We start from the raw sequence: 922,746 nt of genomic DNA, 5'->3' as shown, positions 1-922,746 counted from the left end.
GCTCGCCACTCTGTACCACGATGACGGCAGAGTGCGTCAGACCCTGATCGGCGAAGCGGACCGGTTCCACACGGCGCTGCGGCGGGTTGCACATCACTCCGAATGGGGGGTGAAGGTGTACGTGGTCGACGAGCCGGATCCGGCACCGAGCGAGCCGCCCAGGGAAGCAGTGCGGGTGTCCACCGCTCCCGGAGCGGGGCTGGCCTATCTGAACCGGAAGCGCGGCATCCAGGAGCGCCGAGAGCGGCGGAGGGAACAGGCTCTGCGTACCGCGGAGTCCGTGGACGTCGAGTTGCAGATGTTCGCCACCGCGGCACGCAGGCTTCGCTCCGCTCTCCCGGATCACCAGGACAATCGACAGGTGCAGGTTCTCAACGCCACCTACCTGGTCGCCGAGGAGCAAGCGACTGAGTTCGCACTGCTGGTCGACACGCTGCGCGAACGGGCCGGTACACGGATCGAGCTCTCCGGGCCGTGGGTCCCCTATTCCTTCGTCAGTGAGGTGTGACGGCAGTGGCGCATGATGTGGTGCCATGGGACAGTCCTGAACCATTGAGTGGACCCATCGGGGTGCCCTTGGTTGACCTGTTGGACCGGGTGCTGGCCACTGGGGTCGTGATCAGCGGAGACCTCGTCATCGCCATCGCCGACGTGCCGCTCGTACGGCTGTCGCTGCACGCTTTGTTGTCCTCGGTCAACGAGCGGGTTCCAGCACCCTGGGACGACGGAGGGCCGCTGTGACGAGTTCATCACGGGTGGACGTACAGTCCCAGCAGATGGGGCGTGACCTGGTGGCCCTGGTTCTCACCGTGGTCGAGCTCTTGCGGCAGTTGATGGAACGGCAGGCCATCCGACGCGTAGAGCAGGGCGACCTGAGCGACGAGCAGGTCGAGGAGATCGGCACCACGCTGATGCTGCTCGACGAGCGGATGGCGGAACTGTGCGCACAGCACGGAGTGCGCCCGGAAGACCTCAACCTGGACCTCGGACCGCTGGGTTCTCTGCTCCCCCGTCACTGAGAGTCGAACCCTGCGCACGGTGTGCACGGGCACTCCCATGGCGAATGGTTCCCTGTGGGCGCACAGTGGAATGGGGGCCATTCGGGGGCGCGCACAGCCCCTGTCGCAGCAAGCGTCTGTGAGGAAGTCATGGTTGATACAGGAAGCGGGACAACGGTCACTGACCGGAAGACCGAAGGGTCTTCCGCGCGCGGCACGACCACTATCGCGGACTCTGTGATCGCGACCATCGCCGGAATCGCGATCCGTGAGACGGAGGGCGTGCATTCCATCGGCAGAGGAGCCACAAAGGCGGTCGGAGCCGTTACGGGACGGCTCTCCGGGGCGTCCGCGGCCGGGCGCGGCGTCAAGGTCGAGGTGGGTGAGAAGCAGACGGCCATGGATGTCGATGTCGAGGTGGAGTACGGCATTCCGATCCATGAACTCGCCGATCAGATCAGAGTCCACGCAACGGACGCGGTGGAGACGATGTCGGGTCTGGACGTCGTTGAGATCAATATCAACATCTTTGACGTGCACGTTCCGAGCGACGATGACGAGGACGGTTCCTCCGACAGTGGCTCCCGGGTGGAGTGAACAGTACGGAAGCTGCTCGACACCGACGAGTCCCTGCACACGGGGCCGGTCTGCCCTGTCGTCGCCACGAGTACCCGGCGGTTTCGGGACACCGCCTGCGCGCTGCGCGTCACGACCGGATTCCATGACATCGGCGAGGCACTCGCCGCCGCCAGCAGCAGGAGAGGGAGTTCTCCGACCTGATGCTTCTGTCTGGACAAGGGCCATATGCACGGAGGTCAGACCTGCCGGCCGGCGGAGCGATCGCCGAGGTAGTGTGCGTGCCCCTGCTCGTCGAGTTCGACCGAGCCGTCTGGGATGACGCAGAATTCGTTCCCCTCGGAGTCGGCCATGACCAGGAATCCTCCGATCTCGTACTCATGGAGCTGACGGCCGCCCAACGCCTCGATCCGATTCTGTTCGGCGGCTGAATCCGGCGAGGCGAGATCGAGGTGGACGCGGTTCTTTGCGCTCTTCGGCTCAGCAACCTTCTGGAATCCCACTTGGGTACTCCCGCAGTGCGCGAGCCAGATGTAAGGACCCAACCGTTCCTCGACGGGGCTGCCGAGAAGCCGGGACCAGAACGAGGCCAGACGTTCGGGGTCGGCGCAGTCGATGACGATGGCCCTGATGACGCATGGGGTTGCTGTCATTCCCCGATGGTCACGGATCACTCCCGGGAGGACAACACACCCCGCCGAACGGCTGCCGTCCGGAAGGGAAAGCCGATCAGGCGAGCGAGGCTCCGACCCTGAGGCCGATGGTTGCGCAACGCACCGCGGGCGGGCTCGGCCGCCGGCGCGAGCCGAGTTCAGTGGCTTCCTCGAAGCTCCTCCGCGGCTCCCTCGGAGAGGCTGACCCGGACCAGAGCGGCCGCCAGTCCGGGCAACTCGGCGGCGGTGACCAGGCGGGCCAGCACTTCCGGATCTTCCGGGAGTCCGAGGGCGGCTGCCGGATACCCGACTCGGCCGCGTGGGTGCGGCCGTACTCGTTCATCAGCCGTCGTACTGTGGTGCGTCGCGTCATGGACGGGCCTTTCTCGATCGCCCCGCCAGGCGGGAATGGAGACGCCGGGGCCTGCGGAGCGAGCGGGGCCGTGGAGGGTTCCGCCAGGGATTCTCCCGCAGGATCCGGTCGATATCGGCGATGGTCCGGCCGCGTGCGGTGAGTCCCGGGGCGTCGAGGTCGGCCCAGGACACCGGGGCGGCGACCGGAGCGCCGGGGCGGGCGCGGACGGCGTAGGGCGCGAAGGAGATCTGGGCGTAGGCGTTGCGCTGGATGTCCAGGTAGAGACGTCCCCGGCGGGCGTCTTTCCTCAGCGCGGTGGTGAAGCGGTCGGGGTGGTGGGGACGGTCGGACCTGGAAAGGAAGCGGTGCGGGGTGATGCACGCCTGGTCGGCGAGGTATAGCAGAGTGGCGGTGTCGTCGCAGATCGCATGGGTGACACTGCCGTTCTCCTTGGGCAGCTCCACCCGGTGGATCCAGTCGGGGAAGTGGTCCGGGAGGCAGCCGGACGGCATCTGATCACCGACGCGCACGGACGGACGCACGACCTGGCGAACCATCGGGTCCACCCTGCCCCTGACCGCGGATGGGCTGCGGGGCGGGCAGGTCATGGTCCGTGTGGTGGCCATAGTGATGGCCGGGGCAACTGCGTCGATCCTGCTCATAGTGATCCGCGATGTCGTCACCAGCTCACTGGCAAGCGGAGCGGCCGGGGTAGTACTGCGGTCGCTGCTGGCACTCCGCCAGCCAAGAGACAGATGACAGCGTCATTACATCAGCGGGCACTGAAGGAGCTACGAGAGTGACGTCCATGGTGCCCCCGGAGCCAACGCCGCCCGCTCGGCAATCCGGAAACGAGCCTCAGGTCGATCCGTTGCCGGTGGTGTCGCTCAGTGTGTCGTGCGTCGGCGTTATTTCCTGCGGTGCCGCAGGACGGTGAGATCGACCACCGCGGTGACGGCGACGACGCCGCACAGCGCGGCCAGCGCTCCGTACTCGCCCGAGGACATAGCTCCACCGGGGTTGCTGGTCGTGGCGAGAACGGCGAAGATCACCGTGGCCGCGGCGAACACGACCAGTGCGACGGTGGCGAGCGCGAAGCGTACGCCGAGGGCACTGCGCGCCTGCGTAGGTTCCGTGCCGGCCCTGCGCCGACGGCCCTGACGCTCTTCCCCATCGCCCGCAGGCCCTTGAGAACCCGGTGCCTGACGGTGGGTCATGTGGCCCCCTATCGGTCGGTGAGAAGAGGAACCGGAAACCAGGTGCCTTTGCCCCCTCGCGGCCTGGACTGCCACGGTTTCCATCCTCCGTGTTTCTGCGAGAGTTCGCCATTGACCACCGATTACCCGAACCCCGCCGTTGCAATCCGACCAGGCTTCCGAGTCCCTTCGAGCAGGGCATCTGGGCGCTTGCGATCGCGGCAGCAGGTGCAGTGCGGCGACTCGGAAGGGAGAGTGGGGTGAGGGCTGATTCGGTCTCCGAGAGCCCTCCCGCCGGGTGGAGCCACCCGTGTGCGCCGGGCGGGTGCCGACCGGCTTTCCAACCGGAAACACCCACCGATCGATGAAGGGAATGATCCGCAGGTGAGCAGCCGAGACGAGCCTGGCGGGCAGGAGCAGGACCCGAAGGAGCCGCTGCCCCGGGACCCGCAGGACCAACAGGCAACCAGTGACCACGACGAGGACCCTCTCGCGGGCCCCGCCCTCAGCGAGACGGAAGACAGCGAAGAACTGCCCGAAACCGACGAGTCCGGCACAGGCCCCCGAAGCGGGCCTCGGAACGGCAGGATCCACCCCGAGCACCCGATTCCCGACGAACCGACCGGCTGACCTGAGGCCACCGAGTCCGTCGCGCGAGCGGCAGGGCCACCGAAGGGTCCCCGATACCAAGCTGCTTTCAGTGCCCGACCCCGGCGAAAGGCCCTGACTCGAGGCATCGGCTTTCACCGTTGATACAGCGACACCTCGCACCGGCGGGCAGGGTCCCGCCGGTTGTGGCGGGCAACGCCGCCGACCGGGGAACAAGCACGGCAGTCCAGCTCAACGCGCCACCCCTTCAGTTCCCTGATCGCCCGCGCCACACGGTTCATTTCGCTTGGTGCCCCTGGAGCGGCGGGGTGTCTTCTCCGGCTCCGTGGCGTACGCCGCGCAGAACTGGCTCAGTGCGTCGGTGGACGAGCGCCGGGGTGTCCAGCCGAGCTCGTCGCGGGCTCGTGCCGTGTTCATCAGTGGCAGGCGCAGTACCGCGTCGAACAGGTGGGGGAGGCCGGTACGGCGTGGAGCCTCCAGGCGGCGGACAGCGCAGTGCGTGCGGCGGCCCGGGGGACGCGCACGGTGCGTGTGCCCAGGAGCCTGGCGAGGGTTGCCGGTGTCGAGGGGCGGGTCGGCGGCAGGGTTGAACGCGCCGTTGACGTCGTGGTGGAGGGCGAGGCGGTAAGCATCTGCGGCGTCGTCGGTGTGCAGGGCATGGAACCGCAGGCCGTCCAGGCCGGGGAGGAAGGGGAGCAGGTCGGGCCGGATCAAGGGGCCGGGCAGGTGGCGCCCGGCGAAGATACGGCGCTGCTCGCTCGCGGCTGCTTCCTTGAACAGGAACCCGGGCCTCATCCGCACGACGCGGATGTGTGGGTGTCGGTGCTCGTAGGTGTCGAGAGCGCGTTCGAGGTATGCCTTCTCGCGGCAGTAGGCGGCGTCCGGCCAGCCGTGCGTGGGCCAGGTCTCGCCGACCCCGGGCTCCATCTTGGGCCCGGTGAGTAGGCGCCGACGGAGGAGGCGTGGATCAGGGCCGGCACCTTGGCGGCAGCGACCGCCTCAAACAAGCGCAGGGAGCCGAGGACGTTGCTCTGCCAGGTGACGGTGGGCCGGTGGGTGGGCTGGAAGCGCCAGGCCAGATGGATGACCGCGTCAGCTCCGTTGAGGTGCCGCGTCAGTTCTGCTGGGGCGGTTTCCGTGCTGAGGTCGACGGCCGCCCAATGCGTCCGGGCCACCTCCAGACGCGCGATGCGGCGGGCGAGGCCCACCACGGAACCGACCCGGGGGTCGGCGGCCAGCGCTCGCACCACACTGGTGCCCACGTTTCCAGTCGCCCCGGTGACCACCACCCGCAGACCCTCGTCGCTGCTCATCGCTGGCTCTCCTTCCTCGACGTCGGCGTAGCTGGAGGCATCCGCCGGGAACACTCATGGGTCCCCCGCCCGACGGCAGGTAAAAGCCCCAGCGATGCCCCCGGATGACGGGACCGTCGCCGAGAGCGATCCGGTGGAACCGCCCGAGCTTCCTCGGGCAGATCAGCAGTGCCGCCACGTCAGGTGTGGGTGAGGGCGTGGAGGAGTTCGTCGCGGCGCATACCGGACCTGCCCGGTACGTCGACCCTGGGCAGCCCGTTCGTACCATCGAGGTGCGCCAGGAAGGTCATCAGGGGCGGTGCCGCCGCAGGCGTACTGCTGCGACGATCCCAAAGACTGCACCCACGGCGAGCACGGATAGTCCTCTGAGCCACACCTCGCCATCGATCTGCGTGGCGAGTACGAGGCAGGACACCGCCCCGAGTACCGGAACGACGGACGGGGAACGAAAGTGGTCCCCCGGTGCCGAATCGCGGCGCAGCACGAGGGCCGCAGTGTTGACGAGGAAGAAGACGACCAGAAGGAGCAGGACAAGAGTCGAGGCGAGGGTGGCGACGTCGCTGGTGAGTGCGAGGAGCAGGGAGAGAGCAGTGGTGGCGGCGATCGACGCCCAGGGGGTGCGGCGGCCGGGTAGTACTTTCGCAAGGAACGATGGGAGGAGCCCGTCCCGCGCCATACCGTAGGCCAGCCGGGAGGACATGATGCCGGTGAGCAGTGCGCCGTTGGCGACGGCGACCAGGGCGATGGCGCTGAAGACTTCGGTGGGAACGCCGCCGGCCACGCGAACTACTTCGAGTAGCGGTCCGCTCGAATCCGCCAGCTCGGCCGTCGGTACGGCCGCCGCTGCGGCTGCGCCGACCAGGACGTACACCGCGCCTGCGGTGATCAGAGCGCCGAAGAGCGCCGTTGGATACGAGCGCCGGGGGTTTCGGGTTTCCTCCGCAACGTTGACGGAGGTCTCGAATCCGACGAAGGAGTAGTAGGCCAGCACCGCTCCGCTGAGCAGGGCTGCTGTCGGTCCTTGATTCGTGGTGCCCAGGTCCGTCAGCCTGGACATGTCGCCGTCGCCGCGGAGCACGACCCACGTGCCGAGGCCGATCACCAGAAGCAGGCCGCCCACCTCGGTGACCGTGGCGACCACGTTGGATCGTGTCGACTCGCTGATGCCTCGTGCGTTAATCAGCGCCAGCGTTGTCAGGAAGACGACCGCGACGAGCACTACGGGGAGGGAGATGAACTCGGCCAGGTAGTCGCCGCCAAACCCGCGGGCCAGCGCACCCACGGATACGACGCCGGCGGCGAGCATGCAGAATCCCGCGAGGAACCCGGCGAAGGGTCCGTAAGCCAGAGTTGCGTAGTGGGACGCTCCGCCGGCACGCGGGTACTTGGTGACCAACTCGGCGTACGAGGCGGCTGTCAGCAGAGCCAGGCACAACGCCACGATCAAGGGCGCCCAGACGGCACCTCCGGAGTCGGCCGCGACCTGACCGACCAGCACGTACACACCTGCCCCGAGGACGTCTCCGAGAATGAAGAAGTACAACAGTGGAGTGGTCAGAACCTTCTTGAATGCCGTCGGCGTGTCGGGCGTGGTGGAGGGAGTAGTCACGAGGAGCCGTATACCCGGCCCTCCACCTGACATGACGGTAGACCTCGGATAGCCGCACACTTCACCGCGGGCGGCGGTCTGCGTGTCACAACGTAGTGCCCGGCTGGCGTTCACGGCAGGCGGCTGCCGGTCAAACGTTCACTGAGAGGACACCGCCACCGGGGGCATGAGCGTGCAGTCCACCGGCTGCGGCGACGCCGCCCGGGGAACCGCCCGGGGAACGTCGACGACCAAGTAGTGGGGCTGCGCGAGCCCCAGGAAATCTAGGCTCCGCTTTTGCGGTGCTCGGCCCAGGAGCGGGGGTGAGACATGCGTTGCGTTAACTGTGGACAAGAAACTGAGTATGAACACGCGCCCCCCATGGGGGGCGCACCGGAGATAGGGTTGGTACACGTCAGCAGCGGTATGTTGGCCTGTTTCCCGGAGCGTGGTCCGGCAAGCCCGATTGTCAAAGCTCCGGTGCCGCCGCATCTCCGCCGCCTTCTGGAGCGGGGGCCGTGGTTGCCTCCGCCGCCACCAGCCGGATGCTTGATCGAGGAGGGCGAGCCCGGTTCAGGGGCGTGCAGTCCAACAGCACTGTGACGTCCGTGTCACGCCGGCTGCCCCAGCCGTCGGAGGCATGTCCAACCTGGACCGTAGCCTGACCGCCGACTGCCCGTAGCCTTCCTCCATGCAGGCAACTTTGATGATCTACGACGGCACGGCCGCGCCCGACGCAGACGTGCCACGTACCGGGGGTGTGCCGCTGGCCCCCGAGGGGTTCACCTGGCCGGTGTGCGGCGACTACTGCGGTGGGCCGATGCAGTTCTTCGCGCATCTGCCGGTCGAGTACGGCGTCCTGTCGGTGTTCGTGTGCCAGAACGATCCGGGCGCCTGCGAGCTGTGGGACGCGACCTCCGGGGCGAATCGGGTCCTTCTTTTCCCGTCCGCGGGACTGGTACCGGTGGCCGTACCCGAGAAGGGCGTGACGCTGCTGCCCGCAGTGTCGGCGATCACGACCCGGGTCGTGACGCTCGAACCCGAGGAGAATAGCGGCGACGATCTCCCGCTCGACGCATACGACCTCGCCCGTTCAGGGTGGAAGCGGGAGTCCGGCGAGCGGTTCGGGAAGCAACGCGAGGTGCTCGGATCGCTCGGCGGCAGCCCCTCCTACCTGGACGACGACCGGTTGCCCGGGTGCCCCTCCTGCTCCGGCACGACGGAATTTGCGGCACACTTGGAGGAGGGGATCGACCGGCAGACCGCGATGAACCTCGGCGGCCAGCTGGGCTACGTGTTCGTCTGCCGCCCCTGCTCCGAGGGCGCGTTCCTCACGGGCTGATCGTGCCTGTGGTGGCAGGCCCCGCCGCCTACGCGGACGGGCCGCCCCGCCCCCCGCTCCTCCGCCACAGTCTCCTCCTCGGTGGCCCTGAGTGTCCGGTGCAATCCCTGATCCAGGAAGATTCATCGGTGTCCAGTGAGCACGTGACCGAGGCCGCCGAGACGACAGAGCCGAAGCAGCCGAGGACGGTTGACGGTCAGTTGATCCACGACTGGGTGGTGCGGGCTGCAGGCCGAGAACCTTCGGCTGACAGATGAAGGGGCATCCTTCAGCCGCTGACGAAGTGGCTGCCGCTGTCCGGTCGGTGGTCGGGATCACCGACCACCTCGGCTCCGGCAAACGCAATCCATGTTCTGCGTCAAGGAGCGGAGCCCAGGCAAGGGCGGCGGCGTCACCCTTGCGTACCGCTGCCGTTGTTGTCGAACTTCTCGAACTGCGTGCGGGCGCCGTCGCGGAACGCGTCGAGGCCCGTCTCGAAGTCGACCGCTGACCCCGCGAACAGCGCAGATTCGTCGGGTGCAACGTAGATCTTGCCTCCGCCGCGTACAGCGTGCACGAGGCAGACGCCGAGCCCGTCGGGCAGCTCAACGACGTTCAGCACCGGGTCGGTCCTGAGCTGAGCGAAGTACGCTCTGCCCACCACTATGAGCCGGTCGACGCCCTCGGATGCCGCGTCGCTGCCGTCTGCGGCAGATGGCAATGGTGCCGTGCGGTCCTCGACCGCCTCGACCGCGTAGCCGGAACGCTCGGCAGCGTCAAGGAATGCATGAAGATCGGATGCCTCGCGCAGGAGCGCTCCGAGCTCGCCCTCGCATTCGGCCACGTGGAACGTCGCAGTGGCGAACGGATGCGTGACCGGTGCAGCCCCTGGCAGCGGCGGCGGGGTTGAGGTGCTTACTAGCACCCCCGGTTCGCCCCTGAGTCCCATCACGAGCCGCTTGCCGTGCAGGAGGCGGTATGTGCGCACTGGCCCGGTTGCATCACTCACGACGTCTGCTCCGTTCCTAAAATTACCCGTGGGGCTCCGCGTATGCACCGCTGGCGTCGGCCCCGCGCTGCGGGGATGGATCTACCTTGACAGTGTGCCCGCCGGCTCTCCCCGCCGTTCGCGCGGGGCGTTGACGCAGTGGCAGACCCGAACTATTGACTTGGCTCATCGCCCTGTTCTTGGACGGCTCACCGATACCGGCCTGTCCCTTGTTGCGTAGCGCCCGCCCCGCCGGGCTCGGAACGGAACCCAGGCGCGGCGGAAGGGGCGCATCGCGCCATTCATTGTGTTTTGCACCGAACTCGAAGTACTCCGCCAAGCGCAGGTGGCCCCTCCCGACGACGACACCGGGCCGGTAGCGCCGTGCAGGTCGACGAGCAGGGGAGTCCCGGAGGCGATCAAACTCAGGGACGCAAAGTTCATACCGATATGTTCTCTGCCGGGCTGGCGCTGAGCTAGGGCGGTGACACCCGGTGTGTCCAGGGGCCGGGGCGGGCGCTGTCACTGTCCCCGTTGGGAAGGATGGCTATCGGCCGGTCGCTGCGGGACCGGTTCAGGCGCGGTGCTGTGGCCTTCCCCCGGGCGCCGCGTCGTGAGGGAGGCGGCCCGGAGCTGGCCGGGCAGGCCGGCCCGGGCCGCCGACCCAGGAGAGTGGACACCTAGCCGACGCAACACCGCCCTGGAAGAGCTGCTTTGTTCGCACGGGTACACGAGCGGTTCGCTGGCGGTGGAGCTGAACCGGGTCGGCGAACAGGTCTTCGGCCACTCCTGCCGGGTGACCCCGCGGACGGTACGGCGCTGGTTCTGCGGAACAGTGCGCTACCCGGCAGCCCGTCACCTCTCCCCCTCACTCATGTATTCGCCCGGAAGGGGGGTCGCCGCAACCCCTACCAGGAGGAATATGCGAACGGTCGCCTGTCGGCTGCCCCTCACGCCCGGCACACATGTCTCCTGCTGGGCCGCTGGCGTACGAGCGAGGAGGAGAACCGCCCGCCGCAGCGTCGCGGTATCACATCCCCAGCAAACGACGGTTCGGGCCCCATCTCACCGACCCGGCACCGAGCATCTCGTGGAGGTGGGCCCTGTCGGGTCATGGGTTACGGCCAGAGCAGATGGCGCTGCCAGGAGCCGTGGTGGTCAGAGCGTTCGTAGCGCAGCCTCTTGTGGATGCGGTCCTTGTCGGCCTGCCAGAACTCGATCTCCACCGGGATGAGGGTGTAGAGCGTCCATGCGGGGCTGACGAGGGTGGGTTCCGCCTCGATGCGAGCGAGTGCCGTACCAAGGACCTGGTCGCGCTCTTCGGGACTGTCGAGATGGTCACTCTGGCGGCCAACCAGGACTTCGGCACGGGCGGAGGGTGCGCGAGCCAGGAGGTCGGGGGCGCTCTGCTCGGGAGTCTGGGGTTCCACTGTGCCCCGTACCCGTACCTGGCGGCCTTGCAGTGGCCAGTAGAAGGTGAGCGAGGCACGGGGTAGGTCGGCCAGTTGGCGGCCCTTGGGGCTGTTGCCGTGGGCGGCGAACTGCCAGCCGTTGAAGTCGACGTTCTTGAGGATGAGTACCCGGGCATCGGGGCCGCCGTCCTGACCGACCGTCGACACCGTCATGGCATGGGCGTCGGGCACACCCGCAGCGATCGCTTCCCTCAGCCAGCCGAGGAACAATGCGACCGGCTCGGCTGGGGCATCACCGGGGTCGAAGTCCGCCAGCGGGCCCGCGAACACCTCCAGGCCGCGCAACCACTCCCGCACGCTCCCGGTCGCCCCTGCATCGTCGCTTCCGCTCATGGCCCACCCCTGCTCGGCATTGGTGACAGCGATGCACTCAACCCTATCGAGGAACTGCGGCACGGCAGGGCACCACGTGATGGTGTACGCGCCAACAGCAGTCCAACTCTCACGCGATATGCGCCAGGTCGGAGGTTCTCAGCCCGGGTGTACGGGACCCGAACCCGCTGTCGTGCGCTCTATGGCGTCGGCTATGTCCATCAGGTCCTGCGCCGTCAGTTCGAGGTGCAGAGCGGAGAGCCAACCGTTCACCTGCTCGGGTCGTCTCGCACCCACGATCGCCCCTGTCACACCCGGCCAGCTCAGGGTCCATGCGATGGCCACGGACGGCACACCGACACCGTGCCGTCGGGCGATGGGCCGCAACGAGTCGGCGAGGGCAAGGTTGCGCTCCAGCCTCGCTCCTTGGAAGTCAGCGACGGCCGCCCTCCAGTCGTCCTCGCCCAGTGCTTCGGCACGGGCCCGGGTGAATCGCCCGGTGAGCAGACCCGCTTGCATCGGGCTATAGGCGAGCACGCCTGTGCCGTGCTCCACACACCAGGGGATCTCGCGGTCCGCCACCTGTCGCCTGATCGCGGAGAACGGAGGTTGAAGAGAGTCGACGTGTCCCATCTTCTCGGCCTCGGCGAGCTGCCGGACACCGTGGTTCGACAGACCCACCGCTTTGACCTTGCCCAACTGCTTCAGCTCCAGCAGCGTTTCCCAGTACGCAGCCAGTGGTGTCCCGTCCTCTGGGGGACAGTGCATCTGATAGAGATCGATGCGGTCCACGCCCAATCGGCGCAGCGAATCATCAACCTCTCGCCGGATGTTCGACGGCCTGCCCACCTTCCGCAACTCCTTGGACGCCCCGGTCGTGTCCCAGATGTGTCCGCACTTGGTGAACACCTGGGGCCGGTCGGCCGCAGCCACCCCGGCCAGTGCCTTGGCGACCAACCTCTCCGAACGGCCCCGGCCGTACACCGCCGCCGTATCGATCCAGTTAACGCCGTGCTCGATGGCGTAGCGAATGGTGTCGATGACTTGTTGGTCATCGCAGCCGTCCCAACCGGCACCACCGAGGCCCACCCGGGTGATCTGCATGTCACTGGCTCCCAGCGACCGCACAGGCTGATCGAGCATGGTTCACACCCTTTCGTTCACCGTCTTGTCCACCGCGCGGTGGGAGTCGCACAGGCGGGGAGGGCAACGCCGTCGAGGAGTCGCTGTGAGGTGCCGAGCCGATCCTCCTCGTGTTCGAGGCCACCTGCCTACGCGTGCTGCGTCACCACTCCCGGCAGAGTGGCCCGCATCCGAATGGTCGCCGCCGACTTGTATGTCACGGGACCGGTGAGGTGAATCGACACACCGCCTTCAGCCAGTACAGCCACCAGCTCGCGCAACAGAAAGCGGGAGAGCATCGCGGCGGAACAGCTGTGCGGACCGTGCCCGAACGCGATGTGTTGGTTGGGCCAGCGCGCCAGCCTGAGCCGATCCGGGTCATCGAACTTCGCCGGATCGCGGTTCCCCGCGGAGATCAGTGTCAGAACGTCCTCGCCCCGGCGGATCTTCGTCCCGGACAGCACCGTGTCCGCCACACAGAGGCGGGTCGTGCCCTGTGACGGCGATTCATGGCGGAGGAACTCATGGACAGCCATGTCTAGCCGCTTCTCGTCCACGGTCCCCTTGAGGAGTTCGGGGTCAGCTGCGAACCCGTGCACGATGGTGCCGAGCGACGCGGGCAGGGAGGTGAACGCGTTCGCGATCAACGTCCTGACTGAGTTCAGGACCATGGTCCTCGCCAGCTGCTCGTCAGCCGCCCGGTCCACCAGGTTGCGCAGCGGCTGCTCCGGGCTCATCGATGCGACCCAGGTCTCGATGAGGGCCGCCAGTTTCCGGTGCGCGTCCCGGCCAGGCTGGAACGCCTCGGGTACGAGACCTGCGTCCATGGCGCGGTGGATGGCCTCACCCACGCGTCGGATCTCAGGGGTGTCGAGTGAGGGAACCTCAAGCACTTCGGAGAGGAACCAGCAGGCCAGAGGCTCGGTGAAGTCAGGGACGAGATCCACCGCCCGGCCGGAGAGCGCACGCAGCCTGTCGGAGATGGTCCGGCGCAACCGACTGGAGAGGTCTGGTGTGGTGACCTGGCGCAGGGTGGCAGCCAACTCCCGGTAGATCACCGTACTGTCGGGTGGATCGAGTGAATGCACACTCAGCGCGCTGTCCGGCAGTGACTCTCCGCCACGGCGCCAGTCCGCCGCAAAGTTCTCATGGTCGCCAAGAACGCGTCTGCACTCATCGTAGGAGGTGATGACCCAACACTTCATGATCTCGTTCCAGCAGGGGACCTTCAGCTCCCTCATCGCCGCATAGGTGGGGTAGGGGTCACGAATGGTGTCGGGGTCCAGCGGGTCATAGTGAACGAGGAGCTCTTTCACAGCGGTGTCTCCCGTCGGTGAAAGGACAGCGGAAGCCGGTCCGGGTAGCGAAGGGTGGCCCGGGGCAGCCGTTCGGGCGCCCCCGCGAGGCACAGACGCCCACGGTTCTCGGTCACGCTCTCCAGGAGGGCGCGAATCATGATGCGGGCCAGAATGGCCCCCGAGCAGCCGTGTATTCCCCAACCAAGAGCGAGATGTCGATTGGGTTGTCTCGTCAGCACGATGGCATCCGGGTCGTGGAACTGCTCCGGGTCGCGATTGGCGGAACCCAGTAGCCCCATCACCAGGTCTCCCCGCTTGATGGTGACGTCACCGACTTTCGTCTCCCGAACACAGGCCCTGGTCGTCCCTTGGACGGGGCCGTCGAAGCGCATGAATTCATCCACCCCGCTGCTCAGTACGTCGGATCGACGCACCTGATCCCAGGTATCGGGGTGGGTCGCCAGAGCCAGCGCGGCATTGGCCGCAGCGCCGACGGCGGTACTGAAGCCGGCCAGGAAGAGGACGCGTGCGCTGTTCCAGACCGCTTCCCTCGACAGCCCCGCGTCCTGGGCTCCGGCCAACACCTCGCTCAGCAGCCCCCGGTCGTCGCAGCCGTCGAACCAGTGGGCTATCAGGCGGTTCAACTCCGTCCGCGCGGCGAGCGCGGGGGCGAGCACCTCGGGAAGGAGTCCGGCGTCCATGCCCCGGGTCATCGCGTCCGCAAGCGCGGCGAAATCATCCACCGGGGGCTCTTCGATGCCCAGGAGTTCACACACTCCGAGGAGAGCGACGGGGCGGGCCACTTCGGCGGTGAAGTCAAAGCTCTCCGAGCTTCTGGACTGACGGCTGATGATCTTGTCGGCCAGGTCCCGGACATCAGAACCGATCCGGTCGAGCGGTTGGTTGCGCATCGCCACGGTGAACAGACGTCTCACCGGGGTGTGTTCTGGAGGGTCCAACTCCTGAAGGCTGGCAGCGGAGCCCGTTTCCTCATGCCCGGCCCTGGCCCAGTCGCTAGCGAAGGTGTCCGCGTCGGTGAGGAGTGAGAGACAATCCTGATATCGCGTCAACACCCAAGAATTCATACGTCTGCTCCAGAATATTGGAGAAGACTCTCTCAGTTTGGAGTATATGGGGTACGGATTGTCAATTGCGGCAGGGCTCAGCGGGTTGTAATCCATCACGCACCTGCTCCGGAGGGTCAGCGGCGGCCGGGGGTGACGGGTGGGGGCACCGACTGGATCGGAGCCCCCACCTAGAGAATCAGTATGCGTAACGCATGATGAACTCCCTTCGTCCGGCTGGTGTTTCATCGTGACTTGAACCGGGGTTCAAGCACTCGTTGATAATCGCAGCCATCGGTCAAAGAGCGCTCAAAGAGCGGTCAAGCGGCGGGCCGCTCGCCCTGTCGGACTGTTGAGTCGAGCCGTGGATACCGTCGCCAATCGAGCGTCGCATTTGCATCGAGCATGGCCTGATGCAATTTCTGCACCTTCATCGAAGGATCGATACCGAGTTCCTCCACCAGATACTCACGCAGGCGATGGTAGACATTCAACGCGTCGGCACACCGACCACATCGGTAGAGCGCAAGCATGTATTGGGCGTGAAACTCTTCGTTCGTCGGGTGCTCCAGTACCAGGGCCGCGAGTTCTGCGGGTAGTTCATGGTGGAGCCCCAGCCGAAGCCTGATCTCTACCCTTTGTTGCAGGACCGCGAGACGGCTCTCTTTGAGGTACGCCACAGCCGGCTCAAGCAGGGGGCCCGCTTGGACGTCTGCAAGCGGCTGGCCCCGCCAGAAGTCCAGGGAAGCGGTCAGCAGCCGTTCGGCCAGGACATCGTTTCCCTCTGCCAATGCCCTACTACCAGCGGACGCGAGGCGCTCAAATTCATGAACGTCTAGATCTCCGCGCTCCACGTTGAACTGATAGCCGTCCTGCTTTGTCACCAGGATCTCGTGGGCTACGACTTCTGTTGACCGCCCTAGATGACGGGCCAGGAACTTGCGAATCTGTACGACATACGTCTGAAGCGCTGTCCGCATACTCACCGGCGGCCGGTCGCCCCATAATTCCTCGGCCAGCGCTGCAACGGAAACCACTCGGTTCGCTTGTAGTGCGAGCAGGGCAATCATTTGGCGTGGCTTTGGTGCGGTGAGTCGAACTGGCTCGCCCAAATCAGCTTCTGTGACCAGCCGAAGCGATCCCAGTACCTCGATTCGGATGCGCTCAAACTTCCGAATTTCCGTCACGCTAACCACCTCGTTCCAGTCGCAGATTCCGCGAAGCGCGAGCATGAGCTATGACTGCCATGCCAAGAATGACGGCAAAGGAATGGGATAGATTTGATACAAATTCACTATCAGGCATCCCCTTCGTTGCGACAAGAGCGCCTGTGAAGCGAGAGGTTCATGCGACAGCAGGACGGACATCTTCAAGCCCCGACACCGCCCCCCTCGTATCTCGCCGGGGCGGGTACCAGGGACCACGTCACTGACGTGCAACATGTAGGTGCATCTGCCAAATTCGCGCGACGGCTGACTCTCGCGCGAACGAGAAGAAGCCTCACCCCGACAGAGGGAGCGCTCTCCTGGCATCGACGCAGGTCGCGACCACCGCCACCATTCTCGGCAGAGGGCGATGAGCAGAGTGGGGGAAATGGCCGAATGGCATCACTGAACACCCCTAGTGCCATCACGTGATGAAAACAGTCTCCGCACCTACCACAGAAGAAATGGTTGCCATCGCAAAGTGATTGCCACTCTCCAATCGCTTAGCTTACGCTAGCAACCATGCGCCGAGACTCCCTCTGGTTCCACCACGATTTCCGTCAGCTATGGGCGGGCCAGACGGTGAGTCAGTTCGGCACCTATGTGGGGCAGACCGTGCTGCCCCTGCTCGCGGCAACTACGCTGCATGCGTCTCCGTTGCAGATGGGGTTACTGACCGCGGCCGGAACAGCCGCCTTCCTCCTGATCGGCCTACCCACCGGAGTGTTGGTGGATCGCGTACGGCGAAGGCCAGTCATGCTGACGGCGGACTTCACGCGGGCCGCACTACTGCTCACCGTCCCCCTCGCCGCCTGGGCCGATGTGCTCACACTTATGCATCTCATGACGGTTGCCTTTCTCGTCAGTGTGGCCACAGTGCTCTTCGACGTCGCCTACCAGTCCTATCTGCCGTCTCTGGTCGGGCGCCCCCAACTCATGGAGGGCAACACCAGGCTCCAGTCGAGCCTTTCGGCCGCCGAGGTCGTCGGTCCTGGCGTCGGCGGCGGACTCGCACAACTGGTGGGAGCAGCAACCGCCGCCCTGACGACGGCCGTCAGCTACCTAGTCGCCGGCCTTCTCCTGCTCCGGATCAGGCGCGCGGAGCCCCGCCCCCGAAGCCAGGACGGCACAGGGGTGCGCGCGCAGATGAGAGAAGGGTTGAGGTTCGTCCGCAGGGAGAAGTCATTGCGGGCCATCACCGTTTCCACCGCTCTATCCAATCTGGCGATCACGGTGCTGCTCTCGATGCAGATCCTCTTCCTCACCCGGGACCTCGCTCTGACTCCGGGCGCTGTCGGCGCCGTACTCGCGTTGAGTGGTGTGGGTGGGTTACTGGGGGCGCTCACCGCCGGTCGCTGTGCACAGTGGATCGGCCCCGCCCGCGCCATCTGGCTGATCCCGCTGGTCATCTCACCCGTGGCGCTGGTGATACCCATCGCGGAGCCCGGCTGGCTGACCGTCCTGTGTGTGCTCGGTCTTGCCATCCGGGCCTACGGCACCACGGTCTTCAACGTCGTCAACGTCAGTTACCGGCAGGCGATCTGCCCCGGTCGGCTGCTGGGCCGGGTCAACGCCAGCGTACGGTTCATCACCTGGGGTGTGATGCCTGTGGGTGGTCTGCTGGGCGGCGTACTCGGCAACTGGATCGGCGTCCGGGCCACCCTGTGGGTCACCTGCTCAGCCCTTGCCTTGACCTCCCTGCCCCTCCTACTGTCCCCCCTGCGCACGCTGCGGGAGTTTCCCGTCGTTCGAACCGAGGATGAGGAAGAGGTTCCATCCCGTATCTGAGTCGCTTCCTTCGTACCGGTCAACGGGTGACGATCACAGACTCGGGTACACGGCGATGTAGACCGCCGTTCGTTGGGTTTCCGGGGCGGCGTCGTCGTGATCGAACTCCTCGATGAGCTTCTCCAGACGGCGTTGGTACTCCTCTCGCCGTTCCGGCGTGAGATCCAGTACGAAGCGGACCTGGTCGACGTCCTTCATATCGAGCTCACCCGCCTCGGCGAGAAATGCCTCCAACATCGCCTCGGCGATGGGTCCTTCGTTCCGAGGGCCCCTGGTCCAAGGGAGGCCCAGAGAGCGATAGGGGATCTCCCGGGCGCCTCGATTCCCGCGGCGAGGTGGCTGCGGCTCCAGGAGTCCGGCCTCCACCAGCTTGCGCACATGGTGCAGTGTGGTCGCGGGGTCCCTACCCAACCGCTCAGCAAGCTCCTTGTTCGTCAGAGCGTGCGTGCGTGTGAGCCGGATGATGCGCAGCCGCACCCCCGATGCTAGGGCACTCGCCCGTACCTCGGCGGTGTCCCGACGCTGTTTGGCCATGGCCCGAGCCTAAGGGGTCCCTTCGTCCTGCTCTACGGGCAGGCTCCACCCATGGGCGCACATCGTCTGAGGCATCCTCCACCGTCCTCCGCACCGCGTACTTCCCCGAGGCAGGGATGCAGGCAAGTCGTGGTAGGTGAATGCTGGTGTTGATGCGTCGGCCCTCCAGATGCGCCTTCGTCCCCTGCATAGGGCTGCGCCCGTATCTCTGCCCGATGGACGGACCGCTGCGCACTTAAGTCATGGACCGGGAGGCTCAAATGGCCGGCGTCGTGGCAGAGTTTCACGGGCTCGCCGGGTGTGTTGGCAGGCGGCTGTCGTCGTGGTGGAACAACTCACCTGCAGCCCGCTCTACCGCGACGCCCCCCGGCCACGGCTCACCGACATGGCCCACGAGAAGGCACTCCTCGCGCATGAAGACCGTCGTCATGCTGCACCGGTCCGCCTACTACGACCCCCACCATCAAACGAGCCGCTACGACCGCTCCCCCGATCCCGACCAATACCCCGAGCACCTCCTTTTCCGATACGGGCTGCCCGAGCGCGCCTCGGCTGATGGCATTGCCCATTGAGTGTTCGGGTACAGGGATGCGGGCGTCTTTGTTCCGGCAGCTGCCCGGCTGCATGATTCGCGTGGCCAGAGTGTTCGGAGGTGGTGGCGCTGGCGGCCGGTGGAGTCCCGAGGTTGGTAGCTTTCCTCACTTAGAGGAGCTAACACAATGCCTGGACTCGTCTGTAGGTGATCACGCAGCAGGCGAGTTTCAGGAACGCTTCGTGGATGTCGTCGCGGATGTCCCAGCGGATCCGTAGCCGTCGGAAGCCATGAATCCAAGCGTTCGTGCGCTCGACGACCCACCGAACAGTGCCTAGGCCGGAGCCGTGGGGCACGCCCCGGCGAGCGATGACTGGTTTGATGCCGCGCTTCCACAGCAGTCGGCGGTACTTGTCGTAGTCGTAGCCTCGGTCGGCGAACAGCTGCCGGGGACGGTGGCGTGGCCGGCCGGTGGTCCCGCGGATGCGGGGGATCGCGTCGAGTAGGGGCAGTAGCTGGGTGACGTCGTGGCGGTTTCCGCCGGTCAGGGTGATGGCAAGCGGTGTGCCGACGGCATCGGTGATGATGTGGTGCTTCGAGCCGGGCCGGGCGCGGTCGACCGGGCTCGGCCCGGTTTTGGGCCGCCCCGACGGGCTTGGCGGTGCGAGCCGTCGATCACCGCCCGGGACCAGTCCAGCTTCCCCGCGCGATGCAGTTCGGTGAGAAGCAGCTGGTGCAGCCGGTCCCAGACACCGGCCTCGTGCCAGTCCCGCAGCCTCCGCCAGCACGTCATTCCGGAGCCGAACCCGAGCTCCTGCGGCAGCCACTCCCACTGGATCCCGGTGTGCAGCACGAACAAGATGCCCTGCAGGCAACCGCGGTCATCAAGCGGCAGCCGCCCCGGGTTGCACGACCGGCGCTGCCTGACCGGCAGCAGCGGCTCGACCCGCATCCACAGGTCGTCCGACACCACCCACGGCGGACCATTCCCCTTCCCCATACCCCGCCCAACGATCCGCCAGGGGAAGAGGACATGGCTTCCACCACAGCTTTCTGTTAGCTCCTCTTAAGGCTGGACCGGGCAGCTGGCGCCGACGTCCGGCCGTCAGGTGATCCTCCGCCTCTCGGCTTCGGCGAGGATAGTGTCACGTTCTCTCCACTTCGCCCAGAACGCGCCGCGGTATCCCACTCCGAGTTCGGTCACTGGTCGATCCTCGCGCCCGTCCCACCCTTCCACCCTTCCGGAACTGCCGCAGTAAATGCGTACACCTCACCCTGCGGCCGACTTGGCCCGCCGCAGGTCACGATGATCACGGGAGGGGCTCCACCGCAGTAAATCCGGTATCTACTGCGGCAGGAGCGTTGTCCGTTCTCGGCGGCCTGAAAAAGTCCTCACCCCGCGCCGACCTCTTGCGAAAAAGCAGTTGCGCTTGTTGGCTTCTGGTCGTCAGGGTGCAGTGGTGATCGGAACGGAGATCGAAATCCCCGTCGTGGACGGGGTCCTTTCGGGTGTGGACTTCGGCGGCCACGGTGAGGGGGTGCTACTTGTCCACGGCAGCGGACACAACGCCGCCGCCTGGGCGGATGTGGCGCCCCATCTGGTGAGCGAGTGTCATCCGATCGCCATCGACCTGCGTGGCCATGGGCAGACCCAGCTCGACTCCACCGGCCCCGAGCAATACTGGCGAGACATCGGTGGCGTCGTCACCGCGCTGGGCTGGGACCACCCCGTACTGGTGGGCCATTCCACCGGCGGGTACGCGGTGACGGCTGCCACCGCCAGTGGCCTCGTGGAACCGGCCGCCCTCTGCATCGTGGACGGCATGGTACTCAATGACCGTAACGCGTCACTCGCCGAGCATGCCGCTGCGCGGACCACCGAGGCGGCGGACCGTTTGCGGACGATGTTCCGCTACGGCTGGGAAACGAACGACGACAAGATGCATGCCTATGTCGAGCAGTGCGCGCGGGAGGCCGAAGGGGACTGGCTCAACGCCGGAGCACGGCACGAACTTGTCGAAGAGGTCACGCGGCGCTCCTTCCTGCGCCGCGGCCAGCGGTGGGTACGCCGACCAGCCATCGAGGAGATCGCGACTGTCACCGCCGTGGAGCCCGACGCAGAAGTCTTCCCGAGCATCGAGGTGTACGACCGCCTCACCTGTCCGATGACGATCGTGCTGGCCGATCATGGCTTTTACGCCTCGCGGCACGACGAAGTGCGTACCGTCGTCGATGCCGCCCCTGACCGCCGGCTGACCGACATCAGCTCGAACCACAACATCCCCATGACCCGGCCTGCTGACCTCGCCGCGATCATTCTCGACCTGGTGCGAGACCGAGCTGCGGCATCGGTCGGGAACCTTTGATTGATCCCCACCCTTCCAAGGAGTTGCTGTGGCCGTAAGCGAGATGTCCGTGGCAGACAAGGGCGCTGGGCCGTACGGCATCGCGGCCGGACCTGACGGCGCACTGTGGCTCACCTTCGCGCACAGCGGCCGCATCGCGCGCCTCACCCTCGACGGCGAACTCAACGAATACCCCCTGGACTCGCCCGAGTGTCGCCCTACGGTCATCACCCCCGGGCCCGACGGAGCACTGTGGTTCACCCGGTCCCAGGACCACCGGATCGGCCGCATCACCACCGACGGTGAAACGAAGTCCTTTCCCGTGCCGACGCCCGACAGTGGGCCCTTCGGGATCACCGCCGGTCCGGACGATGCGATGTGGTTCACGGAGATGAACACCGACCGGATCGGCCGCATCACCAGCACGGGAGAGATCACCGAGTTCGCCCTTCCCTGTACAGGCGCCTATCCCGCGGCGATCACCGCAGGCCCTGATGGCGCCCTGTGGTTCACCCTCAACCAGGCGAACGCGATCGGCCGCATCACTGTCCACGGAGACATCGCTATCCATCCGCTCCCCACCCCGAGCGCTGCACCCGTGGGCATCACCAGCGACGGCGCCGCCTTGTGGTTCGTCGAGATCGCGGCGGGCCAGGTCGGCAGGATCTCGGTGGACGGCGCGGTCAAGGAGTTCCCGCTGCCTGACCGCACGGCCAAACCCCACGCCATCGTCGCGGCCTCCACCGGTGACTGCTGGTTCACCGAATGGGGAGCCAACAGCATTGGCCACATCACCGGTAGCGGCAAGATCGCCGAGTACACCCTGCCGTCACCGTCGTCCGAGCCGCACGGCATCACCCTGGGTCCCGACGGCGCTCTGTGGGCGGCCCTTGAAACGGGAGGGGTCGCGCGGCTTGAACCGTAGCCTCAGGACGAAGAACCTCCCACTCCGGAGCACCGCGCACACGTTTCGAGCACGCTCAGGGTAGCTGTGCTCACCCATCCACCCCATGTCTCAGTCATCCCGTCAACCTACCGGCGGGCAAAGAGGGCTCACCGGCAGTGTCGGTGGCGGTTGGGAGACTGCGGACATGGACGAACAGATCATGCGAAGGCGGGTCTACGGGAGGGATCATGACGACCCAGACCCGGGCCCGGTGCCAGGACGCGACTACGTCGAGTTGACCGGCGGACCGCTGGACGGACCACTCCTCGATGTCTCCGGGTGGACGTCGGGCGAGCTTGCTACCGGCGCAGCTCTGTCTACCTAGCTGGGGCGGTTCGTCGGCGGGCGGGCGTTGTACCGACCCCGCCCCGGGGAACCGCTGAAATGGGACTGGGAGATCGACACGCCCTGCCCCCCTTCTTCCCGGTCCAGGGATATGGACCAGGGTTCGTGTCACGACACCGTAGGGCCGTCTCTGTGCAGGGCACTTCACTCCGAGTCCCTGTGCGGCCCAAGGCGAGCCAACCGCCGTGGCCCTGCGCGGTGGCGTGCGTACGAGCGCAGATCGTGGCGGGGTTTGGACAGCCAGTGGGTGCTCGCTGGGGTGTTCGGCCGCCGCGGTGAGGGCAAGGAGCGCGGTCTCGTCCAGTCCGCTGCCGTTCACGGGGTGGATCGCGGTGACGCGGGGTGTCCCCTCGGTGAGGTTCCGGTCTTGTCCAGGGCGACGGCGTCGATCTCGCCGAGGCGTTCCATGACATGGACGGCGGCATGGGAAGATTGCATCTCGGAAGAGCCTTGTCATCGTGCGTGCTGGAAGCCTCAAGAACTCCCACCATCGCAGCTCACTAGGCTCTTCCTCGTTCCCGGAGAAGTTGTCCACAGACGCCAGCCGGTGGATCCGGGCTGAGACTCCTCTGAAACCCCGCCTCACCGCCCCGCCAGGGCCCATGTGAAGGCCAGAGCGGGGCGGTTCTGCACCACACACAGGACGAGAGACACACGACCCTGCTGTTCACCGGGAGGCGGGGCAACGACTTGACTTCCCGCTCGCGCGGTCGAGATACACGTGCCGCCGTGCGTGAGCAGGCGGACGCCGACTCGACGCGACGGCGCCCCAGACGCTGCCGATGGGTGACGTCTCGCTGTCCAAGGTCAGGGGCGAGCCCGGTCGGCCGTCTGGCCGTGGTGGGCGAGCGAAGCATCGCCCACCACTACGACTCCGCCACCGGGGACCGCTCGCCACCATGGCCTGCCGTGGGGGCGGCCCCCGAGTCGCTTGCATCACTTCAAGGAGAGTGTTACATGGCCACCCTTCGCGCAAAAGGGCGAACGTCCCGGCTTGCCCAATACCCGGCTCGTTCGGCCAGCGGTCGGAGACCCACGACGAGAGTGTGGTCTGATGGCACGGATCCGCACGATCAAGCCGGAGCTGTGGGAGTCGGAAGACATCGCTTCGGTCTCGGTGACCGCGACGCTGACCTTCATCGGCCTTCTCACCCAAGCCGACGACGAGGGTCGCCACCGCGACCATGCAGCGATCATCGCAGGGCGCCTGTGGGCCCTGCGGCAGGAACACACCCCCGCGCACGTCGCCCGGGACCTAGAGGAGCTGGCCGGGGCCGGGCTGATCTGCCGGTACACCGGCTGCGACGGCCGCACCTATCTCCACATCGTCACCTGGGAGAAGCACCAGCGGATCGACCGTCCGTCCGCATCGCGGCTGCCCCGCTGCCCGCAGCATCAGATGAGCCGCAAGTGCGCGGACCACGCGACCAGCCCCTGCCCCGCCCCCCATCCGAGCGCCACCGCCGCGCCGGCAACGCCCTCCCGCAACTTGTCCGGCGCCGATTCGCCGGACCTTCCACGAGGGCTCGATCAACCGGTTTCACCCGATTCGACTCTCGCGGGGTCTTTCGCTGAGGCCGCCCGCGGAACGTCCCCGGCCGCTGAGGGCTCTGAAATCAACCATCAGGAGACCCCCACGGGGCCTTCTGGTGAAACCGCAGGTCAGACGGTATTCGTGGAGGATTCGTCGCACCCTCGCGAGGATGCGACGTCTGGATCTAGGATCTTGGATCCTGGATCTTCCCGTAGGGGGCGCGCCGCGCCCGCACCCGACGCCGCTCTGGAGCGGGTCTCGGCGAAGGAACTGGTGGCCGAGTACGTCAGCGGCTGCCACCAGCGTCCGCCAGGGAACTTCATCGGGCAGCTAGGGCGCAACCTCAAGGCCCTGCTGGACGAGGGCTTCGAACCGGACCACATTCGCACCGCACTGGACCGGTTGCGGGCCAAGGCGCTGCATCCGAGCGTGCTGCCGAGCCTGGTGAACGAGGTCGTCAACCCACCCGCCCTCGTCGCGGCGGGGGCTTCGAGCGCCTCCGGCGGGGCCCCTTGGGCCAGCCCCGACAACGCCTATCAGCCGTACTTCAACCCGACCCCTCCGCCCGCCAACGCCGTGTTCGGGAGGCCGCTGTGACCCGCACCCTCACCCGGTCCGCCGACCCCCAGACCGCGATCGGCGAGCGGCTACGCGCCCGCCTCGACGCCCAGCTCGCCGCCCGCCGCATCGACCCCGCCCGGTGCCTGTCCGCCGATCCCGCTCCCCAGCCGCTTCCGGCCCTGGAGACGGCCCAGCTGCGGATCCCCGCCGACTACCGGGACGCGGTCGCCGACCATCCGGCCGTCGCCGCCTGGGTGCGGACCATCGCCGAGTCGGCGACCGCCCCCTACGCCGGGGACCGGCACGCCCAGTACGGGCGGACGGGGCGTCGGGAGATCCGGACCGGCCCGTCGCTGCTGCTGTGGGGCCCGACCGGCACCGGGAAAACCCGGCAGGCATTCGGGGCGATCCGGTCCCTGACCGCCGCCGGGTGCGCGGTCCGCTGGCACGCCGTCAAAGCCGCCGACCTCTACGGCCAACTACGCGCCCAGGACACGGACACCGAGGCGGTTCTCCGGCACGCGATGCGGGTGCCGCTGCTGGTCCTCGACGACCTCGGCGCGGCCAAGTGGAGCGAATGGAAGGAAGAGGTCACCTTCCGGCTGCTGGCGTGGCGTGGCGAGAACCATCTGCCGACTGTCGTCACCACCAACCTCTCCCCGGACCCCGCCGGGGCAGGCCCCCGGTATCTGCGGAGCGCGGTCGGCGATCGGAACGTCTCGCGCCTGTCCGGCATGTGCACACCGGTGCAACTTGCCGGCTTGGACCGCCGCTACAGCCACCGCTGACCCGCACCCTGCCCCACCGATTCCGCCGGCGCGACGGCCCACGCCGACGCCCCTTGCCCGCCCCGCCTCCCGAACACGCGCACCCCAACCCACAGGTGACGCATGTCGGCCGACGGCCTCATGAGGCGTACTCCGGAGACTCCCCATGCGCTACATCACCACCATCGACGCCGCCCGGCCCGCGCTGCGCGGGATCGCCGACCACAGCTGGCACGCCCGCGCCCACTGCCGCAACCTGGCACCTGCTCAGGCCGACCGGCTGTTCTTCCCCCTGCCCCGCGACCACCAGGCCATCGCCCAGGCCAAAGCCCTGTGCGGCCGGTGCCCGGTCAAACGGGACTGCTTCAACCACGCCCTCGACAACGGCACCAAGGAAGGCGTCTGGGGCGGCCTGACCGAAACCGAACGCCGCGCCTGGCAAGCGAAGATCAGCAAGCGCCTCGACTACGCCCGGGTCCGCGCGGCCTTCATCGGTCGGGACGTACACCTCTCCACCGCCGAACGCGAGGCCGTCACCCGCCACGCCCACGTCCGCGGCTGGACCCCCGAGCGCCTCGCCTACACCCTCCAACTCGACCTCGACTACGCCCGCGACCTCATGCGCGAAGCCGCCCACGCCGTCGAGGACCGCGACCGGTACTGGGACCTCTACACCAACACCCAGGACCAGGACCAGGCCGAAGACGCGGAACCGGCGGACAACACCCAGGACCAGGACGGCACCGACATTGAGGCGGACGACGACGAGGAATCGGGCGACGCGCAGGACACGCCGCCGGTGTCCTCACCGGTCCCCGGCCACATCCACACCCATGCGCTGATCGACGCGCTCGGAAAGGAGCATGACCCCCCGCACCACCGCGTCGCACGATGTCGCCCCCGTCGGACCCTGGGACCGCCTCGCCATCCTCGCCCTCGGCACCGCCGGCTGCGCCCTGTCGTACGACGCGCTGCAGCAGATGGCCGTCGCCATCCACGTCCGCGGATTCCTGACCTACCTCTTCCCCCTGGTGATCGACGGGTTCATCGCCTACGGGGTCCGCGCCCTGCTCGTCCTGCGCACCGCGCCCTTCGGCGCCCGCCTTTACGTGTGGACCCTGTTCGGCACCGCCACCACGGCGAGCATCTGGGCCAACGCCCTCCACGCGGTCCGCCTCAACCAACAGCTGGCGCCCGGCAGTGGACTGCGCCTGGGCGACACCGTCGTCGCCATCCTGTCCACCCTCGCCCCACTCGCCCTCGCCGGCGCCGTCCACCTCTACATCCTCATCACCCGCCACCACCCCCACACCACCAGCACCGCCACGGGGACCGAACGGGACCGGGGACCACAGACGGGAACCGTCCCCACCCACCGCACCGGGGACCGGGAACTCCAGCCGGTCCCCGCGCCCCGGTCCGGGACCGGTCCCCGGGACCGAACGGATACCCCACCCGACGGGGACCGTCCCGCGGGGACCGGAACGGGACCCGAATCCGGGACGATGCCGTCCTGTCCCCGGGACCGGACACTGGCACCGGGGACACCGGGGACACCGAGGACCGGAATCCGGGACCGTGCTGGCCGCCCGTCTCACGGGACCAGGCCGGAACACCACCCCGCCGGGGACCGGACCACGGTCCCCGACATAAAGCCGCTGGCAGACGGCCCAGTCCCGCTCGAAGAACTGGAGACCGGGGAAGGGGACCTGCACGCCGTGACGCCGTCGGGACCGGCACCCAGCGACGAGGAGCGTCCCCGGGACCGCACGGACAGGACAGCCGCAACCGACGGGAAGGACGTCCGTCCCCTCACGGTCCCCCAGGAGCAGGCACAGGCACCGACCCGTCCGGTCCCCGGAACCGAACAGGACCGGGGCGACGCCCCCGTAGCCGACGGCCGGAGCAGCGTCCGTCCCCGCGCGGTCCCGGGGACCGCGACGAAAGCACAGCGGAAGGGGACCGGGGGACGGTCCCGCAAAGGCCGGGGTTCACGGTCCCGCTTCTCCGAGGACGACATCGTCGCCCTGATCCACCCCCACGTCCCCACGGTGCTGGAACGCGACGGCAACGAAGCCATCACCCGCGTCCAGCTCAGGGAGATCATGCGCGACCAGCGCATCTCCATCCGCAACGAGAACCTCTCCCCGGTCCTGCAGCGACTGCGCGGCACAACCGGCACCACCGCCACGAGGAGCATCCGATGAAGACCTGCCAACGGTTCACCCGCATCCGCACCGGCTACGAGCAGGACATCACCTACCTGCGCAACCACTCCGAACGCCACCACGGCACACCCTCGGGGAAGGTCAGCGCCAAGCACTCCGCCGGCGCGAAGCGCGCCATGGCCCGGGCCCTGAACCGACACTACGAGCGCTGCCCCGAATGCGGCTGAAACCCGCCTAACTCCCGTGCTCTGAAGCGGTGCTCCGGCGACAACGCCGGAGCACCGCCCCCCACCCGGAGGTCACACCCCGATGCTTCCCCGAAAAACCCGCACCACGGCACCTACAGCAGCCGAGGCCGACGCCTGGGCCGAGGTCCTGGTCCGCCGCCGCCTCCTGCACACCGCCCTGCCCGTCCCCACAGGGCAGTGGCTCGTCCAGGCGACCCCCGCCTCCCCCGTCCGGGTCCTCGACGGACCGGCCGTGGTCGAACTGGCCGCCAGGATCCAGCTCCACGCACGCACCAGCAAGGCCCGCATCCGATGACGCACCCGAACACGACCGGGTTCACCGACGAGGGTTCGCCGGGCTCCAACTCGACCCCAACGCGAGCAAGTTATCGGCCAAGACACTCTTCCCCGTCGGGGAAGCGCGTCTTGGCCAAGCCCGCCCCGGGGTTGGCGGGTGTGGACCAGCGCCGGGGGGCACTGGTCCGGGAGGCAGCGACCGAGGGCGGACCGCAGCCGGAGAAGCAAACCCCGCGCCGTCAGCGCCGAGACGCGAAGAACCCTTCGCGTAAGCGCTCGCCGAAACCGCCCGACCGCAAGCGTGTGCATGTGTGCAGCGTCCGCCTGAACAACGAAGAGAAGGCCCTCCTCACCGCCGCCGCGCAGCGCACCCGTACGACTTTGCCCGCGTTCCTCGCCCGCGCCGGCCTCGCCGCCGCCCGCGACCTCGACCACACCGCCGCCACCATCGCCGGACAACGCGAGACCGTGACCGAGTTGTTCGCCGCCCGCCGACACCTCGGCCAGGTCGGCAACAACCTCAACCAAATCGCCCGCGCCCTCAACTCCGGCGCCCAACCCACCGAGCCGCAACTCGACGCCGCCATCACCGCCACCCGACGCGCAGTCCAGCGCGTCCAGGACGCCACCGACCGACTGATCGCCCAACACTAGAAAGCCACCACCGGCATGATCCCCAGGATCCACCAGCGCGGGAAACGCACCATCGGCCTCCTCCACTACCTGTACGGGCCGGGCACCCACGAGGAACACACCGACCCGCACCTGGTGGCCTCCTGGGACGGCAACGCCCCCGACCCCGGCCGCGCCGACGACTTCGCCACCACCATCAAGGAGCTGCAGCAGCTCCTCGACCAGCCGCTTCACAACATCGACGAACAAGACCGGCCCCGCAGGCACGTGTGGCACCTCTCGGTCCGCAACGCCCCCACCGACCGCATCATGACCGACGTCGAATGGGGCGAGATCGCCCGCCGGATGGTCGCCGCCACCGGCATCGACAACCCCGACAAGAACGGGGCCGGGTGCCGCTGGGCGGCCGTACGGCACGCGGACGACCACATCCACATCGTCGCCACCCTCGTCCAAGAGGACGGCTACAAACCCGACCTCGACCACGACGCAGCCGCTCCCAGGCCGAAGCCCGCCTCCTCGAAGCCGAATACGGCCTCCGCCAACTGAATGCCGGTGACGGCACCGCCGCCCAACACCCCACCAGCGCCGAACGCCACAAAGCCGCACGCGAACAGCGAGAACGGACGCCGCGGAAGGAACTGCGGGAAACCGTCCGGCGGGCCGTTGCCGGCGCTCAGGGCGAGGCGGAGTTCTTCGACCGGCTCGCCGCCGCTGGGCTCCTCGTCCGGCGCAGGGTTGCCCCGTCCGGGGACCTCCTCGGCTACACCGTAGCCCTACCCGACGACCGCAACAAGGACAACGAACCCATCTTCTACTCCGGATCGAAGCTCGCCCCCGACCTGTCGCTCCCCCGCGTCCGCGAACGCTGGACCACCGATGGGGGTGCGTCCGGGCAGGAATCGGATGCACCATCGGCCTCCAGGCACCAGCTCTCTCCCAGCGGCACAGGCCCCGCGCCCGCACGTCGACATGCGACCGCAGCGGTGTGGCAGGCGGTACTGGTCATCGGCCAAGGAGACGACCCGGCCATAGCGGCGCAGCTGGTCGGTGCCGGTGAGGTGCTGGACGCGCTGGCGAAGACATCCGCCGCCCACACCAGACGTGAGCTGAGGGAAGCAGCCTTCGCGTTCGAGCGGGCGTCCCGCTCCCACATCCGGGCCGTGCGCGGGCATGACCGGGCGCTGCGGCAGGCCGCCCGTGACCTCATGCACAGTGGGCCGGCCTTGGGGCGTGGGGAGGACGGCGCCACCACCGCGATGCTCATCGACATGGTGTTCTTCCTCGTCGTCGCCGCCACCAACTGGCACGCGAGGAAGGGGCATGCGCAGCAGGCTGCCGCCGCCCGGCAGACGGCCGAACACCTACGTGCCGCCTACCAGCACGCCGCCCCAGGGCCCCTGAACGTCCTGAACGAGCGGGGCCGCCGTATGCCCCGGCCGCTGCAACTCCAACAGGCCACGTATATACGGGTGGCGGTGCCGGAGCTGGCCCAGCAGATCCTCGCCGAGCCCGGTTGGCCCGCGCTGGCCGCCACCCTCGCCGACGCCCAGCAAGCGGGCCACAACCCAGGCCCTTTGCTCGCCGAAGCGGTCCGCCAACGGGAGTTGGACACCGCAGGATCCCTCACGGATGTCCTGGTGTGGCGGCTGCGCCGCATGGCCGACCTCCCCGCCCTACCGCCCGTCAGCGCACGAGTCCAGACCGCGCGACAGCCGACGGGCCAGCTGGCCGAAGACCGTTCCGACCAGCGGCGCAAGGCCCGGTGATTCACAACTTTCAGAGTTGAAGCCGAACCGGTGTAGCGGGCACGGTGTGTGGCCCGAAGGGCGAACCATGAAGGAGCAGCATGTTCAAGCGCGTACGCGATCAACGGGAATGGCGCGAAACCCAACGCGCAGGGCGGGAGATGAAGCCTGGGCGGACCGCCAGCCGGACCCCACCTCCATCCCGCAACAGGACCCCGTCCCCGCTACTGACCTTGCTCCGCCCCCGATGATGGACGATTTCCTGCCGCCCGAGTTGAGGTCGGCCTCCCCGGGTGAGTTGGCCGGGATGATGATGCCCTGGCGGGGGCAACTTGCGGTCGGCGGTGAGGTGCGTACGTGCCCGCAGTACGGTACAGACCGCGACTGGATGATCCTCAGCATTCTGCGCCGCCGTGCCGGACACGAGACCCCCGAAACCGCGTTGGGGCGTTCACGAAGGCCGTTGAACTGGGCCGATAGGGCGGACTGGAGATCGTTTCCCAGGTTGCTCATGATCATTTTCCAGGGGAGGCCGGTTCGGGCCCAGGGTCCCGTTCCGTGTTGTCAGTGGCTGATGTGAGGATCCCGGCACAGCTACGCGAGGAGATCATCATGGGCACATGGGATTCAGGCCCCTTCGACAACGACACAGCTGCGGACTTCGCCAACTCTCTCGATGACGCCAGCCCCGAGGAACGCGAAGCTCTGGTTCGAGGCGTTCTCACCCGCACCGTGAGTGCCACCGGCTACCTCACTGAAGCGGAGGAAGCAGTGGCAGCCGCCGCGCTGATCGCGGCGCCATGTACAGACGGCGAACCAGTCGACACCCGCTATGGCCCTCAAACACTCATGCCCGCCTACTCCCTCGAACTTCGGACACTCGCCGACGAAGCCCTCGCCCGCATCGCTGGGGACGGGGCCGGGCTCACTTCCAACTGGGGCGATCCGGGGACGGGAACCCATGGCGGTCCATGCTCGACCGGCTTCGCGCAGTGCTTGCCCCGCTGCCGCCCACGATCCCGCTCTTCAACTAGCTGTAGCGCATTCGCTTGCCTCGGGCCATGAGGACCAGCTTCCGTCGTCGGCACACGAGCGAAGATGCTCTCCTCCGTCAACGGAACCTCCGGTGGCACGGCACAGCCAACAAACCGCCCGTGTTGCCATGCCCCAACCGGGGGATCGCCCTACCTTGGTCCGCTCTACGAGCTGCCTATCTGGGCCTACGGTGAGGTCATGCCTCACGACATCACACGCTTACATCACGTCGGCCACGTCGTCAGCGACATGGCACAGGCCATAGCGCTCTACCGGCGGCTTGGATTTCACGTTCCGCCGCCCAGCGTGCCGGCGCTGGCACCTCGCGGGGGTGCCGCGCCGGAGCCCTTCGGGGCGGCGAATACCCACGCCGACCTCTCCCGGAGCTTCGTCGAGTTGGTGACCCCGGTGCAGCCCGGGAACACGGCGGGCCTGCCACCCGACGCGCGGATCGTTCCGCTCCAGGTGCCTCCGGAGAAGGTCCCCCTGGTCCTGTCGCGGATCAAAGCGACCAGCGCTCAGCTTGCCGGATGGCGTGATCGCTTCGAAGGGCTCCACATCCTGATGTTCTCCTCGTCGGACATCGACAGCACGGGTAGCAGGCTCACTGCCGCCGGTGTCGAACACGGAGAGGTGAACACCGTCGGCCGACCGGTCGAGACCCCCAATGGCATGCGCACGGAACCCGTCCGCTACCTGGAGATCGACGGTGCGCCGGAAGGCCGGGTCGGCGTCGTTGCCGATCTGGACCCGGAGTTCCAGGACACCCGTCACCTCGACCACCCCAACGGCGCCCGGGACCTCGTCGAGGCGGTGCTGTGCATACCCGACGAACAACTCCCCTTGGTTCGCGAGCGGTACGCGCGGTATCTGGGCCGGCCGATCTCCACAGAAGGCCCGGTTACCCTCGTGACCGAGGCCGATCTCCGTGAGCTGCTGCCGGGTGAGGCTGCGCCCGCGCTCCCGGCACTTGTCGCCTGCACAGTTGCCGTCCCTGACATCAATCGGGTGCGTGCGTTGCTTGCAGAGTCCGGACTGCCCGTACGCGAGACAGCCCGAGGGGAACTCTTCGTTCCGGCCGAAGGAGCCCTCGGTGCAGCTCTGATCTTCCGGGAGAGCTGAAAGGGGGCATCTACTTCCTCGGCTCCGGCCATGCCGACGCAAAACGCCTTCCGCACCGTCAGGACCGACCCCCGATCCCTGGGCCCTCAGCCATGCCCGCACCACGACAAGCCCCGGACCGAACCGCGCCCAGCATCCCGCCAGCCACCAACCCGAACAGGCATCGAACGAGCCCCGGAAACGACGAAACCCCGCCCGATCTGAACGATCGGACGGGATCTCGTTACCGCTCCAGAGCTAACTCAAGAACGGCCTCGCGTTGGACGCGGTGTGATTCAACCGCCACTCCGGCCCCATGGAGCACCGCCACGCCACCCTCGAAGACGGCCTCACGTACCTCGACCACCAACCCCGCCTGCCCGCCGAACCGTCAGGGGCGGTTCGGCAGTCACAACCCTCCACACCAAACCAGGGGAACCATATGCGCCGCCGCTCCACCACCGTCGTCCTCGGCCTCGCCACACTCGCCCTCACTGTCCTCCCGGGCTGCTCCACCAGCAGTTCTACCCCCGCCACGGCGCTGGGCGATGAGCAGTGGTCCCAGCTGCTGACCTTCACCGCAGGCGGACAAAGCAGCGTCCTCAAGCAAACCGCCATCCGCAGCGGCACCCTGCTCGTGAACATCTCCGGATCCCCGGCCTCGTCGACACCCACATAGACAAGGCCCTCACCAAGGCCGAGTCTTCGAGCTGACCTCCCCGTTCACCAAAGGGGACCTGCCGCAGGCTGATGGCACGTGCAGGTCCCCTTTCGCGTTTCGATGACACCCACCAACGGTGCGGTGGATTGGCCCAGACCGACCGTGGATCGTCAGCGCCGGGCCGGGGGATACCTGCTCACCGCCGTCCCGCATCTATGTGGCTGGTTTCTGTGGTCGACTGCCTGGGTGACCGGTCGTTAGGGATGGTGTCGCGGGTCGTGTCGGGGACCGGACGGTCCGCACGCGGGGAAGGGCGTCTGCAGCCTGCCCGGCCACGTTCCGTCCCCGCACACCACAGGGCCGGGTGTTGGTCATCGTGGTCTCAACCCTGCGTCCCGGATCTCGTCCCCGCGTCCGCGGGGATTCTCCTCGGCCTGTCGGCGGCCCCGGACCCGGGCTCTCGCGTGGGTCCCCGTGGTTGAGGCTGTGGAATCGCGGCTCAGGACGCTCCAAGTGAAGAACCACGTTCTTCGGAGCGAATCGGGCTGGCTCTGGGGAATGCGCGGCGAGTGTGCGAGATGACCTGTGTGCGGACCGGTAACAGTGACGACTGCCGGGTCCCCTGGTGGGATCCCAGGGGCCGCCGATGCCTGCGTGCGGGACACATGCAGGTCCTGGGGCCTGACTGCCGAACACCCAGGCAGCGCAGGACAGTGCGTAGGCCCGGGTCGACGGACAGCGTTAGCTCGACACGCCCAACAGCCTTTCTTGCCCTAACCGTTACCTGATCACTGACTGTACGGAATCGCGCAAGTGTTCACGCTCGCGCATGCAGGAGGGATCACAACAAACCAGGCATGCGCCTTCACCCAGCGTATGAGCGGAAGGCGAGGCTCAATGCCGGTCCGTGTAAAGCCTGTTGAGACCCGTGCAACCCTCACCGATAGTGATGCCCGGCCCTGTGTATCACCACGTTCGGGCCGAACGTCACTTAGCCGATGCGTGCCTCAGAACACCTCGGCCCTCATCACTCCCTCACACAAGGAAAGGAAATCCATGGAGACCAGTTTTCACACTAGCGTACGGCTGAAAACGGCCGCAGTGGCAGGCTTAACCGCTATTGCGACACTGGCCAGCAGCGTACCGGCACACGCCGAAGGCAGTAGAGCGACGTACATCCGCGGCTGGCAGTGGGGGCAAGAGTCCGGCCGCTGGCGGGACAACCACAACGACGCTGTCTCAACCAGGGTCGCCTTCGAGACCTGCAGTGCTGATACGACGACCTTCAGCGCACCCCTTGTGCTCTACCGAGTCAGACCCGCACTGCCCGACGTCGGCCACGGAACGCGTATCAACACCTGCAACGTCTCCAACTGGGGCACGATGACCACGGCTGGTGACTACTACTTCGCCTATACCGGAACGCGGATAATCTCAGTGAACGACGTGGGCATCTACTGGTGACCGGCGATCGATGATTCTTCATGGCCGGCGGGGCCGTGCTGTGCGCGGACCTGCCGGCCCCGTTCAATGAGGCTGCTGGAATGACTCTCGAAGTAGACAGGTGTACGTTCGGCTACCGGCGCGGTGTCAGCGTCTTACGCGACTTCTCCGTCACGTTCCCACCCGGCCGGACGGTACTGCTCGGGCCCAACGGCGCGGGGAAGTCGACCTTGCTCGGCATCGCGGCGACCGCCATCACCACGCCTGAATCCGGTCAGGTTTCCCTGAATGGCCTGATACCCCGTTCGTCGGATGCCCGTAAGGACTACCGACGGCGTGTCGGGTGGCTTCCCCAGCAGGTGAAGCCGATCGCCGGGCTCAAGCTGCGCGAGCAAGTCGCCTACGCGGGCTGGCTCAAGGGACTGAGCCGCCGGGCCGCCTGGAAGGCCGCCCGGTCTGCTCTGGCACGCGTGGGCCTGGCCGAACTCGCCACCCGGACGGGACACCAACTCTCCGGCGGCCAGCTCCGGCGCCTGGGCATCGCCCAGACCCTCGTGCACGGAGCAGAGTTCGTCCTCCTGGACGAACCCACAGCCGGCCTCGACCCCCAGCAGCGGGCGGTCTTCCGGGAACTGCTCACCGACCTGTCGCCCACCACGAACTTCGTCGTCTCCACCCACCAGACCGAAGACCTGGCGGAGGTCTTCGACACCGTCGTCATACTGGACCGCGGCACAATCCGCTTCCAGGGGACGGTCCCCGCCTTCCTCGCCCACGCCCCGGCCGACACCGCACCCGGACGACTGGCCGAAGGCGCCTACACCGGCTTCATCCACAGGGAGGCGTGACCATGCCCTGGCTCTCCCTGCTGCGCATGTCCCCCGCTGCCTGGGGCGCGATCCCCGCGTGCGCGTGGATGTGGTACTTCGCCCAACAGCCCGACTTCCACGTCACCGAGGGCTACTGGGAAGCCGCGATCGCCCAGACCACCCTGATCGGCATGATCCCAGCTAGCCTGTGCGCAGCCACGGGAACCTGGGAGGCCATCCGGCTCAAACGCTCGGGCCTCGTCGACAACGGGGGTGGCACCTCCGCACGATCCTGCCTCACCGTCGCCCTCGCACAGCTTCGGATCACCTGGTACGTCAGCGCGCTCTTCGTACTCTGGACGCTGATCTGCGTCACCCGCTGGGCATCAGGAGCCCCCGGCCTCCCGGACCTCCGCGTGGTCGCGCTCCTTTCCCTGATGCTCTTCACCTACGCCCTGGCCGGCTACGCCATCGGCTGGCTCTTCCCCGGCCTGCTCGCCGTTCCCGCGACAGCAGTGGTGACCTACCTCTGGCTCGCCTACCCGGCAGCCCTGGAGCCCCTGTGGCTCCGGCAGTTGAACGGGACGAATCTCAGCGAATGCTGTGCCTACGACCAGAACCTGGCCTCCCGTCCGCTGATCGTTCCCGCAGTCGTCCTCCTGGGCCTCATCGGCTTCGCACTCCTCGCGATCACTGCCCGCTCCCGCCGCGGTCGTCTGATGTCCATACTGCCGCTCACCGCCGCAGCAGCCATAGCCATACCGCTGGCCATACCGCTCGGCCTCAGCCCCAGCGAAAAAAGAGACACCAGCGCGCTGCGGTGCACTGATGGGGACATACGCGTCTGCCTCTGGCCCGAACAGAGCAACCAAGCCGGACGGATTCAGACCTGGGCGCGGGAAGGCGCTGCCCGGCTAAGCGGAGCGGGAGTCACACCACCAGCCGCTTACACCCCGGCTCTGTCCAGGCCCAGCAAGGCAGACGTACTACGCTCCCTGGTCAGCATGGTCATGCCCGCAACGTTCCCCCGGTGCGACAACTGGGCCGGCAGATCCGCCTACTTCCCAGTCGGAGCCTGGCTGGAACTCACAGCCGGCGCACCCCGCGCGGAAGTCGCCAAGCGAATGGGTGACGGCGGTAAGACCATCGCCCTCATCGACCGGGTCCGCACCCTGCCTGCGAAGGACCAGCTGAACTGGTACCAGACGAACCGCTCCGCCCTCACTGACTGTGACCGCCGGCCCCAGCTGGAGCCCGGCACCCCTAAGGACGGCACCTCGTGATCTGGTGGCTGCATATCCGCGCCGCGCCAGCCGTTCTCGCGACCCTGCTGGCCGTGGGCACCACTGCGACGCTCGCCCAAAGCTCCGAAGTCCCGGTCCCCTCCGTGATCGGAGGACTCACCTCCGGACTGCCCCTGCGATTCCTCGCCCCCGTCCTGCCCGTCCTGCTCATCCTGTACGGGCAGGCACGCGCTGACCGCACCCTGGAACACGTCGCCGCACGCAACGTCCGCTGGCTCGACCCCGCCTTCGCCACGGCCACCGTCGCCCTGGCCCTCGCGGGCTCCGCTCTGGTACCCGACGGACTCGCCGTCGCCCGCAACATCGCCGGCTACCTCGGAATCGCCCTGCTACTCCGCTGGGCATCAACCCTGCGGGTGGCGATGGCACTCATCAGCCTCCTCCCGTTCGCTGTGGCCTCCCTCGGCGGCCACCGGAGCAACCCCGCGTGGTGGGCATGGCCCCTGCACCACGCAAGCAAACCCTCAGCCGCCGCGATGGCGTTCGTCCTCTTCACCCTCGGTTTGTGGACCTCTCTCCAGAAACCCCTTCGCGGAGACCACGATGAAGCGCTTTGAGAGACCGCACCGGCTCGAAACCGGTGAGCGCATTCAACCGATCGACTGCGGCCCTCAACCCCCGCACCACTGGTAGCCACATGACACTCCGCATTTCTCCTTCCAGAAGAGTGGGGGCGCTCGTACCCTCCTGACCGGGCTCCGGCTACGGTGCAAGAGGCCGCAGCGGTGGCTCAGCTCCAAGTGGTCGACGAGAGCCGCCCCGATTTCGAGTGGGACAAGTTCTCCCATGGGAACGTCGGCCTGGGCTCTAGCCACGGCTGCAACACCCACAACGAGAACCTGCTCAAGAACCCCCACCATGGCTATGGCCCTCACTGACTGACCGCCCTAGCCAGGCACCACGTCCTTGGCGGAGGACATAGAGACCCTCCGAGCAGTCTCGATACGCTTCCGGTAGTCCTTCAGCTGCCCCCTGACACAAGACAGCGTGAAACGCCCGGAGGGTCAGACCGTTGACGGCCTGACCCTCCGGGCTCTTGCGTACCGTTCACCCCCGTCCCCCAAGAGCTAGTTCCGGTGTGCTTCAGCGAGCGGGGCGCTGGATCGTGACCAGCCGGTCCCGCCGCAGCCGCAGGTCGGCCACCCGTTCCTCGGCCGGGAGGTACACGAGGAGATCGGTGTGGCTCTCACCCCCGCGGTCAGCGACCGCGACCACGAAATGCGTCTCCTCGCAGCCGGAGAGGGTGTAGGCGTCGCCGGAGGTGAGGGTGCGGGCGCGGTCGGCGAAGACGTCCAGATCCTGCTGACCCCAGGTGCGGGCTATGTCCTGCATGTGGGGCAGGGTGAACATCTACCGCACCAACTCGGCGTCCTCCCAGTGCCATCTGCACGGCGCGCACTCGTTCAACGCCTCCGGACTAGGTCCGGCGAGCGCACGATCGCAGAACGCCTTGCCCGTGACGGCGTTGCGCCGGTGTCCGGTGACGAGGTTCCCTCGGCCGAGGGGTGCCCAGAGCAGGGTGTCGTCACCGTGACACGGCTCGATGGTGGGCGGTAGCAGTTCACCCGCCAGCTGATGCAGAACGTCGAGCGCGTCACCGAGACGGACACACAACGTGCACCGACGGCAGGTCGTGGTCGACCGGTTGTCGAGGGGCTTGCCGCAGTAGGCGAGTAGGTGGCCGGGGATAGGGCGGTGTCCGACAGTGCCCCGGCCTGTCCCGGTCGCGGGCCGGGCCTCTGGCTCGCCCGGATGCGGCGCGGTACCAAGGACAAGGAGGGCGCGGACGCAGGATTGGCACAGGATATGCGCACTCGCCTCCGGGACGGGCTTCAGATCCGGCGAGTGAGTGGCGCATGCCGTCACCGCCTCGACGCCCAGCAGCACGCCGACGTGGGCGGTGCCGTGCGTAGGGCCGATGGCGAGACGGATCAGCGGCAGGGACAAAGAACCTCCGTCAGAGGGAACAGGCGGGGAGAGTCAGACCTCATCGCGGTGCCCGTCAGATTGGGGGCAGCAGGGTGAGGTGTCCCTCGGTCCCTTCGGGTAGCCGCTGGCGTCGTACGGGAACGGACGAGGCGAGGGACGAGGCGAACGCGGCGACGAGGTCGTGGGGGACGCTGGCGCTGAAGGTCGCGCACCACAACGGTGCCCCGAGGATCGGTTCGGCCCATGCCTGCCAGCCGGGCAGGTCGGGGCGCGGGTCGGCGTCGAAGACGTGCTCCGGCACCGTCTCCAGCGAGAAGTTGGCGGTGAAGCTCGGGTCGTTGGCGGCGGTGTGGGGGCGGTCGATGTCGCGGTGCCAGCCTTGCCGGGTCAGCGCCTCCAGCACCGCCTGGGGGCCGGCGAGCGGGGTGTGGGGTTCGGCGCGGGCGTCGAGCGCTCCAAGGAAGTCGGCGATCGCCTCGGGCGGGGTGCCGCAGGTGACGTAGGTGTTCCATTCGCGCAGCGCACTCGTGGGGTGGGAGCGTGCGGCGATCTGCCAGGCCACGGGAAGGCCGCCCAGTGCGAACGGATAGCTGGCGCGGACCCATTCAGCGCCACACAGGCCGTCGGGGCTGACATAGAGCAGGGTCTGGCGGGCGGTCGGCCACATGCGCCAGCCCGCGCTGGTGAGGGCGGCGCCGACCAGGTCGGCGAGGGCGTCGTCGTCGCCGGCGAGGTGCCGCGGGGAAACCCACCAAGGCGGTGGGCCCGAGGGGTCGGGGTTGGATGGGCCGGGGAAGGGGTGCGGGTTCAGCGGCGCCTCCGTGATGCTCGGGGGTGGTTCAGCGGTCGCCGCCGTCGGGGCGGGCCGCCCTGCGACGACTACGCGGGGGCGCGGCGGTCGGCTCCTGCCACGTCAGCTGGACTGCGACCTCGGGCGGAAGATGACCCAGCTGGTCGCCGTCGGCGAGGAAGACCAGCCGGTGCCCGTTCTCATCCCGGGTCGCCACCGCACCGGCGATGCGGTGGGCCATGGGAAAGAACGGATTGACCGCCAACCGCACGGTCGCCTCGCGGTCCAAGGCGGACAACTTGTCGATTAGCTCCCCAACCGTCAGCTCAGGGGATTCAGGATTCAACGGGTCCAACGGTTCTCCTTAAGGCACGGAAGCGGGAGTGGGGGGCGTACGGGCGCAGGGTGAACCAGGCTCACCCTGCGGAGTACGCGAAGCAGCGGACGGGTTCACCGAGGGCGGGAGGCGGCGAGAACTGCGGCCACGGCCGCAGCGACGACCTGCGCTGGCGTCTCCGTGTCGAAGCTGACGTGGTAGCCGGGGGCTTGGGCAGTGCCGGTGACGGCGATTTTCCAGCCCTCCCGGTCGGTGCCAGGACGGCCCGTGGGGAACCAGCCGAGATAGAAACGCCCATCGTGGGAGTTGATGTGAACATCGGCCCGATCGTCCACGACCAGTTTGCAGTCGGCGTCGGTGAACTGGTCCGTCACGAGCGTCGGCTGCCTGGGGCCAAGCTGCCAGGAGCGCATCCGCAGCGCCTCGACACTGGTGGAGAAGCCGGGCGGGGAAAGATCAACGGTCACACGCGATCACCTTCCTGACCTGCTATTTCCCTACGCGTCGTCCACGTTGACATGCCCCTGCCCGCTCGCACCAGCCCTTTCGCGATCTTCCCTGTCTGCCCCCGGCGAACTGTCAAAAATATGGGCGGAATGCCCACATCGCGCCCCAAGCACAACCCCACCCACCCTGAGCTCGTGAACACATGTTCGATTATCATCGCGGTCGGGGGGAAGCGGAACGGAACTGGGCCGGGTGCGGTCTGGCTTCGGGCATCGTGTGGTGCCCGGAGCGTGAGCGCGGTCCGGGCGTGGATGGGAAAGAGGCGCAGGTATGTCGATCAAGGCGGATGTGCGGGCGGAGCGGCGGCTGCGGTCGCGGACGCGGGCGTTCACGGTGGGGTCGGCCAGCGGGCATCTGACCGTGTCGCAGACCTCCGGCGGGGTTCCGGTGCGGGTGGAGATTCGGATGGCGAAGCAAGGCTCGACCCTAAACGGCCTGTTGGATCTGCTGTCCGTTTCCCTGTCCCGGGGGCTGGGGGCCGGGGTTCCGCTGGGTGATCTTCTGGGCGACTGCCTGTCCACCCGGTTCGAGCCTGCCGGGATGACCGACGATCCCCAGATCCCGCATGCCACGTCGGTCACCGACTACGTCGCCCGGCGTCTCGCCCTCGACTGCCTCGCCTACGAGCAGCGCCAGGAGTTGGGCGTCCTCACCCGGGAGGAACGCACGTCGGGAGAACAGCGGGTGTGGCCCCTACCCGCCCAGGTCGCACGCCCCCGCCACAGCTGACCGCCCGAGCGCCCGTCCGGGCACTTTCGGGGTATGCGTGAGGGCCCGGAGAATCCAGTGGATTCTCAGGGCCCTCAGTCGGTCTTGGTGGTGGCCGCTCCTGGGTCAGTCCTGGCCGGTCTCGGCGGCGTGATCGCCTTGGTTGTCGGGACGGCGGCGGCGGACGGCGATGACCGTTCCCGCGCCGGTCGCGAGGAGGAGCCCGGTTCCGCCGAGGAGCCAGGGCGCGGCGGAACCAGTGCGCGCGAGCTGGCCCTTCTCCATAGGCCGGCCTGCGGCGTGGCTGGTGTCCGCCGCCGTAGAGCCCGCAGTGGCAGAGGCGGGGGCGGTGGTGCTGCTGGATTTCTGCGAGGGCTCCGGCGTTGCTGCCCCTGTGGCGGTGGGGCTCGGTGAGGGCGCGGGGGTCGTGGGTGGCCTGGTAGCTGGCGGGGTGGTCTGCGGGGGTGTGGTCGGGGCGGTCCTTTTGACGCTGGTGTGGGTGAAAGCGAGCGGGGCACCGGGCTTGGCGGTGATCTTCACCGGCTTCGGGTTGAGGTGGTATCCGGCCGGGGCTCTGGTCTCCATGGCGGTGTACCCGGTGCCGGTGCGGGTGTTGACGGGCAGGGCGACTTGGGCGGTGCCGTCCTTGCCCGTCGTCAGGGTGAGTGTTCGGCCGCCGCTCTGGGGGGTGATGTTGATGATGGCTCCGACCAGGGGCTTCCCGCTGCCGCGGGCGGTCTTCTTGACCGTCAGGTTCGCGGGCTTGAACGGGTCGACGATGGTCAGGGGCACCGTGGTGCCGGGCGGGACGATGACGTCCTGGTCGGCGACAGTGTCGTGCAGTGGGCTGCCGCTGGACGTCTCCTTGAGCCGGTACAGACCGGGGGCCAGGGCCCGGAAGACGAGCTGCCCGGCGACATCGGTCGCGCCGGTACCCGCTTCCTTGCCGATGCTGTCCAGGAGGGTGAAGGCCGCGCCCGGGAGGAGGGCTCCGTCGGGGTCCTCCTTGAGGATCCGGATGCCTCCGGTCTCGGGCGCCGGATCGGGTGCGTCCCGGGGCGCCGTTTCCGAGGAGGAGGGTGCGGGTGAGGGGCGGACGGTTTCAGCGGAGGCGGTCGGCGCCCAGGCCAGGGCACCGATCACACCGGTGACGACAGCGACGACCGAGGCCCGGCTGCGGGAGATACGAAGACGCATGGGCAGAGAAGACTCCTAGACGAAAGCGAGAGCTGGGGGACCGGGTGCGACAGACGCGCACGGCGGTCGTGCTCCAGATGCTGAAACAGGGGACGAAGGTCGGCCCGGGGCCGGGCGGTCAGCGGGAGCGGCCCGAGCGCGGGGCCGGCGGAGGTGTAGCCGGTTGCGGTTGGGGCTCGGGCTTCGCTGGAGTGACACGGGCGGGCAGCCCTTGGGGGAAGTACAGGAAGTCCCTGGTGAGGATGGGGAGGTCCCGGACGGCGCGGGTCAGCGGCTGATCCTTCACGAGGGAGCTGGTGAGGGCGCTGATGAGAGGGACTGGCGTACCGGCGGTGAAGGTCGCCTTCCACACGAAGCGCTCGGAAGGCCGGTCCGGGAATCCGGCGTGGAACGCCCAGCTCCCCTGGGCTGCTCCGGCGTACCAGTGCCGGAGGACGGCAAGGTTGTCCTTGCTGCAGAACTCCTGCTTGCCTTCCCTCCACACGCTGTGACTCCAGCCCTCCGCGAGCAGCGAAAGGTAGCCCTCAACTGCGGGCGTGCTGTCGTCGAGGAGGTAGTCCTCCAGGTAGAGGGAGAGGAGCTCGGTGTGGAAATCGCGCAACACCTCCAAGGGTGTCGCGCCGGTGAAGGTGGCCCTCCACTCCGGCTGGCCGAAGGGCTTTTGGGCGGTGGTGGTCCAGGTGCCTCTGGAAGGGCTGCCGAGGTTGGGAAGGAATCCAGTCTGAACGCGCAGGCAGGGGCTGGAGGCGATCCGGTGGCCTTCGTCGGGCCGGTGCAGGGACCAGCCCTCCTCGAAGGGGAAGGGCCAGGCGCTCTGGAAGTCCGCACTGCCGGGCCCGGCCAGGTACCGGGGCATGACCTGCACCTCAGTATCCGGGCCGAGATCATCGAGGATCAACGAAGGGTCCTTTCCGTGGCAGAGGGAAGAACGGGCGTGGGGGTCGCTCAGGGGTGCTATCGGGCACGGGAGGCTGTTCCGGGGACGCGGGAGGGCACGGGCGTGGCGGGGCGCTTCGGTGAGCGGCCGGTGGGTTCGGGGGCGGGGAATCCCCACATGCGTGCGTAGGTGTGGACGGCGTGGGCGAGGGCGGTGAAGTCGCCTCCCTTCCAGGGTGGTTCGGCGCCGCCGAGGCCGGCGTGGACGACGTCCCGGTCATAGCTGCGAGAGGCGTCACGGGTGTGGAAGGTGCCGTGGTCCTTGAAGGACAGGGCGACGGCGTCGACGGTTCCCTGGTCGGGATGGAGGACACTCACCCGCAAACCGCCGTACTTGTGCTGATAGATCGTCTCGTAGAAGTCGATCCGCAGCCGCCGATGGGATCCGGGTGGCGGGGTTACGTAGAAGCTGTTCCCCACCACCGCGCCATCCAGCCCGTGGGGGAACGCTTCGGTGAAGAACTGCTCTGCGTGAAGGGACACATGAACTCCCGGTGGGTGCGAAGGGCCGCGGGACGGGCTGGGCCGGGCAGTCGGGCAGAGGGGGTGCTGGTGGTGGACCAGCGCGGGACGCTGACGGTGTGGAGGGCGGGAGGCTTCCGTTGGTAGATGCGGGCGAGGTCCCTCGGCGTGGGTGCGGGAGGGCGGACTGGTGTGATCTGGGCGTGGGCGCGGGTCATGAGGGAGAGTGCGCCGGACCAGCGCAGAACGGGTTCGGGGTCGACCAGAGCTGTCGCGGTGGTGGTGATGAACGCGGTGGGGGTGTGGGTGGAGAAGACGGCGTACCAGCCCACGCGTGGTGGGCCTCCCCACAGGCCCCATCGGGTGGCGTTGCTGGTCAGTTCGGCGTCAGGGTCGAGGGAGCCTCGCTGGTGCCAGGCTCCGGCGAGGCCGTCGGGCGCGGTCATCTCCTGGGGCCACCGTTCGTTGGTCACCGCCCAGTCGGCGTCCGCCAGCGGTGCCAGCACCGGCTGCGGATCGCTGTACTGGCCGATCCCACCCCTCAGGAACGAGTCGTCGTTCTGCTGGTAGGAATGGACGAGGGCGGTGGTGAACGCGGCGACGAGCTCCGTGGGGGCGTCGCTGCTGAACGCGGCGGCCCACTGGGGCCGGGCGAACTGGTGCTGGTAGGCGGCGATTTTCCACAGGGCGTCGTCATCGTCCTCGGGTAGGTAGCCGATCCGAACCCGCTGATCAGGCGCCTGAAGGTAGACGTTGCCCAACTCGTCGTCAGTCAGCTGCCAGCCGGCGTCGAGCGGGGGCTGCAAACCCACGTCACCGGTCGGTATCGAACCGGCAAGGTAGCGGGGGGCGACGTAGACGTCCCCGTCGAGGTCATCCACTGGCGCTCCGGGAGGCAGTCGGACTTGCCGCGTCGTGAGCAGCAGCGAAGGTTCGGTTCGCCTGGATCCACTGCCGCAGGGCCTGTGCGGGCGCTTGAGCGTCGGCGGGGAGTGGCTCCTGGGCAAGGAGGGGAAGGGTGGCCCGGACCCGGGTGGTGAAGTCGACGTGCAGGGCGGGGTAGGCGCTCGCGCGGGCCCAGCGGGCGAGCCTGTCGTACACGTCGGCTAGGTCGGAGCCGTGTTCGGTGAGCCGGTAGGCGGGCCGTCCCGCCTGCTGTCCGGCGCGCACGAGCCCGTGCTCGCGGGCCAGTGCGGAGCCGGCGCGGACTCGTGGGAGTGGCAGGTCGGTGAAGGTACGGCTGAGGAGGTGCCGGGCGATGGGGCCGTGGTCGTCGATCTCGGTGACCAGCCGGATCACCCCCGGATGGGCGAGCACCTCGACGGCTTGGGCGACTTGGATGGCAGTGAGCGTGGTGGCGGTCATCGGCGGTGGCCTCCTGCCGAAACCCCTGCGGAGGTGCGGGCCGGTATTTGGCGTTGGTGGGAGAAGAAACCGGCCCGCCACTGCGCCGACGGAGTGGTCTGCAGGGACGGTGGAACCTTCCCCGCGGTGACCGGGAGGGCCGGGGCTGAGGCCCACATCCCATCTGCGGGCTGGAACTGGGCTGGTGGCTGTCCCCACACGGGGTGGGTGGCGGGTTCTGTGAGGGGGCGTCCGGCGGCCCACGCGGAGAGGGCGCGGTAGACCGGGGCCAGGGCCAAGCCTGGCGGGGCGAGCCGGTAGTCGGCTTCCTCGTCATCGGTGTCGACGAGGCGGTCCTCGACCAACTGCCGCAGACGGGGATAGACGGCGCTGAGTCCGTAGCCGGGCATGGCGTCGGCGGCGACCGCCTTGGCGCTGGACGGCCCACGGGACTGGAGCGACCACAGGATCGGGGTGGCATGCCGGTGCGCGATCAGGACCAGACTGTCTTCGATGTCCTGGACAGCCCTGGTGGAGCGCGTACTTGTCGCGCCCGACGCGGCGGGGGTGGGTTGTTCGAGGTGGGTCTTGCCCCAGGCGGCGATCGCTGTGAGGACGGGTACCAGCTCGGTGCCGCGAGGGGAGAGGCCGTAGCTGACGTGGCGGGCGCCTTGTTCGGTGCGTTCGACCAGCCCCGCGTGAACCAGCCAGCGGAGCTTGGGGTGGAGCTGGCCGTCCTGCAACCACGGCAACCGAGCCCTGATCTCCATGTAGCGCAGGGGCCGTTCGGCGACGGTGATGAGGATCTGGACGTTCCAGCGCGGGGTGAGCATGCCAAGGGCTTCGATGACCCGCGTCAGGTCGGCATGGACAGGATGAGGCAGACCGGTGGGGATCAAAAGAGGGAACTCCATCGAGGTGAGGGCCGGTTCAGCGCGTACGAGCCGCAGCGGGGGCAGGGGCGGCCAGGGGTGCCGGGGCAGGCTCGGGCGCTGGCGGGGTGGGGATGCGGTGCAGGCTCTGCAGGACGGCGCTCAGCGTCTTGGCGTGTGCGTCGCGGACGGCGACCGCCTCGCCGATGCGGCGGGCGTTGTCGAGGAGGTGACCTGCGTCGAAGGCTTCGATCGACCGCTCGGGGTGGGCGAGTTGCAGCATCCGGTCGCGGTGGAAGGCGATGCTCCGCTCGGCGAGCTGGAGATCGGCCAGGCTGCCGAGGAGGGCGGTCAGCATGCTGTCGTGCGGGGCGGAGTCGGCGTGGGCTTCGAGTGCGGCGAGCGGCTGTCCGTACAGGGTCGCGATCCGCTCGGCCAGTGTTCGGGCCGTGGGATGGGGTGCGGTCAATCAGCGGACCTTCCCCGCGGGGTGCCCGGTCGCCCCGGCCCGTATCGGGGCCGGGGCGACCGGGGGCAAGGTGGTGGTGATCCTCGCCTGGGTGAACTCCACTGGCCGGCCTGCTGCTGGTGCGGGTGGTGGCATGGAACGGATGAGGCCCGTCAGTGCGGTGAGGTATCCGTCGCGGGCGCTGAGCGCGGCGTCCATCCACTGCGCGTCGGACCGCAGAGCATCCGCCGACAGTTCGCCCAGGTCGCGGCCAGGGCCGGTGGCCTGGTGCACGCGGTCGCGCACCAGGACCACCTGCTCCTCGGCCAGGACCAGGAAGGACCGCAGCTCCAGCGCCCGGCGGAGAGCGGCGGACGCCCCAGGCATGGTGGCGGCCACATACAGCTGGTGGACGGGGGCTCCGAACGCCTCCTCCAACAGGGCGTCCTGGCTGGAGGGACGCTTCGTGACGGTCACCGGGAGACCACCCGTGCCTCCGCTGGGGTTGCGGGACGCGCCGGAGCCGTGGTCGTAGGGGCCGGGCCCCGACGGGCAGCCGGGCTGCGGTTGCCGGGGACCTGCGGGTCGAGAAGGAGGCGCACGACCATGGCACGGCCGTCCCGGATGCCGACCGCCGAGTTCACCCGATGTGCCAACTCCATGGCTGAGTCGTTGAGTTCACCAGGTGCCTCGCTCATGAGGACGGTGACGAGGGCGTCCTCGGCCCGTTCCACCGCTTCCTGCGCCGTGGCGAGAAGGCCGTACCAGCGCACGGCCTCCGTCGCAGTCGGGCTGGCGTGCGGCGCGACCATCACCGCGCGCCGAAGCAGGGGCAGGCTCATCTGGAACCGTTCCTCGATCCGGGCCTCAAGCACGCCCATCACCTCACCGGAATCCTCGGACACCGGACACTCTCCTCTTCTCGTTCGGGTATGGCGGGGCGGGCTGCGGAGAGAATTGCATCACTTCAACGAAGAATTTCAGCGAGTGCCGCACCCGGGGCCAGGAGATGCTGTGGCTAGTAGCTGAGGCACATCCGGACCTCGCGATACACGTACGTGCCGGAAACCCAGCCCTTGACCTTCGTGGTCTTGTTGGTGATGTGGTGCCAATTGCCGCTGGTCTTATGGACGGTGAACCTCTGTCCCTTGTAGAGGATGCCGACGGCCGTGGACTTGGTGGTCGCCTTCGAGCGCATAGTGACGGCCTTCGTGCCGATCACCCACGGTCCGGGCCGGTCACACGGCCGGTGGCCGTGCTCAACCGCGGCAGCCGGAACGGCTGCGGTCGCGCTCGGCGCAGCGGCGAGAGGCAGAGTGAGCGCGCCGAGGACAGCGGCGCTGACGGCGAAACGGGATGAGCGCATAGGAAATCGGCTCCAAACAGGAATGGGGAAACGGAATAACACGCCGGGCGTAGTGCCGGGCGGGGCATTTCAAGAGTCCGCAGAATCCCCGATTTCCCGAACCGGGAGACCGCTGCTATATTCCGCCGACTACACCCACAGACAACTGAATTGACGCCCTGCAGACCCCTTTAGGCGGGTCGGGGGTCTGAGATGAGGGTTCAGCGTGCGCGGCCGGGCAGGGGCGCGGTGGGCGGTTGGGGCGGCAGCCCCGGCGCAGCGGTTCGGACCGCGGATGGTGGGGCGGGCGGCAGGGGGACGGCCTGGCCCTGCCAGTGGTTCTCCCACCAGCTGGTGGCCTCACCGAAGGTGGCGAAGCCTCCTTCGCGCAGGGTGTGTGTGAAGTCGGTGAGGTCGATTTCCTCCAGCAGCACCCGAAACGGCAGTGGTCCCGCCTCGTCCACGGCGCGCAGCAGCACCGTGATCTGCGGTGAGGCCGAGGTGTCGTCGGTGTAGCTGCTCAGGAGGGCGAAGTGGTCGCCGTCACCCATCAGGCGTTCTTCCAGGGCGCGGGTGGTGTCATCGGCCGGTGTGGTGCCCATGCCGTCGGGGAGGCGGCGGATGCTGTCGGTTGGGCAGCCGCGGGCGATGAGCCAGGACTGGGCCATGGCCGGCAGCGGCAGCGTGGCGTGCTCGAAGCGAAACGTCCGTGCTGCGGGGTCGCGTTGCAGGTGGAGGGCGATGAGCTGGGGCTCTCCTGGGATGCCCCAGGTGGCGGTTCTGTCGTGGAGGACGTAGTGGCTGTGGCGTCCGTCGTCGCGGTGGTGTTTCGCGAGCAGCGTCAGGTCGTACTCGTTGCTGGCGATGTGCAGCCAGAAGGCTCTGTCGACATGCGGGTTGACGGCCTTGTAGCCGTCGAGTCGGAAATCCGGCGTGGGTGAGGGCATGCTGGCTTTCGGAATGGGCGGTACGGGCCAGGGTTCCCAGTGCGGGGTCAGTGGCGGGAGCGGGTGGCTGGGGGCCAGGCTCCCGCCTGCGGAACGGGTCCACTGGCCGTAGGCGGACGGCGTGTTCCGACGAGGGCGCTGCGGCCGGTGTCAGTGAGGGTGACCGGCTGTCCGGCGTGGACCGGGTGGGTGGTGTCCCGTTCGACGAGTCCGGCCTGTTCCAGTCGCTGGAGCTGTTCGTATCCGACGCGGGTCCCGGATGCGGTGACCACGGAGAGCCGCTGGGTGAGGAGGTGTTCGTGGAGTTTGGCGCCCTGCGCGATGGCCAGGAGCGCGCCGACTTCCCGGGCAGGGAGATCCATGGTGCTGGCCGGAGCAGCCGTGCGGGCCGCTTCCTCGAAGGGTTCCAGCGAGTCCAGTACGGTCGTGTGCTGCTCGTCGCGGACGTCGACCGCTTCCCCCAGCTGGTCGACCGTGCGGTTGATCCGGTCGAGCAGTGCGTCGTCGACCGGGTACTCGCCCGAGACCAGGCGGTGGACCAGGACCCGGTAGAAGGTCACCTTGAATTCGGCCGCCGCGAGCGTTCGGTAAGCGTCCACCAGACGGGCGTGAGACTCGTCGAGGAGACCGGAATCGCGCTGGTCCCACAGGGCGTCGATGCTGTTGCCCACGGCGGCCTCGACGCGGTGGTCCAAGCTGGTCAGCGCCCTCGGCACCGGCTTGGACGCAGGGCTTGCGGGCGTGGCTGGAGATCCTTCCGAACCGGACCGCATCAGCAGCACCCCAGCACTTCGGTGAGCGCGGCACGGCGGTAGGACGCGCGGCGCCGGCCATCGGGCAGCGTGACGTCACGGGTGGCTATTCCGTAGGTAGAGAGCAGTTGGGCGAGGCGTGCTGGGGTGAGGTCGGCGTATCGCCCTCGTCCTTCCACGGTCCCCGGCAGGAGCCGCAGCCCGGCCAGCAGGTCGGGGGCGTCGCGCGTGCCCGGATCCCCGTACGCGACCTCACCGTGGTGGGACCCGGAGTCGTCGAAGCCCTCTTGAAGGGGGTCTTCTTCGTTCTCCGGGCAGCAGCAGTGATGTGAGGCGAACAGGACCGCGAGCTCGCGGTCCGCGCGATCGAGGTGCTCGGCGAGTGCTTCGAGGAGGCGCGCGTTGGCCTGCTGAGAGGCGCGGGAGGTGTCGAGGATCGCTTGGTGGCGGATCTCCTCGGGCCGCACCTCGGTCTTGTTCAGCAGCTGGTCGAGGATCGTGAAGCAGGTCAACGGGCAGGGCCCTTCGAAGTCGGTGTCGGTGCGGGGCGGGGTGGGTCGGGCATCCGCAGCCGCGGCATGTTCGCCGACGCTTTCGTCCCCGCGGAGGTGTGCGGTCCTGGCCTGGGCCTGCGGCCCTGTGGGGAGGGCAGTTGGGGGGACCGGGTGCGGGCGGCATGGGCCAGAGCGCTCATCGGCCGGCGGGTGACGCCCAGGCGGGCGCGGGCCGTGTCGTAGGCGTCCTGCCGGGCGCGGGGCCGCACCGCCACCACATGGATCTCGGCCCGGTGCGCCGACCCCGGTGGGGCGGGGCGCTGCGCGTAGACGACCCGCCACGCCGCGCGGTGATCCACGTAGAGCTTGCGGAACCCGGCGAGATCACCGACTAGCTTCCCGCCGAACACCTGTGCCGTGACCACGTCCTGGAGCTGGGCGAGCGCCAAGTCGCGGATGTCGCCCGGCGCGGCCAGGAGATCGGTCAGAGCGCGTGGGTCGAAGCTGAGGCCGAACGCCGGTGCCGGGTGCCCAGTCATGAACCAGCCCCGCCTGCCCGTGCGCCGGATTCCGCCGTTCCGGCGGCCGGAGCCTGGGTGCGGGCGGAGGGGTTCGGTCCGGCCAAGAGGCGGTGGGAGGGCCTGCCGGGGTCGGTCATGCACGCGGACAGGGGACCGCCCGCGGCGCGGATGGCTGCCATGGCGTGGGTGAGGAAGTCCCGGTGCCACACGAACAGTCCGGCGAGCCCCGCTTCGGGGTCCTTGTGCTGCTGGTAGGCCATCCACAGGGCGTGGAGCCAGGCGACGACGTCCTGGTGCTCCTGCCACCGCTCGCACCACGGAGCACCGGTGGTGACCTCCGCGCCGTAGGCGGGCATGAGGAAGTCGTCCACCCAGTCCGAGAGCGCGTCGAGTTCGTTCTCGTACTCCTCGCCGTCCAGCTCCAGGATCGGCTTCGGCTCGGGTGGTGCGGGAGCCGGCGCGGGCATGCCGGGCATCCCCGCGAAGCCGGTCATGCCTGGCATGCCGAAGCCGGGGAACGGGGCTGCTGGTCGGGGAGCGGGGCCAGGGTCGGCGGCGAGGCTGTCGAGCTGCCGTGCCTGCTCCGCCGTCTGATCCAGCAATTTACGAACGCTCGCCTCGATGGATTCCAGACCGGAATCAGGCAGCCGCACCGGTGGCATTTCCCCGCCACCTTGGGGTTGTGTGGATTCGGGCACGAAATGGGGTCTCCTTGAAGCCGCGGCCAGTGAATCGGTATAGCGGCAAGGATCCGAACGATTCCCGATTTCACGAACCGGGAATCGGCTGCTATATCTGCCCCGCGCACGGTCCGGACGGGCCAACCAGAGCCAATTCGCCCGTCCGGACCGAACAGCCCGTGGCTATGCGGTGAGGCCGAAGTCGTCCTGCGTACGGGTCTGCTGCAGGGTCTCGGTAAGCCGGTCCGAAGCGACGGCGGCGTAATGCTTCGTCTTCTCGACGCCGATGAAGTCGCGGCCCTCCAGCAAGGCCGCCACCCCCGTCGAACCGGAACCGGCGCAGAAGTCCAGGACCGTACCGCCCGGCGGAGCGATCTGCACCAGGTCACGCATCACCGAGACCGGCTTCTGCGTGATGTGCTGCCTGCCCTTCCCCGACGGCTGCGAAGCCGAGTACTGCCCCGGTAGGTAGACCGGGTTCCGGGCGGCGTCGATCGGCCCATTACTGGCCCAGACGATGAACTCGCAGTTCTGGGTGAAGCGGCCCTTCTGGGGCCTAGCCTGCGGCTTATGCCACACGAGGACACCGCGCCACAGCCAGCCCGCAGCCTGGATCGCATCCGTGGTGACCGGCAACTGCCGCCAGTCCGTGAACAAAAGTGCCGTGCCGCCCACCTTGGTGAGGCGGTGGGCCTCGGTCATGATCTGCGTCAACCAGAACCCGTAAGACCTCTGATCCATGTTCTCGCCCGTAAAGTCCGGCAGATCATGGCCGGCATCGGCGGAGGTGTACTTCTGGCGGGCGCTACGGGAGGTGCGTTCCTTCGCGGTCCGACCGCCCGAGTTGTATGGCGGGTCGGTGATCACGGAGTCGACACAGTCGTCCGGCAGACCGGCGAGGACAGTCAGGGCGTCGCCCTGGTGAAGGGAAAAAGGCAAAGGGATACCCCAGGATTCGGGTCGGGAATGAGGGTGGGAGAGGTGCACCCTGCTCGCCGCCTGCCCTTGCTCGGTGAATGCGGGCAGGGCGGACGGCCGCGTGTGAGGCGGGTAGCGAGGGGGAGATACCAAAACTCTAGGGCACGATCCCCGGTTGACCGCTATCGCCGCCGAATGCGATACGCGAGCGGCGACCCAGATTCCTGAACTATTTCGCCAACCGGGGATCTGGGCTTACTGTTTTGGAAGTGCCCGGCGAACACCGCCGCAGGCCCATCCCCCTCCCCACCCTCTTGGCTATTCCCATGCCCTGTTCCACCTGACCGGCGCCCTCCAGGCACGAGCGGCAACTCGTACGCCGGAGAGCCACCCCAACGACGCACCCCGTCCCACCCCGCCACGGCTCGCGCCTCTCACACCGGACACCACGCGACCGGGCCTCACTTCAAGGGAGTACCTCTGTGGCACGCTCCAATCTGTCCGAACACCGCCTACCGGCCGAACCGCACGCTCCGGGAGGCGGCACCGGTTGAAGGCCGCAGCCGCCGCCATCGGCGTCTTCTGCCTCTCCCCCCTCCTCCTCGCCGGGACCGCCGTCGTCGTCGCGTCCGGCAGCAGCGCCGCCCTCGACAACACCTCCTGCACCACCACGGATGTCGACGCCGAGGCGGTCGCGGCGCAGGTCGCGGCCATCCTCGGCGGCGCAGGCGCCGACCAGGACATCACGGTCGAGGGCCTCGACCTCCCGGCCGAGCAGATCCCGCACGCCAAGACGATCGTCGCCACCGGCATCTCCCTGAACGTGCCAGAGCGCGGGCAGGTCGTGGCCCTGGCCACCGCCTTGCAGGAATCCCGGCTGCGGAACCTCGACTACGGCGACCGAGACAGCCTGGGGTTGTTCCAGCAGCGGCCGAGCATGGGCTGGGGCACCCCCGACCAGATCCGCGACCCCGTCTACTCCTCCACCAAGTTCTACGAAGGGCTGCTAGGCACAGCCGGGTGGCAGCAGATGACCATCACCCAAGCCGCCCAAGCCGTCCAGAAATCCGGGTACCCGGACGCGTACGCGCAGTGGGAACCACTGTCCCGTGCACTGCAGAAGGCCATCACCGCCATCCTGCCCGACCAGGGCGACGGCACCGGGGAGACGCCGGATGAGGCTGCCGGGGGCGGTAGTTCCGGGTGTGCGCCCGGCGAGGACGGCTCCGGCTTCGGCCCGATCCCCGACGGAGCCGTACCCGTCGGATACGCGATCCCCAAGGACGCTGATCCGAGGGCGCGCACGGCGATCACCTGGGCGATGGGGCAGCTCGGCACCCCCTACCAGTGGGGCGGGACCTGCACCGACCCCCGCGGACCCGACCCGATGGGCCGCTGCGACTGCTCCAGCCTGACCCAGCAGGCATACCGGGCAGCCGGGGTCACCCTCACCCGCACCACATACACCCAGGTCAACGAAGGCACAGCCGTCTCCCCCAAGGCCATGAAACCGGGTGACCTGATCTTCTCCCGCGGCACCGCCACCCGCCCTGAGCACGTCAGCCTCTACATGGGCTCAGGACTCCTGATCAACGCCCCCCGCACCGGGACCGTCGTCCGCATCGAGCCCGTGAAAAACACCAAGATCCTCAGCGTGCGCCGCGTCCTCTGACGCCCCTTCTCCCCTTGTGGGTTCCGATTTCAGATGTCGGCGTCCAGCCGAACCCACTTCCCTCCCCTCTTTCACTGATTCCCGCAGACCCGGGTGGTCTGTGTCATGCAAGGAGCTTCGCCATAGCCATGTCTCTCGCCGACCGCGTCACCTATCTCGCCTTCGACCCGGGCATCACCCCGAAGGGAGGCGGGTTGCCCGGTCTCGACGTGCTCCGCAACGTCGTCAGCAGCATCAACATGTTCGGCATCATCGCCGTGGTCGGCGCGCTGGCTGTCTCGCTGGGGGTGTGGGCCTGGGGCCACCACTCCGGCGGTCACCAGGCCGAGGCCAACGGCAAGAAGGGCGCGTTGGTGAGTGCCGGAGCCGCGCTCGGCCTCGGCGCCGCGAACGGCATCGTCGCCTTCTTCTCCGCACTGGGGACGCAGGTCGACTGACATGAGACGATCCCGCACCACGGCCCTGCACCAGCGCACCGCCGGCTGGTCGGCCAACCGCCGCATCTCCACCATGGCCGCCGTACTCGCCGTCCTGGTCGCCGCAGCTGGCCTCGCCGCCTACCTCTTGGGCCGCAGCGAGCAATCCAGCATCGCTTCCTCACCCACGGCACCGGCAAGCCCCGCCCCGTCCAAGGAGGGCAAACCGTCGCCAGGCCCGGACGGCGGCTCGGTGGCCTTGCCGCCGCAGATCGCCGACCCGCTGGCCTTCGGCAAGTCTGCCGCCGCGATGTTGTGGTCCTACGACACCCGCACCACCAGCCGTGACCAGCAACTGGCCGGGATGCGGGCGTGGATGACGGACGAGGTGCAGTACAGCGACTGGGCCGAGGTTCAGGCGCAGGTGCCGGCTCCGGTGTTGTGGTCGCGGATGCGGGACAACGCGCAGCACGCCACCGCGACGATCGGCGATGCCCGATTCCCGTCGGCGTTCAAGCAGGCCCTCGCCGACAACCCGACCGCCCTGAGTGAGGCGTACATCTACGCCGTCACCGTCACCGGGAAGCAGACGATCTCTTGGAAGGACGGTGGGGGCGGGGCGGAGGACCGTTCGGTCACCCTCGCCGTCCAGTGCCGCCCGTCCACGGACTGTGCGCTCGTGTCCATCGCGCCGCTCGTCGCCCCATAACCCTGAGAGGAGGTTCGTTACCCCATGAATTTCTGTGAACTCCCCCTGGCGGACAAGGTGTGCGGCGTCATCGACGCGGCGAAGTTCGTGTCCGACCCGGGCGCGGCGATCGGGAACTGGATGGCCAAGAGCGCCGGTGAACTGGCCGCTGCGGCGACTGATTTGGCGGCGGACGCCGTCAACGCCACCACGAACATCGACTTGAACGCCGCGTGGTTTCGCGACAACTACGAGACGCTGCTGCCCATCGGGTTGATCGTCCTGGTCGCCACGTTCTGTGCCCAGTTGATTCGGGCCGCGATGAAACGGGACGGGCAAGCGCTGGCCCAGGCGTTCACCGGCACCGCCAGTGGTGTGCTGTTCGCGTTCGCCGCCATCGCCCTGACCACTGTTGCGATTGAGGTCACCGACGCGTTGTCGGACGGGTTGTTCCGAGCGGCGAACACCAGTGTCGAGGACGCTGTGCGGCGCATGGTCAAGGTGCATCAGATCGGTGCCCTGACCGGGTTGGGTTGGCTGGTGATGGTGTTCGCCGCTCTCGCCGCCGCGATCGGCGCGTTCCTGTACTGGTGCGTGATGATGGTCCGCAAGATCGGCATCCTCGTCCTCGTCACCCTCGCGGTGTTCGCCGCGGCGGGCGGAGGCTGGGAGGCCACCCGCCGGTGGCGCCGCGGCTGGATCGAAGCCACCGCCACCCTCATCGTCTCCAAACTGCTGATGACCGTGGTGTTCCTCCTCGGCATGTCCGCCATGGGCAAGACCGAAGCCGACGGTGGGATCGCCGCGCTCTCCGACGTCATGGCAGGCATCGTCATCATGATGCTCGTCCTGCTCTGCCCGTACGCCACGTTCAAGTTCGTGCACTGGGCCGCCGAGGGCACCAACGGTGAGGACATCCACCGCGCCGGCGGCGCCGGCGCCCAACTGGCGCGGCAGCACGCCGAACGCGCGGGACGGAAGGCCGCCTCGATGGCGGCGACCGCCGGTACCGGCGGAGCAGCCGGTGCCGCAGAGGGCGCTGGGAGTGCCGCGCCGCAGGGCCCGGACTTCGCCGACGGCTCCTTCCCCGGCGATATCGCCTCCTCCAGCACCGCAGGTGGTGGCAGTGGTGGTGAGCAGACTGGTCAGAGCAGCGGCCAGCTGGGCGGTGTATCGCCCGCCGCTGACGCGATGGCCAAGGGTGTGGAGCAGGCCGTCCAGGAAGCGCCCGTGAGCCCGGGACCAGGTAACAGTTCCAGCCCCAACTCTGGCACTGGTTCTGGCTCGGGCGGGCAGCAGGACGCGCCCGCGCCAGTGGTCGCCGACCAGGACAGCAGCAGCCAGCCTGCGTCTGTCGTTCCCGGGGTGCCGCCCGCCGGGTACGTGCCGCGGAGTGCTCCGACCAGTACCGCGCCGCCGCCCCCGCAGGGCGCACCGCCCGCACCGGACACCGCGCCTCGTACCGGTCCGGGTACGTCCAGTGGGCCGGCGAGCCCGCCGCCTTCGCCCACCGGCACCTGACCGGCTCCTCCGAAACGGTCGGGTGGGGCACGGCAGAACAGCCTGTCGTGCTCCACCCGGCTCCTCCCTCGCATGTCCTGGAATGGTTGTCCGTCTTGTCTGAACTTTCCACAATGCAAGCGCCGGTGACGGTGAAGTTTCCGCACCGCTCGCGCCGCGGCATCCTCCTCGGTCTGTCGCTACCGCAGTTGTCTTTGGTCTCGGCCGCGCTCGCCCTGTTGATGGTGACCGTCGTGTCCACCGGCCTGGTCGGCGCGGTGCTGTTGACCCCGGTGTGGGCGGCGGTCGCCGGTCTAACCTTCATCCGTCGCGCCGGCCGCTCTCTGATCGACTGGGCCCCGATCGTCCTGCGCTACCTGTTCCGGCGGCGCTCCGGGCAGACGAGATGGCTCGCGCGTCCGGTGTCCCGGCCTCGGCAGGACGGCATTCTTCACCTGCCCGGCACCGCCGCATCGCTCCGGGTCGTCACCCCGCATGGATCGGAGGCCGCCGCGGTGCACGACCCGCACCGCCAGACGCTGACCGCTGTCGCCCGCATCTCCAGCAGAGCGTTCGCGCTCCTCGACCCCGCCACGCAGAACGCCAACGTCAGCGGCTGGGGCCGAGCCTTGGCCAGTGTTTCCCGTACCGGGCACATCGCCGCCATCCAGGTCCTGGAACGCACCGTCCCCGACTCCGGCGACACCCTCACCCGACACTGGGTCCAGCAGGGGCATCCCGACACCCCGGTCGCCGGACAGATCTATGGCGACTTGGTCGAATCCGCCGGACCGGCCGCCGCCCCCCACGAGTCCTACCTCGTGATCTCCCTCGACCTCAAAGCCGCCAAACGGCTGGTCTCCCAAGCGGGTGGAGGGTTGCCGGGCGCGTTCACGGTGATGGAGCAGACCACCTCCTCCGTGACGCAGGCCGCACGGGGTGCGGGGCTGACCGTGGCCGGGTGGCTCACCGCGCCGGAGATCGCCGCCGTCATCCGCACCGCCTACGACCCGCAATCCCTGTCCCGGCTGCAGCAGTGGTCCGAGACCGGCCGAGCCGAAGCACACCCCGAAGCCGCGGGCCCGGTCGTTCAGGTCGAAGAAGCGGATCGGGTGATCACCGACAGTGCGCGGCACGCCACCTACTGGGTCGAGAACTGGCCTCGCACCGAAACCTCGGCCGGGTTCTTGCACGGGCTGATGTTCACCGCCGGAGTGCGCCGCAGCCTCTCCCTCATCTATGTGCCCAAAACACTGGAAGCAGCGCTACGCGACGTCCAGCGCACGAAGGCGACGATCATCGCCGACGCCAACGAGCGCCGACGCCGGGGCATGGTCGACTCCGAGGCCGACACCATCGAGTACGCCGACGCCAAAACCCGTGAACGCCAGTTGATCGCCGGGCATGCAGATGTCGACCTCACCGGCCTGCTCACCGTGAGCGCCCCGACCGACGCCGCGCTGGACGCCGCGTGCGCGACCATCGAGACCGCCGCCGGGTCCGCTCAAGTCGACCTCCGCCGGTTGGACTTTCAACAGCCGGACGCCTTCACCACCGCAGCCCTCCCTCTCGCCCGGATCGCCCTATGAGCTCTCCTCCCGACGCATCCCCCTATTTGCGGGCCGCGACCGCCGGTCTTCGCCACCACGCCCGCGCCCTCACCACAGGGAGCCCCACCGCACGCCAGGCTCCCGGCCGGTCCCATCTGGACGCCTTGCACGCTCATCTCACCGCGCTGCACCAGCTCCTCGACCAGTGCGCCGAGCAGACCAGGCCCCCGCACCCGACCGCTGGACGGCATCTCGCCGCCGCGCACACCCGGATATGGCAGGCCACCGCAGAGGTCCACGACGCCTTCCACACCCTCCCCACCAGCCCGGAAGCCAGCAGTACGGACTGCGATCCGCAGGCGTTGCCGGAAGGCCCGCCGGTGTTGACCATCTGCCAGCGCCACCTCGCCGCCGGACACAGGATCCGCCGCAGGACCACCCCCACCGACCTCACCCGTGCGTCGTGAGCAGACCCCGCCGAAACGAGCCCCAGATGTCCCACCGGCCCTCTTGCCGCGCCCGCCGCGCCTCCGCTTCACCGCTGTTCACCCCGCACGGCACGGACCGCGCCGGCCGCAGACAGGCCCGCCGCCAGCTCGCCGAAGCCACCGCCCAAGCCCGCGCCGCCGCCACCGCCCACCCGGACGGTTCGACACCGGCCGAGGAAGAAATGCCACCGCCGTTGTATGGGGCAGGCGGACGACCGGGCCCCGCGTCCGCCCGAGGCTCGAAGCTCAGGCTCCCCGCGCACCGTATGACCACCGCCACCGCGTCCGGTGCGTATCCGTTCTTGGCGGAGGGCGGGCTCGGCGCGGATGGCATCTACATCGGCCGCGACGTCCACGCGGAGGCTGCTTTCAGCTTCGATCCCTTCACCCTCTACGGGAAGATCGAGGGCTTCACCAACCCCAACGTCCTGCTCGCGGGGGTGATCGGGCAGGGCAAGTCCGCGCTCGCCAAGTCCTTCGCGCTGCGATCCATCGCTTTCGGCTACCGCGTCTACGTCCCCTGCGACCCAAAGGGCGAGTGGACGCCCGTCGCGCAAGTCCTCGGCGGCACCACCATCGCCCTCGGGCCCGGACTGCCCGGCAAACTCAACCCCCTCGACGCGGCCCCCCGGCCGAACAGCGTGTCGGAAGAGGAATGGGCGACCGAGATCCGCAAGCGCCGGCTCCTGCTCCTCGGGTCACTGGCGAGGACCGTGCTGGGCCGCGACCTCGCGCCGATGGAGCACACCGCCCTGGATGTCGCCCTCGACACCATCGTGAGCCAAGCCGAAAGCGCAGGCCGGGCCCCGCTCCTCGGCGACATCGCCACCACCCTCAACAACCCGGGCCTGCTGGATATCGCGGGCGGCGCCCTGTCGGGGCGGCTCGGCGACGCCGCCCGCGACCTCGCCCACGCACTGCGCCGCATGGTCCACGGAGACCTCGCCGGCATGTTCGACGCCCCCTCCACCGTCGCCTTCGACCCCAGCTCGCCGATGCTGAGCATCGACCTGTCCCGCCTCGGCGGATCCGGCGACGACACCGCCCTCGTCCTCGCCATGACCTGCGCCTCCGCCTGGATGGAAAGCGCGCTCACCGACCCGAACGGCGGACGGCGCTGGATCGTCTACGACGAAGCCTGGCGCCTCATGCGCCACCCCGGACTCCTGCAACGCATGCAAGCCCAATGGAAACTCTCCCGCGGCCTCGGCATCGCCAACCTCATGGTCATCCACCGACCGTCCGACCTCCTGACCGCCGGCGATGCCGGGTCCCGCGGACGAGCGCTGGCCGAAGGACTCCTCGCCGACTGCTCCACCCGCATCATCTACCGCCAGGAAAACGACCAACTCCAGGCAGCCGCCACCCTCCTCGGCCTCACCAGCGTCGAAACGCAGGCCATCGCCCACCTCAACCGGGGACGTGGCCTATGGCGGGTCGCCGGACGATCCTTCATCGTTCAACATCTTCTGCACCCGCACGAAGCACAACTCTTCGACACCGACGCCCGCATGCACTAGATCCACGGCTCGCAGGTTCACGAATCCCGACGTACGGACCTCTGTCCTGCCTGCCGGACTCGGACCACATCCCCCCTTCCCGCCATTCCCAGGAGTTTCAGATCGACTTCCACCCGACCATCCTTCTCTTCCCCGACCTCGACGAGGAGGACCTCCACGCCCTCGCCGACGACATCAGGGCAAAGGGTCTCCTGCATCCCATCGTCCTCGACACCGACGGCCGGATCATCGACGGACGCAACCGCCTCAAGGCATGCGAGATCGCCGGCGTCGAACCCGCATACACCACCTACGACGGTGACGACCCCAGCGCCTACGCCCTGTCCGCGAACGTCCACCGACGCAACCTCACCAAGGGCCAAATCGCGATGATCACAGCCAAAGCCTGTTCACTCAGTGGACAGAGCGAACGTCCACTCAGTGGACGCTCCTCCCGTTCACTGAGTGAACAACTGGGAGTCTCGCTCGGCACCGTAGGAAAGGCCAGCATCGTTCTTCAACACGCCCCCGACCTCGTGGACCCGGTCATCAGCGGTGCCACCGGGCTGAACGAGGCATACGCCACCGCCCAGGAGAACAAGGCCAAGGCCAACAGCGCCGAAGTCCAACTCGCCCGCCTGCGCGAAGCCGACCCCGAACTCGCCGACCGAGTCGTCGAAGGCGACCTCACCCTCGCCGGCGCGTGGGCCGAACGCACCGCCCGCGTCGAAGAGGACAAGCGCGAGCGCCGCGTCGCCACACGCCTGCTGGACGAGGTGGTCCCGCTGCTCGCCCAAGCCCGCGGAACCCGCACGTTCAGCCGGTACGACCCCCTCTACGCCAGCGGTGCGCCCATCACCCGGGAGACCATCGCGCACGCCATGACCGCGCTGGGGGAGATGGACCAGGTCTGGCAGGAGCGTGACCTGCCGTGACCTCCACCGCAACCCTTCGCCTCCAGCGCATCGTCGAACAGACCGCACTGCATCTCACCGACGCCGACGGCCGCTTCCACAAGGCCGCTCTCACGGAGGCGGTACGGGAGCAGCTCACCCGTGGGGACCTCGACCCACACATCCAGGCCGCCGCCCTCGACCGGCTCGCCGACAGCCTTGTCACAGGTTTCGGTGAGCAGCGCAACCCCCGTCGCCGACGCACCGGTGCGCTCTTCCACCCCCGTGACCTGGTGAAGCTGGGCACGGGTGTGTGGGTGTGGATGGATCGGGCCACCGACTCCGACCTGCTGGAATGGAGCCGCCTGTCCCGGCGGAACCGGGCACGCGTGGGCCTGGCGGACACCGAAATCCAGGAGTACGTCGACCAGCGCATCGACGCCTTCCGCGCCCACGCCGACGTCACCCACCTCGGAGAGTTGGAACGCTTGGCCTTCGGCTGGACCGCAGACCCCACCGACACCCTTCCAGAACCCTCGGTGCAACCGTAGGGGCCGCACGTCGTGAGTGAACCCCCCCTCGCCCTGATCGTCCTTGTGCGGAAACCGCAGCCAGGGCGACGGGGCACTCGCTCCCCGGATACGAGACGAGCGAGGGCCCATGCCCCACCTCACCGCTGAGGACTTCGGGCTGCGCGCTGGGCGACTACCTCTTCGGGTGGCACCCGTGGTCACACATCACCGGTGTTTCCTCCGGCGCCGAAATACGGCTGGGCAGCTACCCGGGCGCCTGAATCCTTGCGTTCCGCTAGGAGGAATGGGACCGCAGCGTCGGCGATCCGGGGGATGCCGTTGACGAGCATGAGGCCGTAGGTGCACAGAACGCCGTAGGCACGAAACCGCATCCCGGCCCGACGCTTGCGCATCCACGGCGGTGTCCACTCCGCCAAGATCGCCACCGGCACCGGCACCGGCACCGGCACCACCGTGGACACTCCCAGCGCTATCCAGTGGTACAGCGGATCGCCATTCACTCCGCCCCCCTCCGTAGGCGATCACCAACCTGCGGAGGGCGGCGAGACACATCCATACCGAGCACCGCGAGGTTCCGGCGAACCTCTCCGGTTCACAGCACCAGCACCCCTTGGAGGGCTTGCTTGTCCCATCCCGATTTCGAGCTGTACGACAACGTCGGCCGCACCACCGAGCAGATCCACGCCTACAACACGAACACTCCCACCATCGACGACCTGCACCGCCGGGCCCACCACTATGCCCGGCCGTTCCTCAACGAAGTCCCTCTCCCTTCCCCCGCCCCGGTCATAGCCGCCTCACGCGAACGCCTGACCCAAGCAAAGGACACCGACCAGTTCAACGCCGTCCTCGACCAGGCCCTCACCGGCGAGAACGGCGCCCTCGACGAGATCCACAACACTCTGAAGGCCGCAGCCGCCTGGTGCGAGAAGCACAACTGGCCCGAGCAAGCGCACCGCTACCGCGTCCACGCAGACCGGGTCTTCAACCTCGCATGGAGCCTCTCCGGTCTGGGCACCGAACACCTCGCCGCCGCCTATGACCGCCCCGTGTCACGTCCCGCAGCCCCACACCAACCAGCGAAGACCCCAGGCTTGCCACCTGCTACCACGCCCCGGCCCGGCGAGGCCGGCCCAACACGCTGACCTGCGAGCCGGCCTGGACATACACCGACACCACCCGTGCGCCCGACGCTCGCCCAGACGCCTGCGATGGGCAGCCACCCGCCCTTGGCTCGAAAGGCCCTGCATGTCCGTCCAGAAGCCCCTCGACCCCAGTGAGCCAGTACACCTCTCTCCCCGCTACCTCGCGGCGAGCCCACCTGCCGAGCACCGTCAGCACGTGGTGGACCTCGCCCAGGCCCACGGCTGGTCCCTCGACACCGGCCCGTACACCTCCACCGCCACCAGCCCGTGCGAGAAGATCACCATCCGCCACGACCGTGCGGCAGAGGGCCTCGGCCCGCATCTGACGATCTCCGCCCGCACCGGCCCGGGTGCCCCCGACCGGTGGCGGGCCGATGTCGCCGGGGCCACGCCGGTGGAGTTCCTCACCTCCCTCACCGCCACCATCGCCCACGGTCTGCAAGCCGACGCGGACCACCTGATCTACGGAATCGGAGACGGAGGTGAGCCTGACCTTTTCGAGCTGCACCTTGACGAGCGGTGGGAGATGACCGACGGGCTGGGGCTGGTGGGTTTCCAGTCCGTGGACGGGCTCGCCGCCCTGATGGGACGCCCTCCCGGCTCCGGCGGACCGCCCCTCCAGGGCGACGAGAACATCGTCTGGCACGCGTTCGCCGTCACCCCGGCCCTCGGACCGATGTGGGGGATCTCCTTCACGTACGAGACACCGCCATTCGTCGTCAACGCCGTCCTGAACCAGGTCCTGTCCCCCGAGCCGCTGGTGCGGCCCGCCGCCCTCGCGCGCCATCCCGACCTCGCCCACCTGGTCACCGCCCACCCGATCACCCCGGCCGCCGGTCAACCGCCGCGCAGCGGCCCCGGGCTCCCCCCGCAGATGCCCGGCTCCCCGCACCAGCCACGCACCCGCTGACCCGATCGAAAGGAATCCCCAGCCTATGGATCCTTCCTCGCACTTCGTGTTCGGTACCCACCCCGACCACGGCGTCGTGGCCACCGCCACCGCGCACACCCCGATCCACCTCGCCGACTGGTACCTCGCCCGCGAGCAGTTCGAGCAAGTCCCCGGCACACCAGGGCTGTACCGGCTGACCCGCCCCGAGCAGGACGGTATCCGGCGCACCCGCCAAGCGGTCCACGACCTGCGCGCCCAGGGCTTCGCCGTCTACACCGACTACTCCCTCGACCCGGTATCCGAGCCCAGTCCATCGCAGCGGCTCGTCAACGCCCGGCAAACCCGGCTCGCGCGGGCCGCCACCACCCGCTCCCCCCAACTGCGCACTACCCCGACCACCAGCCCGGCCCCTCCCGCAACCACCATCCCGGCAACGGTTGCGGCCGTCCACCAGGGAAGAACCCAATGACCGATCACAACACCCGCCCTGTCCACGATGTCGGCCCCACGCCCGGGGAGGTGAGTGCGGCGGTGTCAGCCTTGACCGGCTACGCCGTCCGATACGCGGTCATCACCCTGGGCTGCGAAACCGCGTTGGACCAGGTGCGGACCGCACACGGACAGATCAGCGACCCGTGCGCCGCCGAGGCAGCGCTCGCCGAGCGCACCCGCGATCTCGCGGCCATCGCCACCACCTGGCTCCTGCCCCACACCCAGACCCTGACCGCCGCCGCCCGCCAGGGAATCGACCGGATGCCGCCCGCCCGCCACCACACCGGCTGGCGCCTGCTCCTCAACGACCTCGACCACGCCGCCGCCCAGCTCCGCGCCATCCTCAACACCCACCCCGACCCCGCCGACCAGGGCGGGCGCGACGCCCAGTTGTGGCCGTTCCTCCGCACCTGGAGCGAGCAGGCAACCCTGCTACGGGACCTCACAGCGCAGGCCCAGAGGCCACACGTCCCGCTCCCCACACTCGGAGCAGAGGAGGACCTGTGGACGGGCCGTGCCCGCACGGCCCGTAGCCGGGGCCTGCTGGACCCGATCGAGTCCTGGTACGAAGCGGGCGGGCAGCTCATCACCCTCGTCTACCTCCCCCCAACCACAGACACCGCGGGCGAAGACGAGGAAGACATCGTTGTCGCCCTCGCCGGGGACATCGACAGCCCCACCATGCGAGCCATCGGCCACTACACCCGGCACGAAGACGCCCTGGCCGAACTACCACCCCAGGTCCCGCCCGGCGTCCTGCGCCCCACCCAGCCGGATGCCCGTGCGGTGCCCGACCCCGCGCTCCCCTTCCTCGGCGCACTGACCCGGGAAGTGATCGACGCCCAGCACAGCGCCAGCGTGGCCAAGGCCATCTCCTACCTCACCGACCGGCCACCCCACCCCGCAGGCCACCTCGCCCAACTCACGCCCTTCCTCAACACCTGCGCGGCGTGGGCCACCGCCATGGACACCCGAGCCGGCCAGACCATGGCCACCCGCCTGCGGATACTCACCACCCAGGTCGACCACCTCACCTCCGAGCTCATCAGCATCCAAGAGGACATGGGGAACGCAGTCGCCGTCCTGCCCCCGCACCGCACCCCAGCACCCCGGCACCTACCCCCCACACCCCCGCCACGCACCGCCCTCCCGCCGACGGTGCCCATCGCGCCCGCTGCTGTTCAGCACCGCTGATCGCATTACCAAAGAGGGTCCCGTGTGGCTGTTGTTGGTACACCCGGCTATCAGAACGTGTGGAAAGGCGAGTCAGGTAGCTGCGGGGCCGGTGTGGCCCGCCCTGGGGCATGCCGGCAGTTGCCCATCGTTCGTGGTCCAGCCACGCACCGTTGATGTGCTGGAAGCTCCGGGCCCGCCTCGCCTTCGCCCAACACCCCACCTCCACCACCGATTAGGAGATCCGCCTTGCCCGACGCACCAGCAGAGCCGTTCATCCCGATCCGGCACAGCATCACCGGCGAGATCACCACTACCGGCTACAACGGCGCCGCGCGGCGGATCCTGCTGCAGGCCGGCTTCGAAGAGGCGCCAGGCTGCGCCTGCCGAGCGTCGGAACCCGGTACGGAGCGGACGCACGGGCCTGCTCGGCAGCCAGCGAACTGCTCGCCGCCGGCCGTCCCCTGCACCTGCATCGAGCCCTCAGTCGACCGATGAGCGCCGGCAGTACGCCCCGGTTGGCCCGGTCGCCGATGTGGGCACAGTCCGTGATCCGCTCCGAGGGCGGCCAGCCTCTCCAGCGCATCGCCAACCCACCCGCACCTGTTGAAGGGGTCTCGTTGTGACCACACCCGGAACGCCTGCCAGTCCAGCGCGTACCAAGGGCGGCGAGCTACGGGCCAAGGTGGCTCGGCTGCTGGCCGACCGGCCGGCGGACAGGCTCACGATCGGGGACATGGCCCGGCAGCTGGGCCACTCCCACGGCGCCGTCCGCAACGCCGCCCTTACCCTGGTGCGGCGCGGCGAGGCCGACCAGAGCGGATCCGGGCAACCGGAGTTCCGCGCGAACGCGAAGACCGCCGCTGCCGCGCAGTCCGCTGTGATCAGCCCACCGGGCACTCACTCTCCCCGCGCCCAGGCGGCCACGGCCCGCACGACCATCCCCGCAGCAGCCACGCCCAGGCAGACCGGCCCGATCCGCCGCGCGGGGGGCCAGGTCTACCACCCCCGGGAGCTGGCCGATCTGCCCGACGTCGAGGCGCTGAATCGCTTGCGCGACGCCGACGTGCCGGTGCTGCTCTACGGCCCTCCGGGCACCGGCAAGACGAGTCTGGTCGAGGCGGCGTTCCCGGACCTGCTCACCGTCGCCGGTGACGGCGACACCACGGTCGGCGACTTGGTCGGCGAGTACACACAGGCCGACGCGGGAGCCTACGTCTTCCAGTACGGTCCCCTGGTCACCGCGATGACCGAGGGCCGCGCCCTGCTGATCGACGATGCCACCTTGATCTCACCGAAGGTCCTGGCGGCGCTGTATCCCGCGATGGACGGGCGCAGGCAGATCCAGGTCAAGGCCCACAAGGGCGAGACCATCAAGGCCGAGCCGGGCTTCTACGTGGTGGCGGGCCACAATCCCGGCGTCCACGGGGCGGTGTTGACGGAGGCGCTGTCGTCCCGGTTCAGCGTGCAGATCCAGATCGGCACGGACTACGACCTCGCCCTGGCGCTGAGGATCGATGCCCGGGTGGTCCGGGTCGCCCGACACCTCGCTCGCCAAGTCGAACTCGGCGAACTGGGCTGGGCCCCCCAACTGCGGGAACTGCTCAGCTACCAGAAGACCGAGGCCGTCCTCGGCACCAAAGCCGCGCTCGCGAACCTCGTCGGCATCGCTCCTGTGGAGGATCGCGACGCCGTCGCCGCCGCCGTCATCAAGGCTGCCGGCGTCAAACAGGTCGCTCCCCTCACCCTCGGCAAACAGCTCCCCGCCTCAGCCGCCCGGCAGCCCCCGAGCATCGGCTCCGCACACCGGGGCCGCTCGCGATGAGCGCCCACCACCACGTCCAGTCCCCCGCCACCACCCGGGACAACGACGCCGACCTCGCGCGATGGGACGACGACGGCGCCCCGCCCGCGCAACCCCGTTCCTCCCCGGACGCGTGGCTGCGCGTGGGAGCCGAACTCGGCGACCGGCTGGTCGCCCTCTCCGGCCGCCAGGACCTCCTCGTCACCTGCCGCCCCGGCACGCGCAGCGGCGCACCGGCCGCCTATTTCCCCACGCTGGGCGAGGTCGAGTTCGACGCCCGCCTGTTCGCCCCGCTTAAGCCCCACGAGATCCATCCGCGGATCGTTGGCGACGAGGAGCGGTATCCCGCCGCCTGGGGAGTGTTCGTCCACGAGGCCGCGCACGCGGCCCACTCCCTCTGGACACAGCCTGCCGGAGCGGACCCCCGTGTCGTCGAGGCCGCGCTCCTGCTGGAGGAGAGCCGCGTCGAAGGCGCACACCTGATCACGCGGCCCACGGACCGCACGTACCTGCGCACCAGTGCCCGGACCCTGGTCATGCCCGACATCGCCCACCCCACCCTTAAGGGCATCGAGCACGCCGCCGCCGTGGCGGCCCTGATCCTCGGCCGCCGTGACGTCGGCATCCTGGACCCCGGCGAGACCCGGGCCGTCGCCGATCTGTGCGAAAAGGTGCTGGGCGCAGACCTGCTGGCCACCCTCACCCGCATCTGGACCGCAGCCCACCAGTGCGCCGACCACGACGCCACGACCATGCTCGCGCACGCTCAAAAATGGTGCGACGCTCTGGACACCGCGACCCCCGCCCTGCCCGTGCCGGAGAACCTCACCGATCTGCTGTCCGGCGCCGTGGTGGCCGTCATGGACAGCGCGGCCGCCACCGACGCCGCCGACCTCGCGGCACAGGCCGCAGCGACCAACGCCATGGCCGCGCAGTCCAAGGCGCAGGCACAGGACCGCGCCCAGCGGGCCGGCCAACGACGCAAAGCCGCCGCCACCGCCAAGTCGGTCTTCAACGCCCGTGGCACCACCGTCACCCCCGACGGCACACCAGCGCCCCACGGCAACCCGGTCACCGGCACCCGCAGGCCCACCGCCGCCGAACAGCGTGCCGCCGCACGCCTGAGCCGCGCCCTGCGCGCCGCCGCCTACCGCGAGCGGACCGAGGAGCGGACCACCAGCCCCACCCCGCCCGGCCGCCTCAACATGCGCGCGGCCCTCGCCCGCGACGCTCAGCGCGCGGCCGGGTCCGTCCCCACCGCGGAACCGTTCACCCACACCCGCCGCCGCAACTCCCCCACCCCACCGCTGCGTGTGGGCATCGCCGTCGACGTCTCCGGCTCCATGCGTGCCGCCTGCGCACCCGTCGCGTCCGCCGCCTGGATCGTGGCACGCGCAGCAGCCCTGACCGACCCCGACTCCCTTACCGCCACCATCGCCTACGACCAGCACCTCACCGCACTGACCCGACCCACCCACCGAGCACCAGAACGCGTGACGACGTTCGACGCCAACGGCGGCCACCACAACCTCGGCGACGCCATCGACGCACTCGACCACGGCCTCGAACTCAGCCGCCCCGGCGCCGGCCGCCTCCTCGTGATCGTCACCGACGCCCGGTACAACAGCGACGAAACCACTCAAGCCGCCACCCGCGTCAAGCAACTCACCACCGCCGGCTGCGCCGTACTCCAGCTCACCCTCACCGCGCAGTCCCTCCACCTGCCGGGGACCACCTTGCTGCACCTGCCCCAGCCCTCCAGCGCTCCCGCCGCCATCGCCACGGCGGCCACAGACGCCATCCGCAGGACACGCTGAGACGACGCAGAAGGCGGAAGCGTCCCCGAGACCACCGCCAAGCACTCCAGACCACCTCCGTCCGCCGCATGACTCGTGCATCTGATGCACGACCCTCCGCAACAACGCAGGCCACCACCCCAACCGCCAACGAAAGGCACTCGATTTGAAGCCCCAGACCAGCACCCCGACCTCGAACGCAACGCCCATCAAACGGAATTCACCGGGGGTCCGGAAAAGCTGGACGGTTGCCCACACCTGTGGACACGAGATCACGCACGACCTATCCGGCCGGCCCGCCGACAAGCGCGCGGGATTCGCCCGCTGGCTCGCCGGCCGGGACTGCACCGACTGCTGGAAAGCCGACCGCGACAGTGACACAGCCAGCCGGGAGGAATGGCTCGCCGCCAAGCGCGCCGAAGAACAGGAATCAGCTGCCACATGGGCCCGACAGTTCGACATGCCGCCGCTGGAGGGCCCGGAGAAGGCACTGGCGTGGGGCGAGCGGTCGCGCCACCAGCTGATGACCGCCGCCCATACCGCCCTGGTCGCCGAAGGGTTCCCTGTCAAGTCAGCGTGTTGAGATCTGCTGCCTGGGTGGGTAGGTGGCTGCATATGCGGAAACGACGAGCGAGTGTCGGCCAGTGCTGGCAACGTTTCAGCCTGAGTTGCTTGGAGATGTCGGTCAGAACCAGGAACGGCTGGAAGCTCAGACGCCGCTTAGCGTTACCGATCCAGGAGAAGGGGCCATGCACGGCACCGCCAGCCGACTTAGCACCGAAGGGACCACCCCGTGAGCCCCAGCGACATCGCCGCCCTCGTCGCGGGCACAGCAGCCCTCCTCGCGATACCCGCCTCCATGGTCATCGGATGGCGGCAGGTCAAGGCGGCACAGGCAACCGCAGATGCCACCGCCGAAGCTGGACGACGAAACGCCGAGGCCGTCTATCAGGCAGCCCTCGACGGCATCCAGGCCCAGTCCCGCGAGGCCCGCGCGCACCGGCAGTGGGATGTCCGCCGGGAGATATGGGCCGCCTACCTCCTTGCCGTTGACGAGATCCGTCGTACGCCCGGCGGCACGCGGCACGATGAACACCTGCCTCCCACTCGCCAGCAAATGAATGAACTGCTGCGGCACTTCGCGCTGCTGGAGCTGGCAGGTCCGGCAAACATCTTGGAGATAGCCCGCGAGATCAACGAAGCGGCCCAGAACATCGTCTACACCCGCAGTGGACGGGACGGTTTCAGCAAGGCGCGAAGGGCCCTGATGCTGCCGACGAGAAGCCGCACAGCATCCTCTGAGCACGTGGCTGCCGCTCAAGCAGCCAACTCTGCTCTCACAGCGTTCTTCCGCGCTCGCGGATCTGCCCCGGACGACCGAGAACGTCTCGCAGAGCAGGCAAGAAGCACCCTGATGGAGTGCTCGTTCCTCGACATTACACACAGGTTTGCGCTGGAACGCGTCACCCGTGAAGCCGTCGCTCCCGGAAGGACTGCGCAGCGCATGGAGTCCGTGCTCGCCGAGATCCGGGACCGGTTCGTCACCGAAGCAAGCCAGGCCTTGGCCGACCATGCCTAGGCGGCTGCTCGGACACATCAGCCGAGAGTGTGGAGGCCCGGCCGGGCCCGCTCGAAGCCAGACTGAATGTCGGCGCCGCCGGCCGAATGGAGAACCAGCTAGCGGAGCGGCTTGGCCTTTGGTCTGTGCAAGCGACCGGTCAGCCAGGATCGGGCGAGGTGTCGTTGTTCGCCGAGTTACTGAGGTTGATAAGCCTCAGGAGAGTCATCACCTGGTGACCGCGACGCTCGCGGTCCTCGGTGTCGTGGGGGGCCTCGATGAACCGTAGAAGCGCGGCCAGGAACGCATCCTCCACCCGCTCGCCTGCGGCGTGGAGGGCCTGTCGGGCAGTGGCGGCTTCGGCCTTTCCCCGTTGCCTTTCGCGGCGTTGGGCGGTGAGCCAGTCTTCCAGCTGGGCGGCCCTGATGGCCAGGCGTGTCCTGGGGTCGTAGTCGACGACGGTTCGGCGGTGTCCCTCCAGGGAGAGAATGGGGACCTTGAGGACTGGTTCCGGGTGCCAGTGGACTTTCAGGTAGGCGAGCGAGCCTGCTTCATGGAGGGCGTCGTTGTAGATCTCGGCGAGGGCGGCGAGTCCTCCCTCGATCTCGACGAGGGGCAGGTTCTCCGGCGGGCCCAGGGGCATCTCCTTGTCCGGCCCGTTGAGCCGGGCGACGACCACCTCCGAGTTCCGCCACTCGATGTGCCCTATCTGGACCAGGTCTTCTCGTTCCAGGGCGAGGAGGGCACGGCGAGTCTTCTCCATGTCGGATCGGGTGGCGGCGTCTCCTCCGGCAAGGTCCCGCATCTGAACCCATGCGTCGGGGCGCTTGCTGTTCAAGGCGCGAAGGGACTCAAGAAGCTGTCGTTGTACGCGCCCGTGGCCTCTGCTCATGAGATAAGCGTTGCACGGGTAGTAATTGACTCTCCCGATACATCGCTTACTTGGGCGTCGGGACGCTGGTCGGCATGAACACATGGATCGTCATGGCTTCCGAGGCCGCCTCTGAGACCGTCCCGCTCGTGACGCTCGGTGTGATCGGGGGGCTGGCCGCGCTGATGTTCTCGGGCTTCGTCATCGTGGCGCTGGTCAACCGGCACACTCCTCCGCAGACCAGCACGCCCCCGACGCCCGCGTCTGCTCCTGCGCCGCGTTCCGGCTGGACGTACACGGCTACGGTCGCCGCTGTTGTGGGTGTGGTGGTGGCCATCCTGGCCTGGCTGTTGCCCCGGTAGCCGCGGAGCGCCGAGGCAACATCCTCAAGCTCCGCGCCGAGGCTGCTCTGCCAAGACCCTTTCACCTGTCCGGTGCGGGTGGCTCCTGAGCGGGAAACGGGATCCCAGGCCTCCAGCAAAGACCTGGGTGCCCCGAGACGTTCCACGTTCCGGGGCACCCAGAAGCACTCGCCAGCTCACCCGCACAGAACCCCTCTTGGTCAGCTTCAACAAGCTGATTCAACAGGGAAGGCGACACCTGGGACGAGGCCGACTGGGCCGCCCTGGAGGAGAAGACCCGCACCGTCTCACGAGCCGGGTGGTGGATCGACCAGGTGCGCCACGAGGCGCCACATAACCGAGTGGAGGTGGAAGGACTCCACCGCCGCCACGTCGCAGCGTGGGTGGCGAAGCTGAGGGCAGCCTGACCCGGGAGACGCCGGGGAGGGCGGAAAGCAGCCCTGACAACGCCGTGACGGGCCGGAACTACCAGACGGCCCGGGTGCGGCAAGCAAGGCGGAGAGGTGTAACGAGAGTGAACCAGTGGTTGAACCCCCGTAACTCCACCGCCAGCTCAAATCTGGTGGATATGGGCTGGATTGCAGTAGGCGCTGAGTTTCTGGTTGACGAAGCGCGCCCGGCGGCGGTTTTGGTTGCTGTTGTCGGGAGTCACGCCGAAGGTCTGCGGCGTAGGCGTGGCCATGCTGCCGGGGAAGAGCTGGGCACCACCCCCGCCGATCGGTTTGTGTGGTGAACGTGGGAACCGCTGCGCGGCCTGCCGTCTGTCCGCACCTCCAGTGCGGAAGCGGCCAGGTCCGTCGTCGACCGGGAGTCGCGCAGTGGGACGGAGCCGCCGTAGTAGTCCGAGGACGGGAAAGCCGTCCACATGGCGAAGGGCGGCAGCTGTTTCGCAGTGCAGGTACTGAAATGCCAGGAGGTCGTGGGTGAATACCGACGAGCTGGAGTGGGCCTTGATGAAGGCCGAACGCCGGGTACTGGGGATCCAGGCCAAGCTGCATCGTTGGGCGACGGATGATCCGTCACAAACGTTTGATGATCTGTTCAACCTCGTCTGTGACCCGGCGTTCCTGCTGATCGCGTGGAGCCGGGTGCGGAGCAACAGGGGAGCCCGTTCGGCAGGGGTGGACGGCTTGACCGCCACCGGTGTCGAAGTCCGTTATGGCCTGGAGGAGTTCCTGGCCATGTTGCGGGTCGACCTGAAGACCGGGGCGTTCCGCCCGATGCCCGTACGAGAGCGGATGATCCCGAAGGCCGGTGGCAAGCTGCGCCGGCTGGGGATTCCGACGGTGCGGGACCGGGTGGTGCAGGCGGCTCTCAAGCTGGTCTTGGAGCCGATCTTCGAGGCGGATTTCAAACCGTGCTCCTACGGCTTCCGCCCGAACCGGCGCGCTCAGGACGCCATCGCCGAGATCCACCACTACGGAACCAGCATCTATCACTGGGTCCTGGAGGCGGACATCACGGCGTGCTTCGACGAGATCGACCACACGGCCCTCATGGGCCGGGTGCGAGACCGCGTCGGAGACAAACGCGTTCTGGGACTGGTGAAGGCGTTCCTGAAGGCTGGCATCCTCTCCGAGGGCCAGATGGTCAGGCGCACCGACACCGGCACCCCGCAGGGCGGCATTCTCTCGCCTCTGCTGGCCAACATCGCCCTGTCCGTGCTCGACGAGTTCTTCGCCGAGCAATGGCAGGCCGCCGGACACGACAGCAACGCGCGGACCCGGCTCCGTCGTCGCGGAGGAGCGACCTACCGCCTCGTGCGGTATGCCGACGACTTCGTGGTGATGGTGGCCGGGACGAAAGCGCACGCTGAAGCGATCCGGGGCCAGGTCTCAGAGGTGCTCTCCCCGATGGGCCTGCGCCTGTCGGAGGAGAAGACGAGCGTCGTCCATCTCGACGAGGGCTTCACCTTCCTCGGCTTCCGCATCCAGCGGCAGCAGCAGAAGGGAAGCAGCAAGCGATACGTCTACACCTGGCCGTCCGACAAAGCGTTGACGTCGGTCAAGCACAAGGTGAAGACCATCGCGCGACAGACCACGAACGTCACGCTCGGCACCCTGCTGCGCCGGATCAATCAGGTGCTACGGGGATGGACTGCGTACTTCCAGCACGGCGTCTCGTCGCACACCTTCCACTACCTCAGCCACTATGTGTGGTGGCTGGTCGGAAGGTGGCTACGGAAGAAGCACCGCCGTGCCAACAGGAAGCAACTACGGCGTCGGTATCAAGTCGACCGATGGCTGTGGGCAGACCCCACGGAGAACGTGCGGCTCTATCTGGCCGCATCCAGGGAAGTCACTCGCTACCGGTTCCGCGGCGAGAGAATCCCCACCCCGTGGGCCGAGTACGCGGCACGCCAACTCGCCTAGCGCCACGAAACAGTGGAGAGCCGGATGCTCGGCAACAGGCACGTCCGGTTCGGGAGGCGGCCTGGGGAAACGGGCTGGCCGAAAGGCCACTACCGCGCCCCAGGCCGACCTCACCGCGACGCCAACGGCACTGACCTGCCCGAACTCCTCGACGCCGCCACCGATACGGACCGCGGTACGGAGAACCCGTACCGGTAGGCGCGGGGCTTTATAGACGACGATGCTCGGTTCGCGAAACCGGGGATTCTGCGGACTCTTGAATCCTCCCCACCGCCACCCGCGCCCCGTGGAAGGACTCCCTGTGTCCGAAAGTCCCCGCCCGCCGTATGTTCCCGACGACGTCCTCACCCCCCACCGGGACATCACCCATCAGCACTTCCGTCCCGGCGACCAGATCGTGGTCCTCAAGGGTGCGGCGGGCGGGGAGTTGTGGGGGGAGTCGATGTCGGTGGTCACGCCGTCGTGGCACACGCCGACGGACGAGGACGGGTGGCGGCTGCGCAACCCGTCCGGCGGGAGCCAGACCTACGTCACCGCCCATCCGCGGTACATGGTGCATCTGTCCCGTCGGTGCCCGGACTGCCTAATCCATCTGCGGGCGATGGAGGGCTATCTCCTGCCGAAACTGATCACTGTGGGCGAACCGGTCGACTGCGGCTGGTACACGGTCACCCTGCTGAACCAGCTCGTCCACATCGACGACGCCCGGGGCGGGCGGTGATCCCCCATCTGTGGCAGCGGGGCATCGACGCCGCCGGGCCGCTGGAAGAGGCGCTGGGTCGGCCCGTCACCACGAGGGAGGGCCTGACCGATCACATCGTCGTCGCGCACTGGAACCTCCTGGGCCACTTCATCGAGGGTGAGGAGGAGACGTGGACGTCCGCCGGCTGGGCCGAGCATCTCGACGATCCCACCCTGGAGTTTCCCTTCGCAGCGGACGAGCAGGGAATCCGCGAACCGCTCTTCCATCTCACCGTCGAACTCCACCCGCAGGACCGGGAGCCGGCGTCGGCCGAGTGGTCGGAGATCGCCCACCGTCTCGCCCGTGCCACCGGCATCGCGCCGCCCGGTGACCAACTGGCGTGCCGCTGGATCGCCGTCCAGGCCCAGCCGGGCCGCCTGGATCTGGTGGCCAACCTCATCCGCCTCGACGGCACCTGGCAGCCACAGTCCGCCCAGCTCCCCCAGCGCCTCGCGGCGGAGGCCCGCCGCATCGAGGCCGACCTCGGGCTCCGCTCCCCCCGGGCCAGTGACGAGTCGGCACCGGATCCGGGTACACCGGCACCCGTTGCGGGCGTAGAGGCCGAGATCGGTCTGTTGCTCCGTCATCTCGCCGACGGGACGAGCGGCCCGCTGGCCACCGTGCGCGGGGTTGTCGAACACTCCGCACATCGCCTCGCCCAGCTGCCCGGGGCGTACGGGTCCGAGGCCGGGCAGCGTCTGGAATGGTCCGCTCGGCGTCTGGACGCCCTCCAGCGGGATCTCGACGCCACCGCCACCGCGCTGTGCCGCACAGGCCGGACCACCCCACAATCCCCTGGCGTCGCCGCCGGTCCGCCCGCAGCCCCGGCGTACCGCTCCCGCTGATCCCCCACGAACAGAGAGCCCATGATCTTGTCCCTGGCCAACCGATTCCTGACCCTGGAGCGGGACGAGGGCCCCGGTGAGGTCCTCGCGCGGGGAGGTGATCCGGAAGCCCACGGCATCCTGGAGCGCTCGGGTTTCGTGCCCGTTGTCCGCGTCCACGAGGTCTACCACCGGCTGCCCATCGGCCTCGACCCTGTCGGGGAGACGCGGCTCGCCACCCGGGCCGTCGCCCGGCTCCGTACCGCGGGCTGCCCCCTCCGGTGAGACGCGGCGTTCGACACCGAAGCCCGCGAGGCTCGCTATCTTCCGCTCGGTGCCGAGGTCGCGAACCTCGCCGACAGCATCCGGTCGGCGACCACCAGCGACGAGGTCGCCGAGGTGCTCGCGGAGGTCACCGCCGCATACGACGGCGTCCTCGCCGGACTCGCCGACGTCCTGAGTGCCACCGCCGACTTCCACCAGGGCCTCGGCGGCCCCGTGGACGGGGCGATGGCGGAGCATTTGCGGTACCTCACCGTCCACGGCCTCGGCTCCGTCGCCGCCGACCTGCGCGGTATCCGTACCGATCTCGCCGACCGCCGAACACTCCACCCGAGGCGGTCGGTATGCGGCAGCGGAGTCCCGGTCACCGAGCGAGAAGCCTCCGCGGTCTGCGCCTGCCCTGCGCCGCCGGCCATCCCGCCGCCACAGGCCCCCGCGGCGACCGTCCGCCGCCGCTGACCCGCCCTCCCCCACTCACTGAGGAGACCATGCCCGACCTGCACGACACCCATGACATCGAAGCCCATGACCTTGAGTCGTTCGCCGCTGTCCTCGCCGACGAACTGCCCGGCGCCTGGGTCAGTACCCACCAGCAGCACACCGAACAGGCCGACCAGTACGCCCGCGCCGAGGACGTGTGGGACATGAACCTCATCGCCGACGCCCTGGCCCATCGCGTACTCGGGCAGGACGCCGTGCTGACCCGCGACGACGGCACCCGCCTGTACCTCATCGGCCGCCCCGGCGCCGAGGAGGAGTTCCTCGTCGCCGCCATGGCCCCGCCCGGCATCCCTGCGAGAGCGTTCCAGGCAGTGCGCGAGCCCGACGGCATCGCTGTCCCCGCCGACCCGTTCCGTGCGGCGGACGCCATTACCGGCGATCTGCTCCCCCGCTACGACAAGGCCCTCGCCCAGGTCCAACACAACGCCGTGCACCCGCCGCCCGCCATGGCACCGGCACCGGCCCGGGAGGCGGTGACCATGACCTGGTTCGGTGACGGGCTGCTCGCCGCGAAGCCCGGGAGCCAGAAGGCCGCCGCCGTCCTGCACGAGAACGGCTTCGCCTGGGACCCGGCGGAGAAGGCGTTCGTCCTGTCCGGAGACGACACCGCCCGCCAGGCGCAGGCCGTCCGGACGGCCGGTGCGCGGCTGGAGGAGCTGGGAATCGGCGTCGTGCTGCGCCACCCGCACAACCGTCCCGCCCTCGACACCAGCGGCGCCGCCCCCGTCGCCCAGCGGGCCAGGCCCGCCGCACGCACCCGATGACGCCGGACGACGGGAAGCCGCAGTTCGCGGTCCTGGAGTACATCTCGATCGCCCGGGACCCGCGAACCCAGCTCGTCGTCGCGATCGGCGGCGACGAGCGGGCCGCCGGAATCCTGCAGACCACCGGGCAGTTCATCTCCCATCCCGGGCCGCGCGGCCCGTACCACCGCCAGCCGCACGCCCTCCCGGTCGAGCAGCAGCGCCAAGGCGCCACCGCGGCGGCCCACGCCCTGCTCCTCGCCGGATTCAGCGTCCACCTCGACCCCACGCTCAACATCCTCACCACCCCCGGCGGCGACCAGCAGGCAGCCCACCGCTACCTCGAACACCTCATGGAGCGTGCCGATGCAGCCGACAAGGACCGGAGTGTCGCGGACATTCTGACCGAGCTGTGTGCTCCGTCCGGACTGCTGCCCGGTATCGACAGGGCACTGCGTTCGACCTGGTTCAGCTGGGGCGAGCGTCTGCGGGACAGCGGGCAGGACCCCGCCCCCGCCGAACGGCTCATGCAGATCACCACCAGCCTTGCCCAGCACACCCGGCAGATCGAACAGCTCCGCAACACCGCCGCCACCCGGCCGGTGACGTCCCCTCCCCAACCGCCCGCCGTACCGCCGGCCCGCCGCCGGTGATTCCGCATCAGTGAAGGAGACCCCCCTTCCCCATGGGCAATCGAGCCGACGACGAGGGCACCGACGTCGAGATCTACCGCAAGGCCCTGAGCACCACGATCCACGCCGACACGCCCACCGGTGCCCCGGAACAGCTCCTCGCGCTCCTCGACGAACTCGGCCTGCAGCGTCAGACCCTGGTCACGGCAGGCCCCGCCTACGTATGGCACGAGACTCCCGCGGAACTGCCCGAACCCGAGCAGAAACGTCTCGCCACCCGGGCCGTCCCCACGCTCCTCATGGCCGGATACATCGTCAACATCACGTCGGACGTCTTCGACCCAGTCGCCTACCAGGAAGCCGTAGCGGAATACATGAGCCGCGCCAGGCCCCCGGGTGCCACGGAGCCCGCTCCCCTGCCGCCCAGGGCCCCGGCCACGGGGGCGACGCGCACCAGCCGCAGTACCTGAACCAGGTCCGCCCCCGCCTCACGGCGGGGCCGGCCACCGCACCCCACACCCCGTTCCTTCTGGAGTCCCGGCAATCCCAGACCGCACGCCCCCATCCCGCATCAGCGCATCCAAGCCGCCCCGGCTTGCCGTCTTCCTCGCCCGCCGCTGTCTGCGCGCCCGCGCCCTGGGCAGCCCCGGGCGGACGAGCCCGCTCGACCCCGCCGACTGGGCGGCCCTGTACGAATCCCGCCGCGGGCGGCACCTGTGACCATCCACCGCGCTCTTCTGTCCCGGAGGACCATGACCGACACGACTCCCTCCCCTGTCCGTCTCGCCGGGGAGATCGCCCGGCAGATCGACCGGCTCGCCGCCCACCTCTCCCAGGCCCCGCCCCACGAAGCCGTCCAGATCCTGAGCGCCGTCCTCGACCCCGACGACGGCGCCCTCGCCCGGTTCACCACCCTGCTGGCCACCGGCTCCCACTACGCCAAGGAGCAGCGCGAAAACGGCGGGCCGTTCCCGGCCGAAGTGTGGCTGGCTCTCGGCCGCGCGGCGAACGAACTCCATGACGTAGGGCTGGACCTCGACGAGCACGCGGACACCTTCCGGCAGCTCGCCCGGCCACCGGCTCCCGGCAGCCCGCCCGTTGCCGCGAAGCCGTCCTCGCCCAAGCCTTCGGGGAGGAGCCGGTGAGCAAGCAGTTCTGGGATGAGTGGAACGCCCGGCCGCAGCAGCACTACCTCATCGAGCCCCGCTACCTGGCCGGCGGCGGCGACCTGCGGCATGTGACCGAGTTCCTGCGGGCCTCTGGCTGGAAGGACCTGTCCAGGACCGGCGGACCGATCGTCTTCGACAGTCCTGACAGAAACGTCCGGATCGGGTTCGACCCGCTGGTCCAGCCGGGCGGCTGGACCATCCGGGGCAGGTCCGACGGGCACCAGGAGGAATGGCACGCCACCCTTGGTCTGCAGACCCCGGCGGAGATCGTCGCCGGGTTCACCGACGCCCTCACCCGACCGCGCTCCGCCCACGCCCCCAACCCGTGGGCACCGCTGGAGCGCCAGGGGTGGGAGGCCCAGCCCGGCCGGCATGTCACCGCCGTCAGCCCCGACAAGAACACCTGGCTCCAGTGGCACGAGTCAACCCCAGGGCAGGCGCACTGGTGGGCGTCAGCCCGCACCGAGCACGGCACCGCGTGGCACGCGGTCTTCACCCCCACCACGCCGATGCATCTGATCGAGTCGTTCAGCGCGGCGCTGGCCGACCCGAAGCCGGTGATGCGGCCCCGCGGGATGTTCCCGCCCAGCAACCGGATCCGCACCACCTCGGTGTCCGTGCGGCCCGAGGAACTCTCCGCCTGGCAGCAGGCGAGGATCACCGCCGCCCGTGCCGCCGCCTGGGCCCGCAGCAACTGGGCCGGTGCCCGTCCCCGCAAGACCACACCCGCCCCGTCCCCGTACGCCAACGCCGGGCAGGCACCCGCCCGCCGCTGACCCCCGTCCGCTGAGGAACTTGATGAGTCACAGCCCCGATCAGGACCCACCGCCCGGCCGGCCCTTCTTCTCCCGCGCCAACGGACCCACCGACCGGGGCCGTGTCAACCGGGCGGACCAGCTGTACGAAATCGCTCCGCGCCATCTCGCGGGCGGCGGGGACCCGCGCCACGTGACAGAGGTCCTCCTGGCCTCCGGCTGGAGCGACCACTCGGTCCCCGGATACCCCCATGTCCTCCTGCGCAGCCCCGACCGCATGCTCCAGCTCGTCCTGGAACCGAGCGGCCCGGACCCCCGCGACACCTGGTGGCGTGTCTCCTCCCACTCTCCGTCCAATCCCGACCCGGACTGGGTTGCCCACTTCGGCGGCTACACCCCCGCCGAGATCGTCGCCGCCTTCACCGACGCACTCCTGAACCCGCCGCCCGGTGAAGCACCCGACATCTGGGCGGTTCTCACCGGCCGCGGCTGGACCCTGGCGCAGGACCGGGACGCCTACGCCGTGTCCCCAGACTCGACCGCCCACGTCGTCCGGCACACCATGGCCACCTACTCCGGCCCGCCGCTGTACGACTGGCGCGTCGAGACCAGCCCTCCGCACCCGCGCGGCGGCTTCGCATACATGTGGGGCGCCAAGATCACCGACGGTGCCCCGGCACATGCCCTCGCCGCGTTCATGACGGCACTGTCGGACCCCGCGCCGCTCCTGCGGGAGCAGAGCGCACCGAACATCGCCCACCGCCACGCGGTCGGCACTGTCTCCTCCGTCTCCCCGGCCCAGCACCGGGAAGCGCACCAAGCCCGGCTGCGCGCCGCGGCCGGCCCCAGGTCACAGGCCCTCCATCGCGCCGCGCCCCCGCCGTCCCTGCCCCGGCCCACCGCCCCGCCCCGGCACAAGCGCTGACCAACCCCGGTCGGCCAGAACGGTGGCCTCTCTTTCCCTGTCCGCGCCCTCGCCCGGAGCTCTCTCATCCCTGACCGCACCCCGACCGCGCCGTCCCGACCGCGCCTCTTGCGCCGCCTGGCCGGATTCCTCACCAACCGCTCACCACGCCCCAGCCCCCGTGCCGACCGTGACCGAAGCGATCCGCCCGCCATCCCGACGTACTGGGGGCCGCTCTTCGAAACGCAACGACGCCAGAACTCCTGACACACCAGCCCCGCCCCGTGCGAAGCCGAAACACGGCACTCCGCTGAACCACCCCAGGGCAGCGCCATCGCGCCCCTCGAAGGAGTCACCATCGCCCCGATCATCCAGTCAGACACCCATCTGAACCGCCTCGACCGCTTCATCCGCACATCCGCGGACATCGTGCTGGCCTTCGACGGCGATCCAGCCCAGGAGCAGACCAGAGACGGCCGGCCGTGTGACGAACTGGCATACGGCTGGGCCGCCCACCGCCGCGACCGGCGCATGTGGGAAGCGTTCCAGCCCCTGGAGGAGTGCCTGGACGTCCTGCTCGCCACCGCCAACGCGCAGCTGGACATGCTGCCCGCCGCCTCACAGCCTGAGTGGCGGTCCAAGATCGAGGCCCTGGTCCACGCGGCGGAGACCATCGACGCCGAGCACAAGCAAACCGTCGCCCGGCTGCACACCCTTCTGTCCGTGCCCGACCCGACGGTGGACAGCGTCGATGCGGTCGTGACGGCGTTCTTCGACGAAGCCTGGCCCGCGCTCGATGTGTGGGCGAACGGCGCGGACGCTCTGGCCGGACTCGACACCGCGGTCCGCGCTCAGCAGGGCTCCGCCCAGTGCCGGACCGACACCTCGCCCGCCCTTCGCGGTCCGGCCGCTCGCGTCGCCGGGCCGCATCGGACCCGGCGGTGAGGCGGCCGGTGACCACCCAGCTGGTGGTCGGCCCCGCGGGCGGGAGGTTCTGGTCGTGCTGAGGCGGGAGCAGCTGGATCTGTTCGCGTCCGAGCACACCGGTTTCCTCAGTGATGTGTCGCCGCGGTATCTGGCCGGCCCCGGGGACGCGCGGCACACCACCCATGCCCTGGCCGCCGCCGGTTGGAAGGTCCGCTCCGACCCGCTCGCGCCGGTGGTCGACCTGGTCAGCCCCGACCGTCTCCACCGGCTGCGGCACGAGCCGCAGACCACAGCCGACGACGCGGCATGGTATCTGCGCAGCGAAGGCCCCTTCGAGCACTGGTACGCGCAGTTCACCGCGATCCCGGTGGAGATCCTCGCCGGTCTGACGGACCGCCTGCTTCCTTCACCCGCCGTGGAGCCGCCCGGGGTGTGGGAACTGCTGGCGGATGCAGGCTGGTCCCGCACCCCGCGCGGGGACGCGGCGCACTCGCCCGACAGCATGGTCAGCACCGAGCACCTGCAGATCGTCCGGGACGACCCGGCCCGCGCGTGGCGGATCACGGTCCGGCCCGACGCGGGTGAAGGGCCGTTGATCTGGAGCGCGTGGATCGCTCACGAGCCCCCGCCGCACCTGGTATCCGGTCTGATCGCCGCGCTCACCGACACCGCCCCTGTGCAGCGCGACTGGTCACAGACAGAGGCGCATTACAGCGCCCTGCGAACGGAAAGCCGGATGACCCCGGAGGCATACGTCGCGGCCCACCGCACCCGCCTCGACACCGTCGGCGCCCGGGTCCGCGCCACCCGCCGCAACGCCTCCCCCTCCGAAAGCACGCCTCCACTCAAATCCGCACCACTACGACAGGCAAGGTGACACCGCCATCCCCTCCCCGCACGACCCCCGTCCCTGCGATTCGCCGACCGTCCTCCCCGCACGCTCGCACCGGCTCCGGAGCACGGGGCAGTCCCCGTCCCCCGCCAGCGGCCCGGGGACTGTATGAACCGGGAGCGGCGGCTGGCCGCCTTCGCCGATACCCATAAGAACCGTGTCCAGTTCGATACGGTGCCACGCCATCTGGCCGGGCCCGGTGACCCCCGGCACGTCACGCACGCCCTGCACGCCGCCGGGTGGGCGGACCACTCCGACTCCCTGTCCCCCGGGGTGCTGCTCGTCAGCCCCGACCAGCGGCTGCGGTTGGGCCTGGACCACGCGCCGAGCGCTACCGGAGCCTGGTGGCGTATCCGCGGCCATCCCTTCACTCCGGGTTACAGGTACGCGGAGTTCAGCGCGCTGATCCCGGCGGAGATCCTGGGCGGGCTCACCGACGCGCTCATCCACCCGGTGCCGGACGACGTGCCGGACGTGTGGCCCGTCCTCACCGCGGCCGGCTGGACACAGGGGACAGACGACCACGGCGAGGAGTTCGCCGCCTCTCCCGATGAGCTGATGCGCGTGAGCCGTTCCGAGGAACTTGCCTGCTGGCGGGCCGAGGCCGGCGAGCGCCGCAGGGACGGCTCGTACAAGCGGATCTGGCATGGCTGGCTCCCGGAATCCGCCCCGCCGCATCTTGTGGCCGGGTTCATGGCCGCGCTCGTCAGCCCGGACCCGGTCCTGCGGGGCATGTACGACCTGACCGGGCACTACAGCGTCCGGCAGGAAACCTCCGGCGTCACCGGCGAAGCGGTGGTCGAAGCCCACCAGGGGCGGCTCAAGGCCGCCCGTGCTGCCCAGCGCCGGACCGGCCCCCCGGCCACCGCGCAGACCTGCCTTCCGTCCCGGCCCGTGGCAGCGGTCGCTCATGCGGGAAGGGCCCGGTGAACGTGACATGCAGGTGAGCGATCAGCAGCTGGCCGTCTTCGCCGATGATCACGGGCGGCCCGAGTACGACGTCCGGCCCCGGGCGCTCGTGGGTCCGGGCGACGCCCGGCACGTCACCCATGCCCTGGCCGCTGCCGGGTGGACGAGCCATGCCGATCCGCTCGCGCCGTCGGTACTCCTCACCAGCCCCGACCGGCAGAACGATCTGTTCCTCGCCCCGCTCTCCCACACCGATATCTGCTGGCGCGTCCTCGCCGCGCCGCCCGGGGGACCGGCGTGGTTCGCGGAGCTCGGACGCATGGTCCCGGTGGAGATCGCCGCCGGTCTTACCGACGCCCTCACCACCCCGCCCCGTCGGGTGCGGCGGACTCCGACGTCTGGCAGGTGCTCGCCTCTGCGGGCTGGACCTGCACCCTGCACGGGGATGGCACCGCCCGGGCCAGCTCCCCCGACCGGCTCCTGACCGCGCACCGGCGGCCGTTCGACCCCGGATACTGCGACTCCTTCGTCTGGGAGTTCTCCGCCGCCGGCCGCCCGGGAGACAGCGAGAAGGTCTGGGACGCCCGGATCTACGAGAGCGCCCCGGCGCATGTGCTCGCGGGATTCGCCCGCGCGCTCGTCAGCAGCGAACCGGTCCAGCGCCGGCGGGCCGACCCGCTCGGCCACCCCAGCGCCGTCCGGGCCCCCGGCCGCCTGTCGTCCATGGACGTCATCGGCGCCCACCACGCCCGCCTCACAGCCGCCTGGTCCTCGTGCAACCCGCCTGCGCCTCTCGGCCACCGCACCGCACCGGCCCCCGCCCGTCCCGCCGCCGAGCCCCGGCACGGCGCCGATGACCCGAACAACCGAAGGAAATAAGCCTCTTGACCGTTCCCCTCCCGCAGGACATTCACCGGCTTCGGCTCCAGCACCTCGCCCGGTTCATCCGTGAAAGCGCACAGATCACCACTGCCTGGGAGTCCTATGCCGAGACCCACACCGACCCCGACCACCACCCCCACGACCCCATCGCCTACCGGCAGCGCGAGCGGCGGCGTGACGCGGAACTGTGGCATGCCTTCACCGGCGTCCGCTACGGCGCCAAGGACCTGATCGCCACCGCCAACACGCAGATGCAGAACATCTCGTCCGCACTCCAGCCGAAACGGTGGGGCATGCAGCACCGGTGGGGGTGGCAGGTCTCCACCCTCGGCTCCGCGCTGGACCACCTCTCCGACCTCCAGCGCGCGTGGATCGACGTCCGCGACGCTCTGCCGCCGTTCGCCGGTCCGGGCACCGAGGAGTACGACGAGCCGCTCGCCGAACGCAACGCGGAGGCGTCGCACTACCTCCATGAGTGGTCGCACCACGGCCAGGCGGTCCTGGAGATCCACGAAGCCGCCCAGCACACGCCCCCGCGACTGTTCACCACCGCTCCCGCGCCGAGCCCGGCCACGGCCTGCGCACCGGTGGTCCGGCGATGACCGTGCCCAGCGCTCCCGGGTCGATCGAGGTCGACTTCATCGCACCACGCCACCTGGCCGGCAGCGGTGACCCCGCCTGGATCACCGTCCCGCTTCACCGCGCGGCCGGATGGAGTCACGGACACGACCCTCTGATGCCACGCGTCATCCTCTCCAGCCCGGGCCAGAAGGCACTCCTGCGGTTGGAGCCCGCCTCCGACAGCCAGTGGTGGAACGTCCACCACGCCGCGGATGCCGGGCGGCCCGCCTGGTACGCGAACTTCGGCGCACGCACCCCGGTCGAGACCATCGCGGGCTTCATCGACGCCCTCACCCACCCCCACTGCGTCCCGGCGGAACCGGACCCGTACGCACCGCTCCTGGCCGCGGGCTGGCTCCCGGCCCGGGACCACGGCGGCCTGACCTCCCCCGACGGCTTCGCCCACTTCGAAGGCGGCGGTGACGACACATGGACCGCCACCACAACCGTCGGCGAGGACCCCGAGAACCGCCTCTGGCAGGCCCGCTTCAGCGACACCGCCCCGCGATCCCTGATCGCCGGATTCACCCGTGCGCTGGCCGACCCCGCACCTCTGGCCAGAGATCTCCTGCGCCTGTCCCCCGCGGCCTGGGACCGCGCTCAGGTCACCTTCCAGAGCGTCCCCGCCGGCACGCTCGCCTCCGCGCTGGAGCGCCGCATCCAGCAGCTGACCGCGCCAGCCTCTCCCCGGCCGGTCACCGGTCCGCGCCCGCCGAAGGCTCCACCGCCGCCCCGCCGCTAACCCTGCCCCCGCACCCGGCCCCTGGATCGTCTCCCCTTGCCCAACACCCCCTCCTCTGCCAGTACCAGCCCCGGTACCGACCTCGCCTTCAAGGCCCTCCTCGGCTCTTTCGTCCTCGCCGTCCCCGCCGCCAACGCCGCCTGGCTCTGCGGCAATATTTCAGCCCGGCTCACCGGTGAACCGTGGGCCCCCTACCAGCCCGCCGACGCCCTGCTCCACCCCGACCGGCTCTGGCCCCACCTCGGAGAAACGTCCCTTCTCGTCGGCACGCGCATCGTCCCCGCCGCCTTCCTCATCGTTCTCGCCGTGATCGCCGCCGCGTGCTGGCGGCGGCACCGAGGCACCAGCGGAGGACGGAAGAAGGTCGCCGGCATGGCCAGGGCTAAGGATGTCGAACCGCTGCTCGCCAAGGCCATCACCGCCAAAGCCCGCTCCCTGCGCCCCAGTCTCAAGGACGCGAAGTCCATCGCCCCGTCCGACACCGGGATCCTTCTCGGCAACCTCCAGGGCACCCGGACCGAGGTGCGGATGGGGTTCGAGGACGTCGCCGTGGCCATCATGGCCCCTCGCTCCGGGAAGACCACCAGCCTGGCGATCCCGAGTATCCTCGCGGCGCCCGGCCCGGTGCTCCTGACCTCGAACAAGGCGGCCGGCGACGCCTACACGGCCACCTTGGACGCGCGGTCGGCTGTGGGACGGGTGTGGTCGATGGACCCGCAGCAGATCGCCCACGCCGAGCGGACCATGTGGTGGAACCCGCTCGCGGACGCCAAGACCCTCGACGGCGCCGGACGGCTCGCCGGGCACTTCCTCGCCGCCAGCGTGGACGCCTCCCAACAGGGCGACTTCTGGTCAAAGGCCGGATCCAACATCCTGTCCCAGTTGTTTCTCGCCGCAGCGCTCAACGAGCGGCCGATCACCGACGTCATGGACTGGCTCGCCTTCCCCGCGAACCGGGCCCCGCTCGACATCCTCCGCGATCACGGCTTCGCCGCCGTCGCCGCACAGTTGAAGGGCACCGTGGAGGGCCCTCCGGAAACCAGGGACGGCATCTACGAGACCGCCCGCCAGTACGCCGCCGCCCTCCTCAACACCGAGATCGCCCGCTGGGTCACCCCCCATGAAGCAATCGCGGAGTTCAAGCCGAACGAGTTCGTCACCTCCACCGACACGCTCTACCTGCTGTCGAAAGACGGCGGAGGCGGCGCCTCGGCACTGATCGCCGCGTGCGCGGACTCAGTCATGCGGGCAGCGACCGCCCAGGCCGAACGCGCCGGCGGACGCCTCGACCCCCCGATGCTCGCGATCCTCGACGAGGCCGCGAACGTCTGCAAGATCAGCGACCTGCCCGACCTGTACTCCCACCTAGGATCGCGCGGGATCATCCCGATCACCATCCTCCAGTCCTACCGCCAAGGCCAGAAAGTGTGGGGCGACGCGGGCATGGACGCCATGTGGTCCGCCTCCACCATCAAGGTCATCGGGAGCGGCATCGACGACCCCGACTTCGCGGACAAGCTGTCCCGGCTGATCGGCGACCACGACGTCGAAACCAAATCCACCTCCACCTCCGACTCCGGCACGTCCACGAGCATCAGCATGCGACAGGAACGCATCCTCCCCGCGGACGCCATCCGCGCCCTCGCCAAGGGCACCGCGCTCTGCTTCGCCACCGGTATGCGCGCCGCGATGCTCGACCTGCGCCCCTGGTACCAGGAACCCGGTGCCGACAAGCTGTCCGCCGCCTCCGCCGTCGCCTCTCAGGGCATCACCGCCCGTGCAGTCGTCAAGGCCGCACCCCAGCAGGGCAACTTCGGGAAGGCCGCGTAGCCGCCCCCAAAGCGCTCCGCCACCGCCCGTCTTCGTTCCCGACTCCACCCGAGGACTCTCATCGGCATCACCGACCATCACGACGTATTCGTCGGCTCCACCGACGACGGCTGGACCTTCGTCATCCTCAACACCCGCATCCCCACCGCACGGCAGACCCTGACTGCGGCCGGGTTCACCGCCCGCAGTCACCAGGTCCGCGCCCGCTGACACCCAGCCCCGGCCCCGGCCGAAGGATCCCCCGACCCTATGAAACCGACCGACATCCCCCGAGAAACCAGGCAACTGCGCCAGCTGGCAGACGCCTTCGAGACCCTGCACACCCAGGTCCGCGACCTGACCTGGCAGCCCGGCACCGACGCCCTCACCCGGATATCCCCCGCTGCTGATCCAGGCCCAGGAACTCACCGCCCGAGCGCTCGCCCGACTGCACGCCCTGGACGGGGGTCCCTACACCGCAGTTCCGGGGAGCCGTTCCAGCCTGGAGACGATCGCCGGCGCCGTCGTGTCCGCGTCCCTGGCCGCCTCCGACCTCGCCAGCACACTGGCCGAGAACCCCTACGAGGGAGCGCCCTTCCCCGGTCCGCCGGCCGACGAGGAAACCGTCCGCGCTGTCCGGCACGCCGAGGCCGTCCCGGTCATGACCGGGCATCTCGCCGATGCGGCCCACCATCTCGACATCGCCGCGACCTGCTGCCACTACGCCGCCGGCGGCATCACCCGCGCCCTCGCCCCCGCCCTGCGATCCCGTGCCGGCACCCGGCCGTCGGTCAGTGTGATCCCGGGCGGAGTGCGCCGGTGACAGTCCTCCCGCGGACAACCGCGTCCTGGTCTGCCCGCGGCAACCCGCTGGCAGCGGTGACCTGGTCACCGACACCCTCGGACCACTTGTCCACCTGATTCCTGCTGGCCCGCCGTCCACGACGCCGCCCCCGGGTCAGCCGCAACCTGACCGTTACCGCCCACGGCCGCTGAAGCACCCCCAGCGGCAGTGGCGTTCATGCGAAAGGCACTCGTGCCCGCCCCCACTCCACCCGACGCCCAGCCCCCGACACCGACCGTGTGGCCTGAACCGGTGTACCGGCTCACCCCCGCCCGGCACCGGGCGCTGGAGATCATCGCTCGCCACAGCGTCGTCGTGCGGGACTTCTCGCGTCGCCTGGCCCGGGTCAGCACCGGGATCTCCGCCCGGATCACCATGCCCGTCTTCGAAGCACTGCAGGCCGACGGGCTCATCGTGCGGGACCGGAGCACAAGTCTGTACACCGGACAGCGCGTCCTCCTCACCCCCGCAGGCCAAGCCACACTCAACGCGCTCGGGGAAGCACCGCCCTCCGGCCCCGGCATCGCCGCGCCGCGCGCCCCGGCCCGCGGGCACACCCGCTGACCGACACCGCGATTCCCAGAACGTTTTACGGAGGCTCGTTGCGACCGCTGACCCGACTCCCCACGACATCGCACGCGCCCTCGCCGACGTGATCGACCCCCGCGCGGCCACCAGGGATGTGATCGTCAGCTTCAGCGTCCGTCCCCGGGCAGCATCGCGGTTCGGCGACAAGTCCTCCGGCGGGCCGGTCGGGGCGGTTGCGCAATCCCTTCACGCCCGGCTCTACGGGCTGCCGGCGGATCCCGGCCCACTCCCCGTGCCCTGGACGAACTTCTTCAGAGCGCGCGCACGGCAACGGAACGCGAACAGCAGGCCGCCGTCCTGGCGCAGCTCGCTGAGCAGTTGCAGAACGCGGCGGACATCCTCGCGTGGGCCCGCAACAACGCGCACTGGCGCAGGATGCCCGGCGCCTGGGAGTGGCTCCGGGACGCCACTCTCTCCACCCGGCAGCTCGCCGACGGCCTGGACGCCGTAAGCGCCGCCTTCGCCGCACGCCCGGCACCCACCACCGCGGCAACGCCCCCGGCGCCGCATCCACTCGGCGCCTCCCGCCCCGCACCTGCCAGGCGCTGAACCCCCCGCACCCCACAAGGACCACCACCATTTCCGACACCCCCGAATTCCGGGCGATATCCCTCGGCGCTGGAATTCAGTCCAGCGCCATGCTCGCCCTCTCCGCCGAAGGCATCCTCCCCAAAGTCGATTACGCCATCTTCGCCGATACCGGCTGGGAACCCAGAGCCGTTTACGACCACCTCGAACGCCTGGAGCGTGAAATAGCAACACCCGCAGGGATACCCATCCTGCGGGTCTCCTCCGGAAACATAAGAGACGACGCCCTCGACCCTCATCATCGATTCGCGTCCATGCCGCTCTACATTCTAAACAAGGACGGCAAACCTGGGATGACCCGGCGGCAGTGCACGGGCGAATATAAGATAAAGCCGATAAAGAAGCGGGTCCGGGCACTCCTCGGCTACCCCTATCCGGTACGCATTCCGAAGGGTGTGTTCGTCGAGCAGTGGGTCGGCATATCCACCGATGAATTCCACCGGGCCAAGGACGCCGACGTCAAGTACATGCGCAACCGGCACCCCCTCATCGCAGATATGGACTGGTCGCGTGCCGACTGCATCCGCTATCTGACCGCCCGGGGGCTGGGTACCACTCCGAAGTCGAGCTGCCTGGGATGCCCTTTCCACGGAAACGCGCAATGGCGGGGCATCAGGGACGACTCCCCAGAAGAGTGGAAAGACGTTGTGGCATTCGACGCAGCGATCCGGCAGGGTAACGCTCGCGCGAACGCCTCCGGAAATCCGCTGCTGGGGCAGGCGTTTCTGCACCGCTCCCGCGTCCCCCTCAGTGAGGCGCCGATCGACCATGTCACCGCCGCCGAATGGGCCGCCCGCCAGCAGGACCTCGACAGCACCGGACCCAACCTGGACGAGCTGGAGCAGGGCGTCGCCGACGGCTGCTCCCCCTGGGCCTGCCGAGGCTTCGAGCCCGAGCAGGACGACTTCGGACTGGCCGCGTGAGGCACGGTGGGCTTGTTCTGGATCTGTTCGCGGGTCCGGGTGGCTGGTCGTACCCCCTGTCGGTGTTCGGAGTGCGGGACATCGGTCTGGAGTGGGACGAGTGGGCCTGCCGTACGCGGGCGGCAGCGGGCCAGCTGACGATCCGGACCGACGTCGCCATGTACCCGGTCAGGCCGTTCATGGGCCGAACCCGGGGGGTAATAGCCAGCCCTCCGTGTCAGGCATGGTCGATGGCGGGCAAGCAACTCGGCCTGCTTGACCAGCCGCTGGTCCACCAGGCGGTCGCCGACCTCGCCCAGGGCCGGGACACCCGCGAACGGCTGCTGAGCGCCTGCCGCGACGAGCGGAGTCTGCTCGCGGCCGAACCGATGCGCTACCTCCATGCCCTCAACGCGGTGGGTGAGCCGGAGTGGGTGGCGATGGAGGAGGTCCCGCACGTCCTGCCCTTGTGGAAGCAGTACGCGGCGATCCTCCGGTCCTGGGGGTTCTCCGTTTGGACCGGGATCCTGAACGCGGCGGACTACGGGGTGCCGCAGACGAGGCGGCGGGCGATCCTGCTCGCTTCCCGCGTCCGCACCGCCGAGCCGCCCCCGCCCACCCATGCCAAGACCCTGGAGCCGGAGACGCTGTTCGGGCCGGGCCGCGAACGGTGGGTGTCCATGGCCGATGCCCTCGGCTGGGGCGCCACCGACCGGCCGGTCCCCACCGTGTGCGCCGGGGGAGGACCCGGCGGCGGACCCGAGCCGTTCCCCTCGGGGTCCCGCAAGGCCCTCACGGACGCCCGTGACCGCGGTGCCTGGACCCGGCGAAGGTCTGCCACCGGGATCGTCCTCACGTCCCGGCGGGAGGGGTCCGGATGGGTAGAGCGGCACGGCACCCGCGAGAACCGCCCCGCCGACGAACCGGCTCCCACCTTCACCGCAGAGGCGCACCGCTGGTCGTGGAGTCTGCGGAGCAACAACCAGGCCAACGCCACCGTGCGCCGTGCTGATGAGCCGGCGGGGACGCTGTTCTTCGGGCACCGCGCGAACGAGTGCGTCTGGGTTGCCGAGCCTCTCCCGGACGAGGCCGACGGGGGCAGCGGGGCGGTGGAGTCGATCAGGATCACCGCGGCTGAGGCCGGCGCTTTGCAAACGTTCCCGGCCGACTACCCGTGGCAGGGGACCAAGGGGGCCCAGTTCTCGCAGATCGGCAACGCGGTCCCGCCCCGGCTGGCGACTCATCTCCTCGCGCCGCACCTCGGCAAGACCCTCACCCGCGACGACTTCACCCTGGCGGCGTGATGCCCGAAACGACCGACCCGTACGGCGACGGGGACGGTGCCGGGCTGGCGGACCCCGCGCCGTCGCCGCCGGTGCACTACGCCGAGCAGGCCCTCCTCGGCGCCCTGCTCCTGGACCCCCACCGCCTCGACACTCTCGGCTCTCTGGAGGCAGCCCAGTTCGGCGATCCCGCACACGCTGCCGTGTTCGCCGCCATGGGTACCCTCACTCCGCCGGAGGCCGTCGTGCACGCGAGGGAACCGGTATGGCTGTCAACCGTCTTGGACCACGCGCGACGTGATGCCCGCGGGCTCACCGCCGCCTACCTCCATGCCCTCGTCCAAGTCTGCCCGGATCCCCGGCATGCGGCGGCCTACGCCCAGATCGTCCGTTCCGAGTACGCCCGGCGCACGCTGCGCACCCACGCCGGAAGCCTCACGCAAGCAGCCACCGTCCCCGTCCAGCCGGATCCGGCCGCGGTCATACTCGCCCAGGCCGACGCTCTCGCCCGGTACGTCGACGAACTCGCGGGGCAGTTCGCTCCACACCCCGGCTCCCTGCCCCGCACCCCGGCTCCCTCCGATCCGCCGAGGGACACCGGCTCGGACGTTCTGGACGAGGAGCGGCTGCTGCTGGCGACCGCGACCGCTCACCCCGGTGAACTGGCGCGGATGCGGTGGCTACTCCCGGTCGATTTCGCCCTTCCCGTGCACGCTGCCCTGTTCCACTGCCTGACCGCCCTCGCCCACCGTGGCGAGCCGATCGACCCCGTCATCGTCCTGTGGGAGGCCCAGCACCGCGGCCTCCTGCTCCGCGACGCCAGCCCGGCCCACATCATGAACCTCCTCTCCACACCGGCCGGGTCGGTGGAGCACTGGGGCGGGAAGGTCCTCCAGCGCGCGCTGCTCCACCAGGCCCGCACCACCGCCGGCCTCATCCGGGCATACGTCGACGATCCGGCCAACAGCGTCCACCAGCTCGTCACCGGCAGCCGCCGCGCCCTCGCCAACCTCAGCGCCATCCGTGTCCGGTGGCAGCGCACCCTCCTCCGAGCGCCCGCCCCCAGCCGGGCACCACGCACCACGGCCGCCGCCCGCGCCGGCCCCCTGCGCACCACGGCCCCAGCCCGCCCGGCACGCACCAGCAGATAGCCCACCCCGCGAGGAACCCCCGATGACTCAGACCCCGATCACCCGCGTCCGTCTCGACCGGCATCCCGACCATCCCGACGCGGTCACCGCCACCCTCGCCGGCACAGGTGCGGGTGCCGACACCGTCCGCGCACTGCTGACCGGTCACGGCTTCCGTCCCCTGGACGCGGTGACCATGGTCCTGGCCCGGATCGACCACGAGGAACCCCACCACGCTCAGCAGGCGGCGACTGCTCTCCGGTCCGCCGGGGCCGCCGTGGAGATCACCCCCGGCCTTCAGGACGAGATGGACACTGAGTGGACCTGGGCCGACTACCCCATGCCCTGGCTGACCCGCGACGAGATCCGCGAGGTCTCCCAGGAGGCGCAGCAGATCCACGACGATATCGCCGCCGGGCGCCTGGTCATCCACCGCCATGCCCACGACGGCCACACCACCGTCGCTGTCGGGACCTACCCCGGCGGCAAGAGCATCCACCTCCACGGCGAGAACCACCTGCGGCAGACCACCCTGGTCTACGACACGACCGCCGAAGCCCTCCGCGAATTCGACCACCTCTACACCGACGCCGTGCGCCCCGGCCCGGCACTCGCCACGGAGACCGAGCAGGGCGCGGCAGCCGCTCTCGCCGGCACGTCGGCCGCTGGAGCAGGCGCGCCGAGCGAGACCGCGCCGGCCGAACCATCGCCGCTGCGGACCGAGACCGTTCCGGTGTATGCCGCCGACCCGGGCGACCATGAAGCCCTTCTCCGCGTGTTCCTCGAAACCCAGGGCGAATGGGAGAAGTACCGGCCCTGGGACGAGACGACCGTCGCCAGTCACGAGAGTCTGACCCTGCGGGCGGAGTTCGTCCACGAAGCCGGCCCGCGCGACACCGCCTGGACCGTCGCCGCCTACGAATCCCCGGTCGGCGAGCGCATCTGGCACGCCACCGCGACCGCCGCCGCCCCCGTCGAAATCGTGCGCGCCCTCCTCGACAGCCTCGCCTCCGAACACGCGTGGGGCGGCGGGCTGGACGCCAAGATCACCGAGAAGACGCTCGCCGAGGCCGCCCGCCCTCTCGCCGACACCGGCTGGCAGCAGCAGACCGACGGCCGCTGCATGAACTGGACCGCCCCCACCAGTGAACCGGCGGGGCTGCGGTTCGACGCCTTCGCCGCCCAGCGCCCGAGCGGCCTCCTGCCCACCTGGACCCTGTGGGGCGGAAACACCCCCCACCAGCCTGCCTGGGCCATCCACCTCTCCACACACACTCCGGCCGCACTCCTGCAGGACCTCACCCACGAACTCGCTCAGGGTGAAGGCGTCCGACAGCTCCGGGACCCCGTTCCAGAACGATCCGCACCGGCCACCGTCGGATCCCCCGGCCAGAGTTGCCCAGCGATGCCTGGGACCCCGGCTGCCGCCAGAAATCGCTGAGAATCAGGGTCGCTCAGCGAGGGCTCGGCTGTCATGCGCGGGGCAGGGTCGGTAGGGCTCACCATGCCCGTTCCGTGACTCGCGTCACGGGGTCTGCCTCCGAGAACTGGCACCTGCCCAATGTTGGCGAAAGCGCCTGCGGTGCTCCGCACCCGCACCGGCGAGTGAGACATTCGGAGTCTTCCCAGGTCACACGGCCTCTGCGAGCATGAGCAGGGAGCTATGTCAGTCATGCCTGATATACCGAGAATATGGTTTACGACAGCAATGATGAACAAGATCCATATTTTGTGGATCTTGACGCTTATGGATCGGAGGCACTGACAGCCGAAGAGCATGACCTCTTCGCTGATCTTGGGCAGTCAGCAGTGGAGGCGCCCGAGTGGCGGGAACTGGTACGGGCTCCCGGGTTTGTGCGGCGGCGGGTGTCACTGGCTCTCTCGGGAGTCCTTCATGACCTGGCTCGGCGGCCGGGGCCACAGCCGTTCCCGCGGCAGTGCTACGACCTGGTGAGTTTGGCTCTGGCGGCGCTGGACGCGGTGGTCTCCCGGCAGGGGCTGGAGGATGAGGCCACCACCGAGGAGGTCGTGCGATTTCTGACCGGTCTGGCCGAGAAGTCTGCGCCGGACCGTCCTCACGATGAGCACGTGGCGGTGGCCCGGTTCGTGTGGCGGGGCCTGCTCAATGACGACGCCGGCGGAGCTGACTTCACTGTGGACTGCAGCGACTTCCGGGACGGCCATCAGATGCAGCCGGTGCGGTTCTTTCTGGTGCGTGAAGAACCACACCGCTCGGGGCATCCCGTGGTCCGGGCCAGCAGCGAGGCGATCAACGTGTTGCTGAGCGGCTTGGACCTGGCGGTGGAGGATGCGCAGGCGGCCATGGACACAGTGCTGCGCCGCCAGATCGAGCACGGTCAGTGGAGCCGGGCCGAGCAGAGCGCGGCTCAGAGTCTGCGTCTGTCGGTCGCTTACGCCGAGCGGGTGCGCACGGTGTTGGTGGCGACGGAACGCGATGTCGAGTCCGTGGACTGGAACCACCGGGCACCGGAGCTGTTGCGGGATGCGCGTGAGCATCTTACGGAGCGGCTGGCGGCCGAGGGAGATCTCATCGACCGGCTGCGCGAGGCCCATAGTGGCTTCGGCGACGACCAGGTGCGGCAAGCCTGCGGGCGGGTCATGGACCTGCTGCAGCGCGCCTACACCCGGCACGTGGAACTCCACGGGCAGGTGATGCGCGCGGAGCCGACCTTCCTCGATGCCCAGGCCGCCCAGCGGTTCAGGCCCCCGGCGCAGCTGCACACGGTTGCCATGAAGGATGACGTCTTCACGCCGCTGCTGAACCTGGACTGGGCCGAGGCTCTGGACGTCGCGGAGGCGTTCGCCGAGGCGGTGTGCGGGCCGGTGGTCGGCGCGCTGCCGGTCCTGGCCGAGCTGTATCCGATGCTGCTCACCCCACCGCGGGAGAACCTGGCAGCGTTCCCCGACGACGACGTGGTGATCATCGACGACGGCCTGGACACGGCACCGGCCTACGACAGTACGGCTTGGGAGCAGGCACTTGCCGTTCTCACCCGGGCCTTGGCCGGGCCGGTGCGGTTGTCGCACGTCTTGGCCGACGCTGCGGAAGACGGCCCTGTGGTGAGTGACCTGGTCGCGCTGAGCGTGTTGCGGGCGTTTGCGCCCACTCCGGAGGACACCGAGATAGACGTCGGCGACCCCGATCCGGCGGTCCGGCTGAGGCAAATGCTGTCTTGTCAGCTCACGGTGCTCGATGACGGCACCACGTTTACCGCGGACACCTGTCACGGCAGCGATCTGCTCGTCATTCCATCGCCCGCCATGGGGCACTTTGCGACAGAAGAGGCCGCCTGATGAACACCGCTCTCCCGCGCACCGAGCAGATATCCGATGCTGCCCGGCTGGTGCGCTACGCGTGTCAGCCCCGCCGCAAGCCGCTGGGCGACGCCGACTACCACGAGCTCGTGGAGCGCTACCGGTCCTCGCCCGTCTTCCGGGAAGTTGTCGACGCCATCGCGCAGGGCATGACGTTGAACGTCGTCACCGCGCACTCCGAGGAGGGCCTGCGGGTATCGGCCATGGCAGGGGGGCTGTTCGCATTCAGGCTCGCCGATCTGCCGGCCAAGATGCGTGATCCCAAGGACCGGCTGGTGTACGGGCTGATCCACGTGGCGATCGCCGCGCACGCTTATCCCACCGCCGCCGACCTGGAAGAGGAGACGATCAAGAGGGTATCGGTCAAGGAGATCGACACGTTCGTGCGCCACCTGGTCCACCGGCTCCGCGAGGAAGCCGAGGACGATGCGGGGCTGCTGCCAGCGGCAGCCGCTGCCCGAGCCGCATGGAACGCCTACGACGCGCTCTCCCCCCACCGGCTGACCAAGACCGGACAGCTGGCCGCGTCCTCCAGCCACGGCAGGATCAAATCCATCCTGGACTGGCTCGTCCTGCAGGGCTACGCCCAACCGGCCAAAGCCCTGGGCCCGCTGGAGTACCGCCTGCTGAACAGCTTCCGCCTGCAGGTAGCCGGCGCCGCCGCGCTGCCTGCCTTCCAGAAGATCACCGATGTGCGCCGGCAGCAGCTCGCGGGCACCGACCTTCACCCCGCTGCCACCGAGGAGAACTGAACATGCTGCGACTGCGCCGGCTCCGGCTGGAGAACATCGGCCACAAGGACGCCCGCTTCAACGGCACCCTGCTGGACATCGCCGAGCCCGGTGGCCGGGCCAGCGACGCCATCGTCTGGCTGCGCAACGGCGGCGGCAAGTCCAGCCTTCTCGCCCTGTTCTTCAGCCTGCTGCTGCCCGGCAAGGCCGACTTCATCGGCTACGCGAAGAAGAAGGGCCTGATCGACTACGTCCTGGAAGGCAAACCCGCCCACGTCATCGCCGAATGGGAGGACGACGCCAACCCCTTCGGTATCCCCGCACTCATCACCGGCGCCGTCTACCAGTGGCCCGACGGACACCGCCCGGCCAGCGACGACGACGCCTGGGACAAACTCCAGCGCGCCTGGTACACCCTGCGCCCCTACGGGACCACCGACCTCACCACCCTTCCCGTACACACCGTGGGCGGCTGGCGCAGCAAGAAGGGCTATCTGGAGGCCCTCACCCAGCAGATGGCCGCAAACCATCACCTGGACCTGCACATCGTGAACGACCGGAGCCTCACCACCTGGGATCGGATGCTGTCCAACCACGGACTCGATCCGCAGCTCCTGCAGGTACAGCGGCGGATGAACCTCGACGAGGGCGCGATCACCGAGCTCTTCCAGTTCGACAGCGCGGAGGGCTTCCTGGAACTCCTCATCGACCTGGTCGTCGACCCCGCCCAGCCCACGACCGTGCGCACCAACGTCAAGAACCAGGCGGAACGGCTGGCCAAGCGTCCCGCCCGCGAACTCGAGCTGCGTTTCCTGACCGGCGCGATCACCCGCCTGCGGCCACTGCAGCAGGCCATCGCCGACACCACGTCCCTCCATGGCCAGATGGCCACCGTCCACGCGGCCGGCGAGCTGGCCTGCACATGGATCAGCGCCCGCCGCGACACCCTGACCGCTCAGCAGGCCGCGGCAGACACCAGCGCAAGCCAGGCCCAGCAGAAGGCCGAACAGGCGCGCACCCGCGCCGAAAAACGCCGTCGACGAGCAGATGTCCTCGACCTCGCGGCTGCGGTCCTGACCACCCGGGCCCGTCAAGCCGACCAGAAGGAAGCAGAAGCCGCCCAGGAAAACGCCGAAGCACTCCAGGCAGCCTGGCAGTCGGTCCACCTCCACCTGGAACGCGAAGGCATGGCACGCGAGCAAGCCGAGTTGAACGCGCTGCTCGCCCGCCGCGCCCACGACGCGGCCCCGCTCAAGCAGGCCATGGAACGCGCCGGCGCCATGCTCCATGCCAAGCTCACCCAGGTCATCAACGAGCGTGAGCATGAAGCCGGACAGCTCACCCAGAACATCAAGGACACCGAACGCGAAGGGAAGGCGGCGGACCAGGCCGAGAAGCAGCACCTGGTCGCCGCAGAACAGGCCCGCAGCAGCATTGCGAGCCTTCAGCGGTCCCTCCAGAAAATCGACACCCTGATCTCCCAGGCCCGCCACGACAACCTCCTGGAGCAGAAAGAGAGCCCGGAACAAGGCCACGAACGCTGGTCGGCTGACACCACCCGGCTGGAAACCCGGCTGGACCACACCCAGACACGCCTGAAGGAACTCACCGATCAGCTCACAGTGCTGGGAGACGAACGGGACACGGCCGACAAGCACTGGCGGGAGGCCGACAACGAGTACGCGCGGATCTGGGACCGGTGGGACCGGCTGCGCGGACAGCAACAGCGCTTGTCACGGCACCCCCGGCTGACCGAACTCGCCCATCTGGACGACGAACTCGACACCACCGGCAGCGGTATGAATCTCGATATCGCCGGCCACCCCCTGCTGCAGATACTGCAGCAAGAGATCACCAGGGCCCGGGACACACTCATCGCCGAACAGCTCGCTGTGGCCGCCGACCGGCGCGCCCTGGCCTGCCTGGAAACCGAAGGGTTCCTCCCCGCCCCCCTGGAAACCGAACGCGCCCTGGCCGCCCTCCAAGCTGCCAACAGCTCAGTGAAGGCCGTCAGCGGACTGCAGTTCCTGCGGGACTCCCTGCCTCCTGGCCGACACGCCGCCGCGATCGCCAAAGCACCCGACGTCGTCGGCGGCATCGTCGTCCTCGGCAACATCAGCGACCAGGACCTGCGCCGCCATATCGTCGCCACCGGCGTAAGCACTCGCTCGGTGCTCTCGGTCTGCGACAGCGCCACCGCCCGTGCCCGTCTCACCAACACCGGCCCGGGCGACCTACACGCCGTCTTCCCCGTCCAGGCGGCAGCATTGCAGCCCCAGGCCGCCGACGACGAACAGATACGCCTGGCTACCCGCATCAATGAAAGCGCAGAACGCTGCCGACACATCACCACCGGACAGGAAGAGGACCAGGCCCTGGCCCGGGAACTGGCTGAGCACCTGGAAGCGTTCGGAGCCGCCCCGCACCGGCGCCTCAAGGAATCCCTGGAGCGAACCGAGGCCCGCAGAGACACCTGGAAGAACGAGCTCGACACGCAGGACGACCGTCACCGGCGGCTGCAGTCCGAACGCGACCGGATCGAGCGGGAGACCGCCGAGGCCACCGGTCGTCTGCGTCATCTGGCAGCCGGCACCGAACGGGCCCGGCAGGTGGCTGAACAGGCACTACGCACCAGCGACCTGCAAGAGCAGCTCGACACCGCCCGGCAGCACCAGACGGACCAGCAGGAGCAAGCACGCCTGGCCACCATCGGCAAGATGGCTGCCCGCAAGACGGAGCAGCGTCACCGCCGCGACGAGACTCTCTGCAGGCAGGACCTCAAACGGCACCGCAGCGCACTGCGCAAGCTCACCACACTGGTGACCGAATACGCAGAACCGGACCTGGACCTGCGAGCCCTCGATCGCGCGTCACTGGACGCCTTGCAGGAACGATTCGCAAACGCCCGGACCGCCTTCGAGTCCGACACGGCAGATACCCAGCTGCGCACCGACCTCGCTGTCACCACACGCCGTCTGCAGATGGCTGACAAGGCCCTGGCCGCTCTGGACGACGCCACGCGCACACTCGCCGCCGAGCTGGCCACACGTCCCGAGGCTACGGACCCGGACCGGCGGGACCACTCGGTGGAACGGGCTACCCACGATGCCCACGATGCCGCCGCCCTGACAGCACGCTGCACAGTGCTGGCCGAACAGGCCGAGAAGACCGAGGCACCCGCCGCCCAACGAATCGGCGACACGAGCGCCGCCGCGGACGCGCTCAAGGAGTTCTCCGCCCCCGAAACGGCCGAGGCCGCAGCCCAGGCCACCCGGCACGAGGCTGATCAGGCCGAGAGAGAACACACCACCTGCACAGAACAGCGCCACGCTCTCAAGGAGAAGGCCAACGCAGCCGCGCTGACGGCGAGTTCCTTGCACCGAGCCCACGACGCTCTCCGTGCCGGCCTCAACGGCCTGGCCACCCACTGGACCCCCAGTCTGGAGGAACCAGTGCCCGACGCCGCCACGTGGCTCACCGAACGCTGCGACGTCACGGCCCACGGCGCGTCCGCCATGACCGAGGAGCAGGCCCACCAGCTGCAGGGCCTCCTGACCACGGCCATCACCGACGCTCAGTCGACCCTGGCCAAAGCCACCCGCAGACTCGCCACCGCCACCCGCCACGTCCAGCAACTGGCCACCGACCGGCAGTACGCCGACGCCGTCGACGCCCAGCTTGTCGCCCGGCTCAGTGAAGACCCCGCCCAGCTGCACGCCTCCCTGCCCACACTGATCCCGGATATCGAACTCCGCGAGAAGCGGACCACCACACTTCTGAACCAACTCACCGAGGACCAGCTCCTTTTGGTCCAGGAGTGCGCGGCCCTCACCAAAACCATCGTGGCCACGCTGCACCAAGTCGCCCGGCACTCCAAGCTCCCTACCGGTCTGGGTGCCTGGTCGGGCAAGCCCTTCCTCACCCTCAAGCTCGCCGACTGGGGCAGCGAGGAAACCCTCACCCACCGCATTTCCACCAGCGTGGACACCCTGGTCGCCAACGTCGCCGCCAAGCACTCCAGCAGCGCAAACGTCCTGCCCCCAGCGCTAGACCTGGCCAAACGCCTGGTCCTGGCCGCACTGGGCGGCAGTGGGAGTATCACCGCCAAGGTCCTCAAGCCCCACCCGGTCCCGGTCATGGACCCGGTCGACGTCACAAAGATCAGAAAGTTCTCCGGCGGTGAACTCCTCACCGTCTCTGTGTTGCTGTACTGCTGCCTGGCACAGGTACGCGCCGCCAACCGCAATCACGGACTGACCGGCGGAGTCGGCACCCTGCTACTGGACAACCCCATGGGCAAGTCCAACTACGTGCCGTTTATCGACCTGCAGCGCGCCGTCGCCGCCGCTCACGGCATCCAGCTGATCTACACCACCGGCGTGGAAGACCTCGATGCCGTCGGCCGCTTCCCTCTCATCCTGCGCCTGCGCAACAACGCACACGACGCCCGCAGCGGCCACCGGCTCGTCCAGCTGACCGAAAGGTACGGGGACACCGTCAGCGCCGGCGTCACCGATGCGCGCTCCGACGGCATCCGCGCCGCACGGCTGCACCGCCCCCCTCTCACCGAGCCCGGCACCCAGCAGCCAGACACCTCCGCAGAACCGGACGACCGGGACGGAGACGACCAGGCATGACCGCACCACGCACCCTCAGCGAGATACTGCGGGACCGGCTGCTGGCTCACCCGCGCAAACGCATCCCCTTCGACGACCTGGCCGACGCCGCCTATGCCGCGAACCCGGCACTCCTCACCGATCCCGAACGCCGTCATGCCTTCGCCGACAACCTCAGAGCCCTGCAGGACGCAGGCGCCCTCAAGCTGCCCGTCACCAGAAAGTTCTGGGACCACACCGCGCTCCCGGCTCTGCCCCAATGGGCCGAGCGCATAGACCCGCTCCGCCCCGCTGTCAGCCGGCCGCCGGTCCGTTCCTGGGTCGCGGAACTTTCTTTCCTTGACGGCCGTCGGCTCTCCCCGCACGACCACCGCCTCTTCACCCGACTCAACGACTTCCTCCTCGCCGACGGAGCCACCAGCGAACTGATACCGCTACGCGACCGTTCCTTCGAACTATTCGGCGAGGAAAAGCACCTGGACGGCATTCACGAATCGAAATGGGTACTCGGCGGCTTCCTGAGCATCGGGGACCACCTACGCGCCTATCTCACACCCGAGCCACTGAACATCATCGAACTCGGTCCAGCTCCCTGGCTGCTCATCGTCGAGAACACGGCCACCTTCGACAACCTCCGCCGTATTCTGCGGAAATGGCCTCATCCTGACGAAGTCGGCTGGATAGCATTCGGCGACGGCGACCGCGTCGCTTCCAGCATCACCACACTCCCCGAGCGCCTCGCAGAAACCGGCCACCCACTCACTGAAATCCTCTACTACGGAGACCTCGACTATGACGGCCTCCACTGCGTCACTCTCACCAGTCAACGATCCACGTCGGTCGGCCTCCCGCCACTCACCCCAGCAAGCGGACTCTACGCAGAACTCATCACATGCACACGCCGGTACACCGACGCGGTCGCCCCTGAAACCGCCCGCGGCGTCAGTGCCTGGCTGCCCGCACCACTCGCCTCGCACACAGCCGACGCACTCACCAGCGGAGCCGTGGTCCGCCAGGAAGCGCTGTGTCTCACCACCCTGCGCAAAATCCTCGCGCCAGCCCATGGGAACCTGCGGCAACAACTCGCAGTCGCACGCGCCGTTTGACGGCCAGGCCATGCGTTCATCAGAGGTGCCAAAGCCGCCACGAATGAGCTGCCCGTCGGAGAGCATCTTCGCACCGCACCCGGAAGGCCGGGGCCAGGTTGTCTGACCCGTCCGAGTCGGCGGCCAAAAAAATTGCCGAGGATCCCCGGCTGACGAAACCGGGGATCCTTCGGACCATGAGTAATCCACCGCCATTCCCTGACCATCACGTCGAGAGGCAGCACCGCGCCTAAAACCCACAACTGCACACTGGCCCTGCCCAACCGCTGCGGACGGCTGCCGACTACGTCGCGGTATAGCTGAGGCCGAACAAATCCTGGGCCCGTTCCAGGTCCCGCTCTGTGCGCAGCTGGACTTCCAGGTCACCGGTTCCGTGGTGGCCGAGTCCCGTCACGTCCCGGGTGAAACCGGGGACGAGGTCCACCGTGCCCGGGTCGGCCTTGAGATAGACCAGGAGCTTGGCCCGCTGCGGCGGGCAGACGCAGGCGAAGTTCCGCAGCCGCTGGTAGGCGCGGTACTGCTTGCGCTGCACGGGGGTGATGTCGTCCCCGAGCCCGAGCAGCACCTCGTCGACCGCCGCGACCAGCTCCGCCATCGCCCCGCCGGCCGTACACGCCCGCTGAAGCCCGGTCACACGCCGGCGGCGTGCCGTCCGCGAAACCAAGCCGTGCCCGGTGACGGAAGCCACCGTCTCCAAACCGATGTGGTGCTCACCGTAGAAGCGGTAGCGCACCAGGTCGATGCTGCGACGGTGCTCACGTACGGCGTGGACGTCGTAGCGGGTGAAGTCACCGGCCACACAGATCAGTCTCGGCGCCCTCCACAGCACCCCGGCCGCGGCCTCGGCGCCGAGCCGGTCGCGCACCAGGCGCTGAAACTCGTCCCGGTGGTCCATCAGCCAGGACAGATAGAACAGCCCCTGGTGAATCACCCCTGCGTCGGTCGCCCTTTTATACTCGACGATCACCGGCGCGCCGTTCTCGTCGAGCCCCAGCGAGTCGATCCGCCCGCCGTGCACCGGACCGGTGCTGTACTCGCTCGCCAGGAACCGCACCCCCAGCATCGTCTCCATATGCGCCTCGACGAGATCCTGCACATCCGCCTCGACCTCAGCAAGACGCGGCGCGACCTCCGCCACCCCGCTTGTCGTATGGAACAGCCTCAGCCCCGACACCTTCCCTCCCCGATCTTGCTACCGCTGGGGCTACAACACCAGGAAGGGACAGAATTGTTTCCGGCTTGGCATGGCAGTTCACTCACATGCGGCGAGAACGGCTCAGCGCCGGGCCCCGGCAGACACCGGCAGGAATCGAAGCCGGTTCTCAACGTACGACGCAGCCCCCGACGGCTCGTCGCACAGGCACGGAGTGCCGCAGACTGCGGGGGCGGACAGCAACAGGCACGCCATAGCCGCCGAGGAAGCTCCCGACAGCCCCAGCGGCCCGGAATCCACCATCACGGATACCGGGCTTCGCCTCCCGTGTCGGGAAGTGGGCGGAGAGATCGCCCTCGGACCAGCACATCCATTGTTCCGAGTATGTGGAAAATGCGTGGAACGGTACCCCCTACACATAGGCAGTTGGGCCACGTTCATGCAGGTCAGAGACGTATCAAGATCAAACGAGTCGGGTTCCTTCTAAGCGCTTGGCCGCAGGTTCGAGCCTGCCGGGGGCACCTACTCCCCACCCTCCTCCGGGAGGGCGTTTTTGCTGGTCAGGCGAATATCGCACGACGCGACAGGACCTCGAGGCTTCCCCTAACGATCAAGGAGAGACTCCGGGGCTGTCCCGGTATCACCAGGATTTGGCGAGTGGATGTGTCGAATACGTGTCGAAATTCTTTGACTGAAGATCAACCAGCGTCGGGCAACTCGGGGAAATATTCGGCGACTGCGAGGCGCTTCTTCCGGTCCGGCAGTTACCCATCGACGCACCGGGCGTGGGTGGCAAGGAATACTGACACGCCGTTCCCGGCCCACTCGGCTACCTGACGTGCGGCCGTCCTGGCGACGCGGCGGCACGGAGCGATTTCTCATCGAGGCGAGTACGCCACCCGTCGAAGGGCCACTCGCGGGCCCAGCCGCTGACGACGCGGTAGAGGTCGGCGTCGAGGGAGGCGTGGTCCGCGCTGCCCCACGAGCGGACGTCAGTGACACCGGGCTCGTGGCGTGCCGTATATGTAGACGCAGCCCAGATCGAACGCGACAACCTCAACGAACTCATCACCATCGCCGAAGCCGAACACGGACCCGTCACCGACGAGAAGCTCCAGGCCCCCTGCGCGACCCAGGCGGCGGGCGGAGCGAACGCCGCGTTAGCCGCTCCCTCCGTAGTTCCCGGTGGCACCCTCGTCCTGGACAGCGAGGGACTGGCCAAGGCCGTCCTCCACGACCGCACGGTCGCAACCTGGCTGGCCCTGTCCCGCGCCGACGACCTACGGGTGATCACCTCCGCGGCCACCCTGATGGAAGTCGTCCACCCGCGGACCAACCGCCCGCCCCTGGAGTGGACCCTCTCCCGCCTCGTCGTCGAACCGGTCACCGAGCCCATCGCCCGCCACGCCGCCGCCCTCATCGCCGACGCCGACCTGCACGGCCACAAGCACGCCATCGACGCCATGCTCAGCGCCACCGCCCTCGCCACACCCGGACCGGCCACGGTCCTGACCTCCGATCCGGAGGACCTCACCGCGCTCTGCGGCGGACGCCTCACCGTCATCAAGGTCTGATCCTGCTACGGAGGCCCGTGCGGGCCCTGGTTACTCGCCATCCCGAAATCTGGGGTGAGCAGGACTCCGTTGCACCAATGGTTGAGAGGGTCTGTCTACGGCGCTTCGTACTCCATGGGCATGTGGATTTCCCGGATGGTGGCCGGGTCGCGCGGGACCGGAACGGCCTGGGTGCTGATGATCTGGGTGCCCGTGGCCTGGGCTGCGTTTGCCAGATCTTGCAGGACGTCGTCGACCACAGTGGTGCCGATGCCCTGCTGGTAGGGGTTGTCCAGGAGCAGCAGACCAGGGGCTGCTGCTCCTTCGTCGAGGTCAGAGGCCAGGAACAGGGTGGCGTAGCTGTAGGCCAGGAAGAAGAGCACCTTTGTCTCTGCCCCCAGGGCTTGGTCCCAGGGTCGGGTGCCGACGTAGAAGGTGAGGTCACTGTCGTTGATGGTGATGGCGCCCTTGACCCAGCCGCGTTCGCGGTAGCGCTGCAGGAATTCGTTCATTCGCTCGGCGAACAAGGCGCATCGTTCAACGGAAGTGAGCGCAGTTGTGACAATTGCGGCGGGCTCTTGGTCAAGTGCGTCGACAGCTTGCTGCGCAGCGGTGACGGCATGGCCGGCTACCGCACGACGTTGAAGGATCTCCTCGATGGCCGGAAAGGCTGCCATCTTCTGTTCGAGCTGGGCGATCTGGGCAGCGAGGTTTTCGAGGCTGGCCATGAAGGGGGCCAGCTGCGCGACGCGTTCTTCGTTGATGCGGTGCGCGAGCCGTGCCTGTTCGTCTTGAAGGTCCACTCGGCGAGTGCGGGCCGTCTGCAGATCGGCGGCGGTGCGGGCGGTGACGTCTTTCAGGTCGGCAAGCTCCGACTTGAGTGACCGGATCTCCACTCGTGCCCGTCGGCGGCGCTGGTCGTCGTCTACCGGTTGGAAACACAGGTAGCAGGCGTCTTCGTCGTGCTCTCGGTGCGGGTCCACGCGTTGTTCGCACGCTGGGCAGAGTCGTACGGGGAGGGCGTCGAAGATCTCCACGGAGGCGATGAGGCGTTCCATGCGGGTCACTTCCGAGGTGACCGTCTGGACAGAGTAGGCATGTTCGCTGCCGAGTTGTTCGAGTGCAACGACCTCGTCGACCGCCAGTTGCAACCGCCGGGATATGTCTTCGTAGATACTCGTCAGTGATGAGTCATATCCGGCTGCCGTCTCGATGGTGGACGTTCCCTGCAGGAGGCAGTTGATCTCGTGCGTCAGTTCGTGACGCCGTTGGCGAACCGCGTCGAGTTGAGCAGTGACCTCTTCCCGTGCGGTCGCTACCTGGTCGAGAGTGCGGGCGATGGGAATGCGGAGCCGTTCGGAGATGGCGGTGACGGCCTGCAATGTACTGTCCTGCACGTCCCGCTCCACTGCCTGGGCTTCAGCAAGGCGCCGCTTGGCTTGGGCGACGGCGAAATCCTTGGTGTCGTAGCGGGGGCCGGCGAAGCCGAGGAGCATGCTGACAACGCCGCGCCGGATGAATTCATGCTCCTTGTTGGCAAAACTCGTCCAGGACTCCTCGTTGCGGTAGAAGTGGCGCAGCAGGTTCCGGAAGGACAAGGGCGTCAGTTCACTGGCTGTGGCGGGGTGGAGACCCTTGGGTATGCGCAGGTTGGCCCAGCCCAGTTCGCGCAGGATCCAGTCGGAGAAGTCGGTGTCGGTCAGCTCGTCTCCGTCGACGTACACCTTGTTCATGCGCCCGTGCTGCAGGAGGCGGGTGAGGATGCGGGGGTGTCCGTTGAGCCGGATCGCGGTTGAGACCTCGATGTATTCATCGGAGACGGCGGCACCGAGAGCGTCGATCATCCCACCGCGGTCGCCGAGGCAGTAGTCGATGGCCTTCAGCGTGGTTGTCTTGGAGCTGTTGCGGGGCCCGCTGAGAATGTTCAGCATTCCGGTTCCGAAGGCATACTCGTCGATTTCTGCGGTGCCGTGGACGAGCCTGACGGAGTCGATCCTGATCCCGCGGTCGGGGTGGGCGGTCACAGGCTTCGTCATGGCCGGATCTCCTGGCGCAAGGGCGCGTTGCCGACCTCGTCCGGAAACAGGTCGTAGATCAGGTTCTTTAGGTCGGTGCCCGACATCGCGGCCAGATTTCCCCGCATGGCCTGACAGCGCCGGACCAGCGGCTGGAACTCGCGGGCCTCGGTGAGACGTTGCGCTGTCCTCTTGCCGACGGCTTTGAGCTTCACTCGTTCGACTCGGTGGCTCGTGACGGTGACAAGTTCGCGGGAGATGAGGAAGGCGAGGAACTGGCGGTAGCGCTGGTCCCAGGGCCCATAGCGGTAGCGGATCATCGGTGCCTCGACTTCGGACGGGTCGTGGGCGAGAAATGCGGTCTCGGCTTCGACGGCTTCCGGCATCGCGGCGTGGGCCCGCTCCAGGAACCCCGGATAGCGTACGAAGAAGTCGAGTTTGGCGAACTTCGTCCGCCCCCCAATGTAGGGACCGGGCTCCTCGCCGCAGAGGTAGATGAGCAGCAAGAGCCGTGCCGCGTGGAAGTCGGGAGAGTCGTCCGGATCCCAGGCACGATACAGCGGAGGCACCACGCTGCTGCCGATCTTATGAGGCATCAGCGTACCTGTTCTGGCAGCGTGCCGTGATGTCGGAAAGCACCGCGTGGGCCTCGGCGAGGGTGAACTGCCGGCTGGTCACCTCGGGCATCTCGCTCACCGCCACGAGCGTCTCGAAGTACGCTGCCGAGCCGGCGTCGAGACGCCCGGCTCGGCGCTTGGCCATCGTAAGCGTGCAGATAGCGTTGATCTGATCGGCCAGATCATCAAATGCGCGACGCCGGGTGCCGACACTGGCACGGTAGGTACGACGGTAGGCGAGCATGGCATCGTGCTGGGCTTCCGCCTCAGGCTCCGGTATTTCGGCAGCCCGTAGCTTGCGCTTGAACTTCATCAACAGTTCGGTGGAACCGTCTCGCCGTCGCCCGGTAGTTCTGCGCACGCTGTCATCAAGGGCCGCGCCGAAGTCGTCCGCAGTAAAGACTCTCGGTCGCAGCTCAAGGGCGCTGCGTGCGATGTATCGGGAGATCAACCAGATCATGATCTCCTCGACTTCCTCGTACAGCGGTTTCTCTCCCAGGCAGGCTTCCACCAGTGGCGCGAGTCGCGCCATGGCCTCCGCCTCGACCTGGTCGATGGTGCGCGCCTCCACCAGAACGTCCAGCCGGTCGACACACCATCCGATGTCCCTGCCGTCCGGCAGTTGCACCGTGCTGAGCCTCTTGACGATGTCCGCGCGGGCGTCGGCACTCACCGGACCGCGAGGACGGTCGCGTTCCGCGACGAACTCATACAGGTCCCGTTGAGGCGTCTCGTTGACGATGAACGTGAACCGTGTGCCGTCCGGCAGTGGCTTGCCCAGGAACAGCTTGCCCAGATAGCTGCTGTCTGCGGTCTTCTTCTCCTCCGGCCTGCAAATGTTGGCGATACTGTGCCGCGTCCCGGCTTCCTCGATCGTCTTGACCTGCCGGTATACAGGGGCGCCGTCCTGATGACACAGGATGTCCTCCAGGTCCTCCCACGAGACCGCGGTCCACTGCCCTTCGAGCATGTCCAGGCAGTCCAGCAGCGTGACGGCATCCTGATAGGCGAACCCACGCCTACTCCGACGACCGCCGTCAGCAGGAGCGAGAGCCACGGCAACCTCGCGCGCACTGACGCGCGGCGCTGATCCTTCGATGCACGGCAAAATGGCCTGTTCGCACAGTCCCCCCCATAAGCCACTTCGGAGCATGCAGTAGATCACCGCGTCACCCAGAAGAGCAACGGTCGCGCAGAACATCGACCTCGTTCCGTGTCCGTGCCGCTACAGCTACAGCAGGGCAGGAGAAGCGGAGGCGGTGGCTCCGCCGTCGGCCATGGACGCGTGCAAGGGAGCCGTCGGGGACGGACGCGTGGACAACGCACCCTCCTTCATCAGCTGACCGCACCCGTACCAGCGGCTCGATGCGGCTGACCGACAAGGCCCATCCCAACATCACCCCTTCGGGTGAACGTGCCGCTGTCGCTACCGAATGGCCATGCAAATGCACCGCCGGACGGACACCCACACATCGGTTCGTAAACGCCGTAGCGGCGCTGCGAACTGCAGCCCGTCATGGACGAGGGGGTGCCGGGCCGTTGAGATCGCTCAGTCCCTGCGAACAGCCCCTGGTCGACACGACAAGAACCACCCAACGGGCCAACCACTCCTGATGTCGAGCAGGAAGCCATACAGCGACCTATGCATGCTCAATGCGCTTGCCCAGCTCCCGGTACTCCCCGCGCTTGGCGTAGACCATTCTCCGGGATGTACCGCATCACGCAGCCCAGCCTGGACGTGGCATCGCTTCGGCCAGTTCCTTGCGCGGACACCCCCAGCATCGGCAGGGACTACCGCCGTCAGCCAGCGCCCGTCGTCGGGGCGAATCACTCCTGCATCGTCGGAAAGCACACCGTGAGCGATAGGGGCGGACGGACCACCCCCGGACGTGGTCCCCGCCGCACGGAGGCGTTGCGCCAAAAGGTCTAAAAACCGCAGGTAAGGAGCCCTTTGCGACCGGCTCCAGAATCGCCACGCACTCCACATAGTGTGTCATCGGAAACAAACAAGTACACCCGGATCCGGGAGGGCCAGCCCCGCGACGGGGGCGCAACTCGTTTGACTGCCTCTGCGCCCGGATGACACCTCCACTCTCCGCGTCACCGTCCGTCCTATCGTTCCGGCCCGTAAAAGCTCCACCCCTTCAAATGTGGTTTGAGCTCTTCCGGTGTCGGATCGCGCGGAACCGGCATTCCCGGAGGCTGGTTCAAGGGGTCCATCGCTTGCGCGTACATACGCGCCCACTCCAGCCACCGCACGGCCGATTCCAGAGCCGGCCCGTCCAAGACGCTGCCCAACTCGGCAAGACGACGTTCCAGAGCATCGCAGTACTCACCCAGCGCAATAGCCTCCCGCCAGCGCCTGACCTCCTCGCGAAGCACCCCGGCGGGTTGACCCTGAACGGCTCGCTCCTTGGCCTCCTTCATGGCAGCGCGCTCCGCCCCGGCCCGCTCCTCGTTCTCTCTGCGCTGAGTGTCGTCCAACGCTCGCGCCTCGATCTCACCAAAAATCGCACCCAGGCTGTCCTCAAGCGTCCGACCCCTTCGATCCCGCCACCAGCCCGGCCAACTGGACCGGCCATGGTCGAGTTCGACAACGAGGCGTGCGGCGCGCTTGTGCTTCGTTGCATGGCGCAGCCCACCCCTGTCCGTCGATGCCGGAGTACCGGCGGACGGCACCTGGTCCGCAAACGCCGGATCGTCGGGATGATGGCCATGGTGAAGGTAGAACCGGCCGGCCTCGGTGACCTCCGTATGCAAGGCACCACCATCGCGACTGATCTTCAGGAGGCCACGGTCGCGCAGGGCATACGCCGAGGGCCATTCACCCGGCGCCCAGGCATGGGGTTCTTCTCCGCCCGCGAGGCTTTCGAGCAGGACACGTTGCCGATCGTTCAGAGCAGACCACCGATGCACACGGACCAGCCCACACCGCACCCCCACCCTCTGCATAGAGCCGAAAGAGTGACTGCGGACAGTGGGATTTCCCTGGGACTTTTCTGGGACTTCCGGCTGCATCAACAGGCATGATCGTGAAAGAGCCGAAAGGCCATTTACGCAGGTCAGCAGCTCGACCTCACCAAAAGCAGCAGGTCACAGACCTGGCTGGTCTCTTCCGCGACATTTGATATGAGGATGCCGCCACACCCCGCCTGACCTGCGGCTTAGTGGGTCAGGGAGGGGTGTGGCGGCATCTCTGGGACCTTGGGCCCGTGGCGGGCTACGGGCCACCCTTCACTGGCTCTGCCGACCGGCCACGGCTACGGCTACGCGAAGATCGCGTCGATGGCGGCGCTGCCCCGTGCGCCCGCGCGGGGCAGGGTAGCGGATCACGGAGCTGAAGTTCGAGGGCAGCAAGAGCTAATCCAGATTCGCCGCACCCTGCGCGACTTCATCCCCAGCTCCCACGACACCGCACGCCGCAGCCGAACAGTTCAGCATCGGCGAGCTGGAAAACCTGGGCGCACGCCGCCCCGAGGAATTCGATCTGCGGGAACTCCACGACCGGCTGGAGACCCTGGAATGGGTCAGCGACACCGAGTGCGAGGCGTACGGTCTGGACGCCGCCCGGATCTCGTCACTCCGTCTATTGGCACAGCAATGGCTGGACGACCTCGCCCAGCGCCTGGTCGAGCCGTGCACCGAGGACGACGCCCCCGACGGCGTGTGAGCTGAGGCCGAACACGGCCCCGTCACCGCCCGCTACGACAAAGGCCCGGCGCACCTCGGCCTCGAAGTGTGCAGCCCTTTCGCATGCCCGTCAGCCGCACCCCGCCAGGCGCAGGAACGCGGCCCATTGCCCGGGCCCGTCGGCGACGGCGGGGACCGCCGACTCCTGCCACCTACCGCGACCGGTCATCGTGGCGAACTCTTCCGGGCCCTGAGCACTTGGGCCGCCTCCTCATACGCCCCCGGGCCCGGAAGAGAGCCGGAGAGGGAGGGTGATCGCGAACAGGACCAGCCGGTCAGCCCGCTGCGACTACGATTCCGTACAGGTCCGGGGCATGCGCCGGACCCGGCCCGCACCCCGGCGCCCTCCACCGTTCGTGAAGCCCGTCCCCGCCTGTCCCGTACCGGAGGTCCCCAGGTGTCGTCGACTCGGCCGTCCGCTCCTCGCCCCGGTCCGCCGCCGGCCCGTGAGCACTGGTTCCAGCCGCGTCGTTCCGGTTTCCGCTGGGAGCAGGAGGGTCTGGACCACATCCGTCGGCTGATGCCGGCGACCGAGCCGTACCGGGCCTGGGCCACCTTCCAGTTCACCGGCGTCACCGGCCGGGTCAACGAGTGCGATCTGCTGATCGCGGTGCCCGGTGGCGTGTACCTCCTGGAGCTCAAGGGACATCCGGGCCGGGTGGTGAACCACGGTGACACCTGGCAGTTCCACAGCGACCGGGTGCGCACGCTCCGTAATCCGCTGCACCTGACTGATCTCAAGGCCAAGGAACTCAAGGCCCAGCTGGAGCAGGCAGCCCGCGCCTCCGGTATCGCTCCGCGCAAGGTGCCCTTCATCAAGCCGGCCGTTTTCCTGCACGACGCCGCCCTGGTGAGCGAGCTGGACGAGTTCCAGCGCACCGCCGTCTACGGGCTGAACGACTCCGGAAGCGGGCTGCCCGGCATCTGGGACGGGCTGCTCGGACTCCCTCCGGAGCGGGAGAGCTGGCGGGTCACCCCGCAGGACAGCGCCCGCCTCGAACAACTGATGAAACGCGTCGGGATCAGCCACTCCACCGCTCATCTGCGGTACGGGGACGACTGGCGCCTCGAGCCGCGAGCCCTGGACGCGGGCCCTGGGTGGGAGGACCGCCTCGCGGTCCGCGACGACAGCCTGGCCAAGGAGAGCGGCCGGGTCCGGATCTATCTGTCGGGGCAGGACTCGTCCGCCGAGCAGCGCAGCCGCCTCGAACGTGCGGCCCGTCGCGAGTACCAGGTCCTGCAGGGGATCAACCACCGCGGCATCGTCCAGGCCGTGCAGATCCGCGAGCACCAGGGCGGCCCGGCGATCCTCTTCCGGCACCGCGAGGCGGATCTGCGGCTGGACGCCTACCTGAACGCCTATGGGGGCCTCCTCTCCCCCGCGATACGTCTGGATCTGGTGCGCCAGCTCGCCGAGGCCGTACGGTACGCGCACAATCGCTCGCTCTACCACCGGGCGCTGGCCGCCCGCTCGGTGTACGTCAGCGCCCGCGAGGACGGCACGGACCCGACCCTGCGGATCGCGGACTGGCAGACGGCCGCCCGGGACTTCGAATCCAGCTCCCATCTGTCGCTGGCCGACACTCCGCTGGACTCCGGTCTGGTGGCCGACACGGCCCAGGTGTATCTCGCCCCGGAGACGTCCCGGGAGTTCGCCGACCCGGTCGACCTGGACATCTTCGGCCTCGGCAGCCTCTCCTACCTCCTGCTGACCGGGAAGCCGCCCGCCGAGGCACGCAGCTCCCTGGTGGACCGGCTGGCCGCCGAGGGTGGACTGCATCCGTACGCGGTCTCCGACAGCGTCTCGGCCACCCTGGACGACCTGGTCTTCCGGGCCACCGCCTCCGATGTGCAGCACCGGCTCACCTCGGCCGAGGAGTTCCTGCGGCTGCTCGACGCCGCGGAGGCCGAGTTCGCGCAGACCGGACGGTCGGCGGCGGTGACGGTCGACCCGCTGACCGCCAAGGCCGGGCAGTATCTGGACCAGGAGTGGGAGGTCGTACGGGTCCTCGGCACCGGCGCCACCGCCCGCGCGATCCTGGTCGCCCGCCGCACCGAGGAGGGCGCCTACGACGAAGCCTCCCTGCGGGTGTTCAAGGTGGCTCTCGACCGTGAGAAGGACGCCCGTCTCTACGCCGAGGCGAAGGCGCTGCGCGAGGTCGGCGGCAGCCGCATCGTCAAGCTGCTCGCCGACCCGCGTGAGGTGGGCGGCCGCACCGTCCTGGAGATCGAGTACGCGGGCGGGTTCCGTTCCCCCCAGGACCGGGAGCCGGTCAGCCTGGGCTCGCGGCTGCGCGGTGAGGGGCGGCTCGGGTACGGACAGCTGGAGCGGTTCGGCACCGACCTCTTCGACGCTCTGGACACTCTCGCCGCCCGTGGGGTGCGGCACCGTGACATCAAGCCGGACAACCTCGGCCTGTTCAAACGCAACGACGGTTCCTGGCAGTTGATGCTGTTCGACTTCTCGCTGGCCGACGCACCCGACCAGGATCTGCGGGCCGGCACTCGCGGCTATCTCGACCCGTTCCTGGGCAGTAGCCGTCGTTCCCGTTACGACGATCACGCCGAGTGGTACGCGGCGGCGGTCACCCTGTACGAGATGGCCACGGGCGAACGACCGGTGTGGGGCGACGGCCAGGTGGATCCGCTGACCGTCGCGGACGCCGAGCTCCATGTCGCTGACGAGCTGTTCGAGTCCGCCCTGCGCGAGGGACTGACCAGTTTCTTCCACCGGGCACTGCATCGAGATCTCGATCAGCGCTACGGCAGTCTGCGTCTGCTGCAGGATGCCTGGCGGGACGTCTTCCGCCGGGCGGACTCGGCCCGGCCCCCTACTACCCCGGCCACGGTGGACCGGCAGGCCGAGGACGTGGAGGACGCCCGGGAACAGGCGGCCGCGGCTGCCGGGCCGAAGACCTCGCTGGACGCGGCGGGGCTCTCGCCGCGGGCCGTCTCGGTGGCGGCCGGTCTCGGGGCCTCCACCGTGGAGGCGCTCCTGGACGTCCCGGCGTACTCGATCTCCCGGGCCCGGGGCGCCGGGAACGTGATCCGCAAGGAGCTGAACCGGCGGCGCAAGCAGTGGCTCCAGGAGCTGCGGCAGCGCCCTGCGGGGAGAAAGCCCGTCTCGCTGCCCGCCGACGCCCCCGAGGAGGCGCTGGAGTCGGTGGAGACCCTGGCCGCCCGGCTCACCCCGGCGGCGACGACCGGACGGCGTACCCGGCCACGGCCGGACGTCGTCCTGGCCACCCTGGGTCTGCCCGGTGCCGCCCTGGCCGAGAGCTGGCCCTCCCAACCGGCCATCGCCAGGGCCCTGGACATCAGCCAGCCGACCGTTTCGCAGCACCAGAGCGCCGCGATAGGGCAGTGGGCCGCACTGCCCTGGCTCGGCCGGGTCCGCGACGAGCTGGTGACCGTACTGTCCGAGCAGGGCCGGGTGATGACGGCCGCCGAGCTCGCGGCCGAGCTCCGGGTCAGGCACGCCCCGCAGGACGCGGACGACGACACGGACCGCGCGGACCTGCAGGCGCTGGCGCTGGCCGTGGTGCGGGCCGCGGTCGAGGCCGAGTCGCGCCGGCCGGACGAGGCCCACGGGATCGAGCACGGGGACGGAGACGGGGAGGGGTCCGCTCCTCCGCCCCGGATCGCCGTGCTGCGGCGCGGAGGCACGGTCCTGCTGGCTCTGGAGGACCTTCCCGGAAGCGACGACCCGACCCCGGTGGAGCTGGCCGATCACGCGACCGAGCTCGGCCACGCCGCCCAGGCCCTGGCCGCCCGCGATCCGCTGCCGGGCAAGGAGGCCGTCCTGCGCGAACTGCGCGCGGTGCCCGCACCGGAGGGGATGGCCCCCCCGGCCGACACCCGTCTGGTGGCGCTGGCCGCGTCGATGGCCGGCGGTGTCGGCGTCTCTCCGCGGTTCGAGCTGTTCCCCCTGGACCTCGGTCTGGACCGGGCACTGCGCGTCTCCCAGGCGGCGGCCGGGGTGCGGCGCGCCATCGGCATCGGGGCCGATGACCTGCTGGCCCGGCTCCGCTCCCGCTTCCCGGGCCTGGCGGTACTGGCCGACCTCACGTACGTGGAGCTGGAGGAGGCCCTGGAGAAGGCCGGCTTCCCGCTGGAGTACGACCGGGACCGCTCGCTGTTCTTCCCGCCCGCGCGCGATCCCGACCGGAGCCGACCCGCGTACACCATGACGTCCGTGCCCGGCACCGGCACCCTCTACGGCGACGCACAGGCGGAGCTGGCCGAGGGGCGCGATCCGCGCCGGATCCTCGCCCTGCGCCTCGACGACGCGCTGCGCCGGGGCGGGTTCCTGGCGCTGACCGTCAGGGGCGCCTACCTTCCGGGCCTCGCCGAGCGGCTGGCCGAGCGCTGCGATGTTCTCCCGATCGCCCTGGACGACCTGTTCCTCACCGCGCTGCGCGAACTGGCCGAGGAGCAGGGGGTGCCCTGGCGGGCCCTGCTGAAGGCGGACGCCGGGTTCACCGCCACCGGCCTCCTGGGCACTGCCCTGGGCTCCTACACCCGGTTCGCCGCCGAGCGCGTGGCACAGCGGTGCGCGGACCTGGCCGAGCAGGCGGGCCCGCGCACCGTCCCGCTGCTGCACCGGGCCGGTCTGGTGGCCCGCTACTGGGAGGCCGGCGGCCGCGAACTCCTGGTCTCCCTGCAGCAGTCGGCCCGCCGCCCGGCCGACACCCCGCACGGCCTGTGGCTACTCGTCCCGATGGACGACCCGCAGGCCACCCCGGCTCTGGAGGGACGCACGGTGGACGTGGTGGACCGGGTGAGCGAGTGGGTGGTCCTCGAAGGGCTGCCGTTGAGGGAACTTCGCGGCGAGGAGTGAGGGCAAAGGGGAGCGGCGGCGTCGTCACGGCGCCGGGGCCCCTTCCCTCGTCGGCCATCCCTGACGCAAGCTCAACCGCCCACGACCTGCGCGAATTCACCCCTTCGGAGCAGCCTCGCCGCTTATGATCAGCGGCGTGCCGGATGAAGACGCGAGAGCCCAGGACGCGGTGATGGAGCAGCAGTACGCCCTCGCCGGAGCGCGGCATTACCACGATGCCGTCTATCTCTGTGGCGACCAGCGGTGGCCGACCGCCGACCACCTCTTCGGGTTCGCCGCCGAGTGCGCGCTGAAGAGCCTGTTGCTGCGGTTCGCGGTGCACGACGTGTCCACGTACCGCAACGGGAATGCGGTGAACCGGGCACGGTGGGTGAATCCCCGGACCGGGAAAGAGGACTGGCTGGGCCACATCAACCAGGTCCTGGGGGCGGCCCCTCTGCTGGCGTACGGCCGCGGCGGCCCCGCCTTCGTGGAGGCCGTCGACCGGCTGAACGTCTTCGCGTCCTGGGACCTGGCGGACCGCTACCGGGACGGCAGACAGGTCTCCGACTCGGTCGTGGCCGGCCGCCAGGAGGCCGCGCGCCTCGCCCTCTCCTTGTACGAGCTGTACGAGCTCACCGGAAGGACCTCATGACCGCGTACGACTTCCCGGTCCGCTTCGACAGTTCCCGCCCGATCGCGTTCGGGATCGCACGGGACGTGGCGGAGGAGGGGTACGACGTCGTACTGGTACGGGACGTGCTCGGCCGGTTCACTCTCATCGTTGATGACGACAGCAAAGGCGTGGATGCCGGACAGTACGACCGCTGGTCGGCGACCCTGCACGACCGGCTCGGTCCGTACTGCGGCAAGCGGCGGATCCTGCTGAAGTCCCGGATGTTCTCGGCTGACGCCTTGCTCAGGTCCCCTCGTGCGATCGACGCCCCCGACGGGTCCACCTCCGTCGGCTCTGTCCGGTTCCTGGACAACACCGTGGTCGGCGAGAGCTGGACCCAGGTCTCCACGCCGTCCGCACCGCAGCTCGGGCCCCGCACCCACCGCACCGCTCTGTACGGTTTCAAGGGCGGCGTCGGCCGCACCACGGCAACCTCGGTCCTCGCCCGCTCCCTCGCCGACACCGGCAAGATCGTGCTGGTGATCGACCTGGACCTGGAGTCGCCGGGTATCGGCCCGCTGCTTCTCGGGACGGGGCGGTTGTGCCGCCACGGTGTCGTCGACCACCTCGTGGAGTCGGCTCTCGGCAACGAGGAGGGCCTGGAGATCGTGGCCAGGTCGGGGTACGAACCGCGCAACCGGGGCGAGCTGTGGATCGCCCCGGCCCGGGGGGCGGGCGACGACACACCCAACGCCTACGTGGACAAGCTCAACCGTGTCTACGCCGATTCGCCGGGCGCGAGTTTCGCGGACCGCCTGGAGGCGACCGTCCGTGCCTGCGAGGAGGCGGTGGAGAAGGGCGACAGCGGGCGCCGCCCCGATGTGGTGCTGCTCGACAGCCGGGCCGGCATCCACGACGTCGCCGCCGTGACCATCTCCCGGCTGTGCGACCTCGCGCTGCTCTTCGGCGCGGACAACGCGCAGACCTGGTCGGGGTACCGGGACCTCTTCGAGGCGTGGGCGGCGTCCGGGCAGGGCCCGGACATCCGGCACAAGCTCCGCATGGTGGCCTCGATGGTGCCGGACTCGGTCCACCACCCGATGGAGATCTACCTGAGATCCTTCCGACTGAACTCCTACGACTGCTTCTCCACGCTCTACGACGAGGTCATGGCCGAGGAACCGCAGCAGGCGGATTCCGGAGAGGGACCTTCCGGCGGTATCCCGTTCGCCCCGTCCCCCGAGGACGACTCCGCTCCTCATCACCCGGTCCCGATCCTCTTCGAGCCGGGCCTGGTCGGCATGAACGTCCCGGACTCCCCGCAGTGGCAGGAGCGTGTCTTCGTACGGGCCGCGTACCTTGAGTTCCTCGCGACGGTCGTTCCGCTGGTCCTGGCCGACCCGGTCGACGGGAACGATGACGAGGAAGAGACGGGATGACCGAGCCGCTGAGCGCCGACGCCTACCGCGATCTGCTGTCGAGGGCGCTGGAGGGCACGGTCGACGCGGACACCCGGCGGCCGGACTCGCACTCGCTGTACATGCCGGATCTCCACCGGTCCGCTCTGTACGTGGACTCCACGGTGGTCGAGGGCGGCCGGGGTGACGGGAAGACCTTCTGGGCACGGTCCCTCCTCGACCCGGTCCTGCGGGCGGCGGCGGCGGCCGAGTACCGCATCAACCGGCTCAACAAGCTGCGGGTCTGGCCCGGTTACGGCCAGGACATACGGTCGGACTCCTATCCCGGCCCGTTGGCGTTGCCAGGTCTGGTGGACGGTGGCGCTCTGCCGGATGAGATCTGGTACACCGTGCTGCTCACCGCGCTCGGGCAGCCGGAGCTGTGTGCGCTCCCCGAGTGGGGCGACAAGCTCTCCTGGCTCCGGGCGAATCCCGGTCCGGCCGAGCGGACCATCGAGGAGGCGGACGCGCGGGCCTTCGCCGAGGACGTGGTGCATCTCCTGGTCTTCGACGGCCTGGAGCATCTGCACCCCGATCAGCGCGTCGTGGACCGGCTGATCGCGGGACTGCTCGGGGTCGCCCAGCGGATGCGCTTCGGCACGCGCAACATCCGTTTCAAGGTGTTCCTGCGCCCCGACATGTTCGAGGCCGCGAAGCAGCTCTTCCCCGACGCGTCGAAACTGTCGGGGAACGCGGCGGAGCTGACCTGGTCCCGTACCGATCTGTACGGGCTTCTCTTTCATCATCTGGGCAACGAGGGCAGCGCGGACGCCGAGCGGTTCCGCCGGATCACCGGCGGCTGGGAGAGCACGCGAGGGCCGGACGGGGCGCCCGCCCGGCATGTCCCGCCGATCGCCCTGCGCAACGACTCCAAGGCTCAGAGGGAGCTGTTCGAGCAGATCGCCGACCCGTACATGGGCAGCAACGTCCGCCAGGGACGCCCTTACACCTGGCTGCCCAACCACCTCATGGACAGCAAGGAGCGGATCAGCCCGCGCAGCTTCCTCAAGGCCCTGTCCGAGGCGGCCGAGGTCACCCGGCCGGGGCACGACCGTGCGCTGCACCACTCCGCCATCCACAGCGGGGTGCGTGCGGCGTCCAGGGTGCGGGTGGACCAGATCGGCGAGGACACCCCGTGGGTCAGGACGGCGATAGAGCCGCTGTCCGGCTGCCAGGTGCCGATCACCCAGGGGAAGATCCTCGAGATCTGGCAGGAACACGATCTGCCGAGTGAACTGCGCCGGGACTCCGCCCGTTACACCCAGCACGACCGGCCCGAGCTGGTCGCCACCGGCCCCCGCCACCCCGACGACCTGCCCCGGCTGATCCAGGAGCTGGACGACCTGGGCGTGATAGGCCGGCGCGACAAGCATCGGGACGAGTACGCGCTGCTCGACCTGCCCGACATCTACCGCCTCGCCTACGGCCTCGGACGCAAGGGCGGCATCTCGCTGACCGGCCGCAGGTAGCGGCTGGTACCGGACACCGACCTGGCAGGATGGACGGACCCGCGAGGACGAGCGACCTCGCGGGACGACGATCCGAAGAACCAGGAAGACGAGGTGCCGCCCGTGCCCCCCGAGGACGCACGCACGCCCGAGACCACGGAGGCGGCCACCTCCTCGCTGGACCGTGGCGTGCTGCTGAAGGATCTGCAGAAGCAGGTCGCCCTCCTGGTGGAGGACCTGCGGGAGCGCGAGGCGGAAGGCGGCGAGGCGGAAGCGGCCCTGACCGCCGAGTACCAGCGTGCCCTGGGCGCGGAACGCACCTCCCTGCGGTACGAGGGCTGGCTGGACGAGCGCCTGGTCCAGATCGCCTCCGCCTGGGTGCTCGCCTGCGTCTTCGTCCGGTTCTGCGAGGACAACCGCCTCGTACGGGAGGCCCGGCTGGCCGGTCCCGGCGAGCGGCTGGCCGAGGCCCAGGACAACCACGACGCGTTCTTCCGCCGCCACCCCGAGAAGAACGACCGCGACTGGCTGCAGGAGTCCTTCCGGGCACTGGGCCGCGAGCACGAGATCACCGGGGGTCTCTTCGACCCCGCCCACAATCCGCTGTGGGAGCTGAATCCGTCCTACACGGCGGGGGCCCGGCTGCTCGCCTTCTGGCGCGAGCGGGGCGCCGACGGCACCCTGCGCCACGACTTCACCGACCCCGCGCTCGACACCCGCTTCCTCGGCGACCTCTACCAGGACCTGTCCGAGCACGCCCGCAAGACCTACGCCCTGCTCCAGACCCCGGACTTCGTCGAGGAGTTCATCCTCGACCTGACCCTGGAGCCGGCGGTGGAGGAGTTCACCCTGGAGCCGGTGTGGAAGCACCGGCCGGTGAACTGGGACGGCGAGATGTACGACACCGACGACCCGGAGAATCCGGAGGTACGGGGTCTGCGCTGCATCGACCCGGCCTGCGGTTCCGGTCACTTCCTGCTCGGGCTTTTCCGCCGGATCCTCGCCAAGTGGCGTGAGGCGGCCCCCGGCGAGGAGGACTGGCTGCTGATCCGGCGCTCCCTGGAGGCGGTGCACGGGGCGGACAAGAATCCCTTCGCCGTCGCCATCGCCCGTTTCCGGATGCTGGTCGCCGTGGTCCAGGAGTGCGGAGTCAGGACGATCTCCGCCGCCCCCGGAGTGCCGATCAACATCGCGGTCGCCGACTCCCTGCTGCACGGGCGCGAGGCCGGCCGGAAGACGGACGCCACCCTGGACGACGCCGAGCGGAACAACGAGGCCTTCACATACCGGACGGAGGACGTCCAGAAGTACGTGAAGAAGGTGGACCTGCTCGGGCGCGGCTCGTACCACGTGGTGGTGGCGAACCCGCCGTACATCACGGTGAAGGACCCGCTGGAGAACGCGAACTACCGCAAGGCGTACTGGACTTGCTCCGGGAAATACGCACTGTCTGTCCCCTTCGCGCAGCGGATCTTCGAGCTGGCGGTCCGGGCGGGCGGATCGCATCGCGACGGCGGGTTCACCGGGCAGATCACGGCGAACTCCTTCATGAAGCGGGAGTTCGGGTCGACACTGATCCAGTCCTTCTTCCAGGGCGGGCCCTACAAGGACCCCGGCACCCGGCGCACCGACAACTACGCGGGCGTCGACCTCACCCACGTCATCGACACCTCCGGCGCGTTCATCCCCGGCCACGGCACACCGACCGTCATCCTGGCCGGCCGCCACCAGATGGCCCGGCAGACCCATCCGATCCGCGCGGTCCTCGGCGTCCGGGGCGAGCCCGACCAGCCGGAGGACCCGGCCGAGGGCAAGGTCTGGCAGGCGATCACGGAGCAGTGGCGCAGGCCGGGGAGCGAGTCGGAGTGGGTGAGCGTGGAGGACGCGGAGCGGGGGCGGTTCGCGACGTTCCCCTGGTCGCTTTCTGGAGGCGGTGCCGGCCAGGTGCTGGAAGTCATTGAAGGTCACGCTGCCCAAAAGCTCGCTGAGGCCATCCACTCCACGGGGTTCCACGACATCTTGGGCGAAGACGATGTGTTCGGCGCGGAACGAGTGCCGACGCAGTGGAAACAGCGAGAAGTCGCTCATCGGCCCCTTGCGGCAGGTGACGCCCTCCGCGATTGGCATACGAACACCGAGTCCTCAGCGTTGTGGCCCTACCGCGAGCAGTCCGCCGACCAATCACTCCAGAACTCTCCCCTCTTCTGGCCGTACAGAAGCACCCTTCGAGCAGGGCTGACGTTCGGTAAGACACGCGAGGATCGCGGAATGGAGTGGCACGAACACATCATGCTGTCCTGGGATCGTACGCAGGCACCTGCATTGATCGCGTACGGCGAGGTCGCCACGCACAATCACTTCGTGCTGGACCGGGGTGGAAAGGTGTTCAAGCAGACCGCTCCGGTGATCAAGTTGCCTGAGGAGGCGAGCGAGGAGCGGCATCTGGAGCTGCTCGGGTTGCTGAACTCGTCGGTCTCCTGCTTCTGGCTCAAGCAGATGTGCCACGACAAGGGAATCCGAGGCGAAGGCGGCGGATTCACCAGCTCCGAATGGGAGCGCTTCTACCAGTTCAACTCAACGAAACTCCACCAGTTCCCTCTCCCTTCCGCATTTCCGCTCTCCATTACCATCGAGCTCGACTCTCTGGCTCAGCAAATGAGCGCGCATGAACCGTCCTCGGTCTCGGCCACGGCCACCCCGACGCGCACCGCCCTCGGCCAAGCCCGCGCCGAGCAGGACCGCATCCGCGCCCGCATGATCCTCCTCCAGGAGGAGCTGGACTGGACCGTGTACGGGCTGTACGGCCTCCTCACCCCCCAGGAGGTCGAACGGACCACCCTGTCCGGCAGCCCCGACACGCTGACCGACGCAGACGTGCCCCAACTCGCCCTGGGACAGCGCGCATTCGAGATCGCTCTCGCCCGCAGCAACGCGGAGACCGCCTGGTTCACCCGGCACCATTCCACCCCCACCACCGAGATCCCCGCCGACTGGCCCGCGTCCTACCGCCGCGTCGTCGAGGCCCGCTTGGACCTCATCGCGCACGACAAGGACATCCGGCTGATCGAGCGCCCGGAGTTCAAGCGCCGCTGGTCCACCGAGCCCTGGGAGAAGCGGGAGGCCGCCGCCCTGCGGACCTGGCTGCTCGACGCCGCCGAGCGCAAGGACCTCTGGTACACGGACCGGGAGGGCTTCGATTCCGCCTGCCCGATGACCATCTACCAGCTCGCCGACCGGCTCCGCCACGACGAGGACGTGCAGACCGTCGCCGCGCTCTACGCCGCCGACCACCTCGGACAGCGCGAGGCCCGGCTGTCCACGGTCCTCGCCGCCGTCATCGAGACCGAGCACGTGCCGCACCTGGCGGTCCTGCGCTACAAGGAGTCCGGGCTGCGCAAGCGCGCACAGTGGGAGGAGGTCTGGGAGCGGCAGCGGGAGGAGGACCGGGACGGCAAGCGCCTCGACATCAAGGTCCCGCCCAAATACACCTCCGCCGACTTCCTCAAGCACAGCTACTGGTCGAACCGCGGCAAGCTCGACGTGCCCAAGGAACGGTTCATCTCCTACCCGGGTTCCGCTCCCGACGGCGACCCCTCGCTCCTGATCGGCTGGGCCGGCTGGGACCACCGCGAACAGGCCGAGGCCCTGTCCGGTCTCATCACCGACCGCCTGGAGCAGAACGGCTGGCCCCGCGAGGACCCCCGGTACGTGCCGCTCCTGGCCGGCCTCGCCGAGGTCCTGCCCTGGGTCGAGCAGTGGTACGACGCGTACGACGAGGACTGGGGCAGCAACGCGGCGGAGGAGTTCCGCACTGCTCTCAAGATCGCTCTGGAGGCTCGCGACCTCTCCTTCTCCGACCTGCGGGACTGGCGCCCCGAGCCGAAGCGGCGCGGGCGCGGGGCGAAGTAGCCCGGACAGCACGGAGGGGCTGGGTACCTCACTCGCGAGGCACCCAGCCCCTCCGCATCCGTCAGCCGCGCCCCGCCATGCGCAGGAACGCGGCCCATTCCCCGGCCCCGACGGCGAAGGTCGGCCCTTCGGCCCGCTTGGAGTCCCGTACGTGGACGGCATCGACGGTAGCGGCGACCTCGACGCACTGGCCGCCCTCGCCACTGCTGTAGCTACTCTTCTTCCAGTCGAGTCGGCACGCCTGGACATCCGTATCGAGGTTCATACCTCTCCCAGCAACTTCTCGATGTACGCCAGCGATTCACTCGGCGTATGGGCTTGTGCACGGATGATTCCATACTGTGCTTCGAGTTCACGGACCGCTTTCCGCTCGGTGAGCAGACTGCTGACGCTGGCTACTTCGGCATAGGCGACGCGCCGCTGCCCTGCTGTCTCGATCAACGTGAACGGGCCGCTGAGACCCGCATGATCAACGCGGGTGGTCGGCATGACCTGCACCTCCACGTTGCGGTTATGGCCGACCAGCAGGATCTGCTCCAACTGCCCTCGTAGTACTTCGATCCCACCCACCGGGCGGTGCAGGACAACCTCTTCGATGACGAAGCTCATCAGCGGCCTCGACCTCCGGGAGAAGATCTCTTGCCGCGCGATCCTTGCGATCACTCGTTGCTCGATCGTCTCCTCGTCGAGCAACGGGCGCCTCATCGCGAACACCGCCCGTGCGTACTCCGGGGTCTGCAACAAGCCGTTCACGATGTGGTTGTCGTAGACGTGCAGCTCCACCGCTTCGGTCTCCAGCTGGACGTACTGCCGGGCGAACCCCGGATACCGCGCCCGCCCCAGCTCCTCCTTCATCGCCGCGAGGACCCCGCCCGCCCCCAGCGCCCGGTCCAACGCGTCCACCATCTCCGGTTTGGGGATCCGCCGCCCCTGTTCCACCGAGGCGACCTGCGCCTCCCCGTACCCGACCCGCTCCCCCAGCTCCGCCTGGGTCAGCCCGGCGGCCTCCCGCAGCAGCTTGACCTGGCGGCCGAAGCAGCGCAGAAACCCGTTGCCCGGGTCGGCCAGCTCCTCCGTCACGACTTCCACGCCCAACGCCCCCTCGCCCGCCGGAACCGCGAACCGGCATCAACTGCCCGCACGAAACGGCAAGTTACCTCTCGTACGAGCTTCCGTCGCCCGCACGCCGCAGGTTCCCCCGTGTGGGTGTCCCGTACAGCCCGTACAGTCTTCCCACCCGCCCCCACAGTCACGCTCCGTACCGGCTCCGTTTCTGGTCGTGGCCCGTCCGCCCGCGCCATCGTCGGCCCATGACGACATCGCACCCCACAGACGACTTCACCCTCCGCTTCACCGCCACCCCGCGCGGGGCCCGCCTGGCCCGCCGCCTGGCCACCCACCGGCTGCACGCCTGGGGACACCACTACGGCTCGGAGACGAACGACGCCGTCGCCCTGGTGGTCGCCGAGCTGGCGGCGAACTCCGTCACGCACGGGGCGGTGCGTGGGCGGGGCGCGCTGTTGCGTCTGAGCCGCGAGCGGGACGGCCTGATCCGGGTGGAGGTCAGCGACACCCGGGGCGAGCGCCTGCCCGCCCCGGCCGTCCCCGACGCCACCGCCGTGGCCGGCCGGGGCCTCATGATCGTCGAGGCGCTCGCCGAGGACTGGGGAGTGCGGCCCCGCGCGGGCGCGCCCGGCAAGACCGTATGGGCCTGTCTCCGCCCTTCCGGAGCCCCTGGCTGATCCACTCCGTCGTCCCGATCCGGGCTCCTCCACCCGGGTGAGCTGGCAGGATGGAGGGGACGCCCGGCCGTGGTGGTGCGGCAGTGCGGGGCGAGGACGCTGTGGGGAGCTGGAACTGCTGATGGCCAGGGGCAACGGGACCGTACTGAGGGACGTTCTCGACATCAAGGAGGACGCCCACGCCGGCGACTTCAAGATCGAGCTGTCGCAGGGTTTCGCCGGGAAGTCGGCCGGCTCCATCGCCGAGTACGTGGTCACCCCGCAGCTCGCGAAAGAGTTCGACAAGGCGCTGCGGCTGGTCCGCGACGCCCTGCGGAAGAACACCTCGTACGCCGCCTACCTGCACGGATCCTTCGGCGCCGGTAAGAGTCACTTCCTCACGGTGCTGCACGCCGTGCTCAACGGAGACCCGGCCGCCCAGACCAAGGAGCGCCTCGGCGAGGTGGTGACCGGGCACCAGGACTGGCTGCGGGACAAGAAGTTCCTGATGGTGCCGTTCCACCTGGTCGGCTATCCCAGCCTGGAGGGGGCTCTGCTCGGCGGCTACGCCGACGCCGTGCGCAAGCTGCACCCCGACGAGGCCACCCCCCTGGTCTTCCGGGCCGACTCGCTGCTCGCCGACGCCCGTAACCTGCGCGCCTCCATCGGCGACGAGGCGTTCCTCCGACTGCTCCCCGCGCCCAGGTCGCAGAAGGCCCCCGTGCCGCCCGCCGACCCGGCCGGCGGGGACGACGAGACCGAGCTGCGGCCGATCGGCGCCGCCCCCGCCCAGGGCTGGACGGCCGCCGCGCTCGACGCCGCACTCGACGCCCCCGCCGGCGACTCGGGCCGTGACCAGCTGGTCACCGCACTGTTCGACGGCCCGATGAAGTCGTACGCGGGCAGCACCGGCGGCGAGGAGGGAGCGTACATTCCGCTGGACGACGGGCTGAGCGAGATCAGCAAGCACGCCAAGCGCCTCGGCTACCAGGGTGTGGTGCTCTTCCTGGACGAGCTGGTGCTGTGGCTGCAGGCCAAGATGTCCGACCGCACCTTCATCAACGAGCAGATCCAGAAGACCGTCAAGCTGATCGAGACCACCAACCCCGACCGGCCGGTGCCGATCATCTCCTTCGTCTCCCGGCAGCGCGACCTCTCCCAGCTCGTCGGCAAGGACGTCCTCGGCTCGGACGTGGACAACCTCAACCAGGCCCTGAAATACCTCGAAGAGCGCTTCGAGGTGATCAACCTGGAGGACCGCAACCTCCCGGAGATCATCAAGGAGCGGGTCCTCAAACCGCGCCCCGGCCAGGAGGCGGTGCTCGACGCCGCGTTCGCCGGTATCGACCGGACCAGCCAGATCGTGAAGGACGTACTCCTCGACGGAGAGGGCGCCACCGGCTCGCGCTGGGAGGACTTCAGGTCGGTGTACCCACTCTCCCCGGCCCTGCTCAACGTGCTGGTCGCCCTGTCCGGCGCGCTCCAGCGCGAGCGCTCAGGGCTGAAGCTGGTGCAGCAGCTCATGGAGCTCAACGCCGACACTGAGCTCGGCAGCCTGATCCCGCTCGGCGACCTGTGGGACGTACTGATCCACGGCACCGGCACCGCCTTCACCGACAAGCTGAACCAGGAGTCGGAGTCCGCGATGCGGTTCCACGCCAAGGCCCGGGCGCACCTCCTGGAGAAGTACGGCTCTCCGGACAGCACCGACTTCCGGGCCGACGAACGCTTCGTCAAGACCCTGCTGCTCGCCGCGCTCGCCCCCGAGGTGCCCGCGCTGCGCCAGCTCACCGGCACCCGGCTCGCCGCGCTCAACCACGGCTCGGTCCGCTCCCGGACCGTCCCGGTCGGCGAGCGGGTGCGGGAGCGGATGAAGGCCCTGCAGCTGGAGTTCCCCGCCGAGCTGCGCGCCGAGGGCGGAGACGACCCGGTCTTCTCCATCCACCTGTCCGACCTCGACGTCGAGCCGATCCTGGACGCCGTGGCCGGCGAGGACAAGACCGGGGTCCGCCAGACCTGGGCACGGGAGCGGATGCGGCAGGAACTGGGACTGGGCAAGGGCCCGGAGCAGTTCCTCGACACCAAGAAGATCGTCTGGCGTGGTTCCGAGCGCACCGTGGAGTTCTTCTTCGGATCGGTGCACTCCCCCGTCAGCATCACCGACGAACAGTTCACAGCCTCCGAACAGGGCCGCATCAGGATCGTCTTCGACTACCCCTTCGACGAAAGCCTCCGCCGCTCGCCCGACGACGCCTACCACCGGGTCCAGGGCCTGATCAACAGCGGTCACGAGGCTCCCGTCCTGGTCTGGCTGAGCGACTACCTCTCCGAGCAGCGCAAGGCCCAGCTGGGGCGGCTGATGCGGATCAACTTCCTGCTCGAGCGCGACCGGCTCTCCGATTACACCCGCAACTTCCTGCCCGAGGAGCGGACCAAGGCCCGCAACCAGCTGGAGCGGGCCCGGGAGACGCTCACCGAGACCCTCACCGGCGCGCTGGGCGAGGTCTACGGCCTCACTCAGGCCAAGGAGGGAACCGTCGGCGCGGAGGTGACCGACGGCCGGCACCTCCTGTCCCTGCAGCCCGAGCACCCGCGCCCGCAGCCCCCGGCGAGCAGGCAGTTCCCGCAGGCGGTGGCGCAGCTCGCCGACGGCCTGTTCTCGGCGATGTACGACAAGCACCCGGACTTCGGTCCCGGCGCCGGCTCCGTACCCAAGCCGGTCAGTCAGAGCGAGCTGACCACCGCCCTGAAGTGGATCACCCTGGCACTCGGCGAGAGCGACACCCGCATCGAGGTCGACTCCAAGGACCTGCGGGCCGTCAAGCGCGTCGTGGAGCCCTTGGGCCTCGGCACCGTCCACGAAGGGCCGCTGCTCCTGAAGCGGGAGTGGTGGACCCGCATCAACCAGGTGGCATCCCTCAACGGCCAGAAGGACGCCGCCGAGCTGACCGCCGAGGACATCCGCCGCTGGATCACCAGTTCCACCGAGGACAAGGGGCTGGGCTATCGCGGCCTCGACAAACAGATCACCAATCTGCTGATCGCCGTCTACGCCCTGCTCGACAACCGCACCTGGGAGAAGTACGGAGCCGTCGAGGCGGCCCCCGCACTGGACGAAATCGGGCCCGGGTGGGCGCTGCGCGCCAAGGAGATGCCCGGCGAGGAGGAGTACGCGGCGGCCCGGACCCGGGCCGGACGGCTGTTCGGTGTCCCCGCCAAGCCCGCCCTGTTCGCCCGCAACGTCCACGAGCTGGCCGCCGGCGTCCACGCCAAGGCCTCCGCATACGAGAAGAGCGTGGGAGACGTCCGGTCCGTCCTCAAGCGCCACGCCTCACTCCTCGGCCTCGACGCAACGGAGCAGGCCCCACGCACCGAGGACCTGCACACCGCCGCCGCGCTCCTGGCCCGGCTCGTCCGGCACGGCGACGACCCCACCGCCCTCGTACGTGAACTGGCCGCCCTGTCGTACGAGACACCGGACCGCGATCTCTCACACACCATGGACAGCGCCGCCGAACTGGCCAAGGCCCTGGACAGCACCGACTGGGCGCTCCTCGAACGCGTGCGCAAGCTCAGCGCGCGGGACGACACCGTGGGCGACCGGGCCCAGCGGTTCCTGGACCGCCTCACGGAGGCCGCCCGGGCCACGGAGCTGGAGCGGTCCCTGATTCCCGTGCTCAAGGAGGTCCGCGAGAGCGCTCACGCGCTGATGGACGCGGCCCTCCAGCTGGAACCGCTCGCCCCCGCCCCCGGCCCGCAGCCGCCGGTGGATGCCGAGCAGGTCCCCCTGTCCCAGCACGGCATCCCGCCGGTGCCCTCGGAGCTGCCCGGCCCCGGCCCCTCCCAGCAGCTCCGCATCCCGCCGGCCGACGAGCGCTCCGGTGACGACAGCAGGCCGCAAGACCGTCTTCCGGCCGCCCCGCACGTCGTGGACGCCGGCCCCTCCGGAGCCGCTGAGCTGCCCCGGAAGCTGACCGCCGTACGGGAGGAGATCGAGGCCTACCGTGCCGCGCACCCGGACGCGGCGGTGCGGATCGTCTGGCAGGTCGTCGGCGGCGGCGGCACCGTACAGACGCGGGAGGGCGAACAGGGATGAGCACCACCCGTCCCGTCGCCGGCCGCCGGGCCGTCGAGGTACTCCTGGAGACCGAGCTCGCCCGCGCTCCCGGCTGCCGGCTCGTCCTGGTCGACGCCGTCTGGGACAGCGCGGACAAGGACACGGAGTTCACCGTGCGGGTCGGGACCGGGCACCGCCGGGTCCTCGTCACCGACCAGGACTCTCCGCTCGGCATCGCCGACGCCTGGAACCGCCACCTGGCGCAGGCCGAGGACGGTACCGGTGACGACAGTGTCCTCGTCGTCACCGGTACCGTCCCGCCCGACCAGCTCGGCTGGGACCTGCGCGCCCACGCGCCGCACCGGCGGCCGCTGCCCGTGAACCGGACCGAGATCGTCGCCCAGATCTTCGGGGCGGCCGATCTCGACCCCCGGATGCTCGGCGAGCACTGGCTGCTCGACGCCCTCCTGGCGGCCGAACCCCTCGACGGCTGGCCCCGCACCAGTGGCGTCCTCACCCGCGATCGGGCCGTACGCGCCCTGCTCGCGGCCCGGCTCGGCCTCGGCGACACCGAGGCCGACACCCTGGACCTGGACGCCGACACCCTCTTCTCCTGGACCCGCGGCGCCTCGGGCCCCGCACGATTCGCCGCACTGTCCGATGACGAGCGGCGCGGTCTCGGCGAATGGCTCGGCCGGGCTGCCGGAGAAGCGGCCCCCATCCTCCTCACCCTGGCCGCCGAAGGACGGGGCGCCGACGCCCTGCCGCTCGGCGCACTGGCCTCCGCAGCCCTCGCCTCGTCCCGGTCCGAAGCCGCTGTCTTCGCCCTCGGCTCGCTCTTCGGCAGCGCGCTCACCGCCTTCGACCGGCTGAAACCCTTCGCGGAAGCCGCCACCGGGGTCCTCACCCGCTGGACCGCGCAAGCGGAAGGCGGCGGGGCCCAGGCCGACCAGGCCCGGCACCGGCTGCTCGGCGTCCTCGAACGCGCCGACCGGCTGGCCGCCGGAGCCCGGCTCGACACCCTGATCACCTCGGACCGCCTGCTGCCCTCCGGCTACCGCGGCCGGCTGCGCGCCCTGGCCACCGCCCTCACCGAGGGTGCTCACACCGGGAGCGGCGATGCGGCCGGAGACGCCGAATCAGCACTGAACGACCTCGCCGCGCACCAACTGGCCGCCGTGTACGGCCACTCGACCGAGACCGCACACACCGCGGTCCGCCTGCTGCGCCGACTCGCCGTGCCAATGCCCGCCCTCTCCCACGTCGGCCAGGCCGTACAGGAACATCTCACCGACACCGGCTGGGTCGACCTGGCCGTCGGCATCCTCGCCGAGGGCGACGAATCACCCGACCCGGTCATCGGCGAGGCCTACCGGCGGCTCATAAGAGCCGTACGGGAGCGCCGGTCCGCCATCGACGAGGCGTTCTCCGCGCTGCTCGCCCGCTGGACCGAGAACGCGGCCCAGCAGGCCGACGGGGGCGCCCTGCTCATCGAGGACGTGCTGGCCCGGGCCGCGGCCCCGCTGGCCCGCGACGGCGGCCGTCCGCTGATCGTCGTACTCGACGGAATGAGCGCGGATGTCGCCGTCCGGCTCGCCGGCGAGCTGGACCGGCGGGTATGGACCGAAATCGTCCCCTCCCCCGGCAGGGGTGCCCTCCCCGCCCGGCAGGCGGCGGTCTCGATGCTGCCCTCCATCACCCGGGTCAGCCGGGCCTCCCTGCTATGCGGGCGGGCCTCCGAAGGCGGGCAGGACGCGGAGCGCTCTGGGTTCGCCGCCTTCTGGCGCAAGCGCCACCGGGAGGGCCGGCTCTTCCACAAGGGCAGTTTCGAAGGCGCGGCCGGGCACCGCCTCGCCCCCGAGTTCGTCGAGGCGCTCGCCTCGGACGAGGTGGTCGCGGTCGTGGTCAACACCATCGACGACGCGCTGTCCAGCGGCCGGGAGGGCACCAGTGGACGCTGGGGACTGCGCGACATCGGCAAACTGCCCGACCTGCTGAACGCGGCCCGCGACCACGGTCGCCCCGTCCTCCTGGTCTCCGACCACGGACATGTCATCGACCGAACCGACCGCGGGAACCTGCCCCTCCAGGTCACCGGCGTCAAGGGAACCCGCTGGCGTACCGGCACCCCCCAGGACGGGGAGGTGTCGCTGAGCGGGCCGCGCGTCCGGACCGACAGCGGCCGCGCGACCCTGGCCTGGCGCGACGACGTCCGCTACACCGCACGGCAGGCGGGCTACCACGGCGGTGCCTCACTCGCAGAGGTCACCGTCCCCGTCATCACCCTGATCCCGGCCGAAGGAGTCGTGCCGTCGGGATGGGTCCTGCTGCCCTCCGAGGCGACCGAACCCGGATGGTGGAACTCCTCCTCGGGGGCGGGTACCGCACCGTGGCACACCCGTACCACGGATGCCGCCGCCTTGGCGAGAACCCCGGACCCAGGACCGGAGACGACGGACAGCCCACCGAAGGCCGCCGGACGACAGAAGGCCGAGCGGGTTCCCTCCACGGCTACCTCCAGCTCCCCTGTTCCGGTCGCATTCCGGGCCATCGACGTGGACGCCGCTCCCCGCCCGCTCCCCCGGACGAGCCTGGGCGAGCACGTCGTGCGCAGCCTCCCGTACAAGGCGCAGAAGGAGTTCGTACGTCTGGCTCCCGGTGAGAAAGCCGTCGCGGCCGTCCTCGACGCACTGGTCGCAGCCGGCGGGAAGCTCTCGCCGGGTGCGGTCGCCGACGCCGCCCGGGCCGCCACCGGCAAGTCCCAGCGCAACCCGGAGCGCTTCGCCACCGTCCTGGAGCGGCTGCTCAACATCGACGGCTATCCCGTGCTCCGGCTCATCGAGTCCGGCCGCACCGTCCAGCTCGACAAGGCCCTGCTCCAGGAGCAGTTCCTGGAAGGCGGCCCCGCATGACCCGGCCGACACCCGACATCAGCACCGCGCGGCGCCAGGACGTCCTCGACGCACTGCGGCGCGGCACCGTGCCCCAGGCGGGACTCGGCCTGTTCGCCGTCGGCCTGACCCGCTTCGAGGCGGCGCTCGACGACAACCTGGACACGGTCACCCGCGGCGGCTCCGCCTTCCACGCCCTGCGCGGCGAGTACGGCTCGGGCAAGACCTTCTTCGCCCGCTGGCTCGCCGAGAACGCCAAGCGGCGCGGGCTCGCCGTCAGCGAGGTGCAGATCTCCGAGACTGAGACCCCCCTGCACCGCCTGGAGACCGTCTACCGCAAGCTCACCGAACGCCTCACCACCGCCACCCATCAGCCCTCCGCGCTGCGGGCGGTGATCGACTCATGGCTGTACGCCCTGGAGGAGGAGGCCCTCGCGTCCGGCGAAATCGACGACGACGACGAGGCCGGCCTCGCGGCCGCGGTGGACGAGCTCCTGGAACACCGGCTCGCCGCCGTCGCCCGCACCACCCCGGCCTTCTCCGCCGCGCTGCGCGGCTACCACCGGGCCGTGGCCTCGGGGGACGGACCGCAGGCCGAAGCGCTCATCGCCTGGCTCGGCGGACAGAAATCCGTGGCCGCCGCCGCCAAACGCTCCGCCGGAATCCGTGGCGACCTCGACCACTTCGGCGCCCTGGGATTCCTCCAGGGGCTGCTGACCGTCCTGCGCGACTGCGGGCATCCGGGCCTGCTGCTCGTCCTCGACGAAGTGGAGACCCTGCAGCGAGTGCGGGGCGACGTACGGGAGAAATCCCTCAACGCACTGCGCCAGCTCCTCGACGAGATCGACAGCGGCCGGTTCCCCGGGCTGTTCCTCGTCATCACCGGTACCCCCGCCTTCTACGACGGGCCGCAGGGCGTCCAGCGCCTCCCCCCGCTGGCCCAGCGCCTGGCCACCGACTTCACCACCGACCCCCGCTTCGACTCCCCGCGGGCCGTGCAGCTTCGCCTGCCCGGATTCGACCTGGCCTCGCTCGGCGAACTGGGCCGCAAGGTCCGCGAGATCTACGCGGCCGACGCCCGCCGGCCCGACCGTCTCGCCACCCACGCCGACGACACCTACCTGGAAGAGCTGGCCCGCTCGCTCACCGGATCACTCGGTGGCAAGGTCGGCATCGCACCACGTCTGTACCTGCGCAAACTCGTCGCCGACGTGCTGGACCGGATCGACGAGTTCGACGACTTCGACCCACGCAAGCACTACGCCCTCACCCTGGACAGCGCCGAACTCACTCCCACGGAACGCAACGCGGCCGGCGCCGACGACATCGAGCTGGAACTGGAACCGTTCGTGGACACCGCTCCCGAGCCGAGTACGGAATCGAAGTCGTCATGACGGTCCCCCCGGCCCCGGGCCCAGATGACGTATTCGACCTCCTCGACCCGATCCTCGGACACCACGTCGTCAACACCCTCGGCTGGCGCGGGCTGCGACCGCTGCAGGCGGAAGCCGTCACACCGCTGCTCGCCGGCGAGGACGCCCTCCTGCTCGCCCCCACCGCCGGAGGCAAGACCGAGGCCGCGGTGTTCCCCCTGCTGACGCGGATGAACCAGCAGGGCTGGACGGGCACCGGCGTGCTGTACCTCTGCCCGCTCAAGGCACTCCTGAACAACCTGGCGCCCCGGATCGACGGCTACGCCCAGTGGGTGGGACGCCGAGCCGCCCTGTGGCACGGGGACACCCCCGAGTCCGTACGCCGCCGTATCCGGACCGATTCCCCGGACTTCATGCTCACCACACCCGAGTCCCTCGAAGCGATGCTCATCAGCGTCAAGACCGACCACACGCACACACTGGGCCGGGTGCGCGCCGTCGTCGTCGACGAGGTGCACGCCTTCGCCGGGGACGACCGCGGCTGGCACCTGCTCGCCGTACTCGAACGCCTGGAACGGCTGACCGGCCACCGCATCCAGCGCATCGGCCTCTCCGCCACCGTCGGTAACCCCGCCGCCCTGCTCACCTGGCTCCAGGGCGCGAGCCCCACCGGCAGGCCGGGCCGGGTCATCGCCCCGGGTGTCACCCTGCCCGCCGGTGACAACACCTCTGGTTCCGGTGGTCTCCCCCGCCCCGACGGAGACGTCGAACTCGACTACGTCGGCTCGCTGGCCAACGCCGCCAAGGTGATCTCCGCCCTGCACCGCGGCGAGAAGCGGCTGGTCTTCTGCGACTCCCGCAAGCAGGTGGAGGAGCTCGGTGCGGCGCTCCGGGCCCGCGACGTCACCGTGTTCCTCTCGCACGCCTCCCTCTCCACCGACGAACGGGCCCGCTCCGAGCAGGCGTTCGCCGAGGCGCGCGACTGCGTCATCGTGTCCACCTCCACCCTGGAGCTCGGCATCGACGTCGGCGACCTCGACCGAGTCGTCCAGATCGACTCCCCCGGCACCGTCGCCTCGTTCCTGCAGCGGATCGGCCGCACCGGACGCCGCACCGGCACCTCGCGCAACTGTCTCTTCCTCGCCACCCGGCCCGGCAGCCTGCTCCAGGCCGCCGGTCTGCTCACCCTGTGGTCCCGCGGTTGGGTGGAGGCCGTCACTCCGCCGCCCTCTCCCCGCCACCTCGTCGCCCAGCAACTTCTCGCCGTCACCCTCCAAGAGCACCGCATCGGTGACCGGCTGTGGCCCGGGCAGTGGAACGGCCTCGCCCCGTTCGACCGGTCCGCCGCACCACTCCTCTCGCACCTTGTCTCCGAAGGTTTTCTCGACAGCGACGGCGGCATGCTGTTCATCGGCCCCGAAGCCGAGAAGCACTTCGGGCGTCGGCACTTCATGGAGCTGACCGCCTCCTTCACCGCGCCTCCCGAATTCACCGTGCTCGCCGGACGTACCGAGATCGGCACCACCGACCCCGCTGTCCTCACCGAGGAACGCCAGGGGCCTCGCAGACTACTCCTGGCCGGCCGCAGCTGGCAGGTCACCTTCATCGACTGGGCCCGCCGCCGCGCCTTCGTCGAACCCGTCGAGGACGGCGGCGTCGCCAAATGGCAAGGCAGCGAAGCCCGTGGTCTGTCGTACGCGCTCACCCGCTCCATGCGTGAGGTCCTCCTCGGTACCGACCCCGACGTCCGCCTCACCCGCCGCGCCACCGTGACCCTCGCCGAACTCCGTACGGACCGCGCACCCCGCGAAGTTCACCCCGCGGGCTCCCTCTTGGTCCGCGACGCGGACGCCGCCCGGTGGTGGACCTGGGCCGGCTACCGCGCCAACGCCACCCTCGCCGCCTCCCTCGGCAACCTCGCCGACCCCGTGCAGCGCCCCACCGACACCCATGTCCGGCTCCGCCAGGACCTCTGCCCCGCCGACTGGAAAGCCGCCCGCGCCGAACTCCCCGACTCCCTCACACTGCCCACCGTCGACCGACGGGCCGTCCGCGGCCTGAAGTTCTCGGCAGCCCTCCCACTCCGTATCGCCACCACGACCCTCGCCGAACGCCTCGCCGACCTCGCCGGAGCCCTTGCCGCGGCCCGTGAGCCCGTACGACTGGAATGGCACGCCTGACCCGTCACGGACGCCGCCGGCCACGGCGATGCCGAGGTCGGGCCAGGACGGGACGGCGGGGCCCTGAGGATGCGCCGCACGCAGCCAGGTGCGCGGGGCAACCGCCGGGCAGGCCAGTTCGCTCGGCGACGTCATCACCTCCGCAGCCACCCTGGTCGAGGTCATCCACCCCCGGATCAACCGCACTGCCCTGGAGTAGACCCTCTCCCGGCCGGTCGTGGAACCGGTCACCGACCCCCTCGCCCGGCACACCGCCACACTTCTCGCCGACGCCGGCCTCCACGGCCACGAGTACGCCATCGACGCCACACTCGCCGCCCCCAACCCCACCACCGTCCTCAACTCCGACCCGGAAAGAGATCTGACGGAGGCCGCCAGGCGACCACTGCGCAAGCCTGAGGGAGGCAGTGTGCCACCGCCGCCGGCCACGGTGTGTCGCCGCCAGGAGGACGCCTTCTCTCACCTCCACCTCCACCCCACCGAGGCCGCCTCGTGACCCGAGGACAGCTGCCGGAGCTGCAGCAGCGTGCACTGCCGTTCAGTCACGGCGGACCACCGATGCACGAGCCTTAACCCGCACCCCACCCCCTCTGCCTGCATAGAGCCGAAAGACCATCTGCGCAGGTCAGCACCCTACTGTCATCCAACGCGGCAGGTCAGCACGCTGGCTGGTCTCTTCCGCGACATCTGCGCACGGCTTCGTGGGAGAGCCTCGGCCCTGCTCCCACTTTGACTCATCCCCCAAGAGCGGCCACCACGTGCACGCTCACACTCAGTCACAGCGCTAGGCCGACTGGCGACTGACGCCGAGCCCCGGCGCTCATCCGGGTCATCTTGGGCTTGACGCTCAAATGACGCTCGGGACCCCGAATTCGTCGCCATCGCGCCCACCAAATAGCCCCTGACCTGCATTTATCTTCGATCAAACCCAGGCCGACATCTTCCCGATGACGCACCATGTGGAGTGCGTGGCGATCCTTGAACCGACCAAGAAGGCCGCCTGACCTGCGGTTTTGTCGATGTGCATTATGTGCGTTGCGGGCGTTACGGGCGATATCTTGACGCTGATTTGACGCTCGTGACGCTCGTTGATCATGGTCTGGCGCCACGCTGACCAGCGGATTTCCGTTACTGAGCGTTGATGCTGACGCTCGGAGAGATCTTCTGCGGGTGCCTCTTCTGCGACGGGCGGACAGCAAAACGGCCCCTTCTTCGCGTCCTGGACGGGAAGAAGGGGCCGGTCACGTTCTGCGCTCTACGCGGCGAGGGTGAGCGGGGTCTGAAGCCCCTGCCCTGCTCCGAGAGGGGACGGGGAAGGTGAGGTCCGCCTCAGTTTGGCCCGGCTCTCGGAGTCGGCCCCGCTCGCACAACCGGAACACGGCAGCGTGCGGCAGGGCGCCTCACGAGCCCGCGACCGCTGGCGCGCCACCAGCGCGTTGATGCTAGACCTGCACCAACGCGGCACCGCCCTGGCCCGAACTGTCATCCTTCATCATGTACGTGGCGTTCGAGAGCCAGAGTGCCGTGGACCTCAACCTCACTTCCGAAGACGGCGTTCGTCACCGGCGCCGGACGGGATATCGGGCTCGCCACCGTCCGTGTCATCGATGCCGCGCGCACCCTCGCCCCTGAGCTGACGGACACCGGCGCGCACGCCATGTCTGCCGACCTGAGCAGCACCGCAGGCGTCGCCATGTGCTGGAGATGGAGGTACGCGAGAGGCGCCTCGCCGAACGCGATGCCGTCACACAGGCAACGCTGCTGCTGTTTCCACCGGCCACCCAGATCCTGCCTGGGGCATGCCTGCCTCCTCATGATCGGCAGGTGTTCGACTTCGATCCCCCTCGCCCCTGATGCCCTCCGGGGGGAAGGAGCGCGACGGCCTCTCGGCATCGGGTGATGTCACCCGTCACACATAGCCGACCCCGTTCTCGACTGAACTCACCGCCGTTTCGTGAGTCCGGTCGGCGGGAAATCAAGTTGCCATGAAGTCTTCATTGAGATTACCTAGCTGGTATGCCGAGGCGTCTGCTGGCCATTGAGCACACGAAGATCCGGGCACTGCGCGAGCAGGCTGGGCTCACTGCGCAGGAGCTTGCTGACCGCGTAGGGGTCACGTATCGCTTGGTCGTGTACTGGGAGGAGGGCAGATATGGGCCTGAAGCCAGAAATGTGCGGCGTCTCGCTGATGCCCTCGGCTGCGCCACAGCCGACCTCACGGGTACACCCAGCGGGACCGAGACGCTGGCTGACCTCCGTTATGCCTCTGGTCTCACCGCTGAGCAGGTCGCCAGCCGTCTGCGCGGTACTCCCGCCGGCCGTGATCTCTTCGTGGACGCGCACAAGATCCGCAGTCTCGAGCGGAACCGTCGGGTGTCCGGCTGGAACTGGCGGAAGCCGGAGTGCACAGGCCGGCTCTTGCAGCAGCTGGCTGCCTTGTACGAGGTGCCGGTCCGCATGGTCATGGATGCCTGGATGCGTACCCGGCCATCTGATGAGCCCCCGCGTCTGCCCGAACGAGAGCGCCACGGTCCGCCGGCTTCGGTAATCAACAGCTGGGAGGCCCTGAACGATCGGCAGCGGGTCTATCTCGGGGAGATCCTGCGGGACGACCGGATGACTGAGGCCGAGATGTGGATGCGCCGGCAGAACCACGTCACGGTTCCACCGGCCAGGCAGTGGCGCCAGCTGCCGTTTGCTCTCGACGCTCCCATCGAGGTGGTCGGCCGCACGCGTCTTCAGCAGCGGCTGCGGACCGCTGGCGTCCACGATCAAGGGGCCGGGGCCACCCTTCGCTCCCTAGAGCGGCTGGGGCTGATCAAGGTGGCCAGGGACCGTGTGGAGGTTCCCGGGGCCGGGGAGGTGGACCGCACTCTGGTGGAGATCACTCGCCGGGGCCGTGCCTGCGCCCGTGCTGGGCTAGGAGAACCCGCGGAAGTGGCGACACCGGCTCATCTGCTGTCCGAATGGCTGTGGGGCGTTCTGCTGCGTGTCGCCTCTGCCGGTCCGGAGGGTCTCCACGAGAGCGAGCTGACGGGTAAGTCCCGGTTCTATCTGGCCGTCGGCTACCGGCCGAAACGCCGAGCGCATCCCAGCAGAGGATTCATCGAGCTGCGTCCCAGGATGGCGCCAGGCGATACTCACGTCCTCGAATACCGATGGCATGCAACCCCGCTCGGGCAGCAGCATATTGCCGCCTACTTGCACGTCTACGCAGAGATGTACCCGACTGCGACGTCTCCCCCACTGTGATCGTTTAGGGCGGTCCGGGGCCATTGTCAGACCCGTGCTCTACGGTCGTCTCTTGTGACGACCCCTGTCGACGATGACGGCCTGACGTTCTCTCACTTCGAGGCGTTCCGCCTGATCAACCTCACCTTCATCAAAGCCAGCCAGACCAACACCGCACCGGACCTGAGTCCGAGGGACCGGGCGGACAAGCTGATGCGGTATCACGGTGACTTGCTCGCCGCATACGGCCCTGGAGTACATCTGCCGTTCGGCGAGTTCCGCCGAAAGCTGGGCGACAACATCAACAGCCTGCTCCCGCCCTGGCTGGATCAATCCGGCCTCGGCGAGCTCGACTTCCCAGTCGTCGACGCCGAAGGCTGCGTCACCGGCAGCGCCTTCGACCTGCAGTGGGAGACCTCCCAGCTGCACCGGATTCTGCAGCGGCTCCGGCGGATCGGCCGCATGCGATTCTCCGAGGAGCAGCTCCAGGACGAGCTCGATCAGGATCAGATGTACGAGATCCTCAAGGGCCGCGGTGATGCCCAGTACGTCAAGGACCGCACCACGCTGGTGGAGTGTCCCGCCGGTACGGTCGAGGAGCTGAACAAGCGTGGCCTGCCCCTCAACGCGATGGGCTACTACGGGGCGATCCCTTACCACTCCGTCTACAAGACCTGGTGGTTTCCCTGCACGGTGTGCAAGTGGCCCATGAAGGTCAGCAAGCGGATGAGCGCGGGCCGCGAGTACTACCGCGTCGCTTGCCTCTACGACCGTCACGCCGATACGGGAGCCAGCTTCATGTTCCGGCCCACATCCGGAGACGCGCCGCTGCTGCACCCCGACAGCCCCGACGTCCCCGCTCCGCACGAGGCAGAGCTCTCGCTCGGCACCACCGGTGCCGTGCCGGAGGCAAAGCCAGCTGAAGGGCATCTGGCCCTCAAGCGCGGCGTGTGGCGCTACACCTGTGTACCCGGCCTGCATGAGCTGCGTCTCCACACCGTTCTGAGGAAGCGGCTGGCCGCCGGGCAGGCGGATGTGGAGGAGGCCGTCAAGCTCTGGCCTATGAGCGATGCCTACGACCATCACATCGAGGTCAAGGGCCCTGACGGGAGGTCGCACGTCTTCACCGTCGATGTGAAGGACTACACCCATGCCCGTGTCCTCGCGGAGAGCCTGCACCGCAACGAGGGCGACAAGGGCGGCGCCGAATGGCTCGTCGTTCCCGACCATCGGGCCGACCAGATTCCCCTGCTGACCGTGACCTGCCACAAGTACAAAATGAAGGCCGCGACCATGACCGAATTCGCCCAGATGGTCTGCCGAAGCGCCGGGGTGGTGTGGTCATGAGTCAGACGACCGCCAAAGACGTCTTCGTCCGCGCTGCGCTAGCCCTCGCCGCGCACTACTTCCCGCAGCAGGACAGCGACGGCAAGCCCTTGGCCTCCTTCCGTCATGCGGCGTTCTTCGCCAGCTGCAAACCACAGGCGTGGGACCAGTGGAGTGAGCTGGGCAGTGAGGAACGGCTGCTTGTGGCGGAGGTGATGAAGCTCAGCAGGCCCGACCTCGCCGACGAGAAGCGGTTCGCCTCGGCGGCCCGGATTCTCCTGGGGGCCATGGACACCGGCGAGGAGGAGGAAGAGGAGACCGCCCTCCAGCTGTTCACCCTGGCCGGGGACCCCCTCACCGCCATCGCGGCCTACCCCCTGCTGGGAGGGGACTACCTCGGCTACGCGAAGAGCCTGCTCGCCCCCTTCCGGCGGCCGAGCAGCCGGCGCAAGCCCCACGACTTCGCAGCCCCGGGCCAGACGTACGAGACGAGTGAGCGGACCGAGGGCAACGAGATCGTCCACGGACGCGTCACCATCCCCCGCTTCCCCGCGTTCACCCAGCCGCTGGGCCACGACTCGCTTCCGGCCCTCACCACCGGCCCGGCCTCGGCACGGTGCGAGTCACCGTCCAAGAGCTCAAGGGCATCGCACAGCTCCTGGACACCCAGTACGAGGACACAGAGGCGGGCCCCTGGCTGTACAAGGTCCTGACGGGCCTGCTCGACCGAGTCAAAGCCCGTGACACCGACACCGTCGACGTGCTGGACCTCCTGGCCGGCCGAACCCAGATCTTCCACGCCCCCACCGGAACCGGAAAGTCCGTACTGGTCCGCATCGTGGGCTCATGGGCCGCACTCAACAACCACCGCGTCACCCTCCTCGTCCCCGACGTCAAGGCCACGCTCGCCTCCGTCTGGGACATCAGCCACGACCTCGAAATCCTGCACCAGGCGGGCAAGACCGAGCACCTGGCGAAGTGTGCCCCACTGATGTCGCCGTCCTCACGCCACGAGCGGGCCCTCAAGCACGCCGCTTTGGTCAAGGAAGACCCCGACGCCCCCGGTGAGTGGGGCAAGCGCGGAAGCCGTGACGTCGACCACCTCGCCTACGGGTGTGCGCAGCGATACTGGCTCGACTCCGCCGGGGTCTACCGTCCCGGCAAGGAGAACTGCCTGAGTCTGCGCAGCGGCGGTGGGATGCTGGCCTGCCCCTGGATCCCGACCTGCGGCAAGTTCACACCCGCCTATCAGGCAGCCGATGCCACGGTGATCGTCACCAACCACCACAACTTCATCCAGGGCAACATGCGGGTGGGCATCCAAATCGACGGCCGCCCCGTCCGTTCCGTCACCGTCCGCGAGTTCGTGCTGCGGGCCAGTGACTTCGTCATCATCGACGAGATCGACGCCTTCCAGGCCGTCGCCGTCGACCGGTGCGCCACCACAGTCGACCTGCACTCCCGGCGCCCGTGGACCGCGGAACCGCAGATCCTCGACACAGCAGCCAAGCATCTTCCCCTGCGGTTCGAGGACCAACTCATCGAACCGGTCAGCCACGTCCGGCTGATGGCCGAGTCACTGCTGACCGGGTTGTGCACCAAGGCGTTCCGTCTCAACCATCGCGACGACGCCAGAGTCCCCCGGCTGCGCCAAGAGTACGACTATGAAGGGTGGCGCCTGCCTCACTCCAAAGACCGCGCGCTCATCGGCGTCCTATTCCCCGAGTACCAGGTCAGTGACGGGGAGCCGCTTCCCCGTGAAGCTGTCAACCGGCTCAACGCCCTCGCACCTCGCCTTGACGTTATCAATGACGACGACATGGCCCCAGCTCCTATGCTTCTGGACCCCGAGTGGGAGCGGGTCAGCAGTATCCTCGGGACCGTCGTGTCGCCGCGCGGCATCAACCAGCGCGACGAGCTCAAGCTCAGGCTCCACGAAGCACTCGCCCCGATGATCAGCGACGGCCGCGCCCGCAACCGGGCCATCGACCACCTCATCATCCGCACGCTGATGAGCGAGCTGGACTCGTCCCTGGCCGTACTGCGCGACACTGCCCAGTCTCTGCGGCACTCCGGCCTGCTCTCCGCCAACCGCATCATCGACGCCATGCGCTCCGGCGGCATCGCCGACATACTCCCGCACGGAACGATCGGTAGGCCGATCAACGGATACCGGGTCACCGGAATGAAGAACCCGGAGAAGGACGCCAAGCTCTCCACCCAGCACATGGCCGGCGACCCTCACACGTACGTGTCAGAACTCGGCGGACTGGTCTCACTGATCAGCGCCGGTGTGGAGCGGCCCATCTTCGGGCTCTCCGCCACCGCCTACTTCCCGCAGGCGGTCAAGGAGCATGTCCATGCTCCCGTGATGTGGTGGATGACGGACGCCCAGGAGGAATCCATCCTGGTCGAGTCCTCGGCCGTCACCTACAGGAAAGGTCACAGAGCGGAGGGAGAGCGCATTCCGATCGCCGGCCAATTCCCCTCCGACAAGCCCGAAGCCCTGCGCGAAATCGGCGAACGTCTGTACGAGACGAAGTTGTCGAGGAAGCTCGCGCGACTGGCCAAGTCGGACGAAACGCGAGCCCGCGTGATCCTCACGGCCAACAGCTACGAACAGTGCGGCCACATCGCCACCGGCCTGGCCAAAGCGAAGGGGCTCTCCCACCGCGTATGCGTCCTCGTCCGGGAGGAAGACCGCCTCAGCAACGTCCGTCATCTCCCCGACCCGTCACTGGTCCGCCGCATCACCGTCGAAGAGGTCGAGGAGTTCCCCCAATTCGGCGACATCCTCATCGCCCCCTTGGCTAACATCGCCAGAGGGCTCAACATTGTCGTCAATCTCCGCTCAGCCATTCACTCGATCTACCTGTGCGTGAGGCCGCCGCTGATCATCGACGATCCCACCTGGATGTACGGCAGCGTCAACGCCGCAGGCATCAACTCACTCCCCTCCGGCGGTGCCGCAGACCCCACCGGGGTTCTGCAGACGGCCCGCACCGCGGCACGCGATCACCTGGCCACCATCCTGCGTTCCTCTCCGCAGCTGTCGACCATGGACCTCGTCCTCCAGGAGCAGATGGTCGCCGGAATGCTGGTGTCCCTCATCCAGCTCGCCGGCCGAGCACGGCGCGGCGGAACCAATATGGAGCTGCACTTCGTGGACTACGCCTTCCACGACGAGACCTGGAGCTCCGACCTGGCCAGCATCATCGAGCGCATGGCCAACCGGTGGCTGCCGGAAGAACGGCGGCAGATGGCCGAACTGTACGGCGAGGCCGTCAACGCCTTCCTGACCTACGCAGGCGTCGACCTCGCCCTCTCCGCATAGCCCAGCGCTACCTCCCGAAAGAGATCAGAGCAGTGACCGACAGCATCGCCTCCCTGCCGAGTACCCTCACCCTGCGCTGCACCCCCGCACTCGTCCAGGGCCAGAAGGTGTACGTACGAATCTTCCCGCGAAGCGTGCGTGATGAATGGGAGAAGGTAAAGGGCAACGGGGACGACAGGCAGAAGAATCTGCCGTACTCCACCGCCCTCACCTACCTCAAATTCAAGACGGGCGGGTACGTCCACCTCCACCCGTACCTCAACTACCTGGTCTCACTGGAGAAGATCGACGACGACACTCTGCGTCACGTCTTCCGGTGCATCGTCGGCTACAGCAAGGGGCTGTCCACCGACCAGGCCATCCTCCTCGACGTGCCGCCCGTGGCCGACGCCATCGCGAACACGACTGAGCAGGAGTTCGAGATGACGCGGTTCCTCAAGCCGATGCAGGGCAAACAACCGAAGTGCCCCGACTGGATGTACGTGGCTGTGCCCTGGGTGATCTCGAAGAAGCTCGCCGAACAGCAATTCACCATCTACGACCTGGTCCCGATCACCGAGCAAGTCCCCGCCAAGGAGAAGGACGGCTCCCCCAAGCTCGACGCCGCCGGCGAACAGGTCTACAAGAACCGCACAATCGGCTGGAAAGCCAACCCGAACAAGCGGAAGGTCAGCTACCTCCCGGACAGCAGAGGCGGGCTCATCGCCTGGGACCACCCCTTCGGGCGCAAGTACAACGTCCGTGACGGCGGGACCGAGGTGTACGCCGCCACCAAGGCCCAGTACGCGATGTCCCGGCTCTCAGTGGCCATGAAGACCGAGCCCAACGTCGCCGACCCCGTCATCTTCCTGGACGCCCATGTAACCCGCGTCCACAACAACATGGTCTCCGCCAAGTCGACCCACGTCTACCAGGGCAGCGACGGCCTTCCGATCCTCTACACCGAACTGACGCGCAACGGCGGCGTCCGAGAGGTCAACCAGCGCGCCCTGGAGCTGCTCGCGCGCGACAAGATGGACGTCAGCCTTCTGCAGCAGCTGCAGACACGCGTCACGCAAGAACGGGCCGTGCTGGAGAAGGCCGCCGCCGACGGGGAATTCCCTTCGTTCATCACCCCTGATGCCGGAGACATCCGCCCGCTCATGCCGGTGAACGACAACTTCGCCGTCGGCACGGGACCGGGCACCCTTCACCTGCGGCTCCTCGCCGAGCACGTCGCCAAGGTGCTGGGCGAGAAGGCCACCTGGGTCGACTTCAGCGTGGAACCGATGAACTTCGAGCCACGCCCCACGGACAAACAGAAGATGCCGCCGCAGGAGCGGGCCAGCCGGATCGAAGCCGGCGAACTCCTCCACAGCATCGGCTTCCCCCCGCCCGAAGAGATCACCGCCTCCGTGAACGCTCAAGGGTTCGAGCAACTGCGGATCGTATGCCTGTGGTATCGCCACAGCACCCGCCTGCGAATGATCAACGCGCTCTCCCTCGCCTTCCCGGACGGCACACCCATCGGCGATCCGGAGCCTGGCAAAGAGGTCTTCCTCACCCCCTCCATCAGCGTGATCTTTCGTAAGGCTGAGCGCTTCCTTTCACACGGCGACGACATCAACCGTGCCGTGGAGTTCAAATCCTTCGAAGACGACTTCGCCGACAGCGACTCACACGTCATGGTCGGCCTCTGGTGCGAAACCGAAATCCCGACCCTCAAGAAGAAGGAGGGAGAGAAGCGAACCGCCTTCCTGCTCCGCAAGGAACGGTACGACGGGAAGTTCCAGGTCCGCCGCTTCCTGGCCAAGAAGGACTTCGTCTGCCAGTTCACGAAGGGCATGAAACCGGGGACGTTCGGAAATCCCAGCACAGAGATCAATCCCCCGAAGCCGGGCAAAGATCACGCCGCCTACATGGCGCTTCTTGACCTGTACCGCTCACTCGGCATCATCGACCAGCGCCTCGCGCGAGCCCTCGCGAAAGACAAGAAAGGGCAAGAGGCCGGAGAGCTCGTTTACTGCGGCATCCACGCCCGCCGGCAAACCAAAACCGCCGACGGCAAACACACCAAGCGCATCATCATCGCCACCGCTCTATTCCCCCCGGAAGAGGAGGGCAATGCCTGGACGATGAAAGCATGGACCCCCCTCATCGGGGCCTGGGTGCCGTACCGGGAGGCGATCACCGCCTTCCACGCCAGTGACTACGCACTCCATGTCGACGGCAAGGGCGAGACGGACAAGGAGCGCTGGGCAGAGGCAGCAGCCCATGTCGAAGAAGCCCTCGCCAGCCTGGTCAGCGACGAACTGGAACCCGGTATGGGCTATGTCGTCATGGTTGACGGGCACGCCTGCCGTCGGATGTGGACGGGCCTGCACAACGAGAACCAGAGCTACCAGGAAGAGGACATCACCGATCCACGCACCTGGCTGCCTGGGTACGGCAAAGGCAAGAACGCCCCGCGCAGGAGGCCGGCCGCCGTCATCCGGATGAACGTCGACTCGGACGAGGTACCCCAGTACGTTCCCGTCCCCCGCGAGAGCGACCCGGACACCGAGAAGGAGTCCATCCTGTTCGCATCGGCCAAGCTGCACCGCGCCGCAGTGGATTTCGGCAACCCCTTCTGGATCCTCTTCAACATCCCGCGCAACTACCAGGCCAAGGGCGGGGACCTGGGCAAGGCCATCACTCGCTGGGACGCCGATCCAGGCAAGGGCGGCGAGGAGGGGGAACGGGAGACGAACGAGCTCAAGTCCCCGTGGTGGGCCGTCACGGCGACCGAAATCTACCCAGTCGGCGTCGCCAATGGAGTTGACCGGACGACGCTCGCACGGGCAACCGCGCGCCTGTGTCACCAGACCATTGCCTGGGCCGACCGCTCCCGCTACCCCGTCCCACTGCACGCAGCGAAGCAAATGGACCTCGACCACCCCCAGTACCGACGGTCGGCACCGCCCGAGGAACAGGGAGACGAAGCATCTGACGAGTAGCCTCGCGCGACGGGCCGGTAGTGATGCCAGGAGGAGCTGACCCGCCTCCTGTCTGCCGATGACGGTGATCATCAGGTCTTCGTCTGCAGCTCACCGCGCACAAAGCGCCATGTGCGGTGGGCTGGCAGAGGTCGCCTTCGACCCGTGCCGCAGCGGATTCGACAAGGTCACCCTCGACGACCTGGCCTCCGCCGCCGGAGTGTCGCGCAGCACTTTCCTACGCCAATCCCGCTCCAAGGAGGAAACGGCCCTCGGCGCCTTCGACGCCCAGGGGGAGAAGCTCGCCGCAGTCGTGCGCGACCGACCCGCCGCCGAGGACGGACTGGATAGCCCTGCGCCGAGTGACCTTGGATGGGTCCGCCAGGAAGATCATCTTGAAGGGGACACGGAGCCATCCTGCGTTCGGTGGAACCCAGGCACAGTCAGACCACAGTGATCACAAGAGAACGAGCGTTGTCAGTGCTGGGGGTGATGATGACTACTCACGTACTTCTTGTCCATGGGGGGCATGGTGCACCTGAGTCGTATCGCAGTGAGCGGGTTTCGGGCGAGCGCAGACGGCGAGATGGTCTGCCATTTGCCTGGCCGTTTCAGCGTGCTGATCGGAGCCAACGGCGTCGGAAAGACGACGCTCACGGATGCGCTCTACCTTTCTCATCCCGGCTCTCGTTTCCCGGCCCTGCCTAGGTACGGTTCCGCCACGCTCGCACCCGAGAGGTCCACCCGGACCATCAAGGTGGAGTACCGGCTGAGCGATAGCCTCACCGGGGAAGGTCGTCTCGGACGCCAGTTGCACGAGGTCAACCACCAGCGTCTTGGGGATGTCGCTCAGAGCTGGGGTGCCACGCTGAGTCGCAGGCTCGGCAGCGTCACACCGAAGATTGACACGGCGTACGGCAGGTCTTTGGATCTGGAGCCGTACAAGCTGATCTACCTGCCGGCCTGGCGTCATCCTCTGGACGAACTGGCCCGTCGCGAGGCGCGGATTCTGGTTGAGCTGCTCCGTGCTGAGCAGCAGCGCCTGAACGGCACCCGGAACCTCGTGGGGCTGCGGGCACGGGCCTCCCAGCTGCTCGAGGAGCTCGCCAAGGAGAGCATCATCGACGCCGTTGAGACGAGGATCGGCGGCTACCTCACGGACCTGTCGGCTGGGGTGAGTCGCCAGTGGTCATACATACGTGGGCAGGTCATCGACGATACCTACTTGGCTCGCGTGCTGGAAGTCATGCTCGCTGTCATGGAGGGGCGCAGGTTCGCTCGGCCTCTTGAAGTGTCCGGGCTGGGGTACGTCAACCTGCTGCATATCGCCGTGATCATGGCGGCGATACCGGACTCTACCGAGCTTCCCCAGGACGCTGTCTGGTCTCACCAGGGTGCTCCCGACCGGCCGCCCCCCCCACGGAGATGGAGCAGATTCAGCAAGCTACCCGGAACCTTCAACAGGCACAGGCTGATGCCGAGTCGGAGGAGGACTCCTTCTTCGGTACGAAGCCCTTCCATGCGACGGTCGTCATCGAGGAGCCTGAGGCGCACCTCCACCCGCAGTTGCAGCATGCTCTCGTTCGGTACTTGCGCAGAACCGTCAAGAAGCGGCCGGAGCTGCAGGTCATCCTCTCCCGCCACGCGACTGACGTCATCACCTCCTGCGCCCCTGAGGAACTCGTCGTCGTGCGCCAGACGGCGCAGGGGAGAGTGTGCCGCACCGTCGCCGACGTCGTGCCGACGAAGCACCGCGACATCACACTGCGAAAGACACGGCTCCATCTGGACGCGAGTCGGTCCGCCGCCCTCTTCGCCGACCGCCTCGTCCTGGTTGAGGGGGTCACAGACGCCGCCGTCCTGAGGGAGTTCGGCAGGGCCTGGGCCGGCGAGGACGCGCGTAAGCAGGCATTCGTCGATGCACTCAGCATTGTGCCCATGGGATGGAAGGTCGGGCAGTGGCCGGTGCATCTCTTGGCAACTCGGGGCAAGGAACTGTGCACCAAACTGGCGATCCTCGTCGACAGCGATCTACCGTTCGAGAGCAAGGAACACAAGAAGCCGACTTGGCTTCCTGACCATGACCCCTCGGTCGTCGATGCCTTCGTCAGCCATCCGACCTTGGAACCATCGATCACCGAGGGTAACGAGCACTTGATCGCAGCAGCCCTGCGCGAGGCTGATCTGGACGAGCCGCTCGTGACGGCCCTGACGGTGTACGAACTGTTCCGCAGTGCGCGGAAGGGCAAGGACGGGAAGCCAGCCGTCCCGGCAGGGCGGGGTTCCAGCAAGAAGGGCGACTTCGCGCTTGCCTTCGCCAGTCTCCTTGCAGAGGCCAACGACGCAGGTCCCGAGCAGGCGTCGAGCCTTCCGACCGTGCCCGACCACATCCGGCGACTGTTCGAGTTCGTGTACCCGCCCGACCCGGCTGATGAGACCGCCCCCCAAGAGTCCATTGTTGAGCCGGACTGGCTCGTGCTGGACGGCGAACGGAACACGGACGAGCAACAGGCCGATGACGCGGAGGAACTTCACTGGTCGGACGATTGGCAGAAGGAAGAGCGGGAGTGGGCGGAAACAACCGGGGACGAACCGATCCCAGAACCGCCAGACTCTGACGCGCCGGATCCAGATGCACCGCCATGGGAGGAACTCCGATACTGGCGGCCCGGAGGCTGGCCGACAACCGCACGTCGGATGACGGTTGCCGATGAGTAGTCGCTGGCCTGGCACGCGCGCTCTCACACCGGAACAACTCCTCACCGCCGCAAGCCCTGACCGCCTTGTATACGTAGAGGCGTTTCCCGGCTCCGGGAAGACGACTGTCTCGCACCAGCGCTTCGGCCTGCACCGCTTCGCGCGCACTACCGATCACCGGGCAGTCGTGGCGGTCAGCTTCACTCGCTCGGCCACCGAGGAGATACGTAGCCGGGTGGTTCGGCAGTGGGGTCCTCCGGCCCTGGCATGGCCCCATCGCATCGTCACACTCGACACCATCCTGAACGACCTACTCACCCACCTCCTGAGGTCTGGTTTCCTCCAGTGGCCAGGCGGCCACGAGGAACTTGAGGTGCTGGACACGTGGCGGACCGCTTCCCCACCATCCGCACTACCGCGAAGCCCGCCCTCCGCCTGGCGGGCACCCAGGTCAGCACCACCTACCTGCCAGAGGCAAAGCCAGACAACCACATAAGGCCAGCGGACTTCGCCGCTGCAGTCAACAGAGGATGGTGCACACACGAGAATGTACGTGAGGTCGTGCACGGGGCCCTCGGCATCGACGGTATCCGCGCCCAGGTGTCGACCTACTTCGCCAGGACAATCAGGTCCCTGCTCGTCGACGAGGTCTACGACGCGAACGACCTAGACGTGGAGATCATCCGCATCGCGGCGGAAGCGGGACTCGCAGTCACTCTGGTGGGAGACCCTTGGCAGGCCCTCTACGCCTTTCGTGGCGCCCGCCCGGAGAGCGTGCGCCGGCTCATCGAGGCGCTGGGATTCGAACGCGGCGAACTTCGGACATCGTTCAGATGGCGGGACAGCAGTGACCAGGCGTCACTGGCACGTCTACTGCGCCGTGGAGAGCGAGTGCTCCTTCCCACGGGGGCGGCGCGAGACGTCGATGTCGTCCTCGCTCGGCGGTGGAAGACGCTGTGGAACGGAGACGCCCATGTCCTCCCGCTGGCAGTCAAGCAGCCGTCAGGACCGTTCCAGGAAGCCGTGTGCACCTTGCTCCTTAACGAACTCACCCAGAGCTCCTTCGGCCTGCCCGCCGCTTTCCTTGCCGACGCCCGGACTACCCTGGGCATCGAAGAAGCCGAAACATTCGAGGAGCTGCGTCCAGACCTACAGTCTGCTCTCCAGGGCCTGGCGAGCCAGGACGACCTCGGCGACATCTGGACCGCCTTGGCGGACAGCGTGCTCACCAAGACGCACATCGAGCCGTCAGAGAGCCAGAGGCGGACACCGCGCAAGGCTCTCGGCAACCTGCGCATGCGGCTGCAGAACGCGCACGAGCGACTCGTGCCCGGCCTGACATGCCACCAGGCCAAGGGCAGGGAGTGGGACAGGGTCGGGATGAGACTGGAAGAGTCCGACGCGGCTGTCCTCCGGAAGGGTCTCGACCCCGCCGACGAGGCCCACCGCTCGCTCTACGTCGCACTCACCAGGGCACGAGTCCACAGCCTCGCGGTGTAAACGGAAGAGAGCCTGCAGAGAGCCAGAGGCGAATATCGGTTGGTGCCGCGTTCAAACCTCTGGTGCAGGCTCTCCCCCAGGGACCGTCGGCAGTGCCTTCCAACGCTGGCGCTCGTTAACCCGTCCCGCAGTCGGGGGCGGGGCTGCGGCGTGACGCTCGTTTGACGCTCTCGGCGCCCGCAGAGCCCGCTAGGCGCACCAAAAGCGCCTGACCTGCAGGTATGCCAGCTCCCCTTCCGGATGGCGATTTCCGATGACGCACCATGTGGAGTGCGCGGCCGTCTCGAACTGCCTTGTAGAGCGCCCAACCACACATTCCGAAGTACAGGGTTGGCAACACGCCGAGGAGACCCGACCTTCGCTGATCGAGGGCGAGGGGCCAATCAGTGATTCCGGGATCAGGTTCGGTTCGAACAGCCGAGTCGCACGCGAGGAGTCTCCTCACAGAGGCGCGGCCCCACGAATACCGCGCCAGCGAAACGGGCTCAATGTCTCGGGACGCCGCAAGCTACGGCAGGCCGCCTCGCGCCCTTCTCCCCCACAGTCAAGGTCCGCTCCTCGGCTCTCGACCGGCACCCAGGAAGAGTCTCCACAACCCGAACGGCGTGCGCCGGAGAGGAGCAGCACTGCTCGTACAGCAAGTTGGGGATCATTGTGGGATCTCGACAAGAAACGCCCCCGACCCTTGTACCCCAACTCCACCTCAGAGCACCCATCCCATCACGAGGTCAGCAACATCCGTCTGCCATCGCATCTGCAAACGCCTAGTCAACTCCTGGACCAGCACGTGCGCGCCGATATTTCGACTGACGAATCGTCAGCAAAGTCAGCATTAGGTCAGCAAGAGTCCGCCCAGAGGTGCCCACAGCCGCCCACAGACGGGAATCCGAGCCAGCCCGGGGACCCCCGCTCAGAGCCAGCCAGGCACCACTGGGCCAGGCGCTCCGCGCACAAGAATGATGCCGCCGGCTACATCAGCCAGCGGCATCAGAAGAGCAGGATCACCGCAGGTCAGCGCACCCTTCCCCGGGCCTTCAGGGGCAGTGGGGGCAGTTCCGGAGCGGGTAGCGGACCCCCGTCGTAACCCTTCACCTCGCCGAAGCGGGAGCCCTCCATCCAGTCCTTGCGGGCGGTCTCGATCTCCGACTGTGTACGTCCGACAAAGTTCCACCACATACCGCATCTACCCTTCATCAGTGCAGGTCAGATCAGGTCTAGGGAAGTGCAGGTCAGCGAAAACCCAGCATCGTCCGCTAGATTCCCGCCGCGCGGGATAGCTCGTTCAGTACCAGCGGTAGAACGCCCTACCGCAGAAGCGCCCTCTCTCCCCCACCGAGATGATCCCCGTGTGCAAACGCTGCTGCGTCGGTGGATCCTGTGAGCCCCTGAGAGTTCCGCGTTGGCTGCGAACGAGTCGAGTCGCTCAGATGTCAGCAGGAGGACGCCGTACGAATCGCCAACGACACCCCCTACGGTCTCGACTCAAAACTCTTCACCACTGACCCCACGCAAGCCGAGCGTGTCGCCGCGCGGATCGAAGCCGGCGTGGTCATCGTCAACGCGGTCGGTGTCGAGGACGCTTAACTACCCTTCGGCGATGTGAAGCGCTCCGGGTTCGGGCGCGAACTCGGCCGACCTGGAATCGAGGAATTCGTCAACAAGAAGCTCATCCGGACCGTCGCTTGAGACCCTCCCCAACATGATCACTCCCCCAACCGACAGCTAGCGGTGGTTTGTTAAACCGGGCAGTAGAGATCAAGCGGGTGGCCTGCGCCGACGGCGTTGATCAGCGCTTGGAGTTCGGGTGGTGGCGGCTCGTTGGTCCAGGCTCGCCAGCAGCGTTGGAGGGTGGTCCAGGGGTCGAGCCAGGCCCGGACGGCGCGGATCGCCTGCGGCCAGCTGGCCGGTTGGGGCTGGTGGGGTCTGTTCGTTCCCCCTCTCAGTGGGTCCCGCTGGGGTGGAGGCCGGTGGGACTGCTGGGACGACGGCGGGCTCCCGGTCTGGCAGTCGGGCGAACCAGATGTCCCAGCAGAAGGAGAACGCGCAGGCGACCAGGGTCTGGTGGCGGCGGATGGCGGTGTCGGAGCGGACCTGGAAGTCGGCCCATCCGAGCTCGTCCTTGATCTGCTTGTAGCTCTGCTCGATCCAGTGTCGAATGCCGTAGATACGGACGACTTCGTGCAGGTCAGCGGCGGGTTCGGGACTGTCGGCCTCGCCTGGGCCGCCAGGGCGGGGCAGGTCGGTGGCCAGGTACCAGGTGGACTGCGAGGGCAGCGTAGCCGGATCGGTGGTGGCCACGACCAGGCGGACGTTTCCATCGGGGCCCCAGAAGCCGAGGGTGGCGTCAGCCGCCCACCAGGTCTCGGTGCGCCCGTCGCGGAAGGTCCGCTCGACATGGTTCCAGTCTCCGGGATGCTCAGGGTCTGCCCAGGTCAGAGCCCGGGCGGCCTGGAGAGGGGTGTAGGCGTCCTTGCCGTAGGCCCAGCTGCCGTGGCTCGGCTTGAGGGCCATGACGAACGGCAGGCCCGCCGCGGAGAGCTCTCGGCGGAAGCCGTCCTGGTCACCGTAGGCGCAGTCGGCGGCCACCGCGCGGAAGGCCGTTCCGGCCGCCTTGGCGGCGCGGGCGAGTTCGACGGCGATCTGCAACTTCGTGCGGAAACCCGGGTCCTTCTTGCCTGTCGGGAAGTGGTGAGCGGGGCTGTAGGGCACCGCGTGGAGCGGGTAGTAGAGGTTCTCGTCGGCCCAGCAGGTAGTCACGGTGACGATGCCGTTGTCGGTCTTGCCCAGCCGCCCCAGCCACTGCCGGCCGATGTGCGCGGTCGCCTTCCCGTCCTTGCGGTCTCCCGCGTCGTCGATCACCAGCACCCCGCCCGCGTGCGGCGCGGTCGCGGGATCGGCCAGCAGCAGTTCCACCCGGCGGGCGTTGACCTGCTCGTGGTCCCACGTCGACTCGGACAGAAAGAACTGCAGCCGCTGCACCGCAGCGTGCTGGGCTCCGGCCACCGGCTCGGTGCCGGCCAGACAGGTCAGGGTCTTGTTGCGGTCCCGCGGCAGCAGCAGTCCCGCAAGGTACTCCCGGAACCCGCGGCGCTGTGCCAGGGTGGAGAAGAGGTCATCGAAGCGTGCGGCGTAGGCTTCCAGCGGGCCCGGAGCGGGCGGACACGGAACACGACGGGTCATCACAAGCTCCCGGGTGGCGAGGCGACGTTCCTCTGCTACCGGCCTACTACGACCCTGACCCGCAGTCAACAAACCACCACTAGGCATGAACCAGTCTTTCCCTCCCGCACCCGGGCGGGAGGGAAAGACCTCTGGGGCCAGGGCATGGCACCGCGCGGCGCTGGACTCGGGATGGTCGAAATCCCAGGGCGAATCTTGCGTCCAGGAGAGGGCGGGAGTGAACGAGCAAGCCGGTCACATATTTGGCGAGGGTGTGGTGGGCGAGGCCGGTTTCACGTCAGGACGCGAGGTCAACGTCTAGGACCTTTGCCGCCCTGCCGATGGAACCCGGCATGAGGTGCCGGTAGACCTTGAAGGTGATGTCCACACTTCGGTGTCCCATCCACTCAGCCACATCGGTGATCGGGATGTTGTGAGTGAGGCAGTTCGAGGCGAAGAAATGACGGAAGCCAAATATGACCATCCCCTTGGGGATCTCCACTTCGCCGGCCTTCTTGATTCTGCGCCACTGGTTGTGAATTGCGTAGTAGGGAAACGTTTTCGCAGGGTCCGTTGGGTGTCGCAAGAGGTAACCGTCGATGGTGCCGTGCGTGTCCGCGTACTGTTCTATGGTGTGTCGACCACTGGCGGGGAGTGGCACGTCGCGGTACTCGGAAGCCTTGCGGTGTTTGAGGCGGCCGTACTCCCGTGTGGTCTGGTTGACCTGTTCGGCGATGCGGTACACGTCATCGGCCACGACGTTGTTGAGATTGACTGCGGCCGCCTCCCCGTTGCGCATCCCACAACCGGTCATCAAGTCGGCAACCAGCGTGAACACATCGTCACCTGCTACACGAATATCCCGCAGTTGGGCTGGGGAAGGTATAACCGCGCGGCGTGGGTCGTACTGCGGGGGGTCGGACCCCCTCCAAGGGGCTCTCGTCGTAAATGCCCAGGCGGTGCGCGTCCAGCAGGATGGCCTTGAGCTTGTCGAAGGCGTTGGCTTGGGTCGCCAAACCCGTGCCGTTGCGCTCCATCGTTCGGATGAACCCGTCCACGACCTTGTGGTCGAACGTGTCCATCCGTCGGCTCTCGAGCGCTGGCAGGAGATGGTGTTTCAGCAACGAGTCGAGGTGGCGTAGAGAGGAGGCCGCCAGGCCGCGTTGGCCGTCCTTCCACTCGGCGGCGTAGTCTTCGAAACGCATCGCCCCGTACTTCGCGATGCGGTCCGCTCGCGATTGGTTTCGGGACGCAGCCTTCCGCGCGTCGAACAGCTCAGTCAGTCGACGGATGGCCTTGTCCTGGGTGCTGAACCCTGATTCCTCGAGCTGCCGTCCGGCTGAGGTGCGGTACCGGATCCTGTACAGGTGAGGGCACCTTGACCACCCAGATCTCGGGTGTTCACAATCCTTGAAAAATGTACCCATTCCCCGGGCCAGGGACTTGCTCGCCAATGTACTGAACTACTCCTCACCGCAAAGAGATCGACAGACGAATGGAAGGGGTACGGGCGTGACAACGGACCGCTCATTCCAACGTCGCAGACTTCTGTTGCTCAACCCACACCTTCACCTCAGAGACTCTGAACTGGATCTTCGCGTTCCGCCCCGATCCAAACTTGTAGGAGGCGATGCCTAGTTCACGCGCGTGTCTGTATGTCCATGTGACCGACATGTTGAGATAGGCCGCCAACTCCCGCACATCCATAAACTCGCTCGCCACTTTTACGTCCCGAAATCTTCCTATACCGCACGCCGACAACGGACGAGGGCCTGAGCTCGTCAGGGTCCCCAACAACCGAGACCGCTTCCCAAAGGTGCTTGTCCCTTTCATCTGAATTCGTGGGACTCCGCCGACTGACGCAGCCCACGTGAGCACCACTAAGGATCCTGACGATTCCCGGTTTGGCGAACCGGGGGTTGTCGGCTATGCCTCTCCCTGCACGCTTGACCTTCGAACGGGCCAGCTCACCGGAGGGCGGGCGATCACAGGGGTCAGTGCAAGGTGAACAGATTCCCTCGTGACGACTACAAAACGCGGACTTCGACGATCGGTTTCCGGGGGTGTTGTACGTTGACATAGCCCGCAATGTTCGTCCAGACCAAACGGCACTATTCTCGTCTGCCGTGAGCGATCGAGCGCTCCCCGCAGGGCGGTGTCGGTGAGTTCGACGGTAACGAGTTCGGGGGCGGCGAGGTGGCGCTCTTCGCCTACGGCCCTGATGCCGAGGCGCTCTTCGCCGTCACGGAACCTGTCCTGCGTGACCTGCCGTTCCGCCCGGCGAATGTGATCTTGCGCTACGGATCCGCGTCGGACCCCTCCGCTACCGAACGGCTCGTGGAGCTGTAGCGCGGGTCGCGCGTCAGGCGGCCAGGGTCGGGTACTCGGTCCAGCCGCGGGTCGGAGATTCGGGGGCGAAGTTGGACTTCGGCTCTCAACGGCAGTTCCGCCAGCGTATGTAGGCGTTGATCGCGGCATTCTGCTCGGCGTGGCGGCGGTGATCGGTGCCGTTGAGGGCGACGTAGCGCAGGGCCTTGAGCAGGGCCAGGAACGCGCGCCAGCGTTTGCGAGGACGAATGCGGTAGTACATCTTGCCGATGGCCAGGTCCAGGGCGGCGAGCATGTGCATCCTGCCGTCGTAACGGTTGTAGGTCGCCCGCAGTCTGTGCGGAGAATGGCTGCGAACGCCTTTGCCTTGCCCTTGCCGGGCGTCAGGTTCAACGGCCCGAACTCGTCCACGCACACCACCCGCCCGTCAGCCGGGAGTGTCGTAAGGCGCCAAGACACGGTGCAGCTTGGTCGGAACACGTGATCAGACGAAGGCCGTGTTGACGTCCCGGCAATCCCGTACGGGCAATCGCGTTCGGAGTTGTTCGAGGCCATCAAGCAATCAGCCCTTCGCCCCGCGGATGTCCAGCGCCGCCGGAAGGTCTGCTCTAGGTCGAAGCGCCGCAGGGAAGCCTGCCATCGGACATCGACCAGCGAAAGATGCGCGGTCAACCGGATCGCTGGGCCCTTGGGCCGAGATCACGGCCGTCCAGAACCTCAATGTCCGTGATGGTCGTCCGGCACGGATCCAAGCTCAGCCAGATGACGTCCATGCCGTCACGTTCGAGTTGGATCATCGAGGAACCCGACGAACCGAACGGCGCGGTCAGCAGGTTGATGCATGTTGCGATACAGGTGCACAGGCCGTGATAGGGCAGGTCAGCTACCACCTCGGCCAGTGATTCGCGTGTTCGAAGAGCCGCCAGTGCTCGGGGCGCACCCGCATCAGGTGTAGACGCGTACGCGCAGGCCGAGCCGCAATGCGTGCTCGGCGAGCTCGACGCAGCCCGAGTGGAGCAGGGGCTCTCCGCCGATCAGCTGCACCGTGGTTGTACCGAGGGCTGCGGCCTCGGAGATGATCCGGTGCCAGTGGTCTGTGGCCATCATGCCGTGGCTGCCGTGGGATGACGCCTGGGCGTAGCAGTGCTTCGGGCAGGTGAGTTGGCAGCGGCCGGTGAGCTCCAAGGACACTAACCGTAGCGGGGCGGAGGGCGCCTCCGGAGCGATCGACATGCACGCCAGCGCAGAGGCTGTTGCCAACGGTTGGTATGGATTTGTGCTGTTGAAGCCTCACCAAGGGTAGGGACTGTGGCAACCCCGTGGGCGGCTGACGTGTCGACTTGGAGCCGAACAGGTCGATCCGCTCCGAACTGCGTGCGTGGACGCGTGGGGTGTTGGTGAGAACCGGGGGCTGAGTGGTCAGTGGCGGTGGCACCAGTGCTGGTGCCTTCAACACCTCGTAGCCCGATGCGGTGCGTTGCTCTGCCACGGTGAGGCCTGTCGCGTGGCAGAGTTGTTCGGCGATCTGCGGGTATCGGGGGTGCATTCTCCGGTTGCCCACCGTGACCAGCGCGGAGAGGAGCGGCTCGCCGCACTGGCGGTCTTCGTCGACGAGGCCATCGGTCGGACTGGGGTGAATGCTGGGGACATCACCGGGGCGTGATGGGCGCGAGGTCGGCAGGCTCGTGCCCCACCGCGGCCACTGCGCCCGACACTGCACGGCGACTTTGGAGAAGTTCGTGAGCGATGTGTCACGCCTTCGGAGCCCGGTGTCCCGGCTGCTTCTTCATCTGCGGATGTTCCGGGGCCGGTACGCGGTCTATCTCACCGGTTGTCTACTCTTCTCCGTCGGAGCGTCCTTCTTCATCCACTCAGACCTCGGGACCGATCCCCTGGATGTCTTCGCGCTCTGGGGCTGCTTGATCATGTCCCGATCACCATCGGCATCGCTCAGGCCGTGGTCGCCGCGGTCTGTATTGCCGTCTGGGCACTGTGGAACCGCAGGCGGCCGGTTCTGTCGCCGTTCGTGACGTTTCTGCTGTGCGGCAGTGTGATCGACGTACTCCTCGCTGTGGACGCAGCGGTCCGAGTGCCCGTATCGAAGACCGCACTCATGCTGATCGGTGTTCTGCTCTGCACCTACGGCTCCGCCCTGATCATCATGAGCGGTGTGGGTATCAGGGCCATGGATCTCGTCGCGATCAGCATGACGCACCAGAGGGGCTGGCCGTTCTGGATCGCCAAAGGGTCCCTGGAGCTCATCCTGCTCGTCTCCGGGTATCTGATGGGCGGCCCGGTCGAGGTGGGCACGGTGTGCTTCCTGGTCTTCGTCGACACGCTGATCCAGCCGTGCATGTGGCTCAACGCCCGGACTTTCTCGCTGCGCAACCACGGGCTCGACCGGCCGACCGTATCCGGGCCCGTGGCCGGTCCTGCCGCCGTCTGAACGAAAGGTCCCACACTATGCTCTTCAACGACCTGTACATCGTCGGCATGGGGGCCTGCCTCCCGGAGCGGGTCACCACCGGGACAGCGGTCTCCCAGGGTTGGTACTCCGCCGAGGAGGCCCAGGCCCTCGGCTGGGTCTCGGTCGCCGTGGCCGGGGACCGGGCGGCGCCGGACATGGCTATCGCCGCCGCGAACGACGCTCTCGCGGTCTCCGGTCACTCCCCCCGCCGACATCTCCATGCTCTTCCACGCGACCTGTAATCACCAGGGCCCCGACATGTGGTCACCGCAGCACTACATCCTGCGTCACACCGTCGGCGGGACCATTCCGGCCGTCGAGGTGAGGCAGGGGTGCAACGGCTTCCTCGCCACGATGGAGCTGGCCGGGAATCACCTCGGCGCGGCGCCCGGCCGTGACGCCGCGCTGGTCACCTCAGCGGACAACTGGGGTGACCCGCTGGTCGACCGTTGGCGCGCCACCCCGGGCGGGCTCTTCGGTGATGCCGCGACCGCGGTCGTACTGTCGCGTGTCCAGGGTTTCGCCAGGCTGGTGAATGTGTGCGCGACCTCGCTGCCCGAGCTAGAAGAGCTCAATCGGGGCGGTGAGCCGTTGTTCCCGCCGGGGTGCACCACGGGTGTCAGGGTGGATCTGCGGGAGCATGCCGCGACCTACAAGGGCAACCAGGACCTGGTTCAGGCGGGTCGGCTGATGGGCGAGACACAGCGCGCCCTCATTCGGCGAACGCTGGACGAAGCGGGACTCGACGTCGGCGACATCACCCGTATCGCCCACCAGTTCGTCGGCGACCGTCAGGTGCTCCAACGGCTGCTCGAACCTTTCGGCGAGGACGCGGTGGCGAAGGGGGTATGGGACTTCGGCCGGGCTATGGGGCACACCGGGGCCAACGACCAGAGCAGTGGACTCTTCCATCTGCTGGAATCCGGTCAACTGGCCTCCGGTGACCATGTGATGATGCTCGGTGCGGGGGCCGGGATCGCCTTCTCGTGCGCGATCATCCGCATCGTCGAGCCACCGGTGTGGGCGTGGCGCTCCTCGTCTCCCGATGCGGTATGACCCTTGAATCACCTGCCCGGAAGGCACCGCCGGAGAGCTGGGTACTGCGCCCCCAGCCGGGCACCGCGCCCCTCGGAGTTCCGGGGCCACCACCAGCCGTACGCCTGGTGTGCTTCCCTTACGCGGGTGGAAGCGCAGCGGTCTACCACGGCTGGTCTCAGGAACTGCGTCCGGCGATCGAACCCTGGCCGCTGAGACTGCCCGGGCGGGAGGCCAGACATCATGAGCCTCTCCGCACGGATCTGCTGGCCACCGCTTGTGAGGCGGCAGCCGCGCTCGCGTCGCTGCTCGCCCCGCCCTACGCGTTCTTCGGGCACAGCCTCGGAGCATTCCTGGCGTTCGAGACCGCACGCCTGCTGAGGGACGAATGGGGAACGGAACCCTCTTTGCTCGCTGTATCGGCCCGCAACGCTCCTCAGCACCTTACCGATCGCGGCGAGCTCCGGCTGCTACCCGATGACGAGTACATCGAGGTGCTGGACCGGCGCTACGGGGCGATCCCCCCGCTGATCCGGCGGGATCCGCGGATGCGCGAGCTGTATCTGCCCATTCTCCGCGCCGACACCACCACGCTCGAAACCTATGAGTACCAGGTGGGCAAGCCGCTGAGCTGTCCGATCCTCGCTTTCGGCGGTACGGAGGATCCCGAGACGTCGCAGGTCTCCCTCTCCTCGTGGGGAGAGATGACGAGCGCCGGCTGCACGACGTCGCTGCTGCCCGGAGGGCATTTCTTCCTCCAGGAGCAGCGCCATCGGCTCCTCGGTCAGCTGCGTCGGGAACTACTGGCGGCCCTCGTGCCCTGACCGCGTTTCCCGCGCTCCCGGCTCAGACGCGTTCGGCTGTGATGAGGACGTATCCGAGTCCGGGGGTGTAGAAGGTATTGACCTCGGGATCGAGCATCGCGTTGACCACATCCGCCCCCGCGATGCGCAGCCATTCGTCCCGGTGCTCCAGCATCTGTGCCCGGAGCGAGACGCGGACCGGATCGGGTACGAGGATGTGCGGTGTCACATCCTGCACATCGAGTATCCGGAAGCCTGCGGCCTCCAGGAGCGGCCGATAGGCGTCGAGCGTGATGGCCGTGACCGTCGGGTGCAGGGTGGACCAGTCTTGGTCCGGCTCGTGGAACATGTCGGCCAGTACGAGCCGGGAACCCGGCTTCAGGACCCGTGCCGCCTCGCTCAGGGCCCTGCCCTTGTCGGGCATGTGGATCAGGGACTCGAAGAACCAGGCCGCGTCGAAGGTGCCGTCGGCGTACGACAGGTCAAGCGCGTCCACCCGCTCAAACCGGGCCCGGTTCTCCAGGCCGAGCTCCCTGGCGCGTTCCGTCGCCCGCGCGATCTGCCGGCAACTGACGGTGACCCCAACGATCTCGACCTCGTGGTGTTCGGCGAGGCGGAAGGCGGGCTGCCCGATACCGCAGCCGATGTCCAGCACTCGCTGCCCCTTGTCCGGGGCGAGTCGATCGATCATCAGATCGGTGAGCCGTGCGGTGGCGGCCTGGAAGGAGGAGGTGTCATCCTCGCCGTCCCAGTACCCGAGGTGCAGATTGCTGTCACAGATGCGCTCGTGGAACTCGCTCAGTTCGCCGTAGAGTTCGGCGACCGCTTCCGCGTTGGTGTCCGGGGACGACGTCATGTGTATCTCCTCATTTCCGGGGGATTCCGCCGGGCTTTCCTCAGCCGTTCTTCCGGCCGTTCCCAGCGGCTGTTTCAGTTGGCCATTCGCGCTACCGGACGAACGGTCGGAACCAGGCCGTCCGGTGGTCCTGTGGCCCGCCCTCGCGGCGCCGCCCGGTGGCGTGCGGATGGGCGGCACCAAGGCGGGGCACCTGTCAGGGACGGGCGTAGTACCAGTTCATGGCGTTGGCCTTCGCACACGGCCCGGTGTCGGTGAGAGGCACCGGGTCCGGCCCGGTGGGCGGGGCTGCGGTGTCCCGCGGGTCGCCGGCACAGCGCAGGCGCAGTTCGTCGAGGGCAGGCAGCGCGGCCAGTACGGTGTCGAAGGGAAGCCCGAAGTCGACGAGACAGGCGATCTCGTCGACACCGGTGGCGCGCAGCCGCTCCACCGTGGCCGCGCACTTCTCCAGGGTGCCGAGCAGGGAGCGCCGCGCGTAGTAGTCGTCCGCCATCAGCCGGGCCAGCTCTCGCTGCTCGGCTGCATCGCTGCCACCAGTCTTCTGGTCGCTGTGTTTCTGCGTCATGAAGGAGGTCAGATATGTGGTGACGGGCTCGCGCACGAGTTCCCGCACCCGCTCCTCGTGCTCGCCGACATAGGTGTGCATGCCCACGGTCACGGTCCCGGCTGCCGGGTCGTGACCGGCTCGTTCCCGAGCAGCGCGGTACCGGGCGATGTCGGAGGCCAAACCCTCCCAACTGGTGAGCAGGGTGAGAACGTTGAGTCCTCGCTCGCCGGCATCGACCCAGGTCCGCGAATTCGATGTGTGCACCAGCCACAGGGGTAGCTCGGGCTGCCGGGGTCGGGGGTAGGTGCGCACCTCCAGCTCATGGCCGCCGGGACCGGGGAAGCGCATCGTCTCGCCACGCCAGAGCGAGCGGAGGGTGCTGATGTGGTCGAGGGTATGGACCCGGCGGTTCTCGTAGTGGTCCGGGTAGAAGACGAAGTCCCCCTGGTACCACCCGGTGGCGACGCAGACACCGGTGCGGCCATGGGACAGCTGGTCGACCAGGGACCACTCCTCCACCACCCGCACGGGGTGGTGGTGCGGCAGCACCACGCTGCCCGCGCGGATCCCGATGTGCTCCGTGGTGACGGCGAGGGCGGCGGAGAGCACCGCGGGGTTGGGGAAACTGCCGCCGAACTCCTGGAAGTGGCGCTCCGGTGTCCAGATGGCGGTGAAGCCCCGCTGGTCGATGAATCGGGCCACATCGAGAATGAAGCGGTATCGCGTTCCGAAGTCGTGACGGTCGTTGGCGGAGAAGAAGTAGACCTGAAATCCATGGCTTCTCTCACTGTGCGCCTTTGGGACCGGCCGGGTTGAGCGAGGCCGGGAAGAGGCCCGCCGGAAATCCGTCCCGGCCGAGCAGCGGGGCAAGCATGCCGGCGATGCGCGCGAGGTTGTCGTCGTGGGCGATGGTGTGGTGATCAGCCGCCATGTCGTGGATCACGGTCCTGTCGCCGACGTATCCGGCGAAACCATTGGTCCTGTCACCGCTGGTCCTGGGCACCGCGGGGAGTCCGTTGGTGTTGTCCGGCGCGAGGAATCCCTGGGTCGCGTGGAAGAGCGTGGTCGGGATAGGACGCTTCAGCGGACGGGGACGGTATGTCTGGAGAAGGTCACCGTTGTGCAGCATCACCCGATGGCGCACGAGAATCTGTCGCCTGATCATCTCAGGGGCGGGGCAGGCGGGCGAGAGCCGGTGGATATGGCGGGCGACGACGTCGAGCTGCGCTTCGAGATCGAGACCGGTGAGCATGGCGAGGTCTATCTGCCGGGCGACACCCCACCGCAGGTACATGGCGTTGCCGAGCATGACCAGGGAGAACGCCTCCGCCTCCAGCGCGGTCACTGTGCCCCAGTCGACGCTGTCCCATGCCTCCGTGCCGGGCATGATCGGGTCGATGGCGATGAGGTGTGACACCTCCTCACCCGCCTCCTGAAGCTGCCGGGCCATCTCATAGGCGAGAACTCCGCCGAAGGAGCATCCTCCGAGCAGAAAGGGCTCGTCGGCGAAGTGGGTCCGCAGTTCGGCGGTGTAGTGCCCGGCCATGTCCTCGACGCTGTCGTACAGGCGCGGCGGGACATCCGGGGACGCGGCACCGATCTGTTCGAGTCCGATGACCGGCTTGCGCAAACCGAGGTGGCGGGAAAGGTAGATGGCGTAGCTGACTTCGCCGTACAGATTGTGCGCCCAGATGGAACGGCGTCCGTTTCTATGACGGTTGATCGGAATCACCGGGGACGGGGAGTCGGCGTCTCTCGGGACAGGCGGCGCGGAGGTCAGCAGGGCCAGGTCCGCAGCGGACTCCTCGCAGGTCAGGGCCCAGGGCTCACGGTCGAGTTCGTGGACCAGGGGCGGCGAGGCGATCCAGCGGTCGAAGCCTCCCGGTTCGCGGACCGCGCCCCGGACGGCGAGCACGATGTTCACCGTCGCCGGTCCCGAGAGCGGGCGCGGCGTGTGGGCGGCGGCGGAGCGGGCCAGGGCCCGGCGCCACTCCGCAGTGTTCCGCAGCCATCGCCGCAGCGCGGGGGTGTCCATGGGGGCATGGGGCTCCAGCCGTGCCGTGACCGTGTCCAGCTGTGTGCCCGGGTCCTGCCCCGCGAGTTCGTCAGCCGTCACCGGCTGGCCGGGAGCCCCCCAGGCTGCCGCGAGCAGACCGGCAACCTCCGCGAGTGAGGTCGCCGAGGTCTCCCCGGTGAGTCCTGCAACCGGATCAAAGGTGCCGATGAGCAGCAGTTCGATAATCTCGATTCCCCGGTTCTGGAGGATGCGCACCGCTTCGGCGGCGACCAGTCCCGCGAGCCCCTGCCCGATAATCCGGCAGGGGCCGCCCAGGTGCCGCTCGGTGACGGCGTCGGCGCACCACTCGGCCAGTTCGCCCGTTTCCTGAGCATTCGGAAGGGCTCGGTTCCGCCTGCTTTGGCGTGGACGGTCGCGAGGCGGCGCAGGGCAGAATTCAGGGTGAGATGGTCGAGACCGGTGTTCTGTCGGCGGCCCACCTGCGACAAGGGACAAATGCACCACCCGGCCGCCGCCCGCGCACACCCCCACCAGGCTTGGCCTGAACCTCAGCCCCTCCCGGTCCGGAACACTCGACAGGGCCTTGACGCGACGTTCGACGTCCCGGAGGGAGCGCCCTATCTGTCCGGCTTCTTCGTCCGGTCAGTACAGTCCTTCCGGGGCCGAGCTCGTCGTCTGCAGCGGACGGACGTTGGCGACGCCATCGCTGGGCCAGCGGTCGGTCCGATGGCACAGTGCCTGGTCGCGCTCCAGGATGTTGGGGAGGAAGAGGTTCTCGTGCAGCACGGTGAGCCGCACCTGGCCCACCGCCCCGGGAGCGACCGGTGTCGACCGGTCGCCCTTGTCCACCACCGCCATGGTGACGTGCGGGTAGTTCGGTACGTAGCTGATCAACTCCCCGTCCCGGTCCACGTCGAAGCAGGCCGCGTTGCCGAAGGTGTTGCCGTAGGTCAGTCCGCAGATCCCGCCCTGTAGGGCGGTCCTGAAGGTCCGGTACATGTCCGCGCTGATCTGAGTACCGCTCAAGCGAACCCCGTCGAGAGCGGCGACCAGCTCGGGGTGGCGTTGCCGAAGGACCTGGAACAGAGCCGGCGTGGTGTTGATGTACTGGACCCGACCCTGCCGGAGCACGTCGGTGATCTGCTCGACGAGGTGAGTGGTGTAGTCGCCGACCTCGGCCAGGCGTCCTGTCCGAATGAGGCGCTTGACCCACCGCGGGTCCATGTCCACCGCGTACACCAGGCCCGCGTGGAGCTCCGAGACCTCCCGTACGCCGTTTCCGATCAGATGCGGCCCTGTCGGTGTGGCCTGCAACCAGGTCCGGCCCGGCTCGAAGCCCTCCCGGACGAAGGACCAGCGGCGCCAGGTCGCCCGGTGCAACAGCATGTCGGGCGTGTAGAAGACCCGGCAGGGCGTGCCGGTGGTACCGCCCGTGTCCCAGACCCGGCCGGCGAGTGGACGGGGCACGGACAACGGGACGAGGTCCGCGGGGTCGTCCTCACGCAGCCGGTTGAGCGGGAACGGACCGAAGGCTCCGAGCTGGTCGTACCGGGTGATGTCGCGCGGGTCGAAGCCCAACTGCCGTGCACGGCCGAGCCAGAAGGGGCTCCCGGCGACCGGGTCGAAGTGTCGCCGAAGGACCCTGCGGGTCCACTCGTCGAGGTCGGTGTCCAGCCATTGCTCGACCAGGGCATCCGGGTCAGTACGGGTCACGGCGGCGGTCATGACAGGGCCGGGGCGCCGGTGAGGTCTATGCCAAGGTCGTAAGCGGTGCTCAGGGCCTGTTCGATGTGCTCCGGCTGCTCGATGTGCACCACCGGGAAGGGGAACGCGAGGATCCCCTCCGGGATGGAGGGTCCCATCACCAGTCCGAGCTGTACGCCCTGCTCCTTCATTCCGCTGTAGACGTCGACCAGGCTGATCGGATCCGTCGAGTTCCGTTGGAACAGATCCCTGACCTCGTCCCCCGAGCGCAGCATCTTGCGCTCCAGGCAGGAGAGCAGCGGGACTTCAGGGTCGGCGAAGGGGATGGCGTCGATGCGCGGAGCCATGAAGTCGCGGTAGTGCCTACGCAGGGGGGTGTGGACCGCGATGGTGCGCCCGGGGAGAGGGACCACCGTTCCCGGCAGGACCTGGGCGGCAAGTCCGTTCAGCGCATCGGCATGGCCGGCAAGCATCAGGATGCGTTGTGTGCCGTCGGTGGTAGGGCCGAAGTCTCCGGCCAGGTAGATGCCGGGAACGCCCTCGCCCGGGTGGGAGGGTGCACCGTCACCGAGGGCACCGAAGGCAATGGCGATCCCCTGCTCGGGTGCGTCGGCGGGCAGCTCCGGAGTGTCCCGCGACCCGGCCAGCATTTCGAAGAGTTGCTGCCTCCCCACGGAGCCGGCCAGGCAACTGGCGGTCATCGCACCGAGACTCAGACCGCCAATGGCGGCCGGGCGCAGGTTGAATGTGGCAAGTACGTCGTGCACACCGATGGCGAGGGCCGCCTCGCGGACGGTGCCGACGCTCTGGCGCTCCTCTTGGGCGGCCGGGAGGTCTTCCTCCAAGATCTGCCCAACCGTCAGCCCTGTCCACTCGGCGACCTGCTCGTACCAGCTCCGCACCACCGGGTAGGTCCGGTAGAGCTCCAAACCGTGAGGCTCGGTCCCGACTCCGCCGCCGAACAGGTAGCCCAAGCTCATGACAGCTCCCGTGAATTGTTTTCCGAAAGAACGGAATGCTGTGGACGTAGCCTAGTGCAGCAGAACTCAGGCTGCCAGCATAATTCAAAATGAATGGCTTATCGGGCACGGCGATCAGGACTGCCACAAGGCGCGATACCCATACGATATTTCGGTCTGGGAGAATCTACCCGAAGCACCGTGAGAGAGCATTGTCGAAGTGGCTAGAAATTGCACCGGAGCACAGCGTGGAATGCGTCGCTCCATCCTCTTCCTACTGCTCAAGGAATGCAGGAAGAACGCGGGGCGGCCATGCCCCGACGCTCAACACTCCAAGAGAGTGCGCGCGGGAGACCAGGGCGGCACGGTTCGCGACCTGGAACTGACGCAACATCAAGCCGATGCGGTACTCGACGCCCTGGCGACTCAGGTGCAGCAAGGACGCCAACTGGACGGTCGAGGTGCCGACCGCGACCCCCTCCAGAATGCGGACGTCCAGCTTGGCCAGCCGTCTGACGCCCGCATTGCCGGGACTGCCCTCGCCGACGGTACGGACGTCGCCGGTACCACCTGACTGCGAAAGCCTCGCGGCGGAGCGGGCCCCTCCAGATGCGGATACCAGTACCAACCCCAACACCCCCATTACCTTTGTCCGTGGTCTCAGGCGCCAAGCGCTCCGGCGAAGTGGTCGCGCAGTACACCCATCACCTCGACCGGGCGACTGCTCAGATAGAAGTGACCGCCAGGAAACACCTTGAGGTCGAAGGCCGCCGTCGTCTGGTTGCGCCAGGCCTCAGCCTCCGACAGCGGTGTCCAAGGGTCCTGGTCCCCCACCAGCGCGGTTATCGGACACGCCACCACGGCGCCGGGGGTTGCCCGGTAGGTCTCCAGCGCCCGGTAGTCGCTGCGCAGCGAGGGCAGCACCATGCACAGCAGTTCCTCATCCTCAAGAAGCCGGGCATCAGTACCGCTCATGGCCCTGATCTCGGCCACGATCCCCTCATCACCGAGCAGGTCCACCCGTTCCTGTCGTGCCACGGACGGCCCCTTGCGGCCGGAGACGAAGAGGTGATCGATCCTCCCGCCCACGCCTTCGAAGCGCCTGGCCACCTCGAAGGCCACCAGCGCGCCCATGCTGTGCCCGAAGAGGGTCAGCGGGAGGTCGTCACAGTGGCGCAGCGCCTCGAACGCTTGGTCCGCCATGATCTGCAAGTCCTCGATGCCACGCTTCCCGCGGCGGTCCTGACGCCCGGGATACTGCACCGCCACGAGGTCGACCGAGCCGTGCAGTTCGGCCGAGACCGGAAAGTAGAAGCTCGCCGAGCCGCCCGCGTGCGGAAAACAGACCAGCCTCCGGTCCGCAGCCGGTGAGGAATGGAAGCGACTGCACCAGGGGTCGCCGTCCAGAGAGAGGGAAGTCATGTCGACCGTTCGTTCCTTTCTCAATCCGCAAGGTATCGGCACATGGCTCGATCACGTCGGATGTCGCTCCGGATGTTCGAGTAGCTGGTGATCACTGAATTCTGAGAGTGGTGGTCAGAGAGTCGAGGAACTGCCCATTACAGCCTGCCATGCCCCTCGGAATGTCAGCAAGGGCGCACCGGCGCACGCCCCCTTGCACACCACCGAGGTCTAATTCCAGTTAATTCTGGGGTGGATGGCGAGATCGCTGTGGTGCGAAGACATCCGCATGGGATTATCTTGACGCCGACCCAGCAGGAGCTGTCCGGTCGGATCGCCTACCGAAGATCGACCGGGGACGCGAGGAGGACAGCATGGCAAGGCCGCACGCCGTCAGCGACCTCCGTGGTACGCGTCCTGCGAAGACGGCGTTCGTGTGGCACTGGTCTGCGAGAACCAGCCGGCGGTATACGTTTGCGAGTCGGCCGAGGGCGTCAAGTGGGCGCTCCTGCTGCCGTCCGCGCGTTTCGCGCTGGTCGTGCGGTTGCCGTGCGACCACGAGCCGGGTACCCGTCCGACGCACCCCGATGCGTCTGCGCGGCCCGTAGCGACACCCGCTGGTGCTGTGTTCGCGATGTCTGGGCCGTGCCGGAGTTGGCCGAAACCGTCGACTGTTGGGTACCGAGCCGACAGGTTCCCGCCACCCACGGCCCCTCACTCGCCCTGGTCCGGGGCACCGTGCGCGGGAAGTCCACATCGGAGCACACCTGCGCCCCTGCGCCTTCGGCGTCCCTGGCGATCCACTTCCCCGTGGGCAGTGGGTCGACGGACCACACGCACCATCCAATGTCGGTGCTTGGTACGGCCCATGGCATGCGGGGACCGGGGGTTCCGGTACGGGGAGTTCGCCGATGTCCACGACCCTGTGCACATCGCCAGGAACACCCACAACGACGGGACACGGCACCGGCAGGTGAATCGTCGGCCATCCACACGTCAGACGCCGGATCGAGCCAGACGGCCATCACCACGCGGCACCGGAGGGTGCGCCGGAGGCCGAGCGCTGTCTGGTGCCGAGGCGTTCGCCCACGGAGTGCGTTCAGTCCGCCGTGTGGCCGCCTGGCCATCAGATCGCGTTGTTTTGTGGCCCCGCCACTCGGGCGGCTCCCTGTCCGCGCCGGCCGTGTCGAACACCGCCGCGGGCTCGGTGGCCGGTGGTCTCATCGGCCGCATGGACCTGCGCCAACGGGCTGGTCCCAGTGGCTGTGGCGATACCGAACAGCGCAAACCAAACGTGATCACAACAGTTAACTCTAGGGATGCATCTAGATATGTCGGGATGTGATTGACCAGTGCTCGGGCGTCAAAGACGCTGGAGGCTTCGTTGATTGCCGGTCGTGCGATGAAGAGGGATACCTTGAACTTCCTGCTACTGGGCCCGCTTTCCGTCCGGTTGAACGCGTGCGAGGTCCACGTGTCGGCTCCGAGACAACGCGTGGTCATGGCAGCGCTGCTACTCAACGCCAACCGCGTGATCTCGGTCGACCGAATCGCGGAGTACGTCTGGGACGGCGCCCCGCCGCCGAGCGCAGCCGCGACCGTCCGCACCTATGTCATGCGTCTGAGGCAGGCGCTGGGCGAGCACGCCTCCGCCAGGATCCTCACCCGGGCACCCGGATACCTCCTCGAACTCGACGAGCACGAGAGCGATCTGGGCCAGTTCACGGCCCATCGCCGGCGCGCGGCGGAACTGGCCGAACGCGGGGACCTTGAGGGGTCCTCCACCGAACTGGCCGAGGCCCTCGCTCTCTGGCGCGAGGAGCCGTTGGCAGACATTCCGTCCCGGACGCTGCGTGACGTGGAGGGTCGCTACCTCCAGGAGTTACGGCTACAGACCATGGAACTGCGCTTCGACACCGAACTCGCACTGCTGCGGCATGCCGAACTCGTCCCGGAGCTCTGGCGGCTGGTCAGAAAGTACCCCTTGCGCGAAGCTCTGGTGGGCAAGCTCATGCTGGCGTTGTTCCGCTCGGGTCGGCAGTCGGAGGCCCTGGACCTCTACCAGCGCACCCGTGTCCTGCTCGTCGAACAGCTCGGCGCCGAACCGAGCGCGGACCTGTGCGAGGTGCAGCAGCACATCCTCTCGGCCCACGACCGACCCCGCGCGGCGATCACGGCAGTTGCGCGCCCGCAAGCCCCTCGGGCAGTGGCGACGGCGACCGCAGCCTGGAGCGGTCCCGGCCGGCCGAGCCCGGCCCAACTCCCCTCGGTCCCGCCCCTGCTGCCCGCGCACACCGGTCCGTTGGCGCGGCTGGAGCGCTCCCTCTCCGCTTCCGCGCAGTCCGCGGGCGCCGTGGCCACCGCAGTGGTCACCGGCCGCGGCGGCGTCGGCAAGAGCGCGCTGGCCCTGCACGCGGCCCACGCCCTGCGCGACCGATCGGTACACGGCCAGCTCTACGCCAACCTCGGCGGAGGGTCGCGACCGCTCTCCTGCCGTACGGTGCTGCTGCGGTTCCTGGCGGACCTCGGAGTCCCCCGGGGCGAGATCCCAACGGAGGAATCCGAGCGGGAGAGCCTCTACCGGTCACTCACCTCGGGCCGCCGCCTGCTGGTCGTACTCGACAACGCACAGTGCGCTGCGCAGATAAGGCCGTTGATACCCGGCAGCGGGGGAAGCAGACTGCTGGTCACCAGTCGACGGCGACTGGCGGATCTGGAGGGCGCGCACACCTTGCTCCTCTCCCCGCTCGACGAGGCCGGGGCTCTGGAGCTGCTGGGGAGCATCGTCGGACCGGCTGTGGTCAGAGCCGAGCCACAAGCCGCCCGAGCGGTGCTGAGGATCTGCGCGGGTCTTCCGCTGGCGATCCGGATCGCCGGGACCAGGCTTTTGGAACGCCCCCACTGGAGTATCGGGGACTTCGCCCGACGGCTCACCCAGGCCCCACGTCTCTTGGACGAGTTGCGCACCGGCGACCTCGGGATCCGTCCCAGCCTCGACGCCGACCACGACGGACTCCGGCCTACGGCGTCGACAGGCGTCGACCCGGCCGAGGTGTTCACCGTCCTGGGGGCCACCGAAACCGGATACACCTCCAGCGGCAGGGTGGCGATGCTGCTCGGATGCTCCGAGGCCAAGGCGGAAGAGGGGCTCGACGCCCTGGTCGAGGCCCATCTGCTCCATCCGCCGAGAGCAGGCCGCTATCGGCTGGATGCGCTGCTCCAGGCGTACGCCAGCGAACGGGCCCAGGCGGCGGGCATGGAGTGGCGCGGTCACCCACTCGTCCGCGCCGTGTGAGAGTCCGGCGCCCCGGCGACGGACAGCCCAGCGACCGACCCCTTCGAGAGGAACTGTTCCACCATGGCCCATCAGACGGCAACCACTCCCGACCTGCTCTCCTATGTCCGGGAGGTCTCCCTCCGTGAGGACGACCTGCTCAGGGAGTTGCGTGAGACCACCGCGGACCTGCCGGCAGGGACCGCCATGCAGGTGATGGCGGAGGAGGGCCAACTCCTCGCCCTGCTCGTCGGGCTGACGGACGCCCGTGCCGTGCTGGAGATCGGAACCTTCACCGGCTACAGCACGCTGTGCATGGCCCGCGCGCTGCCGACCGACGGACTGCTGGTGTCGTGCGACATCGACGACAGGTGGCCGGCCGTGGGTGTCGACTTCTGGAAGCGCGCCGGGGTCGACTCGCGGATCGACCTGCGGATCGGCGATGCGACCGGAACCCTGGAAACGCTGCTGGCAGACCGTGGTCCGGGTAGCTTCGACCTGGTGTTCATCGACGCGGACAAGGCCAACTACGTCCACTATTACGAAGCCTCACTGGCACTGGTGCGCACCGGCGGTCTGATCGTGGTCGACAACACCCTCTTCTTCGGCCGGGTGGCTGACCCTGCCGCCGTGGACCCGGACACCGCCGGGGTCAGGGCGCTCAACCGGGTACTGCACCAGGACTCTCGGGTGGAGCTCTCGCTGCTGGTCATGGCGGACGGAATCACGCTCGCCCGCAAACGCTGAGAACTGAGCGCCGGTGTCCGGGCATCGGGAACGGTGCCCGGCGGCGAGCGATCCGCTCCCTGCCGCCGGACACCGGGGCGGTCCGCCAGCGCTTCAGGCAGTGCGGACCGCGGCCAAGCATGTCCCGGTGCGGGTAGCACCGTGAAGGGACCTCAGGATGGTGCCGTCGCTCCCTCGTTCCGTTCCCGAGTACCCAGGTCGGGTGCGTCCAGGCTCATGGTGGTGGACACCTCGCGCGGTTGCGGGGCCAGGTGCAGCCGCTGGAGTCCCGGCTGCACCGCAGCCGGCTCCAGCCCGACGGTGCACGGGCACGAATCCTCCTCGAAACCCGAGAAGCGGTAGGCAATCTCCATCATCCGGTTGCGCTCGGTGGCCCGGAAGTCGGCCACCAGGTGGACTCCTGCCCGGGCAGCCGTATCGGCCAACCAGTTCAACAGGGTCGCGCCCGCGCCGTAGGCGACCACCCGGCAAGAGGTAGCGAGCAGCTTGAGGTGCCAGAGCCCCGGGTGGCGCTCCAGCAACAGCACTCCGACCGCGCCGTGCGGTCCGAACCGGTCGGCCAAGGTGACCACCAGCACCTCGTGTCCGGGGTCGGCGATCAGGCCGCGCAGCACCGCGTCCGGGTAGTGGACGCCGGTCGCGTTCATCTGGCTGGTACGCAAGGTGAGCTCCTCGACCCGGGACAACTCCTCACCGGTGGCCCGACCGATGCGCATCCGCAGGTCCAGCGAGCGCAGGAACTCCTCGTCGGGCCCCGGCGCCGCCGCGCGCTCCGCCTCCCGGCGGAAGCCCGCCTGGTACATCTGCCGCCGCCGCCGCGAATCGACGGTGCTGGTCGCGGGCGTGAACTCCGCTAGCTCCGGCAGCGCGAGGACCTGCTCAGCCGGGTAGCACCGCACTTCGGGGAGGTGGAAGGCCACCTCGGCGCGCTCGGCGGGCCGGTCGTCGATGAACGCGATCGTCGTGAGGGCGAAGCCGAGCCGGTCGGCGATCTTGCGCACCGCCGCGGATTTGGCGCCCCAACCGATCTCCGGCAGCACGAAGTACTCGGCGATTCCGAGGGCCTCCAGCCGCGCCCAGGCGTGCTCGTGGTCGTTGCGGCTCGACACGGACTGGAGGATGCCGCGGGAGTCGAGCTCGATCACCACCTTCCGTACCTCGTCCGGGAGTATCACCTCGCCGTCCTCCAGCAGGGTGCCCTGCCAGAGCGTGTCATCGAGGTCCCAAACCAGGCACTTGACCAACGCGGCCACGGCCTCCTCCATCGGCTCCTCGGCTGTGGCCTCGGTCATGTCGCCCCCGGTCGTGAGAGTGCGTGTTGCGCCAGCATCAGCCGGCACATCTCGTTGCTGCCCTCGATGATCTCCATCAGCTTGGCGTCCCGGTACGCCCTGGCCACCGGATGTCCGTCCCGCGATCCTGCCGAGGCCAGCACCTGGACGGCAGCCGCTGCGCCCCGGGCCGCCTGGGTCGCGCTGACGTGCTTGGCCAGCACGGTCGCCACCACCTGGTCCGGCGCTCCCTCATCCCAGCGACGGCTCGCATGCTCACACACTCGGCTGGCCACCTGCTCGGCCGTGAAGATGTCGGCGAGGTGCCCGGCGACGAGCTGGTGTTCGGCCAGCGGTCTGCCGAACTGCTCACGTCCGGCGGCGTGCGCGGTGGCCCCTGTCAGACAGGCCCGCAGGATCCCCACGCACCCCCAGGCGACCGACATCCGCCCGTAGGCAAGAGCGGTCGTCACCAGCAGGGTCAGTGGCAGGCCGTAGCCGCCGAGAACGCTGTCGACAGGCAGCCGGACCCCTTCGAGGTGGACGTCGGCGTGTCCGGCCGCCCGACAGCCGAGCGGGTCGGCGATCCGCTCCACGCGGACGCCCGGCGTATCGACGGGCACCATGACGGCTGCAGCACCGTCCTGGTAACGACCGACGATCACCAACAGGTCGGCGTAGTGGGCGGCGGTCACCCACTTCTTGTGGCCATCCACGACGATCGAGTCCCCGTCGCGACGGACGGTCGTCGTCATCGCCGCGAGGTCGCTGCCGGCCCCCGGCTCGCTGAAGCCGACCGCAGCCAGTTCACCCCCGGTCAGTCGGGGCAGGTACGCGGCCGACTGCTCCGGAGTGCCCAGGCGCTGCACGGTCCAGGCCGCCATGCCCTGGGAGGTCATCACGCTACGCAGCGAACTGCACAGACTGCCCACATGGGCCGTGTACTCGCCGCTGAGCGTGCTGCTGAGGCCCCAGCCGCCGTACTGCTCCGGAACCTCGGCACACAGCCGTCCCTCTGCGCCCAGCTCATGAAGCAGGTCCAGCGGGAGCACGCCGTCCCGGTCCCACTCCCCCGCCTGGTCACCGACCCGCAGTGTGGCCGAGGTGCAGGCGCCCGCCAGGTCCTCACCCATCGAGGGCCTCGGTGTCGGACTGGCGGAGCCGGCCCACCAGTTGTGCCATCTGCCGCACGGTACGGAAGTTGTCCAGCCGGAGGTCAGCGCCGCGGATGGCGATCGCGTAGGACTTCTCCAGATGCACCACCAACTGCATGGCGAACAGGGAGGACAGGCCGCCGGCCCGGAACAGGTCGGTTTCGGATTCCCAGGGAGTCCCGGTGTGCCCCTCCAGGAACCCCAGGAGTTCCTTCTCCAGATCGTCAGTGCTTGGGATGTTCCCCGCTGTCATGGCCATCTCCTCGTCGGGATCGTCAGGTGTAGTCGTAGAAGCCGCGCCCGGATTTGCGACCGAGCCGGCCCTCGCGGACCAGTTGGAGCAGCAACTCGCTGGGGCGGCAGCCGTCGTCACCGGTCCGTTCGTGCAGCACCCTGAGGGAGTCGACAAGATTGTCGATGCCGATCAGGTCAGCGGTGCGCAGCGGCCCGGTGGGGTGGCCGAGGCAGCCCTGCATCAGGGTGTCGACCGCCTCGGCGGTCGCCGTGCCCTCCTCCACGACGCGGGCCGCATCGTTGATCATCGGATGCAGGATCCGGCTGGTCACGAATCCCGGTGCGTCCCTGACCACCACGGCACGCCGCCGCAGGGCTTCCAACAGCGTTGCCACCGCTGCCATCGCGGGCTCCCCGGTTCTGGCGCCCCGGACCACCTCGACGGTTCCGATCAGGTAGGGCGGGTTCATGAAGTGGGTGCCGACCAGTTCCTCCGGTCGCTCCAGCGCCCCGGCCAGCTCGTCGACCGGGATCGAGGAGGTGTTGGTCACCAGCAGGGTCCCGGGTCGGACCAACGCGGAGACTTCGGACAGGACCGCGGCCTTGGTCGCCGCGTTCTCGGTGACGGCCTCGATGACGGCGGTGGCACCCGCCACAGCCTTCAGTGAGGTGCCGGTGACCAGTGCGCCGGGAGGAGTGGCAGCCGGCAACGAGCCCATCAGCTCCGCCAGCCGGAGTTCACCGTCGATCCGTTCCGTCGCCCTGCCGAGCAGCTCCCGGTCCAGGTCGACCAGGTGCACGGGCACACCGTGCCCGAGGGCGAGCACGGCGATGCCGACGCCCATCACGCCGGCTCCCAGCACGGTGAGCTCGTGCTGCGGTCGCGGTTCGTCGCGTGGAGCGGTGGTCAACTGGTTCTCCTTCGTCTTCACAGGTCATCGGGTGTTCGTACGGTGGCGCCGAGCCAGTCGGCGACGGCCCTTCCGGTGGTCGCGACATGCTGCTCCATGATCGAGAAGTGGTCTCCGGGAACATCGACCACGGCGTCGGCCGAGGCCCAGGAGGAGCGCCAGTCACCGGCCTCGGCAGACGGGCGGCCCAGGGGAGCGCTCGCGCGCACCAGCAGCACCGGGGCACGGACCGCCGGGGGCTTCCAGTCGTCGAGCAGGCGGAAGTAGCCGCCCATAGCGGTCAGTCTGGTCCCGTCCATCGGAGCCGCCCGCTCCTCACGGGCGAACATCCCGCCCAGCAGCACATCGTTGAACTGGGTGATGCCCTGGTTGTCGGAGAGGTAGGTGTCCAGCAGCACCACGGCCGCCGGGCCCTCGCCGCGACGCTCCAGTTCGGCGGCCACCCCATGGGCGAGCGTGCCGCCCGAGGACGAGCCGACCAGCACCAGCCTCCGCCCGGAGAGCTCCAAGAGCAGCGTCGCCGCCTGGAACTCCAGCAGCGCGTCCATGTCGGCGGGCAGTTCCTCATCAGGGGTGAAACCGGGCGCGTCCAGGGCGCTGACTGCGTAGCGATCACGGAAGTGGGATGCGAAGCGGGCGTACTGGTGGGCACCGCCGAGGGCCACGATGGAGCCGAAGCAGACGATCACCGGGGCACCGGCGCGCTCGCTCAGGTGCAGCAGTCGTGGTCCGGTTCCGGCCGTCGCGAGTTCGCCGCCGTTGTGGAACGCGGGGCGCAGGGCGGAGGCGTTCTTGAGCAGTGCGATGCCCTCGTCGGTGCGGCCGATCGCGCATGCTTGACGGAACAGCACGCTCACCGGGTCGTTGCCGACGGCGTCTGGCTCGCTTCCGCGTACGGGTACGGGCTCGATCCCGAGTACGGCCACGGTCCCGGTCGGTGGCGCCGGCTCGGCCTCCACCGCGGCGGCGAGGCGTGCGGCGAGCGCGATCGGTGTCCCGCTGTCGAACACCACCGAGGGCCGCAGGCGCAGACCGGTGTCGGCGGCCAGGCGGTTGCGCAGCTCGACCGCGGTCAACGAGTCGAATCCGGCGGAGAGGAAGGGCACCGTTCCGGACAACGCCCCGGATTCGGTGTGGCCGAGGACTTCGGCGGCCTGGCTGAGGACGAGCTCGCGCAGGATCTGCTCCCGGCCCTCGGTGTCAGCGGCGGCGTGGAGCCGGTTCCGCAGTGACGCGCCGGCCGTCGCAGCAAGTCCCGCAGCGCCCGCGGGACGGCCCCGTACCAGTGAGCGCAGCAGGGGAGGGACCGCACGGTCGCGGTGGGCGGTGAGATCGAGGTGTGCTAGGAGGACGGGGGTCCCGCGTCCCGACGTGGCGCCGTCCATGGGAAGACTGGTGTCCATGGCGAGAGTGGTGTCCAGCAGGGCCATGGCCTCCGCGTCGGTGAGCCCGCGCGCGCCACGCCGGTCGATTCGCCGCAGTTCGGCCTCGTCGAGTTGCGATGTCATCCCGCTCTGTCGCTCCCAGAGTCCCCAGGCCAGGGAAGTGCCAGGCAGTCCAAGCCGTCGGCGTTCCGCTACGAGCGCGTCGACCGCGGCGTTGGCAGCGGAGTAGGACGCCTGCCCCGGGCTGCCCAGAACGCCCGCCGCGGAGGAGAAGACGACGAACGCCGAGAGGTCCACCCCGCGCGTCAGCAGGTCCAGATGCCGGGCGGCGTCCAGCTTGGGCCGCAGCACCGCAGTCACCCGCTCCGGCGTCAGCCCCTGGAGCAGTCCGTCGTCGAGGACTCCCGCGGTGTGCACCACGGCAGAGAGGGGATGCTCTGCGGGGATGGCCGCCAGAGCGGTGTCAAGCGCCTGACGGTCCGACACATCGCAGCTGACGGCCGTCAGCTCGGCCCCGGACGCGGTGAGTTCCGCCGTCAACTCCGCCATACCTGGAGCGTCGGCGCCCCGGCGGCTCAGCACTCGGAGGTGGCGCACCCCGTGCACGGAGACCAGATGACGTGCCAGTACGGCTGCGAGGACACCTCCGCCGCTCAACAGCACCGTCTTGTCGGCCGGTCCGAACAGCCCGGTCGGGCGGGTCGCGGTCTCCGTGGTGGACAAACGCAGCAGTCGGGGCGCGTACAGCACGCCATCGTGCATGGCCGCCTGCGGTTCGCCGGCGGCGAGGAGTTCGGCGAGCGCGTCGCCGGTGCCCTCCGGCCCATCGGTGTCCAACAGAAGGAAACGGTCGGGATGTTCGAGCTGAGCAGCCCTGAGCATGCCCCAGACGGCCGCCGCGCCGAGGTCCACCGGCTGTTCCCCGGTGAGCGGACCGGTCGCGCCCCGGGTGAGCACCACCAGCGGCGTACCAGTGACAGAGTCGTCGGCCAGCCAGCGCTGGAGACGGCGGAGCACCGAGACCACGACCGTATGGACCGCCTCAGCTCCGTCGTCCCCGGCCGGCGCGGACGGGGGGCAGATCAGCAGTGCGGCGTCGGATGCCGCCGACAGGGGCTGGACGGAGAAGCCGGCCGGCAGCAGCCACTCGTCCCGCGAGCCGAGCAGGCCCCAGCGGGTGACCGGGCGCGGGCCAGCCGGGGCAGTGACCCGTGTCCAGCCGAGATGGAACACGGAGTCCGCCGGCGTCCGCAGCGAGTCGGCGGACGCCGTGCGCAGGGTGAGTGAACCGACCGTCGCCACCACACGGCCTGTCGGGTCGGTGATCCGCACAGCGACAGCGTCGGGCCCGTCGGAGCGCAGCCGGACGCGCAGCACGGGTGCGTCGGACGGCTCGATCGCGACCCGCTGCCAGGAGAACGGCAGGGGGACGCCGCCGGCGGGCTGCGCTGTCCCGGAGTCCTCACGCAGACCGGTCGTTTGCAGGGCCGCGTCGAGCAGGGCCGGATGCACCCCGAAGCCACCGCGCCCGGCACCGGGAAGGCCGGCGGGCAGTGCCACCTCTGCGTGGATCTCGTCTGCGCTGCGCCAGGCGGCGCTCAGACCCCGGAAAGCGGGTCCGTAGTCGACACCGCGGGCTTCGAGCAGGCCGTAGAGATCGTCCACGTCCAGCGGGACCGCACCGGGCGGAGGCCACGCGCTGGACAGCCCGGCCGCGCTGTCCGGTGGGCCCTGTACACCGACTGTCCCGGTCGCGTGCCGAGTCCACGTCCGGCCGGGGCCGGCGTCGCTCTCACGGGAGTGGAACTCCACCGGGCGCTGCCCCGAACCGTCCTCGGCCCCCACCAGGACCCGTAACTGTACGGCGCGGTCATCCGTGGCGTCGCCGGGCAGCAGCAGCGGGGCCGCCAGCGTCAGCTCCTCCACCAGACCGCAGCCGAAGCGGCGGCCCAGGTGTGCGGCCAGTTCCACGAGGGCCACACCGGGCAGGATGACCGTGCCGGCCACGGCATGGTCGGCGAGCCAGGGGTGAGTGGCCAGGGACAGACGGCCGGTGAAGACGGTGCCCGTGCCGTCCGGCAGCTCGATCGCCGCGCCGAGCAGCGGATGGTCCACCGCGGACTGGCCGATGGACACCGGATCGCGGTCGGCCGGGAGGGCGTCGAGCCAGTAGCGGCGTCGCTGGAAGGCGTAGGTGGGGAGGTCCACCCGCTGGGCACCGGTCCCGGCGAACAGCCGCTCCCAGTCGACCGGCAGGCCCCGGACGTGTGCGGCGGCGAGGGAGAGCCGCAGTTGGCGAAGCCCTTCCTCGTCGCGCTGGAGTGTGCTGAGCACCAGTGTCTCCGGGACGCCCGCGTCAGCGGCCGTCTCCTCGATCACGTAGGTCAGGGCGGGGTGGGTGCTGCATTCGACAAAAGTGCGATGCCCGTCGGCGAGCAGCGCACCGATCGCCTGTCCGAACTCCACCGGCAGGCGCAGATTGCGATACCAGTAGTCGGCATCCAGAATCGCGGTGTCCAACAGACCACCGCTGACTGTCGAGTAGAACGCCACGTCCGGCGTACGCGGCTCGATCCCGGCGAGCACCGTCAACAGCTCCTGCCGGATCTCGTCCACCTGCACCGAATGCCCGGCGAAATCCACCCCCTGCACCGGCCAGGTGAGCACACCCACCCCCGCGTACCACTCACCCAACTCCGCCAACGCCACCGGGTCACCGGAAACCGTCACGGCCGTCGCCCCGTTCACCGCGGCGACACCCAGCGCACCACCGCGGCCCGCCAGTACCTCCCGCACCGCCTCCGCCGACTGCGGAACGAACAACATGCCGCCCCGCCCCGACAGAGCGACCAGTGCCCGGCTCCGCAGCGCGACCACCCGCGCCGCGTCCTCCAACGACAACGCCCCCGCCACACACGCGGCAGCGATCTCCCCCTGCGAGTGCCCCACCACCGCATCCGGAACAACCCCGTGGGAACGCCACAGCGCGGCCAGGGACACCATCACCGCCCATAGCACCGGCTGCACCACATCGACCCGGTCCAGCGGGGGCGCACCGGGCTCACCCCGCAGGACCGCCGACAGCGACCACTCCAGATACGGAGCCAGGGCACGTTCACACTCGGCGATCCGCTCAGCAAAGACCGGAGCCGCCTCAAGCAGCTCCACCGCCATGCCCGCCCACTGCGAGCCCTGACCCGGGAAGACGAAAACAGTCCTCCCCGGCTGTGCGACCGTGCCACTCACCAGACCGGGAGCACGGCCTCCCGCTGCCAACGCCTCCACACCGCGCAGCAGGGCCGTGCGATCCTCGCCGACAACAGCCGCACGGTGCTCGAAAGCCGTCCGGGTGACCGCCAGCGAATAGCCCACATCCGCGGACGAGACCTCGGGATGCTCCAGCAGATGGGCATGCAACCGGGACGCCTGCACCCTCAGGGCGTCGGGCGAACGTCCGGACAGGACCCACGGCACGGCGACCGCCCGGACGGGCATGTCCGGTGGGGCGGGCGTGTGCTCGATGGCGGCGGGCGCGACGGGCGACTGCTCGACGATCACATGCGCGTTGGTGCCACTGGCACCGAAAGAAGAAACGCCGGCCCGGCGCGGACGGCCGGTCTCCGGCCAGGCGGTGGCCTCGGTCAGCAGTGAGACGGCACCCCCGGTCCAGTCGACCTGGGGTGAGGGACGTTCGATGTGCAGGGTGCGCGGCAGCAGACCATGGCGCATCGCCAGTACGGTCTTGATCACGCCGCCGACACCTGCGGCGGCCTGGGTGTGGGACAGGTTGGACTTCAGCGATCCCAGCCACAACGGCCTGTCGTCGGGCCGGTCCTGACCATAGGTCGCCAGTAGTGCCTGTGCCTCGATGGGGTCTCCGAGAGTGGTGCCGGTGCCGTGCGCCTCCACCATGTCCACCTCGCCCGGGGTGAGTTCGGCGCGATCGAGGGCTGCGTTGATGACGCGTTGCTGGGCCGGGCCGTTCGGGGCGGTCAACCCGTTGCTGGCACCGTCCTGGTTGACGGCCGAACCACGGATGACCGCGAGGACGGGGTGCCCTTCGCGCAGTGCGTCCGAGACTCGCTCCAACAGGAGCAGGCCGAGGCCCTCGCCGAATCCCGCCCCGTCCGCTGTGGACGAGAAGGACTTGCTGCGCCCGTCGGGTGCCAGGCCGCGCTGGCGGCTGAATCCGGCGTAGAGGCCGGGGGTGGACATCACGCTCACCCCGCCCGCCAGCGCCAGCGTGGCATCGCCGGAGCGCAGGCCCTGGCAGGCGAGGTGGATGGCGACCAGCGATGACGAGCAGGCGGTGTCCAGGGTGACCGCCGGACCTTCCAGGCCCAGGGTGTAGGCGACCCGGCCCGAGGCGACGCTGGGAATGGTGCCCGTACCCAGGAAGCCCTCAAGTTCGTCGGGCACCCGGCCGAGCCTGGACCCGTAGTCGCTGTGGATCACTCCGGTGTACACGCCGGTGCGGCTGCCGCGTAGCGTGTGCGGATCGATGCCCGCACGCTCCAGGACCTCCCAGGACGCCTCCAGCAGCAGCCGCTGCTGCGGATCCATGGCCAGCGCCTCACGCGGCGAGATCCCGAAGAAGCCCGGGTCGAACTCGGTCGCATCATGCAGGAAGCCGCCCTCGCGGACGTAGAAGGTCCCGGGGGTGTCGGGGTCTGTGTCGAACCGCCCCTCGACGTCCCAACCGCGGTCGGTGGGGAACGGCGAGACCGCGTCACGTTCCTTGACCAACAGCTCCCACAGGTCCTCCGGGGTGCGTACACCACCGGGGAAACGGCAGCTCATGGCCACGATCGCGATGGGTTCGGCGGAGTGGTCGAGGAGCCGTCGGTTCTCCAGCCGCAGCAGCTGGTTGTCCAGCAGCGAGGCGCGCAGGGCAGCGACGACCTGGTCCGTGTCCGTGGGCATGCTGTTCGGCCTCTCCGTCTGTCCGTGTTGGTCAGTCACGTTCGCCACCCAGCGCCATCCGGACCAGGTCTCCGACATCCATGCCGATGATGTCGTCGGCGGGGAGCGGCGGCGCCCCCGGCCGGTCGACGAGCCGCAGGATCGCGTCGAGCAGCCCGGCCCGGCGCAGCTCGGAGGGCGGGATCGTGGCGAGCAGGGAACGTATCTCCCCATCCCCGGGATCCCGTCGGTCCACCCGGTTTACGGGGTGGGCTCTGCCCGTGGCGGCGGCCTCGCCCGGCACGAGTCGCCCGGTCAGATAGGCGGCGACCGCGACAGGGGTGGGATGGTCGAAGACCAGGGTCGCGGGCAGCCGTTGACCGGTGGCCGCGTTCAGCCGGTTGCGGAGTTCAACCGAGGTGAGCGAGTCGAAGCCGAGGTCTTTGAACGCCTGCTGTGGGTCGACGGTTTCGACACTGCCGTGACCGAGCACGTCCGCGACGCGCCTCCGTACCAGTTCGAGCACTGTGGCGACTCGTGCCTCCGGTCCGAGTCCGGCCAGTCGGCGGCGCAGCGAGCCCGCCTCGGCTGCGTCCGTCCCGGAGGCCGGGCGGCGTGCGCTGCGGGGGACGAGGCGGGAGAGCAGGGCCGGGACGGGTGCCGTTCGTGCAGCGGTCCGCAGACGGTTGAGGTCGATCCTTACCGGGACGAGGAGCGGGTCGTCGAGGGCGAGCGCCGCATCGAAGAGTGCCAGGCCATCGTCGTTGCTCAACGCAGCGGTGCCGCCCCCGACCATCCGCCGCAGGTCAGCGTCGGCGAGAGCCCCGGTCATGGTGCTGCGTTGGGCCCACAGACCCCAGGCCAGCGACTGCGCGGGCAGGTGTTGTGCGCGGCGCTGCTGGGCGAGCGCATCGAGGAAGGCGTTGGCCGCCGCATAGTTGCCCTGTCCGGCGTTGCCGACCGTGGCGGACGCTGAGGAGAACAGGACGAACGCCGACAACGGCAGGTCGTGGGTGAGTGCGTGGAGGTTCAGGGCTGCGTCAACCTTGGGGCGGAGCACGTGGTGCATCTGCTCTGAGGTCAGCGATTCGACGACCCCGTCGTCCAGGACACCGGCCGCGTGGATGACCGCGCTGAGCGGACGGTCCCCGGGGATGTCGGCGAGCAGGGTGGCGAGGGCTCCCCGGTCCGCGACGTCGCAGGCGGCAACGGTCACCAGGGCGCCGAGGCGACGGAGTTCGGCCGCCAGGTCCAGGAGCCCCGGGGTCTTGGCACCTCGTCTGCCGACCAGCAGCAGGCTGCGTATCCCGTGCACGGCGACGAGATGACGTGACACCAACCCTCCGATCGCCCCGCCGGCCCCGGTGACCAGGACGGTTCCCCCGGTTTCGGCGATGTCCGGCAGCTTCGGGGGCGTGTCCGCGGAGACGGTCACACCGGTGAGCCGAGGGGCGAGGAGCCTTCCCTGACGTATCGCCAGTTGCGGTTCCGATGCCGCCAGAGCAGCGGGCAGCAGGCCGATCACGGCGGCCGGGGCATCCGTGTCGATCAGAAGGAAGCGCCCTGGATGCTCGGACTGGGCGGAGCGTAGAAGGCCGCGGACTGCGGCTCCCGTGAGGTCGGCGACCCCTTCGCCGATGTCCGTGGAGACCGCGCCACGGGTGAGGAGCACGAGGCGGGTGTCGTCGTCCCAACGAGAGTCGGCCAGCCACTCCTGGATGAGCCGCAGGGCGTCGTCCAGTGCTGTGTGTACGGATGCGGCATCGAGGGCGGCCGGGTGTTCTGCGGCGTGGTCGCACCACACCAGTACAGTGGTGGGCAGCGGCATTCCCCGGTCCACCGCAGTGCGGAGCGCAGAGAGATCCGGGTGGCTGTCGGGAAACAGCTCTTGGCCGCCGATGACCGCCCAGGGGCCGAGGGGATCGGCGGGCGCACCGATCGGCGCTGCGGACCATTCCACGCGGTAGAGGGACTCCGGACCGGCTCCTTGTCGGAGCACGTCGAGATCGATGGGCCGCACGACGAACGCCTCGACCGACACGACCGGGAGGCCGGCCGGATCGGTCGCATCGATCGCCACCGAGCCGTCCGACCCGAAGCCCAGTCGTACCCGTAGTGCGGTGGCACCGGAGGCATGGAGTCTGACACCGCTCCAGGAGAAGGGCAGTCCAGCGGATGCCCGGCCCTGCTGTGGGTCTTCTTCCGTGCTCGTGCCCAGGAACAGTCCCTGGAGCGCTGCGTCCAGGAGGGCGGGATGCAGACCGAAGGCGGCAGCGGACCGATGTTGTTCCTGTGGCAGTCGCACCTCGGTGAAGACATCGTCTCCGCGACGCCAGGCGGCGGTGAGCCCTTGGAAGACGGGTCCGTAGCCGTAGCCAAAGGCGTGGAAACGCTCGTACAGGTCATCGACGGGGATCGGGACGGCACCGGGCGGGGGCCAGGAACTGGCATCGCCGGGTACGGGGGCGGGCTGCGGATTCTCCGTCGTCAGGGCGGCAGCGAGCCCGCCGGTCGCATGCGCGGTCCAGAGCGGTGCCGCTGCGTCCTCTCGGCAGGAGAACAGGTCCAGGGAGCGCCTTCCTTGTTCGTCGGCGGCGCCGACCCGCACTTGCAGTCGGACCGCACCGTCAGCGGGGATCAACAGCGGTGCCTGGAGCGTCAGCTCCTCGACCGTGTGGTGACCGACCTCGTCCGCAGCACGTACCGCCAGTTCCACGAAGGCCGCGCCGGGGAGCAGGACCGTTCCGGCCACGGCGTGGTCCGCGAGCCAGGGGTGCGTGCGCAGTGACAACCGCCCGGTGAGCAGCAGCTCACCCGTCTCCGCCACCTCGATCGCCGCTCCGAGGATGGGGTGGTCGGCGGAGTCGAGTCCGGCCGCCCCCACATCGGCCGATGCCGTGTTCGCCGACTCGGGCCAGTAGCGGTGGTGTTGGAAGGGGTAGGTGGGAAGCTCGACGTGTTGGGCGCCGGTCCCCGCGAACGCTCCGGACCAGTCCACCGAAAGACCGCTCTCCCACGCCTGCCCCACAGAGAGCAGGAGCCGTTCCAGACCGCCCTCACCCCGCCGCAGTGTCCCCAACACCACCGCATCCACCCCAGCAGCCTCCACCGACTCCCCCACAGCCACCGACAACACCGGATGCGGACTCGGCTCAATGAAGAACCGAAAACCCTCCTCCAACAACCCCCGCGTCGCCTGCTCAAACTCCACCGTCTGACGCAAATTCCGGTACCAATACTCCGCATCCAACGAAGCCGTATCCAACCAACCACCCGTCACCGTCGAAAAGAACGGCACCGAACCCGACACCGGAGCGATACCCGCCAGATCAGCAAGAATCTGCTCCCGCACCTCCTCCACATGCGCCGAATGCGAGGCGTAATCCACCTCGATCAAACGCGCCCGCACCCCCTCACGAACCAACCCCTCCACCAACTCCACCACCGCATCCACATCACCCGACACCACCGTCGACAACGGACCATTCACCGCCGCCACCGACAACCGACCACCCCACCCCACAAGACGACCCCGCACCACACCCACCGACAACGACACCGACGCCATACCACCCCGACCCGCCAACACCCCCACCGCACGACTCCGCAACACCACCACCCGCGCACCATCCTCCAACGACAAACCACCCGCCACACACGCAGCCGCAATCTCCCCCTGCGAATGACCCACCACCCCATCCACCACCACACCAAACGACCGCCACACCTCCGCCAACGACACCATCACCGCCCACAACACCGGCTGCACCACCTCCACCCCACCCAACGAACCACCCGAACGCAAAACCCCCGACAACGACCACCCCACCAACGACCCCAACACCCGCTCACACTCAGCCATCCGCGACGCAAACACCACCGACTCATCCAACAACACCCCAGCCATCCCCACCCACTGCGACCCCTGCCCCGGAAACACCAACACCGAACGACCGTCGGAGGTGCGCTCCTCGCCCTCGGCGAGCATTTCTGAGTCGTCGTCAGCGAGTTTGCGCAGGAGGGATCGCAACTCGTGCTCGTTCCCTACCAGTACCTTTCGCTGGTCGAAAGCGGTGCGTGCATTCAGGGAGAGTCCGATGTCGCGCGGGTCCAGCCCTGGCCTGCTGTCCAAGTGGCGGCTCAAGCGGTCGGCCTGGTCGCGCAGGGCCTGCGGGCTCCTCGCGGAGAGCAGCCAGGGCACCGCGGTGGCACCGGTGCCCCTTTCGGGCGCCGACACCTCATCCACCGGGGCCGCCTGCTCAAGGATCGTGTGGACGTTGGTCCCGCTCAGGCCGAAGGACGACACTCCTGCCCGAAACGGGCGGTCGTTGTGCGGCCAGGGCTGCAACTCGGTTGCGAGGGATAGAGATCCGCGGGTCCAGTCGACATGGCTGGACGGTTTGCCGACGTGCAGGGTGCCGGGCACCTGCCCGTGCCGCATCGCCAGCACGGTCTTGATCACGCCCGCCACACCTGACGCCGCCTGGGAGTGACCGAGATTGGACTTGAGCGAGCCGACGAGCAGCGGTCGATCCGCCAAACGGTCCTGGCCGTACGTCGCCAGCAGCGCCTGCGCCTCGATCGGATCACCCAACGTCGTACCCGTACCGTGCGCCTCCACCACATCCACATCCGACGCCACCAAACCCGCATCCGCCAACGCCGCCCGGATCACCCGCTGCTGCGACGGACCATTCGGCGCGGAGAGACCGTTGCTCGCGCCGTCCTGATTCACCGCCGAACCACGGACCACCGCCAACACCGGATGCCCAAGACGCCGCGCATCCGAGAGACGTTCCAGCAGTACGACGCCCGCCCCCTCGCCCATGCCCATCCCGTCGGCGTCGTCGGAGAACGCCTTGCAGCGCCCGTCCTCGGCCAGTCCTCGCTGGCGGGAGAAGCTGACGATGGCGCCGGGGGTTGCCATCACCGCGACACCGCCGACCAACGCCAGCGAACAGTCGCCGCCGCGCAGTGCCTGACCTGCGAGGTGCATCGCGACCAGTGAGGAGGAGCAGGCCGTGTCGACGGTCACCGCAGGACCTTCGAGGCCCAGGGTGTAGGCCACCCGACCGGAGACCACGCTGGGCGCGCTGCCCGTGAGCAGATGGCCGTCCCCTTCGTCCGACTGCGCGACCACGGCGGCGTAGTCCGCATAGTTGACGCCGGTGAACACCCCCGTACGGCTGCCTCGCAGCGTCACCGGGTCGATGGCCGCGCGTTCGATCGCCTCCCAGCTCGTCTCAAGGAGCAGCCGCTGCTGGGGATCCATCGCCAACGCCTCACGCGGCGAGATCCCGAAGAACTCCGCGTCGAACTCGGCTGCATCGTGCAGGAAGCCGCCGTGCCGGGCGGTGGCGGTGCCGGGGCTGTCGGGATCGGGGTCGTAGAGAGCCGCGAGGTCCCAGCCTCGGTCCGTGGGGAACTCCGAGACGGCGTCGCCGCCCTCGGCGAGCAGTCGCCACAGGTCCTCGGGGGTGCCGATCCCGCCCGGGAAGCGGCAGGCCATGGACACGATCGCGATCGGCTCATCGTCGGTGACGACCGTGTCATGCGCTGCCGCGGCCTGGGGGGAGGGTTCTGTCCCGGCGGGCTGTCGGCCCAGGAGTTGCGTACGGATCTCTCCCGCGAGCGCCGTCGATGACGGGTGGTCGAAAACCAGGGTGGACGGCAGCCGAAGACCCGTGGCGGTGTTCAGGCGGTTGCGCAGTTCCACGGCGGTGAGCGAGGCGAAGCCCATGTCCTGGAACGCCTTGCCCGGCCGGATCGCGTCCACCGTGGTGTGGCCGAGTACGGCAGCCGCATGGGTGCGGACCAGGTCGAGCAGCAGGCGTTGCTGCTCGACCTCCCCCAGCGCGGCCAACCGTCCGCGCAACACCGTCGCGGCGGGCGCATCGGCGCCGTTGTCGCCGGTCGGCCGTTCCAGGGCGCGACGGGCCTCGGGGATTCCGGTCAGCAGGGGGCTGGGGCGGGTGGAGGTGAACACCGCCGCGAACTGCTCCCAGTCGACGTCGGCGACGGCGATCATGGTCTCGTCGTCGTCCAGTACCTGTTGCAGGGCGCTGACGGCAAGGTCGGGGGAGATCCGGGGCAGGCCGTGCTGCTCCAGCTTGAACAGGTCGGCGTCATCGCCGGCGGTGCGGGCCTGCCAAGGGTTCTCGGCCTGCCAGACGCCCCAGTCCACGACGGTGGCGGTCAGGCCGCGTGCCCGGCGGTGCTGGGCCAGGGCGTCCAGGTAGGCGTTGGCCGCCGCGTAGGCGCCGTGGTTGCCGCTGCCCCAGACCCCGGCGATCGAGGAGAACAGGACGAAGGCGTCCAGTTCTCGATCGAGCAGGGCATCGAGGTGTCCGGCCCCGGCGGCCTTGGCTGCGACGATCTGTTCGAACGCGGACATCGGTGTGGTGTCCAGCGGCGCGAGCGCGATGAACGCGGCTGCGTGGACGACCGCCGTGACCGGGCTGCCGGATTCTTCCAGGCCGGTCAGCAGTGCCTCCACCGCGTCGCGGTCCGACAGGTCGCAGACCGGCAGGGACAGCCGTGCACCGAGTTCGCCCAGCTCCGCCGCGAGTTCCGTCGCGCCGGGTGCCTCGGCGCCACGGCGGCCCGGCAGGACGAGATGGGTTGCGCCGCTCCGGGCCAACCAGCGGGCGATGTACGGGCCGACGGCCCCGGTGCCACCGGTGAGCAGCACCGTGCCTCGGGGTTTCCAACTCTCCGTAGGGCTGCCGATCCTGGGTGCGTGGTTCAGCCGGCGGGCGAGGAGGCCGGAGGCGCGCAGCGCGAGTTGGTCCTCGTCGCCCACACCGTCGGTGCCGTCTCCGCCTCGGGAGGCCGTCAGCACGGCGCCCAGTCGGGCCCTGGCGCGTGCGTCGAGTTCGGCCGGCAGGTCGATGAGTCCGCCCCAGCGCCCGGACATCTCCAGCGCCGCCACCAGCCCGGTACCCCAGATCAGGGCTTGGGCCGGGTCGGTGACCGGATCGTCGGCGCCACTCGACACGGCTCCGCTGGTGACGCACCAGAGCGGTGCGGCAAGGCCGAGGTCGCCTAGTGCCTGTAGGAGGGCGACGGTCAGCGCCGTTCCCGTGGGCAGTCCGGGGTGATCGGGGTGCGGCCGGCCGTCCACGGCGAGCAACGACAGCACTCCCGCCGGAAGACGGCCGTCGAGGGCGGCGGTGAGCGTGTCCGCGAGTTCCTCGCGTGGGAGATCACCCGGCGTGAGTTCGACCGTTTCGACCGCGACGCCCAGTTCGGTGAGGGCCAGGACCGGGCCGCGGACCCGTTCGTCGGACCCGTATCCGGTGGGCGACACCACCAGCCAGGTCCCGGTGGCAGAGGCCACCGTCGGTTCGGGCAGCGGCTGCCAACCGATGCGGTAGCGCCAGGAGTCGATGACGGCCTCGTCCTGTTGCTGCTTCCGCCAGCCGCGCAGGGCCGGCAGCACTCGATCGAGCGTGTCCTCGTCGACGCGCAGACGGGCGGCGACCTCGGCAGGGGTGTCGTGCTCGACCATGTTCCAGAACGCCGGTTCGTGCGGGTCGGCGCCGGTCGCCTCCGAGCCCCCCGGCGCCTCGGACTCCAGCCAGTAGCGCTGTAGTTGGAAGGGGTATCCGGGCAGGTCCGTCGCACGGGCATCGGAGTCGGCGAAGACCGCGGCCCAGTCGACCGCCGCACCCGACACCCAGAGCTCGGCGGCCGAGGTCAGCGCCCGGCGCAGGGTGCCGTCGTCCCGGCGCAGGGTGCCGACGACCACCGCACTGTCTCCGTTGCCGACGTCCTCGACGGTGTCCTGGAGGGCCATGGTGAGCACGAGGTGCGGCGAGACCTCCAGGAACACCTCGTAGCCCTGCTCGACCAGGGAGCGGACGGCCGGCTCGAACCGGACGGTCTGCCGGAGGTTCCGGTACCAGTAGTCGGCGTCCATGACCGTGGTGTCCAGCCAGTCCCCGGTGACGGTGGAGTACAGGGGCACCCGGCTCGCGACCGCTTGTACGTCCGCCAGGGCGGCCAGCACCTCCGTCCTGATCCGCTCGACCTGGACCGAGTGCGAGGCGTAGTCCACGGGCACCGCTCTGGCCCGCACACCGTTCGACTCACAGCGGGCGAGGAGTTCGGCGAGGGCCGCCGCCTCTCCGGAGACCACCACTGCGGCCGGCCCGTTGACTGCGGCGACCGACAGCCGCTCCGCCCATGGGGCGATCTCGGCTTCGACCCGGTCCTCGGGCAGGGACACCGCGGCCATGCCGCCGAGGCCGGCCAGGGCCCGGATGGCCCGACTGCGCAGGGCGACGACCTTGGCCCCGTCCTCCAGCGTCAGCGCCCCCGCCACGACGGCGGCGGCGATCTCTCCCTGGCTGTGGCCCACCACGGCGTCCGGCCGGACGCCCCAGGACTCCCAGAGCGCGGCCAACGACACCATCACCGCCCACAACACCGGCTGCACCACGTCCACCCGCTCCAGCGAGGGTGCGTCCGGCTCGTCCTCCAGGACGGCGAGGAGCGGCCAGTCGACATGGGCGGACAGAGCGGTGCCGCATGCGGTTATCCGGTCCCGGAAGACGGGGCTGGTCGCGAGCAGGTCCCGCGCCATGCCGACCCACTGCGAGCCCTGACCGGGAAACACCAGTGCTGTCCGGCCCTCGACGACCCGCCCGTTGCCTGACACGACGTCGGCTCCACCAGGTACGCCGGCGAGGACGTCGGCGTCTCCCGTGGACACGGTGGCGAGCCCGTCCAGCAGGGCGGGGCGTCCGCCGCCGATGACCACCGATCGGTGTTCGAAGGCGGAGCGGGCGGTGGCCAGCGAGAACGCGACGTCGAGCGGTCGTACGGAAGTGTCCGAGGCGAGATGGGCTCCCAGCCTGACCGCCTGGTCCCTGAGCGCGGACGGGGTGCGGCCGGACAGGACCCAGGGCAGCACCGGCACGGACGTCTGTCCGGACTCCGTCAGCGGCTCGGGCCCCGTACTCGACTCGACCGCCGCATCCGGCTCTGGCGCCTGCTCCAGGACGACGTGTGCATTGGTGCCGCTCATCCCGAACGAGGACACACCGGCCCGGCGGGGCCTGTCGGTTGCGGGCCAGTCACGGGCCTCGGTGAGCAGCTCGACGGACCCGGAGGCCCAGTCCGCGTGCGGGGTGGGTTCGTCCACGTGCAGGGTGCGGGGCAGGACGCCGTGCCGCAGTGCGAGCACCGTCTTGATGACCCCGGCGACCCCTGCTGCGGCCTGGGTGTGCCCGATGTTGGACTTCAGCGACCCCAACCAGAGCGGCCGGTCGGCGGGGCGGTCCTGGCCGTAGGTGGCCAGCAGGGCGTCGGCCTCGATCGGATCGCCGAGGGTGGTGCCCGTGCCGTGGGCCTCCACCGCGTCCACGTCCCCGGTCGTCAGGCCCGCGTCGGCGAGCGCCGCCCGGATCACCCTCTGCTGGGACGGTCCGTTGGGGGCGGTCAGTCCATTGCTGGCACCGTCCTGGTTCATCGCCGATCCGCGCAGTACGGCGAGCACCTGACGGCCGTTGCGGCGGGCGTCCGAGAGCCGCTCCAGGAGGAGCATCCCCACGCCTTCGCCCCAGCCGGTGCCGTCCGCAGCGGCTGCGAAGGGCTTGCAGCGGCCATCGGCGGACATCGCGCCCTGTCGGCTGAACTCCACGAACACGGCGGGCAGCGCCATCACACTGACTCCGCCGGCGAGCGCGAGCGAGCAGTCGCCCGCGCGCAGGGCCCGCGCCGCGAGGTGCAGTGCCACCAGTGACGCCGAGCATGCGGTGTCCACTGTGACGGCGGGGCCTTCGAGACCGAGCGCGTAGGACACCCGTCCGGACATCACGCTCATCGAGTTGCCCGTCATCAAGAAGCCCTGGACGGCTTCCGATGCGGTTGCGCCCAGGGTCGCGTAGCCCTGGTCGATGGCCGCGGCGAACACTCCTGTTCGGCTGCCCCGCAGGGTGAGCGGATCGATGCCGGCCTGCTCGACCGCCTCCCAGGACGCCATGAGCAGCAGTCGCTGTTGTGGGTCCATCGCCACCGCCTCGCGGGGCGAGATGCCGAAGAACTCCGGGTCGAAGTCGCCCGCGCCGTCGATGAACGCCCCTTGGCCGGGGACATCTCCACCGGCCGGCCAGGCGGCCTGCCAGCCGCGGTCGTCGGGGACGGCTGTGATGGTGTCGCGGCCTGCGACGAGCAGCTCCCACAGCTCATCGGGCGTGTGGACGCCACCGGGGAAGCGGCAGCTCATCGACACGATCGCGATCGGCTCATGGCTGCTGGCCACGGCCTCCCTGAGCCGCTGCCGAGTGTTCTGGAGGTCGATCGTCACCCGGTTGAGGTAGTCGCGCAGCTTCTGGTCGCTCACAGGACACCGCCGTTCTCGTCTCGGGATGCTGGGGCAGCGAAGATCGGTCCCGGGGTCATGTGAGTCCCAACTGCCGGTCGATGTAGTCGAAGACCTCGTCGTCGCTCGCCGACTCGATCCGGTCGGGGGCCAGGTCGTCCGCACCGCCCGCAACCGCGGTGGGGAGGGGCGATCCGCCTGGCTGCCAGCGTGACAACACCTCCTGCAGACGGGCGGCCAACTCGTCGCTGACACCGTCCGGAGGCATCGCGTCCAACAGTGCTTCCAGGCTGTCGAGTCCGGCCTTGACCGCCGTCTCGGGCGCCGGGCGTCCGGCGGCGGTACGGGCCGCAAGATGGGCTGCCAGCGCCTGCGGCGTGGGGTGGTCGAAGACGAGCGCCGCCGATAGCCGCAGCCCGGTCGCGGACACCAACCGGTTGCGCAGTTCGACCCCGGTGAGGGAGTCGAAGCCGATCTCCTTGAACGGACGGGCCGCCCGGATCAGGTCCGGGGAACTGTGTCCGAGCACCGCAGCCGCATTGCCACGTACCAGGTCGAGCAGGGTCCGGTACAGCTCGGCTTCGGGGAGCGCGGCGAGTTGCTGCGCCAGGGAGCGTGTCGGTGAAGCGGGGGCGGCGGATGTGGCGCGGGCCGGGCGGACCAGGCCGCGCAGTACGGCCGGCAGCCGATCGTTCGCGCGCAGTACGGACGGGTCGATCCGGGCCGCGAGTCGGTAGGCATGGGGAGAACTCAACGCCGCGTCGAACAGGGCGAGCCCTTCCGCCGAGGTCAGTGCACCTGACCTCGCGCCACGGCCGCCGGAGACCCCGGCGGTCATTGCACTGCGCTCCTCCCACAGGCCCCAGCCGATGGAAAGACCTGGCAGTCCCGCTGCCTGGCGTTCGACGGCGACGGCGTCGAGGACCGCGTTGGCAGCGGCGTAGTTCGCCTGCCCGGCTGCGCCGAACAGGGCGGCGCCCGAGGAGAACAGCACCAGGGCCGCAAGGTCCAGGTCCCGGGTCAGCTCGTGCAGGGCGAGCGCCGCGTCGGCCTTGGGCCGCAGGACGCGGTCGAGTTGGTCGGGCGTCAGACTGGTGATCGTGGCGTCGTCCAGAACACCGGCCGCATGAATGACACCGGTCAGCGGATGGGCGTCGGGGACTGCCACGAGCAGGGCGGCGAGCGCGGCGCGGTCGGCCACGTCACAGGCGGCAACCGCCACGGTGGCCCCGAGTTCCGTCAGCTCCTGCACCAGTTCCGGCATCCCGGCGGCGGAGCGGCCCCGGCGCCCGGCCAGCAGCAGATGCCGGGTGCCGTGTGCGACGACGAGGTGTCGGGCCAGTAGCCGTCCCAGCGTGCCGGTGGCCCCGGTGACCAGGACGGTGCCTTGCGGGTCGAGCGAAGCGGGGAGCAGCAGGACGTTCTTGCCGATGCCTCTGGCTTGGCTGAGCGACCGCAGTGCCGCCGGGGCTCGCCTGATGTCCCAACCGGTGACCGGAAGAGGGCGGAGCACACCCCGTTCGAACAGGTCCAGGACGTCGGCCAGCATCTCGCCGATGCGCTGCGGCCCGGCCTCCATCAGGTCGAAGGCCCGGTATCGCACACCGGGGTGCTGTCGGGCGATCACTTCCGGGTCACGGATGTCGGTCTTGCCCAGTTCTACGAACCGTCCGCCGTTCGGCAGCAGTCGTAGGCCGGCGTCGACGAACTCCCGCGCCAGACTGTCCAGGACGACGTCCACGCCCCGGCCGGCGGTGGCTGCGAGGAACCTCTCGGCGAAGTCGACGGTGCGGGTCGAAGCGATGTGCGCGTCGTCCAGTCCATTCGCATGCAGTACGTCCCATTTGGCGGGGCTGGCGGTGCCGAACACCTGCGCACCGGCGTGTTGCGCGAGTTGGACCGCCGCCATGCCGACACCTCCGGCCGCGGCGTGGATCAGCACGGACTCCCCGCGCCGCAGTCCGCCCAGGTCGAAGAGGCCGTAGTAGGCGGTGAGGAACACCACCGGCACGGACGCGGCGCGGGCGAAGGACCAGCCGGACGGTATCCGGGCGATGGTGCGGCGGTCGGCGACGGCGACCGGGCCGAAGGCACCCCCGAAGATCCCCAGCACGCGGTCTCCCGGCGCCAGGTCGTCCACGCCGGGGCCGACCTCGATGACGGTTCCGGCTCCCTCGCTGCCCAGTCCCTGTTGCTCGGGGTCCGGGTCCAGTCCGAGGGCGGCGATGACATCGTGGAAGTTCAGCCCGGCGGCGCGCACCGCGATCCGGACCTCGCCCTTGCCCAGTGGGGCCAGGGCGGTGGGAGCGGGAACGAGTGCTACGTCGTCCAGGGAGCCCGCGCCTTCGGTGGCGAGCCGCCAGGCGGTGTCGGTCGGCGGCAGGGGCAGCACTCCGTCGGACTGGCCGTTGCGGGCGAGGCGGGGCAGGAGCGCCTCTCCTGCCCGTACGGCCAGTTGTGGTTCGCCTCCGGCCAGTGCGGCGGGCAGTACGTCAGCCGCCGTGTCCACCCTGTCCAGGTCGATGAGTACGAAGCGGTCGGGGTGTTCGGCTTGAGCACTTCGCACCAGGCCCCACAGAGCTGCCTGGGCGGGGTCGACCGGACGGTCCGCCGGTCCAGTACGGACCGCGTCCTTGGTGAGCAGGGCCAATTTCGTCTCGACGAACCGTTCGTCGTCCAGCCATTGCTGGATCAGGGCGAGGCAGGTGTGCGCAGTGGCGTGGACCCGGTCGGATGTGTCGGAGAGGTCAGGGGTGAGAACCGTCGCCACGACCACGTCGGGGAGGGGGTTGCCTGACCCCGGGGCGTCCCCCAGCGTGTCGAGATCCCGCCAGGTGTCCACGCCGGGGACGGCACCGCTGAGCGCGGTCCAGGTCGGCACGGGGGAATCGACGGACGAGGTGGCCGGTGTCCAGTCGAGGTGGAACAGCAGATCGGCGTGAGCGGCGGCGGAGACCGGCCCGTCGGGGGCAGGGGGTCGCAGGACCAGGGACTCCACGGTGAGCACCTGCTGACCGGCCAGGTCATGGACGGAGAGGGTCACCGTGTCGGAGGCGTCAGCGGTGAGCCGTACGCGCAGTGTGGTGGCTCCGGTGGTCCTGCTGGTCACACCGGTCCAACTGAAGGGCAGCCGGGCCTGACCATCCTGGTCGGGCAGCAGTGCGGCGGTCTGGAGGGCGGCATCCAGAAGGGCGGGGTGCACGGCGCATCCGGCCGCGTCGGCGTGCTGCGGTTGCGGTAGCACCACCTCGGCGAAGACCTCGCCCCCGCGGAGCCACGCGGCGCGAATGCCGCGGAAGGCGGGGCCGTAGTGGTAGCCGGCTTCGGCGAAGCGTTCGTAGAGGTCGTCGGTGTCCACGGGCTCGGCACCGGCCGGTGGCCAGCTCAGCAGACCGGCCCCTGTTTCGACCCCGGGGAGTTGGGACGTCAGGGTGCCGGTGGCGTGCTCGGTCCATGGCCGGTCGTCGTCCTGTGTGGTGCGGGCGAACACGCTCAGGGCCCGGCGGCCGTCGCCGTCCGGCGCTCCGACGCGTACTTGGAGGAGAACGGCTCCCTCGGCCGGCAGTACGAGCGCCGATCGCAGGGTGAGTTCCTCCACCACCGGGCAGTCCGCTTCGCCGGCCGCGCGCAGCGCGAGTTCGAGGAAGGCGGTGCCGGGGAACAGTACGACTCCCGAGACCGCATGGTCGGCCAGCCAGGGATGGGTGCGTACTGACAACCGACCGCTGAGGAGCAGTTCACCGGAAGCCGCAACCTGCATCGCCGCACCGAGCAATGGGTGTCCGGTCGTGGCGAGCCCTGCGGAGGCCACATCCCAACTCGTGGTCGGAACGTCGAGCCAGTAGCGGTGGTGTTGGAAGGGGTAGGTGGGAAGCTCGACGTGTTGGGCGCCGGTCCCCGCGAACGCTCCGGACCAGTCCACCGAAAGACCGCTCTCCCACGCCTGCCCCACAGAGAGCAGGAGCCGTTCCAGACCGCCCTCACCCCGCCGCAGTGTCCCCAACACCACCGCATCCACCCCAGCAGCCTCCACCGACTCCCCCACAGCCACCGACAACACCGGATGCGGACTCGGCTCAATGAAGAACCGAAAACCCTCCTCCAACAACCCCCGCGTCGCCTGCTCAAACTCCACCGTCTGACGCAAATTCCGGTACCAATACTCCGCATCCAACGAAGCCGTATCCAACCAACCACCCGTCACCGTCGAAAAGAACGGCACCGAACCCGACACCGGAGCGATACCCGCCAGATCAGCAAGAATCTGCTCCCGCACCTCCTCCACATGCGCCGAATGCGACGCATAATCCACCTCGATCAAACGCGCCCGCACCCCCTCACGAACCAACCCCTCCACCAACTCCACCACCGCATCCACATCACCCGACACCACCGTCGACAACGGACCATTCACCGCCGCCACCGACAACCGACCACCCCACCCCACAAGACGACCCCGCACCACACCCACCGACAACGACACCGACGCCATACCACCCCGACCCGCCAACACCCCCACCGCACGACTCCGCAACACCACCACCCGCGCACCATCCTCCAACGACAAACCACCCGCCACACACGCAGCCGCAATCTCCCCCTGCGAATGACCCACCACCCCATCCACCACCACACCAAACGACCGCCACACCTCCGCCAACGACACCATCACCGCCCACAACACCGGCTGCACCACCTCCACCCCACCCAACAAACCACCCGAACGCAAAACCCCCGACAACGACCACCCCACCAACGACCCCAACACCCGCTCACACTCAGCCATCCGCGACGCAAACACCACCGACTCATCCAACAACACCCCAGCCATCCCCACCCACTGCGACCCCTGCCCCGGAAACACCAACACCGAACGACCAGACACCACCCCACCACCACACACCAACCCCGACGCCGGAACCCCCCGCGACAACGCCCCCAGACCAGCCAACAACTCACCACGATCTGCCCCCACCACCACCGCACGATGTCCCAGCACCGCACGTCCCGTGGCCAGTGAGAACGCCACATCGCCCGCGGATACCCCCGACTCGCCAGCGACCTCGCTCAACAGCGCTTTCGCCTGGTCCCGCAGGGCCTCAGGACTCCGGGCGGAGAGCAGCCATGGCAGGGCGGCGGGCGCACGCTCCGGCGTCGACGGTCGGTCGACCGGGGCCGCAGCGGGTGCCTGTTCCAGGATGACGTGTGCGTTGGTCCCGCTCACTCCGAAGGAGGACACTCCGGCCCGTCGTGGACGGCCCGTGTCATCCCATGCCCGGGCCTCCGTCAGCAACCGACCTGCCCCGGCCGACCAGTCCACATTCGGCGTGGGACCATCCACATGCAATGTCTTCGGCATCACCTGGTGCTGCAACGCCAGTACCGACTTGATCACACCGCCCACACCGGCAGCCGCCGAAGTGTGCCCGATATTCGACTTCAACGACCCGATCCACACCGGACGTTCCGCCGAACGGTCCTGGCCGTACGTCGCCAACAGCGCCTGCGCCTCGATCGGATCACCCAACGTCGTACCCGTACCGTGCGCCTCCACCACATCCACATCCGATGCCGCCAAACCCGCATCCGCCAGCGCCGCCCGGATCACCCGCTGCTGCGACGGACCATTCGGCGCCGTCAGACCGTTGCTCGCGCCGTCCTGATTCACCGCCGAACCACGCACCACCGCCAACACCGGATGCCCAAGACGCCGCGCATCCGACAACCGCTCCACCAGCAACATCCCCACGCCCTCGCCGAAGCCGGTGCCGTCCGCAGCCGCCGCGAAGGACTTGCAGCGACCGTCCGGCGCAAGACCGCCCTGTCGGCTGAACTCCACGAACAGTTCGGGGCTGCACATCACATTCACACCGCCGGCGAGCGCCATGGAGCACTCGCCCGACCGCAGCGCCCGCACCGCCAGATGCAGCGCCACCAACGACGACGAGCACGCCGTGTCCACGGTCAGCGCGGGCCCTTCAAGCCCGAAGACGTAGGCCAGCCGCCCGGAGACGATGCTTCCCGAATTTCCGGTGCCGAGGAATCCCTCGACCTCGTCGGGGATGCGAGGCAGCAGACGGGCCGCGTAGTCCTGCTGCATCAGGCCGACATACGTCCCGATGGGGGCACCGCGCAGGGTGGACGGGTCGATGGCCGCGCGCTCGAACAGCTCCCAGGTCGTCTCAAGGAGCAGCCGCTGCTGCGGATCCATCGCCAACGCCTCACGCGGCGAGATCCCGAAGAACTCGGCATCGAACTCGGCCGCATCGTAGAGGAATCCCCCGTTCCTAGTGATGGAGGTGCCGGCGTGGTCGGGGTTCGGATCAAAGAGTTCGTCCAGCCCCCAGCCCCGGTCCGTCGGGAACTCGGAGATGCCGTCGCGGCCCTCGGCCAGCATCCGCCACAGGTCCTCGGGCGAGCGGACACCACCGGGAAAGCGGCAGGCCACGGAGACGATCGCGATCTGATCGTCGTCGCCGCCCAGCTCTCTGCCGGCCGGAGCTGCGGGAACGACGGCGGAGTGCGACTGAGTGTCCGTCAGCCCGTCCCGCAGGAAGTCCGCCAGGGTCGTCGGTGTCGGGTAGTCGAACACCAGGCTCGCTGGAAGCCGTAAGCCGGTGGCGGCGTTCAGACGGTTCCGCAGTGCCACCGAGGCCAGCGAGTCAAAGCCGAGTTCGCGAAATGCCCGGCCGGCATCCAGGACGTCCGGGGACGCATGGCCGAGGACCGCCGCCGCGTGGGTCCGGACGAGCTCGACCAGCAGCCGCATCTGTCCGGCGGGGTCGAGGACCACGAGGCGCTGACGCAGGGCATTGTCGTCGACCGCCGCGTCCATGGCCGTCGCCGCTCGCCTCAGCGGTGTCCGTACGAGACCTCGCAGCAGCGGCGGCAACGTTCCGGCTGCCGCCGCGGACCGTAGGGCGATGATGTCCAGGCGGATCGGCACCAGGGCGGCCCTGTCCACGGTGAACGCGGTGTCGAACAGCGCGAGCCCCTGCTCGGTGGTGAGCGGCGGCATCCCTGAACGGGCGATGCGTCGTACTTCGGCCTCGTCCAGATGGCCGGTCAGGGTGCTGGGCTGCTCCCATAGGGTCCAGGCGAGGGACTGGCCGGCTCGTCCGGTGGCCCGGCGTTGCTCGGCGAGCGCGTCGAGGAAGGCATTGGCGGCGGCGTAGTTGGCCTGTCCGGGGCCGCCGAAGGTGCCTGCGGCCGAGGAGAAGAGGACGAAGGCCGCGAGGTCCAGATCGCGGGTCAACTCGTGCAGGTTGAGCGCCGCGTCGACCTTGGGGCGCAGGACGCAGTCCACCCGCTCGGGGGTGAGTGCCGTGACGACGCCGTCGTCGAGGTTGCCGGCGGTGTGGATCACTGCGGTCAGCGGGTGCTCGGGCGGCAGCTCCGCGAGCACGGCCGCGAGGGCGTCCCGGTCGGCGGCGTCGCAGGCGACGATCCTGACCTCGGCCCCCAGCTCGATGAGTTCGGTGCGTAGCTCCTCGGCTCCCGCGGCGGTCGGGCCGCTGCGGGAGAGCAGCAGTAGCTGCCGGACCCCGTGCCCGGCGACCAGACGACGGGCGACATGGGAGCCAAGCAGCCCGGTGCCTCCGGTGATGAGGACCGTGCCGGCAGGGTTCAGTGCTCGCACGGGTGCGACCGATCGCTCCGGCCCGCCCATCGCGACCCCCGCCAGCCGCGGAACGCGTACGTCCTCGCCGCGCACGGCCGACTGTGGTTCTCCCGAAGCGAGTGCCACGGCGACGCCGGCCGAGGTGCCGGGCTCATCGCCGGGGTCGATGTCGAGCAGTGCGAATCGCCCCGGGTGCTCGGACTGGGCCGAGCGGACCAGGCCCCAGACGGCGCTGTGCGCCAGGTTCCGGACGTCCGCCCCCGCGCTCACCGCGCCTTGGGTGCGGAAGACCAGACGGGAGCGGGTGAAGCGCTCGTCCGCGAGCCAGGTCTGCACATCTGCGAGGGCCTGGTGCACGGATGCACGGACCGCATCGGCCGTGTTGCCCGCGTCCTCATGCTCCGCGCAGTCCAGCAGTACCGTCTCGGGCACCGGAGTCCCGGCGTCGACCTCGGCGATCAGTGCATCCAGATCTGTGGTGAGGTGCACCGGCGCACCGGCCCCGGGCGAGCGTACGGATGTCCACTCGACCTCGAACAGGTCCCGATGGCGGCTGCCACGACCACCGCGGTCGGCGGCGAACCGGTCGACGACGGCGGGCCGGAGCACCAGCGAGTCCACCGTCGCCACGGCGCGGCCGGTCGGGTCGGCAATCTGGAGCGAGACCGCATCGGATCCCGCCGGGGTGAGCTTGACCCGTATCGCGCCGGCCCCCGTGGCGTGCAGGGTGACACCGTTCCAGGAGAACGGCAGCCGTCCGCCGGGGTGCTCGTCCGCACCGGCGGTGCCGGGTAGTCCGGTGGCGTGCAGGGCCGCGTCCAGCAGCGCCGGGTGGAGGGCGAAGCGGTCGGCGTCGGGTGCGGGTCCATCGGGCAGGACGGCTTCGGCGAAGACCTCGTCACCCCGCTGCCAGGCCGCCCGCAGACCCTGGAATCCGGGGCCGTAGGCGAATCCGCCCTCCGCGAAGAGCTCGTACAGCCCGTCGACAGCGATCGGTTCGGCGCCTGGTGGCGGCCAGAGCGTCAACTCGGTGTCCTCGGAGTCCAATGCGGCAGACCGTGCGCTCTCCTCGACCAGCACGCCCTCGGCGTGCCGGACCCACTCGCCGCTCTCCGCGCCCTCCTCGCCCCGAGTGTCCGGGCGGGAGTGCAGGCTCAGCGGGCGGCGCCCCTCCCTGTCGGGTGCGCCCACGGCCAAGCGCAGCATCGTCCCGCCGTGTTCGGTCAGCACCAGGGGTGCTGCCAGGGTGAACTCCTCGACCCGGGGGCAGCCGACGCGGGCTCCGGCTTGTAGGGCGAGTTCCAGGAAGGCGGTTCCCGGGAGCAGCACGCTGCCCTGGACTGCATGGTCGGCGAGCCACGGGTGGGTCGAGGTGGACAGTCGACCGGTGAGCAACAGCCCGTCGCTGTCGGCGAGCACCACGACCGCGCCCAACAGGGGATGGTCCGCGGGGGCGAGTCCCGCCGATGTCACATCGGCGACGGGCTCGGCGCCGTCCGCCAACCAGTACTGCTCCCGTTGGAACGCGTAGGTGGGCAGTTCCACCGGTCCGGGTCGGCGGCCGACGAAGACGGCGTCCCAGTCCAACGGCACTCCGCGGACATGCAGTTCTGCGAGCGACTCGGTGAACCTGCGCAGTCCGCCCTCGTCCCTGCGCAGCGAACCGACAGCTGTGGCGTCTGCGGCTGCGGCCTCGACGGTCTCCAGCACACCGACGGTGAGCACCGGGTGGGGGCTGCTCTCCAACAGCACCTGGTAGCCGTCCGCCAGCAGGGCCCTCGTCGCCTGTTCGAACTGGACGGTCCCGCGGAGGTTGCGGTACCAGTAGTCGGCGTCAAGGACGGATGTGTCGTCGAGCAGGCCACCGCTGACCGTGGAGTAGAACGGGATCTCGGACCGACGTGGGGTCAGCCCGGCCAGCCGTGTCAGCAGTTCCGCGTGAATGTCCTCGACGTGGATGCTGTGCGAGGCGTAGTCGACCGGAACCCGTCTGCTGCGTATCTGGCGGGACGTCGCCTGCCCGAGGAACTCCTCCAGCGCATCCGCATCCCCGGACACCACGGTGGACGCGGGGCCGTTCACCGCCGCGACGGACAGTCTGCCGTCCCACTCGGCGAGCCACTCGTCGACCTGTGCGGCGGGCAACGCCACGGAGGCCATCCCGCCGCGGCCGGACAGGGCCCGGATGGCCCGGCTGCGCAGCGCGACCACCCGCGCCGCATCGTCCAGCGAGAGGGCTCCCGCCACCGCGGCGGCGGCGATCTCTCCTTGCGAGTGGCCGACCACCGCGCCCGGGATGACACCGTAGGAGCGCCACAGCTCCGCGAGCGAGACCATCACCGCCCACAACACCGGCTGCACCACGTCCACCCGCTCCGGCGGGGGCGTGCCGGGGGCGCCGCGCAGGACGGCTTCCAACGACCAGTCGACGAACGGCGCGAGCGCACGCTCGCACTCCGCCAGGTGGGCGGCGAAGACCGGCGCGGAGTCCAGTAGTTCCACCGCCATCCCGGCCCACTGCGATCCCTGTCCTGGGAACACCAGCGCGACCTCGCCGCCCGATCCCGCGATGCCGCGCACCAGGCCGGGGACGGGGGTGTCCGCTGCCAGGGCGTCGAGGCCGCTGCGGAACTCGTCCAAGTCTGCGCCGATCAGGACGGCCCGGTGTTCGTGCGAGGCTCGGGCCGTCGCCAGGGCGTGCCCGATCTCCACCGGACCCGGCCGGTGGCAATCGTCCAGGTGTGCCAGGAGTCTTGCGGCCTGTGCGCGCAGCGCCTCGGCAGTGCGGCCGGAGAGCACCCAGGGCAGGACGGCTGGCCCGGCAACGGCAGTGGGAGGGGTCCCCTCCGCCGCACCGGCGATCTGCTCGGCCGGGTCGTCGGCCTGTTCCAGTACGACGTGCCCGTTGGTGCCGCTGACTCCGAACGACGACACGGCTGCCCTGCGCGGGCGACCGGTCTCCGGCCACGGAGTGCTCTCGGTGACCAGGCGTACCGCGCCCGCGGTCCAGTCGATCTGCGGCGATGGTTCATCAGCGTGCAGGGTCGGCGGGACCGTTCCGTGTCGCATGGCCAGTACGGCCTTGATGACGCCGCCGACGCCGGCTGCCGCCTGCGTGTGTCCGATGTTGGACTTCAGCGACCCCAGCAGCAGTGGGTGTCCGTCCGCCCTGCCCTGCCCGTAGGTGGCGAGCAGCGCCTGAGCCTCGATGGGGTCGCCCAACGGGGTGCCGGTGCCGTGCGCCTCCACCATGTCCACCTCGGCGGGGGTGAGACCGGCGTTCGCCAGCGCCTGACGGATCACCCGCTGCTGCGCGGGGCCGTTGGGGGCGGTGAGCCTGCTGCTCGCGCCGTCCTGGTTGACGGCGCTGCCGCGGATCAGGGCGAGCACCGGATGCCCGTGGCGGCGGGCGTCGGAGAGCCGCTCAAGCAGCAGCATCCCCACGCCCTCGCCCCAGCCGGTGCCGTCCGCGGATGCGGCGAAGGACTTGCAGCGGCCGTCCCTGGCCAGGCCGCCCTGCCGGCTCATCTCCACGAACGGGACGGGCGTCGACATCACCATGGCGCCCCCTGCAAGCGCCAGCGTGCAGTCGCCCTGCCGCAGCGCCTGCGCGGCGAGGTGGATCGCGACCAACGAGGACGAGCAGGCCGTGTCGACGCTCACTGCCGGGCCCTCGAGCCCGAACGTGTACGCGACCCGGCCCGAGGCGACGCTGTCGGAGCTGCCGCTGCCGATGTAGCCGGCCACGTCGTCGGGGACCTGGCGCAGCCGCACCGCGTAGTCCTGGTACATCACTCCCGCGAAGATGCCCGTCCTGCTGCCGCGCAGTGAGGCGGGGTCGATGCCGGCCCGCTCGAACGCCTCCCAGGTGGTCTCAAGGAGCAGCCGCTGCTGCGGGTCCATCGCCAGCGCCTCGCGCGGGGAGATACCGAAGAACCCGGGGTCGAACCGTTGCACGCCGTCGAGGAAGCCGCCCTGCACGGCATAGCTGGTGCCGTTGCGCAGCTGCTCCGGATCGTCCAGGTGGTCGAGGTCCCAGCCGCGGTCATCGGGGAAGCCTGTGATCGCGTCGGTGCCGGTGGTGACCAGCCGCCACAGGTCCTCCGGCGACTGGACCCCGCCCGGGTAGCGGCAGCTCATCGCGACGACCGCGATCGGTTCGCGGCCCGCGGCCTCTGCCTCGGTCAGGCGCTGCCGGGTCCGGTGGAGGTCCGCCGTCACGCGCTTGAGGTAGTCCCTCAGCCTGTCGTCGTTCACCATGTGCCTCGCCACCTTGGTTCGCATGCCTGGGTCGGCGTCATGACATGCCGAGTTCGTTGTCGATGAAGTCGAAGATCTCGTCGTCGGTCGCGCCGTCCATGCGCTCCTCGATCCCGTCGCCTTCCGCTTCGGCGCCGTCGGTCGCGCCTGCTGTCGGATCGAGGCGTCCCAGGAGTTCCTGGAGCCGGCCCGCCAACTGGTCGCGTGCCGCGCCGTCGCTGATGCCGCCTCCGATGGCGAGTTCCAACTGATCCAGTTCGGCGAGTCCCGGCACTGGGTCGGACCCGGGTTCGGGGACCATCTCGGCGGACAGGTGTCCGGCGATCGCGGCCGAGGTCGGATAGTCGAAGAGCAGGGTCGCCGGGAGTTGGAGTCCGGTGGCGGCGCGGAGTCGGTTCCGCAGCTCCACCGCGGTCAGCGAGTCGAAGCCGATCTCCAGCAGACCGCGTCCCGGCTCGACCGCGGCGGGCCCGCTGTGGCCGAGCACCATCGAGGCGTGGGAGCGGACGAGGTCGAGCAGCACCCGGTCGCGCTGTGCCCCGTTGAGCGATCCGAGCCGCTGCTTCAGCGCCCCTGCCTGGTCCGGTCCGGAGTCGGTGCCCCGGCCTGCCGTACCGCGCCGGGCTGCGGGGCGCACCAGGCCGCGCAGCAGCGCCGGAACCCCGCCGGTGGCGGCCTGGGCCCGCACCGCCGCCGTGTCCAGCCGCAGTGGGAGGACGACTGCCTCGTCCAACGTCCCGGCCGCGTCGAACAGCGCGAGCCCCTCCGCCGGGGTGAAGGCGACGATCCCGCCCCTGGCGATCCGTTGCAGGTCGGCCTTGGTGAGGCCGCCGGTCATTCCGGTCCGGTTCGCCCACAGTCCCCAGGCGAGGGAGCGACCGGCCAGACCGCGGGCCCGGCGCTGGTGGGCGAGTGCGTCAAGGAAGGCGTTGGCGGCGGCGTAGTTGCCCTGGCCCATGCCGCCGAAGACACCGGCGATGGACGAGAACAGGACGAACTCGGCGAGGTCCAGGTCGGCGGTCAGCTCGTGCAGATTGACCGCCGCGTCCACCTTGGGGTGCAGCACCACATCGAGTTGGTCGGGCGTCATGGTGGCGACCACGCCGTCGGCCAGGACTCCCGCGGCGTGCACCACTGCGGTCAGCGGGTGCTCGGAGGGGAGATCGGCCAGGAGGGCCGCGAGCGCATCGCGGTCGGCCGCGTCACAGACGGCGATCTCCGCCTCCGCGCCCAGCGCGGCGAGGTCGGCGAGGAGTTCCGCCGCCCCTTCGGCCTGGGGACCGCTGCGGCTGGTCAGCAGCAGATGCCTGACACCGTGTTCGGCGGCCAGATGACGGGCCACCTGCGCGCCGATGGCACCCGTACCGCCGGTGATCAGGACGGTTCCTCGCGCGTCCCAGCCGGGCTTGCGCTCGGTGGCGGACAGCGGCACTCGGGCCAGCCGGGCGATGTGCACCTCACCTGCCCTGATCGCGAGCTGGGGTTCCCCGGAGGCGAGGGCCTCGGCGAGCGCTGCGGGCGAGGCGTCGTGCGTGTCCAGGTCGAGCAGGACAAAGCGGTCGGGGTTCTCCGTCTGTGCCGAGCGGACCAGTCCCCACACCGCTGCCAGTGCCGGGTCAGGGGCGTCGTCTGCGACCACGGGGACCGCGCCCGAGGTCACCAGCACCAATCGGGAACCGGCGAGGCGCTCGTCCGCCAGCCAGTCGCGCAGCAGACCGAGGACGGCGCCGACGCCGCCGTGCACCGCTTCGCGAAGGTCTCCGGGGGGCTCGGTCGAAGCCGTGGCGGGCGGGCAGGCCGCCAGCACGAGTCGGGGTGGTGGTGTGCCCGCGTCGATCTGTCCCGCCAGTGTGGCGAGGTTCTGCACGGTCCGGCCCGGGGACGTCGGGGAATCGAACCACCAGGGCGTCCGGGTGCCGAGGACGGTCCAGGACTCCGGGCCGAGGCCGCTGCCCACCGCCGTCCCGGCGCGCTCGGGGAGAGCGTGCCACTCGGGACGGTACAGCTCCTCGTGGTGCCCGGTCCGCTCGGCCTTGAACTGATCGGCCGAGACCGGTCGGAGCACGAGGGACCGCGCCGAGGCCACCAGTTGTCCGGTGCTGTCGGTCGCCAGCACCGCGACGGCGTCGCGGCCGGACGGGGTCAGCCGCAGCCTGAGTTCAGACGCGCCCGAGGCGTGCAGCCGCACCCCGTTCCAGGAGAACGGGAGCCAGCCCTTGGCGGGACCTTGGAGCACGTCGAACACCAACGAGTGCAGTGCGGAGTCCAGGAGGGCCGGATGCAGGCCGAACCTGGCCGCGTCCGACTGCTGTTGCTGCGGCAGGCTCGCCGCTGCGAAGACCTCGTCGCCGAGCCGCCAGGCCGCCCGCAGCCCCTGGAACGCGGGGCCGTAGGCGAATCCGCCCTCCTCGAAGCGTTGGTAGAGCCCTTCCACATCGAGCGGGACGGCTCCGTCCGGCGGCCATTGCGCAAGGTCGGCAGGGTCGGCGGGATCGGGCTCGTCGCCGGGGGTCAGCAGACCGCTTGCGTGTCGGGTCCAGGGCGCGTCGGGTCCGGATTCATCCGACCTGGCGTGGACGCTCAGTGTGCGGGCGCCGGAGCCGTCGGGGGCTCCGACCGTGAGCTGGAGTGCGACCGCTCCGCTCGCGGGGAGCACCAACGGTGCCTCCAGGGTGAGTTCCTCGACCTGGCCGCAGCCGACCTCGTCGCCCGCGCGGACCGCGAGTTCCAGGAAGGCGGTGGCCGGGAACAGTACGCCTTCGAAGACCCCGTGGTCGGCCAGCCACGGGTGGCTGCGGATCGAGAGCCGGCCGGTGAACAGGAAGCCGTCGGAGTCGGCCAGTTCCGATCCGGCGCCGAGCAGGGGGTGGTCGGCCCTCAGCAGTCCGGCCGAGGGTAGATCGGCTGTGGCGGAGTTGCCCTCCAGCCAGTAGCTCTGGCGCTGGAAGGGGTAGGTCGGCAGTTCGGTGGAGTCGGCTCCGCTGTCGGAGTGGACGGACTTCCAGTCCACGGGGACGCCGTGGACGTGCAACCGGGCCAGGGCGGTGGTCGCCGTGGGGGCCTCGGGCCGGTCCTTGCGCAGCAGCGGCACCAGCGCGGCGCCGTCAGTGAGATCGGTGGGGCCGGTGAGATCAGCACCGCTCATCAGGCAGTCCTGGCCCATGCTGGTGAGCGCTCCGTCGGGTCCGAGTTCCAGGAACGCGGTGACGCCCTCGCGTTCCAGGTGGCGTACCCCGTCCTGGAAGCGCACCGTGCCGCGTACGTGTTCGACCCAGTAGTCCGGTGAGCCGAGTTGCTCGGCCGTGGCGGGCTCCCCGGTCAGGTCGGAGATGATCGGGACGGTGGCTTCGCCCATGTCGATCTCTGCCGCGACCTTGCGGAACTCGGCGAGCATCGGTTCCATCAGGGGTGAGTGGAAGGCGTGGCTAACCCTCAGTTGACGGGTCTTGCGCCCACGTGCGGCGAGTACGGCGGCGAGTTCGGCCACCGCCGTCCCGTCGCCGGAGATCACGGTCGAGGCCGGACCGTTGACGGCTGCCAGCCCGACGGCGCTCTCCCGGCCCTCCAGCAGCGGCAACACTTCCTCCTCCGGGGCTGCGAGGGCGAACATCGCGCCTCCGGCCGGCAGTGCCTGCATCAGCCGTCCTCTCGCGGCGACCAGGGCGGCGGCGTCGGGCAGCGAGAACACTCCGGCGACATGGGCTGCGGCCAACTCCCCCACCGAGTGGCCGAGGAGGTAGTCGGGACGCACACCCCAGTGCTCGACCAGTCGGAACAGCGCGACACCGAGAGCGAACAGGGCCGGCTGGGTGTACCCGGTGAGGTCCAGCAGGCCGTGGTCGGGATGGCCGGGGGCCGCGTCGATCACCTCGCGCAGCGGGCGGTCCAACAGGGGGTCGAGCTCCGCGCAGACCGCGTCGAAGGCGTCGGCGAAGACCGGGAAACGCGCATACAGCTCCGCGCCCATGCCGGATCGCTGGCTACCTTGACCGGGGAAGAGGAAGGCGGTCTTCCCGGCCACTCCGGTGTTGCCCTGCACCAGATCCGCGGCCGGCTCGGCCGAAGCGAGGGCGGTGAGCCCGTGCAGCAGGGTTTCCCGGTCCGTGCCGGTGACGGCGGCCCGGTACTCGAAGGCACTGCGGTTCAGCGCCAGCGAGTACCCGAGGTCGGCGGCGTCGAATTGCGGGTTCCGCTCCAGGTGGCGGAGCAGTTGGCCCGCCTGGTCCCGTAGGGCGTCCGCGCTCCGGGCGGACAGCAGCCACGGTAGGGCAGACGCCGGCTCGGCGGGCCCCGCGGCGGGCGCGAGGACCTTGCGGGGGGCGGCCAGGTCCGGGCCTGGGTCGGTGGGCTGTTCCAGGATGGTGTGGGCATTGGTGCCGCTGACGCCGAACGACGACACCGCGGCCCGCCGGGGGCGGCCGGTCTCCGGCCACGGGGTGTCCTCGGTGAGCAGCCGTACCGCGCCGGCCGACCAGTCCACGTAGGGGGTCGGCTCGTCGATGTGCAGGGTGCGGGGCAGCGCCCCGTGCCGCATCGCCTGCACCATCTTGATGATCCCGGCCACCCCGGCGGCGGCCTGACTGTGTCCGATGTTCGACTTCAACGACCCCAGCCACAACGGCCGGTCCGCCACGCGCTCCTGCCCGTAGGTGGCCAGCAGTGCCTGTGCCTCGATCGGATCGCCCAGCTTGGTCCCGGTGCCGTGCGCCTCCACCGCGTCCACATCGGACGCCGCCAGCCCCGCGTTGGCGAGCGCCGCCCGGATCACCCGTTGCTGTGAAGGCCCATTAGGTGCGGTCAGTCCGTTGCTGGCACCGTCCTGGTTGACCGCCGAGCCACGTACGAGGGCGAGCACCGGATGTCCGTTGCGCCGGGCGTCGGAGAGCCGTTCGAGGACCAGCAACCCTGCGCCCTCGGCCCACGAGGTGCCGTCGGCGGCGGCTGCGAAGGGCTTGCAGCGCCCGTTCTCGGCGAGGACCCGCTGCCTGCTGAACTCGACGAACGCCCCCGGCGTCGACATCACGGTCACTCCGCCGGCGAGTGCGAGCGAGCACTCCCCCGCCCGCAGCGACTGCGCCGCCAAGTGCACCGCGACCAGCGACGAGGAGCACGCCGTGTCCACGGTCACCGCGGGTCCTTCCAGACCGAGGCTGTAGGAGATCCGCCCGGACGCCACGCTGCCCGCACTGCCGATGCCGAGGTATCCCTCGAACTCCTCGGAGGGCTCGGTGACCCGCGATCCGTAATCGTGGTGGCTGCAGCCGACGAAGACGCCGCTCTGACTGCCCTTGAGCGACAGCGGGTCGATGCCTGCGCGCTCGAAAGCCTCCCAGGAGAGTTCGAGCAGCAGCCGCTGTTGGGGATCGATGGTCAGCGCTTCGCGCGGTGAGATCCCGAAGAAGGCCGGGTCGAAGCGGTCGGCCTCGTGCAGGAAGCCGCCCTCCTGCGCATAGGTGCTGCCGACCTGCTCGGGGTCGGGGTCGTAGAGGCCCTCCAGGTCCCAGCCGCGTCCGGTGGGGAAGCCGGAGATCGCGTCCTGTCCGGTGGCGATCAGTTCCCACAGTTCTTCGGGAGTGCTGATGCCACCGGGGTAGCGGCAGCTCATCGCGACCACGGCGATTGCGTCGTCGTCCACGACGGCGGCCGTCACCGGTGGCTGTTCCGGGGCGGAGTCCGTCGCAGCGACGGAGGCTCCCAGCAGTTCGGTGCGGAGATGGCCGGCCAGCACCGTCGCGGTGGGATAGTCGAAGGCCAGGGTCACGGACAGCCGTAGCCCGGTGGCCTCGGCGAGCCTGTTGCGCAGCTCGACGGCGGTCAGCGAGTCGAACCCGATGTCCTTGAACACCTGGTCGGGTTCGACCGATTCGGGTCCCGCGTGGCCGAGCACCGCGGCGACTTCGACCCGGACCAGTTCCAGCAGCGCCCGGTCCCGTTCTGCCGGGGGCAGCCCGGCCAACCGCAGGGCCGGCGGCTCCGCGCCGCCTGTGTCGCGGGCCGGTCGTGCTGCCGCGAGCACCTCCCGCACTTCCGGCAGGTCCCCGATGGCTGCGCTGGGCCGGAGCGCGGTGAACGCCCGGGTGAAGCGGTCCCAGGCGAAGTCCGCGATCAGCACCGCCGTGTCGTCGTGGTCGAGTGCCTGCTGGAGTGCGGCCGTCGCCAGTTCGGGGTCCATGGCCGGGAGGCCGTTGCGGACCAGACGTTCGGCGACCGCTCCCGAGGCGAGGCTCTCGCCGCCCCAGAGGCCCCAGGCCACCGAAGTGCCCGGCAGACCGAGGTCGCGGCGCCGCCGGGCCAGGGCGTCCAGGTAGGCGTTGGCGGCGGCGTAGCTCCCCTGTCCGGTGCCACCGAGCGTCCCGGCCAGCGAGGAGAACAGTACGAAGGCGCTCAGGTCGAGTTCACGGGTGAGGGCGTCGAGATTGTGGGCGCCATCCAGTTTGGGTCGCAGGACTCCGGCCGCGCGCTCGGGCGTGATCGAGTCGATCACTCCGTCGTCCAGGACTCCCGCGGCGTGCAGTACGGCGCGCAGCGGGCGTTCGGCCGGGATGCCGGCGAGCAGTTCCGCCAGTTGGTCCCGGTCCGCGACATCACAGGCCGCAACGGTGGCCTCGGCCCCGAGTTCGCGCAGTTCGGCCAGCAGTGCGTCCGCTCCGGGTGTCAGGGTGCCTCGACGGCTCGTCAGCAGCAGGTGAGCGGTGCCGGTGCGGGCGAGCCGTCGGGCGATCTGAGCGCCGAGGCCGCCGGTTCCACCGGTGATCAGGACCGTGCCTTCGGGCGTCCAGCCGCGGACCGGGGGCGTGTCGCCGAGCCCGGCGTGGACGAGCCTGCGGCCGAAGACGCCGGAGGCCCGTACCGCCAACTGGTCTTCTCCGTCGAGACCTGCCAGCGCCTCGGCCAGTCGGGCTCCGGCCCGGTCGTCGAGCCGCTGCGGAAGGTCCACCAGTCCCGCCCAGCGCTGCGGGTACTCGACTCCGGCGACTCCGCCGAGGCCCCAGACCAGCGCCTGGAGCGTGCTGTCGATCCGGTCGGAGCGGCCGACCGACACAGCGCCCTTGGTGGCGCACCAGAGCGGGGAGTCGGCGCCGAGGTCGCCCAGTGCCTGGAGCAGCGCGACCGTCAGCGCAAGGCCGAGCGGAAGCGCTGAATCCGTGCTGTGGGGTTCCTCGGCCAGGGCGAGCAGGGACACCACGCCGGCAGGTGCCTCGCCGGTCCGGCCCTGGACATCGTGCAACAGCTCACCGAACACGGCCCGGTCGACTGTGTCCGGGCCCGCCTCGATCAGGACGGGTGCGGCCCCGTGCGCGCGCAGGGAGTCGAGGACGAAGGTGACGGTCGGGTCGGCGGCCGTGCCGGTCGGCGCCACGACCAGCCAGGTTCCGCGGAGCCCGGGCTGCCCGGGCGTCGGCAGGGGCTTCCAGGCGACCCGGTAGCGCCAGCCGTCGGCGGTCGTGCTGCCGCGCCGTCCGCGCAGCCAGTCCGACAGGGTGGGGACGAGGGAGGCGAGGGAGGCCCGTAGTTCACCGTCTTCGACGCTCAGGGTGGTGGCGAGGGCGTCCAGGTCACCGTGGTCCACCGCTTCCCAGAACCCGGCGTCGGCCGTGTCGGCACGGGTCACGAGATCGGCGGGCCGGTCCGGGGTGCTGGTGTCCAGCCAGTACTGCTGCCGCTGGAAGGCGTAGGTGGGCAGGGGGCGCTTCCGTGCACCGGATCCGGCGAAGACCGTCTCCCAGTCCACTGGGAGGCCATGCACCTGTAGTTCTGCCAGCGCGGCGAGGAAGCGGGCGGGGCCGCCTTCGTCGCGGCGCAGGGTCCCGACGACGGCTCCGTCACCGACCTCGGCCGCCTCGACGGCCTGTTGGAGCCAGACCGTGAGCGCGGGGTGGGTGCTGCACTCGACGAAGGTGTGGTGCCCGTCGGCGATCAGTGCGCCGATCGCCCGCTCGAACTCCACGGGCCGGCGCAGATTGCGGTACCAGTACTCGGTGTCCAGTGCTGCGGTGTCCAGCAGCCCACCGCTGACCGTGGAGTAGAACGGGACGTCGGACGTCCGCGGTTCGATCCCGGCGAGCAGGGTGAGCAGTTCCTGCTGGATCTCCTCCACCTGTGTCGAGTGGCCGGCGAAGTCCACGCCGGGGACGGGCCAGGTCAGCACGCCCACCTCGGAGTACTGATCGCCCAGCTCGGCCAGCGCCGCCGGGTCACCGGAGACCGTCACCGAGGTCGACCCGTTGACGGCGGCGAAGTCGAGTGCCCCGTCCCAGGCTGCGAGCACTTCCCGTACCGCCTCTGCCGGCTGTGGCACGAACAGCATGCCGCCGCGTCCGGTCAGGGCGAGCAGGGCCCGGCTGCGGAGGGCTACGATCCGCGCGGCGTCGTCCAGCGAGAGGGCTCCGGCCACGCAGGCGGCGGCGATCTCCCCCTGCGAGTGACCCACGACGGCGTCGGGGACGACCCCGTGGGAACGCCATAGCTCGGCCAGGGACACCATCACGGCGAACAGCACCGGCTGGACCACGTCCACCCGGTCCAGCGGGGGCGCGCCGGGCTCATCCCTGAGAACGGCGAGCAGCGACCAGTCGAGGTGAGGGGAGAGTGCGCGTTCGCAGGCGGCGATCCGTTCCGCGAAGACGGGGGCGACATTGAGCAGTTCCTGTGCCATGCCGGTCCACTGGGAGCCCTGGCCGGGAAAGACGAAGACGGTTCTGGTGGACCGGGCGACGGTGCCGCTGACCAGGCCGGGGTCCCGTTCTCCGGTGGCCAGTGCCGCGAGTCCGCGCAGCAGGGTGGCGCGGTCGTCGCCGATGACGACGGCGCGATGCTCGAACGCGGTTCGGGTGGTCGCCAGGGAGTAGCCGACATCGGCCGGAGAGATCTCCGAACGCTCCGTCAGATGCTCGTGCAGCCGAGCGGCCTGGACCTTCAGGGCGTCGGGGGTACGCCCGGACAGTACCCATGGGACGGTGGCCGGCGCGACGGACGTGTCCGATTCGGCAGACTCACTGGATTCAACGGACTCGGCAGACTCGGCGGGTACGGCGGGCGGCTGCTCGATGATGACGTGGGCGTTGGTGCCGCTGAGCCCGAACGAGGAGACCCCGGCCCGGCGTGGACGTCCGGTTTCCGGCCAGGCGGTGGCCTCGGTCAGCAACGAGACGGAGCCGGCGGTCCAGTCGACGTTCGGGGACGGTTGGTCGATGTGCAGGGTCTGTGGCAGCAGCCCCTGGTCCATCGCCAGCACCATCTTCATGACACCGGCGACACCGGCGGCGGCCTGGGTGTGGCCGATGTTGGACTTCAGCGACCCCAGCCACAACGGCCGGCCCTCCGGCCGGCCCTGGCCATAGGTGGCGAGCACGGCATCGGCCTCGATCGGGTCGCCCAGTCGGGTGCCGGTGCCGTGCGCCTCGACCACGTCCACGTCGGCGGCCGTCAGCCGCGCGTTCGCCAGCGCACCGCGGATCACCCGCTGTTGGGCCAGTCCGCTCGGCGCTGTCAGGCCGTTGCTCGCACCGTCCTGGTTGATCGCCGAGCCGCGCAGCACCGCCAGTACGGGATGCCCGTTGCGGCGGGCGTCGGAGAGCCGCTCCAGCACCAGCACACCGACGCCTTCGGCCATGCCGAAGCCGTCCGCGGATGCGGCGAAGGACTTGCAGCGCCCGTCCTCGGCCAGCCCGCGCTGCCGGCTGAAGCCGGTGAACGACAAAGGTGTGCCCATCACCGTCGCGCCGCCGGCCAGCGCCAGTGCGCACTCTCCCGAGCGCAGGGACTGGGCCGCGAGGTGTACGGCGACCAGTGATGAGGAGCATGCCGTGTCCACGGTCACCGCAGGCCCCTGCAGACCCAGTTGGTAGGCGACCCGCCCGGACAGGACGCTGGTCGAGATGCCGGCGATGAACAGGCCCTCCAGCGCCTCTGGAACATCCCGCAGGGTGCCGCCGTAACCCTGGTAGGACGCGCCCGCGAAGATCCCGGTGGTGGTGCCGTGCAGGGACCCGGGGTCGATGCCGGCGCGCTCGATCGCCTCCCAACTCGTCTCAAGGAGCAGCCGCTGCTGTGGGTCCATCGCCAGCGCCTCACGCGGCGAGATCCCGAAGAACCCTGCGTCGAACAGGCCGGCGTCGTGGACGAATCCGCCCGCGGCGGCATAGCTCTTGCCGGGCCGGTCGGGATCCGCGTCGTAGAGGCCGTCCAGATCCCAACCTCGGTCGGACGGCAGTTCGGAGACCGCGTCACGACCGTCGGCGACCAGGCTCCACAGCTCCTCAGGGGTGCGCACACCGCCGGGGTAGCGGCAGCTCATGGACACGATCACGATCGGGTCGTCGTCGGCGGCGGCCAGGTCCTGCGGGGGCGGTATGGCGGCAGCGGGCTGGTCGACGGCCCCCAGCAGCGCGGTCTCCAGGTGCCGCGCCAGTGCGGAGGCCGAGGAGTAGTCGAAGACCACGGTGACCGGGAGTCGCAGCCCGGTGGCGGTGTTGAGCCGGTTGCGCATGTCCACGGCCGTCAGCGAGTCGAAGCCGAGGTCGCGAAAGGCACGACCCGGAGCGACCGCGTCTGCCGAGTCGTGGCCGAGGACGGCGGCTGCCTGGGTGCGGACCAGGTCGACGAGCACCCGAGCTCGCTCGGCCGTCGGGAGCGGGCGCAACCGATCGCGCAGTTCCGATGACGTGCCGGCGGTTGCATCGGGGCCGGCGGCCGGTTCGGCGGCCAGAGCCCTGCGCACCTCGGGGAGCTCGGCGATCAGGGGGCTGGGGCGTGCGGAGGTGAACACCGCGGCGAAGCGGTCCCAGTCGATGTCGGCGACCAGGACAACCGTCTCGTCGTGGTCCAACACTTGCTGGAGCCCGGTGATCGCCACTGCGGGCGGCATGAACAGGACTCCGTGACCGCGCAGGGTCTCTTCCACGAGTTCGGCCGCCATTCCGGCACCGTCCTCGGGGTTCCAGATCCCCCACACCACGGAGGTTGCCGCCAGGCCACGGCTCCTGCGGTTCTCGGCGAGGCCGTCGAGATAGGCGTTCGCGGCGGCGTAGGCGCCGTGGTCGGCGCTGCCCCACACTCCGGAGATGGACGAGAACAGTACGAATGCGTCGAGCGAGTCCCGATCGAACAGCAGGTCCAGGTTGCTGGCGCCGCCGACCTTGGCATAGAGGGTGTCGGCGAACTCGTCGAGGTCGGTCGTGGGCAGCGGCACCAGCAGCCCGGCCCCTGCGGCGTGGAAGACGGTGCTGATGCGATGGCCGTCCCGCTCCAGGCCGTCCTTCAGGGCGCGCAGGGCGTCCAGGTCGGCAACGTCGCAGGAGACCACGGTGACCTGGGCGCCGAGTGCCGCCAACTCCTCGGACAGCTCCGGCGCACCGGGCGCGTCCGCGCCGCGTCGGCTGACCAGCACCAGGTGCTCGGCTCCGCGTCGGGCCAGCCAGCGCGCGATCTGCGCGCCGATCCCGCCGGTGCCACCGGTGATCAGTACGCTGCCTCCCGGCCGCCAGGCCCGACGTGGAGCCGCGTCGCCCAGGGCGGACCTGACCAGACGTCGGCCGTGGCAGGCGGTGGCCCGTACGGCTATCTGGTCCTCGGCCTCGGCGCTGTTGGCCAGCACACGGCACAGGCGCGCCGCGGTGTCAGCGTCGAGGGTCTCCGGGAGGTCGACCAGGCCGCCCCAGCGCTGCGGGTACTCCAGCGCGGCCACTCGGCCGAGGCCCCAGAGCAGGTTCTGCGCGGCGCTGACCGGGCTGTCGGCGTCGGCGACTCCGACCGACACCGCACCCCGGGTCGCCCACCACAGGGGCGCGTCGACACCGGCGTCTCCGAGGGACTGCACCAGCGCCAGGTTCAGCGCCGTGCCCAACGGGACGGTGGAGTGCACGGAGTGGGCGTGCTCGTCGAGTCCGAGCAGCGATAGCACCCCGGTGACCGGGTCGGGCAGTCGGGCCAGGGCTTCGCGGATCCGATCGGTCAGCACCGCGCGCTCGGCGTCCGCCTCGGTGAGCGGTATCTGCACCACCGTGGCGCCGGCCTGCTCAAGGGCGTGTACGGTCTCGGCCGACCGAAGTGCCTGGTGCGCGGGCTGCCCGGCCGACGACAGGACGAGCCAACTGCCGGTCAGTTCGGTCGCGGGGCCCTCGGGCAGGGCACGCCAGGTCACTCGGTAGCGCCAGGAGTCCACCGCTGAGCGCTCCCCGCGCTCGGTGCGCCACGTCGTGAGCGCCGGGAGGACCACGTTCAGCGGATCTTCGGGGGTCACTCCGAGCGCTGCGGTGAATCGGTCGAGGTCGCCGCCGCCGAGGGCCTGCCAGAAGTCCTCCTCCGCGGAGGACTGTCCGAGGCTGTTGTCCGTGGCCGTGCCGGTGTCCTCCAGCCAGTACGGGCGACGCTGGAAGGGGTAGGTCGGCAGGGACACACCGTCCGATGTGTGTCCGGCGAACACCAGGTCCCAATCGGGGGACAGGCCGCTCGCATGGGCTTCGCCCAGCGACAGCAGAAAGCGGTCGAGGCCGCCCTCTCCTCGCCGCAGTGTCCCCAGTGCCACCGCCGGGCCCTGTGCGGAGTCGGCGATGGCAGCCGCGTCGGCGGTCTCCTGGATGCTGAAGCCGAGTACGGGGTGCGGGCTGGGTTCGATGAAGAACCGGAAACCCTCCTCCAACAACCCCCGCGTCGCCTGCTCGAACTCCACCGTCTGACGCAAATTGCGGTACCAGTACTCCGCATCCAACGAAGCCGTATCCAACCAACGACCCGTCACCGTCGAAAAGAACGGCACCGAACCCGACACCGGAGCGATACCCGCCAGATCAGTGAGGATCTGCTCCCGCACCTCCTCCACATGCGCCGAATGCGAGGCGTAATCCACCTCGATCAAACGCGCCCGCACCCCCTCACGAACCAACCCCTCCACCAACTCCACCACCGCATCCACATCACCCGACACCACCGTCGACAACGGACCATTCACCGCCGCCACCGACAACCGACCACCCCACCCCACAAGACGACCCCGCACCACACCCACCGACAACGACACCGACGCCATACCACCCCGACCCGCCAACACCCCCACCGCACGACTCCGCAACACCACCACCCGCGCACCATCCTCCAACGACAAACCACCCGCCACACACGCAGCCGCAATCTCCCCCTGCGAATGACCCACCACCCCATCCACCACCACACCAAACGACCGCCACACCTCCGCCAACGACACCATCACCGCCCACAACACCGGCTGCACCACCTCCACCCCACCCAACGAACCACCCGAACGCAAAACCCCCGACAACGACCACCCCACCAACGACCCCAACACCCGCTCACACTCAGCCATCCGCGACGCAAACACCACCGACTCATCCAACAACACCCCAGCCATCCCCACCCACTGCGACCCCTGCCCCGGAAACACCAACACCGAACGACCAGAAGACAACCCACCACCACACACCAACCCCGACGCCGAACCACCAGCAGCCAGAGCCCTCACCCCATCAAGCATCCGATCCACGTCATCCCCCACCACCACCGCCCGACGCTCAAAAGCCGAACGCGTAGTAGCCAAAGCACAGCCAACCTCCCCCAAACCCAACCCAGAACCGGCACCCAAATACCCCAACAACCGCACCGCCTGATCCCGCAAAGCCTCATCGGAACGCCCCGACAACACCCAGGGCAGGGAACCGCCTTGCTGTACCGGGGTGATCGGGGGCTCGGCCTCCTCGGTCGGGACCTCTTCAAGGATCAGATGCGCATTGGTGCCACTGACGCCGAAGGCGGACACACCCGCCCGGCGCGGACGGCCCGTGTCGTCCCAGGGGCGGGCCTCGGAGAGCAGTTCCACGGCCCCCGTCGACCAGCTCACCATCGGCGTCGGTACCTCTGCGTGCAGGGTCCGGGGCAGTTCGCCGTGCTGGATCGCCAACACCATCTTGATCACACCGCCGACCCCGGCAGCCGCCGAGGTATGGCCGATGTTCGACTTCAACGATCCCAGCCACAGCGGAGGTTGGCCCGTACGTCCCTGGCCGTAGGTCGCCAACAGCGCCTGTGCTTCGATCGGATCACCCAACGTCGTACCCGTACCGTGCGCCTCCACCACATCCACATCCGACGCCACCAAACCCGCATCCGCCAACGCCGCCCGGATCACCCGCTGCTGCGACGGACCATTCGGCGCCGTCAGACCGTTGCTCGCGCCGTCCTGATTCGTTGCGGAACCACGCACCACCGCAAGCACCCGGTGGCCGTTGCGACGAGCGTCCGACAGCCGCTCCATTAGCAGCACTCCGACGCCCTCGGACCAACCGGTGCCATCCGCGTCGGCACCGAACGCTTTGCAGCGACCGTCAGCCGCCAGCGCACGCTGGCGGCTGAACGCCACGAACGCGTCGGGGGTCGCCATCACCGAGACTCCGCCGGCCAGTGCCAGTGAGCAGTCGCCAGCCCGCAGGGCCCGGATCGCCAGGTGCAAGGCGACCAGAGAGGAGGAGCAGGCGGTGTCCACGGTCACCGCGGGCCCTTCTAGGCCCAGGGTGTAGGCGATCCGTCCGGAGACCACGCTGCTCGCGGTCCCCGTGTCCAGCAGGCCCTGAACCTCGGGAAGGTGACGGGAGCCCGCGCCGTACCCATTGCCGATGGCCCCGAGGAAGACCCCGGTGCTGGTGCGACGCAGGGCGCGGGGATCCATCGCCGCCCGCTCCACCGCCTCCCAGGCGGTCTCCAGCACCAGCCGCTGCTGCGGGTCGATCGCCAACGCCTCACGCGGCGAGATCCCGAAGAACTCCGCGTCGAACTCGGCGGCCTCGTGCAGGAAGCCGCCGTGCCGGGTGTAGGAGGTGCCGGGGCGGTCGGGGTCCGGGTCGTACAGCGCCTCGACGTCCCAACCACGGTTGACCGGCCACTCGGAGACCGCGTCGGCGCCACGGGACACCAGGTCCCACAACAACTCGGGCGAGGTGGCCCCGCCGGGATAGCGGCAGGCCATGGAGACGATCGCGATCGGTTCGTGCCGGGCCTGCTCGGCCTCCCGCAACTGCCTCCTGGCGTCACCGAGGTCCGCGGTGGCGCGCCTGAGGTAGTCGAGCAGCTTCTTGTCGTCGGACATCAGTGCCAGCTCTCTCTCAGGCCGTACCGAAGTTGTTGTCGAGCAGGGCGAACAGTTCGTCCGCCGTCGCCGTCGCGGCGACGTCCACCGGTTCGGGCGGGGGACCCGTGCCGTTGGTCGGCGTGGCGCGCAGCCCCCAACCGCGCAGGAGTTCGTTCAGTCGGTCGCCGACCTCGTCGGCGCCCGCTGTTCCGGGTGGAACCGCCGCGAGGATCGCCGCCAGCCGGTCGAGTTCGGCCAGCACCGGCGAGAGCGGTTCGGGCGCGACGGACAGCTCCGCCTCCAGGTGGTCGGCGAGGGCTTCGGGTGTCGGATGGTCGAAGACGGCCGTGGGGGGGACGGGCAGTCCGGTGGCCTCGCACAGCCGGTTCCTGAACCGGACCGCGAGCATCGAGTCAAAGCCGACCTCGGAGAAGGAGCGCTCCGGTCGGACCGGACCGGCTCCGGTGTGACCGAGTACCGCCGCCGCATGGCCGATGACCAGGTCGAGGACGGCCTGGCGGCGTCCCTGCCGGTCCAACGGCGCCAACCGCGCGGCCAGTAGCGAGGCGGGGGTGGCCTCGTCGTCCGGTGCCTTCTCTGCGCCTTCATCGGAATCTGCCGTCGATGCCTCAGCGACGGCGGAAGCGCCGCTCCGGCCCGGTGTGGGCAGCCAGTACCGCTCGCGCTGGAAGGGGTAGGTCGGCAAGAGGACCGGCTCCGTGCCCGGCGGCCCGGGCGGCGCCGTCCAGGCCGGCCAGTCCACCGGGCCGCCGCCACTCGCCCATGCCTCGGTCAGCGACGCCAGCAGTCGGTCCCGGCCGCCGTCGTCACGCCGTAGCGTGCCGACTGCCGACACCTGCCGTCCCGCCTCCTCGGCCACCGCCTCGATCCCGGCGAGCAACACCGGATGCGGGCTGACCTCGACGAACAGGGTGTGGCCCGTTTCCAGCAGGGTGCGGGTCGCTCCCAGGAAGTCGACCGGTTCGCGAAGGTTCCGGTACCAGTAGTCGGCGTCCAGCGACTCCCCGGCGATGGGTTTCCCCGTCACCGTCGAGTAGAGCGGGACCGCCGAGGCCCGTGGACGTATCCCGCCGAGCGCGCCGCGCAGCGCGTCCTCGATCTGGGCGACCTGGGCCGAGTGGGCCGCGTAGTTCACCGGGATCGTCCTGGCCCGCAGGCCCTCCCGGTCGCACGCCGCAAGCAGGGCGGCCAACTCCTGCGGCTCTCCGGCCACGACCACGGCGTCGGGGCCGTTCACGGCGGCGACGCAGATGTTTCCGTCGTCGGGCAGCAGCGCGTCGGTCCGTTCGGCGGAAGCGGCGACCGACACCATGCCTCCGCTGCCGGCCAACCGCAGCAGGGCCCGGCTGCGCAACGCCACCACCAGCGCGGCGTCGTCCAGCGAAAGAGCTCCGGCCACGCAGGCGGCGGCGATCTCGCCCTGACTGTGCCCGACGACCGCGTCCGGTGTGACCCCGGCGCTGCGCCAGTGTGCCGCCAGCGCGACCATCACCGCGAAGAGCACCGGCTGGACGACGTCCACCCGATCGAGCGACGGTGCCCCGGGGGCGCCGCGCAGCACCTCCGTCAGGGACCAGTCGGTGTGCGGGGCCAGGGCGCGCTCACAGGCGGCGACCGCGTCAGCGAACGCCTCCGATGTGCCGAGCGCTTCGGCCGCCATGCCGATCCACTGCGAGCCCTGGCCGGGGAAGACGAACGCCGTACGGCCGCCGCGTACCCGGTCCTGCACCGCGTTCGGCGCGGGTTCTCCGGTACCGAGCGCGTCCAACCAGGTGAGGAGCCCTTCCCGGTCGCGGCCGATCGCAGCCGCGCGGCAGGGGAGAGCGGGGCGGGTGACGGCGAGCGCGCGGGCCAACTCGGCGGGCCCCTGGGCGGGGTTGGCCCGCACATGCTCGCCCAGCCGCCGTGCCTGGCGTCGCAGCGCCGCGGGGGTTCGGGCGGAGAGCAGCCATGGCACCGCCGCTTCAAGCGCTGCGGACGGTACGTCGGATGTGTCGACGGGAGCCGTCCTGGAGCCGGCGTCAGGTGCAGCCTCCAGGATCGCGTGGGCGTTGGTGCCGCTCATCCCGAACGCGGAGACTCCGGCCCTACGCGGTCGGTCCTCCTCCGGGGCGTCCCAGGGGCGGGCCTCAGCGAGCAGTCGGACCGCGCCCGCCGACCAGTCCACCCGGCTCGACGCCTCCTGCGCGTGCAGTGTCCGAGGGAGCACTCCGTGCCGTAGGGCCATCACCGTCTTGATGACGCCGGCGACCCCCGCGGCGGCCTGGGTGTGGCCGATGTTGGACTTCAGCGACCCCAACCACAGCGGCCTGTCCTCCGGCCGGTCCTGTCCATAGGTGGCCAGCAGTGCCTGTGCCTCGATCGGGTCACCGAGCACCGTGCCGGTGCCATGGGCTTCGACCAGGTCGACGTCGGCGCCGGACACCCCGGCCGTGGCGAGCGCGGTCCTGATCACCCGCTGCTGCGCCGGGCCGCTGGGCGCGGTCAGACCGTTGCTGGCGCCGTCCTGGTTCACCGCTGTACCGCGTACGAGGGCCAGCACCGGGTGACCCAGTCGCTGAGCGTCGGAGAGCCGCTCGACGAGGAGCACGCCCACCCCTTCGCCCCAGCCCGTACCATTCGCGGCCTCGGCGAAGGACCGGCAGCGGCCGTCGGGTGACAGGCCCTGTTGACGGCTGAACTCGACGAAGACGTCCGGGCTCGCCATCACCGCGGCACCGCCGACCAGGGCGAACGAGCAGTCCCCCGAGCGCAGCGCCTGGCCTGCCAGGTGCAGTGCCACCAGGGAGGACGAACAGGCGGTCTCCACGGTGACGGCGGGGCCGCCGAGTCCGAGGGTGTAGGCGATGCGGCCGGAGGCGACGCTGGTCACGGTGCCGCTCAGCAGGTGCCCTTCGACATCGGCGGACGGGTCCTGCGGACCGGTGCCGTACCCCTGGCCCGCGACGCCGACGTAGACACCGCCTTCGCTGCCGCGGACCGAGGCAGGATCGAGTCCGGCCCGTTCCAGTACCTCCCAGCCGGCCTCAAGGAGCAGCCGCTGCTGCGGGTCCATCGCCAGCGCCTCGCGCGGCGAGATCCCGAAGAACTCCGCATCGAACTCGGCGGCTCCGTCCAGGAATCCGCCTCCGGTGGTGTAGAAGGTGCCCGGGTGGAGGGGGTCCGGGTCGTAGAGCGTGTCCATCGGCCAGCCCCGGTCGGTCGGCAGCTCCGCGACCGCGTCCACTCCGTCGGCCACGAGTTGCCACAGGTCCTCAGGCGAGCGGACGCCGCCTGGGAAGCGGCAGGCCATGGAGACGATCGCGAGCGGTTCGTCAGCCGCCGTGGGAGCGGGGGCGAATACGGTCGAGTGGTCGGCGATGTCGTGCGGGGCGCTCAGCCCGGCGAAGAGGTGTTCGCCGAGAGCGGCGGCGGTCGGGTGGTCGAACACGGAAGTGAGCGTGAGCGGCAGGCCGGTGGCAGCGACCAGTCGGTTGCGCAGTTCGACGGCGGTGAGTGAGTCGAAGCCCACCTCGCGGAACGGACGGTCGGATGTGAAGCCGTCGGCAGACTCATGGCCGAGCACATCGGCCGCCTCGCTTCTGACCAGTTCCCGCAACAGCTTCCGGCCTTCGCTGTCGGGGAGCTGCGCCAGTCTGCGCCGCCACGATGGGTCGCCGCCCGTCCCCAGGTCGGATGCGTCGGCGGCGTCAACCGTCCCTGAGTCGCCGTCCGCTGTTGCTTCTGGCAGCCCGCGCAGCAGGGCACTGTGCCGTACCGACCCGAACGTGGGCGCGAAGCGGCTCCAGTCCACGTCGGCGACCACCGGTTCGCCTTCGTCCAGTTCCAGCGCGAGGCCGAGCGCGGCGAGCGCGGACTCGGGGGCCATCGGCACGAGTCCGTGGCGGCGCAGACCTTCGCCGACCCCGCCGTCCGCCATGCCCGCGCCTGACCAGGGACCCCAGGCCACCGATGTCGCCGCCAGGCCCCGGCCGCGCCGCGCCGCCGCCAGCCCGTCCAGGTAGGCGTTCGCCGCCGCGTACGCTCCCTGGCCGCCGCTGCCCCAGGTGGCTGAGATCGAGGAGAACAGCACGAAGGCGTCCAACTCGCGGTCCTCGAAGAGGGCGTCGAGATGCGCCGCGCCACGCGCCTTGGCGGCCGTCCGCTCGAACAGTTCCTCCAGGGTGCAGTCCGCGAGCGCGGTGTCCGTGGTGAGTCCTGCGGTGTGCACCACCGCCCGTACCGTGTCGTGCTCGTCGTGCAGCCCCGTCAAGACTCGTTCCAGCGCCGAGCGGTCGGTGACGTCGCAGGCGAGCACCGTGCTTCGGGCCCCGAGTGCGGCCAGGGCCGCGACCAGTTCGGAGGCTCCCGGCGCCTCGGGTCCACTCCGGCTCAGCAGGACCAGGTGTTCCGCGCCGCGCTCCGCCAGCCAGCGCGCCACCTGGGCGCCGAGACCACCGGTGCCTCCCGTGACCAGCACCGTGCCGCGCGGCGTCCAGGGTGTCCCCGAGGAGACATCGGACGCCGGTGCGCGGACGAGCCGGCGTCCCAGCAGCCCCGGCGGACGCACCGCCACCTGATCCTCGCCGTCCAATCCGGCCAGCACCGCGCACAGCCCGTCCAGCGCCGAACCGTCCAACAGTTCCGGCAGGTCGACCAGGCCGCCCCAACGCTGCGGGTGCTCCAGCGCCGCCACCCGCCCGAGGCCCCAGATCTGGGCCTGGGCCGGGTAGGTGACCGGATCGGCCGCGCCGCTCGACACGGCTCCGCGGGTGACGCACCACAGCGGTGCAGTGGTCCCGCTGTCGCCCAGTGCCTGGAGGAGTGACAACGTCCCTGTCAGGGAGGCGTCGAGCGTGCCCAGGCGAGGGTGAGGTCCCTCGGCCAGGCCCAGCAACGAGAGGACGCCCGTGAGCCCGTCGAACTCCGCAAGCTGCTTGACCAGTTCACCGCGTCCGGTGGCGGCCCCGACCCGGGTCATCACGACGTCGGCGCCATGCCCGGCGAGGGCCTGCTCACAGGCGAGGGCAGTGTCCTCACCGTCGTGCCCGTCCGGGGTGACCACAAGCCACCGTCCGGGGAGTCGGGTCGACGCAGATGCGGTGAGCGGCTGCCAGTCGATCCGGTAGCGGAGGTCGGTGGGGGCCCCGGACCTCTGACGGGAGACAGCGGCGGGGGTGGTCCCGGGCCAGAAGCGGCGGCGCTGGAAGGCGTAGGTGGGGAGGTCGACCCTGTGGACGGCGGCGCCGCTCCAGCTCGTGGACCAGTCCACTGGGACGCCGCGCAGGTGCAGTGAGGCGAGCGCTGTGCGGACCGCGTCCGCTTCGGGGCGGCCGTCGCGCAGGAGCGGTATCGTCCCGCAGTCGTCCGGGTCCGGAAGGCAGGCGTGCACCATTGCGGACAGCACACCGCCGGGGCCGAGTTCCAGGAATGTGGTCGCGCCCTCGGTGCGCAGCCGTCGGGCGCCCTCCAGGAAGCGCACGGTGCCACGGACATGGCGCACCCAGTAGTCCGGCGAGCGGAGTTCATCCGCCGTGGCGGTCCGCCCGGTCAGGTTGGAGACGACCGCGACCCTGGGCGCGTGGTAGGTCAGGCCCTCGGCGACCTGCCGGAACTCGTCGAGCATCCCCTCCATCCGGGCGGAGTGGAAGGCATGGCTCACGCTCAGCGCCCGGGTGCGTCGGCCGAGGGACCGGAACACCTCGGCCAGGCGCTGCACCGCATCACCGTCGCCGGACAGCACCACGGAGGTGGGACCGTTGATGGCGGCGATGTCCACCGCTGTCGGGCCATCGTCAGCCCCGGCAGCGGCCTGGTCGTCGAGGAGCGCCTGCCGTGCTTCCGCCTCGGTCGCCTCCACAGCGACCATCGCCCCGCCGCCGGGCAGCGCGTCCATCAGTCGCCCGCGGGCGGCCACCAGCGCGCAGGTGTCGTGGAGGTCCAGAACGCCGGCCGCATGTGCGGCGGCGAGTTCACCGATCGAGTGCCCCATCAGCAGGTCGGGCCGTACGCCCCAGTGCTGGACCAGCCGGAACAACGCCGTTTCCAGGGCGAACAGCGCGGGCTGGGTGTAGCGGGTGCGTTCGAGCAGTTCCGCCTCGGAGGTTCCCGTCTCGGCGAACAGGATGTCGCGCAGCGGCTGGTCGAGATGCGGGTCCAGTTCGGTGAGCACCTCGTCGAGGGCGTCGGCGAACACGGGGTCGTCGCGGTAGAGCTCCGCGCCGGTTCCCGCCCGCTGGCTGCCCTGCCCCGGGAAGAGGAAGGCCGTCCGACCGGGTCGCCCGATGTCGCCGACGAGTACCTTGCTCGATCTTCTGCCCTGTGCCAGCGCGGTGAGGGAGCGCCGTACGGACGCCGGGTCCGGTGCCAGGACGACGGCGCGGTGTTCGAGCGAGGCGCGTCCCGTGGCCAGCGAGTAGGCCACGTCGGCCAGTTCGACCGCCGGGTCGGCTTCGAGCCGGTCGCGCAGTCGTGCGGCCTGAGCCCGCAACGACTCCGAGGTCCTGGCCGAGAGCAGCAGCGGCGCGAGCGCACCGGTACGTCGAGTGGGGGTGATGGGGGTCACGGAGGGCACGGTCGCGGCCGCGGATTCCTGTTCGACGATGACATGCGCATTGGTCCCGCTGATGCCGAACGACGACACTCCGGCCCGGCGCGGTCCATCGCTCTGCGGCCAGGGGGTTCGCTCGGTGAGCAGTCGGACCTCGCCGCCGGACCAGTCGACGTGCGGGTTCGGCGCGCCGACGTGGAGGCTGCCCGGCAACTCGCCGTGCCGGATCGCCAGCACCATCTTCATCACCCCGGCCACGCCGGCCGCCGCCTGGGTGTGACCGATGTTCGACTTCACGGAGCCGAGCCACAACGGGCGGTCCGCCGAACGCTCCGGTCCATGGACGGCTTGGAGCGCCTGCGCTTCGATGGGGTCGCCGAGTCTCGTGCCGGTGCCGTGGGCCTCGACTGCGTCGATCTGGTCGGCGCGCAGCGCCGCGTCGGCCAGGGCTGCCCTGATGACCTGCTGCTGGGACGGGCCGTTGGGTGCGGTCAGACCGTTGCTGGCACCATCCTGGTTCACCGCGGTGCCACTGATCAGTGCAAGCACGGGATGGCCGTGGCGCAGGGCATCGGAGTGGCGCTCCAGCAGGAGCACTCCGGCGCCCTCCCCCCAGCCCGTCCCGTCCGCGTCCGCGGAGAATGCCTTGCACCGTCCGTCGGCGGCGAGCCCGCGCTGGCGGCTGAACTCGACGAAGAGCTTCGGGGTGCTCATCACCGTCACCCCGCCCGTGAGGGCCTGCTCGCAGTCGCCGCGCCGCAGTGCCTGGACGGCGAGGTGCAGGGCGACCAGCGAGGACGAGCAAGCGGTGTCCAGCGTGAGCGAGGGACCCTGGAGACCCAGGACGTAGGACAGCCGCCCGGACAGTACGCTGGCCGTGTTCCCGGTGAGCAGATGCCCCTCGGAGACTCCCTCGGCCCCGTCCAACAGGGCGGGGTAGTCCTGACCGTTGGTGCCGATGTAGACGCCGATCTGACGACCCTTCAGCGCATTCGGATCCTGGCCGGCGCCCTCGACCGCTTCCCAGGCGGTCTCAAGCAGCAGCCGCTGCTGCGGATCCATCGCCAACGCCTCACGTGGCGAGATACCGAAGAAGTCGGCGTCGAACTCGGCCGCGTCGTGGAGGAAGCCGCCCTGTCTGGTGTAGGTGGTTCCGGTCCGGTCGGGGTCCGGGTCGTACAGGCCCTCGGTGTCCCAGCCCCGGTTCGGCGGCCAGTCGCCCACGGCGTCAATGCCCTCCGCCAGGAGGCGCCAGAAGTCCTCGGGCTTCTCGACCCCACCGGGGAAGCGGCAGCCCATGCCGATGATCGCGATCGGCTCGTTGCGGCCGGGCTCCGCCAACCGGGCGGCATCGGCGGGTACCGCACTCTCGGTTGCGGTGTCCGGGAGACGCAGTTCCCTGAGCAGCCGGTCGGCGAGCGCCGACGGCGTGGGATGGTCGAACAGTACGGTGGCGGGCAGCTTGAGTCCGGTGGCGCCGGCGAGCCGGTTGCGCAGTTCCACAGCCGTCAGCGAGTCGAAGCCGAGTGTGGAGAACGCCTTCTCCGGCAGCACCGCCTCAACGCCGGGGTGGCGCAGAACCGTCGCCGCGTGGATGCGCACCAGCTCGGTGAGGGTCCCGATCCGATCCTCATGACGGGGCAGGGCAGCCACCTGCTGCCGCAGCGCCTGGGCGTCGTCAGCCTTCTGCGACGACGGCGCGGCGGCGAGCGGGACCGCCGCCGCCACGGTCGACTCCGGTACTCCCTCCAGCAGGGCGGACCGTACTCCCATGCCTGTGGCGAAGCGTCGCCAGTCGACATCGGCCACCAGGACCAGTGCGTCGTCCTCCGCGAGGGCACGACCGATCGCGGTGACCGCCGACTCGGGTTCCATCACCGGCATGCCGAAGTCCCGCAGACGCTCGGCGACACCGTCCGCCAGCATTCCGCGCCCGGCCCAAGCGCCCCAGGCCAGGGCCGCGCCGGGGAGCCCTGCTGCTCGGCGTGCGGCGATGAGGGCGTCGACGGCGGCGTTAGCAGCCGCGTAGTTGCCCTGGCCGGCGCTGCCGATGACGCCCATCACCGACGAGAACACCACGAAGGCCGAGAGGTCGAGGCCCTCGGTGACCTCGTGGAGGTTCTGCGCGGCGGTCAGTTTGGCGCGCAGCGAGAAGGCGAGCCGCGCGGGGTCCAGGGCATCGAGCACACCGTCGTCCAGGACGCCCGCCGCATGGACGACGGCGGTGAGCGGGTACTCCGTCGGAATGTCCGCGACCAGCGCCTCCAGCGCGGCCCGGTCAGCGACGTCGCAGGCGGCGAGGGCCACCTCGACTCCCAGCGCCGTCAGTTCCGTCCGCAGTTCGTCCGCACCGGGTGCGTGTGCACCGCGACGGCTGACCAGAAGCAGCCGCTGCGCCCCTTGGCCGGCGAGCCAACGCGCCGTGTGCGAGCCGACCCCGCCGGTGCCCCCGGTGATGAGGACCGTCCCTCGCCGGCGCCAATTCCACGACCCCGGGGCGGCCGAGCCGTCGGTACGGGCATTCGCTGAGGCTGGGGCAGGTCGAAGGCGGCGCCCGTGGACCCCTGTCGACCGCACGGCAAGCTGCTCCTCCTCGGCGAGGGCGCCCGCGAGCACTGCGCACAACCGGCGGGCGGCCCGCGTGTCCAACGCCTCCGGTACGTCGACCAGACCGCCCCAGCGGTGCGGGTGCTCCAGGGCCAGCGTCCGCCCCAGAGCGGCGGAGGCCGCCTGACCGACATGTCCGGGCCGTTCCGAGCCGCCCAGGACCGCTGTTCCCGTCGTCAACATCCAAAGGGGGGCGTCGATCCCGGCGTCTTCCAGCGCCTGGATCAGCGCAAGGGTCAGCGCCGGGCCGCCGGGGAGATCGGGGTGCTCGGGGTGGGGACGCTCCTCCCAGGACAGCAGCGACAGCACTCCGGCGATCGGCTGCTCCCCCGCGACCTCTCCGAGCAGCGCGGTCAGTTGCTCGCGGGTCGCTCCCTGATCGGCAACAGCACACCGAAGGAGGTCGACTCCGATGTCGCTGAGAGCGTCCAGGACGGCCGCTGAGGCGTCGCCCTCGGTGCATAGGGCGAGCCAACGGCCGTCGAGACCGTCGGCCAACACGGTCGACCGCGGCGACCAGGCGACGTGGTAGCGCCAGGAGTCCGCACGCCTTGCACGGGTTCTGTCGGAGCGCCAGGTAGCCAGGGCGGGCAGGACTTCGTCCAGTGCGTCCCGCCGAACGCCCAGGGCCTCGGCCAACTGAGCGGGGTCCTGTCGTTCCAGGTCGTCCCAACGGTCCTCGGTGGCGGGGGAAGTCGGGACGGGGGCGGGGGGCATCAGCCAGTAGTGCTGGTGTTGGAAGGGGTAGGTGGGAAGCTCGACGTGTTGGGCGCCGGTCCCCGCGAACGCTCCGGACCAGTCCACCGAAAGACCGCTCTCCCACGCCTGCCCCACAGAGAGCAGGAGCCGTTCCAGACCGCCCTCACCCCGCCGCAGTGTCCCCAACACCACCGCATCCACCCCAGCAGCCTCCACCGACTCCCCCACAGCCACCGACAACACCGGATGCGGACTCGGCTCAATGAAGAACCGAAAACCCTCCTCCAACAACCCCCGCGTCGCCTGCTCAAACTCCACCGTCTGACGCAAATTCCGGTACCAATACTCCGCATCCAACGAAGCCGTATCCAACCAACCACCCGTCACCGTCGAAAAGAACGGCACCGAACCCGACACCGGAGCGATACCCGCCAGATCAGCAAGAATCTGCTCCCGCACCTCCTCCACATGCGCCGAATGCGAGGCGTAATCCACCTCGATCAAACGCGCCCGCACCCCCTCACGAACCAACCCCTCCACCAACTCCACCACCGCATCCACATCACCCGACACCACCGTCGACAACGGACCATTCACCGCCGCCACCGACAACCGACCACCCCACCCCACAAGACGACCCCGCACCACACCCACCGACAACGACACCGACGCCATACCACCCCGACCCGCCAACACCCCCACCGCACGACTCCGCAACACCACCACCCGCGCACCATCCTCCAACGACAAACCACCCGCCACACACGCAGCCGCAATCTCCCCCTGCGAATGACCCACCACCCCATCCACCACCACACCAAACGACCGCCACACCTCCGCCAACGACACCATCACCGCCCACAACACCGGCTGCACCACCTCCACCCCACCCAACAAACCACCCGAACGCAAAACCCCCGACAACGACCACCCCACCAACGACCCCAACACCCGCTCACACTCAGCCATCCGCGACGCAAACACCACCGACTCATCCAACAACACCCCAGCCATCCCCACCCACTGCGACCCCTGCCCCGGAAACACCAACACCGAACGACCAGACACCACCCCACCACCACACACCAACCCCGACGCCGAACCACCAGCAGCCAGAGCCCTCACCCCATCAAGCATCCGATCCACGTCATCCCCCACCACCACCGCCCGACGCTCAAAAGCCGAACGCGTAGTAGCCAAAGCACAGCCAACCTCCCCCAAACCCAACCCAGAACCGGAACCCAAATACCCCAACAACCGCACCGCCTGATCCCGCAAAGCCTCATCGGAACGCCCCGACAATGGCCACACCACCATCCCGGGCCCCGGCACATCCACCAGGTCGGCCGGCCCATCGACCGGCGCCGACTCCACAATCACATGTGCATTCGTGCCACTGATACCGAAGGAGGACACTCCGGCCCGGCGTGGACGGCCCGTGTCATCCCATGCCCGGGCCTCCGTCAGCAACCGACCTGCCCCGGCCGACCAGTCCACATTCGGCGTGGGACCATCCACATGCAACGTCTTCGGCATCACCTGGTGCTGCAACGCCAGTACCGACTTGATCACACCGCCCACACCGGCAGCCGCCTGAGTGTGGCCGATGTTCGACTTCAACGACCCGATCCACACCGGATGTTCCGCCGAACGACCCTGTCCGTACGTCGCCAACAGCGCCTGCGCCTCGATCGGGTCGCCGAGCCTCGTACCGGTGCCGTGCGCCTCCACCACATCCACATCCGACGCCACCAAACCCGCATCCGCCAACGCCGCCCGGATCACCCGCTGCTGCGACGGACCATTCGGCGCGGAGAGACCGTTGCTCGCACCATCCTGATTCACCGCCGAACCACGCACCACCGCCAACACCGGATGCCCAAGACGCCGCGCATCCGAGAGACGTTCCAGCAGCAACATCCCCACGCCCTCGGCCAGACCGAAGCCGTCGGCCGCTGCGGCGAAGGCTTTGCAGCGGCCGTCCGGTGCTAGGCCGCCCTGCTGGCTGAATTCCACCAGCATGCCGACCGTCGACATCACAGTCACACCACCGGCGAGCGCCATGGAGCACTCGCCCGACCGCAGCGCCCGCACCGCCAGATGCAGCGCCACCAACGACGAGGAACACGCCGTGTCCACGGTCAGCGCCGCACCCTCCAGGCCCAGGGTGTAGGCAAGCCGGCCCGACGCGACGCTTCCCGTGTTGCCGGTCAGCAGGTGGCCGCCGGCTTCAGCGCCCTGTTCGAGGCGGGGTCCGTAGTCCATGGTCATCGCACCGACGAACACCCCTGTTCGGCTTCGCCGCAGGGTGGCTGGGTCGATCCCGGCCCGCTCCAACACTTCCCAGGTCGTCTCAAGGAGCAGCCGTTGCTGCGGATCCATCGCCAACGCCTCACGCGGCGAGATCCCGAAGAACTCCGCATCGAAGAGGCCGGCGTCATCGAGGGAACCTGCCTCGCGTTGGTAGAACCGGCCCGGAGTCCCGGGCTCGGGATCGTACCGGCCATCGGTGTCCCAACCGCGGTTCGTGGGGAGCGCGGAGACTGCGTCGGCTCCGGTCGACACCAACTCCCAGAGCGCATCCGGGCTGCTGACCCCGCCCGGGTAGCGGCATCCCATCCCGACGATCACCACGGGGTCGTCGTCCTCAGCCCGCATCGGCAGGGCCGTGTCAGCCTCGCTGTCGGACCCGTCTCCGACGAGCTCGCGCCGGAGGTACTCGACCAGTGCCTCCGGGGTCGGGCGGTCGAAGACCACCGTCGCCGGGATCCGCAGCTTCATCACCGCGCCGAGGCGGTTGCGCAGCTCCACCGCAGTGACGGAGTCGAATCCCAGGGCCAGGAAGGTCAGGTCCTTGGGCACCGGGTCGGTCCGCCCGGTCAGAGTCGCGATCTCCCGCCCCACCAGACGCAGCAGGAAGGCGCGCTGCTCCGACACCGTCATCCCGGCCAGCTCGGCACGGAACTCGACGCCGTCGCCGCCCTCTCCTTCACCGCCACCCAGCTGGGCCACGCCCGCCGGGTCGAGCTCGATCAGGAGCGACGGCGGCAGTTCCACGACGCGGGTGTCCTGCCCTGCGAACAGCACCTCCCGATCCGGTGCCACACCCTGCACATAGAGTTCCCCGAGCGAGGTGAGGAAGCGGCCCGGGCCGCCCTGGTCCCGGCGCAGCGTCCCCAGTACGGCTGCCTCCGATCCGCTCTCCTCCACGCAGTCCACCAGGGCCGAAGTCAGCACGGTGTGCGGGCTGACCTCAAGCAGTACGCCGTAGCCGTCCCGCAGCAGGGATTCTGCCGCCTGCTGGAATCTGACCGTGCTGCGCAGATTGCGGCACCAGTAGTCAGCGTCCAACACCGGAACGTTCAGCGGTTCGCCGGTCAGTGCCGAGTAGTACGGCAGCTGAGGTGTGAGCGGTTGGATCGGCGCGAGGTCGGACCGGAGCCGGGGGATGATCTCGTCGATGTGGGGGGAATGCGCAGCAAGCCCCACCGCGATCTTCCGTGCGTGCATTCCGGCCGTGGCCAGTTCGGCGAGGAGTTGGGCCGCGGCGTCAGAATCACCCGAGACGATCACGGACCTGGGGCCGTTCAGCGCGGCGACGACGAGGCGGCCTTCCCAGCGTTGCAACCGTGGTTCCACCTCATGGACAGGGGCCATGACGGAGATCATGTCCCCCCGCCCGGCCAGCGTCGCCTGGGCCTGACTCCATAGGGCCACCACCCGCGCCGAGTCGTCCAGGGACAGCGCCCCGGAGACCGCGGCAGCGGTGACCTCACCAACGCTGTGCCCGAGGACCGCCTCGGGTTCCACCCCGTGGGACCGCCACAGTTCAGCCAGCGACACCGTCACGGCGAACAGCACGGGTTGCACCACATCGGCCCGGTCTGGTCCAGGGCCGCCCGCCGCTCCGGGGTCGCGGAGCGCATCCGTCAACGACCAGTCGATGAAGGGTTCCAGAGCCTGGGCGCACTCGTCCATCCGCTGCCGGAACGCCGGGGAGGCGTCCAACAGGTCCACCGCCATGCGGGGCCACTGCGCTCCCTGCCCGGGGAAGACGAATGCGACGCGTCGATGTGACCTGGCCACCGGCCCCTCCACCAGGCCGGGCATGCCCCTGCCGTCGGCGAGGGCATCCAACCGCTCCAGGAATCCGTCACGGCCCTCAGCCACCAGCGCCGCACGTCGACTGCCCGAGGAGGCGGTGCGGGCGAGGGCGAGTGCGACGTCCTCCGGTCGCCAGTCGTCACGACCGGCGAGGCTGTCACGCAGGGCGCGGGCTCTGGCTGCCAGCGAGTCCCTGCCGCTACCGGCCAACGTCCACAGCAAGGGTGATCCCGTACCGGTTGAGTGCGCCATCGTGTCTCTGGACTCCTTCACGGCGAGCAGGACCATCAGTCACCGGACCTGCGCAGAACGCCCCGCCTCCGCGGGTCGCCCACCGGCCGGGGCGCTTCTCGTCATGCCCGGCGCTTACCGCCACCGGACCTGCGGCTCAGATCTTTCCCGAGCCGCATAGCAGCCCGATAGCGCAGGCCGCGACACGGATACGTGCACCGGCGCGAGGAAACAGTGGTGACGCCCCGGTGCGCTCCACGCTCGCCGCGCGGGCGCGGAGCCCGCGGTGAGCCCGGCCACGCCAGGGTTCGAGTCCACCGCGGGCGCCCTGGCCAGCCCTACGGCTCCAGGCCCGCCGCACCGCTCAACCGGGAGACCAACTCGCGTTTGAGCACCTTGCCGCTGGGGCCGAGCGGAAAGGCATCGACGAACTCCACCAGACGTGGGTACTTGTACGCAGCCATCCGTTCCCGGCCCCAGGCCACGATCTCGGCACCGAGCGCCGGGCCCGGCACCGAGCCGGGGCGCGTCAACACCACCGCGCACACCTCCTCACCGTGAACGGCGTGCGGTAGCCCCACGACAGCGACCTGGGCGATCGCCGGATGCCGGGCCAGTACGTCCTCCAACTCGCGCGGGTACACGTTGTACCCGGCGCGCAGCACCATGTCCTTCTTCCGGTCGACGATGGACAGATAGCCTTCATCGTCCTTGACACCGAGGTCGCCCGAGCGGAACCAACCGTCCACGATCGCCTCGGCGGTCGCCTCTGGCCGGTTCAGATAGCCGGCCATCACGTTGTGTCCCCGGATGACGACCTCGCCCAGTTCGCCGGCGGGCAACAACTCGACCCGGTCGGCCACTTCAGCTCTGGCGATCTCGACTTCGACGCCCCAGATCGCTCTGCCCACGGTTCCCGGCTTGAGCGGCCACGCCTTCTGGTTGTACGCCACCACGGGAGATGTCTCGGTCAGTCCGTACCCCTCGTAGACCGGGCAGCCATACATCTCCCGGAACTCGTCGAGGAGTGTCACCGACAGGGCTGCGCCACCGGAGAACGCCCGGTTGAGTGGCGGCCGGCGCGGATCGGCCCGGGCTACGTCGAGGAGCGCCACGTACATCGTCGGAACCCCCATGAACAGGGTGCAATTCTCGCGCACCATGAGGTCCAGTGCCTGTGGACCGTCGAACCTGGGCATCAGCACCAGGGTCGCCCCCGCCCGGAAGCATGTGTTCATTCCGCAGATCTGGCCGAAGGTGTGAAAAAGCGGCAGACAGCCGAGGAGGACGTCGTCAGCCGTGAAGTCGAAGGGAGAGAGCATGGTGGTGTCGACGTTCATCACCACGTTGAGATGGGTGAGCAGGGCGCCTTTGGGCTGGCCGGTGGTGCCGGAGGTGTAGAGGATCACCGCGATGTCGCCGGGTTCACGCGGTACATGACGGTCGATCGGTGTAGTCCGCGCGGCGAGTGCGTCCAGGCGCGGAGCGTTGGTCCTTCTCTCCTCCATGACGGTGAGCACGGGTGTCCCGGCTGCCTCCGCGGCCTTGCCGCCCTCGCCCAGCAGCGGGGCGGCACAGATCAGCGCGGCGGCCCCGGAGTCCTTGAGCACGTAGGAGATCTCATCCGCCCGGAGCAGGGCGTGGACGGGGACCGCGGTCGCACCGAGCGCGAGAACCCCGAAGTAGGCCAGCGGGAAGTGCGGTGTGTTAGGAAGCAGTAGCGCCACGTTGTCGCCGGGGCCGATGCCCCGGTCTCGCAGCACGGCCGCGTACCGCCGCGCCCCGTCCCACAGTTCGCGGTAGGTGATCTTCCGTGTGTCGAACACGATCGCCGGGTGTTCCGGCCGCCGCAGCGCGGACTCGGCAAGTACGGCGGCCACCGAGAGGGACATACGGGTCTCACACGTTCGCTTCCGCGGCCAGCCGCGCCTTGTCCGGCTTGCCTGCACCGGTCAGGGGCAGCGCGGTACGGATGCCGATCTCCTCGGGTATGTGCTTCGGTGAGATGGCGACACGGATGTGCTCCGCCAGATCGGCGGCGGTGGCGGTGCTTCCCTCGCGCAGCACCACTGCGGCGTGCATGTGCTCGATCCGGTCCTCGTCATGGACGCAGAAGACGCATGCCTGCACGACGTCGGGGTGGGCTAGGAAGGCGTTCTCAACCGTCACCGGATGGATCTTGATGCCGTTGGTCTTCATCACCTCGCCGATCCGACCGCGGATGTGAAGGTAGCCGTCGCCGTCGATGAAGCCGAGGTCGCCGGTGTGCACCCAGCCGTCCCGTACAGTCCGGGCCGTGAGTTCGGGCTCTCCCACGTACTCGCTCATGGTGAATGCCGAGCGTACGCAGATCTCGCCGACCTCACCGGCCGGCAGATCATGGTGGTCGTCCTGATCGCGGATCTGAACCCAACCGGGTATCGGCCGTCCGACCGTGATCCGCAGACGGGGGTCGAGGTGCTCGGCCGGCGAGAGCATGCTGACGAAGCCCGCCTCGCTGGTGGCGTACACCTGGATGAGCACGTCACCGAAGACCTTGACCGCGTCGGCCAGGCGCTCCGGGGACGCTGGAGATCCCACATAGGTGACCATCTGGAGACTGGACAGATCGGTCGAGCTCACGTCGGGGTGGTCCAGGAGCATGTACAGCTGGGGAGGTGAGACCAGTAGCCGGGTGATCCGGTGCTGCTGCACGGCGCGCAGCACGTCGCCAGCGTCGAATCCGTCCCGCAGGAACACCGAGCCGCCGGACGCGAGCGAGTCATCGGTCGTGGCACCACTGGAGTGGCTCATCGGGAGCGTGGCCAGATAGACGGACCGCCAGCCCATCTGTAGGCCGGCGGAGATGAAGCCGTTTCGGGTCTGGAAGTCGACGGCGATGCCCTTCGGCTTGCCGGTCGTGCCGCTCGTGTAGGTCACCACCGCGGGTTGGTCAAGCCTCATATCGACATCGGCCGGATCGAAGGCGCTCGCGTCCTCGGTGGTCAGGTCGAGGACGTCGGGACCAAGATCACCGAGACCAATGAGGTCGAGGGGAGCCGGCAGCAGCTCGCGCAGCGCACGAGCGCCCGCGAGGTTCTCCGCGTCCACGGCCAGGTGCGTCGCGCCGGTCTCCTGGAGGATCTTGAGTTTGGCATCGGCGATCAAATGATCCCCGGGGTCGACCGCGTTGGTGGTGTGCAGATGAACCACCGTGGCACCGATCAGATTCGCGGCGTACCGCAGGATCAGGGTCGGGGCCGTGTTGGTGACGGTGAGGATGGCGACCACCGTGTCGGCGGCCTTCCCGTTCGCGTCGACGTGCTGGCGCAGGGTGTTCGCGGCGGAACGGACCAGGGCAGCTAACTCCGCCGCGGTCAGGGTCTTGTCATGCCATGACAGGACCACCTTTTCCGGCTCGGCTGAGATTACCTTGAGGATCTGACTGACATATGTTTCGTTCGACGGCATACGGAACTCCTTTTTGTGCCGCTGCGAGGGATTTCCGGGGAGCATACAACACGACGCATAGATGTGTCAGGAGTGCAAATTCCCTGAGGGGCGGGGCGAAGATATCGAAATGTCGCAGCCCGCGACATTGAAGTGATATGCCGCTGTGGGATAATCCCCTCAACCAGTCCGAGTTCCGCATCGACGCAGTTCTCAGAGAAATGAGTTGACGTCATGGACCATTACCTGGAGCTCTTTTCGCGACACATTCAGGAATTAGGGTCCACGGAGGGGAAACGGGAGTTCCTTCAAATCGGGCGGCTGGCCGGGCAATTCCCGGCGGCGCAGAACCACCGCGACGGAGTCGTCTCCGAGATCAACGTGTGGTGCAGCAACGACTACCTGGGAATGGGCCAGCATCCGCTCGTACTGGCAGCGACGCGGGAAGCGCTCGACGAGTACGGCGCGGGGGCGGGTGGCTCCCGGAACATCGGGGGGACCAACCGCTACCACGTCTTGCTGGAGAGGGAACTCGCGGATCTGCACGGCAAGACCGACGCACTGCTCTTCACCTCCGGGTACACCGCCAATGACGGGGCCCTCTCGGTACTCGCCGGCCGCTTGGGGAACTGTCTCGTCTTCTCCGACGAGATGAACCACGCCTCGATCATCGACGGACTCCGGCACAGCGGCGCGGAGAAGCGCATCTTCCGCCACAATGACACGGCACATCTGGAAGAGTTGATCTCCGCCGCTGATCCTGACCGTCCAAAAATGATCGTCCTGGAGTCGGTCTACTCGATGGCGGGGGATGTCGCCCCACTCGCCGAGATAGCGAGGATCGCGCGCAACCACGGCGCGATGACCTTCCTCGACGAGGTGCATGCGGTCGGAATGTACGGGCCCCAGGGAGCCGGTATCGCCGCGAGCCAGGGACTGGCTGACGAGTTCACCGTCATCATGGGCACACTGGCCAAGGGATTCGGTACCACCGGTGGATACATAGCAGGTCCCGCCGAATTGATCGACGCAGTGCGCGGCTTCTCCCGCTCCTTCATCTTCACCACGGCCCTCCCGCCGGCCGTCGTGGCGGGCGCCCTCGCCGCGGTCCGACATCTGCGCTCCTCCGACGAGGAACGCAAAAGGCTCACTGAAAACGCTCGTCTGATGCACCGACTACTCAGGGAACACGGGATTCCCTTTGTCTCCGACGAGTCCCATATCGTCTCTGTATTCGTAGGCGATGACGACCTCTCCAAACAGATCTCCAGCGTTCTACTGGAACGCCACGGCGCCTATGTACAGGCGATCAACGCGCCGAGCGTGCGCGCCGGCCAGGAAATCCTCAGGACAGCTCCCGGAGCCGTGCACGACCCGTCCGAGGTGCGAAAGTTCGTCGCGGCACTCGACGAGATCTGGCGGGAACTGGGGCTGCCGCGCACGCCGAGCCCTCAGCAGTTCACTTGAGCGGTCTCACTCAATCGTTGTCGGGTGCGCCGTCTCCAGCGAGGGCGTTCTGTTCAGCGGGGCCTGGATGCTACGCGCGATGGTGCGGAACTGCTGGATGAACCAGGGCTTGGCCGTTGTGCACAGAGAGCTCTCGTTGGGAGCCACCGTGTGAACTCCGTAGGGAAGGTCCGGAAGCCTTCCTTGTCGGTGGACATGGTCAGATGGCGCCAGCGCGGAGAGGCCCCGGGCCAGGCGCAGCGTCAGAGAGAGCACACCGCCGGCCATCGTCCCGCTACCCCACTTCGGCCCCGCATCATCGCGATGCGGCGTTCGATCGACGTTGCTCGGCAGCGTTCACATCTGGAGACGCCCAGTCGACTCCCGGATCACTCCCCATGCACCGGAACTGCAACTGACGAATCGCCAGCAATGCTGGCGTGAGGTCGGCAAGGGCCCGCTGACGCCCACAGATAGGGAAACCCAGCCTGGCCGGGCCCACGGGCTCGGACGGCGAGCCAGTCTTGGAGCTCCCGGTGGCGGAACTGGTACGCGATTCCGGCGGTGCGCATGATGCCGACCTGGGTGGCCCAGTGGAGGAATCGCCCCAGGCGCCAGGGCAGTCGATGGTGCCCGAAGCGGGTGAGCAACAGGAACACGACGTAGCGCATGCTGGCAGGGACGCTCGTAACTCTTGCGGTGACGGTTGCCAAAGCCGCGGCAACTGGCACGAAGAGCAGGTACCCGAGATGGTCGGCAGTGACGAGGAGCGTGACGAAGTAGGCGAGAGGCAGGCTCATCAGCACGGTGATGGCGAGAGCGACCAGAAGGTCGTCGCGGATCAGGCACCGCGGGTCCCCGACCTCCGAGACCTCCCTGCGGAACACTCCACCCACGGGCCCGAACATGAATCCGGCCGGTAGCCCGAAGATCACCCCCATAGAGAAGATCATCGGCACGACGTTGCGCTCCCAGACCCAGTACCAGTCCCAGTGCAGCTCGAAGTCCCCGTCCGACGCGTTGATGATCAAGAGGATCATGGAACCGACGGCCACCGCGATGAGGAAGCCGGCGGCGGAGCCGCCGAGGACGCCGGTCATGGCGCGGCCCCAGTCCCGGGGGCGACGCAGGGGGGAAGCGAGGCGGTGGGCACCTGGCCACACACGGACCCATATCTCCACTCGCGCGGTGTCGCGTGCGTGGGCACCTAACGTGTCGTACGCGGCACTGCGGGACGTGAGGATCATGCTGGCACGGGGGCGTCCGTATCGGTAGGCGTCCAGTTCCCGCATCGCCCGGCGGGCCCGTGGAGCGTTCCCTCCTTCGGCGTCCATCTCGTCGAGGCCATCCAGAACGGCAGGATCAGCCCGTCCTCCACCGATTCGACATTCAGGGTCAGCCGATGATGTGGACCGCAGTGATCAGCAGTACGGGACGGCTGACGTACCCGAGATGGCCGTCACGACTCGTCCGGTGGGGCGCTCTCGAACACCGCGTGGTGTTGTGTCAGAAGGTGATGAGTTTGACGGCGGTGACGGTGAGGACGTCGGGGGCGCTGATGCAGTAGACGACGATCGCATCGGCGCTGGTGACGGTGGCTTAGCGGTAGTCGCGTTCGCCGGGTTTGGCCTCCACCGACCCGTGCCCGTAGGGATTGGTGCCGATCGTCGCCTTCGTGGCCTTGTCCAACGCGTTGCGCCGTGGGGCGTGCAGTCGGCGGCGGGCGGTCTCAGCCTGGGAGGCGTAGGCAGTGCGGTAGGCCATCAGGCGGCCGCGCGCCTCTGTGGCCTGTCGTACGGCTGCCGCTTTCATTCTTTGCCTCCGCTGCTGAGGAAGCCCCTCGGTAAAACTCCCTCCCTCGATAGTTTCTCGGCCGCTGTGTCGCGTGGCCTCGGCACGAACCGTTACGGCATGACAGTCGAGGAGTCATCGTCCGGTCGACAGCAGCGTGCAGCTCATACACCACCGAACCCGCCGCCGCGGATCGCGACCAGCCATCTGCTGCGGACTGTTAAACGCCATGGCGCGATTTGGTCGCTATTACGTGATCTTGTTGTGGAGATTCTTTGGCCTTTGCATGATCAATCAGTGACCGCGGGCGGCACGAGAGCCGCACTGGTTGACTCAAAGGGGAGGGAAACACTCATGCGCAGAATCAAGGCGATAGCCGGCATAGTGCTGGCCATTGGCATCGCGGTGCCCACCACCAGCGCTATGGCGGCCAGCGCCACAGGCGGAGGCGTCACTGCTACCAGCCCGTGGAACAGTGACAATGGGCTCATCTCCGTCTACGACGGTAGCGATGACGGTGACCCGGGCAAGGCCGAGTACTACCGGCAGGACAGCGCCGGTACTCTTCGCACACTGTGGAACCACAGTGGTTGGAAGACTCGCGTGATCTCGGGTGATGGCTCGAAGGTCATCAAGTTCAAGGCGTGCGACGACAACGACTGGGCCTCGGACGACTGTTCAGGTTGGGTTGCCCCGTAACCTGGCCTCACCGCAACACCATCCGCCGGGCAAGCCGCACCGTGGCTTGCCCGGCGGTACCCGTTTCCTCTTCGGTTTGCCTTCCAACAAGAATACGGACGTGCTGTGACCCCCACACCGCCGCTGGGCGATGGCCTTCAGGTGAAGGGCTTGACCTATCAGGTCGAGGACCGCGTACTGCTCAACAACGTCGACCTCACCGTGGCTCCAGGTGAGTCCGTGGCTATCACCGGGCCCAGCGGGTCAGGCAAGTCCACACTTCTGATGTGCGTACTCGGCCTGATCAAACCCGACTCCGGCACGATCACCGCTGGAGGACACCGTCTGACCGGTCTGCTACCCGGTTCCCTAGCCAAGGCTCGCCGCAAACACCTCGGCATGGTCTTTCAGTTTGGTGAGTTGCTCCCTGAACTGACCCCCGTGGAAAACGTCGCACTCCCTATGCTCCTGGACGGCTCCGACCACCATCAGGCATACGACGCCGCCATCCGGCTCCTGGACGAACTTCATGTTCCCCACGGGACCACCCCCACAGGGATGCTCTCGGGCGGAGAACGCCAGCGCACCGCAGTAGCCCGAGCTCTCATCGCGCAGCCGCCCGTACTACTGGCGGATGAACCGACCGGCGCGCTTGACCCCAAAGCACGTGAGAACGTTGCCGACCAGCTTTTCCGAATCTGTCGCGAACGCAGCTGCGCGCTCCTGGTCGTCACCCATGACCCAGCCATCGCCGAGCGTGCCACGCATGCGTTTGAGCTGCAGGCGAGCACTCTCGTCCCCGCCCCCCGAGGAACACACGCGTGATCGGCTCGCGCCCCACCCAGACCCGCCGCCCAGGTCGACTGTGGATCCAGCTCCTCAGGGTCGGTCTGGCCGCAGCACGAACGACGCCCGGCACGCGACTGCGCTCCTGGGCGCTGATGGCGGCCTCGGCCGCCCTGGCTCTGACCGCACTGGCGTTCGCCACCACTACCGCCACATTTGACGGGCGCACCCAACGCGACACGGCCCGCGGCCCCGTCGTGACCGGCAGCGCCCATCAAGCCACCGCCCTGTGGAAGGAAGCCGTCGATTCGTTCGGTATCTCACCACACGGCGTCATCTACATTGAGCCGCTCGCACCCAAGAGCCCTCCACCGTCAGGTCTCTCTCGCTGGCCCCGCCCTGGTGAAGCCTTCCTCTCTCCCGAGCTGGCCCGGGCGGCTGAGAACCACGACAGCCTTGACCGCTACGGCCACTACGCCGGAAAGATCGACCCGCAGGGGTTGAGATCACCCTCCGAGCGCATGGCCTATGTCCGCCCGGCCCACCCGCCGGTTGACCCCGCAGCAGAGTCCTGGCAGTACATCACCGGCTTCGGTCAACTCTTTCCGATGAATCAGGAGATCTATCCCTCCACGGCGGTCGAAACCGGCGGTGCTATCGCCGTGTTGATGGCTGTGCCAGCCCTGGCGCTGCTGGTGGTAGCCACCCGCGTCGGATCGGCGACCCGCGATCGCCGAAGCCAGCTCGTCAACGCCCTGGGCGCCTCATGGGCCCACCGAGCCGTGATCAACGTCGGAGAGGCCTTCGTACCGGCCGCTGCCGGAACCTTGTTGGTTCTCTTCCCGGCCGCGCTGCTTCTGTCAACCGATGTGCGCCTGCCTATCACCGGCTACATCATCAGCACAGCCGACACACGCCGGGCGTGGCCCGAACTGGCCGGCGCACTTGCCGTATCGCTGGTCCTGACACTGCTGCTGGTCGTACTCCTGCACCGGGTACAGCGCTCCCAGACGGCCACTCGGCCAAGCACGTCCACTTCACGTCTGCCGAAATGGCGCATGGCCCTCTGCGTGGTTGGCGTTGTGACGATCGCCTTCAGTCAGTACGCTCCCAAGGGCCCGGACATCGCAGCCTTCCTGGTCGGCACCGTCCTGATGTGGGCCACGCTGCCCTCGGTGATTGCCCAACTGTGCGTCGCCAACGGCAAACGGATCGCCGCCCGCGGCTACCGCGACGGGAATCCCGGCCGGCTCATCGCAGGCCGCTGGACCGCGGCGCACCCTGGCGTCCTGGTGCGTCTCTCCGTGGTCTTCATCATCGGTATTGGTCTCATCAGCCACCTCCAGGTCTGGAACAGCCGACTCGGAGACAGCGCAGCCGCTGCACAGCGGACAACCGAACGCGTTGGAGACACCCTCTACACGGTTCACAGCAGCACTCTCACCTCCGGCGCCGTCAAGAATTTCTCACGCGACCTCCCTCAAGGAACGCACCTTCTGGTCGCTACCGCCCACCCTGAAGGCGACCACCCCCGCATCGACCTGGTGGGATCCTGCCCCGACCTGAAGTCCCTGCGCCTGCCCTGCCCAGACACCGCGCAGCATGTCACCACGAGCGATCCCCGGCTGGAGGAGCTGGCCCGCCCCTACGCAGGAAACCTCACTGTCCGGGCCGTCAACGGCGACTTGCCCGTCGGTAAGGTCAACGGGTCCCTCATCGTCACCGCCGATGAACCAGGACACCGTGCCGAGATCGAAAGAGCGGCCTACGCTGCCCACCCTGGCATCAACGTCGACACACCGGGAGAAGTCTGGGTGATCGGCGCCCAACAAAAGAACAATCTCAACAACTGGCTCTTCCTCTTTGGCGGTACTGGCCTAGCGCTGTTGCTCGTGGCAGGGCTGATCAGCGCCGCCGCAGAGTTTGTGCGCATCAGAGCAGGACTGGCACCATTGAGCGTTCTGACTGGCAACGACCAGGTCTTTCGCACGATTGCCCTCTGGTATCTGACTGTGCCGCTGCTGATCGCGACTGCCCTCGCGACCTTCATCACCAACTGGCACTCGCTGTTCTTCGTCGTCTCCCTGCGGGAAGGCAGATTCTCCTGGGCAGTCCTGGTCACCGCGGCCACCGGTTTCTCCCTGGCCGCTGTGGCCATCGGCCTCCTCGCGGCGTACTCCGCTCGACGCGCTGCCCCCTTCTGGAGACCCGAGGCAGACTGAGTGGACTGCTCGGCATGTCCGGGTTTCGCAGAATCAGATGATCTTGATGGTCGCGTCGCCCGGAGAGACGCACTCGTCGGTGTCCTGACGCCCGCAGCCCCGCTCCCTGCGTCACAGTGCGGGGCTGCTGCGCACCCGTCTTTGTTGGCCTGTGCCGGCCAGGGTGCACGGTTCACACAGCAGCAGGCTTCGACCGCTCTTACGAGCTGGTGCGTGATTGCGCGTGAGGTGTTCTTGCTGGTGGGTGGCATGATCCGGATGTGGCGATCATGGTCAGTCGGACGGTTCTCGCGCATCAGGTGTTCACAGGGGTCTCTCGGGGGCATCTCGCTTACCTGATTGAGGAGTTGGCCGACCCTTGGCAGGCGGTGGTCGAGGGGCGTCGTCACAGAGCCCGCGGCGGGGCCAGGCGACGTGAAGCAGGAGCCGGTGTCCGGCATCGACTGGTGTTCGTCGACCGGCTCGTGGCCACGCTGATTCATCTGCGGCACCATTTGCCGCATGCGGCGTTGGGGCTGCTGTTCGGCGTCGATCGCTCCACCATCACCCGTGCGATCGGCGAGATGCGAGGGCTGCTGGCCGAGCGGGGATGTGCGGTCCCGGACCGGCCCGGCCTGCGGCTGCGGACCTTGGCGGATGTGTTCGCATACGCCCAGGCCGAAGGCATCGAGCTGCGGCTGGACGCCACCGAAGTCCAGGTCCGTCGGCCCCCGGCCGGCCGCGGCGGACGCCGTGCCTTCGTCTCGGGGAAGAAGAAGCAGAACACGATGAAGGCCACCGTCGTCGCCGACCATGAGGGCCGCACGCTCTGGACCGACGCCCTGCGACCAGGGCGGATGCATGACGCGACCGCTGCACGCAACGAGGGCATCGGTACCTGTTTCCAGCGCTTCTCCGACGTTGAAGTCCTTCTGGACGACGGCTACCTCGGACTCCGCCGCGACCATCCCGGCCAAGCGGTGACGCCGCCGAGGAAGGGAAACAAGATCAGCCCTCCCGAGGTCCTCGAAGCCCGCCTACGAGCCCGGCACCGGCACTCCTCGAAGCGCATCACCGTCGAACACGCCCTCGCCGATCACAAACGCTGGAAGCAATTGGTCCGCTGGACCCACCGCCGGGAGAATCTGCCCGCCACCTACCGGGCCATCGCCGGCCTCGTCTCCGACCGCAACACCACCGACTGACAAAAACCCCCGGTCAGGCATCCACGTCTCAAACGCAATCACGCACCAGCTCGTTAGCTCCAGACGCTGGCGGGGGTCGAGTTGAGGTCAGGCCAGTCGAACGCAGCGTGGTGATCTTCTCCTCGGGTACGACGACGTCCCGCGCATGGGCTAGCTGCATTGACCCGCAGGGTTGTTGACTCGGTTGACCGACGGTGTCCCGGTGGCGTGGGCGCCGGGATGGCGGTGTACGGCAGTACGCGTCTAGCTGTATGGAAAACGGTAGCGCCCCACGCTGACACGGCGCCAGGAAACAGCGAGCGGCGCCGTGGACAGTTCCACGGGGCCGCTCGGGACATCGGTGACGTCCCGTGGGCATGCAGGCGCCTTCTCCTTCCACCGTCCAGCGAAGATTGACAGTTTCGGAGCGGATGAGTCTGGTGTGACGGTGCGTCGGGGTGCAGCGGGGCGGTCGGTGGTGGCGGGCAGTTCCAGGGCCGCGTGCGGCCGGGCCACGCCGAGGAGGCGCAGAGCGCAGTCCTCGGGCAGGTCGCACGTGCGGAGGGTGGTCGCATCCGCTGGGGATGCGCCACCCTCGGTGGGCGCCGCGCTGGAACGCGGTGGGCCCGCTACCTGTTCCATGTGCAGCCATGGCGCCAGGGAGCCAGCGCTACGGCGAGCCTGTCATCCGGGTGAGATCCCGGCAATGGTCGCCTGGCTGAAATTGCATCAAACTGCTGGTTTCGGGGCGCTGACCCGCGTGCTTGCTGAGACCGTTTCACTGTTGGACCACCTGTTCGTTGTGTTCCGGGCTTGACGTCCGGACAAGTGCGTATCGAAGGCTCGGGCCTTGACCGCAACGCATGGTGATGACTGCACTACTGCTGAATCGGGTCGCGCGGGCGAGGTCGATCCAGGTGCGCATTCGCCAGCGCGCGGCCCTGGCCCGACCGTTCATGCGAAGGCCGGCTCGCGGCTGTCGCGCGTAGGCACGGTGGTAAGAGGCGTCCGAGGGATGCTGCGCAGCCGGGTCCTTGCCGGAGGGACAATCTCAGACCTGGTCACCAAACTGCTGTGCGCCAAGGGGTGGATGATGTGAAGGCGATTGAGGATCTTGCGGATCGAGGCATGCGGGAAGCAGCGCGAGACGTCCTGGCAGCTATGGGGCAGGCCGCCGTTCAGCCTCTCCTGCGGGAGCTGCTCCGCGAGTCGTCGCCGGTGCGCCCGTGGGAGATCGAGTTCGTTGTGACCACGAAGATCGGGCTGGCGGCATACAACGAGGTGCTAACAGCGCTCGCCCAGGCGATGGACCAGGAGTCACGACGACGGATAGGCGGGGTGTTCACCGGGTTCAGGGCAGTCGAACGCTACATCGAAGCCCTCTCTCACCCCTCGGCTCATGTGCGCAACTACGCCGCTGTGGGGATCCAGTTCGCCCGCGCTGTCCCGCCTGGCCGCCCCCCTCAGCCCGGGCAGGACCTCGACTCCGTGATCGAGGCGCTCATTCCCGTCCTGGCTGATCCGCACCCAGAGGTGGCCCAACGGGTGGAGTGGGTCTTGACGATGCTCGGGCCGGGCGTCATCGAGCCGTTGCGGAAGATCCGCCGCGACGGGCCGGGCGCACTGCGGGCGAGGGCGCTCACCGTGCTGGCTTCGGTAGGCGGTGAGCAGGCCCTGTCCGGGCATGACCTGGCTGCCGTGGAACGGCTCATCCGGATCAAGGTGCTGGGAGAGCAGGCGATCCCCTTGGATACCTGTTCCCTCTCCTGGATAGCCGTGCCCGGCGGTGACCGGATGGGGATCATGGAGGTGCTGAGCCTTTGGGATCAGCGGCAGTGCACCTTCGCGCTGGGGCATAGCGTCGTCGCCCACGACAGCGTCGATGTCCCTGCCTATGGGCGGGTGTACGTGACACCCCAGGTGGACGGCTGGACTCTGCTGCTCGGTCCGTGGTGCAGCCCCGTCGACCCTGAGCGTGCCGAGGACGTCCTGCGCTTGGTGGCGGAGCTGAGCAGGCGCTATGACCAAGCGCAGGCGTACTACTTCGGCGAGCAGGGCGGCGGTTCGGGTTGGCTTGTCGCAGAAGCCGGGCAGGTGGTGCGCCGCTTCTTCGCCTGCTGGGGAGACGACGAGGCCCGCTTCGCCCTGGGGGACCCCCTGCTCCAGGAGACCGCATGGCGAACGGAGATGGGGCTGGCCTCATCTCCGGGCGTGGAGTCGGCCGACGACGACCCTGCTGAACAATGGGAGGACCGGGCCGCATACCTGGCTCCTGAGTTGGCCCAGGCGCTGGGGGTGAGCCCTTTCAACCTGGGCCCGCATACCCAGGTCCGCGGCACCGGGACGATTGCCCTCACCCCCTACGCACGGGAGCACGGCAAACCGAGGACTGGGGCCTATCGCATCTAGTCGACAGGCCAGAAAATGGACAGCCAAACCGACCCGCCACAACGCCCGTGACCAGGCGCCCGGATCCACCATCCGCTGACACCCACCCACGCCACCAACCCGTCTTCTCACGCGGGCGGCGGGGAAGCGAAGAATCAGCGGTGGCGGCAGTGGAAGCAACGCCGCACCGCATTCGCGAAACCACACCGCGCCATCACTGTTGCCTTCCCCACCCAGCGCGAGCCGGACCGATCCCTGTGCGCAGTCCGGCGCTGTGGAGGGCGCTGTGTGCCGGGGTGTATGCCGAGCTCGCGGCGGGTTTCGCGACCACCCGGGGAGCGCCGTGGTGGGGCTTCCTTCGGGGGAGGTTTGTGGGGTGTGGGTTGCTGGTGGGTGGGGGGCTGTCCGTGTAGCGTTTGGGGGAGCTGTCATGGTTCCGAAGTACCGTCCCCGTGTAAGCGAGTTCGCGGGGTGTTTTGCTGTTCAGTGTCTCTGAGGGCCAGGGCGATCACCTCCGGGATCCGTAGCACGCGGGTCCCGATCTTCGAGTCCCCTGGAGGACATATGGCTACCGGCACTGTGAAGTGGTTCAACGCGGAAAAGGGATTCGGGTTCATCGAGCAGGACGGCGGGGGCCCGGATGTCTTCGCTCACTACTCGAACATCGCCAGCTCCGGCTTCCGCGAGCTCAGCGAGGGGCAGAAGGTGAAGTTCGACATCACCCAGGGGCAGAAGGGCCCCCAGGCGGAGAACATCACCCCTGCCTGACCAGCTACAACACGGTGCCCCGCACAGGTGTGGGGCACCGTCTGCTCCAGGCTGGTTCGTGCGCGTTCCACGTTTCACCAGCCAGCCCAAAGCCTTATGTCCACCGCCTGCGCCAGTGACAACGTGCGGGCCGCAGACCGCTAGGAGTTGTCGTCAAAGTGTCAGGCCCACATCAGGAGCGATGCGAGGGTGACGGCTGCTTGGTAGGACTGGGCGGTCTTGTCGTACCTGGTGGCGATGCCGCGCCACTGGTCGGGTAGCCGGGTCATGTTGCCATGACCCGGCCCCCTCAGAACCGGGCATGCCTGTTTCCAGGCACCACGGCTCAAGCAAGCCCAAACGCTTCACAGAATCTGCTATTTGTTGCTGCCATCTCGTGCATGAAGCTGCTGATGGCATTCGGAGTGAACGAGTCGAAGATTCTTCACTTCATCAGATCCGCCGTCTCTTCGGTAGGCGAAGTGGTGTTTGTGTAACCGCTTCTTCATCGCGTCGAACCAGTCGATCCACTCGCGTGGGCTTTCCGGCTCATATTCAGCACCAACGATGAGCGCCTGACCGCAGAGCGGACAAAGTCCCTTCTGACGGGCTGCCAGAGTAAGGCTGATCTTGTCCATTGGCGGAGGTGTACGCGTCCTGCGACGCTGACTCCAGTAGTCACCGAGCGCGGGATCGTCAGGTGACGACTTTCCCTTGACTAGCTGATGCCTTCTGATGTTGGTCCAGGCGAACTTGGGAAGATGTGCACCTGTGGTGCGGTCACCGAAGACCCAATTATTATTCTTGGACCGGTTGAGCCTGCCGAAGTACTTATTGACGATCCAGTGCTTCGACTTCTTCGGGTGGGTGCGCTTGGCCCACTTGTAGGTGAGCGTCCACACGTAGCTGTCCAGCGCTGAGAAGGTTGCGCTGGACACCACCGTCCGGTAGTACGCAGACCATCCCCTGACGATCGGGGAGAGCTTGCGTAGTACGACTGTGATGCTCTGCCCGAGAAGAGCCTGCATCTCGGACCGCAGTCGATTCCGGATCCTCTTCACCGCATCCCTGCTTGGCGTGATGATCAGGCTGTCGCCATGGCGTCGGACATTGAAACCCAGAAAATCGAACCCTTCGGAAAGGTGAACGATCCTTGTCTTCTCTTCGTTGAATCGAAGCCCTCGGGGTTCAAGCCAGTTGCCAAGTCGCGCCTTGACCATCTCTGCCTCCTCCTTGCTCGTGCAGAACACTGCAAAGTCGTCGGCATAACGCACCAGGATCGGCGTCCCCTTCGCGGCCCACATCACTGTTCCTTTGCGGGTTGCGAACCGAACCCCTGCGGCTTCCTCCATTCCGTGAAGTGCAATGTTGAGCAACAGGGGGCTGATCACTCCGCCTTGAGGAGTTCCCTCGTCGGTGCGAGTGAAGCGTCCGTTGTCGACCACGCCCGCCTTCAGCCACTGCCGGACGAGTTCCCTGGCGGGGAAGCCGCCGACGCCGCTGAGCAGGTGGTCGTGGTCGATGCGGTCGAACGCTGCGGCCAGGTCGGCGTCGAGTACCCACTGACGCTTGGCCGTCTTGCCCTTCGCGGCGCTGAAGATCGCCTGGATGGCGTCGTGGCATCCGCGGCCTGGTCGGAATCCGTAGGACCGTGATTCGAACCGGGCTTCCCACTCAGGTTCCAGCGCATTTTTCACGCGTGCCTGGACTACTCGGTCGCGCATTACTGGGATGCCGAGCGGACGTTGCTTTCCATTGCTCTTCGGGATGTAGACACGCTTGACGGGCTTAGCTCTCCAGGGTTGGGTTTGCTGGTCGATGTCGACCGCCATGCGAGCTCGCGCCTGGGGGGTGAGTGCTCGCTCCCTGTCGATGCCTGCCGTCTTGCGGCCCTTGCTCTGCTGCGTCACCCGTTTCACGCTCACGAGCGTGTTACTGCGGCTCCGCAGCATGAGCTTTTGCAGATTGCGGACCTTCTTGAGGTCCCCTTCCTGTGTCGCTTTGAAGATCCGTTGTCTCAGGCGCCGTACGTTTCCCTCAGTTCTGGCCCAGTCGATGCAGTGCCAGTCCAGTGGTTCGCCCTGCGGTCGGTTCACTTTGGAGGTGCGGCCGGCAGTAGGGACTGTCTGTCGCATGTTCCTCCTTCGTGTCTAACTTGTCCGGCAGGTTCTGGCGTTATCACTCGGGATGCTTCAAAGGCTCACCCGGCCCACGTGGGCACCCTTTCGGGTCAGGCCATGCAGACCTGTATCCGGCGAGTTATGGCCTGGGTTGAAGGACTCCAGGGTTTTCCTCTGACCTTTCGATCCACCGGTGTTCGCTTTTTGGGCCATCCTGTTCCCGCTGGAGATTTGGGCCTTCCTTGCGGTCGGCTTACCGGGCCAAGACCCGGACCCCAACGGGGTTTCCACGTTCCACACACGTAAGTTACGGCCGGGATGGGTTCCCCCTCTATCCCGGAACCGGCGGTGTCCTCCTCCCGACCTAAAGTCCTCGGGAGTCGCCTGGCGTCTTCCAACGCCGGGTTCTATAGCCACTGATTGCAAACCATCGGGCGGCTTCAACCTTACGAGACATCAACGGGGGTTCACGCGGTTCACCCGTCCAGCCTTTCCCTCGCCTGTTGTTCCCCGATGGCCAGGGAATCCTTGGGCTTGAACGCTCAGCTTCATACCCCGCCGTTACCAGCGGCGCATGTGAGCGCGGGAACGGATTATGGACACTAATCCGGGGTCAGCACCTGTCTCCTTCCTTCGCGGCTTTCCCACTTAACGTGTGCGACTTCGTGTCGCACCTTGAGGCGGTTGAAGCACCGTTCCACGACGTTGCGGTGCTTGTAGGTCTCACGGTCGAAGGACGGCGGACGGCCGCCGGCACGGCCCCGCCGGGCCCGGTTGCGTGTCTGGTCGGCCCTCTCGGGAATGGTGTGGGCGATGCTGCGGCGCCTGAGCCAGGTGCGGATGGCCTTCGAGCTGTAGCCCTTGTCGCCGATGACGTGGTCGGGCCTGGTGCGAGGTCGGCCCGGCCCGGTCCGAGGGACTCGTATCGCGTCCATCACGGCCGTGAACTGGGTGCAGTCGTTGGTGTTCCCGCCGGTCAGGACAAAGGCCAGAGGGCGGCCTCCCCCGTCGCAGGCAAGGTGGATCTTGCTCGTCAGTCCGCCTCTGGACCGGCCCAGGGCCGGGCTTCGGAGCCCCCTTTTCGGGCACCGGCCGCGTGCTGGTGGGCGCGGACGATGGTGGAATCGACCGACACCAGCCACTCGATGTCTCCTGCCGCATCGGCCTTTGCCTGCGCGGCCCGGAGCATCCGGTCTAACGTACCGTCCGCCGCCCATCTGCGGAAACGGGTATGGAGGCTGGTCCAGGAACCGTATCGCTCAGGCACGTCCCGCCAGGCGACCCCGGTCCGGAACTTCCACACGATCCCGTTGAGGACCGTCCGGTCGTCCAACCGCGGCCGCCCCAGCACAGGCCGGGGCAGCAGCGGCCGTATGAGTTCCCACTCGGCATCGGACAGTTCATGGCGGCGTATCACCCCTCCATGATCCACGATCACTTTGACGACAAGCTTTAGGCCCGTTGAGGGTGGTCCCCGCGCATGCGGGGATGTTCCCCCCGAAGCCGCAGCCGCCGCGTACGAGCAGATGTGGTCCCCGCGCATGCGGGGATGTTCCCAGCCGATACCTGTACACGATAGGAACGGCCAGGTGGTCCCCGCGCATGCGGGGATGTTCCCCGACGAGCAGCGCGCGGACCGCGAAGAGACCGGTGGTCCCCGCGCATGCGGGGATGTTCCCTCCTCGACCGCCCGCGCCAGCGCGGATGGTTCGTGGTCCCCGCGCATGCGGGGATGTTCCCCAAAGAGTCTCCGCCAACTTAAAGTCGCGGTTCAAAGGGCTGGTGTGACCGGCTCTCGGGGTGCTCGTGCTGGTCGTCGGCGGCTGTCTGCGGAGTAGATCGTTTGTCAGCGGTTGACTTCGAGGTTCGTCAGAACGAGCAGGGGGTGGGTGGCGCGGGCGGGGTCGGTGTGGAGCTTGGTGAGGATCCGCCAGTTCTTGAGATGGGCGAAGCCGTGTTCGACCGGTGCGCGTCCGACGGCGAGGACGCGGTTGGCGGTCTTCTCGCCGGGGTGAGCTTGTGGGTGCGACTGGCGTGGTAGCCCGTGACGATCACGGGGTCGAGTACGTCGTTGTCCAGGCCGCGAAAGCCGAGTCCGCCAAGGCCCCGAGGCCAGCGGCGCGCAGGTGGGCCAGGACGTGGTCGTGGCGGGCGGCGGTGTTGTCGTGGGTGCCGCCTGGCCGGGCAGCGGATATCCAGATCAGCAGTCCCCGTTCGTCGGTCAGGGCGAGGAAGTGCAGGCCGTGATGCTGGTGTTTGCCGGAGTAGTTGAGCCGGTCGGCCTTCCCGGTGCGGCGCTGGGTGGCAATGAGGGTGCCGTCGATCAGGACCACCTCCCCGCCCTGCCTTGAGACCTTCTTCCAGGCACGGTCCAGACGCGGGGCCTGCGCGGCGATGAGGGCGATCAGCTCGTCGCGCCAGGGCGAGGGTGGGCGTGCCGGAGCTGGAGAGCATCGGCGCGACGATCAGACACCCTGAGAGGGCCGCTCCGCAGGCGACGGCGGCGTGAGCGCGCAGCCACCAGATCACGAGCCGGCCCTTCCCGTCCAAACCACCACCGACTCGGCGACCTCCTCCACTTGCCGGTCAAACTTCCTGCCCCACAGCCACCGCGCCCCGCCCACCCAACCTCTCCTCGGGCACGAAAGCTGTGCGTTCAGGGCAAACCACCGATGGAAACCGACCAGCCCACACCCCACCCTCTACAAAGGCCGAAAGAGTGACGACGGGCAGTGGGATTTCTCTGGGACTTTTCTAGGACTTCCGGCTGCATCAACGAGCATGACCAAGAAACAACCGAAAGAGTATCTACACAGGTCAGGAGCCTGACACAAGGAAACACGGCAGGTCACAGACCTGGCTGGTCTCTTCCGGGACATGTGATGGAGACGACCCGGCTCGGTTCATCTCTCTTCGTCGCACCAGCATCGAAGGAAGGGCGCGAGCGCCCACGGCGCTGCGGGGACAACGGCGGCGTGTACCTTCACGCGCAGTAAGGCCCCAGCTCGACCGACGACCAACACCGAACCCCGACACCCGCCTCAGCCCTCACTCGCTTGACGCTCATATGACGCTCGGGACCCGGAACTCACCGCAATCGCGCCCGCCGACCAGTCTCTGACCTGCATCTATCTACTATCGTGTCTGGGCCGACGTCTTCCCGATGACGCACCATGTGGAGTGCGCGGCCGTCTCGAACGGCTTTACAGAACGTCGAACTACAGATTTCGGAGTACAGGGTGGGCAACACGCCGAGGAGACTCGACCTTTCCTGATCGAGGGCGAGGGGGCAGTCAGTGATTCCGGGATCAGGTTCGGTTCAAACAGCCGAGTCGCATGCGAGGAGTCTCCTCGCAGGGGCGCACCCCACGAAAAGCCGCGCCAGTGAAAGGAGCTCGATGTCTCGGGACGCGCCGCGCCCTTCTCCCCCACAGTCAAGGTCCGCTCCCCGACTCTCGACCGGCACCCAGGACGAGCCTCCGCAGCCCGAACGGCGTGTGCCGGAGAGGAGCAGCACTGCTCGTACAGCAAGTCGGGGATCATTGTCAGATCTTTACAAGAAACGCCCTCAACCCCTATACCCCAACTCCACCTCAGAGCCCCCGCTCCATCACGAGGTCAGCAACATCCGTTAGCCATCGCATCTGCAAACACCTAGCCAACTCCTGGACCAGCCCGTGCGCGCCGATATTTCGACTGACGAATCGTCAGCAAAGTCAGCATTAGGTCAGCAAGAGTCCGCCCAGAGGTGCCCACAGCCGCCCACAGACGGGAATCCGCTCCAGCCCGGCGGACCGCACTCAGGGCCAGCCAGGCACCACCGGGCCAGGCGTTCCGCGCACAAAAAAGATGCCGCTGGCTGTATCAGCCAGCGGCATCGAAAGAACAGCATCACCGCAGGTCAGCGCACCCTTCCCCGGGCCTTCAGGGGCAGTGGGGGCAGTTCCGGAGCGGGTAGCGGACCCCCGTCGTAACCCTTCACCTCGCCGAAGCGGGAGCCCTCCATCCAGTCCTTGCGGGCGGTCTCGATCTCCGACTGTGTACGTCCGACAAAGTTCCACCACATGATCAGCTCTTCCTCGAACGGCTCTCCGCCGAGCAGCATCAAGCCGGCGTCCGATGCGGCCAGCAGGGGAAGTTCCCGTCGGCCGCAGCCCAGGTAGAGCATGGACCCCGGGCCCAGCGGTACGTCGTCCACCCGGACCTGCCCCGACATGGCGAGCACCGCGTACTCGAAGTCCGGGTTCAAGGGGAAGTTGAGGCGGGCACCCTCGGTCAGGGCGAGGTCGGCGCCGACGATCGGGGTGTAGGTGGTGCCGGGTGAGGCGGCGCCGTCGATGTCGCCGAGGATGACGGTGGCCGTGAGGCCGGGTGCCGTGATCTGCGGTAGGTCCGTGTGGTGCTGGAAGTGGGGTTCCACGTGCCGCTGGGCGTCGGGGAGGGCCACCCACAGTTGCGCGCCATGGAGATAGCGCGCATGGGAGCGGGGGCTCTCCTCGGAGTGGCTGATCGCCCGGCCCGAGGTCATCAGACCGAGTTCCCGGGGGCGGATGGTGGCGAGGCTGCCCGTGCTGTCCCGGTGCAGCACCTCTCCCTCGTGCAGCCAGCTGACGGTTTGGAGGCCCATGTGCGGATGCGGCGGCACCTGCATTCCGGGTTCGTCCGCGATGTCGTCGGGTCCGTAGTGGTCGACGAACGCCCAGGCGCCGACCATGCGGCGGCCGAGGTTGGGCAGCAGCCTGCGGACTTCGGTGGATTCACCCAGGGGCACGCGGCGGGGACTGAGGAGTTCGCGTACGGGCTCGGCGACGACGAACCCGCGACCGCCGCAGACGGCGGGGGCGGCCTGACGATCGAGATTGCTCATGGCACTCAACCTATTCCTGTGCGTGTGGGGACGATCGGCCCCACACCCCCAACAGTAGTGGAATATTCAACTACCCTCGCTCCGTTGACGCCATCAGCAGCAACGGCACCAGACTCCAAGGAGGAGAACCAGTGAGCGAGACCTACTACGAGTTCGGCACCGCCGCCGAGCGGTGGGACCGTGCGCAGATGTTCTTCGAGGCCAAGGAGTACCAGACGGCGGCACGGATCGTGCGCGGCTTGATCGACGAGGCGCCGGGCCAGGTCGCCCAGCGGTTGCTGCTCGCGCGCTCCTACTACCACTCCGCCCAGTTGTCCCGGGCCGAGACGGAACTGCGGGCGATCTTGGAGCTGGACCCGGTGGAGCACTACGCCAGGCTGATGCTCGGGCGCACCCTGGAGCGCCAGGGTCGCTCCGATGAAGCGGCGCCCCACCTCCGGATGGCCGCCGCCATGGCCGGGGAGGGCCTCGACCTCATGGATTGAGGGCCGGCCACGCGCTCTCAACTCGGGGATTGAGGAACAATCATTCTTGACTGATCGTTCCTCAATCCCCTACGGTCGTTGACATGGGACGCCCCAGAGGATTCGACGAGGCCGAGGTGGTGCGTTCGGCCGCCGAGCTGTTCGCACAGCGGTCGTACGACGGCATCTCCATCGATGACCTGGTCACCCGACTGGGGCTGCACCGCAACAGTCTGTACAAGACCTTCGGCAGCAAGCGGGGCCTCTACCTGTCCGCGCTGCGCTGGTCGCTGGAGCACGAGGTGGCTCCGCTGATCGACCGGATGTCCGACGCCGCAGATACGCCCGATGGGCTGCGCGAGGCGCTGGACACCGTCGTGAGCGGTTCCGGTCTTGATCTACTCCTGCTGGCCGCGGTCGAGCAGGCGCCGGTGGACGACGAGGTCGCCGGGTTGGTGGGCGACGCCTTCGCCGCGCTCGACGCGGCCCTCGTGCCGGCCCCGCACCCGGGAGGCCAGGACACGCCCCTGGCGCCGGTCGTCGCGCTCACCGCCCTGCTCCTCGGATCGCGCATCCGGATCAGGTCCACCGGTCCGCAAGCCACCCGAGCGGCAGGCGAGTTGAGGACCGCGCTGGTGCAGCACCTTGCTCCCCGCCCCTGAACCGACACCCCTTCACGCCAAGGAGCACCGATGGCCCGTGTCAGCATCGAAGACGGCCGACTGATTGTGGAGATGGAAGGGCTCGGCAAGCTCTGGGCACTCAAGAGCAGACTGGTCATCCCCCTCGCGCATGTCCGTGGTGCGACCGCCGACCCGGGGATCGTCAAGGAGCCCAAGGGGCTGCGCGCGCCCGGCACCCACTTCCCCGGTGTGATCACTTCCGGCACCTTCCACGGACGGGACGGCCGGGTGTTCTGGGACGTCCGCGATGCCGCAAAGGCCGTGGTGATCGAGCTGGTCGACGAGCGCTATGCGCGGCTGGTGGTCGAGGTCGCAGATCCGCGTTCGACGGTGGCTCTGGTGGAGCAGGCCATTCCCGCTCGCTGATGCGGTGGGACCGGGTCCGTCCGTACGCAACGGATCAGCGGCTGGGCGCGGGAAGTCGGGGGACGCTCGCGACCAGTCGGGCCGTGTAGGGGTGTCGTGGGGTGACCAGTACGTCCACGGTGGCACCCTGTTCGACGATGCGGCCGTCCTCCAGTACCGCGGTGCGCTCGCACAGCGAGGCGACCACCGACAGGTCATGGGAGACCATCACCATGGTCAGCCCGTGGTCCCGCTTGAGTTCGTTGAGCAGATCGACGACCTTCACCCTGGTCGTCACATCAAGGGCGCTGACCGGTTCGTCGGCGAGCAGTACCCGCGGATCGCACACGGTCGCCCGGGCGATCGCGATCCGTTGCCGCTGCCCACCGGAGAACTCATGGGGGTAGCGGTCGACGGCATCGGCCGGCAGACCGACACGTTCCAGGGCAGCCGCCACCTTGGGCACAGCGGTGCTCCGTGTGTCCAGGCCGAGCGAGCGCAGCGGTTCGGAGACGATGTGGCCCACTCGTCGACGCGGGTCGAGCGATGAATAGGGGTCCTGGAACACGCACTGCACGCTGCGGCGGAATCGTCGCATCAGCTCGCGGTCGCGGAGTCTGAGCTCATCACCGTCGAACCGTACGGCTCCTGTGGTGGGGCTGGTGAGTCCGAGCAGCAGGCGTAGCAGGGTGGTCTTCCCTGCGCCCGATTCCCCGACGAGGGCGAGGCTCTGTCCCTGTTCGACGGTGAGGGCGATGGACTGGACGACGGGCTCGGTGCGTCCCCGATAGGCGAAGGAGACATCGTCCAGTTCCAGTACGGGGGTCATCGCCCGCTCCTTGCGTCGAGTGCGGATTCCAGTTGTCGCGCACTGTTCACCAGGGCCTTGGTGTAGGGCTCGCGCGGTGTGTCGACGATCTCGGTCACGGTCCCTTCCTCCACGGCGCGCCCGTCCTTCAACACGAGGACACGTTCGGCGATCTCGGCGACCACCGCGAGGTCGTGGCTGACGAACAGAACGGCCATCTCCCGCTCGCGTACCAGGGTGTCCAGCAGGGTCAGCAGCTCCGACTGGACGGTCACGTCGAGGGCCGTGGTGGGTTCGTCGGCGATGAGGAGTGCGGGATCGCAGGCCAGCGCCATGGCGAGCGCCACTCGTTGGCGCTGGCCGCCGGAGATCTCGTGCGGAAATGCGCGGCGGATCCGCTCGGGGTCGGGCAGTCTGACCTGTTCCAGGGCCGCGGTGACGGCGTGCTGGAGCGCGGCGCCCTTGAGGCCGTGCCGGCGTGCGAGAGGGCCTGCGATCTGTCGTCCCACGCGCATCAAGGGGTCGAGCGCGGTCAGTGGTTCCTGAAAGACGATGGCCGCGTCCCTGCCGCGTACGCGTCGCAGGTTGCGTTCGCTGGCTCCGACGATCTGGTTGCCCGCCAGGTTGATGCTGCCGTGGGCGGTCATCCCGTTCGGCAGCAGGCCGAGCGTCGCCAGGGAGGTGAGGGACTTGCCCGAGCCCGATTCGCCGATGAGTCCGAGGCGTTCACCCGGTGCGAGGCGAAGCGACAAACGGTCGACGAGCGTTCGCCCGTCCGCGGTGCGGATCACCAGGTCGCGGATGTCGAGGAGGCTCATGCGCGCCTGCCCTTGGTGGCCGGGTCGAGTGTGTCCCTCAGTCCGTCGGCGATGAGGTTGACGCCGATGACGAGGAGTACGAGGAGGATGCCCGGAGCGAGCGCGCCGGCGGGCGCGTTGGTGAAGGTGGCTTGGGCTTCTTGCAGCATGCGGCCCCAGGAGGCGTGGGGCGGTGGGGCGCCGAGGCCGAGGTAGGAGAGCCCGGCTTCGGCGAGCACCGCGAGCCCGAACTGGAGGGCGAGGTTCACGATGAGGGTGGGCCAGATGTTGGGGAGCACATGGCCGGCCACGATCCGGAGCCAGGAGGTGCCCGATGTGCGTGCGGCGGTGATGTAGTCCAGGGCGAGGACCCGTTTGACGAGGATGCGGACGAGTCTGGCGACGACCGCGCTCTGTGCGAGTCCGATGGCCAGTACGGCGGAGCTGAGGGTGGCCGAGCGGGCGGCGACGATGAGCATCGCGAGGAGCAGGGTCGGGAAGGCGATGAGGATGTCGAGGAGGGCGGAGAGCGTGTCGTCGAACCAGCCCTGGGCGAACGCCGCGAGGACCCCGAGGGTGACCCCGATGGTGGCGGCGATCAGGACCGAACCGAGGCCGGCCTGAACGGCGATGCGGGATCCGTTCATCACCTGGGTGAACAGATCGCGGCCGAGTTTGTCGGTGCCGATGAGGTGGTCGGCTCCGGGGGCGGTGAGTCGTCCGCCTGAGGTGTCGTCGGAGGCGTAGGGGAGCCAGACGTACGAGACCAGGGCGAGGAGGACGATCAGACCGGCCAGGGTGCAGCCGGTGATCAGGGTGTACGACCTGCCCTGGGATCGTTTCCGTACCTCGGTGCCGGGTGGCTTCGGCTGCGGGGTTCCCGGTGTCGCGGGGACGGCGAGCGGGGTGGGTGTCGTCATCGGATGCCTCCCGACAGTCCGGTGCGCAGCCGTGGGTCGATGATCCGTTGGACGAGGTCGGCGGCGAACCCGATGAGCAGGACGGCGAGTGTGGAGACGAACAGGACTCCCTGGATCACCGGGTAGTCGTGCTGGCTGATGCCGGTGGCCAGCATCGAGCCAAGCCCGGGCAGGGCGAACACCGACTCCACGACGACCGCTCCGAGGAGGGTGGAGGCGAGTTCGATGCCGAGGATGGAGATCACGGGTACCGAGGCGTTGCGCAGTCCGTGTCGCCACATGGCCGCGCCGAAGGACGATCCGAGTGCGCGTGCGGTCCGTAGGTAGTCGCTGTCCAGGACATCGAGCGTGGCCGATCGGACGTAGCGGATCAGGGAGGCGCTCATGACGAGGGCGATGGTGACGACGGGCAGCACCAGGGAGCGGATCGCCTCACCCGGCTGGGCCCAACCGTCGGGCGGAAAGCTTCCGGCCGGTAGCCAACGGGCGTTGAGGGCGAACACGGCGATCAGGATCATGCCGAGCCAGAACACGGGGATCGCGATGCCCAGTTGCGACACTCCGCTCAGGAGTGCGCCGTACCAGGTGCGACGGCGGTACGCGGCGAGGAAGCCGGCCGGGACGGCGATGAGCACGGCGAGGACGAAGGCCGCCAGGGTCAGCGGGACGGTCACCCTGAGCCGTGCGACGACTTCGGGTTGGACGGGCAGCGAGCTGATGAAGGAGTTGCCGAGGTCGCCGCGGAGCAGCTGTCCGATCCAGTGGACGAACTGCTCGGGCAGCGGGCGGTCCGAGCCGATCGACTCCCGGGCGGCGGCGATCTGTTCCTTGGACGCGCCCACCGAGGTGAGCGCGTTGGCAGGATCTCCGGGCAGCATGCGCAGCAGGACGAACAGGACGACGCTCGCCAGGGCCAGGGACACCAGCAGGAAGGCGAAGCGGCGCAGGAGATAGCGCGCCATCAGCCCTTCTTGATGTCGTAGGCGTAGAACTGCGAGTTCAGGCCGTTGAGGGGGTAGCCGGACAGCTTGCTGTTGGCGACCACGATCTGCGGGTAGAGGTACAGCCAGTCGCTGGCTGCGTCCTGGGCGGTCTTGCGGTTGACCTTCTTCAGGAGTTCCGTCTGCTCGGCCGCGGTGGAGGACTGTTCGGCCTCCTTGACCCACTGGGTGACCTGCGGGTCGTTGTAGCCCCAGTAGAAGTCGGGGTTGCCGTACCAGACCAGGTCGCGGTCGTTGACGTGTTCCTGGAGGGTGGCTTCGAAGCCACGGTTCTTGTAGACCTTCGTGTACCACTCGTCCGGTGTGATCGTGTTGATCTTGACGGTGACGCCGACCTTGGCGAGTTGTGACTTGATGAAGGTGGCGGCGGTGGGGTGTGGGTCGTAGTTCGGTGTGTCCAGGGTGAAGCTGAAGCCCTTGGGGTATCCCGCCTCGGTGAGCAGGGTCTTGGCGCGCTCGGTGTCGTAGGCGTCGATGTGGGTGAGGTCCTCGTACCACGGGTCGGTGGGCGGGACCATCGAGCCTATGAGCTTGCCGTGGCCGCCCCACACGGACTCCAGCAGCTTCTTGTCGTCGATGGCGGCGGACACGGCCTGGCGCACCTTGACGTCGGTGAAGGGCTTGACCTTGTCGTTGAAGGCCAACAGGAGCTTGGTGGTCGAGTTGCCCTCGTTCACCTTGTAGCTCGGGTTGTTCTTGAACTGGTCGAGGGCGTCGGGCGACTGTTCGCTGGTGACGACGTCGACGGCGTTGGTCAGCAGGGCGTTGTTGAGTGCGGTGGCGTCCTTGAAGTAGCGGAAGACGACCTGCTTGTTGGTGGCCGCATCACCCCAGTATTCGGCGAAGCGGTTCAGGCTCAGTGCGGAGCCGCGGGTCCACTTACCGAGTTGGTAGGGGCCGGTGCCGTCCTCGCTCGTCTTGAGGTCCTTCGCCTCGGCGTTGATGATCCAGACGTAGGACAGGTTGTAGACGAAGGAGATGGACTTCTGGGCGAGTGTGACCGCAACGGTACGCGGGTCGGGTGTTGCGATGGTCTTGATGACTTCGAGGTTGCTCTTGCGCGCGGACTGGGAGTCTTCCGCGATCACCTTCTCCAGGCTGTACTTGACGTCCTGGCTGGTGAGCTTCTTGCCGCTGTGGAAGGTGACGTTGTCCCGCAGGGTGAAGGTGTAGGTGAGCCCGTCGGGGCTGACCTGGTGGGACTGGGCGAGGAGGGGTTCGACCTTGCCGCCGTCGGTGAGTCTGAACAGCCCTTCGTACACATTGCCGTTGAGGGCTTCGGTGACGCCCTGGCCACCACCTGCGGTGTTGTCGAGGTTCTGCGGTTCGTAGAGCGAGCCGATGTTGACGGTCGCATCGGCGTTGTGTCCGCCGCCTGATGCGCTGCCCGAGGTGGTGGTGCCGCAGGCGCTGAGGGTCAGGGCGAGCGTGGCTGCGGTGGCGGTGGCGTACAGGGCTGACTTCTTGATGCTCATGGCGGTGAGGGGTGCTTTCGTGCGGCGATACGGAACGGGGACTGGCTGATCAGTGCTGCTGGGGGATGCCGCCGCTGAAGACAGGTCGCTTCTCGCCGGCCGTAATCGGCAGGTGGAAACGATTCTGCAACGGCGGCATCGGACAGTTGTACTGATCGGAGAATCCGCAGGGCGGCACGAATGCGCGGTTGAAGTCGAGGCGCACGGTGGCTTCACCGGTCGGTGTGTCGGCGCCTTCGCCGGTCGGTGTGACGAACAGGAAGCGCCCGGCGCCGTAGGTGGTGTCACCGTTGGTCGGATCACCGAAGACGAGCAGGAGGACACCGTTGTCATCGAAGGCGCTGAGTCGATAGTCACGGCCGTCCACCGTGAGCGCGATGTCACCGGGCACAACGAGATCACGGGTGCCGCCGTTGTCCCTGATGTGCTCGAAGGCAACCTTGCGGGCTCCGGGAACCGGGGTGTAGGTGGCGTCGAGCACCCAGGAGGGGTCATAGGGGAAGGCATCCGTGCGCTCGAAGGTCGCGATCGCCGGCGAACGGGGGTCCCAGAAGCGCAGGGCGTGCTCTGACTCTCCCGTGATGGGGTCGGTGCGCTCCACCGTGGTGACCGTCACACCCGGCTCCTGTCCATGGCGGGCCGCCTCCGGGTCGGGGCGCTCGCCCCGCGGCAGCCAACGGGTCTCCACCAGGGCGAGGTTCCCGGTCGCGGACATGAGCGAGCGCTGCCGCTCGACACGCCACGCCTCCCACTCCCCCACGGGATCGGAGAACAGTTGATCAGGAACGGCACGGTGAGACACGGCATGACTCTCGCGTAGACGACTCGACGACCTCCACGCCCAAATGTCACTTGGCGTGAAGTTCAACCCAAAGCCTGATCTTTATCTTCCATAAGACGAACTAATGTCAAGTTGTGACACATGGTGAGATGAGGGCATCAGACACCCGTCCCGACCTCCCAGTCCTGCTGAACGATCTCCATCCGGTCGCACCCGGTCCGCTCCTCGAAGTGCCCGACGATCATGACGGTCGGTGACGAAGGCGGCAGGGGCCGCCTTCATGCGCCGACACTCTCCATCGAGCAACCGCACAACTTCCTTGACCTGGGCAGCAATCGGAGCTTCCACGGGCAGACCGCCAACTGGGGCAGGCATCGATCTGACTCGCCGGGCACGCCCCACCGCCCCGGACCTGGACCGCTTCAAGCCGCTCGGTGTCACAACAGTCATCGATCTGCACTGCCCCTGGTGGGATCGCGGCCAAGGGTCGGGTATCTCACCGTTCCAGCGCCACCTCCGACGAGTCGTTCGCAGCCAACACCGCATCGATCCGGCCATCCGCGGCCCATGTCCTGAGCCACCCCCGCCCGCCGTGATCACATCGCGGCATGGACGACGAGCGGCGCATCCTGATCGTGGCCTTCGACGGCGCGCAGATCCTCGATGTCGCGTGCCCCAGCGGCGCCCTGGACATCGCCAACCGGCAGGGCGCAACGCCGCAGTACACCGTCGAGCTGGCCACGCTCGGCCGGCGTCCGGCCCGCACCTCGACGGGCATCGTGCTGGGCGCGGGAAGCGAGCTGGAGTCGGTGACCGGACGGTTGGACACCCTCCTGGTCGTGGGCGGTGCCGGTACCCCGGCCGCGGCGGCGGACAGTCGACTGGTCACACAGGTCCACCGGCTGGCCCAGTGCAGTCGCCGCATCGCCTCCGTGTGCACCGGCACCTACATCCTGGCCGCGGCAGGACTGCTGGACCATCGGCGGGTGACCACCCACTGGGGGTACGGGAAACAGCTCGCCGCCGAACACCCGCAGGTGGCCGTCGACGTCGGTCCGCTCTACATCCGCGACGGAAACGTCTACACCTCCGCGGGAGTCACCAGCGCCCTCGACCTCACCCTGTCCCTGATCGAGGACGACCACGGTCCCACCCTGGCCCGCGCGGTCGCCCGCCAGCTGGTGTCCTATCTGCACCGACCGGCCGACCAGGCGCAGATCAGCATGTTCCTCTCCGCTCCTCCCCCGGGCGACCGATTGGTGCAGGACCTCACCCGCCATATCGCGGCGCATCTGGCGGGTGATCTCACCCCGCGTGCCCTGTCGCTGCGGGCGGGCGTCAGCACCCGCCATCTGGCCCGGCTATTCGCGGCCCACCTCGGAATCACCCCGGCACGGGCCGTAAGAACCGCGCGTACGGAAGCGGCGGCGCACCTCGTGCGGTCGTGCGATCTCTCGCTCGCCGCCATCGCCCGCAGGTGCGGCCTGGGGTCGGCGGAGACCCTGCGGCAAGCGTTCCTCGACCACTACGGGGTCACCGGGGACAGGATTCGCAGGATGCCGGACATGCCGCGCCCCCAGGGGCCCGCCCACCGGCAGACTTCCGCGCCATGACGAATCCTCCCTCCCAGCAGACCCCGTCGACGACCCGCAGGACGCTGCTGCGCACCACCGCCGCCGGTGTGGTGCTCACCAGCACCGGCCTGGCCGGAAGTACGGCGGCCCACGCCGCCAGCCCGGTGCGGCCGGGCCCTCGTATCGGGATCCTGCTGTACGACGGCTTCAGCGTGCTGGACGCCACCGGCCCCGCGGAGGTGCTGTCCCGGCTGCCCGGCGCCGACGTCACGATGGTGGCGCAGCGGCGGGGGCCGGTGACCACGGACACCGGAGATCTGAGGGTGATGGCCGAGCGGTCGATCGCCGATGTCAAGGAGCTCGATGTACTGCTGGTGCCGGGAGCGGGCAACCGGGGTACGACGAGTGCGATCGCCAATCAACGTCTGCTGGAGTGGATCCGCAGGATGCACCGGCGCACCCAGTGGACGACATCCGTGTGCACCGGTTCCCTCGTGCTCGCCGCCGCGGGTCTCCTGGAAGGGCGGAAGGCGACGACGTACTGGGCGTCCGCGCCCTATCTGGAGTCCGTCTACGGTGTGACCTATCTCCCGGAACGCTATGTGCGCTCTGGAAAGATCATCACCGCGGCGGGGGTGTCGGCGGGGCTGGACATGGCGCTCTATCTCTCCGCACTGATGGCCGGGGACAACACGGCCCGAGCGATCCAGCTAGCGCTCGAATACGATCCGCAGCCCCCGTTCGACTCGGGGAACGCGGCGACGGCCGAGCCCTGGCTGAAGGAGTTGGCCTTGGACCTGCTCGCCCGGTCCCAGAACTGACGGCGACAAGGTGCTGCGCCACTTGTCACCGGACACGATGGTCACCTGACGCCCGACGGTCGGGGCTGGGGCTGGGGCTGCCGACCACCGCTGTGACGTGGTGTGATGTCGTGGGGTGTGGTAGCCGGGTGGCGACACAGGTCCTATGAGAGACTGCTGATGCTGGCGGCTAGCCACAGTCCGGATGCGTGGCCCGACTGACAGTCATCCACCACTCGGACGAAATCGTGTTGGGTCTACCCAGCAGTTGACTACGGCATTTCGAGTGGGGATTTGATGACCACAGTTCGTCTGACCACATCCAAGGGCAACATCGTGCTCAAGCTTGACGATGAGAAGGCGCCCAAGTCGGTCGCCAACTTCTTGAGCTACCTCGACAGCGGTCACTACACCGGCACCGTCTTCCACCGGGTGATCAGCACCTTCATGGTTCAGGGCGGCGGCCTGGACACCAAGATGCGGCAGAAGCCGGCTCCCAAGACGGTGGAGAACGAGGCGAAGAACGGCCTCAAGAACGCCAAGTACAGCGTGGCCATGGCCCGGACCTCTGCTCCTCACTCCGCGAGCGCGCAGTTCTTCATCAATGTGAAGGACAACGACTTCCTGGACTACCCGGGGCAGGATGGCTGGGGCTACGCCGTGTTCGGCCAGGTGGTGGAGGGCGAGGACATCGTCGACAAGATCGCGCAGACTCCGACGAACGCCCAGGACGTGCCTCTTGAGCAGATCGTCATCGAGTCCGCCGAGGTCGTGCCCGACGCCGCCTGACCGCGAACCTTCCGCTCGCCCGCGTCCCCGTTCGGCTGGCGCAGGCATCGGGGCGATCGGCTCGTCGTCGTACACCACAGGGTGCACGGGGACGGACGCCGGATCGGTTCGCCCGGTGGCACCCCTGAGGGTGTCGGCCATGAGGTGAGCTGGTCACAGGCACATGGAGAGGGCTGTCCGCAGAGCGGGCAGCCCTCCGCGGTTCTCGGGAGCCCGGTGCGATGCCGACCTGGCCGATCCGCTCAGGGCTACGTCGCCCCGGGGCCGGCCCCGTTCCCCGGCCCCGCGTCCTCGATCGAGTCGAGCGGCTTGCGCTCCCGGCGGGCGGGTGTCCGCTGCACCCCCGTCCCTGAGCCACCTGCCACCCGCAACCCAGCGCCTTCGGACGAACCTCGCCCTCGTGCATCCATGGAGCCCCGCCCGCGGGAAGAAGTGGATGGAACGGATCCATGACGAGGGCCGGCCGGGATCACGACCGTAGTGCGGCTCGAAGGAAGGGCGGGTGCCATGCCTGCGACGGGCGAAGCGTCCCCGGACGTGGTGGTGATCGGAGCGGGGCTCGCCGGGCTCGCGTGCGCCCTCGACCTGCTCCGTGCCGGACTGCGAGTCCGGGTGGTGGAGGCGTCGGACGGGGTGGGCGGCCGAATGCGGTCCGACCATCACGAGGGCTTCACCATCGATCGCGGTTTCCAGGTCTTCAACACCTCCTACCCCCAGGTGAGACGACGGCTGTCGCTGCCGGATCTGAAGCTGCGCCCCTTCACCGCAGGAGTGGTGGTGCACACCGAGCGGGGCAACCTCCGGTTCACCGACCCCACCCGCTCACCCCGTCGGCTCACGGAACTCCTCCCCGGCCGCCTCGCCTCCGCACGCGATCTGATGGCGCTGGGCGTGCTCTCGGCGCGCGACGTCATCGGGCCGGTCGGACCGCTCAAACGTGCCGAGGACCGCACCACCTGGACGGCACTCTCGGCCGCGGGGTTCTCCGAAGAGTTCATCGAGCAGTTCTTCCGGCCCTTCCTGTCGGGCGTGTTCCTGGAGGACGAGTTGGAGACCTCCAGCCGGTTCTTCCATCTGGTGTGGCGCAGCCTGGGACGTGGCACGCTCTGCCTTCCCGCGTCCGGAATCGGTGCGGTGCCCGCTCAGCTCGCCGCGGGGCTGCCCGGGGACGCGGTGTCATTGGAGTGTCCGGTCGACCGCCTCACCGACGACGGTGTGCTGCTCACGTCGGGCGGTGAGATCGCGGCGCGGGCCGTGGTGGTGGCGACCGGTCCCGCGCCCGCCGCCTCGCTCCTGCCCGGGCTCTCCGTGCCCGCATCGCGCACGGTCACGACCTACTACCACGCCACGGACGGCCCCTCTCCGCTGCCCGAGCCAATCCTGTTGACGGACTCCGCGCGCCGGTTCCTCAACTCCTGTGTGCTCAGTGAGGTCCAGCCGGGGTACGCCCCCGCAGGTCGTCGTCTGATCGCGACCTCCGTGCTCGGCGACGACCAGCCCGGGCGGGAAGCGCTGCTGCGGGCGGCCTTGGCCCAGGCGTACGACACCGGAACCGACGGCTGGGAGCTGCTGACTGTGCGGACGGTGGATGATGCGCTGCCCGCCATGCCACCGCCGCAACCGCTCAGCCGTACGGCCGCGGTGGGTGGGGGTCGCTATGTCTGCGGAGACCACCGGACCACCGGCTCGGTGCAGGGCGCACTGGCCTCGGGCACCAGGGCGGCACGGACCGTGCTCCGGGACCTGACGGCGTCGATCTGATGGCCCACCCCGGCCCGACCAGCGGAACCGCTCGAACTAGTGTGGCGCAGGGTGCATCCAGAACAACGGCACCACGGGAATCCTGATCATCGGATGGTTCGACGCCATGCGGTGTTGCAGGGCCGGCCGGGAACCCCCGGCCGGGTCGGATTCGGTTCTCTGCATCTCAATGACCGGGTCGGTTTCGTTGAGGCAAGTGAACGTGACCACTCGGAGCGCGCATGTCCACCCCACCCCGAAGGGCTCGCTGGCTGATCCCCGTCGCCCTGCTCATCGCCTGGCTCGCGATCGGTGGGGGGCTCGGCCCCTATGCGGGGAAACTGGGTGAGGTCGCCACCAATGACCAGGCCGCCTTCCTGCCCCGGAGTGCGGAGTCGACCCAGGTCATCACGGCGCAGCGCGCGTTCCAGCAGCAGGAGACGGTGCCCGTCATCGTCGTGTGGACCGCTGACGACGGTGGCCCGCTGGACAGCTCCCAGCGCACTGCGGCCACCGGAGCGCTGGCCTCCGTCGCGGGTGATCGGGGTGTGGAGGGGCGGCCATCTCCCGCGCTCGCCGCACAGGACGGGCAGGCCCTCCAGGGAATCGTGCAGCTCAGCCCCGATCTGGGGGATGAACTGGCGGGCACGCTCGACCGTGTGCGCGAGGCCGCCGACGGCGTGCCCGGTACCACGGTGCAGTTGGCGGGACCGGCCGCAGCGCAGGCGGACCTGTCCGATGCGTTCGCCGGGATCGACGGTCTGCTCCTGGGAGTCGCCCTCGCGGCCGTACTGGTGATCCTGTTGCTGGTGTACCGCAGTGTGTTGTTGCCGCTGGTGATCATCCTGGGATCGGTGTTCGCACTGGGCCTGGCGTGCGCCGTGGTGTACTTCCTCGCCGACCGCGGCGTGGTGCGGGTGGACGGCCAGGTCCAGGGCATCCTGTCGATCCTGGTGATCGGGGCCGCAACCGACTACGCCCTGTTGCTCACCGCGCGCTACCGCGAGGAACTCGCGCACACCGCCGATCGGTTCCTCGCCGTCCGGGCCGCGCTGCGACGGTCCACGGGTGCGATCGTCGCCAGTGCGGCCACGGTCGCCCTGGGGCTGCTGGCGCTGCTGCTGAGCGATCTGACGAACAATCGGGCGCTCGGGCCGGTCGGCGCCATCGGCATCGTCTGTTCGGTGCTGAGCGCCCTGACCTTCCTCCCGGCGGTACTGGTGCTGCTCGGTCGGGCGGCGTACTGGCCGGCCAAACCTCCCTCGGACCAGTCGCCGTCGAACGCTTCCGGGGTGTGGACACGGGTGGCCGGTCTGGTCGACCGTGCCCCTCGCAGGGTGTGGTCCCTGGCTCTGGTGGGTCTGCTGGCCTGTGCCGCCTTCGCACCCACCCTCACCTCGAAGGGCGTCCCGCTGGACGAGATCTTCGTCAAGGACGCACCGTCCGTCTCCGCTCAGAGCACGCTCGCCCGGCACTTCCCGGGAGGATCGGGCAATCCGGCCATCGTCATCGCCGACGCGGATCGGGCGGCGCAGGTGACGGAGGCGGCCCGTCGTACCCAGGGGGTGGCCTCCGTGGCGGCGGTGACGGAGTCGGGGCGTCCGGGTGGCGGCCCGCCGCTCGTCGTCGACGGTCGGGTGCGCATCGACGTCACGCTCCAGGACGCGGCGGACAGTGATGCGGCGAAGGACACGGTGGCCCGGTTGCGCACCTCGCTGCACGCCGTGCCCGAAGCGGCGGCGATCGTGGGCGGCTACACCGCCCAGCAGTACGACACCCAGGTCACCGCGGAACGGGATCGCATGGTCATCGTCCCCGTCGTCCTGGTCATCATCCTCATCATCCTCATGGGACTGCTGCGCTCGTTGGTGATGCCGGTACTGCTGGTGGCGACGGTGGCTCTGAACTTCCTCGCCACCCTCGGAGTCTCGGCCCTGGTCTTCGAGCATGTGTGGGGCTTCGCCGGAACCGACTCGTCCGTCCCGCTCTACGGCTTTGTGTTCCTGGTGGCGCTCGGGGTGGACTACAACATCTTCCTGATGTCCCGGGTACGGGAGGAGTCCCTGCGGCACGGGGTGCGCGAAGGCGTCCTCAAGGGGCTCGTCGCCACCGGCGGAGTGATCACCTCCGCGGGCGTGGTCCTGGCGGCGACGTTCGCCGCGCTCGGGGTGATCCCGCTCGCCTTCCTCGTCCAGATCGCCTTCATCGTGGCCTTCGGGGTGTTGCTCGACACCCTGGTGGTGCGCTCGCTCCTCGTCCCCGCGCTGGTGCGGGACATCGGCCCCGCGTCCTGGTGGCCGGGGGTGTTGAGCCGGCGTCCTGGCGGGCGGGACGCCTGACGCCCGCGCGGTGCAACACGCCCCGGCAGCAGCCGGCCTCGACCGGTGCCTCCCCCTTGGGGTCTCGCCGGGGCTCGCCCGCCCCCGGCAGCACCCGACCTGATCCGAAGGGTGCTCAGCGCGGACCGCCCACGCTGATGCCCGGCCCTTCCGGCCGGTCGTCCCGGTCGTGCGGCTTCAGCTCTATGGCGATCCGGTGGGTCCTCTCACGCGACACCGAGGCCCCCGCCTCAGCGGTCAGCACACCGATGCGCAGACCACCCCTGCCGTTGCCCTCCTGCCGGATCTGTACCGCGAATTCGACGTCCACGCGCTCCACCAGGAAGCGGAGCCTGCTGTGCTCGGCATTACGCTGCGCCGCTTCCAACTCCTCCCGGATACGGCCGATCACATCGGCCAGTCCAGCGGTCTCGTCGCCTTCGTGCCCGCCCCGTACACCACTTGCGCTCATCGCGGCCCTCTCGTGACACTACGGGGGCGGATCGCCACCCATCGTGGTTATTGTTGCGGAGTATGAGGGAGCCCGAGGGAACTTCCGATACTGCGGTACGCGACGGCTGTTGGCGGGTTCGACTGTCCCAGGGCCAGACCCGCGGGGCAGCGCCCCTGGGAGCGGGAGTGCTTCTGCCCGGCGGTCTGGTGCTGACCTGCGCCCATGTCGTACTCCAGCCGCGTCGTACCCTGCGGGACGGTTCGAACGACACCCAGCCGCCCCAGCCGCTGGAACACGTGTACGCCGAGTTTCCCGCCGCCGGCCCGGCCGTGCCCCATCCGCTGCGAGCCGAGGTGTTGACCGAGCACCTTCGACCGCCCACCTCGCGCCACAGTGCGGACCTCGCCCTGCTGCGATTGGTCGAGGAGCCGACGGTGAGGCCGGCGGTCCTCCACCGCCAGATACCGGCGCGCAATGAACTGGTCCACACGGTCGGCTATCCGCAGGACCTCCCGGGCGGGGAGGACATCAACGCCCGGCTCATGGGTCGCGGCGGCCCGGGGCTCTATCCCGAATGGGTACAACTCGACCCGGAATCGGCGCCCTACGTCGTACGGCACGGCTTCAGCGGTAGCGGCGTGGTGCACAGCCGCACCGGTGGGGTCATCGGCATCCTGGTGCACCAGCACGGCACCGAACGGGTACCCGTCGCCCTGAGCCACGCCTATATGATCCCGACCGAGACGATCCTGCGGCACCTGCCGTCCGACGAACTCGATCTGCTGGTGTCGGGGCCGCGCGCCGTGTCCCACACCATCCCGCTCGCACTCACCCCACGGGCCCCGGAGCGCGCGCTCGGCCTCCGGCACACCATGACCCAATGGCTCGGCGAAGGCAGTTCTGCGGCCGGTACCGGCAGTGGTACCGGGAGGGGCTCAGCACCGTCGCAACGAACCCCCGTCGGTCCCGGCATCGGTCCGACAGGCTCCGGCGAATCGAGCCGGAACCCGCCAGGCGTCCTGGAACCCGTGGAGTTGGCCTTCGCCGCAGACAACGACCTCGACGCCCTCTCCGTCATCCACTCCACACTCATCCTGGCCGACCGTGAACGCAGCCCCCGCGCATGGCCCGGTACGGGAGCAAGGGAGCCGCTGGCCGGCTCCATCGACCTCGCGCTGGACGCGACGGGCTGGACGGCAGGCAAGCTCATCGCCCGCACGGCTGCTCGGGCCGGGCTCGACACCCCGACCGGACAGACCGCACCGACCGCAGATCCGGCCCGACTGCTGGAACGCATCGCCGCCGACGGCCCACCGCTCTCGGCGGCCTTCCTCTCCGTCGACCGGGCCGAGCCGACCGGGGAAGCGGTGCTGCCGCTGCTCCACGCACTGCTCAAGCCCGGACACAGCCGACTGCTGCTGATCTTTCGCGACCCCCGCTCCCCCCTGCTGGAGCGAGTCGCCGATGAACTCCTCGACCCCCGTTGGGCGGAGCGCCGAGCGGCTGCCGTCGCCGTACGGCTGGGCCTGCTCGCCGAACTGGAGCACAGGGACCGCAGGCTGGCGGAGGCCAGGACCGGGCAGCGTCCCCGCCCGGACAGCGAACCTGCGTCGCTGCGACTCGCCGCGCAGTTGGCGCAGTTGCGGCGCGACGGAGCCCTGCACAACAGCGCAGCACTCTGCCATGACCTGTTCCGGCTGCGCACCGCGGTGGAAGACGCCGTGCAAGCCCTGGACCTGCCGCGTGAATCGCGCGGATACCTGGTGCTCCCGCCGGGTGACGGGCTCACCGATCTCCCGCACATCACCGTGGGAGATCCGGATGACTTCGTCGAACCCGACCCCGACATCGAGTCCGAGAGCGCTGGTGGCGCAGTGCTCCTGCGGGGGCAGGAACTCCACCAGCAGTACCGGGTCGTCGGCCGACTCGGGCAGGGCAGCTACGGCCAGGTCTACCTCGCCCGCGATCAGATGCTGGAGGAACGGGCGGTCGCCCTGAAGGGGGTGCGCGATCCGGATGATCCGAGTGCCATGAAGACCGCGCTGATGGAACGGCTTCGGCTCGTCAGCCTCAACCACCCCTCCATCATCAAGGTCTTCAACTATGCCAAACACCCCAGCCATCCGGCGAGCACTGCCAAGTTCATCGTGATGGAGTTCGCCGACGGTGCTCCGCTGCACTGGGTCGCCGACCAGATCGCGCAGCGGATCGAGCCCTTCCACGACTACCGGGTGCATGAGTTCATCGCGGCCTACGGGCTGCGCATCCTGGATGCGCTCACCTATCTGCACGTCGAGCGGAAGTTCGTCTACGGGGACCTCTCCCTCAGCAATGTGATCCACTGCGGGGACGGCATCAAACTGATCGACGTCGCCGGGGTGCGTGCCATCGGCGCACCGGGCCCCGTGACCTATCCGGCTCCCGAACTGCACGCATCGACCCGCATGACCGTTCCGGCCGATCTCTACGCCGTCGGCGCGGTCCTCCAAACGCTTCTCGACCAGGCACCCGAAGATCCGTCCGGCCTGGGCACGACCTCGCTGCGGAGGGTGCTGACCCGGGCCACAGCCGCGCTGCCCGAGGAGCGTTTCGCATCCGCGGAGGAGATGTCCGTACAACTGCGCGGAGTTCTGCGGGAGTTGCGTTCCCTTCGGCTCGGTGAAGAGACCTTCGAGCCGTCGCCGCTGTTCGCCGCGGCACCCGCAGCGCTCGACGGCGAACTCGGCAAGGCGCCACCGCTCGACCAGTGGCGGCACGGCGGCAACACCAAACGGCGCCTGACCGCCCGGCCGCCCCGCCCTGCGGACGTGGCCCTGGGGCTCCCGCTGCCCAAACCGGACGGCGCCGACGAGAACTGGACCGAACTCCAACGCACCTCCTACGACGATCCGGCGGGACTGCTCCAACTCAGCAGCGCCTGGGACGAGTCACCGGAACGAGCGCTGCTGCGCTGTCGCCTCCATCTGGAGATCGCCCGCGACCATCCCGGCGAGGCCCTCGCCGAACGCGACGCCGCCCAGTGGGAACTGACCAGGGCCAAGGCCGCCATCGGCGCGCTCGGCGCGTACGACTGGCGGTTGCCCTGGCACCGCGGGCTGCTCCATCTCTCCCGTGCCGAGGTGGAATCGGCGTTGGAGTGCTTCGATCGGGTCTACGCCGCGATCCCCGGCGAGTACGCGCCCAAGCTCGCGCTCGGCTACTGCCATGAGTTCCTCGGCCGTCCCAAGGAGGCCATTGCGTTCTACGGGGCGGTGTGGCACCGGAATCGAGCGCTCGGCGGTGCCGCCTTCGGTCTCGCGCGCATCCACCTCGCCAACGGCAGACCGCAACTCGCCCTCAACTGCCTCGGCGCGGTACCCGCCGATTCACGCCACCGCACCGCCGCCCGAACCGCCATGGTGCGCATCCTCGCCGACCCGCCCGCCGACGGCTCCCCGCCCACCGTGGCCGCCGCCCGAAGGGCCTGGGTGGCGCTACACCGGCTCACCCTCAAAGAGGGGCTCACCGACCGGCACGCCCAGGCACGGCTGCGCGCCGACCTACAGGAACTCCTGCTCCAACTGGTCATCGGCGCCCAGCCCGAGCCTGCGCCACCGACGGACGACGGGGCAGGGCAGGACCCGGAGTACGAATCGCCACTCGCCGCACTCCATCGGCAGCTCGCGCGACTGCCGGAGACCATCCCCGCCCCCCTGTCGGAACGCGAGCTGAGGGAGGAGTTGGCGACCTGCTACCTCGGGCTGTCCGAGGAAGTGCCGCTCGCTCCGCGGCCCGAGAACCGGGAGCTGGCCGAAGCCCTGGTGGACAACGCGTACCGCACCCGCCCCTTCGGTTTGAGCCACCGCCGCGGCGAACCACGGCATGAGCTGTTCCGCAGCTGGTTGCCGTCCCGGAAGTCCCGACAGAACCGACAGGGTGGGCAGCCATGACCGACCGCCGATCCCGCGCTCCGGACACACCCCACCCCGTCCGACAGATCCCCGGACGCCTGCTGCACCGCCTGGTGCGACCTGCCGCCTGGCATGCGGCGGGGCGCATGCTGTGGCGTTGGGCGTCGGGCCGTACGCCCGGGGACGACCGCAAGCCGACCGCCCAGTTCCTGCTGGGCAGGATGCTGCTGTTACCCACCGTGTCCCTCACGGTCCTGACCCTCGCGGCGACCGCGTACTTCCATCTCCACGGCCGTACCGAACAGTTGCGCGACCGCCACTCCCCCGCCCTGGTCGAACTGACCCACGCCCGGGTTTCGCTGACGCTCGCGCAGTACGAGGCCGGGCGCCGTCTGGGCTCGCGCGATGGCGCCCCGCTCCCGCAGACCGATCTCGTCGGGCTCGGCGAGCGCTATCCCTCGTTGCTGACCGAGGCGTCCCAAAGCCTGAACAACGCGGCCCAGACACGGGCTCTGAGCAGGGCCCAGGAGCAGGAGATCCGAGTGGTGTCGGGGCTGGTCGTCGCCTATGACGACTGGATCAACTGGGCGAACAGCCACCACGACAACGACGGACTGCGCCGTGCCGGCCTGGAGTACGCATCGGGACTTCTGGGCGACGGCAGGGGCCGGGCCGCTTCCACCGCCGTGCTGGATCGCATTCGGACTCTGGAGCACGAGCTTCGCACCGACACCGCCGACCTGTCGGGGTGGGGCCCGCTGTCCGCGACCACCGCATCGGCCGCCGTGCTGGTCTCGTTGCTCTTCCTGTTCCTCGTCGTGGGCACGCTCGACTTCATCCGCGGGCAGTTGCGCGTGCGGAGCCCCTTGCTGACGGTCCACACGGTCCCGGTCGTCCTGGCGCTGGTGATGGTGGCATTCGGCATCGCCGGTCAGCACCGTGCGCAGCACCATGTGCGCGACATGGCCGAGCGGCTCGGACGGATCGCGGTTCCGCACGGGGCGAACACCGGGATCAAGGACGAGATCAAGAACGAGATCGGAACCGACGCCAGGATCGAGGGTGAGGCCGAGCGTCTCTCGGCCGACCTGGGGAACGCCCATCCGCAGGAATGGACGCTGATCGTCTCCGTGGGCCTCGCCCTGGGCGCTGCGGGTGCACTCGCCTGCGGGTTCACACTCTTCCACTACGGCCGCAGACACTTGGCGATCCACTGGAGGACGTTGTGAAGAGGTCCCGCCCGCTGTTGCGTTCCGCTCTGGTCTGCGCCCTACTGGCCGTTTCCACGCTCGCCTCCGCCAGTTGCTCGACCGACGAACAACGGACCCTGGTGGTCCTCGGGCCATGGACCGACGGCGAGGAGAAGCCGTTCGAAGCGACGCTGGCGAAGATCAGCAAGCGCACCGGGACGCGGTACGTGTACGAGGGCACCCGCTCCCTGCGGGAGACACTGGTCGCCCAACTCCGCACCGACTCACCGCCCGATGTGGCGATCCTCAACGGTCAGGGCGAGTTGGCCGAGTACGCCCGCGAAGGTGACGCCAAACCGCTGCCGGAGAGGCTGGCAGGGGCCGCGATCGCCCCATGGGCGCCCAGGATCACACTCCTCGATGAGAACGGGGAGCAGCGGCAGCACGCCTACGGGGTGCCGGTGCGGGTGGACCTCAAGAGCATCGTGTGGAGTCGTCCGGGTGAAGCGGCCGCGAAGCCCCGATGGTGTCTGGGCATGGCATCGGGCGCCACCTCGGGGTGGCCGGGTACGGACTGGATCGAGGATCTGCTCCTGCAACTCCACGGCCCCCAGGTGTACGAGCGCTGGGCGGTCGGGGAGATCGCCTGGAACGACCCACGGGTGAAGGACGCATGGAAGGCGTGGCGCAAGCTCCTCGTGGCGGGCGGCCCCGGAGCGGGGGCAGCGGCGGTCTCTACGCCCTTCGATGATCTGGGTGATGGCGGGTACGGGCTGTTGAACCGCGGTGACTGCACCCATGAACACCAGGGTTCCTTCATCCGCCGCCACTACGGCGACGATGTGCTCCCGGCCGCCACCTCCGATGTCGTACCGGGGTTGCCGAGGGGCGGCCCGCGAGTCTTCGAGGTGTCGGGCGACATGGCGGCGGTGTTCACCTCCAGTGGCGCGGCGTGGGAGTTGATGGCGCAGCTGATCGACCGCAGGACCCGCAACGACTGGGCGACGGCGGCCAAACCGGCGGAGCGCCCGTTGTTTCCCGATGGCGGTACGGGGCCGAAGCCGGTGACGGCGGGTACGTCGGCGGTGTTGAAGCTCTTCGCGGGGGCGGACGAGATCTGCTTCGATGCCTCCGACGCCATGCCCTCCACGCTGCGCGGTGCCTTCCAACGGGCCGTGCTGGAGTTTCTCCAGACGCCGGAGGACGACGCCCTGCTCAATGGTCTGCTGGGCCAGTTGGAAGCGGAGCGGACCTTGCAGGCGGAGGCGGGGGCTTTCGCCCTGGACCAGCTGTGCGGCCGGCCGCGGAACTGACGCTGCGTCAGCGCCCGGGCGCCCGGACGGCGGCGATCCTGCCCTGCCCCTGCCCGAGGGTGTTCAGCGATCAGCTCAGCTCTGCCGGAGCCCGGTGAGTTCGGCATCGATGGCGCCGCGCATCAGCTCGCGTGCACGGGCGATCGTGATGCCGTCGCTGAGCCATCGCATGCTGAGTCCCTCCAGCAGGGCGGTGAGTCTTTCGGCGGCGGCGGAGAGCGACGAGGCAGTTGCCTCCGGTCGGGCCCGGCCCAACAGGACGGCGACCTCCTGTACCCATACGAGGGTGGCCTTGGCGAGGTCCTCGCGCAGCACCTCGTCGAAAACGGCGCTCGCCCTCAGCTCGCCCCAGGCAGAGCTGTTCTCCCGAACCTCCGCGGTGTCCTGTAGCTCCAACAGGAGGGAGTCCGCCAACTCCTCCTGCGCAGTCAGCGGCGGGTCGTCCGGATCACGGTCGTTCGTGTAGCGCTCGGCACGGTCGCTGATGAATTCGAGGGTCTGGCGCAGGACGCCCGTACGGTCCTTGAAGTGGTAGTAGATCAGGGCGGTGGAGACACCGGCTTCGGCCGCGAGTTCCTCCACGCGCAGCCCTCGGACACCGCGCCGAGCGATCACCCGGGCGGCGGCTTCGAGGATCTGAGTGCTGCGAGACGCCATGGTCCGCACCTTACCCGGGCGCCACCGAGCAGGCGTATGCAGCCTGTCACCGGATGTGCGGGCCCATGACCTGCACGGACCGCATGGTGGGCAGAAACCGCTGCTCTGCACTCAACGCTCTTGGGGACACCCGATCGACGAGGCGCGCAAGGCCGGCCCTACCGGCCTCTTCGGCCAGTTCCGAGTTTGACTGAATTTTCAGTCAGTGTCACAGTGGCGACATCGGGCCATTGCGCTTTTCATCCTGAATTGCTGCCTTTCGCGGCTTTGGGCGCGCACCCTTGTCCCAGGGGCTCGCGCCGCCGCCCGGGCCGGATCTGCTCGTTCCGCCCCAGTCCCACGATCGGAGTCCCATTGTGAAGCCCTCCCCCACCCGTCGGAGTGCCCTGGGTGCCCTCGCCGGGCTCGGCGCCGTCGTCTTTGCCGCAGCCGCCTGCGGCCCCTCCGGGGAAGGGGGACGGTCCAGCGGCCCCGTCGACTCACCGCAGCAGGCTGCGACGGGCCCGGGGCGGCGGCTCGGCGCCGAGTGGGAGAGCCACACCCGCACCTTCATGTCCTGGCCGGCGCTGTCCTCGGTGTGGGAGGAGGACCTGCCCTACGTACGGAAGGACATCGCGAGGATCGCCCGAGCCGTCGGCGAGTATGAGGCGGTCGTCATGATGGCCCGGCCCGCCCAGGTGAGCGCGGCCCAGCGGGCCTGCGGCTCTCAGGTCGAGGTCATTCCGCTCGCGGTGGACGACCTCTGGGCCCGCGACACCGTCCCCGTCTTCGTGGAGGAGGGCGGCAAGGTCGTCGGGGTGGACTTCAACTTCAACGGCTGGGGCGAGAAGCAGGAACACGCGAACGACGCATTGGTCGCCCGTACGCTGCTCCAGAAGTACCGGATCCCACGGGTGCAGGCACCGCTCATCTCGGAAGGCGGCTCCTTCGAGCCCGACGGCGAGGGCACCCTGCTGATCACCGAGAGTTCGATCGTCAACGACAACCGGAACCGGGGCAAGAGCCGGGACACAATCGAAGCGGAGCTCAAGCAGACGCTGGGCGTCGAGAAGGTGATCTGGCTCGCGGGTGTGCGCGGACAGGACATCACGGACGCCCATGTGGACAGCCTCGTGCGCTTCACGGCACCCGGCGTGGTCCTGCTGGACCGAGCGCACCCGAGCACCCCGCCGGACTCCTGGTCGCGCTCCGCCGACCAGGCGAAGTCCGTCCTGTCACGGGCGACGGACGCCCGCGGCCGGCGCTTCGAGGTCATCGATCTGCCCCAGCCGGATCTGAACAGGATCACCGGCGAGGGCGACGATTTCGTCTCGACGTACGCCAACTTCTACATCGCCAACGACGCCGTCTTCATGCCCAGGTTCGGCGACCGCAAGGCGGATGACCGCGCCCGCGGCATCCTCCGGGAGCACTTCCCCGAGCGGGACGTCGTGCCGATCGAGATCGACACGATCGCCTCGGGCGGCGGTGGCATCCACTGCGCCACCCACGACCAGCCCGGCAAGCCCGCCGCGTGACGGCCTCCCTCACGCTCCGCCGATGACCGTGCCCCGGCACCGCTGACCCGGTACGCAGCAATGCAGAGGTCGCCCCGAAGCGCCGGCGCTTCGGGGCGACCTCCACTGAGCGTCGAAAGGGCTGCTCCATCCCTTTCGGACGGACCGTTCGCGAGACTCAGCCGGCGACTCGGGCCATCCACGCCTCGATGTCGTCCGCCGACCGGGGCAGCCCCGCCGACAGGTTGTCGTGGCCGTCCTCGGTGACGACGAGGTCGTCCTCGATCCGGACGCCGATGCCGCGCCACTCCTCGGGCACGGTGAGGTCGTCCGGCTGGAAGTAGAGGCCGGGCTCCACCGTGAGCACCATGCCGGGCTCCAGGACGCCGTCGACGTACTCCTCGTTCCGGGCCTGCGCACAGTCGTGGACGTCCAGACCGAGCATATGACCGGTGCCGGCCATGGTGAAGCGACGCTGGAGACCGAGTTCGTATGCGCGCTCGGCCGGGCCCTCGATGAAGCCCCACTCGACGAGTGTGGCCGCCAGGTGGCGCTGGGACGCTTCGTGGAAGTCGCGGTACGCGACGCCCGGCTTGACCGCGGCCATGCCGGCTTCCTGGGCCTCGTACACCGCGTCGTAGACCTTGCGCTGGAGGGGCGTGAAGGTTCCGCTGATCGGAAGGGTGCGCGTGACGTCGGCCGTGTAGAGGGTGCGGGTCTCCACTCCGGCGTCGAGCAGGAGCAGATCGCCCGGACGCACGGGGCCGTCGTTGTCCGTCCAGTGCATGATCGTGGCGTGGTCACCGGCGGCGCAGATCGAGCCGTAGCCGACGGAGTTGCCCTCCAGACGCGCTCGGCGGAAGAAGGTGCCCTCGATCCACCGCTCGGACGATGCGATCGCCACGGAGAGCTCACCCATCACATCGGTGAATCCGCGCACGGTGGAGTCCACGGCCTTGCGGAGCTCCGCGATCTCCCAGTCGTCCTTGACGAGACGGAGATCGCTGAGCGCCTCTTCCAGTTCCTCGTCGCGCTCCTCGTCCGTGGTGACGGCAGCTTCCAGAATCGGATCGATGCCACGGACGATCCGGGTCGGCACGGCGGAGTCGGCGGCGAGGTCGTCGGCCGCCGCGCGGACGTCGCGACAGGGCAGTCCGAGCACGAGCCCCGACTCGGCGAGCGAGCGCCGTCGGCCCATCCAGAGCTCCGCCGTGACGCCGGTCCAGAACTCGTTGTCGTCCCTGCCGTCCCGGGGGAGTTGGTAGCAGTAGGCGTCATGGCCACCGTCCGTGCGGGGTTCGAGCACGAGGGCGCAGTCCCGGGCCTGGTCTCCGGTCATGTGCACATAGCCCGTGTACGGCCGGAAGGGGTAGCTGTCGTCGTTCGAGCGGACCTTCAGATTGCCCGAGGGGATCACGAGGCGTTCGCCGGGGAAACGCGCGGAGAGCGCGGCACGGCGGTGGGCCGCGTACGGGGCCTGCTCGTCGAGTTGCAGATCGTGCCGCTCGGTGTCCGCCCACCCCGTCCGCATCAGCGCGGACAGTTCCTCGGAGATCTCCGAGTAGAGACCGTTCTTTCGGCCCTTCGCCATGTCGTACACCTTCCCCTGGGTTGGTTCGTCGCCGGCGAGGGACCGTGGGAGCCCTACGGACCGGCTCGCCCTCGGTACGGCTGGGGCGCGCCCTCGCTGCCCCCGGTCGTCGGCGGCCTTCGGAAGGTACCTCGCAACCCACCCACTCGGTGCCCAGGAGTGCCACTGGCACAGATCGGCCAAAGCGGAGAGTGGATACATCGATAATGGGACGTATGAACAACGCGAAGCTCGGCGAGGCCCTTCGGCTGCTGGGGCTCGACCAGGCGGCGGCCCGGGTCTATCTGACGCTCCTGGAAACGGCCCCCGCCCCGCTGATCACGATCGCGGAGGCGGCCGGCATGGACGCCGCGGAGCTCGCCACGGCCTACGACGCACTGGTCGATGCCGGTCTGGCCAGTGCTGCCCACGCGGACGAGGACGTGGTCGCGCCGGTACCGCCCACCGCAGGTCTGGAGATCCTGGCCCGGCACCGGGCGGCCGAGGTGGAGGAGTCGCGCATCGCCGTCGGGGGCGCGTTCGAGTCGTTCCGGCGACAGCGGTTGGCCGCGTACAACGACGATCTCGTGGAGGTCGTCACGGGCGATGCGATCGGCCCGAGGATGCGTCGGGCCTGGGCGAGCGCCCGGGAGCAGATCCGACAGTTCGAGTCGCCGCCCTACTTTCCCCTGCCGGGCGCCACGGACGACGCACTGGCCACGCTCGCCCGTGGTGTGACACAGCGCGTCGTGTATTCGCGTGCGTCGCTGGAGGAACCGGGCCATCTGAAGGACGTCATCGAACCGTGTGTCCGCGCGGGCGAGCAGGCGAGGGTACTGCCTTCGGTACCGGTCAAACTCGTGATCATCGACGAGGCGTACGCCCTGGTGTCGTTGTCGATCAAGGAAGCCGATGTGCACAACACCATGCTGGTGGTGCAGCCGTGTGGGCTGCTCTCGGGGCTCATGGCGCTGTTCGAACTGTCCTGGCAGAGCGCGCTGCCGTTTCAGGGCCGCACCACCCGCCCGGGCGGTCTCCCACCGGCCGACCGACGTCTGTTGTGGCTCCTCGCGGGCGGTGCGGGTGATGATGTCATCGCCCGCGAGCTGGGGATCAGCCGCCGCACACTGTTTCGACGCCTTCAGATCCTGATGGCTCAACTGGGCGCTGCCAACCGCTTCCAGATGGCCTTGCAGGCACAACGCAACGGATGGTTGTGACGAGCACGGCAGCACGGGCGGGCGATCAGTCGGACGGGGCTCGTACTGCTTCTGCACAGCGACCCTGAAGCCCCGAGCCTGATCCGTCGAGAAGACCCCGTACGCCTTGGACCGCCTTCCCATGCATCCGTCCTCCCTCAAGTGCAGGGCCGGCTGCAACGATCGCCGTAACCATCAACAGGCCCGGCAAGCCATTCCCCCGACGCCCGGGGAAGCCGGGTCGCCTCCGCTGCTGACGATCCCGTCCTGACCTGCGGCAGGCAAATACTTGCGGCGAGGCTTAGGTAAGCCTTACCGTATCCACTCCCACCACTCAGGGCTCGACCGTCACATCGGTCCGCCCGCGGCGAGCGCTTCACCGACGCAGCCTGGCCGTCCGCTGCCGGAACCTCGCCGACAGGACCCACGTGAATCACTCCGCCTTTGGGCTGCACAGCCCTGCCCGCGAACACAGCGCCTGCGGCGTCGGCTTCATCACCCGCCTCGACGGGGTGCCGTGCCACGACGTCATCCGCAGGGGCGACGAAGCACTCCGCGCGATCCCGCACCGCGGCGGCAAGTCCGCCGAGGGGGTCGGCGACGGCGCCGGCGTCAGCGTCGACCTGTCGGTGGAGTTCTTCAGCGCGATTGCCGGCGAGGAACTGCGGGCCGGACACTTCGGCGTCGCGAACTGCTTCGTTCCGACCGACCCCGTCCGCCGCGAAGGCGCGTTGGACCTCGTCGGCCGGAGCATCACCGAGCAGGGGTTCGATGTCCTGCTGGTCCGCGATGTCCCGGTGGACCACACCGTCGCCCGACCCGTGGCCGAGCAGTACCAACTGCCCATCGTGCAGTGGGTGTTCCGGGCACCCGACAGCTGGCGGCGCCCCGACGTCGACACGGCCGCCAACCGCGCCCTGCTCTCCGTGGAAGCCGTCGCCTATGCCGAGAACGCCTTCGCCGGTCTGTACCCGCTGTCCCTGAGCGCGCGGACCCAGGTACTCAAGGGGCGGCTCAACTCCGGTGAGGTCATCGGGTACTTCCGCGACCTCGGCGATCTACGGCACTCCGTCCGATCGCTCTACTTCCACACCCGGTTCTCCACGAACACCGAGCCGCACCCCACCATGGCGCAGCCCTTCCGGCTGATGGCACACAACGGGGAGCTCAACACCGACCGCAAGAACCGGCTGTCCGACGAGGCACTCGCCCGCGCCCGCACCCGGAGCATCGTGCGTCCGCCGGGGCAGTCGGACTCCAGCCGGCTCGACCAGACCCTGCAGAGCCGGGTGTTCGACGACGGTCTGGACATCGTCGAGGCCGTCGTGTCGCTCATGCCGCCCGCGTGGGAGAACGACCGGACGCTGCCCGTCGCCGTCCGGGACATGCTGGAGTACTTCTCGCTGTACGAGGAGAAGAACGACGGCCCGGCGGCCGTGATCTTCAGCGACGGGGACGTCATCGGCGCCCGACTCGACCGGCTCGGCCTGCGCCCGCTGCGCACCGTGGAGACCGCCGAGTACCTCATGGTGGCATCGGAGGCCGGGCAGGTCGCGTTCCCCGACGACGAGGTCGTGCACCGGGGCCGCATCGAGGCGGGCGGCATGCTCGTCGTCGACCACCGCGCCGGCCGACGGATGCGTACCGGCGAGGTGCTCGACGCCCTCGCCGCACGCCGGCCGTACTCCGAACTGCTCACCGCGGCCCGGGTGAACCTCGACGATCTGCCGACACCCGACTACGTGCGCGGTACGAAGACGCTCGGGTACGACGGCGATCTGACCCTCGCCGGCCGGTACGTGGCGTACTCGCTGAACCAGGAGAGCTTCAGGTTCATGCTCGACCCGATGCTCGCCCATGGGTCGGAGCGGATCTCGGCCATGGGCTACGGCAACGCCATCAACGCGCTCAGCGACACCGAGGGCGGCATGGCGAAGTACTTCTCCCAACGCTTCGCCCAGGTCACCAACCCCCCGCTGGACAGCATCCGCGAGGCCGACGGAATGAGCATGCGGGTCGCACTCGGCCCGAAGCCCGACGGCACCGGGAACACGAACGGCCGGCAGCTCGTGGTGAACTCGCCCGTGCTCGGTCACCTCGACATGGTCCGGCTGCGCGACCAGCCGATCGTGCCGCTGGCACGGTTCGACATGCTGTACGAGCCCGTGGCCGGCGATGTGACCGCGAACGCGGACGCCCTTCGCTCCGCGCTCGGACGGCTCTGCGACGACGTCGAGCGGTTCGCCGCCGCGCAGGGCGGCATCGCGCTCCTCAGCGACCGGGCGATCTCATCGACACGTGCGCCGCTGCCGGTGATCCTCGCGGTCGCCGCGGTGAACCAGCGCCTCATCGAGACCGGGCTGCGCCTGCGCGTGTCGATCGTCGCCGAGAGCGGTCAACTGGCCTCCTCACACCACGTCGCGACCGCGCTCGGCTTCGGCGCATCGGCCGTCTACAGCCTCAGCGCACGACTGCGCGCCGAGGAGAAGCACCCGAGCGCCCCGGCACCCGCGGGTGAGATCACCGAGACCGACCGGGCGCTGGCGCGGTTCCGCAAGGCGGCCGAGAAGTCCCTCGCCAAGACGATGGGACGCGTCGGGCTGTGCACCGCGGAGAGCTACATCGGCGGCGAGTTCTTCGAACCGAACTACCTCGACACCCGTGACGATGTGTTCGCGCGGACCTTCCCGCACATGGAGGCCCCGGTCGGCGGTGTCGGGTTCGCCCGGATCGCACAGACCGCAACGGACTGGCACGAGCAGGCCCGTACGGTGGAGACCGAGCAACAGATTCCGCTGCTCGGCCTGTTCAAGGAGCGGTCGGACGGCGCCGGGCACTCATTCGGTGTCACGGCCGTGCGCGGCTTCGGCGGCATGACCGAGGAGCGGCCGGAGTTCGGCAGGCCGGACGACTCGGACGCACTGCGCCTCCTGACGCTCGGCCAGCTCGACGACGCGTTCGGCATCACCGACGCCGCGTACCGCAACACCGGGTACGCCGCCCTCGACGACACCGAGATCGACGCGTTCCGGATCACGCCCGGGTACCGCGCCTTCCTGCGGACGACACACGAGGAGCGCCTTCGGCGTCCCTCCGCGCTCCGTGATGTGCTCGCCCTGCCCGCGGACGTCACGGCGCTGCGCACCCCCGAGGACTTCGCCCGAGAGCTCGGCCGGTTCTCCACCACCGGCAATGCGAGCGTCACGGTCCGCGGTGTGAACGCATCCGTGGCAGAGCCGCCCACGGGCGACGAAGGGCAGGGCGGCGCGATGACCGTCCGGCTGTGCCTGGCCGCCCCGGGCCCCGACCGCGCCGAGCGGCACACCGCACTCGCCGCCGGGCTGGCGCTCGCGCACCCCGGCGAGGTCGAGACGCTCGACGTGGCTGCCGACGGGGTCCTCGTCACGGCCATCGGCACCGCCGCACGGCTCCTCGCGCTCTTCGCGAGCGCACCCGACAGCGTCCCGCTCGACGAGGTGCAGCCCGCGCACCGGATCACCCGTGCGCTCGCCTCCGGCGCGATGAGCCACGGCGCGCTCGTGGCGACCGCGCACGAGGCCGTCGCCCACGGCACGAACATGGTCGGCGGCATGTCGAACAGCGGGGAGGGCGGTGAGCACCACTCCCGGTACGGCACCATCCGCGGCTCCCGGATCAAGCAGTTCGCGTCCGGCCGGTTCGGGATCTGGGCGGGCTATCTCGCCGACCCGATGCTCCAGGAGCTGGAGATCAAGATCGGGCAAGGTGCGAAGCCGGGCGAGGGCGGCCAGTTGCCCGCGCCGAAGGTCACCGTCGACATCGCGGCGGCGCGCGGCGGCACCCCGGGCATCGAACTCATCTCCCCTCCGCCGCACCACGACACGTACTCGATCGAGGACCTCGCGCAGCTCATCCACGACTGCAAGGCCGCGCGGGTGCGGGTGATCGTGAAGCTCGTCTCGTCGGAGGGCATCGGCACCATCGCGGTCGGCGTCGCCAAGGCGGGCGCGGATGTGATCAACGTCGCCGGGAACACCGGTGGCACGGGCGCCGCGGCGGTCACCAGCCTCAAGTACGCGGGGCGTTCGGCCGAGATCGGTGTCGCCGAAGTGCACCAGTCGCTCGTTGCGAACGGACTGCGGCAGAAGGTCGTCCTGCGCTGTTCCGGCGCGCACCAGACCGGCGGCGACGTCGTCACCTCGGCACTGCTGGGGGCCGACAGCTTCGAGTTCGGCACGACCGCGCTGATGATGCTCGGCTGCGTCATGGCGAAGAACTGCAATGTGAAGTGTCCGGCCGGCCTCACCACGAACGCCGAGGCGTTCGAGGGCGATCCGCGTGCACTGGCGCAGTACCTGCTGAACATCGCGCACGACGTCCGGCAGATCCTCGCCCGGCTGGGGCTGCGGTCCCTGCGGGAAGCTCGGGGACGCACCGATCTGCTCCAGTTGCTTGACCACCCCGCGAGCATCGGGCGCCTCGATGTTCGCCACCTTCTCGCGCACGTGCCCGAGAAGGTCGTCGAGGACCCGGAGTACCTGGAGAAGGACTTCACCACCGACGACGCCCTCATCGAGCACGTCCGTGCCGCCCTCGTCGACCGGCGCGAGACGACCGCACTCATCGAAGGCATCCACCTCGGCAACAGCGACAAGTCGGTCGGCGGGCAGCTCGGCATCGACGTCGAACGGCTCCTCAACCATGAACTGGACGCCGACGACCTCGCCGGCGCACCGGCGGTCACGGCCGACGACCGCGGTCGCCGTCGCCTCGTGGACGGCGCCGTCCGGATCCGCACCACCGGGTCCGCCGGCCAGTCGTACGGGGTGTTCTGCAACGACGGCATCACGCTCGAACACACCGGCACCGCGAACGACGGCGTCGGCAAGAGCCAAAGCGGCGGCCGGATCGTCGTCCGCGCCCCGGGAGGCGGCGACACCGAACGCGGCGGCAATGTGCTCATCGGGAACTTCGCACTGTTCGGTGCGACCGGCGGCCGGACGTTCGTACAGGGGGAGGCCGGTGACCGGTTCGCCGTACGGAACTCGGGGGCGACCGCGGTCGTCGAGGGCGTCGGCGACTTCGGCTGCGAGTACATGACCGGCGGTACCGTGCTCAACCTCGGTGGCTTCGGCAAGGGCCTCGGCAACGGCATGAGCGGCGGGTTCCTGTACCAATACGACCCGACGGGCGAGCTCCCCGGCAAGGTGAGCGCAGATTCCCTGCTCGTGTTCCCGGTGACGGACACCGAACACGGCACCTTCCACGAGGAAGCGGTTCGGCTGCTCCTGGAATGGCACCTGGCCGCCACCGGCTCCCAGCTCGCGGCCCGGCTGCTTAACGACTGGGCGAGAGAGCGGCGCCATGTCTACTGCGGGATGCCCCGGGCGCTGCTGCTGTACCAAGACGCGTCCGAGATCCTCGCAGCGGCGACCAGGACCGAGCTCCTCGACGAACTCGCGAACTCGATCGCGACGGACAAGCTCCGGGCGTTCAAGGTCGACTACCGCGACCGCCGCACCGTGCTCGGCGGCCGTGCCCCCGCGCTCGGCGACCAGGGCGGCGACGACATGTTCTCGCTCCTGTCGTCGTACACGGTGCTCGGCGTCGCCCAGGACCTCGCTCTCAAACGGGTGCCCGGCGCGCTCGGCCCGGACGACCCGCGGGTCGCCGATGCCGTCCGCAACCTCGTGCTCACCGAGGACTTCTTCGTCAAGCAGCGCGTCGTGAAGTATCTGCGCGGCACCCTTGAGCGGTTCAACGACGACGAGCTCGCCACGCTCATCGCGATCAAGCGCCTGGACGACTACAAGTGTGCGCTGAGGCAGCGGAACAACCTCAGTGTGGACGCCCCCGGTACCTACGGCTGGATCATCCACCAGAACAACAAGAACGCCGGCCGTGTCCGCGCCGCCCGGTTCGACGAACTGCTCGCGACCGCGGCACTCGCCGACATCGCCGCCAGCGCGGGCCGTCGCACCCCGCCCGCCCCGACCGAAGCGGTGACCACGTGACGCTCATGTCCCCGACCGGGTCCCTCATCCCGGCCGACGCCCCGTTCTCCGCCGAACAGGAGGCGTGGCTCGCCGGGTTCATCGCCGGCATCGCAGCGGCCGGTCGGCAGGACGCCACGGCCGGCGACGCTCCCGTGGCGACGATCGACGTCCTGTTCGGCACCCAGACCGGGACCGCCGAGTTCCTCGCCGGCGAGATCGTCGCCGGTGCCCGTGCCCGTGGTCTCGGTGGGATCGCCACCGCGCTCGACGAGATCACGCCCGAGCAACTCACCGCCATGTCCCACCTGCTCATCGTCACCTCCACATACGGCGAGGGCGAGATGCCCGACAACGCCGGACTGTTCTGGGAAGCGCTCCAGGCCGATGGAGCACCCCGGCTGGAGGGTCTGCGGTACGCGGTCCTCGGGCTCGGCGACCGGGGGTACGACGACTTCTGCGGGGCCGCGAAGCTCATCGACACCCGTCTGGAGCAGCTCGGCGCCGTCCGTCTGCACGGACGCGTCGACTGCGATGTCGACTTCGAAGAGCCCGCCGCGGCTTGGACGACCGGGGTACTCGACCTGCTCGCCGCGGAGACCGGCGCGACGGCGACGAGTACGCCCGCAGCGGTGGGCGGCGGGGGCACGGCCGGTGCGACAGGCGCCGCCCCCAAGACCCGCTCCCCCTGGAACAAGCGCAACCCGTACCGCTCCCGGCTCGTGGTGAACGAATTGCTGTCGGCGCCGGGCAGTGCGAAGGAGATCCGCCACTACGAGTTCGACCTCGGCGACAGCGGCATCACCTATGCGGCGGGGGACGCGCTCGCCGTGATGCCGGTCAACGACGACGCGCTCGTCGGTGCGCTCCTGGCGCAGCTCGGTGCGAGCGGTGAGGAGGACGTCGACGGTCGACCGCTCGCCGATGTGCTGCGCACCGAACGCGAGATCCGCACTCCTTCGAAGGACCTCATCGCCGACCTCGTCGAGCGTGCCCCGTCGAGTGACCTTGCCTCGGTCGTCGCACACGGCGACCGGTCCGACCTCGACTCCTGGCTCTGGGGCCGGGACCTGCTCGACCTGCTCCATGACGCCGGGTCCGCCGCACCGGGACTCGATGAACTGCTGCCGTTCCTCAGGCCGCTCCAGGCACGGCAGTACTCGATCTCGTCGAGTCCGCTGGCCCACCCGAATCGCATCCACCTCACGGTCGCGTCGGTGCGGTACGGCAGCCCGGACCGTCGCTACGAAGGAGTCGCCTCCACCTATCTCGCGGACCGGATCGGGGAGGCTGCCATGAACACTACGCATGCCACGAACGTCACGACCCCCAGCGACACGGAGGGGATGGTGGGCATCTACCTCCAGGCCAACACCTCCTTCAGCGTCCCGACGGACGACGACGCCCCAATGATCATGATTGGCCCCGGTACCGGGATCGCGCCGTTCCGCGGCTTCCTCCACGAGCGCGCCGCGCGGGGTGCGACCGGACGCAACTGGTTGTTCTTCGGCGACCAGCACCGCGGCACCGACTTCGTGTACGAGGACGAGCTCACCCGACTCGGTGAGCAGGGCGTGCTCAGCCGGCTCGACCTCGCGTTCTCGCGCGACCAGGCCGAGAAGGTCTATGTGCAGACCCGGATGCGCGAGCAGTCGCGCGAACTGTACGTATGGCTGGAGGACGGTGCGTACGTGTACGTCTGCGGGGACGCCTCCCGGATGGCGAAGGACGTCGAGGCGGCGCTGCTGGGTGTGATCGCCGAACAGCGCGGACGTGGCGACGAGGATGCGGCACAATACCTGGCGGATCTGCGCCGGGCGAAACGCTACGTACGGGATGTGTACTGAGCATGACGAACCACCATCCCGAGCACGGGAACGGCGAAGGCCAGTGCGCGTTCGAGGAACTCTGCGGCAGACGCAACAGCACCGTACGGCTGATCGACCCGCGGATGCCGGAGCTCGCGCGCTGTCTGACGCTGCTCCAGTACGTCCAGGCGGTGACGGGCGGGCCGGTCGCACGGATCGAGCAGGCCGGCAACTACGCGGTGCCGAGCCTGCGCGGCGAAGCGTTCACCGTCCAACCGGGCTCGATCGCCCTGCGCGTCGATGGCGAAGGGGTCGCATCGGCCCTGGTCGTACGGGACAAGAGCTCCGGCGCGGTCGCTCTGCGACTGCTCGACGCGAGCGGCCGGACCGTGCACCAGGGGAAGCTGCTCTCCGAGGGGGACCGGCTGTTGGTCTCGCTCGTCGGTGCGCCCGACATCGGCGCGCTGTTCCCGAAGGGGTCCACGGTCCCCGAGTCGCCTGCGTGGGAGAACGGCGACCAACTCGCGCAACTCGACACGATCCTCGTGGACGGTGGCACAGCCCGGCGCGCGAGCTTCGACCGGTACCGGGGCGAGCACCGCGTCATCGATGTCGGCGTCCTGCCCGCGGTGCTGGAGCACGTCTGCTCCGCTGGGTTGCCGATCGGCGTAGCGGTGTTCGCCCCGGCAGCCATGCAGGCGTACAGCGGTCGGGTGCACGTCACCGACCAGACCGTCGGTGGAAGGGTGTTCGCCGCGTTCGCGGAGAGTTCGGTGCAGATCGATCTCGCGGGTGTCCGTGCCTGCCATCTCGTCCGCTCCACGGCGGCGCACGGCGCGACCTCGGCGATCGAACTCGATGACGAGGCCGGGCGCTGCGTCGCGGTGATCACCCAGTTGGGCATGGTCGGGGAGCACGTGCACACGGCGTGGGAGCACCTGGCGGCATCGCTGCCCGACGCCTAGGGATCGTCTTCGGCCGCGATCCGATCGATCGGATCGCGGCTGCCCGATCGACCACGATCGACCACGATGGCCCCCGTTCAACAACGACTTGGTGTCTGCGGCGGTCGCCGAGCCGCCAGTGGTGGCCTCGGGTCGACGTCCCTCTCGGCACATGAGCAGAGCACCGAAAGTCCCCGGACGCGCTGACGCCTCCCGCTCGAAGCCGCCCGATCCATCACCCCTCACAACCACTGCGCTATCGCCTCGGTCCTGCCTGCTTCCCTGAAGGCCCTGATCAGCGGACCAGGGGACGGTACCGTGATCTCCCGCACGACTGGGCGATCACCGTTCAGAACAACTGTGGCCGTCCGGACAGGCGATACCCCGTGATCCGCTCCCCCGGTCCGTCCCCGCTCGACGCGGGGCACCAGGCCCCTTCGATCAGCGCCCTGTTCCTTCCGAAAGAGCATTCGCTCCAGCACCAGCGTCAGCAATCTGGGAAAGCAGGGGAGAGCAATGGAATCCAGCATCCAAGACCTGTACGGGCGAATCGCCTACCGCTTCGGACATCTCATCGAGAACTGCCCGCCCGAGAAATGGGATCAGCCCTCCCCCTGTCCCGGTTGGACCGCCTGGGACGTCGCCGCGCACGTCATCTCCAACCATCGGAGAGCCGTTGCAGGACTCGACGATTCGGCCTACGGCCCGCCCGGCCCTGACGAAGACCTGCTCCGGGCGTGGCAGTCGGCTTCTGGTGTTGTCAAAGCCTCTCTGTACGATCAGAGGAGGGCGAACACCCTGCTGGGTGCAGAGTTCGGATGCATTCCGTTCGAGGAATTCGTGAAACGCATGGCGTGCGCCGACACCTTGATTCACACCTGGGATCTCGCCCGGGCGACCGGGCAGGGCGAAACCCTGGATGCCGAAGGGGTATCGGTCGCGATGGCGACACTGGTCCCCGAGGACGACGACATTCGAGTACCGGGCGCATTCGGTGCCAAGTACTCTTCCGCTGCCGATGCGGTCCCTCAGACGCGGTTGCTCAACTTCCTGGGGCGACAGGTCTGATGCGACCCCGGCAGATGCCGCACACCGACCATCTCGCGACCCACAACAGTGCACGGGTGACGCGGGCTTGGTAGCGCATGGCCCCGAGGGGACCACGGACGACTGACCGGTACGAGGATGCGGACTGGCCCCCGTACCGGTCACCCACCGTGTGATGCCGCCCGGCTAGGCCCTACTCGCAGGCAATACCGTCGCGGTCCCGGTCGAGGTGGAAGCCGTACCCGGGATCGCCCGTGCGGATGGGGTCGGCACCCGCGGCGCGAACCGCCGTGCAGTTCTTGTAGTAGACGTTCCCACCGCCCCCGCCCGTGCTGGTGGACCCACCGGAACCGGTGGTCTTCGGCGTCGACTTGGACTTCGGTTTGGGCTTTGGCTTGGGTTTGGGTTTGTTCGGCTTGGCCTCCTCGCGTTCGGGAGACGGTGCCGTTGTTGCGGTTGCCGGAGACGATTCCGTTGCCGGAGTCGTGGCCGGGGGCGCCGGCGGAGGGGCGGTGACGGTGCGCGTAACCGTGATCGTGGGGCCGGGGACGGCCTTGGTCTTCACTACTTCGTCGGGTGCACACGCCGCGGCGATCAAGGCGAGCACAAAGGCGATGGCCACCATGCCGCCACAGCCGTACAGGGTCTTCCGCTTCCCGTCGAGCGAGGTGCCACCTCCCGCAGCAGGCGGCGGAGTCGGTGCGTACGGTTGGGGAGGATTGCTCACGGGCAGGACTCCTCGATCTTGACGGTTCCGAAGTCGACCGTCTCGAAGGGATCGACCGATCCAGGAGCGGGGCTCTGGGAGCAGACCTTCCAGTTGCGGTCCAGCAGTTGCATACGGCCCGCACCGGTCGCGTCGTGCGAGGTGAGCAGGTAGAAGCCCGCGGCCTGAGCCGCGTCCTGAGCCGCCTGGAGTTGCTGCCCCACAAAGTTGGGCAGGGCTCTGGTCTCCACATTCGCAGCAGCAGTCGGCGCCGGGGGCTTCTTCGGCGTCGGGCTTGCCGGGGTCGTCTTCGGGTTCGCTATCGCCGCGGGTTTCGCGACCGCCTTCGCGGCCGGTGTCGCGGCGACCTTCGTGGTCGCGACCGGTGTCGGCTTCTTCGACGGAGTCGGCGTCGCAGGTGCCTTGACCTCCGGAGTGACAGTCACCGTCACCGACTTCGTGACCGCGGGCCCTGCCACCGACTTGGTGACCGTCCGTGGGGTGGGGGAGATCGCAGCTCCGATAAGCCCGATAGCCAGGGCCAAGAAGAGCAACCCGCCGCAACCGAGCGTGGCCTTCTGCTTCCCGTTGAGCTGGTTGGAGGGCGGGGGTGGGCCGACGGGCGGCGGGTATGCGGGCATGGCCAAAACGGACTCCGGGGAACGTGATTGTTCAAGAATGGACAAGATAATCAGATCGTCGTCTACCGCATGAGGCGGACGAAGGGATCGATACCGCTCCGAGATCAACGAGCAGGGAGCGGAGGCTTGTTGTCCATACGAAGAGGGCCCATCCGCACGCAGACCAGCACCGGGCACGGGCGCGCCCCGAACACAGACAACAGACACGAGAACGGCGATGGCCATAGCCGTTCTCGTGTCTGTGACAGGCACATGGCCTGGTCGCCCTACCGTCCGGCGGAGCACCGGCCTCTATGGGCGCCCCGCCCGCTCACACTGCGCCCGACGCACCCCAAGCCCGCCACCAGCGCCGGTCGACGCTGTCGGACGACCTCGCCGAGCTGCCGATCCAAACCCAGCGGGGGTTACCCCTCCCTGTATGTCTCCAACAGTCGCAACCAGACCTCGCTGATCGTGGGGTAGGCGGGAACAGCGTGCCAGAGTCGGTCGATGGGCACTTCCGCGACGACGGCCACCGTCGCCGAGTGGAGGAGTTCGCCCACACCGGGGCCGACGAACGTGACACCGAGCAGGATCTGTCGGTCCAGGTCCACGATCATCCGGGCCCGACCGCGGTAGCCGTCCGCATAGAGGGCCGCGCCGGCCACGGAGCCGATTTCGTAGTCGACCGCGCGCACTCGGTGACCTGCCGCTTCCGCCTCCGCGAGGGAAAGGCCCACGGCGGCTGCCTCCGGGTCCGTGAAGACCACCTGCGGTACGGCGAAGCGGTCGGCCGACGCACTGTGGGCGCCCCAACGGTCGGTTTCCAACAGGGGTACGCCCTGGGCCCGCGCGACGATCGCCGCTCCCGCGATCCGGGCCTGGTACTTGCCCTGGTGCGTGAGGAGTGCACGATGGTTGACATCGCCCACCGCGTACAGCCAGTCACTGCCCTCGACTCGACAACTGTCGTCCACCGAGAGCCAGGACCCCGGCTGCAGATCCACGGTGTCCAGCCCCACGTCCTCGGTGCGCGGCGCCCGGCCCGTGGCGAAGAGGACCTCGTCGGCCTCGATCCGTTCTCCGCCCTCGACCACCACGGTCACCGGGCCGGAGCCGCCTTCGCGTTCCACGGCGGTCACCCCGGTGTTCATCAGCACCCGGACGCCGGCCTCGCTCAGTGCATCGGCGATGTGCTGTCCCACGAAGGGTTCCATCCGGGGAAGCAGCAGGTCACCACGGGCAACCAGGGTGACCTGTGAGCCGAGCGCCTGCCAGGCGGTCGCCATCTCGACACCCACGACCCCGCCGCCCACGACGGTCAACCGAGCGGGCACCTCGGTGGCGCTCGTCGCCTCGCGGCTAGTCCAGGGCTTCGCACCCACCAGACCGGGCAGATCCGGCAGCAGGGCCCGGCTGCCCGTGCACACCGCCACGGCGTGTCGTGCGGTGAGCACACGGCGCTCCGAGTCGGGCCCTTCGACCACGACTCGTTTCGGGCCCTCCAGCCGACCGCGTCCGCGATAGAGGTGGGCGCCGGTGGATTCCAGCCAGGACACCTGGCCGTCGTCCTTCCAGTGGGACACCTCCTGGTCACGGTGTGCAAGGACAGCAGCCACGTCGAGCGGCCCTTGCACGGACTGCCTCAGCCCGGGTACCCGGCGGGCCTCCGCCCGGGCGATCACCGGTCGTAGCAGCGCCTTGCTGGGCATGCACGCCCAGTACGAGCATTCGCCCCCGACCAGCTCGCTCTCCACGACCGCCGTGCTCAGGCCCCCGGCGCGCAGCCGGTCCGCCACGTTCTCCCCGGTGGGCCCTGCGCCCAGCACCACGACGTCGTACTCCACAGGTTCGGTCGTCATAGGGACAGTCTGGTGCCGGGTGTGGCTCCTGGCCACACGGGCAGGGGGTGGAATAGCGCGCCCCCGGGATCGGTTGTCCGGGGCGAGCCCACCGTATCCATCCGAGAGGTAAGAAATCATGAGCACTGTCGAGCTCACCAAGGAGAACTTCGACCAGGTGGTGTCGGAGAACGACTTCGTCCTGATCGATTTCTGGGCTTCGTGGTGCGGCCCTTGCCGACAGTTCGCGCCCGTGTACGAGGGTGCGGCCGAGCGTCACCCCGACCTCGTCTTCGCCAAGGTCGACACCGAGGCACAGCAGGAGCTGGCCGCGGCCTTCGACATCCGTTCGATCCCGACCCTGATGATCGTGCGCGAGAACATCGCCGTCTTCGCCCAGCCGGGCGCGCTGCCCGAGGCCGCGCTGGAGGACGTGATCGGTCAGGCCCGTGGGCTGGACATGGATGAGGTGCGCAAGTCCGTGGAGGACGCTCAGGCGAAGGCCGCAGCGGCGGGCGAGGGCTCCTAAGGGTTTGTCCCGCAGTACCCGGCGGGCGGAGGGCGGCTGCGGGCTTCTGTGCCCGCGGCCGACTCCGGCTCAGTTCAGTGGCGTGTGGTGGGGGTCGTGGGGAACCGCACGCGCGGAGAGGCCGTAGTCCAACTCCGCACCGTCCACGAGGAGGGCCTCCACCGTTTGGGTGGCGGGGTCGATGTCGGCGACGACGCCATTGCCCGCGTAGCGCGGATAGCCGGAGGCTCCGCGTTCGCCGGTGGCGGTGACGACCGTCGCACGGATGGCGGCCGTGGCCAGGTCGGCGTTGGCCAGTCCGTTGACGTGTTCCGGCACGATCAGGATCTCAAAGCGTTGCGGATGTGGTCCGCTTTCGGCCGCGTTCATGGAGGCGACGCTAGGCACTCCGGTCTGGATGTGCACATCGTCGCCAGAAGAGTCCATCGCATCCGTCGCGGACCGTGGGACTGCAGGGCCGGCGTTGCACTGGTCTGGTGAGGCCCCCGGCTAGCTCGATTCCCGATGCACGGCCCGCGCCTCCATCACCCAGTGGGTCCCCGGCTGCGAGTCCGGCTCGCGGACGGCCCGGTCGACGAGTTCGGCCAATTGGTTTCCGGCGATCATGTCCAGGTGCACCGTGCTCAGCCGGGGTCTGAGGAGTCTGCCGAGCAGGAGGTCGTCCGCGCCGATCACGGCGGTTTCGCGGGGGATGTCGATGCCCTGGTCCTGCAGGGCCCTCATCAGCAGCATGGCGTAGTCGTCGTTGTACGCGTAGACCGCATCAAGGCCGAGGGTGCGCCAACGGACGGCGAGCGCGCTCGCGGATTCCTCGTCGTACGACAGGGGCAACGGCTCGATGCGTGCCCCGGTGCCCGCGATCGCTTGGCGCGCGCCGTCGATCCGGTGTTGGCCGAGGATGTCGAGCCCGGGTTCGCTCGGGAGGACGATGCCGAGAGCGCGCCGCCCACGCTGAAGGAGATGGGTGGCTGCGCAACGACCGATGCCGCTCTGGTCGATGACGAGGGAGTGCGCGCCTTCGATGGTTGCGGGCGCAAGCGTGATGACCGCTTTGGCACCCGAACGTCGTAGGAGCCCGACGCCTTGTGGGGTGAGTCCGGCCTCGCCGAGGGCCACCACCGCCACGGGTCGCAATTCGGCCCAGGAGCGCACCGCTTCGCCGCCGTCGAGGCCGAGGCTGTCGTATTGGACGACGGTGTAGTCCAGCTGTCGCAATGCGCCTTGCAGTTCCTGGAGGAACCGACTGTGCAGCGGGCCTGATGGGAAGGCGGCCGTGGGGAGCAGCACCATGCGGGTGTGTCCGGCCCGCAGACTGCGGGCGGCGGCATGGGGAACGTAGCCCAACTCCTCCGCTGCCGCGCGAACCCGACGGCGGGTCGCATCGCTGATGCGCACGGCCGAGGCGTTGTTGAGGACGTAGGAGACGGTGGCCCGGGAGACTCCGGCTAACCGGGCGACATCGGCGCTGGTGGGAACGGAGTGCTCTGCGGACTGCTTGGGTGTCTGGCTCATCGCCCTGGGCATCTTTCCAGAACATCCTTTCAGATGTGACGGCGGATGGCTGGATTCAAACTCCCTACGGACCGTGGTCGGGGGGTGCAGCGGGCCGTGGTGGGGGGAGGTGTGACGACGGCAGGGCTGGGCGACCCGTGGAGAGTTGATCGGGCTCGGCAGCGGGCGATCGCCCCTTCGGTGGGGTCGTGGGTCGTACGCGGGGCAGGGCACGTGGGCCCTGTGCGGTGGCCGCTCGACGGCGGTTCTGAACCCTGGTGTGGGCGGTGTCGGCTGCCGGGCCCGGGCGGGCCTACCGTGGCGGGGTGAATCTTCTACCGCGTCTCGTCCGTTGGTTTCGTTCGTCCACCGCCTCACGGCCGGTGCCTCCCGTTGCCACCGCACCCCCATCGGTGCCGGGTCGAACGGGCCGCTCCACCACCACGGAGGCCGATCCGGCTTCCGTCGGCCGGGTGCGCACCTCGTACGCACCCGATCGCGACGGTGATCCCGACCCTGGCGAGGTGGTGTGGACCTGGGTTCCCTACGCGGAGGGCGACGGGCGGGGCAAGGACCGTCCGGTCCTGATCGTGGCGCGGGAGTCGGCCGGCACCCTCCTGGCCGTACAGCTGTCGAGCAAACCGCACGACCGGGACCGCGACTGGGTGCCGATCGGGGCAGGACGGTGGGACGGTGCCGGGCGACCGTCCTGGGTCGGTCTGGAGCGGGTGCTCAGGGTGCATCCGGACGGCATGCGTCGGGAGGCGTGCGCGTTGGACCGGTCGCGGTTCGATCGAGTGGTGGGCGCACTGCGCGAGCGCTACGGCTGGCACTGACGGCCGGGCAGGTGCGGTCGCTGTCCGCGGCCACAAGGACCGGGGGCCGTGGGCTCGGCACAGGCGACCTCGGTCGAAATCGCCACTTCTCGATGGCCACTGATGGAATCGCGACTTGTCTTGTCAATCGTCCCGTTCCGCGGGCGATGGCCCACAACAGTGCGGGCGTGGCACCCATCGTGGACGACCTCCGAAATGGGGAGCAATCATTTTCCCAAGAAGAGTCAGAGCGCCACAGCAGCCCCAGGGGTCACAAAAGCACTCTTGTGCGAAGCGGCGACCGTGGCTTTAGGTTGAGAGAGCCTTCGAAAGAGGAGCCGATCATGCAACCACCTGATGCCAGCGGATACGGCCGGCCGATCGAGGAACAGGAAGCAGAAGACCTCCTGCGGTGCATCTGCTTCAAGAACGGTCCACCCCGCACGGTAGGAGTGGAACTGGAATGGCTTATTCATGATCAGCGCAACCCTCGGCACCCCGTTGCGGCGGACCGTCTCACCGCAGCCCACGATCGAGTGCGGTCCCTCGCACTGAACTCGGCACTCACCTTCGAGCCGGGTGGCCAGTTGGAGCTCAGCTCCCCGCCCGCCGGCTCGCTGATGGAGTGTGTGGACTCCGTCGCCGCCGATCTGCACACCGTGCGCAACACTCTGCGACGGGCCGGACTCACCCTCACCGGACTGGGCCTCGACCCGTGGCACACCCCGCGCAGGGTGCTGCGGGATCCGCGCTATGACGCCATGGAAGCGTATCTGGACCGTACGGGGCCGTCCGGACGGGCCATGATGTGCACCTCCGCCTCGATCCAGGTGTGTCTGGACTCGGGTGAGGAGGAGCCGGGACCGTTGGGACACGGCAGACGCTGGCAGTTGGCCCATCTCCTCGGTGCGGTCCTCACGGCGGCCTTCGCCAACTCTCCCGCCCGGGAGGGCCGCTGGACCGGCTGGCGCTCCACCCGTCAGGCCATCTGGGCCGAACTCGATGCGATACGTCCCGTCTCCCCGCCACTGCATCGGGAACCGCGGGCGGCCTGGGCTTCCCACGTCCTGGACGCACCGGTGATGTGCGTACGGGAGGAAGCGGTGCCCTGGCACCGTCCCACGGCGCTCAGCTTCCGCGACTGGATACGCACCGGCGTGCACCGACCACCGACCCGGAAGGACCTCGACTACCACCTGACCACCCTCTTCCCACCTGTTCGGCCCCGCGGCCATCTCGAACTGCGGATGATCGACGCCCAGTCGGGCCCCGACGGCTGGGTGGTGCCCCTCGCCGTGGTCACGGCGCTCTTCGACGACCCCGAAGCGGCCGAGACCGTCTACCGCACGGTCAAGCCGCTGGCGGAGTACGCGGGGACGCAACCGGCGCCGACCAATCCGTTGTGGCTGAACGCCGCGCGCTTGGGCCTGGCCGATCCCGAGTTGCGGGCGACCGCCGTGAGCTGTTTCAACACCGCCCTGGAAGCACTGCCGCGCATCGGCGCTTCCACCGCAGTGTGCGACGCGGTCGCCGCCTTCCACGAGCGCTACGTCCTGCGAGGGCGATGTCCAGCGGACGACCTGCGCATTCCCTCGGTGCGGCCCGCCGCAGGGGTCTGCGGAAAGGAGCCGGGCCGATGACCGACGAACTGCGGCAGCGCGCACTCGCAGCGCTGACCGACGCCAGGGCGCGCACCGCGACCCTGGTGGACTGTGTCGACGACGGCGAGTTGACCGCCCAGCACTCGCCGCTGATGTCCCCCCTGGTCTGGGATCTGGCCCACATCGGCAACCAGGAGGAGCAGTGGTTGCTGCGCACGGTGGGCGGGCGGGAAGCGCTGCGCCCCGAGATCGACTCCGTCTACGACGCCTTCGAGCATCCCCGTGCCTCCCGTCCGAGCCTCCCGCTACTGCCTCCTTCGGAGGCTCGTGGATACGCCGCGGACGTACGCGGCAGGGTGTTGGACGTCCTGGAGCACATCCCCATGGAGGGCGCTCCGCTGACCGAGGCGGGCTTTGCATTCGGAATGATCGCCCAGCATGAGCAACAGCACGACGAGACCATGCTGATCACCCACCAACTGCGCACCGGACCCGCCGCCCTGGTGGCTCCCGCCCCACCGCACGGGAGCACCCACGGGCTGCCGAGCGAGGTGTTGGTGCCCGCGGGGCCGTTCACGATGGGCACCTCCACCGAGCCTTGGGCGCTGGACAACGAGCGCCCGGCGCACCTGCGTGACCTGCCGGCCTTCTGGCTGGACACCACGCCTGTGAGCTGCGGTGACTATCTCGCCTTCATGGCGGACGGCGGATACGGTGACCCTCGTTGGTGGGCGGCCGAAGGATTCGAGCAGATCCAACGGCACCACATCGCCGCACCACTGTTCTGGCACCGGGAGGGCGGGCAGTGGTTGCGCCGTCGTTTCGGTGTGACCGAGCCGGTGCCACGGGACGAGCCCGTACTGCATGTGAGTTGGTACGAGGCCGACGCCTATGCCCGTTGGGCCGGTCGCCGACTGCCCACCGAGGCGGAGTGGGAGAAGTCGGCCCGTCATGACGAGGCGGCGGGTCGCTCCCGCCGCTTCCCGTGGGGCGACGAGGACCCCACTCCCCTCCATGCCAATCTAGGACAGCGGCATTTGCGGCCGGCATCCATCGGCAGCTATCCGGGCGGGGCTTCGCCGCTCGGCGTCCGACAGTTGATGGGCGATGTGTGGGAGTGGACGGCGAGCGATTTCCTCCCCTATCCCGGTTTCGTCGCATTTCCCTACCGTGAGTACTCCGAGGTGTTCTTCGGCGGTGAGCACAAGGTGCTGCGCGGAGGGTCCTTCGCGGTCGGCTCGGTCGCATGTCGGGGCACCTTTCGCAATTGGGACCTACCGGCCAGGCGGCAGATCTTCGCCGGATTCCGCACCGCACGGGATGCGGGACACGGGGAGGCGGGCGCCTGATGTGTCGGCACATCGCCTACCTCGGGCCGCCGCTCGCCTGGGAGGAACTCCTGATCCGGCCGCCCCATGGACTGCTGCGACAGTCCTGGGCCCCGCGCCGGCAGCGCAATGGAACGGTCAACGCAGACGGATTCGGTGTCGGCTGGTACGCGGCCGGCGATCCGACGCCCGCGCGCTATCGGCGCCCCGGCCCGATCTGGGCCGATGTCTCCTTCATCGACCTCGCCCGGGTGGTCCGCTCCGAAGCGCTGCTCGCAGCAGTGCGCGATGCGACCGAAGCCGGTGCCGACGGCGAGGCGGCTGCGGCCCCCTACGCCCACGGCCCCTGGCTGTTCAGCCACAACGGCGTGGCCCGGGGGTGGCCCGACTCCCTCGTCCCGCTCGCAGCTGCGCTCGCCCCACGGGAACTGCTCCAGTTGGAGGCACGCTGCGACGCCGCCCTGCTGTGGGCGCTGGTGCTGCACCGGCTGCGGGACGGCGACGAGTTGGGCCAGGCACTGGCCGACACCGTCACCGAAGTGGCGGAGGCCGCCCCCTCGTCCCGGCTGAACTTCCTCCTCACCGACGGCACGGCCATCGCGGCGACGGCCTGGGGTGACTCACTCTGGTACCGAACCGGGCGGCAGCGGGGCACGGTGGTGGCCTCGGAGCCGTACGACGACGATCCTCACTGGCACGAGGTCCCCGACCGCACCCTGCTGGTCGCCACCCGTGCCGAAGTTCTCCTCTCCCCCCTCAAGGAGCGCCCTTCGTGAGCCCGTTCCTGCTGACCCGAACCCTGCCCGAGGACGCCACGGACGCCGCCCTGCGCGCCGATGTGCTCCACGGTCTGACTCGAACACCCAAGGAGCTGCCGCCGAAGTGGTTCTACGACGCCCGCGGCAGCGAGCTGTTCGAGGAGATCACCCGGTTGCCCGAGTACTACCCCACGCGTGCCGAACGGGAGATCCTCATCGAACGGGCGCCCGCGATCGCCTCGGCGACCGGGGCGAGGACCCTCGTGGAGCTGGGGTCGGGCTCGTCCGAGAAGACGCGCCACCTCCTGGACGCGCTGCCCGACCTCCAGAGCTATGTCCCGGTCGACGTGAGCGAGAGCGCACTGACCGGCGCGGCGAAGTCGCTGCTGGCCGAGCGTCCGGAGCTCCAGGTGCATGCGCTGATCGCGGACTTCACCCGGGGGCTGGCGCTGCCCGGTACGCCCGGGCCCCGGCTGGTCGTCTTCCTCGGCGGCACGATCGGGAACCTCCTCCCGGCTGAGCGGGCCCGCTTCCTCCGCTCGGTGCGGGCTCTCCTCGACCCGGGTGACGCACTGCTGCTCGGCACGGACCTGGTCAAGGACGAGGACGTGCTGGTGCGTGCGTACGACGACGCTGCCGGGGTGACCGCCGACTTCAACAAGAACGTGCTGCGGGTTCTGGCGCGTGAGCTGGGCGCGGATGTCGATCCCGATGACTTCGACCATGTGGCGCTGTGGGACCGCGAGGAGGAGTGGATCGAAATGCGTCTTCGGGCGCGCTCCGACCTGACGGTGAAGATCCCGGAGCTGAATCTCGCGGTCTCCTTCGAGCAGGGCGAGGAGTTGCGCACCGAAGTGTCGGCGAAGTTCCGAAGGGAGGGGGTGGGTCGGGAACTGGCGGCGGCTGGTCTGGAGCTCACCGAGTGGTGGACCGACTCCGCGGGCAGGTTCGCCCTCTCACTGGCCACCGCAGCGACCTGACGGGGGCTGCCGGGGAGGGTGTGCCGTGCCGGGCCCACCCTCCCCGTCTCCGCTTCGGACGCCCCTACGGGGGCGATGACTCGTCCGGGACGATTAGCCGGGCGTCAGCAGCGAGGTGATGGTCCGGGAGGCGGCGGTGGCCGCCTTCTTGGGATCGGTGCCCGTGAGTACGGCTGTCATGTACGCCTTGATCGGGTTGTTGGCCTCGACATCGGCCCACTGCGCGGAGTTGGGGGTGGCCTTGCTGCCCTTGGCACGTGCTCCGGCCGCCATGGCAGCGGCGCTTTCCGGGCCGTTCGCGACGAGCCCGGCGAGCGACTTCTTGTTGGGCACGTAGTTCATCGTGCGGGCGAGGTCCTTCTGCCAGTGCTCGCTGGCCAGTGCGGAGACCACGTCGATGGCCGCACCGCGCTGCTTCGCCCGCTCCGGAATGATGAGGTCGGAACCGCCGATGAAGACGGCGCCGGGCTTGTTGGCGGCGATGCCAGGCACGGAGAAGTAGCCGAGCTTGCCCTTCAACTGAGGGTTGGTCTTCTCGATGATGGCCGTCGAACTCGGCGTCGAGATCATCTGGGCGACCTTGCCCGTGGCGAAGACGCCCTCTTGCGCCGGCGTGCGCTCGTCGGACGCCTTCGGTCCGTCGCCGTGGGACTGGAGCTTCTGGTAGAAGTCCATGGCCTTGAGCGCCTGGGGGGTGTCGAGCGTGCCCTCCCATGAGCCGGCGCTCTCCTCGGCGAGTTCCCCGCCGTTCTCCCAGATAAAGCCGGCCAGGGTGTACCAGTCCTGACCGGAGAGATAGATCCCCTGGTTGCCGTCGCGGTTGAGGTCTTCGGAGAGCTCCAGCCACTCCGCTCGGGTCTTGGGCAGCTTCTTGACGCCCGCCTCCGCGAAGATGTCCTTGTTGTAGATCACCACGCGATTGGCCGCGTACCACGGAATGCCGTACTGCGAGCCGTTGATGCTCCCCGGCTGGGCGAGACCGTCCAACCAGTCCTCGCTACCGAGGTCACGGACGGACTCCAGCGTGAGGTCGGTGAGCGCCTTGCTCTCCGCGTACTGGGCGACCTGCGTGTTGCCGACCTCGATGATCTCGGGAGCGTCCTTGCTCCTGAGCGCTGCGTTGACCTTCTCACCGATGCCGTTCCAACCCTGGAAGGTGATCTCCAACTTCACCGACGGGTGATCCTTCTTGTACTGCTTGGTGAAGCGGTCCAGGAACTCCGTCGTGACGCTGTCTTTCATCAGCCAGACCCGGACGGTGCGCGTTTCAGATCCCGTGCCCGGTATGAGCCCGCAGCCAGTGAGCGCAGCGGCGCACAGCAGTGCGACGGACGATTGGAGTGGGCGGATTTTCACAGCGTTCACCTAACGAAGGGCATGGAATCTGTACCCGGTGGGGGAAGCGTGCTCCAGGCTCGCACGGGTGTGGCTGGATTTTGATCGTCCACCAAAGTGCCGGTCAAGCCCCGAGCTTTTGACATCTCGCGCACACCCTCCAGGTGGGGCACGGTGGAGAGCGTGTGGAGAGAGTGTAGCGAGAGGAGAGTGAACGTCTATGTCGGATCACATCTATCGGGTAACAGAGATTGTCGGCACCTCCCATGAAGGGGTCGATCAGGCCATCCGCAACGGGATCAGTCGGGCGAACCAGACAGTTCGCGGCCTTGACTGGTTTGAGGTCACACAGGTCAGAGGTCACATCGTCGACGGTCAGATCGAGCATTACCAAGTGGGTCTGAAGGTCGGCTTCCGCCTGGAGGACGACTCCTAGGAGCGCCCCCGCTGGGCATCACCGCCCGAAGGGTGTCGCCCTGACGGCGGGGCAGCCGAAGCCGTCGCGCACAATAGTCGGACGATGGCCGTATGCCGTTGGCATACGGCCGTGCGGGTCCCCCGACCTCGCCTCGGAAGGCAAGGGTCTTGGGCCCGCGGCATCCGAACCGCAATCCCCCGCGGAGCGTCTCCTCGCAACGCACAGCCGGAAGTTGCCCGACGGAGCAGTCAGGTGCGCCCCTCCCCCTGGGCCTGCCGCATGGCTTCACCGGTGGCCTCGACGGCCCAGGTGACGGGGATGACGCGAAAGCCCGCGCGCCGGGCATCGAGGCACACCAACACATCGTCGTCCACCAGCATCCGCACTTCGCGCTGGCGGCCCAGCCGGGTGAGGACCTCCAGTTTGGCCGTCCGGGCGGGTCTGCGGTCGCCGTTGCGGCGCATATGGATCGCACCCGCTGGAAGGCCCTGAGCGGAGAGCCAGGCCACGGTGTCCTTGCGACACCGCTCGGGCCTGCCCGTGAGATACACCACCTCGCAGTCCTCGGATGCGGTGAGGCAGATCCGAACACCCTCGGCGAGCGGTGGATCCTCGGATGCGGCGGCGAAGAACGCACCCCAGTCACGAGGGGTGCGTTCCAGGAAGTGCTGACGGTGCGCCGTGTCGGCAAGGGTGCCGTCGAGGTCGAAGATGGCCAGGGGTCTGCCGTCGTGTGTCACACCGACAGCCTAAGCACTCGGATTCTTCTGCTGCCCATGCCGCACGTACCGGCGCATCGGTACGAGCGGCTGCGATCACGCGCCCTCGTGGGTGGCTTCGCAAGGGACGTCCCCCTGTGAATCGCACTCCTCTACAAGACCCCTGCAAGACCCCGATCCGACCTGACCAGCGACGACAGCTAGAATAGGGCGATATGCACAGCCCTTTCGGCGCGCCCGAGCCCCTGGACCCGTACGTCCGGGTTCGCGGCGCACGGGAGCACAACCTGCGCAATGTCGATGTGGACATCCCCCGCAATGCCCTGGTCGTCTTCACCGGCGTCTCCGGGTCGGGAAAGTCCTCGCTCGCCTTCGGCACGGTGTACGCGGAGGCCCAGCGCCGCTACTTCGAGTCCGTGGCGCCCTATGCACGTCGGCTGATCCACCAGGTGGGCGCGCCTGCGGTCGGTGAGATCTCCGGGCTTCCCCCCGCGGTCTCCCTGGAGCAGCGCCGCTCCTCCCCCACGTCCCGTTCGTCGGTGGGCACGGTCACCACCCTCTCCAACTCCCTGCGGATGTTGTTCTCCCGCGCGGGCGACTATCCGCCGGGCGCCGAGCGACTGGACTCGGATGCGTTCTCCCCCAACACGGCTGCCGGTGCCTGCCCCGAATGCCACGGCCTGGGAGTGGTCCACGACACCAGTGAGGAGTTGTTGGTCCCCGACCCCGCCCTCTCCATCCGGGAAGGTGCCATCGCCGCCTGGCCCGGGGCGTGGCAGGGCAAGAACCTGCGCGATGTGTTGGATGCGTTGGGGTACGACGTCGACCGGCCCTGGCACCGATTGGACCAGAAGGACCGGGACTGGATCCTCTTCACCTCGGAGCAGCCCGTGGTGACCGTGCACCCGGTGCGGGACGCCGGCCGGATCCAGCGCCCGTACCAGGGCACGTACACGAGCGCCCGTCGTCATGTGCTGCACACCTTCGCGGATTCGCGGAGCACGGCCCTGCGGGCGCGCGCCGAGCGGTTCCTGAGCAGTTCACCGTGTCCTTCCTGCGGGGGTGCGCGGTTGCGTCCCGAATCCCTCGCGGTGACCGTGTCAGGGCGGACCATCACCGAACTGGCCACGCTGCCCCTCACCGAACTGGCAGAGGTGCTCAGGGCCACGGCCGACGGCGCGGCCGTCCGGGTGCTCACCTCTGACCTGCTGTCGCGGATCGGCCCGGTGGTCGAACTGGGCCTCGACTATCTGAGCCTGGACCGGGCCGCGCCCACCCTCTCCAACGGCGAGCTCCAACGGCTGCGGCTCGCGACACAGTTGCGTTCGGGACTGTTCGGGGTGGTGTACGTACTGGACGAGCCGTCCGCGGGACTGCACCCCGCGGACACCGAAGCACTGCTGACGGTTCTGGAGCGATTGAAGGCTGCGGGCAATTCGGTGTTCGTGGTGGAACACCATCTGGATGTGATGCGCGGCGCGGACTGGCTCGTCGATGTGGGCCCGGGAGCCGGTGAGCACGGTGGACGGGTGGTGTACAGCGGGCCGCCCCAGCAGTTGGCGACCGTGGCCGATTCGGTGACCCGGCGTTTCCTCTTCGAGTTCGAGGATCCGGCCGCGGCTTCCCCGGGTGCGACCGTGCGCACGCCGTCCGGGTGGCTTCGCGTCGGACCGGTGACCCGGCACAATCTGCGTGCGGTCACGACCAGACTGCCCCTGGGCGCACTGACGGCGATCACCGGCGTTTCCGGTTCGGGGAAGTCCACGCTGGTGTCGGCGATCACTCCGGACCTGCCCGGTGTCGGCCGGTTGGTCTTCGTGGACCAGAAACCCATCGGGCGGACCCCGCGCTCCAACCTGGCGACGTACACCGGCCTGTTCGACGTGGTGCGCAAGCTCTTCGCCCAGACGGACGAGGCACGTAGAAGGGGCTATCGGGCGGGGCGCTTCTCGTTCAATGTGTCGGGCGGGCGCTGTGAGACGTGTCAGGGCGAGGGTTTCATCTCCGTCGAGCTGCTCTTCCTGCCCAGTACCTACGCTCCATGCCCCGATTGCCGGGGAGCTCGCTACAACCCGCAGACGCTGGAGGTCCACTACCGGGGGTTGAGCATCGCGGATGTGCTGGACCTCTCCGTGGAGGAGGCTGCGGAGTTCTTCGGTGAGGTGCCCCCGGCCGCCCGTGCCCTGACCACGCTGTTGGACGTGGGACTTGGCCATCTGCGGTTGGGGCAGCCGGCCACCGAGCTCTCGGGCGGTGAGGCACAGCGGATCAAGCTGGCCACGGAGCTCCAACGGCTGCGCGGTGAGCACACGCTGTACGTGCTGGACGAACCGACCACCGGACTGCATCCGGCGGACGTCCTGGTCCTGATGCACCAGCTGAACGGGCTGGTCGATGCGGGGCATTCGGTCGTGGTGGTGGAGCACAACATGGATGTGGTCGCCGGCGCGGACTGGGTGATCGATCTGGGGCCTGGCGGAGGTGACGTCGGCGGTCGGATCGTCGCCGCGGGAACGCCGGAGCAGGTGGCGTCCGCCGACAGCCGGACCGCGCCCCATCTCGCGGCCCGGCTGCGCCCCTGACACCCTGCTCGGTCCGACGCCCACCGCGGCACCCGGGCCGCCGCGGATCGCTGACCGTGCTTCCCGTACGGCGACGGGAGAGCAGCCAGGGACAGCGGCCACGGGCGTTCGGGGCTATGAGCGGCGACTGGTCTTGCGGTTGGCGCGCAGCCACTCCTTGTTCATGGCGGCGATCGACGGCAGCGGAATGCCCTTGGGACACGCCGTGGCGCACTCTCCGGTGAGGGTGCAGCCACCGAAGCCCTCCGCGTCCATGGTGGCCACCATGTCGAGGACGCGCGTCTCCCGTTCGGGTGCACCCTGCGGCAGGATGTTGAGGTGGTTCACCTTGGCCGAGGTGAAGAGCATCGCCGAGCCGTTGGGGCAGGCCGCGACACAGGCCCCGCATCCGATGCACTCCGCGTGCTCGAAGGCGAAGTCGGCGTCGGCCTTGGGGACCGGTGTGGCGTGGGCGTCCGGTGCGGCACCGGTCGGCACGCTGATGTAGCCACCGGCCTGGATGATCCGGTCGAAGGCGGACCGGTCCACCACCAGGTCCTTGATCACCGGGAAGGCCGACGCTCGCCAGGGCTCCACGTCGATGGTGTCGCCGTCCGCGAAGGAACGCATGTGGAGCTGGCAGGTGGTGGTGCGTTCCGGGCCGTGCGCATCACCGTTGATGACCAGGCTGCACGCACCGCAGATGCCTTCGCGGCAGTCGTGGTCGAAGGCGACCGGGTCCTCACCGCGCAGGATGAGTTCTTCGTTGAGGGTGTCGAGCATCTCCAGGAAGGACATGTCCTCGGAGATGTTGTCGACCTCGTACGTGGCCATGGCGCCGGGGGTGTCGGCGCCGCGCTGGCGCCAGACGCGCAGGTTGAGCTTCATGCGTAGCTCCGCTGGGTGGGGTGGACATACTCGAAGACCAGGTCTTCCTTGTGCAGGACGGGCGGGCCCGCGGTGCCGTTGAACTCCCAGGCGGCTGCGTAGCCGAACTCCTCGTCCCTGCGGGCCGCCTCACCGTCGGGGGTCTGCGACTCCTCGCGGAAGTGGCCGCCGCAGGACTCGCTGCGGTGGAGGGCGTCGAGGCACATCAGCTCGGCGAGCTCCAGGTAGTCGACGACCCGGTTGGCCTTCTCCAGCGACTGGTTGAACTCCTCGCCGACGCCGGGGACCTTGATGCGCCGCCAGAACTCCTCGCGGATCTGCGGGATGCGTGCCAGGGCCTTGCGCAGCCCCTGCTCGGTGCGGGCCATGCCGCAGAACTCCCACATCACTTCGCCCAACTCGCGGTGGAAGGAGTCCGGGGTGCGGTCGCCGTCGACGGCGAGCAGCAGCCTGATGCGGTCCTCGGTCTCGGCGATGACCTCGGCCGCCTCGGGGTGGGAGGCGTCGGGGCTGTCGCCCAGGGGGGCGCGGGCGAGGTAGTCGTTGATGGTGGACGGCAGGACGAAGTAGCCGTCCCCCAGGCCCTGCATCAGCGCGGAGGCTCCGAGGCGGTTGGCGCCGTGGTCGGAGAAGTTGGCTTCGCCGATGGCGAAGAGGCCCGGCACGGTGGTCTGGAGGTCGTAGTCGACCCAGAGGCCGCCCATGGTGTAGTGCACGGCGGGGTAGATCCGCATGGGCACTTCGTAGGGGTTCTCCGCGGTGATCCGCTCGTACATGTCGAAGAGGTTGCCGTACTTCTCCTCGACCTTGGCCCGGCCCATGCGGCGGATGGCGTCGGCGAAGTCGAGGTAGACGCCCTGTCCGCCGGGGCCGACGCCCCGGCCTTCGTCACAGACGTTCTTCGCCGCACGGGAGGCGATGTCCCGCGGCACCAGATTGCCGAAGGAGGGGTAGATGCGCTCCAGGTAGTAGTCGCGCTCCTCCTCGGGGATCTCGTTGGCGGGCCGCTGGTCGCCGTGTGCCTTGGGCACCCAGATCCGTCCGTCGTTGCGGAGGGACTCGCTCATCAGGGTCAGTTTGGACTGGTGTTCGCCGGTGCGCGGGATGCAGGTGGGGTGGATCTGGGTGAAGCAGGGGTTGGCGAAGTACGCCCCGCGGCGGTGGGCGCGCCAGATGGCGGTGGCGTTGGAGTTCATGGCGTTGGTCGACAGATAGAAGACATTGCCGTACCCGCCGCTGGCCAGCACCACGGCGTCGGCGAAGTGGCTGGAGATCTCGCCGGTGACGAGGTCGCGGGCGACGATGCCGCGGGCCCGTCCGTCGATGACGATCAGATCCAGCATCTCGGTGCGCGGGTGGATGTTGACGTTGCCCGCGGCTATCTGGCGGGACAGCGCCTGGTACGCGCCGAGGAGCAGTTGCTGTCCCGTCTGGCCGCGGGCGTAGAAGGTGCGGGAGACCTGGACCCCGCCGAAGGAGCGGGTGTCGAGGAGTCCGCCGTACTCACGGGCGAAGGGCACGCCCTGGGCCACGCACTGGTCGATGATCTCCACGGAGATCTGCGCGAGCCGGTGCACATTGGACTCGCGGGCCCGGAAGTCGCCGCCCTTGACGGTGTCGTAGAAGAGTCGGTGGATCGAGTCGCCGTCGTTGCGGTAGTTCTTGGCCGCGTTGATGCCGCCCTGGGCGGCGATGGAGTGGGCTCGGCGTGGGGAGTCCTGGTAGCAGAACTGTTCCACGTGGTAGCCCTGCTCACCGAGGGTCGCCCCCGCGGCGCCGCCGGCGAGCCCGGTACCGACGACGATGACGGTGTGCTTGCGGCGGTTGGCGGGGTTGACGAGCTTCGCTTCGAAACGGCGGCGGTCCCAGCGCTCGGCGATCGGCCCGTCGGGAGCCTTGCTGTCGAAGAGCGGCTCACCGGTTGTGTACTCGGTGTAGTCCAGATCGTTCATGTTGCTCACCTAGCTCACCACTCCGGTCATGACGGCGACGGGTACGGCGATGAAGCCGGCGGTCAGCACCAGTGCGAGGCCATTGGCGACGATCTTGAGGATGCGGTCGCGGGAGGCGCTGCCGACACCGAGGGTCTGGGCGGCGCTCCAGAAGCCGTGGCGGACGTGGAGGCCGATGGCGAGCATCGCCGTGATGTAGATGACGTTGCCGTACCAGGTGGAGAAGGTGGCGACCACGTTCTCGTACGGACGTCCGGGCTGTGCGTTCTCGTTCACCGTGAGGGTGGTGAGGTCGAGGATGTGCCAGACGATGAAGAGGGCGACGATGACACCGCCCCAGCGCATCGTTCGGGTGGCGTAGCTGGCGCGCTTGCGCTGGTGGGCGTACTTGTTGGGCCGGGCCTTGATGTCGCGCTTGCTGAGCTGGTACGCGGAGACCGCATGGGCCACGACTGCGGCGAGCAGCACGACGCGGACGATCCACAGGGCCCATTCCTCGTGGAGGATCGGGGCGCCCATGGTGCGCAGCCAGTGGCCGTACTCGTTGAACTCCGCGGGGCCGAAGAAGACCTTGAGGTTGCCCATCACATGGGCGACGAGGTAGCCGAGCATGATCAGGCCGCTGACGGCCATGACCACTTTCTTGCCGATCGTCGATCCCCAGAAGGAGCGCTTGGGTGGCGGCTTGCGCACCGCGTTCCCGTTGTCCGTCCGTGTTGCCAGAGCCATGGGGGAAAGGTAGGGCCAGCGGAGTCAAGAGGTCCAAGACATGATCCGGGTCATCTCAATAGACATCCCCTATCGTAGGAGCATGCAGCTGCAACAGCTCCTCTACTTTGTGGCCGTGGCCGAGACACATCACTTCACTCAGGCCGCTGAACGTGTCCATGTCGCACAGCCCTCGCTGTCACAGCAGATCCGAGCCCTGGAGACAGAACTGGGCGCGGAACTGTTCAGTAGGGCCCGTGGCAATATTTCGCTCACCGAGGCCGGTGAGACCCTGCTGCCGCTCGCCCGGCGTATCCTCGCGGACGCCGACACGGCACGGCACGAGGTGCAGGAGCTGGTGCAGCTGCGCCGGGGCAGGGTGCGGCTCGGGGCGACGCCGAGCCTGTGCACCGGGCTGCTGCCCGACGTCCTGCGCGTCTATCACGATCGGCACCCGGGGATCAGGCTGCTGATCGAGGAGGGCGGCTCGCACGATCTGGTGCGCCAGTTGGCGCGGGGCGCCCTCGATCTGGCGTTGGTCGTGCTGCCGCTGCCCCCGGGATCGCCCGCGCTGACCACGGTGGAGTTGCTTCGGGAAGACCTGGTGGTGGTGTCGTCCGCATCGGCGAAGGCACCCCGCAGACCGGTACGGATCGCGGACCTGCGCGATCAGCCGCTGGTGATGTTCCGGCACGGGTACGACCTGCGGGAGCTGACCGTTGCCGCCTGTAGGGCGGCCGGGTTCGAACCCGGCTTCACCGTGGAGGGCGGGGAGATGGACGCCGTGCTGGGGTTCGTGCGCGCCGGGCTCGGTATGGCGGTGGTGCCGAGCATGGTGGCGGGGCGGGCGGGGCCGGGGTTGCGGGTGACCCCCTTGGCCCGGCCGGGCCTGCGACGGACGATCGCCCTCGCGCACCGCAGCGACGTGGCTCCGCCGAGGGCGGCCCGTGAGCTCCAACGGGTGCTCCTGGCGTCAGCGGCCACCGACTGAACTCCGGTCGCGCGTTTCTCGCGGGGACCCTGCCTTGTGTCGGTGGACGACGCCCAGAGCCCACCGGGTGCACCGTGGGCGGTACGAGGGGTGCCGGCGTCCGGTGTGGGACAGGGCCCCGGGGTGTGGCTACCGTGCACGGTGACCACACCCCAGGATCTGCGTCCGGATCAGACGGCGTCCGCCAGGGTCAGGGCGTGCAGCTTCTCGGGCGGGCCCGGTCTCGCGTAGTACCAGCCCTGAGCGGTGTCACAGCCCAGCTCGCGCAACTGGTCGGCCTGCGCCCCCGTCTCCACGCCCTCGACGGTGACCGCCAGCTCCAGGCTGTGGGCCAGCGACACGATCCCTTCGACGATCTTCAGATCGACCGGGTCCACCGGCAGGTGCTGCATACCCTTGGTGAAGGAACGGTCCAGTTTGAGGACGCTGACCGGCAGCCTGCGCAGATTGGCCAGGTTGGAGTAGCCGGTGCCGAAGTCGTCCAGGGCGATGTCGACACCCAACTCGGCCAGCTGGCGCAGCGGCTTCAGCAACCCCTCGTCCGCGCCGATCAGGGCGGATTCGGTGACCTCAAGGCAAAGCGAGCCCGGGGCCAGCCCCGAGCCTTCGAGCACGGCGACCGTCTCGTTGACCAGGCCCGGGTGCTGGAGTTGGGTGGGCGAGAGATTCACATTGATCCGCACCGGCCCGAGGTCGGCGTGGTGCTCCTGCCAGTACCGCGCCTGGCGCACGGCCTCCTGAAGGACCCAACGGCCGAGCGGAATGATCAGTCCGGTGTGTTCGGCGAGCGGAATGAACTGATCGGGTCCGAGGACGCCGTGTTGTGGATGGCACCAGCGGACGAGGGCCTCCGCGCCATGGACCTTGCCGTCGCACATGTCGACCAGGGGTTGGTACTCGATGAAGAACTCGCCGCGCTCCAACGCCGCGGGCAACGCGGTCGTCAGACCGTGGCGCGTGATGGCACGCGCATCGGCTTCGGGGTCGGCCGTCTCATAGCGATTGCCACCGGCGGACTTGGCCCGGTACATGGTGATGTCGGCGCTGCGGAGCACCTCGGCGGTGGTGCGCTCACCCGCCGGCCCCTCCACGATGCCGATGGAGCCGCGGACGGTGAACTCACGACCGTCGACCCGGATGGGTGAGGCCAGGGCGGAGAGGATGCGGGCCGCCAGTTCGTCGACCTCGTGCTCGGTGTCGGGACCCGTGGTCAGGGCCACGAACTCATCGCCGCCGAGCCGCGCCACCATCTCCCCCGGTGCTGTGGCACAGCTCTGCAGCCGGTCGGCGACCTCGACCAGCAGTCGATCACCCGTCGCGTGGCCCAAGCTGTCGTTGACGGCCTTGAACCCGTCGAGGTCCAGGTAGCAGAGCCCGAACCTGGCCCCGTCCCCTGCGGAGAGCGCTTTCTCAAGACGCTCGAAAAACAGCGTCCTGTTCGGCAGTCCCGTCAGTGCGTCGTGGGTGGCCTCGTAGCGCAGGCGCAGATGGAGGAGGCGTCGTTCGGTGGTGTCCTCCAGCAGGGCCAGTTGGTACTGCGGGCGGCCGTCGGGGTCCCGGAGGAGGGAGACGGTGAGATTGGTCCACAGCACCGTGCCGTCGTTGCGGAAGAAGGGCTTTTCCACCCGGAAGTGTTCCCGCTCGCCGCGAACGAGCTCGCGATAGAGCTGCCAGACGTGGGGACGGTCCTCAGGGTGCGACCACTCGGTGACCTTCTTGCCGCGCACGTGCTGTTCCAAGCCGCCGAACATCCGGGTGAGGGTCTCGTTGACCTCCAGGATGTTGCCTTCGAGATCGGCGATGGCGATACCGATCGCGGCCCCCTCGAAGACCGCGCGCAGTCGGGTCTCGGTGGCGTGCAGGGCGCTCACGGCGGCGTTGCGTGCGGCGAGGGAGGAGTGGGCGATGGACTCCTGCTCGGCGAGGGTGCGTTCGCGCAGTCCATGGGCGTAGCCGGCGGCGAGCGCGTGCTGAAGCCTGGCACAGCGGGCGCGGCTGTCTTCCGCGGCCTGTTCGGCGCCGGGCCCCTCGATGCCGGGATCTCCGCAGTAGAGCACCAGATAGGCGTCGATCACGCCGAGGGTGCGGCTGAGCGCCTCGGGATCGGTGCAGTGCGCTTCGATCAGTGCGGCCCCGATGCGCTGTACCGCGCGGGCGTCGAAGGTGTGGGAGTGCAGCGATTCGCTCAGTTGGCGGGCGAGGGGCAGCAGGTGCTGCTCGATCTCGGGACGCGTGAGCGAGGTCGCCGTCACGGGGAAGACGGCTCGGCTCCAGATGGTGGCGAACCGACGGAGTCTGTCTTCAAGGCCGTCCGGGTCCGCCGCGGAACCCGGTGCTTGCGACGGAGCCATCACGCCCTGCGCCCCACCCCGGCGAAGCCTGCGAAGGCATATGGGTCTTCCTGCTCGGTGGGGGCGTCCGGCCGCCACTGCGGCATGGACACCAGGCCGGGCTCGACCATCTCGTACCCCTCGAAGAAATCAGCAATTTGCTCACGCGAACGCGATATCAGTGGACTGCGGGTCCCGCGGTAGACGCCGACCACTCCCTCGGCCTGTTCCCTCGGCACCGGGACGGTGTCGTACGACATATGGGTGACGGCGACGAGGCTGCCCGGCACCGTCGCATCCCGCAGTCGCCGTACCGCCGTGTACGGGTCTTCCTCGTCCTCGACGAAGTGGAGCACGGCGAGGAGGAGCAGCGCCACCGGCTGATTGAGGTCCAACACCGCGGCGACTTCCGGGCTTTCCAGGATCTGTTGCGGTCTACGCAGGTCAGCGGCTACTACGGCGGCCTTGGGGTCGTCCCCGAGGACGGCCTGCCCATGGGCAACGGCAACCGGATCGTGATCGACGTACACAACGCGTGCATCGCTGCTCGCATTGCGTGCAACCTCGTGCACATTACCGAAGGTGGGAATTCCGGAACCGATGTCCAGGAACTGGGTTACGCCTTGAGCCACTGCGTAATTCACCACGCGGCGCATGAAAGCACGGTTGGCCTGCATGGCCTTGGGAAGCCCCGGCATGAACTCCAAAACCTTGCGGGCCGCCTCGCGATCGACCTCGAAGTTGTGCGAGCCGCCCAGGTAATAGTCGTACATTCGGGACACGCTCGGCACCGATATATCGATGCCGGGCGGGGCCCAGGCGGGACGCTCCATCGATGTCTCCAACCAAGTCGCCACGGGGAACCGGCCATGTGCATGGCCAGTGTTCGAGCCGAGGCTACTGATCGCCCGCCAATTGAGCGAGCCCAAACGGAAATTCGCGGTCCGTTCTTGGTCACATGGCGAGGGATACGGCAAGCGGCCCGCCGTCACGCAGGGCGTGGGACGGGCCTACTCCGGCCTCTGTTGCAGTGGGGATCTACTTGGGCGCGCCGACCAGCTTGCCCTGCGGGGATACCGCGAACCAGGTGCCGCCCACGCCCTGGCCATTGGTGTCACCCGGCTTGGTGTCACCCGAGAAGGTGTAGAGCGGCCAGCAGTCGATGGTCTGCTGTTTGATGCCATCGGGACGATTGAAGGTGACGAAGCCCTTCTTCAGGATTCCCTTGGTGTTGTTCTTGTCGACAGGGGCAACAACAGGCCATTTCTGGAGGCAGTCCCCGGTGCACGCCGTCTTCATCGGCCAGGCCGAGTCCTTCTTGAACCGATAGACGGTCATACCGTTCTTATCAATGACGATCTCGCCGAGCTGAGGGTCCTGTCGGGTGGTCAGACCCGCCGGGTCCACGGGCTGGGTCGGATTCGCCGCACCCGCTCCGGCCTGGGCCTTCTTACCGTCGGGAGCCGCTGCGAACCAGGTGCCACCGACACCTTGTCCCTTGATGTCACCGGCCTTCGTGTCCTTGGCGAAGCGGTACATGGGCCAGCCGCCGATGGTCAGTTGCTTGGAACCATCGGTGCGCGTGACCTCACCGAGTTGTGAGGCGTCGATTCCGAGTGCCGACGATGTACCGGGCGCCGCGACCACGGGCCATGCCTTCGCGCAGTCGCCATCGCAATTGGACTTCGGTGGGGACGCGGTGTCGTTGTCGAAGCGGTAGAGGGTGAAGCCCGCGCTGTCGGTGACGACCTTGCCCAGTTCCGGGTCCTGGCGCACGGCGAGTTGCCCACCGGGCTTGGCTGCCACTCCCTGAGCGCTGGCGCCGGAGCCGTAGTCGTTCCCGTAGCCGCCGCCGGTTCCTGCGGGCTGTGCGGAGCGGGCCGCTCCAACGGCTTGGCTGTCGCCACCGTCGTTGGTCTTGTCCTGACCGCACGCCGTCGTCAGCACGAGTACGGCCGCCGCGGTCACCGCGAGCGAGGCGTTACGCCAGGTGTTCATGTCCACTCCCCAAGATCCCTATGAGCCTGATGCGACGCCCGTCCGCGTCGCTCATGGCCCTAGGTACGGGCCGGAGGCAGGGGTGTGTTCAACGTCGTCGAAAAATTCTCGAAGAAGGTTTCCGAACGCTGGGCGACCGCGGTGAGCGGGCCGGGGGGCGCAGTGACGGGTCTACCGGTGCTGAACAGCGGTTCAGCACCGATCGGCGGGGCAGGAGGGGCGCAGGGTGTTGCACACCGGCCGAATGAACACTTCCGCGAGCGATGCGGGCCCTCCACGGACTCGGCAATGGCTCTGGCAATGGCTCGTGGATGTGCACGCCTCGCCAGCTGGCTTCTCGCCCGCCCCCTACGACACCGCCCCTACGACACCGAGGTGGACGAGGGCCCTACGACACCGAGGTGGACAAGGTGCGGAGGACATCCTGAGCTGTCCTTCGTACGGGCTAGCGAAATGACCCATTCGCCCGACACCGATCGCGGTGGTGGAACAGCGCTCCTAGCGTTTCGGTCATCGAGGGGCAATGACCTGCCTTCTGTGGAAATCGGTTCCGCGCCTGCTCCTCGGGGACCCGGAGGAATGACCATGCGCGCGATACGCGCTGCGTCCGCCGCACTGCTGGGCGCCACTGCACTCGGCTGGGCCGCCGCCCCCCTCGCGGCTGCCGCCGACACCCAAGCCTCGATCTACTTCACCGTCAGTCCCTCGACCGTCGCACCGGGCGGGCGGGTGGCGCTCTCGGCGAGCGGCTGCAACACCACCGCCACCGCATCGTCAGGAATCTTCGATGCCGTGACCATCAGGCCGGGCACGTCCGCCGTGGCCACGGTCGACCCGGCCGCTCGGCCCGGAGCCCAGTACTCGGTGCAGTTCACCTGCGGCAGCCAGCGGGGCAGCTTCAACCTGACGATCGCCGGTGGTCGGTCGACGCCCACCACCAGTTCCACGGCGACGACGTCGAGCGCACCCACCACCACGCCGTCGGGCGTCCTCGGTGGACTCGGCGGGAGCGTCGAGGAGATGGACACCGGCACGATCGCCCTCGGAGCGAGTCTCGTGCTCGCCGCCGCCGGCACGACGGTCTTCGTCGTACGCAGGCGTGTCTACGGTCACCGACACTGATCCCGTCAGCCGCCCATCGTGTCGCACCACACCCACCGGGCCCGCACTGCTCGCCCGCCCGGACCAGGAATGCCCGTTGCCCCGACCCGGTAGAAGGTCGGGGCAACGGGCTTTCCCACCGCACGACAGCGGTTTCGCATCGCACGACAACGGGTCTCCACCGCACGACAGCGGGTTTCCACCGCACGACGACCGGTGAGGGTCAGACGGTCACGTCCTGGCGCCGACCGTGCGTCGACGGCGGGCGATGAACAACGTCCCGCCGATGGCCGCGGTGCCGACCAGCCCGGCGCCCACCGCCATCTCGGTCGAACTCGGCCCCATCGAACCACCGAGGCCGCCCTGCGCCCCACGACCCGACAGTACGGTGAACTGCGCGGTCGCCACATTGCGGTTGTTGTTGCAGCGGACCGCAAGGTTGTAGTGCCCGGGCGAGGCATGGTCATGGATCCGGGCCGTGGCGGTCGAAGTGTTCTCACGGTTGTTGTCACGGTTGTCCCCGCGGTTGTCGCGGTTCTCCCGGCTATCACGGTTGTCCCCGCGGTTGTCCCCGCGGCTGTCTTCGCGGGGCGCGGAGAGCGTGACCTGCGAGAAGGCATTGGACGTGACCGTACCGCCGCGGTTGCAGCCGTGGACGGTGATCGTCAGGGTGCCGCCCTGGTGAACGGCGTGCGGATTGACGGAGACGTGGACCTGGCTGTTGTCCTGGCTGTCGCCGCCCGCAGCGGCCAGCGGGGCCGAGAGCCCGACAGCAGCACAGGTGACCGCTGCCACTGCGAGAGCGCGTGAAGCACGCATCGTGATCCTCCAGGGAAGACGCACCGAAGCGGCGCTCCGGGAAATTCGACGAGTACGCCTTCCATGACGAACACTCACCGGGCCCACTCCCGACCGCATGTCGACACTGGTCCACACCGGTGAGGGCACGCACTGACGACACGCCGGGGCGATCTGATGGAGCCGCAGGTCACAGACCGTCAGAAGTTTTATCGGGCGGGTTGACACGGATGGGCCACCCCCGGTGGCGGCGCCACCCGTTCGCCCTCCTCTCCTCGCACCACGCGTCGTGCTCACTTAGCGTGCGTACACGAAGCGGGTAGATGTGACAAAAGGAGAGTCATGGGCGAGGGGTACAACGGCTCGGAGTCCCGCAGGCGCTCGCCGTGGGGCGTGCTCGCCCTGGTGATGCTCACCGGGATCGCCCTGATGAAGAACGGTGTCGACGTGTCGCTCGGCCCCCCGCAGCCAGCGGCGGCAGCATCACTGGCCCGACCCGACGGGGAGACGTTCGCCCCCCTCGTACCCCCCAAGTCCCTGACGTTCGCGCCCGCCGAACGGGTGCGCATCCCCTCGATCAAGGTCGACGCCCCGCTCATGAACGTCGGTCTGGACCCCGACGGCTGGATCGAAGCCCCGCCGGCCGAGGACCGCAACATCGCCGGCTGGTACCAGAACGGCATCGCACCGGGCCAGCGCGGTACCGCGGTCATCGTCGGTCACGTCGACAACCTCTCTGGCCCGGCCGTCTTCTACGGCCTCGGCTCCATCACCAAGGGTGAACGGGTCGAAGTGCCGCGCTTCGACGGCAAGACGGCGGTCTTCGAGGTGTACGGCGTCGAGGTCTTCGACAAGGACGACTTCCCCGCCGCCCAGGTGTACGGGGATACCGGTCATGCCGAACTACGGGTGATCACCTGCGGCGGCGGCTACTCCAAGTCGAACGGCTACGACGGCAACGTCGTGGTCTTCGCCCGCATGGTCGACTCCCGCTGAAGTGCGAGTGCCGGCCCCGGCATCGGACGTACGAGCCGTGGGTCCGCACCGCCCCACGGCAACGAACGGCGGCATGGGGTCGACGCGTCCTGGCGAGCTGCGCCGTCAACGCCGCGGGACGGTGATCTGATAGCCGTCGTCCAACAGCCGTGGCAAGTACCGCCGCAACGCCGCAACGCTCTGGGAGCGATCGCCGCCCGCGTCGTGGGAGAGAACCACCACACCGGGTCCTGCGCCGTCCAACACCCGACGCACGATCGTGCGGGTCCCGGGTTCGGTCCAGTCGAGCGTGTCGACCGTCCAGGCGAGCGGCTCCATCCCCAACTCCGCACCGATCTCGAACGAGTGCTTGTTCCACGCCCCAAACGGCGCTCGGTACCAGAGCGGCGCCTCTCCGAGCACCTCGTCCACCAGCTCGCTGGTGCGCCCCAGCTCATCGCGGATCCGTGAGGGCGGCAGCCGCGGAATCAACGGATGCGACCAGGAGTGATTGCCCACGACGTGCCCGTCGTCGGCCATTTCGCGCAGCAGGTCCCGGTTGTGGTCCACCATCTCGCCGCAGACGAAGAACAGGGCCTGTACGTCGTACTGTCGCAGGGTGCGCAGGATGCCGGGGGTGTACCGGGCATCGGGTCCGTCGTCGAAGGTCAGCACCATGGCCCGGTCCGTGTCGGGCAGCCTCAGGAACGGCTGGGTCCGTACCGGTGGCAGGACCCGGCGCAGTGGAGCGGGGTGGTACTCGGTCATCGGCCGCAGCCGGTAGGACGTCGCCTTGACGGGTGGTCCCTGCGCGGCCTGTGGACCGGCCGCGGGCGCCGGTCCCCCACCGGTAGGAGCACCGGTCGGAGCATCGGATGCACCGGCGGTGCGGGCTGCCGTTCCTCTCCCCACGGGGTCGGTGCCCTCGGTCATCAACAGTCCTGCCGTGGCCGCCGCACCCAGGTACGCACCGATCCGCAGCACTGAGCGTCGATCGGGCGTCGTCTGATCCTTCGTCATGACCACACAGCTCGCACGGTCGGTGCGGCGAAACGCACTCCAACACGCCCCGGCCGGCGAAAACACCCGATGGGAGCAGTGCGGGAGGCGTGTCAGCCCCGGCGCACCAGGGGGAAGGGCAGGGTCTCACGGATGGTGAGACCCGTCAGGAACATCACGAGTCGATCGACGCCGATGCCCAGTCCCCCGGTCGGCGGCATGGCGTACTCCAGGGCGTCGAGGAAGTCCTCGTCCAGCTCCATCGCCTCCGGATCGCCCCCTGCGGCAAGGAGTGACTGGGCGGTGAGCCTGCGGCGCTGTTCCACGGGGTCGGTGAGTTCGGAGTAGGCAGTGCCCAACTCCGTACCGAACGCGACCAGGTCCCAGCGTTCCGCAAGCCGTGGATCGCGGCGGTGCTGGCGGGTGAGTGGGGAGACGTCCGTGGGGAAGTCCCGGTAGAACGTGGGCAACTCGGTGCGCTCTTCGACGAGCCGCTCGTACATCTCCAGCACCACATCGCCTCGGGTGTCGTCGGGGACATGGGGGACACCGGCCCGATCGCAGTGCCGACGCAGTGTCCCCTCGTCCGTATCCGCGTCGATCTCCTCGCCGAGCACCGCGGAGATCGCGCCGTAGACCGTCCGTACGGGCCAGGGACCGGAGATGTCATGAGCGACCAGGGTGCCGTCGGAGGACTTGCGGTGGGCGACGGGCGAGCCGAACGCGGCGATGGCCGCGCCCTGGATCAGTTCCCGGGTGAGGTCGAGCATCGTGTCGTAGTCGGCGAACGCCTGGTACGCCTCCAACATCGTGAACTCGGGATTGTGCTTGTAGGAGACGCCTTCGTTGCGGAAGGTGCGGCCCAGCTCGAAGACCTTCTCCAACCCGCCGACGCACAGCCGCTTCAGATAGAGCTCGGGGGCGATGCGCAGATAGAGGTCGAGGTCATAGGCGTTGATGTGGGTGGTGAAGGGGCGTGCGTTGGCTCCACCGTGGATCTGTTGCAGCATCGGCGTCTCGACCTCCAGATAGCCGCGCTCCAGCAATCCCTGTCGTAGCGCCTGGACGGCCGCGGAGCGGTGGCGCACGACATCGCGGGCGCCGGGGCTGACCACCAGGTCGAGATAGCGCTGGCGGACGCGTGCTTCGGGATCGGCCAGACCGCGCCTCTTGTCGGGCAGCGGGCGCAGACACTTTCCCGTGAGCTGCCACTGGGTGACGAAGAGGGTCAGTTCCCCCCGATCGCTCGTACCGATGACCCCGGTGACGCTGATGTGGTCACCCAGGTCGACGGTGGCGGTGAAACCGGCCACCGTACCCGGTCCGCTCTCGTCCCTCGTCAGCGCGATCTGTAGGTCCGCGGACCAGTCGCGCAGCACGACGAACACCACTCCGCCGAAGTCGCGTACGGCCATCACCCGACCGGCGACGGTCTCCGTCTGGTCGGTGCGTCCGCCGGGGCGCGGAGCCGGTTGGTGGGCGGCCCGGATCTGCGCGACCGTGCCCGTCGGGTGGACGACAGACACCGGATAGGGGTCGATGCCCTCAGCGCGCAGCCGCTCCAGCTTTCTGCGCCGGACGCGCATCTGATCGGGCAGCCGCTCCTGCCCGGTGGTGGGTGCACTCGGTTCGGGCAGTCCGAGCGTCGCCATGGCGGGCAGTGACTCGGTGGTCGCCGGCCTGGGCGCCCCCGAGTGCCCCTTGCCCCACAGTTCCCTCAGGCTGGGTACGGAGACGAAGCCCTCGGCGATCGCGGAGGCGAGCCCGATCCGGGCCAGGGATCCGGCGTCCCCGAAGCAGAGGAAGCGCGGGTACCACTGCGGGTGGTACTTCACATTGGACCGGTAGAGCGCTTCGAGTTGCCACCAGCGGGAGAAGAACAGCAACAGGCGCCGCCAGGCACGCAGCACGGGGCCCGCGCCGATGCGGGCCCCTTCCTCGAAGGCAGAACGGAACACGGCGAAGTTCAGCGAGATGCGCCGCACACCGACGCGGGCGGCTCCGGCGCAGAGCCCGGCGACCATGAACTCGGTGACTCCGTTGGGTGCCGCGCGATCGCGACGCATCAGATCGAGCGAGATTCCATCGCGTCCCCAAGGCACGAACGAGAGCAGGGCCATCAATCGACCGTCCTCGTCGAGGGCCTCGACGAGGAGGCAGTCACCGTCCGCCGGGTCGCCGAGGCGGTCGAGCGCCATGGAGAATCCGCGCTCGGTCTCGGTGTCGCGCCAGGCGTCCGCCCGGTCGATGACGGTTTGCATCTCGTCCTCCGTGAGCGCGGAGTGACGCCGGACCCGGACGGTGGCTCCGGTGCGCCGTACGCGGTTCACCGCTTGACGGGTCACCCGCATGTCACGGCCGTCGAGATCGAACCGGGCGGCGTCCACGATCGCCTCGTCGCCGAGTTGGATCGCGCCGAGTCCGGAGCGGGCGTAGGCCCGTGCGCCGTCTTCGGACGCGCCCATGACCGCCGGCGCCCAGGCGTGGTGCCGGGCGATGTCGAGCCAGGCTTCGATGGCCCCGGGCCATGCTGCCCGGTCGCCGACGGGATCACCGCTGGCGAGTGCGACGCCCGCTTCGACGCGATAGGTGATGGCGGCTCGGCCGCTCGGTGCGAAGACGGCGGCCTTGTCGCGCCGGGTGGCGAAGTAGCCGAGGGAGTCCGTCTTGCCGTAGGCGGCCAGGAGGGCGCGGATGCGGTCTTCCTCGTCACCGTGGAGTGCGGCACGGAGGCGTTGTGAGCGAAAGAGGGTTGCCGCCGCGGCGAGCAGTGCGAAGGCACCGAACGCCCCGAGGAGGAAGTCCAGGAACCTGGGGGGACGGCCGTCGAACTGTCCGGCCGGCACCAGTCCGCCGAACACTCGGTTGGCGGCCCATCCCAGTCGTTGTGAACTGGGCAGTGAGCCCGGGAACAGTGCGGTCAGTCCCCACCCCACCAGCACCCCGAGGGCCAGTGACACGACCAGGACGAGGAACGCCCTGCGCACCGCGCCGGGTCGGGTGCGTGCGTAGAACTCGCCCCGGGCGAGCACCAGGACCGCGACCGCGCCCAGGCACACCACGAAGCTCGGCACCCACGACCACGACGGATCGAACACCAGGTTCAGTAGATCGGCGAGGAGCAGGACCGCCAGATAGCCGGTGACCAGCCACCATGCGGTCCTCTTACGGGCGCCGACGGCGGTGGCGAGCAGCAGGAGGAAGGCCGCGTAGGCGAGGTTGGCGCTGACGGGCACGGTGAGGAGGTCGAGGAACCGGGTGACGGGTCGCAGCAGGGTTCGGAGCGGGGGGATGACGGCGATGAGTGCGCAGTAGACGCCGAGGACCGCGAAGAACGCCGCGAAGGCGGCGGGTACCCCGCTCCAGGAGTGGCCGCGGGCCCAGCCGCGGGTGTGTGGTGCGCGGTCCGCGGTGCTGCTCATGATCAGCACTGTAAGGAGGCGCACGGTCATGCGCCTGTCGAGGCGTTCGGGGCCGCCCGGTCGGTGCACTTCTGCGGCCGGGCGGGTGTGACCGATGGTGGGGACGCATTCCGGTGGGCGTCGACAGCAACGCAACGGCGCGGTGCTCGGTCGGTCGGTCGGTCGGTCGGTCGGTCGGTCGGTCGGTCGGTCGGTCGGTCGGTCGGTCGGTCGGTCGGTCGACGGGTGCACGGGCTGGAGCGGCCTACTCTCGATGGTGTGACACAGCAGCGCCCTTCTCAGTTCGAACTCGGCACGGACGGCCCCAAGGTCATCGTCGCCGGGGTCGACGGCTCGGCCTCCTCACTGCGGGCGGTGGCGTACGCGAGCGGTCTTGCACGCCGACAGAACGCGCTGCTCGCCATCGTCTACATCCAACCCGTGATCTCGATGGGCATGGCGCTGGGAGTGCCGGTGGTGGGCACGACGGAGGGGCTCGTGGAGGGGCTGGTCGCGGAGGTCCGGGCGGCGACCGAGCGGCTGCGGGACATCTGGGACGTGCGCTGGGAGTTCCACACCTTCCCGGGTGACCCCTACGGGGGGTTGGTCGCCGCGGCGGACGAACTGAAGGCCGATGCTGTGGTGGTGGGTGCGTCGGAGTCGGCGGGGCACCGGCTGGTGGGCTCGGTGGCGGTGCGCTTGGTGAAGGCGGGGCGCTGGCCGGTGACGGTGGTGCCGTAGGTGAGCACCGGGGCACCGTTGCCTGTCGGTGTCGGTGTCGGTGTGTGTTGTTCTCGGTGTTGGTACAGCTGTCGGTGTGAGGGAACACGGCCCGGGGCTCAGCGGCCCATGGTGAGCCCGTCCGACGCGGCGTTGCGACTGAGCACGGCCGTCCTGATCGACGTCTGGGCCTGGCTGTAGTCCTCCCGGTCGGCCCCCCGTGCGAGTGCGGCGGGCAGGTTGACGACCCTGCCTTCGACCGTGTCCATCCACTGGGGGATGAACTCGGCCCGGGTCACTTCCCAGCGTCCGCCCGGGGCCCGGGGCGGGGTGAAGGTGAACCGTCCGATGGAGCCCTGGTTGCCCCGGGCGTCCGGGGATCCGGAGTAGTTCGTCATCGGACCCGCGATCTGGTCACCCATGCCGTAGACGACCCAGGTGCCGTTGACCTTCTCGTAGGGCTGGGGAACGTGAGCATGCGTTCCCAAGATCAGGTCGACGTCAGGGCGTCCCACGGTACGGGACGCGGTGAGGTTCTTGGCCAGGGTGAGTTGTGTCGCATCGGGTTCGGTCTGCCACTCCGTGCCCCAGTGCAGACTGAGGACCACCACATCGGCCCCCGCCCGACGAGCGGCGCGGGCATCGGAAATGATCTTCTCCTCGTCCAGCAGACTGACCGCCCATGGCTGTCCCTCGGGCAGCGGGTAGTCGTTGGTGCCGTAGGTGTACGCCAATTGGGCGACCTTGGCACCGGCGGACTTCAGCCAGGCGGGGGTGGTGGCCTCGGCTGCGGTGCGGGCAGATCCGGTGTGGCGTACGCCCGCCGTGTCCAGGGCGTCCAAGGTGCGCCGAATGCCCGCTGCGCCGTCGTCAAGCGAGTGGTTGGAGGCGGTCGAACAGGCGTCGTAGCCGGTGGCGGCCAGTCCCTTGGCGATCTGTGGGGGCGATTTGAACGCGGGGTAGCCGCTGTAGTCGCCACGCTCGCCGTACACCGTCTCCATATGGCAGATCGCCAGGTCGGCCGAGGAGATCACCGGTCGCACGCCCGCGAGCATGGGCCGGAAGTCATAGTTCCCGTCATCCGAAGGCCCGGCATCGACGCCGGCCTGTCGGATGACGGAGTCGTGCGGCAGCACGTCGCCCGTCGCCACGAGGGTGAAGGGACGGGGTTGCTGAGCGGCCGGGACGGCGCGGGGGGCGGTCGCCGGTCGTTCGACTCCACTGGAGCGTGGGCCGTGCCCGGCGGTCGGTGCGCAGGCGACCGCGGCGGTTCCGCAGAGGACGACCGCGAGGGCCGTCGTTCCTCGTCCGATGTGCTGTGGCATGGGGTGGCTCCCAAGCAGTCCATCACGGAATAAATATGACAATCCGAATGCACCGCGTCAGGGTGTGGCCCGTCAAGTGACAGGGCCGTCCCGTCGCCGAAATGCCCCCTCCACACAACCCCCCGGAGCTCCGCCCATGCCGTTCGGTGCCACCCACAGCGGCTTCGGCGGCGACCGCCGCTTCCCCGGCCGACCCGCCCCGGCCGACCGTTCACCGCACCACTCGCCGCTCCAGGCGACCGCTCGTCGACGCTCCCCGCCCATCGTCTGTCTCCCGACCCGGGCATGGGTTCGGATACGCCACGCAACGGTGTGACCCACACGACAGACGCTCCCGCACGAAAGGTGTTGGCCATGGCGACCGCGACCGCTTCCGCGACGACCGACGAGGGGGCCCTCGCGGACCTGCAACGTGAACACGGCCCCGCCCTCCTCACCTTCCTCCAGGGGCTGACCTACGGGGACCAGATGCGGGCGGAGGACCTGCTCCAGGAGACGCTCGTCCGCGCCTGGCAGCACCCCGAAGCGTTCGACGGACCGTACGAGTCCATGCGGCCGTGGTTGTTCACCGTCGGCAGGCGGCTGGCGATCGACGCCCGCAGGTCCCGACTCGCCCGCCCCACCGAGATCGGTGACGGAGTCCTCGCCACCACCCCCGATCCGGCCGATCTCACGGAGACGGCCGTGGCGGTCCTCGATGTCCGCGCGGCGGTGGAGTCGCTCAGCCCCGAACACCGTGCGGTGCTGATCCGGCTCTACTTCCAGGGGCTGAACGTCAAGGAGACGGCCACGGCCCTGGGCATTCCCGCGGGCACCGTGAAGTCGCGCTCGTACTACGCCCTGCGCGCCCTGTCCCGATGCCTCCCCGGCTACGCCCGTGCCCGCACCGCCCTCGGCCACCGGGGCGCTTGACCCGTTCCTGGCGGGAGGAGGCGGGAACACCCCCGCCTCCTCCCGCCAGGAACGACAACCGCCAGGAACGACACCCCCACCACCCGATCCTGGCGGTTGCCGATCTGCTGCGGCACGGCTTCGGTCGACGGCCCTCGAGCGCATCGACTCCCCCTGGCATGGCCACCACAGATTGATCGCCCACGTCTCGACGACCCCACCGGTACCCCCTTGCTCTGGGGCCACGGCGACGGGCCACGGTTATGCCAAACGTCACGGTGAAGTTGAGTAAAGAGCCGCCCGCAACCGTCTCACTCGGTAGAGGCTCGTCTCCGAGTCGGCACACGCAGTCGTCCGGAAGAAGGTGGGAAGGGTGCAGCCAGAGAGTACGAACGGAACCAGCGGGCGCGCGCTGGCGATTCCAATGGCGTGGCTCTGCGCCGAGTACATCGCCGACGAAATGCTCCGGACCAGTTCCCTGGTGGAGAGCGGCTCACTGGAGTACCGAGCGGGGCGCGAGACCCTCGCCCTGACCATCTGCCTGGCCGACGGCTCCGACGAAGCGGCCGGACTGCGGTCTGCGTTCCGGATCGAGGAGTGGCTGAACCTTACGACGTACGGCCATCCCTGGTCCGAGTGGGTGATGGAACGCATGGCGGACCGCGAGGACCGTGAGGAGGGCATCGGTGGCAGACCGGATCCGGACCTCTCCCTCGCCCGGAGTTCCTGGCGCTGGCTGAGACAGACCGAACTACTCGCCGCCGACCTGGGCGACAGCGAACCGTGGCACCCCGCAGGACCCGCCGATGCCGTCGTGGACGAGTGCACACAGATATGGACACCGGCTTGGCAGTTGGGGCTGCCGCTCAGCCATCTGGCCATCCACCTCTACTGACTCCGTTCGACGTCGGTTCCGGACCCCACACCCCGCACCCGACCAGCCCCGAGCCGGCCGCCCTCGAACCATTCCCCGCCCGGGCGGCCGGGGCCCGCTCAGCCCGTGATCCGATGGCCCGGGGACGAATGGACGCCCGCCCGGTACTTGGGAATCCGTACGGTGATCTTCATCCCGGCGCCGATGCCCGTCTCGATGACGAGCCCGTGATCGTCCCCGTACACCTGGCGCAACCGCTCGTCCACATTGCACAGACCCATCCCCGCCGACCCGGTCCGCTCCCCCGCCAGGATGCGGCGCAGCACGGCCGGGTCCATCCCCACCCCGTCGTCCTCGATCGTCACCATCGCCTCGGCCCCGGCGTCCTGGGCGGCGATGGTCACCCGGCACTCCTCCGGGGAGTCCTCCAGACCGTGCTTGACCGCGTTCTCGACGAGCGGTTGGAGGCAGAGGAAGGGCAGAGCCACCGGAAGCACCTCGGGGGCCACCTGGAGGGTCACCTTAAGCCGGTCGCCGAAGCGGGCGCCCGCCAGAGCCAGGTACTGCTCGATCGAACGCAGTTCATCGGCGAGGGTCGTGAACTCGCCATGCCGTCTGAAGGAGTACCGGGTGAAGTCGGCGAACTCCAGCAACAGCTCACGAGCGCGACCGGGGTCAGTGCGGACGAACGAGGCGATCGCGGCGAGCGAGTTGAAGATGAAATGGGGCGATATCTGAGCTCGTAGGGCCCGGATCTCCGCCTCGATCAACCGGGTCCGGGAGCGGTCGAGTTCGGCGAGCTCCAGTTGCACGGAGACCCATCGGGCGACTTCGGTGGCCGCACGCACCAGGACGGCCGACTCCCGTGACCCATAGGCGACCAGGGCGCCGAGCACCCCTTCCTCACCGGTCAGGGGCGCGATGACGGCCCAACGCAAAGGGCAGTGGAGGTCGTCGCACTCGGTGTGGACACAGCGGCTGCGCCCGGAGTCGAGCATGGCCGTCACATGCCCCATCACCCGTCGCTCGTGGTGGTCCTCGCCGGGTCCGTCCCAGGCGAGGACCCGTTCGCGGTCGGTGAGGCACAGGGCCTCGGTGCCCAAGAGGGAGCGCAGGTGTTTGGCCGCCTTGCGGGCGGTCTCCTCGGTGAGCCCGGCGCGCAGGGGTGGTGCGGCGAGCGATGCGGTGTGGAGGGTGTGGAAGGTGGCCCGCTCCACGGGCGTTCCGAGGTCGAGATCGGGGCGGCTGCCCCGGCTTGCGCTGATCCGTCCGATGACGACGCCCACCACCAGGAGGACGACGCCCGCCGCGGCGAGTGCGGCCATTCCCGTTCCGGTCATCGTTCTCTTCCCTCTCCCGGATGTCTGGTCGAGACGGAGTCCGGCGGTCTGCCCGCCAGGTCCTCGGGCAGGTGCAGCCGGGCGAGGATCGCGATGGCACCCGCGGGTACGTGCCGTGGGGTGGCCAGCGACACCAGGGTCATGGTGAGGAAACCGAGGGGCACGGACCACACGGCGGGCCAGGCCATCAGGGTGTGGGCCCAGCCCTCGGGGGCGAGTCCGGCGCGGGTCGTCATCACCGCGGTGAGCGCGGAGCCACCGCCGATGAGCAGGCCCGCCACGGCTCCCGGTGGAGTGAGCCCGCGCCACCAGATGCCGAGGACGAGGAGCGGACAGAAGGAGGAGGCGGAGACGGCGAACGCGAGGCCCACGGCATCGGCGATGGGGACATGGGTGGTGAGGGTGCTGACCAAGGCGGGCACGGCCATAGCCAGCACGGTCGCGAGCCGGAAATGGCGTACGCCGCGGGAGGGCAGCACGTCCTGGGTGATGACCCCGGCAACGGACATGGTCAGCCCGGATGCGGTCGACAGGAACGCGGCGAAGGCGCCACCGGCCAGCAGTGCGCCCAGGAGATCGCCCGCCACTCCGCCGATGATCCGTTCGGGCAGCACCAGGACGGCGGCGTCCGCATCACCGGTGAGGGCGAGTTCGGGGGCGTAGATCCGGCCCAGGGCGCCGTAGACCGGTGGAAGGAGGTAGAAGGCCCCGACGAGCCCGAGCACCACGAGGGTGGTGCGGCGGGCGGCGCGCCCGTCCGGGCTGGTGTAGAAGCGGACGGCGACGTGCGGGAGCCCCATGGTGCCCAGGAAGGTGGCGAGGATCAGCCCGTAGGTGGCGTAGAGGTGGTAGCCGTCGCGTCCACCGGCCAGGGGTTGGGACCAACTCGACGGATCGGCGCCCGACGAGATCCGCTCGGGGACCTCGGTGCCACGGGCCAGACCGAGCAGTGTGCCCTTCTCGATCCGGTGGGCACCTTCGTCGAGGGTGAGGGTCCGGTCCTGGTACGCGTGCCCGTCGACCTCCCCGCTGACGGTGATGGTCAACGGCTTCGACAACTCCATGCGTACGGTGTCGTCGACGCGGACCTCGGTGTGCTCGCGCAGGACGGCCGGGGCGTCGAAGCGGGCGCGGGGGGCGTCGTCGTCGGCCCATGCCGCCAGGAGGAAGAGTGCGGGCACCAGGAGTGCGGTGAGCTTGAGCCAGTACTGGAACGCCTGGACGAAGGTGATGCTCCGCATGCCGCCGGCGGCGACCGCACCGACGACGACCAGGGCGACGATCAACCCCCCGAGCCAATCGGGCGCGCCGGTGAGGATCTCCAGGGTGAGCCCGGCCCCTTGGAGTTGGGGCAGGAGGTAGAGCCAGCCGATGCCGACGACGAAGAGGCTGGCGAGCCTGCGCACGGCGGCGGATTCCAGCCGGGCTTCGGCGAAGTCGGAGAGGGTGTACGCACCCGAGCGGCGCAGCGGTGCGGCGACCAGGACCAGGAGGACGAGATAGCCGGCCGTGTAACCGACGGGGTACCAGAGCATGTCCGGGCCCTGGAGGAGTATCAGACCGGCTATGCCGAGGAAGGATGCGGCCGAGAGGTACTCGCCGCTGATGGCGGCGGCGTTGAGGCCGGGGTTGACCGTGCGGGAGGCGACGTAGAAGTCGGATGTGGTGCGCGATATGCGCAGCCCGAGGCCGCCGATGAGCACCGTGGCGAGGACCACGACGGTGACGGCGATCACCGCATACGCCTGGTTCACCGGTGTTCCCCCGCCCGCACCGCTCAGCGTCCTTCGACGAGCCTGAGGAAGTCCCGCTCGTTGCGTTCGGCCCGGCGTACGTACCAGCGTGCGGTGAGCCACATGACCGGGTGGACGCCGAACCCGAGGGCGCCCCAGACGACGGGGCCGGGAGACAGGGATTCACCGTCGAAGGCGGCGGGGAGCGCGAACAGGAGCGGCAGGGTGGCGACGCAGAGCACCAGGGTGCCGAGCGCCAGTAGGGCCGCACGGAGTTGGCTGCGCATGAGGGAGCGCACATAGGTGGCGCCGAGGGTGGTGTGTTCGCTGATCTCCGACCGCGCGTGGGTGTGGCCCGGGGGTCTTCTCGCGCTGCGGGGGACCCCGGTGACCACCTCGCGGCGGGGGCGTTGCTCTGCCGACATGGCCGTCCGCTCCAGCGTCTGTGGGTGAACTCTCTGCGGAGGTGTGGAGTCTACGCACGCGGGTTTTCCGACGGTAGGCGCCCCGACCGCTCGGGGTTCGGATCGCTCGGGGTTCGGGTCGCTCGCCGTGTCAGGGAGCCGGTCGGCCGTCGGGGGATCTGGTGTGTTGCATCAACAGGTCGCGCAGTTGGCGGGCGTGCCGGCGGCTGACGGCGAGTTCGGCGGTGCCGACCCGGACGGTGGTGGTACCGGCGTCGAGGCGTAGTTCGTCGATGCGGGAGAGCGAGACGAGATGGCTTCGGTGGATGCGGACGAAGCCCCGCGCTGCCCAGCGCTCCTCCAGTGTGGAGAGCGGGACGCGCACCAGATGGCTGCCCTCGTCGGTGTGGAGCCGGGCGTAGTCGCCCTGGGCCTCGACGTAGGCGATGTCGTGGATCTGGATGAAGCGGGTGACTCCTGCGAGTTCCACGGGGATCTGGTCGGAGCTGCTCTGCACGGGGGCGGTCGCGGCTGGCGGGTTGACGAGCTGGGCTGCTTGGGCGGCCTGGTCACGGACGCGCCGCACGGCCTCGGCGAGCCGTTCCCGTCGCACCGGTTTGAGGACGTAGTCGACGGCCTTGAGGTCGAAGGCTTGGACGGCGAAGCCTTCGTGCGCGGTGACGAAGACGATCAGCGGCGGGCGGGCGAAGCTGGCGAGGAGCTTGGCGACGTCGAGACCGGTCAGCCCGGCCATGTGGATGTCCAGGAAGACGACGTCGATGCCGTCGATGTCATCGGGTCCGGCGTCGAGGGCCCTGCTGATGCGGCGCAGGGCCCCGGTCGCGTCATTGGCCCCTTCGGCGCTGGTGATGTGAGGGTCGGAACGCAGCAGATAGAGCAGTTCCTCCAGTGCTGGTCTCTCGTCATCGACGGCCAGTGCACGCAGCATGGTGCGGATTCTAGGGCCTTTCTTTCGGATCGGGCCGGGGTTGGTACGCACTGTCGGTGGCGGGTCATCGGGCGGGGTGAAGGAAGGGCGGACTCGCTGTCGGCGGCGGCTTCGGAAGCTCACCGTCCGCAGGGGGATCGTCACTGTTCCGGGGGTGGTTGAGCACAGCGGGTGTGCGATGCGTATGGAACGGAGACCGATCGCACCGCGCATCCGCTGTGCTCAACCATTGAATCGAGGGGCCCATGGACATCCGGCAGCACCATCAGGATGTGGCGGCCTATGCACTGGGGGTGCTGGAGCCCGGCGATGCATTTCGGTTCGAGGACCACCTCGCAGACTGCGGCCTGTGCGTCCTGGAACTGTCCGGGTTCGCGTCGGTGGCCGCGGCGATGGCGGAGCTGAGCGAACCCGGCGTACCACTCGTCCAGGCGTCGCCCGGGCTGTTGGACCGACTCACCCGAGATGTGGCGCGCACGCTGCGGCGCAGCCGACACAGGCGGCTGCGGCTGGCGGCGGCTGCCGCGGCACTCATCGTCGTGCTGCCCGCGGCGGTGTGGTTGGTCCGGGCGGGGCTGGATGCAGACGGCTCGGACGGTCCGGGATTACGGGTCACTGCGACCGACGCCTCGACCGGTGTGACGGCTTCCGCGGTGGTGGAGGACCGGGCGTGGGGCACGGCGGTGGCCCTGCGTCTGAGCGGAGTGAAGGGACCCGGCTCCTGCCGGCTGATCGCCGTCGGCGCCGACGGTGTGGAGCGCCCGGTCCTCAGTTGGCGGGTTCCCGCGAAGGGGCACGGGACGGCTTCCGGTGGCGCGCCGCTGGTCATCGAGGGTGGTACCGACCTGCCCAGCCACTTGATCGGACGCTGGGAAGTGCGCGACGCGAACGGTAGGACCCTGGTGGCCCTGGGCGGCTGAGTGCGTCCTACTTGAGCAGTCGGGACAGCCGTCGGTCGGCCAGGGGTTTGCCGCCCGTCTGGCAGGTGGGGCAGTACTGGAGCGAGGAATCGCTGAACGACACCTGCCTGATGGTGTCTCCGCAGACCGGGCAGGGCTCGCCGGTGCGGCCGTGGACCCTGAGCCCGCTCTTCTTCTCCGCCTTGAGCCGCCCCGCGGCGATCGGCCGGGCACGTTCGACGGCGTCCCCGAGTGTGGTGCGCAGGGCTTCGTACAGGGCGGTGATCTCGTCCTCGTCCAGACGGTGCACCAGTTGGAAGGGGGACATCTTCGCCGCGTGCAGGATCTCGTCGCTGTAGGCGTTGCCGATGCCCGCGATCAAGCCCTGGTCGCGCAGTGCGCCCTTGAGCTGTCGCCGCTCACCGGCCAGGAGTGCCGCAAAGGCCGCACGGTCGAACTCCGCCGACAGGGGATCGGGGCCCAGTCGGGCGATGGCGGGCACCTCGGCGATGTCGTGGACCAGATGGACGGCGAGCCGCTTGGTCGTGCCCGCTTCGGTGAGGTCGAAGCCGCCACCCGATGCCAGCACGGTACGGAGCGCAAGGGGGCCCTTGCCCGGGCGGGGCGGGGTGGCGGGGTACTCGTCGTGCCAGCGCAGCCAGCCGGCGCGGGCCAGGTGCACCACGAGGTGGAGTTCGCCCACGCCGATGTCGAGCCATTTGCCATGTCGCTCCACGGCGGTGACCTCGGCGCCCTCGACCGCACTAAGCGGGGGGTCGTAGGTCTTGAGGACATTGATGGCCAGCGGCAGGACCCGAGCGATCCTCTCTCCGGCGAGACGATCCCCGAGGAAGCCCCTCAGAGATTCCACTTCAGGCATTTCCGGCATGCGTCCAGAGTGCCGCAGCCCACGGGAAAGTGCAGATTCATGCACTCGGCGGAGTCTCGGGGGATCTCTGGGCGGGCGCGGGCCGGGCTCGATGCTGTGTGAGGCCGACGGGATCAGGGGGCCAGTAGTCGTAGTTCCGCCAACTCGTCCCGGAGGCACTGCGCCAGGAGGTCGAGGTCCGGTACCGCCTTGCCGTCCACGACCAGACCCACGTGGACCTTGCCGCCGTAGGTGGTCAGCGCCACGGCAAGCGCCTGCCCCCGGGGCAGCGGAGCCATCGGATAGATCTCCTGGAGCGGCCTGCCACCCAGCGAAAGGGCCGAGCGGGGCAACGGGACGCTGGTCACGAGGACGTCGAAGAGCATCCGGGCCGCGCCCTGGGCGAAGGGAGCGCCGAACCGGTGGGCGAGGGGCGGCAGCTGATCCGCGAGTACGGCCAGAGCGCCCGCTCCGCGTGAGGGACCGGCCGCCTTGTTGCGGTCCATCGCTGCTCGTACGGCGGCCAGCCGCAGCCGCGGATCGGGTTCGGCGACCGGGAGTTCCAGCAGATAGGCGGAGAGCTTGTTGCCCGAGCCGGGTGGGCTGCCGGGGCGGCGGCGGGAGACGGGCACCAGGGCCCGCGGCCCGCTGGCGGGTAGTTGCTCGCCGCGGAGGTGGGCCCAGCGCCGCAGGCCACCGGCGACGACCGCGAGGAGTACATCGTTGGCCGTGCCGCCCGTCTCCCGGCGGACACTGCGCACCTTCTCCAGGTCCAGGATCACCGTGCCGAGCCGCCTGGTGCCGCTGGAGCCGGCGGTGAGCGCGGGCAGCCCTCGGGGGTCGAAGCGGCTGGCGCGGACGACGGAGGCGCTGACCCCCACCGCACGCCCAAAGTCGTCGATGCGGTCACGGGCGAAGCCGAGGAGCCGGGCGGGGTCGCTGAACCACGGTCGATCGGGAGCCGGCCCGGATCGGCCGACGCGTGCTGCTCGGGCTCCGGCGATCTCGTCGAAGATCCCGGCTCCGATGGCGACCGCGCGCATCCCGTCCGCGAGGGCGTGGTGGAGTTTGACCAGGACCGCGAAGGGTCCTTCGGGCTCGCCGGTGAGGAGGTACATCTCCCACGGCGGCAACCCTCGCGCAAGCGGGCGCTCCATGAGCTCGCCGGCGACGGCGGTCGCCGCGGCCCGGAAGTCCCCGGTGGGCAGGCGCACATGGTGGACGTGACGTCGTACGTCGAAGTCCTTGTCCACGGCCCAGACCGCTCCGCCGACGGGCACGAGCACGTCTTGGACCCGCATCCGCAGCCGCCGAATCGCGCAGGCGCGATCGGCGAGGAGTTCCCGCACCTCCTCGTCGAACGGCCGGCCGGTGCGGGGAGCATCCTCGGCCGGTGCGAAGAGTGCGAGCGCGCCGAGGTGCATCGGGTGGCCATCGGACTCAAGGTGCCAGAAAGCCAGATCGAGGGGGGCGAGAAGCTCGCTACTCACGGTGTCCTCATGTCCTAGAAGGAAGACCTACAGGCCCAGGCAAAAGGGCGATGTCCCGCACACAATCGCAGCCCATCGCAGTCAATCGCCTTTATTCGGTTACGGTCAAGTACGATCAATTTACGGACAGTTAACACCCGGATCAGGGAAGGCGCCCCTTCGATCTGCTCCGGATGGTGCGGTCCGACCGTTCCGGATCATGCCCTCCGGCTGATCGGATCGATGTGCTCAGGCTGCTCCGGGGTCGATGCGCTCCGGTTGCATCGCTCGATCTCGACCGGAAGGACGTCACTGCCGGTCATCACCCCCGTCGACGCCGCCCTGCCGCCTTCCCCGTCCGCCGTGCCCGACGGGGAAGGCATTCAGTCGAGCCGGTCCGGCACGGTGAACTCGCACCACACGCATTTGCCCGTACCGCGGGACTCCACTCCCCAGGCGTCCGCCAACTGGTCCACGAGGAGCAAGCCCCGTCCGGAGACTCCGGACAGATCGGCCTCCCTGCGCCGTGGCAACGCGCTGGAGCGGTCCTCGACCTCCACCCGCAGCCGCCGCTGTGGTCCCACCAACACCCTGACGGTCACGATCGCTCCGCCGTCGGTGTGCATCAGGGCATTGGTGATCAGCTCATCGGCCGCGAGCTCGATCTCATCGGAGCGCTCCCGAGCTCCCCAGGCGCGCACCGCCGAGAGGACCATGTGCCGGGCCGAGCGCAGGGCCTCCGGCTCGTTCTGCGCCACGCTCTGTTGCAGTCGGCCGCCCGAGCGAGGGGTGACGGTCCCCCGACGGCGCAGCAACAGGATCGCCACATCGTCTTCACCACCGCGTTCGTCCACGACCTCGCACAGGTGATCGGCCAACCGTTGGAGGTCGCTGGGGCCGCTGCGCACCAGCGCGGTCAGCATCTGCATCCCGTCGTCGAGGTCGGCGCCGGGCTGTTCGACGAGGCCGTCGGTGTAGAGGATCAGGGTCTGCCCCGGGTCCAACTCGACGGTGCTGACGGGGTACTCCAGCCGTCCGAACTCGGCCGAGAGCCCCAGGGGAAGCCCCCCTTCGACGGGGAGTCTGCGACAACTGCCGTCCGTGTCTCGCAGGAGGGGATCGACATGGCCGGCACGCACCACCTGGACGACGCCGGTCGCCGGGTCGGCCTCGGCGTAGAGGCAGGTCGCGAAACGGTCGGTGTCCAACTCGTCGAGGAAGATCGAGGCCCGGGCCATCACCGTGGCCGGGGTGTGCCCTTCGGCCGCGTAGGCGCGCAGGACGATGCGCAGTTGTCCCATGACGGCCGCCGCGTCCGTGTCGTGCCCCTGAACGTCTCCGATGACCGCACCGACCCGGCCGCCGGGGAGGGTGATGATGTCGTACCAGTCCCCGCCGATGTCCCGGCCGATCCGTGCGGATCGATAACGCACCGCGATCTGCGCGCCGGGCACTGCGGGGATCCGGCGCGGCAGCATGGCCTGCTGGAGCCCTTCGGCGAGATCGTGTTCCTGGTCGTAGAGGACCGCGCGCTGGACGCTCTGCGCAATGCTGCTGCCCAGCGCGACCAGGACATTGCGATCCTCGGAGCTGAAGCCGGTGCGGTCGCTGTAGAGCAGGCCGAGCGCACCGATCGGACGGGCTTGGGCGATGAGCGGCAGATAGGCCGCCGATACGATGCCGAGTCCTTCGAGGTGCGGCCAGAGGACCGGGTAGGACTCGGCGAAGTCGGCCTGGGACTCGATGAAGCGGGGGGCGAGCGTCCGTACCACCTCGCTCATCGGGTACTCGTCCTCGACCCGGGTCCAGCGGGTGCCGGGGATGAAGGCGTGCGTCGGCCCCTCGGCCACCAGATGGATGCGACCGCCCGCCTCCAGCAGCCCCATCACCAGGCTGGCCGCGCCGAAGTGCTCCAGGCCGTGGGAGGCGGTGAGGACGTCGATGACGTCCTGGACGGTTCGGGCGTGTGCGAGCGCCGCGGTGGTGGACTCGACCACGCTGGTCTGCCGTCTGCGGTGGACGTCGGCCTCGGCTCGGGCGGCGGAGTCGGCGAGTTCCTCGGTGGCGTCGCGGACGATGCCGATGATCCGCTCGGGACGACCGTTCCCGTCCCGGCGCACGCACCCTTGGGTGTGGGTCCAGCGCAGCCCGCCGTCACGGCGACGGATGCGGAAGTAGACGCCGTAGTTCTCATTGCCGTTCTTGAGCGCCTGGGCCACCTGGGAGTCCAGCCGGGCGGCGTCCTCCGCCGGCATCCGGTCGGTGAGGCTCGCCCGGTAGCCGTCGTAGTCACCAGGCCGCAGTTCCAGCACCTGGAGCGCGGAGTCGTCCAGATGCATGAGTCCGCTGGCCAGGTCCCAGTCGAAGCTGCCCATGCGGTTGAAGGACAGACTCAGATCGGGGCCGACCGGCCAGTCGTCGGGAAGCGACAGGGCACCCGCTGCCCGATCAACCATGGAGCCACTCTGCCATCATTTGTCAGATTCTTCGACTGATTGGGCAATTAAATTGATATGCCCACTTTATTGAGATTTCTAACGTATGGCACTTAGGGGGAGATCACCGAGCGCCCGACCCTCTGCGCCCTCGCACCGCCGAGCCTGGCCTCGCTCAACCGGTGAAGGTGTCCGGTGCCACGAGTTGCTCCACCGGCGACTCGGGGTCGGACGGGACGTCCTCCGGCGGCACATCCGGGTCGACCGGCGGCGGCAGGAGCTCGCTCGGGAGCTCATCCGGCTCGGACGGTTGCTGATCCGGGCAGAGCGACGGTTGCGCCGGCGTCACCTGGTCGAGGGTGTCGGGCACGGGAGGACAGTCCGTGGGCGTGGGACCGTCCGGCAGTGTTCCCTCGTCGGATGCGGTCGGGTCGTCCGGCTCTGCCTCGGAGGCGGACTCGGACGGGTCGGGCACCGGAGGATAGGTGTAGATGTCGTCCGGGGTCACGGGCGGCAGCACTTCGGGGCTCTTGTCCGACTCTCCGTCGCTGCCCGTCTTCCGGTCGATCCAGGTGCTGGACACCACATCGACGATGACCAGGCTGGCGATCGTCTGCGCCGCGGGCTTCACCACGACGACCCGGTCCGGCTCATAGCCGGCCCACGCCCGCCCCTTGTGCACGACGGCGCCTTTAGCGGCGATCGGCGGGCGCAGGGGGTTCCCACAGGCACAGCGCACCCGCGGGGTGCCCTGGCGGTCCACCAGCACCGCCGTGCCCGCCTGGAGCACGGCCTGGTAGCGAGCGGCGGCGCCGCCCCGATACCCATGACTGGTGACCCGTGTGTCGGCCCGCAGCACCACCGGAGTGAGCTCACTCATGAACCCCGGCAGGGCGGTCGGTGAGATTCCCGCGCCACGCGCCCATGACCGGGCCTTTGCGGTATCGGCGTGGAGGAGGGTGGTCTGTCGGGCCGCATCGCAGTTGCCGATGGACTGGATGCCGCCGTACAGGCCGGGAGTGGAGCCCGAAAGGGTGCGCAGGGTCTGCCCCTTCAACCGGGTGTCACCGCCCCCGGCAGCCGGGGGCTGCGGTGCGGGCGAAGTGATCGCCCGTGCGGTCGACTCCGTGTACGGATCGGGTCCCCGGGCTGCGGCAGCCTGGAGGAACACCTCCTCGTCCGGCTCCGACGCCGCGATGGTGTCCCCGCCGCACCCCGCGATCAGCAGCCCACAGGAGAGCGCGACGGACAGGACAACGGCCGCTGACCATCGACGACGCACGGAACGCACGGACATCTCCCGCCACTAGACCCTCGCTGTACTCACCAGTTCTGCCGGACTACCGACGGGAGCGCTACCGGAACGCGCTCAAACGGGTGGGGGCGCACTCCGGACGGGCCTGAGGTCCTCAGTGCATCCCCCATCGGTCCGGCTGAACAGTGTTCGCAGCCATGCGGGGTCCTGAACGGCACCGGGCAGCGCTCAGGAGCCCGGCCGTTCACGGAGAGCAGCAGAGATCAACGATGGTCGGCGGCGGAGGTCAACAGCGGTCGGCGGGCCGCAGTCAGCCGTCGTCCGTGAACCACGGTCGTTCGACGCTCGGCCGCCCGACGCTCGGCCGTCCGGCGGATGTGACCGCGCCACGACTCGGCCGCTCGGGCCGATACTGAGCGATGGAGTGGTTCGTCGATGGTGACTACTGGTGGAGCCGGTTGCTCTTCCAGCGCGTGTTGGCCGCGGTGTACCTGGTGGCTTTCCTCACCGCTGCCCGGCAGTTCCGCGCGCTGATCGGGACGGACGGAATGCTCCCCGCACCCGCCTATCTGCGGGCGACCTCATGGCGGAGCGCCCCCGGTCTCTTCCGGCTGCACTACTCGGACCGACTGTTCGCCGTGTGCTCCTGGGCCGGAGTCGCGCTCTCCGCAGCCCTGGTCCTCGGTGCGGCGGACCGACTACCCCTGCCGGTGGCGATGGCTTGGTGGGCCGTGCTGTGGCTGCTCTATCTGTCGATCGTCAACATCGGTCAGACCTGGTACGCCTTCGGCTGGGAATCGCTCCTGCTGGAGACCGGATTCCTGGCCGTGTTCCTCGGCAACGAGCGGACCGGGCCACCCGTACTCGTCCTCTTCCTGCTGCGCTGGGTCCTGTTTCGGGTGGAGTTCGGAGCAGGGTTGATCAAGCTGCGCGGCGATCGCTGCTGGCGCGATCTGACCTGCCTCTACTACCACCACGAGACCCAGCCGATGCCCGGTCCGCTCAGCTGGTTCTTCCACCGCCTCCCACGCCCGCTCCACCGGGTGGAGGTGGCGGCCAACCACTTCGCCCAGCTCGTCCTGCCCGTTCTGCTCTTCACCCCGCAGCCCGTGGCGACCGCAGCCGCCGTGGGGATCGTGATCACCCAGCTCTGGCTGATCCTGTCGGGCAACTTCGCCTGGCTGAACTGGCTGACCATCGCGCTCGCCCTCACCGCCGTGGACGGCTCACTCCTGGAGGCCGCCCCGAAACCCCTGCCGACCTGCCCGCTCTGGTACGAGATCACGGTAATCGCCATCGCCGTGGTCCTGCTGGTGCTGAGCTACCGTCCGGCGCTCAATCTGCTCTCGCGACGACAACAGATGAACCGGTCCTATGACTCCCTCCACCTGGTCAACGCCTATGGCGCCTTCGGCACGGTGAGCCGGGTGCGCCACGAGGTGGTGGTGGAGGGAACGGACGAGAAGGTCCTGCACCACGGCACCCGGTGGCGGGAGTACGGCTTTCGCGGCAAGCCCACGGACGTGCACCGACTACCGCGGCAGTTCGCCCCGTACCATCTGCGCCTCGACTGGATGATGTGGTTCGCCGCGCTCTCCCCCTCCTACGCCCGGCCCTGGTTCGGCCCCTTCGTCGAACGGCTACTGGCCGGCGACCGGGACACCCTGCGCCTGCTGGGGCACGATCCCTTTCCCACCACCCGGCCGGCATGGGTACGGGCGCGCCTGTACCGCTATCGGCTGACGACCGGGGCGGAGCGCAGGGAGACGGGCGCGTGGTGGCACCGGGACTTCGTCCGGGAGTATCTGCCGCCGACGCGCCTGGAGTGAGTCACCACAGGGGTCCCGACACCAGCGTGCCCCCCTGCCCGATCGGGCAGGGGGGCACGCTACGGGCGATTCGATCAGTCGATGCCCTGGAGGATGTGCGGCTCCGCGAGGTCTTCCTCGTAGCCAGCGAGCCGGATCGGGGCGGATCGCGCCCACACTTCGAGATTGCCGAGCTCGTCGGGCCGCACTGCCCGACCGGCCGCTCGTTCCGGCGGACGCTTGTCGTAATTCTTGGGGGGCTTGAGATCAGATGTCACCGCGCACTCCTCTGTGTCGCGTAACTGGGACGGGGGCGGTTCGGTCGCGGTGGCGCCGGCACTAGGGCGGGACCGCGGCCTGGTTGCAGACCTGTCCCAGGACGGTCAAGGGGCTTTTGTGAGCCCTTTGGTGGCGTCCGTGCCCATCAGACTAACCAAATGAGCGAAACGCCGCTCGATGGGGCTCACTCAACTCCTTATTTCAGGCCAACAAACCACATGGCTATGGAACTTGCGGCCATGGTGACGTGCGCCACTAAAACCCGGATGGAGTAATCGGGATCGGCATCGGCCAACCCAGCGCTGGGCCGTGGTCCACGCCGGCGCCGGGTACGGGACATCCGCCAGTGGAGTGAAAAGCCCGGCCCTTCCCGCAAGGGGATGGACCGGGCTTCATATGAGTGGTCGACAGGATCCGGAGTGGACTCCTCCGAAGGGCCCCCCGGCGATCTGCCTACCAGTTGGCAGGCGCGTAGTCCTTGAGGAAGCAGCCGTAGAGCTCCTCGCCCGCCTCGCCGCGAACGATCGGGTCGTAGACCCGGGCAGCACCGTCGATCAGATCGAGCGGGGCGTGGAACCCCTCGTCGGCCAGCCGCATCTTGTCGGGGTGCGGGCGTTCGTCAGTGATCCAGCCGGTGTCCACGGCGGTCATCAGAATGCCGTCGGACTCGAACATCTCCTGGGCGCTGGTGCGCGTGAGCATGTTCAAGGCCGCCTTGGCCATATTGGTGTGCGGATGCCCGGCGCCCTTGTAACCGCGACTGAAGACGCCTTCCATCGCGGAGACGTTCACGATGTACGTCCGCGGGGCGGATGCCGCGGCCATGGCCGACCGCAGCCGGCTGATCAGGATGAACGGCGCGGTCGAATTGCAGAGCTGGACCTCCAGCAGCTCGACCGGGTCGACCTCGGAGACCGTCTGCACCCAACTGTTGGTGTCATGGAGATCGGGGACGAGACCGCCCGCGTCGATCGCGGTGCCCGCCTCGATCCTGGCCGGCGTCGCGGAACCGGACACGAGGGCGAGCCCGGTGACGTCGGCGGCGGTCAGCCCCTCACCGGCAGCGGAGGGGAGTGCGGCCACGGACTCCACCGCACCGCTGCCGAAGGTGCCGATCACCTCGGCCGGCGGGAGGACGCCGGCAGGCAGCGGGGCGCTCTCCGCGACCACGAGCTCCCGGTACGCCTGGGGCGAGCGGCGCACGGTCTGTGCGGCGTTGTTGATCAGGATGTCCAGCGGGCCTTCGGCGGCCACGGAATCGGCGAGCGCCACGACCTGCGCCGGGTCACGGAGGTCGATGCCGACGATCTTGAGGCGCTGGATCCACTCGTCGCTGTCCGGCATGGCCTTGAAGCGGCGGATGGCGTCGTTCGGGAAGCGGGTGGTGATGGTGGTGTGGGCTCCGTCCCGCAGCAGGCGCAGCGCGATGTACATGCCGATCTTGGCTCGACCGCCGGTGAGCAGGGCGCGCTTGCCGCTCAGATCCGTCCGGGCATCGCGACGGGCACGGTTCTCGGTCGCGCACGCCTGGCACAACTGGTGGTAGAAGGCGTCGACCTCGGTGTAGCGGGTCTTGCAGATGTAGCAGGAGCGGGGACGCTGGAGTATCCCCGCGATCTCGCCCGTGGTGGACGTCGAGGGCAGCAGACCCTCGGTCTCGTCGTCGATGCGGTCGGCGGAACCGGTGGCGGTGGCCTCGGTCACCGCCTTGTCGTGAGCGGTCTTGGCGGCCCGGCGTTCCTGACGGCGGCGCTGCTTGACCGTGCGGTAGATACCGGCCGTGGCACGCCGAACGGTGATCGCGTCCGGGTGGTCGACGTCTAGTTTGTCCAGCTCATCGAGCACGCTGAGGCAGACGGCAAGCCGCTCGGGGTCGATGCCCGGTCCGTACACCAAGCTGTCCTCTGTCACCGTCATGACCGCAGTCGTTCCTCAATCGCTCAATACGCTGGGGGTTTCAAAAGCGCAACTTTACTGAGCAAAAGGGTGACGGCAAAATGCGCTCCCGGCTCGAACCCGGGGCCGGCCGGAGTTCAGCGCACCACTCGGGCGGGCGGGTGGTCGAAGACACAGTCACCGCAGAGCCCACCACCTGGAACGCGGTAGTAGAGGCAGCACGTGGCCCGGCGCAGACCGGGCCCGCGGACCGTGCCGGCGAGCGGGGGATCGCGCAGCAGTTCGCGGACCAGGACGGCGGCCCGTTCGGCGACGTCGATCCGGCCTGCGTTGCGGGCCCAGCTGTCGAGTTGGCGCCCGGCTCCGGCGAGCGCCGAGCCCGCGTTGCCCCACAGGAGTCCGCGGGCGACGGACGTGTCCCGGCAGAACGCGTCGGCGAGCGGTTCGAGATGAGCGACGCTCACGGTGGCCTGGATTCGGGCGGCGGTGCCCGGCACGGTCCTGACGGCCTCGGGGGCGCCGGGGGTCCGCAGCCAGAGGTCGTCGGGGGTACCGCGGTCCGGTGCCCAGTACAGGTGGTCGGGGTCCAGTACGGGTAGTTCGCCGAACAGTGCGGCCGAGCCCACGGCGATGGACCACAGTCGGGCCGCCAGACCCAGTTGCGCAATGGAGACCGCGATCCGGCGCTCGGGCGTGCGCAGCGCGCGTTCGACCGTGTCGACACGGTCGGTCAGGGGGTGATCGTCCCCGGCGTAGAGCCTGGCCAGCGGGGTCCCGGGCCCCTCGGGAGCCGAGGTCGGTACACCGTGTGCCTCGGGCGCCGCTGCATCAAAGGTCCGCAGGGCGAAGAATCCACCGATCGAACTGAGTTCCCCGAGATCCATGCGCCCCGTATGCAATCCGTCACCCCTTAGTGGTTACCCGTGGTCACGTTCGGCACGCGGGAGGATTGTCTGACATATCCCCACCCCCTCTGACCTGCTCAACCATCGCACATGGGACTTTTGGCCTACGCTCGTACTCCGTCGGCAGTACGTCCAATTGCCTGCTCAAGGACGACGCGGTGAGCGCCGAACAGAGAGATCGTGGTCTCTATGAGTTCCCTCATGCTGGCCGTGCTCCTTTCGCTGGTCTCCGCGGTCGCCTATGCGGCCGGGGCGATCATGCAGGAGCATGTCGCCGCAGCCACACCTGCCCGGCCGTACGCCCCCCTGCATCACGCAGGGTGGTGGTTCGCCGTCGCCCTGAACGGGTTCGGGGCGTTGTTGCACGTGGTGGCGCTGGCCTACGGTCCGCTGAGCCTGGTGCAGCCCCTGGGCGCCCTGACGATCGTCTTCGCCCTTCCGATGGCCGCCCTCTTCGTCCGGCGCAAGGCGGGGGCCACCGCCTGGCGTGGCGCCCTGATGGCGACGGTCGGACTCGCCGGCCTCCTCGCACTGGCCGGAGACGCCGGATCGCACACCCTTGGCACCGGTCAGCGCGGGGTTCTCGCCGCGGCCACCCTCGGGGCCATCGCCCTGATCTTCCTGGTCGCCCAGACCATCCACCGGCCCGTGCTGCGCAGCGTGCTGCTGGCCGCTGCGGCCGGCGTGGCCTTCGGAATCGCCTCGGTCTTCACCAAGACGGTCGCGATGAGTTGGGAGTGGGCCAGACCGCTGGTCCAATGGCCGACCCTGGCGCTGATCGGCCTGCTGGCCATCGGTGGCCTGCTGCTGTCGCAGGCGTCCTATCGGGGTGCGGGGCTCGCCGCCCCGCTGGCCACCGTGACGGTCGTCAACCCGGTGGTGGCAGCCGCCGTGGGCATCACCATGTTCGGCGAGGGCTTCCGCTACGGCGCACTGGGTACGGTCCTGGCGATCGGCTTCGGCGCGCTGGCCACGAGCGGTCTGATCCTGCTGACGACCGAGCGGCTGTCCGCTGGGCGCAAGGGTGACCCCTCGGCCGAGTCAGCGGCACCTCAGGAGCTTCTTGCGGAACTCGATCCGGACGCGGGCCCGGTCGAGCAGACCGTGGTGCTCGGTCCGTCCGCCGGGCCCCAGCCCCGTACGCCGCTGGTCTCAGAGCGAGACGCCGCCCGCCCTGAGGTAGGCGAGGGGGTCGATGTCGGAACCGTACCCAGGACCCGTACGAACCTCGAAGTGGAGATGCGGTCCCGAGCTGTTGCCGGTGGACCCTGAGCGGGCGATCCGCTGGCCGCTGCCGACCTCCTGCCCCGCGCGCACACTGAGTGCGGACAGGTGCGCGTACTGGCTGTACTTGCCGTCGTGGTGCCGGATGACGACCTGGTAGCCGTAGGAGCCGGCCCAGCCCGCCGAGATGACCCGGCCCGATGCGACTGCCTTCACCGAAGTGCCGGTGGCGACGGGGAAGTCCACCCCCGTGTGGTAGCCGCTCGACCAGGCGGAACCCGACTTCCGGTAGGGCGTACCGGTGGGTGCGTCGATGGGCGAGCTCAAGGTGGAGGTGCGGGTCGGCTTGCTGGCGCTCGCCGGCCGGGTCTCCTCCTTCTTGACCTTCACCGCCTGCTTCTTCGGCGGTTGCTGCTTGGGCGTCTGCTGCTTCGGCTCAGGACGCGGGGTGGTCTGCCGCTTCTCGGTCTTGTCGGGGGCCTTCCCGGGGGTCTTGTCGAGCCCCGGGGACTGCTGGCGCTCTTTGGTCGGAGCCTGCATGCGGAGGATGAGGCGCTGCCCGGGGTGGATCATGTCCGGGTCCGAGCCGATGACGGGCCGGTTCTGGCTGTACAGCCGCTGCCAGCCGCCTCTGACCTCTTCCTTCTTCGCAATCTTGGACAGCGAGTCACCCTGGGTGACGGTGTAGCCCTCGCGCTGGGTGGGAACCGTCGTCGGCGTGGCCTTGGGCTGCGCCGCGGGTGTCGATGCCGCTCGCTTGGGCGTGGCCTGCTTGGGCGAGGTGCGCTCGCTCTGTCCCCCCGCGCGTTCGCTGCGCTCGGTCGACTCACGGCGCTCGGGCGTCGTCTGTGGGGCCTCGCCACCACGGGTGAGACCGGCGCGCACCGAGCAGGTGGGCCATGCCCCGGGGCCCTGCCCCTTGAGAACCCGTTCGGCGACGACGATCTGCTGGGCCTTGCTGGCGAGGTCGGCACGCGGGGCGTACTCCCGACCGCCGTATGCCTCCCAGGTCGCCTGGGAGAACTGGAGACCGCCGTAGTAGCCGTTGCCGGTGTTGATCGTCCACTGGTTGGTGGACTCGCACGCCGCGACCTTCTCCCAGACATCCACGGAGGCGGCCTCGGCGGTACCCGCTCCCATCAGCGGAATGGCCATTCCCGCACCGCTCGCGGTCACGGTGAGGGAGGCTCGGTTGATACGGCTCGGCTGATATCGGCGGTGCCGACCGGTTGCGGCCATGGACAGGACTCCCCCACTGAACAGTTGGTCAGGTCACAAAAGGATCACGTTCAAATGGTCAACTTAAGTGCTCCATATGGGTGATGACAAGGGCTCAGTCCGGGCGCACCGAGGCAGAGGGGGCGGGAGAGCATCAAGCGCCCGCACGGAACGGGCTCGGACAAGATGCCGACGAGCAGCGTTCCAGTGAGCTGCCGCCTCGCGCAAAGGGGCGCTGGTCAGGGCAGTTTCCGTACCTGAAAGGCGGCTGCCGCGGTCCGTCTCTGCGGGCCCGAGGGGGGTTGCCGAAGGTCTTGGCCGTCGCTGCACAGACCAGTTGGGACGGCAGGCGTACGCCCCCGCCAGGCGAAACCATCGCGGTGAGCGGGCCCAGGGGCCTTGTCCCATCCCCCTCGCGGCCGAGTGGCAACGGTGCATCACCGCCCCTCCGGCGTCCGGGCCGGAGTGCGGCCACCGCCCGAGTCCCGCAGGATCGGTGCGTGACCGAAGTCACGGACGGGATCTTCGAGATCGAGGAGCGCACAGATGAGTGGAACGGCCCAGATCGGCGTCACCGGGCTCGCGGTGATGGGGCGCAACCTCGCCCGGAATTTCGCCCGCAACGGCCTGACCGTCGCCGTTCACAACAGGACGGCAGCCAGAACCCGCGAGTTGGTCGACTCATTCGGCAGCGAGGGCACCTTCGTCGCCACCGAGTCGCCCGAGGACTTCGTCGCCGCCCTGGAACGCCCACGACGGCTCGTCATCATGGTCAAGGCGGGTGAGCCCACGGACGCGGTGATCGAGGAGTTCGCCCCACTGCTGGAGGAGGGCGACGTCATCATCGACGGTGGCAACGCCCACTTCGCCGACACCCGACGCAGGGAGCAGGAGTTGCGCCGGCGCGGGATCCACTTCGTCGGCACCGGAATCTCCGGTGGAGAGGAAGGGGCCCTCCACGGCCCCAGCATCATGCCGGGCGGATCGGTCGAGTCGTACGCCTCGCTCGGACCGCTACTAGAGTTGATCGCGGCCAAGGCACCCGACGGTGCACCCACGGTCGCGCACATCGGACCGGACGGCGCGGGCCACTTCGTGAAGATGGTCCACAACGGCATCGAGTACGCGGACATGCAACTGATCGGGGAGGCTTACCACCTGTTGCGCTCGGTCGCGGGCTACTCCCCCGCCCGCATCGCCGAGACGTTCCGGTCCTGGAACACCGGTCGGCTCGACTCCTATCTCATCGAGATCACCGCGGAGGTCCTCGCCCACACGGACGCCGCAACGGGCAAGCCATTCGTCGATGTCGTCCTCGACCAGGCCGAGCAGAAGGGCACGGGCCGCTGGACCGTACAGATCGCCCTGGACCTCGGTGTCCCCGTCTCGGGCATCGCGGAAGCCGTCTTCGCCCGGTCGCTCTCCGGCCACGCGGAACTCAGATCGGCGTCACAGGAGCTACCGGGGCCCACGCCGAAGGCGCTGAGCGGCAGCGACGCCGAACGGTTCGCCGAACGCGTCGAGCAGGCTCTGTACGCCTCGAAGGTCGTCTCGTACACGCAGGGGTTCCAGCAGATCAGAGCAGGCAGCGACACCTACGGGTGGGATGTCGACCTCGGTACGGTCGCCTCCATCTGGCGTGCGGGCTGCATCATCAGGGCCGCCTTCCTCGACCGCATCCGCATCGCCTACGACGCACGGCCCGATCTGCCGAGCCTGCTGTCCGATCGTGAGTTCGCCGCCGAGATCGGGGCCGCACAGGGCGACTGGCGCGAGGTGGTGGCGACAGCCGCACGGGATGGCGTGCCCACTCCCGGATTCTCCGCCGCGCTCGCCTACTACGACGCACTGCGGGCGGAGCGTCTGCCCGCCGCTCTCACCCAGGGACAGCGTGACTTCTTCGGGGCCCACACGTATCGACGGACCGATCGGGACGGGGTCTATCACACGCTGTGGGGCGGCGATCGCTCGGAAGTCGCGGTGCAGTGATGCGAAAGGGTGGTGTCCAGACCTCCAGGTCTGGACACCACCCTTCAGGAATCCGCAGCTCAGATGGGCCCCGGAGCCGGTTGCGGCTCGGGTGGCCGGGGCTCAGGGCTGGGAGTGGGAGGCCCCGGAATGGGGTCGGGCGCGGGCCCGGGTGGTGGCGTCGGACGGGGGACGGGACCGGGCAGCGGCCCTGGGTCCGGCCCGGGCGGCCCCGGACTGGGCACGGGCGAAGGCGGTACGGGTGGTTGGGTCATGCCAGACCTCCATGGTGCAAAAGTCATGCGTTCCCACTGTCTCCCCATCCGCGTTCCCCCGCCTGCGGGGCGCACACCCCCGGGAACGGCCGACGGGCCCGAGGCGCCCCACCGGTCTCCACGCTCCGCTCAGGTCGAGGAGCCTCGATGCGCCCGAGCGGCCTCCACTGCTCCCCGGAGACCGGATCGGGGGCTGGAGAGCACGGGAACGGCCATCCGAACCCGTCCGCCGGCGTCCGCCATGGATGCCTGGGCCAGTACGACGACATCGCCGTCGGCATCGGCGTCGCCCAGGGCATCGACAGCGGCGGCCACGGAATCGAGATACCCCTCCCGGTCACCGTCCAGGAACCGTTCCCAAGCCCCTTCGACCACGACAGCACGCACATCAGGGTCCCGGCCGCCCCGCCCTTCAGACAGGGCTCGGGCCTCCTCCTGGATCAGGGCCACGGTGGGTTCGACGGTGCTGGCCAAGGCGGCGACGACAGTCACACGAGGCATCCTCGCCGCAGCGGCTGCCATCGGTCGATCGACCCGTACCACCGGCACACCCACCGCCGCGGCGCTCGCTTCCGCGACCGCGCCCAACGTCGAGCAGGTGCACAGCACCGAGGTCGCCCCCTGCCCCACGGCCTCGGTGAGCGCTTCGACCAACGCAGGCGCCGCGGCGTCTGGCCCTTCCTTGACGGCCCGATCCAACAGATCCACCCGAACGATGTGGAGCAGTTGCACACCGGGGTGGTCACGGTCGCGTAGGGCGTCGAAGACCGGGACGTGGACCGGGGAGGTGTGCAACAGGGCGATCATGGTCCGCAGCGTAACCACTCCCATCCCGGCGCAACGAAGCGGTTGTCACGGGCACACCGATGACAACGACACCGAGCAGCGATGAGCCGCCCCTGACGCCGGCCCACGGCGAACACCCCGGGCTCTCAGCCCCCTGACGGGCTCATCGTGTCTACGGACTCACCACATCTGCGGATTGGACCGCAGTTGCTCCTTGGCAGCGGTGACGAGTTCCACCGGGGCCTCGGGGGCCTCGTCGGGATGGCGCAGGGCCCACTTGGCCGCGTAAGGACACAGCGGCACGACCGGGACGCCTTCCCGAGCCGCGATCGCATAGAACTCGCGCACCAGGGCGCCCGCGATCCCCCTCCCTTCGAATTCGGGCTCGACCACGGTGTGCACGGCAACCAGCGCGGCGGGCGCCCCGGCCAGGGTGAAGTACGCGATGCGGCCGGCTACCCGGTCCGTGTCGTACGCCTCCAAAAGGCCCCGGCTCCTGTTGTCACGGATGTCGATCTTCTGTTCCGGGTGCTGTTCGGACATGGTGGGCGCTCCTCGCTCCGATACATGGACACAGCAGGACGACTCCATCCTCATCCATGAACGTCACCGGGGCGATCACCGGGCGGGTGTCAGACGAGGACGTGGGGCCCGCGTCGGGTGTCACTGCCGGGCACGGGTGCGGAAGCGTCCGTACCCAGTTCCACGATCCTGTTGTCGGCATCGACATGGACGACCCGGGGCACCAGCGCCCGCGCCTCGGCGTCGTCGACCTGGGCGTAGCTGATGAGGATCACCAGATCTCCCGGCTGCACCAGATGGGCCGCCGCACCGTTGATGCCGATGACCCCGGACCCCGGCTCGCCCTCGATGACATAGGTCTCCAGCCGCGCACCGTTGGTGATGTCGACGATGTGCACCAACTCGCCGGGCAGCAGATCGGCCGCGGCCATCAGCTCGGCATCGATGGTGACAGATCCGACATAGTGCAGATCGGCCTGGGTAACGGTGGCACGATGAATCTTGGACTTGAACATGGTGCGCAGCATCGAGGTACCCCCAGAACTAGGCTCCCTGCCTGCGTTTTTGCAGGTCAAGGGCGGTTTCCCTACCTTACAACGAGTCGCATGTTCGGTCAGCTCTCTCCGTGTTTTTGAGGACTGATGCTGCCCAATTGCTGACTTTTCTGATACTTCGTCAGGTCTGGCCGGGACTGCTGCACAGCCCCATCCACTCCGTTCAAGCTGCTGCTGAAGGTGGTGCGTGAGCGGGGCGGGAACGGGCCTGGTGACGGCCGGCCATGGTGCCTGCTGCGGGCGGACCGGGGCCGTTGGTGGTCGTGCCACCCGTTCCGCTGGTCGTCATCGTCAAGAGCGGCATCGCGGGATGCGGCGGTGTGGTGGCGGGCACCATCACTGCCGTGCAGGAGAAGCATGCTCAATCGCAGGTGCGACATCAGGCAGCACAGTTCGAGAATCGCCTTGCCTCTCACCTCGCGAAACTCGACCGAGCGACCGCAGCGCTGAGGTCGCTCGGTCGAGCGCAGGCAGGAACGGGCACAGCGTGATGCCATCTCCCGGACGCAGGACTTCCCGAGCGCCAGGCCAAGCAGGTTCGAGCGCCCGAGCACCCCATCCTCGATGGAGTCGACGACGCGAGCACCCCAGGGGCCGTAGCGGTGTCGGGGCCCGATCGGGAATTGGCCGGTTGAGTCCGAGCCGCCGGCGGCGCAGCCCTCGTCGGCGGCGCGACCCCGATTGTCCTGCGCAGGGCCGCCGCCCGGCTGGCGAAAGCCAGCACGGGGAGGCCGATCGCGGACCTCTACGGAGCCGCCAAGCGAGGCATAGTCTCCGTCACGCCGCCTCCGTGTTGAACAGCCTCAGCCCAGATACCTCCCCCTCATCGACTCACCGCTCGACAACGCCAGGCGAGGGCGGAGCTATTTCCACCCGACGCCTCGAGGCTGGAAGGTTTGGCGTGGGAGACTCGCTGCCTGCCCGTATCGCCGCTCCGTCTCGGTCACGTGCGCTCCTTGGTCGGAGTGCAGGATCAGACGAAGGCCGCCCCCGCGTCCGGCGAACTCCTTGGCGAGTGACCGCGTTCGAGACGTCGTTCGAAATCGGAAGAAGAACAGGCTTAGCGAGTGGTGTGGGCACCCCCATTGACGTTGAGCACCTGTCCGGTGATGTGGCGGGCGGCAGGGGAGGCGAGGAAGGCGATCGCGCCTGCGATGTCCGCGGGGGAGCCGGCGCGGCCCGTTGCCGTGCCGGCCACGAGGTGCTCGCGCCGTTCGTCCGTGAGGTGGTCCCGGAAGAATTCGGTGTCGGCGATGTAGCCGGGTGAGACCACGTTGGCGGTGATCCCACGCGGGCCGAGCAGGCGCGCCAGGTCCAGGTTCCAGGTGGCGAGTCCAGCCTTGGATGCACCATAGGAGCCGGCCCCTTGATCAGCGGCGATTGACCCGATGTGTACGACCGCGCCACCGGCGGCAAGCCGGCCGTCCAGCGCCTTGGTGGTGAGTGCCGCGCTGATCAGGTTCGCGTCGAGATTGGCGCGGAAGGCACGGGCGTAGCGAACCAGTTCCATTTCGTCCCCGGCCCCGGTGTCCGGGTCGGTGCCGCTGTCGAAGTCGGTGTTTCCCCCTGCGTTGTTGACCAGCACATCGATCTGCTCCGGCAATGCGGACAGCACCCCGGCGAGCGACTGGGGGTCAGTGTGATCGCACACCAGGGCGCGAACGCCGGTTTGCTGGGCCAGGTCACTGAGCGGTTGGAGCCTACGGCCGGTGACGATCACTGTTTCGCCCTGCTCGGCGAAGTGCCGGGCCGTCGCGCGGCCGATGCCTGTACCGCCGCCCGTGATCAGGATGGTGCGTGACATATGCTGAGCTCCGAATCGCTTACGTTTAGATCTAAATTTAGATCTAAACGTATCATCTCGAAAGAGAGCCCCATGGCAAGAGATCATCTGACGACACACAACGCTGGGGCCCCGCAGGCCGAGGGAGCCGCGCACCTGCCACAGGACATCGCCGCCGCCTGGGAGCGCGAGCGCCCCGGTACCCCCGCCACGGCGATCGGGATCGTCACGCCGATCTGGCAACTGGCCAAGCTCTTCGGCGACGACCGGCGCCGGGTACTGGTCCGAGCCGGAGTGGACTCCGCCACGCTCGACCTACTGAGCGTCCTGCGCCGAAGCGGTCCTCCCTACACCCTGAGCACCCGCGAGCTCGGTCAGCGCTCCCTGGTCACGGCAGGCGCCGTCTCACAACGTGTCGCCCGCGCCGAACGCGAGGGACTAGTCACCCGTCAACCAGGCCAGGGCCGACCCCGTACCGTCCAGATCACACTGACGGCAGCCGGCCACGATCTCGTCGAATCGACGGTGGACCAGGTACTCAACCGAGAAGCCGACTTGATCGACGGCCTCACCCCGCACCAGCAGACCCACCTCACGCAGCTGCTGCGCATCCTGCTACAGGACGTCCAACAGCGCCTCGGCGATGACCGCATCACCCAGGTGGGCCAGGAGTAACGCCACCCACAAGAACGGCGTACACGCTCACCGGCATCCGGCCCACAGCAAAAGAAACGCCGCCTCGGCTGCCCAAGGGAACCGTGCAGCGGCTCAGCGTTCTCCACTGATCCGACACCCGGTCGGCATTCTGCGGCCGGGGAACTGGTCCCGACCCTGGACCGGGTGGCGCTGGTGGGCTTCCCGGCCGCCGAGCGTCACCTCAGTTTCGACGGGCGGCCCACCACAGTCTTCGAACCTCCCCGGATGCGAAGGTCGACGACGTCCGTGCCGTACTGGCCCGTACCGTCAGCCCCGGCGACCCGGGGGCCGTCAAGGTCTCCCGCCCCTCGGACGCCTTGGCGGCGAAAGCCTCCACCGACCGGGGGCTGGGCGACCTTCGGTTTCACCCTCGCCCAGGGCTGGACCGCCGTGGTGCCGGCCTGGTCCGTGGCGGCCGGGTTCGGGGCAACGCTGTTCATCGGTGTCCTGGCGGGTCTCTATCCGGCGGTACAGGCGTCGAGGCTGCACCCCACGGATGCCCTGAACGCCGGCTGAGGCACGGCTCCCCCGGGCCCGCGGCGGAGTGTCAGCGCGCGGCGGCCCGGGGGGCGGCGTACCGGCGGCGGCTGCGGAGCATGCCCTCGTCGGAGAGGGTGAACACATCGACGAAGTCGACCTGCTGGGGGCTGACCTGGCCGATCGCGACCACGCAGTCGCCGGAGGCCACGATGCGGTCGATGTTGTGGCGGCAACCCAGCGCCGGCGCCTCGGGCCGGGCGTCCCCGTCGAGCAGGGAAAGGTAGCCGTCGACGTCCCCGGTGTCGAGGTAGTGGTACGCCAGCCGCACATGGTCGACCCCGGAGTCGGTGACAAGACTGCTGGGGAGCAGCTTCCTCGGGTGGCGACTGTTCATGGCACGTCCTTTCGTACGACCGCCCCGCGGACGGGCGGTTGCAGGTACCACCGTCCTCCGGCGCCGCAACCCCTGCCTATCGCGCCACTATCGCCACCACCGGATCTGGACACCGTTTACAACAGTGGAGATGGTCGGGAAACTGTCCGCACACGTGTCTTGTACGTCGCTTTCGGCACGGGCTCTGTTGGTCGGACGTGTTTCTCGCTGGGAGTGACTGTGGACTTATCGCCCGGTGAGGGTCACTCGACCTCGGACTCCGTGGTCTTCCGTATCCTCGGGCCGCTCCATGTGCAGGGCCCGGACGGACAGGTACGGATTCCGCCCGGTCGCCAGGAGGTGGTCCTCGCCGCGCTGCTGCTGGAGGCGAACCGCGTCGTCAGCACCGACTATCTGGTGGATCTGATCTGGGAGGACGCCCCTCCGGACACCGCCAGGACCCAGGTGCAGATCTGTGTGTCCCGGCTGCGGAAGCTGTTCGGCGGGCGGGCGGTGGCCGCCGCCATCACCACCCGCCCGCCCGGCTACGTCCTCGCGACGGAGGACGGTTCGGTCGACGCGGCACTGTTCGCCCGGTGGATCGCCGATGCCCGGCTGACCGGGAAGCGGGCCGGGGGCTCGGCCGAAGCGGTGGAGCTGCTGCGGTCGGCGGGCGGGCTATGGCAGGGGAACTGTCTGAGCGGCATCGCGAGCGAGAAGCTGCGCAGCAAGGCACGGCAGCTGGACGAGGAGCGGCTGACGGCGGCCGAGCACCGGATCGACCTGGAGCTGGAGCTGGGCCGGCACCGCCAGCTGGTGGGCGAGATACAGCTCCTGGTGCACGAGCATCCGCTGCGGGAGCAGCTGCGCGGGAAGCTGATGCTGGCGCTGTACCGCTCGGGGCGGCAGGCGGAGGCCCTGGACGTCTACCGGCTCGGCAGGGATCTGCTGGTGGAGGAGCTGGGTCTGGAGCCCGGCGGGGAGCTGCGGAGCCTGAATTCGGCGATCCTCGCCGGGGAGGTGCCGTCGCCGGGTCTGGCCGCTCCGCCGCCGGGCCGGCAGTCCAGCGGCCCCGGGAACGGCGGAGGGGACACGCGGGCCCGGCCGGCGGCGGGCGGTCCGGTCCCGGAGCCGTCGGAGCCGGACGGCGGTTCCCGGACGGTGGAAGCCGGGCCCCGGCCAGCCGGGGCCCCGGTGCCGGTGGCCGAGGTACCGCGCCAGCTTCCGTCCGACACCGCGGACTTCACCGGTCATGGCGCCCGGATAACGGACATCGAAAGGACGCTGCTGGGACCGGGTGAGCGGCGGGCCGTGGGCCTCGTCGTGATCGTCGGCAAACCGGGGACGGGAAAGTCGACGCTCGCCACGCATATCGCGCACGGAGTGGGCGAGACGCACTTCCCGGACGGGCAGCTCTACTGTGATCTGCGGGGTACCAGCGGTGCCCCGGCGACCGCCGGGGAGGTACTGGGCCGCTTCCTGCGCGCCCTCGGCATCCCCGGGCCCGTCATTCCCGAGTCCCTCGACGAGCGCGCCGAGATGTACCGGACGCTGCTCGGGTCTCGGCGGGTGCTGGTGGTGCTGGACGATGCCGCGTCCGAGAGTCAGGTCCGGGCGCTGCTGCCGGGGGCCGGGAGCTGTGCGGTGCTGGTCACCAGCCGGGTGCGGATGACGGGGCTGCCGGGCGCGCACCGGGTGGAGCTGGATGTGCTGGAGACCGGTGAGGCCCTGGAACTGCTGGTCCGGGTGATCGGCGAGGAGCGGGTGGCGGGCGAGGCGGTCGCAGCGGAGGCGCTGGTCCGGACCGTCGGCGGGCTGCCGCTGGCCCTGCGGATCGTGGCCGCCAGGCTGGCGGCCCGGCCGCACTGGACGCTGGCGTCGATGGTGCACCGGCTGGCGAACGAGCGGCACAAGCTGGACGAACTCACGCACGGCGAGATGACGATGCGGGCGAGCCTGTCGCTGACGCACGACGGGCTGGGGCCGGCGGACCGGCAGCTGCTGCGGCTGCTGAGCCTGGCGCAGGGGCCCAGCCTGCCGGGCTGGCTCGCCGGGGCGCTGCTCGACGACCGCCGCCCGTTCCCTTCGGATCTGCTGGAGCCGCTGGTCGACGTGCAGATGCTGGATGTGGTCGGAATGGAGTCCACGGGCGGCTTCCGCTACCGCTTCCACGAGATCATCCGGGTGTTCGCCCGGGAGCAGCTGGCCGCGCACGACGATCCGGGGACCCGGTCGGCGGCGCTGAACCGGATGCTGGGCTGCTGGATGGGGCTGGCCGAGGAGGCCCACCGCCGGATCTACGGCGGGGACTTCACCGTGCTGCACGGATCGGCGCCGCGCTGGGTGCCACCCGCCGCGCATGTCGACGAGCTGCTCGCCGACCCCATGGAGTGGCTGGACAGCGAGCACGCCAATCTGGTGCAGGCGGTGGAGCACGCGGCGGCCGAGCAACTCGACGAGGTGTGCTGGGATCTGACGACGACGCTGGTGACGCTCTTCGAGATGCGCGGCTATCTGGACCACTGGGAGCGTACGCACCGGCTGGCGCTGCGGACGGCGCGGTCGGCGGGCAATCAGCGGGGCAGCGCCGCTGTACTGGCCTCGCTCGGTTCGCTCTATCTCAGCCGCAGCCAGTACGACGAGTCGCGGACCGCGTTGACAACGGCGTTGGGGCTGTTCACCGAGATCGAGGACCGGCAGGGGCTCGGTCTCTGCCATCGCGATCTGGCCCTGCTGGAACGGTTCCTTGGTCATGAGTACGAGGCGCTGGAGCTGTACGACCGGGCCCTGCGGGATTTCGACGCGTCGGGCGATGTGGTGGGCCGGGCCATCGTGCTGACCCAGAGCGCGCAGATCTGGATGCTGCGGGGGCAGAGCTCGGCCGCGCAGCGCAGGCTGGACGAGGCGCTGGACATCTACCGGCTGGTCGGCTACAAGGGCGGCCAGGCGCGGGCCCTGCGCCGGGCCGGTCAGCTCCAGCAGCAGCAGGGCGAACTGGGCCGTGCGGTGGCGACGTTCACCGAGGTCCTGGAGCTCTGCCGGGACAGCGGGGACGTGATCGGGGAGGGACATCTGCTGCGGGACCTGGGGCTGGCGCACGGCAGGATGGGTCAGGACGCGGCGGCGCGGGACTGTCTGGACCTGGCGCTGGGCATCCGGGAGCGGATCATGGACCACGGTGGGGCTGCGCTCGTACGGCTGGACCTGGCGAAGCTGCTCGCGTCGGACGGCGGGCCGGGTGACCGGGCCCGTTCGCGGGAGTTGCTGCGGAGCGCCGTACATGCTTTCAGGGACCGCCGGATGGAGCCGGAACTCGCGGAGGCGCAGCAGCTGCTGGCGGGCGGCTGAGGCGGAGCCGCGGCTGGGGCCGACGGGGCGGGGCAGGACCGGCAGGCGGGGAACGGACCCGAGCTGTCCGGCCGTCGGCCGGCCGGTGCGGAAGCGGTTCGGAAGCGGTTCGGAGGGCTTGGCCGGTGGCGGTGTCACGGGCGCCGGATGCACTGCGCGGTGAGCGAGTGGACCGGTTCTGTCACGGTCGGGGGCCTCGGGGGCCGGGGTGTTCCGGGTGTTTCCGCTTCGGGGTCAGTCCCAGGGATCGTTCACGGTGATCACTCCCGGAAGTCGTCGGCATCGGAGGAAAACGGAGAGGTTCTCGGGCGGTTCCGCTTCGGGATCAGTCCCAGGGATCGTTCACGGCCGTCAGTCCCAGGGGTTGTTGACGTTGGAGGGGCTCGGGGCCGGGGTGGGCGGGCCGGCCGGTGCCGGTCCGTCCGCCTGGGCCGAGGTGCCCGCCGGGGTGCTCTCGCCGGCCGGGGCCGCCTGGATGCCGAACAGTGCGGCGCCGGCGACGGCGGCGGTGACGGCCGCAGTACGGAGGGCCTGGGCGAGAGCCATGATCCGATCCCTTCGATTGGGGCGTTCCCGCTGGTGGCGGGGCGTTTCCTGCTTCGTGGACACCACGTTAGGGAGGGGTGGAATCGCCGGACCGGCCGTGCTCCTATCGCCCGGCTATCACGGTCCGGACGGAGTACGGCGGTACGGGTCGGCTCAAGTCGCGGGCTCCGTACCGCCGGCGTACCGTCCGCACCGGCCGGCACGGGAGCCCCACCATCACCAGGGGTGCGCGGCGTGGACGGGTCCGGCGAAAGGAAGGGCGTCCGGTGGCGCGGTCCCGCCCCGACCGGGGTGATAGCGGCCCGGCGATCCGCCCGCCGCGGCCGTGGTGCGCTGGGCGGCGCCGGGATGGTGGCGCGATAGCGGGGTGCCGACGATGGGACGTGTCCCTCCCAACCCCGTTCAGGGAGCGCCCATGAACCCCGCGCACTTCGCAGAGACCGTCACGGATTCACAGGTGGGAGCCCTGATCCGGGCCCATCGGCTGCGTATCGGACTGACCCAGCGGGAGCTGGCCGACCTGTCCACGATCAGCGTGCGGGCGATCCGCGATCTGGAACATGGCCGGGCCACCCGCCCCCGTACCGACACGGTGCGGCTGATGGCGGACGCCCTGCGACTGGGGCCCCGGGCCAGAGCCGCGCTGGAGGATGCCTCGCGGCCGGGACGCGTGGGCAGAGCCCCGGCGGGGCCTCCGGCCCCGCCGAACGCCCCGAAGCCGCTGGTGGGAAGGGACACGGAGACCGCAACCCTGGTGCAGGAGCTGGCGCCGGACGGGGGGGAGCGGCTGGTACACCTGGTGGGTCTGCCCGGGGTCGGCAAGACCCGGGTGGCACTGGCCGCGGCGGCGGCTCTGCACATCTCCGGGATGCCGGTGCTGTGGCACGCCTTCCCCGGCGCGGCCCGCGAGTACGGCCCGGCGGCCGCCGGGCCGTGGCCAGAGCTGACGGAGCGTCTGGTGTCGGGGCTGTACGCGTCCGGGTTACCACACCGGGAGCCCGCGGGCGGGGAGTCGGCGAGCGCACTGCTGGGCGAGGGACCGGTACTGCTGGTACTCGACGGCGCCCCGGCGCACGCTCCGCACGCGGACCGGCTGACCCAGCTGCTGCACGAGGTGCCGGGGCTGCGGCTGCTGGTGACCTCCGACGAGCCGTGGCAGGCCCCCTGCGAACGGCTCTTCCTGCTCTGCCCGCTGCCCGTGCCGTCCGCCGGTACCCGAGGGGCGGTGGACGGTCCGCAGCCGGCCGGGGACGAGCGCGAGCCCGCGGTGCGGATGTTCCTGGACCAGGTGCGGCGGGTGCTGGCGGCTCCGGCGGTGACGGCGGCCGACCGGGAGCGGGCGGTACGGATCTGCCGGCTCCTCGACGGACATCCGGGGGCACTGTCGGCCGCCGCCTCCTGGCTGGTCGTCTCCGATCTGGCGGCGCTCTGCGACACGCTGGCGGTGGATCCGGCGGCGTTCCTCGACCATCTCGGCGGCCGGGACGACCGGCTCCGGGACTCCCTGTACGGCCGGATCGGGCGGCTGGCCGCAGGGCCGCGCGCTGTAATCGGCGCCCTGTGCGCCGCGCCGGGCCCGGACTCGGTCGCCGACGGCTTCGGGCTGCCCGCGCTCACCGCGCTGACCGGCGGCAGTCTGCACGAGTGCGGGCGGCTGCTGCGGGAGTTGCTGCTGTCGGGGCTGGTCCGGGCGGCCCATGAGGAGGGCCCGGCCCGCTTCCGGGTGCCGGCGCTGGTCAGGGCGCTGGTGACCGGGGCCCCGGTGGGCGCGCCGCAGGCAACTGCCGCCGTCTGAACTGCTCCCGGAGTGCCGGGGCAACTGCCGCCCGGGGCCGGACGGCGCGGATTGGATGAGCTCAGCGAGTTCCCCGGCGGACCGGGCCGGAAGACCGGACCGGCGGGACCGGCCGGGGACCTCGCAGTCGCACCGCATCCGCACGCCGAACCGCCGGACCGCTCCGCCCGTATGCGGGGCCGGTCCGCATCCGCCGAGCCGAGCCCGTCGCGCCGGCCCGTCCCCGAGGAGCGACCGTATGTCCCCCAAGGCATCCGTCAGGCTGCCGCTGTCGGCGGCCCAGCGCGAGATCTGGCTGGCCCACACGCTGGATCCGACCGGTCGGCGCTACAACATCGGCGAGTACCAGGAGCTGCGCGGCCGGGTCGATCCGGAACTGGTCCGGGCCGCGTTCCGGCAGCTCGCCGTGGAGACCGACGCGATGCGGATCCGGGGTGTCGGCGCGGACAGCGACGGCCCCTGGCAGACCCTGCACGCCGACCCGGGCGACCGGGAACTGGCACTGGTGGACCTCAGCGGCGCCGAGGACCCGGCCGCCGCGGCCCGCGGCTGGATGGCGGCCGAGCTCGCCCGCCCGTTCGATCTGGCGGCGGACTGGCTGACCCGGCACGCCCTGGTGAAGGCCGGTGAGAAGCTGTGGTTCTACTTCCACGGTTTCCACCATCTGGTCATCGACGGCGCCGGGCGGTCTCTGCTGGGCGCCCGGCTGGTGGAGCTGTACGAGGACGCGGCGGCCGAGAGGCCGTGGCGTCCGTCGCCGTTCGGTTCGCTGGCGGAGCTGCTCGCCGAGGAGACCGGGTACCGGGAGTCGCCGCAGGCGGCGGAGGACCGGGCGTACTGGGTCGCGAAGACAGCGGACCCGCCGCCGGCCGCGCGGATCGCCGGGGGGCGCTCGGCGCCCGTACCGCCCGGTTCGCTGCCGTTCGTGCGGCGTACGGTGACCCTCCCCGCGCCGTACGCCCGGCAGTTGCGGGAGATGGCCCGCGCGCACGGGGCGCCGTGGACGAGGGCGGTGATCGCCCTGGTCGCTGCCTACGTCCACCGGGCCTCCGGAACGGACGCCGAGGAGCTGACGCTGGCGCTGCCGGTGAGGGCGCGGACCGGGGAGACGGCCCGCAGCACCCCGGCGATGCTGTCGAACATCATTCCGCTGCGGCTGCCGGTGCCCGCGGGCGGCACACTGGCGGGGCTGCTGGGGGCGGTGGTGACGGAAGTCCGGCAGGGGCTGCGGCGGCAGCGGACCCGGTTCGAGGAGTTGGGCCCGGAGGGCGCGCCCGGGCGGCCGCCAGTCTCCCTACAGCTGAACATCATGGCGTTCGCACCGGGGATGCCGTTCTTCGGTGTGCCGACCACCCAGCACAACCTGGGAAACGGGCCGGTGGACGGGCTGACGGTCGCGGTCTACGACCTGGGGCCGGAGGACGGGCTGCGGATCGACTTCGACGCGGCGCCGGAGTCCTGCGACACGGCCGCCGTCGCCGCGCACCAGGACCGGTTCGTACGGTTCGTGGGCACCGCGCTCGCCGCGCCCGAGGAGCCGCTGTCCGCGCTGGAACTGATGGACCGGAGCGAACGGCGGCTCGTGTTGCACGAGTGGACGGGGGTGACGGCTCCGGTCGACGAGCGGCCACTGACGGAGCGGTTCGAGGAGCAGGCCCGGATCCGCCCGGACGCGGTCGCCGTGGTCTTCGGCGAGGACCACCTCACCTATAGCCGCCTCGACACCGAGGCCAACCGGCTGGCCCACCACCTGCGTACCACCACCGGACTAGGCCGCGGCGACCTCGCAGGCATCCTCGTCGACCGCTCACTCCCCCTGGCCACCAGCATCCTCGCCGTACTCAAAACCGGCGCCGCCTACACCCTCCTCGACCCCGACTACCCCGATCTGAGACTCACCGAAACCGCCGCCGACGCCGGCATCACGGCCCTGGTCACGACGGAGGGCTATGCGCAACGGGTGCCCGGGCCCTGGCCGGTGGTACGGGTCGACTCCGAAGCCCCGGCGATCGCGGCGCGGCCGGGGAGCCGCCCGGAATCGGTGCTGACGGGGGACGACTCCGCCTGTGTGATGTTCACGTCTGGGTCGACCGGACGCCCCAAGGGAATCCTCTCCTCCCACCGGAACCTGACCTCCACCATCACCGGCCAGACCTACTGCACCTTCGGCCCCAGCGAAACCTTCCTCCAATGCTCACCCGTCTCCTGGGACGCCTTCAGCCTCGAATTCTGGGGCGCCCTCCTCCACGGCGGCACCACCATCCTCCAACCCGGACAACGCCCCGAACCCGCACTCATCGCCCACCTCACCCCCCACCACCACATCACCATGCTCCAACTCTCCTCCAGCCTCTTCAACTACCTCACCGACGAACACCCCACCACCTTCACCACCACCCACACCGTCTACACCGGCGGCGAACCCGCCTCCCCCACCCACATCCACACCCTCCAACAACACCACCCCCACCTCACCATCACCAACGGCTACGGACCCGCCGAATCCCTCGGCTTCACCACCACCCACACCATCCCCCAACCCACCAACAACCCCACCACCCAACCCACACCCATCGGCACACCCCTCACCAACAAACACACCTACATCCTCGACCACCACCTCCAACCCGTCCCCCCAGGCACCACCGGCGAGCTCTACCTCACCGGCCACGGCATCGCCCACGGCTACCTCACCCAACCCACCACCACCGCAACCCGCTTCACCCCCAACCCCTACGGACCCCCCGGCACCCGCCTCTACCGCACCGGCGACCAAGCCCACTGGGACACCCACGGCAACCTCCACTACACCGGCCGCACCGACACCCAAATCAAAATCCGCGGCTTCCGCATCGAACCCACCGAAATCGAAAACACCCTCACCACCCACCCCCACATCACCCAAGCCACCACCACCCACACCAACAACCAACTCACCGCCCACATCACCACCACCCCCAACACCACCACCACACCCCACGACATCCGCACCTACCTCCGCCAACACCTCCCCAACCACATGATCCCCACCCACATCACCACCCACCACCAACTCCCCCTCACCCCCAACGGCAAAATCGACAAACGCGCACTGTCCCGGTTCGCCGCTCCCCCGGCCGAGGAGGGCGGACGGACGGCCAGCACTCCGCTGGAGGAGATCGTCTGCGCCCTCTTCGCGGAGGTGCTGGACCTCGCAGAACCACCGTCCGCGGACGCCGACTTCTTCACCCTCGGCGGCCACTCCCTGCTCGCCGCCAAGCTCGCCAACCGGCTCTCGTCGGCGCTGGACGCCCCGCTGGGCCTGCCCGACGTCTTCCGCCAGCCCACCCCGGCCCGGCTCGCCGAACAGCTTGCGGAGCTCACCGGCCGGGGCGCCGCACCGGCGCCGCCCGCGGTCCCCGGACCGCGGCCCGAGCGGCTTCCGCTGTCCTTCGCCCAGCAACGACTGTGGCTGGTGAACGGGCTCGAAGCCGGTGGGACGGCCTACAACGTCCCCCTGTCGGTCCGGCTGGAAGGGCCGCTGGACACGGCCGCGCTACGGGCCGCCGTCCGCGATGTGATGGAGCGTCATGAACCGTTGCGGACCCGGATCACCGTCATGGACGGCGAACCCTGCCAGCTGGTGGACCCGGTGGGAGCGGCGCCCTTCGAGGTCCGCGACATCGCCCCAGAGGCGGTGGAGCCGGAGCTGACGGCCGCCGCCGGACATGTCTTCGACCTCGCGGCGGAGGCTCCGCTGCGGGTGACGCTGCTGCGCACCGGCCCGGAGTCGGCCGTGCTGCTGGTGCTGCTGCACCACATCGCCACGGACGGGCAGTCGCTGGGTCCGCTGTTCGCGGACCTCTCGGCGGCGTACGCGGCCCGGCTCGCCGGACGGAGCCCCGCCCCGGCGCCGATTCCCCTCGCCTACGCCGACCATGCGCTGTGGCAGCGGTCCGCACTGACCGGTCCGGTGCTGGACGGGCAGCTCGCGTACTGGCGGCGGGCCCTCGCGGAGCTGCCGCAGGAGCTGGGCCTGGTGCACGACCGGCCCCGGCCGCCGGCCGCCGGGGGGCGCGGCGGTGCCGTGGCGGTGGACTTCGGCGCGGACCTCGGCCGCCGGATCGCCGGGCTGGCCCGCGCCGAACGGTGCACGCCCTTCATGGTGGTGCAGGCGGCGCTGGCCGCCACCCTGACCCGGCTGGGCGCGGGTACCGACATTCCGCTGGGCTCCCCCGTGGCGGGCCGTGTGCACAACGGACTGGCGGGGCTGGTGGGGTTCTTCGTCAATACGCTGGTGCTGCGGACGGACACCTCCGGCGATCCGGAGTTCCGGGCGCTGCTGCGCCGGGTCCGCGATACGGACCTGGATGCCTTCGCCCACCAGGACGCCCCGTTCGACCTCGTCCTGGAGGCCGTCAATCCGCAACGGTCACTGGCCCGGCATCCGCTGTTCCAGGTCTGCCTGGCGGTGGAGAGCGGTCCGGCGCCGGCGCCCGTCTTTCCCGGGGTCCGGAGCGGGCCGCTCGTGCCGGTGGTGACCGGGGCGGTCAAGTTCGACCTGGAGTTCCTGCTGCACACGGGCGGTGCCGACGGCGAGCCGGACGGGCTGGCGGGCACGGTGCTCTACAGCGACGACGTCTTCGAACGGGCCTCCGCGGAGCGGATCGTCGCGATGGTACGGCGGACGCTGGAGCAGGCCGTCGCCGCACCGGAGCTTCAACTGTCCCGGCTGGACCCGATGTCCGCCCGGGACCGGCGGCTCGTGTTGCACGAGTGGACGGGGGTGACGGCTCCGGTCGACGAGCGGCCACTGACGGAGCGGTTCGAGGAGCAGGCCCGGATCCGCCCGGACGCGGTCGCCGTGGTCTTCGGCGAGGACCACCTCACCTACGGCCGCCTCGACACCGAGGCCAACCGGCTGGCCCACCACCTGCGTACCACCACCGGACTAGGCCGCGGCGACCTCGCAGGCATCCTCGTCGACCGCTCACTCCCCCTGGCCACCAGCATCCTCGCCGTACTCAAAACCGGCGCCGCCTACACCCTCCTCGACCCCGACTACCCCGATCTGAGACTCACCGAAACCGCCGCCGACGCCGGCATCACGGCCCTGGTCACGACGGAGGGCTATGCGCAACGGGTGCCCGGGCCCTGGCCGGTGGTACGGGTCGACTCCGAAGCCCCGGCGATCGCGGCGCGGCCGGGGAGCCGCCCGGAATCGGTGCTGACGGGGGACGACTCCGCCTGTGTGATGTTCACGTCTGGGTCGACCGGACGCCCCAAGGGAATCCTCTCCTCCCACCGGAACCTGACCTCCACCATCACCGGCCAGACCTACTGCACCTTCGGCCCCAGCGAAACCTTCCTCCAATGCTCACCCGTCTCCTGGGACGCCTTCAGCCTCGAATTCTGGGGCGCCCTCCTCCACGGCGGCACCACCATCCTCCAACCCGGACAACGCCCCGAACCCGCACTCATCGCCCACCTCACCCCCCACCACCACATCACCATGCTCCAACTCTCCTCCAGCCTCTTCAACTACCTCACCGACGAACACCCCACCACCTTCACCACCACCCACACCGTCTACACCGGCGGCGAACCCGCCTCCCCCACCCACATCCACACCCTCCAACAACACCACCCCCACCTCACCATCACCAACGGCTACGGACCCGCCGAATCCCTCGGCTTCACCACCACCCACACCATCCCCCAACCCACCAACAACCCCACCACCCAACCCACACCCATCGGCACACCCCTCACCAACAAACACACCTACATCCTCGACCACCACCTCCAACCCGTCCCCCCAGGCACCACCGGCGAGCTCTACCTCACCGGCCACGGCATCGCCCACGGCTACCTCACCCAACCCACCACCACCGCAACCCGCTTCACCCCCAACCCCTACGGACCCCCCGGCACCCGCCTCTACCGCACCGGCGACCAAGCCCACTGGGACACCCACGGCAACCTCCACTACACCGGCCGCACCGACACCCAAATCAAAATCCGCGGCTTCCGCATCGAACCCACCGAAATCGAAAACACCCTCACCGCCCACCCCCACATCACCCAAGCCACCACCACCCACACCAACAACCAACTCACCGCCCACATCACCACCACCCCCAACACCACCACCACACCCCACGACATCCGCACCTACCTCCGCCAACACCTCCCCAACCACATGATCCCCACCCACATCACCACCCACCACCAACTCCCCCTCACCCCCAACGGCAAAATCGACAAACAGGCTCTGCTCGCCCTGCCGAAGCCCCGGCCCAAGACCGCCGGTGCCGGCGGCCGGCCGCCGCGGACCGCACTGGAGCGGACCGTCTGCGCGGCCTTCGGGGAGGCCCTCGGGACCGATGTCCCGCCCGGCCCCGACGACGACTTCTTCGCCCTCGGCGGCCACTCCCTGGTCGCCGCGAGGCTCGCCAACCGCCTGAGCCGCGCCCTGGAACTGAAGCTCACCCTCCGGGACGTGTTCCAGCACCCGACGCCCGCCCGACTGGCCGCGTACCTCGAAACCGGCCCGGCCGACACCACGACCGCCCCCGAACCGCGCCGCGCCAGGCCCGTCCTGCGCCGCCGCACCGACCAGGAACGGATCACCTCATGACCGACGGGACCGCCCCCCTCCCCAACGCCGACGACATCGTCTGGGACCTGCCCGGCGACGGACCGCAGCGGACCGCGCTGCTGGTGCTGCCGCACGCCGGTGGCAACGCCCATGCCTACGCCGACTGGCGGGACCGGCTCCCGGCGGACGTACGGCTGCTGATCGGCCAGTACCCGGGCCGAGGCGCCCGCTACGCCGAGGAACTGCCCACGACCATCGCCGATCTGGCCGGTCCCGTGGCGGCGGCGCTCCCCGGCGATCTACCGGAGGACCTGGTCGTGCTCGGTCACAGCATGGGCTCGCTCGTCGCCTTCGAGGTGATACGGCGGCTCGCCGCGGCCGGGCGGCCCGCCCGCGCCCTGGTGGCCTCCGCCTGCCGGGCACCGTTCCTGCCGAACCCCAGCGCCGTGCACCCGGAGCGGCTCGACGACGACCAGTTGGTCGCCGCCATCAAGGAACGCGGCGGCACCGACGACGGGATCCTCGACGAGCCCGAGCTGCGCGAGATCATCATCCCGTCGATCCGGGCCGATTTCGCCATCGACGACGTGTACCGGTGCTCCGTGGCAGAGGCCGCGGTGGACTGCCCGGTCACCGTCATCGGCGGAGACCGGGACCCCGTGGTGCCGGTCGCGTCGCTGGACCGCTGGGCCGAGATCACCGAGGCCGGGTTCGCGGCGCACACCCTGCCGGGCGGCCACTTCTACTTCCAGCAGCAGCTGCCCGCCTTCTTCGCCCTGCTCGGCACCGTACTCGGGGATGGTTCCGAGCCCGCGTCCGGATGGCTCACCGCCTCGGCCGCCTGAAGCGCCTGCCTCTGTTCCCCGAGAACTCTCCGTTCTCCCGTACTCCTTCCGGTTTCCGCTCCCCGTCCGCTCCCACTCCGCATTCCGATCCCGAAGCAGTTCCCTTTCCTATCCCGAAGCAGAGGACTCCTGCGATGACGACTTTCGCCGACGCCCCCGCCCTGGGCGGCCTGACCGTGATCCGCGAGCCGGGCAGGCCCGCCGTCGTGACCACCCCCGGCCATGACTCCATCGAGGCCGCGGCCGCTTGGCTGACCGAGCACCGGACCGCCGTCCAGGCGGAGTTGCACCGCTCCGGAGCGGTGCTGCTGCGCGGGCTGCCGGTCCATGACGCGGCGGCTTTCGCGACCGCCCGCGACGCCCTGATCGAACAGCGGGCCGGCTACAAGGAGAAGGCGACCCCGCGCACCGACTTCGGCGAGGGGGTGTTCTCCTCCACCGACCTCCCGGCCGCCCAGCCGATCAGACTGCACAACGAGAACAGCTACACCCTCGACTTCCCGGGAGTGCTGCTCTTCGGCTGCATCACCGCGCCCGAGGAGGACGGCGCCACCACCGTCGGCGATATGCGGGAGGCGCTGAGACTGCTCCCCGAGGGGTTGCGCGCCCGGTTCGAGAAGGCCGGCTGGCTGCTCGTGCGCAACTACTCCGAACTGGCCGGCCTGCCCTGGTACACGACCTTCGCGACCGAGGACAGGGCAGTCGCCGAGACCTATTGCGACGAGAACACCATCGGATACGAGTGGGCGGACGACGACTCCCTCGTCACCCGGCAGCGCCGCTCGGCGATCATCACCCACCCGGTGACCGGGGAGCGGGTCTGGTTCAACCACTTCGCGTTCTGGAACAGCCGCACCCTCGACCCGGACGTCCGCGAGGTGTTGGAGGAGACGTACGGCCCGGACGGACTCCCGTTCAACACCTATCTCGGCGACGGCACCCGGCTCACGGACGCCGAGGTCGACGCCGTCAACGAGGTCTACGACCGGGTCACAGTCCGGGAGAGCTGGCAGGAGGGCGATCTGATGCTGGTGGACAACATCCTCTGCGCCCACGGGCGGGAGTCCTTCTCCGGCGACCGGAAGATCCTCGTCGCCATGGGCGAGCCGGTCGCACTCGCCGACTGCTCGCCCGCCAGCCCGGCGTCCACCACCGTCCACGGGGAGTGAGGACCATGACCGCCGTCCTGCCCGAGCGCACCCCGTCCCCCTCCTCCGCGCAGCCGCGCGATCTGCTGGAGCGGCTGGCCGCCGCCCCCGGCGGCCGTACCGCCGTGGTCGCCGCCGACCGCGAGCTGACGTTCGGCGAACTGCGCGCCGGCGCCATGCGGATCGCGGCCGGGCTCGCCGCGCACGGCGTGGGCCCCGAATCCGTGGTCGCGCTCTGCCTGCCGCGCGGCGCGGGGCTGGTCACCGCGTTGATCGGCACCCTCACCGCAGGCGCCGCCTATCTTCCCGTGGATCCCCAACTGCCCGCCGGACGGCGCCGCTATCTGGTCGAGGACTCCGGAGCCGATGTCGTCGTCACCCCGGACGGCGGCCCCGACGGCGCGTTCCCGGCCGGGGTGCCGCAGCTTGGCCTGGCGGACCTGCTCGCCAGCGGCACCGCCGCGCCCGCCTACCGGCCGGTCCCGGTGGCCCCGGACAGCCTCGCGTACGTCATCTACACCTCAGGCTCGACTGGCCGCCCCAAGGGTGTCGAGATCGGCCGGGGCGCCGCGGCCCGGCTCCTCGCCGAGCTGGAGGACGCCGGGATCGCGGCGGGCGATGGCGCCCGGGTGGGCTGGAACGCCTCCCCGTCCTTCGACGCCTCCGTGCAGCAGTGGGTTCGGGTCTGCCGCGGCGACACCGTCGTCATGGTCGACGACGAGACGCGCGCCGACCCCGCGCTGCTCGCCGCGTTCGCCGACGCGCAGGCCCTGACCGATCTCGACCTGACGCCCTCGCACGCCGAACCGCTGCTGGAGCTGCTCTCCGTCGACGGCGGGCCGCGCCCGCTGACCCTGCTGATCGGTGGTGAGGCGATCGGCCTCGCCCTCTGGTCCCGGATCGCGGAAATGACCGCCGCGGGCACGGTCCGTGCCGTCAATCTGTACGGCCCCACCGAGTGCACCGTGGACGCCACCGCCGGGTGGATCGAACCGGTCGCCGGGGGGACCCCGCACCTCGGCGCCGTACTGCCCGGGCTGCGGATGCGGGTGCTGGACGAGAAGCTGGCGCCCGTCGGCCCGGGCGGGACCGGCGAACTGTATCTGGCCGGGCCCCGGGTGGGCCGCGGCTACCGGCGCCGCCCCGGGCTCACCGCCGACCGGTTCACCGCCGACACCGGCCCCGGCGCGGAGCTCGGCGGGCGGATGTACCGCACCGGGGATCTGGTACGGCTGCTGCCGGACGGCCGGCTCGGCTATCTCGGCCGCGCCGACGGCCAGGTGAAGCTGCGGGGGTTCCGGATCGAACTCCCCGAGATCGAAGCCGTCATGACCGCCCACGGCTCCGTCGCCGAGGCCGTCGTCGTCCTCCGTGACGACGTCCACGGCGCGCCGGGGCTCGTCGGCTACTACCGGCCCGCGGCACCGGTGACCGAAGTGGCCCTCACCGGGCTACTGGAGGCTTCGCTGCCGGCGTACATGGTGCCTGCCGTACTGGTCGCCGTGGACCGCTTCCCGACCACCGTCAACGGCAAGCTGGACCGGGCCGCGCTGCCCGCGCCGCCTTACGGGGCCCCGGCTCCGGCCGGGGCGGACGACGGTCTCTCGGCTTCGGAGCGGCTGATCGGCGAGGTGTGGACGACCGTTCTGCGGGCGTCCTCCGTCGGCCCCGACGACAACTTCTTCAAACTGGGCGGCCATTCGCTGCTGGCCATCAAACTGGTGTCGCGGGTCCGGTCCGAGCTGGGCGTGGCCCTGCCGGTGAAGGCCGTCTACGCCCATCCGCGGCTGCGGGACCTGGCCGCGCACATCGACGGGCTCGTCGCAGCCCAGGACGGATGAGGACATCGCCGTGAACCCTTTGTCGTTCGCCCAGCACCGTCTCTGGTTCCTGGGACGGCTGGCGGGCCCCTCGGCCGCCTACAACGCCCCGGTGGTGCTCCGGCTCGACGGGACGCCCGACCCGGCGGTGCTCGGCGCGGCCCTCGCCGATCTGGCCGAACGGCACGAGGTGCTGCGCACCGTCCTGCCCGCCGGGCCGGACGCGGAACCCCGCCGGGAGGTACGGGACGCTTCGGCGCTGCCCGCGCCGGAGGTGGTCCGCTGCCCGGCGACCGCGGTCGACGCGCGGGTGGCCGCCTTCGTCCGGGAACCCCTCGACGTCACCGCCGAACTCCCCCTGCGGGCCGCGCTGTTCGTCCCCGAGAAGACCGGAACCAGTGCGGCCGGTGCGGTGCTGGTGCTGCTCGTGCACCACATCGCCACCGACGGCTGGTCCGTCCGCCCGCTGCTGCGGGATCTGGACACCGCCTACACGGCCCGGCTCGCGGGCCGGGCACCCGGCTGGGAACCCCTGCCGGTGCAGTACGCCGACTATGCGCTCTGGCAGCGGGAGCTGCTCGGCGCGCCGGGCGATCCGGGGAGCCTGGCGGCGGAGCAGCTCGCACACTGGCGGCGGGCCCTCGACGGGGCGCCCGAGCTCATGCCGCTGCCCGTGGACCGGCCGCGGCCCGCCGAGCTGTCCGGGCGCGGGGCGACGCTGACCGCGCACGTCCCGGCCGCCACCCACCGCGCGCTACTGGCCGTGGCCCGGGAGCACGGGGCGAGTGCTCCGATGGCGGTACGGACCGCACTGGCGGCCGCGCTCACCGCGGCCGGCTGCGGCTCCGACCTGGTGATCGGCACCCCGGTCGCGGGCCGCCCCGAGGAGGAGCTCAACGAGCTCGTCGGGTTCTTCGTCAACACCCTGGCGCTGCGGACGGACGTATCCGGCGAGCCGAGTCCGGCCGCGCTCCTCGAACGGGTCCGCGACGCCGATCTGATCGCGTACGAACACCAGGACCTGCCCTTCGAGCTGCTGGTGGAGGAGCTGGCGCCCGAACGGTCCCTCGGCCACCACCCGCTGTTCCAGGTGATGCTGACCGTCGACGGCGCCGAGGGCCCGGAAGGCGCCCGGTCTGCCGGGCCGGTGCCGCTGGGGCCGGAGCTGACCGGTGTCCCGGGCACCGCGGACCTGGCGGCCGCCAAGTTCGACCTGACCTTCTTCTGCGCCCGACGGGCGGCCCCCGACGGTTCCCCCGACGGGCTCGACCTGGCCCTCGGCTATGCGGTCGACCTGTTCGACGAGGCCACGGCGGAACTGCTGCTGGATCTCTTCGTCCGGGCCCTGGAGGCCCTGGCCCACGACTCCGGGCGGCCGCTCGGCCCGCTGTCGCTGGCCACCGCGGACGAGCGGGCCGCGCTGGCGGCCCGGCACACGGCGGCGGTCGCCCGGCGCACCCCCGCGCCGCCGGCCGCCCGGACCGGGCGGCGCGATGCCGGCGCGCCCCGGGAGGAGATCCTCCGCGGGCTCTTCGCCGAGGTCCTCGGCCGCCCCCGGATCGGACCGGACGACAGCTTCTTCCGGACCGGCGGGCATTCGCTCCTCGCGGGCAGGCTGGTCAACCGGATCCGGGCCGTCCTGGGGCTGGAGGCGGGCATCCGGGATCTGTTCCTGGCCCCCACCCCCGCGGCCCTGCACCGGCGGCTCACCGAGGCCGCCCGGACTCGGGCGGGCGGTACACCCCGGCCCGTACCGCGGCAGGTGCCGGAGCCGGCCCGGCCGGAGCGGCTGCCGCTGTCCGCGTCGCAGCGGGCGCTCTGGCTGCTGGCCCGGATCGACGGCCCGTCCGCCCGGTACAACGCGCCGGTCGTGCTGCGGCTCGACGGGACGCCCGACGCGGTCGCGCTCGGCGCGGCCCTCGCCGATCTCGCCGGACGGCACGAGGTGCTGCGCACCGACTATCCGCAGCTGGGCGGGGAGCCGTACCAGCGGATCGTCGCGGACTTCGCCCCCGTTCTCGACGTCGTCCCGTGCGCGGGCCCGGACGAACTCGACCGGCGGGTGGCCGGGTTCGGCCGGACACCGCTCGACCCGACGGACGGAGTACCGCTGCGGGCCGCGCTGTTCACCACCGGCGGACCCGGTCCCAGCGCCCTGGTCCTGCTGGTCCACCACATCGCCGTCGACGGCTGGTCCCTCGCCCCGCTGCTGCACGATCTGGACACCGCCTACGCAGCCCGGCTCGCGGGCCGGGCACCCGGCTGGGAACCCCTGCCGGTGCAGTACGCCGACTACGCCCTCTGGCAGCGAGATCTCCTCGCCGAACCGGACGCCCTCCTGGACCACTGGCGGAAGGCGCTGGACGGACTGCCGGAGCGGACGGATCTGCCGTACGACCGGCCCCGGCCCGCCGAACCCACCGGCCTCGGCGGCACCGCCGGCGCCCGTCTCGGCCCCGAGGTGGCCGGCGGGCTGGCCGCGCTCGCCCGCGAGCGGAACGCCAGCCTGTTCATGGTGGTACGGGCCGCCCTCGCCGCGGCCCTGACGGCGGCCGGCGCGGGCACCGACCTCGCCGTCGGCACCCCGGTCGCGGGGCGCTCCGATGAGGCCCTGCACGATCTCGTCGGCTGCTTCGTCAACTCCCTGGTGCTGCGCGCCGACACCTCCGGCGACCCCACGGCCGCGGAGCTGGTCGACCGGGTCCGGGAGACCGACCTCACCGCCTTCGACCATCAGGACCTGCCCTTCGAACTGCTGGTCGAGCAGGTGGGCGAGGCCGTGGGACGGGCCCTGGGCGAACACCCCTTCTTCCAGGTGATGCTGACCGTGCGGACCGCCGGTGCGACGGCCGGTACCGGCCCGGTCCGGCTCGGCCCGCTGACCGCCGATGCCGGGTCCGTCGACCTGGGGGCGGCGAAGTTCGATCTGAGCTTCCACTGCGAGGAGGAACCGGACGGCGGACTGCGGCTGCTCCTCGGCTATGCGCGGGACGTGTTCGACGAGCCCACGGCCGCTCTGCTGCTCGATGTGTACGGCCGGGCGCTCACCGCGTTCGCCGCGGACGCCGGCCGACCGCTCGCCGCGCTCGGGCTGGTCACCGCTGCGGAGTCGGAGGGGTTCGCGGCCCGCCGGGAGCGGCTCGCCCTGGCGGAGGCGGCAGCGGCAGCCGGACAGCTGGGCGGGCCGGGAGAGACGGGGCACCCCCGGGTGGAGCTGCTCAGCGGTCTGTTCGCGGAGGTACTCGACCGGCCGCGGGTCGGCCCCGGTGACAACTTCTTCCGTATCGGCGGTCATTCGCGGCTGGCCAGCCGGCTGGTCAACCGGATCCGGGCGGTTCTCGGCGTGGAGACCGGGATCCGTGATCTGTTCCTCGCACCGACGCCCCTCGCCCTGCACGGACGGCTCCCCGTGGGCCCGGACGCCGGGGAGCGGCCGGCGCTGCGCCGCGCCGGGCGGCCCGAGCGGATCCCGCTCTCCCCGGCCCAGCGGCGGCTGTGGTTCACCGACCAGCTGGACGGGCCGTCCGCCACGTACAACATCGCGCTGGTACGGAGGCTCCATCGGCCGCTGGACCCGGCCGCGCTCGCCGCCGCGCTCGCCGACGTCGCCGAACGGCACGAGGTGCTGCGGACCGTCTACCGGACCGAGGGCGGGGAGCCGTACCAGCTCGTCCTGGACGAGGCCCGGCCGCAGCTGGAGCTCGGTTTCCCCGCCGATCCGGCGGCCGCCGCGGACGAGGCGGCGGGCCAGGTGTTCGACCTGGCGCGCGATCTGCCGTTCCGGGCCTGGCTGTTCCTGCCCTCCGGCGGCGACGGGCGGCAGACCCTCGTCCTGCTGCTGCACCACATCGCGGCCGACGGCTGGTCCGTCGACTGCCTACTCGCCGATCTCGCCACCGCCTACGCGGCCCGGGCCGCGGGCTCGGCGCCCGGCTGGGCGCCCCTGCCCGTGCAGTACGCGGACTACGCGCTCTGGCAGCGGGACCTCCTCAGCGGCGGCGGGCGGGAGGAGCGGCTCGGTTTCTGGGAGCGGACCCTCGCCGGGCTGCCGCCGCTGACGGACCTGCCCGCCGACCGGCACCGGCCGCCGGTGCCCTCCGGGCGGGGCGCGCTCACCGGATTCACCGTCCCGGGACCGGTGCGGGCCGGTCTCGAACGGATCGCCCGCTCCACCGGCAGCACCCTCTTCATGGTGGTCCACGCGGCCCTCGCGGCCGTGCTCGCGCGCTGCGACGCCGGACCCGATCTCGCGATCGGCACGGTCGTCGCGGGCCGGGACGACCAGGCACTCAACGGTCTCGTCGGCTTCTTCGTCAACACCCTGGTCCTGCGCACCGACACCTCGGGCGACCCGTCCTTCAGCGAGCTGGTGCGACGGGTCCGGGAGGCCGATCTGGCGGCGTACGCCCACCAGGACGTGCCCTTCGACCTCGTCGTCGAACACCTCAACCCGCACCGCTCGTCGGCCCATCACCCGCTGGCGCAGGTGATGCTGCGGGTGGACCCGGAGCCGGACGGCGGCGGGGCGGGAGGCGGTGGGTCGGACGGGCCGCTGGCCGGTGAGGTGCTGCCCCACGGCTCGTCGACCGCGAAGGCGGACCTGACGTTCGCGCTGACGGGGGGCGCCGGGCACGGCGGTCTGGACGGTGTCCTGGAGTACGCCACGGATCTGTATGCGGAGGCCGGGGCGGAGCACCTGGGCGCCCTTCTGACTGGTGCGCTGGCCCTGTTCGCTGCCGATCCGGAGGTCCGGATCGGGGCGCTTCCGGACGGGCACCGACTGCCGGGGACGGGGCCCTACGGCACCGTCGCTGGCTACCGGATCGACCTCGGGCATGTCCGGGACGTCCTCGGGGCGCAGCCCGGGGTCGACAGCGCGGAGGTGGTACTCGACGAGGGGAGGCTCGTGGCCCGGCTGACGGGCGAGGTCACGGAGGCGGGTGCGCAGTCGTGGGCGGCGGAACGGCTGCCGGAGTACGCGGTGCCGGGGGTGGTGACGGTGACACGGCCCGGTGGCGACCGCCCGCCGGGCCCCGGGGAGCCGTCCCCCGGCGACGGGCGGCTGCCGTTGGTGCTGGCCCTGTTCCGGGAGGTGCTCGACGGCAAGGAGGTGACGGAGGACGCTAACTTCTTCCGCTCGGGCGGGCATTCGCTGCTGGCGGTGCGACTGCTGAACCGGGTCCGGACGGAGCTGGGCCGGGAGCTGACGCTGCGGGATGTGTTCCGGCACCCGACGCCGACGGCGCTGGCGGCGCTGCTGGAAGCGGCGCCGGTACCGCCGGCGGTTCCGGCGCTGAGGAGGCGGGCGCGCCGGGCGCGGTGAGCCCGGGGGCCCGGTGGAGGGGCTGCCCGGGTGCCATGGGCCGTTGTGGCCCGGCCGCGCCGAGGGCGGTGAGCCGCGGGCTCGGCGGACGGACTGCCCAGGTGCTCTGAGCCGTTGGGCCCGGGCGCGGTTCCGGCTCGGGCGCCCCTGGTGGGCTCGGCGCTCCCGCCCCGGGCGGCAGGAACGCCCGTCCGCCGGGGGCTGCTGCAGTCCGGCCGCGGGCCGGATGTGGCGCGAGCAACCGGTGACGGCAGTCGGTCGACCGGGGACAGCTCTTGGCAGATGCGTGGTTCCGGGCCACGAGCACAGGAACGATGACCTCCCGGGCTCCCGGGCTCCCGGAGGAACAAGCCGCGTCGGCACCGATGCCGAGCAACAACAGCTCAGGGCACCTGCAGAGTCGCCCGCCCGGAGCAGGCGGCAGGCAGAAGCGGCAGCCCGGGGCGCGGGAGCTGCCCCGGCAACTGCCCGGTGCGCGAGGCGACGGCTCGTACGTTTGCTGCGCGGGCCCTTCGATCCGGACCCGCCGCCCCCACTCCCCCTTCTTCTGGAGGCCATGCGATGCCCTCGACCGCTCCCACCGCCTCCGTCGGAACCGACGACGAACCGGACGTCACGGATCCGGAGCGGATACCGCTGTCGTACGCCCAGCGCAGGCTCTGGTTCCTCAACCGGCTGGAGGGACCGTCCCCGACGTACAACCTGCCGCTGGTGGTCCGGCTGGACGCGGTGCCCGAGCCCGGTGCGCTGGAGGCGGCGCTCGCCGATGTGCTGGAGCGGCACGAGGTGCTGCGGACGGTGTATCCGGCGGACGGTCACGGCGAGCCGTACCAGCGGGTACTGGAGGGCGCGCGTCCCGACCTCGCCGTACGGTCGTGCGCGCCCGGCGAGGTGGCCGCCGAGGTGGCCGGGTTCACCGCGGGGACCTTCGATCCGGAGACCGGGCTCCCGCTGCGGGCCGCGCTGTTCCTGCCGGGCGACGGGTCCGCCGTCCTGGCGCTGCTCACCCATCACATCGCCACCGACGGCTGGTCGGTGGGCCCGCTGCTGCGGGATCTCGGCACGGCCTACGACGCCCGGGCCGCCGGTGCCGGGCCGCGGTGGGAGCCGCTGCCGGTGCAGTACGCGGACTACACGCTCTGGCAGCGGGAGCTACTGGCGGACGACTCGAAACTCGCCGCGTACTGGCGGGAGGCGCTCGCCGGGCTGCCGCCCCTGCTCGACCTGCCCGCCGACCGGCCGCGGCCCGCAGCGCCGAGCGGCCGGGCCCGTACCCTCACCGCCGCGCTGGACGCCGCGGCGCACGCCGGGCTCTCGGCGCTGGCCGCCGGGGCGGACGCCAGTCTGCTGATGGTGGCGCGGGCCGCGCTCGGCACCGCGCTCGACGTCTGCGGCGCCGGTCCGGACGCGGCCGTCGGCACACCGGTCGCGGGGCGCTCCGACGAAGCCCTGGACGAGCTGGTCGGCTTCTTCGTGAACTCCCTGGTCCTGCGGGCCGATGTCGCCGGACCCGCGGGTCCCCGGGAGCTGGTGGCCCGGGCCCGGGACGCCGCGCTGGGGGCGTACGCCCATCAGGAGCTGCCGTTCGACCGGCTGGTGGAGCTGCTCAATCCGCGCCGGGCGCCGGGCGCGAACCCGCTGTTCCAGGTCACCCTGGCGGTGCAGGAGGCATCGGATCCGGCGGCCGGGGAGGTACGGATCGGATCCGTACTGCGGGGCCGGTTCGAGGAGACCGGGCTGGACGCGGCGAAGTTCGATCTCGCGGTGACCTGTGCCGCCCGCCCAGAGCAGGGCGGTCTGGAGCTGTGGTGGACCTATGCCGAGGACCTCTTCGACGAGGCAACGGCGCAACTGCTTCTCGATGTGTACGTACGGGCCCTGGCGAGGTTCGCCGAAGGCGGTGACGCGCCCCTGCGGCCGGCGGAGCTGCTGCCGGCGGCGGAGCGGGCCCTGCTGGCGGCCCGGCCCGCGCGGACCAGCACGGTCGCGGAGGCCGCGGTGGCGGGTCCGGCGGCCGATCCGGCGACGGTCGCCGTGCTCCGCCGGGTCTTCGCCGAGATCACCCGCCGTGCATCGGTGGGCCCGGACGACAACTTCTTCGCCGTCGGCGGGCACTCGATGGCGGGCGTCCGGCTGGTGAACCGGGTGCGGTCCCTGCTGGGGGTCGAACTGCGGCTGCGGGACCTCTTCCTGGCGCCCACTCCGGCCCGGCTCGCCGCCAGGATCGCCGCCGGATCCGGGGGTGCCGCGGCCCGCTCCGGGGAGGTCCGGCCGGGGCCCGCTCCCGTACCGGCGGCCGACCGGCCCGAACGGCTCCCGCTGTCGTACGCCCAGCGCCGGCTCTGGTTCACCGGCCAACTGGAGGGGGCGAGCCGCTCGTACAACATGCCCTTCGTGCTGCGGCTCGACCGTCCGCTGGACCCGGCGGTCCTCGCCGACGCGCTCGCCGACGTCGCCGAGCGGCACGAGGTGCTGCGGACCGTCTATCGGGCGGAGGAGGGGCAGCCGTACCAGGAGGTGCGGCAGTCGGTCCGGCCGGTGCTGACGGTAGTGCGGGCCCGGCCGGAGGAGGAGGCGGCCGCTGTCACAGCGGCGGCCGGCCATGTCTTCGAACTGGCCGCTGAAATCCCGTTCCGTGCCTGGCTCGTGGAGACCGGCGGGGACGGCGGCGGGCAGGTCCTCGTGCTGCTGGTGCACCACATCGCGGCCGACGGCTGGTCCTCGGGGCCGCTGCTGTCCGATCTGTCCGCGGCGTACACGGCCCGGCTCGGCGGAGCGGCCCCCGACCTGCCTCCGCTGCCCGTGCAGTACGCCGACTACACCCTGTGGGAGCGGAAGCTGCTGTCGGGCCCCTCGGCTGCGACCCAGAAGTCCTACTGGCGCGATCGGCTGGCGGGTATGCCGCCCGTACTCGAAACGGTTCCGGCGCGGACGCGTCCCGCGGAGGCCACACACCGGGGGGCGACGGCCACCGTCCCGGCCCTGGACGCGGATGTCCACGCCGCTCTCGGCCGACTCGCTCTGACGCACGGCGCGACTCTGCTGATGGTCGTGCAGGCGGCGCTGGCCGCGGTGCTGACCCGGCACGGCGCGGGCACGGACCTGCCGCTGGGCACGGTGGTCGCCGGCCGGGACGACCAGGCGCTGGAGCAGCTGGTCGGTTTCTTCGTCAATACGCTCGTGCTGCGGACCGACACGGCCGGGAACCCGTCCTTCGCCGAGCTGCTGGACCGGGTCCGGGAGACGGACCTCGCGGCCTTCGCGCACCAGCAGCTCCCCTTCGACCTGGTGGTGGAGGAGCTCAATCCGGTACGGTCCACGGCCCACCACCCGCTGGTGCAGGTGATGGTGCAGGTGCACCCGGCCGAGCGGGCGCCCCTGCCGGGTTCACCGCTGTCCGGCACTCCGCTGCCCGCCGCGTCCGGGTTGACCAAGTTCGACCTGACGCTGGCGCTGCGCGAGACCCGGGACGCCTCCGGTGCCCCGGCCGGTCTGGAAGGCGTCCTTGAGTACGCGCTCGACCTCTACGACGAGGGCACCGCGGCCCAGTTGGCGGCGCATGTGGCCCGGCTGCTGCGGGTGGTGGCCGACGCGCCGGACACTCGGATCGGCGATGTGCCGCTGCTGTCCGGGGAGGAGGCCGAGCGTCTGCTCGTGGGCTACAACGCGACGGCGGTACCGCGGGTGCTGCCGGGGCTGGTGCACGAGCGCTTCGAGGAGCAGGTCCGCCGCACCCCGCTCGCGGTCGCGGTCCGTCATGAGGACCGGACCATGACGTTCGCGGAGCTCAACCGGCGGGCGAACGCGCTGGCGCACCGGCTGATCGGTGCCGGGGTGGCGCCGCACGGCGCGGTCGGGCTGCTGCTGGACCGCACGCCGCAGCTCCTGGTGGCGGCGCTGGCGGCGCTGAAGTGCGGGGCTGCGTACGTACCGCTGGACCCTCGGCTGCCGGACACCCGGATCGCCATGATCATGGAGGACACGGGGGCGGGTGTGCTCGTCACCGAGGAGGCGTACGTCTCCACCGGGCCGGTGGCGCGGCAGGTGGCGGCGGGCGTGCGGGTGCTGTCGGCGGACACTCCGGTGCCGGGCGGCCCGAGCACCGATCCGCGGGTGGCGGTCGGCGAGGACGCCCTGATGTACACGATGTTCACCTCGGGGTCCACGGGCCGGCCCAAGGGCGTCGGGGTCACCCACCGCAATGTGGTGGAGCTGGTCACCGACCGCTGCTGGGACCACCGCAACCACCGGCGGATGCTGGTGCATTCGGCGATCGGCTTCGACGCCTCCACCTACGAACTGTGGGTGCCGCTGCTGAACGGCGGGGAGCTGGTGTTCGCGCCGGGTTCCGGTACGGATCTGGCGGAGCTGGACGACACGATCCGCGCCCACGGGGTGACCGCCGCCTACTTCACCATGGGTCTCTTCCACATCATGGCCGACGAGGGTCTCGACACCCTCAAACTGCTGGACGAGGTGTGGACCGGTGGGGACGTAGCGTCCCCGGCCGCCCTCCAGCGGGTGCTGGACCACTGCCCGGACACGGTCCTGGTGCACAGCTACGGTCCGACCGAGACCACGTTCGCCTCGCACCACCAGCGGCTGGACACGGACTCCCGGGTGCTGCCTGGTGTGTTCCTCGGCGCCGCGCTGGACAACACCCGGGTGTACGTCCTGGACGGGGCGCTGCGCCCGGTGCCGGTGGGCGTCGCCGGGGAGATGTACCTCGCGGGCACCCAGGTGGCCCGGGGCTATCTGGGCCGGCCGGGGCTGACCGCGGAGCGGTTCGTCGCCGATCCGTTCGCCGCCGGCGGCGAACGGATGTACCGCACGGGCGATCTGGTCCACTGGACGGCGGGCGGTGAACTGCGGTTCCTGGGAAGGGCGGACGGCCAGGTCAAACTGCGCGGCTTCCGCATCGAGCCCGGTGAGATCGAAGAGACCCTGGCCCGGCATCCCGATGTGGGACGGGCCGCGGTGGTCGTCCTCGACGACGGTCCGGGCGGCAAACGGCTGGTGGCTTACGTGGTACCGCGCGCCGGGCGGACCCCGACGGAGCAGGGGCTGCTGCGCTGGGCGGCCGCCGAACTCCCGGAGCACATGGTGCCGTCGGCGCTGATGCTGCTGGACGACATCCCGCTGACCGTGAACGGCAAACCGGACCGCGGGGCGCTGCCCGCGCCCGCTCCGGCCGCCGCCCCGTCGGGGCGGGCGCCGAGGACTCCGCGCGAGGAGGTGCTGTGCGGGCTGTTCGAGGAGATCCTCGGGGTGACGGGTGTCGGCATCGACGACAGTTTCTTCGCCCTGGGCGGGCATTCGCTGCTGGGCGTCCGGCTGGTGAGCCGGGCGCGGACGGCGCTCGGGCTGGAGCTGGGCGTCCGGGACCTGTTCCGCACACCGACGGTCGCGGGGCTGCTCGCGGACGAACCGTCGGGCTTCGACCCGATGGGCGTCCTGCTGCCGCTCCAGCCCGGCGGCACCCGGCGTCCGCTGTTCGCGCTGCACCCCGGCACCGGTGTCGGCTGGACGTACGTGGGGCTGGCCCGGCATCTGGGCCCGGACCAGCCGCTGTACGCGATCCAGGCCAGGGCGCTGTCGGAGCTGGGGCACCGTCCGGAGTCGGTCGAGGAGATGGCCCGCGAGTATCTGGAGCACATCCGGCGGGTTCAGCCGCAGGGCCCGTACCGCTTCCTCGGCTGGTCGTTCGGCGGCACCCTGGCCCATGCGCTGGCGGTGATGCTGGCGGAGCAGGGCGAACGGACCGAGCTGCTGGCGATGATGGACGTCCATCTGGTGCCGACCGAACCCGAACGGCACCGGATGACCCCGGCGGAGAAGCGGGAGATGCTGGTCGGCGACGCAACCGACGAGCCGGAGGACGCGCCCTTCGACGTGGCGGGGCTGATCGGGCTGGTCCGGGAGAACGATCCGGTGCTGGGTGGTTTCTCCGACGACGAGATCCGTTCGGTGATCGGCTCCTCCATCGACCATGCGGAAATCGTGAAACTCTATGCGCCCCGTCCGGTGAAGACACAGATGCTGTTCTTCGCGGCCCGGGGAGAGGGCGCCCCCGAGAGCACTCTTTCACGATCCTGGATTCCCTATGTCGACGGCACCGTCGAACAGCACACCATCGGGGTCATCCACACCAGGATGGGCGAGCCCGAACCCCTGGAAAAAATCGGCCTTATCCTTTCCGACGCTTTGAGGAGCCTGTCATGACGAACCCCACCAACCCTTTCGACGACCCCGACGGCATCTTCCACGTGGTGGTCAACGACGAGGGGCAGCACGCCCTATGGCCGGTCTTCGCTGACATCCCCGCAGGCTGGGACGGGGTCTGGGGGCCAGGCCCGAGGGACGGGGCGCTGGAGTACGTGGAGGCCAACTGGACCGACATCCGGCCGAAGAGCCTGCTCGCCCAGTACACCTGACCGGGCTCCGCCCTCCCTTTCCCCAAGACCGCCGGCCGCGGTCCGGACACACTCCGGACCGCGGCCCTTCCGTGTGCCCCGGGGAATGCAACCCGATACTCCGGGCGACCCCTCCGCTCTCTTCGCGACCTCGCTGAACCGATTTCGACGTTCTCTTTCTGCGTTTTTCTTCTGCGTTCTCTTTCTGCGCCGTTTCTGCCGCCTGCAACTTCCCCTTCCCGAAGCCTATCGTCCCTATATTTTCGGCATGCGACAACGGAGTTTGACGATACTGCTGACCGGTACCGCATCGGATTCCCACACCTGGAACCTGGTCTACCTCCGGCTCTTCCTGGAGGAGCGCGGCCACCGGGTGAGGTGCCTGGGGCCGTGCGTGCCCGACGAACTGCTCCTGGCGGCGTGCACGGAGTCGGCGCCCGAGCTGGTCGTCATCAGCAGCGTCAACGGTCACGGCTACCGTGATGCGCTCTCCGCCGTCCGGTCCCTGCGCTCCGCCCGGCTGGGCGTGCCGGTCGTCGTGGGGGGCAAGCTCGGAGTCGCGGGCCGGACCGATCCGGCCCAGCGGGCGCTGCTCCTGGAGGCGGGCTGCGACGCGGTCTTCGACGACGGGGACGTGGAAGCGCTGCGGGCGTTCACGGCGGACCTCGCCTCCGCCACCCGGCCACCCCTGCCCGTGCTTCCCCAGGCCGTGGCATGAGACCCGGCAGCACGGTCCTCACCGCCCCGGAGGGCCGCAGGAACGGCGGTCGGGACCCCGGGCCCGCGGAGTCGTTCGGCGGGTTCGTCGCCCGGGCCGCCCGGGCCGGCCGGCTCGTGGTCCAGCCGCGGATGGGATTTTCCGACCCCGCCCGGATGCGCACCGGCCTGGCTGCCACCCGGTCCGCCGCGGCGGTCACCGTCGGCACGCTCACCATCGATAGCTACACCCGGGTCGGCGATCACGCCGGAGCCCGGGCCGCCGTCGCCGAGGGCGCCCGACTCAACGGCTATCCGATCACCGCCCACTCCGCCGAGCGAACCCGGGCCGTGCTCGACGGCATCGCGGGCCCGGCGTTCCCGGTGCAGGTGCGGCACGGTTCGTCCCGGCCCGAGGCCATCGTCCGGGCGCTCGCCGCGGCCGGTCTGCACGCGACCGAGGGCGGCCCCGTCTCGTACTGCCTGCCCTACGGGCGCACCCCGCTCGCCGATTCGGTGGAGAACTGGGCGCGGGCCTGTGAACTCCTCACGGAGTTGGTGCCCGCCCCGGACCTGCCGCACCTGGAGAGCTTCGGCGGCTGCATGCTCGGCCAGCTCTGCCCGCCCGGGCTGCTGGTGGCGCTCAGTCTGCTGGAGGCCCTCTTCTTCACCCGCCACGGCATCCGCAGTGTCTCCCTCAGCTTCGCCCAGCAGACGGACCCCGCCCAGGACGCCGAAGCCGTCCGGGCGCTGCACCGGCTGGCCGCGGAGTTCCTGCCACCAGACACCGACCGGCATGTGGTCCTCTACACCTATATGGGGGTGTATCCGCGGACCGAACGCGGCGCGACCCTGCTGCTGGAAGCCTCCGCACGGCTCGCGGTACGGGCCGGCGCCCAGCGGCTGATCGTGAAGACGGCCGCGGAGGCGCACCGGATTCCGACGGTAAGGGAGAACCTGCGGGCGCTGGAGACCGCCGCAGCGGCCGCGGACCTCGCGGCGCGCGCCCGGCCCCGTGCCCCGGCCGTCCCGGACCCCGCCGCGGACGAGGGCGGCGACAGCGCCGTCTACCGCGAGGCACGGGCCTTCGTGGAGGCCGTCCTCGACCTCGGCGACGACCTCGGGCGGGCGCTGCGGACCGCCTTCGCCCGGGGCGTGCTGGACGTGCCGTACTGCCTGCACCCCGACAACGCGGGCCGCAGCCGCAGCTTTCTGGACTCCGCCGGGCGGCTGCGGTGGGCGGAGACCGGCGGCATGCCGGTACCGCCCGGCACGGCGCCGGACGGTGCCCGTACCCCGCTGACCTCCGACGGGCTGCTGGCCGCGCTGTACGGCGTCGCGACCCGTTACGACACCCCGGCACCGGGCGGCCGGATCCTCTCCGCCGCCCCCTCGCCTTCCTGAACCCCGTCACCCGATCGTCTGGAGTAGACCGTCATGGAACCCGCCCGCGCATCCGCCCCCGTCCTTCCGCCGCTCGGTGACCATCTGGCGTCGCCGCGGCTGCGGTCCGCGATGCTCGTCCAGCAGGAGGCGCTGTACGCGGCGCGGGAGTTCCTGCGCGGCGAGGGCTTCACCGAACTGCTGCCCCCGCTGATCGGCCCGGTCACCGACCCCGGCGGCCGGGGCGCCAAGGCCCTCGACGTCGACTACTACGGGCAGAAGTACAAGCTGATGACCAGCGCAATCCTCTACAAGCAGGCGTCGCTGGAGGGCTTCCCGCGGCTTTTCTACATCGCCCCGAACATCCGGGTGGAGCCGCCGGAGACCGCCGGAACGGGCCGCCATCTGGTGGAGTTCCACCAGATCGACGTGGAGATCGCGGGCGCGAGCCGCGAGGACGCGCAGTCGGTCGCCGCCGGGCTGCTGACCCGGGTGGTGGAGCACGTCTGGACCGTCGTGCCCGACGTGCTGCGGGAACTCGGCCGCGACGAGGCCGACTTCGCCGAGCTGCGGGCCGGAAAGTTCGACCGCTGCACCCACGAGGAGGCGGTGTCCCGGCTGGCGGCCCTCGGTCATGTGCAGAGCCCGGACGCGGAGATCGACTGGGAGGCAGAGCGGATCCTGTCGCTGGACGCCGGGCACCCGCTTTTCGTCGACGACTATCCGAAGGGCTCCCGCGGCTTCTACGACCGGGAGGACCCCGAACGCCCCGGTGTGCTGCGGAACTTCGACCTCATCGCGCACGGCGGCTACGGCGAACTGGTCAGCGGCAGCGAGCGCGAGGCCGACTACGCGACGATCGTCACCCGGATGCGGGAGAGCGGCGAGAACCCGGCGAAGTACGCCTGGTACCTGGACGTGGCGCGCCGCGGCCTCTCCCCCAGCGCGGGCTTCGGCATGGGACTCCAGCGGCTGGTCCGCTTCCTGACCGGGCTGGACGCCCTGTGGCAGGTCAGCGCCTATCCGAAGCTGCCGGGGGTGATCACGCCGTGAGTACGGGCACGGTGACGGCGGCCGGCTTTCCCGAGGAGTCGGTACGGGCCCGGGCCCGGCACGGCGCCGCGGAGGTCTTCCCGCCGTCCGGGGAGTATGGGACGGGCCTGTTCGGCGCGGGGGCCGCGGGCGGACCGGGTGCTCCGGCCCCGGGATCCGGCGGGATCCGGCCGGCGGTCGCGCCCTGGGGCGGCGGGCCGCCGGATGCGCTGGACGCCCTGCGTCCCGCGCCGCCGGTGTTCATGCCGCGGCGGCTGGAGAAGCTCATCGCACTGGGCCGGGAGCCCGGCCACGACGACGTCGAACTGCACTCCGGGATCGGCGGTTTCGACGCCGCGCTGCCGGTGTACCTCTCGGCGTTCGGGTCGACCCGGGCCGGCAGCGGTGATCTCGCGGTGGCGGCGGCCCGCCAGGCGGGGCGACTCGGGATCCCCATGGTCATCGGGGAGAACACCGTGCCCGTCCACGGCTACCGCTCGGTGCTCCTCGCCCGGATCGAAGCCTATGCGGAAGCTGTGGGCAACGGCCCCGGCGGCGTGGTGGTGCAGCAGTCCACCGAGGACGCCGACTCGGAGGTGTGGAACCTCCTCTACAGTGATCCGGCGGTACGGGAGCTGAGGGACTCGGGCCGGCTCGGCTTCGAGCTGAAGACCGGTCAGGGCGCCAAACCCGGTCTCGGCGGAATGACGGTGGTCGATGCCGCGGAAGCCGAACGGCTCTGCGCAGCGGGGCTGTTCACGCTCGGCGCGGAGCTGGGCCCGGACGGTTCCCGGCTGCGCTGTGCCACCCCGGGAACGTTCACCGAGGAGATCCTCCGCCAGCAGATCCGCTTCATGCGGAACAACTTCCCGCTCGCCAGGGTGTGGGTGAAGTTCCACCCGGGCCGGGACCTCGGCACGGCGGCGGCGACGGCCTGGGCCGCCGGGGCGGACGCGGTGACCGTGGACGGCGCCGAGGGCGGTACGGGCTGGGCGCCCCGGGTCTTCCTGGACGGTGTGGGGCTGCCGCTGGCCGACTGCCTCGGCCTGGTCGACCGGCCCGAGGGGGCGAGCCTGCTGGCCTCCGGCCGAATGTGGGAGGGCGGCCGGGCGGTCCGAGCCCTGGCGCTCGGCGCCACGGCCGTCGGTCTGGGCCGGGCCGCGCTGCTGGCCGTGGACGAGGACCGGGAGCACGGTCTAGAACGGCTGGTGGAGGCCCTCGCCCTGGAGTTGAGGCTGCTCCTCCACGCCCTGGGCCAGTACCGGCCCGGGGACCTGACCCGGGCGGACCTGTGGCCGCCGCCGGCGGCGGGCCGGCCCGTGCCCGCCAGAGCGGCGGGGGGTGGGCGGCCGTGATCCCGCCGGGGCACCATCCGGGCGCCGGGTCCGGGGGCACGGGACCGTCGCGGACTCCGTCGCCGGTGGACGGCTCCGCCCGGGGCTGCGGCCCGGCCGGGCCGGGGCGGGGATCCGCGAAGGACATCACGGTACGGCGGCCTCCGCCCGGCCGCACCCGCGGGACCGCGCGGAGGGACGGTTCGGCTTCCGGCAGCCGCGGGGCGCGGCCCCGATCGGCCGGGCAGCGCCGGACCGTGCGGGCCCGGTTCCTGCCCGATGCTTCGCTGCCCGTGCTGACCGTGGTGCCCAAGACCCCGGCCGCCACCGCCCGGGCCGCCGGACAGGCCGCCGCGCGGCGGCTCGCCCGCACCGGACGGGCCCATATCGGCGGCCTTCTGGAGCTGCGGGTGCTCGGCGCGCCCGCCGGTCCTGCGGCGCCCGCCGGGGCCGCCGAGCGGGCCGCCGTCCGGGCGGTCACCGCCGCCTTTCCCCCATCAGCCACGAACCGGAGGACCGCCCCATGACCGTGACCGAGACGGACCCCTCGGAGTCCGCCGCAGTGCCCTGGGGCCGGGTCGGCGCGCTCGTCGGCGGCCAGGCCGCGGTGCAGCTCGGCAGCTTCGCACTGCTGATCGCGATGAACTGGACGGCCGTACAGCTCGGCGGCGCCGGGGCAGTCACCCTGCTGATGCTGGCCGCGACCGTGCCGCGGGCCCTGATGCTCGTCTTCGGCGGGGCGCTGGCCGATGTGCTGGGGCCCCGGTTCGTGCTGCTGCGGACGACCGCCGCGCGGGCGGCGCTGCTCGCGTTCGGCGCGGTGGTCACCGCCACCACCCAGCAGTTGTGGCCGCTGGTGGGGATCGCCCTGCTGGAAGGCGTCCTGCTGGGGATGGCGGGACCGGCGTCCGGGACACTGCTGCCCCGGTTCGCCCGCGGCGACCAGCTGGCCCGCGCCAATTCGGCGTATGCGACGGTGCTCCGGGTCGCCCCGGTGCTCGGCGCGCCCGCCGGGGCCTGGCTGATCACCGTCGGCGAACTATGGGTGGCCATGCTGACGGCCGCCGCGACCGGAGTGGTCTGGCTGGGCTGTCTGCTGTTCATCACCCGGGGCTTCACCCGGCCCGCCCGGCAGGCGGGCGGCCGGTCGCTGGTGCGGCGCTCCGGCGACGGCTTCCGGCTGTTGGCCCGGTACCCCCGGCTGCGCTGGATGTTCGTCGCATCCCTCTGCCTGGACATGGCGTTCAGTTGGCCGGTCGAGGTGGCCCTGCCGCTGCTCGTCCATGAACGGGGGTGGGGCGTCGGGGCGGTGGCCATGGTGCTCGCGGCGTTCAGCCTCGGCGCGCTGGCCTCCAGCGCGCTGGGCGCGGCCTTCGCGCACCGCATTCCGGTGTTCTTCCGGCTGGTGGTGACCGGTGCGGGCCTCGCGGCCGGCATCACGGTGATGGCGCTGATGGGCTCGCCGGGGGCGCTGACTGCGGTGGCCGCGGGTGTCGGCCTGATGTCGGGTCTCAACGGCCCGGCGATTGTGACGCTGTATCAGCAGGCGACGCCGGAGGGCCGGATGGGGGCGGCGATGTCGACCCTCGCCCTCGCCGGAATCGGTGCCGCGCCGCTGTCAATCGCCCTGTTCAGCTCGTTGTCGCTGGTGCTCGGGGTGGAGCGGACCTGGCTGCTGTGCGGGGCGGTCGCGGCCGTCTCACCGGTCGCGGCGATTCTCGCGCTGCGGGCACGCCCGCCGGCCGGGGACCCCGGCGGACCCCCGGCGGGCGGGGACGGCACCGAGTCTCCGCGACCGGCGCCTTCGGCAAAGGACTCCTCGAAGGCTCTCGCCGTACCACCCGTACCACCCGTACCACCCGTACCGGCCTCCGACCGCGACGACCGCGACGACCGCGATGGCGTTCCTCCGGAGGCCGGATCCGGACGCCCGGTTCCCACTGCCCCGGCACCGGCCGGGCACCCGGCGGACACCGCCGGCCGCGAGCCGCCGCCCCGAGGAGCACCGCACCCGTCCGGCGAACCCGTTCCCCTCCCCACCTGATCCGCGCCCGCGCCCTGCGGCGCGGGCGAATCCCCATACGAACTGGAGGCACCCCATGGCAGCGCCGGCCATCGGACAACTGCTGGTCCCCCGCCGGCTCTCCGGCTCCGGACCGGGTACCCCGGCCGCCCCGGCCCCGGCGGGGCCGGGGTTGTGGCTCGTGGACACCACCGAGTACCGGGCGTACGCAGCCGGGCAGGCGCCCGGCACCCTCGACGCCCTGGAGCTGGCCCGCGCCGCGGAGTTCGTGCGCGCGGCCGACCGCGACGGCTATGTGTGCGCCCATGTGGCGCTGCGCCGGCTGCTGGGCGCGTACTTGGGAATGCAGGCCCGTGACGTGGTCGTGGAGCGCGCTCCGTGCGCGCACTGCGACGAACCGCACGGCAGGCCCGTCGTGCCCGGCGGGGCCCTGCACTTCTCCCTGTCGCACTGCGACGGGCTGAGCCTGCTCGCCTTCGCGGTGACGCCCGTCGGCGTGGACGTCGAGCCCGTGCCCGACGCCGCGGCGGTCGCCGAATCGGCCGATGTGCTGCACCCCCGGGAGGCCGCCGAACTCGCCGCCCTGCCCGCGGACGAACGCCCCCTGGCGTTCACCCGGGTGTGGACCCGCAAGGAGGCATATCTCAAGGGGACGGGCGTGGGACTGGCCGCCGATCCGTCCATGGACTACGTGAGCGCAGGTCCGGTGCCCGTCTCGCCGCCGGGCTGGACCCTCGGCGACGTCCTCGCGCCCGAGGGCCACCACGCCGCCCTGGCCCTGGCCGATCCGCCCGACCACCGCTGACGGGTCGGGCGGGGCGGAGTCCGGGGCTCCGGGCCGTACAGCGACCGGTGCCCCGGGCGGCGTAGGCCCCGAGCGGGTACCACTCGCCCCTCGTACACCACGGTGCGGCGGGACGTCCTGCCACGAACCCGCGGTACGGCGTAGGTCGTACCGCGGGTTCGCGCACGCACCGCCGGGCGGCGGCTCCTCGCCGTACCACCGCATACGCGAACGGCCGGTGTGTCCGGGGACCGCTCCCCGGACACACCGGCCGTACCCCTGTCCCCGGCGGTCAGCCTCCCGCAGTGCCGAACGGCCCCTCGGGGGAGGGTCCGTCCGGGGACTGCGCGATCCACTCGCCGAGCTGTTCGAGCGTGGTCGCAGGATCCGCGACCAGCATGGTGAGGGCGTCCTCCTGGAGGACCGCCGTGGCCACGGCCGGGCAGCGGTGGCAGGCGGACACCCCGATCTGCTGCCACCACTGGCACCGGCCGCGGAGATGACACCGTGGGACTGACCGGGTCTCACCGGCCTCTGGAAGCACCCCGACCCGCTCCACGAGCGTGCAGTCGTTGCCCCGCCGGTGGACGCACGCAGACACGCAGTGCGAGGCGAACCTCAGCACCCGGGTCGGGTCGATGCCCTCCGGTACGGCTCCGAGCACCTCGGCGGCCGGCATCGGCCGCTCCAGGTAGACAACCGCGCCGTCCTGGCCGGAACGGACCCCGAGCACCTGCGATTCGGGCCGGTCCGGGCGTCCGCTCGGACACCAGGTGACTGGGGACTCCCCGGGGCCCGCCGCCGGGCCGGACTGCTCGGCTGCGGTCCGCACCGCTCCCACGGTGTCCATGGTCAGACCCCGGTCGCTACGGGGGCGTATTGGCCGGCCGGGCAGCAGCTGATCTCGCCGTTCTGGGCGCTCTCCCGCTCGACGGCCTTCGCCAGGTGGGCGTGGAACTGCTCGGCGGAGGCGATCCGTTCGGCGGCGGGGGCGGCGGTCGCCGGGGCGGTGGCCCCGATGGCCATCCCCGCAGCGAGCACCACCGCCGCACCGCCTGCTGCCAACCGGTTCTTCTTCATGGGCACTCCCAGCGCGTAGGGCGCAGCCACGGCCACTCCGGAGCTGTCCGCCCGGCACGACCGTAGGGCCGCCGGGAGTGCCCGAGCGGCAGTCCCGGCGGCAGTTTGGCCGCTGCCCGGGACACCGCGCTCACACCCCCGTGGACGGTTCCCTGAACCGGGCCGCCAGTTCGCTGCGGGACCGGATGCCGAACTTGGCGTAGACGTCCGTGAGGTGGTACTGGACGGTCTTGACGGAGATGAACAGCTCCAGGGCCGTTCAAGGCCGTCCAGGAACTTTTCGACCACATCAGGCGTGACCGAGACCAGCTTTCGGGATCCCAGGGCCGCATTTATGTGGACCGTAAAGTAGCTTCCTACGTGCTGCGCCGTCGAGTACTCAGTCATCTTTCGCTGGCGCGGCAGCCACTCCTCCGCGTATTCCTGGACCGTCTTCTGTCCCATTTCTCGACGGGCCTCCGCAACAGTGGGGGCTGTCTTCCTTTTCTCCATATAGAGCGCCGTCAAGCGCTCTTTGGCGTCGTCCTGGGTGCCGTACCCGCTCTCCTCGGACTGCCTGCCGAGAGCATTTCGCTAGCGGATCGAGTAGTGGTGCGGGCAGCGTGTCGGCTTGGCGCAGTCACAGATCTTGAAGAACGTGCCCATGCCATGGGCAAGCTGTCGTGCCACGAAGGATGCCTGCCGAACGGCCGGGAGGTCATCCGATCAGCCCCCCGGCGGTACGCCCTGAGTCCAGCGCCAGCAGGACTCAAACACGCCCCATGCTGACCAATTGCTGACCAAGACCCCTCAAGCATCGCCCTGACCTGCGAAAATGTCCAGACACACGGTCTTGGACTTAAACATGGTGCGCAGCATCGAGGCACCCCCAGAACTAGGCTCCAAGCCTGCGTTTTTGCAGGTCAAGGGCGGTCGCCTGTTCGGTCAGCTTTTCCCGTGTTTTTGAGGGCTGATGCTGACCATGCTGGCCAATAGCCGATTGCGTCCCCGTGCAACGTGCGAAGGAAGCACGGGGACGCGAGCAGCCGCCCTGCGGGCGGCGACTCTCACGCCGACCGTAGATCGAGTGGGATGGCGCGGCGCGTTGGTACGACCGAACGGCCTGGCGCCGTTCACTTCCCCGAAGCGGCGGAACCGCCCGTGCTCACATCCCGCCGGCGACCCTCATCACCGTGCCGGTGGCGTAGGAGGCGTCGTCCGAGAGCAGCCAGGCGACCGCGCCGGCGATCTCCTCGGGCCGGCCGGCGCGGCCCATGGGGACGATCGCCGCCACCTTGGCGGGCCGCTGCGGGTCGGCGTGGAAATCGGTCCAGATCGTCCCGGGGGCGACGCAGTTGACCCGGATGCCGTCGGCCGCCACCTCCTTGGACAGCCCGACCGTCATGGCGTCCACGGCGGCCTTCGCCGCCGCGTAGTGGACGTAGGTGCCTGGGCTGCCGAGAGTCGCGGCGGCGGAGGAAATGTTCACGATCGCCCCGCCCACCGTCATGTCGCCGATGGCCCGGCGGGCACACAGCAGGTATCCCAGGACGTTGACCTCCAGAGCCTGCCGCATCCCCTCCGGGTCGGCGCTGGCCAACGGTCCGACCGGACCGCTCACCCCGGCGTTGTTCACCAGTGCGGTGATCGGGCCCAACTGCGCGGCGGCGGTGTCGAACAGCCGGTCCACGTCCGCCGCGTCGGCGGTGTCGACCGCGACCGCGAAGGCCGCCCGGCCCAGCGCGCGCACCCCTTCGGCCACGCCCTCGGCCGCCTCGGCGTCCGACCGGTAGCCGATGGCGACGTCGTGTCCCTCGGCCGCCAGCCGCAGGCAGATCGCCGCGCCGATGCCCCGGCTGCCGCCGGTGACCACAGTCACCCGCTGCCGCTCTCCCTGTGCCGTCATGTCCGGCCCTCCGAGCTGGGCATATGAATGATCGACTCGGACAGCCACTCTACCCAGACAGCCTCCGCGTCGATCCCCACCTCAGCGCCCGCGTTCAGCCGATCGACAGCTCCTTCGCATGGCCGTCCCTACCTACCTGGAACGACCTCGTGCGGTCTCCGGGGGTGTCTTCGATCCGCCGGCACACCGTGCGACTCCGATGCTCTGCGCGGTCGGCGCCGCGTCAGATCAACCGCCTTTAAAGTGGCGGCCGTTGGCATGCGGGGCGGGGCGGACCAGGACGGGCAGACATGCACAGCGACAGGGTGAAGCAATCGCAGCCGGAGCGTCGTTTCGGGCCGTTCACGGTGCTCGGGGAATTGGCCAGTGGCGGGATGGGCAGGGTGTATCTGGCCACGTCCGCCGGCGGGCGGACGGTGGCGGTAAAGACGTTGCTGGCCGACGACGCGAGCGGCGTCGTCGCCCAGGCGGACCGGCGCCGCTTCGCCCGCGAGGTGGCGCTCGCGCAGCGTGTGCAGGGTGTCTACACCGCGAGTGTGGTCGCTGCGGACGCGCAGGCGTCGATGCCGTGGATGGCCACCGAGTACATTGCGGCCCCTTCCCTGCGAGACCTGGTGGCGAGGTGCGGAACCTTGCAACCGCGGGCCTTGTACTGGGTCGCCGCAGGTGTCGCGGAGGCGTTGCTGAGTATCCATGCCGCGGGGCTGGTGCACCGTGATGTGAAGCCGTCGAACGTTCTGCTTCCCATCGACGGCCCCCGGGTCATCGACTTCGGGATCTCCCATGCCATCGACATGACGAGGACCCAGGCCGTGCTGGGCACGGTCGCGTTCGCCGCACCCGAGCAGGCCCAGGGGCAGGCCACCACACCCGCCTCGGACGTCTTCTCGCTGGGCGCCACGCTTTTCCATCTGGCCGTCGGCCGGGCCCCTTACCGGGACGGCGGCTCCGGCCCGGCGATGGAACAACTGGTGCGGGCAGCGACCGGCGACCTCGACGTGTCCGGGCTGACGCCCGAACTCCACGCCCTGGTCCTGCCGTGTTTGGCGCTCGACCCAGCTGACCGCCCGACGCCAGCCCAGATCCTGGAGGACTGTGCAGGGCAGCTACGGCGCCAGCCGGCCGGCCGTGGCGGCAAGCATTGGCTGGACCCGGCCTGGACCAGCGAGATCGAACGGTATGGCGAGCGCCGGTCTCGGGAGGTGGAAGACGCGCGGCAACGGGTGGACCCAGACGCGGTGACCGGTCCGGTAGGAGCACCCGAGCGCACCACAGTGCAGCCACCCCCGCCCCAGCACGAGGCCCCGCCGCCCAGCCGACAGGGCAGGCAGAAACGCCTATGGGCCGTCGGCTCGGGGGCGGCAGTGGTCGTCATGGTGGGGGCGCTGCTGCTCTGGCAGCCCTGGCAAGGCGGCGGGCGGGCCGTCGCGCCGACGCACGAGCTGGTGGGCTTCTACGCCGTGGACAACAAAGTCGACGGCGTGTGCTCCACTGATCACCGCGGCGAAGCCGTGCTCGCTCCCGGTACCGAACCGGCACCTGCCTACACCGCTGACGACCGCAGCGCGTGTGCGACTGTCACCACGTCAGGCGGCCTGCAGGTGAGTCAGCTGGACGGCGTCCGCACCTTTGAGGACACCCAAGCGGGGCGGGACTGGATCGTCGAGGTCACCTTCAACAGCCAGGACGCCGCACTGTTCTCCGATCTGACCGGACAGGTCGCAGGCCAGCCGCAGCCACGCAACGAAATCGCCGTCGTCATGGGCGACCGGATGCTCGCCAACCCCGTCGTCATGCAACGCTTGACAGGCCGCACCCACCAGATCGCCACCCGCCTCACCAAAGTACAAGCCCAGATCCTGGCCGAGGCACTCGGCGCTCGCTGACACTACGGGCGGAGGTTGTCTCCCGTGGCAATTCCGCGAGCTTCATCAGTAGCTCGGGATGGTGGCCATAGCCAGTTTTCCGTTCGGCCGGTCGTTCCGGGCCGCCTGAGGGATCTTGAGGCCACGAGCAGCCCATGGCAGGCTCATGCCGCATGATCGATGAATTCGCGAAGGGCGCCCTGCACGGCAGGCTGCGGCGGGATCGCGAGGCGCTGCTCTGGAAGCTCGACGGCCTGTCCGAGTACGACGCCCGCCGACCTTTGACAGTAACCGGGACCAACCTCCTCGGCCTGGTCAAACACGTGGCCAGCGTCGAGGCCAGGTACTTGGGCGAGGTCTTCGACCGGCCGTCCCCGGAACCGCTGCCCCGGTGGCAGGACCACGACGGCAGCGATCTGTGGGCGGCTGAGGACGAGGCGAGCGAACAGATCATCCAGTCCTACCGGCGCACGTGGGAACACTCGGACGCGACCATCGACGAACTTGCCCTCGATGCCCCCGGCCACGTGCCGTGGTGGCCGGCGCCCTATCCCAACACGAACCTGTTCGCCATCTTGGTCCATGTCCTCGGCGAGACCAACCGGCATGCCGGGCACGCCGACATCCTGCGCGAAGGCGTGGACGGCCGAACCGGGATGCGCCCCGAACACGAGACGCAGATCGATGAGGACGCCCGTACTGCCTACTGCGCGAAGATCGAGCAGGCCGCCAGATCGGCCGCATCCATCAAGGCATAGAAGGGTGTCCCACGTGACTTGATGCTTGTTGTTCGAGCGGCATGCTGCGAGCCGTGAGTGCTGATCTAGGTCATCCCGCTCGCCGTTGCCGTGTCCGGTGCGAACACGCACAACAGTCTCGCCCTCATGCCGCTCCCTGCGTGCGAGATCGTTCGGGGGCCGGCGAGTACCCTGCCGGAATGATTCTGCCCACGGTCAATGAGGTACGCGCGCTGCACGAGCGGTACGCGCCGTCGCAGGAAGCACTCGATCTTGTGCTCACCCACTGCGAGATCGTCTGCGATATCGCCGCGCAGCTGGTGGCACGGACCGCCCTCCCCATCGACGGCGACCTCGTCCGTGTCGGCGCCCTGCTCCATGACATCGGCGTCTACCGGCTCTACGACCAGGCCGGTCGGCTCGATCACCGCAACTACATCCGTCATGGCGTCCTCGGCTACGAGATCCTTCGCGAGGAGGGATTCCCGGAGCCGCTACGCCGCTTCTGCTCCTGCCACACGGGTGTCGGCCTCACCCGGCACGACATACGAGAGCAGAAGCTCGGCATACCCGAAGCCGACTACTTGGCGGAGACCGTCGAAGAGCAACTGGTCATGTACGCGGACAAGTTCCACAGCAAGACGACACCTCCCACCTTCCTCACCGCGGACTCCTTTGCCGCACGGATGGAGAGGTTCGGCGCGGACAAGGTCCATGCATTCGGCGTTCTGCGTGCCCGATTCGGCGAACCCGACCTGACCTCGGCTAGGGCGCGGTACGGCCACGCGCTGGTATGAAGCCGGCAGCGCCGCATCCGTTGGGCCCGGCCGCCTCCCTGTGGCGATGAACTGCACAGTGTGAGTGGGGCGCGTCGGCATCAAGTCGTACGGGGCGCAGTTGTGGATCGGCCGTCGCAGCCCTTATGGGCTGTTCTTTGAGGTGTCACCGCTTGCCTGAGGGTTGCCTCGGCAGGAGGAAGACCGTCAGGGCCAATGCCGCCGCCCCGAGGACCCGCCAGCGCGGCAGGGACTCCGCCCAACCGCGGGCATCGTCCGGATCCGCGTAGAAAGCGAACTCCGCCGGCAACATGGCCAACACCAGTGCGAGGAAGGCCACTCCGCCCCCGCCCAACAGCCCCCCACCGAGCCCGCGGGTGAACCGTAGCCCGGTCAGCGCGAGCGCCACGGTGACCAGCGCCAAGATCAGACACTCGGCGGCCAGATCCACGAGGGGCAGGCCGGCGTGCACATCAGCCGGCAGAGCCATCGCCAACAGGGCGATGTCGAGCCACCATGCGGTGATCAGGGCCATCAGGCCGCCGACGATCCTCAGTAGCCGTCGAAGCCAACAAGGGGAGGGGCAGGCGGTGGTCATATCGCTGGCGGGATCGTCCAGGACGAAGGCAAGCCCCAGACCAGCGAGGACGGTCGCGAACCGCAGCAGCACGACCGCACCGCTGGGATCGGGCGGCAGCAGGAACACCGCGGCGCAGATCAGGGTTCCCACCAGCACGGCGAGCAGCAGGGGTACCGTGCGGGCCGCGCGGACCTCATGCGGGAGCAGTGGGCGTACGGTCCGCAGGGTGCGGCGTATCGACACCGAGGCGGTGTGGTGGTTCGGTGTGGCCCGCGGGGTCAGTGGGCGCATGAGGTGATGCTCTTCTCGGTGGAACTGGCCGGAGCGGGCGCTGGGACATCCAGGATGCGGGCCGCCTGAGCGGTGGTGGTGGCAGGGTGAGTCAGCTTGTCCCAGTTCCGTTTGACCACTGCACCGACCTCGTCGGCGGGCCGGTCCAGGAGGGTCAGCGCGATGGTGACGTCGTTGTGTTCCACGGCGGTCGATCCCAGGAACGAGCCGAAGTCGACCGTCAGACCGGTCTGGCGTTCCCTCGTCGAGCGGATGGCGATCTCGCTCTCCTCGGTCGCCTGGCCGGCGAGCCAGACGGTGAGGATGCCCCGGCCACCGCAGACCGTGCCGGGTTCGCCTTCGGAGGGGCCCTCGATGAGGCGCCGGGCGAGCGCGGTGACGAAGCCACTGACATCATCGTCGGCCTGGTCGGTGCCATTGCCCCAGTCCGTACCGACCGTTATCGCACCCGGGGTGCCCGCGCGTCGATCGTCCTCGGCCCAGTGATCGGGCCCTATCTCCATGAACACCTCGTTCTCGGGGACGATGGCCTCGACTCGCTGTCGTACGGCGAGGTGTTCTGGTCGTGCGCGATCCGGAATGCGGTGCAGCATGCCGTCCGCGACCTGGGCCCACTGTTGGTGCCGGTCGATGAACTCGGGGAAGGCACAGTAGGTGGCCACCCCCTTCCGGACACAGGTGTGGAGCACCGCCGGGGCCTCCACGGCCTGCTTGTTCGCGGTCGACACCGATGCGGGCGCAGGGCGCAGTTGGGCCGCTCCCGCCGCAAGCGTCCCGACGAGTGCCAGTACCGCAATGCCGCGTACCACCGGCCCGCGCTGTCCGGAGCGCAGCAGCGCTGCTGCTCCGAGGACGACCGTGAGCAGGAGGAGATAGAGCAGATGGAGTCCGGCCGGGCGGTCCAGCAGCGCGGTGGGCAGCGTGCCGCGCCCCTCGGAGTCGGAGGCGATCAGCCCCCAGCGTCGCCAGGGGGAATCGGTGTACTTGAAGATGGCTTCCCCGATGACGGACAGCCCCAAGAGGACCAGCGTGATCGGCCCTGCCGCCAGGGAACGGGTCATCGTGCCGATGAGTACGCCGAGGACTCCGGTGATCAGTACGAGAGCGGGTCCGGTGGCGAGTTCGGCCGCCGATGGGCTGCTCACGGCCCCGGGCAGGAGTGCGAGCCAGCCGAATCGAATGCCCGCGAGGGTCGCTACCAGGGCCACAACGGGGAGCAGCGCCAAAAGATGAGCCGCGGTGCGCTGGGCGGAGGTCAGGACGAGTGTCCCCAGCCAGGCGGCGGTGCCCTCGCGTGCGGGGCGTGTCACTGCGAGATGGGAGGCGAGAAGCACTCCCGCGGCCGGTATCAGCAGTTCCAGTTGAAGGAGTCGGTCCTCGTCGTGGAGCACCGGGTACTCGGTGATTCCGCTGGCCGTCGGGTAGCCCCAGGCGATCAGACAGAGGGCGAGCGATACCAGCACGGCCGGGTGGCGCAGCAGTCGGCGTGCCTCGAACCAGGCCAGGGCGCGGACCGAGGCCGAGGCGGTGGTCAGCGGCGATGTGGTGGGGCGGGCTTGCTCGGTCATGGTCATTCCGCTGCTCCGTCCGAGGTGGAGTTCAGCAGCAGATAGGCGTCTTCAAGGGTGGGTTCGGCCAACTCGGCGTCGGGTGGCGGGGTGCCGATGTTGCGGTAGGTGTTGGTACGGGTGCGCCAGCCGGCGATGGCGCCCGGGGCGCGCTCCCCGCTGATCCAGACCCGACCGCGGGCGATGTCGCACAGCGCTTCCGGGGTGTCGTCGCGGCGGATGCGTCCCCCTCCCATCACCACCACGCGGTGGCAGAGTGCGGTGACGTCCTCTGTCTGGTGAGTGGAGAGCAGTACCGTTCGGTTGGCGCCGAGTTCGGAGATCAGATCGCGGAATCGAAGCCGTTGCTCCGGGTCGAGACCCACGGTCGGCTCATCGAGGATGAGCAGCTCCGGTTCTCCGATGAGTGCGGCGGCAAGGGTGACCCGCTGGCGCATGCCTCCGGAGAGCGACTTCATCTTCTTGCCTCGCTCCTGGCTCAGTCCTACGGCGGCCAGTACCCGTCGGACTTCGTCATGGCGTCCGGCCCGTTCGGTGTGTTCCTTGAGGATGGCGATGTAGTCGACGAACTCGAAGGCGGTGAAGTGCCGGTGGAACCCTGGGGTCTGGGGCAGATAGCCCAGCCGGCGGCGGATCTCCTGCCGTTCGGCGGGGACCAGGGGATTTCTACCGGCTATCCGAACGTCCCCCCGGTCGGGGACCAGGGCTGTGGCGAAGATGCGGAGCAGGGTCGTCTTGCCCGCGCCATTGGGACCGAGGAGACCGATGACTCCGGTGGACAGCGTCAGTGAGACTCCGTCGAGAGCGAGCGTCCCACGGAAGCGGACGGTCAGTCCGGCTACGGATGTGCTGGTCGAAGGGGGTGCGGCGGTGGCGATGGGTGAGAGCGGTGGGTGTTTCACAGACGGATGCCCTTCTCGAAGTCGAAGTCGGCGCGTAGCAGGATCAGCAGGGTCAGGGCGAGGAGGAGGAGTACGGCGAGTACGGACTGCCCGGGGAGGGAGAACAGGGCTCCGGAGTGTCGAGTGAGGGTCATTGCGCTCAGCCAGGCGACCGTGGTGGTGATCGCGGCGGGCAGTGATCCCATGCGGGGCAGCAGCAGGAGGCTGGTGACGGTCAGCAGACAGGACGGCAACAGCCAGGCGAAGGCCGCCGGACCGGTTTCGGGGAGTGCGAGGGACGCGGCGGCGGTCATGACGGCGGTGGTGGCCAGGACGACTGCGGTACGCAGGAGAACGAGACGGAAGGCGCTGGGCGCCGAGATCCTGCCCAGTTCGAACCCGGGGTCCAGACGGCCGCCGAGTGTGCCGGCGATCCCGGCCGCGGGAAGCAGTGGTGCAATGGTCAGGAAGATGAGTGGCGGCCCTCCGGGTTCGGCGAGCCGCGCGGTCAGTGCCGCAAAGACCAGGGTCAGACAGGTACCGAGGAGCCAGGTGGCCCGCAGCGCCGGGGTTGCGGTCAGCAGTCGTGCGGCGTGGTCGGGGATGCCGAGGGCGAGGAGCGCTCGCTCCCAGGGGCCGGGGACGGGGATGTCGAGGCTCTGGTCGAGGGCCTGCCAGTTGCGTTCCACCGTGGCGGTGTCGACGAGGGGGGCCAGTCGGGAGCGGCAGGAGGCGCAGTGGTGGAGGTGGGGTTCGAGGCGTTGTCGGGCATCCGGCGGGAGGGTGCCGAGCGCGTAGTGGCGCAGGGCCTCACCGGGAGGATGGGAGGTCGGGGGGTGTTCCATCAACGCTGCCTCTCTGCTGGGTGGTGCGGTATGGCCTCGTCAGGGTGGGGCGGTGGCTGCGCGGGTCCTGTCGGTTCTGTTCCGTCCGCGAGTTCCGCTCGGAGTCGTCTACGGGCTCGCTGGGCCCTCGACTTGACGGTTCCGGTGGGGAGTCGCAGTTTCTGGGCGGTCTGTTGGGTGGTCAGTCCGTCGAGGACGGTGGCCTGGAGGACGTCCTGGAGATCCGGGGGAAGCCTGCTGAGCGCCGCGCGTACCGGTCCGAACTCGCCCGAGTCCAACGCCTGCTCCTCGGCCGAGGGCGTGGGGGAGCGTCGGAAGGCGTCGAGTGCCCGCTGTATCCGGCTGCGGCTGCCATGGGTGCGGGCGGCATCGGCGAGGCGGCGGGCGGCGATCCGCCAGAGCCACCCGGCGAAGTCCTGTACTTCGGGCTGCCGTCCCTCGGTGCAGCGGCGCCAGATGGAGAGGAATGCCTCCTGGACGATGTCGTCGAGTTCGGCGGGGTCGGCGCACCGGTACTGCAACCGCGCGGTGAGCCAGGGCGCATAGCGGCGGTACAGCGCCTCGAATGCGGCCCGGTCACGCTCTCGCAGCGCGGCGAGCAGCTCGGCGTCGTCGGGTTGGTCGCCCGTTGTGACGTTCACATCTCCTCGTCGGGAACGGAGGCCGGATCGGTTCGCAGAATGGAAGTGACGTGCGTCACTCAGCGAGAGTAGACGGGGTGTCTACAGTCGCCCCGAGCCCGGCGGCGTTGGCATGCCGCGGTTCTCCGGTCGCTCCGTTGAGCGGAATACTCTGGGGGAATGACTGAGCGGGCGATGCAAGAACTGGCACTGCTGGTGCTGACGGCCCTGGCCGACGCACCCCGACACGGGTATGCGATTGCCCAGGAGATCAAGGGCATCACCGACGGCCGAGTCGCCCCACGTACCGGGGCGCTCTACGGGGCACTGGACCGGCTGGTCGCGGAGGGGCTGATCGAGGTGAGCCAGGAGGAAGTGGTCGACGGCAGGGCACGGCGAGTCTTCGCCCTCGCCCCCGACGGCAGGGAGCGGCTGACCCTGGAGACCGAGCGGCTCGCCACGGCCGTACGGGAGGCCAGACGGCGACTGGGGATCGACGGCGCACCGGTGATGAGGTGATCGACCGGCTGCTGTTGCTGTATCCCTCCGGCTATCGGGCCGCATACGGACCGGAGATCGCCGATACCTATCGGGAGATGACGAGGGGGGCGCCGCGCGGGGCGCGGCTGCGGGAGGGCTTCGATCTGGCAGCACACGCGTTGCGCGTTCGGTTCCAGCTCGGGTCGGCCGATCCGCTGGGGCGCTTCCTCGCATCGGCCGCACCGTTCGCGCTGGCCGCCGCGGCGGCGAGTGCCGGTAGCCAATTGCTGCGCTGGTGCACCTCGATCGTCGTCTCTCCGACTCCGTGGATGCTGTCGATTCGGACCCTGGACCATGTCGGCGCGCTGAGCCTGCTGTTCTCCCTCCTCGTGTGCATCGGCACCATTGTCGCCCTCACCGGACGCTGGGCCGTGGGCGTGGCAGCGGCGGTGTGCGGACTGTGCGGAACGGCCGGCCTCGCACTGTCGGTGGAGTGGCTCTTCGGGGATCGGGTGATCGTCCCACTGGCGGCGTTGCTCACGGTCGCCGTGGTGCTGGCCTGTCCCGCTGACCTGCGCCCCGATGGAAGCGCAGCGGCAGCGGCCGGAGCCATGGCATGGGCCGCTTGGCTACCCGCGGCCGTGGTGGAGACTCGGATCGTCCAGGGCGTGAGCACGCACTACGGCGCCTGGCCGCTGTTGGCCCTCTCTGTGACGGGAGTCGTGCTTGCGCTGCGTGCGCAATCATCCGGCGTGCGCACGATGGGTGCCATGGCCGTGGCCTCCCCACCCTTCATCGCCCATGCCTATGTCATGGCGTGGCACGACCTACGACCTGTTGCCGCGATGGTTCTGGTGTTCCCTGCCGCTGTGGTGATCACTGCGGCCGTCGCGCGAGCGCGCCGCTCCTACTGAGCCGGTGCGTCACCTCAGCCGTCCTTCCGCGAAGGGCGGCTGTCGTCGTGTGGACAGGTCTCAGTTCACAGGGGCGTGGGCCGACCGCTCTCGACATAGTCACTTCAACGGAATACTCTCGTGAGCGTTCTATGTGGTCTCCCCATCGAGCCACCGCGCCAGACTCACCGCCCCGGCCGACCCGATGGAGCCGGCGGCCGTGCGCAACCGTTCCGACCCAAGCGAAAGGGCGCCCCGAGGTGCCGTTCACCCTGTCCCACCCAGCGGCGGTCGTCCCGCTGCTGCGCCGCCCCTTCGTGCCCGTGGCCCTGGTCATGGGCGCGATGGCGCCCGACCTCCCGTACTTCCTTCAGGCCCTGCGCATCTCGGTCAGCGCCGGTGACTGGTACGGCCCCTTCCTCAATGCCACCACGTCCCACTCGCTGACCGGCGTCCTGACGGTCACACTTCCTTGCACGCTCGTCCTGGTCGCCGGCTACTGGCTGCTACGGGGACCGGTTGCCGGATTGCTTCCCGCGCACCTGGTACCCCCGGCACCCATGGTGCCGAACAGCGCAGTTGCGAAGATCCGCTACGGGGCATGGCTACTGCTGTCCGCCCTGATCGGTATCGCAACCCATCTTGTGTGGGACTCCTTCACACACTTCGATGGATATGTCGTTGCCCAGGTGGCGCTTCTGCGGGAACCGGTGGCGGGCGGTCTGACGCCGGCCCGGCTGCTCCAGCACCTGAGCACCGCAATCGGGCTGACGGTCCTTGGCGCACACCTCTGGCGCCGTCGATTTGATCGGCGCACTCCGCGATCAGGCGGATCCGATGTGCTCACTCCCACGATCAGATGGAGCGTGACGGCAATTCTCGGAGGGGCCGCCCTCTTGGGCGCCGCTGCCCACAGCCGAGGCATCGATGCCCATCGCCGGTTGACCGTCGTGGACACCAGCCGTCCGCTCACCACAGAACTCGGCGATGGCGCGACCTCGATCACCTATCCCACCCGGACGGAGACCGCACCCTGGCACACGGTCGCCGAAGGCATGCTGTCCGACGCCGCAAAGGGTGCGGGGGCCTCCCTCACAGCCGCCCTGCTGTTGTACGCAATCGCCTGGCATCTCCATCGATCGCTCCGCCCGTCACGGAGGGCAGGAACCGAAGCACAACCCGACACAGCAGCTGTGCCCGAGGGCAGCGACACCGAAAGGACCGTAACAAGTTGATGCCTCGCACCACGGCCCGATCGATATCACCGGGGGATGGCAGTCTTCGTCTTTCCGCATGGTTACCCACACGGGTTCCACGTTGATTGCGTGATAGCCAGAAACCCGCAGTTCGCATACGTGGGCGCCGCGATATCGCGGACAAGGTTGACTTCGGAGCAGTCAGCCAGATGTGTCCTTTCATTGAGGTCGACTCCCTTCCTCGGCATACTGCGTCGCCTTGGGGCGAGGTGTGCTCACACCTCCGCCTCTTTGGTCTCATTGATGCCTTTCGGCTTTCTAGACAGCTGGGGGAGATATGCACAGACGAATGAGAAGACAGTGCGCCGCGACAGTGGCGATGGCGACCTCCATGGCCCTTGCCATGGGCTTAACGGCCCTCGCTTCAGCGGACGGGGCAAACGGTGCTGCCGAGCCATTGAGGGCCCTGCCCCTCTCCGCCCTGAGCCTCGCCGCGAAGCCCGCCGACCAGAGCACGGACCTCGCATCCCATCACCGCATCACCCTCATCACCGGCGATCAGGTTTTCGTCGACGCAGAGGGGCGGACAGTGGGTTTCCAGCCGGCCAAGGGCCGTGAGCGGATACCCGTACAGACCCGGACCATCGACGGTCACACCCTGGTCATACCCGTCGACGCGCGACCGCTTGTGGAAAGCGGCCAGGTGGACCGGCGATTCTTCGACATCACCGAGTTGGGCAAACCCGCCTATCGCAAGGCCCATCGCAACGGTCTGCGGGTGATCGTGGCCTACCGGGGTACGGCCACCGGCAGCAAGGCCAAGGTGCGTTCGGCTGACGACACCGATGTTCGCAGGTCCTTCAAGTCACTGAACGCGGACGCCGTCACAGCTTCGCCGAGCGGCGCGTCCGACCTCTGGAATGCGCTCACCGACACCTCGGTCCACGGCAAGCGGAGCACCGCCGCTGGCATCCGTCAGATATGGCTGGACACCGTTCGTCAGGCGACGCTCAAGACCAGTGCCGCGCAGATCGGTGCTCCGACAGCATGGGCCGCCGGCTATGACGGCAAGGGCGTCAAGATCGCCGTGCTGGACAGCGGTGTCGACACCACACATCAGGACCTCAAGAGCCAGGTGAGCGCGGAGAAGAACTTCAGTGCGTCCGCCGACGCCAAGGACCGCTATGGGCATGGAACCCATGTGGCGTCCATCGCCGCGGGTACCGGTGCCACCGCGGGCGGCCTGTACAAGGGAGTAGCGCCGGGGGCCACACTACTGAGCGGCAAGGTCCTCGACGACCAGGGCGCGGGCGACGATTCCAGCATCATCGCCGGGATCGACTGGGCGGTCTCACAGGGCGCCGACATCATCAACCTCAGCCTGGGCGGCCGGGACAGCCCCGGGATCGACGCCTTGGAAGCACACGTGAACCAGGTGTCCGAGGCCAAGGGCGTCCTCTTCGCCATCGCGGCAGGCAACAGCGGTAAGCAGAGCCTCAATTCACCGGGCACTGCTGATGCGGCACTCACCGTCGGCGCAGTGGACAGCGCCGACCAGCTCGCGCACTTCTCCAGCACCGGGCCGCGGTTGGGCGATGGGGCGATCAAGCCGGATGTGACCGGACCCGGGGTCGACATCACGGCCGCAGCCGCACCAGGCAGTGTCATCGAGCAGAGCACCGGCCAGAACCCGGCCGGATACCTCTCCATCTCCGGTACGTCCATGGCCACCCCGCACGCCGCCGGCGCAGCCGCACTACTGAAGCAGCGCCATCCCAACTGGACGTACCGCGAACTGAAGGCGGCACTCACCGGGTCGACGAAGAGCGTGTCGGGATCGCCATTCGAGCAGGGCAGTGGCCGTATCCAAGTGGACCGGGCACTTTCCCAGACAGTGATCGCCGATCCGGTGTCAGTGGGATTCGGGAAGGTGCCGTGGCCGCACACCGATGACATCCCCATCACCAGGGCCGTGACCTACCGCAATCTCAGCACCGAAGACATCGCCCTCGATCTGGTGGCCACAGGGCTCGACCCCCAGGGCAATCCCGCCCCAGCCGGATTCTTCGCACTGTCGGCGTCGCAGCTGACCGTTCCGGCCGGAGGAAAGGCATCGGTCGACCTCACGGCGGACACCAGACACGGTGGCGGCGTTCACGGCACGTACTTCGCGCATCTCACCGCCAGTGGAGGTGGTCAGACCGTACGGACAATGGCGGCTGTCGAGCGCGAGGACGAGTCCTATGAGTTGACCATCAAGCACATCGGGCACGACGGCAGCACCACCCGGATCTTCTTCGATCACGTCATCGGTGTCAAAGGTCCGGCCGAAGGTACGGACGTTTGGACGGGGTACGACCCCTCGGGCACGACCAAGGTCCGTGTGCCATCGGGGTCCTACATCCTCAACACCGACTTCTATGATCCGAACGATGTGAATCAACGAGTCGACTGGATCAGCCAGCCGAAACTGAGCATCACGGGAGACACCACGGTGACCGTCGATGTGCGGACCGCCCGACGGGTCGACATCACCGTGCCGGACCCAACTGCCCGCTCGATCATCGCGATGGCGGGCTTCGACCTGACCGTGGCCAAGGATCGAGACTACGGATTCGCTTGGATGGTTGAGAGCTATGACCACTTCTACCGCGGTCATCTCGGCCCGCGGATCACGGACGGTTCGCTGAGGCAGCAATGGGATGGACACTGGGTGAGACCGGACGCCACCTCGTACCACACCACCGCATCCAGTCGTGGGCAACGCATCGCGACGGGCCACACCAAACGTTACGGTGCCCATGAGTTCGCCACGATCAAGCCCGTGGCGGGAGCCTCCGCACCACAGAAGCGCGGCACGGTGGCGGCCACGGGTTGGGCGCCGGAGTCCGATTTCGCCTCGTCCACCCCCGTCGCCATTCCCAAGACACTGCCGGGCACCCGCACGTTGTACGTCTCGACGGCGGACGGCGTCCGATGGGATCTGCTGTTCCAGCAGGTCGACGCGACTGACATTCCCGAGGTGGACTTCACACTCGCAGAGCCCCAGAAGTTCACGGCCGGCAAGACGTACAGCAAAACGTTCAATGTGGGAATCTTCGGCCCTCGGATCGACCGCGACTACGGCCTGTTCCGCGATGGCGACCTGCTCCACGGCCGACTGCCGGTCCTTGCCGACGGTCGGTCACATCCGGGGTCATCGAAGCTCACCTCCGCGAAGACGACCCTGTACCAGGGATCGACCAAGATCGGCGAGAATGCGATCCCACCGTTCGGCAAGGCTTCCGTGTTCAGCATGCCGGCCGAGCCGGGGAACTATCGACTGACCACATCCGTGACCCGCAGCGCACAGGTGGGTCGGGCGTCCAGCAGGGTCGACGCGAGTTGGTCGTTCCCGTCGAAGAGCACTGCGTCCCGTACCCAGCTCCCCGCTTCCACGGTCCATTTCGCCACGGCCCTGGGCCTGGACAGCACGGCACCTGCCGGAAAATCCCAGTCCGTCTCGGTTCAGGTGCAGGGTGCGGCCGAGGGACGCAACCTCGCGTCCCTCGCGGTGTACGCGTCGTACGACTACGGCAAGAGCTGGAAGAGGCTGACGGTCGCCAAGGGCAAGGTGTCCGTGAAGAACCCGGCCGAGGGCAAGGGCATCTCCTTGCGCGCCAACGTCACCGACAAGAACGGCAATAGATCCACGGTCTCGATCTTCGACGCCTACTTCGGCAGCTGAGACAGGCGCCCTCAGACAACGGTGGTAGGGCGGTCCGTCAGAACCACCGAGGTTCTGACGGACCGTCTCACGACAAGCTCGCGGTCACCGCCACCACTAGCGCTCTCCAGTTCGGCCCCGCCTGCTCCACCGTGAGCGACGGTGAGCTTACGGCCGAGGCGAGGTCGGATGTGCGGGCCGCGTCGTGAGGCCGGCCGTATCCGCAGCCTCGTCACGCGGACGGGTAGCGCGCGTGCGGCAGTCGCCCTACACCCGGGCGCGTCAGATGTGGGAGGTGACGGCTGTCTGCTTTGTTTCGGGTCATCGCGCCGCCCCTGCCACGGGGTCGCCGAAGTGACCTGGAGAAGTCCTTGAAGCGTAGATTCTCATCGACCACGGCCAGATCGGTGCGGGCCGCACTGAGCTGTCTGCTGGTCTGGGGGATGTGGGGAGCCGCAGCCATCGCTCCCGCATCGTCAGCAACCGGACCGACCGTGGTGGTCGGGGACATAGACCACACCCACGTCACCGGCCAGGAGGTGGGTGAGCACGCCCGTCCCACGGACGGTGGACGTGCTAGAACTGCGTCCCCTGCCGTGCCCCAGCCCGTCTCGCACCGCTCGGTCGCGGTGAGCCGACGCATCGTCAACCCCGCCGACGACGCCCTGATCGCCTGGGTCGGCCCCACCCAACCTCCGACGCTGCTCACCTTGCAGCAGGCGATGAACGCGGCCGTGGTCGGGGACACCGTCCACATCGTCCCCGACAGCTATGTGTTCACCAAGACGATCACCGTGCCCCGTCGGGTGACGCTCACCAGCGCCTCGGACTCGGTGGTCACCGCGCTGTTCTCGGTCACCGGCGGCGGGCTGACCGTCAGCGGGGTCACCTTCGAGCCGACCGCGGCGAGCAAGACGGTGGTGACGGTCGCCGCGACCTCCACCGACACGGTGCTCGACGGCATCCGCATCACCAACACGGCGAACCTGGCCACTCTCACCGGCATCACCTTCTCCGGTACCCCGACGACCGGCAGAACCGTCGAGAACTACGTCTTCGACAACGGTGACAACGCCGCCAACGGCATCTCCACCGGTATCAACGCCGGCAACGCCACATCCGTCGTGGTGCACGACACGGAGATCACGGGGGCCACCCGAGGCTTCTTCATGTCATCCGCCGCCACCGGCACCGGCCCCGAGTTCTCCCATGTGGACATCGAGGCGACCCTTCAGGGAGTGCTCACCGGCAGAACGGTCGGGGCGTCCTTCACCGAGGTGCACATCACGGGTACGTCGCTGGCCGGCTCGTACGGAATCAACCTCGGCGGCTCCACGGGCGTCGTGATGACCGACAGTTCGGTCACCGGCTATGTCTACGGGATCGCCACCGCCGCGGCCACCACGGGCGACGGGCCCCAGTTGACCCGGGTGACGGTCTCGGACGTGGGCACGACCGGCATCAGCCTCGGGGCGACGACTGGTGCGAAGCTCACCGACGTCACCGTCTCCGGCGCGCCGAGCAGCGTGGGCATCGGTGTCGACCTGGCCCGCTCCACATCGGTGACCATCGACAACCCGAACATCAGTGGCCTGCGCACCGGCGTCAGACAGGTCTGGGTCCGTACGTCCGGGCATCCACTGGCCGGTCCCGTGGTGACCGGGGGCACCTTCACCGATGTCGCCACCGGCATCGTCGTCGCCAACAACTCGGGCTTCCGGGTCACAGGCACCTCCATGAAGCTCGTCGCCGGTGCGGCGGGTGGCGGCGGCATCGGAATCGGGGGCTACGAAAACACCGACGTGGTGATCAGCGGTGTGACCGTCGAGGGGTACGAGAACCCCGACGACGTGCGCCGGGGCTCCGCCGCCGTCCGCTTCTACTACTCGGACCACATCCAGGTCCAGAACTCGACCTTCACCGGCGGTGCGAACGCCTTCTACTGGGACATGACGACGGACGTGACGGTCACCGAGGCCACCGTCAGCGGCATCGACTGGTGGGCGACGTACACCGAGTCCGTCATTCGGCTTGCCGTCCAGAACAGCACCTTCACCGACAACGCGGGCGTGGCGAACCTGACGATCAACCCGTCCGCGAGCGCCGACGGACTGGACGTCATCCAGAACAGCAGCGACATCACCTTCACCGACAACGAACTGGCCGACAATCCGACCGGCATCCTTTTCCCGTACGGCGGGAACACACTCGACTACCTCCGCAACCATGTGAGCGGCGGGCCCGCGTACTACGTCGTGTACGCGGTACCGGCGCACCATGTGGTCGTCACGGACAACGAGATCTCCTTCAGCCCGTTGGCGGACAACTCGGCGGCGATTCGCGCGGGCACGGCGTTGGAGAACCTCGACCCGGCGACGTTCCCCAACACCCCCGAGGACCAGCAGTCGCGTTCGTCCTCGGACATCGACGTCCTCGGCAATGTCTTCACCGGTACGGGTCCGATGGTCCAACTCGGTGAGAAGGAGGGCACCTGGCGCGTCATGCGGGACACCGTCCTCGTACGGGGCAACGTCTTCCCCAAGGACTCGGTCGCCATCCGCACCTTCCCCAACGCCGAGACGGGGCAGGACAGCAACACCGAGAACGACATGATCGGCGGAAACGTCGCCGTCGACGCCCGGGACACTCCGGCGGCGGGGACCACCACCGAGCAGGAGGTCGGCCAGCGCGGCAGCAACGACTGGGGCAGCCCCTGCGGGCCCCGGGTCACGGTCGGCGACACCTACACACCGGCCGACACCCTGATCTACGACGGTGGAGGCGCCTGGATCCATGAGACGCGCGAGCCGCAGACGCTGTATCCGACCCGCTGCGCGGACATCGGACTGAGCGTCACCAAGACCGTCGACTCCCCCACCTACACACCGGGCCAGACGCTGACGTACACGCTGACGGTCGCCAATGCGGGTCCTCAGGACGCGCACGCCGTCCGGGTGGTCGACGAACAGCCGACGACGCTGACGGACTTCACTTGGACGTGTGAGTCCGAAGGGACAGCGAGCGCCTGCACCGATCCGTCCGGCACCGGCTCCATCGACACCTTGGTGGACATCGGGGCGGGAGGCCAGGTCACCTTTGTCATCACCGCCACCACGGCGGCGGACGCCTCGGGCGACATCGAGAACACGGTCACCGTCACTCCGGCCGTCGGCACCGACGATCCCGGATGCGAACCAAGTTGCAGTGCCGGTGTGATTACTCCCAGAACACCCGTCGTGGGTACGGTCTCCGTGACCAAGACCGATGCGGACTCCGGCACCGCTCTGGCGGGTGCGGTATTCGAGTTGTGGACGGAGACCAACGGCGTTCCCGGTCTCCAGACCACCGGTGCGGTCCCGGACAGCCAGGTCGGCGCGGTGTGCACGACCGGCGCGAGCGGAGAGTGCACCCGTACCGTCGGCGTCGGCACGTATTACTGGCGGGAGACGCAGGCCCCCGAGGGCTACGAGCTTCCCGCCGACCCCGTCTTCGGGCCCCTCGTCCTCACGGAGGAGAACGCCGGTCAAGGGGTTGCCGTCAGCGCTGAGAACACCAAGGTCACCGTCACCGGCACCATCAAGGTCCTCAAGACCGACGCCAAGAACGACGAGGCCCTGGCGGGCGCGGTCTTCGAGTTGTGGCGCGAGACCAACGGCGTCGATGGACTCCAAACCAGCGCCTCCGGTTCAACACCGGCCGACACGCGTGTGGGCAACGGCTGTGCGACCGACGACGAAGGTGTCTGTCTCTTCGACGATCTTCCCACCGGGGAGTACTACCTGCGCGAGACGGCTGTCCCCGAAGGCTACGTACTGCCTGGCAACCCCGTCAGCGGTCCGTTCGAGATCACCGATGCCCATGCCGACGAGACCATCCTCGTCAGTGTGGCCAACGAGAGGGGAGAACCTCCCAAGGGCAAGTAGTCACACCCGGGGGGCGGAAGCACGGTGCGAACCGTCCCGCCCGGGCACGACACCTTGTTCGGCCCGCGCCCCCGAAGCGCGGGCCGAACCGTGGTGAAGGCGGGCCAGCGCCGTGGTCGTCCGGAGCCCGCCGCCTGGCTCAGTGCTTGACGCCGCTGATCTCGTTGGGCGCCTTGGGCAGGGTGACCGAGGCGAGTTCCTTCCCCGTTTCGATGTCGACGGCGTGGATCTTCTTGGTCGCGGGATCGGTCACGTACGCGGTGTGTTCGCGGACGAAGAGGGCGGGGCGCGGCTGTTGCCACTCCAGGGGCTCCTGCCAGGCACCGATGACCGGGATCGTCCTGGTGACCTCGCCGGCCTCCGGGTCGATCACATGGATCTTGCCGTCAGTGCCGAGGACAAGCCCTTCGCCGTGTGGGCCGCGGGCCAGCGAACGGAAGGTGTAGCTGGTGCCGAGGTCGACCAGGTTCATCTTTCCGGTCGTGGTGTTGATCAGCGACACCTGCTGGGGGCGTTCGAGTTCGGCGTCCTTGTCCTTCTTGAAGTCACCGAGGACGATCGGCGACTGGTCGGACCCCGATTGGTTGCCGATCCTTCCGTAGGTCGTGGGGCTCTTCACCTTGGTGATGACACCGTTCCGGTAGATGAGGACCCCGTCCTCACAGCCGACGACGACCGCTTCGTCCTTCGCGGTGGCTTCTCCATGGACGCCGGCGCACTCCTCGTTGCGGGTGATCTCCTTGCGGTCTTTGTCGAGGACGACGATTCCGGTGCGCTTCTCCTCGGTGCCCAGTGTGGTGACCAACTGTCCGTTCTTCAGTTCGACGGCGACACCGTGATGAGGGGCTGCGGAGGTGTACGTGGTCGTGGAGGGCTTCCCTTGTGCGAGGTCGGCGGGGTCGAAGACGGTGACCTCTCCCGTCCCATCGGTGAACAGGACGGTCCTGCCCGCGTGGCGTACGACATGGCCGGGCTTGGGGCCCTTGAACTCGATGTCGGTCAGCTGCTGATTGACGGCGTCCATGACCCGGAAGCCCTCCGAGGTGGAAACCATGATGTGCCGGTCGTCGCCCACGGGGTTGACGCGGTTGAAGCCTGCCAGCGGTATGTCCTTCACCACCTTCAGGCTCCGGCCGTCGAGGATGTGGAGACCGCCCTCGTAGGTGGTGACGAGCGGATTGGTCACGGGCTGCGGCGATGAACCGGGCTTGCTCCCGGCTTGTTTCGGCGCCGAAGAGCCAGTGGTGTCGGTGCCGCAGGCGGTCAGGGCGAGGGAGGTGGCGATCAGGAGGGTAATGCCCGCGGCGGAGCGTGGACGGGTTCTGTTGATCATGAGGTGTTCCTTTCGGTGCCCGCCTTCGGGCGGGCAGTGGTGCCGGTGGGCGCGCCGAGGCCGTCGGCTATGGCCGCGGTGTTGGCGCGCATCATTTCCAGGTAGGTGGCAGCGCCCTTCCCCCGTTCCGTCAGGGATTCGGAGAACAGTGGGAGGACGCGCACCTCGACCTTGCTCTCGCGTCTGAGGGCCTGGGCGAGCCGGTCGGGCTGGGAGGAGTCGGCGAAGATGGCCGTCACCCCTGCCGTCTCGATCGCCGTGGCGAGGGACTTGAGGTCTGAAGCGCTGGGTGACGCGAGGGTGGTTCCACTGGGGATGACGGCTCCGACGACTCGGAAGCCGAAGCGCTGCGCGAGGTAGCCGAAGACATGGTGGTTGGTCACCAGGTTGCGCTTGTTCGCCGGTATCGCGGCGAAGCGGCTGCTCATCCAGGTCGAGAGGTCGGCGAGTCGGGTGTCGTAGCGGGCGGCGTTGGCACGGACGGTGGCCGCGTCCACACCGTCGACGTGCTCGATCAGCCGGTCGGCGATGAGACGGGCCGCGGTGCGCACACGTGCGGGGTCGGTCCAGAAGTGTGGGTCGGGTCGGCCGGCCATGTCGTCCGAGGTGTACTTCAGGGGGGAGACGTTGTCGCCGACGGCGAGCGTTGCGACGCCCGCCTCCTGCCCTGCCTGAACATGGCGCAGGACGTTCTCCTCCAGTCCGAGACCGTTGTGGACGATCAGATCGGCCTGTTCGATCGTCGCGGCCTGCGGAGCGGAGATGCCGAAGGAGTGGGGGTCGGAACCGGGCTTCATCAAGACCGTGACCTCGGCCTGGTCCCCGACGATCTCCCGGGTGATGTCACCGAGGATGTTGGTGGTGACCACCACACTGGGACGCTCTCCTCCGGTGGTGGTGCACGCCGTGAGGCCGAGGACCACCGCGCAGGTCAGGGCGAACGCGGTGGGGAGCCGTAGGACTTCGGTGCGGTCTGTCATCGTCCGGTCTCCACCATGTGGGTCGGGGTGAAATCGAGGGAGAAGGTGCGGGCCTTGCGCAGCCGGTCGTTGAAGTCGATCTCGTGGACCTTCCGTCCGACCGGGTCGTTGACATAGGCGCGTTGGGTGTCCACCTCGATGACCGGCGCCGGTGTCCTGCCCGCAGACATCGGAGACAGCAATGGGGTACGGGCCGTCCGCTCGCCGGTGGTGGGGTCGAAGGCGCTCAGGTGTCCATCGGTGCCGAGGGTGAGCAGCGGAGTCCCTTCTCCGGCCGTGTTGACGGCGACGATCGGACCGGTGGTGATCCGCTTCCAGGTCCGCTCGGTCACATCGAGGACCCAGGCCGCGGCCGGGCCGGCTCTGGCCGTCAGGGTCGTACTCCCGGGCCGGTGCCGAAACTCGACGGCCCGCTCAGCAGGTGCCACAGCGGTGCCGTAGGGGATCTTCTGGGCCTGGAACGCACCGTTGCTGCCAGCGACCAACAGGGCACCGCCGGCGCAGCCCACGACCACCCCGCGGCGGGTCAGCGCCGTACCGAGCGGTTCCGGGCAGGTCGCGCCTAGCGATGAGACCCGGTCGCCGTTGCGGTTGTGGATCTCTACGCGGTCGCGGTCGACTCCGACGCCGGGCACGACGAGGTGTTCCCGATAGGGGACCACGGGAGCGGCGGTGGCTTCGGGCAGCGGACGACCCGCGCCGGGACGGCCTGCCTCCAACGCCTTGCGGTCGAGCAGACGCACGGTGCCGTCGCCGAAGGACAAGGCGGTGATGCCGGGATCGGCGTGGACGCGGACCGGGCCAGGTGCACGGATCTCACCGACCGGGCGGATGGGGGCACGGTAGTAGTGGACGTGGTCACCGTGATCCACCATCCAGGCGCCGCCGTCGACGATCTCGGTCGTGGTGCCGGTCGTCAGATATGCGAAGCGGCCGTCGGTGGTGATGCCTTGTACCTGACCTGCCCGTCGAACGGGTGTGACGGCCTCGGTGATCAGGTCCAGGACGCGCACCGTGCCCTTGGCGGCGTCGGCCATGACCAACCGGGACTGCTGCTCGCTGGCCTCCTGCGCGCCTTCGACATGGCCGTGCGGTACCGGGTCCTTCGTACCGCCGACCGGTGGTGGTTTCCCTCCGGCCGAGCATCCCTGGGCGAGCACACAGGACGCGAGGAGCACTGCGACGGAGGTCCTTCTGAAGGCGGTCATGAGGGCACCTCGTCCGTGCGCGGCCCGGGCCGCGCCATCAGGGTGGATACGGGTCGGGGCAGCCGCCGGGCGCCGTTGACGCATCCCGCGGCGAGGTGGGAAAGGAGGAACTGGAGCACCGCGACGGCAGAGATGGTCGCTCCGGCCGCGGTACCCGCGTGCCAGGAGACCAACAGCCCCAGGAAGACCGCGGCGGAGCCGAACAGCGCCGCACCGACCATGATCATGGGGATCCGGCGGGCCCAGGGCAGCATCGTCGCCGGCGGCGCGATGAGCAGGCCGAAGACGAGCAGCGTTCCGACGATGTGGAACGAAGCGACGATCGCGAGTGTGAGCAGGCCCAACAGAGCTGCGTGTGCCGTCTTCGGCCGCAGGCCCAGCGTTCGCGCCTTCCGTTCGTCGAACGTCAGGGCCACGAAGGGCCGGTAGCCCAGTACGGAGACCACCAGGGCGAACGCGAGAGCGGCACCGAGCAGAACGATTTCGTCCTGGCGCACGGCGAGCACATCGCCGAACAGGAACCCGGTCAGATCGACCGCGAAGGACTGCGAGCGGGAGACGATGATCACTCCCAGCGAGAGCATTCCGACGAACAGCAGCCCGATGCTGGTGTCCTGGGACAGTCGGGGTGATCTACCGACCGCCGTGACACCCGCGGCCATGACGACCGCACTCAACGCCGCCCCGATCAGCAGATTGCCCCCCACCAGGGAGGCGAGTGCGATGCCGGGCAGCATTCCGTGTGACATCGCGTCCCCGAGGAATGCCATCCCCCGCAGAACCAGCCAGGTACCGGCGAGGGCGCAGATCAACGACACGAGCACGCCGCCCCATAGAGCCCGCTGCACAAAGACCACCTCGAAGGGGCCGACCAACCATTCCATGGAGCGGGACCCTACAATGAAAATGATTATCATTACAAAGGAGGTTCGTCATGGTGGATCCACGCCCGGCACCGCAGGTCTCACTCAGAGGTGTGTCGGCGGGGTACGCCCGCACCATCGCCTTGTCCCAACTCGATGTCGACATACCGCCGTTGATGGTGACGGCAGTGCTGGGGCCGAACGGCTCAGGCAAGTCGACCCTGCTGGGAATCCTGGCCGGCGTGATTCCGACGACATCCGGGACCGTGGTCCACCGCACCGCCGGTCGACCGGCATTCGTCGTACAGCGCAGCGCAGTGGCCGACACACTGCCGCTCACCGTGCGAGAAGCGGTGGCGATGGGCCGTTGGGGCCGACTCGGACCAATCCGACGTCCGTCGGCCGAGGACCGCGAGGCGGTGGAGTCGAGCATGGAGCGGCTCGATGTCGCCGATCTGGCACAACGACAGTTGGGCGAGCTGTCCGGCGGCCAACGCCAACGCGTCCTGGTGGCACAGGGCCTGGCGCAGGGCGCTGACCTCCTGCTCCTGGACGAACCGGCCAGCGCCCTCGACGGCTCCGCACGCGAGATGATTGCGCGCGTCCTCGATGAAGTGACCGCCGAGGGGGTCACGGTCGTCCAGGCCACGCACGACATCACGGCGGCCCGTCAATCAGGGCACTGTCTGCTGCTGGACGGTGGCCGCGTCCTGGCATCGGGCTCGCCCCGTCACGTACTGGCAGAGTCCAGGTGGGAGACGGTACGGGGACGCTAGGCGTATCGATTCACAGCGTTGCTTACGCGGTTGATGGGTCGGTGTCCGCCACCTGGGCGTCGATCAGATCGAGTAGGGCGCGGACGGCTGCGGTGGGCCGTCGGGTCGCCGAGGTGGCGACGGAGAGGCTCCACCGGAGCGGGGCATCCGTGACCGTCAGCGTCCGCAGACCGGGATCGTCCGGGATGGCGAACCGGGGCACGAACGCAACGCCCAGCCCCTCGCGCACGAACGCCGCAGCGGTGGTGAAGTCCGGCACCTCCAGGGTGACGCGTCGCTGTACCGCCGAGGCGAGGAAGGCTTGGTCGGCGAGCTCGCGGTTGCCGTAGCCGGGCGGGAAGTCGATGAAGGGCTGCTCCGCCAGCTCCCCCAGTGACACTTCGTCGCGCCCGGCCAGCGGATGCCCCATCGGTACGAGCAGGCGCAAGGGGTCTGCCAGCACCTCGCGGGCCGCCACCCCGGCCGGCACACCACCGGGGAAGGACAGGAAAGCGGCGTCCAGCTCGCCCGCGAGCAGTGACCGGGTCAGACCGGCGGAGCCTGTCGGATCCAGCCGTAGCCTCACCGTGACCTGCGGATGGTGCGCGTTGAGCCGTCCCAGCAGCCGCGGCAGATCGATGCCGACCCGGCCGATCCCGATGATGACGCCCACGGTGACGGTGCCGCTCAGGCTGCCGTAGGAGTCACGGACCGCATCGCGGGCCGCCTGCGCGGCGTCCAGGGTGGCGCGCGCTTCCGGGAGCAGTGCGAGACCCGCGGTGGTCAGTGTCACCTTCTGCGAGGTCCGCTCGAACAGGGCGGCGCCCAGCTCCCGCTCCAGCGAGCGGATCGCGGTGGACACGCCGGACTGGGCGACGTGCAGCCTCCGCGACGCACGGGTGAAGCTCAGCTCTTGCGCAACGGCGGCGAAGTACTCCAGGTGCCGCAGTTCCATGGCGACGCACCTCTCTCGCGATCTATCACCGAATCGTATCGAATGTATCCGAAACTATCGTTGGACTCGATCCATCGATGGCGTGACCATGGGCGGTACGCAACCGACCGAGGAGTGGATGGGTGTGTCCGTGTCACCATCACCGGCACCGTCGAGAACCGGCCCGGCGCCGTCGACGGCGAGGTTCATGACGGCAGCCGCCGGCCAGCACACCAGGGCCGACACCGACCTTGCGACGCGCGCATCACACCACCGCGGCTTCTGGTTCGCGGCCGTGGCGTTCACGGTGTTGATGGCCTTCGGCACCGCGCCGACACCCCTGTGGCCCCTGTACGCGGCACGGGACGGCTTCGGTACGACCACCATGACCATCGCGTTCACCGGCATGGTCGCCGGTGCCGCGGTGAGCTTCTTGACGCTCGGGCATCTGTCCGACCGGTTCGGGCGTCGCCGGATCATCGTGCCGGCCCTGGTCGTCGGCCTGGTCGCGGCCGTCGTACTGATCGCATGGCCGACCCTGCCGGGTCTGCTGACCGGACGGGTGCTGAACGGCGTTGGGGTGGGGCTGATGGCCTCGACCGCCACGACGTATCTGCACGACCTGTACCGCGAGGCGCACCCCGAGCGCCGCTTCTCCGCCGTACCCGCGACCGTCGCCACCGCGGCGAACCTCGGTGGACTGGCCCTCGGCCCGCTGGTCGCCGGGTCCATGGCACAGTGGGCGCCGTCGCCCTTGGTGACGACACAGGCCGTGTTCGCCGCTGCGATGGCAGTCTCCCTGGTGCTGGTGCTGTCCAGCCCCGAGACCGTCGACCGGCAGCTCCAGGAGAAGCGCCCGAGCCGGTTCGCCCTGCTGCCCGGCGCTCGGAGGGTGTTCGCTGCTGCCGCGGCGATGGGCTTCGTCTCCTTCGCACTGCTCGGCTTCGTCTCTTCGCTCGGGGCGACCCTGATCCATGACCGGCTGCACATCGACTCCCACCTGATCACCGGTCTCACCCCGTTCCTGATGTTCGCGTCCGCGGCGCTGGCCCAACTCGCTGCCGGACGGCTCGGCCTGCCCCGTACCTTGCGGACCGGAGCGGTGGTCTTCCCCATCGGTCTGACCCTGACCGCGCTGTCGCTCTACCACCCTGCCCTCTGGCTCCTGCTCATCGCGGTCTCCGTCGCGGGTGCCGGCGCGGGCCTGCTGTTCAAGAGCGGTGTCACGATCGGTGCGACGGTCGCCGAGCCCGCGTCCCGTGCCGGTGTGCTCTCGGTGTACTTCGTCATCGGCTACATCGGAATGGGTGTGCCCTCGATCCTGTTCACCATCGCCACCCAGCACATCGGCCTTGGCAGTGCCGTGATCGGTCTGGCGAGCGTGCTGGCGATCGGTGCCGCCCTGTCCGTGGCCCTGGCCACCTCCGCACGGCAGGACATCCGACACTGATCCGTCAGCCGGTCCATCCGGCGAGAGCACCCGCGCTGGATGCCCCGACCTTCGGACGGCAGCAACCCCGACGGCCCGTACCGTGCCCGCGAAGGGCTGGTACGGGCCGCCCGGCATTGCGCAGGTCAGAAGGGCGGGGCACTGGCAGCGCCCGAGGGCTCGGAGAACCCGTCCGAGGATGGCGAGGTGGGCTCGATGCCCCCCTCCGATGGCCACTCACTCGGAAGTGCACCCTCGGATGAGCTGATGGCCGGTTCCAGATACGCGGGTGATTCTTGGGGATGCCCGCTGTCTGCCATGGCAAGGCCGAAGACCACAAAGCCCGCAATGAGTACGGCGATGGTGAGCCCGGTCAGGAGGAAGACTCTACCTCGCGGGACTGACGCCGGCATGGGTGCGGGCGGTTCCTCTTTGTCGTCCTGTGCTGGCCGATCCGCCTGCTCGATCGCTTCTTTCGCCGCCACGTCGACCGTGGGTTCCGTCGGTGTGACCACGGGGGTCGAGCCGGTGGATCCTCGATCGCCCAGCTCGGCGGCCACGATGTCCGCGGGTGGTCCCAGTCGTTCCAGGACCCCGCGAACCGCTTCGATGTGTTGGGCGTCCGCCTCCTCCAGACCGACGTCTATGTGCTCGACGATCTCCTGTCGCAGCTCTGCGCGCCGATCGCCGGCGAGAAAGACGGAAGCGTTGTCGAAGCGGTGCAAATAGTCGTCTACGAGTTGATCTCGCCTCAAGGTCACTGGTGACCCTCCTCACGGTCCAAGAGGTTGTCAACGGCAGTTCTGAAAGGTCCCCACTCACCGGCGAAGTCGCTCAGCGCCCGTCGCCCGGTTGCGGTCAGGGTGTAGTAGCGGCGGGGCGGACCCGAGTCGGACTCCCGCCAGGCCGAGTTGACCCATCCCTCTTTCCGGAGTCGCGACAGCAGTGGGTAGATGGTGCCTTCGCTGGTCACGAGCCCATGCGCATCGCACAGCTCCCGTACCAGCTCGAAGGCATACCGCTCGCCGTCACGAAGCAGTGCCAGAACACAGAACTGTAGGACTCCACGACGGAGTTGACTCACCCTGGAACGCGCTCCACCCGGCAGTACCATGCACGACAAGGTACCTGCCGCCGGCTGGTACCGCCAGCGCGATGGACCGAAGGGCAGGCTGTCCGGGTCCGGTCGCTGGATGGAAGGCCGATGTTCACAGCGACCGCGTGCCATGAGCCGCCCCATACAATGGGCGGGAAAGGTTGGTGGTCGTCGACGTGGGCAAGTCGCGGGGAAGCGGTCTTGCGGGCTCGGGTTCCGGGCAGAGCGTCTGGCTGCGCCGGCCACCTGCACCGCGCCAGGAGCCTCCGTTGACCAGGGAGCGCATCACCGAGGCGGCCATCGCCCTGCTGGATGAAGAGGGCATCGAGCGGCTGACCATGCGTCATCTCGCGCAGCGCATGGGCATCGGCGCCACGACTCTGTACTGGCACATCGACACCAAGGACGACGTCGTCGACCTGGCGACCGATGCCATCTTCGCGGAGGCGCCACTCCCCGACGGGCACGATGGGACCTGGCAGGAGAGTGTCGTCGCCCTCCTCTCCGGGTGTCGGTCCATGCTCCTGCGGCACCCGTGGTCCGCCGCGCTACCACTGCGTCAGCGACCTTCGATCGGGCCGAACTTCCTCACCTGGCTGGAGTTCCTCCAGGCCACACTGTCACGCGCCGGCTTCGGAGCACAGCAGACGCAAGCCGTTTGCTGGCTGCTGTACAACCATGTGCTGGGCTCCGCGGCGAGCCAGTCCAACTTCCAGTGGTCGAAGGCCGAGCGGGTAGCCGCACAGGAGCAGTTGCGGATGGAAGTCGACAAGTACCCCACGCTCGTGGCGTATGAGTACCCGCTCGACGAGGATTGGGAGGCGAATTTCCACCTGGGCGTGAAGCTCGTCCTCGCCGGCCTGGAATCACAACTGTCGGCAGTCGACTGACTCTCGCCTCACCCATCGGCGGTCGGTGACCGACACCCGTCCACCCATCTGGTCGTCAGTAACCTCGCCGCCAGCTCACTTCTTGCCGATGTGCAGGGCCTCCTTGACGAAGACCTGGAAGTAGTTGGGAACGCCCTCGGTGGTGATGACCTCAACTCGGGAGTTCGGGTTGAGGTTGTCGACCGCCTCGCGCACCAGCGCGTCAGCCAGGTCCCTGCGCGAGGTGAACCAACCGGGGTGGCGAAGCTTGCTGACGGTGTAGTCGCTCACGGTCGTGGCGTCGAAGAGACCTGCAGGACGGACGACCGTCCAGTCCAAGCCGCTGGCGCTGACGATGTCCTCCATCCGACTCGTGTCCTCGTAGAGGGGACGGCCCATCCTGAGCAGGATCGGAACGATGACCTTGCGGAAGACGAGCGCTTCACCGGGTGCGTCCTCGTAGTTGGCTCCGATCGAGCTGACGCAGACCAGCCGACGAATGCCATGCGCGTCCATCGCCTTGATGACATTGGCGGTGCCTTCCGAATAGACCGTCACCGGCTCCTTCGTATAGGGAACACCGACGGTGGAGATGACTCCGTCGTGGCCGGCGACCACACGGTGCACCCCATCGGGGTCGAGGATGTCCGCCTTGACCACACTTAATCGGGTGTCATCGAGCGGGAAGGCATCGGGCCGCCGAGTCACTGCGGTGACCTCGTGGCCCTCCATCATCGCCTGTTCGACAGTCAGCCGGCCCGTAGGGCCGTTCGCTCCGAAGATGACCAGCTTCATGTGTTCCTCCTGTGCGGTGCGCTGCCGGCTCGACATGGGTGTGAGCCCGCGCAGGTGCCGAAAGGGATAGGGAGCCGACCGGCGCGGTTCCGATCGCCGGGGCGCGGGATGGAGCGGACCGTGCGGACCGTCCCGTCCACGCGCCAGGTGTTCCGCCGCTCCTTGTACAGGTTTTCATCGACCCCGTCCTTCATCTCGGAAAGGCGATTCGCTGCCGAACACCGAATTCACTACCGAACATCGGTCGACCACTAGAACATTGATCCATGGCTCGATCAATGTACCATCGCCGGAGGGGTGATCGACTGGCCCAACTCCCGCACAGAGGCGTGATGTTCCCGCGACAAGCGAGAGAAGAGCATCGCGCTGAGCGGCACACCGACGCACCCACCAGCGTTGTACGGGCGCCATCCGGCCGGGCGACCCACGGCGATTCGATGAGCAGCCCTGCGCAGCGGGTTCGATGGATTCGATGAGCACGGATCACCGCAAGATGAGAACTGGCCAATGTGCGTCACGGAACGGCAAAAGAGCGCCACACCGGCCACTTCAATCGGCTGAAATCTCAGCTACACCTCGGGCTTCATGGTGTCCATCGATCGAACGGTCATGACACGGACCCATGCCCTCAACCGAGAGGCCGGCCATCACCACGCAGACATCCCACCCCGTGGGCCACCTCAAGGACCGTCGCCACGGGCCCGGTCATCCCCTCGGCTCTTCCCCCGGCCGATACGCCTCGCGCACCTCCGCACCGCCGGCAGAAAGACCCCCACCCCCATGAACATCGCCGTACTGGGACAAGGCTATGTAGGACTCCCCCTGGCCATGCGTGCGGCTGAGGTCGGACACCACGTCATCGGCTACGAACCGGACCTCGCCCGGTGCGCTCTGCTCGACTCCGGCGAGTCGTACGTCGAGGACGTACCGTCCCACCGGCTGCGGAACGCGATCGACGCCCGCACCTACCGAGCGACGTCCGACGCGGCCGACCTCAAGGGCTTCGACGTCGCGGTCATCACGGTCCCAACGCCGCTCACCGATCGCGCACCGGACCTGACCTGCGTCCGTGCCGCAGCCCGTACGCTGGCCGGATACATCGAACCGGGTTGCACCGTGGTGCTGGAGTCGACGACCCACCCGGGCACCACCCGCGATGTCCTCATCCCTCTCCTCGAAGAGGGTTCAGGCTTCATCGCCGGCCGAGACTTCTCGGTCGGGTTCAGCCCGGAGCGCATCGATCCGGGCAATGCCGTCTGGCGCTTCGAGAACACGCCCAAGGTCGTCGCGGGGCTCACCGCCGACTGTCTCCACCGGGTCCGTGCCTTCTACGACTCGATCGTCGAGCAGACCGTGCCCGCGCGGGGGTTGGAGGAGGCCGAACTCGCCAAGGTCTTCGAGAACACCTTTCGCCATGTCAACATCGCGCTGGTCAATGAACTCGCCAAGCTCGGCCATCTGCTGGGCATCGACGTCGGGGACGCCCTCGACTGCGCGGGGACGAAGCCGTTCGGATTCATGCGGTTCACACCGGGCCCCGGGGTGGGCGGGCACTGCCTGCCGATAGATCCCGTGTACCTCTCCCACCACGTACGGCAGCAACTCGGTGAGACCTTCCGCTTCGTCGAGCTGGCGCAGGAGGTGAACGAGCGCCAACCGGCCTATGTCGTGGAGCGCCTCCAGAACTCCCTGAACCAGAGCGGCAAGTGCCTCAAGGGCGCCCGCATCCTCGCGCTGGGCCTGACCTACAAGGCGGGAACGTCCGACACCCGGGAGTCCCCCGCGCGGAGCGTCGTCGACCTCCTCATCGCCAAGGGCGCGCACTGCACCACGGTCGACCCCCATCTCCCCACGACGCCCGACGCCGACCACCTGGCCGAGATGACTCCCGAGGACCTCGCGGCGGCGGACGCGGTCATCGTGCTCACCGACCACCCCGAGTTCGACTTCGATGCCGTGCACCGGCTGGCCCCGTACGTCCTGGACACCCGTCGGGTGGTTCCGGTCGGCGATCACATCGAACACCTCTAGGACGTGTCCGACACATGGCGCCGTCCGCCCGAACCCCATGATCAGAGCGAGGAACACATGTCCGAGAACTCCCAGCTCGCCCGTACCGGCTCGGCTGCCGGCGCCATCATCGTCGGCGGGACGGTGGTCACCGGATGGTGGCTCCTGGGCATCGCCGCCCTCGTTGTCTGTGCGGGTGCGGTCATGATCCGGTTGGGCTTCCGTCGCGACCGCACGGCCGGCGAACGATGATCCCGAGACCCCTGGCCGCCCACCCGCACCATTCCGGCACGGTGCTCGCCGGAGCCATCGCCTTGACCGCGGCTGCTGCCTGGGCGGCGCAGCACGCCATCGCCGCGACCCACTTCGGCGATGCGACCCGCGGTCGGCTCGGCGCCGTCTGGGCGGTCACCTTCGTCCTGCTGATGGCCCAGACGATCATGTACCACTTCGACCGGCCCTACCGCGCCACTCCCCGCACTGCCAGACGGCTGGCGGAACTCCACGTCGCCGTCCTCGTCCCTGTGTACAACGAGGACGACGGCTATCTACGTCTCGGACTGCAGTCCCTCCTGGACCAGACGAGGCTGCCCGACAGCGTGCACATCGTCGACGATGGATCCACCAGCACCCAGTACCCCGAGGTGAGGCAGTGGTGGCTGGCAGGGGCCGGACGGGCGGGTGTGCACACCACCTGGCGCCGCGTGGACAACGGAGGCAAACGCCATGCGCAGGGACACGGGGTACGGGCGAGCCCGGAGGCCGATGTCTATGTCACGCTCGACAGCGACAGTTGCCTCGCACCCAACGCCATCGCGGAGATACTCATACCGTTCCGGCGGCGTTCCGTGCAGTCCGTGGCGGGAATCGTCCTCGCCACCAACCACCGGGCCAATCTGCTGGCCCGGATCACCGACCTCTGGTTGTTGACCGGCCAGCTGGTCGACCGCTCGGCGCTATCCACGGTAGGTGCCGTGCTCGTCAACTCCGGCCCGTTGGCCGCCTATCGGGCCGAGGTCATCCGTGACAACCTCGACGCCTATCTGAGCGAGACCTTCCGCGGTCGGCCGGTGACCATGTCGGACGACAGTCTCCTGACCCTGTACGCGCTTCTGCGCGGAAAGACCGTCCAGCAGCCCACCGCAGTCGTCTTCTCCGCCATGCCCGAGAAGTTCGGCCATCTGTGCCGGATGTACCTGCGCTGGATGCGCGGCTCGACCATCCGTTCCCTGTGGCGCATGCGCTATCTGCCACTGGACGGCGTCGCCTACTGGATCCATCTGCTCCGCTGGTTCCAGGTCGCCCTGTCGACATCGGTTCTGGTCTGGCTACTGCTGGTCGAACCGCTGAAGTACGGCAACGCACCGGACGCTTCGTTCCTTCTGATCCCCTTCCTCATCGGTTGGGCCCAGGGGCTGCGCTATCTGAGCATCATCCGCTCCGATGAACGCATCCGTTCGAGGGTCGTGACCTGGATGCTGATGCCGCTGGCGGTGGTGTTCGCCTGGACCGTACTGCGCTTCATGCGCTGGTACGGGGCCGCCACCTGCGCCAACACCGGCTGGGGAACGCGACAAGGGGGTGCCGAGGTCTCCTTGGACGGTGCGTCGGTCTCCGCTGCACAACCATCGGGCACCCCAGCCGATGCGGAACCGTTCCCTGCCGGACCGTCCCACGGCGGGCGGTCCGGTGCAGGACGGCCCAACGCAGGGCCGGTCGACACCGAGCCATGGGCACCCGCGTACCACTACCCGTCCCCCACACATCCGGAGCCGCTCGTGGAGACGACCCTTGAGCTGCGTGTCCTTCCGGTCCGAGCGGGGTGAGCGGCCGGCTCCCCGGCAAGGCCGACGCGTGCGGACCGTTCGTCATGGGTTCGGCCGGGCAGGTGGTGCGGCCCACCACGGCGCACCCCACCTGCCCGGTCGGCGGGCGGTCCCGTGTCCAGAGCGCTACCGGTTGGGTCGGCTGCTCGACCGGTCGAGCAGCCGGTCCACGTGCATACGGAATCGTTCGAGGCGCTGCGCCGCCTCGTCCGCGCTGATGGCGGGCTCGTACACGGCGGCGGGCTCCCATCGGGGCACCGCCTGTTCGATGGTGAGACCCGGGACGATCCCCATGCGGGCGACCGCCCCGACACCGAGCGCGGTGGCATCGGGCAACGCCGAGACCTCGATCGGGATCTGGAGCAGGTCGGCCTGGGTCTGCATCAGCAGTGCGGACCGGGTCAATCCGCCATCCACGCGCAGCACGGAGAGCGGTTGGTCCAGATCGCCGGCGGCAGCCGCGGCCAACTCGGTGATCTGGGCCGCGATGCCCTCGCACAGGGCGCGCACCACATGGCCGGGCGAGGTGTCCAGACCGAGTCCACTGAGCGAACCGCGCACGTCACCGCGCCACCACGGGGCGGCCAGGCCGGCCAGTGCGGGCACAAACGTCACTCCCCCGGTGTCCGGTACGCCCGATCCGATCGGATCGAGGTCGGCAGCCCCGGAGATCACTCCGAGTTCGGTGAGCCATCGCACGGCAGAGGCGACCGTGTACACCTGTCCGTCGAGGCAGTAGTCGGTGCGCCCGCCCAATCGCCAGGCGACACAGCTGACGAGACCGCTGCTGGTGCGCAGGGGGGACTTTCCGGTCTGGGCGAGGAGGAAGGCCCCGGTCCCGTAGGTGCACTTGGCCGCCCCCGGTTCCGTGACGCTCTGCGCCAACAGGGCCGCCTGCTGGTCGACGAGCAGACCGGTCAGCGGAATGGTCGCACCGAAGGCGGTCGTGGTGCCCACCGGACCTGCCGAGTCGACGACGTCCGGCATGCGTTCCGAACCGAGCCCGAAGAGTTCCCGTGCCCGCGCCGACCAGGTGACGTCATCAAGGTCGAGCAACTGTGTCCGGCCGGCGGTGGCCGCGTCGGTGACGAAGGCGCCGGTCAGCCGGTGGACCAGCCAGGCGTCGCTGGTGGTGACCACACCCTCACGGGTCCGCTCCCGCCGTATCCAGGCCATCTTCCCAGCCGCGAAGTAGGGGTCGAGGGGCAGACCGGTGAGCTGGGCGAGCTCGTCGGCGTACGGGGCCAGCTCGGTGCAGATGGACTCGGCCCGACGGTCCTGCCACACGATGGCCTCGGTCAGGGGCGCACCGCTTGAGGGGTCCCAGGCAAGCACCGTCTCCCCTTGATTGGCCAGACCGACGGCTGCCACGGGCTCGCCGGCCTCTGCGAGGGCCTGCCGACCTGCTGCAATGACGGAGTCGAGAAGTGACATCGGATCCACTTCCGCACGGTCGCCGGGACCGTACCGCGGGTACACCGGTACGGTCCCGGTGCCGATCACCCCACGCTCGGGGCAGATGACCAGGGCTTTGGTTCCCGATGTGCCTTGGTCAACGGCGAGTACGGCGCTGGACATGGGCCACCCGGTTCTTCAGCTGACGGGACCCTCGATCATCACGAATGCGTCAAGAACCCCTTGATCAATGATCGTTGACGACACGCCAGGGTGGATCAGGCATCGCGATACGTCAAGGTACGTCCCTGGTGAGGACGTTGATCGCTAACGCACACGGCTTCATCGATCCGTAGCAATCAACTTCTTGTCGTTGTCGTCGGGTTGAGTAAGATCGGCGCGCATACGCGGAGTGGATCGAGACACACCCACTCCGCTCCCACCCCCCACCCGTCCCTATGAGGACCCATGACGACCTTTGTGCGACATCCAAGCCGACGCAGACCGATGGGGGCGGCGGCGGACTGATGTCCCAGGACCAGTTTCGCCCGGTATACCACCCGGCGGGCCATGACAACGAGCTGCGCTCCGCCATGCAGGATTTGAGGACGGGCCGCTGGTTGTCGATGCGCAACCTGCTGAACTCCACGGCCGATTGGGGCATGTGGACACAGCGCACCCAGGTGCTGGCCGCAGTTGCGGCGGGCTCCGATGCAGTGCACGCCTGGCGGACCGAAGAGCCCGCCTCCCTGTCGGCGATCGTGATGCACTGCCGGGTGTCGGTCGAGCGCGCGCTCAGGGCTCATCGCGAGGGCCATGCGCGGACCCAGGATCTGTGGCACGAGGCTTGGGACGCTTGCCGTATCGCCGCCCACCAAGCACCCAACGACCCGGTGCCGTGGGTCTGCCTGCTCGCGCTCGCCCAACTCGACGACAAACAACGGCTGGAGGAACACCGACAGGTCCCCCCGGGCCCCATGCTGTTCCCCGGCCCCTGGGGGCTGCTGGCAGAGGCCCACAAGCGGGACCCGTTCAACCGCGAGGCGTACCACCGCATGCTCCAGTTCGTGTACAGCCGCAAATCCGGGAACGGACATCTCTCGGAGGCGGTGAACTTCGTGCTGTGGGCCGCCTCTGCCGCCCCCGTCGGCTCCGCGATCCTGGCGCTCCCGCTCTACGTACGGGTGGAGCGCTACCGCAGGGACAACGGGCACGAGCGGGCGCTCGACCTGCACTGGGTGACCGACGATGCAACACGTGAGGCTGTTGTGGCGTTGGAGTCGTGGTTCGATCAGGTCGACTCCACCAAATCCTCGCTGCTCGACCTCAACCATCTCGCCCACGCACTGTGGGGAGCGGGACGGTTCATCGAGGCCGCTCGGGTCTTCAGGGCTCTGGGTCCCTACTACACAGCACCCCCCTGGCTGTACCGCTCGCAAAGTCCCGGTGACTCGGCCCTCGCGGAGGACGTCTACCTCCGCGCCCGTGCCCGGTGTCTGAGCGCCGCTCGCGACGCGGGCCTCTGACCACTCATCCATCGCATTTCCAAGACATCACCCTTCCCCCGGAGGTATTTCCATGTCCATACCCGGACCAAGATGGTCGAATTCGACCTCTGCGGCCCCGATCGACGAAGAGGAACGGCTGAGAGAGCTGGGCTATCAGCCCGTTCTCGCCCGCCGAATGGGAGGCTTCGGCAACTTCGCCATCAGCTTCTCCGTGATCTCCATCCTCTCCGGATGCATGACGCTGTACGCCTTCGGCATGAACACCGGTGGACCGGCGGTCATGATGTGGGGTTGGGCCATCGTCGGTCTGTTCGTCCTCTGTGTGGGCATGGCACTGGCCGAGGTGACCAGCGCGTACCCCACGTCGGGTGCGTTGTACTACATGGCCGACCGGCTCGGCGGGCGTAAGTGGGGTTGGTACACGGGCTGGTTGAACCTCCTCGGACTGCTCGGAGCCATCGCCGGCATCGACTACGGCGCCGCCCTGTTCACCGGTGCGCTGCTACACCTCCAGTGGGGGTTCGAACCCACCCCGGGCACCACGATGCTCATCTTCATCTGCATCCTGCTGCTGCACGCCACGCTGAACCTCTTCGGTGTGAGGCTGGTCAGCGTGCTCAACTCGATCAGCGTCTGGTGGCATCTGGGGGGCGTCGCCCTGATCGTCGGCGTGCTGGCCGTCGTGCCGAAGGACCACCAGTCCCCCGAGTTCGTGTTCACCGAGTTCGTCAACAACACCGGATGGGAGAACCCCATCTACGTCGCGGCGATCGGTCTACTGCTCGCCCAATACACTTTCTCGGGATACGACGCGTCGGCGCATCTCTCGGAGGAGACCTCTAACGCCTCCGTGACCGCCGCCCAGGGCATCGTGCGCGCGATCTGGGTCTCATGGATCGCGGGGTTCGCCCTGCTCGCGGGTCTCACGTTCGCCATCCAGGACTACGACGGCGCTCTCAACAGCTCATCCGGGGTGCCCCCGGCCCAGATTCTGTTGGACGCACTCGGCACCGGTGGTGCCACCGCACTGCTGCTCGTGATCATCGTCGCCCAGTTGTTCTGCGGCAATGCCGAGGTAGCCGCGGCGAGCCGCATGGTCTTCGCCTTCAGTCGGGACAATGCACTGCCCGGATCGGCGCTGTGGCGCAAGGTCAGCAGCAAGACGCAGACCCCCGTGCCCGCGGTGTGGCTGTCGGTGGGATTCGCCTGTGTGCTGGCGCTGCCTTCGCTCTACTCCTCGACCGCCTACGGCGCGGTGACCGCGATCAACGTCATCGGCATCACTCCCGCCTATGTGATCCCGGTCTATCTCAAGCTGCGGGCGGGCGACCGGTTCGAACCGGGGCCATGGACCCTCGGCAAGTGGAGCAAGCCCATCGGCTGGATCGCGGTGGTGTGGGTGGCCTTCGTGACCGTCCTCTTCCTGCTCCCGCAGTCGAGTCCGGTCACGGTGGACACCATGAACTACGCGTCGGTGGCACTGGTCACGGTGTTGACCCTGGCGACCGTCTGGTGGTTCGTCGCCCGCGGATCCTATGGAACGCCGAAGGCATACGGGTCGGCGCGCGAGCAGGCCGAACTGGAAGACCAGATCGTCTGACGCCTTCAAGGTGAAGCCCCACGGGGTCCGGCCCACTCGGACGGAGGGCCGGGCCCCGTGCTGCTGTGCCGACTCGGCGATGTCAGTGCGACACGAGATGCTGACGGTCCGACATCTCGTCCCCCGGGAGGCTGACATGACCCATCGTGAGCTCGCTGCGGCGCAGGCGTATCTACGGCTGCTCCAGACCGCGCGGGCCGTGCTCGACGGACCGACACACACTCCTGCGGTCCTGCCCCTACTGACCGTGCCCATCTCGGAGGTCGACGAGGCCCTCGGCGCATTGGGCATGGCAGGAAACGAGGCCGCGTTCTTCCGGCTGGTGGCAGAGCTCCAGCCGGGTCCGGGCTAGCTCCGTTGTGGCCGAGGCGCCGGACGGGCGATGGCTCTCGCGAGCCGGTGGGAGCGCAGCTCGGGCTCTGCTCCCCCGGTGCCCCGGTGGCTGCCATAGACCGTGACCCTGGCCCTGTCACCTCGTCGTGGGGCGCAGCTTCGCTTGCATTCAGTCACCTTCGTTCGTCTTCATTCACCTTCGTTCGTCTTCATTCGTCGACGAAGATGTTCCGCTCCCATCGGGAGAGGCGGTCCTGGTCCTGCACCCCTCGTCCCGCGGAGTACGAGGTGCCACCTGCCGGGATCTCCAGTACCTGATGGTGGAAGAAGAACAGCCAGCTCGCGTTGCTCAGACGGGCCCGACCGGAGAAGACTGCTGTGAGGAATGCCTCCAGATGCTCCACCACGACATGGTCGAACACCCAGTCGTCGAGCAGCACCCGGATCACATCAGGGTGGCGCCCATGACCCATCAGGCCGATGTACAGCTCGATGCCGTCCAGGTCACCTGCCCAGTCGGCGAACCAGGCTTCCTCCTCCGTCCGTTCGGTCCATTCGTCGCCCGCAGCCCCCAGCGACCGCAGGGCCGCATCGACCTTCCGCACCGGCTCAATCTGCGACTGGGAGGGTTCCACTCCGGCTCCCTCCTGATCGACGGCTTCGCGGTGTTCGACGCTCCGTCGAGTGTGCCGCGGGGGGTGCATGTGAAGCCAGGGGAAGTTGGCAAGTGTCGGGAGTTCGATGTGCTTGCTGTGACCCGCGGGGTGCAGCGGGTCGATGTGAAGTGTGGGTTCGATGCCCTGAGCAACGGTCCCAGCCCACCGCATCGAGTCATCTCCGTACGACTGGAACGCAGGGCTCGGCCGGATCTACTCTTGCTCCAGCACTGGTGGCTCCCCGTGCATGTTCCGCTCTGGATTTTGGCAGTAACTTTCATTGCCTTCACCAGTCTCTACCAATATCCTTGATCGTCGATCATGCCGAGTCGAGCGCTTCGACCCCTTGTCCGGGAACTCCCTCTGGGGGGCTCACCCTGCGCCAGCAGGGCCTGTCGACGCATCGAGGACACATCGACGGCACCCATCACCCTGGCTTCGCAGTCGAGCGCCGGGGGTGAGGCAGCGCCACCTCACATCTCGTCGACGGTCGTGAGCAGTTGACCGTCCCAGCTCCCTCGCTGCTTCTGATGCACAGCGGTTTCGCCGTTTCCCCTAGCGATCGACCTGCCCATACAAGCCTCGCTCCCGCGCTCGCGACGGGATCGACGGACATCCGGATCACCGCCGACAATCTCCTCCTCGCAGGTGCAAATACGTCCTGCCCGCACATTGCGTCCCCCGATCCACCGGCTGCACCGCCATCGGGCGCACAGGTGCCCGCTGACCCCGAACGATCCATCCCGGAGCGCCGGCAAAACGGCCGAGCCGCCTCGCCCTTCGCAGCTCTTTGCAGGCCAACGGCCCCTGGAAATTGGCTCGTTGTTTCAGAAACTTCATTGGTCTATACCTTGACTCGCCCCCACTCGGGACGCTTCAGTGTGATCTACACCCCCGCCACGGAGTGCCTGGCGAACCCGGTTCCACCGGGCTTCGCAGGCATGTCCGCTGACGCACGAAAGGGAAAACTCGTGCTCAAAGATCGTATGAAGGCGCTGATGGTCGGCGTGGTCGCGGCCGGTTCCTTGGCAGCGACGGTTCTCGTGCCGACCGCAACGGCTTCTGCCGCTTCGCCGGCGGACGATTGCGCCATCGCCCCCAGTTGGGTTGCCGGCGCGAACTACCAGACCGGTGACATCGTCAAGTACAACGACGGTGAGGTGTACATCGCCGAGCGCAACAACCCGGGCTACAACCCGGTGGTCAGCACGCACTACTGGGACCCGTACACCTGCGGCACGGGTGGTAACCCGAACCCGAACAGCTTCGTGGTGAGCGAGGAACAGTTCAACCAGATGTTCCCTCGCCGGAATCCGTTCTACACCTACAAGGGTCTGACGGACGCCATGAAGGCGTTCCCTAAGTTCGCCCACACCGGCACGGACACGATGCGCAAGCAGGAGGCCGCGGCCTTCCTCGCCAACATCAGTCATGAGAGCGGTGGGCTCTTCTACATCACGGAGATCAACAAGGACAACTACCCCCACTACTGCGACACCACCCAGCCCTACGGCTGTCCTGCGGGCGGTTCGGCCTACTACGGCCGCGGCCCCATTCAGCTGAGCTGGAACTTCAACTACAAGGCCGTCGGTGACTGGCTCGGCATCGATCTGTTGAACCACCCGGAGAAGGTGGAGACGGACCCCGCGATCAGCATGATGACGGCCCTTTGGTACTGGAACACGCAGGACGGCCCCGGCCCGGTCACCGGCCACGACGCCATGGTCAGCGGCGCCGGCTTCGGCCAGACGATCCGCTCGATCAACGGCTTCCTGGAGTGCGACGGCAAGAACCCGGCGCAGGTCCAGAGCCGGATCAACCGGTACAAGAACTTCACCCAGATCCTGGGCGTGCCCACCGGCGCGAACATCTCGTGCTGATCAGCTCACCCGCTGATCAACCGATGTACTGAAGGTGAGGAACGGGCCGGAGGGGACACCCCTCCGGCCCGTTCCGCCGTTCACCACCACAAGAAGGGACCCCGCCCCCGGTCCCGCATGTCCCATCGACGGCACATCTCCGCTCGTTTCGGCGAGTGCGGCACGGCATCGCGGGCAGACGCAGTTCAGCGAGGGGATGAGCCCCCCGCGCCCCGGTCGCATACCGGATCTGCCCGCTCACCGCCCAGGGCTCCGAGGACCGACACACCGGTGTCGGTGCCGGGCGAGTGATCGAACCGAAGTGAGGAGTCACCGATGATCGTCGTAGGCATCATCGCCGTCTGCGTGGTACTGGCCGTCCTGGCCTTCTTCGTGCCCCGCCTCTCCCGCCATCCCGAACGCGGGACCCAACGGACGCTCGGCCTCGGCTCTCGTGCCGGCGGCAAGGCGCCCGGGATACTGGGGCGCATCCTCAGCAAGCCGTTCCACAGCAGCTCGCGTGCCGTGAGCCGGAGCAGTTCCGCCGGTCGTCGGGCCCGTTGGCGGCTGCCGTTCTAAGGACCGCCGCCCCCCGGCTCACCGGGGGGTGCCTGATCCGTTGGCGCCCCGTGTGGCGTCTCGGGTCGCACCGACGGCATAGACCCCCACCACCGAGGCTGCCACCCGTGCCAACTCTTCGCGTACAGCCGGCGGCGAAAGCACTTCCAGCTGGTCACCGAGTGCCAGCAGCACCCCGGTCTCCGAAGTGTTGTCAAACACCAGCTCGGCCCTCAGCCAGTCCTCTCCTTCCGGGGCGATCTCCCCGATGATCCGGCCCGAGGTCACGCACTGGAAGCGCACCAAGGCGTCCTTGCGCAGCCGCACCGTCACCAGCAGGGGGAGGCGGCGCTGTTCGGCTTCGTATCGCATCGTCTTCCACACATCGGCGAGCTCCCAACCGGGCCTTCTGCGCACCGGCTCGTCGATGATGGACGCCTTGACCACACGGTCGGCACGGAACAGCCGCGGAGAGCCGGACTTGTCGGCCACGAGGTACCAGACCCCCGCCTTCACCACGAGCCCGTAGGGGTCGAGGACGTAGTCCCCGGGCTCGACTGCGCCACTGCGGCGATAGCGCAGGGCCAGTCGGCGGTCGGTGAACACGGCCGAGTTGAGTATGTCGAGATCGACTGCGGGTCTGGGCCTCATCATCCAGCGTTCCGGATCGACCAGGATGCGCCGACTCGTCAGCTCTGCGGCCGGTCGGTGCGGTTCCGGTATCGCCGCCATCACCTTGCGGAGCGCGGACCCCAATGCGGCATCGAGCCCGAGGGCGGCATGGGTTCCGCGTGCGGTGAGGACGAACAGGGCCCTCGACTCGTCCTCTGTCAGACCGGTGACGTCGGTTCGAAACCCCGGCAGCAGCGCAATGCCTCCGTGTCGCCCCCGCTCGGTGTAGATGGGAATGCCGGAGGTGGAAAGTGCCTCGACATCGCGGTAGATGGTTCGGACGGACACCTCAAGGCGCTCGGCGAGTTCGGCTGCTTGCACCAGACCGCGCGTCTGGAGGAGCAGGATGATCGAGAGCAGGCGGTCTGACTTCACGGGCGCAGACTCTCCGGGAAACATGACGGAAGTTGTCAGGTTACTCCTCGAAGGTACGCGCATCAGAGCACCTGATCCGATGCACAGGAGATCGACCAGATGAACGACCCACGTCCGTTGTACGAACGAGCAGCCGCCCAGTTCGCCACGCTGCTGGAGGCCGTGACACCGTCCCGGCTCGGCGATCCGACGCCCTGTGCGGAGTTCGACGTTCGGGCACTGCTCTCGCACAGTGTGAACGGGCTGTACTTGATGGCGCACATCGGTGAGAACGGGGACTGGAAGTCGGCTCCCCCGCCGGTGTCGGACTTCGCCGACGACGCCTGGCTCGGATCGTACCGGGGCGCGCACCAACGCTTCGGTGAGGCGTGGTCGGACGATGCGAAGTTGGGCTCGACCGTCTCTTCGCCCTGGGCCGAGGAGACCCCCGGGGATGCGATGGTGGGTTTCGCCCTTCTGGAGACCGTGGTGCACAGCTGGGACCTCTCCGAGGCCCTCGGCCGACCGGTGCAGTTGGATCCCGTGCTCGCCGAAGCGGTCATTCCCATCGCCCACGACGCACTCCCTGCCGCCAACCGTGGCGGCCCGGTGCCCTTCGGTGCCGTACGCGAGGCACCCGTGGGGGCTGATGCCTACGACCGGCTGGCTGCGTGGTTGGGCCGGGAGGTGCCCGACCGTTCCCACGGCTGAATCGGCCGATTCCTGGTAGCGCAGGGGCCCGGTAGTCCCCACCGGCGACTTGCTCGCCCGCACAACCGCTCCGCCCCACCCGTGCGCACGGCGGCCGGGTGGGGCGGAGCTCTGCTCGGGATCACTGATGAAGCAGGCGCCGGGCTCGGGCTACTGCTCCGCATGCTCCTCGCGACTACCTCAACCACGGCGGTGCGCACCACGACAGCGTGAGCCACGATGCCCATCGCAGGACCGGGGCGATCCATGTGCGGGATACAGGCACGCGATCGCCACGGCTGGCCCCATTTGTGTCTGCCCACGACGGCCATCGGAGTGATTCCAACCGTTTTGCCCAAACTCGCGCGCTCTTTGCTCCGAACCCTGTACGGACAACCGCCCACTCCGGGCGAACCTCCTACAAGGAGCACGAGCATGCGAATCTCCGTCGTTGCGGTCCCCGTCTGTCTGGTCGCGGCTCTTGCCGCCCCCGCAGCCGCCTTCGCAGAGTCAGGGGCAGCGGGTCACCACAGCCGCACCACAGCCGCACCGGGGGCTCTGGTCGCCTACGGGCTGACCACCGACCAGCGATTGGTCCGGTTCGGTGTCGACAAGCCGTCGGCCGCCACTTCGGTGGGCGCGGTCAGCGGGCTGGCGGGAGACACCAAGTTGGTCGGCATCGACTTCCGGGTGCAGAACCTCAAGCTGTACGGGGTCGGCGACCAGGGCGGGATCTACACCATCGCCACCAACGACGCGCGTGCGGTGAAGGTCTCACAGCTCACGACCGCGCTCTCCGGGACCTTGTTCGGCGTGGACTTCAACCCGGCCGCCAACCGGCTCCGGGTGGTGAGTGACACCGGACAGAACCTGCGTCACAACATCAACGACACCACGGGAACGCTCGGTACCGTTGTCGATGGAGTACTCACCAATCCGACGGTGCCGCCCACCACCGCCAAGGGAATCACCGGGGCCGCATACACCAACAACGACCTGAACACCGCGACCGCCACGACCCTGTTCGACATCGACACCCTGGCCGATCGAGTCTCCCTCCAGTCACCGGCCAACGCCGGCACCCTTGCCCCCACGGGAGGGCTCGGCATCCATGCCGACCCCAGCGCTGGATTCGACATCTACTTCGCCCCCACACAGGGCACGAACCATGGTTTCGCCACCCTGCGCAGCGGCAGCACCCACCGCCTCTACGAGGTCAATCTACTGACCGGCGCGACCCGCAGTCTCGGTTCCTTCCCCGCCGATCGACAGGTCACTGACATCGCCCTGCCACTCGACCAGAGCTAGCGTCCCCGCTTCAACAGCCAAGCGGTGTCGGCGGGCTGGCCTCGGCCTCGGCTTGGGGTGCACCCACGGTGGAGCCGGGGCCGGGCCATCGGCCCGTTCAGGGGGTCCGTTCGGGAGCGCGGCGCGAAGAGGCCATGGCGGTACGGAGGTGGGTCCTGGATCACCGTGGAGTGATCGAGGACCCACCTCCGAAGCGCTCATCACCCGGATGCGAACTACTTGGGCATCAGTACGGTGTCGACGATGTAGACGGTCGCGTTGGCGGTCTTCACATTGCCGCAGACCACCTTGGAGGTGTTGTTGACCGTGTACGCCTCACCGGAGCCGGTGGCGGTGATCTTCCCCTTCTGGAGGGTTTCGAAGGTGCCGTTCTCCAACTGCGCGGGGGTCACGCCCTGGCCGACGACGTGGTAGGTGAGGATCTTCGTCAGCATGGCCTTGTCCGCGAGCACCTTGTCGAGGTCGGCCTTCGGGATCTTCGCGAAGGCGTCGTTCGTGGGTGCGAAGACGGTGATCCCCTGGGCGTTGTTGAGGGTGTCGACCAGGCCGGCCTGCTTGACTGCGGCAACAAGGGTCGACAGCGCGGGGTTGTTCGAGGCGGCCGTGGCGACGGGGTCCTTGGACATCCCGTCGAAGGAGCCCGACCCCTGCTTCGGGACGGAGGCGCAGGCGGTGCCGAACGGCTGGTCGCCCGCCGCCGCGTCATCGGGCGCGGCGGATTCCTGGGGCTGCGAGTCATCCTTGCTCGCCTCGGTCGCGGAATCGGCGGACGTGTCCTTGCCCGAATCCGAACAGGCTGCCAGGGCGAACGGCAGGACGGTCACGGCGGCGACGGCGACGGCGGTGCGGCGGAAGCGGAGGGCGTTCATCGAAACTCCATGAGATGTCGAGTTCTTCGGCAGGCTGCGAGCCGTCTGGTGCTGGGAGGAAGGCGGTCTGTCATGACTGCGCTCCTCTCGACGGGCAGAACCTGCTCACACTCGGCATTCGGAGCCAACGGCCAGGCGGATTGGTCAGTCAACGGATCGAATGACGGCGGGCGGACGGGTTGACGAGGCGACGGCCGGCCGGAGAGCCTCCATCGAGCTTCCCCGCCCCGCCGTCGATGTGCCGTCCATCCGCCACCCTCATGGACGTGGCGGCCGTACGACGCATGGGTCCTGCCACGCCCGCACGGCTTCGCTACCGGTCCTCAGTCCAGCACTCGGCCTCCGTGGTAGCGCAGTTCATAGGCTCGGACTCCCGCGGCCGTGGTGATGTGCTCAACGCCTTGGAAGCGCAGCACGTCGCCGGTGTTCTCATCGACGTACGACAGCCCGGCGACGGTCTGGCGGAAGCCGCCGAGGAATCTGTTCTGGTGGTACAGCTCCGTCAGAGCCGCCTTGATCGTCTCGCCCGCGGTATGGGCGTCGATGTCGTCGCTCAGGAGATATCCGTAGTAGTTCATCCCCCACACGGGCCGGTCCGCGTGGTGCACGGTCTCCTGCCCCAGGAAGTCCGTACCGCCGAAGTAGCTGTCCCGATAGGCCAGCTCGCCCTCTCGGTACTCCAGATCGTGTGAGGCGGTTCGGGCCGGGGCGACCTTGCCGGTACCTCCGACATAGGTGGCGGCCTTGGCCCGAACGACGAATGCCTCCAGCGCGGAAGGTGTGAGTGTCAACGTGTCCATGGTCGCGTTCTACCAGCAGGGTCTGACAGTCGAGGGCGTGTCGCGCCCTCCCTTCAGGGCATGGGGCGGTCTGGCTGCGGCTGCGGTGGAAACATGTTTGTCATAAATGAACCGGAATAGAGCTCCAACTCCTTTAGTTCCAGGCAGATATGAATGTGGGAGTGGCTCTCAACGCCATCGATTCCGACAACCAAGTCGACGCCACCGTCCGGTTAGCCGCGGAGGCCGAAACGGCGGGGCTCCGTTCCGCATGGTTCGGGCAGGGCTTCGGCATCGACTCGCCCCAACTGGCGGCGATCGTCGGACGGGAAGTACCCGGTCTCCAGGTGGGGACGGCCGCGATCCCCGTCTTCGGGCGCCATCCGCTGGTGGTCTCCGGCCAAGCACTCACCGCCCAGGCGGCCACGCACGGTCGCTACCACCTCGGGCTCGCACTCGGTACGCGACTGCTGACCGAGGACGGTATGGGCATCCCCTTCGAACGGCCCATCGCCCGACTGCGTGAGTTCCTGGTGGTCCTGCGTCAGCTGATCGAGACCGGCACCAGCGACTTCCGGGGTGAACTGATCAGCGCGGCCACCCCGCTCCCGGCCCGGGTGCCCGGAGCCACGACGGGCGTACCGCTGCTCGTGGCCGCCATGGGTCCCCAGGCGCTGCGGGTCAGCGCTGAGCTGGCGGACGGGATCCTGCCCTATCTGGCCGGACCCCGTGCCCTGGCCGAGCACATCGTGCCGGCGGTCACGGCTGCTGCCGCGGCGGCCGGTCGTCCGGCGCCCAGGATCGTGGCCTTCGTGAACGGGGTGGTCACCGACGATGTCGAGTCCGTACGGGCCCGAGCCGCCGAACGACTCGCCTTCTACGAGCAGATTCCGTCCTACGCACGGGTGATCGAACTCTCCGGTGCCAAGAGCGCCGTGGACGTGACCGCGATCGGAAACGAGGAGACGGTACGGGCGGAGGTCCAGCGCTATCTGGACGCCGGGGCGACGGAGGTCGTGTTCGCAAGTACGGAGATCGCCGGGGACGCCGACCGGCACCGCACCTGGTCACTGCTCGGCGAACTCGCCGCCGAACGGCCGTAGTAGCAGCCGTACCGGGCACCCATCGATCCGACGTCCCACTACACCCGAAGGGCCCGGCACGCACCCTCGTGCGTGCCGGGCGGTTCGGTCAGGCGATGTGCGGCCTCCAACGGCCTTGCGGAGAAGCGGGGCGAAGGCGCTTGCGGGTGTGGTTGGTGGGGGCGATCGATTCACCGAACATGCGTTGAACACTTGCCCCTGCGCTCTCCTATGGTGCGCGCGGCCTCACGCCCATGCTGCCGTGAAGGTCGGTGTACGTTCTCCAGCGAAGACCGATCCGTATGCAACCCGATGCCCCCTCCCTTAGCCAAGTAAAGTTGGTGTGCGCAGATGGACTTGCCTGAGTGGCTCGCGACGGTGTTTGAGCACGAGTTCACTGAGAGCCAGCGATCCAGAGTCGCCGAGGTGATCACGGCCATCAATGCATCCACCCTCAGTGCAGCTGAGATGGAGCGTGGATACGGAGTGATCGAAGGGCACGCACGATTCCTTGGCGCGGTCATCCTCCTCCACCGAGAGGGTGATGACCTTGAGGAGACCCTGGAGACGGCAACCTGGGACTGGCGGGATCTCCTGTTGGGTACCGGGCTTGAACACGAGGGCTGGCCGAGCGTCCTCGCAGAAAAGCTTGGCGGACCCTCTGATGGTGACCCCCTGAGGGGCTGACCCTCGCCGTATCACTTGACGAGTCGGAATCTCTGAAATCGTGCATCGCGCCCCTATCCGACTGGTGAAGTCGAGGCACCGGGAGTGTTCCGCCCGATGTTCGCGTCATGCCGGCTCGTCTCGCCGTTGCCTTCGAACCGGTCGATCCATCAGCAGCAGGTCGCGCTCTGCGCGGATGCGCATCACCGGCGCTCCCATCCGGACGGCAGGGTGCCATGACGCGACCCCGGCCCGAGCCGTCGAGCCCGAGGCTCGGTGCATCAGCCGCCGTCCCCGCAGCACAAGGCAACGGAGACAAGGGCCGCAGCATCCAGCTGGACGAGTCCCCGGCCCCAGGGCTGGGTAGCCACAGCAGGCACCACCCTGCCTCGCGATCGGACTCGATCACCCTTCACCCCAGTACGGGTGATTTTCGCCCTACCTCTTGACGGTTTTCGGGCAGCAATCCACACTTCCAGTCATGCCCGGTCATTTTCGGGCGATGGCGATCAGGAGTCAGTGATGCTTCCCGCAGAACGACATCGGCGGATCTCCGCCGTGGTGGACCGTGTCGGCACCATCAGCAGCGAGGATCTCGCCGAGCAGTTGCACGTCTCCGTGGAGACCGTGCGTCGGGACCTCGGGCAGATGGAGAAGCGCGGTGCCCTGCGGAGAGTGCGCGGTGGGGCAGCGTCGTTCGCGGTGGTGCAGGGGGTCAGCGGTGAGGAGGCGTCGTTCGCCGACCGCTCCGAGTCGCAGACCCTCGCCAAAGCGGCCATCGGCAAGGCAGCGGCCAAGCTCGCCCTGCCCGGGATGACCGTGGTGATCGACGTGGGGACGACAGCCGTGGAGATCGCACGGGCCCTCCCGCTGGACTTCCGGGGCACGATCGCCACCCCCTCGCTCCTGGTGGCCCAGGTGGTCTCCGTACTGCCCCAGGTCTCGGTACTGCTGCCCGGCGGGCGACTGCGCGCGGGAGATCTGGTGTGTTCCGGGCCGCAGACCGTGCAGTTCTTCGCGGATATCTACCCTGACCTGGCCTTCCTTGGTTCCGGTGGCATCGACCAAACCGCCGGTGTGACCGATTTCCACTTCGAGGAGATCGCCACCAAGAAGCAAATCCTGTCGTGCAGCGCCCGTACCTACGTACTGGCGGACGGCAGCAAGTGGGGACGGGTCGCCGGACATCGCATCTGCGGGTTCGGGGACCTCACGGGGGTCATCACCGACACGGCGGCCGAGGACGACATCACCGCGGCCGTGAAAGACACCGGATGCGAGGTCGTGGTGGCGTGAGCGCCACCTTCACCCCCGTACGGTACATACCGATTGTTTTCCACCCTCCCAGCGAGCAGGGTTTCGAAAGGGATCACTCCTATGGCCACCCATGAGTCAGTGGACACCGACGGCGCCAGACCCGGCGCAGGCGCACCGGACGAAAAGAAGGAGATGAAGCGGGAGCTCACCCGCTACGCCTCCTTCGCCATGGCCTTCGGCTTTGTGTCGATCGCCACCGGCATCTTCACCACCTACGGATCGGTGCTCAACAGCTCCGGCCCGCGCGGGATATTCGCCTGGCCCATCGCGGTCATCGGCCAACTCTCCGTGGCGCTCGTCTTCGGCGCCCTCGCCGCCCGCATCCCCATCAGCGGATACGCCTACCAGTGGGTCTCCCGCCTGGTGAACCCCGTATGGGGTTGGATCATGGGCTGGATCTCCTTCTCCTTCCTCGGTGTGGTCGTCGTCGCCGTCGACTACACCATCGCGGCGACGATCCTCCCTGAACTCCTCCAGTACCAGGGAACGCAGGAGAACGCGTGGGCGATCACCGCCGTTGTGATCCTCGTCCAGGCGGTCCTGGTCGCGCTGTCCACCCGGCTGACACATCAGGTCAACAAGACCGCCGTGACAATCCAGCTGATCGGCATGATCGGGCTGACCGTACTGCTGTTCGTCGTCGGCGCGGTCGCCGGCAAGCTGGACTTCTCCACGCTCTTCCAGGCTGCTCCCGTGGCGGAGGCCGGCTACTACAGCCTCGGCTCGGCCGGTGAGGTCGGCCCGTTCGCGTTGGCGTTCCTCCTCGGCGCATTCACCATCGTCGGCTTCGAGTCCGCGGCCAACCTCGCCGAGGAGACCCGTGACCCCGCCCGGGTGATCCCCAAGGCGATGGTGCAGGCCGTCCTCTCCCTCGGTGTCCTCGGCTTCCTCTTCCTGATCGCGGTGACCGCACTCATCGAGGACCCGGTGAAGCTCGCCGAGTCGGCCACCCCGGTGGCCACCGTGATCACCGCGGTCCTCGGGTCGGGCGTCGGCAAGGCCCTGCTGGTCCTCGTCGTGGTCTCGATCTTCTCCTGCGGTCTGGTGATCACCATGAGCGGTACGCGCCTGGTCTGGGCGATGTCCCGCGACGAGCGCTTCCCCGGCTGGCAGTCCCTGCGGAAGATCAACGTCTCCCGGGGCACCCCGCTCAACGCCACGCTGTTCATCTTCGTGGTGGGCGAACTGGTGCTGGCATCGTTCGCGATGTCCACGGACGCCTTGTTCTCCCTCTTCTCCGCAGCCACCCTGTTGCCCGCGATCATCTACGCCGGCACCGTGCTGATGTACATCGTCAAGCGCAAGTCGCTGCCGCCGACCCAGGGCTTCTCGCTGGGTCGTTGGGAGATCCCCGTCATCGTGACCGCCTCCGTCTGGCTCGTCTACGAGTTGCTGATCTTCCGCGACGAGTCCTTCCGCGACCCGTGGCTGTACGTCCTCGTGCTGTTCGCCATCGGCGCCGTGTACTTCGCGTACCTACTGGCCCGCCGCGGTGTCGCCGGGCTCACCATGCCCGACATGGCCGATGTCGACCGCACCCTCGACACCGAGGACGCCACCGGAACCGTCAAGCCCGCGGTGCCCCAACAGGAGGAGGTGTCGGACCGATGACCGTGGTCCTCGCCATCGACCAGGGGACGTCCGGCACCAAGGCGGTGGTGGTGGATGCATCGGGCGCGGTGGCCGCCATCGCCGAAGCCGAACTGCGTCCCCGCTACGGCGACGGCGGTCTGGTCGAACAGGACCCGCGGGCACTGCTCGCATCGGTCCTGGAAACTGGCCGCCGCGCCATCACCGAGGCGGGGCTCCCGATCGACGTCGTCGCCCTGGCCAACCAGGGCGAGACGGTCCTGGCCTGGGACCCCGCGACCGGTACTCCGCTGTCGGAGGCGATCGTGTGGCAGGACCGTCGGGCGGAGTCGGTGGTCGCGGGGATGCGGCAGCACGCCGACACCATCGCGGCCCGCACCGGTCTCGTCCTGGACTCCTACTTCTCCGCGCCCAAGATGACCTGGCTGCGCCGGAACGTAACGCGTGAAGGCGTCGTCACCACCTCGGACACCTGGCTGCTGCACCACCTCACCGGAGAGTTCGTCACCGACGCCTCGACCGCCAGCCGCTCCCTGCTGCTCGACCTCGACACCGTCGAGTGGGCACCCGACCTGGCCGAACTGTTCGGTCTGGAAGGGGAGCGGCTACCCCGGATCGTCGCCGGTGACGAGGTCATCGGTACCACCGGGGCGTTCGGCGGCCGGATCCCGGTGGCGGGGTTGATCGTGGACCAGCAGGCGGCGCTCCTCGCCGAGAGCTGCTTCGACGCGGGCGCCGCCAAGTGCACCTTCGGCACCGGCGCCTTCCTCCTCGCCAACACCGGCACCAGTCCCGTCCGCTCCACCTCGGGGCTGACCACGTCCGTCGCCTGGCAAGCCGCCGGGAGCACCCCGTACTGCGTCGACGGACAGGTGTACACGGCGGCCTCCGCGGTCCGCTGGATGCGGGACCTCGGGTTCATCGGTTCGGCGGCCGAATTGGACACCGTTGCCGCGAAGGAGTCCGACGGGACCTTGTGCGTACCCGCCCTGGCGGGTCTCGCCGCGCCCTGGTGGCGACCCGACGCAACCGCCACCTTCGCCGGAATGACGCTCTCGACCCGGCCCGGGCATCTGGTGCTCGCGGTCCTCCAGGGCATCGCCGCCCAGGTCGCCGAGGTGTGCGATCTGGTCGCCACGGACCTCGGCGCACCTCTGACCAGTCTGCGGGCGGACGGCGGTCTCACTCGCAGTCGAACCCTGATGCAGGCGCAGGCCGATCTCGCCCAGATGCCGGTGGACATCTATCCCTCGGCCCATGCCACCCCGTTGGGCGCTGCCGCGCTCGCGCGACTCGCCCTCAACCCGGGCATGACACTCCGGGAAGCCGTTGGCAGTTGGAAACCGTCAGCGGTCTTCGAGCCGGTGTGGTCGGCGGACCGGGCGGCACAGTTTCGCACGTCATGGACGGCGGTCGCCGAGACGGCCGTCCGCAAGGGAGATCTCACATGAGTCACACCCCAGGCAGCACCACTCCTGGGCGCGGTCCGTCCCCCGTTCACGACATCATCGTGATCGGGGGTGGGATCGTCGGCTCCGCCATCGCCCGCGAACTCGCGGGACATGCGGTGTCCGTCGCACTGGTGGAGGCGCGCTCCGACATCGGGGACGGTACGAGCAAGGCGAACACCGCCATCCTCCACACCGGCTTCGACGCCACCCCCGGCACCCTCGAATCCCGTCTGGTCGCCCGGGGGTACGACCTGCTGTCCGACTACGCCCGCGAGACCGGAATCCCGGTGGAACACACCGGGGCCATCCTGGTCGCGTGGAACGAGGAGGAACTCGCCGCACTCCCCGGGCTCCGGGACAAGGCCGAGGCCAACGGCTATCACCACAGTCGGCTCATCGGCGCGGACGAGGTGTACGCCGAGGTCCCGGCGCTCGGCGAAGGCGTGCTCGGTGGGCTGACCGTGCCCGACGAGTCGATCATCTGCACCTGGACGACCAATCTCGCCCTGGCCACCGACGCCCACCGGCGCGGCACGGACATCCTCCTCGATCACGCGGTCACCGCCGTGACCGTCGCGGACGACATCACCACCCTGCACACGCGCGGCGGTGACGTCCACGGACGGTGGATCGTCAATGCCGCAGGTCTCGGCGCCGACCGTCTTGACGCGCTCTTCGGGTACGACCGGTTCACCGTCACCCCGCGCCGCGGCGAGCTGTTCGTCTTCGACAAGTTGGCCCGCCCCCTGGTGGACCGCATCGTCCTTCCCGTACCCACCAAGCGGGGCAAGGGCGTCCTCGTCTCCCCCACCGTCTACGGCAATGTGATGCTCGGTCCCACCTCCGAGGACCTCACCGACCGCACCGCCACCGGGACCTCGGAAGACGGCTTCGCCTTCCTCCTCGGCAAGGGCGAACGGCTGATGCCACGCCTGCTGGAGGAGGAGGTCACCGCCACCTACGCGGGCCTGCGCGCCGCCATCGACCGCTCGGACTACCTCATCGAGGCCGATGCCGACCAGCGCTATCTCCTCGTGGGCGGCATCCGCTCCACCGGTCTGACCGCGGGCATGGCCATCGCCGAGCACGTCGGCGAGATGCTGACCGCCTCGGGTGTTGTCCTCAAGGAACGCGACGCTCTGCCACCGCCACCGGCAATGCCTTACATCGGCGAGGCCGGCGTACGTCCCTACCAGGACGCCGCACGGATCGCCGAAGACCCGGCGTACGGGGAGATCGTCTGTTTCTGCGAACGGGTGAGCGCCGGTGAGATCCGGGACGCCTGCCACGCCCCGCTGCCCGCCCGGACACTCGACGGGTTGCGTCGTCGCACCCGTGCCATGAACGGGCGCTGCCAGGGCTTCTTCTGCGGCTCGGCCGTCCAGCAACTCCTGAACGACCACACCGACCACGACACGGAGCAGGGCTGTGCCCGTCCGTGCCACGAGGTGACCTCCTGATGACCGACTCGCGTACCGAGCAAGCACCTCCCTTGACCCTCACCCCCGACGTACTGGTCATCGGTGGCGGACCGGCCGGTCTCAGCGCTGCCGCGGCCCTCGCCCCCCGGGTCGCCGGTGACGTCCTCGTACTGGACCGGGAGAAGGAGGCCGGGGGCATCCCCCGGCACAGCGACCACACCGGGTACGGGCTGCGGGATCTGCACCGGGTGCTGACGGGGCCCGCGTACGCACGCCGGCTCACCGAGACCGCGCGGCGGGCGGGTGCCGTCATCCGTACCAACGCCATGGTCACCCACTGGGCGTCGGGGCTGGCCGTGGACGTCACCAGTCCGCAGGGCCGGTTCCGGGTCGAGCCGCGGGCCGTGGTCCTCGCCACCGGCGCCCGGGAGAGGCCGCGCACCGCCCGGCGCATCCCCGGGGACCGCCCGGCCGGCGTCTACACCACCGGCCAGCTGCAAAACGCCGTCCACCTCCACCACCAGGAGGTGGGCAAGCGCGCCGTCATCGTCGGCGGTGAGCTAGTGAGTTGGTCGGCGGCGCTCACCCTGCGGGAGGCCGGTTGCTCGGTCGTCGCGATGGTCAGTCAGTACAAGCACACCGAGTCGTACGGGGCCTTCAACCTCGGCGGCAAGGTCGTCCTGGGCGTCCCGGTGGTCAATCGGTCCCGCGTGGTGCGGGTGATCGGCAAGCCCCGGGTGGAAGGGGTCGAGATCGAGGACGTCGACACCCGTCGGCGTCAGGTGCTCGCCTGTGACACGGTCATCTTCACCGGTGACTGGATCCCCGACAACGAACTCGTCCGCACCGGTGACATCGCCCTGGACCCGCACACGCTCGGCCCCGTCGTGGACACCGCGCTACGCACCAGCCGCCCCGGGGTGTTCGCAGCCGGGAACATGCTCCATCCGGTCGACACCGCCGACATCGCCGCACTCGACGGTCGACACGTCGCCGATCAGGTGGTGCGCTGGCTGGCCACGAACTCCTTTCCGCACTCCTCCGCCGCTGTGCCACTGCTCGCCGAGAAGCCATTGCGTTGGGTGTCGCCCAGCCTGTTGCGTCCCGGTGACCCGGCTCCACCGCGTGGTCGACTGTTGTTGTGGACCGATGAGTTCATGCGCGTACCGCGGGTCACGGCCCGTCAGGGGGGTGAGGTCCTCTCCGAACGGCGGCTGGCCTGGCCCGCTGCTCCCGGCCGGGTGTTCCGGGTGCCGTGGTCGATCCTGCGGGGCATCAGCCCGCACCGAGGGCCCGTCACCCTCACCGTGCGCTGATCGACACTCCTGCCCCGGACGCATCGAAGCCGTTCGGGGCGGGCTGCACGTCCACGAGCGCCCTGGGGGCGGTGCGGTTGGTGCAGTCGGGGATGGTGGGCCAGCGCGGTGAGGGTGTCGGCGGTCAGTCCACCGGTCTTGGGCCTGCGCAGCAGGGCGGGCGAGCCGTGGCGGGACGAACGCGGCTGCCAGGGGTTCGCCCTCGGGCCCGAAGAACTCCAACAGTCCGTCGTGCCGCATCGCAACGCCGCTGATCGACTCCCAGGGAAGATGGCGCGGTGCCGGTGGACAGCGTGGCGCCGGGTGCAGTGACACCGCGGTACGGGCAGGCGCTCGAAGGCGACCTCCTGGGCCGTGTCAGACACGACCCCAGTACCGCGGTGTCACTGTAGGGATCCGATGTCGGTCCGAGTGGCTGGGCTGCCGCCCCGGACCGACGGCGGGGATCAGGCGACGGGAGCCGGGTAGGTCGGGTACTCCACCCCGGACACGTGCTGGACGACACGGATGACCTGGCAGGAGTAGCCGAACTCGTTGTCGTACCAGAGGTAGAGGATCGCGTTGTCGCCATCGACCTTCGTGGCACCCGCGTCCACGATCGACGCGTGTCGCGAACCGATGAAGTCGCTCGACACCGCGTCCGGGGCGCTGGTGAAGTCGATCTGGCGCTTGAGCGGCGAGGTCAGCGACACCTGGCGAAGGTGGTCGAGGACCTCTTCGCGAGTGGTTTCGCGGGCGAGCTGCAAGCTCAGGATCGCAATGGAGACGTCCGGTACGGGCACGCGGATCGAACTGCCGGTGATCTTGGCGTTCAGTTCCGGCAGCGCCTTGGCAACCGCAGAGGCCGCACCCGTCTCGGTGATGACCATGTTCAACGGCGCCGAACGGCCACGACGGTCCGAGTTGTGGTAGTTGTCCAGCAGGTTCTGATCGTTGGTGAACGAGTGGACGGTCTCCACGTGCCCGCGCAGTACGCCGTACTCGTCCGCCATCGCCTTCAGCGGCGGGACGATGGCGTTGGTGGTGCAAGACGCACAGGAGAGGATCTGCTCATCCGGCTTGATCATGTCGTGGTTCACACCGTGGACGACGTTGGGGACGTCCCCCTTGCCGGGCGCGGTCAGGACGACCTTGGCGATGCCAGGCTGGAGGTGCTTCGACAGGCCCTCGCGGTCGCGCCACTTGCCGGTGTTGTCGATGAGGATGGCATCCTTGATGCCGTACTCCGTGTAGTCCACGGACGTCGGATCGTCGGAGTAGATCACCTTGATCTCATTGCCATTGGCAATGATCTTGCTGTTCTCCTCGTCCACGGAGATCGTCCCGTTGAACTGGCCGTGGATGGAATCGCGGCGCAGCAGCGAAGCGCGCTTGACGAGGTCCTGGCCGGCTCCCTTGCGGACGACGATGGCGCGCAGCCGCAGACCGTTGCCGGATCCCGCCTTCTCGATGAGCAGCCGGGTGAGCAGTCGGCCGATGCGTCCGAACCCGTAGAGGACCACGTCACGCGGCGCACTGCGTTCGATCTTGTTAGCGCCGGTGGCGCCGACGACGGCTCGCGCGGTGAACTCCGCCACCGACAGCCCGTGGCCATCGGTGCGGTAGGTCGCGGCGAGCATGCCGATGTCGATCTGGGACGGACCGAGATCGAGGGTGGTGAGTGCCTCAAGGAAGGGCAGCGTCTCAGTGACCGAGAGTTCTTCACCGGCGATCTGCCGGGCGAATCGGTGGGTCTTGAGGATGCTGACCACTGACTTGTTCACCAAGGAGCGGCTGTGCAGCAGAATCGTTACGTCCCGCTCCCTGTGTAGCTTGCCGATGATCGGAATCATCGACTCCGCGATCTCTTCGCGGTTCTTCCAGTTGATGAACGAGTCCTCGTTGACAGTCACAGATTCATCTTTCGAGCTAGGCGGCGCTCATATGCTAACCCGCCTTCGTGTTGATCATTCAGGCGGTGCCACCCGAGCCGGCTCGCACGATCGGGCCGTACGCCCAGATCAGCGCGGGAGCAGGGACCGTCCCCCCGTCGTTCGGGCCCCTTTCCCGGCGCCACTTCAGGGCAGCACTCCCCCAGGACCCCTCCCTGGGACCTCTCCCTCGGACCGGAACGGCTACCCCCGCCGCAGCAGATACGTGTCCATGATCCAGCCCTTGCGTTCCCTCGCCTCGGCACGCAGTCGCTCAATGCGGTCCGATACGTCCGCGAGCCGCCCCGAGACGAGGATCTCGTCCTTCGTCCCCACGTACGCGCCCCAGTAGATGAAGAGGTCCTGATCCAGATGGCGGGTGAACGCCTGGCGCGCGTCCAGCATCACGACCACGTCGTCCACGTCCTCGGGCCACCCCTCGGCCAACCGGCGGCCGGTGGTGATCTGAACCGGGCGGGCCACCCTGTTCAACCCGGTGCGGTGCCGCGCCAGCAATGCCGAGACACTGCTGATCCCGGGCACCACCTCATGGTCGAAGGCCACGTTGCCCCGGCGCAGCACCTCCTCCAGGGACCCCAGGGTGGAGTCGTAGAGGGAGGGGTCGCCCCAGACGAGGAACCCACCGCACTCGTCTTGCGCCAGGTCCTTGGCGATGAACCGTTCGAACAGGTCCGCGCGGCGGCGACGCCAGTCCTCGACCGCCGGGGCGTAGTCGGACGTCACCCGGTCGCGCTCGGGGTCCCGCCCCTCGACCAGACGGTAGGACCCGTCCTCGACGTGCGCATCGAGGATGTCCCGCCGCAGTTGGATCAAGTCCGACTTGTCCTCGCCCTTGTCGAGGATGAAGAACGCGTCCGCGGCGTTCAACGCCTTCACGGCCTGGAGCGTCAGTTGGTCGGGATCACCCGATCCAATGCCGATGACATAGATTTTCCTCACCCGCCGAGTCTGCCTCACGCACACCGCCCACCGGCCCCCAGGGTGACGTCGCCCCCAAGTACTGCGCCCTCCTCGGCCCACGGGGCACCGACTGCCCCTATCCTCCCGCTATGCGTGTCGCCCTCTTCGTCACCTGCTTGAACGACGCCCTGTTTCCCGCCACCGGTGTCGCGACCGTGAAGCTGCTGGAGCGGCTCGGTGTCAGCGTGGACTTCCCCGCGGCGCAAACCTGCTGCGGACAGCCCCACTTCAACACCGGCTACCGAGGGGCCGCGGAGAAGCTCGTCCAGCACACGGCACGCGCCTTCGCGGGCTACGACCACGTCGTGACCCCCTCGGGCTCCTGCGCCGCCATGGTCCGGGAGCAGTACCCGCGGTGGGGGGAGACCTCCCTGGCTTCGCGGACCCACGAGCTCACCGAGTTCCTCGTCGACGTCCTCAAGGTCACCGATGTCGGTGCGTACTTTCCGTACACGGTCACCTACCACCCCTCGTGTCATGGCTTGCGCACCTTGCGCCTCGGGAGTCGGCCGCACCGACTGCTGCAAGCGGTCAAGGGGCTGGAACTGCGGGAACTGCCGGGCGCCGAGGAGTGTTGTGGTTTCGGCGGTACCTTCGCCGTGAAGAACGCGGCGGTGTCGACCGCGATGGGGCAGGACAAGATCCGTAGCGCACTCGCGACCCGCGCCGAGGTGCTCTGCGCCGCCGACAACTCCTGTCTGATGCACCTCGACGGTCTGATCCGTCGCCAGGACGAGCCACTGCGTCCCCTCCACATCGCGGAAATCCTCGGTTCCACCGAAGAGGACCCCTATCGCCCCGAGGAGCCCATCTCATGAGCGCCGCCTTCCTGGGGATGCCACCCTTTCCCCGAGCGGCGGAGGAGGCCGTGCACAACACCACCCTCCGCGCCAATCTGCGCCACGCGACCCATACGATCCGCGCCAAGCGCGCCAAGGCAGTCGCCGAGCTGTCCGACTGGGAGCAGTTGCGGGAGGCGGGACGACAGATCAAGGACCACACCCTGCGCCATCTCGACCGCTATCTGATCCAGTTGGAGGCGGCGGTCACCGAGGCCGGCGGTACGGTCCACTGGGCCGCCGACGCCACCGAGGCCAACCGGATCGTCGCCGACCTGGTGAAGGCCACGGGCGAGACAGAGGTGGTCAAGGTCAAGTCCATGGCCACCCAGGAGATCGGTCTCAACGAGGCACTCGCGGCGGAGGGCATCACCGCGTACGAGACGGATCTCGCCGAGCTCATCGTGCAGCTCGGTGACGATCGGCCCTCCCACATCCTGGTCCCGGCGATCCACCGCAACCGTGCCGAGATCCGTTCGCTCTTCGCCGACGAGATGGGCAAATGGGGCAGGGCGGCGCCGCACGGGCTCACCGATTCCCCGGCCGATCTCGCCGAGGCCGCCCGTCTCCATCTGCGGGAGAAGTTCCTCCGAGCCCGCGTCGGCATCTCGGGGGCCAACTTCATGGTCGCCGAGACCGGCACGCTCGTCGTCGTCGAGTCCGAGGGCAACGGGCGGATGTGCCTCACCCTCCCCCGCACCCTGATCTCCGTCGTCGGCATCGAGAAGACCGTGCCCACCTGGCGGGACCTGGAGGTCTTCCTCCAGACGCTGCCACGTTCCTCCACGGCCGAGCGGATGAACCCCTACACCTCGCTGTGGACGGGAACCACTGACGACGACGGGCCCCGAGATTTCCATCTGATCCTCCTCGACAACGGTCGCACCGACGTACTCGCCGACGAGGTGGGACGCCAGGCCCTTCGATGCATCCGCTGCTCGGCCTGCCTCAACGTCTGCCCCGTGTACGAGCGAGCCGGCGGTCACGCGTACGGCTCCGTCTATCCCGGCCCGATCGGGGCCATCCTCACGCCCCAACTCCGAGGCACCGGCAGCGCGATCGACGCCTCACTCCCGTATGCGTCCACGCTGTGCGGTGCGTGCTACGAGGTGTGCCCCGTCGCCATCGACATCCCCGACGTCCTGCTCCACCTGCGTGGACGCATCGCCGAACAAGGCGGGCCCGGCCATCGTGTCGAGCGGGCCGCCCTCGCTGCCAGCGGCTGGGTCCTACGTCATCCGACCGTACTGGCGGCGACCGAGAAGCTGGCCGCGGCGACGCGTGGGATGCACCCGCGCAGACCACCCGGCAGCGGCGCCTGGACCACGAGCCGCGAACTGCCCGACGTACCGACCCAGTCCTTCCGCGACTGGTGGCAGGAGAACCGCCGATGACCGACACCTCCCGCGAGCGCATCCTCTCCCGTATCCGGGCAGCGGTCGACCGGGCCCAGGACGTGCCCCCGCCCGAGCGCGACTACCTCATCACCCACACGAGCGACGACCCGATCCAGAACGCGGAACTGCTCCAACGCAATCTCAGCGACTACCGGGCCGTGGTCCACCGGGTGACACCGACCGGGCTCCCCGGCCTCATCGCCGAGCGTCTCGCCGCCCACCGGGCGAGGTCGATCGTCGTCCCCGACGCGGTGCCCGACTCCTGGCTGAGCGCTTGCGCCATCGCCCGCCACCGGGACGAGGGACCCTTGACTCCCGCCGTACTCGACACCGTGGACGCGGTGCTCACGGGTTGCGCGCTCGCCATCGCTGAGACCGGCACCATCGTGCTCGACGGTGGCCCTGACCAGGGACGCAGGGCCCTGACCCTGATCCCCGACCTCCATATCTGTGTGGTCCGGGCGCCCGCTCAGATCGTGTCTTCGGTGCCGCAGGCCCTGCCCCTGCTGTCCCCGAGCGCCCCGCTGACATGGATCTCCGGCCCCTCGGCCACCAGTGACATCGAACTGGACCGGGTGGAGGGAGTACACGGCCCGCGCAGGCTGGAGGTCATCCTGCTGGACGGCGTCGCCTAGTCCGTTTCGTGGTCCTCGCGGACCCGCCGGGGACTGCGGGACGGTCGTCAGCGGTCCAGGGTGAGCCGGGGGGCCTCGGCCCTGGCGTCCACCGGCCCGCTGAGCCGGGAGGCCAGATCGCGGGCCCACGCCGCCAGCCCCGACACATCGACCCCATGGGGATCGCCGAAGCCCTCGATGTGCCCGGCCCCCCGCAGGAGGAGCCGCTTCCCACCCATCACATTGCCGCGTGCGGCGTGCGTGAGGCCGACCGCCAACTGTGCGAGCCCCCGCCACAGCTCACGCTCCGGTTCCGGGCCCGACTTCCAGGCGTCCTCGAAGACCTCGTGAGCATGGAAGGGCTTGCCCGCATCCAACAGTCGCTGCGCCTCCTTCAAGCTCTGGTCGGGGCTGCGCACCACTCCCTCGGGCTGCCGCTCCACGCCAGGCACGCCATAGGGGAGCGGGCGTCCCAGTCCATCGCGAGGGCGGGCGTTTCGGGCACGCCCTTCGTCGTCGCGGTCTCTCGGCGCCTTATCCACTCCTCGATTCTCCCCGAACCGGGTGCCCGCGCGCAGGCCGGACGCTCAGTCCGTGCCGCGAGTGGGGTAATGTTGTCTTGCGCGCCGGGTCTTGGGTACAAAACCGGCGCACATCGGGACGTGGCGCAGCTTGGTAGCGCACTTGACTGGGGGTCAAGGGGTCGCAGGTTCAAATCCTGTCGTCCCGACTTGTGTATTCGCAGGTCGTGAGCGGTATCGGAGAGATCCGGTACCGCTTTTTCGTGCTTTCCACCCGTGGCAGACGGTACCGCCCTATCGACGAGCAAAGGCCGCCAGACGTCCTGCGGCAAGAGCACAGCCGGGCAGCGCGGCGTCACAAGCTTCGGTCCGATCACAGGCGATGGGCATCTATCGGCTGGTGTCCGGCTCCACCTGACCCAGGTGACCTGCTGAATGCTGCGGCAATCGCTCGTTCGACTTCGCTACGGTCGCGTGGCACGCGAGCGGCGTCCCGGAAACGCTTGGGGGCGACTCCGGTCTCCCTTTTGAAGGCGTGACTGAAGGCGCTCTCGGAGGCATAGCCGAGGGAGAGGGCCAGTTGTGACACAGGCGTGTTCGTCTGGAGCAAGGTCTGTTCGGCCAGGCGCATGCGCCATTGGTGGAGGTAGGTGAGCGGTGGCACACCCGCGACGGAGGTGAACACTCCGGCGTATGCGCTACGGGACATGGCCGCGGCCTGGGCGAGTTCGGCGAGTTGCCAGGGGCGAGCCGGATCGGTGTGCATCAGCCGCAGTGTCGGAGCGATGCGCTCGTCGGCCAAGGCTCGGAGCCAGCCCGCGGGATACGACTCACCCCGGGCGAGGTAGTCACGCAGCACGTGGGCGAAAACCAATTGGGAGAGGTACTCGGTCACCATGTTCCCACCAGGGCGATCGGAGCTCATCTCCCGCAGCAACTGTTCGAGATGCTGGCAGAGCGCGGGCGCCTCCTCTCCGGTGTGGGGCATGTGAATCACCGGAGGGAGGACCTGGAGCAGTAAGTCCTCGCCGGCGGTGTTCAGTTCGAAATGAGCGCCGATCGACACGACATCCGTGACGCTCTCCTCCCCGGCGTGTGCGAAGAGGTGGGGAGAGGTCGCGAGCAGCACCAGCGCGTCCTGTGGAGGTGTATCGGGATCGGCGGCCAGTACATAGGGCAAGCTTCCGTCGAAGGTCACGACATCTCCCGGTTCCAAGAGCACCGGGCTTGCGCAGCCGTCGACCATCAGCCAGGTGATGCCGTGTAGTACGGCGTGGACCTTGAGTCTGCCGGGGGCCGGAAATCGCAGGGCCCATGCTCCTCCGGCGGTGAGACCTCGGGCGAGCACACACCGCGCACCGGTAACGCTGAGGGTGTGGGTGAGCGGGTCAGGACTGGTCGATCCCAGATACGGCGGTGCGCTCATGGAATTACTCTCGCGCAACATACCTGCACTGACAAGTATTTATCACGGATGGCTGTCATTGAATCCCTGATTGACCTCACAGTGAGGTTGACAGGCATCACAAAGCACCAAGACCCCGTGAATTTCTCACACATTTACGGCATCCTCTTGCATTCACGTTGCCGCGGCGGGCTTCGTATCTCACAGCCGAACCGACTGCGCGAAGGACCGAACCGAACGTGAGCACATGCATGCTTACGCAGGGAAGTAAGTCGATCCAGGCGTCAGCCCGAATGGCCAGAGGGTGAATTTCCTCCAGTATCAGTTCGAACTGGATTCACGCTGGAGAGAAGAGGAGGCCGGGCGGGACGAAGAACTGATCCTTTCGAAGCCTACTTCTGCGGCGGGCGCATTATCGCCGTGGGGTAATGAAGATGTTATTGACGACATATCCATCCAGCCCATGGAGTTCGCCGTACGCAATCAGGTCACTGTTGCGGTTGATGAACCCGCGCCCTGAATAGTTGAGCGAGGTGTTGCACAGGACGCTGAATCCGGTCAATTCACCGAAAGAGGTCAGTAGGTTGGCCATTTCCGGGTTCGCCGTCGGGTCGACGGTTTGGGCGCGAGCGGTTCCATCGACGTGCGTCACCGCCCGTAGTTCGCTGGACTCGACTTGGCTGAAGTACAGCATGTAGGGATCGGGGACCCCTCCTGCGAACCAGCGGTCGGCGTCCTGCTCCAGACAGATCGGGGCGATGGGTCGATAGCTCTCGCGTTGCTTGATCTTGTTGAGCCTGACTGTTGTCTCGACGGTGAAGGGAGCGGCCAGGATCGAACGGTTCCCGAGTGCGCGGGGGCCGATTTCCCAGCGGCCCTGCGCCCAGCCGATGATGTTTCCGTCGCGGAGGTAGCGGGCGACCTCCGCGTAGCGCACGGGGCGGATTTCATAGCGCTGGGGGTCGAACTCGATGTCCTCGACGAACTCGCCGCCTGCGTAGACGTCCCAGTCCAGGTCCGCTGACCCGGTGTAGAAGTGCTGGGCGTCGATGGCGGTCCCGATCGCGGAGCCGCTGTCGTTGGGGCACGGCGGGACGAAGACGGCGGGGAAGAGTCCGCACTCGCGCCAACGGCGATTCCACTCGCAATTGAGTCCGCAGCCACCTGAGATGAGCAGCGGGAGCCCCTCCGTCAAATGCTCCCGAGCGTACGCGTAGAACCGCTCAAAGATGGCGTTCGACAGACGGGCGGCGAGGCTCTTGTACGCGTTTGATTCCACGCCGATGTTATGGAAAGGGGACTCGGTCATCCGGTCTTTCAGGTTGCCGGTGATGACCGTCCCCTGACCAAGGATGAAGTCGATCGCTTCCTGTTCTGCTGTGGTTGCGGCTCGGTTCTCGGCGAATCCAGCCAGGGCCATCTGCTTGCCCGCATCCTGGAAACGGACAAATTCTTGCTGCGGACTAAACTTGGGGTCTGCGAGCGCGAAACCGTAGGAGTACTTGTTTCCTGGGTGGTTGAGCACCTCCTTGAGATGGGTCACCTTGCCGTGCTCGTCGATTCGGTAGAAGGAGCCAATGTTCCCCTCCCATACCAGGCTGTAGAAGGGTTGGTCCCGACGCAATGCTGACATCCCATAGGACGTCATGATGTGGGAGCGCTCATGTGTGGAGGAGAAGACGCGCACGGCCTTCCCGAAGAACCGGCCAGCCTCGTCTGAGATCGCGGATTCGCCCACACCGTAGTACCCGGTACGCGAGGGTTGGTCGGTGGCCTGGGTTCCCTTGATCCAGCCGCTCATTGCGATGACGTCCGGCTGCTTGTCCAGCCGGTCCGCCGCTACGGCGAACACTTCGGCGGTCAGGCCGCTGTAGCGGATGAACTTGTCCTTCTCGGCCTCCAGGGAGAAGAGCAGCTTGCCGTCCTCAACGGCTGCCATCGCCCCGTCGTGGCCCTCCTTGAGGGAAAGAATCAGCATGGTGGTCCATTTCTCTGAGGATGTCCGACCTGACAGTTGGGCGCCGGTGATGGGGGCAGGATCGGCCGCCCGGCGCGAAAACATGGGGGCGACTCACTGATCGAAGGTGTCACCAGGTGGGGCCGAGAGGGCGTTCAGGGCGAGCCGATGCAACCGCGGGTTGGCCGAGAGTGCGCCGGTGCCGCTTTGGGGCGAGGCTCCCAGGAGATCGGTGCAGACACCGCCGGCTTCCTCCACGAGGATCTGTACGGCGGTGATGTCCCAGGGGTTCACGACAGGTTCGGCCGCGATGTCGAGGGTTCCTTCGGCGACCATGCAGTGTTGGAGGAAGTCCCCGAAGGCGCGGTCTTCCCAGCATGCTTCGGCCAGGCGGAGATATGCCTCGCGCGAGTGGAAGATGTCCCAGGTTCGTGTGCTGGTGGTGGACAGGTATGCCTCGGCGAGGCGGGTGTTGTCGGAGACTCGTAGGGGCAGGGGGGCGCTGTCGACGGACCCGCGGCGCAGCCAGGCGCCCTGCCCGGCCGCCGCCCACCAGCGGCTGTGCAGGGCGGGGGCGCTGATCACACCGACGGTGGGCCGCCCGCCCTCCAACAAGGCGATGAGTGTGGCCCAGACGGGTACCCCGCGCAGGAAGTTCTTGGTGCCGTCGATGGGGTCGACCATCCAGGTGCGCCCGGCCGTGACCGGGCCGCCGGTCTCTTCGCCAGCGAAGGCGTCATCTGGGCGGGCGGACCTCAATGCCTCGCGTACGGCCATTTCGACGGCGGTGTCCGCGTCCGTCACGGGCGTTCGGTCCAGCTTCTCCTGGACTCGCAGGTCGCGGGCTTGGAAGCGACGGCTGGTGATGCTGTCGGCGATATCGCCGAGTCGCAAAGCCAGTTCGAGATCGGCATGTTGTGACATCGAGCGCCTCACTGCACACATCGTGGGTTTCGGGGCTCAGCCTGGGAACGATCCGGGCGGAGCGCCGATGGCTGCCGGATCACTTCGCGTGGAGTTCGAGCATGTGGTACTCCATGACCCGCACTTCCTCGATCCGACGCACGCGGTGCAGCAGTTCGACCCGCATACCGGCTTCCTCTGCGAGGGCATCGAGGCGTTGGCGGTCCCCGAGGTCGGCCGTGCCCAACAGCAGCTTGCCACCGTCGGTCAGATGCTCTGGGGCGCCGGCGATGTATCGGGCCTGGCCCTGGTAGCCGGGGTCGAAGACGGCGGAGTGCAGATCCGTGGAGAGCGAGAAACCGTCCTCCACATAGGTCCAGGGCACGTTCCAGAAGATGGCGTCGAAGCGCTCCGGGGGCTCAAGCGCCGTGTACATGTCGCTGTGGAGGACGCGTACGCGGTCGCTCACACCATGCCGCTCGGCGTTGGCCGCAGTGTTGGCCACTGCCTTTTCGTTGATGTCCAGCGCGGTGACGGAGGCACAGCCGCTGAGTGCGGCCATCACGGAGATGACGCCCGTACCGCAGCCGACCTCCAGGAACGAGCCGCCCTGCGGATAGGGCACGATCGAGGCCATCACCTCGGTGGCGGCGCTCAGGGTGCCGGGGAAGACGCCTCGGTGCAGGCTCCATTCCCGTCCCAGCAGGGTGAAGGAGTCCGGCAGGTCGTCACCGACAAGGGCGTGCTGCAGGACCTGGGCCACGTCCTCGGGGGACTCCTGGAAAGTCATGGTCTCCACCTGTTCGCTGGTGTCGGTCATCGGGACGGGTCGGTCGCGTACCGCACGAGCGCTTTGCGGTGACGTCCGACCTTGCGGAAGGCTTCGGCGTACTGGTCGATGAGCGACCTGTCCTCGGGCCAGTTGGTGAAGGTCGGCAGGGACAGCGCGTGCTGTTCGACGTACTCGGCGTGTGAACCGGTCTCCGGTGCGATGCCCTTCTTCGGCGTTCCGGGGAAGAGGGGATTCTCCGAACGGGCGTAGAGCGGCAGGGTCGACAGCCGAGGGCCGGAGGGGGCGCCCACTTCCATGCCTTCGGCGCGCAGCGCCTCGATGAGCACGGAGCGCGGAACACCGTCGAGGGCCTCGGGCCGGTAGAGCGGTTTGTAGCCGTACCAGGCACCCATGTCGACGTGGTCGGCGATGTGTACCGGCTCCAGATAGGTCACGTCACCGAGGCGCTCACTGAAGTAGCGCAGACAGCGGTGTCGAGCCTCCTTGCGTGCCGGGAACGCTGCGAGTGCGTGCCGGGCGACGATGGCATTGAACGGGGACATGCGGAGCTTGAGCCCGAAGCCGGTGACCCAGTGCGCGCGCAGGTCCTCGTCGAGGACGGTGTCCCGCGAGCGGTCCCGGTAGTGCCCGAGGAGCGTGGCGCGGTCGTGCACCTGGGGGTCGCTCGTGACGAGGATGCCGCCCTCTCCCGCGTAGATGGCCTTGTTGGCCTGGAGGGAGAAGACCGCGGCATCGCCGAAGGTACCGACGTGCTTGCCCTTGTAGCGGCTGCCATGGGCGTGGGAGCAGTCCTCCAGAACGCGCAGCCCGTGTCGCTCGGCGATCCGCAAGATCGCGTCCATATCGCAGGGGTGGCCCCACTGGTGGACGACCGTGATGACCTTGGTGTGCTCGGTGAGCGCGGCTTGAAGTGCTTTGGGGTCCAGACCACGGGTGTCGGGGTCGATGTCGGCCAGGACCACGTCGCCACGGAGCGCGAAGACGGGACTCAGCGCCGCATGGTAGGTGAGTGCCGGTCCCACGACGTCCACGCCTTCGCGCACGCCGAGGGCGAAGTAGGCGGCGAGGAGGGCACTCGTACCGGAGTTGAAGGTGACCGCGAAGCGGGCTCCGTCGTTCAGAAAGGCGAGGAAGTCGGCCTCAAGCCGGCCGATGGGACCGCTGTTGCCCTTGATGGAGATGTCGGTGTTCCGCTGCTCCGCCAGTTCGGAGAGCTCCGTTGCGTCAGCGGGAGGAGGCCAGACCTCGTGCGGCAGCGGTCGTGTGATCGCGGGTGCGCCTCCGAGGAGGGCGAGTTGTTCGGCGGTGGTCATGTGTCCTTCCTGCTTTCGGGGATGAGCTTGGACTCCCGGCAGGGTCGGCCTACTGGTGCCCTGCGGTGCTGGTCAGCCGGGTATCGATGGTGCTGGGTCGAGTGGCACCCAGGGGTGTCCGAGCGGAGATCGAACTCGAACGGCAATGGCTTCCGCCCCCTGCGGTTCCTCCCTCCCACACAGCTGCATCGCCACCGGGGATGCGATGCCGTTTAGAGGCCCGGGTCCGGTCAGCGCCTCGCCAACTGCCTCGAACGGTGTGGTCAGGCGCACCGGTCGGCGAGGGCGTTCTGGTCCCGTAGTCGGTCGCGGTAGATCCTGTCGATCGTCCGCACGGTGACGAGTTGACGCTGAAAGTGGTCCCGGCGGTAGTTGCGGTCGTCAAGATGTCCCAGATGGTGGGAGAGCATGGAACGTACGGCGTCGACCTTGGGGCCTTCCCAGGTGTAGCGCTCCAACGGCAGCCCTCCGACGGAGTGCAGGGTGGCGACCCCGGGTGCGACGTTCAACGCGCCCTCTGTGCCGAGCACGCAGAGGTGTTCGATCTTCTCGTGGTTGTGTCGTGAGATGCGGAGCGAGCCGGTCAGCCCCGTTGAGGGATAGCTGCACATGAGGCTGACGAGATCCTCCAGTCGACGATCCCGCATCTCCTGGAATTGGTGCACGAATGCGGAGTGCACCCGGAGGGGGTCGGGTTCGGGGAACATTCCGCTGAGCACGTCGATGAGGTGGTAGCCCATGTCGAGGAGCACACCGCCCATCGCCTGCTCCCTGGATGCGCGCCAACCCGTGGTCGGATGAGCCAGGTTGAAGTGGTAGTCGTAGGAGAACCAGTAGGGCTCCCCGATCCGAGCGAGATTCGCTTGGGCGAACTGGAACACCGGGTTGAAGTTCCGTTGCAGCAGAGTGAAGACGCTGCGGTCGGCGCGTTGGGCCAGGTGTATCAGTTGCCGGGCTTCCCCTTCGGTGACGGCGAACGGCTTCTCCTTGATGACGTGTACGCCATGCGCCAGGAGTCTCGTGCAGACCGGGAAGTGCTCACTATGCGGCACGGTGACCAGTGCGGCATCGAATTCGACCTTCCCGAATGCCTCACTGAGGAGGTCGAAATGAGGGAATTGCCACTCATCGGCGAGCGAAGAGGCCGCAGGGGCGGGGTCGACGCCACCGACGATATCTGCACTCTCCCGCACGATCGGCAGATACTCCTTTCCTTGATGCCCAGCAAAACCAACCGCCAGTACCCGCAGTCGCGGACGCACATTCTCTAACCTGTCACCGAGCATGCAAAGTACCCCCTCGCAGAATTTCATTCGAGGACGACGCAGGTAGTCATAATTGGCTTGTAGATATCCGGATCGGAATCTTGGCGGCAGGCGTCAAAGGGCTCTGCGGCTCCTCCCCGAGGTATTGGCGAGCCAGGTGTGTGCGGCGGTCACCACATCCTTGATGAAGGTGCTTCCGCTGCGCTGTTCGTTCTCGTCGAGCAACGAGACTCCCCCGGCCGCTACCCAGGCGAACTCGGTGTGCTTGTCCCGTTCCAGCTCGGGCGACGAGAGGTCCCCGTCCACCTCGACGACATAGTCCGACTCGATGTGCCGTAGCCCCTTCGCCGTCCACTCCTCGTGTGCCACCCGGGCAAGAACGCGTCGCAGCCGCCACCCGGTTTCCTCCGCTATCTCCCTGTGGAGCGCGTCCAGGAGGGACTCCCCTTCCTCCACGGCTCCGCCGACGACGTCCCAGCACTCGGGGAAGAGGCGCCGGCCTGCTGAGCGACGCTGGACAAAGATCCGGTCGTAGGGGTCACGGATCAACGCGCCGACCACCAGACGGGGTTCGGCCATCTCGGTCATCTCGGCCATGTCAGGAGTCACCGGGCCCCGCCGATGCGCTGACGGCCATCACGTTCTCAGTGGAGCCGCGCTCGACGAACGAGCACAGCCCGATCGTCACCACACGGTCAGCCTGGGCCGCCGTGGCCGGCACCTGACCCGCTCTCTGAGCTACACCATCAATGGGTAGGCGCGTCATTCTTTCCCCATTTCGCCTGCACATAGAATTCACATACATCGCACATCGCAAAAGATATGGGCACAGTCGCACAACTGAAACAACACATCAAAGGGGCCAGAACTACCGGCGGATCACGATTTGTATCGTACCCACATTTCCGCCCTATATCATCTGGCACTCAACCGGGAACATGGGTTCGCATTAGACTTCGGACGGCTCAACTCCATCTTGAGGCCGCGTCAGATCAGACCCGGGAGAATATGACCAGGCGAGCATCGCACATTCAGTTGGACGTAGGAGATCAGACAGTCCGCACGGATCTGCGTGCTGCTGTCATCGATCTAGCTCATCCTTGCGTGAGGGACTTCCTGCTCTCGTTTCCCCTAGACAATCATGTTTCGGCCTGTTGGGCTTTTGCGGTCGAATACGTCGGCTTGGTCGGCCACTTGTCGTGGCTCGGTGTCGTCCATCGGCATCAAGGCCCTTTCGCCCCGGGTGCCTGTCGCCTCTACCTGCCGGCGGGGTCCTGTAGTACTGCCCTTGCTCTGTTGGGCAGGGCCTCGCCTTCAGGTGCGGCGGGCAACCAGGAAGGCATAGCCGATCTGTGGGAGTGCACCGAACCTGGGAAGGAAGCGGGTGGAGTTGAAGAACTCGTGATGAGGGTCATCGGCAGAGGGCGCAACATCGCCGAATGCATCGGCGAACGCCTGATAGGTGCGTCGGACATGCTCTCCGATGTCGTTGAACACCACCAACTGCAGACCTGCACGGTCGAGGGCTGTGCGAAGCTCCCCCGGTTCAGGGAGCGAAGGGGACTGGAACGCCCGGCATGTCTGGCGGACAATCTCCGCGGAATGCCCGGTCACTGGCGACCGGAGCAGCACATCGGTGATGACCAGCGTGCTCCCGGGGCGCAGGGTTCGGGCGATCTCGGTCAGGGCGATGGTCCGATCGGGGATGTGCATCATGGACTCGATCGCCCAGGCGCCGTCGAAGGACGCGGCTTCGAAAGGCAGTGCACAGGCGTCCGCGTACTGGAAGTCCACCCGGTCGGCGAGCGAGGTGGCATCCGCCCGGGTTCGGGCGAGGTCGATGTCCTGGTCGCTGACCGAGATTCCGGAAACACGGGCGCCAGTGGCCTGGGCGATACGCAGAGCGGGCCGTCCGGTTCCGCAGCCGACGTCCAGCAGGTGCTGGCCGGGTGTGGCGGCCAGCCGTTCCGCCACGAGGTCGGTGAGCCGGTCGGTGGCTTGGTTGAGGGAGCGGTCGTCTGCGGCGCTGTCCCAGTAGCCGACGTGGATGTTCCCGTCGACGGCCGCGCCGTCCGCGATCTCCGTTTGCTCGTCATGGTGCCGGCCGTCTTCCAGTGACGACGGGACGGTGTGGTGCACGGATGAGTCGTTGGTCATTGAGTTCTCCCGAGCATGGGCGGTGTGGCGGGTGGTGCAGGGGCCCGTTTATCGCCTCGCCGCCGTGAGCATGCCTTCGGCAGCGCACGGCCATGGTCCGCAGCTCGTGTGATGATCTCTTCCGGGCCGAGGTTGCGGTTGGCCCGTACGATCGCGTTGACGGCGGGCTGACGCATTCGTCGTATCGGCGCAGCGCGGGGCACAGGCCGCTGGACTTGGCAGTACCCATGGCGACCGCCGTTCTACTGGGGCATCCGAGAACCTGGCCTTGGACCAACGGCCCGGAATCAGCGTCCGGTTGGCGATCGGTGCCGTCCAATACGCAGAGGTGATGGCAACCGTCATCATCCGTGATCGCACCTGGACCCTGGGCAGGTGCGGGGGTGGGGCCGCCGTGCGATGTCACCCGTTCGGGGCGGGCGTCGCGTGCGGGGACCGGTCGACGCCGACTGCATCGTGGACATGGCGGGAGAATCACCGTACGCGCCTCGGTGACTGCTGGTCCTACGCCCTGAAGGTGAGCGCCGGGGGTCTACGGGTCCTGGCGAGTTCCACCAATCCACCGTTGATGGGGCTCGGTTGGGCGGTGCTGATGGTCAACTCACACCCAGGTGGCTGGGATGGAGTGGCACGGGGGTCTAGGTGGTCGCTCCGGCGAGCGTCGGCCCGTCGGACAGCTCGGTCCACAGGTCGAGAATGGTCCGCAGCGGCGCGCCGAGTTGTGGACCCAGTCTCCAGACGAACACCTTCCGCAACCGGATGGCGGGTTCCAACGGTACGACGACGAACCGTGGATCAGCGGCGAGGACGGGACTCGCGTGGGAGGTCAGGGCGATGCCGACGCCTTCCGCTACCAAGGCGACCTGAAGGGCCACGTCGTTCGTCGCGTACGCGATGTCCAACCGGAGCGCCTTGGCCGCGAAGGCGTCGCGGATGAACGCGTGGACTCCGCTGTCGGGGCCGTAGCTGATCACCGGACTTCGAGCTGCCTCGTGCAGGCGCAGCGGGCGGTTCGCTGCCCTGCTTCCGGCGGGGAGGACCGCGACGATGCGGTCCTCCAGGAGGACCCGGGACCCCACGGAGGCGGGCAGGCCCTCGGGCGGGGATGCGACCACGGCAGCATCGATCCCCCCGTCGCGGACCTTCGTCAGCAAGGATGGGCTTGACGCCCCGGTGAGGCTCACGGAAACGCCGGGATAGCGGCGGTGGTACTCCCCGAGCAGCCGGGGAATGTACGTCCCTTCCAAACCGCCGACGGTCCCCAGCGCGAGCGAGCCACTGAGCAGCCCCGACCGATCCGCGAACTCCAGTGCGGCTGCCGCAGCCGCGGCCAGACAGGATCGGGCATGCGGCAGAAGAGCGGCGCCTCCCGAAGTGAGGACCACCTGACGAGGCAGCCGCTCAAACAGCGGCTCGCCCAGCTCCTTTTCCAAACCCTGGATCTGCTGACTGATCGCAGGCTGTACGACATGGCACCGGGCCGCCGCCTTGGTGAACGAGCCCTCCTCCGCCACCGCGACGAAGTACTCAAGTGTGCGGAGCTCCATGTCAGGGAGGCTAGCAACCCCCCGTACAGGTAGGGGCGTCGTGAGGCCAACCCTGGTCTTGTCAGCATTCCCAGCGGGCTCCTGTGTCCCTCCCGTTGCCCTGCGTGACCCATGGCGGGGCACGTGAGGACCGGCCGACGTCAGTGGTCGGTGGGAGTTGGCGAGATCTGCTGCATAAGGCTGAGCAGGTCCGGAGCGACCCATTCCTCCGCGATCCGATCGCCATCGAAGCGATAGACCTCGACGCTTCGGTAGCCGACCTGACGGCCCGTCGCCTCGAACTGCTGGAACACACCCTGGTGGGTGCCCTGCATGTGGACCAGCACCGTCACCTTGTCATCGACACCGAACATGTCCTGGACGTCAATCTTCAGGTCAGGGAAGGCGTCCTTCATGGCCTTCGTGCCCTGCCGCCATATCTCCCGGCCGTGCAGCGGTGCGGGGCTTCCGGGGACGTTGGCGATGAAGTCCTCGGTCAGCAACTGCGCGGCCTCGTCCAGATCCCCGCTCTCCACAAGCTGATACGCCGTGCGTATCAGGGCCATGTTCCTCTCCGCAGATGTGGTCATCTCAAAGGTCCTCTCGGGGATCGCCCGCGTGCTCGGCGAGCACTTCGGCCGGGATGCGGCCCAGTACAAACCATGACGTCGCGACAAGGTCAAACCTGTCGAGAGCACCACCGTCGAGCATCCCCTTGAGACTCCTGGCGGCACACAGCGCGGGCCGGCCAATCGGAGCCTTTGGTGAGCGAGCCAGGATGCAGCCGTGCACGCAAACAATGGACTCTCACGCATTTTAAATGGACTGACAGGCATTTACCGCAGATTCACGTCGCCGCATCCTGAACAAGGTAGGCGTAGCCGCCGAAGGGGCGTCACGGGCACGATGATCCCGTCTTGACTTCATATGAATATATGAAGTAGGCGCGTTCAGGCTACGCATGCCCGAGGATTCCCCATCGAGATTGGAGACTCCATGACACCCTCCGAGATGGAAAAGCTCATCACCACCCTCGTACACGGCGAAAACCACCCAGCCGACCGAGTGGTGAGACTCTCAGAAAGCGATCTGGACAAGACCTTCGACCAATTGGACGTCGACTCGCTGGCACGGGCGGAGATGGTGGAGACGATCAGCGACACCTACCAGATCGAGATCAGCGATGCGCAGGCAGGAGCGCTGGGAACGCCACGTGCGGTGTTGGAGTTCGTAGCGGCCCACGGCACACGGAAGGATCTGTGATCACCGAGGCTGGGCGATCGTGCAGGATCGTGGCCGCGGGCGCGTACCGTCCGCCCCAGGTGGATTCCCAGGCGACAGCCGAGCAACTGGGAGTGAGCCGGGAGTGGATCGTGTCACGGACCGGTGTCGAGTCCCGCTGTGTGGCCGGACCGACCGACTCTGTGGTCACCATGGCCGTCCATGCCGCGCAGGATGCGCTATCCACCGCAGGCGTGTCAGCGGACGTGGTGGGCGCCGTTCTGGTTGCGACATCGACCAATCCACAACTGTGTCCGGCCATCGCCCCTCAGGTCGCCGCAGCACTGGGCCTGCAGGTGGCGGCCTTCGATATCAACATCGCCTGTTCCGGATTCTGCTACACGCTGCATGTGGCCAGATCGCTTATCGTCGCAGGTAGTTGCGACATGGTGCTTGTGATCGGCGCGGACAGAATGCTTGACATGGTCAACCCCAGTGATCGAGCCACTGCCCCGGTCTTCGCCGACGGGGCAGGCGCAGTCCTGGTCACCGCGACAGACGGAACGCCCGGAGTGGGACCGGTGGTATGGGGCTCGGCCGGGGACCGGGCGACTGCCCTGGAAATGCGGCCGACCCTGTTCGAAGCCAACAACAGCTCCCTGCGCGCAGAGTTGAAGATGGACGGTCTCGCGGTCACCCGTTGGGCCTGCTCCACCGTGCCGGCCGTTGTGCGTGAAATCCTCTCGGTGACCGGTATCGGCTGGGATGACGTGGCCATGTTCATCCCACATCAGGCGAACTGGAAACTCATCCAGAAGATCGCCAAAGCCCTTCACCTCCCCGAAAACGTGGCCGTGGCCGACGATGTGCGACGCACGGGCAACACCAGCTCCGCATCGGTCCCGTTGGCGTTGCACCGGCTGCTGACCACCGGTCCTTCTCGCTCCGGCCAGTGGGCAGTGCTGGTCGGATTCGGCTCCGGCCTGGCCTACGCCGGGCAAGCCGTCCGCCTCCCTTGAACGAATCCACCGGCAGAGATCGAACAGCGACGCGGGGGCAATCCGACACCTGAGGGAGCCCAGTGCTGGTACTGGCTGTGGCACAGCGGACTGATGCCCCCGCCTCCGCTCGCTCGCTCCGCCATGCCAAAAGAGTGAGCCGCGTTCATACCCGTAGCACAGCTGTCGATGGGATCTCTGATATCCGAAAAAGGGAGAGACAGTACCTTGTTGATCAGGACGATCAAAAGTGGCGAGGCACATGGGCCACCCCCGCCCGGTCCGCGCCTGCCATCGCCGGTGCAGACAGCCATCTTCACCTGGAAGCGCCAGCTATGGGCGAACAGGCTGCGCGACAAATACGGTGATGTGGTCGCGTTGAAAGTCTTCCCGTGGGGTCCCGTGATCCTCGTCTTCAAGGCGGAGCACATCGGGGCCATGTTCGGCTCACCACCGTCCAGATTCCATGGCGGTGAAGGCAATAGGGTGCTGGTGCCCGTGTTCGGTGAGCACGCGCTGATCACTTCGGACGGTGAGGATCACCGGCGACTGCGCAAGACGCTGGCGCCACTGTTCGGTAGGGCCGCTGTGCGCGGCTACCAGGACGCGGCGCGTGAGCTGACCGAGCACGAGCTGGATCGATGGCCCGTCGGAAGACCCTTCAAGAGCCTCGACCGGTGCCGCGTGCTGATCCTCGACATCATCTGGCGCGTCATCTTCGGTCCCGACGAGAGCCCAGACGACGGGCGCCTTCGCCGACTTGTCGGACGACTTCCGGTCGTGGATCTCGTGATCCTGATGGGGCTCAACAGCCCTCAAGCACGACGCTTCTGGCCATGGAGACGAACGGCCAGAATGCTCGACCGAATGGACGTGTTGCTCTACCAGGCGATTGAGCGGCGGAAATCCGCACCGGATCTGGCGAAGCGTACGGATGTCCTGTCCCATCTGGTCAGTCTTGAGGGGGCGGAGCGGCTGCGTCCTGTCGAGATTCGCGATCAGGTCGTGACGCTGCTGTTCGCGGGCCACGAGCCCACGGCCACGGCATTGGCCTGGACGTTGCATGAACTGGCCCGCAATCCGCGGGTGGCGAGGGATGCGACCCGGGCCGCGCTCATCGACGATTCCGCCTACTTGGAAGCTGTGGTGAAGGAGTCCCTGCGACGGCGCCCGGCAATCTTCGAGTCCATCTGGACACTGGCCGAGGACGTCGAGTTGGCCGGTCTCCGGCTGCCCAAGGGAGCCACGGTCATGCCGATGCTCGGAGTCGTGCACTCGGACCCCGCGAACTACCGGGCACCGGATGAGTTTCGCCCCGAGCGCTTCCTCGAAGACGAGATTCCACCGCACGCATTCATTCCTTTCGGTGGCGGTGCGCGCCGATGCATCGGCGCGCACCTGTCTGTGATGCAGGCCACCGAGGTCTTGCGGGTGCTGTTGTCCAGCCGTGTCATCACCACCGATCTGGAGAAACCTGAAAAGCCGGTCGCCAGAAACGTCACCATCTCGCCCGGAGAAGGCGCACGCATCATCGTGCGGCCACTCTCCGAGATCAGGCATGAACCGTCGTGACCGCCGGATCAGGTCAGATGGGTCTGAACGACAGATGGTGTCTTCCCAGCGTCGAGTGCGCCACTACCCAACAGTCCACCGATCACACGATGACCGACACCGGGCTTCTCAGGGATATCAGGAGTGCTGTGAAATGAAACTCCGTGCCGTATCGGCCGCACTTCCCTCGCGCAAGGTCACCAACGCCGACATCCTGGAACTCATCGGCGAGCACAGTGCCGATCACTTCACCGGTGACCTGCAAAGGGTGCAACGCAAGGTAGGCAATCTGCTGAGCTACACAGGCTCGGACACACGCTATTGGCTTGGCGCCGACGAGCGGCCCATCGATCTACTGCGCGCCGCTGCCGATTCCGCGATGGCACAGTCGGACATCAGCCCTGAGCAGGTCGAACTGTTGATCTACACGGGAGTCGGGCGCGGCTTCCTTGAGCCCGGAGGCGCCTACCACTCGGCAGCGGCCATCGGGCTGCGCAACGCACACTGCTTCGACATCCTCGACGCCTGTATGAGCTGGACGAGGGCCGTGCAGCTCGCGGAGTCCCTGTTCCGGACCGGGCAGTACCGCAATGCCATGATCGTCAATGCCGAATTCGCGGTGAGCCGGGGCGGTGCGGTGGTGCCTCATGTGTTTCGGCTTGAGCGCCTTGAGGACCTGAGATCAACCCTGCCTGCCTACACGCTTGGTGAAGCGGCCACAGCCACCGTACTCACCGCGGACGACGCCAACGAACCATGGCGGTTCCGATTCATTTCGCGGCCGGAGCTCGCGCCGTTGTGCAACATCACTCTCGACGGCTACGAGGGCTACTGCGACCCCTCCGACAAGCTGGCCCACAACGGCGTTGGTGTCTTCACCTCCTTCGGCTTCGACATGCACGAGGTGGGCAGGGACGAGGTCCAGGCGGTGTTCGATCAGCTGAACCCGCCGGTCGACGAGGTGGCGGCGTTGTTCACTCATGCGTCGAGCAAGCGCCTGTGGCAGGACTTTGCCGACACGATCGGGCTGGGCTCGGTGATCCACCACGTGTACGACCGGATCGGCAATGTCGTATCGGCCTCGGTGCCGGCCGCCGTCGCTTCCGCCATCGAGACCGGGCAATTGCGACCAGGGCAGCGCGCGGTCGCTCTGGTGGGCAGCGCGGGAATGTCGTTCGGCGCCTTCACCTTCGTCCTCTGACGACCGAACAGGAGCCGACGTGTTGCCACACCTGGCCAAAGCGGCCTCTGCGATCCTGGTGGGTACGGCCAAGTACTGGTTCGAGTGGGTGCGCGCACGCGGTGCCGGGACACGCAACCAGCGCCGTGCCGACGCCATCCTGACCTTCCTGACCCGCATGGGACCGCTCTACATCAAGATGGGCCAGATCGCCGCCACCCGCTCGGATCTGCTGCCGACGGAGTGGGTGAGCACACTGCGGAGTCTGCACGACCAGACACCACACATGTCACCGCAGCGCACCCGCCGAGCGATCGAACGGGAACTGGGCGATTCACTCGAAGCCGGATTCAGCGCCTTCGAACTGCGGCCAGTGGCCAGCGCGTCAGTGGCCCAGGTGCACGTGGCCCACCTGCACAACGGACGCAAGGTGGCCGTCAAACTGGTCAAGGACGGAGTTCCCACACAGATCGAGGAGAGCCTCCGCACGCTCGGTGCACTCGTCAAGCTGGTGCACCGCCTCGTGCCGCGGGCGCGGAGGCTCAACCTCCCAACACGCTTCGACGAGCTTGCGCGACTACTCAGGCCGCAGGCTGACATGAAGCACGAGGCAAGCCGGCAGCAGCGCATTCATGCGAACTTCGCTGAGCACCCGTATGTGCGGGTGCCTGCCGTGTTGCCGGAGCTGGTGACTGAGCGGATGCTCGTCATGGAGTTCATGGACGGAATCCCGGGAAACCGCGCCGAATCGGTCGGGTTTCCGCGCGAGAGGCTGGCCCGTCGCTTGCAGGACGTCGTTTACACCATGCTGTACATGCATGGACTCAGTCACGGAGATCCTCATCCGGGAAATGTCCTGTTCACCCCCGACGGCGAGTTGGTACTACTCGACTTCGGCGTCACCGTGGAGCTGAGTGAGCACGAGAAATGGGGCCTTTCCTCGTTCTACTACGCCTGTATCCGCAAGGAGTGGAGCCTGGCAAGTGAGCGCTTCACCCGGCACTTCGTGCTGACGAGCCCGGAACTGGAAGCCCAGCGAGCCGAGTACGACCGGCGCATGATGGAAATCCTGCGCCACCACTTCGACATCAGCTCGACCCAGTGGTCTTCCATGGCCTACGTGGACGACGTACTGAAGCTGCTGGAGAACTTCCATGCCCAGTACACCACCAATTTCACCAAGGTCGAGCTGGTCTTCCTGTCCAGCGAAGGATTCGTCACACAGATCGACCCCGACATCGACATCTGGTCCAACGCGCGCAAATTCACCGACCGCTACTCCCCCTACATGAGCGCAGAGGTGGAGAGCCGATTCGCGGCTCACTTCTCCCAGCAGATGCCCGCCACACTGCAACTGCGCGAACGCGCTCGCAACACACTGGTGGCCCCCGGTCACGCCGACCGCTACTTCTTCCCGAGCGCCTTCCCCGTCTTCGTCCGACAGGCGGTGGGCGGTCGTGTGCGCGACTTCGATGACAACGAATACCTCGACCTGTGCGGCGGATACGGTCCTCATCTGCTCGGCTACGCGCACCCCGCCATCAACGCGGCGATCTCCGCGAGTCTTGAGAACGGACTGGTCAACGGCATCGGCAACCCCCACGAAGTCGAGCTGGCCGAACTACTCGTCGCATCCTTCCCCTCGGCGGAGAAGGCCCTGATGTGCAATTCCGGCACCGAGGCCATCCTGTTCGCCATTCGGATGTGCCGCGGGTATCGACGACGCAACAAGGTCGCCAAGTTCGAGGGCCACTACCACGGCTTCTCCGACCAGGGCATGGTGAGTTCCTGGTTTCGGTTCTCCGGAGAAACAGACCGGCCGCAGCCCATCGCGGGATCGCTGGGCACCGATCCCGGCACGGTCGACAACACGCTGGTACTGCAGTACGGCGATCTGTGCGGTTTGACGCGGCTCCGGGAGCACGCCGACGAACTGGCCTGCGTGATCTTGGAACCGATGCCGACCTCGGTGGTAACACTCGACGTGCCCTTCCTCACCGAACTGCGGGCGCTCTGCACCGAACTGGACATCCCCCTGATCTTCGACGAGGTGGTCAGCGGCTTCCGGGTCGCCTACGGAGGAGTTCAAAACCTGGTCGATGTCCATCCCGACCTCACCTGCCTCGGCAAAGTGATCGGCGGTGGCCTGCCGTGCGGTGCGGTGGTCGGCCGCGCCACGTTCATCGACATGGCGAAGAGCTCCCAGGACCCGTTCTACGACTACGAGAACAAAGTCTTCGCCGGCGGCACACTCAGCGGGAACTCCCTGACCTGCGCCGCGGGCACAGCCGTCCTACGGCACCTCGACGCGAACCCGCAGCTCTACACCCAGTTGGAAAACAACACACAACAGCTCGCCGCCATGCTCCGCCAGTCCACCAGTCATCGCGACATCGCCTGCAAGATCAATGCCCGCAACTCCATCTTCTCGCTCACCTTCAGCCACCGCGAAGCGAGGCTCTATCGAGAACGCATGGCAGGCAGCAACTTCAAAGCCACCATCGCGCTCGCCTACTACGAGGAGCTAACAGAAAGCTGTGGTGGAAGCCATGTCCTCTTCCCCTGGCGGATCGTTGGGCGGGGTATGGGGAAGGGGAATGGTCCGCCGTGGGTGGTGTCGGACGACCTGTGGATGCGGGTCGAGCCGCTGCTGCCGGTCAGGCAGCGCCGGTCGTGCAACCCGGGGCGGCTGCCGCTTGATGACCGCGGTTGCCTGCAGGGCATCTTGTTCGTGCTGCACACCGGGATCCAGTGGGAGTGGCTGCCGCAGGAGCTCGGGTTCGGCTCCGGAATGACGTGCTGGCGGAGGCTGCGGGACTGGCACGAGGCCGGTGTCTGGGACCGGCTGCACCAGCTGCTTCTCACCGAACTGCATCGCGCGGGGAAGCTGGACTGGTCCCGGGCGGTGATCGACGGCTCGCACCGCCAAGCCCGTCGGGGCGGCCCAAAACCGGGCCGAGCCCGGTCGACCGCGCCCGGCCCGGCTCGAAGCACCACATCATCACCGATGCCGTCGGCACACCGCTTGCCATCACCCTGACCGGCGGAAACCGCCACGACGTCACCCAGCTACTGCCCCTACTCGACGCGATCCCCCGCATCCGCGGGACCACCGGCCGGCCACGCCACCGTCCCCGGCAGCTGTTCGCCGACCGAGGCTACGACTACGACAAGTACCGCCGACTGCTGTGGAAGCGCGGCATCAAACCAGTCATCGCTCGCCGGGGCGTGCCCCACGGCTCCGGCCTAGGCACTGTTCGGTGGGTCGTCGAGCGCACGAACGCTTGGATTCATGGCTTCCGACGGCTACGGATCCGCTGGGACATCCGCGACGACATCCACGAAGCGTTCCTGAAACTCGCCTGCTGCGTGATCACCTACAGACGAGTCCAGGCATTGTGTTAGCTCCTCTACATGCGAAAACACCAGGTGTACTTGCCGGAACTGCATAGCTTCCTCATCAGCGCAGCCCACACCACCGAGGACCTGCACCAGGTCGCCCTCGCTTTCGAGAGAAGCCTCGACGAAATGCTCGCCGACGGACTCTTCGTGCTCTGACTCCGCTAGTGCCTGTTTCCGATCACAGGACGAGCATGAGCTTGCCGCCGGGCCGACAGGACTGGCTGAGCTTGGCCGCCTCCTGGATCTGGTCGAGCGTGTAGGTGCGGGCGACCGATACGACGAGAACGCCTTCGTCGGCCAGCCGGGCGAACTCGCTCATCCGGTCGTAGCGCATCGCGATCTGGATAATCCGGGTGCCCAGCTCGGCTGCGGCGGCGAGGAACTCGGCACCTGGATCCTGGCGCGTCTGCCCCGCTGACCTCGTCCGCGCCCCGGGCTGCGGCACACGGTCCGGGGCGCTCGCACGGCACCGAGTCGCGCGGCGTTCGGAGCGGGCGGGCCTCGACCGGGTCACGGGAGGAGTGGACATGCGCCGGCGCAAGCCGAGGGACCGCTCGTACCAACGCTCGGAAGTGACTCCTCCTGGTCGCTGTGTGATAATCGCGAACGATCACTCGATACGGCACTGTCCGACAGCGGAGGGCGCCTTCGCAACGCGGATCCCACAACGGGCTTCCGTCGTTCACAGGGAGAGGAACCGGTCTCCATGGCGACCGAACCAGGGTCGGAGCCTGCGGAGACGGCCTGGCCGCGACCCGAGTCGGAGCCATCGCCCACCGCTGAAGAACCCCTCGCGCCGAGCACCAACACGGTGCAGATCGTCGACCACGCGCTCCTGGTCCTCAAGGCGATCGCCGAGGCCGACAGGCCGCGCGGCGTCCGTGAGCTGAGTCGGGACCTGGTGATCAGCAAGAGCTCTACCCAGCGGATCCTGGCCTCTTTGGAGCGGGTGGGCCTCGCGGTGTTGGAGGAGCACTCCCGGAAGTACGTCATCGGGCCGGCAGCGCTCACCCTGGCCTGGAAGCACGCGGCCAACAGTGATCTGGTGGGCGCCGCGGCCGAGGCCACGACCCGGATCGCAGCGGTGACGGGCGAGACGGCCTGCGTGTCCACCGTGGTCGACGGCCGTCGGGTGACGGTGTTCGAGGCGGAGAGTTCACAACCCCTGCGTCTGATCACCGGAGTCGGCCGCCCGTACTCCCTCTTCTCCGGCGCCACGGGGCGCATTCTGCTGTCCATGCTGCCTGAGGCGGAGGTGGAACGGCTGGTGCAGGGCCACGAGGCTAGCGGCGCAGGCGCGGCAGCCGACTCCCGAGAGCTCATCGATCGGATCGCCGCTGCCCGGGACCTCGGATACGCGGTGAGCCGCGGCGAGTGGATCAACGGTGGGTGCGGAGTCGCGGTCCCCATCGGGACCCAGGGGAGCATCACCGCGGCCTTGAGCATCTACGGCCCGGAGGCGCGGCTCAGCGACCAGCGGATGAGGGATCTGGTGCCGGCCCTGCGGTCCGCGGCGGCGCAGATCTCCGTTCGCTGGCGTCAGCCCGGCTAGACGTTTCCTCCCCTTCTTCTTCCTCCTGACGCGTCGTGTGGCGAGCCTCCGCGCATCGAGACGTCACACTCCCCCGCCGGCTTTGGACCACACTGAATTTCGAGGCTTGACCCCGCGCGGGGCATCCATGGGACATCCACTCGCGGGATGCGCGCGGGTGCCACCGCCGCTGGTTGCCTCTCAGGCCCCACGTGTGTTTCGTGGGCGACGCCGTTGTGTCGTGAAGGTTCCATGCGCGCAGGGAGGCCGTGACCGCGCCGGCTCCCCGCCCGGCTTCCGCTTCGGCACGGACCACTGGGTGTCGTGCCGGATGTTGTCAGGGCCATCGGTGCGTCTGCCGTGAGTCCGTTATCCCCCTGGTGACACTCCCTCATCGTGGTCCGGATCGTGGTCCGGTTCTGGGTTGCGGCCGACACAACGGTATGGCCCACCCGACGGACGAGTTCGACGTTCGTCGTGGCATACCCATTGACCTGGCCGAAAGCCGTCGGTACGTTGTCCCAAACGATCTGGTCCACTGTCCCAGATCGCTGGACGCGGCGAATGAGGACTGGCTGATCCCGGTGCCATCGGGCGTTCCAGCCACACCCGGAGCCCTAGCCCGGACACCATGCAGCCACTCCGTCGACCCGGGCGGGACACTGCCGGGTGCTAGGACAGTTCCGTACATATTCCGATGTTGATCCGATCTTGAGGAGATTCCCATGATGCTCGGCTGGCGTGCACGAATCGGGCAGATTCGCCCGGCCACCGCGATCGAGGGGGCGGAGGAGTGGCGATCGGTCGCTCCCACCGGAGTCGCCTTCGCCGACGCCCGGACCATCGTCCCCCGGGTCGATGCGGAAGGGCTCAAGGAGATGATGGGTCAGGTCCTCGAAGCCTCGCGGCAACTCGCGACCGCCAAGGTGGACCTGATCGTGCAGTGCGGTGCGCCGGGCACCTTCATCCCGGGCCCCGGCACCGACCAGAAGGTCACCGACGAGATCACCGAGGAAACGGGCATCCCGGCGATCACCATGATGCAGGCGACCGTCGACGCCCTGCGCGCGGTCGGCGCCACATCGGTCGCCGTCGGCAGCATCTACACCGACGAGGTCAACGAGGCCCTGCGGGACTACCTCACCGCGCTCGGCTTCGAGGTGCCGGTGATGGAGGGCCTCCAGATGACCGATCCGTACGAGGCGAGCGTGCACGACGCCGACAGTGCGTACCGGCTCGGGCGACGCCTGCACAAGGCAGCCCCGGACGCGGACGCCCTGCTCATCTCCTGTGGCACCTACCGGACCTTCGAAATCCTGCCCTACCTGGAGATGGACACCGGTGTACCCGTGGTGACCAGCAACCAGGCGTCGTTGTGGAAGGCACTGCGGCACCTCGGTCTGCGCGACGAGATCGCAACGCTCGGCCGACTCGGCCGAATCTAACCACTCCCGACCCCAGCCCTTGCGACCGGACCAGCAGAGGAAGTAATCCGTGCTCATCGATGCACTCCAGTTCGTCAAGCCCTCCCGCGAGCGTTTCGAGGAGTGGCACACTGCCGGCATCTCCGCAGTTCACGCCACCGTGGCGATCTGGGAGGACTCCACCGAGACCATGCGCGAGGTGGGTCGTTGGCAGCGACTGCTCGCCGAGAACACCGATCTGCTCCGTGAGGGACGCTCCGGCAACGACATCCGCGCGGCCGATCAGGACGGGCGTACCGCCATCGTCCTCGGGTTCCAGAACAGCAGCCCCTTCGAGGACGACCTCGATCTGGTCGGCGCCTTCCACCAGGCCGGCGTCCGCATAGCCCAGCTGACCTACAACACCCAGAACTCCGCGGGTGCCGGCTGCTGGGAGGGCGACGACGCGGGGCTCTCCCGCACCTACGGCGTCAATCTGATCCGTGAGATGAACCAGGTCGGGATGCTCATCGACATCTCGCACTGCAATGAGCGCACCTCCCTCGAAGCCCTGGAGGCGTCGGAGCGCCCGGTGGCGATCACCCACTCCAACCCCAGGGAATTCGTCGGCGAGAACGTCGAGCTCGCTTTCCGCAACAAGTCCGACACGGTCCTGAAGAAGGCCGCGGAGAAGGGCGGGGTGGTGGGTCTGAGCATGTATCCGCGCATTGCCCCGCAGGGCATTGCGTGCACGATCGGCGAGTTCTGTGACATGGTCGCCTACACCGTCGAACTGATCGGTGTGGACCATGTCGGTCTCGGCTCCGACTACTACGCGGGGCAGGGCGACGAGGAACTCCACTGGTGGCGTCAGGGGCGCTGGAGCCGTAAGCCGATGGTGCCGATATCCGGGCCCGTGGAGTTTCCCGAGTGGTTCGCCGCCGGCAGCGGATACGGCCCCGTTCTGGAGGAGCTGCGCAGGCGCGGATTCAGCGAGTCCGAAGTCACGAAGATCTCCGGCGGCAATTGGCTGCGGATGTTCGACGACGGATTTGCCGCCGGCTCGCCGAGCTGATGTCCAAGAGCTCGGGAATCGGCGTGGAGAGGAGCGGAGCCGGCATGAACCGGTTTGATGCGGTGGTCGTCGGCGGCGGTCACAACGGGCTCGTGACGGCGGCCTATCTGGGACGGGCAGGGCTGAGCGTCGCCGTGCTCGAATCACGCCCGGGCCTTGGCGGTCCGTGCGGAGCATATGAGTTCCTACCGGGGCGCAGCCTCTCGTTCACCAACTCCCCGGGCTCGCTCAATCCGGCAGTCGTGCGGGAACTGCGACTCGCGGAGTACGGCCTTCGGTTCGTTCGGGCGGATCCGACCGTGGTCCAGCAGTTCGACGGGGAGTGCTTCCTCGGCTGGCGCGATCAGTCGCTGGTGGACCGGCAACTCGATGCGTTCGCACCGGGTGAGGCGGGCCGCTATCGGGGGTTGATCAGCGCCCTGGAGCGCCTCGGCGCGAGCCTCGGGGTATCGCTGGACGAGCCGCCGCCTGCCCTGGGAGAGCTGCGGGAGCGGCTGACCGATCCCGATGAGCTCAAACTCTTCACCGCCGTCTTCGAAGGCAGCCTGTCCGGACTGCTCGCCGAACACCTCAGGTCCGACCAGGCCAAGGCGCTGCTGGCGCTGCTCGCCCTGAACGCGCAGTTGGTTTCGCCCTCCGCCCCGGGAACGGCCATCGGGCTGATGATGCGCCCGTTCGCGCTTGCCGCGACGGCGGGAACGGATTCCGGTGGCGCGGCCGAGCGGGTCGCCCTGCGCGGCTCCACCGGTCTCCCGGTCGGATCCATGAGCGCGATCATCGATGCGTTGGAAGGGTGCTGTCGCCACTACGGCGTGCAAATACGCACGGGCACCGCGGTGGAGCGAATACTGTACGACGCGGCAGGTGCGCGCGGGGTGGTCACATCGACCGGCGAGGAATTGACCGCCGACCGTGTGGTGGCGGCCGTCAATCCCGTGCACCTGTTCCGCGATCTGCTCGACGACGGGGCCATGGGTGCTCCCGTACGGAAGGCGGTGACGGGCACCGAGATGCGGGGATCGGCCTTCAAACTGGTCCTCGAAGTCGACTCGCTGCCCGCTTATGCGGGGCTTCCCGACGGTGTCGATCCGGATCAGGTCAGAGCCTGCCAATTCCGTGTCGGTTCCTCACTCGGTCGCATCGAGGAGTCCATTGCGGGCGCCCTGTCGGGGCGCCCTGCCGAGCACCCGTTGATGTGGGGTCTCATTCCCACACTCACCTCCCCGGGACTCACTCCCGGAAACACCCATCTCATCAGTGTCAATGCCTGGCACGCCCCCTACCGTCCGCATGACGGGGAGTGGGACGGCCGGCGGACCGAGGAATTCGGTCGGCGTTGCATCGACGAGCTCTCACAGCTGATGCCGGGCATCGCCGATCGCATCGTCGACTACCGGTTGATGAATCCGGTCGACATCGAAAGCGAACTGGGGCTCGTGGAAAGCAACATCACCCACGGCGACATGCTTCCGGAGAACCTCTTCGGAAGCCGCCCCCATCCCGCCCTGGCCGGATACCGCACCCCTCTCGCCGGTTTCTATCTCACCGGCGGAGGGACCTGGCCCGGTGGCTATGTCACCGGAACACCCGGCAGGAACGCGGCCACCGCGATTCTCCGCGATCTTTCCGACAAGCAAAGGCGACAAGCATGAGGCTTTCGCACCGCAGTGGGTCGGCGCACCCACGACGCACACGACGTCTGCGCAGCGCTGTCGGCTGCGCGGTCGTCGCCGCCGTCCTGCTCACCGGTTGCAGTACGAACCCCGGGTTCGGTCGCGACCCCCAGACCGTGGTCATCGGCGCCGAAGGCGAGATACCCGCCCTGGACCCGCACCGGCTCTCGGGAACGGTGGGACTTCGACTCGTCGACGCCCTCTTCGACCCGCTCATCCGGGAGGACCTCGGCCGTACGACGGAGCAGGCACCCGCCCTCCGTCCCGCCCTGGCCGAGTCCTGGAAGACCTCCCCGGACGCTCTGACCTACACCTTCGCCCTCCGCAAGGGCGTCACCTTCGCCGACGGCACCCCGTTCGACGCCACGGCCGTCAAGGTGAACTTCGACCGGATCATGAACGAGGACGCGGACGTCTACGACGCGACCGCCGGCGGGAACATGAAGTTCCTGACCCGTTGGATCGAACGCGTCGCCGTCACGGACCCGCACACGCTGTCCCTCACGCTCACCCGTCCGTACGCGGGTCTCCCCCGGCTACTCACCGATCGGCGCATGTCGATCGTCAGCCCCAAGGCCCTGCGCGACCACCGACCCGATGACATCGGCCTCCATCCGGTGGGGACGGGTCCCTTCTCCCAACAACACGCCGACCACGGCAAGCGGATCAAGATGGAGCGCAACACCGACTACTGGGGCGGAGCCCCGAAGGCCCCCTCCATCATCGTCGAGTCGGTGACCGACCCCACCACACTGGCGATCGCCGCCCAGACCGGCGAGGTCGATGCGATCCTCAGCGCGGGCGCCCAGCAGGTGGAGCAGCTCACCCACGACGACATTATGTCCGTGCAGTACCCGGAACCGGCGAACCAGTACTTCCTGCGGCTCAACACGAAGATCGCCCCGACCAACGACACCACCTTCCGGCAGGCGCTGAACTACGCCGTGGACCGCAAGGCCATCGCCACCCTCACCGGTGGGCAGGTCACACCGTCCACGGGGCCCCTGCCGCGCGGCAATGAGGCGTACTCCGCCGCAGCGGTCACGCGCACGAAGTCGGGGAACGCACCGTACGCCCATGATCCCGAGCGGGCGCGGCAGCTCATCCGTGAGAGCGGTGTGAAGACACCGGTCCGGCTGAGGCTGCTCGCACCCGACAGCGGACCCGGCTTCTCGCAGGCCACCGAGATCATGTCGCTGGTGCAGCAGGACCTCAAGGCGGTGGGGGTGCAACTGGAGCTCCAGTACATGGAGTTCGCCTCACTGGTCGCCGAGGAGGGCAAGGGGTACAACGGAAAGACCCACGGCTCCTTCAACGGTTGGACGACCGGTGCGGACGCCGCGGACTTCCTGGAGCGGATGTTCAGCGGTGAGCTCCATCCGCCCAACGGGGTCAACCGCGGGTGGTACCGCAACACCGACGTCGACGCCCTCTTCGACCGTGCGCGCGCCGAGCCCGACAACGGCCGCCGCATGGCGCTCTACCAGGAAGCCGCGGCCGACATCGCCTCGGACGCCCCCTGGCTCTTCCTGTACCAGGACCGATTGCCTCGGCTGCTGAGCCACAAGGTCAGCGGGGTCACCTCCGCCGCATCGGCCTACATCGACTACACCACCATCCGCCGTCGGTGAGGAGAAACCAGCCATGAAGGCCACTGTGGCAATCGGCCCCGACACTGCGGGGGCCACACGTTCCCGCTGGCGGGACCGACTCCGCATCAACGCGGGAGGCGGCCGTGCCACCGCCGTCATCGGTGGCGTCATCGTCGCCACCACTGTCCTCGTCGCCGTCCTGGCGCCGCTCATCGCCCCGTACGACCCCCTCGACACCAATCCGTCGTCGGTCGGTCTCGGACCCTTCAGCGACGGCCATCTGCTCGGCACCGACGAGGTCGGTCGGGACATCCTCAGCCGACTGATGTACGGGGCCAGGCTCGCCCTGTTGGTCGCGGTCCTGCCGACACTGCTGGCCCTGGTGGTCGGCGGCTGTCTCGGACTGCTCTCGGGCTATGTGGGCGGCTGGCTCGACAGCACCCTGATGCGGATCTTCGACGTGATGTTCTCGTTCCCGGGCATCCTGCTCGCCCTGGGCATCAGCGTCGCGCTCGGCCCCGGTATCACCTCGATGATCATTGCGATGGTCGTGGTGACGGTCCCGGAGTTCGGACGGATCGTGCGGGGCTACGTCGTCGCCCTGCGCGAAGAACAGTACGTGGAGGCGGCCGGCGCCCTCGGCTACGGACATCTGCGCATCGCCCTGCGACACATCACCCCCAACCTCCTGGGCGGTGTCGTCGTCTTCGCCACCCTCCAGACCGGTCGCAACGTCATCCTCAGCTCAAGCCTCGCCTTCCTGGGCCTCGGAGCCCAGCCCCCGACTCCCGACTGGGGACAGATGCTCAGCGGTGGGCGCGCCCTGTTGGTGACGGCACAACACGTCGCCACCATCCCCGGTCTCGCGATCGTGGTGCTCGCGGTCGGGTTCAACCTCCTGGGGGACGGCATCCGCGACCGCCTCGACCCGCGCACCCGGCAGTCCCGGGCGGCACGTGGAAGCAAGCCCACGCTACGGACCCGGTGGAGCCGGTCATGAACAGTCCTGGAGATTCGGCATGCTGACCTTCACCCTGCGCCGCGCCCTACAGATGCTCCCGGTCATCCTGGGCGTCACCATCGCCACCTTCGGCCTCGGCCAGATCATCCCCGGGGATCAGGCGAGTGCACTGCTGGGCCCGAGCTCCTCGGAAGAGGACCGACAGGCGCTCCGCGAGGACCTCGGACTCGACGAGCCCGCACTGTCGCGCTACTTCAGCTATCTCGGCAGTCTCTTCAGTGGGGACCTGGGGCGTTCGCTGTCCTTCGGGCGGCCCGTTTCGGAAGTGCTGTCCGAGCGTCTGCTCAACACGGTTCTGCTCTCCGGCACCGCCATCGTGGTGGCGGCCGTGGTCGGTGTCGCGATCGGCACCTGGGCCGCGCAGAAGCCGGGTTCGGCCCGCGACCGCGGGCTGACGGTGGGTGTCCTGTTCTTCAACTCCGTACCCTCGTTCTGGTTCGGACTGGTGCTGATCGTCGTCTTCTCCCTCCAGTTGCGGGTGCTTCCCGCGACCGGAATGACCTCGATCGGTGGGGGCGGTGCCCTGGACGTCGCCGCGCACATGGTGCTGCCGGTGATCACACTCGCGGCCTGGTCGCTCGCCGTGATCGCACGGATGACCCGCTCGGCGGTGCTTGAGGTGATCGGCAACGACTATGTGCGGACCGCCAGGTCCCGTGGCGTCGGCGAGTTCCGCGTCATCGTCCGCCATGTGCTGCCCAACGCAATGCCCTCGGTCATCACCGTCATCGGCCTCCAGGCGGGCTTCCTGCTGAGCGGCGCGGTACTGACCGAGACGGTGTTCTCCTGGCCCGGTATCGGACTCGCGCTCCACCAGGCCATCTCCACCCGGGACATCCCGCTCGTCCAGGGCGGAATCCTGATCATCGCCATCGCATTCGTACTGATCAACTTTCTGGTCGACGTGCTCCAGGCGTACTTCAACCCCAAGATCAAACTGGCGTAGAGGGAGGGATCACCATGACCATTTTGGAAGTAGAGCACCTCAAGGTCGCCTACCGCGGCCAGGACTCACGGCACAGCGCCCCCCTGGAGACCGTGCGCGACGTGTCCTTCAGCGTGGCGGCGGGCGAGTCGCTCGGAGTCGTCGGCGAGTCCGGCTGTGGCAAGAGCCAGACCATGTTGGCCGTACTCCGCATGCTCGGGAGCAGTGGGGTCGACATCTCGGGCCGTGTCGACTTCGACGGCAAGGACCTCACCTCGCTCACCCCGCGGCAGATGCGGGCGGTACGCGGTTCGGGCATCGGACTCGTCTCCCAGGACGCCCTGTCCGCCCTCAACCCCGCCATGACCATCGGCGCCCAGATGGCCGAACCTCTCATCCACTACGACGGGTTCAGCAGGCGGGCCGCGGCCGAACGGTGTGCCGAACTCCTGGACATGGTGGGCCTTCCATCGGCCCGTGAGCGACTGCGCAACCATCCGCACGAACTGTCCGGTGGAATGCGCCAGCGGGTACTGATCGCGATGGCGATCAGTCGCAACCCCCAGGTCCTGATCGCGGACGAACCCACCACCGCGCTCGACGTCACCATCCAGTCGCAGGTGCTCCAGCTCATCGACCGGCTCCGCAAGGAGCTTCAGATGGCGCTGATCCTCATCACCCACGATCTGGGTGTGGTCGCCGGCATCACCGATCGCATCGCCGTGATGTACGCGGGACGGATCGTGGAACTGGCACCCACCACGGCGCTGTTCGACACTCCCAGCCACCCCTACACCCGCGCCCTGATGGAATCGATCCCCCGGATGGACCGCGAACGCGTGGAACACCTCCCCGCGATCCCCGGGTTTCCACCCGACCCCGCCGCGCCCCCGCCGGGCTGTGCGTTCCAGCCCCGTTGCTCGGTCGCCCGCTCCGAGTGTTCGGAGTCCGTACCTCCGCTCCTCAGCCCGGCCGAAGGAGTCCCCGGGCACTACGTCCGCTGCCCGTTCACCTCTCCGGCGCTCGCCGGTGCGGCTGACCGAGGAGAGAGCGCATGACCACCGAGGCATCCCCGCCCGACGCCGTCGTCGTCGAGGACCTGGCGGTTCGCTTCCCGATCCGCACCGGAGTGCTCCGCCGGGTGACCGGCACCGCGCACGCCGTCGACGGGGTGTCCTTCACCGTCCCCGCACGGAGCATCGTCACCATCGTCGGGGAGAGCGGCAGCGGGAAGACGACCACGGGACGCGCCCTGGTCGGACTGTCGCCGATCGCCTCGGGGCGGGTCCGGGTGGAGGGCGACGAACTCGCCGAACTCCGTCGCGACAAACGGCTCCCACGGCTGGCCCAGATCGTCTACCAGGACCCGTACGCGAGCCTCAACCCGCGGATGACCATTCGGGCGATGATCCGCGAGGTCGTCACCGTGCACCGCACGGTCGACCGGGAAGCGGTCTCGGAGCGGGTCGAGGAACTGCTGGGTCAGGTGGGCATCCGTCCCGAACTCGCCGATCGCTATCCGCACGAACTCTCCGGCGGGCAGCGGCAACGTGCGGCGATCGCCCGTGCGCTGGCGGTGGAGCCCCGCTTCATCGTCTGCGACGAGATCGTCTCCGCCCTCGACGTCAGCATCCAGGGGCAGATCGTCAATCTGCTCAAGGACCTGCGTCGGGACCGCGACGTCAGCTTCCTCTTCATCTCCCACGACATGAGCGTGGTGCGGCACATCTCTGACCAGGTCGTGGTGATGTACGGCGGGAAGATCATGGAGAGCGCTCCGTGCGACGAGTTGTTCTCCGCGCCGCGCCATCCGTACACCCATGCGCTGCTCGGTGCCGTTCCGGTTCCCGACCCGCGCTCCCCCGGCCTCAGAAGCGGCATACGAACCCGCGCAGAACCGCCGGACCCCGCCGCTCCGCTGCCGGGATGCCGCTTTCAGCGGTCGTGTCCCTTCGCCACCGACGTGTGCCGCGAGGGTGACTCGCCCCCGCAGGTGTCCGTCGGCACCTCGGGCCACACCGTGGCCTGCCACCACTTCGACACACCGGCCGTTCGCGAAGCCCTGTCCCTGGAAAGGACCCCCGCGCCATGACCTCCCCCACCCCCACCGCCGAGGACTACACCTCGCACACGCAAGGCCGACGCCGGGAACCCGCGGGGACCGTCGTGCCCCTGGTCGATCCGGCGACGGGAGAGGTCTGGGCCCGGGCGCACCAGGATCCCGACGCCGTCGACGACGCGGTCCGCGGCGCCCGCGAGGCGTTCCTCGCACCGTCCTGGGGAGGGCTTCCGGCGCACGCCCGCGCCGATCTGCTGTACCGCCTCGGGGATGTGTTGGTCGCGCACACCGATGAACTGGCGTCGTTGGAGACCCTGGCCAACGGCAAACCGCTGGCGGCCACCCGCGGTGAAGTGGGCGCGCTGGCCCGTTGGTATCGCTACTTCGCGGCGGCGGCCGAAACCCTGGAGAGTCGCTCCCGTCCGCTCAGCGGTACCGCCGCGGCCCTGATCACCCATGAACCGTTGGGAGTGGTGGCCGCGCTCACGCCGTTCAACGGCGCTCTCTCGCTGGGCTCGTGGAAGCTCGCGCCCGCCCTGGCCGCGGGCAACACGGTGATCCTCAAGCCCCCGCCGCAGGCTCCGGCGTCCTCCGTCCGGCTCGCCGAACTGGCGTTGGAGGCGGGATTCCCGCCCGGAGTGGTCAGTGTGGTGATCGGTGGTGCGGAAGAGGGGCAGCGGCTGGTACAGCACCCCGATGTCGCCATGGTGACCTTCACGGGGAGCACCGCGGTCGCCAGGACTCTCGGTGCGCAGGCGGCAGCACAGATGAAACGTTACGTCTGTGAGGCGGGCGGGAAGTCGGCGCACATCGTCTTCGCCGACGGCGATCTTGACGCCGCCGTCATCGCCGCCCGGCAGGGCGCCTTCTCGGCGGCCGGGCAGACCTGTGTGGCGGGCTCCCGCATCCTCGTCCAGCGCGAGGTGTACGAGGAGTTCCTCACTCGCTATGTGGACGCGGTGGCGCGGCTGCGCGTCGGCGATCCGCGTGATCCCCGCACCCACATCGGACCGGTGGCCTCGGCCGCGGCAGTGGAGCGCATCGAATCCCTGGTCGACGACGCCCTGAGCCGAGGGGCCAAGGCGGCAACGGGCGGTCGACGGGCCACCGTCGCCGATGCCGAGGCCGGATTCTGGTACGAGCCGACCGTGCTGGTCGACGCGGATCGAGAGCTCGCGGTCTGCCGTGAAGAGGTGTTCGGCCCGGTGGTCACCGTCCATCCGTTCGACACCGAGGACGAGGCCGTCGCGATCGCGAACTCCGTCGAGTTCGGGCTGGCGGCGGGCTTCTGGACCGCGGACAGTGCGCGTGCGCACCGGGTGGCCAAACGCCTGGAGGCCGGTGTGGTCTGGGTGAACACCTACCGGCTGCTGCACTGGAGCGTGCCGTTCGGCGGCTACAAGCAGTCAGGCATCGGACGTGAGAACGGCATCGAGGCGGTCGCCGAGTTCCTCCAGACGAAGTCCGTCATCACCGAGCACGGCACGCCGGCGGACCCCTTCGGCGACTGACCACGGCCAGCACGGCACCGTGCCGTCGCCGCTCTCCCGACACCGAAACAGTAAGGAAGTACCGATGGAGTTCCTCGTCAACATCCGGATCTCATGGCCCGAGGGCATGGAGCCCGAGCGCAAGGAGTCGATCTCCGAGGCCGAACGCCTACGGGCGGCCGAACTCGTGGATGCGGGGCACCTGGTGCGCATGTGGCGCGTACCCGGGCGCACGGAGAACTGGGGACTGTGGCGGGCCGCGGATCCCACCGAGATGCACACCATCATCTCCTCCCTGCCGGTGTGGCCGTGGATGGACGTCACCGTCCACTCCATGGCCACCCATCCGGTTGATCCGGGACCGGCGGCCTGAAATCGGGCGGAGCGTGGTGCGGGCGGCCGTGTCCTGCCGTGTTGTGGTCGCCCGCACCCGCTCCACGGCCACGAACGCACCACCCGTTCGCACGCGAGTGTTCGTCGATGGTGCCTGCACCCCGGTGAACCCGCTTGTTCGAGGCCGGCCCGTTGTCTACGATCTGCCCTTCCTTGTCTCAACGGGCCGCACGCCGAGACCGCGGCGCCGAGTGCGTACGAAGGAAGGGTTCGGCTTGTCCCAGACGAACGACGTCATCGCCCTGGTCCATCGGGTGCTGGGCCCTCGGGTCGTCGGTGTGTACTCCCATGGGTCCGCGGTGCTCGGCGGGTTGCGTCCGCACAGTGATGTCGATGTGTTCGTACTCATCGCCGAGCGGACCACGGCGGCCGAGCGGCGGGAGTTGGTCGACGGTCTGCGCGTCCTGTCGAGCCCTGATGCTCGTAGCGGGGTACGCCCCGTGGAACTCACCGTCGCCGTACGGTCCGATGTGCGGCCGTGGCGCTATCCGCCGCGGCGGGAGTTCCAGTACGGCGAGTGGCTGCGCGACTCCTACGAGGACGGTTGGACTCCCTCGCCGACGTCGGACCCCGATCTCGCCCTGCTGATCACGATGGTGCTCCAGGCGGACAGTCCGTTGTCGGGTCCGCCACCGGGTGAGGTTCTCGCGCCCGTCCCCCATGAGGATGTCGTCAAGGCACTGGTGGCGGGCGTGCCCGAGCTGCTCGACGAACTGCACTCCGACACGCGCAATGTGGTTCTCACCCTCGCCCGGATCTGGATGACCCTGGAGACCGGCACCATCGGTTCCAAGGAGGCCGCGGCCGACTGGGCACTCCCGCGGCTGTCGGCCGACCACCGACCCGTACTCGCCCATGCACGCGCGGTCTACCGGGGAGATGCCGAGGAGCACTGGGGCGAATTCCTGGCGCAGTTGGAGCCGTTCGCAGCACGGATCGCCCAGGTCATCAACACGCTGGTCGACGACACGGCCGAGGGTTGATCGAGCGTCTTCGTCCGAGGTGGGGACACGAGCGATGACGGGGCGCACGGGCTGTGCCCGGGGACTGGGGTCGGAGGCCGCCGGACGACTCGGTGGTGCACCACACCGCAGCTGGACGGCGATGTGGCAGCCCTTCGCACCGCCGGCCATGGACCTCGGACCGGGGGTGCGAAGGGCTGCCACACCTCGTCACACGAGTGCACGGGATCCGGCTGACCGCTCCCCGGACTCGGCGAACTGTGTCCGGTACAGCTCCGCATACCGGCCCTCCAGTGCCAACAGACTCTCATGGGTGCCGCGTTCGACGACGCGCCCTCCCTCCACGACCAGGATCAGATCCGCAGCGCGTACCGTCGACAACCGGTGGGCGATCACCACGGCGGTCCGGTCCTCCAGGGCTTCGGCGAGCGCCGCCTGCACCGCCGCTTCCGAGGTGTTGTCGAGATGGGCGGTGGCCTCGTCGAGGATGACGACGCGCTGCCTGGCCAGCAGCAGCCGGGCGATCGTCATCCGCTGGCGCTCACCGCCCGACAGTCGGTAGCCACGCTCCCCCACGATCGTGTCGAGGCCCTCGGGCAGCGCCCGTACCAACTCGTCGAGCCGGGCGCGGCGCAGTGCGTCCCACAGGTCGTCCTCGGACGCCCCGGGCCGGGCGAGAAGCAGATTGTCGCGCACGGATTCATGGAAGAGGTGCCCGTCCTGGGTCACCATGCCCAGGGTGGAGCGCAGGGATTCGGCCGAGAGGTCGCGCACGTCGATCCCACCGATGCGGACCGCGCCTTCGTCCACGTCGTACAGCCGGGGCAACAGACTGGCCAGGGTGGACTTGCCCGCCCCGGAGGAACCGACGAGGGCCACGGTCTGCCCCGGCTCCACCCGGAAGGAGATCCCCCGCAGGACCTCTTCGCCGCCTCGGGTGTCGAGAGCGGCGGTCTCCTCCAGCGATGCGAGGGACACCTTGTCCGCGGCGGGGTAGCTGAACCGCACATCGTGGAACTCCACCGCCACCGGTCCCTCGGGCACCGGCCGTGCGTCCGTCTTCTCTTCGATCAGCGGCTTGAGGTCGAGGACCTCGAAGACCCGCTCAAAGCTGACCAGTGCGCTCATCACCTCGACGCGTGCACCGGCCAGGGTCGTCAGGGGTGCGTACAGCCGGGTCAGGAGCAGTGCGAGGGAGACGACGGCGCCGGGTTCCAGGCTGCCGCGCAGGGCGTAGTAGCCACCGAGGCCGTAGACGAGCGCCAGGGCGAGGGCGGAGACCAGGGTGAGCGCGGTGACGAAGGCGGAGTAGGCGAGGGAGGTGCGGACGCCGATGTCACGCACCCGATCCGCCCGGGCGGCGAACTCCCTCGACTCATCTCCCGGCCGTCCGAACAGCTTGACCAGGGTTGCGCCCGGTGCGGAGAACCGCTCGGTCATCCGGGTGCCCATGGCCGCGTCCAGTTGGGACGCCTCACGCCGTAGCCGTGCCATCCGGGTGCCCATCAGTCGAGCGGGCACCACGAACACCGGCAGCAGGACCAGCGCAAGCAGGGTGATCTGCCAGGACAGGGTGAGCATGACGACGAGGGTGAGCACCAGGGTGACCAGGTCGCTCACCACACTGGACAGGGTGTTGCTGAAGGCCCGTTGGGCTCCGATCACATCGTTGTTGAGCCGGCTGACGAGCGCGCCGGTGCGGGTGCGGGTGAAGAAGGCGACGGGCATCCGTTGTACGTGGTCGAAGACGGCGCGTCGCAGATCGAGGATCAATCCCTCGCCGAGGGTGGCGGAGAGCCAGCGTTCCACCAGGCCGAGGGCGGCTTCGGCGACCGCTATCACCGCGATGAGCAGAGCGAGTTGGATGACGATTCTCGATTCGCCACCGGAGACGATGACGTTGACGACGCGTCCGGCCAGCACGGGTGTGGCCACCGCGAGCAGTGCGGTGAGGACGCTGAGCAGCACGAACTGGAGGATGCGGCTGCGGTGCGGACGGGCGAAGGCGGCGATGCGGCGCAGGGTGGCTCGGGCGAAGGGACGCCGTTCCTGCTGGGCGTTAACGACGGACTGGACCTGTGTCCAAGCGGTGACTTCGATGCTCATGAGCACGAAGATAGAACCTCAAGTTTGATTGAGGTCAAGGCTCGATTTCGTCCGTGCGGCCGGTTCGTCGAGATGTGCGGCTGCCGTTCGCCAGGCGGAGGTGACCGCTTCGTGGGCACGCGCGGTGGGGAAAGGGTGCTCGTCCGACTTGAGGACGGACGCCCCGATGTGAACATGGAGCGCAGGTCGGCGCAGGGGTGCGGTGATCGCTCCGGCGATCTGCTTCAGCCGGCTTCCCGAGGTGATCCGTCGGGCACCCGCTTGCCCGAGGGGGATGATCGGGGCTCCGGTGCGCTGCACAAGCCGGGCCAGTCCACTGCGGAAGGGCTCCGGGGCGGCTTCCGCGACGTCCCTGCGGCGCGGCAGACCGCCTTCACCGTAGATCAGGACGATGCGGCCCCGGGCCAGGGCGTCGGCGGCACCGTCCAAGGCATCGGCGGCTCGACGGTCCCGCCGATACACAGGTATGTGTCCCTCGCGGGTGAGCGCCCGGCCGAGGAGCGGTATGCGCCAAAGGCCCGCCGCGGCCATGACGACCGGCTCTATCCCCAACCGGCGCAGGGCGGCGACCACGACCACGGGGTCGGCCAGCGAGGTGTGATTGGCGGCGATGATGCTGCCCGGCGCGAAGTCGGTGTCGGCGTCGACGGTGACCGACAGACGACCGAAGACGGGCACCAGGGTGCCGGCGAGACGGCTGAGCATATGCGGGTCCTCGGGGTCTTGAACGATGTGGTCCCTATCGTCGCCCGAGCCACCGCCTCGGACGTGAGTACAAGTACTCAACCCGCTCGTCCCACTTCCCCGGACAGGGATGGGTCGTTGGGGGCGACGGTCGACGGGGGTTGAATTTCACGTCGGTGGGATGCGACTACAGAAGGCGCACGGCTCCCCGGTGGGTCGTGGCGTGTACGGACAGGGGCCCTCTCACGCCGGACGAGTCACAACGCGGTGGCGCCGGATTTCGCCAAAGTTAGCATTCCTTAGGACACTTCAATGGAGAACGGTGGAAATCACTGCCGGGATGCTGCACCACGGCATCGACGGTGCCGCCCGTGCCCCCGTTGAGTGTCCGGTGGCTCGCGTCCCCGGGCGCCGCCCGGGCGCGACGCGCACGACTGGGCGGGCGGCTCCGAGGAGCACGGTCAACTGGTGATGTGCCCGCTGGGCATGGCGATGCCGAACTGGGCGTCCACGGAGTGCACCGTCAGGCCGACCTGCCGTCCGCAGAGATTGACGGAACCGCCGACGGCGGGCCCCGACGTCGTCCCGCGGGCGATCCACACACACCCGTCGGCGTTCTCACCGGGGATGCCCACGACGGTTTCCGCCCGACCGTCCCTGTTCAGGTCGGCGAGATGGACCGTCGAGCCGAAGAAGTCGTACCGCTCGGACGCTCCCGGCAGTCCCGCCGTGTTCTGTGTGTAGCCGACGGCCTTCACCGTGGTCAGCCCTCGGGCCGAGCCCCGCAGTATCGCGACCGAGCCGGCGGATGGGAGTGCGCCCACCGCCTCACCGGACGAGCCCACGACGACATCGGCGTACCGGTCACCGTTGATGTCCGCCACGCTCAGGGCCTCGCCGAAGAAGTCGGTGTGCTCCGCCGTACCGGGGACACCGGCGGTGTCCTGGTGGAACACCTTGGGGCGTTGGGTAGTGACGATGCCCCGGGCGCTGCCGTGGAGGACCTGGACCTCTCCCCCGCGATGGGCCGCACCACTCTGGCCTTCGAGATAGCCGTCGTCGGGTATCCCGGTGACCAGATCTCCGAAGCCGTCACCGTTCACATCGCCGATCTGCCCGGTGTGACCGTCCGCGTGCGGCAGTCTGGTGAGGACACCGGCGGACGGGCCGACACCGTCCAGATACACCGGCCCTCGCAGATCACCGGCCACCGAACCGGGCAGCCAGAACCGTTCGGCCTTGCCGTCGCGGTTCACATCGCCCATCACCACCCCGCGGACCCCTCCGGGTACTGCCAGTCGCGTACTGGAGCGGGGTTTTCCCGCGCGGGTGAACGGACCGGTGTACGAGGAACCTTCACAGAGGGATGCAACGCTCACTTCGGGAGCGCCGTCGCCGTTGGTGTCGCCCGTGGCCAGGTTCACTCCGAAGGCGCAGTAGGTGTCACCGGTGCCGAACCCGGTGGGCGGGGTGATGTCCGCTCCGCCCTTCAGTCCACCCGGGCCGCCCCACACAACGGTGAGCGAACCGGATGCCGTACGGGTGCTCACTGCTTCCTGTGGGGTGCCCACCAGCAGATCGGCATAGCCGTCGCGGTCGAGGTCGGCGCTGGCGACTGCGGAGCCGAAACCGTCCCCACGCTCCGCCGTGCCCGGCACTCCGGCGCTCGCCTGCGTGATCACCGAACGTCGGGCGGGGCCCACGGACGTGGCGGACCCGTAGAGGACCACGACCGCGCCCGCTCCTGTCACGGTGCCATTGGCCGCTCGGGACGCGCCGATGGCCAGATCGCGGTAGCCGTCGCCGTTGAAGTCGTCCTGGACGGACTTGGTGTTCGCTCCCCGGTAGGGGGTCGTCGCGGATGCCGTGGGAATGAGGGTGAGTGCCAGTGCCGTGAGCACGGGGACGGCGATCAGTGGTCTGCGCACGGGGACTCCTTGAGCGGAGGGGAGAGACGCATCGACTCGCGCGGACTCCGTACGGCTGGCGTCCACGGGCAGCCAACTACCTTGGGTAGAAGGCTACTTGTCCATCTGGACGGATGAGCCACGCCAAAGGTTGTACGGCAGCCGAGGGCTCTCCCGGTGGGCAGCGCCCGGCGCTGCCCACCCACCGCGGTCCCCCGGTCGGCCGCTCCACCGACCGAGGCACGCTCCCTGAACGCACGCCCCGTTCACCTCCCCGGACCGGGAATCGAGAGCAGGACCATGCCGTACGACTGCTCGTCAGACAGCCGTGAGCCAGGGGTAGCGCGCGATGTCGGCATCGCCGTAGTCGGGGTCCAAGTAGATGTGCAGGCGCTGGATCTTTCCGTCCCGAATCTCGAACACATTGCAGAATCGCCCGCCGAGCCCTTCGGTGGCGCGCCACTGCGTACCGTCGGCCAGGACGCCGTGCGTGGTCCCTTCCACTATCAGGAAGTCCCCCTGGGCGATGTAGTTGAAGTACGCGATCTCGTGCACCACCGAGCGGAAGAGCACGAAGATGTCACCGAAGAGGCCCCGGACCTCCTGGAGGCCCCTGGCGGGTGTGTGCTTGGGAAAGCACACGTACGCATCGTCGGCGAACAGGTCGAGGAAGTCCTGTCCGGCGTCCATGCGTTTGAAGTAGGCGTCCGCTACGGCCCGGGGAGACGGGTATGAGGTGCTGTCGCTCAAGACGGTGTTCCTTTCGGGAGAAGGCATCGGTGTCGGCGGCACGTCCGCCCGGTGGTGCCCGTGATCAGGCGAGGTGCATTCCCGCGTCCACAACGAGGTTGGCGCCGTTGATGCCGCGGCATTCGAGGAGGAACAGGGTCGACTCGACGATGTCCTCCGCGCTGGGGAGGCGCTTGGCCGGGGTGCGCTGGCGCATCGCTTCGAACCACTCGGTCCGCACCTCGTCCGCGTCGTCCACGGCCGCTGTTCCGGTGACGATGCCCGGTGTGATGGCGTTCACCCGCACCGGGGGGACCTCCACCGCAAGGGAGTTGACCAGGCCGATGATGCCGGCGTTGGCCATCGAGATGGTGGTCGACCCCGGTACCGGACGCCACATCGAGAGCCCGCTGAACATCACCACGGATGCATCGTCGGTGAACTTCGGCAGGGCCTCGTGCACCGCCGTTGCATAGCCGACCGTCTTCATCAGGGTCGTACGAGCGCAGTCGTCCGGGCGGAAGTCGGCGATGGTGTTGAAGTCCCGGTCCAAAGCGGTGAGCACGAGGTGGTCCACACGGTCCATCTCGGCGAACAACTGCTTGATGGAGCTCCAGTCCGTGAGTTCGCAGACGGCGCCGGCGGCGAGGGGGCCGAGTTCCTCGGCACGGGCCTGTACCGATACCTTGTCGCGTCCGGTGATGGTGACGCGCGCACCGCGTGCGACGCACGCCTTGGCGACCTCGTACCCCAGCCCTTTGGTGCCGCCGATGACGACGACGTGACTGCCTGATCCGATCATGAGTGGTGCCTTTCACGTTCAGCGAGAGAAGTTGTGGTGTGCGGGGGACGGCGAACCGTACGGTTACCCGACATGGCGGCGGCGCTCACGAGCCGCCCTGGCGACGGCGAGCAACCCGGTGAGCAGGCCGAGTGCCAGAGCCGCGGCGCCCCAACCCGCGCCGGACAGCTCCTCCCACCCCAGTGCGTGATCGAGCGACCACTCCCCCGGGCCGGTGAATCCGAGCCCGAGTGCAAGCCCGGCGTACACCAACGGGAGTTCGTATCCGCCGTTCTGGGCCCAGAGTCCCTTCGACACATTGACCGAGCCTGCGACCAGCATCGTGCCGAGTGCGATGGCAGCGCCCAGGGGTGTCAGCAGCCCGAGGACGATCAGTGCCGCCGCGGTCAACTCGCAGCCGGCGGCCAGCAGGACCAGGGGCTTGCCTGGGCGGAACCCCCAGGTCTCGAAGACCGCGCCGGTGCCCTCGGGGCCGTGTCCCCGGAACCATCCGAACATCTTCTGTGCGGCATGGCCGAAGAGGAGCGCTCCGAGGAGCACTCGCAGGAGGAGCAGGCCGATTTCCATGTTGGTTCTCCTTGGGGTGCTCAGCCGAGGCCGAGTAGTTGCCGCATGACGTGCCGCAGGGTCTGGGCGGGATCGTCGGTCATGTCCTGGGAACGCCAGGCGATGTGACGGTCCGGACGGACGAGCAGACAGCCGCGGTCGTCGACCTCCCGCAGCCGGCTCCAGTCGCCGTAGACGTCGTCGTACGCCAGGCGGTAGCCCACGGGACGGGGCACTATCTCGACGCCCAGTTCGCTCGACACCTGTTCCGCCGCGGCGAGCCACGGCTCGCCGCCGATGCCCGTGAGCAGGGCGAAGTCACCGTGTCCTGCGAGATCGAGGGTGGAGATGCGCTCGCCCGCGTGCTCCAGCCAGGCGTGCGGCAAGCTGGCGCCCGGGTGGGTCGTGGGCTGGTGGAAGAGTTCCGGGTCACGCAGGTACGCGGGCTCGGTCGTCCCGTCAGGGACCACCGCGCTCGACGCATACCGCTGGCCGAGCTCCACGCCGTGGGCGTTGAAGTGGTAGTCGTTCTCCCGCAGGATCGCTTCCAGCTTGCGTCTGTGCTCTCGGCCCTGCTCGCTGTCGCTGAAGAACTCGGCGAGGGCCGCCTTCCCTTCCTCATCGCTCTGGCCTGCGCGGACACCGAGCGCGGAGGGGATCCCGGCAGCCAGTCCGACGCTCTTCAACGCCCGGTCGACGACCTGTCGGCCGACCGGATGCCGCTCGGTGTGATAGCTGTCGAGAAGTCCGTCGCCGGCCTTGCCCCGCACTGCCAGGGCGATCTTCCAGGCGAGGTTGTAAGAGTCCTGGACGGAGGTGTTGGTACCGAGACCGTTCGCCGGAGGATGGCGGTGGGCCGCGTCGCCGGCGAGGAAGACACGTCCCTTGCGGTACTCGCGGGCGAGCACGTGGTTCATCTGCCACTGGCTGATGTCCTTGATGCGCACCTCGACCGAGGGATCGCCGATCGTGGCGTGCACCCGGGCGAGCATGGCCTCCTCGCTGAGGTCGAGTTGCTCCACCGCGGGGTCGTAGACGACGATCAGCACCCATTCGGTCCAGGGCTTCAGACAGATGTACGTGCCCGCGCCCAGCCAGAAGTCCTTCCCCGGCTGAACGGTGAAGAACAACGTCCCGGGCCGGTGCTCGCGATATCGCGTGAGATCGGCTTCCAACCAGACGTTGACCGCATGGCCCAGTCCGGTCTCGCCCTCCAGGGAGAACCCGAGGCGCTCGGCCACGGTGCTCCGCCCGCCGTCGGTGCCGAGGGCGTACCCGGCCTTGACGCGGTAGGTCTCGCCCGCGGCCCGGTCCAGGACGGTGCCGTACACCGCGTCCTCGTCCTGGGTGATGTCCAGCAGTTCGTGTCCGAAGCGGATGTCCGCCCCGTTCTCCCGTGCGGATTCGAGGATGAGCGGTTCCAACAGGTGCTGTCCGACGTTGCTCATGGTGCACGGGCTGGCGGCCTCGTAGTCGGCCTTGCGGTCGACCCGGGTTCCCCACGCCTTCATCCGGGCGAGTTCCTGCCCGGCGAAGCTGGTGGCCCACACGTTGTCGCCCATCAGCTCACCCGGGGTGGCCACCGCGCGCACCCGGTCCTCGATGCCCAGGTCGCGATAGATCTCCATCGCCCGCTGGTTGGTGATGTGTGCACGCGGGGTGTGAGCCGTGGCGGGGTACTTGGTGACGGTGACGGCATCGACGCCGGAGCGTGCGAGGAGTGCGGAAGCGGTGAGTCCGGCGGGGCCTGCGCCCACGATGAGGACATCGGTCTCAACAGTGCGCATGGGCGTGGCGGCCTCTCTTGCGGACGGTTCCCCGGAGGTGGTGGATGGCGTGGTGGTCATGACGCCTGGTGCGATCCGGTCATCAACGCCGCTAGGTCTTCCGGGTGGAGGAAGGACGCCGGGGGCGGCGGACCCCAGCTGAAGAGGCCCTTGGCGCCCTCCAACGTCTCGGGCGTCCACAGTTGGTCGTCGAGGATGGTGTCCATGTCGGAGTAGTACTCGGAGAAGTTCCCGGCCGGGTCCTTCAGGTACCAGAAGAAGTTCGACCCCGCGTGGTGGCGGCCGAGCCCCCACACATGTCGCTCGGGATGCTCCTCCAGCATGGAGAACGCACCCCTGCCCACCTCGTCTATGTCTTCGACCTGCCATGAGGTGTGGTGCAGGAAGTTCACCGGGGCAGCGAGCACGAGGACGTTGTGATGGTCGGTCGAGCAGCGCATAAAGGTCCCGTGGTCCTTGATGGCATCGCTGGTCTTGAACCCCAGTCCGTCGGTGAAGAAGCGCCGGGTCACCGTGTGGTCGGTCGAGCCGATGACGACGTGTCCCAGCTTGCGGGGGCGGACGGGGTGCTCGCGCAGGATGCCGGGGGCACGGCCGGGACCGCGCTCCCTCCGGCCGGGCCCGTTGTAGGGCGTCGGCGGCTGCTCGGCCTGGGTGAGTCGGTCGGCGACACGGATCACGGCCCGGAACCCGGCGACGGGCTCGTGGGTCACCAACGCGGCGCCCTCGCGCCAGGAGGGGATGTCGAGCTTCGCTAGCCGGCTGGCGATCCGGTCCAGGTCGTCGGGGTCATCGACACCCATGCTCAGTTCGAGCAGACGACGTGTGGGCGCGTGCTCGATCTTGAGCTGCTGTCCGGCATCACGGGTGGTGAACCACCCCGTGTCGTCCTGGGCGAGGCCGAAGTCGGAGTAGTAGGCGGCCGTCTCGCCGACGTTGGGAACGCCGATGACAAGAGAGTTGAGGCGGTGGAGCGGCATCGTTCCACACTCCTTACGGATGCTGAATTGATCTCAGAAGCTCCGTGCTGCGGCCCTCTGCGCGCAGTTCGCGGATGTCCCGTGTGTGGTGGGGCGGGGTCGTGGAGCACTGGTGGACCGAGGGCGTTCCTTGCCGCGCAAGACGGCCGGACGACGCTCACGGACGGTGTTCGCGACCTCGTCACCGGGTGACCGCCCGCTTCGACGGCCGTTCCGGATGTCATATGTGTACGGCACCACATTCGGCGAGTCAATAAGCTTTCGAAAGTTGCTATAACTTTCGCCTGCACGGCCCGCGAGGCTCTAGAGCTGGCCGATATGCGGCTTTCCGCCAGCACCGGCGGGCGCGCATCAGCCCACAACCAGCCCCGACCAGGGCGGCCACACGGGGCCAGGCCCCCAGACGCTAGCCCGAAAGGCGACAGAATCGGCAATTCACGAATCTGAATGAAACTTTCGAAAGTATCTTGACGTTCCGAACCGGACAGGACTACAACGGATCGCACGAGGAACGGCCCGACGCACCTCGCCGACCTCCGTGCAGACCTCCCCCTGGACGACCGATCGGCGACCGGGGCAGGGTGCACAGGCGGCCGAGAACTCGGAGGTGCGGCTCCTGTCCCTGCCCTGGCTCGGAGCCGCACCTCCGGACCGATGGACCCGACGGCGACCGGAGCGTGCCCAACACCATCGCCCATGGATCGCCGCGGGAACACGGGCGCCCGTTGCGGGACCACAGGCCGACCTACCCTTGCCCGTCTCGGGCGGTGGCGGCCACCGGCAGCGCGACACTGACCTGACAGCCGTGCTCCTTGAACTCGATGTGCACCCGATGCGCCAGGGCACCCACGATGCATGTGCCCCGCCCGTGCTCATCGGGGTCAAACCCGTCCTGCTCCTCCGCCGGATGGTGCGTAACGCACGCGCCGGAGTCGACGACGGCGATCAGCAGCACACCGTCCTCCAAAGCCATCACCAGCGTTGTGTCGGCGTGGCCGTGCTGGACGGCATTGACGGTCAACTCGTCCACGATGAGCACCGCGGAGTCCCGGCCCTCTTCGTCGATCCGCCAGGCGCGGAGCAGATCGGACGTGAAGTGACGGGCCGTACGCACCCACTCGCCCTGGGAGGGGAGGGCCAGCAGGGCGTGCCGACTGGTGGGGCGGGGACAGGGGATGGGGGAGGTCAGGGTCTTGGCGGCGCCGGAGGAGAACATCGTCGTCCTCTCACAGAGGGTTGACCGGCGAGAGAGGGCAGCCGCCGTGCGGCACTGGCGGTTGCCGGGATCCGAAGGCCGAAGGGGGCCTTTCGCCGTGCAGGAGCGTCGATTCGTCCAGTCGTGGCGAGGCCCCCGTGGGTCGCTGTTCAGGTGCCGCTTCGAACAGCTCTACCTCGAATCTTTTTGTATGCGCATGAATGTAACATGGTGACCTTTCGCCCTATTCCCATCCGATTTGCGAAGATGCTCTGGATGTGCTGGGCATGCCCTGAGGCATCAGCGGACCACCCGGCTACGGCCGACGCGCCCCGGCTCGCGGCCCGTCAGGCCGGGACGCGAGCCGGAGGAACCACCATGGTGGCAGGTGGCGCGGGCATCAGCAGCGGAGGCTGCGTACGGTCGCGCACGTACTCCGGGGTGACCCCAGGAGCCAGCTCCCGAAGCACCAGACCCTCCGGTTCGACGTCGAGGACCGCCAGGTCCGTGATGATGCGCTGGACGACACCCCGGCCGGTGAGCGGCAGGGTGCAGGAGTCGACGATCCGGTGGGCGCCGTCCCTGGTGACGTGTTCCATCAGCACGATCACGCGTCGAGCGCCGTGCACCAGGTCCATGGCCCCGCCCATGCCCTTGACCATCTTCCCGGGCACGACCCAGTTGGCCAGGTCGCCCCGGGCGGACACCTGCATCCCGCCCAGCACCGCGACGTCCAGATGCCCGCCCCGGATCATCCCGAAGCTCAGGGCCGAATCGAAGAACGCAGCTCCCGGCACCGTGGTGACCGTCTCCTTACCCGCGTTGATCAGATCCGGGTCCACGCCCTCGGGGGACGGGTAGGAACCCACGCCGAGAATGCCGTTCTCGCTGTGCAGCATCACCTCGACACCGTCGGGAAGATGGTTGGGGAGAAGGGTCGGCAGGCCGATTCCAAGATTGACGTACTGGCCGTCCGAGAGTTCCCGTGCCGCCCGGGCGGCCATCTGTTCCCTGTTCAGAGACACGCGCTCGCTCCTTGTGTGCACGACGACGGATGGAACCCCGGATGCCCGAAGGAGCGGGGTTGGTACGTAGTCACAGTGCTGTTGCCGTTGCTGTTGCCGGATCGCGGGGCGCGCTCACGGTTCGCCTCTCCACACGCTTGGCGGCCCGCGGATCGCCGGCCGCAGCCACGATGATCCGCTGGACGAACACACCGGGGAGGTGGATCTCGTCCGGGTCCAACTCGCCCGGTTCGACGAGTTCCTCGGCCTCCACGATCGTGGTCCTCCCCGCCATCGCCACGAGCGGATTGAAGTTGCGCGCCGAAGCGTGGAACACCAGATTGCCGTGCCGGTCCGCCCTCGCGGCCCGCACCAGTGCGAAGTCGGTGGTGATCGCCCGTTCCAACACATAGGCCCGGTCGTCGAAGGTCCTCAGCTCTCCGGGAGGTGAGGCGACGGCCACCTGTCCGTCCGGCCCGTATCGCCAGGGCAGTCCGCCCTCCGCGACCTGGGTGCCGACCCCCGCGGGTGTGTAGAAGGCCGGCACGCCCACACCACCGGCGCGCAGCCGCTCGGCGAGGGTGCCCTGGGGTGTGAGCTCCAACTCCAATTCACCTGACAGGTATTGCCGCGCGAACTCTTTGTTCTCGCCCACGTACGAAGCGGTGACTCGGGATATGCGACCGGCAGCGAGGAGCAGACCGAGCCCCCAGTCGTCCACACCGCAGTTGTTCGACACCACGGAGAGTCCGCGTGCGCCGGAGTCGAGTAGCGCACCGATCAGCACACTGGGGATTCCGCAGAGGCCGAAGCCGCCGGCCGCGATGGAGGCTCCGTCGCCGATGTCGCCCACCGCTCGTGCGGCGGAGGGCACTGTCTTGTCCATGTGACCTCTTCGGGAGGGGTGTTGTCAGGGGTCGTCCCGCCCGGAGGTGCACTGCACCCGGTTCGGACGGGGTACGCGGCTCAGAGCGCAGGGCGGCGCACCGCAGCGGGGTGGGCGAGGATCTGGTCGAGGGCGGTGCGTAGTTGTTGTTCGGGGTTGGTGGTGAGGTCGTGGCTGCGCCAGGCGATGTGTCGGTCGGGTCGGATGAGGAGGCAGCCGCGTTCGGTGGTTTCGCGGAGGCGGGCCCAGTCGCCGAGGACGTCGTCGTAGTCGCATCGGACGCCGATGCGGTGGGCGGGTAGTTCGATGCCGTACTCGATGGCCAGTTTCTGCGCTGCGTCGAGCCAGGGCTCACCGCCGATTCCGGTGATCAGGGAGAATGTTCCCCCTCCGGCGAGGTCGAGGGTGGAGACGCGCTCGGTGCCGTGTTGGAGCCAGGCGTGCGGGAGGTAGGCCCCGGGGTGGGTGGTGGGGTGGTAGTAGAGCTCGGGATCACGAGTGAAGGGCGGGTAGGGACTGCCGTCGTCGATCACCGCGCCGGAGTCGTAGCGCTGCCCCATCTCCACACCGTGGCAGTTGAACTGGTAGTTCTGGAGCTCCACCGCCTCATCCAGCTCGGTGCGCCGCCGGCGCCCGGTGTCACTGTCGCCGAAGAGTTCGGCCAGGCTGGCCCAACCCTCCTCAGCACTCTGCCCCGGCCGGAAACCCAACGCCTGAGAGACGGGCAGCATATCGGCCACGCTACGCATCGCACGGTCCACGACCTGGCGTCCCACCGGGCGGCGCTCCTGGTCGTAGCTGTCGAGGAGTTCGGCTCCCGCTTGGCCATGGATCACCGCGGCGAGCTTCCAGGCGAGGTTGTAGGAGTCCTGGATGGAGGTGTTGGAGCCGAGACCGTTGGCCGGCGGATGGCGATGGGCCGCATCACCGACCAGGAACGCACGCCCCTTACGGTACTCACGGGCCACCACCCGATTGATCTCCCACCGGCTGACCGCCTTAATCCGAACATCGACCGACGGATCACCGATCGTCGTACGGGCACGAGCAAGCACCGCCTCCTCGCTAATGTCCGGCTCACCCCCGGCAGGGTCATACATAAAGAGCAAAACCCATTCGGTCCACGGCTTCACACAAATGAACGTCCCACTGCCGACCCAATAGTCATTACCCGGCTGACACATCCAATACAACGCCCCAGGACGGTGCGCAGTGTGAGCGGTGAGATCAGCCTCCAACCACACATTCACCGCTGCGCCGAGTCCGCTTTCGCCTTCGAAGGAGAAGCCGAGTTCGGTGGCGACGGTGCTGCGGCCCCCGTCGGCGCCGATGACGTATTGGGCGCGGATGGCGTACTCGGAGCCGGTGGTGCGTTCCCGGACGGTGGCCAGGACACCGTCGTCGTCCTGGTGGATTGCCACGAGTTCGGTGTTGAAGCGAATGTCCGCCCCGGTCTTATGGCCGGCTTCGAGGAGGACGGGCTCCAGGATGTGTTGGGGTGCGTTGCACATCGATGAGGGGCTGGAGGCTTCGTAGTCGGCGCGGCGGTCGATGCCGGCGCCCCAGGTCATCAGCCGGGCGATCTCCTGGCCGGTGAAGCTGGTGGCCCACACATTGTTCCCCATCAGATGGTGGGGGGTGGCGAGCGCGGCCACTCGGTCCTCGATCCCGAGATCCCTGAAGACCTCGCCCGAGCGTTGGTTGGTGATGTGGGCACGCGGCGAGTTCGCCGTCCCCGCGTACTTGGTCACCGTGATCGTCTGGACGCCCGAGCGCGCGAGCAGAGCAGTGGCAGTCAGACCGGCCGGCCCCGCCCCGACAACGAGGACAGAAGTGTCAAGAGTACGCATCGAAGCCTCTCCCTACTGAGCTGAGCTGGTACGAGGGTGTCGCAGTGCTGATGTGCACGGATCGCCATGAGAACGAGGAGGGGGTGTGGGGTGGAGTGGGAGGAGGGACGGCGAAAGCGAGCCGCCCTCCTCCCACCCCGTGCGCCCGGTGGCCGACGTTCGTTGGCATCGGTCCGCCGGACGCTGGTCGAGGTCGGCCGACCCCGACCTCGTGGACACCACCGCGCTGTTCGACCGAGCAGGGCGGTGGCGCGGCGACACGGGTGCGGCCGGGTCGCCGTTGTGGACCGGGCCCCTCTACGGGGTGTCGGTGGTGGGGCGGGGGGTGCTCCGGGCGCGCTCACGAAGGAAGCGGGGCGCAGCCGGGGCGCGAGTTGGTTCAGTTGCGGATCATCCGGTGCCGCATCTCACCGATGCCCTCGATGTAGCTGACGAGCTCTTCGCCTTCGGCCAGATACCGCGGGGGGCGGCGGCCGAGTCCCACTCCGGCCGGTGTGCCCGTGAAGATCACATCTCCGGGGAGCAGGGGCAGCACGGCGGAGAGCCGGGCGATCAGCACGGGCACGGAGAAGATCAGATCCGCGGTACGCCCCTTCTGCATCTCCTCACCGTCGATCGCACAGCCCAGTTCGAGGTTGTCGGGATCGTCGAACTCGTCCGGGGTCACCAGGAAGGGGCCCATCGGGGCGAAGCCGGGGTGTGACTTGCCCAGACTGAACTGCGGTACGGGGCCGGATAGTTGCTTGTCCCGCTCGGAGAGGTCCTGGCCGATGGTGAGACCTGCGATGTGTTCCCAGGCGTGTTCCTCGTCGACCTGCCAGGCTTTGCGGCCGATGACGGCGACGAGTTCCACCTCCCAGTCCACACTGCCCTCGGGCATGACGACATCGCCGTACGGACCGCTGATCGACGACACGAACTTGGTGAACACCGGAGGATGCTCGGGGACGGCGAACCCCGACTCGCCGGCGTGGTCGCGGTAGTTCAGGCCGATCGCCATCACTTGGCGCGGGCTGGGTGCCGGAGACCGCAGTGCGGCCGGGTTCAGCTCCACATCACCGCCCGGCGGCGCCGATTCCGCCCAGTCACGGAACTCATCCCACCGCTCGAAGAGCTGCTGGGGGTCGGCCGGGAACCTGCCACCGCTGGCCCGCTCCACGTCCGTCCACCCCCCGTCCGTCAGCAGCGCCGCCCGTCCTGCCACATTCGCCACACGCATCGCACGCTCCTGGAGTGGTCCGCCTCGATGTCGTCACCGAGAAGTACTCCACCGTTCTAAGCGGCTAGATTCGATGAGTCAATAGACTTTCGAAAGTTTGCACTCGATTCGATCCATCGTTACACTACGCGCATGGCGATCAAGGGTGGCAAGCAGACGCTGAGTGACGACGTGCGGGCACGACTGCGCGCCGACATTCTGAGCGGCCGGCTCCTGCCCGGTTATCGACTGAAGTTCCCGCTGCTCAGTGCGCGCTATGACGTCAGTGTCAGTGTGCTCAGGGAAGCCCTCGTACGACTCGCGGAACAGGGCCTCGTCCAGTCCGAGCCCCATCAGGGCTTCGTGGTCACCCCCCTCTCCAGGGAGACCCTCGGCGAGTTGACCGATGCGCGCATCGAGTTGGAGACGCTGGTCCTGCGCCGCTCCGTGGTCGAAGGCGACCTCGCCTGGGAATCCAGCCTCGTCGCGGCCCACCACACGCTGGAACGCACCCCCTACACCGCCCAGGGCGACGAGGACCGCATCGACGACTGCTGGTCCGATGCCCACGCCGACTTCCACAAGGCCCTGCTCAACGGCTGCGCCAATCGGCGCCTGCTCCAGATGGCGCTGGGCCTACGGGACGAGGCCGAGCTGTACCGTCGCTGGTCACAGCCCCTCGGCGATGAACCCAGCCGGGATCTGGCGGGGGAACACCGCACCCTGTTGGATGCCGCGCTGGCCCGGGACCCCGAGGCTTCGGCCCAGGCGTTGTGCGCCCATGTCCGACACACCACCGAACTGCTCCTGGTCGCCGCGGACCGCCTGGAAAGGCAGCTTTCCCACGCCGACGCTCAAGCGGCTGGGACGAGGGGCGACTGATCACCGCATCGACCGGGTGTGCGTTGCGTTGGATCGGTCGAGCCGCGACCCACCCTCCGCGCCCCACACTCGCGACCGCCCGGTGAGTACCAAACACAAGCCCAAACCACTGCACCGCGCGTTCGGCCTCCCCCCTTCAAGGGAACACCTAAGAGGGAGGGGAGAAATGGTGTGATATGCCTGACTTTTCTGATGATTCAGTGAGTGGATTCACCCCTCCGACGCACTACAGCCCCATGGTCACCACGGATAGCGGTGGCACGGTGACGGAGTGGGACGAGCGCGCCCATCTGCTGCTCGGCTACCACGCATCCGAAGCCGTGGGACGATCCGCGGCCGAGATGTTCGGCAAGCACGTGTCCCACGAAGCGGACCTGGCTCTCCGAACCCGGACCCGATGGATGGGCACGGCCCCCGTACGGCACCGGGACGGGCACCCGCGCAGCATCTGGCTCCTGGCCAGGCGACTGGACGGCGACCGCGGCGTCGAATGGCTCCTGTCGGCGAGCCCCGCCCCGGATCCCCTCGCCGAGGAGGACCGAACACTCGCGGAGTGGGGGTTCAACCAGTCGCCCCACCACATCGGTCTCTTCGACACCGACTCACGGGTGATGCGGGTCAACACCGCTCTGGAACGCGGCGCGGCCCTTCCCGAGGACCGGCTCCGCGGACTGCTCCCGTCGGAGATCGTGGTGAGCCCGCAGAGCCCGCTCGTCGACCAGGCCATGCGCGAAGTGATCGAAACCGGCGAACAACGGCAGGTGGACACGTACGCCCGGGTGCCGGGCGAGACCCGGGAGCGTGCCTGGGCGGTCTCCATCGCGCCCCTGACGAATCCCGAAGGCGTGGTGTGCGGTGCGAGTCTCACCGCATCCGACCGGACCGAACACTACTGGGCCAGGCGCCGACTCCAGTTGGTCAACGAGGCAGGCAGCCGTATCGGCAGCACCCTGGACATCACCCGCACCGCCCAGGAACTCGTCGACGTGGCCATGCCCCGGTTCACGGACTACGCGGCCGTCGATCTGCTCAGCTTTATCCACCAGGGCGGCGAACCGCCCTCGGGTCCACCGACCGGCCCCGTGCGGATGCGCCGGACGGCCATGGGCTCGGTGAGCAGTGAACTCCCAGACGGCACGCTGCACCCGGGTGATCCGACCGACTACCCCATGGCGTCACCGGTGGCCGAAGCCCTAGCCAGGGGGCGCCCGGCCATGTACGAGATCACCGAGTCCGCTCTCACCCACTGGGCGGTCCACGACCCCGAGCGGGCGACCCGGATCCGTCTCTACGGCGCGCACTCCATCATGGTCGTCCCGATGCGCGCCCGCGGGGTGACCCTGGGAGTGGCGTTGTTCGCGCGCAAGGAGAGCCCGACCCCGTTCCAGTCCGACGACATGCTCCTCGCCGAGGAGATCACGGCCCGAGCGGCCGTGTGCATCGACAACGCCCGCCGCTACGAGCGCGAGCGCCAGACCGCCGTGACCTTGCAGCGCAGCCTGCTCCCGCAGGCACTGCCCGAGCAGGCCGCCCTGGAGATCGCCTCCCGCTATCTGCCGGCCGGTGGCCAGGCGGGCGTCGGCGGCGACTGGTTTGACATCATTCCGCTCTCCGGTGCCAGGGTCGGCCTGGTCGTCGGCGATGTCGTCGGCCACGGCATCCAGGCCGCGGCGACCATGGGACGGCTGCGCGGAGCCGTCCGTACGCTCGCTGACATCGACCTGCCGCCCGACGAACTGCTCACCCATCTCGACGACGTGGTCATCCGACTGGGCGCCGAGGACTTCGCTGCGGAAGCGGAGACCACCGGCGACATCGGGGCCACCTGCCTCTACGCGGTCTACGACCCCGTCGTCGGCCGTTGTTCGATCGCCAGCGCGGGCCACCCCCTACCGGCCGTCGTCCGCCCCGACGGCACCGCCCACACACTCGACGCACCCATCGGCCCTCCACTCGGCCTGGGCGCCCTGCCCTTCGAGACCGCCGAGTTCGACCTTCCGGAGGGCAGCCTTCTCGCCCTCTACACCGACGGTCTGATCGAGGCCCGCAGCCATGACGTGGACGCGGGCCGCGCCACACTGCTCCGCGTGCTCGACTGCCCCGAGGACTCCACGCCCTCACTTGACGACCTCTGCGACGACGCGTTCGCGGCCCTGCTCCCCGATCGCCCCGACGACGACAGCGTTCTTCTGATCGCGCGCACCCGGCGCCTCGACGAAGGCCAGGTCGCCACTTGGGAGGTGCCATCCGATCCGGCTGCGGTTGCGCAGGCCCGTACGGACGCCGTCCGTAGGCTGGCGGATTGGGAACTGGACGACGACATCAGGTTCACCGCAGAGTTGGTGGTGAGCGAGTTGGTCACCAACGCCATCCGCTACGGGCTGCCGCCCATTCAACTGCGTCTCATCCATGAGCGGGCCGTGATCTGTGAGGTGTCCGACGCCAGTTACACCTCCCCGCGGCTGCGGCGGGCGCGCGTCTTCGACGAGGGCGGGCGCGGTCTGCTGCTCGTCGCCCAACTCACCCAGCGTTGGGGCACCCGCTACACGCCCACCGGGAAGACGATCTGGGCTGACATCTCCGCCCTGACCGGCTGAGGGAACGCCGGTGGTGCACGGCGCGAAGTGGTGTCCGGTCCGACGGGAGGTGTCCGGTCCGACGGGGGATTCTCGTCAGCGGCCCTTTGCCCATGCCTCCCAGAGCCGTGCGTACTGGCCCCCGGCCCGTACCAGTTCCGCGTGGGTGCCACACTCGACGGCCCGGCCGCGTTCCATGACGACGATCCGGTCGGCGTGCGCGGCCTGGCTGAGGCGATGCGCTATCACCAGGCCGGTGCGTCCGGCCAACGCGGCAGAAGCGGCCCGGTCGAGCAGACCGGCGTCCGTGCTCCCCGCCTCGGCGGTTGCTTCATCGAGGACGGCGACGGAGGGAGCGACCAGGGCGAGCCGAAGCAGCGCCAGGTGTTGTGACTGGGCGGCGGTCAACTCATGACCGCCCGCACCGACCGAGGTGTCGAGACCATCGGGGAGTTCGTCGATCCAGGAGGCATCGAGCCGTTCGGCCGTCTGTCGGATCTGATCGCGTGTGACACCGGGGGCAAAGAGGCGCAGATCCTCCATGACGGTCCCGTCGAACACATGGACCTCCTGGCTGACCAGAACGATCCGGGTGCCACCGTCCGTGGCCGATGGCCCGGCCCGTTCGCCGTCGATGGTGATCTCGCCACTGTCGGGGACCAGCACACCGGCGATGAGTTTGGCGAGGGTCGTCTTGCCGGCACCGCTCGCGCCGACGATCGCCACCGTCTCACCGGGCTCGACGGTCAACGAGACCCGGTCGAGCGTCGGCCGACCCGGACCGTATGCGTAGGAGACCTGGTCGAGGACGACCCGGCCCGGCCCCTGCGGTCCGGGGTCAACCGTGGGTTTCGCCGTGGCTGGCTGCGGCAGTGCGGCGACACCGATGAGACGCGCCAGCCCCGCTCCTGCGTCCTGGAGTTCGTCGACGTTGGACAGCAGCACACCGACCGGGCCGAACAGTTGGTGGAAGTAGAGGGCCGCGGCGGTGGCCGCGCCCAGGCTCACCGTGGAGTCGGTGACCAGCCGGAAGCCGACCGCCAGCACGGCGGCGAGTCCAATCAACTCGGCGATGTTCAGCAGCCCATAGAAGTTGGCGCGCAGCCTCACGGCGTGCAGTTCATGACCGATGGCACGCTCGGACGAGTCGGCGATCCTGGCGAGGTGCCGGCTCTGGCCGCGGAGTGCGCTCACGGTCTCGGCACCGTTGAGGGTCTCGATGATCTCCTGCCCACGTGCCGCCTCGGCCCGGCGCAGGGCCCGGTAGACCGGACCCGATCCGGCCAGGAAGCGCCGTAGCGCGAAGAGTTGGAGGGGTGCTGCGGCAAGGACGGCGACGGCGAAGCGCCAGTCGATGACACCGATACCGATCAAGGTCAGGGCGATGGTGAACAGCGCGGAGACGAAGGCGGGCAGCACCCGGCCGATGACAGTGTTGACGGCTTCCGCATCACCTGCGACGCGGGAGACGAGGTCGCCCGTCCCTGCCTTCTCCAGTACGGCGGCGGGCTGGGCGACCGCGGTGGCGAAGACGTCCTCGCGCAGTGCGGCGAGGGTGTGTTGTGCGGTACGGGCGAGGAGGAGTCGGCCCCATCGGCCGAGGCCGGCGCTCAGCAGTGTCGTCGCAAACACACCACCGGCCGGGAGCAGCAGTTCCGTCCAGGGCCGCTTCGCCACCACGGTGTTGACCATCACTCCGAGGAGAGCGGGTGCCACCAGGGCGAACGCGGCGGTGGCGAGCAGTACCACGACGGTTCCGGCGAGCCGGGCGCGATGGGGTGCGAGGAGTCGAAGGGTGCTGCCGGTGGTCTCCCGGGCGGAGGCTACGGGGAGCAGCACCGACCCTGTCGTACGGAGTTCCGTGGGGTCGTGGTGATCCATGGGTGTGGTGGTCATCGTGCGGCCACCGCGTCCGGGAGCGTACCGGGCTCCGGTTCGGGATTCGGCGGCGCCGGATCGGGGAGCTCGTGGGTCCGGTCGCAGGCGTCGAGGAGGGCGGGGCTGGTGGTGATGAGGATGATCGCCCGGTCGCCGAATCCGCGCAGGGCGCGGCCGATGCGGTCTTCCGTGACACTGTCGACGGAGGTGGTCGGCTCGTGCAGGACGAGTACGGGCTGGGGTTGGTGCAGGGCTCGTGCGAGCAGCAGTCGCTGTCGTTGTCCTCCGGAGAGGAATCGGCCCTGTTCACCCACCGCGGATGCGGTCCCGTCCGGCAGTTGGGTGAGGACGTCGTCCAGTCCGGCTGCGGTGAGCAGGGCCGGGTCCACCCTCTCGGTGGCGAGGTTGTCGGCGATGCTGCCCGTGAACACAACGGCGTCGTGCGGTGGGGCGAAGACGGTACGACGAACCTCGTCGGGCGGGAGTAGTGCGGCGTCCCGCCCGTCCAGTGTGTACTGGCCGGGTTCCGGTGCCCTACGGCAGGAGATCAGGTCGGCCACTGCCACGGCGGTCTCGCCGCGGGCGTGGATGCCGATGACTTCGCCCCGCCGTGCCGTGATGACATGGTCGTCGTGGCGCAGGGTGAGGAGTGCCCCGCGGGGAGCGTTGTGGTCGCAGGCATGGGCGGCAGGGCGGGTCATGGTCGGTGGGTGCGGGTCGGGGACCCGGTGGGGGATCGCAAGGAGTTCGGCGAGTCTGCGGGCGGAGCCGCGTTTGGAGGCGATGGCGGCGCCCAGGAATCCGAGTGTCTCCATCGGGCCGGCGACGACCTGGGCGAGCCCCACGGCGGTGACGAGGTTGCCGACGGTGATGGTGCCGTTCAGCGCCATGGAGCCCGCGGCCAGCGCGATGCCCGTGAGAAAGATCCCGGACAGTGCGGAGTTCAGGGCGGACAGGTCCGCCAGGGAGCGGACTCGGCGCAGTGCCGCTCGGACGGACTCCTGGCTGGCGTCCCGGTAGCGGTCGGCGGCGGTCCGTTCGGCACCGAACCCCTTGAGTACGCGCAGTCCGCCGGTGAAGTCGGTCGCGAGCGCCCCGGCCCGTGCGGCGCCGCTCTGTTCGGCGTAGACGCGTTGCTCCAGCGGCCCGCTCAGCAGGTGGAGCAGCAACAGTTGGACGGCGGAGACCACCAGGACGACTGCGGCAAGTTGCCAGGAGATCAGGAGCAGTGCGATCGTCGCCGTGACCAGCCCGGCGAGTGCTCCGCCCTGTTCTGCGAGTACCCAGGCGAGTCCGGACACATTGGATGCGTCGGAGGTCGCGACCGTCAGCACCTCCCCCGGGGCGCGTTTCGTCGCCATGCCTCTCGGGTGCAGCACCCGGCCGGCCGCCATGAGACGCAACTCGTGTTCCCCGAAGGAGTACACCCGGGTGGCGAGCTGGCTTCCGGTTCGCCAGCAGAGGATCAGGACGAGGAACAGGGCTGCCAATGCGGTCAGCCAGTTCAGCAGTGCGCCCGGGTCGCCTTCGCGGATGGCCTGGTCGATGACCACCCCGATGAGCACCGGAACCATTGCCTCCGCGATCTGGTGTCCCGCGAATCCGGCGCTCGCCACCCCGAGGCGCCAACCTCTTCCGGCGCTGAACGACCCGTGCCGGATCAGTGCGCCGGCGCCGGGCGGGTCTTGGGATTGCCGTACGGGCCGGGACGGGTCGGTGGGGTGCGCGGCCGGGGCGATTCCCGGTGTCGAGGAAGCGGGAGGGGTGTCGGGAGCGGTCACCGCCTCACGCTAGGAACGCAGACGATCACAACACAACCAGGTATCGTGACACGTTATGACGGTAAAGCGACAAAGGACGTCCGCCGTGCGCCTGTGGGGAGCACCCACCTTGGAACCGGACGAGTGGACCGCCTACATCCCGAGCGGGGAACGCCAGGTCGAAGACCCCTGGCTGCTCACCACGAGCACCTTCACCGCCCCCGAGCCGATGGAGTGGGAGCGGATGTCACACCCCGAGCCCGAACTCCTGTGGTCCAGCACGGGCAATGTGACGGTCGAGGCGGCCGGGCATGTGTGGCTCGTACCGCCGGCGTTGGGGATCTGGCTGCCGGCCGGGATGCCGCACCGGGTGAAGGCGAGCGCTGACACGGTCACGTACGCCACCTTCCTCAACCCCGAGCTGACCCATATGAGCTGGCGCACCGTCACGGGGATCCCGCTGAGCCGTCTCCTGCGCGAGGTACTGCTCCACAACCAGCGGGAGCCGATGCCCGACGAGGTCAGGCTGCGGCTCCAGCAGGTCGGCGTGGACCTGATCAAGCCGGTCCAGGCCGCCTCACTCGACATCCCCCTGCCGAAGACCCCGGAGTTGCGTGCGGTCGCGGACCGGATCATCGCCGACCCGGCCGACGACCGGACCACGGAGGAGTGGGCGAGGGAGCTCGGACTGAGCGGGCGCACCCTGATGCGCTGGTTCCAGCGGGACACCGGTGTCAGCCTCACCCAGTGGCGCATCCTGGTCCGGGTGCGGTCGGCCCTCATCGACATCGCGGCGGGCAAGCCGGTGGTGGCCGTCTCCCGCCGTCTCGGCTATGCCAATCCGAGCACCTTCATCGATCTGTTCCGCCAGGTCACAGGCCACACACCCGCCGCATACTTCCGGTCGATGAGCGGCGGGGAAGACGTGGCACCGTTAGCCGAGCTCCCCCGAGCCCGGGTGTCGTGAAACCAGAACAAAGTGTCGCCATACCCTCATGGGAACTGAGTTACCTTACTTAGGCAAGCCTGCCCTAAGCCCGTATTCGCCGGTCATCGGACCGTCGTACGGGGTCCCTGAAGGAGTCCGATGACACCCCGCACCACCCGTGGATCCCGCCCGTCGCGACGGAGGTTCCTCGCGACGGCAGCCGCGAGCGCCGCCGCCGTGCTGATCATGAGCGCCTGCTCGACGGGCGGAACGGAATCCGCGAAAACCTCGGGCGCCGAGACCCGTACGGTCACCGACATCGCCGGCAAGGTCGAGGTCCCGGCGAAGCCGCAGCGCATCGTCTCCGTCGACTTCTACTCGCCCGCGACTCTCGTCGACCTCGGGATCAAGCCGATCGGGGTCGTCGAGGGGTTCGATGACCCCGACCCGAACCTGCGCCCCAAGCGCTACCACGAGGCGCTCAAGAAGACCGCGACCATCGGGACCTACTACGAGCTCAACATCGAGGCCGTGGCCAAGCAGGACCCCGACATGATCTTCGCTGAGACGCGGTTCCTCCAGAAGGGCGAGCTGGAGCGGCTCCAGGGCATCGCCCCCGTGGTCCAACTCGACGCATCGGGCGTCGGCGCCTGGGAGGACCGGACGCTGATGATCGCCGCGGCCGTGGGCAAGGCGGAGGAGGGTAAGCAGCAGCAGGCGACGTTCAGGAAGCGCGCCGACGAACTGAAGGCCAAGTACGCGGACGTCCTGGCCAACAACACCATCGCCGTGTTCGCGCACGGACAGGACATGTCCACCTGGGGCACCTATCCCACCGGCCACTTCTACGTCCCCGCCTGGGACGCCGTCGGCGCCAAGTTCCGCCCCTTCACCGCGGGCGAGCACAAGGGCGAACCCGGCACGGTGAGCGAGTGGCTGTCGCTCGAACAGATCGGCAAGCTGTCCAACGCGGACATCCTGATCCACTCGTACGGCCTCCAGGACTTCGTCACCTCCCTCTCCAAGAACACCGTGTGGAAGAACCTCCCGGCCGTGAAGAATGGTTTCGTCTTTGAGAACACCCCGGCCGCGGTGGTCTCCTCCTTCGACTGGGGCACCGAGAGCCTGAACCAGCTCGACGGAGTCCTCGCGAAGATCGACGCCAAGGTCGGATCGTGACCGGGGCACCCGCGTACGTCCTCGCGGAAGTGGCCGCCCTGCGACTGCTGTCCCCGGGCATGACCCGGGTCACCCTCCGCAGCGAGGCGCTGGGGTCCTACCCCTCGACCAGCGTCGGCGACGAGTACGTCCGAATCCACTTCCCCGAGGAGGGCGCCGAACCCCTCCTGCCGGAGATCGGCGAAGACGGCAACTGGCACTACCCCGACGACCGCTACCCCCATGTCGCGCCGTACACGATCCGGCGGTTCGATCCGGCGGCCGGCGAGGTGGACATCGACTTCGTCCTGCACGGACACGGTCGCGCGGCCGGCTGGGCGAACCGGGCCCGGCCAGGCGACCGGATCGTCTTCGGCACACCCCGGCGCCTGTACGAACCTCCCGCCGATGCGGCCCGACAGGTCTTCGTCACCGACGCCACCGGTCTGCCCGCGCTGGGCCGCCTCCTCGAACAGCTCGACCCCTCGACCGAGGCGACCGCCGTCGTCGAGATCGCCGACGCCTCGCACACCATCGATCTCACCAGCCCCGCCCGCCGGCTCGATGTGCGCTGGATCCCCGGCCGCGGCAACGGGGTCGGCCCCAGCGCCATCACCGAGGCACTTCGCCAGCTCGCCGTCGCCCCCGGCACCTATGTCTGGGTGGCCGGCGAGTCGAAGGAACTGCGGACCGCACGGCGGTATCTGCGCCATGAACTCCAATTGCCGGCCGAGTGGTACAAGGTGATCGGCTACTGGACGTTCAAGCACGAGGAGTGGCTGAAGCGGTACGAAGCCCTCGACGGCGACACCGTGACCCGGCTGGAGAAGGTCTGGGAGCAGACCAGCGACGAAGAACTCGGACGCGACCTCTACGAAGTGCAGTTGGAGCGTCTGGGGCTATGAGCACGACAGTGGCCGCCGTCCCGGCCGGGCGGCACCAGTCCCCGCCGACCGGGCCGTCCGACCAGGGCGGCGGAGTGCGCGGAGAGCGCCGACCGGGACTGGTGAGCACCAACGTGGGGCGCGCCCTCGGGCTCCTCGCCTGCCTCGCCGTCCTGGCCGCGTGCCTGGTGCTGAGCCTGGCCTTCGGCGCCAAGTCCATCCCCTTCACCGATGTCTGGAACGCGCTCACCGCCCATGACGGCTCGGAGGACGCCTTCATCGTGCGCGACCTCCGGGTGCCGCGGGCCTTCCTCGGGCTGATCGTCGGAGCAGCCCTCGGAGTCTCCGGGGCGCTCATCCAGGCACTCACCCGCAACCCGCTCGCCGACCCCGGCATCCTCGGCGTCAACGCGGGCGCCGGGTTCGCCGTCACCATCGGGATCGCCTTCCTCGGGCTCTCCTCGATCGGGGAGCACCTCGGCATGTCCTTCGCCGGGGCGGTCGTCACCACCACCCTGGTCTACGTCCTCGGATCGGCCGGACGTGCCGGAGCGACACCGGTGCAACTGACCCTCGTCGGCGTGGCACTCAGCGCGGTGCTCGCGGGGGTGGCGGCAGCCATCACCCTGTTGAACCCCGAGGTCCTGGACGCCATGCGGGGGTGGGCCGCGGGATCGCTCGCCGCCCGGGGCTGGAACATCTTCTGGACCATCTTCCCCTTCGTCCTCGCAGGTCTGCTGCTCGCCCTGGCCTCGGCGCGCTCCCTGAACGCGATCGCGCTCGGCGACGACCTCGCCAGGTCGCTGGGCGGGGGCATCGGCCGCACCCGGGTGACCGTGATCATCGCCGTCACCCTGCTGGCCGGCGCCGCCACCGCAGCGGCCGGACCCATCGGCTTCATCGGCCTCATGGTCCCCCATGTGGCCCGTTGGTTCGTCGGCCCGGACCAGCGCTGGATCATCCCCTACACCATCGTCTGCGCGCCGATCCTGCTGATCGTCTCCGACACCGTCGGCAGAATCGTCCTCACCCCCCAGGAACTCCAGGTCGGCATCGTGACCGCATTCATCGGCGCACCCGTGCTGATCCTCCTCGTACGCCGCAAGAAGGCGAGCGGACTGTGAGCAGCACACCCGTCGACTTCGGCAAGCCCGTCGTCGTCTCCCGCGGCCCCCGTTGGTCGTTCCGCTTCGATGTGCGCACCGCCGTGGCCTGCGCGGTCTTCCTGGCACTTACGGCCGGAACGGTCCTGGTCTCGCTCGCGTACGGAACGTACGAGATCCCCCTGGGCGAGGTGATCCGGACGCTGGTGGGCGGCGGCGAGGGGGGCACCAGGAAGATCATCGTTGAGTGGCGGCTGCCCCGAGCGCTTCTCGCGGTGCTCTTCGGCGCGGCCCTGGCCATCGCCGGGGCGATCTTCCAGTCCGTCAGCAGGAACCCCCTCGGCTCCCCCGACATCATTGGCTTCTCCTCCGGTTCCTACACTGGCGCCCTCGTCGTCATGCTGCTTACGGGTGGCGGCTACTACCAGGTGGCCGCGGGTTCCCTGCTCGGTGGCATCGCGACCGCCTTCCTGGTCTTCGTCCTCGCCTACCGCGGGGGAACGCAGGCATTCCAGTTGATCATCGTCGGCATCGCGATCTCCGCCATGCTCGGCGCGTTCAACACCTGGCTGGTGCTGAGGGCCGACATCGAGGAGGCCATGCTCGCCGCGGTCTGGGGCGGTGGCTCCCTCAACAGCCTGGGGTACGAACAACTCTGGCCCGTTCTGGGCATCCTCGCGGTGCTCGTGCCCCTGGCCCTGGCGACCGGTCCCGCCATGCGGCAACTCGAACTCGGGGACGATGCGGCAGCGGCGCTGGGGACCCGCACCAATGCCGTTCGGCTCGTCGTGGTGGTCCTGGGCGTGTCGCTGACCGCGTTGGTGACGGCTTCGGCGGGGCCCATCGCCTTCATCTCCCTGGTGGCACCGCAGATCGCCCGCCGCGTCACCCGCTCCGCATCGGTCGCCCTGTTGCCTTCGGCCGTACTGGGAGCGTTCCTGCTGGTCCTCGCCGATCTGATCGGCCAGCGCCTGTTCGCCCCGGTCCAGCTTCCGGTCGGCATCGTGACCGTCTCGGTCGGCGGGCTGTACTTCGTGTGGCTGCTGGTGCGCGAAGCCCGCAGGGCCAACTGATCCGACCACCCAGCCAAGGACCCGGAAAATGAAGCAGACGCAAGACCACGACGCGACGGACACGGCACCGGCCCGGCTGCGAGCCGAGGACATCACCATCGGCTACGACCGACGCACCATCTCGCGCGACCTGTCCGTCCGGATTCCCGATGGCTCGTTCACGGTCATCGTCGGGCCGAACGCCTGTGGGAAGTCCACACTGCTGCGGGGCCTGTCCAAGCTCCTCAAGCCGTCCAGCGGCCAGGTCGTCCTGGACGGCAAGGCCATCACCTCCTACCGCGCCAAGGAGGTGGCCCGGGTGCTCGGCCTGCTTCCGCAGACCTCCCTCGCCCCGGACGGGATCACCGTCGCCGACCTCATCGCCCGCGGTCGGCACCCCCATCAGAAGCTGATCAAACAGTGGTCGGTGGCGGACGAGGCGGCCCTGCTGCGGGCGATGGAGGCGACCGATGTGTCCGCGCTCTCGGGCCGCCCCGTGGATGAACTGTCCGGCGGTCAGCGCCAGCGCGTATGGGTGGCGATGGTCCTCGCGCAGGAGACCCCCCTGCTGCTGCTCGACGAACCGACGACCTTCCTCGACATCGCGCACCAGATCGAGTTGCTGGAACTGTTCACGCGCCTCAACCGGGAGGGCCGCACCCTGGTGGCGGTGCTGCACGATCTCAACCAGGCCGCTCGCTACGGAACGCACATAATCGCGATGAAGGACGGAGCCGTCGTCGCCGAGGGACCTCCCGCGCAGATCATCACCAGGGAACTGGTCGAGGAGGTCTTCGAACTGCCCTGCACCATCATCGAGGACCCCGTCGCCGGCAGCCCTCTCGTCATTCCCCTGGGCAGTGCGGGGGCGGCGCCAAGTCACCCGGTCGAGGTCTCCAGCGGGCGCGTCTGATCCATCACCCCTTGCACGACCCGGCACCACCCGCCAACCCGCGCGCCCGGCGTTCGCCGCCCGGCCTCAGCGCAGCGCGCTGCGCTGCTGCCACTGTTCGAAGGACAGGTTCCAATTGCTGAAGCCGTTGCCCTGCTCGGGTACACCCTTGGTGTCCTTGCCGGTGATCTCGAACGGATCGCCCACCCGGACGCTCCGGTAGAAGGCGGCGGCATCGGCGGTGCTCATGCCCACACAGCCCGAACTCCTGTTGGCACGGCCGAGGTGGGCGGAGTTCCAGGGCGCGGCGTGTGCGTACATGCCGGACCAGGTCAGGCGCATCGAGTAGTCGACCATCTTGTTGTAGGCATTGCCGAGGCCCACGGTCTCGGAGTTCATATTGATGGTGCCCTCCTTGGACATGAGCACCGTCGTGCCCCGCCAGGAGCGCTTGTCACCGCCGGGGGTGCCTCCGGACACGGGGATGTCGTGGATCTGCTTGCCGTCCCGCTCCAGGGTGAGCCGGTGGTTGTCGAGGTCGACCTTGACGATCTGGCGCGCACCGATGGTGAACGTGGTCGCGTAGTCACGTACGAACCAACCGCCCGCCGCTCCGGAGTGGATGCCGTTCAACTCGGCCCTGAGCGTGACCTTGGTGCCGGGCCGCCAGTACTCCCTGGGCCGCCAGTCCACCCGATCACGGCCCGACCAGTCCTTCACCCAACCCCACGAGCCTTCGGTTTTGTTCGAGGTGGCGACCTTGAGTTGCCGCTCCACCTCCGCCTTGTTCTTGACGGGGTGGTCGAAGCGCAGGGAGATCGGGTGAGCGACACCGATGGTGGTGTTCTCACCGGGGTGCCATTCGACCAGGTTGACCTTGTCGGCCGCGGCAGTGGAGAAGGTCGACTTCCCGCTTCCCGGTGTGCCGTCCTTCGTCTTCGTCGCGGCCGTGACCTGGTACGTCATCCCGGGCACGGCTCTGCGGTCCGAGGTCCACACGGTGTTGCGCTCGGTCAATCTGCCGGCGAGGGGCCGACCCTTGCCGTCGGTGACCTGAACCGAGGTGAGGCTGCCGCCGCGCGCTGTGACCCGCACGGGTTCGCCGGCTTTCACGGCCTTCCCGTTCGGGGTCACCGACACGGTTGCGGGCACACCACCGCCGCGGGTGGCCCCACCGACCCGGTCATCGCTCGTCGCGCCGGTGGCACCGGACGAGCAAGCCGTCAGTACGAGTGGGGCGAGCAGGGCGGCGAACGTCGGGCGCGCGGTGGTGCGGCGTACGGGGCGCGCGGATATCGGGTGCAACGGAGACCTCCGTGGGAGTCGGTCGGCTGGCTGGTGGTCGGCCGCATCGGCGACCCCATGAGGTAACCGTGCGGACGAGCGCCCCGGTTGCCCTATGACGGCCCTCGGTGGGAAACGGTCATCGTCCCGTCACATGCGCCGCTCGGGACGGTCATGGAGCGGTGTGAGCATCCATGGCGTCCCCGCGACAGGCCGGGGTCGGGGTGGAAGAAAGGCTCACACTGTGGCAGCGCTCCTTGTGACACCCGGCCGGGACGACCAGCGCCACCAGCCGAAAGTACGGCTCGAACCCGTCGGCGCCGATGTGTACCGCGCGTTCCTCGCCTCCCGTCCCGGCGCCGCCCTGGGCGCCGGATTCCTTCAGTGCCCCTCGTGGGCCCAGGTCAAGGACGGCTGGCGGCCCCTGCTGCTCGGCTGGGGTCCGGCTCCATCGGCGGGCGCACTCACCGGAGTCGCCCTGGTGTTGCTGCGACAGTTCCCCGGCACCCGTCGGCACTTCGCCTATCTGCCCGAGGGCCCGGTGGTGGACTGGGCTGAGCCGGACATCGACGCCTGGCTCGACCCGCTGTTGCGGCATTTGCGGGACGCGGGGGCCTTCGCCGTGCGCATCGGGCCTGCCCCCGCGCACCGCCGTTGGGACGCCCGTCCGCTCAAGGAACGCAGCGGCCCGGGCGGGCACCTCACGGACGTCCTCGACTGCGCTGTCGACCCGTTGGGGACGGCGGTCGCGGAGCGGTTGCGCGCCCGCGGTTGGCGGCGTTGCGGTGAGGGTTCGGGCGGCGACGGTGACGCACAGCCCCGTCATGTCTTTCGGATACCGCTGACCGACCGCAGCCGGGAGGACCTGTGGTCCGGGCTCAACCAGGAATGGCGACGCAATGTGCGCCGTGCCCAGAAGTCCGGTGTGGAGGTGGTGGTGGGCAGTGCGGCCGACCTGCCCGAGTTCTACCGATTGCTCTGCATCACCGAGAAGCGGGACGGCTTTCGACTCGGCCGGGCGCTGGCGTACTACGAGCGTCAGTACGCGGCTCTCAACGCGGAGGAACCGGGCCGGATGAAGCTGTATCTGGCCCGCCACGACGGTGAGGTGCTCGCCGCGCACACCATGGTGACGGTGGGACGGCGGGTCTGGTACCAGACCGGCGCATCGGCCGATCACCGTCGGGAGGTCCGTCCCTCCAACGCCCTCCAGTGGCGGATGCTGCTGGATGCGCATGCCCTGGGCGCGGAGGTGTACGACATGCGCGGGGTACCCTCCACACTCGATCCCGCCGATCGTTCGTACGGGCTGCTGCGTTGGAAGCTGGGCACCGGAGGTCAGGTCGTGGAAACCCTGGGGGAATGGGAGAAACCGTTGGGTGGCACCGCCAATCACGCGCTGTACCGCGCTTTCCACGCCTATCTGGCGCGCCGATGAGCGCGCCACCCGTGGCAGCTGCGTCGACCGGGACGGCGGACAGCGGGAAGCCCGAGCGGTCCGTCGCCCGCAGCGGCGCGATCATGGCGGCCGGATCGATGGTGTCCCGCGCCACCGGATTCGTGCGGTCATCGGTGGTCGCGGCTGCGCTCGGCATCGGGCTCGCCGCCGACGGCTACGCCGTGGCCAACGCGGTACCCGCGATCCTCTACATGCTGCTCGTCGGCGGCGCCCTGAACGCCGTCTTCGTACCGGAACTGGTCCGGGTCGCCAAGGAGCACGAGGACGGCGGAGCCGCGTACACCGACCGGTTGCTCACCATCTGCTTCGCCGTGCTGCTGGTGATCACCGCGGGTGCGGTGTGGGCGGCACCCGCGATCGTCGATGCGTACACCGGCTACAGCGGACGGCAGGCGGAGATGACGGTCGCCTTCGCGCGCTACTGCCTCCCGCAGATCTTCTTCCTCGGCCTGTTTACGCTCCTGGGGCAGGTGCTGAACGCCCGTGGCCGGTTCGGCGCGATGATGTGGACGCCCGTCCTGAACAATGTCGTGGTGATCGCCGTGTTCGGCCTCTATCTGGCGACCGCCGACGGCGCCGCGCTGACCGATGCGGAGATCGCACTCCTCGGCTGGGGCACGACCGCGGGCATCGCCCTCCAGGCCCTCGCCCTCGCCCCCGTCCTGCGTGCGGCGCGTTTTCGTTGGCGGCCCCGCTTCGACTGGCGCGGCCAGGGCCTGGCCAGGCCCTTGCGTGCGGCCGGCTGGCTGGTGCTGCTCGTCCTGTCCAACCAGGTCGCGTACTGGGTCGTCACCCGGTTGGCGACGGCGGCGGGCGAACGGGCGGCGGCTGAAGGCATCGACGGCGGCGCGGGCTTCAGCGCGTACAGCAATGCCTATCTGCTGTGGGCCGTGCCGCACGGGATCGTCACGGTCTCCCTCGTCACCGCGTTGTTGCCCCGGATGAGCCGGGCCGCGGCGGACGGTGACCTGGCAGGTGTGCGACGCGATGTGTCCTACGCCCTGCGGACCAGTGCGGCCCTCATCGTGCCGGCCGCCTGCGCCCTGTTTGCTCTGGCGCAGCCGTTGATGACGGTCGTCTTCGGCTATGGGAGGACCGACGAGGACGGCATCGTCATGATGGCGGGAATCCTGATGGCCTTCGCCCCCGGACTGATCGCCTTCTCCGGTCAGTACGTGCTCTGCCGCGCCTTCTACGCGCTCTCCGACACCCGTACCCCCTTCCTCCTCAACCTGGTGATCGCCGGGCTCAACGCGACCCTGTCGCTGACCGCCTACACACTGCTGCCGGTGCGGTGGGCGGTGACGGGGATGGCCGGGGCGTACTCCTTGGCGCTGACGATCGGCTGGGTGGTGACGGCGATCGTCCTGCGCCGCAGGCTCACTTCCCCGAGTACGAGCGCGGTGCCGGCTCCGCGCGAAGGTGAAGCACCGCTGTCCGGAACCGAGTCCGAGCGGGCCGGCCGGGGCGCCCAGCGGGCGAAGAACCGCGGAGTGTGGCGGTCCGCCGCGGTCGGCGCCCAGGCCCGGCTGTTGCTCGCCGGAGCCATCGCCGCGCCCCTCGGACATATGGCCGCGACCCGGGCCGCGTCCCTGGGCGCCGTCGGCGCGGGCCTCGTCGGCGCCGTGGCCATCGGGCTGGTCTTCGCAACTCTGGCCCGCCCGTTGCGGCTCACCGAACTCGAAGCCGCACTCTCCGGCCTCACCCAGCGCATTCGCAGACGCCCCACCAGGCACTGAAACCCCTTTGGAATACTGCGCTCATGCCACGCGTGCTTCTCATCGAAGACGACCCCTCCGTACGCGAAGGAGTCGAACTCGGCCTGCGCCGACGCGGGCACGACGTCCGGACCGCCGCCACCGGGGAGGCCGGACTCGCCGCCCTCGACGAATTCCGGCCCGATCTCCTGCTCCTCGATCTGATGCTGCCAGGGGTCAACGGTGTGGAGGTCTGCCGCCGGGTGCGGGAGAGCAGCCAACTGCCGATCATCATGCTCACCGCCCGCGGTGACGACTTCGACGTCGTCATCGGCCTGGAGGCGGGCGCGGACGACTACATCGTCAAGCCGGCCCGCACTCAGGTGATCGAGGCCCGCATCCGGGCCGTGCTGCGGCGGTTCGACGAGCCGGCAACCGGGCGACCTGCCGTGGAGTTCCACGGCGACCTCTCCATCGACCGCGCAGGGCTCACCATCACCAAGTCGGGTCGACGACTGGCGCTCGCACCCTCCGAGATGCGTCTGCTGCTGCACCTCAGCGCCACCCCCGAGCAGGTCTTCAGCCGTCAACAACTGCTGGAACACGTCTGGGAACACAGCTACCACGGTGACGCAAGATTGGTCGACGCCTGTGTCCGGCGGCTGCGCAACAAGATCGAGGACATACCGGGAAACCCCCGCTACATCCAGACCCTGCGCGGCTTCGGCTATCGCTTCGGGCCACTGTGAAGCGCCCGCGGAAGCGCGCCGACCGGCAGCCGAAGACCGTCGGCACATCGGCCACGGACCCCACCGTCGACGATGACGACAGACGCATCACCCCGTTCGGCCTGCGCACCCGGATGGTCCTCGCGTTCCTGCTCGTCGCAGCCGTCAGCGCCGTGACGACCGCGGGTCTCACCTATCGCGAGGCACGCAGTTCCGTACTCCAGGCGACCCAGGACACCGCGGTCTCTTCCTTCCGCGACCAGATCCAACAGTCGCCCGTCGAACTGCCCGTACGACGGGACAGCCTGAAGCGGACCCTGCGCAACATCGCCAGCAAGGGCAAGCCCCGCCCGTGGTACGTCTTCGCCGAGTACGGCGCGATGCGCGTCTCCTCGGGCACCAACCCCGTCTCCACCGTCATCACCCCCGCGCTGCGCCGCAAGGTGACCGGCTATCCGCACGGCAGCTTCGAACGGGTCATCAAGGACGGGATTCCCTATCTGGCCGTCGGAATGCCCGTCGTGCTCAAGTCCAAGACGGGCGCCACACTGCCCAGCGGACTCGTCCTCTACGCCACCATGCGGCTGTCCGATGAACAGACGCAGATCGAAGCCCTGGTGACAGCGGCCCGCAACGGCGCGATACCGGGACTCGCGATCGCACTGATCCCCGCGCTGCTCGCCGCCCGCAGCGTGCTGCGTCCGGTGCGCGAACTGCGACGGGCAGCCCACGACATGGGCAAGGGCAAGCTGGACACCCGCATCAGGGTCCGTGGGAACGACGAACTCGCCGGACTCGCCCGTACCTTCAACGCATCCGCCGGTGAACTGGACCGTTCGGTCACGGAGCTACGAGAGGCCGAGGCTCGGGCCCGGCGTTTCGCCGCCGATGTCTCACACGAACTGCGCACTCCCCTGGCCGGGATGCTGGCCGTCACCGAGGTGCTCGACGAGGACGCCGCCCGCCTCGACCCCGACACCGCCCAGGCCGTCAGGCTGATCAGCGCCGAGACCGGAAAGCTGGCCGTGCTCGTGGAGGACCTGATGGAGATCTCCCGGTTCGACGCCCGCGCCGCCGAGCTCAACACGGACGAGATCGACGCCGCCGAGACCATCCGCAGGACTCTGGCCACCCGACACTGGACCGACCTGGTGCACACCGATCTACCGGACGGCATCCGGGCGCGGCTCGACCCCCGCCGCTTCGATGTCGTGATCGCCAATCTGGTGGGCAACGCCCTGCGGCACGGCGACGCACCCGTCACCGTACGGCTACGCTCCTCGACCCGCCGGGATGGTGCGCCCGTGCTGATCACCGAGGTCATCGACTCGGGCCCGGGCATCAGGCCCGAAGCCCTCCCACACATCTTCGACCGCTTCTACAAGGCGGATGTGGCCCGCACCCGTTCGACGGGCAGCGGGCTGGGACTCGCGATCACCCGGGAGAACGTCCGGCTCCACGGCGGTACGGTCCACGCCGGGAACGCCCTCGGTGGAAAGGGCGCGGTCTTCACCGTCGAGATCCCCCTGGGCACCGGAAGGACGGGCGCATGAGGGGGCCGCTGCGCATCGGGGTCACCGCGCTGCTGCTTACCGCGCTGCTCACGGGCTGCGGCATCAGCGCGACCGACCCGGTCGAGGCCGGCGACCCCGCTTCGATCGAGGTGTCACCCGGCCAGCCGGAACGGATGTTCCTCTTCTTCCGGTCAGCGGGCGGTGCTCTGGTCCCAGTGCCCGTGATCGGAACCACCTGGGGAGAACAGACCCCGCGATACATGACGAGCTCCAAGTTCCTCGCCATGCTGTTCGCGGGACCGCAGCCAGAAGAACGGGCCGCCGGGCTGAGGGACGGGCTGCCGGATCTCCCCCCGGGCGGCAGGATCGTCGTCGTACCGGCCGAGGACGGTGGCACCACGGTCCACCTGCCCATTCCCCTGGCCGATCTTGACGACACGGCGGTCCGTCAGGTGGTCTGCACCACCGCCTACTTGGTGGCCCCTGACAGTCCAGGAGAGGTGCGCCTCGGCAGCAAGGACGGAACGACGGAGTTCACCACCTGCGACGCGGAGACCACAGCAGCCACGGTGGCCCCTCGGCCGAGCATGATGTCCGACGAGCTGCATCGGAAGTGGCACACCGAGGCCCCGCAGCCCAACTAGTCGAGCGACGTGGCTCCCGGACCTTCCCGCGTCCCACATCGCGGTGGTGCCCCATCCTCCCGCACGGCTCCGTCCGGCGAATGCACCGGACGGAGCTGGCACGGCAACACCCCGCGGAAGCCGGTCCCGTACGGTCGGTGGACGGCAGCGGCAGACCATCGGGGAGCGGGGAGCGTCAGCCCGGAGACGGCACGTCCGCGATGGGGCTCACCCCGCTGCGCTCACCCGTACTGCTGATCGGCTGAACATTGCGGCTGAACAGAATGGCGAATGCGGACAGCAGGATCGGTAGGCAGCCCCAGATCAGACCGGAGCGTATCCAGGCATCGGCCTGCTCCTGCGAGCCCGAGCCAGCGGCGGACAGTGTCGCCGTGAACAGGGCACCGCCGATGATCGCCCCCACCTGACCGAGTGAGTTGATGAACGAGCTGCCGGTGGCACGGGTCTCCACCGGAAACGATTCGCCCGTGAAGAACAGCACGGCGGCGTACGGACCGATCAGGAAGAAGGTGCCCACCGCATACGCGCCGACCAGCAGCGGAAAGTTGCCGGCCGGTCCCAGCACCATGATCGTGAAACAGCAGGCCGAGATGAGCCATCCCGCGAAGATCGTCGTCCGGCGGTTGATGCGATCGCCGAGCCAACCGTGGAAGAGATAGCCGAGGAACCCGGCCGCGTTGGAGACGATGAGCACCTCCAATGCTCCGGTGAAGGAGACCTCCTTGCCGTTGACCAGGATCAGCGTCCCCTGGAAGGCGAAGGCCAGGATGCCGAGCCAGTTCAGCAGGAAGGCAGCCGACAGGGAAACCGTCGCGCGCAGCGACGGTCCGCGGAAGAGACCGCCGAGCCCTGCCTTGTGTTCGCTGTGGTCCTGCCCGGTGAGCCTGGCCAGTTCGGCGGCTTCCTCGGCCCGCCCCTCGGCCGCGAGCTCCGCGATCCGCTGGCGGGCGACGAAGACCGGGCTCTCCTTGAGACGGCGCGCTGCGAACAGCATGAAGATCGCGGGGAACACGGCCACGACGAAGCACAGTTCCCAACCGCCGATCGGCTCCAGGATGTAGATCGAGAGCGCGGCGAGCACCGCGCCGACGGGCCAGCCGCCCTGCACGATGGAGAACAGGAAGCCACGGCGTCTGATGGACTTCTCGTCCGTGTACACATGCGCGAACATCTCGTTGAGGTACGTCGCGTTGACCGCCTGTTCGCTGTATCCGACGCCGGCCAGGGCCCGGATCAGCACCAGCAGGACGATGCCCGCGGTGCCGATGGCACCGGCCGCATAGCCGCCGAACCAGGTGAGGAGTGAGGCGATCGCCGCCCCGACGACACAGCCCACGATCCCGGCCCGCCGTCCGAACCGGTCCACGAAGGGGCCGACCATGAGTGCCACGACAGCGGTGCCCGCCGTGACCCAGGTGTTGATGCCGGTGGCCCGTGCGCTCGTCCAATCGAGTTCGTCGCTGATGACGGGCAGCAGATTGGCGAAGAGGATGAAGTCGTACACGGCGAACGTCCAAGCCAGAAAACAGATGACGATCGATCGTTTGACGTCTTTGAGCGTCACACTCGCATGGATGCGTTCGGCCTCGCGCTGAACACTGGTTAATGCATTCATGACATGACTCCTTGGCGCACCGAGGGTTGCACGGAACTGTGCTTGGCCCCCCTGGTGCACTGACACGCCGGGCAGTGACTGCACTTCAGGGTCACCCCGGGCAGCGGACCGTACGGAAGTGCTCCTGCCCGCCCAGGCGATCTCAGCCCGGTGCGAGGAGGAGGTTCGACAGCAGCCGCGTCCTGATGGGCGCGGCTTTGCTGACGAGACCCGGGCGGGCAGGCACGTACTGCCCGAACCGGGGGAAGACAGGGGCTGGATACAACCGGTTCGCCGCCCCTGGTTGCCATGACCGCGCTCGCGGGGGCATGGCTGTCGAGCCGCACCGGCGGTTCCACCACCGGGCCGGGTACCGCCGGCCGCTTCGACGACAAGTCCGTCCAATCCCATGACGTACAGGGGCTCCGGTGGGCCGGAGCCGAGCAGGCCAAGGGTCGTGCGGACCACCGGCAGCGGAGTGAGGGGCACACTCCGGCACCCAGGACCGTTACCCGCCCCGGGCCGACGGAATGCCTCCCGGACCCATCACGCGGCCGATCGGTTCGACGACATCCCGAGGAATCCCTGCCGAAGCCGGACCGCCTGATGTCAGGTGAGGTTCCTGGGCCCGGGTCACCCTGGTCGAACTCCGGACGATCAAGGACTCCCCGTGCAACCCAATGGCTCGATCAGATCGGCAGCAGGGTCCGCCGAGCCGACGCCGCCGACGGCATCTGAGCCGCGGCGTAAACCCTCTTCGCCACGACTGCCAATGGCTGAATCTCGACTCCGCCACTCGATGAGAAGACGACACAGGGCCGTCAAGCATTGGTCAAGGCCGTGGGCAGTGAACACGGATGGTCTGCTGGGTCGCAGTCCGGCGGAGCATCGAGGAGCCCGGCCGGAGAGCGCTCGATCACCGACTCTCATCGTGAGCAATCGATCGATCGCCCCTCCGGTACGCGTTTCAGAGCGATCTCGACAGGGACTCCTCCCCCGGCCCGGCACCGGGCGGAGCCCTGGGGGAATTGCGAATCCGGTGCGCCCCACCGTCAAGGTCCCATGATCCGCTTCGCCCGCGGAATGCCAGCAGTTGCACACTCAACGACCACCGCGCCCAGTTCCTCGTACGCAGGCGATGAGGACCGCGCCGAGGCGCAAGATCGACATATCAGACCATGGCAATCTGCTCCGCATCGCACCGCGACAGCCCACGCGTGACCTAAACAGCGATGGAAAAGAATGAGTGGATCCTGTCGCTCAGACGATCCCTTGGGGCAATCAGAAAGAGGCATTGCGAAGCCAAAAGATTGTGCATATCTTTAACGCATGCAATAGTAACCTTCGGCTTAATCTAGTACGAGGGGCGATGCTGGGCGGATAATCGGGCGGCTATTTCCGCTGAATCAGGCATCTCCCCCTCTTGTGCGCAGCCAGGACTCTCACTACGGGGTGATTCGGATGGATGCCACCACAAACGTCCAGGACGCAAGGGCCGTAAGACCACGTCGGCCAGTCCCTCTGACGCTTCGGCGACAGAGACAGGGAAGCGAACGACCCGTTCGCACTCAGGTGCTCACCACGGGGGTGGGACTTGAGATTCCGGTGGACCTCTCGTTCGAAGACTGGGAACGCGCAGGTCAGCAGCTGTCTGGCGTCGTCAACTCATCGGTCTGGTGGCTTGGCGACTGGCTGGTTCACGGAAAGGAGAACTTCTCCGACCGCTATAAACGGGGAGTTCGTGAAGCCGGCCTCAGCTATCAGACCCTGCGGAACTACGCCTGGGTTTCCCGTCGCTTCGAATTAGGCCGCCGACGGTCGGGGCTCAGCTTTCAGCACCATGCGGAAGTGGCATCTCTTTCGATCCCTGAGCAAGAATTGTGGCTCGACCGTTCCGAGCAAATGCAATGGAACACAAAGCAGCTGCGAAATGCTATTCGCGAGGCTCATGACGGCGCCTCAGGGTACGACAAGAAATCATCGGAAGTGCAGCGTCTCGCGGTCCCCGCGAAACGCCTCCAGTGGTGGCGCGAGGCAGCTGAGCGGTCGGGGGTCGACTTCGAGAAATGGGTACTCGAAACCCTCGACGGAGCGGCCAGGCAAGCACTGGACGACACGGAAGATGCCGACGGCGCGTCGGCGATGAGCGAGGGACTGACCTCCTGCGACCCGCCTGAACTCCATCAACCTCCGGAAGCCGTACGGCCTCCTGGAGACGTGGCCCAGCCGACCGTCTACGTGGCCGACTGGATGTAACAGACCTGCACCACCGCACCCTTTCTCCATGACCGCCCCTCTTCTCACGCAACGGCGCGGGTGCGGCGCCAGGTTTCCCTGTGGCGTCACTTTGTCCTGTCGACCGGACAGAGTGGCGCCCTCTTGGCGTCATCGACGACCACGGTAGAGCAAGAGTGACGTCATCTCAATGGGTCCTAAATTCGTAAAGGTTGGCCCGCCCGGAAGGCACTTCAGCCCAGTGACGGCGACGAAGGTGCCGCCATGGCGATTGTTCTGGCGCCATGGATGTGCCACTATGACGTCATGGACTTGACGCCCTATGTCGACAGCCTTCGCCGTGACTTCCTGGCCGCGGCGGAGGCACGTGGCGAGGAAGCACTCGCAGTCGGGGAAGAGCTCACCGCGGCGTTCGACTCGTCAGTCCGGCTCACGCTGCTCAAAGCGCTGTCGGATGCGGCTGAAGAGATCACCACCGACCTCGTACCGGGGTCGGTCCAGGTGCGCCTGCGCGGCCTCGACCTCCGATTCGTGGTGATTCCACCACCGCCCGAACTCTCACCCGAAGGCGACGATGCCGGATACGGAGACGAGAGCGCACCGGCGGAAGCGGGGGGTGAGACCGCCAGGATCACCTTCCGTCCGTCCGAAGGCATCAAGGCCCAGGTCGAAAAGGTGGCAAGCCGGGAGGGAGTCTCGGTCAACGCCTGGCTGGTGCGGACCGTCACAGCTGCACTGCGGGTCGGCAGCCGGCGCACCGAACGGCGGGGATCTCCTGGGACCAGGCGCTACACCGGCTGGGCGCGATAGCAGCCATGACACGCAAGCGGGCGCATGACGGAAGGACCGGCAGTGGCCAGTTTCGATACCCCCGAACCGATCACCGCAGTGTTCGAGATCGGCATCGGGGACATCAGGCTTAGAGCGAGTGACCGTGTGGACACTGTCGTAGAGGTACGCCCGACGGATAGTTCCAAGGTGTCCGACGTCGCAGCCGCCAAACAGGTACGGGTCAATTTCTCCCGAGGGAAGTTGCAGGTCAAGACGGACTGGCGACTGCTGCGGCGGTCCAGTGCGTCTCCCGAGGAGGGCGGTTCGGTCGAGGTGAGCGTCGAACTGCCCGAGGGGTCCCAGGTGCGGGGAGGCTCGGCCTGGGCGGGACTGTACGCGGAGGGCCGTCTCGGCGAGTGCCAGTTCGAGACGGTGGAGAGCGACATCCTGCTCGATCAGACGGGGCCGCTGCGCCTCACCGCCATCTCCGGCGACATCACGGTGGCCCGGATGACGGGCCACGGTGAGATCACCAAGAAGTCCGGGACGGTCCGGATCGGTGAGATCGAGGGCAGCGCGGTGATCAAGAACGACCACGGTGCCAACTCCGTGGGAGAGGTCACCGGGACGCTCCGGGTGACCGGGGCCAACGGCGACATCGACATCACCCGCGCCTACGGCGGCGTCGAGGCCAAGACGGCCTCCGGGTGTATCCGGATCGGCGAGGTCAGACGCGGACTGGTGCTACTGACCGCCGCTTCGGGTGATGTCGAGGTCGGCATCCGCGAGGGCAGCGCAGTGAAGTACGACGTGAGCACGGTCTTCGGCACTGTGCACAACGAGTTGGATTCGGCCGAAGGACCCGGCGACTCGGTGGACGTCGTCGAAGTCAGGGTACGCACCTTCGACGGAGACGTGGCAATCCGTCGGTCCGAGTAATCCAGACCTGTCGGCGGGACGGACGACCACCCGGCCGGCGTCAGCGCGGCGGCCCGGAGCCGATCCATCCCCCGTTCGGTATCCGGGCCGCCGCAACCCAAGGTCGCTCTCCCGATGCGCGGGCGGTCCACGCGGTTCTTGGACGACGGCTCTTTGACGAGGAAAGGAACAACCATGCACACGAGCGAGGAGGTCGTGCTCGATGTCGAGGGCCTGCGCATGCGCTATGGCACCACTGACGTCCTGCACGACGTGACCTTCCAGGTGCGACAGGGCGAAGTGATGTGCTTACTCGGCCCCAACGGTGCCGGGAAGACCACCACGATCGAGGTCCTGGAGGGCTTCAGAATGCGGTCGGCTGGCCGGGTCGAGGTGCTGGGCACCGACCCGGCGCACGGCGACGAGCGGTGGCGGGCGCGGGTCGGAGTCGTCCTCCAGTCGTGGCGCGACCACGGGCGCTGGTACGTGCGCGAACTGCTCGCGCACCTCGGCAGCTACTACGCCGCCTACTCCACCGAGACGATCAAGCGGCCCTGGGACCCTGATGAGCTCGTCGCATCCGTCGGCCTCACCGAGCACGCCCACAAGAAGGTCAGGATGCTCTCCGGCGGCCAGCGCCGCAGGCTCGACGTGGCGGTCGGCATCGCGGGGCGCCCCGAACTCCTCTTCCTGGACGAGCCCACCGCGGGCCTCGACCCGGTTGCCCGCCATGAGTTCCACGAGCTCGTCGGCCGCCTCGCCCGGGAACACGAGACGACGATCCTGCTCACCACTCACGATCTGCCGGAAGCCGAGAAGCTCGCGGACCGCATCATGATCCTCGACGGCGGTCGGATCATCGGCGACGGCACGGCGGAGGAGCTCTCCCGGCGCATCGCGGGTGAGGACACAGTCCGCTGGACCCGGCAGGGGCGGCAGTACGAGCAGTCGACCGTCGACTCCACGGGGTTCACCTTCGGGCTGTTCAAGGAGTACGGCGAGGAGATCGCCGATCTGGAGGTCCGCAGGGCCTCGCTTGAGGACACGTACCTCGCCATGGTCCGGAAGGCCGAAACGAGTGACGGAACGACGTCGGAGGAGACTGCGGAGTCGGCGGGCGAGACCGCGGCCGTGAACGAAGGAGCGGCCCGATGAACCCGACGACGACGGCCCTGCGCGCGGGCTGGACCCGCGGTGTGATTGAGATCCGGCAGTCCGTCACCAACGCCGGAGACATCTTCAATCACTTCTTCTGGCCCGTGCTGATGCTGGTCGTCATGTTCTTCATGCGCGACGTCGACTTCGGCAGCAGCGGGTTCATGCTCGGCACCCTGGTGCTCCCCAGCATCCTCGGCATGAACGCGTCGATGGCCATCATCACCATGAGCCAGCACCTCACGGCCGACCGGGAGGACGGCACCCTGCTGCGGGCGAAGGCCACGCCGAACGGCATGGTGGGCTATCTCACCGGCAAGATCGTCTCGGTCTCCGGCTGTCTGATCATCGACCTCGCGATCTTCCTGATCCCCGGCCTGATCATCATCGACGGCCTGTCCGTCGGCAGCAGCGGAGCCTGGCTGACCCTCGCCTGGGTGCTCGTACTCGGACTGATGGCGACCCTGCCGATCGGCGCGGTGCTCGGCTCGATCTTCACCAGTGCGCGCAGCCAAGGGATCCTCATGCTGCCGATCCTCGCCATGATCGGCATCTCCGGCATCTTCTACCCGATCACCTCCCTGCCCGACTGGGTCCAGGGGCTCGCCCAGGTGTTCCCCGTCTACTGGCTCGGCCTCGGGATGCGCTCCGCCCTGCTGCCCGACGCTGCGGCCAGCGTCGAGATCGGCGACTCCTGGCGGCATTTGGAAACCGTGGCCGTACTCGGCGGCTGGGCGGTGGTCGGTCTGCTCCTCGCCCCCGTCCTGCTGCGCCGCATGGCGCGCCGCGAATCCGGGTCGAGCGTGGCAGCGCGCAAGGAGAAGGCCCTCCAGCGCGTGGGCTGACAGTGGTTCGTACGGACCTGTTGGGGCTCGTCACCTGGCCGATCGGCCAGGTGACGAGCCCCAACAATGTCCTGCTGCGCACTTCATCAGCGCACTCCGTCGCCCTTTCGCACCGTGTGCGGCGGCAACGCGGTCTGCCGGCGGCGCATCTCGGCCCGGTCCACGGCGAGGAGCGCGGGTCCCGTCATCGCGGTGGTGACCAGGGCCATCACCACCAGTGCCAGGAACAGCGGCGCGGTGAGCAGCCCCGCCTCGTACGCTGCGTGCAGCACGATCAGTTCGGTGAGGCCGCGCGTGTTCATCAGCGAGCCGATCCGCAGCGCGTCCCAGTGGCCCTGGCCGCCGAGCCTGGCTCCCACATAGCCCCCCACCGTCTTGCCCGCGATCCCCAGCACCAGGGCCGCCCCGATCAGCGTGATCGGTGCGGACCCGAACCCGGCGGTCAGCACGGTGATGCCGGTGACCACGAAGAAGACCGGCACCAGCGCCCGCCCGGCTCTGCTGACCCGCGCCACGGCGCTCTCCCACCGATCCGTCACCGGCACGGCGAGGCCGGCGAGTGCCGCCCCCAGGATCGCCGTCATGCCCAGGAGTTCCATCGCCGCCGCCATGCCCATCGCGATCCCGGCCGTCAGCAGCACCGGAACCCACGGCCTGCGGCACAGCACCTCCGCGATCCGGTCGCGCAGCACCAGCCGCAGCAGCGCGGCGACCAGCACACCGCAGGCGAACGTCGCCATCGCGCGCAGGAAGCCGGCGAGGCTCCCCGACCCCAGGCCGACCGCCACCGACAGCAACAGCCATGACACACAGTCGGTGACCAGGGCCGCAGTGAGCGAGAGCCGTCCCGCCCCCGTGTCGAACATGCCCCGATCGGTGAGGATGCGAGCGAGCACCGGGACGGCCGTGACCGACAGCGACACCGCCAGGACCAGCACCAACGCGGCGGTCGGTGCGGTGCCGCGCACTGCCGCATCACCGGTCAGCAGCACCCAGCCTGCCAGCAGTGCGCCCGTCCCCAGTGCGGGCACCAGCGCGCCCGCGCTCACCCAGGCGGCAGCTCGCCCCATCCGCGCGGGCGCCCCGCTGCGCAATTCGTGGGTGAGACCGACCAGGAACAGCACCAGGCCCGCCTGCGCTGTCAGTTTGAGCACCGACAGCACCTCCTTCGGTACCACCACATCGAAGGTGTCGTGCCCCAGGAGCCAGACCGCCGCGGGGCCGGCGAGCAGTCCGGCCGTCAATTCCCCGACGACTTCGGGCTGATGGGCCTTTCGCGCCGCAAAACGTCCGGCGGCGACGACGAGAAGCACCCCGCAGAGCACTGCGAGCACATGTCCCATCCGAATGAAGAACTCAGCGGAACTCACCGAATCACCTTCCTAACTACCGCCGTGGGCAGCGGATTCAGGGGAATAGGGCCATTCAGTATCACTCGCGTGATGGTGTGCTGCGGCGACTATTTCGAATTGATAGCACTGCCATAGATTCCGGATAGCCCGGCAGAGCAGACTCGTGACCGACAGGCGGGGTCCAGCCCCGCGTCGTGCCCAGCCATGTGAATTGAGGTGTGACGTGAGCGCGCAGAGTCCCGATAGGATCGTCATTGTCGGTGGCGGAACCGCCGGCTGGATGACCGCCTCCTATCTGAAGGCGGCATTCGGCGACCGGGTTTCCATCACGCTCGTCGAGTCCGGCAAGGTCGGCACCATCGGCGTCGGCGAGGCGACCTTCAGTGACATCCGGCACTTCTTTGAATTCCTCGACCTGAAGGAAGAGGAATGGATGCCGGCCTGCAACGCCACTTACAAGCTGGCCGTCCGATTCCAGGACTGGCGACGGCCCGGCCATCACTTCTACCACCCGTTCGAGCAGTTGCGGTCGGTCAACGGCTTTCCGCTGACCGAATGGTGGCTCCAGAACGGACCCACCGACCGGTTCGACAAGGACTGCTTCGTCATGGCGTCCCTGTGCGACGCGGGCCGTAGCCCACGGCAGCTCGACGGGACCCTGCTGGACGAGAGCGGAAGCGACGGGCTCGACAAGCCCATCGGTCTGACGATGTCGGAGCACCAGGGGAAGACCCAGTTCCCGTACGCCTATCACTTCGAGGCGGCGTTGCTCGCGAAGTTCCTCACCGGATACTCCGTCGACCGCGGCGTACGGCACCTCGTGGACGACGTACTCGACGTCCGGCTCGACGAGCGCGGCTGGATCGACCATGTCGTGACACAGGATCACGGCGAACTCCACGGCGATCTCTTCATCGACTGCACGGGGTTCCGCGGCGTTCTGCTCAACCGTGCACTCGATGTGCCCTTCATCTCGTACCAAGACACCCTGCCCAATGACAGTGCGGTGGCCCTCCAAGTGCCACTGGACATGAAGAAGAACGGTATCCGTCCCTGTACGACGGCAACGGCCCAGGATGCCGGATGGATATGGACGATACCGCTCTTCGGCCGTATCGGAACCGGATACGTCTATGCCAAGGACTATCTCTCACCGGAGGAGGCCGAGCGTACCCTGCGTGAATTTGTGGGGCCGGCGGGTGCCGAGGCAGAGGCGAATCACATTCGTATGCGCATCGGCCGGAGCCGCGAATCCTGGGTGAACAACTGCGTGGCCATCGGTCTTTCCAGCGGATTCGTCGAACCTCTGGAATCGACGGGGATCTTCTTCATTCACCATGCCATCGAGCAGTTGGTACGGCATTTCCCGGCAGCCGACTGGAACCCCAAGCTGAGGGGCTTGTACAACTCGGCCGTCGCCAATGTAATGGACGGCGTACGGGAATTCCTCGTCCTGCACTACAAGGGCGCCGCACGCAATGACACCCAGTACTGGAAGGACGCCAAGACGCGGGACGTGCCCGACGCGCTGGCCGGACGTCTGGAAGCGTGGCAGGCACGGCTGCCGGGATCCGAGGATGTCTTCCCCTATTACCATGGGCTGCCGCCGTACTCGTACAACTGCATCCTGCTCGGCACCGGCGGCATCAAGCCTCCGCCGTCACCCGCGCTGTCCCTCACCGATGAGAAGTCGGCACAGAAGGAGTTCGCGGCCATCCATGACAAGGCGCGGCACATGGTCGACAGACTGCCTTCGCACTACGACTACTTCGCGCGGATGCGAGGGCTCGATGCCTGATCGGACCGGCTCGATCACGCGATCGGCCGGTCGTGCCACGCCGGACGGGTTCCGCTCGATGATGAGCGGCTTCCCGACCGGCGTGGCGGTGGTCACCGCGACCGATTCGCAGGGTCGGCCGTGGGGCATGACGTGCTCGTCGCTGTGCAGCGCAACACTGGATCCGCCGACCCTGCTGGTGTGCCTGCGCGCCGCGAGCCCGACGCTGGCGGCCGTCGTGAGCAGCGGCGGGTTCGCGGTGAACCTGCTGCACGACGGCGCGCGGGCCACCGCGGAACTGTTCGCGTCGGGCTGTCAGAACCGCTTCGACCGCGTCGGCTGGTTCCAGGACGAGGCCAACGCGGGCCCGCATCTATGGACGGACGCACATGCAGTGGCGGACTGCGAGGTCGAGCGGACCGTGCCGGTCGGGGACCATGTGCTGGTGTTCGGCCGGGTGCTGACCGTGGAACAGCGCCCGGACCTGCTGCCGCTCCTCTATGGCCTGCGCCGGTACAGCAGTTGGCCCGTCGCCTGACGGCAGCACAGCCGCTCACGGCCGTGGGCTCCCGTCACGGTGGGGTCCTCCGCCGTGAGGATCGCGTGATGCACCTCGCGCAGCAGCACCCCGGGGCCCACTCCGAGTTCCTCGGCGAGCATCCGTCTGCTGTCCTCGTAGAGCGCCAGCGCCTCGGCCTGGCGGTCGCAGCGGTAGAGCGCGGTCATCAGTTGGGCCCGGAAGCGCTCGCGCAGCGGGTACTGGCCCACCAGGCGGGTCAGTTCCGGCAGTACCTCGGCGTGCCCGCCGACCGCGAGATCTGCTTCGATGCGGCTCTCCAGTACGGAGATCCGCGCCTCCTCGATGCGTGGTCGTTCAGCGTTGGTCAGATACTCCGAGACATCGGCGAGCGTCGGCCCGTGCCACAGGGCCAGCGCGGACCGCAGCAGCCGACGAGCCTCCTCGTACGCACCCGCGGCCAGCGCCCCCTGGCCGCGCTTGGCCAGCTTCTCGAAGTCGACGAGGTCGAGCGACGCGGTGCTGATCTCGATCCGGTAGCCGGGAGAGCGACGAACGATGTTCGCACCACCCACCGTCTTCCGCAGTCGGGAGACATAGTTGTAGATCTGGGCGTTGTGCGTCCCAGGTGGTCGTGAGCCCCACAGCAAAGACGTCAGATCGGTGTCGGAGAGGAAACCGGTCTCGGTGAGGAGCAGGGCCGCCAGTACGGTCCGCTGCTTCTCACCGTCCAGGGGAATCGTGGTGCCTCCGTCCCGTACTTCGACCGGACCCAGAATGCGGTACTCCATCTCACGGCCTCACAGACGACTCGGGTCGGGTCGGGATCACGAAGAGCGGAAGACCCGCTATACGCCGGGCGTCCCCTCGATGAGGTGGTAGTCCGGCATCCCGGGCTCCAACTTCATGCTGGTCTGCGCGGTGAGCATGAAGCCCGCGCCCGCCAGCAGCGCCCGGAACTCCTCAGCGGTCCGCTCCCTGCCGCCGGCGTACACGAGGTTGTTGAGGTCCGTCATTCCGTAGGTGGCGGAGTCCTCCGGCGTGAGAACGGCGGGGACCACGGTCTCCACGATCACCACCCGGCCACCGGGCGCCATCGCCGCACGGCAGTTGCGCAGGATCGCCGTGGCCTGGTCGTCGTCCCACTCCCGCAGCACATGGGCGAGGAGATAGACGTCGGCGCCCAGCGGTGCGGAGCCCAGGACATCGCCCTCCCGGACGTCGGCCCGGTCTGCGACGCCGGCGCCAGCCAGTGCGGCAGCCGCGCGCTCCAGCGCCTCGGGCCTGTCCTGCACCACACCTCGCAGACCGGGCACCGCGGTCAGTACCGCGGACAGCAGGGTGGCCTCGTCGCCGCTGAGGTCGGCGACCGTACGGAACCGGGAGAAGTCGTAGGCCGCGGTGACCCCGGCGGTGAGCACCTGGTTCCCGAGGACCTTGGCGGCGCGGAACTTCTCGGCCAGCTGCGGGTCGCGCATCAGCGCCTCGTGGGCGGTGAGACCCGTCGCGGGATTCCTCGGCGGCTGTCCGCTGCGCAGCACCTGCGGCAGATCCCCCCAGGCGCGCCACAGTTCGGGCATGGCCGAGAGCAGGATGTCGTCGCGGAGCGAGCCGGGTGTGCCGGTCATCAGCTGCCGGCCCGATGCGGTGAGTTCAAACCGATCGGCGTCCAGTTGGGCGACCACGCCGAGGCCCACCAGTGCCCGTAGCAGCCGGAGGACCGCGACCGGATCGGCGCCGGTGCGCTCAGCGGCGTCCCGATGGTCAAGCGGGCCGTCGGCGAGTGCGTCGGCGATGCCGAGCTCCGTCGCGGTGTAAAGGATCTGGGCCGGTATGTACCCGAAGGACAACTGCGCCAGCGGTTGCTCGATCGTCACGGGATCCTCGCCATGGGGGTCATGAGGTCTGCAGATGGAGGGAGTTGACACCGATCATGTCGGCGGTCGGGAAGAACTCCGGCGGTCTGTCCGGGTCCGTACGGAGCACCGGGAATCGGTCCAGGAGCTTGTTGAGCGCGACCCGGCCCTCCAGCTGGCTCAGGGCGGCACCGATGCAGTAGTGGATGCCCCGGCCGAAGCCGAAGTGCGGATTGGGACTGCGCGTCGGGTCGTAGACACCGGGCCGCTCAAAGGTGCGCGGGTCACGGTTGGCGGCGCCCAGCCACAGCTGGACCAACTGGTCCTTCGGGATGAGCTGCCCACTGAGCCGCACCTGTCTGGTGGTGCCCCGGGCGAGCGCGGCCGACGGTGGCAGTGTCCGCAGGGCCTCCTCGATGGCGCCGGGGACCAGCGATCTGTCCTTGCGCACCCGGGCGAACTCATCGGGCTCGGCGTCCAGGCACAACACGGTGTTGCCGAGGAGCATCGTGGTGGTGATGTGTCCGGTGACCAGCAAGATGTTGGCGACGTTCACGACTTCGTTGTCGGTGAGCCGCTCGCCGTCCGCCTCGGCCAGGGCCAGGTGCGTGAGCAGGTCCTGCTTCGGGTTGCGGCGGCGGTCGGCGACATGTCCGGCCAGATATTCGAGCAGGGGCTGCAACCGGTCCGTGGCATCGCGCAGGTCCTGCTCGCCCTGTTCGCTGTCGTCGAGGAACGAGGCTCCGCTGAAGCCCTCGATGATGTTGTCGGCCCACTTCTTGAACAGGTCGCGGTCGCTGTCGGGAATTCCGAGGAGCTCGGCGATGACGATGACCGGCAGCGGATACGCCAGCTCGGCGACGAGCTCGATCTCGGACTTGCCGTCCATGTCGGCGATCAGCCCGTCGGTGATCTCCGCGATGCGCGGTTCGAGACCGGCGATCAGCCGAGGCGTGAAGGCGCGACTGACCAGCCCGCGGAAGGCCCGGTGCCGGGGCGGGTCCATCTGGGACATGTCGCCCTCGATGAGCGAGGGGTCGACGCTCACGGGCAGCAGCCGCGCGGTGTCGGACGTGAACACCTCGGGGGTGCTGAGCACCTCCAGGATCTCGGGGTGGCCGTACACGCACCACATGCCCAGCTCTTCGTCGAACTGCACCGGGGACTTCGGGCGTTCGCCGCGCAGCCAGCGGTGTCCTGGGTGCACGTTCCACCGGTCGACCACCGTCGTCATCGGGATCACTCTTCTTCCGGGGTAGGGGCTCAACCGTTCAGCACGGGGAGCCTGGCCACGCCGGTGGCGTCCACCACGTGCCCGAACTTCGGCGGGTCGGCAGGGTCCGTTCGTAGCTTGGGGAGCCGGTCGAGCAGGATGTTCGTGGCGGACTTGGCCTCAAGTCGCGCCAGCCGTCTGCCCATGCAGAAGTGGACGCCCCGGCCGAAGCCGAGGTGCGCATTGGGGGAACGGGCCGCGTCGAAGGTGTCCGGGTCGGTGAAGACCCGCCCGTCGCGGTTGGCCGCGCCGCACCACGCCATGACCATCTGGTCCTTGGGGATGAGCTGTCCAGCGACCTCCACCTCGGTGGTGGACACCCGCATGACGCCGGCGAGCGGGCTGAGGAAGCGCAGGGACTCCTCGATCAGGGCCGGTACGAGCGAGCGGTCAGCGCGCACCCGCGCCGCCTGTTCGGGGAACTCCGTCAGGCACAGCACCGTGTTGCCGATGAGCAGTTCGGTGGTGTGGTGTCCGTTGATCAGCATGCGGTTCGCGATGTTGAACACCGCTCCGTCGGAGAGCCGTTCGCCCTCGAACTCGGCGTGGACGAGATGGCTGAGGAGATCCTCCCGCGGCTGCCTTCTGCGCTCCGCGGCCTGCTCGGCCCAGTAGTCCCGCATCTCACGCAACAGCCCGAACTGGTCGTCCATCGTGGCTTCCTGATCCCGGATGTCGTCCGGCGAGTCCAACTCCCCCGCGTCGTCGAGCAGCCCGTGCATCCAGCCCTTGAACAGATCACGGTCGCTCTTCGGCACGCCCAGCATGTCCGAGATCACCGCGACCGGGAGGGGGTTGGCGAAGTCGGCGACCATGTCGAAGGAGTCCCGGTGCTCCAGTTCGTCGATCAGTTCGTGGACGACCTCGTCCACCCGGGGCTGAAGGTTGGCGACGAGCTTGGGGGTGAAGGCGAAGTCGACGAGGCCGCGCAGCTTGCGGTGCTGCGGTGGGTCCATCTGCGCGAAGTCGCCCTCCTTGACCCACTCCTCGACCTCGACGTTCACCAACCGCCATCCGTCGTTGGAGAACAGCTTGGGCTGGGTGAGGACTTCGATCGCCTCGGGATAGCCGTAGACCATCCACATTTCCAGCTCTTCGTTGTACTCGACAAGCTGATCCGGGCGCTTTCCAGTCAACCAGAAATGGTCCGGATGAATATCCCACTGATCGACCGACGTAGGCACGGAATATATCCCTCCTGTGTGTGCAGGATTCTTTGGAAGGGGATTGGATTCGCAGCCCCAGTGTTCAAGCGGCGCCTTCCGCCTGTCAAGGTTGTCCTGGCGACGGGACACTCGCCGGGACGGAGGGAAGTCGGCCCATCATCGCGGCGATCTCACGCTGATTTCGCGAGGTTTCACCGGCGAACGAGCAGCGCACCCGTTCCCGGGTGCCGGATTCCTGCTCCTGGCTCAGCTTGAACATCCCGTCAGCCTGCGAAACGGCAATACGGAACGCCCCTACTCCAGGCAGGATGCGACGGAAGTAGTCCACCGAATCCGACATGTCCCACCCCGCGCCGAATCGGCCTTCCAGGGCGCGGACGGTGGCCTTGACGGTCTCCAGGGTGTCGTCTTCCGAGTCGACTCTGCTCAACAGTCCGCGGACATGAACGGCGGTGAAGTTCCAGGTGGGGGCAGCGGGAGTGATCCCGTACACGGTCGGGGACACATAGCTGTGCGGCCCGCTGAACGCCACCACGACGGGTGTAGGCGAGGCGAGGGCCGCCCATTGCGGATTCGCCCTGTTCATATGGCCCCACAGGGTGATTCCGGGCAGGTCGGACGGTAGATCTCTGAGTTGCGGATCGAGGATGACGGGCACATGCGTCGCGTACGGGGCGGCGCCGTCGTCACCGTTGCTGGACAACTGAGCCAGTGGGTTTTCGCGCACCAACTCGGCCATCCACGTCGCTTCGGGTTCACGGTACTGATCGGGAACAAACACGCATGACCCCTTTCCCGGAGTTGCAGGCGTTCTTGGCGTTCTTGGCGCGCCGAGAATAGTTTGTCGGCCGCTACTGCGGCTACCCCATTGCTGGTCGCCAAGGGTTGGAGAATCTTGTTTCTCCGGATGACTGAACCGATGTTTTCGGCATTTCGTGGAGCGGCCGTGAAGATTCTCGTACTGACTGCTCCCAGAGCGGGCAGCGAAGACACACCCCACCACCCGAATCCCCCACGTACGGCGTGTCACAAGGGTTCATGGACGGCCCCACCTCACGGCGAAGGGCCGCGCAGGTCGGACCACTTCGACGCCACCCGTGCCATCCACTCGCCAGGACACGGCGTCGCCCTCATCGCCCGTCCCCGCCTTATGACGAGCGCTGCTCCACGAGCCGGATGAACTGCCCCGCCGTCGAGTTGGCGTAGAAGTCGCGCGGCGTCACCCCGGGCAGCCCCTGTTCGCGCATCTCGCTCAGGACCCGTACCACCAGCAGCGAATTGCCGCCCAGTTCGAAGAAGTTGTCGTCGGCCATCACCTCCTTCCGCAGACAGCGGCTCCAGACGCCCAGCACCGCATCAGCGAGTCCACCGGCCCCATCGGGCGCATCCGCCGCTGTCTGCTGCCGATCCGGACGACCTGCACGACCTGCACGGCCCACCACAGGCTCCGGCAGCCGCGCCACGTCGGGCTTCCCGTTCCCGGTGAGCGGCACCGAAGCGATCTGAGTGAGCGTCGCGGGCGTCATATAGTCGGGCAGGATGCGGCTGGCCTCGTCCAGGATGCGCCGGGTGTCCACCTCCCCCCCGCCCGTCGCGGAGACGACGTACGCGTCGATCCGGCCGCTCGCCGGGTCACCAGGCACCGTCTCCCTGACGACGGCCACGGCAGCCCCGACCGCCGGGGCGTCCAGGAGTACTGACCGGATCTCGTCCAGCTCGATGCGATGTCCGCGGATCTTCACCTGGCTGTCGAGCCTGCCGAGGTGGTCGAGCGTGCCGTCAGGGTGCAGCCGGCCCCTGTCCCCGCTCCGGTAGAGCCGGTTCCCGGTGATCGGGTCCACGACGAATCTCCTCGCCGTCAGCTCCGGTTGGCCGAGGTAACGGTCAGCGACCCCCGCCCCGCCAACGTAGATCTCACCTGCCGCGCCAGGCGGCAGCACTCGTCCGGTGTCGTCCCGCACGGACACCGACCAGCCGGGCAGTGCCGCGCCCACCGAGCGGGACCGCGTCAGTACGTCCGCGGGAGTGATGGTCCGCGCGGTCACGTGCACGGTCGTCTCGGTGATGCCGAACATGTTCACCACCCGGCAGTGCGAGGGCGAGTGCCGGGCGAACCACGGTCCGAGCACCCGTACGTCCAGGGACTCGCCGCCGAAGACCAGCAGTCTGACGGGCATGGCGCCCCGCTCCTGCCCGTCGATGCGGGCCAACTGGGCGAAGGCGGAAGGGGTCTGGTTGAGGACCGTCACTCCGTGTCGGGCGATCAGTCGGTAGAACGCGTGCGTGTCCCTGGCCACCCAGTAGGAGACGACGACGAGACGTCCGCCGGTCAGCAGACAACCCCAGATCTCCCACACCGAGAAGTCGAACGCGCTCGAATGGAAGAGCGTCCACACATCGTCCGGCCCGAGCCCGAAGTCGGCGGTCGTGGCGTCCAGCAGCGCGGCCACGTTCCGGTGGGGCACGACCACGCCCTTCGGCCGTCCCGTCGACCCCGAGGTGTAGATGACGTACGCATCGTCGTCGGCGCTCCCGGGATCCGACCGCACTCCGTCGGCTCCCGGTTCAGGCGCCGGAGTGCTCAGCTGCCCCAGAGGGAGGGCACGGACACCGCCGACCGGTGGGAAACCCGAGTCGCCACCGCGGACGATCACATGCGCCAGCGATGCGTTCTCACAGATGTAACCCACCCGGTCCGCGGGGTAGTTCACATCAATCGGGACGTAAGCGCCGCCCGCCTTCAGCACGCCGAGTAATGCGACGACCAGGGAGGCGTCCCGGTTCAGGAACACTCCGACCCGGGTGCCCCGTCGCACCCCGAGGGCGCGCAGCCCCGCAGCGACCCGCTCGGCCCGCTCGTTGAGCTGCCGGTACGTCAGCTGTCCGGTGTCGTCCACCAGTGCCACCGCGTCCGGGCGCTGGTCGGCCACGTCGGAGAAGATCGCGTCGATGCGGCGCGGGGGCACGAGGGGTCCATCGCTGCGGTCGGCGCCACCGAGGCGGAGGATCTGTCCGGTGTCCTTCGAACCGACGAACGGTACGTCGGTCAGCGAGAGGCCCGGTTCCCTCCCAGTGCCGAAGTGCACGGCGAGGCGTTCGACAGATGCGCAGAACAGCTCTGCCACCCTGGGTGCGAACGCCCCCTCGTCGAACCAGCACTCCGCCTCGTACGTGCCGTCCTTCCGCTCCCTGCCGAACACCGTGAGCGGGAAGAGGGGTGCCTGGCACGGTAGGTAGTGGCGGTCGGCGCGTGCGGTGTGCAGCACGACGCCGACCGGGGGCGGCCCCTGAGCGGCATCCGCGTCCGTTCCGGCGTCGGTGTCGGTATCGGTGTCTCCATCTGCGTCTGCGCCTGGGTCGGTGATGCGCAGGACCTCGGGGCGAGTGGAACCGTGCACGGTGTCCAGGCGCCCGACGCGGACCGTGCCCGTACTGGTGTACCTGGCCAGGGTGTGCGCCACGGCGGCCAGAAGCACCTGCCCGTCCATCTCAGGCCCGCAGGGGAGGTGCAGCGAACGGGCACCGAGCATGCCGGCGCGCCCCGGGTCTCCGAGCCCCCAGGGAACGAGGGGCGCGGCACCGGGATCGTCTCCCACGCCTGTGTCGGCGTCGGCTTTGTCCGGCGCATCCGCAGCTGTCGCCCCGTACACCAGCAGATCGGCCACCGCGTTCAGCACTGCCTGTGACACCCGCCATCGATCGGCGACGAGTAGCAGGTCAGCGAGCCCGTCCGCGTACCGCAGGAGCACCGTGCGCAGCGGTACGCGGCCGCGCCCCACCGGGCGCAGCGCCTCCCGCAGCGCCCGCGCCCGCGCTGCTGCGGCGGCGTACTCCCCGGGCACCCTGGTCTCCCACAGCCGCGCCCCGCGCAGCACGGGCCACCGTTCGACGGCCTCGGCCAGGGCCTGGTGCGGTGCTGCGGTGTCGAGAGGAGCCGGGAGACGCAGGACCAGGGCGTGTCCCAAGCGACCCAGGTCGGTGATCGGGCGGCCGGACGGGGACGGTAGCCATCCCGGTTCGGCCGTCGACGCCGTGGGCGACCTGTCCCGGCCCACTGCGCTTGCTGATCGTCTCTTCGCGGCTGTCGCCATGCCTGTGGCCTCCTGCGGGCTGGGGGCGGGGTGCGGGACTCAGCGGGCGCTCTCGCTCGATCTCTTCGCCCGGATCGGGTTGTCGCCGACCGTTCGGGTTCCTCGCCCGGGCAGTGTCGATGTGCACCGGGGACGCAACGCAACGCCTCCCGGGGCCGGTTGCCGGGGCAAGGCGGATCGGATGGTCTCATCGGCTGGTGAATCCGCCGTCGACGGTGACCGTCGTGCCGGTCACCTGCCGGGAGTCATCACCGGCCAACCAGATGGCGGCCCCCGCGACGCTGGACGTTTCGACGAGCGCGTTCGTCGGTTGGTCGCGCAGGAAGACCTCTTCGTGACCGTCGACCGGGACGTCCAGCGCACGGGCTATCTCCGAGAGCATCCGTCCCTCGACGAGCGGGTTGTCGCGGACGGAGCCGGGACAGATCGCGTTGACGCGGATGCGGAACGGCGCGTAGTCGAGCGCTGCGGCCTTCGTCAGACCCACCAGACCGTGCTTGGCCGTCACATAGGCGGCAAAGTTCCGGTAGCCGACGATTCCGGCGGTCGAGGAGACATTGATGATGCTGCCCGAGCGCGCTTCGATCATCGAAGGAGCCACCGCCTTGATCATCCGCCAGGTGCCGTTGAGGTTGGTGTCCAACATCAGCAGCCAGTCCGCCTCGCTGATCTCGTGCACGGGGCGGCCCGAAGGCCCTGCGATCCCGGCGTTGTTGACCAGCACGTCGATGGCACCGAAGCGGTCCAGGGCCTCGTCGACCGCCTCCCCCACACGCACTGCATCACGAACATCGACCGCGGCAGCGATGACAGAGCCGCCCTGTTCCTCGCACATGCGTGCCGTATCGGCCAACTGGTCCCGGCTGCCGAGCGGATATCCAACGCCCTCGATGTCATGGCCGATGTCGAGCAGCAACAGATCGGCGCCCTCGCGGGCGAATCTGCCGGCGCACTCCCGGCCGAGACCGCGCGCTGCGCCTGTGATCACTGCGACTTTGCCCTTGAGCAGCATGTCCACGGCCTCCGTTCGGGGTTCCGTCATCCTCCGGCGATGGTGCGCAGCAGTTCGGCGGGCGAGTCAGCCAGATACATATGGCCGCCGGGAAGCTCGACGTACCGGAATTCCGCGCTGGTGGCGGTGCGCCACTGGCGGGCGTGTTCGGTTGAGACCAGGGCGTCGTCGACACCGCGCAGTGCGGTGACCGGCACCCGCAGCGGCTCGTCGGTGGCCGGTTTGTAGTTCTCGTGCATGGCCACGTCGGCACGGAGCACGGGAAGCAGCAGATCGCGCAGGTCGGGATTGTCGAAGGCTTGGTGCCTGTAGCCGGCGAACTCCTGGACACGCTCCAGGAACTCATCGTCACTGAGCCCTGTCGCCCGGGCGTCGCGACCGCTCCACGGTCCTGGTGAGCCGCTGACGTAGACATGACTGAGCCCGGCGTGGCCGAGCCTGGCCAGCTCATGGGCCAGCTCATAGCTCAGTACGGCTCCGAGGCTGTGGCCAAAGAGGGCGAAGTTCCCCACACCCGCGGTGAGATCGACGACGCAGGGTGCGAGCCGAGCGGCGGCCTCGGCCGCGTCGGTGAACGGTGCGTCGATGAACTGTTCCTCGCGGCCCGGAAGTTGTACGGGCAGGATCGCGACGCCCGGCGTCGGACTCTGTGCCCAGGCCCGGTAGAAGCCGGCACCGCTCCCGGCGAAGGGCAGGCACACCAGGGGCAGGACATCCGTTTCCGGCTCCGCCGCCGACCTTGACCCTGTTTCTGGAAAGGGGAGCGATGACGACATGGGGCTTCCTCGTTCTTTCTCGAAATCGGAATGAGAACGATGCCAAAACAGCCTCCGGCCGACACCGGAAAGCGCGTCGCGTACGGAATCCGTGCAGCCGCCGTTCAACGGCTGCGGGACCGGGTGGCGGTCGGAATGGCAGTTGCCGTCCACTCGGCCGCTGCCCTTTCCAGAGGCTAACCGAGGCGGTGAATGCCGTGCAATCGGTCATTGCCCCTGCCCCGCGGTGGAGTTGGACGGCGCCTGCCCGTGCCCGCCATGCGCGGGTGGGGGTTCGCTCCGTTGTCCCGTCGACAGGGCGCGGCCGGAGCTGTCCTTTGTCCTGCCGACGGGACAGGGCCGGAGCCCCGGAGCCGTTCCCGTGGGACCGACGCACGCTTGACCCCGGTAGCTCCCAGGGATGAAGCTGGGGTGGTCCCGGGGCTCTGTGCTGAGCCTTGCGGGAGTCGCATCCCGGAAATCCAGCTGGGTTTCCCGAGGATTCACATCGGCGGTGTGTCATCGCCGCATCCGATATTGACTATTGATGTCGCGGACATCAGCGCAACGCCAATCGATTCTCCGAATCCACTTGCTCGGGTGGGGTGATGCACGTGCGTGATCCGGTGGAGCCGTACCGGTCGCTGAAGGGTTCCGAAGATATGGCGATGCCGGTCCCCGGTAGGACGATTCCCGCGCTTTTTGCACTGCGGGTCGAGGAGGCTCCAGAGGCGACCGCGATCGTGGCGGGCGACGGCGGGCTCACCTATCGGGAGCTCGATGTCCGCTCCGACCGGGTGGCTGCCGAGTTGCGGCGGCGCGGGGTCGGTGCCGAGTCGCTCGTCGCGGTCGCGCTGCCGAGGTCGTTGGAGCTGGCGGTGGCCCTGCTCGGGGTGCTGAAGGCCGGCGCCGCGTATCTGCCGGTCGATCCCGACTATCCGGCGCGGCGCGTGGAGTTCATGGTGCACGACGCGCGGCCCGTCCTGCTGCTCACGGACGCGGACGGTGTGGAGGGCTTTCCCGACGACCTTCCCCGGGTGGGGCTGACGGAGCTGGAGCGGGATGGACAGGGGCCGGTGCCGGAACCGGTGCGGCACCCCGCGCGGCTCGCATACGTGATCTACACCTCGGGTTCGACGGGGACGCCCAAGGGAATCGGCATCACCCACCGCGATGTGGTCGGCCTGGCGGTGGACGAACGCTGGCAGGGTAGCGCGCACGCTCGGGTGCTGCTGCACTCCCCGCTGTCCTTCGACGCCTCGGTGTACGAGTTGTGGGTGCCGCTGCTGAACGGCGGCCAGGTCGTCGTGGACCCCGCGGCCGATCTCACCCCCGTGTCGCTGGCCGCCCTCGTGGAGCGCCACGGCATCACCGTCGTCTTCGTGACCAGCGCCCTGTTCAGCCTTCTCTCGAAGGAGGACCCGCACTGCTTCGCCGGGCTCCACGAGGTGTGGACGGGCGGCGAGCGAGTCTCTCCGCAGGCAGTGGGCAGGGCCCAGGACTCCTGCCCGGAGACGCAATTCATCAATGTGTACGGGCCCACGGAGACAACGGTCTTCGCGACCGCCCACCCGGCTGCCCCCGGTACGGCCGCCGAGGCGGACATACCCATCGGGCGGCCCCTGCACGCGATGAGCGCCCATGTGCTGGACGATGAGCTGCGGCCTGTGGCACCTGGCGCACCGGGCGAGCTGTACCTCGCGGGCATCGGCGTGGCCCGCGGCTATCTGAGCCGGTCGGCGGGGACCGCGGAACGCTTTGTGGCCTGCCCGTTCGGCCCCGCGGGTGAACGGATGTACCGCACCGGAGATGTGGTGCGGACCACCCCCGGGGGCGAACTGGTGCACATGGGCCGCACGGATGCCCAGGTCAAACTCAGGGGCTTTCGCATCGAACCGGGTGAGATCGAGGCGGTGCTGCTGTCGCACCCGGGAGTGGGTCAAGCAGCGGTCATGGTCCGCGAGGGCGAGGCAGGGGGCCCGGGCAGACAACTGGCGGGTTACGTGGTCCCCCGCGCGGCCACGGCACGACCATGCACCGACTCCACCGCCCCATTCGCTGACCACACCGACCACACCGACTGCACCGAATCCGCCGCCGCGCCCGGTAGCCCCGAGTTCGCGCTCGGGTCCGGCATCTCGGCGAGCGAGCTGCGGGGCTTTGTGACCGCCCGGCTGCCCGGGTTCATGGTGCCCGCCTCGTTCACGGTGCTGGAGGCGTTGCCGCTGACGCCCAACGGAAAGCTCGACCGGGACGCCCTGCCCGCCCCCGAGTTCACCGGAGGCGTCTATCGTGCTCCCCGCACCCCTGTCGAGGAGGTCATCGCTGGCCTCTTCGCCGAGGTGCTCGGGCTGGAGCGGGCCGGTGCCGACGATGACTTCTTCGCCCTGGGCGGCGACAGCATCCAAGCCATCCAGGTGGTCACCAGGGCCCGCGCCCAGCAGGTGACGTTCAGCTCGCGCGAGGTCTTCCAGCTCCGGACGGTCGCCCGGCTCGCCGAGGCGGCGATGGCCCTAGCCGATCAGCGGCCCGGATGGGAGTCGGGACTCGCGGAGCTTCCCGGCGGCGGCGTCGGGCCGATGCCGTTGATGCCCGTCGCCCGGTGGGTCCAGGACCTCGGGCCCGGCTTCGACAGCCTCTCCCAGGCCGTCGTCCTCGAACTGCCGCAGGACATCGACGGGGAGTCCCTCGCAGCGACCGTGGCCGCGGTGGTCGACCGGCACGACCTGCTGCGTACGACACTGACGGCGGACGGGCTGCTGACCGCTCCACCGGGATCTGTCGCCGTGGACTCGCTGATCGAACATGTCGACTGCGACGGAGACTGGGCAGCTTCGACCTGGCGGCAACTCCTGCTCGGCAAACTCGACTCCGCCGCCGCCCTGTTGGCCCCTGCAAAGGGCGTGGTCGCCCGATTCATCTGGTTCGACCCTGGCCCGAGCGCCGGCCCCGGACGGCTACTGGTGGTACTGCACCACCTGGTGGTCGACGGGGTGTCGTGGCGCATCCTGATGCCGGACTTCGCTGCCGCCTGGGACCGGATCAGAGTAGGGAAGCCCCCCGAGCTCCCCGCCGTGGGCACCTCCGTACGACGCTGGGCCCACGCCCTCGTCGACGAGGCTGCCGCCGGGCGGGTCGCCGAACTGCCCCTGTGGCAGTCGGTCGTAGCGGGCCCCGATCCGCTCATCGGGGCCCGGCGGCTCGATCCCGCCGAAGACCTCACGGCCACGGTGCACAAGACGCAGGTGCTGTTGTCTGTCGCCGTCACCGAGACACTGCTGACGGTCGTACCGAAGGCGTTCCGCGGCTCCGCCGCTGACGCGCTTCTGGCCGCGCTCGCCCTCGCGGCAGTCAAGTGGCGTCGGGAACGCGGAGTCGAGGAACCCTCAACCCTACTCAGGCTCGAAGGTCACGGCCGCGAGGAGGACGCGGTACCCGGGGCGGATCTGGCCCGTACCGTCGGCTGGTTCACCAGCGTCTTCCCCGTCCGTCTCGACCTCGCGGGGATCGACGTGGACGAGGCGATCGCGGGCGGTCCCGCTGCGGGCGCGGTGATCAAAGCCGTGAAGGAGCAGATAGCCGCCATACCCGGCAAGGGCATCGGCTACGGACTGCTGCGCCATCTCAACGAGGAGACCGCCGCCGCGCTGAGCGGCCACCCGCTCGGTCAGATCGGGTTCAACTACCTCGGCCGGTTCTCCACCGCCGACATGCCCGAGGAACTGCGCGGCCTCGGCTGGACCCAGACCGACGATCTCACCGCCTTCTCCGAACTGGCAGAACTCGACGCGGGACATGCCGCGGACATGCCTGCCCTGTCCGAGATCGACATCAACGCCATGGTCACCGACACCCCCGATGGACCCCGTCTCGGCGCGCTGTTCGGGGCCCCCACGGGAGTCCTGGCGCCTGAAGAGACCCAACACATCGCACAGTTGTGGCGCACCGCGCTGGAAGGGCTCGCCCGGCACGCCACCGCACCGGGCGCGGGCGGACTGACCCCATCGGACGTACCGCTGGTCGAGGTGGGCCAGGGCGATCTGGAGAAGTGGGAGCGCCGCTACCCCGGCATCGAGGACGTCTGGCCCCTCACCTCACTGCAAGCAGGGCTGCTCTACGAATCGCAGGCGGGCGGGCCGGAATTCGACGCCTACCAGGTGCAGTACACCCTCCATCTGTCGGGTCCCGTCGCCCCGGCCAGGCTGCGAGCGGCGGGGCAGGCGCTTCTCGACCGGCACGCCGCCCTGCGCGCCGTGTTCGTGCCTTCGGCGACGGGAGACATGGTCCAACTGGTCGTCGAGGACGTTCAGCTGCCATGGCACCAGGTGGATCTGACGGGACTCTCGGGCGCCGAGCGTGATGCGGCGTTCGCCCGACTGCTCTCCGATGACCTGGCGGAACGCTTCGACCCGCAGGCGCCGCCCCTGCTGCGCCTCACGCTGATCACCATGGAGCCGGGACGCTCCGAACTGGTTCTGACCGCCCACCACGTGCTCTTCGACGGTTGGTCGATACCGCTGCTCGCTCAGGATCTGCTGCGGCTGTACGGCTCGGGCGGCGACGCCTCCGCACTGCCCCGGGCGCGCGGCTACCGGGATTTCCTGGCCTGGCTGTCCCGGCAGGACCGCGCCGCCTCGGCCCGCGCCTGGCAGGAGGAGCTCGACGGCTTCGACGAACCCGCGCTCCTCACACCGGCCCTCGGTTTCGCCCCGCAACCGGGAACGCAGCCGGAATCCACCACTCACACCACCGAGAGCGGCGGTGTCAGCCAGTTCCCGGTGCCACTGGACGCCGACACCGCCCGGGCGCTCGCCCGCCGTGCCGCGGAGCTCGGTGTCACCCTCAACACCGTCGTCCAGGGCGCGTGGGCCATGCTCTTGGGACAGCTCACGGGACGTCAGGACGTGGTGTTCGGCGCCACCGTCGCGGGCCGCCCGCCCGCGATCCCCGGAGTGGAGTCCATGGTCGGGCTCTTCCTTAACACCGTGCCCGTACGGGTGAGATGCGCGCCCGGTGACACCATCGCAGCCGTCCTGACCGCACTGCACGAGCGGCAGGGTGGGCTCCTCGACCACCATCACCATCCACTGCACGAGATCCAACGGGCCACCGGCATTCCCGCGCTGTTCGACACCTATGTGGCGTTCGAGTCCTTCCCGCTCGACCAGGCCGGGATCACCGAGGCGAGCGAGGACGCGGGGATCAGCCTCGCCGGACTGCGGCCGTTCGCCACCACCCACTACCCGCTCTCCGTGATGGCGCTGCCCGCCGACGGCGGCGCCCCCCTGCGGCTGGTGTTGCAGTACCGGCGGGACGCCTTCGACCCCGCCACCGTGGACACCACCGCCCGACGCTTCGGACATGTCCTGCGGGACATCGCCGCCGACCCCGGGCAGTGCGTCGCCTCCGTCGATCTGCTGGATCCGGCCGAACACGACCGCATATTGCGCGAGTTCAACGACACCACCACTGACGATTTCCCGGTGACCGTCCCCGAGCTGTTCGACCGACAGTCCTCGGCGACCCCGGAGGCCCTCGCCGTCGTCTCCGGCTCGCAGACTCTGACATACCGTCAACTAAGCGATCGGGCGGACCGGCTCGCACACGTCCTGCGCGGGTACGGCGCGGGCCCCGAGACACTCGTGGCCGTGGCCCTACCGCGCACGGCGGACCTGGTGGTCGCGCTGCTCGGCATCCTCAAGTCCGGCGCCGGATACCTTCCGGTCGACCCCAAGTACCCCTCCCGCCGTCAGGAGTTCCTGCTCGCCGATGCCCGCCCGGCACTGGTCCTCACCGACCAGGACACCGGACAGAGTCTGCCCCCGGGCAACGCACCCAGGCTGCACCTGGAGGACCTGGAGCGAGTCGACGGCGAAGCGCCGCCGGGTCCCGGGCCCCGACCCGACAACGTGGCGTACGTGATGTACACCTCCGGGTCCACCGGCACCGCCAAGGGCGTCGCCATCTCACACCGCAACATCACCAGCTGCCTGCCCGCGCTCACCACATCCCTGGATGTGGGAACCGGTGCCCGGATGCTGGCCGGGGCATCCGTCAACTTCGACGTATCGGTGTTCGAGATCTTCTCAACGCTGTGCACGGGAGGCGTCGTCGAGATCGTCAGGGACATCCTGACGCTGGGCGAGCGCGACGGCTGGCGCGGCGACACCATCAGTACCGTCCCCTCGGCCTTCGCCGAACTCCTCGACCGGGTGCCGGGCCGGATCAGTGCCAGGACAGTGATGCTGGCGGGCGAGGCCCTGCCCACCTCACTGCTGCGACGCATCCGCGAGGCGATGCCCGGTGTCCGCGTCGTCAACGGCTACGGGCAGACCGAGACCTTCTACGCCACCACGTACGCCCTCGCCGGGAGCGACGAATGGGTTGGTGACGCGGCCGGCGCTCCCATCGGGGCGCCCCTCGACAACGTCCGCGTGTATCTGCTCGGGGCCGGGCTTAGGCCGGTGCCACCCGGTGTGATCGGCGAGCTCTACGTAGCGGGAGCCACCGTCGGCCGCGGTTATCGAGGGCGCGCGCCCCTCACCGCGAGCCGCTTCGTGCCCGACCCGTTCGGGCCCGCAGGCGCACGCATGTACCGCACGGGGGACCTGGCACGTTGGACCGCTGAAGGACACCTCGCGTACGCCGGCCGCGGAGATGCCCAGGTCAAGATCCGCGGCGCCCGCCTCGAACCGGCCGAGGTCGAAGCGGCCCTGACCGCGCACCCCGACGTCGACCGGGCGGTCGTCACCGTCCAGGACGACAAGGAACCGGGCGCCTCCGGTCATCTCGTGGCGTACGTGACCCCCGGTGGCAGTGCCGACGTCCTGCGCGCCTTCCTCGCCGAGAAGCTCCCCGACTTCATGGTGCCCGCCGCGTTCGTCGTCCTCGATGCACTCCCGCTGATGCAGAACGGCAAGCTGGACCGCGCGGCGCTACCCGAACCGCAGTTGACCGGCGGTGCCTACCGAGCACCCCGCGACGCCCGCGAAGAGACCCTGTGCCGGCTGTACGCGGAGACGCTCGGCACGGACCGGGTCGGCATCGACGACGACTTCTTCGCCCTGGGCGGGCACTCCCTGGTCGCGACCCGGCTGATCAGCCGGATCCGCGCGGAGCTCGGCCGGCAGGTCCCGGTCAGCACCGTCTTCCAACGTCCGACCGTCGCCGAACTGGCACGCGAGCTCGACGCCCTGGCCACCGCGAGCAGGCCCCGCCTGCGCCGAATGACCGACCGATGAGGAGACGCCGAGTGATCCCCCTGTCCTTTGCACAGCGGCGACTGTGGTTCATCGACCGGTTCGAGGGGCCATCGGCCACCTACAACCTTCCGTTCGTCCTCCGTCTCACCGGCACGCTCGACTCGGACGCACTGGCCCGAGCCGTACGCGACGTGGTCACCCGGCACGAAAGCCTGCGTACGGTGTTCGTCGAGGACACCGAGGGGCTCCCTGCCCAGCGCGTGATCCCGACCGACGAACTGGACCTGCCGGTACCGATCATCGCCATCGCCCCCGAGGACGAGACGGCCGCACTCGCCGAAGCCGTCAGCCACCGGTTCGACCTCGCCAGCGAGATTCCCGTACGGGCCCGGGTCCTGCGCCTCGGTCCCGGGGAACACGTCCTCGCCCTGGTCGTGCACCACGCCGCCGCCGACGGCGAGTCGATGGCACCGCTGGGCCGCGATCTGGCCGCCGCGTATACGGCCAGGCTGCGCGACGAGCCGCCGCTCTGGCCTGATTTGCCGGTTCAGTACGGCGACTACACACTCTGGCAGCGCGAACTGCTCGGGGATGAGAACGACCCGGACAGCGTCCTCGCCACCCAGATCGCCCACTGGCGCACCGAGCTGGCGGGCGCTCCTCAGCAATTGCGGCTGCCCACCGACCGGCCGCGGCCCTCGGCCGCCAGTCACCGCGGCGACATGGTCGAGTTCTCCATCGCACCCGAGCTCGTCAGGGCGGCCGAAGAGCTGGCGCACGGCAGGGGTGCGACGACTGCGATGGTGATGCAGGCGGCCCTGGCCGTGACCCTCCACCACCTCGGCGCGGGCGACGACATCACGATCGGCTCCACCGCCGCCGGGCGCCCCGACGAAGCACTGACCGACCTGGTGGGCTTCTTCGTCAACACCTGGGTGCTGCGCGCCGACCTCTCGGGCAACCCGACGCTCGGCGACTTCGTCGACCGGGTGCGCAGGACCGCGCTGCGGGCGTACGACCACCAGGACGTGCCCTTCGAGCGGCTGGTCGAGGCACTCAACCCGGAGCGCTCCACCGCGTACCACCCGCTCTTCCAGACCATGTTCACCTGGCAGAACCACACGCGCGTCGACCTCCCCCTGCCGGGGCTGACGGCCGAACTGACGGCGGTCTCCACCCCGACCGCCAAGTTCGACCTGGAGTTCAACTTCGCCACGGGCGCCCCCGACCAGGGCATGAGCTGCCAGCTTGAGTACGCCACCGACCTCTTCGACCCGTCGACGGCGACCGGCATCGGAGAGCGCTTCCTCCGCGTGCTGCACGCCCTCACCGCCGCGCCCGCGACGCGCATCGGTGCCGTCGATGTCATGGACCGGGCCGAACACGCTCTCCTGGCCGGGTTCAACGACACGGCCACCGACGAGCCCTGGCTGACCGTCCCTGAGCTACTGGCCCGTCAGGCGGAGGCGACCCCGGAGGCCATCGCCGTCATCCACGAGGACCAGCAGCTCACCTACCAGGAGCTGACCACGCGCGCCGCCCACCTGGCACACGAGCTGAACCGGCGCGGCGCCCGCCCCGAGACACTCGTCGCCCTGGCCCTGCCGCGCTCGGCGGACCTGGTCGTCGCCCTGCTCGCCATCCTCACCTCGGGCGCCGCCTATCTGCCGATCGACCCCAGATACCCCAGCAAGCGCCTTGACTTCATCCTCGCCGAGGCACGCCCCCAGCTCGTCCTCACGGACACGGCCACGGCACCGACGCTCCCCGACGACGGCACTCCCCGCCTCCATCTGGACACCCTCGCGCAGGAATCGGACGTCGAGCCTCCGCCACTGGCAGGGCCTCCGCCGCGTCCCGACAACATCGCCTACGTGATGTACACCTCGGGGTCCACTGGCACTCCCAAGGGCGTCGCCATCACCCACCACGGCATCGTCAACGGCGTCAGCCGACTCGCCGACGTCGTCGGCATCGGCCCCGACTCGCGCATGCTCGCGGGCACCTCCATCAACTTCGACGTCTCCGTCTTCGAGATCATCACCACCCTCGGCACCGGCGGCACCGTGGAAGTCGTCCGTGACGTCCTGGCGCTGGGCGAACGGCCGTCCTGGTCCGGAAGCGTCATCTCCACCGTGCCCTCCGTCTTCGCCGAGCTCATCGACCACATCGCGGACACCACCACCGTCGACACGGTTGTCTTCGCGGGAGAGGCCCTCCCCGCATCCCTCGTCGACCGTGTCCAGAAGGCTTTCGACGGAGTCCGCGTCATCAACGCCTACGGTCAGAGCGAGAGCTTCTACGCGACCGCGCTCGTCGCTCCCACCGCGGTGCCGGACGCCCAGGGCAGCGCGCCCATCGGTCGACCGCTCGGCAATATGCGCACCTATGTCCTGGGGCCCGGGCTCCGGCCCGTACCGCCCGGCGTCATCGGCGAACTCTACGTCGCGGGCGCCGTGGGCCGCGGCTACCACGGCCGTGCCGCGCTCACCGCCGACCGGTTCATCGCCGACCCGTACGGCCCCGCCGGATCCCGGATGTACCGCACGGGCGACCTCGCCCGCTGGACAGCCGCAGGACACCTCGCGTTCGCGGGGCGCGATGACGCCCAAATGAAGGTACGCGGATTCCGCATCGAACCCGGTGAGGTCGAAGCCGCCCTCACCGACCACCCCGGCGTCGGCCACGCCGTGGTCACCACGTACGAACGGCCCGGCGGCACCCAACTCGTCGGATACATCGTTCCGGTGGGCGTCGGCGGTCTCGGCACCGTGGAGAGCATCGGTCACATCGACGTCGACCTCACGGCAGGCGTCTCCGTACCCGAACTGCGCACCTTCGTCGCGGGCCGCCTCCCCGAGTTCATGGTCCCCTCGGCCTTCGTCATGCTCGACCGGCTCCCCCTGGCCCCCAACGGCAAACTGGACCGCGCCGCGCTCCCCGCCTCCGAGTTCAAGGGCGGCACCTATCGCGCCCCGGACTCCGTGCCCGAGAAGATACTCGCAGGGGTGTATGCCGAGGTCCTCGGTGTGGACCGGGTCGGCATCGACGACGACTTCTTCGCCGTCGGTGGTGACAGCATCCGCTCCATCCAGGTGGTGTCACGGGCCCGTGCACAGGGGGTGGAGATCACCCCGCGCCAGATCTTCGAACGCCGCACCGTCGCGGAACTCGCCACCGTTGCCGGCACCACGGGCGGCGAAGCCGAATGCCTCGCAGAGCTGGAGGGCGGCGGCGAGGGCTGGATGCCACTGCTCCCCGTCGCCGAGTACCTCCTCGAACTGGGGGGCGGCATGGACAGGTTCTCCATGTCGATGGTGCTCGATCTGCCCGGGGGGATTGATGGTGCGGGGTTAGTGTTGACTTTGGGGGCGGTGGTGGATGCGCATGATGTGTTGCGTGCGCGTCTGGTCGACGGTGGGCTTGAGGTAGGGCCCCGGGGTTCGGTGGACATCGGCTCGCTGATTCGACGCGCCGACGAGGACGCCCTGTTGCAGGTCGAGTTGGATGCGGCGACCGGGCGTCTCGATCCTGCGGCGGGGGTGATGGCCCAGTTCGTCTGGCTGCCCGGTGAAGGCCGTCTATTGATCGTGTTGCACCACCTGGTGGTGGACGGGGTGTCCTGGCGGGTGCTGCTGCCCGATCTGGCGCAAGCATGGCAACGCGTGCGAGAAGGACTGCGTCCCGAGTTGCCCGCAGTGGGAACCTCGGTACGACGCTGGGCACACGCCCTGCACGACGAAGCGAACAACAACACCCGCGCCGCCGAACTGGGCTGGTGGCGAGCCACAGTCGAAGGCCCGGATCCCGATCTCGGTCGTAGGCCCCTGGACCCCGTCATCGATGTGGTGGACACCCTCGACTATGTGTGGGCGGAGGTTTCGCCGGAGGTGACGGAGGCGTTGTTGACGGTGTTGCCGGGGGTGTTCCGCAGTGGCGCGGGCGACGGCCTGTTGGCAGGGTTGGCCTTGGCGGTGGCCACATGGCGTCGGGACCGCGGAGTGGACGAGTCCTCGCTCCTAGTCCGCCTCGAAGGACACGGCCGCGAAGAAGACGTGGTACCCGGCGCAGACCTCTCCCGCACCCTCGGCTGGTTCACCACCATGTACCCCGTACGCCTCGACATCGAAAACACCAACCTCAACGAAGCATTCACCGCAGGACCCGCAGCCGGCACACTGATCAAAACCATCAAAGAACAACTCCTCACCATCCCCGACAAAGGCATCGGCTACGGCCTCCTGCGCTACCTCAACCAAGAAACCGCCCCCCAACTAGCCCCCCACCCCACCGGCCAAATCGCCTTCAACTACCTCGGCCGCTACTCCACCACCGACATGCCCAAACACCTCCGCGGCCTCGCCTGGACCCAGAGCCCTGGCACGGCGACGACCGTCGCCGCTCCCGATGCCGATATGCCGGCCCTGTCCGTCCTCGATGTGAACGCGCTCGTCACCGAGGGCAAGGACGGTGCCCGCCTCACCGCCCGGTTTGGATTCCCCACCGGCATCCTGAGCACGCAGGAAGTGCAAGAGCTCGCCGATCACTGGTGTGCGGCGCTCGAAGCACTCGCCAAGCATGTGCGGCAACCCGGCGCCGGCGGCCTCACCCCCTCCGACGTACCCCTGGTCTCCGTACACCAAAGCGAGATCGACCACTGGGAACACCACTACCCCCACCTCACCGACATCTGGCCCCTCACCCCCCTCCAATCCGGACTCCTCTTCCACGCCCAACTCGCCGACACCACCTTCGACGCCTACCACGTCCAATTCATCTACCACCTCACCGGCACCATCGACCCCCACCGCATGCACACCGCAAGCCAAGCCCTCCTCAACCGACACCCCACCCTCCGCACCGCCTACACCAACAACCACACCGGCAACCCCATCCAACTCGTCCTCAACCACACCCCACTCCCCTGGCAACACCACGACCTGACGGGGCACGGCGCCGACGCACTGGAACGGCTGCTGTCCCAGGACCGCGAGACCCACTTCGACCCGGCAACACCACCTCTGGTCCGCATGACCCTCATCACCCTGGGGCCCGACCGCGCCGAGCTGGTGTTCACCGCCCACCACGTCCTCTTCGACGGCTGGTCCGTACCGTTGCTAATGCAGGATCTCCTACGGCTGTACGGCTCGGGTGGCGACCCCTCCGCCCTGCCCCGCGTACGCAGCTACCGGGACTTCCTTGACTGGCTCTCCCGGCAGGACCATCACGCGGCTGCCCGCGCCTGGGCCGCCGAACTGGCCGGAGTCGACGAGCCCACACTGCTCGTCCCCGACACCGCAGCCGAGGGGGCCACCGCGGACATCGGATCGGTTGACGTTCCGCTCCCGGCCGAGCTGGCGATCTCGCTCCCCCGTCGGGCCGCCGAACTGGGCGTCACGCTCAGCACCCTCGTCCAGGGCGCATGGGCGCTGCTGCTCGGACAGCTCACCGGTCGGCACGATGTGCTGTTCGGCGCGACCGTCTCGGGCCGCCCCGCCGTGGTCGACGGTGTCGACACCATGGTCGGCCTCTTCATCAACACCCTTCCTGTACGAGTCGACTACGCACCGGGGGACACAGCGGCCGACCTGCTGAACTCCCTCCAGAACCGACAGGCCGCCCTCCTCGACCACCACCACTACGGGCTCGCCGACATCCAACGGACCGCAGGACTGCCGGTGCTCTTCGACACCGTCGTCGTCTTCGAGTCGTTCCCCGTCGACCGCATCGGCATCAGCGAGGCCAACAGCGCGGCCGGAGTGACCATCACCGGTCTCACCCCGTTCAGCGGCAGCCACTACCCCCTCGCGGTGACCGCCGATGCCGACCCCCATCTGCGGATCGCGCTCCAGCACCAGCACTCGGTGCTGGACCACGACGCGGTGGCATCGATCGCCGAACGGTTCCGACGGGTACTCGGCGAGATCGCCGACGACCCCCACCGTCTGGTACGGGACATCGGAATCCTCGACCCGGTCGAACGGAACCAGGTCGTCAGAGCCTGGAACGACACCGCCAGAGCGGTGCCGGCCAGCACGGTCCCCGAGGCGTTCGAGGCGCAGGCCGCCCGCACCCCGGACGCCCCCGCCGTCACCTTCGACGGCAGCACCCTGACGTACGCACAGCTCAACCGGCGCGCGAACCGGCTCGCCCGACATCTGATCACCCAAGGGGCCGGCCCCGAGGACACCATCGCCGTCATGCTGCCGCGGTCCACCGAACTGATCGTCGCCCTGCTCGCGATCCTCAAGGCGGGCGCCGCCTATCTACCCGTGGACCCGGGCCTCCCCGTCGAGCGGATCGGATTTCTACACGAGGACGCACGCCCCTTGCTCACGCTCACCACAACGAGCTCACCCGCGCCGGGCGGTGTCCGACAGATCGCGGTCGACGATCCGACCCTGGTCCTCCAGGACACCAACCCGGCTACGGGCACGGAGCTGGGCACAGGCGCGGGCTTCATGGATGCGTCGGACCTCAGCAACGCCGACCGGGTACGGCCCCTCACCCCCGCCCATCCCGCGTACGTCCTCTACACCTCGGGATCGACCGGTCGCCCCAAGGGCGTCGTCGTCGGACACACGGCCATCGTCAACCGACTCCTGTGGATGGCGCACGCCTACCGGGTGGGTACCGACGACCGGATCATGCAGAAGACCCCGCTCGGCTTCGACGTATCGGTGTGGGAGCTCTTCCTGCCCCTGATCACGGGCTCCGAGCTCGTCGTGGCCAAACCCGGAGGCCACCGCGACCCCGCCTATCTGGCCCGGCTGATCCGGGAGTCCCGGATCACCATGGTCCACTTCGTCCCGTCCATGCTCCAGGCGTTCCTCCAGGAGCCGTCGGCACGCGCCTGCACCAGCCTGCGCCAGGTCGTCTGCAGTGGTGAGGCGCTCCCGCCGCACCTGCGCGACCAGTACTACACGGTCCTGGACGCGCCGCTGAACAACCTCTACGGCCCCACCGAGACCGCCGTCGACGTCACCGCGACCCACTGCCCCCGCACGGACACCGGCAGGGTCACGATCGGTGGGCCCGTGTGGAACACCCGGCTCTACGTCCTGGACGGCCACCTCAACCCCGTACCCCCTCGCGTAGCCGGCGAGCTGTACATCGCGGGCGACCAACTGGCCCGCGGCTACCTCCATCGGCACCCACTCACCGCCGAGCGCTTCGTCGCCAACCCGTTCGACGCTCCGGGCAGCCGCATGTACCGCACCGGGGACCGGGTCCGCTGGGACGGGCAAGGCCGCCTGGAGTATCTCGGCCGGACCGACGACCAGGTGAAGGTGCGCGGCATGCGCATCGAACTCGGCGAGATCGAGAGCGCCCTGAGCACCCACCCCGGAGTCGAACACGCCGCCGTCGTCGCCCGGGACACACCGGCTGGACAACAACTGGTGGGATACGTCGTACCGGCGCCGGGGACGGCCGCAGACGTCGCCAGGGCCGTCGCACTCCGGCGGGCGGGCCGGCTGGACGGCGTGGAGCTGCACGAACTGCCCAACGGCATGCTGGTGGCCGCCCGCAACCGGTCGAACACCCTCTTCCTGTACGACGAGATCTTCACCAGGAACGAGTACCTCCGTGGCGGAGTGACCCTCCCCGCGGGAGCGTGCGTCGTCGACGTCGGCGGCCACGTCGGCATGTTCTCGCTGTACGTGAACACACTGCGGCCCGACGCTGTGATCCACGCCTTCGAGCCCATGCCCGAACTGGCAGCGATGTTCCGACTCAACGCCGAACTGCACGACATCGACGTCCACATCGCCACCTGTGCGCTCGGCCGCGAACCCGGCCGCGCCGACTTCACGTACTACCCCGAGATGTCCCTGCTCTCCGGGCGCTTCGCCGACGAGGCCGAAGAGCGCCGGATGCTGGAACGCGTCATCGAGAACGAACGCCGCACCCCTCGCACCCCAGACGGCGCCGAAGGCCAGGACGACGCGATGCTCGCGGAGCTGCTGACCAACCGGCTGCGCAGCGTCTTCGTCGACGTCGAACTGCGCACCCTCTCCCAGATGATCAGGGAGAACGGCATCAGCACCATCGACCTGCTGAAGATCGACGCGGAGAAGAGCGAACTCGACATCCTGCTCGGCATCGAACCGGAACACTGGCCGCTCGTCCGGCAGATCGTCGCGGAGGTCCATGACATCGAAGGCCGTCTGAACACCGTGGTGAAGCTCCTGAACAACCAGGGCTTCCACACCACGGTGGAGAACTCCGACGAGCTCGCGAGAACGGGCATGTACTCGCTGTACGCGGTGCGCATGCCCGCCGACGACCACCCCAGGGGCACGGTCCAGCCCGTCGAAGGACACCGCACCTGGCACAACCCCGGACAGCTCACCGGAGAAATCCAGGAGCACACCGCAGCGTTGCTGCCGGACTACATGGTGCCCTCGGCCCTCGTCTTCCTCGATGCGCTCCCCGTCACCACGAACGGCAAGCTCGACCGGGCCGCGCTGCCCGCTCCCGAAGCCACGGGCGGCGCCGAGGGCTCCAGGGAACCGCACACCGATCTGGAGAGGACCCTCTGCGCCCTGTTCGCGGAGGTGCTCGGCACGGACCGGGTCGGCATCGATGACGACTTCTTCGCCCTGGGCGGGCACTCCCTGGTCGCAACCCGGCTCATCAGCAGACTCCGTACCGTCGTCGGCGCCGAACTGCCGATCCGTGCCGTCTTCGATGCGCCGACCGTCGCCGAACTGGCGACACACCTGCCGGCGCGGACACACCAGCACTCCGCCCCGCCCACCGTCCGGACCGAGCTATCGGCAGTACGCGGCCGTCCGGACCGCATTCCCCTGTCCTTCGCCCAACGCAGGCTCTGGTTCGCCGACCGCTTCGAAGGCCCTTCCGCCACCTACAACCTGCCCGTGGTGCTGCACCTCGAAGGCTCGCTCGACCTCACGGCGCTGGAAGCAGCCCTCCAGGACGTGGTCGCCCGCCATGAAACACTGCGGACCCTCGTCGGCGAGGACGACGGCGTCCCCCACCAACACATCCTCACCCCAGATGCCGCGGCCCTTGCCCTGCCCGTCACCAGCACGGGTCCGCAGGAAGTCGAGCGCCTCATCGCCGTCGAAGTGAGCCACGCCTTCGACTTCACCACCGAACTACCCCTGCGCGCGCATGTCTTCACGCAGGGTCCGGACGACCACGTACTGCTGTTGGTCATGCACCACATCGCGGGCGACGGCGAATCGCTCGCCCCCCTCACCCGTGACCTGGCCACCGCCTACGAGGCACGCAAGCGGGGCGACGCACCCGGCTGGACCCCGCTGCCCGTCCAGTACGCCGACTACACGCTCTGGCAGCGCGAACTCCTCGGCGATGCGGATGATCCCGACAGCGTCCTGGCCCGGCAGTCCGCCTACTGGCGCACCGAACTGGCGGACACCAGACAGCCGTTGCCGCTGCCCACTGACCGTCCCAGGCCGTCGGCCGCCAGCCACCGCGGCGACCTCGTCGACTTCACCCTCGAATCCTCACTCGTGGCAGCCGTCGAGGCACTGGCCACCGCACACCGGGCGACCGTTCCCATGGTGCTCCAGGCGGCCCTCGCCGTGCAGCTGCGCGAGCTCGGCAGCGGCGACGACATCACCGTCGGTTCCCCGATCGCCGGCCGTACCGACGCGGCCCTCGCCGAGCTGGTCGGCTTCTTCGTCAACACCTGGGTGCTGCGCGTCCACCTCCCCGCCGACCTCACCTTCGCCCGCGTCGTCGAGCAGGTGCGGGACAAGGCGCTGGCAGCGTACGACAACCAGCACGCGCCCTTCGAGCACCTGGTGGAGCTCCTCAACCCCGACCGGTCCACCTCCCATCACCCGCTGTTCCAGGTGATGTTCGGTTGGCAGGCCATCGAGGAAGGGGACTTCGAACTGCACGGCCTACGGGCGGAGTTGAAGACGATCGCCACGGACACGGCGAAGTTCGATCTGTTCCTCACCATGGCCGACATACCGGGGCGGGGTGTGCTCGGCAGCCTCGAATACGCCACGGACCTCTTCGACCGGTCCACCGCCGAGGGCATCACCACCGGATTCGTCAGTACGCTGCACCGCCTCCTGGCCGACCCCGAAACGCCCCTTGGGGCGGTCGGGCCCATGCGCGACACGGCGCGGACCACCATCCGGGGCATGGAGGTCGACTTGGCCGAGGTCGAGGCCGTGTTGGGCGCACACGCCCGTATCGCCCGCGCGGTGGCCGCCACCCACACCGGCCGGGGCGCCGGGCGCCGCCTGATCGGCTACGTGGTCCCAGCGGCCACCGCCGAGGGCGAGGCCAGCATGGACTTCACCGCCGGGCTCTCCCCCGCCGAACTGCGCGCCCACGCCGCCGCGCGTCTCCCCGAGCACGCCGTTCCCGCGGAATTCCTGGTCATCGACCGGCTGCCGCTGACGCCCGACGGCACTCTGGACCACGACGCACTGCCCGAACCTGCCGGTACGGGGAGTGTCTACCGGGCGCCGCGCACCCCCGTGGAGACGACGTTGGCCCAGGTGTATGCCGAGGTCCTCGGTGTGGACCGGGTCGGCATCGACGACGACTACTTCCTCATCGGTGGTGACAGCATCCGCTCCATCCAGGTGGTGTCACGGGCCCGTGCACAGGGGGTGGAGATCACCCCGCGCCAAATCTTCGAACGCCGCACCGTCGCCGAGCTCGCCGACGCCATGGACACAGCCGCCACCCCCGATGTCCTCGCGGAGCTGGCGGGGCGCGGTGAGGGCTGGATGCCATTGCTGCCGCTGGGCGCGTACCTCCTTGAACTGGGCTTGGGGACCGATCGGTTCGCCATGGCCACCGTCGTCGATCTGCCCGGGGGGATTGATGGTGCGGGGTTAGTGTTGACTTTGGGGGCGGTGGTGGATGCGCATGATGTGTTGCGTGCGCGTCTGGTCGACTGTGGGCTTGAGGTAGGGCCCCGGGGTTCGGTGGACATCGGCTCGCTGATTCGACGCGCCGACGAGGACGCCCTGTTGCAGGTCGAGTTGGATGCGGCGACCGGGCGCCTCGATCCTGCGGCGGGGGTGATGGCCCAGTTCGTCTGGCTGCCCGGTGAAGGCCGTCTGTTGATCGTGTTGCACCACCTGGTGGTGGACGGGGTGTCCTGGCGGGTGCTGCTGCCCGATCTGGCGCAAGCATGGCAACGCGTGCGAGAAGGACTGCGTCCCGAGTTGCCCGCAGTGGGAACCTCGGTACGACGCTGGGCACACGCCCTGCACGACGAAGCGAACAACAACACCCGCGCCGCCGAACTGCCGTACTGGTTAGCGGCTGTTGACGGCTCCGATCCCCTCCTCGGGCGGCGGGCGCTCGACCCGGCCGTTGATGTCCAGTCGACGGTCGACAGCATCGAGGCCCGGGTTTCGCCGGAGGTGACGGAGGCGTTGTTGACGGTGTTGCCGGGGGTGTTCCGCAGTGGCGCGGGCGACGGCCTGTTGGCAGCGTTGGCCTTGGCGGTGGCCACATGGCGTCGGGATCGCGGAGTGGACGAGTCCTCGCTCCTAGTCCGCCTCGAAGGACACGGCCGCGAAGAAGACGTGGTACCCGGCGCAGACCTCTCCCGCACCCTCGGCTGGTTCACCACCATGTACCCCGTACGCCTCGACATCGAAAACACCAACCTCGACGAAGCATTCACCGCAGGACCCGCAGCCGGCACACTGATCAAAACCATCAAAGAACAACTCCTCACCATCCCCGACAAAGGCATCGGCTACGGCCTCCTGCGCTACCTCAACCAAGAAACCGCCCCCCAACTAGCCCCCCACCCCACCGGCCAAATCGCCTTCAACTACCTCGGCCGCTACTCCACCACCGACATGCCCAAACACCTCCGCGGCCTCGCCTGGACCGAAGCCTTCGATACCGCAGGCATCACAGCAGGGCTCGACCCTCACCTCCCCGCGCTCGCGACCCTGGACGTGAACGCCTATGTCACGGACTCCGAGGGCGGCCCGGAACTACGGGCCCGGTTCGACTTCCCCACGGGGGTTTTGACGAGGGACGACGCCCAGGAGCTCGCCGTTCTCTGGTGTGCGGCGCTCGAAGCACTCGCCAAGCATGTGCGGCAACCCGGCGCCGGCGGCCTCACCCCCTCCGACGTACCCCTGGTCTCCGTACACCAAAGCGAGATCGACCACTGGGAACACCACTACCCCCACCTCACCGACATCTGGCCCCTCACCCCCCTCCAATCCGGACTCCTCTTCCACGCCCAACTCGCCGACACCACCTTCGACGCCTACCACGTCCAATTCATCTACCACCTCACCGGCACCATCGACCCCCACCGCATGCACACCGCAAGCCAAGCCCTCCTCAACCGACACCCCACCCTCCGCACCGCCTACACCAACAACCACACCGGCAACCCCATCCAACTCGTCCTCAACCACACCCCACTCCCCTGGCAACACCACGACCTGGGCACGCTCCAAGAGGACTCGTTCGAGCGGGAGTTCCAGCGCATCCTGACCGCTGACCAACGCGCCCACTTCGACCCGGCGACACCACCCCTACTCCGCATGACCCTCATCACCCGAGGCCCCGGCCGCGCCGAGCTGGTGTTCACCGCCCACCACGTCCTCTTCGACGGCTGGTCGCTGCCGCTGCTCACCGAGGAGCTGTTGCGGCTGTACGGCTCGGGTGGTGACGCATCAGAGCTCATGCCCCCGCCGGCCTACCGGGACTTCCTGCGCTGGCTGTCCACACGGGATCGGCAGAGCTCCATCGACGCCTGGGCCGCCGAACTCGACGGAGTCGAAGAACCCACGCTGCTCGCACCCGACACCGGGATCAATGCGGACCAGGGCAGCACCGGGCAGCTGGAGGTCACATTGCCCGCGGCGACCGCCCTGGAACTCGCCCGACAGGCAGGCAACTTGGGGATCACGCTCAACACCGTGGTGCAGGGCACCTGGGCACTCGTCCTCGCAGAGTTGACCGGACGGCAGGACGTGCTGTTCGGAGCGACGGTGTCGGGCAGGCCCGCCGAAGTGCCCGGCGTCGACGCCATGGTCGGCCTCTTCATCAACACCCTTCCCGTACGGGTCGCTATGACGCCCTGGGACAGCATCGGCACTCTCCTGACCGACCTACAGGACCGACAGAGCGCCCTCCTCGACCACCACCACACCGGGCTCGCCGACATCCAGCGGGCCGCGGGATTGCCGGTGTTGTTCGACACGGTGACGGTCTTCGAGTCGTTCCCCGTCGACCGGGCGGGCATTGGCGAAGCCAACAGGTCGGCCGGGATCGAGATCACCGCTGCGAGTTCCGTGAACGGCACCCACTACCCCTTCGGTGTCGCCGCGACCGCCGACCCCCACCTCCGCGTGGTCCTCCAGTTCCAGCGCGATGTGTTCGACACGGCGACCGTCGAGGGCATCGCCGCCCGGTTCGCCCGCGTGCTCACGCGGTTCGCCACCGCCCCCGACACACCCATCGGTGCCCTCCATGAGCCGGGGCCCGGGGCCGGGGGCACGACCTCCACCGAGGTGAACACCCCGCAGGACACGGTTCCCGGATTGTTCGCCGCCCAGGCCGCGGCGAACCCGGACGCACTCGCCGTCGTCCACGACGCTGAATCGCTGACCTACCGCGAACTGAACGCTCGGGTGAAGCGGCTCGCAGCCGAACTAACCCGGCGCGGCGTGGGACCCGAGACGGTGGTGGTCGTCGCGCTGCGCCGCTCCCCCACCCTCGTGGTGTCGCTGCTCGCGGTGATGCGGGCCGGTGGCGTGTACCTTCCCGTCGACCCGGCTCTCCCCGCCGAGCGCATCGCCTTCATGGCCGAGGACTCGGGGGCTCGACTGGCCCTGGGGGACGCAACGACGGCCGACGCGTTGGCTACCGCACCGGTGGTCACCTTCCGCGTCGACACCGAAGACACCAATAGGCCCAACGAGGCAGCAGTGGCCGAAGCGGCCGACGCCACCGAAGGGGCCACCGCCGCGGATTCCACCGCAGGTCCCGCCGTACTGGACGGCACCGCGTACATCATCTACACATCGGGCTCCACCGGTCGTCCCAAGGGCGTGGCCGTCACCCACCGCGGTATCGCCGCCCTCGTCAGGGGGCATGTGGAACGGCTCGGTGTGACCGCCGAAACCCGCATGCTGCAACTGGCCTCACCCAGCTTCGACGTATCGCTCTGCGAGATGTTCACGGTCCTGCTGTCGGGCGCCACCGTGGTGATGGCCGACACCGCCCGTCTTGCTCCGGGGACCGCGCTCTCCGAGACCATCGCCGCGCACGCCGTGACCCATGCGATGATCCCGCCCGCGATGCTCGCTATGGTGTCCCACGGCGCACTGACCAGCGTTGAATCCCTGGTCGTGGGGGGTGAGGTGACTCCGCCCGAGTTGGTGGCCGCCTGGGCGCCCGGGCGCAACATGGTCAACGTCTACGGGCCGACAGAGACCACGGCCTGCGTCACCATGAGCACACCGCTCGCCGCGAACACCGGACTGCCGCCGATCGGCCACCCGATCCCGGACACCCGGCTGTATGTCCTGGACGGGGCGCTCCGCCCGGTGCAGCCGGGCCGGGCCGGCGAGCTGTACATCGCGGGACCTGGTGTGGCGCGGGGATACGTCGGGCGCCCCGGTCTGACGGCGGGGCGATTCCTGCCCTGCCCCTTCGGACCGCCCGGCGAGCGGATGTACCGCACGGGTGACCTGGTCGTGCACGGTCGGGACGGGCAGCTCGTGTTCCAGGGACGGGCCGACGGCCAGGTGAAGATACGCGGCTTCCGCATCGAGCCCGGCGAGATCGAGGCGGCGCTGTTGGCGCACCGGGCGATCGCGCAGGCCGTCGTGGTCGTCGACGAACACGATGGCGACCGCCGGCTGGCCGCGTACGTGGTGCCGAGCGGCACTGCCGACGACGCCCCGCAGGACGTACTGCCGGCCGAGTTGCGCCGCCATCTGGCCGCCGGTCTGCCGGAGTACATGGTGCCTGCGGCCGTGACGGTGCTCGGAGAGCTGCCCTTCAATCGCAACGGAAAGCTGGACAGGGGCGCGCTCCCGACACCCGACTACGGCGCCGCTTCGACCGGTCGGCCCGCCAGGACGCCGCGCGAGGAGATCCTGTGCGGCCTGTTCGCGGAGGTGCTGGGCGTCGACCGGGTCGGCATCGACGACGGCTTCTTCGCCCTGGGCGGCCACTCGCTCCTGGCAGCCAGGCTCATCAACCGCATCCGGGTGGTCCTCGGCGCCGAACTGCCGCTGCGCACCGTGTTCCAGTCGCCCACCGTCGCCGGACTGGCCCAACACCTGGAATCCGAAGCGGCGGCCGACGGTACGGTTCCCGAGGTCGACCCGTTCGCCCCGGTACTGTCCATCGCGCCCGGCGCCACGGACGGCGCGGGCGGCCCTGGGACCGAACCCCTGTGGTGGATCCACCCCGGCGGCGGCATCTGCTGGCCCTATCTGGGGTTCGCCGAACTGCTCCCCGCGGAGCGGCCGGTCAACGGCATCCAGGCCAAGGGCTTCGACGGCACGACCCCGCTACCAGTCGCCATCGACGACATGGTCACCGACTACATCGCCGAGATTCAGGCCGTGCAGCCCGAGGGCCCGTACCACCTCATGGGTCTGTCCATCGGGGGCACCCTCGCCCATGCGATGGGGGCAGCACTCCAGGCGCAGGGGCACGAAGTGGCACTCCTCGCCCTCCTGGACAGCGTCCCCAGCGGCTATCTGCATGAGCAGAAGCCGCCCACCGCGGCCGATCTGCGGGAGTACTTCACCGAACACCTCACCGGTCTGTCCGGTACGGCGGACGGTGAAGCGTTCCTGACGAACGCCGTTTCCGTCATCGTCAATCACACCGCGCTCATGCCCGAGTTCCACCAGCCCGTTTACCGGGGCGACGTCCTCTTCTTCAACGCCGTACCGAAGGCCGAAGGGTCCTTCGCGGGTCTGTGGCGGCCACATGTCACGGGCACGGTGCGGCAACACGACATCAACAGCGCGCACGGCGACATGTATCTGCCAGGACCGGCAGCGGAAATCTGCCGGATCATCGGCGCCGCACTGCCGGCTTCAACGAGGGGAAAATTCCGTGGAAACGCGTGAACCTGAAATGTACGACGTCGTGGGAATCGGATTCGGGCCCTCGAACCTTTCGCTCGCCGTGGCGCTGGAGGAGCAGCAGACACCGTTGAAGGCCATCTTCTTCGAGCGACAACCGACGCTCAGCTGGCACCGCGGCATGCTGATGTCCGGCACGAAGATGCAGGTCTCCTTTCTCAAGGACCTGGCCACCTTCCGCAATCCCGTCTCAGAGTTCAGTTTCGTTTCCTACCTCCACGCAAAGGGGCGGTTGGCACGGTTCGTCAACAACCAGGACTTCTTTCCGTCCCGGCAGGAATTCCACTCCTACCTGGAATGGGCCGCGGCGAAGGTGGCGCATCGCGTCTCCTACAACTCTCGTGTCACGGCGGTCCAGTTGCCCCAGGCGTATGGCGAGGGTCCGGCACGCCATGTGCGACTGGCGGTGGACGATCCGGTACGGCCCGGCGGCGTCCGGGTGGTCGAAGCACGCAACATCGTCGTCTCCACCGGCCTCGTGCCACGCATGCCCACCGGGATCGAGCGCGGTGAGTCGGTCTGGCACAGCTCGGAGTTCCTGCACCGGTTCAGGGAGCGCGGTAGTGCCGGGCTGAAGCGCGTGGCGGTCGTCGGCGCGGGCCAGAGCGCCGCGGAGATCGTCCGCTTTCTGCACGACAACGCGCGGGACGCCACGGTCTCGGCGATCCTCCCTTCGTACGGCTACTCCATCGCGGACAACACCCCCTTCGCGAACCAGGTCTTCGATCCGAACGCGACCGACGAGTTCTATCGGGGCTCGGACCGCTCGAAGGACGCGATCTGGCACTACCACAAGAACACCAACTACTCAGTCGTCGACGACGAGGTGCTCAGTGACCTCTATCAGCGTGCGTACGCCGATGAGGTGAGCGAAGAGGGTCGGTTGGACTTCGTCAACCTGGCCAGGGTCGTGGACGTCAAGCACGGCGCGAACGACACCCGGGTGACGGTGCACTCCCTGGCCGCGGACGAATCGTACGACCTCGACGTCGACGTGCTGGTCTGCGCCACCGGCTACCACCCGATGGACCCCTCCGAGATCCTCGGCAGCGTGGGCGACCACTGCCTGCGGGACGCCGAGGGCAGATACCGCGTCACCCGTGACTACCGACTGGCCACTACGGACGCCCTGAGTTGCGGGATCTATCTACAGGGCGGCACCGAGCACACCCACGGACTATCGTCGTCCCTGCTGTCGAACCTGGCCGTCAGAAGCGGCGAGATCACGAATTCCATCCTGGAAAGGCGCGTTGCCGCAGCAGCAGCCGCAGACCAGGCGGCCGAGGAAGAAGAGGGGATCCGCGTATGAGCACCAATCCGTTCGACGATGACAACGGGCGCTTCCATGTGCTGGTCAATGAGGAGGACCAGCACTCGCTGTGGCCCACCTTCGCGGCCGTCCCGGACGGCTGGCGCATCGTCCTCAACGATGACACCCGCGCCGCATGCCTTGAGTACGTGGAGGAGAACTGGACCGATATGCGGCCCCGGAGCCTTCAGCGGGCCATGGCTGAGGACTGACCCCGTACGACATCGAGCCGCTGGTGGTACGGGGCCTGCCGCGCATGAGGTCCCCGTACTACCCGGCATCCAGGTCCAGGGGCGGTGACCGCGAAAACCGCCCCATGTCATCGGCGGCCTCGTGAACACCGGTGGTCGCACCCGCCAGCGCGCCATCCGGTCTACTCATCGAAGACCGCGAGCAACGCCCGACCGCGGCAGATCTCCGACTCGGTCACCGAGCTCCGAGGACGTCCGCGGTGAAGCCCGCACAGGTCGCGAGGGACACCAACTCATCGGCCCGTGAACCGCGTAGGCACACCACCGGGTAGCAGTCCGATTGGATGTCGAGGACGGCAAGGGCGGCGCCGATCTCGCGATAGTGCCGACCACAGCCATGAAGGAACGCTTCGGTCGGCAGGAGCATTTCATCGGCGTCGAGCAGCACCCAGGGGTCCACGGACGGACGGGACGCAAGCCCTACCAGCTGGCCCCGGATCTCCTCCGGGTCCTCCTTCCAGTCGAACTCCGCGAGCAGCCGGTGCTCGTCGAGCGCGTCGATGAGCGCTATCCAGGGCAGGTCCGGGACGGGCCCGTCGATGCCCCGGTCCGCCAGCCGTGCAGCGTGGGCGCGGACATATCCCGTGGGGTCGTCGTGCGCACGCAGCACCTGCTCGGCGACGGCTGGACGAGCGGGTGCAAGGAGCTCCGCGATGGCTGCCAGGGAGGTGCGACTCGCATCGGTTCCGGGCATGGTGTGCACTCCTTCGACAGCCGTGCGACTGCGGTCGGTACGGGAGCGGGCGCGCTGGTCGGCGCCCATGAACACCATGACACGGGGGTCTGACACAAGCCGTTGCCGCCGCCCCGCCCTCCGTCGCCTCAACCCGTCGTGGCCTCAGAGCAGTCGGGGCTCAGCGGCCCGGTCCAGGTCACGGCACCGGATCGCGCCAGCGGGCGTGGGCGCGCCGACGCGCCCACGCCCGCGATGAGCCCGCAGAGCCACGAAGCTCCCGTGCGCCGTGCCCGCCTCTTGTCGGTGGCGGGCACGGCGCATGGAGCGTTTTCCTTCCGGTCAGACCTTGGTCGAGTCCTTCAGGTACGGCGCCCCGGTCACGGGCTCCGGCACGGGAGTGGGCGCGGGCCCGCCCTCGCTGAGGCCGTACCGCTCGTGGAGCTTGCGCAGGAAGCGGGGCGCGTACCAGGCTGAGCGGCCGAGTAGGCGCATCGCGGCGGGGACCAGGACCCCGCGTACGGCGACGGCGTCGATGAGGATGGCCAGCCCGCTGCCCAGCCCGAACATCTGCAGGAAGCTGAGTTGGGCCGTCCCGAAGGCGAAGAAGGACACCGCGAGCAGCAGGGCCGCCGCGGTGACGATGCGTCCCGTGTGTCCGAGACCGTTGGCCACTGCGGACTCATTGTCCTCACCCAGATCGTGGAGTTCCTTGATCCGGCTGGTGACGAACACCTCGTAGTCCATCGAGAGGCCGAAGGCGACGCAGAACATCAGCACGGTCATCGACACGTTCATCGGCTGTGGTGTGAAACCGAGCAGGGAGGAGAGGTTGCCGTCCTGGAAGATCCAGGTCATGACGCCGAGGGTGGCCCCCAGGCTGATCAGGTTGAGCAGCAGCGCACGCAGCGGTTGCACGACGCTGCCGGTGAAGAGGAAGAGTAGGACGAAAGTGGTGAGGGCGACCAGGACCACTGCGAGGGGAAGCCGATCGCCGATGGAGTCCTTGGAGTCGACCAGTACGGCGTCGACTCCGCCCACCAGAGCGCCTGATCCGTCGGGCGGAGTGACCGCCCTGACCTGCTCGACCAGTCGCTGGGCCTCGTCCGACTTCGGGGACAGTGCGCTCACGACGTTGATCCGCTGCGCGTCGGGGCGGCCGAGGGCTGCGTTGGCGGGGCCGTTCGTCGTGGGCGTTCCGTCGGTGTAGGTTCCGCCGCTGGTCTCGACGCGGGCGACCCCCTTGAGCCCGGACAGTGCGACCGCGTAGGTCTCCAAGGGGGCCTTGCCCACCTGCTTGTCGATGACGACGTGCAGCGCCGCTTCGTCATTGCCGTTGAAGCTCTTCTCCAGCACCGACGCGACCTGGCGGCTCTGGGCGTCCTCGGGAAGCACGCGTTCGTCCGGTGTGCCGAAGGTGATGCCCAACAGCGGGCTCGCCGCGAGGAGCAGCACCGCAAGCACGGGCAGCGCGGTGAGTGCGGGCCGCCGCATGACAGTGCGGGCCAGTCGCCCCCAGGCGCGCCCGCGGGTCTCGGAGCGCTGCCGGTTCGCCCATGGCAGCCGACCGCTGTTGACCCGGTGCCCCAGGACGACGAACAGGGCCGGCATCACGAACAGGGTGCTGATGGCCGCGATGGCGACGACGCCGATCCCGGCGTATCCGAACGAACGCAGGAAGTACTGGGGGAACACCAGGAGTGCTCCGAGTGCGGCAGCCACGGTCGCGGCGGAGAAGGCGACCGTACGGCCGGCGGTGCTCACCGTCCGCCGGACGGCGTCCTCCACGCTCTCCCCTGCCGCGAGTTGCTCGCGGAACCGGCTGACCATCAACAGGGCGTAGTCGATGCCGAGGCCGAGGCCCAGTGCGGTGGTCAGGTTGATCGCGAAGACGGAGACGTCGGTGACGCTGCCGAGCAGGAAGAGTTCGGCGAACGTGCCGATGACGGCGATCAATCCGATGACCAGCGGCAGCAGGGCCGCGACGACACTGCCGAAGACGAGCAGGAGAAGCACGAGGGTCAGGGGCACGGCGATGGCTTCGGCCAGGATGAGGTCTTCGCCCACCTGGGTTCCCATCTCGTCGCCCACTGCGGCGCCGCCGCCCGCCCGGACCGTCAGGGCGTCTTCGTACGTTCCGGTATAGGCGGCGATGATGGTCTTGGCGTTCTTGCTCTGCTCGGTTTCGTCACCCTTCACATGGGCGAGCACCAGGGCATCGCGGCCGTCCTTGGAGCGGAGGTCGGGGTTGTCCGTGTCCCAGTACGAGATCACGTTCTCCAGGTGCCGCTCCTTCTTGAGGTCGGCAACCAGGGCCCGACCGTTCCGCTCGGCGGCCGGGGTGTCGACCCGGCCTTCGGAGGGACGGACCAGCAGGACGAGGTTCGTCTCCCCTCCGAACTTCTCGCCGATGACCTCCCCCGCCCGGGTGGACTGCGAGGCCGGGTCCTCATATCCGCCGTCCAGCAGCTTGCCGAACGCACCGGTGCCCGCAACACCCATGAGGGCCACAGCCACCACCGCGATGACAAGTATCAACCGGGCCCGGCGTATCACCAGTTCGGCTATGCGTTCAAACACGCGTGATCTCCCTTTTGCGCACTGATCGTGAGAGCCCGGAGACCGGGATCAGGCAGGCCGAAGCAGGGGCGGAGGCGGGGGTGGGGAGCTCCGCGGAAACCTTCACCGCGCCGGAGGCAGACCCGCTGTCGCATTCTTCGTCGCCGATTTCGACGCTAGCGGGGCACTAGAGAATTTGGCAGTGTTAGATTTTTCTAACAAGTTGGCGTTTCTGGTGCTCCTGCGGGAGCTGGCGTCGTAGGGTCGTGGCATGCCTGCGGAAGAACATGTGACGGCCCGGCGTTCCCTGCGCGAGCGGCGTCGGGCCGCCGCCACCCAAGAGATCCTGGACGCCGCTGAGCGGCACATCGTGGAGAACGGCCCGGCGGCCCTGTCCCTGCGTGCGATTGCCCGGGACCTCGGGATGACCGTCCAGGCGCTCTACCACTACTTTCCGAGCTGGTCCGATCTCGTCACGGCGCTGATCACCAAGGCGTACGACGACATGGCCGACGCCGTGCAGGCCGCCGTCGACGAGGCACCGGACGCCCCGGCCCCGGCGCGTGCACTGGTCGCGACCGAGGAGTACCGCCGATGGGCCGTCACCCATCCCGAGCGATTCCAACTCCTCTACGGAACGCCGCTGCGGAAGTACGCGGCACCCGCCAACGGGCCGACCACCCAGGCGATGATCCGGATGAGCAGGATCTTCCAGCGTGAGTTGCTCGACGGGTTCACCACCGCTCAACTGGAAGCGGCCGATGCCCCAGCACTCTCACCCTCACTGCGGACGCATCTGGCACAACTGCCGCCGCACGGTCTGGGAGCACTTCCGCCCCCCGCTACCGCCCTCCTTCTGAGCGCATGGGGGCATCTGCACGGTCTCGTCGTCCTGGAGGTGTTCGGGCACACGGACTTCCTCGGCGACCACCAGGCCGAGATCTTCAGCATGGCGGTGCGGAACCTGGTGAAGGACGTCCGCAGCCGTGTTCCTGACAGTGACTCGGATGCGCTGGCGGCAGGGCCCCTCGCTGGTGGGGGCCTCGCTTCATCCAGCTGACCCGAGTCCGAGGAACCCTGGGCTCGGGCTGGTGGTGTCCCGACAGGGGCGGCGTCGCGGGGCCGGGCCGCACGATGGGCCTGGTGATCTCCGGGGCGACGGCGCGGGCCGAGCGGCTGTACGACATCAGGCACTGGGCGAGTTCAATCGCATCGGTCACTGCGCCGCGATGAAGGTGCCGGAGCTCCTCGCCGAGGACGCCCGGGACTTCTTCCTCACTCGCGTCAAGGCGAACGACGCGGTCATCCGTACGCGCGGAGGATACGGCCGGTGTCGTCGCCTTCGACGCAGTGCAGATAGTGGTCGACGAGTTCGTCCATCGATACCGATCGCATGCCCGGGAAGTGTTCGGCAAAGACATCCACGGAGTCGCCGATCATCGTTGGGCTGACCACATTGATCCGCATGCCTCGCGGTAGCTCGATCGCCGCGGACAGGGCGAAACTGTGCAGGGAGCCGCTGACGACGCCGCCGCCGGTGACGTGCGGCCATGCCTGGTCCGCGAAAACACCGGACGTCAGGGTGAAGGAGGCGCCGTCGGCGCAGTGATGCTGGCCGGTGAGGACCAGATCGGCCTGCCCGAAGAACTTGGCCCGCATGTTCTCGTACAACGCTTCCGGTGTCAGCGTGCTGAACTCGTCGAGCAGCCCGTGCGCAGCGACACTCACAACGCCCTCGACCGCCCCGACCTCGCGGTACATGGCCTCGATGGATGCGTGCGAGACCAGATCGACATGGACATCGCCCGAGGTGCGTCCGGCCACGACGACGTCATGACCGCGGGATCGGAGTGCGGGCACCAGTCGCTTTCCGATGGTGCCGGCACCACCGACCACGAGGATCTTCATCGTGCTTTCTCCCTCCGGGACGGGGATTCTGGCGCGGCTCGTCGGTCGAGGCTCTGTGCCAGCAAGGTGAGAGCGTCTGCGTCCGGGGTGCCGGGGCGGGCGTGGAAGAGGCCGATCTGCTGATCGTCATCCGGCAGGGTGACCGTCTCGTTCGCCAAAGTCACCCGCCCGACGACGGGATGCTCCAGTTTCCACACGTAGTGCGAGCAGGTTCGGACGGGGCGCCGTGCCCACATCCGGGCGAACTCCAGGCTGTTGGAGACGAGTTCGCCAAGGTGCCGTTCGAGTTCGGGGTCGGCGGGGTGCCGCACGAACGCCTGGTGCAGGGCCGCGACCGTGACCTGTGCTTTGGCGGGCCAGTCGCAGTACAAGGCACGGTGGTGCGGATCGAGGAACAGCATGCGGGCGACGTTCGGCCGAATCCGGGTGTTCGGGGCGTCGACCTCGATATGGCCGGCCAGCAGGGCGTGCCCGAGGGGGTTCCACGCCAGGACGTCGGCGCGATGGTCGATCACGATCGCCGGTGTTCCAGACATGGCGGCGAGCAGTTCATGGATCGAGGGCCTCAACCTGCTTCTGCGCGAACGAGGGCGAGTCGGCCGTCTCGGGGCCGCAAGGTTCCGCAGGTGGTCGTGTTCGGCCCGGTCCAGCCGCAGTGCGGCGGCCAGCGCATCAATGACCGCGGGAGAGGCACTGCTGCTGGCTCCCTGCTCAAGGCGGGTGTAGTAGCCGACACTGACCCCGGCGAGTTCGGCAAGCTCTTCTCGGCGCAGCCCCGGAACTCGCCGATGGGTGATGCCGGGTGGTATGCCCGCCGCATCCGGCGTCAGGCGTTCACGCCGGCTGCGCAGGAATCCGCCGAGATCGTTCGCTCCTGTGTTGATCACCGCTCCATCGTCGCGTGAATCGTCCGCGTCTTCCTGCCCCGGACAGGGATACCTTCGCGGTCAACGGACCGCCTCCAGGAAGCTGGATTCCACTCGCCCGGAAGATCGCGTGGACGGGCTCGATCGTGTTCTCGTTCAGAACTACTACGGGCGGCCCGTATCGATTCGATGGCAGCGTTGTGTGAGATTTCGGCGCCAAGACAGGTGCCAGCGCCCTTCACGGCTGACGCAAACGACAGCGCCCCTGCCCGCGGTGCGCGGCCGAATCCGGTTCCTCGGGTCCGACGCGCACCTGTAGTTGTCGGCCAGGGCGGCGGTCCGCAGCACGTCGCTCGTGGACTTCTTGGGCCTATGGCTTCTTGAGCTCAGGTCCTCGTGCCATACCCCTGTCATGACCGCCGGGCTGACCCATCGGAATCCTTCGATGCACGCCCTGACCTGCGTGTTCTCCACAATCAACCGAACGGTGGGCGAGGGCGATGGCGAGCAGAGCATCTGGGGCGCGGTCCACGGCGTACGGCAGGGGCCGCACCTCCGCCGAACACTCGGACTCGACGCTCATCGGCTCCACCTCTTCGGCATTGCGATCAGAACAAGCCATTGACTGGCCGCGCAGTCGCATGCTTGAGTTTCCCACCAGCGAATGTAACTAGTTACATCCTGGAGGTGTGGCTGCCATGAAGAAGTTCGCCTGCCTAGCGCTCGCGCTGGGACTCACCGCGTCCCTGGCCGCCTGTGCGTCGACGAGTACGGGCGGCAGCAAGGGCAATGAGCTGGTCATCGAGGGATACGGCGCCGAGTACCAGAGCATTTTCGAGAAGGAGATCGCCAGACCGTTCACGGAGAAGACCGGCATCCGCATCAAGTACACGGCCGCCGGGTCGGCATCGGAACAGTACGCGTCCATCCGGGCCGCCAACGGCGACCCCGGATTCGACATAGCCGTGATGACCAGCCTTGAGCTGTACCAGGGCAGCAAGGACCGGCTGCTCGCCCCGGTGACGTCGAAACAGGTGCCGAACCTGGCCCGCGTACCGCAGAAACTGCAAGCCAAGACCTACGGCGTCGGTGCGATCCAGGACGTCCAGCAGGTCGTGCTGATGTACCGCCGGGCGCTCTTCCCGAAGCCGCCGACGAGTTGGCAGACGATGTGGGATCCGAAGTACCGCTCGGGCACGCTCATCTTCAACCCCGCCAACATCCTCGGTGTGTACGCGATGCTCAGCGCCGCCGAGTTGGACGGCGGGGGGCTCACCGACACCGATCCCGGCTTCGCCCGGATCAAGGAGTTGGCCAAGTACGCCCTCGCCACTCCACAAGCGTCTGCGGGGGCGGTGCCCTACATGGAGAAGGGCACCGCAACGCTCTTCCCCTACCTGGACGGGCGCGCCGCGATCTACGCCAAGACCACCGACTACGACTACACGGTGCCGAAGGAGAGTTCATACGCGTCGCTCGGTTCACTCGGCGTTCCGGTCGGTGCGACCAATAAGAAGGCGGCGTACGAGTTCATCGACTACTGGCTCTCCGACGAGGTGCAACGACGTTGGGCACTCGCCTACAACGTCGGGCCGGCGGTCACCGGCCTGCCGTTCCCCGCAGACTTCGCTGCCAAGCACATCACCACGGCCGAGAAGCTCGAAAAGATCAAGATCGCAGACCCGGAAACGGTCACGCGCAACCGTACGACCTGGGGCCAACAATGGGCGGAGGCCGTGCGATGACGGCGGCCGTGACAAGCCCGACCCTGGCCACACGGGCGCGGAGGCGGTCCCGATTGCCGTGGCTCACCCTGCCCGCGACGGTGTGGGTCCTGGCCGTCTTCGCGATACCGACGGCGATCCTACTCGCCAGCAGTGTGCTGACCTACGACGGCGCGACGGTGACCGGACCGTTCACCACCGCGAACTACGGCAGCCTCCTGGGTGACGGCTACTTCAGATCGGTGTTGTGGGACACCGTCTGGATCTCGGCGGTGGTGGGCCTGTTGTGTTCGGCCGCAGGGCTCCTGGTCGCACATTTCATCGTCCGCTCCGGCTCACGTTGGCGCACGCTCGTCCTCCTTGTCGTCGTATCACCCCTGGTGTCGAGCGTCGTGGTACGCACCTACGGCTGGCTGGTGCTCCTCCAGGGCGACGGCCTGGTGAACAACATGCTGCTGTGGACCGGGTTGACCGACTCACCGATCGCGTTCATCGGGTCGAAGTTCGCGGTGATCGCCGGACTCGTCCATGTACTCCTGCCGTTCGCGGTGTTCACCGCGATGTCGAGCGTGCAGAGCGTCGACCCGGTACTGGAACGCGCGTCCCGCGACCTCGGCGCTGGGCCCGTGCGTACCTTCCTCCGAATCACACTGCCCCTGATCCGCCCCGGACTCATCGCCGGATTCATGCTGACCTTCGCGATCAGCCTCGGCGCCTACGCCGCCGCGGCCGTGCTCGGCGGCGGCCGGGTGCAGACACTCGCGACCCTGGTCCGCGACCGCATGGTGGTCAGCCTCGAATGGGGGCAGGCGGCGGCGGTCGCGGTGGTCATCCTCGTGGTGGGTGCCTTCACAGTGTCCGCATTGCTGCTCGCCGGCCGCCGATCGCGTAAGGGAGTGTGACGATGCGATTCCGTCCCTGGATTCTGCTGCGCACCGCCTTGCTCACCCTGGTGCTCGCGTTCGTCGCCGTGCCGATGGCCGTCGTGCTCTGGACCTCCGTACAGCCGGACACCTATCCCGCCTTCCCGCCGAGCGGGCTCTCGCTGCGGTGGTGGGAGTCCGCGCTGACCCGCGAATGGCTGTTGCCCATGGCGCTGTCCGCCGAGATCGCCGTGGGCTCCGCGGCCTGTGCGCTAGTGGTGGGAACGGCCGCGGCCTATGCCCTGTCGCGCGGCCCGGTCAGGGGCCGTGCCGCGCTGGAAGGGTTCCTCGCCAGCCCCTTGCTGTTGCCGGAGATCGTGATCAGCCTCTCCGTGGTCCAACTGATCTCGATGCTCAGTGCACGGGGGTTCATCGGCCCGGCCCTGCTCGTGGTGACCCATGCATTGATCGGCATCCCGTTCGTGCTGCGGACCGTGGGCGTGAGTCTGCTCGGGGTCAACCCGCTGTGGGAGCGTGCCGCCCGTGATCTCGGTGCCTCGCCTTGGCGCACGTTCACCACTGTCACCCTGCCCCTGATGCGGTCGGGAATGTTCGCGGGGGCGCTGTTCGCCTTCATCGTCTCGTTCAACAACGTCGAACTCTCGCTGTTCCTCACATCGCGGGACGCGACCACACTGCCCATCCAACTCCTCCAGTACATGGAGTTCCAGTACTCGCCGACCCTGGCATGCGTCGCCGTGACCAGCGTCGTCGGTATCTGTGTCATCGCGGGGGTGGCGTCCCGGTTCGTTCGCCTGACCGAGTTCATCCACGGAGGTACCAAGTGATCGCACGAGTCGACGCCGCCGAGGAGCCGGCCACACGAGCACGTACGGGCGGCTACGCCGTGACCCTGCGGGGCATTCGCAAGCAGTTCGGCTCTGCGGTGGCGGTGGAGGACCTCGACCTCGATGTGCGCCCCGGCGAGTTCCTCACCCTGCTCGGGCCGTCCGGCTGTGGAAAGACGACGACCCTGAACATGATCGCGGGCTTTCTGGCACCGGACGCCGGGCGGATCCTGCTCGACGGTCAGGACGTCCACCGACTGCCGCCCGACCGGCGCGACACCGCGATGGTCTTCCAGCAGTACGCACTGTTCCCGCATCTGACCGTCGGTCAGAACGTCGGCTACGGACTGCGGATGCGCAAACGCCCGAAGGCCGAAGTCCATGTCCGCGTGGCGGGCGCGCTCGACCGTGTCGGTCTCGCCGGGTACGAGGAGCGGATGCCCGGCCAGCTCTCCGGTGGGCAGCAGCAGCGAGTCGCCCTCGCCAGGGCGATCGTGGTGCAACCGAAGGTGCTGCTGTTCGACGAGCCGCTGTCCAATCTGGATCTCAAGCTGCGCGAACAACTCCGCCTGGAGATCAAGCACTTGCAGCGCGAGCTGGGCACCACATCGATCTTCGTGACCCACGACCAGACCGAAGCCCTGGTGATGAGCGATCGGATCGCGGTGATGCGCGCCGGCCGGGTCGAACAGCTCGACACCCCCGACACCATCTACCGGCACCCCGTGAATGCGTTCGTGGCCGGATTCATCGGCCAGTCCAATCTGATCCCCGGAGTGTGCACGGAAGCCGGACCGGACGGATGCACCGTACGGCTGACGACCTCGGACACACTGCGCGCACGGCACGCTGGAGCGGTCGCGGAAGGCGATGCCGTGCAGGTCCTGCTCAGGCCGGAGGCACTCCGCCTGGGTACCGAGGGCGCCGCGGCACCGATCGTCGGCCGAGTGGTCGAGATCGTCAACGAGGGCAGCCTCGCCACCGTCGTGGTGGAGGTCTCCGGGGCGGTCCGGCTGCGGGTCTCCGTACCCGATCCCGGCGCGCTCGGTCTTCCCGCACCCGGCGACGACATAGCCGTCTCCGTACCCCCGGGGGCCGCCCACGCGCTCCCCACAGACCACTGAGACCCGACCGGCCCCAACGAAAGCAACGAGAGAAGAGGAATCCACATGGTTGAGCACGTCGTTGTCATCGGTGCCGGTGTCTACGGGGCGGCGGTGAGCGCCGAACTCGCACGCCGGGGCGCCCGCGTCACGGTGGTCGACGGGGGCGCACCGGCGGGTGGCACATCGGGGGCGACCTTCTCGTGGACCAACTCCTGCGGCAAGCAGCCGCGGGCGTACCACGATCTCAGCGTCGCCTCGATGGAGGCGCACGCGAAGCTGGCGCACGATGTGCCCGGGAGCGACTGGTACCACGAGGGCGGGAATCTGGAGTGGGGCGGCAGCGACGACGAGTGCGAGCGGTTGCGCCGCAAGGTCGCCATGGTGTCGAGCTACGGATACGAGGCACGGTGGCTCACCCGGGCGGACGCACTGCGCCTTGAGCCCGATATGAATCCCGCCCAACTGCCGGCCGACGAGATCGCCTACTTCCCGGCAGAGGGCTGGATAGAACCGACCCGCTTGATCGCCCATCTGTTCTCCACCGCGGGCGTGGAGCGGATCTGGCACGACGCGGTCACGGGAGTCGATGTGTCCGGCGGCCGGGTGACCTCGGTCCTCCTCGCGTCGGGGCAGCGACTGACCGCGGACGCCGTGGTCAACTGCGCCGGCCCGCAGGCCGACCACATCGCGGACCTCGCCGGCCTGGACCTGCCCATGCGCAACACACGCGGGGTCCTCGTCTACACCTCGCCGGCCGCGGTCTCCACGTCCCGTGTCGTGCACGCCCCGCAGGTCCACCTCAGGCCGGACGGCGCCGGACGGCTGCTCCTGCACACGCACGACATCGACGGTGCGGCGCAGGTCCTGGACACCGGCGAGATCAGTGTGGAGCAGACCGCAGTCGACCGCTTGATGGCGGCAGGCCGCGCGCTGTACCCGGGACTAGGCGCGGCGAGCGTGGAGAGCATCCGGGTGGGCGAGCGGCCCATCCCCGGCGACGGTCTGCCGGTACTGGGCCGGGCACCCGACCTGCCCAACTTCCATTTCGCCGTCTCCCACAGCGGGGCGACGCTCAGTCTGTACGCCGGTGCTCTCGTCGCCGCCGAAGTCCTGGGCGAGGACCGCACCGGGGAGCTGGCCCCCTTCCGCTTCGAGCGATTCTGAGGAGACGTTGTGCATACGACTGTCTTGCACGGTTGCGATCTCGTCGACGGCACCGGCAGCGACCTCCGGCGCGGGGTGGACATCGTGGTCGAGGAAGGTGTGATCCACGAGATCCTGCCCACCAGGCCCGCGGAGACCTACGGCGCCGTGGATGAGATCGTTGAAACCGCGGGCGCTCTCGCCCTTCCGGGGCTGATCAACAACCACACTCATGGCACCGCGTACGGCCCGCTCTTCCCCAGCGGCCACGAAGGGCTCCCGCCCGGGCAGGTGCTCGCCAACCTCGACCGACATCTGTTGGAGGGCACGACCACCGTGCTGTGCGTCGACGGTTTCGTCACCGCCGAAGCGGTCGCGAGGACCGACGAGGACCACCCGGTCACCGTCAGACTGGCCTCCTGCAACACCCCGGCCTGCCTACGGGCGGCGACCATCGCCGACGGTGGTGGCCTCACCGATGAGCACCGCGCCTACACTGCGCGCCGGGCGGTCGGTGAGGGCGCGGTTGCCCTCGGCGAGATCGGTGCCGGTCACACCCTGGGCGGCGGTGGGGCGAGCTATATGTACATCCCGGCCGAGGTGGCGCGGCGCACCGGGGTGACGATCACGCCCCGGCAGGCGGACGCGTTGAAGATCTCCGTGTTGGGCCGGCACATCTCGGCCTCGTCGTTCGACCGTGACACGGTCGAAGAGGCGTTGGTGGCCGCGGGGCTGGCCGGCAAGCTGTCGGTTGAGGAGATCCGCGGCATCGTCTCGGACATCGTCCTGCCCGCCTTCGACATCGCCCTGAAGGGACTCGGCGAGGCCGCGGAGTACGCCCAACAGGTCGGCGTGCCGGTACTGGTGCACAACGCAGCCGCGTCGATGACTCAGGTCGCCGCGATCGCCAGGACCGGAGTGCGGCTCGTCGCCGGGCACTCCAACCATTCGAGCTTCGACCCGCGCGAGGCACTGGAGCACGCCGAACGGCTCAAAGAGCTGGGCGCGACCGTGGACGTCTCCACTCTCGACACCTTCGGCGCACGGCGGCTGACCACCGGTCCCGAACTGCTCTACGCCATGTTCGCGGCGGGGCTCGTCGACACGATCTCGACCGACTACGCGGGCGGTCACCACGACCCGATCCTGCTCGCGATCGACCGTGCCACCAAGGCCGGTGTGGTCCGCCTGCCCGCGGCGGTCGCCATGGCCACCGCCAATGTCGCCGACGCCATCCCGGGTGTGGCACCCCGGCGTGGACGCATCACTCCGGGTGCGATCGCCGATCTCGTGCTGACCGACCCGGCGGAGCTGCCGCAGGTTCGCACTGTCATCATCGGCGGTGAGATCGTTGTCCACGACGGCCGGCGTGTCACCGCCTGACCGAAGCGGCTGGAAGGGACGGACGGTGAAGCGAACAACCATCGGCGATGTCGCATCGGCGGCAGGAGTATCGGTGGCGACGGTCTCGCGGGTACTCAACGGCGGCGCCGTCAAGGAGGCGACCGCGACCAGGGTGTGGGATGCGGTCACCCGGCTTGAGTACTCGCCGAACGCCCTCACCAAGAGCATTTTCGCCGGGCGTTCCAGCACCGTCGGCGTGGTCATGGGGGATCTGAGCAGCCCGTTCTACCTCGATCTGATCCGCGGCATCGACGAGGTGGCCGCCGCCAACGGCAGCCTGGTCATGTTCGCCAACACGTTCCTGCGTCCTGATCGCGAGCTCGCACAGATCCAGGCCATGGACGAGCAGCGAGTGCGCGGCCTCATCGTCACGGCCAGTGAATCCACCGATGACAGGACGCGCAGGATGGCCCTGGGAGGAACCCCCTGCGTCGTCGTCGCGCGGTCGGTGCCGGATCCGCCTCCCGGTCTGCACTCGGTCAGCCTCGACAACGTGGCTGCCGGTCAGATGATGGCCGAGCATCTGATCTCGTGCGGACGCCGCTCGGTCGGGGTGGTGACATCCGGAACCCGGCCTTCACAGCTCGGACGGACCGAGGGGCTACGGCAAGGGCTCGCCGAGGCGGGGCTGCCGCTGCCCGACGACGCCGTCGCGGCGGTCTCGGTCAACGCGGAATCCGGCGAGGCAGTGGACGCGCTGTTGTCCCGCCGGCCCCCGCTGGACGCGATCGTCTGCCTCACGGGCCTTCGTACGGTCGCCGTTCACTCGGCACTGACCGCCCGGGGGCTCGTGATCCCGGACGACATCGGATTCTTGACGATGGACGACTTCTCCTGGGCACCGGCCCTCGGGATCACGGTGGTTGCACAACCCTCGTACCGGATGGGGCAGAGCGCGGCCGATCTGATCGTCGAGAATCCCACCCACCCGGTACAGCTCCGATTCGAACCACAACTCATCGCCCGCACGTCCTGCGGCGAGAGCGGGTGAACGGCAACGGGATCCCCCAACGGGGACCGTCGCCGCCGGGAGCCACCCGGGCCGGACTCCGGTAGCCGAGCCTGCCCGGATCTTTGCGGGACTCCTTGAGCTGCTCGCGTCAAGGAGTCCCCTCGCTCCCCCAGAGCCGACCCGGCTCCGTGGGAGCACCCCCGACGTCCACTCCTAGCGATCATCACCCCGTGGGCTGATCGTTTCCCGGACAGCGGGAGTGCCGGCTGCTCTGGACGAGGCCGAGGGGGAGCTGTGCCTTCCGACCTACCGTCGCCCTGTGAAGCTCGCGGTGATGTTGTGACGCGACGGGCCTGCTGGGAGGGGTGCAGGAGTGGACTGTCATTTCGGGGGTATCCGGGGTGCGTCACGTCAATGCTGGTGAACAAATGGGCGGATGTATGGACCTGCTTGCTCAGGACGAGGGGCACGAGTTGCTCGTGGACCGTCCGATAACTGTCTCGGCCGTGTTCGAGGACAGTGGGGAGATCGGTGGGGCTCGCGACCTGGTCCGCGAGTTCCTCACTTCGGTCCAAGCCGTGCACGGGCTGCCGGTGTCGAGACGGGCGATGGACACGGTGAAGCTCGCGGTCAGCGAGCTGGTGACCAATGCGCGCAAGTTCGCGCCCGGGCCGTGTCTGCTGACACTGCAGATCAAGGACGGCGCAGTCCAGGTGAGCGTCTGGGACAGCAGTACGACGCTGCCGCTGCTCCTGCCCGCAGACCCGACACGGGTCGGTCAGCACGGCCTGGAGATCGTGGTGGCGGTCAGCCAGAGCTTCGCGATTCACCGGGAGCCGGTGGGCAAGCGGATCGCGATCTCCATCGTTCTCGCCGACGACCCGGGCGGAGATGCCGCCGGCCGCCAGGCCATGTGAGCGCAGACCGGTGGATTCCTGAAACTGGCTGACGGTCCTGGCGCTCCAGGCGAGGTGGCGTTGCCCCAGGTCATGAGCCTGCCCGCGTGCGCCCCCAGCCGGGTCCTTCGGGTTCGACATCGACCTCCCAAAGGACATCGGGACTCCGGCCCTGCCCGAGCGGTACTGCTGCACCAGCGCTGCCCACAACGATGGCGGACGGGCGGCGGCGCCAGCCCATCCCCGGCGCCTGACGCGCCGGGGACCGCGAGCTGCATTCCTTGGCCGCCCCCATACCGGAGCTCCCGTCGAGGAGGCGGCGGCCCTCAGCGCTTCCAGACGGTCGCACGCCAGGTCGTCGCGTTGCCGGCGCCGTCGGTGCCGACGGCGAATCCGGCGATCACTCCGGCGTCATTGATCGCGAACGCCGCGGCGTAGGGGCCGAGAGGTGTCGACGGCAGCGGAACGACCGTGCCGTTGGGCTTCCACAACAGGGCCTTGTCCAATGCGGGGTTACCAGCGGGCGGCCACGCGTATCCAACGGCCGCCCCCCGGTTGTTGATCGCCAGCACCTCCCCGGCCGCTTCCGCCGGATTGGCGAGCACGGTCCGGGTGCCGTTCGCATTCCAGCGGGCCGTGTCACCGTTCGGGTTGTCCTCCAACGAAGCCCCCACGGCGGTACCCGCCCGGTTGACGTCGTACCCCCGCCCACGCCCGGCGTCGCGGACGGTGCCGTTGGCCGCCCACACCAGGACCCGGTCGTACTCCGTGCTCCCGGCAAGCCGCCCATGACCGAAGACCACGCCGTTGTCGGTGATCTGGCTCGTCCGGGCCCCGGCGAACCCCGCGGGGAGGGGCAGCGCGCTCACGACACCCGCCGCGTTCCAGCGCACCGGGTGCGCGGGGCCACCGGTGCCGTCGCGCTTCTCGGTCCACCCGACCGCCGTGCCCGCATTGTTGATCGACGTGGCGGTGCCGCTGTTGTCGCCGGGCAGCACGGGCAGGTCGATCCTGCTGCCGTCAGACTGCCAGCGCAGGGGGTGGGAGCGGTTGCTCTCCTCGGACGCGTAGCCGACGACGACACCGGAGTTGTTGACGGCCGACGCGTTACCGCCTTGAGTCCCAGCGGGAAGCGTCAACCGCGTCGGAGTGGCGCCCGGTGTCCAGCGGACGGGGTTGGTGTTGGGCAGGCTGTTGTAGGACGTGCCGACCGCCCATCCACGGTCGCTGAGCGCGATCGCGCGGCTGAACCGCTCCCCGGGCAGTGGCGCTAGTCGGGTGTAGCCGGGGCTGTTGGCGTTCCACCGGATCCCGAGTGGCCCGTCGGAGCCCTCCACGTAGTACTCGCCGACGACCGTGCCGCTGCTGTTCAGCCCCTTGACGAAACTGTGGAGCCCTCCCGGCGGGATCGGGAGCAGCCGTGAGTTCAGCTCCGGTCCGGAGCGTTCGGCCACTGCCACGGGCGCCGAACCCAGGAGGAGCAGGGCGGTTGCCGCTGCCGTGGCGGCAAGGGTTACAGGCCGGGCAACGCGCAAGGGGGCCATCCGGAGACTCCTGATCTCTTTAAGGACATTGACGTGCACGTGCAGGGGCATTTCGTCTGTTCCAGGCCCACGGGGAACCCGCGCTGCGGCTCAAGTTTTCCGCCTCTGATGGCCCATTGGCAGCCTGATCTTGGAAACGGCTGGATTCGTACACCCGTTCACCTTTCTCGTGTAACCCACTGTCCGACCCCTCCGCCCCACCCCCAGACGGTCCTGGGCTCCAAGTGAAGGCGCCCCAACAGCACTTCCGGTCCCCGGGTGAGGATCGCGGCCGACGGCAGACGAGCTCCCTCCCCCGCCTGTGCACGGCAGGAGACCGCGGCGGCTTCCGGCCATCGCCCGGCACCAAGCCCGGCCGGACGGGGTCCTCATCGCTCGACTACAGGGCAGCGCAGGCCAATTGCCTGAGACCGGGCAGCCCAGGTGGCTACACCGCTTGACGGAAGCTGCGCCTTCTGGAACGCGAGCTCTTCGGCGGCCAAGCGGGTTGAGATAGCGCCCTTGGTGAGGAAGGGTCTGTGGTCATGGAGTACTTCTGCTACCACCGAGACCGGCTGAACTCCCTGGCGCTACGCGAGGAATTGCTGGAGGAGCACTGGTCCTACATGGACCGGTACGCAAAGGATCTGATCGCTCGCGGTCCGACCTTCGCCGATGATGATGAAACGCCCACGGGAAGCGTGCACATCGTCGATCTGCCCGATCCCGCGGCTGCCCGTGCGTTCGCCTTCGACGAACCCAACTACCAGGCCGGTGTGTACCGGGACGTGCTACTGCGCCGGTGGCGCAATGTGCTGGGGCGCACCATGTGGGATTTTCCCGGTGGCCAAAGCGGTGGCAATCGGTACCTGGTGCTGGGCCTCGGCGAGGGCCTGGCCGCAGACCTCGCCCTGCCGACCGAACAGGACGAGCTGATCGCGTACGGGCCGCTGCTGTCCGACGACGGCGACACCTGGCTGGGTACGGCGGTGCTGCTCAGCGCCCCAGATCCGGATACGGCACGCGCCACCCTGACTGCGGACCGGTACGCGGACATTGAGGTCCACGCCTGGGAGTTCGGCGGGCGTCGATGAGTCACGCAGGCACCGGGCTCACGGTCGTCGAGGACGTCCGCCCGGGCAATCTTTTGCCGCCGGAGGCCGGCTGGCGGATCGCGCGAGGGATCGCGGCGCCGGACGGTGCGGTCGGGAAAGCGCTCGACACCACGTGGTGGCGCCGCCTTGCAGATGCTGACGGCGAGTTCCTGGTGGCAGTCCTCGGACATCGGATCGGCGGCAACGACTCCTCGTGGACCACGCGCTACACCGGGGGCGGTGTGCCGGGGCTGACCGGCGACCCCTGGTTCGTGGCGCTCTCCCTCGACGGGTAGGTGCTCCTGGCGGAAGAGCCCAGCACGGACGGGCCTCGGGTGACGGCCCGCGTCCTCGCCGGGCTGCTGCACGACCGCGACACGGCATGCGCGGCGGTCACCAATCCGGCGATCCCGGTCCCCGTCCTGCATCGCATCCTGGCCACCGCCGGGGCAGCCGTGGCGGCCCGGAGCTGATCACCACCAGCCCACCGGGCAACCATGGCGGTCCGACCCAGAGCTCCGGCGGACCCCTTCCCCGGCGAATGGCGTTGGCCCACAGCAGAGCTCTCGCCCGGCCTGGAAGCGCGGGATGGTGCCATCGCGCAGATGCGTTCCGGTATCCGCGCGCCGCTCTGACCGGGAAGGCCGACAGCCGCCCCGGCCACCTTCGGGTTGGTGGATTGCACCATTCGACCCGGTCTTCGCCGTGTGACCTGCGCTTCAACTGCGGCCCAGACATACGATCCGGCCGCGCGGTCTGTCATGATGACGCCGAAAGGCGACGGCGGATCGAGGAAACCGGTGTGAATCCGGTGCGGTCCCGCCACTGTGATCGGCGAGCGAACCCCAAACAGACCACTGCCCCTACGCGGGTGGGAAGGCTGGGGCGAGCCTTGACCCGAGAGCCAGGAGACTCACGCGGTCGCCTCCTCGACAGAGCTGGGGCGGATCTCCCCAGAGGGGAGGGTGAGTCGGGATGCCCGAAGGGCAACGTTCCGGGGCTCCGGTGCCGTGCCGGGTCGTCGTGTGCCGGGACTGCTGCTGCGGCAGCGCGAAAGTGACCGGTATCGATCACGCAGCGCAGGTCGCCGCGCTGAGCCGGGACCTACCGGTACGGATCTCCGAGTGTCTGGACGTCTGCGACCAGGCGAATGTGGTCGTCGTCCAGCCCTCGGCTGCGGGACGCGCCGCCGGTGCCCGACCTGTCTGGCTCGGCCTCGTCAACGACCCCGCCGCAACCGACGACATCGTCGACTGGGTACGCGCGGGCGGCCCCGGAGAGGCCCCGCTGCCGGAGATCCTCGGCCTGTACGCCTTCACCCCGCCACGGCGGGTCCGTGACGCGTCGTCCGGCGACCCTCGCTGAACCCTTCCAACCGACCGCGGCGCACGGGCGTCCGCGGTGAGAGGACCGACCACATCATGGCGAAACGCTCCCTGTCCCTGCTGGCCGCTGCCGCTTTCCTGGTGGCGGGCTGTGGTGGTGGCACATCGACCGACCGGGACGATCCCGCCGCCTCGGGATCCTCGCCTGAGGGCTTCCCCGTCACCGTGACCAACTGCGGGGTGAAGACGACGTACGAGCGTCCGCCGCGGCGCGCGGTGACGCTGAACCAGCACGCCACCGAAGTGCTGCTCGCGCTCGGTCTGGAGAAGTCGATGGCGGGCACCGCCTATCTCGACGACAAGATCCTCCCCGAGTACCAGGACGCCTACGGGGGGATCAAAGTGCTCTCGAAGGAGTACCCGTCCTTCGAGGTGCTGCTCAACGCCGAACCGGACTTCGCCTACGCCGGGTTCGCGAGCACCTTCGACGAGAAGGAGGGCCGCAGCCGGGCCGCTCTCGCCAAAGCGGGCATCGACTCCTATCTGAATGTGGAGGAGTGCCCGACGGGACCGGTGACGATGGCGATGATCGGCGAGGAACTACGCGGCATCGGGAAGATATTCGGGGTTCCGGAGCGTGCGGAACGCGAGGTGAAGAAGGCCGAGGCGGCGCTCGGTGCGGTCGACAAGAAACTCGGCGGCGTCGATGCGCTCAAGGTGTTCGTGTACGACAGCGGGGACAAGACGGCGTTCACCGCGGGCGGCGCGGGCGTCGGCAACGAGATGATCAAAGAGGCGGGCGGGACGAACATCTTCGCCGATCTGGACAAGCAGTTCGGTGATGTCTCGTTCGAGCAGGTCGCCGAACGGGCCCCCGAGGTCGTCGTGATCTATGACTACGGGGACCAACCCCTCGCGGCCAAGAAGAAGTTCCTGTTGTCGCACCCGGCGCTCCAGGACGTGCCCGCCATCAAGAACAAGCGGTTCGCGGTGCTCCCGTTGTCCTCGACCGTGCTCGGGGTGCGAGTACCGGCGGGTGTGGAGTCGTTGGCCCGTCAGCTGCACCCGGACCGTTTCCGGTGACGGGCGCGCCCCGGGCCTTGGGTGACGTTGTCTCGGACACCGCCACCAAGGCTCCCGGGCCGACCGCCGCGGTAGGCGGCCGGGGCCGACCGCCGTACGGGCTGGTGCTGGCCGTGCTGGCGGTGCTGGTGCTCCTCGCCGCGACCGCGGGGATCGCCGTCGGGTCCATCAGCGTCCCAACCGGGCAGGTCTGGTCGATCGTCCTGCACCAGGTGCATCCTGGGCTCGCCGAGGTCACCTGGACCCCGGTCCGCGAGACGATCGTGCTGGATGTGCGGCTGCCCCGGGTCCTGCTGGCCGGGGTGGTCGGCGCGGGTCTCGCCGTCTCCGGCATGGCTCTCCAGGCGCTGGTCCGCAATCCGTTGGCCGATCCGATGCTGCTCGGGGTGTCCTCGGGTGCGTCGGTCGGCGCGGTGTCGGTACTGGTCTTCAACATCACCGTGTTCGGGCTCGTGACCCTGCCGGTTGCGGCGTTCGCCGGGGCGCTCGCGGCGCTGGTCGCGGTGTACTTCCTGGCCAGGTCGGGTGGTCGGATGACCACGATCCGGCTGGTGCTGGCGGGGGTCGCCACGGCGGAGGTGCTCTCCGCGCTGGCGAGTTTCCTGATCGTGACCTCCAATGACCCGCACAAGTCCCAGTCGGCTCTGCGGTGGATGCTCGGCGGACTTGCGGGCACCACCTGGTCGATGGTGTGGCTACCGGCCGTGGTGGTCCTCGCCGGTACGGCAGTGTTGCTCGGGGTGACCCGTCCGCTGAACCTGCTGCTGGCCGGTGAGGAGGCGGCGACCGCGCTCGGGCTGGATGTGCACCGGTTCCGTGCCGCCCTGTTCACCCTGGTGGCTCTGATGATCGGCACCATCGTGGCGGTCAGCGGGCAGATCGGTTTCGTCGGGCTGATCATGCCGCACGTGGTGCGGCTGCTGGTGGGCGCCGACCACCGCCGTGCGTTGCCCGCAGCGGCGCTGTTGGGCGCGGCGTTCCTCATCATGGCGGATCTGGCCGCCCGGACCCTGATGAGTCCGGAGGAGATACCCGTCGGCATCCTCACCGCGCTCGTCGGCGGACCGTTCTTCCTCTGGCTGATGCGACGGAGGACCTCATGACGGCACCGCTGACGGACGGCCAGGGCCCGGGGCCCGGCCTGCTCGACCTCCAGGAGGTCTCGGTGGTCATGGGCGGCCGGGCACTGGTGGACGGAGTCTCGCTGTGCGTGGCACCTGGGGAGGTGGTCGGGCTCGCGGGTCCCAACGGTGCGGGCAAGTCGACCCTGTTGCGCACGGTGTACCGGACACTGCGTCCCACCTCGGGCCGGATCCTCCTGGACGGCGACGATGTGTGGGCGCTGCCCGGCAAGCGGTTGGCGCGGCGACTCGCCGCCGTCCTCCAGGAGAGCGCCGGGGACTTCGAGCTGTCCGTGTACGACGTGGTCGCGATGGGCCGGACTCCGCACAAGCGGGCATTCGCGGGTGATGACGCCGACGACCGGGCGATCGTCGCGGACGCGCTGGAACGCCTCGATGTGGCACCGCTGGCTCCGGTGCCGTTCGACCGGCTCTCCGGAGGGGAGAAGCAACGGGTGTTGATCGCCCGCGCCCTCGCCCAGCACACCGGGACGATGGTGCTGGACGAACCAACGAACCATCTGGATCTGCGCCATCAGCTGGATGTACTGCGGCTGCTGCGCGAACTGGGCGTCACGGCCCTCGTCGCCCTGCACGACCTGAACCTCGCCGCTGCGTTCTGCGACCGTGTCTGTGTTATGGAGGCCGGCCGGGTGGTCGCTCTCGGCTCCCCCGCGGAGGTGCTGACGACCGGGCTGCTCGCGGATGTGTACCGGGTCGACGCCGAGGTCACCGCGCACCCTCGTACCGGGACCCCGCACATCACCCTGCTGACGGGTGCGGAACAGTTCCCGGACCGGATATGACGGGCCCCCGCAACCATCAGGTGCGACAGACGATCCCGCGCGCCGCCCCGGCCACGGAGGTCAGGGCCGCGCTGCGCGACATCGCGGGGCTCGGCGGCTTCTTCGCGGTACGGCTGGGTGGCCCGGACGTCGGCTGGCACCCCGTCACCGAATCGTATGCTCGCGGGTTCCCGGACCTGGTCGCCGCGACGGCGGCCCGGCACCGCAGCCCCGAGCTGCGGCTCGGCGCGTCGATCGCTCAGCTCGGGCACGCGGCCCGGCTCTGGTCCCCGGTGTTGGCGTGCACGGTCCTGCACGGGATAGTCCCCGATCTATCGGGGCTCCAGCGCGCCGACGAGGGCCCGGCCCTACGGCTGCCGGACGCCACCGGACAGTACGCGGAGCGGGTCCCCCGACTGGCGGACGAGTTGTACGGGGCCGTGATGACCGGTCAGTTGGATGTGCTGCGGGCCGGGCTGCGGGTGAAAGTGGCGCCTCGGCTCCTCGACGGCAACTCGGCGTCCGCCCTGGTCGAGGCGGGCCGCGCGATCCTCGTCGCTCGCCCCGGTGCACGGGAACGGCTCACTGTCCTGATCGACGAGCTGCTGCGCACTCGACGTCTCGCCGGGACCGGCCGGATCACCGGCCCTGAGCTGACGTTCCGGCGCCGCAGTTGCTGTCTCTACTACCGGGCCCCTGCGGGCGCCAAGTGCGGAGACTGCGGGCTCCTCGACCGCACAGCCCACGGCACCCAGCACACCGACGACTGACCGTCCACAGCGGCGGGCAAGCCTGGAGCGGGGGTACGGTTGTTGGGACAGCCCTCCGTTGCCGGGTAAGGCCCCTGCCGGGTACGGCCCCGAGCGCCGGAAGGCAAGGGGTGGGCCGGGTTCAGAACGCGGCGACCGCCGCCTCGGCAACCGTACGGTCCTCCTCGATCGTGCCGCCGCTGACACCGATCGCTCCCACTACCTGGCCTTCGTGGACCAGAGGGATGCCGCCGGCGAAGATGACCACCCGCCCTTGATGCGTATTGGCCACGCCGTGGAGCGGCCCCGCGGGCTGTCCGTCGCGGCCCAGGGCTTCGGTGGTTCTACGGTAGGCGCAGCTGGTGAAAGCCTTGTCGATGGCGTGCGTGATGCTCCCCAGCTGGGAACCGTCCATCCGGATGTGCGCTACCAGGTGTGCTCCGGCATCGACGACCGCAATGTTGCACGGCACACCGATTTCCGTGGCCCTGGCCTCGCCCGCCGTCAGGATGCGGCGCGCGTCCTCAAGCGTCACTGAAGCGAACTGGATCACACGGCCAGCCTGCTGCTCGTCGTCGTCGCCCTGGCACGGCCACGCCGTCGACCGGGGCAGAAGTACCCGAGTGCCGCACAGCCGCGGAACAGACAGGTCAATCTGAGGATGCTGACGCAGTAGTCGGGTCGGACGAAGACATGAGTTCCTCCGTGGGCCGCCGCTACCGCGCCGGACGCGTCAACCTCGCTGGTTGCTGATTCACCCTGAGCAACGGAACCACCAGAGGTGCAACGAGGGCTTTCGGTCATGGCGGAGGTGGGCGAGGGGGAGCTAGGAGTCATGTGTGGTGGAAGTGGTGTGCCAACCGCGATATGAGTGACGTGGGGCGGGAGTTGGCCCGGGGTGGGGCCCGCAAACCTGCCGCACGGAGTTGGCCGACCTCATGTGCGCATCCCTTTACGCATTCGCACAAATGCGTTGCGCTACTGGCGTTTCGGCTCCGCCACAGCGCCCGAAGGCTCGGCGATCGGCGGTGCGCTCCAGAAGCATCGACTCAAGGGGAAGCAACATGGCGACACCTCCCGCTGCTCCACTCCGCGTTGCCCTGGCCAACGGCAGCTTCGAAGCGCCCGTCGTCACCGGTGTGGAGATTCTGCCGGACGCCTCACAGACACAGACGGCCAAGTGGGTCCCGGGCTGGCGCACTACCGCCACCGACCACATGATCGAGCTGTGGCGGTCTGGTTTCAACGGTGTGCCGGCGGCCGAGGGCGCCCAGTTCGCCGAGCTCAACGCGAGGGAGGTCTCCACGCTCTACCAGGACCTGCCGACCACGCCCGGCACAAAGTTGTACTGGCGGCTGTACCACCGGGGTCGCCAAGGGGCGGACACCATGGCGCTGGACATCGGCGCCCCGGGCTCCACCGCGGAACAGAGGCGTTTCACCGACGGCAACACCGCCTGGGGTCACTACACCGGCACCTACACCGTCCCGGCAGACCAGACGCTGACGCGCTTCGCCTTCCGCTCCATCTCCGCCGCCGGCGGCAATCCCGGCATCGGCAATTTCCTGGACGGCATCTTCTTCGGCACCGCTCCGTACGTGGTACTCACCAAGACGGCCATTCCGGCGGGGCCGCTGGAGGTGGGTGACGTCGTCACCTATCGCGTCACCACGAAGAACGAGGGCGGCGGCGCGGCCGAGAACCTCGTCCTGACCGACGTCATCCCGCAAGGTACGACCTACCTGCCCGGTTCCCTGCGGATCATCGACGGCCCGAATGCCGGGGCGAAGACTGACACCCCAGGGGACGACCAGGCGTCGTACGACGCCGCAGCGAACAAGGTCGTCTTCCATCTCGGCAACGGCGCATCCGGCGTGGAGGGGGGCAGCCTCCCCAACACCGAGACCCTGCCGGCGGGAACCACGGTGGAGTACCGGGTCACCATCGATCTGATCAGCGGCGGCAAGCAGATCAGCAACACCGCGACCGCCTCCTACGAGAACCGGCTCGGCGACCAGCCAGAGCCGTTGACGTCCACATCCAACGAGCAAGTCACGCAGGTCAAACCGGCCGCCGACCTGGCCGTGACGAAGGCGGCCGACGCAACCACTGTCACCGTCGGCCAGACGGTGACCTACCGCATCACCGTCCACAACTCCGGCCCGAACCAGGCCACCGGCGTGTCCGTCACCGACCAGCTCCCCGACGGGCTGACCTTCCTGTCCGCCGACGGCACGCCCGGAAGCTACGACCCGGCCACCGGGCAGTGGACCGTGGGCGACCTGGCCGACGATGCCTTCGCCACCCTCGTGCTCCGGGCCAAGGCCACCAAGGCAGGCCGGATCGGCAACACCGCAACCGTCACCGGCAACGAAAAGGATCCCGACACCACCAACAACACCGACGCCGTCACCATTTGCGTCGAACCCGCCCCCTCCTGCTGCGACCCCTGCTCCCCCAAGAAGTAGCCCGACCAACGCCGCACGGGCTTCCTCACAACAACCGCCCCCGGAGCAACCCCTGTCGGGGACACGGCCGGGGGCGGGACACAGCCAGAAGGCGATGACCGGACACCCTGCGGCGGGATCTTCCGTACTCCCCGCTGCTCGACACGGCGGTACGACTGCTGCGCCTGCTCGACGCGCCCCACGACCGGACCGTACTGGCCCCTCGCCGCAGGGCCCCACCCTGACGACCGCCTCTTCGGCGACAGGATGAGCATCAGCTGACCCGAATACCGACCGCCAGCGTCAGTTCGAGGACCCGGTGTGGCGATGCGAGATCCGGAAAGAGCTCCCGCAGCTGCGACATCCGGTACCGGACCGTCTGGGGATGAACGAACAACGCCGCCGCCGTCTCGTCCCGTCTGCCCTGGTGCAGCAGCCACGCCCGCAACGTCTCCTCCAGCCGCCGTGCCGTCGCGACGGGCAAGGTCCCCAACGGTGCGAGCGCTCGGGCACGCAGGTCTGCGAACGCGTCCACGTCGGCGCTCAGCACCAGCTCGGGCAGGTGGTCCTCTGTGTCGCGAATATCAGAGGAGAGGGAGCGTGCGCGTACGGCTCGTGTGTACGAGGCGGACGCGCGCGTCCATGGCCGGGCCGGGCCGACCACGGCGGTGCGGTCGGTCAGCTGCCTCAGGAGATGTGATCGGTCGGCATCGGGGACGAGCAGCACACCGGTGGCGTCCTGCAGATCGTCGAGGACGAGGGTGCTCGGGTCGAGCGCGCGGTAGGCGGGCCGGGCCTGGGCGGCGGGCAGCAGGACCGCGGTCAGCGAATCCGGAGGCTGCCACCCTGCCCGTTGAGCAGAGGCCAGCAGCACTTCCGGGCTCGCGCTGGCGAGGAGGTCGCGGGCCAGGTGTTCCAGGTGGCGCTCGTGGGCCCGGCCCCGTGCGGCCAGTTCGTCGGCGTGGCCCGCGGCGCTCGCGGCTGAGAGCTCGTCGATGTAGGCGAAGGTCAGCTCGGCGAACTTGGCGACCTCGGCGGCGGGCAGACCTGCGGGTACGGCTCCCGCTGCCAGGCATCGCCAGGCCACGCGGGCGCCGACACGGTAGGCGCTGAGCAGGGCGTCCATCGAACGCCCGGCGCGCACCTCGCCGCGGCCCAGCTCATAGGCGGCGTCACCGGCGTCACCGCTCGTGGCGTTCCCGCTCGCCAGGTCCAGGTAGTGCCCCAGGGCGGTGCGGACGGCTCGGCGGATGGTGGCGCCCATGCGGCCCGAGAGGGCGTTGGCGTAGGGAGGGACCTCGTCGATGATCGCTTCGACGACCTCGTCGGCGGTGCTCTTCAGCGCGGCCCGAAGTGCAGTGACCGTCGTCTTGTCCAAGGCCAGCTCGGTGGCCCTCTGGTTTGCATGCCCCATTTTTTGTTCCCTGCGAACAGCTAAGCCGATTAGATTCACGTCCTACGGGTAGGACTTTACGCCCTGAGGCGCATCAAGCTGGGGTCATGACGAGTACAGCCCTCCGTAGTAGGGCGTGGAAACTGCTGGAGATGGTCACGACGCCGCTGCTGCCGTCGGACTACCTCGACCTGGTCAGTCCACTGCGTGCGGGGGCTGACCTGCGTGGGCGCATCGAGGCCGTGCATCCTGAGACGGGTGACGCCGTGACCATCGTGATTCGGCCGGGACGGGGCTGGCGCGGCCACCTGGCCGGTCAGTATGTGCGGATCGGGGTCGACGTCGACGGGGTGCGCCTGTGGCGTGCTTACTCCATCACCTCGCCGACAAACCGTCAGGACGGCCGCGTCACGATCACCGTGAAGGCGATCCCGGACGGCAAGGTCAGCAACCACCTGGTCCGCAGGACAAAACCGGACACGCTGATCCAGCTCGACCAGGCGACCGGTGACTTCGTGCTGCCGGATGCCAAGCCCGCCAAGGTGCTCTTCCTGACGGCTGGCAGCGGGATCACGCCTGTGATGGGCATGCTGCGCGACGCCGAGTTCGACGACGTCGTCATGGTCCACTCCGCGCCGCAGCCGCAAGACGTGATCTTCCGCAACGATCTGCACGACCTGGTGGCGGAGAAGAAGCTGCGTCTCACCGAGGTGCACACCGACACCGACGGCATGCTCGATATCGCCCGGCTCGGCGAACTCGTGCCCGACTGGGCCGAGCGCGAGACCTGGGCCTGCGGGCCCGCGGGCCTGCTCGACGCCGCCGAAGAGCACTGGACCGAGCACGGCGTACGAGAGCGCCTGCACACCGAGCGCTTCCGCCCCAGCATCGTCGTCGCCGGCGATGGCGGCGAGGTCACGTTCAGCACCACCGGCAAGACCGTCGACGCGGACGGCGCCACGCCGCTGCTGGACGTCGGCGAGGAGGCTGGCGTGCTGATGCCCTCCGGGTGCCGCATGGGCATCTGCTTCGGCTGCGTCACACCGCTGAAGGCAGGCGCCGTCCGCGACCTGCGCACCGGCGAACTCACCGAGGCCGAACCGGGCGTCCTCATCCAGACCTGTGTGTCCGCCGCGGCGGGCCCCTGCGACATCGAACGGTAGGAGCACCTTGACCGCCATCGACCCCACCGCCCACCTGACCGCGGAGCAGATCGAGGAGCTCGGCCGCGAGCTGGACGCGATCCGCGATGAGGTGATCGCCAGCCGCGGCGAGAAAGACGCCGCCTACATCCGTAAGGTCATCTCGGCGCAGCGCAGGCTCGAATTGGTCAGCAGGGGCGTGCTGCTGTTCTCGATCTTCCCGCCCGCGTGGGTGATCGGCACCGTTGGTCTGTCCGTGGCGAAGATCATGGACAACATGGAGATCGGCCACAACGTCCTGCACGGCCAGTGGGACTGGATGCGAGACCCGAAGATTCACTCCACCACCTGGGAGTGGGATCACGTCTCGCCGTCCGAGCAGTGGAAGCACTCGCACAACGAGCTGCACCACACGTACACCAACGTGATCGGCAAGGACAACGACCTCGGCTACGGCATCATGCGCGTCGACGAGGACCAGAAGTGGCATCCGTTCCACCTCGGCCAGCCGCTGTGGAACTTCATCAACGCCTGCTTCTTCGAGTACGGCATCGCAGCGTACGACCTGGAGCTCGGCAAGAATCTGCACAAGCGCCGCCGCAAGAACCCGGAGTTCCGTGCACGGGCCAAGGCCGTGGGGCGCAAGATCCGCAAGCAGGTGCTCAAGGACTACGTGATCCACCCGCTGCTGTCGGGCCCGTCGTTCCTCACCACGCTTGCCGCCACGTTCACCGCGAACCTGGTCCGTAACATCTGGTCCCACTCGGTGATCATGTGCGGGCACTTCCCCGAAGGCGTGCAGGTCTTCGAGCGCCGGTCGATCAAGGGCGAGACGCGCGGCCAGTGGTACCTGCGCCAAATGATGGGCTCGGCGAACATCAGCGGCAGCAAGGCCATGCATTTCATGAGCGGCAATCTGTCGCACCAGATCGAGCACCACCTGTTCCCGGACCTGCCGAGCAACCGGTACGCAGAGGTCGCGGTGAAGGTGCGCGCGCTGTTCGAAAAGTACGAGCTGGAGTACGTCACCGGGCCGCTGCCCAAGCAGGTGTTCTCCGCGTGGCGCAAGGTCTTCCGGCTCTCGCTGCCGAACAAGAAGCCCAAGATCAAGACGCCGGATCGCGAGCTCCTCGCGGCCTGATCCCAGTACTGGTGTCGGGTGCGCACGCCCACCCGGTTTACCAACGGGCGAGGTGAGGTGGGCGCCCTTCCAGACGCCTCCGGGCACGCCGGGCGTACGGGTGCGGGGGCGGTGGTCCGCCAGAGCCGGCAGCCCGCCGCCTGACCGTCTCACGGTGGCTCGGCCGGCGCCCACCCCACACCCTCCGCAGGCATCCCTTGGAATTGCTCATCTAGCCGCGACGGTGTCATAGGACGTCTGAGTGCCTTGCAACCAGTCGCCGGTGTTCGGTTCGATGCTCACCAGCGCAGGCTGCCCAACAGCCCAACGAGTCGACCTCCCTTGTCAAGGGACCGCCGCGCCTGCGGGATCGCGTCCTCAACTACTGTAGCGACAGGGCGAGTTGAGCATTCTCGCGCTCCTTCGATGTTGAGGTCAACGACGTCCGGTTGGCGGCCCTGCGGGATGCGTCAACGGGAGAGAGCCCGGACGCCTGCTGCCTCGACCGCGACGAGTAGGACGGCCGCCATCCGGCGCACGATCCCCTTCAGGTCCATAGCACCTATCGGACTCATGGTCTCCAAGGTGTCACAGAGAAATCCGAATCACGCCGAAAGCAAGTGCCCGCAGGCATCCGCCGCTTGCATCTGCCACGTGTTGTTGTCCAAGTTGACGGTTGTACGGGTTCGGCCCCTTGGGGTGCCTGACCTGCCCGCCCCTGGCCGGGCTCTGTCAAACCGGATCGGGACGGCGTGGAACTCCCCAACGCAGGGACCGTTCGCGGTTTCGGCAGCCGATCCCGGCCCGCCATAAGTTCGGGCCAACTCGTGAATCACTACTGTCCTATCTGCATCACTGGTGTCACGCTTCACATTGTTGTCAGGCGTCGTACCTCACTCACAGCCGAGGTCCCGCACTGCTCGTTCGAGGGGCATTCACCCCTCCCACCATCCCGATGCGCCTTGTCATCCGCACTGCACAGCTCTGCCGCACCGCACCGCACCGCACAGCTCTGCCGTCCGGCACGGCCTGCCGGACGGGCCACCCGTACCGGCCTCAACGCACGGCCGCCCGCAGAAGGAGTCCACTTGAGACGGCTATCCCTCAAGGTCCCGACCGCGTTCCTCGCCTCCGCCGCGCTCTTCACCGTGGCCCTGCCGTCCGGCGCCGCGGGCGCCGCGCCCACAGCGCCGACTCCCCCGGCCGCGTCGGCCCGTGCGGGCGCCCTGCCCGCGAAACTCAGCCCCTCGCAGCAAGCGGCCCTGCTCACTGACGCGACCGCCAGCAGCGCCAGGACCGCCGCCACGCTCGGCCTTGGCGGCAAGGAGCGTCTGGTGCCGCGCAGCGTGCTCACGGACGCGGACGGCACCGTGCACACCCGCTACGAGCGGACCTACGGCGGGCTGCCCATCCTCGGTGGCGATCTGATCGTCCACACCACCGCGAACGGTGCCATGAAGGGCGTAACCAAGGCCACCGCGGCACGGATCTCCCTACCCAGCACCACCCCCGCCCGCAGCGCCGCCTCCGCCAAGGCCCTCTCCCTGACCCGCGCCAAGAAGGAGGGAATCACCAGCACCAAATCCGCACAGGCCCCGCGTGCGGTGATCTGGGCCGCCTCCGGTCGCCCGATCCTCGCCTGGGAATCGGTGGTCAATGGCGTCCAGCCCGATGGCACCCCCAGCGAACTGCACATCGTCACCGATGCCACCACCGGCGCCGAAATCCACCGGCGCGAAGCCGTGGGGAGCAGCAGCGGCACCGGTCCAAGCCGGCCCGCCGATGCCAAGACCGGCGCCGGGCTCCAAGGCCATGACGCCATGCGGAGAAACAGCGGGATCGGCCACAGCCGGCACAGCGGTCAGGTCCGCCTCGGCGTCTTCAAGTTCGGCTCCAACTACAACCTGACCGACACCGCTCGCGGGAGCCACCAAACCTACGACCTAGGCAACAACATATTCGGAGACGGCATAGGCAAACTCGTCTCCGACACCAACAACGTCTGGGGCGACGGCACCTCCGCTGACAGACAGACCGACGCCGTGGACGCCGCGTACGGAGCCCAGGTCACCTGGGACTACTTCGCGGATGAGCACAACCGCTATGGCATCCGCAATGACGGTGACGGCGGTTTGTCCCGGGTCCACTACGGCATCAACGACCGGTTCAACTCCTTCTGGAGTGACACCTGCTTCTGTATGACCTACGGCGATGGCGGAACGAATCCGGACACCGGCGTCGAGGCCACGGCGCACGCGATGATGCGCGGTCTCACCACCCACACCGCCAAGTTCTCCTACTACGGCGAGTCCGGCGCGCTGGCGGAGGCGAACAGCGACATCTTCGCCGCCGCGGTGGAGTTCAGCGCCGACAACGCCCATGACGTGGGCGACTACCTGATCCGGGAGAAGACCTACACCGGCAGAGAACGCGACTTCACGCGCCCCATGGACCGGCCCTCCAAAGCCGGTGCCTACACGGACTACTGGCACCCCCGTATCGCTTCGAGCCGGAATCAGCGGTACGGCGCGAGCCCGGCCAATCACTGGTTCTACCTGGCCTCCGAGGGCAGCGGCGCCAAGACCATCAACGGGGTCGCCTACAACAGCCGCACCCATGACGGTCTGCCCGTCACCCGCATCGGACGGGACGCGGCAGCGAAGATCTGGTACCGGGCGCTCACCGTCTATATGACCTCCACCACGGATTACGCCGGAGCCCGCGCCGCCACCCTCTCGGCGGCCGCTGACCTCTACGGCGCCACCTCGGTCACCTACGCCAATGCGATGCACGCCTGGGGTGCCGTCAACGTCGGCACCCGCCCCGGCGGCGCCCCGAGGCCGACCGGTCCGGTCTTCGAGAACACCACCAGCGTCCCGATCCCGGGCCGCCTTCCGGACGGCACCCCTGGAGCGAAGGTCTCCTCGCCGATCACCGTCACCTCAATCACCGGCAACGCCCCCACCATCCTGCTGGTCGACTTCTCCATCCGCAATGACACCACCCCCGTCCTGGAGCTGGTGGCACCGGACGGCACTGTCTACCCCCTTGCGAACGGCACCTGGTCGGAAGGCGGCGGCGGATACACCGCCACCGTCGCCGTGGACGCCTCCGCAAACACCGCGAACGGCACCTGGAACCTGAGAGCACAGTCCGGTGAAGACTGGGGGGGTTCCGCCTCCATCCACAGCTGGAAACTCTCCTTCTGACGTCACGCTCAGCAACCGTCCGGGGCTGTCCGCGAGGGGCGGACGGTCCCGGACCTCGTAGCCCGCGGTGTTCGCCCGGCGATCATCAAGACGCCCCTCCGGTTCGAGAGCCTGCTCAGCGGCCAGCGCGCCATCGACGTCGGGCCCAAACTGGTCCGGATTGGCTCTATTCGCCAGCAGTGGTTCTGGCTCAGATCTCGCGGCGGGTGACGCTCCGTCATCGCTCGACATCGAACAGCGGGATGGGCGGTGAAGGGGGAGTAAGGACTGTGCGAAGGCGGTTGAGGTCGGCTCGCCACTGCTTCCAGCCTTCCGGATCGACCCAGTTCGAGGCCGGCCCGGCCTCGTCGCTGATGATGCGAGCGAGGGCCTCGTCCGCGAGCGCCCGGAGATCGTCAGGGAAGGCGGGCATGGGTTCTTCAGGGCCGTAAGGTGTGTCGATTGGGCCGCAGCCAGGGCACTGCGTCAAGGATGCCCACGGCCAGCCGCACGGCAAGGTCGACGTCGTCCGCGGTGACGGGAGACATGCCTGATCCGGTTTCGGCTGATCGAGACATGACAGCACCGTATCAGGAGGGAAGAGGGCGACCCCTTCCAACCAGTTCGGTCACCGGAACCCGTGACCGGGTTGCGAACTCACTCTGAGGTGGCACCACGTGCGGACACGAGCCCTGTCCGCCTGACCACGCCGACGCAACGCGACGCCCGCCACCGCGACTCCCTGGCCGCCGAATGCAAGGAACGCGCCCGCATCCGAAGCGAGAAGGGCATCCGTTGGGGCGGACGCCCCCTCAACACCGCAGCCTGACCAACCGCGAACCTGCGCGGCCACAGCGCATCATCGGTCCAATCGTGGCCAAGCGCGGACGACCGAGGCGTTGTGAAGATGATCTCGGCTGGGCCGACCCGGAGCCCCGAACGGGGCCGGTTCAGGAGAAGGGCGGCGCCAGAGGAGAATGACTCAGGAAACGGACGGCTCGATCTCCCCCGCGAAGACGATGACCTGGTCGATGAGGCTCCGCCGCAGATGGACGATGTCCGTTCCCGCCAGGCGGGGGCCTTCATCCGGCGTCGTGAAGACCCACTGGTACCGGGCCCACTCGTCCGGCATGTCCACCGCCGAACAGCGGACCATCGTGCCGGTCCCCGCGGGGTGGCGCCGGATGTCCAGCACGAACCGCTCGACTGCCTCGATGCCCTCACTGCGGCCCAGCGGTCCCCAGAAGACCACGTCAGAGGTCAGGGCCTGGGAGAGCAGCGCAGCCACATAGCTGTCGTCCGAGGCATTGAACGCGGAGATGAACGTGTCGATCGCGGACCGCGCGGTCTCTTCCTGCATACACCAGTAATACCAGTCGCCTCGCGGACCGCGCTCGTCCCCGTCCTCGGCGACCGGGTCGGCGACCGGGTCGGCGACCGGAGTCACACTGAACCCCGGAAGGGGATCGCCGTTCCCGACGAAGACGCCCCGGATCCCACCGCCGACCATCGTGCCGCGCACGGCCTTGGCCGTGACCTCATGATGAACGTCGCCCTCGAAGCCGGAATCGCCCCGGATCGTGAACAGCCGTACGGGCTTGATCGCACCAGCGCGCTCGCCGACGGCCCGGACCTTCACCTGGCAGGCGCGATCACCGGAGTCCTCCCCTTCGACCGCGAGTCGGCCGATGCCAACGCGGGGAAGCGCGGCAGGTCGGACCGCCGGGGCGCGGTGGCCGCCGACCGAACGGGCCGGGCCCGCCAAAGGCGCACGGAAACACAGTGGGGCCCGGGCGAGGCAGTGAGCTTCAGGCGGAAAGCGCGGCTTCGAGCATCCGCCGGACCACGGCGGTCAGTTCGCCCGCATCGGGCGGCGGGCGGGTCGCGGCCGGCGCGCCGGCGAGCCAGTCGTACAGCAGCCCGTCGGTCCAGGCGACCAACAGATCCGCCGCGGCCGCCGGACGGGGAGCACCGAGCGCCGCCAGCAGGTCGGCGGCCCTGACCCGTACGGCGAGGTCGGCGGTCTGAAGGTCGGCGCGCAGCTCCGGCCGGCGGGTCGCTTCCAGGCTGAGTTCGAAGCGGGCGAGCTGGCGGTCGCGCGCCGCCGTCAGCCAGTGGTGCAGCAGCGCGGCCATCCCTTCCGCCGCGGAGTCCAGGTCCGGGTGGCCACGGTCCGCTTCCCAGTGGTCCGCGTCGGCGACCGAGAGTTCGGCGAGGCGGAGGTAGCAGGCGCTGATGAGAGCGCTGCGGGTGCGGAAGTAGTACGACGTGCTGCCGGCCGGCAGCCCTGCAGCGGCGTCGACCGCGCGATGGGTCAGGCCGCGCAGTCCGGCGGCGGCCACGGTGCTGATGGCGGCGTCGGCGATCAGGTTTCGGCGGTCGGAGATGGACATACCCGAACTCTACAGATGTAGAGTGCGACCCATCGACCTCTACAGGTGTAGAGACAAAGGGGGTGGTCGACATGGGTGTTCGTCATGCCGTCGTGGCCGGAGGGGGTATCGGGGGCCTGACCGCCGCGGTGGCTCTGAGCCGCCGCGGCTGGCGCGTCACCGTGTGCGAACGGGCCTCCGTGCTCACGGGCATCGGCGCGGGCATCGTGCTCGCCCCGAACGCACTGCGCGCCCTGGACTCGATCGGCCTGGGCCCCGACCTGCGGACCGGCGAAGCCCTGCCCGGCCAGATCGGGCTGCGCACACCCGACGGCACTTGGCTGAGCCGGTCCGACAGCGGCGTGCTGTCCGCCCGCCACGGAACGGCCGCGCGCGCCGTGCACCGCGGCTTCCTGATCGACACCCTCGCGGCCGCCCTGCCTCCCGACACCCTGCGCCTCGGCGTATCGGTGACCGGCGTGAACGACTCGGGGAACACCGTGTCCGTGCGTACGTCGGCGGGCGAACTGCGCGCCGACGTCGTACTGGCCGCCGACGGCATCCGCAGCACGCTCCGCGAACAGCTCTTCCCCAGTCACCGCGGGCTGCGTCACGCCCGTGAGGCCGGCTGGCGAGCGGTGCTGCCCGGCGCGGGCCCACCCGCCCAGCAGGCCGCCGAAACCTGGGGGCGAGGCGAGCGGTTCGGCATCGTCCCACTCGCCGACGGCCGTATCTACGTCTACGCCACCGCCGTTTCCGACCCCGGCACAAGGCCGTCGGACCACCACGCCGAGCTGACCCGGCGCTTCGGCACATGGCACGATCCCATACCCGAGCTGCTGGACCGGCTGAGCAGGCGAGCCTCGGAGCCGGTCGGCATACTCCACCACCATTTCCACGAACTGGCCGTCCCTTTGCCCCGGTTCCACACCCGCGGAGTGGCCCTGCTCGGCGACGCCGCCCACGCGATGACCCCCAACCTGGGCCAAGGCGGCTGCCAGGCCATCGAGGACGCCGTCGTCGCGGCCCATTTCCTCGCCTCCACCGACGACACACCCACCGCGCTCGCCGACTACACGAAAGCCAGACACCGGCGAACCACTCGGATCAGCCGCCGCTCCCGACGCATCGGCCAACTCGCCAGGCTCTCCCACCCCCTTGCCGCGTCCATCCGCGACCTGGCCGTACGAGCCACGCCGCAAGCCCTGTCCCTGAAAGCCCTGGACACCGTCCTCGACTGGCAACCGCCTTCCACCCCCGCCGACTTCAAGGAGCAACGGTGAACCCTACAGACACATCGCGCCCCCTCCCCCGGGCGGACTCCGCCCGCCCCTTCACCATCGGCGCCTACGGCTTCGTCCTCCTGGGCATCGCCCACCTCGCCCTCTCCGCCGCTTCAGCGCTCACCAAAGCCCCGCGCCAGCGTGAAGTCGACACCGCCATGCGAGAGCCCGCCTTCACCCTGTTGGGACTGGAACGCACCGTCCTCGACCTCTTCAACGGCTTCAGCATCGCCATGGCCCTCTTCGTCACCGCCTGCGGCCTCCTACTCCTCACCGCCGTCCACCACGCCCCCACCCTCATCCAGCACCGCACCGCCTTCGGCCGGCTCGCCCTCACGGTCTCCCTCGCCGCCCTGGCGATATCCGTCCCCCTGCTGCCCCCTCCGCCGATCGTCATCCTCACCATCACCAGCTGCGCTTTCGCCCTGTCCCTGCGCAGGGCGGCCCCCGCGGCATGACCAGGCGGCCGCCCGGCCTGTCCGAGCCGAGCAGCAGCGCGACCGGGCTGTCGAGACATGGACCGCGGATCAGCTTCGGGCCGCTCCGGTCTGCACCGGCGTCGTGGCAGCACTTCATCGCCACCGTGCGGAGCGGCGCTCTCTGAGCCCGACCACTCCCCCGTACGGGAAATGCCGCCCCACCGCGACAGTTTCGCGGTGGGGCGGAGTCGTTCCCGACACGGCATCGCTCATACACCCACGACCCGCGGGCCTCAGATCGCGGCGGCCCCCCACGTTCTCAGTGGAGCCGAACAGCCCGCCGCCCGCCCAACCCGGCAAGCGTGGCTGCGACCACCAAGCGACCACATCCACCGCCTCCGCGAAGCCCTTCAGAAGCTCCGTGGCCCCGCACCGTCCGCCTACAGCACCCTGGCGAGCCAGCTCCGGCTGCGGCATGCGACCACACTGCGACCATCACGCTCCCGGACGCACGAAAGGCCGCCCTCTCATGGATGAGAGAACGGCCTCCGACCTGCGAAAACACAAGTCGGGACGACAGGATTTGAACCTGCGACCCCTTGACCCCCAGTCAAGTGCGCTACCAAGCTGCGCCACGTCCCGATGCTCGTCTGACCTGGGGTTTCCCCTGGCTGAACGCGCATGAGAACGATACCGCACTCCGGGCGATGGTTACGAACCGCTTTCGGCGCGCTGCGACCGCTGCAGCCGGAACGGCCGCGGCCAGCCCGGGCTGGGCCCGGGGCCGTACGCCAGGCGCCGCGCCGCCGCCCTGCAACAGGGGGGACAGGGGGCGAGCCCTCGCCGGCGCCGGACACGGAAGCAGGGCGTCCGTCACCCGGGCACGGGGGGCTGTAGCTCCGGATGCGCGTCCAGCAGCTTGCGGGGCGCGACCTGCCGCCAGGAGTCGAGCAGGATCGCACGGAGCTCCGACTCGTCCTCCAGCACGGCGAGCCGCACCCTGATCCATGCGTAGTTGTCGTCGTGCCCCTCTCGGAGGAAGAACTTCGCCGGCTCGGCCTCGATCAACTCGGCCCGCTCTTCCTTGGGGCACTTCACACCCATCACCTGATCGTCGTCGGCGAGCGAGGCGAAGATCTTCCCGCCGCCGTCGAGGCGGAAGGTCGGCATGCCCCAGGCGAGCTTCTCGATCGTCCGGGGCAGGGAGAGCGCGACTCGGCGAACGTCATCAGCGGTGGCCATGCGACGACCGTACGGTGCGCCACTGACAACCGCCCGACGACCGATGCACCGAGTAGGCGAATCGATCCGGAAAGCGCTTTCTTGGCCATGGAACGCCCTTCGCCCTGCCTCGCGGAGGAGAACACAGCAGCCTCAGGGGAGTCATGTGACGGGGCGGTCGATGGATGAAGAGGAGCATGGGGTGCAAAGGAGCGCGCAGCACTTGGTCCGCGCGCTCCGGAACATGGCGGGAGGACCCCCGGCACTCTCCGGCATACTGCACATACAGCGACATAAAGTTTTCGCCATGGCCGAGAGGGCGGGGGCGCGCACATATTCGCGGATCCATGAGTGCGCCATCCACCACCCTCCTCACATCGCGCGCTGGATAACGCTTCTACGCGCTGGGACGCTCTGCCGCGTGGCTCAATCACCCTGTTCAGGTACGTTCATTTCCGTCCAGGTCTATGCCGTATCGGTTCTTCAGAAGGTGCCAGATGTCGCGTCTGTGCACGCCTGAGACAGGCTGTCGGCTGGCCGTGCCCGCCCCCCGAGAATCCATCGCCCTCCGCATGTAGCAGAGGGAACCACGCAGGGAATGCCGTACGGCAGAGCAGAGATGGCCGGTCAGCACGTTCCCGGTCGGCTCTATGCACCACCTACTCGAACAATCGCCCGAGTAGGCGTAATCGCAGAGGAAGGCTCGCGATGGACGAGTACTTCGCCAGTCAGCTGCATCATCGACTTCGGAACGATGTCAGGGACTTCGCAGAGAAGGAGGTGAGGCCCCGAATCCCTCTGTTGGAAGCAACACGAACCGCTCATGGCGAACTGTCCCGGCTCATAGCCAGGCAGGGTTGGTTGGGCGCCACCATCGGTCGTGACTACGGCGGCATGGGAGCCGGCCATCTGGCCAAGACGATCATCATCGAAGAGCTGTCACGGGTCAGCGGGGCGATGGGGGCCATGGTCCAGGCGTCCCAACTGGGTGTGGCCAAGATCCTGCACTTCGGCAACGCGGAGCAGAAGCGGACCTGGTTGCCGAGCATCGCGGCCGGCCACTGCCTGCCGACGATCGCCGTGACCGAGCCGGACTCGGGCGGCCATGTGCTCGGCATGACCGCCACCGCGGTGCGGGACGGCGATGAGTACATACTCAATGGCCAGAAGGTGTACGTGGGCAACAGCCACATCGGCGATCTGCACGGTGTGGTGGTGAGAACGGGACCCGGCTCCCGCGGGCTGACCGCGTTCCTGGTCGAGGCCGACCGTCCCGGGTGCATCATCGGGGAGCAGCGCCCGGCGCTGGGGCTGCACGGCTTCAGCTTCGGCGAACTGTTCTTCCAGAACTGCCGGGTGCCCGCGAGCAACCGGCTGGGGGCGGAGGGGGACGGGCTCTCGGTGGCGTACTCGTCCAGCGTGCTCTACGGGCGGGCGAACCTCACCGCCGTGTCGCTGGGCATCCACCAGGCGATCCTGGACGAGACGACCAAGTTCTGTGCCGAGCGCTACCGCTACGGCAATCCGCTCCATGATCTGCCGTCCATCAAGATGAAGCTGGGCAAGCTCCAGTCGCGGTTGATGACCGCGAGACTCGCGGCCTATCACGCCGTACATCTGCTGGATCAGGGATCGCCGTGCGACGCGGAGTTGATGAACGCCAAGTTGATCAATGTGGAGTCGACCATCGACTCGGCACGCAACGCCATGGAGATCCATGCCGCGGCCGGTCTCTTCACCGACCGCCCCATCGAGCGCTATCTACGGGACGCGCTCCATATGTTCGCGCCTGCGGGCACCTCGGACATCCAGTTGTTGCGGCTGGCCGAGGTGGCATTGGGGACGGTGAAGGGACAGTGGTCGCAACGGCTCTCCGAGGCGGTCAAGCTGGAACCGGCGGTCTGAGCAGGACCGACGGCGGTGCCCGGGGAAGGGGCCCTGGGCCGGTCACGTCATCGCGTGGCACTCTCGTGAACCGGTGTTGCGGGGGATCTGGACAAGGAGCGGGTCGAGGTGGGGCCTCGGAGGGGGGCGCCCACCGAGTACACCCGTGATCCTGCTGTACGGACGGTCGGGAGGGACCGTCTGATGGGGGGAAGTGGATACGGCGGCGCTCTGCCGGGTGTGCAGCCCGGCGTGTGCGGATGCCGGGGGTTGCTCGCGTTCGTCGCGTCGGGTGGGGCCTCCCTGTCGTATCCACGCCCGATCGATGTCCTGGACGTCCGTCGTGGCCTAGATGCCGCCGTCTTCGCGGCGATGAATCTGTTCGATCAGCTCCGCGGCGAGGGACTTGATGGTCTCCAGTCCCGCCCTGCCCCACGGTCGGGGCTCGGTGTCGACGACGCAGATGGTTCCGAGGGCGATTCCGGTGCGGTCGATGAGCGGGGCTCCGAGGTAGGAGCGGATGCCGATCTCGTCGACCACGGGGTTCCCTGCGAATCGGGGGTAGTCGCACACGTCTTCCAGGACCAATGCCTTCCTTCGGACGACGACGTGCGGGCAGTACCCGTGGTCGCGGTCCATGAAGCGGCTGACCTCCCCGCCCACCGCGGTCACCGCCGCGCTGAGGGCGTGGTTGTCGTGGTCACCGGTCGGGGTGTGGAGGCCGGCGAAGAACTGTCGGTGCTCGTCGATGAAGTTGACCATGGAGTACGGCGCCCCGGTCACCCTGGCCAGATGGTGGGCGAACTCGTCGAAGGCGGGGTCGGGGCGGTCCCCGAAGCCGAGTTGGCTCAGCCGCTTGACCCGCATGGGCGCTTCCCTGTCGATGGGAGTCAGCAGCAGATGGCCTGTGGGGTCGTACGTCATGTCGGTGCTCCATGGCTCGGCGCGGGGGCGGGGACCGGGGTGGTGAGGAGGTGTTGGACGAGGGTGACCAGGGTGCCGATGCCGGAGCTGGCGATCCGTGCGTCACACATCACGACCGGTACCTGGGGCTTGAGGTCGATGGCGGATCTGACTTCCTCCGCGTCGTACCGGTAGGCCCCGTCGAACTCGTTGACGGCGACGACGAATCCGATTCCCCGCCCTTCGAAGAAGTCCACTGCGGAGAAGGAGTCTTGGAGCCTGCGGGTGTCGGCGAGGATGACCGCGCCGAGCGCTCCTTCGGACAGTTCGTCCCACATGAACCAGAAGCGTTCCTGGCCCGGCGTGCCGAAGAGGTAGAGCACATGGCGTTCGTCGAGTGTGATGCGGCCGAAGTCCATGGCGACGGTGGTGGTCGTCTTGGACTCGACGCCTTCGAGGGGATCCGTGGCGGCGCTGACCTGCGTCAGCAGTTCCTCGGTACTGAGCGGGTCGATCTCGCTCACCGACCCCACGAAGGTGGTCTTGCCGACTCCGAAGCCACCCGCGACCAGGATCTTGAGGGCGGTTGGGAAGAGCGGATCGGCCGCGGTGCGCTCCGATGGGTCGAGATCGTCGCTCTCGCGGCGCCCGGCCGGAAGGGCGAGGGAGAGCGGTCCTTGGCTCGTGGAGTCTCCGGCCGACGGACCTTCGGTCCGAGGGCCGTACTTCCATGAGCTGTCGACTTCAGAGCCGTCGTCGTAGGCCATCGAGCACTGCCTCCAGCAATGAACGGTCGGTCGGTGTGTCCAGGCAGCGGGGCGCTCGTGTGGTGACCGCCCCGCAGTCCACGAGATCGGAGAGCAGCACCTTGGTGACGACTGCGGGAAGCCTCAGGTGCGCCGCGATCTCGGCGACGGATGTCGGACCGTCGCAGAGCCCGAGCGCGAGCGCGTGCTCCGGTCCGAGGTTGCCCTTGGGTACGGTCCCGGTGGACATGACCAAGGAGAGCAGGTCCAGCGGGGCCGTGGGGCGGGTGCGGCCACCGCTGACCGTGTAGGGGCGGATGAGTCGGCCGGCGGCGTCGTCGAGTAGGGGGCCGTCCTTGGGCGCCGGCACGATCACTGCCCCGCGATGCCAGGCGCCCCGGTCGACTGTCTGGCCGGAGTGGTGAGGTACGGTCGCACGCTTTTCACGAGCATCGCCATTTCGTAGCCGAGTACGGCGGCGTCGGCCTCTCGACCGGCGAGTACGGCCAGGCAGGTGCCCGACCCCGCGGTGGAGACGAAGAGCAGGGTCGAGTCGAGTTCCACCACTACTTGGCGAACCTCTCCCCCGTCGCCGAAGCGCGTGCCGGCGCTCCGTCCCAGGGAGTAGAGACCGGAGGCAAGGGCCGCCATGTGGTCGGCGCTGTCGGGTTCCAGGCCATGCACGGACTTCACCAGGCCGTCGGAGGAGAGCAGTACTGCATTGCGGGTGTACGGCACACGCTGGACCAGACCGCTGAGCAGCCAGTCGAGGTCCGAGGTATGACCGTTCGGCGCATCGCTCGCCATGGTGCATCTACTCCTTGGAGGTGTTGTCGTGGCGTTGCGTTGTGGTGGTCGGGGCGGCGGTCCCGGGGTCGAGGTCCGCCTTGAGCGGCTGGGCCTCGGCGAGGCCGATGCCCCGTTGGAAGGCCGCCATCAGCCCGGGGTCGTGCAGTGCGGCCTCGTCCTCCTTGCGGGGAGGGGGGCCCATCTTGAGCTGTGGAGCTATGTGTTCCTGACTGCGTCGCTTGGGGAGTTGGGGGCGGCCCATCGTGCCGCGCACCACACCGGTGGGAGCCGAGGTGATGGTGGCCGACCGGTCGGCTACGGGCGCTGCCGCTTTTCTCGTCGTGTAGTTGGCACCGGGCCGGGCCGCTGCGGGGTTGGGGCGGTCCACATGTTCCGCCCGTACCGGAAGGGGGGCGAGGGCGGGACTGGAGTGCGCCGGTTGCTGCGGGCGCGGCGGTTCGGGAGTTCGCGGCACAGCGGCCACCGGGGGTGGGTGTGCATCCGACCGTGGCGTCTGCTGGGGCAACGGCCGGAGCTGGGGGGCCTGCTGCTGAACGGGTTTCGGCGCGGTCTGCGGGCGATCAGGGATCGAGGGGGGCGAGGTGGTGATGGTCGTGGGCGGTTTGCGTCGGCGGCGGGTCCTGCCGGAGACCGGGTCGCTCTGCTGGAGTCCGCCGGGCTCGGTGCCTAGGAGGCCCTGGGGCAGCACGATGGTGGCCTGGATGCCGCCGTAGATGTTCGACTGGAGCCTGACGGCGATACCGTGCCTGCGTGCCAGGGCCGAGACGACGAACAGGCCGATGCGTCCGTCCTGGAGCAGATGGGCGACGTTGACCTGATCGGGGTCGGCGAGCAGGGCGTTCATCTTGTCCTGCTCTTCGGTGGGCATGCCGAGGCCCCGGTCCTCCACCTCGACGGCGAGTCCCGCCGTGACGTGTTGGGCGCGCAGGAGCACCTGGGTGTGCGGGGCGGAGAAGACCGTGGCGTTCTCCACCAGTTCGGCCACCAGGTGGATCACATCGGCGACCGCGTGGCCGCGCATGGTGCCGTCGATCGGTGGGACGAGCTTGACCCGCGGGTAGTGCTCGACTTCGGCGATCGCGGAGCGGAGCACCTCGGTCATGGTGACCGGGTGGGACCACTGGCGCCGGGAGATCGCTCCGCCGAGGACGGCGAGGTTCTCCGCGTGGCGCCGGATGCGGGTGGCGAGGTGGTCGACGTGGAAGAGGCCCTTGAGGAGTTCGGGGTCCTCGACTTCGTTCTCCAACTCGTCGAGGAGTTGGATCTCCCGGTGGACCAGTGACTGGAGCCGCCGGGCGAGGTTGACGAAGACTTCCACCTTCTGTTCGTTGCCGACGCTGCTGGAGAGTTGTGACGCCTGGACGACGGCGGCCACGGCTGCGTCATGGGACCGACTGAGATCCCTGGTGACGAGGTCGAACTCGTCTCCGCGCAGAGTCCTGGGCTGCGGCGCTCTGGCGGCCGGGGGGCGTTCCCCGCGGCGCAGCCGCTCCACGACCTGGCGCAGGTCCTCCTGACCGCGTTCGATGGACCGACGCAGATGGGCGCAGCGGCCCAGTACGGAGGCTGCCATCCGGTCGGCGCCCAGCGCCGCCACCGCGACGGCCGCTATGGCGAGTGCGGCGGTACCGGTCAGTACGGCCCACAGGGCGGGGGTGGGGCGTGGTGCGGCGCTGTGCACGGTGTAGGTGACGGCGGTCGCACCGCTGAGCGCGGCGACGAGGGCCGGGAGTACCGCGGTACGGAGCAGTCGAGGTCGGATGTGGGACTCCGGCGGCAGCGGGAGCGGTCGCGATCTGCGTTGCGCGGGGGCTGAGCGGGTGCTCGACCGACCGTGACGCCCGCTCTCACGGCCGTCCGACCGTGTGGTGGGTGCGCGTTGGGGAGACATCGGCGTCCTCGGTACGTGGGGGTCCATGGAGGGTGGGGTGTACTGCACGGGGATGGGTGCCATGGGCTGTTTGGGACGGATTTCAATGGGTCTATGACGCGACGGGTGTTAGCCCGCCGTTGATCACTGGCCACACACGGTAGTCGCGCTTGGCGCACACGCGACGGTCAGTCGGGAAAGTTCCCCAGCATTGGTCCCGCTCTGGTATGAGGGCTCGCACTCCGGTGCGAAACCCACGTCGGACGGGGGTCTCGAACGAAGCAGCGGAAGGACGCGCCGGCGCAGCCCGATGACCCGGTTCCACGGCGAAACGCGCATCGCCCGCGCCGGCGCACAGGAGGGGCGAGCGGCGCGAGGGCTTCGACGAGGTCGATCAGCGCAGGTGAAAGGCGATCCCGCCCTGCCCGCCCGAAACCAGAGGTACTTCCGTGACTCCTCTGCACCCTGGGCTAGTTGAGCCCCGTGGGATTCAAATTAACCCTGAGTCAGAAGTGACCTCACTTCAGACGTACGTTCGAACGATCTCGTCGGGTGCGCAGAAACGCTCCGAGGGGGCGAATGGTGTGCGCCGGTACGCAAGCGGCGCGGGCGAAACGGGTTGGTTTGCGAGGGGGGCGTGCAATGCATGGACGGGCCGGAGCGCCCTGCTGCGGCACAGCACTCCGGCCGAGCCGGGCATGGCGCGGCAGGGTGTGAGCGCGCAACCCGGGGGCGACCGTACGGCGAAGGCGGTTCCGGGGCCGGCCGGAGGCACCAGCAAGAACCCTGCGGAACCAGCAGAAGACGATCAACCACAGGGCCTCTACCACGCACTGTCGTGGCAGCCCGATGAACCTCCCGACGCCTGCCGAACCGAAGGCCCGACTGGGCGCCGTGCCCACACCCCCGGGGGCGCCGAAACAGGCCAACCCTCACCTCTTCAGCGCCCCGAGACGCCACCACCGGTGGGTGGGCGAGCACATCGGGGGACGCCCCGCGGGAGCAGCGGGTTCAGCCGGTGGGCGCAGTCTCAGGGCTCCCGGGGGCGGCACCCGAGCCCTGGGCAGGATGCTCCCCACCGATGGTGGTGGCGGTGCGCTGCGCGCTCTGTGCGGGGGAGGCAGCCCCCGGCGCGACGGCGGGCACACTGCCGGCCTCCCAGCCCCCCGGAGGCACTGAGGCCACGGCGCGCCACCACGGCTCGGCAGAGAAGGAAGCCGAGGCCGGCTCGAAGGGCTCACCGGGGCGGGGCAGCGCGAGGTGCGCACCGGCCTCGGCGGCGGCGGCGAGCGTGCCTTCACCGGGATCGGCCCAGGCGTGGGGCGCCAGATTGAACGTCCCCCAGTGGATCGGCAACATCATCCCGAAGGGGCGATCACCCTGGAGGTCGAGATGGGCCTGCATGCCCTCGACCGGTGTCATATGGATGTCGGGCCAGTACTCGGAGTACGCGCCGATCTGGATCATGGTGACGTCGAAGGGGCCGTGCGCGGCACCGATGTCCTTGAATCCCGGGAAGTACCCGGTGTCGCCGCTGTGGTAGACCCGGTGTTCGGGGCCGGCGACCGCCCAGGACGCCCAGAGCGTGTGCTGCTGGTTGCGCAGTCCCCGCCCGCAGAAGTGGCGCGCGGGCGTCGCGGTGAGAAGGAGGCCGGCCACCTCCGCGCTCTCGTTCCAGTCCAACTCGCGCAGCCGGTTCGCCGCCACCCCCCAGCGTTCCAGATGGGCCCCGACGCCCAACGGGACCGCGAACACCGTCTCGGTGTTGGCGAGCGCTTTGATGGTGGGCATGTCCAGGTGGTCGTAGTGGTCGTGGGAGATCACGACGACATCGACCGGCCCCAGTGCGGCAAGGGGGGCGGGGACCGGGTGGAGCCGCTTCGGTCCGGCGAAGGAGAAGGGGGAGCAGCGCTCACCCCAGACCGGATCGAACAGCACCCGTCGTCCATCGATCTCGGCGAGGACGGTGGAATGGCCCATCCAGGTGATCCGCAGTCCGGAGGCGGGGGGACGGGCCAGATCAGCCAGCGTGGTGGGATGGAGCGGGATGCGAGCCGTCGGTGCCCGTCGGACCCGCGCCTCCTTCTGGAAGTAGATCTTGGCGAACTCGACCATCGAGGCCCCGGATGGCCTCGTGCGGGCGCCCACGGGATTGAGGAACACGCCGTTGGCGTACTGCGGTGAGCTGCGGATGCGCTCCAGCCTCGCTCCCGCCGGGTCCGCGCCGAATGCGGCGGGGCGCAGTGTGCGCAGCCGTGCTCTCAGCGAGTGAGGGGAACCGGCTCCGGTCACGGCGCCTCCAGGTGTTGGGGTCTTCTCATTATGTGCGCGGTGTGCGGCGGTGCGGGGTGGTGATCGGCCGGTTGGAACATCGGCGTCACCGGCATCGGCGGTGAAAGGAGTCGGTGTCGACGGGCTCGGGCTCGCGCTGTGGGCGGTGGGCTGACGTCAGGGTCACGCACAGGGGAACGCACGCCGTGCGGTTGGTGTTCCTGGGGCGCCTCCCGCGTTCCCGTGTTTTGGGTCCCATCCTGAGCATTGCGCACCCTCGGCCGTGGGCAGGGTCTCTTTCCGGCCGTTCGAGTTCGGTGGCGCAGTCATATGCGCAGCTTTCTCGGACCGGGGTGGGATCCCGGATCTGTCGGCCGTATGAGTACGGGGGAGCCATTTCCCACTGAGGCAGCCGTCGCTGGTTCACGTTGACAAGCTGGTCAAACAGTCTCGATACTGACTGGCCATTCAGTAGATGATCCTGGTCGTGTGCCTGCCTCACCCTTGATCACCGTCTTGAGGAGGTTCCCGATGGCCGCCCCTCTGCTCTCACTCACCTGGACGGATCCGGTCACTGGGCGCCGGGGGTTCCTCGTCGTCGACCGGCTGGTGCGCGGGGTCTCCAGCGGAGGTCTGCGGATGCGGCCCGGCTGCACCTTGGACGAGGTGGCGGAACTGGCCCGCGGGATGACGCTGAAGGAGGCGTTGCACTACAACCCGGACGGCAGGTACGTACCGCTGGGCGGTGCCAAGGGCGGCATCGACTGTGACCCCCGGGACCCCGAGGCGTACGGGGTGCTGGTCCGCTACCTGGAGGCGACCCGTCCGTACATCGAGTCCTTCTGGACGACCGGCGAGGACCTGGGTCTGACCCAGGACACGGTGGACCGCGCTGCCGAGGAGGCGGGGCTGGTCTCCTCGGTCCAGGCGGTGTACCGGTTGCTCGATGACGAGGAATCGGCGCGGCAACGGCTCCGGGACGCCTTCGGCATCGAGGTCGACGGCATCGGTCTGGACGAGTTGGTCGGCGGCTGCGGGGTCGCCGAGTCGGTGCTGACCGCCCTCGACCGTGCCAACGTCCCGTACGCGGGCACGCGGGTGTGCCTGCAGGGGCTGGGCACGATGGGCGGGGCGACGGCCCGTTTCCTCGACCGGGCGGGGCTGAAGATCGTCGCCGTGGCCGACATCAAAGGGACCATCGCCAACCCGGACGGCCTGCCGGTCGAGTCGCTGCTGTCGGCCCGGGACGCCCACGGCACGGTCGACCGCTCGGTGCTCCGCGCCGAGGACCGGGAACTTCCCGGCGACGCCTGGCTGTCGGTGGACGCGGACGTCCTGGTGCCGGCAGCGATCTCCTACGCCATCGACACGGGCAATCAGGCGGGGATCACGGCCCGCTGGATCGTCGAGGCGGCGAACATGCCGGTGGTCGCGGCGGCGGAGGAGTTGCTGACGCGCCGTGGGGTGACCGTGCTGCCGGACGTGGTGGTCAACTCCGCCACGAATGCATGGTGGTGGTGGACACTCTTCGGCGACATCGAGGCCGACGCCGACCAAGCCTTCTCCCATGTCCGACGGTCGATGAGGGCCCTGGTGAGCGAGGTGCTCGAACGCGCGCAGACCGACGGCACCACACCCCGGGCCGCCGCCCACGCGCTGGCGGCCGATCGCCTGCCGACCATCGCCCGGCGCTACGGTTGAACCGACGCGTCTGCATTGCCTGCCGGGGTGTAGTCGGCAACTGGCCGACGGCATCGGGGCCTTCGTCCAACCGGGGTCGGGAGGTGTGACATCGACGCGCACGACCGAGTGCGGGCGGCGTTGAACTCGAAGACGGCCGTGCGTACGGCCCGGGGCCGGGCCGGTCCCCACACAACCGGCCGCCCGCAGACGACCACCGTCGATGCGGGCTGGCATCCACCGGCGCCCTCGGCCGGATCGACCCCGGAGCGAGAGGGCGTCGCCATCCCGTCGAACCGGTCGGTACGGGAGGACGAACACCCGCTGCAAGCGCCCCACCAGCCCCGAACATGATGTGGGCATGGCAATTTTCCAGGTCAAGATCAACTGTGTAGGGTTGCCCCGTGGCCAGAGTCCGATTGAGCGTGGCGGAGCGACGCGAGGAAATCCTCGGCGCGGCCGTTGAGCAGATCCAACTGCGCGGAGTGGCCGCGTTGCGGATCGCCGATGTCGCCGCAGCGCTCGGCGTCAGCAATGCGCTGGTGCTCTACCACTTCTCCAGCAAGGAGCAACTGGTGGCCGCCGCCTTCACCCACGCCGCCGACGGTGATCTCGCCCATCTGCGGAAACTGCTCAGCCGGCGCACCTCGGCACTGCGCAGGTTGAGGACGGCGGTCCGGTGGTACGCACCGACCGGCCCGGCCAAGGGTTGGCGGCTGTGGATCGAGGGCTGGGCGGTCTCGTTGCGTGAGCCCGCACTCCGGGAGGTCGCCCGTGACCTGGATCAACAGTGGAAGGCAGCACTGACGGAAGTCATCGCAGAGGGGGCCGAGGCGGGCGAATTCCCCTGTCCCGACCCGGCTGAGGCGGCCTGGCGACTCACGGCGTTCCTCGACGGACTCGCCGTCCAGATGACCTCGTACGCCGGTTCCCTCTCCCGTGCCGCCATGCTGGAGTGGACCGATGACGCCCTGGCACGTGAACTGGGCCTGAACCGCGAGGAACTCGCGGCGGCCGTTCGCTGACCCCGGAGTGTGCCTCCGGCAATGGAACGTTGAGCTCTGCTGACGGTCGTGCCATGTGGTCCGGTCAAAGGTTCAGCGAACCTGCCGCCCTCATGCGCAGCCGTGTCCCCACCTGTTCCCCATGGGCCGGGATTCCCTGCCGGTGAACGGCAATCAGCCGCTCGCGGGGCCGGGGCACGTGTGGCCGAACGTCAGGCAGATCGCCAACCCCCACCATTTCGGACACCGACCCCGGGCGGCAGCACAACGGCTACTGTGCGACTGTGTCGCACCTGTCTGAGCAGCAAAGCCATCCTGCCTCCCCGCACCACCCTCACGATGTGCTCGTCATCGGAGGCAGCGGCGTGGCCACCGTCGTCCGGGTCGGCTCACTGCCCGTACCCCTCGTGGACACCCATGGCGTCGCGCCGATCCATGAATGGCCCGGGCACACCGGGGGGAACGTGGCGTTGGGGTGCCGAGCACTCGGGATGAACGTTGCGTTCCTCGACTTCCTCGGTGACGACTGGGCCGGACGCCAGGTCCATGAACGACTCATCGCGGCCGGTGTGGCGTTCGACCCCCTCCTGTCCCCCACCGGTACCCGGCGCGCCGTCAGTCTGGTCGACCCCTCGGGGCGCAAGGTGTCGTTCCACGACGGCCGCGACCCCGAAGACCTGCGGATGCCGCGCGACTTCTACCTCCCCTATCTCCAGCGCGCACGCCATGTCCATCTGTCTGCCGTGGACTTCGCCCGGCACCTCTTCGACGACATCGCGGCCATGGGTCTCTCCGTCTCCACCGACCTCCAGGACTGGGACGGCGTCGACGAACGCCAACGGGAGTTCGCGCTCCGGTCGGACCTGGTCTTCCTCAGCTCCGCGGGGGCCGGCGAGCGCATAGCCTCCGTGATGCGGGACATCCTGCGCAGCGGGCGCGCGCAGGCCGTGATCGCCACCGCCGGAGCGGGTGGCTCCTACCTCCTCCTGCGGGAGGGAAGCAGCACTCCCCGACCCATCCCCGCCGCGATTCCACCCGCTCCGGTGGTGGATTCCAGCGGGGCGGGCGACGCCTATGTCTGTGGGTTCCTCTACGGTCTGCTGGCCGGCCAGGACCTGGAGACGAGCGCCCGGTTGGGCGCGCGGGCGGGGGCTCATGCCTGTACCGGCGAGGGCAGCACCGCGTTGATCAGCCAGGAGGAGTTGTTGTCGGTCCGGGTCTGACGGACCGGACGCGGCCCGACGGCTGCCCTTCCCACCAACGACCATCGGCCGTCCTGTACCCCCGTGGACCCTCGGGCCGCCCAAGGCCCGGGGCGCCCGGTGGCCCGCCCAGCTTGCTCCCTCATCCGGCCGCGACCCACGATCACGGCAGGGCACGGCACGTGCCGACGCCGGTGGCCAGACCGCGGGTCTCGAAGGCGTCGACCAGTCGCGCGCACCCTCCAGGGTCTCCGCCACCGAGCCCGGACCCACGAGGTGCGGTACCGGGAAGCCCACCGGCGCCCGGGGGAGCAAGACTGCGGACCCCTGTGCCGTCCCCACTGTGGGTCAGGTCTGTCGCAGCGGCTCGTACGCCTGCTCCTGAAGCCCGAAGGTCCAGGCAACACCCTCCCTGGCGGTCCTCGTGGTGGGCGGCACCCGAAGCCAGTAGGTACGGAACGTGCCGTCGGGCTCAGCCGTGGAGTTGACGACCTCGACCATCACCACATCCTCGTCATCGGCCAACTCGATCCGCCAGAGGATGCCCGACTCGTCCTTGTGTACGGGCTTCGCGCCCGACTCGGCGAGATAGCGGTCATAGCCGTAGTGCTCCAGCATCACCCGACGCAGTTCGGCGTTCTCTTCGTTGCGTATGCGTGGGGCATCGATGGAGGACAGTTCGCCGAGGAAGGCCGCGGGCACCGGCATGCCACGCCAGGCGTAGAGGCTGAAGCCGTCGGGGAAGGCGAGCGCGGGACCCTCACCGCTGTCGAGCCGGCCGGCTTCATCGCGGTGCAGTACGGTCGGACGCTCGCACATCACCACGACCTTTTCGTAGGGCCACCACCAGCCGGCGTGGGCGGCGACGCTCGCGAGACCGTCCAGACGCTCGCTCCGGCCGTCGAAGGCGGCCAGCCAGGCGGCATCGTGCTGGCCGAGGACGGCGTCCAACAGCACATCTCGGATCGAGTGCAGAGTAGGCCGCTCTTCCGCGGTGTTGTCGTCGACGGCCCCAGGCAGTGGCCCCGCACCGTCTGTCGACACCCGGGCAGTGGAGCGACCGGTCAGTTCGTCGACGACGCCGGCCCGGATGCGGTCGGCGAGTGCTCGTGTGGTGTCCCACAACCGGGCACCGGTGGACCCCCACAACTCTGTCCAACCCGCCGGACCCAACTCGTCGTGCACCCGACGGCGCTCCTCCGCCCAAGGGCGGGTGCGCACCTGCTCCCGGACCGAGGGTCCGGCGCCACTGAGGGCCCGAACCGCCTCGACGCCCGCCCGCGGCGATTCGACCCAGACGATGCGCTCGGGCTCAGCCAGCCCCGCGGTCCGGTAGGCCAGCCGTACGCCGTCCTCGGCGGCTGTCCGGTCCGCCGGTCCCGTCGCCGCGGCAACGGCCCGCCACCTGTCCGTACTGTGGATGCCTTGGCTGGACTGCATGTGCTGGATCTGCTGCGTGGGCTGAACGTGTTGCATAGGAATCCCCGTCCCCGTTCGACCGGCTCTCACCCGGTGCCGTCCTGTTCTGCGTGCCGTTCTTCACTGTGATGTCGAGCGATGTGATGTGGAGCAGTGCGGTGGAGCGTTGTGGTGTCAGTCGGCGACGATGCGCACCGCTCCCGGCAGGTACTCGCGCTGGCGCACCACTCGGTACCAACCCTTGGGGAGGGTGATCGCCGCGTGTTCCTCATGCACGACCCGGCCGCCCTCGGGGAGGTGGAGGACCATCGGACCGAAGGGGCCGGGTTCCAGGACCAACCGTCCCGGCCCCATCACCGCATGCGCATGACCGGTGACTTCGCCCAGGGCGAGCACCAATCGACCCACTCCGTCCCGCGACTGCGATCGGGCCTGTGCGATGTGTGATGGCACGGCTTCCTCCGCGACGGGCACGATCAGCACGTCTCCCTGCCGGTACATGGCTCTCCCCTCAACTCCCGGCGCCCGGTGCGCCGAAGCTGGAATCGACGCTAACCGCAGGGTCTGACAACGCACCGACGCGGCGAGCGGGAACGGCCCTGCGCGTCGCGTTGTCAGTGGGACTTGGTACAACTGCTCGGAACTGGCCGATCAATGTCGCCCCATCTGGAGCCCGTCATGACCATTTCCAGCCATCTGCACGAGCTGCACGGGTTGCCCGTGTTCGACTTCCCCACGGCCTCGGCCCAGGCGAAGACCGAGCTGCCGTCCGTGGCGTCCGTGGCCTGGCGAGTCTCCGCGGAATACGACGGGGAGGAGTGGGAGGACGCCTTCGCCCGCTTCGTGGCTGCGGTGGACACCACGGAGGTGCGGGCCCTGGTCGTCGGCCTGTGGAACGAGGCGTACGACCGCGGCCCAGAGAAGATCATCTCCACCCTGACGGAATCCGCGGACGACTTCCCCGCCCTGCGGGCACTGTTTCTCGGAGACATCACGTACGACGAGTGCGAGATCTCCTGGATCCATCAGGGCGAGGTCGCCTCCCTGCCCGAGGCGTTTCCCGAGTTGGTCGAATTCGGTGTGCGCGGCGGCAGCGGCCTGCAGTTCTCGAAGATCCGTCATGCCAAGCTGCAATCGCTCGTGGTGGAGTCCGGTGGACTGCCGGTCGCTGTCGTCCGCGGCATCGCGGACAGCGACCTCCCCGCGCTGGAAAGCCTCGACATCTGGCTCGGATCGTCCTGGTACGGGGCGGACACCGCGGTCGCGGACCTGGAACCCTTCTTCGCCGGCTCCCGCCTGCCCAACCTGGGCTATCTGGCGCTCCGCAACAGCGACATCCAGGACCAGATCGCGACGGCGTTCGCAGGAGCTCCCGTAGTGGCCCGCCTGCACACGCTGGATCTGTCCATGGGAACCCTCGGCGACGAGGGGGCGGAAGCACTGCTGAACGGCCAGCCGTTGACACACCTTCGCCGCCTCGATCTCCACCATCACTTCCTCAGCGCTCCCATGGTGGAGCGTCTGGAGGCCACCTTCGCGGGGACGGACGTGTCGATCAACCTGTCCGAAGCCGAGTTGGGTGAGACCGACGAGGACGAGGACGACACCCACCGCTACACCTCCGTGGCGGAGTGACCATGGCCGAGTCCCGCCCGCCGGCCGCGCCCCAGCTGGTGGTCGTCGGCAATCCGACCAACCGACGTGTCGTCCTCTTCCGGGAGGCCGCACGGCGTGCCCGGCTGCCCGAGGTACGGGTGGTCCCGTGGATCGATGTGCTGCGCGGGCGGGCTCGGTTCCATGCCGACGAGTGGGTGCGGTTGGATTCGCCGGGCGAAGACGCCGAGGTGGAGAAGGCCCTACGGGGCGTCGACGATCCGACCCGGGTGGAGGGCACCGCCCGTTGGTACCAACGCTTCACGGCAGCGGTCCACGAGGTCTCCGCCATCGCGAGCGCGGCGGGTGCCACCTTGCTCGACGATCCTGCCGATCTGACGGTCCTGTTCGACAAACGACTCTGCCACGGGGTGCTCTCGACCGCAGGACTCGCCGTGCCCGATTCGCCGACCTCCGGTGGCGATGTACCCCCCGTCCATGGCTGGGCGGACGTCAGGGCCCTCCAGCAGAGCACCGGCCTGCGCCGGATCTTCATCAAACTCGCCCATGGTTCATCGGCGTCCGGCGTACTCGCCGTGGAGACCGCGAGCGGCGGTCGGGTCCAGGCGACCACCTCGGTCGAACGCGACGACCTGGGTCGGCTGTACAACTCGCTGAGGGTGCGCCGCTACCGTACGGAAGGGGAAGTGGCGGCGCTGGTCGACACCTTGGCTCCGGACGGTCTGCACATCGAGCGTTGGGTCCCCAAGGCATCCCAGGACGGGCGGACCGCAGATCTGCGGGTCGTCGTCACCGCCGGCCGCGCCACGCACGCGGTCGTACGGACCAGTCGCTCCCCCATGACCAATCTCCACCTCGGCGGCACCCGCGGCGATCTGGCCGCGGCACGCATCGCCATCGAGAGGGCAGGCGGGGACTGGGGCGGGGCGCTGCGGCTGTGCGAAGAGGCTGCGTCCGCCTTCCCCGGCTCACTGCGGGTCGGGGTCGACCTCCTACCCGCATCGGACTGGCGGAGCTTCTCCATCGGGGAGGTCAACGCCTTCGGTGATCTGCTGCCCGGTCTGACCGGTCTTCCCGGGAGCGGCGCCGAGTCCGAGGACACCTACGGCGCCCAGATCACCGCCGTGCGGATGCGATGCGCAACCCGCTCCCGGCCCACCAACACCGCTGACACCGCTGACGAACCACCGGCGCCCACCACAACGGTGTCGCGCACCACAGCGCCCCGTAGGACGAGGAACCACCGTGCCCACGCCTGACGCCGCCGTCGTACCTCCGCCCGTACCGTCCGCGAGCGCCGAAGGCGCCGCTCGGCCCGACGACCCGGACATGAACGACGTCGTCGGACGCGACGACATCCTGTTCCTGACGTTGGACACCCTGCGCCACGATGTCGCCGACGAACTCTGTGCAGCGGGCCGCACACCCCATCTGGCCCGCTTCCTACCGGGCGGTACCTGGCAGCGGCGACACGCCCCCGGGAACTTCACCTACGCATCCCACCAGGCCATGTTCGCGGGGTTCCTTCCGACGCCGGCCGAGCCAGGCCCCCATCCGCGGCTCTTCGCCGCCCGCTTCGCCGGGAGCGAGACGACCGAGGGGCGGACGTTCGTCTTCGACGCGCCCGACCTCGTCTCCGGCCTCGCCGATGCCGGGTACCGCACGGTGTGCATCGGGGGCGTCGGCTTCTTCAACCAGCAGGGTCCTCTCGGCTCCGTACTGCCCGGTCTGTTTCAGGAGAGCCACTGGGAACCGGAGTTCGGGGTGACCTCGCCGGTGTCGTTCGAGGCCCAGATCGAGCGCGCCGAAGAGGTGGTCGAGGCCCTGTCGCCCGATCAGCGTCTGTTCCTGTTCATCAATGTCCCCGCACTGCACCAGCCCAACTGGTTCCATCTGCCGGGCGCCACCGAGAGGTCCGGGGACACCCGCGAATCCCATGCCGCGGCGCTGGAGTACGTGGACCGTCATATCGGGCGGCTGTTCACGGCGGTTCGCAGCCGCCGCCGCTGCTTCGTCATCGTCTGCTCCGACCACGGCACCACCTACGGCGACGACGGCTACACCGGCCACCGCCTGGGCCACGAAGCCGTCTGGACCGTGCCGTACGCCCACTTCTTCCTTGAGTCCGACGAGGCACCCGCATGAGCACTTCCCTGGTCACACCCCGCCCCTACCAGAGCTATGTCTACGCCTATCCGCACAAGACGGCCTACCGCAGGCTCGCCGACCGTCCCCGTCTGCGCGACGCATGGGCGGCGGAGCCGACCGACGCCCTCTCCCTGTATCTGCACATCCCGTTCTGCGAGATCCGCTGCGGCTTCTGCAATCTGTTCACACGTATCGGCGCTCCCGACGAGCTCACCACCCGTTACCTCGATGCGCTCGACCGCCAGGCGACCACGGTGCGCGATGCCTTGGGCGACAGCGCGCCCGTGCGGTTCGCTGCGGCAGCGTTCGGCGGTGGCACACCCACCTTCCTCACCGCGGGAGAGTTGGAGCGGCTCTGCGACATCGCCGAGAAGCGCATGGGGGCCGAACTGACCGCGATACCCCTGTCTGTGGAGGCATCCCCCGCCACAGCCACCGCGGATCGGCTCGCCGTACTCGCGGAGCGCGGCACAACGCGGCTCAGCATCGGCGTCCAGAGCTTCAGCGACACGGAGGCGAAGGCGGCCGTCCGTCCACAACGCCGGGCAGAGGTCGAGGCCGCACTCGGCCGCATCCGGGACGCGCGCATCCCCGTGCTGAACATCGATCTGATCTACGGCATCGACGGTCAGACGGAGGACAGTTGGCGTCGCTCACTGGATGCGGCGCTCGCCTGGCGACCGGAGGAGCTCTACCTCTATCCGCTGTACGTCCGGCCCATGACCGGTCTCGACCGGCGCGGCCCCACCGGCACGGGGCAGACGATCGACTCACACCCACCGGGGCACCCGAGCGGCGAAGCCGCGTGGGACGAGCAACGGCTCCGGTTGTACCGCCAGGGCCGCGACCATCTTCGCGACCAGGGCTACGAGCAGGTGTCGATGCGTATGTTCCGCCGTCCGGACGCACCCGCTCAGGGGGCGGACGACTACGCGTGCCAGACCGACGGAATGATCGGACTCGGTTGCGGAGCCCGTTCGTACACCTCCGAGTTGCACTACTCCTTCGACTACGCGGTGCGGCCCGGTGAAGTGCGTTCCATCATCGACGACTACACGCGGACCGAGGACTTCGCCCATGCCGAGTTCGGCTACCGCATCGACGGGACGGAGGCACGTCGTCGCCATCTCTTGCAATCACTGCTCCAGGCAGAGGGCATGGACGCGGCCGACTACCGGGAGCGATTCCGGTGCAATCCCGTCGATGACTTCGCCGCCGAGTTGGGCCGCTTCGCCGCACTCGGTTGGTTGGAGAGCGGAACGCCCGGGCGGTTGAAGCTCAGCACGGAAGGGCTGGCGCACTCGGACGCGCTGGGGCCGGAGCTCTTCTCCCCCACGGTTCGCACGGCCATGGCGGAGTACGAATCCAAATGAGCGATCCCATGGATCTGACCCTGCTCTACCGGGGTCCGCTGGCCTCCTGTGACTACGACTGCCCCTACTGTCCGTTCGCCAAGCGCCGCGACACCCCCCAGCAACTGCGCACGGACCGGGCTGCGCTGGAACGATTCACCACCTGGGTGTCCCAACAGGGCGACGATCGACTGTCGGTCCTGTTCACACCCTGGGGCGAGGGTCTGGTGCGCTCTTGGTACCGGCGCGCCCTCGTCGAACTCTCCCGGCTGCCCCAGGTGAGCAGGGTGGCGATCCAGACCAATCTCAGCTGCCGCACCGATTGGCTCGCGGAAGCGGACCTCACCACCCTCGCGCTGTGGTGCACCTACCACCCGGGACAGACCCCCTACGAGCGATTCCTCGGCAAGTGCGAGGACCTGACTCGGCTCGGCGTCCGATTCAGCGTGGGCATCGTCGGCGTACCGGAGCACCTCGACCATGCGCGAGAACTGCGCGCAGCCCTGCCCGATCACATCTACCTCTGGGTCAACGCGGCGGAGGGACACGCGTACACGGACGCCGAAGCAGCGAAGTGGACGGAACTCGACCCCCTCTTCGCCTACAGCCGCCGTGCGCACCGGTCGGCCGGGCTGCCGTGCCGGACCGGGGAGTCCGTCGTGTCCGTCGACGGCGACGGCACGGTACGGCGCTGCCACTTCGTCCCGGCGGAGTTGGGCAACCTCTACGACGGCTCCTACCGCGAGGCGCTGCGCCCGCGTCCGTGTCCACTCGCGGTGTGCGACTGCCACATCGGGTATGTCCACTTGGAGTCGCTGCCGCTGTACGACGTCTTCGCCGGTGGGGTGTTGGAGCGGATCCCGGCCTCGCCCGCCCCGGGGCGACGGCCTTCGAGCCGGGCGATCCTGCGTTCGCGGGATGCCGATGCCGGGCCGCCTGCTGGACAGACGATGTGACCGTAGCGGATCGGTGCAGGACCGCTCCGCGGTCGGGACCGTAGGGGAAAGGTGGACGACCGTTGCGCGGTCGGAGACCGGGCGGTGGGGGCGAGAGCGGGCTACAGGGGCAGCAGGTCGGGGCGCTTGGCCTCGATGTGATCGCCCGAGCTCTCGCCGCGGAGCCTGCGGCCGATCCAGGGCGCCAGATGCTCGCGCGCCCAGTAGATGTCGTCCCGCCGCACCTCCAACGTGCCGCGCCGCGGTAGCGGGGGCCAGGGCTGGTCGGGATCGTTGGTGACGTCGAGCCCCAGCACTTGCGCGGCGCGCACCGCGACCCTGGCGTGTCCGTCGGGCGACAGATGCAGCCGGTCGGTGTCCCAGGCACGACGGTCCTGGACTGACTTCAAGGACCACAGGTCGAGTACCGGACAGCCGTGCCGGTCGGCGATCGCCCGGACGTGCGCGGTGTACGTGGCCACCTTGCCCCGCAGATGGCGCAGTACCGGCATCCCCCGGGTGTCGAAACCGGTGGTCACCATGACGGTGCCCACCGCGTTGGCGAGGTCGGCGACCGCCCGTTCCAGTCGCTCGGCGACATCGTCCGGGTCGCTGCCCGGCCGGATGATGTCGTTCCCTCCGGCACAGAACGTCACCAGGTCCGGGGCGAGCTCCTTCGCGCGGGGCACCTGTTCGGCGACGATCTGGTCGAGGAGTCTGCCGCGCACGGCGAGGTTCGCGTAACGGAAGGTGTGTTGCGGCATTCCGTCACCGAGAAGCGCGGCAAATCGATCCGCCCAGCCGATGAAGGTTCCGTCAGGTGCGGGGTCCCCGACCCCTTCTGTGAAGCTGTCGCCGATCGCCGCGTACGACGCGAATGTATTCATGCTCCCTGTTCCCGAATCGCCTGCCACGACCACTCATCTTGTCCTCCGCGATGTGACCTACGCGACCGTAAGGAGGGGTTGACGCCGGGTGATCTATGCCACCAGGAAAAGGGCGCACCCCTGGGAATACACGAAAGCCCCGTTTCACGGCTGCGAAACGGGGACTTCCTCGTGCTGGTGGCCGTGGATCGCGGACGACCTCCGGCACCGGGTCAGGGCGACTCGGTCAGAGCGAGACGCCGTGCTGACGCAGGTACGACACCGGGTCGACGTCGGAGCCGTAGCCGGGGCTGGTGCGGATCTCGAAGTGGAGGTGCGGACCACTGGAGTTACCGGTGGAACCGACCGCACCGATCTGCTGCCCACCGCTCACACTCTGCCCCGAGGAGACCGAGAGGGAGGACAGGTGGGCGTACTGGGAGTACTTGCCGTCGGTGTGCTGGATGACGACCTCGTTGCCGTAGGCGCCGCTCCAGCCTGCGGAGACGACGGTGCCGGGGCCGACCGAGCGCACGGTGGTGCCGGTGGGGGCAGCGAAGTCGATGCCGGTGTGGTAGCCGCTGGACCACATGGCGCCCGAGACCTTGTAGGAGGTGCTGACGCCGACCGCGGAGAGCGGGCTGGCCCAGCCGGAGCCGGTGGCCTCGCTGGCGGACTCGGCGGCGGTGGAGGTCTGGGCGGCGGACGACTGGGCGGCCGGAGCCTCATCGTCCTTCTTGACCTCGGTCTCGACCTTGGCGGGACGCTCCTGCTTCGGCTCGACCTTGGCCGGGCGCTCCTGCTTCGGCTCGGCGGCGGCCTTGGGCTTCGCCGGCGCGGCGGGCTTGCTCTCAGCCGTCTTCGACTCGGACGTCTTGGACTCCGATGTCTTGGACTCGGCGGCGGACGCGCCACCGATGGTGAGCTTGAGGCCGGGGTGGATCAGCGAGGGGTTCTCGCCGACCGCGGCACGGTTGTCGGCGTAGAGCTGCTGCCAGCCACCGTCGACCCGGTGCTCCTGCGCGATCTTGGACAGGTAGTCGCCCGCGACGACCCGGTAGGTGACCTGGGTGGCCACCCGCTCGGCGGGCGCCGTCGCAGGTGCGGTGGTGGCGGCCGAGGCGACCACGGGGGCCGCGACGGGTGCGGTCTGCTCGGCGGCGAAGGCGTTCGTGGCGCCCATCAAGGGAAGGGCGATGGCTGCGCCACCGGTGCCGGCGGCAACGATTCCCCGGGTGATGGTGCTGGTCCTGGTACGGCGGTGCTTACCCTTTGCGGGCATGGCGCATTTCCTCTCCGGCGCCTACGAGGTGAGCTGTCGGGTTCGAGCTGGAGATGCCCGGCCGCGCTTCTGCGCGACTTCACCCCAAGCCGTCCGGAAATCCGGATCGGCGTACTACCTGGGTCCCCCGCTCCTGCCACGCGTGGATGTGGATGAATTCCGGGCGGCGGCAGGATTAGGCGATCCGTCCGGAGTTCCGTGACCGTAATCGAGCCCTCTTCTGGCAAACAAGCCGGGCCCTTTTCTGATCAATGACTAAGGTCACGACGGGGGGAATTTCCCGTAACACTCCGTGGAAGGCGATGCGACAACTCCCGCCGCCCCGTCGGAAATCCTCTGTGGTACGCCGCAACTGAGGGTCACCACTATGATCCCGCTCACGAGCGGGCCCTCAGCCACTCGACAGGCAGGACATCCAACCACCGAAGTACCCAATTCGGACAGAAGCAGCTCGTGCCTCCATCGCGGGTAATGGGTGGAACAATCGGCCCAAGAGAGATCACACAAAATGATCACCCGATGAGCGGATGTCGTATCGTCGAGAACACGCCAATGTCGGCGAGCCGCGCCGACGGCAGTGACCCTCAGGAGCCTCTGTGACGCAGCAGCTGCCGCCGCAGGTCCCGTCCATCGAGCCGGAACTGACCGGAGTACGAAACTTCCGGGACGTCGGCGGCCTGCCGGCTCTGGACGGACGTCGGGTGCGACATGGGCGGCTGTTCCGCAGCGGTCATCTGGCCCATGCGACCGGAAGCGATGCGGCGTTCCTGTCCTCGCTGGGGCTACACACGATCTTCGACTTCCGCAATGAGGCGGACATGCTGCTCGAAGGCCCGGACATTCCCCTCCAGGGCGTGCGCAACCTCAATCTCCCGCTCAGTGACCCTGCGGACGGCGCGGAGTTCTGGCAGATGGTGCGCGACGGAGACATCGAGCAGTTGCGGTCCATCCTGGGGGACGGCCAGGCCGCGGCACGGATGTCCGACTCCTATCGGATGATCATCACGGAACGCACCGGCGAGCACAGCAGGGTCCTGCACTCCCTCGCCGAGGACAGTGTCCCCGCCCTGATGCACTGCGCTGCGGGCAAGGACCGCGCAGGGCTCTCCATAGCCGTGTCACTGCTGGCGGTCGGCGTGGAGCGGGACGCGATCGAGGCGGACTACCTCAAGTCCAACGATCCGCACCGGCGGTACCGGGTGCACCGCAGTGATGCCTCACCGGCCGGGATGTCGCCCGAGGTGATGGAACTGCTCAGCCCGCTCTTCGACGCGCGCAGGGAGTACCTCCACACCGCGTTCGAGACCATCGACCGGACGTGGGGCGGAACGGAGCGGTACCTCACCGAGGGGCTGGGGATCACTCCCCGGACACGGGAGCAGTTGCGCGACCGACTGCTCGACGAGGTCTGATTCCGAGGGCGGGCGGGCGGACCTGACAGCCGTGGGCGCGGGCCATGACCGGCTTGACGCCCGCGGCGGTCACTGCCGCCCCGTGCAGGCGTCCGCCTCGATGACCGGTCGCTACTTGGCGCCCATCTCGAAGAGGAGATAGAGGAAGCCGGCGAACACATGGCCGGCGATCAGATAGGCAAAGAGGCGCACCCAGATGCCACGGGGGAACCGTCCGTTCTCCTTGCCCTTCCTGACCGCTGCGGCGTTGTCGGTCACCGAGGTGCTCTCGGGTGCGACGGTGTTCTCAGGTGCGGTGGGGTTCTCTGACATGGCGGTCCTCTCGACTTCCGGTCTTGTTGGGCTCGTCCCGCGTGCTGGGGATCGCTCCGGGCGGGCGCTCGGCTGGATCAGACGTGCGGATAGAGGTCGGGACTCTGGAGCAGGGTGTGGACGAACAGCATCTCCGCGCCTTCACGGGTGGCCGCTGCGATCCGGTGGGGAGTGAGCGAGTCGTAGTGTGCGCTGTCTCCCGGTCCCAGTTCGTGGACGGCTTCCCCGAGGCTGAGTCGAAGTCGCCCGTCCAGGACGTACAGCCATTCCTCGCCCGGGTGGACCCGCACCAGTTCCCCCTGGGCGCCGTAGGGGACCACCAGTCGCAGCGGTTGCATGGCCCGCCCGGGGGTCCCCACCTGGTGATAGGTCCAGCCGTCGGCCACGGCGGGCTCGCGAACGCCGGCCCTGATGACCGGGTCGCGCTCGGGTGCGAGTTCGCCGAGCAGCTCGGCGATGGTCGTACCGTAGATGCGGGCCAGGGAGAGCAGCATCGGCAGCGAGGGTTGACGGCGGCCGGTCTCCAGGCGGGACAGGTGCGCGGGCGACAGTCCTGCGCGCTGGGCAGCCGCTTCGAGGGTGAGCCCCCGTCTGCGACGCAGGTCGCGCAGTTGCGGCGCCACGTCCGGCAGCTCGGCCGGCGGCTCCCCGACCCGGGTTCGAAGGTCCGGGGGGTGGCCCCCGGGAGGACTCTGCATGGGTCCATTGCGCCAGGAAAGTACCTCTGAGGCAAGTTTCGTGCCTCAGAGGCAAAATACCAGCTCAGCGGTTGGCCACGGCCTGCTTGACCAGCGTCCTGCCGAAGTCCCACATCAAGCCGCCGCCGGCGTGTGCGTCCTCCATGACCGCGGTGAAACCGGCCAGGAACCGATCCACCTCGCGTTCGCCGATCGTCAGCGGCGGAATCAATTTGATCACTTCCATCCGGTCCCCGGAGACCTGTGTCAGGACCCGGTGCCGCTCCAGCAGGGGCACCGCCACCATCTGGGCGAACAGACCTTTGCGGGCCGCTTGCAACACGGTCCAGCGGCTGCGCAGTGCCAGGGATTGCGGACGTCCGAACTCGATTCCGATCATCAGGCCCCGCCCTCGTACCGCATGGAGGAACTCATATCGGTCCACGAGGGCGGTCAGCCGGGACCGCAGGAGGTCACCGGTCGCCCGGGCGTTGGCGATGATCTGTTCGTCCTCGATGACCGAGAGGACCGCGAGGCCGGCCGCCATCGCCTGTGCGTTGGAGCCGAAGCTCGCCGAGTGGACCAGCACCCGGTCCATGGAGGAGTAGACCTTCTTGAAGATCCAGTCCTTGCCGACCGTGGCCCCCACCGGCACATAGCCGCCGGAGAGCGCCTTCGCCACACAGACCAGATCGGGCTCCACCCCTTCCTCGTGCTGGTAGGCGTAGAAGTCCCCGGTCCGCCCCAGACCGGTCTGCACCTCGTCGACGATCAAGAGCGCCCGGTGCCGGTGGAGCAGTTCCTGGGCTGCGCGCAGAAAGCCCGGCGGGCACTCGTGGACCCCCTTCCCCTGGATGGGTTCCACGATGAGGGCGGCCACATCGCCCGTGCGCAGTTCCCGCTCCAGGGCGTCGAGGTCGCCGAGGGCGATGGGAGTGTCGGGCAGGAGCGGAGCGAAGCCCTCCCGAAAGCCGGACTCTCCGTTGACGGAGAGGGATCCGGTGGTCAGCCCGTGGAAGGCGTGGTCGCAGTAGAGGACCCGGGGGCGTCCGGTGGCGTACCGGGCGAACTTCAGGGCCGTCTCCACCGCCTCCGTACCGCTGCTCCCGAAGAACACCCGGTCCAGATGGGGGCTGTGGGCGAGGAGCTTCTCGGCGAGCAGCCCGGGCAGGGGCGGGCAGTCGAAGCGGGTCAGGTCCGCCAGTGAGGCGTCCAGTACGTCGTGCAGTGCCTGCCGGACGACGGGGTGGTGGCGACCGAGCCCCATCACCCCGAAGCCGGCGAGCATGTCGAGGTAGTCCCGTCCCTCGGCGTCCCAGAAGTACGCGCCTTCGGCCCGTTGGTAGACCTTGTCGAATCCGATGGTCTGCAACATGCGCGGGAGTTGTGGGTTGAGGTGGCGCTCGTGCAGCGCGTAGCGTTCGGCGCCGCGTGCGGCGAGCAGGGCCGTGAGGTCGAAGCCGGCGGGGCGCGACCCGTTCACCGAGGACCGCGGATCGGTCATGGGTTGTTCTCCTTGACTGCCTGCGCCGCGGGGACGGGAAGGAGTTCCGGCCAGGTCGGTGCGGCGCCCCTCCCCCTGGCCCGCGGCAGCACCGTGTGGTGGGCGGCCGACGGGTCCGACCGCGCGAGTCCACAGCGAAGAGCAGTCCTTGGGGACGATCCCGGTGGGGTTGGCTCGCGCGGCCGGCCTGCTATCCGCGGTTGCCGGACATCGTTTCGCGCGCCGCACGCAGGGATTCCTTCAGCGAGCCCATGGTGGCGAGTACGGCCGTGGGCTCATAGCCGCAGTGGGCCATGCAGTTGGCACAGCGCGGGTCCTTGCCTCGGCCGTACTTGCTCCAGTCGGTCTCCTCGACGAGTTCGCGGTAGCTGGGCACGTAGCCGTCGCTCATCAGGTAGCAGGGCCGCTGCCAGCCGAACAGCGAGTAGTTGGGAATCGCCCAGGCCGTGCAGGGGAAGTCGACCTTGCCCTCCAGGAAGTCCAGGAAGAGGGGCGAGTGGTTGAGCCGCCAGCGCCGGCGGTTGCCGTCGGCGAAGGACTTCCTGAACAGTTCGCGGGTCTGCTCGACGCCCAGGAAGTGCTCCTGGTCGGGCGCCTTCTCGTAGGCGTACGCGGGGGAGATCATCATCTCGTCGACCTGGAGATCGTCGTTGAGGTAGTTCAACACCTCGATGATGGTCTGGGGGGTGTCGGTGTTGAAGAAGGTCGAGTTCGTGGTGACGCGAAAGCCCCGGCTCTGGGCTTCCTTGATGGCTGCCACCGCCTCGTCGAACACTCCTTCCTTGGCCACCGACTCATCGTGCCGTTCGCGCAGTCCGTCGATGTGCACGGCGAAGGCGAAGTAGCGGGAGGGAGTGAACTTTTCGATCTTCTTGCGGAGGAGCATCGCATTGGTGCAGAGGAAGACGTACTTCTTCTTGGCCACCAACTGGCGCACGATTTCATCGATCTGAGGGTGCATCAGGGGCTCGCCGCCCGCGATCGACACCATCGGGGCACCGGACTCCATCACCGCCCCGACCGCCTGTGCCACCGGCATGCGCTGCTTGAGCACACCGGCCGGGTGCTGGATCTTCCCGCATCCTTCGCAGGCGAGGTTGCAGGCGTAGAGCGGCTCCAGTTCGACGATCAGTGGGAACTTCTCCCGCCTGCGAAGCTTCTGTTCCAAGAGATAGGTTCCGACGCGGATGGTCTGACGGAGCGGCATGGCCATCTAGCTCACCTCCGGGGGAGCGGCAGAGAACGGTGCCATTCATGAAATGCAGGAAGTACGGCACGGAGAACACGGAAAGCTGATATTCCACCGCGCACCGTGCCAATACGGACCAGCTCATGCTCTGGAGCGTCCACGACCACCCGGACGGCCGCAACCGGACGGGGCCCGACGCGTAGGGCGGTACGCAGGGTGACCGCCGACTCCATGTCCACCGCGATCGCTCCCCCGGCGTGCAGGGCAGCCCTTTCGGGGCCGCGGACGACATGGGCGGAGCCGATGAGCACCCCCGTGTGGACCCGGCGTCCGGGAACCGCCCGGGCGAGCGCATCGGCGAGGGCCGAGGTCTCGATGCAGAGCGTGCCGAGGTCGGTCACCGTGGTGTGTTCGCCGCCCCTGGTCCGGGTGGCCACCACCAGGTCACCGGGGCGCATGCCGGGTGCGAGCCCGGCGCAGAAGCCCGAGGCGATGACCGCCGCATCGCGCAGGGAGGGGTCGGCCAGCGCGGCGCCGAGGGCACGCGCGGCGTTCCCAGGCCCCATTCCGGTGCGCAGGACGGTCGCCCGGCCCTGCGCACCACGTGCCCCGGTGCGCAGGGCCAGTCTCTCGATCGCCAGCGCACAGGCGATCAACAGGGGACGGGAACCGGTGGGGTCCTGATCGCGCAGTTCCGCGTGCTCTGCGCCGCGCTCGCGGTCCGTCGGAAGTCCGTTCGCCCTTCGGTCCGCACCGGCGTGTTGCGGTGCCCGGCCCGGGTCAGGGGGGTGTTGTTCCGGGCCCCGTGGGTCAGCCACGCGCAGGCTCCGAGGCAAAACCGGCGAGCACTGGTTCACCCCTGACGTAGCGTCCGAGCGCGGTCAGCGGAAAGACCTGGCGATACAGGTGGTAGTTGATGGAGAAGTCCCAGGGGAAGCCCGTGCCGGTGAAGTACGGCTCGTCCCAGGAGCCGTCGGCGCGTTGTGTTCCGGTGAGCCAGGCGACACCCCGTTCAACCGCCTTGTTCTCCCGCTCCCCCGCAGCCAGCAGAGCGAGCAGGGCCCATGCGGTCTGGGATGCGGTGGATGCACCCCTGCCGACCCACTCCTCCTCGTCGTAGGAGCGCAGGTCCTCGCCCCAGCCGCCGTCGTCGTTCTGTACGGATTCGAGCCAGCGCACCGCGCGCCGGATGGCAGGGTGGGCGGCTGACATTCCCGCCGCCATCAGCGCGGGCACCACCGAACCGGTGCCGTAGAGGTAGTTGACACCCCATCGGCCGAACCAGGCCCCCGTCGGCTCCTGTTCGGCGAGGAGCCAGTCGATGCCGCGGCGGGTGCGGGGGTCGTCGGTCCTGCCTTCGTAGGCCAGCATCTCGACGACGTGCGCGGTCACATCGGCTGACGGCGGGTCGATGACTTCGCCGAAGTCGCAGAAGGGCAGCCGATTGGGGAGGGGGCTGGTGTTGTCCGCGTCGAAAGCGCCCCAGGCACCGTTCTTGGACTGCATGCCGAAGGTCCAGCGCGTCGCCCGGGCGATGGCGCCCTCGACCCGCATCGGGTCGGGGTGACGCACCCGACGCAGGGCGAGGATCACCTCAGCGGTGTCGTCGATGTCGGGGTAGTTGTCGTTGTGGAACTCGAAGGCCCAGCCGCCGGGGGCCAGTTGTGGTCTCCGCACCGACCAGTCGCCGGGCCGGACCACCTCCTCGCCCAACATCCAGTCGGCCGCCCGGACCAGGGCGGGGTGATCGGGCGGCAGTCCGGCGTCCGCAAGTGCCACAGTCGCCAGGCAGGTGTCCCACACGGGCGACTGGCACGCCTCCACCATACGGACAGGCCCACCTGCTTCGCCGTGCTCCTCGCGCCACACGGCGAAGCGGTCCAGGGACTCCAACCCCGCGCGCATGACGGGATGGTTGATGTCATAGCCGAGCAGATGGAGTGCGATCAGGGAGTAGACGGCCGGCGGCTGGATGCCGCCCCAGCATCCGTCGTTCTCCTGGCGTTCGACGATCCACCGCGCCGCGGCGTCCATCGCCGCTCGGCGCAGCCTCCTCGGAGCCACCTTGTGGTAGAGGTGCAGGGCCTTGTCCGCGCGCTGGAAGAAGCCGTCCCAACTCAGGGCGGCGGCCAGCGGGCGGGGCGGGTTGGGCCGCCTGGCATCGGTGTGGAGTTCGTCCAGTGTGAACGGCGCCGGTCGGACCGGGCGCTTGGCCGAGACCACCGTGAGCGGCACGATGGTCTGGCGGGCCCAGCAGCCGAAGTCGTAGATGTTCAGGGGGAACCAGCGGGGCAGGAAGATCAGCTCCGGGGGCAGTTCGGGCAGGTCGTCCCATTGCCACCAGCCGAACAGGGCCAGCCAGATCCTGGTGAACACACGAGCACCGGCGATCCCGCCGTGCCGTCGCGCCCATGCGGAGGCGAGCACCATATGGGGCTCGTCGGGCAGGTCTCCGGCCAGTCGGAGCGCCACGTACGCCTCGATGGTGGCGGACAGATCAGCCGGCCCCCGGTAGAAGGTGGTCCAGGCGCCGTCCTCGCGCTGCTCGGCGCGGATGTGTCGAGCAGCGGCCTTGGTGGTGCGGTCGTCCCTGACGCCGAGGAACTGCCGGAGCAGCAGGTCCTCGGCGTCCATCGTCACATTGGTCTCCAGGTCGCCCTTCCACCAGCCCTGGGCGTCCTGTCTGCTGAGCAGGTGCTCGACGGACAGTGCCACGGCCCGTCGTGCGTTCCCCAGCACGTCATGGCCGCCGGGGTGCAGGGGCACGTGGACTTCGGTCATCTCGCCGGCCGTAGCCGCGTGGGCCCGCACGGGCCCACCGCTTCCATCGGTCGTCGCTGTCATGGCTTCCCCTTCGGTGCAGTGGTGCGCTGTGCTCTGCGGTGCTGGGGTTTCCGTCGGCCGGCGGGCGGTTCAGGTTCCGCTCACTGGTCGGCGACTGCCATGGATATGGGGGGCGGCGTGGGGATCATCTCTCTCGCGTCCTGCCGGACTATCGCTTCCGTACGACGACGAAATCGGCGAGCGCGCTCAACTGCGCCCTAATGTGGGTGGGCATGTCGACGCCTGCCAGTGCTTCGATGGCGACGGTGTGCTGACGGCGTGCCTCCTGGGCGGTCCACTCACGACCGCCCGCCTCCTCGATCAGTGCGGCCCTGGTGGCGAACTCCTCCTCGGAGAAGGTGTCGAAGTCGTTGCTCTTGGCGTCCGCTGCGAGCAGTTCGCCGAGGCGCCTTGAGGCCGGACCACCCTCGGCGAGTGCCGCGACGACCGGCAGGGACTTCTTGCGCTGGCGCAAGTCGCTCCAGGTCTGCTTGCCCGTCGCATCGGGATCGCCCCAGATGCCCAGCAGGTCGTCGATGGCCTGGAAGGCGAGGCCGAGGTGGTACCCGTACGCCTCCAGGGTGTCGGCGGTGCGGTCGTCCGCGCCGCCGAGCACCGCACCAATGGACACCGCGCAGGCGAGGAGTGCGCCCGTCTTGTTGCCCTCCATCTCCAGGCACTCCTCGACGGTGACCCGCTCGCGGTGCTCGTACGAGATGTCCTGGGCCTGGCCGTCGATGAGCTTGCGGGTGGCGCTGGTCAGCCGTCGGGTGGCGCGACCTGCCTCCACCGTGCCGATCTCCAACAGGAGCTCATTGGCGAGGGCGAAGAGTGCGTCACCCACCAGGATGGCCTGGGCGGGCCCATGGACCTTCCACACGGTGTCCCGGTGCCTGCGCTGCTCGTCGCCGTCCATCAGGTCGTCGTGCAGCAACGAGAAATTGTGGACCAACTCCACGGCGACGGCGCCGGGAACACCGACCTCGGCTGGGGCTCCCGCGGCCTCCGCCGAGAGCAGTGCGAGCGCCGGCCGCACGGCCTTGCCGCCGTCCCCGACGGACGGCCGCCCCTCGGCATCGATCCAACCGAAGTGGTACGAGGCAACGGTGTCCATGGGTGCCGCAAGGCGGTCCACGGCAGCGCGCAGCACCGGTGTCGACAGGGCACGTCCGCGCTCCAGGAGCGCGGCGACGTCCACGCCTGCTGCGGTGTCATCAGCCGGATTCGCCGAAGGCACAGTCGGCACGGTCTCTCCTCTTGTTCCGGTAAACGGGCTCACGCCGCCTCCTTGAGCGGATGTTCATGGGGGCGGCCGAGGTCATGGAGGGCTGCGCCGGCGGCGGTGAATCCGCTGCGCACGGCGCCCTCCATGGTCGCGGGCCAGCCGGTGGCGGTCCACGCGCCCGCAAGGTACAGGCCGGGCGCACGGGTCGGCGCACCGGGCCGCAGTCTGCCGACGCCCGGAGTGGGGGCGAAGGTGGCCGTCCGCTCACGGGTGACGAAGAAGTCATCCACCCGGGCCTGCCGTGCGGGCGGCAGCAGCCGCTCCAACTCGGGCAGGTACCGGGCCCGCAGTTCCGCCACGGGTGCGTCGATCTCCTCCTGGGCCGCCGACTGGGAGATGGCCAGGTACTGGCCCTCCTTCAGTCCGGCGGCCTCGGTACGGTCGAAGACCCACTGCACCGGGGAGCCGAGCGCGGTGAAGAAGGGCCGGCGCAGCACCTTGCGGTCGTAGCGGACATGGATGTTGAGGATGGGCGCGGTGGCGATGTCGAGCAACCGGTCGGGGTTGGCGAGAGCTCCCTCGGGGAGCAGGGCATGGGCCTCGCGCTGGGCGACGGCGAGCACCACGGTGTGGGCGTCGAGCCCCTCTCCGTCGATCTCGACGCGCCAGCCGCCGTCACGGGCCGCCCTGATCTCCCGTACCCGGGCCCCGGTCTCAACGCGCACGCCCGCCGACTCCAGCGCCTTACGGGCGAGGGTGTCGTGCAGATCGCCGAGGGGCACCTGGGCCCAGCCGATGTCCGCGGCTCCGGGATCGGAGAGCAGCCCGGTCTTGAAGACCATGGCCGCAAGTCCCGTCGAGGCGTTCGCCGCGGTGGCGTTCAAGGTGGCCACGCCCACCAGGTCCCACAGGGCTTCGATGGCCCGTGGGGTCTGGCCGTGGCGACCGAGCCAGGTGGCGAAGTCGATGCCGTCGAGCTCGGGGTCGGCGGGGTCGAGGCGACCGAGTGCGAGTGCGGCCCGGCCGACGCTCGCCCGCTCGGCGAGCGAGAGATGCGGGTACGTCGCGAGGCTTGCGGCGAGGTGCAGGGGCACGGGCAGCGCGGACCGGCGCAGCCTGCCCAGCCGGGGCCCGGACGCTCGGCCCACGTCCAGTACGGGCACATCCAGTCGGTCTTGGAGCGGTGCGAGGTGCGCGCCTTCGACCCGGTCGAGGAACCAGCGGTAGGCGGTGCAGCAGCGCAGGTACACATGTTGGCCGTTGTCGATGGTGAGGTCGCCGCGCTGGAAGGAGAAGGCGAGCCCGCCGAGCCGGGGGCGGCTTTCGAGGAGGGTGACCCGCAGGCCCGCGTCAGCGAGTTGCAGGGCGGAGGTGATGCCGGCGAGACCGCCGCCGATGACGACCGCGTGCCGCCCGCTCGCGGCGTCGTCCGCTGGTGGTTCGTGGCGGATGTCGGTGGTGTTGTCGCTCATGCGGCCCCCCTGCTGCCCTTGCTCGCGGACCGAGCGTCGCCGAAGTGCCCCGGTGAGCAACGGGTCGGGGCGGGCTGCGGACCTGCGATCCGACCGGTAGCCGCCGGATCGTATGGTGTCGGCTCATGGATCATGGACGGCCCCGCAGTGTGTGGCGGCTGATGTGCCGGGTGTCCAGGCCGGAGAGGCCGCGTACGGCGACGTACGCCTTCTCACGGCCCGGCAGGGAGACCCGACCGCGCAGGACTGCCTCCGGGTCGCGTTCGATGCGATCGAGCAGTCGCCGGTAGATGCCGGCCATCGCCGCAACGCACGCCCCGCTGCGCCGGTCGAGCATGGGAAGCAGCCGGTAGCCCTCGGCGAAGAGCGCGCGGGCGCGGCGGACTTCGTAGTGGATCAGCCCGGCGAAGTCGGAGCCGATGGGGGGCGTGGCCGTGGTGAAGCCGGCCGAGCAACCGAACTTGGCGAGGTCGTCGGCGGGCAGGTAGGTCCGTCCGTTGATGGCGTCCTCGCGGACGTCCCGGAGGATGTTGGTGAGTTGGAGCGCGAGGCCCAGGGTGTCCGCGTACTCGGCGGCCCGCTCGGTGCCCGGCGTACCGGGCTGGGTGCCGAACACGCCGAGGGAGAGCCGGCCAATGGCGCCTGCGACACAACGGCAGTAGACCTTGAGGTCGTCCCAGGTCTCGTAGGACTCCCCGCGCACATCCATCAGCACGCCGTCGATGAGTTCATCGAGGCCGTCGAGCGGCAGCGGGAAGCGGCGCGCGGTGTCGGCGAGGGCGACCGCGACCGGGTCGGTGTCGTCCTCGGCGACGTCCTCGCGACGAATGCGGTCGAGCAGTTCCCGGGTGGCTTCCAGGCGCTTCTGCTTCTCAGTGGGGGCGAGTGCGCCGTCGCCGATGTCGTCGACGCGTCGGGAGAACGCGTACAGGGCGGACATCGCCAGTCGCTTGTCGAGCGGCAGCAGTCTGATGCCGTAGGCGAAATTGCGCGCCTGCTGTCCGGTGACGGCCTCGCAGTAGCTGTACGCGGCCTGCACCGGGGCGGGCGCCCGTGTCAGTTGTTCCATGGTCCGGCTCACCCCTCTTTACGCGCTCTTCGCAATACGGCTCCCACGTCGCGGAGCAGTTGTGTCCTGGCAGGTCTGGGCGGCCCGCCCAGTACGTCGTACCGGGCGGATCTGATGGCGCCGAGTGCGGCCCGTCCCCCGCCGGTGAATCCGGCGAGCAGGAGTCGGAGCCGGCCCGTCACGCTGGCGACGAGGGGAATGCCCTCGTCGAGGAGTTCATCGGCCCGTTGGGCCTGGAACGCGATCAGTGCGCGCACCGATGCGTTCGCCGATGACGCCTTGAGGTCAGCCTCGGTGACGTGGAAGCGGCGCATGTCCTCGGCGGGCAGATAGACGCGGTCACGGTCGAGGTCCTCGGCCACGTCCTGGAGGTGTTCGACGATCTGAAGCGCGGTGCAGACGGCATCGGAGCGGCGCAGGCGTTCGGGGCTCATGGTTCCGGTGAGCTGGAGCACGAGGTGTCCGACGGTGTTGGCGGACAGTTCGCAGTAGGCGAGCAGTTCGTCGTAGCTCTCGTAGCGGCGGACCACCTGGTCACGGCGGTTCGCCTCGATCAGTCCGAGGAAGGGGTCGATCGTGAGGGATCGAGCGCGGACCGTCGGGGCGAGCGTGCGCAGGATCGGGTGACGCGGCTCGTCCGCGGCGAAGACCCGTCGGACGTCGGCTTCGAAGGCGTCGAGGACGACCAGTCGATCGTCGGCCTCGGCGGGTGCGACGCCGAGCCATCGGGCATCGGCGCCGCCGGGTGCGAGGTCGCCGTCACCGATGTCGTCGACGAGTCGGGCGTATCCGTAGACGGCCATGAGGTCCGCGCGCCAGGCCCGGGGCAGGAAGAAGGGAGCGACGGGAAAGTTCTCATCCGTCGCCTTGTCGAGGGTGGCGCGCACGGCGGGCGCCGGGAGCACCGTGGGGATCTGCCGGGTCTCGGTCATACGTGGCTGCCAGGTGCGCGGACGGCGAAAGCCTCGTGGAGCTGGAGAATTCCGATCATTGCCGTCACATCTCCCGTTCTACACTGCCGACCCAATCCATCCCATTTCGGACACGCCGCCGGTCTTGGCGTCGACTGGAGGTCCGACCGCCGGACGGGGCATCGAGGACGTATCGCCCCACTTGCCGCGATTCAGCACTGGTACAGCTTACGTCGTACAACACCCGCCGATGCGTCGGGGCGTAGCGGCCATTACACGAACGTCGCATGATCGGCCAACCTTTCATCGAATAAACGGACTTGGTCTTCCACAGGTTCCCGGTCCCCCACGGTGCGGGTCTCGGCGGAGCGTGCCGCCTCATGTCCGAGGACGCGGGAAGGCCCCCGCCAGGATGACCAGGCGGGGGCCCTATCGGGGCCGGCCGGCTGCCGGAACCGCTCCCACGGCTCTACCGCAGCTACTTGCCGGTCTCCTTCTCGTACGCCTTCAGGACCTCGGCGGTGGGACCGTCCATCAGCAGTTCGCCCTTCTCCAGCCACAGCACCCGGTCACAGGTGTCGCGGATCGAGCCGAGGCTGTGGCTGACCAGGAAGACCGTGCCGGCCTGCTTGCGCAACTCCCGGATGCGCTGCTCGGAGCGGATCTGGAACTTGCGGTCACCGGTGGCCAGGGCCTCGTCGATCATCAGGACGTCGTGGTCCTTCGCCGCCGCGATCGAGAACCGCAGCCGCGCGCCCATGCCCGACGAGTAGGTCCGCATCGGCAAGGTGATGAAGTCGCCCTTCTCGTTGATGCCGGAGAAGTCGACGATGGACTCGTAGCGCTCGCGGACCTGCTCACGGGACATGCCCATCGCCAAGCCGCCGAGGATGACGTTGCGCTCGCCGGTGAGATCGCCCATGAGCGCGGCGTTCACGCCCAGCAGCGAGGGCTGGCCGTCCGTGTAGACCTTGCCGCGCTCGGTGGGCAGCAGTCCTGCTATGGCCCGCAGCAAGGTGGACTTGCCCGAACCGTTGGTGCCGATGAGTCCGATGGCTTCACCGCGGTACGCAGTGAAGGAGACGCCGCGCACGGCGTGCACCGTACGCACACCACGCTGGCGTTCGCCCTTCTTCTTCCCGCGCACGATGCGGTTCAGGGCTGCGGTGGCGCCGCCCCTGCCGCCTCCCGCGCCGTGCACCCGGTAGACGATGTGGACATCGTCGGCGATGACGGTGGGGATCCGTTCAGTGTTGTTATCAGCCACGTCCGTACCGTTCTTCAGCCTTCCAGAAGTACACGAACCCGCAGACGCCGAACAGGACGGCCCAGCCGACGGCGAACGCCCAGACGTGGTCCGGCAGATTCCGCGAACCGTAGTCGTCGATGAGCGCAAAGCGGATCAGGTCCATGTAGATGGCCGCCGGGTTCCACTGGAGCAGATTGACGATCCAGGTGGGCTTGCCCTCAAGCATGAGCGGAATGGAGAACATCACACCGGACGCGTACATCCAGGTCCGCATGATGAACGGCATCAACTGGGCGAGGTCAGGCGTCTGGCTGCCGAGCCTGGCCATGATCATCGCGAGGCCCGCGTTGAACACGAACTGGAGCACCAGCGCGGGGATGACCAGCAGCCAGGAGAGCTGCGGGTAACTGCCGAATCCGATCACGATCAGCAGCAGCACGACCATGGAGAACATCAGCTGCTGGAGCTGCTGGAGCGCAAAGGAGACGGGCAGGGACGCCCGGGGGAAGTGCAGGGCACGCACCAGACCGAGGTTGCCGGAGATGGCGCGCACACCCGCCATGACCGAACTCTGGGTGAACATGAAGACGAACACGCCCGTCACCAGGAACGGAATGTAGACCTCGACCGCCATGCCCCGGTTGGCCTCCAGGATGAGGCCGAAGATCAGGAAGTAGACCAGGGCGTTGAGCAGCGGGGTGACCACCTGCCACAGCTGCCCCAGCTTGGCCATGCTGTACTGGGCCGTGAGCTTGGCCTGGGAGAACGCCAGGATGAAGTGCCGCCGGCCCCACAGCTGACGGACGTACTCGGTCAGTCCCGGCCGGGCACCGCTGACCGTCAGACCGTACTTGCTGGCGAGCTGTGCCGGAGACAGACCGTCGTCGGCCGATGGCCGGGCGGTCATCGTGATCGCACCGTCATGGGTAGTGTCACTCACAAGTGGAAACTTTCGTCTTCGAGATGCGCGGCAGTTGGGGCGCGATACCCGGCCGTCGCCGGATCGCCGGAGTGCGCCCGGTGCTCTCAAGGCCCAAGCTTGTCAGATCACCGGTGGTCGGCCCAGTCGGGTGAGCCGCCACACGGTACGCCACTTCATGGGCCGACGAACACCGCACGGCGCCCGCCAGCCCTCGGCGAATCCGCCCAGCCACGCCTTCAGCGCGGGCGCCGAAGGCCGCCGGGCGAGTGTGAGGAGCACCCAGACACCGAGGTAGATCGGCACCAGGGGTGCGGGCAGGTTACGACGGGCCAGCCAGACCCGGTTGCGCGCCACCATACGGTGGTAGACCGCGTGCCGGGAGGGTGCTGTCGTCGGGTGGTGGAGCAGCAGGTCCGAGCGGTAGTCGATGGACCATCCCGCATCGAGGGCCCGCCAGGCGAGGTCGGTCTCCTCGTGTGCGTAGAAGAACTCCGCGGGCAACCCGCCGACCTCGGCGAACACCGCGGTGCGCACGGCACTGGCACCACCGAGGAAGGTGGTCACCCGGGACGAGCGCATCGGGTCGGCCGCACGCAGTCGCGGTACATGACGACGCTGGGTGACGCCCGTCTGCGGGTCCGCGATCCGGAAGCTGAGAATGCCCAGCCGGGCGTCCGCCGTGAACGCCTCCCGCACCAGTTCGGCGGTACCGGGGTCGGGCAGCAGTCCGTCGTCGTCGAGGAAGAGCAGCGCGTCCATCTCCGCGCCGGACGGTCCGAACGCCTCGATGCCGGCATTGCGCCCGCCCGGGATGCCCAGGTTCTCCGGCAGCTCCACCGTCCGCACCCCAGCGGGCACCCCGGTGGCCGGGGCGCCGTTGCCGACGACCACCACGGAGACGGGGTCGCCCTTCTGCGCGGCCACCGAATCCAGCAGGGCCCGCAGATCGTCGGGGCGGTCACCCATGGTGATGACCACCGCGCCGAGCTTGAGGGAGGCGGTCACTTGAGCCTGCTGGAGGCGAGGATCGAGACCAGGTGCAACAGCGTCTGGACGACGGCGATGCCGGCCAGGATCGCGATGCCGAGACGGGTGAAGAACAGATCGCTCTGGACCATGTCGAGGATCGCGCACACCAGGATGAAGAGGCTGGCCTCGATGCCGCCGACGAGCCGGTGGAACTTCAGCGCCGCGGCGGCCCGACGGGCGAGCGCGAGTCCCGAGGAGCGCGGGACCGAAGCCTCGTCCTTGACGGCGGACAGGCCGCTGCGCTGCCGGGCGACGTCGACCAGGTCCGTCTCGGCCTTGATCAGGATGGCGCCCAGTGCCGCGATGGTGCCGAGGAAGGCCCAGAGCCACTCGGGGCGCCCGTCGCCGAAGGCATCGGCGCCGCGCACACCGAAGCCGACCAGCAGGGCCGCCTCGCAGATGTAGTGACCGATGCGGTCGAGGTAGACCCCGGTCACCGAGGTCTGGCCGCGCCAGCGGGCGACCTCCCCGTCGACGCAGTCGAGCAGCAGGTAGAGCTGGAAGAGCACCACGGCGAGGATCGCGCCGGTGAGTCCGGGCACCAGCAGTACGGCACCGCCGATCACTCCGACCACGACCATGAGGTAGGTCAGCTGGTTGGGCGTGATCCGGGTGTTCACCAGGTAGGGGTCGACGTGCAGCGAGATCTCTCGCATGTAGAGGCGTCCGGCCCAGTGTTCGCCGCTTCTCCGGTCCTTCACTCCCTCCGGGTGAACGACCGGGCGGAGTTCAGCTACGGATGGTCTTGGCATAGTCGGCGTACGCGTCCCTGATCTGGTCGGGGGTGAGGTCAAGGTGCTCAAGGATGGTGAAGCGCCCGGGGCGGGTCTGGGGGGCGTAGTTCACGGCCTCGACGAATTCGTCCACGGTGAACCCGATTTCGGTGGGCAGCACCGGCAGTTCGTGTCTGCGCAGCACTTCCGCGATGAGTCCCGATGCCTCGGTGGCACCCCGCAGGTGCATGGCGAAGGCGGCTCCCAGACCGACCTGTTCACCGTGGCTCGCGGCTCGTTGGGGGTGGAGCAGGTCGAAGGCGTGGCTGATCTCGTGGCAGGCACCGGACGAGGGTCGGGTGTCACCGCTGATCGACATCGCGATGCCGGTGAGGACCAGGGCCTCGGCCAGCACGGTCAAGAACGCGTCGTCCCCCACCCCGCCGGGGTGCCGCAGCACGGCTTCGCCCGCGGTCCGGGCCATGGCGGCGGCCAGTCCGTCGACCGGTTCGCCGTTGATCTCGTGGGACAGCTCCCAGTCGGCGATGGCGGAGAGATTGGAGACGGTGTCGCCGATGCCGGAGCGGATGAACCGGGGCGGCGCCTCGCGCACCACATCGAGGTCGATGACCATGGCGATGGGCGTGGGCACGCCGTAGGAGCCGCGGCCGTTGTCGTTGTCGAGGGTGGCGACGGGCGAGCAGATGCCGTCATGGGCGAGGTTGGTGGCGACGGACACCATGGGCAGCCCGACGCGGGCCGCCGCGTACTTGGTGACGTCGATGATCTTGCCGCCGCCCAGGGCGACCACGGCGTCGTACCGCTGTCCCTTGATGGCGTCGGCGAGCGTCACCGCGGAGTCGATGGTGCCGTCCGCGACCTCGTACCAGTCCGCGCCCGGGAGCACCGGCGAGAGCCTCTCGCGCAGGGTGCGCCCCGAGCCGCCGCTGATCGCCACCGCGAGCTTGCCGGACGACGAGATGCGCTGGTCGGCGAGGAGCCCGGCCAGATCGTCGAGGGCTCCCCTGCTGATGTCGACGACGACCGGCGACGGAATGAGCCGGGTCAGTACTGGCACGCGATCCCACGGCCCTTCGTGAGGTCGTCGTGGTTGTCGATCTCCACCCAGCTGACGTCGCCGATGGGGGCCACGTCCACGCCGAAGCCGCGGTCGGCGAGCTCCTGGTAGCCGTCCTCGTAGTAGAGGTCGGGGTCACGCTCGAAGGTGACCTTGAGGGCGTCCGCGAGCTCGACGGCCGCCTCGGGTTCGATCAGGGTGACGCCGATGTACTCGCCGGTCGCGGTCGTGGGGTCCATCAGCTTGGTGATGCGCCGCACCTGGTCGGCGTCGTCCGTGATGACCTTCATCTCCTCGTCGGCGAGCTGCTTCACCGTGTCCAGGGCGAGGATGATCTTTCGACCCTCGCCCCGGGCTGCCAGCAGGGTCCGCTCGACGGAGACCGGGTGGACGGTGTCCCCGTTGGCGAGGATGACTCCGCGCTTGAGGACCTCCCGGGCACACCACAGGGAGTAGGCGTTGTTCCACTCCTCGGCCTTGTCGTTCTCGACGAGGGTGAGCTTGAGGCCGTAGGCGGCTTCCAGGGCGGCCTGACGCTCGTAGACAGCTTCCTTGCGGTAACCGACGACGATCGCCGCTTCGGTGAGCCCGATCTCGGCGAAGTTGCTCAGGGTGAGGTCGAGGACGGTCTTCTCACCCGCCACGGGCACGAGGGCCTTCGGAAGCGTGTCGGTGTAGGGGCGCAGTCGCCGTCCGGCACCGGCGGCCAGTACGAGGCCGATCATGCGGTTTCTCCTTCGTCATGTACGGCGGGTGCGGAGGAGGACACCCAGAAGCGGATGCTCTCGACCAGCACCACGAGGGCAATGACCGCGGCGAGGGTCGTCAGCGCGATGGTGAATCCGGTGCCACCGACCAGGGCGGCCAGCAGCGTGACGGCCGCGATCCGGCCCTCTTGCCCGCCGATCGCCCGCACCAGCCAGTGCGGAGGCGCGCCAGTGCCCCCCCGGATTCGATACACCGTGTCGTAGTGATGGTAGGCGACTGCCGCGACCAGCCCGAAGGCCGCGGGCAGGGCCCCGGTGGCGCCCTCGACCTCGGCGCGGGCCGCCAGTGCCAGCAGCGTGCCGTACTCGGCGGCGCGGAAGATCGGGGGAACCAGCCAGTCGAGCGCTCCCTTGAGGGGGCGGGCGACCGCGATGCCGGAGGTGACGGCGTACAGCACGGCGGCGATCAGGGGCCAGGGGGAACCGTAGTCGCTCAGTGCGGCGGTGGTGACGAGCCCGGCCGCTCCGAGGAACGCGATCACGGGTGCGGCGAGTGCGGGCAGCCCGCGGACGACACCGTGCGCGGCCCGTGCGACCGCTTCGGCCAGCGGGCCGCAGTCGGCGAGGTCATGAAGGGCGCCGGCGGCGCGGTCGGTCCGCTCCGCCTTGCGGGTCAACGAGCGCAGCAGACGGCCCGCGGTCGTGTAGCAGGCGGCGAAGGAGCACCCGATGAGCAGCGCGTAGAAGACGATCCGGGGGGTGGTGACGGCCGTCAGGACGGCGATCATGGCCCAGCGCTCGCCGATAGGGAGCACGATCATCCGTCGGACCCAGACCGTCCAGCCCACGCTGTCCAGCCGGTCGGAGAGCGCCGCGGTGGGGCTGGTGTTGGAGACGGCGTCGTGGTTGGCCTCGTTGAAGGAGAAGTCCACGACGTGACGACAGGTCTGGAGGACCATCGCGGCGAGCGCAAGCCCCCACACGTCATCGCCGCCCCGGGCCGCACCGAGTGCCAGACCCGCGTAGTAGGCGTACTCCTTGGCCCGGTCGAAGGTCGCGTCGAGCCAGGCGCCCATCGTCGAGTACTGGAGCGAGTAGCGGGCGAGCTGTCCGTCGGTGCAGTCCAGGACGAAGGAGAACAGCAGCAGGACTCCGGCGGCCACATAGCCGGCCCGGGTGCCGGTGGCGGCGGCACCCGCCGCGATCAGGGCGGTGATCAGGGACGCGGTGGTGACCTGGTTGGGGGTGAACCCCCGTCGGGCACACCAGCGGGCGAGGTAGCGCGAGTAGGGGCTGATCGCGAAGGTGGTGAAGAAGCCGTCCCGGGCCTTGACCGCGGAACGCAGGCGTACGGCCTCTTCGTCCACGGCGGCGACGGCCTGGCGTGCTTCGTTGCGGGCCTGGGGGTCGTCGGGCACGGTCGCCACGAGGGAGCCGAGTTCCGGACGGTGGACGGCCGTGCCGTCCGCGGTCAGATCTTCGGCGAGGAGGTCGGGCAGTGCCTGGTCCAGCCGTACCGCGTATTCGGCGCCCCGGGCCTCCACGGCGGTCACCGCTCCCTTGAGGGCGGAGCGCGCGGCCGGCTGCGCGGTGAGCGCACCGGGTACGGCGGCCACCGGGAACCGGGGGTCGGTCAGGGCGAGGCGCAGGGAGTGGACATGGCCGACGAACCGAGCGTCCACGAGGGCGACCCGCTCGTCGGCGGGCACCGCCGCCAGGATCTCGGCGGTGCGCTCGGCCTCCGATGAGACCCGTACGTCGAAGCCCAGGGACCGCAGATCGCCATCGAGGGACGATCCGGGCACGGGCGGACCGGTGAGGATGGCGGTCGGCAGACGAACTCACTCCTTGGAACCGAGGGTGGTGGCGCGCGGCGGCCCGTCCCTGCACTGAAGGACGGCGGCACGTCGGCGGAGACTGCGGCAGAGGCTATCGGATGCACTCAGGCGGGAGTTCACTGGCCATTTGCGCCCCGGTCGGCCTCCGACCGGCATAGCGGGCACCCGTGGAGGGAGCCCGCACGGAGATCATCATTATCGATCAGTGCCTCGGGCCACAAACCGCCCCCTCATGGCTCCGGGGCCTTTCCCACGGGTCAGGGCACGAGACCCTGGCAAGACCCGGCGGAGAGGCCCTGGATCGCCTCCGAACGATCCCCGCCAGAACATTCGGGCGGACGACGCCGTTTACTTGGATTACTCGGACACGTCCTAGGCTGACGGCCATGAGTTGGCTGATTACAGGTGGAGCGGGGTATATCGGCGCGCATGTGGCGCGGGCGATGCTGGGGGCGGGCGAGCGGGTCGTAATCCTGGACGATGTGTCGTCGGGGATCGTCGAACGCCTCCCGCAAGAGGTTCCGCTTGTGCGCGGTTCAGTACTGGACCGGAAAGTGGTGGATCACACCATCGCGACTCACGATGTCACGGGGGTTGTACATCTAGCAGCGAAGAAGCAGGTCGGGCAGTCTGTCGAGCAGCCGCTCCACTACTACCAGGAGAACATTCACGGTCTGACCGTGTTGTTGGATGCTGTCGTCAAGGCGGGTGTTCAGAGGTTCCTCTTCTCCTCTTCGGCAGCGGTGTACGGGGTCCCTGAGCTGGACTTGATCCCGGAGTCGGCACCCTGCGTGCCGATCAACCCCTACGGAGAGACCAAACTGGCCGGGGAATGGCTGGTGCGGGCCACGGGCAAGGCGCATGGACTGTCGACGGCCTGTCTGCGCTACTTCAACGTGGCGGGCACGGCCACACCGGAGCTGGCCGATACCGGGGTCTTCAACATCATCCCGATGTTCTTCGACCGCATCACCCGCGGCGAGGCACCCCGGATCTTCGGCGCTGACTATCCGACGCCGGACGGCACCTGCATCCGGGACTACATCCATGTCGCCGATCTCGCGAACGCCCACCTCACCGTGGCGCGCCGACTGACCGAGGGGGATGTGCGCGGTGATCTCACCGTCAACATCGGCCGGGGAGTCGGCGTCTCCGTGCGGGAGCTCGCCGATCTGGTGGCTGAGGTGACCGGCTACACCGCGGAGCCCGTGGTCGAGCCTCGGCGGCCCGGTGACGCGGCGAAGGCGGTGGCGTCGGTCGGGCTGATCGGCGACGAGCTGGGATGGTCCGCATCGCACGGGGTGCGCGAGATGGTCGAGTCCGCCTGGGCCGGATGGCGACTGCGGCACCCCGAGTAGCCCGGATACGGCTCCTGGGTCCATCGCCCTTCTTGCTTCACCTTCCGTAGCCCGCTTGCCTGCTTGTCTGCTTGTCTGCTTTTCCACTCGTCCGAACGACCCGGGCACACCGCAGGGACGGTGTGCCCGGGTCGTTCTCCGTCCGCCCCCGATAGGCATAGCGGGTGCAAACAGCGCTCGACGGTGTACGGCCGCGACCCCCCGGTGAATGCGCGGGGGCGCCTGCGCCGGGGCGGCCGTCCCTCCTGCGTCTCACTCTTCGGACGAGCTGAAATGTCCGCCCGCGTCTCTGACCTGCGGAACATTTCCGCAGGTCAGAGGTTATGACAACGGTGTTCAGTGCCGTGTTGCCTATACCCCCTACCCGTAGTTCACTGTGGATTCGACAGATCATTGTTCGATGACCGGGAGGCGTCTCCTATGGGGGCTGGGCACGACCACGGACACTCGCACTCGCACGCACCGCCGACGGGGACCGCAGCCGCGGCCTACAAGGGGCGGTTGCGGATCGCACTCACGATCACGCTCAGCGTGATGGTGCTGGAGATCATCGGCGGTGTGATCACCGGTTCCCTCGCCCTGGTCGCCGATGCGGCCCACATGGCGACCGACGGCGTCGGTCTCGCCATGGCACTGCTGGCCATCCACTTCGCCAATCGACCCCCCAGCCAGACCCGCACCTTCGGTCTCGCCCGGGCGGAGATACTCGCGGCGCTCGCGAACTGTCTGCTGCTGCTCGGCGTCGGCGGTTTCGTCCTCTTCGAGGCGGTGGAGCGGTTCATCACCCCGGCCGAGACGCAAGGCGGCCTGACCATCGTCTTCGCCCTGGTCGGCATGGTTGCCAACATCATCTCCCTCTCGCTGCTCGTGCGCGGCCAGAAGGAGAGCCTCAATGTGCGCGGGGCGTATCTGGAGGTGCTGGCGGACACCCTCGGGTCCCTCGCCGTCCTGGTGTCCGCCACGATCATCATCACGACCGGCTGGCAGACGGCCGACCCGATCGCTTCGCTGGTGATCGCCCTGATGATCGTGCCACGCACCTTCAAGCTGCTCCGGGAGACGCTGAACGTCCTCCTTGAGTCCGCCCCCAAGGACGTCGACATGGCCGATGTGCGGGCCCACATCACTGCCCTGCCGGGCGTGGAGGACGTCCACGATCTACACGCCTGGACCATCACCTCCGGAATGCCGGTCCTCTCGGCGCATGTGGTGGTGAGCCCCAGCGCCCTGGAGGCGGAGGGCCACGAGAAGATCCTGCACGACCTCCAGGAGTGCCTGGGGGACCACTTCGATGTGGAGCACTGCACCTTCCAACTGGAGCCCGTCGGCCATGCCGAGCACGAGGCGAGGGTGTGCCACTGAGAGGGCGTCCCAGACGCTGATGCGAGGGGAAATGAGGGGGCCGCCGAGTCACATCTGACTCGGCGGCCCCTCACATGGGCGCACTGTCAAGCCGTGCGAGCCCCCTACACGAGGCGGGCGCCGTCGATCGGCATACCGGTGTCAGGACCCCGGCGCAACTGGTGTTTGATTGACCTTGGAATGTGCCGCGGGACGGCACAGGGCACGATCCCGATTCCACGACCTGCGGAGTGCCGCCCCTGGCCCAGGTTGACCCCGGGGCCCGGGCTAGCGAGATGGACATTAAAGGACATGCCCGGACAAGCAGAGGTGCGGACAAGCCGCTTTTGTACGGCAGACTAGGCAGGCCCCTCAGGGCGAGGACCACATGCGAAGGATGGTTATGCCGACCTCACCAGCCACCGCCACGAACAGTGCACCCCCCACGATTCTGCTCGAATTGGTCGACGAGCAGGGCAATACTGTCGGCACCGCGGAGAAGCTCGCCGCCCACCAGGCACCCGGGCAACTGCATCGGGCCTTCTCCGTCTTCCTCTTCGATGAGCAGGGCCGCCTGCTCATCCAGCGCCGCGCCGCCGGCAAGTATCACTCCCCCGGCGTCTGGTCGAACACCTGTTGCGGACACCCGTACCCGGGCGAGGCGCCGTTCGCCGCCGCGGCCCGGCGCACCCACGAGGAGCTTGGCCTCTCGCCCTCGCTGCTCGCCGCAGCGGGCACGGTCCGCTACAACCACCCGGACCCGGCGTCGGGCCTGGTGGAGCAGGAGTACAACCACCTCTTCGTGGGTCTCGTCCAGGCCCCGGTACTGCCCGATCCCGACGAGGTCGGCGAAACGGCCTACGTCACGGCGGACGAGTTGGCCGAGCGGGTCGAGAAGGACACCTTCTCGACCTGGTTCATGACGGTGTTGGACGCGGCGCGCCCCGCGGTCAGGGAAATGACGGGCCGCGCCTGCGGCTGGTAGCGGCAGCGCGGTAGGGGCGCCCCACCGGGCGTCCCTCAGCACCGTGTGAGCGGCAGCTCTACCCATACGACCTTTCCACCCCGCGCGGTGTGTTCGACGGCGTAGCTGCCGCCCGCCTCGCGCGTGATCTCCCGCACCAGATGCAATCCGCGGCCCCCGGTCTGCCGCCAGTCCGTCTCCAGCGCCTGAGGACGGTACGGATGGTCGTCCTCGACGCAGACCCGGACGCCTCGGGCGACGACGGTGACCTCCACGACCACCTCGGGCGAGAGCACTGCGGCGTGCTTGACCGCGTTGGTGACGAGCTCCGAGACGATCAGAAGGATCCCCTGGAGCAGGTCGTCCCCCATCGGGACGCACTGGCGGCGCAGGAGGTCGCGCACCGCCTGTCGTGACTGGGGCACTGACACCTCGACCGTCGGGGCGGTGAACCGCCAGACGCCCTCGTATGCCAGTGGATGCGCAGGGACGCTCCCGCGGCTCTCCATCGTGCGGTACCACCCTTGGCTCGGCAGCTACTGACCATCGAGTCAACAGTGTTGGCAGCGAGCCGGGCCGGACTGTGGGTCTGAACAGAAGTCAGCACCAATTGACCCGTATTGACCGCGTGCGTATGCCAGCGTCAACCGCGCGACTGGTCCTGGTCTCCTTCTGGCCGGTGTGCGTCGTCGCCGATCCCGGGCGAGGGGCCGGTGGCACCGGGGGCGGTGGTCCGCCCACCCCTACCCTCCGGACCCGCAGGCTCGGCGACCATACGGACGATCCGACGGCCGCCGACCCCGATCGCCAGCAGTCCCAGACCGTCGAAGAGCAGTGCCAGCGAGAAGAACAGCCCCAGGACGTACCGGCTGCTCTCCGGCCAGTTACCCAGGACCAGAATGCCCAGCAGCAGCCCGAAAGCCCCCTGGAGCAGCGTCCAGCCGAACTGCGGACCGCGCACCACCAGGGAACCCACCAGCCGAAAGAGCCCGCCGGTGAGAAACAGGAGCGCTGCGAAGAGCGTCAGGGCCTCCGCCGACCCCTCCGGGTGTCTGATCACCACGACTCCCGCGGCGATGTTCAGTGCCGCGACCACCACGGCCAGCCAGAAGTAGTCGCTGCCACGGGACTCGATGGCGTGCAGCAGACCGATCACCCCGCCGATGAGCAGCAGCCAGCCGAACAGCAGCATGGAGGTGAGCGTGGCGGCCCAGGTGTAGATCAGGCCGACGAGTCCGGCGAGCACGAGGATCACACCGAGCGCGGCCAGCAGACTGAAGTTGCGCTTCAGTTTCTTGGGCGCCTGAGCGGTACCGGCCATCGCTGCCTCCTTGCCGAACCCCCCTGTGCCCCTCCTTGATCGTAGGTCCGCTGGTGGCGGATAGCATCCGCCACATGGAGTCACCAGCCCAGCCGAGCACCCCACCGCGGGTGACACACAGCGTCACCGACGGTGTGGCCACCGTGGTGATCAGCAACCCGGCCAAGCGCAACGCCATGACCGGATCGATGTGGCGGGAGCTGGCGGAGCTGCTCGGACCGCTGGCCGGCGACCGAGACGTACGGGCTCTGGTGCTCACCGGGGAGGGTGGCACGTTCTGCGCCGGCGCCGACATCGCCGCGCTGAGGGGGACCGGGGAGTCGTCGCAGTCTCTTGCGGCCCGTGCGGAGGAAGCCCTGGCGGCCTTTCCCAAGCCGACGCTGGCCGCCGTGCGCGGCCACTGCGTGGGCGGCGGGTGCCAGCTCGCGGCGGCCTGCGATCTGCGGTTCGCCGAGGAGGGTGCGCTGTTCGGGGTGACGCCGGCCAGGCTGGGCATCGTCTATCCGTCCTCCTCGACGCGTCGGCTGGTGTCGTTGATCGGCCCGTCCGCGGCCAAGTACCTGCTGTTCTCCGCCGAGCTGATCGACACGGACCGGGCGCTCAGGACCGGCTTGGTGGACGAGGTCGTGCCGACGGGACAGCTGGGCCAGCGCGTCGCAGCCTTCACCCGGACCCTCGCCGCTCGCTCGCAACTCACCCAGGCCGCGGCCAAGGAGTTCGCCGCAGGCCGGGTGGACCGGGATGCCTACTGGGCGGAGCAGGCGCGCTCGGCCGACGAGGCGACGGAGGGCGTCGCGGCCTTTCTGGAACGTCGTGCACCGCGGTTCACCTGGACGGTTCCGGAGCCGGCGCCCGAGCGTCGCCCTGGGGACCTGCGCCACCGCTGAATCGGGTGGCCCTCCTGCGCCCGGTTCACACAGCGCCCCGGTCCGGCCCGCATGATCGTGTTTGGACGCGCCGCCCGGGGCAAGCCGATCCCTGATCGCACACCACGCCATCAGGAGGTTTTCATGTTCCGCGCCATCGCAGATGTGTTCCGTACCCTCGGCTCCGCCGTCGCCACCGTCGTCACCCTGCCGTTCCGTCTTCTGGCCCGTCTCTTCGGCGGAGCATCGGGCCGAGGCGGCCGTACGCGACGTGCCTGAGGGGCGGGCAGCGCGACATCCGTCCCGGCGGACCGGCACAATGCACTCTCAGGCACTGGCAGTACGGGAAGGCGAGTCGGGGAACCGTGACGACGTCCATCGAAGGCAGGATCGCCGAGGAACTCGGCGTACGGGAGCGGCAGGTCAAGGCGGCCGTGGACTTGCTCGACGGCGGGTCCACCGTGCCGTTCATCGCGCGCTACCGCAAAGAAGCGACCGAGATGCTCGACGACGCGCAGTTGCGCACGCTCGAAGAGCGCCTGCGGTACTTGCGGGAGTTGGAGGACCGGCGGGCGGCGATCCTTGAGTCCGTACGGGAGCAGGGCAAGCTGGACGCGACCTTGGAGGCGCAGATCCGCAGCGCCGACACCAAGGCGCGGTTGGAGGACATCTATCTGCCGTTCAAGCCCAAGCGGCGCACCAAGGCGCAGATCGCCCGCGAGGCGGGGTTGGAGCCACTGGCCGAGAGACTCCTCACCGACCCGACGGTGGAGCCGCTGACGGCCGCTGCGCCCTTCGTGGACGCGGACAAGGGCGTTGCCGATCAGGCCGCGGCGCTGGAGGGCGCCCGATCGATCCTGACGGAGAAGTTCTCGGAGGACGCCGATCTGATCGGTGAGCTGAGGGAACGCATGTGGACGCGGGGCCGGGTGGCCGCGAAGGTGCGCGAGGGCAAGGAGGAGGCGGGGGCGAAGTTCGCCGACTACTTCGACTTCGCGGAACCGTTCACGGAGCTGCCGTCGCACCGGGTGCTGGCCATGCTGCGGGGCGAGAAGGAGGATGTCCTCGACCTCACGCTGGAGCCGGACACGCCGTCCCAGGAGCCGGGACCCTCCGCCTACGAGAACGCGATCGCGCGTCGCTTCGGAGTCGCCGACCGCGGTCGTCCCGGCGACAAGTGGCTCGCGGACACCGTGCGCTGGGCCTGGCGGACACGGGTGCTGGTGCACCTCGGCATCGATCTTCGGCTGCGTCTGCGGACGGCCGCCGAGGACGAGGCGGTGCGGGTGTTCGCGGCGAACCTGCGCGATCTGCTGCTCGCCGCACCGGCGGGAACGCGTGCGACGCTGGGGCTCGACCCCGGTTTCCGTACGGGTGTGAAGGTGGCCGTCGTGGATGCGACGGGCAAGGTGGTCGCCACGGACACGATCTATCCGCACGTGCCCGCCAACAAGTGGGACCAGGCGCTGGAGCGGCTGGCACAGCTCGCCCGGGAGCACGCGGTCGACCTCGTCGCGATCGGCAACGGCACGGCGTCCCGTGAGACGGACAAGCTCGCGGGTGAACTCATCGCCCGCCACCCCGAGTTGAACCTGACGAAGGTGATGGTCTCGGAGGCGGGGGCATCGGTCTACTCGGCCTCGGCGTTCGCCTCGCAGGAGTTGCCGAGCCTCGATGTGTCGTTGCGGGGTGCCGTCTCGATCGCGCGCCGGTTGCAGGACCCGCTGGCCGAGTTGGTGAAGATCGACCCGAAGTCGATCGGTGTCGGCCAGTACCAGCACGACCTGTCCGAGGTGAAGCTGTCGCGCTCGTTGGACACGGTGGTCGAGGACTGTGTGAACGGTGTCGGTGTGGACGTCAACACGGCTTCCACTCCCCTGCTCTCCCGGGTCTCCGGCATCGGTGCGGGTCTCGCGGAGAACATCGTGGCGCACCGGGACGCCCATGGCCCCTTCCGGTCACGCAGGGCGCTCAAGGACGTGGCGCGGCTCGGTCCGAAGGCGTACGAGCAGTGTGCGGGCTTCCTGCGGATCCGGGACGGCGAGGACCCGCTGGACGCCTCCAGCGTGCACCCCGAGGCGTATCCGGTGGTGCGCCGCATGGTGAAGACGACCGGTGGCGCGGTCGCGTCGCTGATCGGCAACACGGGTGTGCTGAAGTCGCTGCGGGCCGACGACTTCGTGGACGAGACGTTCGGATTGCCGACGGTGACGGACATCCTGCGGGAGTTGGAGAAGCCCGGTCGGGATCCGAGGCCGGCGTTCCGTACGGCTTCCTTCAAGGAGGGCGTGGAGAAGATCGGCGATCTGGCGCCGGGGATGGTCCTCGAAGGCGTGGTCACCAATGTCGCGGCCTTCGGTGCGTTCGTCGACATCGGGGTGCACCAGGACGGTCTGGTCCATGTGTCGGCGATGTCCCGGACGTTCGTGAAGGATCCGCGGGAGGTGGCCAAGCCGGGTGACGTCGTCAAGGTGAAGGTCATTGACGTGGACATTCCGCGCAAGCGGATCGCGTTGACACTGCGGCTCGACGACGAGGCGGCGCCGAAGAAGGCGGAGGGAGGCGGACGCACACCAAGAGATCGAGGCGACCGCACTGACCGCAGCGACCGTGCTGACCGCAGCGACCGTGCTGACCGCGGCGGACGCAACGAACGCGGGCAGCAGCGCCGTCAGCAGGGTGGGCGCGGTGGTGACCGCCAGGTGCCGGCGCCGACGAACAGTGCGATGGCGGACGCGCTGCGCAAGGCGGGGCTGACCGGGCCCGATCGGCGGCGCTGACCCCTTCGCTTGCGACGGACCGTGGGGGTCGGGCTCCCGGCTTCCACGGTCAGCTCTCGGTGATCCTTCCGTCGACCACTTCGATGCGTCGGGTAGTGCGCACCGCCGCCAGCATCCGGCGGTCGTGGGTCACCAGGAGCAGTGTTCCCTCGTAGCGGTCGAGCGCCGCTTCCAACTGTTCGATGGCGGGCAGGTCGAGGTGGTTGGTCGGCTCGTCGAGGACGAGGAGGTTGACCCCGCGGCACTGGAGCAGCGCGAGTGCGGCGCGGGTGCGCTCGCCGGGTGAGAGCGTCGTCGCCGGGCGCAGTACGTGGTCGGCGGTGAGGCCGAACTTGGCGAGCAGGGTGCGGACGTCTGCCGGTGGGGTGTCCGGGACGGCGGCTTCGAAGGCGTTGAGCAGGGTTTCGGGACCGTGGAAGAGGGCCCTGGCCTGGTCGACCTCGCCGACGACGACACCGGGGCCGAGTGCGGCATGGCCCGCGTCCAGGGGCAGCCGTCCCAGGAGGGCGGCGAGGAGGGTGGACTTGCCGGAGCCGTTGGCCCCGGTGATGACGACCCGGTCCGCCCAGTCGATCTGGAGCGTGAGCGGCCCGCAGTGGAAGTCGCCGCGGCGGACCTCCGCCTGTTGCAGGGTGGCCACGACCGATCCGGAGCGGGGTGCGGCGGCGATCTCCATCCGCAACTCCCACTCCTTGCGGGGTTCTGCGACCACGTCCAGTCGTTCGATCATGCGTTGTGTCTGGCGCGCCTTGGCCGCCTGCTTCTCGCTGGATTCGCTACGGAACTTCCGTCCGAGCTTGTCGTTGTCACCGGCCTTGCGCCGGGCGTTCTTGACGCCCTTGTCCATCCAGGACCGCTGCATCCGGGCGCGGCCTTCGAGGGCCGCCCGCTTGTCGGCGTACTCGTCGAACTCCTCGCGGGCGTGCCGCCGGGCGGCGTCGCGTTCTTCCAGGTAGGAGTCGTAGCCGCCGCCGTACAGGGTGATGTGGCGTTGGGCGAGGTCGAGTTCCAGGACCTTGGTGACGGTACGGGTGAGGAACTCGCGGTCGTGGCTGACCACGACCGTGCCCGCGCGCAGTTGGCGGACAAAGCTCTCCAACCGCTCCAGGCCCTCCAGGTCGAGGTCGTTCGTCGGCTCGTCGAGGAGGAAGACGTCGTAGCGGGAGAGCAGCAGGGAGGCGAGTCCCGCACGGGCTGCCTGGCCGCCGGAGAGTGCGGTCATCGGGAGGTCGAGGACGCATCGGCCGCTGGAGAGCCCGAGCGAGGCGGCGATCTCATCGGCGCGTTCGTCGAGATCGGCACCGCCGAGCGCGAGCCAGCGCTCCAGGCCGGTGGAGTAGTCGTCGTCGGCTCCGGGGGATCCATCGGCGAGCGCCTGCGCGGCCCGGTCCATCTCCTCCTGGGCGGCGGCGACGCCGGTGCGGCGGGCGAGGAATGCACGCACCGACTCCCCCGGTCGGCGTTCCGGCTCCTGCGGGAGGTGGCCGACCGTCGCGGTCGGCGGGGAGAGGCGCAGCTCGCCCTCCTCGGGCACCTCCAGGCCGGCGAGCAGCCGCAGCAGGGTGGACTTGCCCGCGCCGTTGACACCGACGAGCCCGATCACATCGCCGGGCGCGACAACGAGATCGAGGGAGGAGAACAGGGAGCGGGCGCCGTGGCCTGCGGCGAGGTCCTTGGCGACGAGGGTGGCAGTCATCAGACGCCGATTCTACGGCTCGCCCTCCTGCTGGTGACCGGCACCGGTGCCGTCGGCCCTGCGGCACGTCGGCAGGGCCGACGGATGGCCGGGGGGGTAGGGCGGGCCGGTGGGTCACCGCGGGACGGGAGCGACCAGGGCGGTGTCCATCGATCGGGCCACCAGGTAGGACTGCCCCTTGTTCGCACGCGGCGGCAGTGGAACACGGTGTTCCCCCACATCGAGCGTCCCGGTGAAGACGGCCTGCTCGTGGGTGCGGTACAGCCGATCGAGCCGGTACGCCATGACCAGCACCTCGCAGGGCGAGGCCACGGTCAGCAGGGCTTCGCCCTCGCTGACGCTCAGCTCGGTGAGTCTGGGGGCCTCCCACGGCCCGCGGGGGAAGGCTCCTTCGATCTGGGCCACCAGGACGGGGATGACCGGGGCCAGCCCGTCGACGAAGGTGACGTCCGCTCCGGCGGCCGTGAACGCCGCCCGTACGCTCGCGCGCTCCTCGACCCCGACCGCACGGCCGAAGGCGACCACTCCGTAGGTGCGCAGTTCCTCGGCCGGGACCCGGGCGGCATCGCGGGAGATGTCGGCGCCCACTCCGATGGTGCGCAGGGCGGCGGCGAGTTTGCGCAGCACGGAGGCGCGGGCACCGATCAGCAGTACCCGTCGGCGCGGCGGCCTGAGGGGGGAAGCGGAGACGTCCGCGCTCGTGGCTGCGATCAGTCGCTCCAGCTCGGCCCGATAAGTGCCGCCGTGGAAGCGGAACGGCCCGAGCCCCTCGTAGCCCTCGCGTTCCAGATCGGCGTGCTCGGATGTCTGCCAGGCGAAGTCGCGCCAGACGACGTCGTCGCCGTCGCGCTCGATGACGGCCGTGACCGCGCCGCAGCCGAGGTCCGCGCACTCGGGGCAGGCGTAGATGACACAACGGCCGCCCTCCAGGGGTGCGGGGGCGTCGAGGAGCAGGGTGCGTACCTCCGCGGTGAAGATCGCCGGGGGTACGTCGGATGCCAGCGGGGAGACCGCATCGAGATCGCTGAGCTGGAACAGCAGCGGTTGGCCGCCGACGATGAAGTCCATGAAGTCCCGATGCGTCTTGAAGACGCCGCTTGCGAGAACTCCCCCGGCCCGCATCGCCGGTGCCAACCCGAAGGTGGTGTACTCGGCAGACATGCCCTGAGTATCCCCTCGGTCACGCGGTTCACCACGTGGTGGAGCACATTCGCTACCGTCCCTTCATGAACCCTGATGCGGTGGTGGTGGGGGGCGGCGTCAGCGGGCTGATGACCGCCGTGCTCCTGGCGGAGCGGGGGCATCGCGTGCGTGTGTGGACGCGCGATGACATAGCCGGGACGACGTCGTCGGTGGCGGGCGCGCTGTGGTGGCCGTATCGGATCGAGCCGAAGGAACTGGTCGCGGCGTGGTCGACGGCGACCTGGGAGCGCATGGTGCGGTGGGCCGAGCAGCCGGACCGGACCGGGGTCCGGTTGGTGTCCGGGATCATGGCCGGGACCCGGCTGGAAAAGGTGGACGCCTGGACGCGGCGGGCCGGGGAGCTCAGGACCGCCCGCCCGGACGAGTTGCCGTCCGGACATCTGGAGGGGGTGTGGGCACGGCTGCCGCTCGTTGACATGCCGGTCCATCTGGCCTGGTTGCGGAGGAGATTGGAGTCGTCCGGCGGCACGGTCGAGTTCCGTCGGGTGCGGCACCTGGACGAAGCAACGGCGGCGGCACCGTTGGTGGTCAACTGCGCGGGGCTCGGGGCGCGGGAGTTGGCCGGGGACGACGGTCTGGTCGCGGTCCGCGGTCAGGTGGTGTGGGTGGAGAATCCCGGCATCCGGGAGTGGCTGGTCCTACCGGACGGCGGCCCTGACGGGGGCCCGGAGCAGCTCACGTATCTCTTTCCGCAGCCGGGACGGCTGGTCCTGGGTGGCACGGCGCAGGACGGGGACGAGAACGGCGAGCCCGATCCGGCGACGGCACGGGAGATCGTGGCCCGGTGCGCCCGCCACCACCCGGCGATCGCGGACGCCCGGGTGCTGGGCCATCGCGTGGGGCTGCGGCCGGCCAGGGCTGCGGGGGTGCGCATCGAGTCGGAACCGCTGGCCGGCGGCGGGCTGTTGGTGCACAACTACGGTCACGGCGGGGCCGGTCTCACCGTTGGTTGGGGCTGTGCGCGGGCTGCTGTGGCCCTCGTACCCCGGCGCTGACGACGTCTGCCCCCGCGTCCCGGGCCGTGGAACAAGTGCCACGGGCGCCGCTCTCGGTTCACCTCGCGAGGGATCAGCGCCGGGTGGTACTGGCCCGTACCCGCAGTTGGCTCGGCACCACGGCAGGGCGGTCGACCTGCTGGCCGCCCAGCCGTTTGAGCAGCATGCCGACCGCGGCGCCCGCCTGGTCGGCGGGGCGCAGGTCGATGGCGGTGATGGGCGGATCGGACTGCTGTGCGAAGCGGTTGTCGATGCCGATCGCCAGCATCACATCGTCGGGGATGCGCACGCCCCGTTCGCGGCAGGCACGGGTCACGCCCTCGCTGTACTGCTCCGCGGAGGCGATCAGCGCGTCCGGAGGCTCGTCGGCGTCGAGCAAGGCGCAGGCGGCACGGTAGGAGTCCGCCTCCAGTCGGTCGACGGAGACATGGGCGACCAGGGGACGGAGTTCTCGTTCGGTGCACCAGGACTGGTAGGCGTCCTCCCCTTCCAATGTCCAGGCCCAGGAGGAGCGCGCCGAGAGCAGGGCGATCCTGCGCGCGCCGCCCTGGTGGAGGTGGTCGAGCAGATCGCGCATGTTCTGCTCGTTGTCACCGGAGACGTAGAAGGGGCGTTCGGGGCGCTCCGGGTCGCGTTCGATGGAGACCACCGGGATACCCATGCCCTCCAGCATGTCGATGCGCGGGTCGCTCGCCGCAGGGTCGCAGAGCACCACCCCGTCCGGGCCGATCAGCCGCCACTCGTCCTCGGTGCTGATCCGGGGCGTCAGCATCAGGGCGTACCCCTCGCTGAAGGCGGCGCGGGCCGAGCCGGACGCGATCGTCATGTAGTAGTCGAGGCCGATCATGTCGTACTCGTTGCCGCTGACGTCACGGTGTGGGAGGACGAGGGCGATGGTGCCGGTACGGCCGTGGCGGAACGCCTGCGCCACCCGGCTGGGACGGTAGCCGAGCGCGTTGGCCGTCTGCCGGATCCGCTCGCGGGTCTCCTCGCGGAGCTTGCCCTTGTTGTTGAGCGCATCGGAGACGGTCGTCACCGACACCCCGGCCGCTGCGGCGACATCACGGATCGTCACCCGACCGACCGAGGGCTTGGTCACCTTCACCACGGAATCACCAGATTCACTCGGAGCCCTGCTGGAGACGAGGGCGAATCGCTCGGAACCGACGCGGACGTCGTGGGGCGCGAGGAGCCGCGCATGTATGCATACGGTACGACGGGCGGGGCGGGAGGGGGACGGATGTCGAGGGTCCGATTTCCCGTGCCGGCCCCCGCCCTGCCCGTACGGCGTTCAGCTCGACCTCACCGGCTCGGGTGCCGGTGCGGTCCACATCGTGCCGACGCGGCTGGCCACCACGCGTCCGCCGCGCACCGACCAGCGGGGCCCGGGCTCGTTGCGCAGTGCGTCCGTCTTGGTCGTGGCCGCCAGGACCACGAAGTCGGCGGGGCCACCGGTGCGCAGTTCGTCGTGCGGAACACCGACGGCGCGGGCGGCGTGCTCCGTGATCAGGCGCCAAGCGGTCTCGATGCCCTCGTCGTCCTCGTCGCTGAGCGGGAAGGCGTGCCAGGCCAGCCGGGCGAGGTCGAGCGGATCGAGGTTGCCGAAGGGTTCCCAGTTGTCCTGGAGGTTCCCGGTGCCGATCGCCACGGTGACCCCGGCCGCCAGAAGTTCGGCCGCGCGGGAGACGCCCCGGTACGGATACGAGCCGGAGAGGTTGGTCGGGCACACGGTCACGGCGATCTGTGCCTCGGCGACCTTGGCGATCACTCGGCGGGCGTCGTCGTCGGGGTAGGTCTCCAAGGCGCCCACGTGGTTGGCGTTGACGAGCCCCTGCATCCCGTGGGCGAGGGTGCGTTCTGCGAGGGGTTCAAGCAGCCGCTCGGTGGGGTCGGTGAAGTAGTCGATGTTGATGTCGATGCCGACGCCGAACCGTTCGGCCAGGGCGAACACCTGGTCGAGGTGGGAGATCTGGTCCTCGTAGGACCGTTCGTTGTTGGGCCAGCCACCGACCCGATGGGCTCCGGAGGCGAGGGCCGCGGCGACGAGGTCGTAGGCGCCCGGGTCCTGGACCAGTCCCTCCTGGGGAAATGCGGTCACCCGGAGGTCGAGCAGGTCCAGGTGCTTCTCCCGGGCGTCCATGACTCCCTCGAACGAGGTCAGTCCGGTGACGCTGTCGATGTCGGCCTGCCCCGCGACCGTGGCGATGCCCTGGGCGGCTGCCAGCCGCAGGAAGTCGCCCGCCCTTCCGGCGACTTCCTCCCGGGTAAAGGTGGCTTTGAGGTCACGCTGCCGCTGCATCAGGGCGGGTCGGTCGGTGAGCCGGGCGGGCAGCCCCAGTGGGGCGATGAGCCGGCGGCTGAGTGCCTTGTCGGGATGGCTGTGCGGCTCGGTGAAGGCGGGGGTGAGCAGTCCGCCGCGGGCGACGATCCGTTCCACGGCGGCGATGTCCGTGCCGACGCCGGGACCCAGTGCGGCGATGCGCCCCTCGCGGACGACGACGTCGACGATCCGCCCGTCGAGCGTCGCGCCCTCGACGACCAGTTCCGCGGAGGTCGGTGCGGTGGGGTTCTCAGAAGCCGTCACGGTTGATGTCCTTGTAGAGGAGGTACGAGGGGCGGGTGCTCCCGGTCGCGTAGAAGGACTGGGGGCAGTAGGGCGCCATGTAGATGAAGTCGCCGGCCGAGACTTCGACGTGGTCGTCGCCGAGGTAGTAGACGCCTTCGCCCTCGGTCATGTAGAGGCCGTGTTCCTGGTGGTGGACCTCGACCATCTGGAACCGGGAACCCACCTCGAACCGCATGAAGTTCATCGCCATGTCGTAGCGCTCGTCGAGCGGGAGCAGTGGGGCGTAGGTGCCGCCGATGGTGTCGTCCGGGTGGTGGGTGACGTCGTCGACGTGTCCGATCACCACCTCCGGGTCGGCGACGCCCGCCACCCGTTCGTAGCGGCGCTTGACCCAGAGCACCCGGGAGGCGCCCGGGGTCTCGATGGAGAACTCGACCCCCTCGGGGAAGAAGGCGAAGCCGCCCGGTGTCAGGGTGGCGGTGTGGGTGTCGGCGCCGATGTGCGCCTCGCCGTCGAGTACGTACAGGAAGTTCTCGAAGCCGGCGCCGAGGGGACGGGTGCTCCTGCCTCCCGGCTCGAACTCCAGCAGGTATTCGCCGAAGCGCGCGGGCAGTGAGCGTGGGGTGGCGAGCGGCATGGCGTTGACGCCGGTCAGATGGGGAAGGGCGTTCTCGACCAGGTTCTCCGGGCACATCAGGGTGTAGGCGGCCCGGACACGGCCCCGGCTGGCGCTGACGTGGTGGACGGTCGGGTTCGTCATGGTCAACTCCTTGATGGAAGGCTGGGTGTGCGGTACTGGCCGTCGGCGAGGACGGTGAGGCCGTCCGCGTGGACGCTGGGGCGCTCGACGACCATGTCGACGTGGACCGGGGACTCCCAGTCCGCACCCGTGTACTCGGGGAAGGGGTGGCCGAAGGCGATGTGCACCCCGGGCACGTTCTCGTCGAACAGCAGGTTTCCGGTGATCGCGGGCAGGGACCGGTTGGTGCCCAGGGCAAATTCGCCCAGGCGCAGTCCACCGGGGGCCTCGCCGAGCCATGTCCGCAGTCGTACGGCCAACGTTTCGTCGGGGTGGTCGAACGCCACGGCCGAGCCGTCGGCGACCTCGATCAACAGCGGTTCGGCGAGCAGTCCTGACTCGGCGTTGAAGGGGTAGCCGACGACGGAGACGGCGAGTATTCCGTCGGCGGTGAGCGGGGTGCAGAACACCTCGCCCTGCGGCAGCCTGCCGCCCTGTCCACCGCATTGGTAGAGGCCCGTGAAGGGGGTCCAGGGCCGCTCGGGAGCACAGGTCAGGGAGAGATCGGTACCGGTGGCGCTGGTGATGCGCGCGGACCGGGTGCCGGTGAGGAGATCGCGGACCTGGAGGGTGAACCGGGCGACCTCGGTGTAGTCGACGGCCATGCCGATGCCGAGGGCGATGTCGTCGAGCGCGGGCATGTGGGCGTGCCGGGCACCGAGGCGTTCGAGGTGTTCCCAGAACGTCGGGTCCCAGGCGAGCAGATCGCCGGGGTCGGCCGCCGCGAACACGGTGACGGTCGGACGGTGGGCGTCGAGCTCGCGCCCGATCTCGTGTCGGGCCGCCTCATAGCCCGCGGCGACATCGGGGATGACGGCCACGGATACGCTGGTCAGGGTCTTGGCCTGGGCGGCGATGACCTCGGCCAGCGGGCGGGTCGCGCGGTCGGTCAGTACGAGCACCCGGTCACCGCCGGTACAGGCCAGACAGGTGCGCATCAACTCGGCAGCCCCGGCGACCACGTCGGGTAGCGGTGTCGTCGGCTCGCTCATCGCGCCTCCTCGTTCGATGCCGGGGCGGGGGCGACGGGCCCTGCCAGGGGAAGGAACCGTCCCGTCCCCTTGGCGGCGATGACTTCGCCGTCCAGGGCCACGGTCACTCCGCGCACCACCGTCCGGACGACCTTGACCATGCTGGTGCGACCGTCGTACGGCGACCACTGATCCGCGGCGTGCTGCTGCTCCGCGGCGCTGACCACCCAGGGGGCGTCGAGGTCGAGCAGGGCGAAGTCGGCGTCCAGACCGACGGCCACCGCGCCCTTGGTCGTCTGCGCACCCACGAGTCGTGCCGGTCCGCTCGTCATCAGCGGCACGATCTCGGTCAGCGCCATACCGCGGGCAATGGCCTCGCTGATGACGAGGGGGGCGTACTCCTGCACGCTTTGGATGCCGAAGGGGCAGCCGAAGACGTCCTCGTCGGCGATGAGTTTGTCGGCGCGGTCGTAGGGACAGTGGTCGGAGACGATCGCATGGACCTGGCCCGAGCGCACCCGGTCCCACAGCTCTTCCACCTGGTGCGCATCGCGCAGCGGCGGCGCACAGACACCGAATCCGCCCAGGTGGGGCAGTTCCGATGCGGTCAGGAGCAGATGGTGGGCGGTGACCTCGCAGGTCGCGTCGAGACCCTCGGCACGGGCCTCGGTGACCAGGTCGATGGCCTCGGGCGTGGAGAGGTGGACGAGGTGGACGGCGCAGCCGGTCGACCGGGCCAGCCGTAGGACCTCGCGCACGGCGTTGATCTCCGTGGCCGGTGGGCGGGCCTCCAGCAGGGCGGCGAAGTCGGTGCGACCCGCGGCCCGTAGGGCGGCTTCGCCGTGGGCGAGCGCGTCCCGGTCCTCCGCGTGCACCAGCACCCGGGCGCCGAGCCGTGCGGCAGTCGTCATTCCGGTGAGCAGATCGGTCTCGGTGGCGGGGGGAAAGTCCATGTCGTTCTCGGGCAGGAACGCCTTGAAACCGGGTGCGCCGAGTCGGTGCTGACCGGCCATCTCGTCCAGCGAGGGCCGGGTGAGGGCGCCCCAGAGGCCGAAGTCGACGACGGCTCCGGTGGCGGCCTGCCGGGTCTTGGCCTCGTAGCGGGCGGCGGTGGTGGTCGGCGGGTCGGAGAAGGGGTGCTCGACGACGAAGGTGACGCCGCCGGCCGCCGCGGACCGCGTTCCGGTGTGGAAGTCGTCCGTCAAGGAGATGCCGGGGACGTCGAAGTGGACATGGAGGTCGATCACACCGGGGATCAGATGCAGTCCGGTGGCGTCGATGCGCCGGGGGGCGTTGACGGCGGTGGCCGGGGGGACGATGGCCGACACCTGTCCGTCGCTGACCAGCACGGTGGCGGGGCGAGCGCCTTCCGGGGTGACGACGGTGGCTCCGGTGATCGCGAGGTCGCAGCGGTCGACGGATGCGGCGTTGTGTTGCACGGCGTTTCGACCCGCGTGTCCACGGGGCAGTCCGGTGACGCGTGCTGCTGCCTTCGTCGGGTCAGCCGCCCGGGGCGTGCGCACGGCGCGCGGAAGCGATGCGGACTCGCCGGCCGTGTGGGGGGCGGGGGTGTACGAGGTCATGGGGCCACCGGTTCCACGATGCGGCTGCCGGTGTCCCGGCGACTCACCACCCGCCCGCGCCGCAGTGTGGTGCGCGCTCCGGGGGTGTTGGCGATGGCCGTGGCCCGGTCGGGTGCGTCGAGCAGCACCAGATCGGCGTCCTCGCCCACTTCGATGTCACCGCCGCGCCCGCCGATTGCGACGGCCGCCTGGCCGCTGACCATGTCCCAGACGGTGTCGACCGCTCCCTCGTCATGGAACCCGGCACCGAGGAACGTCATCTGCGCCCGGTCCAGCGGATCGAGGGTGCCCAGCGGGTACCAGCCGTCGTTCATGTTGTCGCTGCCGGCGGCCACGGTCACTCCGGCGGCCATGAGTTCCTGGGGGCGGGACAGCCCGCGGGGGCCGCCGTCCAGCAGGTTCAGCGGAACGACCACGATCTTGATGTCGGCCTCGGCGACGGCGGCGATGACCCGGGCCGCGTCGGCTTCTGCGTACACCTCAAGACCACAGCAGTGGCTGGCCAGAACCCGGCCCTGGTAGCCACGGCGTGCGGTCTCCTCGGCGATGTACTCCAACATGGTCTCGGCGGCGTCGATCATGCAGTCGGCGTGGATGTCGACGTCCACGTCGAAGCGTTCGGCGAGGTCGAAGATCTCGCGGACATTGGCCCGCTGGGCCTCCACGGTGTCTTCGACGTTGGGCCAGCCGCCGATGAGGTCGGCGCCCGACGTCAGTGCCTCCACCAGCAGACGGCGGGAGTCGGGGTCCCGGTCGAGCCCCTCCTGTGGGAAGGCGACGATCTCCACGTCCATCAGATGGGCCACCTGTTCACGGGCGGCCAGCACCCCGTGCAGTCCCCGCAGCCCGGAGTGCGAGTCGACGTCGACATTGGCCCGCAGGGTGGTGACGCCGTTCGCGGACGCCAGTTTCAGCGCCCGCACCGCGCGCTCGGTGACGTCCTCGACGGTGAAGCCGGTCTTGATCAGTCGGGCGCGTTCGAACGAGTCCTTTGCTTCGCCGGGCGCGAGGCTGCGGCTGTACGCCTTGTCCGGGTGGTAGTGGGGTTCGGTGAAGGACCGGGAGACCAGTTTGCCACCGGCGTCTAGGACGTCCGCGGCCTCGGCGGCGATCGAGCCGCTCGGTACGACGGCGATCACCTTGCCATCGCGTATGTGCAGGTCAACGGGCTCGTCGCGGCCGTGGACGCGTCCGCTTCGGATCAGCAGATCGAGTGCGAAGGACATGGCGCTGTCACCACTCCCATTCATTGGCGGGGACGGGGATGTCGGACGGATGGGCCACCACCGCCGCGAGCCCCGCCCGTAGGGCGGAGACCTGGAGCGCGAGGGACATGCTGGGGCCGTTGTGTCCGATGCGGGCCACGTGTTCCGGGGTGTCGGGCAGATGGACGAAACCGCAGCGGGTGGGCAGCCCGGCCCGGGCGGTCAGATGCAGTGCGGTGTACATGACGGCGTTGCAGCCGTGGGTGGAGGCCGAGTTGGAAATCAGCGCGGGCACTCCGGCCGCGCGCATAGCCGTGGCCATGGCCTTGATGGGCAGGGTCGCGAGGTAGGCGGCCGGCCCGTCGGCGTAGAGGGGCTCACCGGCGGGCCTGCGGCCGTCCTCGGCGAACTGGAAGTCCTCCACGTTGACCGCGGTGCGCTCCACGGTGACGGTGGTCCGTCCCGAGAAGACACCGCACGAGATCACCGCGGCGGGCGGCTCGTCCGTGCGCAGCAGTGGCAGGAGGGCTTCCTCCGGGCGCTCACCCCACAGGAGACTGCGGCCGACCACCCGGTGGCCGTCGATCTCCTCGCCGTCGAGGGCGAGGGCGACGGCGGAGCTGGGGTTGGCGGCGTAGTGCAGCTCGGTCCGGGAGGCCAGGGTGCCGAAGGCGCCGTTCCCGGTCACCAGAATCCAGGGCAGGGTCATCACACATCTTCCGATGGATGGAATGCTCAGATCGTCAGGCGGAAGACCAAACAGCCGCCATGGCTCAGCATCATGGCGCACGAAAGACAGAAAAGAAACGTTTCTTTTTCTCAAAGAAACGTTTCTTTCAGAGTCTTGACCCCGTGAATCCGCGGGTGTTAACTGCCGCACAACAAGCCGAGCACGATGGCTCCGCAGCGCAGCCGAGACGTTGGTGATACCCCCGCCGGGATGGCTCCTCCGCTGCCCGAATCTCCCCTTGCCCTTCGCTGTTGCCCTGCCCTGCGTGACCCCGATCCCTCGCGGAGGTACTCCACTTGAACGCCCTCCCCGTCCCGTCAGGGACCAGACGTCTCACCGTCGCCCTGGTCGTTGGGACACTGGCCCTCACCGCCTGCTCCGGCGTCAGCCAGGACAAGAAGCCCGCAGGCCAGAAGGGGCTCACCGTCACCGAGTTGACCCCCAAGTCGTCCGGCCCGCTGGACCGGGTCACCTGGGCGGTCACCGCCGAGCCCTCCTCCTTCGACTGGATCTACAACGCCAGCTTCGAGACCGGCCAGATCATGGCGAACGTCTGCGAGGGGCTGATGCGACTCGCCCCCGACATGTCGGTCGAACCCGCACTGGCCGAGTCCTTCACCAACCCGACCCCGACGACCTGGGTGTACCGGGTCCGCTCGGGAGTGACCTTCCACGACGGGACGGCGCTCACCGCCGAGGACGTGGCCTTCAGCCTGAACCGCAACCTGGACACCAAGGCGGGGTCCTTCTGGTCGGGCGCCTACGAAAACGTTTCTTCAGTGAAGGCGACGGGCCCGCTGGAGGTCACCGTCACACTGAAGCAGCCGGACGCCCTCTTCAACTCGTACATGAGCAGCCCCGCGGGCATCGTCGGCAGCAAGGCGACGGTCACGGCCAAGGGCAAGGCGTACGGAACGCCCGACGGCGGTGTGAACTGCGTCGGCCCCTTCTCCCTCAGCAAGTGGGACAAGGGCCAGTCGATGACCCTCAAGCGGGATGACAAGTACTTCGACGCCCGGCACAAGGCCAAGTCCGCCGAGGTCGTCTTCCGGTTCGTCCGCGACCCCGCAGCCATGGTCAACGGATTGCTCTCCGACTCCATCGACGGCAGTTGGTTCCTGCCGCCGTCCGCACTCAAGCGGCTGTCGTCCAGTGGCAAGGGAACGGTCTACTACGGCAAGTCCACCCAAGGGTTCAACGCCATCGTGATGGACAGCAAGGGTCCGCTGCGCGATGTGCGCATCCGGCAGGCGCTCTCCATGGCGATCGACCGCAAGGGGATCATCGACGCGGTGATCAGCGGTGCGGGCGAGCCGCAGAAGGCGCCCGCCGTCCCCGGCTCCTGGGGCTACGCACCCGAGAAGTACAAGTCGGCGTGGGACGCGCTCAAGGTCACCGAGCGCGATCTCGAAGCGGCGAAGAAGCTGGTCACCGAGGCCGGAGCACCGAGCAGGCCCATCGTCGTCGCGACGACCAGCGCCGAGGCGGAGGTCCCGGTGATCGGTGCGGAGATCCAGTCCGCGGCCAAGAAGATCGGCCTCGACGTCCAGATCAAGTCCATCCCCGCCGACCAGTACAACGGTGTGTACACGGACAAGAAGGCGCGCGAGGGCATCGATCTCTATCTGACCGGATGGGGCACCGACTTCGCTGATCCGCTCCAGATGTACCAGTACTTCCAGACTGATCACTTCTACAACTTCTCGGGCTTCTCCGACCCGAAGTACGACGACCTCATCGTCCGCGCCGGCAAGACGCAGGACCCGGCACAGCGCGCGGACCTGGTCACCCAGGCCCAACGGATCGTCGTGGACGAGTTGGCGTGGATCCCGCTCTACGCCCCGTACAACACCCTCTTCCTCAACAAGCGGCTCACCGGTACCCCCGCCTCCTACGTCCAACTGCACTACCCGTGGGCGGCCCACCTGGGAGCGTCCTCATGAGCGACGCGCTGAGCGGTGCGCTCAGGATGATCGCCAAGCGGGTCTCGGCCCTGGCCCTGTTGATGCTCACCACCTCGTTCATCGTCTTCTCGGCGATGTACCTGGCGCCCGGCTCGCCGGAGTCGTTCCTCGCCCGGGGCAACTCGGTGACGGCGGACACCCTCCAGGCCATCCGGGACCAGTACCGGCTGGACGACCCGTTCTTCGAGCGGTACCTGTCCTGGCTCGGTGGGCTGGTGACCGGGGACTTCGGCCAGTCCTTGCAGTTCCGCCAGCCCGTGGACGACCTCATCGCCTCCCGGATCACCACCACGGGCACCCTGGTCGCCTATGCCTCCGTGCTGATCCTCGCGTCCGGCATCGTCATCGGTGTGATCGCGGCCGTGAAGCGCGGCAAGGTCGACAGCGCGGCGATCATCGGCACCACGGTCGCCATGGGCACCCCGTCGTTCGTGGTGGCGATCGGTCTGACCTCGCTGTTCGCCGTCACCCTCGGCTGGTTCCCCGCCTTCGGCGCGGGTGAGGGGTTCTTCAACAGGATCTGGCACCTCACCCTGCCGGCGGTCGCCCTCGCGCTCTCCTCCGCCGCACTCGTGGCCCGCGCCACCCGCTCGTCCATGCTCGCCGAGATGGGCAAGGAGTACGTGGAGACCGCCCGGGTCCGGGGCATCCCCGAAGGTCGCATCATCTGGCGGCACGCGTTCCGCAATGCGATGGTGCCCGTCGTCACCCTCGCCGGCCTGGTGGTCTCCGGTCTGCTGGTGACCACGACGCTCGTGGAGACGGCCTTCGGGCTCAACGGAATGGGCTCACTGCTGGTGCAGTCGGTCAACGCCAAGGACTTCCCCGTCACCCAGGCCATCGTGTTGATCATCGTCGGGGTCTTCGCCCTGTGCAATCTGCTGGTCGATCTCCTCTACCCGCTGGTCGATCCGCGGGTGCGTGGAAAGGTGGGTGCCTGATGGCGGTCATGACCGAATCCGCCCTCGTCCGGCGCCGGGGCTTCAGCCGGCGCCTCGGCGGCAACAAGACCGTGGCCCTGTCGATCGGGGTACTGGTGGTCTTCGTCCTCACGGCGCTGTTCGCCCCCTGGCTCGCACCGCACGATCCCAACGCGGTGTCCCTGGCCAACAGCCTCCAGGGGACGTCCGCCGACCATCTGCTCGGCACCGACCAGTCCGGACGCGATGTGCTGTCCCGACTGATCTACGGCGCCCGCAGCTCCCTGCTCGGCCCACTCGGTGTGGTCGTCGGCGCGACCCTGCTCGGCGTCACCATCGGTGTGGTGGCCGCCTGGCGCGGCGGCTGGGTCGACGCGGCCCTCTCCCGGGCCATTGAGTTGATCTTCGCCTTCCCCGGTGTGCTGCTCGCGATCCTGCTGGTCTCGGTGCTCAGCGCCGGACTGAAGGCGACCGTGCTCGCCCTGGCCATCGCCTACACCCCCTACATGGCCCGGATGACGCGCAGTGCCGCGCTCAGCGAACGGCACCGCCCGTACATCCGCGCCCTGGAGATCCAGGGGTTCCCCGCGGTGAGCATCGTCGTCCGGCACCTGCTGCCCAACATCGCACCGATGGTCCTGGCACAGGCGTCGCTCTGCTTCGGCTACGCCATGATCGACCTCGCCGGGCTCTCCTTCCTCGGCTTCGGCGTCCAACCGCCCCAGGCCGACTGGGGCGCCATGATCTCCGAAGGTCAAGTCGCCCTCCTCCAGGGCGCGCCGCTGTCGGCACTCGCCCCGGGCGTCCTCATCGTGGTCGCCGTCGTGTGCTTCAGCCTGATCGGCGAGGGTGTCGCCGACCGCATCAGAAGGGCGGACCGATGACCACCCCCATGCTCACGGTCGAGGACCTCACGCTCGCGGTCCGCCGCGGCGAGGACAGCAAGCCGATCCTGGCGTCGGTGTCCCTCAGTTGCGCCCGCGGGGAGATCGTGGGGCTGGTCGGCGAGTCCGGCTCGGGCAAGTCGATGACCCTGCGCACGGCGGTGGGCCTCACCCCGGCGGGCTCGGACGTCAGCGGTCGGGTGCGGGTCTCGGGACAGGACGTGCTCAACGCGTCGGGCAAGGAGTTGACGAAGCTCCGGTCCCGCACGGCGTCGATGATCTTCCAGGACCCGCGGGCGCACATCAATCCCTTCCAGCGCATCGGCACCTTCCTCGCCGAGGGCCTCCGCGTCCACCAGCGCCTTTCCAAGACGGCAGCCGCCCGTACCGCACAGGGGCTGCTCGAAGAGGTCGGACTGCCCGATCCCGCCCGGCACATGCGCCAGTACCCGCACGAGCTCTCGGGCGGGATGCTCCAGCGGGTGATGATCGCCGCGGCCCTGGCGAGCGAACCGGAGCTGCTGCTCGCGGACGAGCCGACCACGGCGCTCGACGTGACCACCCAGGCCGAGATCGTGTCGATCCTGCTGCGGCTGCGTCGTGAGCGTGGGCTGTCGATCGTGCTGGTCACCCACGACCTCGATCTCGCAGTGTCCGCCTGTGACCGCATCCATGTGATGTACGCGGGCTCCATCGTGGAGTCCGCGTCCGCCACCGAGCTCGCCCGGGCCCCTCGTCACCCGTACACGGCGGCCCTCTTCGCCGCCCGGCCCGCACCTGACCGCAGTGAACTCCAGGCGGTTTCGGGCCGGCCGTTGGGACTGTACGAGGTCAAGGGCGGGTGCGCGTTCGCACCCCGCTGCCCGAAGGTGATCGACCTCTGCCGGGAGACGGCCCCCGAGCCGCGCCCGGTCGATGGACACCTGGTGAGCTGCCATCGGACGACCCCACCGCCGCTCGACCGGTCGAGCGTGCTCACGAAGGGAGAGCGGCCGTGACCGCGACCCACCCCGTCACCCGGGTCGAGAAGTTGCGCAAGACCTATGACCACGGCAAGGTCGTCGCCGTCAACGACGTGTCCTTCGAGGTACCCGTCGGTGGATCGCTCGGCATCGTCGGCGAGTCCGGGTCCGGCAAGACGACCACGGCCAGGTTGATCGTCGGTCTGGAGGCGCCCGACTCAGGCCGCATCTTCTTCGACGGCCAGGAGATCGGCGCCGGAAGCTCGCGCAAGGTCCGCCGACAGCGGGCCCGTACCGTCCAGCTCGTCTTCCAGGACCCTTATCAGAGCCTGGACCCCCGGCAGACGGTCGGCGACGCCATCGACGAGGTGATGCGACTCCACACCGATCTTCAGGGCGGCGACTTCGACGCCCGGCGCACCGAACTCCTGGACCAGGTGGGGCTGGGCGTGCGGGAGGCCGCCGCCCTCCCGCGGGAGCTGTCCGGAGGGCAGCGGCAACGGGTGGCGATCGCCCGTGCCCTGGCCGCCAACCCCAAACTGCTGGTACTGGACGAGGCGGTCGCCGCGCTCGATGTGTCGATCCAGGCGCAGATCCTCAATCTGCTCTCCGAGATCCGACGCGAGACCGGAGTCGCGCTGATCTTCGTCAGCCATGACCTCGAAGTCGTGCGGTGGGTCGCGGACGACGTGGTCGTGATGTTCCGCGGCTCGGTGATCGAGAGCGGATCGACGGCCGATGTGCTGGAACACCCCGAACACCCTTACACCCGACTCCTGCTGTCCAGCGTTCCGCGGCTGGGCTGGGACCCCGCCCTGGTGTCGCAGGCGCGACGCGAATTCCTCGCCACCCAGTGACTCACGCCTGCCTCGTGGAGGAAGCCATGCCCCGCACCACCCGCCGCACCACGGCCCTCGCCGCACTCACCGTCGTCACGGCCCTGACGCTCTCCGCCTGTAGCGGTGTGGAGAAGGCAGGCGGCAAGCAGTCGGACAAGCCGAAGCTGACCACGGCACTGCCCGCAGCCAAGGGCGATGTGGACGGCCTCAGATGGGCGTTGTACGCCGAGCCGTCGTCCCTGGACCCGATCTACAGCAATGACTTCCCACCGATGGAAGTGCTCGCCAACGTCTGCGAGAGCCTGCTGAGGATCGACCCCGACTTCACCTTCAAGCCGTCGCTCGCCACCTCGTGGACCACGCCCGACCCGCTGACCTGGGTCTATCAACTGAGGGACGGGGTGACCCTGCACAGCGGGGCCACCATGACCGCCGAGGACGTCGCCTACAGCCTCGGCCGCAACCTCGACAAGTCCCTCGGCTCGTACCACGACGCCGTCTACAAGAACGTCGCGTCGATCAAGGCGACCGGTCCGTCCCAGATCACCGTACGGTTGAAGACACCGGACGCCCAGTTCAACCAGGCGATGGCGACGCCCGCCGGTCGGGTCATCGGGCAGAGTGCGGCTAAGAAGGCCGGCAAGAAGCTCGGTCGCCCCGACGGCGGAGTCGATTGCACCGGTCCGTTCCGGTTGGCCACCTGGTCGGCCGGAAAGTCCATCACCATCAACCGCTTCGACGGCTACTGGGACCAGGCGCGCAAGGCCAAGGCCGCGAAGGTCGAGTTCGAGTTCATCCGCGACCCCGCGGCGCGCACCACCGCCATGCTCTCGGGCGAGCTGGACGGCTCCTGGTTCGTGCCCGCATCGGGCTACGCGAAGCTCCGCACCACCGATAAGGGGTCACTCCACTTCGGTCGTACGTCAGGCAGTTACGTCGGCATGGTGACCGACCTCAAGGGCCCGCTCGCCGATGCGAAGATCCGCAGGGCGCTCTCCCTGGCCGTCGACCGCCAAGGCATCATCTCGGCGGCCGTGTCCGGCGCCGCGGAGCCCCTCAAGGCACCCACCGCCCCCGGGACCTGGGGTTACGCCCAGAAGGAGCTGAAGGCCGCCTACGACGCACTGCCCGATCCGAACGGTTCGGTCGACGAGGCCAAGAAGCTCGTCAAGGAGGCCGGAGCACCTTCCGAACCCATCACCATCGCCGTGACCGGTTCCCAGTCCGAGATGCCGATCATCGGTACGGAGGTCAAGCGGGCGGGCGAGTCGATCGGTCTCAAGGTCGACATCAAGACCCTGCCGGCCGACAACTACAACGCCCTGTACAGCGATGCCAAGGCGCGCGAGGGCATCGACATGCTGTTCTCGCTGTGGCAGGCGGACTATCCGGACCCGACGGCCCTCTACCAGTACCTCCAGTCGGGCGACACCTTCAACTTCGCCCAGTGGTCGGACCCGGCTTTCGACAAGCTCATCGACGAGGCGAAGGCCACCGCCGACACCACCGAGCGCGCCAAGCTCATCACCCAGGCGCAGGAGATAGCCGTCGGGCAGGGCATCTGGATGCCGCTGTACTCGCCGTTCAACCCCGTCTACCTCAAGAAGGGGCTGACCGGGGCGCCGATCTCCTCGGTCCAGCTCACCTATCCCTGGGCGGCCGACATCGGCAGCGCCCAGTAGGGCCACGCCGGGGGCGTGGGAGCGGGGGGATGGGCCCCCGCTCAGGGGCGAGGGCTCCCGGACCGATCGCGGTCCGGGAGCCCTCACCTGTGTGCCGCGGTGGGGCGCTGGGTGCCCCGGCCGCCGATCGGCCGTCGCTCAGCCGGAGTCGTCGCGGCGCTCAGTGGTCCCGGAACCGGAACCGGAACCAAAACCAGAGCCCGAGCCGCCGTCGCCATCCCCTTCGCCGGGCCCGATCCGGATCTCGAAGTCACCGTCGTACCTCTCATGACCGGCGATCACCGCGGACTCCACCATCTCGGCGCCCACTTCCCCGCGCACGATCAGCGGATCGTGCCGCAGGTCGCGCATCAGCGCGACGCACATGCCGAGCATGACGACCACGAAGGGGGCGGCCACCAGGATCGTCAGATTCTGTAGTCCGGCCAGCGCATCGCCCTTCCCGTTGCCGATCAGCAGCATGATCGCGGCCACCGCACCGGTCAGCACGCCCCAGAAGACGACGACGAGCCGTGAAGGCTCGAACGCGCCCTTCTGGGAGAGCGTCCCCATCACCACGGATGCAGCGTCCGCACCGGAGACGAAGAAGATGCCGACCAGGACCATCACCAACAGGCTCATCGCCGTGGCGATCGGGTACTCCTGGAGCACGGCGAAAAGCTGACCTTCGGGAGTGGTCTCACCAGCGAGCTTGCCCTCCTTCTGGAGCTGCATGGCGGTGCCGCCGAAGACGGCGAACCAGACCAGGCTCACGGTGCTGGGCACCAGGATGACCCCGCCCACGAACTGACGGATCGTCCGCCCACGGCTGATACGGGCGATGAACATGCCGACGAACGGCGTCCAGGAGATCCACCAGGCCCAGTAGAAGACGGTCCAGTTGCCGAGCCACTCGGCGACGCCCTCACCGCCGCCCGCCTCGGTGCGGCCGGCCAGTTGCGGCAGTTCACCGAAGTACGAGGCGATCGAGGTCGGCAGGAGGTCCAGGATGAGGATGGTCGGACCGGCGATGAAGACGAAGAGGGCGAGCAGCAGCGCCAACACCATGTTGATGTTGGAGAGCCATTGGATGCCCTTCTCGACCCCGGAGATCGCGGAGGCCACGAACGCCACGGTGAGGGTGGCGATGATGCCGACGAGGAGTCCGGTGCCCACGGTGGCGAGCCAGTTCAGCTCGGTGAACCCACTGCCGATCTGGAGCGCTCCGAGCCCGAGGGAAGCCGCGGAGCCGAAGAGGGTGGCGAAGATCGCCAGGATGTCGATGACGCGCCCCACACCGCCGTAGGCGTGCCGCTTGCCGATGAGCGGTTCGAAGACGGCGCTGATGGTCTGTCTGCGGCGCCTGCGGAAGGTGCTGTAGGCGATGGCGAGTCCCACGACGGCGTAGATGGCCCAGGGGTGCAACGTCCAGTGGAAGAGCGTGGTGGCCATGGCGGTGCTCATCGCCTCGGCCGCGTCCTCGGGCCGGGTGCCGGGCGGAGGGGTGATGAAGTGGGCGAGCGGTTCGCTGACCCCGTAGAACATCAGACCGATCCCCATGCCGGCGCTGAACATCATCGCCACCCAGGAGACCGTGCGGAACTCGGGCCTTTCGTCCTCGTGGCCGAGGGGGATCTTCCCGTACCGACTGATCGCGAGCCACAGGGCGAACACCACGAAGCCGGAGGCGGCCAGGACGAAGGCCCAGCCGCCGTTGTGGATCAGCCCGTTCAGCAGGCTGCTGGAGATGTCCTCCAGGGCGTCGGTGGCGATGGAGCCCCAGACCACGAAGGCGAGGGTGAGGACGGCGGTGACGCCGAAGACCACGCGATCCGTCGAGGGTCGCCCGGTCTCCTGTGGATGATCGGCGAGCGAGGCCGTGACCGGCCTCGATCCCCGATCGTCCGGTTGCTGTTCGTGCGTCACGGGTGGCACCTCTCAGGGGTAAGCGGAAAATCTGGTTCCGCCTACCCCCTACCACAGGTGACACGCTTGTCAGCGATCAACAGGCGGTGACGGGCTGACCTGATGCGAGACGGTAAGTGGCCCGTGCGTCGAGCAGCAGCGGAACGAGCTTGCGCTGCGACTGGCGCAGCGGCACGAACGCGCCGTCGCCAACCTCGCGCGCCACCACTCCGTGCAGCGCCAGTTCGTCCTTGACCTCGGCGAACTGGGTTCCATCCAGCCGGTAGCCGCAAGGGGGATCGGCCAAGGTCTCCGCCGGGGTGGCGGGAGTGTTGTCGGCACCCCCCAGATAGATCGGGCCGCGGTCCAGGAAGCCGTTCCAGCGGGCGAGGGAGGTCGCGGCCCGAACCGCCGGTCCGCGCTCACCAGCAAAGGACATCAGTCCCTCCAGCGCGGCCAGTTGACTGCTCACCCGTCGACGGTTGTTCACTGCGGGATCGGCCTTCTCGGCGTCCGTCAGTGGGTCGACACGGCTCTCGATGAGGAGCCCGACGGAGTTCTTCACCCCCGAGGCATTGCGGAGGATGCGTTCCTGACCGTCGCCCGCCACCTGTCGGATCGGCTCTCCGGTGGCCGGATCGGTCCAGATCCCGTACGTCCCGCTCGTGTGCCCCTTGTCTTCGGCGGCCGGTCGGACATAGCGCTCGGAGAGGGCCTTCGACTCCCGGTGCACCCGGGAGTCGGTGTTCAGATTGCGCGGCCACAGATCGAAGAGGTCCCGGTCGTAGTAGGGCGGCGATGCACCGTACTCGTGCAGGTCGTAGATGACGTCGGGTCGATGGTCGCGGATGACGGCGGCCATCGCCCGGCCCTCGGCGGTCTTCAGTGCGATGTGGTCGCGGTTGACGTCCACCCGGTCGGAGTTGCCCCGGATGTCGGCCGCCCGTCCGTCGGGATTGGCATTGGGGATGACGAGGATCTCGGTACGGGCCAGAAATGCGCGGGTCTGACGGTCACGAGCGAAGGCCAGATCACGGACCGTCGTCAGACAAGCCTCGCGCCCGGAGGGCTCGTTGCCGTGCTGCGAACAGATCAGGAGCACGGTGGTGACGGTGGCGGCCGGGCGGGCACCGATGGCCACCAGCGCCAACTCGCGGCCCTGCTTGGTGGTTCCGATCCTGGAGAGCGCGACGCGGTCGCTGGCCCGGTCGACGGCGGCGAGGAAGGAGCGCTCCTCCTCCTCGCCGGTCCAACGGGTGCCGCCGCTGGTCTCGAATCCGGTGCGCGGTGCGGTCGTCGCGTCCGCGGCCCGTGCGGGTGCGGCCATCAGCCCGGCCGTGAGGGCGACCGTCAAGGCGGCCAGGGCGAAGGAGCGTACATGGAACGTCATCGGCTGGCTCCCGGGATCGGTCGGACGGCACGCGGGCCCGCGACCGCATCGGGCCGGGTCGGGCTCGTCGTCGGAACAAGGACGGGTCCGCGGGTGGCTCGTTCGAAGGCGCGGGAGCCGCCGACGATGGGCAGCCGGGCGAATGTGCGCGCAAGATCGAGGGTGAGCCTCGGTGTGGTGGCCGGCGGCTCGATCAGATGGCGATCGGTGCCGGCGATGATCAGGGCCAGTCGATGGCCGGCGGGCACCACATGGTCGGCGGCGTGCAGATCGAGGGTGATGGTGTGCGGCTTGCCCGGGGTCAGCGGTCGCTCCCGGCCGGGGAACGCATGATGGCCCAGATCGGCCCAGCCCCGACTGAAGACGGTCTGTTGGACGGCCTTGGTCCGGGCGATCGTCTCCTTGAAACAGGCGCTGTCGCCCGGGGTGCTCGCCCCCCAGCAGCTGCGCTGCGGCAAGGTCGTGATGCCCTCACCGACGGCGGCGTAGTCGCGGATGACATCGGGGCCGAGGTCCACGAGTACGGCACTCAGGTGGGCGCTCGTGGTGGTCGGGGTCGCAGTGACGGTGACCGTACCGGAGCCGGAGAGTCGCAGCGGACGGCTCAGCGGTCGGGAGACGAAGCCGACCTTGGCGGGGGTGGGGCGGTCGACGGCGGCGGCCCAGTCGATCTCATGCTGGGTGCGGTCGTCGGTGAAGGTCTCCCGGGCGCCCGGGCGCGCGGGGCGCTGCGAGAGCGTTCCGACCCCCGGTCGGGCTCCCGGCGCGGGACGGAGCGTGGTGACACGGGTGGTGCGCGGTGGCCAGTGCCGGTCGGTGGTCCATTGGTCGGGCGCGCGCTCGATGTCGGCCATGGGTTCGTCGTCGATACCGTTGTCGTATCCGAGGAGGTGGTGGTCGAACCAGCGGTGCAGGGTCTTCACCCACTTCGCGCGCCGGAAGTCGAAGGGGTCGACGTGCCCGACCTGTGAGAGCCACACCTTGCGTTCGACGCCCTGGGCGGCGAGGGCGTCCCACCACTGGCCGAAGTGCTTCCCGCGCACGTTGAGGTCCTGCATTCCGTGCACGGCGAAGACGCTGGCCTTGACCTTGTGGGCGGCGCGCACGTAATCGCGTTCATGCCACAGGCGGGTGTGGTTGCCGGTGCGTGGAGCGTCGTCGACCAGCCGCTTCTTGACGGCTTGACACGGTTCGCGGGCCGCGGGGCTCTCGATGTTCTCGGCGAGCCAGTTGGGGCCGGAGTCGAAGAGGGGCGCGCCCTTGGCGAAGTAGTAGTCGTACCAGGAGGAGAGTGCGCCGATGGGGACGATCGTCTTCAGCCCCTCGACGCCGGTGGCGGCCACCCCGTTGGCGATGGCGCCGTCGAAGCTCTTGCCGATCATGGCGGTGTCGCCGGTGGACCAGCCGGCGCTCGATAACTTGGATCCGGTGCGGCTGGTGTAGCCGGCGGCGCGGCCGTTGAGCCAGTCGACGACCGCCTTGGCGGACTGGACGTCCTGTCTGCCGCCGATGTCGACGCAACCGTCCGAGCGGTTGGTGCCGGAGAGGTCGACGGCGGCGAAGGCGTAGCCGCGCGGGACGAAGTAGTTGTCGTAGTAGAGGGGGATCTGGACCGGTCGCCCCGCCGCGTCGTAGGTCTTGCGCTGGGTCTCGTTGCCCCGTCCGCAGCAGGCGTAGTAGGGGCTGGCGTCCATGATCACCGGAATTTTTTGGCCCCGGTGCACGGGTTCCGACGGGCGGACGATGTCGACGGCGACCCGGTCGCTCCTGCCGTCGCCGTCGCCGTCGAGTCGGATGTCCACCCACACCGATTCACGGATCGCCTTCTCGTAGGAGTGGATCGGTCTGCTCTCCCGGCGGTCCGCGTCCCCGCGGTTCGTCCCGGGCGCGGGCTGCGCATGCGCCGGGGCCAGGGAGACGGCCATCAGGGCGGCCGACGCCGCCAGTACGAGCGATCTGTACGTCGTGCGGGTTCCCCGCGTACGTATCGGCATGAGCGGGAAGCTACCCTCGTCGACTCACCGGCGACAGAGGGCCTTCGGCTGATTGCCGGGGCGGGTGTGATCGGGGCCGCTCGCCCCCACGGCCCCCCGTCGTCGGGGCGCTCAGGGGTTGCCCAGCAGGTCGCAAGGGGCTCACACCGCCGCGGACCCCCCGCTATCCTGGCTCCCCCATGGCAGCACCCCCCAGCTGCCGACCCTCCCCGCGGCCGGTTCTGGGCACACGGCTGGCCGAACGAGTCAAGGAGCGCACGCCGTGACCGAGCGGACCACGGGGCCTCGTCCCACGCTGGAGTCCGTCGCCGCCCGGGCCGGGGTTTCCCGGGCCACGGCGTCCCGGGTCGTCAACGGCGGTACGGGGGTGCGGGGCGCTCTGGCGGACAAGGTGCGCCAAGCCGTCGAGGAACTGGGCTACATACCGAACCACGCGGCCAGGACACTGGTCACCCGGCGCACGGGCGCAATCGCGGTGATCATCGGTGAGCCCGGGTTCCGGGTCTTCTCCGATCCGTTCTTCGAACGGCAGGTGCGCGGCATCAATCGGGAGTTGACGGCCCATGACGCACAGCTGGTCCTGCTGTGGGCGGAGGGCCCGGGCGACCACGATCGGATCGCGCGTTACCTGGGCGGCGGGCATGTCGACGGCGCGCTGGCGTTCTCCCTGCACACGGATGGGGCGCTGACGTCGGCGATCCAATCGGCGCGGGTTCCGGCGGTGTTCGGCGGCCGTCCCGACGGGCCGGGCGCTGCCGTGGCCGACGTACCCCATGTGGACTGTGACAACCGGGGCGGCGCCCGCGAGGCCGTCGACCATCTCATCGCGATCGGTCGGCGTCGGATCGCCCACATCGCGGGTCCGCGGGATCAGACCTCGGCCCTCGACCGGCTCGCCGGCTATCACGACGCGTTGGCGGGTGAGGGGGAGGCGCTGGTGTCTCAGGGCGATTTCACCGCAGGGAGCGGGGCGCGGGCCATGGCCGAGTTGCTCTCGCGCCGACCGGACGTGGACGCGGTGTTCGCCGCCAATGATCTGATGGCGACGGGTGCGCTGCGGACGCTGAAGGAGCGGGGGCTCACGGTGCCGGAGGATGTGGCGGTGGTCGGTTTCGACGACATGCCGTCGGTGGCCGATGCGACCGATCCGCCGCTCACCACGGTGCGCCAGGACATCGAGGGCATGGGACGGCTGATGGTGCGGCTGTTGATGCAGATCCTCAAGGGCGACGGTGACGGTGGCGCCGACGAGCGGGGCGGGCTGCCGGCTTCCGTGGTCACGCCCACGACCTTGGTGCGACGGGCCTCGGCATAGCACCGGGCCCCCCGCATCCCCGGCCCCGTCAGTCGGTGTGGTGGACGACGACGGAGATGGCGCGCACTTCTTCTCCGGTCATGTTCCGGTACTGGTGGGGGGTGGCCGGGTCGAACGCCAGCGAGTCCCCCGCCTCCAGGACGTACGTCTCAAAGCCGACGTCGGCGTGGAGCGTGCCCATCAGGACGAGTTGGTACTCGCGGCCGTCGTGTCGGATGGGGCAGCGGGTGTCCGTGGAGCGTCCGTAGGGTGCGTAGACGACTTCCAGGAAGTCCACCCGGGCGTCCTGGAGCGGGGTGAGACGTTCCCAGCGGACGCCGCTGGCCAGATCGATGGTGCGCCGGCGTCCCTTGCGCTGGACGATGGTCTCGGCAGCCGGCTCCAGTGCCGGGCCCGTGGGGGCGGTGCCGTCCACTTCTAGGACCGAGGTCCCGACCGTTTCCCGCCCCTCGGGTGCGCCGATCCGCACGGTACGGGCGGCCCCGCTTCCATTGGCCGGTGCGCCGATCGTGGCCGTGGCCGTGACGAACCGGGGCGTCCCGTCTTCGTCGATGTGCGGTGCCCCGGCGATGTGCGGGGCCTTCGCCCCCCGGGCGGCAGGCGCGGGAACCTCCTCGGAATCCGCGACCCCGAAGAGATAGTCGAGAGAGATCTCCAGTGCGTTCGCTATCCCGTAGATCACCCCGGCGGACGGTGCGGTCTGACCGCGCTCGACCTGTGAGATGAGACTCGCGGAACAGCCCGCCAACCTGCCCAGCTCGCGCAGCGACAGACCACGTTCAGCACGGACTCTTCTGAGTCTGCCGCCAAGGCCGGCGCTTTCCCCCTCAGGCTTCATCGAGCCTCCCGATCGATCCTAATACGCCGTGTTCACGCACTAGACAACTGTATAGGACTGCACAGCGCTGCACATACATGCACGTCATATTGAACACTCTTCGGCGCGTCCTGGGTAGAGCGCTACACAAATGTCCAGTGGCTATGGACACCGATGTCTGGCTTGCCCTGCCACAGTGGGACTTTACGGAGGCTTTCCGAAGAGTCCGTGCAGAACCCTTGACAGAGTGACTGCACACACGTGCACCATAACGCACATCGCACCGCGTATCGGCGCTCAGAAGAAGCTGCTGTGGAGGTTCTCGCCGTGACACAAAACGGATTGCCCACCCCTGCGGGGCGGGTTCGCCGCTCCCGCACCAGATCTGCCCGCACGGCAGGCGGGCTGCTGCTCGCCACCGCTCTCACCGTCACCCTGGCCTCGTGCAGCAATACGGACAGCACCACGTCCACGCCGCAGAAGAAGTCCGGCACGGGACCGAGCGGAACCCTCAAGGTCGGCACCAACCAGCAGTTCGAAGACTGGGAGACCGTCACCAAGCAGAACAGCACCTTCACTTCGCTGGTCTACGAATCGCTGCTCAGCGTCGCCCCGGACGGATTCACCCTCAAGCCCCAGCTGGCGACGGAGTGGAAGGAGACACAGCTCCAGGTCGAGTTCACCCTCCGCTCGGGCGTCTTCTTCCACGACGGCACCCCCTTCAACGCGGACGCCGTGGTGAAGAACCTGGAGCGGATCAAGAACACCCCGAGCCAGTACCGCAGCCAACTGGCATCGGTGAAGGCGATCACTGCGGTCGACGACACCCATGTGCGCCTCGACCTGTCGGAGCCCGCTCCGTCCCTGGTCACCAACCTCGCCCGGCTCGGGATGTACATGGTCTCCCCCAAGGCGCTCGCCGCCGGGGACTGGAAGACCCAGGGCATCGGCACCGGTCCGTGGAAGTTCGACGCGAAGGCGTCCACCAAGGGGCTGCGCACGGTCGTCACCGCCTTCGACAAGTACTACGACAAGGCGTCCATCGGTCCGTCCCGCGTCGAGGTCACCCAGATCAACGACCCCGACAGCCTCTACAACGCCCTGCGCGCCGGACAGCTCGACGTCGTGTGGACCACTCCCCCGCTCGCTGAGCGCGCGGACAAGGAGGGCATGAAGTCCACCTGGTTCCCGTCGGTGCTGTGGCACCTCCAGATGTACGACACCAAGGGCGTGTTCGCGGACAAGAAGTTCCGCCAGGCGGTCTGCTACGCGATGAACCCGCAGGACTACACGGACGCGGCGCTCGGCGGCAAGGGCAAGACTCCGCTCCAGCGCTTCCCCGAGGGCCAGCCGGGTCACAACCCGACCATCCAGGGCTACCCCTTCGACCTCGACAAGGCGAAGGCGCTCATCAAGGAGGCCGGCGGTCCCCGCGAGTTCACCCTGATCAGCTACGACACCCAGCGGACGATCGCCGAACTGTTCCGCAGCCAGATGTCGAAGATCGGCGTGAACGTCAAGCTCGAACTGCCGAACTTCCCGCAGTTCCTGAGCACGTACCAGAACGGCAAGTACCCGGCCGCGATCCTCTCCGACGGCTCCCGCTCGGGCGCGTACGACTACTACAACCGCAAGTTCGCCATCGACGCCCCGGGCAATCCGCTGAAGGTGCCCTACCCGCAGATCGATGCGGCGGCGGCCGAGGGCCTCAAGGCCACGACGCCCGAGGCACGGGACGCGGCCTGGCAGAAGCTGTCCAAGATCGTCAACGACGAGGCCCTGGACTGCGGCTACTTCGACTACACCGGCTTCTGGGCCTACAACCCGAAGAAGGTCGACAACATCAAGTCGACCACCAATGACGTCGCGGTGTTCCGCTACCGGGAAGCCCAGCCCAAGGGCTGATCCCCGCTCCACCCCGCCGGCCACCCCGGCCCTTTCCGTACCGTACGTCCCGGATGGAGAAACCCACCCATGAGCACTGCCCAGCCCCCGAGCACCCGTCCCGATCTGGTCCTTCTCAACGGCCGTGTGACCACCATGTCAACGGACGAGCAGTACGCCGAGGTCGACGCGATCGCCATCACCGGCGAGCGGGTCTCCGCCATCGGCACCAGCCGGGAGATCGAGGACCTGGCAGGACCCGACACGACCGTGGTGGACCTGGCGGGACGCCGGGTCATCCCCGGTCTGATCGACTCCCACGTACACGTCGTCCGCGCCGGCCGCACCTGGCGGGACGAGGTCCGCTGGGAGGACGAGCTCTCCCTGGAGAGCGGTCTCGCTGCCATCACCCGGCGCGCCGCCGAACGGCCCGCCGGCAGCTGGATCAGGGTGATCGGCGGCTGGCACCCGGCGCAGTTCCCCGAGAACCGGGGACCGAGCCGCCAGGAGCTGGACGAGGCCGCGCCCAACAACCCCGTGTACGTGCAGTTCCTGTACGACTGGGCCGTTCTCAACACGGCGGCCATGCGGGAGTTGGGCGTGGACCACGCCCTCGTGCGCCAGCTCGGCGAAGAGGGCTTCAAGACCGCCTCCTTCGAGACCGACGCCGACGGCGAACTGTCCGGCAAGGTCAACGGCACCCCGTTGATGGAGTGGTTCTACCGGCGGATGCCGAGCCCCACCCTGGAGGAGCAGATCGCCTCCACCGCCGAGATGTCCCGCGAGCTCAACCGCCTCGCGATCACCGGCGCCATCGACGGCGGCGGCTTCAACAGCGGACCGGCCGCCTACCCCGCGATCCGGGAGACCTGGCGGCGCGGCCAGCTCACGGTCCGCACCCGGCTCGCCGTGCACGCCGAGCGTGCCGGCACCGAGCTGGAGGACCTGGCCGGGTACCTGCGCTTCACCCCGCTGGACGTCGGCGACGGAATGCTGCGCGTCATCGGTTCCGGAGAGGTCGCCCTCTACCGGACCGTCGACAAGATCGCGCACCCCGTCGTCATCGACGACGAGGTGCGGGAGCAGCTGCGCGGGATGTTCTCCGACCTGGCCAGCAACCGCTGGACCGTGCACACCCACGCACACCACCACGAGACCATCGACGCCGTCCTCACCGCCTGGGAGCAGGTGCACGCCGAGCACGACATCAGCAAGCTGCGCTGGGCACTCGTCCACGCCGAGCCCCTCAAGCCGGTCGACGTGGACCGCATCGAGGCGCTGGGCGCCGGAGTCCTCGCCCAGGGTCTGTTCCGCTTCCAGGGCGACGAAGCCATCACCGCCTGGGGAGCCGAGACCGTCTCCGAGGCCCCGCCGATGCGGAGCCTGATCGAGCGCGGCATTCCGCTCGGCCTCGGCTCCGACGCCATGCGGGTCGCCTCCTACAACCCCTTCGCCACCCTGGCCTGGTTCCTCAACGGCCGCACGGTCACCGGGAACGACACCCTCGCGCCGCAGCACCTGCTCAGCCGGGAAGAGGCACTGCGCGGCTACACCGCATCCGGTGCCTGGTTCAGCTTCGAGGAGAACGACCGCGGGCGCCTCGAACCCGGACTGCTGGCCGACCTCGCCGTCCTCAGCGACGACTACTTCAGCGTCGACGAAGAGGTCATCCCCCGCATCGAATCCGTTCTCACCGTCGTCGGCGGACGTGTGGTCCACACCGCCAAGCCCTTCGCCGACATCGCCATCGCCGCCCCCGAACCACAGGGAGTCAGCCGTGCCTGAGACCAACCGTCCCAACGAGTCCCGAGTGCTCATCAAGAACGCCACCGTTCTCACGATGGACCCCGAGCTCGGTGATCTCACCCCCGGTGACATCCTCATCGTCGGCGACCGGATCGCCGCCGTCGGCACCGACCTGGTCGACGAAGACGCCCAGGAGATCGACGCCCGCGGGATGATCGCGATCCCCGGCCTCATCGACACCCATATGCACGCCTGGCAGACCCCGCTCAAGGGACTGCACTCCAGCGGCTGGACCTTCGACGACTACCAGTCCCAGGTCTTCTACCTCCGTGAGCACTTCGTCGCCGAGGACATCTACGACGCCACCCTGGCCGGCTCGGTGCAGATGCTGGACGCCGGTGTCACCGGTGTCCTGGACTTCTGTCACAACGTCATGTCGCCCGAGGCGGCCGAGGCCGGAGTGCGGGCCCACCGCACCACCGGACAGCGCACCCTGTGGGCGTACGGGATGCTCGGCAGCTTCGGTGCCCCGCCCGAGGACCACGCCTGGCGCCTCAACCACATCCGGGAACTCCACGAGGAGACCGCGGACGACGAGTTGCTGCGGGTCGGCATGGCCCTGTCGTCCATCGAGTTCGGCAGCATGGACCGGATCTCCAAGGAGATCGGACTCGCCCGCGAACTGGGGATGCGGATGAGCGTCCACCAGAACCCGCCCGGCCAGATCCGCGCCCTGCACGAGGCCGGACTCCTCGACGAGGACATCCTGCCCGCGCACGCCAACGCGGCGGACGACGAGGAGCTGGAACTCCTGGCGTCCTGCGGCGGCGGCATCTCCTTCACCCCCGAAGGAGAGTTCGGCGGCGGGCGTTCGATGAACGTCCTCAACCGTGCCTACCGGGCGGGTGCCTCGCCGAGTCTCGGCATCGACACCAACTCGCGGGTCTCCATCGACCTCTTCGCCACCATGCGGCTCACGTTCCTGCTGATGCGCAATGTGGACGCGTCGATCGAGCGCGAGGCGGGCCGCTGGCCGCTGGAGCGTCGCCCCGGAAGCCCGACCGTCGACCCCCGGCAGATGCTGGAGTTCGCCACGGTCAACGCGGCGCGCGCCATCGGTCTCGGCGATGAACTCGGCGTGCTCGCCCCCGGGCGGTTCGCCGATGTCGTCCTGGTCAACACCGAGCCGTACGGCATGGCGCTCGGCGACCCGGCCGCCCACATCGTGCTCCAGACCAACCCCTCCGACGTCGACACCGTCATCGTGGGCGGAGTGGTCCGCAAGCGCGGCGGCCGGATGACCGACCTGGACCGCACGGAGGCCGGCGCCGCGGTCCGTCGGGTGCGCGAGCGCGTCTTCGCCGACGCACGATCAGCGAAAGGCACGGACGGATGACCAAATTCGTCCTCCAGCGGCTGCTCTCCGCACTGCCCACACTGCTGCTGGTGTCGGCGTTCGTCTTCACCCTGGTGCATCTGACGCCCACCGACCCGGTGGCGCAGATCCTGGGTGAAGGCGCACCCGCCGCCGACAAGGACGCCCTCAGGGACCAGATGGGCTTGAGCAGGCCCATCTTCGAGCAGTACATCGACTGGCTCGGTGGAGCGGTCACCGGAGACCTCGGGAACTCGCTGTACACCAGCGTCCCGGTCTCCGAGTCCATCTCCACCGGTATCGGCATCACGCTCTCCCTCGCCATCGCGGGCATGGCGCTCGCCCTGCTGGCCGGCGTGCCGCTCGGGGTCCTGGGCGCGCTGCGCCCGGGCACCGTCGCGGACCGTCTGCTGACGACCGTGGTGGCCCTCGGGCTCGCCGTCCCCAGCTTCTGGCTGGGACTGCTGCTGGTCTTGGTGTTCGCGGTGAACCTCGGCTGGTTGCCGGTCGTCGGCTACACACCGATCACCGAGGACCCGGGAGCCTGGGTGACCGGGATGATCCTGCCGGCGATCGCCCTCGGCTCGCACACCGCCGCCGTGATCGCCCGACAGACCCGCAGCGCCATGATCGACGCCTTGGAATCGCCCTACGTCACCACGCTCCTGGCCCGCGGCATCCGCAAGCGGAAGATCGTCCTGCGGTACGCGATCAAGAACGCCATGGTCCCGGTGCTGGCCGTGATCGCCATCCAGATGTCGGTCCTGGTCGCCGCGAGCTTCGTCATCGAACGGATCTTCGCGGTCCCCGGTCTCGGAACGATGCTCATCGACAGCGTCGTACGCGCCGACTACCCGGTGCTCCAAGGCTCCATCGTCCTCGTCGCGGTCATCGTGTTGTTGGTCAACCTCGGCGCGGACCTGCTGTACGGCGTGATCAACCCGAAGGTGAGGCCCCAATGAACGACAACCCGCGCGAAGGGACGCTCCAGTCCACCGCCATCCTCACCGAGCAGACCGATCCCGCTGACGTCCCCGTGGCCGGCGGCCCCCCTGGCGACGCAGCCGCACCACGGGTCAAAGCCCGCACGCTGCGCCGGATGCTGCGCCAGCCCGTCACCCTGTTCTGCATCACCATGCTGCTGCTCCAGGTCATCCTGGCGTTCGCGGCGCCCTGGATCGCTCCGTACGACCCGGCGGCACCCAATGTGCAGAACAAGTTGCAGGGCCCCAGCGGCGATCACTGGCTCGGCACCGACGATCTGGGCCGCGACTCCCTGTCGAGGCTCATCTACGGCACCCGTACCGCACTGCTCGCCTCCGCGGAGAGCGTTGCGATCGGTCTGGTGCTCGGCGTCGGCCTCGGGGTCTTCGTGGGCTACCGGGGCGGTTGGTGGGACCGGATCGGCATGCGGATCGCCGATGTGATGCAGTCGATCCCCGCCCTGCTGCTCGCCCTCGCCCTGGTCGCCGTCCTCGGCAGCGGTCTCGGCAATGCGATGCTCGCCGTCGGACTGATCTTCGCCGTGAGCTTTATGCGGATCACCCGGGCCGTCGTTCTGGCGGAACGCGAGAAGCTGTATGTGGATGCGGCGCGCGTCCTCGGGTTGCGCTCGTCGGGCATCATGCTCCGGCAGGTGCTGCCCAATGTGTCGCCGCCCATCATCGTCCAGGCGTCCATCGCACTCGGTACGGCGCTGTTGATCGAGGCGACCCTGAGCTTCCTCGGTGTCGGCATCGACGCCACCCAGGTCAGCTGGGGCGCCATGCTGGATGCGTCGCGACAGCACGTGTCCGAGCATCCGCTGCTGGCGATCCTGCCGGGAGCCGCGATCACCCTGAGCGTGCTCGTCTTCAACCTCCTCGGCGACGGGCTCAGGGACGCGGGTTCACCGCGGTCCGCGCCCCGGGCCGGTTCGGGCAAGAAGAAGGGGCTGCCGATCGTCTCCACGCCGGTCGCCGCGCCCGACGACGCACTGCTGCGGGTGGACGGGCTGACCGTCACCGACCGCAACGGCGCCCAGTTGGTGTCGGACATCTCGTTCCACATCAAGCGGGGAGAGACCTTCGGCGTGGTCGGCGAGTCCGGCTGCGGCAAGTCGATCACCGCGGCGGCCATCCTCGGGCTGCTGCCCAAGGGCGTCACCGTCGCCGGTGGTTCCATCCGGCTGGAGGACTCCGAGATCGCCGGGCTGTCCGGTGAGCGGCTGCGTCAGGTGCGCGGCAAGCGGATCGGCATGGTCTTCCAGGATCCCGGCTCCGCGCTCTCCCCCGTCCACACGGTGGGCCGCCAGCTCATCGACGCCATCCGCGCGCACTCCGGCCTCAGCAAGGACGAGGCCACCGAGCGGGCGGCGGAGCTCCTCGCGCTGGTGGGCGTGCCCAATCCGCAGGAACGCCTGAAGGACTATCCGCACCAGTTCTCCGGTGGCATGGCCCAGCGGGTCGTCATCGCGGGTGCACTCGCCTGTGATCCCGAGTTGTTGATCGCCGACGAGCCGACCACCGCGCTCGACGTCACCATCCAGGCACAGGTGCTCGATCTGCTGGCGTCCCTGCGGGAACGGCTCCAGATGTCGCTGCTGATCATCACCCATGACCTGGGGGTCGTCGCGGACACGTGCGACCGGGTCGCGGTGATGTACGCGGGGCAGATCGTCGAACAGCGCACCGTCAAGGACGCGTTCGCCGAGCCGAAGCATCCGTACACGGAGGCCCTGCTCGCCGCCGTACCGCACAGCGAGACGGACGGTGAGCCGCTGGCCACCATTCCCGGTCGGGTTCCTCCCGCCTGGGCCTGGCCGCAGGGCTGTCGCTTCCACCCGCGTTGTCCGTACGCCACGGACAACTGCCGGACCGGCTCGGTGCCGGCCGACGCGGACGGGGTGCGCTGCCTGAGGGTCACCGAACTCGAACTGGCAGGTGCCCGATGAGCATCGACATCACTCCCGACACCGAACAGCAGCCCACCCCGTCGGACGGGGCACCCCTGCTGTCGGTGGAGAACCTCACCGTGCGCTACCAGTTGGGGCGCGGCATGACCGGACGGGCCAAGACGCTCACCGCCGTGCGGGACGTCAGTTTCGCCATCGAGAGCGGTCGTACGCTCGGACTGGTGGGCGAGTCCGGCTCCGGCAAGAGCAGCATCGGCCGGGCGATCCTTAGGCTGGCTCCGGTCTCGGGCGGACGGGTCGTCTTCGACGGCCAGGACATGGCCACCTTCGGCAGGCGTACACCGCTGTCGTTCAACCGCGACGTCCAGGTGGTCTTCCAGGACCCCATGTCGTCGCTCAACCCCCGGCAGACCATCGCCACCACGATCGGCCAGGCCATCACCCGGCACCGTCCGCTCTCCGGACTGGAGCGGGACCGGGAGGTCGAACACGCGCTGGACCGGGTGGGGCTCTCCGGCTACCACGCCGATCGCTACCCCCACGAGCTCTCGGGCGGCCAGCGGCAGCGCGTCGCCATCGCCCGGGCGCTGGCCCCTCGCCCCCGCTTGATCGTCTGTGACGAGCCGGTCAGCGCCCTGGACGTCAGCACCCAGAGCCAGGTGATCAACCTGCTGATGGAGCTACAGCGCGAGTTGTCCGTCAGCTATCTGTTCATCGCGCACGACCTGGAAGTCGTGCGACACATCAGCGATGACATCGGGGTGCTCTACCTGGGTCAGATGGTCGAGTCCGGTCCGGCCGACCAGGTCTACCGCACACCTTCCCACTCCTACACCCAACGGCTGCTGGCGTCGACGCTGGTGGCCAACCCCGCCCGGCAGGCGGCCCGCACGGCCCAGCGGCGGGCGCTGGCCACGGACGCCTAGGCGTCCGCCAGGTCACGCGAGCGCTGTTCCCCCCTCTGAGCATCGGAGATCCATCATGAGCGGTTCCCTCCCCATCCCGGCGCTGCCCATAGCTCCCGCGCCCGGCCACGGCATGGTCGACTTCGAGGAGCGCGTCAACTTCGAGCGGCTGCGTTCCTACCGCACCTCCCGCATCCAGCAGGCGCTGGAGGAGAGCGAACTGGGCGCGGTGTTGGTGTTCGACAACAACAACATCCGCTATCTGACGGGCATCTCGATCGGCGAGTGGACCCGCGAAAAGCTGTCGCGGTACGCCATCTACACCCGCACCGGCGAGGTCGTCCTCTGGGACTTCGGCTCGGCTGCGGTGCACAACCGGATGTACGCGCCGTGGATGAAGCCCGAGAACTGTCTGTCGTCCTGGACGACCATGCGCGGCGCCGTGCCGCCGGACGCGGGGCTGATGACCAAGGCCATCACCGAGATCAAGGACCGGCTCGCTGCGGCGGGTGTGGGCGGCATGCCCATCGGTGTGGACATCCTCGACATACCCCTGCACTCGGAGCTCGTCCGGCAGGGCGTCGACGTCCGGGACGGCCAGCAGGTGATGCTGGACGCCCGCCAGATCAAGAACCGCGACGAGATCACGCTGCTGTCCATGGCCGCGGCCATGGTGGACGGCACCTACCACGACATCACCGAGGCGCTGAAGCCCGGTGTGCGTGAGAACGAGATCGTGGCGCTGGCCAACAAGCGGCTGTACGAGATGGGTTCGGACGACGTCGAGTCGATCAACGCGGTCTCGGGCGAGCGCTGCAACCCGCATCCGCACAACTTCTCGGACCGCATCATCCGCCCGGGTGACCAGGCGTTCTTCGACATCATGCACTCGTACAACGGCTACCGGACCTGCTACTACCGCACGTTTAACGTCGGCCGGGCGACCCAGGTGCAGCACGACGCCTACTCGCGTGCCCGGGAGTGGATGGACATCGCGATCCAGGCGATCAAGCCCGGTGTGTCCACCGCCGATGTGGCCCGGTTGTGGCCGACCGCGGAGGAGATCGGTGTCCAGGACGAGAAGACGGCGTTCGGTCTGCTCTTCGGCCACGGTCTGGGTCTGGCGCTGCACGAGCGGCCCATCATCAGCCGGCTGACCTCGTTGGAGAACCCGATGCTGATCGAGGAGGGCATGGTCTTCGCCCTGGAGACCTACTGCCCGGCGGCTGACGGGGTGTCCGCGGCCCGGATCGAGGAAGAGGTCGTGGTCACCGCGTCCGGCGTGGAGATCCTGACCCGCTTCCCGGCCGACGAGTTGTTCATCGCCAACAAGTACTGATCCACGGCGAGACCCCCGGGCGCGTCGAAGGGACGGGCGACTCCCCTCGGGGGAGCGGATCGCCCAGACCATCGCCACGGCCGTGGGTCACTGACGAACATCATGAATTTCGCTCAGATATGACCCATATTGAGCACAGTTTCCAACATGAGCATTTTCTTGCAAGCAAAGATCGAAAGGGTACAAACAATGAGCGGAACCCGCGGTGAGCGGCTCGGTTGGCTCGGCACCGGTCGTATGGGCACGGTGATGGCCGGCGCCCTGCTGGACGGCGGCTCGGACGTCTCCGTATGGAACCGTACGGCGTCGAAGACCGCACCCCTGGTGGAGAAGGGCGCCAAGGCGGTCGACTCCATCACGGACCTGGCGGATGTGGACATCGTCTTCGTGATGGTCTCCGCGAGCGCGGACCTGATCACGGTCACCACCGGTGAGGGCGGTCTGCTGCGGGCAAAGAAGCTGCCGCAGGTCATCGTCGACTGTTCGACCGTCTCCGCCGAGGCGTCGGCCGAGGTGCGCGCTGCTGCCGAGGCCGCCGGCGTCGCCTTCCTGGCCTCTCCCATCAGTGGCAACCCGGCCATGGTCGCGGACGGCCGGGGCGCGATCGTGGCCTCCGGGCCGCGGGAGACCTACGACCGGGTGGCGCCCTACCTGGAGATGATCGCCCCCACCGTGGTCCACGCCGGACCGGGCGAGCAGAGCCGACTGGTGAAGATCTGTCACAACCTGATGCTCGGCATGATCACCCAGGCGCTGGTGGAGGTCACCACGCTCGCCGAGAAGGGCGGCGTGCCGAAGGCCGCGTTCGTGGACTTCATCAACGGCTCGGTGCTCGGGTCGACCTTCATCAAGCACAAGGGCCGGGCGCTGGTCGAGCGCGACTACACGCCCACCTTCAACAACAAGATGCTGCGCAAGGACTTCGACCTCGGCCTCGGCGCCGCCCGTCAGTTGGAGGTCCCGCTGCCGGTGAGCAGCATGGTCCACCAGCTGATCCAGACTGCGATCGGCCACGGCTTCGCCGAGCAGGACTACGCCGCCCTGTACGAGGTGGAGGCGCGGGCCGCCGGCATGCGTGACGGAGACTCCGAGCAAGCCGAGTAACGGACGTCTCCCACCGAACCGACCGCCGTGTGCGTACCAGCGCTCCCCTGTCCTGCGAGGGTGCGCACGCGGCGGTCATCCACGTGACCGGACCGGGGCGCACCACCCGGTCCGGTCACATCGGACTTCCGGCCGTATGCAACCGGATCGCGGTCACACGCCTTCGGCTGCGAACCGCACGAAACGCACCCAGCCCACCCGCCCAACGGCGAACCACGGACGCTCCACATCCTTGGAATCCCGCACACACACCACCTGCTCCACAACGGCGACCTCCACACAGCTGTCGCCCTGCGCACTGCTGTAACTCGACCTGAACCAGCAACGCTCGACCGGACTCATAGCCCTCCTCGCATCCGCTCCAGCAGACCCAACGAGTCTTTCGGGGAGAGAGCCTGCGAGCGCAGTCTTGCATAGCGCAGGGACAACTTCCCGACCTCTTTCCGGTCAGCGATGAGCCGTCCGCTTTCCTGCCCTTCTACGTAGGCACGTCGTTGACCGTCAGCTGCCTCCAGGAGTTGGATCGGCCCTGCCATGCAGGCGTGGTGCTCGCTCTGCATCGGCATGACCTGAAGGACGACGTTCCGCCGCGCAATCGAGGAAAGAACGTGGTCGAGCAACTCGCGCGTCACGTCCAGACCGCCGAGGCACCGAGCAAACACCGCCTCCTCAACGATGAAGTCAAAGATCGCATGTGGCTTTTCAACCAGCAGGAGTTGGCGCTCAAGACGAGCCCGAACCGTTGTCTCCACGTCGATGTCGGTCATCGGCGGGATGTCGTTGTCGCAGAGGACCCTCATGTACCCCTCCGACTGCAACAACCCTGGCACCAGACGGCATTCGTAGGTGCACAGACTGACGGCCGCCCTCTCCAATCTGGCCCATCGACGGAACCAAACGGCCAACCCGGGCTCGCTCCTCGTCAGGTGCCTGGCCGCCTTGCGCAGTGCACCCGTGTTTCCCAGGAGTTCTTCGGCCCTCTCCACAAAGGCGGGATCCGGCATCCGGCGGCCGAGTTCCACCGATGCCACCGTGTGCTTCGAGTACCGGACGCGCGCCCCGAACTCCTCGCGGCTGATGCCCGCGTGTTCCCGTAATGCCTGGACGACCGCACCGAAGGTCCGCAGACTGTCCGAAGGATCAGGCTCCCGCTCCCAGTCACCCGCCGTCGTGTCCGTCTCGTCCACGGTCATACGCCACACCTCCGGGGCCATGAACGGGGCCGTTCCGCCCCTGAGCATCACTCACCCAGCGTGTTGGACCAAGGGGCGTACTGTCCATCGAACAGTCGCGTACGCGATGTGCGCGTACCAGGATCACCCCTGGTCGGGACCTTGGACCCAGCGGCATGGTGGCAGCCATGCACTTCACAGCGCCTCAATGCGCCGTCACCGTACGTGTGTTCTCCAAGAGGTTCCCTTGCACTGCCAGGAGCGCCCGACTCGCCCGGCGAGTCACCGCCGCAACACTGGACCGCTGGGAGGTGGCGAACGACATCAGGGACCGGGCGGAGGCCGTCGTTGCCGAGTTGGCCACCAACGCGGCAGTCCATGCGTGGGTGCGTGGGCGCGGATTCCGGGTCGCGCTGCGGTGGGACATGACCCGTGGCGTACTGCTGTTGGAGGTCACCGACGCCCGAGGCGACCGGGCGCTTCCCCGAACCGCGACGTCGACGGACGAACGGCATACGGAAGCGGAGTCGGAGTCGGGACGCGGCCTGCTGATGGTCGCGGCGCTCGCCGATCGATGGGGTGCCCGACCCCATCCACCGAGCGGCAAGACCGTGTGGGTGGAGTTGGACACCGCAGGTCTCTGAGGTGAGGACGTGGCGTTGGGCCTGGGGCGGCCTGGTCTCAGGGGGTGCACACCGATGCCCGTCGCGACCCCTGCGGCTGCCAGCGCGGGCAGAACCTCATGTTCCCCACTGCGCTGCGGGATCGGCTGCCGGACTCATGTGATGTGCCGGACTCGTGTGTTGCCCGTAAGCGGCATCACAGCAGCGAGCACGCCGAAGGGGCAGGCCCACCCCCCATGATGGGCCTGCCCCTTCCGGTGGTGCGCTCGCGAAGCGGGCGACTACCAGTCAGTGGCGATGTACTTGGTCTCGGTGTATTCAAGGATCCCCTCGTGCCCGCCTTCGCGACCCAGCCCGCTCTGCTTGACGCCTCCGAAGGGGGCGGCCGGGTCGGAGACGATGCCGCGGTTCAGCCCGACCATTCCGGTCTCCAGTGCACCGGAGACCGCGAGGCCCCGGCGAAGATCGCGGGTGTAGACGTAGGACACGAGGCCGTACTCGGTGGCGTTGGCGAGCCGGATCGCCTCGGCCTCGTCGCGGAACCTGACGAGCGGGGCCACCGGTCCGAAGATCTCCTCGTCCAGGATGGCGGAGCCGGGGGCCACCTCGTCGAGGACGGTGGGCTCGTAGTAGTAGCCGATGCGGTCCGGGATGCGCCCGCCGGTGCGCACCCTGGCGCCGCGCGCCACCGCGTCGTCGACGAGTTCGGCGACCTTGGCCTGTGCTTCGGCGTTCACCAGCGGTCCGACCTCGGTGTCCTTCTCCAGTCCGGGCCCCATGCGCAGGGAGCCCATCGCGGCGGCGAGCCGGATGCCGAACTCCTCGGCCACGGACTCATGGACGTAGAAGCGGTTGGCGGCCGTGCAGGCTTCACCGCCGTTGCGCATCTTGGCGAGCATGGCGCCCTGGACGGCGGCGTCGAGGTCAGCGTCCTCCAGAACCAGGAAGGGTGCATTGCCACCGAGTTCCATGGAGGTGCTCAGGACCCGGTCGGCCGCGCCGTGCAGAAGCCGCCGGCCGACCTCGGTGGAGCCGGTGAAGGAGAGCTTCCGTACGGCCCGGTGCTCAAGCATGGCGGTGACGACGGCTCCGGAGCGGTCCGCGGGGACCACATTGACCACCCCGTCGGGCGTGCCGGCCTCGGCCATGAGGGCACCGATGGCCAGCGCGGTCAAAGGGGTGTCGCTGGCGGGCTTCAGAACGACCGAGCACCCGGCGGCCAGCGCGGGCCCGATCTTGCGGGTCGCCATCGCAGCGGGGTAGTTCCACGGGGTGACCAGCACGGCGACGCCGATGGGCGCGCGGTCGACGAGTATCCGGTAGCCGCCGGCGGGGGCATGCTGAACGGTGCCCGCCAGACGTACCGCCTCCTCGGAGTACCAGCGGAAGAACTCCGCGGCATAGGCGACCTCGGCCCGGGCGTCGGGCAGGGCCTTGCCGTTCTCGGCGCTGATCAGGGTGGCGAAGAACTCCGACCGCTCGGTCATCAGCTCATAGGCGCGCCGCAGGACGGCGGAGCGCTGGCGCGCGGGAGTGGCGGCCCATCCGGGCAGGGCCTGCTCCGCTGCGTCGACCGCGGCGACGGCGTCCTCCGTGGTGGCGGAGGCCACCTGGGCGATCGGCATGGCGGCGGCGGGATCGTGGACCTCGATGCGGCGCCCGTCGGACGAGGGACGCCAGGCACCCCCGATGAGCATTTCGGTGGGGCAGTGGTCGAGGGCGACGCGCAGTTCCATGGGACTCCTCAGCAGGAAAAAGGCATTGGCTTAGCCAATTAGCCAATATAGGCGCGTGGCGCAAATGGGTCCATGCCCAATCCGTCACGTTCGAGGAGGAAGTCGCGATGTGGCAAAGTGGCCTGGCCACCGGGCCACAGGGTCCGCGTCCCGAAGGAGGCAGAGCCGTGTCAGAAACCCGCGCCCCGGGACCTGACCACCGGGAGGTGGCTCCGGACACCGGTGCACCCTCGGTCGGCGCAGACACGCTCGCCCCCTTGGGCAACCACTCGCCATCGGGGCACGTGGTCTCCCCACGAGCCCCGCGGCGACCCGAAAGAGCCACGGCCGGTGGCACCGCAGAAGCAGCGTCGGAAGGCACCCGACGGGGGAATGCGCCCAATGAGTCGGAGGGGTCCATGGAGCACGGCGACACCACACCGCCCGGCACGCCCGAGGCCAAGGCGGCAGAGCGGCCCAAACGCAGGAGGCGCGGTGGGGCCTCGCGCACCGATCCCGCCGTGAACCTCCAGCCCGTGCGACCCCTTGCCGTGCGCCCCCTGTCCGATCGGGTCGCCGATCAGATCCGCGAGTTCATCATCAGCGAGGACCTCGCCGAGGACACCCGACTGCCCGCCGAACGCGAGTTGGCCGTCCGGTTCGGCACCAGTCGTCCCACGGTGAGTCAGGCGCTGCGCACCCTCTCCCTGATGGGGCTGGTGGAGATCCGTCCCGGTTCCGGCGCCTACGTCGTGCATCGACCCGACCGGGTGATGACCGCGACGGTGGGGCTGATGCTCGATCTCGACCGACAGTCGATCCCCCACCTCGCCCAACTACGGCTCTGGCTGGAGACCGTCGGCGTACAGGAGGCGATCGGTGCCCTGCGCGAGCGCTCGTCCCGACTGGACCCGGGCGTCCCCGACGGACTCGACGATGTCCGCGCGGCGTTCGAACGGCTTCGGGAGAGCTCGGGAAACGTCTCCGCCTGGATCGCGGCGGACACCGTCTTCCACGCGACGATCGTGCGCCACTCGGGCAATCCGTTTCTCGCGTCCATCTACGAGTCGGTGCACACGGCCGTCATTCGCTACGAGTACGAGCCATGGGTCAGGGCCCAGAGCATGCCCCCCTGGCTCGCGCCCGGAGAGGCCGAGCGACTCATCGCCCTTCATGAGCCGATCATGGCGGCGATCGAGGCCGCGGACGCCCCGGCCGCCCTGGAAGCAGTGCGACACCATCACGACACGCTGATGGCGAATCTCCGTACGCGCTGATCAGCACGCCCGGCAGACCGCCCCAGGGTCAGTTCAGTGCTGGGGCGGGCGGGCGTCGCCGTCCGTCGGGCCGGTCACCAACGCTTCGCCCACGACCCGCTCGGCCATGGCCAGGCCCCAGAGATCCACATCGGCGCGCAACTCGGCTTCGGCGACGGCTCGTGCGGCCTCGATCTCCACAGCGCCCTCGGCCAGGATGCGCGCCCGCTCCCGCTGACCCTCGGCCCGGGCGGCGTCGATCAACGCCAGGCCGTCTTCATGGGCCTTCTGGCGCGTACGGGCGGCCTCGTGGCGCGCCTCGGCCAGAATGGCATCACGCTCCGCGCGGACCTCCTCCGCCTCGGCACGCACTCGCTCGGCCTCGGCGGCAACTCCGTGGGTGGCCTGTTCCCGCCTGCTGATGATGTCCGCGGCCCGGGGCAACACCCAGCGGGCAAGCAGCACATAGACGATGGCGAAGGACAGCAGACCGACCAGAATCTGATAGCCGCTGGGATTGAGTGGTCCAATATCGAACGGCAGCAGATTCTCGTTCATGGTTCTCGCCTACCCGTTCGACTCGCGCGGGAACCGTTCACACCAGGGGCAGTTGGTCGGTTTCCCCCTGCGGTTCCGCCACAAGGTCCCATCATCCCCGGGTGATGGCGGGAAGGTGTTCGGTCCGTGTCCGAAACAGCCGGTCACGTTCACACGGAAGCAGTACACGAGGGCGCCCCGAGCGGGAGACCTCAGGTCTTTCCCGTACTGGAGGCAGTGTGCGACGTTTTGGCGCGTGTCATCGAAGCCCCGGCAGGTCTAAGCTCCGCGGATGACCTTGCAATGGGAACAGGTAGTCGTCCACTCGGTGGATCCAACAGCATTGGGGCAGTGGTGGGCCGAGGCCCTTGGGTGGGTCGTGGTCCACTCCTCCGATGACGAGTTCGAGATCCGCCCGGCACCGGATCGTCTGCCCGGGTTGGAGTTCGTCCGCATCTATGAGAGCAAGAAGGCCAAGAGCCGACTGCACCTCGACTTCAGGCCCGACGACCAGGAAGCCGAGGTGGCTCGTCTGCTGGCTCATGGCGCACGGCGTACTGACATCGGCCAGGGTGATCAGCCGTGGGTCGTCCTGGCGGATCCCGAGGGCAACGAGTTCTGCGTCCTCAGCCAGCCGCGTCCCTAGAAACTCTCTGCTCCGAGGCCATGCCCCTCAGTCCTCACTGTGTGCACCCGGGAGGGTTCTGGGTGCCGACAGGGGCCGGCGGATCGCCGATCGCGGGCATCGACACCCCTCACCACAGGCCGCCGCACACGATGAGGACCAGGACGAGCAGCACGAGCAACCGCCGCCACAGCGGGAGGAGACATCGGCGGTAGCACCGCTTCCGCGTGGGCTGCTTACCACGGCCGCGGCCGAACACGGCGCTCAGCCTTCGGGGTTCAGCTCAAGGTGCTCCTCCAATCGGGCGATGCGTCGATTCAACGGTTCGAGTTCCGCCCGAACGGCCGCGGCGAGCGCTTCCCGTACGTCCGTGGACGCCATCTGTCGCCCCTGACCGCTCTCCGCTCGCAGATGGACATAGCCCGCGAGAGCGGCGGTGACGGCCCGTCGGACGAGCTTGGGTTCCGCGCCGAGCGCCCGTAGGACCTGCCCGGCCACCCCGTCGGGTTCCACGGCCAGACCGAGCAGCAGATGCTCGCACCCGATGTAGTTATGGCCGAGTGCGGTTGCTTCCGTGACCGCCAACTCCAGCGCGGTGGCCGCGGGCCCGTCGAACCGGCGCGGATCGCCGTCCGCCACGGCGATCTCCGACCGGTCGGGCTGTCGGCGGCTCAGATCCCGCCCGACCTGCTCGGGCTCGATCTCCATGGCGCGCAGTACCTGGAGGGCCAGGTTGGTGCCCTCGTCCAGCAGGGCGCCGAGCAGGTGCTCGGTACCCATCCTCGGTGCACCGGCCTCCCGCGCCCGCTCCACCGCCAGTTCGAGCACGGCGCGCGTCCTCGCGGTGAAGTGCGCCAACGCGCCGGTGGGCTCCTTGTCGAGGTCGGCCACGACCGTCTCGCGAATGGCGGTCAGCCGCCGCACGGCCTGTTCCAGGGCCCGCTGGCACACGGCCGACACGGGCACACCCACCTCCTTCACCGCTTCGGCCAGTTCGTCGGGCAGATAGACGTTGATCTTCGGCATCGGGCACCCCTCGGGTCGACTAGTAACCCCACCATAACCCCCTTGGGGTTATCACCACAGAATAGCCGGCGCGCCAAGGGCCAAAGCCGGCCAGATGCGTTCCATGGCCTCCGCGCCGCCCCACCCCATCCGGATCACCCAGGGGTTCACCCCGCCCGACCACCCGGCTTTCACCAGGCGGGGCAAGCAGGCCGAGGGGCGAGCACTCCAGCCATCCCGGAGAGACACGAACCCAAATTCACCTAAAAACACAATATTCAAGACAAACTGCCGATCAGTCAGTCCCTTCTCACGGGACATCAGCACAAGGAGAGCCCTCCATGAGACGCTCGCTCGGCGCGCGCATCTGTCTGTCCGTCCTGCTCACGGTCCCTGCAATCGGCCTCGGCAGCGCGTCCGCTGCCGCCGCAGAGCCCGAACCCTCCCCCGGGGTCACGGCCTCCACCGGTACGTACGCCCTCGATTCCCGGCTGGAGAAATCCCTGGGTGAACACGCGGCCGGCTCCTATCTGGACTCGACGACTGGCGAACTGGTGGTCGCCGTCACCGACGAGACATCAGCCGAGCAGGTGCGCAGGACGGGCACTCGCGCACAGGTGGTCAAGCGCAGCACGGCCCAGCTGGAGGCCGCCATGGCGGTCCTGGAGGAGCAGGCGAAGATCACCGGCACCTCCTGGGGCATCGATCCGTCGACCAATCAGGTCGCCGTGGAAGCGGACGAGTCCGTGTCCGAGCGCTCCATCGCCCTGCTCAACACGGTGGCCAGCGGTCTGGGCGACGCGGTGAGGGTCAAGAGGGTTCCCGGAGTCTTCAACAAGGAACTGGCGGGCGGGGACGCCATCTGGTCCTCGGGCTACCGCTGCTCGGCCGCCTTCAACGTGGTCAAGGACGGGGTGCGTTCCTTCCTCACCGCCGGACACTGCACCAACATCGCCGCCAGTTGGGCCACGAGCAGCGGTGGTCCCGAGGTGGGAACCCGTGAGGGCACCAGCTACCCGACCAACGACTACGGGATCATCCGCTACACGGACAACTCCCAGGCCGAGGGGACCGTCAACCTGTACAACGGCACCTTCCAGGACATCACGTCCGCCGCCGACGCCATCGTCGGGCAGGCCATCCAGAAGAGCGGTTCGACGACCCAGCTGACCAGCGGATCCGTCACCGCAGTGAACGTCACCGTGAACTACAGCGACGGGCCCGTCTACGGTCTGGTGCGGACGACGGCCTGCTCAGCAGGTGGCGACAGCGGAGGTGCACACTTCTCCGGCTCGACCGCCCTCGGCATCCACTCAGGAAGCTCCGGCTGTCGGGGCACCAACGGCTCGGCCCTCCACCAGCCGGTGACCGAAGCACTGAGCGTCTACGGCGTGGCGGTCTACTGACCGACGTGAACATTCCGCGGATGTGGGTGCCCCCGGCTGCCGTCGGGGGCACCCGCATCCACCCCCCGTCGGTCGAGCGCGGTATGACGCCTCATCAGCCGTCGTGGTCGTACACCGTGACCGATATGTTCCGTGCGATCAGACGCTCGACGATCAAGGGCTCGACCCGGGACCAGACTCCTCCCGCAAGCCCCGTACCGATCCGCGGCATATGGACACTCGCCCCGCGCTCCACAGCCTCCTCGGCCACGGCTGCAAGGGCCGTGTCAATGGCGTCATAGCGAACGGGAGACCCCTTGCTCCCACGCTTCATCCCGCGCTGCCCCACCATGTTGGCCACCCAGAGATACGGGCCCACCTGAACGAACTGCACCGCCCCGAGTCCAAAGTCATTCCCCGCACGCTCCCGGTGCCAGCGGCGATAGGACGCCTCCGGCTCCGGCCAGCGGCGCGAAAGCGCCACCACGAACCCCTTGCCCCAGCCACCCAGGTCATTGCAGACATGGGCGATCAGCTTGATCCCCTTGCCCTGTGGCGCGGTGGCATCTCCCCGTACGTACACGATCCCGGACATGCATCCACCGTACGAGCCACCACTGACAATCCGCCTGAGCAGAACCCCGGAGCGAGCGCTGTGGCATCCCTCGCTCCGGATGCGACCGGCCGATCAACGCCCGTCGGTGAATGTCTCCCCCCGCTCGGCCTTCGCCACCAGCAACGCGGGGGGCTCGAAGCGCACGCCATAGCGGGCAGCCAGCTCCCGCGAGCGCGCCAGGAAGCCGGGGACGCCACCGGCGTACCCGTTGATGTACTGGAGTACGCCGCCCGTCCAGGCCGGGAATCCGATGCCCATGATGGAGCCGATGTTGGCGTCGGCGACGGACGTCAGGACGCCCTCTTCCACACAACGCACCGAGTCCAGCGCTTCGGCGAAGAGCATCCGCTCCTGCATGTCCTCGAAGGGCACATCCACATCGGTTCGGGTGAAGTGGGTCCGCAGACCGGGCCAGAGGTGGGTGCGCCGCCCGTTCTCGTACTCGTAGAAACCCGCTCCCGTGCTGCGTCCGGTGCGGCCGAACTCGTCGACCATCCGGTCGATGACCTCGTCGGCGGGGTGCGCGATCCAACGGTCGCCCGACTCCTCAACCGCGCGCCGGGTCTCCTCACGGATCCTTCGAGGCAGTGTCAACGTCAGTTCGTCCATCAGGGAGAGGACCTTGGCGGGGTATCCGGCCTGCGCCGCAGCCTGTTCGACGGATGCGGGGTCGATGCCCTCTCCGACCATGGCGACGCCTTCATTGATGAACCGGCCGATGACCCGCGAGGTGAAGAACCCCCGGGAGTCCTGGACGACGATCGGCGTCTTCCCGAGTTGGCGTACGAGGTCGAAGGCGCGGGCCAGCGCCGGATCACCGGTGTGCTCACCCCTGATGATCTCCACGAGGGGCATCTTGTCGACGGGTGAGAAGAAGTGGAGCCCGGTGAAGTCCGCGGGCCGCTCGACCCCTTTGGCCAGGAGGGTGATCGGCAGGGTCGAGGTGTTGGAACACAGCAGGGCGTCCGGGGCGACGATGTCCTGGATCTCCTGGAACACCTGGTGCTTGAGCGCGGTGTCCTCGAAGACGGCCTCGATCACCGCGTCACAGCCGGCGAGGTCGGCCGGATCCGCAGTGGGAGTGATGCGTGCCAGCAGAGCGTCCCGTTTGGCCTCGGTGGTCCGGCCGCGGGAGAGCACCTTGGCCAACAGTCGCTCCGCGTACGCCTTGCCGTTGCGGGCGCCGTCGAGTGACACGTCCTTGAGGACGACGTCGATCCCGGCCCGGGCACAGGAGTAGGCGATGCCCGCACCCATCATGCCCGCCCCGAGGACCGCCACCTTGCGGACCGGCCGGGGCTCGATGCCCCGCGGCCTGCTGGCACCGGAATTCACCGCCTGGAGATCGAAGAACAGGGCCTGGATCATGTTCTTCGCGGTCTGTCCGACGACGAGTTCGGTGAAGTAGCGCGCCTCGATGGTCTGTGCGGTCTCAAAGCCGACCTGGGAGCCTTCCACGGCCGCCGCGAGGATGTTGCGCGGCGCAGGGAAGGGGGCGCCCCCCGTCTGCTTCTTGAGGTTCGCCGGATACGCCGGGAGGTCCGCGGCGAACCGCGGGTTGGAGGGAGTGCCACCGGGGATCTTGTACCCCTTGATGTCCCAGGGCTGGTGTGACTCGGGATGGGCGTCGATGAAGGCGTGGGCCCTGGCCGTCATGTCCTGCACCGAGGTGGCGACTTCGTGGACCAAGCCGTTCTCCAGAGCCCGTGCGGGGGTGTACTGGGTGCCCTGGAGGAGCAGTTTGAGCAGGGCGTCCGCGACGCCGAACAGCCGGACGGTCCGGGTGATGCCCCCACCGCCGGGAAGCAGCCCCAGAGTGACTTCGGGCAGTCCGATCCGGGAGCCGGGAGCATCGAGCGCGATGCGGTGGTGGCAGGCGAGGGCGATTTCGTAGCCGCCGCCGAGCGCTGCTCCGTTGATGGCCGCCACGACGGGTTTGCCGAGGGTCTCGATTCTGCGCAGCGCCTGTTTGACGGACATTCCGGCGTCGAAGATCTGCTGTGCATCCGCAGGTCCCGCCCGGAGGAGGTCCTTGAGGTCGCCGCCGGCGAAGAAGGTCTTCTTGGCGGAGGTGACGATGATCCCCCGGATCGAGTCTCGTTCCGCTTCGGCCCGGTCGGCGATGGCGGAGATCGCTTGTCGGAACGCCTGGTTCATGGTGTTGGCGGACTGGTGGGGATCGTCGAGGACGAGGGTGACGACACCGGTGCCGTCCCGTTCCCAACGGATCACAGGGGCGTTCTCGGTGCTCTGAGTGCTGTTGGTGCTCTCGGTGCTCTCGGTCATGGCGGGTCCTTGGAATCCTGGGGGGCTGGACGGCTGGTCAACTGGTCCGGGGACGGGCATCTGCTGCGTTGCTCACGAGATGCCCGTGGCCCCGATGGGGCTCGGCCGGGGACGCCTAGATGCGTTCCACCACGGTCGCGATGCCCATGCCACCGCCGACGCACAGGGTGACCAGTCCGTACCGCTTGTCCTGGCGCTCCAGTTCGTCGATGAGGGTGCCGAGGATCATCGCTCCCGTCGCGCCGAGCGGATGCCCCAGGGCGATGGCGCCGCCATTGACGTTGATCCGGTCCAAGGACAGGTCCAGATCGCGGGCGAAGCGCAGGACCACCCCGGCGAACGCCTCGTTGATCTCGATGAGGTCCATGTCTTCGATGGTGAGCCCGGCTTTGGCGAGCGCCTTGCGGGTGGCGGGCGCCGGACCCGTGAGCATGATGGTCGGTTCCGACCCGGAGACGGCGGCGGAGACGATCCGCGCCCGTGGGGTGAGTCCGTACCGTTCGCCGATGGCGCGCGACCCGATCGCCACCAGGGCCGCGCCGTCCACGATGCCGGACGAGTTGCCCGCGTGGTGCACATGGTCGATCTGTTCGACCCAGTGGTACTTCTGGAGTGCCACCGCGTCGAAGCCACCGAGGTCGCCGATGCCGGCGAAGGCCGGCTTGAGCGCGGCGAGGGAGTCGGCGGTGGTGCCGGGGCGCATGTGTTCGTCGCGGTCGAGGACGACGAGGCCGTTGCGGTCGCGGACCGGGACGATCGACCGGTCGAAGCGGCCGGCCTTCCATGCCTGGGCGGCGCGCTCCTGGGAGAGTGCGGCGTACTCGTCGACGTCGCGGCGGGAGAAGCCCTCGATGGTGGCGATGAGGTCGGCCCCGATGCCCTGGGGGACGAAGCCGACCGTGTGATTGGTCATCGGGTCGGCGAACCAGGCGCCGCCGTCCGATGCCATCGGCACCCGGGACATGGACTCGACGCCGCCGGCGAGGACCAGGTCCTCCCAGCCCGAGCGGACCTTCATCGCCGCCATGTTGACCGCTTCCAGACCCGAAGCACAGAAGCGGTTCTCCTGTACCCCGGCGACCGTGTCGGGGAGCCCGGCGGCGATGGCGGCGATCCGGGCGATGTCGGAACCCTGGTCACCGACCGGCCCGACCACGCCGAGCACGACATCGTCGATCGCCGCCGGGTCGAGCGAGGGGTGGCGGCGACGGACCTCCCGGATCAGTCCGACGACGAGGTCGATCGGTTTGGTGCCGTGGAGCGCTCCGTCGGCCTTGCCGCGTCCGCGAGGAGTGCGGATCGCGTCGTACACATACGCTTCGGTACTCACGTCAACAGCCTTTCGGAGGTACGGGTCGCGGGCGGTCGCCTACCGTCGGCTAGCTCGGAGCCGCTGAGGTCCGGAGACCGGGAACACCCCAGTCCCGGGCCACCGCCTCCGTATCGGCGCCGGGCAGGGCGGGCCCGGTGCGCACCGCGCCGGGCGTCGCCGAGAATCGGGGGGCGGGGGCCGGCTGCACGACCCCGAGGTGGTCGACAAAGGTGCCACGGGCGGCGAGGTGCGGGTGCGCGGGCGCTTCCCGGAGGGAGAGAACCGGTGCGACACAGGCGTCGCTGCCTTCGAAGACCAGCGTCCACTGGTCACGGGTGCGCGTCTTGAACTGGGCGGCGATGGCCTCGCGCAGTTCGCCCCAGCGCGCGAAGTCCTTGCGGGCGGGCACCTCGCCCTCGACGCCGAGCAGTCCGATGAACTCTCGGTAGAACTGCTGCTCCAACGGGGCGACTGCCATGTACTCGCCGTCGGCGGTCTCGTATGTGCCGTAGAAGGGGCAGCCGCCGTCCAGCAGATTGCTGCCGCGGCGGTCCTGCCAGCCTCCGGCCGCCATCATGGCGTGGATCATGGTGGAGAGGTGGCTCGCGCCGTCGACGATGGCGGCATCGACGACTTGGCCCCGGCCCGTTCCCGTACGGGCGTGTTGCAGTGCGGCCAGCACTCCGATCACCAGGTAGAGCGAGCCGCCCGCGTAGTCACCGAGGATGTTGGCCGGCGCGACCGGGGGCTCGTCGGGTTTGCCGATCATGCCGAGGGTGCCGGTGACGGCGATGTAGGAGAGGTCGTGGCCGGCTCGTTCGGCGAGCGGCCCGTCCTGGCCCCATCCGGTCATCCGGCCGTAGACCAGTTGGGGGTTGCGCGCGAGGCATTCGGCGGGTCCGACGCCGAGCCGTTCGGCGACTCCCGGCCGGTATCCCTCGATCAGGATGTCCGCGCGCTCCACCAGGTCGAGGACCTGAACGACGCCCTGCTCGGTCTTCAGATCGATGAGCACGGACCGCTTGTTGCGATTGGTGAGGTCGTACGCCGGGTCGATGGCCAGCCCCGCACCGCCGGGTCGGTCGACGCGGACCACATCGGCTCCGAGGTCAGCCAGCAGCATGGCGGCGAACGGCCCGGGGCCGATGCCCGCGAGTTCCACCACGCGCACGCCCGTGAGCGGTCCGTGGGTGTGTGCCGCCATGCGGGTCGGCTCGGGCGTGGCCGTCATCGGGCTCCCAGCAGTAGATGGAACGGATATGACAGATGCGAAGGTATGACAGAACTGATGCGACATCGGTGATGGTAAGAACGCGTTCCACTCGTGACAAGGTTCCCGCCCGGGCGCCGGGCGCGTCTCTTCGACGGACCCGACCGGGTGCCGCCGCCCGGCTCCGACAGAGCCCGGATCGCCCACGGCAAGCCCGTCTTCTTTCGGTCCACGCGTCCACGCTAGCCTCGGCTGCCGTGGACACCGGCGCGAGGGCGGAGGAACCAGTGAACAGCCAGAACGGGACCGGCGGCACAGTGCGTCCCCATGACATCGTGATCTTCGGAGCGACCGGGTTCGTCGGCGAACTCACCGCCCGTTACCTCGCCCGACACGCACCCGAGGGATGCCGCTGGGCCATTGCCGGCCGCAATCGACAGAAACTTGAACAACTGCGCGATTCCCTCTCCGTACAGCATCCCGAGTGTGCAGAGCTCCCCCTCATCGTGGCGGCGTCTGACGACACCCGGGCGATCGGTGAACTCGCCGCCTCCGCGAGGGTGGTGGCATCGACCGTCGGCCCCTACCTCTGGCACGGGGAACGGTTGGTGGCCGCCTGCGCCGATGCCGGCACCGACTACCTCGACCTCACCGGGGAGCCGGAGTTCGTCGATCTGATGTTCGTGCGCCACGATGCGCGGGCCCGGGAGACCGGCGCCCGACTGGTCCACGCCTGCGGGTTCGACTCCGTGCCACACGATCTCGGTGTCTACTTCACCGTCCGCGAGCTTCCCGAAGGCGTGCCGTTGAAGGTGGACGGGTTCGTTCGTACCCGTGCCGCGTTCTCCGGCGGCACCCTCGCATCGGCACTCAATGTGCTGGGTCGGGCAAGGCAGTCGTTGCAGGCTGCGCGGGAGCGCAGGTTGCACGAGCCGCGGCTGGTGGGGCGACGGGCCCGGTCGCCGATGGGGGGTCCCCGGTTCAGTCGGGAAACGGGCGCCTGGGCGCTGCCGCTACCGCTGATCGATCCGCAGATCGTCGCGCGTTCGGCCCGTGCGCTCCCCCGCTACGGCCCGGACTTCCGCTACCGGCACTACGCGGCGGTGAACTCGCTCCCGGTGGCCCTGGGCGGGGTGGCCGCCGTGGGCACCCTGGTGGGGCTCGCCCAACTCCCCGCGGCCCGAAGGTGGTTCTCGACGGTGGTCAAACCGGGCGATGGTCCCACCGAGGAGCGTCGGGCCAGGAGTTGGTTCTCGGTGCGCTTCGTGGGCGAGGGAGGCGGGCGGAAGGTCTACACGGAGGTGTCGGGGGGAGACCCTGGCTACGACGAGACGGCGAAGATCTTCGCGGAGTCCGCGCTGTCGCTGGCCTTCGACCCGTTGCCGAACCGCTCGGGACAGCTGACACCGGCGGTCGCCATGGGCGACGCGTTGTTGGAACGGCTCCAGACGGCGGGCATCCGCTTTCGGGTGGCGGCCCGCTGCTGAGACCTCGGCCGCTCGCGGACCGGGCGGGCTCAGACACCACGGCTCGGGCTCAGACACCACGGCCGGACTCCGTAGGAGCCACGGAGGAGACGGCCTCGGCAAGGGCATCGCGGCAGAGCCGATCGGCCCGGCGTGTGGTCTCCGGAAGCCGGAAGCGGGACGCCAACCGGAGAGTGTGGGCGCAGGCGTGGTCGAGAGAGGTCCGGTGTCCGACCGATACGTACACGGGCTTCACCCGGTCCTGGGTGCGTAGTGCGCGGCCGACCTCCTCGCCGTCGTCGGCGATCAAGGGCGCCGTATCGCCGCGGTGCGGACCGGGTTCCGGATGGCTGAAGACGAACGGGTTCTTGGCCACACCGATGCTGGGCAGTCCCGTCACCACGCCCAGATGGCTCGCGAGGCCGAACCTCCGTGGGTGCGCCCGCCCGTAGCCGTCGCACACGAGCAGCCCCGGATCACCCGCCAGTGCGGCCAGCGCGCCGAGTACGGCGGGGATCTCCCGGAAGGCCAGGAGACCGGGTACGTAGGGGAAGGCGACCCTGCACACCGCGGTGCTCTCCTCGATGACCGTGTGGGTGCGGGCATCGAGGACGACGGCTGCCGCGGCGACGAGATCGAGGTCGTCGTCGTAGGCCACGTCCACGCCCGTCACGCGTCCGGTGCCGGGCTCCGGTCCCGGTTCGTCCAGGACGAGTCGATCCCGCAGTGCGTCTTGAACCGCCAGGGCGGTGCTCTCGTCGGCAGGCCAGTCGGCGGGCACGTCAATGATCTTCATGGTGCGCCTCAGCGTAGGGGCTGTGGTGATCTCGGTTCAGAGGTTTCTGTCGGGCTCAGCCGGGCCCAGTCGGGTCAATCGGGTCAATCGGGTCAATCGGCGTTCAGGACGGCGATACCGGCCTCCCCCTCGTCGAACCGGGCGAAGAGTTCTTCGAGCACGGCCGGTCCCGCGTGGTCGATGAGGAGTACGGCCTGTTTGTCACCGTCCACTTCGGCGGGCACGAAGTCGGTCGCGATCTCCCTGCGTATCAGGGCCACCCGATCCTCGTCGGCGGCATCGCACGGGAGGTCGGCCAACTGCTCAGCCAATCCGCCCGGGTGATCGGCCAGATCGTGGAGGAGCACCTGCCGGGAGGCCATAAGGCTGACCGCAAGCCGGTCGCCGGTGCGCTCGTACCGTGCCGACAGGTCGTGCGGCAGCAGGTAGAACACTCCCTCCTCCCCCTCGTGGCCGCGGTTGAGCAGCACGGAGACCATGCGCTCACCGGGGTCGGCCGATCCCTCGTCGAGGGCGAGCAGCACACCGATGTCGTCCGGGTCGAACGCCGGAACCGCAGTGATCCATATGCCGGGTGAGTCATCCATGACGGGCATGGAAGCACACGGCACCGACAGTCCTGCCAGTCGGCCACCACACCGTCGTCCGCCCCGGTGCACGATGAGTCCGTGGCGTAGCCTGACGGCCATGTTCGTACTGGAGTTGACGTACACGGGTGGCTCGGAGCGGGCCGATGAGCTGATGGACGCGCATCTGACCTGGCTGAACACCTGGTACGAGAAGGGCGTCTTCCTGGCGTCCGGGCGGAAGGACCCGCGCGACGGCGGGGTGATCCTGGCGGTGGGCAACGACCGTGAGCAGATCGAGAGGATCGCCGCGGACGACCCCTTCACCACCGGCGGGGTGTGTGCGTACCGGATCACGGAGTTCATCGCCACGCGGACGGTTCCGGAACTCGCCCCCTACCGTCAGCAGCCCAGGTCCTAGCCCAGGGCGGGTCGGAGGCTGTCCTGCGCCTTCGCCCCCGCCTTGGTTGGTCACGGGCACGGGCAGCGGTCGGAGCCTTTCGCCCACTTCGGTCCCGACCGCCTCGGTGCTTTCGGTCGTCTCGGTGCTTTAGGTCGTCTCGGTGCCTTCGGTCGCTACGGTTCCAGCCGGGCGACCCTGCCCTTCTCCCCCGAAGCCCAGCAGCCGGTGTCCGCGGCGCAGTCGACGGTGTCGTACGAGCCGTTGTCGACGGTGTGCCAGTTCCTGCCTCCGTCCACGGTCAGATCCGTGCCGGTCGGGCCGACGGCGAGCGCCGCGACCGAGGTGCGGGGCAGCCAGGTCACACCGGATCGATAGGCGGGCGGCGGGGTCGTCGAGGGCCGCCAGTTCCGTCCGCCGTCCCGGCTCACGGCGGCGGCCTGCGGCGACGGCTGGCCGGTGCGGTAGTCGCCGCCGACCGCCAGGCCGTGTCCACGGCCGTGGAAGGCGAGGGCGAACACTCCCCGGGCGGGATCGGCGGCGGGGACGCCGGATTCGGAGACCGACCAGGTCAAGCCCCGGTCGGCGGAGTGGAAGACCCTGGCCGTCGCGCCTCCTCCGGTCGCGAACCACGCATCGCGGGGGCCGGAGCTGACCAGGCACTGGCCGCTGGCCGCAAAGCCCGCTTCACCCTGCTGGGCGGGGGGCATTCCGGCGCTGGGGAGCACGCGCCAGGAGCGTCCGCCGTCGCGGGTGGAGAGGATGCGGAACGCGCCGTCCACCGGGTCACTCAGGGCGAGTCCATGGCGGCTGTCGAAGAAGGTCACGCAGTCGTAGAAGGCCCGCGGGTCCGAGTTGCGGAAGGACTCGGACCAGGTGGCTCCGCCGTCGCTGGTGCGCAGGATGCGGGACGCCTCGCCCTCCCCGATGGCGAGTACCACTGCCCTGCGCTGGTCGAACGCCTCGACATCGCGGAACTCCAGCCCCTCGGCACCTGGTGGTGAGACGTTTCGCCAGGTGCGACCGGCATCGGCAGTGCGCAGCACCGTGCCCTTGGAACCGGCTACCCAGGCGGTGGTGCGGCTGACCGCGGCGAGCCCGCGGAACCGTACGTCGGTGCCGGTGCCCTTCAGGCTCCAGATCGTCGCGCGTGGGGTTCGCTCGTCGTGCCCGCTGGCGGTCTGGTGGTCGTTGCCGACGGGCGCCGCTTGCGCCGGAGTCAGCAGGAAGGCGGCGAGCACGGCTGCACCCAGCCCCATCGACACCAACCGTCTCGTCTTCCCCATGGAGGTCATGGCGCTGGAAGCTAGCCCAGCGGCCTCGGCCCGTCCAGGGCGCGATCCGGCCTCGCCGGCGGGCGCTCCCGGGTGCGGGCCGCGGCCCCCGTTCCTACGCTGGAACCATGGCCCAGCCCAAGGAGTACACCGGCCGGGAGATCACCGTGACCTTTGCGCCCCGGCTCTGTCTCCATGCCGCCGAGTGCATCCGGGGCCTGTCCGAGGTCTTCGACCTCGAACGGCGCCCCTGGATCTCCCCGGACGACGCACCGGCGGACCAGGTCGCCGAGGTGGTGCGCCGCTGCCCTTCCGGAGCCCTGCGCTACCAGTACGTCGACGGCACGGACGAGGAGCCCGACCGACCCACCCTGGTCACTACCACCGCAGTGGGGCAACTGGTGCTCCGGGGCGATCTGATCGTCCGGTCGGAGGAGGGCGACAGCCAGGAAACCAGAGTGACTCTCTGTGGCTGCGGAGCGAGCGAAAACCAACCGTACTGCGACCATTCGGGCCGCTGCGGCACGGACTGACCAGTTGACCGAAGCGGAGCGCGACGGTGTACGCAGGACCAGGCCCCTGCCAGCCGCACCCGAGTCCGATCGGCGCATCGGTGACACAACTCACGCAGCTCCACGATGCACGCGATGGCCGATTCCCACGTCTTCACCCCTGTGAGTGAGGCGCGAGCCGACCATGTGCAAAGGAGCATTCTCTTGTCGACCGTCACCGTCATCGAGCAGGCCCTCCAGGCGCGTCTGGTCGCTTCAGCGCCCCGCATGGCGACCGTCCCGGTGACGCTGCGTTATGACTCAAGAGACCCTTTTGCCGTTCGGATGCATTTCCCGGCGCCCGCGACCTTGGAGGACTCCGAGGTCACCTGGGCCTTTGGACGAGAGCTGCTCGCGGCAGGGGTCAGCGCACCGTCCGGAGTCGGCGATGTACGCGTAAGGCCGTACGGCTACGACCGTACGGCCGTGGAGTTCCGTGCGCCCCAAGGGGTGGCGATCGTGCATCTGCGCACCGGTGAGCTGCGCCGATTCCTGCGAAGGGCGCAGGGTGCGGTGCCCTGGGGGCGGGAGTACCAGTACCTCAACCTCGACCAGGGCCTTTCCGAGTTGCTGCGCAACGGCCGCTGAGGGCTGTCCCGCAATGCTCGGCGGGCGCCAGGCAGTACGGGCCAGCCCTTGGGCCATGTCTGACGCGTCCTGCCTGCTCTGCCGGCGGACACGCCCTTCGTCAGACACGAGCCAGCCGGGAGGAGGGCGGCCCCGCGCCCTGCCGACCCACCCGGGTACAACCGGCCGGCTCATTCGGATCAGCACCGACTCGGTCTCCGGGCGCATCGATATTGCATTGACAGTCCCACCCGGCCCTTCTTACGGTGGGACCGTTCCATTGCCGCTCGTGAGGAGAAGGACGTTGCTCGTCTGAGGTCTGAGACACCGTGTGCCACCGCCGTTCCGGCAGGTGTGCAGCGCGTGCGACCTCGGCCCCATGAGCCGTCCTGACCGCCCGGCGTATCCCCCCTTCCGGCGTGTCCTCGCACGTACCCCGGTGTCTCCCGTTGCTGCCTTGTACGAACCAAGCAACCCGGAGGCTCCATGTCTACTGCCCCCACATTCATCACCTGCTCCGCCCTCTCCTTCGCCTGGCCGGACGGAACGGCGGTCTTCGACGACTTCCACCTTTCGGTCGGCCCGGGCCGCACCGGGCTCATCGGGCTCAACGGTTCGGGGAAGTCGACCCTGCTCAAACTGATCGCCGCGGACCTCACCCCCACTGAGGGCACGGTCCGCACGATGGGCGAGGTCGGCTACCTCCCGCAGAACGTGGTGCTCGACACGGCGCTGCGCGTCGACGACGTCCTGGGCATCGCGGCGAAACGCAATGCGCTGCACGCCATCGAGGCGGGTGAAGCGAGCGAGGAGAACTTCACCACGGTGGGGGACGACTGGGACATCGAGGAGCGGGCCCGTGCGACGCTCGACCAACTCGGCCTCGGCCGCATCGGACTCGACCGTACGCTCGGCGAGGTGTCGGGCGGGGAGGGCGTGTTGTTGCGCCTCGCCGCACTGACACTGGCTCGACCCGCCGTCCTGCTGCTCGACGAACCGACGAACAACCTGGACCTCCATGCGCGACGGCGGTTGTACGACACCGTGGACTCCTGGTCCGGTGTGATGGTGGTGGTCAGCCACGATCGCGAACTCCTGGAACGGGTGGACCAGATCGCCGACCTGCGCGAAGGGGAGGTCGCCTGGTACGGAGGGAACTACTCCGCGTACGAGGAGGCGCTCGCGACACAGCAGGAGGCGGCCGAGCGCATGGTCCGGGTCGCGGAGGCGGACGTCCAGCGGCAGAAGCGCGAGTTGGCGGCGGCCCAGGTGAAGCTGACCCGCCGCAAGCGCTACGGCCAGAAGATGTACGACACCAAGCGCGAACCCAAGATCGTGATGGGCGAGCGCAAACGGTCGGCGCAGGTGAGCGCGGGCAAGCACCAGATCATGCACGCCGGAAAGCTGGCGGAGGCCAAGGAACGGCTCGACGAAGCCGTGGAAGCGGTCCGGGACGACGATGAGATCCGCATCGAGCTCCCCTACACCCAGGTCCATCCGGGTCGGGGGGTACTGCGGCTCACGGAGTTGGAGCTGCGCTATGGAGCTCCGTTCCAGGGCGAGTTCGAGTTGCGTGGTCCCGAGCGGGTCGCCCTGGTGGGTCGCAACGGCGCGGGCAAGACCACGTTGCTGCGCACGATCGCGGGCGAGGTGGAACCGGTCTCGGGCCAGGCGGACACGGAGGTCCCCCTGCGCTTCCTTCCGCAACGGCTCGACGTCCTCGTCGATGAACTGACCGTCGTGGAGAACGTGGCACGATTCGCCCCGGCCGCGACCAACAACCGAATCCGGGCGCAGCTCGCGCGCTTCCTGTTCCGTGGCGCGCGGGCGGACCAGCTCGCGGGGACCCTCTCGGGCGGGGAGCGTTTCCGGGCGACGCTCGCCGCACTGCTCCTCGCGGAACCCGCACCACAGCTGTTGATGCTCGACGAGCCAACCAACAATCTCGACATGGCCAGTGTGCGCAGGTTGACCGCGGCACTGGACGCCTACGAAGGGGCGCTGATCGTGGCCAGTCACGATGTGCCGTTCCTGGAGTCCATCGGTGTCACGCGCTGGCTCCTGTTGGACGGAGGGCTCCATGACATCACTGTGGAGGACGTACGGGAGGGACGGTTGGACATGCCCCGGTAGTCCGATGCTCCGGGCAGCCGTGGTCCATCGGCGCTGCCTGTGACTCGTTGCCCAACGGCCAGGAATCCAGACAGAGGGTGTCTGGATTCCTGGCTAGCGTCATCGGTATGCCCGAGAACATCGTCATCACCGGCGCCCGTGAGAACAACCTCCGAGACGTCTCCCTCGCCCTCCCCAAGAACCGGATCACGGTCTTCACCGGAGTCTCGGGGTCGGGGAAGTCCTCCCTGGTCTTCGACACCATCGCCGTCGAATCACAACGCCAACTGAACGAGACCTTCACCTCGTTCCTGCGGAACCGGCTGCCGAAGTACGAGCGCCCGCAGGCAGACGCGATCGATGAGCTGTCGGTGGCGATCGTCGTCGACCAGAAACCCATCGGCGGCAATGTGCGCTCCACGGTGGGCACGATGACCGATATCTACTCGGTGCTGCGCGTCCTGTTCTCCCGCCACGGCAGGCCGAGTGCGGGGGCCGCGACCGCGTACTCCTTCAACGATCCGTCCGGGATGTGCCCGGAGTGCGACGGTGTGGGCAGCACCGTGGGCCTCGATCTCGACCGCGCCATCGACTGGTCGGCATCGCTGCGGGGCGGAGCGCTGCTGCTCCCGGGCCTGTCCGTGGGCAGTTGGGAATGGAAGCTCTACGCCGAGTCGGGCCACTTCGACCCCGACAAGCCCCTGGGCGACTACACCGACGACGAGCGTGAACTACTCCTCCACGGAATGGACACCACCGTGCCGGTGCAGTTCGAATCGGGTTCGGTCCAGATGCGCTTCGAAGGCGTGGTCGGCCGTTTCACCAGGCTCTTCCTCAAACGGGACACCGCCGGCCTGTCCGTCAAGCGGAGGGAGGCGGCAGCCCGGTTCGTGACCCAGAGCCGGTGCCACACCTGCGACGGTGCGCGGCTCAACAAAGCGGCACTCTCCAGTCGCATTGACGGTCTCAACATCGCGGACTGGGCCTCGATGGAGGTCGCCGACCTCGTGGGGGTACTCGGTCGGATCGACGATCCGGTGGCCTCCGTCATCGCAGACGCGGCCCGGGAGAAGTTGGAGCGCCTGGTGGGAATCGGTTTGGGCTATCTCTCGCTCGGCCGGGAGACCACCACCCTCTCCGGCGGTGAAGGGCAGCGGCTGAAGATGATCCGGCATCTGGGGAGCTCGCTCACCGGACTCACCTTCATCTTCGACGAGCCCAGCGCGGGTCTGCACGCCCGCGATGTGAGCCGACTGAACGATTTGCTGGTCCGGCTGCGCGATCGGGGCAACACGGTGTTGGTGGTCGAGCACGACCCGGATGTGATCACCATCGCCGACCATGTCGTCGACATGGGCCCCGGTGCCGGTCGGCACGGTGGTCATGTGGTCTACCAGGGTTCGGTCGCGGGGCTGCGCACCGCGGACACGCCCACGGGCCGGGCCCTGCGCAGTCCGCTGGAGGTCAAGGAGTCATCACGCACCCCCACCGGCTGGCTGCCGTTGACCGGTGCCGCCCTGCACAACCTCCAGGACGTCGACGTACGGTTCCCGACCGGGGTCCTGACGGCGGTGACGGGGGTCGCCGGCTCGGGCAAGTCCACCCTGGTGTCGCAGGTGTTCACCGCGGCCCATCCCGAAGCCGTGGTGATCGACCAGGGCGCGATCACGGCCTCTTCCCGGTCGACACCGGCCTCGTTCCTCGGGCTCATGGACACCATCCGCGCGGTGTTCGCGCGGGCCAACGGCGTGTCTCCCGGCCTCTTCAGCTTCAACTCCGAGGGGGCGTGCGCCGCCTGCTCAGGGCGCGGGGTCATCCACACCGACCTCGCCTTCATGGACCCGGTGACGCTGACCTGCCCCGACTGCGAGGGTCGGCGCTTCCACTCGGCCGTGACGGAGCACCGGGTGAAGGGCCTGTCCATCGTCGACGTACTGGAGATGACCGCGGCCCAGGGCATCGACTTCTTCGAGGACCCCACGCTCCTGCGCAAGCTGCACACCTTGAACGAGGTGGGGCTGACCTATCTGACCCTGGGGCAGCCACTGAGCTCGCTGTCGGGCGGCGAACGGCAGCGTCTCAAGCTCGCCACTCAACTTCACCGTACGGGAAGTGTGTATGTGCTGGACGAGCCGACCACCGGACTCCATCGGGCCGACGTGGCTGTGCTCGTCTCTTTGCTGGATCGACTGGTGGACGCGGGAAACTCGGTGATCTGCGTCGAGCACCATATGGACGTGGTGAAACGAGCGGACTGGATCATCGATCTGGGGCCGGAGGGCGGTAAGCACGGCGGCACCGTGGTCTTCGCCGGTACGCCACGAGGGCTGCTCGCGGACCCCAAGTCGTTCACCGCCGAGTACCTCCGCCGTGACCTGGGGCTGGAGTAGACGCTTCCGCGCTACGAGCGGCCTGGCGCGCGGCAGGCCGTCGCCGCCGCGAACCCCATCCGGATCGTCCGCCCCGACCCGAGCGAAGGGTGAATCGTTCCGTCGGACGGCTTCAGAGCGGCATCGCGCAGGCCGACCGCCGTACGGAGGACCGTCGCACGACCTTCACGCGGACGGGCGCGGGGGCGATCCGGACGGGGGTTACCGGCTTCTGCGGGGCGGGCCATGATGGGCCGCGACCAAGCCCCGCCGTTCCCAGGAGTCGCACCCGTGCCCAGCAGGAAAGCCCTGATCCGCCGACCGAGCCCGCGCCTCGCGGAAGGACTGGTCACCCACGTCGAACGGAGTTCCGTCGACGCCGACCTCGCCCTCTTACAGTGGGAGATGTACGCCGAGGCGCTGCGTGAGAACGGCTGGGAGACCGTCGAGACGGAAGCGATCGACGAATTCCCTGACGGTGTCTTCGTCGAGGACACGGTGGTGATGTTCCGCAACGTCGCACTGATCACCCGTCCGGGTGCCGAGTCACGCCGGGCGGAGACAGCGACCGTCGAGCAGACCCTGGCCCGCCTCGGCTGCTCGGTGAACTGGATCTGGGAGCCGGGCACCCTCGACGGCGGCGATGTGCTCAAGATCGGCGACACGCTCTACGTAGGACGGAGCGGGCGGACCAACGCGGCGGGGGTCCAGCAGTTACGCGCGGTCTTCGAACCCCTCGGCGCGCGCATCGTGCCCGTACCGGTGAGCCGGGTACTCCACCTAAAATCGGCCGTGACTGCACTACCGGACGACACGGTGATCGGCTACGCACCGCTCGTCGACGTCCCGTCCGCCTTCCCCCGCCATCTACCGGTGCCGGAGGAGTCCGGCGCCCAGGTCGTCCTGTTGGGCGGCGGCCGGCTCCTGATGTCGGCGAGCGCGCCCAAGACCGCGGAGTTGCTCGCGGATCTTGGCTACCAGCCGGTTCCGGTCGACATCAGCGAGTTCGAGAAGCTCGAAGGCTGCGTGACATGCCTCTCTGTGCGGCTGCGCGATTTGGCAAACTAGCCGGCTGACCAGCATATATCACCTTGCGTAGTCGACGCGGCGGGGGGCGGGCTTGGACGTGCACTTATCGCGCCCTTAACCTACGGTCTCGTAACCTACGAATCCGTAGGTAACTCTCCCGTCCCCAGGAGCATCCGTGACGATCACCTCTCCCCACCTCGGCAGTTCGGAAGCGTGGACTGACGCCCGACTGCTGTACGCGTTGGAGGAGGTCGTGGAGAAAGAGCTGAACCGCCATCTTAAAGTCGCCAAGGACTGGATGCCCCACGAGTACGTCCCGTTCAGCGACGGCCGAAACTTTCCTGGCATCTTCGAGGACGGCGAAGCCTGGGAGCCCGGGCAGTCGAAGGTCACCGACATAGGCCGTATCGCGCTCGTGGTGAACCTGCTGACCGAGGACAACCTCCCCAGCTACCACCACGAGATCGCCTCCCTCTTCGGTCGCGACGGCGCCTGGGGCACCTGGGTGCACCGTTGGACCGCAGAAGAGGGTCGCCACGGCATCGTGATGCGCGACTATCTGCTCACCTCCCGCGCCGTGGACCCGGACAAGCTGGAAGAGTTCCGGATGTCGCACATGGCGGAGGGCTTCGAGTCCGACAACCGGCACTCGATGCTGCACTCGGTCGCGTACGTGGCCTTCCAGGAGCTGGCCACCCGGGTCTCCCACCGCAACACGGGCCACCAGTCGGGCGACCCCATCTGCGATCGGATGCTCACGCGCATCGCGACGGACGAGAACCTCCACATGGTCTTCTACCGCAATCTGCTGGGCGCGGCCTTCGAGCTCGCCCCGGACCTGACCATGGAGGCGGTCCGCGATGTCGTAGTCAACTTCCGAATGCCCGGACACGGTATGCCCGGCTTCGAGCGGGCCGCCGCCCAGATGGCGATCGGCGAGATCTACAACATGCGCATCCACCACGACGATGTGCTCGCGCCGGTGCTGCGCTTCCTGAAGGTCATGGAGATCCAGGGCCTCGGCCCGAGCGGACAGCAGGCGCAGGACGAACTCGGGCTCTACATGGGCGGGCTCGACGCCGAGGCCAGCAAGTTCGACGCGAAGCTCGCCGCGCGCAAGGCACGGATGGCCGCACGGGCGGCCGGCTGAGTCTGCGGTCCAGAAATGGGCCGCCCGTGCGGCGGCCTCAGGACCGGATCACCTCCGCAGGGGCGCCGGGACCCGGTGGGCACATCGTGCCGCGCGAACCGGCGCCCGGCCCCGGCGGCGACCGCCGCCTGTCACCTGTCGACGATCGCTGATCGCTGATGCCGACGATGTGCACACGGAGTGCCGATCGAATTCCCCGTAGCGCTCCGGCCCATTCCCTGGCCGGCATCGAGCGGACCGCTGTGACCGCGCTCCCCCGTACGGAGTGAGCGCGGCCTTCACCCCGGTGATATCCCCCGCCGCTGCAACGCAGAGCAGTCGCCACCGCACTTACCTCACAGAAGCTTTCTGGAGGTGGGTATGACAGTGGCTCCAAGACGTCGTGCAATGTTGAAGCTCTTGGGTCTCCTGGGCGTCAGTACGGCCGCGGTCGCTTTCGGCTATCGCGAGGATCTGACACCCGGTGCGCCGAAGCCCTTTGCCCAAGAGTCTTCGAACGACCGCCCTTTTGAACCCCAGGTCTCTTTTCCCCCACGGTCCGTTCGGGAGGAGAACGGGCACGCGGGCTCCGATCGATGGCTCAGCGATCCGCGGGCACCGCTCACCTCCAGTGACCGCGCACGCCAGATCCAGGGATATGCGTCCGCCACTTCGATAGGCCAGGGCGATGTCATCGACTTCCATGTGTCGGCACGCAGCAGTCGGACCTTTCGGATATCGATCTTCCGGCTGGGCCACTACGGGGGCAAGGGCGCCCGGCTACGGCTGACCAGCCCGGTCCTCCGGGCCCAACACCACAGAACACCCGAAGCGGATCCCGATACGGGAAGCATCGCCTGCGAATGGCCGGCTTCTTGGAGCCTGCGTATCCCGTTCGGCTGGATGTCCGGTCTCTATCAGGCCGTGTTCACCGCAGATGACGGGTTTCGGGCCGCCACTCCGTTTGTCGTCAGGGAGGCGGAGCGGGCATCCGACCTTCTGGTGGTGCTGCCCTTCACCACCTATCAGGCGTACAACATGTGGCCCAAGGACCGCCGTAGCGGAAAGAACCTCTACCGGGGCTATCGGCCAGACGGAACGATCGGGGGTGCCGATAGCAGGGCGTACGAGGTCTCCTTCGACCGCCCCTATTCCGGAGCGGGGATTCCCAGCTGGTTTCACCTCGACACCAGTTTCATCGACTGGGCGGAGCGCTCCGGACTCGATGTGACGTATGCCAGCAGCCTAGATCTCCATGACGGAAGCGTGGACACCACCCAGTACCGTGCGGTCTTCTTCCCCGGGCACGATGAGTACTGGTCGGCCGACATGTTGGATTCGGCCCGGAAATCAGTGGCCGCCGGAACCCATCTCGCTTTCCTCACTTCCAACAACGTCTATTTCCATGTCCGGTTGAAACCTTCGCCGAGCAGACGAAACGAACGAACCGCAGGAACCAGACCGACCACACGAACGATGGCCTGCTACAAGTCGAAGACCGACCCGGCGCCCGATCGGGCGGGCCGCACCTCGCGTTGGCGCGAGGTCGAACCAGGCCGGCGACGAGCTGAACAGGGCCTGCTGGGCATCCAGTTCAACGGGATCGTGGCGAAGCCGGTACCCCTGGTGGTGAAGGAGAGCGGCCACTGGCTCTGGGCCGGGACCGGCGTGCGCGACGGGGACGAGTTGCCCGGCATGGTGGGCGTGGAGGCGGACCGTCTCGATCCCACAGCCCCCACCCCGGTCGGGTCCCGCTTGACCCTGCTCGCCGAGTCCCCGTACCAGGATCCGCGCACTGTGGCCGCGCCCGCGATTCAGCACACGGCCGTCACCGAGTACCGCAACGGCGCCCTGGTGTTCGTCGCGGGCACGTTCCACTGGCCGTTGGCCCTGACCGCTCCCGAGCATCTGAACGAGAAGATACAGAAGGCCACGGAGAATCTCGTTGCCCGGATGGTGCGCGAACAGCCTTAGGCGCCATCTCATTTGGTGCGTTGGGTAGGCTGTCGGTCGTGGCGGGCATTGTTGAGCGGCTGGTGCCGGATGAGTTGTGGGTACTGTTCCAACGGGTGGTGCCGGAAGCGCCGTCGCGGCCTCAGGGTGGTGGTCGGCGCCGGCACGGTGACCGGGAAGTGCTCGCCGCGATCGTGTTCGTGGCCACGTCGGGCTGCACCTGGCAACAGTTGCCGACGGCGTCGTTCGGGCCGTCGGGGGCGACAGCTCACCGACGGTTCACCGAGTGGAGCAAGGCGCGGGTGTGGGCCAGGCTCCACCGCCTGGTCCTTGACGAGCTCGGCGCTCGCGGTGAACTGGACTGGTCCCGCTGTGCGATCGACTCGGTAAACATGCGGGCCCTGAAAAGGGGGACCTGACGGGTCCGAATCCTGTTGACCGGGGCAAGTTCGGGTCGAAGATTCACTTGATCACGGAGCGGACCGGTCTGCCCCTTTCTGTCGGAATCTCGGGGGCGAACCTGCACGACAGCCAGGCTCTTGAGCCCCTCGTCCGCGGGATTCCGCCCATCCGGTCGCGCCGCGGCCGCCGACGGCGTAGGCCCGGCAAGCTCCACGCGGACAAGGGCTACGACTATGCCCACCTGCGGAGATGGTTACGCGGACGTGGTATCAAGCACCGCATAGCCCGTAGGGGCATCGAGTCCTCGCAGCGACTGGGCCGCCACCGCTGGACCATCGAACGCACCATGGCCTGGCTCGCCGGCTGCCGTCGCCTCCACCGCCGCTACGAACGCAAAGCCGACCACTTCCTCGCCTTCACCAGCATCGCCTGCACCCTCATCTGCTACCGCAGACTCACCAAATGAGATGTCTTCTTAGACCGTGTCCGAGCGGCAGACGCCGCCTCGCGGCCACCGGACGGACGAGCGCGGAAGATCTCCTACGGACGTGCCCAGCGGCAGGCCCGGAACTGCCAGCGGGGTGGGCGGTGCGCTCGGCACCACCCACCCCGGCTGCCCCCGTTCCCCCGTGGGCAGCGTCATACGGCTCGAAGAGACAACCTAGCCCTGACTGCTCCGGCCCTGCTTCAGCCGGTGCCGTTCCTTCTCCGACAGCCCGCCCCACACACCGAACTTCTCATCGTGGGTGAGTGCGTACTCCAGGCATTCCAACCTTCCCGAACACGCTCGGCACAGTTGTTTGGCTTCCCGGGTCGATGAGCCGGGGGCGGGAAAGAAGAAGTCGGGGCCCGTCTGTGCGCACAGTGCGCTCTCCTGCCACGAGAGGGCGTCGTCGGTGAGGGTGTTGATCGGCGTCGGCATGGGGGCCACGTTTCCCCAGTGCGATAAACAACCGATCAACGAGCAATCAACGGAGGGCAGCGGGGAGACACTTCTGGCCTAGGCCGACGATGTGGACTGTTCCGGCTGCATCACGGCGAACTTCGCCCCGAAGGGATCGCTGAGCTTGGCGAAGCGGCCGACGCCTTCCATGTCCACCGGGGCCATGCGAACGGTACCGCCCGACTGGTGGGCCTGCCCAACGGTTGCGTCGCAGTTCTCGACCTGGAAGTAGGGCAGCCAGTAAGCGCCGTCCACCTCCGTGGGGTCGGTGGCCAACGGGACGATGCCGGCGAACATCGCATCCGGATCGGTGCCTGCCGGATAGGGCATCACATATGAGGCGGAGCCGTCGGGGAAGGGCATGGTCGACGAACCCCATCCGAACACGCCCTGGTAGAAGGCGAGGGATGCGTCCTGGTCCTTTGCGTACAGCTCCAGCCAGCACAGACTGCCCACACTGTCGACGAGGTCCAGGCCCTTGTTCTTCCCTGGCTGCCAGATCGAGAAGGGGACGCCACCGGGGTCCGCGAAGACGGCCATGCGCCCCAGGTCGAACACGTCCATCGGTTCGGCCGCCACCGTGCCGCCGCCCTGCCGAACGGCTTCGGCGGTGGCGTCGGCGTCCGGGGACTGGAAGTAGACGTTCCAGGCGGGCGGCCCCTGCTCCGGGGGGACCATCATCCCGCCGGCCGCGGTCTTGCCGCCCAACTGGAACATTCCGTAGCCGCCCGCCTCGGGTCCGGCCGAGGCGAAGGTCCAGCCAAAGAGCCTCCCGTAGAAGGTCTTCGCCGCTTCGATGTCAGGGGTTCCAAGGTCGAGCCAGTTCGGGGAGCCTGTGACGAAACCGGTGGTGAGCATGGGTGTGCTCCTCTTGAATGATCGTGCGGACACCCCCCGCGGTCCCCTCTTCGAGTCTGCTCCGAATGGCCCGGTCCCGCATCCGTAGGCACTGTGGACCTCGCTTCGACGGGGCCGGGACCACCCGGCTCCGGCCGGGCTGGGCCTCGTTCCTGGCACTGCCCCACCGGGGTCGGGGCCGCCAATCTTGGCTCCGGCAACCGCGGCCTCCGGCCCGAACGACAAGGGAGCGGGGCGGCCCTCAGTCGGATGTGTCGCGGGCCCGGCTGGGTTGCACCCGTTTCGGTTCACCGGGCATCTTCGGGTATTCCGGCGGATACGGAAGGTCACCGAGTCCGTGGTCCGCCTCGTCACGGCGGGCCACCTCAAGGAGCGGCTCCAGACTAAAGCGCTGGTCGTCCATGTCCGCGTGAACGTCACCGAGCTCGGCATAGCGTGTGGGCATGGTCATGATGTCGAAGTCCTGGGGGACCGCGTCGTCGATCTCCTCCCAGCGCAGTGGCGCGGAGACGGGTGCATGGGGTTGAGGGCGCACGGAGTAGGCAGAGGCGATCGTGCGGTCGCGGGCGGTCTGGTTGTAGTCGACGAAGATGCGCTCGCCGCGCTCTTCCTTCCACCATTTGATCGTCACGCGGTCGGGCATCCGGCCCTCCAACTGGCGCCCGCAGGCGATCGCCGCCCTTCTGACCTGGGTGAAGGTCCATCGGGGTTCGATCGGTACAAAGACATGGAGGCCGCGGCCTCCGGATGTCTTGGGCCATCCGCGTAGACCCACATCCTCCAGAACTGCCCGCAGCTCATGCGCCGCCCGTACCGCATCCGCGTAGTCGGTTCCGGGCTGGGGATCGAGATCGATGCGCAATTCATCGGGGTGGTCGGTGTCCATACGGCGCACAGGCCACGGATGGAACGTGACCGCGCCCAGATTGGCCGCCCAGATGACCGCCGCGGGCTCCGTGGGGCACATCTCGTCGGCCGACCTTCCGCTCGGGAAGGTGATGTGCGCGGTGGGGATCCAGGTCGGGAGGTACTTGGGGGCACGCTTTTGAAAGAACGATTCCCCGTTCACTCCGTCGGGGTAGCGCTCCAAGGTCGTGGGACGGTCGCGCAGGGCACGGGTGATGCCACCACCGACGGCGAGGTAGTAGCGGACCATGTCGAGCTTGGTGTAGCCGGGTCCTGGAAAATAGATTTTGTCCGGGTTGGAGACGCGCACGGTCCGCTCTCCGACTTCCAATTCCACCGCTCCAGCCATGTGGGTCAGCGTAGGGCGAGCCGACATCACTCGCATACCGGACAATCGGTCCATGGATCTTCCGATCATGCCTCCCGTCAAGCCCATGCTGGCCAAGTCCGTGCGGAAGATCCCGCCCGGAATGCAGTACGAGGCCAAATGGGACGGTTTCCGGGCCATCGTCCATCGGGACGGTGACGAGGTGGTCATCGGGTCCCGCACGGGAAAGCCGCTCACGCGCTACTTCCCCGAGCTGGTGGCCACCCTCCTCGATGCCCTCCCCCCTCGCTGCGTCATCGACGGGGAGATCGTGATCGCCCACCAGGGCCGACTGGACTTCGACCGACTCTCGGAGCGCATCCACCCCGCCGAGTCCCGGGTGCGGATGCTCTCCGAACGCGACCCGGCAAGCTTCATCGCCTTCGACCTGCTGGCCCTCGGTGACGATTCCCTCCTGGAAACCCCCCTGGTGGAGCGGCGCGCCCAACTGGAGACGGCACTGGCCGGGGCGCGACCGCCGACCCATCTCGCCCCGGCCACTACCGATCGGGACCTCGCACAGCGGTGGTTCGAGACATACGAAGGAGCGGGTCTCGACGGCGTGGTCGCCAAACCGCTCGACCTGCCGTACCGTCCGGACGCCCGATTGATGTTCAAGATCAAGCACGAGCGGACGGCCGACACTGTCGTGGCCGGATACCGACTCCACAAGAGCGGTCCGATCGTCGGATCGCTCCTCCTCGGCCTCTACGACGACACCGGTGCGCTCCAACACGTCGGCGTCTGCGCCGCGTTCCCCATGAAGCGCCGCGCCGAACTGATCGATGAGTTGGCCCCCCTCCTGATGGATCCGGTGGATGGACATCCCTGGGCGGACTGGGCACGGGAGAGCGCCCACGAGGGAGCGAGGCTGCCGGGGGCGCAGAGCCGATGGACGGGTCGGAAGGACCTCTCATGGGTCGCGCTACGGCCCGAGCGGGTGTTGGAGGTGGCGTACGACCACATGGAAGGTGATCGATTCCGGCATACGGCTCAGTTCCGCCGCTGGCGCCCGGACCGCACTCCCGAGGACTGCACCTATGCGCAGTTGGAGGAGCCGGTGCGATACGACTTGGCCGAGGTGCTAGCCGGACCCGCCCGCTAGAGCGCGTCACCGCCGTCGAAGCCTCCACCAAGTGGCCCCGCGCGGCGGTGTGGTGCTGCCGCCGTACGGCCCCCTGCGCCCCCGTCGGGACGGTCGACGCTCGGGGCGAGTGGATCAACATCACCTACGTACAGTCGACTTGGCGCCAATTGCCGAGCACATTGCGCGTCATGGATTCGGGTGAGTGGTCCCCGTTCGCGTAAGGTATGCCGTCGGTGCTGCCGGAGGCAGAGGCCGGGTGAGCCATGCGGTGGGTGCCGTGGTACGACACCATCGATCGCAACCACGTCGACGGAGACGCGGCGGGCGGGGTGGCCGCTGTCTCATCCCCTGTGAGCCTTGCGCGTCCCTGACCGGTTGCTGTCCGCGGTGCGGCGGGTGGAAAGCCGGAGCCAGAAGGCCGGTCAGCCCGCCGAGGTGTGAACAGAAACCCATGGGACGGCCAATGGCGGTTGCCCCACCGACACATCCCTCCCGACGGTGCGGACTTCCGTCCGTGACGTGCGGAGGGCGGGCCCTGCCGGAGCACCGGCGCCCGAGCAGACAAAAGGACTGGACCGTGACTCCCTCGCCCCTCATCCCCGTACCGATCCCCGACCGTGTGGCCGCCTTGATCGGGTCCTGCATGCCGGCCCATGTGCTGGAAGCGGAGATCGAAGCGGACAGTGCCGCCCGCGAGGTGCACCGGTTCCGCGGTCCCCTCTGCCCCGACGACCGTGCCGACCGGGAACATCTGCTGTCGGTGGTGGCCCGCGCCAACAAGATCCTCGCCGCCCATCACCCCCTGTTGATGATCCGCCCCAACCGCGCCTACGGCTGACCCGCGGTCATCACCGGCCCCTGACAGCACCGAACCGCACCACACCGCCCACACCTCCGCCCCTTGCCCATTGCCCCGGGCGGACCTCACCGCATGCGGCTGACCTGCGGCGGTGTGAAGCTGCGAGGGTGACCGAGACCACCGATGCCCCCGCACCCGCCGTGGCACCGCCCGTACTCGACGTACGACAGCGCAACATCGTCTTCGGCACGATCATGCTCGGGATGTTGCTGGCAGCGTTGGACCAGACGATCGTGGGCACCGCCTTGCCGACGATCGTGGCGGATCTGGGCGGCGGCGACCATATGTCCTGGGTGGTCACGTCCTATCTGCTCGCGGAGACGGTGGCCACCGTACTGGTCGGCAAGTTCGGTGACCTCTTCGGTCGGAAGCTGATCTTCCAGGTCTCGGCGATCATCTTCATCACCGGCTCGTTCCTCTGCGGCCTCGCCGGCAACATGACCCTCCTCATCGTGTGGCGCGGCATGCAGGGCATCGGTGCGGGCGGGCTGATGGTCACCTCCATGGCGCTGATCGCTGATGTGGTGCCGCTGCGGGAACGCGGGAAGTACCAGGGCGCCATCGGTGCCGTCTTCGGCGTCGCCACGGTGATCGGGCCGCTGCTCGGCGGCTGGTTCACCGACCAGTTGAGCTGGCGTTGGGCCTTCTACATCAATGTGCCCCTGGCGATCGCCGTCGTCATCGCCGCGGCCCGGACGATTCCCACCGTGCGTTCCGCGAGCCGCCCGATCATCGACTACCTCGGAATCGCCCTGGTCGCCATCGGCGCCAGCGCCCTGATCCTGGGCACCAGTTGGGGCGGCAACGAGTACGGCTGGAGCTCATCGGTCATCATCGGCCTGTTCGTCGGCGGCACCCTGGCGCTCGGACTCTTCTGCCTGGTGGAACAACGGGCCGCCGAGCCGATGCTGCCGATGCGGCTCTTTCGCAACCCCGTCTTCACCGTGTGTTCCGTACTGAGCTTCATCGTGGGCTTCGCCATGCTCGGCGCGATGACATTCCTGCCGACCTATCTCCAGTACGTGGACGGAGACTCGGCGACGATGTCGGGGGTGCGCACCCTGCCCATGGTGGCGGGGCTGTTGATCGCCTCGGTGTTCAGCGGCATCGTCGTCAGCAGAACCGGCCGCTACCGACTCTTTCCGATCTTCGGCTCCCTCGTGATGGGCATCGGCCTCTACCTCCTGTCCTTGATGGAGCCGGGCACGGCGACCTGGCTGGAGTCGCTGTACATGTTCGTCCTCGGCAGCGGAATCGGACTGTCGATGCAGGTGCTCACGATCGCGGTCCAGAACACCGTGGAGTACGCGGACCTCGGTACGGCGACCTCCGGAGTCACCTTCTTCCGTACGCTCGGGAGTTCGTTCGGCGCGGCGGTGTTCGGCACGATCTACACCAACTCGCTCGTGCCGCATCTGAGTCGGGGAATCCGTGAGGCGATCGGCGCCGGTGGGGTGGACGCGGCCACGGTCGCCCGACTCGCACGCAGCCCCGCGGGGGTGCGGCAGCTGCCGCCACAGCAGCAGGAGCCGATCGTGCAGGCGTACGCGGACGCGCTGCACACGGTGTTCCTCTGGACGGTTCCGGTTGCGGTCCTGGGGGTGCTGATCGCCCTCTTCCTCAAGGAAGTGCCGCTGCGGGACACGGCGCGTGAGGCATCGATCGATCTGGGGGACAGTTTCTCTTCGCCGACCTCGGGCGATTCGGCCAAGCTGCTGGAGGGCGCGGTGGCCACCATCGTGTCGCGGGCGGGGCCGGACACCGCGCGCACCCTGGTGGAGGGCTCTGCGAGCCGACTGGACATCGCGGGTGCCTGGGTGGTGATGCAGGTCGAGATGATGACCCGGCTGGTGGGTCATGCGAGTACGGCTCTGATCGCGGCACGGCACCGGTTGCCTCCCGAAGTGCTGGCCCCGGTCTTCGATCGGATGGTCACCGAGGGGTTCGTCTCGCGCCAGGGCGACTACTACAGCCTCACCAGGGACGGGGAGCGGGAAGCCGCGGTGATCACCCGGGCGTGGCAGGGGTGGTTGGGAGATCAGCTGGAGCGGGACATCGGGCGCCCGGCCGGGCCTGGACTACGGGCGGCGGTCGATGCGATCGCCAAGCGACTGCTGGTGGAGGACCTGGCGGAGGGGCTGCCCCGGTCGGCGGAGAAGACCGCGCTCACTCGATGAAGGTGCCGTCCACATAGGTCCAGGCGCCGCCCGCGCGCTCGAACCTGCTGCGTTCGTGCAGCGCACCGCGATTGCCGTGGTGTCGGTAGCGGGCCCGGAAGGTGACCGAACCGATGGAGTGGAACGGGCTGCCGTCGATGACCTCCAGGATCTCCAACCCCGTCCACCGCATAGCGGGGTCGAGTTCCAGTTGCACGGGTCGGGTGGTGGGGTGCCAGGTGCGCAGGAGATAGGCCATGTCCCGAGCGACGAAGGCCGCGTAGCGCGAGCGCATCAGGAGTTCGGCGGTGGGTGCGGCGGCCTCCCCCGTGTGGAAGCGCCCGCAGCACTGCCCGTACGCGGCGGGCAGCCCGCAGGGGCAGGGGGAGGCTGTGGTCAGAGCGGGAGCCGTGTCGCCTTGGTGGCGGGAGTTGCGTCGGGCCATGGGTCCATTCTCCCGCGCTGGATCGGCGACCGTGGCGCAGGGCTCCGGGCTCCGGTTCGAGCCGGGGTGGCGCCGCTGTGAGACCTGCCCGCTCAGCCGGTCATTCGGCAGGGGCCGAGGTGAACCGTACGGCCTCGGACGACGGGACGAACACGGGATCCGAACCCAGTGCGTGTTCGGCCACTCGGGAAACGACCGACGCGGGAATGTCGTCGAGCCCGTAGCTGGCATGGGCGTCATGGGGCAGGACGACTTCCAGCCCGCGCTCCAGCGCACCGCGGGCGGTCGCGCTGACACACATCTCGGACAGCACACCGCCGATCACAACGCTCTGTACCCCCCTGCGGTCGAGGAGTGCACCGAGGTCCGTCTCCGTGAACCCGTCGTCGTCCGCCTTGGACACGACGTGCTCGTCGTCGGACTCGACCACCGGTAGCTGGAGATGCCAACCCGGAGAGCCCGGCTCGTCGACCGCACCCGGCTCGCCGTCATTGCGCAGATGAACGACCAGCGCGCCTGCGGCGCGGGCGCGGTCGAGCAGGAGGGTCCATCGGTCGATGAGTCGATCGGCATCGGGCACGGCCTGTTCACCGCAGAGGAATCCCCGCTGGGCATCGACGAGGACCAACGCCTGCGCAACCGCACTGGTTGAACGTGGAACGGAAATCCATGCCCCGGACTCGACGAACCCTCCCCCGGCCGCGGCTCCGGTCTGCTCATCGGACATACGGACTCCCCCAGGGTTCGGAGCGTCGGGTGGTAGCGCGTGTACTGTAGGTGACGGCGTGCGGTCATGGTGCCCGCACGCCGGTGCCCGTGCTTCGAACGTGCCGGCCCTTCAGGGGTGCCCGGTCCCTCATGCATGCACAGAGGCCAAAGGCGCGACAACGGGCGCGGCAAGGATCGGAGACCATGCCCCAGCGGTCGAACGGTCAGGTGAGCAGGAAGTCGGCCTGTCCGGCCTTGGCTCCCTGAATGAACGCGGCGATCTCGCTCGGCGTGTAGATCAGGGCGGGCCCGCCGGGGTCGGCGGACTGGCGCACCGCCACCCGACCGTCGGCGAGCTTCATGGTCTCGAAGCAATTGCCGCCGTTACCACCGCTCCACGGCTTGTGCCAGCCCACCTCACCCAACTCGGTGGCCGGCATGCCGTTGTATATGTGGTCCATTCATAGCTCCTTGCGGAGACCCCGGAGGATCTCCTTCGTGCGTTGTGCAGGCGCCGCCTGAGCCGCCATGCGGTCCAAAACCTCCAGGTGGGAAGCGACCTCGGGGCGCGCGTCGAGATAGACCGCACCCGTCAGGTACTCGCTGTAGACCATGTCGGGGAGTTCAGGGACGGCGAAGCGGAACAGCACGAACGGCCCATAGGTACCGGGATGGTGCCCCGAGGAGAACTGTGCGATCTGTAGCGTCACATGGGGCAGTTCAGCGCCTTCGAGGATCCGATCGATCTGGCCCCTCATCACCGCCGGACTGCCCACGGGTCTACGGAAGACCGTCTCATCCATGATCACCCACAGCCTCGGCGCATTGGGCTGGGTCAGCAGGGCCTGGCGTTCCATGCGCAGTGCCACATGACGCTCTATGTCGTCGGGGTCGGTCTGACCCACGGCACCGCTGAGCATGATCGCCCGGGCGTACTCCTCCGTCTGGAGCAGACCGGGCACGAAGTGCGGCTCGTAGGCCCGAATGAGGCTCGCCGCACCCTCCAGGCTGACGTACATGCTGAACCAGCCGGGCAGCACATCGTGAAAGCGCTGCCACCAGCCGGGCTTGTTCGCTTCCTCGGCGAGTTCGATGAACCCGCGGGCCTCGTGATCGCTGATTCCGTAGGCGCCCAGAAGTAGCTGCACATACGGGATCTTCAGTGCGACCTCGGCGGTCTCCATGCGGCGAATCGTGCCCGCGGCAACCCGAAGGACCTTGGCTGCTTCCTCGCGCCTCAGCCCGGCGCGCTCGCGCAGATCCTGCAAGCGCTTGCCGAGTACGACCTGCCCCACCGTGGGGGCGGACCGCGGTTCGCTCACTTCGAGACCTCCCCACGTGCTGTTGTTGGCAGCAGTCTGCCACGCGCTCGCATCGATGAATATGCCCACTCTGAAAATTTCAGAGTGGGTCTTGCCAAGTTGTCCATTCCAACGCAACAGTGGTCAGGTGAATCGTGACGCGCTCCACGCCCCACTCCTGGACCCGTGCTCCGGGGCCGACCACCATCGGTACGGCTTCGAGCTGCCGGCGCGCGTCGAGTATGTCTCCACAGCCCGAAAGCTCGCTCGCGATCGATTGGACTGCTGGGGCATAGGCGGCGACGTCCATGACACAGCCATGCTGGTGGTCTCCGAACTGGTCACCAACGCCGTCGTCCACAGCGGAAGCCACCGGATCACCTGCGAGTTGCTCAACGATGTCGAACGGCTGCGGATCAGCGTGCGGGACCAGGGCTGCGCACCCAGCGGCCCACGGGTGTGCCACACCCAAGCCGCCGAGGAGCGAGGACGTGGTCTGCTCCTGGTGGAGGCCGTATCCAGCTCATGGGGGGCGCACGCCACCCAGCAGGGCAGCGGTCGAGTCGTCTGGGCAGAGCTGCTCCACACGGACGTCCCGTACGGCGCGGACTTTCCGCAACGGACGGAGCGATCTTGTTGAAACAGTTGACCGCCCGGTTGAGCTGGACCAGCCGGCGCACGGAGGTCGCAGGGTTGACCCGGTTGGTCCTGCCCCCCACGGTCGTGGCCACACTCGGTTGCGACGCGGTGGGCGTACCGGCCCGATTCGGATTCCGGTTGCTGAGGCGGCTGCCCCGCAATGGCTGTGTCTTCGCGGATGCGGACTGGTGGTGGTGGATCGTCCCGACCGGCTCCGACCAGGAGTTGACCTGGCCCTTGCCCTCCCACTACGCCCAGGGCGCTTTCGTACCGGCAACTGACCCCCGGCTGATTCGTTGGCCCGACGACCGCAGCCCCTACACACCACCAATTCCGCTTTACCTTGTGGCCTGCCAACTGACCGGCACCGCGCCGCTATGGCGAGTGGATGTCACCGGACGCGGCCAGGGCCGCTCTTTCAGATAGGAACATCGGTGCGAGCGGTGAGGCGGGATGCGATGGCGGACGCTGTGCACGGCGGCGACCACGGTCAGTGCTGGCCGACGGCCGGTGAAGACGACGGACGGCATGGAGGGGAACCCAGCACGTGGTGATCACCGCAACCGCAGGACCGGGCACTCGGGTCCCAGACGAGACGGATAGTCTTCCGGGCATGTCGGAAGCCAACACGGACCCAGAACGGCAGGGGCTCACCCCACGTCAGGCTCGTCATGTCCGCATAGCGCTCTCCGCGGCCATCATGGTCGCGGTCGGACTGATGCTGACCCTTCGGCTCGGGAGCACCCACTCGGTCCTCACGATGGGGTTCTACGGCATCGCCCTGATTCTCTCGGGGAGTGCCCTGGTACTGAGCAAGCAGGGGCGTACGCGCGTGGCCACGGTGGTGCTGGGAACCGGAGTGGCCGTCTGCCTGGCGGCGGAATGGGCGATCGCGTCCCTGCGGTGAGGGCGAGCCGCCCGGGGAACGGACCGCAGAGCGGTCACGGGCGGTGCACGGCAGCAGTACACGGTGAAGACGTCGGACCATCCCGAACCACCCGGACCACGGGGGAAATGGGGGAAGGGTAGAGCAGGCTTCCGCGCGGGGGAAGGCGGGGGAGCACCTGCTCAAGGGGCCGGCCTCCTGGGGGGAGGCCGGGCCCGGCCCGAAGTGGTGGCGGCCGGGGTGTCCTGGGGAGGACACGTCGGCCGCCCCACGCATGTTCGGGGGCGGACGTTCCACCCCCGTTCCGTCCGCTGCGATCGGCTGCCTCGGCGAGCCTGACGGGCCCGCAGGGTCGTTCAGGGCCTGCGGCTGTGAAAGGTGCGGCGCAGGTCGCTCACCCAGGCATCGGGGTTCTCCCAGGGGATGAAGTGTCCCCCGCGGTCATGGGCATTGACATTCACATGGTTGAACCAGTCGGATTGCGGGCCGGTCTTGAAGGCCCGTACGCGCTCGTCGGCGGTCCGGACGCCGGGCGGGTTCTCATAGGTGACGAAGGTGAGGCCGACCGCGGCCTCCACGAGCGGGGCGCGGTCGTGGGAGGGAACCCACGGATAGCGGTTGGCATTGGCGTAGTAACGCATCGACGTGGCGATGGAGTTGTTCACCCAGTAGATCGTGGCGTGGGTGAGCAGGTCGTCCTTGGTGAAGACGGACTCCACGTCACCACCGTTGTCGCTCCAGGCGTTCCAGCGCTCCAGTAGCCAGGCGAGCAGGCCGGCGGGCGAGTCGCTCAGCCCGTGGGCCAGGGTGGCGCCGTCGAGCATATGGACGGCGAGGTGGGGCGCCCAGCGGTGGTCCAACTCGATGATGCGGGCGCGGACATCGGCGGGCTGGTCGTCCGTGAGCGGCCGGTTCCGGGCGAAGTCCCAGGCACGGTGGCCGGTGAAGAAGTCGAGCGGCAGCCCGGAGCCGATGTGGATGCCGTACAACTCGTCGGCGTACTTGTGGCCGAGCTGGCTGGAGACGATCCCGCCGATGTCGCAGCCTCCGGCGGCGTACTTCTCGTATCCCAGCGTCTCGGTCATCAAGGTGTGCCAGAGGTCGGCGACCTTCCAGAAGTTGACGTCCGCAAATCCGGTGAGCGGGCCGGGGAATCCGAAGCCGGGCAGCGACGGCACGATGACGTCGAACGCATCTGCGGGGTCGCCGCCGGACGCGGCCGGGTCGGCGAGCGGGTCGATCACCTTCGACCAGTGCCAGAACGTCCACGGCCAACCGTGGGTGAGGATCAACGGGATCGGGCGAGGGCCGCGGCCGGGCTTGCGCATGAAGTGCACCGGCACACCGGCGACGCTCACCTGGTAGTGCTCGTGGGCGTTGATGGCGGCCTCGGCCTTGCGCCAGTCGTAGCCGTCCCGCCAATGGGCGAGGAGCTCACGGAGATAGCTGCTCGGGACGCCGTAGGACCAGTCTTCATTGCCTTCGTCCAGCGGCGGACGGGTCGATGTGAGGCGGGTACGCAGGTCAACGAGGACCTTGTCGGGCACATGGATCGGGGTGGGCTCCAGGGGGAAGACGTGCGGGGTGGCCATCGCATGGTTCCTTACTGGGTAGGGGAAGCGGTGTCGCCGGTCGGTCGGGGGTCGGGCAGTGGGCCGGACCGTTTCGAGGAGTGCGGGCAGTGACGCAGGAGCGTCTGTCGGTGGTACGGGTCGAGTCGGCCGGGGGCCGATGCGCTCCTTTCGCCGCGGCTCGACCACCCTGGCACCGACGCGAACGTCCAACGGGTCCGACGATAGGGCGTTTCCACCTTGGCCCTGGGCCTGCGCTTCATGTTTGGCCGCGCGTGACGCCCGCCGCACGGTGACCCGTCCACGGCAAAGATGCTTCGTTGCTTGTTGCAAACGACTGACCGGCTGACGCACTGATAGGAGTCAGTTCAGGATCGTGCGCGACGACTTCAAGAGGGAGGGAAACAAGAGGGGAACGCGTGCGGCAGGGAAGGAAGCGCATGCCTCGACCGGCTCTCGGCAGGAGCACTGGCCGGCACCATCCGCTGGCCGCTTGCTGTGCGGCCCGAAGGGATGATGTGCCGAGACGTCCGAGGAGCACGGCGGCCGTCGCATCGAAAGCACGTGGAGGGCGGTCGCCCGGTCCGCGCCCGAACGCACAGGCGCTGCCGCTGCGCCCGATCCCTCCGGGCTCGTACGGCCGCCTGTTCCGTTTCCGTACGGTTGCCGGCCACAAGGCCACAAAACGCCGCAGAGAATGTCCCGGGCTTCGTCAGCCGCCCGAGACGGCCCGCAGATGGGCCTTACCCCGCCGGGTGCCGGATGTGGACGGCCGCTCGCGCAGCACCAGCGTCATACGGGTGTATCCCCGGTCCTGAAGTGTCGCTGGCGTTTCGTCCACGATCCGGCACTCGGCGCGCCCCCACTCGGGGTCCGGGTGGTACAGCGGCCGTACAGCCCCGTCGTGGTGTACGGCTGCGGCTCCCGTGGCCCTCATCCAGTGGGGCAGTCCACAGCGATAGGCGGCGTCCATGATCGGGTCGTTGGCGATGTCACTGCGAATGGCCTGAAGCACCCCGTCGTTCTCGTAACGCTCCAGAGCCGTTTCCAGTTGGGCGAGGAGCGGAAGGCACCAACTCGTCTCCCGATCGCCCAGTACGGCTCCCGCATCGGGATGGAACAGGACGAACCGCAGGAAGTTCTGGTCCGGCATCGCCGTGGGGTGCTCCCCCATGGCACGGAACAGCATCTGGAACGCCGGGTTCACATGGGCCACGTCCCAGCGCTGGTCGAAGAGGACCGACGGCAGGGGCACGGAGTCCATCATCGCCGCGTAGTCGCGCAGATAAGCCCTGATGCCGGGGTCCTGAAGACCCGGCTCCTCCTCCGCGGACGGAACCTCCGCGGGCCGGACGGGCGTGGGCAGCGGCGCATAGGTACGGAGGGGACCGGAGGGGAACGCGGGTCCCGAGGGTCGCGCGGGGCCCAGGGGCGAGGTCACCCGCGGTTTCACTCCCCCGAGTGCCGTGGGCGGCTCGCGGTCCACCGCGAGCCGGAACAGCCAGCCGCCCTGCTGGTCGGTCATCTCCAACGCCTTGACGAGGGCGTACAGCTTGTCGTCGGTCCACTCCTCCGAGGCCGCACGCTCCCAATTGCCGTACGCGCCTGCACTGATGTCGAGCCGTGCGGCTACCTCCGCCTCGCTGAGCCCCAGCTCTTCCCGACGTCCTCGCAGTATGTCGGTGAGCCTCCTTGACCGGAGGGTCCCGCGGCCCGCAGCCGCGCACCCTCGACGTCCGTGGACACCAGGACGGTCAACACCCGCCTCATGTGTCATCGAGAACGCCACCCTTCCCGCTTCCCGAAGTACCGCCGCGGTAGCGCCTTTTGATCTTCACCCCGCCTGGTGATCCTGCTACCGCAGGAGCGACCATGTCAACTATCGTGGCATTCCACGTCGCTGAACGCCGAGATCGCGCCACAGCTGTGGCAATACCTGGCTGACGGTCCGGGAAACGGTTAATCTCCGGGCAGCCAACTGTGTGCGGAGCCATCTCGCGTGATCTAGGAGACCTACTGGTGACAGACGGCTTCTTGGTTCCGGGCCCGGCAACCGCAGGCCCCCTGGCGGCGTCGGTCGCCCGCGTCGCCGAACTCGCAGGCAGAGTAGGACTAAGCCACAGCGAGGTCTTCGACGTACACAAACTCTCCGAGGCTTCGGGAGTCCCCACCGACGTGGTCGGTGCGCTCCTGGAGGGCAGGCCCGCAGGTCAACCCGACCTCCAGGCCCGCTTCCTCCAGCGGTTCGACCTGCTGCGACGCACCCGACTCAAACCCAACGGGCGCCGCTACACCCAGCAGGAGATCGCGGACGGCGCCGCCATGTCCCGCCAGCAGGCGGGTGCACTGATCAACGGGGACCGCCGCCCGACCATGGAGCACTGTGACGCGATCCAGCGGTTCTTCAAGGTCCACGCGGGCTTCCTGACAGCCGACGACGCCGACGCGCTCAACGGCGCGCTCCAACGCACCGAACAGCGCATGCTCCAGGACTACGCCGGCGAGGGCGATCCGCTGGAGCGACTGCTTCAGGACCACGGGGTGCGGGGCATCGCCTGGCGAGCCGCCCAACTGCCCACGGACAAGCACCGGGACAAGGTCACCGAGTGGCTCGACATGCTGCTCGAAAGTGTGAAACCGACAGAACCGGCCGATTCAACGAAGCCGACGGACGCATGACTGACGGAAACATGACTTCAGATGAGGACTGATGTCAGGGCAGGGTTAGTGCCGCACGCATGCGTACGGGCGCGGAGGGGGAGAGGAGAACGGTGAGCATTGGCAAAGAAATGCGTCGGCTCTGCGGCGAGCTGGTAGCCGGAATCGATCTGCCAGCCCCGGCCGAGCCCGCTGACCTCTACGCGGCCCTGTGCGGCCAGATGAGCAAGCGCCGGGGCCGGCCCGTGCGGTACCGCATGGCGAGCTTTCCTCCCGGTACGGCCAGCGGGCTCTGGCTCGACATGACCGATCAGGACCTGATCGTCATCGAGGAGCGGACCGCCCCCGACCACCAACTCGTCATCCTCGGGCACGAGCTGTGGCACATGAAGGCCGGCCACTGCACCCATCACGTCGAGGGCGCCGCGGTCGCCGCTCGACTGCTGTCGGACGAAGCCGATCTCCAGGCAACCGTGCTCAAGGTCGCCGCCCGTACCCGCTTCGACCAGTCCGAGGAGAACGACGCGGAGAGTTTCGGCCTCCTCCTCGGCAGCAAGTGCCGCTCCTGGCTGGCCGGATCCACTAGTCGCGGGCCCAGACGGCGGGAAGGGCTCGCCGGCAGGATCGAGGCGTCCCTGGGATACCGCGGACCACAGGGCTGATGGATCCGCGCGCACGCGTGCGACTGACCAGCGCGGTCAGTCGGGACCCGCTGGAGCCGAAGGCCGGCCGGGACACGGTGCGGCGCCACAACCTCAGCCTGGTGCTCCGCGCGGTGCGCGACGCCGGTGAGATCACCCGAGCGGGGGTCTCCGCCCGGGTGGGACTGACCCGTGCCGCCATCTCCTCCCTCGTGGAACAACTCCTGGACAGCGGATTCCTCTCCGAGTCGGGGAAGACGTTCAGCGGACTGGCGGGGCGGCCGGGCACGGTGCTGAAGGTGGCGCGAACCGGGGTCGCCGGTATCGGTACGGAGATCAACGTCGACCACGTCGCCGTCTGCGTGGTCGATCTGGCGGGCACGGACCGGGTTCGGCTGGTGGAGCACCTCGACAACCGCGGGGCTCCCCCGGCACAAGTGCTCTGCCGGGCGGCGGCGATCACGGCGCGCGCCCTCGTCTCCGCGGCGGAACAGGACTTACGGCCCGTCGGAGCCACCTTGGCCCTCCCCGGGCTGGTGTCGTCCGGCACGGTATGGCAGGCGCCCAATCTGGGCTGGAGCCAGGTGGCGGCCGAAGAACCCTTCGCCCACGCCCTCGCTGCCCTTCGCTCGGAACTGCCCGCGCTCCCCGTCCGCTCGGAGAACCAGGCCAATCTGGCAGCCCTGGCCGAGCTCTGGTTCGGCACTCTCGGACGCGTCCGCACCTTCCTCTATCTGACGGGGGAGATCGGTGTCGGGGGCGCCCTGGTCCTCGACGGCGAACTCCTCAGGGGCGCCCACGGCTTCGCCGGCGAGCTCGGACATGTAATGGTGGCCAAGGACGGCCCCGAGTGCCGCTGCGGCGCACGGGGCTGCTTGGAGCAGTACGCGGGGCAGTCGGCGATGCTGCGTGCGGCACACATCGACCGGTCGAGCGGCGCCGCCGCGCTGGCCGAGTTGGAGCGCCGGGCCCGCACCGGCGACGGCAGGGCCCTGGCCGCACTCAACCAGGCGGGGTTGATGCTGGGCCGGGTACTGTCCGGCGCCGTGAACCTCTTCGACCCGGCGGCGGTCGTTCTCGGCGGCATCTACGGCCCGCTGGCGCCCTGGTTGATCCCGGGCGCCTCGATCGAACTCTCCACCCATGTCGTCTCGGGCCTGTGGCCGCAGACGGGCACCCGGCTACGGGCCGCCTCCCCCGCGGCGGACGCGGCTCGGGGTGCGGCAGGGCTGGTGGTGCAGGACGTGCTCTCGGATCCGCTGTCGTACGCACAGCGTGCAACGACCGGCTGACCGGCCCACGCCGAACAGCCCGAACAGCCTGAGCAGCCTGAGCAGCGGCGCGGCACCTGCCCGCCGAAGGGCCGCCAGACGGCCATCGACCGCCCGCAAGGCCGCGGAGGGTTCCGGCGCCGGTTCCCGTGACCGTGGAAGGACCGTGGAAGCGGAATCGGTCCGCGGGTCTGGCCAAGACCCGAACCGACCTCCCCCACGATCGCGGCCCGCCTCTCCCCACACGATCGCTTCCCGGCCTCGGCATCGGCTGTTTTCCCGACCTGCGTGTCGGCCCGACGGGCACCTTCGGCGAACGCTTCGTGAGAACCCCTTCCCACCAGCCCTGATCGACTCCTTAGACTGTCCGGTACATCTCATTCCAGTTACCGCTCACCCAACTGCGGTGAGAGGACGACCCACGCCTCGGGAGGCGAGCATGGGCACCCGTCGCACCTCACTGCCAGGAGTCGGAACGCAGTACGACTTCACCACCGAGGCAGGACGACACATTTCCGTCGTCGTCCACCACGATGGACGGCGGTTCCTCGGCTTCTACGCGTCAGACGACCCGGACGCCTGTCAGTTGGAGGTGCCCCTTTCCTCAGCCGAGGCGACCGCGCTGGCGCACCTCATCGACCCCGCACCCATCGACGCCGTCCGGACCGACGGGATCGATCTGGTCACGGAGCACATCCCCGTCAGCGCCCGCTCCCCTTATCTGGGCCGTCTGCTCGGCGAAACGGAAGCCCGCAGCCGTACGGGTGCCTCGATCGTGGCCGTACTCCGCCGTACGAGCGCACACCCGTCACCCGGCCCGGACTTCAGGTTCGCCCGCGGCGACACCCTGGTCGCGGTCGGCACCCGTGAGGGCGTCGACGCCCTCGTCGAGATCATCGCCGGAGGCTGAGCGTGCACCACACCACCGAACTGCTGATCGAGCTGGGTGCGATCATTCTCGGTCTGGGGCTGATAGGCCGGTTCGCGGGACGCATCGGCCTCTCCCCCATCCCGCTCTATCTGCTGGTGGGGCTGGCGTTCGGCACGGGCGGGCTGCTGCCGCTGAGCGCCAGCGAGGACTTCGTCGCCGTGGGCGCGGAGATCGGCGTCATCCTGCTGCTGCTCCTGCTCGGCCTGGAGTACTCGGCGTCCGAACTGGTCGGCAGTCTGAAGACCCAGTACCCGTCGGGCGCGGTCGACTTCGTCCTCAATGCGCTGCCGGGTGCGGCAGCGGCACTCCTGCTGGGCTGGGGGCCGGTGGCGGCGGTCGCCCTCGCGGGTGTCACCTGGATCTCCTCCTCCGGTGTGATCGCCAAGGTGCTGACCGACCTGGGGCGCCTGGGCAACCGGGAGACACCGGTGATCCTCGGCATCCTGGTCATGGAAGACCTGGCGATGGCCGTCTACCTCCCCCTGCTGACGGCGCTACTCGCGGGCGTCGGGCTCGCCGGCGGCAGCATCACTCTGCTGATCGCGCTCGGGGCGGTCGGCATCGTGCTCTATCTGGCGCTGCGACACGGACGGCTGATCAGCCGCGCGGTTTCGTCGGACAATCCCGAGATGCTGCTCCTGGTGGTCCTCGGTCTGACCCTGCTGGTGGCGGGCATCGCGCAGGAACTCCAGGTCTCGGCTGCGGTCGGTGCCTTCCTCGTGGGCATCGCACTGTCGGGTGAGGTCGCCGAAGGCGCGCGCAAGCTGCTCACTCCGTTGCGCGACCTCTTCGCGGCGGTGTTCTTCGTCTTCTTCGGACTCTCCACGGATCCGACGGCGATTCCCCCGGTGCTGCTGCCCGCACTGCTGCTCGCCGTGGTCACAGCGGTCACCAAGATCCTCACCGGTTGGTACGCGGCCGGTCGGGTCGGGATCGGACCGCGCGGTCGACTGCGGGCGGGCGGCGCGCTGGTCGCCCGCGGTGAGTTCTCCATCGTGATCGCCGGTCTGGCCGTCGCCACCGAACCGAGGATCGGCCCGATCGCCACGGCGTACGTCCTGATCCTGGTGGTGCTGGGGCCGCTGGCAGCCCGCTGGACCGAACCTCTGGTGGCCAGGGCGCAGCAGACCCGCAGGCGCAAGGAGCCGTTGCCCGAGTGCCACGACGGCCCGGCGCACAGTGCGGCTCTCCCACCGGAAGCCACGGGAGCCGACGTACCGGCGCAGGAGGGGCACGTGCCCGGCCCTGAGAAGGACGGTGTCATCGTGAGCGACCCGCGCTAGCCGAAGGGCGTCCAGCCGGGCCCACCGCCCATTCCCTCACCCCCTTGGGCACCGGCCCGAAGAGAGCGATCCATGGCATCTGAGCACCCCGTCTCCTTCGCGCTAGTGCCTGGCGCGCATGAGTCCCCGGTGATCCTTCACGTACCACACTCCTCGCGGGCGATCCCCGACGCGGTGCGTGCGGGCATCGTCCTCGACGATGAGGCGCTGGAGCGAGAACTCGACCACATCACCGACTCCCACACGGCACGGTTGGCGGCTGCGGCGGCCGAGCGGGCGGCGGTGCGGCCGTGGCAGTTCGTCAACGAACTCTCACGGCTGGTCGTCGATCCCGAGCGGTTCCCCGATGAGCGCGAGGAGATGGCGGCCGTCGGGATGGGCGCGGTCTACACCCGCACCACCCAGGGCAGGACGCTGCGGGGGTCGGTGGATCCGCAACCGCTGATCTCGCGGTACTTCCATCCGTACGCCCGCTCGATGACGGCGGCGGTGGCGGGCCGGTTGGCCGCCACCGGCCGGGCCGTGGTGATCGACGTCCACTCGTACCCCTCGCGGCGGCTGCCCTATGAACTGCACGGCGACGGTCCGCGACCACCGATCTGTCTGGGTACGGACGAATTCCACACGCCCTCCGAGCTCCTCACGGCCGCCCGGGAGGCGTTCGCGCACTGCGGTGACATCGAGGTGAACACCCCCTTCGCCGGCGCCTATGTGCCGTTGGATTTCTACGGCAAGGACGCTCGGGTCGGCGCGTTGGTGGTGGAGATCCGTCGGGACCTGTATCTGGAGGAGCCGGGCGGGCCGGCGGGTCCGGGTTTGATCACGCTGGCGGGTGCTTTGGCGGCACTCGTCGACGTATGGACACCGGGGCAGCGGGCCGGGCACTGATCCGGTGGCGCAGTGACGGCACGAGCCACGGCGGCCGGGACCCGAATCGGGTCCCGGCCGCCGTGGCGGGGAAGCTCAACGGGCCTGCCGTGAGACCAGTTCCTTCAGTTCGGCGTTGAGTCGCAGGACATTGACGCGGGGCTCCCCGATGAATCCGAGGATGCGGCCCTGGGTGTGGTCCGCCACGAGGGCCTCCACCTCGTCGGCGGGGAGTCCGTTGCGTTCGGCGACCCGCTGGGCCTGGAGACGTGCGTAGGCGGGGGAAATGTGGGGGTCGAGTCCGGAACCGGACGAGGTGACGGCGTCGGCGGGCACCTCGGACGGGCTGATCCTGCGCCCCTCGGTCGCGTTGTCCTGGATCACGGCCTTCTTGGCGTCCTCGATCCATTGGACAAGTTCGGCGTTGTCGGCTGAGCGGTTGGTGGCACCGGAGAGGATCAGCGCGTACTGGGTGTTGACGCTGTTGGTGCCGAGTCCGTTGGAGGGGCGGGGTTGGAACCAGCGCAGATCGGGCCTGGCCGCCTCGTCCGGGTCGTCGGGATCCTTCTTGGGGAGTTGGTAGGTCTGTCCGATCAGGGACGAGCCGACGACCTTTCCTTCGGCTTTGAGTTCGGAGCTGTTGGCCTGGTGGGGGAAGAGCGTCTGTGCGGCACCGGTGACGGCGAGGGGGTAGAGGACACCGCAGACGACGGTCAGCACCAGGAGGGTGCGCAGTGCGGCCGTGAGCAGGCGTCCGGTGTTGCGGATGGAGGTGTTCATGGCGGTCACCTGATGCCGGGGAAGAGGGAGATGAGCAGGTCGATGATCTTGATGCCGATGAAGGGGGCGACCAGACCGCCGAGCCCGTAGACGGTGAGATTGCGTCGCAGCATCCGGTCCGCGCTCGCGGGTCGGTAGCGGACTCCCCTGAGGGCGAGGGGCACCAGGGCGATGATGATGAGCGCATTGAAGATGACGGCGGACAGGATCGCCGACTCGGGCGAGGCGAGCCGCATGATGTTGAGTTTGTCGAGGCCGGGATAGACGACGGCGAACATGGCGGGGATGATCGCGAAGTACTTGGCCACGTCGTTGGCGATGGAGAACGTGGTGAGTGCGCCTCGGGTGATGAGGAGTTGCTTGCCGATCTCGACGATCTCGATGAGTTTGGTGGGGTTGGAGTCAAGGTCGACCATGTTGCCGGCCTCTTTGGCGGCTGAGGTGCCGGTGTTCATGGCGACGCCGACGTCGGCTTGGGCGAGTGCGGGGGCGTCGTTGGTGCCGTCACCGGTCATGGCGACGAGCTTGCCGCCCGCCTGTTCACGCTTGATGAGGGCCATCTTGTCCTCGGGGGTGGCTTCGGCGAGGTAGTCGTCGACGCCGGCTTCCTTGGCGATGGCACGGGCGGTGAGCGGATTGTCGCCGGTGATCATGACGGTGCGGATGCCCATCCGGCGCAGTTCGTCGAAGCGCTCCCGCATCCCTTCCTTGACGACGTCCTTGAGGTGGATGACGCCGAGTACGCGGGCCCCTTCCGCATCGGCGACGGCGACCAGCAGGGGGGTACCGCCGGCTTCGGCGATGGCGTCGGCGATGTGGTCGGCGTCGGGGGAGATGTCACCTCCCTGCTCCCGGACCCAGGCGACGATGGAGCCGGTGGCGCCCTTGCGGATACGACGGCCGGCGGTGTTGACGCCGGACATGCGGGACTGTGCGGTGAAGGGAACCCATTCGGTGCCGGTCAGTTCACCCGGGTGACGTTCGCGCAGTCCATGGGCCTCTTTTGCGAGGACGACGATGGATCGGCCTTCGGGTGTCTCATCGGCGAGGGAGGAGAGTTGGGCCGCGTCCGCGAGTTCGGCGGCACCCACTCCGTCGACGGGGACGAATTCGGCGGCCTGACGGTTGCCGAGTGTGATGGTGCCCGTCTTGTCGAGGAGGAGGGTCGAGACATCACCGGCCGCCTCGACGGCGCGGCCGGACATGGCCAGCACATTGCGCTGGACGAGTCGGTCCATGCCGGCGATGCCGATCGCGGACAGCAGGGCGCCGATGGTGGTGGGGATCAGACAGACCAACAGTGCGGTGAGCACGATCAGCGAGGTCTGTTCGTCGGCCCCCGCGTAGGTGGCGAACGGTTTGAGGGTGACCACGGCGAGGAGGAAGACGACAGTCAGTGAGGCCAGCAGAATGTTGAGGGCTATCTCGTTGGGCGTCTTCTGTCGCGCGGCGCCTTCGACCAGGGCGATCATCCGATCGATGAAGGTCTCCCCCGGTTTGGTGGTGATCTTCACGACGATCCGGTCGGACAGTACCTTCGTACCGCCGGTGACCGCGCTGCGGTCGCCTCCGGATTCCCTGATGACCGGGGCGGATTCGCCGGTGATCGCGGACTCGTCGACGGATGCGACACCTTCGACGACGTCACCGTCGCCCGGGATGACATCCCCCGCCTCGCAGACCACGAGGTCGTCGATGCGCAGTTCGGTGCCGGGGACGCGTTCCTCGACGGTACCGATGAGCCTGCGGGCGACGGTGTCGGTCTTGGCCTGGCGCAGGGTGTCCGCCTGGGCCTTGCCTCGGCCCTCGGCGACCGCCTCGGCGAGGTTGGCGAAGAGGGTGGTCAACCAGAGCCAGGCAGTGATCGCCCAACCGAACCAGTCGCCGGGATCGGTGATGGCAAGGGCGGTGGTGAGAACCGAGCCGACCAGGACGACGAACATCACCGGGGACTTGACCATCACCCGTGGGTCAAGCTTGCGCAGTGCGTCGGGGAGGGAGGCGATGAGTTGCCGGGGGTCGAACAGGCCGCCGCCGACCCGATGGGCTGCCGGTGCGGTGTCACGGGGGTCGTGCGGGTGTGGTGCCCGGGTGGGTGTCATCGTGCTCATGACGCGAGCCCTTCAGCGAGCGGACCCAGCGCCAGGGCCGGGAAGTAGGTCAGTCCGGTGATGATGAGGATGGTGCCGACCAGGAGCCCGGAGAACAGGGGCTTCTCCGTGCGCAGGGTGCCCACGGTGGCGGGAACGGGCCGCTGCTCGGCGAGCGAGCCGGCCAGCGCGAGGACGAAGAGGATCGGCAGGAAGCGGCCCAGCAGCATCGCGAGACCGATGGTGGTGTTGAACCACTGGGTGTCCGCGTTCAGACCGGCGAAGGCCGATCCGTTGTTATTGGCGCCCGAGGTGTAGGCGTACAGGATCTCCGAGAAGCCATGGGCTCCGGAGTTGGTCATCGAGTTCCCCGGCGTCGGCAGGGCCAGGGCGGCGGCGGTGAAGCCGAGCACCAGGGTGGGCGTGATCAGGATGTAGCAGGCCGCGAGCTTGATCTCTCGGGTGCCGAGTTTCTTCCCCAGGTACTCCGGGGTGCGGCCCACCATCAGACCGGCGAGGAAGACCGCGATGATCGCCATGATCAACATTCCGTACAGTCCCGACCCCACACCTCCGGGTGCGATCTCGCCCAGTTGCATCCCCAGCATGGTGATGCCACCGCCGAACCCGGTGTACGAGGAGTGGAAGCTGTTGACCGCGCCCGTGGACGTGAGGGTCGTCGCCACGGCGAACAGGGAGGAGCCCGCGATGCCGAACCGGGTCTCCTTGCCCTCCATCGAGCCGCCCGCAGTTTCCGGTGCGGGACCGTTGTGGGCGAACTCCGTCCACATCATCAGGGCGCTGAACCCGATCCAGATCACGGCCATCGTGCCAAGGAGGGCGTACCCCTGCCGGACGTTGCCCACCAATTGCCCGAAGGTGCGGGTGAGGGAGAACGGGATCAGCAGGATGAGGAAGATCTCCAGCAGGTTCGAGATGGCGTTGGGGTTCTCGAACGGGTGGGCGGAGTTGGCGTTGAAGTAGCCGCCACCATTGGTGCCCAGTTCCTTGATGGCCTCCTGAGAGGCGACCGCACCACCGTTCCACTGTTGGGTTCCACCCTGGAACTGACCGACCTCATGGATCCCCGCGAAGTTCTGGATCACACCGCAGGCGACCAGGATCAGCGCGGCGATCACCGAGATCGGAAGCAGGATGCGGACCGTGCCCCGGACCAGGTCCGACCAGAAGTTCCCCAGCTCTCCGGTGCGCGAACGGGCGAATCCCCGTACCAACGCAACGGCCACCGCCATGCCGACCGCTGCGGACACGAAGTTCTGTACCGCGAGTCCACCGGTCTGCACCACGTGCCCCATGGCCTGCTCGCCGTAGTACGACTGCCAGTTGGTGTTGGCAACGAACGACGCGGCGGTGTTGAAGGCTTGGTCGGGGTCTATCGACTGGAAGCCGAGCGACCCCGGAAGCACCCCCTGCAACCTCTGGAGCAGATAGAGGAAGAGCACGCTCACCGCTGAGAACGCGAGCACTCCGCGGAGATAGGCGGGCCACCGCATCTGTGTGTCGGGGTCGGCTCCGATGGCCTTGTAGATCCACTTCTCCGGCCGGTAGTGCCTTTCCGACGCATACACACGGGCCATGTAGTCACCCAACGGGCGATACACCAACCCCAGGGCCGCTATGAGCGCCAGCAACTGGAGCACACCGGCAAGTACGGAACTCATATCCGGGCTAGAACCTCTCCGGGTACAGAAGCGCGAGGACGAGATAGCCCAGGAGGGCGACCGCCACGATCACACCGACAACGTTCTCGGCAGTCACAGCTTCGCCACCCCCTTGGCGACAACGGCCACCAGCGCGAAGACCGCGATCGTGACAACGACGAAGGCCACATCGGCCATCGTGAGCTCCCTATGTGGGGCGGGATGGGACGATTCGAGGAAACCCCTTTTCAGCCACTCCGCCGGTTTCGTTGATGTGTCCCATACGGCCGGGGACCTGCTCTTGACGGAACCTGTACGGCAACCGGCCCCCTTGCTTGGTCGGGGCATCGGCGACACCGGGGGATGTGGTGATCGCACCGACTGATCGATGGATGCGCCAACGATCCATCCGCACGGTCCACACGAACCCACCGCGGAAGATCGACGGCGGGTCGCTGATATTCGTAATGATTTGCAGTAATTTGCGGGTCTGAGTGATGGGCGCGGCAACGGTTCGTCACCGAGAGACGGCGGGCAAGGACCAACGGTCGGCAGCGATGACCGCGGCGCGAGGGGGCTGACCACAGGTGGACGGTGACGCCGGGCAGCCACAGGCGCGCCGACCGCCCCCGCGGGCAACGCAGGGGCGACGAACGTCACCGGTGCGCGCGGTCTCCATCCGGCCGGGCCCGAGGGCCGTGCACCGCACCACATACCGGATCCGCGGCACCGACCGGCACATCGCACCCCGCCCCAGGACCACGGGCCCGACCCCATGCGCCACCGCTGTACTCGCTCCCCCGCAGACCGGGCCTCGCCCCCTCACGGTGGAAGGTGCACGATGACGGACACCACACCCGGCAGTGGGACACGGGGCGAGTTGACCGCACGGTGTCGGGCCTGGCTGCTCAACGGCCTGACCGACCAACCGGCCCAACACCCCGGCCCCCACCGGGCGCCCACCGCAGAACACCGCGGCCATCGATGGTGGCGCGTGATGTGCCTGACCGGGGTGGACTACTTCTCCACCCTCGGCTACCAACCCGGCATCGCCGCACTGGCCGCGGGACTCCTCTCCCCCCTGGCGACCCTCGGACTGCTGGCCCTGACCCTGCTCGGGGCCCTCCCCGTCTACCGACGGGTCGCCAAGGAGTCACCGCACGGCGAGGGCTCGATCGCCATGCTGGAACGACTGCTGCCCTGGTGGGCCGGGAAACTGTTCGTCCTGGTCCTGTTGGGATTCGCCGCCACCGACTTCATCATCACCATCACCCTCTCGGCCGCCGACGCCTCCGCCCATGTGGTGGAGAACCCCTACGCGCCGCAGTGGCTCCACGGTGAGAACCTCTGGATCACCCTGGTTCTCATCGGCCTCCTCGGCGCGGTCTTCCTCAAGGGGTTCCGGGAGGCCATCGGTGTGGCGGTCGTGCTCGTGGCCATCTATCTGACGCTCAACGTGGTCGTGCTGGCCAGCTCCGCATGGCAGGTGGTCAACGAGCCACACGTGGTCCCCGACTGGTGGGACGCCATGACGACCGAGCACTCCTCCCCCTTCGTCATGATCGGGGTGGCGCTGCTCGTCTTCCCGAAACTCGCCCTCGGCATGTCCGGGTTCGAGACCGGAGTGGCGGTGATGCCACAGATCAAAGGCGGCCCGCAGGACACGTACGAGCACCCGGTCGGCCGGATCAGGGACACCCGCAAACTGCTCACCACCGCAGCTTTGATCATGAGCGTCTTCCTGCTGCTCTCCAGTCTGGCGACGACGCTGCTGATCCCCCAGGACGACTTCAAGGCCGGCGGTCCCGCCAACGGGCGCGCCCTCGCCTATCTGGCCCATCAGCATCTGGGGGAGGGCTTCGGCACCGCCTACGACGTCTCCACCATCTGCATCCTCTGGTTCGCCGGCGCCTCGGCGCTCGCCGGACTCCTCAATCTCGTACCGAGGTTCCTCCCCCGCTATGGCATGGCCCCCGAGTGGACCCGGGCCGTACGCCCCCTGGTGCTGGTGTTCGTGGCGATCGCCACCGTCATCACCTGGTACTTCGATGCGAACGTCGACAAGCAGAGCGGCGCCTACGCCACGGGCGTCCTGGTCCTGATGCTCTCCGCGTCGTTCGCCTCCACCGTGGCGGTTCGACGGGCCGGACGCCGCAGGGCGGCCATCGGATTCGCTGTGATCACGGTGGTCTTCGCGTACACCCTCGTCGCCAATGTCATCGAGCGTCCGGACGGCATCAAGATCGCAGCACTGTTCATCGTCACCATCGTGCTGACGTCCTTCGCCTCACGGGTCCACCGGGCTTTCGAACTGCGCTCGGCGGAGGTCGACTTCGACACCACGGCGACACACTTCATCGAGGAGGCAGCCGCCGGCGGCCCCCTACGGATCATCGCGAACGCACCGTCGGAACACACATCGGCCGCCTACCGGCTGAAGGAGTACCAACAGCGGCAGGAGACCCACATCCCCGACGGGCGCCCGGTGCTCTTCCTGGAGGTGTTCGTGAAGGACTCGTCGGACTTCACGGCCGATCTGCTGGTCCGCGGGGAGGAGAAACACGGGGTGCGCAGACTACGGGTGGAGGCTGCCACGGTCCCCAATGCGATCGCGGCGGTCCTGCTGCGCGTCCGGGATCTCACCGGCGACGTTCCGCACGCGTACTTCACCTGGACCGAGGGCGCTCCCTTCGGGCGTCTGCTGCGCTTCCTGGTCTTCGGCGACGGGGAGACCGCGCCGGTGACCCGGGAGGTGCTGCGCCGGGCGGAGCCGGATCCGGAACGCCGCCCGCGTGTGCACGTCGGGTGAGCCGGCGTCGGGCGAGCCCGCCGACCGGGTCCGCCCGCAGGTGTCCCTCAAGGAACATCCGAGGGGATACACGAAGAACTCCCAGACCGAGTCAGTCGGTACTGGGAGTTCGATGAAACCGATCAGGGAAGGCATCCCTGGTGATTTCTGGTGTCCGAGGGGGGACTTGAACCCCCACGCCCGATAAAGGGCACTAGCACCTCAAGCTAGCGCGTCTGCCATTCCGCCACCCGGACTAGGTGACCACCGCGGTCTCCCGCGGCGACAAGGACAACAATACCAGGGGTTTAACCCGTCTCGTCTCGCCATTTCGCTTCGGCCGCTGGTCAGAGCGGTGATCCACTTCGCCCCGCATTCAGGCCCCGCATCCTGACGGAACGGATCGGGAACGAATCGGGTCGAATGTGACCAGGCCCTGCGGATCGAGGTGAAGGTCGGGACGGACGCAGAGATCGAATCGACTGCATGACCGTCCAGGGGCCGGTCGAGCTCGCCGTGCCGACGGCCCACTCCTGCTCTCGCGCCCGATGCGCTCTGTGCGCCCGAGCACTCACGGACCACGACACTGCGCCCCGTACACGCAAAGACACCATGAGTGACGCTACCTTCAGTCGCGTGAGCGTTCGCAGCTATCGACGGCCCCGCCCGCTCTCACCGCTGCGTGAGCATCTGAGGGACACCCTGTGGTTCGCGCCCACATTGGGGCTGGTCCTCTCGGTGCTGCTGTGGGTGGGGGCATCCGCGCTCGACACCGCGCTGATCACGGCGCTGAAGGAGGAGCAGTCCTACGACGAGGTCCGCTCCCTGATGTCGATCACCGAGGACGCCAAGACGATCGTGACGACGATCAGCTCGGCCATGATGACCTTCATCGGTGTCGTCTTCAGCATCTCGCTCGTGGCCGTGCAGATGGCCAGCGGTCAGTTGACCCCGCGGGTGGTGCGGATCTTCGTACGCAGTCGCATCAGCAAGCTCACCCTGACGATCTTCCTGGCCACCTTCCTCTTCTCCCTCCTGGTGCTCACCTCCTACGACAGCGACATCAACCCGCGCCGAGTCAGCTCCGTACCGGTGATCCAGAGCCTGCTGACCATGGTGCTCGTGGCACTGAGTCTGCTGCTGTTCATCGCCTATGTGTCATCGACCCTGCGATTGATGCAGGTGGGGCCCGTAGTGGATCGAATCACCCGGGAGGCGATGCGCGCTCTGGCACGCCAACCGACCGGGGAGGGGACGCCGGTGGAACTGCCGCCGGAATCCCTCCGCATTCCCTATCGAGGGCGGGCGGGCGTGCTGCGCGATGTGAACGTGACCTGGCTGGTCAGAAGGGCCCGACGGCAGGGGGTCGTACTGCGGCTGATCCCCCGCATCGGGGACTTCGTCGTTCCCGGCACTCCGATGCTGGCCGTTCACGGCAAGTCGAACACTCGGCTGCGGGTGCCCTCGTTCGCCGTTCACGTCGGCACCGAGCGCACGTTCCACCAGGACCTCGGACTGGGGCTGCGACAGCTCTCGGACATCGCACTGCGCGCCCTCTCACCGGCGGTGAACGATCCGACGACGGCGGTCCAGTGCGTGGACCGAATCGTGCAGTTGCTGTCCGCGCTCGCCCACGAACCGCTCGGCGCCCTGCACCACCGGGATACACAGGGGCAGGTCAGACTCGAACAGGACGTGCCGAACTGGACGGATCTCGTCGATCTGGGGCTGGCGGAGATCCGAGCTGCCTCGACCAACGCACCGCAGGTCACCCGGCGGCTGATGGCAGCCGTCGACGATCTGCTGCTCCTGTTGGCACAGGACCCTGCTTCAACCTGGGGATGGGACGAGCGGGTGATGGTCGAGGAGCGGCGGATCCCCCTGTTGCGGCACCGGACACTGCTGGTGCAATCCGTGGTCGGTGCGGTGTCCGAAGCCGCGGACCGCGAGTTCGCGCTGCTGGCCGACCGACAGGGAATCGGCTGACCAGGGGGCACGCACGGCCGCCGTCAGCCCCTGCGTGACACCAGCAGTTCTTCAAGTCGATCGAGAAAGACCAACTGGCCCGGTACGAGTCGGGTGCGGGCCGCCTCCACCCCGGTCCACTCGACCCGATCGATCTCGGGAAACTCCATGAGTCGGCCCGAGCGCGGCGGCCATTCCATGGTGAAGTTGCCCGGCACGAAAGGTGCCGGATCGAGATCGGCTTCCATCGCCCACAGGGTGACGATCTTTCCGTGGTGCTGTCGGGACTCGCCGAGAGGCAGCCAATCGCCCTCCGGCGGAGCGAACCCCAACTCCTCTTCGAACTCCCGACGCGCGGCAGCCATGGGCTCCTCGTCAGGGGTGTACTCCCCCTTGGGCGCTGACCATGCCCGCTCCTCCTGGTCCTGCCAGAAAGGTCCCCCCATGTGCCCGATCAGAACCTCTGTCGAGAGGGCCCCACTCCGATCGGGGGTGCGGAACAGAAGGAGTCCCGCGCTTCTCTTGGTCGCCATGCCGTCCAGTCTGCCGGAGCCACCCTCATTTCCCGGTGAGGGACAGCCCTCCAGATCACCGGTAGCTTTCCCGGTCAGGAACAGCCTCCCGGGTCAGGGGCAGCGGATGACCTGGCCCGCGTACGACAGGTTTCCGCCGAAGCCGAACAGCAGGACCGGGTCGCCCGTGGAGATCTCACCGCGCTCCACCAGCTTGGCCAGGGCCATCGGGATCGAGGCTGCGGACGTGTTGCCCGACTCGACGACATCGCGGGCGATCACCGCATTCACCGCGCCGATCTTCTGAGCGAGGGGCTCGATGATCCGGAGGTTCGCCTGGTGCAGCACGACCGCGGCCAGCTCCTCGGGCAGCACCCCGGCGCGCTCGCAGACCTTGCGGGCGATCGGCGGCAGCTGGGTCGTGGCCCAGCGGTAGACGGTCTGCCCCTCCTGGGCGAACCGCGGCGGCGTCCCCTCGATGCGTACCGCATGGCCCATCGAGGGAACCGAGCCCCACAGCACCGGCCCGATGCCCGGGCGATGCCCACCCTCGCCGTCCTGGTCATCGACCCCGAGGGGGTCCGCTTCGACGATCGCCGCGCCAGCGCCGTCGCCGACGAGAACACAGGTGGTGCGATCGCTCCAGTCGGTGATCGCGGTCATCTTGTCGGCACCGATCACCAGGACGCGTTCGGCGGCCCCTGCCCTGACGGCGTGGTCGGCGGTGGCCAGGGCATGGGTGAAACCGGCACAGACCACATTGAGGTCCATCACCGCTGGCGACTCCATGCCCAGCCGCGCTGCCACCCGGGCCGCCATGTTCGGTGACCGGTCGATCGCGGTCGACGTGGCCACCAGGACCAGCCCGATGTCCTGCGGAGTGAGACCGGCCGCTGCGATCGCCTTGGCACCGGCGTGCGCGGCCAGCTCGTCGACCGGTTCGTCGTCCGCGGCACGGTGGCGGGTCTCGATCCCGACCCGCGTCCGAATCCATTCGTCGCTGGTGTCGACCAGAGCGGCGATGTCCTCATTCGTGAGTACGGTGGCGGGCTGGTAGTGCCCTAGGGCGGTGATACGTGAACCGGTCATCTGCGATCCCCTCCATGCGGGCAGTGGAAGACCCAAGTCTTGGCTGCTACCAACCGGTACGAGGGCAGGTGATCCAACAGGATTAGGCCCCCTGAATTTGGAGCTTCCGGAAGGATTGCGACGCGGGCAGAGTGTTCGGCAGTGGTCGGCAGCCCCCCGAGTGTGGCAAACCAATTGACTTTCATGGGGCGGACGTGATCTGCGTCTCTTGTGATCATGGTCGCCATGGCCGGTGCGAGAGGCCGCAGCAGCGCTGGACGAGACCCCTGTCCATCAGCGTCGGGGCGGCCGACGTCACGGCCCCGCGGTGCGGGAGAATGGGACGTACCGGGGCGCCGGGCCCACCTCGCAGAAGCCGGGCCACCATGACGTCGAAGGGCGTGGCACCTCCGGACACCCAGAGATCGATGGATGGAAAGGGAGCCGCATGGGACGGGCCACCGAGCGCCGCCGCACCCTCCGTATCCGGGATGGCGTGGTGTCCACCCGCCCCGACACCCTGGTCGCCGAGGAGCCGCTGGAGATACGGCTCAACGGCAAACCGCTGGCGATCACCATGCGCACCCCGGGGGATGACTTCGCTCTCGCGACGGGATTCCTCGTCAGCGAGGGAGTGATCGGCACTGCGGAGGAATTGCGTTCCATCACCTACTGCGCGGGAGCGACCGCGGACGGTGTGAATACGTACAACGTCGTAGATGTACGGCTCGCACCCGGCGTCACCGTTCCGGACATCAGTCTGGAACGGCATGTGTACACCACCTCGTCCTGCGGCCTGTGCGGAAAGGCGAGCCTCGATGCCGTCAGGACGTCCACCCGATTCCCCATCGCCGACACTCCCCCGGTCCGTGTCACGCCCGCGCTACTCGCCGCGCTCCCCGACCGTTTGCGCGCGGCGCAGCGGGTCTTCGACCGGACCGGGGGGCTGCACGCCGCCGGGCTGTTCTCCGAATCGGGCGAACTGCTCGACCTGCGTGAGGACGTGGGTCGTCACAACGCCGTCGACAAACTGATCGGCCGGGCCGTGCAGCAGGGCGGCTTGCCACTGTCACGAGCCGTCCTCCTGGTGTCGGGGCGCGCTTCGTTCGAGTTGGCGCAGAAGGCCGTGATGGCCGGAATCCCCGTGCTCGCCGCGGTGTCCGCGCCCTCGTCGCTGGCGGTTGATCTGGCGTCCGAGTCGGGGTTGACTCTCGTCGGGTTCCTGCGCGGCAGCTCGATGAACGTCTACGCGGGGGAAGGCCGCATCGCCTTCGCGAGCGAAGACTGATCGAGTGGCTCTGGAGGAGTCGATGGATATGTTCGCTGCCGCGCGTCGGGGCGATGCGACGGCGTTGCGATCCGCCCTGGACACCGGTGCTGATGTGACCGCGCTCGACGGGGCTGGTTGGAGCGCGCTGCACTGGGCCGCCATGGCCACGGGCGAGGACCCCTTCGCGGCCACCGAGACCCTTGCGGTCCTCCTGGCCCATGGGGCTCCCGTCGAGCAACCGAGCCGGGACGGACGCACGGCCCTGTACTTGGCCGCCGAGTTCTCCTCGGCACCCGAGCCGGTCGCGCTGCTCCTCGCACATGGAGCGGATCCCGACGTCCGGGACGGCCATGGCAACCACATCACGGTCAATGCCGCCGCCGAGGAAGTCATCGGGCTCATCGAGGTCGCGATGGGTGGAGGGCCGGCGAGAACACCGGTGCCAGGGTCGGCAGAGGCATCGACGACGGACCCGCAACCGACGGGGAGTTGGTCCAAATCCGATTGGCGCGGGGCGAAGAAGCGCATCGCACGGGTGTTCGCCGAGTTGAACACCGACGGATTCATCGCCCTTGCCGGTACGGGCACCACCCAGTCCGATGCTTTCTCCGACTGTCGCGACGAGTTCCACGCCCGAGGTGCTGACCTCGACGCCCTGGTGGGGTTCTGCTTCACCACCCGACAGGACACCCGGCGTGCCCGGGCCACGGGACAGTTGCACCTCGCCTTCTGGGGAGCGCCCGAGGGGACTGCGGCAGAGATGGAACGCGCGGGAACGCGGGTGGTAGCGGCCTTTCGCCGGGCGGGGTTCGCCGTGCTGTGGGACGGCTCGGGTGCCAGCCGTCCCTGCATCGATCTGACCCGCTGATCGAGCCGTCCGACTGCGCCGGCCACCCCGCGGAGCGTCCGTGTGGTCGCTCGGCGCCGGGATCTGGCGCGGGGGCCGGGGAACAGGCATCCTCCCTGCGGGGCGCACGCCCCGCCACGCGTGATCAGCGGACAGCGAGCGGGCCGGTGTCTAGGCTGAGAGCGGCATCACCGGAGGGGGACCCATGACGCCACGCGCCCTGCCATCTCTGCCGCAGTACCGCGAGGACGCCGTCACACGGCAACTGTGCGCACACACCCATCTCGACGAACGCTTCGCCCAGGAGGTGCTGGACGAGTTCACCGCGGACCGGTTGAAGGCCATCGGCTTACCCCTGGGCATCAATCTCGTCGCCCTGGTGCGTCACGCGAGCGCCGCGCAGCTGCGCAGGAGACGGCGGGACGCCCAACTGTTGTTCGTGCTCGTCGCCCTGATCGGGACGTCGATCGGTGCGCTGGTCTCGTTGACGAACGGCGCCCAGCAGACCGCCGCCGTACTGGCAGCGAGTGCCGGCCTGGCCCTGCTGGCCGCGGCGGTTCTGGTCCACCGCGCACTCCACCTGGCCTGGCGCGCCGCCCGGGACGCCTACCGCGGCAAGGACCGGCCGCAGGACCTCGCTCCCGGCGTGGAACAGGAGGTCGAGGATCGCCTCCGTGCCCTGCGCAGGGCGAACGTCGTCCCGTACGACGCACAGGCCGAGGCCGACAACCCCTTTGTCGGCAGTGGGGTGCGGATCAAGGAGGACGTGTGGCCGAGCATCGACGTGGGTCGGCCCGATGACGCCCCGGGTGGTGGAAAGCTCACCATCCTGCCCTTCGACACCGTGGACCTGCACGCCTACATGGCCCGTGAGATGGGTGGCATTGCGGGCCTGAGCGGGCTACGGGCGCGCAATCGGCTGTACGTGCGGGGTCTGCACGTACGGGCGTTGGGTGCTGATCTGCTGCCGGACCCGCTTGGTCGTCCGCTGCCGAGGATCGACGAGCGGTTGGTCCAGTCCGGTGTGCTCCAGGAGGGCGGCGGGATGCGGACCTATCTCAGCCTCGAAGTGGTCGGCCCCGGTGGCAAGTTCGTGGTGTCGATGCACCTACGGGCCCGTCGTACGCTGGACCGGTTGTCCTGGCAGGTGGCGGCCTATGTGCTCCCGCCCGTACAGCTGCGGTTCGACCACGTCGCCTACATCCCCCTCGGTGGCTTCGAGGAGTGGTGGGAGTTGGTCAAGGCGACGTCCAAGAGCCTGCGTTGGATGTTGTTCAGCTCGGGGGGCCGGATCCAACGCCGCGCGTCGGCGCAGTCGCAGCGGAACAAGCGGTTGCGCAAGATCCGTCGGGAGATCTCCAAACACCACGTCGTGTACGACTACGGAGCGACGGACAGTCTGCGGGAGCGTGCCGCCCGGCCGGTGGACGAGATGGACTTCGACGAGCGGATGGACGCCCTGGACGTGTTGCAACGTCTCCAGCAGGGTGTCTTGGTGGCCACGGAGAAGTTCCTGAAGAATCACAACATCGACACCAGTGACTTCGCCCGGGCCCAGAAGGTGATCAACAACCAGACGTACAACATCGGCAGTGTGCAGGGCGGGCAGAACCAGTTCGGCAACTACGGCACCAACAGCGCCCAACAGGGCGGCGGTCCCGGGCAACCGGCGGGCCAGGCTCCGGCGTCCCCTGCGGGTGGCGCCACGACGACATAGCTACGCATCACTTCGGGGAGAGCGATGAACACGTACAACATCGGCAGTGTCAGTGGTGGACAGAACCAGTTCGGTGACCACGGGGTGAACGTGGACGGCCAGGGACGGGTGCAGATCAACCATGGTGCCTCGGCGGCGGAGGCCGTACGGCTCGCCGCTGAGTTGGTGGAGCAGTTGCGGGCGGAGCAGCCCGGACTCGTCGGCGACGCGGAGTTGTTGCAGGGCGAGATCGTCAGCGCACAGCAGGAGGGCCGTGCGGTCGACCAGGGGCGGGTGCGCCGCTGGTTGGACGCGATCCAGGCCGGTGCCGGGGCGGGCGGAGCAGCGCTGGCCCTGGCCCAGGCACTGGGTGGTGTGATCGGGCTCTAGACCTGGCCTCAGGGGCGTGGTGCCGGCCGGCACCACGCCCGTCGGAGCGTTGCGCGGGGGCAGCCACAGCTTTCCTGCCCGCCATGGGCATGCGCCCGGGTGCCGGACTCCGGGTCTCGGGAGACCGGCACCGCGGTGATGTCAGTCCGCGCTGACCACGGCCCGGGCCGAGCTCCCGAGCTGGATCTCCAGCCCGGCCCTGAGGGGCACGCTCTGCCCTGGTGCCACCTGTTGGGTGGTGCCGTCCGACCTACGGGTGATCCAGGTCTCGCGCGATCGGTTGGTGAGTCCGTACTTACCGGGCTTCTGGGGATGTTCCGCCAACTCCGCCACCACGGAATCCGCGTCGTAGCGATGACGTGTCGGCTCGGCGTGCAGATGGTGGTCGTACACCCGGGCAGCCCGGCGCAGTCGTAGGTTCCGTTCGACCTTGGGACGGTGGGTGGTGACGACGAGCCGCGGCGGCAGCATCAGGACGCGGTTGCAGGACCAGCAGATGCCGGGGGTCGAGGATCGTGGTTCCGTCATGTTCTGCCGTCCGCAGCCCGCGCAGACCACGATGGTGTCACGCACCTCGCTCAGGGCGTGCCGCCACTGGGTCTCGCGGACCCTGCGCATGCCGTCGTGAAGTCCTTCGGTGAAGTTCTGGGTGAAGAGCTTCTGGAGGACGGGCGGCGCCACCGCCCAGGTCGCGAGGACGGTGCCGTGTTCGACGGGGTCGGGCCGGTTGTCGTCGCTGACCGGGTCGAAGATGAACATGGGGCGTTTTCCGTAGAGCCGCCTCTCCGCTGCCTCGTCGAGACAGCGGATCTCCAACTCGGCCCGACCTTTCAGCGGATGGTGGTTCATCAGCAGCATGAAGAGCAGGACGGACAGGGAGTGGAGGTCGGTCTGGGTGCCGGGGACGGCGCCCTGGTCGCCGCGCACCAGCTCGGGTGCCATGAATTCCATGGTTCCCGAGATGCCGGTGCTGTCGCCCTCGCTCACGGCGTTGTCGTTGTCGCAGACGAGAACATCGCCGTTGTCGGGGTCGAAGAAGATGTTGCCCCAGGAGATGTCCCGGTAGGCGATGCCGCGGGAGTGCAGTGCCTGGTACGCCTCGACCATCTGGAGCCCGGCGGTGATCAGGGCCAGTGGGTTGGTCTTGAGCTGGCGGCGGAAGAGTGCGGGCAGTCCCTTGAACCGGTCGGGTCGAATGTCCATGAGGTAGCCGAACCCACCGTGCCTGCCCCCGGTGACGAAGGTCTGGGGCCAGAGGAACCGGTCGTCCTCGAAGTCACGACCGACCAGGCCCTCGACGATGGTTCGCTGCTCCGGGGTGGCGCACGCCGGGTAGTACCACTTGAGGGCCTTGTCGCCGGCGTGGGTCCTGACCCGGTAGACCTCGCCCTGGCCGCCGGCGCCCAACATATCGGCGACGGACACCTCCTCCCCGGTGTCCGTGGTGAGTTTGGCTCCGCTGTCGAGCATCCCGGACATCAGTCCTCCGTTTCCGTGCGTGCAGGGGTGGACCGCTGCAATGAGGCGACGACCGCGGTGGTGTCGTCGCCCGAGTAACTTCCGGCCCGGGCGAGCCACCCGGGAAGGGCGTCACCGACCGGGTCCAGCCCCTCGTCGTCGATGCGCTGATCGAGCTCCCGTACGAAGCGGACAAAGCCGTCGCGGGCGGCGAAGCTGTTCGAGAGGCCGTCGGTGGAGAGGGTCACCAGCCTCGGTCGACGTGCGGGGTCGCTGATGGGGGCCCAATGCACACGTACGAGGTCCCATGCTTGTCTGCTGCACATCGACTCGGTCTCGTCGCCGAGTTCGAGCTGTTGCGGTGTCAGGGGCGAGGCGACCGTGCCGTCCGGGTGGACCACCGTCAGGTCACCGTCGCCGAGCTGCCAGGCCACGAAGAGCTCCTCAGTGAGGATCGCACCGATGAGCGTGGTGCCGTAGGCGCGCAGCAGGGCGGGGCCGGTCCGCGGTGCTTCGCCCGCGACCGGGGTGTGCCGGTCGTCGACCCAAGCCTGCCAGGTGCGCACCAGCTCCCGGGGCATGCGGTCGTGGGCGTCCGCCCAGAGTCTGCGCAGCCCTGGGCCGCTGCCCTCCCCGGCGCCTTTGGCACGAGCGGCGAACTCGGTGGCACAGAGGGTGAAGACGTCCACGGCGTAGCGAGCGCCGAGGTGGCTCAGCGGGTGGGCGGCGGAGCCGTGGCCGTCGGCGACTGCCATCACCAAAGCTCCGTCGGGGGTGTACTGGGCGTCCCACCAGTCCTGGTTGAGCGCCTTCGCCGGCCCCTGCACACTTCCGTGCCGCAGGGCCCAGGGCCGTGCTGGTTCATCTGGGTTGGGCACGCTCACCACACATCGTCGTCATCGTCGTCGTCCAGTGCGGGGGGAGCGTAGGCAGGGGCGAGTTGCTTGGCTCCGGGGGTGGCACCCGCCACGGGCTGTGACGCGGCCTTGACGGCGGCCGTGGATGCCCAGCGGATGGCGGCGGCGAGTTTTTTCGGGTTGTTGGCGTCGAGGACCTGGAGTTCGGGGTTGGCGAGGAACTCCTGGAGGACGCTGCGGTCGGCGTCGGCGCCGATGCCGATCGCGACCCGTACGGCCTTCTTGCCCCAGGGCGTGGCGTCGATGGCGCGCAGCCCTTCGCGCCACTCGTCGAGGGGTTGTCCGTCCGAGACGAGTGCGAGTACGGGCTTGAGGGCCCGCTGCGGCATGGGCGGGGTTTCGAGTTCCCGGGCGACGGCGTAGAGCGCATCGCCGAGGTTGGTGCCGCCGTCGACCTGGACGTCCTGCCAGGTGAAGCTCTCCACGGGGGTGGGGGTGGCGATGTGCCACTGTGCCGTGGAGGAGAACGTCAGTACGCGCAGCAGTAGTTGGGCTGCCGGATTGTCGTGCGCGACGGACTGCATCTCTGGGATGGCCTCGCGGATGGCGTAGTTGAGCTGCCCGATCTTCTCGCCCATCATCGAGTACGAGACGTCGAGAATCCAGATGAAATGGACCGGACGGTTCTCCATCGGGCCGCCGGGAATGTCACTCACTCCGTGTCCTCCTGTTCGCTGCCGTGGTGCGGGTTCGCCCTCATCGGGGCAGCACCCGGTTCAGCAGCAGTCCTGCGGTCAACAGAACGCCTGTTGTCACCAGGGCGGTGGCCGTGATGAAGAGGCCGAGTACGACCCGTCTGGCGCGTGCCGTGTGTTCGGGCAGGTAACTCATGCTCGACTCCCCCGAGTTCTGCTGTCGGTATGGACCCTAAGGCCGGTGGAGCCCCGGGCGATGTCTGACGAGGATGTTGGTCCGCCCGAAGAGTGGAGTGCACGACGTCGGTGTGTGCCGGCGCACGCCGGGGGCGTACCCCGATGGGCGCGCGGCGCGTGGGGCTACCCGGGCGGGCTGAACTACACCGGCTTGTCGGGCCGTTGGTGCGCGTGGTTCCTACCGGTAGGAGCATGGGTACTGCTGCCGTTGCTGCCGTTGCTGTCGTGGGGATTGCCTTCACCGTTTGGCCGCCTCGCTGGTGAGGAGTGGCTTCACGGGGAGCCCGGTGCGGGAGAGGAGCCAGAGGACGGGTTCGGCGGCTCGTCTGCTCTCCCCGTCGAGCGCGCCCGCTCCGGTGGCGGCGTGTGCGCTGACGGCCCAGTAGCGGGTGGCGCCGAAGTCGTGGCTGAGGCTCTGCACAAGGTCGCCCAGGCCGATCGCGCCGAGCCAGTCGTCGATCCTGGCGCCCGGGATGGGCAGCGAGGTCAATTGGTCGAGGACATCGCGTTTGGTGACGACGGTGGCCACGGGCGTCTTGGCGCGCCGGCCCGACAGCGCGGAGAACTCACCGGCGAGCCGATCGTAGGTGTCCTTGGGGCCCTCGGGTGAAGGGCGGGCGCCGCCGGCTTTCTGGGTGTCGGCTTCGCCGAGTTCGCGGCGTACATCCGGTTCGGCGAGGACGTCCGCGACGAGCACCACTCCGTCGGCGTGTGCGAGGTACTGCTGCTCCCGCACGACGACCGAGTCCTGGAAGGTCTCCCCCATCGGGTCGTACAGATACAGCAGTCGGCGGGTGCGTCCACGGGTGATCTGGAGCATCATCGCCCGCGGCTGCTGGGTCGCGGTGCGGTGCACCCAGCCGTCCTGATTCAACTGGCCCTTGAGACGGCGCAGTTCGCTGCGGTCCTCGTCGGTGGCGTAGGTGACGGTGATCTGACCGCGGTCCGACCAGGAGCGCAGTCCGGCGAACATCGCGGTCATCAACATGGTCTTGCCGGAGGATGTGCCGCCCACGATGGGGATGTGGACGATGCGGGTCGTGCCCAGCAACCGGGGCAGCGCAAGACTGCAGTGGGGGCAAGATGCGGCGATCGTGTGGCGGCCGAGCAACAGGCTGGTCCGCAGCCGCTCCCCGCAGACGCAGACGCGGCGGAAGATCCCGAGGCGGCCGGCGCGCAGCCGGCGGTGGACGGCCGGGCAGCCGGGGCAGTGGTAGACGGGAAGGTCGATGGGTTGGTAGCAGCCGGGGTAGGGGCACTTCATCCGGACCCGCCGGCCCCACTGGCTCATCCGGTCCAGGGTGCGCAGGGTGAGGGCCGCGGCGGCCAGGAATGCCCCCACGAGACCCAACAGCAGGGCGAAGACCAGGGTGATCAGAAGCAGCAGTACAGCCGCGGCCGAGGTTCCGATGAGGGCTCCCACGCCGTAGCCGGGGCCGGTGAGCACCAGGACGGTGGCGGCGACGGCGCCCTCGGACGGTCGGCCAGAGCGGCGACCGACGGGGGTGGAGGGACGTCTGCCGCACAGGAGGTTGCGGGCATTGGTGCCGAGCCAGCGGCTGATCAGCAGTTGCCGAAGGGTCGTACCGGCGGCCCTGACCCAACTGAGCGCGTCAACCCGGAGTTGGTGTGTCCAGTACGAGGAGTGCGCGGGGTCGGTGGTGGCGGTCGGCACGGCACGGGGGTCGTGCGCGCCGCTCTTGAGCGGGCCGATGCGTCGCCCGACGGCGCCGATGGTCCTGATGCTGACGACGGGCAGGGTGTAGAGGGTGATGCAGAGGGCGACGATGCCGCTGTACCCGCCCACGACCAGTGCGGGGTAGAGGATCCAGGGGTTCATCGAAGGCGCTCCTCACCGGGCGGGATGGTGCCGGTTCCGGGCTGGTCGGCGGCCTTGCGACCCAGCAGACGACCGCCGAAGCGGGCCATGCGGCCCGGTCGGCTCCAATCGCGGAACTCGGCCGCCCAACGGCCCCCGGGCCGTTCCAGTTCGCTTGTGATCTGGGCGATGGTCTCGGGGGGCAGCTTTCGCACGATGGGCCGCAGTACGTCGGAGAGCAACGCGGTGCGAGTGCTCTCCCAGGCGGGGTTGAGGCTGCGTCCGCTGGACCAGTGGATGTAGCAGGAGGCGAGGTAGGTGGGTGATACGCGCAGCCGGTCGCGGATGGTGTCACTGGTGGCGACGGCCTGGTAGGCGGCCAGGAGCGCGGGTTGCTCGGAGCGGGCGAGTTGTTCGAGTTCCCCTGGGTGCGGTCGGCTGGAGAGGAGCCGTTCGGCGATGACGGTGCCGACGCGCCGGGCGATGGACTCCTCCACGGGGTCCGCGGTGCGGCAGAAGGTGACGGCCTGCTCGGTGAACCCGGGCGGGGCGGTGTCGTCGACGATGCGACCGGCGAGGGCGAGGAGGGAGAGGGCGCTGCGGGTGCGGGCCTCGATGGGAAGGACGGCGTAGTACAGGAGGTCGGCGGCCAGTTGTGGGGCGTCGATGTCGTCTGCGGGTGCGCTGAGTGCGGCGCGGGTGGCGAGCTCGGCGATCCCGGAGGGTTCCAGCCGGTCGGGTGGGAGTTCATTGACGAGGAGCCGGGCGTGGCCGGTGGTGAGGGTGCGGTTGCCCCAGACCAGCCGGTGGGCGGTGCGCAGGATCGCGGGGTGGCCGCGGTGCTCGGGGCCGGCTTCGGCGACCAGGGTGTGGAAGACCCGGACGGGGTCGTCGCCCTTCTGCCAGTGCATGGCGCCCATCCGAAGATGCGGGGTGGCGGTGAGGTCGGCGTCGGGCAGGGCCGTTCGCACGACGGCGGCGAGTGCGGCGGGGTCACCGGTTTCGGCTGCCCGGTCCAGTGCGGTGAGGACGGCGGCCCGGACACCGGGGTGGCGGCTGAGTGCGGCGGTGACGGCGGCCGGGTCGTCTGCCGGGAGGGCGCCCGGGCCGGTGGTGCCTTCCGGACCCGGGGGGTTCGTACCGTCCGCGGGGCCACTGGCACGGGGCGGTGTGGGGCGCGCGCCGGGGCCGAGTTGGGTGAGGAGGGCGGTCGTGGCCCGCTCGGCGAGCACCGGGAGGGCTTCGGTGGTCGGGACGGCGAGGGCGTCGGCGAGGTCGAGGAGGGCGAGGACCAGATCCAGTGGGTGGCCGGCGAGGTCGGCCAGGGCGGTGCGGAGGTCGTCTCGGAGCACGCCCACGGCGGGATGTCCGGTGATCCGGGCGAACCGTGCGGACAGGGGTCTGAGCGCGAGCCATTCGGCACTCGTCCGGCCGCCGCCCCCTTCCGCGATGGTGACCAGCAACGGGCCCCAGAAGTCTGCGTCCTCGCCCTGTCCGTGGCGATGCGCCCAACGGGCTGCCCCGGCCCGGCTCATGGAGTCCAGCGCCACGCATTCGGCCGCGGCGACCGCTGCGAGCCGGGCGTGGTCGAAGGGGCCGTCGGCGGCGCGTTCGACGGGCAGTGCGGCTGCGGAGGCGAAGAGCTGGGGCAGTCCGGCCCGCCAGATGCGGGCGGCGACCGCGGCCCAGGGATCGTCGACGGCGGCCGGCGGCTGCGGGGACGAGACGTCGTACACCCGGTACCGGTGGTCGTTGCCGATGTGCTGCCCCGAGCCGGGTTCCGGGCGGATGCCGATGATCTGCTGGGTGGCCTGGAGGGGGCGGCGGGTGTACGAGGTGAAGGTGAGCGTGGTCACGAGCTCCCGTGGGAGCACCGCACTGGCCAGGGCGACCCACTGCATGACGTCGTGGGGTTCGGCCTCGGCCAGGATGAGCTGGGGGGCGTCGGGGACGGTGAGCAGGGTGCGTACGTCGGCGAGGAAGGCGGGCAGCCGGTCGGCCCGGGACACGGCGAACGCGGTCAGTCCGGTGCGATCGAGGTGCTGCCCCGGTCGCAGTTCGGGTAGCGGGTCGGGCCGGCCGGTCGCGGGAGTCGCCGACGCCCAGGACGGGGAGTGCCACAGTTCCACCGGAAGCCGGCCCCCGGGAACGGGGGCGCCGCTGGGGAGCCAGACGGCGTGGGCGTGGAAGTTGCCGTAGCGCCCGCTGTAGTCGGCACCGGTGTAGACGCTGTGGCACAGCAGCCGGCTGCCGTCGGAGAGGGTGCTGTGGGTGAACGCGGTCGGGAAGGCGGCGAGTTCGCCGGCGCTGGGCCGGCTGGGGGCGTCGGGCGGCGGTTCGTAGCCGACGAGCTGTTCGATCTCGCGGAGCAGGTTGGCGGGCACGGTGTCGCTCACGGCGGTGAACCGGAAGCCGGAGCCGTCGGGGCCCGGGGCGGCCGATGTGTAGTGCAGTTGGGGCAGGATTCCGGGTCGGTTCATGCGCCGCCTCCCTTGGACTTGCGCACGGTGAGCAGCCCGCGCCGGGCGAGCAGCCACAGCAGGGGGTCTTCGACGCGGACGGGTTGGGGGCCACTGGTGGGTACGTCCGCGGGTGCGGTGGCGGGGGGCGAGGCGCCGAGTGAGGAGAGACCGAAGTAGGAGACGTCGGCGAAGTCACGATCGAGCCTGCGGTGCAGTTCGCCACCGTCCCAGCCGTCGAGGAGGGACCGCACCTCCTCATGGACGGCGACCCGTCCCGTGTCGTCGAAGACCCCGCCGTCGTGGCGTGCGTTGTTCAGCAGGGGCGACTGCGGTTGGAGGATCGGCCGGAGCATGTCCGTCTTGGTGACCGCCACGGCCAGCGGGGTACTCACCTTGCCCCGGGTGCCCCGTCTGCCGTGACCGCGCAGCTGTCCTGCGATGTCGGCGGCTATCTGCTGGGGGGACGTTTCGATCGGCGGGAGCGGAGGTCCATAGCTCGGGGGGAGTTCCTGCCGTACGGAGGGGAGTTGTAGGGGGTCGACGAGCAGGATGATGCCGTCGGCGGCGGCGAGGTAGTCGGTGTACCGGTCCATGGCGGCGGCGTCCCCGAGGTCCTCTCCCGCGGCGTCGAAGAAGACGAGGGCGGTGTGTCTGCTGCCGTCGCCGAACCGTGACGTACTGGGCAGGCTCAGCCGGTAGAGCAGCGGGTCGTTGAAGCCGAGTGCGGCGGGACGGGTCGCCCCCGGCAGGTGCAGCCGGTCGTAGAGTTCGGCGGCCATCTCCTTGTCCCGTCGCTGGGTGTCGCTGCCCATGGCGGCGAGCGCCCCCTTGTATACGCGGCCGACGCGGTGGCGGAGTTCATTGACGAGGACGGCGACGTACGTGGACTTGCCGGTGGCCTTGGCTCCGACCAGGGCGATGATGCGGCTGTCCTGGTCGCAGTAGTCGCTCGGCAGGTCGCTGTGGCAGGACACGCACACCCTGACGGGAGTGAGCACTCCGCAGTCGGGGCAGGCGGCCCTGCTGCGGACCGGGCCGAGTGCGCGCCGACTATCGAAGACGGGGCCTCGCATCCGGGCCTGCGGGCCGATCGCGTTGCCCTTGAACTCCGCCCAGGTGTCATCCCGTTGGGGCGTGCAGGGCTGCCGCCCGCCGCGCAGACCCGTACGGGTCATCAGACAGCGGTAGCGGAGTCGGGAGGCTGCTCCACGGGCGAAGCAGTAGGGACAGATGACCGTTGTCACGTCAGCGCACCACCAGGCGTTCGTGCGGGGGTTCTTTCAATCGCGTGCTGTCCGCGTGCGGCCCCAGGAGGAACGCGCGGAGGGTGTACGGGGCGCTCTCGCCCGTTGCGGCCAGGTCGATCTCGCGCTGGACGGGGTCGCCGTCGCCGATCTCCACCCCGCTGACCCGCAGCACGGTGACGCCGTCAGCGGGGTTGCGGGGGCGGGGCGGCGGCAGCTTCTTCGTTCCGCCGGCGCGGGCGACCAGCACGAATTCCGGCAGGTCGCCCTCGTTCGGATCGCTTCGGTTGGGGTATTCGGCACGCAGCACGACTCGGCGTCGGCTGCCGGCGCGCCAACCGGGTTTGAGCAGTTCGTAGGAGATGGCCCGGTAGGGAGGGAGTTCGACGGTGGCACCGGCTCCTGCGGGGATCACCACATCGGCGTCGGCGAGCACGACGGCTTCGGCTCGAAAACGGACGGCTGCGGTGCCCACCTCCAGCCGTAGACCGCCCCTGGTCAGATATGCCGACTTGGTGACGATCTGCTGGTGCTGGTGCCCGTACTGCTCCCAGCTGACCTGCACCCGGGCCGCGTCACCGGGCCAGTCGAAGGCCAGATGGACCTGGTCGGGTGCCTCCCGCCGGACGGTCAGCCGTTCGACGGGCGCGGGTAGTTCCAGTTGGATCGAGGGACCGATACGGACCCGACCGTCGAGGACGCTCACCGCCGTCAGCCGGGCGCGGGTGCCGCGGGGCGGACGGAGTTGCGTGCTTCCGCGGGCGACGGGGGCCGAGGCGACGATGCGGTGCGGGGGCAGTTCGTCGAGGAGGAGATCGGTGCCTTCGGCGGGGGTGCGGGACGGCAGGTCCAGCAGTCGGACCTCGCTCCCCCGGCCGCCGCTCCAGACGGCGTTGACCGAGCCGCCGTCCCCTGCCGGTGCGGCATCGAGGGAAGTGATCGGATCGGGCCAGGGGTGGACCGTCGCCGACAGGGTGATACCGGGTGACAGGCCGTCTTCGCCGCTCGCCGTGCGGTAGTGGCAGCAGATCGTGTAGTGGTACTCGCCGGGGGCGAGGTCCCCATCGGTGAACCCGTCGCGCGTCGACGTCACGGGGTGTCCGCCGGGGTGGCGCGCCACGATGGTGTCGCTGGCGCGGGGCGGGGGCTGCCAGGCGGCGGTGATGCGGGCGCGGGCGTCGGTGATGTGCGGCTGGTCGACATCAGGGGCGAAGAGCAGGGGTGCGCTGTGCAGGGGCAGTTCCCGGACGCGCGGGTCCGCAGGACCTTCGAGCGGCAGGACCGCGTAGTGGACCCGCTCACCGAGCGGGGCCGTGTCATCGGTGAACGCGGTCGCATCGAGGGTCGGGACCAAGACGGTCCAGCGCCGGGAACTGGCGCGCACCAGACGGTAGGGGCCGGTGGTGTGGCCGGACCAATCCAGGTCGACGGCGTCGGGCCGGATCCGGGCCCTGATCCGCGGGCCGTCGTGGGGGGTGCGTAACAACGCGGTGACGGGGGCGTTCTCGTCGACGGCGGTACGGGCGGCACGCAGCCGCTGCGCCGCGGCGTCGGCCGGTCGTCCGATGCGCTCCAGCCGGTCGGCTTCGGTGAGGGAGGCGAGGGCCGCCGCTCGGCGCTGGGTGATCTTCCGGATGAGGGCGTCCAGCCGTTGGTCGCCGCCGGTGTCGCCGATCCGCGTCGCATGGGTGTGCGCACGGCGCAGTTCTCCGAGGTGCCAGGCGTCCACGATGTGCTCGGCCGCTTCGCGCCCTTCGGCGGTGAGTCGCGGGCGTTGACGGACGGCGAAGGCGAGGGCCTCGCATTCGTCGGGGTCGACTCCGAACTCGCGGGCGGCTTCCGGAGCGCAGCCGCGGGGGTGTTGTTGCAGGAGGACGGTCAACTCGTAGAGGACGATGCGGCGCAGCGCCATGGGGTCCGCCGCCAGGGCCTGGTCATAGCGGGCGAACAGCGCGGTGACGGCGGAGCGGTCGATGCCGGGGAGTGCGAGCCAGACGTCCCGGGTCTCATTGAGGGTGCGGCGGTTCACGGCGCGCCAGTGGCGGCCCCGTTCCGGCCGGTGGAGACCGTCGAGCACACGAAAGCGTCGGGAGCCGATGGGCGTCTCGGGAAAGAGCGCGTCAGCGGCATGACGGAGTTTCAGTCCTCGCTGGTGGGCGCAGAGTTCATTGACTCGGGGGACGAGAGGGGCGGCGGGCAGCGCTGGGACGGCTGCGGGCAAGCCCAGCAGGTGCCCGAAGTGCTGCGGCATCAGTCCCGTCCCCCACGTCACGATCCGTGCCCATATCTCAGCAGATCGCGATCAACGGCGGTAGCCGTTTGCCGAAGCATTCGTGTGTCGGTTTCACCGCGGGCGGGGCTGTTGCCGGGGACGGGAGTGAGCGGGTGCGTCCATCTGCGCGGGCGGGTCGCGGGAACGGGGGCTTCCACGTCACACCTGTTGCAGGGTTGGAAGTTGGGGCGGATGTTGCGGTGGAGTCGGTCGGGCCACACGAGGCGGTCATCGACTCGGACGTGGGCCGCGAATCACTGGGCGGGAGGCAAGTGATCGCAGCTGCTTGCCCGATATGGGCTTCCGTCCACTGCGCTCTCCGTCAAAGTTCGTAAAGCGGTCTCCACGGATCGGCAAAGCCGCGGTCACGCCACGGTACAGATTCCGTGGAGTTTTCGGACACCCACACTTACTCAAGAGTCAGAAGTACCCGCCCAACGACCGACGTATGATCGTTTCTTCGTTTCTGACCTGCACTGATGGATTTTCCGCATGATTTCGCAGCAGCGACCACCCCGACCGGAAGGTGGGGTACGGTCGCGGCGCTGTGCGGAGCACCACAAGGAGCAGGCCCTTGCGCGAGTTCACTGTCCCGCCATTGGACACATCGCCCCTGGTCGGTGGAGTGGCCGATGCCGTTTTCGACCGCGCCCGGGACGATCCCGGTCACATCGCGCTCGGGCGCAAGGACGCGGACGGCATCTGGCGCGACATCAGTTCCGGCCAGTTCCGGGACGAGGTGCTCTCGCTGGCCAAGGGGCTCATCTCCCAGGGAGTGCGCTTCGGCGATCGCGTGGCGCTGATGTCCCGTACACGGTACGAGTGGACGCTGTTCGACTTCGCGATCTGGACGGTCGGGGCCCAGTCGGTCCCCATCTACCCCACCTCATCCACGGAACAGGTCCTGTGGATACTGCACCACGCCGAAGTCTCGGCCTGCCTGGTCGAGCACGAGGACCATGCGATGACGGTCGGATCGGTCATCGGACGGCTGCCGCTCCTGAAGCGGCTGTGGCAACTCGACGCCGGTGTGGTGGGCCGCCTGGTCGCAGCGGGTGCGCACATCGACGACGAGGTGGTGCACCGGCACCGGCGTGCGGTGACCCCCGACTCCACGGCCACCGTGATCTACACCTCCGGCACCACCGGAAGGCCCCGTGGCTGTGTCATCTCGCACGCCAATCTGATGTTCGAAGCGGACACCCTGGCGGCCCGCTGGGCGCCGCTGTTCCGCACCCGCCCGAGCAGTTCGCCGGCCACCCTCCTCTTCCTGCCCCTAGCCCATGTCTTCGGCCGGATGGTCGAGGTCGCCGCGATCCGCAGCGGAGTGCGGTTCGGACACCAACCGAGCCTTCGTGAAGCCGAGTTGCTCCCGGACCTACGGACCTTTAGGCCGACGTTCCTCCTGGCCGTGCCGTACGTCTTCGAGAAGATCTTCCACACCGCACGGCGCAGGGCGGAGGCGGAAGGGCGGATCGGCCCGTTCGACCGCGCCGTCGAAGTCGCCGTGCGCTACGCCGAGGCCGTGGAACACCGCGCCTTCGGACTCGGTCCCGGACCGTCCGCGTCACTGCGGATGCAACACCAGTTCTTCGACAAGGCCGTGTACACCAAGCTGCGCGAGATGATGGGCGGCCGGGTGCGCCACGCCATGTCCGGGGGCTCGGGCATGGAGCGGCGACTCGGGCTCTTCTTCGCGGGTGCGGGTGTACCGGTCTACGAGGGCTACGGGCTCACGGAGTCGACGGCGGCGGCGACGGTGAACCCGCCGGAACGTCCCCGCTACGGCACGGTGGGACAGCCCGTCCCGGGGACCACCGTCCACATAGCCAAGGACGGCGAGGTGTGGCTGCACGGACCCCATGTGTTCGCCGGCTACCTCAACGACCGCAAGGGCACCGATTCCGTGCTGCGCGAGGGGTGGTTGGCCACGGGGGACCTCGGCTCCCTCGACGACGACGGCTATCTGACCATCACCGGGCGGAAGAAGGAGGTACTGGTGACCTCCAGCGGCAAGAGCGTGTCCCCGGTCGTACTGGAAGAACGGGTGCGGGCCCATCCTCTGGTCTCACAGTGCCTCCTCGTCGGCAATGACCGCCCCTACATCGCGGCCCTGGTCACCCTGGACCAGGAAGCCGTGGAGCACTGGCTGAGGATGCGACGCCGGAGCCCGCTCGGCCCGGCCGAGTCGGTGCGGGACCCGGAGTTGGAGACGGAGATCCGCAGGGCCGTCGTCGCGGCCAACTCCCTGGTGTCACAGGCGGAGGCGATCCGGACGTTCCGGATACTGGCCCAGCCCTTCAGCGAGGAACAGGGGTTGCTGACCCCATCACTCAAGCTGAAGCGCAGGGCGATCGAGGAGGCGTACACCGCGGAAGTGGCGGCGCTCTACCGTTGACGCCGGGGCACGCACACCGCAGGCACCACGGCGACAGCGCCGCGTCGACCCGGCCGCCTACCCAGCGTCGAACACCCGGGGCGCGGGTGTCCGGCCGACCCCAGCGGTGCACCGTGCCCCGACGGCCCAGGGTCGCTGCCGGACTTGGGGGATGCGCCGACTGACGGCGCATCCGTTGAACTAGTGTTCTCGTCATGAGCTTGGGGGAACTGGTCGGGTTCGGCCGTTCAGCGGATGTGTTCGCGATCGACGACCGATGGGTGTTGCGTCGATACCGGGATGGGGGCGACGCAACCGCCGAAGCACTCGTCATGCGCCATGTCGCCGAATACGGCTACCCGGTACCGGGTGTGCGGTCGTCCGAGGGCAACCAGGGTCCCGAGGCCCAGGTGGTTTCACACGCGACCCGCGGTGAACTCGTCCTGCAGCGACTGTCCGGGCCCACCCTGCGCAAGGCGATGCGGCAGGCCGCAGTCTCCGCCGATCAGACGGGTGCCATGCTCGCCGATCTCCTGCACCGCCTCCACACGATTCCCGCCCGCGTCTCCGCCGATCCCGAACACCGGGTGCTGCATCTGGATCTGCATCCGGACAATGTGATGCTCACCCCGAGCGGGCCGATGGTGATCGACTGGCGCAACACCGAGGAGGGGCACCCGGCGCTCGACTGGGCCATGACGGCGTTGATCCTGGCCCAGGTCGCCGTGGGCCCCACCGCCGAGGCCACGCACGGTCGGGCCGTGCTCGTCTCCCTGCTCCAGCGGCACGACCCTCTGATCCATCTGGGGGGAGCCCACGCCGACTGCCTGGCGAAGGCCCGTACACGAAGGGCGGCCGATCCGAACATGGACGCCCTGGAGGTACGGGTCCTCGACGACGCCGCGGCGCTCGTGCGCGAGTTGGAGACCGAACTGCGCGAGTAGGAGGGCGCGTTGGCCCCCGCACACTCCACGGCGGCAGCCGGGTCCCGGCGCAGGAGCGAGACGAGGAGCGGCGGGATGCGTTGCCGCCCACCGGTACGAGCTTTCTCGATCTTGTGTCCGGAAGCATCCCCGTGTGGTGGAACGCATGGCTAGGCTGGGCCGCGCCGGTCACCGTAGACCGACGGGCCCACCCAGCGTGCCATCCGGACGTCGCATGGGCCGGTCACGACGGCCGGCACGACGCAATGGAGAACAGGCTTGACGGGGGAGGTCACCGGATGACCGAGGTCAAGGTCGAGACCGTGGCGCTCGGTCGGATCACCGACGGTACGAGGCCCGCGCCCACACCGGGCGAGCGCTCGGCGGAGGTGGAAAAGGTCATCGTCCAGGCATCGCGGATCGCCCAGCGGTCGCTGGAACAGACGCCCGAAGAGGACGGCTGGCAGATCTCCGGCATGGAGGTCAGTTTCGGACTGACGCCGGCGGCCGAAGCGGGGGCCGTAGCCAGTGAGCCGCGCTTCGAGGTCACCCTCACCGTGGAGCGGGAACCGAACGCGCCCTGAGCCCGCACTGCTCACTGCTCACTGCTCACTGCAACCCAACCGACAACGGGCAGCCGACCACCGCGAGCGGGGCCGCACACGACCCATATGGATCACGGTGCTCCCCGAACCCCGAAGACCCATGAGCGACGGGCACACACCGCCATCGCGCCCTTCCACCACCCCCATCGAACGCTCGAACGAAAGCGAGATGCCTCCCCTTGGCCGTACCGTCGGTTGCAAGGGAATGACCTCCCGAGAATGATCGTTCTTCCAGGGAGAATGGGAGAGCACCCACCGACGACGTAAGGATTCCCCCCTCGTGAGCAAGGTCCCCTCCATCACCCTCAACAACGGTGTCGCGATGCCCCAGCTCGGATTCGGAGTCTGGCAGGTGCCGGACGACGAGGCGGAGCGGGCGGTGACCACGGCCCTGGAGGCCGGATACCGCAGCATCGACACGGCGGCCGTCTATGAGAACGAAACCGGTACGGGCCGAGCGGTCGCCACCTCCGGACTGCCCCGCGAGGACCTCTTCATCACCACCAAGCTGTGGAACAGCGACCAGGGGTACGACTCCACCCTGCGCGCGTTCGACGCATCCTTGGACCGGCTGGGTCTGGACTACGCGGATCTGTATCTGATCCATTGGCCCATGCCTGCACAGGACACCGCGGCGGACACCTACCGGGCCTTCGAGAAGATCCTGGCGGACGGCAGGGTCAAGGCGATCGGCGTCTCGAACTTCCTGCCGGAGCACCTGGAGCGGCTGTTCGACAAGACGTCCGTGGTCCCGGCCGTCAACCAGATCGAGCTCCACCCCCATCTCCAGCAGGAAGCCTCCCGGGAGTTCCACGCCCGGCACGGCATCGCGACCGAGGCATGGTCACCGCTGGGGCAGGGCAAGGGCCTGCTGGAGGTCCCCACGGTCGTGGCCGTGGCGCACAAGCACGACCGCACCCCGGCCCAGGTGGTGCTGCGCTGGCACCTTCAGCTGGGCAATGTGGTGATCCCCAAGTCGGTGACGCCTTCCCGCATCCAGGAGAACCTCGATGTGTTCGGGTTCGAACTCGACGCGGACGACCTGGCCGCCCTGAAGGCGCTCAACGAGGACCGGCGGCTGGGGCCGGACCCGGCGACCTTCAACGTCGCCTGAGACGCAGGTCGTTCACCTCGGCGACCCGGGCCGCCCGTCCTTCCATGCGGTCATGGGTCGCAACACCTCCCATATTCTCGTACACTTGTTCGATGTGAGTGTTGGGTCGAGCAAGGAGTACATGACGTGAGCGGGGCCCTCTCGGCCGGCCGGTACCTGGTGCGCAACACCGGCAGTGGACTGCTCCTGGAGGTGTACCGCGGGGCGAAGGGCAGCGGCGCCGTGGTGCAGCAGGGCGTGGAGGACGGTTCCGTCGCCCAGCAGTGGCAGATCGACCCGGTACCGAACGGCGGCGGTCTCTACCACTTCGTGAGCGTCGCCAGCGGCAAACGACTCGACGTGGCCAATGCCTCCACCGAGAACGGGGCCCGCGTCCAGCAGTGGCGCGCCAACAACTTCGGCGCCCAGGAGTGGATCGTCGAGCAGCGGCTCGACGCCCCGGGCACGGTCTCCATCGTCAGCTTCATCAGCGGGCTCCTCCTGGAGGTCGCCGACGGCAGCAAGGAGGGCGGCGCCCGGGTGCAGCAGTGGGAGGACAGCGACTCCCCCGGTCAGCAGTGGCAGCTTGAACCCTGCCCCTGAGCCGCACCACCCGGGCGTCGGGAGCAGCGGGCACCCCTGTCAACTCGCCCCCCGTCCAGCCGGGTTGCCCGGTGGCGGTGATCGCTCATGGAATCAGAATCGCCCGTGACCGATGTGCGGACGAGGGTCGTTGCCGTGTCGGCAATGCGGTTCCCGTGCGGTGTTCCTGCGGGCTGATGCCGCGGACCCGTTTGAAGGCGGCGCTCAGTGCGAACGAACCGCTGTAGCCGACTTTGCGGGCCACGGTGTCGATCGTGGCGTTCGTGGTGCGCAGCAGATCGGCGGCGAGGTCGAGGCGCCAGCGCGTGAGGTGGGTCATCGGCGGCTCGCCCGCGAGTTCATGGAAACGTCGGGCGAGTTGGGCCCGGGAGACACCACAGGCGCCGGCGAGGGAAGCCACCGTCCAGGGGTGGGCCGGGTCGTTCTGCATCAGCCGTAGGGCTCGCCCCACGACGGGGTCGCCCAGGGCGACGTACCACGCCGGGGCGTGGGCCTCGGGCCGGGCGAACCAGGAGCGCAGGGCGGCGACCAACAGCAGGTCCAACGTCCGGTCGAGCATCACGCTCTGCCCCGGCTCCTCGCGCTCCATCTCCTCGGCGAGGAAGGGCAGCAGTGGGCACTTCCAGGTGTCGGCGGGGAGGTGGACCAGCGGGGGCAGCGCGTCGAGCAGTCTGTCGCTGACCTCGCTCTGCACCTGGTAGGTGCCGACCTGGACGACGGTGGAGCCGTGCTCGTCGTTGCCCCAGGTTCGTACGCCCATGCGCATGGCCTGGTCGAGCGGCTCCCCCCACAGGGTGCGGCAGGTACCGCCGGGGCCGGCCACCACCTGAGGTGCGGTGTCGGGGCTGTCCGCGACGGTGTAGGGCACCGGACCGCGCATGACGGCCAGATCACCGGGGTGGAGTCGGACCGGGTCCCCGCCGTCGGGGACGATCCAGGCGGCCCCCTCGGTCAGGCACATCAGGGACAAGGGTGCCTCGTCCTCGACCCGAATGGACCAGGGCGGGGACATCACCATGCGGAGCAGGAAGGCTTCACGGGCGCGAGGCCCGTCCAACAGTCCGGCAAGTGCATCCATGGAAGCATCCTAGACGGATACGTATGGAACTGAGCCTCTGGAGCATGGATCGTCCACGATGGATGATCGAACCTGGTGTCATGACAGCGAATGCAGAGCAGGACACGGTGTTGGTGACGGCGGCGACGGGCAAGACGGGCCGACGGGTGGCGGCGCGGCTGCGCACCCGGGGCACCCCGGTCCGGGCGGGTTCCCGCACCCCCGGGAGCGGTGCGGGCGAGGTCGTCTTCGACTGGGAGTCCCCGGCGACCTGGGCCCCGGCGGTGCAAGGGGTGACCTCGGTGTACGTCGCCTTCTACCCCGATCTCGCGGCGCCCGGAGCCGTCGAGGCTATGAGCGCTTTCGGCCAGGTGGCCGCGGCGCAAGGAGTGCAGCGCCTGGTGTTGCTGTCGGGCCGCGGTGAGCCGGAAGCGGTGACGGCGGAGGATGCGCTACGGAAGTCGGGGGTGCCGCTGACGGTCGTACGAGCGGCCTTCTTCGCCCAGAACTTCTCCGAAGGCGTGTTGGCGGACAGTGTCGCCCAGGGGGCGATCGCCTTTCCCGGAGGGCAGACGCCCGAACCGTTCATCGACGTGGACGACCTGGCCGACGTCGTGGTGGCCGCATTGACCGAGGACGGCCATCTGGGCCAGACGTACGAGATCACCGGCCCGCGGCTGCTCACGTTCGGGCAGGCGGCCACGGACCTGGGGGCCGCGCTCGGCCGCGAGGTGAAGTATCTGCCGGTGTTGGAGAACGAGTTCGCCGCCCTGCTCCAGCAGGTCGGATTCCCCGAGCCGGACGCCGCCTGGCTGGCGGCGCTGTGCACCATGCTGATGGGCGGGCACAACGCGTCGACCACCGACACCGTGCGCGAGCTGCTGGGGCGCGCCGCGAAGGACTTCGTGGACTTCGCCCGGGACGCGGTGGTGGAGGGCGCCTGGAAGGAGTGATCCGGGTTGCCGTGGTCCGCTGAGTCGGCGCTCGACGGACCGCGGCGACGCCGACGGGCAGCTTCGGCGCACAGCTTCCGCGGCAGCGCAGGCAGTGGTAGGGGTCCGGGCGCGGGCGCTCCTGGCTCCTGGCTCCTGGCTCCTGCGTGGCGCTATGCCCCCGCCTCCGGTGGCGCGACCACCGGGCCGTCTTCGAGCAGCCGGTCCACCGTATCGGCCTCGCGGGCGGACTTGTCGGGGCGGTGGCGCAACACCCGGGCGAACCGCAGGGTGACCCCGGCCGGATAGCGCGACGAGCGCTGCACCCCGTCGTAGGCGATCTCCACCACCAACTCGGGGCGCACCCGTACCGTGAATCCGTCGTCGTCGAGCGCCAGTTCACCGAGTCGGGCGGTCTGCCAGCGCAACATCTCGTCCGTCAGTCCTTTGAAGGTCTTGCCGAGCATCACGAAGGTGCCGTCCGCGGTGCGGGCGCCCAGATGGAGGTTGGAGAGCGTCCCGGTACGGCGACCGTGCCCCCATTCGGCGGCGAGGACCACCAGATCAAGGGTGTGTACGGGCTTCACCTTCAACCAGGAGCGTCCGCGGCGGCCCGCCGAGTAGGGCGCGTCGAGCGCTTTGACCAGGACGCCTTCATGGCCGCGCCGCATGGTGGCGGCCATGAACTCCTCGGCCTCGGTGAGCTGCCTATCGTCCGACGGGTCAAGGACCACGGTCCGCCGGATGCGCATCGGCTCGGGAACGACCCGGGCGAGGACGGCATGGCGCTCGGCGCTGGGAAGGTCGAGGGTGTCCTCGCCGTCCGCGGTCAGGACGTCGAAGAAGACCGGCGACACGGGCAGCGCGGCACGGGCCGCAGCCACGTCGGTGCGCGACCCCACCCGGGAGGCGATCTCCTGGAAGGGCACGGGTCGGCCTGACGCGTCCACCGCGATGACCTCACCGTCGAGGATGAAGGGGTCGCTTCCCATGCCGCGTGCCGCCGCGCTCACCTCGGGCAGCCGATCGGTGATGTCGTCGAGCGACCGGGTGAAGATACGGATCAGCGCACCATCCCGGTGGACCTGGATACGGATGCCGTCGAGCTTCTCCTCGACCGCACAGGGGGCGGCGAGCGTTCGTACGGCATCGCCGACCGTCTTCGCGGTGTGAGCGAGCATCGGGTGTACGGGGGTGCCGACCCTGAGCCGGAACCGGGCGAGGGCGTCCGGGCCTTCGGCGAGGAGCGTTCGTGCGACCCGGGGGAGGGAGCCGTCGAGCATGACCGCACGGCGCACAGCTGGCGGCGGCGCGTTCGCGGCCCGGGCGACGGCCTCCAGGGCGATGGCGTCGAGTGCCCCTTGCCGCACCTCCCCCATCAGCAGCCGGGTGAGGAACTGCTGCTCCTCGGCGGTTGCGGCGGACATCAACTGCGCCACCAGGCGTCTGCGCTCCCCCTGGGAGCCGGGGCCCTGGAGTGCGGCGAGCGCGGTGAGCGCCCGATCGACGCCCAAGACGGTCAGGGTGGCGTCGCGGGCGGGCGGCGGCGGCTCCTTGAGGGTGCTCCATCCGATGCCGATGCGACCTTGGGGGACGCGTCCGGCGAGGTAGGAGATGACCAGGGGGACCAGCGCGGGGTCGGTGTCCGAGAAGAGCTCGGCCAGTAGTTCGGTCTTCCGCGAACGCGCTGACGTCGCGGCCACGTCCCGGGACACGTCGGCGAGTCGAGCCAGCAGCATGGGGCCATGGTGCCCCGCACCTCGGAGCACCGCATCCCAGGGCGGTTCGGAATCCACGGGCGGATCGAGCCCGTCCGGCCCGGGGCGATCTCGAACGGCTGTACGCCTGTGCGGTGTATGCGCCACCGCCCCTCAGGAACGCGGTCACGGCGGGAGCTCGGGCCGTGACCGCGACTCCGCTGGGAACGGTCCCCTCGCGGGACGGCCCCGTACCTCTCGCAGGCTTGCGTCGCCCACGCCACGGAGGGACCTCCGCAAGCGGCCTGATCGAGGGGTGCCGACCAGGCACCGATCGCCCTCCCACAGCCGTCCTGAGGGACTGGTACCCGGTCAACTGTCGTGACGTATCAAGCCTGTTGCATACTGATGCACTACATCGCGGCATACGTACCCGCCCCCACGATCCCCCAGCGCGCGGAAGTCCGCCCCGAGGGACCGAGGGACGCGGGGCACAGCCCGCGGCGTACGGTGACACGTGGGTGGAGGAGCCCGACGAGTGTCCGTTCAAGGGCAGTTGAGAGCGTCGGGCAGAACCGGGGGTGGGCCGTGCGGAGCATGGACGGGGCAGCGCGCCGATCGAGCGCACGCCCGGAATCGGAACGCCGAGGACCGACGGCCGGCGTCGCCGTGCACCCCGGACGAGGTGGTGCCCCATGGACGACGTGAGCATGACGGCCCCCGCCGCGCTCCTCTTCGGAGCCTTCCTGGTGAAGCTCCCGGCCCTGGTGCGCAATCGGCACGACATCCTGCTGCGCGCGGTCTGCGGTCTGCTCCTCGTCGCCAGTCTGGTGTTCCTGCTGGCGGCCGTTCCGACGGTCGCTGCGATCAACCGGATCTCAGGGGTGCCCAACCTCGCCGCCCCCATGGTCTATGCGGTACTGACCGCTTTCAGCGGCGCCTGTGTCGTACTGATCATCATCTGGCGCGGTGGCACCACGGAAGCGACGCGAAGGGCCTCGTCGTTCTGCGTGATCGCCTATGGGCTGGTGATCATCGCTCTGATCGTGCTGTTCATCCTCGGGGACGCACCGGTGGAACGGCGCGAGGACCTCGACACCTACTACGCCAACACCCCTTTCATCCGCGAGATGATCGTGCTGTACCTCCTGGCGCACAGCGTGGCATCCGTCGTGATGACCGTGCTGTGCTGGCGCTGGTCGCTCCAGGTGAAGGGCGTGCTCCGGGTCGGCCTGTTGCTGATCTTCGGGGGGTACATCCTCAACCTCGGCTTCGATGTGGCGAAGCTGTCGGCCGTGGGTGCCCGCTGGGCCGGCCACGACTGGGACACCCTGTCCACCGATGTGGCCCGTCCGCTGGCCTCGGTGGCGGCCCCGCTGGTGGGCGGTGGTTTCATCCTCCCGCTGGTGACCCAACGGGTCGGCATCGGCTGGCGAACGGCCGTGCGCTACCACCGTCTCGCGACCTTGGAACGGCAGTTGACGGGCGCCTCCGGCAGCGGCACATCGGCGGTGGCCATCGGCCTCTGGGCCTCGCTGGAGCTGCGCCTCACCCAGCGCGAGGCCGCCATCCATGACGCGATCATCGGTCTGCGGCCGTACTTCGACTCGGCGATCCACGACGAAGTCCACGGCCAGGCCCTGGCCCAGGGGCATCCTCCTGACCGGGCCCGCATCCTCGCTGACGCGGCGATGGTCGCCGCGGCCGGCGAAGTACAGGCGGCACACCCCAGCCGGACGACCCTTGTCGAGGGCAAGGAGTCCGTGCAGCCTTCCACCCAAGCGGATGACCTTGTGCAGATGTCGCTGGCACTGCGCCGTTCGCCCCTCGTCCATGAAGCGTGCCGCCGGGCGGCCTTGTCGGAGAGCAGCAACTCATGAGTGAACCCTTCAGATCCCCGCGAGCCGCCCGGGTGCGTCGGGCAGTGATCATCGGAGGAGGGTTCGCGGGTGTTCTGGCAGCCGCCGCGTGCCGGGCGTTCGTGGACGAGGTGACCATCGTGGAGCGCGACTCCCTGCCCAAGGAGCCGCTCCCCCGCAAGGGACTGCCGCAGGCACGGCACCTCCACGCACTGTGGTCGGGTGGCGCGGACGCCGTCGAGTCACTCGTCCCCGGGGTGACGGGCGAACTGCTGGCCGCTGGTGCCCGGCGCGTTCCGCTGCCCACCGGAATGGTCTCGCTGTCACCCGGGGGGTGGTATCGACGCTGGCCGGAATCGCACTATCTGATCGCCTGTAGTCGGGACTTGTTGGACTGGGCGATCAGAGACCTGGTGGTCCATCAGCCGCGTGTCACCGTGGTGGAGGAGGCCGAACCCCTGGGTCTGACGGGCGATGCACGGCGGGTCGACGGGGTCCGAATACGGTTGAGGGACGGCTCCGAGCAGCTGTTGACGGCCGATCTTGTCGTCGATGCCTCGGGCCGTTCCTCACTGGGACCCCGATGGTTGCGGGAGCTGGGGGTCGGGCCGGTCAGGGAGTTGGCCGTCGATGCGGGTGTGGCGTACGCCAGCAGGGTCTACCGCGCCCCGGTCGGCTCCGAGGACTCGCCGGTCTTCGTCATCCAACCGGACGCCCGGCTGCCCGGGCCGGGCCAGTCCGCGAGCATCATGCCGATAGAGGACCAGCGCTGGTTGGTGAGTCTGTCGGGTACCCGCGGCGGCGAACCGACGAACGACGAGACCACCTATCTGGATTTCGCCAAAGGTGTGCGCCATCCGCTGGTGGGAGAGCTCCTCGCGCACGCCGAGCCGTTGAGCGGGATCACGGTGACGCGCAGCACGGTGAACCGACGGCGGCTCTACGAGCGGTGCCGACACCTTCCCGAGGGATTTGTGGCGGTCGGCGACGCCGTCGCCGCGCTCAACCCGATCTACGGGCAGGGCATGTCGGTAGCGGCGCTCGGAGCGGTCGCACTCCGTGACGAACTGCGCCGGGCCGGGGTCACCGCCCCGGGGCTCGCCCGGCGCGCCCAGCGCGCGATCGCCCGGCCCGCCCAGGTGGCATGGGCGCTCGCGACCGGGCAGGACATCTTCTACCCCGGCTCAAGGGGCCGGCTCCCCAACGCCGTCGATCGGCTGGTGAGCCGCTATGTCAACCGGCTCGTCACCACCTCCACCGGCTCGTACTCCATGGCCAAGGCGCTCACGGACGTGATGACGCTCCAGTCCGGCTTCGACCGGTTGATCCGCCCGGATGTGCTGATCGGAGCGGTACGGGGGCCACTGCGGCCCCGGCTGTCGGGACCGCCGCTGACCCGACGGGAGCTCGGATACCTCGACCCCGACGAACACAGCGAACCGCACGAACACAGCGACCCCAACGGCCTGGACGGTGGCGGGGGCGGCCCACGTGAACCGGCCGCAGTACGGCACGAGTCCGGACCGGCCGATCGGAGCGCCTCGGGTCCGGGCTCCCGGGTCGAAGTCACCGGAAAGCGACACGGAACCACGGCACGGGCACACCGCGCACCGGATCGCGCGGCACAACAGGATCCGCCGGACATCACCTGATCGTGTCCGGATTCCTCAGCACGTTACCGGGAGTCCGCGCCCACACCCCCTCGGCCTCGATACGGTGTGGGCGCAGGCCGAGGTCGTCGAGCAGGGGAGCGGAGTGGGCACCAAGAGCGCGATGCGCCAGCTTCGCGACGAACTGACCCGTGCAATCGAACAGGCCAGGCCGGTCGGACCCGAGGATGTCTTCGCCGCCCTGTGCGCCCGGCTCAGCGAACGGCGTGGCAGGCCGGTGGTCCTCCATCTGGTCGACTTCCCTCCACAGACGGCCAGCGGGCTCTATCTGGACATGGCGGACCGGGATGTCATCTGCGTCCAGGCGACCACTTCGCCCCTCCACCAACTGATCATCTTCGGCCATGAGGTCTGGCACATGGTCGCCGGACACGGCAGCGCGCATCCCGCCGTGCTGGTCGACCCCGCCAACCGGGCACCTGATGGAACGGCCACCGCCGCCCGGTTGGCCACCGACAACACCGGCCTGCCGACCGTGGCGAAACTCGCCGCGCGCACCGACTTCCGCCAGGCACAGGAGACGGAAGCAGAAACCTTCGGACTGGAGCTCGGGGCCCAACTGCGCCGTTGGCTGGAACGACCGGGCGACACCGCACCCACCAGCGCACTCGCCCAGCGTATCCAGGCATCTCTCGGACACCGCCAAGGCTGAACCATGCGCAACAGCGACTACTACCTCCCGTCCGTCCTCCTGGCCATCGCCCTGGCCGCGAGATTGCCCGCGCTGCGCCGCGGCTGGCGTGATCCGCTCGTACGCTCGGTGCACTTCCTGCTGTTCACCGCCACGTCCTGCTTCGTCCTCGCCGCCCCCGCCACCATCGCCCTGATCAACGGCCTCACGGATACGCCCAACATCGCCGCCCCACTCGTCTACTGCTTCCTGTGTGCGTTCAGCTGTACCTGTCTGGTCCTGATCGCGTACTGGCGCGGCGGCCCTCCGGAGCGCGTCAGACGGGTGACCCGCGGCTGGATCGCGGCGTACGGGACGGTGATCGCCGTCCTTCCCGTCCTCTTTGTCCTCGGGGAAGCCCCGGTGGAGCGGCTGCGGGACTTCGACACGTACTACGCCCACACCCCGTTCCTGCGGGAGATGATCGTCCTCTATCTGCTGGCGCACACGGTGGCAGCCGCCGTGACCACGCTGATGTGCCTCCTGTGGGCGCGGGCGGTGGGCCAGTGGCTGCGGGTGGGGCTGTGTCTGTTGGTGGCGGGATTCTTCTTCAACCTCTCCTTCGGGGCGGCCAAGCTGACCGCGATCAGCGCTCGATGGGCGGGCGGGGACTGGGACGTGCTCAGTACGACGGCCGCGCCGCTGCTGGCCTCGGCCGGTGGGCTGACCACGGCGATCGGGTTCCTGGTGCCGCTCCTCGCACCGCGGGTCACGGCAGCCCTCCAAGCCGGCCTCACGTACACCCGCCTCGGTGCGCTGTGGCACTGGCTCAGCCGCGCGCAACCGGGTGCAGAGGTGCCGAGGCGCCCTCGGATTCCCTGGTGGGCGGCGCCCGAACTGCGGTTGACGGTCCGCGAGACGGTGATTCACGACGAACTGCTCAGGCTCCAGCCGTACCTCGACGACCGTGTGCGGCGCCGGGCCTATGCATCGGCGGTCGTGGGCTACGCGCCCCGGCGGTACGCCAAGGCGGTGGGCGTGGCGGCGATGGTGGTCACGGCGGTGGAGGCACGCCGCGACGGCCAGCCACCGGGCGAGGGCTCGGATCCCGCACAGGCGGGTGTCCATGCCTTGACCGCAGCGCTCAGTCCCGGGCGGGAGGGGTTGGTGCGACTGTCGCAGATACTGCGCTCGCCCTACGTCACCGATGCGGTCCGCAAGGAGGCCGCCGGTTCGGCGGTGCCCCCGTCTGACGGCGAGGACGGGGCACAGCCTGCCGGCGACGACACAGTGCCGCGTCGGGCCACGGTTCGGCCCGGCCCGATCCCCGCGCCGTCACACGAGTGCGCACCCACGGCCATCGATCGAGGGCGCTGTCGGGCCCGTTGTCGTCAGGGAATCACCTGGATGTCGTACGGAGTCCGCTGCGCGGTCCAGCCGTGCACCCTTGAGGATCGCCCCATCGACCCCGTCTGAGCTGGGCGAAGACAACACCGACCAGCGAGAGTGACATAGGTCACACCATACGATCGTCCTTCTGGTGGAGTTTCCCGGAGCCGAACTGCGTCGTAGCCCACGAGGAGTTGACCAAGCAGCCACAGAGGAGCGCCTCGATGTTCCCCACTGTTGAAGAGCCGGTCCCGGCCCACCTCATCAGCGACGCACCCGAGCCCGTGACCGTGACCGTCCGTCTGAACTACGACGCCCAGGACCCGCTTGCGGTCCATATGATCTTCCCCACCGCGGTCTCCCTCGACGGGGCGTGCGTCACCTGGACCTTCGCCCGTGCACTCTTGGATTCAGGACTGCACACGCCGTCGGGTGAGGGCGATGTCCACATCTGGCCCTACAACCGTACGCACACGATGGTGGAACTGCGCTCGGCCGAGGGAGTGGCCTTGTTGCGCTTTGCCAGCGGTCGACTGCGGCACTTCCTGCTCCATTCGTACGCCACGGTCCCGACGGAGTCGGAGAGCCAGGCCCTCGACATCGACGCCGGCCTCGCGGCCCTGCTCGGCAAAGCGAAGGATTGGCAGGACTGACCGAGTCGACCCGCCCCTGGCACTCCCCCGCCTGATCCGGCGTACTACCGTCGAGACATGACGACTGCCGCATCGAGGACGACGGAAGTGGGTCCGCTCCTGCGCGGTTGGCGCGAGCGGCGACGGGTGAGCCAGTTGGAACTGGCCCTGCGCGCGGACTCCTCCGCCCGGCACATCAGCTTCATCGAAACGGGACGCTCCCGCCCCAGCGAAGAGATGGTCCTACGCCTCGCCCAACACCTCGACGTACCCGTCCGGGAACGCAACTCGCTGCTCCTGGCCGCGGGCTATGCGCCCAAGTACACGGAGACACCCCTCGCCGATCCCGCGATGACAGGGCTGCGCGAGGGAATCGATCGGCTCCTGGTGGGCTACGAGCCCTATCCGGCGCTCGTCGTCAACGGCGTCTACGACGTGGTGGCTGCGAACCGCGGCATCGGCATGCTGTTGGAGGGGGTCGCGGACCATCTGCTGACACCGCCGCTCAACGCCATGCGCATCACGCTCCACCCCGAGGGCCTGGCCCCGCGCATCCGGAATCTGCGCGAGTGGCGCGCCCATCTCCTGGCCCAGATGGAGCGTCAGATTGCGCTGGTCCGCTCCCGGGAACTGCGCGCCGTGTACGAGGAGGTGGCCGGCTATCCCACACCGCCGGGCGGGGAACCGATGAAGGCCGGCCCTGAGTTCGCCCCGCATCCCTACTTCGCGCTGCCGATGCAGATCGAACACGACGGGCACGTGCTCTCCTTCGTGTCCTCGATCTCCACCTTCAACACCCCCATGGACGTGACGGTCGCCGAGTTGGCCATCGAGACATTCCTGCCCGCCGACCCGGCGACCGTCGAATTCCTGCGCTCGCTCACCCTCTGAAGGGGGTCTCCCGAGCCCCGAGAGCCGCCCACTGAAGCGCGGCGAAAGCCGCCACCACCAGCGACTGGAGCACGATCCACACCGAACCCGCGACGGTCGGGTCGAACCAGAGCAGGGGTGAGGCGAGGCTCAGCACGACCCACAGCGCATTGCACTCGATCACGAGCTTCACGGGGAACGCGGGCGGGTTGCGCCGGGCGCCGACCACTGCGACCGCGAGCGCGTATCCGATGAGGAAGATCCCCAGGACCAGGAGGGGCCCCTCGCCCACCCCGGTCAGTCGGGCAACGGTGCCGGGAACCGCGGCGTAGGCCAAGCCGTTGGCTCCGGTGACGACCGCGTCGAGGAGCAGGAAGCGGCGCAGCATGGTCCGGGGCTCGGTGGTGCGGGCGATACCGGAGAGAAACGTGGTGGACATGGTGGATCGGCCTCCATCGGGGTCGGCTGGACTCTCGGGTTCCAGTGACCCGGGCGGAGTGCGCCGCCCGGGTCCCGGTGGGTCCAGACTGCCGGCGGGGATGACTGAGGTCGATTACGCCAGAGGTAATGGCGGAGTCGGCTCCAGCTGCGGCTTACGCCCAGGTCACGCCGTCGCCCACATGGAGACTCTGACGGCGGGCCAGGACGGGAGCCACGGAAGGTGATTCACGGGCCCAGACTCAGCCTTGGGTACCACCGGCGCTGAAAATGCGGTCCATCGCTTCCGCTCCATCAGTGATCACAGGGCGCAACTGCTCCTGGTGGACCCGTTCCTTGGTAGCGGTACGACCGTGTCCCACGGCCCGGGCCATGACCTCAATGGGAATCCCGTGGTCAGACATCAGGGATACGGAACTCGTCCGAAGCTCCCGCGTCGTCCATTCGCACGGAGCTTTGAATCCTGCATCCTTCAGCAGCGCTCTGAAGTCGCGCAAGACATGGGTCGAGGACCACACCTGACCACCTTCGCTCGGAAACGCCGGTCAGGGGCAGTGGGCGGGTAGATCGCCTTGGGAAGCGGATATCGATGGCGACCCGATGAATGCGGGATACTCATGGCGTCGCACCGCCGCGAGCAAAGACCAGAAAGATTGCCCGATATGCCGGACCTTGCAGAAGTAAGTAAAAACAGGCTTCCGCTGAGATGAAACCGCTGGTCAGGAACTGTGGTCCCCGCGCATGCGGGGGTGGTCCCCACTCGACGCTGTTCTTGAGCCGGTCCGGGGTGTGGTCCCCGCGCATGCGGGGGTGGTCCCGTCATGGCGCTCCGTCGCCGTCAAGAGGGCATGTGGTCCCCGCGCATGCGGGGGTGGTCCCCTCTCGGAGCGTCTTCGGGTCTATGTGGGCTGGTGGTCCCCGCGCATGCGGGGGTGGTCCCCAATTGGCTTTGGCCTACGATGTGTGCATTGTGTGGTCCCCGCGCATGCGGGGGTGGTCCCGTCACCACGGGCACGGTGATGTCCAAGTTGAGGTGGTCCCCGCGCATGCGGGGGTGGTCCCGTCCGGCCGGTCTGTCCCTGTGGACGTTCCAGGTGGTCCCCGCGCATGCGGGGGTGGTCCCGTGTTCATGGACTTCGGGTACGGCCGCCGCTAGTGGTCCCCGCGCATGCGGGGGTGGTCCACGCCACCGCGTGGGCTCCCGTCAGGCTTTGAGCAAGGGAGCCAGAACGGGAGCCACACGTCTCAACACATGATGGACAGTCACGGACGTCGGTGGACGCGATGACCCCGGCCCAAGGTGTCTGGGTCACACTTCCAACAGGACGCTTCGAGTCTGCACCTACACGAGAGGTAATCCCCGCACTGACGTGTCAGCGTCATGGGGTGCTGACAAGGCCCATTGCTGATCCGGAGAATGGTCCAGGTCAACGCTCGATCCACCCTCGTTCCACGGCTGCTTCGGGTCCACCGCAGCCGGGGGCGCGTTCGACGGGAGTCACCTTGGCAGCATCACCCGAGCGCGGCCGGCAGATTGCCGATTTCACCCTCCCTGGGGGAGTCCTGGTGGATGGGGCCTTCGAGCGTCGCGACTTCATTCTGAGCGAGCAGCGGGGGAAACCGCTGGTGCTCGCCTTCTATCCCGGGGACGACACGAGCGTCTGCACCAAGCAGTTGTGCTCCTACTCCAGTGGGCTCGATGCCTTCACCGACTGCGGTGCGCAGGTCTGGGGCATCAGCCCGCAGGGTGTGGACAGCCATGAGGCGTTCGCCCGGAAGCACGGACTGCGGATGCCTTTGCTCGCCGACACCGACAGGGCGGTGACCCGTGCCTTCGGGGTGACGATGCCGGGGCTGGGGGTGCGGCGCTCGGTGTTCATCATCGCGGCCGACGGCACCTTGCACTGGAAGCACATCGCAGTGATCGGTGCGACCTTCCGCTCCACGCGGACATTGACGGAGCAGTTGGCCGCGCTCGGCTGATCGACAGGGCGGACGGGGGGTTGCGACCGGCGGCGGCGGCGGGCGGGCGGTCACCCGCCCGTCGTGCTCCCCCCGACACGCGACGCCCTTGGGCCCGACGACGTTCTTCGTCGGACGCGACCTAGCGGTCTCCAGGCGGGTAGGGCTCCAGCGATCGCCGGAAATCCTCCTGCTCCGGGTCGCCCCCGATCTCCGCCACCGGGATCTGCGGCCCGGTGCACTCGCTCAGCCAGCGCTTGAGCACCCGGTGGAGTTGCTCTGCGCCCACGAGTTCACCGCCCGTGTCTCCCTCCCCTTCGAGCGGGTCGCCGAGTTCGACCGGTGCCATGAGGAACGGTTGGGACTGCTCGCCGCCGAGCCCGCCGTGCGAGCCGATCTGCTGCTCGAACGCGTGGATCCTGCCGGTCGCCGGGTCGTACATGGAGTTGACCATGATGTCGGCGACATGGGGGAAGGTGTCCGTACGGCGTACCGCGTCGGCGGCGCCCTTGCCGAAGGGCGCGAGTGGACCGTCGTCGGACAACTCGGCGATGGGCACCTCGGCTCCTGCGGGGCCCAGTACGACCGAACCGTGCCGTTCGCTGGCGACCAGGAGGAACCCTATGCCCGGGTGGTTGGCGAGCGTGCTCAGGAGGGCGGGATGGCGGGCTTCGATCTCCTCTCGGGTGAGCCGGCCCGGCTGGTCGGGGAAGGAGATCAGCCCCAGGTTCCCCGAGGCGAGCACGATGGGGTCGGCGCCCGCCTCGCCCCGACGCTCGCGCTGGGCGCCGGCGTCGGAGCCCGGGCCGGCCGGCGGCGAAGGGGCGAAGCCCTGTTCGTCCTCCTCGTGCCGTCGGTGCAGACCGATCCGCAGGGCGTCGGCCGCCGCGTCCCGGGCCTCGGCGCCACAGGCCGTTCGCCCGGCGCGCCGGGACACCGGTAGTCCGCAGCCCGCCCGGACCAGGTCCTTCAGACTGAGCCCGTACTCGCCTTCGAAGGTCTCGCCGGGGCTCTGTCCATGGTCGGACAGCAAGACGATCCGATAGGCGCGCGGCGCATGGGCGGCGGCCTTGGCCAGCAGCGCCACCGAGCGGTCCAGTGACTCCAGCACCTTGGCCGCGTCCCGGCTGTGCGGCCCGGAGTGGTGAGCCACCTCGTCGTAGGCCACCAGGTCGGCGTAGACGGCGGTGCGTCCGGCGAGCATGTCGCCGATCACCGCGGCGACCACGACGTCCCGTTCCACCACGGTCGCGAAGGCCCTGATGAGGGGGTACGTCCCACCGCGCGCCACCCGGGGGCGATCACCGCGGAATCGGGCCCGGGTCGCCTGCTGGATCTCCCGTACGACCTCGGCGAAGAAGGACAGCGCCGTGCGGACGGCGTTGGCGGGATCGGAGAAGTACGCGAAGTACCCGGCTCGGGACCGGTTCTCCCGGCCGCGGCGGGTGGAGACGGAGAGCACCAGGGCGACCTGGTCGGCTCCCCCGCTGAAGAGGTTGCCGCGGCTCGCCCCGTCCAGGGTGAGCAGCCCGCCGTCCCCGGTCCGTTCGATCGCGCGGCGCTGGAGTTCCACGGCGCTGGCGGGCCGGTTGCTCACCACGATCCGCCCGGTGTCCTTCTCGTACCACCGGAAGGCGGGCACGTCGTGGTTGGAGCCGTGGAGGATGCCCAACTGGCTCGCCCCGGTCTGGCTGGACCAGTCCGTACGCCACGGTGTGAGGCGGTGGGTGCCGTCGAGCCAGCCGGCGAGCGTCGGCATCAGTCCGTCCTTGACGGCCCGCAGCAGCACGTCGTGCCCGACTCCGTCGAGTTGGAGGAAGACCATGCCCGGGCAGTCCGTACCGGTGCCGTTCGCGCCCTGTCTGCGCCGGCGCCTGGTCGCCAGCCGGGAGAGCCTGCGACCGTAGGCGTCGTCGTCCCTGACGGCGAGCGCGGTGGAGGTCGCGGAGGCCACGGCGGACATCACCGCGGCGACGACGACCGCGGTCTCGGGCGCCGCGTCACCCCGGTCGTCGGGGATGAGCCTGAGGGCGAGCAACAGCAGCGAGCCGTTGAGGAAGAAGACCAGCAGACCGAGCACCAGTGCGGGTACGAGGAGCAGGGCCCGCACGACGAGTGGCCATACGAGGGCGGACAGCAGGCCGAAGGCGCCGGCGCCCCAGGCCGCGGTCACGGCGGTCCGGGTGGCGCTGTCGCCGTCGTCGGACTGCAACTGGAAGTCGGGCAGCAGCCCGGCGAGTGCCAGCAGTGTGAGCGTGGACACCGCCCACACCACGATCACCCGAAGCAGGGCACTGCCGGCCCTGCGCCACCGCCTTTCGGCCACTCCGATACCGCCTCACTCGGGAACAGGACTCCAGCGTGGCACAGCCCGGGCGGTGGTCGATCCGCCGATCGCAGGTCTCAGGGATGGCTCAGGGACGGGTCGGGGACGGGGTACGTCCGTCGAGGACCAGCCATCCGTACCGGGGCCGGGGTCCGGCGCTCATGCGGGCGTACGCGGGGTGTCAGCAGCCGTCGTAGCCGGCGGTCGGCATGGAGAGCCGTCGATGGACGTCCGCCTTCATCGCCGCGTCGTACACCGGCTCGGGCAGGTCCGCAGTCCGTACATCCACCCCGCGCCGAGCGCACTCCGCCATGAAGTCCGGCACCGATACCAGTGCCCGGGCCAGTACCCGCTCGTTGGGCGCGAGGAAGAAGTCGACGCGGTCGTCCTCCACGTCCGCCCAGAGCGCGCACAGATCGTGGCGCACCCCGCAGAACACCAGTTGTCTGGTGATGGTGTGACCTTGCTGACCTGCCCAGTGAGCGCACATCCGCTGCTGGCTGCGGGTGTCCACCAAGAAGGGGTGCCGGTCGAGTTCTTCGAGGGGTGTGAGGCTCGCGATCGCCGCCACCCGTAGGCCGCCCATGGTCGTCCCCTCCGATTTCGCCGTTGGCCCGCAGACCCTACTCCGGCCGAGGCCCTAGGCTCGTACCAAAAGCCCGTACGAACGAGGGAGGACGGCCGTGCCGGTCGACGTCACCTGGTGGGGTCATGCGACCTGCACGGTCGAGGACTCCGGGGTGCGGGTGCTGACCGATCCGCTGTTCGTGCGCAGGCTGGCGCACCTGCGCCGACGGCGGGGGGCGGTGCCACCGCCCGAAGCGGCCGTCGCGGACGCGGTGCTCGTCTCGCACCTCCATCGCGACCATCTCCATCTGCCGTCGCTGGCCCGGCTGGCCGGCGGCACTCGACTCGTGGTGCCCCACGGTGCCGCCAGGGCGGTCCCGGGGCTGAGTCGGCTGGGACTGGAGCTCACCGAAGTCTCCCCGGGTGAGGAGATATGCGTCGGGGACGTGACCGTACGGGCGGTGCCGGCGCTCCACGACGGACGGCGGATCCCGGTGGGGCCGCACCGCTCCCCCGCACTGGGCTATGTGATCACCGGTGAGGCGCGCACCTACTTCGCGGGGGACACCGGACTCTTCGACTCGATGGCGGCGGAGGTTGGTCCGATCGATCTGGCGCTGCTTCCGGTCGGCGGCTGGGGGCCCTATCTCGGGCACGGCCATCTGGATGCCGGGCGGGCGGCGCAGGCGGTGGCCGCGCTCGGGCCGCGCTCCGCGGTGCCGGTCCACTACGGCACCTACTGGCCGATCGGTCTGGACGGGGTACGGCCCCATGAGTTCTACGCCCCGGGCGAGGAATTCGTCCGCAAGACGGCCCGGCTCGCTCCCGAGGTATCCGTGCACCGGCTCGGTCACGGCGAACGGTGGAGACCGGAGGTCAGCTGGTGACCACCCTGTTCTCGGACGCTCTGGCGGGGATTTCCGACATCGTGGAGCGGTTCCCGCCCGAGTCGACCCAACAGGCCGTGGGCTATCCCTCGCTCTTTCTCCTGGTGGCGCTGGGGGCTTTGGTTCCGGTGGTGCCCACGGGTGCCGTGGTGAGTTCGGCAGCGGTGGTGGCGATGCACCAGACGGCCCCGCTCGCCTTGCTGTACGTCTTCCTGGTCGCCTCCTTCGCGGCCTTCCTCGGGGATGTGACGCTCTACTGGCTGGGCCAGCGCGGCGTGCGTTCCAAGAGCGGCTCCCGGTGGCTGGAGGAGTTGCGCGGCCACGCCGATCCGGACCGGCTGGAGCAGGCGCAGCGCAAGCTGGAGGACCACGGCGTGGCCGTGCTGGTGCTGTCCCGGCTGATTCCGGCCGGGCGGATACCGGTGATGCTGGCGTGCCTGTTGGCCACCATGCCGCTGCGCACCTTCATCCGGGGCAACCTCCCGGCATGCCTGGCGTGGGCGGTGACGTACCAGTTGATCGGCATTCTGGGCGGGTCGTTGTTCGACGAGCCGTGGAAGGGGGTGGCCCTCGCGGTGGTGCTGACGGTGGTGATCAGTGGGGCGCCCGCGCTCTGGCGGGGCATACGTCGACGGTGGCCAGGTTCGTCCGGTCAGCACGCCTGAGCGCGGGCCGGCGCCTCCTGCCGTCCCGGACGGGTGCTCAACTGCTCGACGGGGGCCGACGCACCGGGCCGGGCAGGAGCGGGGCTGTCGGTCGACCGGGCCCGGCACCGAGGCAAACAGGTCACCCGGCTCCGGGCGGGATGGATCTCAGGCGGTCAGCACCCGGGAGCCGCCCACCGGCAGGTCCCAGAGCTGACCCCGTGGCCGTCCCGTGTGCGCCCAGGCCGCTCTGACTCGCGCCAGGGGTTCCAGCACCGGTTCGCTGGAGAGGACGAAGGTCGCCCAGTGCATGGGGGCCATGTTCCGCGCCCCCAGGTCGACGAAGGCGCGCACGGCCTCCTCGGGGTCGGTGTGCACATCGCGCAGCCACCAGCGGGGCGCATAGGCGCCGATCGGCAGGAGGGCCACATCAAGGTCGGGGTGGCGCCGGCCGATCTCCCGGAACCAGTGTCCATATCCGGTGTCGCCGGCGAAGTACACCGACTGCCCCAACCGGTCCGTGAGCACCCAGCCGCCCCAGAGCGAGCGGTTGGTGTCGGTGAGAGTGCGTTTGGACCAGTGGTGGGCCGGGACAAAGTCGAACCGGACACCGGCCAACTCAGCCCCCTCCCACCAGTCGAGTTCTGTCACCCGGGTGAAGCGACGGCGGCGGAACCAGCGGGCGAGGCCGGCGGGTGCGAAGACGGGGGTGCGTCGGGGCAGCCGCTTGAGGGTCGGGGCGTCGAGGTGGTCGAAGTGGTTGTGGCTGATCACGACGGCGTCGACGGTCGGGAGGTCTGTCCAGCGCACGCCGACGGGGGTGATCCTGGCCGGGGTGCCGAGGATGCGCCGGGACCACACCGGGTCGGTCAGGACGGTCAGACCGCCGATGGAGAGCACCCAACTGGCGTGGCCCGCCCAGGTCACCGCGATCGTGGTGCTGTCCACGGCCGGGAGGGGACCCGGAGCGAAGGGCAGGAGGGGGATGTCCCGCAGTCCCTCCGCACAGGGGCGGGCCGCGCCCTCGCGGGCGAGGCGGGCCAGGGCCCGGACACCGGGCAGTGGGGCGGTGAGCCGGTCGGTGAAGGAGCGCGGCCAGTGTCGGACCTCGCCCAGCGGGCGGGGGGCGGACCCGGAGGTGCGCGGGGGTGTCCGCCCGCCCCGACCACCGAGCGTCCCGACGCCACCAGGGGCCGGCTCCCCCTCCTGAAGCGGCTCCATCGGGTCCGTCGGCGTTCCGTGCTCGGCCATCCTGCCTCCGTTCACCGCAATTCGTCGAAGGCCGTTCCCAACATGCTCAACGCGGTGGCGACATGGGGCAATTCCAGGGGCGCCGGTGAGGTGAGGGACTCCTGCCGCTCCTGTGCGGTCGCCCCGAGGAGTGGTGCGGTCGCCAACCGGGTGCGGAGTGCGCCCAACTCGTCGCCGAACCGGTGCCCTCCTGGTGCGGGTGTGCCGAGACGGGCGGTCAGATACTCCTCCAGTTCCATCGAGTCGGCGACGCCGTTCTCGGCGAGCCTGCGGCGCAGGGGTCCGAGGTCCGCATAGAGGTGGCGACCGGCCTGCGGCGGACGGGACAGGACACCGCGGGACAGGATGGTCCGGTGCAGGGCCGCGGCGACGGCCGCATGGAGGGCCACGGCGCGCTCCCGGTGGGCGGTCAGCGCTGCGGGTTCGCCGAGCGCATGGGTGGCGGCGGCGGCCAGGGGTTCGGCGACGAGCGCGCCGAGAGCGGTGAGCACGTCGAGGGTGCTGGCCCGGTGGGCTGCGCCGGGGGCGGTCGCCGGGAAACGGGCCATGGCCACGGGCCAGGATGAGGGGAGGAACCCGCCCGCCAGGTCACCCACGACCGTGACGTCGTCGGGGCACATCTCGGCCGGGCTGAGCAGCACGGTGCCCGCGGGCCGGTGCAGGGTGTCCCGCCAGGTCTCGTCGCTGATGATGTGCAGGCCCTCCCCGATCGCGGCCTCGCACGCCTCGCGCACCGTCTCGGGCGGCGGGACGGTGGCGGTGGGGTCATCGGCGACGGACAGCAGCAGCAGCCCGGGACGGCCGCCTTCGGTCCGTACCCGTCGGATGGTCTCAAGCAGGGCGTACGGATCGGGTACGCCACCGCACTCGGCCGGTGTGGGCACGTGGTAGGCCGGACGGCCCAACAATCTGGCTTGCGGGGTCCACCAGGCGGGGCAGGGCCGGGGCATCAGCACATCCCCGTGGTGGGCACCGATGATCGCGAAGAGGAGTTGTTGGGGACCTGCGGCTGCGACCACCTGGTCGGAGCGGGTGTGCAGCCCGCGCCGCCACCAGTAGCCGGCTGCCGCCTCGCGCAGGAGGGGGCCGCCGCCGGGCGGTTCGCCCTCGGCGCTGTTCGCGGCGGCGGCCAGGACCCCGGAGAGCTCGGGCGGGACGGGCAGCCCCGGCTCGGGTGCGGGTGGGCCGTAGCGGACGGGGCCGTGCCCTTCGGTGTCCGTCCGCCGCATCCTGCTCCTCCGACCACCGGTGCCGTACTGCCGGAGCCGGCCCGTCGCCTAGCTCATGTGCCCTTTATACGGAGGTTCAGACCGGGCTGCTCGGTGAGCGTTCGCACTGGCGACAACGGTGACCGGGTGACGCACGACCGCGTCGAAGAGATACCCCTGGGTGTTGTGGGGAGTGCGCTCGGGTTGGCGGTTCCCGGCCCGGTCGGTGGTCCGGGCGAGCAGTTCGACGGGGCCGGTGCGGCGTGGGTGCCAGGGCAGGGACCAGCGCACCCAGCCGTGCCGACGCGGGGTGTCGTGCAGTTGGGCCCGGCGCCAGTGGGCACCGCCGTCGGTGCTGATCTCGACCGCCCGGACGGGAGCCGCGGCCGACCAGGCCCGTCCGGTGAGCCGATGGGGCCTGTCGACCTCCAAGGCGGCTCCGAGGGGCAGTTCGAAGGCGCTCTTGAGGGTCTGCCGGGTGAGCGGCTGGCTGCCCGCGGGCGGATGGTCGGCGCCGAAGAGGCGGTAGAACTGGGTGTTCCACGGCGACTCCAACGGTGTGTCACTGACCTCGATGTCGCCGAGCCACTTGATGGAGGCGATGCCGATCCAGGAGGGGACGATCACCCGCACCGGGAAGCCGTGGTCGTACGGCAGGGGTTCGCCGTTCATCTCGTAGGCGAGGATCACATCGTCGAGCGCCTTGGCGATGGGCAGTGGACGTCGCACCCGGCCGAGGTTGACCCCGCCGCTGATGAACTCGTCGTCCAGGCCGCGCGGCATGACGTCGACGGCGGCCGAGGAGACTCCGGCCCGGTGGAGCACATCGCGCAGCCGGACCCCGCGCCAGCGGGCGGCGCCGATCGCCCCGAGCGTCCAGGGGGTGCCGCTGACGGTTTCGCCCTGCTGGGTGGCGAAGAAGCTGCGGCCGTTGCCCGCGCACTCCACCACGGCGGTCCGGGTGACCGACGGCAGGGACCGCAACTGTCCGTAGCTGAAGTCCACGGGCCGGCGCCCACCCAGCGCGCTGCCCCACACGGTGAGTCGCCAGTCGTTCTCGTCGAGGCGGGGCGTGGAGGTGTGGTTGCGGACGAAGAACCGGTCGACGGATGTGAGGGCGCCGGTGTCGCGGAATGCCTCGAAGCGGGTCTCCGCGTTGGTGCCGCGGATGGTGAAAGTCTCGGGCGGGAGGGGTTTGACGATGCCCGGGGCGGTCGCGGCCGGAGCCGGAGCCTCGGCCGGAGTCGGGGCGAGGGGGTTGGCGCGGGCGGGTAAGGCGGGCAGCACCCCTGCGGCCAGCGGGACGGCCCCGATGAGTTTCAGCAGTTCACGACGGCGCGTGGGGAGAACGGACGGGGAAGGCATGGGGTGCTCCTCGGGAGTGGGTACGTGTGCAGCGCGCGCTGAGGGTCGGTGGGGATCGTCGAGGTATCCGGCCGCACTGGGGGTTCGACACGGTTACCGCGCGGCGTGGTGCGGGGTGAGCGGACGGGCCCGCGCTCCCCCATCGCGAAGGTGGGTGCTCGGAGCACAGCGGCCAGGGCTGCCCCAGCGGGCCGAAGGCTTCGGAACCTCAGGTCAACAACAGGGACACGGGGGCAGTCGACGCGGTATCGCTACCGGGAGGGCCCTGGCGCCTTGGTTGATGACCATGCGGGCGATCCTAGCCATGCCTCCGGTGCGTTTAACAGGGCAAGGACGCCCGGAGCGCCGACAGCGGGGAGGGCGGCGAATGGGGGGCACGGTGCGTGGGGAGTCCCCGGGCGGGGTACGCGCGATCCATGTCTCCTGCGCACGCACAGCCCAACCCGAGGTTGCGGACGGACGTCCCCGGCCTGCTCAGCCGTCTGGACCGCCAGGTGTTCCAAGCCGTCGCGGCCCGGGAGTGGCCCGGGGCCGAGCCGGTGCTGCCCCGGCTGAGCCGCAGCGCCAACCACGGGCTGTTGTGGTTCGGGGCCGCGGCCGGCATCGCGGCGCTGGGCAGCAACGCCCGCGCACGACGGGCGGCGGTGCGCGGAATGGCCTCGCTCGCCCTGGCATCCGCCACGATCAACACCATCGGGAAGCGGTCGGTGCGCAGGGCGCGCCCGGTGCTCGACGCGGTACCGGTGATACGACAACTGAAGCGCCAGCCCTTCACGACATCGTTCCCGTCCGGCCATGCGGCATCGGCCGCCGCGTTCGCCACCGGTGTCGCGCTGGAGTCCAAGGGTTGGGGTGCGGTGGTCGCTCCGGTGGCCGCTTCGGTGGCGTTCTCCCGGGTGTACACCGGTGTCCACTACCCGAGTGATGTGCTCGCGGGCGCGGCGCTCGGGGTGGGCGCGGCGTTCGCCATCCGGGGCTTGGTCCCGACGCGGTCGCAGTTGCCGACACCCGGCAGGCCGCAGACGAGCGCGCCGGCGCTGCCGGACGGCGCGGGACTGGTGATCGTGGTGAACCGTCGCTCCGGTTCGGCCGAGTCGGCGGATCTGATCGGTGAGGCGTTGCCGCTCGCCGAGGTGGTGGAGTGCGGTCCGGGTGAGCTGGGTCCGGCGCTGGAGAAGGCGGCCCGCAACTGCCGGGCCCTGGGTGTCTTCGGCGGCGACGGCACCATCAACCTGGCGGCGGCGACCGCCATAGAGCAGGGCGTGCCGCTGGCCGTGTTCCCGGGCGGGACCTTTAACCACTTCGCCTACGACCTGGGGATCGAGACCCCGGAGGACACCTATCGGGCGGTGGTCGCAGGGGACGCCGTCAAGGTGGACCTGGGTCGGTTCACCCCTGGCCCCGAGGAGTGCGGCGGCCGGCCCGGGTACTTCCTCAACACCTTCAGCCTCGGTGTCTATCCGGAGCTGGTGAACATCAGGGAGCGTTGGTCGCCGCGGATCGGTGGCTGGCCGGCGGGTGTGCTGGCGGCCACCCGGGTGCTGCGTCACGGGCGTCCTTTGGAGGCTGCGGTACAGGGTCGGCACCGGCCGATGTGGTTGCTGTTCGCCGGCAATGGCATCTATCAACGGGTGGGGCCGACGCCTGGGCACCGTCAGGATCTGGCGGACGGGCTCTTGGACGTCCGGGTGGTGCACGGGGGCCGCTGGCCCGGGCTGCGGCTCCTGGCCGCGGCGCTCGCCGGCCCGATCAGCCGTTCGCCCGTCCATGCGGCGGAGCAGTTGCACCGGCTGCGGATCACGGGGTTGGAGCCGGGGACTCCGTTGGCGTACGACGGTGAAGTGACCCTGGCCCCTGCGGAGTTCACCGTGGACAAGGTGGTGGGCGCGCTGACGGTCTATCGACCGCAGGCACTGCTCTAGCAGTCGTCCATATATCAAGACACCCATCTCATTATTTGGCCCACGGGCTTACGGTGGAGCTCCCAACCACCCCAGGGAGGTCCGCCATGCCGCAGGAATCAGCCGTCTACACCCATGGCCATCACGAGTCGGTACTGCGTTCGCACACTTGGCGTACGGCCGCGAACTCTGCGGCGTACCTCCTGGATGAACTGCGCGATGACATGCGCATCCTGGACATCGGTTGCGGACCTGGCACCATCACGGCCGACCTGGCGGCACTGGTACCCAACGGCCATGTCACCGGTGTGGACATCGCACCGGAGATCGTCGACCAGGCACGGAAGCTGGCCGGGGAACGGGGGCTCGCCCACACCGACTTCGCGGTGGCCGACGTCGGTGAACTGGACTTCCCCGATGACTCGTTCGACGTCGTGCATGCCCATCAGGTGCTGCAACACCTGGGAGATCCGGTGGGTGCCCTGCGGGAGATGCGGCGGGTCTGCCGCCCGGGTGGCATCGTGGCCGTGCGGGACAGCGACTACGGCGCTTTCACCTGGTTCCCCGAGGTCCCCGTGCTGGACGAATGGCTGGCGCTGTACCGCAGGGTCGCCCGGTCGAATGGCGGCGAGCCCGACGCGGGTCGAAGACTGCTGTCATGGGCACAGGCCGCCGGCTTCACCGAGATCCGCTCCACCGCATCCACCTGGTGCTTTGCGACACCCGAGGAACGTGCCTGGTGGAGCGGGCTGTGGGCGGACCGTACGACCGCATCGGTGTACGCCGCCATCGCGGTGGACAGCGGCCACACCAAGGCCGAACGCCTCTCAGCCATCGCCGACGGCTGGCGCGAGTGGGGTGCACAGGACGACGGCTGGTTCCTGGTGCCGCACGGTGAGCTGATCTGTCGGGCCTGACACCACTGCGGCCCGACCCCTCGCCCGGTCCGGGCCGGGAGCGGATACGCCATCCCCATCGGACCCAACGGCGGCCCCACGCAGAACGCTCGGCCGGGAACCCGGCCGAGCGTCTCGGCGAACGTGGTGCAGTCAGATCAAGCGACCGCGTGGTGCAACGATCACCGGAAACCGCTCAGACACACGGAGCAACCACCCCTACCGATCGCATGCTCGAATGCCTCGCGCGGCTGACTACCGCTCGGAGAACGCCGCGGAGTACACGCAGCCACCGCCGTGCCAGCACAGCTCCATCTGGAAGTACCTGCCGCCGATGATGTCGTACGACCCCCGGTCGCAGCCCCGGTCACCACCGTCGTCCCAGGTGCCGACCGAGAGCAGGCGACCTTGGGCATAGGTCCACAGCTTTCCGGTGACGCCGTGGCCATCAGCCTTGGTGTCACAGACGACAAACTTGTCCCCGTCGTCGATGAACGTCATATAGCCGCGGCCGTTCGGAAGTTGAATGCCCACGTTGGCGGCTGAAGCCGGAGCCGAGGCGAATCCGATCATCATGGCGGCGGCTGCGCCGATCAGGGATCCCCGCTTGAGCATGGTCCTGGCCATCTGATACCTCCCTTTCCTCTGGGTGATCGCGATACTGCGGCAGCGGGCGGAGAGGGCGGCCACCGATGGAGGGCACTGCACTCCGATACCTGAGTTCCCCCGTGGTGCCGCAGGTGTTGCGGTCCATCCCTCCCGAAGTGGAGAGAACAGGGCTCGCACCACCGCAGTTCCCTCGACGGGCCTCCATGCCGATCCGCTGCGCTGCCGTTGGGTTTCTCGCTTGTGTAAAGAAATCTCCCAGGAACGACCGCCGGGCGCCTTGGCTCTGAATACCCGGCACTTGACGATGAGTGACAGGGTCGCTCGTGCCGCCGGATCGGTGACCGCGCCCCCCGGAGGGCCGCCCGCACGGTCGACACACAGGTGCGAGGAGTGACCCCTCGCCCGCCGGAAGAAAGCCACCGGGTCCACTCGTTCCGCAGGACCGGGTGCTTGCTCGCTGGTTGCCCGGCCCGCCGTGACCTTCCGGCCGGGGCTCGCGTGCCCCGAAAGAAAAGCCCTAGGCTTCTGATATGGAGATCCTCGGAACGACCTTGCGCGTCTGCGTCGACGACTTGGAGGCCGCAGCAGCCTTCTACCAACGCCTCACCGGCACCACTCCGTTGCGCTTCGAGCGCGGTGGTGTGTCCGTGGCGGCGGTCGGGTGCTTCTTGCTGATGAGCGGGCCCGAGTCCGAGTTGGAAGTGCTGCGCAAGGTGACGGCGACCATCGCCGTCAGCGATGTGGACGAGACCCTCGCGACGCTCAACGAGGTGGGTGCCAAGGTCATCGCCGGACCGGTCCCAACCCCGGTGGGGCGCAATCTGATCGCGGTGCATCCGGATGGATCGGTCTTCGAGTACGCCGACCGCAAGCCGTCCCTCTAGAGCGGCCCAGACCCGTCCCGTGGTGCCCGCAGGCCGACCGGAAACGCCCGATGGCGTACCGGCCCGGACCGCGGGCACCAGGGGTTGCCGACCGTCGTAGGTCAGGACACCGCAACCCACGGCGCCTCAAAGCGAGTTGGGAGGGCCGTCAGTCGGCGGGGCGCATCCGGAAGTCGTACTCCTCGGGCAGCGGCTCGTCCGAGAGCTCTGACCAGAGCTGCGCCAGCAACTCGGATCCCTCATCGAGATCCGCCACCTCGAAGCCACCTTCGAAGATCGCCCGTGCCTCGTCGCGATACCCCTCGGCGAGCAACAATCGCGCATGGACCAGCCGGAACCGACCGCGTTGTTGCACCGCCGGCCGCAGCCTTGCCCACACCAGACGGGCTTCCTCCGGACACCCTGCCACGAGCAGTGCTTCGATCGCTTCGCGGCCGAGTGCGGCCGTCGCAGCCGTCCAGGTCTCCCCGTTGTCTCGGCGCTCCTGACAGAGATCGTCGAACGCCTCGGCGAAACGCTCGGCCGCCCGCTTGGGATGTCCTCCCACCTGGTCCGCCACCGCGAGGCAGCGCAGCAGCGGCCAGCGGGAGGGGGCGAGCTCCAGGCCACGTTCCCAACTGCGCACCGCCTGGGCGAGATCGCCCGCATGCCATTGGGCGACGCCGAGGTGGTACTCCGTCAGCGGGTCGGCGGGGGCGGTCTCCAGCATGTCACGCCAGTGCTGGGCGACCAGGGACGACCCCGGCGGCAGCACTCGCCGCGGCTCGGGGAAGACCCCGGTGGCGAGCAGTTCCTGCCAGGGCGCCTGCTCCTCGCCGAGTGTGGTCGCGTCGAAGGGGGTCCCGGGCAGGGCGAATCCGGCGCGGAGCACTTCGAGGGCGCCCCACCCTGATCCGGCCGCGAGCGAGCGGACCGGTTCGGTGTCCGCATGGGGCAGCCAGGCACGGTAGGCGGCGTCCACGGCCTCGCGGGGCAGTGCGTCCGTCAGCCGTGACTCGACCTCGGCGCGTGCCGCGGCCCAGTCCTCGCCGTGTGTCACCTGGGCGTCGGCGCTCAGCGGTCCGTACGCCTCCAGCCAGCTGAACTCCTCGCCCCCTTCGAGACGGACGTGTTCGAGCTGGGTGCGGGCGAGCCCGGCCTGGATCTCGGCGTATCCGGGGGTGTCAGGTTCGGTGAGCCAGCGCTGCCAGCGTGCACCGCCGCTTCCCGATCCCCAGTGGAACAGTTTGCGTCCCCGAAGGGTGTCGGTCGAGGTCTGGATCAGACCGTGGCCCTCGCCACCGACCGCGGCGATCCAGGTGCGGTCCCCGGTCGCCACATCGTAGAAGTGGTCCGCCGAGTGTTCACTGCGGGAGGGATAGGTGCGGTCCACTCCTTCGTGTTCGGGTACGGGCACCGACTGGAGGGGGCCGGAGTGCTCACGGTGCCAGGCCCGATCGGCGGGGGCGAGGACACGGGTGTCGGGGTGCTCCTCCACGGCGGTGTTGGACCACCAGTAGACGGGGACGGTCCGCTCGTGCGGATTGCGGATACGGACGCCCACATGGAGGAAGGCGGAATCCTCGGGGAGCCATAGGTCGATCTGGAAGGGCAGGTCACGCAGCCGCTCCCACTCCCAGAGCCTGAGCATCTCGCCCCCGTCGGGGGCCGGGACGACGGCGGCGTGCAGGGGAGCACACGAGAGGGGCGAGTGCCCGGTGGCGCCGATGTTCCATTCGATGCCACCGGAGAACCAGGCTCCGTTGAGGGCGAAATGCGCTGGTTGGAAGACGGGGTTGCGGTAGAGCAGTTCACGTCCCGTGGGCTTGTGGTGCAGGGAGTGGACCCGGCCGCCGAACCCGGGGAGCACGGTGGCGCGCAGGTGGTCGTTCTCGATGACCAGCGCGTCGAGTTCAGTGGGCGTGCGCTCGCGGTCATAGCCGTCGAGCATCCGCACGGGCAGCAGGCTGCGCAGGGGCTCGTACCCTATTTGGCGGGCCATGTCCCGGGGCAGTCCGGCTGCGGCACGCTCGTCGAGTGAGTACGACGTGGGGAGCGGTCGCAGTGCCGGCAGCGGATTGGCCGGGCCCACCGGGGCCGCGGGCAGGTTCAGTACGGTACGCCGCACGGATGTGGCCAAGGCAACCTCACTTCGCTTTCCGAAGGCCGCCGACTCCAGCAGACGACGGCCCGATGACCATCGAACAGGGTCATCGGGCCGTGGAACAGGGGGGTCGGGGGGTCAGTCTTCGGCGCGGGAGTTCGACCGGGGCGCGATCATCTCGCTGGTGAGGGCCCAGCGCTCGTGATCGCGCCATGCCCCGTCAACGTGGAGGAAGGCCGGTGAGAACCCCTCGTGGCGAAAGCCGGTGCGGCGCACGAGGGCCAGGGAGGCGTGGTTCGCCGGTTGGATGTTGGCTTCGAGCCGGTGCAGGTGCAGGGGGCCGAAGGCATGGCGCACGACCAGATCGAGCGCCTCGCTCAGCAGACCGCGCCCCACGGCGTGAGCGAAGGCCCCGTATCCGAGGGCTCCACAGCAAAAGGCGCCGTGCACGATGTTGTTGATGTTGAGGAAGCCGGCGAGGCGGTCGGGCATCGGATCGGACGCGGACGTACCGCGGGATGCGTCGCCGTCGCGCCCGCCCAGTCGTTCGTAGACGAGGAAGCCGATCCGAGCCGGGTCGTCGATCAGGCGCCGGGCGTAGTCGGTGTAGGTCTCGGCGGTCAGCGGCGGGAACAGCCAGGGTTGGTGGTGGCCGGTGCTGGCGCGCGCTGCCGCAGTGAACTCGGTGCCGTCCTCGTGGGTGATCTCCCGGATGCCCACGTGGGGGCCGAGGGCCAGATAGGGCGAGCCGGTCGGCCATGCGGTGGACGAAGAAGGCATTCGGCCAGCCTAAGGGCTGTGTCTGAGCGGCCGGCCTCAGCGGGGACGTCGACGGAAGAAGTACCCACCGCACAGTGCGCCGATCACGAACATCGCCAGCAGGGCGAAGTAGAGCGGCATGGTGACTTCGGGAATCAGGAGTCGGATCTTGACCTCCCGGGTGTTCTCGAAGATGAAGATGATGGCCAGGATCGTGAGCACACCGACCGCGATCCGCGCCGGCGTCAGCCGATCTCTGAAGCCCCTCTTCCTGCCTCTCGATGCATCCTGAGCGCTCATGGCACCAGGATGGTCCGTGCCTTGCGGTGCTGTGCGGTGGAACGGTCCGTTCGGGTGAGGGCACGCCCGCGTCGACGACCCGTCTGAGCCGCAGCTGAGCCGCACGAACCGCGCGAACCGCGCGACATAGGGGCCACGGCAGAGGGTGCATGCTGTCTGACAAGTAGCAAGGTCTTAGTTGTCTGACAAGCTTGGGTCCCAGCCCGTGATCTCCGATGATCCCGGTGACTTCGTGTGCGAGGAGCGGACCGTGGCCGTCAACCGACCTCAGCGCCGACCGGTCGTGGCACTGTACGAGCGCATCGCCGACGCCATCCACGAGGGGGTCTATCCCCCTGGCTGCACCCTGCCGTCGGAGCCCCGGTTGGCGAGCGAGCTCGGGGTCAGCAGGCCGGCGCTGCGCGAGGCGCTGCTGCTCCTCCAGGAGGACGGGTTGCTGACCGTGCGCCGCGGGGTGGGCCGGACGGTCAACCTCAGCCCGCCGCGCCGGGGCCACGAGCGCATCCAGCCACTGGAGGAGACGCTGTCCGGCAGTACTCCGGTACGGGTGCGCCCGCTGCTGAGGGCCGTGGAGGAGCCGACCGACTTCACCACCGGGCAACTGCTCGCCCCGGCCGACAGCGAACTGCGGTTCTGGGAATCCGTGCTGGAGGCGGAGGGCACGGCCGCGGCGCTGAGCCAGGAGTGGGCCGCTCCGGACGATGTGCTGGAGCGGGCGCACCCCGCCTTCGCCGAGGCGCTGCGATCGGCCGCGAGCGAGGCGGGTTCCATGCTCGCCGCGCTGGCCGGAGCCTCGCGGGCACTGCCGCTTGCCGGACACAGCACGGTGACCGCGACCCTCCTCGGCCGACGCCGCGGCGAGCAGTTGGACCGGGCACCGCAGACGCCTGCGGTGCTGATCACGCAGGTGGTGCGGGTGGAAGGCGTGCCCGTCCTCGCGGCCAAGCACATGTTGCCGACGGGCGCCCCCGCCCTCCCGATCGTGCAGTCGGGCTGACGGGCTGAGGGGCCAACGGGCAGCCCTCCACCCCGGCGGCTGCGCCAGGTGGCCCCCACCCGCGCGCCGGTCCGCCCACGCACCCGCTCCGTCGGAGCACCCGCGCCGAATGCCCCCAGCAGCGGGGAGACGGCCGTCACGGCGTCGCATCGAGAGGTGCCGTACACTCCCGCTGCATGCACTTGTCTGACATCACCCGCGCGCCCAAGGCTGTTCTTCATGACCATCTCGACGGTGGTCTGCGCCCCGCCACCATCATCGAGCTGGCGCGGGAGCACGACTACCGGGGACTGCCCACCGGGGACCCCGCGGCGCTGGCCGACTGGTTCCGCGACGCGGCGGACTCCGGTTCGCTGGAGCGGTATCTGGAGACCTTCGCCCACACCTGTGCGGTGATGCAGACCCGGGACGCCCTGGAACGGGTGGCGGCCGAGTGCGCGGTGGACCTCGCTGCGGACGGGGTCGTCTACGCCGAGGTGCGGTACGCGCCCGAACAGCATCTGGAGCGCGGTCTGACCCTGGACGAGGTCGTGGACGCGGTGAACGCCGGTTTCCGCCAGGGCGAGCGCCGCGCGGGCGGACGGATCACGGTCCGCGCCCTGCTCACCGGGATGCGGCACACCGACCGTTCACTGGAGATAGCCGAGCTCACCGTCGCCCATCGCGACCGCGGGGTGGCCGGCTTCGACATCGCCGGTGGTGAGATCGGCAATCCCCCGGCCCGTCATCTGCCGGCGTTCCAGCACCTCAAGCAGCACAACTGCCACTTCACCATCCACGCCGGCGAAGCCGTCGGCGCCGAGTCCATCCATGAGGCCGTGCAGATCTGCGGTGCGGAGCGGATCGGGCACGGCGTGCGCATCACCGACGACATCGTGGTCCACGAGGACGGCACGGCCGACCTCGGCCGGCTGGCCTCCTATGTCCGGGACAACCGGATCGCCCTGGAGGTCTGCCCGACCTCCAACCTCCAGACGGGCGCCGCGAAGGACTACGCCACCCACCCCATCGATCTGCTGCGCCGCCTCGGCTTCCGCGTCACGCTCAACACGGACAACCGCCTGGTCTCCGGTACCACCATGAGCCAGGAGTTCGAGCACATGGCGCGTGCCTTCGGGTACGGGCCCGAGGTCTTCGAGGAGTTCACCGTCGCCGCGGTCGAGTCCGCCTTCCTCCCCCTGCCGGAGCGCCGTCGACTGATCGACGAGGTCATCCGCCCGGGGTACGCGGCGCTGATCGCCCCGTCGGCCGGCTGACCGACCACCGCGCAGCGGCTCTCCGGGGACTCCGACCGCCGCGGGGCCCCGGCTCCCCGAAGACGGAGGAGCCCGTGGCCGTGGTGTGTGTGGCGGTATCCGATCAACCCCGCGACTGCGCCGGCGGGCGGCTCTGGGTGTAGATGTCGTTGACGGTCTTGCGCATCACGTCCGCGTGTTCCTCGGCGACCACGGTCCGCAGCCCCAGCAGGTAGTGCCGACCGTCCAGGCTGAAGGCGCGTACCAACTCGACACAGCGCAGCCCGTCCGGATCCGGCCGGTCGGTGGTCGGCTCGTCCCGGCAGGAGAAGTCGGCAATGACGGTCGTGGCATCCGCCCACGACCAGTCGGTCGCGGTGGTGCGCCGGGTGGAGACGGCATCGAGGTAGCGTTCGACGGCCTCGCCGTCGCAGGGCGCGGCACCGCACGGGCGCAGGTCAGCGGTCAGCCGGCCGTGGATCGATCCGACGGCCGTGGCGGAGTCGACGGATTCGGTCCGGCACACCGGACCGCGCTCGCACTCCATCGGCGGCCCCCGGAAGACGAAGGGGAACCCTTCCAGTTCCAGCAGTTGGGAACGGTCGTTCGGCTGCCAGACCGGGCCCGCGAGCGATCGCGGGCCCTCCTTGCGGTAGCGCAGGTACTTGGACTGCGCCGACAGCGGGGGGCTGGAGACGGCGTCGAGAGCGGTGCCCGGGGAAGGGCCGAGTCCGGCGTTGTGCAGCACCTGACGGGTCAAGATGCCCGCCATGGAGGCGACCCGGGGCCGGTCGGACGCCTGTTCGCGGTAGTGGAGGTCCACGACGACGTTCTTGGCCCGGGCCCGTACCGACGCCGTGGCCTCCCCCGGCCGCAGGTCGTCGGAGCGGATCTCCGCGGCGTCGCCCACTCCGCTGAGCCGGTCGCCGCGGTGGGACTGCACCCGGCGGTCGGCCACGGTAAGTGCACTCCGCCCACCATCGGGCCGCTCGACGGTGACGGTCAACTCCACGCGGACATCACGGTGGAACGGCGCGAGTTCGGTCCACCGGCACCGGTCCGAGCCCCCGATTTGACGGTCCGGTTGACTGTGCGGGTCGCTCATCGCGGGCGCGAGTTGGCCGGGGGTGAGCAGGGAGCACGCCGACGCCACGGTGTGCACGGGTCCGGGCGGGCCAAGGGTGTGCACGGCCGCGGCGAACAGCCAGACCATGATAGTCAGCCCGGCACCGATCTCCAGGGCGGCCCGGTTGACGCGGCGCTTGCCTCGCGAGGGTGCGGCCCGCCGCGGGAGGTCGTCCCCGGCGAGCCGGTTGAGGAGTGCTCCATGTCGGAAGCGGTAGCGGCCACCGCTCTGTCGTAGTACACCGCGTCGGTGCGCATCGTGCAGGAACGCGCTCAGCTGCCACGGCAGTTCGCCCCGGGCCGCGAGGTAGATGCGCGCCACGGTGTAGCGCCCCCAGGCCGAGAGGGCGACTCCGTACAGCAGCCAGGCGATCAACCCCAACAGTACGGGCGCGGCCCAGGCCCGGTCCCCGCTCTGGTCGGCTCCCGCGGACAGCAACCACAGCAGTACGGCGATCGGGGTGAGGATCAGTGCGGTGCGCAGCGCGCCCAGCCAGCCGTCCTGGCCTAGCGGTCGCTGCACCCCGGTGAGGAAGGCCGCGGTCCGGTCCTGCCCGAGCAGTTGCCAGGGGGTGCTGGCCGCCGTGGTGTCCGCGGGCTCGGTCAGCGGCAGCGGGCGGGAGAGCCGGGCGCGCCAACGCCGCGGCGCCGGCAGCACGGCTGCGTCGATCACCCGCCACCCCAGCACCAGGGCGATCAACGCCAGGAGCGCCAAGGTCGGCCAGACCGTGCCTCCAGGGGCGACGGTCGTACGGGCGGCGCCCAGGCCGATCCCGTAGACGACGGCGGTCATGGCGGCGATGGCCGGCAGGAACCCCAGCGGCCCCGTCCAGCGGGGAGCGGCCAGATCGAGCCGCCACCACTCCAGTTCCTGGGTGCCGCCGGCGCGCACATGGCGGGCGAGGAAGCGCAGCCAGCGCTCTGCCGCGACCGGGTTCCAGCTGCGGTCGGCGAGGGGACCCTGGTAGACGGAGGGCAGGAAGCGGTCGAAGAGGTGGGCCCGGATGGTGTCGGCGTCGGGGAACTTCTCGGTGTCGTCGAGCAGTTCCGCGGGATCGGCCCGGGTGTCGCTGTAGGAGGCGCGGGCGAGCGCGACCATGAGCGGAGTGGAGAGGACGCTCCGCAGCCGATCGGCGGCCCCTTCGCCGAGCTCGGCCCCATCGACGGTCCCACGCTTCGTCCCGGTGGTGGTCCCATCGGTGCGGAGCCGGTCGAGGACGGGGTCCCACTGGGTGGCTATGCGCCCGGCGGCGCTGGTGGGACGGCTCGTACGGGGTAGGTACTCGGCCAGTTGGGCGACGGTGAGCCGCTCCAGTTCCACGACGGCCGCGGCGGTCAGGACCTGACTCCCGGCGACGGTGCTCCGGTAGGCGTCCGTACGGCTCGTGAGCACGAATCCCGCGGCGGGGCGCAGGGTGGCCTGGAACTCGGCGAGCGCACCGGGCCGAAGGGCCGTCGGAATGTCGTCCCATCCATCGAGCACGGGCAGGATGCGACCGCTGCGCAGCAGCGCCGAGGCGAGCGCCCGCCGCTCCTCGTCAGGGCCGGCGAGCCGGGGGTGCCGGTCGGCGATGTACTCGGCCGCCCACTGCCACAGGGACTGGCGCCCCGGCTGCCAGCAGGCCAACGGGAGGATCACCGGCACGGGCCCTTTGCCCAGGGCGCGGCGGGCGAAGCGAAGGGCCAGCACGGACTTCCCGGCGCCCGTGGCGCCGAGCACCACCAGTCGGCGCGATGGCAGCCGCGCGAAGACGTCGTTGATGTCGTCGAACTCCCCGCCGAGGTCGGGCATTTGGCTACTGCCCCGGCTGATGCTCGCCACATGGTCCGACAGCCGTGGGTCGGCAGCGCGCCAGCGAACCTGGAGGGGGATCGGATCGTGGAGGCGAGCGCGCCGTTCTTCCTGGTCGTAGGCCGTGCGTAGCCAATCGCCGAGTCGTACGGCGGCCAGGTCGAGCCGATCGGCGCCGAGGTCGATGTCACGGCCGCGTCTGGACCATGCCGCACGGGTCAACTGCCAGAGCCCGATGGCGAGCACACCGCCGCCGAGCCAGAGGGGCCCGGTCCAGTGCGGATCGACGCGCCACAGCGTCAGGGCACCGCCGGTCGTGGCCAGGAGCAGCGCCACCACCATCTGCAGCGGCTGTGGGCGATACGGCCGGGGCGGATCGATGCGAAGGTGCGGCTCGTCTTCAAGGGAGCCGGCCCGGGTGAGGTTCGCGGCGTGTCCACCGCTCACGGGGTGGACGACCGTGCTGGGGACAGGGCGGGTCCGCCGTGCGCTCCACGACTCCAACTGCCCCTTCATATGCTCATCGTGCCACCCCGACGATCAGTACTCGCCACCTTTGCAAACGTCTACGCGCCCGCACCGTCCCACCATGCGGAACGCCATGGCTCAAGGCACGGCCGCAGCGTACCCCCGAATCCGCTCCCACCGCCCCGAGTGGGCCCACTCCACAGGGCGGGCGTTCAGAGCAGGGCTGGAGTTGAGAGCGGAGCGGGCGTTCAGAGCAGGGCCGGCTCGTCCAGGGTCAGGGTCGCCGCGTCCGCGTCCAGCACCGCAGCCACGCCGAGCGGCATGGTGAGGTTCTGTCCTCCGTGGCCGAATCCCAGTTCCTCGACGACGGGGACACCGAGTCCGCCGAGTCGGTCCACCAGCACCCGCCGTACGCGCTCATAGGGTCCGCACTCCGCCCATGAGCCCAGGGCGATGCCCTGCACCCCGTCCAGCCATCCCGAGCGCAGCAGTTGGGTCAGGATGCGGTCGAGGCGGTAGTCGTCCTCGCCGACGTCTTCGAGGAGCAGGAGTCCACCGGCTGCGTTCGGGCGGGCGTGGGGCGTGCCCAGGTCGGCCGCGAGGAGGCTGGCACACCCGCCGAGCGTGATGCCGCGGGCCCGGCCGGGCACCAGGGTGCCCGCGGTCTCCAGTGCGAGGACGCGTACCGACTCCGGTTCGAAGAGGGTCGCCCGGAGGGACTCCCGGGTCGTCTCGTCCTTGAGGAACGTCAGGGCACCGGGCATGGCACCGTGCAGGGTGGCCAGTCCCATTCGGGTCGCGAACGCCTCGTGGAGGGCGGTGATGTCGCTGTAGCCGGCGAACACCTTGGGTCCGGCGGCACGGATCGCCGTCCAGTCCAGTAGGTCGACCATGCGCTGTGCACCGTAGCCGCCGCGGGCGCACAGGACGGCGGAGACGGTCGGATCGCACCAGGCTTCGGTGAGGTCCCGGGCCCGCTCGTGGTCGGTCGCCGCCAGATAGGGGAAGTCCTGGTGGCCACCGCGGACATGCGGCATGACCAGCGGGTCGAGCCCCCAACCGCGCAGCACCTCAAGTCCCTCGTCGAGCCGTTCGTCGGGTACCGGACCGCTGGGGGCGACGACGGCGACCTTGGCCCCGGGCCGCAGTCGGGCGGCCCGGGTCAGGGGGGTGAGGGTCACTTCTTGAGCTCCAGAGGGGGAACGTCGGACCGTTCGAAGCCGAAGGTCTGGGCGTAGAGGGAGAGTTCGGCTTCGATCGCGCGCACCATCGTGTCCGCCCGACGGAAGCCGTGGCCCTCGCCGTCGAAGGCGATGTAGGCGTGCGGAACGCCGCGCCCCGCCATCTGTCCCAGGAACCGTTCGGCCTGTACGGGCGGGCAGATGACATCGTCGAGCCCTTGGAGCAGCAGGAAGGGGGTGGTGATGCGGTCGGTGTGCTGGAGCGGTGAGCGCTGCCGGTAGCGGTCCGGAACCTCTCCGAGGGGGCCGATCAGGGATTCCAGGTACTGCGATTCGAAGTCGTGGGTCTCGCCGCCGGCCCATCCGATGAGGTCCAGTACGGGGTAGCTGATGCTTCCGCAGGCGTAGACATCGGTGTGGGCGAGAGACGCGGCGGTGGTCCAGCCGCCGGCGCTGCCGCCGCGGATGGCCAGCCGCGAGGCATCGGCGGTGCCCTCGGCGGCCAGGGCCCGGGCGACGGCCGCGCAGTCCTCGACGTCGACGACGCCCCACTGTTCTCGCAGGCTGTCCCGGTACTCGCGGCCGTATCCGGTGGATCCGCCGTAGTTGACCTCGGCCACCCCGATGCCGCGGGAGGTGAAGTAGGCGATCTCCAGGTCCAGTACGAGCGGGGAGTGGCCGGTGGGGCCGCCGTGGGCCCAGATGACGTACGGGGGCAGTTCGTCGTCGGGCGCGGTTCGGTCGGGGCTGTGCGGCGGATAGATGTGCGCGTGGATCGCACGGCCTCCGGGCCCTGCGAACGTACGGATGTGGGGTTCCGGGTAGTACGCGGGGTCCACGGGGTCCTCGTGGGGTGCGCCGATGACCCGGGTGTGTCCGGTGCGGGTGTCGAGTTCGACGATCTCGTACGCGCTGCGGGGACTGGCGGCGATACCGACGATCCGATCGCCCTGGACGGCGAGGGAGGATGCCCATTCGGTCCAGGGGCCGGCGGCGTCCACCACTTCCCCGGTGTCCGGGTCGAGGACGCCCAGCGCCGTGGTGCCGGCGCCGTGGACGACGGCGATCAGCCCGTTGTCCAACGGCTTGAACCACTGGAGGCCGATCTTCCACAGCGGTCCGCCGAACTCCTCGCGGCGTCCGGAGCACAGGGCCTCACCCGCGCCCGCGACGGGAGAGGACTGTGCCGAGGACGCTGTCAGGGCGTCGGGGGTCAGCCGTCGGGGTTCCCACCAGCCGGTGGTGTCCGACAGGAACAGCAGTGAGCCGTCAGGGGCCCACTCGACCTGGCAGATGGATTCCTCGGTGCCTCCGGCGACCGCGCGCAACTCGGTGAACGGGCCGTCCGGGGCGACATCGCCCACCATCGCCAGGGTGCCGTCCCAGGGCATGCGGGGATGGTCCCAGACGATCCAGGCGGCCTGCCGCCCGTTGGGGGAGAGCCTCGGGCCGGTGGTGAAACGGTGCCGGTCGTCGGTGAGTTCGCGCACGGCGCTGCGGTCGTCGGCGGCCGAGCCGTCCAGCGGCACCGCGGCGATCACCCGGCGTACGTCGGTGAGGGACGCACCGGTGAACTCCTCCAGCACGCACCACACCTCGCCCCGCTCCAGGTGCAGTTGCGGATCGGCCCAGCGTGCGCCGTCGCCGACCGGGGAGTAAGGGGTGAGCGGCTTCGGTTCCGCACCGGGGACGTCCGGTTCGTAGGCGTAGAGCCGCTGGTCGGGGAAGTGGACGAAGACGACCAGCGGGGTGCCGTCGGGGCGCAGGGCGCCCGCCCAGGGGTGGCCCCCGTACTCGATGACCCGACTGCGGACGTTCCAGGGCGCGGGGAGCACCGATTCCTCGGCTCCGTCGGTTCGCCTCCGCACCAGGGCGCGTCTGCCTCCCTCCGCGGGCCGGGGTGCGGTCCACCACAGTTCGTCGCCGACCGTGCCGAGGTACTCGGGCCGACCGTCGTGCGAGGCGGCGAGCGCGGCGTCGATCGGTGACGGCCAGGTACCGAAGGCGGCGGTGGGTGCCATGTCCGACTCCCTTGTCAGCAGTTTCACTCGGAGTTCACGCGGATCGGAGGTAGTGGTCGAGCACATGGACGCCGAAGTGCAGGGCTTCGACGGGTACCCGCTCGTCGACGCCGTGGAACATCGCCGCGTAGTCGTATCCCGCGGGGAGCTTCAGCGGTGAGAAGCCGTAGCCGGTGATGCCGAGCCGGGAGAACTGCTTGGCGTCGGTGCCGCCGGCCATGCAGTAGGGCACCACGTGGCCGTCGGGGTCGAAGCGTTCGACGGCCTCGCGGAGCTTGGCGAAGGTCGGGGAGTCGACCGGTGCCTGCAACGCCACCTCACGGTGGTCGAACTCCCACTCCACATCGGGTCCGGTGAGTCGGTCCATGGTCTGTGCGAACTCGTCCTCGGCGCCGGGCAGCATGCGTCCGTCGATGTAGGCGGTGGCATGGCCGGGGATCACATTGATCTTGTAGCCGGCATCCAGCATGGTCGGGTTGGTGCTGTTGCGCACGGTGGGTTCGACCAGTGCGGCGGCGGGTCCGAGCTTGCCGATCAACTCGTCCACGTCGAAGTCCGGGGCGTGCACATCCGCGGGTACGCCGTGCAGCCGGGCGAGTTCTGCCAGTGCGGCACGGACGGTGGGGGTGAGCCTGACCGGCCAGCGGTGGTCGCCGATGCGGGCGACGGCGGCGGCGAGCCTGCTGACCGCGTTCGACCGGTTGACCTTGGAGCCGTGTCCCGCCCGGCCGTGGGCGGTGAGCTTGAGCCAGGCGGTGCCCCGCTCGCCCGCGGCGATCGGGTAGAGCGTCATTCCGGGGCCGGCGTGGAAGCTGAAGGCACCGGATTCGCTGATCCCTTCGGTGCACCCCTCGAAGAGGTCCGCGTGCTCCTCGGCGAGGAAGCCGGAGCCGTCCTCGGCACTGGCCTCCTCATCGGCGGTGAAGGCGACCACAATGTCCCGGCGGGGTCGTACCCCGGCCCGTTCCCAGGCCCGGACGACCGACAGGATCATCGCGTCCATGTTTTTCATGTCGACGGCGCCGCGCCCCCAGACCACCGCGTCGCGGACCTCCCCCGAGAAGGGGTGGACCGTCCAGTCGTCCGGCTCGGCGGGGACCACGTCGAGATGGCCGTGGACCAGCAGGGCGGGTGCGGTGGGATCGGTGCCCTCGATGCGGGCGACGACATTGGTACGACCGGCGGTGCGCTCCAGCATCGCGGGCTGGAGCCCCGCGGCGGCGAGCCGTTCGGCCGCGTACTCGGCGGCGGGACGCTCACGGCAGTCTCCGCCGCCCCGATTGGTGGTGTCGATCCGGATCAACTCGGAGGTGAAGGTCACCACCTCGTCCAGGGCCTGCGCATCGACGGGACTTGCGTCGGCAGGCTCGCGGCCCTGGGCGGTTGCGTTCGTGTTAGCCATACTGCTCCTCCACGGCCGCCGAAACGATGGTGGTGACCGCCTTGAACGTGCGAATGGTGTCGTACATGGTCTCGTTGGTGTACGAGACGCGGCGCTCGCCGTCGGTCGCGACACCGGGGACGACGGTGGCGGCGGCGGAGAGGTGTTCGGCGTCGAACTCCAACTCCACGGTGAAGGGTCCGGCCGGCACCGGTGCGTACCGCACGGCGAGAGCTGCGGCCTGGTGGGCGGCGGCGCGGATGTCGGCGGCGGTCCGGGTGGGGGTGCGGCAGACGGCCGCGTACCGCGAGACATGGTCCTTGACGGCGACCTTGCGGGCGTCCGGTGCATAGCCGTCGGCGTCCACGCAGGTCAGGTCGTCGCCGGTGACGAGGACGACCGGGACTCCGTACTCGGCGACCACATGGGCGTTGAGCAGGCCCTCACTGGCGCGGGTGCCGTTGAGCCAGACACCGGTGATGGAGTTGGCGAGGTAGGTGTGGGCGAGCACTCCTTCGGCGCCGGCGGCGGTGTGATAGCCGATGAAGGCGATCCCGTCCACATCGCCGTGCTGGACGCCCTCCACCATGGAGAGGGATTTGTGCCGGCCCGTCAGCATCTCCACACGCTCGTCCAACTGCTCCAGCAGCAGGTTGCGCATGGACCAGTGCGCCTCGTTGATCAGGACCTCGTCGGCGCCGCCGTCGAAGAAGCCGAGCGCCGCCGCGTTCACATCCGAGGTGAACATGGTGCGACAACGTTCCCACTGGGGTGTGCCGGGCAGCACATCGGCCGGCCAGGTGACACCGGTGGCGCCCTCCATGTCGGCGCTGATGAGGATCTTCACAGCTCGCCCTGCTCTTCCCGGATCGGTGGGGTCCGCTGACCCACCGACCTCCGTCGTTGGCATCGGTCGCATCGGCTTCGAGTAGACCATCCGTACCGTCCGAGGTGGGCGCTGGGCCCGTGCCGTGTCCTGGCGCGACCGCTGGAGGCGGTATGACCCGAACGGCACCCGATCGCCCGATCCAGCCAATAGGCCACGGCGGGGTCGAGCAAGTCGCCCGGGAGGCTGTTCCATCCCGGCCTACTCGACGGTATGGCACCTTGACCTGGGAAAAATCCTATGCGTACCTCAACAGGGAGGGCCGGGCCTGACAAGGCGGGCCTGCTCATCGCTAGGCCGCGGAGAGCTTCTCGTCGACACCTGGCAGCGGCCCGATCGGTGACGACCTGCTCGTAGACGCGTTGCGGCATCTGGATGGCACCGGACGGTCCAATGAACCACGGGCCATCGCGTACGCAGACCCGGTACCGCGAGCCCATCGGGGGTACGTCGATGGTGTGTGTCGATGCGGGCGGCGCTGGCCCACGCCCTCCCACTCCGCCGCAACCGCCCCCGCACCGGGGGGAGTTCAGCGGCACCCGGGATGAACAGGCATGGGGTTTTATGGGCGGATGCGTTGGGACGACGTCCGACGGCCGGACTGGAGGCGGTCTGGAGTCCTACGGGTGCGGTGTCGACGCGAACTGGTCGACGCACACAAGGAACGGGTATTGGTCCAGACCTTTACGGACATGGGCCGAAGCTTATAGCGTGACGCCAGATTCGAACGCATAGCTCAGTCACATCCCCCCACCCCCCACGAGGAACCATGCGTTTGACACAGAGCCGATCGGCGCCCCCATGCGCCCCCTCACTATGGACCCCTGGCCGACACACCGTTGAATGTCATGCCCCCAACATGATCAGCGCTGGTACGGCGGCACTCCCCCAACATCCCCGGGTGCCACCGCGTCCCACTGCGAGACCGCAGTCACCCACGGCGCCCGCCCCGGCTCCTGCGCGAGCCCCTCGTTCCGGGCGGTCGTCACCGTGGCCATCGCAGGGCGTCGGCGGCCCCCACCGCCGCCGCTCTGCCCGGCCACCGATCCGTAAGGGCGCCATCTAGCCCCAGAAACACGCACACAGCGCATCACCGCGGGATCGCCCTGCCATAGCCGTCACGCCCTCCGGTTCCCTGCCGGTGACCGGACGGACCAGCCGGATCGGCAGCAGGGCAGTCGCCGTTTCCCATGCGCGCAAGACCGGCGGTCGCACCCCACGAGCGATCGTCAGGAATGACACGAGACCGAGGCGTTGGCGGACCGCTCCCCACGGTGAGTTCGGGACATCGGGAGCCGGGACGGCGCCATCGGGAAGGACGGACAACGATGAGCTACACCGAACGGACCAGCAGCACCACCCGGCGGATGGCCGAACGGCCCCTGGTGATGACTCCGACGGGGAGACGACGACGGAGCAAACCCCTAATCGGCGCCGCGCTGGCCCGCTATCAGGTACACAGCACCACCGTGCTCAGGATCTCCGTAGGACTGGTCTTCTTCTGGTTCGGAGTGATGAAGTTCGTGCCGGCGGCGAGTCCGGCGGAGGACGTCGCCACCCGGACCATGAGCGTGCTGACCTTCGATCTCGTACCACCGGAGTTCTCCAGGCCGTTGCTCGCGCTCTTCGAGACCGCGATCGGCGTGGGACTGATATCCGGAGTCCTCTTGCGCCTGGTCCTGACGGCGTTCTTCCTCCATATGACGGGAGTCTTCGCCGCGCTGTTCATCCTGCCGGACGAGATGTGGAACGGACAGATGGGCACCCCGACCCTGGAGGGGCAGTACATCATCAAGAACGTGGTGCTGATCGCCGCATGTCTCGCCGTGGCCGCGGATCGACGCAGTCCATAGACGCACCGGGCGGGGCGGAACCTGGTCGTACGGGAGCAGAGTGCCCGTACGACCAGGCCCGGTCCAGGTCAGGCGAGCTCGGCGCACCTCGATGCACGACATCCATCGACACCCGTCTGTGGAACGACGGTCCCGCCCGACGGACGGGACCTGCCACGGCCGATCAGCGGGGACGCCCCAGGACGAGCCACTTCGACGGTAGTTCGACGCGGGAGCCGTCGAGTTCGTACTCCGTCGTGATCAGGGGCAGATCCCCGCTCGCCAACGTCGAGAGCCCGGACCGGGCGAAGAGCTCGATCAGTTCCTCGTCCGGCAGTGCACCGGGCACGATCCCGTGCCGGAACACCGGCAGGAGCTTGGCCGGCGGCCCCGACGGCGAACTGACGAGCTGGGCGAGCCGGGTCCCGGCGACCTCCGTCAACTCCACCACGAAGGCGCGTCCCCGCTTGCCCACCAGCACGCCGACCGCCTCCGCGAGATGTTGCCGATCTCCGGGGTCTGCCTGGTGGAGCACCCCGCGCACATAGACGTTGCAGTCGCCCACCTCCTCGTGCAACCGGGCGACCGACTCCATGTCCACGGCGTCGAACGTCCGGAAGGAGAGCAGTCCCGAACACCGGGACGGTCGGGCCTTCTCCTGCTGCCGCCGAGCCAGGTCGATCGCCGCGTCCGCGAGGTCGAGACCCAGTACTGCGGGGAATCTGTCGGCGAGGAAACGGGTCTGGGTGCCGTTGCCGCAGCCCAGGTCGACCATGGTGAGGCCGGCGTCCTCCACCAGTGGTTCGTAGCGCGCCAGATGGCGGCTCGCCGTCAGCGCGGGCTCGGCGTCCCAGAAGACGGCTCCCGGCTCATCGGGCACCTCGGCCCAGAATCCTTCCCAGGCATCCCGATATCGGCTCGTCACGCTCATGGCCAGCCCCCCAGGGATATGACAAAACGTCAACAGGGGTCTATCGCCTGTGCGTTCCCAGGGCAAGTGTGCGGTACGAACCGTCACCCGACTTACCGGGGCCATCGAGGCGGGCGGTCGTCGGCAGTGAGCTGCCCGGGAGGATCATAGACGCCTCCCACGGCGAACGAGGGCAGGCCCGGGAGTACGGCCCGCGATCCTGGGGTCAGGACCTTGCGCGTCTGCGTCCTGTCGCCCTGTGGCCCCTTCACGGGCACGGAGGCTCTACCAGGGGCGAAGGGCGGGGAAACCGGATCGGCCCGGTGCGCACGAGGGGCCGACAGAGGCTTTCCCGCGGTCCACGGCGCACCCGGCGCAGCACGGCCCCGCGGGAAAACCACTCGAAGAAATGAGTGTTACGACGATCCGAACGGGAGGGCTACCGCTTCGCCTCCTTCTCGACCTCGGTGGCGAGGTTGTCGAGCATCAGGTCGTAGATGCGGGCGAGGCCCTTGGGCGCGAAGGTCTTCTCGAAGAATCCGCCGATGCCGCCGGCGCCGGTCCAGACCGTGGTGACGACGGCCTGACAGGAGCCCTCACCGGCCGGGGTGACCGTCCAGGTGGTGACCATGGAGGAGTTGCGGTCCTTCTCGATCAGCTGGCCGTCGGTCGGCTCGGTGACTTCGAGCAGACAGTCCCGGATCCGCTTGCTGGTGGCCTGGAGCTTCCAGTGGACGAGGGTGCCCTCGCCGTCGCCGCCTTCGCGGACCTCGTACTCGCTGAACTGCTCGGGCAGCAGCTTCGAACGGGTGTTCTCGTAGTCGGCCAGTGTGTCGAACACCGTCGCCGCGTCCGCCGCGATGGTCCGTTGCGTCGTGGACTCGACCTGCGCCATTGCTGTTCCTCCAGCACTCGGTTGTTCGGGGGTGCCTCCAGGGGCGCCTTAGCCAATCACCTTGCGTGCGGCGACCCAAATCCGGGGCCGACCCACCCCGAATCCGAGGTCGACCCATGACGTGGAGCGAAAGGCTTGCACTTCACATGCGAACAGTTGTTCTATTCTAGGTATGGGGGACAGAACTACTCAGGAGGCGACCATGCGCTGGGACCATCTGGCCGAGACCCCTTCGGCGCCGCGGACCACGGAGGACGCCGCCCTCTTCGCCACGTCGGCCGTGACGACCAGGACTTTCGACACCCCCGAGTTCAGAGGGATCACCTTCCACGAAGTACGGGCCCGGTCGATCATCAACCGGGTGCCGGGAGCCTCCCGGATGCCGTTCGAATGGACGGTGAACCCCTATCGAGGCTGCACCCACGCCTGCGTGTACTGCTTCGCCCGCAAGACGCACAGCTATCTGGACCTCGACACCGGCCTCGGCTTCGACTCCCAGATCGTGGTGAAGACCAACGCGCCCGAACTGGTCCGCCGCCAACTCGGCTCCCGCCAGTGGCGCGGCGCCCACATCGCCATGGGCACGAACGTCGATTGCTACCAGAGGGCTGAGGGACGGTACGGCTTGATGCCCGGCATCATCGCTGCCCTGCGCGACTACGCCAATCCCTTCTCGATCCTGACCAAGGGAACGCTGATCCTGCGCGACCTCGACCTGCTGGTAGAGGCGGCGGATGTGACCGATGTGGGCATCTCCGTCTCGGTGGGATTCATCGACGAAGCACTCTGGCGAACGGTGGAGCCGGGCACTCCGGCGCCCGAGCGACGTCTCGACGTCGTCCGCACCCTGACCGACCACGGCATCGCCTGCGGGGTGCTGATGGCACCCGTCATCCCCTTCCTCGGCGACCACCCCGACCAGTTGCGGGCCACGGTTCGCGCGATAGCCGAGGCCGGTGCCACCTCGGTCACCCCGCTCGTCCTCCATCTGCGGCCAGGGGCGCGCGAGTGGTTCATGAGCTGGCTGGAAGAACACCATCCGTTTCTGCTGCGCCGATATGAGCGGCTGTACGCGGACGGGGCGTACGCGCCCACCTGGTACCAGCGGCGCATCACCCGCCAGGTGCATGAACTGGCGACCGAGTTCGGCATCGGGCCCACCGGACCCGGAATGCCACGACGGGTTCGGCCCTCGCCCCCGGACGCCGAAGCCGGGGCGGAACAGACGCAGCTCACCCTGCTCTGACCCGGCCGCGCGCCGTAGACCTGCCGCCCCCCTGACCCTTAGACCTGTTGACCCGCTGGCCTGCTGATCTGCCGGTCTGACCAACCGCCGATCCATCGGTGTCAGTGGCATAGGCAAGGATGAGCGGATGAATTCTCACCTCACCCATGTCGCTGCTCCGGAAGGCGTCGCCCCGGGCCGGGGCTACAGCCATGTCGTCTGGGGCACCGGCCGGTTCATCGCCGTCTCCGGGCAGTGTGCCTTCGACGAGGACGGCTCAGTGGTGGGCATCGATGACCCCGAGGTGCAGGCACGGCAGGTCTTCGAGAACATCAGGCGGTGCCTGGCCGCAGCGGGTGCCAGCCTGGAAGACATGGTCAAACTCACCTATTTCGTGACGGACATCCAACATCTCACGGGCATCCGCACCGCCCGCGACGAGGTGTTCGCACCCGACCGGCTGCCGGCCAGCTCCGCCGTCCAGGTCTCCGCGCTGATCCTGCCGGAGCTGCTCGTGGAGATCGAGGCGTACGCCCTGGTCCGGGACGAGGAGCGGTAGGGCCATGACCGTACAGATCAGGGACATGACCATCGAGGACTGTGACGCGGTCGCCTCGATCCGGGTGCGCGGATGGCAGTACGCCTACGCGGGGCTGATGCCGCAGTCGTATCTGGACGCGATGGATACCGCCGAGATGGCGGTCAAGGTCCGGGGCTGGCTGAGCACCGCGGGCCCGAGCCGTGTCACGCATCTCGTCGCCGAGCGCGCGGGTGACGTCGTGGGGTGGGCCTGCCTCGGCCCCTGTCGGGACGAAGGCACCACATCGCAGCAGGGCGAGATCTATGCGCTCTACGCACACCCTGAGGTGGTGTCGACCGGAGTGGGGCGCGCCCTGATGGCGGAGCTGACGACCCGGGCGCACGACCAGGGACTGCACGAACTCCTGTTGTGGGTGGTCGAGGGAAACGACAGGGCCCGCCGCTTCTACGCCAGGGCGGGCTTTGAGCCCGACGGCCTGGAGGAACCCTTCGAGATGGCGGGGGTACAGATTCCGGAGCTTCGCTATCGCCGTGCACTACGTGCGATCACCTACTCCTAGGAGTAGGTGAACCGATGCGAGGCCGGTACGCCTGGGTGCCCTGCGGCCAGTGGTTCAGGGCTGCGGCGAGGAGCTTTCCGCCCCGCCCCTGCCCTCGCTCGCGCTCACGAGCCGCCAGGCACGCCCGATCGTGTCGTACTCGTAGGTCGGCAGGCCCGGGATCCCGCTGGTACGGAACGGGCGTCCGCGGTCGTCAATCCGTACCGTTCCACTCTGTGCGCCGCTGCTCCACTCCAACTCCAAGTACCAGTCGCAGTCACAACTGACGGCGCGACCGGTGATCAACAGGACCTCAGGATCAGAGGCGGAGACCCGATAGGGGAACGAGACCGCGGGAATCTCCACCCCGGCGTCGCTGCCGGCCACCGACCGGGCAAGAGGGCGCGGAGCATCGAGATCGACGTCGAACATCCTCGGGGTGAGCGAGCCGCCGCACCCCACGCTCATCAGATACACGCTCTCCTGCGGGGGCGTCCGACGGGCCACGGTCCGCACACTGAGCGATTGCAGGACAACCGCCTGATCGGTCTTGCCCTGGACGGAGACCCGCACCATGGTCTCGCCGCCGTGCACCGCTCCGAGGGAGCCGGCCCAGGGCGCGGCGTCGGACTCGGCCGGCGGCGGCGGGACCCGGGAGGGCTCCCGATCGACGAGATACGCGTGGTCGCACTCGTTCTTCCAGACGTGTTGGTCCAGGGTCCAGGAGAACGGCGTACCGACCGGGGCCGCGGGGGCGGTGGTCCGCCCCTTGGGGGCAGTCGGGGAGCCGCTCACGCCCGTACCGACCCTTGGCGGTCCGCCCTTGGGAGCACCCGAGGACGGGACGGAAGCGGACGCAGAAGGGGACGGGGTCGAGGCGCTCGGGCGACCGTCGGGGGCGGTTGCCGAAGGCCGGCCGGTCCGGGTGTCGTCCGGCTGCTCGACCGTGGTGCGCTGTCGATCGGCGCGGGAGAACGGGGAACGGTCGAAAGCCAGCAGGAGAACGAGACCGACCGCGGTCAACACCAGTGCGGCCGAGGCGTACACGGCCCGGTGGTGGCGCCGTGGCCGACGCGCTCCGAGCACCACAGTCGTCTCTGGCGTACGACCGTCCGAAGGTGCCTCGGAAGCCGGCTCGCTGACTTCGGTGGCTTCGGGGACCAGGGGCGGCACCGCGGAGTCATGGACGACAGATCGGTTGGTTCTCGACCGATCCATTGTGTTCTGATCGGTTCTGGAGTGGCCTGCTTTGGGTTGGTCCGTTGCCGATGTGCCCTCGTCGGGGGCGGACTGCTCGACCGCAGCCGCTCGTTGGTGGGGGGGTTGCGACTGCTCGGCTTCAGCCTCCGAGGACTCGGCCGGAGCGGCGTCCTCCGTGGCGGACCGTTCGGCGGCCCGTTCCGAAGCCGCGTCCGAGCCGGAGGGCGGGGCCGGACGCTCCAACCGGTCCCCCGGTGCCGGAACCGTGTCCTGACCCGACGGCCGTCCGCCCGGCTCGGGATTCGGCGCTCCCTGCGGAGCCAGTTGGCGTCTGGTGCGTTCGGCGTCGGCGAGCACCCAGAGGCGGTGCAGTGCGACCAGGTCATCGCCTCGGCATCCGCACAGTCGCGCCAGTCGCTCGATGGGGGCGAACTCCATGGGCACGGTGCGCCCGGAGCAGTACCGGTGCAGGGTCGATGCGCTCACGGCCATCCGGCGCGCCAGTGCCCCGTAACTGCGTCCCGATGCCTCCCGCATCTCCAGCAGCCGCTGCGCGAACGCCTCCGTGTCATCTGTGCTCACCCGTACAGCTCCCCGGTCTGTTCCAGGACGGCGTTCCACCCTCCCGAGTAATCCCACGTCAGTGGGGGTGGAATGGTTCCATCGTGTCACCCCCGGCAAGAGTGCTTGCCGATCGGTCGAGTGGCCGTTGAAGCTGAGGGCCGTTCCACCAACCATCATCAGGGGGAAGCACTTCCATGAACATGCTCCGTACCGCTGCCGTGACCGCCGCAGCCATCGGGATGACGATCGCCTCGATGTCCGCGGCCAGCGCGGCTCCCGCTCCCGCCTTCCTGACGGCGAAGCAACTGCCCGCCTCGCTCACCCCGTGGACGGCCGGTGCGATCAAGTCGGGTGCCGCTGCCGACTTCTGCACCAAGAAGATCGCTCCCAAGGCGTCCAGCAAGCACCGGCTGTTCCAGACGGAGTTGGACACCAGCGCTCACCAGACGATCACGGTCGCCGCCACGGAGGCCAAGGCGAAGACGCTGGTGACCCAGTTGCGCAACTCCATCAACGGTTGCCTGAAGCGCCTCCAGCAGGAGTACCCGGGGTTGAAGGGCACCTCCAAGTACCACGGGAAGATCAATGTGGAGGAGGGTGCCCACGTCTACAGCGTGGACACCGCCGATCCCCGGGTCGGCTCGACGGACATCGCGCTCTACTCGGTGGGGCGTGATGGCCGCACGGTGACCGTCGTCGGCTGGAGCCAGTTGGGCGACCTCAGCGGTGCGCCGCTTGCGGGCTTCAAGAAGACCACGCAGACCGCGGTCGCCAAGCTCTACTAGGCACGTCCCCGCTGAGGGGCAGCAACGCCCCCACCGCCGGTCTTCCGGTCTAGGTGGGGGAATCGGGGGAGCCGCGGGCTCCGCACCGCGAAGGCGGCTGCGGAGCCCGCGGCACTGTACGTGGGACGCCTCCCCTGGCCGGCCATGTCGGCGGGACGGCCGCCATGGACACAAAGAACATGAGGTCGCGTCAGCGCAGTCGGGCGAGTGCCGCTTCGGCCGCCGCCGAGAGCCTCGGATGCCAGCGGGCCGATTCCAGCACCGCCCTCGCCCGGGCGTCACCGAGAGCCCCCAACCCCTCCACACAGGCCAGCGCCACCCGCACATGGGGATCTCGCGGAGCGAGTCTGCGCCGCAGCACGGTGATCAGGGCCGGTACGGACTCCGGTGCGCGCAGCCGGGTCAACAGTCGAACGGGCACCAGGGCGTAGGCAACCCTGCGCTCGTTGGTCGCGAGGGCTGCGGCGGCGCGGGGGGTGCGGGGGTCGGCGAGCTTGGCGAGTGCGTGGGCTGCCGCGACACAGCGGTCGGGGTCGCGGTGGTTCAGCAGGAGGACCAGCGGTTCGAACGCTCTGGGGTCCTCTCCGCATCCCAGCCGGAAGGCGGCCAGTTCCCTGGCCCACAGAGGCCGTTCGAATTCGATGAGGACCCGGGCCAGTTCTTCGCGGTCCGCAGTGGTCAGCAGCTGCTCGAAGGCCGGCGATCCCCCGGACTCGGACCGTAGGCGCCTGGCCAGCGAACGTAACTCTTCGTCCATGGGGCATCAGCGTAGCGCCACGAAGAATCGGTTCGCTGGCGACCCAGATCACAGTCGCTGGGGGCTGGCGCGCTCGTTACTCGCCAGTTAATCTCAAGTGAGCGGGTAACCCCCGCATTCTCCCGGTGGCCTGGTGACGCAGCCACCGCGAGTGCAGTCGGTTCGGCAAGCACCAGCGGTGCATGAGTCGGTCATGCACCGCGGTACGACGAGGCTCCGGGACAGAGCCCGTCGACCCTTCCCTGCTGGCGACGGGCTCATGCCGTCGCCCAGTTGAAGCTCTTGGTCGATTCCCCCGCACGACCTTCGTTCCGTACGTCCTTCGTTCGGTACGTCTTCCCTCCCGTATGTCTTTCGCTGGGTACGTCTTTCATCCTGCGATCGCACGGCGGGGCACCCCCAACACCTTCGCGCGCCTCCCCCGGCACCTCGTGCCAGCTGGTCTGCGCGCACCCGCCCCTTCAGTCGTCACTCACCTGGAGTCCCCCCGATGGACACCCCCCTGAGCACCATCGCCGTCGTCGGCCTCGGCACCATGGGCACCGGCATCTCCGAACTCCTCGCCACGTCCGGCCGCGAGGTCATCGGCATCGACATCAGTCCCAGCGCCGCCCTCGGGGCCGTGGCCCGGCTGGAGGCTTCCACGGCCCGCTCGGTGCGGTGCGGTCGGATCACCGAGGCCGAACGGCAGGACGTCCTGGCCCGGTTCCGGACCTTCCACGAGTTGGAAGCCGCGGCTGACGCCGATCTGGTGATCGAGGTCGTGTCCGAGTCGTACGAGGTCAAGCGTCAGGTCCTCCGGGCCCTGGACGGTCTGGTGCGCCCCACCACGATCCTGGCCACCGGAACCAACGCCCTGTCGGTCACCCAACTGGCCGCCGAATCAGGGCGATACCCCGAACGGGTGCTGGGCCTGCACTTCTTCCATCCGGTGCCCGCGATGAAGCTGGTGGAAGTGGTCTCGTCGGTACTCACATCGCCCGCCGCCGTCGAAGCCGTCACCGCGCTCGCCCGCGAACTGGGGAAGGAGCCGGTCTCCATCGGAGACCGGCCCGGTTTCATCGCGGACGGGCTGCTGTTCGGCTACCTCAACCAGGCCGCGGCGATGTACGAGTCGAAGTACGCGTCCCGCGAGGACATCGACGCGGCGATGCGACTGGGCTGCGGGCTGCCCATGGGACCGCTCGCGGTGCTGGACCTGATCGGTGTGGACACCGCCCTCACGGTGCTGGAGGCGATGTACACACAGTCCCAGGACCGGTTGCACGCCCCGGCGCCGATCCTCCGACAGTTGGCCGAGGCGGGGTTGACCGGGCGCAAGGCGGGCCGCGGTTTCTACACCTACACCGCTGCCGAGACGACGGGTGACCCCGATGCCTCCACGGTGGTCCCGGACGCACTGACCGTGCGGCCCGGGCTGAGGGAACCGGTGGGCCGCGAGGTCCGCTCGGTCGGAGTGGCCGGCTCGGGCACGATGGCCAGCGGGATCGCGGAGGTCTTCGCCCGGGCCGGACACGACGTGGTGATCGCCGCCCGCTCCCTGGCGAAGGCCGAGAACGCCAAGGCCCGCATCGCAGGGTCCCTGTCCCGTTCCGTCGACAAGGGACGGATGACGGCCGAGGCCCGGGACAGCACCCTGGGACGGATCACCCCCTCGGGCTCCTTGGACTCCTTCCGCGAAGTGGATCTCGTGCTGGAAGCCGTCGCCGAGGACCTGGAGGTCAAGCGGCAACTGTTCGCCGCCCTGGACAGGATCTGCCGACCGGGCGCCATCTTGGCCACCACCACCTCATCACTGTCCGTGGTGGCCTGTGCAAAGGCGACCAGCCGACCGCAGGATGTGATCGGGATGCACTTCTTCAACCCCGCGCCGGCCATGAAGCTGGTCGAGGTCGTCCGTACGGTGCTCACATCGGACGAGGTCCACGCCACCGTGCGTTCGGTGACCGCGGGGATCAAGAAGCATCCCGTCGACTGCGGCGACCGGGCGGGCTTCATCGTGAACGCCTTGCTCTTCCCCTATCTCAACAATGCGATCAAGATGCTGGAGGACCACTATGCGAGCCCCGACGACATCGATGCGGCCATGAAGTTGGGCGGCGGCTATCCGATGGGCCCCTTCGAACTGCTCGACGTGGTGGGGCTCGACGTGTCCCTCGCGATCGAAAAGGCGCTGCACCGGGAGTTCCGCGATCCGGGGCTCGCGCCCGCGCCGCTTCTGGAACACCTGGTCGCCGCGGGGTGCCTCGGCCGCAAGTCGGGGCGTGGCTTTCGCGAACATGCCCGCCGCTGATCTTCGAACCGGTGGGGGCGGACCCTTTCACTACCGTCCGGAACACAGCCACCGGCGGCCTCCGTGAGTCCTTCGCGGGGGCCTGCCGAGGGCGTCCGCACGGGCCTCCCGAAGGCGCGCCCTCCTGCGCGGATGCAGTACGTTCGGGGCATGCCCCAGCCCTCCGACCCCAGTCGTCGGTCACCCCGTCCGAAGTCCGCCGCAGACGCTCCCGAAAGTGCCGCGGGCAACCGCGCTGCCGCCCAGCGGCTCAAGATGCGTCGAGAACTGGCGACCGCGGCCATGGAACTGTTCGCGACCAAGGGGTACGAGGCGACCACGGTCGACGAGATCGCCGCTGCGGCGGGAGTCGCCCGGCGCACATTCTTCCGGCACTTCCGATCCAAGGAAGAAGCCATCTTCCCGGACCACGACGACACCCTGGTGCGGGCCGAGGCGGTACTGAACGCGGCGCCGGCGCACGAGCACCCGTTGGACACCGTGTGCCAGGGGATCAAGGAAGTCATGCGGATGTACGCGGCATCGCCCGCCGTCTCCGTGGAGCGCTATCGACTGACCCGCGAGGTGCCCACCCTGCGGGAGCGGGAGATCGCGTCGGTGGCCCGCTACGAGCGGTTGTTCACGCGCTATCTTCTGGGCCACTTCGACGAGCGTGACCACCACGACGGCAATGACGATCCCCTGCTGGCCGAGGTCGCCGCCTCGGCGGTCGTCACCGCGCACAACCATGTGCTGCGCCGTTGGCTGCGCGCGGGCGGCGAGGGCGATGTGGAAGCACAACTCGACCACGCCTTTGCCATCGTCCGGGAGACATTCGGCTCGGGGATAGGAGCCGGGCGAGCCAAGGTCGGCGAGCCGGGGGCGGACACCGCCGCGGACGCGGCTTCGGGGACGCACGCACAGCAAGGTGCCACTGCCCGTGGCGGGGCGTCCGCCGTGGTGACCGGCCAGGACAAGGTGCTGGTGGCCGTGGCCAGGACCGATGCCCCGCTGGACGATGTGATGCGCACCATCGAGCGCGCTCTCCTGGAGCATCGGAGCTGATCAGCGGCCCGTACGGGCCGCTGACCCACCCGGCGACCAGTGCGTCGCCTATGACCTTCCAGACACACAGCAGGGGCCATCCCACCAGGGGTGGCCCCTGCTGTTGCTCATTCGTGTCGCCGGGATGACACTTGAGAGAAATTAGTGGCACGCAGTGTCTTGTCACTTGGCACACCGTGCCATAGCGTGAAGAACGTCCGGGCGGCCGGCGTGCAGAGACCTTTCGTACGCCGGCTGTCCCAGCAAGCCATCGAGCTAGCGCCCGGACGCCTGCGTCACAGGCTCCCGCCGCGCCCACCCGCGCTGCCCCAGGCACCACCCGCCGAACCGACGGCACACCTCCACAGCAGAACGCCCTCAATTCCGCATTCCGCGGGGCATCTCCCCCTGGACTTCCCCGATGCGCTTGGCCGGAGGCAACACCGTGAAGGAAATCCTGGACGCGATCCAGTCGGCGGACACCACGCCGGCCGACTTCGCCGCGCTGCCCGTGCCCGAGTCCTACCGCGCGGTGACCGTGCGCAAGGACGAGACCGAGATGTTCGCCGGATTGGCGACCAAGGACAAGGACCCCCGCAAGTCGCTCCACCTCGATGAGGTGCCAGTGCCCGAACTGGGCCCGGGCGAGGCGCTGGTCGCCGTGATGGCCTCGTCGGTGAACTACAACTCTGTCTGGACGTCGATCTTCGAACCACTGGCGACCTTCGCCTTCCTAGAGCGGTACGGAAGGCTCTCGGAGCTGACACGACGGCATGATCTGCCGTACCACGTCATCGGCTCCGACCTCGCGGGCGTGGTGCTGCGCACCGGGCCCGGGGTGAATGCCTGGCGGCCGGGCGACGAGGTCGTGGCCCACTGCCTCTCCGTCGAGTTGGAGTCGTCGGACGGACACAACGACACCATGCTCGATCCCGAACAGCGCATCTGGGGCTTCGAGACCAACTTCGGCGGCCTCGCCGAACTCGCTCTCGTCAAGTCGAACCAGCTGATGCCGAAGCCCGCGCACCTCAGTTGGGAGGAGGCCGCGGCTCCCGGTCTGGTGAACTCCACCGCGTACCGGCAGTTGGTCTCCCGCAACGGCGCCGGCATGAAGCAGGGCGACAATGTGTTGATCTGGGGCGCCAGCGGTGGGCTCGGTTCGTACGCCACGCAGTTCGCCCTCGCCGGTGGGGCCACCCCCATCTGTGTGGTCTCCAGCGATCAGAAGGCCGAGATCTGCCGGGCCATGGGTGCCGAGGCGATCATCGACCGCACCGCCGAGGACTACCGGTTCTGGCGGGACGAGCACCACCAGGACCCACGGGAGTGGAAGCGGTTCGGCCAGCGCATCCGTGAACTGACCGGCGGCGAGGACGTCGACATCGTCTTCGAACACCCCGGCCGGGAGACCTTCGGCGCCTCCGTCTATGTCACCCGCAAGGGCGGCACCATCGTCACCTGCGCCTCGACCTCGGGCTACACCCATGAGTACGACAACCGCTACCTCTGGATGTCCCTCAAGCGGATCATCGGCTCCCACTTCGCCAACTACCGCGAAGCCTGGGAAGCCAACCGACTGGTGGCCAAGGGCAAGATCCACCCCACGCTCTCCCGCGTCTACTCCCTGGAGGAGACCGGACAGGCCGCCTACGATGTGCACCGCAACCTTCACCAGGGCAAGGTCGGCGTCCTCGCCCTCGCGCCCCGCGAAGGTCTCGGAGTCCGCGACCATCAACTGCGCGCCGAGCACCTCGACGCCATCAACCGCTTCCGCAACGTCTGAGGTCGCTGATGACCGATCGTCGCAAGGACCGGCCATGGCTGATGCGCACCTACGCCGGCCACTCCACCGCCGAAGCCTCCAACCAGCTCTACCGGCGCAACCTCGCCAAGGGACAGACCGGACTCTCGGTCGCCTTCGACCTGCCCACGCAGACCGGATACGACCCGGACCACGTCCTGGCCCGCGGCGAGGTGGGACGCGTCGGAGTGCCCGTCTCCCATCTGGGGGACATGCGGCGGCTCTTCCACGACATCCCGCTCCAGCAGATGAACACCTCGATGACCATCAACGCCACCGCCATGTGGCTGCTGGCCCTCTACCAGGTGGTCGCGGAGGAGCAGGGCGCGGAGGTCACCGGGCTCCAGGGGACCACGCAGAACGACATCGTGAAGGAGTACCTGTCCCGTGGGACGCATGTCTTCCCACCGGGCCCCTCGCTCCGGCTGACCACCGACATGATCACGTACGCGGTGGCCAACATTCCCAAGTGGAACCCCATCAACATCTGTAGCTACCACCTCCAGGAGGCGGGGGCCACGCCCGTCCAGGAGGTCTCCTACGCCATGTCCACGGCCATCGCCGTACTGGACGCGGTCCGGGACTCCGGACAGGTCGCACCGGAGCAGTTCGGCGACGTGGTGGCCCGCATCTCGTTCTTCGTGAACGCGGGCGTGCGGTTCATCGAGGAGATGTGCAAGATGCGCGCCTTCTCCCGCCTCTGGGACCGCGTCACCCAGGAGCGCTACGGCATCGAGAACGCCAAACAGCGCCGCTTCCGCTACGGCGTCCAGGTCAACTCGCTGGGCCTGACCGAGGCGCAGCCGGAGAACAACGTGCAGCGCATCGTCCTGGAGATGCTCGCCGTGACCCTCTCCAAGGACGCACGGGCCCGCGCGGTGCAACTCCCCGCCTGGAACGAGGCGCTGGGTCTGCCGCGCCCCTGGGACCAGCAGTGGTCGCTGCGCATCCAGCAGGTGCTGGCGCACGAGTCCGACCTCCTGGAGTACGAGGACATCTTCGCCGGTTCGCACGTCATCGAGGCGAAGGTGGCCGAACTGGAGGAGGCGTGCTCCATCGAGATCGACCGCATCCAGCAGATGGGCGGTGTGATGGCGGCCGTTGAGTCGGGCTACCTCAAGTCACAACTCGTCGCCTCGCACTCCGAACGTCGGGCGAGGATCGAGGCCGGCGAAGAGAAGATCGTGGGCGTCAACATCTTCGAGTCCACCGAGGACAATCCGCTCACCGCCGATCTCGATGCCGCGATCATGACGGTCGACCCGGCGAACGAAGCACGCGTCGTCGCCGCGCTCCACACCTGGCGCACCGAACGCGACGAACCCAGGGCCACCGCGGCCGTGGCTGCGCTGAAGAAGGCCGCAGCGGGGACGGACAATCTGATGCCGGCCACCGTGGAGTGCGCCCGGGCCGGTGTCACCACCGGGGAGTGGGCATGGGCCCTGCGCGAGGTGTTCGGGGAGTTCCGGGCGCCGACCGGAGTGGCGGGAGCCCCCCTCGCGGTGGCGGGGGAGTTGGGACCCGCCCTGTCGGCCGTACGCGAGAAGGTGGCCCTGACCGCCGATGAACTGGGGGTGGGGCGGCTGCGGCTGCTGGTCGGCAAACCCGGGCTGGACGGACACTCCAACGGCGCCGAGCAGATCGCGGTGCGGGCTCGTGACGCCGGCTTCGAGGTGATCTACCAAGGCATTCGTCTCACGCCCGAGCACATCGTGTCCGCCGCCCTGGCGGAGGACGTGCACTGCGTGGGGCTGTCGATCCTCTCCGGATCGCACACCGAGTTGGTACCCGATGTGCTGGCGCGCCTGCGCGCCGCGGGCGCCACGACCCCGGGGCCGGGCGGACCGGGAGACACTCCGATTCCGGTGATCGTCGGCGGGATCATCCCGCAGGGGGACGCGGTCGCCCTCAAGGCGGTGGGAGTGGCCGCGGTCTTCACACCGAAGGACTTCGGCATTACGGAGATCATCGGCCGTATCGTCGATGTGATCCGAAAAGCGAACAAGCTCGACCCTCTGGAGGTTTCCGCATGACCCGGTCCGTGAACCGTCTGCGTCCGCGTCGTTCGTGCCTGGCGGTGCCCGGCTCCAACCCGCGCTTCCTGGAGAAGGCCCAGGGGCTCGCGGCAGACCAGGTCTTCCTCGACCTGGAGGACGCCTGTGCTCCCCTGGCCAAGCCGGAGGCGCGCCACACCATCGTGAAGTTCCTCAACGAGGGCGACTGGACCGGCAAGACCCGGGTGGTACGGGTCAACGACTGGACCACCGAGTGGACGTACCGCGATGTGGTGACCGTCGTCGAGGGCGCGGGCCACAACCTGGACTGCATCATGCTGCCGAAGGTGCAGGACGCCCAGCAGGTCGTCGCGCTCGATCTCCTGCTCACGCAGATCGAGAAGACCATGGGCCTGGACGTCGGCCGGATCGGCATCGAGGCGCAGATCGAGAACGCCAAGGGCCTGGTGAACGTGGACGCCATCGCCGCTGCGTCCCCGCGCATCGAGACGATCATCTTCGGCCCCGCCGACTTCATGGCATCGATCAACATGAAGTCCCTGGTGGTCGGTGAACAACCGCCCGGCTATCCCGCGGACGCCTACCACTACATCCTGATGCGCATCCTGATGGCCGCTCGGACCCACGACCTCCAGGCGATCGACGGCCCCTACCTCCAGATCAAGAACGTGGACGGCTTCCGCGAGGTGGCGGGGCGCGCCGCCGCCCTGGGCTTCGACGGCAAGTGGGTGCTCCACCCCGGGCAGGTCGAAGCGGCCAACGAGGTCTTCTCGCCGTCGCAGGAGGACTTCGACCACGCCGAACTGATCCTGGACGCGTACGACCACTACACCTCGGAGGCGGGCGGTCGGAAGGGCTCCGCGATGCTCGGTGACGAGATGATCGACGAGGCGAGCCGGAAGATGGCCCTGGTGATCTCCGGGAAGGGCCGTGCCGCCGGGCTGAGCCGCACTTCCGTGTTCGAAGCTCCGGAGGGATGAGCCCATGCAGTTCGGCCGGACCTACGAAGAGTTCACTGTCGGCGATGTGTACAAGCACTGGCCCGGGAAGACGGTCACCGAGTACGACGACCACCTGTTCTGTCTCCTCACGATGAACCACCACCCGCTCCACCTCGACGCCCACTACGCCGAGAACTCCACCGATTTCGGGAAGAACGTCGTCGTGGGGAACTACGTCTACTCACTGTTGTTGGGCATGTCCGTGCCCGATGTCTCGGGGAAGGCGATCGCCAATCTGGAGGTCGAGTCACTACGACATGTGGCCCCCACCTTCCACGGGGACACGATCTACGGCGAGACGACCGTCCTCGGCAAGACGCCGTCGAAGTCCAAGTCGGACCGCGGGATCGTCTCGGTGGAGACCCGCGGCCACAAGCAGGACGGCACCCTCGTGTGCGTCTTCCGACGCAAGGTGATGGTCCCGACCGAGGCGTACATCAAGGAGCGCGGCGGGGAGCAGCCCGGCCGTCCCGTGCCCCTCTCCCCCATCGACAAGCCCGCGGCCACCGCCGAGAAGACGGAGAAGTGACGCCATGAGCCGACTCGCCCAGACGCACGGGCTCACCGACGTCCAGGAGGAGATCCTGGCGACGGTGCGTGACTTCGTCGACAAGGAGATCCTTCCCGTCGCGACGGAGTTGGAGCACCGGGACGAGTACCCGCAGCAGATCGTCGAGGGGTTGAAGGACCTGGGTCTGTTCGGCCTGACGATTCCCGAGGAGTACGGCGGTCTGGGCGAGTCGCTGCTCACGTACGCCCTGTGCGTGGAGGAGATCGCCCGGGGCTGGATGTCGGTGTCGGGGATCATCAACACCCACTTCATCGTGGCGTACATGCTCAAGCAGCACGGCACGGAGGAGCAGAAGGCGACCTTCCTGCCACGGATGGCGTTGGGCGAGGTGCGCGGTGCGTTCTCCATGTCGGAACCCGCGCTCGGCTCGGATGTGTCGGCCATCACGTCGAAGGCGGTGCGGGACGGCGACGACTATCTGCTGACCGGCCAGAAGATGTGGCTGACCAATGGTGGTACGTCATCCCTGGTGGCCGTTTTGGTGCGCAGTGACGAAGGACACCCGGCCACCGCGGCGCCGCACAAGTCGATGACGACCTTCCTGGTGGAGAAGGAGCCCGGGTTCGGCGAGGTCCGTCCGGGACTGACGATCCCGGGGAAGATCGACAAGATGGGGTACAAGGGCGTCGACACCACCGAGATGATCATGGACGGGCTGCGCCTGCCTGCGGATCGTGTGTTGGGAGGGGCCACCGGCCAGGGTTTCTACCAGATGATGGACGGGGTCGAGGTGGGCCGGGTCAATGTTGCAGCGCGTGGTTGTGGGGTCGCCCAGCGCGCCTTCGAGCTGGGGATCTCCTACGCACAACAGCGGCATACCTTCGGCAAGCCGATCGCCCAGCACCAGGCGATTCAGTTCAAGCTGGCCGAGATGGCCACCAAGGTCGAAGCGGCCCATGCGATGATGGTGAATGCAGCACGCAAAAAGGACTCTGGGGAACGAAACGACCTAGAGGCCGGCATGGCGAAGTACCTCGCCTCGGAGTACTGCAAGGAAGTCGTCGAGGACGCCTTCCGCATCCACGGCGGGTACGGCTTCTCCAAGGAGTACGAGATCGAGCGCCTCTACCGTGAGGCGCCCATGCTGCTCATCGGTGAAGGCACCGCCGAGATTCAAAAAATGATCATTGGTCGTCGACTGCTTGAGGAGTACCGATTCCAGGGGTAATTGTCGCTTTTGGGTTGATTCGTTCGCAAACAAGATCACACCTGATCAACACGTTTCGATCGTCGACTCGGCTGCTGGCTTTCCCAGTTGCGGCTCGCAACCGATAGCATCGACGGAAAGCCGCCATCCCCGTTGCCAGCGCGGCCTCATCCGCTACGAAGGTCATCCATGCCCCACAGCCAAACCTCTGCACCTCGCGGCCGTGTCCGCCTCGCACGCGGAGCATCGCCGTGGCTTCTGCCGACCGTCGCCACTGCCGCACTCAGCCTGGCCCGTGCGCGCCACTCCCGGCGCGCCGCCGCCATCGCCGTGCCCACCACCGCGCTTGCGGCGGGGATGCTGTGGTTCTTCCGCGACCCCGAGCGTGAGATCACCCAGGGAAGGGTCATCTCACCCGCCGACGGTGTGGTGCAGAGCATCATGCCGTGGAAGGACGGCCGCACCCGCGTCGCGATCTTCATGAGCCCGCTCAACGTTCATGTCAACCGCGCGCCGCTGGCCGGAACGGTGACATCCGTCGAGCACGTCCCCGGCGGCTTCGTCCCCGCGTTCAACAAGGAGAGCGAGAACAACGAACGCGTTGTCTGGCACTTCGACACCGAACTCGGCGACATCGAGATGGTGCAGATCGCGGGGGCCGTGGCCCGTCGCATCGTGCCGTACGTGCCCCAGGGCACCAAGGTCGAGCAAGGCGATCGGATCGGTCTGATCCGCTTCGGGTCACGCGTCGACATCTACCTTCCCGAAGGTGTCGACGTCGCGGTCGAAGTCGGGCAGACCACGACCGCGGGGGTGACTCGCATTGACCGTGATTGATCCAGAGACACAGGCCGGCTGGGTCGCCGAGGCGGAGGACGAGGACGACGCGGAGGAGATGCCGCTCTCACTGCGGCTCTCGATAGCGGACACCCTCACACTCGGCAATGCGACCTGCGGATTCATGGCGGTGTACTTCACCACCACCGGAATCCTCATCCCGCATCTCACCGGCAGCCAGGAATCGGGCATGGCGCGGCACAGTGCCGCGACCGCCGTGATCCTGATGCTGCTGGCCGCGATCTTCGACCTCTTCGACGGACTGGTGGCTCGCAAGCTGCGCAGCTCGCCGATGGGTGCGGAGCTGGACAATCTCTCCGATCTGATCAGCTTCGGTCTGGCCCCGGCCTACTTCGTGCTGGTGTACGGAATGGTCGCGGAGGACGCCCACCCACAGGTCTCGGCGGTGGCCGCGATCGTAGTGCTCCTGGCGGTGGTGCTGCGGCTCGCGCGGTTCTCGTGCGTGACGATGAAGGACGGCATGTTCCAGGGGATGCCCAGTCCCTTCGGTGCACTCACCGTCGTCTCCATCGTCCTGCTGGAGCTCCCGTTCATTCCGACGCTGCTCGCGATCATCGGTACGGCGTGGCTGATGGTGAGCCGGGTCGAGTACCCGAAGCCGCGAGGAGTCCTCGCGGTGGCGATGCTGGGCTGGATAGTGTCCGCGATGGGCTTGCTGGCCGCATGGGCCTTCGATGCGCCGGGCGGACATCTGCTGCTCCAGACGGGCTGTGCGCTTCAGGTGGTGCTCGGTGCGGTGATACCGCTCTTCGCCACCGCGCGGCGGGTCAACACCTTCCGTGACAATCGCCGCGAGGCACGGGCGGCACAGCACCTCTAGTACGTACTGCACAGAGGGTGAGGGCCCGGACACCAGGTGTCCGGGCCCTCACCCATGTCCGGGGCACCCTTTGTGCCGACCGCAACCCGTTGCTGGGGGCGCCGGGGGTCAGCTCAGCAGGTCCCGCGCCAGCGTCGCGGCCACGTCCTCTAGGAGCGGGCCGGCCTCATGCATCGACCGCGCCGGGTCGGGCTCGCGCTCCAGCAGGGAGTACGCCCGCTGAATGCCCAGCCCGGCCAGTTCCTCCGCGGTCAGCTCCAGCCGACCGCAGACGGCGACCACCGGGACGCCCCCGGCGCGTGCCGCCGCAGCTACCCCTGCCGGTGCCTTGCCCTGGAGGGTCTGCGCGTCCAGTGCACCTTCGCCCGTGATCACCAGCGTCGCTCGGGACAGTGCCCCGTCGAAGCCGACCACATCGAGAACCACCTCGATGCCCGGCCTGACCCGCGCCCCGAGCACGGTCAGAGCCGCATAGCCGACGCCACCCCCCGCGCCCGCACCGGGCGTGTCCACCGCCGCAGGCCCGAGCAGGGACGCATAGTGCACCAGGCCCGCGTCCAGGGCCGCGATCTGATCGGGGGTGGCTCCCTTCTGGGGGCCGTAGACGTAGGCGGCCCCTTGTGGGCCGGTGAGCGGGTTCGCCACATCGCTGGCGAGGATCAGTTCGGCCGCGAGGATTCGAGGGTCGAGATCATGGAGGTCGACGTCGGCCAGGGTGCTCAGCGCTCCACCGCCCGGCCCCGGCGGGGCGCCGTCCCGGGTGCGAAAGCGTGCGCCGAGTGCCGTGAGCATGCCGATGCCGCCGTCGGTGGTGGCGCTGCCGCCCACTCCGAGGACGATGCGGACCGCGCCCGCGTCCACGGCGGCCCGGAGGAGCTCCCCGGTACCGAAGGTCGTCGCCGTCATCGGCGCGCGGACCCCGGCGGGGAGTCGCTGGAGGCCCGACGCCTGTGCCATCTCCAGGACCGCGGTGCCGTCCCGCAGGGCGTAGCTCGCCATCACCGGATCGCCGAGCGGTCCGCAGACCCGTGCGTGGTGCGGGGCGAATCCGGCTGCGATCGCGGCGGCGACGGTGCCTTCGCCGCCGTCGGCGACGGGCAGCGCCTCGACGATGAGGTCCGGAAGGACTCGCCGCAGCCCGATCGCCACGCGTTCGGCGACCTCCACCGCGGTGAGCGAGCCCTTGAACTTGTCGGCCGCGACGAGCACCCATGGTGGTCGGACCACCGCACCGTTCGTCACTTCGCATCCCTTGCCGTTGCACAGGCAGCCGCGTCGCTGCCGACCCTATCCGGCACCTGGTGGCACCTTCCGGCACCGCGGAACCCGGTGTCGGGCCTGGAGTGTGGCGGGCCGTGGGATCGCCGCACTCCAGGCTCGGCAAGGGGGCCGAAATGGGCTCGCGGCACCCCGGGGCGCTGCGTACGCTCGCCGCATGACTCTCGTGGCCATCCTCAGCGGTGCCGGCATATCCACGGACTCCGGCATCCCGGACTACCGCGGACCTGGCGGGCTGTGGCGGCGCGACCCCGAGGCCCAGAAGCTCGTCACGTACGACGCGTACATGGCAGACCCCGACGTGCGTCGGCGCTCCTGGCTGATGCGCCGCGACAGCAGCACCTGGCGGGCGGAGCCGAATGCGGCGCACCGGGCGGTGGCCCGGCTGGAGGGGCGTTCGGGACACGCCGTCCGGGTGATCACCCAGAATGTCGACGGCCTTCACCAGCAGGCCGGTACGCCCGAGCGCAAGGTGCTGGAACTGCATGGTTCGGCTCATACCGTCGTCTGCACCCGTTGCGCGGCCCGTTCGACGATGGCGGAGGCGTTGGAGCGGGTGGCCGCCGGTGCGGAGGACCCTGCTTGCCTCGCCTGTGGTGGGATCCTGAAGTCGGCGACGGTGATGTTCGGTCAGCACCTCGACCCGTCGGTGTTGGCCGCGGCGATGAGCATCGCCAAGGCCAGTGAGGTGTTCATCGCGGTCGGCAGCACGCTCCAGGTACAACCCGCTGCCTCCCTGGTCGGGTTGGCGGCCGAGCACGGAGCCCGGCTGTGGATCGTGAACGCGGAACCGACGCCGTACGACGCATTGGCGCACGAGGTGATCCGCGAGCCGATCGGGACCTCGCTCCCCCGGCTCCTGGAGCAGTTCGACTGACGGCAGGAGACTTGTTCCAGGGATGCGGGCCCCTGCGGTGCCCGCATCCGGTTGCTGGGCCGTGTCCTAGAAGAGGGAGTCCCCGGGGGGTCCCGATTCGAACTCCAGCAGTTGTTGTTTGCGCCCGAGCCCGCCGCCGTACCCGGTGAGGTTCCCGGAGGAACCGATCACCCGATGGCAGGGCACGATGATCCCGACCGGGTTCTTTCCATTGGCGAGGCCGACGGCCCGGGAGGCATTGGCGTTGCCCAACTCCTGGGCCAGTTCGCCGTAGGTGCGCTTCTGTCCATAGGGGATCGCCAACAGCCGCTGCCAGACGCTGCGTTGGAAGGGCGTTCCGTCGAGGTGCATCGGCAGGTCGAACTCGGTGAGTTCCCGGGCGAAGTACGCCTCCAACTGCCGGGCGGCCTCGGTGAAGGGTGCGGCGTCCGGATCGCCGAAGGTCTCCTGGGCTGGCCGGTGGCGTTGCTCGGTCATGTACAGGCCGCTCAGCACGCCGTCGGTCGCCACCAGGGTCAGCGGACCGTAGGGGCTTTCGATGGTCGTGTGCGCTCTGGTCATGGTGCTTTCCTCGTCTTCCGCGGTCGTTCCGTCTCCCCAGGTCGTGCGGTCTCACGCCTCATGCCGGGAGGTGGTTGATGGGGTGGTCGTCGGTGGCCCAGAGGTACTGGACGGCGTACGCCCGCCAGGGCCGCCAGGCCGCCGCATGGGCGGTGAGGGCGGCCGGGGTGGCGGGCAGGCCGAGGTCGGCTGCTGCTCGACGCATGCCGAGGTCGCCGGGGAGGAAGGCATCCGGATCACCGAGGGCGCGCATGGCGATCACTTCGACCGTCCAGGGGCCGAAGCCCGGCAGTGCGAACAGTCTCGCCCGGGCCTCGTCCCAGTCGCTGTCGAGGCCCAGTCGGAGCGAGCCGTCGGCCAGGGCGCCGACGAGGGTGGTCAGCGTGGTGCGCCGGCTCCGGGGCAGCGCCAGGGCTTCGGGGTCGAGGCCGGCCAGGGCCGCAGGAGTCGGGAAGAGATGGGTCAGTCCGCCTTCGGGGTCCTCGATCGGCTCGCCGTGGGCGGTGACCAGCCGGGCCGCATGGGTGCGGGCCGCTGCGGTGGACACCTGCTGACCGAGCACGGCCCGGACCGCGAACTCTGCCGCGTCGACGGTCCGCGGCACCCGTCGTCCAGGGGCCTTGTCGACGAGCGGGGCGAGCAGCGGGTCCGTACGCAGTTGGTCGTCGACGGCGATGGGATCGGCGTCGAGGTCCAGCAGCCAGCGGCAGCGGCTGATGGCGATCCGCAGATCGCGGGAGTCGGTGAGGGAGAGCCGGCAGGCGATGTGGTCGGGGCGGGGTGAGAGGGAGACGATCCCCTGGCCGTGCGGTAGGCGCAGGGTGCGCCGATAGGCACCGTCCCGCCACTCCTCCACACCGGGGACCGCGGTGGCGGCGAGGTGCCCGAAGAGGTTCTCGGGGTTGAGGGGGGCGCGGAACGGCAGCCGTAGGGAGATCACTCCGGGGGTGCGGGAGACCCGGTCATCGCCGGTGCGCCGGCTGGCACGGGTGCGCAGCTCTCCCGGGGTGAGGGCGAAGACCTCGCGCACGGTGTCGTTGAAGGAGCGGATGGAGGCGAATCCGGCGGCGAAGGCGACCTCGGCCATGGGGAGGGCCGTGGTCTCGATCAGCACGCGGGCGGTCTGGGCACGCTGGGCCCGGGCGAGGGCGAGCGGGCCCGCGCCGAGTTCGGCGTTGAGTTGCCGTTCGATCTGGCGGGTGGAGTAGCCGAGCCGGGTCGCCAGTCCCGGGACGCCTTCGCGGTCCACCACTCCATCACCGATCAGCCGCATGGCGCGGGCGACGGTGTCGGCGCGGGCATTCCATTCGGGCGAGCCGGGGCTGGTGTCGGGCCGGCACCGCTTGCAGGCGCGGAAGCCGGCCTGCTGACAGGCGGCGGCGCTGGGGTAGAAGGTCATGTTCTGGACCTTCGGCGGTACGGCGGGGCAGCTGGGACGGCAGTAGATCCGGGTGGTGAGCACGGCAGTGAAGAACCAGCCGTCGAAGCGGGCGTCCTTCGACTGGACGGCGCGTACGCAGCGCTCGGTGTCGGTGTGCATGACTCAAGCATCCGTCACGGGAAGGGTCGGCGGCTGGCGAGAAAACGACATGGACCTTCGACTGCCTGGGGTTGTGATGTACGGGTTGTGATGTACGCGTCAGCCCGATGCGGTGGCTGTCGTACACCCCGACTGAGCGGGGCGTCGACCGAGGGGCACCCTAACTCGATCTTTAGCCCGTGCGGGCGTGGGCCTGGTGATCCGGGGCGTACGCTCCTTGCCCATGGGTGACACGGGCGGTCTTCGGGAGCGCAAGAAGCAGCAGATGTACCGACGGCTCTCGGACACCGCCATCGCCCTCTTCGTCGAGCGGGGCTTTGAGCAGGTGACCGTCGCCGAAGTGGCGGCCGTGGTCGACGTGTCCAAACCGACCCTCTTTCGGTACTTCCCCACGAAGGAGGACCTGGTGTTGCACCGCCTGGTCGACCACCAGGGGGAGGCGGCCCGGGTGGTGGCCGACCGGGGCGCGGGCCGTTCGGTGCTGGAGGCGCTACTGAAGCACTTCCTGGCGGGGCTGGAGCGGCGGGATCCGGTGACCGGCCTGAACGACGAGGCCGAGGTGCTCGCCTTCCATCGACTGCTCTACGGGACTCCTTCGCTGCTGGCGCGGCTCCATGGTCATGTGGAGCGGGACGAGAACGCGCTGGCCGCGGCTCTCGGCGGGGAGTCGGACGGTGTCGGGCGACTGCTGGCGGCAGGGCAGATCGTGGCGGTCCGCCGCATCCTGGCCCAGGAGAACTGGCGGCGGATCTCGGCGGGTGCGAGGGCGGACGACCTCTGGCCGGAGGCGGTGGCAGCCGCGGAGGCGGCGTTCGCCCAGTTGGAGAACGGTCTGACCCATCTTGGGTGACCATATAATTTAACCGAGTTACAAATCTTTCCGAGTTCCATTATTCTGCCGGGATGACGCACCCCGACGCATCCGGCCGCCATGCGCTCGACGCCCTCGACGCCCTCGACCGGGAACGTGCCCACCACGACCGATGCCGCGCCGCGCTCACCGCCATGACCGATGACGCCAACCAGCAGTTGGTCATCGGCGAGAACGCCTCGGCTTCCGGCGCGGACGCCGAGGTCCTGGGCTACCAACTGCGCACCCGGGCCGCGGAGTTGCGGGCCATCCCGCCCGGTCCGCTGTTCTTCGGGCGCCTCGACTTCGCCCCGGAAACCACCGCGACGACCGAACACGCCGGCCAGAGCTATCACATCGGCCGGCTGCGCATCACCCCGCAGCCCGGCGAACCACCGCTGGTCCTGGACTGGCGCGCACCCATCTCCCGCGCCTTCTACCAGGCCGGTCCGCAGGACCCCCAAGGCATCGCCGTCCGCAGACGGTTCGGTTGGCGGCCCGGCAGTGCGGGGGACTCCACCGATCTGACCGGTTGGGAGGACGAACACCTACTCGCCGGTGACACCCGCGCGAGCACCCTGCTCACCGAGGAGATCGAGCGCCCGCGGATCGGGCCCATGCGGGACATCGCCGCCACCATCCAGCCCGAGCAGGACCACCTCGTACGGCAGGAACTCGGCGCGTCCCTGTGTGTACAGGGCGCGCCCGGCACCGGGAAGACCGCCGTGGGGCTGCACCGCGCCGCCTATCTCCTCTACGCCCACCCCCAACGCATCCAGCGCAGCGGGATGCTCGTCCTGGGCCCCCACCCCGTCTTCCTCGACCATGTCCGCGAGGTGCTGCCTGCGCTCGGCGAGCACGAGGTGCGGCACTCCACCCTGAAGGACGAGATCGCCCGCCGTCCGGTGGGCGCACAGGACGGCGAAGAGACGGCGGTCGTCAAGCACGACGTCCGCATGGCAGGCGTCCTGCGGCGCGCGCTGTACGCCCGGGTACGGCCCGAGCGCGCCGATGGCCTGGTGGTGAAGGACGGCTCAGCGCGCTGGCGCGTCGCGCCGGAGGAGGTTCAGCACTGCGTCCGAGTGACCCTGTCCGAGGAACTCCCCTACGCCGTGGGGCGGGAGCGGGTACGGACCAGGCTGGTGGACCTCGCCCAGCAGCAGGCCGAGCGGCGGGCCGGGCCCCGTCCTTCCGTCTGGGTGCAGAAGACGACCAGGTCACGGGCCCTGTCCGCACTCCTGGACACGGTCTGGCCCAAGGTCTCGCCCGAGGCGGTGCTGACCGAACTACTGGGCCGGCGGGCGGTGCTGGAGCGCGCGGCCGACAACCTCCTGAGCAAGGAGCAACAAGATGCGCTCCACTGGGCGCACCCCGAGGGGAGGGCCGCGTCGGGACGCTGGACCGCGGCGGATGCGGTGCTCCTCGATGAACTCGCGGGCTTGATCGAGCACCCTCGGGGCTATGGGCACATCGTGGTCGACGAGGCACAGGACCTGTCGCCCATGGAGTGCCGGGCCATCGCCCGCCGTTGTGTCTTCGGCTCGCTCACCGTGCTCGGAGACCTGGCGCAGGGCACGACGCCATGGGCTGCCCGCAACTGGAGCGACACACTGACCCATCTCGGGCGACCGCAAGCCCCGGTCGTGGTGCTGAACACCGGGTTCCGGGTCCCCCGGGGAGTCGCGGAGCTCGCGAACTGTCTGCTGAAGCAACTCGATGTGGCCGTGCCGCCCATGCGCTCACTACGGCGGGACGGTGAGGTGCGGATCGAGCGAGCCGACCGCGGCACAGCCGCAACCGGCAGCGCAGCCACCATGACCGCGGTCGTCGGTGCCGTACGGGCCGCGCTGCTCCGGGAGGGTTCCATCGCCGTGATCGCGGCGGACGCCCAGGTGGGCTTGGTGCGGCAGGCGCTCACGGCTGCCGGGATGGCCGTGCCGCAACCGGGTGCGGGGCAGGAGCGGGTGAGCCTGCTCCCGGCGTCCGCGGTCAAGGGGCTGGAGTTCGACCATGTGGTCGTGGTCGAACCGGCGGCCATCGCACGGGCCGAACGACGCGGTCTCCACCGTCTCTACGTGGTGCTGACCCGCGCGGTTTCACGACTGCACATCGTGCACAGCCAGCCGCTGCCCTGTGCGCTTCCCGATCCGAGCTGAGGTGGTACCGGTGTCAGCGGCGCGGGGCACGGCGCAGTGCACGCCACACTGCTTTGGCCGCGTTGTGACCGGACATTCCATGGACACCCGGCCCGGGCCAGGTCGCCGACGAGCACAGGAACACCGCCGGATGCCGGGTCGCATAGGGGAAGAGCGTGGGTCCCGGACGCAGCAGCAGTCCCAGACCGCCCGTGGTGCCGCACGCGATGTCACCGCCGACGTAGTTGGCGTTGCGCGCGGCGAGTTGCGGCGGTCCGGCCGTGGCCCGGGCCAGTACCCGATCGCGGAACCCCGGTGCAAAACGCTCGATCTGCCGCTCGACGGCATCCGTGAGGTCTCCCTCCCAGCCGTGGGGGACGTGTCCGTACGCCCAGAACACCTGCCGACCGGCCGGAGCGCGGGACGGATCGACCAGACTGGGCTGGGCGGTGATCAGGAACGGCTTGCGGGGTGGGGTGCCGGCCACGGCCTGGTTCAGCGCGGCACCAATCTCGGCGCTGGACGGGCCGATCTGCACGGTGCCTGCCCGGCGCGCCTCCGGTGCCGTCCACGGCACCGGCCCGTCCAGGGCATAGTCGATCTTGAAGACGCCTGCGCCATAGCGGTACCGGTCGAAGGCACGACCCAGCCCGGCGATGCGTGCGAGTGCCGTGGGTGAGGTGTCGAAGACATAGGCCCGGGCGGGCGGGAGATCATCGAGCCGCTTGACCTCGAAGCCGGTGTGCACCGCGCCCCCGAGGTCTTCAAGATAGGCGGTGAGCGCATCGGAGATGGCTTGCGAGCCTCCCCTCGGCAACGGCCAACCCTTGTCGTGCGCGGCGAGGGCGAACAACAGGCCCACCCCGCTCGTGGCCACTCCGTTGAGCGGGGCGATGACGTGCGCCACCAGACCCGCGATCAGCGCCCGCGCGCGGTCGTCCTGGAAGCGGCGCATCAGCAGGGTGGAGGGGGTCAGACCCACGCTTCCGAAGCGGGCCAGTTGCCAGGGGTGACGCGGCAGTGTGGTCAGTGGCAGTGCCATGAAGTCCTGGGACAGTGTGTCCCAGCGCCCCAGGAAGGGGGCCATCAGCCGGCGGTACGTTCCTGCGTCACGGGCTCCGAAGGACGCGGCGGTCTCGGCGACCGACCGGGAGAGCACCGCCGCGGTGCCGTCGTCGAAAGGATGCGCCATCGGCAGTTCGGGGTGCAGCCATTCCAGGCCGTAGCGCGCGAGCGGCATGCGTCGAAAGGCCGGGGACCCGATGCCGAGCGGATGCACCGCCGAACACGGGTCGTGGCGGAAACCGGGCAGGGTCAGCTCTTCGGTGCGGGCACCACCCCCGACGGTGTCCCGCGCTTCGAAGACCTCGACGGAGAATCCTCGGCGGGCCAGTTCGACGGCGGCGGTCAGTCCGTTGGGGCCCGCCCCCACGACCACGGCATCGAGCATCGACGACACGTTCGGGCTCCTTCGTCAGACGACGGCAGGCCACCAGGATATTCCGCCGGGTGTCAGCGGGTGGGGACCGGTGGCGCGGACGACTGCCCACGTCGGCACGGACCGTGAGTGCCGACCCGGGTATCGGACCCTCAAGGGCGGCGCCGCCGGGGGCAGGCAGTGCCTGTACCGCCGGTCGGCCGCGCCGATCCTTCCTGCAACTGACCTGGCGCGCCGCCTTCGGGCTATCCGGAGGCCAGCAGGCCGCGGATCCGCTCCGCGACTGCGGCGGTGCGTGCGGCGGTGAACGGCAGGGCGTTGGGGCCGCCGATCCGGAACCTCTCCCCCGCCAGGGTCAGCTGTGCTCCCTGGGCCTCCTCCACCAGCAGCAGCCCGGCAGCGTGGTCCCACGCCTGCTCCCAGGAGAACGCGACCGCGTCGAGGTCTCCCCGGGCCACGGCCAAGTACTCCAGTCCGGCCGACCCACAAGGGCGCGCGGCGACCCCTTCGGTGTTCAGACCGAGGAGTGCCCGCTTCTGGGCGTCGGTGGTGTAGTCGGGGTGGGACATGGCCACCCGGAGCACGGCACCGGGCGCCGGCTCACCCGGAAGCAGGGGCACACCGTCGAGCCGCGCGCCCTTTCCCCGTACCGCGATCGCCATCTCCTCGCGTACCGGTGCATAGGTCCAGGAGGCGAACACCTCGCCCTGCACGGCGAGGGCGACCAGGGTGCAGAACCCGGTCTCACCACGGACGAACTGACGGGTCCCGTCCACCGGGTCGACGATCCACACGGGGGCGTCACGCCCGAGGGCCTCGTACACCGAGGGGTCGGCGTGCACCGCCTCCTCACCGACGACGACCGAGCCGGGCAGGATCGCGGTGAGGGAGGCGGTCAGATGCTCCTCGGCCTTGCGGTCGGCGATCGTCACCAAGTCGTGCGGACCACTCTTCTCGACGATCTCGTGCGTGGCCAGCTGCCGGTAACGGGGCATGATCTCGGCAGCCGCGGCCTTGCGAATCGCCTCTTCGACAACGGACAGGTCCCCAGCGAGAAAGTCATCGATCATAGGACCAGCTAAGCACGGGCACCGGGAGGCCCGACGCCGGGTCCGATTCGAAGCCGCAGGTCGAGACGACGGCACGGGCCCTCGGGTATCGGCCCGGGAAGCGCTTCCACCGGGAGACGGCCGTGCCGGGGGCCATCCCCGCCGGCGTACGCCTTGCACAGGCCCGGGCGATCACCAGGGACCAGCTCAGGGCTGCCGAGGGTCGATCCCGAATGCGTCGTGGAACAGCGCCGTGATCGCGGTCACATCCTCGACGAACCGGACGACCTGCTGCTGCGCCCGCCCGACCCCTTCATCCCGGGCAGCCGCGACGACCCAGCTCGGGCACGACCAGCCCAGATCGGTACGCGGATGGCGATTTCTCTCATTCAAAGCCTTCCGGCGCCCGATTGGCAGCATCACGGATCTCCTGGAGGAGTTCCAGGTCGCTCAGTCGAGGAGGCGGGGCCGGGGCCGAACACAGGAGTGTGTGCAGGGCGTCGCGAAGCGATTCGGAAGCATCCCGGTCGCTTTCCGAAGTGTGATCTCGCCCGACTTCACTCATGACTCAGTCCCATGGAGATAGTGACGCAGACAGTTTGGCTCGACCAGCATATGCAGAACTCATCGAGCCTCACTGGAATCCTGGCAAGGTTCCCTTTGGATATCTTCTGGCAAATACCGCAGAGTTGATGCCGTACATACCCCAGCAAGATTGCCGGGCGGTCAGATCTTTGGCAAGGGCGTCGTCCGATCGCAGATTGAACCGGCGCCCAACCCGCATTTCCACATCATGGGGTCATGCGCGTCATCCCCGTGGAATTCGGTGGAGTAGAACATGCTGATCAGACCCCTGCCGTCAGGTCTGGTCCAGCCACCGCAGGGCAGTGGATCCGTCCGTCGTTGTGATCGGTCCCCTTCGCACCGCACCCGTCCACTCGGCGGGCGACCGGACCCGCCCCGGTCGGGACCCGTCGAGCTCACGCGTGCAGACCGAGCTGCCGCGTCGGGCGGGGACACGGTCGACGACAGCAGCGTGGTCGACTCCGCACGACCGGCCCGGGTGGACAATCCGCCCTACGTCATTGGAGGGAGTGCGGGTTCCAGATGGTCGTTGCCATTGCACAGGGGAACCGAGCGGGCGCACCCGAAACCCTTCCCCTCCCCCGGCGCGAGTTGCGGTCGGCACGACACGCGCCGGGGGGGTGGAAGATGCACGGGGAGCACACGGTTGGGCGCGCTACCAGTCATGCTCCGTCTCAGGGTGGGGAGCGGGAGGTCGCCGTCGACTCCGCTGAGGGTCAATCCACTGCCAAAACGCTTCACCAGGTGGTGCAGGGAAGCTCAAGGAAGATGGGGCGTCGCCGGAGTGCGGAGACGTCGAGTTCACACTGAGTCGTCCTCTCGCAGCGGGGCGCCGAGGCCGCCGAGCCGGTCCCGCAGGATCCGGAGCGCTCGCGAGGTGGAACTGCGGACAGTCGAGGCGGAGCAGTCCATGATCCGCGCGACGTCGTCGATGCTGAGGTCCTCCCAGTAGCGTAAGTAAACGAGACTTCGCTGCCGAACGGAGAGTGCTGACAACGCCTTGAGGAGGACGAGCCTGTCCCCGACCCGCGTTGCGTCCTCCGGCTCGGGCACCGGTTCGGGTACCGAGTCCTGGAGCAGTTCGCGGGTCCAGCGGTGCCTTCGTCGTTCATCGATAAACAACCGCACCATCACCGTGCGGGTGTAGGTACACAGAGCATCGTGGCGTTCCAGCCGCTCCCAGCTCCGATACAAGGCGATCAGCGTCTGCTGCACAAGATCGTCAGCGGCGAACCAGTCCCCCACCAGCACAAAAGCGTTGCGTCTGAGTGTTGGGCGAGCCCCCACGACGTACCGTGCGAAGCCTTCCTCACGCGCCTCGTCCAATCCGTTCACCCCCGGTTGAAAAAATTCCTTCGTCTCAGCGAACAGCGTCCTGACCTGTCCAACACGTGTAGAGGTCTGGAGGCGATCGTAACGGTCGGAAATCCGGGCCCTCGCGGCGCCCAACGGAGTCAAACACGTCGCCTGCGCTCTCGCTAGTGGTCCCAAAGCAACATGTTTTGCAAATGTTCCAGCCATGGTGTGAAGCGGAGTTGCACCGTCCAGAACAAGGGATTTCCTGTTGCGGTCTCAACGGATGCAAATTGGAAGAGGTCTCGGCGACCCGGCCGGATTTCCGATCACCGAGGAGGGTGAGGAATGACGACACTCCAGTCGACGCCCCAGGGCGTCGCAGTCCCCGAGTCCCTGCGCCGGATCGGGCAGTTGGTGTCGCCGTACGGGCTGGTGTCCCGGCTCACCTGGCTGCCCGTCACCGAGGGGGAACCGGATTTCGCGGTCTACACGGGATCGCTCGGCAATCCCGGGGCCGTCTTCGCCACCCAGACGGAGTGGAAGCACGAAGCCTCCTCCGGCAACTTCGACGGTGCCGGCGGCGCCCTCGACCGCGAGACGGCGGCGCACCTCGCGACCGCGGAATCGCTGGAACGGTACTCGTCGTGCGCCTGGTCGCCCGAGGACATGATCTGGGCGACGGCCGAAGAACTCGGCGATGACGCCATACCGCCCTGGGAGTGGCCGAACCTCTCGGCCACCGAACTGGCCGATCCCCGCTGCGGTCTGGTGCCCACCGACCCGCGGATGCCCCTGCGTTGGGTCGAGGGCTGGTCCTTCGCACGAGGCCGGAAGGTGTACGTACCGGCCGTCCTGGTCTATCTCAAGTGCACACCGGATTCGATCGCCGAACGCTTCGTGCACCCGGTCTCCACGGGGTGCGCAACCCACGCGGACCCGTTGGCAGCCGTGGCGAACGGACTGACGGAGGTCGTCGAACGGGACTCGATCGCCCTGACCTGGCTCCAGCGCCTACGGCTGCCCCGACTGGAGTTCGAACCCTCGGACCTCGCTCCCGAGCACCGGGCGTTCGTCGAACGTGCGGCCAACGAGAACATCCGCACCCTGCTCTTCGATGCCACCACGGACCTGGGCATCCCCGTCATCTACGGTGTGCAACTCGCCGACCACGACGCCGATCTCGCCCAACTCGTCGTCGCCACCTGCGACACCGACCCGGGCAAGGCCATCGCCAAACTGCACCGCGAAGCCGCCTCGCTGCGCATCGCGCTCCGCTCCCACGCCAGCCGTCACACAAACCCGGACGACCAGAAGGACATCGTGAGTGTGATCGGCGGCGCACTCCTCGCAGGCAAGCCCGACAAGCGCGATCGGTTCGACTTCCTGCTGGAGGGTGATCGCCCGGTACGGCGGTTCGCCGATCTGCCGCGACCGCCGCAGGGTGCGCAGGAACTGCCCTGGCTGCTCCAACGGTTGTCCCGGGCGGGCTGCGAAGCCGTGGTCGTCGACATCACGACCGACGAGGCCCGGCAGGTGGGGGCGACCGTCGTACGGGTCATGGTGCCGCAGTTGATGCCCCTCTCCTTCGCCCACCGGGCCCGCTACCTCGCGCATCCGCGTCTGTACGACGCCCCTCGCGCAATGGGGCACCCCGTGCACGACGAGGCAGGCATCAATCCCAATCCGCAGCCCTTCGCCTGAGGTGGGTGTCATGAACCGTCAACTGCTCATTCTCGCCTCCGGGGCGTTCGGCAAGGACGTCGCACAACGCCTGCAACACGACCCGCAGCAGACCAGGCACGACATCACCGTGCTGGAGATGGACAACGGAACCCATCCGAGCCTTTGGCCCCGCGCCGATCTGATCATGGTGGCCACCGCCCAGGAGCGGCCCCGGATCAACGAGGCGACGGACCGGGCCGCCTTCGCCTGGGGCACGCCCTGGTTCGGGGTGCACACCACGGCCACCGAGGTGTTGTGCGGGCCCGTGGTGATACCCGGCCGCACGGCCTGCCACCAGTGCTACGACCGGCGCCGCAACCAGCACAAGCGGACCGAGCACCCCGCCGCAGACACCGGGGACCGCTACCCGAGCGGCTATCCGGTGCATCACGTGGGGATGGCCGCCGCCTTCGCCCGCCAGGCGGTGGCGGAGGCGCTGCGTCCGGCCGAGGACGACGAGCCGATCGGCGGCACGGTACGGAAGTTCGACCAGATCACCGGCGCCACCAGCAGGGCCACCGTCACCGCGGTCCATCGATGTACGCGATGTCGTACCGCGGCCACGAGCGACGACCTGTGGGGTCAGCTCGCCGCGATCGACGAAGGGCGGACAGTGTGAACGACCGATCCATGATGACGGCCGAGACCGTCGGCTCCGCCGCACGGTTCGACCCACAGCTGCGGATCCCCCTTCGGCCGCGACTGCGCCGGGGCCTCGTGATCAGTACCGAGGCCGACCAGGTGGTCGTGACGGGCCCGCCCAAGAAGCAGCTCTTCCGCGGCAGATCCGCCACCCAGATGCTGCCCCGGCTGCTCGACCTCCTCGACGGCGAACGCACCCACGACCTCCTCGCCACGGAACTCGGGTTACCCGAAGAGGTCGTGTTCAAGGCGCTCTCGCTCCTGTGGACCTGCGGTGTCATCGAGGAGGGCCCGCCCCGGGACGCCCTGCCGGAGGGCGCCACCGACATCGACGACCGCCTCGCCGACTATCTGTCCCGGGTGGGCAGCGCGACCGAGGTGAATCCATGCTGGGAGCAGGCCGCCGCCCGGTTGCACCACGCCCGGATCGAACTTTTCGGCGACCCGACGCTGTGTGCACTGCTGCGGGACGAACTCGCCGGCTCCATGCCGGTCACTGTGGGTACGGGCGATGCCCCAACCGAACGCGCGACCCTCGTGGTCTGGGCCGACACCGGTGCCCGAACTCCGGGCGGGACCAGTGCGGGCAGCGCCCGGCACACCCTGGCCGAGCACTGCTGGAACAAGGGCGTCCCATTGCTGCGGCTGAGCGTGCACGGTCGGCGCGCCGCACTGGGGCCCCTGGTCGACCCCAGCTCGACGCCGTGCCTCGACTGCCTCACCGCCGTCGACGAGCACGGGGACGACGACCGTGCGCCGATCGACGGTGACCACCAGCTCGCCGCCTCGCTGTTCGCCCGCGATGTGTTCTCCGTGGTCTCCCGGACGACGCCCTCCCCGCTGCCGATGCGCTGGAGGTTGCTGGACCTCGAAACCCTCAGCCAGCGGGACACCTCATCCGCGACCCGGCCCGGTTGTCGACGCTGCTCGGTCTCCGAAGGGCCGCTGGTGGAACGCGCCGCACCGGCCACCCGGTTCGAGGCTTCGGTCGCCATGCCGCCGAAGGAGTTCGCCGACATCAAGGCGCACCAGATGCACTACAAGCCGTCGAATCTGGCGCTCCAGCGCGTCTCGCGGACCTGGCCGGTCGCTCCCGCCGTCGCACTGCCGACGCCCGAGCACGACCGGCTCGACGGCGGCCCGGGCCGGGCGGCGACGACCGCGCCCGGACTGAACACCCTGTCGTTGCTCCTGTCCGTCACCGCGGGCATCAAGGCCGACTACCCCGACAAGGTGGCCCGTTGGACGGCGAGCGGCGGCAACATCGGGTCGGTGACCGCGTACACGGTCATCCGGGACGTCCCGGGCATCGACCCCGGCATCTACGGCTACGTCCCCGCCGAGCACCGGCTCGCCCGACTGTCCACCCGCTCCGACGCGGTCCCAGGTGACCAGCCGCTCAGCATCGTGTTGACCGGAGACTTCCCGAAGGTCGCCCGCAAGTACTCCGCCTTCGCGCTGCGGATCGTGCTGCTCGACAGCGGCTGTGCCCAGGCCACCGCCCGCGAGGCCGCCCATGTCCTCGGTGTCGGTTTCGCGTTGCGTCCCCGCTGGGACGACGACGCCATCGCGGCGGCGCTCGGCATCAACCCCGACATGGAACCGATCACGGCCGTCATCGACCTGGGAGGCGCCATATGAGCAGCCCGCACGACCTCGCTGCGGAACTCCTCACCGCCTTCAGGTCGCCGGCTCCCGTCGCGGGCACCGCCACCGCGCCGCAGTCCACCCGGCCCGGGCCCCAGCCGCCCGTACCGTTGGGTCCGCCGGTCCGCTTCGACGCCGGGCACCGGGACAGGGCACCCCTGCTCAGCGTGTTGCAGCAGCGGCGCTCCATACGGTTCTTCGACCCCGGACAGATCGATGCCTCACTCGTGGCCGACGTGGTCGCACGGGGCATCGAGGCGGACCGTCAGACCTGGCCGGAGGAGTCGGAGCAGCTACCGCTCCAGGTGAGTGTGGTGGCCTTCAGGCTCTCGGGTCTGGAGCCGGGAATGTACGGCCTCGACACCGTCGGCGACACGGCACGCTCCTACGTCCCGGTCGCACCGCTGCCGGAAGGCGAAGCCCTGCACAGCCTGACGGTGCAGCGGGAGTTCTGTGACTCTCCGGCCATCATCTCCTTCGCCGCGGACCTCGACCGGGCCAGTGACCTCTACGGTGCGCACGGCTACCGGACGTTGATGACCCGCACCTCGGCAGCCGCGTACACGATGTGGCTCGACGCCGTGGCCCTGGGTCTCGTCGGCACCGTCTTCGCGGGGTTCATCCCCGCCTCCGTACGACTGCCGCTGCGCAGTGACGGGGCCAGCCGGCATCAGCTCTTCGCCCTGGCCCTGGGTGGTGCACCCGTACCGCCCCCCATAGCTCCGGAGCCGACCGGCGACCGGTGATCCAAGCACCAAAGCAACAGAAGGAAGTGATCCGATGACCGACGCCAACGCGTGGGAACTGGACCTCCACAGCATCGACCTGGGTGACGACCTGTCCGTCGAGTACGTCCCCGAGGGCGTGGCGCTGGCCACCTACAGCACCACCTCCAGCGCGACCACGGCCAGCTGCCCCATCAGCAGTGCGTCGACCGTCATGACCGCCGCATCCGCGGGCTGACCGGCCCCACCGGAAGAACGGAAGCACACCATGCCCGAACTTGAGCTCTACGCCCTCGACGACATCCTGGACGACTCCATGGAGTTGGAGACGCTGGCGGAGGGCAATGCCCTCGCGTCGGTGTCCACCGCGGGAACGGCCAGCTCGGCGTCCTGCCCGGCGACCACCGCCTCCTCCTTCACCTCGTTCTCGACCTACACCTGACAGGCCCGCGCGGTTTCGCCGCGCACCCCATCCAGCACCCCGTTCGAAGGGAAAACGATCCATGGACACCAACGAGGCCGCATTCGACCTCTATGCCCTGGACGGCGACATGACCGTCGAGGAACTGCCGCAGGGCAACGCGCTGGGCTGCTGGTTCACCGCCGCCACGGCGTCGACCGCCTCCTGCCCGGCGACCTCGGCCTCCTGCGTCGGCACCGCCTCGACCTTCGGCTGACCGTCCTCGCACGGTCACGACCGCTCTCAGAAGGGACGTCCTCCATGGGCGAGCACAGCACCGAAAAGGCCATCGACCTGTACGTCACGGAAGACGAGCTCCTCGTGGAAGAGCTGCCGCAGGGCAATGCCCTCGGCTCCTTCTCCACGGCCACATCGGCGAGTTCCTTCTCCTGCCCGGTCAGCTCGGCCAGCAGCGCCACCACGGCCTCCTGCGTCGGCTGATCTGCTCCAGCCACCTGGAAGTCGGCCACACGAATCAAATGGAAGAGGTGACACCTCATGAACGAACTGCAAGTCGAGCCGTACGCGTTCGACCTGTACGCCCTGGAGGGCGAACTGTCGGTCGAGGAGCTGCCGCAGGGCAATGCCCTCGGCTCGTTCTCCACGGCGACGTCCGCCGCGTGCCTGTCCTGTCCGGTCAGTTCGGCCAGCAGCGCCACCACGGCTTCGACGTACGGATGACCGGACCCGGCAGGCGGTGCCGTATGGGCTGACACCGTTCCAGCATCTGCCCGCCGGGCTCGGCTCCTCCCTTCCAGCGGCGTCGTCACCGGCGCCGCTGGAAGGCGGCTTTCTCATTTCGAAGCATCGTGCACGCAGGGCCCGGGGTCAACGTGTCGCGGCGCATGGCCCCCTGGGCGTCCAGGAGTACAGGAGAGGTAGAGAAAGTGATCAGTTCGCCACCGAAGCTCCGAGACGAGCTGGAGGTCATCCGTGGAATGGACGACATCCCTCTGATCTTCGATCCGGTCACCGGCAACTACCATCGCATCACCCGTGCCGGCGAAGTCGTCCTGACCTTTCTGGACGGCACCCGCACGCGTGAGGACCTCGTCGTCCTCCTGTCGCGCGCCGACGAGGCGCGGGCCGAGGCGCTCACCGGTCAGATCGACACCTTTCTCGCCGCCCTGGACAAGAGCGGCCTACTCGAAGGCTCCGCGCTCCCGGAGAGGCCCCAGGAGTCGGGCCGTGTGCGCACCTCGATGCTGATGCCGCGCATCGTCCTCACCCGCTCCCTTCCGCGCTTGCTCGAACCCCTGGCCGCCGTCCTGCGCAGGATGCCCCCGAAGCTGCTGGTCCTGATCACCGCATTCTGCGCGCTGGTGGGCTACTCGTTCGGCTTCCACACCCTCTTCACCGCCATGCCACCGGCCGAGGACCTCGCCGGGCCCGCGTTCCTGATCGCCACCGGTGTGATGCTGCTGTACGTGCTGTTGCACGAGTCCGCCCATGCGCTGGTCGCCCAGATACTGGGAACGCCCGTACGCGGGTTGGGAGTGGCGCTGCTCTTCTACTTCGTGCCCGTCGCCTATGTGGACCGCACGGACGCCTACCGCTTCCGCGGGCGTGGCGGCCGGGTCGTCCTGGCCATGGCCGGTGTCATCAGCGACGGTGTGTTCTGCGGGCTGTCGGCCGTCCTCGCCCTGAACTCCAGCGGACTGCTGCGGGACACTGCTGCGCTGCTGCTGGGCATGCAACTCCTGATGCTGATCGTCAACCTCAACCCGTTGATGCCCAGTGACGGATACACCGCGATCGAAGCGGCGAGCGGACTCACCAATGCCCGGGCGCGCGCCTTCTCCCTTCTGCGGCACACCATCCGCCGTCAAGAGCTCCCCGCGCACCTTGCCCAACTCGGCACCGCGGCCCGTCGGGGCCACATGGCGTACGGGGTCTTCTCCGTGATTTACGTCTGCCTTCTCGCCTACGCCATGTTCCACGCCGTCCCCGTCACCGTGGACCTCTCCCTCTCGGCGGTGGGCCGATGACCTCCTTCATCGTCTCGCCGGTCGTCCTCACCCGGGTGGCGGGGCTGCCGTCCGAGGCCCTCGATCTGGTCACGCCCGCCACGCGCAAGCTGCTCGCCGAACATGGCGCCGCAGCCCAACGGCTCGGCACCCTGGCGCCCGAACTCACCGATGTCCTCTTCGCGCTCGTCCCCGGACTCGATGACGACGTACCGCTGCGCCGGAAGGTCCTCGCCGCCAAACGATCGGTCAACCGGTTGGATCCGCTGCCGTGGGACACGGACGTACGGAGCCGGGTGGCGGCGCGGCTTCCGGTCGATGCCGCGCCCCTGCTGGACGAATGGGGGCGTCTCGTCGACGAACAGCGCGGTGTGCTGGCGCAGTTGGGTGCCCAGCTCGCCCAGGACCGGGAGCACGCGGTGCAAGCCCTGCACCTGGCCCTGCTGCCAGGCGGCGACCCCGCGGGCGGGGTGGCGGAGTGCGGCTTCGCCGAGTCCTTGGCGATCGCCGCCCCCGACTGGGTGCGACACCGCGACCGCAAGGCCCGGTCGGCGAAGAAGCTGAAGACGCTGTACTCGTACGTCGCCCGCGCCGCCGTCAAGACGAGCCCCTTCTCCGGTCTGACCACCGTGGGAGAAGCCGGGGTGGAGGGTTCGGGCCGGGGGCTGAGCCGTACCTCGGCGACCACCGCGTATCTGGCGCTGCGCCGGCTGGCCCATGACCCGGCGACGGCCGGACTGCTGCGCTACCGCGTCGCGCCCGTACACCCCGGTACCCCCACCGAGCCCGAAGGGCTGCTGCTGCACGGCGAGGTGACCATCACCGAGGGCGTCGTCTGGCGCAACGACCGGGTGGTCGAGGCCGACTACGCCCTGCCTTCGATGACCCCTGGGCTACGCTCCGCCACGACGTTCGACGAACTCCTCACCGCCGTCGGCGGTGCCCGGCCGTTCACCCGGTTCGTCCGGTTGCTCGACGCCGGCATCGTGCAACCCGTGCCGCCCTGGGCCAAGGGCGAAGCGCCGTTCCCCGCGCTGTGCGCGCTACTGGAGAACGACGCGAGCGCCTCCCCGATCCCGCGCCGCGATCTCTCACTCGCCCACCGCCTCGGTGACGGCGCGAGTCGGGCGGACACCGAGGGTCGGATCACCGCCGCCACCGAACTCCGGGACCTCACCGCCGACTGGAACGAACACCGGGACCGGGGCGAACGCAAACCCAGCGGGCTGATCTACGAGGACCGGGAGACGGGCCTCGACCTCCCCGACCCCTTGAGCGTGCCCGAGGTCCGGGCGGACCTCACGGCACTGGGCGAGCGGGTGCGGCCGTATCTGTTCCGATCGCACCTCTACGACTTCCTGTTGGAGGGCTTCACTGCGGAGTTCGGCGCTGGCGGGGTCTGTCGTGACCCGTTGGGGTTCTTGATGCGACTCACCGTCGACCGGGACGCCAATCCGCCGCTGGATCGGGCCCTGTTCGCCGATATGACGAGCAGGCGCGACCCCGGGGACCGGGCCTGGCTTCCGGTGGGACCGACCAGCGCCCCGCCGAATGCGGGTGTCTTCTTCCAGGTGGAGGCCGCGAGCCGGGCCGACGCCGAGGCCGGTCGGCATCAACTCGTCGTCAACCAGTACGGCGCGGGCACCGGCGCCCTGTTCAGCCGCTTCAGCCGACTCCTCGGCGATGGTTTCCGTGACCGGCTCACCGCGTACCTGGACCAGTGCTGGCCCGGTGTGTCCTGCCGCGAGCTGGTGGTGTGGACCGACTGCAACACCGTGCAGTCGGAGTGCGGTGGGCTGTTGCCCCCGTTGGTGCTGCCGGGCGAGGTGGAGGCCGCGAACGGGATCACCCTGGACGACCTCGCGCTCGTCCATGATGCCCATACCGACACGCTGTCCCTGTTCGACCGGCACGGCGACCCGGTCGGTCTGGCCTATCTGGGGCTCATCCCCCAGCATCTGCTCCAGTCGTACGTACGACTGCTCGCGATACTGGCCGACCCCTGGGTGAACGGGTCGCCGCACTCCGACTACACGATGACGAAGGCGCACGAACTGGGCCCGCTCTGTGGTGACGGCGTGGCCGAACTGCCGCGTGTCACCGATGGTCCCGGCGGCCGGCTGGTCACGCGCCGCGCCTCGTGGATCGTGCCCGCAGCGGCGATCCCCCGACCGGAGGGCGGCGAGTCGGACGAGGCCGCCCTCGCCGTTCGGCTCGATGACTTCCGTCGTGAGCACGGCATCCCCGAGGAGGTCTTCGTCCATCAACTCGGCGGAGCCGGGGGCGCCCTCGGTATGTCGGCCGACCGCAAGCCCATGTGGGTTTCCCTGGCCTCGCCGCTCTCGGTGGGAGTACTGCACCACTGGCTCAGCCCACAGACCAGCCATCTACGGCTCGTGGAGGTGCTTCCCGAGCGTTCCCTGCACTCCCAGCGCGACGCACTCGGCCGGCCCAGGGTCACCGAGCACGTGGCACTGCTGGCCTGGCCCGAGGAGACCCGATGACGCCGATGACCCCGCTGCCGCTCACACAGGATCGAGCGGAGCATGCGGACGGGGTGCGGGAGACGGACTGGTGGTACGTCCGCGCCTACCCCGGGGACCAGGACTCGATGGACGACGCCACCCGGGTACTGATCCCGTGGCTGGCCGCCCGAGCAGTCGAAGAAGACGCCCCCGCCTGGTTCTTCACCCGCTACTGGGACATGAGCGGCCACCATCTGCGGCTCCGTCTCGCCTGCTCGGCCGACGGGATCGATCGCATCCACGATCGTCTGCCCGAACTTGTGGTGCTGCTGAACTCGCTGGACAGGCCCGGCCCTGCGGAACGCCTGGTACCGGGCTCGGTGCCGCAGGGCCTCCCGCGGGTCAAACTGGCCCGCACCTGCCTCTACGCACCGGAGTTGGCCAAGTACGGAGGTGCGCAGGGGGTGAGCAGGGCGGAACAGTTGTTCACGGCCTCCTGCCGCTGGTACGACGACCAACGGATCGGCGCTCTCCCTCCGCTGTACGAACGGGCGGCCCTGGCCGTCTCGTATATGCGCGCCCTGGTCGGAACGGCGCTTCCCGAAAGCCAGGCGCGGAAGGGTTTCTGGACCGCCCATCGTCGGCAGTGGGGACGGCAGTTGAGGATGGCCGCGCCGGTTCAGGACGAGCTGCGCGGGCTTCTGTCCCGCGCGGCCAAGGGTGTGGGCGAAGCCTCGCAGAGCCTTGGTGAACCACTGCGGGAGAGCGTGACGACGCAGGTCGCGACGGTCGTTCGAACCCTCGACGCGGCGGCGCTCGACAACAACCCGGTGCGGCGGGAGGTACTGCTCCTCAACTATCTGCACATGGACCTCAACCGCTGGGGCTTCGTGCCGGCCGAGGAGAGTCTGCTCGGGGTGCTCGCCTCGGCGGAGTGACGGGCCCTCAGGAGGTGGCGCCGCGCCTCGATCGCCTGCTGCCCGGCGCTGCCTCCACCTGGGCCGTGGCCCTTCCGCGCCCGATCAACTGCCCCCGCAACAGCACTGCTTGCCCACATCGCATCCACTTGACGACTTGGAAAGTGGATGCCACGATGGCAGCTGAAATGAACAGCAGTGCGCATGCTCGGACCTCGGCGGTATCCGATGAGAGGCAGATGCGGAATGGCTGAACAGAGCCCGTCCCACGACGCGGCGATCCTGCTCCAACACGTCATCAAGCGGTATCCGGGCCCTCATGGAGACATCGTGGCCCTCGCGGGGATCGACCTCTCCGTGCGTCAAGGGGAGATCTTCGGCCTGCTCGGCCCCAACGGAGCAGGCAAGACCACCACCATCGAGACCCTCGCCGGTCTGCGCCGCCCCACGAGCGGTACGGTCCGGGTCCTCGGCCACGACCCCGTCACGGAACGCGATGAGATCCGCAAGTGCGTGGCGATCCAGCCACAGCACGCGGCCGTGTTCGAGCAGCAGACGGTGGCGGAGCTGCTCAGGGTCTGGGCGTCCCTCTACCCCGACCCCGAGACCCCCGACGCCATCATCGAGATGATGGGCTTAACGGCATCGCGCGATGTCCGGGTGTCCAAGCTCTCCGGCGGACAGCGCCAACGGCTCCTCGTCGGGACGGCCCTCATCTCGCGTCCGCGCCTCCTGGTGCTCGACGAGCCGTCGACGGGCATGGACCCCAACGCCCGTCAGGAACTGTGGGATGCGGTGCGCACGCACCGCGCGTCGGGCGGCACCGTACTGCTGTCGACGCACTCGATGGAGGAAGCCGAGATGCTCTGCGACCGGGTGGCCGTATTGCACCAAGGGCAGGTCGCCGCCTGTGGGACCCCGCAGGACCTGATCAACACCCATGCACCGGACCGCGAGGTGCACTTCACCGTGCCGGTCGGCACCGACCTCGCACAGTTGCGATCCACCCCCGGGGTGTCCCACGTCGACACCCACGACACGGGCGCCGACACCAGGGTCGTGGTGCGCACGAGCGACTCCGACGCGGCTTTCGGCCTGCTCGCAGGTCCGCTCGGAGCCCGCCACATCCAGATCAAGGAAGCCGGTCTCGAAGCGGTCTTCCGCATCCTCACAGGAGTCGACTTCCACGAGGCGAACAGCACGGACCAGTCCGCCGAGCACGACGGCTCGCAGCCGACGAAGTCCGAAGGAGTGATGGCATGAAGTCCTCGCCCGCGCGTGAGTTGGCCCTGATGCACGGCCGGGAACTCGTCCGTGACCCCAAGTACTTCTACTTCGCCCTCTTCTTCCCGTTCGGGATGCTGGCCATCTTCCTCAGTCTTGGATTCGCCATGCCGGACGACCCCGACGCCCCGGACTTCCTCCAGTTGGTCTTCCCGATGTCGATCTTCCTGGCCGTGACCAGCGCCGCGCTGACCGTCACCGCCGGACCGCTGGCGAGCCTACGCACCAAAGGCACCCTCAGGCTGCTGGGCACCACCCCCGTGGGGCGGGCCCGGCTGATCTACACCCATATGATCGCCAGGATCCTCATGGTCACCGCCCAGGCGGCGGTCCTGCTCGCGTTGGCGGTCTCCCTCGGCAAGGTGGAGCTGAGCCGGCTCCCCGCGCTCTTCGGCATCGCGCTCCTCGGCCTCGCCATGTTCGGAGGCATCGGCTATCTGATCGGCGGGCGACTGTCCTCACCGGACGCCGCCACGAACGTCGGTACGCTCGTGCAGTTGGCCGCGCTGTTCCTCAGCGGCCTCGCGTTCCCCCTGGAGCTCATGCCCGACACGGTCCGCACCACCTTGAGCATGCTGCCCACCTCGTTCTTCGCGGACCTCATGCTCACACAGATGTCCGAGGGCGACGCACTGCATCCGATCTGGCTGTCCATCCTCGTCGTCGTCGCCACCACCGTCGTGGTGGTCTTCCTCGCCGTGCGCACGTTCAAGTGGGACCAGGGCGAGACGGCATGAGCACCGGCGTGCGACCGTATTCTCTTGTTCCAGTACCGCCAGGAGGGTGTCACGATGGATAAGAAGGAAGCTCGGGAGTCCCTTGCGTCCGCGGACGTACTGGCGAACCGGATGCAGGGGCAGCGCCCGCGCCCCGGCCTCATCGTGTTCCTGCTCGGAGTGGCCATGCTGGTGATGACGGCTGCGTACGGCCTGTTGGTGCAGCCCGACCATCCCTACGCCGTGCCAGCGGTCCTGCTCGTTCCCTTCTTCGCCCTCGTGATCTACACGGCGACCCGTCCGGTCCTGCCCCGCCACCACCGGATCAAGTACGCCGCCACCACCGGGATCGGTGCGGCCGTCTACTCGCTCACCGTCACCCTCGGCTCGGCCTTCTTCTCCGGCGAACCGCTGTGGTGGCTGCCCGGCGCGGTGTTGTGCAGCGTGCCCTTCTTCGTGATCGGCGTCCTCGACCGCCAGGCCGCCCACACCCCCGTGGTCGGACCGTGACACATCCACGCAAGTCCCTCGACACGTTCATCCACGCCCCGGTGCGCTTCTCCATCGCCGCGGCTCTGGCCTCGGTCGACGAAGCCGACTTCAGGACACTGCGGGACACGATCGAAGTCACGGACTCCGCCCTGTCCAAACAGATCGCCCTGTTGGAGCAGGCCGAGTACGTGAAGGTCCGCAAGGCATTCGTCGGCAAACGGGCGCGGACCTGGCTCTCCCTCACCCGCAAGGGCCGTACCGCGTTCACGGGCCACCTCGCCGCCTTGCAGGAGATCGCCGCGTGGGAGCCCGAGCGGGCGGACGAACTCAGCAAGTGAGCGGCGGTGCCCGTGCGGTGTGGTGTTGCTCCACCGCAGGGCACCCCCATCGCCCGGCCATCGACCGGTCTCACCTCACTTGCGGCGCTCGGTGATGATGTGAGCGAGCGAGAAGAGTTGTCGGGCACCCTCGGGAGCCGGGTCCGCGGCGGCCAGCGCGGCAAGGGCCTCTTCGCGTTGCCGTTGTGCCTCTCGCTCCGCCCACGCCCGGCCGCCCGCCCGGTCGACCAGGTCGACGGCCTCACACACCTGGGCCTCGGTCAACGGTCCGTCGTCGTCCAGATACAACGCAGCCAGTCGCCGGGCCTCGGGCCCATCCGCCGAGAGCGCCGCCACGACCGGCAGCGACTTCTTGCGGCGACGCAGATCCGCGCCGACGGGCTTGCCTAACTCGGAACTACGGCCCCAGATGCCCAGCAGGTCATCGACGAGTTGGAAGGCCAGCCCGACATGGTGGCCGAACCGACGCAGGGCCTTGATCTGCCCGGTCTGGGCGCACGCTGCCAGGGCGCCGAGTGCGCAGGCGCTCGCCATGAGCGCGGCCGTCTTCCCGGCCGCCATCGCAAGGCACTCATCCAGACTCACGTCCGTGCGCTGCTCGAAGGCCAGATCCGCCCCCTGCCCGGAGACCAGGCAGAGCAGGGCGTCAGTGAGCTCCTGGAGCATGGGCGGCGCTTCGGCCAGCCCTTCCATCGCCACGACGAGCAGTGCGTCGCCGGTCAGTACGGCCTGCGCATCTCCGAAGTGGGACCAGACGGTGGGCCGACTGCGACGGGTCTCGTCCCGGTCCATGAGGTCGTCGTGGAGCAGGGAGAAGTTGTGGACCAACTCCACACCGGCCGCTGCGGCCACAGCCTGGTCAGGCACCCCGCCCATGGCCGAGGCGGAGGCGAGGACGAGTGCACCGCGCATCCCCTTGCCCCAGTCGCCGGCGGCCGGGTTGCCTCCGCCGTCCTGCCAGCCGAAGTGGTACTCCGCAACAGAACGGCTCGGTTCCGGAATCCTGCTCACGGCCTTGCGCAGGACGGGCTCGGTCAGCTGCCGTGACCGACACAACACTTCCCATACGTCGGATTCCGAACGGCCCGGCACGGTCACCGGCCCGCTTCCATCAGCGCCGCCTCCACATAGGCGGTGGGGCCGCCCTTCGGGAGTCCGCTCGTATAGCGCTCGGTTCTTCGTGACCAGTCGAGGTTGCCCCGCATCCACGACCGCATCCCCGCCAGCGTGGGATCCAACCACAACGCATCTCCGGGATGGCGCCGCAGCAGAGCCTTCTCCGCGGTCAGGAAGGCGTCCGTACGTGCGGAGACGGCGGCGCACACCTCCGCCGTCGCCCGGGATTCGTCCAACCGCCGGTGGTGACCGACGACGTGCACCAGGTTGTGGATCTCGCCCAGCGAGCGTTCCTTTGGGTACGAGTACACGTCGTTGACCCAGCACACCACGTCGCAGGCGGCATCCAGGGCCGCGCGGAAGGCGGGACCGCGGTGGCACGCGGCGGGGACCTCGACGTTCGCGACGATCTCGATGAGGTCCATGCAGACGTAGATGGCACCGGTGTGACGCCGGTTGGCTATGTAGGACTCCTCGGACGGAACGGTTCCGCGGACGCGATTCTCGGCCTCCCAGAGGGTGGCCGTCGCCAGGCACTGCTCCAGGTGGTGGACAAACCTGCCTCGCCAGGCCGTCGACGTCCGGGCGGCCGTGCGCCGCCATAGATCCATCAGCGCGGAGGCGACGGGTGAGGTGAGTGAGTCACCCGCCACCGGTAAGGTCGCGTCGTCGTTCAGGATCTTGCGCATCAACCCAACGGCCTGTGCCATGCGTTCCGGAGAGCGACCGAAGGAACCGTCGTCCAGTTGGTCGTCGACCAGAAAGAGCCAAGCGAACCAATCCGCCATCAGATCGAGCGCGTCCGCATCGGCCGTCGGATGCACGAGCGCGACGAACCATCCGAAGTCGGCCCGTTCGAAGCGCTCGCGCGCCCGGGCACTGCGTATCAGACCGTGGTCCCGTGTCCAGACGGCCAGGTGCTGGCGGGCCTGGTCCACATGCGGGCTGACCGAGAAGGGGAACGGACAGACAATGTCGATCAAGGAGACTCCAGGGACGGGATGGGAGGTCAGCGACACGCAAGACGGAGGTGGATGCCGCCCCGCGGATGCAGCGTGATCAGCGGTTCCGGCGCTACGAGCGGCGCACCCGGGGGCAACAGCAGCCGATGGCCGCGCGCCACCGTGGCCAGTGCCAGGGTGAGTTCGGCCAGCGCGAAGTGCTTGCCGATGCATACGCGTCGACCGCTGCCGAAGGGGATGTACGCATGCTTCGGACGGGCGGCCACCCGTTCAGGGGTGAAGTTCTCCGGATCGAAGGTCTCCGGATCGGGCCAGAACTCGGGGTGCCGGTGCAGCAAGTAGCTGTTGATGAGGATGTTGCTACCTGCCGGGATGCGGTAGCCGCCGACGATGTCCTCTTCGCACACGTGCCGCATGGTCTGGTACGCGGGAGAGTAAATGCGCAAGGTCTCGTCGATGATCATTCGGGTGTAGGTGAGCCGCGGCAGATCGTCGAATCGCGGAACGCGTCCGGCGAGTACCCGATCCACCTCCTCGTGCAACCGTTCCTCGATGTGAGGGTGTCGGGCCAATAGGTAGAAGGCCCAGGACAGGGTGTTGGTGGTCGTCTCGAAGGCCCCGATGCAGAGGTTGAGGACCTCGTGGTGCAGTTGCTCCGGTTCCATGACGCTGCCGTCGTCGTCCGTGCTGTGCATCAGCAGCGACAACAGGTCCGGCGACTGGGACTGACTTGGATCGGATCCCTCGGTGCGTTGACGGATCACACCGGAGACGAAGCGGTCCATGTCATCGATGGCGCGGTGTAGTCGGCGACGACGCAACGTCGGCCAACTGAGCGGAGGGAAGGGAAAGCGGAAGAAGGAACCGAGTACGTCATTGGCGGTGGCGAAGGCCCGCTCGAAGCTCTGGGCGGCGGCGCTCACATCGGCACTGAACAGTGAGCGGTTGACGATCCGCAGCGCCAACTGTCCGACCTCGTCGGTGATGTCCAACAGTGCGTCAGCCGCCGAACGGCGGTCCCAGCGATCCAGCATCCGCACCGTCTCGTCCGTCATGTTCTCGGTGAATCCGGCGACGGTCCGCGGTGTGAACAGCGGTGCCATCATGCGCCGTTGGCGGCCCCATCGTTCCTTGTCGGCGATGGCGATCAGACCGTCGCGAAGCACCGGTCTGACCACCTTGAAGATGGTTGCGTTCTTGTCGTAGCGCTGTTCGCCGTCCACGAGGATGTGCTGGATGTGGTCGGGGTGGTTGGCGAGCACCATCGGTAAGCCCAGGGGGCGAAACCGAAAGAGGTCGCCGTGACGGTTGACATTGTCGGCGAGAAAGCCCAGTTGGTCACGTCTGAAGGCGAGGGCTCCCCCGAGCAGGTCCCGGGAACCGGCAGTGGGGAGTTCTCGTGGGGTGGTGGTACGGGGCATGGGGTCAGCGACTCCCTGGGGTTGGTGGATGCTGTGCACAGCAACGCAGCGAAATCGACGGAAAGGTCCGGGCGAGGGCGACTACATCGTGGGGCGCAGGTGTTCACACCCGCACGGGGATGCGTCAGGCGCCCCAGGTCGGTCGATGGGTCCTTGCAGACACGTCGCCATGAGGTGCGGCAGGCACGGAGTGTTGGGAAGCGGAGGGGGGGCCGGCGCAACCGAAGGTCTGGTGGGAGCGGGCCCGTAGGACGCCTTCCGGTCCCGGCTGGGAGCGGCCGGAACATGACCCCGTGCCTCCCCGTTCCGCGTCATGGCGGCCAGCGTCTCCGAACGGCCCCTGGCCCCTGCGCAGAGGCGCGCCCAGCTCCCGTCGAACCGGCCCCCCACGTCGGCTGACCACGCGGGTGAAGCGGCCGTGCCAACGATCGCCGTTGGAGCACGGGCATGGCGTGCAAGATGGGTTCACACCCCTTTGCACCAGCCCCGATCACACCGCTCCCTGCGGTGGGGAAGTCGTCCCGTCGTCCACCTGTCCCCCGATGCCCCCACTCACTGGATCGAACAGCCATGCGATGTCGACTCGATCATCCTTCCCCGAACAACCCCTTCGGGCGAGATGTGTTCAGGCCACGTTCAATCGATGACACCGCATGGCCACCGGTGGCCATGCCGAGAAGCCCAGAATCCGCCGGAGGTCGGGGGTGGGGAACGGTGGCGCGGTGAGGGAGGCCGTCCGATGCTCCTCGGCCTCGCGGCCGGCGATCGTCACCACGTCGTGCGGACCAGTCCTCTCGACGGTCTCGTGCGTGGCCAACTGCCGCTAACGCGGCATGATCTCGGCGACCGGGGCCCTGTGCATCACCTCTTGGACAACGGACGGGTCCCCTGCGAGGAAGTCATCGGGCAGAGGACCCGGTCAAGGTGCGTGGCGGGGGTCCGGCGCGGCCGTCGCGCGATCGAGCCCCGGCCGGGCACTCGGGTGGGAGTGCCCGGCCGGAGAATGGTGGCGCCCGGCCATCGGCTGGTGGTCAACGGCCCTAGCCCCGTTCATCAGCGGATCGCGTCCGATGGGGGCGGCGCCCTGGGCCCTGGTCCGTTGGTGCGCGGACCCGGAAGCTTGGGAAGTGCTCCCCAGGGTCAGACGGACATCCGGAAGTCCCGGCGGTACCACACGAGCGGCGATGCGGTGACCCCGTGCCCCCTCATCTGAGTGAGCTCACCGACCAGCAGCGTGTGGTCGCCCACGGGTATCCGGCTGCTCGCGGAGCACCTGAATGCGACTGACACATCGGTGAGATAGGGGACCTTCGAGTCGCCCCAGTCCCCGATGGACACACCGGCAAACCGGTCCACACCGGAACTGGCGAAGGTCCGGGCCAGCTCTCGATGACCGTCTCCGAGGACGTTGACGGTGAATTCGTCGGCTTCGGACAGCGCCGGAAAACAACTGGACGTACGTGACATGCCGACGAGGAGGAGCGGCGGCTCCAACGAGACGGAGGTCACCGAACTGGCGGTGAACCCCCAGGGGCGCCCCTCGGCGTCCCGCGCAGTGACGATGGTCAACGGCGCGGCGAGCAACGACATGGCATCGCGGAACTCCTCGCTCTCCATGGCCTGCGGACTTCCCTTGACCTGGGTGCTCACCACACGAACCTCCCGCTGAGGACTATCGGCCGGACGAGGACTGCGAGGCGGCCTCGCGCGCCTGGGCCGCGAAGTCGTTGCGGCGTTCCGAGACCCATCGTTGTGATGCCCGCCGGCTCTCCAGAGCACCGGTGAAGTGCGGTGCGACGTACCGGGCGAGCAGTTCGTAGCTTCTCTTGGTCTGCTCCCGCGTGGCCCAGTCCTGGGTGTTGACCAGCAGGGTGCCGAACCCGCCGCTTTCGTCGAGCATTCGTTGGATCGCTTCGATGGCGTCGTCCACCGAGCCGATGATGGCCGTACGCGTCTCCACCGCCACCTCTGCTTCCCGCCCCTCCGGCAGGGTCGCGGCTGCGCCGACCGTGTCGCGGACGTACTCGCGGAACCAACGGGCCATTCCGTCCTGGACCTGGCTGAGGGCCTCCTCCCGGGTCTCCGCGATGTGCACGCAGATGGCGACCCTCCATTTCGCCCGGTCCACGCTCCTGCCGTACTTGGTGGCTTCGTCCTCCGCCGCGGCCCACAACCGGGCGAGCGGCGGCTCCTCCATCCCCGGTCGTCCGGCGAAGGTGAGCGAGGACAGGCCGTACCGACCCGCCAGCCGCATACCCCTCTCGGAGCCGGCACTGGCGACGGCCATGTCGAAGCACGGCTTCGTACGGGGCCTCAGGTGCAAGCGGGCATCCCGTAGTTCGAACCAGTCGGTCTTCACGGTGACCGGTTCGTCATCGGTCAGCAGTTGCACCAGGGCGTCGAGGGACTCCCCCATCATGCGCCGCTGGTCGCCGGCCGCGATGCCCATCATGTGCGCGTCCGCGGGCGACACCCCTGCGCCCATGCCGAACATGGCCCGCCCACCGCTTTGGTGGTCGAGTTGAACGATTCGGTTCGCGGTGGTGAGGGGGTGGTGGTACGGCAGACTGACCACGCCGGTACCGAGTTTGATCCGCCGGGTCCGCTCTGCGGCGGCGGCGAGGAACAGCTCCGGTGAACTGACGGTGGACCAGCCACCGGAGTGGTGCTCACCCACCCACGCCTCTTCGATGCCGAGCACGTCCAGCCACTCGATCAGGTCCAGGTCTCGCCAGAACGCGGTCGTGGGGTCTTCGTCGAGCGAGTGGAACGGCGGGATGAACGCGCCGAAACGGAGGGTCATCGCTGGTGTCCTTCGTCGTTGGGTCGTGGGTGCGTGAGGGTCGTGGAGGAGTCGTCGAGCCAGGCATTCAGTGCGTCCGCCAGCCGGCTCAACTGCGGTTGCTGCATCACGGCGTAGTGGTCACCGGGAAGCTCGACGACGTGCGAGGCGGGCGGGAGCAGTTCCCGCCAGGCAGCCACCACCTCTTCGGTGGCACCGTCCACGGCCCGGAAGAAGCGGACCGGGCCCTCGTAGGGTGCCGGCCGGTGGCTGAGCAGGGCCCGGTAGTTTCGGGCGAAACGTCCGAAGATGGCGCCGAGGGTCTGTACGTCGATGTCGTCCGACAGCACCGACAGTCGGCGTGCCTCGGCGTGCAGCACTTCCAGGGCCCGGGTGTGGTCCCCCACCCCGCGGAAGAACTCGGCGCCGGGTTCCCAGGGCCTGTCGTTGAGTCCGCCGAGATCACGGGCGAACCAGGACAGCAGGACCGCGTCATCGATGTGTCCGTCGTCCGTGGGTCCCGGCGCTTCCATCAGATCGATGAGGGACAGGCTCTCCACCGCACGCCCCGCAGCGCCGAGTTGTCGGGCGATCTCCAGGGCCACGACACCGCCCATGGACCAGCCTCCCAGCCTGAGGGCACCATCGGGGACGACTGCTTTGATGGCCTTGGCGTACTGGCCCGCGAGTTCTTCAACCGTGGTCGACACGGTTCCGTCGGGCACCTGGAGGGCGTAGAACGGTTGCTCGTCGTCCAGCAGTTGTGAGAGCTCGGCGTAGCAGAGGACATCGCCTCCCACCGGGTGCACGAAGAACAGCGGTGGCCTGCTGCCCTCGGTACGGATCGGCACGAGGGTCGTGCGTCGGACCGTGGTGCCGGCGTTCCGGGCGACCTCTGCGAGCAGGGCGATCGTCGGACGGGCGAAGAGGGTGGACAGGGGGATCGAGCAGCCCATGCGGGTGTGGACGAGCGCCATGAGGCGCACGGCGAGCAAGGAGTTGCCTCCGAGTGCGAAGAAGTCGGAGTGCGCCCCGATGGAAGCATCGGGGAAGAACTCCGCCCAGATGTTGGCGAGTTCCCGCTCCACCACGTCCCGCGGCGCGATGGTGGTCGCATCGTCATCGGGACGGGCGCCCGGGGCGGGCAGTGCGGCCCGCTCGACCTTGCCGTTTGCGGTGAGCGGTAGTTCGTCCAGTACGAGGAGGTGCTGGGGCACCATGTACGCGGGCAGTGTCTTTCCCAGTGCTTCCCGCAGCGCTCCCGGCGCATCGAGCGGATCGTGCCCCTCGTCCAGTACGACGTACGCGACGAGTTGTTTGGCCCCGCGGGGATCGCCCAGGGCTGACACGACGGCAGCGCGCACTGCGGGGCACTGCAACAACGCGGCCTCGATCTCGCCCAGTTCGATGCGGTAACCCTGAACCTTGACCTGGAAGTCCTCCCGGCCAAGGAACTCGATGTTGCCGTCGGGCAGGTACCGCCCCAGGTCACCGGTCCGGTAGAGCCGTTCGCCGGTGGAGGGGTGGCGAAGGAACGAGAGGCGGTTCTTGGCCTCGTCCCCGAGGTAGCCGCGTGCGAGACCCGCCCCGCCGATGTGGAGGTGGCCGGGCACCCACACCGGGCACGGCTGCATGGCCTCGTTGAGCACATGGAACTGCTGGCTGCGCATGGGCGTGCCGTAGGGGACGCTCGTCCAGGTGGGGGCGACCTCGCCGACGGGGTACACGATCGACCAGATGGATGCCTCGGTCGCACCTCCCAGGCTCCACACCGCGGCGTCGGGCACCAGGGCGCGGATGCGATCGGGCAGGGTGACGGGTATCCAGTCCCCACTCATCATCACCGTGCGCAGTGGCGGTGTGTCGCGGTGTCCCTCGCCCAAGAGGTGCTCGACGAACATCTCCATCAGCGAGGGGACGCTGTTCCACAGCGTGACCCGGTGATCGGTGACCAGCCGGGCCCAACGTGCGGGCTCCCGATGGGCTTGGGGCTCCGGCAGTACGATCGCGCCGCCCGCGGCGAGGATGCCGAACACGTCGTAGACGGACAGGTCGAAGTTGAGCGCCGACAGGGCGAGTACCCGGTCCTCCTCGGTGATGCCGAAGCGCTCGTTGACGTCGAGCACGGTGTTGAGGGCACCGCGGTGCTCGATCATCACGCCCTTGGGAGTGCCGGTCGACCCAGAGGTGAAGATGACGTAGGCCAGATCGTCGGGGCGGGCAGTGGAGGGCTCGCGGGGATCGGCGTCCACCGAGTCCGCCGCGGGCCCGTCGACGCTCAGCCGCAGGGTTCCCTCCGGCCAGGCGGTGCGCTCCGCCACTCGACTTTGGGTCAGGACGAGGGTGATCTCCGCACGCTCCAGCAGCAGTCCCAGGCGCTCCGGCGGGATGTCCGCGTCGATGGGCACATAGGCCGCTCCTGACTTCAGCACGCCGATCGTGGCGGCGACCTGTTCCCATCCCTTCTCCATGACGATGCCGACGAGCACGCCCGGGCGCGCGCCGTGGCGGCGCAGCCAGGTGTTCAGCCGCTCGGTGCGGACGTCCAGTTCCCCGTAGGTGAGGGTGCGGTCGACCGCGATCACGGCGGTGCGTTCCGGGTGGGCGAGCGCCTGTTCGGTGAACGGCTCGTGGAGGAGGCCGGGGGGCAGTGGGGCGGAGGTCGCGTTGACGACCTGCCGCTGCATCAGGTCGGTCTCGGGTACCAGGACGGGGGCCGGGCGCTGCCAGGACCGTTCGTCGTGGCACAGACCGCGCAGGACGTCCACGTAGGCCGCGAACATGGCGTCGATCATGCCCTCGGGGAAGATCTCCTCGATGACGTCCCAGTTCACGATCAGCGCACCGGCATCCTCCACGACCTGGTGGTCGAGCCAGACCTGGGGGGTGCGGATGGAGCTGGAGACCTCACGGCCGCCCTGTCCGAGGGCCGTCAGATGCTGGGCGAGGCCCGTGGCAGCCGCGGAGTCCTCCTTGGCGGCGAAGTTGACCGTGCTGGCGAACACCACCGGCATGGCGGCCCGTCCGGCGCCGCCCCGGACCCGCTGGAGTTCGCGCAACACCTCGACCCCGCTCACATGGCTGTGTTCGAGGTCGTTCCACAGCTGTCTCTGCACCCGGTCCGCGCGCAGGGCGAAGCCGTCCGTCGCCGCACTGTCGATCTCCAGGAGGGTGGTGGCGCTGAAGTTCCCCACCACGCTGCCGACCTCCGCGTGCAGGGGAAGCCGATTGAAGAAGAGGACGTTGAGGGTGAACCGGCTGGTCTTGCTCCAGGCGGCGAGGACTTGCGCGTACGCGGTGCACAGGGCCGCCGAGGGTGTGACGCCGGCCGCCGCCGCGTACTTCTTGAACCGCCCCCAGTCCTCTGCCGCTATCCGGTCGGAGCGGTGGGTGAAGGCCGGTCGGTCGAGCGTAGCGGGGTCTTCGGCCAGGGGCAGTTCGGGTGCGGGCGGCAGCGACTCCACGCGCCCGCGCCAGTAGGCGAGGGAGGCGGCGTGCAGCTCCGTGCCCTCGATGGACCGTGCGGTCACTACGTAGTCGCGGTAGGTGATCGGCACCTCGGGGAGCACTGCGGCGCCTTCGCGGTAGGCGATGGCCCATTCGCGGAACAGGAGCGAGGTGCTCCATGCGTCGATGATCAGCGCGTCGAGGCCGATGTGCAGCCGGGTGCGCCCTTCGTCGACGAGTGTGGCCCGGACGTCGAACAGCGGCCAGCTCGTGGTGTCGAAGACCTGGTCCCTGACGTCCTCGTGGATCTCCCGGAGGATTCGGTCGCGCTCCTGCTCGCCGCGAGAGCGCAGGTCCGTGGTGCGCACCTCGTACGGGGGGACGTCAGCCAGCACCCGCTGGTGGCCGTCCTCCGTCATGACCGCGCGCAGCATGTCGTGGCGCGCGACCATCGCTTGGAATGCACCGGTCAGTCGGGGGACGTCGACGCCCTCCACATCGACCTCGATGAAGAAGTACGTCGAGACGTTGCCGAGTTCGAAGGCGCTCGACCGTCCCACGAGGTACGCCTGTTGGAGATCCGTCAGCGGGAAGGGGTCGTGCCGAGCGGCGTCGTCCGGGACGAGTACGGGGAGTCGGCCGCCCTCGGGGATCGGCCCACCGTCCGTTTCGGGGGTCTCGTCGTAGGCGTCCCGGCCGAGCAGACCGAGGATCTCCGTGCCGAGCGTGTGAACACTACGGCCGTCCAGGAAGATCACCAGCGGTAGGGAGATGCCCAGTCCAACGGAGAGTGCCTCCTTCACCTCCAAGGCCATCAGCGAATCCAGGCCGAGGTTCTGAAGTGGCTCGTGGACGTCCAGCTCTGTTTCGGCGGCGCCGAGAGCCCTGGCCACGGTGCGCACCAGCAAGTCCCGGACCTCTCCGGGGCTCTGGGGCGTTGCGGAGGCGACATCGGCCGCCGCTGCGGTGTGCTGCCGCGCACTCCCTTCGACGTGCTGCGGTTCCCGCGCGTTGCCGCGCAGCAGGTGATCGCGCTCCGCCCGCCTCAGACACACCCCGTCCGCCTCGGCCAGCAGTCGACCCCGGTCGTCGTACAGCCGGGCTTCGGCGAGGAGCACGGAGTTGGGGTCCGACGACGGCAGCAGCCTCACCCGGCAGTACGTCGGACCGGTGTCACCGGGGCCGTGCAGCAGGAAGCGGTCGATGCCCACCAGCATGTACGTGGCATCGGGAGGACTCTCGGGGGGCAGACAGGCGAACAGGGTCTGGAACAGGGCGTCCGTCAGCCCGGGATGCAAGCGGTAGGCATCGGACTCCCCCGGTCGGGGTGACCTCATGCGGGCGAGCGCCTCGCCCCCACCGGTGTGGATGTGTTCGACCCACTGCGCCGAGGGGCCGAGATAGAGCTTGCGCCGCCACATGCGGCGGTAGAAGTCGTCTCCGGTGGTCTCGGTGGTGAGCCGACTGCGGACGGCGTCCAGGTCCTCCACGGCCCCGGTCACCGCGCGGGCCGGCCCGATGCGGCCCTGTGCGTGGAGGGCCCACGGTGCTGCCTCGTCGCCCCGGCGTCCGGCGGCGAAGTACCGGAAAGTGGACCGCTCCTGACCGACGGTGTCCCGATCGACCACGAGTTGAACGTCAGCCTGCTCGCCGGGCTCCAGGATCATGCTCTGGAGCACCAGGCAGTCCTCGACCTGCACCGGCCCCGTGCCGTACAGCTCCCGGGCCGCCTCGAACGCGGTCTCCAGGTAGACGCCGATGTTGACGACCGGGAGTCCGTCCATCACGCAGTCGCCCAGACACGGGTGTGCATCGGCGCCGATCCGGGCGGAGAACTGCACCGCGGGCAGCGGGGACGGCACCCGCTCACCGAGCAGCGTCCGTGACGGACCGGCCACCGACGGCAGAGCGGTTCCCGCGGCGGGCAGAGCTCGGGAACTCGCCTTGAACCAGTACCGGCTCCGCTGGAAGGGGTACGTGGGCAGTTCCGCGAGGCGTCGGCCGCGACCCACGTCGTACTGCGCCCAGTCGACGACCACGCCCAGCGCGTACAGGGCACCCAGACTGTCCAGCGCAACCCGCGAGTCGTCCTGGCGCGGGCGCAGCGACGGCAGGAAGACCGGCGGACGGTCACTGCCCTGCCCGGTTTCGTCCGTGCCACCCGATCCGGCCGTCAGGAAGGGCTTGGCCAGGCCGCTCAGGGTGGGAGCGGGCCCCAGCTCCAGGAAGATCCGGTAGCCCTGCCGGTACAGGGTGGTCATGCCGTCGTGGAAGCGGACGGCTCGACGCGCGTGTTCGCGCAGGTAGGTGGCCGTGAATGCCCGCTCCCCCGTCAGGGGCTGCCCGGTGACATTGGAGATGAGCGGGATGCGGGGGGCGCGGAAGGTCACTTCGGCCGCCTCCCGTTCGAAGGCGTCGAGTGCCGGCTCCATCAGGGGTGAGTGGAAGGCCCGGTTGGTGGCCATCCGCTTCGCTCGGACGCCCTGTCCGGCCAGGACCGACAGCAGGGCGCCCACGGCTCCTTCGGTTCCCGAGACGACGACGCTCTGCGGTCCGTTGATCGCCGCGATCGAGAGTTCCGCCGCGTAGGGCTCCAGCGCGGAAGCCACCTGCTCCGGTGCCGCGAAGACCGCGGCCATGGCCCCTTCCTGGGTGAGCTCGTGCATCAGCCGTCCTCGGCGGGCGGCCAGCCGCAGAGCGTCGTCGACGTCGAGCACACCGGCGACACAGGCCGCCACCAGTTCCCCGATGCTGTGTCCGAGTACGGCGGAGGGTTCGATGCCCCAGGAGCGCCACAGTTGGGCCAGTGCGTACTCGACGGTGAACAGCGCCGGTTGCGTCCAGCACGTGTCGTGGATGAGGTCGGCGTCCTCGGGCACGGGGTCGAGCACGGACAGCAGGGGGCGGTCCGTCAGCGGGCGCAGCACCTCGGCGCAGTGGTCGACGACGTGTCGGAAGACGGGTTCGGTCGCATAGAGGGAGCGAGCCATGCCCGCGTACTGTGCGCCCTGTCCGGTGAAGAGGAAGACCACCCGCGGATCGGACACCGCAGTGACGTGCCCGCGGCGGCTGCCCGCCGGCTGATCGCCCGCGGCGCATCCGGCCAGCCGCTGTCCCATCTCCTCCACGGATGAAGCGGTCACCGCGAGCCGGTGGGGGAAGTGGGACCGGCCCGTGGCCGCGGTGTGGCAGATGTCCGCGAGTTCGGCGTTCGTGGCGGTCGCGAGGCGTTCGCCGTAGCTGGCGGCGAGAGCGGTGAGCGCGGTGGGACTTTTGGCGGAGAGCGTGAGGAGTTGCGCGGTGCGCTCCACGGAGGCCGGCGTTTCCGGCGCGGGCTCTGCGGGCGCCTCCTCGACGATGAGATGGGCGTTCGTGCCGCTGGCTCCGAAGGAACTCACCCCGGCGATGCGGACCTTCTCGCCGCGGGGCCACGGCACTCCGCGCGTCGGGATCTCCAGGGACAGGTCCTCGATGCCGATCTCCGGGTTGACCTCGGACAGGTGCAGGTGCGGCGGTATGCGCTCGTGCCGCATGGACTGCACGACCTTGATGAGGCCTGCGATGCCCGCGGCGGGCTCCAGATGGCCGACGTTCGTCTTGACCGATCCGACGAGCAGCGGGCCTGCCGCGCCGCGGTTCCCGAGCACTGCGTCCAGGGCGCGCAGCTCAAGCGGGTCACCGAGCGGGGTTCCCGTGCCGTGCGTCTCCACGTAGTCGACCTGTGCCGGCTCCACGGACGCCGCTCGCAGGGCCTGCCGGACCACGGCCTGTTGGGCGGCGGAGTTGGGCACGGTTACTCCGCTGCTGCGCCCGTCCTGGTTGACGGCTGATCCTCGGACGAGTGCGAGTATCCGGTCGCCGTGGGCACGGGCGTCGGAGAGTCTCTTCAGTACGACGACTCCGCAGCCTTCGCTGCGCACGTAGCCGTCGGCGCGCGCGTCGAACGTCTTGCAGCGGCCGTCCGCCGCGAGCATGTGCGCTTGGGACGCCACGACGAACCACTCGGGTGCGAGCAGCACGTTCACGCCACCGGCGAGGGCCAGGTCGGTTTCCCCCGATCTCAGGCTCTGACACGCGAGGTGCACTCCCACCAGGGAGGACGAGCAGGCGGTGTCGACGGAGAGGCTGGGGCCGTTGAGCCCGAGCCAGTAGGAGAGCCGGCCGGCGGCGAAGGTGGACGCGTTGCCGGTGAGTCCGTAGGCGTCCAGGTCGACCGGGTCGACCTGTTGCATCTGTGCCTGCATGTAGTCGTAGGTCGTGACCCCGAAGTAGACCCCTGTGTCCGAGCCCATGAGTCCGGCCGGTGCTTGGCCTGCGTGTTCGAGCGCCTCCCAACTCACCTCCAGCAGCAGACGCTGCTGGGGGTCGAGGGCGGCGGCCTCCCGGGGGGAGACACCGAAGAACGCCGGGTCGAACTGGTCGACCTGGTTCAGGAAGCCTCCTCGTCGCGTGGACATCTTCCCGGGTGCGTCGGGGGCGGGGTCGTAGAAGCCCTCCACGTCCCAACGGGAGGCGGGTATCTCTCCGGTGCCGTCTCCGCCGCTGTCCAGGAACTCCCAGAAGGCCCCTGGGCTGTTGGCGCCCCCGGGCATCCGGCATCCCATGCCGACGATGGCAATCGGCTCCGTCCTCGCCCGTTCCGCTTCGTCGAGTTCGGCGCGCAGCCTGCGTATCTCGCGCACGCTCTGGGCGAGGACGGACTGCCGTTCCGCACCGTCGTCTGTCATCGGGAACCTCCTGCGGTACGGGTCGACGCGCGGACCTCTTCGGCCAGCAGGGCGAGCAGTTCGTCTTCCGGGAGATCGCCCATGGCGTCCGTGTCGGGCAGGACAGTGCGCGAGGGAACGGTTGCCTCCCTGGCCCGGGCCTCGTTGGGCGGGGGCTGTGAGGGCGTTGGCACGGGGTCGGGCAGGGCCGTCGGCGTGCCCAGCAACCGCTCCGCGAGTCCGAGCAGATGGGCGGAGAGCGCCCCCACCGAGGGGTGCTCGAACATGATGGGCGCGGGCAGCTTGCGTCCGAACCCGGATTCGAGCCGGACCCTGACGCGGGCGGCGAGCATCGAGTCCATGCCCATCTGGAAGAAGCCCGCGTCCGCTTCGATGCGCTCCGGGGCCATCTCCAGGACGTCCGCCACCGCGTCGCGCACGAAGGCGAGGACCATGGTCAGCCGCCCGGCGCCAGTGGTGGGCAGCAGTCGGTCGAGCAGCACCGCCGGTTGGCTGCGCGGGGCCGTCGGCTGCGGCCGTGGGGAGTCCGCCCCCCGTGCGGGCGCGGATGGGGCGACGGTGCTTCTCGCACGGGTGTCACGGAACCAGAACCGTTCGTGTTGCCACGTGTAACCGGGTAGCGGAACCGAGCGCCCCCGCATCGGTACGGGCAGGTTCACCGGGATGTCGTGCACATGCAGTGCACCGAGGATCTCCAACGTCCCGTGGGTCTCCGGCTCATCGCGCCGCATGGCCGGCAAGGCGAGCCCGTCCCGCTCACGGACGTCGAAGGCCTGCTCCACCGCGGACAGCAGGACGGGGTGCGGGCTCATCTCCAGGAACACTCCGTGGTCCCGGCTGATGAGGCCCTGCACGGCATCCCAGAACAGGACGGGCTCCCGGAGGTTGCGCATCCAGTAGTCCGCGTCGAACTCCGAGCCGTCGGACCACGTTCCCGTCACCGTCGACAGGATGGGTATGCGGGAGAGCTGGGGTCGCAGGTCGGCGAGATCCGCGAGGAGTTCGTCCCGCAGCACATCGACCTGCGGGCTGTGGGAGGCGACGTCAACCTTCACCGGTCGGCAGAACACCCCGCGCCCGCGCAGCTCCTCCGCCAGGTCGACGAGAGTCCCCGGATCACCTGACAGCACCGTCGACGTGGGGCTGTTGCTGACGGCCACGGACACCTCGTCGCGGCATCCCTCGATGAGCCGGTCCGCCTCGTCCAGCGGCAGGGCGATGACCAGCATCGCTCCCTGGCAACTGATGCGGCGGAGCAGGGCGCTGCGCCGGCAGATGATGCGGGCGGCGTCCTCCAGGGTGAGCGCTCCCGCGACATGGGCCGCCGCGACCTCTCCCATGCTGTGCCCCACCACCGCGTCGGGTTCCAGGCCGAAGGAGCGACATCGCGCCGCGAGACCCACGGCGAGGGCGAACAGCGCAGGCTGGATCAGATCGATGCGGTCGAGCGTCGCCGCCTCGTCGATCCTCATGACCTCGTCGATGATCGAACGTCCGCCGAGCCAGCGGCGCATGGCGTCATCGCACTCGGTCACCGCAGCCCGGAACACCGGGCAGACCGCCAGCAGTTCCCGACCCATGCCCGCTCGTTGGGACCCCTGGCCCGGGAAGACGAAGACGACTCCGTCCGCCACGGAGCTTCCGGCGTGACCCGTGACGGCTCCGGCCGGCTCCTCCCCCTCCAGCCAGTTCGTCAGCCGGGCCGCCGCATCCTGATGCGATCCGGCCACCACGGCAAGTCGGTGCTGGTGACGGGTGCGGCGGACCGTGGCCGTATGGACGAGGTCCGCGAAGTCTTGAGCACGGCCCTCGGACGAGAGGAGGTGGTCGCGGTAGGCCCGCGCCATGGGCGCCAGTGCGTCGGCCGTGGCCGCGGACACCGGCAACAGCCAGGGGCCCTCCTCGGACGGGTTCCTCGCCGCTTCGCCATCGGTGTCCGCCGGAGCCGGGCCGAGGATCACATGGGCGTTCGTACCGCCCGCGCCGAAGGAACTGACCGCCGCGTGGCGCCGCTCGTCGGGAACCTCCCAGGTACGCAGGGAGGTCGGGATGGACAGCCGGGTCCCGTCGAGGTCGATGTGTGGGTTGACGGTCGACAGGTGCAGATGCGGGGCGATGGCGCTGTGGTGGATGCTGAGCGCCGCCCGGATCAGTCCGGCCATGCCAGCGCCGGCTTCCAGATGGCCGATGTTCGTCTTCACCGAGCCGAGGGCGCACGGGGACGCTCCCCCGCTCGGATCACCGTAGACCGCGCTGAGCGCTTCCACCTCGATCGGGTCGCCGAGTTCCGTTCCCGTGCCGTGCGCCTCCAACAGCGTCACCTGGGACGGCTCGATGCGGGCGTTGCGGAGGGCCTGTTTGATCACGGCGCGCTGCGACAGTCCGTTGGGGGCGGTCAGGCCGTTGGTCAGACCGTCCTGGTTGACGGCCGAGCCGCGGATGACGGCCCAGATCCGGTCGCCGTCTGCGGTGGCGTCGGAGAGCCGCTTGAGCACCAGCGTCCCGACGCCCTCACCACGGGCGTATCCGTTCGCCTGCGCGTCGAAGGTCTTGCACCTGCCGTCGGGGGCGAGCGGCAACCCCTTGGCGTGTGCCAGGGCCATGTTGGGCGACAGGATCAGGTTCATGCCGCCGACCACCGCCGTGTCACATTCCCGGGTGCGCAGGCTCTGGCAGCCGAGGTGCACCGCGACGAGGGAGGAGGAGCAGGCGGTGTCGACCGTCAGGCTGGGCCCGCGCAGGTCCAGCAGGTAGGAGAGGCGGTTCGAGATGATGCAGTTGGTTCCGCCGACCACGGTGTAGTCGTCGATCGCGGTGACGTCCTGGACCTGGAGTTGGAGGTAGTCCGAGGCGTTGGCACCCACGAAGACACCGGTTTCGCTGGCCCGTAGTTCCTCCCGGGTCAGCCCGGCGTCCTCCAACGCCTCCCAGGCCACTTCGAGGAAGTGCCGCTGCTGGGGGTCCATTCGGCCCGCTTCGCGCGGCGATATGCCGAAGAAGTAGGGGTCGAAACGGTCGACGCCTTCGATGAACCCGCCGTACACAGGAGCGACTCCGTCCTGCGCCGACGCACCGCCTCGCCCGCGAAGCTCCCGACGTTCTTCCGGGATCTCCCCGATGGTGTCGACTCCTTCGGAGACCACCTTCCAGAAGGCCCCGGGCGACGACACGCCACCCGGCAAGCGGCAGCCCATCCCGACGATGGCGATGGCTTCCCGCTTCGCGCGTTCCAGTACGTCGAGCTTGCCGCGCAGTTGTCGTACGGCCGCGAGGGCATGGGTGACGGTGGCGTCCGCTGCGGCTGTCGCCGCGTTCGTCGTCGGGCCCGGTGTGCCGCTCATCAGATGGTCTCCATCCGCTCGTTGAGCTCGGCCAGTTCACGTTCGAGCAGTTCCTCTGGGGTCCCCGCGGCCGGCTGCGGACCGGTACCGCCGCGTGCGCCTTCCCCCGGGGCGGGCGGGGACCCTTCGGCGGGCACGATCGCGTCGTCCAGCTCCAGGCACAGCTTCTCCGCCAGGAAGGGGGCGATCTCACGAACGGTCGGGTAGTTCCAGATGAGCGTGGCCGACAGAGGTATCCCGAAGACCGCCTCCAGCCGGTTCCGCAGCTCCAGGGACATCAAGGAGTCGATTCCCAGGGACTTCAGCGGGCGGTCCGTCTCGACCCTGCGCGCGGGCAGTCGCACCACCTGCGCGACGTTCTCCCGCACCGCCGATTCCAGGGCGGCGCGCCGCTCGGGACCGCTCGGCAGCGCGGCGATGGTCGCGCGCAGTCCACCGGTCGTGGCAGCGAGCGGGACCTGGCCGTCCGTCGCGATCGCCCCGGGCCGCGCGGCCAGGACGGGCACGGACCGCAGCAACACGATGCGCAGACCGGTCACGTCGATGAGCAGAGTGCCGTCCGGGCCGTACACCCGGACATCGGCTTCGCGTTGACCGTCTGCGGTGGCACGGCAGGTGGAGTGTGCCCACATCTCGTCGGGGAGGGCCGCGTGGACGGTCACCCTCCCCATGCCTTCACTGAGGAAGCCGCCCGATGCCCGCCACTCACCGTCGAGGAGCGGTGCCAGGGCCGACTGCAAGGCACAGTCGAGCAGTGCCGGGGCGACGAGGTAGCCGGTGCCGGGGAGCTCGGGCCGGGTGTCGAGACGAATCCTCGCCAGGGCCTCGTCGTCGTTGCGCGCGATGTCCTGGATGCCGCGGAAGGCAGGGCCGTAGTCGAGACCGCAGGCGGCCAGCGCCCGGTAGTAGTCGGATCCTTCGAGCGTTTGGGCCATCCGCCCGGCCAGGCGTTCGATGTCGGTCGGTTCGGCTCGTCGGCCGGAGTCGGCCGTGGACAGCGACGCCTGGGCGACACAGACCGGACCGTTGTCCTCCGGGACGAAGAAGCGTATGCGGGCTTCCCGTTCCTGGGTCCCCTCCAGTACCACCTGAACCCGTGTGGGTCGGCTCTGAGAAAGGACCATCGCCTGCTGGAAGAGCACGTCGGACAGCACGTGCCCGGGGCCGTCCCACACCTGGCCGGCAGCCGCGAGGGCCATCTCGACGAATCCCGCACCGGGCATCACGGCGGCCCCGCCGATCCGGTGGTCGCCCAAGTCGGCGGTATCGGCGACGAACTCCATCTGCCAGTAGTGGGTGCCCGGTTGTACGGCCGAGTCGATCCGTTCACCGAGCAGTCCACGACGCGGTACGAGTCCGGCACCCGAGCGAGGTGCCCGGTCGGACCGCTCGTGCCAAAAGCGCTCCCGCTGCCATGCGTAGGGAGGCAGTCGCCGGCCGCGCCGAGCGGGGGTCACCGCCCGGTCGACACGCGTCGCCGCCCCCAGTACGTGCAGCCTGCCGAGGGAGGCGAGTAGCGTGTCCCGCTCGTTCTCGTTCCTGCGCAACGAAGGGATCACCGTCGCTGCGCCACCGTTCTCCGCAGCGACCTGCTCGACCGCGGGGAGCAGGATGGGGTGGGGGCTCATCTCGACGAAGGCGTGCACCCCTTCCCGTACGAGACGGGCCACCTGGGCGCCGAAGAGGACCGGTTCACGGAGGTTGTCGGCCCAGTAGTTCTCGTCCAACTGGGTGCCGTCCAGGACGGCTCCAGTGACGGTCGAGTAGACGGGTACGGTCCCCGGGTGGTGGGCGATGCCCTTCAGGGCTGCCAGGAGGTCCGGGCGCAGCGGGTCCATCTGGGGGCTGTGGGAAGCAACGTCCACCTTGACCCACCGACAGAACACCTGTCCGCGTTCCAGTTGTCCGGCGATCTCGGCCAGGACCTCGCGGTCGCCGGAGAGGACCGTGGAGCGCGGACTGTTGCTGACGGCGACGGAGACCTTGTCCTCCCTGCCCACGAGGACCTCCCGCGCCTGGTCAACGGTGAGTTCGACGGCGAGCATCGCGCCCAGTCCACTGGTGCGGCGGAGCAGGCGGCTGCGCACGCAGATGATCCGTGCCGCGTCCTCGATGCCCAGCACGCCGGCGACATGGGCCGCGGCCACCTCTCCCATGCTGTGTCCCACCACGGCGTACGGTTCCACGCCCCAGGAGCGCCACAGGGCTGCCAGCGCGACTTCGACGGCGAAGAGAACGGGCTGGACGACATCGATGCGGTCGACCATCAGGTCGGTGTCGCCGGATGTCAGCTCGGCTTCGATCGACCAGCCGACATGGGCGCGTGCTGCCGTGTCGCACGCGCGGATGGCCGCGTGGAACACCGGCTCGCTGCGGATGAGTTCCCTGCCCATGCCGATCCACTGGGAACCCTGGCCGGGGAAGACGAACGCGACCCTGGGCCTGCTCTGCGCGGCTGTGCCCGTGGTGTGGAGTGCTGGGTGGTTCTCACCGCGGGCGTGAGCCGACAGGGCCTCGACGAGTTCCGTCTCGGTTCGCACGGGGAGCGCGAGTCGATGGGAATGGTGGCCCCTGCGCAGGGCCTCCTGTGCCAGGGCCGGCAGTCCCCCGGTCCTGTCGCCCGGGTCGGAACCGGATGACGTCAGGCGTTCGGCCACCTGGCCGGCGAGGTCGCGCAGTGCCTCGGGGCACTTGGCCGACAGGGTGAACAGTTCGCCGACCGGCTCGGCGTCCGCGCCCGGCAGGCGTACCGCCGTCCCGAGCCGCGCGAGCGCCGTCAGTGTCTCGACCAGTCCGGTGCGATCGTCCGCGTCGCGTCGCATCGTGGTCATGACGGTCGCGGTCCTGCCGGAGTCCTCAACGCTCTGTTGTAGGGCGGAGGCGAGCACCGGATTGGCACTGATCTCCACCAGGACATCGAACTTCTCGCTGAGCAGATGGGCCGTCGCGTCGGCGAGCCGGACCTGCTCGCGCAGGTTCCGGACGAAGTACGCCGGGCCGACGTCCCGCCAGTCCAGGGGCTGTCCGGTCACGGAGGAGATGACGGGGATGCGACCTGGCTTCCCGGTCAGTCCTTCGATGGCACGCTCCAGATCGGCCGTGATCGGGTCGATGGCGGCGGTGTGGGCGGGCAGATCGACACGGATCATGGCGCACAGCACCCCCTCGGTCTTCAGTTGGGCGACGAGCGCCTCCAGTTCCGAGCGATCGCCCGCCAGTGCCGTACTGCGCGGTCCGTTGCGGGTGGCGACGCACACCGAGGAGGGCGAGCGGGCCAGACGTTCCTCCAGTTCGACTGCCGAGAGTTCGAAGACGGCCATGCCCCGGTCGGAGCCGGCCACCCGGCGCTGCTGATCGCTGTAGTGGTGGACCAGTCGTACGGCGTCCGGCAGGTCGAGCACACCCGCGATCACGCACGCGGCGATCTCCCCGAGGCTGTGGCCGACGACGGCACCTGGCCGGACTCCGGCGGCTTCCAGCCAAGTGGCCAGCCCTACCTGGATCGCGAAGACGATGGGCTGCATGACGCCCACGTCATCGGTGCGGGCGCACTCCTCGGTCAGGAACAGCTCTTCCACCAGGGACCACCCGGTGTACTGCATGAGTTCCCGGTCGCACTCCATGAGAACGGACCGGAAGACCGGCTCGGTACGGAAGAGATTGCGTCCCATGCCGACCCACTGCTGCCCGTACGGCGAGCAGACGAAGGCGACCCGGGGCCGTCCCAGAATGCCTCGTGCGGTGACATCGGGCAGCACGACGGGGGTCGGTTCCCGATGGCCCTCGACCACCACGTGGACGTTGGTACCGCCCCAGCCGAAAGCACTCACACCCGCGTACGCAGGGCCCGTGGCAGGCCATGGCTCGGTCTCCGTGGGCACTTTGAGCCGCAGGTCATCGAAGGGAACGTGCGGGTTCGGGGTGTCGAAGTGGAGGTTCCGCGGTACCTTGCGGTGTTTGAGCGTCAAGGCGGTCTTGATGAAGCCGGCGATTCCGGCCGCGGCTTCCAAGTGGCCCAGGTTGGTCTTGACCGAACCAATGCGAAGCGGGCGGTCCTCCGCCCGCCCTGTGCCGAGGACCGCGCCCAGCGCCATGGCTTCGATGGGGTCTCCGAGCGCGGTCCCCGTGCCGTGCGTCTCGACGAAGTGCACCTCGTCCGGTGCCACCCGAGCGCGGTGGTAGGCAGTTCGCAGCACCTCTTCCTGCGCCACCGGGTTGGGCGCGGTGAGTCCGTTGCTCAAGCCGTCGTTGTTGGCAGCGGTACCGCGGATCGTGCACCAGATGTCGTCGCCGTCGGCGAGCGCCCTGGTCAACGGCTTGAGGACGACGACCCCGCATCCCTCGCCACGGCCGAAGCCGTCGGCCCGCGCGTCGAAGGCCTTGCAACGGCCGTCCGGGGACAGACCGCCGAACCTGCTGAGGGACACCATGGTCTCGGGACTCAGTAGCAGGTTGACTCCCCCGGCGATGGCCATCGAGGACTCACCGCTCACGATGCTCTGGCAGGCGAGGTGCAGGGCCAGAAGCGAGGACGAGCACGCGGAGTCGAGGACGACACTGGGGCCGCGGAGCCCGAGGACGTAGGACAGCCTGTTGGCGACCATGTTCAGCGCCCGCCCGGTGGCCGAGTGCGAGGACAGGCTCGCTGGATCGCCGCAAGCGAGGTCCGCGTAGTCGTGCCAGATCGCCCCGGCGAACACTGCGGTGTCGGTGCCCATGAGACTACTCTGAGCGATGGAGGCGTCTTCCAATGCCTCCCAGGCGACTTCAAGGAACAATCGTTGCTGGGGGTCCATTTCCTGGGCTTCCCGCGGGGAAATCCCAAAGAAGAGCGGATCGAATTCATCTATTTGACCATCGAGGAATCCGGCTGCCATCGTCGTCATATCACCGGAAGCCACGTGATCTTCGCTGCCGGGAGGACGCGTGTCCCATCTTCCAGTAGGAACGGAACTTACCGCATCAACCCCGGATTCCAACAGCCGCCAGAAAGATTCAATATCGCCGGCACCAGGGAAGCGGCACGCCATGCCGACGACCGCAACGACCTCGTCCTGGCGGCGATCACCTCGACCCATCGGGCGCCTCACTGCGCCGGCCGCCTCGGCGGCCTCACCCATCACCACCCTGGCAGCCAGCGCTCCAATGGTCGGGTGAGACCACATAAGCGCAGGTGAAAGATGTCTTCCTAGCTCACGAGAGAGCTCCGCCATCAGGGCCGTGGCACGCATCGAGTCCACCCCCAACCTGGCGAGCAGCTCATCGTCACCCACTTCGCCCGTCGACCGACCCACCAGCGCGGCCACCCGATCACGAAGCCACACGGCAACGCCCTCAGGCGTCACCGGGCCACCGATCGCCGTCCCTTCGGTATCACGCAATGACACCGCTTACCCCCGTCCTAACGACGCCGGGCGCCGAGCGCCCACATTAGGAAATGAATTATTGGCAGAAGAAGGATTTTCGTCCGAACGAAAGCTGTGGCGGCATCCATGGAGACTAGGCCGAACTGCCAGCCACGCAGACACTACGTACGAGGAAGAGACTAAGTCAAGGACCTTTACTCTTGGTTAAGGCAATGAATTCGGAGTATTTGATTCCGCCGCATTCGCCAGCATTTAACGGTGCCATAACGCAGTAACGGAAAGTCATGACTACGCGCCGTGAACCCTGGCTGTGAAATCTCTGTGACGATTCCCCCCAGTCTCCGGACACAAGAGTGCCCGCCGGTGTACGTACCGGCGGGCACCCTCGTGCCACAGGGGGGTCACATGGCCATCAGGCCCGCGCACCCGGCGTATCGGCAGCCTTCGCAGCCGGTTGGGGGGCGGGCGGCATGGGCGGCTTCGGCGCGGTCTTCGGGAGCCAGCGCAGGGCCACGGCAGCGGAGAGCAGGGCGAAGGCCGCTGCCACGAGCATGGTGACCTCCATCCCCGAGAGATAGGCGTCGACCGCGTCGCTCATCAGCGCGGGAGCCCGATCACCGAGCTGTGCGGCATCAACCGCCCGCAGGGTCCCGCCGATCGACCCGGCCGCTTCCTCGCGGAGGGCCTCCGGAAGCACTTCCACCGACTTCTCCATGTCGGAGCGGTACACCACCCCGAGGATGCTGCCGATGACCGCGACCCCCAGGGCCCCACCGACCTGACGCATCGTCTGTGACACCGCCTGCCCGGCACCGGCCTTGACCGGGGGCACCACGGACATCAACGAGGCCGTGGCCGGCGCCATGATGCAGCCCCAGCCGAGGCCGAAGACCAACTGCGCCACGACCAACAGCCAGGTCGGCGTATCGGCCGTGAACTGACTCATGATCACGAAGGAGAGCGCCATGACGACCGAGCCCGCGGTCACCACGGCGCGCGGACCGAACCTCATCACGAGTTTGGGGCATCGGGCCGACATCACCATCGAGCCCACCCCCATCGGCAGCATCAACAGACCGGCTTCCATCGGAGAGAAGCCGAGCACGGCCTGGTAGTAGAACTGCGTCACGAAGATGGCGCCGATGAGGGCGAAGAAGCAGAACGCGATGGCGGCCGAACCCGCCGAGAAGCGGGAGTTGCGCAACAGACTGACATCCAGCGACGGCGCCGCCATCCGGGCCTCGATCACCACGAGGAGTGCGAGCAGCGCCACGCCACCGACAATGGCCCCGAGCGTGCCGGCGCTCAGCCACTCATTGTCCTCGCCCCCCATCACAATGCCGTAGACCAGCAGAGCCACCGCGACGATGGACAGCAGCACACCTATGGGGTCGAACTTGGCGGGGGAAGGGTTCTTGGACTCGGGGACGAGCCACAGCATGAGGGCAATGCCCGCCACGATCAGCGGGGCGTTGATGAGGAAGATCGAGCCCCACCAGAACTGCTCAAGCAGAAGACCCCCGAGCACCGGCCCCACGGCGAAGGCCACTCCGGCTGCCGCTGCCCAGGCCGCGATGGCCTTCTGGCGCTCCATCGGCGGAAAGACGTTCAGGATGATCGCGAGCGTGACGGTGGGCACCACGGCCGCTCCCACGCCCATGACAGCGCGCCACAGGATGAGTTCCGTGACGGTGCCGGCGTACGCGCCCAGGACCGAGCTGATGCCGAACACCATGAGTCCGACGATCAGGGTCTTCTTACGGCCGAATCGATCCGCGCACACACCGCCGGTGAACAGGAAGGCCGCGAAGGTGATCAAGTAGGAGTCGAGAGCCCATTGGAGTTCGGCGTTGGTCGCATCGAGGCTCTGCTGAATCGGGTTGAGCGCCACGTTGATGATCGTGAGGTCCATGACCACGATCAGTACGGTGACGGCGAGCAGAGCCAGGATCGCCCGGCGGCGCCCGCTACTGACTTCGGGGTTCATAACTGTCCTCGATGGAGTTGCGGTTGATGTTGGATTTCCCCGGCTTCGCGCTCGCGTTCGGGGAGCAGCACAGGTCCTGGACAGCGAACGGCCCGACCAGATCCATCGGGGGTTGGCCTGGTCGGGCCGGTCAGGGGAGGGATGTCACTCCGCCCAGGGCAGCGGAATCTTGGCCTCGCCGCCCGGCAGCATCGCCTTGCCCCCGACGACCATGGCGACCAACGCCTCGGCGGGGCTGCCCACGGCCGTGAGCCGCCGAACCGCCCCGGCGGAGAGGATCAGCGCCTGTCCGGCCTTGACCTGTTCGGTCTTGCCGTCCACCTCGACCTCGAACTCGCCCGACAGGGGCATCCACACTTGCTCGCGGTCGATGATGTGCACCGGAGTAGACGCATCGGCCTCAAGCTCCACGCGCCAGGTGCTGACCTCGGCACTGCCCTGACTGGGACCTGCCAGACCGAACATCGATCCGGCGGGCGTGGTGGTCGTCCGCTGCTCGGTCTCACTGACCACGTACATGGAACCTCCTGTGTAAAGCTTCTTTACTTGCAGTGAGTAAAGCCACTTTATAGGCGTGTGTCAAGATGAGCCGATGGAGACCCACGACCCACTTGAGCCCACGGAGATCACCTTCCTGCTCGGAATGGCCTTCCAGCTGGTCCTCTCCGAGTTCGTGAGCCGCCTGGACGCAGCCGGATACGCCGAGCTCCGCCCCATGCACGGCCTGGTCTTCCAGGTGCTTCAGGGTCCCGGGGCAACAAGCAGCGAGCTCGCCGAGCAGCTCGGGGTCACCAAGCAGGCCGCGGGCCAGATCATCGACGACCTGGAGAAGCGGGGGTACGTCGAACGCCAACCGCACCCCGCGGGTGGTCGACGCAAGCTCGTCGTCCTGACCACCAAGGCGAAGGAGCATCTGGCCGTCGCCGGCCGGGTCTTGCACGGACTGGAGGCCCAGTTGACCAAGCAGCTCCACGAGGTCGGCCTGGAGGTTCCGCGCGCCGAGCTCGCAGCCATCATCCGGACGCTCGCCGGGGAGTCGATCCCGCCACTGCGGCCCGTCTGGTGAGTCCACCGCCGCACACGGTGCTCGGCCCACCCGTCACTGCTGCCGGGCGGAGCGACCGCGGGGAAGGGTACGCCCACCGGCGGTGCTACGCCCGGGAGGATCAGCCGTTGAGTGCGGGAATGACCTGCGCGCCATAGGCGTCGATCGTGGCTTCCTTCGCGTCGTGCATGTTGTACACGGCGAACTGGTCGACGCCCAAATCCCGCAGGACCCTCAGCTTCTCGATGTGCGCCTCCGCGGGACCGAGCAGACAGAAGCGGTCCACGATCTCGTCGGGGACGAAGTCCGTGGACGGGTTGCCGGCGCGACCGTGGTGGCTGTAGTCGTAGCCGTGCCGCTCCCTGATGTACGCGGTCAGGGCCTCCGGGATCACATCGGAGTGCTCACCGTAGCGGGACACCAGGTCCGCCACGTGGTTGCCGACCATCCCGCCGAACCAGCGGCACTGTTCACGGGCGTGCGCCAGATCGTCGCCGACGTACGCAGGAGCCGCGACGCAGACCTTGATGGACGCCGGGTCGCGCCCCGCCTCGGCGGCTGCCGCACGCACCGCCTTCACCATCCACTCCGTCAGATACGGATCGGCGAGTTGCAGGATGAAGCCGTCGGCCTTCTGCCCGGCGAGTGCGAGCGCCTTCGGCCCGTACGCCGCCATCCAGACGGGCAGCTTGCCGTCCTTCACCCAGGGGATTCGCAACGGCTGTCCATCGACCTCCGCCTCACGTCCCTCGGCGAGATCGCGAATGGCGTCGATCGCTTCGCCGAGGCGGGCCAGGGTGTTGGGCTTGCGTCCCGCCACCCGCATCGCCGAGTCACCGCGCCCGATGCCGCAGACCGTGCGCTGACCGTACATGTCGTTGAGCGTGGCGAAGGTGGAGGCGGTGACCTCCCAGGTCCTGGTGCCGGGGTTGGTCACCATGGGGCCGACGACCAGGCGTTGGGTGTGCTCCAGGATGCGGCTGTAGATGACGAAGGGCTCCTGCCAGAGCACTGCCGAGTCGAACGTCCAGCCGTGGGTAAACCCCTGGCGCTCCGCGCGCTGCATCAGCTCGACGACGGCCGATGCCGGCGGGTCCGTCTGGAGGACGAGTCCGAAGTCCATGTGTCGAGGGCTCCTTGCTCCGCGGTGCTCGCGGTCCGTGGCTGGGGTGGCCGATCGGGCGGCGATCAGCCGAGGTACTGGCAGGTGCCCCGCGGGACGTACTGGCCGTGCCCGGCGCGGCCGGTGAACTCGCGCCGGTCGATGACCACCTCTCCGCGCGAGAGCACGGTCTCCACCTGGCCGGTGATGTTCCTGCCCTCGTACGCGGAGTAGTCGACGTTCATGTGGTGGGTCTCGGCCGAGAGCGTCTGCTGCTGTCGCGGGTCGTAGATGACGACGTCCGCGTCGGCCCCCGGCGCGATGGTGCCCTTCTTGGGGTAGAGGCCGAACATCCTGGCCGGCGTCGCGCAGGCGATCTCGATCCAGCGGCGGCGAGTGATGTGTCCGTCGAGCACGGCCTGATGGAGGAGGTCCATCCGGTTCTCCACGCCAGGCAGCCCGTTGGGGATCTTCGAGAAGTCGTCGCGTCCCAACTCCTTCTGGCCGGTGAAGCAGAACGGGCAGTGGTCGGTGGAGACGACCTGGAGGTCGTTCGTGCGCAGCCCGCGCCAGAGCGCCGTCTGGTGTTCCCGGGGGCGCAGCGGTGTGCTGCACACGTACTTCGCGCCTTCGAAGTCCGGTTCGGCAAGGTTGTCGGTGGAGAGGAAGAGGTACTGCGGACAGGTCTCGCCGAACACGTTCAGGCCCTTGTCACGGGCGACGGCGATTTCGGCGAGGGCTTCCTCGGCCGATACGTGGACGACGTACAGCGGTGCACCGGCGACCCTGGCGAGTTGGATGGCGCGATGGGTAGCCTCGGCCTCCAGCAGGGCCTTGCGGACCTCACCGTGGTACCGGGGGTCGGTGCGTCCTGCCGCGAGGGCCTGCTCCACGAGGACGTCGATGGCGATGCCGTTCTCGGCGTGCATCATGATCAGTCCGCCGTTGTCGGCGGACTGCTGCATGGCGCGCAGGATCTGGCCGTCGTCGCTGTAGAAGACGCCGGGGTAGGCCATGAACAGTTTGAAGGAGGTGACCCCCTCCTGTACCAGCCGGTCCATCTCGCGCAGTGATGACTCATTGACGTCGGAGAGGATCATGTGGAAGCCGTAGTCGATGGCACAGTTGCCGTCGGCCTTGGCGTACCAGGCGTCGAGCCCTTCGCGCAGTTGGTGTCCGACGGACTGCACGGCGAAGTCGATGATGGTGGTGGTACCTCCCCAGGCGGCGGCCCGGGTGCCGGTTTCGAAGGTGTCGGAGGCGAAGGTGCCGCCGAAGGGAAGCTCCATGTGGGTATGGGCGTCGACACCGCCGGGGATGACGTAGCGGTTGGCCGCGTCGATCGTGCGTTCGGCGGTCCAGGACTCGGCGACGGCAGAGCCGTGTGCGGCGAGTGCGACGATCCGACCGTCCTCGATCAGTACGTCGGCGTGGACCTCGTCCGCCGCGGTGATGACGAGACCGCCGCGGATGAGAGTGCGAGTGCTGCTCATGTGCTGCTGCGCTCCCTACTGGTGGGTACGTGGTCGATGCGTGGCCCGCTCCCGGTGTGCCGTCTCCCGGAGTGCGTCCGACGGGCGCCTGCCGTCGGTCGGGGTGTCGGTGCGGAGTGTCGGCACGGGGCGGACGGCTCGCTGGGGCCCTGCGCACCGCAGGGCCCGGACCGGACAGGACACTCTCGGGCCGCCTTGCTCAGGCCCGTCGCCGATCGTCGTCCTAGGCAGCGGCGCGCAGGGCGTGCCCCATGATCGCGGCGCCCTCTTCCGCTTCCGCGATGGTCAGCGAGAGCGGTGGGGCGATCCGGAGCGCGCTGGTGTTGTGTCCGCCGCCCTTGCCGATCAGGAGCCCGCTCTCGCGCGCCGCCTCCAACACCCGGGAGGCAGCCTCGGGGTACGCCTCGTCGGTACCGGGTTTGACCAACTCGATCCCGATCATGAGCCCTCGGCCGCGTACTTCCCGTACCGCGGGCACCTGGGCGCTGACCGCCCTCAGCCGTTCGATCAGCAGCCCGCCGACCCGGCGGGCATTGCCCTGGAGGTCGTGCTCCAGCAGATGGTTGAGGTTGGCGTTGCCCGCGGCCATGGTGACGGGGGAACCGCCGAAGGTGGAAATGGAGTTGGCGTCGAGGGAGTTCATGATGGCCGCGGGGGCGACGACTCCGCCGATCGACATGCCGTTGCCGATGCCCTTGGCGAAGGTGAGGATGTCCGGCGGCCCGTTCTCCGCGTGCGCCTGCCATCCCCAGAAGTGGTCTCCGGTTCGCCCCCAGCCGGTCTGCACCTCGTCGGCGATCCAGAGGATGCCGTGGCGGTCGAGGACCTCGCGGAAGGCCGCGTAGAGGCCGTCCGGCGGTGAGGTGAAGCCGCCGACGCCCTGGATGGGCTCGGCGATCAGCGCCGCCACGTCGCGGGTGTGGCCGAGGAGGTCTTCCAGATCTGCGACACACGCACGGATGAACCGTTCGTCCGACAGTTCGGCGTAGGGGCCCCGGGTGCGCACTCCCCCATGGACGTACAGCGGTTGGATCGGGGAGAGCGTGGTGGTGGTCCAGGCGCGGTTGCCGGTGAGGGAGACCGCGGAGAACGAACGGCCGTGGTAGCTGTTGCGCATGGCCAGCACCTGGTTGGAGCGGCGGTAGGCGGTGGCGAGCAACAGGGCGGTGTCGTTGGCTTCGGTGCCCGATGTGGTGAAGAAGACCCGCGCGTCGGGGATGCCGGACAGTGCGGCGATGCGTTCGGCCAGTTCGATCATGGGCCGATTGAGGTAGAGCGTGGAGGAGTGGATGATCCGCGCCGCCTGTTCGGCCACCGCCTTGGTGACCTCGGGCAGGGCGTGGGCGGTCATCGTGGTGAGGATGCCGCCGAAGAAGTCGAGGTAGCGATTTCCGTCGGCGTCCCAGACGTATCGACCCTCGCCGTGGGTGAGTTCGAGGGGCTGTTGGTAGTAGAGGGCCACCCAGTCGGGGATGACGGCACGGTGTCGGTCGTGGAGGGTCACGGCTGCACCAGCCCTTCGTAGGCGTCGGGTCGGCGATCCCGGTAGAACGCCCACTGCTGGCGGACGGTGTCGATCAGGTCGAAGTCGAGGTCGCGGACGAGGAGTTGTTCCGTGTCGTCGCTGGCCGGGTCTCCGACGAACTGGCCGCGGGGATCGACGAAGTAGCTGGTGCCGTAGAAGTCGTTGTCGCCGTACTCCTCTTGGCCGACGCGGTTGATGGCGGCGACGAAGTACTCATTGGCGACGGCTGCGGCGGGCTGTTCCAACTGCCACAGGTAGGCGGACAGCCCCCGGGAGGTGGCGGAGGGGTTGTACACCAGTTGGGCACCGTTGAGGCCGAGTTGCCGCCAGCCCTCGGGGAAGTGGCGGTCGTAGCAGATGTAGACGCCGACCCGGCCGACCGCGGTCTCGAACACGGGCCAGCCGGCATTGCCTGGACGGAAGTAGAACTTCTCCCAGAAGCCCTTGACCTGGGGGATGTGGTGCTTGCGGTACTTCCCCAGATAGGTGCCGTCGGCGTCGATCACGGCCGCGGTGTTGTAGTAGAACCCGGCACCCTCGACCTCGAAGACGGGGACGACGATCACCATCCCGGTCTCGCGGGCCAGTTCCTGCATCCGTCGGACGGTGGGACCGTCCGGGACGGGCTCGGCCCAGCGGTAGTGCTCGGAGTCCTGCACCTGGCAGAAGTAGGGGGCGTTGAAGACTTCCTGGAATCCGATCACCCGGGCGCCCTGCCGGGCCGCCTCACGGGCATGTTCCTCGTGTTTGGCAATCATGGATTCGGTGTCGCCTGTCCAGGTCGCCTGGACCAGTGCGGCGCGTACGACATTGGCCATGGGCTGCTCCTTCGGCCGGGCGTCAGCGAGCCTCTACGCACGTAGACACGGTACGTAGAGGGAGAACGTAAGCCCCGTCACACATCGGGGCAAGACCATCGGAGTCAACCCGCAGAATCGATCTTGTTTCACCCGAGCGGAGGACGAGCCCAGCAACAACAGGGCTCACCACTGACCCAACCGGCCCCACCTGCACCCGGATACACCGTCAGGACAGCGACAGGGGCCGGAAATGACCGCTCACGGGTCGACTGGACGAGTCGGTGAAGTAACCGGGGAAGGACCGCCGAGGAGCATCGGCGGTCGACCGGGCGGAGGGTAGCGACAGCCACGACGCACCGCGCGCCAGCCCGGAAGCCTTCGGTCAGAGCGTCACCACGATGCCCGTGTGGGGACGCTTGCCACGCCGAGCCACCATCGCCGGCCAGTCGACGAGCCAGAACTGCCAGGTGTACTTGCGGGCGAGCAGGGAGCGCACCCGTGCCGTGCCCTCCGTGTCCAGCAGTTCGGCCGTGCCCTCCGCGGCGGGGGCGCCTTCGGCGATCCGCCCTCGGGCGTCACAGACGGAGACCACGACCCGGGAGTCGTTGCGCAGCCGCTTGACCTTGTAGGAATCGGTGCGGGTCCAGGCGTAGAGCTTTCCGCCGTCCTCGGCGAACCACACGGGCGTGGCGACCCCGGTCCCGTTCTTGCGGAAGGTGGTCACGCTCAGATAGCGGGCAGAGGCGAAGTCAGCGGCGGTCACGGGACGAGCCTAGGGCACGCTCAGGCTGCGGGCAGCAGAGCACAGCGGACCACCAGCTCGTCCATGGAGAGCCCGAGGGCGGACGCAAGGGCGGCCACGGTGAAGAACGCCGGGGTGGGGGCGCGACCGGTCTCGATCTTGCGAAGGGTCTCGGGCGAGATCCCGGCGACCAGCGCGACCTCGACCATGCTGCGCTCGCCGCGCGCCGTACGCAGCATGCGACCGAGGCGCTCGCCGCGTTCGCGCTCTTCCGGGGTGAGGGGGGTACGAACCATGGCGTTATTCTAATGCCGGTATTGGAATACCGCCAGGACCGGTATAGTAATTGGCATGGTTGAGATCAAAACCGATCAGTCGATCGAAGCGATGCGTGAGGCCGGCAGGGTCGTTGCCGGTGCACTGACGGCGGCCCGTGAAGTCGCGACCGTAGGAGCGACCCTGCGGGACGTGGATGCGGCAGCGCGGGCCGTTCTCACCGAGGCAGGGGCCCGATCGCCCTTCCTCGGCTATCACCCCTCGTGGGCCCCCGTTCCCTTTCCGGCCGTCGTGTGCGCATCGGTCAACGACACGATCGTGCACGGCATCCCGGACGACTACCGACTGGGCGACGGCGATCTGCTGAGTCTGGACTGCGGCGCGATTCTCGCCGGCTGGGTGGGTGACTCGGCGGTGAGCTTCACCGTGGGCCGCGCCAGGCCCGAGGACCTCCGGCTCATCGAGACGGTCGAGGCGGCGCTGGAGGCCGGCATCGCGGCGGCCGTGGTCGGCCGGAGGATCGGCGACATCGCCCATGCCATCGGCCGGGTGTGCCGCTCGGCCGGCTACGGCATTCCGGACGGCTACGGCGGCCACGGCATCGGGCGGCGGATGCACGAGGACCCGGGCGTCCCCAACGAGGGCCGACCGGGCCGGGGCATGGTGCTGCGCCATGGCATGGTGCTGGCCATCGAGCCCATGGTGATCGCGGGCGGCACGGACGACCACTACACCGCCCAGGACGGCTGGACGGTCCGCACGATCGACGGCAGCAGGGCCGCCCACGCGGAGCACACGGTGGCCATCACCGATGAAGGACCGCGCGTGCTCACCGTCCTGTGAATGGGTCGACCGGGACGGTCAGCGCCCAGCGACCCCGTGACCCTGTGACCCCGTTACGGGAACGGGCAGACCACGCCCCGTCGCTGCCTTATGGCTGCCTTATGGCTGCCGGACCAGATCCCGTCAGCCGTTCGCCACGAACTCCTTGGCCAGCGAGTTCCCCAGTGTCACCGCGGCGCTGTGGCTCTCGATCGGGGACACCTTGGAGTTCTTGAAGAGGATGTAGGTGACGCCCGACCCGATCCCGCCCGTGGCCGGGTCGGGATCGATGCCGAGTGACTCGGCCATGGCGTAGGAGGCTTCGCCGATGATGCCGGTGGGCCCGGTGTCCCCGACGACTCCGTACCGGACCTTGCCGTCGTGGACCACGGCCACCACCGACCCACCCTTGATCCCGAAGTCGGTGTAGCGCCAGGTGGAGCTGGGACTGGGCACCACGATGAACGGCAACTCCTCCGCGCTCAGCGGTCTGCCGTCCGACTGGTGGAAGGCGGTATCGGGGAGAAACCAGGGGTCGGTCTGGGCATTGCACTGAGTGGTGGCCCGGCCGTCGCAGTCGATGTCCAGATCGGCCGTCCAGAACACCGCCTCATCGGTGCCGCAGACGGGGACGGACTTGGAGCCCCCGGCGTCCTTGGCGTACTTCCCGCTGGAGATCTGCGTACAGCTCCCCGTCCTGGCCAGCAGCTCGGCCGCCCCCACGGTGCCCTCGCGCACACCGTACGCATCGGGGGTGACGACCCGCTGAACCGTCTCCGCCGCGGCCGGCAGGGCGGCGGAGCTCAGCAGGGCAGCCCCCGAGAGTGCGGCGACGAAAGCGGGGAGCAGGGTGGATGAGCGCATGGGAAGATCACCTTTCTGTGCGGAAATGCGTCCATACCCGCTCCCACACAGAACTGATCCCCCGCTGTCGGGGACATCGGGGCAGACCCTCGTACAACAACGGCGGCCCGTCCGACAGTTGATGCCGAACGGGCCGTGGGTGAACGAGGGGCCGGACGGAGTACGCCCGTCCGAGCGGCGGCATCGCCCTCAAGCGCTGTCCGCCGCCGCGGATCGACTGCCCCTCGCCCCCTGCACCACCTCACCCTGCCAGGGTGAACCGGCAGGCCAGACACCCGGCCGACCTGCCTGAACCCGGCTTGGGCAACACCTGCTAGGGGTTGCCGCTGGGCCGCACCACCATCGCCGAACCGCCCCCTCGGCGCACCTTCTCGGCGGCGGCGAGCCATCGTCCATCAGGGAGCCGCTCGATCCCGGTCGCGGCTCCGATCTCCGCGTTGAGGCGGAAGCGGTGACCGATCTTCTCCAGCTTCGCGCGCAGTGAGCTGTCCCAGAGTCCCGGCTCCAGTTCGGTCGTGGTCTGGTTGCGCTGGCTGGCCCGTGGGGCTGCGATCGCCTCCACCAGGGGAAGTCCCCGGTCCAGACGACCCGTCAGGGTCTGGAGGACCGTGGTGATGATCGTCGCCCCGCCAGGAGAGCCCAGCGCGAGCACCGGACGTCCCTCGTCGAGGACGATCGTCGGCGAGATGGACGAACGCGGACGCTTGCTCGGACCGGGCAGGTTCGGATCGTGCACGGCGGGGTTCGCCGGTGCGAAGGAGAAGTCGGTCAACTCGTTGTTCAGCAGGAACCCCCGGTCCGGCACGGTGATCCCGCTGCCGCCGGTGGACTCGATCGTCAGGGTGTACGCGACGACGTTGCCCCACTTGTCCGCGGTCGTCAGATGGGTGGTGTTCTCGCCCTCGAACGTGGTCGGCGCGGTCTTGCCCTTGTTGGAGCAGGCTGCGGGCCTGCGGGGGTCACCCGGGGCCAGCGGGCTGGTGAGTACCGCGTTGTCCTTGATCAGGCAGCCTCGTGAATCGGCGAACCGCTGGGAGAGGAGTTCCTTGACGGGAACGTTCTCGAAGGCGGGATCACCGACCCAGCGGCCCCGGTCCGCGAAGGCGATCCGGCTGGCCTCGATGAAGCGGTGCAGGTACTGGGTCTTGCTGGCGTCCGCCAGATCGGTGCGCTCCAGGATGTTGAGCGCCTCGCCGACACTGGTGCCGCCCGATGAGGAGGGGCCCATGCCGTAGACGTCCAGGCCCCGGTAGGAGATCTTCGTGGGTGCGCGCCGGATGGTGTCGTACGTCCGCAGGTCCCTGGCGGTGAGGTCACCGGGCCTGACCTTGCGGGTCACACCCTCGCCGACGGGTGGCTTGCGGACCGTGCGCACGATGTCCGTGGCGATGTCACCGCGGTACAGCGCCTGCGTACCCTCCCGCCCGATCTCCTTGTAGGTGCGCGCCAGATCGGGGTTCTTGAAGACGGAACCCACCACGGGCAGCTTTCCTCGGGGGAGGAAGAGTTCGGCGCTGGCCGGGAAGTCGGCGAAGCGGTCCCGGTTGGCCTCGGTCTGCGAGCGGAAGGTGGCGTCCACGGTGAACCCGTCGCGCGCCAGCCGCTCGGCGGGCTTCAGCAACTCGCCCAGGGGCTTGCTGCCCCAACTATCGAGCGCACTCTCCCAGGTGGCCGGCGTACCGGGGGTGCCCACGCCCAGGCCGCTGGTCTGGCCCTCGGCGAACGGGATCGGTTGGCCCTTCTCCTGGAAGAGACCGGGGCCGGCGGAGCGCGGCGCGGTCTCCCGGCCGTCGATGGTGTGGACCGTACGGGACCGGGCGTCGTAGTGGACGAAGAAGCCACCGCCGCCGATGCCCGCCGAGTAGGGCTCGGTGACGCCGAGTGCGGCAGCCGTGGCGATCGCCGCGTCCACGGCGTTGCCGCCTCGTTTGAGCACGTCGATGCCGGCGGCCGAGGCGTCCGGATCGACGCTGGCCACCGCGCCACCGTGGCCGACGGCCACCGGTGACTTCGCGGGTGTCTTCAGTAAGGGCTTGGGGTGGGAGGGCGCGGCGGCCCCCAGCGAGACCATCGCTGCCGCGACGGTCAGAACGGTCGCGCTGCGGGCGGCGGTTCGGCCCATGTGGATACCTCCAGTCAACATACGTCCGCGCACTGTAACTTCACCCGGCCGCGGACGTCAGGACACCTGGCCGGGACTGCATCGAACGGCGGTGCGATGGCAGCGATAGGCTGCGCGCCCATGAACGACGACGTACGCAACATCGTGCTCGGTGTGGTGGCCGCCGGGATCAGTGCCACGCTCGGTTGGCTCGCTCGTACCTACCTCTTGCGGCGCAAGCTGCTGCGCAAGCAGACCTTCTTCGGACTGCCGTCGAACTCGGAGTCCTTGTTGGTCGTCAACCGTGAGGCGGGCCGCGACGGGTCCGTGCACCGCTTTGACGTCTTTGCCCTGCTGGAGTTGGCCGCGCTGATCAAGGACTGCGAGGCCCAGGCGGAGATCGTCTGGCATGACATCGCCCGGCAGGGCTTCGGTGAACGTACGGAATTCTGCGTGGGTGGCCCGTACTCGAATCGACGGATGGCCGCTCATCTCCATCATCTGCTTCCCGGAGTGCGCGTCAATGTCGACCCGCAGCCGGGTCCGGACCAGGGCGCGTTCCAGATCGGCTCGGACCGCTATCGACTGGAGGCAGGGGCCGCGGAGTACGTGCTCCTGGCTCGGCTGACGGCCCAGCCGGACGCCCGACCGGTCTTCCTCTTCTGCGGCCAGCGCGCCATCACCAATCAGGCGGCCACCCGCTATCTCGCCCGGAACCACGAGACGCTGGCGAAGAAGCACGGACGGAGTTCGTTCTGCCTGCTGCTGAAGGTGGTCAACTCCCAGGCGTACGGCCCGGACGTCGTCGAGGTGGTCGCTGACGTGACCGTCGCGGCCAGGACACCGCTGCCCTCGGGCGCCGCCGCGGGATGAGCCGGCGCCGTACGCGGTTGGCACAGCGACCGGGGACTGCCGGCGGTGGGGCCGCTCACCGCTCCGTCCACCGCGGGAGAAACCCGGTCGGGGTTCTTGTGCCGCTGAGGGTGGGATGACCAAGGAGAGCGGCGCCCCCGTCGTGTGCGGCTTCGACGCGGGCCCGCTCGGCCTCGGCAAGCGGGTCCGTCAAGCGTCCGGTACACCCACGGACCGACCCCTGGTGGTCCCAGCACTTCGATGCGGAGTGGTTCTCCACTCCGGCGAAGTGCCGGCCCGCACCCGTGTCACCGTGGTCTGGACGCCTCGACCTGCTCTGTCCATCGAGCACGACCCTGCCGGCGCAGCTGACCTTCTCCTCGTTCGCGACCGCCCCTCGTCATCCGTGGGTGTCGCGACGCCAGAAGTGATCACCGACTGCGGCCGGAGCCCCGTCTAGGGCTCCGGGTCATGCCCCATGTACTGCTGCCCTGCCTCCTACGGCTTGGGGGGACCCCCGGACAGCAGTGTCCCTGGATCGGCCGGGGTGATCTCCACGGCCTCCGTCTTTGGATTGCGGCGCTGCCGCCTGGCCACCCAGTTGGCGAACCAAGAGAGCAACATACACATCCCGATGTAGATCGGCGAGATCACCATCACCACCGGGATGAAGGGCAGATCGTAATCGAGGTTCGAGGCGATGAGCTTGCCCGCGTGAAGGAATTCTTCGTAGGTGATCAGATAGCCGAGCGAGGTGTCCTTCAGCGCCACCACGAGTTGACTGATGATCGTCGGCAGCATCGCGCGGACCGCCTGGGGCACCAGTACGTGCGTCATGACCTGCGTCTTGCGCATCCCCAGGGCATACGCCGCCTCGCGCTGTCCACGGTCGACGGAGTTGACGCCGGCACGGAAGACCTCGGCCAGGACCGAACCGTTGTAGAGGGTGAGCCCCGCCACCAGGGCGGGAAGGGGTTGCACCTTCAACGCGACGAAGATGAAGAAGATCATCACCAGTACGGGCATCGCTCGGAAGAACTCCACCAGCAGGGTGGACAGCCAGCGCACGGGCTTGTGGTCGGAGAGACGACCACAGGCCAGGATGGTCCCGAGGACCAGGGACAGCACGGCGGCGTACGCGAATGCCTTGAGGGTGTTGCCCAGGCCGCGCAGGAGCAGTTCCTGAATGCCCTTGTACTCGAAGGGGGTCCACTTGGCGGCGGTGAACTGCCCGGTGTCGAAGAGCAGATAGAGGATCCAGCCGAGCAGGGCGACGATGGCGACGGTCGAGACGATCCCGTAGAGGCGGTGCCGCTTGCGGGTCTTGGGCCCGGGGATGTCGTAGAGGGCGGTGGAATCGGTCATCGGGCGACTCCATAGCGCTTCTCCAGCACGTTGAACAGCGCACTGATGGACAGGGTGATGATCAGATACCCGACGGCGATCCAGACGAAGGTCCAGATGATGTTGTAGCCGAGTTCGCTGAGCGTCTTGTAGGTGCCGAGGAGTTCGGTGACGCTGAACGCGCCGGCGATCGCGGAGTTCTTGGCCAGGGCGATGATGGTCGAACCGACCGGTGGGATGACGCTGCGGAATGCCTGCGGCAGCACCACGTTGTTGAGGGTCTGGCCGAACGTCATGCCCAGACTGCGGGCGGCTTCGCCCTGCCCCTTCGGAACGGTGTTGATGCCCGAGCGCAGCGCCTCGCAGATGAAGGCGGAGGTGTAGCACCCCAGGGCGAGGATTGCGAACACCTTGAAGGGCAGGACCAGTCCGAATCGGGGCAGTCCGAGGAGTACGGCGAAGAAGAGCAGGGTCAGGGGGGTGTTGCGGAGCACGGTGACCCAGACCGTGCCGATCACCCGGAAGGAGCCGACGGGCGCCACCCGGAAGGAGGCCATCAGGAATCCGAGGGCGAGCGCGAGGAGCGAGGAGTAGACCGTCAGTTCGACGGTACCGAGGAAGCCCTCTCCGTACGTGGAGAAGTTATCGGTGAGTACTTTCACTTCAGTCCTCAGCTCGCCGGGTAGCGGTCGATCGGGGGCGGCTCGGGTGCCGGGACCCCGGAGAGACCGAGCGTTGCTTCGTACGCCTTCTTCCAGTTGCCGTTCTTCTCGTTGGCCTCCAGGGCGTCATCGATGGCGAGGCGCAGGGCGTTGTCGTTGCGCGGCACTCCGATTCCGTAGGGCTCCTCGGAGAAGGGCTTTCCGACGACCTTCAACTCGTCCGGCGCCTTGGCCGCGTACCCGGTGAGGATGGCGTTGTCCGTGGTGACCGCGTCGACCTGATAGGTGAGCAGGTTGTCCACACAGATGGAGTACGTGTCGTAGGCGACGAGATCGGCCTTCGGGTAGTCGGCCTGGATGCGCTGGTACGGAGTGGACCCGGAGGCCGAACAGACCCTCTTGCCGGCGAGGTCCTCGGGGCCCTTGATGTCCTCTTCGTCGGCACGCACCAGCAGGTCCTGGCCGGCCATGTAGTACGGGCCGGCGAAGCCGACGAGCTTCTTGCGGTTGTCGTTGATGGTGTAGGTGCCGACGTAGTAGTCGATCTGCCCGTTCTGGAGCGCCGTCTCACGGTTGGCGGAGGCGATCGTGCGGAAGGCGATCTTCTGGGGGTCGAGCCCGAGCGAGGCAGACACCATGCGCGCGATCTCGATGTCGAAGCCCGAGTACAGACCGCTGGCGGGGTCCTTCTCGCCGAGGTAGGGCTGGTCCTCCTTGACGCCGACCACGAAGTGACCGCGCCGCTTCGCCTTGCGCCAGGTCGGTGAATCCTCCAACTGGAAGGCCGTGTTGACCTGGTACTCGGGCAGTTGGTCCGGTTGTGGCCCCTTGACGGGCGGGCTGCCCTCCTTGCCGCAGGCCGTGGCGGCGAGGACCGCGAGCACCAGCGCCGTCAGGGCACGTCTGATCCGCATGTGTCGGCCCCCGTCAGTGCTTGAGGATCTTGGAGAGGAAGTCCTTGGCGCGCTCGCTCTCCGGATGGGTGAAGAAGTCCTCGGGGGTCCGGTCCTCGATGCAGCGGCCGTCGGCCATGAAGATGACGCGGTTGGCCGCCGAACGGGCGAAGCCCATCTCATGGGTGACGACGACCATGGTCATTCCGTCCCGGGCGAGTTGCTGCATCACCTCAAGGACCTCGTTGATCATCTCCGGGTCGAGCGCCGAGGTCGGCTCGTCGAACAGCATGACCTTGGGTTCCATGGCGAGCGCTCGCGCGATGGCCACGCGCTGCTGCTGTCCGCCGGAGAGCTGCGCGGGATACTTGTCGGCCTGCGAGGCCAACCCCACCCGGTCCAGCAGTTCCCGGGAGCGCCGATCGGCCTCTTCTCTCTTCCGGCCGCGGACCTTGATCGGCGCCAGGGAGACATTGGCCAGGACGGTCTTATGGGCGAACAGGTTGAAGGACTGGAAGACCATCCCGACGTCGGCCCGCAATCTGGCCAGGCCCTTGCCCTCCGCCGGCAGGGGTTCGCCGTCGATGGTGATCGTGCCCGACTCGATGGTCTCCAGCCGGTTCATGGTCCGGCAGAGAGTCGACTTCCCCGAGCCCGACGGCCCGATGACCACCACCACCTCCCCGCGCCCGACGGTGAGGTTGATGTCCTGGAGAACGTGCAACTGTCCGAAGTGCTTATTGACGTCCCGCAGCTCGATCAACGGATCGACGACGGCCATACGCTGCCCTACCCACTCATCGCTGTGTCGAGGTCAGCGCAAACTATCCATCCCGATAAGGGACTTCACGCACGACACGCATAAATAGGGCATAAGCCGTATTTATCGAAGTGGGTTTCCGGACCTCCCGCCCGGCGCGGGACGATCGAATCCGGCAGGGTCTAAGCCTCGGCCGCCTCCGCGTACACCTGCGCCAACTCCGGTGCGCCGTGGACCGCCCAGTCCAGACCCGCCTCGACCACACCGATCTCCCGACCCGAGGCGAGACGCACCACGGGGTGACCACCCGGCCAGATGTGCCAGACGGCCCCGGGAACCGTGCGCACGATGACCGTGCCGAGATAGAGACCGGCGTCATTGCCCACCCAGGGCAGTTCCTCGGGATCGTCGCGCCAGCGCGGCGGGAGCTGATCGAGTGCGGCCAACGAATCCGGGCTGTCATCCAGTTCGAGCCCGAGCCGCTCGGCCCGCACCCGAAGGAGCTCGCACTCCGAGAGCAGTTCGGCGATGGCAGCCGCCCGCTCCGGGTCGCTCTCCGCTGCGGCCTGCTGCTCCTCCTCGTCAGCGCCTTGACGCTTGAGCCAATGGTCCAAGAAAGGGATGTTCACACCACTCACCCTCGCATTCCCTCAGCCAGCCGCACCACAAGGCACGCGACGGCGGTCATCGGTGTCGTCGGACGACGTCGGTCGATCGATGGCCGATGGTCAGACGGTGAGGTCGACCACGACCGGGGCATGGTCCGATGCTCCCTTGCCCTTGCGCTCCTCACGGTCGACGTAGCCGTCCTTGACCGATTCCCTGAAGGGCCCATTGCCATAGACGAGGTCGATGCGCATGCCGCGGTTCTTCGGGAAGCCCAGCTGACGGTAGTCCCAGTAGGTGAACGGATGATCATACTTCAGTGGACGCGGCACCACATCGCCCAGACCTGTCTCCCGCAGAGCGGCGAGCGCGGCCCGCTCGGGCTCGGTGACATGGGTGCTGCCCTCGAATGCGGACCGGTCCCAGACGTCCTCGTCGGCGGGGGCAATGTTGAAGTCGCCCAGGACGGCGAAGGGCCGCTCCCCCGCCGCATCCTCGGCGACCGCGGTCCTCAGCGCTGCCAGCCAGCTCAGCTTGTAGGCGTAGTGCTCGTGCGAAACTTCTCGGCCATTGGGGACATAGACCGACCAGACACGCACCGGGCCGCACGTGGCGGAGATGGAACGGGGCTCCTGCACTCCCCCGTACTCAGGACCGCCCGGCAGCCCCTTGACCACATCGGCCAGACCGACCCTGGAGAGCAGCGCCACGCCGTTCCACCGCCCGTCGGCGTGGATGGCGGACTCATAGCCGATCTCCCGCAGCTCCGCCGCTGGGAACTGCTCCTCGGTGCACTTGGTCTCCTGGATGCAGAGCACGTCGGTGCCGCTGCTCTCCAGCCAGGCGAGCAACCGCGGCAACCGAGCGGTGATCGAGTTGACGTTCCATGTGGCGATGCGCATGGGGAAAGCCTAATGCCGGGGTGTGACACTCCGGGCTCCGCAGGGCAACGGGCCGGTCGGGCGTTCGTCGAGTGAATGACCGAAAAAGGCCCCCATCACACCGCGATGCTCTCGCCGGCACCGAGCCGGGTGTGCTCGGCGCCGCCGAGATTGCCGATGTGCGTGTCGTAGATCGGCCGGGCGAGGTCGGTGAGCAGGGCGTCGTGCACATCGACGGCCCGCCGGGGCGCCACCTCGCGCACATAGTCGATGACCTCGGCGATCTTGTTCCAGGGCGCGTGGACGGGCAGGAGCAAGGTGTCGACGGCCGTCCCCGGCACGATGAGGGCATCACCCGGGTGGAAGACGGAGCCGTCCACCAGGTAGCCGACATTGGTGACCCTCGGCAGGTCCGGATGGATCACGGCATGGAGCTCCCCGTGTACCTGTACATCAAAACCGGCCACCGAAAATGCGTCGCCGTGGCCGATGGTGTGGACGCGGCCGGGGTAGGCCGGCGTGAGCTTCTCGGCGACGCTCCGTAGCGTCCACACCTCGGTTCCGGCGGCGAGGGCGGCGCGCAGCCGCCCTTCGTCGAAGTGGTCGGGGTGCTCATGGGTGATCAGAACGGCGTCCGCGCCCTCAGCCGCGTCCTGCTCGCTGAAGGCCCCCGGGTCGATCACCAGGACCGCCCCGTCCTTCTCCAGGCGGATGCAGGCGTGCTTCTTCTTCGTCAGCTCCATGAGCACATCCTGCTACGGGCCCGGTGCCGTCTCCTGTCGAATGACCTCACGTGCCACCGCGAAGGCGGAGTTCGCTGCCGGAACGCCGCAGTACACGGCGGTGTGGAGCAGGATCTCCTTGATCTCCTGGGGCGTCAGGCCGTTGCGGAGCGCGGCCCTGGTGTGGGTCGCCAACTCCTCGCGGTAACCGCCGGCAACCAGTGCGGTGAGGGTGATGACGCTGCGTGTTCGACGATCGATGCCGTCCCGGCTCCAGACCTCGCCCCAGGCATAGCGCGTGACCAGTTCCTGGAAGTCGTCCCCGAAGGCGTCGGCCCGCGCGGTCACCTCGTCCACATGGGCGTCGCCGAGGACCTCTCGGCGCACCTTGACGCCCGGCTCGTACGGATCGGGCCGGCCGGGGGACGCCGGTTCGACCACCGGTGCGACTTCGGCGACGGGGGCGACCGGAGCCGGGGCCATCGGTACGAGTTGTGGCGCGGGAATCGCGGACAGCGTGTCCTGCGCCACCCCGGCGAAATGACGGATCAGCAGGTCCGTCACCGCGGACGGCTGCTCAACGGGTGCCAGATGGGAGGCGCCGGGCACCAGAGCCAGTCGCGAATCCGGTATTCCGGCGACCAGGGTACGAGCCTCGGCGGGGCCCGTGACCTGGTCCTCGGAGCCGACGAGCACCAGGGTCGGGACCCCGATGCGGCCCAGTTCCGTCCGGGCGTCGAAGGCGGCGAGGGCCTCGCAGGCGGCGATGTAACAGCCCGGGTCCGTGGTGCGAACCATCTGGACGGCCCATTCGACGATCGCCGGCTGAGCGGCGGCGAAACCCTGGGTGAACCAGTTCTCGGGTGCGCTGCGGGCCATGGGCTCCAGGCCGTTGGTGCGGACGACCACACCACGGCGCCGGAACTCGTCGGCGGTGCCGAACCGGGGCGATGCCGCAACGAGGGCGAGGGAGGCGACTCGGTGCGGGTGGGTGAGCGCCAACTCGATGCCGATCGCACCTCCTATGGAGCACCCGGTGTAGCCGAAGCGCTGGATGCCAAGCCCGTCAAGGGTGGCGAGGAGGCGTTCGGCGAGTTCACCGATGGAGGCGGCGGGCTGGGCCGGTGCACCCCCGTGGCCGGGCAGGTCGTAGCGCAGGACGCGCCACTCGCGGGAGAGTTCCTCGATCTGTCGATCCCACATATGCCAGGTGGTACCGAGGGATGGCCCCAGGATCAGGACAGGTGCGTCGTCCGGCCCGTCCATACGGTACTGAAGGGTCTGTGGGGGTGGGTTTTCGGCGGGAATGCCGGGCGCGACCTCGGAGGGCGCCTGATCGGCCACGGGGAGGGGTCCGTCGAGGGGGGCCCGTCCGCCGTCCGTCGAGGGGGGCGCGGCAGGGGTCTGCTCACCGGTGGGGGTCTGTTGGTCGGGGGGAGGCTGTGTCTCACTCACCCGCTCCACGGTAGTGAGTTCACGGTGCGGAAAGTACGGTCCCCCCACAAGGAGTCCGATCAAGGAGCATCAGGGGGTGGTTTTGGACACGACATACACCCTGGGGCGGGTGGAATCGGTCATGTCCACCGTGATGTCCTGACTGGGCCGGGGGCGGGTGCCCGGATGGCTCGTGCCAGCCCAGATCCTCTCGGACGTGAAGTCCCAGCCGACCGTCCGGGCATCCTTGGCTCCGATGGTGACCTGCCCGTACATCAGTTCGGCGCGGCTGGTGCCGACTTCTTCCAGGAACAGGTCGAGCCCGGCCGATGTGGTTCTGAACTGAACGTACAACCGGCTGGTCTTCCAGTTGCTGGTCTCGAAGTAGGCGACCTTGGTGGACTCCGGCGGAATCGGCACCTCGAAAATGCGGCGCTTCATCTGGGACGGCCAACTGTCGCGCAGCCCCTGGGCCGATGATTCGGCCGCCTTGTCGCGTCCGCTGTCGCGGCTCTGCTCGGCGGAGATCACCAGATAGCCGGCGGGGATTCCGACGAGGAGCACGATGATGATCGCCGTCAACCAGCGGCGAAAGATCATGTGCCCCCTGCCCTCGGGGGGCCGGAAGCTCTCGTCCGGAGACGTGGGCTGGCGGGGCACGGTCATGAAAGTCGGTTCCTGGGTGGGGCTCGGTCGGAACTGAAGTGTACGGTCCCGAAACGGCCGGGTACGGAAGCGGACTCCTCGGTTCCCGCGTAGCGGGGGTACGGACAGGGCGGCCACGGCGGTCCTGCGCGTTCGTGCAGCCCCGGGGTGGCGGGGCTCAGAACCATCCGATCGAGGGGGCCAGCGCGAAGGGGCCGATCGGAGCAGTCGAGTGCACGGCGCGACGACCACCCGCACGCCCCGATCAGCCCCGATCAGCCCCGAGGGTGGTGTCCACGGTCCTCGACCCTGGTGGCCCTGTGGCTCGGGTGGCTGCTCCGCAGCGCTGGTTCGGGACGCCCCCAGACCTCGACCCCAGACTTCGGGCGCAGGGCTTCTCAGGGCTCCTCGGTGGGGCGTACCGAGGCGGAGTTCCGCAGCACCTGTGCATAGCGTTCGTACCGCTCGTGGCGCTCCACGCGTCGGCGGTTGGCGCGACGGAAGCGGCGGGCGACGAGCCGGGCCAGGTCGGCGGCCCCGACCATCCCGGCCTCGGGCCCCAACTGGGCCTTGGCGATGCGCGCCTCGGGACGGTAGCCACGGCCGGTGAGATGGCGCCGGAATGCATCCCTGGCCGGCCCGATGAGGAGGTCATCGGCGGCGCTGACGCCCCCGCCGATGACGAAGCAGGAAGGGTCGAGGGCGGCTGCCAGATTGGCGATGCCGACTCCGAGCCACTGCCCGATGTCCTGGAACAGCTCGACACACATGGCGTCGCCCTCGCGGGCCAGCTCGGTGATGAGCGGACCGGTGATGTCCCCGATGTTGCCGCCGACGCGGTCGATCAGACTGTGGGCCACGGGCGAGTCCGCTGCGGCCAGTTCCCGGGCTTCGCGGACCAGGGCGTTGCCGGAGCTGTACTGCTCCCAGCAGCCGCGGTTGCCGCAGGGGCAACGATGGCCGCCGGGCACCACCTGCATATGTCCGAATTCACCGGCGACGCCGTACTTGCCCCGCTTGACCTGGCCGTCCTCCAGGATCGCGCCGCCGATCCCGGTCCCGAGGGTGATCATCACCAGATGGTCCTCGCCGCGGCCCGCCCCGAAACGCCACTCGGCCCAGGCGGCGGTGTTCGCGTCGTTGTCCACGAGGACGGGGACGGCGAGCCGGGCCGACAGGGCGTCGCGCAGGGGCTCGTTGCGCCAGGCGAGATGGGGCGCGAAGAGGACCTTGGACCGGTCCGCGTCCACCCAGCCGGCGGCCCCGATGCCGACCGCGTGCACATCGTGGCGGTCCGAGAGGTCGAGGACGAGCTCACAGATGGTGTCCTCGACGACCTTGGGACTCTTGGACTTGTCGGGGGTTTCGGTGCGGACCTTCTCCAGGATGATCCCGTCGGCGTCGACGACCCCGGCCATCACCTTCGTACCGCCGATGTCGATGCCGACCGTGGGCACCCGGGGTGCGGTCAGGTGGGAGCGGCGCTCACGGGTGCCGACGGTCCGCAGGACGGTGGCGCGGGCCGAGCCGCGGTGGGCGAAATCGCGGTAGGTGCTCACCGGGCGCCGCCTTGGGGTGTCGTGCGGATGGGGGCAGGTGCTCGCACGGGTCGCATCGTTCCTGGAGTCGTGGGGGCCGGTCGGCACGCGATGAGCTGCTTCACCCCGGGCCCGGCGGCGGACGTCGCCCGCCGTGGCCGATTCTGCCACCTGAGGGCGCCAGCGACATGGGGAGCGGGGGTGGCCGATTTCCACCCACACACCCCATGTGACCCGAGTCACAAATCACAGGAGCACATTGCAAATAGGTCTAGTCCAGTGATCGACTACACACGCTCCGTATCCGACAGGAGGACCCCATGAACGCCCTGCGGAAGATCGGCGATTTACCGCTGACCGAGGACGGACCTGAAGCGGAGGCCCGGGCGACGAGCTGTGGCGCCCGCCGCCGTACGGACAGGCGACACCGCTGCGACCGCTCGGTCAGCAGGTCCGTACGCCACTGTTCCCACCTCCGGCGCTCCAGTGCAGGCCAGCAGCACACAGGTCGGTGCTAGGCACGGCTGCCGGGTCGCCGCCGGGTGACGGCGCCGCAGCCCGGCACAGGCCGATGAAGCCAACGGCGAGGAAAGCGGAATGGTGGATATCCCCCGGTGACACCCGGGGCGCATCCCTCGGCTCGCCCGGTGACCACACCTCGGTGATGCCGGGAGCGCCTGTGGTCCCGCTGCGGTCCGAAGACTCCGCAGCGCCGTCCGACCTGCCGCCGTCTGATGCAGTTGCGAAGACCGTGCGAGGCTCCGCACATCCGCTCAGGCCGTGCGGTGCGCGCTTCGGACGGGGTCGCGGCGCGGCCCTTCGCTCCCCCGCGATCCCCGCCCTGGCCTGTCCACCGGCTGCGGGCACCGGCACGAGTCCCGAGGCGGGCGTCAGACGTCTGCCCGCCTGCCGGCCACCGTCCGCGCACCTCGCAGGCCGAGGGCGCACGACTGCGGGGCCGGACGAGATGCCGCGGGCCAACAGGTCCCACGGCACTCGTACGGCCCCGCGCCGCAGGCAATCCGGCCAGGTCCGCAGGCGATCCAGCCAGGTCCGCGGGTGATGCGGCCCCGGTGCACAACGGCCCCCGCGGTGGGCGACCGCCCCCTCCTCCACCGTGGCTTTCGCGCCCGGATCAGCAGATCCGGCGACTGAACCCCCCACACCGAAGCGCGGTACTCCGCGACCTCTGGGGTGCTCCCCCGTTCGTCCCGGATGCCTCGCGCCCCCAACCCCAAACTGGAGTTGAGTCATGGCTTTCGTCATTGCCGGCCTCGTCCTCGTCGGCGCGCTCTGCTTGGTGAACCTCCTTCTGCTCACCGGGATCAGGCGAAAACTGCGCGGACGGGGAGGACAACTGAGCGGGCCCAAACCGGGCCGGCCGATGCCCGACTTCTCGGCCACCACCCTGTCGGGACGGACCATCGGCCGGGCGGATCTCCTGGGTCGGCCCGCAGTCCTCGCCTTCCTCTCCACCTCCTGCCCGACGTGCCCGACGCTCGTGCCCCATCTGGTGGAGCACGCCCGATCAACCGGTCTCACGGCCGACCGGATGGTCGTGGTGATCGCGGGCGACGAATCGGCCGCCGAGGCACTGGCCGAACCACTGGCCGGAGTGGCGAGCGTGGTGGTCGAACCCTCCGTGGGCGAACTGACCCGGGCCTTCAGCGTCTCGACCACTCCGACCACGGTCCTCGTCGACGCCGAGGGCAAGGTGGCCCGTACCGAAACCGGCCCCCGACCCCTCGCCGACATGGAGCGCGCGGGCATCTGAGCCCCGCTCCCTCGGCGCCGGGCGTCTGACGGCACACAGAGGCGGAGGAACGGTGTTGACCTCATGGGGTCGGTGGACGATGGGCGGCGCCGGCTCGCTGTTGATGGCGGCCGGCGCCTGGTACCTGCACGGCCGATTCGTGGCGGTCACCGTACGGGGCGAGAGCATGGCGCCGACGCTGCTGCCCGGCGACCGGGTACTGATCCGGCTCGGCGCGGCCGGGCTGCGGCCCGGCGCCGTCGCCGTGGTCGCTGCCCCCGGCCCCGGCCCCGCACGGGGGTGGCGGACGGATCCCCCGGCATCGAAGGACCTCTCCGCCGTTCCCTGGTCCCTCAAGCGCGTGGTGGCGGTGGCGGGGGACGCCATGCCGGACGGGGTGGTGCGTCGGGCTCCCCGCGTACCGCCCGGGCACTTCGTGGCGATCGGAGACCATCCGCTGAGCCATGACTCCAAGCAGTACGGCCCCTGCCCGGTGGACCAGGTGCTGGGGGTGGTCGTACGTCGCTTCTAGCGGCTCCGCAGGGGGCCGAAGCGGTCCTCCATGCGGAAAGCCGTCGAGCCAGGACGGCCGCACAGGACGGCTCCGCCCGGCCGAGGCGGGGCGGAGCCGGGAGTTCAGGCGGGGTCGAGGCCCGGGGGGTTCGGCGCCCGCTCCAGTTCATGGCGGAGGTCGTCGAGTTCGCTGCCACCGGCCATCTGACGGGTCAGCTCATCCAGGGTGACGGAGTCCTTGGTATGGCTGGCAGCCATCACACCCCGTTTGAGCAGGACGAACCTATCCCCCACCAGATAGGCGTGGTGCGGGTTGTGCGTGATCAGCACCACGCCGAGACCGGCGTCCCGGGCCGCCGCGACGTACTTGAGCACGACACCCGACTGCTTGACGCCCAGTGCCGCCGTCGGTTCGTCGAGAACCAGCACCTTGGCACCGAAGTGGACTGCGCGGGCGATCGCCACGCACTGTCGTTCGCCACCGGAGAGGGTGCCGATCGGCTGGTCGACATCGCGCAGGTCGATCCCCATCCGCAGCAGTTCGGAGCGGGTCGTCTCGCGCATCCGGCCGACGTCGAGCCGACGGAACGGCCCCTTGCCCACGGTGGGCTCCGAGCCGAGGAAGAAGTTGCGCCACACCGGCATCAGCGGCACTACGGCCAGATCCTGATAGACGGTCGCGATGCCCCGATCGAGCGCCTCGCGCGGGCTCGACAGCCGGGTCGCCTCGCCGTCGATCGAGAAGGTGCCGGAATCGTGTCGGTGGAGCCCGGCGATGATCTTGATGAGAGTGGACTTGCCCGCACCGTTGTCGCCGAGCACACAGGTGATCTCACCGGTGTGCACGGTCAGGGACACGCCCTCCAGGGCGCGGATGTTCCCGTAGAACTTGCTGACGTTCTCCAGTTCGACCAGCGAGACCTGTGTCATCGGGTCGCCTCCGCCCTCTTGCGCACCCAGGCGTTGAGCAGGGTGGCCAGCAGCAGCATCGCCCCGAGGAAGAACTTGAACCAGTCCGGGTCCCACTCCGCGTACACGATCCCCTTGCTGGTCATGCCGAAGATCAGTGCACCGATCGCGGACCCGATGGCGGACCCGTACCCACCGGTGATCAGGCAGCCGCCGATGACCGCCGCGATGATGTAGATCAACTCATTGCCGACGCCTTCGCCTGACTGCACGACGTCGAAGGAGAACAGCAGGTGCTGGCCCGCGACCCAGGCGGCGAAGGCCACCCCCATATAGAGGCCGATCTTGGTACGGATGACCGGTACGCCGACCGCGCGGGCAGCGTGCTCCCCGCCGCCGACCGCGAAGATCCAGTTGCCGAAGCGGGTGCGGAGGAGAATCCAGGTGGCGACCGCGATGAGGGCGATCCACCACAAGATGGTGACCTTGATGGTGACGTCGCCGATGACGAACTCATGGGCGAAGACGGCCTTGGCCGAGGTGAAGCCCTCCATGTCGGCGATCGACTTGGTGGAGACCGTACCGCTGATCAGTTTGGTGAAGCCGAGGTTGAGACCGGTGAGCATGAGGAACGTGCCCAGCGTGATGATGAAGCTGGGCAGCTTGGTCCGGGTGAGCATCGCCCCGTTGAACACCCCCACGGCCAGGGTGACCAGCAGCGAGACGAACACTCCGACCCAGACGTTCGCCGTCATCTGGTAGCTGAACATCGACGAGACCAGGGCCGAACTCGTGACCAGGACCCCGGCCGACAGATCGAACTCGCCGCCGATCATCAACAGCGCCACCGGCACCGCCATGATGCCGATGACGGACGAGGCATAGAGCACGGTGGAGAGGCTGGACGCCTGGAGGAACGAGTCGGCGACGAACGAGAAGAAGACGAAGACGGCGAGGGCTCCGACGATCGAGCCCAGTTCGGGCCGGCCCATCAGGGTGCGCAGTACGGAGGTGTGCACCAGGCGTTCGTCGGGCGCACCCGGTTCCCGGGTGGGTGCGGAGGGTGCGGTCGCGCTCATCGGGTGCCCCGCCTGGTGAAGTCCTCCAGCTTGGCCGCGTCGGACTTGGTGATGATCTGCGGTCCGGTGAGCACGGGCTTCCCGCCGCCGAGGACATTGGCGTTATAGCGGTAGAGCCAGAGCAGATCAACGGCCTCGTAGCCCTGGAGGTAGGGCTGCTGGTCGACGGCGAAGCCCAGGGAGTCGTCCTTGAGTCCCGCCACGACCTTGGCATTGAGGTCGAAGGTGTCGATCTCTGCCTTGCTGCCCGCGGTCCGCTTCGCCTTGACGGCGGTGTCCGCGAAGGGCGCGCCCAAGGTGACGACGGCGTCCACCGAGCGGTCGGTCTGCAATTTCGCTTCGATGGTCGCCTGGACGTCGGGCATGTTGGTGCCGTCGACGTAGAGGTTCTGCATCTCGCCGTCGAAGGTGCTCTTGGCTCCGGCGCAGCGCTGCTCGTGTCCCACGTTGCCCTGTTCGTGGAGGACGCAGAGCGCCTTCTTCCGGCCTCGTTCGTTGAGCTCCTCGCCGACCGCCTCGCCGGCGATGGTCTCGTCCTGGCCGATGTGGGTGAGCGCCCCGTACTGCTTGGACTGCTCGGAGCCCGAGTTGACGGTGACCACGGGGATGCCCGCGGCGACGGCCTTGGTGACGACCGCCTTCATCGCGTCGGGCTTGGCCAGGGTGACGATGAGACCGTCGACCTTCTTGTCGATGGCGGCCTGGACCAGCTGCGCCTGCTGCTGTCCTTCGTCGCTCTTGGAGTAGAGGAAGTTGATGTTGTCCTTGGTGGCGGCCTCCCGGGCGCCCTTTTGGACGATGTCCCAGAAGGTGTCCCCGTCGCCCGAGTGGGTGACCATGGCGAAGGTCCAGCGGGGTGTGCTGACCGCGGCCTTCCCGGCGGCGGCCTGGGCCTTGCGGGCGTCCTCGGCGCGCTTGCCGCCGGTGCTGCTGCATCCCACCAGGGAGGCCCCGAGCACCGCCGCCAGCACCGCGCCGATGACGCGTACCCCTGTCCTTGCCCTTGCCACGACGCCGTGCCCCTGTCCTTCTTGCCCTGCTGATTCTCGCGGTAACCGGGAAGCGGAATGACACATCCCGGCCGCCCAAGTATGGGTCACGGCTGGTCGGAGGGTGGGCATCGGGTACGCCGGGTAGGTCATCGGACACTCCTGGTGCCGGGTGGGACGCACATGGTCAGGGGCGTACGAGCAGTTGGAACTCGAAGGTGTAGCGCGAGGCGCGATAGAGGTGGGAGCCGAGTTCCACGGCGCGCCCGGTGTCGTCGAAGGTGGTGCGTGCCATGGTGAGCACCGGACCGCCGGGCCGTTCGGCGAGCAGTTCCGCCTCGGTGGCGGTGGCGGCCCGGGCCCCGACCGACTGGCGCGCGCTGTGCAGGGTTATGCCGGCGGCCCGCATCACGCGGTAGAGGCCGGTCGCCTCCAGTTCGGGAGTGCCGCAGGTCACCAGTCCGACGGGCAGATGGTTGGTGAGCAGCGCCATGGGTTCCCCGTGGGCGTACCGCACCCGTTCGATCCGTTGCACTTCGGTGCCTTCGCCGAGGCCCAGCGCGTCGGCGACCGCGGGGGCGGCGGCCTCGGTGGACATGCGCAGGACCGTGGTGGCGGGGTGCCGTCCGGCCGCCTCCAGATCGTCGTAGAGGCTGCTGAGCTCCAGCGGCCTTCGCACCTGGCTGTGCACGACCTGGGTGCCGACGCCGCGGCGGCGCACCAGCAGTCCCTTGTCGACCAGGGCGTGGATGGCCTGACGCACGGTGGGCCGCGACAGACCCAGCCGACCTGCTAGTTCTATCTCGTTGCCGAGCAGTGTGCCGGGAGTGAGGACCCCCTGCTCTATGGCCCTCTCCAACTGCTGGGAGAGCTGGAAGTAGAGCGGAACCGGACTGGTGCGGTCCACGCTCAGCTGGAGGGACAGGACGGCGTCCGTCCCGGGTCTGGGCTGCTTGGGCACGGAGCGAGCGTAGTCGCCGGCCCTCGGGAACGGGAAGGGACGGAACACGAGAACGTCCGGTTGTCAGGACAAAGCCTTGACACGATGGCGGGGGCACCCTCATTTTTTCCCCATGCGCATCGGACTCATCGGTACGGGACGTATCGGCACCTTCCACGCGAACGTGCTCAGTCGCCACCGAGAGGTGGGGGCGCTCGTGGTGGCGGACGCCGATCCGGCGCGGGCGGCGGCGGTGGCCGAACGCACCGGGTCCACAGCGGCGCCCAGCGCGCGGGAGATCTTCACCTGGGGAGTGGACGCGCTGGTGATCGCCTCCGCAACGGCCTCCCACGCCGAGTTGATCACTCGGGCGGCGCGATCGGGGCTGCCCGCCTTCTGCGAGAAGCCGATAGCGGCGGATGTGCCGGGGACGCTCGCGGCGCTGCACGAGGTCGAAGCCGCGGGAACCCAGCTCCAGTTGGGCTTCATGCGCCGCTTCGACGCCGGCTACCGGGCAGCTCGGGAGCTGGTGGAGTCCGGACGGCTGGGCAGGCTCCACACGGTGCGCGCCATGACCTCGGACCCGGCTCCACCGGCGGCGGAATATCTGCCGCTCTCCGGGGGCCTCTACCGCGACTGTCTGGTCCATGACTTCGACATGCTGCGCTGGGTGACCGGGCGCGAGGTGGTGGAGGTGTACGCGACGGGTTCGGACGCCGGACCTGCGATGTTCCGAGCAGCGGGGGATGTGGACACCGCTGCGGCCGTGTTGACCCTGGACGACGGCGTACTGGCGACGGCGACGGCGACGCGGTGCAACGGCGCGGGCTATGACGTCCGGATGGAGCTGGCGGGGGAGCTCGATCAGGTGACGGTCGGCCTGGACGACCGTACGCCGATCACCTCGACCGAGCCGAAAGGGCCACGGGCCGCGTCCCGACCGTGGCCCGGCTTCCTGGAGCGGTTCGCCCCCGCTTACGAGGCCGAGTTGGACGCCTTCTTGCGGATGGTGGTGGGCCAGGGGGAGAACCCGTGCGACGGCCGGGAGGCACTGGCGGCCTTGCGGATCGCCGAGGCGTGCGAGCTGTCCCGGCGCGAGCGCCGGCCGGTGCGCATCGAGGAGATCCGCATCGAATGATCCGTCCGGGACGGCCTCGGGGCACCGCCCGGACCGTCGAGGTCGCCCCCTGGCATCACCCGGTCGGCCGAATCGGGTGCAAGAAGATCACGGCCCGCACCCGAGTGCCCCCTGCCGCGCCCGATGCGGCCGTCGGCAACCCAGGCCGGCAACCCCATCGGCACCGCCGTGAGCACCATCGATCCGCATGGGCACGATCCGCGCGGGTCGAAGCACCGTACGGCGGGGGCCGATCGTGGCAGCGAGGTGAGCGGGCCCGTACGGCTCCGCGCCTGGCCCTACGGCTCCTCGTCCAACAGCCCGGCGTCATGGGCGAGAAGGGCGATCTGCACCCTGTTGTTCAGCCCGAGTTTGGCCAGGACACGGGAGACGTGGGTCTTGACGGTGGGCACGCTGAGATAGAGGGTGCCAGCGATCTCTGCGTTGGACTGGCCCCGGCCCACGGCGACAACCACCTCCCGCTCGCGCTCGGCGAGGGTCTCCAGGCGGGCGATGGCGGCCCTTCGCCGGGGGTCGGCGGCGCGCTCGTGGCTCTGGTCAGCGACCCGGTCCATCAGCTGGCGGGTCACCGCGGGCGAGAGCACCGGATCACCGCCGGCCACCCGTCGGATGGCGGCGACGATCTCGGCGGGCGGGGTGTCCTTGAGGACGAAACCGGCGGCACCCGCACGCAGGGCGCGCACCACCTGCTCATCGGCGTGGAAGGTGGTGAGGACGAGGACCTCCGGTGCCCCAGGGCCACGCCGCAACTCCTCGGTGGCGGTGAGCCCGTCCACCTGCTCCATCCGAATGTCCATCAGGACCACGTCGGGGGCGAGGCGAGCGACCAGTTCGGGCACCGCGCTGCCGTCGCTCCCCTCCCCCACGATCTCCAGATCGTGTGCCCCGCCCAGCATCAGGGAGAGACCGGCGCGAACCAGGGGGTCGTCGTCGATGATGAGCAGCCGGATTGTCATACGGCCCACGGTAGCCACGCCCGGACATGGAAACCGCCGTCCCCCGTCCTTCCGTGCTCCAGGGTGCCACCGGCGAGCATCGCCCGTTCGCCCAGTCCGATCAGTCCCTGGCCGGAGCCGGGTGGGGCGGTGATCGGCCGGGGCGAACGGGGTGCGGGGTTGTCGACGGCGACGGTGAGCCCGTCAGCGGGCGCACCTGCGAGGGTGAGGGTCACTTCGGCACCCGGAGCGTGCTTGCGGGCGTTGGTCAGGGCCTCCTGCACGATCCGGTAGACGGTACGGCCGAGTACGCCGGGTACGGCCACGGGCTCCGCTATGCGCTGGTCCAGTCGGACCGTCATCCCGGCCTCGCGGGACTCGTGGACGAGTGCGTCCAGGCTGGCGAGGGTCGGCTGGGGACGGTCTCCGCTCTCGTGGTCACCCGGTGTACGGAGGACTCCGATGATCTGGCGCAGGTCCTGGAGGGCTTCATGGGCACTGTCGCGGATCACCCCGGCGGCCCGGGCCACCTCGGCGGGCGGGGCGTCGGGACGGAACTCCAGGGCGCCGGCGTGGACGCTCAGCAGGGTCAGCCGATGTGCCAGCACGTCGTGCATCTCGCGGGCGATGGCCTCACGGGCCAGCCGTTGTGCCTGCTCGGCCCGGAGTTCGGCTTCGGTCTCGGCTCGGCGGGCGCGCTCCTGGAGGACGACGACCAGTTGACGACGGGCGCGTACGAGCATGCCCCAGCCGAGCGCCAACAGGACGAGGACGCTTCCGCCGATGACGGAGGCCCAGAGGTCGGCCGTCGGATCGGGGCGGATGAGGGGACTGACGCAGGCGCTCGCGAGCGAGAGCAGACCGATCACGCCCACCGGCCGGAAGGGACGGTGCACGGCGAGGCTGAACACGGCCACGAGGAACGCCCCGCCGACCACGGGGACCAGGAAGCACGTCAGGGCCAGGGCGAGGGCGAGTTGTACGGGCCAGCGACGACGCAGCCACAGGGCGCAGCAGGCGGCGGCCCCGACGAGTTGGTCGACCAGCACCACCATGTCGGAGTCGTTGATCTGATCGCTGACGTCCGCGGCGGCCATGCCGACGAAGGCCGCGAGCACGAAGAGCACGGTGTCGACGATCCAGTCGCGCACGGTGCGCCGGGGTCTGGCTCGCGGCGGCCCGGCGTCGATGCCGGGCCGCTCCCCCACGAGCTCCGCTTCACGGCCGCCCGCCATGGCGGAGGGCAGCAGCCAGCGGTATTCCGTTCGTGTCATATCGGCAAATCTACGCACCGGATCGAGGGGGTTGGAGGGTGCGGAGGACGACAGCGACCAAAGTCGTGGCGGAGGAGACTTTGGATGGTCCGCGTGATGCCACCGACTGATGCGGCGGCTTCGACCGCAACGTCACGATCGTCGCCATGAAGAAGATTCTCGATGGCGTGGGCGGGCTCCTGGTGTTTCTCGGCGGGGGCGGAGTCCTGCACGAGCTGACGGGCTGGTTCGACAAGGTGGCCCCCACCCGGCTGCTGACGGAGAACGTCGGGTTCCTCGACGATCAGGCGGTGTTCGTGAACCTGGTGATCGCGGTAGTGGGATTCGCCATGTGCATGATCGCGGAGCGGCTCGGGTAGCGGCTCGGCGCCCGGGTCCCGGTGGAGTACGGGCTGTACCGTCCCCAAGGTGCACCATCCCAGGGGTATGCCGTCCCAAGGGTGTGCCGTCCCCAGACCACAGGGGTACGGGCCACGGCACCCCCACTGTCGGGTGAGGGCTGTCGGGTGAGGGTGCCCGTGCGGTGTGCCCGTTCCCTCAGAGCTCGTAGGTGCCGTAGGTGGGACGGCCCGCCAGTTCATAGGTGTGGATGGCCACTCCGGTGCTGGTGGTCCGGGCGTCCGTGTGGCGCAGGGCGGTGGGAACGGCACCGTCCGCGAAGAATCGTCGCCCCTTGCCCAGGAACACGGGAAAGACCAACAGATGGAAGGTGTCGATCAGATCGTGTGCCATCAGGCTCTGGGCGAGCGTGCCGCTGCCGTGGATCTGTAGTTCTCCCTCGGTGCGCTGCTTGATGTCGGCCACCTCACGGGCGATGTCCTTGCCGATGACGGTGGTGCCGTCCCAGTCGGCGCGCTCCAGTGTGGTGGAGGCGACGTACTTGGGCAGGGAGTTGAGCCGGGAGGCCACCGGGTCGTTCGGGTCGGTCATCTTGGGCCAGTACCCGGCGAAGATGTCGTAGGTGCGGCGGCCGAGGAGGAAGGCACCGGAGCGGTCGAACACCTCGGTCACGAAGCGACCGAAGTCCTCGTCGCCGTAGGGGACGGACCAACCGCCGAGGTCGAACCCGCCGCTGGTGTCCTCGCCGGGCCCACCAGGCGCCTGGACGACGCCGTCGAGGGTGAGGAAGGTGGTGATCGAGAGCTTGGCCATGGTGCGTTCCCGCTTCCCTTGCGCGTCCGGCGATGCCGGTGGTGATGTGGTCATCAACAGAGACCGAATACGTGCCCGAAATTCATCGGTGGTCGCCGACCGGCATCACGTTGGAACCCGAACGGGTGCGCCCCAGGAATGGACCGGGGGTCGATCGTCCCCGGCCGGATTCAGCCGCCGGCCTCCCGGTGGCGGGTGAGGAGACGGGCGGCGCCGTCCGCGGTCAGGGCGCCGTGCAGCCGCAGCCGTGAGATCCCGCCGTCGGGGTGGATGTCCAGCCGTGCCCGGTGGCCGACGACGGGGTGAGCGAGGACGAATCGGTGGTTGGTGTCGGGCTGGAGGCGGGTCCGCGGCAGGACCGCGATCCATGGCTGGTCGGGCCCGTCCTGGACGAACAACTCGGCCCAACCCGCACTGTTCCCCTTGAGATAGGCGGTGTCGATCTCCACGGCCCGTACCTCGGCCCGTTCGACGAGTCGGTAGCGGATCCAGTCATGGCCGTCGTCACGACGTCTGCGGGTCTCCCAGCCGTCGTCCATCTTGCGCGAACGACCGGGACGGATGGTGTGGACGGGCGGCGAGTAGAAGCGGTCCGACGCGTCCTCGATGCGACCGCCGTGTTCCAGGGCGACGACGTCGAAGGTGCCGAGCGCGGTGAGCCAGGCAGGGTCGGGGACGACCTCGCCGTACACCCGAAGGCGCGCGATGCCGCCGTCGGGATACTGCCTCAGCCGCAGATGGGTGAAGCGCTGTCCGACCCGGACGTGGAAGGCGTTCGCCGCATGTCCGCCGACGGGCGTGAGGGGCACGAGTTCGGTCCAGGTCACACCGTCGGCGAGGAGTTCCTCGGGGCCGGGGCAGCCCAGGACTGCGGTCGCCTGCACGCTGACCGCCTGGGGGTGATTGCCCCGGAAGTGGGCGGTGTCCACGACGACCCCATGGATGGTTCCGGGGGCACCGAGCCGGATGAGCGCCCAGTCGTGGTCATCGGCGACGGGGTGCGGTCGCCCGGCGTCGGGACCGCGACGACGACGGGTCTCCCAGCCGTCCATGACCTTGCCCTTGTGGCCGAAGCGGGCGGGATCGAACTCCGCCGGACCGGGATTGAGCAGGTTCTCCCGTTCGGCGAAGAACTCGTCGTTGGCGGCGATGACCGCGCCGCCGAGTTCCCGTGCCGCCAGGTCCGGGTGCTGGAGGAAGGGGTGGTCGGCCGTGCGGTAGTCGGCGTAGGGATCGCCGCCCCGGAAGGGCGCGGCGGCGCCGGTGTACACGGGCAGCGGCGGCTCTGGGGGCTGGGAGGTCGCGTCGGGCACGTTCCGGTTCCCTTCTGCGATGGCTGGATCCGTTGTGGTGGGAGCGGTCGCGGCAGGTGGGCTCTGTCGATCAGTTCGGGGTGCGGCGGTCGAGCAGTCGGCCCGACGCTGCCGATGTCGATCCGGTGTCGATGCGGCGACCACGCAGCCAGGTCGATCGCACCACTCCTGCGAGGGTGCGGCCGGCGTAAGCGGTGATCTGATTGCGGTGGTGGAGCCGCCTGGGGTCGACGGTGAAGGTCTCGTCGGGTGCGAAGACCGTGAAGTCGGCGTCCTTGCCGATGGCAATGGCCCCTTTGCGGTCGAGCCCGGCCAGCGCCGCGGGCCCCGCGGCCATCCAACGGACGACGTCGGAGAGGGTGTGGCCGCGCTGGCGGGCCTCGGTCCACAGGGCGGGTAGTCCCAGTTGGAGGGAGGAGACGCCGCCCCAGGCGGTGGCGAAGTCCGAGGTCTTCAGGGTGTCGGTGCACGGGGAGTGGTCGGAGACGACGCAGTCGATGGTGCCGTCGGACAGACCGGCCCAGAGCGCGTCCCGGTTGGCGGCCTCCCGGATCGGCGGGCAGCACTTGAACTCGGTTGCCCCGTCGGGTATTTCCTCGGCGGCGAGGGTGAGGAAGTGGGGGCAGGACTCGGCGGTGATCCTGACCCCGTCCTCCTTGGCCTCGGCGATCAGTGGGAGTGCGCTCGCGGAGGACACATGGAGGATGTGCACCCGGGCGTCGAGGCGCCGCGCATGGGCGATCACCATGGCGATGGCGGCGTTCTCCGCGGTCCGGGGGCGGGAGGCGAGGAAGTCGTCGTAGCGGGGTCCGCCCCGCTGGGGTGCGGCTGCCAGTTGCCCCGGGTCCTCAGCGTGGACGATCAACAGCGCTCCCAGGGCTGCCGTTTCGGCCATGGTTCGACCGAACTGCTCCTCGTCGAGTTCGGGAAACTCCTCCACTCCCGAGGGCGAGAGGAAGCACTTGAAGCCGAAGACCCCCGCGGTGTGCAGCTCCTTCAGGTCGGCGGTGTTGTGCGGGATCGCACCACCCCAGAAGCCGACGTCGACATGGGCCAGGGGTCGGGCGGTGTGCTGCTTGGTTTGCAGATGGGCCACGGTGGTGGTGGGTGGCAGCGAGTTGAGCGGCATGTCGATCAGGGTGGTGATGCCGCCGGCAGCCGCGGCACGGGTGGCGGTCGCGAACCCCTCCCACTCGCTGCGACCGGGGTCATTCACATGGACGTGGGTGTCCACGAGACCGGGCAGCAGGACGTCGTCGCCGAAGTCCTCGCTCGGTACGCCCGGTGGGACCGGGGCGTCGTGGGGCAGGAGGCGCACGATCGCGCCCCGGGCCACGGCCACCGTTGCGGGTCGGATCGCCCGGGGGGTGAGTACCCGCGTCGAGCGCAGGAAGAGGTCGGCTCCCCCGTCGTCCATGCTCATCCCCCTCGGCGAGCTTCAACGAAATGTTGAACGAATCCTCATGGGGGAGATGTCGATCGTCAAGACTTCGTGTTCTGCTCAGTGAAAGAGGGATTTCACCGAGTGAAAGCATCCGGCCTTCACTGCCGACGCCTTGCCCACCCGGCCGGAACCAGCCGTACGACGGGGTTGGGCGGCCAGATGGGAGGTGGTAGCGAGCTTCCAGCAGAAGACCATGAGCACAGCTGCCGTGGCGCAATCGGAAGGAACCAGAGGAACCGCCGGACCCAGACGGCATGGACCAGTTCCCCCAACGGATCACCGCACGGAAGGCGGGGCATCGAGTCCCTTCGCATCTGTTCCCGCCGAAAGCCACGGACCCGTCCGCCACTTCCCTGACCGGCGCCGAAGCCGCTCGAACGGCGAGCCGCCCGGCCGGAGCAGCCCGGTAGGCTGCTCACTTGCCCGTCTGCCCGAAAGGACCGCCACCCGTGCCGACGTCCAGCGCCAGCACCAACGACGCCGTCAAGACCGCGAGCAGCGGGGGCGTCCAGTCCCTGGAGCGCGCTTTCGATCTGCTCGAAAGAATGGCCGACGCAGGGGGCGAGGTCGGGTTGAGTGAGCTCTCCGCCAGCAGCGGTCTGCCGCTGCCCACCATTCACCGCCTGATGCGCACCCTGGTGGCCTGTGGCTACGTACGTCAACAGCCCAACCGCCGCTACGCCCTCGGCCCCCGTCTGATCCGCCTCGGCGAGTCGGCGGCGCGGCTGCTCGGCACCTGGGCGCGCCCCCATCTGGCCCGACTGGTCGAGGAAACCGGCGAGACCGCCAATATGGCGCTCCTCGACGGCGATGAGATCGTCTACGTGGCGCAGGTGCCGTCCAAGCACTCGATGCGCATGTTCACCGAGGTGGGCCGTCGGGTGCTGCCGCACTCCACCGGCGTCGGCAAGGCCCTGTTGGCCCACACACCCCCCGACGAGGTGCGGGCGCTGCTCGCCCGGACGGGCATGCCCGCGGCGACGGAGAAGACGATCACGACGCCCGAGGGCTTTCTCGCCGCCCTGGAGCGGGTGCGGAGCGAGGGGTACGCCATGGACGACAACGAGCAGGAGATCGGCGTGCGTTGCCTGGCCGTCTCAATCCCCAACTCCCCCACGGCGGCGGCGATCTCCATCTCCGGTCCCGCGGGACGGGTGACCGAGGCTGCGACCGAGCGGATCGTGCCCGTGCTCCAGCAGGTGGCCGAGGACCTGTCCACGGCCCTGGCCACCTCCGGAACCACCGGCTGAAACACCCCGCGCCCGGGCGGACGCGCGGGCTCAGGCGGACCCGTTCGCCGCCTCGTCGATCAGATCGGCGATCGCCTTGGGCTGCGATGCGAGGGATGCATGACTGGCGTCGAGCTCGATGATCTTGCGTGGTGACATCCGTTCGGCCATCCGCCGCTCGTTGTCCGGGTGGATCATCCGATCCTGCGTCGAGACCTGATACCAACTGGGCTTCTTCCGCCACGCCGGATCGGTCACGTTGTCCCCGAAGGTCGAGGCCAGCGGCGCCTTCTGGGTCACGGCCATCACCAGCGCCTCATCGTCGTCCAGGTCCTGCCCGAAGCTCCAGTGGAACTTGTCCTGCTTGACCCAGAGGTAGCCGTCCGAATCCGGGGCGAGGTTCTCGAACGCGGCCGGCGGCAGCTCCTGGCTGATCTGTCCGGGGCTCTCCCCCGCATCGGGTGCGAACGCCGCGATGTAGACCAGTCCGACGACATTGGGCAGGTCCCCCGCCTCGGTGATGACCGCACCGCCGTAGGAGTGGCCCACGAGGAGCACCGGACCGTCCACCTGTTTGATCATCTTGCGGGTGCGCTCGGCATCGTCGGCCAGCGAGGTGAGCGGATTCTCCACCGCGCGTAGCGAACCGTAGCCGCGGTTGCGCAGCTCGACGACGGCCTTCCCCCAGTGGGCGGCTCCGCCCCAGAACCCGTGCACGAGAACGACGGTCGGCTTGTCGGCCATATCGGTTTCCCTAGTGTTGTGGGGAGTCGCTTTTGACACGATTCCTCCACGCTAGAGCGACGGGTGGCTCCCCGCCATCGGGCCAGGGTGAACCACCGTGACACCCCGCCTGATCACGGCACCCCGCTGAATCACTGCACTACCGTGGCACCCCGCCGAAGAGGTCCACCGCCGAGCGCACCTCCATCAGGGCCGGACCGAGCGCGCTGACCGAGCCGATCGCCCCCGCGATCAGCAAGAGGGAGCGCCGCATCCGGGCGACGTCGGGGCGATGCTCGGCGACCATCGCCGCCAGTACCGCCAACTCGTCCTCCGCGATGTCCCGATCCGAGAACTGCGCCGGATGGCCGGCAAGCTCTCGGCGCAACCGCGACACGGCCACGCCCAGCGCGGAGACCCTCGGGTCCTCTTCACGTACCGCCATCTGTGACTGCTCCACACCCCGCAACACAGCACTCCCCCCTCATACCCTCCGGGACCGATCCGACAACGGTAAGTCCGCGGTCAACCACCCAGAGTTGCGGGCAAGTTAACGCCATGCCGTGCCATGCGCGCCACCCAGGGCGGCGAATTGGTAAATCCGGCTGCAACTACCCCATGACATGGCGCGAAAGGGTCACAACGGCACCCCGAACCTGCCAGCACGCTCCGTCTGGGGGCGTGGCGGCGGCCGGAATGCGATATGCAGTCGCCATGACACCTCCAGGGGAGCCCCCAGTCATCGCCGGACTCCTGTTGGCCGCGGGGGGCGGGCGGCGGCTGGGCGGACGCCCCAAGGCGCTGCTGCGCCATCGCGGTCGCCCACTGGTCGACCACGCGGTGGCGGCACTGCGCGACGGGGGGTGCGGACCGATCTATGTGGTGCTGGGCGCGGCGGCGACCCAGGTGCGCGCCGAAGGGGCACTCGACGGCTGCACGGCGGTCGACAACGAATACTGGGAGCAGGGCATGGGCTCATCCCTACGGGCCGGCCTCGCATCCGTGGCCCTCGCGGGCGCCGATGCCGCTCTGGTGCACCTGGTGGACCAGCCCGGCATCGGCGGCGCGGCCGTGGCGCGGGTGCGGTCCGCTTACGGCTCGCACGACACCCTGGCCGCAGCGGCGTACGACGGTCGGCGTGGGCACCCGGTACTGCTGGGCGCCGCCCACTGGCCCCCCGCATCGGCGGCGGCCGTGGGGGATCAGGGCGCGCGCGGCTATCTGTCCGCCCTTTCAGCCATCCTGACGCTGGTGGAGTGCGGCGATATCGCAACCCCCGATGACATCGACACGGAGGCGGATCTGTTCCGGCTGGAATGAACTCGGGAGCGCACCAGCACACACAGGGGGCACGCCCCGACGAACGCGGACCGAACGAGCTGCATCCCGCCCGTCGAGGGACGAGAAAGAATCTTGTACTTCCACGATGAGGAAACTACTATCCAGAAATTGCCCGTAGATCTGGATTCTCCCGAGCCAGTCGCCCATGCTCGGGGCCACCTCGCCGAAGGAAGTGACAGCCGATGTCCACACCAGCGACATCCCCGCTGGCCGTCGTCGACGCCGGGCCGGTGCCGCGTCAGGACGAGGTGCTGACCGAGGAGGCCCTCGCCTTCATCGCCGAACTGCACCGCCGCTTCACGCCCCGCCGTGACGAACTGCTCGCACTGCGGGCGCAGCGGCGCGCGGAGACCGCCCGCACCGGGACGCTGGACTTCCTCCCCGAGACGGCGGCGATCCGCGCCGACCGCACCTGGCGGGTGGCCACCGCGCCGCCGGCACTCGAAGACCGGCGGGTAGAGATCACCGGCCCCACCGACCGCAAGATGACCATCAACGCCCTCAACTCCGGAGCCCGCGTCTGGCTCGCGGACTTCGAGGACGCCTCCTCCCCCACCTGGGAGAACGTCATCGGCGGACAGATGAACCTGATGGACGCCTATCGGCGCCGCATCGACTTCACCGATGAACGCAGCGGAAAGAGCTACGCCCTACGGCCGGCCGCGGAGTTGGCCACCGTGGTGATGCGCCCGCGCGGCTGGCACCTGCCGGAGCGCCACCTCCAGGACACCGAAGGCCGCCGGGTGCCCGGTGCCCTCGTCGACTTCGGGCTCTACTTCTTCCACAACGCCCGGCGGCTACTGGACCTCGGCAAGGGGCCCTACTTCTATCTACCCAAGACCGAATCGCACCTCGAAGCTCGGCTTTGGAACGATGTCTTCGTCTTCGCCCAGGACCACTGCGGCATCCCGCAGGGCACCATCCGGGCCACGGTACTGATCGAGACCATCACCGCCGCCTTCGAGATGGAGGAGATCCTCTACGAG

Annotated in this window: 720 protein-coding genes, 3 tRNA genes, 16 pseudogenes, 2 CRISPR repeat arrays and 2 riboswitches (2 of these 743 only partly in view); of the genes and pseudogenes, 396 read left to right on the top strand and 343 right to left on the bottom strand. The window is 68.9% G+C overall.

Going from position 1 to position 922,746, the window contains the following annotated elements; all coding sequences use genetic code 11:
- The 4 genes from OID54_RS33930 to OID54_RS33915 all read left to right on the top strand — a co-directional run.
- On the top strand, positions 1 to 508 hold the 3' portion of the coding sequence (locus tag OID54_RS33930) for a GvpL/GvpF family gas vesicle protein (protein WP_329025888.1). It extends 302 nt beyond the left edge of the window; the window shows 508 of its 810 coding nt (coding positions 303–810); the start codon falls outside the window, past its left edge; its stop codon occupies positions 506 to 508.
- 5 nt (positions 509 to 513) lie between these two features.
- Positions 514 to 741, top strand: a complete 228-nt coding sequence (locus OID54_RS33925) for a gas vesicle protein (RefSeq protein ID WP_329025886.1) — start codon at positions 514 to 516, stop codon at positions 739 to 741.
- Complete coding sequence (locus OID54_RS33920) at positions 738 to 1,019, top strand: gas vesicle protein K (RefSeq protein WP_329025885.1); 282 nt, start codon at positions 738 to 740, stop codon at positions 1,017 to 1,019. Before OID54_RS33925 ends, OID54_RS33920 begins: the two co-directional genes overlap by 4 nt.
- A 129-nt stretch (positions 1,020 to 1,148) precedes the next feature.
- Positions 1,149 to 1,595 carry an Asp23/Gls24 family envelope stress response protein gene (locus OID54_RS33915; protein WP_329025883.1) on the top strand — a complete coding sequence of 149 codons (447 nt, stop codon included), beginning with the start codon at positions 1,149 to 1,151 and terminating at the stop codon, positions 1,593 to 1,595.
- A 218-nt stretch (positions 1,596 to 1,813) separates the two neighbouring features.
- Here OID54_RS33915 and OID54_RS33910 read toward each other — a convergent pair whose 3' ends face one another.
- From OID54_RS33910 to OID54_RS33900, 3 genes are all read right to left on the bottom strand, one after another.
- Positions 1,814 to 2,227: a VOC family protein gene (locus tag OID54_RS33910; RefSeq protein WP_329025881.1), complete on the bottom strand. Its 414-nt coding sequence runs from the start codon at positions 2,225 to 2,227 to the stop codon at positions 1,814 to 1,816.
- Positions 2,228 to 2,596: 369 nt separating this feature from the next.
- Complete coding sequence (gene ligD / locus OID54_RS33905; protein ID WP_329025880.1) at positions 2,597 to 3,139, bottom strand: non-homologous end-joining DNA ligase LigD; 543 nt, start codon at positions 3,137 to 3,139, stop codon at positions 2,597 to 2,599.
- A gap of 351 nt (positions 3,140 to 3,490) precedes the next feature.
- Positions 3,491 to 3,799, bottom strand: coding sequence for a DUF6343 family protein (locus OID54_RS33900; protein ID WP_329025878.1), 309 nt, complete (start codon positions 3,797 to 3,799; stop codon positions 3,491 to 3,493).
- A gap of 363 nt (positions 3,800 to 4,162) precedes the next feature.
- Between OID54_RS33900 and OID54_RS33895 the strand changes: the two genes are divergently transcribed.
- Positions 4,163 to 4,408 (top strand): hypothetical protein, encoded by a 246-nt coding sequence (locus OID54_RS33895; protein ID WP_329025876.1) that lies wholly within the window; start codon positions 4,163 to 4,165, stop codon positions 4,406 to 4,408.
- A gap of 256 nt (positions 4,409 to 4,664) precedes the next feature.
- Here OID54_RS33895 and OID54_RS33890 read toward each other — a convergent pair.
- Both OID54_RS33890 and OID54_RS33885 read right to left on the bottom strand, forming a co-directional pair.
- Positions 4,665 to 5,700 (bottom strand): annotated as a pseudogene (locus OID54_RS33890) (NAD-dependent epimerase/dehydratase family protein).
- 289 nt (positions 5,701 to 5,989) lie between these two features.
- Complete coding sequence (locus OID54_RS33885) at positions 5,990 to 7,342, bottom strand: APC family permease (RefSeq protein WP_443055730.1); 1,353 nt, start codon at positions 7,340 to 7,342, stop codon at positions 5,990 to 5,992.
- A gap of 637 nt (positions 7,343 to 7,979) precedes the next feature.
- Here OID54_RS33885 and OID54_RS33880 point away from each other — a divergent pair.
- Positions 7,980 to 8,630, top strand: a complete 651-nt coding sequence (locus OID54_RS33880; protein ID WP_329025874.1) for a hypothetical protein — start codon at positions 7,980 to 7,982, stop codon at positions 8,628 to 8,630.
- 391 nt (positions 8,631 to 9,021) lie between these two features.
- Here the strand turns inward: OID54_RS33880 and OID54_RS33875 are convergent, their stop codons facing one another.
- The 6 genes from OID54_RS33875 to OID54_RS33850 all read right to left on the bottom strand — a co-directional run bounded on the left by OID54_RS33875 (position 9,022) and on the right by OID54_RS33850 (position 16,052).
- The gene (locus OID54_RS33875) at positions 9,022 to 9,618 is read right to left on the bottom strand and encodes a hypothetical protein (RefSeq protein ID WP_329025872.1); all 597 of its coding nucleotides are present in this window, start codon (positions 9,616 to 9,618) and stop codon (positions 9,022 to 9,024) included.
- A 1,097-nt stretch (positions 9,619 to 10,715) separates the two neighbouring features.
- Positions 10,716 to 11,402 (bottom strand): pyridoxine/pyridoxamine 5'-phosphate oxidase, encoded by a 687-nt coding sequence (locus tag OID54_RS33870; RefSeq protein WP_329025870.1) that lies wholly within the window; start codon positions 11,400 to 11,402, stop codon positions 10,716 to 10,718.
- Between the two features lie 138 nt (positions 11,403 to 11,540).
- Positions 11,541 to 12,524, bottom strand: coding sequence for an aldo/keto reductase (locus OID54_RS33865; RefSeq protein ID WP_329025868.1), 984 nt, complete (start codon positions 12,522 to 12,524; stop codon positions 11,541 to 11,543).
- Between the two features lie 128 nt (positions 12,525 to 12,652).
- Complete coding sequence (locus tag OID54_RS33860) at positions 12,653 to 13,819, bottom strand: cytochrome P450 (protein WP_329025865.1); 1,167 nt, start codon at positions 13,817 to 13,819, stop codon at positions 12,653 to 12,655.
- Entirely contained in the window at positions 13,816 to 14,736 is a 921-nt protein-coding gene (locus tag OID54_RS33855) for a cytochrome P450 (RefSeq protein ID WP_329025863.1), read from the bottom strand. Before OID54_RS33855 ends, OID54_RS33860 begins: the two co-directional genes overlap by 4 nt.
- A 449-nt stretch (positions 14,737 to 15,185) precedes the next feature.
- Positions 15,186 to 16,052: an AfsR/SARP family transcriptional regulator gene (locus OID54_RS33850; RefSeq protein ID WP_329025861.1), complete on the bottom strand. Its 867-nt coding sequence runs from the start codon at positions 16,050 to 16,052 to the stop codon at positions 15,186 to 15,188.
- A 540-nt stretch (positions 16,053 to 16,592) separates the two neighbouring features.
- On the opposite strand from OID54_RS33850, the gene OID54_RS33845 reads away from it, so the two are divergent.
- Positions 16,593 to 17,858, top strand: a complete 1,266-nt coding sequence (locus OID54_RS33845) for an MFS transporter (RefSeq protein WP_329025860.1) — start codon at positions 16,593 to 16,595, stop codon at positions 17,856 to 17,858.
- 33 nt (positions 17,859 to 17,891) lie between these two features.
- On the opposite strand, the gene OID54_RS33840 is transcribed toward OID54_RS33845, so the two are convergent.
- On the bottom strand, positions 17,892 to 18,392 hold the full coding sequence (locus OID54_RS33840) for an ArsR/SmtB family transcription factor (RefSeq protein ID WP_329025857.1): 501 nt from the start codon (positions 18,390 to 18,392) through the stop codon (positions 17,892 to 17,894).
- Between the two features lie 413 nt (positions 18,393 to 18,805).
- Here OID54_RS33840 and OID54_RS33835 point away from each other — a divergent pair, with 413 nt between their 5' ends.
- On the top strand, positions 18,806 to 18,964 hold the full coding sequence (locus OID54_RS33835; RefSeq protein WP_329025855.1) for a hypothetical protein: 159 nt from the start codon (positions 18,806 to 18,808) through the stop codon (positions 18,962 to 18,964).
- A 139-nt stretch (positions 18,965 to 19,103) separates the two neighbouring features.
- Here the strand turns inward: OID54_RS33835 and OID54_RS33830 are convergent.
- Positions 19,104 to 19,924, bottom strand: a protein-coding gene (locus tag OID54_RS33830; RefSeq protein ID WP_329013717.1) for an IS5 family transposase whose coding sequence is annotated in 2 segments (ribosomal slippage) — positions 19,104 to 19,564 and positions 19,564 to 19,924 — 822 coding nt in all. Because the reading frame shifts where the segments join, the coding sequence is not laid out codon by codon here.
- 460 nt (positions 19,925 to 20,384) lie between these two features.
- Here OID54_RS33830 and OID54_RS33825 point away from each other — a divergent pair.
- The 3 genes and pseudogenes from OID54_RS33825 to OID54_RS33815 form a co-directional block, all read left to right on the top strand.
- Positions 20,385 to 21,290, top strand: a complete 906-nt coding sequence (locus OID54_RS33825; protein WP_329025853.1) for an alpha/beta fold hydrolase — start codon at positions 20,385 to 20,387, stop codon at positions 21,288 to 21,290.
- Between the two features lie 28 nt (positions 21,291 to 21,318).
- Positions 21,319 to 22,194 carry a Vgb family protein gene (locus OID54_RS33820; RefSeq protein ID WP_329025851.1) on the top strand — a complete coding sequence of 292 codons (876 nt, stop codon included), beginning with the start codon at positions 21,319 to 21,321 and terminating at the stop codon, positions 22,192 to 22,194.
- 166 nt (positions 22,195 to 22,360) lie between these two features.
- Positions 22,361 to 22,624: pseudogene (locus OID54_RS33815) on the top strand (hypothetical protein); the annotation flags it as partial.
- 251 nt (positions 22,625 to 22,875) lie between these two features.
- Here OID54_RS33815 and OID54_RS33810 read toward each other — a convergent pair.
- Positions 22,876 to 22,998 (bottom strand): hypothetical protein, encoded by a 123-nt coding sequence (locus OID54_RS33810; RefSeq protein WP_329028044.1) that lies wholly within the window; start codon positions 22,996 to 22,998, stop codon positions 22,876 to 22,878.
- 616 nt (positions 22,999 to 23,614) lie between these two features.
- Between OID54_RS33810 and OID54_RS33805 the strand changes: the two genes are divergently transcribed.
- The 16 genes and pseudogenes from OID54_RS33805 (at position 23,615) to OID54_RS33730 (ending at position 37,726) form a co-directional block, all read left to right on the top strand.
- Positions 23,615 to 24,691, top strand: coding sequence for a hypothetical protein (locus OID54_RS33805; protein WP_329025849.1), 1,077 nt, complete (start codon positions 23,615 to 23,617; stop codon positions 24,689 to 24,691).
- A complete protein-coding gene (locus tag OID54_RS33800; RefSeq protein ID WP_329025847.1) occupies positions 24,688 to 25,443 on the top strand; it encodes an ATP-binding protein in 756 nt (251 codons plus the stop codon). Before OID54_RS33805 ends, OID54_RS33800 begins: the two co-directional genes overlap by 4 nt.
- A gap of 145 nt (positions 25,444 to 25,588) precedes the next feature.
- A pseudogene (locus OID54_RS33795) lies at positions 25,589 to 25,798 on the top strand (WhiB family transcriptional regulator); the annotation flags it as partial.
- Positions 25,799 to 26,285: 487 nt separating this feature from the next.
- Positions 26,286 to 26,721, top strand: a pseudogene (locus OID54_RS33790) (DUF2637 domain-containing protein); the annotation flags it as partial.
- 904 nt (positions 26,722 to 27,625) lie between these two features.
- The gene (locus OID54_RS33785) at positions 27,626 to 27,817 is read left to right on the top strand and encodes a hypothetical protein (RefSeq protein WP_329027935.1); all 192 of its coding nucleotides are present in this window, start codon (positions 27,626 to 27,628) and stop codon (positions 27,815 to 27,817) included.
- 82 nt (positions 27,818 to 27,899) lie between these two features.
- Entirely contained in the window at positions 27,900 to 28,133 is a 234-nt protein-coding gene (locus OID54_RS33780; protein WP_329025845.1) for a hypothetical protein, read from the top strand.
- Between the two features lie 110 nt (positions 28,134 to 28,243).
- Positions 28,244 to 28,768, top strand: coding sequence for a plasmid mobilization protein (locus OID54_RS33775; RefSeq protein WP_329025843.1), 525 nt, complete (start codon positions 28,244 to 28,246; stop codon positions 28,766 to 28,768).
- 15 nt (positions 28,769 to 28,783) lie between these two features.
- Positions 28,784 to 30,516 (top strand): annotated as a pseudogene (locus OID54_RS33770) (relaxase/mobilization nuclease domain-containing protein).
- Positions 30,517 to 31,107: 591 nt separating this feature from the next.
- Positions 31,108 to 31,560 carry a DUF4259 domain-containing protein gene (locus OID54_RS33765; protein ID WP_329025842.1) on the top strand — a complete coding sequence of 151 codons (453 nt, stop codon included), beginning with the start codon at positions 31,108 to 31,110 and terminating at the stop codon, positions 31,558 to 31,560.
- Between the two features lie 168 nt (positions 31,561 to 31,728).
- The gene (locus OID54_RS33760) at positions 31,729 to 32,652 is read left to right on the top strand and encodes a VOC family protein (protein WP_329025840.1); all 924 of its coding nucleotides are present in this window, start codon (positions 31,729 to 31,731) and stop codon (positions 32,650 to 32,652) included.
- 295 nt (positions 32,653 to 32,947) lie between these two features.
- The gene (locus OID54_RS33755) at positions 32,948 to 33,310 is read left to right on the top strand and encodes a hypothetical protein (RefSeq protein ID WP_329028042.1); all 363 of its coding nucleotides are present in this window, start codon (positions 32,948 to 32,950) and stop codon (positions 33,308 to 33,310) included.
- 1,038 nt (positions 33,311 to 34,348) lie between these two features.
- Positions 34,349 to 34,756 (top strand): hypothetical protein, encoded by a 408-nt coding sequence (locus OID54_RS33750; protein WP_329025839.1) that lies wholly within the window; start codon positions 34,349 to 34,351, stop codon positions 34,754 to 34,756.
- An 80-nt stretch (positions 34,757 to 34,836) separates the two neighbouring features.
- A complete protein-coding gene (locus tag OID54_RS33745; protein WP_329025837.1) occupies positions 34,837 to 35,583 on the top strand; it encodes an ATP-binding cassette domain-containing protein in 747 nt (248 codons plus the stop codon).
- 2 nt (positions 35,584 to 35,585) lie between these two features.
- On the top strand, positions 35,586 to 36,827 hold the full coding sequence (locus tag OID54_RS33740; protein ID WP_329025836.1) for a DUF7224 domain-containing protein: 1,242 nt from the start codon (positions 35,586 to 35,588) through the stop codon (positions 36,825 to 36,827).
- Entirely contained in the window at positions 36,824 to 37,405 is a 582-nt protein-coding gene (locus OID54_RS33735) for a hypothetical protein (RefSeq protein ID WP_329025834.1), read from the top strand. Before OID54_RS33740 ends, OID54_RS33735 begins: the two co-directional genes overlap by 4 nt.
- 168 nt (positions 37,406 to 37,573) lie before the next feature.
- Positions 37,574 to 37,726, top strand: coding sequence for a hypothetical protein (locus OID54_RS33730; RefSeq protein ID WP_329025833.1), 153 nt, complete (start codon positions 37,574 to 37,576; stop codon positions 37,724 to 37,726).
- Positions 37,727 to 37,931: 205 nt separating this feature from the next.
- On the opposite strand, the gene OID54_RS33725 is transcribed toward OID54_RS33730, so the two are convergent.
- The 5 genes from OID54_RS33725 to OID54_RS33705 all read right to left on the bottom strand — a co-directional run bounded on the left by OID54_RS33725 (position 37,932) and on the right by OID54_RS33705 (position 40,317).
- Positions 37,932 to 38,180 carry a hypothetical protein gene (locus OID54_RS33725; RefSeq protein ID WP_329025830.1) on the bottom strand — a complete coding sequence of 83 codons (249 nt, stop codon included), beginning with the start codon at positions 38,178 to 38,180 and terminating at the stop codon, positions 37,932 to 37,934.
- A gap of 18 nt (positions 38,181 to 38,198) precedes the next feature.
- Complete coding sequence (locus OID54_RS33720; RefSeq protein ID WP_329025828.1) at positions 38,199 to 38,795, bottom strand: hypothetical protein; 597 nt, start codon at positions 38,793 to 38,795, stop codon at positions 38,199 to 38,201.
- A 55-nt stretch (positions 38,796 to 38,850) separates the two neighbouring features.
- Positions 38,851 to 39,588: a DUF317 domain-containing protein gene (locus tag OID54_RS33715; protein ID WP_443055816.1), complete on the bottom strand. Its 738-nt coding sequence runs from the start codon at positions 39,586 to 39,588 to the stop codon at positions 38,851 to 38,853.
- 28 nt (positions 39,589 to 39,616) lie between these two features.
- Complete coding sequence (locus OID54_RS33710) at positions 39,617 to 39,913, bottom strand: hypothetical protein (protein ID WP_443055815.1); 297 nt, start codon at positions 39,911 to 39,913, stop codon at positions 39,617 to 39,619.
- Positions 39,914 to 40,017: 104 nt separating this feature from the next.
- Positions 40,018 to 40,317 carry a DUF317 domain-containing protein gene (locus OID54_RS33705; RefSeq protein ID WP_443055814.1) on the bottom strand — a complete coding sequence of 100 codons (300 nt, stop codon included), beginning with the start codon at positions 40,315 to 40,317 and terminating at the stop codon, positions 40,018 to 40,020.
- 364 nt (positions 40,318 to 40,681) lie between these two features.
- Here OID54_RS33705 and OID54_RS33700 point away from each other — a divergent pair, with 364 nt between their 5' ends.
- Positions 40,682 to 41,140 carry a TSCPD domain-containing protein gene (locus tag OID54_RS33700; RefSeq protein ID WP_329025824.1) on the top strand — a complete coding sequence of 153 codons (459 nt, stop codon included), beginning with the start codon at positions 40,682 to 40,684 and terminating at the stop codon, positions 41,138 to 41,140.
- Positions 41,141 to 41,245: 105 nt separating this feature from the next.
- On the opposite strand, the gene OID54_RS33695 is transcribed toward OID54_RS33700, so the two are convergent.
- The 16 genes from OID54_RS33695 to OID54_RS33620 form a co-directional block, all read right to left on the bottom strand.
- Positions 41,246 to 42,316 carry an MSCRAMM family protein gene (locus OID54_RS33695; protein ID WP_329025823.1) on the bottom strand — a complete coding sequence of 357 codons (1,071 nt, stop codon included), beginning with the start codon at positions 42,314 to 42,316 and terminating at the stop codon, positions 41,246 to 41,248.
- 118 nt (positions 42,317 to 42,434) lie between these two features.
- Positions 42,435 to 43,172, bottom strand: coding sequence for a DUF317 domain-containing protein (locus OID54_RS33690; RefSeq protein ID WP_329025821.1), 738 nt, complete (start codon positions 43,170 to 43,172; stop codon positions 42,435 to 42,437).
- A 98-nt stretch (positions 43,173 to 43,270) separates the two neighbouring features.
- The gene (locus OID54_RS33685; RefSeq protein ID WP_329025819.1) at positions 43,271 to 43,675 is read right to left on the bottom strand and encodes a hypothetical protein; all 405 of its coding nucleotides are present in this window, start codon (positions 43,673 to 43,675) and stop codon (positions 43,271 to 43,273) included.
- Positions 43,651 to 44,595 carry a DUF317 domain-containing protein gene (locus tag OID54_RS33680; protein WP_329025817.1) on the bottom strand — a complete coding sequence of 315 codons (945 nt, stop codon included), beginning with the start codon at positions 44,593 to 44,595 and terminating at the stop codon, positions 43,651 to 43,653. The genes OID54_RS33685 and OID54_RS33680 overlap by 25 nt, the downstream gene beginning before the upstream one ends.
- Entirely contained in the window at positions 44,588 to 45,079 is a 492-nt protein-coding gene (locus tag OID54_RS33675; protein WP_329025814.1) for a hypothetical protein, read from the bottom strand. The genes OID54_RS33680 and OID54_RS33675 overlap by 8 nt, the downstream gene beginning before the upstream one ends.
- Positions 45,076 to 45,972: a winged helix-turn-helix transcriptional regulator gene (locus OID54_RS33670; RefSeq protein WP_329025812.1), complete on the bottom strand. Its 897-nt coding sequence runs from the start codon at positions 45,970 to 45,972 to the stop codon at positions 45,076 to 45,078. Before OID54_RS33670 ends, OID54_RS33675 begins: the two co-directional genes overlap by 4 nt.
- A gap of 16 nt (positions 45,973 to 45,988) precedes the next feature.
- A complete protein-coding gene (locus tag OID54_RS33665; RefSeq protein ID WP_329025810.1) occupies positions 45,989 to 46,399 on the bottom strand; it encodes a hypothetical protein in 411 nt (136 codons plus the stop codon).
- Positions 46,400 to 46,855, bottom strand: coding sequence for a hypothetical protein (locus OID54_RS33660; RefSeq protein WP_329025808.1), 456 nt, complete (start codon positions 46,853 to 46,855; stop codon positions 46,400 to 46,402).
- Complete coding sequence (locus OID54_RS33655) at positions 46,852 to 47,283, bottom strand: hypothetical protein (RefSeq protein ID WP_329025806.1); 432 nt, start codon at positions 47,281 to 47,283, stop codon at positions 46,852 to 46,854. The genes OID54_RS33660 and OID54_RS33655 overlap by 4 nt, the downstream gene beginning before the upstream one ends.
- Positions 47,284 to 47,396: 113 nt before the next feature.
- Positions 47,397 to 47,744: an SH3 domain-containing protein gene (locus OID54_RS33650; RefSeq protein ID WP_329025804.1), complete on the bottom strand. Its 348-nt coding sequence runs from the start codon at positions 47,742 to 47,744 to the stop codon at positions 47,397 to 47,399.
- A gap of 200 nt (positions 47,745 to 47,944) precedes the next feature.
- Positions 47,945 to 48,670, bottom strand: a complete 726-nt coding sequence (locus OID54_RS33645) for a hypothetical protein (protein WP_329025803.1) — start codon at positions 48,668 to 48,670, stop codon at positions 47,945 to 47,947.
- Positions 48,671 to 48,717: 47 nt separating this feature from the next.
- Complete coding sequence (locus OID54_RS33640) at positions 48,718 to 49,365, bottom strand: hypothetical protein (RefSeq protein ID WP_329025802.1); 648 nt, start codon at positions 49,363 to 49,365, stop codon at positions 48,718 to 48,720.
- 77 nt (positions 49,366 to 49,442) lie between these two features.
- Entirely contained in the window at positions 49,443 to 49,934 is a 492-nt protein-coding gene (locus tag OID54_RS33635; protein ID WP_329025801.1) for a hypothetical protein, read from the bottom strand.
- Positions 49,931 to 50,455 carry a hypothetical protein gene (locus tag OID54_RS33630; protein ID WP_329025799.1) on the bottom strand — a complete coding sequence of 175 codons (525 nt, stop codon included), beginning with the start codon at positions 50,453 to 50,455 and terminating at the stop codon, positions 49,931 to 49,933. Before OID54_RS33630 ends, OID54_RS33635 begins: the two co-directional genes overlap by 4 nt.
- Complete coding sequence (locus tag OID54_RS33625) at positions 50,452 to 51,036, bottom strand: DUF4913 domain-containing protein (RefSeq protein ID WP_329027932.1); 585 nt, start codon at positions 51,034 to 51,036, stop codon at positions 50,452 to 50,454. Before OID54_RS33625 ends, OID54_RS33630 begins: the two co-directional genes overlap by 4 nt.
- 264 nt (positions 51,037 to 51,300) lie before the next feature.
- On the bottom strand, positions 51,301 to 52,056 hold the full coding sequence (locus OID54_RS33620; protein ID WP_329025797.1) for a DNA-methyltransferase: 756 nt from the start codon (positions 52,054 to 52,056) through the stop codon (positions 51,301 to 51,303).
- Positions 52,057 to 52,585: 529 nt separating this feature from the next.
- Between OID54_RS33620 and OID54_RS33615 the strand changes: the two genes are divergently transcribed.
- The 7 genes from OID54_RS33615 (at position 52,586) to OID54_RS33585 (ending at position 59,869) form a co-directional block, all read left to right on the top strand.
- Positions 52,586 to 53,707, top strand: coding sequence for a C40 family peptidase (locus OID54_RS33615; protein WP_329025796.1), 1,122 nt, complete (start codon positions 52,586 to 52,588; stop codon positions 53,705 to 53,707).
- A 128-nt stretch (positions 53,708 to 53,835) separates the two neighbouring features.
- A complete protein-coding gene (locus OID54_RS33610; RefSeq protein WP_329025795.1) occupies positions 53,836 to 54,144 on the top strand; it encodes a DUF6112 family protein in 309 nt (102 codons plus the stop codon).
- Between the two features lies 1 nt (position 54,145).
- Positions 54,146 to 54,832, top strand: a complete 687-nt coding sequence (locus tag OID54_RS33605; protein WP_329025794.1) for a hypothetical protein — start codon at positions 54,146 to 54,148, stop codon at positions 54,830 to 54,832.
- A 24-nt stretch (positions 54,833 to 54,856) separates the two neighbouring features.
- Entirely contained in the window at positions 54,857 to 56,332 is a 1,476-nt protein-coding gene (locus OID54_RS33600; protein WP_329025793.1) for an SCO6881 family protein, read from the top strand.
- 113 nt (positions 56,333 to 56,445) lie between these two features.
- Positions 56,446 to 57,900 carry an SCO6880 family protein gene (locus OID54_RS33595; RefSeq protein WP_443055729.1) on the top strand — a complete coding sequence of 485 codons (1,455 nt, stop codon included), beginning with the start codon at positions 56,446 to 56,448 and terminating at the stop codon, positions 57,898 to 57,900.
- A complete protein-coding gene (locus OID54_RS33590) occupies positions 57,897 to 58,328 on the top strand; it encodes a DUF6238 family protein (protein ID WP_329025789.1) in 432 nt (143 codons plus the stop codon). The genes OID54_RS33595 and OID54_RS33590 overlap by 4 nt, the downstream gene beginning before the upstream one ends.
- A gap of 26 nt (positions 58,329 to 58,354) precedes the next feature.
- The gene (locus OID54_RS33585) at positions 58,355 to 59,869 is read left to right on the top strand and encodes a VirB4 family type IV secretion system protein (protein WP_329025787.1); all 1,515 of its coding nucleotides are present in this window, start codon (positions 58,355 to 58,357) and stop codon (positions 59,867 to 59,869) included.
- A 17-nt stretch (positions 59,870 to 59,886) separates the two neighbouring features.
- Here OID54_RS33585 and OID54_RS39310 read toward each other — a convergent pair whose 3' ends face one another.
- Positions 59,887 to 60,231: a hypothetical protein gene (locus OID54_RS39310; RefSeq protein ID WP_443055728.1), complete on the bottom strand. Its 345-nt coding sequence runs from the start codon at positions 60,229 to 60,231 to the stop codon at positions 59,887 to 59,889.
- A 6-nt stretch (positions 60,232 to 60,237) separates the two neighbouring features.
- On the opposite strand from OID54_RS39310, the gene OID54_RS39305 reads away from it, so the two are divergent.
- Positions 60,238 to 60,783 carry a hypothetical protein gene (locus OID54_RS39305; protein ID WP_443055727.1) on the top strand — a complete coding sequence of 182 codons (546 nt, stop codon included), beginning with the start codon at positions 60,238 to 60,240 and terminating at the stop codon, positions 60,781 to 60,783.
- Positions 60,780 to 61,292, top strand: a complete 513-nt coding sequence (locus OID54_RS33575) for a hypothetical protein (RefSeq protein WP_329025783.1) — start codon at positions 60,780 to 60,782, stop codon at positions 61,290 to 61,292. Before OID54_RS39305 ends, OID54_RS33575 begins: the two co-directional genes overlap by 4 nt.
- Positions 61,293 to 61,471: 179 nt before the next feature.
- Here the strand turns inward: OID54_RS33575 and OID54_RS33570 are convergent, their stop codons facing one another.
- Positions 61,472 to 61,774 carry a hypothetical protein gene (locus OID54_RS33570; protein ID WP_329025781.1) on the bottom strand — a complete coding sequence of 101 codons (303 nt, stop codon included), beginning with the start codon at positions 61,772 to 61,774 and terminating at the stop codon, positions 61,472 to 61,474.
- Positions 61,775 to 61,897: 123 nt separating this feature from the next.
- On the opposite strand from OID54_RS33570, the gene OID54_RS33565 reads away from it, so the two are divergent.
- The 9 genes and pseudogenes from OID54_RS33565 to OID54_RS33525 all read left to right on the top strand — a co-directional run bounded on the left by OID54_RS33565 (position 61,898) and on the right by OID54_RS33525 (position 70,155).
- Positions 61,898 to 62,419 carry a hypothetical protein gene (locus OID54_RS33565; RefSeq protein ID WP_329025780.1) on the top strand — a complete coding sequence of 174 codons (522 nt, stop codon included), beginning with the start codon at positions 61,898 to 61,900 and terminating at the stop codon, positions 62,417 to 62,419.
- 103 nt (positions 62,420 to 62,522) lie between these two features.
- On the top strand, positions 62,523 to 63,329 hold the full coding sequence (locus OID54_RS33560) for a DUF317 domain-containing protein (RefSeq protein ID WP_329025779.1): 807 nt from the start codon (positions 62,523 to 62,525) through the stop codon (positions 63,327 to 63,329).
- 25 nt (positions 63,330 to 63,354) lie between these two features.
- Complete coding sequence (locus tag OID54_RS33555) at positions 63,355 to 63,780, top strand: hypothetical protein (RefSeq protein ID WP_329025777.1); 426 nt, start codon at positions 63,355 to 63,357, stop codon at positions 63,778 to 63,780.
- Complete coding sequence (locus OID54_RS33550) at positions 63,777 to 64,997, top strand: hypothetical protein (protein WP_329025776.1); 1,221 nt, start codon at positions 63,777 to 63,779, stop codon at positions 64,995 to 64,997. Before OID54_RS33555 ends, OID54_RS33550 begins: the two co-directional genes overlap by 4 nt.
- A gap of 255 nt (positions 64,998 to 65,252) precedes the next feature.
- Positions 65,253 to 65,474 (top strand): hypothetical protein, encoded by a 222-nt coding sequence (locus OID54_RS33545; protein ID WP_329027930.1) that lies wholly within the window; start codon positions 65,253 to 65,255, stop codon positions 65,472 to 65,474.
- 187 nt (positions 65,475 to 65,661) lie between these two features.
- Positions 65,662 to 66,801 (top strand): AAA family ATPase, encoded by a 1,140-nt coding sequence (locus OID54_RS33540; RefSeq protein WP_329027928.1) that lies wholly within the window; start codon positions 65,662 to 65,664, stop codon positions 66,799 to 66,801.
- Positions 66,798 to 68,597 carry a hypothetical protein gene (locus OID54_RS33535; RefSeq protein WP_329025774.1) on the top strand — a complete coding sequence of 600 codons (1,800 nt, stop codon included), beginning with the start codon at positions 66,798 to 66,800 and terminating at the stop codon, positions 68,595 to 68,597. The genes OID54_RS33540 and OID54_RS33535 overlap by 4 nt, the downstream gene beginning before the upstream one ends.
- Before the next feature lie 187 nt (positions 68,598 to 68,784).
- Positions 68,785 to 69,135: pseudogene (locus OID54_RS33530) on the top strand (hypothetical protein); the annotation flags it as partial.
- A 234-nt stretch (positions 69,136 to 69,369) separates the two neighbouring features.
- Positions 69,370 to 70,155 carry a hypothetical protein gene (locus OID54_RS33525; RefSeq protein ID WP_329025772.1) on the top strand — a complete coding sequence of 262 codons (786 nt, stop codon included), beginning with the start codon at positions 69,370 to 69,372 and terminating at the stop codon, positions 70,153 to 70,155.
- Positions 70,156 to 70,294: 139 nt separating this feature from the next.
- On the opposite strand, the gene OID54_RS33520 is transcribed toward OID54_RS33525, so the two are convergent.
- Positions 70,295 to 71,026, bottom strand: a complete 732-nt coding sequence (locus OID54_RS33520; protein WP_329025770.1) for a hypothetical protein — start codon at positions 71,024 to 71,026, stop codon at positions 70,295 to 70,297.
- Between the two features lie 74 nt (positions 71,027 to 71,100).
- On the opposite strand from OID54_RS33520, the gene OID54_RS33515 reads away from it, so the two are divergent.
- The 31 genes from OID54_RS33515 (at position 71,101) to OID54_RS33360 (ending at position 102,197) form a co-directional block, all read left to right on the top strand.
- On the top strand, positions 71,101 to 71,367 hold the full coding sequence (locus OID54_RS33515; protein WP_329025769.1) for a hypothetical protein: 267 nt from the start codon (positions 71,101 to 71,103) through the stop codon (positions 71,365 to 71,367).
- A 923-nt stretch (positions 71,368 to 72,290) separates the two neighbouring features.
- Positions 72,291 to 73,739, top strand: a complete 1,449-nt coding sequence (gene ltrA, locus OID54_RS33505) for a group II intron reverse transcriptase/maturase (protein WP_329025767.1) — start codon at positions 72,291 to 72,293, stop codon at positions 73,737 to 73,739.
- Between the two features lie 301 nt (positions 73,740 to 74,040).
- Positions 74,041 to 74,460, top strand: a complete 420-nt coding sequence (locus OID54_RS33500) for a hypothetical protein (protein WP_329025765.1) — start codon at positions 74,041 to 74,043, stop codon at positions 74,458 to 74,460.
- On the top strand, positions 74,457 to 75,326 hold the full coding sequence (locus OID54_RS33495; protein ID WP_329025764.1) for a relaxase/mobilization nuclease: 870 nt from the start codon (positions 74,457 to 74,459) through the stop codon (positions 75,324 to 75,326). Before OID54_RS33500 ends, OID54_RS33495 begins: the two co-directional genes overlap by 4 nt.
- 21 nt (positions 75,327 to 75,347) lie before the next feature.
- Positions 75,348 to 75,590, top strand: a complete 243-nt coding sequence (locus tag OID54_RS33490; RefSeq protein ID WP_329025762.1) for a hypothetical protein — start codon at positions 75,348 to 75,350, stop codon at positions 75,588 to 75,590.
- 114 nt (positions 75,591 to 75,704) lie between these two features.
- Positions 75,705 to 76,046 carry a hypothetical protein gene (locus tag OID54_RS33485; protein ID WP_329025760.1) on the top strand — a complete coding sequence of 114 codons (342 nt, stop codon included), beginning with the start codon at positions 75,705 to 75,707 and terminating at the stop codon, positions 76,044 to 76,046.
- A gap of 29 nt (positions 76,047 to 76,075) precedes the next feature.
- Positions 76,076 to 76,852 (top strand): hypothetical protein, encoded by a 777-nt coding sequence (locus tag OID54_RS33480; protein WP_329025759.1) that lies wholly within the window; start codon positions 76,076 to 76,078, stop codon positions 76,850 to 76,852.
- A complete protein-coding gene (locus OID54_RS33475; protein WP_329025757.1) occupies positions 76,849 to 77,484 on the top strand; it encodes a hypothetical protein in 636 nt (211 codons plus the stop codon). Before OID54_RS33480 ends, OID54_RS33475 begins: the two co-directional genes overlap by 4 nt.
- Before the next feature lie 32 nt (positions 77,485 to 77,516).
- Positions 77,517 to 77,933, top strand: coding sequence for a hypothetical protein (locus tag OID54_RS33470; RefSeq protein ID WP_329025755.1), 417 nt, complete (start codon positions 77,517 to 77,519; stop codon positions 77,931 to 77,933).
- A 282-nt stretch (positions 77,934 to 78,215) separates the two neighbouring features.
- Positions 78,216 to 78,608, top strand: a complete 393-nt coding sequence (locus OID54_RS33465) for a hypothetical protein (protein ID WP_329025754.1) — start codon at positions 78,216 to 78,218, stop codon at positions 78,606 to 78,608.
- Positions 78,605 to 79,408 (top strand): DUF317 domain-containing protein, encoded by an 804-nt coding sequence (locus OID54_RS33460; RefSeq protein WP_329025752.1) that lies wholly within the window; start codon positions 78,605 to 78,607, stop codon positions 79,406 to 79,408. The genes OID54_RS33465 and OID54_RS33460 overlap by 4 nt, the downstream gene beginning before the upstream one ends.
- 22 nt (positions 79,409 to 79,430) lie before the next feature.
- Positions 79,431 to 80,312, top strand: coding sequence for a DUF317 domain-containing protein (locus tag OID54_RS33455; RefSeq protein ID WP_329025750.1), 882 nt, complete (start codon positions 79,431 to 79,433; stop codon positions 80,310 to 80,312).
- Between the two features lie 408 nt (positions 80,313 to 80,720).
- Complete coding sequence (locus tag OID54_RS33450; protein ID WP_329025749.1) at positions 80,721 to 81,236, top strand: hypothetical protein; 516 nt, start codon at positions 80,721 to 80,723, stop codon at positions 81,234 to 81,236.
- Between the two features lie 55 nt (positions 81,237 to 81,291).
- On the top strand, positions 81,292 to 82,095 hold the full coding sequence (locus tag OID54_RS33445; RefSeq protein ID WP_329025747.1) for a DUF317 domain-containing protein: 804 nt from the start codon (positions 81,292 to 81,294) through the stop codon (positions 82,093 to 82,095).
- Positions 82,096 to 82,218: 123 nt separating this feature from the next.
- Positions 82,219 to 83,040 carry a DUF317 domain-containing protein gene (locus OID54_RS33440; protein ID WP_329025745.1) on the top strand — a complete coding sequence of 274 codons (822 nt, stop codon included), beginning with the start codon at positions 82,219 to 82,221 and terminating at the stop codon, positions 83,038 to 83,040.
- A gap of 13 nt (positions 83,041 to 83,053) precedes the next feature.
- Entirely contained in the window at positions 83,054 to 83,503 is a 450-nt protein-coding gene (locus OID54_RS33435) for a DUF317 domain-containing protein (RefSeq protein ID WP_329025744.1), read from the top strand.
- Positions 83,425 to 83,898: a DUF317 domain-containing protein gene (locus OID54_RS33430; protein ID WP_329025742.1), complete on the top strand. Its 474-nt coding sequence runs from the start codon at positions 83,425 to 83,427 to the stop codon at positions 83,896 to 83,898. Before OID54_RS33435 ends, OID54_RS33430 begins: the two co-directional genes overlap by 79 nt.
- A 5-nt stretch (positions 83,899 to 83,903) precedes the next feature.
- Complete coding sequence (locus tag OID54_RS33425) at positions 83,904 to 84,503, top strand: hypothetical protein (RefSeq protein ID WP_329025740.1); 600 nt, start codon at positions 83,904 to 83,906, stop codon at positions 84,501 to 84,503.
- Positions 84,500 to 85,264, top strand: a complete 765-nt coding sequence (locus OID54_RS33420; protein WP_329025738.1) for a DUF317 domain-containing protein — start codon at positions 84,500 to 84,502, stop codon at positions 85,262 to 85,264. Before OID54_RS33425 ends, OID54_RS33420 begins: the two co-directional genes overlap by 4 nt.
- A 36-nt stretch (positions 85,265 to 85,300) precedes the next feature.
- Complete coding sequence (locus tag OID54_RS33415; protein ID WP_329025737.1) at positions 85,301 to 87,094, top strand: type IV secretory system conjugative DNA transfer family protein; 1,794 nt, start codon at positions 85,301 to 85,303, stop codon at positions 87,092 to 87,094.
- A 505-nt stretch (positions 87,095 to 87,599) separates the two neighbouring features.
- Positions 87,600 to 87,896: a hypothetical protein gene (locus OID54_RS33410; RefSeq protein WP_329025736.1), complete on the top strand. Its 297-nt coding sequence runs from the start codon at positions 87,600 to 87,602 to the stop codon at positions 87,894 to 87,896.
- Positions 87,897 to 88,094: 198 nt separating this feature from the next.
- Entirely contained in the window at positions 88,095 to 88,481 is a 387-nt protein-coding gene (locus OID54_RS33405; protein ID WP_329025735.1) for a hypothetical protein, read from the top strand.
- A gap of 342 nt (positions 88,482 to 88,823) precedes the next feature.
- Complete coding sequence (locus tag OID54_RS33400) at positions 88,824 to 89,054, top strand: hypothetical protein (protein ID WP_329025734.1); 231 nt, start codon at positions 88,824 to 88,826, stop codon at positions 89,052 to 89,054.
- A gap of 89 nt (positions 89,055 to 89,143) precedes the next feature.
- The gene (locus OID54_RS33395) at positions 89,144 to 90,016 is read left to right on the top strand and encodes a hypothetical protein (RefSeq protein ID WP_329025732.1); all 873 of its coding nucleotides are present in this window, start codon (positions 89,144 to 89,146) and stop codon (positions 90,014 to 90,016) included.
- Between the two features lie 62 nt (positions 90,017 to 90,078).
- Complete coding sequence (locus OID54_RS33390; protein WP_443055725.1) at positions 90,079 to 91,299, top strand: DNA cytosine methyltransferase; 1,221 nt, start codon at positions 90,079 to 90,081, stop codon at positions 91,297 to 91,299.
- Positions 91,299 to 92,429, top strand: a complete 1,131-nt coding sequence (locus OID54_RS33385; protein WP_329025728.1) for a DnaB-like helicase N-terminal domain-containing protein — start codon at positions 91,299 to 91,301, stop codon at positions 92,427 to 92,429. The genes OID54_RS33390 and OID54_RS33385 overlap by 1 nt, the downstream gene beginning before the upstream one ends.
- Positions 92,430 to 92,451: 22 nt before the next feature.
- On the top strand, positions 92,452 to 93,849 hold the full coding sequence (locus OID54_RS33380; RefSeq protein WP_329025727.1) for a DUF317 domain-containing protein: 1,398 nt from the start codon (positions 92,452 to 92,454) through the stop codon (positions 93,847 to 93,849).
- Positions 93,850 to 94,358: 509 nt separating this feature from the next.
- Positions 94,359 to 95,723, top strand: a complete 1,365-nt coding sequence (locus OID54_RS33375) for a hypothetical protein (protein ID WP_329025725.1) — start codon at positions 94,359 to 94,361, stop codon at positions 95,721 to 95,723.
- A complete protein-coding gene (locus tag OID54_RS33370; protein WP_329025723.1) occupies positions 95,723 to 96,496 on the top strand; it encodes a hypothetical protein in 774 nt (257 codons plus the stop codon). The genes OID54_RS33375 and OID54_RS33370 overlap by 1 nt, the downstream gene beginning before the upstream one ends.
- A 2-nt stretch (positions 96,497 to 96,498) precedes the next feature.
- A complete protein-coding gene (locus tag OID54_RS33365) occupies positions 96,499 to 101,112 on the top strand; it encodes a hypothetical protein (RefSeq protein ID WP_329025721.1) in 4,614 nt (1,537 codons plus the stop codon).
- Positions 101,109 to 102,197: a hypothetical protein gene (locus tag OID54_RS33360; RefSeq protein ID WP_329025719.1), complete on the top strand. Its 1,089-nt coding sequence runs from the start codon at positions 101,109 to 101,111 to the stop codon at positions 102,195 to 102,197. The genes OID54_RS33365 and OID54_RS33360 overlap by 4 nt, the downstream gene beginning before the upstream one ends.
- Before the next feature lie 283 nt (positions 102,198 to 102,480).
- Here the strand turns inward: OID54_RS33360 and OID54_RS33355 are convergent, their stop codons facing one another.
- The gene (locus tag OID54_RS33355) at positions 102,481 to 103,371 is read right to left on the bottom strand and encodes a DUF5655 domain-containing protein (RefSeq protein ID WP_329025717.1); all 891 of its coding nucleotides are present in this window, start codon (positions 103,369 to 103,371) and stop codon (positions 102,481 to 102,483) included.
- A 1,178-nt stretch (positions 103,372 to 104,549) separates the two neighbouring features.
- On the opposite strand from OID54_RS33355, the gene OID54_RS33350 reads away from it, so the two are divergent.
- Complete coding sequence (locus OID54_RS33350; protein ID WP_329027927.1) at positions 104,550 to 104,924, top strand: type II toxin-antitoxin system VapC family toxin; 375 nt, start codon at positions 104,550 to 104,552, stop codon at positions 104,922 to 104,924.
- Positions 104,925 to 105,019: 95 nt separating this feature from the next.
- On the opposite strand, the gene OID54_RS33345 is transcribed toward OID54_RS33350, so the two are convergent.
- The 4 genes from OID54_RS33345 to OID54_RS33330 all read right to left on the bottom strand — a co-directional run bounded on the left by OID54_RS33345 (position 105,020) and on the right by OID54_RS33330 (position 110,553).
- Positions 105,020 to 106,939: a hypothetical protein gene (locus OID54_RS33345; protein WP_329025715.1), complete on the bottom strand. Its 1,920-nt coding sequence runs from the start codon at positions 106,937 to 106,939 to the stop codon at positions 105,020 to 105,022.
- The gene (locus tag OID54_RS33340; protein WP_329025714.1) at positions 106,936 to 107,514 is read right to left on the bottom strand and encodes a hypothetical protein; all 579 of its coding nucleotides are present in this window, start codon (positions 107,512 to 107,514) and stop codon (positions 106,936 to 106,938) included. Before OID54_RS33340 ends, OID54_RS33345 begins: the two co-directional genes overlap by 4 nt.
- The gene (locus OID54_RS33335) at positions 107,504 to 108,736 is read right to left on the bottom strand and encodes a dsDNA nuclease domain-containing protein (protein ID WP_329025713.1); all 1,233 of its coding nucleotides are present in this window, start codon (positions 108,734 to 108,736) and stop codon (positions 107,504 to 107,506) included. Before OID54_RS33335 ends, OID54_RS33340 begins: the two co-directional genes overlap by 11 nt.
- 911 nt (positions 108,737 to 109,647) lie before the next feature.
- Positions 109,648 to 110,553: a hypothetical protein gene (locus tag OID54_RS33330; protein WP_329025712.1), complete on the bottom strand. Its 906-nt coding sequence runs from the start codon at positions 110,551 to 110,553 to the stop codon at positions 109,648 to 109,650.
- A 1,069-nt stretch (positions 110,554 to 111,622) separates the two neighbouring features.
- Between OID54_RS33330 and pglW the strand changes: the two genes are divergently transcribed.
- The 5 genes from pglW (at position 111,623) to pglX (ending at position 123,474) form a co-directional block, all read left to right on the top strand.
- Positions 111,623 to 116,065 carry a BREX system serine/threonine kinase PglW gene (gene pglW / locus OID54_RS33325; protein ID WP_329025710.1) on the top strand — a complete coding sequence of 1,481 codons (4,443 nt, stop codon included), beginning with the start codon at positions 111,623 to 111,625 and terminating at the stop codon, positions 116,063 to 116,065.
- A gap of 136 nt (positions 116,066 to 116,201) precedes the next feature.
- Entirely contained in the window at positions 116,202 to 116,699 is a 498-nt protein-coding gene (locus OID54_RS33320; RefSeq protein ID WP_329025709.1) for a hypothetical protein, read from the top strand.
- Positions 116,696 to 118,099: a KGGVGR-motif variant AAA ATPase gene (locus OID54_RS33315; protein ID WP_329025706.1), complete on the top strand. Its 1,404-nt coding sequence runs from the start codon at positions 116,696 to 116,698 to the stop codon at positions 118,097 to 118,099. Before OID54_RS33320 ends, OID54_RS33315 begins: the two co-directional genes overlap by 4 nt.
- Positions 118,096 to 119,586: a hypothetical protein gene (locus OID54_RS33310; protein WP_329025704.1), complete on the top strand. Its 1,491-nt coding sequence runs from the start codon at positions 118,096 to 118,098 to the stop codon at positions 119,584 to 119,586. The genes OID54_RS33315 and OID54_RS33310 overlap by 4 nt, the downstream gene beginning before the upstream one ends.
- Positions 119,587 to 119,688: 102 nt before the next feature.
- Positions 119,689 to 123,474 carry a BREX-2 system adenine-specific DNA-methyltransferase PglX gene (pglX, locus tag OID54_RS33305; RefSeq protein WP_329025702.1) on the top strand — a complete coding sequence of 1,262 codons (3,786 nt, stop codon included), beginning with the start codon at positions 119,689 to 119,691 and terminating at the stop codon, positions 123,472 to 123,474.
- Between the two features lie 61 nt (positions 123,475 to 123,535).
- Here the strand turns inward: pglX and OID54_RS33300 are convergent, their stop codons facing one another.
- Positions 123,536 to 123,739, bottom strand: a complete 204-nt coding sequence (locus OID54_RS33300; RefSeq protein WP_329025701.1) for a DUF397 domain-containing protein — start codon at positions 123,737 to 123,739, stop codon at positions 123,536 to 123,538.
- Positions 123,736 to 124,554, bottom strand: coding sequence for a helix-turn-helix domain-containing protein (locus OID54_RS33295; protein WP_443055813.1), 819 nt, complete (start codon positions 124,552 to 124,554; stop codon positions 123,736 to 123,738). The genes OID54_RS33300 and OID54_RS33295 overlap by 4 nt, the downstream gene beginning before the upstream one ends.
- Before the next feature lie 230 nt (positions 124,555 to 124,784).
- On the opposite strand from OID54_RS33295, the gene OID54_RS33290 reads away from it, so the two are divergent.
- From OID54_RS33290 to OID54_RS33220, 15 genes and pseudogenes are all read left to right on the top strand, one after another.
- Entirely contained in the window at positions 124,785 to 125,216 is a 432-nt protein-coding gene (locus tag OID54_RS33290) for an ATP-binding protein (protein WP_329025697.1), read from the top strand.
- 121 nt (positions 125,217 to 125,337) lie between these two features.
- A complete protein-coding gene (locus OID54_RS33285; protein WP_329025696.1) occupies positions 125,338 to 129,291 on the top strand; it encodes a hypothetical protein in 3,954 nt (1,317 codons plus the stop codon).
- Positions 129,288 to 132,164 (top strand): BREX-2 system phosphatase PglZ, encoded by a 2,877-nt coding sequence (gene pglZ / locus OID54_RS33280; protein ID WP_329025694.1) that lies wholly within the window; start codon positions 129,288 to 129,290, stop codon positions 132,162 to 132,164. The genes OID54_RS33285 and pglZ overlap by 4 nt, the downstream gene beginning before the upstream one ends.
- On the top strand, positions 132,161 to 133,537 hold the full coding sequence (gene brxD / locus OID54_RS33275; protein WP_329025692.1) for a BREX system ATP-binding protein BrxD: 1,377 nt from the start codon (positions 132,161 to 132,163) through the stop codon (positions 133,535 to 133,537). Before pglZ ends, brxD begins: the two co-directional genes overlap by 4 nt.
- Positions 133,534 to 135,696, top strand: coding sequence for a DEAD/DEAH box helicase (locus OID54_RS33270; RefSeq protein ID WP_329025690.1), 2,163 nt, complete (start codon positions 133,534 to 133,536; stop codon positions 135,694 to 135,696). Before brxD ends, OID54_RS33270 begins: the two co-directional genes overlap by 4 nt.
- A gap of 88 nt (positions 135,697 to 135,784) precedes the next feature.
- Positions 135,785 to 136,063, top strand: a pseudogene (locus OID54_RS33265) (DNA-binding protein); the annotation flags it as partial.
- Positions 136,064 to 137,712: 1,649 nt separating this feature from the next.
- Entirely contained in the window at positions 137,713 to 138,948 is a 1,236-nt protein-coding gene (locus OID54_RS33255; RefSeq protein WP_329025688.1) for a helix-turn-helix transcriptional regulator, read from the top strand.
- A gap of 54 nt (positions 138,949 to 139,002) precedes the next feature.
- A complete protein-coding gene (locus tag OID54_RS33250; protein WP_329025686.1) occupies positions 139,003 to 140,274 on the top strand; it encodes a restriction endonuclease-related protein in 1,272 nt (423 codons plus the stop codon).
- Positions 140,271 to 140,966 carry a hypothetical protein gene (locus tag OID54_RS33245; protein ID WP_329025684.1) on the top strand — a complete coding sequence of 232 codons (696 nt, stop codon included), beginning with the start codon at positions 140,271 to 140,273 and terminating at the stop codon, positions 140,964 to 140,966. Before OID54_RS33250 ends, OID54_RS33245 begins: the two co-directional genes overlap by 4 nt.
- Complete coding sequence (locus OID54_RS33240; protein WP_329025682.1) at positions 140,870 to 143,587, top strand: hypothetical protein; 2,718 nt, start codon at positions 140,870 to 140,872, stop codon at positions 143,585 to 143,587. Before OID54_RS33245 ends, OID54_RS33240 begins: the two co-directional genes overlap by 97 nt.
- Before the next feature lie 32 nt (positions 143,588 to 143,619).
- A complete protein-coding gene (locus OID54_RS33235; protein WP_329025681.1) occupies positions 143,620 to 146,562 on the top strand; it encodes an RNaseH domain-containing protein in 2,943 nt (980 codons plus the stop codon).
- Positions 146,563 to 146,671: 109 nt separating this feature from the next.
- Complete coding sequence (locus OID54_RS33230; protein ID WP_329025679.1) at positions 146,672 to 146,998, top strand: TetR/AcrR family transcriptional regulator; 327 nt, start codon at positions 146,672 to 146,674, stop codon at positions 146,996 to 146,998.
- A gap of 968 nt (positions 146,999 to 147,966) precedes the next feature.
- Complete coding sequence (locus OID54_RS33225; RefSeq protein WP_329025677.1) at positions 147,967 to 149,259, top strand: ATP-dependent nuclease; 1,293 nt, start codon at positions 147,967 to 147,969, stop codon at positions 149,257 to 149,259.
- Entirely contained in the window at positions 149,252 to 149,734 is a 483-nt protein-coding gene (locus tag OID54_RS39300) for a UvrD-helicase domain-containing protein (protein ID WP_443055723.1), read from the top strand. Before OID54_RS33225 ends, OID54_RS39300 begins: the two co-directional genes overlap by 8 nt.
- A gap of 65 nt (positions 149,735 to 149,799) precedes the next feature.
- Complete coding sequence (locus OID54_RS33220; RefSeq protein WP_329025676.1) at positions 149,800 to 150,738, top strand: UvrD-helicase domain-containing protein; 939 nt, start codon at positions 149,800 to 149,802, stop codon at positions 150,736 to 150,738.
- A 1,011-nt stretch (positions 150,739 to 151,749) separates the two neighbouring features.
- Here the strand turns inward: OID54_RS33220 and OID54_RS33215 are convergent.
- Positions 151,750 to 151,914 (bottom strand): annotated as a pseudogene (locus OID54_RS33215) (pirin family protein); the annotation flags it as partial.
- A gap of 267 nt (positions 151,915 to 152,181) precedes the next feature.
- On the opposite strand from OID54_RS33215, the pseudogene OID54_RS33210 reads away from it, so the two are divergent.
- A pseudogene (locus OID54_RS33210) lies at positions 152,182 to 152,424 on the top strand (aldehyde dehydrogenase family protein); the annotation flags it as partial.
- Between the two features lie 69 nt (positions 152,425 to 152,493).
- Here OID54_RS33210 and OID54_RS33205 read toward each other — a convergent pair.
- From OID54_RS33205 to OID54_RS39295, 4 genes are all read right to left on the bottom strand, one after another.
- Positions 152,494 to 153,918: an IS701 family transposase gene (locus OID54_RS33205; RefSeq protein WP_329025675.1), complete on the bottom strand. Its 1,425-nt coding sequence runs from the start codon at positions 153,916 to 153,918 to the stop codon at positions 152,494 to 152,496.
- A 277-nt stretch (positions 153,919 to 154,195) separates the two neighbouring features.
- A complete protein-coding gene (locus OID54_RS33200; protein WP_329025674.1) occupies positions 154,196 to 154,735 on the bottom strand; it encodes a tyrosine-type recombinase/integrase in 540 nt (179 codons plus the stop codon).
- Positions 154,736 to 154,739: 4 nt separating this feature from the next.
- Positions 154,740 to 155,102, bottom strand: a complete 363-nt coding sequence (locus OID54_RS33195; protein WP_329025673.1) for a hypothetical protein — start codon at positions 155,100 to 155,102, stop codon at positions 154,740 to 154,742.
- A 322-nt stretch (positions 155,103 to 155,424) separates the two neighbouring features.
- Positions 155,425 to 155,604, bottom strand: a complete 180-nt coding sequence (locus tag OID54_RS39295) for a helix-turn-helix domain-containing protein (protein ID WP_443055812.1) — start codon at positions 155,602 to 155,604, stop codon at positions 155,425 to 155,427.
- Positions 155,605 to 156,093: 489 nt separating this feature from the next.
- Between OID54_RS39295 and OID54_RS33190 the strand changes: the two genes are divergently transcribed.
- On the top strand, positions 156,094 to 156,246 hold the full coding sequence (locus OID54_RS33190; protein ID WP_329025671.1) for a hypothetical protein: 153 nt from the start codon (positions 156,094 to 156,096) through the stop codon (positions 156,244 to 156,246).
- 85 nt (positions 156,247 to 156,331) lie between these two features.
- Here OID54_RS33190 and OID54_RS33185 read toward each other — a convergent pair whose 3' ends face one another.
- Together OID54_RS33185 and OID54_RS33180 are read right to left on the bottom strand one after the other, a co-directional pair.
- Positions 156,332 to 156,526: a hypothetical protein gene (locus OID54_RS33185; RefSeq protein WP_329025669.1), complete on the bottom strand. Its 195-nt coding sequence runs from the start codon at positions 156,524 to 156,526 to the stop codon at positions 156,332 to 156,334.
- A 644-nt stretch (positions 156,527 to 157,170) separates the two neighbouring features.
- On the bottom strand, positions 157,171 to 157,458 hold the full coding sequence (locus tag OID54_RS33180) for a radical SAM protein (RefSeq protein WP_329025667.1): 288 nt from the start codon (positions 157,456 to 157,458) through the stop codon (positions 157,171 to 157,173).
- 271 nt (positions 157,459 to 157,729) lie between these two features.
- On the opposite strand from OID54_RS33180, the gene OID54_RS33175 reads away from it, so the two are divergent.
- The 5 genes from OID54_RS33175 to OID54_RS33155 all read left to right on the top strand — a co-directional run bounded on the left by OID54_RS33175 (position 157,730) and on the right by OID54_RS33155 (position 160,551).
- The gene (locus OID54_RS33175) at positions 157,730 to 157,888 is read left to right on the top strand and encodes a hypothetical protein (protein WP_329025666.1); all 159 of its coding nucleotides are present in this window, start codon (positions 157,730 to 157,732) and stop codon (positions 157,886 to 157,888) included.
- A 363-nt stretch (positions 157,889 to 158,251) separates the two neighbouring features.
- On the top strand, positions 158,252 to 158,671 hold the full coding sequence (locus OID54_RS33170; RefSeq protein ID WP_329025664.1) for a hypothetical protein: 420 nt from the start codon (positions 158,252 to 158,254) through the stop codon (positions 158,669 to 158,671).
- A gap of 17 nt (positions 158,672 to 158,688) precedes the next feature.
- The gene (locus OID54_RS33165) at positions 158,689 to 158,934 is read left to right on the top strand and encodes a hypothetical protein (protein ID WP_329025662.1); all 246 of its coding nucleotides are present in this window, start codon (positions 158,689 to 158,691) and stop codon (positions 158,932 to 158,934) included.
- 16 nt (positions 158,935 to 158,950) lie between these two features.
- Positions 158,951 to 159,748: a ketoacyl-ACP synthase III family protein gene (locus OID54_RS33160; protein ID WP_329025660.1), complete on the top strand. Its 798-nt coding sequence runs from the start codon at positions 158,951 to 158,953 to the stop codon at positions 159,746 to 159,748.
- On the top strand, positions 159,745 to 160,551 hold the full coding sequence (locus tag OID54_RS33155) for a thioesterase II family protein (protein WP_329025658.1): 807 nt from the start codon (positions 159,745 to 159,747) through the stop codon (positions 160,549 to 160,551). The genes OID54_RS33160 and OID54_RS33155 overlap by 4 nt, the downstream gene beginning before the upstream one ends.
- A gap of 22 nt (positions 160,552 to 160,573) precedes the next feature.
- Here OID54_RS33155 and OID54_RS33150 read toward each other — a convergent pair whose 3' ends face one another.
- From OID54_RS33150 to OID54_RS33120, 7 genes are all read right to left on the bottom strand, one after another.
- Positions 160,574 to 161,386, bottom strand: coding sequence for an SAM-dependent methyltransferase (locus tag OID54_RS33150; protein WP_329025655.1), 813 nt, complete (start codon positions 161,384 to 161,386; stop codon positions 160,574 to 160,576).
- Between the two features lie 196 nt (positions 161,387 to 161,582).
- Complete coding sequence (locus OID54_RS33145; protein ID WP_329025654.1) at positions 161,583 to 162,803, bottom strand: MupA/Atu3671 family FMN-dependent luciferase-like monooxygenase; 1,221 nt, start codon at positions 162,801 to 162,803, stop codon at positions 161,583 to 161,585.
- Positions 162,718 to 164,205, bottom strand: coding sequence for a thioesterase domain-containing protein (locus OID54_RS33140; protein ID WP_329025652.1), 1,488 nt, complete (start codon positions 164,203 to 164,205; stop codon positions 162,718 to 162,720). The genes OID54_RS33145 and OID54_RS33140 overlap by 86 nt, the downstream gene beginning before the upstream one ends.
- A 387-nt stretch (positions 164,206 to 164,592) precedes the next feature.
- Positions 164,593 to 165,675 carry an arylcarboxylate reductase gene (locus tag OID54_RS33135; RefSeq protein ID WP_329025650.1) on the bottom strand — a complete coding sequence of 361 codons (1,083 nt, stop codon included), beginning with the start codon at positions 165,673 to 165,675 and terminating at the stop codon, positions 164,593 to 164,595.
- The gene (locus OID54_RS33130; protein ID WP_329025647.1) at positions 165,672 to 166,634 is read right to left on the bottom strand and encodes an ACP S-malonyltransferase; all 963 of its coding nucleotides are present in this window, start codon (positions 166,632 to 166,634) and stop codon (positions 165,672 to 165,674) included. Before OID54_RS33130 ends, OID54_RS33135 begins: the two co-directional genes overlap by 4 nt.
- A gap of 253 nt (positions 166,635 to 166,887) precedes the next feature.
- Positions 166,888 to 167,250: a LuxR C-terminal-related transcriptional regulator gene (locus OID54_RS33125; protein ID WP_329025645.1), complete on the bottom strand. Its 363-nt coding sequence runs from the start codon at positions 167,248 to 167,250 to the stop codon at positions 166,888 to 166,890.
- Positions 167,251 to 167,273: 23 nt separating this feature from the next.
- Complete coding sequence (locus OID54_RS33120; RefSeq protein ID WP_329025643.1) at positions 167,274 to 168,035, bottom strand: thioesterase II family protein; 762 nt, start codon at positions 168,033 to 168,035, stop codon at positions 167,274 to 167,276.
- 1,480 nt (positions 168,036 to 169,515) lie between these two features.
- On the opposite strand from OID54_RS33120, the gene OID54_RS33115 reads away from it, so the two are divergent.
- Positions 169,516 to 171,309 (top strand): BTAD domain-containing putative transcriptional regulator, encoded by a 1,794-nt coding sequence (locus OID54_RS33115; RefSeq protein WP_443055720.1) that lies wholly within the window; start codon positions 169,516 to 169,518, stop codon positions 171,307 to 171,309.
- Positions 171,310 to 171,372: 63 nt separating this feature from the next.
- Entirely contained in the window at positions 171,373 to 172,035 is a 663-nt protein-coding gene (locus OID54_RS33110; protein ID WP_329025639.1) for a class I SAM-dependent methyltransferase, read from the top strand.
- A gap of 152 nt (positions 172,036 to 172,187) precedes the next feature.
- On the opposite strand, the gene OID54_RS33105 is transcribed toward OID54_RS33110, so the two are convergent.
- The 11 genes from OID54_RS33105 to OID54_RS33055 form a co-directional block, all read right to left on the bottom strand.
- Positions 172,188 to 173,327, bottom strand: a complete 1,140-nt coding sequence (locus OID54_RS33105) for an HAD-IIIC family phosphatase (protein WP_329025637.1) — start codon at positions 173,325 to 173,327, stop codon at positions 172,188 to 172,190.
- Entirely contained in the window at positions 173,324 to 174,439 is a 1,116-nt protein-coding gene (locus OID54_RS33100) for an acyl-CoA dehydrogenase family protein (protein WP_329025635.1), read from the bottom strand. Before OID54_RS33100 ends, OID54_RS33105 begins: the two co-directional genes overlap by 4 nt.
- Positions 174,432 to 174,713 carry an acyl carrier protein gene (locus OID54_RS33095; protein WP_329025633.1) on the bottom strand — a complete coding sequence of 94 codons (282 nt, stop codon included), beginning with the start codon at positions 174,711 to 174,713 and terminating at the stop codon, positions 174,432 to 174,434. Before OID54_RS33095 ends, OID54_RS33100 begins: the two co-directional genes overlap by 8 nt.
- Positions 174,714 to 174,735: 22 nt before the next feature.
- On the bottom strand, positions 174,736 to 175,605 hold the full coding sequence (locus OID54_RS33090) for a 3-hydroxyacyl-CoA dehydrogenase family protein (protein WP_329025632.1): 870 nt from the start codon (positions 175,603 to 175,605) through the stop codon (positions 174,736 to 174,738).
- 17 nt (positions 175,606 to 175,622) lie between these two features.
- On the bottom strand, positions 175,623 to 181,913 hold the full coding sequence (locus tag OID54_RS33085) for a type I polyketide synthase (RefSeq protein ID WP_329025630.1): 6,291 nt from the start codon (positions 181,911 to 181,913) through the stop codon (positions 175,623 to 175,625).
- 31 nt (positions 181,914 to 181,944) lie between these two features.
- Positions 181,945 to 192,240, bottom strand: coding sequence for a type I polyketide synthase (locus tag OID54_RS33080; RefSeq protein WP_329025628.1), 10,296 nt, complete (start codon positions 192,238 to 192,240; stop codon positions 181,945 to 181,947).
- A gap of 55 nt (positions 192,241 to 192,295) precedes the next feature.
- The gene (locus OID54_RS33075; RefSeq protein WP_443055811.1) at positions 192,296 to 204,097 is read right to left on the bottom strand and encodes an SDR family NAD(P)-dependent oxidoreductase; all 11,802 of its coding nucleotides are present in this window, start codon (positions 204,095 to 204,097) and stop codon (positions 192,296 to 192,298) included.
- A gap of 40 nt (positions 204,098 to 204,137) precedes the next feature.
- A complete protein-coding gene (locus OID54_RS33070; protein ID WP_329025624.1) occupies positions 204,138 to 219,194 on the bottom strand; it encodes a type I polyketide synthase in 15,057 nt (5,018 codons plus the stop codon).
- Positions 219,195 to 219,210: 16 nt separating this feature from the next.
- Positions 219,211 to 233,388: a type I polyketide synthase gene (locus tag OID54_RS33065; protein ID WP_329025622.1), complete on the bottom strand. Its 14,178-nt coding sequence runs from the start codon at positions 233,386 to 233,388 to the stop codon at positions 219,211 to 219,213.
- A 317-nt stretch (positions 233,389 to 233,705) separates the two neighbouring features.
- A complete protein-coding gene (locus OID54_RS33060) occupies positions 233,706 to 235,259 on the bottom strand; it encodes a long-chain-fatty-acid--CoA ligase (RefSeq protein ID WP_329025620.1) in 1,554 nt (517 codons plus the stop codon).
- Between the two features lie 7 nt (positions 235,260 to 235,266).
- Positions 235,267 to 236,817: an AMP-binding protein gene (locus OID54_RS33055; protein WP_329025617.1), complete on the bottom strand. Its 1,551-nt coding sequence runs from the start codon at positions 236,815 to 236,817 to the stop codon at positions 235,267 to 235,269.
- Between the two features lie 213 nt (positions 236,818 to 237,030).
- Here OID54_RS33055 and hemA point away from each other — a divergent pair, with 213 nt between their 5' ends.
- Entirely contained in the window at positions 237,031 to 238,263 is a 1,233-nt protein-coding gene (gene hemA / locus OID54_RS33050; RefSeq protein ID WP_329025615.1) for a 5-aminolevulinate synthase, read from the top strand.
- A gap of 368 nt (positions 238,264 to 238,631) precedes the next feature.
- Here the strand turns inward: hemA and OID54_RS33045 are convergent, their stop codons facing one another.
- Together OID54_RS33045 and OID54_RS33040 are read right to left on the bottom strand one after the other, a co-directional pair.
- Entirely contained in the window at positions 238,632 to 239,576 is a 945-nt protein-coding gene (locus OID54_RS33045) for a hypothetical protein (RefSeq protein ID WP_329025613.1), read from the bottom strand.
- Between the two features lie 265 nt (positions 239,577 to 239,841).
- Positions 239,842 to 240,054, bottom strand: a complete 213-nt coding sequence (locus OID54_RS33040; RefSeq protein ID WP_329025611.1) for a hypothetical protein — start codon at positions 240,052 to 240,054, stop codon at positions 239,842 to 239,844.
- A gap of 99 nt (positions 240,055 to 240,153) precedes the next feature.
- On the opposite strand from OID54_RS33040, the gene OID54_RS33035 reads away from it, so the two are divergent.
- The 6 genes from OID54_RS33035 to OID54_RS33010 all read left to right on the top strand — a co-directional run bounded on the left by OID54_RS33035 (position 240,154) and on the right by OID54_RS33010 (position 248,038).
- Entirely contained in the window at positions 240,154 to 240,732 is a 579-nt protein-coding gene (locus OID54_RS33035) for a hypothetical protein (RefSeq protein WP_329025609.1), read from the top strand.
- Between the two features lie 105 nt (positions 240,733 to 240,837).
- Positions 240,838 to 241,536 (top strand): ABC transporter ATP-binding protein, encoded by a 699-nt coding sequence (locus OID54_RS33030; RefSeq protein WP_329025608.1) that lies wholly within the window; start codon positions 240,838 to 240,840, stop codon positions 241,534 to 241,536.
- The gene (locus OID54_RS33025; RefSeq protein ID WP_329025606.1) at positions 241,533 to 243,719 is read left to right on the top strand and encodes a permease; all 2,187 of its coding nucleotides are present in this window, start codon (positions 241,533 to 241,535) and stop codon (positions 243,717 to 243,719) included. The genes OID54_RS33030 and OID54_RS33025 overlap by 4 nt, the downstream gene beginning before the upstream one ends.
- A gap of 269 nt (positions 243,720 to 243,988) precedes the next feature.
- Positions 243,989 to 244,903, top strand: coding sequence for a transposase family protein (locus tag OID54_RS33020; RefSeq protein WP_329027926.1), 915 nt, complete (start codon positions 243,989 to 243,991; stop codon positions 244,901 to 244,903).
- 1,074 nt (positions 244,904 to 245,977) lie between these two features.
- Positions 245,978 to 247,291, top strand: coding sequence for a HEAT repeat domain-containing protein (locus tag OID54_RS33015; RefSeq protein WP_329025605.1), 1,314 nt, complete (start codon positions 245,978 to 245,980; stop codon positions 247,289 to 247,291).
- A gap of 543 nt (positions 247,292 to 247,834) precedes the next feature.
- Positions 247,835 to 248,038 carry a cold-shock protein gene (locus OID54_RS33010; RefSeq protein WP_329013690.1) on the top strand — a complete coding sequence of 68 codons (204 nt, stop codon included), beginning with the start codon at positions 247,835 to 247,837 and terminating at the stop codon, positions 248,036 to 248,038.
- Positions 248,039 to 248,394: 356 nt separating this feature from the next.
- On the opposite strand, the gene ltrA (OID54_RS33005) is transcribed toward OID54_RS33010, so the two are convergent.
- The 4 genes and pseudogenes from ltrA (OID54_RS33005) to OID54_RS32990 form a co-directional block, all read right to left on the bottom strand.
- Positions 248,395 to 250,152, bottom strand: a complete 1,758-nt coding sequence (gene ltrA / locus OID54_RS33005) for a group II intron reverse transcriptase/maturase (protein WP_329025602.1) — start codon at positions 250,150 to 250,152, stop codon at positions 248,395 to 248,397.
- Positions 250,153 to 250,739: 587 nt separating this feature from the next.
- Positions 250,740 to 251,551: pseudogene (locus OID54_RS33000) on the bottom strand (IS5 family transposase).
- A gap of 53 nt (positions 251,552 to 251,604) precedes the next feature.
- Positions 251,605 to 251,877: a CRISPR direct-repeat array (repeat unit 29 nt; unit sequence GTGGTCCCCGCGCATGCGGGGATGTTCCC).
- Positions 251,878 to 252,188: 311 nt separating this feature from the next.
- Positions 252,189 to 252,470, bottom strand: coding sequence for a transposase family protein (locus OID54_RS32995; protein WP_329025600.1), 282 nt, complete (start codon positions 252,468 to 252,470; stop codon positions 252,189 to 252,191).
- 1,568 nt (positions 252,471 to 254,038) lie between these two features.
- Positions 254,039 to 255,004, bottom strand: coding sequence for a pirin family protein (locus OID54_RS32990; protein WP_329025598.1), 966 nt, complete (start codon positions 255,002 to 255,004; stop codon positions 254,039 to 254,041).
- A 131-nt stretch (positions 255,005 to 255,135) separates the two neighbouring features.
- On the opposite strand from OID54_RS32990, the gene OID54_RS32985 reads away from it, so the two are divergent.
- The 3 genes from OID54_RS32985 to OID54_RS32975 all read left to right on the top strand — a co-directional run bounded on the left by OID54_RS32985 (position 255,136) and on the right by OID54_RS32975 (position 256,517).
- Positions 255,136 to 255,489, top strand: a complete 354-nt coding sequence (locus tag OID54_RS32985) for a tetratricopeptide repeat protein (protein WP_329025596.1) — start codon at positions 255,136 to 255,138, stop codon at positions 255,487 to 255,489.
- A gap of 83 nt (positions 255,490 to 255,572) precedes the next feature.
- Positions 255,573 to 256,130, top strand: a complete 558-nt coding sequence (locus OID54_RS32980; protein WP_329025594.1) for a TetR/AcrR family transcriptional regulator — start codon at positions 255,573 to 255,575, stop codon at positions 256,128 to 256,130.
- 30 nt (positions 256,131 to 256,160) lie between these two features.
- A complete protein-coding gene (locus OID54_RS32975; protein WP_329025592.1) occupies positions 256,161 to 256,517 on the top strand; it encodes a hypothetical protein in 357 nt (118 codons plus the stop codon).
- Between the two features lie 34 nt (positions 256,518 to 256,551).
- Here OID54_RS32975 and OID54_RS32970 read toward each other — a convergent pair whose 3' ends face one another.
- The 6 genes from OID54_RS32970 to OID54_RS32945 are packed head-to-tail and all read right to left on the bottom strand — an operon-like array spanning position 256,552 to position 262,299.
- Positions 256,552 to 257,325: an ABC transporter ATP-binding protein gene (locus tag OID54_RS32970; RefSeq protein WP_329025590.1), complete on the bottom strand. Its 774-nt coding sequence runs from the start codon at positions 257,323 to 257,325 to the stop codon at positions 256,552 to 256,554.
- Positions 257,322 to 258,122 carry an ABC transporter ATP-binding protein gene (locus OID54_RS32965; RefSeq protein ID WP_329025588.1) on the bottom strand — a complete coding sequence of 267 codons (801 nt, stop codon included), beginning with the start codon at positions 258,120 to 258,122 and terminating at the stop codon, positions 257,322 to 257,324. Before OID54_RS32965 ends, OID54_RS32970 begins: the two co-directional genes overlap by 4 nt.
- Complete coding sequence (locus OID54_RS32960) at positions 258,119 to 259,021, bottom strand: ABC transporter permease (protein WP_329025586.1); 903 nt, start codon at positions 259,019 to 259,021, stop codon at positions 258,119 to 258,121. The genes OID54_RS32965 and OID54_RS32960 overlap by 4 nt, the downstream gene beginning before the upstream one ends.
- A complete protein-coding gene (locus tag OID54_RS32955; protein WP_329025584.1) occupies positions 259,018 to 259,983 on the bottom strand; it encodes an ABC transporter permease in 966 nt (321 codons plus the stop codon). The genes OID54_RS32960 and OID54_RS32955 overlap by 4 nt, the downstream gene beginning before the upstream one ends.
- Entirely contained in the window at positions 259,983 to 261,497 is a 1,515-nt protein-coding gene (locus tag OID54_RS32950) for an ABC transporter substrate-binding protein (RefSeq protein ID WP_329025582.1), read from the bottom strand. The genes OID54_RS32955 and OID54_RS32950 overlap by 1 nt, the downstream gene beginning before the upstream one ends.
- A 49-nt stretch (positions 261,498 to 261,546) precedes the next feature.
- The gene (locus OID54_RS32945) at positions 261,547 to 262,299 is read right to left on the bottom strand and encodes a DUF1684 domain-containing protein (RefSeq protein ID WP_329025580.1); all 753 of its coding nucleotides are present in this window, start codon (positions 262,297 to 262,299) and stop codon (positions 261,547 to 261,549) included.
- 605 nt (positions 262,300 to 262,904) lie between these two features.
- Between OID54_RS32945 and OID54_RS32940 the strand changes: the two genes are divergently transcribed.
- The 5 genes from OID54_RS32940 (at position 262,905) to OID54_RS32920 (ending at position 269,520) form a co-directional block, all read left to right on the top strand.
- A complete protein-coding gene (locus OID54_RS32940; protein ID WP_443055810.1) occupies positions 262,905 to 263,891 on the top strand; it encodes a GlxA family transcriptional regulator in 987 nt (328 codons plus the stop codon).
- On the top strand, positions 263,888 to 264,673 hold the full coding sequence (locus OID54_RS32935; protein WP_329025575.1) for a DJ-1/PfpI family protein: 786 nt from the start codon (positions 263,888 to 263,890) through the stop codon (positions 264,671 to 264,673). The genes OID54_RS32940 and OID54_RS32935 overlap by 4 nt, the downstream gene beginning before the upstream one ends.
- Before the next feature lie 276 nt (positions 264,674 to 264,949).
- Positions 264,950 to 265,441 (top strand): peptidylprolyl isomerase, encoded by a 492-nt coding sequence (locus tag OID54_RS32930; protein ID WP_329025574.1) that lies wholly within the window; start codon positions 264,950 to 264,952, stop codon positions 265,439 to 265,441.
- Between the two features lie 507 nt (positions 265,442 to 265,948).
- Complete coding sequence (locus tag OID54_RS32925) at positions 265,949 to 267,202, top strand: NAD(P)/FAD-dependent oxidoreductase (RefSeq protein ID WP_329025571.1); 1,254 nt, start codon at positions 265,949 to 265,951, stop codon at positions 267,200 to 267,202.
- A gap of 221 nt (positions 267,203 to 267,423) precedes the next feature.
- On the top strand, positions 267,424 to 269,520 hold the full coding sequence (locus OID54_RS32920; RefSeq protein ID WP_329025569.1) for an MMPL family transporter: 2,097 nt from the start codon (positions 267,424 to 267,426) through the stop codon (positions 269,518 to 269,520).
- Between the two features lie 115 nt (positions 269,521 to 269,635).
- Here the strand turns inward: OID54_RS32920 and OID54_RS32915 are convergent, their stop codons facing one another.
- Positions 269,636 to 269,971, bottom strand: a complete 336-nt coding sequence (locus OID54_RS32915) for a trypco2 family protein (protein WP_329025568.1) — start codon at positions 269,969 to 269,971, stop codon at positions 269,636 to 269,638.
- A gap of 62 nt (positions 269,972 to 270,033) precedes the next feature.
- Between OID54_RS32915 and OID54_RS32910 the strand changes: the two genes are divergently transcribed.
- From OID54_RS32910 to OID54_RS32900, 3 genes are read left to right on the top strand one after another with little or no spacing between them, the layout of a single operon-like run.
- Positions 270,034 to 273,882 carry a tetratricopeptide repeat protein gene (locus tag OID54_RS32910; RefSeq protein ID WP_329025566.1) on the top strand — a complete coding sequence of 1,283 codons (3,849 nt, stop codon included), beginning with the start codon at positions 270,034 to 270,036 and terminating at the stop codon, positions 273,880 to 273,882.
- Positions 273,879 to 275,072, top strand: a complete 1,194-nt coding sequence (locus OID54_RS32905; protein ID WP_329025564.1) for a hypothetical protein — start codon at positions 273,879 to 273,881, stop codon at positions 275,070 to 275,072. The genes OID54_RS32910 and OID54_RS32905 overlap by 4 nt, the downstream gene beginning before the upstream one ends.
- Positions 275,069 to 276,346 carry an extracellular solute-binding protein gene (locus tag OID54_RS32900; protein ID WP_329025561.1) on the top strand — a complete coding sequence of 426 codons (1,278 nt, stop codon included), beginning with the start codon at positions 275,069 to 275,071 and terminating at the stop codon, positions 276,344 to 276,346. The genes OID54_RS32905 and OID54_RS32900 overlap by 4 nt, the downstream gene beginning before the upstream one ends.
- 75 nt (positions 276,347 to 276,421) lie before the next feature.
- Here OID54_RS32900 and OID54_RS32895 read toward each other — a convergent pair whose 3' ends face one another.
- Positions 276,422 to 277,003: a TetR/AcrR family transcriptional regulator gene (locus tag OID54_RS32895; RefSeq protein WP_329025559.1), complete on the bottom strand. Its 582-nt coding sequence runs from the start codon at positions 277,001 to 277,003 to the stop codon at positions 276,422 to 276,424.
- A gap of 356 nt (positions 277,004 to 277,359) precedes the next feature.
- Between OID54_RS32895 and OID54_RS32890 the strand changes: the two genes are divergently transcribed.
- On the top strand, positions 277,360 to 278,520 hold the full coding sequence (locus OID54_RS32890; protein ID WP_443055717.1) for an agmatine deiminase family protein: 1,161 nt from the start codon (positions 277,360 to 277,362) through the stop codon (positions 278,518 to 278,520).
- Positions 278,521 to 278,677: 157 nt separating this feature from the next.
- Here the strand turns inward: OID54_RS32890 and OID54_RS32885 are convergent, their stop codons facing one another.
- Positions 278,678 to 280,090: an aminopeptidase P family protein gene (locus OID54_RS32885; protein ID WP_329025557.1), complete on the bottom strand. Its 1,413-nt coding sequence runs from the start codon at positions 280,088 to 280,090 to the stop codon at positions 278,678 to 278,680.
- Between the two features lie 215 nt (positions 280,091 to 280,305).
- Here OID54_RS32885 and OID54_RS32880 point away from each other — a divergent pair, with 215 nt between their 5' ends.
- The 5 genes from OID54_RS32880 (at position 280,306) to OID54_RS32860 (ending at position 291,060) form a co-directional block, all read left to right on the top strand.
- The gene (locus OID54_RS32880) at positions 280,306 to 281,289 is read left to right on the top strand and encodes a LuxR family transcriptional regulator (protein WP_329025554.1); all 984 of its coding nucleotides are present in this window, start codon (positions 280,306 to 280,308) and stop codon (positions 281,287 to 281,289) included.
- A 407-nt stretch (positions 281,290 to 281,696) separates the two neighbouring features.
- Positions 281,697 to 287,261, top strand: coding sequence for a glutamate synthase-related protein (locus OID54_RS32875; RefSeq protein WP_329025553.1), 5,565 nt, complete (start codon positions 281,697 to 281,699; stop codon positions 287,259 to 287,261).
- A gap of 5 nt (positions 287,262 to 287,266) precedes the next feature.
- Positions 287,267 to 289,087: a diflavin oxidoreductase gene (locus tag OID54_RS32870; protein WP_329027922.1), complete on the top strand. Its 1,821-nt coding sequence runs from the start codon at positions 287,267 to 287,269 to the stop codon at positions 289,085 to 289,087.
- A gap of 2 nt (positions 289,088 to 289,089) precedes the next feature.
- Positions 289,090 to 290,013, top strand: coding sequence for a hypothetical protein (locus tag OID54_RS32865; RefSeq protein WP_329025551.1), 924 nt, complete (start codon positions 289,090 to 289,092; stop codon positions 290,011 to 290,013).
- Between the two features lie 495 nt (positions 290,014 to 290,508).
- Positions 290,509 to 291,060 (top strand): TIGR03086 family metal-binding protein, encoded by a 552-nt coding sequence (locus OID54_RS32860; protein ID WP_329025549.1) that lies wholly within the window; start codon positions 290,509 to 290,511, stop codon positions 291,058 to 291,060.
- Positions 291,061 to 291,232: 172 nt separating this feature from the next.
- Here the strand turns inward: OID54_RS32860 and OID54_RS32855 are convergent, their stop codons facing one another.
- The 3 genes from OID54_RS32855 to OID54_RS32845 all read right to left on the bottom strand — a co-directional run bounded on the left by OID54_RS32855 (position 291,233) and on the right by OID54_RS32845 (position 294,227).
- Positions 291,233 to 291,766, bottom strand: coding sequence for an excalibur calcium-binding domain-containing protein (locus OID54_RS32855; protein ID WP_329025548.1), 534 nt, complete (start codon positions 291,764 to 291,766; stop codon positions 291,233 to 291,235).
- Complete coding sequence (locus tag OID54_RS32850) at positions 291,763 to 292,386, bottom strand: hypothetical protein (protein WP_329025546.1); 624 nt, start codon at positions 292,384 to 292,386, stop codon at positions 291,763 to 291,765. The genes OID54_RS32855 and OID54_RS32850 overlap by 4 nt, the downstream gene beginning before the upstream one ends.
- Before the next feature lie 404 nt (positions 292,387 to 292,790).
- The gene (locus OID54_RS32845) at positions 292,791 to 294,227 is read right to left on the bottom strand and encodes a dihydrolipoyl dehydrogenase family protein (RefSeq protein ID WP_329025544.1); all 1,437 of its coding nucleotides are present in this window, start codon (positions 294,225 to 294,227) and stop codon (positions 292,791 to 292,793) included.
- Between the two features lie 118 nt (positions 294,228 to 294,345).
- On the opposite strand from OID54_RS32845, the gene trxA reads away from it, so the two are divergent.
- Positions 294,346 to 294,735, top strand: coding sequence for a thioredoxin (trxA, locus tag OID54_RS32840; protein WP_329025542.1), 390 nt, complete (start codon positions 294,346 to 294,348; stop codon positions 294,733 to 294,735).
- Positions 294,736 to 294,804: 69 nt separating this feature from the next.
- Here trxA and OID54_RS32835 read toward each other — a convergent pair whose 3' ends face one another.
- Both OID54_RS32835 and OID54_RS32830 read right to left on the bottom strand, forming a co-directional pair.
- On the bottom strand, positions 294,805 to 295,104 hold the full coding sequence (locus OID54_RS32835) for a hypothetical protein (RefSeq protein WP_329025541.1): 300 nt from the start codon (positions 295,102 to 295,104) through the stop codon (positions 294,805 to 294,807).
- Between the two features lie 120 nt (positions 295,105 to 295,224).
- Positions 295,225 to 296,247: a LacI family DNA-binding transcriptional regulator gene (locus OID54_RS32830; RefSeq protein ID WP_329025539.1), complete on the bottom strand. Its 1,023-nt coding sequence runs from the start codon at positions 296,245 to 296,247 to the stop codon at positions 295,225 to 295,227.
- Positions 296,248 to 296,609: 362 nt separating this feature from the next.
- Here OID54_RS32830 and OID54_RS32825 point away from each other — a divergent pair, with 362 nt between their 5' ends.
- The 5 genes from OID54_RS32825 to egtD all read left to right on the top strand — a co-directional run bounded on the left by OID54_RS32825 (position 296,610) and on the right by egtD (position 301,708).
- Entirely contained in the window at positions 296,610 to 297,062 is a 453-nt protein-coding gene (locus OID54_RS32825; protein WP_329027920.1) for a type II toxin-antitoxin system PemK/MazF family toxin, read from the top strand.
- Positions 297,063 to 297,385: 323 nt separating this feature from the next.
- Positions 297,386 to 298,681, top strand: coding sequence for an ergothioneine biosynthesis glutamate--cysteine ligase EgtA (egtA, locus tag OID54_RS32820; RefSeq protein WP_329025537.1), 1,296 nt, complete (start codon positions 297,386 to 297,388; stop codon positions 298,679 to 298,681).
- The gene (gene egtB, locus OID54_RS32815; RefSeq protein WP_329025535.1) at positions 298,678 to 299,991 is read left to right on the top strand and encodes an ergothioneine biosynthesis protein EgtB; all 1,314 of its coding nucleotides are present in this window, start codon (positions 298,678 to 298,680) and stop codon (positions 299,989 to 299,991) included. The genes egtA and egtB overlap by 4 nt, the downstream gene beginning before the upstream one ends.
- Positions 299,991 to 300,746 carry an ergothioneine biosynthesis protein EgtC gene (egtC, locus tag OID54_RS32810; protein WP_329025533.1) on the top strand — a complete coding sequence of 252 codons (756 nt, stop codon included), beginning with the start codon at positions 299,991 to 299,993 and terminating at the stop codon, positions 300,744 to 300,746. Before egtB ends, egtC begins: the two co-directional genes overlap by 1 nt.
- Complete coding sequence (gene egtD / locus OID54_RS32805) at positions 300,743 to 301,708, top strand: L-histidine N(alpha)-methyltransferase (RefSeq protein WP_329025531.1); 966 nt, start codon at positions 300,743 to 300,745, stop codon at positions 301,706 to 301,708. The genes egtC and egtD overlap by 4 nt, the downstream gene beginning before the upstream one ends.
- A 93-nt stretch (positions 301,709 to 301,801) precedes the next feature.
- Here the strand turns inward: egtD and OID54_RS32800 are convergent, their stop codons facing one another.
- Positions 301,802 to 303,064 (bottom strand): extracellular solute-binding protein, encoded by a 1,263-nt coding sequence (locus tag OID54_RS32800; protein WP_329027918.1) that lies wholly within the window; start codon positions 303,062 to 303,064, stop codon positions 301,802 to 301,804.
- Positions 303,065 to 303,263: 199 nt separating this feature from the next.
- On the opposite strand from OID54_RS32800, the gene OID54_RS32795 reads away from it, so the two are divergent.
- Positions 303,264 to 303,479 (top strand): dodecin, encoded by a 216-nt coding sequence (locus OID54_RS32795; protein ID WP_329025530.1) that lies wholly within the window; start codon positions 303,264 to 303,266, stop codon positions 303,477 to 303,479.
- Positions 303,480 to 303,709: 230 nt separating this feature from the next.
- Here the strand turns inward: OID54_RS32795 and OID54_RS32790 are convergent, their stop codons facing one another.
- On the bottom strand, positions 303,710 to 304,201 hold the full coding sequence (locus tag OID54_RS32790) for a phosphatase domain-containing protein (protein WP_329025528.1): 492 nt from the start codon (positions 304,199 to 304,201) through the stop codon (positions 303,710 to 303,712).
- A gap of 194 nt (positions 304,202 to 304,395) precedes the next feature.
- Here OID54_RS32790 and OID54_RS32785 point away from each other — a divergent pair, with 194 nt between their 5' ends.
- A complete protein-coding gene (locus tag OID54_RS32785) occupies positions 304,396 to 306,762 on the top strand; it encodes an excinuclease ABC subunit UvrA (RefSeq protein ID WP_329025526.1) in 2,367 nt (788 codons plus the stop codon).
- Positions 306,763 to 306,876: 114 nt separating this feature from the next.
- Here OID54_RS32785 and OID54_RS32780 read toward each other — a convergent pair whose 3' ends face one another.
- Genes OID54_RS32780 through OID54_RS32770 form a run of 3 tightly spaced genes read right to left on the bottom strand, consistent with a single transcriptional unit; the run spans position 306,877 to position 310,310 of the window.
- Entirely contained in the window at positions 306,877 to 307,629 is a 753-nt protein-coding gene (locus tag OID54_RS32780; RefSeq protein ID WP_329025524.1) for a succinate dehydrogenase/fumarate reductase iron-sulfur subunit, read from the bottom strand.
- Complete coding sequence (locus OID54_RS32775; protein ID WP_329025522.1) at positions 307,626 to 309,581, bottom strand: fumarate reductase/succinate dehydrogenase flavoprotein subunit; 1,956 nt, start codon at positions 309,579 to 309,581, stop codon at positions 307,626 to 307,628. Before OID54_RS32775 ends, OID54_RS32780 begins: the two co-directional genes overlap by 4 nt.
- Before the next feature lie 9 nt (positions 309,582 to 309,590).
- On the bottom strand, positions 309,591 to 310,310 hold the full coding sequence (locus OID54_RS32770; protein WP_329025519.1) for a succinate dehydrogenase cytochrome b subunit: 720 nt from the start codon (positions 310,308 to 310,310) through the stop codon (positions 309,591 to 309,593).
- A gap of 82 nt (positions 310,311 to 310,392) precedes the next feature.
- On the opposite strand from OID54_RS32770, the gene OID54_RS32765 reads away from it, so the two are divergent.
- The gene (locus tag OID54_RS32765) at positions 310,393 to 311,280 is read left to right on the top strand and encodes a LysR family transcriptional regulator (RefSeq protein ID WP_329025517.1); all 888 of its coding nucleotides are present in this window, start codon (positions 310,393 to 310,395) and stop codon (positions 311,278 to 311,280) included.
- Between the two features lie 170 nt (positions 311,281 to 311,450).
- On the opposite strand, the gene OID54_RS32760 is transcribed toward OID54_RS32765, so the two are convergent.
- The 3 genes from OID54_RS32760 to OID54_RS32750 form a co-directional block, all read right to left on the bottom strand.
- Complete coding sequence (locus tag OID54_RS32760; protein WP_384638139.1) at positions 311,451 to 313,631, bottom strand: putative bifunctional diguanylate cyclase/phosphodiesterase; 2,181 nt, start codon at positions 313,629 to 313,631, stop codon at positions 311,451 to 311,453.
- Positions 313,631 to 314,443: an SAM-dependent methyltransferase gene (locus OID54_RS32755; protein WP_329025513.1), complete on the bottom strand. Its 813-nt coding sequence runs from the start codon at positions 314,441 to 314,443 to the stop codon at positions 313,631 to 313,633. The genes OID54_RS32760 and OID54_RS32755 overlap by 1 nt, the downstream gene beginning before the upstream one ends.
- A gap of 205 nt (positions 314,444 to 314,648) precedes the next feature.
- Positions 314,649 to 315,608 (bottom strand): SCO0930 family lipoprotein, encoded by a 960-nt coding sequence (locus tag OID54_RS32750; protein WP_329025511.1) that lies wholly within the window; start codon positions 315,606 to 315,608, stop codon positions 314,649 to 314,651.
- Between the two features lie 585 nt (positions 315,609 to 316,193).
- Here OID54_RS32750 and OID54_RS32745 point away from each other — a divergent pair.
- Positions 316,194 to 316,730, top strand: a complete 537-nt coding sequence (locus OID54_RS32745) for a hypothetical protein (protein ID WP_329025509.1) — start codon at positions 316,194 to 316,196, stop codon at positions 316,728 to 316,730.
- A 210-nt stretch (positions 316,731 to 316,940) separates the two neighbouring features.
- Here the strand turns inward: OID54_RS32745 and OID54_RS32740 are convergent, their stop codons facing one another.
- Positions 316,941 to 317,528 (bottom strand): hypothetical protein, encoded by a 588-nt coding sequence (locus OID54_RS32740; protein WP_329025506.1) that lies wholly within the window; start codon positions 317,526 to 317,528, stop codon positions 316,941 to 316,943.
- Positions 317,529 to 317,849: 321 nt separating this feature from the next.
- On the opposite strand from OID54_RS32740, the gene OID54_RS32735 reads away from it, so the two are divergent.
- A complete protein-coding gene (locus OID54_RS32735) occupies positions 317,850 to 318,503 on the top strand; it encodes a class F sortase (RefSeq protein ID WP_329025504.1) in 654 nt (217 codons plus the stop codon).
- Between the two features lie 105 nt (positions 318,504 to 318,608).
- Here OID54_RS32735 and OID54_RS32730 read toward each other — a convergent pair whose 3' ends face one another.
- Positions 318,609 to 319,502 carry a polysaccharide deacetylase family protein gene (locus tag OID54_RS32730; protein WP_329025502.1) on the bottom strand — a complete coding sequence of 298 codons (894 nt, stop codon included), beginning with the start codon at positions 319,500 to 319,502 and terminating at the stop codon, positions 318,609 to 318,611.
- Between the two features lie 92 nt (positions 319,503 to 319,594).
- A complete protein-coding gene (gene lysX, locus OID54_RS32725; RefSeq protein ID WP_329025500.1) occupies positions 319,595 to 322,903 on the bottom strand; it encodes a bifunctional lysylphosphatidylglycerol synthetase/lysine--tRNA ligase LysX in 3,309 nt (1,102 codons plus the stop codon).
- Positions 322,904 to 323,161: 258 nt separating this feature from the next.
- Between lysX and OID54_RS32720 the strand changes: the two genes are divergently transcribed.
- Positions 323,162 to 323,623 carry a universal stress protein gene (locus OID54_RS32720; protein ID WP_329025498.1) on the top strand — a complete coding sequence of 154 codons (462 nt, stop codon included), beginning with the start codon at positions 323,162 to 323,164 and terminating at the stop codon, positions 323,621 to 323,623.
- A gap of 98 nt (positions 323,624 to 323,721) precedes the next feature.
- Here OID54_RS32720 and OID54_RS32715 read toward each other — a convergent pair whose 3' ends face one another.
- On the bottom strand, positions 323,722 to 324,927 hold the full coding sequence (locus tag OID54_RS32715) for a CapA family protein (protein WP_329025496.1): 1,206 nt from the start codon (positions 324,925 to 324,927) through the stop codon (positions 323,722 to 323,724).
- Between the two features lie 354 nt (positions 324,928 to 325,281).
- Between OID54_RS32715 and OID54_RS32710 the strand changes: the two genes are divergently transcribed.
- Together OID54_RS32710 and OID54_RS32705 are read left to right on the top strand one after the other, a co-directional pair.
- The gene (locus OID54_RS32710) at positions 325,282 to 325,839 is read left to right on the top strand and encodes a sigma-70 family RNA polymerase sigma factor (RefSeq protein ID WP_329025494.1); all 558 of its coding nucleotides are present in this window, start codon (positions 325,282 to 325,284) and stop codon (positions 325,837 to 325,839) included.
- A gap of 352 nt (positions 325,840 to 326,191) precedes the next feature.
- Complete coding sequence (locus OID54_RS32705) at positions 326,192 to 326,713, top strand: hypothetical protein (RefSeq protein ID WP_329025492.1); 522 nt, start codon at positions 326,192 to 326,194, stop codon at positions 326,711 to 326,713.
- Between the two features lie 98 nt (positions 326,714 to 326,811).
- On the opposite strand, the gene OID54_RS32700 is transcribed toward OID54_RS32705, so the two are convergent.
- The 4 genes from OID54_RS32700 to OID54_RS32685 form a co-directional block, all read right to left on the bottom strand.
- A complete protein-coding gene (locus OID54_RS32700; RefSeq protein ID WP_329025491.1) occupies positions 326,812 to 328,032 on the bottom strand; it encodes a sensor histidine kinase in 1,221 nt (406 codons plus the stop codon).
- A complete protein-coding gene (locus OID54_RS32695; RefSeq protein WP_329025489.1) occupies positions 328,029 to 329,786 on the bottom strand; it encodes a sodium/solute symporter in 1,758 nt (585 codons plus the stop codon). The genes OID54_RS32700 and OID54_RS32695 overlap by 4 nt, the downstream gene beginning before the upstream one ends.
- 23 nt (positions 329,787 to 329,809) lie before the next feature.
- Positions 329,810 to 330,190 carry a hypothetical protein gene (locus OID54_RS32690; protein ID WP_329025487.1) on the bottom strand — a complete coding sequence of 127 codons (381 nt, stop codon included), beginning with the start codon at positions 330,188 to 330,190 and terminating at the stop codon, positions 329,810 to 329,812.
- Between the two features lie 130 nt (positions 330,191 to 330,320).
- Entirely contained in the window at positions 330,321 to 331,118 is a 798-nt protein-coding gene (locus OID54_RS32685) for a LytR/AlgR family response regulator transcription factor (RefSeq protein WP_329025485.1), read from the bottom strand.
- A 245-nt stretch (positions 331,119 to 331,363) separates the two neighbouring features.
- On the opposite strand from OID54_RS32685, the gene OID54_RS32680 reads away from it, so the two are divergent.
- The gene (locus OID54_RS32680) at positions 331,364 to 332,038 is read left to right on the top strand and encodes a hypothetical protein (RefSeq protein WP_329025484.1); all 675 of its coding nucleotides are present in this window, start codon (positions 331,364 to 331,366) and stop codon (positions 332,036 to 332,038) included.
- Between the two features lie 7 nt (positions 332,039 to 332,045).
- Here the strand turns inward: OID54_RS32680 and OID54_RS32675 are convergent, their stop codons facing one another.
- The 4 genes from OID54_RS32675 to OID54_RS32660 all read right to left on the bottom strand — a co-directional run bounded on the left by OID54_RS32675 (position 332,046) and on the right by OID54_RS32660 (position 338,086).
- Positions 332,046 to 332,906: an Fpg/Nei family DNA glycosylase gene (locus tag OID54_RS32675; protein ID WP_329025482.1), complete on the bottom strand. Its 861-nt coding sequence runs from the start codon at positions 332,904 to 332,906 to the stop codon at positions 332,046 to 332,048.
- A 113-nt stretch (positions 332,907 to 333,019) separates the two neighbouring features.
- Positions 333,020 to 334,375 (bottom strand): wax ester/triacylglycerol synthase family O-acyltransferase, encoded by a 1,356-nt coding sequence (locus OID54_RS32670; protein ID WP_329025480.1) that lies wholly within the window; start codon positions 334,373 to 334,375, stop codon positions 333,020 to 333,022.
- Between the two features lie 362 nt (positions 334,376 to 334,737).
- Positions 334,738 to 336,810 (bottom strand): SpoIIE family protein phosphatase, encoded by a 2,073-nt coding sequence (locus OID54_RS32665; RefSeq protein WP_329025478.1) that lies wholly within the window; start codon positions 336,808 to 336,810, stop codon positions 334,738 to 334,740.
- Between the two features lie 154 nt (positions 336,811 to 336,964).
- Entirely contained in the window at positions 336,965 to 338,086 is a 1,122-nt protein-coding gene (locus OID54_RS32660) for a DUF6777 domain-containing protein (RefSeq protein ID WP_443055716.1), read from the bottom strand.
- Between the two features lie 377 nt (positions 338,087 to 338,463).
- Between OID54_RS32660 and OID54_RS32655 the strand changes: the two genes are divergently transcribed.
- Positions 338,464 to 339,873, top strand: coding sequence for a lipase maturation factor family protein (locus OID54_RS32655; RefSeq protein ID WP_329025474.1), 1,410 nt, complete (start codon positions 338,464 to 338,466; stop codon positions 339,871 to 339,873).
- Positions 339,874 to 339,947: 74 nt separating this feature from the next.
- Here the strand turns inward: OID54_RS32655 and OID54_RS32650 are convergent, their stop codons facing one another.
- The 3 genes from OID54_RS32650 to OID54_RS32640 all read right to left on the bottom strand — a co-directional run bounded on the left by OID54_RS32650 (position 339,948) and on the right by OID54_RS32640 (position 342,911).
- A complete protein-coding gene (locus OID54_RS32650) occupies positions 339,948 to 340,130 on the bottom strand; it encodes a hypothetical protein (RefSeq protein ID WP_329025473.1) in 183 nt (60 codons plus the stop codon).
- 454 nt (positions 340,131 to 340,584) lie between these two features.
- Positions 340,585 to 342,048, bottom strand: a complete 1,464-nt coding sequence (locus OID54_RS32645) for an SDR family NAD(P)-dependent oxidoreductase (protein ID WP_329025470.1) — start codon at positions 342,046 to 342,048, stop codon at positions 340,585 to 340,587.
- 116 nt (positions 342,049 to 342,164) lie between these two features.
- On the bottom strand, positions 342,165 to 342,911 hold the full coding sequence (locus tag OID54_RS32640; protein WP_329025468.1) for a (2Fe-2S)-binding protein: 747 nt from the start codon (positions 342,909 to 342,911) through the stop codon (positions 342,165 to 342,167).
- Positions 342,912 to 343,121: 210 nt separating this feature from the next.
- Here OID54_RS32640 and OID54_RS32635 point away from each other — a divergent pair, with 210 nt between their 5' ends.
- Positions 343,122 to 344,204: a DMT family transporter gene (locus OID54_RS32635; RefSeq protein ID WP_329025466.1), complete on the top strand. Its 1,083-nt coding sequence runs from the start codon at positions 343,122 to 343,124 to the stop codon at positions 344,202 to 344,204.
- On the opposite strand, the gene OID54_RS32630 is transcribed toward OID54_RS32635, so the two are convergent.
- Positions 344,085 to 345,395, bottom strand: a complete 1,311-nt coding sequence (locus OID54_RS32630) for a transglycosylase family protein (RefSeq protein ID WP_329025464.1) — start codon at positions 345,393 to 345,395, stop codon at positions 344,085 to 344,087. The two genes, OID54_RS32635 and OID54_RS32630, sit on opposite strands and share 120 nt — an antisense overlap.
- A 525-nt stretch (positions 345,396 to 345,920) precedes the next feature.
- Between OID54_RS32630 and gndA the strand changes: the two genes are divergently transcribed.
- Positions 345,921 to 347,363 (top strand): NADP-dependent phosphogluconate dehydrogenase, encoded by a 1,443-nt coding sequence (gndA, locus tag OID54_RS32625; RefSeq protein WP_329025463.1) that lies wholly within the window; start codon positions 345,921 to 345,923, stop codon positions 347,361 to 347,363.
- Between the two features lie 383 nt (positions 347,364 to 347,746).
- Here the strand turns inward: gndA and OID54_RS32620 are convergent, their stop codons facing one another.
- The 3 genes from OID54_RS32620 to panD form a co-directional block, all read right to left on the bottom strand.
- Entirely contained in the window at positions 347,747 to 348,424 is a 678-nt protein-coding gene (locus OID54_RS32620) for an aspartate/glutamate racemase family protein (protein WP_329025461.1), read from the bottom strand.
- Positions 348,425 to 348,583: 159 nt separating this feature from the next.
- The gene (locus OID54_RS32615; RefSeq protein ID WP_329025459.1) at positions 348,584 to 348,946 is read right to left on the bottom strand and encodes a GNAT family N-acetyltransferase; all 363 of its coding nucleotides are present in this window, start codon (positions 348,944 to 348,946) and stop codon (positions 348,584 to 348,586) included.
- Positions 348,947 to 349,035: 89 nt separating this feature from the next.
- Positions 349,036 to 349,452: an aspartate 1-decarboxylase gene (gene panD / locus OID54_RS32610; RefSeq protein WP_329025457.1), complete on the bottom strand. Its 417-nt coding sequence runs from the start codon at positions 349,450 to 349,452 to the stop codon at positions 349,036 to 349,038.
- Between the two features lie 183 nt (positions 349,453 to 349,635).
- On the opposite strand from panD, the pseudogene OID54_RS32605 reads away from it, so the two are divergent.
- Positions 349,636 to 349,728 (top strand): annotated as a pseudogene (locus OID54_RS32605) (IS5/IS1182 family transposase); the annotation flags it as partial.
- Positions 349,729 to 350,539: 811 nt separating this feature from the next.
- Here the strand turns inward: OID54_RS32605 and OID54_RS32600 are convergent.
- Positions 350,540 to 351,283: an SDR family NAD(P)-dependent oxidoreductase gene (locus tag OID54_RS32600; RefSeq protein ID WP_329025455.1), complete on the bottom strand. Its 744-nt coding sequence runs from the start codon at positions 351,281 to 351,283 to the stop codon at positions 350,540 to 350,542.
- A gap of 72 nt (positions 351,284 to 351,355) precedes the next feature.
- Here OID54_RS32600 and OID54_RS32595 point away from each other — a divergent pair, with 72 nt between their 5' ends.
- Together OID54_RS32595 and OID54_RS32590 are read left to right on the top strand one after the other, a co-directional pair.
- Entirely contained in the window at positions 351,356 to 351,937 is a 582-nt protein-coding gene (locus tag OID54_RS32595; protein WP_329025453.1) for a MarR family winged helix-turn-helix transcriptional regulator, read from the top strand.
- 121 nt (positions 351,938 to 352,058) lie between these two features.
- Positions 352,059 to 352,474 (top strand): annotated as a pseudogene (locus OID54_RS32590) (ABC transporter permease); the annotation flags it as partial.
- A gap of 31 nt (positions 352,475 to 352,505) precedes the next feature.
- Here OID54_RS32590 and OID54_RS32585 read toward each other — a convergent pair.
- Entirely contained in the window at positions 352,506 to 352,832 is a 327-nt protein-coding gene (locus tag OID54_RS32585) for a nuclear transport factor 2 family protein (protein WP_329025452.1), read from the bottom strand.
- Positions 352,833 to 353,093: 261 nt separating this feature from the next.
- On the opposite strand from OID54_RS32585, the gene OID54_RS32580 reads away from it, so the two are divergent.
- The gene (locus OID54_RS32580; protein WP_329025450.1) at positions 353,094 to 356,159 is read left to right on the top strand and encodes an AfsR/SARP family transcriptional regulator; all 3,066 of its coding nucleotides are present in this window, start codon (positions 353,094 to 353,096) and stop codon (positions 356,157 to 356,159) included.
- Positions 356,160 to 356,510: 351 nt separating this feature from the next.
- Here the strand turns inward: OID54_RS32580 and OID54_RS32575 are convergent, their stop codons facing one another.
- Complete coding sequence (locus OID54_RS32575) at positions 356,511 to 356,705, bottom strand: hypothetical protein (protein WP_329025448.1); 195 nt, start codon at positions 356,703 to 356,705, stop codon at positions 356,511 to 356,513.
- A 415-nt stretch (positions 356,706 to 357,120) separates the two neighbouring features.
- Between OID54_RS32575 and OID54_RS32570 the strand changes: the two genes are divergently transcribed.
- The 15 genes and pseudogenes from OID54_RS32570 to OID54_RS32500 all read left to right on the top strand — a co-directional run bounded on the left by OID54_RS32570 (position 357,121) and on the right by OID54_RS32500 (position 387,902).
- The gene (locus OID54_RS32570; protein WP_329025446.1) at positions 357,121 to 358,500 is read left to right on the top strand and encodes a helix-turn-helix domain-containing protein; all 1,380 of its coding nucleotides are present in this window, start codon (positions 357,121 to 357,123) and stop codon (positions 358,498 to 358,500) included.
- Positions 358,501 to 358,738: 238 nt separating this feature from the next.
- A complete protein-coding gene (locus tag OID54_RS32565) occupies positions 358,739 to 365,119 on the top strand; it encodes a non-ribosomal peptide synthetase (RefSeq protein WP_329025444.1) in 6,381 nt (2,126 codons plus the stop codon).
- Positions 365,116 to 365,925, top strand: coding sequence for a thioesterase II family protein (locus OID54_RS32560; RefSeq protein ID WP_329025443.1), 810 nt, complete (start codon positions 365,116 to 365,118; stop codon positions 365,923 to 365,925). The genes OID54_RS32565 and OID54_RS32560 overlap by 4 nt, the downstream gene beginning before the upstream one ends.
- 134 nt (positions 365,926 to 366,059) lie before the next feature.
- On the top strand, positions 366,060 to 367,094 hold the full coding sequence (locus tag OID54_RS32555; protein WP_329025442.1) for a TauD/TfdA family dioxygenase: 1,035 nt from the start codon (positions 366,060 to 366,062) through the stop codon (positions 367,092 to 367,094).
- Between the two features lie 5 nt (positions 367,095 to 367,099).
- Complete coding sequence (locus OID54_RS32550; protein ID WP_329025440.1) at positions 367,100 to 368,914, top strand: non-ribosomal peptide synthetase; 1,815 nt, start codon at positions 367,100 to 367,102, stop codon at positions 368,912 to 368,914.
- 10 nt (positions 368,915 to 368,924) lie between these two features.
- A complete protein-coding gene (locus OID54_RS32545; RefSeq protein ID WP_329025439.1) occupies positions 368,925 to 374,216 on the top strand; it encodes a condensation domain-containing protein in 5,292 nt (1,763 codons plus the stop codon).
- A 561-nt stretch (positions 374,217 to 374,777) separates the two neighbouring features.
- Positions 374,778 to 380,438 (top strand): annotated as a pseudogene (locus OID54_RS32540) (non-ribosomal peptide synthetase); the annotation flags it as partial.
- Positions 380,435 to 380,650: an MbtH family protein gene (locus OID54_RS32535; RefSeq protein WP_329025436.1), complete on the top strand. Its 216-nt coding sequence runs from the start codon at positions 380,435 to 380,437 to the stop codon at positions 380,648 to 380,650. The pseudogene OID54_RS32540 and the gene OID54_RS32535, both read left to right, overlap by 4 nt.
- A gap of 262 nt (positions 380,651 to 380,912) precedes the next feature.
- Positions 380,913 to 381,347, top strand: a complete 435-nt coding sequence (locus tag OID54_RS32530; protein ID WP_329027916.1) for a cobalamin B12-binding domain-containing protein — start codon at positions 380,913 to 380,915, stop codon at positions 381,345 to 381,347.
- A complete protein-coding gene (locus tag OID54_RS32525; protein ID WP_329025434.1) occupies positions 381,344 to 382,729 on the top strand; it encodes a methylaspartate mutase in 1,386 nt (461 codons plus the stop codon). Before OID54_RS32530 ends, OID54_RS32525 begins: the two co-directional genes overlap by 4 nt.
- 33 nt (positions 382,730 to 382,762) lie before the next feature.
- Complete coding sequence (locus tag OID54_RS32520) at positions 382,763 to 383,761, top strand: asparagine synthetase A (RefSeq protein ID WP_329025432.1); 999 nt, start codon at positions 382,763 to 382,765, stop codon at positions 383,759 to 383,761.
- Complete coding sequence (locus OID54_RS32515) at positions 383,758 to 385,095, top strand: glutamate synthase-related protein (protein WP_329025429.1); 1,338 nt, start codon at positions 383,758 to 383,760, stop codon at positions 385,093 to 385,095. The genes OID54_RS32520 and OID54_RS32515 overlap by 4 nt, the downstream gene beginning before the upstream one ends.
- A gap of 236 nt (positions 385,096 to 385,331) precedes the next feature.
- A complete protein-coding gene (locus OID54_RS32510; protein WP_329025427.1) occupies positions 385,332 to 385,601 on the top strand; it encodes a hypothetical protein in 270 nt (89 codons plus the stop codon).
- Positions 385,598 to 387,118, top strand: coding sequence for an MFS transporter (locus OID54_RS32505; protein WP_329025426.1), 1,521 nt, complete (start codon positions 385,598 to 385,600; stop codon positions 387,116 to 387,118). Before OID54_RS32510 ends, OID54_RS32505 begins: the two co-directional genes overlap by 4 nt.
- 55 nt (positions 387,119 to 387,173) lie before the next feature.
- Positions 387,174 to 387,902, top strand: coding sequence for a 4'-phosphopantetheinyl transferase family protein (locus tag OID54_RS32500; RefSeq protein ID WP_329025425.1), 729 nt, complete (start codon positions 387,174 to 387,176; stop codon positions 387,900 to 387,902).
- A 271-nt stretch (positions 387,903 to 388,173) separates the two neighbouring features.
- On the opposite strand, the gene OID54_RS32495 is transcribed toward OID54_RS32500, so the two are convergent.
- The 5 genes and pseudogenes from OID54_RS32495 to OID54_RS32480 form a co-directional block, all read right to left on the bottom strand.
- On the bottom strand, positions 388,174 to 388,731 hold the full coding sequence (locus OID54_RS32495) for a hypothetical protein (RefSeq protein ID WP_329025423.1): 558 nt from the start codon (positions 388,729 to 388,731) through the stop codon (positions 388,174 to 388,176).
- Positions 388,732 to 388,733: 2 nt separating this feature from the next.
- Positions 388,734 to 388,991, bottom strand: a complete 258-nt coding sequence (locus OID54_RS32490; RefSeq protein WP_329028040.1) for a hypothetical protein — start codon at positions 388,989 to 388,991, stop codon at positions 388,734 to 388,736.
- A 100-nt stretch (positions 388,992 to 389,091) separates the two neighbouring features.
- Positions 389,092 to 389,208: a LuxR C-terminal-related transcriptional regulator gene (locus OID54_RS39290; RefSeq protein ID WP_443055809.1), complete on the bottom strand. Its 117-nt coding sequence runs from the start codon at positions 389,206 to 389,208 to the stop codon at positions 389,092 to 389,094.
- Between the two features lie 26 nt (positions 389,209 to 389,234).
- Positions 389,235 to 389,405, bottom strand: a pseudogene (locus tag OID54_RS32485) (tyrosine-type recombinase/integrase); the annotation flags it as partial.
- A gap of 700 nt (positions 389,406 to 390,105) precedes the next feature.
- A complete protein-coding gene (locus OID54_RS32480) occupies positions 390,106 to 390,846 on the bottom strand; it encodes an SDR family oxidoreductase (RefSeq protein ID WP_329025420.1) in 741 nt (246 codons plus the stop codon).
- 290 nt (positions 390,847 to 391,136) lie between these two features.
- On the opposite strand from OID54_RS32480, the gene OID54_RS32475 reads away from it, so the two are divergent.
- The 3 genes from OID54_RS32475 (at position 391,137) to OID54_RS32465 (ending at position 394,245) form a co-directional block, all read left to right on the top strand.
- Positions 391,137 to 392,732 (top strand): serine/threonine-protein kinase, encoded by a 1,596-nt coding sequence (locus OID54_RS32475; RefSeq protein WP_329025419.1) that lies wholly within the window; start codon positions 391,137 to 391,139, stop codon positions 392,730 to 392,732.
- Positions 392,733 to 392,884: 152 nt separating this feature from the next.
- Entirely contained in the window at positions 392,885 to 393,469 is a 585-nt protein-coding gene (locus tag OID54_RS32470; RefSeq protein WP_329025417.1) for a DinB family protein, read from the top strand.
- Between the two features lie 179 nt (positions 393,470 to 393,648).
- Complete coding sequence (locus OID54_RS32465) at positions 393,649 to 394,245, top strand: HD domain-containing protein (RefSeq protein WP_329025416.1); 597 nt, start codon at positions 393,649 to 393,651, stop codon at positions 394,243 to 394,245.
- Between the two features lie 145 nt (positions 394,246 to 394,390).
- Here OID54_RS32465 and OID54_RS32460 read toward each other — a convergent pair whose 3' ends face one another.
- The 5 genes from OID54_RS32460 to OID54_RS32440 are packed head-to-tail and all read right to left on the bottom strand — an operon-like array spanning position 394,391 to position 399,030.
- Complete coding sequence (locus tag OID54_RS32460) at positions 394,391 to 395,095, bottom strand: hypothetical protein (protein ID WP_329025414.1); 705 nt, start codon at positions 395,093 to 395,095, stop codon at positions 394,391 to 394,393.
- Positions 395,083 to 396,663: an ABC transporter permease gene (locus OID54_RS32455; RefSeq protein WP_329025413.1), complete on the bottom strand. Its 1,581-nt coding sequence runs from the start codon at positions 396,661 to 396,663 to the stop codon at positions 395,083 to 395,085. The genes OID54_RS32460 and OID54_RS32455 overlap by 13 nt, the downstream gene beginning before the upstream one ends.
- Before the next feature lie 2 nt (positions 396,664 to 396,665).
- On the bottom strand, positions 396,666 to 397,565 hold the full coding sequence (locus OID54_RS32450) for an ABC transporter ATP-binding protein (protein WP_329025411.1): 900 nt from the start codon (positions 397,563 to 397,565) through the stop codon (positions 396,666 to 396,668).
- Positions 397,562 to 398,389 (bottom strand): zf-HC2 domain-containing protein, encoded by an 828-nt coding sequence (locus OID54_RS32445; RefSeq protein WP_329025409.1) that lies wholly within the window; start codon positions 398,387 to 398,389, stop codon positions 397,562 to 397,564. Before OID54_RS32445 ends, OID54_RS32450 begins: the two co-directional genes overlap by 4 nt.
- Positions 398,389 to 399,030, bottom strand: a complete 642-nt coding sequence (locus OID54_RS32440) for an RNA polymerase sigma factor (RefSeq protein WP_329025407.1) — start codon at positions 399,028 to 399,030, stop codon at positions 398,389 to 398,391. Before OID54_RS32440 ends, OID54_RS32445 begins: the two co-directional genes overlap by 1 nt.
- A gap of 159 nt (positions 399,031 to 399,189) precedes the next feature.
- Between OID54_RS32440 and OID54_RS32435 the strand changes: the two genes are divergently transcribed.
- The 5 genes from OID54_RS32435 to OID54_RS32415 all read left to right on the top strand — a co-directional run bounded on the left by OID54_RS32435 (position 399,190) and on the right by OID54_RS32415 (position 409,207).
- The gene (locus OID54_RS32435; protein WP_329025405.1) at positions 399,190 to 399,528 is read left to right on the top strand and encodes a PadR family transcriptional regulator; all 339 of its coding nucleotides are present in this window, start codon (positions 399,190 to 399,192) and stop codon (positions 399,526 to 399,528) included.
- Positions 399,525 to 400,403, top strand: a complete 879-nt coding sequence (locus tag OID54_RS32430; protein ID WP_329025403.1) for a hypothetical protein — start codon at positions 399,525 to 399,527, stop codon at positions 400,401 to 400,403. The genes OID54_RS32435 and OID54_RS32430 overlap by 4 nt, the downstream gene beginning before the upstream one ends.
- A 239-nt stretch (positions 400,404 to 400,642) precedes the next feature.
- Positions 400,643 to 401,617, top strand: coding sequence for a DUF4184 family protein (locus OID54_RS32425; protein ID WP_329025401.1), 975 nt, complete (start codon positions 400,643 to 400,645; stop codon positions 401,615 to 401,617).
- A gap of 310 nt (positions 401,618 to 401,927) precedes the next feature.
- Complete coding sequence (locus OID54_RS32420; protein ID WP_329025399.1) at positions 401,928 to 405,305, top strand: S8 family peptidase; 3,378 nt, start codon at positions 401,928 to 401,930, stop codon at positions 405,303 to 405,305.
- 350 nt (positions 405,306 to 405,655) lie between these two features.
- Positions 405,656 to 409,207, top strand: coding sequence for a SpaA isopeptide-forming pilin-related protein (locus OID54_RS32415; RefSeq protein ID WP_329025397.1), 3,552 nt, complete (start codon positions 405,656 to 405,658; stop codon positions 409,205 to 409,207).
- 139 nt (positions 409,208 to 409,346) lie between these two features.
- Here OID54_RS32415 and aztD read toward each other — a convergent pair whose 3' ends face one another.
- Genes aztD through aztB form a run of 4 tightly spaced genes read right to left on the bottom strand, consistent with a single transcriptional unit; the run spans position 409,347 to position 413,612 of the window.
- Positions 409,347 to 410,540, bottom strand: coding sequence for a zinc metallochaperone AztD (gene aztD, locus OID54_RS32410; RefSeq protein WP_329025395.1), 1,194 nt, complete (start codon positions 410,538 to 410,540; stop codon positions 409,347 to 409,349).
- Positions 410,537 to 411,520, bottom strand: coding sequence for a zinc ABC transporter substrate-binding protein AztC (gene aztC / locus OID54_RS32405; RefSeq protein WP_329025392.1), 984 nt, complete (start codon positions 411,518 to 411,520; stop codon positions 410,537 to 410,539). The genes aztD and aztC overlap by 4 nt, the downstream gene beginning before the upstream one ends.
- A complete protein-coding gene (locus OID54_RS32400; RefSeq protein WP_329025390.1) occupies positions 411,517 to 412,728 on the bottom strand; it encodes a hypothetical protein in 1,212 nt (403 codons plus the stop codon). Before OID54_RS32400 ends, aztC begins: the two co-directional genes overlap by 4 nt.
- Positions 412,725 to 413,612 (bottom strand): zinc ABC transporter permease AztB, encoded by an 888-nt coding sequence (gene aztB / locus OID54_RS32395; protein WP_329025388.1) that lies wholly within the window; start codon positions 413,610 to 413,612, stop codon positions 412,725 to 412,727. The genes OID54_RS32400 and aztB overlap by 4 nt, the downstream gene beginning before the upstream one ends.
- A 50-nt stretch (positions 413,613 to 413,662) precedes the next feature.
- Here aztB and aztA point away from each other — a divergent pair, with 50 nt between their 5' ends.
- Entirely contained in the window at positions 413,663 to 414,367 is a 705-nt protein-coding gene (gene aztA / locus OID54_RS32390) for a zinc ABC transporter ATP-binding protein AztA (protein WP_329025386.1), read from the top strand.
- 22 nt (positions 414,368 to 414,389) lie between these two features.
- Here aztA and OID54_RS32385 read toward each other — a convergent pair whose 3' ends face one another.
- Entirely contained in the window at positions 414,390 to 415,301 is a 912-nt protein-coding gene (locus OID54_RS32385) for a LysR family transcriptional regulator (protein WP_329025384.1), read from the bottom strand.
- Between the two features lie 187 nt (positions 415,302 to 415,488).
- Here OID54_RS32385 and OID54_RS32380 point away from each other — a divergent pair, with 187 nt between their 5' ends.
- A complete protein-coding gene (locus OID54_RS32380; RefSeq protein ID WP_329025382.1) occupies positions 415,489 to 416,730 on the top strand; it encodes an MFS transporter in 1,242 nt (413 codons plus the stop codon).
- A 125-nt stretch (positions 416,731 to 416,855) separates the two neighbouring features.
- Here OID54_RS32380 and OID54_RS32375 read toward each other — a convergent pair whose 3' ends face one another.
- Positions 416,856 to 417,470, bottom strand: coding sequence for an HAAS signaling domain-containing protein (locus OID54_RS32375; RefSeq protein ID WP_329025380.1), 615 nt, complete (start codon positions 417,468 to 417,470; stop codon positions 416,856 to 416,858).
- Entirely contained in the window at positions 417,467 to 417,823 is a 357-nt protein-coding gene (locus OID54_RS32370) for a PadR family transcriptional regulator (protein ID WP_329025378.1), read from the bottom strand. The genes OID54_RS32375 and OID54_RS32370 overlap by 4 nt, the downstream gene beginning before the upstream one ends.
- A gap of 251 nt (positions 417,824 to 418,074) precedes the next feature.
- Between OID54_RS32370 and OID54_RS32365 the strand changes: the two genes are divergently transcribed.
- Positions 418,075 to 418,695 carry a TetR/AcrR family transcriptional regulator C-terminal domain-containing protein gene (locus tag OID54_RS32365; protein WP_329025377.1) on the top strand — a complete coding sequence of 207 codons (621 nt, stop codon included), beginning with the start codon at positions 418,075 to 418,077 and terminating at the stop codon, positions 418,693 to 418,695.
- Positions 418,696 to 418,770: 75 nt separating this feature from the next.
- Here the strand turns inward: OID54_RS32365 and OID54_RS32360 are convergent, their stop codons facing one another.
- Entirely contained in the window at positions 418,771 to 419,469 is a 699-nt protein-coding gene (locus OID54_RS32360) for an NAD(P)-dependent oxidoreductase (protein ID WP_329025375.1), read from the bottom strand.
- A gap of 780 nt (positions 419,470 to 420,249) precedes the next feature.
- Here OID54_RS32360 and OID54_RS32355 point away from each other — a divergent pair.
- Genes OID54_RS32355 through OID54_RS32345 form a run of 3 tightly spaced genes read left to right on the top strand, consistent with a single transcriptional unit; the run spans position 420,250 to position 423,305 of the window.
- Positions 420,250 to 421,500: a nucleotide sugar dehydrogenase gene (locus OID54_RS32355; RefSeq protein ID WP_329025373.1), complete on the top strand. Its 1,251-nt coding sequence runs from the start codon at positions 420,250 to 420,252 to the stop codon at positions 421,498 to 421,500.
- Positions 421,501 to 421,557: 57 nt separating this feature from the next.
- Positions 421,558 to 421,731, top strand: coding sequence for a hypothetical protein (locus OID54_RS32350; RefSeq protein ID WP_329025371.1), 174 nt, complete (start codon positions 421,558 to 421,560; stop codon positions 421,729 to 421,731).
- Entirely contained in the window at positions 421,728 to 423,305 is a 1,578-nt protein-coding gene (locus tag OID54_RS32345) for a glycosyltransferase family 2 protein (RefSeq protein WP_329025370.1), read from the top strand. Before OID54_RS32350 ends, OID54_RS32345 begins: the two co-directional genes overlap by 4 nt.
- A gap of 126 nt (positions 423,306 to 423,431) precedes the next feature.
- Here OID54_RS32345 and OID54_RS32340 read toward each other — a convergent pair whose 3' ends face one another.
- On the bottom strand, positions 423,432 to 424,883 hold the full coding sequence (locus tag OID54_RS32340) for an FGGY family carbohydrate kinase (protein ID WP_329025369.1): 1,452 nt from the start codon (positions 424,881 to 424,883) through the stop codon (positions 423,432 to 423,434).
- Between the two features lie 344 nt (positions 424,884 to 425,227).
- On the opposite strand from OID54_RS32340, the gene OID54_RS32335 reads away from it, so the two are divergent.
- The 3 genes from OID54_RS32335 (at position 425,228) to OID54_RS32325 (ending at position 428,160) form a co-directional block, all read left to right on the top strand.
- Positions 425,228 to 426,226, top strand: a complete 999-nt coding sequence (locus tag OID54_RS32335) for a hypothetical protein (RefSeq protein ID WP_329025367.1) — start codon at positions 425,228 to 425,230, stop codon at positions 426,224 to 426,226.
- Between the two features lie 52 nt (positions 426,227 to 426,278).
- Entirely contained in the window at positions 426,279 to 427,808 is a 1,530-nt protein-coding gene (locus OID54_RS32330) for an amino acid permease (RefSeq protein ID WP_329025366.1), read from the top strand.
- A 136-nt stretch (positions 427,809 to 427,944) separates the two neighbouring features.
- A complete protein-coding gene (locus OID54_RS32325) occupies positions 427,945 to 428,160 on the top strand; it encodes a hypothetical protein (protein WP_329025363.1) in 216 nt (71 codons plus the stop codon).
- A gap of 190 nt (positions 428,161 to 428,350) precedes the next feature.
- Here the strand turns inward: OID54_RS32325 and OID54_RS32320 are convergent, their stop codons facing one another.
- Positions 428,351 to 428,776 carry a hypothetical protein gene (locus tag OID54_RS32320; RefSeq protein WP_329025361.1) on the bottom strand — a complete coding sequence of 142 codons (426 nt, stop codon included), beginning with the start codon at positions 428,774 to 428,776 and terminating at the stop codon, positions 428,351 to 428,353.
- Positions 428,777 to 429,768: 992 nt separating this feature from the next.
- On the opposite strand from OID54_RS32320, the gene OID54_RS32315 reads away from it, so the two are divergent.
- Both OID54_RS32315 and OID54_RS32310 read left to right on the top strand, forming a co-directional pair.
- Positions 429,769 to 430,677, top strand: a complete 909-nt coding sequence (locus OID54_RS32315; RefSeq protein WP_329025359.1) for a glycoside hydrolase family 19 protein — start codon at positions 429,769 to 429,771, stop codon at positions 430,675 to 430,677.
- Between the two features lie 315 nt (positions 430,678 to 430,992).
- Complete coding sequence (locus tag OID54_RS32310; protein WP_329025358.1) at positions 430,993 to 431,235, top strand: DUF6411 family protein; 243 nt, start codon at positions 430,993 to 430,995, stop codon at positions 431,233 to 431,235.
- Positions 431,236 to 431,253: 18 nt separating this feature from the next.
- Here OID54_RS32310 and OID54_RS32305 read toward each other — a convergent pair whose 3' ends face one another.
- Positions 431,254 to 432,261 (bottom strand): helix-turn-helix transcriptional regulator, encoded by a 1,008-nt coding sequence (locus OID54_RS32305; protein WP_329025356.1) that lies wholly within the window; start codon positions 432,259 to 432,261, stop codon positions 431,254 to 431,256.
- Between the two features lie 99 nt (positions 432,262 to 432,360).
- On the opposite strand from OID54_RS32305, the gene OID54_RS32300 reads away from it, so the two are divergent.
- Together OID54_RS32300 and OID54_RS32295 are read left to right on the top strand one after the other, a co-directional pair.
- Positions 432,361 to 432,951 (top strand): TIGR03086 family metal-binding protein, encoded by a 591-nt coding sequence (locus tag OID54_RS32300; protein WP_329025353.1) that lies wholly within the window; start codon positions 432,361 to 432,363, stop codon positions 432,949 to 432,951.
- A gap of 414 nt (positions 432,952 to 433,365) precedes the next feature.
- Positions 433,366 to 434,238 carry a DUF4394 domain-containing protein gene (locus OID54_RS32295; protein WP_329025352.1) on the top strand — a complete coding sequence of 291 codons (873 nt, stop codon included), beginning with the start codon at positions 433,366 to 433,368 and terminating at the stop codon, positions 434,236 to 434,238.
- 215 nt (positions 434,239 to 434,453) lie between these two features.
- On the opposite strand, the gene OID54_RS32290 is transcribed toward OID54_RS32295, so the two are convergent.
- Together OID54_RS32290 and OID54_RS32285 are read right to left on the bottom strand one after the other, a co-directional pair.
- A complete protein-coding gene (locus tag OID54_RS32290) occupies positions 434,454 to 435,107 on the bottom strand; it encodes a fasciclin domain-containing protein (protein ID WP_329025351.1) in 654 nt (217 codons plus the stop codon).
- 323 nt (positions 435,108 to 435,430) lie between these two features.
- A complete protein-coding gene (locus OID54_RS32285) occupies positions 435,431 to 435,907 on the bottom strand; it encodes a DUF5680 domain-containing protein (RefSeq protein ID WP_329025349.1) in 477 nt (158 codons plus the stop codon).
- Positions 435,908 to 436,056: 149 nt separating this feature from the next.
- Here OID54_RS32285 and OID54_RS32280 point away from each other — a divergent pair, with 149 nt between their 5' ends.
- The 7 genes from OID54_RS32280 (at position 436,057) to OID54_RS32250 (ending at position 444,729) form a co-directional block, all read left to right on the top strand.
- Positions 436,057 to 436,989: a TIGR03564 family F420-dependent LLM class oxidoreductase gene (locus tag OID54_RS32280; protein WP_329025347.1), complete on the top strand. Its 933-nt coding sequence runs from the start codon at positions 436,057 to 436,059 to the stop codon at positions 436,987 to 436,989.
- Between the two features lie 330 nt (positions 436,990 to 437,319).
- On the top strand, positions 437,320 to 437,655 hold the full coding sequence (locus OID54_RS32275) for a hypothetical protein (RefSeq protein WP_329025345.1): 336 nt from the start codon (positions 437,320 to 437,322) through the stop codon (positions 437,653 to 437,655).
- Positions 437,656 to 438,156: 501 nt separating this feature from the next.
- Positions 438,157 to 438,930 (top strand): DeoR/GlpR family DNA-binding transcription regulator, encoded by a 774-nt coding sequence (locus OID54_RS32270; protein WP_329025344.1) that lies wholly within the window; start codon positions 438,157 to 438,159, stop codon positions 438,928 to 438,930.
- An 81-nt stretch (positions 438,931 to 439,011) separates the two neighbouring features.
- Positions 439,012 to 440,562 carry an APC family permease gene (locus OID54_RS32265; RefSeq protein WP_329025341.1) on the top strand — a complete coding sequence of 517 codons (1,551 nt, stop codon included), beginning with the start codon at positions 439,012 to 439,014 and terminating at the stop codon, positions 440,560 to 440,562.
- Positions 440,559 to 441,992, top strand: a complete 1,434-nt coding sequence (locus OID54_RS32260; protein ID WP_329025339.1) for an FGGY family carbohydrate kinase — start codon at positions 440,559 to 440,561, stop codon at positions 441,990 to 441,992. Before OID54_RS32265 ends, OID54_RS32260 begins: the two co-directional genes overlap by 4 nt.
- Positions 441,989 to 443,452, top strand: a complete 1,464-nt coding sequence (locus OID54_RS32255; protein ID WP_329025338.1) for an NAD(P)/FAD-dependent oxidoreductase — start codon at positions 441,989 to 441,991, stop codon at positions 443,450 to 443,452. The genes OID54_RS32260 and OID54_RS32255 overlap by 4 nt, the downstream gene beginning before the upstream one ends.
- Positions 443,452 to 444,729, top strand: coding sequence for an NAD(P)/FAD-dependent oxidoreductase (locus OID54_RS32250; protein ID WP_329025336.1), 1,278 nt, complete (start codon positions 443,452 to 443,454; stop codon positions 444,727 to 444,729). Before OID54_RS32255 ends, OID54_RS32250 begins: the two co-directional genes overlap by 1 nt.
- Positions 444,730 to 445,175: 446 nt before the next feature.
- Here OID54_RS32250 and OID54_RS32245 read toward each other — a convergent pair whose 3' ends face one another.
- Together OID54_RS32245 and cobF are read right to left on the bottom strand one after the other, a co-directional pair.
- Positions 445,176 to 446,621 carry a glyceraldehyde-3-phosphate dehydrogenase gene (locus tag OID54_RS32245; protein WP_329025333.1) on the bottom strand — a complete coding sequence of 482 codons (1,446 nt, stop codon included), beginning with the start codon at positions 446,619 to 446,621 and terminating at the stop codon, positions 445,176 to 445,178.
- A 222-nt stretch (positions 446,622 to 446,843) separates the two neighbouring features.
- Complete coding sequence (cobF, locus tag OID54_RS32240) at positions 446,844 to 447,599, bottom strand: precorrin-6A synthase (deacetylating) (protein WP_329025331.1); 756 nt, start codon at positions 447,597 to 447,599, stop codon at positions 446,844 to 446,846.
- A 110-nt stretch (positions 447,600 to 447,709) separates the two neighbouring features.
- On the opposite strand from cobF, the gene OID54_RS32235 reads away from it, so the two are divergent.
- From OID54_RS32235 to OID54_RS32225, 3 genes are read left to right on the top strand one after another with little or no spacing between them, the layout of a single operon-like run.
- Positions 447,710 to 448,438 carry a (Fe-S)-binding protein gene (locus tag OID54_RS32235; protein ID WP_329025329.1) on the top strand — a complete coding sequence of 243 codons (729 nt, stop codon included), beginning with the start codon at positions 447,710 to 447,712 and terminating at the stop codon, positions 448,436 to 448,438.
- Positions 448,435 to 449,853 carry a lactate utilization protein B gene (locus OID54_RS32230; protein ID WP_329025327.1) on the top strand — a complete coding sequence of 473 codons (1,419 nt, stop codon included), beginning with the start codon at positions 448,435 to 448,437 and terminating at the stop codon, positions 449,851 to 449,853. Before OID54_RS32235 ends, OID54_RS32230 begins: the two co-directional genes overlap by 4 nt.
- Positions 449,850 to 450,491 carry a LutC/YkgG family protein gene (locus OID54_RS32225; protein WP_329025325.1) on the top strand — a complete coding sequence of 214 codons (642 nt, stop codon included), beginning with the start codon at positions 449,850 to 449,852 and terminating at the stop codon, positions 450,489 to 450,491. Before OID54_RS32230 ends, OID54_RS32225 begins: the two co-directional genes overlap by 4 nt.
- A 47-nt stretch (positions 450,492 to 450,538) precedes the next feature.
- On the opposite strand, the gene OID54_RS32220 is transcribed toward OID54_RS32225, so the two are convergent.
- Positions 450,539 to 451,012 carry a DUF309 domain-containing protein gene (locus OID54_RS32220; RefSeq protein ID WP_329025323.1) on the bottom strand — a complete coding sequence of 158 codons (474 nt, stop codon included), beginning with the start codon at positions 451,010 to 451,012 and terminating at the stop codon, positions 450,539 to 450,541.
- A 114-nt stretch (positions 451,013 to 451,126) separates the two neighbouring features.
- Between OID54_RS32220 and OID54_RS32215 the strand changes: the two genes are divergently transcribed.
- Positions 451,127 to 451,200 (top strand) — tRNA-Pro (locus OID54_RS32215).
- Positions 451,201 to 451,364: 164 nt separating this feature from the next.
- Here the strand turns inward: OID54_RS32215 and OID54_RS32210 are convergent.
- From OID54_RS32210 to OID54_RS32160, 11 genes are all read right to left on the bottom strand, one after another.
- Positions 451,365 to 452,417 (bottom strand): AraC family transcriptional regulator, encoded by a 1,053-nt coding sequence (locus tag OID54_RS32210; protein ID WP_329025321.1) that lies wholly within the window; start codon positions 452,415 to 452,417, stop codon positions 451,365 to 451,367.
- A gap of 391 nt (positions 452,418 to 452,808) precedes the next feature.
- Positions 452,809 to 454,374, bottom strand: a complete 1,566-nt coding sequence (locus tag OID54_RS32205) for a carbamoyltransferase C-terminal domain-containing protein (protein WP_329025320.1) — start codon at positions 454,372 to 454,374, stop codon at positions 452,809 to 452,811.
- A gap of 93 nt (positions 454,375 to 454,467) precedes the next feature.
- Complete coding sequence (hisN, locus tag OID54_RS32200) at positions 454,468 to 455,277, bottom strand: histidinol-phosphatase (protein WP_329025316.1); 810 nt, start codon at positions 455,275 to 455,277, stop codon at positions 454,468 to 454,470.
- A 79-nt stretch (positions 455,278 to 455,356) separates the two neighbouring features.
- Positions 455,357 to 456,076 (bottom strand): methyltransferase, encoded by a 720-nt coding sequence (locus tag OID54_RS32195; RefSeq protein WP_329025314.1) that lies wholly within the window; start codon positions 456,074 to 456,076, stop codon positions 455,357 to 455,359.
- Entirely contained in the window at positions 456,073 to 457,362 is a 1,290-nt protein-coding gene (locus tag OID54_RS32190) for a DegT/DnrJ/EryC1/StrS aminotransferase family protein (RefSeq protein WP_329025313.1), read from the bottom strand. The genes OID54_RS32195 and OID54_RS32190 overlap by 4 nt, the downstream gene beginning before the upstream one ends.
- Before the next feature lie 263 nt (positions 457,363 to 457,625).
- On the bottom strand, positions 457,626 to 458,648 hold the full coding sequence (locus tag OID54_RS32185) for a Gfo/Idh/MocA family protein (protein ID WP_329025312.1): 1,023 nt from the start codon (positions 458,646 to 458,648) through the stop codon (positions 457,626 to 457,628).
- 93 nt (positions 458,649 to 458,741) lie between these two features.
- Positions 458,742 to 459,224, bottom strand: a complete 483-nt coding sequence (locus tag OID54_RS32180; RefSeq protein ID WP_329025310.1) for an NUDIX hydrolase — start codon at positions 459,222 to 459,224, stop codon at positions 458,742 to 458,744.
- 1 nt (position 459,225) lies between these two features.
- A complete protein-coding gene (locus tag OID54_RS32175) occupies positions 459,226 to 459,348 on the bottom strand; it encodes a hypothetical protein (RefSeq protein WP_329025308.1) in 123 nt (40 codons plus the stop codon).
- Positions 459,349 to 459,941: 593 nt separating this feature from the next.
- The gene (locus tag OID54_RS32170) at positions 459,942 to 460,784 is read right to left on the bottom strand and encodes an SAM-dependent methyltransferase (RefSeq protein ID WP_329025306.1); all 843 of its coding nucleotides are present in this window, start codon (positions 460,782 to 460,784) and stop codon (positions 459,942 to 459,944) included.
- 638 nt (positions 460,785 to 461,422) lie between these two features.
- On the bottom strand, positions 461,423 to 462,331 hold the full coding sequence (locus OID54_RS32165; RefSeq protein ID WP_329025304.1) for a LysR family transcriptional regulator: 909 nt from the start codon (positions 462,329 to 462,331) through the stop codon (positions 461,423 to 461,425).
- Between the two features lie 140 nt (positions 462,332 to 462,471).
- On the bottom strand, positions 462,472 to 462,876 hold the full coding sequence (locus OID54_RS32160) for an ester cyclase (RefSeq protein ID WP_329025302.1): 405 nt from the start codon (positions 462,874 to 462,876) through the stop codon (positions 462,472 to 462,474).
- A gap of 430 nt (positions 462,877 to 463,306) precedes the next feature.
- Here OID54_RS32160 and OID54_RS32155 point away from each other — a divergent pair, with 430 nt between their 5' ends.
- The 7 genes and pseudogenes from OID54_RS32155 (at position 463,307) to OID54_RS32125 (ending at position 470,818) form a co-directional block, all read left to right on the top strand.
- Complete coding sequence (locus OID54_RS32155) at positions 463,307 to 463,573, top strand: acyl carrier protein (protein ID WP_329025300.1); 267 nt, start codon at positions 463,307 to 463,309, stop codon at positions 463,571 to 463,573.
- On the top strand, positions 463,570 to 464,550 hold the full coding sequence (locus OID54_RS32150) for a 3-oxoacyl-ACP synthase III family protein (RefSeq protein ID WP_329025296.1): 981 nt from the start codon (positions 463,570 to 463,572) through the stop codon (positions 464,548 to 464,550). The genes OID54_RS32155 and OID54_RS32150 overlap by 4 nt, the downstream gene beginning before the upstream one ends.
- Before the next feature lie 168 nt (positions 464,551 to 464,718).
- The gene (locus OID54_RS32145; protein WP_329025294.1) at positions 464,719 to 466,101 is read left to right on the top strand and encodes a cytochrome P450; all 1,383 of its coding nucleotides are present in this window, start codon (positions 464,719 to 464,721) and stop codon (positions 466,099 to 466,101) included.
- A 133-nt stretch (positions 466,102 to 466,234) separates the two neighbouring features.
- Positions 466,235 to 467,281 carry a 3-oxoacyl-[acyl-carrier-protein] synthase III C-terminal domain-containing protein gene (locus OID54_RS32140; protein ID WP_329025293.1) on the top strand — a complete coding sequence of 349 codons (1,047 nt, stop codon included), beginning with the start codon at positions 466,235 to 466,237 and terminating at the stop codon, positions 467,279 to 467,281.
- 157 nt (positions 467,282 to 467,438) lie between these two features.
- Positions 467,439 to 469,688, top strand: a pseudogene (locus tag OID54_RS32135) (aminotransferase class III-fold pyridoxal phosphate-dependent enzyme); the annotation flags it as partial.
- Between the two features lie 156 nt (positions 469,689 to 469,844).
- Positions 469,845 to 470,665 (top strand): IS5 family transposase gene (locus OID54_RS32130; RefSeq protein ID WP_329013717.1). Its coding sequence is split into 2 segments (ribosomal slippage): positions 469,845 to 470,205 and positions 470,205 to 470,665, totalling 822 coding nucleotides; the frame shifts between segments, so codons are not numbered across the junction.
- A gap of 9 nt (positions 470,666 to 470,674) precedes the next feature.
- The gene (locus OID54_RS32125) at positions 470,675 to 470,818 is read left to right on the top strand and encodes a hypothetical protein (RefSeq protein WP_329025291.1); all 144 of its coding nucleotides are present in this window, start codon (positions 470,675 to 470,677) and stop codon (positions 470,816 to 470,818) included.
- A 22-nt stretch (positions 470,819 to 470,840) separates the two neighbouring features.
- Here the strand turns inward: OID54_RS32125 and OID54_RS32120 are convergent, their stop codons facing one another.
- Positions 470,841 to 471,176 carry a zinc-binding dehydrogenase gene (locus OID54_RS32120; RefSeq protein WP_329025289.1) on the bottom strand — a complete coding sequence of 112 codons (336 nt, stop codon included), beginning with the start codon at positions 471,174 to 471,176 and terminating at the stop codon, positions 470,841 to 470,843.
- Positions 471,177 to 471,368: 192 nt separating this feature from the next.
- Here OID54_RS32120 and OID54_RS32115 point away from each other — a divergent pair, with 192 nt between their 5' ends.
- The 12 genes from OID54_RS32115 to OID54_RS32060 all read left to right on the top strand — a co-directional run bounded on the left by OID54_RS32115 (position 471,369) and on the right by OID54_RS32060 (position 484,807).
- Complete coding sequence (locus OID54_RS32115; RefSeq protein ID WP_329025287.1) at positions 471,369 to 472,214, top strand: IclR family transcriptional regulator; 846 nt, start codon at positions 471,369 to 471,371, stop codon at positions 472,212 to 472,214.
- 704 nt (positions 472,215 to 472,918) lie between these two features.
- On the top strand, positions 472,919 to 473,638 hold the full coding sequence (locus OID54_RS32110) for a maleate cis-trans isomerase family protein (protein ID WP_329025285.1): 720 nt from the start codon (positions 472,919 to 472,921) through the stop codon (positions 473,636 to 473,638).
- Between the two features lie 49 nt (positions 473,639 to 473,687).
- Positions 473,688 to 474,671, top strand: a complete 984-nt coding sequence (locus OID54_RS32105) for a membrane dipeptidase (protein WP_329025283.1) — start codon at positions 473,688 to 473,690, stop codon at positions 474,669 to 474,671.
- A gap of 44 nt (positions 474,672 to 474,715) precedes the next feature.
- The gene (locus OID54_RS32100) at positions 474,716 to 476,323 is read left to right on the top strand and encodes a phytoene desaturase family protein (RefSeq protein WP_329025281.1); all 1,608 of its coding nucleotides are present in this window, start codon (positions 474,716 to 474,718) and stop codon (positions 476,321 to 476,323) included.
- Positions 476,320 to 477,975: an ABC transporter substrate-binding protein gene (locus tag OID54_RS32095; protein ID WP_329025279.1), complete on the top strand. Its 1,656-nt coding sequence runs from the start codon at positions 476,320 to 476,322 to the stop codon at positions 477,973 to 477,975. The genes OID54_RS32100 and OID54_RS32095 overlap by 4 nt, the downstream gene beginning before the upstream one ends.
- 13 nt (positions 477,976 to 477,988) lie before the next feature.
- Complete coding sequence (locus OID54_RS32090; protein ID WP_329025277.1) at positions 477,989 to 478,936, top strand: ABC transporter permease; 948 nt, start codon at positions 477,989 to 477,991, stop codon at positions 478,934 to 478,936.
- Between the two features lie 19 nt (positions 478,937 to 478,955).
- Positions 478,956 to 479,903: an ABC transporter permease gene (locus OID54_RS32085; protein ID WP_329025275.1), complete on the top strand. Its 948-nt coding sequence runs from the start codon at positions 478,956 to 478,958 to the stop codon at positions 479,901 to 479,903.
- Positions 479,904 to 479,917: 14 nt separating this feature from the next.
- On the top strand, positions 479,918 to 480,940 hold the full coding sequence (locus tag OID54_RS32080; protein ID WP_329025273.1) for an ABC transporter ATP-binding protein: 1,023 nt from the start codon (positions 479,918 to 479,920) through the stop codon (positions 480,938 to 480,940).
- The gene (locus OID54_RS32075; protein WP_329025271.1) at positions 480,937 to 481,974 is read left to right on the top strand and encodes an ABC transporter ATP-binding protein; all 1,038 of its coding nucleotides are present in this window, start codon (positions 480,937 to 480,939) and stop codon (positions 481,972 to 481,974) included. Before OID54_RS32080 ends, OID54_RS32075 begins: the two co-directional genes overlap by 4 nt.
- Positions 481,971 to 483,452, top strand: a complete 1,482-nt coding sequence (locus OID54_RS32070) for an aldehyde dehydrogenase (RefSeq protein ID WP_329025268.1) — start codon at positions 481,971 to 481,973, stop codon at positions 483,450 to 483,452. Before OID54_RS32075 ends, OID54_RS32070 begins: the two co-directional genes overlap by 4 nt.
- Positions 483,453 to 483,516: 64 nt before the next feature.
- On the top strand, positions 483,517 to 483,804 hold the full coding sequence (locus tag OID54_RS32065; RefSeq protein ID WP_329025266.1) for a muconolactone Delta-isomerase: 288 nt from the start codon (positions 483,517 to 483,519) through the stop codon (positions 483,802 to 483,804).
- A 235-nt stretch (positions 483,805 to 484,039) separates the two neighbouring features.
- The gene (locus OID54_RS32060; RefSeq protein ID WP_329025265.1) at positions 484,040 to 484,807 is read left to right on the top strand and encodes an aminoglycoside adenylyltransferase family protein; all 768 of its coding nucleotides are present in this window, start codon (positions 484,040 to 484,042) and stop codon (positions 484,805 to 484,807) included.
- Positions 484,808 to 484,996: 189 nt separating this feature from the next.
- On the opposite strand, the gene OID54_RS32055 is transcribed toward OID54_RS32060, so the two are convergent.
- The 13 genes from OID54_RS32055 to OID54_RS31995 form a co-directional block, all read right to left on the bottom strand.
- The gene (locus OID54_RS32055; protein ID WP_329025264.1) at positions 484,997 to 486,892 is read right to left on the bottom strand and encodes an ABC transporter ATP-binding protein; all 1,896 of its coding nucleotides are present in this window, start codon (positions 486,890 to 486,892) and stop codon (positions 484,997 to 484,999) included.
- A gap of 18 nt (positions 486,893 to 486,910) precedes the next feature.
- Positions 486,911 to 487,597, bottom strand: coding sequence for a lysophospholipid acyltransferase family protein (locus tag OID54_RS32050; protein WP_329025262.1), 687 nt, complete (start codon positions 487,595 to 487,597; stop codon positions 486,911 to 486,913).
- Between the two features lie 440 nt (positions 487,598 to 488,037).
- Positions 488,038 to 489,504 carry a hypothetical protein gene (locus tag OID54_RS32045; protein WP_329025260.1) on the bottom strand — a complete coding sequence of 489 codons (1,467 nt, stop codon included), beginning with the start codon at positions 489,502 to 489,504 and terminating at the stop codon, positions 488,038 to 488,040.
- A 297-nt stretch (positions 489,505 to 489,801) separates the two neighbouring features.
- A complete protein-coding gene (locus OID54_RS32040) occupies positions 489,802 to 490,233 on the bottom strand; it encodes a nuclear transport factor 2 family protein (protein ID WP_329025258.1) in 432 nt (143 codons plus the stop codon).
- Between the two features lie 64 nt (positions 490,234 to 490,297).
- The gene (locus OID54_RS32035; RefSeq protein ID WP_329025256.1) at positions 490,298 to 491,014 is read right to left on the bottom strand and encodes an SDR family NAD(P)-dependent oxidoreductase; all 717 of its coding nucleotides are present in this window, start codon (positions 491,012 to 491,014) and stop codon (positions 490,298 to 490,300) included.
- Between the two features lie 63 nt (positions 491,015 to 491,077).
- Positions 491,078 to 491,581, bottom strand: coding sequence for a DoxX family protein (locus tag OID54_RS32030; RefSeq protein WP_329025255.1), 504 nt, complete (start codon positions 491,579 to 491,581; stop codon positions 491,078 to 491,080).
- Between the two features lie 20 nt (positions 491,582 to 491,601).
- A complete protein-coding gene (locus OID54_RS32025; RefSeq protein ID WP_329025253.1) occupies positions 491,602 to 493,347 on the bottom strand; it encodes an FAD-dependent monooxygenase in 1,746 nt (581 codons plus the stop codon).
- A 56-nt stretch (positions 493,348 to 493,403) separates the two neighbouring features.
- Positions 493,404 to 494,327 (bottom strand): VOC family protein, encoded by a 924-nt coding sequence (locus OID54_RS32020; protein ID WP_329025251.1) that lies wholly within the window; start codon positions 494,325 to 494,327, stop codon positions 493,404 to 493,406.
- A 745-nt stretch (positions 494,328 to 495,072) separates the two neighbouring features.
- Positions 495,073 to 495,543 (bottom strand): ATP-binding protein, encoded by a 471-nt coding sequence (locus OID54_RS32015; protein WP_329025249.1) that lies wholly within the window; start codon positions 495,541 to 495,543, stop codon positions 495,073 to 495,075.
- Between the two features lie 326 nt (positions 495,544 to 495,869).
- Positions 495,870 to 496,547, bottom strand: coding sequence for a CoA transferase subunit B (locus tag OID54_RS32010; RefSeq protein ID WP_329025248.1), 678 nt, complete (start codon positions 496,545 to 496,547; stop codon positions 495,870 to 495,872).
- A gap of 70 nt (positions 496,548 to 496,617) precedes the next feature.
- Positions 496,618 to 497,412 (bottom strand): CoA transferase subunit A, encoded by a 795-nt coding sequence (locus tag OID54_RS32005; protein ID WP_329025247.1) that lies wholly within the window; start codon positions 497,410 to 497,412, stop codon positions 496,618 to 496,620.
- Between the two features lie 80 nt (positions 497,413 to 497,492).
- Positions 497,493 to 499,262 carry an FAD-dependent monooxygenase gene (locus OID54_RS32000; protein WP_329025245.1) on the bottom strand — a complete coding sequence of 590 codons (1,770 nt, stop codon included), beginning with the start codon at positions 499,260 to 499,262 and terminating at the stop codon, positions 497,493 to 497,495.
- A gap of 379 nt (positions 499,263 to 499,641) precedes the next feature.
- Positions 499,642 to 500,481 carry a fumarylacetoacetate hydrolase family protein gene (locus OID54_RS31995; RefSeq protein WP_329025243.1) on the bottom strand — a complete coding sequence of 280 codons (840 nt, stop codon included), beginning with the start codon at positions 500,479 to 500,481 and terminating at the stop codon, positions 499,642 to 499,644.
- 132 nt (positions 500,482 to 500,613) lie between these two features.
- On the opposite strand from OID54_RS31995, the gene OID54_RS31990 reads away from it, so the two are divergent.
- Positions 500,614 to 501,342, top strand: a complete 729-nt coding sequence (locus tag OID54_RS31990) for a GntR family transcriptional regulator (RefSeq protein ID WP_329025242.1) — start codon at positions 500,614 to 500,616, stop codon at positions 501,340 to 501,342.
- A 236-nt stretch (positions 501,343 to 501,578) separates the two neighbouring features.
- Positions 501,579 to 503,939, top strand: a complete 2,361-nt coding sequence (locus tag OID54_RS31985; RefSeq protein WP_329025241.1) for a SpoIIE family protein phosphatase — start codon at positions 501,579 to 501,581, stop codon at positions 503,937 to 503,939.
- A 75-nt stretch (positions 503,940 to 504,014) separates the two neighbouring features.
- On the opposite strand, the gene OID54_RS31980 is transcribed toward OID54_RS31985, so the two are convergent.
- Both OID54_RS31980 and OID54_RS31975 read right to left on the bottom strand, forming a co-directional pair.
- Positions 504,015 to 505,814: an ABC transporter ATP-binding protein gene (locus OID54_RS31980; protein WP_329025239.1), complete on the bottom strand. Its 1,800-nt coding sequence runs from the start codon at positions 505,812 to 505,814 to the stop codon at positions 504,015 to 504,017.
- Positions 505,811 to 507,577 (bottom strand): ABC transporter ATP-binding protein, encoded by a 1,767-nt coding sequence (locus OID54_RS31975; protein ID WP_329025238.1) that lies wholly within the window; start codon positions 507,575 to 507,577, stop codon positions 505,811 to 505,813. Before OID54_RS31975 ends, OID54_RS31980 begins: the two co-directional genes overlap by 4 nt.
- 85 nt (positions 507,578 to 507,662) lie before the next feature.
- Here OID54_RS31975 and OID54_RS31970 point away from each other — a divergent pair, with 85 nt between their 5' ends.
- From OID54_RS31970 to OID54_RS31945, 6 genes are all read left to right on the top strand, one after another.
- Positions 507,663 to 508,523: an AraC family transcriptional regulator gene (locus OID54_RS31970; RefSeq protein ID WP_329025236.1), complete on the top strand. Its 861-nt coding sequence runs from the start codon at positions 507,663 to 507,665 to the stop codon at positions 508,521 to 508,523.
- Between the two features lie 120 nt (positions 508,524 to 508,643).
- Positions 508,644 to 509,663 (top strand): ABC transporter substrate-binding protein, encoded by a 1,020-nt coding sequence (locus OID54_RS31965; RefSeq protein ID WP_329025234.1) that lies wholly within the window; start codon positions 508,644 to 508,646, stop codon positions 509,661 to 509,663.
- Positions 509,660 to 510,547: a siderophore-interacting protein gene (locus OID54_RS31960; RefSeq protein ID WP_329025233.1), complete on the top strand. Its 888-nt coding sequence runs from the start codon at positions 509,660 to 509,662 to the stop codon at positions 510,545 to 510,547. Before OID54_RS31965 ends, OID54_RS31960 begins: the two co-directional genes overlap by 4 nt.
- Positions 510,544 to 511,650: an iron chelate uptake ABC transporter family permease subunit gene (locus OID54_RS31955; RefSeq protein WP_329025231.1), complete on the top strand. Its 1,107-nt coding sequence runs from the start codon at positions 510,544 to 510,546 to the stop codon at positions 511,648 to 511,650. The genes OID54_RS31960 and OID54_RS31955 overlap by 4 nt, the downstream gene beginning before the upstream one ends.
- Positions 511,647 to 512,702 (top strand): FecCD family ABC transporter permease, encoded by a 1,056-nt coding sequence (locus OID54_RS31950; RefSeq protein WP_329025230.1) that lies wholly within the window; start codon positions 511,647 to 511,649, stop codon positions 512,700 to 512,702. The genes OID54_RS31955 and OID54_RS31950 overlap by 4 nt, the downstream gene beginning before the upstream one ends.
- Positions 512,703 to 512,730: 28 nt before the next feature.
- Complete coding sequence (locus OID54_RS31945; protein ID WP_329025228.1) at positions 512,731 to 513,594, top strand: ABC transporter ATP-binding protein; 864 nt, start codon at positions 512,731 to 512,733, stop codon at positions 513,592 to 513,594.
- 66 nt (positions 513,595 to 513,660) lie between these two features.
- Here the strand turns inward: OID54_RS31945 and OID54_RS31940 are convergent, their stop codons facing one another.
- Complete coding sequence (locus OID54_RS31940) at positions 513,661 to 514,869, bottom strand: Ig-like domain-containing protein (protein WP_443055808.1); 1,209 nt, start codon at positions 514,867 to 514,869, stop codon at positions 513,661 to 513,663.
- Positions 514,870 to 515,101: 232 nt separating this feature from the next.
- Here OID54_RS31940 and OID54_RS31935 point away from each other — a divergent pair, with 232 nt between their 5' ends.
- The 5 genes from OID54_RS31935 (at position 515,102) to OID54_RS31915 (ending at position 520,899) form a co-directional block, all read left to right on the top strand.
- Positions 515,102 to 516,295 (top strand): lipid II:glycine glycyltransferase FemX, encoded by a 1,194-nt coding sequence (locus tag OID54_RS31935; protein WP_329025223.1) that lies wholly within the window; start codon positions 515,102 to 515,104, stop codon positions 516,293 to 516,295.
- On the top strand, positions 516,292 to 518,055 hold the full coding sequence (murJ, locus tag OID54_RS31930; protein WP_329025221.1) for a murein biosynthesis integral membrane protein MurJ: 1,764 nt from the start codon (positions 516,292 to 516,294) through the stop codon (positions 518,053 to 518,055). Before OID54_RS31935 ends, murJ begins: the two co-directional genes overlap by 4 nt.
- A gap of 23 nt (positions 518,056 to 518,078) precedes the next feature.
- On the top strand, positions 518,079 to 518,762 hold the full coding sequence (locus tag OID54_RS31925; RefSeq protein ID WP_329025219.1) for a response regulator transcription factor: 684 nt from the start codon (positions 518,079 to 518,081) through the stop codon (positions 518,760 to 518,762).
- Between the two features lie 113 nt (positions 518,763 to 518,875).
- Entirely contained in the window at positions 518,876 to 520,294 is a 1,419-nt protein-coding gene (locus OID54_RS31920; RefSeq protein WP_329027914.1) for a HAMP domain-containing sensor histidine kinase, read from the top strand.
- Positions 520,291 to 520,899: a hypothetical protein gene (locus tag OID54_RS31915; RefSeq protein ID WP_329025217.1), complete on the top strand. Its 609-nt coding sequence runs from the start codon at positions 520,291 to 520,293 to the stop codon at positions 520,897 to 520,899. The genes OID54_RS31920 and OID54_RS31915 overlap by 4 nt, the downstream gene beginning before the upstream one ends.
- A gap of 175 nt (positions 520,900 to 521,074) precedes the next feature.
- Here the strand turns inward: OID54_RS31915 and OID54_RS31910 are convergent, their stop codons facing one another.
- Positions 521,075 to 522,514, bottom strand: coding sequence for an MFS transporter (locus OID54_RS31910; protein ID WP_329025215.1), 1,440 nt, complete (start codon positions 522,512 to 522,514; stop codon positions 521,075 to 521,077).
- Positions 522,515 to 524,080: 1,566 nt separating this feature from the next.
- On the opposite strand from OID54_RS31910, the gene OID54_RS31905 reads away from it, so the two are divergent.
- The 5 genes from OID54_RS31905 (at position 524,081) to OID54_RS31885 (ending at position 528,417) form a co-directional block, all read left to right on the top strand.
- Positions 524,081 to 524,749, top strand: coding sequence for an LmbU family transcriptional regulator (locus OID54_RS31905; RefSeq protein ID WP_329025213.1), 669 nt, complete (start codon positions 524,081 to 524,083; stop codon positions 524,747 to 524,749).
- Between the two features lie 285 nt (positions 524,750 to 525,034).
- Positions 525,035 to 525,538: a hypothetical protein gene (locus OID54_RS31900; protein ID WP_443055807.1), complete on the top strand. Its 504-nt coding sequence runs from the start codon at positions 525,035 to 525,037 to the stop codon at positions 525,536 to 525,538.
- A 42-nt stretch (positions 525,539 to 525,580) separates the two neighbouring features.
- Positions 525,581 to 526,438 (top strand): DUF4097 family beta strand repeat-containing protein, encoded by an 858-nt coding sequence (locus OID54_RS31895; protein ID WP_329025210.1) that lies wholly within the window; start codon positions 525,581 to 525,583, stop codon positions 526,436 to 526,438.
- A gap of 174 nt (positions 526,439 to 526,612) precedes the next feature.
- Positions 526,613 to 527,572: an ABC transporter ATP-binding protein gene (locus OID54_RS31890; protein ID WP_329025208.1), complete on the top strand. Its 960-nt coding sequence runs from the start codon at positions 526,613 to 526,615 to the stop codon at positions 527,570 to 527,572.
- Positions 527,569 to 528,417 (top strand): ABC transporter permease, encoded by an 849-nt coding sequence (locus tag OID54_RS31885; RefSeq protein WP_329025206.1) that lies wholly within the window; start codon positions 527,569 to 527,571, stop codon positions 528,415 to 528,417. The genes OID54_RS31890 and OID54_RS31885 overlap by 4 nt, the downstream gene beginning before the upstream one ends.
- Before the next feature lie 86 nt (positions 528,418 to 528,503).
- Here OID54_RS31885 and OID54_RS31880 read toward each other — a convergent pair whose 3' ends face one another.
- Positions 528,504 to 529,787: a cation:proton antiporter gene (locus OID54_RS31880; protein ID WP_329025204.1), complete on the bottom strand. Its 1,284-nt coding sequence runs from the start codon at positions 529,785 to 529,787 to the stop codon at positions 528,504 to 528,506.
- Between the two features lie 262 nt (positions 529,788 to 530,049).
- Between OID54_RS31880 and OID54_RS31875 the strand changes: the two genes are divergently transcribed.
- Together OID54_RS31875 and OID54_RS31870 are read left to right on the top strand one after the other, a co-directional pair.
- The gene (locus OID54_RS31875) at positions 530,050 to 531,567 is read left to right on the top strand and encodes a tryptophan halogenase family protein (RefSeq protein ID WP_443055806.1); all 1,518 of its coding nucleotides are present in this window, start codon (positions 530,050 to 530,052) and stop codon (positions 531,565 to 531,567) included.
- Positions 531,560 to 532,084: a flavin reductase family protein gene (locus tag OID54_RS31870; protein WP_329025202.1), complete on the top strand. Its 525-nt coding sequence runs from the start codon at positions 531,560 to 531,562 to the stop codon at positions 532,082 to 532,084. Before OID54_RS31875 ends, OID54_RS31870 begins: the two co-directional genes overlap by 8 nt.
- Here the strand turns inward: OID54_RS31870 and OID54_RS31865 are convergent.
- The 8 genes from OID54_RS31865 to OID54_RS31830 all read right to left on the bottom strand — a co-directional run bounded on the left by OID54_RS31865 (position 532,045) and on the right by OID54_RS31830 (position 542,237).
- Entirely contained in the window at positions 532,045 to 532,854 is an 810-nt protein-coding gene (locus OID54_RS31865; protein ID WP_329025200.1) for an AfsR/SARP family transcriptional regulator, read from the bottom strand. The genes OID54_RS31870 and OID54_RS31865 overlap by 40 nt on opposite strands.
- Positions 532,855 to 532,911: 57 nt before the next feature.
- Positions 532,912 to 533,940 (bottom strand): methyltransferase, encoded by a 1,029-nt coding sequence (locus OID54_RS31860; protein WP_329025198.1) that lies wholly within the window; start codon positions 533,938 to 533,940, stop codon positions 532,912 to 532,914.
- Positions 533,941 to 533,959: 19 nt separating this feature from the next.
- Complete coding sequence (locus OID54_RS31855; protein WP_329025196.1) at positions 533,960 to 535,153, bottom strand: cytochrome P450; 1,194 nt, start codon at positions 535,151 to 535,153, stop codon at positions 533,960 to 533,962.
- A 29-nt stretch (positions 535,154 to 535,182) separates the two neighbouring features.
- Positions 535,183 to 536,328 carry a cytochrome P450 gene (locus OID54_RS31850; RefSeq protein WP_329025193.1) on the bottom strand — a complete coding sequence of 382 codons (1,146 nt, stop codon included), beginning with the start codon at positions 536,326 to 536,328 and terminating at the stop codon, positions 535,183 to 535,185.
- Positions 536,329 to 536,461: 133 nt separating this feature from the next.
- The gene (locus OID54_RS31845) at positions 536,462 to 537,139 is read right to left on the bottom strand and encodes an FMN-binding negative transcriptional regulator (RefSeq protein WP_329025191.1); all 678 of its coding nucleotides are present in this window, start codon (positions 537,137 to 537,139) and stop codon (positions 536,462 to 536,464) included.
- 367 nt (positions 537,140 to 537,506) lie between these two features.
- Positions 537,507 to 540,449: a non-ribosomal peptide synthetase gene (locus tag OID54_RS31840; protein ID WP_329025189.1), complete on the bottom strand. Its 2,943-nt coding sequence runs from the start codon at positions 540,447 to 540,449 to the stop codon at positions 537,507 to 537,509.
- Between the two features lie 187 nt (positions 540,450 to 540,636).
- Positions 540,637 to 541,491, bottom strand: coding sequence for an SDR family oxidoreductase (locus OID54_RS31835; RefSeq protein WP_329025187.1), 855 nt, complete (start codon positions 541,489 to 541,491; stop codon positions 540,637 to 540,639).
- The gene (locus tag OID54_RS31830) at positions 541,488 to 542,237 is read right to left on the bottom strand and encodes a thioesterase II family protein (protein WP_329025185.1); all 750 of its coding nucleotides are present in this window, start codon (positions 542,235 to 542,237) and stop codon (positions 541,488 to 541,490) included. The genes OID54_RS31835 and OID54_RS31830 overlap by 4 nt, the downstream gene beginning before the upstream one ends.
- A gap of 641 nt (positions 542,238 to 542,878) precedes the next feature.
- Here OID54_RS31830 and OID54_RS31825 point away from each other — a divergent pair.
- The 4 genes from OID54_RS31825 to OID54_RS31810 are packed head-to-tail and all read left to right on the top strand — an operon-like array spanning position 542,879 to position 567,048.
- Positions 542,879 to 549,457, top strand: coding sequence for a non-ribosomal peptide synthetase (locus OID54_RS31825; protein WP_329025184.1), 6,579 nt, complete (start codon positions 542,879 to 542,881; stop codon positions 549,455 to 549,457).
- An 11-nt stretch (positions 549,458 to 549,468) separates the two neighbouring features.
- Entirely contained in the window at positions 549,469 to 565,512 is a 16,044-nt protein-coding gene (locus tag OID54_RS31820) for a non-ribosomal peptide synthetase (protein WP_329025182.1), read from the top strand.
- The gene (locus tag OID54_RS31815) at positions 565,499 to 566,836 is read left to right on the top strand and encodes a lysine N(6)-hydroxylase/L-ornithine N(5)-oxygenase family protein (protein WP_329025180.1); all 1,338 of its coding nucleotides are present in this window, start codon (positions 565,499 to 565,501) and stop codon (positions 566,834 to 566,836) included. The genes OID54_RS31820 and OID54_RS31815 overlap by 14 nt, the downstream gene beginning before the upstream one ends.
- Positions 566,833 to 567,048 carry an MbtH family protein gene (locus OID54_RS31810; RefSeq protein WP_329025179.1) on the top strand — a complete coding sequence of 72 codons (216 nt, stop codon included), beginning with the start codon at positions 566,833 to 566,835 and terminating at the stop codon, positions 567,046 to 567,048. Before OID54_RS31815 ends, OID54_RS31810 begins: the two co-directional genes overlap by 4 nt.
- Before the next feature lie 214 nt (positions 567,049 to 567,262).
- Here the strand turns inward: OID54_RS31810 and OID54_RS31805 are convergent, their stop codons facing one another.
- Together OID54_RS31805 and OID54_RS31800 are read right to left on the bottom strand one after the other, a co-directional pair.
- A complete protein-coding gene (locus OID54_RS31805; protein ID WP_329025177.1) occupies positions 567,263 to 567,781 on the bottom strand; it encodes a DUF6630 family protein in 519 nt (172 codons plus the stop codon).
- Between the two features lie 321 nt (positions 567,782 to 568,102).
- On the bottom strand, positions 568,103 to 570,340 hold the full coding sequence (locus OID54_RS31800) for an MMPL family transporter (protein WP_329025176.1): 2,238 nt from the start codon (positions 570,338 to 570,340) through the stop codon (positions 568,103 to 568,105).
- A gap of 250 nt (positions 570,341 to 570,590) precedes the next feature.
- On the opposite strand from OID54_RS31800, the gene OID54_RS31795 reads away from it, so the two are divergent.
- Positions 570,591 to 571,379 carry a TetR/AcrR family transcriptional regulator gene (locus OID54_RS31795; protein ID WP_329025174.1) on the top strand — a complete coding sequence of 263 codons (789 nt, stop codon included), beginning with the start codon at positions 570,591 to 570,593 and terminating at the stop codon, positions 571,377 to 571,379.
- A 242-nt stretch (positions 571,380 to 571,621) separates the two neighbouring features.
- On the opposite strand, the gene OID54_RS31790 is transcribed toward OID54_RS31795, so the two are convergent.
- A complete protein-coding gene (locus OID54_RS31790) occupies positions 571,622 to 572,227 on the bottom strand; it encodes a short chain dehydrogenase (RefSeq protein ID WP_329025173.1) in 606 nt (201 codons plus the stop codon).
- A complete protein-coding gene (locus OID54_RS31785; protein WP_329025171.1) occupies positions 572,224 to 573,114 on the bottom strand; it encodes a helix-turn-helix transcriptional regulator in 891 nt (296 codons plus the stop codon). Before OID54_RS31785 ends, OID54_RS31790 begins: the two co-directional genes overlap by 4 nt.
- Before the next feature lie 391 nt (positions 573,115 to 573,505).
- Between OID54_RS31785 and OID54_RS31780 the strand changes: the two genes are divergently transcribed.
- The 9 genes from OID54_RS31780 (at position 573,506) to OID54_RS31740 (ending at position 582,050) form a co-directional block, all read left to right on the top strand.
- Positions 573,506 to 573,718, top strand: coding sequence for a hypothetical protein (locus OID54_RS31780; RefSeq protein ID WP_329025169.1), 213 nt, complete (start codon positions 573,506 to 573,508; stop codon positions 573,716 to 573,718).
- Positions 573,719 to 573,791: 73 nt separating this feature from the next.
- On the top strand, positions 573,792 to 574,838 hold the full coding sequence (locus OID54_RS31775) for an extracellular solute-binding protein (RefSeq protein WP_329025168.1): 1,047 nt from the start codon (positions 573,792 to 573,794) through the stop codon (positions 574,836 to 574,838).
- Between the two features lie 8 nt (positions 574,839 to 574,846).
- Positions 574,847 to 575,719, top strand: a complete 873-nt coding sequence (locus OID54_RS31770) for an ABC transporter permease (protein WP_329025167.1) — start codon at positions 574,847 to 574,849, stop codon at positions 575,717 to 575,719.
- A gap of 2 nt (positions 575,720 to 575,721) precedes the next feature.
- Positions 575,722 to 576,528 (top strand): ABC transporter permease, encoded by an 807-nt coding sequence (locus OID54_RS31765; RefSeq protein WP_329025165.1) that lies wholly within the window; start codon positions 575,722 to 575,724, stop codon positions 576,526 to 576,528.
- Positions 576,525 to 577,652, top strand: coding sequence for an ABC transporter ATP-binding protein (locus OID54_RS31760; RefSeq protein ID WP_329025163.1), 1,128 nt, complete (start codon positions 576,525 to 576,527; stop codon positions 577,650 to 577,652). The genes OID54_RS31765 and OID54_RS31760 overlap by 4 nt, the downstream gene beginning before the upstream one ends.
- Positions 577,653 to 577,697: 45 nt before the next feature.
- Positions 577,698 to 578,798, top strand: coding sequence for an NAD(P)/FAD-dependent oxidoreductase (locus tag OID54_RS31755; protein ID WP_329025162.1), 1,101 nt, complete (start codon positions 577,698 to 577,700; stop codon positions 578,796 to 578,798).
- A 9-nt stretch (positions 578,799 to 578,807) separates the two neighbouring features.
- Entirely contained in the window at positions 578,808 to 580,160 is a 1,353-nt protein-coding gene (locus OID54_RS31750; RefSeq protein ID WP_329025161.1) for an amidohydrolase family protein, read from the top strand.
- Positions 580,161 to 580,185: 25 nt separating this feature from the next.
- Positions 580,186 to 581,172: a LacI family DNA-binding transcriptional regulator gene (locus tag OID54_RS31745; protein ID WP_329025159.1), complete on the top strand. Its 987-nt coding sequence runs from the start codon at positions 580,186 to 580,188 to the stop codon at positions 581,170 to 581,172.
- Positions 581,173 to 581,573: 401 nt separating this feature from the next.
- Positions 581,574 to 582,050, top strand: a complete 477-nt coding sequence (locus OID54_RS31740; protein ID WP_329025157.1) for an ATP-binding protein — start codon at positions 581,574 to 581,576, stop codon at positions 582,048 to 582,050.
- A 305-nt stretch (positions 582,051 to 582,355) separates the two neighbouring features.
- Here OID54_RS31740 and OID54_RS31735 read toward each other — a convergent pair whose 3' ends face one another.
- Positions 582,356 to 583,573, bottom strand: coding sequence for a hypothetical protein (locus tag OID54_RS31735; RefSeq protein ID WP_329025155.1), 1,218 nt, complete (start codon positions 583,571 to 583,573; stop codon positions 582,356 to 582,358).
- Between the two features lie 524 nt (positions 583,574 to 584,097).
- Between OID54_RS31735 and OID54_RS31730 the strand changes: the two genes are divergently transcribed.
- The 8 genes from OID54_RS31730 (at position 584,098) to OID54_RS31695 (ending at position 589,730) form a co-directional block, all read left to right on the top strand.
- Positions 584,098 to 584,646, top strand: a complete 549-nt coding sequence (locus OID54_RS31730) for a YciI family protein (protein ID WP_329027912.1) — start codon at positions 584,098 to 584,100, stop codon at positions 584,644 to 584,646.
- Positions 584,643 to 584,942 (top strand): hypothetical protein, encoded by a 300-nt coding sequence (locus OID54_RS31725; protein ID WP_329025153.1) that lies wholly within the window; start codon positions 584,643 to 584,645, stop codon positions 584,940 to 584,942. The genes OID54_RS31730 and OID54_RS31725 overlap by 4 nt, the downstream gene beginning before the upstream one ends.
- Positions 584,943 to 584,981: 39 nt before the next feature.
- Positions 584,982 to 585,119, top strand: a complete 138-nt coding sequence (locus OID54_RS31720; RefSeq protein ID WP_329025151.1) for a hypothetical protein — start codon at positions 584,982 to 584,984, stop codon at positions 585,117 to 585,119.
- A gap of 259 nt (positions 585,120 to 585,378) precedes the next feature.
- A riboswitch (cobalamin riboswitch) is annotated at positions 585,379 to 585,581 on the top strand.
- A gap of 40 nt (positions 585,582 to 585,621) precedes the next feature.
- Positions 585,622 to 586,011, top strand: a complete 390-nt coding sequence (locus tag OID54_RS31715; RefSeq protein ID WP_329025149.1) for a hypothetical protein — start codon at positions 585,622 to 585,624, stop codon at positions 586,009 to 586,011.
- Between the two features lie 56 nt (positions 586,012 to 586,067).
- A complete protein-coding gene (locus OID54_RS31710; protein WP_329025147.1) occupies positions 586,068 to 587,054 on the top strand; it encodes an ABC transporter substrate-binding protein in 987 nt (328 codons plus the stop codon).
- Between the two features lie 17 nt (positions 587,055 to 587,071).
- Positions 587,072 to 588,157 carry a FecCD family ABC transporter permease gene (locus OID54_RS31705; RefSeq protein WP_443055805.1) on the top strand — a complete coding sequence of 362 codons (1,086 nt, stop codon included), beginning with the start codon at positions 587,072 to 587,074 and terminating at the stop codon, positions 588,155 to 588,157.
- Positions 588,154 to 588,981 carry an ABC transporter ATP-binding protein gene (locus OID54_RS31700; protein ID WP_329025146.1) on the top strand — a complete coding sequence of 276 codons (828 nt, stop codon included), beginning with the start codon at positions 588,154 to 588,156 and terminating at the stop codon, positions 588,979 to 588,981. The genes OID54_RS31705 and OID54_RS31700 overlap by 4 nt, the downstream gene beginning before the upstream one ends.
- A complete protein-coding gene (locus OID54_RS31695) occupies positions 588,978 to 589,730 on the top strand; it encodes a (2Fe-2S)-binding protein (protein ID WP_329025144.1) in 753 nt (250 codons plus the stop codon). The genes OID54_RS31700 and OID54_RS31695 overlap by 4 nt, the downstream gene beginning before the upstream one ends.
- A 121-nt stretch (positions 589,731 to 589,851) precedes the next feature.
- Here OID54_RS31695 and OID54_RS31690 read toward each other — a convergent pair whose 3' ends face one another.
- Positions 589,852 to 590,262: a GlcG/HbpS family heme-binding protein gene (locus tag OID54_RS31690; RefSeq protein WP_329025142.1), complete on the bottom strand. Its 411-nt coding sequence runs from the start codon at positions 590,260 to 590,262 to the stop codon at positions 589,852 to 589,854.
- Between the two features lie 511 nt (positions 590,263 to 590,773).
- Between OID54_RS31690 and OID54_RS31685 the strand changes: the two genes are divergently transcribed.
- On the top strand, positions 590,774 to 592,177 hold the full coding sequence (locus tag OID54_RS31685) for a DUF7507 domain-containing protein (RefSeq protein ID WP_329025140.1): 1,404 nt from the start codon (positions 590,774 to 590,776) through the stop codon (positions 592,175 to 592,177).
- 253 nt (positions 592,178 to 592,430) lie between these two features.
- Here the strand turns inward: OID54_RS31685 and OID54_RS31680 are convergent, their stop codons facing one another.
- Positions 592,431 to 593,570: a PucR family transcriptional regulator gene (locus tag OID54_RS31680; RefSeq protein WP_329025139.1), complete on the bottom strand. Its 1,140-nt coding sequence runs from the start codon at positions 593,568 to 593,570 to the stop codon at positions 592,431 to 592,433.
- Positions 593,571 to 593,656: 86 nt separating this feature from the next.
- Between OID54_RS31680 and OID54_RS31675 the strand changes: the two genes are divergently transcribed.
- The 3 genes from OID54_RS31675 (at position 593,657) to OID54_RS31665 (ending at position 599,020) form a co-directional block, all read left to right on the top strand.
- Positions 593,657 to 594,712, top strand: coding sequence for a ferredoxin reductase (locus OID54_RS31675; protein ID WP_329025138.1), 1,056 nt, complete (start codon positions 593,657 to 593,659; stop codon positions 594,710 to 594,712).
- Between the two features lie 7 nt (positions 594,713 to 594,719).
- Positions 594,720 to 595,832, top strand: a complete 1,113-nt coding sequence (locus OID54_RS31670; RefSeq protein ID WP_329025137.1) for a fatty acid desaturase family protein — start codon at positions 594,720 to 594,722, stop codon at positions 595,830 to 595,832.
- Between the two features lie 1,067 nt (positions 595,833 to 596,899).
- Positions 596,900 to 599,020 carry a M4 family metallopeptidase gene (locus OID54_RS31665; RefSeq protein ID WP_329025136.1) on the top strand — a complete coding sequence of 707 codons (2,121 nt, stop codon included), beginning with the start codon at positions 596,900 to 596,902 and terminating at the stop codon, positions 599,018 to 599,020.
- 217 nt (positions 599,021 to 599,237) lie between these two features.
- Here the strand turns inward: OID54_RS31665 and OID54_RS31660 are convergent, their stop codons facing one another.
- Positions 599,238 to 599,432 carry a hypothetical protein gene (locus OID54_RS31660; RefSeq protein ID WP_329025134.1) on the bottom strand — a complete coding sequence of 65 codons (195 nt, stop codon included), beginning with the start codon at positions 599,430 to 599,432 and terminating at the stop codon, positions 599,238 to 599,240.
- 7 nt (positions 599,433 to 599,439) lie between these two features.
- The gene (locus OID54_RS31655; protein WP_329025133.1) at positions 599,440 to 599,577 is read right to left on the bottom strand and encodes a hypothetical protein; all 138 of its coding nucleotides are present in this window, start codon (positions 599,575 to 599,577) and stop codon (positions 599,440 to 599,442) included.
- 93 nt (positions 599,578 to 599,670) lie between these two features.
- Here OID54_RS31655 and OID54_RS31650 point away from each other — a divergent pair.
- Positions 599,671 to 599,828: pseudogene (locus OID54_RS31650) on the top strand (IS630 family transposase); the annotation flags it as partial.
- A gap of 153 nt (positions 599,829 to 599,981) precedes the next feature.
- Here the strand turns inward: OID54_RS31650 and OID54_RS31645 are convergent.
- Together OID54_RS31645 and OID54_RS31640 are read right to left on the bottom strand one after the other, a co-directional pair.
- Entirely contained in the window at positions 599,982 to 600,359 is a 378-nt protein-coding gene (locus tag OID54_RS31645) for a nuclear transport factor 2 family protein (RefSeq protein ID WP_329027908.1), read from the bottom strand.
- A 448-nt stretch (positions 600,360 to 600,807) separates the two neighbouring features.
- A complete protein-coding gene (locus OID54_RS31640; protein WP_329025131.1) occupies positions 600,808 to 601,392 on the bottom strand; it encodes a TetR/AcrR family transcriptional regulator in 585 nt (194 codons plus the stop codon).
- A 71-nt stretch (positions 601,393 to 601,463) separates the two neighbouring features.
- Between OID54_RS31640 and OID54_RS31635 the strand changes: the two genes are divergently transcribed.
- Both OID54_RS31635 and OID54_RS31630 read left to right on the top strand, forming a co-directional pair.
- Entirely contained in the window at positions 601,464 to 602,654 is a 1,191-nt protein-coding gene (locus OID54_RS31635) for an FAD-dependent monooxygenase (protein ID WP_329025128.1), read from the top strand.
- Positions 602,651 to 603,112, top strand: a complete 462-nt coding sequence (locus OID54_RS31630; protein ID WP_329025126.1) for an LIC_13387 family protein — start codon at positions 602,651 to 602,653, stop codon at positions 603,110 to 603,112. The genes OID54_RS31635 and OID54_RS31630 overlap by 4 nt, the downstream gene beginning before the upstream one ends.
- A 529-nt stretch (positions 603,113 to 603,641) precedes the next feature.
- Here the strand turns inward: OID54_RS31630 and OID54_RS31625 are convergent.
- Positions 603,642 to 603,715, bottom strand: a tRNA-Pro gene (locus tag OID54_RS31625).
- A 231-nt stretch (positions 603,716 to 603,946) separates the two neighbouring features.
- Positions 603,947 to 604,315 (bottom strand): MmcQ/YjbR family DNA-binding protein, encoded by a 369-nt coding sequence (locus tag OID54_RS31620; RefSeq protein ID WP_329025124.1) that lies wholly within the window; start codon positions 604,313 to 604,315, stop codon positions 603,947 to 603,949.
- A 687-nt stretch (positions 604,316 to 605,002) separates the two neighbouring features.
- On the opposite strand from OID54_RS31620, the gene OID54_RS31615 reads away from it, so the two are divergent.
- Positions 605,003 to 606,199, top strand: a complete 1,197-nt coding sequence (locus OID54_RS31615; protein WP_329025122.1) for an acyl-CoA dehydrogenase family protein — start codon at positions 605,003 to 605,005, stop codon at positions 606,197 to 606,199.
- Between the two features lie 327 nt (positions 606,200 to 606,526).
- Here OID54_RS31615 and OID54_RS31610 read toward each other — a convergent pair whose 3' ends face one another.
- The 6 genes from OID54_RS31610 to OID54_RS31585 all read right to left on the bottom strand — a co-directional run bounded on the left by OID54_RS31610 (position 606,527) and on the right by OID54_RS31585 (position 612,799).
- The gene (locus OID54_RS31610) at positions 606,527 to 607,102 is read right to left on the bottom strand and encodes a GAF domain-containing protein (RefSeq protein ID WP_329025120.1); all 576 of its coding nucleotides are present in this window, start codon (positions 607,100 to 607,102) and stop codon (positions 606,527 to 606,529) included.
- Positions 607,099 to 607,848: a GTP-binding protein gene (locus OID54_RS31605; protein ID WP_329025118.1), complete on the bottom strand. Its 750-nt coding sequence runs from the start codon at positions 607,846 to 607,848 to the stop codon at positions 607,099 to 607,101. The genes OID54_RS31610 and OID54_RS31605 overlap by 4 nt, the downstream gene beginning before the upstream one ends.
- A complete protein-coding gene (locus OID54_RS31600) occupies positions 607,826 to 608,197 on the bottom strand; it encodes a DUF742 domain-containing protein (RefSeq protein ID WP_329027906.1) in 372 nt (123 codons plus the stop codon). Before OID54_RS31600 ends, OID54_RS31605 begins: the two co-directional genes overlap by 23 nt.
- Before the next feature lie 2 nt (positions 608,198 to 608,199).
- Positions 608,200 to 608,634, bottom strand: coding sequence for a roadblock/LC7 domain-containing protein (locus OID54_RS31595; protein WP_329025116.1), 435 nt, complete (start codon positions 608,632 to 608,634; stop codon positions 608,200 to 608,202).
- Between the two features lie 7 nt (positions 608,635 to 608,641).
- Positions 608,642 to 610,528 carry a sensor histidine kinase gene (locus tag OID54_RS31590; protein ID WP_329025114.1) on the bottom strand — a complete coding sequence of 629 codons (1,887 nt, stop codon included), beginning with the start codon at positions 610,526 to 610,528 and terminating at the stop codon, positions 608,642 to 608,644.
- Positions 610,529 to 611,518: 990 nt separating this feature from the next.
- Entirely contained in the window at positions 611,519 to 612,799 is a 1,281-nt protein-coding gene (locus OID54_RS31585) for an MBL fold metallo-hydrolase (protein WP_329025112.1), read from the bottom strand.
- Positions 612,800 to 613,309: 510 nt separating this feature from the next.
- Between OID54_RS31585 and OID54_RS31580 the strand changes: the two genes are divergently transcribed.
- The 3 genes from OID54_RS31580 to OID54_RS31570 all read left to right on the top strand — a co-directional run bounded on the left by OID54_RS31580 (position 613,310) and on the right by OID54_RS31570 (position 616,685).
- Positions 613,310 to 614,479 (top strand): Glu/Leu/Phe/Val dehydrogenase dimerization domain-containing protein, encoded by a 1,170-nt coding sequence (locus OID54_RS31580; RefSeq protein ID WP_329025111.1) that lies wholly within the window; start codon positions 613,310 to 613,312, stop codon positions 614,477 to 614,479.
- Between the two features lie 383 nt (positions 614,480 to 614,862).
- Positions 614,863 to 615,483 carry a TetR/AcrR family transcriptional regulator gene (locus tag OID54_RS31575; RefSeq protein ID WP_329025109.1) on the top strand — a complete coding sequence of 207 codons (621 nt, stop codon included), beginning with the start codon at positions 614,863 to 614,865 and terminating at the stop codon, positions 615,481 to 615,483.
- 263 nt (positions 615,484 to 615,746) lie between these two features.
- On the top strand, positions 615,747 to 616,685 hold the full coding sequence (locus OID54_RS31570; protein WP_443055712.1) for a carbohydrate kinase family protein: 939 nt from the start codon (positions 615,747 to 615,749) through the stop codon (positions 616,683 to 616,685).
- 327 nt (positions 616,686 to 617,012) lie between these two features.
- Here the strand turns inward: OID54_RS31570 and OID54_RS31565 are convergent, their stop codons facing one another.
- Both OID54_RS31565 and OID54_RS31560 read right to left on the bottom strand, forming a co-directional pair.
- Positions 617,013 to 618,086 (bottom strand): DUF6745 domain-containing protein, encoded by a 1,074-nt coding sequence (locus OID54_RS31565; protein WP_329027902.1) that lies wholly within the window; start codon positions 618,084 to 618,086, stop codon positions 617,013 to 617,015.
- 171 nt (positions 618,087 to 618,257) lie between these two features.
- The gene (locus tag OID54_RS31560; protein ID WP_329025107.1) at positions 618,258 to 618,584 is read right to left on the bottom strand and encodes a hypothetical protein; all 327 of its coding nucleotides are present in this window, start codon (positions 618,582 to 618,584) and stop codon (positions 618,258 to 618,260) included.
- A 177-nt stretch (positions 618,585 to 618,761) separates the two neighbouring features.
- Here OID54_RS31560 and OID54_RS31555 point away from each other — a divergent pair, with 177 nt between their 5' ends.
- From OID54_RS31555 to OID54_RS31535, 5 genes are all read left to right on the top strand, one after another.
- Positions 618,762 to 619,718 (top strand): STM4015 family protein, encoded by a 957-nt coding sequence (locus OID54_RS31555; RefSeq protein WP_329025105.1) that lies wholly within the window; start codon positions 618,762 to 618,764, stop codon positions 619,716 to 619,718.
- A 2-nt stretch (positions 619,719 to 619,720) separates the two neighbouring features.
- Positions 619,721 to 620,956 (top strand): STM4014 family protein, encoded by a 1,236-nt coding sequence (locus OID54_RS31550; protein ID WP_329025103.1) that lies wholly within the window; start codon positions 619,721 to 619,723, stop codon positions 620,954 to 620,956.
- Between the two features lie 70 nt (positions 620,957 to 621,026).
- Entirely contained in the window at positions 621,027 to 621,842 is an 816-nt protein-coding gene (locus OID54_RS31545) for an STM4013/SEN3800 family hydrolase (RefSeq protein ID WP_329027899.1), read from the top strand.
- Positions 621,839 to 623,218, top strand: a complete 1,380-nt coding sequence (locus tag OID54_RS31540) for an STM4012 family radical SAM protein (RefSeq protein WP_329025101.1) — start codon at positions 621,839 to 621,841, stop codon at positions 623,216 to 623,218. The genes OID54_RS31545 and OID54_RS31540 overlap by 4 nt, the downstream gene beginning before the upstream one ends.
- 8 nt (positions 623,219 to 623,226) lie before the next feature.
- On the top strand, positions 623,227 to 624,153 hold the full coding sequence (locus tag OID54_RS31535; RefSeq protein WP_329027897.1) for an STM4011 family radical SAM protein: 927 nt from the start codon (positions 623,227 to 623,229) through the stop codon (positions 624,151 to 624,153).
- 101 nt (positions 624,154 to 624,254) lie between these two features.
- Here OID54_RS31535 and OID54_RS31530 read toward each other — a convergent pair whose 3' ends face one another.
- A complete protein-coding gene (locus OID54_RS31530) occupies positions 624,255 to 625,019 on the bottom strand; it encodes an SGNH/GDSL hydrolase family protein (protein WP_329025099.1) in 765 nt (254 codons plus the stop codon).
- A 226-nt stretch (positions 625,020 to 625,245) separates the two neighbouring features.
- Entirely contained in the window at positions 625,246 to 626,280 is a 1,035-nt protein-coding gene (locus tag OID54_RS31525; protein ID WP_329025098.1) for a LysM peptidoglycan-binding domain-containing M23 family metallopeptidase, read from the bottom strand.
- Between the two features lie 3 nt (positions 626,281 to 626,283).
- Positions 626,284 to 626,456: riboswitch (cyclic di-AMP (ydaO/yuaA leader) on the bottom strand.
- A 420-nt stretch (positions 626,457 to 626,876) separates the two neighbouring features.
- On the opposite strand from OID54_RS31525, the gene OID54_RS31520 reads away from it, so the two are divergent.
- A complete protein-coding gene (locus tag OID54_RS31520) occupies positions 626,877 to 627,692 on the top strand; it encodes a tyrosine-protein phosphatase (protein WP_443055711.1) in 816 nt (271 codons plus the stop codon).
- Positions 627,693 to 627,803: 111 nt separating this feature from the next.
- Here OID54_RS31520 and OID54_RS31515 read toward each other — a convergent pair whose 3' ends face one another.
- The 17 genes from OID54_RS31515 to OID54_RS31435 form a co-directional block, all read right to left on the bottom strand.
- Positions 627,804 to 628,004, bottom strand: coding sequence for a DUF6126 family protein (locus OID54_RS31515; protein ID WP_329025096.1), 201 nt, complete (start codon positions 628,002 to 628,004; stop codon positions 627,804 to 627,806).
- A 77-nt stretch (positions 628,005 to 628,081) separates the two neighbouring features.
- Positions 628,082 to 628,702 carry an XRE family transcriptional regulator gene (locus OID54_RS31510; RefSeq protein ID WP_329025094.1) on the bottom strand — a complete coding sequence of 207 codons (621 nt, stop codon included), beginning with the start codon at positions 628,700 to 628,702 and terminating at the stop codon, positions 628,082 to 628,084.
- A gap of 64 nt (positions 628,703 to 628,766) precedes the next feature.
- Positions 628,767 to 630,185 (bottom strand): aspartate aminotransferase family protein, encoded by a 1,419-nt coding sequence (locus OID54_RS31505; RefSeq protein WP_329025092.1) that lies wholly within the window; start codon positions 630,183 to 630,185, stop codon positions 628,767 to 628,769.
- 190 nt (positions 630,186 to 630,375) lie between these two features.
- Positions 630,376 to 631,398 (bottom strand): adenosyl-hopene transferase HpnH, encoded by a 1,023-nt coding sequence (gene hpnH, locus OID54_RS31500; protein ID WP_329025090.1) that lies wholly within the window; start codon positions 631,396 to 631,398, stop codon positions 630,376 to 630,378.
- 5 nt (positions 631,399 to 631,403) lie between these two features.
- Complete coding sequence (locus tag OID54_RS31495) at positions 631,404 to 632,066, bottom strand: phosphorylase family protein (RefSeq protein ID WP_329027893.1); 663 nt, start codon at positions 632,064 to 632,066, stop codon at positions 631,404 to 631,406.
- Positions 632,067 to 632,184: 118 nt separating this feature from the next.
- Positions 632,185 to 634,218, bottom strand: a complete 2,034-nt coding sequence (shc, locus tag OID54_RS31490) for a squalene--hopene cyclase (protein ID WP_329025088.1) — start codon at positions 634,216 to 634,218, stop codon at positions 632,185 to 632,187.
- 148 nt (positions 634,219 to 634,366) lie between these two features.
- Positions 634,367 to 635,434, bottom strand: a complete 1,068-nt coding sequence (locus OID54_RS31485) for a polyprenyl synthetase family protein (protein WP_329027891.1) — start codon at positions 635,432 to 635,434, stop codon at positions 634,367 to 634,369.
- Positions 635,435 to 635,472: 38 nt separating this feature from the next.
- A complete protein-coding gene (gene hpnE, locus OID54_RS31480) occupies positions 635,473 to 636,894 on the bottom strand; it encodes a hydroxysqualene dehydroxylase HpnE (RefSeq protein ID WP_443055710.1) in 1,422 nt (473 codons plus the stop codon).
- 130 nt (positions 636,895 to 637,024) lie between these two features.
- Complete coding sequence (hpnD, locus tag OID54_RS31475) at positions 637,025 to 637,963, bottom strand: presqualene diphosphate synthase HpnD (RefSeq protein ID WP_329025085.1); 939 nt, start codon at positions 637,961 to 637,963, stop codon at positions 637,025 to 637,027.
- Positions 637,964 to 637,971: 8 nt separating this feature from the next.
- Positions 637,972 to 638,895: a squalene synthase HpnC gene (hpnC, locus tag OID54_RS31470; protein WP_329025082.1), complete on the bottom strand. Its 924-nt coding sequence runs from the start codon at positions 638,893 to 638,895 to the stop codon at positions 637,972 to 637,974.
- Between the two features lie 457 nt (positions 638,896 to 639,352).
- Complete coding sequence (locus tag OID54_RS31465; protein WP_329025080.1) at positions 639,353 to 640,141, bottom strand: ABC transporter ATP-binding protein; 789 nt, start codon at positions 640,139 to 640,141, stop codon at positions 639,353 to 639,355.
- Entirely contained in the window at positions 640,134 to 641,063 is a 930-nt protein-coding gene (locus OID54_RS31460; RefSeq protein WP_329025078.1) for an ABC transporter permease, read from the bottom strand. Before OID54_RS31460 ends, OID54_RS31465 begins: the two co-directional genes overlap by 8 nt.
- A 102-nt stretch (positions 641,064 to 641,165) precedes the next feature.
- Complete coding sequence (locus tag OID54_RS31455; protein ID WP_443055804.1) at positions 641,166 to 642,011, bottom strand: glycosyltransferase family 2 protein; 846 nt, start codon at positions 642,009 to 642,011, stop codon at positions 641,166 to 641,168.
- A 35-nt stretch (positions 642,012 to 642,046) separates the two neighbouring features.
- The gene (locus OID54_RS31450) at positions 642,047 to 642,826 is read right to left on the bottom strand and encodes a CDP-alcohol phosphatidyltransferase family protein (RefSeq protein ID WP_329025075.1); all 780 of its coding nucleotides are present in this window, start codon (positions 642,824 to 642,826) and stop codon (positions 642,047 to 642,049) included.
- Entirely contained in the window at positions 642,804 to 643,865 is a 1,062-nt protein-coding gene (locus OID54_RS31445) for an iron-containing alcohol dehydrogenase family protein (RefSeq protein ID WP_329025074.1), read from the bottom strand. Before OID54_RS31445 ends, OID54_RS31450 begins: the two co-directional genes overlap by 23 nt.
- Positions 643,853 to 644,590, bottom strand: coding sequence for a phosphocholine cytidylyltransferase family protein (locus OID54_RS31440; RefSeq protein WP_329025073.1), 738 nt, complete (start codon positions 644,588 to 644,590; stop codon positions 643,853 to 643,855). Before OID54_RS31440 ends, OID54_RS31445 begins: the two co-directional genes overlap by 13 nt.
- Positions 644,587 to 646,407: a DUF5941 domain-containing protein gene (locus tag OID54_RS31435; protein WP_329027890.1), complete on the bottom strand. Its 1,821-nt coding sequence runs from the start codon at positions 646,405 to 646,407 to the stop codon at positions 644,587 to 644,589. The genes OID54_RS31440 and OID54_RS31435 overlap by 4 nt, the downstream gene beginning before the upstream one ends.
- Before the next feature lie 389 nt (positions 646,408 to 646,796).
- Here OID54_RS31435 and galE point away from each other — a divergent pair, with 389 nt between their 5' ends.
- The 3 genes from galE to idi all read left to right on the top strand — a co-directional run bounded on the left by galE (position 646,797) and on the right by idi (position 650,094).
- Positions 646,797 to 647,768 (top strand): UDP-glucose 4-epimerase GalE, encoded by a 972-nt coding sequence (gene galE, locus OID54_RS31430; RefSeq protein WP_329025072.1) that lies wholly within the window; start codon positions 646,797 to 646,799, stop codon positions 647,766 to 647,768.
- A gap of 420 nt (positions 647,769 to 648,188) precedes the next feature.
- Positions 648,189 to 649,130 (top strand): cation diffusion facilitator family transporter, encoded by a 942-nt coding sequence (locus OID54_RS31425; RefSeq protein ID WP_329025071.1) that lies wholly within the window; start codon positions 648,189 to 648,191, stop codon positions 649,128 to 649,130.
- A 382-nt stretch (positions 649,131 to 649,512) separates the two neighbouring features.
- Positions 649,513 to 650,094 carry an isopentenyl-diphosphate Delta-isomerase gene (idi, locus tag OID54_RS31420; RefSeq protein WP_329025070.1) on the top strand — a complete coding sequence of 194 codons (582 nt, stop codon included), beginning with the start codon at positions 649,513 to 649,515 and terminating at the stop codon, positions 650,092 to 650,094.
- Between the two features lie 35 nt (positions 650,095 to 650,129).
- On the opposite strand, the gene OID54_RS31415 is transcribed toward idi, so the two are convergent.
- Both OID54_RS31415 and OID54_RS31410 read right to left on the bottom strand, forming a co-directional pair.
- Entirely contained in the window at positions 650,130 to 650,582 is a 453-nt protein-coding gene (locus tag OID54_RS31415) for an ATP-binding protein (protein ID WP_329025068.1), read from the bottom strand.
- Positions 650,583 to 650,716: 134 nt separating this feature from the next.
- A complete protein-coding gene (locus OID54_RS31410; protein ID WP_329025066.1) occupies positions 650,717 to 651,394 on the bottom strand; it encodes an HdeD family acid-resistance protein in 678 nt (225 codons plus the stop codon).
- A 74-nt stretch (positions 651,395 to 651,468) separates the two neighbouring features.
- Here OID54_RS31410 and OID54_RS31405 point away from each other — a divergent pair, with 74 nt between their 5' ends.
- From OID54_RS31405 to OID54_RS31395, 3 genes are all read left to right on the top strand, one after another.
- The gene (locus OID54_RS31405) at positions 651,469 to 652,281 is read left to right on the top strand and encodes an enoyl-CoA hydratase/isomerase family protein (protein ID WP_329025064.1); all 813 of its coding nucleotides are present in this window, start codon (positions 651,469 to 651,471) and stop codon (positions 652,279 to 652,281) included.
- 123 nt (positions 652,282 to 652,404) lie between these two features.
- Positions 652,405 to 652,539, top strand: a complete 135-nt coding sequence (locus tag OID54_RS31400; protein ID WP_329025063.1) for an LPFR motif small protein — start codon at positions 652,405 to 652,407, stop codon at positions 652,537 to 652,539.
- Between the two features lie 86 nt (positions 652,540 to 652,625).
- Complete coding sequence (locus OID54_RS31395; RefSeq protein WP_329025062.1) at positions 652,626 to 655,040, top strand: Tex family protein; 2,415 nt, start codon at positions 652,626 to 652,628, stop codon at positions 655,038 to 655,040.
- A 49-nt stretch (positions 655,041 to 655,089) separates the two neighbouring features.
- Here OID54_RS31395 and OID54_RS31390 read toward each other — a convergent pair whose 3' ends face one another.
- Entirely contained in the window at positions 655,090 to 656,736 is a 1,647-nt protein-coding gene (locus OID54_RS31390; RefSeq protein WP_329025060.1) for an ABC-F family ATP-binding cassette domain-containing protein, read from the bottom strand.
- A gap of 114 nt (positions 656,737 to 656,850) precedes the next feature.
- On the bottom strand, positions 656,851 to 657,897 hold the full coding sequence (locus OID54_RS31385) for an oxidoreductase (RefSeq protein ID WP_329025059.1): 1,047 nt from the start codon (positions 657,895 to 657,897) through the stop codon (positions 656,851 to 656,853).
- Positions 657,898 to 657,962: 65 nt separating this feature from the next.
- On the opposite strand from OID54_RS31385, the gene OID54_RS31380 reads away from it, so the two are divergent.
- Positions 657,963 to 658,934, top strand: a complete 972-nt coding sequence (locus OID54_RS31380; protein WP_329025057.1) for an FAD-dependent oxidoreductase — start codon at positions 657,963 to 657,965, stop codon at positions 658,932 to 658,934.
- Positions 658,935 to 659,007: 73 nt separating this feature from the next.
- On the opposite strand, the gene OID54_RS31375 is transcribed toward OID54_RS31380, so the two are convergent.
- The 7 genes from OID54_RS31375 to OID54_RS31345 all read right to left on the bottom strand — a co-directional run bounded on the left by OID54_RS31375 (position 659,008) and on the right by OID54_RS31345 (position 666,767).
- Positions 659,008 to 660,033, bottom strand: coding sequence for a LacI family DNA-binding transcriptional regulator (locus tag OID54_RS31375; protein ID WP_329025056.1), 1,026 nt, complete (start codon positions 660,031 to 660,033; stop codon positions 659,008 to 659,010).
- A gap of 192 nt (positions 660,034 to 660,225) precedes the next feature.
- The gene (locus OID54_RS31370; protein WP_329025054.1) at positions 660,226 to 661,518 is read right to left on the bottom strand and encodes an amidohydrolase family protein; all 1,293 of its coding nucleotides are present in this window, start codon (positions 661,516 to 661,518) and stop codon (positions 660,226 to 660,228) included.
- Entirely contained in the window at positions 661,505 to 662,260 is a 756-nt protein-coding gene (gene allE, locus OID54_RS31365; RefSeq protein ID WP_329025052.1) for a (S)-ureidoglycine aminohydrolase, read from the bottom strand. Before allE ends, OID54_RS31370 begins: the two co-directional genes overlap by 14 nt.
- Positions 662,261 to 662,262: 2 nt before the next feature.
- Positions 662,263 to 663,291 (bottom strand): aminopeptidase, encoded by a 1,029-nt coding sequence (locus tag OID54_RS31360; RefSeq protein WP_329025051.1) that lies wholly within the window; start codon positions 663,289 to 663,291, stop codon positions 662,263 to 662,265.
- A complete protein-coding gene (gene allB / locus OID54_RS31355) occupies positions 663,288 to 664,853 on the bottom strand; it encodes an allantoinase AllB (RefSeq protein ID WP_329025049.1) in 1,566 nt (521 codons plus the stop codon). Before allB (OID54_RS31355) ends, OID54_RS31360 begins: the two co-directional genes overlap by 4 nt.
- The gene (locus OID54_RS31350; RefSeq protein ID WP_329025047.1) at positions 664,850 to 666,079 is read right to left on the bottom strand and encodes an amidohydrolase family protein; all 1,230 of its coding nucleotides are present in this window, start codon (positions 666,077 to 666,079) and stop codon (positions 664,850 to 664,852) included. The genes allB (OID54_RS31355) and OID54_RS31350 overlap by 4 nt, the downstream gene beginning before the upstream one ends.
- Before the next feature lie 7 nt (positions 666,080 to 666,086).
- Positions 666,087 to 666,767, bottom strand: a complete 681-nt coding sequence (locus OID54_RS31345; protein WP_329025045.1) for a pyroglutamyl-peptidase I family protein — start codon at positions 666,765 to 666,767, stop codon at positions 666,087 to 666,089.
- 317 nt (positions 666,768 to 667,084) lie between these two features.
- Between OID54_RS31345 and OID54_RS31340 the strand changes: the two genes are divergently transcribed.
- From OID54_RS31340 to OID54_RS31315, 6 genes are read left to right on the top strand one after another with little or no spacing between them, the layout of a single operon-like run.
- A complete protein-coding gene (locus OID54_RS31340; RefSeq protein ID WP_329025044.1) occupies positions 667,085 to 668,731 on the top strand; it encodes an ABC transporter substrate-binding protein in 1,647 nt (548 codons plus the stop codon).
- A complete protein-coding gene (locus tag OID54_RS31335) occupies positions 668,728 to 669,693 on the top strand; it encodes an ABC transporter permease (protein ID WP_329025043.1) in 966 nt (321 codons plus the stop codon). The genes OID54_RS31340 and OID54_RS31335 overlap by 4 nt, the downstream gene beginning before the upstream one ends.
- Positions 669,693 to 670,556, top strand: a complete 864-nt coding sequence (locus tag OID54_RS31330; RefSeq protein WP_329025042.1) for an ABC transporter permease — start codon at positions 669,693 to 669,695, stop codon at positions 670,554 to 670,556. The genes OID54_RS31335 and OID54_RS31330 overlap by 1 nt, the downstream gene beginning before the upstream one ends.
- Complete coding sequence (locus OID54_RS31325; protein ID WP_329025041.1) at positions 670,553 to 671,554, top strand: ABC transporter ATP-binding protein; 1,002 nt, start codon at positions 670,553 to 670,555, stop codon at positions 671,552 to 671,554. Before OID54_RS31330 ends, OID54_RS31325 begins: the two co-directional genes overlap by 4 nt.
- Positions 671,551 to 672,375 carry an ATP-binding cassette domain-containing protein gene (locus tag OID54_RS31320; protein ID WP_329025040.1) on the top strand — a complete coding sequence of 275 codons (825 nt, stop codon included), beginning with the start codon at positions 671,551 to 671,553 and terminating at the stop codon, positions 672,373 to 672,375. The genes OID54_RS31325 and OID54_RS31320 overlap by 4 nt, the downstream gene beginning before the upstream one ends.
- Before the next feature lie 26 nt (positions 672,376 to 672,401).
- A complete protein-coding gene (locus tag OID54_RS31315) occupies positions 672,402 to 674,039 on the top strand; it encodes an ABC transporter substrate-binding protein (RefSeq protein WP_329025038.1) in 1,638 nt (545 codons plus the stop codon).
- A gap of 138 nt (positions 674,040 to 674,177) precedes the next feature.
- Here OID54_RS31315 and OID54_RS31310 read toward each other — a convergent pair whose 3' ends face one another.
- The 3 genes from OID54_RS31310 to OID54_RS31300 all read right to left on the bottom strand — a co-directional run bounded on the left by OID54_RS31310 (position 674,178) and on the right by OID54_RS31300 (position 679,307).
- The gene (locus tag OID54_RS31310) at positions 674,178 to 675,944 is read right to left on the bottom strand and encodes a BCCT family transporter (RefSeq protein ID WP_443055706.1); all 1,767 of its coding nucleotides are present in this window, start codon (positions 675,942 to 675,944) and stop codon (positions 674,178 to 674,180) included.
- A 76-nt stretch (positions 675,945 to 676,020) separates the two neighbouring features.
- Positions 676,021 to 677,313, bottom strand: a complete 1,293-nt coding sequence (locus OID54_RS31305; protein WP_329025037.1) for a M14 family metallopeptidase — start codon at positions 677,311 to 677,313, stop codon at positions 676,021 to 676,023.
- Positions 677,310 to 679,307, bottom strand: coding sequence for a Xaa-Pro dipeptidyl-peptidase (locus OID54_RS31300; protein WP_329025036.1), 1,998 nt, complete (start codon positions 679,305 to 679,307; stop codon positions 677,310 to 677,312). Before OID54_RS31300 ends, OID54_RS31305 begins: the two co-directional genes overlap by 4 nt.
- 262 nt (positions 679,308 to 679,569) lie before the next feature.
- Here OID54_RS31300 and OID54_RS31295 point away from each other — a divergent pair, with 262 nt between their 5' ends.
- Positions 679,570 to 680,622, top strand: a complete 1,053-nt coding sequence (locus tag OID54_RS31295) for a LacI family DNA-binding transcriptional regulator (RefSeq protein ID WP_329025034.1) — start codon at positions 679,570 to 679,572, stop codon at positions 680,620 to 680,622.
- Positions 680,623 to 680,650: 28 nt separating this feature from the next.
- Here OID54_RS31295 and OID54_RS31290 read toward each other — a convergent pair whose 3' ends face one another.
- On the bottom strand, positions 680,651 to 681,460 hold the full coding sequence (locus tag OID54_RS31290; RefSeq protein WP_329025032.1) for a helix-turn-helix domain-containing protein: 810 nt from the start codon (positions 681,458 to 681,460) through the stop codon (positions 680,651 to 680,653).
- Positions 681,461 to 681,766: 306 nt separating this feature from the next.
- On the opposite strand from OID54_RS31290, the gene OID54_RS31285 reads away from it, so the two are divergent.
- From OID54_RS31285 to OID54_RS31250, 8 genes are all read left to right on the top strand, one after another.
- Positions 681,767 to 683,344: an ABC transporter substrate-binding protein gene (locus OID54_RS31285; RefSeq protein ID WP_329025030.1), complete on the top strand. Its 1,578-nt coding sequence runs from the start codon at positions 681,767 to 681,769 to the stop codon at positions 683,342 to 683,344.
- Between the two features lie 69 nt (positions 683,345 to 683,413).
- Entirely contained in the window at positions 683,414 to 685,108 is a 1,695-nt protein-coding gene (locus OID54_RS31280; protein ID WP_329025028.1) for an amidohydrolase, read from the top strand.
- Positions 685,101 to 686,465: an amidohydrolase family protein gene (locus tag OID54_RS31275; RefSeq protein WP_329025026.1), complete on the top strand. Its 1,365-nt coding sequence runs from the start codon at positions 685,101 to 685,103 to the stop codon at positions 686,463 to 686,465. The genes OID54_RS31280 and OID54_RS31275 overlap by 8 nt, the downstream gene beginning before the upstream one ends.
- On the top strand, positions 686,462 to 687,406 hold the full coding sequence (locus tag OID54_RS31270) for an ABC transporter permease (protein WP_329025024.1): 945 nt from the start codon (positions 686,462 to 686,464) through the stop codon (positions 687,404 to 687,406). Before OID54_RS31275 ends, OID54_RS31270 begins: the two co-directional genes overlap by 4 nt.
- A complete protein-coding gene (locus OID54_RS31265) occupies positions 687,403 to 689,376 on the top strand; it encodes a dipeptide/oligopeptide/nickel ABC transporter permease/ATP-binding protein (RefSeq protein WP_329025022.1) in 1,974 nt (657 codons plus the stop codon). The genes OID54_RS31270 and OID54_RS31265 overlap by 4 nt, the downstream gene beginning before the upstream one ends.
- Positions 689,373 to 690,263 (top strand): ATP-binding cassette domain-containing protein, encoded by an 891-nt coding sequence (locus tag OID54_RS31260; RefSeq protein WP_329025020.1) that lies wholly within the window; start codon positions 689,373 to 689,375, stop codon positions 690,261 to 690,263. The genes OID54_RS31265 and OID54_RS31260 overlap by 4 nt, the downstream gene beginning before the upstream one ends.
- A gap of 55 nt (positions 690,264 to 690,318) precedes the next feature.
- Entirely contained in the window at positions 690,319 to 691,581 is a 1,263-nt protein-coding gene (locus OID54_RS31255) for a M24 family metallopeptidase (protein WP_329025018.1), read from the top strand.
- 189 nt (positions 691,582 to 691,770) lie between these two features.
- On the top strand, positions 691,771 to 692,685 hold the full coding sequence (locus OID54_RS31250; RefSeq protein WP_329025016.1) for an NAD(P)-dependent oxidoreductase: 915 nt from the start codon (positions 691,771 to 691,773) through the stop codon (positions 692,683 to 692,685).
- A gap of 153 nt (positions 692,686 to 692,838) precedes the next feature.
- Here OID54_RS31250 and OID54_RS31245 read toward each other — a convergent pair whose 3' ends face one another.
- Both OID54_RS31245 and OID54_RS31240 read right to left on the bottom strand, forming a co-directional pair.
- Complete coding sequence (locus OID54_RS31245) at positions 692,839 to 693,027, bottom strand: DUF397 domain-containing protein (protein WP_329025014.1); 189 nt, start codon at positions 693,025 to 693,027, stop codon at positions 692,839 to 692,841.
- Positions 693,024 to 693,878, bottom strand: coding sequence for a helix-turn-helix domain-containing protein (locus OID54_RS31240; protein ID WP_329025012.1), 855 nt, complete (start codon positions 693,876 to 693,878; stop codon positions 693,024 to 693,026). Before OID54_RS31240 ends, OID54_RS31245 begins: the two co-directional genes overlap by 4 nt.
- Positions 693,879 to 694,045: 167 nt before the next feature.
- On the opposite strand from OID54_RS31240, the gene OID54_RS31235 reads away from it, so the two are divergent.
- Entirely contained in the window at positions 694,046 to 694,501 is a 456-nt protein-coding gene (locus tag OID54_RS31235; protein ID WP_329025010.1) for an ATP-binding protein, read from the top strand.
- Between the two features lie 260 nt (positions 694,502 to 694,761).
- Here the strand turns inward: OID54_RS31235 and OID54_RS31230 are convergent, their stop codons facing one another.
- Positions 694,762 to 696,216, bottom strand: a complete 1,455-nt coding sequence (locus tag OID54_RS31230; RefSeq protein ID WP_329025008.1) for an NAD-dependent succinate-semialdehyde dehydrogenase — start codon at positions 696,214 to 696,216, stop codon at positions 694,762 to 694,764.
- Between the two features lie 398 nt (positions 696,217 to 696,614).
- Between OID54_RS31230 and OID54_RS31225 the strand changes: the two genes are divergently transcribed.
- Complete coding sequence (locus OID54_RS31225; protein ID WP_329025006.1) at positions 696,615 to 697,472, top strand: FadR/GntR family transcriptional regulator; 858 nt, start codon at positions 696,615 to 696,617, stop codon at positions 697,470 to 697,472.
- A gap of 33 nt (positions 697,473 to 697,505) precedes the next feature.
- Here the strand turns inward: OID54_RS31225 and OID54_RS31220 are convergent, their stop codons facing one another.
- Complete coding sequence (locus tag OID54_RS31220; protein WP_329025004.1) at positions 697,506 to 698,009, bottom strand: F0F1 ATP synthase subunit B family protein; 504 nt, start codon at positions 698,007 to 698,009, stop codon at positions 697,506 to 697,508.
- Between the two features lie 271 nt (positions 698,010 to 698,280).
- On the opposite strand from OID54_RS31220, the gene OID54_RS31215 reads away from it, so the two are divergent.
- Positions 698,281 to 698,634 (top strand): VOC family protein, encoded by a 354-nt coding sequence (locus tag OID54_RS31215; protein ID WP_329025002.1) that lies wholly within the window; start codon positions 698,281 to 698,283, stop codon positions 698,632 to 698,634.
- A gap of 243 nt (positions 698,635 to 698,877) precedes the next feature.
- Here OID54_RS31215 and OID54_RS31210 read toward each other — a convergent pair whose 3' ends face one another.
- Positions 698,878 to 699,639, bottom strand: a complete 762-nt coding sequence (locus OID54_RS31210) for a Clp protease N-terminal domain-containing protein (protein WP_329025000.1) — start codon at positions 699,637 to 699,639, stop codon at positions 698,878 to 698,880.
- A 320-nt stretch (positions 699,640 to 699,959) separates the two neighbouring features.
- On the opposite strand from OID54_RS31210, the gene OID54_RS31205 reads away from it, so the two are divergent.
- The gene (locus OID54_RS31205) at positions 699,960 to 701,024 is read left to right on the top strand and encodes a S1 family peptidase (protein ID WP_329024998.1); all 1,065 of its coding nucleotides are present in this window, start codon (positions 699,960 to 699,962) and stop codon (positions 701,022 to 701,024) included.
- A 94-nt stretch (positions 701,025 to 701,118) separates the two neighbouring features.
- Here the strand turns inward: OID54_RS31205 and OID54_RS31200 are convergent, their stop codons facing one another.
- From OID54_RS31200 to OID54_RS31185, 4 genes are all read right to left on the bottom strand, one after another.
- On the bottom strand, positions 701,119 to 701,598 hold the full coding sequence (locus OID54_RS31200; RefSeq protein ID WP_329024997.1) for an Appr-1-p processing protein: 480 nt from the start codon (positions 701,596 to 701,598) through the stop codon (positions 701,119 to 701,121).
- 93 nt (positions 701,599 to 701,691) lie between these two features.
- On the bottom strand, positions 701,692 to 703,905 hold the full coding sequence (locus OID54_RS31195) for a 3-hydroxyacyl-CoA dehydrogenase NAD-binding domain-containing protein (protein WP_329024995.1): 2,214 nt from the start codon (positions 703,903 to 703,905) through the stop codon (positions 701,692 to 701,694).
- A gap of 115 nt (positions 703,906 to 704,020) precedes the next feature.
- Positions 704,021 to 705,235 (bottom strand): acetyl-CoA C-acetyltransferase, encoded by a 1,215-nt coding sequence (locus tag OID54_RS31190; protein ID WP_329024994.1) that lies wholly within the window; start codon positions 705,233 to 705,235, stop codon positions 704,021 to 704,023.
- Positions 705,236 to 705,284: 49 nt separating this feature from the next.
- Positions 705,285 to 706,448 carry a CaiB/BaiF CoA transferase family protein gene (locus OID54_RS31185; RefSeq protein WP_329024993.1) on the bottom strand — a complete coding sequence of 388 codons (1,164 nt, stop codon included), beginning with the start codon at positions 706,446 to 706,448 and terminating at the stop codon, positions 705,285 to 705,287.
- Positions 706,449 to 706,714: 266 nt separating this feature from the next.
- Between OID54_RS31185 and OID54_RS31180 the strand changes: the two genes are divergently transcribed.
- Positions 706,715 to 707,914, top strand: coding sequence for a saccharopine dehydrogenase family protein (locus OID54_RS31180; RefSeq protein WP_329024991.1), 1,200 nt, complete (start codon positions 706,715 to 706,717; stop codon positions 707,912 to 707,914).
- Positions 707,915 to 707,963: 49 nt separating this feature from the next.
- On the opposite strand, the gene OID54_RS31175 is transcribed toward OID54_RS31180, so the two are convergent.
- The gene (locus tag OID54_RS31175; protein WP_329024989.1) at positions 707,964 to 708,689 is read right to left on the bottom strand and encodes an endonuclease V; all 726 of its coding nucleotides are present in this window, start codon (positions 708,687 to 708,689) and stop codon (positions 707,964 to 707,966) included.
- Positions 708,690 to 708,781: 92 nt separating this feature from the next.
- Positions 708,782 to 709,276 (bottom strand): hypothetical protein, encoded by a 495-nt coding sequence (locus tag OID54_RS31170; RefSeq protein ID WP_329024987.1) that lies wholly within the window; start codon positions 709,274 to 709,276, stop codon positions 708,782 to 708,784.
- Positions 709,277 to 709,376: 100 nt separating this feature from the next.
- Between OID54_RS31170 and OID54_RS31165 the strand changes: the two genes are divergently transcribed.
- Positions 709,377 to 709,676, top strand: coding sequence for a YciI family protein (locus tag OID54_RS31165; protein WP_329024986.1), 300 nt, complete (start codon positions 709,377 to 709,379; stop codon positions 709,674 to 709,676).
- 155 nt (positions 709,677 to 709,831) lie between these two features.
- On the opposite strand, the gene OID54_RS31160 is transcribed toward OID54_RS31165, so the two are convergent.
- Positions 709,832 to 710,941, bottom strand: coding sequence for a WD40/YVTN/BNR-like repeat-containing protein (locus OID54_RS31160; protein WP_443055704.1), 1,110 nt, complete (start codon positions 710,939 to 710,941; stop codon positions 709,832 to 709,834).
- 116 nt (positions 710,942 to 711,057) lie between these two features.
- Between OID54_RS31160 and OID54_RS31155 the strand changes: the two genes are divergently transcribed.
- From OID54_RS31155 to OID54_RS31120, 8 genes are all read left to right on the top strand, one after another.
- The gene (locus OID54_RS31155; RefSeq protein ID WP_329024982.1) at positions 711,058 to 711,462 is read left to right on the top strand and encodes a (4Fe-4S)-binding protein; all 405 of its coding nucleotides are present in this window, start codon (positions 711,058 to 711,060) and stop codon (positions 711,460 to 711,462) included.
- 246 nt (positions 711,463 to 711,708) lie between these two features.
- Complete coding sequence (locus OID54_RS31150) at positions 711,709 to 712,068, top strand: SsgA family sporulation/cell division regulator (RefSeq protein WP_329027886.1); 360 nt, start codon at positions 711,709 to 711,711, stop codon at positions 712,066 to 712,068.
- Positions 712,069 to 712,533: 465 nt separating this feature from the next.
- Complete coding sequence (locus OID54_RS31145; RefSeq protein WP_329024980.1) at positions 712,534 to 714,180, top strand: ABC-F family ATP-binding cassette domain-containing protein; 1,647 nt, start codon at positions 712,534 to 712,536, stop codon at positions 714,178 to 714,180.
- A gap of 107 nt (positions 714,181 to 714,287) precedes the next feature.
- Positions 714,288 to 716,549: an excinuclease ABC subunit UvrA gene (locus OID54_RS31140; protein WP_329024979.1), complete on the top strand. Its 2,262-nt coding sequence runs from the start codon at positions 714,288 to 714,290 to the stop codon at positions 716,547 to 716,549.
- 270 nt (positions 716,550 to 716,819) lie between these two features.
- Entirely contained in the window at positions 716,820 to 717,596 is a 777-nt protein-coding gene (ddaH, locus tag OID54_RS31135) for a dimethylargininase (protein ID WP_329024978.1), read from the top strand.
- Positions 717,597 to 717,732: 136 nt separating this feature from the next.
- Positions 717,733 to 718,707: an acyl-ACP desaturase gene (locus tag OID54_RS31130; protein WP_329024976.1), complete on the top strand. Its 975-nt coding sequence runs from the start codon at positions 717,733 to 717,735 to the stop codon at positions 718,705 to 718,707.
- A gap of 387 nt (positions 718,708 to 719,094) precedes the next feature.
- Positions 719,095 to 720,660, top strand: coding sequence for a N,N-dimethylformamidase beta subunit family domain-containing protein (locus tag OID54_RS31125; RefSeq protein WP_329024974.1), 1,566 nt, complete (start codon positions 719,095 to 719,097; stop codon positions 720,658 to 720,660).
- Between the two features lie 47 nt (positions 720,661 to 720,707).
- Positions 720,708 to 721,507, top strand: a protein-coding gene (locus OID54_RS31120; RefSeq protein ID WP_443055747.1) for an IS5 family transposase whose coding sequence is annotated in 2 segments (ribosomal slippage) — positions 720,708 to 721,056 and positions 721,056 to 721,507 — 801 coding nt in all. Because the reading frame shifts where the segments join, the coding sequence is not laid out codon by codon here.
- 195 nt (positions 721,508 to 721,702) lie between these two features.
- On the opposite strand, the gene OID54_RS31115 is transcribed toward OID54_RS31120, so the two are convergent.
- The 3 genes from OID54_RS31115 to ligD (OID54_RS31105) form a co-directional block, all read right to left on the bottom strand.
- A complete protein-coding gene (locus OID54_RS31115; RefSeq protein WP_329024972.1) occupies positions 721,703 to 721,963 on the bottom strand; it encodes a WhiB family transcriptional regulator in 261 nt (86 codons plus the stop codon).
- Between the two features lie 78 nt (positions 721,964 to 722,041).
- On the bottom strand, positions 722,042 to 722,842 hold the full coding sequence (locus tag OID54_RS31110) for a VOC family protein (protein WP_329024970.1): 801 nt from the start codon (positions 722,840 to 722,842) through the stop codon (positions 722,042 to 722,044).
- 241 nt (positions 722,843 to 723,083) lie between these two features.
- Complete coding sequence (gene ligD / locus OID54_RS31105; protein ID WP_329024968.1) at positions 723,084 to 724,097, bottom strand: non-homologous end-joining DNA ligase; 1,014 nt, start codon at positions 724,095 to 724,097, stop codon at positions 723,084 to 723,086.
- Positions 724,098 to 724,149: 52 nt separating this feature from the next.
- Here ligD (OID54_RS31105) and OID54_RS31100 point away from each other — a divergent pair, with 52 nt between their 5' ends.
- From OID54_RS31100 to OID54_RS31090, 3 genes are all read left to right on the top strand, one after another.
- Positions 724,150 to 725,220, top strand: a complete 1,071-nt coding sequence (locus OID54_RS31100) for an ATP-dependent DNA ligase (RefSeq protein ID WP_329024967.1) — start codon at positions 724,150 to 724,152, stop codon at positions 725,218 to 725,220.
- Between the two features lie 559 nt (positions 725,221 to 725,779).
- On the top strand, positions 725,780 to 726,040 hold the full coding sequence (locus tag OID54_RS31095; protein ID WP_329024965.1) for a hypothetical protein: 261 nt from the start codon (positions 725,780 to 725,782) through the stop codon (positions 726,038 to 726,040).
- Between the two features lie 128 nt (positions 726,041 to 726,168).
- Entirely contained in the window at positions 726,169 to 728,238 is a 2,070-nt protein-coding gene (locus OID54_RS31090) for an MDR family MFS transporter (protein ID WP_329024963.1), read from the top strand.
- Here the strand turns inward: OID54_RS31090 and OID54_RS31085 are convergent.
- The 4 genes from OID54_RS31085 to OID54_RS31070 form a co-directional block, all read right to left on the bottom strand.
- Positions 728,228 to 728,662, bottom strand: a complete 435-nt coding sequence (locus tag OID54_RS31085; RefSeq protein ID WP_329024961.1) for a YchJ family protein — start codon at positions 728,660 to 728,662, stop codon at positions 728,228 to 728,230. The genes OID54_RS31090 and OID54_RS31085 overlap by 11 nt on opposite strands.
- A gap of 100 nt (positions 728,663 to 728,762) precedes the next feature.
- Positions 728,763 to 729,389, bottom strand: coding sequence for an isochorismatase family protein (locus tag OID54_RS31080; RefSeq protein ID WP_329024959.1), 627 nt, complete (start codon positions 729,387 to 729,389; stop codon positions 728,763 to 728,765).
- A 205-nt stretch (positions 729,390 to 729,594) separates the two neighbouring features.
- Entirely contained in the window at positions 729,595 to 729,831 is a 237-nt protein-coding gene (locus tag OID54_RS31075) for a DUF397 domain-containing protein (RefSeq protein WP_329024957.1), read from the bottom strand.
- Entirely contained in the window at positions 729,832 to 730,692 is an 861-nt protein-coding gene (locus OID54_RS31070) for a helix-turn-helix domain-containing protein (protein WP_329024955.1), read from the bottom strand.
- 127 nt (positions 730,693 to 730,819) lie between these two features.
- Here OID54_RS31070 and OID54_RS31065 point away from each other — a divergent pair, with 127 nt between their 5' ends.
- From OID54_RS31065 to OID54_RS31055, 3 genes are all read left to right on the top strand, one after another.
- A complete protein-coding gene (locus tag OID54_RS31065) occupies positions 730,820 to 731,311 on the top strand; it encodes an ATP-binding protein (RefSeq protein ID WP_329024953.1) in 492 nt (163 codons plus the stop codon).
- Between the two features lie 5 nt (positions 731,312 to 731,316).
- Positions 731,317 to 731,736 carry a hypothetical protein gene (locus OID54_RS31060; protein WP_329027884.1) on the top strand — a complete coding sequence of 140 codons (420 nt, stop codon included), beginning with the start codon at positions 731,317 to 731,319 and terminating at the stop codon, positions 731,734 to 731,736.
- 187 nt (positions 731,737 to 731,923) lie between these two features.
- Entirely contained in the window at positions 731,924 to 732,217 is a 294-nt protein-coding gene (locus OID54_RS31055; protein ID WP_329024951.1) for a hypothetical protein, read from the top strand.
- 335 nt (positions 732,218 to 732,552) lie between these two features.
- On the opposite strand, the gene OID54_RS31050 is transcribed toward OID54_RS31055, so the two are convergent.
- Positions 732,553 to 733,788 (bottom strand): epoxide hydrolase family protein, encoded by a 1,236-nt coding sequence (locus tag OID54_RS31050; protein ID WP_329024949.1) that lies wholly within the window; start codon positions 733,786 to 733,788, stop codon positions 732,553 to 732,555.
- Positions 733,789 to 734,479: 691 nt separating this feature from the next.
- A complete protein-coding gene (locus OID54_RS31045) occupies positions 734,480 to 735,544 on the bottom strand; it encodes a helix-turn-helix domain-containing protein (RefSeq protein WP_329024947.1) in 1,065 nt (354 codons plus the stop codon).
- A 242-nt stretch (positions 735,545 to 735,786) separates the two neighbouring features.
- Here OID54_RS31045 and OID54_RS31040 point away from each other — a divergent pair, with 242 nt between their 5' ends.
- The 6 genes from OID54_RS31040 (at position 735,787) to OID54_RS31015 (ending at position 741,439) form a co-directional block, all read left to right on the top strand.
- Positions 735,787 to 736,446: a helix-turn-helix transcriptional regulator gene (locus tag OID54_RS31040; protein WP_329024946.1), complete on the top strand. Its 660-nt coding sequence runs from the start codon at positions 735,787 to 735,789 to the stop codon at positions 736,444 to 736,446.
- A 110-nt stretch (positions 736,447 to 736,556) separates the two neighbouring features.
- The gene (locus tag OID54_RS31035; RefSeq protein WP_329027882.1) at positions 736,557 to 737,087 is read left to right on the top strand and encodes a toxin-antitoxin system, toxin component; all 531 of its coding nucleotides are present in this window, start codon (positions 736,557 to 736,559) and stop codon (positions 737,085 to 737,087) included.
- On the top strand, positions 737,087 to 738,358 hold the full coding sequence (locus OID54_RS31030; protein WP_443055702.1) for an ROK family protein: 1,272 nt from the start codon (positions 737,087 to 737,089) through the stop codon (positions 738,356 to 738,358). Before OID54_RS31035 ends, OID54_RS31030 begins: the two co-directional genes overlap by 1 nt.
- Before the next feature lie 418 nt (positions 738,359 to 738,776).
- On the top strand, positions 738,777 to 739,247 hold the full coding sequence (locus OID54_RS31025; RefSeq protein ID WP_329024945.1) for a cation:proton antiporter regulatory subunit: 471 nt from the start codon (positions 738,777 to 738,779) through the stop codon (positions 739,245 to 739,247).
- Between the two features lie 2 nt (positions 739,248 to 739,249).
- A complete protein-coding gene (locus OID54_RS31020; protein ID WP_329024944.1) occupies positions 739,250 to 740,551 on the top strand; it encodes a cation:proton antiporter in 1,302 nt (433 codons plus the stop codon).
- A gap of 72 nt (positions 740,552 to 740,623) precedes the next feature.
- Positions 740,624 to 741,439: an N-formylglutamate amidohydrolase gene (locus OID54_RS31015; RefSeq protein WP_329024943.1), complete on the top strand. Its 816-nt coding sequence runs from the start codon at positions 740,624 to 740,626 to the stop codon at positions 741,437 to 741,439.
- Positions 741,440 to 741,514: 75 nt separating this feature from the next.
- Here the strand turns inward: OID54_RS31015 and OID54_RS31010 are convergent, their stop codons facing one another.
- Genes OID54_RS31010 through kdpF form a run of 4 tightly spaced genes read right to left on the bottom strand, consistent with a single transcriptional unit; the run spans position 741,515 to position 746,067 of the window.
- A complete protein-coding gene (locus OID54_RS31010; protein WP_329024940.1) occupies positions 741,515 to 742,198 on the bottom strand; it encodes a potassium-transporting ATPase subunit C in 684 nt (227 codons plus the stop codon).
- A gap of 5 nt (positions 742,199 to 742,203) precedes the next feature.
- Positions 742,204 to 744,309, bottom strand: a complete 2,106-nt coding sequence (gene kdpB / locus OID54_RS31005) for a potassium-transporting ATPase subunit KdpB (protein WP_329024938.1) — start codon at positions 744,307 to 744,309, stop codon at positions 742,204 to 742,206.
- On the bottom strand, positions 744,306 to 745,970 hold the full coding sequence (gene kdpA, locus OID54_RS31000) for a potassium-transporting ATPase subunit KdpA (protein WP_329024936.1): 1,665 nt from the start codon (positions 745,968 to 745,970) through the stop codon (positions 744,306 to 744,308). The genes kdpB and kdpA overlap by 4 nt, the downstream gene beginning before the upstream one ends.
- A 7-nt stretch (positions 745,971 to 745,977) precedes the next feature.
- Entirely contained in the window at positions 745,978 to 746,067 is a 90-nt protein-coding gene (kdpF, locus tag OID54_RS30995) for a K(+)-transporting ATPase subunit F (RefSeq protein WP_329024935.1), read from the bottom strand.
- Between the two features lie 723 nt (positions 746,068 to 746,790).
- On the opposite strand from kdpF, the gene OID54_RS30990 reads away from it, so the two are divergent.
- Positions 746,791 to 748,758 carry an amino acid transporter gene (locus OID54_RS30990; RefSeq protein WP_329024933.1) on the top strand — a complete coding sequence of 656 codons (1,968 nt, stop codon included), beginning with the start codon at positions 746,791 to 746,793 and terminating at the stop codon, positions 748,756 to 748,758.
- Between the two features lie 148 nt (positions 748,759 to 748,906).
- Here OID54_RS30990 and OID54_RS30985 read toward each other — a convergent pair.
- Positions 748,907 to 748,994, bottom strand: a tRNA-Leu gene (locus OID54_RS30985).
- A gap of 379 nt (positions 748,995 to 749,373) precedes the next feature.
- Between OID54_RS30985 and OID54_RS30980 the strand changes: the two genes are divergently transcribed.
- Positions 749,374 to 750,723, top strand: a complete 1,350-nt coding sequence (locus OID54_RS30980) for a DUF2254 domain-containing protein (protein WP_329024931.1) — start codon at positions 749,374 to 749,376, stop codon at positions 750,721 to 750,723.
- A 23-nt stretch (positions 750,724 to 750,746) separates the two neighbouring features.
- Here the strand turns inward: OID54_RS30980 and OID54_RS30975 are convergent, their stop codons facing one another.
- Positions 750,747 to 751,235, bottom strand: coding sequence for an NUDIX domain-containing protein (locus OID54_RS30975; RefSeq protein ID WP_329024928.1), 489 nt, complete (start codon positions 751,233 to 751,235; stop codon positions 750,747 to 750,749).
- Positions 751,236 to 751,328: 93 nt separating this feature from the next.
- Positions 751,329 to 752,303, bottom strand: coding sequence for a beta-ketoacyl-ACP synthase III (locus tag OID54_RS30970; RefSeq protein ID WP_329024926.1), 975 nt, complete (start codon positions 752,301 to 752,303; stop codon positions 751,329 to 751,331).
- 427 nt (positions 752,304 to 752,730) lie between these two features.
- On the opposite strand from OID54_RS30970, the gene fdhD reads away from it, so the two are divergent.
- From fdhD to OID54_RS30950, 4 genes are all read left to right on the top strand, one after another.
- Positions 752,731 to 753,570, top strand: a complete 840-nt coding sequence (fdhD, locus tag OID54_RS30965; protein ID WP_329024923.1) for a formate dehydrogenase accessory sulfurtransferase FdhD — start codon at positions 752,731 to 752,733, stop codon at positions 753,568 to 753,570.
- Positions 753,571 to 753,598: 28 nt separating this feature from the next.
- Entirely contained in the window at positions 753,599 to 754,420 is an 822-nt protein-coding gene (locus tag OID54_RS30960; protein ID WP_329024920.1) for an ankyrin repeat domain-containing protein, read from the top strand.
- Positions 754,421 to 754,604: 184 nt separating this feature from the next.
- Entirely contained in the window at positions 754,605 to 756,116 is a 1,512-nt protein-coding gene (locus OID54_RS30955; RefSeq protein WP_329024918.1) for a hypothetical protein, read from the top strand.
- A gap of 24 nt (positions 756,117 to 756,140) precedes the next feature.
- Positions 756,141 to 756,485: a hypothetical protein gene (locus OID54_RS30950; RefSeq protein ID WP_329024917.1), complete on the top strand. Its 345-nt coding sequence runs from the start codon at positions 756,141 to 756,143 to the stop codon at positions 756,483 to 756,485.
- 141 nt (positions 756,486 to 756,626) lie between these two features.
- Here the strand turns inward: OID54_RS30950 and OID54_RS30945 are convergent, their stop codons facing one another.
- The 8 genes from OID54_RS30945 to OID54_RS30910 form a co-directional block, all read right to left on the bottom strand.
- On the bottom strand, positions 756,627 to 757,964 hold the full coding sequence (locus OID54_RS30945; RefSeq protein WP_329024915.1) for a protein kinase domain-containing protein: 1,338 nt from the start codon (positions 757,962 to 757,964) through the stop codon (positions 756,627 to 756,629).
- Positions 757,964 to 758,821 carry a PP2C family serine/threonine-protein phosphatase gene (locus OID54_RS30940; protein ID WP_329024914.1) on the bottom strand — a complete coding sequence of 286 codons (858 nt, stop codon included), beginning with the start codon at positions 758,819 to 758,821 and terminating at the stop codon, positions 757,964 to 757,966. The genes OID54_RS30945 and OID54_RS30940 overlap by 1 nt, the downstream gene beginning before the upstream one ends.
- Before the next feature lie 2 nt (positions 758,822 to 758,823).
- Positions 758,824 to 759,492 (bottom strand): vWA domain-containing protein, encoded by a 669-nt coding sequence (locus tag OID54_RS30935; RefSeq protein ID WP_329027878.1) that lies wholly within the window; start codon positions 759,490 to 759,492, stop codon positions 758,824 to 758,826.
- A gap of 64 nt (positions 759,493 to 759,556) precedes the next feature.
- Entirely contained in the window at positions 759,557 to 759,691 is a 135-nt protein-coding gene (locus OID54_RS30930) for a hypothetical protein (RefSeq protein WP_329024911.1), read from the bottom strand.
- 279 nt (positions 759,692 to 759,970) lie between these two features.
- Entirely contained in the window at positions 759,971 to 761,572 is a 1,602-nt protein-coding gene (locus OID54_RS30925; protein WP_329024910.1) for a TRAFAC clade GTPase domain-containing protein, read from the bottom strand.
- On the bottom strand, positions 761,569 to 764,031 hold the full coding sequence (locus OID54_RS30920) for a GTPase-associated protein 1-related protein (RefSeq protein ID WP_329024909.1): 2,463 nt from the start codon (positions 764,029 to 764,031) through the stop codon (positions 761,569 to 761,571). The genes OID54_RS30925 and OID54_RS30920 overlap by 4 nt, the downstream gene beginning before the upstream one ends.
- Positions 764,028 to 765,257, bottom strand: a complete 1,230-nt coding sequence (locus tag OID54_RS30915) for a TRAFAC clade GTPase domain-containing protein (protein ID WP_329024908.1) — start codon at positions 765,255 to 765,257, stop codon at positions 764,028 to 764,030. Before OID54_RS30915 ends, OID54_RS30920 begins: the two co-directional genes overlap by 4 nt.
- A 1-nt stretch (position 765,258) precedes the next feature.
- The gene (locus OID54_RS30910) at positions 765,259 to 767,508 is read right to left on the bottom strand and encodes a hypothetical protein (RefSeq protein ID WP_329024907.1); all 2,250 of its coding nucleotides are present in this window, start codon (positions 767,506 to 767,508) and stop codon (positions 765,259 to 765,261) included.
- 595 nt (positions 767,509 to 768,103) lie between these two features.
- Between OID54_RS30910 and OID54_RS30905 the strand changes: the two genes are divergently transcribed.
- The 5 genes from OID54_RS30905 (at position 768,104) to OID54_RS30885 (ending at position 773,130) form a co-directional block, all read left to right on the top strand.
- Positions 768,104 to 769,927, top strand: coding sequence for an AMP-dependent synthetase/ligase (locus OID54_RS30905; protein ID WP_329024906.1), 1,824 nt, complete (start codon positions 768,104 to 768,106; stop codon positions 769,925 to 769,927).
- Between the two features lie 194 nt (positions 769,928 to 770,121).
- Positions 770,122 to 770,850, top strand: a complete 729-nt coding sequence (locus tag OID54_RS30900) for a phosphotransferase (RefSeq protein WP_329024904.1) — start codon at positions 770,122 to 770,124, stop codon at positions 770,848 to 770,850.
- A gap of 278 nt (positions 770,851 to 771,128) precedes the next feature.
- Positions 771,129 to 771,413 (top strand): hypothetical protein, encoded by a 285-nt coding sequence (locus tag OID54_RS30895; protein ID WP_329024902.1) that lies wholly within the window; start codon positions 771,129 to 771,131, stop codon positions 771,411 to 771,413.
- 301 nt (positions 771,414 to 771,714) lie between these two features.
- Positions 771,715 to 772,548 carry an aldo/keto reductase gene (locus OID54_RS30890; RefSeq protein ID WP_329024900.1) on the top strand — a complete coding sequence of 278 codons (834 nt, stop codon included), beginning with the start codon at positions 771,715 to 771,717 and terminating at the stop codon, positions 772,546 to 772,548.
- Between the two features lie 126 nt (positions 772,549 to 772,674).
- Positions 772,675 to 773,130, top strand: a complete 456-nt coding sequence (locus tag OID54_RS30885) for an RICIN domain-containing protein (protein WP_329024898.1) — start codon at positions 772,675 to 772,677, stop codon at positions 773,128 to 773,130.
- Between the two features lie 85 nt (positions 773,131 to 773,215).
- Here OID54_RS30885 and OID54_RS30880 read toward each other — a convergent pair whose 3' ends face one another.
- Complete coding sequence (locus OID54_RS30880; protein WP_329024896.1) at positions 773,216 to 774,208, bottom strand: AraC family transcriptional regulator; 993 nt, start codon at positions 774,206 to 774,208, stop codon at positions 773,216 to 773,218.
- 80 nt (positions 774,209 to 774,288) lie between these two features.
- Here OID54_RS30880 and OID54_RS30875 point away from each other — a divergent pair, with 80 nt between their 5' ends.
- Positions 774,289 to 775,140 (top strand): NAD(P)H-binding protein, encoded by an 852-nt coding sequence (locus OID54_RS30875; RefSeq protein WP_329024895.1) that lies wholly within the window; start codon positions 774,289 to 774,291, stop codon positions 775,138 to 775,140.
- A gap of 152 nt (positions 775,141 to 775,292) precedes the next feature.
- Here the strand turns inward: OID54_RS30875 and OID54_RS30870 are convergent, their stop codons facing one another.
- Positions 775,293 to 776,858, bottom strand: coding sequence for an ATP-dependent DNA ligase (locus tag OID54_RS30870; protein WP_329024893.1), 1,566 nt, complete (start codon positions 776,856 to 776,858; stop codon positions 775,293 to 775,295).
- A 653-nt stretch (positions 776,859 to 777,511) separates the two neighbouring features.
- Between OID54_RS30870 and OID54_RS30865 the strand changes: the two genes are divergently transcribed.
- From OID54_RS30865 to OID54_RS30840, 6 genes are all read left to right on the top strand, one after another.
- On the top strand, positions 777,512 to 778,696 hold the full coding sequence (locus OID54_RS30865) for an MAB_1171c family putative transporter (RefSeq protein ID WP_329024891.1): 1,185 nt from the start codon (positions 777,512 to 777,514) through the stop codon (positions 778,694 to 778,696).
- The gene (locus tag OID54_RS30860) at positions 778,693 to 780,327 is read left to right on the top strand and encodes an FAD-dependent oxidoreductase (protein ID WP_329024889.1); all 1,635 of its coding nucleotides are present in this window, start codon (positions 778,693 to 778,695) and stop codon (positions 780,325 to 780,327) included. Before OID54_RS30865 ends, OID54_RS30860 begins: the two co-directional genes overlap by 4 nt.
- A 121-nt stretch (positions 780,328 to 780,448) precedes the next feature.
- Positions 780,449 to 780,997 carry a hypothetical protein gene (locus OID54_RS30855; RefSeq protein ID WP_443055803.1) on the top strand — a complete coding sequence of 183 codons (549 nt, stop codon included), beginning with the start codon at positions 780,449 to 780,451 and terminating at the stop codon, positions 780,995 to 780,997.
- A gap of 3 nt (positions 780,998 to 781,000) precedes the next feature.
- The gene (locus OID54_RS30850; protein ID WP_329024885.1) at positions 781,001 to 782,431 is read left to right on the top strand and encodes an MAB_1171c family putative transporter; all 1,431 of its coding nucleotides are present in this window, start codon (positions 781,001 to 781,003) and stop codon (positions 782,429 to 782,431) included.
- Positions 782,432 to 782,568: 137 nt separating this feature from the next.
- On the top strand, positions 782,569 to 782,997 hold the full coding sequence (locus OID54_RS30845; RefSeq protein ID WP_329024883.1) for an SsgA family sporulation/cell division regulator: 429 nt from the start codon (positions 782,569 to 782,571) through the stop codon (positions 782,995 to 782,997).
- A 57-nt stretch (positions 782,998 to 783,054) separates the two neighbouring features.
- Positions 783,055 to 783,867, top strand: coding sequence for a helix-turn-helix domain-containing protein (locus OID54_RS30840; protein ID WP_329024881.1), 813 nt, complete (start codon positions 783,055 to 783,057; stop codon positions 783,865 to 783,867).
- Here the strand turns inward: OID54_RS30840 and OID54_RS30835 are convergent.
- Both OID54_RS30835 and OID54_RS30830 read right to left on the bottom strand, forming a co-directional pair.
- Entirely contained in the window at positions 783,857 to 784,285 is a 429-nt protein-coding gene (locus tag OID54_RS30835; RefSeq protein ID WP_329024879.1) for a hypothetical protein, read from the bottom strand. The two genes, OID54_RS30840 and OID54_RS30835, sit on opposite strands and share 11 nt — an antisense overlap.
- Before the next feature lie 241 nt (positions 784,286 to 784,526).
- A complete protein-coding gene (locus OID54_RS30830) occupies positions 784,527 to 784,688 on the bottom strand; it encodes a hypothetical protein (protein WP_329024878.1) in 162 nt (53 codons plus the stop codon).
- A 323-nt stretch (positions 784,689 to 785,011) separates the two neighbouring features.
- Positions 785,012 to 785,468: a CRISPR direct-repeat array (repeat unit 30 nt; unit sequence TGTGGTCCCCGCGCATGCGGGGGTGGTCCC).
- Positions 785,469 to 785,787: 319 nt separating this feature from the next.
- On the opposite strand from OID54_RS30830, the gene OID54_RS30825 reads away from it, so the two are divergent.
- On the top strand, positions 785,788 to 786,267 hold the full coding sequence (locus tag OID54_RS30825; protein ID WP_329024877.1) for a peroxiredoxin: 480 nt from the start codon (positions 785,788 to 785,790) through the stop codon (positions 786,265 to 786,267).
- Positions 786,268 to 786,388: 121 nt separating this feature from the next.
- Here OID54_RS30825 and OID54_RS30820 read toward each other — a convergent pair whose 3' ends face one another.
- Together OID54_RS30820 and OID54_RS30815 are read right to left on the bottom strand one after the other, a co-directional pair.
- Entirely contained in the window at positions 786,389 to 788,572 is a 2,184-nt protein-coding gene (locus OID54_RS30820; RefSeq protein ID WP_329024876.1) for an alkaline phosphatase family protein, read from the bottom strand.
- A gap of 181 nt (positions 788,573 to 788,753) precedes the next feature.
- Positions 788,754 to 789,158 (bottom strand): hypothetical protein, encoded by a 405-nt coding sequence (locus OID54_RS30815; RefSeq protein WP_329024874.1) that lies wholly within the window; start codon positions 789,156 to 789,158, stop codon positions 788,754 to 788,756.
- 97 nt (positions 789,159 to 789,255) lie between these two features.
- On the opposite strand from OID54_RS30815, the gene OID54_RS30810 reads away from it, so the two are divergent.
- Both OID54_RS30810 and OID54_RS30805 read left to right on the top strand, forming a co-directional pair.
- On the top strand, positions 789,256 to 790,026 hold the full coding sequence (locus OID54_RS30810; RefSeq protein ID WP_329024873.1) for an MBL fold metallo-hydrolase: 771 nt from the start codon (positions 789,256 to 789,258) through the stop codon (positions 790,024 to 790,026).
- Positions 790,023 to 790,691 (top strand): DedA family protein, encoded by a 669-nt coding sequence (locus OID54_RS30805; protein WP_329024871.1) that lies wholly within the window; start codon positions 790,023 to 790,025, stop codon positions 790,689 to 790,691. Before OID54_RS30810 ends, OID54_RS30805 begins: the two co-directional genes overlap by 4 nt.
- A 147-nt stretch (positions 790,692 to 790,838) precedes the next feature.
- Here OID54_RS30805 and OID54_RS30800 read toward each other — a convergent pair whose 3' ends face one another.
- From OID54_RS30800 to OID54_RS30790, 3 genes are read right to left on the bottom strand one after another with little or no spacing between them, the layout of a single operon-like run.
- Positions 790,839 to 791,921, bottom strand: a complete 1,083-nt coding sequence (locus tag OID54_RS30800) for an MBL fold metallo-hydrolase (RefSeq protein WP_329024869.1) — start codon at positions 791,919 to 791,921, stop codon at positions 790,839 to 790,841.
- 11 nt (positions 791,922 to 791,932) lie between these two features.
- Positions 791,933 to 793,150: an aminotransferase class I/II-fold pyridoxal phosphate-dependent enzyme gene (locus OID54_RS30795; RefSeq protein WP_329024867.1), complete on the bottom strand. Its 1,218-nt coding sequence runs from the start codon at positions 793,148 to 793,150 to the stop codon at positions 791,933 to 791,935.
- Positions 793,151 to 793,198: 48 nt separating this feature from the next.
- Positions 793,199 to 794,494, bottom strand: coding sequence for a sulfite oxidase (locus OID54_RS30790; RefSeq protein ID WP_329024865.1), 1,296 nt, complete (start codon positions 794,492 to 794,494; stop codon positions 793,199 to 793,201).
- Between the two features lie 416 nt (positions 794,495 to 794,910).
- Here OID54_RS30790 and OID54_RS30785 point away from each other — a divergent pair, with 416 nt between their 5' ends.
- Both OID54_RS30785 and OID54_RS30780 read left to right on the top strand, forming a co-directional pair.
- Positions 794,911 to 796,416 carry a bifunctional phosphatase PAP2/diacylglycerol kinase family protein gene (locus tag OID54_RS30785; RefSeq protein WP_329024863.1) on the top strand — a complete coding sequence of 502 codons (1,506 nt, stop codon included), beginning with the start codon at positions 794,911 to 794,913 and terminating at the stop codon, positions 796,414 to 796,416.
- 86 nt (positions 796,417 to 796,502) lie between these two features.
- A complete protein-coding gene (locus tag OID54_RS30780; RefSeq protein WP_329024861.1) occupies positions 796,503 to 797,312 on the top strand; it encodes a class I SAM-dependent methyltransferase in 810 nt (269 codons plus the stop codon).
- Between the two features lie 234 nt (positions 797,313 to 797,546).
- Here the strand turns inward: OID54_RS30780 and OID54_RS30775 are convergent, their stop codons facing one another.
- Positions 797,547 to 797,918 carry a hypothetical protein gene (locus OID54_RS30775; protein ID WP_329024859.1) on the bottom strand — a complete coding sequence of 124 codons (372 nt, stop codon included), beginning with the start codon at positions 797,916 to 797,918 and terminating at the stop codon, positions 797,547 to 797,549.
- A 512-nt stretch (positions 797,919 to 798,430) separates the two neighbouring features.
- On the opposite strand from OID54_RS30775, the gene OID54_RS30770 reads away from it, so the two are divergent.
- The gene (locus OID54_RS30770; protein WP_329024857.1) at positions 798,431 to 798,784 is read left to right on the top strand and encodes a VOC family protein; all 354 of its coding nucleotides are present in this window, start codon (positions 798,431 to 798,433) and stop codon (positions 798,782 to 798,784) included.
- 148 nt (positions 798,785 to 798,932) lie between these two features.
- Here the strand turns inward: OID54_RS30770 and OID54_RS30765 are convergent, their stop codons facing one another.
- From OID54_RS30765 to OID54_RS30755, 3 genes are all read right to left on the bottom strand, one after another.
- Entirely contained in the window at positions 798,933 to 800,903 is a 1,971-nt protein-coding gene (locus OID54_RS30765) for a DUF5107 domain-containing protein (RefSeq protein WP_329024855.1), read from the bottom strand.
- Positions 800,904 to 801,005: 102 nt separating this feature from the next.
- The gene (locus OID54_RS30760; protein ID WP_329024853.1) at positions 801,006 to 801,647 is read right to left on the bottom strand and encodes a GNAT family N-acetyltransferase; all 642 of its coding nucleotides are present in this window, start codon (positions 801,645 to 801,647) and stop codon (positions 801,006 to 801,008) included.
- Between the two features lie 36 nt (positions 801,648 to 801,683).
- A complete protein-coding gene (locus tag OID54_RS30755; RefSeq protein ID WP_329024852.1) occupies positions 801,684 to 801,926 on the bottom strand; it encodes a LapA family protein in 243 nt (80 codons plus the stop codon).
- Between the two features lie 250 nt (positions 801,927 to 802,176).
- Here OID54_RS30755 and OID54_RS30750 point away from each other — a divergent pair, with 250 nt between their 5' ends.
- Positions 802,177 to 802,923, top strand: coding sequence for a GntR family transcriptional regulator (locus tag OID54_RS30750; RefSeq protein WP_329027876.1), 747 nt, complete (start codon positions 802,177 to 802,179; stop codon positions 802,921 to 802,923).
- A gap of 176 nt (positions 802,924 to 803,099) precedes the next feature.
- Complete coding sequence (locus tag OID54_RS30745) at positions 803,100 to 804,179, top strand: adenosine deaminase (protein ID WP_329024850.1); 1,080 nt, start codon at positions 803,100 to 803,102, stop codon at positions 804,177 to 804,179.
- A 103-nt stretch (positions 804,180 to 804,282) separates the two neighbouring features.
- Here OID54_RS30745 and OID54_RS30740 read toward each other — a convergent pair whose 3' ends face one another.
- From OID54_RS30740 to OID54_RS30720, 5 genes are all read right to left on the bottom strand, one after another.
- The gene (locus OID54_RS30740) at positions 804,283 to 807,591 is read right to left on the bottom strand and encodes an NACHT domain-containing protein (protein WP_329024848.1); all 3,309 of its coding nucleotides are present in this window, start codon (positions 807,589 to 807,591) and stop codon (positions 804,283 to 804,285) included.
- A gap of 200 nt (positions 807,592 to 807,791) precedes the next feature.
- Positions 807,792 to 808,724, bottom strand: a complete 933-nt coding sequence (locus OID54_RS30735; RefSeq protein ID WP_329024846.1) for a S66 peptidase family protein — start codon at positions 808,722 to 808,724, stop codon at positions 807,792 to 807,794.
- A complete protein-coding gene (locus OID54_RS30730; protein ID WP_329024845.1) occupies positions 808,721 to 810,745 on the bottom strand; it encodes a S9 family peptidase in 2,025 nt (674 codons plus the stop codon). Before OID54_RS30730 ends, OID54_RS30735 begins: the two co-directional genes overlap by 4 nt.
- A 34-nt stretch (positions 810,746 to 810,779) precedes the next feature.
- A complete protein-coding gene (locus tag OID54_RS30725; protein ID WP_329024843.1) occupies positions 810,780 to 812,147 on the bottom strand; it encodes a M20/M25/M40 family metallo-hydrolase in 1,368 nt (455 codons plus the stop codon).
- Entirely contained in the window at positions 812,140 to 812,973 is an 834-nt protein-coding gene (locus OID54_RS30720) for a M55 family metallopeptidase (RefSeq protein WP_329024842.1), read from the bottom strand. Before OID54_RS30720 ends, OID54_RS30725 begins: the two co-directional genes overlap by 8 nt.
- 1,367 nt (positions 812,974 to 814,340) lie before the next feature.
- Between OID54_RS30720 and OID54_RS30715 the strand changes: the two genes are divergently transcribed.
- Positions 814,341 to 814,865, top strand: a complete 525-nt coding sequence (locus OID54_RS30715) for a DoxX family protein (RefSeq protein ID WP_329024841.1) — start codon at positions 814,341 to 814,343, stop codon at positions 814,863 to 814,865.
- A gap of 163 nt (positions 814,866 to 815,028) precedes the next feature.
- Here the strand turns inward: OID54_RS30715 and OID54_RS30710 are convergent, their stop codons facing one another.
- Positions 815,029 to 815,775, bottom strand: coding sequence for a class I SAM-dependent methyltransferase (locus tag OID54_RS30710; protein ID WP_329024839.1), 747 nt, complete (start codon positions 815,773 to 815,775; stop codon positions 815,029 to 815,031).
- A 418-nt stretch (positions 815,776 to 816,193) separates the two neighbouring features.
- The gene (locus OID54_RS30705; RefSeq protein WP_329024837.1) at positions 816,194 to 816,649 is read right to left on the bottom strand and encodes an SRPBCC family protein; all 456 of its coding nucleotides are present in this window, start codon (positions 816,647 to 816,649) and stop codon (positions 816,194 to 816,196) included.
- A gap of 202 nt (positions 816,650 to 816,851) precedes the next feature.
- Between OID54_RS30705 and OID54_RS30700 the strand changes: the two genes are divergently transcribed.
- The 3 genes from OID54_RS30700 (at position 816,852) to OID54_RS30690 (ending at position 818,974) form a co-directional block, all read left to right on the top strand.
- The gene (locus OID54_RS30700; RefSeq protein WP_329024835.1) at positions 816,852 to 817,895 is read left to right on the top strand and encodes an Rv2578c family radical SAM protein; all 1,044 of its coding nucleotides are present in this window, start codon (positions 816,852 to 816,854) and stop codon (positions 817,893 to 817,895) included.
- A 127-nt stretch (positions 817,896 to 818,022) separates the two neighbouring features.
- Entirely contained in the window at positions 818,023 to 818,433 is a 411-nt protein-coding gene (locus OID54_RS30695; RefSeq protein ID WP_329024831.1) for a RidA family protein, read from the top strand.
- A 4-nt stretch (positions 818,434 to 818,437) separates the two neighbouring features.
- Entirely contained in the window at positions 818,438 to 818,974 is a 537-nt protein-coding gene (locus OID54_RS30690; RefSeq protein ID WP_329024829.1) for a GNAT family N-acetyltransferase, read from the top strand.
- 54 nt (positions 818,975 to 819,028) lie between these two features.
- On the opposite strand, the gene OID54_RS30685 is transcribed toward OID54_RS30690, so the two are convergent.
- Positions 819,029 to 820,735: a transcriptional regulator gene (locus tag OID54_RS30685; RefSeq protein WP_329024827.1), complete on the bottom strand. Its 1,707-nt coding sequence runs from the start codon at positions 820,733 to 820,735 to the stop codon at positions 819,029 to 819,031.
- 176 nt (positions 820,736 to 820,911) lie between these two features.
- Here OID54_RS30685 and OID54_RS30680 point away from each other — a divergent pair, with 176 nt between their 5' ends.
- On the top strand, positions 820,912 to 821,502 hold the full coding sequence (locus OID54_RS30680) for a hypothetical protein (RefSeq protein WP_329024825.1): 591 nt from the start codon (positions 820,912 to 820,914) through the stop codon (positions 821,500 to 821,502).
- A gap of 190 nt (positions 821,503 to 821,692) precedes the next feature.
- Here OID54_RS30680 and OID54_RS30675 read toward each other — a convergent pair whose 3' ends face one another.
- Positions 821,693 to 822,259 carry a HEAT repeat domain-containing protein gene (locus OID54_RS30675; protein ID WP_329024824.1) on the bottom strand — a complete coding sequence of 189 codons (567 nt, stop codon included), beginning with the start codon at positions 822,257 to 822,259 and terminating at the stop codon, positions 821,693 to 821,695.
- A gap of 490 nt (positions 822,260 to 822,749) precedes the next feature.
- On the opposite strand from OID54_RS30675, the gene OID54_RS30670 reads away from it, so the two are divergent.
- The 9 genes from OID54_RS30670 (at position 822,750) to pssA (ending at position 833,788) form a co-directional block, all read left to right on the top strand.
- Positions 822,750 to 824,552 (top strand): 3-hydroxyacyl-CoA dehydrogenase family protein, encoded by a 1,803-nt coding sequence (locus OID54_RS30670; protein ID WP_329024822.1) that lies wholly within the window; start codon positions 822,750 to 822,752, stop codon positions 824,550 to 824,552.
- Between the two features lie 132 nt (positions 824,553 to 824,684).
- On the top strand, positions 824,685 to 825,596 hold the full coding sequence (locus OID54_RS30665; RefSeq protein ID WP_329024821.1) for a TetR family transcriptional regulator: 912 nt from the start codon (positions 824,685 to 824,687) through the stop codon (positions 825,594 to 825,596).
- A 424-nt stretch (positions 825,597 to 826,020) separates the two neighbouring features.
- The gene (gene ccrA / locus OID54_RS30660; RefSeq protein ID WP_329027874.1) at positions 826,021 to 827,358 is read left to right on the top strand and encodes a crotonyl-CoA carboxylase/reductase; all 1,338 of its coding nucleotides are present in this window, start codon (positions 826,021 to 826,023) and stop codon (positions 827,356 to 827,358) included.
- A gap of 8 nt (positions 827,359 to 827,366) precedes the next feature.
- Positions 827,367 to 829,409, top strand: a complete 2,043-nt coding sequence (locus tag OID54_RS30655; RefSeq protein WP_329024820.1) for a protein meaA — start codon at positions 827,367 to 827,369, stop codon at positions 829,407 to 829,409.
- On the top strand, positions 829,406 to 830,371 hold the full coding sequence (locus OID54_RS30650) for an HpcH/HpaI aldolase/citrate lyase family protein (RefSeq protein WP_329024818.1): 966 nt from the start codon (positions 829,406 to 829,408) through the stop codon (positions 830,369 to 830,371). The genes OID54_RS30655 and OID54_RS30650 overlap by 4 nt, the downstream gene beginning before the upstream one ends.
- Before the next feature lie 4 nt (positions 830,372 to 830,375).
- Positions 830,376 to 830,921, top strand: coding sequence for a MaoC family dehydratase (locus tag OID54_RS30645; protein ID WP_329024816.1), 546 nt, complete (start codon positions 830,376 to 830,378; stop codon positions 830,919 to 830,921).
- A 4-nt stretch (positions 830,922 to 830,925) separates the two neighbouring features.
- Positions 830,926 to 832,131, top strand: a complete 1,206-nt coding sequence (locus OID54_RS30640) for an acyl-CoA dehydrogenase family protein (RefSeq protein WP_329024814.1) — start codon at positions 830,926 to 830,928, stop codon at positions 832,129 to 832,131.
- 168 nt (positions 832,132 to 832,299) lie between these two features.
- The gene (locus OID54_RS30635) at positions 832,300 to 832,947 is read left to right on the top strand and encodes a phosphatidylserine decarboxylase (RefSeq protein WP_329024811.1); all 648 of its coding nucleotides are present in this window, start codon (positions 832,300 to 832,302) and stop codon (positions 832,945 to 832,947) included.
- On the top strand, positions 832,934 to 833,788 hold the full coding sequence (pssA, locus tag OID54_RS30630) for a CDP-diacylglycerol--serine O-phosphatidyltransferase (protein ID WP_329024810.1): 855 nt from the start codon (positions 832,934 to 832,936) through the stop codon (positions 833,786 to 833,788). Before OID54_RS30635 ends, pssA begins: the two co-directional genes overlap by 14 nt.
- 108 nt (positions 833,789 to 833,896) lie before the next feature.
- Here pssA and OID54_RS30625 read toward each other — a convergent pair whose 3' ends face one another.
- Positions 833,897 to 835,030 (bottom strand): glycerate kinase, encoded by a 1,134-nt coding sequence (locus OID54_RS30625; protein WP_329024808.1) that lies wholly within the window; start codon positions 835,028 to 835,030, stop codon positions 833,897 to 833,899.
- A 193-nt stretch (positions 835,031 to 835,223) separates the two neighbouring features.
- On the opposite strand from OID54_RS30625, the gene OID54_RS30620 reads away from it, so the two are divergent.
- The gene (locus tag OID54_RS30620) at positions 835,224 to 835,943 is read left to right on the top strand and encodes an SIR2 family NAD-dependent protein deacylase (RefSeq protein ID WP_329024806.1); all 720 of its coding nucleotides are present in this window, start codon (positions 835,224 to 835,226) and stop codon (positions 835,941 to 835,943) included.
- A gap of 66 nt (positions 835,944 to 836,009) precedes the next feature.
- Here the strand turns inward: OID54_RS30620 and OID54_RS30615 are convergent, their stop codons facing one another.
- Positions 836,010 to 836,504: a methylated-DNA--[protein]-cysteine S-methyltransferase gene (locus tag OID54_RS30615; RefSeq protein ID WP_329024804.1), complete on the bottom strand. Its 495-nt coding sequence runs from the start codon at positions 836,502 to 836,504 to the stop codon at positions 836,010 to 836,012.
- Between the two features lie 58 nt (positions 836,505 to 836,562).
- On the bottom strand, positions 836,563 to 838,044 hold the full coding sequence (locus OID54_RS30610) for an AlkA N-terminal domain-containing protein (protein WP_329024802.1): 1,482 nt from the start codon (positions 838,042 to 838,044) through the stop codon (positions 836,563 to 836,565).
- 223 nt (positions 838,045 to 838,267) lie between these two features.
- On the opposite strand from OID54_RS30610, the gene OID54_RS30605 reads away from it, so the two are divergent.
- Together OID54_RS30605 and OID54_RS30600 are read left to right on the top strand one after the other, a co-directional pair.
- Positions 838,268 to 838,894 carry a TetR/AcrR family transcriptional regulator gene (locus tag OID54_RS30605; RefSeq protein WP_329024800.1) on the top strand — a complete coding sequence of 209 codons (627 nt, stop codon included), beginning with the start codon at positions 838,268 to 838,270 and terminating at the stop codon, positions 838,892 to 838,894.
- 53 nt (positions 838,895 to 838,947) lie between these two features.
- Positions 838,948 to 841,050, top strand: coding sequence for a HelD family protein (locus tag OID54_RS30600; protein WP_329024798.1), 2,103 nt, complete (start codon positions 838,948 to 838,950; stop codon positions 841,048 to 841,050).
- Positions 841,051 to 841,063: 13 nt separating this feature from the next.
- Here OID54_RS30600 and OID54_RS30595 read toward each other — a convergent pair whose 3' ends face one another.
- From OID54_RS30595 to OID54_RS30580, 4 genes are all read right to left on the bottom strand, one after another.
- On the bottom strand, positions 841,064 to 842,488 hold the full coding sequence (locus tag OID54_RS30595; protein WP_329024796.1) for a phytoene desaturase family protein: 1,425 nt from the start codon (positions 842,486 to 842,488) through the stop codon (positions 841,064 to 841,066).
- 224 nt (positions 842,489 to 842,712) lie between these two features.
- On the bottom strand, positions 842,713 to 843,537 hold the full coding sequence (locus tag OID54_RS30590; protein WP_329024795.1) for an inositol monophosphatase family protein: 825 nt from the start codon (positions 843,535 to 843,537) through the stop codon (positions 842,713 to 842,715).
- 186 nt (positions 843,538 to 843,723) lie between these two features.
- On the bottom strand, positions 843,724 to 843,909 hold the full coding sequence (locus tag OID54_RS30585; RefSeq protein WP_329024792.1) for a hypothetical protein: 186 nt from the start codon (positions 843,907 to 843,909) through the stop codon (positions 843,724 to 843,726).
- A 993-nt stretch (positions 843,910 to 844,902) separates the two neighbouring features.
- Positions 844,903 to 845,427 carry a SigE family RNA polymerase sigma factor gene (locus tag OID54_RS30580; RefSeq protein WP_329024791.1) on the bottom strand — a complete coding sequence of 175 codons (525 nt, stop codon included), beginning with the start codon at positions 845,425 to 845,427 and terminating at the stop codon, positions 844,903 to 844,905.
- Positions 845,428 to 845,742: 315 nt separating this feature from the next.
- On the opposite strand from OID54_RS30580, the gene OID54_RS30575 reads away from it, so the two are divergent.
- The 16 genes from OID54_RS30575 (at position 845,743) to OID54_RS30500 (ending at position 858,772) form a co-directional block, all read left to right on the top strand.
- Complete coding sequence (locus OID54_RS30575) at positions 845,743 to 847,098, top strand: YcaO-like family protein (protein WP_329024789.1); 1,356 nt, start codon at positions 845,743 to 845,745, stop codon at positions 847,096 to 847,098.
- Positions 847,099 to 847,108: 10 nt separating this feature from the next.
- A complete protein-coding gene (locus tag OID54_RS30570; RefSeq protein ID WP_329024787.1) occupies positions 847,109 to 847,738 on the top strand; it encodes a TOMM precursor leader peptide-binding protein in 630 nt (209 codons plus the stop codon).
- Complete coding sequence (locus tag OID54_RS30565) at positions 847,735 to 849,402, top strand: hypothetical protein (RefSeq protein WP_329024785.1); 1,668 nt, start codon at positions 847,735 to 847,737, stop codon at positions 849,400 to 849,402. The genes OID54_RS30570 and OID54_RS30565 overlap by 4 nt, the downstream gene beginning before the upstream one ends.
- A complete protein-coding gene (locus OID54_RS30560; protein WP_329024784.1) occupies positions 849,399 to 850,154 on the top strand; it encodes a nitroreductase family protein in 756 nt (251 codons plus the stop codon). Before OID54_RS30565 ends, OID54_RS30560 begins: the two co-directional genes overlap by 4 nt.
- A 34-nt stretch (positions 850,155 to 850,188) precedes the next feature.
- Positions 850,189 to 850,371, top strand: coding sequence for a thiocillin family RiPP (locus OID54_RS30555; RefSeq protein WP_329024782.1), 183 nt, complete (start codon positions 850,189 to 850,191; stop codon positions 850,369 to 850,371).
- A 30-nt stretch (positions 850,372 to 850,401) separates the two neighbouring features.
- A complete protein-coding gene (locus OID54_RS30550) occupies positions 850,402 to 850,575 on the top strand; it encodes a thiocillin family RiPP (protein WP_329024779.1) in 174 nt (57 codons plus the stop codon).
- A 61-nt stretch (positions 850,576 to 850,636) separates the two neighbouring features.
- Positions 850,637 to 850,810 carry a thiocillin family RiPP gene (locus OID54_RS30545; RefSeq protein ID WP_329024778.1) on the top strand — a complete coding sequence of 58 codons (174 nt, stop codon included), beginning with the start codon at positions 850,637 to 850,639 and terminating at the stop codon, positions 850,808 to 850,810.
- 44 nt (positions 850,811 to 850,854) lie between these two features.
- A complete protein-coding gene (locus OID54_RS30540; protein ID WP_329024777.1) occupies positions 850,855 to 851,034 on the top strand; it encodes a thiocillin family RiPP in 180 nt (59 codons plus the stop codon).
- 57 nt (positions 851,035 to 851,091) lie between these two features.
- Positions 851,092 to 851,274: a thiocillin family RiPP gene (locus OID54_RS30535; RefSeq protein ID WP_329024775.1), complete on the top strand. Its 183-nt coding sequence runs from the start codon at positions 851,092 to 851,094 to the stop codon at positions 851,272 to 851,274.
- A gap of 257 nt (positions 851,275 to 851,531) precedes the next feature.
- Complete coding sequence (locus tag OID54_RS30530) at positions 851,532 to 852,581, top strand: hypothetical protein (RefSeq protein WP_329024773.1); 1,050 nt, start codon at positions 851,532 to 851,534, stop codon at positions 852,579 to 852,581.
- Positions 852,578 to 855,064, top strand: coding sequence for a lantibiotic dehydratase (locus OID54_RS30525; RefSeq protein WP_329024771.1), 2,487 nt, complete (start codon positions 852,578 to 852,580; stop codon positions 855,062 to 855,064). Before OID54_RS30530 ends, OID54_RS30525 begins: the two co-directional genes overlap by 4 nt.
- Positions 855,061 to 855,963 (top strand): lantibiotic dehydratase C-terminal domain-containing protein, encoded by a 903-nt coding sequence (locus OID54_RS30520; RefSeq protein WP_329024769.1) that lies wholly within the window; start codon positions 855,061 to 855,063, stop codon positions 855,961 to 855,963. Before OID54_RS30525 ends, OID54_RS30520 begins: the two co-directional genes overlap by 4 nt.
- Positions 855,964 to 856,188: 225 nt before the next feature.
- Complete coding sequence (locus OID54_RS30515; RefSeq protein ID WP_329024767.1) at positions 856,189 to 857,205, top strand: ABC transporter ATP-binding protein; 1,017 nt, start codon at positions 856,189 to 856,191, stop codon at positions 857,203 to 857,205.
- On the top strand, positions 857,202 to 857,963 hold the full coding sequence (locus tag OID54_RS30510) for an ABC transporter permease (protein WP_329024765.1): 762 nt from the start codon (positions 857,202 to 857,204) through the stop codon (positions 857,961 to 857,963). Before OID54_RS30515 ends, OID54_RS30510 begins: the two co-directional genes overlap by 4 nt.
- 54 nt (positions 857,964 to 858,017) lie before the next feature.
- Complete coding sequence (locus OID54_RS30505) at positions 858,018 to 858,452, top strand: hypothetical protein (RefSeq protein ID WP_329024763.1); 435 nt, start codon at positions 858,018 to 858,020, stop codon at positions 858,450 to 858,452.
- Entirely contained in the window at positions 858,449 to 858,772 is a 324-nt protein-coding gene (locus OID54_RS30500) for a winged helix-turn-helix domain-containing protein (protein WP_329024760.1), read from the top strand. Before OID54_RS30505 ends, OID54_RS30500 begins: the two co-directional genes overlap by 4 nt.
- 75 nt (positions 858,773 to 858,847) lie before the next feature.
- Here the strand turns inward: OID54_RS30500 and OID54_RS30495 are convergent, their stop codons facing one another.
- From OID54_RS30495 to OID54_RS30445, 10 genes are all read right to left on the bottom strand, one after another.
- On the bottom strand, positions 858,848 to 859,870 hold the full coding sequence (locus OID54_RS30495; protein WP_329024757.1) for a polyprenyl synthetase family protein: 1,023 nt from the start codon (positions 859,868 to 859,870) through the stop codon (positions 858,848 to 858,850).
- On the bottom strand, positions 859,867 to 860,871 hold the full coding sequence (locus tag OID54_RS30490) for a terpene synthase family protein (RefSeq protein WP_329024756.1): 1,005 nt from the start codon (positions 860,869 to 860,871) through the stop codon (positions 859,867 to 859,869). Before OID54_RS30490 ends, OID54_RS30495 begins: the two co-directional genes overlap by 4 nt.
- Positions 860,872 to 860,897: 26 nt before the next feature.
- Positions 860,898 to 862,271, bottom strand: a complete 1,374-nt coding sequence (locus tag OID54_RS30485) for a cytochrome P450 (protein WP_329024754.1) — start codon at positions 862,269 to 862,271, stop codon at positions 860,898 to 860,900.
- A 1,140-nt stretch (positions 862,272 to 863,411) separates the two neighbouring features.
- Positions 863,412 to 863,921 (bottom strand): flavin reductase family protein, encoded by a 510-nt coding sequence (locus OID54_RS30475; RefSeq protein ID WP_329024752.1) that lies wholly within the window; start codon positions 863,919 to 863,921, stop codon positions 863,412 to 863,414.
- 22 nt (positions 863,922 to 863,943) lie between these two features.
- Positions 863,944 to 865,074 (bottom strand): LLM class flavin-dependent oxidoreductase, encoded by a 1,131-nt coding sequence (locus tag OID54_RS30470; RefSeq protein ID WP_329024750.1) that lies wholly within the window; start codon positions 865,072 to 865,074, stop codon positions 863,944 to 863,946.
- The gene (locus OID54_RS30465) at positions 865,071 to 873,227 is read right to left on the bottom strand and encodes a non-ribosomal peptide synthetase/type I polyketide synthase (RefSeq protein WP_329024748.1); all 8,157 of its coding nucleotides are present in this window, start codon (positions 873,225 to 873,227) and stop codon (positions 865,071 to 865,073) included. The genes OID54_RS30470 and OID54_RS30465 overlap by 4 nt, the downstream gene beginning before the upstream one ends.
- Complete coding sequence (locus OID54_RS30460) at positions 873,224 to 876,568, bottom strand: type I polyketide synthase (protein WP_329024746.1); 3,345 nt, start codon at positions 876,566 to 876,568, stop codon at positions 873,224 to 873,226. The genes OID54_RS30465 and OID54_RS30460 overlap by 4 nt, the downstream gene beginning before the upstream one ends.
- The gene (locus tag OID54_RS30455) at positions 876,568 to 881,841 is read right to left on the bottom strand and encodes an acyltransferase domain-containing protein (RefSeq protein ID WP_443055802.1); all 5,274 of its coding nucleotides are present in this window, start codon (positions 881,839 to 881,841) and stop codon (positions 876,568 to 876,570) included. Before OID54_RS30455 ends, OID54_RS30460 begins: the two co-directional genes overlap by 1 nt.
- Before the next feature lie 505 nt (positions 881,842 to 882,346).
- On the bottom strand, positions 882,347 to 883,921 hold the full coding sequence (locus OID54_RS30450) for an MFS transporter (RefSeq protein WP_329024744.1): 1,575 nt from the start codon (positions 883,919 to 883,921) through the stop codon (positions 882,347 to 882,349).
- A gap of 144 nt (positions 883,922 to 884,065) precedes the next feature.
- The gene (locus OID54_RS30445; protein WP_329024742.1) at positions 884,066 to 884,440 is read right to left on the bottom strand and encodes a cupin domain-containing protein; all 375 of its coding nucleotides are present in this window, start codon (positions 884,438 to 884,440) and stop codon (positions 884,066 to 884,068) included.
- A 73-nt stretch (positions 884,441 to 884,513) separates the two neighbouring features.
- Between OID54_RS30445 and OID54_RS30440 the strand changes: the two genes are divergently transcribed.
- The gene (locus OID54_RS30440; protein WP_329024740.1) at positions 884,514 to 884,987 is read left to right on the top strand and encodes a MarR family winged helix-turn-helix transcriptional regulator; all 474 of its coding nucleotides are present in this window, start codon (positions 884,514 to 884,516) and stop codon (positions 884,985 to 884,987) included.
- Positions 884,988 to 885,087: 100 nt separating this feature from the next.
- Here OID54_RS30440 and OID54_RS30435 read toward each other — a convergent pair whose 3' ends face one another.
- The 6 genes from OID54_RS30435 to OID54_RS30410 all read right to left on the bottom strand — a co-directional run bounded on the left by OID54_RS30435 (position 885,088) and on the right by OID54_RS30410 (position 890,924).
- Entirely contained in the window at positions 885,088 to 886,089 is a 1,002-nt protein-coding gene (locus tag OID54_RS30435; RefSeq protein ID WP_329024738.1) for a TIGR03842 family LLM class F420-dependent oxidoreductase, read from the bottom strand.
- 65 nt (positions 886,090 to 886,154) lie between these two features.
- Positions 886,155 to 887,561: a dihydropyrimidinase gene (hydA, locus tag OID54_RS30430; RefSeq protein ID WP_329024736.1), complete on the bottom strand. Its 1,407-nt coding sequence runs from the start codon at positions 887,559 to 887,561 to the stop codon at positions 886,155 to 886,157.
- Positions 887,562 to 887,784: 223 nt separating this feature from the next.
- Positions 887,785 to 889,065: an aspartate aminotransferase family protein gene (locus OID54_RS30425; RefSeq protein ID WP_329024734.1), complete on the bottom strand. Its 1,281-nt coding sequence runs from the start codon at positions 889,063 to 889,065 to the stop codon at positions 887,785 to 887,787.
- Positions 889,062 to 889,904: a nitrilase-related carbon-nitrogen hydrolase gene (locus OID54_RS30420; protein WP_329024733.1), complete on the bottom strand. Its 843-nt coding sequence runs from the start codon at positions 889,902 to 889,904 to the stop codon at positions 889,062 to 889,064. Before OID54_RS30420 ends, OID54_RS30425 begins: the two co-directional genes overlap by 4 nt.
- A 364-nt stretch (positions 889,905 to 890,268) precedes the next feature.
- The gene (locus OID54_RS30415; protein ID WP_329024732.1) at positions 890,269 to 890,649 is read right to left on the bottom strand and encodes a PPOX class F420-dependent oxidoreductase; all 381 of its coding nucleotides are present in this window, start codon (positions 890,647 to 890,649) and stop codon (positions 890,269 to 890,271) included.
- Between the two features lie 20 nt (positions 890,650 to 890,669).
- Positions 890,670 to 890,924, bottom strand: coding sequence for a helix-turn-helix domain-containing protein (locus OID54_RS30410; protein ID WP_329024730.1), 255 nt, complete (start codon positions 890,922 to 890,924; stop codon positions 890,670 to 890,672).
- A gap of 55 nt (positions 890,925 to 890,979) precedes the next feature.
- Between OID54_RS30410 and map the strand changes: the two genes are divergently transcribed.
- Positions 890,980 to 891,747 carry a type I methionyl aminopeptidase gene (gene map, locus OID54_RS30405; protein WP_329024729.1) on the top strand — a complete coding sequence of 256 codons (768 nt, stop codon included), beginning with the start codon at positions 890,980 to 890,982 and terminating at the stop codon, positions 891,745 to 891,747.
- A 123-nt stretch (positions 891,748 to 891,870) separates the two neighbouring features.
- Here the strand turns inward: map and OID54_RS30400 are convergent, their stop codons facing one another.
- Both OID54_RS30400 and ggt read right to left on the bottom strand, forming a co-directional pair.
- Positions 891,871 to 892,590, bottom strand: a complete 720-nt coding sequence (locus OID54_RS30400; protein ID WP_329024728.1) for a glycoside hydrolase family 75 protein — start codon at positions 892,588 to 892,590, stop codon at positions 891,871 to 891,873.
- A 313-nt stretch (positions 892,591 to 892,903) separates the two neighbouring features.
- Entirely contained in the window at positions 892,904 to 894,712 is a 1,809-nt protein-coding gene (gene ggt / locus OID54_RS30395; RefSeq protein WP_329024726.1) for a gamma-glutamyltransferase, read from the bottom strand.
- Between the two features lie 120 nt (positions 894,713 to 894,832).
- Between ggt and OID54_RS30390 the strand changes: the two genes are divergently transcribed.
- Both OID54_RS30390 and OID54_RS30385 read left to right on the top strand, forming a co-directional pair.
- Complete coding sequence (locus OID54_RS30390) at positions 894,833 to 895,564, top strand: hypothetical protein (protein ID WP_329024724.1); 732 nt, start codon at positions 894,833 to 894,835, stop codon at positions 895,562 to 895,564.
- Positions 895,565 to 895,679: 115 nt separating this feature from the next.
- A complete protein-coding gene (locus OID54_RS30385; RefSeq protein ID WP_329024722.1) occupies positions 895,680 to 896,003 on the top strand; it encodes a hypothetical protein in 324 nt (107 codons plus the stop codon).
- A gap of 38 nt (positions 896,004 to 896,041) precedes the next feature.
- On the opposite strand, the gene OID54_RS30380 is transcribed toward OID54_RS30385, so the two are convergent.
- The 10 genes from OID54_RS30380 to OID54_RS30335 all read right to left on the bottom strand — a co-directional run bounded on the left by OID54_RS30380 (position 896,042) and on the right by OID54_RS30335 (position 905,049).
- On the bottom strand, positions 896,042 to 896,908 hold the full coding sequence (locus tag OID54_RS30380) for an amino acid ABC transporter permease (protein WP_329024720.1): 867 nt from the start codon (positions 896,906 to 896,908) through the stop codon (positions 896,042 to 896,044).
- Positions 896,905 to 897,549: an amino acid ABC transporter permease gene (locus OID54_RS30375; protein ID WP_329024718.1), complete on the bottom strand. Its 645-nt coding sequence runs from the start codon at positions 897,547 to 897,549 to the stop codon at positions 896,905 to 896,907. The genes OID54_RS30380 and OID54_RS30375 overlap by 4 nt, the downstream gene beginning before the upstream one ends.
- A gap of 8 nt (positions 897,550 to 897,557) precedes the next feature.
- A complete protein-coding gene (locus tag OID54_RS30370; protein ID WP_329024717.1) occupies positions 897,558 to 898,463 on the bottom strand; it encodes a glutamate ABC transporter substrate-binding protein in 906 nt (301 codons plus the stop codon).
- A 13-nt stretch (positions 898,464 to 898,476) separates the two neighbouring features.
- Positions 898,477 to 899,223 carry an amino acid ABC transporter ATP-binding protein gene (locus OID54_RS30365; RefSeq protein ID WP_329024715.1) on the bottom strand — a complete coding sequence of 249 codons (747 nt, stop codon included), beginning with the start codon at positions 899,221 to 899,223 and terminating at the stop codon, positions 898,477 to 898,479.
- Positions 899,224 to 899,384: 161 nt separating this feature from the next.
- Entirely contained in the window at positions 899,385 to 899,831 is a 447-nt protein-coding gene (locus OID54_RS30360; protein WP_329024713.1) for a DUF6278 family protein, read from the bottom strand.
- A 99-nt stretch (positions 899,832 to 899,930) separates the two neighbouring features.
- Positions 899,931 to 900,710: an exodeoxyribonuclease III gene (locus OID54_RS30355; protein ID WP_329024711.1), complete on the bottom strand. Its 780-nt coding sequence runs from the start codon at positions 900,708 to 900,710 to the stop codon at positions 899,931 to 899,933.
- A 95-nt stretch (positions 900,711 to 900,805) separates the two neighbouring features.
- Complete coding sequence (locus OID54_RS30350) at positions 900,806 to 901,432, bottom strand: MBL fold metallo-hydrolase (protein ID WP_329024709.1); 627 nt, start codon at positions 901,430 to 901,432, stop codon at positions 900,806 to 900,808.
- Between the two features lie 12 nt (positions 901,433 to 901,444).
- Entirely contained in the window at positions 901,445 to 902,677 is a 1,233-nt protein-coding gene (gene pcaDC / locus OID54_RS30345) for a bifunctional 3-oxoadipate enol-lactonase/4-carboxymuconolactone decarboxylase PcaDC (protein ID WP_329027870.1), read from the bottom strand.
- A gap of 258 nt (positions 902,678 to 902,935) precedes the next feature.
- Complete coding sequence (locus OID54_RS30340; RefSeq protein WP_329024707.1) at positions 902,936 to 903,511, bottom strand: hypothetical protein; 576 nt, start codon at positions 903,509 to 903,511, stop codon at positions 902,936 to 902,938.
- 377 nt (positions 903,512 to 903,888) lie between these two features.
- Positions 903,889 to 905,049, bottom strand: a complete 1,161-nt coding sequence (locus tag OID54_RS30335; protein WP_329024705.1) for an ROK family glucokinase — start codon at positions 905,047 to 905,049, stop codon at positions 903,889 to 903,891.
- Positions 905,050 to 906,280: 1,231 nt separating this feature from the next.
- Here OID54_RS30335 and OID54_RS30330 point away from each other — a divergent pair.
- Positions 906,281 to 906,802, top strand: coding sequence for a TlpA family protein disulfide reductase (locus OID54_RS30330; protein WP_329024704.1), 522 nt, complete (start codon positions 906,281 to 906,283; stop codon positions 906,800 to 906,802).
- Between the two features lie 55 nt (positions 906,803 to 906,857).
- Entirely contained in the window at positions 906,858 to 907,313 is a 456-nt protein-coding gene (locus OID54_RS30325; RefSeq protein ID WP_329024702.1) for a S26 family signal peptidase, read from the top strand.
- Between the two features lie 104 nt (positions 907,314 to 907,417).
- Here OID54_RS30325 and OID54_RS30320 read toward each other — a convergent pair whose 3' ends face one another.
- The 4 genes from OID54_RS30320 to OID54_RS30305 all read right to left on the bottom strand — a co-directional run bounded on the left by OID54_RS30320 (position 907,418) and on the right by OID54_RS30305 (position 911,232).
- Positions 907,418 to 908,224: an ATP-binding cassette domain-containing protein gene (locus OID54_RS30320; protein WP_329024700.1), complete on the bottom strand. Its 807-nt coding sequence runs from the start codon at positions 908,222 to 908,224 to the stop codon at positions 907,418 to 907,420.
- The gene (locus OID54_RS30315) at positions 908,221 to 909,282 is read right to left on the bottom strand and encodes an ABC transporter permease (RefSeq protein WP_329024698.1); all 1,062 of its coding nucleotides are present in this window, start codon (positions 909,280 to 909,282) and stop codon (positions 908,221 to 908,223) included. The genes OID54_RS30320 and OID54_RS30315 overlap by 4 nt, the downstream gene beginning before the upstream one ends.
- Positions 909,279 to 910,292, bottom strand: coding sequence for a sugar ABC transporter substrate-binding protein (locus tag OID54_RS30310; protein ID WP_329024697.1), 1,014 nt, complete (start codon positions 910,290 to 910,292; stop codon positions 909,279 to 909,281). The genes OID54_RS30315 and OID54_RS30310 overlap by 4 nt, the downstream gene beginning before the upstream one ends.
- A 166-nt stretch (positions 910,293 to 910,458) precedes the next feature.
- Positions 910,459 to 911,232 carry a GntR family transcriptional regulator gene (locus tag OID54_RS30305; RefSeq protein WP_329024696.1) on the bottom strand — a complete coding sequence of 258 codons (774 nt, stop codon included), beginning with the start codon at positions 911,230 to 911,232 and terminating at the stop codon, positions 910,459 to 910,461.
- A 112-nt stretch (positions 911,233 to 911,344) separates the two neighbouring features.
- Between OID54_RS30305 and OID54_RS30300 the strand changes: the two genes are divergently transcribed.
- Positions 911,345 to 912,349, top strand: coding sequence for a Gfo/Idh/MocA family protein (locus OID54_RS30300; RefSeq protein ID WP_329024695.1), 1,005 nt, complete (start codon positions 911,345 to 911,347; stop codon positions 912,347 to 912,349).
- A 278-nt stretch (positions 912,350 to 912,627) separates the two neighbouring features.
- On the opposite strand, the gene OID54_RS30295 is transcribed toward OID54_RS30300, so the two are convergent.
- Both OID54_RS30295 and OID54_RS30290 read right to left on the bottom strand, forming a co-directional pair.
- On the bottom strand, positions 912,628 to 913,305 hold the full coding sequence (locus OID54_RS30295) for a response regulator transcription factor (protein WP_329024693.1): 678 nt from the start codon (positions 913,303 to 913,305) through the stop codon (positions 912,628 to 912,630).
- Positions 913,302 to 914,558 carry a sensor histidine kinase gene (locus OID54_RS30290; protein WP_329024692.1) on the bottom strand — a complete coding sequence of 419 codons (1,257 nt, stop codon included), beginning with the start codon at positions 914,556 to 914,558 and terminating at the stop codon, positions 913,302 to 913,304. Before OID54_RS30290 ends, OID54_RS30295 begins: the two co-directional genes overlap by 4 nt.
- A 146-nt stretch (positions 914,559 to 914,704) precedes the next feature.
- Here OID54_RS30290 and OID54_RS30285 point away from each other — a divergent pair, with 146 nt between their 5' ends.
- Entirely contained in the window at positions 914,705 to 914,917 is a 213-nt protein-coding gene (locus OID54_RS30285) for a hypothetical protein (RefSeq protein WP_329024690.1), read from the top strand.
- A 178-nt stretch (positions 914,918 to 915,095) separates the two neighbouring features.
- Here OID54_RS30285 and OID54_RS30280 read toward each other — a convergent pair whose 3' ends face one another.
- The 3 genes from OID54_RS30280 to allB (OID54_RS30270) form a co-directional block, all read right to left on the bottom strand.
- Positions 915,096 to 915,710, bottom strand: coding sequence for a dihydrofolate reductase family protein (locus tag OID54_RS30280; protein WP_329024688.1), 615 nt, complete (start codon positions 915,708 to 915,710; stop codon positions 915,096 to 915,098).
- 170 nt (positions 915,711 to 915,880) lie between these two features.
- Positions 915,881 to 917,023 (bottom strand): allantoicase, encoded by a 1,143-nt coding sequence (gene alc / locus OID54_RS30275; RefSeq protein WP_329024687.1) that lies wholly within the window; start codon positions 917,021 to 917,023, stop codon positions 915,881 to 915,883.
- A 70-nt stretch (positions 917,024 to 917,093) separates the two neighbouring features.
- On the bottom strand, positions 917,094 to 918,440 hold the full coding sequence (gene allB, locus OID54_RS30270; protein ID WP_329024686.1) for an allantoinase AllB: 1,347 nt from the start codon (positions 918,438 to 918,440) through the stop codon (positions 917,094 to 917,096).
- A gap of 476 nt (positions 918,441 to 918,916) precedes the next feature.
- On the opposite strand from allB (OID54_RS30270), the gene OID54_RS30265 reads away from it, so the two are divergent.
- Positions 918,917 to 919,717 carry an IclR family transcriptional regulator gene (locus OID54_RS30265; protein ID WP_329024684.1) on the top strand — a complete coding sequence of 267 codons (801 nt, stop codon included), beginning with the start codon at positions 918,917 to 918,919 and terminating at the stop codon, positions 919,715 to 919,717.
- A gap of 30 nt (positions 919,718 to 919,747) precedes the next feature.
- Here the strand turns inward: OID54_RS30265 and OID54_RS30260 are convergent, their stop codons facing one another.
- Together OID54_RS30260 and OID54_RS30255 are read right to left on the bottom strand one after the other, a co-directional pair.
- Positions 919,748 to 920,440, bottom strand: coding sequence for an alpha/beta hydrolase (locus tag OID54_RS30260; protein ID WP_329024682.1), 693 nt, complete (start codon positions 920,438 to 920,440; stop codon positions 919,748 to 919,750).
- A 139-nt stretch (positions 920,441 to 920,579) separates the two neighbouring features.
- The gene (locus tag OID54_RS30255) at positions 920,580 to 920,864 is read right to left on the bottom strand and encodes a DUF5955 family protein (protein ID WP_329024680.1); all 285 of its coding nucleotides are present in this window, start codon (positions 920,862 to 920,864) and stop codon (positions 920,580 to 920,582) included.
- 269 nt (positions 920,865 to 921,133) lie between these two features.
- Here OID54_RS30255 and OID54_RS30250 point away from each other — a divergent pair, with 269 nt between their 5' ends.
- Both OID54_RS30250 and aceB read left to right on the top strand, forming a co-directional pair.
- Positions 921,134 to 921,739, top strand: a complete 606-nt coding sequence (locus tag OID54_RS30250; RefSeq protein WP_329024678.1) for a nucleotidyltransferase family protein — start codon at positions 921,134 to 921,136, stop codon at positions 921,737 to 921,739.
- A 203-nt stretch (positions 921,740 to 921,942) separates the two neighbouring features.
- A protein-coding gene (gene aceB / locus OID54_RS30245; protein ID WP_329024677.1) for a malate synthase A crosses the window boundary here: on the top strand, positions 921,943 to 922,746 show its start. Its footprint extends 822 nt past the window's final position; 804 of the gene's 1,626 nt are visible here — the first part of the coding sequence; its start codon is at positions 921,943 to 921,945; its stop codon lies off the right edge, out of view.

Source organism: Streptomyces sp. NBC_00690 (genome assembly GCF_036226685.1).
Taxonomy (GTDB): Bacteria; Actinomycetota; Actinomycetes; order Streptomycetales; family Streptomycetaceae; genus Streptomyces.
This window is presented reverse-complemented; position numbering and strand designations above follow the sequence as displayed.

Coding starts and splice junctions, on each gene's coding strand:
- OID54_RS32275 (WP_329025345.1), top strand. CDS start 437,320: ATGGACTTGCCTGAGTGGCTCGCGACGGTGTTTGAGCACGAGTTCACT.
- OID54_RS32975 (WP_329025592.1), top strand. CDS start 256,161: ATGGCCCGTGTCAGCATCGAAGACGGCCGACTGATTGTGGAGATGGAA.
- OID54_RS33110 (WP_329025639.1), top strand. CDS start 171,373: ATGGCCCATCAGACGGCAACCACTCCCGACCTGCTCTCCTATGTCCGG.
- OID54_RS30300 (WP_329024695.1), top strand. CDS start 911,345: ATGCGCATCGGACTCATCGGTACGGGACGTATCGGCACCTTCCACGCG.
- OID54_RS33745 (WP_329025837.1), top strand. CDS start 34,837: ATGACTCTCGAAGTAGACAGGTGTACGTTCGGCTACCGGCGCGGTGTC.
- OID54_RS30525 (WP_329024771.1), top strand. CDS start 852,578: ATGACCTCCTTCATCGTCTCGCCGGTCGTCCTCACCCGGGTGGCGGGG.
- OID54_RS32170 (WP_329025306.1), bottom strand. CDS start 460,784: ATGACCAACGACTCATCCGTGCACCACACCGTCCCGTCGTCACTGGAA.
- OID54_RS33165 (WP_329025662.1), top strand. CDS start 158,689: ATGCTCTTCAACGACCTGTACATCGTCGGCATGGGGGCCTGCCTCCCG.
- OID54_RS31390 (WP_329025060.1), bottom strand. CDS start 656,736: ATGACTGCCACCCTCGTCGCCAAGGACCTCGCCGCAGGCCACGGCGCC.
- OID54_RS30615 (WP_329024804.1), bottom strand. CDS start 836,504: ATGACCAGAGCGCACACGACCATCGAAAGCCCCTACGGTCCGCTGACC.
- OID54_RS33670 (WP_329025812.1), bottom strand. CDS start 45,972: ATGGAGTTCCCTCTTTTGATCCCCACCGGTCTGCCTCATCCTGTCCAT.
- OID54_RS30730 (WP_329024845.1), bottom strand. CDS start 810,745: ATGGCACCCACCGCCGCCTTCGGTACCTGGCCGTCACCGATCGACGCC.
- OID54_RS32385 (WP_329025384.1), bottom strand. CDS start 415,301: ATGGAACTGCGGCACCTGGAGTACTTCGCCGCCGTTGCGCAAGAGCTG.
- OID54_RS30510 (WP_329024765.1), top strand. CDS start 857,202: ATGAAGTCCTCGCCCGCGCGTGAGTTGGCCCTGATGCACGGCCGGGAA.
- OID54_RS30770 (WP_329024857.1), top strand. CDS start 798,431: ATGGAGATCCTCGGAACGACCTTGCGCGTCTGCGTCGACGACTTGGAG.
- OID54_RS33870 (WP_329025870.1), bottom strand. CDS start 11,402: ATGAGCGGAAGCGACGATGCAGGGGCGACCGGGAGCGTGCGGGAGTGG.
- OID54_RS33405 (WP_329025735.1), top strand. CDS start 88,095: ATGCGAAAGGCACTCGTGCCCGCCCCCACTCCACCCGACGCCCAGCCC.
- OID54_RS33225 (WP_329025677.1), top strand. CDS start 147,967: ATGGAGCAGATTCAGCAAGCTACCCGGAACCTTCAACAGGCACAGGCT.
- OID54_RS30775 (WP_329024859.1), bottom strand. CDS start 797,918: ATGGCCAGGACCATGCTCAAGCGGGGATCCCTGATCGGCGCAGCCGCC.
- OID54_RS31140 (WP_329024979.1), top strand. CDS start 714,288: ATGCCCGAGAACATCGTCATCACCGGCGCCCGTGAGAACAACCTCCGA.
- OID54_RS32870 (WP_329027922.1), top strand. CDS start 287,267: ATGTCCCCGACCGGGTCCCTCATCCCGGCCGACGCCCCGTTCTCCGCC.
- OID54_RS31855 (WP_329025196.1), bottom strand. CDS start 535,153: ATGACGACGGTGGTCGACCGGTGGAACGTGCACCCAGGACACCGCTGG.
- OID54_RS31185 (WP_329024993.1), bottom strand. CDS start 706,448: ATGACGGCCACGCCCGAGCCGACCCGCATGGCGGCACACACCCACGGA.
- OID54_RS31250 (WP_329025016.1), top strand. CDS start 691,771: ATGAGCGGAACCCGCGGTGAGCGGCTCGGTTGGCTCGGCACCGGTCGT.
- OID54_RS31560 (WP_329025107.1), bottom strand. CDS start 618,584: ATGTACCGGCAGGGAGACGTGCTGATCGTGCCCGTCGCGGAGGAAGCC.
- OID54_RS31505 (WP_329025092.1), bottom strand. CDS start 630,185: ATGACCGATCCGCGGTCCTCGGTGAACGGGTCGCGCCCCGCCGGCTTC.
- OID54_RS31220 (WP_329025004.1), bottom strand. CDS start 698,009: ATGAACGAGAATCTGCTGCCGTTCGATATTGGACCACTCAATCCCAGC.
- murJ (WP_329025221.1), top strand. CDS start 516,292: ATGAGCGCGCCACCCGTGGCAGCTGCGTCGACCGGGACGGCGGACAGC.
- OID54_RS32750 (WP_329025511.1), bottom strand. CDS start 315,608: ATGAACACCTGGCGTAACGCCTCGCTCGCGGTGACCGCGGCGGCCGTA.
- OID54_RS32955 (WP_329025584.1), bottom strand. CDS start 259,983: ATGGCGCGCTATCTCCTGCGCCGCTTCGCCTTCCTGCTGGTGTCCCTG.
- OID54_RS31885 (WP_329025206.1), top strand. CDS start 527,569: ATGAACCCGACGACGACGGCCCTGCGCGCGGGCTGGACCCGCGGTGTG.
- OID54_RS31535 (WP_329027897.1), top strand. CDS start 623,227: ATGGATCTGACCCTGCTCTACCGGGGTCCGCTGGCCTCCTGTGACTAC.
- OID54_RS32055 (WP_329025264.1), bottom strand. CDS start 486,892: ATGAGCATCGAAGTCACCGCTTGGACACAGGTCCAGTCCGTCGTTAAC.
- OID54_RS30450 (WP_329024744.1), bottom strand. CDS start 883,921: ATGAACCCCGAAGTCAGTAGCGGGCGCCGCCGGGCGATCCTGGCTCTG.
- OID54_RS31995 (WP_329025243.1), bottom strand. CDS start 500,481: ATGCGTGTGGCGAATGTGGCAGGACGGGCGGCGCTGCTGACGGACGGG.
- OID54_RS32015 (WP_329025249.1), bottom strand. CDS start 495,543: ATGTTCTCCTCCGGCGCCGCCAAGACCCTGACCTCCCCCATCCCCTGT.
- OID54_RS32675 (WP_329025482.1), bottom strand. CDS start 332,906: ATGCCGGAAATGCCTGAAGTGGAATCTCTGAGGGGCTTCCTCGGGGAT.
- OID54_RS30285 (WP_329024690.1), top strand. CDS start 914,705: ATGAAGAAGATTCTCGATGGCGTGGGCGGGCTCCTGGTGTTTCTCGGC.
- OID54_RS32155 (WP_329025300.1), top strand. CDS start 463,307: ATGACACCCTCCGAGATGGAAAAGCTCATCACCACCCTCGTACACGGC.
- fdhD (WP_329024923.1), top strand. CDS start 752,731: ATGGGACGGGCCACCGAGCGCCGCCGCACCCTCCGTATCCGGGATGGC.
- OID54_RS30590 (WP_329024795.1), bottom strand. CDS start 843,537: ATGATCGATGACTTTCTCGCTGGGGACCTGTCCGTTGTCGAAGAGGCG.
- OID54_RS30800 (WP_329024869.1), bottom strand. CDS start 791,921: ATGGCCGAGCACGGAACGCCGACGGACCCGATGGAGCCGCTTCAGGAG.
- OID54_RS32710 (WP_329025494.1), top strand. CDS start 325,282: ATGGCGACCGCGACCGCTTCCGCGACGACCGACGAGGGGGCCCTCGCG.
- OID54_RS31590 (WP_329025114.1), bottom strand. CDS start 610,528: ATGTCTCCCCAACGCGCACCCACCACACGGTCGGACGGCCGTGAGAGC.
- OID54_RS33780 (WP_329025845.1), top strand. CDS start 27,900: ATGCTTCCCCGAAAAACCCGCACCACGGCACCTACAGCAGCCGAGGCC.
- OID54_RS33315 (WP_329025706.1), top strand. CDS start 116,696: ATGACCGCGTACGACTTCCCGGTCCGCTTCGACAGTTCCCGCCCGATC.
- OID54_RS31755 (WP_329025162.1), top strand. CDS start 577,698: ATGGTTGAGCACGTCGTTGTCATCGGTGCCGGTGTCTACGGGGCGGCG.
- OID54_RS31965 (WP_329025234.1), top strand. CDS start 508,644: ATGACACCCCGCACCACCCGTGGATCCCGCCCGTCGCGACGGAGGTTC.
- OID54_RS31230 (WP_329025008.1), bottom strand. CDS start 696,216: ATGGAACTGCGCGTCGCCCTCGACCACTGCCCCACCGAAATGCTCATC.
- OID54_RS33560 (WP_329025779.1), top strand. CDS start 62,523: ATGTCCGTCCAGAAGCCCCTCGACCCCAGTGAGCCAGTACACCTCTCT.
- aztA (WP_329025386.1), top strand. CDS start 413,663: ATGGTGGATCCACGCCCGGCACCGCAGGTCTCACTCAGAGGTGTGTCG.
- OID54_RS30465 (WP_329024748.1), bottom strand. CDS start 873,227: ATGACAGACGACGGTGCGGAACGGCAGTCCGTCCTCGCCCAGAGCGTG.
- OID54_RS30295 (WP_329024693.1), bottom strand. CDS start 913,305: ATGACAATCCGGCTGCTCATCATCGACGACGACCCCCTGGTTCGCGCC.
- trxA (WP_329025542.1), top strand. CDS start 294,346: ATGAGCACTGTCGAGCTCACCAAGGAGAACTTCGACCAGGTGGTGTCG.
- OID54_RS32730 (WP_329025502.1), bottom strand. CDS start 319,502: ATGACGAAGGATCAGACGACGCCCGATCGACGCTCAGTGCTGCGGATC.
- OID54_RS32880 (WP_329025554.1), top strand. CDS start 280,306: ATGAACAACGCGAAGCTCGGCGAGGCCCTTCGGCTGCTGGGGCTCGAC.
- OID54_RS32195 (WP_329025314.1), bottom strand. CDS start 456,076: ATGACCGACACCAGCGAACAGGTGGAGACCATGACTTTCCAGGAGTCC.
- OID54_RS33105 (WP_329025637.1), bottom strand. CDS start 173,327: ATGACCGAGGCCACAGCCGAGGAGCCGATGGAGGAGGCCGTGGCCGCG.
- OID54_RS32235 (WP_329025329.1), top strand. CDS start 447,710: ATGCGTGTCGCCCTCTTCGTCACCTGCTTGAACGACGCCCTGTTTCCC.
- OID54_RS33100 (WP_329025635.1), bottom strand. CDS start 174,439: ATGGGTGAGGACCTGGCGGGCGCCTGCACCTCGGCCACACTGCGGGTC.
- OID54_RS33115 (WP_443055720.1), top strand. CDS start 169,516: ATGGCAGCGCTGCTACTCAACGCCAACCGCGTGATCTCGGTCGACCGA.
- OID54_RS32865 (WP_329025551.1), top strand. CDS start 289,090: ATGACGAACCACCATCCCGAGCACGGGAACGGCGAAGGCCAGTGCGCG.
- OID54_RS33060 (WP_329025620.1), bottom strand. CDS start 235,259: ATGTCCCTCTCGGTGGCCGCCGTACTTGCCGAGTCCGCGCTGCGGCGG.
- OID54_RS30505 (WP_329024763.1), top strand. CDS start 858,018: ATGGATAAGAAGGAAGCTCGGGAGTCCCTTGCGTCCGCGGACGTACTG.
- OID54_RS30255 (WP_329024680.1), bottom strand. CDS start 920,864: ATGGCGGTACGTGAAGAGGACCCGAGGGTCTCCGCGCTGGGCGTGGCC.
- aztB (WP_329025388.1), bottom strand. CDS start 413,612: ATGGAATGGTTGGTCGGCCCCTTCGAGGTGGTCTTTGTGCAGCGGGCT.
- OID54_RS31035 (WP_329027882.1), top strand. CDS start 736,557: ATGCGTCGGCTCTGCGGCGAGCTGGTAGCCGGAATCGATCTGCCAGCC.
- OID54_RS31985 (WP_329025241.1), top strand. CDS start 501,579: ATGGTCACCACGGATAGCGGTGGCACGGTGACGGAGTGGGACGAGCGC.
- OID54_RS30340 (WP_329024707.1), bottom strand. CDS start 903,511: ATGACCGTGCCCCGCCAGCCCACGTCTCCGGACGAGAGCTTCCGGCCC.
- OID54_RS33360 (WP_329025719.1), top strand. CDS start 101,109: ATGACCGCACCACGCACCCTCAGCGAGATACTGCGGGACCGGCTGCTG.
- OID54_RS32230 (WP_329025327.1), top strand. CDS start 448,435: ATGAGCGCCGCCTTCCTGGGGATGCCACCCTTTCCCCGAGCGGCGGAG.
- OID54_RS30780 (WP_329024861.1), top strand. CDS start 796,503: ATGCCGCAGGAATCAGCCGTCTACACCCATGGCCATCACGAGTCGGTA.
- OID54_RS31980 (WP_329025239.1), bottom strand. CDS start 505,814: ATGACCACCACACCCATGGATCACCACGACCCCACGGAACTCCGTACG.
- OID54_RS31110 (WP_329024970.1), bottom strand. CDS start 722,842: ATGCTCACCACCGGTTTCGTCACAGGCTCCCCGAACTGGCTCGACCTT.
- OID54_RS33785 (WP_329027935.1), top strand. CDS start 27,626: ATGAAGACCTGCCAACGGTTCACCCGCATCCGCACCGGCTACGAGCAG.
- OID54_RS32290 (WP_329025351.1), bottom strand. CDS start 435,107: ATGAACGCCCTCCGCTTCCGCCGCACCGCCGTCGCCGTCGCCGCCGTG.
- OID54_RS32935 (WP_329025575.1), top strand. CDS start 263,888: ATGACGAATCCTCCCTCCCAGCAGACCCCGTCGACGACCCGCAGGACG.
- OID54_RS33070 (WP_329025624.1), bottom strand. CDS start 219,194: ATGTCCGACGACAAGAAGCTGCTCGACTACCTCAGGCGCGCCACCGCG.
- OID54_RS30250 (WP_329024678.1), top strand. CDS start 921,134: ATGACACCTCCAGGGGAGCCCCCAGTCATCGCCGGACTCCTGTTGGCC.
- OID54_RS30785 (WP_329024863.1), top strand. CDS start 794,911: ATGTCTCCTGCGCACGCACAGCCCAACCCGAGGTTGCGGACGGACGTC.
- OID54_RS33195 (WP_329025673.1), bottom strand. CDS start 155,102: ATGCGTTTCGAAGACTACGCCGCCGAGTGGAAGGACGGCCAACGCGGC.
- OID54_RS32965 (WP_329025588.1), bottom strand. CDS start 258,122: ATGAGCCTCCTCGACATCCGCGACCTGGTGATCCGCACCGCGGACGGG.
- OID54_RS30635 (WP_329024811.1), top strand. CDS start 832,300: ATGCCCCACAGCCAAACCTCTGCACCTCGCGGCCGTGTCCGCCTCGCA.
- OID54_RS33045 (WP_329025613.1), bottom strand. CDS start 239,576: ATGGACGCCGAAGGAGGGAACGCTCCACGGGCCCGCCGGGCGATGCGG.
- OID54_RS32090 (WP_329025277.1), top strand. CDS start 477,989: ATGAAGGCCACTGTGGCAATCGGCCCCGACACTGCGGGGGCCACACGT.
- OID54_RS31835 (WP_329025187.1), bottom strand. CDS start 541,491: ATGACGGAACCCCGAACGGAGGCCGTGGACATGCTGCTCAAGGGCAAA.
- OID54_RS31440 (WP_329025073.1), bottom strand. CDS start 644,590: ATGATCGGCCTCGTACTGGCCGCCGGTGCCGGACGGCGACTGCGCCCC.
- OID54_RS31655 (WP_329025133.1), bottom strand. CDS start 599,577: ATGTCTCGATCAGCCGAAACCGGATCAGGCATGTCTCCCGTCACCGCG.
- OID54_RS31160 (WP_443055704.1), bottom strand. CDS start 710,941: ATGGGGAAGACGAGACGGTTGGTGTCGATGGGGCTGGGTGCAGCCGTG.
- OID54_RS31635 (WP_329025128.1), top strand. CDS start 601,464: ATGGGTGTTCGTCATGCCGTCGTGGCCGGAGGGGGTATCGGGGGCCTG.
- OID54_RS32640 (WP_329025468.1), bottom strand. CDS start 342,911: ATGGATCTCGGGGAACTCAGTTCGATCGGTGGATTCTTCGCCCTGCGG.
- OID54_RS32645 (WP_329025470.1), bottom strand. CDS start 342,048: ATGACGGTGACAGAGGACAGCTTGGTGTACGGACCGGGCATCGACCCC.
- OID54_RS31515 (WP_329025096.1), bottom strand. CDS start 628,004: ATGTCAGAGAACCCCACCGCACCTGAGAACACCGTCGCACCCGAGAGC.
- OID54_RS31890 (WP_329025208.1), top strand. CDS start 526,613: ATGCACACGAGCGAGGAGGTCGTGCTCGATGTCGAGGGCCTGCGCATG.
- OID54_RS33700 (WP_329025824.1), top strand. CDS start 40,682: ATGTCGATCAAGGCGGATGTGCGGGCGGAGCGGCGGCTGCGGTCGCGG.
- OID54_RS33380 (WP_329025727.1), top strand. CDS start 92,452: ATGACTCAGACCCCGATCACCCGCGTCCGTCTCGACCGGCATCCCGAC.
- OID54_RS32160 (WP_329025302.1), bottom strand. CDS start 462,876: ATGGCCCTGATACGCACGGCGTATCAGCTTGTGGAGAGCGGGGATCTG.
- OID54_RS33555 (WP_329025777.1), top strand. CDS start 63,355: ATGGATCCTTCCTCGCACTTCGTGTTCGGTACCCACCCCGACCACGGC.
- OID54_RS32680 (WP_329025484.1), top strand. CDS start 331,364: ATGGACATCCGGCAGCACCATCAGGATGTGGCGGCCTATGCACTGGGG.
- OID54_RS31840 (WP_329025189.1), bottom strand. CDS start 540,449: ATGGCGACAGCCGCGAAGAGACGATCAGCAAGCGCAGTGGGCCGGGAC.
- egtC (WP_329025533.1), top strand. CDS start 299,991: ATGTGTCGGCACATCGCCTACCTCGGGCCGCCGCTCGCCTGGGAGGAA.
- OID54_RS32525 (WP_329025434.1), top strand. CDS start 381,344: ATGAGACCCGGCAGCACGGTCCTCACCGCCCCGGAGGGCCGCAGGAAC.
- OID54_RS32920 (WP_329025569.1), top strand. CDS start 267,424: ATGTCCACCCCACCCCGAAGGGCTCGCTGGCTGATCCCCGTCGCCCTG.
- OID54_RS30675 (WP_329024824.1), bottom strand. CDS start 822,259: ATGGACGAAGAGTTACGTTCGCTGGCCAGGCGCCTACGGTCCGAGTCC.
- OID54_RS39300 (WP_443055723.1), top strand. CDS start 149,252: ATGAGTAGTCGCTGGCCTGGCACGCGCGCTCTCACACCGGAACAACTC.
- OID54_RS30460 (WP_329024746.1), bottom strand. CDS start 876,568: ATGAGCGGCACACCGGGCCCGACGACGAACGCGGCGACAGCCGCAGCG.
- OID54_RS30535 (WP_329024775.1), top strand. CDS start 851,092: ATGAACGAACTGCAAGTCGAGCCGTACGCGTTCGACCTGTACGCCCTG.
- panD (WP_329025457.1), bottom strand. CDS start 349,452: ATGCTGCGCACCATGTTCAAGTCCAAGATTCATCGTGCCACCGTTACC.
- OID54_RS32565 (WP_329025444.1), top strand. CDS start 358,739: ATGTCCCCCAAGGCATCCGTCAGGCTGCCGCTGTCGGCGGCCCAGCGC.
- OID54_RS31795 (WP_329025174.1), top strand. CDS start 570,591: ATGCCTGCGGAAGAACATGTGACGGCCCGGCGTTCCCTGCGCGAGCGG.
- OID54_RS31425 (WP_329025071.1), top strand. CDS start 648,189: ATGGGGGCTGGGCACGACCACGGACACTCGCACTCGCACGCACCGCCG.
- OID54_RS32930 (WP_329025574.1), top strand. CDS start 264,950: ATGACCACAGTTCGTCTGACCACATCCAAGGGCAACATCGTGCTCAAG.
- OID54_RS30865 (WP_329024891.1), top strand. CDS start 777,512: ATGGACGACGTGAGCATGACGGCCCCCGCCGCGCTCCTCTTCGGAGCC.
- shc (WP_329025088.1), bottom strand. CDS start 634,218: ATGACAGCGACGACCGATGGAAGCGGTGGGCCCGTGCGGGCCCACGCG.
- OID54_RS32310 (WP_329025358.1), top strand. CDS start 430,993: ATGATCGTCGTAGGCATCATCGCCGTCTGCGTGGTACTGGCCGTCCTG.
- OID54_RS33760 (WP_329025840.1), top strand. CDS start 31,729: ATGCCTCACGACATCACACGCTTACATCACGTCGGCCACGTCGTCAGC.
- OID54_RS31595 (WP_329025116.1), bottom strand. CDS start 608,634: ATGGCGAGCGATGCGCCGAACGGTCATACCTCGGACCTCGACTGGCTG.
- OID54_RS32115 (WP_329025287.1), top strand. CDS start 471,369: ATGGCGACCGAACCAGGGTCGGAGCCTGCGGAGACGGCCTGGCCGCGA.
- OID54_RS33535 (WP_329025774.1), top strand. CDS start 66,798: ATGAGCGCCCACCACCACGTCCAGTCCCCCGCCACCACCCGGGACAAC.
- OID54_RS33020 (WP_329027926.1), top strand. CDS start 243,989: ATGGTCAGTCGGACGGTTCTCGCGCATCAGGTGTTCACAGGGGTCTCT.
- OID54_RS30315 (WP_329024698.1), bottom strand. CDS start 909,282: ATGAGCGCGACCGCACCCTCCGCACCCACCCGGGAACCGGGTGCGCCC.
- gndA (WP_329025463.1), top strand. CDS start 345,921: ATGAGTGGAACGGCCCAGATCGGCGTCACCGGGCTCGCGGTGATGGGG.
- OID54_RS32835 (WP_329025541.1), bottom strand. CDS start 295,104: ATGAACGCGGCCGAAAGCGGACCACATCCGCAACGCTTTGAGATCCTG.
- OID54_RS31270 (WP_329025024.1), top strand. CDS start 686,462: ATGACCAAATTCGTCCTCCAGCGGCTGCTCTCCGCACTGCCCACACTG.
- OID54_RS31740 (WP_329025157.1), top strand. CDS start 581,574: ATGGACCTGCTTGCTCAGGACGAGGGGCACGAGTTGCTCGTGGACCGT.
- OID54_RS33155 (WP_329025658.1), top strand. CDS start 159,745: ATGACCCTTGAATCACCTGCCCGGAAGGCACCGCCGGAGAGCTGGGTA.
- OID54_RS32755 (WP_329025513.1), bottom strand. CDS start 314,443: ATGGAGCGTCCCGCCTGGGCCCCGCCCGGCATCGATATATCGGTGCCG.
- OID54_RS32910 (WP_329025566.1), top strand. CDS start 270,034: ATGAGGGAGCCCGAGGGAACTTCCGATACTGCGGTACGCGACGGCTGT.
- OID54_RS33840 (WP_329025857.1), bottom strand. CDS start 18,392: ATGGCCAAACAGCGTCGGGACACCGCCGAGGTACGGGCGAGTGCCCTA.
- OID54_RS32435 (WP_329025405.1), top strand. CDS start 399,190: ATGACTGAGCGGGCGATGCAAGAACTGGCACTGCTGGTGCTGACGGCC.
- OID54_RS31645 (WP_329027908.1), bottom strand. CDS start 600,359: ATGCAGGAAGAGACCGCGCGGTCCGCGATCGACACGTTCATCTCCGCG.
- OID54_RS31450 (WP_329025075.1), bottom strand. CDS start 642,826: ATGCCAAGACCATCCGTAGCTGAACTCCGCCCGGTCGTTCACCCGGAG.
- OID54_RS31810 (WP_329025179.1), top strand. CDS start 566,833: ATGAGCACCAATCCGTTCGACGATGACAACGGGCGCTTCCATGTGCTG.
- OID54_RS33365 (WP_329025721.1), top strand. CDS start 96,499: ATGCTGCGACTGCGCCGGCTCCGGCTGGAGAACATCGGCCACAAGGAC.
- OID54_RS31555 (WP_329025105.1), top strand. CDS start 618,762: ATGACCATTTCCAGCCATCTGCACGAGCTGCACGGGTTGCCCGTGTTC.
- OID54_RS31735 (WP_329025155.1), bottom strand. CDS start 583,573: ATGGCCCCCTTGCGCGTTGCCCGGCCTGTAACCCTTGCCGCCACGGCA.
- OID54_RS32970 (WP_329025590.1), bottom strand. CDS start 257,325: ATGACCCCCGTACTGGAACTGGACGATGTCTCCTTCGCCTATCGGGGA.
- OID54_RS33675 (WP_329025814.1), bottom strand. CDS start 45,079: ATGACCGCCACCACGCTCACTGCCATCCAAGTCGCCCAAGCCGTCGAG.
- OID54_RS32715 (WP_329025496.1), bottom strand. CDS start 324,927: ATGCCACAGCACATCGGACGAGGAACGACGGCCCTCGCGGTCGTCCTC.
- OID54_RS33515 (WP_329025769.1), top strand. CDS start 71,101: ATGAACACATGGATCGTCATGGCTTCCGAGGCCGCCTCTGAGACCGTC.
- OID54_RS32630 (WP_329025464.1), bottom strand. CDS start 345,395: ATGGCCGCAACCGGTCGGCACCGCCGATATCAGCCGAGCCGTATCAAC.
- OID54_RS33310 (WP_329025704.1), top strand. CDS start 118,096: ATGACCGAGCCGCTGAGCGCCGACGCCTACCGCGATCTGCTGTCGAGG.
- OID54_RS30575 (WP_329024789.1), top strand. CDS start 845,743: ATGACGACACTCCAGTCGACGCCCCAGGGCGTCGCAGTCCCCGAGTCC.
- OID54_RS31055 (WP_329024951.1), top strand. CDS start 731,924: ATGTCGGAAGCCAACACGGACCCAGAACGGCAGGGGCTCACCCCACGT.
- OID54_RS31170 (WP_329024987.1), bottom strand. CDS start 709,276: ATGGATGACTCACCCGGCATATGGATCACTGCGGTTCCGGCGTTCGAC.
- OID54_RS31300 (WP_329025036.1), bottom strand. CDS start 679,307: ATGCCGATACGTACGCGGGGAACCCGCACGACGTACAGATCGCTCGTA.
- OID54_RS33370 (WP_329025723.1), top strand. CDS start 95,723: ATGAACACCGCTCTCCCGCGCACCGAGCAGATATCCGATGCTGCCCGG.
- OID54_RS32480 (WP_329025420.1), bottom strand. CDS start 390,846: ATGACGGCACAGGGAGAGCGGCAGCGGGTGACTGTGGTCACCGGCGGC.
- OID54_RS32125 (WP_329025291.1), top strand. CDS start 470,675: ATGCGAAAACACCAGGTGTACTTGCCGGAACTGCATAGCTTCCTCATC.
- OID54_RS31825 (WP_329025184.1), top strand. CDS start 542,879: ATGGCGATGCCGGTCCCCGGTAGGACGATTCCCGCGCTTTTTGCACTG.
- OID54_RS32595 (WP_329025453.1), top strand. CDS start 351,356: ATGGCAAGAGATCATCTGACGACACACAACGCTGGGGCCCCGCAGGCC.
- OID54_RS33610 (WP_329025795.1), top strand. CDS start 53,836: ATGTCTCTCGCCGACCGCGTCACCTATCTCGCCTTCGACCCGGGCATC.
- OID54_RS30530 (WP_329024773.1), top strand. CDS start 851,532: ATGGACGACATCCCTCTGATCTTCGATCCGGTCACCGGCAACTACCAT.
- OID54_RS32600 (WP_329025455.1), bottom strand. CDS start 351,283: ATGTCACGCACCATCCTGATCACGGGCGGCGGTACAGGCATCGGCCGC.
- OID54_RS33480 (WP_329025759.1), top strand. CDS start 76,076: ATGCCCGACCTGCACGACACCCATGACATCGAAGCCCATGACCTTGAG.
- OID54_RS30380 (WP_329024720.1), bottom strand. CDS start 896,908: ATGACCGATTCCACCGCCCTCTACGACATCCCCGGGCCCAAGACCCGC.
- OID54_RS33205 (WP_329025675.1), bottom strand. CDS start 153,918: ATGACCCGTCGTGTTCCGTGTCCGCCCGCTCCGGGCCCGCTGGAAGCC.
- OID54_RS30645 (WP_329024816.1), top strand. CDS start 830,376: ATGCAGTTCGGCCGGACCTACGAAGAGTTCACTGTCGGCGATGTGTAC.
- OID54_RS32295 (WP_329025352.1), top strand. CDS start 433,366: ATGCGAATCTCCGTCGTTGCGGTCCCCGTCTGTCTGGTCGCGGCTCTT.
- OID54_RS32615 (WP_329025459.1), bottom strand. CDS start 348,946: ATGTCCGAACAGCACCCGGAACAGAAGATCGACATCCGTGACAACAGG.
- OID54_RS30555 (WP_329024782.1), top strand. CDS start 850,189: ATGACCGACGCCAACGCGTGGGAACTGGACCTCCACAGCATCGACCTG.
- OID54_RS32470 (WP_329025417.1), top strand. CDS start 392,885: ATGATCGATGAATTCGCGAAGGGCGCCCTGCACGGCAGGCTGCGGCGG.
- OID54_RS33595 (WP_443055729.1), top strand. CDS start 56,446: ATGCAAGCGCCGGTGACGGTGAAGTTTCCGCACCGCTCGCGCCGCGGC.
- OID54_RS31865 (WP_329025200.1), bottom strand. CDS start 532,854: ATGGAGTACCGCATTCTGGGTCCGGTCGAAGTACGGGACGGAGGCACC.
- OID54_RS33910 (WP_329025881.1), bottom strand. CDS start 2,227: ATGACAGCAACCCCATGCGTCATCAGGGCCATCGTCATCGACTGCGCC.
- OID54_RS30740 (WP_329024848.1), bottom strand. CDS start 807,591: ATGAAGGGGCAGTTGGAGTCGTGGAGCGCACGGCGGACCCGCCCTGTC.
- OID54_RS32905 (WP_329025564.1), top strand. CDS start 273,879: ATGACCGACCGCCGATCCCGCGCTCCGGACACACCCCACCCCGTCCGA.
- OID54_RS31145 (WP_329024980.1), top strand. CDS start 712,534: ATGTCTACTGCCCCCACATTCATCACCTGCTCCGCCCTCTCCTTCGCC.
- OID54_RS33740 (WP_329025836.1), top strand. CDS start 35,586: ATGCCCTGGCTCTCCCTGCTGCGCATGTCCCCCGCTGCCTGGGGCGCG.
- OID54_RS32685 (WP_329025485.1), bottom strand. CDS start 331,118: ATGCTGCGTGCACTGGCCGTCGATGACGAGAGACCAGCACTGGAGGAA.
- OID54_RS30570 (WP_329024787.1), top strand. CDS start 847,109: ATGAACCGTCAACTGCTCATTCTCGCCTCCGGGGCGTTCGGCAAGGAC.
- OID54_RS32585 (WP_329025452.1), bottom strand. CDS start 352,832: ATGAACAGTCGCCACCCGAGGAAGCTGCTCCCCAGCAGTCTTGTCACC.
- OID54_RS30320 (WP_329024700.1), bottom strand. CDS start 908,224: ATGACACAGGTCTCGCTGGTCGAACTGGAGAACGTCAGCAAGTTCTAC.
- OID54_RS32850 (WP_329025546.1), bottom strand. CDS start 292,386: ATGCCCGCATACCCGCCGCCCGTCGGCCCACCCCCGCCCTCCAACCAG.
- OID54_RS31010 (WP_329024940.1), bottom strand. CDS start 742,198: ATGAACACCTCCATCCGCAACACCGGACGCCTGCTCACGGCCGCACTG.
- OID54_RS31115 (WP_329024972.1), bottom strand. CDS start 721,963: ATGCCGACGCCGATCAACACCCTCACCGACGACGCCCTCTCGTGGCAG.
- OID54_RS32575 (WP_329025448.1), bottom strand. CDS start 356,705: ATGGCTCTCGCCCAGGCCCTCCGTACTGCGGCCGTCACCGCCGCCGTC.
- OID54_RS30715 (WP_329024841.1), top strand. CDS start 814,341: ATGAGCTACACCGAACGGACCAGCAGCACCACCCGGCGGATGGCCGAA.
- OID54_RS33245 (WP_329025684.1), top strand. CDS start 140,271: ATGAGTCAGACGACCGCCAAAGACGTCTTCGTCCGCGCTGCGCTAGCC.
- OID54_RS31725 (WP_329025153.1), top strand. CDS start 584,643: ATGAGTCACGCAGGCACCGGGCTCACGGTCGTCGAGGACGTCCGCCCG.
- OID54_RS32225 (WP_329025325.1), top strand. CDS start 449,850: ATGACCGACACCTCCCGCGAGCGCATCCTCTCCCGTATCCGGGCAGCG.
- OID54_RS39295 (WP_443055812.1), bottom strand. CDS start 155,604: ATGGATGTGCGGGAGTTGGCGGCCTATCTCAACATGTCGGTCACATGG.
- OID54_RS31335 (WP_329025043.1), top strand. CDS start 668,728: ATGAGCGACGCGCTGAGCGGTGCGCTCAGGATGATCGCCAAGCGGGTC.
- OID54_RS30745 (WP_329024850.1), top strand. CDS start 803,100: ATGCACTTGTCTGACATCACCCGCGCGCCCAAGGCTGTTCTTCATGAC.
- OID54_RS30605 (WP_329024800.1), top strand. CDS start 838,268: ATGGGTGACACGGGCGGTCTTCGGGAGCGCAAGAAGCAGCAGATGTAC.
- hisN (WP_329025316.1), bottom strand. CDS start 455,277: ATGTCACAACATGCCGATCTCGAACTGGCTTTGCGACTCGGCGATATC.
- OID54_RS32885 (WP_329025557.1), bottom strand. CDS start 280,090: ATGGCGAAGGGCCGAAAGAACGGTCTCTACTCGGAGATCTCCGAGGAA.
- OID54_RS32745 (WP_329025509.1), top strand. CDS start 316,194: ATGCGCGCGATACGCGCTGCGTCCGCCGCACTGCTGGGCGCCACTGCA.
- OID54_RS33465 (WP_329025754.1), top strand. CDS start 78,216: ATGACCGACACGACTCCCTCCCCTGTCCGTCTCGCCGGGGAGATCGCC.
- OID54_RS30815 (WP_329024874.1), bottom strand. CDS start 789,158: ATGGGCGGCCTACGGGTGGCGGCGATCGCGAGCCTCACACCCCTCGAA.
- OID54_RS30350 (WP_329024709.1), bottom strand. CDS start 901,432: ATGGAGCTGACGAAGAAGAAGCACGCCTGCATCCGCCTGGAGAAGGAC.
- OID54_RS33650 (WP_329025804.1), bottom strand. CDS start 47,744: ATGCGCTCATCCCGTTTCGCCGTCAGCGCCGCTGTCCTCGGCGCGCTC.
- OID54_RS30545 (WP_329024778.1), top strand. CDS start 850,637: ATGGACACCAACGAGGCCGCATTCGACCTCTATGCCCTGGACGGCGAC.
- OID54_RS32555 (WP_329025442.1), top strand. CDS start 366,060: ATGACGACTTTCGCCGACGCCCCCGCCCTGGGCGGCCTGACCGTGATC.
- OID54_RS30260 (WP_329024682.1), bottom strand. CDS start 920,440: ATGGCCGACAAGCCGACCGTCGTTCTCGTGCACGGGTTCTGGGGCGGA.
- OID54_RS33345 (WP_329025715.1), bottom strand. CDS start 106,939: ATGACGAAGCCTGTGACCGCCCACCCCGACCGCGGGATCAGGATCGAC.
- OID54_RS31315 (WP_329025038.1), top strand. CDS start 672,402: ATGCCCCGCACCACCCGCCGCACCACGGCCCTCGCCGCACTCACCGTC.
- OID54_RS31675 (WP_329025138.1), top strand. CDS start 593,657: ATGACGAGTACAGCCCTCCGTAGTAGGGCGTGGAAACTGCTGGAGATG.
- hpnH (WP_329025090.1), bottom strand. CDS start 631,398: ATGGCCATGCCGCTCCGTCAGACCATCCGCGTCGGAACCTATCTCTTG.
- OID54_RS31360 (WP_329025051.1), bottom strand. CDS start 663,291: ATGAGCGAGCCGACGACACCGCTACCCGACGTGGTCGCCGGGGCTGCC.
- OID54_RS30875 (WP_329024895.1), top strand. CDS start 774,289: ATGACAGCGAATGCAGAGCAGGACACGGTGTTGGTGACGGCGGCGACG.
- OID54_RS30550 (WP_329024779.1), top strand. CDS start 850,402: ATGCCCGAACTTGAGCTCTACGCCCTCGACGACATCCTGGACGACTCC.
- aztC (WP_329025392.1), bottom strand. CDS start 411,520: ATGACAGACCGCACCGAAGTCCTACGGCTCCCCACCGCGTTCGCCCTG.
- OID54_RS31580 (WP_329025111.1), top strand. CDS start 613,310: ATGGCCGCCCCTCTGCTCTCACTCACCTGGACGGATCCGGTCACTGGG.
- OID54_RS32455 (WP_329025413.1), bottom strand. CDS start 396,663: ATGACCGAGCAAGCCCGCCCCACCACATCGCCGCTGACCACCGCCTCG.
- OID54_RS32100 (WP_329025281.1), top strand. CDS start 474,716: ATGAACCGGTTTGATGCGGTGGTCGTCGGCGGCGGTCACAACGGGCTC.
- OID54_RS33055 (WP_329025617.1), bottom strand. CDS start 236,817: ATGCCGTCGAACGAAACATATGTCAGTCAGATCCTCAAGGTAATCTCA.
- OID54_RS31615 (WP_329025122.1), top strand. CDS start 605,003: ATGGACGAGTACTTCGCCAGTCAGCTGCATCATCGACTTCGGAACGAT.
- OID54_RS33520 (WP_329025770.1), bottom strand. CDS start 71,026: ATGAGCAGAGGCCACGGGCGCGTACAACGACAGCTTCTTGAGTCCCTT.
- OID54_RS31255 (WP_329025018.1), top strand. CDS start 690,319: ATGAGCGGTTCCCTCCCCATCCCGGCGCTGCCCATAGCTCCCGCGCCC.
- OID54_RS30385 (WP_329024722.1), top strand. CDS start 895,680: ATGACCAAGGAGAGCGGCGCCCCCGTCGTGTGCGGCTTCGACGCGGGC.
- lysX (WP_329025500.1), bottom strand. CDS start 322,903: ATGAGCAGCACCGCGGACCGCGCACCACACACCCGCGGCTGGGCCCGC.
- OID54_RS32035 (WP_329025256.1), bottom strand. CDS start 491,014: ATGATCGGATCAGGCAGTCACGTCGTCGTCATCGGCGGCACCAAAGGG.
- OID54_RS32770 (WP_329025519.1), bottom strand. CDS start 310,310: ATGGCTCTGGCAACACGGACGGACAACGGGAACGCGGTGCGCAAGCCG.
- OID54_RS30990 (WP_329024933.1), top strand. CDS start 746,791: ATGACGGACACCACACCCGGCAGTGGGACACGGGGCGAGTTGACCGCA.
- OID54_RS31455 (WP_443055804.1), bottom strand. CDS start 642,011: ATGGGTGACCGCCCCGACGATCTGCGGGCCCTGCTGGATTCGGTGGCC.
- OID54_RS32760 (WP_384638139.1), bottom strand. CDS start 313,631: ATGGCTCCGTCGCAAGCACCGGGTTCCGCGGCGGACCCGGACGGCCTT.
- OID54_RS32700 (WP_329025491.1), bottom strand. CDS start 328,032: ATGACCGGAACGGGAATGGCCGCACTCGCCGCGGCGGGCGTCGTCCTC.
- OID54_RS32500 (WP_329025425.1), top strand. CDS start 387,174: ATGGCAGCGCCGGCCATCGGACAACTGCTGGTCCCCCGCCGGCTCTCC.
- OID54_RS30400 (WP_329024728.1), bottom strand. CDS start 892,590: ATGCGCTCATCCACCCTGCTCCCCGCTTTCGTCGCCGCACTCTCGGGG.
- ligD (WP_329025880.1), bottom strand. CDS start 3,139: ATGGTTCGCCAGGTCGTGCGTCCGTCCGTGCGCGTCGGTGATCAGATG.
- allB (WP_329025049.1), bottom strand. CDS start 664,853: ATGACCTCGTACACCCCCGCCCCCCACACGGCCGGCGAGTCCGCATCG.
- OID54_RS31215 (WP_329025002.1), top strand. CDS start 698,281: ATGACCTTGCAATGGGAACAGGTAGTCGTCCACTCGGTGGATCCAACA.
- allE (WP_329025052.1), bottom strand. CDS start 662,260: ATGACGAACCCGACCGTCCACCACGTCAGCGCCAGCCGGGGCCGTGTC.
- OID54_RS32370 (WP_329025378.1), bottom strand. CDS start 417,823: ATGGTACTGCCGGGTGGAGCGCGTTCCAGGGTGAGTCAACTCCGTCGT.
- OID54_RS33835 (WP_329025855.1), top strand. CDS start 18,806: ATGAAGACCGTCGTCATGCTGCACCGGTCCGCCTACTACGACCCCCAC.
- OID54_RS32285 (WP_329025349.1), bottom strand. CDS start 435,907: ATGGACACGTTGACACTCACACCTTCCGCGCTGGAGGCATTCGTCGTT.
- OID54_RS30795 (WP_329024867.1), bottom strand. CDS start 793,150: ATGCGGCGGACGGACACCGAAGGGCACGGCCCCGTCCGCTACGGCCCA.
- OID54_RS33880 (WP_329025874.1), top strand. CDS start 7,980: ATGCAGGCAACTTTGATGATCTACGACGGCACGGCCGCGCCCGACGCA.
- OID54_RS32495 (WP_329025423.1), bottom strand. CDS start 388,731: ATGGACACCGTGGGAGCGGTGCGGACCGCAGCCGAGCAGTCCGGCCCG.
- OID54_RS33065 (WP_329025622.1), bottom strand. CDS start 233,388: ATGGCGCACTCAACCGGTACGGGATCACCCTTGCTGTGGACGTTGGCC.
- OID54_RS33600 (WP_329025793.1), top strand. CDS start 54,857: ATGAATTTCTGTGAACTCCCCCTGGCGGACAAGGTGTGCGGCGTCATC.
- OID54_RS31075 (WP_329024957.1), bottom strand. CDS start 729,831: ATGGACCACATATACAACGGCATGCCGGCCACCGAGTTGGGTGAGGTG.
- OID54_RS31830 (WP_329025185.1), bottom strand. CDS start 542,237: ATGTCGTCATCGCTCCCCTTTCCAGAAACAGGGTCAAGGTCGGCGGCG.
- OID54_RS30560 (WP_329024784.1), top strand. CDS start 849,399: ATGAGCAGCCCGCACGACCTCGCTGCGGAACTCCTCACCGCCTTCAGG.
- OID54_RS31260 (WP_329025020.1), top strand. CDS start 689,373: ATGAGCATCGACATCACTCCCGACACCGAACAGCAGCCCACCCCGTCG.
- OID54_RS30960 (WP_329024920.1), top strand. CDS start 753,599: ATGTTCGCTGCCGCGCGTCGGGGCGATGCGACGGCGTTGCGATCCGCC.
- OID54_RS31780 (WP_329025169.1), top strand. CDS start 573,506: ATGACCGCCGGGCTGACCCATCGGAATCCTTCGATGCACGCCCTGACC.
- pglZ (WP_329025694.1), top strand. CDS start 129,288: ATGAGCACCACCCGTCCCGTCGCCGGCCGCCGGGCCGTCGAGGTACTC.
- OID54_RS30880 (WP_329024896.1), bottom strand. CDS start 774,208: ATGGATGCACTTGCCGGACTGTTGGACGGGCCTCGCGCCCGTGAAGCC.
- OID54_RS32205 (WP_329025320.1), bottom strand. CDS start 454,374: ATGCTGATTCTTTCCCTCAAGGAGGGCCACGACGGGGCGATGGCAGCC.
- OID54_RS30695 (WP_329024831.1), top strand. CDS start 818,023: ATGAATTCTCACCTCACCCATGTCGCTGCTCCGGAAGGCGTCGCCCCG.
- OID54_RS32185 (WP_329025312.1), bottom strand. CDS start 458,648: ATGCTCGGTGACAGGTTAGAGAATGTGCGTCCGCGACTGCGGGTACTG.
- OID54_RS39305 (WP_443055727.1), top strand. CDS start 60,238: ATGATCACAGCCAAAGCCTGTTCACTCAGTGGACAGAGCGAACGTCCA.
- OID54_RS31240 (WP_329025012.1), bottom strand. CDS start 693,878: ATGACCGTGGACGAGACGGACACGACGGCGGGTGACTGGGAGCGGGAG.
- OID54_RS32065 (WP_329025266.1), top strand. CDS start 483,517: ATGGAGTTCCTCGTCAACATCCGGATCTCATGGCCCGAGGGCATGGAG.
- OID54_RS33035 (WP_329025609.1), top strand. CDS start 240,154: ATGACAGTCGAGGAGTCATCGTCCGGTCGACAGCAGCGTGCAGCTCAT.
- OID54_RS33135 (WP_329025650.1), bottom strand. CDS start 165,675: ATGACCGCCGCCGTGACCCGTACTGACCCGGATGCCCTGGTCGAGCAA.
- OID54_RS33805 (WP_329025849.1), top strand. CDS start 23,615: ATGGCACGGATCCGCACGATCAAGCCGGAGCTGTGGGAGTCGGAAGAC.
- OID54_RS32460 (WP_329025414.1), bottom strand. CDS start 395,095: ATGCGCCCACTGACCCCGCGGGCCACACCGAACCACCACACCGCCTCG.
- hemA (WP_329025615.1), top strand. CDS start 237,031: ATGGACCATTACCTGGAGCTCTTTTCGCGACACATTCAGGAATTAGGG.
- OID54_RS33330 (WP_329025712.1), bottom strand. CDS start 110,553: ATGCAGCCGGAAGTCCCAGAAAAGTCCCAGGGAAATCCCACTGTCCGC.
- OID54_RS31025 (WP_329024945.1), top strand. CDS start 738,777: ATGGGCACCCGTCGCACCTCACTGCCAGGAGTCGGAACGCAGTACGAC.
- OID54_RS32005 (WP_329025247.1), bottom strand. CDS start 497,412: ATGGACAAGACAGTGCCCTCCGCCGCACGAGCGGTGGGCGACATCGGC.
- OID54_RS32775 (WP_329025522.1), bottom strand. CDS start 309,581: ATGAACGATCTGGACTACACCGAGTACACAACCGGTGAGCCGCTCTTC.
- OID54_RS32020 (WP_329025251.1), bottom strand. CDS start 494,327: ATGCCGCTCCACCGCCTCAACTCTCTTGTCATCGGCGTTCCCAACGTC.
- OID54_RS33470 (WP_329025755.1), top strand. CDS start 77,517: ATGGGCAATCGAGCCGACGACGAGGGCACCGACGTCGAGATCTACCGC.
- OID54_RS31330 (WP_329025042.1), top strand. CDS start 669,693: ATGGCGGTCATGACCGAATCCGCCCTCGTCCGGCGCCGGGGCTTCAGC.
- OID54_RS32140 (WP_329025293.1), top strand. CDS start 466,235: ATGAAACTCCGTGCCGTATCGGCCGCACTTCCCTCGCGCAAGGTCACC.
- OID54_RS31385 (WP_329025059.1), bottom strand. CDS start 657,897: ATGTCTGCCGAGTACACCACCTTCGGGTTGGCACCGGCGATGCGGGCC.
- OID54_RS32635 (WP_329025466.1), top strand. CDS start 343,122: ATGAGTTCCCTCATGCTGGCCGTGCTCCTTTCGCTGGTCTCCGCGGTC.
- OID54_RS30945 (WP_329024915.1), bottom strand. CDS start 757,964: ATGTCCGGGATGCTCGACAGCGGAGCCAAACTCACCACGGACACCGGG.
- OID54_RS31155 (WP_329024982.1), top strand. CDS start 711,058: ATGGCCCAGCCCAAGGAGTACACCGGCCGGGAGATCACCGTGACCTTT.
- OID54_RS30440 (WP_329024740.1), top strand. CDS start 884,514: ATGGAGACCCACGACCCACTTGAGCCCACGGAGATCACCTTCCTGCTC.
- kdpB (WP_329024938.1), bottom strand. CDS start 744,309: ATGAGCACGATGACACCCACCCGGGCACCACACCCGCACGACCCCCGT.
- OID54_RS30690 (WP_329024829.1), top strand. CDS start 818,438: ATGACCGTACAGATCAGGGACATGACCATCGAGGACTGTGACGCGGTC.
- OID54_RS32095 (WP_329025279.1), top strand. CDS start 476,320: ATGAGGCTTTCGCACCGCAGTGGGTCGGCGCACCCACGACGCACACGA.
- OID54_RS33335 (WP_329025713.1), bottom strand. CDS start 108,736: ATGTTCTGCGCGACCGTTGCTCTTCTGGGTGACGCGGTGATCTACTGC.
- OID54_RS32550 (WP_329025440.1), top strand. CDS start 367,100: ATGACCGCCGTCCTGCCCGAGCGCACCCCGTCCCCCTCCTCCGCGCAG.
- OID54_RS30700 (WP_329024835.1), top strand. CDS start 816,852: ATGCGCTGGGACCATCTGGCCGAGACCCCTTCGGCGCCGCGGACCACG.
- OID54_RS30650 (WP_329024818.1), top strand. CDS start 829,406: ATGACCCGGTCCGTGAACCGTCTGCGTCCGCGTCGTTCGTGCCTGGCG.
- OID54_RS32665 (WP_329025478.1), bottom strand. CDS start 336,810: ATGGTTGATCGGGCAGCGGGTGCCCTGTCGCTTCCCGACGACTGGCCG.
- OID54_RS31790 (WP_329025173.1), bottom strand. CDS start 572,227: ATGAAGATCCTCGTGGTCGGTGGTGCCGGCACCATCGGAAAGCGACTG.
- OID54_RS33085 (WP_329025630.1), bottom strand. CDS start 181,913: ATGCCCACGGACACGGACCAGGTCGTCGCTGCCCTGCGCGCCTCGCTG.
- OID54_RS31345 (WP_329025045.1), bottom strand. CDS start 666,767: ATGACCCTGCCCTGGATTCTGGTGACCGGGAACGGCGCCTTCGGCACC.
- OID54_RS33690 (WP_329025821.1), bottom strand. CDS start 43,172: ATGCCCCGGTACCTGGCCGGGCCCGGCAGTGCGGACTTCCAGAGCGCC.
- OID54_RS33120 (WP_329025643.1), bottom strand. CDS start 168,035: ATGACTTCCCTCTCTCTGGACGGCGACCCCTGGTGCAGTCGCTTCCAT.
- OID54_RS33385 (WP_329025728.1), top strand. CDS start 91,299: ATGCCCGAAACGACCGACCCGTACGGCGACGGGGACGGTGCCGGGCTG.
- OID54_RS31165 (WP_329024986.1), top strand. CDS start 709,377: ATGTTCGTACTGGAGTTGACGTACACGGGTGGCTCGGAGCGGGCCGAT.
- OID54_RS30410 (WP_329024730.1), bottom strand. CDS start 890,924: ATGGTTCGTACCCCCCTCACCCCGGAAGAGCGCGAACGCGGCGAGCGC.
- OID54_RS33420 (WP_329025738.1), top strand. CDS start 84,500: ATGACCGTGCCCAGCGCTCCCGGGTCGATCGAGGTCGACTTCATCGCA.
- OID54_RS32465 (WP_329025416.1), top strand. CDS start 393,649: ATGATTCTGCCCACGGTCAATGAGGTACGCGCGCTGCACGAGCGGTAC.
- allB (WP_329024686.1), bottom strand. CDS start 918,440: ATGGACGACGGGGGAGCCGACCTCTTCCTGCGCTCGACGCGGGTACTC.
- OID54_RS31175 (WP_329024989.1), bottom strand. CDS start 708,689: ATGAAGATCATTGACGTGCCCGCCGACTGGCCTGCCGACGAGAGCACC.
- OID54_RS32915 (WP_329025568.1), bottom strand. CDS start 269,971: ATGAGCGCAAGTGGTGTACGGGGCGGGCACGAAGGCGACGAGACCGCT.
- OID54_RS32345 (WP_329025370.1), top strand. CDS start 421,728: ATGATCCCGAGACCCCTGGCCGCCCACCCGCACCATTCCGGCACGGTG.
- OID54_RS33290 (WP_329025697.1), top strand. CDS start 124,785: ATGACGACATCGCACCCCACAGACGACTTCACCCTCCGCTTCACCGCC.
- OID54_RS30435 (WP_329024738.1), bottom strand. CDS start 886,089: ATGGACTTCGGACTCGTCCTCCAGACGGACCCGCCGGCATCGGCCGTC.
- OID54_RS31530 (WP_329025099.1), bottom strand. CDS start 625,019: ATGAATACATTCGCGTCGTACGCGGCGATCGGCGACAGCTTCACAGAA.
- ligD (WP_329024968.1), bottom strand. CDS start 724,097: ATGGCTGGAGCGGTGGAATTGGAAGTCGGAGAGCGGACCGTGCGCGTC.
- OID54_RS30975 (WP_329024928.1), bottom strand. CDS start 751,235: ATGGCGACCAAGAGAAGCGCGGGACTCCTTCTGTTCCGCACCCCCGAT.
- idi (WP_329025070.1), top strand. CDS start 649,513: ATGCCGACCTCACCAGCCACCGCCACGAACAGTGCACCCCCCACGATT.
- OID54_RS32335 (WP_329025367.1), top strand. CDS start 425,228: ATGTCCCAGGACCAGTTTCGCCCGGTATACCACCCGGCGGGCCATGAC.
- OID54_RS30895 (WP_329024902.1), top strand. CDS start 771,129: ATGACCGAGGTCAAGGTCGAGACCGTGGCGCTCGGTCGGATCACCGAC.
- OID54_RS30845 (WP_329024883.1), top strand. CDS start 782,569: ATGTTCCCCACTGTTGAAGAGCCGGTCCCGGCCCACCTCATCAGCGAC.
- OID54_RS33130 (WP_329025647.1), bottom strand. CDS start 166,634: ATGAGCTTGGGCTACCTGTTCGGCGGCGGAGTCGGGACCGAGCCTCAC.
- OID54_RS30540 (WP_329024777.1), top strand. CDS start 850,855: ATGGGCGAGCACAGCACCGAAAAGGCCATCGACCTGTACGTCACGGAA.
- aztD (WP_329025395.1), bottom strand. CDS start 410,540: ATGATCAACAGAACCCGTCCACGCTCCGCCGCGGGCATTACCCTCCTG.
- OID54_RS31545 (WP_329027899.1), top strand. CDS start 621,027: ATGAACGACGTCGTCGGACGCGACGACATCCTGTTCCTGACGTTGGAC.
- OID54_RS30835 (WP_329024879.1), bottom strand. CDS start 784,285: ATGTCCACCACGTTTCTCTCCGGTATCGCCCGCACCACCGAGCCCCGG.
- OID54_RS31400 (WP_329025063.1), top strand. CDS start 652,405: ATGTTCCGCGCCATCGCAGATGTGTTCCGTACCCTCGGCTCCGCCGTC.
- OID54_RS31195 (WP_329024995.1), bottom strand. CDS start 703,905: ATGACCGAGAGCACCGAGAGCACCAACAGCACTCAGAGCACCGAGAAC.
- OID54_RS30790 (WP_329024865.1), bottom strand. CDS start 794,494: ATGCCTTCCCCGTCCGTTCTCCCCACGCGCCGTCGTGAACTGCTGAAA.
- OID54_RS31990 (WP_329025242.1), top strand. CDS start 500,614: ATGGCGATCAAGGGTGGCAAGCAGACGCTGAGTGACGACGTGCGGGCA.
- OID54_RS32255 (WP_329025338.1), top strand. CDS start 441,989: ATGAGTCACACCCCAGGCAGCACCACTCCTGGGCGCGGTCCGTCCCCC.
- OID54_RS31015 (WP_329024943.1), top strand. CDS start 740,624: ATGGCATCTGAGCACCCCGTCTCCTTCGCGCTAGTGCCTGGCGCGCAT.
- OID54_RS30610 (WP_329024802.1), bottom strand. CDS start 838,044: ATGCACACCGACACCGAGCGCTGCGTACGCGCCGTCCAGTCGAAGGAC.
- OID54_RS31510 (WP_329025094.1), bottom strand. CDS start 628,702: ATGCAGAGTCCTCCCGGGGGCCACCCCCCGGACCTTCGAACCCGGGTC.
- OID54_RS32780 (WP_329025524.1), bottom strand. CDS start 307,629: ATGAAGCTCAACCTGCGCGTCTGGCGCCAGCGCGGCGCCGACACCCCC.
- OID54_RS32355 (WP_329025373.1), top strand. CDS start 420,250: ATGAACATCGCCGTACTGGGACAAGGCTATGTAGGACTCCCCCTGGCC.
- OID54_RS33915 (WP_329025883.1), top strand. CDS start 1,149: ATGGTTGATACAGGAAGCGGGACAACGGTCACTGACCGGAAGACCGAA.
- hydA (WP_329024736.1), bottom strand. CDS start 887,561: ATGAGCAGCACTCGCACTCTCATCCGCGGCGGTCTCGTCATCACCGCG.
- OID54_RS30515 (WP_329024767.1), top strand. CDS start 856,189: ATGGCTGAACAGAGCCCGTCCCACGACGCGGCGATCCTGCTCCAACAC.
- OID54_RS33585 (WP_329025787.1), top strand. CDS start 58,355: ATGTCCCACCGGCCCTCTTGCCGCGCCCGCCGCGCCTCCGCTTCACCG.
- OID54_RS31660 (WP_329025134.1), bottom strand. CDS start 599,432: ATGCCCGCCTTCCCTGACGATCTCCGGGCGCTCGCGGACGAGGCCCTC.
- OID54_RS31350 (WP_329025047.1), bottom strand. CDS start 666,079: ATGTCCTTCGCACTCGATCTGCTGATCCGAAGCGGACGCGTCCACGGC.
- OID54_RS32265 (WP_329025341.1), top strand. CDS start 439,012: ATGGCCACCCATGAGTCAGTGGACACCGACGGCGCCAGACCCGGCGCA.
- OID54_RS33490 (WP_329025762.1), top strand. CDS start 75,348: ATGATCTTGTCCCTGGCCAACCGATTCCTGACCCTGGAGCGGGACGAG.
- OID54_RS31305 (WP_329025037.1), bottom strand. CDS start 677,313: ATGACGTTCCATGTACGCTCCTTCGCCCTGGCCGCCTTGACGGTCGCC.
- map (WP_329024729.1), top strand. CDS start 890,980: ATGGTTGAGATCAAAACCGATCAGTCGATCGAAGCGATGCGTGAGGCC.
- OID54_RS31730 (WP_329027912.1), top strand. CDS start 584,098: ATGGAGTACTTCTGCTACCACCGAGACCGGCTGAACTCCCTGGCGCTA.
- OID54_RS33040 (WP_329025611.1), bottom strand. CDS start 240,054: ATGAAAGCGGCAGCCGTACGACAGGCCACAGAGGCGCGCGGCCGCCTG.
- OID54_RS33150 (WP_329025655.1), bottom strand. CDS start 161,386: ATGACGTCGTCCCCGGACACCAACGCGGAAGCGGTCGCCGAACTCTAC.
- OID54_RS31715 (WP_329025149.1), top strand. CDS start 585,622: ATGCCCGAAGGGCAACGTTCCGGGGCTCCGGTGCCGTGCCGGGTCGTC.
- OID54_RS30640 (WP_329024814.1), top strand. CDS start 830,926: ATGAGCCGACTCGCCCAGACGCACGGGCTCACCGACGTCCAGGAGGAG.
- OID54_RS30920 (WP_329024909.1), bottom strand. CDS start 764,031: ATGAACCGACCCGGAATCCTGCCCCAACTGCACTACACATCGGCCGCC.
- OID54_RS32110 (WP_329025285.1), top strand. CDS start 472,919: ATGATGCTCGGCTGGCGTGCACGAATCGGGCAGATTCGCCCGGCCACC.
- OID54_RS33300 (WP_329025701.1), bottom strand. CDS start 123,739: ATGAACCTCGATACGGATGTCCAGGCGTGCCGACTCGACTGGAAGAAG.
- OID54_RS30290 (WP_329024692.1), bottom strand. CDS start 914,558: ATGACACGAACGGAATACCGCTGGCTGCTGCCCTCCGCCATGGCGGGC.
- OID54_RS30600 (WP_329024798.1), top strand. CDS start 838,948: ATGACGCACCCCGACGCATCCGGCCGCCATGCGCTCGACGCCCTCGAC.
- OID54_RS31235 (WP_329025010.1), top strand. CDS start 694,046: ATGCACTTCACAGCGCCTCAATGCGCCGTCACCGTACGTGTGTTCTCC.
- OID54_RS31685 (WP_329025140.1), top strand. CDS start 590,774: ATGGCGACACCTCCCGCTGCTCCACTCCGCGTTGCCCTGGCCAACGGC.
- OID54_RS30755 (WP_329024852.1), bottom strand. CDS start 801,926: ATGAGCGCTCAGGATGCATCGAGAGGCAGGAAGAGGGGCTTCAGAGAT.
- OID54_RS33750 (WP_329025839.1), top strand. CDS start 34,349: ATGGAGACCAGTTTTCACACTAGCGTACGGCTGAAAACGGCCGCAGTG.
- OID54_RS31200 (WP_329024997.1), bottom strand. CDS start 701,598: ATGTCCGGGATCGTGTACGTACGGGGAGATGCCACCGCGCCACAGGGC.
- OID54_RS32325 (WP_329025363.1), top strand. CDS start 427,945: ATGACCCATCGTGAGCTCGCTGCGGCGCAGGCGTATCTACGGCTGCTC.
- OID54_RS30935 (WP_329027878.1), bottom strand. CDS start 759,492: ATGGAGAACCGTCCGGTCCATTTCATCTGGATTCTCGACGTCTCGTAC.
- OID54_RS32785 (WP_329025526.1), top strand. CDS start 304,396: ATGCACAGCCCTTTCGGCGCGCCCGAGCCCCTGGACCCGTACGTCCGG.
- ggt (WP_329024726.1), bottom strand. CDS start 894,712: ATGGGCCGAACCGCCGCCCGCAGCGCGACCGTTCTGACCGTCGCGGCA.
- OID54_RS33885 (WP_443055730.1), bottom strand. CDS start 7,342: ATGTCAGGTGGAGGGCCGGGTATACGGCTCCTCGTGACTACTCCCTCC.
- hpnC (WP_329025082.1), bottom strand. CDS start 638,895: ATGACCGAGACCCGGCAGATCCCCACGGTGCTCCCGGCGCCCGCCGTG.
- OID54_RS30665 (WP_329024821.1), top strand. CDS start 824,685: ATGCAGTACGTTCGGGGCATGCCCCAGCCCTCCGACCCCAGTCGTCGG.
- OID54_RS32990 (WP_329025598.1), bottom strand. CDS start 255,004: ATGAGCAATCTCGATCGTCAGGCCGCCCCCGCCGTCTGCGGCGGTCGC.
- OID54_RS31620 (WP_329025124.1), bottom strand. CDS start 604,315: ATGGCCACCGCTGATGACGTTCGCCGAGTCGCGCTCTCCCTGCCCCGG.
- OID54_RS32025 (WP_329025253.1), bottom strand. CDS start 493,347: ATGCGCACTGTTGAGACCGATGTCCTCATCGTGGGCGCAGGCCCCGCC.
- OID54_RS31280 (WP_329025028.1), top strand. CDS start 683,414: ATGAGCACTGCCCAGCCCCCGAGCACCCGTCCCGATCTGGTCCTTCTC.
- OID54_RS30900 (WP_329024904.1), top strand. CDS start 770,122: ATGAGCTTGGGGGAACTGGTCGGGTTCGGCCGTTCAGCGGATGTGTTC.
- OID54_RS31325 (WP_329025041.1), top strand. CDS start 670,553: ATGACCACCCCCATGCTCACGGTCGAGGACCTCACGCTCGCGGTCCGC.
- OID54_RS30620 (WP_329024806.1), top strand. CDS start 835,224: ATGACTCTCGTGGCCATCCTCAGCGGTGCCGGCATATCCACGGACTCC.
- OID54_RS31945 (WP_329025228.1), top strand. CDS start 512,731: ATGAAGCAGACGCAAGACCACGACGCGACGGACACGGCACCGGCCCGG.
- OID54_RS33475 (WP_329025757.1), top strand. CDS start 76,849: ATGACGCCGGACGACGGGAAGCCGCAGTTCGCGGTCCTGGAGTACATC.
- OID54_RS31210 (WP_329025000.1), bottom strand. CDS start 699,639: ATGCCGAAGATCAACGTCTATCTGCCCGACGAACTGGCCGAAGCGGTG.
- OID54_RS30850 (WP_329024885.1), top strand. CDS start 781,001: ATGCGCAACAGCGACTACTACCTCCCGTCCGTCCTCCTGGCCATCGCC.
- OID54_RS33180 (WP_329025667.1), bottom strand. CDS start 157,458: ATGTCGATCGCTCCGGAGGCGCCCTCCGCCCCGCTACGGTTAGTGTCC.
- OID54_RS30680 (WP_329024825.1), top strand. CDS start 820,912: ATGAACATGCTCCGTACCGCTGCCGTGACCGCCGCAGCCATCGGGATG.
- OID54_RS31100 (WP_329024967.1), top strand. CDS start 724,150: ATGGATCTTCCGATCATGCCTCCCGTCAAGCCCATGCTGGCCAAGTCC.
- OID54_RS32070 (WP_329025268.1), top strand. CDS start 481,971: ATGACCTCCCCCACCCCCACCGCCGAGGACTACACCTCGCACACGCAA.
- OID54_RS32190 (WP_329025313.1), bottom strand. CDS start 457,362: ATGACCACCGCCGAACAACTCGCCCTCCTCGGAGGCGCACCCGCGATC.
- OID54_RS30955 (WP_329024918.1), top strand. CDS start 754,605: ATGACGCCACGCGCCCTGCCATCTCTGCCGCAGTACCGCGAGGACGCC.
- hpnD (WP_329025085.1), bottom strand. CDS start 637,963: ATGGAACAACTGACACGGGCGCCCGCCCCGGTGCAGGCCGCGTACAGC.
- OID54_RS31405 (WP_329025064.1), top strand. CDS start 651,469: ATGGAGTCACCAGCCCAGCCGAGCACCCCACCGCGGGTGACACACAGC.
- hpnE (WP_443055710.1), bottom strand. CDS start 636,894: ATGAGCGACAACACCACCGACATCCGCCACGAACCACCAGCGGACGAC.
- OID54_RS30420 (WP_329024733.1), bottom strand. CDS start 889,904: ATGGCCAATGTCGTACGCGCCGCACTGGTCCAGGCGACCTGGACAGGC.
- OID54_RS32145 (WP_329025294.1), top strand. CDS start 464,719: ATGGGATCTCTGATATCCGAAAAAGGGAGAGACAGTACCTTGTTGATC.
- OID54_RS33845 (WP_329025860.1), top strand. CDS start 16,593: ATGCGCCGAGACTCCCTCTGGTTCCACCACGATTTCCGTCAGCTATGG.
- OID54_RS31225 (WP_329025006.1), top strand. CDS start 696,615: ATGGAGCACGGCGACACCACACCGCCCGGCACGCCCGAGGCCAAGGCG.
- OID54_RS33455 (WP_329025750.1), top strand. CDS start 79,431: ATGAGTCACAGCCCCGATCAGGACCCACCGCCCGGCCGGCCCTTCTTC.
- OID54_RS32735 (WP_329025504.1), top strand. CDS start 317,850: ATGGGCGAGGGGTACAACGGCTCGGAGTCCCGCAGGCGCTCGCCGTGG.
- OID54_RS32260 (WP_329025339.1), top strand. CDS start 440,559: ATGACCGTGGTCCTCGCCATCGACCAGGGGACGTCCGGCACCAAGGCG.
- OID54_RS32420 (WP_329025399.1), top strand. CDS start 401,928: ATGAGAAGACAGTGCGCCGCGACAGTGGCGATGGCGACCTCCATGGCC.
- OID54_RS32340 (WP_329025369.1), bottom strand. CDS start 424,883: ATGTCCAGCGCCGTACTCGCCGTTGACCAAGGCACATCGGGAACCAAA.
- OID54_RS31640 (WP_329025131.1), bottom strand. CDS start 601,392: ATGTCCATCTCCGACCGCCGAAACCTGATCGCCGACGCCGCCATCAGC.
- OID54_RS30355 (WP_329024711.1), bottom strand. CDS start 900,710: ATGCGCATCGCCACATGGAACGTCAACTCGATCACCGCTCGGTTGCCG.
- OID54_RS32795 (WP_329025530.1), top strand. CDS start 303,264: ATGTCGGATCACATCTATCGGGTAACAGAGATTGTCGGCACCTCCCAT.
- OID54_RS31265 (WP_329025022.1), top strand. CDS start 687,403: ATGAACGACAACCCGCGCGAAGGGACGCTCCAGTCCACCGCCATCCTC.
- OID54_RS31875 (WP_443055806.1), top strand. CDS start 530,050: ATGACCGCCTCCTATCTGAAGGCGGCATTCGGCGACCGGGTTTCCATC.
- OID54_RS31680 (WP_329025139.1), bottom strand. CDS start 593,570: ATGGGGCATGCAAACCAGAGGGCCACCGAGCTGGCCTTGGACAAGACG.
- OID54_RS31550 (WP_329025103.1), top strand. CDS start 619,721: ATGGCCGAGTCCCGCCCGCCGGCCGCGCCCCAGCTGGTGGTCGTCGGC.
- OID54_RS33865 (WP_329025868.1), bottom strand. CDS start 12,524: ATGCTCGATCAGCCTGTGCGGTCGCTGGGAGCCAGTGACATGCAGATC.
- brxD (WP_329025692.1), top strand. CDS start 132,161: ATGACCCGGCCGACACCCGACATCAGCACCGCGCGGCGCCAGGACGTC.
- OID54_RS30930 (WP_329024911.1), bottom strand. CDS start 759,691: ATGAGTTACCTGCCCGAACACACGGCACGCGCCAGACGGGTCGTACTC.
- OID54_RS32165 (WP_329025304.1), bottom strand. CDS start 462,331: ATGGAGCTCCGCACACTTGAGTACTTCGTCGCGGTGGCGGAGGAGGGC.
- OID54_RS32740 (WP_329025506.1), bottom strand. CDS start 317,528: ATGCGTGCTTCACGCGCTCTCGCAGTGGCAGCGGTCACCTGTGCTGCT.
- OID54_RS30925 (WP_329024910.1), bottom strand. CDS start 761,572: ATGAACCCCTGGATCCTCTACCCCGCACTGGTCGTGGGCGGGTACAGC.
- OID54_RS31290 (WP_329025032.1), bottom strand. CDS start 681,460: ATGAAGCCTGAGGGGGAAAGCGCCGGCCTTGGCGGCAGACTCAGAAGA.
- OID54_RS33270 (WP_329025690.1), top strand. CDS start 133,534: ATGACGGTCCCCCCGGCCCCGGGCCCAGATGACGTATTCGACCTCCTC.
- OID54_RS33810 (WP_329028044.1), bottom strand. CDS start 22,998: ATGCAATCTTCCCATGCCGCCGTCCATGTCATGGAACGCCTCGGCGAG.
- OID54_RS30870 (WP_329024893.1), bottom strand. CDS start 776,858: ATGCTGCTGGCTCGACTCGCCGACGTGTCCCGGGACGTGGCCGCGACG.
- OID54_RS32180 (WP_329025310.1), bottom strand. CDS start 459,224: ATGGCCGAGATGACCGAGATGGCCGAACCCCGTCTGGTGGTCGGCGCG.
- OID54_RS33255 (WP_329025688.1), top strand. CDS start 137,713: ATGCCGAGGCGTCTGCTGGCCATTGAGCACACGAAGATCCGGGCACTG.
- OID54_RS31710 (WP_329025147.1), top strand. CDS start 586,068: ATGGCGAAACGCTCCCTGTCCCTGCTGGCCGCTGCCGCTTTCCTGGTG.
- OID54_RS33095 (WP_329025633.1), bottom strand. CDS start 174,713: ATGACAGCGGGGAACATCCCAAGCACTGACGATCTGGAGAAGGAACTC.
- OID54_RS30950 (WP_329024917.1), top strand. CDS start 756,141: ATGAACACGTACAACATCGGCAGTGTCAGTGGTGGACAGAACCAGTTC.
- OID54_RS30710 (WP_329024839.1), bottom strand. CDS start 815,775: ATGAGCGTGACGAGCCGATATCGGGATGCCTGGGAAGGATTCTGGGCC.
- OID54_RS32400 (WP_329025390.1), bottom strand. CDS start 412,728: ATGACCGCCTTCAGAAGGACCTCCGTCGCAGTGCTCCTCGCGTCCTGT.
- OID54_RS31695 (WP_329025144.1), top strand. CDS start 588,978: ATGACGGGCCCCCGCAACCATCAGGTGCGACAGACGATCCCGCGCGCC.
- OID54_RS33440 (WP_329025745.1), top strand. CDS start 82,219: ATGAACCGGGAGCGGCGGCTGGCCGCCTTCGCCGATACCCATAAGAAC.
- OID54_RS31955 (WP_329025231.1), top strand. CDS start 510,544: ATGAGCACGACAGTGGCCGCCGTCCCGGCCGGGCGGCACCAGTCCCCG.
- OID54_RS33755 (WP_329028042.1), top strand. CDS start 32,948: ATGGAGCACCGCCACGCCACCCTCGAAGACGGCCTCACGTACCTCGAC.
- OID54_RS30330 (WP_329024704.1), top strand. CDS start 906,281: ATGGCTTTCGTCATTGCCGGCCTCGTCCTCGTCGGCGCGCTCTGCTTG.
- ltrA (WP_329025602.1), bottom strand. CDS start 250,152: ATGCGACAGACAGTCCCTACTGCCGGCCGCACCTCCAAAGTGAACCGA.
- OID54_RS30840 (WP_329024881.1), top strand. CDS start 783,055: ATGACGACTGCCGCATCGAGGACGACGGAAGTGGGTCCGCTCCTGCGC.
- OID54_RS32445 (WP_329025409.1), bottom strand. CDS start 398,389: ATGGAACACCCCCCGACCTCCCATCCTCCCGGTGAGGCCCTGCGCCAC.
- pcaDC (WP_329027870.1), bottom strand. CDS start 902,677: ATGGACGGGCCGGACGACGCACCTGTCCTGATCCTGGGGCCATCCCTC.
- OID54_RS31080 (WP_329024959.1), bottom strand. CDS start 729,389: ATGTCCGATGAGCAGACCGGAGCCGCGGCCGGGGGAGGGTTCGTCGAG.
- OID54_RS32560 (WP_329025443.1), top strand. CDS start 365,116: ATGACCGACGGGACCGCCCCCCTCCCCAACGCCGACGACATCGTCTGG.
- OID54_RS31925 (WP_329025219.1), top strand. CDS start 518,079: ATGCCACGCGTGCTTCTCATCGAAGACGACCCCTCCGTACGCGAAGGA.
- OID54_RS31245 (WP_329025014.1), bottom strand. CDS start 693,027: ATGAGTCCGGTCGAGCGTTGCTGGTTCAGGTCGAGTTACAGCAGTGCG.
- OID54_RS31870 (WP_329025202.1), top strand. CDS start 531,560: ATGCCTGATCGGACCGGCTCGATCACGCGATCGGCCGGTCGTGCCACG.
- OID54_RS31030 (WP_443055702.1), top strand. CDS start 737,087: ATGGATCCGCGCGCACGCGTGCGACTGACCAGCGCGGTCAGTCGGGAC.
- OID54_RS33285 (WP_329025696.1), top strand. CDS start 125,338: ATGGCCAGGGGCAACGGGACCGTACTGAGGGACGTTCTCGACATCAAG.
- OID54_RS32360 (WP_329025375.1), bottom strand. CDS start 419,469: ATGAAGCTGGTCATCTTCGGAGCGAACGGCCCTACGGGCCGGCTGACT.
- OID54_RS30390 (WP_329024724.1), top strand. CDS start 894,833: ATGAACGACGACGTACGCAACATCGTGCTCGGTGTGGTGGCCGCCGGG.
- OID54_RS33185 (WP_329025669.1), bottom strand. CDS start 156,526: ATGCACATGCTCGCCGCCCTGGACCTGGCCATCGGCAAGATGTACTAC.
- OID54_RS30370 (WP_329024717.1), bottom strand. CDS start 898,463: ATGCGGATCAGACGTGCCCTGACGGCGCTGGTGCTCGCGGTCCTCGCC.
- OID54_RS32690 (WP_329025487.1), bottom strand. CDS start 330,190: ATGTCGGCAGAGCAACGCCCCCGCCGCGAGGTGGTCACCGGGGTCCCC.
- OID54_RS32535 (WP_329025436.1), top strand. CDS start 380,435: ATGACGAACCCCACCAACCCTTTCGACGACCCCGACGGCATCTTCCAC.
- OID54_RS32330 (WP_329025366.1), top strand. CDS start 426,279: ATGTCCATACCCGGACCAAGATGGTCGAATTCGACCTCTGCGGCCCCG.
- OID54_RS33550 (WP_329025776.1), top strand. CDS start 63,777: ATGACCGATCACAACACCCGCCCTGTCCACGATGTCGGCCCCACGCCC.
- OID54_RS30855 (WP_443055803.1), top strand. CDS start 780,449: ATGCGCCAGCTTCGCGACGAACTGACCCGTGCAATCGAACAGGCCAGG.
- OID54_RS33705 (WP_443055814.1), bottom strand. CDS start 40,317: ATGCGCTCCTGGCAGCTTGGCCCCAGGCAGCCGACGCTCGTGACGGAC.
- OID54_RS32570 (WP_329025446.1), top strand. CDS start 357,121: ATGAACCCCGCGCACTTCGCAGAGACCGTCACGGATTCACAGGTGGGA.
- OID54_RS33590 (WP_329025789.1), top strand. CDS start 57,897: ATGAGCTCTCCTCCCGACGCATCCCCCTATTTGCGGGCCGCGACCGCC.
- OID54_RS32505 (WP_329025426.1), top strand. CDS start 385,598: ATGACCGTGACCGAGACGGACCCCTCGGAGTCCGCCGCAGTGCCCTGG.
- OID54_RS32300 (WP_329025353.1), top strand. CDS start 432,361: ATGAACGACCCACGTCCGTTGTACGAACGAGCAGCCGCCCAGTTCGCC.
- OID54_RS33010 (WP_329013690.1), top strand. CDS start 247,835: ATGGCTACCGGCACTGTGAAGTGGTTCAACGCGGAAAAGGGATTCGGG.
- OID54_RS31765 (WP_329025165.1), top strand. CDS start 575,722: ATGCGATTCCGTCCCTGGATTCTGCTGCGCACCGCCTTGCTCACCCTG.
- OID54_RS33605 (WP_329025794.1), top strand. CDS start 54,146: ATGAGACGATCCCGCACCACGGCCCTGCACCAGCGCACCGCCGGCTGG.
- OID54_RS31205 (WP_329024998.1), top strand. CDS start 699,960: ATGAGACGCTCGCTCGGCGCGCGCATCTGTCTGTCCGTCCTGCTCACG.
- OID54_RS33340 (WP_329025714.1), bottom strand. CDS start 107,514: ATGCCTCATAAGATCGGCAGCAGCGTGGTGCCTCCGCTGTATCGTGCC.
- OID54_RS31910 (WP_329025215.1), bottom strand. CDS start 522,514: ATGAATGCATTAACCAGTGTTCAGCGCGAGGCCGAACGCATCCATGCG.
- OID54_RS31085 (WP_329024961.1), bottom strand. CDS start 728,662: ATGGCCCGACGCAACTCCCGCCACCAAGGCGACACGGCTCCCGCTCTG.
- galE (WP_329025072.1), top strand. CDS start 646,797: ATGAGTTGGCTGATTACAGGTGGAGCGGGGTATATCGGCGCGCATGTG.
- OID54_RS32350 (WP_329025371.1), top strand. CDS start 421,558: ATGTCCGAGAACTCCCAGCTCGCCCGTACCGGCTCGGCTGCCGGCGCC.
- OID54_RS30520 (WP_329024769.1), top strand. CDS start 855,061: ATGACGCCGATGACCCCGCTGCCGCTCACACAGGATCGAGCGGAGCAT.
- OID54_RS32860 (WP_329025549.1), top strand. CDS start 290,509: ATGGAATCCAGCATCCAAGACCTGTACGGGCGAATCGCCTACCGCTTC.
- OID54_RS31525 (WP_329025098.1), bottom strand. CDS start 626,280: ATGCCCGCAAAGGGTAAGCACCGCCGTACCAGGACCAGCACCATCACC.
- OID54_RS30830 (WP_329024878.1), bottom strand. CDS start 784,688: ATGTCTGACCACGGGATTCCCATTGAGGTCATGGCCCGGGCCGTGGGA.
- OID54_RS31775 (WP_329025168.1), top strand. CDS start 573,792: ATGAAGAAGTTCGCCTGCCTAGCGCTCGCGCTGGGACTCACCGCGTCC.
- OID54_RS30655 (WP_329024820.1), top strand. CDS start 827,367: ATGACCGATCGTCGCAAGGACCGGCCATGGCTGATGCGCACCTACGCC.
- OID54_RS30445 (WP_329024742.1), bottom strand. CDS start 884,440: ATGTACGTGGTCAGTGAGACCGAGCAGCGGACGACCACCACGCCCGCC.
- OID54_RS30910 (WP_329024907.1), bottom strand. CDS start 767,508: ATGCCGCAGCACTTCGGGCACCTGCTGGGCTTGCCCGCAGCCGTCCCA.
- OID54_RS32030 (WP_329025255.1), bottom strand. CDS start 491,581: ATGGAAATCGGCCTGCTCCTCCTGCGAGTGCTCCTCGGAGCGCTCCTC.
- OID54_RS33725 (WP_329025830.1), bottom strand. CDS start 38,180: ATGCAGGACATAGCCCGCACCTGGGGTCAGCAGGATCTGGACGTCTTC.
- OID54_RS33395 (WP_329025732.1), top strand. CDS start 89,144: ATGCTCGCCCTCTCCGCCGAAGGCATCCTCCCCAAAGTCGATTACGCC.
- OID54_RS32895 (WP_329025559.1), bottom strand. CDS start 277,003: ATGGCGTCTCGCAGCACTCAGATCCTCGAAGCCGCCGCCCGGGTGATC.
- OID54_RS30670 (WP_329024822.1), top strand. CDS start 822,750: ATGGACACCCCCCTGAGCACCATCGCCGTCGTCGGCCTCGGCACCATG.
- OID54_RS32270 (WP_329025344.1), top strand. CDS start 438,157: ATGCTTCCCGCAGAACGACATCGGCGGATCTCCGCCGTGGTGGACCGT.
- OID54_RS30470 (WP_329024750.1), bottom strand. CDS start 865,074: ATGACCCTCCGTTTCGGCGCGTTCATCCCGCCGTTCCACTCGCTCGAC.
- OID54_RS31050 (WP_329024949.1), bottom strand. CDS start 733,788: ATGGCCACCCCGCACGTCTTCCCCCTGGAGCCCACCCCGATCCATGTG.
- OID54_RS32845 (WP_329025544.1), bottom strand. CDS start 294,227: ATGACGACCGAACCTGTGGAGTACGACGTCGTGGTGCTGGGCGCAGGG.
- OID54_RS33230 (WP_329025679.1), top strand. CDS start 146,672: ATGTGCGGTGGGCTGGCAGAGGTCGCCTTCGACCCGTGCCGCAGCGGA.
- OID54_RS31605 (WP_329025118.1), bottom strand. CDS start 607,848: ATGGCCTACGACGACGGCTCTGAAGTCGACAGCTCATGGAAGTACGGC.
- OID54_RS32655 (WP_329025474.1), top strand. CDS start 338,464: ATGGAGTGGTTCGTCGATGGTGACTACTGGTGGAGCCGGTTGCTCTTC.
- OID54_RS33765 (WP_329025842.1), top strand. CDS start 31,108: ATGGGCACATGGGATTCAGGCCCCTTCGACAACGACACAGCTGCGGAC.
- OID54_RS30280 (WP_329024688.1), bottom strand. CDS start 915,710: ATGGCCAAGCTCTCGATCACCACCTTCCTCACCCTCGACGGCGTCGTC.
- OID54_RS32830 (WP_329025539.1), bottom strand. CDS start 296,247: ATGAGCCAGACACCCAAGCAGTCCGCAGAGCACTCCGTTCCCACCAGC.
- OID54_RS31540 (WP_329025101.1), top strand. CDS start 621,839: ATGAGCACTTCCCTGGTCACACCCCGCCCCTACCAGAGCTATGTCTAC.
- OID54_RS31700 (WP_329025146.1), top strand. CDS start 588,154: ATGACGGCACCGCTGACGGACGGCCAGGGCCCGGGGCCCGGCCTGCTC.
- OID54_RS33160 (WP_329025660.1), top strand. CDS start 158,951: ATGTGGTCACCGCAGCACTACATCCTGCGTCACACCGTCGGCGGGACC.
- OID54_RS32085 (WP_329025275.1), top strand. CDS start 478,956: ATGCTGACCTTCACCCTGCGCCGCGCCCTACAGATGCTCCCGGTCATC.
- egtA (WP_329025537.1), top strand. CDS start 297,386: ATGCAACCACCTGATGCCAGCGGATACGGCCGGCCGATCGAGGAACAG.
- OID54_RS33900 (WP_329025878.1), bottom strand. CDS start 3,799: ATGACCCACCGTCAGGCACCGGGTTCTCAAGGGCCTGCGGGCGATGGG.
- OID54_RS30725 (WP_329024843.1), bottom strand. CDS start 812,147: ATGGCTAACACGAACGCAACCGCCCAGGGCCGCGAGCCTGCCGACGCA.
- OID54_RS31915 (WP_329025217.1), top strand. CDS start 520,291: ATGAGGGGGCCGCTGCGCATCGGGGTCACCGCGCTGCTGCTTACCGCG.
- OID54_RS32660 (WP_443055716.1), bottom strand. CDS start 338,086: ATGTCCGTGCGTTCCGTGCGTCGTCGATGGTCAGCGGCCGTTGTCCTG.
- OID54_RS32050 (WP_329025262.1), bottom strand. CDS start 487,597: ATGCTCAGCCGTCTCGCCGGCACCCTGGTGCCCGTCTTCGGTCGTCTG.
- OID54_RS32620 (WP_329025461.1), bottom strand. CDS start 348,424: ATGATCGCCCTGTTGCACACCTCCCCGGTCCACGTCCCGGTCTTCGAC.
- OID54_RS31045 (WP_329024947.1), bottom strand. CDS start 735,544: ATGACACATGAGGCGGGTGTTGACCGTCCTGGTGTCCACGGACGTCGA.
- OID54_RS32765 (WP_329025517.1), top strand. CDS start 310,393: ATGCAGCTGCAACAGCTCCTCTACTTTGTGGCCGTGGCCGAGACACAT.
- kdpA (WP_329024936.1), bottom strand. CDS start 745,970: ATGAGTTCCGTACTTGCCGGTGTGCTCCAGTTGCTGGCGCTCATAGCG.
- OID54_RS32210 (WP_329025321.1), bottom strand. CDS start 452,417: ATGAGCGCACCGCCGTATCTGGGATCGACCAGTCCTGACCCGCTCACC.
- OID54_RS32080 (WP_329025273.1), top strand. CDS start 479,918: ATGACCATTTTGGAAGTAGAGCACCTCAAGGTCGCCTACCGCGGCCAG.
- OID54_RS31610 (WP_329025120.1), bottom strand. CDS start 607,102: ATGACGTACGACCCCACAGGCCATCTGCTGCTGACTCCCATCGACAGG.
- OID54_RS31150 (WP_329027886.1), top strand. CDS start 711,709: ATGGCGACCGTCCCGGTGACGCTGCGTTATGACTCAAGAGACCCTTTT.
- OID54_RS30365 (WP_329024715.1), bottom strand. CDS start 899,223: ATGGCCGTCGTCGATCCGTTGATCGAGCTGCGGGACGTCAATAAGCAC.
- OID54_RS32250 (WP_329025336.1), top strand. CDS start 443,452: ATGACCGACTCGCGTACCGAGCAAGCACCTCCCTTGACCCTCACCCCC.
- OID54_RS33645 (WP_329025803.1), bottom strand. CDS start 48,670: ATGCCCTCACCCACGCCGGATTTCCGACTCGACGGCTACAAGGCCGTC.
- OID54_RS32475 (WP_329025419.1), top strand. CDS start 391,137: ATGCACAGCGACAGGGTGAAGCAATCGCAGCCGGAGCGTCGTTTCGGG.
- OID54_RS33695 (WP_329025823.1), bottom strand. CDS start 42,316: ATGCGTCTTCGTATCTCCCGCAGCCGGGCCTCGGTCGTCGCTGTCGTC.
- OID54_RS32380 (WP_329025382.1), top strand. CDS start 415,489: ATGACGGCAGCCGCCGGCCAGCACACCAGGGCCGACACCGACCTTGCG.
- OID54_RS31410 (WP_329025066.1), bottom strand. CDS start 651,394: ATGGCCGGTACCGCTCAGGCGCCCAAGAAACTGAAGCGCAACTTCAGT.
- OID54_RS31415 (WP_329025068.1), bottom strand. CDS start 650,582: ATGGAGAGCCGCGGGAGCGTCCCTGCGCATCCACTGGCATACGAGGGC.
- OID54_RS30860 (WP_329024889.1), top strand. CDS start 778,693: ATGAGTGAACCCTTCAGATCCCCGCGAGCCGCCCGGGTGCGTCGGGCA.
- OID54_RS30970 (WP_329024926.1), bottom strand. CDS start 752,303: ATGACCGGTTCACGTATCACCGCCCTAGGGCACTACCAGCCCGCCACC.
- egtB (WP_329025535.1), top strand. CDS start 298,678: ATGACCGACGAACTGCGGCAGCGCGCACTCGCAGCGCTGACCGACGCC.
- OID54_RS32520 (WP_329025432.1), top strand. CDS start 382,763: ATGGAACCCGCCCGCGCATCCGCCCCCGTCCTTCCGCCGCTCGGTGAC.
- OID54_RS32960 (WP_329025586.1), bottom strand. CDS start 259,021: ATGACGACACCCACCCCGCTCGCCGTCCCCGCGACACCGGGAACCCCG.
- OID54_RS32980 (WP_329025594.1), top strand. CDS start 255,573: ATGGGACGCCCCAGAGGATTCGACGAGGCCGAGGTGGTGCGTTCGGCC.
- OID54_RS32075 (WP_329025271.1), top strand. CDS start 480,937: ATGACCACCGAGGCATCCCCGCCCGACGCCGTCGTCGTCGAGGACCTG.
- OID54_RS31380 (WP_329025057.1), top strand. CDS start 657,963: ATGAACCCTGATGCGGTGGTGGTGGGGGGCGGCGTCAGCGGGCTGATG.
- OID54_RS31805 (WP_329025177.1), bottom strand. CDS start 567,781: ATGCCCGGAACCGATGCGAGTCGCACCTCCCTGGCAGCCATCGCGGAG.
- OID54_RS30485 (WP_329024754.1), bottom strand. CDS start 862,271: ATGCCCCGTACCACCACCCCACGAGAACTCCCCACTGCCGGTTCCCGG.
- OID54_RS31900 (WP_443055807.1), top strand. CDS start 525,035: ATGGACTTGACGCCCTATGTCGACAGCCTTCGCCGTGACTTCCTGGCC.
- OID54_RS32000 (WP_329025245.1), bottom strand. CDS start 499,262: ATGCGTACTCTTGACACTTCTGTCCTCGTTGTCGGGGCGGGGCCGGCC.
- OID54_RS32280 (WP_329025347.1), top strand. CDS start 436,057: ATGAATGTGGGAGTGGCTCTCAACGCCATCGATTCCGACAACCAAGTC.
- OID54_RS33630 (WP_329025799.1), bottom strand. CDS start 50,455: ATGACTGGGCACCCGGCACCGGCGTTCGGCCTCAGCTTCGACCCACGC.
- OID54_RS31125 (WP_329024974.1), top strand. CDS start 719,095: ATGTTGAAGCTCTTGGGTCTCCTGGGCGTCAGTACGGCCGCGGTCGCT.
- OID54_RS32925 (WP_329025571.1), top strand. CDS start 265,949: ATGCCTGCGACGGGCGAAGCGTCCCCGGACGTGGTGGTGATCGGAGCG.
- OID54_RS30760 (WP_329024853.1), bottom strand. CDS start 801,647: ATGCCTTCTTCGTCCACCGCATGGCCGACCGGCTCGCCCTATCTGGCC.
- OID54_RS31920 (WP_329027914.1), top strand. CDS start 518,876: ATGGTCCTCGCGTTCCTGCTCGTCGCAGCCGTCAGCGCCGTGACGACC.
- OID54_RS32950 (WP_329025582.1), bottom strand. CDS start 261,497: ATGAGCATCAAGAAGTCAGCCCTGTACGCCACCGCCACCGCAGCCACG.
- OID54_RS30705 (WP_329024837.1), bottom strand. CDS start 816,649: ATGGCGCAGGTCGAGTCCACGACGCAACGGACCATCGCGGCGGACGCG.